Source organism: Pseudomonas sp. Marseille-Q5115, from assembly GCF_916618905.1.
Lineage (GTDB): Bacteria > Pseudomonadota > Gammaproteobacteria > Pseudomonadales > Pseudomonadaceae > Aquipseudomonas > Aquipseudomonas japonica_A.
In genome coordinates, this window is record NZ_CAKAKI010000001.1 from 684,719 (window position 1) to 1,595,270 (window position 910,552).

Genomic DNA, 910,552 nt, shown 5'->3' on the forward strand with positions numbered 1-910,552 from the left:
GTTCCAGGACCCGGCCCCCAGCTGCGAGTCCCGCGTGGCGGAGCTGGTGCGGCAATACCCGATCAAGAGCGAAGTGGTGATCGGCCATGTGCGCCAGGCCAATGTAGGCAAGGTGTGCTTGTCCAACACCCACCCCTTTGTGCGTGAACTGTGGGGGCGCAACTGGTGCTTTGCCCATAACGGCCAGCTGGCGAACTTTGCGCCAGCGCCTGGCTTTTACCGCCCGATCGGCGATACCGACAGCGAAGCCGCGTTCTGCGACCTGCTCAACCGCATCCGTACCGCGTTCCCCGACCCCGTGCGCGAAGAGTTGCTGGTGCCGATCCTGGTCGAAGCCTGCGCGGGTTATCGCCGGCTGGGCGTGTTCAATGGCCTGCTGAGCGATGGCGACTGGTTGTTTACCTTTTGTTCCACCAAGCTGGTGCACATCACCCGGCGGGCACCTTTCGGCCCGGCCCGGCTCAAAGACGTGGACGTGATCGTAGACTTCAAGGCAGAAACCACGCCAGACGATGTGGTCACGGTGATTGCCACCGAACCGCTCACGGAAGACGAAACCTGGCATCGGCACGAACCCGGTCGCTGGTGCCTATGGCGCGGAGGCGAATGCGTCGCCGAAGGCCACATCGAATAAGGACGCTCCATGTTGCGTAGCTATCTTCGCCTGATACTGTTCGCTGTCGGCTTGCTGGTAGGGGTTCAGGTGCCGGGGGTGATCAACGATTACACCCAACGGGTGCAGGCGCATCTGCTCGAGGCGCAGAGGGCTCTGCAAGGCTTCAATGAGACCGCGCAGAAGTTCTTCAATGGCGACCTTCAGGCGCTGGTGCAGCACTACCAGAACAGCGACGACCCGGTGTTCCGCAGCGACGCCCAGAGCGTGGCGGGGCTGGTTTCGCGGGAGCAGGCGCTGGCGCGCGAATGGCAAGCCCTGCAAGGGCGCTGGTATGAACGCGCCTGGCATGTGGCTACTGCCGCTGACAAGCAGATCCGCGAAGAAACCCTCAACAGCTACGACTACCGCGTGCCATTGTCGCCGGATGCCATCGCCTGGGGCATTGCCGTAGCCCTGCTGCTGGCTGCGGCCATCGAGTGGTTGCTGATCGGAGTGGGGTATACCTTTGGCATCCGGCCAAGGAAGCCTATCCCGGAGAGTTGGCGGTAGAAAATCCGCCGGTTGGGCCAAATGTTCCCGGGCTTCGCCCAGTCCTACAGATTTGTAGGACCGGCGGGGCCGGCCATCCGGTGAAACCCGGGAATGGACTCACTACTTAGCCAGGTAACGCATCCCTTCTTCCAGCCCTGCCAGGGTGAGCGGGTACATCTTGTCGTCCACCAACTCGCGCACCAGGGTGGTGGAGGCGGTGTAGTGCCAGGTTTCCTTCGGGTACGGATTGATCCAGATCAGCTTGCGGAATTTATCCCGAAAGCGCTGCATCCACGCCGCGCCGGCCTCTTCGTTCCAATGCTCCACGCTGCCACCGGGGTGAGTGATTTCGTACGGGGCCATGGCGGCATCGCCTACGAAGATCACTTTGTAATCCGCGCCGTACTTGTGCAGCAGGTCGTGGGTGGCGGTGCGCTCGGAGGTACGGCGCAGGTTGTTCCTCCACACCGATTCGTACACGAAGTTATGGAAGTAGTAATACTCCAAGTGCTTGAACTCGGTCTGGCAGGCCGAAAACAACTCTTCGCAGGTTTTCACGTGGGCATCCATCGAGCCGCCGATGTCGAACAGCAACAGCAGCTTGATGCTATTGCGACGCTCCGGGCGTAGTTGGATGTTCAGCAGGCCCGCATCACGGGCGGTGTGGTCGATGGTGCCGTCGATGTCCAGCTCTTCCGCCGCGCCTTGCCGGGCGAACTTGCGCAACCGGCGAAGCGCCAGCTTGATGTTGCGGGTGCCCAGCTCTACCTGATCGTCCAGGTTCTTGTACTCGCGCTGGTCCCATACCTTTACGGCCTTGCCCTGGCGCTTGCCAGCATCGCCCACGCGGATGCCTTCAGGGTTGAAGCCGCCAGAACCGAACGGGCTGGTGCCGCCTGTACCAATCCACTTGTTGCCCCCGGCGTGCCGGGCCTTCTGTTCGGCGAGGCGCTCCTTGAACGCATCGATCAGCTTGTCCAGCCCGCCCAGGGTCTGGATCTGCGCGCGCTCCTCCGGGCTGAGCGAACGCTCGAATTCCTTGCGCAGCCATTCTTCGGGGATCAGCGCTTCCAGGTGCTCGCCCAGGTTGTCCAGCCCGTTGAAGTAGGCGGAAAAAGCCCGGTCGAATTTGTCGAAGTGGCGTTCGTCCTTCACCAGGATGGCGCGAGACAGGTAATAAAATTCGTCCATGTCGGCGAACACCACGTGGCGCTTCAAGGCCTCGAGCAGGTCCAGCCATTCGCGCAGAGATACCGGCACTCGCGCCGCGCGCATTTCATTGAACAGGTTAAGCAGCATGGCGTTGGCCTCCGCGGCGGTTCAGCGGTTGCCGCGACGGCTCATGAATGCCAGGCGCTCGAGCAGTTGCACGTCCTGTTCATTTTTCACCAGCGCACCGGCCAGCGGCGGAATGGCCTTGGTGGGCTCGCGCTCACGCAGCACTGCCTCGCCGATGTTGTCGGCCATCAGCAACTTGAGCCAGTCCACCAGCTCACTGGTGGAAGGCTTTTTCTTGAGGCCCGGCACTTTGCGCACGTCGAAGAACACGTCCAGCGCTTCGCTTACCAGGCTTTCCTTGATGCCGGGGAAGTGCACGTCCACGATTTTCTGCAGGGTGTCGCGGTCGGGGAAGGCGATGTAGTGGAAGAAGCAGCGGCGCAGGAAGGCGTCCGGCAGTTCCTTTTCGTTGTTGGAAGTAATGATGATGATCGGGCGGTGGCGCGCGCGGATGGTTTCGTCCGTCTCGTAAACGTAGAACTCCATCTTGTCGAGTTCTTGCAGCAGGTCGTTGGGGAATTCGATGTCTGCCTTGTCGATCTCGTCGATCAGCAGAATCACCCGCTCCTCGGCCTCGAAGGCTTCCCACAGCTTGCCTTTCTTGAGGTAGTTGCGAACGTCATGCACTTTGTCCACGCCCAACTGCGAATCGCGCAGCCGGCTTACCGCGTCGTACTCGTACAAGCCCTGATGAGCCTTGGTGGTGGACTTGATATGCCAGGTGATCAGCCGGGCGCCGAAGGCCTGGGCGAGCTGCTCGGCCAGCATGGTCTTGCCAGTGCCGGGCTCACCCTTTACCAGTAGCGGGCGCTCCAGAGTGATGGCCGCGTTGACCGCCAGCTTGAGGTCGGATGTGGCGACGTAGGCCTGGGTCCCTTCGAATTTCATGCGGCGATCCTCTTGTTTTGGTTGCAGGGATCATAACCCGTGCCCGGGGGGAATTCATCGCCCCCGGGGTTTAGTCCTTCGTCGGCGGCGCTTGCTCGTAACGGGCACTGAATGCCTGAACGAACCCATTGCGCAGGATTTCCCAGAAGGCCTGCAGGGGGCTGATGTCCTGGCGATGCACGTTGCCGCTCAGCTCGACACGGGTCGCGAACTGGTTTTTGCGCTGGTTTTTCAGCACAGTTTCAGTGCCGCCCACCAAAGCTTCCCATACAGAGCGGAAGAACCCTTTGTCTTTGCTCTCGACATCCTGCTGCCAATTGAACACGTCCACATCTCGCAGTAATGGCTTGATGTAGCCGCTTAGCCTGGCCTTGTCGGCTTTGGCCTCGATCACTACGTCCCCGTGGCCGGCGTTGAAGTCGAATTTGCCGTAGGCAGAGGCGAAGTCGTTGACGCGTTTGAGCTCGATATCGGTCACGCGCAGGCGGAACTCGAAGTCCTCGAAGTTGCTGAAGGGGTCGAAGGTCGCCGTGGCATCCACCGGGGCCTGGCCGAACAGCACGGCCTTGCCGTCGAAACGGGCGTCGCGCTTGCCTTGGGCGTCTTCCACGTTGGTGAGGTTGTAGAGGCTTGCGTTGATCTGGGTAGCTTCAAGCTTCACCGGGGGCTTGGAGGTGAAGTTGTTGAAGGTGACCTTGCCGTCATCCACGCGGATTTCGTTCAGGGTGATCGGCAGGAGTTTTTCCAGCTGTGCACGCCAATCGGTGCCCGCACCGGTCTGGGACGCCTGTTTGTTTTCGCCGCCATCCACGAAGTTCAAGGCAGGGCGCAGGAAGGCGATCCGGGCTACCACAGCGTGGTCATACCACAGTGAATGCCAGCTCACCGCGATGTCTGTACGCGGCAGTTCGAGCAGCGGTACCGGCACCTTGCCGTCCACCTTGGTAACTTTCAGCCCATTGACCACATAAGCGCCGCGCCACAGCGCGATGTCCACGTCGTCCACGTGGCCACTGTAGGCGCCCATGTCGCGAAGCTTGTCATTGAGGTAGTCGCGCACGATAAAGGGCAGGGCGATGTGCAGCACGATCAGCAGCACAACCAAAGTAACGATAGCCACGAGCGGCCAGCGGTAGCGACGTTTCATCGAAGCGGGCTCCTTCAAACATGGTCAGTGGACTGTTTTGTGCGCAAGACGTTCGACCCGCCGCCCACTGGACGCTGCGCACCTGCAGGCTTACCCTCTGGCGACTTCCGGCCGATTCACACAAGGACAACCCCATGAGCCGCATTTTCGCCGACAACGCCCACTCCATTGGCAATACGCCGTTGGTGCAGATCAACCGCATCGCGCCGCGGGGGGTGACGATCCTGGCGAAAATCGAGGGGCGTAACCCGGGGTATTCGGTCAAATGCCGCATTGGCGCCAACATGATCTGGGACGCCGAGGCCTCCGGCCGCCTCAAGCCCGGCATGACCATCGTGGAGCCCACCTCCGGCAACACCGGTATCGGCCTGGCGTTTGTGGCGGCGGCGCGCGGCTACAAGCTGATGCTGACCATGCCTGCGTCCATGAGCCTGGAGCGGCGCAAGGTGCTCAAGGCGCTGGGCGCCGAACTGGTGCTCACCGAGCCGGCCAAGGGTATGAAGGGCGCGATCGAGAAAGCCACGGAAATTGTAACGGCAGACCCAGCCACCTACTTCATGCCGCAGCAGTTTGAAAACCCGGCCAACCCGGCCATCCATGAGAAAACCACTGGGCCGGAAATCTGGAATGACACCGACGGGGCGGTTGACGTGCTGGTGGCGGGCGTGGGCACCGGCGGCACCATCACTGGTGTGTCCCGTTACATCAAGCAGGTGCAGGGCAAGCAGATCCTTTCCGTGGCGGTCGAGCCGATCGGTTCGCCGGTGATCACTCAGGCGCTGGCCGGGGAGGAGATCAAGCCGTCCCCGCATAAAATCCAGGGGATCGGCGCAGGCTTTGTACCGAAAAACCTCGACCTGAGCCTGGTGGACCGGGTAGAGCAGGTGAGCGATGACGAATCCAAGGCCATGGCGCTGCGGCTGATGCGTGAGGAAGGCATTCTGTGCGGTATTTCCTGCGGTGCGGCAATGGCCGCAGCGGTGCGCCTGGCCGAGAAGCCGGAAATGCAAGGCAAGACGCTGGTAGTGATCCTGCCGGATTCGGGCGAGCGCTACCTGTCGAGCATGCTGTTCAGCGACCTGTTCACCGAGCAGGAAAACCAGGCCTGAACATGACATCCGTCATACCCACCCGCCGCTGACCTGTGCGCGGCGGGGCTTCGGGTTTATCATGGCGGCCTGCCAAAACCCAGGAGCGCTGCATGACCCTCTCGTTCACCGCCAAGGCCCTTGTGCTGCTGATGTTCATCGGCAGCACGCTCTATGTGCACTTGCGCGGCAAGGCGCGGCTGCCGGTGCTGCGCCAGTTCGTCAACCACTCGGCATTGTTTGCGCCCTATAACGCGCTGATGTACCTGTTTTCCAGCGTGCCGTCCCGGCCCTATCTGGACCGTAGCCGCTTTCCGGAACTCGATGTACTGAAGGACAACTGGGGCGTGATTCGCGAGGAGGCGATGCGCCTGTTCGACGAGGGCTACATCCGTGCCGCCGAGAAGAACAACGACGCGGGCTTCGGGTCGTTCTTCAAGAAAGGCTGGAAGCGCTTCTACCTCAAGTGGTACGACAAACCGCTGCCGTCGGCGATGGCGCTGTGCCCACGCACAGTCGAGCTGGTGAGCGGGATTCCTAACGTGAAAGGCGCCATGTTTGCGTTGCTGCCTGGTGGTAGCCATCTCAACCCGCACCGCGACCCCTTCGCAGGCTCCCTGCGGTATCACCTGGGGCTGGCCACGCCCAACTCGGATGCCTGCCGCATTTACGTGGATGGCCAACCCTATGCCTGGCGCGACGGCCAGGATGTGATGTTCGATGAAACCTACGTGCACTGGGTGAAGAACGAAACCGATGAAACCCGGGTGATCCTGTTCTGTGACATCGAGCGGCCACTGTCCAACCGCCTGATGACGCGGATCAACCGCAGCGTCAGCGACTTCCTGGGCCGTGCCACCGCGCCGCAGAACCTCGACGACGAGCGTGTAGGCGGTATCAACCAGGCCTATGCCTGGAGCAAGCGCTTCAGTGACCGCACCAGCTCGGGCGTGAAGCAGTTCAAACGGCGCCATCCCAAGGCCTATCGGGTATTGCGCCCTGTGCTGGCGGTCGTGGTGCTGACCGCGCTGGGCTACTGGCTGTTCAGCTAAGCCTTTCCTTCCCATTCGCGGCGCCGATGCCGCGGATGCGGCCTGAATATGGGACACCTGTCACAAATCCATATCCTGATGGCACTTTGGTGAAACGGAGCGGCACTTTTGACGAAGCGGGCTGCCTCACATCGGGGTAAGCTTGCAGGGCTCGATGGTTGGATCCATCCTTCGCGCTTACCCTAGAGGGAGCGGTGCTTGCGATGGATTCCTCGCATTTCGGGAATTTCTTCAGGATGTCTGTTTTATGACGTTTTGCCTGGTAAGAACGGCGCGTATCAGCGACTGCGCGGCGCTGCGTGCCGTTCATGCAAACCCTGCACACGGTGTATCCGTGCCTGCCGACAACGACCCGGACCTGTGCGGGCTGTTGGCCACAACGCTTGGCCGCTACCCCTTCCTGGTAGCCGAATGCAACGATGAAATTGTCGGCTTTGCCTACGCCCGTGCTCACAAGGCGCCCTTGGCGTTGCGCTGGTCCGTGGACGTTACCGTGTACATGACGCCCCGCGGTCGGGAGCTGGGCATGCTGCGGTCGCTGTACCGCTCGCTGCTCGAACATTTGCAGGAGCAAGGTTACCTGGCGGTGTATGCCGGCGTGGCGATCACCGACACGGAAACCATCGCCCTCCACGAAGCGCTGGGCTTTGTGCACATCGGCATGGGCCAGGCGCTGGACCTGCGCGGCGACGCCGAGTATTGGTGCCTTACCTTGGGCGGTAGCGCAGGGTGCGGTGGTGCGGGGTATGGCCTTCCTCAAGCGCCGTCACGGCTGTTCGCAAGCTGATACCGCGGTACCTTGGTGGCCTTGGTCGCGCGCAAGCGCGGCCGCTACGGGCGATCGGTAGCGCCTGTGGCTACGCTTGCAGGTCCACCACCGCTTGGGCAACGTCCGCCAGCCGCTGGCCGCGTTCCATGGCTGCTTGGCGCAGGCGCGCGTAAGCGTCGCTTTCGCTCAGGCGGTACTCGTCCATCAGGCGCTTTTTCGCACGCTCGATGATCTTGCGTTCGGTGAGTGCACGGCGGGCCTGTTCAAGCTCATCGCTGGTGCTTACCAGCCGCTGGGTTTGCGCATGCAGCAGGTCCAGTACCGAGCGCCCCAGTTGCGGGCCCAGGCCATCCTGCGGCGGGGCGTCGAGCCCGCTGGCATATACGCTGAACAGTCGAGCCTGCTCGCTCTGCCCCGTGCTTTCCAGGCTGGCCAGCCGACGCAGCAGCAGGCGGTGATTGTGAAGGTCGGCGCGTGCGAGTTGGATACTCTGCCGGCAGCCGTCCTGCAGGGCACGGGTGAGGTGATTTTCCACATCCTTGAGCGCGTCGATACGCCGTGTGGCGATGTCAAACCATACCCGGGACAGGGCCGGGTCCACGCACGCGCCAGCGTGGGTACGCAGTGCCATGGCGCGCATGCGCTGTAATTGCATCAGGGTTTCGCTGCTGAGTTGAGCCTGCCAGAGCGTAAGCGCGCCCGCATCGGCGAACTCGCAAAACACCTCGAAACACCGGTCCTGGGCCTGGCCCAGATGTTCCAGCCGCTGGCGCAAAGCTTCGTCGAAATAGCCGATAGCGAAGCCATTGACGCCAATGGCCCGCTCCTGCCCGGCCAGTTCCTTGCCCTGCATGAAATTGAACAGCGCCACCAACAGCCGGGTGATGGCCGGGTCGATCGCCGTGTCCGCAGCTTCGAATACTACCGCCAGCAAGCCGCCGATCAACCGGGTAAGCGCGCTGGTGGCTTCTACCGCGGTAATTCGCCGCTCACGTACACGGCGGCGCAAACCAGGCAGCTCCTCAAAGCCGTGCAATACATAGGCGATGCGGTTGAACAGCCGCGCCCTGTCGGTTGAGGCCGCTGCGTCGAGGTCCATGCCCTCGAAACAGGCGCGCACCTGTTCTTCGATGGCCTGGGATTCTTCCGCCAGCCGTTGCAGCTCGTCGAGATGATCCTCGAGTGCGCTGCCCAGGTGGAGATTCGACCAGCCGCGCTCTCGCTGAATCGCATGCACCAGCTGGCTAAGCGCTGATACCAGATCGCACGTGAAGGCCAGGCTCTCCAGGCCTTCGAGTTCGATCCGGCGGGCCGCCAACATGAAGCGCAGGGCGGGGGGCATGTAGTGATCTGACATGAGCGTTCAGGTATCAAGGGGTCCTGTCTGATTAGAGCACGATAGGCCAGGCGTCGCCCATGTGATGGAGGCATTTGGCTACTGTTTTTTCAGGCACCGCAGTGCTGAAAAGCGCGCCCGCAGTTTTTCCAATTGCTCGGTCAATTGCTGACGCTGCCCGGCGTCGCTCAATGCGAGCACTGCCTGGGTCAGGGCCCGGGCCGCCGCCTGGCTGTTGCCGCGATCTGCCCTGTAGGCTTCACTCCACAGCGCCTCGCGCCGTTGCAACAACTGAGCGATACGCGACTCGAAACCTGGCTCCGCCCGGTGCTCGAGTGCCGTAAGCAACGCCTGCTGCCAGTGTTCGCGATTCTCCAGCGCTACCGCGTTGTGATTACCAAGCTGGGCAGACCAGCGGCTGATCGCTGCGTCCTGCTCTGCGCTGACTCGGCCGAGCCAGGGCTTGAGCCGGTCGTGCATCTTTTCGGCTCGGGTTTCTATCTGCTTCGCCAGTGGCGGGGCAACCTGTTCCCGGCGGCGCTTGGCAATGTCCTTGGCGAAGGCTTCACGCAATGCACTGACCTGTTCGTCGGTGAGGTTGCGCAGCAATGTCACGGCCGAGGGCGTGATCTGCCGGGCAATGGCGTTGGTGGCCTCTTCGGCGTCCCGGGTGAGCGCCTGCAAGGTGTCGTCGCTTACGTTTTGCGTGGTTACCAGCGATTGAAGGCGATCCAACCATGGCAGATACCCGGGAAGCTGCGTCTGGCAATGCCAGCGCAAGTGCTCTGCCAGCTGATCCTCGAACCACGCCTTCTGCTCCCGGTTCATGTCCAGGTAGTCGTCGAGGCCCCAGGGGATCAACGTATCAAGGTTGCGATATGCCAGGTCCATGCGGGTACACGCGGCGAGGGCCAAGACCGCCAGAAGACACACCGCCAACCATCCTCGATGAACCGCACAACCCCTCATCGTTCCCCCGTATCCGCTACTGCTGCCTGCGCTAACGGTAGAACGCCGGTGGGCGCGGCGCAAACCGGTGGCGCTAGAAGAACGCCCGCTGCGCCTTGAGGGTAACCATGCTGTCGCAGGCCGGGTTGTGCCCTGAGTAAGCCACGCACTCGCCGCCCCGCAGGTCGGAGCTGCTGTAGATGAGGTTGAGGTCTACGCCCATCAGCGGCCGGGATACCTGCATGGACCAGTCACTGAAGCCCTCGACCAGTTCGCCATCACCCAGCGCGTAAGGTGAGCTGAGGCTGTAGCGGCTGACCTTGACCGACACGTCGAGGTTGAACAGCGGCAACTGGCCAAAATCCGCGAACAGCGTGCCGGATCGGCTGTCCACCGCCTCGCTGAAGGCCGCGCCGAAACGGCTTTCGAACACTCGCATGCCCGCATACAACTGATGGCTGTTGCCGTCGGCCACATCGGGCCGGGTATAACTGATCATGCCCAACTCATAGCCGAAATCCGGCACCAGGCGGCGCTTGTACCCCAGGTAGCTGTCCAGCTCGAAGTTGCTGTCTGGCGTAAGCCCGACGCTGGGAGACCACTGGCCGAAATACCAGCCGCTGTCATGGGTAACGTCGATACCGCCATGGAAAGAGCCGATGGTGCCAGGCGCTACCAGGCCCTGGGCCATGCTGCGCGTTGGCGTTGTGCCCAGTTTCAGGTCGAAGTCGCCCAGTTCGCGCTGCAGGGTCTGGGCGTGAAGGTGAGGTGCGGCCAGAAGGCCCGCGGTCAGCATCAGGCTGGGTTTGAGCATGCGTCTCTCCCTGGCGCAAGGCGCGGAGGCTGCTGCGTGGTGCTTGCAACGGTATCGGGTTAAGGCAGATGCCCGGTTTAGACGGGTCAGAGGATACCTTCGATCACCATTCGAGGGGCCATCATGGAGTGCCATTCGTCGATTTGGCCGGATCCGGCGGTTTGCCCGGCCTATGGCCACAGCTGCGTCTAGCCTGTGGGGGCAGGTGGGCGCGGCCATCCGGTGAAGCAGCAGGCAAAACCCGGGAAGGGTCGCGCCGGGGTGAGTTACACTAACGGCTTGTCAACATAGGTGTCGGTCATGGCTTTGGTGGGTCGCTACAACAGCTTGCAAGTGGTCAAGCATACGGATTTCGGGCTGTACCTGGACGGCGGCGCCGATGGGGAGATTCTTCTGCCCAACCGCTACGTGCCCAAGGATATCCCGCACGAGGTCGAGGACTGGCTCAACGTGTTCGTGTACCTGGACAGCGAAGACAAGCTGCTGGCAACTACCGAGAAGCCCAAGGTGCAGGTTGGCGAGTTTGCCAGCCTCAAGGTCAAGGAAATCAATTCCATCGGGATTTTTCTGGACTGGGGCCTCCCCAAAGACCTGTTGCTGCCGTTCTCCGAAGAAAAACGCCAGGTGCGTGCCGGGGAATACTGCGTGGTTCATGTGTTCCTGGACCGCCGTACGCGCCGCATCACGGCCAGCGCCAAGGTTGACCGCTACCTCGATAAAACCCCGGCCACGTACAAGGTCGGCCAGGCCGTGCAGGTGCTGGTCGCCGCCCAGACCGACCTGGGGTTCAACGCGATCATCGAGAACGCCCACTGGGGCTTGATCCACAAGAACGAGGTGTTCAAGTTCCTGCGTAGCGGCATGCGCGAAACTGCCTACATCAAGGCGGTACGCGAGGACGGCAAGATTGCCCTGAGCTTGCAGCCCGTAGGCGAGCAGGCGGTCACAGGCCTGCAGCAGCAGATCGTGGAGGCCTTGCGCAAGGCGGGGGGCAGCTTGCCCTTGAGCGACCGCAGTGAACCCGAAGTGATCGCCCAGCAGTTCGGCGTGAGCAAGGGCAACTTCAAGAAGGCCATCGGCGCGCTGTACAAGGCCGGGAAAATTGTCATCCGCCCGGATGGCATTTCGTTAGCGCCGTGACCCTTCGTCGGCGGCCGCCAACTTGCCAAACAAATGTTGAAACTCATGAGCGGAGCGGTTTGTCCATCTTTATGCCGATTGAATTCATTTCAATCCACACCGAGGAGTAATACTCATGAGCGGTACTGGCGACAAGATCAAAGGCAAGGCTAACGAACTCGCGGGCAAAGCCCAGCAAGCGGTAGGCGATGCCACCAACAGCCCTGAAACCAAGGCCAAAGGCGCTGCACGTGAAATCAAGGGTGAAGCCCAGCAAACCAAGGGCGACATCAAGGAAACGGTGACCAAGGGCACTCGATCCTGAAGCTGAGTAAAACTTCGTAATACTACAGCGGTCATCTCAGGATGGCCGCTGTGCTATCAGGCATGGCGAAATCACAGGGGCTGGCTTAGCCAGGCCAAGGGGATAGTCAAAAGGAGCCCGCCAGATGATTTTTCCAGATATGAAGCAGTTACCGCTGACCAAGGTATTGGTCCGCACCGTTCAAGAGTTCTCCAACGACGAAATGTCCACCTACGCCTCCGCCTTGGCGTATCAGATGCTGTTCTCTTTATTCCCGTTCCTGTTGTTCCTGATCGCGATGATCGGTTTCTTACATCTTCCGGATTTCTTCTCATGGCTGCGTGAGCAGGCGACCATGGTGTTGCCCCCCCAGGCCCTGGATTCTGTGAACCCTGTGATTGACCAGCTGCAACAGTCAAAGGGCGGCCTGTTGTCGTTCGGTATCATCGCCGCGCTCTGGACGGCTTCAGCGGCGGTACGCTCACTGATGAGTGCAATGAACGCGGCCTACGATGTGGCAGAAGGCCGCCCAGCCTGGAAGCGCCTGCCGCTCTCGGTGCTGTACACCATAGGCCTGGCCGGGATGCTGCTGTGCGCGGCTGCGTTGATGGTGCTGGGGCCGCAAGTGATGAACTGGATCGCCGGGCAGATCGGCCTCGAAAGCATCACGGTGACCATCTGGACCATTGCCCGCTGGCCGGTTGTAGTGGTGTTGCTGATGTTGGCCGTGGCATTGATCTACTACCTGATGCCAGACGTGGATCAACGCTTCCGCTTCCTCACCCCTGGTGCCGTGCTGGCCGTGGTGGTGTGGATTCTTGCGTCGGTCGGGTTCGCCTATTACGTACAGAACTTCGCTGACTACAACGCCATGTATGGAAGCATTGGCGCGATCATCATCCTGCTGCTGTACTTCTACATCTCGTCGGCCGTTCTGCTGCTGGGGGCGGAAATGAACGCGGTAATCGAGCATATGTCCGCCGAGGGCAAGGACAAGGGCGAGAAAGCCCCTGGCGAGCCGTCGGAAGGGAATGAAGACGAGCGCGCGGGCCTGGGCGGCGCCAAGACCTGATGCAGGGCGGGGAGGTCCTATGATTCGCGATATCCTGAAGATGGGCGATGAACGATTGTTGCGGGTCGCACCTCCTGTTCCCGAAGCGCTGTTTGGTAGCCATGAGCTGGACGAGCTCATAGCCGACATGTTCGCGACCATGGGCGAGGCCGGCGGCGTAGGGCTGGCCGCGCCTCAAATCGGCGTGGACTTGCAGGTGGTGGTGTTCGGCTTCGAAAGCAATGCACGGTACCCCGGCGCGGCGGCCGTGGAACGGACAGTACTGATCAACCCGTTGATCACGCCGCTGAGCCCGGAGCTGGAGGAGGGTTGGGAAGGTTGCCTGTCCATCCCTGGCCTGCGCGGCATGGTTGCCCGCTACAAGCACATCCGCTACGAAGGCGTGGACCCTCGGGGCAAGGCGATGCAGCGGGTAGCCCATGATTTTCACGCCCGGGTGGTGCAGCACGAGGTTGACCACCTGATCGGCCGGCTATACCCCTCGCGCATCACCGACTTCGGCCGCTTCGGCTATACCAGCGTGCTGTTCCCCGAGCTGGAACGCTGAACCTTATAGTCACTCGTGTCAGGATGAATCCTGTGGGAGCAAGCGAAGCCGAAGGCGTAGCTCGCGAACGAGGCCTCATCGGTTCACCTTCCGAAACGTCAGGTTCAACCTCCGGCCGCCTGTAAGTGGGTGTTCGCCAGCCTTCACCGGCGCTACCCCATGGAAGCGCAGCCGATCTTCGCCGCCCCACACCACCACGTCACCATGTTGCAGGCTGTACCGTTCCACGGGGTCGCTGCGGTGGGCGCCGCCGAACAGGAACACGGCCGGCAACCCCAATGATACCGAAACGATAGGCGCGGCAAGGTCTTGCTCGTCCTTGTCCTGGTGTAGCGACAAGCGAGCCCCGGGGGCGTAGCTATTGATCAAACAGGCATCAGGATCGAACGCGGCATAGCCTGCCGCCTCGGCGGCATCATGCGCCAGCTTCACGAAGACTTCAGGCATAGGTGGCCAGGGCTGGCCGGAAAGCGGATCGAGCGGGCCATAGCGGTAGCCCTTCAGGTCGCTGTTCCAACCGAGGCGGCCACAGTTGGTCATCGCCACCGACATGGTGAAGCCACCTGGCGTTACCAGGTGGCGAGGCGGGCTTTGCGCTTCAATGGCCTGCACGGCCTCGACCAGGGCCTTGGCCCGGGCCAGGGCGAAGCCCTCCAGCAGCCACGCACCAGGCCCCAACTGCCGGCGTTCACCAATGGAGCGGGGCAGGTCGCCGAACAGGTCGAGGGTGAACATGGCTCAGTCCACGCCCACGACCCCGCCGGTCTGGTGCCGCCACAGGCGCGAATACAAGCCCTTGTGCGTCAGCAGTTCGCTGTGGCTGCCCACTTCCACAACACGGCCTTTGTCCATCACCACCAGCCGGTCCATCTGGGCGATGGTGGACAAGCGGTGAGCGATGGCGATCACGGTCTTGCCTTCCATCAAGGTTTCCAGGCTCTCCTGAATGGCTGCTTCCACTTCGGAGTCCAGCGCCGAGGTGGCTTCGTCCATGATGAGGATCGGCGCGTTTTTCAGCAGCACCCGGGCAATGGCAATGCGCTGCCGCTGGCCACCGGAGAGCTTCACGCCGCGTTCGCCCACATGGGCGTCCAGGCCGATTCGGCCCTGAGTGTCGGTGAGGTGCGCCAGGAACTCATCCGCCTTGGCCTTGCGCAGGGCCTCCCACAGCTCTTCGTCGGTGGCTTCCGGGCGCCCATACAAGAGGTTGTCGCGGATCGAACGGTGGAGCAGGGCGGTGTCCTGGGTAATCAGGCCTATCTGTTCGCGCAGGCTCTCCTGGCGTACATGGGCGATGTCCTGGCCGTCGATGAGGATGCGCCCGCTCTCGAGGTCGTAGAGCCGCAGCAGCAGGTTCACCACCGTGGATTTACCAGCTCCGGAAGGGCCGATCAGGCCGATGTTCTCGCCCGGCGCGATTTCCAGGTCCAGCCCGCTGATCACGCGGCCAACCTTGCCATAGTGGAATTCCGCGGCTTCGAAACGGATGCCGCCGCGCTCCACCTTGAGGTCCTTGGCGTCGGGCATGTCCGTCACGCTCAAAGGTTGGGCGATGGTTTGCAGGCCGTCCTGGACCATGCCGATGTTCTCGAAGATGCCGTTGACCACCCACATGATCCAGCCAGACATATTGACGATTCGAATCACCAGGCCAGTCGCCAGGGCGATAGCACCCACAGTGAGCAAGCCTTGGGTCCACAGCCACAGTGCCAGGCCGGTGGTGCCCACGATCAGCAAGCCGTTGAGCGTGGTGATCACCACGTCCATGCTGGTGATCACTCGGCTGGCCAGTTGTGTCTTCTCGGTTTGCTCGGTAATGGCCTCGCGGGCGTATTCCTGTTCGAGGTTGGTGTGGGCGAACAGCTTGAGCGTGGTGATGTTGGTGTAACCGTCCACGATCCGGCCCATCAGCTTGGAGCGGGCATCGGAGGACACCACCGAGCGCTCTTTCACCCGCGGCACGAAGTACCAGAGGGAAACCACGTAGGCGAGGATCCACAGGATCAACGGGATCATCAGGCGCCAGTCGCTTTCAGCGAACAGCACCAGCGAACTTACGGCGTAGATTGCCACGTGCCACAGGGCATCCACTGCCTGTACGGCGGAGTCACGCAGGGAGTTGCCGGTTTGCATGATCCGGGTGGCGATGCGGCCTGCGAAGTCGCTCTGGAAGAAGTTCATGCTCTGCTTGAGCACATGGCTGTGGTTTTGCCAGCGGATCATGCTGGTCATGCCCGGCGAGATGGTCTGGTGCACCAGCAGGTCGTGCAGGCACACGAACACCGGCCGGATGACCATCGCCACCACGAGCATCCACAGCAGGCTGCCCCAGTGTTCGCTGAAGAAGCGATCGGGCGCGGTGCTGTTGACCATGTCGATGATGTCGCTGAGGTAGCTGAACAACGCCACTTCGATCAGTGCGGCGATCAGGCCTACAACCAGCAGGGCCGCGAAACTGGGCCACACCTGGCGCAGGTAATACAGGTAGAACGAGGTGACCTTGCCAGGCGGTGCGTCGGTGGGTGCTTCACGAAATACATCGATCCACTTTTCGAAACGGCGGTACAGCATTGGCATCCCCTCCAGTTCAGTACACCGCCCGGGGTACGGGCGGTGGCAAGGCACGGATCAGTCGATACGCTTGGCGGTCTTGATCAGGATCGGGTTGGACGGCACGTTCTGCATGCCGCCGCGGTTGGTGGTGGGGCTGTTGACGATGTTGGTGACAACGTCCATGCCCTTGACCACCTTGCCGAACACGGCATAACCGAAGTCCCGGCCACCATGATCAAGGAAGGCGTTGTCGTTGACGTTGATGAAAAACTGGCTGGTGGCCGAGTTCACATCGGAAGTACGTGCCATGGCCAAGGTACCGGTCAGGTTTTTCAGGCCGTTGTCGGCTTCGTTCTTGATGGGCGCCTGGGTAGGCTTTTCGCTCATGTTGCGGTCGTAGCCGCCGCCCTGAACCATGAAGCCAGGGATTACCCGATGGAATTGGGTGCCGTTGTAGTGGCCGCTGTCCACGTAGCTCAAAAATTTTTGGGTGCTGATCGGCGCCTTGTCGGCATCGAGTTCTACTTCGATCGGGCCCATATCGGTATCCAGCAGCACATGGGGCTTGTTCGCGGGCGCTGCCTGAAGGGTAGCAGCGAACATCACGGAGCAGGCGCAAAGAACGAGTTGTTTGAACATGGAGGCAGGGCTTCCTTCGTGTAAGTGTTTGTAATGACTGCCGCACGCTGCGGCGCCTCAGCCGAGGCAGCTTCACAGGGTAGCGCAAAAGGCCCTCGATACCCTTAATGGATGCCCGCTGGGCGCGGACGTTCCACTGCCGTGGGCTCAGGTGGAGGGCGGTGCGGCGAAGGGGGCATCCAGGGGCGCGGTGTCGAAACTGCGTAACAGCTCCACCAGGATCTGGGTGGCGGGGCCGAGGGGCTTTTCCTTGCTGGCATACAGGTAGAACACCGGGTGGCGGCTGCCGCCCTGGTCCAACGGCAGCGGCTTGAGCAATGCCTCGCGCAACTCGCGCTCGATCATATGGCGCGGCAGCCAGGCAAAGCCCAACCCGCTGCTCACGAAGTTGGCAGCGGTAGCAAGGCTGCCGACCGTCCAGCGTTGCTCGGCCCCCAGCCAACCCACGTCGCGCGGCTGTTGCCGCCCGGAGTCGCGAATCACGACCTGCAACTGGCTTTCCAGGTCCTGGAACGTAAGTTCGCGGTTCATCCGGTGCAGGGGGTGATCCGGGTGGGCCACCGCCACAAACTCCACGGCGCTCATCTCGGTGCCCAGGTAACCGGGGATGTTGAACGAGCTGATGGCCAGGTCCGCGATGCCTTCCTGCAGCACTTCTTCCACGCCAGACAGCACTTCCTCGCGCAGCCGCACCCGGCAGCCGCGGCTTTGCGGCATGAACGCCGTCAAGGCGCGCACAAGGCGGGCATTGGGGTAGGCGGCGTCCACCACCAGGCGCACCTCGGCCTCCCAGCCTTGCTCCATATGCTGGGCAAGGTCTTCCAGCTGGCTGGCTTGCTTCACCAGTTGCCGGGAGCGGCGCAGCAGCACCGCGCCGGCATCGGTAAGTACGGCCTTGCGGCCATCGATGCGCAGCAGCGGTACGCCCAGCTGTTCCTGCATGCGCCCCACGGTGTAGCTCACCGACGACTGGGAGCGGTGGAGCGCCTGCGCCGCCTGGGCGAAACCACCGTGATCGACAACTGCCTGGAGGGTACGCCACTGATCGAGGGTTACGCGGGGTGCCTTCATTCGGGGCTACCTGAAAAGTGTGATGGCTTATTAAACAGGAAAACTGATGCTTTGTAGCGATTTTTTGCGCTTTTCAATCGATAGGACAGCCATTAACCTGCGCTCATTCCACAACATATCTTCCAATGAGGTTCGCCATGTCCCGTGTACAAGTGATCGAAAGCAGCGCTCGCCAGGAAGGTTCGGTTTCCCGGGACCTGACCCAAGCCTTTATCGCTCAATGGAAAGCCGCGCACCCGGATGACAGCATCCAGGTACGTGACCTGGCCCGCCAGCCGGTTCCTCACCTGGACGCAACCCTGCTGGGTGGCTGGATGAAGCCTGAGGCCGATCGTACGGTTGCCGAAGCCGAGGCATTGGCCCGCTCCAACGAGCTTACCGAAGAAGTGTTAACTACCGACGTGCTGGTACTGGCCGCGCCGATGTACAACTTCGCGATCCCCAGCACCCTCAAGGCCTGGTTCGACCATGTGCTGCGTGCCGGCGTAACCTTCAAGTACACCGAAACCGGCCCGCAAGGCTTGCTCACCGGCAAACGTGCGTATGTGCTTACCGCTCGCGGTGGTATCCATGCCGGCGCGGCCAGCGACCACCAGGAACCCTACCTGCGCCAGGTACTGGCGTTCATCGGTATCCATAACGTGACGTTCATTCATGCCGAAGGCCTGAACATGGGCGCCGAGTTCCTTGAAAAAGGCTTGGGCCAGGCCCGTGCGCAGCTAGCGGACATTGCCTGAGCCGGCTGCCTGAATGTGTTAAAGTCGCGCGCTTTGCCCGAAGCGCGCCATGCCCTACCTGCTGATCGTCACCCTCGTTCAAGCCTTCTCCTTCAGCCTGATCGGCGAATACCTTGCCGGTCATGTGGACAGCTACTTCGCCGTGCTCGCGCGGGTGCTGATCGCAGGCCTGGTGTTCCTCCCGCTTACTCGCTGGCGTGAAGTGCCCGCAGCGTTTGCCCGCCGGCTGCTGCTGATCGGCGCGTTACAGTTCGGGGTGACGTACGTGTGCCTGTACTTGAGCTTCCGCGTGCTCACGGTACCCGAAGTGCTGCTGTTCACCATCCTTACCCCTGTGCACGTGACCCTGCTGCAGGATGCCTTCGAGCGCCGCTTCAACGGCTGGGCATTATTGGCCGCACTGGTTGCGGTGGCGGGGGCGGCGGTCATCCGTTTCGATGGTATTTCCGGGCATTTCCTGGGCGGCTTTTTGTTGCTTCAGCTGGCCAACTTCACCTACGCGGCAGGGCAGGTGCTGTACAAGCGCCTTGTGGCCGAGCAACCGTTGCCCGGGCCGCATTTCCATCGCTTCGGCTATCTCTTCCTTGGCGCGGTGCTGGTGGCGTTGCCGGCCTACCTGGCGTTCGGCAATCTTTCCCGGCTTCCCGATGCGCCCCTGCAGTGGGGTGTGCTGCTGTTCCTTGGGCTAATAGCGACCGCATTCGGCATGTACGCCTGGAACAAAGGGGCCAGCCAGGTGCCCGCCGCCACGCTGGCGGTGATGAATAACCTGCACGTGCCGGTGGGCCTGTTGCTCAACCTGCTGATCTGGAACCACAACGAACCGCTCGGCCGCCTGGCACTGGGCGGCGCGATTATCCTCGCCTCGGTGTGGATCAGCCGTCGCCGCTTGGCGCTGGCCTGACCATGTCGGCGGGTCGCCCGGGCACCCGCTCGGGCGCTTGCGGCTCGCTTGTAGGCCGAAGCTCCGCTACCCTATGCCGTCGTTCCACGTTCTCCTTCGAGGTAGTACCCCAGTGTTTTCCCAATTCGCCCTTCATGAACGCCTGCTCAAAGCCGTGGCCGAGCTCAATTTCGTCGAGCCGACCCCTGTGCAGGTCGCGGCCATTCCGCCAGCGCTCGAAGGGCGTGACCTGCGGGTAACCGCCCAGACCGGCAGCGGCAAGACCGCCGCGTTCGTACTGCCCTTGCTCAACCGCCTCATCGGCCCGGCGCGCCCACGCGTGGATATCCGCGCGATCATCCTGCTGCCCACCCGTGAGCTGGCCCAGCAAACCCTCAAGGAGGTGGAGCGCTTCGCCCGCTACACCTTCATCAAGGCGGGGCTGATCACTGGCGGCGAGGATTTCAAGTTACAAGCGGCGATGCTGCGCAAGGTGCCGGACATCCTCATTGGCACGCCGGGCCGGCTGCTTGAGCACCTCAACGCTGGCAACCTCGACCTGGCCCAGGTGGAAGTGATCGTGCTCGATGAAGCCGACCGCATGCTGGACATGGGCTTCGCCGAAGACGTGAACCGCCTGTGCGACCTGTGCCCGCCACAGCGCCAGACGCTGCTGTTCTCCGCCACCACGGGCGGCGCGGGCCTGCGCGACATGATTGCCAAGGTGCTGAAAGATCCCGCCCACTTGATGGTCAACAACGTGAGTGACCTTAGCGAGTCGGTGAAGCAGCAGATCATCACCGCGGACCATAACGCCCACAAGGAAGCGATCGTTCAGTGGCTGCTGGCCAACGAAACCTATCGCAAGGCCATCGTGTTCACCAACACCCGCAGCATGGCCGACCGCATTTATGGCCACCTGGTAGCGAAGGACTTCAAGGTATTCGTGCTGCACGGCGAGAAGGACCAGAAGGACCGCAAGCTGGCCATCGAGCGCCTGAAGCAGGGCGCTGCGAAGATCCTCGTGGCCACGGACGTCGCTGCTCGCGGCCTGGACGTGGACGGCCTGGACCTGGTGATCAACTTCGACCTGCCCCGCAGCGGTGACGAGTACGTTCACCGCGTGGGCCGTACGGGTCGCGCTGGCAACGAAGGGCTAGCGATTTCTTTGATCTGCCACGGCGACTGGAACCTCATGTCCAGCATCGAGCGCTACCTGAAGCAGAACTTCGAGCGCCGGGTGATCAAGGAAGTGAAAGGCACCTACAGCGGGCCGAAGAAGCTCAAGGCTTCAGGCAAGGCCGTTGGGGTGAAGAAGAAAAAGACCGACAAGGACAAGAAGCCCGCCGCCAAGGCCACGCCCAAGCGCAAGCCGAACGCGCGCAAGCCTGACAGCGCGGGCCTTGCCAGCCAGGACGGCCTGGCTCCGCTGAGAAAGCGCAAGCCCGAATGACCTTTGCCCGGGGCTGACCGAACGGTCACCCCGGGCCTCGGTCACAACCAGGAATGCTGTGCCCTCCCTCATTCCTGGAGTTACCGCACCATGCCTACCTATAACTGGGACCTGATCGAACGCTTGCTGCACAAGGTGCAAAGCACTGCCGGAGAAACCTTCGACAGCGATCACTCCGCCGAAGAACTCGCGCAAACCCAGGCCGCCGAAGGCGCTACCCCTGTCGGGGTGGATGACCTCAAGGCAGATGCTTCGAGCTATGAAACGCTGTTGCGCGAACGTGGTTTCATTGAAGCGGGCGCCGGGCAGGGCTATCAACTGACCACCAACGGCGCTCGCTTGCTTGCCTTGCTGGACAGCAGCATCCCGGACAGTGAGCACCCTCGGGACGTGCTCGACGAGCAGGAAGATGCCCTCGATCCGCTGACATTCGTGGAGCTGGCCAACAAGGCGCAAGTTGCCCCCTGAACGCACGACCATCTCGCGGTGGAACCTCTGAATCCCGCGCAAGGTCATCCGTTACACAGCACGGGAGCAAGCTGCCCTTCAGCATCGCTTCCGTCTGCCGATAACGGGATTATCAGGGGTGCTGGCTGGTGACCGTCGGTCGCCACAGGTCGGCCAAAGCCCTCACTGCGATCATTCGTCGCAGCGGGGGCGATGCGCTGGCCGGCCCCCCGGGTTTATGATCTGTACAGTAACGGCACACGCAGTTGCCGTATCGGGCAAGTCCCAAGGGGGGCATGTGATGCAAGACAAACTCTTCAACTGGCTGCATGACCTGGCTGTCGCGCTTGGTTTGATACCGCCCATGCAACCGGTTCCAATCCCCACCGAAGACGAGCGCAAGCGGCGCCAACCTCGCCGCTGAGCTTCTTCGGTACTTTTCAAGCTGCGGCGGCCAGGCCTGCTGGCAGCTTGGCTGAAGCAGGGCCGTACACGTCCGGCGATTCCGGGAACAGCTTGAGCAGCGTCAGGTAGATCACTGCAGCCAGCCCCAGCGTGACCGGCAAGCTGATATCAATGCCGCCCGCTAGCTCGCCCAGCACACCTACGAATTGCCCGGGCAGGTTGACGAAGCACAGCCCTACCAGTGCGCTAGGGATCCAGGCCCCCATGCCCCGCCAGTTCCAGCCATGGTGGAACCAGTAGCGGCCGCCGCGCTGGCCGCGGGTGAACACCTGCAAGTCGTCCGGGCAGTACCAGCCGCGGCGTTTCATCAGGCCGATCAGCATGATCACCATCCAAGGCGTGGTGCAGGTGATGATCAGTACCGCGAAGGTGGACACGCTTTGCACCAGGTTCGCCGCGAAGCGCCCGATAAAGATGAACGCGATGGACATAAGGCCGATCAGCAGCGTGGCCTTCACTCGGCTCAGCACCCGTGGAAACACACTGGACATGTCCAGCCCGGTGCCATAGAGCGACGTAGTGCCGGTGGACATGCCGCCGATCACCGCCAGCAGGCACACCGGCAAGAAGTACCAGGTAGGCGCGATGGCCAACAGCCCGCCGACGTAGTTGTTACTGGCAATGTAGTCCGGCGCCTGCACCGCAACGATGGTGGCGGTGACCAGCCCGAAAAAGAACGGCAGCAGCGTCGCCAGCTGGGCCAGTACCACCGCGCCCAGAATGCGCGAGCGTGGAGCGGTGCGTGGGATGTAGCGGGACCAGTCGCCCAGGAAAGCACCAAAGGAAATCGGGTTGCTCATCGCCACCAACGCGGCGCCGATGAAGGCCGCCCAGAACCCTTCCTGGCCTTGGGCAACCTGGCCGGCATAGTGCGGATCGAACGGGCCGGCGAAGGCCACCATGCCCAGCAGGAACAAGACGCTGGCGCTCCACACGGCCACCTTGTTCACCCACAGCAGGAAGCGGAAGCCGTAGATGCACACGGTAAGCACCAGGATCGCAAACAGGCCATAGGCCAGCCCGAGGGTAAGGTCGCTTTCAGCCAGGCCTACGAGGCGATGCGCGCCACCCACCAGTGCGTCGCCGGAGCTCCACACCGAGATGGAGAAGAACGCGATTGCGGTGAGCAGTGAGAGGAACGAGCCGACGATACGGCCATGGACACCGAAGTGAGCGCCTGAGGACACGGCATTGTTGGTGCCGTTGATAGGGCCGAACAACCCCATGGGCGCCAGGATCAAGGCCCCCACCAGCACCCCGGCGATGATCGCCAGCGCCCCCGCCTGGAAGGACAGCCCGAACAACACCGGGAAGCTGCCCAGTACCGCCGTGGAAAAGGTGTTGGCGCCGCCGAAGATCATCCGGAACAGGTCCAGCGGCGTGGCCGTGCGGTCCTTGTCCGGGATCTGCTCGACCCCATAGGTTTCAATCTTGCCGATGCTCTGATTCGCGTTGTTGTTATGCATGATCTGCTCCGATCACTTTTTTTAGTGGCAAGCTTCAAGCGGCAAGCTGAAGCTTCCCGCTCATGGCTTTTTCTTTTTTCTCAGGCTCTCACTATTTGCAGCTTGCAGCTTGCAGCTTGCAGCTTGCAGCTTGCAGCTTGCAGCTTGCAGCTATGGAACATCAGCGGTGTGCCACCCCCGGCATCACGCACAGCATTTCGTACAGCAGGTTGGCGCCCAGCAACGAGGTATTACCGGTGGTGTCGTAAGGGGGCGAAACCTCCACCAAGTCGCCGCCGATCAGGTCCAGGCCCTGGCAACCGCGGATGATTTCCAGCGCCTGGATGGTGGTAAGGCCACCCACTTCCGGGGTGCCGGTGCCCGGAGCCCAAGCGGGGTCGATGCCGTCGATGTCGAAACTCAGGTACACCGGGCCGCCATCCACCTTGGCGCGCACTTCTTCCATCAGCGGAGCGAGCGAGCGGTGCCAGCATTCTTCGGCCTGCACCACACGAAAGCCCTGCCGGCGGCTCCAGTTGAAGTCATCGGCGGTATAGCCCTGGGCCCGCAAGCCGATCTGCACCACGCGGTCGCAATCGAGCAGGCCTTCTTCCACAGCGCGGCGGAACGTGGTGCCGTGGGCGATTTTCTCGCCGAACATGTGGTCGTTTACGTCGGCGTGGGCGTCCACGTGCACCAGGCCGATCTTGCCGTGCTTTTTGTGCAGGGCACGCAGGATCGGCAGCGTGATGGTGTGATCGCCGCCCAGCGTCAGGGGCTTCACGTTGTGCTCGATGATGCCGTCGTAGGCTTCTTCGATGATTCGCACCGCATCCAGCAGGTTGAAGGTGTTGATCGCCACGTCACCGATGTCGGCGACCGAGAGGGAATCGAAGGGCGCCGCACCGGTGGCCATGTTGTAGGGGCGGATCATCACCGACTCGGCGCGGATTTCCCGCGGGCCGAAACGGGTGCCCGAGCGCAGCGACGTGCCGATGTCCAGGGGTACGCCCACGAAGGCGACGTCCAGCCCGGCCGGGGAGGCCAGGTGGGGCAGGCGCATCATGGTGGCGATGCCGCCGAAGCGCGGCATTTCATTGCCGCCCAGGGGTTGGTGGAGAATCTTGTCCACGGTAAGCCTCGTTCTGCGAAAGCGGGATGGCTGGAGTCTGCGCAACCGCCCGCGCCGGAAGAATCGGGCCGAGGAAAAACTTAGTTCAGGTATTTCTGAAGTAATGGCATGCTGCGTTCCTCGCTTTTCTGCCCTTGCCTGACCCGAGTGCTGCCATGGCCAATGCCTTTCCGGACCTTAAACTGCTGCGTATCTTTACCAGCGTGGTGCATCACCAGGGCTTCGCCAACGCCCAGCAGGCGCTCAACCTGTCCACCTCTGCGATCAGCACCTACATGAGCCAGCTGGAGGCCGCGCTGGGTATCGTGCTGTGCCACCGTGGCCGTGGCGGTTTCAGCCTTACCAGCAAGGGCGAGTTGTTCCATCAGGAGGCGCTGCGCCTGCTGGCGGAAATGGAAGGCTTCGAACGCTATGCCGCCGCGCTCAAGGGCGAGCTACGCGGCACGCTGAACCTGGGCGTGATCGACTCCACCGTAGGTGATCGCCAGTTGCCGTTTGCCGAAGCCATCGGCGCCTATACCCAGGAGCACCCGGCGGTGCATATCCATCTGGCGGTACAAAGCCCTTACGAGCTGCAGCTGGGCGTGCAGGAAAACCGCCTGGACCTTGCCATAGGCGCGTTCTCCACGCGCATGAGCGGGCTGGTGTATCAACCGCTGTATCGCGAGCAGCACTGGCTCTATTGCAGTAGCCGGCATCCGTTGTATGCCGAGCGGCGCATCCCCGAGCAGGTCATTACTCAACAGCGCATGGTAGGGCGGGGCTACTGGAGCCAGGCCGAGCTGGCGCGCCATGGCTTCAAACACAGCGCCGCAACCGTGGACAGCATGGAAGCGCAGCTGATTCTGGTGTTGTCTGGCGCCTATATCGGGTACCTGCCGGAACACTACGCCCAACCGTGGGCAGATAAAGGCGACTTGCGCGTGCTGTCACCGGCGACCTTCGGCTATCAGGCGCCGTTCTCGTTGATCCTGCGCCGGGGCCGCACCCGCGAACCCCTGATCCAGACATTCCGTGATCTGCTCAAAAGCCAGCTGCTGGCGAGATAACCGCAGCCTGGGTTAAAGATCGCGCATGCAGCGCCGACACCCCCTGGAAAGGATCCCGGTTTCTCGCCATCGCGCGCCCCTCTGCTAGCCTTAAGCGCGACCGAGGGCTTTTGTCTTTCCCCTGCCAAGGAATGCTGCTCATGCGCTCCAACCTGCCTGTGACCGACCGTGAACGTACGTTCCCTGCCGAACAACGGCTGATTTCCACCACCGACCTCGACAGTCGGATTACCTACTGCAACGACGCCTTCGTTGCCCTCAGCGGCTTCACTCGCGAAGAGCTGATAGGCCAGCCGCACAACCTGGTACGCCACCCGGACATGCCGCCTTCGGTGTTTGGCCATATGTGGGAAACCCTCAAGGAGGGCAAACCGTGGATGGGCGTGGTGAAGAACCGCGCCAAGAATGGCGACTTCTATTGGGTAAGCGCCTATGTGACTCCTATCTACGAAAACGGCCGCATCGCCGGCTTCGAGTCGGTGCGCTTTCTGCCGAGCCGCGACCAGGTGCGCCGCGCCTCCACGCTTTATGCGCGAATGGCCGCTGGCAAGAGCGCAATCGCTCCTCAGGCCCGGGTTGTGCAAACGCTCAGCCGTGCCTGGCCGTTCCTTGTGGCCGGGCTGGTGGCGCTGGCAGGTTGGGCGTGGTTCAGCCCCGGTATCTCGTTGGTTGCTACGCTGCTGGCGATCGCCGTGGCCTTCGTATTGAGCGAAGCTCGGCAGCAGCAAGCCATCCGGCGCACGCTGACCGAGCACCCCAAAGCCTTCACCAGCCCTTTGGTGGCGCTGACCTACAGCGACAACAGCGGCCTGCAAGGGCAACTGGACCTGGCGATGGTGAGCGAGGAGGCACGCCTGCAAACCGCGCTCACTCGTTTGGTGGACGCCGGCCTGAGCGTAAAGGCGCGTGCGGGGCAATCCTCGGCCTTGTCCGAGGACCAGGCCGGTTCCCTTGAGCGCCAGCGCCATGAAACCGACCAGTCCGCCACTGCGGTCGCGCAAATGGCCGCGACCATTCAGGAAGTGACCCAGAACGTTCAGCTCACGGCCAGCGCCGCCGAGGACGCCAACCGCCTGGCAGGCGAGGGCGGCGAATTGGCCCGGCAAAGCTTGATGGCGATGGAAGAAATGGGCGCCGCCGTGGCGGACATCGGCCAGGCCGTGAATGCACTGGCCGAGCAAACCCAGTCCATCGGCAGCGTGGCCGATGTGATCACCGCCATTGCCGAGCAAACCAACCTGCTCGCACTCAACGCTGCCATCGAAGCCGCCCGCGCGGGTGAGCAAGGCCGGGGCTTTGCAGTGGTGGCCGATGAGGTGCGTTCGCTAGCCATGCGTACCCGTACCTCCACCGAGCAGATCCATCAGATCATCAGTTCGCTGCAGGCCGGCGCCGAACGCGCGGTGCAGACCGCGAGCCGGGGCAGCCAGATCTCCCACACCAGCATGGGCAGCGTGGAAGCCGTGAAAGGCGCGCTTAGCGGCATTTCCGAAGCCGTGGCGCGTATCACCAACATGAGCCAGCAGATGGCAACCGCTTCCGAGGAGCAAAGCCACGTGGTGGAGGACATCAACCAGCAGATCACCCGCATCGCCCAGTTGTGCGACCATAGCGCCGGCCAGGCCAGGCAGGGTGCGCAGATCAGTCATGAGCTGGAGCGTATGGCGGAGTACTTGCACGGCTTGGCGGAACGCTTCAGCCGTTAGGTTTTGAGAAATACTTATGCCTCGCTTGCATTGCCCTCGTTGTCAGCGCCCGGAAGGTCATTGCCTGTGTGCGCTGATCCCTCGGTTGCCTAGCCGCACGCGGGTGTTGATCCTTCAGCACCCCAGCGAAGCGGACCACGCGCTCAATACCGCACGTCTGGCTCACCTGGGCCTGGTGAACAGCGATCTGGTGGTTACCGAACAGGTGCCGTCGGCGTTGTGGGAAGCCCACGAGGGGCCCGCGTATGTGTTGTTCCCCGGAGAGGGCTCCACCGCTTTGGCCGGCGCGAACACAGGCCCTGTGCAATTGATCGTGCTGGACGGCACCTGGCGCAAGGCCCGCAAACTGTTGCACCTCAACCCGGCGCTGGCTGCCTTGCCACGGATATGCCTCACTGACACTGCGCCGTCCCGCTACCGCCTGCGCAAGGCGCCGGGGCCAGGTGCGCTGTCGACCATCGAAGCTATCGTTGCCGCGCTCGAAGTGCTCGAAGCACCTGCCTCGTTTCAGCCGCTACTGGCGCCGTTCGACGCGCTGATCGAAGGGCAGATCAAAGCCATGGGGCAAGAGACCTATCGGCGCAATCACCTGTAGCAGCCCGCCTTGGCGGCGACCGGGCCGGCAGGGCCGCAGGTTCGACGGTGCCCTCGGTCGCGGGCAAGCCAGCGTGCCCCGGCCCTGCTGACTACTTCCACGCCACCACCGGCCACCCGGCCTCTTCGGCACGGGCGCGCAGCACGGGGTCGGGGTTGACGGCCACCGGCCGGCTTACTTTCTCGAGCAGCGGCAGGTCGTTGCGCGAATCCGAATAGAAGGCCGCACCTTCGAGGGTTTCGCCTTCGGCCTGCAACCATTCCATTAGCCGGGTAACCTTGCCTTCCCGGTAAGTGAGGGTGCCTTGGGTATGGCCGCTGTACACGCCATGGGCGATGTCCAGCTCGATGGCCAGCACTTCGTCGATGCCGATGCGCTCGGCAATCGGCTTCACCAGGTGCACGCCCGAAGCGGAGATCACCAGCAGGCGATCGCCGGCGGCGCGGTGGTTGGCGATGCAGCGGGTGGCGTCGCTGAAAATCAGCGGTTCGATCACATCCTCCACCCACGGGCCGACCAGATGGTCGACTTCTTCTTCGGTGCGCCCGATCAACGGCTCCAGCGTGAACGCCATGTAATCTTCCATGGCCAATTCGCCTCGGCTGTAAGCGGCCATCAGTTCATGGTCGCGGCGCACGAAGCTCTCAGGGTCCACCCAGCCGAGGCGGGCCATCTGCTCGCTCCAGAGGGAGGCGCAGTCGCCGTCGATCAAGGTTTCGTCCAAGTCGAAAATGGCCAGAGGCATATCAAGCGTTCCTTGTATTTCGTCAAGCCACTTCACGCACGGCGGCGGGGGCAATGTGCAAGCGTACCCGAGTACCGTTGGGGTGCAAGTCATCGGCCGAGCGGTTCAGTACATCAACCACCACCTCCACGGCCTGGGCCCGCACGCGGTAGCGGATCACATTGCCCAACAGGCTATGGCTGAGAATCTCTGCGCTGCCATCGGGTTCCACAAACAGTTCGATCGCTTCCGGGCGGATCGCCTGAGCAGCGCCTACCGGCCGTTGAAGCAAACGGCTGGCACTCTCGGCGTCCAGCACGTTGTAGTTGCCGATAAAACCTGCGGCAAAGGCGCTCACAGGGGCGGTGTAGAGGTTCTGGGCATCGCCGCTTTGCACGATCTGGCCCTTGTTCATCAGGAAGATCCGATCCGACATCGTCAGCGCTTCTTCCTGGTCGTGGGTCACGAAAATGGTGGTTAACCCGAGCGCCTGCTGGATGGAGCGAATCTGCTCGCGAAGGTGCTTACGGATACGGGCGTCCAGCGCGGACAGAGGTTCGTCCAGCAGCAACAGGCGCGGGCGGGTGACCAGCGAACGCGCCAGGGCGACCCGTTGGCACTGGCCCCCTGAAAGCTGATGCGGGTAGCGGTCGGCGAAGGTCTCCAGTTCCACCATGGCCAAGGCTTCCCGGACCCGCTCGCGGGTGTCAGCGGCGCTTACCTTCTGCATGTTCAGGCCGAACGCCACGTTTTGCGCGGCCGTCATGTTGGGAAACAGCGCGTAGCTTTGAAACACCATGCCGATGTCGCGCTTCTGCGGGGCCAGCGGTACGAGGTTTTGCCCCTCCAGCAGGATTTGCCCGGCGTCCACGGGGGTGAGCCCGGCGATGCAGCGCAGCAGGGTGGATTTGCCGCACCCGGATGGGCCCAGCAACGTCACGAACTCGCCCTTGGAGATGGTGAAGTCGATATCGGCAAACACGGTGGTGTTGCCGAAATCCTTGCGCAGCGCGCTCACGCTCATGAAGCCCATGTCAGTGGGTGTCCTTGTTCAGCCGTGTGGCGATCCACGTCATCACCAGCACGAAAAGGAAATAGGAAATCACCAGCGCGCTGTTGAAGTGGCCGCTGCTGTTGCGCATGTTGTTGAGGTACACCTGCAGGGTTTCATACTGGGTGCCCACCAACAGGTTGGCGAACACAAACTCGCCGAACAGGAACGAGAACGACAGCAGCAGCGCTACCATCAAGCCCTTGCGCAGGTTGGGCAGCACCACCCGCCATGCCGCCTGCCAAGGGCTTGCACCTAGCAATTGGGCGGCATCCATGAGGTCGCGCAGGTTGAGTGCCTGCAGGTTGTTGGTGATCGCCCGGTACATGAACGGCAGCGCCACGGTGAAGTAGCAACCGATCAGTATCCACGGCGTGCCGGTCATTGCCAGCGGCCCCGAGCCATAGAGCTGCAGTAACCCCACCGAAGACACCACCGGCGGCACCGCGAAGGGCAGCAGGATGAGGATGTTCATCAGGGCGTCCAGCCGCGGGAAGTGGTAATGCACCACGAACAGCAGCGGCAGGATCAACACCACCGCCAGCGCCAACGCCCCCACGCACACCAGCAGGGAGTGGCCAAATGCGGTAAGAAAGCGCGCGTCTGTCCATAGCGCCAAGTACCACTTCAGCGTGAGGCCACTGGGCAGCAGCGTGGCCGACCAGCTGGTGGCCAGGGAGTAGAGGAGGGTGCCGGCCAGCGGCAACAGCAGGATCAGAAACAACAGCCACACCACCACGCGGTGATACAGCCGGGCGCAAGCGCGATCAGCGGCGGCCATGGTAGCTCCTGCGCAATATCCATTGGTGCACCACGGTGACCAGCCCCATCATCACTACCAGGATGATCGCCAGCGCGCTGGCAAGGTTCGGGTCCAGCGAAATGTCACCGGCCACCATGGCAGCGATGCGGATGGGCAGCACATTGAAGTTGCCGGTGGTGAGGGCATACACGGTGGCATACGCGCCCAATGCGTTGGCCAGCAGAATCACGAAGGTGCCCAGCAACGCGGGCATCAGCACCGGCAGCCCGATGCGTCGCCAATATTGCCAGGCGCTGGCCCCGAGCAGGGCGGCGGCATCGCGCCAGTCGTCCTTCAGGGCATCGAAGGCCGGGTACAGCAGCAATACGCCCAGCGGAATCTGAAAATACGTGTACACCACAATCAGGCCAACCTTGGAATACAGGTTGAAGTCGGCCAGCAGCCCGCTTTGCTTGAGCAACAGGGTAATGGCCCCGTTGAACCCCAGCAGAATGATGAAGGCAAACGCCAGGGGTACCCCAGCGAAGTTGCTGGTCATGTTGGCGAAGGAGGTTACGAAGTTGCGCAGCCGGGAGTCCACCTGGCGCAGGGAGTAACTCCCCAGCACGGCGATCACCAACCCGATCACGCTGGACCACAGGCTGATTTCCAGGCTGAACTGCATCGCCTGGCGATAAAAGCGTGAGCTGAAGGCCTTGGCGAAATTCGCCAGGCCCCAGCCGTCCGCGCTTTGCAGGCTGCTGATCGCCACCCACGCCAGCGGGGCAAGCTGGAACACGATGAAGAAGACGGCAAACGGCAGCAGCAACAGCGCTGCCAGCCACTTGCCCCGGGGCGCGTCGCTCATGGTTATTGCATTTCAACGATGACTTGTTCGTTCCACTGCTGCGGCAACGCCTTGGAGCTCTTTTCCCAAGCGGCTGCGTTGGTGATCGGTTTCACGCTTTTGTACTGGTCGGCGGGCAGCAGTTTGGCAGCCACTTCAGGAGGCAGCTTCACGTGATCGGCGCGGATAGGTCGCGCGTGGCCGGTGGCCAGGTTGATCTGCCCGGCATCGCTGAGGATGTATTCGCGAGCGAACTTCGCCGCGTTGGGGTGCTTGGCGTATTTGTTGATGATGGTGGTGTAGCCGGAGATCACCGAGCCGTCGGACGGGATCAACACATCAAAGCGCTTGGGGTCGATCTGGTCACGGTAGCTCAGCCCGTTGAAGTCCCATACCACGCCCACTTCGATCTCGCCCTTTTCCAGGGTTTGAATGGTGGGGTTGGCCAGGGACAGGCGGCCTTGTTGGGCGAGTTTGGTGAACAGCTCCAGGCCCGGGGCCAGGTTGGTTTCGTCGCCCTTGTAGGCGATGGCCGCTGCCAGCACGCCGTTGGCCGCCTGTGCAGCCGTACTCACGTCACCGATGGCAACCTTGTACTTGCCGCTTTCCAGGTCATGCCAGCTCTTGGGGGCGTCGCTGTCTTTCACCAGCTGCTTGTTGATGATGAAGGCGATGCTGCCGGTGTAGGCCAGCATCCAGTGGCCGTCCTTGTCCTTCGCCCAATCCGGGATCTGCGCCCAGGTGCTCGGCTTGTAGGGCTGAGTGACGCCCTGGCTGGCGGCAATCGGGCCGAAGGCCGCGCCCACATCGCCGATATCGGCGCTGGCGTTGTCCTTCTCGGCGGCGAACTTGGCGATCTCCTGCGCCGAGCTCATGTCAGTGTCCACGTGCTTGAGGCTGTACTTGCTGGCCAGGTCGTCCCAGGTGCCCTTCCAGTTGGCCCAGGCGTCTGGCATGCCCACGCTGTTCACTTCGCCTTCTTTCTTCGCGGCGGCTTCCAGGCTGGCCAGGTCATCGGCGGCCATGGCTGAGTTGCCCAGTGCCAGGGCCGAACCCAGCAGCGAGGCCATGAACAGTGTTTTTAGCGTGGGCTGCTTTTTCATCTGTAGCTCCAGAAGACAAACGTCATAGGGAGGAGGTGTCGCTTGCTGGTCTAGGTCAGCAATACGCAGGCCAATCTAGCGAGGCGGCATGACATTTTGATGTCCATGCGCCGCTATTGCCGTTTCGCTGAACAAGCGTAGACCAACCCGCCGCCCTTGGTGGGCCGCGCATGCGAAGGCCTGGTTGATGCCGCGTTGTCATCTATCGTTCATTCGGGCGACCTAGGCTGACTGCAACAGTACCTGGCCCCATAGGCCTTGGCAGTGCACTGGTCTAGACCAACAAGGAAGCCGGCATGCGAGAGAATGCACCGCGAGCAGTCACCGCCATAGGCGCGGCCTTGCAAGAGCAGATCGAGCATGGGTTATTGCAGCCTGGAGCCAAGCTGCCGGCGGAGCGAACCCTCAGCGAGCTGTTTGCCACAACGCGCATAACCTTGCGCGAGGCGTTGCTGCAGCTTGAAGCGCGTGGCCTGGTGTACCGCGAAGGCCGCCGCGGTTGGTTCGTGTCCCCGCCACGGCTGACCTACGACCTTAATGAACGTAGCCACTTCCATGCCATGGCCCAGCGTCATGGCCGTTTGCCCGCGACCGAGTTGATTACTGCCCGGGCCCAGGCCGCCCCTGCCGCGATCTGCGACTACCTGGGGCTGGCACCATTGTCCGCGGTATATCGCATCTGCCGTGCCCGGCGTATCGATGGCCGTTTGGTGCTGTATGTGGAGCATTATCTAAACCCGGCGTGCTTTCCCGGCTTGCTCGGCCATGACCTTAGCCAGCCGCTGACCGAGCTGTATGCCCGGGAATATGGCATCGAATATGGGCAGGTAGAGTTCGAGCTATTGCCTACCGCATTGCCCAGCGATGCCGCCTTGGCGTTGAAGGTATCCACGGGAAGCCCTGGGCTGCGCATTACCCGTATCAACCACGACCGCCAAGGCAGGCGAATCGACTGCGACCTCGAATACTGGCGCCATGATGCGATCCGGGTGGTGGCGACGGTGTAGTCATAGGGAGGCGGGCCAGTGTCATGCACGCGTAAACCAGCACTGGCATTCTCTGCCCAAACCCAGGCACAGGAGCGCTACGTTATGAACGAATACGAAGAAGCTTTGCTGGAGCAGGCCGCCGACGCCTACGAACCAGTAGATGCCGACGACGATGCCGAGGAGCTTTAACGCGCCGGTGGGCCGGCGTGTGTGACCTGCACGCTCAGGCGCGGGGTGGCCAGGTCTAGCCCGGCTTCGTCCAGGGTGCGCTTGAGCAACAGGTTGAAGGCCCGGGAGATTTCCCACTGCTTCAGCGGCGCGGTCTTGAAGCGCGCCCTTAGCACCGCCGAGCCAGACTCGAAGCTTTCAACCCCCTGGAATTCCAGCGGCGACCAGATTTCACGGCGCAGCAGCGGGTCGCTGTGCATCTTCTGGCCCACGTCCCGCATCAGCTTGATCGCATCGTCTATGCCTACCGTATAGGGAATGGCCACGCGGAAAATCGCGTAGCCGAACTCTCGCGAGTAGTTCTTGATGCTCTTGATCTCGCTGAACGGAATGGTGTGCACGATGCCGTCGATGTCCCGCAGGCGCACCGTACGGATCGTCAGGCCTTCTACCGTGCCCAGGTGGCCGCCCAGGTCCACGTAGTCATCGATGGCGAGGGAGTCCTCCACGATGATGAACAGCCCGGTGATCAGGTCCGCCACCAGCGACTGGGCGCCGAAACCGATCGCCAGGCCGATCACACCGGCACCGGCCAGCAGAGGCGTGACGTTCACGCCCATGTTGGCCAGGGCCACGATCCCGGCGATCACGAAAATGGCCACGAACAGCACGTTGCGAATCAACGGCATCATGGTTTGCGCGCGGGCGTTAGCCAACCCTTTGCGAGAGCGTGCCAGGCCGAGATGAATGGCCGTGTCGGCCAGAATCCACACCAGCCAGGCAAACATCAGCGTGCCAGTGAGGCCGAACAGTCGAAGGCTGAAGTCATGACCACTGCCTTCGGTAAAGCGGATAAGCGACAGCCCCCACACCCTCAGGCCCAGCTCGAGAAACACCATCCACACAAAGATGTGCACCAAGGTGTAGAAGAAGCTTTTCAGCCGCTCGGCGTACGCTTCCTGACGGCGGGGCCGGTGGCTGGGCTTTTGCGCCTGGCGGCTGACCAGCCCGTTGATCACCATGCACACCACCAGCAGCACTGTGCACAGCAACGATTGGCGCAGCGCCGTGCTGGTGTCCCCGGCGGAAATAAAGGTGCCTACCAGCGACACGCCTACCAACACCAGCGCCGGCAGGTACCAGTAAGTACCCAGCACCTCCAGGGTGTCGGTCATCGCCCGCTTGTGCAGGCGCCTGTCCAGTGGCTGATTGCAGATCAAATGCGCGATCGGCCGGCGGAAACGCAGAATGAACAACCCGCTGAACAGCGCGGCCAGCACATTGGCCAGGGCGGCTGCGGTGTGGGCCAGGTGCGGGCCTAGGCCGGCGACCAGCCGAGGATCGCTCAGCGCCTCGCCAAACGCGGCGAAGCTGCCGATCAGCCACATTGGCCGGAAGGCGCGACGCCGCAGGATGTACAGCGCGCGGTGCCGATGCGGCCCATCGAGCAGGGAGAATGCGATAACGCAGATCGCCGCGAAACAGGTACCGACCACCAGTGCGTAGGCCACCACCAGCGCCAGGTCCTTGCCCAGTGAAGACGGCACGGCATAGCCGATGCCAAGCGTGAGCCCGAGCGCCACCAGCCAGGGGCCGATCTTGCGCAGGGCGAACCGCAGCAGGTCCCAGGTGCTGGGATGCTGGGGTAACTCTTCGGTCAGGCCGAAGCGTTCGCGCATGCGTTGGCTGAGCCAGTTCAGTAGAGAAGCCAGCAGCGCCCAGGCCAGGATCGTGGCCATGAACACCAGCGCCACGGTGCCTTGATCCACAACGGTGCTCGCACGGTCCAGTAGTTCGGTGCGGGCCAGGGTGAGTTCTTCCAGCCACTGGCTCAGCGGGCTGTCTTCGCCGGCGAATTGCCGCTCAAGCGCTCGCACCGTTCCGCCCAGCAGGCCAACCACGCCTTCTTCCTGAGCGGGCTTGGCCTTGTGGCTGGCTTCACGCAGTTGTTTGAGATCGCTCAGCAGCCGGGCGCGCTGCGCGTCGTTCTCCAGGGTAGCAATAACCTGGTCCAGCGACTGGTCGAGGTTTTCGGCGGGTACCTCGCTTTTGGCCGAGCCGCCCAGCAGGCTTGGCAGCCCGCTCGCCTGTGCCGGTAGCGCAACAGCTATCACGCACCACAGCAGCCAGCCAAGGGCCCGCGCCCAGCGGCGGGAAGGCCCCTGTATCGCCGTGATCACGGCAGCGCTCGGGCAGCGTAGAAGGCGCCCAGCACCTTTACCAGGTGGGCCAGGTCATGGCTGCCGGCCAGCTCGCGGATGGAATGCATGGCGAACGTCGGCAGGCCGATGTCCACGGTGCGCACACCCAGGCGGCTGGCTGTGATTGGCCCGATGGTAGAGCCGCAGCCCATGTCGCTTCGCACCACAAAGCTCTGCACGGGCACTTCTTCGGCCATGCACAAGTGGCGGAAGAAACCGGCGGTTTCGCTGTTGGTGGCGTAGCGCTGGTTGCTGTTGACCTTGATCACCGGCCCGGCATTGAGCTTGGGGCCATGGTTGCCGTCGTGCTTGTCGGCATAGTTGGGGTGCACGCCGTGGGCGTTGTCGGCCGACACCAGCAAGGAACGCTGGATGGCTCGCACATACTCGTCGCCCTCGGGCAGCAACCGCTGCAGGGTTTGCTCCAACAGCGGGCCATCAGCGCCACAGGCGGAGCTGGAGCCCACCTCTTCGTGGTCAGTGCAGATCAGCACGCAGGTTTCATCCCCTTCGGCCCGCAGCAAGGCTTGCAGGCCGGCGAAGCAGGACAGCAGGTTGTCCAGGCGAGCGCCAGCGATGAACTCGCCGTTCAGCCCGATCACAGCGGCAGGCTGGGTGTCGTAGAAGCTCAGCTCGTAGTCGAGCACTACGTCGGCATTCACGTCGTGCTCGCGGGCCAACTGCTCGGTGAGCAGGGCGCGAAAATCGAAGCGATCACCGCCGGCTACCTGGGCCAGGATCGGCGGCAGTTCGTTCTGTGCATTGATCGCCCAGCCTTCGTTGGCGGTGCGGTTGAGGTGAATCGCCAGGCTGGGGATTACCGCGATTGGCAGGCGGAAGTCCACCAACTGGCTGGCCACGCGGCCGTCCTGGCGGAAGGTTACACGCCCGGCGAGCGAGAGGTCGCGGTCGAACCAGGGCGCCAGCAGCGCACCGCCATATACTTCCACGCCCAGCTGCAGGAAACCCTGACGTTGCAGTTCAGGCTGCGGCTTCACCCGCAGGCACGGGCTGTCGGTGTGGGCGCCTACCAGGCGAAGGCCTTCGGTCACCGGGGATTCCTTGCCCAGGCGGATGGCGATGATCGACGAGTCGTTACGGGTAAGGTAGTAGCGCCCACCCGGGGTGGTGTTCCAGCGCTCGCGTTCGTCAAGCCGTTGATAGCCGGCGGCTTCGAGGCGTTTGGCGAGGGTGGCGGTGGCATGGAAAGGGGTGGGCGAGGCCTTGAGGAATTCGATCAGGCCTTGGTTCAAAGTGTCGCGCATCAGGGTACTCCAGGCAGCAATGCCGCGAGTCTAGCGCATTCGCCTGGTGAATGGTTTCAATGCACCATGAAGCTTAAAACGGTGCCGGGCACTCGAAACGCACGCGCTCACCGGTGACCGGGTGGCTGAAGGCAAGCATGCTGGCGTGCAGGCACAGCCGAGGGGCAGCTTGCAGTGCCGCGTCGTGAGCATAGAGGCGGTCCCCCAGCAGTGGGTGGCCGATGCTCAGCATGTGCACACGCAATTGATGGGAGCGGCCAGTGACCGGCGTGAGCTCAACGCGGCAAACGTCGCCATTGCGCTCCAGCACACGCCAGAAGGTGAGCGCGTGCTTGCCCAGCTCATGATCCACCACATGCCGGGGCTTGGTGGGCGGGTCGTAGCGCAAGGGTAGGTCGATGCTGCCGCTGTCCAGCGCGGGCTGGCCCCAGCAAAGCGCGGTGTAGGCCTTTTCCGTTTCCCGGTCATGAAACTGACGGGACAGCTCGCGGTGGCTGTCCGGATTGCGCGCCAGCAGAATGATCCCTGAGGTTTCCCAATCCAGCCGGTGGACGATCAACGCCTCCGGGTAGCCGTTTTCCTGCAGGCGGGTAATCAGGCAATCCTTGTTGTCGTCCGCGCGCCCAGGCACGGAAAGCAGCAGGGTCGGCTTGTCGATCACCAGAAACGAAGGGTCCTGGTGCAGGATGCGAATGTTGGACAGAGGCATTGCGGGAGTGCTCTTGGAACGCACATGGCGGCTTGCAGGGAAGCCGCCACATGGGGAACCCGGGCCGCTTCAGCGGTCGGGCAGGGTGATGTTGAGTTCGAGGATCGAACAGCTGCCCTGGTTTTCCAGAGCCACGTGCACGTCGTCGTTGTCGATGCTGACGTACTTGCGGATTACTTCCACCAGCTCTTTCTGCAAGGCAGGCAGGTAGTCGGGGGTAGCCCGCTGGCCGCGCTCATGCGCCACGATAATCTGCAGACGCTCCTTCGCGACCGAGGCGGTGCTGCCTTTCTTGCGGTCGCGAAAGAAGTCGAAAATATTCATTCACGGCCTCCAAACAGGCGCTGTAGCCAGCCCTTTTTCTGCACGTCGAGGAAGCGATGGGCGACTTCCTTGCCCAGCAGGCGGTCTACCGCGTCGCTGTAGGCCTGGCCCGCATCGCTTTGTTCGTCGAGAATCACCGGCACGCCCTGGTTGGACGCCTTGAGTACCGCCTGGGATTCGGGAATCACGCCCAGCAGGCGAATGGCGAGGATTTCTTCCACGTCTTCGACACCGAGCATTTCGCCTTTGCTCACGCGCTCCGGGTTGTAGCGGGTGAGCAGCAGGTGTTCCTTGATCGGGTCTTCGCCGATTTCGGCGCGGCGCGACTTGCTGGCCAGCAGGCCCAGCATGCGGTCCGAGTCTCGTACCGAGGACACTTCCGGGTTGGTGACCACGATGGCTTCGTCGGCGAAGTACATGGCCAGGCTGGCGCCCTTCTCGATACCGGCCGGGGAGTCGCAGATCACGTACTCGAAGTCCTGCTTGAGTTCGTTGAGTACCTTTTCCACGCCATCCTGGGTAAGGGCATCCTTGTCGCGGGTCTGGCTGGCGGCGAGTACATACAGGTTCTCGAGCCGCTTGTCCTTGATCAGTGCCTGCTTGAGCGTTGCTTCGTTGTTTACCACGTTCACGAAGTCGTACACCACGCGACGCTCGCAGCCCATGATCAGGTCGAGGTTACGCAAGCCGACGTCGAAGTCGACGATAACGGTTTTGTGGCCGCGCAATGCCAGGCCGGTGCCGATGGCTGCGCTGGTGGTGGTCTTGCCCACACCACCCTTGCCGGAAGTAACCACGAGAATCTTGGCCAAGGTGTATCACCCCTAAAGAAAAAGGACGTTGAGTCCTCGAAAACGTGAAGATGAAGATCGAATGCTTATGAATGTGCGTAACCTGGCGAAAATGCCGCCGACCGAACACGTTACGCATAAAATGGCGGCAGTATCCGTTAAAGACGGGTGATGTTCAACACATCGGCAGTGAGGCTGATCTGTACCGCGTTGCCCCAGAGAGGGTCCCGCCTGAGGTCTTCGGCGACCTTGTACTGCCCCGCGATGGACACCAGCTCCGCGCCCAGATGCTGGCAGAAGATACGAGCTCGCGTGTCGCCCTTGATGCCTGCCAGGGCACGGCCGCGCATGGGGCCGTACACATGGATGTTGCCATCGGCCAGAAGTTCCGCACCCGAGCTTACCGAGGACACGATCACCAGGTCCCCGCCCTGGGCGTAGATCTGCTGCCCACCCCGTATGGGCGTGGTGATTACCCGCGTGGGTTGGATGACGGGTGCTGGCGGCGTTTCGATCACGGGCGCAGGCGGCTCCACAGCCACCTTGCGCTCTTCGGGCAGTTCCACCGGGCGCTCGCGGGCGTTCGACGGCGGCAATACCGGCAGGTCGATGGCGATCGCAGCGGCAATGTCTTCGATGCGCGCGGCGCGGATGGCCAGCGTGCGCAAGCCATGGTGGCGGCATACGCGCATCAGCCCGGGAAGGTCGATGGGCCCCCCATCGGCCGGCAGCTTGTCGAGCGCCAGCACCAACGGCGTATTGCTGAAGAAATTCGGCGCCTGGGCAACCTTGGCGGCCAATTGGCGGTCAAGGCCTTCGAGGTCATTGCGAGCCAGCTCCAGCACGGTGATGGCGAGCATGCTGCCCTTCAGTTGAAATACGGCTTCCTGCTGCTGAGGTTCAGTTTGGCTCATGGTCGGCAAATGTCGCCTTGTCGCGAAAAGTGCCGTGACTTATAGCGAGAACGCTTGCCAGCCGCAAGCCGCGCGCAACCCATGTAGAATGCGCGGCTTTGCCTTTGCCCGGAAATACCCATGCAACGACCGCAGTTTCGCCGCGCCTTCCTTCATCCCCGCTACTGGCCCCTGTGGCTGGGGCTCGGGCTGCTGTGGCTTACGGTGCAGCTGCCCTATCCGGCCTTGCTGCGCCTGGGGGGCGCGCTGGGCCGGTTGATGGGGTATTTCGCCACCGATCGGCGCCTGATCGCCGCGCGTAACCTGGAGTTGTGTTTCCCCGAGCTCCCCGCCAAAGAGCGTGAGCGGCTACTCAAGGAAAACTTCCGCTCAACGGGCATCGCCTTCTTCGAAATGGCGATGAGCTGGTGGTGGCCGGCACCCCGGTTGGCGCGGCTGGCACACATCGAAGGGCTGGAGCACCTGCGCGAAGCACAAGCGGCGGGGGAGGGCGCGATCCTGATGGCGGCGCACTTCACCACATTGGAAATCGGCGCGGCGCTGCTGGGCCAGCATCACACCATCGACGGCATGTACCGCGAACATGGCAATGCGCTGTTTGACTACATCCAGCGGCGTGGCCGTGAGCGGCATAACCTCGACGCTCTGGCGGTTGAGCGGGAGGATGTACGCGGCATGATGAAACTGCTGCGCAAAGGCCGCGCCATCTGGTATGCGCCCGATCAGGATTACGGCGCCAAGCAGAGCGTGTTCGTGCCGCTGTTCGGCATCCCCGCGGCCACGGTAACGGCCACCAGCACCTTCGCCAGGCTGGGCAAGGCACGGGTGATACCTTTCACTCAAATGCGGCTGGCTGATGGCAGTGGATACCGGCTGGTGGTACACCCGCCGCTGGACAACTTCCCCGCCGAGACGGTGGAAGAAGATTGCCTGCGGATCAACCAGTGGGTGGAAGAGGCGATCCGTGCCTGTCCCGAGCAATACCTGTGGGCGCACCGCCGATTCAAATCACGCCCGGAAGGCGCGCCCAGGTTGTACCCCAAGCGCAAGGGCTGATCAGGCGGTAAGGCGGTTAGCGTGAAAATCGCGAACCGCCTGCTCGATCTCTTCCCGGCTGTTCATCACGAACGGGCCGTATTGCACGATGGGCTCGTTCAGTGGCTTGCCGGCGATCAACAGCAGGCGGCAACCGTTCGCGCTGCTCAGGCGTAATTCGCCTTGCTCGCTCAACCGCGCCAGCCGCCCGGCTTCAATGGCCTGCGGCTGGCCCTCGACCTGAGCCTGGCCTTCGTATACGTACAGCAAGGCCCGATGGCCGTCGGGTACCTTGGGGCTTACCGCCGCCCCGGCCGGCAGATGAAGGTCCAGGTACAGTGGCTCGGTGTCCGGGCGCCGCACTGCCCCAGCAAGCTGCGTTTGGCCATCGTCGAACTCACCGGCGATGGCGATCACGGTCACCCCACCTGGCGTGACCAGGCGAGGGATACGCTCTGGCTGGATATCGTCATAGGCCGCATCGCCCAGCTTGCTCTTGGCTGGCAGGTTCAGCCACAGCTGAAAGCCCCGCATGGCGCCTTCTTCCTGTTCCGGCATTTCGCTATGGATCACCCCGCGGGCGGCGGTCATCCACTGCACGCCGCCACTGCCCAGCAGGCCCACATTACCCATGTGGTCTTCATGGCGCATGCGGCCTTCGAGCATGTAGGTCACGGTTTCAAAACCGCGGTGCGGGTGGGGCGGAAAGCCTGCGATGTAGTCGTTCGGGTTTACCGAGCCGAATTCGTCGAGCATCAGGAAGGGGTCGAAACGCTCGACGCCCGGGCCACCAAACACGCGGATCAGACGCACACCGGCGCCATCGGACGTAGGCTGGCCTACATGGACATCAAGTACTTGGCGAAGCAGGGACATGGCAAAGACTCCATAGCGCAATGGCGCCATGATATGCCTGCCGGGTTGCTGGATGGGTGAGTCTTTTGGCGGGGAATGATCGGGGTTTTCGATTTGTTTTCGTTTGCGGCTTCGCGGGCTACGCCCGCTCCTGCTCGAGCGTGGCGAAGCCCGCGAACACTACTTACTCGCTAACCTGCAGCTTGCGCGCTTCGGTGTACACGTAGCGGACCTTCTCGTATTCGAACGGCGAGTTCAGCTGGCCATAGCGGAAGCTGGTGGTGTAACGCCGGTCCACGCCGCGCAGCAGGAGAATTTCCGGATGGCGGCCGCTTTCCTCGGACACGTTGAGGAAGTTGATCTGCGATTCGGCGGCGAAGTCTGTGATCAGGCCTGTGGTGTCACGCAGGTTGGACGGCCCGAAGATCGGCAGCACCACGTAGGGCCCTTCCGGCACGCCATAGTGGCCCAGGGTTTGCCCGAAGTCCTCGTTCTGCCGAGGCAGGCCGAAGTGGGTGGCGGGGTCCCACAGGCCGGCCACGCCCAGCGTTGTGTTCATCAGCAGGCGGCCGCTGATGTCCAGCGAGCGCTTGCCCTTGAGCTGCAGCATGGCGTTGAGCAGGTTGCTCACATCGCCCAGGTTATTGAAGAAGTTGCTCACGCCTGTGCGCAGGAAGCTGGGCGTGATGTAGCGATAGCCGCGTACCACCGGCAAAAATACCCACTCATCGAAGCGGTAGTTGAAGTGGTACACGCGGCGGTTCCACGATTCCAGCGGGTCGTAGACATTCAACGCGCTCAGGGTTGAGCGCTCGAATTCCCGCTGGTCCAGGCCAGGGTTGAACCTGAGCTGCTTGAGCGGCTCCTTGAAACCGTCCGGGTCTGTCGGGGTGCGACCGTCATCGGCCTGGGCCGCGCCTGCGCACAACAGCGCGGCAATGAGCAGGGCATGTTTAACCACGGAAGAACTCCAGAATAGCGTCGCTGTTGACACGGTAGTTGAGGTTGCCGCAATGCCCGCCGTAGGGGTACAGGGTGAGGCGGTCGCCAAAGGTCTTGCGCAGGAAGCCGATGTCGCCGGGGCCGAGGATCACGTCGTCGGCGTTGTGCATCACGGCGATCTTGGTGCTGTTCTGGAGGTAATCCTTCAGGCCGTAAAGGCTCACCTGGTCGATCAGTTGCAGCACACTGCCGCCATCGGTGCGGGCGCGCCACATAGGGATCACCTGCTCGGTCATGTAGCAGTCGAAGTCGCACTGCATCGCCACGCGCATGAAGTCGGTAAGGCTGGTGCCCTCGCGGATCGGGTACTTGGGCGGAATGATCAGGCCGCGACGGTTGATCAGGTCCGAGGTAAAGGCGATGTCCGCCGCCGAGAAGCGGAACGACACACCGATCAACATTGCCATCTGCTCGTTCGAGAGGTGCTGGCGCGACTGCTGGAAGTCATACAGCAGGGCTTCGTTGAGGTCGATGTAACCTTTTTGCTGGAAGTAGCGGGTGAGCTTTTTCAGTACCAGCTCATAGAACGTGGTGCTGTTGTTGATGCCCTTCACTTCGGTCTGGGTGAGCTTGTCCAGGTTGTTGATCGACGTGTAGAGGTTCACCGGGGGGTTGAGCAGCAGCACCTTCTTGAAGTTGAAGCTGCGGCGGGTTTCGTCCAGCTTGCTCACGAAGGCTGCGTCCAGCCCACCCAGGCTGTAACCGGTGAGGTAGTAATCGGTCACGGGCAGCTTCGGGTGCTGGGCTCGCACGCCTTGCATCACGCGGTAAAGGTCTTCGGCGTCTTCGCTGCTGATGCCTGGCGTGGCGAAGCGCGAGGCGGCGCTCATGAAGTCATAGCTGGTGGGCGAGGACAGCTGCACCACGTGGTACCCGGCCTGATAGAACAGCTTCTTCAGGTACTCGTTGAGCGTGCTGTTATAGGCCGCGCCAGTGCCTGCGATCAGGAAGATCAGCGGCGCGGCGTGGTCTTGCTCGGCCAGCCGATAGCGCAGCTTTTTCACCGGCCAGAAGTTGTCCGGCAGGATGAACTCCCGCTCCGGGCGAATGTTCAACGTGTAGTCGGCCTGGTCGATATCGTCGTCCAGCGGCAGCTTGGGTCGCAGGTCGGGGGGCGTGGAGGCGATGGTGGCCTCGAACGGGTTGGTCAGCGGAAAACCGTAGCTGGCCGGGTCGATGTCCCTGGCCTGCGAGAACGCGCTCATGACAAGGCCGCCGAGCAAGGCAGCGAGGCGCAAAGTTCGAAGCATTTGGATGTTTCCTGACGACGAGATGCTGACTAGACAACCGCCGTAATGGCGAGTTGCCAACCCCCTGAAAATGTTTTTGTACGCCCGTACCGAGGCCGCGGGTGCAGCGAGACGATACACCGATTTTGCCTTGGGGATGTAGAGTATCCCTATGCTTTTGTGCGCTGATGCGCGCCTCGTTAGCCACGTTCACGGAACACCGGATGAAACGCATGAACCCACGGTATAGATTGTGCGGCGTGCTGCTGCTGTTGGCGGCCTGGATCGCCGCCGCTTACGGCGTGCGCTATGGGCTGATGGAGAACACTGCTTGGGTGGGGGCCTGTGCCGGGGACCCGGCGCAGATAGCCTGCCAAGCGAAGGCTGGCATGGGCTTGATGATCCACTGGAATGTGCTGCCGCTGGCCGGGCTGGTGCTGGCGCTGGGTGGATGGTTGCTGCGGGGCGCGCGTGGGCAGCTAGTGGCGCTGATGGGCCTGGTATTCGCCCTGCCGGGGTTGGTGCTGTACACCACATCATTGGCCGGAGTGGTGGTGATGCTGGCTGCGTTGCGCTGGTTGCATGAGGAGCGTGAACCTGTGGGACGAGGCAAGCCACAGGCGTAGCCCGGAACTATCTACGCTGGCCGAGGCTTGCGCATCAGCGCCCAAGCCATGATCGCGACCGTCGCAGCCCAGCACCAGGCATAGGGGTTCTGCCAACCTTCCCGCACCAACTGCACAGGAATGCTCAGTGCACACACGGCCGCGAGCAGGCGAGCGGTACGCGGCGCCAATGCTGCAGGGCGCCAAAGCAACAGGAGCGACGGCACCAGCAACCCTGCCGTGGCGAAGCTTCGATAGCGGGGGTCGAACACCATCCAGATCGCTTCCACGGCGGTTGCGAAGCCAGCTACCAAGGCCAAGTGGGCGCGCCAGCTCGTCAGCAGGCTCCCCAGCCGCGAACGCCATCCGCCTCCCGCGCCCAGATGCACTACGGCCTCGGCAAGCAGGGCCAGGCTTGTGACTCCCAGGCCAGCTGCCCAAATCCATTCGCCCAGGTAGCGCGCGCCCACGTCAGCTTGCCGCGCCCAGCACGCCAGGCTTGCACCGGCCACCGCGCCAAGCCAGGGCAGGGCCAGGGCCGCCATGCGGGCGCTTGGCCGGCCGGCCAACAAAAGGCTAAACGCCAGCACCCACACCGAGCCGCCCAGCCACAGCCGCCAATTTGGCACATCGCTTACCGGGCCGAACAGCACGCGCTTATCTTCTCGATCGGCGTCGAGCATCCCCCAGTAGCCGCCTACAGCGCCCTCGTTGTTGCGCTTCCAAGGCTGGTCAATGGCTTCGATAAGGTTGTATTGCCAGCCTAGCCGATCGGCCAGGTGCACGAAATCCCGAATGAAACGCGCCTGGCTCACCGGGCTGGGTTCGGCGGTTTCCCGTCGCCGGCCTTCACTTGGCCAGCCGGTTTCGCCGATCATCACCGGCTTGGGGGCGAAGCGCCTGGCGAAGTCGTCATGAATGGCCTGCACGTGCGCCAGTGCGGTATCCACGCCATGGGGCACATCCTCCCAATAGGGCAGCAGGTGCACGGTAATGAAATCCACCTCGGGCGCCACTTGCGGGTACAGGTTCCAGTACTCCCACACGTCGGCATAGGTCACCGGCTGTTGCACCCGCGCCTTCACCTGGCGTACCAGCTCGGCCATGCGCTCGCCGGTCGCTTCCTTGCGCAGCAGCACCTCGTTGCCCACGATCACCGCGGTTACAACGTCGGGGTATGCATTGGCCGCGTGCACCAGCGCATCCACTTCCTTCTGGGTGTCTTGCGGGTTGCTGTTTACCCAAGCGCCCAGCATCAGCTTCAGGCCGTGCTTGCGCGCCAATTCCGGCAGGCTTTCCAGCCCGGTCATGGAATAGGTACGCAGGCAGGCGAAGCGTTTGCTCAACAGCGCCAGGTCGCTTTCAAGCTGGGCCGGGCGAATCGCCAGCGGCTGGTCGAACGGCGATTGGTCCTTGCCGAAAGGCGAGTAGGAGGCGCACTGCAACCGTTGGCCAGGTGCAACTGCGTCGGCCATGGGCACGGGGCGGCCCTGGAAGTACCAGAAACCGAGCAAGGCGAAGCAGGCAAAAGCGGTGGAAAGCCACCAAAGGACCCAAAGGCGGGAGTCGGTCGAACGCATGGACAGGCCGAGCTGAAAAGGGGAGCGCTGATCTTAACGTGTTCACTCTCAAGCGGGGCGGCAAATCCAGCATGCAAGTAATGGGCGAAGGCGCGGCGGTAATTGCGCTGGTGGCTAACTGCTGTCGCGGATCGCCCGTTGCAGGTCGCACCCAGAACCGGATGCAAGCGGCCACAGGCCGATGATCAGCCTGTCGGCAGCGTGCCGGCCGCGGGTGCTTCGGCGGGGGAGCTTTTAGCGTGCAAGCGCGCACCGCCGTGAGCCACGCCTACATCTTGATGGGGAGCGAACATGAAAGCGCGAACACTATGGGGAGCGGGGGCCGCACTGGTGCTGGCAATGGGCTCGGGCCTGGCCAGCGCCAAGACCGAGCTGAGCGTAGGCTATGTGGATGGCTGGTCGGACAGCGTAGCTACCACCTTCGTGGCGGCGGAGGTGATCAAACAGAAACTGGGCTACGACGTGAAACTCATGCCCGTGGCCACCGGCATCATGTGGCAGGGCATTGCCACCGGCAAGCTGGACCTCATGCTCTCGGCCTGGCTACCGGTGACCCACGGCGAGTACTGGGAAAAGAACAAGGACAAGGTGGTCGACTACGGCCCCAACTTCAACGACGCCAAGATCGGCTTGATCGTGCCTGACTATGTTAAGGCTAAAACCCTTGCGGACCTGAAGACCGACGACAGCTTCGGCAAGAAGATCGTCGGCATCGACGCCGGCTCCGGTGTAATGCTCAAGACCGACCAGGCCATCAAGGATTACGCCCTCGACGGCTACAAGCTGCAGGCCAGTTCCGGCGCGGCCATGACCTCCGAACTGGGCCGGGCCTATGACAAGCAGCAGTCCATCGCTGTTACGGGGTGGGTACCTCACTGGATGTTCGCCAAGTGGAAGCTGCGCTTCCTCGAAGACCCGAAAGGCGTGTATGGCGCCGCCGAACACGTTGATAGCGTGGGCAGCAAGCAACTGGACGCCAAGGCACCGGAAGTGGTGGCGTTCCTGAAGAAGTTCTCCTGGAAAGACGCAAACGAAATCGGCGAAGTAATGCTGGCCATCCAGAACGGCGGCAAGCCCGAGGCAGTGGCCAAGGCATGGGTCGAAAAGAACCCGCAACGTGTGGCCGAATGGACCGCTAAGTAGTACGCGCTTGATCAGGGTGGGCCGGGCCAGCCCACCCTTACGACTAAGGTCGTCTATTGTTCTGCAGTACGGGGAATACAGTGGCTAAGGTTCCACTAAAACCGTGCTGCGGAGACAAAAACAATGAACGACAGCATTTATCTCGTAATACAGAACAACCCCCGCTTCAAGGAGCTCGTTGCAAAACGCGAGCGTTTCGCCTGGATACTTTCGGCGATCATGCTCGGCCTCTACGCCGCCTTCATTTTGCTGATTGCCTACGGGCCGCGCCTGTTGGGCACGCCGGTGAGTGAAGGATCGTCTGTTACCTGGGGTATCCCGCTGGGGGTGGGGTTGATCCTCTCGGCCTTCGTGCTCACCGCTATTTACGTGCGTCGCGCCAATGGCGAGTTCGACGACATGAACCGCGCGCTGCTCAAGGAGGTGCAGCAATGAGCCGTCGCCTGTTCGCGGTACTCGCCGGCGCGGCCCTTGCCCCGTCTGCCATGGCGGCCGATGCCATCGCCGGGGCGGTGCAAAAGCAACCCCTGAACGTTGCCGCCATCGCCATGTTCGTGCTGTTCGTGGCAGCCACCCTGTGCATCACCTACTGGGCGTCGAAGCGCAACCGCTCGGCGTCGGACTACTACGCAGCTGGTGGGCGCATCACGGGCTTCCAGAATGGGCTGGCGATTGCCGGCGACTATATGTCCGCGGCGTCCTTCCTGGGCATTTCGGCGCTGGTATTCACCTCCGGTTATGACGGGCTGATCTACTCCATCGGGTTCCTGGTGGGCTGGCCGATCATTCTGTTCCTGATCGCCGAGCGGCTGCGCAACCTGGGCAAGTACACCTTCGCCGACGTAGCGTCCTATCGGCTCAAGCAGATGGAAATCCGCACCCTGTCGGCCTGTGGCTCGCTGGTGGTGGTGGCGTTCTACCTGATCGCGCAAATGGTAGGCGCAGGCAAGCTGATCCAGCTGCTGTTCGGCCTGGATTACGCCGTTGCCGTGGTGCTGGTGGGCATTCTGATGTGCATGTACGTGCTGTTCGGCGGCATGCTGGCTACTACTTGGGTGCAGATCATCAAGGCCGTGCTGTTGCTTTCGGGTGCCAGCTTCATGGCGCTGATGGTAATGAAACACGTGAACTTCGACTTCAACACCCTGTTCTCCGAAGCGATCAAGGTTCACCCCAAAGGCGAGGCCATCATGAGCCCCGGCGGCCTGGTTAAAGACCCGATTTCGGCGTTCTCCCTCGGCCTGGCGCTGATGTTCGGTACCGCTGGCCTGCCGCACATCCTCATGCGCTTCTTCACCGTGAGCGATGCCAAAGAAGCCCGCAAGAGCGTGCTCTATGCCACAGGCTTTATCGGTTACTTCTACATCCTTACCTTCATCATCGGCTTTGGCGCCATCCTGCTGGTAAGCACCAACCCGGACTTCAAAGACGCTACCGGCGGCCTGCTGGGCGGCAACAACATGGCAGCGGTGCACTTGGCCAACGCCGTGGGCGGCAGCGTGTTCCTGGGCTTCATTTCGGCGGTGGCGTTTGCCACCATTCTGGCGGTGGTGGCCGGGCTTACCCTCGCGGGCGCCTCGGCGGTATCCCACGACCTGTACGCGTCGGTGCTGAAGAAAGGCAACGCCAACGAAAAGGATGAAATCCGCGTTTCGAAGATCACCACTATTGCCCTGGGCGTGTTGGCGATCGGCCTGGGCATCCTGTTCGAGAAGCAAAACATCGCGTTCATGGTGGGCCTGGCGTTCTCTATTGCTGCCAGTTGTAACTTCCCGGTGCTGCTGCTTTCCATGTACTGGAAAAAGCTCACCACCCGGGGCGCGATGATCGGTGGCTGGCTGGGGCTGATCACGGCCGTAGGCCTGATGATCCTGGGTCCGACCATCTGGGTGCAGATCCTCGGCCATGCCACACCCATCTACCCGTACGAATACCCGGCGCTGTTCTCCATCGCCGTAGCGTTCATCGGTATCTGGTTCTTCTCCATCACGGACAAGTCCGCGGCGGGCGAAGAAGAGCGTGCGCGGTTCTACCCGCAATTCGTTCGCTCGCAAACCGGCCTGGGCGCCAGTGGGGCGGTGTCCCACTGATCAAGCCTGAGTTGCATTGCCCTGTGTAAGCAGGGCACTGCGTGACCATGAACCCCCGCTTTCGAGTGGGGGTTCTTTTTTTACGGCCGGCCGATATCAGAGGTGATGGACGCGGTTCTCGGGAGACAAACAAAAACCCCGAGGGTGGGCTGGCCACCGCTCGGGGTTTTGTTTTTTTGTCAGGCCCGGGAAAACGCCCTCAGGCACAAGCCACTAACTGCGCAACTTGTCGACAAATCATCTCTCCGCTTTCAATCTCCGCCACGCGTAAGTCGTAGCTGGCCTGCAGGTTTACCCAGAATTCTGGCGTTGTACCCAGGCAGCGGGAAAGCCGCAGAGCTGTATCGGCTGAGATGCCCCGCCGTTCGCGAGCTATGTCATTCACAGTGGGTGCCGAGACACCGAGCGCACGAGCCAATGCCGAAGCGGAAAGCCCCATGGGCACCATGAATTCTTCTCGGAGGATTTCGCCCGGGTGAATAGGGCGCATGCCATTCTTGAACATAAAAACCTCAGTGTTAATCCACAATTTCCACGTTAGCCGGCCCATTTTCGGTCCACACAAAGCATACGCGCCATTGGTCATTGATACGTATGCTGTGCTGCCCCTCGCGGTTTCCGCGCAATGCCTCCAACCGATTGCCTGGTGGCGCCCGGAGATCAACCAGTTGTGAAGCAGCGGCTACCATTTGAAGCTTGGGCGTGGCGACGTTGGCGATTCCTGACCACTGCGAGGTACGTCCGGTGACGAACAGTATCTCGGTGTCCTTGCAGTTAAAGCTGACAATCATCGTTTTGACGCTTAACCCTTAACGTTAGGCGTTAATATACCCCGCGCGTCTGGATTTGCAAACGACAGATCAGCTAAGCACATAGGCATGCAAACAAAAACCCCGAGGGTGGGCTGGCCACCGCTCGGGGTTTTGTTTTTTCAGGCCTGGCCTGAGCGGGCTATATCTTCCCGAGCAGCACAAGGATCAGCAGGATGACCAGCACGGTACCGATGATACCGGACGGCCCGTAACCCCAGCTGCGCGAGTGCGGGAAGACAGGTAGACCACCGATCAGCAGCAGAATCAGAATGATGATGAGTATGGTGCCCATGGCGGATTTCCTTTTTTTGGACCCTGTGCGGCAGCTGCCGCGGTTGGGGCGGGGCATTTGCCTTCCGCTTGTTAGTACGATCCTGAAGCGCGCAAAAAGTTTGAAATACCGCCAAGCCGGTCCCGGCATTCAGCGCACTGATGATTCTTATCCGGTAGCAGGGGCGCGGCTAGGCTTGCTCCAATTGCAGCCAGGAGACGCAGCATGAGCAACCGCATGATGGTGACCGGCGCCGGGTCTGGGCTGGGCCGCGAAATCGCCCAGCGCTGGGCGCGAGAGGGATGGCAGCTGGCCCTGTGTGACCTGGATGAACGCCGGCTCGAAGAAACCCTGCGCCTGGTGCGAGCCGAAGGCGGTGACGGTTTCATCCGCCGCTGCGATGTGCGCGACTATAGCCAGCTAAGCGCCTTTGCCGAAGCCTGTGAGGCGCAACTGGGCGGGATCGACGTGCTGGTAAACAACGCCGGGGTCGCCTCCGGTGGATTTTTCGAGGAGTTGTCGCTGGAAGACTGGGACTGGCAGCTCTCGGTCAACCTGATGGGGGTGGTGAAGGGCTGCAAGGCGTTTCTGCCGCTGATCCTGCGCAGCCAGGGGCGGATCATCAACGTGGCGTCCATGGCCGCGCTGATGCAGGGCCCAGGGATGAGCAACTACAACGTGGCCAAGGCTGGCGTGGTGGCGCTATCCGAAAGCCTGATGGTGGAACTGCGCGGTCAGGGGGTGAAGGTCCACGTGCTGTGCCCGTCGTTCTTCCAGACCAACCTGCTCGATTCCTTCCGCGGCCCTACGCCAGAAATGAAAGCCGCTGTGGGCAAGCTGCTGGAAGGCTCGCCTATCAGCGCTGCCGACATCGCCGAATACCTCTATCAGCAGGTGGCCGAGGGCGCATTCATGATCCTGCCCCATGAAGCGGGCCGCGAAGCCTGGGCCGGTAAATGCCGGAACCCGGAGCCACTGTATGCCGAGATGGCGCACATGGCGGACCGGATGAGGGCCAAGGCCCGCGGTTGACGTATGCTGGCGGCTTCGCTCATTGACGGGGGCTGCTGTGCTCAATTACCTGTGGTTTGCCTTGGCGGCGGTGTTCGAGATCGCCGGTTGCTACGGTTTTTATCTGTGGCTGCGGCTAGGGAAAAGCCCTGCCTGGGCCATTGCCGGGCTGCTGAGCCTTACCTGCTTCGCGCTGCTGCTCACCCGTGTGGAGGCGGCCTATGCCGGCCGTGCCTACGCGGCATACGGCGGCGTGTACATCGCCACCTCGCTGGGCTGGCTGGCGTTCGTGGAGCGAAGCCGGCCGCTGCTCAGTGATTGGGTAGGGGTGGGCATCTGCCTGCTGGGCGCAAGCCTGGTGCTGTTCGGCCCCAGGTTTTCGTCCTGAAGCCCTTATTCGCGAGCTCCGCCTTCGGCTTCGCCGGCCACCCGGCGGAGCTCGCGAATGTTAGTGACAGGTACGGAACGTGCACGGATTTGCACGGAATGTTGTAGGAAAGAGTCCAATTTTCGCTCTAGAGCGCGTATTCATCCCTTCGCGCGTTGAAACGCCCGGCAATCCGAGGCAGGCTCCGGTTTCCACCCATGAAAGGACGCATACCATGCTTGTACTGACCCGAGCCGCCGGTGAGGAAATCATTATCGGCGATGACATCCGCATCAAGATCCTGTCGTCCACTGGCGGCCAAGTGAGGCTGGGTATCGCCGCGCCGCGCTCCGTGGAGGTTCATCGGGCCGAGATCTACAAGCGGTTAGTGCTCGAGCGCAACGAGCGCCTGGCCGCTGCCGGGCGATGAGGCCGGTCAATCCTCCAGCAATTCCTTGGGGATATCATGGCGCGCCAACAGCTGGCACTGCTGGCTGTCGGCATCGAACAGGATGAACGCCTGGCCTTTGGCCAAGGCCTGGCGAACCCGCAGCACGCGGGTTTGCAGAGGGGTTTCGTCGCCGTTATCGGTCCCGTCCCGGGTCACGAAGTCTTCGATCAGCCGATTCAGGGTGTCCGGAGCGAGTTGGTCGTAAGGAATCAGCACAGCATTGCACCGTTGAAAATGATGGCGCCTAGCTTACCGCAACCGTCAGGCGCCATCGCGTTGTAACGACCGCTGTCCGTTGAGCAGTCACTTGCCGATGACTTCGTCCACGGCCGGCACGCGGGTGTCATTCGCCATATGGGCCTCATGTTCGATCTGCTTGCTGAACTTGGTCAGCGAGGCATTCGCCGGGTCGGCATCACTGGCAAACACGGGCGGGCTGAGGATATAAGCGGCGAGCAGGCGGCTAAGCGCGGCCAGGCTGTCGATATGGGTACGCTCGTAGCCATGGGTGGCGTCACAGCCAAAGGCCAACAGGGCCGCGCGAACGTCATGGCCAGCGGTGACCGCCGAGTGGGCATCGCTGTAGTAGTAGCGGAAAAGGTCACGGCGTACCGGCAGCGCGTGGTCCTGCGCCAGACGCAACAGGTGGCGCGACAGGTGATAGTCATAGGGGCCGCTGGAATCCTGCATGGCCACGCTCACCGCGTGCTCGCTCGAATGCTGGCCCGGCGCGACCGGGGCAATATCAACTCCCACGAATTCGCTCACGTCCCACGGCAGTGCCCCTGCCGCGCCGGAGCCGGTTTCCTCGGTGATGGTGAATATCGGATGGCAGTCGATCTGCGGTTCTACCCCGCTGTCCACGATCGCCTTCAATGCCGCCAGCACCGCAGCCACGCCAGCCTTGTCATCCAGATGGCGCGCACTGATGTGGCCGCTATCAGTGAATTCCGGCAGCGGGTCGAACGCCACAAAGTCGCCGATGTTCACCCCCAGCGCCTCGGCATCTGCGCGGGTGGCGGAGTACGCGTCCAGGCGTAGCTCCACATGGTCCCAGGTGATCGGCATCTGGTCGATGGCGGTATTGAAAGCGTGCCCGGAAGCCATCAGTGGTAACACGCTGCCGCGCACGATGCCGTTGTCGGTGAATACGCTTACCCGGCTGCCTTCGGCGAACCGGCTGGACCAGCAGCCTACCGGCGCAAGGCCCAGGCGGCCGTTGTCCTGGATCACCCGCACAATGGCCCCGATGGTGTCCAGATGGGAGGAAATGGCCCGGTCGGGCGAGCTGTGCTTGCCCTTGAGGGTGGCGCGCAGGGTGCCGCGGCGGGTGAGTTCGTATGGAATACCCAGCCCCTCGAGGCACTCGGCAACGTAACGCACGATGGTGTCGGTGAAGCCGGTGGGGCTGGGAATGGCCAGCATCTCCAGCAGCACTTTGCGCAGATAATTCATATCCGGTTCGGGGATTTTCGACATCTGTTCTCTCCTCGGAGGATACGCAAGGGCCGCTTGCAGGCCTTGGCGGGCGCTGCAAGGGCAAGGTGGCGCCCGTAGCCACGGGCGCGCGTCGTCAGCGCGCAGGCTGTATATGTGGGAACAGCAAATCCACGAAGCGTTCCGCGGTAGGGCGGGGCTCATGGTTGGCCAGGCCAACCCGCTCATTGGCCTCGATGAACACATACTCAGGCTGATCGGCGGCCGGCACCAGCAGGTCCAGGCCCACCACAGGGATGTCCAGGGCGCGCGCCGCATTGATTGCCGCCTCGCGAAGCACGGGATGAAGGATGTCGGTCACATCCTCCAGGTGCCCGCCGGTGTGCAGGTTGGCTGTCTTGCGCACCGCCAGGGTTTCGCCCTTGGGCAGCACGCTGGTGTACTCATACCCGGCGGCCTGGACGGTGCGTTCGGTTTCCCGGTCCAGCGGAATCCGGCTTTCTCCGCCTGTGGCAGCCTGGCGGCGTCGGCTCTGCGCTTCGATCAGCTCGCGGATGTTGTGCTGACCGTCGCCGACGATCTGGGCAGGCCGCCGGATCGCGGCGGCGACCACATCAAAGCCGATCACCACAATGCGCAGGTCGGCGCCTTCATGGAAGCTCTCTAGCAGCACGTGACTGTCAAACTGGCGGGCGACCTCGATAGCGGCCTGCACGTCTTCGAGCGTACGCAGGTCCACCGCTACGCCCATGCCTTGCTCGCCATCGAGCGGCTTGACCACAATGCGGCCGTGCTCTTCGAGGAAGTCCTGGTTGTCGTCCGCGCTGCCGGCCAGTTGTTGCGCGGGCAATGACAGGCCCGCCGCGGCCAGCACCTTGTGGGTGAGGCTCTTGTCCTGGCACAGCATCACGCTGATAGAACTGGTGAGGTCGGAAAGGGACTCTCGGCAACGGATTCGCCGACCGCCATGGCTGAGGGTGAACAGCCCATGCTCGGCATCGTCCACATGCACATCGATACCGCGACGGTATGCCTCGTCGACGATGATGCGCGCATAGGGATTCAGGTCCGCAGCCGGGCCCGGGCCCAGAAACAGCTTTTGATTGATGCTGTTCTTGCACTTCACCGCGAAGGTAGGCAGCGTGCGGAAGCCCAGTTTGGCGTAGAGGTTCTTGGCCAGGCGGTTATCGTGCATTACCGACAGGTCCATGAAATTCAGGCCCCGGCCCATGAAGTGCTCTACCAGGTGGCGCACCAGCACTTCGCCCACGCCAGGGCGGGTGCAGCGGGGATCCACGGCCAGGCACCACAGGCTGCTGCCGCCTTCGGGGTCCTGAAACGCCGTGCGATGGTTCAGGCCCATTACACTGCCGATCACGCTGCCGTCGGTTTCATCTTCGGCCAGCCAGTACACCGGCCCGCCCTGGTGGCGGGGCGTGAGCAGCGATGGGTCCACCGGCAGCATGCGGCGCTTGCGGTACAACTGGTTGATCGCCTCCCAGTCTTGCTCGGTGCAGGCGCGGCGGATGCGAAACCCACGAAACACGCGCTGCGCCGGGCGGTAATCGTTGAACCACAGCCGCAGGGTGTCCGACGGGTCAAGGAACAGCTGTTGCGGGGCCTGGGCCAATACTTGCTGGGGGGCCGCCACGTACAACGCGATGTCGCGTTCACCCGGGCGCTCCTGCAGCAGTTCGGTCGCCAGCTCTTGAGGCGACGGCCAGGTGTGCCCCATCAGCAGGCGGCCCCAGCCGCAGTGCAAGGGGCGAGGGCCGTCGGCCAACGCCACGCCGTCTTCGGCACACATGGCCTGCAGGCGTTCATAGGACGGTGGCTGGCCGCGTTGTAGGCGCTGGCTGACGGAGTGTGGATGGGCTTTCATAATTTAGATTCCTTGTTCACTGAGCCACAGGTTCAGCGCCGCCAACTGCCATAACTTGGAACCGTGCAGTGGGGTCAACTGGCCGTGTGGGTCGGTCAGCAGGGCATCGATGCGGGTAGGGTTGAACAGGCCACGGTCGTGGCTGCTGTCCATCAGCAGGTCGCGCACCCAACCCAGGGTCGCGCCTTCCAGGTGCTTGAGGCCGGGCACCGGGAAATAGCCCTTCTTGCGGTCGATCACTTCGCTGGGGATCACCCGCCGGGCCGCCTCCTTGAGTACGTGTTTGCCGCCGCCTGGCAGTTTGAACTGGCCAGGGATGCGCGCGGACAGCTCCACCAGCCGGTAATCAAGGAACGGCGTGCGTGCTTCCAGGCCCCAGGCCATGGTCATGTTGTCCACCCGCTTGACCGGGTCGTCCACCAGCATCACGGTGCTGTCCAGGCGCAGCGCCTTGTCCACGGCGGCATCGGCGCCAGGCATGGCGAAGTGCTCGCGAACGAAGTCACCCGCGGCGTCGTGGTCCAGGCGCCAGCGCGGCTGCACCGTGTCGGCGTACTCGGCGTAGTCGCGGTCGAAGAAGGCCTTGCGATACGCGGCATACGGGTCGCTGGCGCCATCCACTTGCGGGTACCAGTGATAGCCGGCGAACAGCTCATCCGCACCTTGGCCGCTCTGTACCACTTTGCAGTGTTTGGCGACCTCGCGAGACAACAGGTAAAAGGCAATGCAGTCGTGGCTCACCATCGGTTCGCTCATGGCGCGGAAGGCGGCCGGCAATTGGTCGAGGATTTCCCCCTCGGCAATGCGCAGCTGGTGATGTTTGGTGCCGTAATGGCGGGCGATCAGGTCCGAATATTTGAATTCGTTGCCCCGCTCGCCGCCCGCATCGTCAAAACCGATCGAGAAAGTGGAAAGGTCTTCCACGCCCACCTCGCGCAGCAGGCCAACCAGCATGCTGGAATCCACGCCGCCAGACAGCAGCACGCCCACGTCCACGGCGGCGCGCTGGCGGATGGCCACGGCTTCGCGGGTGGCATCCAGTACCCGATCGACCCAGCCTTCAAGGTTCAGGCTGCTTTCTTCCGCCGAGGGGCCATAGGGCAGCGTCCACCACACCTTCTCCTCGGTGGTACCGTCGGCATCAATCCGCATCCAGGTGGCCGCTGGCAACTTCTGCACATTGGCGAGAATGGTGCGGGGCGCGGGCACCACGGCATGGAAGTTCAGGTAGTGGTTAAGGCCGACCGGGTCCAGCATTGGGTCGATGTCGCCGCCTTTGAGCAAGGCCGGCAGGGCGGAGGCGAAACGCAAACGGCTGCCGTTGCGGGTCAGGTACAACGGCTTCACACCCAAACGGTCGCGGGCCAGGAACAGCCTCTGGTTGTCCCGCTCCCACACGGCGAAGGCGAACATGCCGTTGAGCTTGGGCAGCATGGCCTCGCCCCAGGCGTGATAGCCCTTGAGCAGCACTTCGGTGTCACCGTCGGAGTAGAAGCTGTAGCCCAGCGCTTCCAGCTCCTTGCGCAGTTCAGGGTAATTGTAGATGGCGCCGTTGAAGGCCAGCGCCAGGCCCAGCTGGCCGTCGACCATCGGCTGTGCCGAACAGTCGGACAGATCCATGATTTTCAGGCGACGGTGGCCGAAGGCAATCGGCCCCTGGCTATGAAAACCCCACGCGTCCGGGCCACGCGGGGCGAGGTGGTGGGTGATGCGCTCAATGGCGCCGAGGTCGGCCGGCTGGCGGTCGAAACGAAACTCTCCTGCGATTCCACACATGTAGCTTGAACCTTTGCTATAGGTTTTCGCGCTACTGGGGACGTGCGGGCGATGCGCCTGGAAAACGAAAAATCAGGCACAAGCCAGATCGCGCACGGCGTATTCAGCCAGTAGCGCAGGGGCCCTGCGGCGGCATCGCGCTGGCAGGGGCTTGGCTTGTTGGAGGGCGGGAGGGGGCGGATCGTTCCGTTCGCCTTGCCCTTGTAGCAGCCGGCCTTGGCCGCGACTGGGTACGGACTTAAGAACGGCTACCGTCCGGCCCCCAGGGCTTGAAGCCCCTGCCGCCAAGCCTCCAGCGCATCGAGTTCCATTGGCCGCGCCAAATAGAAGCCTTGCACCTCATGGCACCCCGCGCGGCGCAGGATGTCCAGGGTGTCGGCGGATTCGATGCCCTCGGCCACGATGCGGTAGCCCAGGCGCAGGCCCAGGCCAATCAGCGTTTCGACCAAGCGGCGGTCTCGTTCGTCGGTGCCGATGTTGCAGATCAGCGAGCGGTCCAGCTTTACCGCTGTGGCGGGCAGCTGACGCAGGTAGGTCCAGTTGCTGTAGCCGGTGCCAAAGTCGTCGATGGCCACGTCGATACCGATCAGCCGCAGCCGCTCAAGCTGTTCGCGTACCAGTTCGGGGCTCTGGCATAGGGCACTTTCAGTGAACTCCAGCTCCAGCAATTCGGGCGGCAATCCGCTTTCGGCCAGCAGGGCGAGGAGGGCATCGGTGAACTGGCTACCATCCAGGTCTTCAGCCGATACGTTGACCGATACCTTCAGGCTTTGGCCGAGGCGGTGCCATTGGCTGGCTTGTTCCACGGCCTGGCGGACCACCCAGAGGCTGAGCGGGCGGATCATCGACGTGCGCTCGGCGAGCGGAATGAATTCGGCCGGGCTTACCGCGCCGAGGAATGGGTGTTCCCAACGCAGCAGGGCTTCCACTGAAAGCATGGCGCCGGTGTTCGCATCGAACCGTGGCTGATACGCCAGGCGCAGTTGCTCAGGGCTTTGCATGGCTTCGGCCAGCGCGCTCAGCAGCATGAACGCCCGTTGCTGAGCACGCCCCAGCCCGGGCTGATACCAGCACCAGCCCTGGCCCTTGGTGCGGGCATCGTCCGAAGCGCTGACCACCATGCGCAGCCAGTCCGGCAGGCTGGCCTGGGCGGCGGTGAGCTCGATCGCGCCGATACCGATTTGCGTCTGGATCGGAATGCCGGCGCACATCAGCGGCCGCTTGAACCGCTGTACCACCCCAGCGAACAGCGTATCGGCTTCGGTGCCGCGGTGGCTGTCCAGGAAGAAACCGAAGCGCGTCTGGCTGACCCGGTAGATGGCCGTGTGCGCGGGCAGCACTGCGGCCAGCTCATCGCGCATGGCGAGCATCAGGTCCTGGGAGAACTGATACCCCAGCGCTTTTACGATGTCGTTGAGCATCTGCGGCGACACCATGTCGATGGCCACCAGCGACTGCGCTGACTGCCCGCGACGGCTGATGATGTCTTGCTCCAGCCGGGCACGGTTGAGCATGCCGGTTTGCGGGTCGTGGAAGTTCAAGGCGCGCGATGTGGCAATTCGTTGCATCACCAACGCGGCGAAGCGGCGAAGCACGGCCTCTTCCCGCGGGGTAAGCGGGGGGCGTGGCTGGGTGTCGATCACGCAAAGGCTACCCAGGCCCAGGCCGTCCTCGGTAATCAGTGGCATCCCGGCGTAAAACCGGATACCCGGCGTTCCGAGTACCAGGGGATTTTGGCAAAAGCGTTCGTCCAGGTGTGAATCCGGTACAACGAACAACTCGTCCGAGAGGATCGCGTAGGTGCAGAAAGACACATCCCGCGGGGTCCCTTGCGCGCAAATTCCGCGGCTGGCCTTGAACCACTGTCGCTGCTCTTCGAGGATCGAGATCAGGGCGATAGGCGCGTTGAAGTAATCCTGCACCAACTCGACGATGTCTTCGAATACCGGGTCCTGCGTGCCCTCGAGCAGGCAGAGCTCCGCTACACGACGCAGGCGGGCTGCTTCGTTGATCGGCATCGGCGGTGGCTGGATCATCAGGTATTTTCCGCTGCGGACGAGGGGATCGGGTCCGTGATATCAGAGTGCCCTCTCATGCTACAGCGTATCGGCTGCGTTAGCCTATCCTGCAGGTGCCATCGGTCGGAGGCAGGGCCTGGTCAATTTTTTCCGGCGCCTTTGGATAATTTTCGGACGCTGAACCGATTCGGATGGCAGCTTTCGGCAACGTTGCCGGGTATCGGTAGGGGCTCATGCTCGAGCCAGGCAGCGATAAGTTCACCCGACAGCGGGGCGGTAATCAGCCCTCGCGAACCGTGCCCGCTGTTTACATAAAGCCCTGGCAGCCAGGGGCACGGCGCGTCACAGGCTGCACGGGCGTTGCGCTGCAGCGCCTGATAAGCCTGGTTGAAGGCAGTGGTATCGGCCACCGGGCCCACGATGGGTAGGTAGTCCGGGCTGGTGCAGCGCAACCCCACGCGGCCAACCAGTTGCTCAGGCGCAGCCGGGGCGAGGCGCCGGGCCAGGTCAGGTGAAATGCCCTCCAGCAGTGCCAGGTTCTGGGTGTGCTCGGCAATGCTGGGTTCGTTGTCCAGGCGCTGGAAGTCGAAGCTCGCGCCAAGGGTATGCTCGCCCAGCCGCGCCGGTGCTACGTAGCCTTCGGCACACACTACGGTGCTCAGTACCTTGCTTTCAGCGGTGGTCGGCAGGCGGGTGATCTGCCCCCGTATCGGCTTGAGTGGCAGGTCGGCCGTGTGTTCGAAGGCACGCACCTGCGCTGCGCACGCCAATACGGCGACAGGGGCGCTTGCGATTACTTCATTCGCGGCCATGGCCAGCCAGCGCTCGTTCTCACGTTCAAGGCGCAGCACATCCTGGTGAGGCTTTACCGTGATGCCAGGATGAGCGACCAGCGCTGCGCATAAAGCTGGCGGATGCACCCAGCCACCTTCCGGAAAGTACAGGCCACCGGCGGGCAGGGGGACGCTTGCAAGGCTGCTGGCCTCGGCGGTGTCGACCAGGCGCAGCAGTTCCGGGGCAAAGGCATCGGCCAAGGCGTTCTGGCGCGAGGCGTCGGCGGCCGTGGTTGCCAATTGCAATACGCCGCAACCTTCCCAGTCGCTTCCCTGTTGCAAGCGCTCCAGCCAGCGGCGCGTATACCCGAAACCGCTCACGATCATTTGCGACAGCGCGGTGCCATGGGCGGAGAGTTTGAGGTACAGCACGCCCTGCGGGTTGCCCGACGCTTCGTGGGCGATCTGCCCATGGCGCTCTAGCAGGGTGACCTTCCAGCCGCGCACGGCCAGGCTGTACGCAGTGGCGCAGCCGGCCAGCCCGGCACCGATCACCAACGCCTCGCGTGGGCCCGGTACCGTAGGGGGATAGGCGAACCAGGGCTTGGCGGTAGATATGGCCGCGGCATCCGGAGAACCGATGAAATCTCCCCGCATGATTTCCCATTTCTTGCCTTGGCCAGGCAGCCGTTTCATCTTGAAGCCCACTGCGATCAGCCCCCGGCGCACCGTTCCCGCGGCGCTGAAGGTGCCGAGCGTAGTGCCTTCATGCGACAGCCGCCCCACCTCGGCGAACAGTTCGGGCGTCCACATGTCCGGGTTTTTCGCGGGGGCGAAACCGTCGAGGAACCACGCATCCACCTGTGCGCTCAGCTGGCTCAACTGGGCCTGGGCGTCGCCTATCAGCAGTGTCAGGGTTACCCGGCCCTCGGCGAACCCCAGCCGCTGTGCCCCGGGGTGAATGGCCTGGTATGCCCCCAGCAGTTGGGTAGCCCAGGGGGCGAGTTCAGGCCATAGCGCCAGCGCCCGCTGAAGGTCCTCCCGGGTAAGCGGGTATTTTTCCGTGCTTACAAAATGTAGCCGCGCGCCTGGCTTTGCAGTCGCGTCGAACAGCCGCCAGGCCGCGAGGAAGTTCATGCCCGTGCCAAAGCCGGTTTCACCGATCAACAAGTGCTCCCCGTCCATCAGCGCGGCGAAGCGCGCCTCCAGGCGGTTCTGCTCGAGGAATACGTAGCGGGTTTCCTCCAGCGCCGCCTGGCTGGAAAAATACACGTCGCCAAACACGCGGGAACGCGGCTGGCCGTTTTCATCCCAGTCGAGCTGGGCAGTGGAGATAGCGCTGGGCATGGGCTTGAGGGGTCGGCTTCGAACGGGCGCAGCATTCTGCCACAAGGCGCTGTCCAGATAAGCAGCCAAGGGAGGTCACCCATGTTTGAATCCGCCGAGATCGGCCATGCCGTGGACGATGAAACCTATAAGGCCGCAGTGCCCGCGTTACGCCAGGCACTGCTGGAAGCGCAATACGAACTCAAGGAGCAGGGCCGCTTTCCGGTGATCGTGCTGATCAACGGCATCGAAGGCGCGGGCAAGGGCGAAACCGTCAAGCTGCTCAGCGAATGGATGGACCCGCGCCTTATCGAGGTGCGCACGTTCGACCAGCAGACGGATGAGGAACTGGCCCGCCCGCCGGTGTGGCGCTACTGGCGGCAGCTGCCCGCCAAGGGCCGAATGGGGGTGTTCTTCGGCAACTGGTACAGCCAGATGATCCAGGGCCGCGTGCATGGCCACTTCAAGGATGCCGTGCTGGACCAGGCGATCAACCAGGCCGAACGGCTGGAGCAGATGCTCTGCGACGAAGGCGCGCTGATCTTCAAGTTCTGGTTCCACCTGTCCAAGAAGCAAATGAAACACCGGCTCAAGTCGCTCAAGGACGATCCCCTGCACAGCTGGCGCATCAGCCCCCTGGATTGGCAGCAATCGAAAACCTACGACCGCTTCGTGCGTTACGGCGAGCGCGTGTTGCGCCGCACCAGCCGCGAATACGCGCCCTGGCACGTGATCGAGGGGCACGACAGCAATTACCGCAGCCTGGCCGTGGGCAAGATCCTGCTCGAAGGCCTGCAGGCCCGATTGAATGCCCCGCAGCAGCCGGTTCAACAGGCCGTCACGCCACTGGGCGACAGCCTGGACCAGCGCACCCTGCTCGACGCCCTGGACATGAGCCTGGCCCTGGACAAAAGCGACTATCAGCAGCAGCTGATCGAGGAACAGGCGCGGCTGGCTACGCTGTTGCGCCACAAGCACATGCGCCGACACGCGCTGGTGGCGGTATTCGAGGGCAACGACGCTGCCGGCAAGGGTGGCGCCATCCGCCGGGTAGCGGCGGCGCTGGACCCTCGCCAGTACCACATCATCCCCGTTGCGGCCCCCACCGAAGAAGAACGTGCGCAGCCCTACCTTTGGCGGTTCTGGCGGCACATCCCGGCGCGCGGGCAATTCACCATCTTCGACCGCTCCTGGTATGGCCGGGTACTGGTGGAGCGCGTGGAAGGCTTCTGCCAGCCGGCGGACTGGCTGCGTGCGTATAGCGAAATCAACGACTTCGAAGAGCAGCTCACCGACGCCGGGGTGGTAGTGGTGAAATTCTGGCTGGCGATCGACGAGCAAACCCAGCTGGAGCGCTTCAAGGAGCGCGAAGAAACGCCGTTCAAGCGCTACAAGATTACCGAGGACGACTGGCGCAACCGTAACAAATGGCCGCAATACCGCGAGGCCGTGGGCGATATGGTGGACCGCACCAGCACAGAAATCGCGCCGTGGACGCTGATCGAAGCCAATGACAAGCGCTGGGCGCGGGTGAAGGTGTTGCGCACGATCAACGATGCCCTGGAGAAGGCTTTCCGAAAGCACCGTTGACATATGCCGGGCTTTGAGCGATGGATGGGCCTCCAGCACTGTTCAAGGACACCACCATGAGCTTGTCGCCTTTCCACTTGGCTATTCCGGTTTACGACCTGCCCGCTGCCCGGCACTTCTACGGCGAAGTGTTCGGCCTGGCGGAGGGTCGCTCCAGCGATCATTGGGTCGACTTCAACTTTTACGGCCACCAGCTGGTGATCCACGAACACCCGCGCACCGCGTCCCAGGAGGCCGCCCACACCAACGCGGTGGACGGCCACGACGTGCCGGTGCCGCATTTCGGCATCGTGCTGGGCTGGGAAGAATGGGAAGCCCTGGCTGACCGCCTGCGCGCGCGGGAAACGCGCTTCGTGATCGAACCCTACGTGCGGTTCCAAGGGCAGGTGGGCGAACAGGCGACCATGTTCCTGTTCGACCCTTGCGGCAATGCCCTTGAGTTCAAGGCGTTCAAGGACATGAGCCAGTTGTTTGCCAAATGACCCTGGGGGACGAGCGTCAAGCGCTCTGCGCTTGTTCCCGATTGCGACTATGCCCAGCGGTACGCTCTATATACATCTCGCTTTCACGCAGGGCTTCTTCCCGGCTGGGGAAGGGGCCTTCGAGGGTGTTTTCCCGGGTGCTGAAAAAAAAGTTGCCGTTGATCAGGGTGAACCGATCACTGCGAAAGTGAGTGGCGGGAGCGGATTCTTCTGCGCGTTTGCCGAACATGGTGATCTCCGAACGAACTGAAAGCCGAAGGTGTGGCCTGCCCGCCAAATCGGCGGGCAGGGGAGGGGCAACGTTAGCCTTGGCTACCGGCGCCGAGCATGTTCTCGGGCCGTACCCATTGGTCGAACTGCTCATCGGTGAGGTAACCCAGATCGAGCGCGGCCTGGCGCAGGGTCAGGTTTTCACCATACGCCTTCTTGGCGATCTGCGCGGCCTTGTCGTAGCCGATATGCGGGTTGAGCGCGGTCACCAGCATCAGGCCGCGTTCCAGATGCTCGGCCATTTTGTCGGCATCGGCTTCCAGCCCGGCGATGCAGTGGGTATTGAAGTTGCGGCAGCCGTCAGCCAGCAGGCGGATGGATTGCAGCAGGTTATGGATGATCACCGGCTTGTACACATTCAGCTGCAGGTGGCCCTGGCTGGAGGCAATGCCGATGGTCACGTCGTTGCCCAGTACCTGGCAGGCCAGCATGGACAGCGCCTCGCACTGGGTAGGGTTCACCTTGCCGGGCATGATCGAGCTGCCGGGCTCGTTGGCCGGCAGGCGCACCTCGGCCAGGCCACCACGCGGCCCCGAGCCCAGCAGGCGCAGGTCGTTGGCAAGCTTCATCAGGGCCACGGCCAGGGTTTTCAGTGCGCCCGCCAGGGTGACCAGCGGCTCATGGCCGGAAAGGGCCGCGAACTTGTTCGGGGCGGTCACAAAGGGCAGGCCCGACAGCGCCGCGATTTCCGCGGCGATGGCCTCGGCAAACCCGGACGGCGCGTTCAGGCCTGTGCCCACGGCGGTACCGCCTTGCGCCAGCTCGTACACCCCCGGCAAGGCAGCGCGAATAGCCTGTTGCGCGTAGTCGAGCTGGGCGACGAACGCCGACAGCTCCTGGCCAAAGGTGATCGGTGTGGCATCCATCATGTGGGTGCGGCCGGTTTTCACCAGCTGCATGTGGCGCGCCGACAGCTCGGCCAGGCCTGCCGACAGCTCGGCTACGCCGGGCAAGAGGTCGTTCTGCACTGCCTTGGCCGCCGCGATGTGCATGGCCGTGGGGAAGCAATCATTGGAGCTTTGCGAACGGTTCACGTGGTCGTTGGGGTGCACCGGGCTCTTGCCGCCACGGCCTTGGCCGGCCAGCTCATTGGCGCGCCCGGCGATCACCTCGTTCACGTTCATGTTGCTCTGGGTGCCACTGCCGGTTTGCCACACCACCAGAGGGAACTGAGTATCGTGCTCGCCCGCCAGCACTTCATCGGCGGCTTGCTCGATCAGGTTGGCAACATCTGGCGGCAGGTCGCCGCTGCGGCTGTTGACCCGGGCCGCCGCCTTCTTGATAAGCGCCAGGGCGTGCACCACGTCCAACGGCATGCGCTGCTCGCCGATGGCGAAGTTGATCAGCGAACGCTGGGTTTGTGCGCCCCAGTAACAGTCTTCGGGGACGTCGATCTGGCCAATGCTGTCTGTTTCGATGCGGGTCATTGCGTTCTCGCTCGTGCAGGTTCGACAGCCAGTTTAGGCGCATTCCAGCGGGCGGGGTTCCCTGTTTTCGGCACTTCTGCGGGCTGGCACTCGTCAGTGAGGGTTGAGTGGCCGGTTGGGTTGGGCGCAGAATGGCCTGCTCCGGGGTTTGCCCCAATCGCCACAGTAAGGAAAACCGATGAATCGAGTTCGCGCCCTTTGCACAGCGGCCGTTCTGGCCTGCGCCGGGCCGGTGATGGCCGATACCGCCAGCCACAACGCCAGCGCGGAAGCCTTCCTGATGATGGCCCATGCGGACAAGCTCGGCACGCCGGTGTACATGCAGGTGCAACAGATGTTTGCCCAGCGTTTCGCCCAGGCCAACGCCCCCGAATCGAAAAAGGCCACCCTGGAAAGCTACCAGGCCAAGGCCAACGCCGCGCTGGACCAGGCCATTGGCTGGGACAAGGTCAAGCCGGACATGATCAAGCTGTACACCGACAACTTCAGCGAGCAGGAGCTGAAGGACCTGGTCAAGTTCTACAAGTCGCCGCTGGGGCAGAAAGTGCTGCAGACCATGCCCAAGGTCACCCAGCAGTCGGTGGAGCTGAGCCAGCAGCACCTGGAGCCTGCGGTGCCGGTGGTAAACAAGCTGCTTGCCGACATGACCGCTGAAATCACCCCGCCCAAGGCCGACGACGCGGCGAAGGGTGCCGAGCCCGCCAAGAAGAAGTAACCGCCATGACCATGCAAACCCGCATCGAGCACACACTGGGCCTGTTGCAGCCGCAGCACCTGCAAGTGCTCGATGAAAGCCACATGCACAGCCGTGGCCAGCAAACCCACTACAAGGCCGTGGTGGTGAGCGAGCGCTTCCAGGGGCTGAACAGTGTGAAGCGCCACCAGTTGGTGTACGGCACGCTGGGCGAGCTGATGGGGGAGTTCCATGCGCTGGCCTTGCACACCTACACCCCTGAGGAGTGGGCGGCACAGGGCGTGGCGCCGGCCTCGCCGGTGTGCGCGGGCGGGCATTGATCCGCGGCAACACACAGGCGCCTGTCCCTTTGCTAGAATGCGCGCCGCCCGGGCCTGCCCGGCGCGCGTATTCGTGACCTGCCTGGTCCGCCCTTTGCGAGGGCGACCACCTGGAGAAGCAAAGATGACCCACCCTATCGTCGTGGCGGCGCTGTACAAGTTCGTCACCCTCCAAGACTACGTCGAGCTGCGCGAGCCCCTGCTCAAGGTGCTGCTGGACAACGACATCAAAGGCACCCTGCTGCTGGCCAACGAAGGCATCAACGGCACGGTTTCCGGCACCCGTGGTGCGATCGACAACCTGCTGGCCTGGCTGCGCAGCGATCCTCGCCTGGTTGATGTGGACCACAAGGAATCGTACTGCGACGAGCAGCCGTTCTACCGCACCAAGGTCAAGCTCAAGAAGGAAATCGTCACCCTGGGCGTGCCGGGGGTGAACCCGAACACGCGCGTGGGCACCTACGTGGAGCCGCAGGACTGGAACGCCCTGATCAGCGACCCCGAAGTGCTGCTGATCGACACCCGCAACGACTACGAAGTGGCCATCGGCACCTTCGAGGGCGCCATTGACCCGAAGACCGAAACCTTCCGTGAGTTCCCGGAGTACATCAAGGCGCACTTCGACCCGGCCCGCCATAAAAAGGTAGCGATGTTCTGCACCGGCGGCATCCGCTGCGAAAAGGCCTCCAGTTACATGCTGGGCGAGGGGTTCGAGGAGGTGTACCACCTCAAGGGCGGCATCCTCAAATACCTCGAAGAAGTGCCTCAGGAAGAAAGCAAGTGGCAGGGCGACTGCTTCGTTTTCGATAATCGCGTAACGGTGCGTCACGACCTGACCGAAGGCGACTATGATCAGTGCCACGCCTGCCGTATGCCGATCAGCGCCGAGGACCGCCAATCCCCGCACTACGCGCCCGGTATCAGCTGTGGGCACTGCTGGGACAGCCTGAGCGAGAAAACCCGCCGCAGCGCCATCGACCGGCAGAAGCAGATCGAGCTGGCCAAGGCGCGCAACCAGCCCCACCCTATCGGCTACAACTACCGCAAAACCACCGAGGCCTGAGCCATGTCCAGCCGTCTGGTATATGTGATGGACCCGTTGTGCTCCTGGTGCTGGGGCTTTGCCCCTACAGTGCAGGCGCTCATTGACCAGGCGGCTGAGGCCGGAATCCATACCCACTTGGTGCTTGGCGGGCTGCGCACGGGCCAGACGGCGCTCGACAGCGGTACCCGTGGGCGCATTCTGGAGCATTGGCACAGTGTGGAGGCGGCCACCGGGCAACCTTTTCGCTTCGAGGGGGCAATGCCGCCGGGGTTTGTGTACGACACCGAGCCCGCCTGTCGGGCTGTGGTTGCCGTGCGGCGTATAGATGAGCAATTGGCCTGGCCCATGGCCAAGGGGATTGCCCAGGCGTTCTATCGCGATGGCCTGGACGTGACCCGTACCGCCACGCTCGTGGATGTGGCCGAAGCCGCAGGCATCTCGCGCATCCGCTTTGCCGAAACTTTCGACCTCGCCGCCACGGCTCAGGCCACTCAAGGCGACTTCAGCTGGTCACATTCGTTGGGTATCTCTGGCTTTCCCACGTTGCTTGCCGAACGCGACCGCCAGTTCGCCTTGCTCACTAATGGTTACCAGCCATTAGAGGAACTGGCGCCCTTGCTGGCACGTTGGCTAGAACGTGCCGCCGCGCTATAGTCGCCCCGGTGTCGCTTCGCCCCCGGGCGCGGCCTGGGCACGGATAAAGGTGTAGCAGGGCCGCAAGTGCTGTCAGTGCTGGCCGCGCTGCGCTGAATGTGTGCCGGGACGTGGTTCGCGTGTGTCCCGGCTCTGTGTTGTAAAGGATCACATGAAGCAGAATCGGACGCTCGAAACGCCAAGACTTATCAGCATTGCCTGGCCGTTCATCGCCGTTGTGCTGCTTCTGGCATTGCTCGGTTGCATCAGCCTCTACGCCCTGTCGGCCGTTCGCGGGTATGTCGCGGGCGAAAGCCTGTGGTCCAAGGGCCAGAAAGACGCCATTTTCTACCTGAGCCTGTACGCCGATAACCGCGACGAACGGGTATTCGACAAATACCGCGCCGCCATGGCCGTGCCGGAAGGCAGCCGCGACCTGCGCTTTGCCCTGGACCAGCCGTACCCGGATGTGGAGCAGGCTCGACGGGGCTTGCTGCAGGGCGGCACGCACCCGGATGACTTCGATGGAGTGATCTGGCTGTTCCTGAATTTCCGTCACATTTCCTACTTCTCCCGCGCCATAGAGCTCTGGACCATTGGCGACCGCTACCTTGACCAGCTCGACAGCATCGCCACGCAGATGCATGGGGCAATAGAGGCGGGTACGGCGTCCGATGCGGCCATGACGCGGTGGAAGGGCGAAATCGTGGCCCTCAACGATGCCGTTACGCCGGCAGCCAGGGCGTTCAGCGATGCGCTGGGCGAGGGTTCGCGGGTACTCCAGCGGCTGTTGATCGCCACCAACCTGATCACCGCCTTCGTGCTGATCGGCCTGGCGTTGTGGATCACCCGCAAGCTGCTCATTCAGCGCCATAACATGGCCGCCGCGCTGCAGCTTGAGAAGGAGCGGGCGCAAGTGACCCTGGCGTCTATCGGCGACGGGGTGATCGCCACCGACGTAACCGGCGCCATTGCCTACATGAACCCGGCGGCGGAGCAGCTCACCCATTGGAAAGCCGAGCAGGCAGCGGGCTTGCCCTTGGCGGCGCTGTTCAACCTGCTGGACGAAAACGCCGAGCAGGACAGCTTCACCCTGATCGAGCGAATTCTGGGTGGGCAACTCAAGGGCGGCAGCGAGCATGCCAAGTTGATCCAGCGGCTGGATGGCAGCACGGTCTCGGTAACGCTGGTGGGCGCGCCTATCCGCACCGACGGGCGGATCAGCGGGGCGGTGCTGGTGCTGCACGACATGACCCAGGAGCGGCAATACATCGCCAACCTGTCCTGGCAGGCCAGCCATGATGCCTTGACCGGCCTGGCCAACCGCCGTGAGTTCGAGCAGCGGCTGGAACAGGCCCTTGCCCGCATGGCCAGTGGCAAGGGCCGCCATTCGCTGATGTTCCTGGACCTTGATCAGTTCAAGCTGGTGAATGACACCTGCGGCCACGCAGCGGGAGATGAGCTGCTACGGCACATTTGTGCCGTGCTTGCCTCCGGCCTGCGGGAAACCGACACCCTGGCGCGCCTGGGCGGCGACGAATTCGGTGTATTGTTGGAGGACTGCCCGCCCGAGCAGGCCGAACGCATTGCCGAATACCTGCGCGAAAGCGTGCATAGCCTGCACTTCGTATGGAAAGGTCGGCCGTTCATGACCTCGGTGAGTATCGGCCTGGTGCACCTCAACCTGTTGCCGGCCACCCTCGAGCTTTCTCTGCGCGCCGCCGACATGGCCTGCTACATGGCCAAGGAAAAAGGCCGTAACCGGGTTCAGGTGTACCACGCCGACGATTCCGAGGTGTCCACCCGCTTCGGGGAAATGGCGTGGATACAGCGGTTGCGGATGGCCCTGGAAGAGGACCGGTTCACCCTCTACGCCCAGGAGATCGCCTTGTTGGGCAACGAGCGCCACGGCGGGAGCCATGCACGGCACGTGGAAATCCTGCTGCGCCTGCACGACGAGAGCGGGCGGATGATCCTGCCAGACAGCTTTATTCCCGCGGCGGAGCGCTATGGCCTGATGACGGCGCTGGACCGTTGGGTGGTGAAGAGCGTGTTCGGGATCATTCGCCAGGCCATGGATCAGGGCGGCGACGAACCGCTGGCGGTATGTGCCATTAACTTGTCCGGGATCAGTATCGGCGACGACGATTTCCTTGATTATCTGCGCGAACAATTCCGGCGGTTCGCCATTGCGCCGCATTTGATCTGCTTCGAAATCACTGAAACCAGCGCCATTTCCAACCTCGGCAGCGCCATCCGTTTCATCAATGAGCTCAAAGCCCTGGGTTGCCTGTTCTCGCTTGATGACTTCTGTGCCGGTATGTCGTCCTTCGCGTACCTCAAGCATTTGCCAGTGGATTTCCTCAAGATCGACGGCAGCTTCGTGAAAGACATGCTCGACGACCCGATCAATCGGGCAATGGTGGAAGTGATCAATCACATTGGCCATGTGATGGGCAAACGCACCATCGCCGAGTTCGTTGAAACGCCCTTGATCGAGCAAGCCTTGATGGAAATAGGGGTGGATTATGCCCAGGGTTACCTGATCGAGCGCCCTCGCTTGTTTACCTGCGAAAGCCTCAGGAGCGCGGCCAAGGCCCGTGCGACGCCGTGAATCGTTGTGGATGCATGCGGTAGTTTTTCACCAACAGAAAGGAAGTTGTCGATGAATGATGTAGCAGACTCAGGCTTCACCCGCACCGGGCCACTGATGGAGGCCAGCAGCTACCCTGCATGGGCCCAGCAATTGCTGCGCGATTGCAGCATTGCCAAACGGCGCGTGGTGCAGCATGAGCTTTACCAGCGGATGCGTGATAACAAGCTCAGCGCCGCGACCATGCGGCAGTACCTGATCGGCGGCTGGCCGGTGGTCGAGCAGTTCTCCCTGTACATGGCCCAGAACCTCACCAAAACCCGCTTCGGCCGCCACCCGGGCGAAGACATGGCCCGCCGCTGGCTGATGCGCAACATTCGCGTGGAACTCAACCATGCCGACTACTGGGTGAACTGGTGCGCTGCCCACGGCGTGACCCTGGAAGACCTGCAGGCGCAAAAAGTGCCGCCAGAGCTGCAATCCCTGAGCCACTGGTGCTGGCAAACCTGCGCCACCGACCCGCTGGCGATTGCCATGGCAGCCACCAACTACGCCATCGAAGGTGCGACCGGTGAATGGTCCGCGGTGGTGTGTTCCAGCGACGTGTACGCCAATGCGTTCCCGGAAGAAACGCGCAAGCGCGCCATGAAGTGGCTCAAGATGCACGCCCAGTACGACGATGCCCACCCATGGGAAGCGCTGGAGATCATCTGCACCCTGGCCGGCAACGACCCCTCGCAGGCCCTGCAGAACGACCTGCGCAAGGCCATCTGCAAGAGCTACGACTACATGTTCCTGTTCCTGGAACGCTGCATGGAGCTGGAGCACAAGGCCGTGCGCCGCGAGCCCGAAGCGGTGTTGTAACCGTACCGAACCCTGTGGGAGCCGGGCGCAGCTCGCGAATAAGCGCGTTACCTCGCATCCAGCGCCTGGCCATTCACGCCGGCGCTGTCTGGCCCCATCAGGTACAGGTACGCCGGCATGATCTCTTCCGGCGTGGGGTTGCGGCTCGGGTCTTCGGCGGGGTAGGCCTGGGCGCGCATGTCGGTGCGGGTGCCGCCCGGGTTCAGGCTGTTGGCGCGGATCAGCGAGCTGCCATCGGCTTCGTCCGCCAGGGTTTGCATCAGGCCTTCAGTGGCGAACTTGGATACCGCATACGCCCCCCATTGCGCACGGCCTTTACGGCCTACGCTGCTGGAGGTGAATATCACCGAAGCGTCCTTGGAGCGGTGCAGCAGCGGCAGCATGGCCCGGGTTAGCATGAAGGTCGCGTTGACGTTCACCTGCATCACCTGGATGAAGTCCGCATCGGGTATTTCGTCCAGGCTGGCCCGCGGCCCCAGGATCGACGCGTTGTGGAGCAAACCATCAAGGCGGTCGAACTGCTTTTCGATCGCCACTTCCAGCTGTTCGTAATCTGCCGTTCTCGCAGTTTCGAGGTCCAGCGTATACACCATCGGCGTGCCATGGCCGGCATGGCGAATGCGCAGCGCCACGTTTTCCAGGTGGGAGCGGGTTTTTCCCAACAGAATCACCTGCGCGCCGTGCCGGGCATACGCCTGTGCGGCCGCCGCACCGATGCCGCGGCCAGCGCCGGTGACCAGTATTACCCGGTCGGCCAGCAGGTTCGGGGGTGCCTTATAATCGAACATTGCGCGTCTCCTTGCCGCGGGCGGGGAAGGGTCAGCAGCCGCAGAGCGCACGGTCCAGCACGTCGCGCAGCTCTTGGGGGTGGCTCACGACCACATCCGCGCCCCAGTGATTGGGATTGTCATGGGGATGAATATAGCCGTAACGCACTGCCGCCGTTTTGGTCCCCGCGTCGCGCCCCGACTCGATATCACGCAAGTCATCGCCCACGAACAGCACCCGGGACGGGTCCACGCCCAGGGTTTTGCAGGCGAGTATCAACGGCTCCGGGTCTGGCTTGCTGCGGGTCACGTGGTCAGGGCAGATGAGCACACGGGACCGCTCCGCCAGGTTCAGCTGCTGCATGATCGGCTCGGCGAACCGCACCGGCTTGTTGGTGACCACGCCCCAGATCAGCCCGGCCTTTTCGATGTCCGCCAGCAACTCGGCCATGCCATCGTAAAGGCGTGTATGCACCGCGCACGCCTGTTGGTAGCGCTCGAGGAACTCCAGGCGCAGCGCTTCGAATTCCGGGGCCTCGGGCGACAGCGCGAAAGTGGCGCTGACCATGGCGCGAGCACCACCGGACACCACGTCGCGGATCAGTTGATCGTTGACCGCCGGCAGGTTGCGCTCGGCCAGCATGGCCTGGCACACGGCGATGAAATCGGGGGCGGTATCCAGCAGGGTACCGTCCATGTCGAACAGCACAGCGTCCAGGCGCATGTTCAACCCTCCCGTACGGTCTGGATCATGTAGTTCACATCCACATCCGAGGCCAGCTTGTAATGCTTGGTCAATGGATTGTAGGTCAGGCCCACCATGTCCCGCACCCGCAGGTCGGCGGCGCGGGCCCAGCTGCCCAGTTCGGAAGGGCGGATGAATTTCTTGAAATCATGGGTGCCGCGTGGCAGCAGCTTCATGATGTATTCCGCGCCCACAATCGCGAACAGGTAGGCCTTGGGGTTGCGGTTGATGGTGGAGAAAAACACCTGGCCGCCGGGCTTGACCATGCGCGCGCAGGCCTGGATCACCGAGGAGGGGTCTGGCACGTGCTCGAGCATTTCCAGGCAGGTCACCACGTCGTAGGCGCCGGGAGCTTCCTCGGCCAGGGCCTCGGCGGTGATCTGCCGGTAGTCCACTTCAACGCCGGATTCGAGCTGGTGCAGACGCGCCACGGCCAGTGGCGCTTCACCCATGTCGATACCGGTCACGGTGGCGCCACGCAAGGCCATGGCCTCGCTGAGGATGCCGCCACCGCAGCCCACGTCCAGCACCTTCTTGCCGGCCAGGTGCGCGCGTTCGTCGATCCAGTTCACCCGCAGCGGGTTGATCTCGTGCAACGGCTTGAATTCGCTTTCCCGGTCCCACCAGCGGTGGGCCAGGGCTTCGAATTTGGCGATTTCAGCGTGGTCGACGTTACTCATGGGCGGTCCTTGAATAAATATGAAAGAAGGTGGCTGGCCGGGTAGCTTCAGCGGGCATCGGCGGCGCCAATGCGCTCACCCCAGGCGCGGGCCCGCGCGATGAGCGCTGCCTCGTCGAAGCCTGTGAGCTGGCCGTTTTCCAGCAAAGGTTTGCCCGCGACCCACACGTGCTTCACGCACTCACGGCTCGCGGCATAAATAAGTTGAGACACCGGGTGATACACCGGCTGCAAGGCCAGGCCCGAGAAGTCGAACGCTACCACGTCTGCGGCCTTGCCCACTTCCAGCGAGCCGATGCAGGCGTCCAGGCCCAGGGCGCGTGCGCCGTTGAGGGTGGCCATGCGCAAGGCGCGATGGGCATCTACCGCCGTGGCCGAACCAGAAACTGCCTTGGCCAGCAGCGCCGCGGTACGGGTTTCGGACAGCAGGTCCAGGTCATTGTTGCTGGCCGCGCCATCGGTGCCCATGGCCACGTTCACGCCGGCCTGCCACAAACGCTCCACCGGGCAGAAACCGCTGGCCAGCTTGAGGTTGGACTCGGGGCAATGCACCACGCTGCAGTTGTTTTCCACCAGCAGCGCCAGGTCGCTTTCGTCGATCTGGGTCATGTGCACCGCCTGGAAGCGCGGGCCCAGCAAGCCAAGGCGCGCCAGGCGGGCGAGCGGCCGTTCACCGGTTTTTTCGACTGCCTCCTGCACCTCATGGGCGGTTTCGTGCACGTGCATATGAACGGGCGCGTCGAGCTGGTTGGCCAGCACCCGTACTTTCTCCAGGTTTTCATCACCCACGGTGTAGGGCGCGTGCGGCCCGAACGCCAGGCTGATGCGCGGGTGCTCACGCAGCTCGTCGAACAGGGCGACACCTTCGCGCAAGGCTTCGTCGCTATCCCGCGCCCCTGGGACGGGGAAATCCAGCACCGGGATGGCGATCTGCGCACGCACACCGGCTTCGTGTACCCGGTCGGCGGCCACTTTGGGGAAGAAGTACATGTCGGCAAAGCAGGTAATCCCGCCCTTTATCTGCTCGGCGATGGCCAGGTCCAGCCCGTCACGGATGAAGGCTTCGTCTACCCAGCGGCCTTCGGCCGGCCAGATATGATCCTGCAGCCAGCTCATCAGCGGAAGGTCGTCAGCCAGCCCGCGGAACAGGCTCATGGCGGCATGGCCATGGGTGTTGACCATGCCGGGGGCCAGCAGGCAATCCGGCAGTTCGCGCACTTCCAGCGCGGAGCGGGCCAGGCCGTCGGCGCGTGGGCCGATGAACTCGATCACGCCGTCGCGGATGCCCAGCGCGTAATCCTTGAACACCACACCCGCTGGCTCCACTGGCACCAGCCAGGTGGGCAGCAACAAAAGGTCGAGTGTGGGGGCTTGGGGCATGGAGGCCTTCCGATAAGAGGAATGAGTTGCCGAAGTATACCCGAGCGTGTTTCCCGGGGGAGCGGTATAATCGGCGGTTTTGAACGCTTAAGTGGGGTGGGGCATGCGCGATCGTCTTTTGGCAGCAGAGAAGGTAAAGGCGATCGACTGGCGGGATGGCGCCCTGTTTCTTCTGGACCAGCGCCTACTGCCTGCGGCCGAAACCTGGCTGCGCTACGACGATGCCGCCGGGGTGGCCGAGGCCATTCGCAGCATGGTGGTGCGAGGCGCGCCAGCGATCGGTATCGCGGCGGCCTATGGCGTGGTGCTGTCGGCGGCCCGGCGTACCGCCGCAGGTGGCGACTGGCAAGCCGCCGTGGCCGCCGACATCGCACTGCTGGCCGATTCACGGCCCACCGCAGTCAACCTCTTCTGGGCGCTGAACCGCATGCGCGAACGCATGGCGCGGCTGCGCGAAGGCGAGGCCCCGGTTGCCGCGCTGGAAGCCGAAGCCATGAACATTCACGAGAGCGACCGCGAAGCCAACCTCACCATGGCGCAATTGGGGGTGGACCTCATCCGCAAGCATCAGGGCAACGTGCAGGCCTTGCTTACCCACTGCAACACAGGTGCGCTGGCCACCGGCGGCTTCGGTACCGCGCTTGGGGTGATTCGTGCCGCCTGGCTCGAAGGGATGGTAGAGCGCGTGTATGCCGACGAAACCCGGCCCTGGCTGCAAGGTTCGCGCCTGACTGCCTGGGAGCTGGCCAATGAAGGCATCCCGGTTTCGCTGAACGCGGATTCCGCCGCCGCGCACATCATGAAAACCAAGGGCATTACCTGGGTAATCGTGGGCGCGGACCGCATCACCGCCAACGGCGACGTGGCCAACAAGATCGGCACCTACCAGCTGGCGGTCAACGCCATGCACCATGGCGTGCGCTTCATGGTGGTCGCGCCCAGCTCCACCATCGACATGTCGCTGGAAAGCGGCGACGACATACCGATCGAAGAGCGCGCCGGCAGTGAGCTGCTGGAAGTGGGCGGCACCCGTTTCGGCGCCGATGTCGAAGCCTTCAACCCCGTGTTCGACGTTACCCCCGCCGACCTTATCGACGTGATCGTGACCGAGAAAGGCATCGTCGAACGGCCCGATACCGCCAAGATGAACCAACTGATGTGCCGCAAGCGCTTGCATTAAGTTCCGGCGCGGTCGGAAGCGGGGGGCGGCCATCCGACGCAGCTCGCGAACAAGGTAAAATGCATTCGCGAGCTTCGCCCGCTTCCTACGGTGGGCTGTGAGCGGTTTTATGTGGCCTGCCTTCTCCTCCAAAGCCCACATCAGGATAGGCCTCACACGCGCTCTGTGGTAACATCCGGCGGTTCAGAGGCTGGCCTTTTCATGAAGCGCCGCCCCGGTTTTTATGAGACGCAAGTCGTCAGGTGTGTCACGGGCCGTAGCGGGGCCCGGCTGAGTTTCATTACATAAGGAATCAGGCTTCTCATGGGCGAACTGGCCAAAGAAATCCTACCGGTCAATATCGAAGACGAGCTCCGGCAGTCGTACCTCGACTACGCCATGAGCGTAATCGTGGGGCGTGCATTGCCCGACGCCCGCGATGGCTTGAAGCCAGTGCATCGGCGGGTTCTCTTTGCCATGAGCGAACTCGGCAACGACTGGAACAAGCCCTACAAGAAGTCGGCCCGTGTGGTCGGTGACGTGATCGGTAAGTACCACCCCCACGGCGACACGGCCGTGTACGACACCATCGTGCGCATGGCGCAGCCGTTCTCGCTGCGCTACCTGCTGGTAGACGGCCAGGGCAACTTCGGTTCGGTGGACGGCGACAACGCGGCGGCCATGCGTTACACCGAAGTGCGCATGACCAAGTTGGCTCACGAGCTGCTGGCCGACCTGCACAAGGAAACCGTTGACTGGGTGCCCAACTACGACGGCACCGAGCAGATCCCGGCGGTAATGCCCACGCGCATCCCCAACCTGCTGGTCAACGGCTCTAGCGGTATCGCGGTCGGCATGGCCACCAACATTCCGCCGCACAACCTGGGTGAAGTGATCGACGGCTGCCTGGCGCTGATCGACAACCCGGATGTGACCATCGACGAACTGATGCAGCACATCCCGGGCCCGGATTTCCCCACCGCCGCCATCATCAATGGCCGCCAGGGCATCATCGAGGCCTACCGCACCGGCCGTGGCCGCATCTACATGCGCGCCCGCTCCACGGTAGAAGACATCGACAAGGTCGGTGGCCGCCAGCAGATCGTGGTCACCGAGCTGCCGTACCAGTTGAACAAGGCCCGGCTGATCGAGAAAATCGCCGAGCTGGTGAAGGAAAAGAAACTCGAAGGCATCACCGAGCTGCGTGACGAGTCCGACAAGGACGGCATGCGTGTTGTGATCGAGCTGCGCCGCGGCGAAGTGCCGGAGGTGATCCTCAACAACCTCTACGCGCAAACCCAGCTGCAAGCGGTGTTCGGCATCAACATCGTGGCCCTGATCGATGGCCGCCCGCGCCTGCTGAACCTCAAGGACCTGCTCGAAGCCTTCGTGCGTCACCGCCGCGAAGTGGTTACCCGCCGCACCGTGTACGAGCTGCGCAAGGCGCGTGAGCGTGGCCACATTCTCGAAGGCCAGGCCGTTGCGCTGAGCAACATCGACCCGGTCATCGCGATGATCAAGGCGTCGCCTACCCCGTCCGAAGCCAAGGAAGCCCTGGTGTCAACCGGCTGGGAATCCTCGGCGGTGATGACCATGGTCGAGCGCGCTGGCGCCGACGCCTGCCGCCCCGAGAACCTCGATCCACAATACGGCATGCGCGACGGCAAGTATTTCCTGTCGCCTGAGCAAGCCCAGGCCATCCTCGACCTGCGCCTGCACCGCCTTACCGGCCTGGAGCACGAGAAGCTGCTGGCCGAGTACCAGGAAATCCTCAACCAGATCGGCGAGCTCATCCGCATCCTCAACAGCGCCGAGCGCCTGATGGAAGTGATCCGCGAAGAGCTCGAGCTCATCCGTTCCGAATACGGCGACGTTCGCCGCACCGAAATCCTCGATGCGCGCCTGGACCTCACCCTCGGCGACATGATCCCCGAAGAACACCGTGTGGTAACCATCTCCCACGGTGGCTACGCGAAAACCCAGCCGCTGGCCGCCTATCAGGCCCAGCGTCGCGGTGGCAAGGGCAAGTCCGCCACCGGCGTGAAGGACGAAGACTACATCTCGCACCTGCTGGTCGCGAACAGCCACACCACGCTCATGCTGTTCTCCAGCAAGGGCAAGGTGTACTGGCTCAAAACCTATGAAATCCCCGAAGCCTCCCGCGCCGCGCGCGGTCGCCCACTGGTGAACCTGCTGCCGCTGGGCGAAGGTGAATACATCACCACCATGCTGCCGGTAGAGGAATACACCGAGGGCCACTTCATCTTCATGGCCACCGCCAACGGTACCGTGAAGAAGGTGCCGCTGCCGCAGTTCAGCCGTCAGCGCAGCGTTGGCCTGATCGCGCTGGAGCTGGACGAAGGCGATGTACTGATCTCCGCGGCCATCACCGACGGCGAGCGCGAGGTGATGCTGTTCTCCGATGCCGGCAAGGTCACCCGCTTCAACGAAGGCGACGTGCGCCCCATGGGCCGTACCGCCCGCGGTGTTCGCGGCATGCGCCTGGGTGAAGGCCAGCGCCTGATCTCCATGATCATTCCGGAGGAGGGCAGCCAGATCCTCACCGCGTCCGAGCGTGGCTACGGCAAGCGCACCGCCATCGCCGAGTTCCCGCAGTACAACCGCGGTGGCCAGGGCGTTATCGCCATGGTGAGCAACGATCGCAACGGCCGCCTTGTAGGTGCGGTGCAGGTACTGGAAGGTGAGGAAATCATGCTCATCTCCGACCAGGGCACCCTGGTGCGTACCCGTGTAGGCGAAGTGTCCAGCCTGGGCCGTAACACCCAGGGCGTTACCCTCATCAAGCTGGCCACCGACGAGAAACTCGTGGGCCTGGAGCGGGTGCAGGAACCGTCCGAGGAAGAAGTCGAAATCTTCGAGAGCGAAGATGCGCTGGCCCAGAGCATGGTCGAGGAGCTGATCGAGGCGCCTGAAGACGGGGTTGAAACCCCGGCAGAGACCCTGGGCGATACCGGCGACGAGCCGCTCGACGAAGAGTGACAGGCAACAGGTACACGTAGAAGATGGGTTCGGTACAACAAGCACGCCGAGCGCCGTGCCCGGCGCTTGTTGTACCCGAACCGGCAAAGACAATCAGCCCTTTGTAGAGCGAGACTGGATGTGAGCAACCGAGCCTTTAACTTCTGCGCGGGCCCTGCCGCGCTTCCTGAAGCCGTTCTGAAGCGCGCCCAGGCGGAGATGCTCGACTGGCATGGCAAGGGCCTTTCCGTAATGGAAATGAGCCACCGCAGCGACGACTATCAAGCCGTCGCGCACAAGGCCGAGCAGGACCTGCGCGACCTGCTGTCCATCCCCTCCAACTACAAAGTGCTCTTCCTGCAAGGCGGCGCCAGCCAGCAGTTCGCGGAAATCCCGCTGAACCTGCTGCCCGAAGGCGGCGTGGCCGACTACATCAATACCGGCATCTGGTCTGGCAAGGCTGTTGACGAAGCGCGCCGCTACGGCACCATCAACGTGGCGGCCAGCGCCAAAAGCCTCGATTTCCTCGATCTGCCACCCCAGGCCGAGTGGCAGCTGAGCGACAACGCTGCCTACGTTCACTACGCCAGCAACGAAACCATCGGCGGCCTGCAATTCCAGTGGGTGCCGAAAACCGATGCGCCGCTGGTAGTGGACATGTCCTCGGACATCCTGTCGCGGCCGATCAACGTTGCCGACTACGGCATGATCTACGCCGGCGCGCAGAAGAACATCGGCCCCAGCGGGCTGGTGGTGGTGATCATTCGGGAAGACCTGCTCGGCAACGCCCGCGCCAGCTGCCCGACCATGCTCAACTACAAGGTCGCCGCGGACAACGGCTCGATGTACAACACGCCTGCCACCTATTCCTGGTACCTCTCGGGCCTGGTGTTCGAGTGGCTGAAAGAGCAGGGCGGCGTGCCGGCCATGGAACAGCGCAACCGCGCCAAGAAGGATCGCCTCTACAGCTTCATCGATAGCAGCGGCTTCTACAGCAACCCTATCGCGCTGGCGTCGCGCTCCTGGATGAACGTGCCGTTCCGCCTGGCCGACGAGCGCCTGGATGCGGCCTTCCTGGCTGGCGCCGATGCCCGTGGCTTGCTTAACCTCAAGGGCCACCGCTCGGTCGGTGGCATGCGCGCTTCCATCTACAACGCCCTGGGCCTGGACGCGGTCGACGCGCTGGTGGCCTACATGGCTGAGTTCGAGAAGGAAAATGGCTGATGTCTGATCAGGAACTGAAGGCGCTGCGCCTGCGCATCGACAGCCTTGACGAGAAGATTCTCGAACTGATCAGCGACCGCGCCCGCTGCGCCCAGGAAGTGGCCCGGGTGAAGATGGAAGCACTGGGCGAAGGCGAAGCTCCCGTATTCTATCGCCCCGAGCGTGAAGCTCAGGTGCTCAAGCGTGTGATGGACCGCAACCAGGGGCCGCTGGGTGACGAAGAGATGGCGCGGTTGTTCCGCGAAATCATGTCCACCTGCCTGGCGCTTGAGCAGCCCTTGAAAGTCGCCTACCTGGGCCCCGAAGGGACCTTCACCCAGGCTGCAGCCATGAAGCACTTCGGCCACGCGGTGATCAGCCAGCCCATGGCGGCCATCGACGAGGTGTTCCGCGAAGTGGTGGCCGGCGCCGTGAACTTCGGCGTGGTGCCCGTGGAGAACTCCACCGAGGGTGCGGTCAACCACACCCTGGACAGCTTCCTCGAGCACGACATGGTGATCTGTGGCGAAGTGGAGCTGCGCATTCACCATCATCTGCTCATCGGCAGCAACACCAAGACCGACAGCATTTCGCGCATCTACTCCCACGCCCAATCCCTGGCGCAGTGCCGCAAGTGGCTGGACGCGCACTACCCCAACGTGGAGCGCATCGCCGTCTCGAGCAACGCCGAGGCCGCCAAGCGGGTGAAGGGTGAGTGGAACTCCGCCGCCATCGCCGGCGATATGGCGGCCAGCCTGTATGGGCTGGACCGGCTGGCCGAAAAGATCGAGGACCGCCCGGACAATTCCACGCGCTTCCTGATCATCGGTAGCCAGGAAGTACCGCCCACCGGTGACGACAAAACGTCCATCATCGTGTCGATGCAGAACAAGCCCGGTGCGCTGCATGAGCTGTTGATGCCATTCCACGAGAACAACATCGACCTCACCCGGATCGAAACCCGGCCCTCACGTAGCGGCAAGTGGACGTACGTGTTCTTCATCGACTTCGTGGGCCACCACCGCGACCCGCTGATCAAGGCAGTGCTGGAGCAGATCAGCAATGAGTCCGTGGCGCTGAAAATTCTTGGCTCGTATCCCAAGGCTGTGCTCTGAACCCTCCGTGCCCGCGGCCTTGCGAAGGCCGCATTGTTTAACCCGGTACGCGGCGTTTGCCGCCGCGGCCAAGGCTTCCCGGACCTCTCCATGTTGAATGAACACTCCAACGGCGCTGCGCCGCTCATCGGTCGCCTAGTGGTGGTAGGCCTGGGCCTGATCGGCGGCTCCTTCGCCAAAGGGTTGCGTGAGAGCGGCCTGTGCGCCGAAGTGGTAGGCGTGGACCTCAATGCCACCTCGCGCGAGCGCGCCGTGGCACTGGGCGTAACCGACCGCTGCGTGGCGGCGCTGGCCGATGCCTGCACCGGCGCTGATGTGATTCAACTGGCGGTGCCGATCCTGGCCGTGGAACGTGTGCTTGGCATGCTCGCCGAGCTCGACCTGGGCAATGCGATCATCACTGACGTGGGCAGCGCCAAAGGCAGCATCGTGCAGGCGGCCCGGGCGGCAATGCCTGCCCGGCTTCACCGGCTGGTGCCTGGACACCCCATCGCGGGGTCGGAGCAGAGCGGGGTAGAGGCCTCCAACAGTGCGTTGTTCCAGCGTCACAAGGTCATTCTCACGCCCCTGGCCGAAACCGAGCCCGCCGCGCTGGCCGTGGTGGACGCATTATGGCGAGCGCTTGGGGCTGATGTGGAACACATGGCCGTGGACCGCCACGATGAAGTACTGGCCGCCACCAGCCACCTGCCGCACCTGCTGGCGTTCAACCTGGTGGATTCCCTGGCCCGTCGCGACGAAAGCCTGGAGATCTTCCGCTACGCCGCTGGCGGCTTCCGTGACTTCACCCGTATTGCGGGCAGCGATCCGGTGATGTGGCACGACATCTTCCTAGCCAACCGAGACGCCGTGTTGCGCCAGCTGGATATCTACCGGGCAGACCTGGACGCCCTGCGCGAGGCCGTGGACCAGCGCGACAGCGAAGAGCTGCTGCGCACGTTCACCCAGGCACGCGCGGCGCGTGAACACTTCGGTGAAATCCTTGCCAAACGCGCCAAGGCCAAACCCTACCAGGGTGCCGAATAACCCGCTTCCTACCGGTTTGAGGTGCCTCTGCAGAATTTCCTCGCAACACAGATCGGGTATCATGCGCCGCAGCAGCGGTAGCGGTCGGGCAGCCACCATTTCATTTGCGTATTCCTCGGGCGCCAGGCGCACGGGAATGCAGGCGTCAAAAGAGGGAACGTTGTGAATTTTCAAGCTCCGGTCATCACCATCGACGGCCCAAGCGGCTCGGGCAAAGGCACTGTTGCCAGCAAGCTGGCTGAAAAGCTCGGCTGGAAATTGCTGGATTCCGGCGCTCTCTACCGCTTGCTGGCCTTCGCCGCCGGCAATCACGGGGTGGCCCTGAGCAACGAAGCGGCCCTGGTGTTGCTGGCCAGGCACCTTGACGTGCAATTCGTCGCGGCGACGGATCATCGGCTGGACCGCATCATCCTTGAAGGGGATGATGTGTCCCAGGCCATTCGCAATGAGCAGGTGGGTGCCGGCGCTTCACAGGTTGCCGCGATTCCCGCCGTGCGCGAAGCCTTGCTCGAGCGGCAGAAGGCATTCCGCGACCAGCCAGGCCTGATCGCCGACGGGCGCGACATGGGAACCGTGGTCTTCCCTGACGCGCCGCTGAAGATCTTCCTCACCGCCAGCGCGGAAGAGCGTGCCCGACGCCGCTACTTGCAGTTGAAGGCCCGGGGCGATGATGTTAGTCTGGCGAGTCTGTTGGATGAGATACGTGTGCGCGATGAGCGCGACACCCAACGCGCGGTGGCCCCGCTCAAGCCGGCCGCCGACGCCATACAGCTCGATTCCACCGAGTTGTCCATCGAACAGGTGCTCGATCGAATCATGAGCGAGGTCGCACAACGCGATCTCGCCTGACCCGGAAGGCTCACGGGGTTCCAGCGTAAGCGGCGATGGCCGCTACCCCGGAAGGCTTTCCTTTACTTGAACGCAGCCCACGTTAACTGGATCGTGGTTGTGGGCCGGCCTCCGGCTCAATCTACAGGAATTAAAATGAGCGAAAGCTTTGCAGAACTTTTTGAAGAAAGCCTGAAAACCCTCAATCTTCAGCCTGGCGCCATCATCACCGGTACCGTTGTCGATATCGACGGCGACTGGGTGACTGTACACGCTGGCCTGAAGTCCGAGGGCGTCATCCCGCTCGAGCAGTTCTTCAACGAAGCTGGCGAGCTGACCATCAAGGTCGGTGACGAAGTTCACGTCGCGCTGGACGCGGTGGAAGATGGCTTTGGCGAAACCAAGCTGTCCCGTGAAAAAGCCAAGCGCGCCGAGTGCTGGATCGTTCTGGAAGCTGCCTTCGCTGCCGAAGAAGTGGTCAAGGGCGTCATCAACGGCAAGGTCAAGGGCGGTTTCACCGTCGACGTCAACGGCATCCGTGCGTTCCTGCCGGGTTCCCTGGTCGACGTGCGCCCAGTGCGCGACACCACTCACCTCGAAGGCAAAGAGCTCGAGTTCAAGGTCATCAAGCTGGACCAGAAGCGCAACAACGTTGTCGTTTCCCGTCGTAGCGTCCTGGAAGCCGAGAACAGCGCCGAGCGCGAAGCGCTGCTGGAATCGCTGCAGGAAGGCCAGCAGGTCAAGGGTATCGTCAAGAACCTCACCGACTACGGCGCATTCGTCGACCTGGGTGGCGTGGACGGTCTGCTGCACATCACCGACATGGCCTGGAAGCGCATCAAGCATCCTTCCGAAATCGTCAATGTTGGCGACGAGATCGACGTCAAGGTTCTGAAGTACGATCGCGAGCGTAACCGCGTATCGCTGGGCCTCAAGCAACTGGGCGAAGACCCATGGGTTGCTATCAAGGCTCGCTACCCGGAAGGCACCCGCGTGAATGCACGCGTTACCAACCTGACCGACTACGGCTGCTTCGCAGAGCTGGAAGAAGGCGTGGAAGGCCTGGTGCACGTTTCCGAAATGGACTGGACCAACAAGAACATCCACCCGTCGAAAGTCGTTCAGGTTGGCGACGAAGTGGAAGTCATGGTTCTGGACATTGACGAAGAGCGTCGTCGTATCTCCCTGGGCATCAAGCAGTGCAAGTCCAACCCATGGGAAGACTTCTCCGGCCAGTTCAACAAGGGCGATCGCATCAGCGGTACCATCAAGTCGATCACCGACTTCGGTATCTTCATCGGCCTGGACGGCGGCATCGACGGTCTGGTTCACCTGTCCGACATCTCCTGGAACGAAGCCGGTGAAGAAGCCGTTCGCCGCTTCAAGAAGGGCGACGAGCTGGAAACCGTTATCCTGTCCGTTGATCCTGAGCGCGAGCGCATCTCGCTGGGCATCAAGCAGCTGGAAGACGATCCGTTCTCCAACTTCGTTGCAGTTAACGACAAGGGCGCCATCGTCCGCGGTATCGTTAAAGAAGTTGACGCCAAGGGCGCTGTAATCACCCTGGCCGATGACATCGAAGCTACCCTGAAAGCCTCCGAAATCAGCCGTGACCGCGTTGAAGACGCGCGCAACGTTCTGAAAGAAGGCGAAGAAGTCGAAGCCAAGATCATCAGCGTCGACCGCAAATCTCGCGCTATCCAACTGTCGATCAAATCGAAAGACGTTGAAGACGAGAAAGAAGCCATCCAAAGCCTGCGCGACAAGCCAGCTTCGGAAAGCGCCGGTCCGACCACCCTGGGTGATCTGCTCCGCGCTCAAATGGAAAAGCAGAACTAAGTTCTGTCTACCATTGAAAAAAAGGGGTGACTTCGGTCACCCCTTTTTTTATTTGCCGCCAAGCGCCGGGTGGTTTTCCCTGATCGAGCGTATGGCCTCCGGCACGCTTACCCCGCCCCCGATCAGTGCCGCAAACTCCAGCAGTATCTCCGGCACCCTGTTTTCCGCCACGGCAGCCTGCATCAGCTCGGTAGCAGGCGCCAGCAAGGCCGCTTCGCAAGCAGGTACCTCCGCCTGTAAGCCTATTCGCGAAAACATCAGCAATGCGTCGGCACCGGTAGTGTTTTCGTCAATTTCGAACAACTCCCAGAACACCATGCCCAGCGTACCCGCCGGATGTTCCTCACGGCGCGCCCAGGCGCGCAGGGGCGCGGCTTCGCGGTCCACTTTCTCCATGTGGCGGCGCACCTTGCCCGGCAGCGTGGCCGCCGCCTTTTCCCGGTTGTAGTACGTGCGGTTTGCCAGGCTGGCAGCATCGCGCACTACCCGCCAGGCCACGGACCACAGCTGCGCAACGCTGTAGGTGCCCAACGCGCTGCGAAAGCTACTCTGGATATCCAGTAGCTCCTCGGCCGAGAGTTCGTGGTTGTAGGTGTGGCATTCGCTCATGAAGTAATGCATCACGTCTTGAACGGCATAGTCGAGCCACAGCTGAGCGAGGGCGTGGCCGTCGGTGAGTTCCCGGTTGGAAACTACCTCCAGTACAGAATTTGCCGATCCCAGGTTCGGGTCCGGTGCCAAGGCATAAACCGCTTGGGCTCGCCGAATCCATAAGCTGTCGTCCTTGAGGTAATAGGTGCCGGCTTCCGCCTCCAGCGGGCGTTCCATCAGCACACCCGCCTCCAGCAGGCGCTGTACGTATGGCCCGGCATCACCGGCGCACAGCGCCTCGCAATCTTTCACCGAGAACGTACCGGTTGTTAGCCGGGGGGTGATAGCGGCCTCGAGCGCCAACACCACAAGCGCGAGATCATCTCCAAGTGCACGGTAGTCACAGGTTTGGTCGTTGAGCGCTTCGGCATATTCGGCCAAACGCACGGCCAGCTCGGCTGCTGCTGCGATCTCCTGCTCTTGCCTGAGCGCTAGCGCCGCCTGCTGGCAGGCCTTGCACATGGCGAATGCCCGCACCGGCGGCTGCTTCCTGAATTCCGAACGGCTGGATATTTCGATGGGCGCCCCGCAGGTTTTGCAGGGCTGGTTTTGGTCGTACGCCGTGCACCGCTGCCGCACGAAAGCGGCAATGGCGCCACCTTGTGTAATTTCCCTGAAGGGAACGAGCTCGTTCACCTTCTCGATAAAAGCCCCGTCTTCATCCGTGGCCCAGTAACGCTGGATAAACGCGATCTCTTCCGGATCCTCGGTGTGTAGCTCTAGCCTGATCGCCATGTGCGGTAGTCACTTGTTCAAGCGGGACATATCCGTGCAAAGAGTCTGTCATCCCTGGTCGAAAGACTCGTAAAGGCGTAAATCAGGCCGAAGCGTAAAATAATCTTGAATGGTTTTTCAGCCGCTTTTTCCTTACCGCATGTTGCTAGCATTCGTATGTGGGACCGGGGGGGGCCGGCCTTCCGGCAAAGCCCGGGAATGGACTGCACCACCTTATTCAACCGGCCTTCGCACCAACCCCCTCGCCAATCGCCGCTGGCTTGGGCGCCCGCGCCAGATACAGCCCCAACACACCCCCCGCCAACAACGCCCCTGCCACCAGGAGAAGGGCATAGTCATAGCTACCGGTGCTGTCCTTGATCCAGCCCATCACCGGCGGCAGCCCAAGCCCTGCGATATTCGCGATAGAGTTGATCAGTGCAATAGAGGCCGCGGCAGCTGCACCAGACAAGTACTCGGTAGTAGTGGCCCAGAACACCGGCGTGGCCGCCCAATTCAGGCCAACCGCTGTTACCAGCAGCCCATAAGCGAGCCACGGGTGGCCCGATACCACTGCCAACGCAAGCAGCACCCCTGCAAGCATCAATGGCACGCCCAGGTGCCTGGCTCGCTCGCCCTTGCGGTCTGAATGGGTGCCGTTGAAATACATGAATACGCAAGCGAACAGGAAGGGCAGCGCTGACAGTGCGCTAACCGTAAACGAAGCCTGGCCGGAGACCGATTTGACGATCAAGGGAAGGAAGAGGGTAATCCCGATAGTCCCGAAAGCCTGCAACAGCCAGAAGAGGCTAAGCAGCCATACTTGCCGGCTTTGAAAGGCTTTGCGCCAGCCCACGTGGTGTGAAATAGGGCTGCTGGCCTGTTCCGCTGCGATGGTACGGCTTAGCCAGGTGGCCTGGGCGGGTTCCAGCCAGTGGGTGCGCTCGGGTGTGTCAGGCAAGTAGCGCAGCACAACCACGCCCAGCACCACCGCCGGCAGGCCTTCGAGAAGGAACAGCCAGCGCCAGCCGCTGACGCCGAAGTAACCGTCCAGGTGCAAAAAGGCGCCGGACAACGGCAAGCCGATCACCGAGGCCAGCGCGGCGCCGATGTAGAAGAAGGACATGGCCTTGGCCCGGTCGGTGCGCGGGTACCATTGCGACAAGTAGTAGATGATCCCGGGCGTGAAACCCGCCTCCGCCGCACCCAGCAGCAGCCGCATGCCATAGAGTTGGTTGGCGCTTTGCACCAGGCTCATGCCGGCCGCCACTATGCCCCAGGTAATCATGATGCGGGCGATCCAGCGCCGCGCCCCTACCTGCGTCAGGATCAGGCTGCTCGGCACCTCCAGTAGGATGTACGTGAGGAAGAACAAGCCCACCCCTATGCCATACATACGAGCGGTAAGGCCAAGTTCGGCGTTCATCTGCAACGCCGCCACAGAGATGTTGGACTTGTCGATGTAGGCAACCATGTACAGCAGCATCAGGAACGGGATGAGCTTCAGGTTGAGGCGTTTGATGGTGCTGGCGTGAAGGCCGGCGTCCAGGTTCGGTTGAGCCATGGGAACCTCGGGCTGTTGTTGTTATGGATGCTTAAGAGCTGAGCCCACCCTAAAGTAGTTTTAAAGTTCGCTCAATATATGATTATCAATCCCACATAGTGGGAAATTAAGGCTATCTACTTAAAGACGTTCTCTATGAAGCGAGGCGGCGGCGTCAACAAATTGATGCCTGTTTTTAAAGGCTGGTAGCGCCTCCGCTCGGATTTCCAAAAAGTCAAGATGCGGGCTGTTCAAACCCGGTTCACCGTGCTACAACCTTCTTGCGGTTTCCTAGCTTCTTGATAAAGAAGGGAAAAACATGACGAAGTCCGAACTGATCGAACGCATAGTCACGCATCAGGGCCTGTTATCGTCGAAAGACGTAGAGCTGGCGATCAAGACCATGCTCGAGCAGATGTCCCAGTCCCTGGCCACAGGAGACCGGATCGAAATCCGCGGCTTCGGCAGTTTCTCGCTGCACTACCGCTCACCGCGGGTGGGCCGAAACCCGAAGACCGGCCAGTCGGTTACCCTGGACGGCAAGTTCGTTCCGCATTTCAAGCCTGGCAAGGAGCTGCGTGACCGGGTGAATGAAGACGAAGAGCGCGACAGCGCCTGACCTCTGGAGGAAAGCCCGTGCGTAGCTTCACGCGCCTGCTGCAAGTTGTTGTTGTTCTGGTCGTGGCGGCGGTATGCCTGCTGTTCGTACTGGAAAACCCGCAAAAGGTGGCCTTGAGCTTCCTTGGGTTCACAAGCCCTGAATGGCCGCTATCGGTAGTGGTGCTGCTTGCGCTGCTGGCCGGGTTGGCCGTGGGGCCGCTGATTGGATGGTTCATCGCGATGCGGGGCCGTCGGCGGTTGCGCCGGGCAGCCATTCGGCAGAAGGTAAACAGTGTACCTGCCAGCCAGGCCTAGGCCAGTAGCGCAGCCGTAGTAGCGATGGCCGCGTAGTCCAGCGCCAGGTTGCTCAAGGACAGCGCATGTACATCCTCGGCCGGCCATAACCGCCCGCTCAGGTCCTGCTGATCGTAGGTGTAGGTCGCGTCCGCGACCACGGTTACCGCAAACCCCAGGTTGCCTGCGGTCCGTGCGGTAGCTTCGACCGAATTATTCGTTATAACCCCAACCACCACCACATCGTCAATACCGCGAACACGCAGCCAGCGCTCCAGCTGGGTGGCGGTAAAGGCGCAGGGCACGTTCTTTTCGAATACCGCTTCGCTCGCCAAAGGGGCAAGCGCGGGCTGGAATTCGCAACCCGGCTGCCCAGGGTAGAACACCGACCCGACGGCCCGGGAAATATGCCGAACGTGCACCACCGGCCAGGCCCTCTCGCGCCAATGGCCGAGCAGCGCGGCAATATTGTGTTCGGTGTCGGGGTTGTTGCGGCGGCCGAGGTGCGGCGCCTGCATGCCTTGCTGCATGTCGATGATCAGCAGTGCCGCGCTCATTGCGCATGCCGCCGCATCAGCGGCACAACACAATCATGCTGCGGCTGGTATAGCCCGCCGGGTTGATACCGAATGGGTACTCGCTGGCGTCTTCGCCGTCCTGGCCCGAGCGGGCGAGCACCTTGTAGTCACCGCCACAGGCTTTCTCCGCTCGCTTGTAGCAGCGGTTCCACGAGGAGGTAAGCCCCGAGCAACTGATGTTGAGGCCCTTTTTCCCCTGCCGGATCTGGGATTGCGAATCCGCCGCACACCCACACAACGCCAGCACTGCTATCGCCACCAGAAAACGTTTCATGCCCGCCCTTATGATCATTGCCCGGGTGCGTTGCCCATGGCTGCACGGCTTTATACGTAGTTGTCCGCCCTGTATCGGCGACTACGGCCTGATACCCCAAACCTACCTCAAACAAGGCCCGAAGCGTAGAAAACTTTACTTACGAATCAACGATTCACGAAGTATTTCGGATCAGCGCCTATAGGGTTTCCGGATGGATACACGGCTAAATCCCGCTCCCCCTCGCACAAAGGAATGGAGCCAGTGCCGTATCCAGATATTACCCACCACGGTGCCCACCAAGGCGTCACCGGGTCCTGCCATCAGGTTCAGCTAGGCAATGGCCGAAGCCTTCTCGTGGATTGCGGCCTGTTCCAAGGGCGGGAAGCCAGCGGCCGCCGCAACGCAATCGACTTCCCCGTAGAAAACGTCGCCGGGCTGGTCGTAACGCACGTACACCTGGACCACATCGGCCGTATTCCCTGGCTGCTGGCGGCCGGGTTCGATGGCCCTATCTACTGCAGCGAGCCCTCGGCAACGCTATTGCCGCTGATGCTCGAAGACGCCTTCAAACTGATGGTCTCCCGGGACCAGACGAAGGTGGAACGCTACCTCGCCCTGGTCGCCCAGCGAACAGTGGCCTTGCCCTACGGCCAGTGGAATGCCTTGCCTGACCAGCCAGGCTGTCGCTTGCGGCTGCAGCGGGCCGGCCATGTGCTGGGGTCGGCCTACGTCGAGCTCGATATACAGCAGCCGGGCGAGCCAGGGGGCACGCGAGTGGTATTCTCCGGCGACCTGGGTAGCGGCCGCTCCGCGCTGCTCAGGCCCCCTGTGCCGCCAGAGCGCGCCGATGTGCTTGTGCTGGAAAGCACCTATGGCAACCGAATGCATGGCGGGAGCGAAGATCGCGTGGCCCGGCTGGCCCGCCTGATCGAACAGGCCCTCGAAGACCAGGGCACTATCCTCATTCCGTCTTTCAGCCTGGGGCGCGCGCAGGAGCTGTTGGCCGATATCGAAACCATTATTCGCCACAGGGCGCTGAGCCATGGCAGGGGAGACACCTCAGACATCGTGGACTGGCCGCAATTGCCGGTAATCCTGGATTCCCCGCTGGCAAGCCGAATCACCCAGGCTTATCGCGACCTGCAGCCGTGGTGGAACGAAGAAGCGCAAGCACGTGCCGAAGCAGGCCAGTCGCCGTTGGCGTTCCCACAACTGATTGCCATCGACAACCACGAGCAACACCTGCGCACCGTCAACTACCTTAGCAGCACGCTGCGCCCGGCCATCGTTATTGCCGGCAATGGGATGTGCTCGGCGGGGCGGATCGTGAACTACCTCAAGGCCATGCTCAGGCACCCTCGGCACAACGTACTGTTTTCCGGGTACCAGGCCAAAGGCACCCCAGGTGCGGTGATCCAGGCGGCGGAGGGCGCGGAAGGCTTTCTTGGTATTGACCTTGATGGCGAGCGCTACGACATTCGCGCTGGTGTGGCCACGCTCGAGGGGTACTCGGCCCACGCCGACCAAGCGGGGTTGCTGGCGTTTGTGGGCGGAATAGAGGCGCCGCCGAAAGAGGTGCGGTTGGTGCATGGTGAGTTCAAGGCCAAGGCTGCATTGGCGAAGGCGCTGCGTGAAGCACAGCCTGATGCCCGTGTGATAGAGGAGCCCTGAAGTAGGTCGCGCCCGCTATCGCCGTTGTGCCCAGGTTCGTAGCAAGCATGGGCCACGGAAGCGTGCGAAGGCTGCAATGGCGCGAGCGGCAAAACCCCTCTCGCGTTAGTATCATGCAACACTTTGCAGCCTTGGGGCGCCCAGCCCTTCAGTAAGGACCGGTTTCCCCGTAATGAATGTATTCACGCGGCTGTGGCTGAATGCCAGGCTCAAGCGCGGGCTCGCCCGCAACCACTGCCGGCTCGACAGCGGCATTCGCGGCCTCAGGAACGAGGGGGAGCTCACGCTTGAACAAGGCGTGAAGCTGCACGACATAAAGATCTTCTCCCGGCAACTGCAGATAGGCGCCTACACCGACATCGTCAGTGGGAGCGAACTGCACCATGTCAGCCATATTGGCCGGTATTGCTCAGTGGCCGCCAGGGTGGTGATTGGCCAGGACAGGCGATCGCACCCGCTGGATTGGTTGTCGACCAGCCATGCGGTACTCAAGGCAAGGCTGGACCAGGCGCCAGACGCGCAAAGCGCTACAGACCCGGGGCCAGACTTCCCTACCACCATTGGTCATGACGTATGGATAGGCCGGGACGTAATCATCATGAAGGGGGTAACCATCGGCACGGGCGCGGTGGTAGGGGCGCAATCTCTGGTAAACAAAGATGTGCCCCCTTACGCCATCGTGGCTGGGTCCCCGGCGAGGGTGGTTCGGTACCGGTTCGATGAAGCCACACGCAATGCCCTTATGGCGACCTCCTGGTGGGAATACCCGCTGGAAGCCTTAGGCAGTCTCGCTATCGAGAACCCGAGCCTGTTGATAGCGCAATTAGGGAGTAATCGCCCGCTGCAACGCCTGCCAACCACCACGCTCAAGGTGAGTAACCTCCCGCTTCGTATCAAGATGGGCTAAATCAAGCGGGCAGATGCAACCTTGGGATTTCGAGCGAGATTCCAAGAGTGCAGGTGCGCTCTGTAAGGTTTGATTCAGAACCGTCCCTTTACTGTGCCCTTCATTCATACCCTTGTTTTTGGTATTGTTTCCCGGCTACGCAGCCTTGCGATAACCGGGCGCAATACGTTTCGCGCCTGCGAGGCCGCTGCCTTGTGAGGCATTTATGGAAAGCCGGCCCGGTGAGGGCAAAGGCATAGCAAAAGGAACCTGTACCATGGCGACCCCTCGCAAAGGCATCATTCTGGCCGGCGGCTCCGGCACGCGCTTGCACCCGCTAACCCTGGGTGCGTCCAAGCAGATGCTTCCGGTTTACGACAAACCGATGATCTACTACCCGTTGTCCGTGCTGATGCTGGCAGGCATGCGGGAAATTCTGATCATCTCTACCCCAGATGACCTCCCTTCTTTCCGCAAGCTATTGGGCGATGGCAGCCAGTTCGGGCTGAAGCTCGAATACGCCGCGCAGCCCAGCCCGGACGGTTTGGCTCAGGCGTTCCTTATCGGCGAAAAATTTCTCGCAGGCGCGCCCAGCTGCCTGATCCTGGGCGACAACATCTTTTACGGGCAGCATTTCTCCGACAACCTCCACGCTGCGACCCATCAGCAGCATGGCGCCACCGTGTTCGGCTATCACGTGGCCGACCCGGAGCGGTTCGGCGTGGTGGAATTCGACGCACAGGGCCGCGCCCTCAGCATTGAAGAAAAGCCCGCCCAGCCCAAGTCCAACTACGCCGTCACCGGGTTGTACTTCTACGACAGCCAAGTGGTAGAAATTGCGAAGGCCATCAAGCCCTCGGCGCGTGGCGAGCTGGAGATCACCGACCTCAACCGCGTATACCTGGAACAAGGCTCGCTGAACGTAGAACTGCTGGGCCGTGGCTTCGCCTGGCTGGACACCGGCACCCATGAATCGCTGCTTGAAGCCAGCCACTTCGTGCATACCATCGAGCACCGGCAGGGGCTAAAGGTGGCGTGCCTGGAAGAGATCGCGTTCCATGCAGGCTGGATTTCCAAGGAATCGCTGTTGGAGCAAGGGCGCCGGTTGGCCAAGACCGGGTATGGGCAGTATCTGTTGAAGATTGCCAGTGAAAGCACGCTGTAACGCCTGCGTCGGGCTTGAACGTTGAGCGGTGAGCGCGTCGCTGTCCTCATGGCCGCGTTCAATGGTAGCCAATGGATAGACGAGCAGATCGATACCATTCTGGCGCAGCGCGACGTTGCCGTTGAGCTGTTCATCAGCGTAGACCCGAGCGAGGACGACACGCTCGAGCGCTGCCACCAACGCGCCGCCGCAGATCAGCGGGTTCACGTGCTGCCGACGGGTGAGCAGTTTGGTAGTGCTGCAGCGAATTTCTTCCGCCTTCTGGCAACGGTTCCGTTCGATAGCTTCGATCTCGTTGCCTTGAGTGACCAGGACGATCATTGGCTGCCTCACAAGCTGCAACGTGCCGCGCAGCAACTCCAAGCCCAGGCCTGCGAGGCCTATTCCTCGAACGTGACCGCCTTCTGGCCCGACGGCCGCACGCAGCTGCTGCACAAAGCACAGCCGCAAGTAGCCTATGACCATTACTTCGAAGCAGCCGGGCCGGGGTGTACCTATGTCTTTACCAAAGCGCTGGCGGGCTACGTAAAGGCGAAGGTGCAGGAGCAGCGCGAAGCCTTGAGCGGCATCACGTTGCAGGACTGGTACCTGTACGCACTCGTGCGTGCCAGCGGGCGGGTGTGGTTCATCGATGCCGAGTCGGGCATGCGATATCGGCAGCATGCCAGCAACTTGGTTGGCGCCAACGTAGGTATACGACAGTCCCTCGCCAGGCTTCGGCGCATCCGTGATGGTTGGTGGTTTACCCAAATTCACCTGATTGCCCGGTTGGTAGGTTGCCCCTCGCCATTGCGCGGGCAACTGAACAATGGCCGCCGTGGCTTGCTCTGGCTCGCGACCCATGCCCGGCACTGCCGCCGCCGATCTCGTGACCGGTTCTACTTCGCTGCTCTTTGCCTGCTGCAGGCTGTGGCCGGAGGCTCGCGCCCATGAGCCGTTCCGTACTGGTTACAGGCGCCACTGGCTTTGTAGGCGCTGCGGTGATGGCCCGCCTGGCTCAGCTGCCAGATGTACACCCGATCGCCGCGGTACGTCAGCCCGAGCGCTGGGCAGGGCCGGGGAGGGCAGTGGCGTATGACCTGCTTGCGGAGGGGTTACCCGACCTTGCCGGCATAGACGCCGTAATCCACTGCGCCGCCCGCGTTCATGTGATGGCCGATACCGATAACGATCCCCTTCAGGCCTATCGTGCCGCCAACGCCGAAGCGACAGCTCGATTAGCCGCGCACGCTGTCCAGTGCGGCGTTCGACGCTTCGTGTTCATCAGCAGCATCAAGGTGAATGGCGAAACCACGTTTGGCCGCGGCCCCTTTACCCCTGACGACGTGCCCGCGCCACAGGACCCATACAGCCAATCCAAGCTCGAAGCGGAGCAAGCGCTGCTCAGCCTCGCGGGCAGGGGGGAGCTTGAGGTGGCAATCATTCGTCCGCCGTTGGTATACGGGCCAGGCGTAAAGGCTAACTTCCGGGCAATGATGAAAGCGCTCAACCGAGGCTGGCCATTGCCCTTCGGGGCGCTGCACAATCGCCGAAACATGATCGCTGTTCAAAACCTGGCGGACCTTACCGTGCACTGCACCGACGCGCCTGCGGCTACGGGGATATTCCTTGCCCGCGATGCTGAACAACCCACCACCACGCAGCTGATGGCCGCCCTGGCGGAAGCGCTCGGCCGAAAGCCAAGGCTACTACCCATCCCGGCCGCGTGGTTGCGCCTCGCCGGCACGGCCCTCGGCAAGCGTGCGGTGATCAGCCGGCTATGCGATCCACTGGAAGTAGATTTGCAACACACCACCACCCGGTTAGGTTGGGTACCGCCTCTTCCGCAAAGTGAAGGCCTGCGCCTGGCGGCAAAGGCGTACCAAAAGGAGCTGAAGTGACCGTAGTTCTCTGCCTCGCCGTATTCGTGCTGTCGATACTGCTTACCGGGGCTATACGCAACTACGCACTGCGCAAGCAGCTCATGGACGTGCCTAACGCCCGTAGCTCGCACACCGTGCCCACCCCGCGCGGCGGCGGAGTCGGGATAGTGGGCGCTTTCTTGCTGGGGCTCCCCGTTGCCGTGTACTTGGAGCTGCTGACAGTGGCTGATGCGAGCGTACTGGCTATCCCCGGCCTGGGCGTTGCCGCCATAGGGTTTGCCGACGACCATGGGCATATCGCCGCCCGTTGGCGCTTGCTCGGTCACTTTATCGCTGCAGGGCTTGGCCTTGCCTTGCTGGCCAACTGGCCGATTGTGCCGCTGTACGGGTCTGTATACCTGAGCGGCGTGTGGCTCGCGATCCCGTTGGTGGTCGGGTTGGTATGGCTGCTCAACCTCTACAATTTTATGGACGGGATCGACGGGATTGCCGGGGTGCAAGCGGTGACGGTGTGCCTAGGGTTGGCTTGGCTGAGCTACCTGTACGCCACACCCGCTGATGTGACTTTGGCACTGCTTCTGGCTGCAGCCTCGGCGGGCTTTTTGTGCTGGAACCTGCCGCCTGCGAAGATCTTTATGGGCGATGCAGGCAGTGGGTTCCTTGGGCTAGTGATTGGGCTGCTATGGCTGAAGATAGCCTCGCATGCGCCACAGGTATTCTGGGCGGGGTTGGTGCTGATGGGAGTGTTTGTGGTCGATGCCACTTGGACGCTGGTGGTGAGGTTGCGCAGGGGAGAGAAGGTGTATGAGGCCCACCGCAGCCATGCGTATCAGCATGCTGCGCAGAGGTGGGGGCATGGGAAGGTGACGGCGGCAGTGGCGGTGGTTAACTTAGGGTGGTTGTTGCCGCTAGCCGGTCTTATGGCCGCTGGTCTGCACGCAGGAATTAGTACGGTCGTGGCTTTCGTTCCACTATTCATTGTAGTTGTCCACTTTAAGCGCTACGGTAAGGAGCCAAGCGTTAGTGAGTAGGTCGTTAAGCACAACTTTTCAGGCAGATTGCCATCATTTGGGTGAAGGCTGTTTCGGACGGTTCACGAAGGTCAACCCGTATATAATAACCCCATGATATTGCCAAGTGGGTGTATGTGGCGCCCGTTAAGCCTTATCTGGTATCGTTGAAATACTAATCATGGAGCACTAAACATGGCCTTGGATTGTCAAGTGTGCCAGGAGGAATTATCGGTCGGCATACAGGAATGGCATTATCAATGCCGGGCTTGTGACTATGAAATGTCAACGCTGGAGCCTACTATCAATAATTCGAACGCTCACATGAACATCGATGAGGGTGCTAGAGAGACTGGGCTTAGAGCTGTACGAAATATAAATTTCGATATTTTGCTGACCAAAATTAAAAATATCGTCCCTCCAGGTAAAAGGGTCTTGGACGTCGGATGCGCTCATGGCTGGTTCCTAGAGCGAGCTGCGAAGGATTATGAAGTTACAGGTGTGGAACCGGATTCTGCAGTTTTCCAGAAAACCGTAAAAAAGGGCCTAGATGTCCGAAATGGTTATTTTCCAGACGCGATGGTTGATAGCGAAAAGTATGACGCGATAGTGTTCAATGACGTCATTGAGCATATCCCGGACATCAGGAAAATATTGGATGCATGTGCCGGATATCTAAACGCTGAGGGATGTCTGGTTCTTAATCTGCCCAATAGTAAAGGGGTTTTCTACACGGTATCGAAGACTCTCGCTAGGCTTGGAGTTGTTTCCTTCTTCAATCGAATGTGGCAGAAAGGGTTGCCTTCACCTCACGTACACTATTTCGATAGCAATAATCTGATAAAGCTCGTAAATGATCATGGTTTCGAAGAAGTCTACAAGGGAACGCTTCCAGCACTAACGTTTTCCGGCTTATATACTCGTATCTCATATGCTGGGAATCAAAGCTTTATAGCTAAGATGTTGATGTACGTTTTGATTGTAGCTGGACTGCCGTTCCTCAAAATAATGCCAAGCGATATCATGTACGTGATCTTCCGTAAGAAATGAGATTACTCCGCCTGCCTATCGCTGGCGGAGTTATATTACGGAATGGTGTGAGTGCTTACGGGCGAATAGGTGCTCGCTTGTACATATTCCAATCGCCCGATTCGCCCGCGGGTATGACGCTTGTATTTCGAGACAAGCCTTCTGATGCATTAATCGGTGATATAACCATCGCTGCACCGGCCTTGTGGAAATCAAAGGCTTGCCGGGATATATGGATAGCGACTACGTCCGGCCTGGGCGTGGTTAACTTGTAGGGCTGCCCATTGGCTAGCGCTGGCGCCTGATCCCCAATAAATTTTAAATGTTGGTATCTATTGTAGACATCCGAGTATTCGGAAGGGCTATCAAGCCGCTTCCATAGCGACTCTTGGGGATAGAAAAAGATACCGTTAGCGACCGACGCGCCGGCGGCAGCAAGCGCCATTGCAGGAACCTGGTCCTCTAGAACCAAAATCCTTTTATTACTCTCTGGTGATTCACTGGTCAATGCGGTTGAAATCGGTGTCGCAATTAAGACTTTGCTGGGCGCGATGCTTATCGGGTGGAACGGGAGTGTAGTGACAAGTGTAAGGGCGCCTAGTAATAGCAAATATTTATCAAATCTCCAGCTTAATAAATGATAGCTCATAAAAAATAGGTACGCGCAAAGCCCTAATAAAAGAGAAGGAGTCATTCCCACTTTGATAGACTCGTCCAGCTTCGAAATGGCATATAGCACAATCCCGCACCAGAGCAAACTAACAGTGATCCTGAATAGCTTGGATGGGATTGAATTCATGGCTTGGCCGGCGAGCCATCCTGTTAGAAGGAGTAGCGTAAAACCAAGGCTTAGGTCGGCGCGATTCGATGGAACCCTTCCCCAAAGCGTCCATTTGGCGAATGTCTCCGGGACTCCGAAGCTGACGTAGTAATATACGTATAGCGCACTGAATATAAGCGCTATAGCAACTGAGTCTATGCGTTTGCGGACTAATATCAGAGCGGCCGAAAGCGGCACTAGCATATAAAAAAATGAGGATATTTCGCTTTGATTACTAATGGTGCTATTCAACTGATTGAGCGTGATTATGTTGGTAAAGCCTTTTAAAAGCATCGATAGAGAGATGCCCCCGCCTAGTACGGTCGTTCTCTGTCCTGGATATACGGTGGCCTGCATAGCCTCGACGGCTGCTTTAGCTGATATCCACCAGTCAGCTATAAATGCCAATGTAATAACGGCCGCAAGCAATAAATAGCATAAACGGTCAAGCGTGATTTGCTTGTAGACATTGTTTCTAAGTAGGTAGGCGATAGATATCGCGATAAAAACGTAGCCTAACGATACCTGCCAAGGCGGATAAAGTAGGAAAACGAATCCAGCTGATGCCACCGCTAATCCCAAGGACGCCGTGATCTTTTTACTCCAGTGTGCTGTATGCAGTAGCCAGTGAATACATAAAAACATTACGGAAGGGAACAATGTTGTGTAGGCTGGCCAGAACGACCATCCAACCACATATGGGGCAGCGATATACGTTCCAGCAAGGGCAGCGCCGATTCTCCATTCAGTACGACAAAGTACTTGGATTACGCCCCAGAGTGCGACGAAACAGCCGAAAATAGGAAACCACCACTGCCAAGCTAAACCTCGCTTCAGATCAAAGATAAAGAAACCCCAAGTTGCTGGCTTTGCAAAAGCGGACGAGTGCGCAACGGGTATGCCTGTCATTCCGACGACTAACATATTCTGACCATCTTCGCCGTAACTATCGTTAATCACGGGGAATTTTGGCGCATGGTTGTATTGCGCTACAGACAAGGGAGTAAATACAAGCCACTCATCACTACGAATCGGCTGTTCGCGTCCAAAGAGTCTCTCCCCATCAGCAGACACAAAGGACCTTTGGTCAAGAAGCAGTCGCGTTGAGCTTCCGGTTAATCCTAGAGTCACTAGGAGACAGAAAAAAAACGCTACCGCGGCAATGAATGCTACAGGCGCAGTCACTTCGCGCTTAATAGCCCGAGACGCATAGATCGAAATTTTTTCCGCGAAGATAAAAGTTAACAAGATCATTGCAATGCCAAGAATCAATAGTGACTTAGCTATCGATCGCGGCCAATCACGTTGCTTATTCTTGGTGAGGATGATTTTGCTTTTTTCCCCGGCGCTCAATGTCAGGCTCGCGCCGGAATCGATCTTTGCGCGTATCTCGATGTTGACGGTTCCGCCTTCACCAATGTCCCCGACTGGAATCGCGACCCTCCAGCCTGACCGGAGCCAGTCTGGCCTTTTCAGCGCGTCGGCAACATCCGGTCGCTCCATCCGTTCGAACGGCCCTTCATACCTCATCGAACCGTTGGCCCAAACCTGGATCGCAGTAATAAACTGATTAGGGCCTGGCGGGCCCGCCCAACCTACAGCTATGAAACGATCGCCGTCGATCCCGATTTGATCGACATAGCCAGCTCCATGCATCTCTTTAGCGGAAGAGACTCCAGTTAAGCCGAAAAGTACATAGATAAATAAAATAAAAAAATGTTTAATGCTAGGCACTTCAAGCCCTCACCGTAATTATTATTCCTGTGATAAGGATTGCCACTCCGACGAAGTACTGGGGTGGGAACCTTTCATCAAAGAAGTAGTGGCTTGCAATGGGGACAAGCACGAAGGCGAGAGCCATCAGTGGGTATGCTTTCCCGAGCGTAAGTTTCTGAAGGATCCAGATCCAGATCAGAGTAGTTAGCCCATATACTCCCAATGCTATTATTAAGATTAGGAAGGTTTGTGGATCAAACACAGAGCCAGTTTTCTTAAGCTGCATGGCGCCGAGTTTGAATAATATCTGTCCTGCAGCTATCCCTACCACGCATGCCAGTGCGACAATATATGTAATGATCACTATGCCGCTCCGGGGCGGTTGGCTATATGGCGGTGCAGAGGCTTCTTTGGAACGGACTGAATATCATACCCAACAAATGCCAGGATTAATTGTGTTCCCATAAGAACCGGTAACGCAGAAAGCATTACTGTTCCCGCAGATGCCTGTACCCCACTTAGGGATGAACTAGCCCAGTGTGCCATGCCAAAAGCTGCACCGGAGAGAAAGAGGCACAGGCCTACAGGAAGCTCGATGGATGCTAATGACATGTCTCGCAAATAGTAGTTATAAAATACGCGTTTTGTAAAGTTTCTCAGATGTTTCACTAAAAATTCGCCTACGATACGCGAGATTCTAAGATTGCTTTCCTCGTCTTCGTATTTCGCATCCATAGGAATGTCAGTGACGACAGCTCTCAGAGTGTTAAGCCTAAAAAGCATATCGGTTTCGAAAAAGTATCGGTTGCTGATTTTCTCGAACGGAAGATGCTTGGCTACATCTCGGTGGATCGCAGTGTAGCCATTGGTTGGGTCAAATAAATCCCAATAACCCGATGACAATTTCGTCATCAAAGATAGCGCGGCGTTACCGAATAGGCGTATTGGGGGCATCCTTTGGATCTTTTCCAAGAAGAAGAAGCGATTACCTTTGGTGTAATCCGCCTTCCCCCTGGCTATAGGCGCGACGAAATCCATGATCAGGGCGGGGTCCATTTGGCCGTCGCCGTCAATTTTCACAAATATCTCCATGCCATCAGCGATTGCCGCCCTATAACCCGCCAGGACTGCGCCTCCTACCCCAAGGTTCACCGAGTTTCGTATCACCTTTACTCGAGGGTCGTTCACGGTCTGTTCAACATATGTCCCCGTATCTTCAGGACATTTGTCATCCACAACGTAAATGGAATGCACTTCTCTTCCGATACTCGAAATAACGGAGGCGATGTGTCGCTTAACCTTGAAGCATGGTATTACTACAGCTACACGAGGCGTATTTATATCAGTATTTGTCATAACATTTCTCTGAAAGGTTGCAACTCGGCAAATTCCTTGGCCTTAATGCTCAGCCGGAATCGATCAAATTTTAACCCTCGGGGGCCACGATAACCCGAAGTCTTCATGGTCAAGTGTAAGATTCGGGTTATAGCAATAGTCTTCCTGTATTTGGGGCCAGCGGCGCTTCATATAGTTAACCTCAGCTGCAAAGCGCGCCTTTTTAGCGGGGGTATCTTCCAAACCGCGTGTTGCGCTTTCATGATGGTAAAGCTCGGCATAGGGTGTCCAAACATTTACGTATCCAAGTTCTTGCAGTCGAAGGCAAAAATCTACATCATTGAATGCGATGACCAAGTTCTCCTCATCGAGACCGCCAGCCTCTTGAAAGATTGCCTTCCGGACTACAAGGCACGCTGCGGTCACAGCGGAAAACTCCTGGATGAGCTCCGAGCGACAGAAGTAGCCGTGGTCTCCTCTCGGAAGGTATTTGTGAGAGTGGCCGGCAACCCCACCTACCCCAACTACGACGCCGCCGTGCTGGAGGCGATTGTCTGGATACCACAACCTCGCACCTACGGCGCCTATGCCTGGCTGGGTCGCCAAGGCAACCATTTCATCCAACCATTCAGGGGTTATTACTTCTATATCGTTGTTGACTAAAGCGATTACATCACCCTTGGCTATATTTACCGCGTGATTGTTAAGCGCGGAATAGTTGAAGGGGCGATCATCACGGATGACACGTACGTTATCAAGAGCTTCTAGGCTTATGAAGTACTCAAGCGAGGCTGAATCATCTGATCCATTATCAATGAGAATTATCTCGTAGTGCTTGTATGAAGTTAATCTCGTAATGCTTTCAATGCACTGCCGTACAAGCTGGTGCGCATTGCGCGTGGGAATGATCACGCTCACGGATGGCGGATTCTCTGGTAGTGTGTAATGCACTCGATACATACCAGTAGGTAGCAACTCTACCTCGCCAGAGGTGGCGTTACGCTCTAGATGATCCTTGAGGGCTCGTAAGCCTGCAAGGGCGGCGTAAGGCTTTTCATTTCCCGCCAGTGCAGTGCTTCCCCGGTGTATACGCCAGTGATAAAGCACGCGGGGAATATGGACGATTTGATTTCGCTCAAGTCGGTCGATGCATCTCAATGCTAAGTCGTAATCCTGAGAGCCTTCATAACCTTCCCTGAAGCCGTTCAGCTCCTGCACCAAAGCCGTCTGATAAATTCCCAAATGACAAATCATGTTCTGGGAGCGAAATAGAAATTTGTTCCAAGAAGGTTTGAAGTAGGGGGAAGACCTACGACCCGCCTCGTCTATTTTGTCTTCATCGGAATAGAAAAGCTTGGCTGTAGGGTTGTCCTGAATAGCTTTGGCTGCCCAGTAAAGCGCATGCTCGGCTAGGAGGTCGTCATTATCCATCAGGGCTATATATTCCCCTTCAGCTAGCGACAGCGCGCTGTTGCTTGCTTGGGAAATGTGACCATTCCGTTCCCGGAAGATCACTTTGATCCGAGGGTCTTGTACCATCCACCCGCGAAGCACATCCGCTACTGCACCGTCAGTGGAAGCGTCATCGGCAATGCAGAGCTCCCACTGGGGATATAGTTGCCGGCGTACACTTTCGATCGCTTCGTTCAGAAGAGCAATCGGGGGGTTATAAACTGGCATGATAATGGATACCAACGGCTTCTTCTGCCACCGACGGACCTCCTCCTTCATACGCCACCGCTTATCGTCATCTAAGGTGTCATAATAGGAAACCCAATTTTGGTAATCATGTCTATCAGGAACCGGTCGGCTTTCATGGCCGATGAATTCTGGCGTACCCATTTGGATAACGTGGCGGAGACGGGCGATCACGCCAGAGACGCCGTGAGAACGCAGTACTGCGATTGCCTTACGGCATGTAGCCTCCCACCCACCTCCTCTCCTAGCGATAGAGGGCAACAAGCTTGCGATGCGGCGCGCTCTGCGCATGGTTATGACTCCCTTGCGCAGCGGCGCAGTCACCAGCCAACTCGTAGACCCCTCTAACCCGATGATGCGAAGGTTAAGATTATGAATATGGGTGTCCTTGGCTATTTGTTGAGCCGTGAGCGCGTCGCGCGAAACTTCAAGTTCAGCTCTTAGCCTTGCAACTTCCTCGCGCAACTCCGAAACTCCCGCTATATCTCCAAATCCTGACAACGGAGTATTAGCGGAGTCGGCACCTGCTGAGGGGGCATATTCCCCACTGACTGGAGACATGGCGCTTTCCTTTCCGGCATTAGCTTCACGACCGGGAGCCCCCTCGGCCATGGTTTCGCCACCGACCGGTTCGTCAAAACTTTCTTCGGAATGTCCGTACGTAGCGAGGAAGTCGGAATCCTGGTGGAGGGTCAGCGTCACGGAAAGCTGCAATGGTTCTCCGATCACATTCGGTGTCGGCAAAGGTATTTGCAACCTAGGGTCTGCATTAACCGCCAGCAGCGAAACCAAGCCGTCCGGGCGCAATAGAGTAAAAAGTCCCACTACTGCCGACAGGCTCTGCAGATCTCCGTCCCACTCCCAGACAACGCTCTCTCCAGCCTTCACCATTAGTTCTTCCATTGTGAACACGCCAGGTTTGTCGATCGGGTCGAACCGAAGCACGTGGCAAGCCGCACTAGCGTTGGCGGGCACCACCCAGCTCAGCGTATTGACGCCTTCTGTAAGCGCAACGGCAAGGCTTTCCCCTTCAGTAAATCCTTCAGAATCTGCAGCCCAGTAGAGTTTCGCGCTCGCGCCGGTTTGGGGATCCGCTGACGCCTGGTCGGCCAACTCCTTATCCGCACCCCAATCTAGGAACTCGGTGAAGTGGCGGCCGGTGACTATTTCCTGAAGTCGAGCTTCCTGCTCGACGAAGCTGTCTATCTGACTCCGGGAGATCGATAGGCCAACCTCGGAGAATAGGCAGGTTATGAATTCGAAGCGGGATATTTCCAAGTCGGGCCGTAGGAGTGGTGACTTGGTCGCGAGGAGTAAAAGCAGCGCTCTTACCAGCAGGTGGCCAAGCTCTATGCCGTCTGGCTTGCGCCATTCGCGGTCGATGAAAGCAGCTTTGCCCGAGGCTTCCATGATGATATTGCTTGGCACGGCGTCAATGAAAATGCCTGATAGCCTATGATGCAAATGCATTGTAATTGGTGGGTCGCCCACCTCGGCTGCGAGCTCCTGCAAGACATTAATATAGCTCCTAAGAAATTCTGCGAACCCCTCTACGCTCCAATCTGGTTCACCGCTTAGTTCAACGAAGCGACTACTTAAGAGGGTGCCTTCCTTGTAGGTTGCTACGGCGGGAAGCTCATATTTGAATTGTTCAGGGGATTCTTCTAATGGTGCGAGCGGACGATATCTAACTTCAATCTGTCCTTCGCTTTCTACGAATCTGGCCTCTTTACAATACGAAGGCTTGCGTCCCGTGCTGTAATGATAGGCGAGATCGGAGGCTGGAATGCAGTGGGATCCTGGATCTAATGTTGCACAAACAAGGAATGAGTTGGCCAATTCCAGCCCTAGGCCGTTATGCAGAACCTCTGGCCAGGTGCGATGCAGATCGAAGTGTGTGTCGTCTGGTAACTGAGGGTCTCTGCCCACGCTCTGGCCAATCAGGCTGGCGGCATCGAACCGGGAATGCGTGATTCCATGTTCGGTAATGATGGTTTGCGGAATTTTGTAGTCCGGAATAGGAGCTAAGAACTCGCTCACTGCAAAGCCAGCTTCCTTTAGGAGACTGGCCAATACTTTACGACCGAACGTTTTTGGCTGGCCTTGACCATAACGGCCTTCAATACCATACATCGGAAGGCCGAGATGGTCTTCGGGAGCGCCTGCGAAATACTTCAAGCCCAGCTGGTTTTCAATTGCTATGAATAATCGCCCACCAGGACGAAGCAGGCTACCTGCGCGCTGCAGCATGTGCAGCGCTGGATCAGGCGCCGTACTGAACATGCTTGCATACTCTAGTACGCCGATCAGCGTGACCACATCGAAGCGTTCGGTTGTTTCGAAGTCATCGAAGCGTTCCGCCAGCACTGTCACATTGGATAGGTCCCGGGTACGACTCGCCGCAGTTCGAGCGCGGCGGACGCTACCTTCCAAGCATAAGACCTGCCCGCCGCACTCCCCTAAGAAGCGGCTGATCGCCCCACAGCCAGCACCAATCTCCAGCACCTTTTTATTTAGTTGAGCCTCAAACGGACGGAGTATGTTCCCTCTAGCGGGGGATAAGTGGTAGAGGCTTGCCCAGTCACGAGCGTGCCCTGCAAGTTCTACAGAAAGCGCCGACAGGTCGTTGGCATTTCGAACGACTTCCCAGACGTATTCTTCAGCGGTGTCTCCGTCACTGTAGGGAATGCTTAAATAACCCGGGCGGGCCCATACACCGGTGGTGTCGTCGAGGATGTATTGACTAGCTTCAGACATGTTCAAGAGACGGATTCCACGTTGATAGCACCAGCGAGATCCACTAACCCAAGCATTTGGGGAGTGGGCGCCACACACAGATGTATGACGTCATAGCGACGGTCATGGGGAACGATCGAGTCGCCTACCTGCGAAGCGAGCCCGAGCGAAATGAAATAGTCACCTGAGCCAAGACAGGCATTGAATGTCAGTTTTGCCTTCGCTGTTGAGTCGGCCTCGCCCAGTTTAGCGATTGCGCCGCAGGACTGAAGCTGGCTGTTTGTCCCGTAAAGCGTTACACCTTCCTTGGTTTTTAGGGTTAAACCTAGGATCGGGTTAATGACCCTTCTGTTAAAACGAAAACGTAGCCATAGCTCAATAGTTTCGCCGCTTGTGACTTGGGCCGGAAAGTCACGACCTCCGCTGCGCAGATGATAATCCAAAAGGGTGGCTGAACCATCTCCCCACCGGTACTCATGGGGGTTATAACCAGGGCGTGTGAGGAAATGGTCTCCCTCTTCTACGTTCATCACCGGTACGCCTTCGGCTTGTTTCAGCGGCGCGGTTTTGTCCTCGGGTGGAGGAGTAGCTTGCTTTTCCCTGCCGAACAAAAGGTCTAGGTAACGGTTAATAATGGGCCGCGGCTTGCCCAGCATTTCCACTCTGCTTCTGTCCAATAGCACTGCACGGTCGCAGTGAGTTACTACCTGTTCACTCGCATGGGTAACTAGCAGAATACTGGTGCCGTTTTCCTTGAGTTGGCGTAGTCGCTCAAAGCATTTCGCCTGGAATCGCGCATCTCCTACTGACAGCGCTTCATCCACAATCAGAATGTCAGGGTCCACCTGAGCCTGCACAGCAAATGCCAGGCGCACCGCCATACCGCTGGAGTAATGTTTGACCGGCTGCTCTATAAACTCTCCGATGTCCGCGAAGGCGGCTATTGCATCGAAGCGTGCGTCTATTTCTTCACGGGTGAGGCCCAGCAGGGCGCCGTTAAGAAACACGTTTTCCCGGCCCGTGAACTCAGGGTTGAAGCCCGAGCCTAGTTCAAGTAGTGCAGCCACGCGGCCGTGGGTTTGCACAGTACCGCTCGTAGGGGTAAGGGTGCCGCAGATGATCTGCAGGAGCGTCGACTTACCCGAGCCATTACGACCTACGATCCCTACAGTTTCTCCTCGCTTCACCTCGAAGCTGATATTGCGCAGCGCCCAGAATTCCTTGCCATAAGAGGTAGGCGCGTCACCAACCCACTGCTGGAGCCGTGGAACGACCGATCTTTTCAAGCGATCGATGGGTTTGTCATAGGTGTGGAAGCACTTGGAAACGTCCTCGACGCGAATAGCATAGGTTTCAGAGGACATCGGCAAACCCCGCGCGCGTTTTCTGGAACAGCCAGAATCCAGCTAGCGCTATGACCACGCTCCCGGCCAGTGACAAGATGAAGCCATGCCATTCAGGGGAATGGCCAAAGATAAGTACGTTCCGGCTGTCTTCGATGACATAGGTCAACGGATTAAGCCGCAGCCATGGGCGATAGGCTTCAGGCAAGGCAGACACGGGATACAGCACGGGCGAAAGGAACAGCAATACCGTCGTTAACACGCTGATAATTTGCCCTACGTCTCTAATGAACACACCCAACGCGGCGAGCAGCCAGCTGAGGCCGAGTGTCCCCAGGCAGAGCGGGAGTAATATCACGGGGAAGTAAAGTGCTGTAAGGGGCGTAGTGCCGCTGAGCATCTGTTGTGCCGCCAGAAGCACGATTACGCTGATGCAGCTATGAAACAGCGCCGCACCCAGGCTTACCAGAGGGAGGATTTCAAGCGGGAAGACTACTTTCTTTACATAATTCGCATTGCTAAGGATCAACGACGGCGCCCGGTTGGCACACTCGGCAAATAGGCCGTGCACAATCATCCCCACGAAAAGGAGGATGGCAAAGTCCCCCTTGCCTTCCTGGCCAGCCCAGCGGGACTGAAAGACTTCGGAAAATACGAACGTATAGACGACAAGCAGCAGGATCGGATTGAAAAATGACCACGCCAGGCCCATCACCGAACCTCGATAGCGGCCGACCACTTCGCGCCGAGTCATTTGAATGATCAGCTCTCGATTCAGCCAGAAGCTGCGTAGGAAACCCGCGGGGCCGGAACCCATTCCTTTAGAAATATTCAATGTCACTTCCCGTGAGCTCCTCCCGTCAGGGCAGGCATGGCTGAAAGCTGCCTGCGCTGCCGACGCGGTAGGGGTTTGTTTTTAAATGCGTTTTATCAGGCTGGCAACCGCCAGGGTTAAATTTCCTAAAAATGTTTGCCGGTAGACTCCTGCACGCCTGAGCAGCAGCAGAGCGGCGAAGCCCGCTTTGGCACGTGCGGCGACGAAAAGCGCTAGAATCTGCCGGTTTTCGTACGTTATCAACTCATTAATAGGGGCAAGGATCTCAATGTTCGCGCTGTTCCACTCAGCGAAGCGCCCGGATAGCATCATGGTCAGTCGCCGGAACCGATCCTGAATAGTCGCGTTTCCTCCAATAAGGTTTCCGGCGTGCTGTCGATAGTCCAGACAGGGGCGCGGGTCATAGAGGACGGTCCCGCCTACCGCAGACACCAAGAGGTACGCCAGCCAGTCGTGAGCGACGATGTTAGAGCCTTCGCCTACCCTGCTTAGGAGGCGACGGGCCGTTTCGTTGAATACCATCGTATTCGCTCCCGCCAGGCTTTGTACGAGGGCATTGGAGAACCTGGGGGGCCTTACGAATGCTGGCGACTTACCGAGCACGTTGCCCTGTTCGTCAACGAGCCGGGTTCTACCACAGTACAGTAACGCTCCGTCCGGGCAGCCGCTCAGCGCCGCGATTGCCCGGCTCAGTTTGTCGGCATACCAGATGTCATCCTGATCGCTGAAAGCGTAGTAGTCGGCACGCACCTCCTGTCGACGAAGCAAGGAGAGGAAATTTGCGGCAAACCCCATTCCAGGGCCACTGAATAGTGTGAAGCGATCCTGCAGGCGGGAGGAGTAGCGGTGCAATATAGAGAGCGTGGCGTCGCTTGAGCCATCATCTGAAATATATAAATGCCATCTTCTATGGTTTTGACCCACGATCGTATCCAGCTGCTGCTCAAGAAAGCGTTCCCCGTTATAGGTACACATCAAGATTGCAATCCTTGGAATCTGGATATGGGTTGCAGCTTCGGTAGCCTTTCCCGCAGGTTGGGGCATGGTTTGGGCCGCGGTATCGAATTCCGCCTTTCCTTTGATTTGTATCATTGAGGCATACCCGCACCTTCCGTCTGCTGTATTTCTGGCATAGTCTGTGTTGGCCTTGGTGCTTCGTGGCAGAGGCACGATAACAGACGTGCTCTTCCCAGCCAATCGGGGGGGTAATCGCATTGCAGACAATGCCGGGTTCGGATGGTTCCAAAAATAGTTACATTAAATTTCAGGGGCGCTGGTGGACAAACTAAGAAGACTTTTGTTGGCACTACCAAGGCGGCAAAAACGCCTTATCCAGGTGGTGGTGGACATCGGGCTTGTCTGGCTGGCGTTATGGGTGGCATTTGTAGTACGTCTGGGAATCGAAGACCTGATAAATCCCGTCGGTGACTATCTTTGGCTTTTTGTCGCCGCTCCACTTGTATCGATCCCGCTTTTTATACGGCTGGGAATGTATCGCGCCGTAATGCGTTACTTTGGTAATGATGCACTTATTACAATTTTCAAGGCTGTTAGCCTGGCCGCACTTGTTTTAGCATTTGTCATATTCTGGTTCAGCAACCACAAGGCTGTTGTCCCTAGATCGATTATCTTCAATTATTGGTGGCTCAGTCTTGTCATTCTGGGCGGGCTTCGTTTGGCGATGCGGCAGTTCTTTCTGGGTGATTGGTTCGCCGGAGCCAGCCATGTACCCTTCCTGAGCAAGGATGAAAGTCACACCAAGGTCGTCATTTATGGAGCGGGCGTAGCCGGTAACCAGTTGGTGTCCGCGCTGAGAATGGGCAAGGCTATGCGGCCGGTAGCCTTCATTGATGATGATCCAGGCTTGGCCAGGCGAGTCATTGCGGGGCTACAGGTTTATAAGCCAAGGCATATGAACAGAATGATCGAGGAAACCGGGGCAACCGAAGTCCTGCTGGCATTACCATCCTTGAGCCGCGGGCGGCGTAGGGAAATCCTCGAATACCTCGAATCGTTCCCGCTTCACGTTCGTAGCGTGCCGAATCTGTCTGACCTTGCAAGCGGCAGGGTGAAGGTGGAGGACATCCAGGAGGTGGACGTTGCCGACCTGCTTGGTCGTGATCCTGTGCCCGCCGAGCCTGACCTGCTTAGGCAATGCGTGAGCGGGAGGGTCGTACTCGTGACTGGGGCGGGGGGGTCGATTGGCTCGGAGTTGTGCCGACAGATTCTTCATCTGGAGCCGTTGCAGTTACTCCTGTTTGATCACAGCGAGTTCAACCTCTATGCGATTAGTGGAGAGCTAGAGCAATTGCTGCTCAGGCATGCGCTGAATACGCGGGTTATTCCAATCCTGGGATCGGTAAAGGATTCGGTTAAGCTTCGCCAAACGTTGCAGGCGTGGCGAGTGGAGACGGTTTATCATGCAGCAGCTTATAAGCATGTTCCGATTGTCGAGCACAACATAGCGGAAGGAGTATTGAACAATGTCTTCGGAACTTTGCATCTGGCTCAAGCCGCGGTTCGAGTCGGAGTGTTGAACTTCGTATTGATATCAACGGACAAAGCAGTACGGCCAACGAATATCATGGGTAGCACCAAAAGGTTGGCCGAGCTGATTCTTCAGGGGCTTAGCCGCGAAGCGGCCCCGGTGCTCTTCGAGGATCCTTCCAATGTTGCCCAAGTCAATCGAACGCGGTTTGCGATGGTCAGGTTCGGTAACGTGCTCGGCTCGTCAGGCTCGGTTATACCGCTGTTCCATAAACAGATCTGTGCGGGCGGGCCGCTTACTGTTACGCACCCGAAGATAACGCGTTATTTTATGACTATCCCGGAAGCTGCTCAGCTGGTTATCCAGGCTGGTGCTTTAGGAGGGGGGGGCGAAGTATTTGTACTCGATATGGGCCCTCCAGTCCTGATCGCCGAACTCGCTGAGAAAATGATACGGCTAGCCGGCATGAGCGTCCGCTCGGAGCGAAACCCTCATGGAGACGTTGCTATAGAATTCACGGGTTTGCGGCCGGGCGAAAAACTATACGAAGAGCTGCTGATCGGTGAAGACGTGGTCCCGACGCGCCACCCGATGATCATGTGCGCGCACGAAGAGAGCATTGCTTGGGATGAACTCAAGCGTAAGCTGGCTGCACTGCAGGGGGCGCTCAGGAGTGAAGATTTCCAGCAGGTGCGAACGATCCTGCGGCAGACCGTGATCGGGTATGAGCCGCAGGATACTATCGTCGACTGGTTTCACTTACAGCAGCGCTCGGATGCAGAGTGACTCACTGGCTCGCGGGTAATGGTGGGAGTTCTCCCGCTAGCTCGCCGTTCGTAGGCTGATGGGCGCGATGCATCCAAAATGCATTACCGTCTTCAACCAGCTTGCACTGGTTCGCAATACAGTCGCTTTCAGTGTAGTAGTGGAAAACGAGGCTCTTCCTTGTACGGGCAGGGTCAGCTATTGGCATTCCGCCGTGTAGCAGGTAGCAGCTCCAGATAAATACATCGCCTTTCTTTGCGGCGAACGTTTCCGCTTTGAGATCCCTATCTTTGATCTGCTGCTCTATGTGCGCATGCCACGCGCTCATTTCTTGAGGCACGAAATGCAGTGAGTCATTGGAGAAGCGATAAGCAGGGATCTTGTGGCTGCCTGGATAGTAGCGGAGGGGGCCTGCGTCCATATGGCAGTCTTCCAGGGCCACCCATATCGCAACCAAGCTATGAGGGGTGCGTGGGGTCATGTACAGGGCGTCCACATGATCCGGTTGGCTGCTCCCCTGATCAAAGCTGAGGGAGTTGCACAAAACAACCTTTTCTCCAAGTAGCTGGTTCAATAGCGGAGATATTCGGTCATTGAGCGCAAGGGCGCGAATAGCGTCAATTTCGAGGTAGAGGTCATTGAGCTTGAAGCGATGCGTTTTCGCGGCGTGTGTGTCCACGTCCCGAAGCTTCAGTCTTTTTCCGGTTACTAGATCATCAACGACAATGCGAGGGTGGCGCTCACGCCAGGCGGATTCCTGGGCATCCCTGGCCTGGTCGATCTGGGTATGTGAATAGAAGCCAGGCAGCTTCAAAAACCCATCCTTGTCCCACGATGATGTATCTACGGGCGGCGGGGAGGGCCGCTTGAAGAGTCTGCTGAGGTTGATCACGTCGAAAATTCCAAGGGCTACAGAAAGGCCGGCGTCTGCCGCTGTCTTCCTCGAGTGTAGCGCACCAAGGGTGTCAGCGCGATTCCCTTGCGATCACCTCTTTTGTCAGGCGATTTTGGCTAATGGGCATATTCGTAGGTTGGCTCAGGTTTCTAAGGCTTGCTGTACTAATGTCAGCTTAACAAGTGATGCAAGCTGAATGGGCATGATTGATGAGTGAGTCGGTGCAGTTTAATATAAATCCTAATACAGTGCCCTGTAGCTCTTCGGAATTGATTTCTAATATACGCTGCATTTTTCGGAGGTCTACCTGGGAATGAAGATTCCGCATAGTTTTAATTAAGAGCTAAGTTTTAAGATCTTGTATCTTCGGTGTTTGTAGGTATCTGTTGTGTTTTTGGTCTTTGCTGGAGAGGTTTTTTCATTTCGGATGAAGTTTATTATTAAGTAGCAAGAGCTTGTTTGGATGGCGTTACAAGCGATAGCTGGGGCAAGTGCATATATCCTATAAGGCAAGATAGGTTTTGGTGGGGATAACGGATGTTGGGCCTTTTTTTATAAGTATGTCCGCCAACTATCGGTTGAGGAGTCAGTGAGGCTGCAGATATATCTCATGACTCCTCATAGGAGTAAGGCTTCTAAGCTCAATGCACCTGCGCCGGCATCTCCACCGGCGCATACGCAAACTTGCTCAACGGTTTTACCCAGTACCGTTTGTAGTCCGCCTCGCTAGGCGGCACGGGCTTTTCGTTGAACCAGCCCGAAGGGTGCCGCAGCTCGGCACGGTAGGCGTCCCATTCCATCTTCAACGCCGCTTCCCTGGCGGTGGCTTCGTTCTCGAACCAGCCCAGCACATAGGCTTCGCCGTATTCCCGGCCGTGCTCGATCAGCAAATAGATGTCGTTGTTCATGGGGAATCTCCGTCAATCAGCGGCGTTCGGTAGGCCTTGTTCTGGTTTCGGCTAGCGCTCTCCTTCACTTTAGACACCCCTTTGCAAAGTGGTGCAATGGAAACGTCACCTTCTGTTACACGCCCCGGATCAGCGGCAGAGGTTGAGTGCGCCGCCGAGTGGTCATAGGATGACTGCCTATCTGACTGCCTGCCGAGGGACCGCCATGAGCTATGCCTATATTTCCAGCCCCAACGATGGGTTGATCACCCATTACCATCTCAATGACGAAACCGGTGAGCTGAGCCTGGTTGAGCAGGTTGAAGCGGGGGAGAAGGTGAACGCGTTGTCGCTGTCCCCGGACGGTAGCACCCTCTACGGCGCGCTGCGCGGCCAGCCACCGCAGGTGGTCAGCTTCAGCGTGGACGCCGGTAGCGGCAAGCTCACACGCCGCGCCGAGGCACCACTTGGCGCGGGCCTATCGTATATGGCCACCGATCGCCAAGGTCGCTTCCTGTTTGGCGCCTCCTACGGGGAGGACGTGGTAACCCTGCAGCCCATCGACGACGAGCTACAGGTACTGGAGGCAATCCGTAAGTACCCAAGCGGCCTGCATGCGCATTCCGTGCGTACAGACCCCAGCAACCGTTTCGTATACGCCTGTGTGCTGGGTGTCGATCGCGTGCTGCAATTCACCCTGGATGCCCAGGCGGGCGAGTTGCAGCCGATTGGAGAAGGGTTTGTAACGGTCGATGAGAACACCGGCCCTCGGCACATGGCGTTCTCTGAAGATGGCCATTACATGTACGTGGTCGGTGAAATGAGCGGCACGGTGATTTCCTTTGCCATCGACGCGCAAACCGGTGCGCTCACCCAGGTCGGTGTTGAAAGCGGCATCCCTGCGTCGCTCAACCTGAGCGAAGGCCTTGTGCGGGACAACCGCAATAATAACTTGGCCGATGACCCTACACCCCGCGTGTGGTGTGCAGACATCCACTTGGTGCCGGGCGGGAAGCTGTTGTACATCACCGAGCGCACCACCAGTTCCGTGAGCGTGTTCGAAGTGGCAGACGGTGGCCAGCTGAAATACCTCGACAACCATAAGCTCGAAGAGAAGCAACCGCGCAACATTGCTGTCTCGCCGAACGGGCAGTGGCTGATTGCCTGTGGTGAGCTGAGCAAGGTGGTGGGCATTTATCGCATTCATCCAGACGGCAAGATCGCCCGCGTGAGCCAAGCCCCATCAGGGGATGGCGCGCTGTGGATCGAGGTGCTCGGCTAACACGGAAAACTTCGCTAACAGCTGTACACTGGTATTCGATTTCAGCTCCGCTAAGGTAGGTGCACGGCTCATGACGTGCCGTGCAACCTGTCAAGGAGCATTCCATGCGCAAGACTATCCTTTCTTCCATTCTCCTCGCTGCACTGGCTATCACTCCGCTCGCCGCTCAGGCCAATACCGCCAGCACCGCGCCCGGGCCTTCCGCTGCGGCCATGGCCCAGAGCCTGGTCAATCTGAACACGGCGGACGCCACTACCCTGCAGAAGGAGCTTACCGGCATTGGCGCGGCGAAAGCCCAGGCCATTGTCGCGTTCCGTGAACAGAACGGCGCCTTCACCTCGGTAGACGAGCTGCTCGAGGTGCAAGGGATCGGGAAATCCCTGCTGGACAAGAATCGCGACCGCCTCGCTGTTAAATAATCCCTCCGCAAGCCCTGCCCTCGCTGATGAAGGAGGGCAGGGCTACCGCTCTTTAAATGCTGGTTGACATCTTAAGCCTGCTCATCGCAAGCTCTTTGCATGATAACTGTCATCCAAGCGTTGTGGAGAGCCCTTCATGTCCCTGTCTGAAACCTGCAACCGTGCACTGCACCTTATCCGCTTGCACCGTGGAGGCCGCCCATGAACGCGCCCCGCATTGTGGTAACCGGCTTGGGCGCGGTGTCGCCCCTGGGTGTTGGCGTAGCGGCCAACTGGGCGCGTTTGATAGCTGGGGAGTCGGGTATCCGGGCACTTGATCCCGCCACGGTGGAAGGGCTGTCCGTGGCGGTAGCGGGGCGTATACCTTCGCGGGATGAAGACCCATCCGCTGGCTTCGATCCTGAAGCCGTGGTAAGCGGCAAGGATCAGAAGAAAATGGCGCCGTTCATTGTGTATGCCCTGGCCGCTGCCGAAGAGGCCTTGAAGCAGGCGGGGTGGGCACCGTCGGATGATGAGGCTAGGGCCCGCACCGCGACGGTGATCGGCTCAGGCATTGGCGGGTTCGGTACCATTGCCGAAGCAGTGCGCACTACGGATGAGCGCGGCCCTCGGCGCCTGTCTCCGTTTACGATTCCGTCGTTCCTGGTCAACCTGGCTGCAGGCAACGTCTCGATCCGCTATGGCTTCCGTGGGCCGTTGGGCGCCCCTGTAACGGCGTGCGCGGCGGGTGTTCAAGCCATAGGGGACGCTGCGCGGATGATTCGCGCCGGCGAAGCGGATATCGCGCTATGCGGCGGAACAGAGGCAGCCATCGACCGCGTAAGCCTTGCCGGCTTTGCTGCTGCGCGCGCGGTGTCACCTAATGCCGTGGCCGCCGAGGCCTCCCGCCCATTCGATAGAGACAGGGACGGCTTTGTGATGGGAGAGGGTGCCGGGCTGCTGGTGATCGAAACCCTCGAGCATGCCCAGGCCCGTGGCGCGGTGCCGCTGGCGGAACTGGTGGGGTACGGCACTTCGGCAGATGCCTACCATCTCACCGCCGCGCCGGACGACGGCAACGGCGCGCAGCGTGCGATGCAGGCGGCGTTGGCCCAGGCAGGCATCGAACCCCGGCAGGTTGGGCATATCAACGCGCACGCTACCTCCACGCCGGTTGGCGACCGCGCCGAGTTGCAAGCCGTGCGGGCAGTGTTCGGGGATGCGCCGGAGCTGACCATCTCGGCCACAAAATCGGCTACGGGCCATTTGCTCGGCGCTGCGGGTGGCCTGGAGGCTATCTTCACTGTGCTTGCGCTTAGAGATCAGCTTGCGCCGCCCACGCTCAATTACCGTGCGGCGGATGAGGCCGTCGGTGCGCTCACCATAGCGGGGCCGGACGAACCTACACCACTATCCACGAGCTATGCCTTGTCCAATGGGTTCGGCTTCGGTGGCGTGAACGCGAGCGTTATCTTCCGCCGCTGGGTGGATTAGCACTATCGAGCTGTTCAGTTTTTGATCAGTTGCCGCAAACCCGCGCCAGCCGTGGGTTTGCGGGGTGTTCCCCCAGCTTATGCACAGCGCCATGCAAGTTTTAAAGGGATAAGTGCTGTATTTACAATCACATAGGGAAAACGCTGTATAACCCATAAACAGCAGGTCTGGCTGATCAAAAATTGATCATGCCGCCGCAGGCCCTGCCGCCCGTGGCTTCCAGGGGGTTGTGCAACGGTTATCCACACAAGCGTCCCCGTGCTTTGTGAACAACCCGCAAGCAGTTGATCGCAAACTGCTCAATGGCTACAAAGCCATGAGCACCGCGGCCTCCAGCGCTTACCCCCCAGCTTGTCCACACGTTCACACAAGGTTTTGTTGGATAACCTACCCTTGGGTATAGCTGGCCTTGAGCGAGCGTTTGGTGTCTTCCAGTATGCGCGTGGAAAGCGCCGGGTCTTTTACGCTCCGCGCGAGCACCAGGGCACCCACTAGTGACGACCACAGCACTGTTGCACGGGCCTCGGCGTCTTCGCCTTGTAGCAGTTTGGCAATCAGGGCCAGCCGGCCCTCGATGGCCTCATCCACGATCTCGCTGGGCTCTCCGCGCTGGCCCAGCTCTGCAGCGAGCGTAGGGAAGGGGCAGCCGCGTTCCGGGTGGTCCCGGTGGCCTTCGCTCAGGTAACGGTCTATCAGGGCTTCGAGGGGGGTGGGATTGGCCGCAGCTTCGGCGACCATTGTGTCCATTTCAGCGGTGGCTTCGCGCAGCACGGTTTCTACCAATGCTTGCTTGGACGCGAAGTGTGCGTAGAAACCGCCATGGGTAAGGCCCAGCGCCTTCATGAGTGGCTGCAAGCCGGTGGCGGCAATGCCATCGCGACGGAAGCGTGCGCTGGCTTCACGCAGGATGCGCTGATAGGTTTGTGCCTTGTGGTCCTGGGAATATCGCATAAGGGCTCCAGGGTGATGAAATGTTATGCGACATTCTATCACCCTGAGCGGCTATGGCTTAGCGATCGCGCGCCTCTTTCGCGTCCATTTCCGCATTCCGCTCATGCACCCGCTTGAGCTGCGCTTCGCTCAAGGGCAACTTTTGTGCGCTTTGGCGCAATACCATCAAGCCACCGACCACAGAGCCGATAGCCACCAACAGGATCAACCACGCATACCAGGGCATAAGAGCCTCCTTTACCGCTTCGAGTAACGCCGCCTGGCGTTGGTTCCAGTATAGGCCCGGGGCACGGGTACTCCCGCCCAAATGCCCTCCCTCGGGGGAGCAAATCCGCTACAATGCGCGCCGTTTTCCAGTTTGCCGCCGAGAGCTCACATGCCAGCCTGCCAGTCGCCCGTTATTGTCGCTTTGGACTTTTCCACCCGCGAAGCCGCCTTGGCGCTTGCGGATCGCCTGGACCCTGCCCTGTGCCGGGTTAAAGTGGGCAAGGAACTGTTCACCAGCAGCGCGGCAGGTATCGTGGAAGCGCTGAACGACCGTGGCTTCGAAGTGTTCTTGGACCTGAAATTTCACGACATCCCCAACACCACGGCCATGGCGGTGAAAGCGGCTGCCGAGATGGGCGTGTGGATGGTGAACGTACACTGCTCGGGCGGCCTGCGCATGATGAGCGCCTGCCGTGAAGTGCTGGAGCAAAAAGGCGGGCACAAGCCGCTGCTGATCGGCGTGACCGTGCTTACCAGCATGGAGCGCGAAGACCTGGCCGGCATCGGCCTGGATGTAGACCCGCAAGAGCAGGTGCTGCGCTTGGCTGCCTTGGCCGAGAAAGCCGGAATGGACGGCCTGGTGTGCTCCGCCCTGGAAGCGCCGGCGCTCAAGGCCGCGCACCCAGGCTTGCAACTGGTTACCCCCGGCATCCGGCCCGCCGGCAGCGCCCAGGACGACCAGCGCCGCATCCTCACCCCACGCCAGGCGCTGGATGCCGGCTCCGATTACCTGGTAATCGGCCGCCCGATCAGCCAGGCGGCCGACCCGGCCGAGGCCTTGGCGCGGGTGGTGGCTGAGCTCAGGGGCTGATCGTTCCGGCTATTCCCGGGCTGCGCCGGATGGCCGGCCCCGCAGGTCCTACAACTGGTGCCAGCCAGAAATAGGCCCTCTAGGCTCACGCCTGCGGCGGTTGCCCATTGGATGCATGCAGCCCGCCGTCCACGGGCAGGTTCACGCCGTTCACGAACCGGGCGTCATCGCTGGCGAGGAAGGCAATCACGTCGGCAATCTCCTGAGGTTCGGCGGCGCGGCCCATGGGGATGCGTTCTTCGAACTTGGCCATCAGCGCCTCGTCGTTCTTCATCTCTGCCGTGAGGTCGCTCCAGGTGAGCGCGGGGCACACGGCGTTCACGCGTACGCCCTGGCGGCCGTATTCCAGCGCCAGCGAGCGGGTGAAGTTGCTGACCGCGCCTTTGGCCGCGTTGTAGAAACTCATACCCCAATCCCCGCCCAGGCCCGATACCGAAGACAGGTTGATGATCGAGCCCTTGCTCTCGATCAAATGAGGCATTGCCGCGCGGCAGCCATAGAACACGCCGTTCACATCGATGCTCATCACGTTGTGCCAGTCTTCCATCGGCGTTTCGGTAAGCGAGCCGGTAGGCGCAACCCCGGCATTGTTCACCAGCACGTCCAGCTTGCCGAAGCGCTCGACCGTCTGGTTGATAACGTCCTGCACGGCTTCCCAGGACGAGACGTCCGCTGGCACTACCAGGGTTTTATCTTCGGGCAATAACGCGGCAATCCGTTCGAGCTTGGACTTGTCCCGCCCAACCAGCGTTACCAACGCGCCCTCCGCGCCGAACCGCTGCGCGGTGGCCGCCCCGATGCCAGAGCCGGCGCCTGTAACGATTACAACCTTGTCGACAAACCTGAACATGCCCAGCTCCTGAAAAATGATTGGCTCATTTTCTGAGAGCGCGGGAAGAGCAGGGTTCCGCCTTTATGCTTCCCGGTTCAGGCTGCGCGCCGGTTGGCATTCAGAATCAGCAAGGTAACCACGCCGGCGACAATGCCCCAGAACGCCGAGCCGATGGAAAACAGCGTCATGCCCGAGGCGGTGACCATGAAGGTGATCAACGCGGCTTCTCGCTCGCGGGGCTCGGCCATGGCCTGGGTAAGGCCATTGACGATGGAACCGAACAGCGCCAGTGCGGCGATGGAGAGCACCAGCTCACGCGGGAAAGCTGCGAACAGTGCGGCCAGCGTGGCGCCGAACGTGCCGGCCGCGCCATAGAACACGCCACACCACACCGCTGCCGTGTAGCGCTTCGCCGGGTTCTCGTGGGCTTGTGGCCCGGTGCAGATGGCGGCGCTGATGGCCGCCAGGTTGATGCCATGGGAGCCGAAAGGCGCCAGTAGCAGCGAGGCGATGCCGGTGACTGTGATCAGAGGGGAGGCGGGCACCTGATAGCCGTCGGCCCGCAGCACGGCCATGCCTGGCATGTTCTGCGAGGTCATGCACACCACAAACAGCGGTATGGCGATGCTGATGGTGGCGCCAATGGAGAACGCCGGCGTGGTCCACACGGGCACGGCAAGCTGCAAGCTTACGCCGCTGAAGTTGAGCAGGCCCAGGCCCGCCGCAAGCGCCAGGCCCACCAGCAACGCCACTAGCACGGCGTAACGGGGCGAGGCGCGCTTGCACACCAGGTAGGCGAAGAACATACCCAGCACCAACAGCGTTTGGTGCTGAGCCGCGATAAAGATTTCGCTACCAATGCGGAACAGAATACCGGCCAGCAGCGCAGCGGCCAGCGAACCTGGTAACCGCCGCACCAGCCGTTCGAACGTGCCGGTTACGCCGCACACCGTCACCAGTGCGGCGCAGGTGAGATAGGCGCCGATCGCTTCGGGGTAGCTCACGCCGCCCAGGCTGGTGATCAGCAAGGCCGCGCCGGGCGTGGACCAGGCCACGGTGATTGGCGTGCGGTAGCGCAAAGACAACCCGATGCTGCACAGCGCCATGCCGATGGATAGCGCCCAGATCCACGACGCGATCTGCCCCGCGCTCAACCCGGCGGCTTGGCCGGCCTGGTACATAAGGATGAGCGAGCTGGTGTAGCCGGTCATCATCGCAATGAAGCCTGCCACTACGGCGGATACAGAGGTGTCGGCAAGCGGTCGGAGGCGGGGGGGGGCGGCGCTGAGCATGGGGCGGATCCTTGCGTGTGGTTCACGAAGGTTACCGCCGCCTTGCCGGATTCAAGCCGTACAGCGAGGGGAACATTGGGCGATACAGTAGCCAGTTGCCGTTCACCCTGTAGGAAGCTGGCGAAGCTAGCGAATGGGTTTAAAGGCCATATGCAGGGTTAAATCCCCTGTTCGCGAGCTGGCGCCGGACGGCCGGCCCCGCCGCTTCCTACGAGTTAGAGGGCTTTTACTTGATCAACCCGAGGAATTCCATGCGGGTGGCGGCGTTGTCGCGGAATTCGCCCAGCATCACCGAGGTGATCATGGTGGAGTTCTGCTTTTCCACGCCGCGCATCATCATGCACATGTGCTTGGCTTCAACCACCACGGCCACGCCGGCGGCGCCGGTGACTTGCAGGATCGCGTCGGCGATCTGGCGGCTGAGGTTTTCCTGGATCTGCAGGCGGCGGGCGTACATGTCCACGATGCGCGCCACCTTGGAAAGGCCCAGCACCTTGCCGTTAGGCAGGTAAGCCACGTGAGCCTTGCCGATGAAGGGCAGCATGTGGTGTTCGCACAGGGAATACAGCTCGATGTCCTTCACCAGCACCATTTCGCTGTTGTCGGAGCTGAACAAGGCGCCATTGGTGACTTCTTCGAGGGTTTGCTCGTAGCCGCGGCAGAGGTACTGCATGGCCTTGGCGGCCCGCTTGGGCGTGTCCAGCAGGCCCTCGCGCGAGATGTCCTCGCCGATCTGACCGAGAATGGCGCTGTATTGCTGTTCCAGGGACATGAATTTACCTGTAAGAAAATTTTTTGCAGGCGCGTAGGGTAAGGCCGCCAATCAGGCGCCGCAAGTCTGCCTTGGGGCGCGCGGGTGCGGTTATTCGTCCCGGCCCTCGAGCATGGTGCGCCGTAGCATCACATACACCGCGCCAGTGCCGCCGTGGCGAGGCTGGCACGAGGTGAAGCCCAGTACCTGAGGATGCTGGCGCAACCAGGTGTTCACGTGGCTCTTGATCATGGGCCGCTTGCCGTCCAGCCGCGATGCCTTGCCGTGGGTTACCCGCACACAGCGGATCTCGAGGCGGGTGGCTTCGGCAAGGAATTCCCAGAGGATCTCCCGGGCCTTTTCTACCTGCATGCCGTGCAGGTCCAGGCTGCCTTCGAAGGCAATCTGGCCAAGCTTGAGCTTGCGCATCTGGCCTTCCTGCACGCCGTCCCGCGCCCAGTCCAGCGCATCCTCGGGGCCCACGTCGATCACGAACTGATCGGACAGCCCATCCACCACCTTCACGTCCTGGCGCACGGTCGCGGCCTGGCGCAGGGTTTGCACCCGCTGGCGGTCGGCGCGTGGCTTGCCGGTGTCCGCGCGGTCGTGGCGGATGGGCTTTACCCCCCGCACTTCCGATTGGAACAGGGAAAAATCGTCGTCTTGCATGGTTGCCTCCAAACAGGAGGCCAGTCTACGCGAGTCAGTCGTGCTTTTTCATCAGGTGTGGCGCCAGGTTCAGGTCCTGTGTGCGCCGCATCCGCCGACGGCAGCGCCGCCACACGATGATCCCCAGGTAAAGGAACAGCAGGCCGAACACCACCTGGATAATGGCGCCAGTGGTGCTGGTATCGAGGCCTTCAAGGGCAGGTGGGCGGCCCAGCAGGCTGGCCGCACCGGCCATGCCCAGCAGGATGCCAAAGGTGGCCAGCAATGCCGCGAAGGTTGCACCCAACCGCATCCGCCACCGGTTTGGACCGCGAGGGCGAAGCCGGCGGGCGTCAAAACCGTCGTCGGATAGCTTCATCGGGAGTTCCTCAGGTGAATATCGGGCCTTCGACCCGCTTCGGCGGTTCGGGTTCCGACATGGCTGGCAATTGGCTTACGGTGGCCGGGTTGATCGACAGGCGGTGCGGGTTGTGAACTAGATCACATTCGCGGTCACGGTAACTGCCGCGAAATTGTCCGCCATGGTGGCCATGCCTACCTGCTTCACCTGCTCGGCACTCAGTACGCCGTCCTTGTAGGGAAGGTCACGGGTAGCGCAGGCGTCTTCAACCAGGGTGCACCGGTAACCGTAGTCCTTGGAGGCACGGACGGTAGTGCTGATGCTCGAATGGGTCATGAAACCGCACACGATCAGGTCCACATGGCCCAGGCTCTGCAGCAGGTCGTGCAGGCCGGTGTTGTTGAATGCGTTGGGCATGCGTTTCTCGATGATGTGCTCGCCTTCGAGCGGCGCGGCCTTGTCGATAAACCGCCCACGCTCGCCCTGTGGGTCGAACAGGCCACCGGGAATGCCCAGGTGTTTTACATGCACGATCGGCCGGTTGGCCTTGCGCGCGGCCTCCAGCAGCAGGGCGATGTGATCGACGGCTTCGTCAATGCCCGACAATGCCAGAGGCCCGCTGAGGTACTCCTTCTGCGCATCGATAATGATCAGCGTGGCATTGCTCAGGGTGAACGGCGGATAGCCGCGACCACTGAGTTGGAACATCGTCTTGACATCGGGCATCAGGGGCTCCTTTGGATAGGGCTTTTGCGTATTGTCCACTGCCGAAGCCGTTAAGGGAATCACTGTAATGCGAAGTCACGCTGGCTTGAGCGCAGGCTGATAGAATCCACGGCACTTTTTTCGAGGAGCCTGCCGTGATTACCACTCGCCTGCGCACCCTGCGCGACCACATCCGTTGGGCCGTCAGCCGCTTCCATGCCGAAGGGCTCTACTTCGGGCATGGTACCGACAACGCCTGGGACGAGGCGCGGCAGCTGGTTGTCGGCGCCTTGCACCTGCCATGGGATATCAGCGACGCCTACCTGGATTGCCGCCTGGAAGACGACGAGCTCAGCCACGTGCAGCACCTGCTGCGCCGGCGTATCAAGGACCGCATTCCGGCCGCCTACCTGCTGGGCGAAGCCTGGTTCTGCGGCATGCCGTTCGTGGTGGATGAGCGTGTATTGATCCCGCGTTCGCCAATTGCCGAGCTGATCGGCCAGCGCTTCGCGCCTTGGCTGGCGGCAACGCCAGCGCGCATCCTGGACCTGTGCACCGGCTCGGGCTGCATCGGGATCGCCTGCGCTCAGGCGTTCCCAGCCGCGGAAGTGGTGCTCGCCGACTTGTCGTTCGAGGCCCTTGAAGTGGCCAATCAGAATATCGAGCGGCATGAGCTGGACGCGCGCGTATTCACCGTGCAGGGCGATGGCTTCGGGGGGTTGCCAGGGCAGCGCTTCGACTTGATCGTGTCCAACCCGCCCTACGTGGACGCCGAGGATTTTGCCGACATGCCGCCCGAATATCACCACGAGCCGGCCTTGGGCCTGGCCTGCGGCGATGATGGGCTGGACCTGGTGCGGCGCATGCTGGCCGAAGCCGCCGACCACCTCACCGAGCACGGCTTGCTGGTGGTGGAAGTGGGCAACAGCCAGGTGCATGTGCAGGACCTTTACCCGGAAGTGGATTTCACCTGGTTCGAGTTCGCGCACGGCGGCCACGGCGTATTTGGCCTTACCGCCCAGCAGTGCCGTGATCATCAGGCGTTGTTTGCTGAGCGGGCGTAATTACCAGGTTGGGAGCGGGAGTGGGATTAGTGGGAGCGGCGCCCCTAGGCTACCGATGGGTCGCAATCCAGATCAGCAGCGCGGCCTGGAACACGGCAAACGCGATCAGGCAGGCAATGGTGAAACGCAGGCTGCCATCTTCACGGCGGTACTTGCTGATGCGCTCTTCTTGCTGGCGCAGCTTCACCTCCTGCTCCTGCAGGGCCTTGTCGGCCAATTGCAGCATTGTTGCGCTTTCCATCACGTTCACCCGCTGCAGCTTGTCGCCATTCCAGTCGGTGAGCAGGGCGCTCACGCGGGTGGCTTTGTAGCTGCCCTTCAGGTGCTGGGCATCGGCGTATTCCACGTCCAGGCCGTGGGTGCGCAACACGTGATCGCGGCGCAGGCGAGTACCTTCCACCAAGGCATCGCGGTTCGGCAGCTCTGCGCTGTCGATACGGTATTCAGGCCAGCGAGCCTTGGCCCACGCAGCGGCCTGCGCCAGCATGAAGCGCCCAAGCCCACGGTTGGCCGGCTCGGTGCTGAGAACGTCCGGGATACTCCACACGCGCTTTTCAAGGTGGTCCGCCCACACATCCAGGCAGTTCTGTTCCTTGCGTACGTGCTGGCCGGGCAACACGATGTTCAGGCGCAACAGGCTGCAGCGTTCGCTATGGCGCTCGGCCCAGCCGTATTGCACGAAGCGCAGGGGGCGTGGGCCCGTGGTGCGGTCGGTTGGCAAGGCGGCCAGGCGCAGCAGTTCGTGGTGCTCGGTGGCGACTTCGCCCCACGGCATTTCCACGGCGGGCGGGGCGGCATCGGCTGCGGCCGGCGCCTCGGATAAAAGGGTTTCAGACATATCGGCGATCCTCTCTCTTGGCAAGGTATCGGCCACCGATACAAATCCTGAAGCATCGCTCAGCGGTTCGCTTTGATGAACCCTGCCAGCTCCCGCGCCAGCCCGGCTGCCAGCGGCAGGTCGGGGTTGTCATACGAGGCTACCTGCTGCTTCAGGTCCATGGGCACGATGCGCAGCACATGGTTCATGCCCGGGATCAGCACCTTGCGCGCCTTCGGGTTGGCCGCGACCAAGGCGTCGGCGTCGGCCACACTCACCTGGATATCATGCTCGCCCTGCACCACCAGGGCGGGGATTTCCAGCGCGCCAAAGGCCTTGGCCGGGTTCTGGCGGAACAGCGATATCAGGTAAGGCTGAACGCTGGGCCGGAACACCACCTGCAAAGGCGGGGGCACTTGCTCATCCAGTTGGCCGGCTTTCAGTTCATCCAGTAATTGTTCGCTACGGGCATAAAGGTCCGGCGGCAGGCGTTCGCGCAGTTGCTCTCGCAGTATCAGGTCGATGGGCCGGCCGCTGCCCGCCAGAGAGATCAACCCTGTTGCTTTGGTGTTCGGGGCGGCCAGCGTGGCGATGAGCGCCCCCTCGCTGTGGCCCAGCAGGGTGAGCGGGCCAAAACGTGGGTCCGCCGAAAGTTGCCGCGCCCAGGCCACCGCATCGGCCACATACCCTTCAACGCTCAGGCTGCGTTCGTCGGGGGCGAGGGGCAGCCCGCTGGCGACGCCCCGCTTGTCGTAGCGCACGCTGGCAATCCCGGCGCGGGCCAGGGCCCATGCCAGCTTTTTGAGGCTGTCGGTGCGCCCGGCGTCGTCATTGTTGCCGTCCCGGTCGGTGGCCCCAGAGCCGGAAATCATTAGTACCACCGGTACCGGGCTGGTGGAGCGGGGCAGCAGCAGGCTGCCGTGCAAGGTGCCGCTACCGGTGTCCAGGTCGATAGGTCGTTGCAGGATGGAGCCAGACGCCGCATGGGCGAAGGAGGTGAACAGGGCAGCGAGGAGGATAAGAAAGCGCAACTTCATCAACCATATGGGCAGGAGGAAGGTTGGACCGAAGCGGCCCGGCAGGGTTCGTGAGAGGGTGAACTGCCTTGCCACCCTGCGTATACTGGCCGGCCCCATGTTTCATCCAGATTCATCTCGCGGAGCGTCTCGCATGTCTGGCAATACCTTCGGCAAGCTGTTCACCGTCACCACCGCAGGCGAAAGCCATGGCCCTGGCTTGCTTGCCATCGTCGATGGTTGCCCGCCAGGCCTGCCGCTGGACATTACCGACCTGCAGCAGGACCTGGACCGCCGCAAGCCCGGCACCAGCCGCCATACAACGCAGCGGCAGGAAGCCGATGAAGTGGAAATCCTCTCCGGCGTGTTCGAAGGGCGGACCACCGGCACGCCGATCGGCCTGTTGATTCGCAACACGGACCAGAAGAGCAAGGACTATTCGGCCATCAAGGACGTGTTCCGTCCAGCCCATGCCGACTACACCTATCACCATAAATACGGCGTACGCGACTACCGTGGGGGCGGTCGCAGCTCGGCGCGGGAAACCGCCATGCGCGTAGCCGCCGGCGCCATCGCCAAGAAATACCTGGCTACCCGGGGCATTCAGGTGCGCGGCTACATGAGCCAGCTGGGCCCCATCGAGATCCCCTTCGTGAGCTGGGATGCTGTTGAGGAGAACGCCTTCTTCTGCCCCGACCCCGCCAAGGTGCCGGAGCTGGAGGCGTACATGGACCAGCTGCGCCGTGACCAGGATTCCATCGGCGCGAAAATTACCGTAGTCGCCGACGGTGTGATGCCAGGCCTCGGCGAGCCCATCTTCGATCGCCTGGACGCCGAGCTTGCCCACGCCCTGATGAGCATCAATGCCGTTAAAGGCGTTGAAATCGGCGCCGGTTTCGCCAGCGTGGCCCAGCGCGGCAGCGAGCATCGCGACGCGCTCACCCCGGAAGGGTTCGTAGGCAACAACGCGGGTGGCATCCTGGGAGGTATCTCTTCGGGCCAGCCGATCATCGCGCACCTGGCGCTCAAGCCTACCTCCAGCATTACCACGCCGGGCCAGTCCATCGATGCCAGCGGGCAACCGGTGGACATGATTACCAAAGGCCGCCACGACCCCTGCGTGGGCATTCGTGCCACGCCTATTGCCGAAGCCATGATGGCCATTGTGCTGATGGACCACCTGTTGCGCCACCGCGGCCAGAACGCTGACGTACAGGTGAGCACGCCGGTACTGGGCCAGCACGTATGACGTCACCTCAGGCGGCCGGTCAGGCGTGACCGGCGTGGCGGTGCCGTACTGGCGGTTGTCCGGCTTCTACCTGTTCTACTTTGCGTTGCTGGGGGCCACCGCGCCTTTTCTGGCACCCTGGTTTGCCTACCTGGGGTTCGCCCCGGCGCGCATTGGCGAGCTGGTCGCCATTCCCATGGTGATGCGCTGCATCGCGCCACACCTGTGGGGTTGGTTGGGTGACCGCAGCGGCCATCGCCTGCGGATTGTACGGCTGGGCGCGGCGGCCACGCTGCTGGGGTTCAGCCTGGTGTTGGTGAGCCAAAGCTACGCCTGGCTGGCGCTGGTCATGGCCCTGCATGCATTCTTCTGGCATGCGGTATTGCCTCAGTTCGAAGTGATTACCCTGGCGCACCTGCGGCAGCAGCCTACCCGCTACGGGCAGGTGCGGTTGTGGGGCTCGGTAGGCTTTATCGCAGCGGTCATTCTGCTGGGGCGCTGGTTCGAGCTGCGCGGCATGGGCAGCTACCCGGTCACGGTGATGATCATCATGGCCGGCATTCTCCTGGCCAGCAGTTGGGTTCCGGCCCCGGCCCGTGAGGCGGATGAAACCAGTGCGCCCCCGCCGGGCGATGGCTTCCTTGCCCGGCTACGTCAACCCGGGGTGATCACTTTTTACCTGTGCGTGGGCCTGATGCAGCTCAGCCATGGGCCTTATTACACCTTCTTCAGCATTCATCTGGCCCAATTGGGGTACAGCGCCGTTGCCATCGGGCTGTGCTGGGCCTTGGGCGTGGTGGCCGAAGTGCTGATGTTCCTGGCCATGGCTCGGCTGCTGGCGCGGTGGTCGGTGAACACGGTGCTGGCTGTCAGCTTCGCGCTGGCTGCGGTTCGCTGGCTGCTGCTCGGTGCGCTGGCGGGCGAGCTGTGGGTGCTGCTGTTTGCTCAGGTGTTGCACGCCGCTACCTTCGGCAGTTTCCATGCCGCCGCCGTGCAAAAGGTACGGGTTACCTTCGGCTTGCGTTATCAAGGGCAGGGCCAGGCGTTGTATGCGGCGCTCGCTGGGGTGGGCGGCGCGTTGGGTGCGGTGTATTCGGGTTATGCCTGGCAGGCCATCGGGCCGTTTGGCACCTTTGCACTGAGCAGCATCGCCGCAGTGGCGGCAGCGGTTATGATCGTTCTATTCACGCACAAGGAGCCGGTATGATCCCGGATCGCGATACCCTGGCCCGGCAGATCATCGACGCCGGCCGTTTCCTTTATTCTCGTGGCTGGTCTCCGGCTACCAGCAGCAACTACTCGGCCCGGCTGTCGGCCAGCGAGGCGCTGCTGACCGTGTCGGGCAAGCACAAGGGCCAGTTGGGCCTGGAAGATGTACTGGCGACCGACATGCAGGGCAACAGCCTTGAACCCGGCAAGCGGCCTTCGGCGGAAACCCTGCTGCATACCCAGCTGTATAACTGCGACGCGCGCATCAATGCCGTACTGCACACCCACTCGGTGAACGCCACCGTGCTCTCGCGCATTACCCAGGGGCCACACCTGGTGTTCGAGGATTACGAGCTGCAAAAAGCCTTCAGTGGGATCTCCACCCATGAAAGCCGCGTGCTGGTGCCGGTGTTCGAAAATGACCAGGACATCGCCCGCCTGGCCTCGAAGGTGCAGCCCTGGCTGGACGCGAACCCCGATTGCGTTGGCTATCTGATCCGGGGGCACGGCCTGTATACCTGGGGGGCGAGCATGCAAGACGCCTTGCGCCAGGTGGAAGCGTTCGAGTTCCTGTTCGAATGTGAATTGAAACTGCGCGCGGTGCGCTGACACCGCCGTTGCGAGGAGCCCTGATGAGCTGCCTGACCGTTTACCACGAAAGTACCCCGGATATTCCGAACAAGGTGCTCACCCACGTCGAGGACATTGCCGCCACCCTGGCCGTACATGGCGTGCGCTTCGAGCGCTGGCAGGCCTCGGCACCGATCCAGCCCGGCGCCAGCCAGGAAGCCGTCATCGAGGCCTACCGGGAGCAGATCGACCGGCTGATGACCGAATGCGGCTATATCACGGTGGATGTGATCAGCCTCAACAGCGACCACCCCGACAAGGCCGCATTGCGCGCGAAGTTTCTCGAAGAGCACCGCCACGGCGAAGACGAGGTGCGTTTCTTCGTGGCCGGGCGCGGGCTGTTCACGCTGCATATCGACGACTATGTATACGCCGTGCTGTGCGAGAAAAACGATTTGATCTCGGTGCCTGCCGGTACCCCGCACTGGTTCGACATGGGCGAGCATCCGCACTTTGTGGCGATCCGCCTCTTCAACAATACCGAAGGCTGGGTGGCGAAATTCACCGGCGAGCCGATCGCCCAGCGTTTCCCTCGCCTGGATGACTGACAAGGACCTTTCTCACATGCCGATCAAGGCCATCCTCACTGACATCGAGGGCACCACCAGCGCGGTCAGTTTTGTGTATGACGTGCTGTTTCCCTTCGCCGCCAGCCGCTTGCCCGGCTTCCTCCGCGAGCATCAGGCTGCGCCCACGGTTGCCGCGCAGATCGAAGCCGTGCGCGCCGAGGCAGGGGAGCCTAGTGCCGACCTCGACCAGGTAATCGAGATTCTGCTCGGCTGGATGCGCGAGGACCGCAAGGTCACGCCGTTGAAGGCCTTGCAAGGGCAGATTTGGCAAAAAGGTTACGAAAGCGGGGAGCTCAAAGGGCACGTGTATCCGGATGCCGTCGCCGCGCTGAAGCAGTGGCATGCAAAGGGCTACCGTTTGTATGTCTATTCCTCAGGCTCGATCCAGGCGCAGAAGCTGATTTTCGGTTGTTCCGAAGCGGGCGACCTTACCGGATTGTTCAGCGGATACTTCGACACCACCAGCGGTGGCAAGCGGGACGGCGAGAGCTACAGGGTCATTGCCAGCGCGATCGACGTGGCGCCGCAGCAGGTTCTGTTCCTGTCAGATGTAACCGCTGAACTGGACGCAGCGCGCGAGGCTGGGATGGCCACGTGTGGGCTGGCGCGGGAAGGGGAGCTGGAAGCAGATCACCCTGTAGTGGCCAGCTTCGACCGGATCGACGTGGCGGCCTACTGACTGGCTTGCCGTACACATAAATTCGCCGTTGGCCTACCCACTAATACGTGGCTTTGGGAAGGTCAGCGGCGAAATTCGGCAACGCTAGAGCGAAATACGTGTCTCAGACCGAATGGTAGGTCGGCAGCGCGAAGCGGTTCTGGCTTTGCAGCAGGTGAATGTCTGGCAGCTGGCTGACCTCGCCGGCGAGGTCGCGGCGGATCGCGCTGATCACCCAAGACAGTTGTTCCGGGGTGTTGAGCTGGGAATAGGAGATGGAACGGCGGGTTTGCCGGCCGTCAGCACCGCGCAGCGTGAGCAGTACGGCACCGTCCGGGCGGGGTTGGGTGACAACGTCATACTCGGAAAACAGGCTGGCGAATTTTTCTTGGAGAAATTCCATCTGGCGACTCCTTGGCATATCCAATGGGCAGGCTATGCAGAGGAGGTTGCAGCGAATGTGCCAACTTTGAATTAAATCAAAAAACCTTGTTTTTCAGGCACTTGCGTCAGGAAGGATTTTTACGTTATCGTGCAAACTGCAAGGTGGGGCCTGGTGCACGATGCATTTTGCGTGATGGACATCACAGTTTGGCGGGGCGTACAACCTTTGACATCATTTTGCCCATTAATTCCGTCTTGGGCCCTTATTTACAGTGGCTGTTGACCGGGGGTTTAACGGTGAGGAACACTGAACCCACTGTTCAGCTGGAGCCTGTAATGTCCGAAACTACTCAACCGCAGGTCATGACCGATGACGAAGCCGCCGAATTTGCCGCTCAGGTATTCGATGTAGCGCGCAACGGCGATGCCGACACATTGCACAAGCTTCTTGAAAAGGGCCTGCCCGCCAACCTGCGTAATCAGAATGGCGACACCTTGCTGATGCTGGCCAGCTACCACGGCCACCTGGCCGCTGCCCGGGTGCTGCTGGAGGGTGGCGCCGATGCCAACATCCCCAACGACAAGAACCAGCTGCCACTGGCGGGTGCGGCCTTCAAGGGCAACCTCGACATGGCACAGCTGCTGGTGAGCCATGGCGCTCTGGTGAACGGCGCCGCGGCCGATGGCCGTACCGCCCTGATGATGGCCGCCATGTTCAACCGCACCGCCTTCGTGACCTATCTGCTGGAGCAAGGGGCGGACCTGCATGCCCGCGACATCGCCGGCGTTGACGCCCTCGGCGCCGCCCGTGCCATGGGCGCCCAGGAAACCATTGCCCAGCTGTCTTCGCTGATGTAGGCCGTGGGGAGCGGCGGGGGCGGCCCCCCAGGTGAGCCAAAATGCTATGCTTCGCCGCTTTGCCACCCAGTCGAACCTTCCATGCAAAGCCTTTTGACCGAACTCATCACCTGCATCAGCTCCGGCTGCATGACCGAACAGGACATCGCCCGCATCGCCTCCGAGGCGGCGCAAGCCTACGCTGACCCGGATGCGTTTTTGGCGGCGAACCCGGATATCAACTACGACGACAGCTTCCCGATCCCGCTTGGCGAATGGGTGGTAGTGGGTAGCCTCCCCGATACCGTGCTGTTCCAGGCGGACAGCTATCAGGAGCTGCTCGAAGAGATCATCGGGTCTTTCGGGCCAGACGTGCCGTTCAATATCAAGCCCAAGCAACTGGCGAAAGTCGAGCCGCTGGTTGCGCTCAACCGGATTCAGATCCAGCTCTCCAGCATGAACCGCGAGATGGGCGGCTACGTGCTGCTGAACTTCAGCCGAGTGCTGGATACCGAGCTGCAGGCGGTGCTGGTTTACAAGAACGATCTGGAGCGCGTGCTTTCCCTGTGCGAACAGGCCTGCATTCATGCGGCGCCAGCGCTGGAAGCACTCAAGGCGAGCGCTGCCACGTCGTAACGGAACCGCAGCCGCGGGAAGCGACCTAACGGCGGTACGTTTCCCGCGGAGTGGATCATGGGCGCAACCTTCAATGGCCTGTTCGGCCTAATCGTTCTGGCCCTGGATATCTGGGCGATTCTTCACGTTCTCAAAAGCGGCGAGGAGGTGGGCATCAAAGTGCTCTGGATTCTGCTCATCGCCATTGTGCCGGTGCTGGGGCTGATCATCTGGGCGATCCTCGGCCCACGGGGAAATGTTCGCTAAGATCTGCCGTTCGCCATGCCGGCGCCTACGTCGTAGAATGCGCCCCTTTCTTGCGGCGGCCACGCGCCGCTGTCGATTTGCAGGGGGCATGCATATGAACGAATACCAGGAAACCCTATACGAAGGTTACGGCCAGCGTTTTCGCATGGAGAAGCTGCTGCACGAGGTGCGCACCGAGCATCAGCACCTGGTGATCTTCCAGAACCCGGTAATGGGCCGTGTGATGGCGCTGGATGGCGTGATCCAGACCACCGAAGCCGACGAATTCATTTACCACGAAATGCTCACTCACGTGCCGATCTTCGCCCATGGCGCGGCGCGTCGGGTGTTGATCATCGGTGGTGGCGACGGCGGCATGCTTCGCGAAGTGGCCAAGCATCCCGGTGTTGAACACATCACCATGGTGGAAATCGACGGCACCGTTGTGGAGATGTGCAAGGAATTCCTGCCCAGCCACTCCAGCGGCGCGTTTGAAGACCCTCGCCTGAACCTGGTGATCGACGACGGCATGCGCTTCGTGGCCACCACCCAAGAGAAGTTCGACGTCATCATTTCGGACTCTACCGACCCCATCGGGCCGGGTGAAATTTTGTTCACCGAAAACTTTTATCAGGCATGCCATCGTTGCCTGAACGAAGGCGGGATTCTGGTCACTCAGAACGGCACCCCCTTCATGCAGCTGGATGGCGTACGCACCACCGCTGGCCGCTTGCGCGGGCTGTTCACCGACTGGCACTTCTACCATGCGGCGGTTCCCACCTATATCGGTGGGGCAATGACCTTCGCGTGGGGCGCAACCCGGCCTGAATACCGCAAGCTGCCGCTGGAAACCCTGCGCGCTCGCTTCGCCGGCAGCGGCATCGTCACCCGTTACTACAACCCGGAGATCCACGTTGGCGCGTTCGCGCTGCCGCAGTACGTGCTGCAGGCTGTGAACAAGCCGAGCAACGATTGAACGGCAAAGGTTGATCGGGTTTTGCTGACCCTGCAGGCGCGCCACGACAACGGGCGCGCGCCTGCACGGAATTTTCACCTGTTTCACCGCAAAATCCGCGCCCGTCTCGCTTCTTAATCGCCCACCTGTACGGATACCTGACGAAACATGGCCACCCTGGATGCTCAGAGCCCGGAACGCGCGAGCACGCGCTCACTGCGCCCTTCCTTGAAATCCCACCTTGCCTACACGCTGCTCAGCGGCCTCGCCATCATGGTGCTGCTCAGCGGCCTGCGCGCTGCGCTGCTGGCGTATAACCTCGAGTCCGCAGGCGACGCCTCCACGTCCGCCTTGGTCGAAGCCTTCCTCAACGGCCTGCGCTTCGACCTTCGCCTTGTGGTGTACCTGCTGGTGCCACTGCTGCTCGCCATTCTCAGCGCCAGGGCAATGGCGGCGCGGGGCGTGTTCCGGGCGTGGCTCACCATCACCTCCAGCTTGGTGCTGTTCGCCGGGTTGCTGGAAATGGACTTCTACCGCGAGTTCCACCAGCGCCTCAACGGGCTGGTGTTCCAGTACGTGAAGGAAGACCCTAAAACGGTCATGAGCATGATCTGGTACGGCTACCCGGTGGTGCGCTACCTGCTGGCCTGGGCCCTGGTCACCTGGCTGCTCAGCCTGGTGTTCAAAGGGATCGACCGTATTACATGGCCGCGTGGCGCTGTGGTAATGGCGCGGGCCAGCGCCCCTTGGTACGGCCGCATTGCAGTGTTCGTGGTCGTGCTGCTGGTAGCCGTGGTTGCCGCGCGCGGCACGCTGCGCCAGGGCCCGCCGCTGCGCTGGGGTGACGCCTACACCACGGATTCGAACTTCGCCAACCAGTTGGGCCTCAACGGTACCCTCACGTTGGCGACAGCGGCGAAGAGCCGGATGTCGGAGGACCGCGACAACATCTGGCAAGCGACGCTGCCCCAGGCCCAAGCCACGCGGACCGTGCGCGACATGCTGGTAACCGCCAACGAGCGCCTGGTAGACACCGACACCGCCGCGGTTCGCCGGGTGTTCACCCCACCTGCCGGTAATACCTTGCCGATCCGCAACGTGGTGGTGATCCTGCTGGAGAGCTTCGCCGGGCATTCGGTAGGTGCCTTGGGCAGCGATGCCAACATCACGCCTTACTTCGACAAGCTCAGCAAGGAAGGCCTGCTGTTCGACCACTTCTTCTCGAACGGCACCCATACCCACCAGGGCATGTTCGCCACCATGGGTTGCTTCCCGAACCTGCCGGGCTTTGAATACCTGATGCAAACCCCGGAGGGTAGTCACAGGCTGTCCGGCTTGCCGGCCATGCTCAGCGCCCGGGATTACAACGACGTGTACGTGTACAACGGGGACTTCGCCTGGGACAACCAGTCGGGCTTCTTCAGCAACCAAGGCATGACCACCTTCATCGGCCGCGATGATTTCGTGAATCCGGTGTTCTCGGACCCAACCTGGGGCGTGTCCGACCAGGACATGTTTGCCCGCGGCAACGAAGAGCTGGACAAGCTGACCGCCCAGGGCAAGCCGTTCTATGCCTTGTTGCAATCGCTGTCCAACCACACGCCGTACGCGTTGCCCAAGGACCTGCCGGTAGAGCCTGTAACCGGGCGCGGCAACCTGGACCAGCACCTCACCGCCATGCGCTATTCGGATTGGGCCCTGGGGCAGTTCTTCGAGAAAGCCAAGCAGTCGCCGTATTACAACCAGACGCTGTTCGTGATCGTGGGTGACCATGGCTTCGGCAACGAGCGCCAGCTGACCGAGATGGACCTGAGCCGTTTCAACGTGCCCTTGCTGTTGATCGCCCCTGGCATCCAGGACAAGTTCGGTGCGGTCAACCACACCGTTGGTACCCAGATCGACATCGTGCCCACCATCATGGGCCGCCTGGGTGGCGAGGCGCAGCACCAGTGCTGGGGCCGGGACCTGCTCAACCTCCAACAGGGTGACCAGGGCTTCGGCGTGATCAAGCCTTCGGGCAGCGAGCAGAGCGTGGCCATCGTGACCGGCGACCGCATCCTGATCGAATCCCGCGACATGGAGCCTAAGCTCTACCGCTATACCCTGGGCCACGACCCCAAGGCTGAGGTCATCCCGGAAACCGCGGACGTTCCTGCACTACGCAACAAGCTCGACGCGTTCATCCAAACGGCCACCAAGAGCCTGATGGACAACACCGCCGGCGCGGTGCAAAGCAAAACCGAGTAAAACCCGCGCTCGAGTAAAACAAACCCCTGCTGATGAGCAGGGGTTTGTGCTTTCCGGGGTTCAGCTTGCTGGTGATTCACGCTGTGGGACCCGGCGAAGCCGGGGAAGGGTCACGCCACAGCTCAGGCGCCGTGGCACTTCTTGAATTTCTTGTTGCTGCCGCAGGGGCAAGGGTCGTTGCGGCCTACATCCTTCAGGGCGTTGCGCACGGGCTCCTGCGGCTCATGGTTGCAGTGTGGGCCGTGTACATGGCCGTGGTCATGTGCGTGATGATCATGGTCGTGGTCATGGTTGCAATCCGGGCCATGCACGTGAGGTTGTTGCGACATTTCTACTACTCCGAAAGCAAGCCTGCGGGGGTGATTTCACCCGTTCGCCGCAGGGAAAGGTTGTGGCCGAATAATACCCCGGTGCGCAGTTCCCCCTCCAGCCGATACTGCAGCGGGCGGTCCGGGTGGCGCAGTAATTTCGCCAGCGGCTTGAGGTGCTCCCAAAGGTTGGTTCGCACGTCCACCACATGAATGGCGCGGCTGTGGGCGCGTACACTGAACCAGCTGTCATCCTCACCTTCAGCCAGCAGCAGCCCTTCCAGGCTCACCTTATAGCTAAGCCCCCGGATGGGAAGATCCTCATCATTGGGGTTGTCGATCACGAAATGCAGGCGAAAGCGCTGCTCCAGCAGCTTGGCCTTCACCACCTCAACCTGTTTGAGATGCACTTCGGGATCGTCATAATTGCCGGTAAGCCAGGTGGAGCAGCCTCCAAGCCCAAGCATCAGGGCCAGCAGAAACAACCGTAGCGTGTGGTGCGCGTATCGCATCTACTGCCTCCGGTGGAATGTGCACCCGCCCGAAAACCCCGGTCGCGGATGCTGGTGCGAGGCTACCCTGTCAGGAAACACCGTGCCCAATTGAAGGAGAACATAACATGGCGCTGTACGAAATTGCCTTCAGCGGCGAATGCCTGCCCGGTACCTCCGTGGAAACCGTGAAGGCTAACGTCGCGCAGTTGTTCCGTGCCGACGCCGAGCGCGTGCAGCTGTTGTTCTCGGGCCGCCGGCTGATCCTCAAAAGCCAGCTGGATGCTGCGGGTGCGGAGCGTTTCCGCCAGGCCTTGGAACGCGCCGGGGCGGTGGCCGAAGTGTGTGCGATTGAACCTGTCGAAACGGTCGACCTGGCACCGCCGCCCGCTGCGGCGCCTGCTCGTGGCCCAAGGGCCAAGGTGACGCCGCGGGATAATTACATGGCGGCCTTTGTCGACGTGGACGCTCCGGCGTACGACATCGCCGAAGCCGGCGCAAGAATGCAGCCTGAAGCCCCGCCCGCCGCAGCGCCCAGGGTAGACCTCAGCCAGATGAGCCTGGCGCCGGTGGGGGCAGACCTCGGCAGTGGGAGTAGTACCCAGCCCGCGCCGCCGCCTCCGGATACCTCGCACCTCAAGCTCGCGCCGTAGGGGGCTCAGCCCCTGAGATAACCCGCGCAGCACTTCTTGAATTTCTCCCCGCTTGCACACGGGCACGGGTCGTTCCGGCCACTGCTCAACGGCACGGTAGGGTCGATGAAATACCAACGGCCGTCGTTCTGCACGAATGCCGAACGCTCGCGGTGGCTATGCTCCCCCTCGGCGTCATACCAGCGGGCGGTGAAGGTCACGAACGCATGCTCAGGCTTGCCCCCGATCACCTCGGCGTTCTCCACCTCCAACCCCAACCAGGTGGCCTGCGCGCTCCATGCGGCCATGGCTTCGCGATTGAGCCCGGCCTGCTGGGCGGGGAGGGTAGTCGCGATCAGGTAATCGACCAGGCCTAACACGTAGGCGGTGTAGCGCGAGCGCATCAAGCGCTGGGCGTCCGGCGCCGAGAAGTCCCCATGGAAGCGCCCGCAACAGTCATCCAGAACGCTTCCGCTGCCGCATGGGCATACCGCTATCATTTTGTTTACCACCAGTATTTACCGAAGTGCTGCGGGTTGGCCCAGAAGCGAGCGTTGAGCCAATCCGGTGCCTGTTTGTATTCACGTAGATCATAGGTGAACAGCCCCAGCGTTTGCTCCCCCCGCTTGAACGTGGCGGCTTTTTGCAAGGCCAGGGCATAGAAGTCTGTTTCGCGCCAAGGGCTGGCGGCGAGGTCCGCCAGTACTGCCAGCCGGCTCGCGTTCAGGTTGCGAATACCGCCCAGCAGCTCCTGCCCGGCGCGGCGATCCAGGTGTTCCAGGCAGTCCACCACAACCGCCAGGTCGAAGCGCTCCGCAGCCAGTTCCGCCGGTAAAGCCCCCGGCAATGCGAAGCCCAGCTGCGTGTTCGGGTGGGCTTCGATAAAGGCATCCAGCGCCGGAAACCTGCTGGCGGCGACCACCAGCAGGCGCGCAGGCTGCTGCGCATCGAGCAGGGCGGCAAGCGCTTCCTGGGGGGTATGGGTCGAAACGGTCATTGCTTCAGGTCCTTTTTCTAGAAACAAAGACTAGCCTTCCGGAACCTTAACGCCTAGTGCGCAATCAATCTGCCTGTATTACGGCAGAGTGAACTGCCTTGGGCTTTAATCCATATACCGGCAGCAGCCGGAGACACAGGAGTTTCAACGATGAGAATGATCGTGCGGGCACTGTTGCCCGTTCTTCTGGTCAGCAGTGTTCTCAGCGGTTGTGCTTCGCGCAGTGATGGTACTGCGCCGCTCAACCAAGGGAACTGGCCCATTTGCAGTGCCATCGGGGGTGTAGCAGGAGCGGGGCTGGGCGCGCTGGAAAGCGGCGCGTGGGCGGCCGGCGGTGGTTTGGCCGGCGCTATTGCGGGGGGATTGATCTGTTACGCACATGACGGTGACGAAGACGGCGACGGGGTATTCGACCGCCGTGATCGTTGCCCGGGCACACCGCCACGCACGCCAGTGTCGCACAACGGTTGCCCGCTTCCGGCAGCGCCGGCGCCAGCGGCCGTGGAGCCACCTGCACCACCACCACCGCCCAAGGAAGAAGTGATTACCTTGAGCGATGCCGGTGACGTGCTGTTCGAGTTCGACAAGTCCAACCTGACGGCCGAGGCCCAGAGCCAGTTGACCGGCTTGCTGGATCGGTTGAAGGCGGCGGACATTGTAAGCGTGAAGGTAGACGGCCATACCGATAGCGTAGGTACGGATCGCTACAACCAGGGGCTGTCTGAGCGCCGCGCTGCCAGCGTGGTGACCTTCCTGACCGAGCACGGTGTATCGCAAGCCAAGCTCAGCAGCGAAGGCTTTGGCGAAAGCCGGCCGGTTGCCGATAACGGCACCTCGGAAGGCCGTGCACAGAACCGCCGTGTAGAGCTGCACCTGAACCGCTGAGGGGACGCCTCGCGGCTTTTTTAGTAGAGTGGAGTGCTCTACTGGATACGCCGCGAGGCTTTGCTCAATGACTTCACCCGCCGGGCTTGCCGTCGGCATCGCCAAAGCCCTTACACTGGTGTTCTGGTGGCTGGTGGTGCTGAACCTGTTGTCGCCTTTTCCAAAGCCTTTTTCGGCCTGGGTCAACCTTGCCGGGGCCTTCCTGCTATTGCTGCATATCGCCGAAATGTTGATCTTCAACCGGCGGCTGCAGTCCCGCTCGCACCGTTGGCTGGACCGTACGCAAATTCTGTTGCTGGGTATTTTCCATCTCCACTCTGTTCGAGAAGCGGCAGTGGTTTCCAAACCCTGAGCGGCTTGCCCGAACTGGCGCAAAAGCTGCATCGCCTCCAACATTCGCCGGGTTTCCGTCGCGGCTTTCGGAGAGAACGATGCAAAGGTTGTGTGTAGTAGTGATGCTGCTGATGTTGGGCGGGTGCATGAGCGTCAGCGACATGGGCGTGGTGGCTCGGGACCAGCTCAGCGATGCCGGTGTGCTCGACCATAGCCAGACCCGCCGTTCCACCAATTTCCGGCTGCAGCCCGACTCGTTCATCTACATCGCCCAGGGCGCGTTCGTACCGCCAGGTGGCGCCTACCCGCGGCCCAACGTCGTGGCTGAAGAGGCCTTCCGTGGCTTCGTGGAATACTTCCCCATGGTTCGCCGCGCGGAACAGCCTGAAGGGCTGGAGCAAGCCTTGAGCGAGGCACGGGGCGTGGGCGCCCACTATGTGCTGTACACCCGGTTCGCCCGTGCCGATGACCGCATCGGTAACCTGGAGGAGTGGTCTGACCAGGAGGCCGTCGATCGCCTGGGCATCGACAGCGGCGTTGTACAGGTGATGCTGATCGAAACCAGCACCCGCTACCTGATCGATACCGCGACCATTCGCAGCCGCGGTGGCTTGCTCACCCTGCACAACAACAAGCCGGAAGATTTGCTTGGCCCACCGTTCGAGGACTACGCTCAGCGCTTGTTGGGAATGAGCCAGTAAGGAGGCGCCATGAGCGGCGCGGCAACGGTCAATGATTTGTTGGGTCAAATTCCCAAGGCGAAGGGGCTGCCCCCGGTTCATTTGTGGAACCCGGCCTTTTGCGGCGACATCGACATGCGCATCGCCCGCGATGGCACCTGGTATTACCTGAGTACGCCGATCGGGCGCAAACCGATGGTTCGGCTGTTCTCGACCATTCTGCGACGGGATGAGGACAAATGGTTCCTGGTGACCCCGGTGGAGAAAGTCGGGATTACCGTGGAAGACGCGCCCTTTGTGGCGGTCATCCTTGAGGCTGAAGGGGAAGGCGAGCAGCAACGCCTGCACTTTACCGATAACGTCGAAAACCGTTTTACAGCTGGGCCCGAGCACCCATTGCGGGTGATCACCGACGGCGTTACCGGCGAACCGGCACCTTACATCATGGTGCGGGGCAACCTCGAAGCCTTGATCCACCGCAACGTGTTCTACCAGTTGGTGGACCTGGCCATTACCCGAGAGGTGAATGGCCAGCGCCTGCTGGGGGTATGGAGCGACGGCGAGTTCTATTCTCTCGGCGAAGCCCCGTAACCGTCAGGGCTTGGCCACGTGCCATACCCCGCCCTTGTTATCGCCACCGGCCTCGCCTGGCTTGGCGTCGTTCTTCCAGGTATACAGCGGCTTGTCTTTGTACGCCCATTGCTGGCGGCCATCGTCGCGCTTCACCAGCGACCAGTCGCCTTCGGCCTTGGCGCCATCCTCGGCCACGAACGCCGGCCAGTTTTCCACGCATTTGTCATTGCACATGGACATGCCGGTCATGTCCTGGTCGTAGGTGTACAGCACCTGGCCTTTACTGTCGGCCAGTACAGGGCCGCTGGCGGTGTTCGCCGTAGTGGCGGGGCCAGCGGCTTGCGCCGTGCCGGCGAGGCAGGCAAGGGCGAGCAGGGCGGAAATACCGATACGTTTCATGAAAGGCTCCTGTTGTGTGAGCGGGCAAGGCATGCGCCGCGGTTGGCGCGGCCTGGCTTATGATTCCCGCCTGAGGGGCAGTGCACAACAGAAAAACGCGGCGGTCCGTTAACGTTTTCGTTGGAAAACCGCGTTTCAGTAGTGTTTTCGCGAGGCCGGTAGCGTTTTCGATTCCTTTTACGGGGTCGCGCCGCCGCTACATCGATGACTCCGCTACTCGCAACGAAAAAACCCGCCACGAAGGGCGGGTTTTTGAGATTCAAAGGCGAGCACGGCAGCCTTTGAACTATTGTTTGGCTCCGCGACCTGGACTCGAACCAGGGACCCAATGATTAACAGTCATTTGCTCTACCGACTGAGCTATCGCGGAACAACGGTGGCTATCTTACTGATAACGTTGAGGAAGTCAACGTTGCCTGAAGCCGGGGTGTGTAGGAGTCGGAACCGGTTCGCCGGCTGCGCCGACTCCTACACGCGGAGCATTGAAGGCGTTACAACACCTTGATGATCGCCTCGGTCACGGCGCCCAGGTTGCTCTGGTTAAGCGCCGCGGCGCAGATGCGGCCGGTGTCCAGGGCATAGATGCCGAACTCGTTACGCAGGCGATGCACTTGTGCAGTGGTCAGGCCCGAGTAGGAGAACATCCCGCGCTGTTGCTTGATGAAGCTGAAGTCCTGCGCGGCGCCCGAGGCAGCCAGGCGATCCACCATGCCCACGCGCATGTCGCGGATACGGCTGCGCATTTCTGCCAGTTCCGCTTCCCACATGGCCCGCAGCTCCGGGCTGTTGAGCACGGTGGCCACGATCATCGCGCCATGGGTAGGCGGGTTGGAGTAGTTGGTGCGGATCACTCGTTTGATTTGCGATAGCACGCGGGTGCTCTCGTCTTTCGAAGCGGTGACCATCGACAGCGCGCCCACGCGCTCGCCGTACAGCGAGAAGGACTTGGAGAACGAGCTGGACACGAAGAAGGTGAGGCCTGCCTCGGCAAACAACCGTACTGCTTCAGCGTCCTCGGGGATACCGTCGCCGAAGCCCTGGTAAGCGATGTCCAGGAACGGCACATGGCCCTTGGCGCGAACCACGTCCAGCACCTGTTGCCAGTCTTCACGGGTAAGGTCTACCCCGGTCGGGTTATGGCAGCACGCATGCAGTACCACTACCGAGCCGCTTGGCAGCGCGTTCAGGTCCTCCAGCAGGCCGGAACGGTTCACCCCATGGCTGGTCGCATCATAGTAGCGATATTCGCGTACCGGGAAGCCGGCGGTTTCAAACAGGGCGCGATGGTTTTCCCAGCTTGGATCGCTGATTGCCACTACCGCCTCGGGGCGCAGGCGCTTGATGAAGTCGGCACCCAGCTTGAGCGCGCCGGTGCCACCTACGGCCTGCACGGTGACCACACGGCCTTCGGCCAGCAACGGCGACTCGGCACCGAACAGCAAGGTTTGCACGGCCTTGTCATAGGCGGCGATGCCGTCGATCGGCAGGTAACCACGGGCGGCATGTTGGGCAACCCGTGCCTGCTCCGCTTCGATGACCGCGCGAAGCAGCGGGATCTTGCCTTCTTCGTTGTAGTAAACGCCTACACCCAGGTTGACCTTTTCAGGCCGGGGGTCGGCATTGAAGGCTTCGTTGAGGCCGAGGATAGGATCGCGGGGCGCCAATTCAACAGCGGAAAACAGGCTCATTAGGGACCGTGGCTCTGTAGAGGAGAGTGAAAAAATCCGCACCAACGCGGTGCGCCAACGGTCGATGAGTATAGAGAGGGTTGCGCATGTTCGCGACAGCTAGTGTCCGATTTGTTCGTTTTTTTTTACACCCGTTAACACTGGGAGTCGTGCCTTACCCTTCAGTTGTGTGTAACGCGATTTGACGACTTGGATAGCACCCCAGTACTGTTTATGGATACAGCCCTGCGGGGCGATTGAGGTAGCCCATGTCCGAATTCCAGCTTGTGACCCAATACAAGCCCGCTGGCGACCAGCCTGAAGCCATTCGCCAATTGGTGGAAGGCATCGATGCAGGCCTCGCTCATCAGACGCTGCTGGGTGTGACCGGGTCGGGCAAAACCTTCAGCATTGCCAATGTGATCGCGCAGATAAAACGCCCTACGCTGGTACTGGCGCCCAACAAAACATTGGCGGCGCAGCTTTACGGCGAGTTCAAGGCATTCTTCCCGAACAATGCCGTGGAATACTTCGTTTCCTACTACGACTACTACCAGCCCGAGGCCTACGTGCCGTCGTCGGACACCTTCATCGAGAAGGATGCCTCGATCAACGACCACATCGAACAGATGCGGCTATCGGCAACCAAGGCGTTGCTGGAGCGCAAGGACGCGATCATTGTGACCACGGTCTCGTGCATCTACGGCCTGGGTAGCCCGGAAACCTACCTGCGCATGGTGCTGCACCTGGACCGGGGTGACCGCTTCGACCAGCGCGAGCTGCTGCGGCGGCTGGCCGAGTTGCAATACACCCGCAACGAAATGGACTTCGCCCGCGCCACCTTCCGCGTGCGCGGCGACGTGATCGACGTGTTCCCGGCCGAATCCGACCTCGAAGCCATCCGCATCGAGCTGTTCGACGACGAAATCGAAAATATCTCGTCCTTCGACCCGCTCACCGGTGAGATCATCCAGCGCCTGCCGCGCTATACCCTCTACCCGAAAACCCACTATGTAACCCCTCGGGAAACCATCGTCGGGGCCATCGAAAAGATCAAGGTGGAGCTGGAAGAGCGGCTGGAATACCTGCGCGGCGCCAACAAGCTGGTAGAAGCCCAGCGGCTGGAGCAACGCACCCGGTTCGACCTGGAGATGATGCTGGAGCTGGGCTACTGCAACGGCATCGAAAACTATTCCCGCTACCTCTCCGGTCGGCCCGCCGGCGCGGCGCCGCCCACGTTGTACGACTACCTGCCGCCTGAAGCGCTGCTGGTGATCGACGAATCCCACGTGAGCGTTCCGCAGGTCGGGGCGATGTACAAGGGTGACCGGTCACGCAAGGAGACCCTTGTGGAGTACGGCTTCCGCCTGCCTTCCGCGCTGGATAACCGCCCCATGCGGTTCGAGGAATGGGAGGCGATCATGCCGCAGACCATTTTCGTCTCCGCTACGCCCGGCCCGTATGAGCAGGAGCACGCCGGCAGGGTGGTGGAGCAGGTGGTTCGCCCCACCGGCCTGGTAGACCCGCAGATCGAAATCCGCCCGGCCTCTACTCAGGTGGACGACCTGCTTTCCGAAATCCGCAAGCGCGTGGCGCTGGATCAGCGGGTACTGGTCACCACGCTCACCAAGCGCATGTCCGAGGACCTCACGGACTACCTCGCCGACCACGACGTGCGGGTGCGCTACCTGCACTCGGACATCGACACGGTGGAGCGGGTGGAGATCATCCGCGACCTGCGCCTGGGCACCTTCGATGTGCTGGTAGGGATCAACCTGCTGCGCGAGGGCCTGGACATGCCGGAGGTGGCCCTGGTGGCCATCCTCGATGCCGACAAGGAAGGCTTCCTGCGCTCGGAGCGCTCGCTGATCCAGACCATCGGCCGCGCCGCGCGTAACCTCAACGGCCGGGCGATCCTCTATGCCGACAACATGACCGGCTCCATGGAACGGGCCATCAACGAAACCGAACGGCGACGGGAAAAACAGATCGCCTTCAACGAAGCCAACGGCATCGTGCCCAAGGGGGTTGTGCGCGACATCGCCGACATCCTCGAAGGCGCCAACATCCCCGGTGGCAAGAGCAAGAAGCGCAAAGGCATGGCCAAGGCCGCCGAGGAAAGCGCCAAGTACGAAGCCGAGCTGCGTAGCCCGAGCGAGATCAACAAACGCATCCGCCAGCTGGAAGAGAAGATGCTCCAGTTCGCCCGAGACCTGGAGTTCGAAGCTGCCGCGCAAACCCGCGATGAAATCGGCAAGCTGCGCGAGCGGTTGCTGGCGGTGTAACCTGCGGGTGCGCTGGCAGGGGTCGAAGGAGCCGATATGATCAAACTCGTAGCGATAGGGATGGTGGCGCTTGCCTGTATCCCCCCTGCCCAAGCGAGCACCCGCTGCGGCAGGGAACTGATCAATCCTGGCGCCAGGCTGGATGAAGTGCTGAGCCGCTGCGGGCCACCCGCGGCGCAGGCCAGCCAGCCCCCCGCGTTGTGCCCAAACGGGGTGCCGCGAAAAGGCGCGACCAAAACCGATGTACTGGTATACGGCCCCAACGGCGGCGCCTGGAAGTACTGGCGCTTCCAGAATGACGTGCTGATACGCGTGGATACCCGCCGGGAAGCGCCTGACGGTAACCTTCTTTAATCTGGCCTGACCTCTTCGCGAGCTGCGCCGGATGGCCGGCCCCGCCGCTTCCCACGGGATAGGCTGATCGGCCGGCGTTCGCGTTTCTGTATCCCCTTGGGGCCACCCGCCCAGCCTGCTACCATTCCCTGCTTTGTACTGTCCTGTCCGAGAGCCCTCCATGAGCACCGTTCGCACCCGAATCGCGCCTTCGCCCACTGGCGACCCCCACGTTGGCACGGCGTACATCGCCCTGTTCAACTATTGCTTCGCCAAAAAGCACGGCGGTGAATTCATCCTGCGGATCGAGGACACCGACCAGCTACGTTCTACCCGCGAATCCGAACAGCAGATCTTCGATGCCTTGCGCTGGCTCGGTATCGAATGGAGCGAGGGGCCGGACGTCGGTGGCCCGCACGGCCCGTACCGTCAAAGCGAGCGTGGCGAGATTTACAAGCACTACGCCCAGCAGCTGGTAGACGCCGGCCATGCCTTCCCGTGCTTCTGCTCAGCCGAAGAGCTGGACCAGATGCGCGCCGAGCAAATGGCCCGTGGCGAAACCCCGCGCTATGACGGCCGTGCCCTGTTGCTGTCCGCGGAAGAAGTGCAGCGCCGCCTGGCCGCAGGCGAGCCTCATGTGATCCGCATGAAGGTGCCGAGCGAAGGCGTGTGCGTAGTGCCGGACATGCTCCGTGGCGACGTGGAAATCCCGTGGGATCGCATGGACATGCAGGTGCTGATCAAGACCGACGGCCTGCCCACCTACTTCCTCGCCAACGTGGTGGACGATCACCTCATGGGCATCACCCACGTGCTGCGTGGCGAGGAGTGGCTGCCCTCCGCGCCCAAGCTGATGAAGCTGTACGAGTACTTCGGCTGGGAGCAGCCGCAGCTGTGCTACATGCCGTTGCTGCGCAACCCGGACAAGTCCAAGCTTTCCAAGCGCAAGAACCCCACCTCCGTCACTTTTTACGAGCGCATGGGCTTCATGCCTGAAGCTATGCTCAATTACCTGGGGCGCATGGGCTGGTCCATGCCGGACGAGCGTGAGAAGTTCTCCCTCGACGAAATGGTCGAGCATTTCGACCTGTCCCGCGTATCGCTAGGCGGGCCGATCTTCGATATCGAGAAACTGTCCTGGCTCAATGGCCAATGGCTGCGCGAGTTGCCGGTCGAAGAGTTCGCCGCGCGCGTGCGCAAATGGGCCTTCAATCAGGATTACCTGATGAAGATCGCACCGCTGGTACAAGGCCGGGTCGAAACCTTCAGCCAGGTCGCGCCCCTGGGTGGTTTCTTCTTCGAGGGCGGCGTGCGACCGGATCCCGCCCTGTTTGCTTCCAAGAAGCTGACTCCGGATCAGGTTCGCCAAGTGATCCAGCTCATCCTCTGGAAGCTGGAAAGCCTGCGCCAGTGGGAGAAGGACCGTATCACCGCCTGCATCCAGGCCGTAGTAGACGCGCTGCAGCTCAAGCTGCGCGATGCCATGCCGCTGATGTTCGCCAGCATCACCGGCCAAGCGAGCTCGGTGTCGGTGCTGGACGCCATGGAAATCCTCGGCCCGGACCTCACACGCTACCGCTTGCGCCAGGCGCTGGACCTGCTGGGTGGCGTATCGAAGAAAGAAAACAAGGAATGGGAAAAGCTGCTGGCTGACATTGGCTGACGGCCTGGGCTTGCGACCACGGAAGGGAAGGGCGCTGCGCTTGCGGCCCCTTTACCCCGTAAATTCGAGGCGCAGGCCCTAACCCTTTGAATGCCGGGAATAATTTTTTAAAAAATTCTGAAAATTAGTTTGACAGGGTAGGGGTGTCGTCTTAATATGCGCCCCGTCCACGACATGGTGCTGAAACAAAGCGCCGCGCTGTGGGGCTATAGCTCAGCTGGGAGAGCGCTTGCATGGCATGCAAGAGGTCGACGGTTCGATCCCGTCTAGCTCCACCAAATTCCTCGCCCCAGGTGTTGTAAACCTCGGGCAGGCCGGTTACCAGACCGGCCGGAAAGAAGGTCTGTCCCCTTCGTCTAGTGGCCTAGGACACCGCCCTTTCACGGCGGTAACAGGGGTTCGAGTCCCCTAGGGGACGCCATTTTCACCTGTATCGCTTCGGCGGTACACGCCGCCAGGCGTAAAATCGGGGCTATAGCTCAGCTGGGAGAGCGCTTGCATGGCATGCAAGAGGTCGACGGTTCGATCCCGTCTAGCTCCACCAATTTGCCAGGGCCTGCTACGGCAGGCCTGCTCGAAGGTTTGCGTCCCCTTCGTCTAGTGGCCTAGGACACCGCCCTTTCACGGCGGTAACAGGGGTTCGAGTCCCCTAGGGGACGCCACGTTTACCCCGATCTCCGGGAATCAAGGCTCATTCGATTATTGAATGGGCCTTTTGTTTTTCCGGCCCTATGGTGAGCGCAGGAGAGCATATGAACTGGGATCTGCCGTCACCCTTCACCCTCGACCTCCGTGTCAGCGCCGACGATATCGACGGGCTCGGCCACGCCAACAACGCCGTCTACGTTACCTGGCTCGAGCGCTGTGCCTGGCGGCATTCGGGCTATCTTGGCCTGGACCTTGTCGAATACCGCCGGCTGGATCGCGCCATGGCTGTATTGCGTCACGAAATCGACTACCTGGCCGCCGCTTACGAAGAAGACGAACTGGTAATGGGCACCTGGATCATCGACTGGGACCAGCGCCTGAAGATGAACCGCCGTTTCCAGCTCATTCGCCCTTCCGACGGCGCTACGCTGTTGCGTGCACAAACCACCTTCGTATGCATCGAGCTATCGACTGGTCGCCCCAAGCGCATGCCGAGCGAATTCATCGACGGCTATGGCTGTGCCATCCAGCCGGCCCCTGCCACACCTGAGAACTGAACCTATGCAACTCGCCCTGGCGCCTATGGAAGGGCTGGTCGATAACATCCTGCGCGACGTGCTCACCCGTGTGGGCGGCATCGACTGGTGCGTGACCGAGTTTATTCGCGTCTCGGACCGCGCCCTCCCGCCGTCGTCCTTCCTCAAGCTGGCGCCCGAGTTGTCCCATGGCAGCCAGACCCGCGCTGGTACGCCGTTGCACGTTCAGCTGCTGGGCTCTGATCCTGTGCTGCTAGGCGACAGCGCTGCCGTGGCCAGCGAGCTGGGCGCGCCGGTGATCGACCTGAATTTCGGTTGCCCGGCCAAAACGGTGAATCGCTCTCGCGGGGGCGCTGTGTTGCTCAACGAGCCCGAGTTGTTGCACGCGATCGTCAGCGAAGTGCGCCGCAGCACCCCCTCGCACATTCCCGTCACAGCGAAAATGCGCCTGGGTTACGCCAGCCCCTCCAGCGCCATGGACTGCGCTCGCGCGTTGGCCGATGGTGGCGCGGAGCGCATCGTGGTGCATGCCCGTACCAAGCTGGAAGGCTACAAGCCTCCGGCCCATTGGGAATGGGTGGCGCGGGTGCAGGATGTGGTAAAGGTGCCGGTGTATGCCAATGGCGAAATCTGGACCGTAGAGGATTGGCAGCGCTGCCGTGAAGTCAGCGGCGCGCAGCACTTCATGCTGGGGCGCGGGCTGGTGTCCCGGCCCGATCTGGCCTTGCAGATCGCCGCAGCGGCGCAAGGCAAGGCGGTAGTGCCCATGACGTGGGACGACCTGCTGCCCCTGCTGCAAGACTTCTGGCTGCAGGCCACCGCCAAGCTTTCGCCCCGTTATGCCCCAGGCCGGTTGAAGCAATGGGTGGCCATGCTCACCCGCAGCTATCCGGGCGCGGTAGAGCTGTTCACGGCCCTTCGGCAGGAGACCAATTGCACGCGCATCAGCGAAATGCTTGGCCTCGAGGCGCCTGTAGCTGCGTAAAAAAAGCCGACGAACGGTCTTGAAAGCGTTAAGCGAGCCCCTATCTGTTAGGTACGCGATGCCGAAGTCGGGTCGCGGAATCAACTACTCGCTGAAATCTCAGGAGATCGTCATGAGCACTGCATTTTCCTTGGCACCACTGTTCCGTCATTCCGTTGGCTTCGATCGTTTCAACGATCTGTTCGAATCGGCGTTGCGCAATGAGTCGGGTAGCACCTACCCACCCTACAACGTCGAGAAGCATGGCGATAACGAATACCGCATCGTCGTGGCCGCGGCAGGCTTCCAGGAGCAGGACCTCGACCTGCAGGTCGAGAAAGGCGTGCTGACTGTCACCGGCGGGAAGAACCGCGAGGGCGACACCAGCAGCATCACCTACCTGCACCAGGGCATCGCCCAGCGGGCCTTCAAGCTGTCCTTCCGCCTGGCGGACCATATCGAGGTCAAGGCGGCCGGCCTGCAGAATGGCTTGCTGAACATTGACCTGCTGCGTGTAGTGCCGGAAGAGGCCAAGCCAAAACGCATCCCGATCGGTGGTACGCAGCCTGTGCTGGAACATTGATCGCTCGACGCGAGAAGTGAAAAGGGGCGCCTGGTGGGGCGCCCCTTTTTTATTGGCTGGCGCATGGTGACTGTAGGACTGGTTGGAGCCGTAGGCGGAAACCGGGAACAGGTAGGCCACGATACCCAGCGGGCCCTGTTCGCAGGCTTCGCCTGCTCCTACGCGCCCACCAGTAGCTCCTTGAATTGCTCCAGCGGCACCGGGCGGCTGTACAAGTAGCCTTGGTAGTAATGGCACCCCAGCCGGTCGAGGAAATCCAGTTGCTCGCTCAGCTCCACACCTTCGGCAATCACGGTCAGCTCCAGGCTACGGGCCATGGCCACAATAGCGCGGATGATCTCGGCATCGTTGGGGTCGTGGGTGCAATCGCGTACGAAGGACTGGTCGATCTTCAACGTGTCCACCGGCAACCGCTTGAGGTAGGTGAGGGACGAGTACCCTGTGCCGAAATCATCCATCGCAAAGCTCACGCCCAGCTTTTTCAGCGCGCGCATCTTGCTGATGGTGTCCTCCAGGTTCTGGATCACGATGCCTTCGGTGATTTCCAGTTTGAGCAGGCTACACGGCAACTGGTTGTGGCTGAGGCTGCGCTCGATGCGCGCGACGAAATCGGTTTGGCGGAATTGCCGCGGGCTGATGTTCACGCACAGGCTGAATTCGCTGGCACTGATCAACCCGGCCTGCAGCAGCCTGGCGCAGGCGCCGCAGGCTTCGTCCAGTATCCAGTTGCCCACATCCAGGATCAGCCCGCTTTCTTCCAGCACCTGAATGAACTGCGCCGGCGATTGCTGCCCCAGTTGCGGGTGCATCCAGCGCAGCAGCACCTCGGCACCGATGATGTGGTTATCGCGCGCGTCCACCTGAGGCTGGAAATGCAAATGCAGTTCGCCTCGGCTGAGGGCCAGGCGCAGGTCGTTTTCCATGCGCAGCCGCTCGCTGGCGGCTTTCTGCATGGCGCTATGAAACATCTGCGCGGTGTTACGTCCCGAGTCCTTGGCCCTATAGAGGGCGATGTCCGCGCGTTTTAACAGGTCCGCCGGGCTGGTGCCGTGGTCCGGGATAAGCGCCATCCCGATGCTCGGTGTCACGCGTAGCCGATGGCCGTCGAGCGACATTGGCTCGGCCAGCAGTTCGCGCAGCGTATCGGCCAGGGCGCGTACCTCGGCGGTGACCTCGCTGCGGCTGCCTTCCAGCCCGCCCACCAGGATCACGAACTCATCCCCACCCAGCCGCGCCACCGTGTCCTCCAGCCGCACGCTGGCTTCCAGCCGGGCGGTGACAATCTTGAGCACCGTATCGCCCACGGGGTGCCCGAGCGAATCGTTGATGTGTTTGAAATGGTCGAGGTCGAGGAACAGCAGCGCGCCGCGCTGGTTGTAACGCTTGAGCAGGGTCACTTGCTGGCTGATGCGGTCCATCAGCAACGCCCGGTTGGCCAGGTTGGTGAGGGGGTCGTGGTAAGCCAGGTGCTGGATCTGCGCCTGGGCGTTCTTGAGCTGGCTTACATCGCGCGCTGTCATCAGCATGCATGGGGTGTTGTCGAGCGTGATGGGTTCCAGGGTGATTTCGAGGATCAGGGGCTCGCCCGTCTTGCGCCGTGCGATGATTTCTCGATGGCGAACGCGGGCGAAGCGCCTCAGCTCCTCCTTGAGCATCGCCTGTTGATGCTCGTCACTCCACAGCCCCAGCTCCTCGGCGGTGCGCCCGATCACTTCGCCTGTGGTCCAGCCGAAGGTTTCGCAGAACGTAGGGTTCGCTTCCACGAAGCGGCCCGTGGCCTGCTCGCTCACACACACCGGGTAAGGGCTGGCCTGGAACAGCCGCACGAATTTATCTTCGGAATGCAGCAGCCGTTGCTCTCGCTCCACCTGGTCGGTGATGTCCAGCAGCGTGCCGGCCATGCGCAGGGGCGCGTGGTCTGTATCGCGGTGCAGCCGGGCGCGGGTTTCCAGGTAGCGGATAGCCCCTTGGCCTGCGTCCACGCGGTAGGTCATTTGATACTCGCTGCCACCCCCGGCGATCAGTTGCCGATACAGGTGGCGCATGGCCCGGCGGTCTTGTGCATTGATCTGCCGGAAGAACGCGGCAAAGCTTTGATGGAAGGGCGCGGCGGGCAGCCCGTGCAGTTGGGCGGCCCGCGGCGAGCCATAGAGCATGCCGCTGGGGATGTGCCAGTCCCAAGTGCCGAGCCGGGCGGATTCCAGCGCCAGGTCCAGGCGTTCCTGGCTGTCTTTGAGCAATTCTTCGGCGCGAATGCGGTCGCTGGTGTCCACGAAGGTGCTGAGCAGGAACGCGCGGCCGTCCAGGTCGATGTTCTGGCTGCAGAGGATGCCTTGGCGCAATTGCCCGGTAGCGGCGCGCAGGCGCACTTGCGTGATGATCGGTTCGTTGCTGGCAAGCGTCGCCAGCATCAGCTCTGTGCGTTCCGGTGGGTCGGCCCAGAGCGCCAGTTCCTCAGTGGTTTTGTTGATCACCTGGTCGGCCGGCCAGCCGAGCACCTTTTCAAAGTGGTGGTTCACTTCGTAGATCAACCCGTCACTGCGGCGGGTGAGCATCACCACGTTCGGGCTGAGCTGGAACAGCGTGGCGAAGCGTTTTTCCGACGCGATCAGCGCAGCTTCACGCTCGCGCTGTTGAGTGATCTCACGTACCACACCCACCATGTGCGGGCGGCCGTCGCGGCCGCTGACCAGGCTGCCGCTGATTTCTATCCAATGCAGGCTGCCGTCCGGCCAGCGAATCCGGTGGCGCATGGCCTGGTCCAGCGGTTCGCCGCGCAGCACGGCCTCGAAGGCTTGCAGGGTGCGGGCCTGGTCTTCCTCGGGCAGCAGGTCCAGGTAGTCGATATCCTGTGCAAGCCGAACCTGGGGGTCGAAGCCGAACAGGGCCTGGGTGCTTCGGGACCAGTTGATCACCCCTTCCTCGATGTCCCAGTACCATGCGCCCAACCGGGCGCCGTTAAGCGCTGCGAGCAGTTGCGATGCACTTTCCCACAACGCTTCCGCTTCCCGAGGGTCAGCCGCCTGTATTCGCGGCAAACGGGCACGTGCTTTGAGGCTCTTGGGCATGAGGCCGGGCTTCCTTGATCGGGCAATTGCCTGTGTCTGTCAATCAGAGACAGTTTCTGCTTCCAGTAATGCCATGAACGCGCGCGCGGCGTTCGAGAGCGTTCTTTCCGTATGCACGATGTAGCCTAGCTTGCGGTTCAGCTGCACGCCCGGAAGTGACAGCCTTGTCACCTGGTCATCCAGCATGGTGCGCGGCAGCACGCTCCAGGCCAGCCCGATGGACACCATCATCTTGATCGTTTCCAGGTAGTTGGTACTCATGGCGATGTTGGGAGTAAGCCCCTGTTCCTGGAACAAATGCCGAACGATGTGGTGGGTAAAGGTGTTGCCGCCCGGGAACACCGCCGGGTGGCGGGCGATGTCTTCCAGCGATACCTGTTTTTGGCGCGCCAGCGCATGCTCGGGCGCGGCTACCAGGTCCAAGGGGTCGTCCCAGATCTGCACGGCCTTCACCAGCCCATACGGCTCGGGTGCCAGGGTGATCACCGCCAGTTCGGCTCGGCCATGGAGAATTTCCTCGTAAGCCACTTCGGAATCCAGAAACTGGATATCCAGCGCCACGTTGGGATAGCGACGAGTGAAGGCCCTTAATAAGGGCGGCAGCCGGTGCAGGCCAATGTGATGGCTGGTCGCCAGGGTCAGCCGGCCGGTGACTTCGCCGTTGAGGTTGCTCAAGGCCCGACGGGTGTCGTCCAGCACGTTGAGAATCTGGTAGGCCCGTGGCAGCAGGGCCCGCCCGGCCTCGGTCAGGCTCACCTCGCGGCCCAGCCGATCGAACAGCCGAGTATTGAGTTGGGCTTCCAGCCCGGCGATACGTTTGCTGATAGCCGGCTGGGTGAGATGAAGGCGCTCGCCTGCATTAGAGAAGCTGCCGGTTTCGGCCACACTGATAAACGCGCTGAGGTTTGCCAGATCCACGCGGTGAAATTCCTTGTTGTTATCCAGAACATAAAAATTATGAATTTGAGTTATTCAATCTAACGCCATAGCATCTCTATCACAAGCAGAGGCACCTCAATCGAGCAGCGACAAAACGCCGCCATGCCACTGCCACAAGTCATAGCCTGACGAGGAACCGATCGATGGCCGGTAGAACGCTTTACGACAAGCTTTGGGATGCTCATTTGGTCAAGCAGCGGGACGATGGCTCGGCGCTGATCTATATCGATCGCCACATCGTTCACGAAGTGACCTCACCCCAGGCTTTCGAAGGGCTAAGGCTGGCCGGCCGTACTCCGTGGCGCGTGGACAGCATTGTCGCTACCCCCGACCACAACGTACCGACCACCCCCGAGCGCAAGGGCGGCATCGAGGCCATCGCCGACCAGGTATCGCGCCTGCAGGTGCAAACCCTCGACGACAACTGCGATGAATACGGCATTACCGAATTCAAGATGAACGACGAGCGCCAAGGCATCGTTCACGTGATCGGCCCGGAGCAGGGCGCGACCTTGCCGGGCATGACCGTGGTATGCGGCGACTCCCACACTTCCACCCATGGTGCGTTCGGCGCGCTGGCCCATGGCATCGGCACCTCGGAAGTGGAGCACGTGCTCGCGACCCAGTGCCTGGTGGCCAAGAAAATGAAAAACATGCAGGTACTGGTCGAGGGCACCTTGCCGTTCGGTGTTACCGCCAAGGACATCGTGCTGGCGGTGATCGGCAAGATCGGCACCGCAGGCGGTAATGGCCATGCCATCGAATTCGCGGGCAGCGCCATCCGTGACCTGTCCGTTGAAGGCCGCATGACCATTTGTAACATGTCCATCGAGGCCGGCGCCCGTGTGGGCCTGGTGGCGTGCGACGAAAAGACCATCGCCTACGTGAAAGGTCGCCCGTTCGCCCCGAGCGGCGATAACTGGGAAAAAGCCGTTGCCCAATGGCAGGGCCTGAAGTCCGATGACGACGCCCATTTCGATACGGTGGTGCGCTTGAACGCCGCCGAGATCAAGCCGCAGGTCAGCTGGGGTACGTCTCCGGAAATGGTGCTGGCGGTGGACCAGGCCGTTCCAGACCCGGCCGCCGAGGCGGATCTGGTAAAACGCGGCTCCATCGAGCGCGCCCTCAAGTACATGGGCCTGCGTGCCAACCAGCCGATCACGGATATTCGCCTGGACCGTATTTTCATTGGTTCCTGCACCAACTCGCGGATCGAAGACCTGCGCGCCGCTGCTGAGGTTGCCAAGGGCCGCAAGGTCGCCGCCACCATCAAGCAAGCGATCGTGGTGCCCGGTTCTGGCCTGGTGAAGGCTCAGGCCGAGCGGGAAGGGCTGGACCGCATCTTCATCGAAGCGGGCTTTGAATGGCGCGAACCGGGCTGCTCCATGTGCCTGGCGATGAACCCGGACCGCCTGGAATCCGGCGAGCACTGCGCTTCCACCTCCAACCGCAACTTCGAAGGGCGCCAGGGTGCTGGTGGCCGTACCCACCTGGTAAGCCCGGCGATGGCCGCGGCCGCCGCTGTGGTCGGCCATTTCGTAGACGTCCGTGAACTGTCCCAGGAGAGCGCAGCATGAAAGCTTTCACCCAGCACACCGGCCTTGCCGCGCCCCTGGATCGCGCCAACGTCGACACCGACCAGATCATTCCCAAGCAATTCTTGAAGTCGATCAAGCGCACGGGGTTCGGCCCCAACCTGTTCGATGAATGGCGCTACCTGGATGTGGGCCAGCCCTACCAGGACAATTCCAAGCGCCCGCTCAATACCGAATTCGTGTTGAACCATCCACGCTACCAGGGCGCCAGTGTATTGCTGGCCCGGGAAAACTTCGGTTGCGGCTCCAGCCGTGAGCACGCGCCTTGGGCGCTGGACGAATACGGCTTCCGCTGCGTGGTTGCCCCCAGCTTCGCGGACATCTTCTTCAACAACAGCTTCAAGAATGGCCTGCTGCCGATCATTCTCGATGCCAGCGACGTGGATGAACTGTTCCGTCAGGTGGAGGCCGAGCCCGGTTACCAACTGGCCATCGACCTGGCCGCGCAAACCGTTACCCGTCCCGATGGCAAGGCGTACAGCTTCGAGATCGACGAATTCCGCAAGCATTGCCTGCTGCATGGCCTGGACGACATCGGCCTGACCCTGCAGGATGCCGACGCTATCCGCGCCTTCGAAACCCGGCTCAAGGCAGCGCAGCCCTGGTTGTTCCGCTGATCCCCCCAGGCGCCACACATTTACCGGCACCCCGTGGGGTGCCGTTTTGCATAAGAAGAGGAACGCATGAGCAAGCAGATCCTGATTCTCCCCGGCGACGGCATCGGTCCTGAAATCATGGCCGAGGCGGTCAAGGTGCTCAATGTTGCCAACGAGCGCTTCAACCTCGACCTGAGCCTGACCGAAGACGTGATCGGTGGCGCCGCCATCGACCGCCACGGCGTACCGCTGGCCGACGAAACCCTCGAGCGCGCCCGCGCGGCCGATGCCGTGTTGTTGGGTGCCGTGGGCGGCCCGAAGTGGGACAAGATCGAGCGGGACATTCGCCCGGAGCGTGGCCTGCTGAAAATCCGCGCCCAACTGGGCCTGTTCGCCAACCTGCGCCCGGCCATCCTCTATCCGCAACTGGCCGATGCCTCCTCGCTCAAGCCGGAAATCGTCGCCGGGCTGGATATTCTCATCGTGCGTGAGCTAACCGGTGGCATCTACTTTGGCGCCCCTCGAGGCACCCGGGAGCTGGAAAACGGCGAGCGCCAGGCCTACGACACGCTGCCCTACAGCGAGAGCGAAATCCGCCGTATCGCTCGAGTGGGCTTTGAAATGGCACAAGTGCGCGGCAAAAAGCTGTGCTCGGTCGACAAGGCCAACGTCCTTGCGTCCAGCCAGCTGTGGAGAGAGGTGGTCGAGGACCTTGCGAAGGATTATCCTGAGGTCGAGTTGAGCCACATGTATGTGGACAACGCCGCGATGCAGCTGGTACGGGCACCCAAGCAGTTCGATGTGATGGTCACCGACAACATGTTCGGCGACATCCTCTCGGACGAAGCGTCCATGCTCACCGGCTCCATCGGCATGCTGCCCTCGGCGTCCCTGGATGCCCGCAACAAGGGCATGTACGAGCCTTGCCACGGTTCCGCGCCAGACATCGCGGGCCAGGGCATCGCCAACCCGCTGGCCACCATCCTCTCGGTGTCCATGATGCTGCGTTACAGCTTCAACGAAACCGAAGCGGCCGCAGCCATCGAAGCGGCAGTCGGCAAGGTGCTCGATCAGGGCGTGCGCACCGGCGACATCTGGTCGCAAGGCTGCACGAAGGTCGGTACGCAGGAAATGGGCGACGCAGTAGTCGCGGCCCTGCGAAATCTGTAATCTCTCGGGCCCGCCGCTCCGTCTGCAAGGGGCGGCGACCCACTTTTTTCAAGGGTGTAGTTGCGATGAAACGTGTAGGTCTGATCGGTTGGCGCGGTATGGTCGGTTCCGTGCTCATGCAGCGGATGCTGGAAGAGCAGGACTTCGACCTGATCGAACCGGTATTTTTCACTACCTCCAACGTGGGCGGTGAAGGTCCTGCCGTGGGCAAGGATGTCGCGCCGCTCAAGGATGCGTACAGCATCGAGGAACTGAAAACCCTGGACGTCATCCTCACCTGCCAGGGTGGCGACTACACCAGCGAAGTGTTCCCCAAGCTGCGTGAGGCTGGCTGGCAGGGCTACTGGATCGACGCCGCGTCCACCTTGCGCATGCAGGATGACGCCGTGATCGTGCTCGACCCGGTCAACCGCAAGGTGATCGACCAGCAGCTCGATGCCGGTACCCGCAACTATGTGGGCGGCAATTGCACCGTCAGCCTGATGCTGATGGGCCTGGGCGGCTTGTTCGAAGCGGGCCTGGTGGAATGGATGAGCGCCATGACCTATCAGGCGGCGTCCGGTGCAGGCGCGCAGAACATGCGCGAGCTTATCCGCCAGATGGGCGCGACCCACGCCGCGGTCGCCGATGACCTGGCCAACCCCGCCAGCGCCATCCTCGACATCGACCGCAAGGTGGCCGAGGCCATGCGCGGCGAAGCCTTCCCTACCGAGCAGTTCGGTGTACCCCTGTCCGGCAGCCTGATCCCGTGGATCGACAAGGAACTGCCAAACGGGCAAAGCCGCGAGGAATGGAAAGGCCAGGCCGAGACCAACAAGATCCTCGGCCGCTTCAAGAACCCCGTTCCGGTCGACGGTATCTGCGTGCGCATCGGTGCCATGCGCTGCCACAGCCAGGCGCTCACCATCAAGCTGAACAAAGACGTGCCGATCGCCGACATCGAAGGCATGATCAGCCAGCACAACCCATGGGTGAAGCTGGTGCCGAACCACCGCGAAGCCAGCATGGCCGAGCTCACGCCTACTCAGGTGACCGGTACGCTGAACGTGCCGGTAGGCCGCCTGCGCAAGCTCAACATGGGTTCGCAGTTCCTCGGTGCTTTCACCGTGGGCGACCAGTTGCTCTGGGGCGCCGCCGAACCGCTGCGCCGCATGCTGCGTATCCTGCTGGAACGCTGATACGCGCAAGGCCCTTCGCGGCTGGTGTGATGTTTCCTGTTCCGGAAACACCGCGCCAGCCGCGTTTTCGTTTTCTCTGCTGAAGGAAAGGCAATGTCCGTCACTTTCGATGTCGCCGTGGTTGGCGCTACGGGTACCGTGGGTGAAACCCTGGTACAAATCCTCGAAGAGCGTGAGTTCCCGCTGGGCCAGCTGTACTTGCTGGGCAGCGAGGCATCGGTGGCCCAGTCGGTGCCGTTCCGTGGGCGCAACGTGCGGGTGAAAGCGCTGGACGGCTTCGACTTCCAGCAGGTGAAGCTGGCGTTCTTCTGCGCCGGTGAAGCGGTCAGCCAAGCCTATGTGAGCAAGGCCAAAGCCGCGGGCTGTACGGTAATCGACCTGGCGGGAGGGCAGGGCACGCCCGTGGTGGTACCAGAAGTAAACCCTGGCATCGCAGAAGACGTTGCCATGCCGGCGTTGATCGCCAGCCCGGGTAGCGTGGCGACGGGCCTTGCCCTGGCGCTGGCGCCGCTGATGCCGTTGCTCGAAATAGAGCAGGTGAACGTTACCGCGTGCCTCTCCATGTCCTCCAAAGGGCGCGATGCCATCCGCGAGCTGGCGCGCCAAACCACCGAACTGCTGAATGCCCGGCCGTTGGAGCCGCGAGTGTTTGACCGCCAGGTGGCCTTCAACCTGCTACCCCAGGTGGGCGAGCCCGATGCCGCTGGCCACCTCGCGCTGGAAAAACGTGCGCACCGTGAATTGCGCGAACTGCTCGGCCTGCCTTTACTCAAAGCATCCATCAGCTGCATCCAGGCACCGGTTTTCTTCGGTGACAGCCTTGCCGTGAGCGTACGCTCCAGCGCGCCTGTGGACCTTGAAGCCGTGTGTGCCGCGTTGGAAACGGCACCTGGCGTGGAGTGGACGGGCACCGACGATTATCCGACCACAGTAGGGGATGCCGTGGGCCAGGACGTGCTCTACGTGGGCCGCGTACGTACCGGGTTGGATGACGCCTGCGAGCTGAACCTCTGGCTGACGCTGGATAACGTGCGCAAGGGGGCCGCACTGAATGCGGTGCAATTGGCGGAATTGTTGATAAAACGCCTTTCCTAAAAGATACTTGGGAATACTTTACATAAAGTTTCTTGGTTCACGATGTGAGTCCGGCACGCACAAAAGGATCTGGCCATGGTTCAAGTTCGCAAACTGGTCTTGGCGATAGCCGCTGCCACCGCGCTGTCATCGGGTATGGCGCAAGCCCTGGAACTGGGCGAGCTCACGTTGAAATCGGCGGCCAATCAGCCGCTTGTCGCGGAAATCGAGCTGCGTGATGTCGCTCAGCTCACCGCTCCGGAAATCGTGCCGGGCCTTGCCTCCTCCGAAGAATTCGCGCGCGCCGGGCTGGACCGCCAGGCCTTCCTGAACCAGTTGAGCTTTACCCCGGTGATCAACGCGGGCGGGCGCAGCGTGATTCAGGTCACGTCCCCTTCGCCTTTGCCTGAGCCCCTGCTCAAATTCCTGGTGCAAGTGATCTACCCCAGCGGCCGCCTGATGCGCGACTACAGCGTGCTGGTCGACCCGTCCCGCTTCTCCCCCCAAGCCGCAGAGGCCGCCGCGCCGCCTGCCACGCCGGCGGTCACCGCGCCCGCTTCGGAGAACGCCCGGGAATACACCACCACCAATCGCGACACGCTGTGGGAAATTGCCGCGCGCTTCCGTGAGCAGGCCTCGGTACAGCAGACCATGCTTGCGATTCAGGCGATGAACCCGGACGCGTTCCAGGACGCCAACATCAACCGCCTGCGCGCGGGGCAGGTGCTGCGCCTGCCGGATAACAGCGACGCTACTGCCCTGCCGCAGCCAAAGGCCATCGCTGAAGTGGCCCGGCAGAACGCTGCCTGGCGCGAGGGGCGGCGGTTGGGCCCTCGTGCGCAGCAGCTCGATGCCACGCGCGGCAACGGTCGCGGCAATGCCCCGGCGCCGGCGCAGGGCGACAACCTCAAGCTGGTGTCCGGGGAAGCGGCCAACGAGCGCGCCCGTGGCCTGGCCGGTGACAACAAGGTGCTGTCAGACAAACTGGCGGTGACCCAGGAAAGCCTGGACAGCGCGCAGCGGGAAAACAGCGAGCTGCAGAGCCGCATGGCAGACCTGCAAAGCCAGTTGGAGAAGGCTCAGCGCCTGCTGCAACTCAAGAGCGATCAATTGGCGCGCCTGGAGGCTGCGGCCTCGGGCACCCCGGCTTCCAACGCCGCCGAGCCGGGCGCCGCGCAGGAAGGTACCGCCCCGGCTGATGGCCAGCCGGCTATCAATGCCCAGCTTACGCCGCCGCCCGAAAGCCAGGAGGCTCCCGCCGAAGGCTCCGCCACGCCAGCACCGGCACCAGCCGCGAACGATCCTGCGGCAGTGCCGCCTGTGGTCGCCGAGCCTGTGGCCGAGGAGGCCCCGAGCAACCCTTGGGTACTTGGTTCCGCTGCCGGGCTAGCTATCGCCGCGGTACTGCTGGCCGCCTGGCTGCTGGCGCGCCGGCGCAAGGCCCAGCAGGAATCCGAACGCCACGCGCGCATGGCGCGTGAATTGTCCGAGGCCCAGGAGTTTCGCTCCGAGGACTTCGACCTCCCGTCTACCAGCTTCGAAGGGCTAGGTACCCCCGCGCCGAGTGTCCGCCTTACGCCAGCGATGGTTGCTGCATCGGCCGCTGCCGCCCAAGCCGCAGAGGCGCCGGTGTACCAGCGGCCAAGTACCCCGCCACCGAAAAATGAACTGCCCACGGTTGCCTCGCTGGTGGTAGCGCCCGCTGCAGACGATGCGCTTACCCAGGCTGACGATCAGATCGCGCAAGGCCGCTACACCCGGGCCGGCGACATCCTGGAAGCCGCTATCGAGGCAGAGCCCGACCGCAGCGACCTGCGCCTCAAACTCATGGAAGTGTTCGCTCATCAAGGCGACCGCGACGGGTTTGTGGCCCAGGAGCGGCGCCTGATGGCTACGGGCGCCAACCACGCCCGGGTCAATGAACTCAAGGCGCGCTTCCCGGCGATGGCCGGAGTCGCCGCTGGCTTGAGCGCTGCGGCAGTGGCGGCGGAACTGGACGCCCAATACGTGAAGGACCTGCTGCAGGACGAGCCAAACGCGCCCGAGCCTATCGGCGATGTGTTCGACACGGATTTTGACCTGAGCCTGGATGGCATTGAAACGGCCCCTGAGGAACCGTCCCCGGCAGCAGAGCAAGCCCCGGTGCGCGCTGTTCCACGGGACGAACTGGATTTCGAATCGCTGCTACGTGAACGTACCGCCTTGCAGGCCTCCGAGGCACCGCCTGCCGAGCCGGACCTAGCGCCCGATGAGCCTGCGCCTTCGCCCGTGGACGAACTGCACGAGGTTGATCCGCTGGACATTGACCCCCTCCCTGACGAAGTGCCAGACGATACCGCTGTGCCGTCGGAGCATGAGCGGCTGGAGGATTTCGACCTGTCGCTGTCCGACGACGAGAAAGAAGATCAGGACCGTTTCGCTGCCGACGTGAACGATGTCAATTCCCAGCTCGACCAGCTGTCGCGCAGCCTTAGCGAGGCGTCGGCAGGCAATAGCCTGCACAGTGCCCAGGGCGCCGATGAAGGGCTGGATGAGTTTGATTTCCTGGCCGACTCGGATGAAGTGACCACCAAGCTGGACCTTGCCCGTGCCTATATCGAAATGTCGGACGCCGAAGGTGCCCGGGATATTCTCGATGAGGTGCTCAAGGAAGGTAACGTGGCGCAACAGAAGGAAGCTCGCAAGATGCTCGCCGCCTTGAGTTGAGCGCGGTAGTTTATCTCCCGACGGCAGCCGCGCAGGCTGCCGTTGTCGTTTTTCTGGATATGGGTTTCAAGCAGTGACTATTTACCAAAGCGCGGCGGACGAAGTTGCCGCCGACGGTTACACCCGCATTGCATTGGGTGTGGAATACAAAGGCTCGCGCTATAACGGCTGGCAACGCCAGGCCGACGGCGTGCGCAGCGTGCAGGAAACCCTCGAGCGGGCGCTTTCCAAGGTGGCGGCCTGCCCGGTGTCGGTCATGTGTGCCGGGCGCACGGATGCCGGGGTGCATGCCTGCGGGCAGGTCGTGCACTTCGATACGCAGGCCGTTCGACCCGAGCGCGCCTGGGTAATGGGCACTAACGCCGAATTGCCCAGCGACATCAGCGTGACCTGGGCTCGGCCGATGCCACGCGACTTTCATGCCCGCTTCAAAGCGATGTCCCGGCGTTACCGCTACGTCATCTACAACGACCTTATTCGCCCGGCGCACCTTGCCGATGAGGTGACCTGGAACCATCGTCCGCTGGACGTCGAGCGTATGGCGCAAGCGGCGCAGCCGTTGCTTGGCACCCATGACTTCAGCGCGTTCCGCGCCAGCCAGTGCCAGGCCAAGTCCCCGATCAAGCAGATGCATCACCTGCGTATCAGCCGTCACGGACAGATGATCGTCATCGATGTTCGCGCCAATGCGTTTCTCCATCACATGGTGCGAAACCTTGCCGGGGTGCTGATGGCGATCGGCTCTGGTCAGAAGCCCGTCACCTGGGCAGAAGAAGTGCTGCAGGGGCGGGAGCGCCGCCAGGGCGGCGTCACGGCGCACCCCTATGGGCTTTACCTGGTGCACGTGGAATATCCGGATAGCTATGAAATACCGTCGAGATATCTCGGGCCACATTTCCTTACAGGCTTCTGCGGCCTGGAAGGCTGACGCCCCAAGGTGCTTTTGCTAACATGCCAGGCTTTCCGCAAGCGCTGAGGTAGTAGCCCGATGGCCGCCGTTCGCAGCAAGATCTGTGGTATTACCCGCGTCGAAGACGCTCTGGTGGCGGCGCATGCCGGTGCCGACGCCATCGGCCTCGTGTTCTACCCTCGCAGCCCCCGGGCGGTTACGGTCCTCCAGGCGCGCGAAATCATCAACGCCTTGCCCCCTTTCGTGACCACGGTGGGGCTCTTCGTCAATGCCAGCGCCTGTGAAATCAACGAAACACTGGACGCCGTCGCCCTCGACCTGCTGCAGTTTCACGGGGACGAAACACCCGAGGAATGCGGTCGTTACGGGCACCCGTATATCAAGGCCCTGAGGGTTCGGCCCGAAGATGATATCGCCGAGGCGTGCAGGCGCTACAAGGGCGCCAGCGGCCTGTTGCTCGATGCCTTCGTGGAAGGCGTACCCGGCGGCACCGGCCTGGCGTTCGACTGGGGGCTGGTTCCGGCGGAGCTGGACAAACCCATCATCCTGGCCGGGGGGCTCACCCCCGAAAACGTCAGCGAGGCCATAGAGCAGGTGCGGCCGTACGGGGTGGACGTAAGCGGCGGAGTAGAGCGCAGCAAAGGGATAAAGGACGCCCGTCGCGTGGAGGCATTCGTCAAGGCTGTGCGTTCCTGGCGTTGACTTGGCCGGGCGGTATGGCAATGTGACGGCGGCGACCTTGCCGCCGTCGTACGTTTCTAGCGTGCCTTGCAGGCCCCACAAGGTGGCCCGGTACGCCTATAGCTATTTTCGAGAGGGTGAAGCGTCACGCGCTCCCCTGGTGTTGAATGACCGTGGCGGCGCTGGCCCCCAGGTCCGGCCCGCACAGGGTTTGCCCAGTTACTGGAGAAACAAGCATGAGCAACTGGTTGGTAGACAAACTGATCCCTTCGATCATGCGTTCCGAGGTGAAGAAGAGTTCGGTTCCCGAGGGCCTGTGGCACAAGTGCCCGAACTGCGAGGCGGTGCTTTACCGGCCCGAGCTCGAGAAAACCCTCGACGTTTGCCCCAAGTGCAACCATCACATGCGCATTGGCGCTCGTGCCCGCCTGGATATCTTCCTCGATGCCGAGGGCCGCGAGGAGCTGGGTGCCGAGCTCGAGCCGGTTGACCGCCTGAAGTTCAAGGACGGCAAGAAATACAAGGATCGCCTCACCGCTGCGCAAAAGCAGACCGGTGAAAAGGACGCGCTGATTTCCATGAGCGGTACCCTGATGGGCATGCCGGTCGTGGCCAGTGCCTTCGAATTCAGCTTCATGGGCGGTTCCATGGGCGCCATCGTGGGTGAGCGTTTCGTTCGCGCGGCCAATTACGCGCTGGAAAACCGCTGCCCCATGGTGTGCTTCGCGGCGTCCGGTGGTGCCCGCATGCAGGAGGCACTGATCTCCCTGATGCAGATGGCCAAAACCTCCGCTGTACTGGCGCGGCTGCGCGAAGAAGGCCTTCCGTTCATCTCGGTACTGACCGACCCGGTGTACGGCGGCGTTTCCGCCAGCCTGGCCATGCTGGGTGACGTGATCGTCGGCGAGCCGAAGGCGCTGATCGGCTTTGCTGGCCCGCGAGTGATCGAGCAAACCGTGCGCGAAAAACTCCCAGAAGGCTTCCAGCGTAGCGAATTCCTGCTGGAACACGGCGCCATTGACCTGATCGTTCACCGTCAGGAGCTACGCCCGCGCCTGGCGCGCCTGCTGGCCCAGATGATGAACGTGCCTACCCCTGGGCAGGCGGTGATCTCCGCTCAGCCCGCCGAGCCGGCTGCCGCGACCACGCCTGCAGCGGTATGAAACCTCGCACCCTGGACGCCTGGCTGGCCTACCTTGAACAGCTGCACCCCGTGGCCATCGACATGGGGCTGGAGCGGTCGCGAGAGGTATTCCAACGGTTGGGCCTCGGGCCCCTGGCGCCTCGGGTCATTACTGTCACGGGTACCAACGGCAAGGGTTCCACCTGCGCCTTCCTCGCCAGCCTGCTGGCAGGGCAGGGCCTGCGTGTGGGAGTGTACAGCTCGCCCCACTTGCTGCGGTACAACGAGCGCGTCCGCCTGAATGGTACCGAGGCCTCGGATGCGCAGCTCTGCGCTGCGTTCGAGGCCGTGGAAGCAGCACGCGGTGACGTGTCGCTGACCTATTTCGAAATGGGTACCCTGGCGGCCTTCTGGCTGTTTGCCTCCGCGGGCCTCGATGCCGTGGTACTGGAAGTGGGGCTGGGTGGCCGTCTCGATACGGTCAACCTCGTGGACGCCGACCTTGCTGTGGTCACCAGCATCGGCATCGACCACGCCGACTATCTGGGCAATACCCGGGAATCGGTAGCGTTCGAGAAGGCCGGGATCCTTCGCTCCGGTCGGCCCGCGCTATGCGGCGATCTCGATCCGCCCGCGCCTCTGCTCGAAAAGGCTCGCAGCCTGGGTTGCCATCTGCTGCTGCGCGGCCATGAGTTCGACCTGCAAATACACGCGCAAGGTTGGAACTGGCAAGGGCAGGGCGCCGAAGGTCAGGCGCTGCGCCTGGTGAACCTGCCACGGTTGGACCTGCCCATGGAAAACGCGGCGCTCGCCTTGCAGGCCTTCGCGCTCCTGGGCCTGCCCTCGGAAGCGGACAGCATTGCCGAGGCGCTGCGAACCACCCATGTCACCGGCCGCCTGGATCGGCGGGACGTTGCATGGAAAGGCAAGCGGGTGCGCCTGCTGCTGGACGTGGGGCATAACCCCCATGCTGCGCAATACCTCCGGGGTCGGCTGCCACCAATTGCCGCGCCTGCCATTCGCCGTGCGGTGTTCGGGTTGCTGGCTGACAAGGACCTTGCAGGTGTGATCGAGCCGCTGTTGGGTTGTGTGTCTGACTGGGCCGTATGCCCCTTGCCATCGCCTCGTAGCCGTTCCGTCGAGTCATTGCAGGCAGCCTTGTCGAACCTTGGGGCCGTAGCAACGTCACATGGCAGTGTCGAGGCGGCCCTTGAGCATCAATGTGATCTGGCTGGCCCAGGCGACGAGATACTCGTGTTCGGATCTTTCTTTTGTGTAGCCGATGCCCTGCCATGGATCGAGCGGCACGGCCTGGAGGTAGCCGCGGATGGCTCTGCTGGATAACGTCTTCAAGCAACGCATGGTCGGCGCGCTGGTGCTGATTGCACTGGCCGTGGTGTTTCTGCCCATGCTGTTCAGCCGCCCGGACGAGCTTCGTGAGGTGCGGGTCAATGCGCCCTCGGCGCCGGTCGCGCCCGTGGTGCCTGACGTAAGTGTGCAGCCGGCGGCAGTTCCGGACGCGCCCCCGCCTACTGTGGTCGAGGATGCCGCACCCGCGACGGCTCCGTCCCCGGCGCCCGCGCCTGCGCCAGCGATTACTGCCAAGGCACCGGCTCAAGCTCATCCGCCCAGCATGCCCATTGCCTCCGCTCCTACGGTCACCGCGCCCTCGGCAGGCACCCCTGTGGCAGGCACCCCTGTGGCAGGCACTCCTGCGGTCGCGCAGCCCAAAGTGGCGCCGCAGGCTGCCACGCCTGCGCCAACCGCGTCGGCCAACAAGCTGGACGGTAGCGGCGTACCGGTGAGCTGGTCGGTGCAATTGGCAAGCCTTTCCAGCCGCGCGGGCGCCGATACCCTGCAGAAGACCCTTCGCACTCAGGGCTACAATGCCTATGTTCGCTCGGCTGACGGCAAGAACCGCGTGTTCGTTGGGCCGCTGATCGACCGTGCGGAAGCCGAGCGCCTTCGCGATGTGATCAATCGCCAGCAAAACCTGAAGGGGTTCGTGGTGCGCTTCGAGCCTGAGCGCACCTGAATCAACTTTCTTGAAGCCTGTTCGGGCTTTGCCAGGCGGCAGGCTTCCCGGTCCGCCAGGTCTGGCCACAGCCTCTCTTTCCGGCCATAGCCCCAGCCAATAGCGGCGATCCGATAATGCCGCTTAACCGGAACCTTCCCGTCTGCTAAAATGCGCGGCCTTATCCGTATGCAGGCCGAAAAGTGGCTTTTACCTGGGTTGACTGGGCGATCATTGCGGTCGTCGCTATCTCTGCGTTGATCAGCTTGAAGCGCGGCTTCGTCAAGGAAGCCCTCTCGCTGGTAACGTGGATAGTCGCAGGCGCCGTGGCCTGGATGTTTGGCGGCGGCCTTTCCCAGTACCTTGAAGGTTATATTCAAACGCCATCAGCGCGCGTTATCGCCAGCTGCGTCATTCTGTTCGTTGCCACCCTGTTGGTGGGCGCGATGGTCAATTTCCTCATAGGCGAACTCATTCGTGTCACCGGGCTGTCTGGAACAGACCGCTTTCTGGGTATGGTGTTCGGCGCCGCCCGTGGTGGGCTGCTGATCGTGATTGCCGCCGGCCTGCTCAGCCTGGGCCCCGTTCAACAGGATCCATGGTGGCAACAGTCGCAATTGCTACCGCGTTTTCTTCTCGTTGCAGACTGGTCAAAGAACCTCATTCTTGGAATGAGCAGTCAATGGCTGGCGGCCGGGGTCACTTCCCCGGTCGAGATTCCGTTCAAGGAGCATCTCTTGCCTGCGCCCAAAGGCCATGAGCAAGGGTCCGTTCAGGTTCACTAAGTAGGGGTTGTGTCGCATGTGTGGCATCATCGGTATCGTCGGTAAGTCGAACGTCAATCAGGCACTGTATGACGCATTAACCGTCTTGCAGCATCGCGGCCAGGACGCTGCCGGTATTGTGACCAGCCACGACGGCCGGTTATTCCTTCGCAAGGACAACGGCCTGGTCCGTGATGTGTTCCAGCAGCGCCATATGCAACGGTTGGTGGGGCATATGGGCATCGGCCACGTGCGCTATCCCACCGCTGGCAGCTCCACCTCGGCAGAGGCGCAGCCGTTCTATGTCAACTCCCCTTACGGGATCACCCTGGCGCACAACGGTAACCTCACCAACGTCGAGCAGTTGGCCAAGGAAATCTACGAATCGGATCTGCGCCACGTCAACACCAGTTCGGACTCCGAGGTGCTGCTCAACGTCTTCGCCCATGAACTGGCTGTGCGCGGCAAGCTGCAGCCCACCGAGGAAGATGTCTTCGCCGCAGTGAAAGACACCCACAAGCGTTGCCGTGGCGGCTACGCCGTTGTGGCGATGATCACCGGCTACGGTATCGTCGGCTTCCGCGACCCTAACGCCATTCGTCCTATCGTGTTCGGCCAGCGTCATACCGACGAAGGCGTCGAGTACATGATCGCCTCCGAAAGCGTCGCGCTCGACGTGCTCGGCTTCACCCTGATTCGCGACCTGGCGCCGGGCGAAGCGGTATACATCACCGAAGACGGCAAGCTGCACACTCGCCAGTGCGCGCCAAACCCCCAGTACGCGCCCTGCATCTTCGAGCACGTGTACCTGGCCCGGCCGGATTCGATCATCGACGGGATCTCGGTGTACAAGGCGCGCCTGCGCATGGGCGAGAAGCTGGCCGAGAAAATCCAGCGCGAACGGCCAGACCACGACATCGATGTGGTAATCCCGATCCCGGACACCAGCCGCACTTCGGCGCTGGAGCTGGCGAATCAGTTGGGCGTGAAATTCCGCGAAGGCTTCGTGAAAAACCGCTACATCGGCCGTACCTTCATCATGCCGGGCCAGGCGGCTCGCAAGAAGTCTGTTCGGCAGAAGCTCAACGCCATCGAACTGGAATTCCGCGGCAAGAACGTGATGCTGGTGGACGACTCCATCGTGCGCGGCACCACCTGCAAGCAGATCATCCAGATGGCCCGTGAAGCCGGGGCCAGGAAGGTGTACTTCTGCTCCGCGGCGCCGGCAGTGCGCTACCCGAACGTGTACGGCATCGACATGCCCAGCGCTCATGAACTGATCGCACATAACCGCAGCACCCAGGAAGTTGCCGACCTTATCGGTGCCGACTGGCTGATCTACCAGGACCTGCCAGACCTGATCGATGCAGTGGGCGGGGGCAAGGTGAAAATCGACCAGTTCGATTGCGCGGTATTCGACGGTAACTACGTCACCGGTGACGTGGACGCGGCCTACCTCAGCAAGATCGACACGGCCCGCAACGACGTGGCCAAGGTGAAAACCCAGGCCGTGAGCGCAATCATCGACCTGTACAACAACTGAAGGAGCAGAGCATGAGCCAGGAATGGGACGCAGGGCGCCTCGACAGTGATCTGGAAGGCGTAGGTTTCGACACCCTGGCCGTGCGTGCGGGCCAGCACCGCACCCCGGAAGGGGAGCACAGCGACCCGCTGTTCTTCACGTCCAGCTACGTGTTCCGCACAGCGGCGGATGCAGCGGCACGCTTTGCCGGTGAGGTTCCGGGCAACGTCTATTCCCGCTACACCAACCCTACCGTGCGCTCCTTCGAAGAGCGCATGGCGGCATTGGAAGGTGCCGAGCAGGCGGTCGGTTTCGCGACCGGCATGGCAGCGATCACCGGCGTGGCGATGGGGTTGTGCAGCGCGGGGGACCATGTGCTGGTGTCCCAAAGCGTTTTCGGCTCCACCATCAGCCTGTTCGACAAGTACTTCAAGCGCTTCGGTATCGAGGTGAGCTACGTGCCGCTGGCCGACGTTGCCGGTTGGGAGCAGGCCATCAAGCCCAATACGCGGCTGCTGTTCGTGGAGTCACCGTCCAACCCGCTGGCTGAGCTGGTCGATATCGCCGCGCTCGCCGAAGTCGCCCATGCCCGGGGTGCGCTGCTGGTAGTGGACAACTGCTTCAGCACGCCGGCCCTGCAACAGCCTTTGAAGCTGGGCGCGGACATTGTGGTGCATTCGGCCACCAAGTTCATCGATGGCCAGGGCCGTTGCATGGGCGGTGTTGTAGCGGGGCGTGCGGAACATATGAAGGAAATGGTCGGCGTGGTGCGTACCGCTGGCGCTTCGCTCAGCCCGTTCAACGCCTGGATTTTCCTCAAGGGGCTGGAAACGCTCAGCCTCAGGATGCGCGCTCACTGTGCCAACGCCCAGGCACTGGCCGAGTGGCTGGAGCTGCAGGATGGCATCGAGAAGGTGCACTACGCCGGCCTTGAAAGTCACCCGCAGCACGCGTTGGCGAAGCGGCAGATGCGTGGGGGCTTCGGCGGCGTGGTCAGCTTCGAAGTGAAGGGCGGCAAGCAGGGGGCATGGGCGTTTATCGACGCTACCCGGCTGGTGTCCATCACTGCCAACCTGGGCGACAGCAAGACCACCATCACCCATCCGGCGACCACCTCTCACGGGCGTTTGTCCCCGCAAGAGCGCGAAGCGGCCGGGATTCGTGACAGCCTGATCCGCGTGGCGGTGGGCCTGGAAGACCTCGCAGACCTGCAGGCGGACATGGCCCGAGGCCTGGCTGCGCTGTGATTCCGATGGAAATTGCCCGTACCGGCTTTCGCGATGCTCGCGTTGCGCTGGTCACGGGCGCGGCGCGGGGCGTTGGCCTGGGCATTGCCGCCTGGCTGCTGGTAGAGGGCTGGAAGGTGGTGCTCGCCGACGTGGATGCGGCTCGGGGCGCGCAAGTGGCCGAGGTACTGGGGGAGGGTGCTGCTTTCGTTGCCATGGACGTGGCTGATGAGCGGCAGGTGATTGCCGGGGTAGCCCAGGCCCTGGCGCGCTTCGGTCGGCTTGATGCGCTTGTGTGCAACGCGGCGATCACCGATGCACACGGCGGGCCGATCGAAAGCGTGCCCCTTGCGCACTGGCAGCGGGTGATCGGCGTGAACCTCACCGGCACCATGCTCATGGCCAGGCATTGCGCGCCTTACCTGCGCGCACGCAACGGAGCGATTGTGAACATCTGCTCCACCCGCGCGCACCAGTCAGAGCCAGACACCGAAGCCTACGCGGCGAGCAAGGGCGGCGTGCTGGCACTCACCCATGCGTTGGCTATCAGCCTTGCCCCGGAAATCCGTGTCAATGCGATCAGCCCTGGCTGGGTCGATGCGCGCGATCCTTCCGAGCGCAGGGCCGAACCCTTGAGCGAGGCCGACCATTCGCAGCACCCTGTCGGGCGGGTAGGTACCGTGGAAGACATCGCCGCGGCTGCGGCGTGGCTGTTGTCGCCCAGTGCCGGGTTCGTTACCGGCCAGGAGTTCATCATCGACGGTGGCATGACCCGCAAGATGATTTACGTCTGACAACGGGCGGTAGGGCGGCGTAACGGCCAAATCTGCCTTTTTGAAAAAAACTTCAAGCAGGGTATTGACTTACATTCACCTCATCGCCAAAATGCGCACCACTTCGACGCAGTACACGGGTGATTAGCTCAGCTGGGAGAGCATCTGCCTTACAAGCAGAGGGTCGGCGGTTCGATCCCGTCATCACCCACCACTTCGAAGTGCTCTGATTCTAGAGCGGACGAAAGTCCACCGACGCGCAGCGGTAGTTCAGTCGGTTAGAATACCGGCCTGTCACGCCGGGGGTCGCGGGTTCGAGTCCCGTCCGCTGCGCCATTTTTTTCCAGGTATCGTTAACCCGGTGCCTGAGATTGAAGCAACCACCCCGCTTCGGTCAGCCAGTTTCACTTCGGGCGAAAGCCTGAGCGATACGCAGCGGTAGTTCAGTCGGTTAGAATACCGGCCTGTCACGCCGGGGGTCGCGGGTTCGAGTCCCGTCCGCTGCGCCATCTTCGATCCGAAACGTTGAACGGTTTCGGATCTAGAGAAAAACGACCTTCGGGTCGTTTTTTTTTGCCCGCTGTTTTCGAACCGGGCCTGCCTTCTTCGTGTACCTCAATGGCCGTATGCGGGCGTGTGAAATGCCCTATAACCGTGAGGGTTTTTCTGCGGCGCACTGCATTGGTTCGTCTTTCCCTCGTTTCTCTTCCGCAACGCTCCGCAAATCAATGATTTAGGTTCTGGCACAGAGGTTGCTAAATCTATAACGTCCATCGCAACGCATGGGCCGACCTTCCGGCTGATCAATGTCGATCACCCGGCCGGGCAGTGGCGAGCAACGCGGCTCTCCATACAGAACTTACTGAATACCAGGCAAAGGCGCCTGGAGCTCTCACGGGCTCCAGGCGCCTTTTTCGTTTTTGCGGGGCCAAGGCCTCGAGGCGAGGTAGCGTATGAACTCGATTCTGACTCACAAGCCGCGCGAGCAACTGATCATCGTGGGTAACGGCATGGTCGGCCACCATTTGCTGGAGCAGTTGGCCCAGCGCGGCGCCGTGGCACGTTATGACGTGCATGTGTTCGGCGAAGAGCGGCAGCGTGCCTACGACCGCGTGCATTTGTCCGAATATTTCACCGGGAAGGACGCCGAAGCCTTGGCCATGAATGGCCCGGCTTTCTATCGCGACAACAGTATGCAGGCCCACCACGATGAGGCCGTGCTGGAGATTGATCGCGTCAACCGGGCTATCGTCACGAACAAGGGCCGCTACCACTATGACCGGCTGGTGCTCGCCACCGGCTCCTATCCCTTTGTACCGCCCATTGCCGGTTGCGAAGGCGATGCGCGGCTGGTGTACCGTACTCTCGACGACCTTGATCGCATCCGCCTGGCGGCCCAGGGTGCTCGCCGAGGGGTGGTCGTGGGCGGCGGGTTATTGGGGCTTGAGGCCGCCAATGCTTTGAAGTCGCTGGGGCTCGAGGCGCATGTGGTGGAGTTCGCGCCGCGGCTGATGCCGGTTCAACTGGACAGCGAAGGCGGAGCAGCCTTGCGGGCCCGTATCGAAGCCCTGGGCGTGGGCGTTCACCTGGCGCGGGCGACCCAGAGCGTGGAAGCGGGTGACACCCACCGCTACCGCATGAATTTCGACGGTGGGGAGCATCTGGAAACCGACCTGATCGTGTTCTCGGCGGGTATTCGCCCGCAGGATGCCCTGGGCCGGGGGTGTGGCCTGGATATCGCGCCACGGGGTGGTGTGGTGATAGACAGCGAGTGCCGCAGCAGCGACCCCGCAATCTTCGCCATCGGTGAATGTGCATCCTGGAACGGCAGCGTGTTCGGCCTGGTTGCCCCGGGTTACACCATGGCGCGCAACCTGGCTGATTTGCTGACCGATGGCGATGCTGGCACCTTCACCGGCGCAGATATGTCGACCAAGCTCAAGCTGCTAGGCGTGGACGTAGGGTCCATTGGCGATGCCCATGGCACTACCCCGGGAGCGCGCAGTTACCGCTTCATCGACGAGGCAACCGCCAGTTACCGGCGGCTGGTGGTCGACGCCAGCGGCAGCAAAGTGCTGGGCGCTGTGCTGGTAGGCGATAACAGCTACTACGACACGCTGCTGCAATACGCCCAGAACGGTTTGCCACTGCCCGCAGACCCTGCGGTGCTCATCCTCCCTCAAGGCGAGGCCGCGCCTTTGCTGGGCCCGGACGCGCTGCCCGCCACAGCCACTATCTGTTCCTGTCACAACGTGAGCAAAGGGGCGATATGCGGCGCTATCGACAGCGGCTGTGGCGATCTTGCGTCGGTCAAGTGCCAGACCAAGGCAGGCACTGGCTGCGGTGGCTGTTCGGCCCTGCTCAAGCAGGTGTTCGAGCACGAGCTCAGCGCCCGCGGCGTGACCGTGGACAAGAGCCTTTGCGAGCACTTCGCTTACACCCGCCAAGAGCTCTATGCCCTGGTACGGGTGGAAGGCATTCAAACGTTCGAGGAGCTGCATGCCCGCCACGGTCGAGGCAGCCTGGGGTGCGATACCTGCAAGCCCACGGTGGGCAATATCCTGGCCTCGTGCTGGAACCAGCCCGTGATGGACCCCTCGCTGGTACCGCTGCAGGACACCAACGACACCTTCATGGCCAACATGCAGAAGAACGGCACCTACTCGGTGGTGCCGCGCATCCCGGGTGGCGAAATTACCCCGGACAAGCTCATCGCGATTGGCGCCGTGGCCAAGAAATACGACCTGTACACCAAGATCACCGGTGGCCAGCGGATCGACCTCTTCGGCGCCCAGCTGCATGAGCTTCCGGATATCTGGAGTGAGTTGATCGAGGCAGGGTTCGAAACCGGCCATGCATATGGCAAGTCGACTCGCACGGTGAAGTCCTGTGTAGGCAGCACGTGGTGCCGCTATGGCGTGCAGGACAGCGTAGCCATGGCCCTGCTGATCGAGGACCGCTACAAGGGCCTGCGCTCGCCGCACAAGCTCAAATTCGCGGTGTCGGGCTGTACCCGCGAATGCGCGGAAGCCCAGAGCAAGGACGTGGGCGTGATCGCCACGGAGAAAGGCTGGAACCTTTACCTCTGCGGCAACGGCGGCATGCGCCCGCGCCACGCAGAGCTGTTCGCGACCGACCTGGACGACGCCACGCTCATTCGCTACATCGACCGCTTCCTGATGCTGTACATCCGCACGGCGGACAAGCTCCAACGCACCTCCGTATGGCGCGAAAGCCTGGAAGGCGGGCTGGATTACCTCAAGGCTGTGGTGATCGACGACAGCCTGGGGCTGGCCGCCGAGCTGGAAGCCCAGATGCAACTGGTGGTCGATCGCTACGAATGCGAATGGGCCAACGCGCTGAAGGACCCGGAGAAACTCAAGCGTTTCCGCACCTTCGTGAACGAGAAACATGCCGACCCGGGCGTGCAATTTGTACGCGAACGCGGCCAGCGCCGGCCGGCGCGCGCTGATGAACTTCGCCTGATTCCCGTTACCGCCACTGAGGATGCATGACATGAGCGTGCCAAGCCCTGTTTACCGTACCGATTCCCCGTGGGCCACCCTGTGCGGGCTCGACGACCTGGTGCCCAATTCGGGCGTCGTGGCGTGGCACGAAGGCCAGCAGATCGCGCTGTTCTACCTCCCAGGCCAGGCCCCCGAGCTTTTCGCCCTCGACAACCGCGATCCGCGCTCCGGCGCCAACGTGATTGGCCGCGGCATCATCGGTAACCTCGGCGGCGAGCCGGTGGTGGCGGCGCCGCTGTACAAACAGCACTTCAGCCTGGTAGACGGCCACTGCCTCGAAGATGCTGCCCAGGCGTTAAAAACATGGCCCGTGAGGCTGGTGGAGGGCAGGGTGGAGATCGGGGGCTGAGTGATCCACAGCTGCAAGCCGTAAGCTGCAAGCTGCAAGAGCAAGCCCGGCTTGAAGCTTGAAGCTTGAAACTTGTAGCTTGCAGCTTGGTAAACTCCCGCCATGAACCTCGACAACCGCATCAAATTTCGCCACCTGCTGTGCTTCCTGGAAATCGCCCGCCATGGCAGTTTCGCTCGCGCGGCGGATGCCATGGCGATCAGCCAGCCGGCGATCTCCAAAACCCTGAAGGAGCTTGAAGATCTGCTCCAGGCGCGGCTGTTCGAGCGCAGCAAGGGCGGGGTGGCGCTGACCCCCGCGGGGGTGCGCTTCATGCGCTACGCGGGGCCCTGTGTGCAGGCGCTGCGCGATGGCGTGAGCACATTACGGGACAGCAGCCACGAGCCGCCTCATGTGCGCGTGGGTGCCCTATCTACGGTTGAAAGCCAGTTCATGGCTCAGGTGCTGAGCTTGTTGCATGAGCGCCACTCGGCGTTGGTGGTCAGCGTGGCCACCGGCCCGGGCGCCTACCTCTTGGGGCAGCTGCATGTGGGCGAACTCGACCTGGTGATCGGCCGTGTGGCCGACAACCCGCAAATCCAGGGCCTGACCTTCGAGCACCTGTACAGCGAAGCAATGACGCTTGTGGTTCGGCCGGGGCACCCCTTGCTCGGCGCCAGCCCCGTGGACGTGACCCGCATACCGGCGTTCCCGCTGGTACTGCCCCTGGCAGGCACCACCATTCGCAAGCACGCCGACAGCCTGTTCGTTCAGTATGGCATTCCACCGTCGGCGCAACGGCTTGAAACCCTGTCCCCGACCTTGAGCCGTCGTTACGTGCAGGGCAGCGATGCGATCTGGGTCGCTCCACGTGATGCCGTTCACCTGGATATCCATCAAGGTGAACTGTGCGAGCTGAGCCTGGGGGTGAGTGAGCCGGGCGGCTCGGTGGGCATCTGCGGGAACGCCGCCTTGCCGTTGTCGTTACCGGGCCAGTGGCTGTGTGATGTAGTGCGAGAGGTGGCCGCGAGGTACCGCGAAGGGGAAGCGCAACTGGAGGAAAACACGCTCGCTGGCCACTCGCACGGCGGTTAAACGATCTTTCACCTGCGCGATTGAAAATCCTTTGGTAGCTTGAACTTATCTGATTATTCCCCCTCCTATGGCATAGCCATTGGTCGGGCCCGCCTGCTAAGCTCGCGGCTTAACTCGACCGCCCTTCGTATGGCGCCCCTCACAAGGAAACAGCATGAAACAGCATCGGTTGGCGGCTGCGATCGCCCTGGTTGGCTTGGTTCTCGCCGGTTGCGATAAGCAGACCAGCAGCGTCGAGCTGAAAACCCCGGCTCAGAAAGCCTCCTACGGCATCGGCCTGAACATGGGCAAGAGCCTCGCCCAGGAAGGCATGGACGACCTCGATTCCAAGGCAGTAGCCCTGGGCATCGAAGACGCTGTCGGCAAAAAAGAGCAGAAGCTCAAGGATGACGAGCTGGTCGAGGCCTTTGCCGCGCTGCAGAAGCGCGCCGAAGAGCGCATGACCAAGATGAGCGAGGAATCCATGGCCGCTGGCAAGAAATTCCTTGAAGAGAACGGCAAGAAGGACGGCGTGGTCACTACCGCTTCCGGCTTGCAGTACCAAGTGGTGCAGAAGGCCGATGGCCCGCAGCCCAAGCCTACCGATGTGGTCACCGTGCACTACACCGGCAAACTGATCGACGGCAAGGTGTTCGACAGCTCTGTAGAGCGCGGCAGCCCGATCGACCTGCCTGTCAGTGGCGTGATCCCGGGTTGGGTCGAAGGCCTGCAACTGATGCACGTGGGCGAGAAGGTCAAGCTCTTCATCCCGAGCGACCTGGCCTACGGCGCGCAAAGCCCGAGCCCGACCATTCCGGCCAACTCGGTGCTGGTGTTCGATCTCGAACTGCTGGGCATCAAGGACCCGGCCAAGGCCCAGGCTGAAGGTGACGACGCCGAACAGGCAGCACCGGCGGACGAAGCCCCGGCTGAAGCGCCCGCCAAGGCGCAGTAAGGCCCCAGGCTGCTCCTCCCACAACGCCCCGCACTTGCCGGGGCGTTGTTGTTTTTGGCTGGTTGAAACCCGCGGACCAAACGAACCTGGCCAATCGAAAGCGAACCCCTGAGGGTGCTGAAAGTCAGAGATGAAGGGCTTGCGCCTGGGCGTGCGGGCTGTTATGCGGGGGTTTTTGTCAGTGGATGTGAACGAAAAAACGCCGATCTGACCTTCGCCCCGTCCCGCTGGGGCTTTCAGCCCGATCCAAGGCCACTGTTCACATGGTTATCCACAAATATTGTGGATATCCTTTTCAACGAATGCCCGGGAGGCTTCATGAAGGCACCATTCGGCTTCACCCAATTTTTGCCTCTGGCCGAGCGCCTGGTCGCGCGTGGCCGGTTGCCTGCGCTGGCTATTGCTGTTGCCCGTAAAGTGCGCGGCAAGCGCCTGGGCCAGGTAAAAGAAGACGTCGCATTGTTACAGGCGCTGTGCATGGCGTACTGGCGCGGCGAATACCGCGCGATCAGCGCAAAGGCCATCCTGTCGGTGGTGGCGGGGCTGCTGTATTTTGTCAGCCCTATCGATGCGATCCCCGACTGGCTGCTGGGGGTAGGCATGCTCGACGACATCGCCGTGCTCGGCTGGGTGATGAAAGTACTGCAGGGCGAGCTGGATGCCTTTCGTGCATGGCGTGGCCAGCAACACCCCGAAACCCTGAGTGTGGTGGAGCGTGTGCCCGAGCAGAGCGTGCCACTGGAGGGCGAGTACCTGCGCCGCCCTTGAGCCGCGCGCATTGACGTATGTCGGCGAGGCGCCCTGTCGCACTTCACGGAAAGGTCTGGGCTGTTAAGATGTTTAAAGCCGGTGAAGACCATTCAAGTGACAGGGTCATCAAGGAGGGCTCCGATGACATATGTATCTCAGCGTTTTGAAAATTGCCTCGTTGTGCCTGGCGTAGCCCCAGGCGAGGGGAGCGATCGATGAGCGTGAGGATCAGTCGGCAACATTGGGACGGCCTGCTCGGTGAACTGGATGTGGCAAGACGGCAGCGCCATTTGCTCACCTATCGCGCCTTGCTCGAGCGCCTGCAACTGCCAAGCCCTGCCATGCAAACCCTTACCGCGGCACTTGAGCACCTGGCGATGCTCGATGCACGCGCCGAGCAGCCGCTGCGCAGCTCGCTGGTGATCAGCCAAGGCGCGAGCCGCCTGCCGCGAACCGGTTTCTTCGAATGCGTGGAACGGCTTGGCCGCTTTTCCGGCCCGGTCGACGGGATAGCCGCGGCTTCGTGGCATGCTTCGGAGGTGGTACGGGTGTTCGAGTACAGTTATCCGGGTAAGTCGATGAGCTGAAGGGCGTCGTTTTCGCGAGCTCGCGCCGCCTATTGAGCAAGCGAAGCCGAAGGCGGAGCTCGCGAATAAGGGCTTAAGATAACAGCGGCATTCCGCTTCCCACAGCGTTAAAGCGCCTACAGCGGGATGGCTGCAAGCACAGGAGGCCTGACGAACACCGCCGACCCCACAATCTCCTTGGCGCTGTGTTTGGCCTCTGAAGCCTGCGCGGCCAGGTCTTCGGCATTCAGCCCCGCGCAGTCTCCTGCATTCAGGTGCACCACGCCAATGGACAGTGACAGCAGCGCGAAGGCCTGCCGTACGCCCTGGCGGTTATGCGAAACAAAGCACCCGGCCTCCAGGTGCTCGCTGCGGTAGAAGCGTCGGCACTGCTGGGTGAAATCTTCGATCAGGCGGTCCAGCCGAGGTCGCCAGTCGCCCGAGCCGATCACTAGCATGAAGTCGTCTCCGCCGATGTGGCCAAGAAAATCGCGGCTGGGGTCGACCCGTTCGCTCAGGCAGTGGGCGAGGCACAGCAGCACCTCATCGCCACGGCTGTAGCCGTAGAGGTCGTTGAAGGGCTTGAAGCTGTCGATATCGATGTAGCACACCGCAACTTCGCGGCCTTGGGCGAGCACCCGCTCCAGGCACTGGCGAATGGGCACATTGCCTGGCAGCAGGGTGAGCGGGTTGGCATAGCGCGCCTGTTCGATCTTCAATTCAGTAATCAATTTCAATACGTCGATCACCCTGCCAAGCCCTTGATAGGCGCCGCCCTCGGTGATGATGAAGTCTTCTTCGATGCGCTGGCGCGCCCTGCTGGTGAGCAGCCGGCTCACCTGTTGCAATGACTGGCCCAGCTCCACGGCAAGAAAATCCTCGCTCATCAAGCGGCTGATCGGCTTGCGTGCGAACAGGTCGGTGGCAAAGGGTTTGAGCAGTGCATCGGAAAGCGAGTGGCGGTGAACGATCCCGCATGGGCGGCGCTCCGTATCCAGCACGGCCATCGAGTTCAGGTTCGCCTGCAGGCGGAACGCCTCCAGCACGCGAGCAATCGGCGTGTCGTGGGCCACCGCTGGCTGCTCCAGCAGCAGGTTGCGCAGGTCCCGTGCTTCCTCTGCCAAGGCCGGTGCGGCCTCCACGCGCGGCAGCATGTCGGTTGCCTCCCTTGGTGGCCGTTCATGCGGCCGGGCAAGCAGATAGCCTTGCACCAGGTCCACGCCCATTTCTGTCAACACCGCCAGTTCTTCTACTTGTTCGATGCCTTCGGCGATCACCTGCGCCCGGGAGCGACGGGCGATTTGCAGGATAGAGCCCACGAACTCGCGCTTGAGCGCGTCCTGGTGAATGCCCTCGATAAAGTGCCGGTCGATCTTGACGTAATCAGGGCGCAGCTCGGACCACAGCCGCAGGCTCGAATACCCGGCGCCGAGGTCGTCCAGCGCGATGGTAAAGCCCATGCTGCGATAATGGTGCAATGCTCTAGACAACAGTTGGAAGTCGTCTGTCGGAGTCTGCTCGGTGAGTTCGATCACCACCTGGCTGGGCGACAACCCGTAGCGTTGCAAGAGCTGCAATGTGAGCCCGGACGGGTGTATGGGTTCCAGCAGGGACTCGGGCGACACGTTGAGGAACAGCTTGCCCTGCAACCGCTGTGCGCTGAAGCATTTGCAGGCGGTTTGCCGGCACAACACTTCGAGCTCGCTGAGGTGCCCGGTTTGCCGGGCCACGGCAAAGAGGTTGAGCGGGGAGTGAAGCGGGCTGTTGGACGGGCCCCGCGTGAGTGCCTCATAGCCCAGTACCCGGCGTTCGGCCAGGGAAACGATCGGCTGGAACAGGGTATGGACATTGCCCTGGGCCAGGATGGCACTCAGGGCGCCGAGCTGTTCGGTGATGGTCATGCGTGTCCCGCTGCCGAGAATGAAAAAGGCCGGGCATCGCTGCCCGGCCTCGTATTTCACGACAGTTGCGTGACAGGATGATGACTAAAACGCCATCAGCCCGCCGCGCTATCACCTTTCACATCAGTGCTTGGCCACCTGGGTATTCAGCCGCAGGTAGTCGATCAGGATGCGGCCGGTTTCACTCAGGTAGGCATCGTCCTCGGGCTTGCTGTCGTCGGGCGCGCCTGCCAGCGGGTCTTCGTCCTCTTTCTTCAGTTCCTTGAGCGGCTCCTGCCCCTTGGCCTTGCGGCGGGCATTTTCCAGCGCAAGCTGTTGGGCTTCGATGCTGGTGTGCTCGGCGCGGCGCTGGGCTTCGTTGAGGCTCACGGTTTTTTCGTCAGCGAGCTTCTGGCTGAGCGCCAGGCGGTCGCGGATATAAGCGAATTCCGCGTCACCTTCGGTCCGCTTGTCATGCAAGGTCTTGAGCTGCGCCAGGAACGGCTTGAAGGGGTCGGTTTCCGGTTTGACGGCAGGCCGGATGGTGTCCCACGGCATGGCTTCAGGCAGCGCGCTCTCGCCGATTTCCTTGGTGTCGATGATCGACGGGTAAGCGATGTCCGGCAGTACGCCCTGGTGCTGCGTGCTCTGGCCCGACACTCGATAGAACTTCGCCAGGGTAAGCTTCAGCTCGCCATGGTTGAGGGGCTGGATCGTTTGCACGGTCCCCTTGCCGAAGGTCTGGCCACCGATGATCAGCGCGCGATGGTAGTCCTGCATCGCGCCAGCGAAGATTTCAGAGGCCGAAGCGGAGAGGCGGTTGACCAGCAACGCCAGCGGCCCCTTGTAGAAGGCGCCAGGGTTTTCGTCCTCGAGCACGTCGACCTTGCCGTCGCTGTTGCGCACCAGCACCGTAGGGCCTTTCTCGATGAACAGGCTGGTGAGCTCGGTCGCTTCCTGAAGAGAACCGCCGCCGTTGTTGCGCAGGTCGATGACCACGCCGTCGACTTTTTCTTTCTGCAGCTCGCTGAGCAGCTTCTTCACGTCCCGGGTGGTGGACTTGTAGTCCGGATCCCCGGCCCGGAAGGCTTTGAAGTCCAGGTAGAACGCCGGGATTTCGATCACGCCCAGCTTGTAGTCGTGGCCGTTCTGGTTCAGGTGCAGCACGGATTTTTTCGCCGCCTGCTCTTCGAGCTTCACCGCTTCACGGGTGATGGACACAACCTTGGTGGTCTGGTCGTTTGGCGCGTTGGTGTGCGGGATCACTTCCAGGCGCACCACCGAGCCCTTGGGCCCGCGGATCAGCTTGACCACTTCATCCAGGCGCCAGCCGACCACGTCAACCATTTCCTTGTCGCCCTGGGCTACCCCGATGATCTTGTCCGAAGGCGCGACCTGCTTGGTCTTGTCCGCCGGCCCGGCCGGTACCAGCCGCACGATCTTCACCTGATCGTTGTCGCTCTGCAGCACGGCCCCGATGCCTTCCAGGGAAAGGCTCATGTTGATGTCGAAGTTTTCCGCGTTGTCAGGCGACAGGTAGTTGGTGTGCGGATCGTAGGACTGGGCGAAGGTATTGATGTATGCCTGGAAGATATCTTCGGCGCGGGTTTGATCGAGCCGTGCCAGCTGGTTCTTGTAGCGCTTGGTCAGGGTTTCCTGGATCTGCTTGGAATCCTTGCCGGCCAGCTTCATGCGCAGCACTTCGTCCATCACCCGCTTGCGCCACAGGCCATCCAGGTCGGCGGTGGTGGCCAGCCATGGGGAATCCTTGCGGTCCACCTCGAGCGTTTCGTTGGTGCTGAAGTCCATCTTGTCCACGCCATCGTCCAGCAGGTCGAGGGCGTAGTCGAGGCGGGCCTTCACGCGATCCAGATAACGCTTGTAGATGGTAAAGCCAGGATCGAGGTTTCCGTTTTTCAGGAAATCATCGAACTGGGTTTTCCACTTGTCGAACTCTGCGATATCACTGGCCAGGAAATAACTGCGGGACGGATCCAGCAGTTTGATATAGCTGTCATAGATGATGACCGAGCGCGCATCGTTCAGCGGCGGTTTGCTGTAGTGATGGCGTTTTAACAACTCGACGACGTTGAGGCTGGCGATCACCTCGTCGCGGTCGGGCTGAAGGCTGTTCCAGCTATTGGCCGCAAAGCCTGGGGCTGACAGCAGGCTGAGGCTGATGCCTAACGCCAGGGCGGTACCGGGGAATAGTTGCTTCATGCTCATTCGACGAGGGGACAGTTGATAACGCATATTAGGCCGTCTTTGAATGGACCGGTTCCAGCTCCGCTACATTAAATCCTGTTCATGCAGCGGCGCGGCACTTGAGTCACATAATGCAAAAAACCCCGCGTCATCGCGCGGGGCTCAGTTCAAGTCAACTATGGAGGCAGCGTGAAGGCATTGCAAGGCGTTGAAGGGCATGTGGAATGGGCCGAGTACCCGGCACCCCCATGCGATGTGGGGCAGGTGCGCATTCGCGTGGCGGCCGCCGGGCTCAATCGGGCCGACCTGTTGCAACGCGCGGGGCATTATCCGCCGCCGCCGGGGGCCAGTGAAATCCTCGGGCTGGAATGTGCCGGCGTGATCAGCGAAGTGGGTGCCGGGGTAGCTGCGTTCAACGTGGGCGACCGTGTGTGCACCTTGCTCGCCGGCGGTGGCATGGCCGAAGAAGTGGTAGTCGACGCCCGCCATGTGCTGCCCGTGCCAGAGGGGCTGAGCCTGATCGAGGCCGCAGGCATTCTCGAAGTGTACGGCACCGTATGGCTGAACCTATTCCAGCTGGCCCGCCTGCAGCCCGGCGAGAAGGTGCTGCTGCACGCGGGGGCCAGCGGCATAGGCTCGGCGGCGATTCAGCTGTGCAAGGCCTTCGGCAACCCTACCTGGGTGACGGTGGGCTCCGCGGAACGGCTGGAGTACTGCCAGGCGCTGGGCGCACAAGGCGGCGTGCTGCGCGGTGAGGGCCTGTCGGCACTCAAGGACCTGGGCCCGTTCGACGTGATTCTGGACCCGGTAGGGGGCAATTACGCCGAGCTCAACCTGCAAGTGGCTGCCCAGGACGGCCGGTGGGTGTTGATCGGGGTGATGGGCGGCCGTGAGGCCAAGCTGGACATGGGGCTGATGCTGGGTAAGCGCGTGCAGCTGATTGGTTCGACGCTGCGCAGCCGCGACGATACCTTCAAGGCGGAGCTGCTGAGGGAATTGGGGCAAGAGGTATTGCCGCTGTTCACTGAAAAGCGGCTCAACCCACAGATTGCACGGACCTTCCCCATCGGCGAGGCCGAGGAAGCCTTCGCCGAACTGGCCACCAACCAAATCACCGGGAAGGTGGTGCTGGTGGTCGATCCGGCGCTGGTTTAACTACCAGTTCCCGGGCTTCGCCGAATGGCTCGCCGAATGGCTCGCCGAATGGCTAGGCCCGGGAATCACGGATCAGCGCATATCCGGCAAATGCGCTTCGCTTTTCACGTCGGTCTTGGCGATGGCTTCGGCCGGCAGCACAATCTTGGACTTCGGCAGCAGCATGCCCATGTTCGCCAGTACGCGGTACATCGAGTATTCCTCGGTGTAGCGCACTTCGGTGTAACGACGGTTGGCGTTGTACAGCTCGTTCTCACTGTCCAGCAGGTCGAGCAGGGTGCGTTGGCCCAGGCCGAACTGGTTCTGGTAGGCAGCCCTTACCCGCGTGGTGGTTTCGGCGTACTCACGGGCGCTGGGTGCTTGCTGGCGCGCGTTGAGCATGGCGTTCCAGGCCAGGGACATGTTTTCGTTCAGGCTGCGCAGGGCATTGTTGCGGATGTCCATCGCCTGGTTGATGCGATGCGCGTCGCCTTGCAGCCGGGCCTTGTCACTGCCGCCACGGAACAGGTTGTAGCTGACCGCCACACCCGCACGCCAGTCGTTGGCGTGGCCTTCTTCGCCAGAGATGTTGTCGTTGGCGCCCACGGCCACTTCCGCGTCTACCCGAGGGTAGAACTGCGACTTGGCGCCTTCATATTGCTGTTCCGCCGCTTGCACATCCGCCTGGGCAGACTTCAGGTACGGGTTATTGTCGATCATTGCCTGGCGGGCGTCGGTGACCTCCGGAGGCAGCTCGCCACGAATGGTAGGCGGTGCTTCGAGTTCATCCGGCATGCGGCCCGTGGCGCTGAAGAAGTTGGCTTCGGCGTCGGCAAGGTCGACCATGGCGGTCTGGTAGTTGTTCTCGGCCAGCGCGCGGCGGGCACGGGACTGATCGCTGTCGGCGGTGCTGCCGATACCACGCTCGGTGCGCAGGCCGATCTGGTCGTTGACCCTCAGGTGAGCCTGCAGGTTGTTCTTGGCCAGGTCCACCAGCTCACGGCGCTTGAGCACCTCCAGGTACACCTCGACCGCGCGCAGGGCGAGGTCTTGTGCCACGCCTTGCACATAAAAGGCACGAGAGGTGGAAACCGCTTCGGTTCGAGATACTTCACGGGTTGCGCTCGACCCGTCGAACAGCATCTGGCGCAGACGCAGCTCGGACGTTGTATACGTCAGCAGCTCTTTATGGTGGTCACCCCGGGCCCGGGTAGTCGGCGTGTCGGATTTCTCACGACCATAGCCGCCCACGAAGTCCACGCTCGGCAGGTAGGCACCGCGGGCGACTTTTACGTCTTCGTCTGCGGCAAGCCGGCTGTTGATATTCGACTGCAGCTCCGGGTGTGTATCCACGGTGCTCTGAATAGCCTCCTGAAGCGTCATGGCATGGACCTGCATGGCCCCGATCGCCAACAGCACGGCGCTGCAGAGGGGGGTTAAGATGCGCATCGGTGTACTTCTCCCAGTCCCTGTAATAATGGCAGTCGCCAAATTATTGGCGATCATTCTTATTGATCCATGCGCGGATCGTAACATCACTGACGCTGTGAAAATTCTGTGACGCTAAGATCATTTCGTCATAAGACTTATTCCTAAAAAAACTTATGCGAGTGATGCGCTTTCGGTTCATCGTACAGTCGCCCGATTCGCTGAAAGGACCGCGTGCGGGGGCTTTCAGGCGATTTTTGAGGATTCGGTATTTAGTGTGTGAAGGGATCGGTGGGTCGTACTCCAGAAGGATTTTGGGCAGTTGTGAGGGCGACGTTTTTTTGTCGCCGTAGTCCGCGGAGCACTTTTGCTCTCATGTTCGATACGAAGCTGCTATGAGCCGCAACCCGTTGAATTAGTTCGGCTTATGCGTGAATTTCATCAGCTTCGACGCGTCAGTGGCTGTCAAGATGCCAGCCCTGTCGTGAACTCCGGGGAACATCCCCTGTCTCCTTTGCGCAACGGCCTGGTGCCGAAAGGCAATGGAGGAGTAGGCAATGGCAACCTTGATCGGTGTCGTCAGTAAAGTAGTAGGGCAGGTATTCGCAGTCGCCGGTGATGGCACTCGTCGTCTCCTCGTTGAGGGAGATCGTGTTTACGCGGGCGAACAGCTGGACACCGGTGTCGGGGGTGCCATTTCGGTTCACTTGCAGAGCGGGCAGGACCTCGCGCTCGGGCGCGGGAGCAGCCTGGCGCTCAATGAAGGGTTGCTGCACCATCAGGCACCGGACATCCAGACCACAGGTGAGCGCGTTGCCGACACCGCGCTGGACGATGTCAACGCCCTGCAGCAGGCCATCGCCGCCGGGGTGGACCCTACCCAGGTTTCCGAACCCACGGCCGCGGGCCCTACCGCGACCGGCCCTACCGGTGTGCCCGGTGGCGGCGGGGGGCATTCTTTCGTATTGCTGACTGAAGTCGGCGGTTCGGTTGCGCCCACCATCGGCTTCGATACCGCAGGTTTGCCGGCCGCGCCGGAATTCCCGGATCCCACGCTGCCGCCTTTGGTAACGCTGGCAGCCGCCACGCCGGACAACCCGGTGGTGCTCACAGGCCTGGACGTGACCGGCGGCGAAATCACCGTCAACGAAGCCAACCTGGCGAACGGTTCCAGCCCGGACGCGGGCGCGCTCACGCAGGCCGGTAGCTTTACCGTCACTGCGGCAGATGGCCTTTCCAGCCTGGTGATCGGCACCCTTGAGGTGATCCGTGCCGGGCAGGTGGTGGGAATAGGGCAGTCCTATACCACGGCCGACGGCAACCTGCTTACCGTGACCGGCTTCGATCCGGCCACCGGCGTGCTGTCCTACACCTACACCTTGACCGGTAATGCCGACCATCCCGCCGGGAATGGCGCCAATACCCTCGGTGAAAGCATCCCGGTCACCGCCGTGGACAACGACGGTTCCACCGCCAGCGGCAGCCTGGACGTGACCATTCAGGACGACGTGCCTAGCGCTGTAGCCGATACCCAGGCCGCAGGCGATGACCTGACCGTAGTGACCGGCAACGTGCTCAGCAACGATGTGCTGGGCGCCGACGGCATCGCGTCCCCGGTGACGACCCCTGGCACCTACACCGGCACCTACGGCACCCTGGTGCTCGGCGCTGACGGTTCCTACACCTACACCCTGGATACCACCAGCCAGGCCTACCGCGACCTGCTGTCCGGCAATGCCACCGTGGGCAACGGCACGGAGACCTTCAGCTACTCGATCATCGACAGCGACGGCGACACCGCCACCGCCACGCTGACCGTGAACGTCACCAACCCGGACGACCCTGTCACCTTTATCAGCCTGGGCGTGGATGGCGGCGAGCAGCGGGTATTCGAAGCCAACCTCAGCACTGGTACCGACCCTGACGCAGCGGCGCTGACCCGCGTTGGCAGCTTTACCCTGGATGCCAAAGACGGCCTGGCCACGCTGACCATCGACGGCGTGGACGTGATCGGCGGCAGCGCCACCGGCCTGCCAGTGACCATCACCGGCCAATTGGGCAATGCCCTGACCATCACCGGCTACGATGCCACCACGGGCGTGGTCACCTACAGCTACACCCTGTCCGAAGCCCAGCAGCACAACGTGGGCCAGAACGAGCTGTCGGAAGACTTCCACCTGATCGCCACCGACAGCGACGGCGACACCGGCAACGCCTGGCTGAACGTGCGCATCGAAGACGACAACCCCATTGCGGTCTCTGACACTACCGCCGTGAGCGACACCACCACGGTGGTCAGCGGCAACGTACTGGCCAACGATTCCCTGGGTGCTGACGCGATCCCGTCGCCGGTGACCAACCCCGGCACCTACGAAGGCACCTACGGCACTCTGGTGCTTGGCGCTGACGGTTCCTACACCTACAGCCTGGACACCACCAGCCAGGCCTATCGGGACCTGCTGGCCGGCAACGCCACCGTGGGCAACGGCACCGAAACCTTCAGCTACTCGATCATCGACAGCGACGGCGATGCCGCCACTGCCACGCTGACCGTGAATGTCACCAACCCGGACGACCCGGTCACCTTCATCAGCCTGGGCGTGAATGGCGGCGAGCAGCGGGTATTCGAGGCCAACCTCCCAGGCGGTACCGACCCCAACGCGGCAGAACTCACCCGTGTGGGTACCTTCACAATCGATGCGAAGGATGGCCTGGCCACCCTTACCATCGATGGCGTGGACGTGATCGGCGGCAGCGCGACTGGCCTGCCGGTGACCGTAACCGGCCAGTTGGGTAACGCGCTGACCATTACCGGGTACAACGAAACCACGGGCGTGGTGAGCTACAGCTACACCTTGTCTGAAGCCCAGCAACACAATGTGGGCCAGAGCGAGCTGTCGGAAGACTTCCGCCTGGTGGCCACCGACAGCGATGGCGACAGCAGCCTTGCCTGGCTGAACGTGCGTATCGAAGACGACGTGCCTACGGCCGCGCCCATCACCGAGAGTGTGTCCTCCACGGCGGTGAATACCAACCTGCTGATCGTGCTGGACGTTTCCAACAGCATGGGCAACGATTCCAAGGTCAATGGCCTGAGCCGGCTGGACCTCGCCAAGCAGTCCATCAACGAGCTGCTGGCTCGTTACGATGACATGGGCGATGTGCGGGTGCAGGTGGTGACCTTCAACAACCATGAAAACGTGCTGAGCAGCCAGTGGATGACCGTGGCCGAGGCGCGCGCGGCCATCAACAGCGACTCGGTGACGAATGGCGGCGGCACCAACTACGACTACGCGCTCGATGGCGCGCAGGCGGCATGGGCCACGGCTGGCAAGCTGACCGACGCGCAGAACGTGTCTTACTTCCTCTCCGACGGCAACCCTACACTGTCCGATGAACGCCCCAAGACCGGCAATGGCCAGTCTGGCAACAAGACAGACGTCGCGCTGGGCGACGGCATCGACAGCGCCGAGCAGACGGCTTGGCAGACCTTCCTCGACGCTAACAATATCCAGTCCTATGCCATCGGCATGGGGCCGAGCGCCAAGGCGGTGTACCTGGACCCGATCGCCTACAACGGCACTACCGGGACCGATACGGCCTCTGTGGTCGTGACCGACCTGTCGCAATTGCCCAGCGTACTCAACGGTACCGTGGGGAGTGGGTCGGTCAGCGGCAGCCTTACCAGCGCGGCCCAGTTCGGCGTGGATGGCGGCCACCTGCAAAGCATCAGCGTGGACGGCGTGACCTACACCTATGACGGCAAGGGCGCTGTAACCGCCGACGGCACCGCTGGTAGCTGGAGTTTCGACAGCACCAGTAACCTGCTGAGCGTGACCACCAGCCACGGCGGCATCCTGGCCATCAATGTGGGCACAGGGCAGTACGGCTACATCACCGCGGCAGGCAGCAATGCCAGCAGTCAGGAGAACATCGGCTACACCATCGTGGACAACGACGGTGATACGGCTGGCTCAACCCTGACCATCAACGTCAACCCTGCCGCCACGGCCGCCACGGCCGCCAGCAGCAATGCGATTTTGGTTAGCAGTGACTGGGCCGCCGCTGGCGCCGATTTCACCGCAACCAACCCTGTGAGCCTGGCGGTTGCGGGGCGTGCACTGGCAGTGGAACGCTCTCAGTTCTACGCCAACTCCCTGGCACTGACCGCTGCATTGCTGATCACTGGCACCCTGGCCCATGCGGGCACCGCCGATGCCAGCGACACGGTGAGTGTGCACTTGCGCCAGGGCGAGACCCTCACCGTCGATTCCGCCGCCGTCAGCAGCGGCGCGGCAACACTCAGCTACGCGCTGGATGATGGCAGCTATGCCGCTGTGGTCGGCAACAGCCTTACCGCTACCGCGGACGGGACCTACCACCTGAAAGTGACCAATGCGGAAGCCGCGGCCACTACCGAAACCTATCAATTGGCACTGACCGTGGATTACAGCCACGCGCAAACCACGCCTGTGGCCGCCACCGCCGCGGCCATCGACGATACCCATGCCGGCCACGCCAGCGCATTGGTTGCGGTGGACCAGCTGGGCGAGCACACCGTGACGGGCACCAGCGGCGACGACACCTTGACGGCCACTGATGACGGTTCCGTGCTTCAGGGCGGGGCAGGTAACGATGTGCTGGTGGCAGGGCAGGGCGCCGACGAATTGCATGGCGGCACAGGCAACGACCTGCTGCTGGCAGGCGTTCACACCGTAGTACTGGACGGCGGCGACGGGTTCGACACTGTCAGCTATGCAGCTGCAACCAGTGCCGTAACCGTAGACCTGAGAGAGGGCGGCACTACCGGCGGCTGGGCCGCGGGCGAAACCCTTACCGGGATCGAACACCTGATCGGCTCGGATTACGACGACATCTTCCATGCGGGCGACAGCGGCCTGGTGATGAACGGTGGCGCCGGCAACGACCAGCTCTATGGCGGCAGTGGCGCCGATACGCTGATCGGCGGGGCCGGGAACGACACCCTCGCCGGTGGCGCGGGCGCTGATAGCTTCGTATGGCAGGCAGGTGATACCGGGACCGATACCGTGGCCGACTTCAAACTGGGCACTGACACCCTTGACCTCGGCTCCCTGTTGGGCGACCTGGGCAAAGGCGACCTTGAAGGCCTGTTGAGCTTCAAGGTAACCGGCAGCGGGAGCAACCTGGTCAGCACCATCGACATCAGCAGCACCGCTGGTGGCGCCGCGGTGCAGAGCATCGACCTGCAACACGTGAACCTGGCCCAGGCCTACAACGTGAGCACCGATGCCAACGGGCTGGTGGTGGGGTTGCAAAACAACTCGGCCATCATCAACGGCCTGCTGGGTGACCACTCGCTGAAGGTCGATAGCACGGTGTAAGGGTCTTCGCGGCCAAGGCCAGCTGTTACGGGAAATATCACGTAGCAGCCGGCCTTGGCCGCGACCGGCCCATCAGGGCCGCTGTTCCGGACTGCTGCAGTCGCCGGCTAGGTTGGCGACGAATGCAGCGCTGAAAGCCCTGGGTCAGTGCGTACGCGGCTTGAGCAGCGCCGGCTTTTCGTCTGGCGCATGCATCATCAGGTACAGGCCGGTAAGGATTTCCGGGATCTGTACCACCATCTCATCCTGAAGCTCGGCGCTGCTGGCGATATCGGCAAATTCGGGCTGCTCGTCGAACAGGCCCGACCCCACCATGATCGGCAGCAGCAGCTCGCTGACTTCGTCTTCCGCGGTTTCGAACCAGGCTTCTTCGCGCAGGAACACCCCTTCCATGAAGCCGATGCACCAGCCGCGCAACTCGGAGTCGTCGGGCTCCTCGCCCAGGTCCAGGTCGCACGGCAGCTCGAATTCCTCATCGCTGGCGAGCTGACGAGCAATATGCGCCTTGAGCTGCACCAGCGTGCCTTCGATCATTTCGCGCTCGGCATCGTCGGCATAGTGCGGCTCTTCGGCGAAGAGCGCGTCGATCCACTCGCGCTCGGGCACTTGCTCAGTGGTAATGGACAGCGCGGTCAAGTAGCCATGCGCCGCTACGTAATCCAGCGCTTCTTCATGGAGCTCATCGGCGTCCAGGAAGACTTGCAGGCGGGTAAGTTGCTCGGCGAATGACATGAATGACTACCTTGGGGGAAAAGGACAATGCTGAATTCTAGGCCCTGAACCGGGGTAAGCGCCACCGCAAGGCAGGTAAAAGCGCTGTGGCTCGGTGGTTTGGTATACTGCTCGCCTTTTTTTCGACCCGCGGGCGGTTTTCGCGGTTTCCTGGAGTCATGCATGCTCGAACAGGCACAACGTGTCCTAAAGGACGTCTTCGGCTACGACAGCTTCCGCGGTCGCCAAGGGGCGATCATCGAGCGTGTGGCGCGAGGCGGCGATGCCCTGGTGTTGATGCCCACCGGCGGCGGCAAATCGCTGTGCTACCAGGTGCCTGCATTGCTGCGCGAGGGCCTCACCATCGTGGTGTCGCCCCTTATTGCCCTGATGGAAGATCAGGTCGCCACGCTCGATGAGCTGGGCGTACCTGCCGCAGCGCTCAATTCCACCCTCGATGCCGAACAGCAACGCGAGCTGGCGGTTCGCCTGCGTCAGGGGGAAATCAAATTGCTGTACCTGGCCCCCGAGCGGCTGGTGCAGCCGCGCATGCTCAGCTTCCTGCAGCAACTGAACGTGGCGCTGTTTGCCATCGACGAAGCGCATTGCGTCTCGCAGTGGGGCCACGACTTCCGTCCCGAATACCTGCAACTGGGCCAGTTGGCCGAGTTGTTCCCCGATGTGCCACGGATCGCGCTGACCGCGACGGCGGATAAACGCACGCGAGAGGAAATCGTCAACCGCCTGGCCCTGCACGATGCCGAGCGCTTTCTGTCGAGTTTCGACCGCCCCAACATCTTCTACCGCATCGTGCCCAAGGAGCAGCCGCGCAAGCAGTTGCTGGCATTCCTTGGCGAGCATAAAGGGGATGCCGGTATCGTGTATTGCCTGTCGCGCAAGAAGGTGGACGAGGTCGCCGCCCAACTGGTGGAGCAGGGCTTCCCGGCATTGCCCTACCACGCCGGCCTGCCCGCCGAGCTGCGCGCGTTCCACCAGAAGCGCTTCCTCAACGAGGAAGGCCTGATCATGGTGGCCACCATTGCCTTCGGCATGGGCATCGACAAGCCTAACGTGCGCTACGTAGCCCACCTGGACCTGCCCAAATCCCTCGAGGCGTATTACCAGGAAACCGGCCGCGGCGGCCGCGATGGCTTGCCGGCGGATGCGTGGATGGCGTACGGCCTGCAAGATGTGCTGATGCTCAAGCAGATGATGCAGAACTCCGAGGGCGACGAGCGCCACAAGCGGGTGGAGCAGCATAAGCTCGACGCCATGCTGGCGCTGTGCGAAGAAACCCGCTGCCGGCGTCAGGCGCTGCTGGCCTATTTCGACGAAGACCTGCCCCAGCCTTGCGGGCATTGCGACAACTGCGTGGACGGCGTGCAAACCTGGGATGCAACCGAGCCTGCGCGCCAGGCGCTGTCGGCCATCTACCGTACCGGCCAGCGCTACGGCGTGGGCCACCTGGTGGACGTTCTGCTGGGGCGTGACAACGAGAAGGTGCGTGCCTCTGGCCATGAGCGCCTCGCCGTGTTCGGGGTGGGTAAAGGCAGGGCAGAAGGTGACTGGCGGTCGCTGTATCGCCAGCTGGTCGCCCGTGGGCTCGCTGACATCGACCTCGAAGGCTACGGAGGGCTGCGCCTGACCGATGCCTGCCGGCCCCTGCTGCGCGGCGAAGTGACCCTTGAACTGCGCCGAGACCTCAAACCCCAGGTGACTGCGCGCAGCAGCGGCGGCAGCCCGGCCAGCCAATTGGTGCGCGGGGAAGAGCGCGATCAGTGGGAAGCGCTGCGGGCGCTGCGTCGCCGGCTGGCCGAAGAACATGGCGTGCCGCCGTATGTGATCTTCCCGGATTCGACCTTGCTGGAAATGTTGCGCAGCCAACCCACTACCCTGGCGGAAATGGGTCGGGTGAGCGGCGTAGGCGCACGCAAGCTGGAGCGCTATGGCGATGCTTTCCTCGAGGTGCTTGGCGGTACCCAGAGCAGCGCGGCGGCCCCTGCCCCTGTGGTGGACCTTCGCCATGAACTGGTAAGCCTGGCCCGCGCTGGCATGACCCCCACGCAGATCGCCGGGCAACTCAAGTGCTCCGAGAAAAATGTGTATACCCTGCTGGCCGAGGCCATTGGCGCCCAGCAACTGTCATTGGAGCAGGCGTTGGACCTCCCCTTCGAGCTACTCAGCGAAATCCAGGACAGCTTCCTTGATGGTGAGGGGGAGTTGCCGCCGGTAAGCGAAATCGCTCCCCTGTTCCAGGGGCGAGTGCCCGAAGGGGTGCTGTACTGCGTACGCGCTGCACTGCAGTCGGAGTTCGAACTTTAAAAGGAATGGTCTGGAAGCATTACAAGCACTTGCCAAGCACCAGCGCTCCTGCTTAGCTCCCTAATAATTGTATTCGTGACTTGAGTTGACCTATGCCCCTGACTGACCAACACCGCTTCGGTATGCAACTGGCCCAGTTGTCCCGAGGGTGGCGCGGCGAACTCGATCGCCGCCTGGCAGGCCTCGGTCTGTCCCAGGCCCGCTGGCTGGTGCTGTTGCACCTGGCGCGTTTCGAAGTTGCCCCCACACAGCGTGAACTGGCCGCCAGCGTGGGCGTTGAAGGCCCCACCCTGGCCCGGTTGCTCGACAGCCTGGAGGCTCAGGGCCTGGTGCGGCGCCACGCAGTTGTGGAAGACCGCCGTGCGAAGCAGATCAGCTTGAGCGAATCGGCCCTGCCGCTGATCAAACAGATTGAAACCATTGCCAACGAGCTGCGCCTGGAGCTGTTCAGCGGCATCAGTGAGCAGGATCTGGCCACAGCCATGGCGGTTCACGCCAAGGTACTGGCCAACCTGGAGAAGCGGGCCTGAACCGGTAAGCCGTCGCGGGGCTTTGAGTTTCCCCGGGCGCAGGCTATAAGGAAGGCTGTGGAAGTCGTTCCCAAGGGATGCTCATGCGCAAGCGTTTTACCCGTAATGTCCGGTTCGCGCCTCGATCGGCCACTCGCCTGGCGCTCTATTCGATACTGGGCGGCTGTGCCCTTGCATGGTCCGGCCTTGCCTGCGCGCTGGGGCTGGGCGACATTACTCTACATTCAGCACTGAACCAGCCGCTTAACGCCGACATCACCCTGGCTGACAGCGCCGGCCTAGACGAAAGTGATATCACCGTCAGCCTCGGTACGCCGGAGGAATTCGCCAGGGCGGGCGTGGACCGCTCGTTCTTTCTCACCGACCTGCGCTTCACGCCGGTGTTCAAAAATGGCCGCAAGGTTATCCATGTCACTTCCAGCAAGGTAGTGCTGGAGCCCTACCTGAGTTTTATCGTCCAGGTCACCCAGCCCAGCGGGCAGCTTCTGCGCACCTACACCTTGTTGCTCGACCCGCCGGGCACCGTGGCGTTGCCACCGCCACTGATCGCCACCAACGCGCGGCCAGAACCTGTGTCGTCGGTAGCGCCCATGCCTACCCAGGCCGAAGCGCCGGTGCCGCCGCCTGCTGCGCCGCGCAAACGGGGCAACGAAGGTAGCAGCACGGCCAAGGAAACCTCGGCCGGCGAACAACTGACCGCCACGGCGGCCCAGAACAAACAGCTGCAGCAGTCCGTGGACGACCTCGAGTCCCGCTTGAAGGGCCTGGAAGAGGAGCGCAGTACCAAGGATCAGCAGCTTGCCGAGCTGCAATCCCGCCTGGCCGAAGCGCAGGCGATCGCCGCGGCGCGAGCTGCTGCGCCGCCTGTCGCAGCGCCTGCCACGTCGGTGACGCCTGCTGTGAGCGGCACAAACACCCCTGCGGAGGGTGCTTCGGTTGCTCCGGCAGTGCCGGCTCCCGCGTCCGGCACACCCGCAGCCCCGCCGGCGTCAACGCCTGCAACCCCGGCCGCTCCTGTTGCGGCACCTGCGGCCGCGAATCCGCCCGCCCCTGTGGCCCCGCTGGTGGTAGCCCCGGAAACGGACGATCTCACCTGGCTGTTGCAACTGGGCGCGTTGCTGGCGCTGGTGCTGCTTGTCGCCGCCTGGCTGTTGCAGCGTCGCCGCCAGCGCACCGCTGCGCCGGATGCGCCAGTATTGCCCGCTACCGTTGCTGCCGGCCCAGGGGACGCCACTGACGCCCAGAACGCACTGGCGACCGCGGTACCGGTGGCGGCGCGGCGCGAGCAGGCGCCCGCGACCGACGCGTTGGACGCCGCCAGTATCTACATCGCCTACGGGCGCTTCAACGAAGCCCTCGGCGTGCTCCGGGAGGGGCTGCAGCGCCAGCCAGAGCGCCGTGACCTTCGCCTGCGCATTCTTGAAGTGCTGGGCTTGCAGGGGAACGCCCACGCCTATGCCGAGGAAGAGGCTGCGCTGCGCGCCAGTGGCGAGAGCGATACCACGCTGGATCAAACCCGTGCCCGCTTCCCCCGCTTGGCTTCGGCCGCCGTGGCGCTGGCAGCTGGCACCGCGGCCGCCACGCAGCTGCCGCCGGTCATTCCCGAGTCGCCGCGCCAGGTTCGCCCGGAGGATTTCGAAGCGCCGGCTACCACCGACGAGTTGCCTGCGAACGACACGCTGTCAGACCTGGACATCGACTTCGATGCGCTGGGGGACCTGAACGAACCGGACGTGGCTGCGCCAGCGGCTGTATCGGAAGCCTTGGCGGCCGATGAATTCCATCTGAACCTGGAGGACATGGCGCTCGATGCGGATTGGTCTTCCATGGACCCGTTCGATCCACCCCCTGCGCCGCTTTCTCGCCCAGCTTCGAGCGTGCTGGACACGCCAGCCGACAGCGCTCCGCTCGATGAAAGCCTGTTCTTTTCCAACCTGCGCGAATTGCCCGAGGTGCTCGAGCTGCCTGAGGACGAATTCCTCAGCGACTTCGCTGATGAGCCGCTCGCACTCGTGCCAGAAGAGGGTGGAGAGGATCTGGACGCCGCGTTTCTTGATAATTTTGCCGACGAACCGGGATTGTTGCCCGGCCTCGGGAGTGATTTGCCCGAGGAGGACGAAGCGCTCGAACTGCCCGGAGAAGGGCTTGGCGAGGACTTTGCGCTGCCAGGGAGCGAGCTCCCCGACCTGGATGAGCTGAGCATCGATTTCGATGATCTGGAAAGCCAGGCCCAGAGTGCAGACCGTCTCGATCATGCCCGCGCGCTGCTGGCTCAGGGTGAGCGGCAAGAGGCAAGCTGGCTGTTGCACGAGCTGGCCCAGGACACCGACGAAACCACCCGCGAAGCTGCGCGGCAATTGCTGGCGGGCCTGTAGGGCCCGCCTGTTCAGAAGCTCAGTTTGCCCGTGATCAGGTCGCGGAACATCGCGAAGTCGCCCATCAGGCTATAAAGCGGGTGCTTGAAGGTGGCCGGGCGGTTGTGTTCGAAAAAGAAGTGGCCGACCCAGGCGAAGCCGTAGCCCACCACAGGCACGGCGAGCAGCAGCCAGGGGTTGAGGGTCGCAAACGCGTAGGTCACGAATGCAATCACCAGGCTGGTGCCCACGAAGTGAAGGCGCCGGCTGGTGTTATTGCTGTGCTCGGCCAGGTAGTACGGATAAAACTCGGCAAAACTCGCAAAACCGTGGGTATCGCTCATAAGGCCTCCGGGCGCCGCGCCTGTTCAATGGCCAGAGCATAGCCAAAGCGCAGCCTGCGCTCAATGCCGCCAGAAGGCAGGCATACACAGCACCAGCACGGTAATGATTTCCAGCCGCCCCAGCAGCATGCCAAACGACAGCAGCCATTTGGCTGCATCCGGCAAGGGCGCGAAATTCCCGGCCGGGCCGATGGTGTCACCCAGGCCTGGGCCTACCCCGGAGACCGTACTGGCCGCGCCCGTAAGCGCGGTCATCCAATCCAGCCCAAGCAGCCCCAGTGCAAGCGCGATCAGGCCGATGGTGGCGCCGAAGAAGAACGAGAACGTGAGAATCGAACGCACAATGTCTTCATCCAGCCGGTGGCGATTGTATTTCTGGCTGATCACCGCGCGCGGGTGAATGAGCTGGTTGAGGCTAGCCTTGAGCAGGATATACGCCACCTGGAACCGGAAGATCTTGATGCCCCCGGCCGTGGAGCCCGAGCAGCCACCGATGAAGCCCAGGTAAAAGAAGAACATGAGGGCAAAGTTGCCCCACAAGCTGTAGTCCCCCAACGCGAAGCCGGTAGTGGTGATTACTGAAGTAACGTTGAAGGCCACGTGCAGCAGCGCCTGCGAGAACGGCAAGCCGGTGCCCAGCCAGTACCAGCCGCCCAGCACCACCCAGCACGTGAGCAGCAGCCCGAGAAAGCCCTGGACCTGTTGGTCCCGCAGTAACGCCTGGTAGTGGCCGCGCAACGTAGCCACGTAAAGCGTGAAGGGCAGGCTGCCGAGAATCATCAGAACGATGGCCACCCATTGCACCGCCGGTTGATGCCACTTGGCGAGGGATTGGTCCGAGGTAGAAAAACCGCCCGTAGAGATGGCCGACATGGCGTGGTTGACCGCATCGAACAGCGACATGCCTGCCAGCCACAACCCCAGGGCGCCGAGTGTGGTGATGCCCACATACACCAGCACGATGGACTTGGCGACCATGTGCGAGCGCGGCATCAGCTTTTCCGACCGGTCCGAGGACTCTGTCTGGAACAGGCGCATGCCACCGATGCGCAGCAGAGGGAGGATGGCGACGGCCATGGCGATGAAGCCGATGCCGCCCAGCCAGTGCAGCAGCGAGCGCCAGATGAGTATCCCGGGGGACATGGCGTCGAGCCCGGTGAGCACGGTGGAGCCGGTCGCCGTGATGCCCGACATGCTTTCAAAGAACGCATCGGTGTAGCTGATGTGAGCGGTGAAATAGAAGGGCAGGGCGGCGAAAACCGCTACCAGTACCCAGCTGCTCACTGTGAGCAGGTACATGTCACGAGGGCGGAGGTTGCTTTGCTCGGGGCGGCCGCGGATGACCAGTGCCAGGCCCGACAGAAAGGTGACCAGGCTTGCCCAGAGGAAACTGTGCAGGTCTTCGGTGCGGTCGAACACAACGAGGGTGAGCATGGGAATAGCCATGCCGACGGCCAGCGTGAGCAGGAAAATGCCGATGATGAAGCCGATGACACGAAGGGTCGACAGTGACATTGAACCCACGCTGGGACAAAAGGGCCGGACATTTTACCTGCGGGCCAGCCGGTGTAAACGTTAGACTAGCCCGAACGAGTTGATAAGGAGTGCCCGATGGAAGCCTTGCAAGCCCTGCTTGAACGTGTGTCCGTCAGCCGGCTGGTGGAGCCTGCGCCCAACCATGAGCAGCGAGCCTTGATGTTCGACGCCGCCATGCGCGCGCCAGACCATGGCCAGCTGAAGCCGTGGCGGTTTTTGACCGTCGAAGGCGATGCGCGCCTGGCGTTGGGTGAGCTGCTTGCCCAGGCGGCGGCGGCAAAGGGCGGAGAGGGCAATGAGGCGGCCATCGATAAAGCGCGCAAGGGCCCGCTGCGGGCTCCGTTGGTGGTGGTCGCCATCGCTGTGACCAGGCCCCACCCAAAGGTGCCGGTCTCTGAACAGGTGCTCACGGCAGGCTGCGCGGTGCATGGGTTGCTGCTGGCGGCCTACGCCCAAGGCGTCGGCGCCATGTGGCGCAGCGGTGAGCTGTCGTTCGCCCCGTCGGTGGCGGCCGGGCTGGGGCTGGCGGCCCATGAGCAGATCATCGGGCTGATTTACCTAGGCACCCCGGCTAACGAAGTCCGCCCTGCCAGCCGCACCTCGGCAGAAGGGTTCGTCAGCGCCTGGCCGGGGCGTGACTAAAACCTGCAATCTCCTGTAGGAGCTGGCGAAAGCCTGCGAATTCCCTGCTCGGCAGATCATTCCCGGCCTACGCCGCCGACGGCGGCTCCAGCGGCAGCTCAAGCCGCGCAATGAAACCGCCCTCAGGATGGTTGTCCAATACCAGCCGGCCGCCCTGTCGCTCTGCTGCACGGCGGGCGATGGCCAGGCCCAGGCCGTGGCCGGGCGCTGCCTGGCCAGGGGCGCGGTAGAAGGGCTCGCCCAATTGGGCCAGGTGCTCCGGCGGGCACCCCGGGCCGTGATCGCGAACACTGATGGTCACCCCGGCGTCCGTGGCCGCCGCGCTTACCGCGATCGGCTGCCCATTGGGATTGAAGCGCAGCGCATTGCGCAGCAGGTTGTCGGTGGCGCGCTCGATCAGGGTTGGCCAGCCGCGTAATTCCAACCCAGGGGTGGCGTTCAGTTCCACCACCTGCTCCGGCGCGCTCAGCCTGGCATCGTGCACGATGCTCTCCAGCAAAGGCTCCAACGCTACCGCTTCGGCGCTGGTCTGCTCGGCGTCTACCCGCGCAAGCACCAGGATTTCACTGATCAAGGCCTCCAAGCGGTCGCATTCCAGCGTGAGGCGCGGCCATAGCCGCTCGCGCTCCGCCGGCTCGGCCCGTTCGGCCAGTGCCAGGGCGATGCGCAGGCGGGCCAGGGGCGAGCGCAGTTCATGCGACACGTCGCGCAGCAGTTGCCGCTGGCTACCGATCAGGCTTTGCAAGCGGGCGCCCATGCGATTGAAGTCGTTGGCCAGCACGCCGAATTCGTCACGGCGACCGGCCAGCCTCGCGAGGCTGTGCTGCTGATAGGTTGCCTGGCCGAGGTCATGCACTGCTCCGCGCAAGCGCTGCAACGGCCGGGTAATGGAGAGCGTGACCAGCAGGCTAAATAACGTTAGTACTACCAACGCGATGCCCAGCGCGCCGATCGGCCAGAACAGGCTGTCGCGGTGCCAGGCATCGAGTTCAGGATGAGGAATGCGGTAGATGAACAGGTAGGTGTCACCACTGGCCGGGCTGGTGTATTCCGTGGTCAATCGGCGCCAGGGCAGCTTGCGATCATCCTGGCTCTGGCGGTCTTCGAACGCTTGCGCCCGGCGCGGGAAGGTCCCGGGAACCACGGCTTCTCCGGCCTCGTTGAGCACTTGGGTGTCTACATGGAATTGCCGTTTGTGATCCTCAAGCAGCGCCTCGGCGGCGTCCGCGCCCTGTGCTTCATAGCGTTGCACCCATTCCTGGGAAAAATGCTTGAGGGCAGGGTGCCGGCTAAGGATCCACGCGTCCTGGTTGAGCACGTGCCCCATCAGTACCGACAACCCCGCGACCAAGGTAATCGCGAGCCAGAAGCTCGCCAGGATTCGCCAGAACAATGAACGCAACGGGGCACCTCTTCACGGGATAGACAAAACCCGGCCATGGGCCGGGTTCGGTAGGTAGCGGCTTATTGAGCCTTTTTGTCTTTCTGCGCTTTCCAGGCCTGGAACTCGGCCCACTCGGCGCGGCGCTCATCGCGCTTCTTGTTCATCTCATCGAACTCTTTCTGTTGCTCTGGCTTGAGCACTGCGCGAATGTCGCTACGGGTCTTGGCTTCGCTGGCCGCCAAGGCGTCGTGCATGGCCTTTTTCTCGGCTGCGGGCAGTTTGTCCAAGTAGGTTTCGGTGATTTCGCGGCGTTGTTTCATCTGCTCGCCCATCAGCTTGCCAACCTGCTGGCGCTGTTCACGGCTCAGGTCCAGCCCTTCGAGGGGGCCCGGGCCACGGTGATGCATCATGCCAGGGCCAGCGCCTTGGCCCATGTCCGGACCGTGCACCGGGCCTTCGGGAGCCGCCATGGCCAGGGTTGGCAGGGTGGCCGCGAACAGCAGGGCAGTCAAAGTCTTGCGCATGGTGAAGCTCCTTGTCTCGTCGCCGGTCGTTTACCGGATGAGTTCAGTCTACGCAGAGCAGCGTCAAGGGCAGTCAGCACCAGGTAAAGACTTGGTAAACACAGGTAAGGGGAATGTTACAGGCCTCTTCACTCGGCGTAGAAATAACCGCGGCTGCGCAGCGCAACGATCCGCGGGCGGCCATCGGGATGGGGGCCGATTTTCTTGCGCAGGTTGCTCACGTGCATGTCCAGGCTGCGATCGTAAAGCGTGAGTTTGCGGCCCAGCGCCAGTTGCGCAAGCTCCTGCTTGTCCAGTGGCTCGCCCGGCTGCCGTAGCAGGGCTTCGAGGATGCGGCTTTCCGAAAGCGTGAGGGATATATCGTGCTGGTCGATGCTGGCTACCCCCCTCGCCGGGCTGAATGTCAGGTCCCCGACTTCGATCTGGCTGGTGCTGGCCGTTGGATGGCTGCGGCGCAACACCGCGCGTAAACGTGCTGTCAGCTCCCTCGGGTCGCAGGGCTTGGCCACGTAGTCGTCCGCGCCCAGTTCCAGGCCAAGGATGCGGTCCAGCGGCTCACCCCTCGCCGACAGCATCACCACCGGCAGTTCGGCATGCTCGGCGCGAAGCTGCTTGAGCAGCTCCAGCCCGCTGCCATCTGGCAGCATCACATCGAGCACTACCGCCGCGGGCGCCGACTCGGCGAGCGCACGGCGGGCGCTCTGGCCGTCGTGACAGGCGCGCACTTGAAAACCCTCGTGGCTCAGCCAGCTGCTAAGCAGTTCGCACAGTTCCACATCGTCGTCGATCAGCAGCAGTTCGCTCATCGTCGATCAGGCGCTTGGGAAGACTTGCTTGAACGGCTTGACCACTACGCTTTCGTACACGCCGGCAGCCTTGTAGGGATCGGCCTCGGCCCATTCACGTGCAGCGTCGAGCGAGGCAAACTCGGCCACGATCAGGCTACCCGAGAAACCGGCGCTGCCTGGGTCAATGCTGTCGATGGCAGGGTAGGGCCCGGCCAGGACCAGCCTGCCCTCCGCCTGCAAGGCATGAAGCCGTTCGAGGTGGGCAGGGCGAGCGGCAAGGCGCTGGGCCAGCGAGCCGGCGACATCGGTAGCGTTGATTGCGTAGAGCATGTCAGTCCTCGGTTTTGGAAGGTTCGTGATCGTGCAGATGACGCGACAGGTATACGCCCTGGCCCAACAGGAACAGCAAGGTCATGCCCAGGCTGCCGAACACTTTGAAGTCCACCCAGAAGCGCTCGAAGGTGAAGGCCACGAACAGGTTGGCTGCCCCGCAAATCAAGAAGAAGATGATCCAGGCCACGTTCAGGCGGTTCCACACCGCGGCGGGCAGGCTCAGGGCATGGCCCATGATGCGCTGGATAAGCACGCGGTCGCCGATAAAATGGCTACCCAGGAACGCCAGGGCGAACAGCCAGTTGACCACCGGCGCCTTCCACTTGAGGAAGGTTTCGCTGTGGAACGCCAGGGTCATGCCGCCGAACAGCAGGCAGGCCAGCAAGGTCAGCCACTGGCTTTTCTCCAGCCGCCGCTGGCGAATGAACAGCAAGCCATAGACCACCAGCGAACTGCCGATCAGGAACGCGGTCGCACTGAAAATACCACCGAAGGCAAAGCTGTGACCGGCCAGGTCCAGCGTGCGGGGCTCGGTTTTATAAACAATGAAAAACAGTAACAGCGGGATAAAGTCGATCAGTTGTTTCACGGTGGCAGCCAGGCGCGGAATGTGGCGGCATAATAGCAAACCTTCTTGAACTCGAAAGCGCCGCCATGAATGTTGACCTGCACTGCCACAGTACGGCCTCCGACGGTGCCCTGGCCCCGGCCAGCGTAGTGGCGCGCGCCCATGAGCGCGGCGTGGAGCTGCTTGCTCTTACCGACCATGACACCGTGGATGGCCTGGCCGAAGCCCGGGACACGGCGGCTACGCTAGGGATGCGATGGGTAAGCGGGGTGGAAATGTCCTGCACCTGGGGCGGCGCCACTATTCATGTGCTCGGTTACGGCTTCCCGCTGGACGCCCCGGACCTGAACGAAGCGTTGGAGGCCTTGCACACCGGGCGCTGGCAGCGTGCCGAAGAAATCGACCGCCGGCTGGCCGCCAAGGGCATGCCCGGCGCGCTGGAAGGGGCGCGAGCCATTCAGGCAGCCCTGGGTGACAGCCGCAACGCGCCGGCCAGGCCGCACTTTGCCGACTTTCTCGTGCAGCAGGGCCACGTGCCGGACCGGCAAACGGCGTTTCGCAAATGGCTGGGTGCCGGCAAGATTGGCGACGTGAAGCAGCACTGGCCCACGCTCGAGCAGACCGTAGCCACTCTGCGCCGGGCGGGCAGCTGGGTAAGCCTGGCTCATCCGATGCACTATGATTTCAACCGAAGCAAGCGTCGCCGCCTGGTGACCGACTACCAGAACGCGGGTGGTCAGGCCCTGGAAGTAGTCAATGGCCAACAGGCAGACGAGCAAACGGGTACCTTGGCCATCCTGGCCCGAGAATTCAGCTTGCTGGCCAGTGCCGGCAGCGATTTCCACGGGCCGGGCAACTGGGGCGAAATCGGCAGCTACCGCGCGCTTCCGCAAGACCTGCCGTTGCTGTGGGAGCGTTTTGGCGATGAGCGTGCATGCCTACCATCAGGGATATGAAGTGAGCCAGTTCTTTCAGATTCACCCGCAAACGCCGCAAACACGCCTCATCAAGCAGGCAGTGGACATCATTCGCGCAGGGGGCGTGGTGGTTTACCCCACCGATTCGTCCTACGCGATCGGTTGCCGGATCGGCGAAAAGTCCGCCATTGAGCGGGTGCGCCGGCTGCGTCAGTTGGACGACCGGCACAACTTCACCCTGTTGTGCTGCGACCTGTCGCAACTGGGCCTGTTCGCCAAGGTAGACACCGCCGCGTTCCGCTTGTTGAAAGCGCATACCCCGGGGCCTTATACCTTCATCCTCAGCGCCACCCGCGAAGTGCCGCGGCTGCTGCTACACCCCAAGCGCCGTACCATCGGCCTGCGCGTGCCCGAGCACCCCATCGCCCAGGCCCTGCTCGAAGCGCTCGGCGAACCACTGATGAGCGTGAGCCTCATCCTGCCCGGCGATGCCGAGCCACTGAGCGACCCCTATGAAATGCGTGAGCGGCTGGAGCATCACGTGGACCTGATCATCGACGGCGGCCCGGGAGGCGGTTCGGCCTCCACCGTGGTGGACCTTTCCGGCGACGATCCTCATGTAGTACGGGTGGGCTGTGGCGACCCGGCGCCGTTCCAGGCGGGTGCATGACCGAAATCGTTGACCCGGTGGCCGCTGACCCCGAGGCCGAAGCCGGGGGCCAGTTGCAGCTGGCGCTGGTCTATGGCGAAGCCTTCACCGAGGTGCCGCAAGACCTGTACATCCCGCCCGATGCGCTCGAAGTGTTTCTCGAAGCCTTCGAAGGCCCGCTCGACCTGCTGCTGTACCTGATCCGCAAGCAGAACATCGACGTCCTCGATATTCCCGTGGCGGAAATCACCCGCCAGTACATGACGTACGTGGAGCTGATGAAGACGATCCGGCTGGAGCTGGCCGCCGAATACCTGGTGATGGCCGCCATGCTGGCCGAAATCAAGTCCCGCATGCTGTTGCCGCGTTCCGCCGAGGTGCAGGAGGAGGAGGGCGACCCTCGCGCCGAACTGATTCGCCGCTTGCAAGAGTACGAACGCTTCAAGGCCGCAGCGGAGGGCATCGACGGCATGCCCCGTGTGGGCCGGGAAATCATCGTGCCTCAGCTGGACGCACCTCAGGCCAAGGCCCGACGCCTACTGCCGGATGTGGCGCTGGAGGAAGTTCTGCTGGCAATGGCCGAAGTGATGCGCCGCAACGACCTGTTCGAAAGCCATCAGGTGAGCCGCGAAGCGCTGTCTACCCGCGAGCGGATGAGCGAAGTGCTGGAAAAGCTCAAGGGCGGTGCTTTCGTGCCGTTCATCGACCTGTTCGCGGCCCATGAAGGCAAGTTGGGCGTGGTGGTCACCTTCATGGCTATTCTGGAACTGGTGAAGGAATCTTTGATCGAGCTGGTGCAGAATGAGCCTTTTGCCGCCATCCATGTTCGGGTGCGCGGGGAATGAACGCAGCGACCTGAGCCCCCATGAATCTGAATGAACCCCGCGAGCTGGCCTCCCTGCTCGAAGCCTTTCTGCTCGCCTCTGGCAAGCCGCAAAGCCTAGACCGCCTTTACGAACTGTTTGAAGAGGCCGAGCGCCCGGGGCCCACGGTGTTTCGCAAGGCCCTGGACCTGTTGCGAAAGTCCTGTGACAACCGCGCCTTCGAGTTGGTAGAAGTGGCCTCTGGCTACCGCCTGCAGATCCGCGAGCGTTATGCTCCCTGGGTAGGCCGATTGTGGGAAGAACGGCCGCAGCGGTATTCCCGCGCATTGCTCGAAACCTTGGCACTGATCGCCTACCGCCAGCCGATCACCCGGGGGGAGATCGAGGACGTTCGCGGCGTGGCGGTCAACAGCAACATCGTGAAAACGCTGTTGGAGCGAGAGTGGATTCGCGTGGTGGGCCATCGCGAGGTGCCTGGCCGGCCAGCGATGTTCGCCACCACCAAGGCGTTTCTCGACCACTTCAACCTCAAGAACCTGGACGAACTGCCGCCGTTGGCCGACCTTCGCGAACTGGAACCACGGCCTTTGATGGACGAGGAAGACCTGCCCGTGCCTGCGCACCTGCAGGCCATGGCCGATGCCAGTGCCGAGGCGGAAAATGCCGACGCCGCACCGCCGGCGGAAGAAACCAGCTTCCGAAGCCTGCTGCTGGAGCTGGACACCTTGGAGGCAGGCCTGAAAACCGACTTCGACGACCTGCGTGTGCCAGAGCTCGAGCTCGACCAGGAGCTGGCTCCCGAACCGTCCGACAGCAACGAGGAAGCTGAACCGCGCTGACGCGCTGGTCGAATACTTCCCCCCAACCGGGTGCGCCGCGTCGGCTTTGGGCGTATGATGCGCGCCCTTTTCGGCGAAAGCCGCCGTGTCGTCAACCCACCGGGAGGTGCCAACCATGAATGAACACGAACTCGACGAAGCCCAGGCTCCGTTGCCCCCAGCAGGTGAAAAACTCCAGAAGGTCCTTGCGCGTATCGGCGTAGGCTCGCGCCGCGACGTAGAGGCCTGGATCGGCGAAGGCCGCATCAAGGTCAACGGCAAGGTGGCCACCCTCGGCCAGCGCGTCGACCTGCACGACGCCATCAGTGTGGATGGCAAGCTGATCAAGCGCGAAGAAGCCTCCGAAACGGTCCGCCGCGTGATCATTTACAACAAGCCCGACGGCGAAATCTGCACCCGCGACGACCCCGAAGGCCGCCCGACCGTATTCGATCGCCTGCCGCGCCCGCGCGAAGGTCGCTGGATCAACATCGGTCGCCTGGACATCAACACCACCGGCCTGCTGATGTTCACCACCGACGGTGAGCTGGCCAACCGCCTGATGCACCCGTCCTACGAGATGGACCGCGAATACGCGGTGCGTGTACGCGGCGAAGTGGACGACGACATGATCGCCCGCCTCAAGGAAGGTGTGGTGCTGGAAGACGGCCCGGCGAAGTTTACCGACATTCAGCAAGCACCTGGCGGCGAAGGTTTCAACCACTGGTACCACTGCGTGGTGATGGAAGGGCGTAACCGCGAAGTTCGCCGCTTGTGGGAGTCCCAGGGGCTGGTGGTCAGCCGCCTGAAGCGCGTGCGTTTCGGCCCGGTGTTCCTCAACTCGGACCTGCCCATGGGCCGCTGGCGTGAACTGGGCCAGCACGAGGTGGACATTCTGGCTGGCGAAGTGGGCCTCCAGCCCGTTGCCATGCCGGTGCAAACCGCCAAGGCGAAGGAAAAGCTCGAGCGTATGCAGCGCAAGTCGGCTCGCCCACTGGGCCGTAACGAGCGCGTGCGGCAAGTTCGCCCCGCGCTGGAAAGCGGTGAAGAGCGCGCCCCACGCAAGGCTCGCGACGAGCAGAAGCCACGCCCTGCCGCCAACCGTGGCACCGTGGTGGCCGAGCGCCCTAGCGAAGTGCGCGGCGGCAATCGTCGCTCGCCGGACGGCAAGCCAGACGGCAAGCCAGACGGCAAGCCTTCGGGTTCCCCGAGCGGGCGCCCGGGCGGCAAGCCAAGCGGCCGCTCCACCGGCGCACCCAAAGGTTCGCCAAAGCGTTAAGCCCTTGCCGCCCGGGTAGCCCCCGGGCGGTTCGCTTTACCCCGTTTTTCGTCATTCTTCCCCGCCGATCGTTGCCAGCGGGAAAGCGCAGTGCTGAATATTCAAGGTGACCGCTTTTGACCGCTTCCCACCCCTCCGATTCAGGCGCCCTCAAGCGTGGCCTGAAGAACCGCCATATCCAACTCATTGCCCTCGGTGGCGCCATCGGCACTGGCCTGTTCCTCGGGTCCGCCGGCGTGCTGAAATCTGCCGGCCCGTCGATGATCCTTGGCTACGCCCTGTGCGGGTTTATCGCATTTCTCATCATGCGTCAGCTCGGCGAGATGATCGTGGAAGAGCCGGTAGCGGGTTCCTTCAGCCATTTCGCCCATCGCTACTGGGGCGGCTTCGCAGGTTTTCTATCCGGCTGGAACTGCTGGTTGCTGTACACCCTGGTGGGCATGTCCGAGCTCACAGCGGTGGGCAAGTACATTCAATACTGGTGGCCGGAGATCCCCACCTGGGTATCTGCGGCCGGCTTCTTCGCCCTGGTAACGCTGGTCAACCTGGCGAACGTACGGGTGTTCGGCGAGGCTGAATTCTGCTTTGCGATCATCAAGGTCGCGGCGGTGGTAGGCATGATCGGCCTGGGTAGCTGGTTGCTGGTTTCTGGCCATGGCGGGCCCCAGGCGAGCGTGGCCAACCTGTGGGAGCACGGTGGGTTCTTCCCTAACGGCATACACGGCCTGGTGATGGCGCTGGCACTGATCATGTTCTCGTTCGGTGGCCTGGAGATGCTCGGCTTCACTGCCGCGGAAGCAGACCGGCCACGGGAGGTGATCCCCAAGGCCATCAACCAGGTGATCTGGCGCATCCTGATCTTCTACGTCGGCGCTTTGGTCGTGCTGTTGTCGTTGATTCCCTGGGACAGCCTGCTCGGTACCCTGGGCAGCGCCGGCGATGCCTATAGCGCCAGCCCCTTCGTGCAAGTGTTCGCCATGTTGGGCAGTGGCACGGCCGCCCATGTGCTCAACTTCGTGGTGCTTACCGCGGCGGTGTCGGTGTATAACAGCGGCGCCTATTGCAACGGGCGCATGCTGGTAGGCATGGCGGAGCAGGGCGATGCACCCGCAGTGCTGGCCCGGATCGACCGCCGCGGCGTACCCGTGCTGGCGATCCTGGCCTCGGCGGCAGTCACTGCGGTTACCGTGCTGCTGAACTACCTCATGCCTCACGACGCCCTGGAAGTGCTGATGGCGCTGGTAGTGGCTACGCTGGTAATCAACTGGGCGATGATCAGTTGGTCCCATTTGCGCTTCCGCCAGCACCTTGATCGCCAGGGCCAGCGGCCCCTGTTCAAGGCGGTGTGGTACCCGGCTGGCAATTACCTGTGCCTGGCCTTCGTGGTGCTGATTCTCGGCGTGATGTGGGCCATGGGCATGCACGTGCCGGTGATGATGATCCCGGTGTGGGTGCTGGTGTCGCTGGGGTTGTACCGGCTCAAGTCGCGGCGCTGAATACCTTCCCCCACCCCTGTGGGGCGGGGTGGGTCAGGCGTCCGGGGACCCCGGGAACAGGTACCGCGCGTCTGCGCTAGAATCTCTATCTTCGATCACTCACACGGCGCGCACATGGCTTCTACACCGCACCCCCTGGCGGTCACGCTTCAGGTTGTTTCCATCGTACTGTTCACCTTTATCGGCTACCTGAACATCGGCATTCCGCTGGCGGTGTTGCCGGGCTTCGTCCATACCACGCTGGGGTTCGGTGCGGTACTGGCCGGCCTGGTGATCAGCGTGCAGTACCTGGCCACCTTGCTCAGCCGGCCCTATGCCAGCCGCATCATCGATAACCGTGGTAGCAAGCAGGCGGTGATCTACGGGCTGTTCGGCTGTGGGCTCAGCGGCGTGTTCATGCTGCTGGCGGCGTGGTTGCAGGCGCTGCCGGGGCTTAGCCTGGCCTGCCTGTTCGTTGGCCGTATCGTGCTGGGGTCGGCCGAAAGCCTGGTGGGGTCCGGCGCTATCGGGTGGGGCATCGGCCGGGTGGGCGCTGCCCGCACCGCCAAGGTCATCTCCTGGAACGGCATTGCCAGTTACGGTGCGCTGGCCATCGGCGCGCCGGGTGGGGTGTGGCTGGTAGGGCAGCTGGGGCTATGGAGCATGGGCGTGGCGGTGCTGCTGGTGTCCGCCCTGGGCGTGGCCCTGGCGTCGCCGAAGTTGGCCGCGCCTATCGTCAGCGGCGAGCGCTTGCCGTTCATTCATGTGCTGGGGCGGGTATTCCCGCATGGCTGCGGGCTGGCCTTGGGCGGCATCGGCTTCGGCACCATTGCCACCTTCATCACGCTGTATTACGCATCCAATCAGTGGGGCAACGCCGCGCTGTGCCTCTCGTTGTTCGGCGCCTGTTTCATCTTCGCGCGGCTGTTGTTCGGCGGCATGATCAACCGCCTGGGCGGGTTCCGCGTGGCAATCACCTGCCTGGGGGTAGAGTCGCTCGGCTTGCTGATGCTGTGGCTGGCACCCAGCATGGAATGGGCCATGGCAGGGGCGGCGCTCAGCGGCTTCGGCTTCTCGCTGGTGTTCCCGGCGCTGGGCGTGGAAGCGGTCAACCTGGTACCCGCCTCAAGCCGTGGCGCTGCGGTGGGCGCCTATTCGCTGTTCGTCGACCTGTCCCTCGGGCTTACCGGCCCGGTGGCCGGAGCGGTGGCGTCAGGCTTCGGCTTCGCCTCGATTTTCCTCGTTGCCGCCATTGCCGCCATTGCCGGCCTGCTGCTCAGCCTGCGGCTGTACAAGCAAAGCCTGAACGCGCCGCGGCATCCGGACGAGCCGTTGTAACATCCGGTTCGGCATCACAGGCGCGGCGCCCTAGGCGTCGCGTCAATCCACGCACCCGCTGCCCATCACTTCATATTCGAGCAGGTGGCGTTGGCCCTTGCTGTCCTCGTACACCATGTGCAGCGGCACTACCTTGCACACGCTGGGTATCGACTCCATGGACACTACCCGGGCGATGTCCAGGGGCATGGAATAGCTATAGTGTTCTACAGGAAGTTCATCCGCCACAGCGGGCAACGCCGCCACGATTGCCGTGGGCAGGGCGCAGGCGGAGAGTGCGAACATCAAGCGTTTCATTGCGGTTTACCTTTTTACGGTCGAACGTGCCCGCGCGACCGTTTTTCGGGGCGCGGGCTGGCGTTCAGGGAGCGTTTGGAAGCAGGCCTTCGTGGGGGCTGTTCAGTGCGTTGCCATTGCTGGCGGGGCGCATTCTAGGCGCGGCCTTGACGGCAGTAACAGGCTGGCTTTTGATAAACAGTATTATCGGAATACGTAACAATTGCGCTGCCCGAGGCAGTGCTGCACCGCGACTATTACTACCATCGTCGAATGGTTGCCTGGCCGTGGGTTCACGTACAACGCAACCATACAAGAACAATGATTGCCCCCGAGGAAAGTAAAGATGAGTGCGGCTTCCCTGTACCCCGTTCGCCCTGAAGTGAAGGAAAACACCCTCACCGACGAGGCAACCTACAAGGCCATGTACCAGCAGTCCGTGGTGAACCCCGACGGCTTCTGGCGCGAGCAAGCCCAGCGTCTGGACTGGATCAAACCCTTCGACAAGGTGAAGCAGACCTCCTTCGACGACCATCGCGTGGACATCAAATGGTTCGCCGACGGCACGCTGAACGTGGCCTACAACTGCCTTGACCGCCACCTGGAAACCCGTGGCGACCAGGCGGCGATCATCTGGGAAGGGGACGACCCGGCCGACAGCCGCACCATCACCTACCGTGAGCTGCACGAAGAGGTGTGCAAGTTCGCCAACGCCCTGCGCGGCCAGGACGTGCACCGGGGCGACGTGGTCACCCTTTACATGCCGATGATTCCCGAAGCGGTGGTAGCCATGCTGGCTTGCGCCCGTATCGGCGCGATCCATTCGGTGGTATTCGGCGGCTTTTCGCCGGAAGCCTTGGCCGGGCGCATCATCGACTGCAAGTCCAAGGTGGTGATCACGGCGGACGAAGGCGTGCGGGGCGGCAAGAAAACCTCGCTCAAGGCCAACGTGGACCGGGCGCTGACCAACCCGGAAACCAGTAGCGTGCAGAAGGTGATCGTGTGCAAGCGCACCGGTGGCGAGATCGAGTGGAACCGCCACCGCGACATCTGGTACCACGCGCTGCTGGAAGTGGCTTCGAGCACCTGTGCACCAAAGGAAATGGGCGCCGAGGAAGCGTTGTTCATCCTCTACACCTCCGGCTCCACCGGCAAGCCGAAGGGCGTGCTGCACACCAGCGCGGGTTACCTGCTGTACGCGGCGCTCACCCATGAGCGCGTGTTCGACTACAAGCCCGGCGAAATCTACTGGTGCACGGCCGACGTAGGCTGGGTGACCGGCCACAGCTACATCGTGTACGGCCCGCTGGCCAACGGCGCCACTACGCTGTTGTTCGAGGGCGTGCCCAACTACCCGGACATTACCCGCGTGTCGAAGATCATCGACAAGCACAAGGTGAACATTCTTTACACCGCACCCACGGCCATTCGCGCCATGATGGCCGAAGGCACCGCCGCCGTGGAGGGCGCGGATGGCTCCAGCCTGCGCCTGCTGGGCTCGGTGGGGGAGCCGATCAACCCCGAGGCCTGGAACTGGTACTACAAGACAGTGGGCAAGGAGCGCTGCCCGATTGTCGATACCTGGTGGCAAACCGAAACCGGTGGCGTGTTGATCAGCCCGCTGCCTGGCGCCATCGGCCTCAAGCCAGGCTCGGCGACCAAGCCGTTCTTCGGGGTGATCCCGGCCTTGGTGGACAACCTGGGCAACCTCATCGAAGGCGCGGCCGAAGGCAACCTGGTGATTCTGGATTCCTGGCCGGGGCAGGCGCGGTCGCTGTACGGCGACCACGACCGCTTTGTGGATACCTACTTCAAGACCTTCCGGGGCATGTACTTCACCGGCGACGGCGCCCGCCGCGACGAGGATGGCTACTACTGGATCACCGGCCGCGTGGACGACGTACTCAACGTGAGCGGCCACCGCATGGGCACCGCGGAAATCGAAAGCGCCATGGTTGCGCACCCCAAGGTGGCCGAGGCGGCAGTGGTGGGCGTGCCACACGACATCAAGGGGCAGGGCATCTACGTGTACGTGACCCTCAACGCCGGCGAGCAGCCCAGCGAAGCGCTGCGTCAGGAGCTGAAAAACTGGGTGCGCAAGGAAATCGGCCCTATCGCTTCACCCGATGTGATTCAGTGGGCGCCCGGGTTACCCAAAACCCGCTCCGGCAAGATCATGCGGCGTATTCTGCGCAAGATCGCGACCGCTGAATACGGGGCGTTGGGGGATATTTCCACCCTGGCCGACCCTGGCGTGGTGCAGCACCTGATCGACACCCACAGGCAAATGTCGGCGGCCTGACCCCTCAGGATTCAAGGCCGTTTATCGAGCCCCGCTTTGGCGGGGCTTTTGCTGTGTGGAAACCCAAGCGGTGTTACCGGATAATGCGCCCGCTGAAACCGTAAGAAACAGTTTACGGAGCGGTCGGCGGTCGCATGGGTCGGGGATGATGCCCCAGCCGCTCTAGCATGCGCCCCGTCTGAAAGGGCAGGAAACTTGCAGTAAGTTCTTGTTTGAACTCTCGCGATTGATCAATACCGGGCCGCCTTGTCAATAGGCTGGCTGCCGGTATTCGTTCGTTCTGTAATATGTTGTCGCATTGCAGAAATTTCCCATCCCCACACGCCGCTAGAATGCCCCCACTCGCTTCCGCTTTGGAGGCGCGATTGATCCTGGTAACACGCCTGCCCGCTGTCGTGTGTTACCCCCGATGGAGTTCACCCATGAAGAAGCTTGCACTCTTTGGTGCCCTGGCGCTGTCCGTGTTGTCCTTCGCCGCCGCAGCGGAAGACAAGCCGATGAAGATTGGTATCGAAGCCGCTTACCCGCCCTTCGCCTCCAAAGCACCCGACGGCAGCATCGTTGGCTTCGACTACGACATCGGCAATGCCCTGTGCGCCGAGATGAAGGTCAAGTGTGTATGGGTGGAGCAAGAGTTCGACGGCCTGATCCCGGCGCTCAAAGTGCGCAAGATCGACGCCATCCTGTCGTCCATGTCCATCACCGAAGACCGCAAGAAATCCGTGGATTTCACTAACCGCTACTACCTCACCCCGGCTCGCCTGGTGATGAAGGAAGGCTTTGCGCTGGACGACTCCCTGAGCGCGCTCAAAGGCAAGAACATCGGCGTGCAGCGTGGCTCGATCCATGAACGCTTCGCCCGCGAAGTGCTGGCGCCCAAGGGCGTGGAAGTGAAGCCCTACGGCTCGCAGAACGAAATCTACCTTGACCTGGCCGCTGGCCGTCTCGACGGTACCCTGGCCGACGCCACCTTGCTGCAGGACGGCTTCCTGAAGACCGATTCGGGCAAGGGCTTCGCCTTCGCCGGCCCGGCCTTCACCGACGTGAACTACTTCGGCGACGGCGTAGGCATTGCCGTGCGCAAGGGCGACAAGGCCAACCTGGACAAGCTGAACGCGGCGATCGCTGCAATTCGCGCGAATGGCGAATATAAGAAAATCCAGGATAAGTATTTCGACTTCGATATCTACGGTCAGTAACCCGCCTTGTCTCTCCGCAGGGCCGTGCGCGGCCCTGTTTCATTTCTGTGCCCTTAGCGGTCGTTTACGCCCGCGCTCATTCTGAAGGCTTGCGAGCATGTTGAAAGGCTACGGCGAGGTCATCCTCGAGGGGGTCGGCCTGACCCTGCAACTGGCGCTCTCGTCCATGGCGCTGGCCATCGTGCTGGGGCTGTTGGGCGCCGCGTTCCGCCTGTCGCCGGTGCGTGCGCTGGCCTGGCTAGGCGAACTGTATTCCACGGTGATCCGCGGCATTCCGGACCTGGTACTGATCCTGCTGATCTTCTACGGCGGCCAGGACCTGATCAATCGCCTGGGCCCCTTGGTGGGCTATGACGATTACATCGACCTCAATCCGTTGCTGACCGGGGTGTTCACCCTGGGGTTCATCTTCGGCGCGTACCTGTCGGAAACCTTCCGCGGCGCCTTCATGGGCATTCCCAAGGGCCAGGCCGAAGCCGGCATGGCCTACGGCATGAGCAGCCTGCAGATTTTCTACCGGGTGCTGGTTCCGCAAATGATCCGCCTGGCAATTCCGGGCTTCACCAACAATTGGCTGGTGTTGACCAAGGCGACCGCGCTCATTTCCGTGGTGGGCTTGCAAGACATGATGTTCAAGGCCAAGCAGGCGGCAGACGCCACCCGTGAACCCTTTACCTTCTACCTGGCCGTGGCGGCGTTGTACCTGGTGATCACCAGTGTTTCGCTGCTGCTGCTCAAATGGCTGGAGCGGCGTTACTCGGTTGGTGTAAGGACGGCAGAACTATGATCTTCGACTACACGGTGATCCAGGCCAACCTCCCGTTGTACCTGGCAGGCATGCTGGAAACCCTCAAGTTGCTGGCCATTTCGCTGCTGCTCGGGCTGCTGGCCGCGCTGCCGCTGGGGCTCATGCGGGTGTCGCGACGGCCCTGGGTGAATGCCCTCGCCTGGACGTACACCTACGTGATCCGTGGTACGCCCATGCTGGTGCAGCTGTTCCTGATCTACTACGGCCTGGCGCAGTTCGCCGCCGTGCGTGAAAGCATACTGTGGCCATGGTTATCCAATGCCACCTTCTGCGCCTGCCTGGCCTTTGCCATCAATACCAGCGCCTACACAGCCGAGATCATCGCCGGCAGCCTGCGCGCCACGCCTCATGGCGAGATCGAAGCGGCGCGGGCCATGGGCATGTCGCGGGCCTTGATGTACCGGCGCATTCTGCTGCCGTCGGCCATGCGCCGCGCGTTGCCGCAGTACAGCAACGAAGTGATCATGATGCTGCAGACCACCAGCCTGGCCTCCATCGTGACCCTGATGGACATCACCGGCGCGGCCCGCACGGTCACCGCGCAGTATTACCTGCCGTTCGAAGCGTACATTACCGCGGGCGCCATCTATCTGGCCCTTACCTTCATCCTCGTGCGGCTGTTCAAGCTGGCCGAGCGGCGCTGGCTGGGCTACCTGGCGCCACGCAAGGGCTGATCGCGTTCATGGGCGGCGCGCTGCCCACCCTTATTTCAGAGAACACAGCATGAACAAACTCGAAGTACAGGACCTGCACAAGCGCTACGGCAGCCATGAAGTGCTCAAGGGCGTGAGTCTGGCGGCCAAGGCAGGCGATGTGATCAGCATCATCGGGTCCAGTGGCTCGGGCAAAAGCACCTTCCTGCGGTGCATCAACCTGCTGGAGCAACCTTGGTCCGGGCAGATCCTGCTCAACAACGAAGCCCTCAAGCTGGTGCCCAACAAAGGCGGCGGCCTCAAGGCCGGTGACCCGAAGCAGTTGCAGCGCATGCGCGCCAGGCTGGCAATGGTGTTCCAGCACTTCAACCTGTGGTCCCACATGACCGCATTGCAGAACGTGATGGAAGCGCCGGTGCACGTGCTCGGGATGAGCAAGAAGGACGCCCAGGAAAAGGCAGAACACTACCTGGCCAAAGTAGGGGTGACCCACCGCAAGGACGCCTACCCCGGCCATATGTCCGGCGGCGAACAGCAGCGCGTGGCCATTGCCCGGGCATTGGCGATGGAGCCGGAAGTGATGCTGTTCGACGAGCCCACTTCAGCGCTGGACCCGGAGCTGGTGGGTGACGTGCTGAAGGTAATGCAATCGCTGGCGCAGGAAGGCCGCACCATGGTGGTAGTCACACACGAAATGGGCTTTGCCCGGGAAGTGTCCAACCAGGTAGTGTTCCTCCACCAAGGGTTGGTAGAAGAGCGAGGCAATCCTCGTGAAGTGTTGGCCAACCCGCAGTCGGAGCGGCTGCGCCAGTTCCTCTCGGGTAGTCTTAAATGAGCGTATTTCGCGCCGTCCGGAACTTCACTGCGTGAGTGCTCACATGATTGCCCAGCGTATCGGCTTTCTCATCTGGCCTGGCACCAAGGCACTGACCCTGGCGCTGGCCGAGGAGGCCTTGACCGTCGCCCGCAAGGTGCATCCCGAAGTGCTGTACGAGCCGTTGTTCCTCCAGGCCGAAGCACCAACGACGGGTGGCTGGCAATTGCCGGGTGAACCCTGGGCCGGGCGCCTCGAAGGCTGTCAGAAGCTATTCCTGGTGGCGGACGAACCCCCGGCCTCCATGGCGCCCGCGCTGTCCAGCGCATTGAAGCAACTGGTACGCGGCGGGTGTGTGATCGGCGGCTTGTCGGCCGGCATTTATCCTCTCGCGCAACTTGGCTTGCTGGATGGCTACCGCGCCTCGGTGCATTGGCGCTGGCAGGACGACTTCAGTGAGCGTTTCCCCAAGGTGATTGCCACCAGCCACCTGTTCGACTGTGACCGTGATCGGCTCACGGCTTGCGGTGGCCTGGCCGTACTCGACCTGATGCTGGCCGTGCTGGCGCGCGACCACGGCGCCGAACTGGCAGGCGCGGTGTCGGAAGAACTGGTGGTGGAGCGCATCCGTGAAGGCGGCGAGCGCCAGCGCATACCCCTGCAAAACCGCCTCGGTTCCAGCCACCCCAAGCTCACCCAGGCGGTGCTGCTGATGGAAGCGAACATCGAGGAGCCGCTCACCACCGACGAAATCGCCCAGCACGTGTGTGTGTCCCGGCGCCAGCTGGAGCGGATTTTCAAGCAGTACTTGAACCGGGTGCCCAGCCAGTACTACCTCGAGTTGCGCTTGAACAAGGCCCGCCAGATGCTGATGCAAACCAGCAAGTCGATTATCCAGATCGGCCTGTCGTGCGGCTTTTCCTCCGGCCCGCATTTCTCCAGTGCGTACCGCAACTTCTTCGGCGCTACCCCGCGCGAAGATCGCAACCAGCGCCGCGCCGGCAGCCCGTTCGAGCTCGCCCCCGTTCCGGCAGAGCGCGGGTAGGAAAACGTGCAGGCGCCGGCGCAGCCCGGGAATCCGGGGTCATTCGCCGGCTGCGTCGGCGCCTGCAAGTGTTTTAAACTGTCCCTATTTGTCGCATTGCTGAAAACCCCGGTATTTCGGGGGTTCTGGCTGTAACAAGTTGTCGCTTGGCGGCAAGGCCAAGGGCCAACCACTCCTTACAATCCTCCCATCGCCGGCCACTTTCAGGCCCGCGCTTCGCTTCAGGAGACGCTGATGTCCGCTGATCACGCCCAGGTGCAACGCACCGATTTCGACCAGGTAATGGTCCCCAACTATGCGCCGGCGGGTTTCATTCCCGTGCGTGGGGCAGGCTCTCGAGTCTGGGACCAGGCGGGTCGCGAGCTGATCGACTTCTCCGGCGGCATCGCGGTCAACGTGCTGGGCCATGCCCACCCTGCGTTGGTCGGCGCGCTTACCGAGCAGGCCAACAAGCTGTGGCACGTGTCCAACGTATTCACCAACGAGCCGGCCCTGCGCCTGGCCAAAAAGCTGGTGGCTGCCACCTTTGCCGAGCGCGTGTTCTTCTGCAACTCGGGCGCGGAGGCCAACGAAGCCTGCTTCAAGCTGGCACGTCGCGTGGCCCATGACACGTTCGGCCCGGAAAAATACGAGATCATCGCCGCGGTCAACAGCTTCCACGGGCGTACCCTGTTCACCGTGAGCGTGGGCGGCCAGCCCAAGTACTCCGACGGTTTCGGGCCAAAGATCGAAGGGATCACCCATATCCCCTACAACGACCTCGACGCGCTGAAAGCCGCCATCTCGGACAAGACCTGCGCCGTGGTGCTCGAGCCTATCCAGGGTGAAGGCGGCGTGTTGCCGGCAGACCGCGCTTACCTCGAAGGCGCCCGCGCCCTGTGCGACCAGCACAACGCGCTGCTGGTGTTCGACGAAGTGCAAAGCGGTATGGGGCGTAGCGGTTCGTTGTTCGCCTACATGCAGTACGGCGTGACCCCCGACATCCTCTCCAGCGCCAAGAGCTTGGGCGGTGGCTTCCCGATCGGCGCCATGCTGACCACCGAGAAATTGGCCCGCCACCTGAGCGTAGGCGTGCACGGCACCACTTACGGCGGCAACCCGCTAGCCTGCGCGGTAGCGGAAGCGGTGGTGGATGTGATCAATACCCCTGAAGTGCTGGAAGGCGTCCAGGTTCGCCATGAGCGCTTCGCCACCCGCCTGCGCGCCATCGGCGAACAGTACGGGGTGTTTACTGAAGTGCGTGGCATGGGCCTGCTGATCGGCTGTGTGCTGAGTGAACAGTGGAAGGGCAAGGCGAAGGAATTCTTCAACGCCGCCGAGCGCAACGACCTGATGATCCTGCAGGCCGGCCCGGACGTGGTCCGCTTTGCCCCTAGCCTGGTGATCGACATCGCTGACATCGACGAAGGCCTCGACCGCTTCGAGCGCGCTGTCACCCAGCTGACCCAGGCCTGACGGCTGACCGGCGGGGCCGTGCGCCCTGCCTTTATTTTCTTGATTCAAAGGAGTGGCACCATGCTCGTGATGCGCCCTGCGCAAATGGCTGACCTGGACGAGGTGCAACGGCTCGCCGCGGACAGCCCGATCGGTGTCACTTCCCTGCCCGACGACCTGGAGCGCCTGCGCGACAAGATCGTTGCGTCGCAAGCCTCCTTCGCCGCCGAAGTCAGCTTCAACGGTGAAGAGAGCTATTTCTTTGTGCTCGAAGACACCGCTCGCGGCACCTTGGTAGGTTGCTCGGCCATCGTTGCCTCGGCCGGTTACTCCGAGCCGTTCTACAGTTTCCGCAACGAAACCTTCGTTCACGCCTCTCGCGAACTGAAGATCCACAACAAGATTCACGTGTTGTCCCAATGCCATGACCTTACGGGTAACAGCCTGCTCACCAGTTTCTATGTGCTGCCGGAACTGGTGGCTACACCTTGGGCCGAGCTCAACTCGCGGGCGCGCCTGCTGTTCATGGCCAACCACCCGGAGCGTTTCGCCGATTCCGTGGTGACTGAAATCGTTGGCTACAGCGACGAACACGGCGACTCGCCGTTCTGGGACGCCATCGGCCGTAATTTCTTCGACATCAACTACGCGGCGGCGGAGCGTTTGTGTGGGTTGAAAAGCCGCACATTCCTGGCCGAGCTGATGCCTCACTACCCGATCTACGTGCCGCTGCTGCCGGACGCCGCCCAGGAAGCCATGGGCCAGGTGCATCCAAGGGCGCAGGTCACCTTCGACATCCTCATGCGCGAAGGCTTCGAAACCGAGCATTACATCGACATCTTCGACGGCGGGCCGACCCTGCACGCCCGAACCTCCAACATCCGCTCGATTGCCAGCAGCCGCGTGGTGCCTGTGAAGGTAGATGAAAACGCTGCCAAGGGCGGGCGTCCGTACCTGGTAGCGAACTGCAATTTGCAGGACTACCGCGCCGCGTTGCTGGAGCTGGACTGGGCGCCAGGCAAGCCCGTGAGCTTGCCGGCGGCCGTGGCCGAACGCCTCGGCGTGGCCGATGGCGCCAGCGTCCGCGTAGTGGCCGTGTAAAACAGCAGGGTTGGTTGCCTGGCTACGTCAGGCTGAGCATCGCGGCGCCCTTGGCGGCCGCTCGAGGAGTACACATGATTGTTCGTCCCGTACGCAGCAGCGACCTCAGCGCGCTGATCGACCTGGCTCGCGGCACCGGCCCGGGCCTGACGACCCTGCCTGCCAACGAGGAGCGCCTGGCCCACCGAGTAGGCTGGGCGGAGAAGACCTTCCGCGGCGAGGCCGAGCGGGGCGATACCGATTACCTGTTCGTGCTGGAAACCGATGACGGCACCGTGGTGGGCACTTCCGCCATTGCTGGCGCGGTAGGGCAGCGCGAACCTTGGTACAACTACCGCGTGGGCCTGACCGTCAGCGCCTCGAAAGAGCTGAACATTTACCGGGAAATTCCCACCCTGTTCCTGGCGAATGACCTTACCGGCAACTCCGAGCTGTGCTCGCTGTTCCTGCGTGACGACATGCGCAACGGCCTGAACGGCCGCCTGCTGGCCAAGGCGCGGCTGCTGTTCATGGCCGAATTTACCGGCCTGTTCGGCAACAAGGTGATCGCCGAGCTGCGAGGCATCTCCGATCAGGCAGGGCGCTCACCGTTCTGGGAAAGCCTGGGGCGGTACTTCTTCAAGATGGAATTCAGCCAGGCCGATTACCTTACCGGCGTAGGTAATCGTGCATTTATCGCCGAGTTGATGCCCAAGTTTCCGCTCTATACCTGTTTCCTTTCCGAAGCCGCCCGCGAGGTGATCGGCAAGGTGCACCCGGACACCGAGCCGGCCCTTTCCATGCTGCGCGCCGAGGGCTTCAACTACCAAGGGTACGTGGACATCTTCGACGCCGGCCCGGCCGTGGAATGCGAAGTGGCGAAAATACGTGCCGTTCAGGAGAGCAAAAGCCTGGTGCTGGCCGTCGGCACACCGGGCGATGATGCCCCTGTGTATCTGATCCATAACCGCCAGCTGGAGCACTGCCGTATCACCGCGGCGCCGGCGCGCCTGGCCGCCGGCACCCTGGTGGTCGACCCGCTTACTGCCCGCCGTTTGCGCCTGCATGCGGGCGACCAGGTACGCGCGGTCACCTTGTCACCCAACACGGCTCTGGAGGGCCAGCCATGACCACTTTGTTCATCGACGGGCAATGGCTCGCGGGCGAAGGCGAAGCCTTCCAGTCGCTCGATCCGGTCAGCCAGCGTGTGCTCTGGGAAGGGCAAGCCGCCTCGGCCGCGCAAGTGAAATCGGCCGTGGCCGCCGCGCGCCAGGCATTCGCGCAGTGGGCAACGCTGCCGCTGGAAACCCGCATCGGTTATTTGCAAGCGTTCGCCGAGCGGCTCAAAGCCTCCAGTGAACAGCTGGCCCGCTGCATCGGTGAAGAAACCGGCAAGCCGCTGTGGGAAGCCGCCACGGAAGTGACCAGCATGGTCAACAAGGTGGCGATTTCCGTTCAGGCGTACGAAGAGCGCACCGGCGAAAAACACGGCGTGCTGGGCGATGCCAAGGCCGTGCTGCGCCACAAGCCCCACGGCGTGGTGGCGGTGTTCGGCCCTTACAACTTCCCGGGCCACCTGCCTAATGGCCACATCGTGCCGGCGCTGTTGGCCGGTAATACCGTGGTGTTCAAACCCAGCGAGCTTACGCCCGCGGTGGCGGCACTCACGGTCAAGTGCTGGGAAGAGGCGGGGCTGCCTGCGGGCGTGCTCAACCTGGTGCAAGGGGCCCGCGATACCGGCGTGGCCCTGGCGGACGCGGACATCGACGGCGTGTTCTTCACCGGCTCTAGCCGTACCGGCAACCATTTGCATGCCTTGTTCGCCGGCCGCCCCGAAAAGATCCTCGCGCTGGAAATGGGCGGCAACAACCCCTTGGTGGTAGATAAGGTGGAGGACCTGGACGCAGCCGTTTACACCATCGTGCAATCGGCCTTCATTTCCGCTGGCCAGCGTTGCACCTGCGCTCGGCGCCTGCTGGTGCCAGAGGGGGAGTGGGGTGATCGCCTGCTGGCACGGTTGGTGGAAGTGGCCCGTGGCATTCGCGTGGGCGCCTTTGACGAACAGCCCGCGCCGTTCATGGGCTCGGTGGTTTCGCTCGGTGCCGCCCAAGCGCTGATGACCGCCCAGGCCGAGTTGCTCGGCAACGGCGCGCAGGCGCTGTTACCGATGACCCAGCCCAACCCCAGCGCGGCATTGCTGACGCCCGGCCTGATAGATGTTACCGCCGTGGCCGAGCGTTCGGACGAAGAATTGTTTGGCCCGCTGCTGCAGGTGGTGCGCTATCAGAACTTCGATGGCGCGATCGCCGAAGCCAACCACACGCGTTACGGCCTGGCCGCTGGCCTGCTGTCCGATTCCGCCGAGCGCTACCAGCACTTCTGGCTGCACAGCCGCGCTGGCATCGTGAACTGGAACAAGCAACTGACCGGCGCCGCCAGCAGTGCACCGTTCGGTGGGGTAGGTGCCTCGGGCAATCACCGCGCCAGCGCGTACTACGCGGCTGATTATTGCGCCTTCCCGGTGGCTTCCCTTGAGGCAGACCGGGTAAGCCTGCCGGCCACCCTTACACCGGGTGTGACGCTGTAAGCCGCGGGCTGCCTTGAGTTGCAAGCGGCAAGCGACAAGCAAAAGCAAAAGCAAAAGCAAAAGCAAAAGCAAAAGCAGTAAGCCATAAGACATTTAGCGGGAGCCGGGCCAATGAAAGCGTTTGAAGTCAACTTTGACGGGCTGGTGGGGCCTACCCACAACTATGGCGGCTTGTCTTATGGCAACGTTGCTTCGCAGAGCAACAGCCAGGCGCAGTCCAACCCCCGGGAAGCCGCGCGCCAGGGGTTGGCGAAGATGAAAGCCTTGAGCGACATGGGCTTTGTGCAGGGCGTGCTGGCGCCTCAGGAGCGCCCCGATGTGGCTGGCTTGCGCCGCCTGGGGTTCGCCGGCAGCGATGCCGAAGTGATCGCCGCCGCTGCCCGTGATGCCATGCCGATTCTCGCGGCCAGTTGCTCGGCGTCGAGCATGTGGGTGGCCAACGCTGCTACCGTGAGCCCCAGCGCGGACACTGCCGACAGCCGGGTGCACTTCACCGCAGCCAACCTCAATTGCAAATACCACCGCAGCATCGAGCACCCAACGACCAGTCGCGTGTTGGCCGCCATGTTTGCCGACCAGGCTCATTTTGCCCACCACGCCGCGCTGCCCGCAGTCGCTCAGTTCGGTGACGAAGGCGCCGCGAACCATACCCGGTTCTGCAAGGACTATGGCGCGCCGGGGGTCGAGTTCTTCGTATACGGCCGTGCGGCCTTCGATAGCCGCCGCCCCTCGCCACAACGCTACCCGGCCCGGCAAACCCTAGAAGCTTCCCAGGCCGTGGCGCGCCTGCATGGGCTGAGCGAGGCCGGGACGGTCTACGCGCAGCAGAACCCGGCAGTAATCGACCAAGGCGTGTTCCACAACGACGTGATCGCAGTGGGCAACGGCGAGGTGCTGTTCCATCACCAGGACGCCTTCCTCGAGACCGAGCAGGTGCTGGGTGAGTTGGCCGCGAAATTGAGTCAGCGGGGCGGGCATTTCCAGTCCATCAGCGTGCCCCGCGACCAGGTAAGCGTGGAAGACGCTGTACGCTCCTACCTGTTCAACAGCCAGCTGCTTACCCGCGCCGACGGCCGCATGCTGTTAATCGTGCCGGAAGAATGCCGAGCCAACCCGCGCGTGTGGGATTACCTGCAGGCGCTTACGGCTGGCAATGGCCCGATTGGCCAGGTTCAAGTGTTCGACCTCAAGCAGAGCATGCAGAACGGCGGTGGCCCGGCCTGCCTGCGCCTGCGCGTGGCCCTCAACGAACAAGAGCTGGCGGCGGTCAACCCAGGGGTTATCATGACGGCCAGCCTGTACGAGCGGCTGACCCAATGGGTGGATCGGCACTACCGCGATCGCCTGAGCGATGCGGACCTGGCTGATCCACAATTGCTGGTAGAGTGCCGTACAGCGCTGGATGAACTCACCGGGCTGCTGCAGCTCGGCTCGGTTTATCCATTCCAACTCAATTGAAGGGAACCCCAACCATGTCAGATGCCCTGCGGCTGATCCTTGAAGACGACGACGGCACTCAACTTGAAACCTCCTGCACCCGCCTGGCGGTGATGTGGCAAGGCAAGGAACTGTGGATTCAAATCGGCGGCAACGATCAGTTGTTGATCGGTGTAGATGTGGACGAGGGCGATACCGAGTACGCCAACTTGCTGATGCGCCCGATGGCCACCAACCTGGTGAGCCTGCAGCTGGAAATGGAACCTGCCGAACTGGCGGATGAAGAAGACGGCCACGTGCACGGCCCCGACTGCGGCCACCATCACTGACCCCGGCCGGGAGCCCGCCTATGCTGTCGCTTGGAAAACTGCTGGAACTCACCCTGGCCGACCGTGAGCCGGCGCAGAAGACTCAGATGACGGTAAGCGGCACCTGCCTGCGCTGGCTCGCGCCGGGCGCGTTGGAAGTGCGCCCTCACGCGGACCGCGACAATGGGCTGGACCTGCTGCTGTCGGCGGGCATCCATGGCAACGAAACCGCGCCCATCGAGCTGCTCGATTCATTGATTCACGCCATCGCGCGTAATGAGCTGCAGCCCCGGGCGCGGCTGCTTTTCCTGTTCGGTAACCCGGAAGCCATCCGGCGCGGTGAGCGCTATGTGGAGCAGGACGTGAATCGGTTGTTCAACGGCCGTCATGAACTGTCCAGCGGCTTTGAGGCCATGCGTGCCTGTGAGCTGGAGCGGCTGGCCGCCAGTTTCTTCAACCGCCCGGACCGCCAGCGGCTGCACTACGACCTGCACACTGCCATCCGCGGCTCTCGCATCGAGCAGTTTGCCTTGTATCCGTGGAAGGAAGGGCGCGAGCACTCGCGGCTGGAACTGGCGCGTTTGCGCGACGCGGGCATGGAAGCGGTGCTGCTGCAAAACCGCCCCGCCATCACCTTCAGCGCCTACACCTATGAAACCTTGGGGGCCGAGGCCTTTACCCTGGAGCTGGGCAAGGCGCGCCCGTTCGGCCAGAACGCCGAAGTAGACCTGACGCGGCTGGATGCATGCTTGCGTGGGTTGATCGAGCGCAGCGCAGGGGTGGCCGACGGTGACGATCTCACCGGGCTACAGCTGTTCAGCGTGTCCCGCGAGATCATCAAGCACAGCGATAGCTTCCTGCTTCACCTGCCCGCAGACGTGGAAAACTTCTCCGAGTTGCCCACCGGTTATCTTCTGGCCGAGGACGAAGGCACGCGGTGGGTGATCGAGGAGGAGGGCGCCCGGATCATCTTCCCCAACCCCAAGGTGCGCAATGGCCTGCGGGCCGGCATCGTGGTTGTGCCCCATCTTCCCGGCACATCAGCCCTGTAACAAGTCCATTCCCGGGTGGGACCACGGGGCGGGCCTTCCGGGCGTAGCCCGGGAATGGACTGCGAACCGTTTACCCCGCGATCATGCCTTTGAGGTCACGCACCTTGGTCAGCGTATCCACGCAGGCCCGCGCCGCTTCCAGGCCTTTCACATGGAAATGCCGGAAGAAGTAATCGTGGTGTTCCTTGCCTTCATGGAAGTGATGCGGGGTAAGCACTACCGAAAACACCGGCACTTCAGTGTCCAGCTGTACGCGCATCATCCCATCGATCACCGCCGGGGCCACGAAGTCGTGGCGGTAGATGCCGCCGTCCACCACCAGCGCGGCGCCGACGATGCCGGCGTAGCGCCCGGACCTGGCCAGCAGCTTGGCGTGCAGAGGGATTTCATAGGCGCCGGCAACTTCGAAGAAGTCCACTTGATCGGCGCTCACGCCAAGCGCGGCGAGGCCTTCGATAAAGCCGAGGCGGCTCTGGTCCACAATATCCTTGTGCCAGCTGGCCTGGATGAAGGCGATGCGCGAAGCGGATTGGTTTTGCATGGTGACTCTCCTGTTCATTGGCAATAAACAGGGCACACGAGTGAAAGGAGCGCGCAGGCACCCCGTTCTCTCTTTATCCGGACTATACCGTCGGCCCCGGGATCACACCGGGTCTGCTGACCTCGCCGAAACGAGCGCTCGCGGGCTAGGCTATGCCATTACCGCCGGTGGGGAATCGCACCCCGCCCTGAGAACGTTGCCGCGTGTGGCGGCGCGGCATTATTAACACAGCCAGGTAGGCAGGGGGAATCCTTCCCTGCGTGGCGTGTTAGATTTTTTCATTAGGGCGCTATTCTCGCGCGCCCGCTCAAGGAGAGGCCTGATGACCCCGATCGACCTGCGCAGCGATACCGTGACCCGCCCCTCTTCGGGCATGCTCCAGGCCATGGCGCGCGCCGAAACCGGTGATGACGTTTATGGGGAGGACCCCACCGTGGCCCACCTGCAAGCGCGGCTGGCCGAAGAGCTTGGCTTTGAAGCGGGCCTGTTCGTACCCAGCGGCACCATGAGCAACCTGTTGGGGCTGATGGCCCATTGTGAGCGAGGGGACGAATACATCGTGGGCCAACAAGCCCATACCTATAAATACGAAGGCGGCGGCGCGGCGGTGTTGGGGTCCATTCAGCCGCAGCCGCTGGAAAGCCAGAGCGATGGCTCGCTGGCCCTCGATCAGGTAATCGCCGCCATCAAGCCCGACGACTTCCACTTTGCCCGCACTCGGCTGCTGGCATTGGAAAACACCATGCAGGGCAAGGTGCTGCCGATGGATTACCTGGCGCGCGCCAAAGCACTGTGCACAGCGCATGGCCTGGGCTTCCATCTCGATAGCGCTCGGCTATTCAATGCTGCGGTCGCTCAAGGCGTGGCGGCAGGCGAGATCAGCAGGCATTTCGATTCGGTTTCCATCTGCCTGTCCAAGGGCCTCGGCGCTCCCGTGGGTTCGGTGTTGTGCGGCGACCGGGCACTGATTGCTCGCGCCACGCGCTGGCGCAAGGTCGTGGGCGGTGGCATGCGCCAGGCCGGCATTCTGGCCGCAGCGGGCTTGTATGCGCTGGACCATAACGTAGCGCGCCTGGCGGATGACCATGCCAACGCGCGCCGCCTCGCCGAAGGGCTTGGTGCACTCGGCTACCCTGTAGAGCCGGTGCAGACCAACATGGTGTATGTACAGGTCGGCGCGGCAGCAGGGGCGTTGCGGGACTACGCGGCAGGGCAGGGTGTACGCCTCACGGCCAGCCCACGCTTGCGCCTGGTCACTCATCTTGATGTGGATGCGCGTCAGATCGACCAGGTGATTGAAGTGTTCGCCGGCTTCGCACGCCAAACCGGATACGAATCGTCCAATTGATGGACTCAATCGTACAAACACACTGTACCCTGACCGCAGGGCCGATATAATGCGGCCCTTTGCCGTCGTTTCGACGCCAAGCCTGTGCCTCTGGCCGCTGTCTCCGTGGAAGAACCTATGAAAAGCGCAGAAATCCGTGAAGCCTTCCTCCGCTTCTTCGAAGAGCAAGGCCACACCCGTGTAGCCTCAAGCTCTCTGATCCCCGCCAACGATCCGACCCTGCTGTTCACCAACGCCGGGATGAACCAATTCAAGGACTGCTTCCTCGGCCAGGAAAAGCGCGCCTACACCCGCGCGGTGAGCAGCCAGAAGTGCGTGCGCGCTGGCGGCAAGCATAACGACCTCGAAAACGTGGGCTACACCGCGCGCCATCACACGTTCTTCGAAATGTTGGGCAACTTCAGCTTCGGTGATTACTTCAAGCGTGACGCCATCACCTTCGCCTGGACCTTCCTCACTTCGGAAAAATGGCTGAACCTGCCCAAGGAAAAGCTGTGGGTTACCGTTTACGCCAGCGATGATGAAGCCTACGACATCTGGACGAAGGAAGTGGGCGTGCCGGCCGAGCGCATGGTGCGTATTGGTGACAACAAAGGTGCCCCGTACGCTTCGGACAACTTCTGGACCATGGGCGATACCGGCCCTTGCGGCCCTTGCACCGAAATTTTCTACGATCACGGCGCGGACATCTGGGGTGGCCCGCCCGGCTCCCCGGAAGAAGACGGCGACCGTTACATCGAGATCTGGAACAACGTGTTCATGCAGTTCAACCGCACCGCCGATGGCGTGTTGCATCCTCTCCCCGCGCCGTCGGTCGACACCGGCATGGGCCTGGAGCGGATCAGCGCGGTGCTGCAGCACGTGCATTCGAACTACGAGATCGACCTGTTCCAGCACCTGCTGCACGCCTCTGCCGAGGCCATCGGCTGCGGCAACGAGGGCCAGCCGTCGCTCAAGGTAGTGGCTGACCACATTCGTTCCTGTGGCTTCCTGATCGCCGACGGCGTGTTGCCTTCCAATGAAGGCCGCGGCTACGTGCTGCGCCGGATCATTCGACGCGCCTGCCGCCACGGCAACAAGCTGGGCGCGCGCGGTGCCTTCTTCCATCGCATCGTCGCCGCCCTCGTCACCGAGATGGGCGAAGCCTTCCCCGAACTGAAAAACCAGCAGGCGCATATCGAGCGCGTGCTCAAGGGCGAGGAAGAGCAGTTCGCCAAAACCCTGGAGCAGGGCCTGAAGATCCTCGAGCAGGACCTGGCCGAGCTCAAGGGCGACGTGGTACCGGGCGATGTGATCTTCAAACTGTACGACACCTACGGTTTCCCGATGGACCTCACTGGCGACATCGCCCGTGAGCGCAACCTCACCCTGGACGAAGCCGGCTTCGAACGCGAAATGGACGCCCAGCGCGAGCGCGCCCGGTCGGCCAGTGCCTTCGGCCTGGACTACAACAGCCTGGTGAAGGTCGAGGAAGACACGCAGTTCCTGGGTTACACCACCCACGACGGCGAAGGCAAAATTGTAGCGCTGTATAAAGATGGGCAGTCGGTGCAGGAACTGGCCGAAGGCGAGGAGGGCGTGGTGATTCTCGACCGCACGCCGTTCTACGCTGAATCCGGTGGCCAGGTGGGCGACCGCGGTACGCTGCAGGGGGGCAACAGCCGCTTCCAGGTAAGCGACACCACCAAGTCTGGTGGCGCGTTCCTGCATCACGGCCTCGTTGCGCTGGGTAGCCTGAAAGTGGGCGAAACGGTGCAGGCGCAGGTTGAAGGCGACCTGCAACAGGCCACATCGCTCAACCACTCGGCTACCCACTTGCTGCATGCCGCGCTGCGCGAAATCCTTGGCGATCATGTCCAGCAGAAAGGCTCTCTGGTCGACAGCCAGCGCCTGCGCTTCGACTTCAGCCACTTCGAGCCGATCAAGCCCGAACAGATCAAGGCGCTGGAAGATATCGTCAACCGCGAAATCCGTCGCAACACGCCCGTACAGATCGAAGAGATGGACATCGAGAGCGCCAAGCAGAAAGGCGCCATGGCCCTGTTCGGTGAGAAATACGGCGACCGCGTGCGCGTACTCACCATGGGCGGCGACTTCTCGGTGGAACTGTGCGGCGGCATCCACGCCAAGCGCACCGGCGACATCGCGCTGTTCAAGATTACCAGCGAAAGCGGCGTGGCTTCGGGCGTGCGGCGTATCGAAGCGGTGACCGGCGCGACCGCGCTGGCCCTGCTCAATAGCGCTGAAGAGCAAGTGAAAGAAGCCGCGTCGCTGCTCAAGGGCAGCCGTGAGAACGTGCTCGACAAATTGCAGGCCATGCTGGAGCGCAACCGCCAGCTGGAGAAACAGCTGGAGCAACTCCAGGCCAAGGCCGCCAGCGCCGCGGGCGACGATCTGCTGGCCGGTGCCGTGGACGTGAAAGGCGTGAAGGTGCTGGCCGCGCGCCTGGATGGCGTGGATGGCAAGGGCTTGCTGGCCTTGGTAGACCAGCTCAAGAACAAACTGGGCGAAGGCGTGATCCTGCTCGGTGGCGTGCACGACGAAAAAGTAGTGTTGGTTGCCGGTGTCACCAAAGCCTTGTCGGCGCGCGTGAAAGCCGGCGACCTGATGAAGCAGACCGCGGCGGCAGTCGGTGGCAAGGGCGGAGGCCGGCCAGACATGGCTCAGGGCGGCGGCGTGGATGTCGCGGCCCTCGACCAGGCACTGGCACTGGCTGTGCCGTTCGCCGAAGGCGGGCTGTAATCCCGGCGGCATGCGCCACGGCCCGGCCGTGGCCGCAAGCGTGCGGATGTTTAATGGGTGCCCTGCGTGGGCGTGAGGCGGCGTTGAAATGGCTTTGATCGTACAGAAGTTTGGCGGCACTTCGGTGGGCTCCATCGAGCGTATCGAGCAGGTGGCCGATAAGGTCAAGAAATTCCGCGAGCAAGGCCACGACCTGGTGGTCGTGCTTTCGGCAATGAGTGGCGAAACCAACCGGTTGATCGATCTGGCCAAACAGATTACCGATCAACCCGAGCCGCGTGAGCTGGACGTAGTGGTGTCCACGGGGGAGCAAGTGACCATTGGCCTGCTGGCCATGGCCTTGATCAAGCGTGGTGTGCCGGCGGTGTCCTACACCGGTAACCAGGTGCGCATCCTCACCGATGATGCCTATAACAAGGCGCGTATTCTGCAGATCGATGATCAGCGCCTGCGCGAAGACCTCAAGGCTGGCCGCGTAGTTGTGGTAGCCGGCTTCCAGGGTGTCGACCAGAACGGCAACATCACCACGCTGGGCCGTGGTGGCTCCGATACCACCGGTGTTGCTTTGGCCGCGGCATTGAAAGCCGACGAGTGCCAGATCTACACCGACGTGGACGGCGTCTATACCACCGACCCGCGCGTGGTAGCCCAGGCCCAGCGGCTGGACAAGATCACCTTCGAAGAAATGCTCGAAATGGCCAGCCTGGGTTCGAAGGTACTGCAGATCCGTGCGGTCGAATTCGCTGGCAAGTACAACGTCCCGCTGCGCGTGTTGCACAGCTTCCAGGAGGGTCCCGGGACCCTGATCACCATTGATGAAGAGGAAACCATGGAACAGCCGATCATTTCCGGCATCGCCTTCAACCGCGACGAGGCCAAGCTGACCATCCGTGGCGTGCCCGACACCCCAGGCGTGGCGTTCAAGATCCTGGGCCCCATCAGCGGTGCCAACATCGAAGTGGATATGATCGTTCAGAATGTGTCCCACGATAACACCACAGACTTCACCTTCACCGTTCACCGCAACGATTACCAGAAGGCGCTCGGCGTGCTTCAGGCCACTGCGGCTGAAATCGGCGCCCGTGAAGTGGTGGGCGATACCAAGATTGCCAAGGTGTCGATCGTGGGCGTAGGCATGCGCTCCCACGCGGGCGTTGCCAGCCGCATGTTCGAAGCGCTGGCCAAGGAGAGCATCAATATCCAGATGATTTCCACGTCCGAGATCAAGGTGTCGGTGGTGATCGAAGAGAAGTACCTGGAGCTTGCCGTGCGCGCCCTGCACACGGCCTTCGACCTGGACGCGACCGCCCGACAGGGCGAGTAAGCCGACCAGAAGGGGCGCGGCCATGGCTGCGCCCTTTTTCTTTTACGGCACGGGAAGATTCTTCCACGGCCGTTTTGGCAAGCGGTTCGGCTTCGGCCACCGTGACGCCCTTTTTTGCAGACCATTCCCGAATAAATACCGTTAGGAGATTTTCATGCTCATTCTTACCCGCCGTTGCGCCGAAAGCCTGGTGATTGGCGATGGGGAAATCACAATCACTGTGCTTGGCGTAAAGGGCAACCAGGTGCGCCTGGGCGTAGACGCGCCCAAGGAAGTGGCTGTGCACCGCGAAGAAATCTATCAGCGAATTCGCAAGGAGAAGGGCGAAGAACCAAGCCTTTAATTTTCTTCGTTTTTTTTGTTTGCAAACGGGGAAGAACGTGGTTAATATACGCCCCGTGTTGCGGAGAGGTGGCCGAGTGGCCGAAGGCGCTCCCCTGCTAAGGGAGTACACCTCAAAAGGGTGTCGGGGGTTCGAATCCCCCCTTCTCCGCCATTATTCAAGTGGGTTTGCTGGAAGGCGAATCACCTAGGCAGTACATGCACTCATAGCTCAGCTGGATAGAGTACTCGGCTACGAACCGAGCGGTCGGAGGTTCGAATCCTCCTGAGTGCACCATATCAGAGGCCCAGAAGTTTAATCTTCCGGAGTCCTGAGTTCCAGGGGAGACTGGGTCAACAACGCCAACTTGCACTCATAGCTCAGCTGGATAGAGTACTCGGCTACGAACCGAGCGGTCGGAGGTTCGAATCCTCCTGAGTGCACCATATCAGAGGTTCTGAAGTTCATCTTCAGAGATCCTGAACCCAGGGGAGACTGGGTTAACAACGCCAACCTGCACTCATAGCTCAGCTGGATAGAGTACTCGGCTACGAACCGAGCGGTCGGAGGTTCGAATCCTCCTGAGTGCACCATCTGCAAAAGCCCACATCTCCGGATGTGGGCTTTTTTTTGCTTGCCACGTAGTAGTCCGCCTTGGCGGCGACCGGCCCGTCAGGGCGGCTGTTTCAGTGGTACCCCGTCGCAGTCAGGCCAACGTGGCCTGGCCTCGCTGCTACAGGTAGCCTCAACTGCGCGTCGGCCGCCAGGGCGTATACTTCACTTTCTTCTTTTTCGTCCCTTTCTTTTTCGTCTCAGCCTTTTCCTCCACAGGCAGCACCTGCTTCGGTGCGGCGCCGGGCTTTTTCACTGCCCTGGCATCAGGGTCAGCCGCGCGAGCGGAGCGTACCTTCGGCGCCTGGCTTGCCGTTTGCCGCACCGCAGGCGCTACGCTGCCCGGCATCGGGCTCCACACACGCTCACGCTGGCCCACGCTGTGGCCCGGGCATGAGGTGTGCGTGAAGGTCACTTGCCCGCCGCTGCCCACGCAGCGCTGTACCGTTGTGGCACCTGCTTCGTTGCTCACGGCAAGAAGCGCCATTATCCATAACCCTATGTTCAAGCCTCGCATTGCGGCCTCCCTGGCCATATTTCACTCTCCAAGCCTAGCGGCTGCACTGTGCGCGGACTGAAGGGTCTATTACCGAATGCTTCGTCACATAAACCTGCTATACCTTGGCTGCATGGGCCGGCAAGCATTTGTAAATCCACAATTTAGTAACCAAAAAGTCCATCGACCGGGTATCATTGCCGCCGTCTGCCCCGCCGGGGCTCCGGAATTCCTTCCATGGACTTACCCAGTAGAACCTTAATAACGCCTTTGGCCCCTATTGCACTGATTGATTGATCTCCTGGTGTGGTCCACTACTGGGAGTGGAGTACACCTATGACCGAAGTCGAAGTCCAAAACCTGCAAGAAAGCCTGCAGGACCGCCTTGGCCAGGTAATCGAACTGCTGCATCGGCAGCGGGTGGTCGAAGACCTGACCCATCGGCAGGAAGGGCAGCACCAGGCCTTGGTCGAAAATCTGGTGCACCGGCAGAACGTGGTCGAGCTTCAGCGTAAGCTCGATGACCTGCACTCCGCCGACATCGCCTATATCCTCGAAGCCCTTCCGCTCAATGACCGCCTTACCGTATGGCAGCTTGTAAAGGCCGAGCGTGACGGCGACATTCTGCTGGAAGTGTCCGATGCGGTTCGCGAAACCCTTATCGCGGACATGGAAGACCATGAGTTGCTGGCAGCGGCCAAGGAGATGGACGCGGACGAGCTGGCGGACCTCGCCCCGGAGCTGCCGCGCGATGTAGTGCACGAACTCATGGAAAGCCTGGACGCGCAGCAGCGGGAGCGCGTTCGATCGGCCTTGAGCTACGAAGACGACCAGGTCGGCGCCTTGATGGACTTCGAGATGGTCACCATCCGCGAAGACGTGACCCTTGAAGTGGTGTTGCGCTACCTGCGCCGGCTACGGGAGTTGCCAGGCCATACCGACAAGGTGTTCGTGATCGATCAGGACGGTGTGCTCAAGGGCGTGCTGCCGATCAAGCGGCTACTGGTCAATGACCCGGAGAAGCGCGTTTCCGACGTGATGGCCAGCGACCCGGTCACCTTCCACCCTGACGCCGACGCTTACGAGGCGGCACAGGCATTCGAGCGCTATGACCTGGTGTCCGCGCCTGTGGTGGACAAGAACCGTCGCCTTATCGGCCGCCTCACCATCGACGAAATGGTCGACCTTATTCGTGAGGAAAGCGAAAGCGAAGTGCTGAACATGGCTGGTTTGCGCGAAGAGGAGGACATCTTCGCGTCCGTGTGGCGTTCGCTGCGCAACCGCTGGTCGTGGCTGGCCATCAACCTGATCACGGCGTTCGTTGCATCGCGGGTGATTGGCCTGTTCGAGGACTCCATCGAGCGCCTGGTGGCGCTGGCGGCACTGATGCCCATTGTGGCGGGTATCGGCGGTAACTCCGGCAACCAGACCATCACCATGATCGTACGCGCCATGGCACTGGACCAGGTAAGTACAGGTAACACCCGGCGCTTGCTGAAGAAGGAGCTATCCGTTGCGGTATTGAACGGACTGATCTGGGGCGGTGTGATCGGCCTGGTGGCGTGGCTGTTGTACCACAGCTGGTCCCTTGGCCTGGTGATGACCGCCGCCATGACGCTCAACCTGCTGCTTGCCGCCTTCATGGGCGTGATCATTCCCATGAGCCTGGCGCGCGTTGGCAGAGACCCTGCCATGGGCTCTAGCGTGATGATTACCGCGGTAACCGACAGCGGTGGCTTCTTTATCTTCCTGGGCCTGGCGACACTTTTCCTGATGTGAAGGGTATTTCGCGCAAACAAAAAGGCCAGCACGAATGCTGGCCTTTTTGCTATGTGCACCTCCTGTGCACGCGCCCGTTGGTTACGCGTCGGCGTCAGCGGACATTTCTGCATCGTGCGCGATCAGCGCAATAAGCGCATTCTGCTGACGATGAGCGAGCTGGCGGAAACGCTGAAGCAGTTCGCGCTCATGAAGCGAGAGCTCCGGGCTATCGAGGCGCATGCTGAGCTCCTCGCCGAGCGCACCCTCTTGAATGAGGCTCTGCTCCAGCCGCGCGATGATTTCAGAGTTCATGCTGCGGTGGTGGGTCCGGGCGACCTCAGCGATGCGTTCGCGCATCCCATCGGGAAGGCGGACGACAAACTTGTCTGCGGTGCGGCTGGAATAGACTGCCTGTTTCATTGGGCGCATATAGTTAACCGGTTGAGTTCAGGAAAGCGGTTCCTCGGAGCGGGCCGCAGGATGTGGGTACGACAGTCATTTTTGCCAAACGTTCCATCAGAAGGACCGCTTGGCTGCACATTATGCCTGTGATATGCCATAACCTTGGCGCCAATTCTGTGACAAATTCTGAACTGTGCGAGGGCGCTTCGCCAGTACGGAAAATCTGAAATGTGCACTGGTTCGGAAAAATGGCACATCGCCAGCCTTTCATCCGGTCGCCCGGTGCCTTGCACTGCCTTCGCTACGCGCAGGCGCGTACAGGGAAACCGAGGCGCCCCTGCTTTTGCCCACCTGTAACACTCAAGGTACTCTGTCAGCATAGTGGCAATCAGGCTATTAGCGAATGCACGGTGCGCAGTACCGATCAAGAGGCAGACAAAATGCGGCGAGGGCGGCTGGTTTATCTCATAGGGGCTTCTGGCGCCGGGAAGGACAGCGTGATCGAGGCGGCGCGGGAAGGCCTGGGCGCGCGCGGTGTCGAAGTGGTGCGACGGGTCATCACCCGCTCCGCTGAAGCGAAGGGGGAGCAGGCTGTGGGAGTAACCCGCGAGGCCTTTGAACACATGCTCGGTCAGGGGGAATTCGCCTTGAGTTGGGGGGCCAATGGCTTGACGTACGGCATACCCGCCGATATTGAAAACAGCCTGGCCCAAGGGCGCTGGGTACTGGTCAACGGTTCGAGAGGATACCTACCGCACGCCCTGGGCAAATACCCGGACCTTTTGGCGGTGCTGGTGACTGTTGACACGGAAGTATTACGCCAGCGGTTGGTAAGCCGAGGGCGAGAGACGCCTGCGCAGATCGAAGGTCGGCTGTCGCGCAATGAGCGGCTGCATCATACGGCCGCTGATTGGCAGGGGGAAGCCCCATGCCTGCATACCATTGATAACTCAGGTGCCTTGGCGGACGCCGCAGCGGCGCTACTGGCGGTGATAGATCAACAACGCCTCAGCGCAATTGGGGATTGAAGCGGAATTTTTTCCCTCGTATCAGCGCCAGCACGAACAGCACGGCGCAGCCCAGGCTCAGCGTCAGCAGCAGGGTGCTCAGTGCGCTGGTGGGGTAGGGGACAGCGGCGGCTGCCAGAAAGCACAGCAAGCTGCCAGCCAGGAAAATTATTGCAGACCTGGACATCTTGAGCCCGCCTTAAAAAGTGTATCGATCCAGACGGGGCGCAGGTAGCTGCCCCTGTTCGTCCATCCTTGGGGCCGTGGTCGCCAGCACCGGCGCCTGTACGCGCTCGTGCATTCCGGCCCGCTGGGCAGCCGGCCGCTGAACCCAGTCCTGCACATTGATGTGAACCTGAGCATTCGGGGCTTCGGCAAAAAAATGAAACGAAACTACGGCAACCATTGCCAAAGCGTTGAAGAGGTAGAGGGCGGCGTTCATCCATGTCTCCAAGGTGGTGTAGCTGGCTGACCATTCATAGCTGCCGACTACAGCGGTAGCACCCCTTGTGCCAATCCGCGCGGCATTAAAAATCCCTTTTAAATCAATACCATAGCAACACTAACTCGAAACGCTTACATGCATTGTGCATTGTTTGACACTTTTGCCCGTGCAGATTGCACGAAGGCCCCCCAAAAATCCAGCAGCGGTGAGGCATTGTGCCTCCATTGCTTAGATTATTTGGTTTGCATCCCCCGGCTTTATGCGCCGCCAAAGCTCGGTTTGCATCTCCCAGGGCGGGGTGATAGATTTGCACCCGCTTTGGCCGGGCTATCCCGGTAACCTTTCGAATGCCTGCAGCCCTGTCGGCATCGCGCATCACGTCCTTGTAGTTCAACGGATAGAACGGGGCCCTCCTAAGGCTCAGATGCAGGTTCGATTCCTGCCGGGGACACCACGCCGCATCCCAATCTCGCTCGTTTCCAGCGTAGCCCCTAAACACGGGCCTTGCCTGCCTCGGACGCTTGCCTACCGTTTATAGCCTTGTTGCACCAGCAACGTCCGCGCCTGCACTGAGCGAGTGCTCTGAAGTGGACCAACAGGTCCGCGTTTTCGACCGGCCTTTGTATAAGCCCTTCATCCTTATAGGTTTTATTTCCCTGGCATACATCCTGCTCGGTTGGCCACGCTGCGGCCGCGTGCTTGGCTGCACATCGTATTGGGCAAGCTGCCGGGACAATCCTACTATCGAAGGGTGGACGTTATATGAACAACCCGTTTTCCTGGTCTGTAAAAGCTGACCTGGGCGGTATTATCGCCCCGGACGAGCGTTTGCCTTGGCCGCAGACCATTGCTCTTGGCATACAGCATGTGTTCGCGATGTTCGGCGCGACATTGCTGGCCCCGCTGCTGATGGGTTTCGATCCCAATGTCGCGATCATGATGAGCGGCATCGGTACGCTCATTTTCTTCATAGTGACGCGGGGCAAGGTACCAAGTTTCCTTGGGTCGAGTTTTGCCTTCATCGGCGCCGTGTCCGCGGCTACCGCCTATGCGGGAAGTGGCCCCAACCTGAACATCCCGCTGGCGCTTGGCGGGATCGTGCTGTGCGGGCTGGTGTATGTGGCCATCGGTATCGTGGTGCAAGCCGCCGGGGTAGCCTGGATCGAGAACATAACCCCGCCGGTAGTGACAGGCACGGTGGTAGCGGTTATCGGCCTGAACCTTGCCAGTGTGCCCATCAAGACAATGGCGTCCTCGAGCTTCGATACCTGGATGCAGCTCATTACCTTTGTGTGCGTGGCCTGCATCGCGGTGTACACAAAGGGCTTGCTGCAACGGATGCTGCTATTGGTTGGGCTGATCGCGGCAACCCTCATTTACTTCGTGCTCGCCAACCTGATGGGCCTGGGCGCTCCGATCAACCTCGACCAGATCGCAGCCGCGCCGTGGCTTGGCATGCCGGCGTTCCAGGCACCTGTGTTCACCCTGTCGGCGGCATTGCTGATCATACCGGTGGTGGTGATCCTGATTGCCGAGAACCTGGGGCATATAAAAGCCATTGCGTCGATTACCGGGCAGAACCTGGATAAATCCATTGGCCGCGCTTTCATCGGAGATGGCATTGCCACGGTGATCAGCGGGGGCGTGGGTGGGAGCGGCATGACTACTTACGCGGAAAACATCGGTGTAATGGCGGCCACCAAGGTGTATTCCACCGCGCTGTTCATCGTTGCTGGCATTGCAGCCATCCTCCTCGGGTTGTCGCCCAAGTTCGGTGCTGTAGTGCACACCATCCCCGTGCCGGTGATGGGCGGGGTGTCGATCGTCGTGTTTGGCTTGATCGCCATTGCGGGTGCGCGGATATGGGTAGAGAACCGGGTAGATTTCTCCGATAGCCGCAACCTGTTGGTCGCTGCCATCCCGCTGGTTCTGGGCACGGGTGATTTCACCCTGCACCTGGGTGGCTTCGCGCTGGGCGGGCTGGGTACCGCCACCTTCGGCGCGATACTGCTTAACCAACTGCTCAATCGCCGCAAGGTCGCAGGCGCCGAGGTGCTGGGCGCCGGCGCATCTTCGAGATAAAAGGCGGGGCCGCCGAGGTCAGGGCCTCGGCTTGAGCCCGTTGAACACCAGCGCCTTGATGCTGGCGAGGGTGTCTTCGAAGAACACCGGGTCGGACAGGCTTTTGCCCGTAACGGCATGCACCTGGGCGCCGAAGTCGGCGTAGTGCTGGGTTGTGCTCCACAGGGTGAATATCAGGTGGTAGGGGTCGACCGGCGCGAGCTTGCCGGCCTCTACCCACTGCTCGATTACTCCCACCTTGCTGGCCACCAGCTCGCGCAGCGGTTGGGTAAGCTGGGAGCGGATCAAAGGCGCCCCTTGCATGATCTCCATGCAGAACAGCTTGGATTCGGCGCAATGGTCCCTGGATAGCTCAAGCTTTACCCGAATGTATTGGCCAATGGCCTCGAGCGGATCCTGATCGGCGCTGAACCCCCGAAGCGGGGCCAGCCAGATCTCCAGCACGTGTTCCAGCACGCAGACGTACAAATCTTCCTTGCTCTTGAAGTAGTACAGCAGGTTGGTTTTCGAGACGTCCGCCGAAGAGGCCACCTGGTCCAGGCTGGTGCCGTGCAATCCATATATTGAAAACAAGCCGAGTGCGGCCTGAATGATTACGGCGCGCTTGTTTTCAACCATTTGCAAGCGCCTGTTCCGCGCCTTCTCGCTGATCTTGCGGCCCCCGGCCTCGACGGGCTGAGCTTCTTTCCTGGCTAGTGCCTTGGTAGCGGGCACCGCCTTGCGTCCAGCCCTTCCGGGTGAGGAAGCGCTGCCCTCTGACGTTTTATCGTTCACAGATCTGTCCGTGCTTCGAGTCGGTCCGGCATTGTAACAGGCTGCCTGGCCCCCTGGCGGAGGAGCATTTCCTGGTAAGCGGTGCACTGAAACGGCCCTGTGCGCCTCACCGCTGTGCAGAAAACCAATCCATTCGGTCTTTTTCGGACCATATGGTCTGAAGAAATCTTTCAGATATTCTCAACCTATTGAAAAGTAGAGACTTTTCAATCTTGGCACATACCATGCTCAGTACCTCTCAGGACGCTGCCATGCAGGCTGGCGATTCAACCGGAGGCACCTATGAAAGTTGGTATCTTTATCCCCATTGGTAACAACGGCTGGTTGATCTCGGAAAACGCTCCACAGTACAAACCGACCTTTGAGCTCAACAAGCAGATCGCCCAGCGCGCCGAAACCTATGGGCTGGATTTTCTCCTGTCCATGATCAAGCTGCGCGGCTTTGGCGGCAAAACCGAGTTCTGGGACCACAACCTCGAATCCTTCACCCTCATGGCAGGGCTGGCGGCGGTTACCAGCAAGATCAAGCTGTTTGCCACCGCGCCGTCCCTGGCGCTGCCGCCGGCGATCGTCGCGCGCATGGCCTCCACCATCGATTCCATTTCCAACGGCCGGTTCGGGGTGAACCTGGTCACCGGCTGGCAGCGGCCAGAATACTCACAGATGGGGCTATGGCCCGGGGACGAGTTCTTCAGCACCCGCTACGCGTACCTGTCCGAGTACATCCAGGTATTGCGTGACCTCTGGGAGCAGGGCCGGTCCGATTTCAAGGGTGACCACTTCACCATGGACGACTGCCACATGAGCCCCCGGCCAAGTGCTGACATGAAAGTGATCTGTGCAGGGCAAAGCGACGCGGGCATGGCCTTCTCGGCCCAATATGCCGACTACAACTTCTGCTTTGGCAAGGGCGTGAACACACCCAAGGCCTTTGCGCCGGCCGCGCAAAAACTGATCGAAGCCACCCAGCGCACAGGGCGAAACGTGAGCACCTATGTGCTGATGATGGTGATCGCCGACGAAACCGACGAGGCCGCCTGGGCCAAATGGGACCATTACAAGGCGGGCGTGGACGAAGAGGCCGTAGCCTGGCTGGGCGTTCAAGGCGGCGCGGACAAAACCTCCGGCGCGGATACCAACGTGCGGCAGATGGCCGACCCTACTTCAGCGGTAAATATCAACATGGGCACGCTGGTGGGCTCGTACGCCTCCATTGCCCGCATGCTCGATGAAGTGGCCGAAGTGGAAGGCACCGAGGGTGTGTTGTTGACCTTCGACCATTTCGTAGAGGGCGTGGAAGCCTTCGGTACCCGTATCCAGCCCCTGATGAACAGCCGGATCGCGGCGGTTTCTCCGGTGCCGTCGCAAGCCGTTGCCAGTGCCGGTGCGGTACCTAGTGAAACAACCGAAGCAGTGGAGGCTTGAGCATGGAGGTCGGTCAAAAGGTCACCCTCAGTTCCGCGACCCCAGCGGGCCTTCCCTTGGTGGACGGCCAGGCGGCCTGGGTGCTGCCGGCGCGCCCCGAGCCACTTTACGTGCACCCCTCCAATACGGCGCTGATCGTGGTGGACATGCAGAACGCCTATGCCTCGGTGGGCGGCTATGTGGATTCCGCCGGCTTCGACATTTCGGGCGCCCAGGGTGTGATTGCCCGGATCGCCACGACGATCGAAGCCGCCCGCGCCGCCGGCGTAACGGTGGTGTATCTGCAGAATGGCTGGGACAACCAGTACATAGAGGCAGGCGGGCCGGGCTCGCCGAACTGGCACAAGTCCAATGCGCTGAAAACCATGCGCAGGTTTCCCGAGCTTCAAGGGCAGTTCCTGGCCAAGGGCGGCTGGGATTATGAACTGGTAGAGGCCCTTGCTCCCCAGGATGGCGACATCGTTGTGCCGAAAACCCGCTACAGCGGTTTCTTCAACAGCACCCTGGACAGCACCTTGCGCGCCCGGGGCATCAAGAACCTGGTATTCACCGGCATCGCCACCAACGTGTGCGTGGAGTCGACCCTGCGCGATGCCTTCCACCTCGAATACTTCGGCGTGATGCTCGAGGACGCGACCCATGAGCTGGGCGGCGCTGCCATACAGGCTGGGTCCGTTTACAACATCGAGACCTTCTTCGGTTGGGTGTCCAGCGTCGAAGCCTTCGTCAACCTTGTACGCAACCAACGATAAACAGGGGAACCGCCATGCCGAAACAAGCCATTATCCCACCGGGCACCGCCACCCCGATCGGCCCCTTCGTACCGGGTACCACTGCGGACGGCATCGTGTACGTTGCTGGCACCTTGCCGTTCGACAGTAACAACAACGTCGTCCATGTAGGCGATGCCGGTGCGCAGACTCGCCACGTGCTGGAAACGATCAAAAGCGTGATCGAAGCGGCCGGCGGGACCATGGAGGATGTGACCTTCAACCATGTGTTCCTCAAGCATTGGGAAGACTATGCGGCCATCAACGCTGTGTACGCCGAGTACTTCCCGGGCGAGAAGCCGGCGCGGTATTGCGTGCAAGTGGGCTTGGTCAAGCCTGACGCCTTGGTGGAAATCGCCAGCGTGGCCCACACCGGCAAACGCCCATGACGGCCGGGCTGTATACCGAGGTGCATGGCGAGCCCGGCGCCGAAACCGTGCTGCTGTCTTCGGGCCTTGGCGGCTCCGCGGGGTACTGGGGCCCGCAGGTGCCTGCGCTGCTGGAGGCGGGCTACCGGGTGATCACCTACGATCAACGCGGCACCGGCCGTAGCCGCCAGGCGTTGCCGGCGGATTACCGCATCGAGCACATGGCTGACGATGTGATCGGCATTCTGGACAGCGAAGGGGTGTCGCGCTGCCATGTGGTCGGCCATGCGCTAGGCGGGCTGGTCGGCCTGCAATTGGCGCTGGACCAACCCGCGCGAATCTCGAGCCTGGCGCTGATCAACGCCTGGGCGGCGCCCAACCCTCATTCGGCACGATGCTTCGAGGCGCGCCTGGCGCTGCTCGACCATGTGGGCCCACGTGCTTATGTGGAAGCGCAGCCGATTTTCCTGTACCCGGCCAGCTGGGCCGCGGCGCACGCCGAGCGCGTGCAGGCGGAAGTTGACCATGCCTTTGAACACTTCCCCGGCGCCGACACCATGAAGGCACGCATTGGCGCCTTGCGCCGCTTCGAGGTGAGCCAGCGCCTGGCGGAGCTTAGCCTTCCGGTGTTCGTGTCCAGCGCACTGGACGACGTGCTGGTGCCGGCAACCTGCTCCGGTCGGCTGAGCCAAGCCATCGCCGGCAGTACCGCCCACGTGCTGCCGCACGGTGGCCATGCCCACAATATCACCGCCCCTGACGCGTTCAATGAGTCAATGCTGGCCTTCCTGCGCAATCAACGCTAGGGCTTTCAAGTCCCATTTTTCGATGGAGAGAACCTATGTACGTATCGACCGCCGAGCCTGTATTGCCCACCGTTGACAAGGCTGAGTTCCGCGATGCAATGGCTCGCCTCGGGGCTGCGGTAAACGTGATCACCACCAACGGGCCCGGCGGGCTGGCTGGCTTCACGGCCTCGGCGGTGTGTAGCGTGACCGACCAGCCGCCTACCTTGCTGGTGTGCCTGAACCGGGGCGCGTCTGTGTATGAGGCCTTTCGGGATAACGGCGTGCTGTGCGTGAACGTGCTGGGGGTAGGGCACCAGAATATTTCAAACTGCTTCGGTGGCAAGACAGCGATGGCTGAGCGGTTTGCGGCGGTGAGCTGGGTGCCGGGTACCTCGGGCTGCCCGGTGTTGGAGGGGGCGAGCGTGTCCTTCGAATGTCGGCTGCGGCAACGCACCGAAGTCGGCACCCACGACGTCATGTTCTGTGAGGTGCTGGCTATTCATACCAGCGACATCGTGGGCAGCCTTATCTACTTCAATCGGGCCTATCACGAACTGTCAGCGATGCTGTAGCGAAGCTCCCCGTTTGGTTACCTGTGCCGCTTGATATTTTTAACGGGCGGTGCCAGTTTTGGTCAGTCGCCGTTCGCGGCACTGACCATAACAAGGAATGCGCGATGTTGATCGATGGCCCGCTGGCGGGTGTGGACGAAGTCGAATGCGTGACGCCGGACCTGAACGGCGTACCTCGTGGCAAGGTGATGACGGCCGCTGGGTTTGCCGAAGGGCGCCGGCTGCAACTGGCCAGGGGGGTACTGCTGCAGTGCATCATGGGCGGCTATCCGCCAGCGAAGTTCTACGGCAGCGATGACGGCGACCTCGCCTTGGTGCCCGACCCTGCGCACCTCTACCGCCTGCCCTGGAGCGACCACCCCCGCGCGTTTGCCATCTGTGACGCCAACGAACTGGAAGGTGGCGGTTCCTCGCTGTCTACGCGTGCGCTGCTCAAGCGGGTCATCGCCAACTACGCGGCCCGAGGCCTGGCCCCTGTAGTAGCGACGGAGCTGGAGTTTTACCTGTTTGCCGCCAACGCCGATCCCTCGCAGCCGTTCCAGCCGCCGATAGGCCTGGACGGCCGGCGCGAGGACGGGCACTCGGCATTCAGCGTTTCATCCAACAACGGTTTGCGGCCGTTCTGGACCGAGGTCTACCGTTGCATGGCGGCCCTTGGCCTGCCGCGCGACACCTTCATGCACGAGATGGGCGTGAGCCAGTTCGAGATCAACCTGCTGCATGGCGATCCGCTGCTGCTTGCCGACCAGACCTTCCTGTTCAAGCACCTGCTCAAGGAAGTCGCCCTCAAGCACGGGCTGATCGCGGTGTGCATGGCCAAGCCTTTGGCGGGGGTACCGGGCAGTTCGATGCATATTCACCAGAGTGTGGTGAGTGTGGGCAGCGGGCGCAACGTGTTCAGCGCCGAGAACGGCGAACCTACGGCCACCTTCCGGCACTTCATCGGTGGCCAGCAAGCGGCGCTAGCCGAATTTACCGCATTGTTCGCGCCGAACGTGAACGCCTATCAGCGGCTGTTCCATCCCTATGCCTCGCCGAACAATGCGTGCTGGTCGGAGGACAATCGCGCCGCCGGCCTGCGCATTCCGGCCAGCGGCCCCGAGGCCCGGCGCGTGGAAAACCGCCTGCCTGGCGCGGATGCCAACCCCTACCTGGCCATCGCTGCCAGTCTGGCTGCCGGCCTGCATGGGATCGAACATGAATTGGAGCCCACGCCACCCATCCAGGGCGCGTTCGAAGTGCCAGAAAATCTTGCGCTGGCGTGTACCCTCGACAGCGCCTTGAAGCGTCTGAAAGGCAGCAGGCTGGCAGTGGAACTGTTCGGGCAAGAGTTCATCGAAGGCTACATCGCGACCAAGACCATGGAGCTCACCAGCTTCATGGATGAGATCACGCCTTGGGAGCGCCGGGTGTTGGCCACGCAAGCCTGAGTGATGAGGCCCTGGCGAGCGCCGGGGCCGCCGTTTCGCCTGCTGTTTTAGCCTCGCCTTCTCTGTTCGGGAGCTGCAAGCGTCAATGCGTCAGATCTGGAAAAACTTTCGTGGCCTTTATTTCGCCTCTCTGATGATGTTGATCGGCTCGGGCTTGCTCAGTACGTACCTCGCGCTGCGCCTCGCCGCCGATCAGGTGGATGGCCTGTGGGTGGGCGCCTTGATGGCGGCGTACTATTTCGGCCTTGTGCTCGGGGGAAAGATCGGCCACCGGCTGATTGCGCGCGTTGGCCATATACGCGCTTACACCGCGTGCGCGGGGATCGTCACCGCGGCGGTACTCGGGCATGGGCTGGTCGGCTACCTGCCCGCCTGGCTGGTGCTAAGGCTGGTCGTAGGGCTAGGCATGATGTGCCAGTACATGGTGATCGAGAGCTGGCTCAACGAGCAGGCCGAGGCCAAGCAGCGCGGAATGGTATTCAGCGGCTACATGATTGCTTCGTACCTGGGGCTGGTGCTGGGGCAGCTGATCCTCGTGTGGCACTCCGAACTGGGGCTTGAGCTGCTGATGATGGTTGCGCTGTGCTTTGCGCTCTGCCTCGTGCCCGTGGCGCTCACCCGGCGCCTCCACCCGGCCGCGCTTCACCCGGTACCCATGGACCCGCGCTTTTTCATGCAGCGCGTGCCTCAATCCCTGACTACAGTGCTGTGCGCCGGCCTGATCATCGGTTCGTTCTACGGCCTGGCGCCTTTGTACGCGGCGGGGCAGGGGCTGAGCACCGAGGCGGTGGGCCTGTTCATGGGCTGCTGCGTGTTCGCCGGGCTGGTGGTGCAATGGCCGTTGGGCTGGCTGTCGGACCGTTACGATCGAGCGCTACTGATCCGCGTGATCGCCATGGTGTTGTGCGTGCTAGCGCTGGTGATGGCAGTCGCGCCCAGGCTGCTCCATGTGCCCATGGAGGCGCTGTTCTTCGGCGGCTTCGTGGTGTCGCTGTTGCAATTCTGCCTGTATCCCCTGGCCGTGGCGTTTTCCAATGACCACGTGGAAAGCGAACGCCGGGTGTCACTGACCGCCATGCTGCTGGTGACTTATGGCGTGGGCGCCAGCATCGGCCCGCTGGCCGCGGGTGTGCTGATGAAGCTGTACGGGAGCGACATCCTGTATGCGTTCTTCTCGTTCTTTGCGTTAGTGCTGGTATGGCGCATACGGCCCAAGGCGGTCACCAACCTTCACCAGGTCGAGGATGCGCCCCTGCATCACATCGCCATGCCCGACAACATGACCAGCTCACCCCTGGTCGCCGCCCTCGACCCACGGGTGGACGAGCAGGTGGTGGACGACCAGATGAAGGATCATTGAATACATGGAGCCCAGGCGCGCCTGCGTATCCCCTGTGGGACCGGGCGTGGCCCGGGAATGTTCGCAGGCTGCGCCAGCTCCAACAGGCGTGCCTAGAAATCGTCCTTGTCGAACTGCCGCGCTTCGCGCTGCAGCTGATTGACGAAGCGCTCCACGTTGCGCTGCACCAGGCCGCTCATGTTGTGAAAGCGAACCCCGGCGAAGGTGGTGTCGAGGCGCTCTTCGAAGTGCAGGTAGCGCAATTCCACCGGTGTGGTAATGGCGCCGAAGGGCAGGGCGGCGGCAAATTTTTCGTACACCTGGCCCAACTGTAGCTGCTGGGTGATGTTGCCTTCGAAGCGCAGCTTGCAGCCGGTTGCCGACACGTCCAGCAGCTTGCCGCGTACCGCTTTCGCGACCTTGCTGCCAGCCACTTCGACATCGACCAACTGAGACAGCTTGAGCGCGGCGCGGAAAGCGTTACGCCGCTGGTGATAGATCACTTCGCTGGGCAACGCGCCGTGGTAGCTGCGGCCATTGTCGTTATCCACCACCTTGAACGGCCCGTTGCATTCCCAGGCAATGCGCACGCCGTCATGGAAGCCTTCTACCCGAAAGTGTTCGCCATTGCTCAGGAAGCGCTCGCCATCACGCGGTATCAGCTCATCGAAAGCCAGAGTACCGCTGTCACGGTCAACCTCTACCACGTAGCTCTGAAAACGTTGCTGGCGTTCGGTAAAGGTCACAATGAGCGGGTCATGCCCGTCCATCAGCGACTTCACGTTCGCGATGATTTCCAGTGGCGTGGTAAGAACCTTTGGCGGCTGCGGTGCATCGTCCGCACTCGAGGCGTTGAACACGATGATCGGGTCTCCAGGCAAAAAACGAAACGGGCGAACAGTACGGCATTGTGCCATCACTGTGCGCCCGGAGATACTAAATCCTCAGGCCTGGCTGAAGGCTCGCACTGTGGCCAAACGGGCCGTAGCGCCGCGCGCGGTGTATAGCGAAGGCGCCTCGCCGCCGCTCAGAATCCGCAACTGATTCGCAGTGGCAAATTGCTGAAGCTGAATGGCCCGGCCGTTCTGCTCATTGATGGTCTGACACTCGGCCAGAATGGCGGCCAAGTGCTCGCCGCGCTCGACCAGCACCTTGCCCAGCACCGACACCTGCGCCAGTTGCGCCAGGCCTTCGGCATCTGGCGACAGCCCCATGGAGGCAAGCAATTCGCTGCGTCGGCGGCCATGCTGGCCCAGCTGCACGATCAATGACTGCTTGTGCGCCAGGATGTTTTCCAGCAGCACCATGTCGCGGCCCCGCAGCGCCGTGTACTCCTCGCGCAGCAATGCCAGAAGCTGTTCTGCGGGCGCGATGTCGTCTTCAATCAACTGCAATAAGGTCGTGTCGTGCATGGCAGGTCCCGATGATCACTGCGCCGGGTAAAACTTGAGCCGCTTGAGCGACGGCTCAGGATTCGAAGGAAAGCATCTTGCTGGCAATACTTTTGCTGTCGACCTTGTAGGTGCCGTCAGCGATCTGCTGCTTGAGCTCGGCAACACGGCTGGCGTTGACCGGCGCATCGGTACCGAGGCTTTCGGTGACCTTTTTCATGTGCTGGGCAACATCGCTCAGTTGTACGGATTCACCGGCCTGGCTGGTTTCCTTGACGCTTTTGACGTCGTCTACTGCCCCTACTGGCTTGCTGCTGGTGGTACGAGCAGTGCCCGAGACTTGAGTGGAGCCGGTAACGCTCCGGAAATCGATGACCATGATAAGAAACCCCTTGGTATTTGGACGCTTGCCTTGTTTTCGACCATGAGCGGAGAAACTTTAGGGTATTTTTTCGAAAACACCCCAACGGCAAGGTTCATGCGCCAAGTGTAGGAAAATCGGGCCCGCGCCGCCAGAGCGGCTCGTCTTTACATGGAAACTTCCACCTGAGCCGGCCCGGTTACCCGTGCCTTCACCACCCGTTGGGAATTGAGGTTGCGCACGCGGATCTGCTCGTTCATGCCGCCATTGCTGAGCGCTTCGCCGGGCATGCGCACCGCCAGCGTACCGGCGCGCGCAGTGATGACCACCTGATCGCCCTTGCGGATCACTTCCGGTTGTTCGATCTGTACAGGTGCAATCACCTGGTCCATGACCGTCGGTCGGACCACCCGCTGGCCGATCGCCTGGTCCAGCGACGGCAGGAAGCCTTGGTTCAGTTGGCCCACATCGCGCTCCTTGAGCGCCACGTCGCCGTCGGCGATCACCGTATCGCGCTTCAAGGGCCGAGTCGCCACTACCACCTCGCGGTACAGCTTGACCGTCGCCGGCACGAAGACGGTCCACGGAGAGCCGCCTTCGCAGCGCACCCGCACGGTCACGCGCCCCAATGGAGTGGCAGGGCTTTCCAGCCGGGCAGTCAAATCCCGATCGCATTGAGGCATGCGCAAGCGGGGGTCCAGGTTCGCCACTTCGATTTCGTAGCGGCCGTCGGTCTGGCTGGTCGCTAAATAATCTTCAACGGTGAACTCAAGAAACCCCTGCGTCACACCGATAAGCTGTTCGGGCGCTGTGATGTCGTTGGCAAGCAGACGTCCTGACCCTAACAGACACATGGTGGCGAACAACCCGTAAAGGGCCGTGATCAGATGTCGTGAATATGGCGTTTTCTCGTTCATGGCTATGCTTGAGCAAGCGACGTGCCAGAAATGATGCTTGCTCGCACAGAACGAGGCTCCGCGGAGCCGACAGTACAAGGTGGAGGTTTAACATGGCTGGTGTGATGGATTCAGTAAACCAGCGCACGCAACTGGTAGGGCAGAACCGCCTTGAACTGTTGTTGTTCCGTTTGAACGGCAAGCAGTTGTACGGCATCAATGTCTTCAAGGTTCGCGAAGTGCTGCAATGTCCGAAGTTGACCGTGATGCCAAAGTCCAGCCCGGTCGTACGGGGTGTGGCCAACATTCGTGGCGCCACTATTCCGATTCTTGACCTGTCCATGGCCACGGGCTCGCGCTCGCTGGAAGTGGCGCAGGACCCCTTCGTGATTATCACGGAGTACAACACCAAGATTCAGGGTTTCCTGGTTCATTCGGTGGAACGCATCGTCAACATGAACTGGGAAGCGATTCATCCGCCACCCAAGGGCACTGGCCGCGATCACTACCTCACGGCGGTTACCCGGGTAGATAACCAGTTGGTGGAAATCATCGACGTGGAGAAGATCCTCGCCGAAGTGTCCCCGGTGTCGGAAGCGATCAGCAGCGGCGTGATCACCGCGGGCGTACAGGAAAAGGCAACCACATTGCGCGTGCTGACCGTGGATGACTCCTCGGTGGCGCGCAAGCAGGTGAGCCGCTGCCTGGAAACCGTGGGTGTTGAAGTGGTCGCGCTCAACGACGGGCGCCAGGCACTGGAGTACCTCAAGGCAATGGTGGCCGAGGGCAAGGACCCGAACGAGGAATTCCTGATGCTTATCTCCGACATCGAGATGCCGGAAATGGATGGCTACACTCTTACGGCGGAGATCCGCAGCGATCCTCGCTTGCAGAAGTTGCACATCGTGTTGCACACCTCGCTGTCGGGCGTGTTCAACCAGGCCATGGTGAAAAAGGTCGGCGCGGACGACTTCCTGGCCAAATTCCGCCCGGACGATCTCGCGTCCCGGGTGGTCGAACGTATCAATGCAAAAGGTTGACCGGGCCCCGGCGCGGCGAAGAATGAACAACTTGAGAGGCGGCAGCTTTGGCTACGGCAAATTCGGATTTTGAGCAGTTCCGGGGGTTCCTGGAAAAAGCCTGTGGCATCGTGCTGGGCGAAAACAAGCAGTACCTGGTGTCCAGCCGCCTCAACAAGCTTATGGAGCAACAAGGCATCAAAAGCCTGGGTGAACTGGTGCAGCGCATCCAGAGCCAGCCCAGGGGTGGCCTGCGCGAGCAGGTAGTGGATGCCATGACCACCAACGAAACCCTGTGGTTTCGCGACACCTACCCGTTCGAGGTGATGAAGAACAAGGTGCTGCCCGAGCTGGTGAAGGCCAGCCCCGGCCAGCGCCTGCGCATCTGGTCGGCGGCCTGTTCGTCGGGGCAGGAACCCTATTCGCTGTCCATGACAGTAGAGGAGTTCACCCAGGCCAACCCGGGTCAGCTCAAAGGCGGGGTGCAGATCACCGCTACGGACTTGTCGCCGTCGATGCTCATCAACTGCAAAAGCGGCGAATACGACAGCCTGGCCATCGGCCGCGGCTTGTCCCCGGAACGCCTGCAGCGCTACTTCGATGTAAAGCCCGGCAACCGCTGGGCCGTTAAGGCGCCGATCCGCAGCCGTATCGACTTCCGGCCGATCAACCTGCTTGAAAGCTACATGTCGCTGGGCAAGTTCGACGTGGTGTTCTGCCGCAACGTGCTGATCTACTTCTCGGCCGAGGTAAAGAAGGACATCCTCTCGCGCATCCACGGCACGCTGAAGCCAGGCGGGTACCTGTTCCTTGGCGCGTCCGAAGCCCTCAATGGCTTGCCAGAGAAGTACAAGATGGTCCAGTGCAGCCCGGGCATCATCTACCAGGCCATTTGATTGCCGCTGCGCCGCCGGAATTCCACCGGCGGCGTTTTCTTGCTGTGCAGGTGTTTTCTGCTTTTCCAATGTAGGACCAGGCGAAGCCTGGGAATTCCCAGGCTTCGCCTGGTCCTACAGCGATATACGAATAAACGTTAGACCCCCCTGTTGGCCCCTCTCTTGCAATTCCTTCCTCAACGGCAGCTTTTCTGACGCCGACCTTGCCGCTTTGCCGCTTGCCACCGGAAATAACTTGCCGCTTTTCTGGCGACAAATTTCAGCCTTGGCAGCGTAACCCTTCTAAAACAAGGGTTTAGAAAGTTGGCACAGCAGTTGCTATATCTCGATCAGCACACAAAGTTTCGTCGCAGAGGTACCAACCATGGGCATCAGTTTCGACAAGGCACTCGGCATTCATGAGCAGGCGCTGAACTTCCGCGCCCAGCGCGCCGAGGTATTGGCCAACAACCTGGCTAACGCCGATACGCCTAACTACAAGGCACGCGATCTGGACTTCTCCTCGGTTCTGGCGGCTCAGGCCGACAAGACCCAGAAAGGCAGCTTTGGCTTGGAGCGTACGAACAGCATGCACATAGATGCCGAGGGCCTGGGCAACGACGACGGTACCTTGCAGTACCGCGTACCCACCCAGCCTTCCCTGGACCAGAACACCGTGGACGCGCAGATCGAAAACGCGAACTACGCCAAGAACGCAGTGGACTTCCAGGCAAGCTTCACCTTGCTCAACAACAAATTCAAAGGCCTGGTCACGGCCATCAAAGGAGAGTAACCCATGTCTCTTTCCAGCGTATTCAACATTGCCGGCACCGGCATGAGCGCTCAGACCACTCGCCTCAACACCGTGGCCAGCAACATCGCCAACGCCGAGACCGTGTCGTCGAGCATCGACCAGACCTACCGTGCCCGCCACCCGGTGTTCGCCACCGTGATGGCCGAGCAGGCCGGCGGCACCAGCGGCAGCAGCTCGCTGTTCGAAGACCAAGGCGAAGCAGGGCAGGGCGTGCAGGTATCCGGGATCGTCGAAGACCAGAGCAACCTCGAGCCACGCTACGAACCGAACAACCCAGCGGCGAACAAGGACGGGTATGTGTACTACCCGAACGTGAACGTCGTTGAAGAAATGGCAGACATGATCTCCGCCAGCCGGTCTTTCCAGACCAACGCCGAGATCATGAACACCGCTAAGACCATGATGCAGAAAGTACTGACGCTGGGTCAGTAAGCCAAGGGATAAACCATGACTACCACCACTGACAGCACCAGCGCCTCGATCCTTTCGCAGTACGCGGTTTCGGGCACCACCGGCACGTCGTCCACTTCGTCCTCGTCGTCCAGCTCCACCACGGGCACGGCGACCATGGGCAAGGACACGTTCCTGCAACTGCTCGTGACCCAGATGAAGAACCAGAACCCGCTCGATCCTCAGGACAACTCTGAGTTCGTGGCGCAGCTGGCACAGTTCAGTAGCGTTGAGGGCATCAACAACCTCAATGATACGGTTTCCGGCCTGGCCGGCAACTACACCTCGACCCAGGCGCTGCAAGCCTCGGCCCTGGTAGGCCATTCGGTACTGGCGCAAACCGACAGCACCGTGGTGAACACGGCCAATGGCCTGAGCGGGCAGTTCGACCTGGCTTCGGCCAGTACCAACGCCACCGTCAAGGTGTACGACGCCAGCGGCAACCTGGTGAAGAACATCGACCTGGGCACGCAAGCCGCAGGCACGGTCAGCTTCGATTGGGATGGCACCAACAACGAAGGCACTGTCCTTTCGTCCGGCACCTACAAGTTCGTTGCAAGTGCCGCCGTGGATGGCAAAGAAGTTGCACAAACGACGTATCTGCCAGCAACCGTCACTAGTGTGACGGTAGGCAGTACCTCGGGTGACATGACCCTCAAATTGGCTGGCGGCTCTAGCGTAGCGCTGTCGAAAGTTAAAACCATCGGATCGTAAGCCGGCTTATCGGCACTGGAGTTAGTACTATGTCGTTCAATACCGGCCTTAGCGGTCTCAACGCAGCCAACACCGCCCTCAACGTTACCGGCAACAACATTGCCAACGTTGCTACCACCGGTTTCAAGAAGTCGCGCGCCGAATTCGGCGACGTGTATGCCAACTCCCTGTTCCTTGGCAGCTCCAAGAACGGTGTAGGTTCGGGCGTGGCCACGGCGGCGGTTTCCCAGCAGTTCACCCAGGGCACTATCAGCAGCACCGGTGCCAGCCTGGACATGGCCATCAACGGCAACGGCTTCTTCGTGGTCAGCGACAACGGCAACAAGGTGTACACCCGTGCCGGTGCCTTCGGTACCGACAAAGAGGGCAACATCGTCGATGCCAGCGGCAACAAGCTGATGGGCTACGGTACCGACTCCAACGGCAAGGTCATCGATGGCGTGCTGACCACGCTCAAGGTGGACACGTCCGCCCTGGCGCCGAAGGCGACCGATATGGTTTCGGAAACCATGAACCTGAACTCAAGCGACACCGTTCCGACCGTGACGCCGTTCGACGCTGCCGACACCGACAGCTACAACTACACCTTCAGCACGGACATCTTCGACAGTCAGGGTAACTCCCATACCATGACGCAGTATTTCGTGAAGGACGACACCAATGCCTGGAGCATGTACAGCACCGTCGATGGCGTAAACCCGGCAGACCCGACGTCTACCACGCCGTTCAAGGCTGCCCTGACGTTCAACTCCGACGGTAGCCTGAAGACCACGACCAGCAGCGACATGACCGTGGATTCCAACGGCAAGCTGACCATGACCAACTGGGTCCCGGCGGCCAAGAATGCCAGCGGCGTGATGGCGAGCAACGGCGCGGACGCAGCCACTGGCGGCGTGACCCTGGACATGGCCAAAACCTCGTCCTACAACACCACCTCGGCGGTAACGGCCAAGTCGCAGGACGGATACGCCACCGGTAGCTTGTCGTCTCTGTCCATCGACAGCGAAGGCAATATCTTCGGTTCGTACAGCAACGGCGAGTCCAAGACCATCGGCCAGGTGGCATTGGCGAACTTCAGCAACGTCCAGGGCCTGACCCCGAACGGCAGCACCGGCTGGCGCGAGTCGTCCTCTTCGGGTGTGCCGGTGGTTGGCGCGCCGAACAGCGGCACCATGGGTACCCTGACCGCAGGCTCGCTGGAAGACTCCAACGTAGACCTGACCAGCGAACTGGTGAACCTGATCAAGGCGCAGAGCAACTATCAAGCGAACGCCAAGACCATTTCCACCGAAAGCACCATCATGCAAACCATCATCCAAATGACCTGATGCACACAGGGCGGCGCAAGGAGCCGCCGCCCTGGCCCCGGAGCCGCCATGAAAAAGTACGTCCATCTCTTCATGATTTTCCTGACCATGACTGGCGGCCTCGCGGAAGGCGCTCCGGCTCCGTGGTTCAAGTATCAAAGCTTGAAAACCGGCCAGTTCGTTTGCATGCAAAGCGACCCGGGCGAGGCGTTCCAGCGCTTTGCCGGCCCGTTCCACAACGCCGGTTGCCGCCCGTAAAGCCTCTTCGCGAGCTAACTCGGCTGCTACAGGGTGAGGTACCTCGCCCCTAGCAGCTGGCCTTGGCCGCGACTGGCACCCAGCCCCGCCGCTTCGCCGTCAGCAAATACACGTCACTGCCTTGCCGATCCCGGCAAGGCAACGCCGAAATATCGGCACCTTTTCCCCGTCGGCTTTCTGTCGATCCTCTGAAATGCGCGTCCTAGAGCCTTTTTAGCCGGTTTTTCAAACTTGGCCCGCGTATTGCTATATCACTGGTACACAGTTACTCAGCGGCCAACGCCGCCAAGGAGACGACCATGGATAAAATGCTTTACGTCGCCATGACCGGTGCCAGCCAGAACGCCCTCGCGCAGAAGGCTCACGCCAACAACCTGGCCAACGTGTCCACCAATGGTTTCCAGAAGGACCTCGAGCAAGCGCGTTCCATGCCAGTGTTCGGCGATACCTTGCCGTCCCGTGCCTATGCCATGACCGAGCGCCCGGCCACCGACCTGAGCGGCGGGCCGATGATCTCCACCGGCCGTGACCTGGACGTGGCCGTTGGTGGCGAAGGCTGGATCGCGGTACAGGCCCCGGACGGTTCGGAGGCCTACACCAAGAGCGCCAGCCTGAACGTCGACGCCTTGGGCGTATTGCGCACCAGCACCGGCATGGCCGTGCTGGGCAATGGTGGCCCGATCGCCGTGCCGCCGGAAGAACAGATTGAAGTGGGGCAGGACGGCACCATCAGCATTCGCTCCCTCGGCCAGGCGCCGTCGGTGATGGCGGTAGTGGACCGGATCAAGACGGTAAACCCGAAGGCGGCCGACCTCACTAAAGGCACCGACGGCATGATCCATACCAAAAATGGCGAGCCTGCCGCAGTGGACGGCACTGTGCAGATGACCTCTGGTTTCCTGCAGGGCAGCAACGTGAATGCCGTGGATGAAATGACCCAGGTAATGGCGCTTTCCAAGCAGTTCGAGATGCACATCAAAATGATGACGACTGCCAAGGAAGACGATGAAGCTATGGCACGCGTCCTGCAAATGTAAGTGTAACCCACACTTTTATTGACACCACAGGCGACGCAAACCCGGCGCCCGAAGGAGAACACCATGCTTCCAGCACTTTATGTCAGTAAAACCGGCCTGGCTGCTCAGGACACCAACCTGACCACCATTTCGAACAACCTGGCCAACGTTTCCACTACCGGCTTCAAGAAAGACCGCGCCGAGTTCCAGGACCTGCTGTACCAGGTGAAACGCCAGCCGGGTGCTCAGTCCACCCAAGACAGCGAACTGCCGTCGGGCCTTCAGGTAGGTACCGGTGTGCGCATCGTCGGCACCCAGAAGAACTTCACCGCCGGTAGCCTGCAAACCACCGACCAGCCGCTGGACATGGCCGTGAACGGTCGTGGCTTCTTTCAGGTGATGCAGCCCGACGGCACCATTTCCTACACCCGTGACGGTACCTTCCACCTGAACTCGGATGGCCAGATCGTGACCGCCAACGGCCTGGCCGTGCAGCCGGCTATCACCGTACCGGCTGAAGCACAAACCTTCACCGTAGGCACCGACGGTACCGTTTCGATCACCACCACCGGCAGCGCCACCGCCCAGGTGATCGGCAACATCCAGACCGCCGACTTCATCAACCCGGCCGGCCTGCAGTCCATCGGCGGCAACCTGTACCTGGAAACCGCGGCCAGCGGTGCCCCGAACGTTGGTACCCCGGGCTTGAACGGCTTCGGCACCGTGCTGCAGAACACGCTGGAAAACTCCAACGTGAGCACCGTTGAGGAGCTGGTGAACATGATCACCACGCAGCGCGCTTACGAGATGAACTCCAAGGTGATCTCCACCGCGGACCAGATGCTGCAGTACGTGACCCAGAACTTGTAATTGATCGCTTGACCACTTTTACACGCTTGTTCAAACGCCTGAAGGATCAGTTACACCGTGAGGTTGGAGTCATGAATCGTCGTCTGTCTGCTGTGCTGTTGTTCACCGGAGCTGCGTTCCTCGGTGGCTGCATGTCGCCACCCCCCAAGGCGGACGACCCGTACTACGCGCCTGTGCTGCCGCGTACGCCCCTGCCGGCGGCGTCCAACAACGGCTCGATCTACCAGGCGGGCTTCGACCAGAACCTGTACACCGACCGCAAGGCGTTCCGTGTGGGTGACATCATCACCATCACCCTGGCGGAGAAAACCTCGGCGAGCAAAAGCGCCAACTCGAAGGTAACCAAGAGCAGCAGCAACAAGCTCGGCCTGACCTCGCTGTTCGGTGGCAGCGGGACCACCAACAACCCGCTCGGCGGTGGCGACCTGAGCCTGGATGCCGGCTACAGCGGCGACCGTACCACCAACGGCGACGCCAAGGCGGCCCAGGGCAACAGCCTGACCGGTTCGATCACCGTGACCGTGGCTGATGTACTGCCCAACGGGATCATTTCGGTTCGAGGCGAGAAGTGGCTGACCCTGAACACCGGGCAGGAACTGGTACGTATTGCTGGCCTGATTCGTGCAGATGACATAGCAACCGACAATACAGTGTCGTCGACCCGTGTGGCCGACGCGCGAATCACCTACTCCGGCACCGGCTCCTTCGCAGAAGCCAGCCAGCCTGGGTGGTTGGACCGGTTCTTCTCCAGCCCGTACTTCCCCTTCTGAGTGCGTATGACCATGTTGAACTTCAAGCAGTTGGTGGCGGCATCCCTGTTGTTCCTGACCGCGTTCGGCGCTCACGCCGAGCGCCTCAAGGACATCGCCAGTATTCAGGGCGTTCGTAGCAACCAACTGATCGGTTACGGCCTGGTCGTGGGCCTGAGCGGCACCGGTGACATGACCACGCAAACGCCGTTTACCATCCAGACGTTCAACAACATGCTTGCGCAGTTCGGCATCAAGGTGCCCACCGGTACCTCGTCGGCCCAGCTGAAGAACGTGGCCGCGGTGTCGATCCATGCCGACCTGCCGCCGTTCTCCAAGCCCGGCCAGACCATTGACATCACCGTGTCGTCCATTGGTAACTCCAAGAGCCTGCGCGGCGGCAGCCTGTTGATGACCCCGCTCAAGGGTATCGACGGCAACGTGTATGCGATCGCTCAGGGCAACTTGGTGGTCGGTGGTTTTGACGCGGAAGGTAAGGACGGCTCGAAAATCACCGTGAACGTACCCTCGGCTGGCCGGATTCCTGGCGGCGCAACGGTAGAGCGTTCGGTGCCGAGCGGCTTCGATCAAGGCAATTTCCTCACGCTGAACCTTAATCGGCCGGACTTCACCACCGCCAAGCACATTGTGGACAAGATCAACGAGCTTCTTGGCGCGGGAGTTGCAAGTGCAGTGGACGGGGGATCGGTTCGGGTGACCGCGCCGCTTGATCCCAACCAGCGTGTGGACTACCTGTCGATACTGGAAAACCTTGAAGTAGACCCCGGCCAGGCCATGGCGAAGGTCATCATCAACTCTCGGACCGGCACTATCGTGATCGGCCAGAACGTCAAGGTTACGCCAGCGGCAGTGACTCACGGCAGTTTGACAGTGACGATCACCGAAGACCCGATCGTCAGCCAGCCCGGACCGTTGTCCAATGGCCAGACCGCTGTAGTGCCACGCTCGAAGGTCAATGCCGAACAGGAAGCCAAGCCCATGTTCAAGTTCGGCCCCGGAACAACGCTTGATGAGATCGTGCGTGCCGTCAACCAGGTTGGCGCCGCGCCCAGTGACCTGATGGCCATTCTTGAAGCCTTGAAGCAGGCCGGTGCCTTGCAAGCCGACCTGATCGTAATCTGAGGGTGATGCAGCATGGACATGTCTTCTGGCGCCGGTGTGAATTCTTCGGGTACCGATTCGGGTGCCTACACCGACCTTAACCGCTTGAACTCGCTCAAGGTGGGCGATCGCGACAGCGAAGCCAACCTGCGCAAGGTTGCGCAAGAGTTCGAATCGGTCTTCGTCGGCCAGATGCTCAAGTCCATGCGTTCGGCCAACGATGTGCTGGCCAAGGACAACCCGATGAACACCGAGGCGGTGAAGCAGTACCAGGATATGTACGACCAGCAGCTGTCGGTCAGCCTGTCCCACACCGGCAACGGCATCGGCCTGCAGGACGTGCTCATGCGTCAATTGTCCAAGACCAAGGATGCTTCCCACACTGGCGGCAACCCGTTCGCTCGCCCGGACAGCAACCAGCATGCCCTGGGTACCGTGCGCAACGGTACTGCCGAAGCGAAGTCGGCATCGGCATCGGCACGCAACGACATGGCCATGCTCAACCAGCGCCGCCTGGCCTTGCCCAGCAAATCGGTGGATCGCCTGTTGGCCGGTATCGTGCCGGGCGAAACCCAGGCTACCCAGGCCAACACGCTGGTGCGTGGCCAGGCGCCGCACGCCAACCTGCTGCACCCGCAGGTCGCCAACCGCATCAACGTGCCGGCCACCGCGCCGAGCAGCGTTGCCGCAGCCGTGGCCAGCAATGCAGCAGCTGGTGGGCAAGCGCCTGCCCAGGACGCCACCGGCGCCTACGGCGACTGGACCAACGCCTATGCCACCGCGCCCAAGGCCAGCAGCGATGCCACCGGCACCCGCACCCTGGCACAGGTTCCATTGGCACCGGGCAAGGCGGCATTCGCCAACCACGAAGAGTTCATCGCGACCATGCTGCCCATGGCTGAAGAAGCCGCAGCGCGCATCGGCGTAGACCCCAAAGTACTGGTAGCGCAGGCCGCGCTGGAAACCGGTTGGGGTAAATCGGTGCTGCGTCAGAGCGATGGCGGCAGCAGCCATAACCTGTTCAACATCAAGGCCGGCTCCAGCTGGAAAGGCGACACCACGCGCGCCGTGACCGCTGAATACGAAGGTGGCCAGGTGGTCAAGGAAACGGCGCAGTTCCGCAGCTATGACTCCTTCGCCGACAGCTTCCACGACCTGATAAACCTGCTGCAGAACAACGATCGCTATCAAGATGTTGTGAAGTCTGCCGATAACCCGGAACAGTTTGTAAAAGAGTTGCAGAAGGCTGGTTACGCGACCGACCCGCGCTACGCGAGCAAGATCGCTTCCATTGCCAGGCAGCTCGAGAGCTACGAGAACTACGCGTCTAGCGGCTCGTCCACGACTTTATAAGGTTTGAACCATGGCGAATCTGATCAACATCGGTCTGTCGGGGCTGTCTTCCAGCCAGGCCGCGCTGACCACGACCAGTAACAACATCTCCAACGTGGCCACGGCGGGTTACTCGCGCCAGTCCACTGTGAACAGCGCGGGCGCGCTGCAAAGCATTGGCGGTGCTGGTTACGTGGGCACCGGTACAACCCTGGCCGAAGTGCGTCGGATCTACAGCTCCTACCTGCAGAACCAGGTAGCGAGCAGTACCGCCCTGGACTCGGAAGCCAAGACGCTGTCCACCAACGCGGCTACGCTCGACTCCTTGCTCTCGGACAAAAGCACCGGTATCACCTCGGTGCTGTCAGACTTCTTCACCTCGCTGCAAACCGCGGCGGCGTCCCCCAGCGACACCGCTTCGCGCCAGCTGCTGGTGACGGCTGCGTCCACGCTGAGCAACCGCTTCAATACGATTTCCACGCAGATCTCGTCGTCCAATGCCGACGTGAACAGCCAGCTCACCTCGCTCTCCGAGCAGGTCAACTCGCTGAGCAAATCCATCGCCTCGCTCAACCAGCAGATCGTCTCGATGTCGGGTACCGGCACGCCGAACAGCCTGCTCGACTCGCGCGACGAAGCCGTGCGCCAGCTCAACGAGCTTGTGGGCGTAACCGTACAGCAACGCGACGGCCAGTACGATGTGTACCTGGGGACCGGCCAGGCGCTGGTATCGGGCACCTCGTCCAATACCCTTACCGCACAGCCGGGCGCCACCGACCCGTCTTCGTACTCGCTCACCGTGAATTACGCCAGCTACAGCACTGACGTGACCTCTGTGGTCAGCGGTGGCCAGATCGGCGGCCTGCTGCGCTACCGCAGCGATGTGCTGCAGCCGGCGCAGAACGAACTTGGCCGCCTGGCCATGGTGGTCAGCGATTCGGTCAACACTCAGCTGGGCCAGGGCCTGGACGCGAACGGCGACTTCGGCAGCAGCCTGTTCAGCAGCATCAACACGGACGCCGCAGTAGGCAGCCGCAGCGTGGGTGGGTCCAAGAACAGCGCCGGCTCCGGCAACCTGGACGTGACCATCACCGACAGCAGCGCGCTCACGTCCTACAACTACGCGGTGAAGTTCTCCGACGCCAATACCTACACGGTTACGCGTTCGGACGGCACCTCCATGGGCAGCCATACCCTGGATGAAGACCCGGCGCCGAGCATCGACGGCTTTACCCTGGCGCTCAAAGGCAGTGCCCTGAGTGCAGGCGACACCTTTACGGTCACGCCTACCCGTAATGGCGCCGGCCAGATCAAGACCACCATGACCGACGTGTCGAAGCTGGCCTTTGCCGGCCCGCTCTCGGCCACCAGCAGCTCGGGCAACAGCGGTACCGGCAGCGTGACGCAGCCGACGCTTACCACCCAGCTGGACGTGTATGACTCCGCAGCGCTGGCCAAGGCGCAAAGCGGCATCGAGAACGGCTTGCCGGTCAAGTTGGTGTTCGGCTCGGCCAGCAATGGCAGCCAGGGCTACACCGTTTACAACTCAAGCGGCGCCAGCATCGGTTCCGGCACCATCGTGCCGAACCAGACCAACACGCTCAATGTGTCGGTCCCCATGCTGGACGACAGCGGCAACGCCATGGTTGATGCCGACGGCAATGCCATGACCGCCACGTTCCAGATGAACGTCAGCGGTTCGCCGGCGGCCAGCGACAGCTATACCGTGGCCTTCAACAGCAACGGCACCTCGGATAACCGCAACGCGACGTCCGTGGTCAACCTGCAGAACGCCAAGACGGTCGGTTCTGCATCAGGCGGCGGCGTGAGCATGACCGGCGCCTACGCCAAGCTGGTGGAAGACGTTGGTGCCAAGGCCGCTCAGGCCAGCAGCGATGCGACCGCCACCGCGGCCGTATTGACGTCTGCCACCACCAGCCGGGATTCCGTCGCGGGTGTGAACCTGGACGAAGAAGCGGCTGACCTGGTCAAGTTTCAGCAGTACTACACGGCGTCCTCGCAGATTATCAAAGCTGCGCAGGAAGTTTTCTCTACCCTGCTCAACGCCTTGTAAGGAGCGGACGACATGCGTATTTCTACCGGCCAGTATTTCGCCAGCAGCAGCAGTACCTACACCAAGAACTTCTCGGACACTGCCAAGACGCAGAACCAGATCAGTTCCGGCCAGCGCATCCAGACCGCCTCGGACGATCCCGTTGGCGCGTCCAAGCTGTTGCAGCTGCGCCAGCAAAGCTCGGTGCTGGACCAGTACAGCGGCAACATCACCAGCGCCACCAACGCACTTTCCTCCGAGGAAAGCGTGCTGGCCAACATCACCACGGCTTTGCAGCGTGCGCAGGAACTGGCGATCCAGGGCGGCAACGGCGTGCTGACCGACGACGACCGCAAGTCGCTGGCCAGCGAAGTGGCGCAGATCAAGGAAACCATCTACGGCCTGCTCAACACCAAGGACGCCAACGGCCAGTACATGTTCTCCGGCTCCAAGACCACGACGCAGCCGTACGCACTCAACAGCGATGGCACGTATACCTATCAGGGCGACGAAACCCAGCTGAGCCTGCAGGTGTCGGACAACCTCTCGGTTGCCACCAACGACACCGGCTTCAGCATCTTCGACCTGGCCACCAACACCAGCCGCACCCAGACCACGCAAACCGCCCCGGCGACCGCGGATGGCAAGCTGTCGGTGTCCAACGGCCAGATGACGTCGCTCAACAGCTACAACAAGGAGTTCGCGGCCGGGCAACCGTATACGCTGAGCTTTACAAGCAGCAGCCAGTACAAGGTGACCGACGCGAGCGGTAACGACGTGACCGCGCAGACCGCCAAGCTGGGCGCCTATGACTACGACAAAGAAGGTGGCGACACCATCAGCCTGTATGGCGTGACCTTCAACGTGAACACGAACGTGGCCAAGGGCGATAACGCCGACACCGTATTGGCAGGCCGGACCTTCCAGCTACAGACCACGCCGGACACCATCACCGCCAACCGACTGGCGAGCAACACCTCCACCGCCCAGATGACCGCTGGCGCCGTGACAGATTCGGCTGCCTACACAGCGGGGTTCCCCACCAATGGAGCGATTATCAAGTTTTCCAGCGGCACGGATTATCAGGTGTACGCACAGCCGCTCACTGACACCAGCAAGCCTGTGTCCAGCGGTACCTACGATGGCAGCGGCTCGCTGACCACCGCAGGTGTGACTTTCAACATAAGCGGCACCCCGGCGACAAGTGATCAGTTCAGCGTGAGCGCCAACACCCACAGCACGCAGAACGTGCTGGACACGCTGAATCAGCTGCAGGTTGCCCTTGAAACGCCTACGGTGAACGACTCCGCCGCCCAGCTTGCTTTGCGCAACTCGTTGGAATCGGCCGTGGGTAACTTGCAGTCGGCAACCAACCGGATCGACGTGACCCGGGGTTCGATCGGTGCCCGTGAGAACGCGCTGGATATCCAGAGCTCGCAGATCGAAAGCCTGCAAACCGCGAACGCCACTACGCAATCGCAGATTGGCGACACGGACCTTGCAGAAGCGACCACCCAGCTCACCTTGCAGCAAACCATGCTGCAAGCGGCGCAGTTGTCCTTCGCCAAGATCTCCCAGCTGAGCCTGTTCGACCGGTTGTAACTGCGAACCAGGCGAAGCCTGGGAATCAAAACCGGCAAACTTCAAAGCCGCCAGCATTGCCTATGCTTCACAGGGCACTGCTGGCGGCTTTTTTGTTTATGGACGGTTTCCCGGCACTGCTTTTGCAACATCTGATCACTGGCACCGTTGCCGTCATTTTTCTGGCCGCGCGCAGGCTAAAGCGGCCATAGGGCGAGTTTCTGAATGAAATCGACACCGCTTGTTACCATCGCCGTTCTGGTACAGGACACCACCCATTTCTATCGCGCCCTTCACAGTGCGCTGGGGCAAAACTACCCCAACCTGGAAGTGATCGTCAGTGACAGCTCGGAAGATCCGGAAGTCGCTCGGCTGGTGGAACAGGCTCGCAGCCAGACGACGGTGCCCCTGCGCCTGCATACGCATAACAGGCCCCTTGTCTATCCCGCCGACGTCGCTTGGGCGCTGAACCAGGCGAAAGGGCAGTACATCAAGTTCCTGCATGGGGATGACTGGATGCTGCCCACCCTGGTGTCCCGCCAGGCGCAGATTCTGGATGCCTATTCCGACGCCGGCATGTGCTCCGCCCAGCGCTGGTTTGCCGATCAGGAGGGCGTGCTGCTGCCGCCGCGGGTCGAAAACTTCTCCTTGTTCGCCGAAGATGCATTGCTCCAAGGCGGCGATGTGTTGTCGTTCTTCGAAGCCTGGCCGCTCAACTTCATCGGCAGCCTGAGCACCACGCTATTGCGGCGCGACTACCTCAAGCGTGTGGTACCTGCGTTGGCCGACCCTGGCAGCGAGCTGACGGTCAATTTCGACCTTGCGCTGTACATCAGTATCCTGCGCCATGGCCATCTGGCGGCTATTGCCCAGCCCCTGTGCGCCGAACGTCTCGAGCCCAGCCGGTATGCCGGGGTGGACAGGGAAGGGCGGCTGGATCTTGAAAAGGCCATCGTGGTTCGGCTGATCGCGCAACTGAGTGGCGAGCGTGCTCCGTGGCCAGGCTCAGTGCGGGTGCATAACCTCACCCTGCCGGCAGTGCCCGAGGCGTCTCGCGAATACACCGAACTGCCAATGACCCGGCTGTTGCATATCCAGTCGCTGACCTTGGCCGACCGGGTAGGCAGCACGGCAAAAAGCTTCTCCGAGATGTACCAGGAGTGGCTGGCGACCCGCGATTTTTCCCCGGCAGGCAAGGTCTTGCTGGAAGAGCGGGTGGCGGGCTGGCCGGTTCAGCCGCAAATCATGCCGGTGATCATTGCGCGCAACGGTGCCTCCGGCGTGCAAGCGACCCTCGACAGCCTCGCGGCACAAAGCTACGGCCCCTGTGGCTACCTGATCCTTTCCAGCGCTCATCAGGACTTGGAACAACAAGGCAGCCATCTTTACGCGCCGCTGCAGGCAGACTGGGCGGCGCAGCTCAATGACTTGCTGGTGCAAGTGGAAGGCTTTGACTGGTTCTACCTGCTCGAAGCCGGCGACACCCTCAGCCCCAACGCCCTGTTGCAGCTGGCCGAGCGCGTAGCCACGCATGACGGTGTACGGGCCATCTACAGCGACGAGGACCGTAGCGAATCGGCACCGGAACCGGTGTTCAAGCCAGCGTTCAACCTCGACCTCATGCGCGCCTACCCTTATGTGGGCCGGGCCGTGGCGTTCTCGCGGCAGGGCTTTGCCGATGCCGGCGGCCTGGATGGCGGCGCGGGCGAAGCCGCGGCGGCCGATCTGGTGGTGCGCATGGCCGAACAGTATGGGCTGGGCGCCATTCATCACATTCCGGACGTGCTGCTGCATGCCGGGCAGCCTTATGCCAGCTGGCTTGCCGAAGACAGCGTGGCCAACGGGCATAATTTCCTCCTGGCGGGCCATCTTGCCCGGCTCGGGCAGGCGTTCGAATGGCGTGCACCGCAAGTGGGTGGCTTTCTGCGGGTGGGTTACCTGCACGAGGCCAAGCCGCAGGTATCCATTCTGGTGTTGAGCCTGGATAACCCCGCTCAGTTGCAGGCCGCGCTGGAGAGCCTGCTGGAAAAAACCGCCTACAGCCAATACGAAGTATTGGTTGGCATGGACGCGGGTGAATCTACCGCTACCCGTGACTACCTGCAGGCGTTGGCCGAGCTGGGGGGCGAGCGTATCCGGGTATTCGAGCAAACCAGCGGTCAAGTAAAAGGCGAACGCTACAACGGCCTGGCAGAACAGGCGACCGGCGAATACCTGCTGCTGCTCAGTGCTGACTGCCGGATAATCGACGCAAACTGGCTCGATGAACTGCTAGCCAACGCCCAGCGGCCCGAAGTGGGCGTTACCGGCGCCAAGCTGTTGGGCGCCGATGGGCGCATCGAACACGCCGGGCTGGTCCTTGGCATGCGCGGCATCGCCGGTTCGCCGTTCCTTGGCGAAGCGCCCGCCGCCCGGGGCTACCTGCAACGGCTGGTGGTGCCGCAAAACTACAGCGCGGTGAGCCAGCATTGCATGATGATCCGCCGCAGCCTGTTCGACGAACTGGGCGGGATGAGTGACGGCCTGTTCGGCGAGCACTGCGCCGATGTGGACTTCTGCCTGCGCGTGGCCGATGCCGGCGCCTTGGTGGTGTGGACCCCCGACGCCGTGCTGGGTTACCGCTCCGCGCCGGAAAACACCCCGCAATTGCGCCCCGGCTACGACCTGGCGCTGGGGCAAGCCTACCGTCAATGGATCTCACGGCTGGTGCGCGACCCCGCTTATAACCCCAACCTCACCTTGAGTGGTTCCAGCTTCGGCCTGGACGCAGGCTTGCGCACCGCCTGGCAACCTTTCGAGCAGCGGCTTCGCCCGCACCTGCTGTGCCTGCCGATCAACCCTGGCGCGGTAGGGCACTACCGTTTGATCCAGCCGTTCCATGAAGTGGAACAGGCCGGGCTGGCCACCGGCCTGGTGTACCACGGCGTACCTTCACTGGTCGAATTGGGCCGCATCCGGCCGGACTCGGTGATCTTCCAGGGCCGCTATAGCGCTAAGGCTGCCGAGGGGATCGAATCCTGCAAGCAGTTCTCGTCGGCCTTCCGGGTATTCGAGCTGGACGACTACCTGCTGGACGTGCCCGGCGCTAACGAGCACAAACGGTTCCTGGCCAAGGACATCCAATCATCGCTGCGCCACAGCGTGGGCCTGTGCGATCGCCTGGTGGTGTCCACTCAAACCCTCGCCGAGGTAATGGGCGACATGATCGGTGACATCCGCGTGGTGCCCAACATGCTGCCCCCGGAGCGTTGGGTACACCTGCGCGGCAAGCGTCGGGGTGGCGAGAAACCTCGCGTGGGCTGGGGCGGTGGCACCAGCCACACCGGTGACCTGTTGCTGATCAAGGATGTGGTCAAGGCGCTGTCCAATGACGTGCACTGGGTGTTCTTCGGCATGTGCCCGGATGAGCTGCGCCCCTACATCCACGAGTACCACGGCACCGTCCCGCTGGAACAATACCCCGCCAAGCTCGCCAGCCTGGACCTGGACCTGGCGGTAGCTCCGCTGGAACAACACATCTTCAACGACTGCAAGAGCAACCTGCGCCTGCTGGAATACGGCGCGTGCGGCTTCCCCGTGGTGTGCACCGAAACCCGCAGCTATCGCGGCACCTTGCCGGTCACGCTGGTGAGCAGCAACACCACGGAGGAGTGGATTGCCGCCATTCGTTCACACCTGGCCGACCCGGTTGCCAGCGCGGCACAGGGCGACGCACTGCGCGAGGCCATCCATCGCGATTTCATGTTGCACGGCCCGGCGCTGAACCGCTGGCTGGAGGCATGGACGCGGGGGTGATCCGCTACGCAAACCTTCGTCAGGCCCATTTTCCCGACTGCAGGAGCACCCATGGCAACCTTGAATACGGCCCTTCCGATGGATTTCAAGCGCTGGTTGCAGGCGCGTCAGCTGGGCCATGTGCGACAAGGGCGGATCGACACTTATGTTCGGGCCCAGGGCGGCGGGCCCGCCTTGTTGCTGGTGATCAACGACCTGGGCAATGACGAACAGCGTTTGCTGCAAACGCTGCACAGTATCGACCGCCAGGCCCCGTTGCTGGCCAACGCCACGGTTGTGGTGCTGTCCAGCCGACCAAGCGTGGGCACTGGGCAGGTCGAAGAGGGCTTTTATTGGATCAGCAGCAGCCACGCCCAGCGTGCCGGGCATCTCAACCAGCTGGTTTCCGAGCTGAACTTCGAATGGTTCTTCACCCTGGACGCCGGCACGGTGATCAACGCCGATGCGCTCAGCGTGACCCTGCTTGAACTGTTGGGCAAACCGGCATGCCCGGCGATCTTCTGTGACGAAGCCTATAGCGACGGTCGCGGCGGCTTATGGCCCTTGCTAAGGGGCAATTTCAATCTCGATCAGCTCCTGAGCGTGCCCGTGGCGATGGCGGGGCACTGGTTGTTCCAGCGCGATGCACTGGTCGCCATGGACGGTTTTGACGGTGACGTGCCCGCCGCGCTGGAGCTTGACCTGATCCTGCGGCTGATCGAAGCAGGGCAGCAGGGGTTCGGCCATATCAGCGAGCCTCTGGTGATACCGCAAACGCGGCCGCTCGTGCCATGTGAGGATGAACGCCGCGCGCTACTGCAACATCTGCAGCGGCGCGGTTACGCCGATGCCCGCGTGAGCGAAAGCTCCCCGCGCCATTACCGGTTGCACTACGGTCATGCCCCCGCCCCTGTAGCGGTGCTGATACCGGTGCAAGAACCGCTGGCTACGCTCAAGCGTTGTGTCGCCGCCGTGCTGATGGTCACCGGTTATGCCAATTACCACCTGGTGCTGGTGGAAACCGACCGCACCACGCCGGCCCTGGGTGAATGGATGGACGCCATGGCCGGTGAGGGCGAGGGCCGGGTGGTAGCGATCCGCAGCGCTGCACCGCTGCCGATGAACACTGCGATGAATGGCGCGGTAGAGGCGCTGAGCGATGAGTACGTTGTGTTCCTTGACCCTGCCTGTGTAGTGGTAGAGGCGGATTGGCTTGAGCTGTTGCTGGACCAGGCCATGCGGCCCGAAGTGGGCGCCGTGGGTGGGCGGCGCGTGCAGAGGGGCGAGCGGTTGCAGGAGGTTGGCGTGCGGCTTGGGCTGGAGGGGCCGGCGCGAACCGCTTTGCTCAGCCACGAAGAAGGCCCGATGGATTATTGGCCGGTGCAGCGCAACGTGGTGGCGCTTGCTGGCGCGTGCCTGATGCTGTCTCGAACGATTTTCCGCCAGGTGGGCGGGTTCGATGAAACGCGGTTCCAGCAACACTGGGCAGATGCTGACCTGTGCCTGAAGCTGCATTGGGCAGGCTACTTGAACGTATGGGCGCCGCAGGCCTGGCTGGCACTGACCGAACCGGCGCGGAAGCCCTTGGTCGAGGCCACTGCCGACGAGTACGCCATGTATGAGCAGTGGGGTGCCTCGCTGGGGCGCGACCCTACCGCCAGCTATCTCTATACGCTGCGCGGCGACGGCTTCGAGTTCGATTCCGATCCGCAGGTCACTTGGCGGCCGTTGGCGTTCGCTGGATTGCCGGTGGTGATCGGCGGCGGCGAGCCAGGCGGTTCCGACCCTAGAATCGTGCAGCCGCTGGAAGCGTTGCGCTACGCCGGGCGCCTTGAAGGCGGCCTTGCACCCTATGCCTTGAAGGTAAGTGAATGGCTGCGGCTGGTGCCAGGTTCCGTGGTACTGCCATTTACCGCAGGCAGTGATTTGGGCCTGGACGCTGCTCGCGGTCAGATAGCCCCTTGCCGGGTCTGCGACCTGTCTGCGGCGCGTGACAACGACCTGCAACCCGAAGCGTTGCGCCTGGCCTTGGCCGGTTACGACAAAGTGGTGGTGGCAACGCTCGAACAGGCAGAGCGGGTTGCCAGTGCCCACCCTCGTATCCACGTTCTGCCAGCGTGCCTGCCGCCTACCCTATGGCGAGACCTGCCCTTGCCATCGACGAGCGCTGGCATGCCCAGGGTGGGGCTGGTATGCGCCCAGGATGAATGCCCTGACCTGGAGGTGCTTTGCGCCCTGTTCGAACGGTTTGCGGGGCGTGTGCAATGGGTGGTTGTTGGCGAAGTGCCGCATGAACTCCGCCCGTGGGTAACCGAGCATCAGCCAATCGAGGCGCCACGCTACGCCGGGCAGTTGGCTGCCCTTGGCTTGCATGTGGCGGTTGTGGCGCTGGCACCCAGCTTCGGCGCGCTGGCCGCGGCGGAACAACGGACCCTGGAACATGCCGCCTGCGGCAATGCCGTTATCGGTAGTCACGCGTCAGCCTGGCCCATTGCCAAGGTACAACACAGTGTCGAAGGCTACAGCGCGGCGCTTGAGGCCTGGGTGAGCGATCCCGCGGGGCGCGAAGCGGCTGGCCAGGCCCTGCACACGCGGGCCATGGCCGAAGGGCTGCTGGAAGGGCCGCTGGCCGAGCGCTGGTTGGCGGCCTGGGGGCCTTTGATAGCGTAGACCGGGGGGCGGCCTTCCGGCAGAGCCCGGGAATTCCTGGGCTCGGCCCCCTTCTACAGGCGCTTCAGCTCATCACGGATCAGCGTGGAGGAAATGTGCTCGGTGCGAGGCAGGTACACCACCTCGCAGGCGGGCTTGAGGAAGTCAAACTTGCCTTCCCAGTCATCGCCCATCACAAAGACGTCCACGTTGTAGCGCTGTACGTCCTCCAGTTTCTGGTCCCAATTGCCTTCGGGGAACACCATATCCACATAGCGAACGGCTTCGAGCACGATGCGGCGGTTATCGAAATCCAGCAACGAGCTTTTGTGTTTGAGCGCATTGAATGCGTCGGTGGACAGGCCGACGATCAGCCGGTCCCCCAGGGCTTTGGCACGCGCGAGCAACCGAATGTGCCCGGCATGCAGCACATCGAAGGTGCCGTAGGTAAGTACGGTTTTCATGGCTGCGCCTCGGCCAGCAAACGCTCTACCAGGCGACGAGTATTTCCGTCATCCAGGTGTTCGAAGAACATCTTTCGCTTGTGGGCGTATACCAGCGGGTGTTCCGTCTGCTCACCGCTCAGGGTGCTCTCCAACGCAGCCAGCAGGGTAGGGAAGTCTTCACAGATCGGGCCCGGGAACACGTCTTCGAGGTTGTAGAACATGCCTCGCTCCTGGCCAGCGTACTGGGCGCGATCGAACGCGAAGCAGATTTCCGGCCGGCCAGTGAGCATGAAGTCGATGAAGCAGCTGGAATAATCGGTAATCAGTACATCGGCTTCCCGGTACAGCACTTCGATCTCGGCGTATGCCTCGCGGCCCAGGCTGGTAAACGGGCCTTCCTCGGCCATGAGCGCTGCGGAGTAGCTGTGTGCTCGGTCCGCCATGTGCTCGCGAATACCCATCACTGCATTGTGGCGCTCCAGGCACGCTACAAGCTGTTCCCGCTGTTCAGGCGTGAAGCGGTAATAGGCCGCCGCCTGGCCGTTGCGGAAGGTAGGCGCGAACATTACCAGCCGGCGACCCTGCAGCTCGGCGCGGAGCCGTACCAGTTGTTCGGTGAAATCCTCGGGCAAGCGCTGCTCGTCACACACCACAACGTCATTGCGGGGCAGGCCAGTGATCCAGATCTTGTCCATGGGCAGCGGATGGAACGCTGCGGTCATCGCCAACTGGTCCATGCGCGACGAAGCGATCACGGCATGATGCCGCGCGTGCTCGCGCAGTAAATTCTCACGGTGGGGCGCGTTGTCCAGCGAAGTGATCCCGATGCGCTTGAGCGGAATCCCGTGCCACAGGTTGATGAAGCGGTGTCGATTGGCGTCCAACGGATAGGGTGCGTTCACGGCCGCAGAGTGTTTGACGAAAATGTAACCGGCGGCGATCAACGCTTCCTGCCCTTCACGGCTGGCAAGCGCAATGATGTCTACGTTTTCCCCTGGAAGGTCCACGGCCTTGCCGCGGGTGAGCACCACTTTGCGGATGTCCGCCCGGTAGCGAACCGCTTCGAATACTGCGCGATCATTGCCGGTCAGCAAATGGTCAAAGGCGCATACCGGGAATGCCCATACTTTGCCGTCCTGTGCGGTGCCACGGTCCTGGGCGATGAACTGTTCGGTGGTAAGCATGGGCCGAGGTTTATCGGCAACTGCTTCAGCGCTCTTGCGGGCGGCACGAATGATGTAATGCGTGGGTCGGGCATCGGCGATGGCCATGTCCACATTCAGCCCGGCAGCCTTCGCGATCTGCCCGATCAGTGGCAGGAAGGTATCGCTCAGCGGGTTGGCAGGGGCATGTGGATGCCCGTGGGCCAGCTGGAAACCGGTGGAATCGAGCAGCTCAAGAAGTGTTTCACGGGTGAACCAGCGAAGCCGGGAGCGATGCAGCAAACCCTCGTCCTGGTAACTGAAAGCGCCCGCCGCCAGTTTCACCTGCAAGGACCAATGCTGCGCGTTGGGCATGCACATCACTACGCTGCCGTTGTCAGGCAAATGCTCGGCGATGTTCTTGAGCAATGCCCAGGGATCCGCCACTTGACTCAACGCTTCGCCCAATATCCAGCATTGGTGAGTGTTGTGTTCGAGGAAAAACAGGCCGTTCAGGTTGGCGAGGTCCGTCAGCTCCACGCTGTCGCACACTGTTTGGGCTTCGGTATACACCGCCTGATCGGCGGTGACGCAGGTATAGCGCACCTGCGGGTTGGCTTGTTTCACTCGACGCGCCAGAGCGGCAGAGGCAGCGGCAACTTCAATAACAGAGGTCACACCGGCGGGAATCGCTTCCATGCAGTGTGCGGTAAGTTCGTCTGAAAGCGGCTGGCCGTACATTGATCTACCTTTGCAAAGACTGGGCGGGCGAAGCGAAGCATTTTTGACGCTTAAGCAGGTGATTCATGAAGCATGCCAAAAGTTCGTGCATTCACTTGAGCGGCATACGCAGGGCGGCCTATTCGCCGAGCCCGCCACTCGTCGCCCGCTTGGCCTGCATATTGCTCCAAACTCCCGTAACGAGGCTGCGGTCAAAAAACCGTCTGCCCACTACACGGCTCCGGAAAATAAGGCATCGCTATGTTCGACGGTAAATCCTTACTCATCACCGGCGGCACCGGCTCCTTTGGTCGTCACTTCATTCGCCGTTTGCTTGAGCAGTATCAGCCGCGCCGGGTGGTGGTGTTTTCCCGCGACGAACTCAAGCAATACGAAATGCAGCAAACCTTCGATGCGCCGTGCATGCGTTACTTCCTGGGGGATGTACGCGATGCCGAGCGTTTGCGCACGGCCATGCGCGGGGTGGATTACGTGATCCACGCCGCAGCGCTGAAGCAGGTGCCCGCAGCAGAATACAACCCCGGCGAATGCATTCGCACCAACGTCACCGGTGCCGAGAATGTGATTGCCGCGGCCATAGAAAACCACGTGACCAAGGTGGTGGCGCTGTCGACCGACAAGGCCGCCAGCCCTATCAACCTCTACGGCGCAACCAAGCTGCTGTCGGACAAGCTGTTCGTCGCGGCCAATAACATCGCCGGCGATCAAGCCACGCGTTTTGCCGTAGTGCGCTACGGCAACGTGGCAGGCTCGCGGGGTTCGGTAGTGCCGTTTTTCCGCAAGCTGCTGGCCGAAGGCGCGGCGGACATGCCGATCACCGACGCGCGTATGACCCGGTTCTGGATCACGTTGGATCAAGGCGTGCAGTTCGTGCTGGACAGCTTTGCGCGCATGCACGGCGGTGAGATCTTCGTGCCGAAGATCCCTTCGATTCGCATCGTGGACCTGGCCTCGGCGCTCGCACCCGGCTTGCCGCAGCGCATAGTCGGCATACGCCCTGGTGAAAAACTGCACGAATTGATGGTGCCGCAGGACGACGCCCGCATGACCCTGGAGTTCGCCGACCATTTCACCATCCAGCCCTCGGTGCGCTTCACCAGCGTGGACGTGGACCTGGCCGTGGATGGCCTGGGCGAGCGCGGCGTACCGGTGGACGAAGCCTTCGAGTACCGCTCTGATACCAACCCCAAGTTCCTCGACGTGACGCAGATTGCCGAGCTGCACGCAGGGTTGCCAGCATGATCCCCTATGGCCGGCAAAGCGTGGACGAGGCCGATATCGAGGCCGTGGTGCAGGTGCTGCGCTCGGACTGGCTCACCCAGGGCCCGGCCATCGAACGCTTCGAAGCGGCCATGGCTACCCGTTGCGCGACCGACCACGGGGTGATGGTGTGCAATGCGACTGCCGCACTGCACATCGCTTGCCTGGCGGCGGGCCTGGGGCCGGGGGACTGGCTGTGGACCAGCCCGAACACGTTTCTGGCCTCCGCCAACTGCGGCCTGTATTGCGGCGCCCGGGTGGATTTCGTCGACATCGACCCGCTCACCTGGAACCTCAGCGCCGAGGCCCTGGCGCTCAAGCTGGAAATCGCCGAGCGGGAAGGGCGCCTGCCCAAGGTGGTGGTGGCCGTGGCCTTTGCCGGGCAAAGCTGCGACATGGCGGCCATTGCCCGGCTGGCCGAGCGCTACGGCTTTACCCTGATTGAAGATGCCTCCCACGCGGTGGGTGCCCAGTATGGCGGGCAGCCGGTGGGTAGCGGCGAATTCGCGGACATGACGGTGTTCAGCTTTCATCCGGTGAAAATCATCACCACCGCCGAAGGCGGCATCGTGATGACTCGCCACACGGAGCTGGCCGAGCGCCTGCGTCGCCTGCGCAGCCACGGCATGACGCGTGACCCGGCAATGATGAGTGAGCCCAGCCACGGGCCGTGGTACTACCAACAGGTGGAGCTGGGCTTCAACTACCGTGCTACCGATATTCAGGCGGCGCTTGGGGTATCGCAACTGGCGCGGCTGGATGGTTTTCTGGCGCGCCGCCGGGCATTGGCCGACGCCTACGATCAGGCCTTGACCGGGCTGGGCCTGCAGCTTCCAGCGAGGCAGGCAAGCGCTGAATCGGCCTGGCATCTTTATGTGGTACGCATCGCCGAGCGCCGTGACGAGGTGTTCGCCGCGTTGCGGGCGGCCGGCGTAGGCGTGAACGTGCACTACATCCCGGTGCACCTGCAGCCGTTCTACCGGCAGATGGGTTTTGGCCCCGGCGATTTCCCGGAGGCCGAAGCCTATTACGCGCAGGCGTTGAGCTTGCCCTTGTACCCGGGGCTCACCGAGGCCGAACAGCATTACATCGTCAATGCGCTATCCGATGCGCTGGCATAAGGGGAGGGCTGGGTGAGCACGGTAGCGATCATTCCCGCGCGGGGCGGCAGCAAGCGGATTCCGGGCAAAAACCTGCGACCGTTCAATGGCGTGCCGATGATGGCGTGGTCCATCCGGGCCGCTCGCCAAGCTGGCTGTTTCGACCATATTGTGGTGAGCACCGATGACCCTGCCATTGCCGAACTGGCATTGGCCGAAGGCGCGGAGGTGCCGTTTATGCGGCCCGCTGAACTGGCAGATGACTACACCGGCACAGTGCCGGTGATTGCCCACGCATTAGGTGAATTGCCAGACGCCACACTGGCCTGCTGCCTGTACGCCACCGCGCCGCTGGTGCAGCCGCGTTATCTTCGGGAGGGCCTGGCGCTGCTACTGCGCAACCCTGCCAGGAGCTATGCGTTTTCCGTGTGCAGCTTTCCTTTTCCCGTGCAGCGTGCCCTGATACTCGATGACAGCGGCGCGCTGACCGCGCTGTATCCCGAATACCGGCACACACGTTCCCAGGACCTGCCCGAAGCGTATCAGGACGCCGGCCAGTTTTACTGGGGGCGCCGTGAAGCCTGGCTGCGCGGTGATACGTTGTTCTCGCCGTGCAGCCTGCCAGTGACCTTGCCCAGGTACCTGGTGCAGGACATCGACACCGAAGAGGATTGGAAGCGCGCCGAGTACCTTCATCAGGCGCTGCGGGCCGCCGGGGAAATAGACGCGTGAATATCCTCTTTCGCGCTGACGCCTCCAGCCAGATCGGCGTGGGGCACATCGCCCGCTGCCTGACCTTGGCCCAAGTGCTGCGTGAGCGTGGCGCCACCGTCAGCTTCGCCTGCCGCGCGTTGCCGGGCTTCGATCCCGCGATGGTGCGCGGGCAGGGCTTCGCGCTGATTGAGGTGCCGGAGGAAGCGGACGACCTGGCCGCGCTCGCCGGCCGCGGGTTCGACTGGGCAGTGGTAGATCATTATGGCCTTGACCGCACCTGGGAGCGCGCCGCACGTGCGGTTGCCCGGCGTATCGCGGTGATAGACGACCTGGCCAACCGGACACACCATGCCGACCTGTTGCTGGACCAGAACCTCACGGCCAGCGAAGCGGCCTACGAACCGCTGCTCAATGCCGAGTGCGAACGAATGCTGGGCCCGCGATACGCGCTGCTCCGCCCGGAATTCTCAGCGCCCACTCCGCCCAGGGCGGCGAAAGCGCGCCATGTGCTGGTGAGCTTTGGCGGCTTCGACGTGGCCGGTATGGCACTTAAAGCCCTGGAGGCGCTGGCGCCATTCCCGGAGCTGCAAGTCACGTTGCTGGCGGGCCACGGCCACCCCCAACGTGATCGGCTCCAGGCCTATGCGCTGCAACACCCTCATTGGCAGGTGCTTGATTACAGCCCGAACATGGCCGACCTGATGCGCGATTCGGATTTGTTCATCGGCGCTGGCGGCGGCACAACCTGGGAGCGCGCCGCGTTGCGCGTGCCTAGCCTGTGCGTGGCCGTGGCGGATAATCAGGTGAAAAACGCCGAAGCGCTGGCGCGAGAGGGGGGGCATGTGTACCTGGGCGAAGCGTCCAGCGTGAGCGTGAGCGCATTGAGCGCGGCCATCGCCTTGCTGATCAACAACTCGCCGCTGCGCCACAGCCTGGCCGAACGCGCGCGCCGGCTGGTGGACGGCCGCGGTGCGCAGCGGGTTGCCACAGGCTTGCTCGGCCCGCTGTTGCACTTGCGCCCTGCCACAGAGGCCGACGCTCAGCTGCTGTTCGACGGGCGCAACGCTGACGCCGTGCGGCAGGCCTCTTACGACACCCGCCCGCTGGAGTGGCCCCTGCACCTGGCCTGGCTATATGGCACCCTCGCCGACCCGGCGCGTGCGCTGTTCATCGGCGAAGCAAGCGGGCGGCCGATTGGTATGTTGCGCTACGACCGCCATCCCACCGAGCCGGGGCGGGCAGAGGTGTCCCTTTATCTCTTCGAAGCGTACCTGGGCCAAGGTTGGGGGCGCTGGCTAATACATGCCGGCGAAGCCTGGCTGCTGCGCCATTGGCCGGACGTGGTTCGTATCGACGCGGCGGTGTTACCTCATAACAGCGCATCGCTACACCTGTTTCACCTAGCCGGGTTCACCCAGCAGGTGTGTGAATTCACCCGAGCACTGGAGCATCGGCATGATCAAGATCGGCCATAGGGCCATTGGCCCCGAAAGCCCCCCGTTGGTAATTGCCGAAATGAGCGGCAACCATAATCAGTCCCTGGACCGTGCCCTGGCCATCGTCGATGCTGCCGCCGACGCCGGCGCGCACGCCCTCAAGCTCCAAACCTACACTGCCGACACCATGACCCTGGACCTAAACGAAGGCGAGTTTCACATTACCGACCCGGACAGCCTGTGGGCGGACACCTCGCTCTATGCCTTGTACCAGCAGGCCCATACGCCTTGGGAATGGCACGCGCCGATCTTCGAGCGGGCCAGGGCCAGGGGCATGCTCGCGTTTTCGTCCCCGTTCGACGAAACGGCCATCGACTTTCTCGAAACACTCGATGTGCCGGCTTACAAGATCGCTAGCTTCGAAAACACCGACCTGCCGCTGATCCGCCGTGCCGCCGCCACCGCCAAGCCCCTGATCATTTCTACCGGCATGGCCAGCCTTGCCGAGCTGGAGCTGTCGGTACGGGCTGCCCGGGAAGCGGGGTGCCGGGATCTGATCCTGCTCAAGTGCACCAGTACCTACCCTGCCACGCCGCAGAACACCCACCTGCGCACGCTGCCCCACCTGCGCGAACTGTTCGGCTGTGAAGTGGGCTTGTCTGACCACACAATGGGTGTGGGCGCAGCGGTGGCGGCGGTTGCGCTAGGAGCTACCGTGGTGGAAAAACACTTCACCCTCAGCCGCGCCGCTGGCGGTGTGGATGCCAGCTTCTCGCTGGAACCCACGGAACTTGCCAGCCTGGTGACGGAAACAGAGCGCGCCTGGCAGGCCATGGGGCAAGTGCACTACGGGCCTACCACGGCCGAACAGAAATCCCTGGTGTTCCGCCGCTCGCTTTATGTAGTGAAAGACATGGCACCCGGCGAGCCTTTCAATCGGGAGAACCTGCGTGCCATCCGCCCCGGGCTGGGCTTGGCGCCGCGGCACATCGACGGTGTGCTGGGCCGCAGCGCTCGCCACGCCATCAAGCGCGGCACGCCGCTGGCGTGGGGGTTGATAGACTGATCAGCGCCCTTGTGGGACCAGGCAGAGCCTGGGAACAAGCACAACCCGGAAGCAGTCAGCGCGCGGCTTAATCAGGAACGTTCGTGCAAATTACGTCTGCATTGCGTGACCTACCGGTCATTTTGCGCATCTCCACAATATTGTAACCTGAGGCCATGGCGCGTTCTGGCTGCCTGCAGCCCGCTGCCTTTATCGCCCTGTCAGGTTTTCGTCAGCGCTACGTCTGGGTGGCGGCGCGTTTTTCAGCGATTCTTTTTTTGGGAAGCCAGAATGATTGGCATCAAGAGCATAGCGAGTTACGTACCGGTTGCCGGCCTGGACAATTACGAGCAAGGTGCGAAATTCGGCAAGGATGAAGACTTCATTCTCGGCAAGATCGGCTCGGCCTTTTTGCCTCGCAAGGCCCCCGAGCAGGAAACGTCCGACCTGTGCGTGGAAGCGGTGAATGCGTTGTTCGCCAATAACCCGCAGCTGTCGCGCGATTCCATCGATGCGCTGATCGTGGTAACCCAGAACGGCGACGCCGAAGGCCTGCCTCACACTGCGGCTATCGTTCAGGACAAGCTGGGCCTGCCTACGGGCATTGCGGCGTTCGACATCTCGCTGGGCTGCTCGGGCTATGTCTACGGCATCTATGCGCTCAAAGGCTTCATGGAAGCCGCCGGGCTGAAGAACGGCCTGCTGGTTACCGCCGACCCGTACTCCAAGATCGTCGACCCCGAAGACCGCAACACCACTATGCTGTTCGGCGATGCCGCCACGGCTACCTGGATGGGGGAGGGCGCGGTGTGGCAGCTGGGCAAGTCCATGTTCGGCACGGACGGCTCCGGAGCGCCACATTTGAAAGTGGAAAACGGCACCTTCTTCATGAACGGCCGCCAGGTGTTCAACTTTGCTCTGCTCAAGGTGCCGCAGCACCTGCATGCGCTGCTGGAGGCTTCCGGCCTCAGCGCTGCCGACATCGACGCCTACTGCATTCACCAGGGCAGCGCGGCCATTGTGGACGCCGTGGCGCGGCGTTTCGAGGAAGACAGCCCCGAAAAATTCGTCAAGGACATGGTCGAAACAGGTAACACCGTGTCGTCCAGCGTGCCGCTGCTGCTGGAGAAGCACCTGTTCGACTCCAGCTGGAAGCGCGTGGCCATCAGCGGTTTCGGTGTCGGCCTGTCCTGGGGATCGGCTATCCTCTACCGCGAATAAGGTCGAGGTTCGCGGGCACCCCAGGCAATGAGTGAGATTCTGACGCAAAACCTCGCGGTCATCCGCGAGCGCTGGCCCGCCCTGGCAGCGCGGCTGGAGGCTGAAGTGGCCGATCACCTGGCGGTCGAAGTGGTCCAGGGGCAGGAAGAGACGCTGCGGGTCAACGACATACAGCTCACCAGCCGCCATGGGCGCTTTGCCGAGGCCAGGCTACAGGCGGCCAGCCTGCCGGGCGGTTGCTTGGCAGCGCACGTTTACGGGCCGGGCCTGGGCGACCTTCCGCGGGTATTACTGGTGGCGCCGCACCTGCGGCACCTGACCATCTACCTGCTCAACGGCCCGCTGTTCACCCTGGTGCTGCAAGTGCTCGATCACACCGACTGGCTTGCAGACCCCCGGGTAAGCCTGGCCTATGCGGGTGACGAAACGGAGATCCATCTGCCTTTTGTAGCCTTGCCGTCGGAACTGGTACTGGCTGACGACCACGCCTCGAAAATCCGTGATCGGTTGGTCAGCGAGCTGCACCTGAGCTTCAATAACCGGCTGTTCGATGCCCAGGATCCGGAGGTGGTTGCTCGGCTACGGGCGAATGAAGCCATGCTGGCCAGCGACGGCGATGCCGCCGCGCTGTTCGGCACTTCACCTGGCGCCAGCGTCTACGTGGTTGCCACGGGGCCAAGCCTGGAGCATCACTTCGACCATTTACGCGACAGCCGCGCCGCTGCCAACCGGCCTTTGCTCATTTGTGTGGACACGGCCTGGCGCCCTCTGCTGGACCACGGCATCGTTGCCGACATCGTGGTCAGCATCGACCAACGCATCAGTGAACGCCACCTGCCGCCGGAACATTCCGCCGGCACCTGCCTGGTGTACATGCCGCTACTTGCGCCCGAAGTGTTGAGCCAATGGCGTGGCCAACGGTTGGCAAGCTACTCGCCCAGCCCTGTTTACACCGCGCTGCGCCAGCGCATGCCCAAGGCCGAGCTGGCCGGCGGCGGCAGCGTGATTCATCCGGCAGTGGACCTTGCCGTCCGTATGGGCGCGGCCCAGGTGACGCTGTTCGGCGCGGATTTCGCCTTCCCCAACGACAAGACCCACGCCGGCTGGAGCGATGGCGACCTGGGCCCTCAGCTCACTCACGCCCGGCACTGGGTGCTGGACGGCCATGGCGGGCGCGTGCGTACACAGCTGAATTTCCGCAGCTACCTGACCGAGCTGGAGCGGTACATCGCCCGGCACCCAGGCGTGGCTTTCTTCAATACCAGCCGTGACGGGGCGATGATCGCCGGTACCGCTTTTGCCGAGGGCCTTGTACGTGAGTGAGGTTGCACCGCTTATAGAGGAGGCGCGCGCCTGCGCCGGGCTGTTTCGGCTGGGCCGTGATGTGGAAGCGGCGCTGCGCATGGTTGACCTGTTCGACCGCCTGGCACCGTTGTTCGAGGCCGCGCCCACCCACCAGCAACAGCAATGGGGCGCGCTGCTGATGGAAACCTTTTCCCGCCAACAGCTTCAGGATTGGCTGGCCGTGGCCGATTACCTGGAGTACGAGTTGGTTGCGCTCATGGAGCACTGCGGGCAATAACGCTTGCAGCGCCCGTGTCCTTCCTGGCAAGTATCAGCAGCTGCCACAACAAGTAGCGGCAGCAGCGGAATTGCCAAGACAGTCACAGTTTTTATCTTCAGTGCCAGCGGCCTTAACGCCGTAAACCCCTGTCAGTATTGGGAAAAATGGCAAAGTCGAAAAAAAAGCGCGAAACGCCCCTCAAGCAAGCGGCCAACACGACGATAACTAGTACGTAGGTTCTCTAGGCCACACTGGCAGAGCAGGGCCGGTAGCCAAGTACATCACCCCCCTGAGGAATTCGTCATGTCGTTGACCGTTAACACCAACATTGCTTCCCTGACCGTTCAGAACAACCTGAACAAGGCTTCGTCCGCCACCAGCACCTCGATGACTCGCTTGTCCTCGGGCCTGAAAATCAACAGCGCCAAAGACGACGCCGCCGGCCTGCAGATCGCTACCCGTCTGACCACCCAGATCAAAGGCCTGACCGTTGCGACCAAAAACGCCAACGACGCTACCTCGATCGCCCAGACCGCTGAAGGCGCACTGCAAGAAACCACCAGCATCCTGCAGCGTATGCGTGAACTGGCTGTTCAGTCGCGTAACGACTCCAACAGCACTTCGGACCGTACCGCTCTGCAATCTGAATTCAGCCAGATGAGCGACGAACTGACCCGTATCTCCACGTCGACTACCTTCGGTACCGGCATGAAGCTGCTCGACGGTTCGGCTTCGGGCCTGCAGTTCCAGGTAGGCGCCATGACCGGTGACGACCAGCACATCGACCTGGGCATCAGCCTGAACGCTTCGGCCTCCGGCCTGGGTGTTGCCAGCGTTGCAATCACCGGTGCCGACCCGAGCGCCGCGCACACCGCGATCGACTCGGCCATCAGCGCCATCGACGCCGCGTTGAACACCGTGAACACCACCCGTGCCGACCTGGGTGCCAAGCAGAACCGTCTGGAAAGCACCATCAGCAACATCAGCAACATCATCGAGAACGCTACCGCCTCTCGTTCGACCATTCAGGACGTAGACTTCGCCGCTGAAACCGCTGAGCTGACCAAGCAACAAACCCTGCAACAGGCTTCCACCGCGATCCTGTCCCAGGCCAACCAGATCCCGTCCGCTGTTCTGAAGCTGCTTCAGTAATATCGGTCGACGGTCAATGACGAGGGGGGGCGCTGAGCGCGCCCTCTTGTTGTTTTCACCCTGAGGTAACGGTTATGGACATGAGTGTCAATGCAGTAAAGGCGCTTGAAGTCAGCAAGCCCATGACCACGTCAGCTCCTGTCGATGCAGTAAAGGCCGTTGGTGCCGCCGATTCGTCGGCCAGCAACAGCGTGCCGGCTACCGGCAAGATCGAGCGTGAGCAGGTTGAAAAGGCTGTTGAAGATATTCAGGCGTTTGTGAATTCCAACCAGCGCAACCTGGACTTTTCCATCGACGACACCACTGGTGACGTGGTGGTGAAGATCGTGGCAACTCAGAGCGGAGAAGTCATTCGACAGCTTCCGTCCGAAGAAGCCTTGAAGATGGCGCAGCGCTTGAAGGATCCCCATAGCCTTCTGTTCGATGAGCAGGCGTGAGTTGGGCACGGAACTTGTAGTGTTCCGGTGAAGAAGGCAGCCCGCCGGTTTTTCGGCGGCTGACCTACAGGAGAGGATTGATGACTTCCACTACATCCACCACGTCGGTCAGCTCGAGCGGCGGGATCACGGTCAGCGGTGTCGGTTCGGGTATCGACACGTCGGCGATCGTCAGCGCGCTGGTAAAAGCGTCCACCAGCCCCAAGCAGACCCAGATTACCAAGGCCGAAACCGCGACCAACACCACGTTGTCCGGTATCGGTAGCCTGAAGAGCGCCCTGGAAGCCTTCCAGACCGCCGCCGCGGCCCTGAACAACACCAACACGTTCATGGGCCTGACGGCGGCGTCGTCGTTGGAAACGGTGGTCAAGGCCACGTCCAGCAATACCGCGTCTCCGGGCAACTATGCCTTGGACGTGACCAAGATCGCCACGGCCTCGAAAGTCGCGAGCAAGTTGTTTGCCAGCGGCCCTTCGACGGCGATCAACTCGGGCACCCTGGCCATTACCCAGGGCGGCAAGAGCTACTCGGTGAACGTGGGTTCCGGCGCCACCTTGAGCAGCGTGCGCGATTCGATCAACACGTCGCTGTCGTCCAGCGGTATCAGCGCCAACATCGTCACGGATTCCAACGGATCCCGGCTGGTATTGACGTCGACTACCACGGGCGCGGGCTCGGACATCTCCACCAGCGGTATTCCCGAGCTCACCATCGACGGCACCAGCCAGCTTGATGCGGCCGATACCACCAGTGCCGGCTTCATCACGGCCCGGCCTGTTGACGCGGCCTACACCATCGACGGCCTGGCGATGACCAGTAGCAGCAATACCATCGACTCGGCCATCAGTGGGATCAGCCTCAGCCTGACGGGCGTGGGCAAGTCCACGGTGACGGTAGCGTCCGACAGCGACACACTGAAGACCTCGGTGCAGGCGTTCGTGGATGCCTACAACACCATGATGACAGTGGTGAACAAGCAGACCAAGGTGACGTCCACGGGCGCGACCACCAGCACCAGCGATTCGGCGACCACCTCCAGTGGCCCGCTGACCGGTGATGCCATGGTGCGCAAACTGGTGGCGCAGGTTCATGGCGCGCTTACCAGCGTGAGTACCACAAGCGGTTCGTTGAGCGTGCTGTCGCAGCTGGGCGTGGGTACCAACTCCGTCACTGGCTTGTTGACGCTCGACGACAACAAGTGGAACACCGCGATGAAGACTCAGTACGGCAACGTCGCCAGCCTGTTCACGGGCAAGGACGGGCTGATTACCAAGATGGATAACATCCTTGAAGGGTATACCCAGACCGGTGGGGTGCTGGAAACTCGGCAAAAGACCCTCAACGCCAAGCTGAGTGACCTGGATAACCAACAGGATGCGCTTGACCGGCGTACCGAATCGCTCACGGCGATCCTGACGGCCAAGTACACCGCGATGGACACCCTGGTGGCGCAGTTGAACTCCACCAGCAACAGTGTGCTGAGCACGCTCGAAGCGATGAACAAATCCGACGATTGATGCAGTGATTCGTTGTTTCGGGCCCGGTAACTTCAAGCAGGTTATCGGGCCTTTTTTCATTCCACGCGCCGTTAAAGTTCAACCGCTTAGTGTCGATAAACTAAGCAAGAGGACCAACCGGTTCCGCAGACTACGCCCCAACTTCCGAGGCCAACCGCAATGCATCCGATGAAGGCGCTTCGCCAATACCAGAAAGTAAACTCCCACGCGCAAGCCTCCGAAGCCAGCCCGCACCGCCTGGTGCAGATGCTGATGGAAGGCGTGCTGGACCGCCTGGCGCAAGCCAAGGGCGCCATGGCGCGTAACCAGGTGGCTCAGAAGGGCGTGATGCTGGGCAAGGCAATCGAGATCATCGGTGGCCTGCGCGAAGGCCTGGACCCCGAGAAGACCGATGACAAAAAAGGCATCGCCAAGCTCGACCAACTGTATGCCTACATGATGAAACAGCTGATCCAGGCTAACCGCAAGAACGACCCGAACATTGTCGACGAGGTTGCTCGCCTGATGATTACCGTCAAGGCTGGTTGGGATGCGATCGGTCATGTTGCTCAGGAATAACCGTGAGGACTCTGCCATGAGTGCCCTTGAACGTATCGAATACACCCGTGCGGCGCTCAGCGAGGCCTTGGCGGTGAAGGACTGGACCGCCATCGGCAAGCTGGACCTGCAGATCCGCGCATGTCTGGACGGCCTGTTCGAAGGCACGCCGGCCGACCCGGCCGTGGTTCGGCATAACCTGGAGTCGCTGTTGCAGCTGTATCGCCAGCTGGTAGACGTGAGCCGAGGCGAACGCCAGGCGGTGGCCGACGAACTCAAGCAGGTGCGTCAGGGTCATAACGCCAGCAAGGTTTACCACCTCTTCACGTAAGCCTGTGGCCCCTGCGCTTAACGCATTGCAGGCGCGGGGTGCGCCATAAATTTGACTGTGCCGGAGTTTTTGACTTTACTAGTGCCTGATTATAGGGTTCCGGCGTCTCAAGGTTTACGAGCCATGAGGTGGCAATCGCCGTGGCGGGCATTGGGCCGTATCGGGCATTGACTAGGGAAGTTGCTATTGCATGTGGCGTGAAACGAAAATTCTGCTGATCGATGACGATAGCGTTCGCCGCCGTGACATGTCGGTGATTCTGAGCTTCCTGGGCGAGGACAACCTGCCTTGTGGCAGTGGAGACTGGCAACGCGTGGTCGAGGGCCTGGCGTCCAGCCGGGAAGTACTCTGCGTACTGGTGGGCACGCTCAATGCGCCGGCCAACCTCCCCGGGTTGTTGAAAACCGTGGCGGGTTGGGATGAGTTTCTTCCGGTGTTGCTGCTCGGTGATGGCTCCCAGGTGGAGCTTGCCGAAGACCAGCGCCGTCGCGTGCTGTCCACCCTCGAAATGCCACCCAGCTACAGCAAGCTGCTGGATTCGCTGCACCGCGCCCAGGTTTACCGCGAGATGTACGACCAGGCTCGCGAGCGTGGCCGTCAGCGTGAGCCCAACCTGTTCCGCAGCCTGGTGGGCACCAGCCGCGCCATTCAACACGTGCGGCAGATGATGCAGCAGGTGGCCGACACCGACGCCAGCGTATTGATCCTCGGCGAGTCGGGTACCGGCAAGGAAGTGGTTGCCCGTAACCTGCATTACCATTCCAAGCGGCGCGATGCGCCTTTCGTTCCAGTGAACTGTGGCGCGATCCCGGCAGAGCTGCTCGAAAGCGAACTGTTCGGCCACGAGAAGGGCGCATTCACTGGCGCGATCACCAGCCGCGCAGGCCGCTTCGAACTCGCCAACGGCGGCACACTGTTCCTCGACGAAATCGGCGACATGCCGCTGCCCATGCAGGTCAAGCTGCTGCGGGTACTGCAGGAACGGACCTTCGAGCGGGTCGGCAGCAACAAGACCCAAAGCATCGACGTGCGGATCATCGCAGCGACCCACAAAAACCTCGAAGGCATGATCGAAACGGGCAGCTTCCGTGAAGACCTGTATTACCGCCTGAACGTATTCCCCATCGAGATGGCACCGCTGCGCGAGCGGGTTGAAGACATCCCCTTGCTCATGAACGAGCTCATCTCGCGCATGGAGCACGAGAAACGCGGCTCGATCCGCTTCAACTCTGCCGCCATCATGTCCCTCTGCCGCCACGCCTGGCCTGGCAACGTCCGCGAATTGGCCAACCTGGTTGAGCGCATGGCGATCATGCATCCCTACGGCGTGATCGGCGTGTCGGAGCTGCCAAAGAAATTCCGCTACGTGGACGACGAGGACGAGCAACTGGTCGACAGCCTGCGCAGCGATCTGGAAGAGCGCGTTGCCATCAACGGCCACACGCCAGACTTCGCTTCCAGCGCCTTGCTGCCGCCGGAAGGCCTGGACCTGAAGGACTACCTGGGTGGCCTGGAGCAGGGGTTGATCCAGCAGGCGCTGGATGATGCCAATGGTATCGTGGCCCGCGCCGCCGAACGCCTGCGTATCCGCCGTACCACCCTGGTGGAGAAGATGCGCAAGTACGGCATGAGCCGCCGTGAAGGCGACGACGCCGCCGACGAGTGACGGCCGGGTTCTGTACCCCGCCTGTTACACGCCCCGGCACATCAATTGCAACTCATGGCTCATCCCAACCGTTTTCTGACGGTGAGCCATGAGAGTTCATGATGTCCCAGGCCGCTCCCCTCGCTGACGCCCGCCACTATCTTGCCGATGACCGGCCAAACCTGGACCAGGCCTTTGCGCTGTTCAACCAGGTTTCGGCTCAGCTGAACGACTCCTACAAATTGCTCGAAAACCGGGTCAGCCACCTCAAGGGTGAATTGGCGCAGGCGGGCGAGGAACGGTTGCGGCAGTTGGCTGAAAAGGAGCGGTTGGCCAACCGGCTACAGCACTTGCTGGATCTCTTGCCGGGCGGCGTGATCGTGATCGATGGGCAGGGCCGAGTGGCCGAAGCCAACCCGGCTGCGGGGGCGTTGCTTGGTGCGCCGCTGGAAGGGGCGCTGTGGCGTGACGTGATTGCTCGATCATTCGCGCCCCGTCGGGACGATGGCCATGAAGTCTCGCTCAAGGGCGGTCGCCGGCTTTCCATCGCTACGCGTTCCCTTGGCGCCGAGCCGGGGCAATTGGTACTGCTGACCGACCTGACTGAAACCCGGCGCCTGCAGGACCAGCTTGCGCGTCACGAACGGCTGTCGGCCTTGGGCCGCATGGTCGCGTCGCTGGCGCACCAGATCCGTACCCCACTGTCGGCCGCCATGTTGTACGCCAGCCATCTTCAGGAGCCGGGCCTTGCCGGTGAAACCCGTGAGCGTTTCGCCGGTCGTTTGAAAGAGCGTTTGCACGAGCTGGAGCATCAGGTTCGAGACATGCTGGTGTTCGCGCGGGGGGAGTTACCGCTTAATGACCGACTTACGCCCGGCGCACTGTTCACGGCCCTGCGCGAAGCGGCGCTCATCCGCACTGAAGGCTTGCCGCTGCGCTGGCAATGCGACCTCCACGGCGGGGAAGTGCTCTGCAACCGGGATACGCTGGTAGGCGCGCTGTTGAACCTGCTGGAAAACGCTGTACACGCCAGCGGCGATCATCCTCGGCTCAAGGTCCACCTGTACAAGCGGCCTGGCGAGCTTCGCCTATGCGTGAGCGACGCAGGCGCCGGGATCGATAGCGCCACCCTGGCCCGCTTGGGCGAACCTTTTTTCACCACAAAATCGACCGGCACCGGCCTTGGCCTGGCCGTTGTGCTTTCGGTGGTACGCGCCCATGGCGGAGAGCTCCGCTTGCGGTCCAGGCCTGGCCGCGGCACCTGCGCTCTGGTGGTGCTGCCATTGCTGGGCGAACAGGAGGCTTGATGCACACGAAAATTCTGCTGGTCGAAGACGACCGCGCATTGCGCGAAGCACTGGTGGATACCCTGTTGCTTGCCGGGCATGACTATGTGGCGGTGGGGTCCGCCGAGCAGGCACTGGAGCGGGTGGCTGCCGAGGCCTTCAGCCTGGTGATCAGCGACGTGAACATGCCAGGCATGGATGGTCATGGGCTGCTGCTGCGCCTGCGTGCCGATTGGCCTCAAGTGCCGGTGCTGCTGATGACCGCCCACGGGGGCGTTCAACAGGCGGTGGACGCCATGCGTCACGGCGCTGTGGATTATCTGGTCAAGCCGTTTGATGCCAAGGCGCTTTTACAGCGGGTTACCCAGCATGCGCTCCATCTATTGCCTTCGGCCGAAAACGATCCTGCCGTCGCTTGCGAACCGGCCAGCCAGCGGTTGCTGGCATTGGCTGCCAAAGTTGCTCGCAGCGACTCCACGGTGTTGATATCCGGCGAATCCGGCACGGGCAAGGAAGTGCTGGCCCGTTATATCCATCGGCATTCGCCTCGGGCCGAGCAACCCTTTGTGGCAATCAACTGCGCGGCCATCCCGGACAACATGCTCGAAGCCACCTTGTTCGGCCATGAGAAGGGCGCCTTCACCGGTGCGGTGGCGGCGCAGGCCGGCAAGTTCGAGCAGGCCAACGGCGGCACCCTGCTGCTGGATGAAATCTCCGAAATGCCTTTGGCGCTGCAAGCCAAGCTTCTGCGGGTACTCCAGGAGCGCGAAGTGGAGCGCGTAGGGGGACGTAAGCCGATCCCTCTGGATATCAGGATCATCGCGACCACCAACCGGCAGTTGCAGGATGACGTAGCCGTCGGCCGATTCCGGCAGGACCTGTATTACCGCCTGTCGGTGTTCCCGCTGGCCTGGCTGCCATTGCGTGAGCGCCCGGCCGATATCCTCCCGTTGGCCGAACGTCTGATGGCCAAACATGGCAGCAAGATGAGAAGCCCTGGTGCCCGGCTGTCGGACAGTGCCCGCGCCGCTCTATTGGCGCATCCCTGGCCCGGCAACGTTCGGGAGCTGGATAACGCGTTGCAGCGCGCCCTGATTCTTCAGCAAGGCGGCGTAATCGAGGCGGATGATTTTTGCCTTGTGCCCCCGGCAGGCACCAGCCATCGCCCCAACGGCGGTACTTTCCGCGAAGCGGCGGTAGAGCCGGATGTGGTCGGGCTAGGGGATGACCTGCGCCGTCGCGAATTCGAATTGATCCTTGAAACGCTCAGGGCAGAGCGCGGCCGCCGTAAAGAGTCCGCTGAGCGGTTGGGCATCAGCGCCCGAACCTTGCGGTATAAGCTCGCTCAAATGAGAGACGCCGGAATGGACGTCGAGGCGTATCTGTTTGCCAGCTGATGTATCACGGCTGTTGCCGTTGGCATCGCTCTTGCTACCTCCATGGTAACTGACGGTTCAAGCGTCAAAAATTTGCAAGCCCCGGAGAGCAGCCCCCATGACCCAAGGTGTTGAATTCAATCGCTTGATGATGGACATGCGTTCCATGCAGCTCGAAGCCATGGGCACGTCCAAAGCCAATGCTGTATCGGCCGTCAGCGAAACGGGTGGCAGCAGCTTCGCCGATTTGCTTGGCAAGGCCGTGGGCAAGGTGAGCGATACCCAACAGGCTGCCAGCCAATTGGCTAACGCATTCGAGATCGGCAAAAGTGGCGTCGATCTGACGGATGTAATGATTTCCTCGCAGAAGGCGAGCGTGTCTTTCCAGGCCTTGACCCAGGTTCGTAACAAACTGGTTCAGGCGTACCAAGACATCATGCAAATGCCGGTTTGAGGGCAGATTAGGTCATGGCTGAAGCAACAACGGACAACGTACCGGCCAAAACTGGCGCGGCGGCAGGCGGCAAGTCGATGCCGGGCATGGCCTTTCTGGAAAATATCTCGAAGATGCCGGTGCTGCGGCAGGTGGGCCTGTTGGTCGGCCTGGCCGCCAGCGTGGCGATCGGCTTCGCCGTCGTGCTGTGGTCGCAGCAACCGGACTATCGTCCGCTGCTGACCAGCCTTCAGGGTATGGATGCCAAACAGGTGACCGACACCCTGGCCGCCTCAGATATTCCCTATACCGTAGAGCCGAATTCCGGCGCCTTGCTGGTCAAATCCGAAGACATTGGCCGTGCGCGGCTCAAGCTGGCTTCGGCGGGCGTTGTGCAAGGCGACGGTAACGTTGGCTATGAGCTGCTGGACAAGGACCAGGGCTTGGGGACCAGCCAGTTCATGGAAGCCGCGCGCTATCGCCGGGGCCTTGAAGGCGAACTGGCACGTACCGTTTCCGCCCTCAATGGCGTGAAGGGCGCCCGTGTTCACTTGGCAATCCCGAAGAGCTCGGTGTTCGTGCGCGATGAGCGCAAGCCTACCGCTTCAGTGCTAGTAGAGATGTACGGCGGCCGTACCCTGGACCCGGGGCAGGTCATGGCCATCGTTAACCTGGTAGCTACCAGCGTGCCGGAAATGGACCGCTCGGGTGTAACCGTGGTTGACCAGAAAGGCACCTTGCTCTCGGACCTGGGTGAAAACTCCGAGCTGAGCATGGCCGGCAAGCAGTTCGATTACACCCGTCGCATGGAAACCATGCTGACCCAGCGCGTGCAAAGCATTCTGCAGCCGGTGATCGGTAACGATCGGTTCAAGGCTGAAGTGTCCGCGATGGTGGACTTCAGCGCGGTCGAGTCGACCTCCGAACAGTTCAATCCCGACCAACCCGCCTTGCGCAGTGAACAATCGGTGACCGAGCAGCGCTCCAGCGGCAGCAGTTCAGGCGGCGTACCCGGTGCCTTGAGCAACCAGCCGCCAAGCCCGGCTTCGGCACCACAGACCACGCGTGGCGGTGGCGGTGCGGCAGCCCCTCAGGCCATTCAGCCAGGCCAGCCGTTGCTGGACGCCAACGGCCAGCAGATCATGGACCCGGCTACCGGCCAGCCCATGCTCGCCCCGTATCCGGCAGACAAGCGCCAGCAGTCGACGCGTAACTTCGAGCTGGACCGTTCCATCAGCCACACCCGCCAGCAGCAAGGGCGCCTGACCCGTTTGTCGGTTGCAGTGGTGGTAGACGACCAGGCCAAGCTGGATGCGGCCAACGGCGAAATTACCCATACCCCCTGGAGCGCCGAAGATCTGGCGCGGTTCCAGCGGCTGGTGCAGGACGCGGTGGGCTTCGATGCCAGCCGTGGCGACAGCGTGACGGTGATCAACGCGCCGTTCAGCCCGGACCGTGGCGAAGTGTTCACAGAGCCATCCTTCTACCAGCAACCCTGGTTCTGGGACGTGGTCAAGCAGGGCCTGGGCGTAGTGTTCATTCTGTTGCTGGTGTTCGGCGTACTGCGCCCGGTGCTCAACAACATCACCGGTGGCAGCAAGTCCAAGTCGCTGGCGGTGGACGGTGAAGGCGGCCCAGGTGGCGGCATGGCCGGCGGCCCTGGTGGCTTTACTGGCATGAATGGTGAGCTGGCCGATGATCGGGTCAGCCTGGGAGGGCCTACCAGCATCATGCTGCCAAGCCCGACCGAGGGATATGACGCCCAATTGAACGCAATCAAGAGTCTTGTGGCCGAAGACCCGGGCCGTGTCGCGCAGGTCGTGAAAGAGTGGATCAACGCAGATGAGTAGTAATCAGGTTGCCGCACCCAAGCTGACCAAGGTCGACAAGGCCGCTATCCTGTTGCTGTCCCTGGGCGAGTCCGACGCTGCCCAAGTGCTGCGCCATATGGGCCCCAAGGAGGTCCAGCGGGTTGGCGTGGCCATGGCGCAAATGCGCAACGTGCACCGCGAGCAGGTTGAAGAGGTAATGACCGAGTTCGTGGCCAGCGTGGGCGACCAGACCAGCCTGGGCGTGGGCTCGGACGGTTATATCCGCAAGATGCTCACCCAGGCGCTGGGTGAGGACAAAGCCAATGGCCTGATCGACCGCATTTTGCTGGGTGGCAACACCAGCGGCCTGGACAGCCTCAAGTGGATGGAGCCTCGAGCGGTGGCGGACGTGATCCGTTACGAGCACCCGCAAATCCAGGCCATCGTGGTGGCGTACCTCGATCCCGACCAGGCTGGTGAAGTACTGGGCCACTTCGACCATAAGGCGCGGCTCGATATCGTGCTGCGGGTGTCCTCGCTAAACACCGTGCAACCTGCTGCGCTGAAAGAGCTGAACACGATCCTCGAGAAACAGTTCGCCGGTAACTCGACCACTGCCCGTACCACGTTGGGCGGTATCAAGCGTGCCGCCGACATCATGAACTTCCTCGACAGCTCGGTCGAAGGCCAGCTGATGGATTCGATCCGCGAGATCGACTCGGAACTGTCCGGCCAGATCGAAGACTTGATGTTCGTGTTCAACAACCTCAAGGACGTGGACGACCGCGGCATCCAGGCGCTGCTGCGCGAAGTGTCTTCCGAAGTGCTGGTGGTCGCGCTCAAGGGCGCGGACGACGGCATCAAGGAAAAGATCTTCAAGAACATGTCCAAGCGTGCTTCCGAGCTGCTGCGTGACGACCTTGATTCCAAAGGGCCGGTTCGTGTCAGCGACGTGGAAACCGCTCAGAAGGAAATCCTTACTATCGCTCGCCGTATGGCGGAGGCCGGCGAGATCGTGCTGGGTGGCAAGGGCGGGGAGGAGATGATCTAAGCTTTGTACGAAAACGGGCGGCACTCGCCGCTGGTTTGTACAAACCTGCGTCGCCATCGCAGTGTCATACTCTGTGCACGGCGCGCCCTGGTAACACCGGGTCGCGCCGGTCGCCTATCTGTTTTGCCAGGAATACTCAATGAGCCAGTCGAGCAAGGAACCCGTCAGCGAGCTGATTCGCGCCAAGGATTTGATAGGCGTGGATGTGTGGCGCCTGCCCAGTTTCGACCCCCAGGTGGCCGAGCCGGAACCCGAACCCGAGAGCCTCAGCGAGATCGAGGAAGTCCCGCTCGACGAAGTGCAACCGCTCACGCTTGAAGAACTCGAGGCCATTCGCCAGGAAGCCTACAACGAGGGCTTTGCCGCCGGTGAGCGCGACGGTTTCCACGCCACCCAGCTGAAGGTGCGGCAGGAGGCCGAGGTTGCCTTGCAGGCACGCCTGGCCACTCTGGAAACCCTCATGGGTAACCTGTTGGCGCCGATTGCCGAGCAGGATACCCAGATCGAGCGCTCGCTGGTGGAACTGGTAAGCCACATTGCCCGCCAGGTCATTCAGCGCGAGCTCAAGATGGAATCCTCGCAGATCGAGCGCGTGACCCAGGAAGCACTCAAGCTCTTGCCCATGGGCGCGAACAATATCCGAATCTTCGTGAACCCCCAGGACTTTGAACAGATCAAGGCCCTGCGCGAGCGTCACGAAGAGCAATGGAAAATCCTCGAAGATCCGGCGCTCATGCCTGGCGGTTGCCGGATCGAAACCGAACACAGCCGCATTGATGCCTCGGTGGAAACCCGGATAACACAAGCCTTGGCGCTATTGTTCGACCAGTTGCACGAGCAAGGCCTGCACCCGGCCGAGGCGGATCTGCACCTGGAAATGGAGACCAGCGATGCGACTTGACCGCACCAGTTTCGGCAAACGCATGAGCACCTATGCGCCGGCGGTTGACCTGCCGCGCCAGGCTGTGGTGGAAGGTCGATTACTGCGCATGGTCGGGCTTACGCTGGAAGCTGAGGGCTTGCGCGCCGCAATGGGCACCCGGTGCGTGGTGATCAATGACGACAGCTACCAGGCGTCCCAGGTGGAAGCCGAGGTCATGGGCTTTTCAGGCAGCAAGGTCTTTTTGATGCCGGTGGGCAGTGCCGCCGGCATCGCCCCCGGCGCTCGAGTGGTGCCCCTGGCCGACACGGGCCGGCTGCCGATGGGCATGAGCATGTTGGGCAGGGTGCTCGATGGCGCCGGCCGTGCCCTCGACGGCAAAGGCCGCATGCGCGCCGAAGACTGGGTGCCGCTGGACGGCCCCACGATCAACCCCCTTAATCGCGACCCCATCAGCCAGCCGCTCGACGTGGGCATTCGCTGTATCAACGGCTTGTTGACGGTCGGCCGTGGCCAGCGCCTTGGATTGTTCGCCGGTACCGGCGTGGGCAAGAGTGTGCTGTTGGGGATGATGACCCGCTTCACCGAAGCGGAAATCATCGTGGTGGGGCTGATTGGCGAACGCGGCCGCGAGGTGAAGGAGTTCATCGAGCACAGCTTGGGCGCCGAGGGCCTGAAGCGCTCCGTGGTCGTGGCCTCGCCCGCGGATGACGCGCCGCTGATGCGCCTGCGCGCAGCCATGTACTGCACCCGCATTGCCGAATACTTCCGCGACCGGGGCATGAACGTGCTGCTGCTGATGGACTCCCTCACCCGCTATGCCCAGGCCCAGCGGGAAATTGCCCTGGCGATCGGTGAGCCGCCCGCCACCAAAGGCTACCCACCGTCGGTGTTCGCCAAGCTGCCCAAGCTGGTGGAGCGGGCCGGTAACGCCGAAGCGGGCGGAGGCTCGATCACGGCGTTCTATACGGTACTGTCCGAGGGTGATGACCAGCAGGACCCTATCGCCGACTCCGCGCGCGGTGTGCTCGATGGTCACATCGTGTTGAGCCGCCGTTTGGCAGAAGAAGGTCACTACCCGGCGATCGACATCGAGGCTTCCATCAGCCGGGTCATGCCCTCGGTGGTCACACCGCAGCACTTGGCCCAGGCGCAGCAGTTCAAACAGCTGTGGTCGCGCTACCAGCAAAGCCGCGACCTCATCAGCGTAGGGGCCTACGTGGCCGGGGGCGACCGGGAGACCGATATGGCAATCAGCCTGCATCCGCAGCTGGTGCACTACCTGCGTCAGGGCCTGCATGATAACGAAAGCCTGAAAAACAGCTCGGAACGCCTGGCAACGGTGTTCCGCCCTCTGGCGCCGGGTTGATAGGCCATGGCAAATAGCCGCGCGGCGCGCCTGGCGCCGGTCGTTGAAATGGCAGAGAAGGCCGAGCGTACGGCAGCACAGCGCCTGGGCCATTTCCAGGGGCAAATGCGCCTGGCCGAAGCCAAGCTGCAGGAGCTGGAGCAGTTCCGCATGAACTACCAGCAGCAGTGGATCAACAACGGTACCCAAGGGGTTTCAGGGCAGTGGTTGATGAACTACCAGCGGTTCCTGAACCAACTGGAGACTGCGGTGGGGCAGCAGCGCAAGAGCCTGGCCTGGCACCAGAACAACCTCAACAACGCACGTGACGCTTGGCAGAAAGCTTACGCTCGGGTAGAAGGCCTGCGAAAGTTAGTGATGCGCTATATGACCGAAGCTCGCGCGCTGGAAGATAAGCGTGAACAACGCTTGCTCGATGAACTTTCTCAGCGGTTGCCGCGGTCTGATTCATACTGACGGGAAAATTCGCGGCACTCGCCAGCCTGCCAGTACCCGTTCTTAACCAGCTTTTGAAAACGCTTTGTATCCAGAGAAGGATCGATGTATGACAAACGTCACCGCAACGCCGTCGGATGATGGAAAGGAGTTAACCATCAGGATTGACGGCCGTTTCGATTTTGGCTGCCACCAGGCATTTCGTGATTCCTACGAACGGGTCAACACAAAGCCCAGCAGTTTTATCATTGATCTCAAGGACACCAATTACCTGGATAGCTCAGCCCTGGGCATGTTATTGCTGCTCCGTGATCATGGAGGCGGCGACAGCGCGAAGGTCCGATTGATCAATGCCAGTGCCGACACCCGGAAAATCCTGGCGATCTCCAACTTCGATAAACTGTTCGACATCCAGTGATGCTGCCAGACAGCCTTCCGGTCTCGGTGTTGATCGCCGACGACAACATGACGGACCGAATGCTGCTGTCCAGTATCGTTCGGCGCCAGGGGCACCATGTACTCCAGGCGGGTAACGGCGAAGAAGCGGTGAAAGTCTTCGAGCAGATGCGGCCGCAGATCGTGCTACTCGATGTGATGATGCCCATCATGGATGGCTTCGAAGCGGCCCGTCGCATCAAGGCGCTCGCAGGCGAGGCCTTGGTGCCTGTCATTTTTCTCACGTCCATGTCCGAGGACGAGGCGCTGGTGCGATGCCTCGAAGCCGGTGGTGACGACTTTCTCCCCAAGCCCTATAACCAGATCATCCTCGCGGCGAAGCTCCACGCCATGGAGCGCATGCGTCGGTTGCAGGCTACGGTGCTCAAGCAGCGTGACGAACTGGCCCGCCATCATGGGCACTTGCTGAACGAGCAACGCGTGGCCAAGGCGGTGTTTGACCAGGTAGCCCATTCCGGTTGCCTGGGCGCGGGCAATATCCGCTACCTGCAGTCTCCTTATGCACTGTTCAACGGTGATCTGCTGCTGGCGGCAGCGAGCCCGGGCGGTGATCTCTATGTACTGCTGGGTGACTTCACCGGCCATGGATTACCCGCCGCCGTGGGGGCGATGCCGCTGGCCGATGTGTTTTATGGCATGACCGCAAAAGGGTATGGCCTGGCGGAAACGCTGCGCGAAATGAACGCCAAGCTCAAGCGAATTCTGCCCCCGGACATGTTCTGCTGCGCCACGTTGATCAATGTCAGCGTCAATCGGCGGGTGCTTGAGGTATGGAACGGCGGCATGCCGGACGGTTACTTGCTCAAGCAGAACGGTGAGCGCGTGCCGGTGCCGTCTCGGGCCTTGCCCTTGGGCATCCTGTCGCCAGAGCGCTTCGAGCCCAAGACACAGGTGTACCCGATCGAGGAAGGCGACCGGATTTTCCTGCTGTCTGACGGCGTGATCGAAACCACCAACCACGAAGAAACCCTGTTCGGCGCCGAGCGACTGGAAGCGGTGCTGGACCGCAACACTGACCGCGATCGCTTGTTCGAAGACATTCGCGAGGCGTTGCAGGGGTTCCACGGTGAAACCCGCGACGACGTCAGCATGGTGCAGGTAAAGGTAGTCGACAGCGCCAGCCTGCCCCCGGCGGTACTTACGCCCGACCGTGGCCAGCCCACGCCGACAGACTGGTCCGTGTCCTTCGAGTTTCGTAGCGAAACCCTCAAGCACTACAACCCGCTGCCTTTCCTGTTGCAGCTGCTTCAGGAGGTGCAGGGCCTGCGAGGCCAGAGTGGCGCGCTGTACACGGTGCTTACCGAGCTGTATTCCAACGCACTGGAGCATGGTGTGCTGGGGCTGGATTCGTCCCTCAAGCGGAATGGGGAAGGGTTCGCCCGCTATTACCAGATGCGCGAGGAACGGCTTCGGGAACTCCAGGGTGGCTATGTGAAGTTGGGGCTGGCGGTAGAACCCCAGACCGAAGAAGGCGGGCGGCTGGTCATCACCATCGAAGACAGCGGTGCCGGCTTCGACGTGCCGGCCACGCTCAAGCGCGTAGGTGAAGGCGATGGCTATTCAGGCCGTGGCGTCAAGCTGGTCCGGGCGCTGAGCCACAGCGCTCGCTGGGCCGACGATGGGCGTAGCGCCCGCGTAGAATTCGCCTGGGAGGGTCAGGCATAATAGCCGCCGTTCAAGGAGGACAATGTGACCACAGCCCATCTGGACCCTGATGTACTTGCAACGCTAAGGGACATCATGGGAGAGGATCAATTTCCTGTGTTGGTCCACACCTATCTCACGGATTCGGAACACCGGCTGGCACAGTTGCTGGCGGCCACCGACGCCCGCGCCCTGCGCGACGCCGCGCACAGTTTCAAGGGCAGCAGCTGCAACATGGGGGCCGTGCACCTTGCGCAATTGTGTGGGGAGCTGGAACATCTGCCGGTCGAGGCGCCCACCCACGTGGTGGCCGACTTGCAAGCGAAGATCACGGTGGAATTCACTGCGATCCGAGAGGGTTTCCTCGCCATCCTCGACCGTTCACCGCTGCCTTGAAAAGTTGGCCCACCTTTTGCTTTTAGCCTGATATCCGTTTACCCACCCACTGCGCGGGGTCGCTGTCATGGCTGTCGCTTCAAACCCACTCCTGCAAATCGGCACCTCTGTCGGTAGTACCGGCAAGGTCCAGGCTAATGCTCTCAGCTCGGTGACCAAGGTCGCTGACGCCACCAAGGACGGGGCTTCCAGCTTCGCGGAGGTCTATGCCAAAGAGCATCAGGCCGTTCCGCATAAAGCGGCTGCCAATGCTAGCGCTCGCTCCAGCGAGCACTTCGCGGCAAGCGACAAAAAAGCAGCATTCACCAGCAAGGCAAAAGACGATAAACCGGCGGTTGCCGCTGACGGCAAACCGTCGCCGGCCAAGGCGGACAAGGCCGACCGCTCGAACAAGGCGGACAAATCCGCCAAGGCTGATCAAGCGAACGATACCGATGCGGTGAAAGCCGATGAGGTTTCGGACGAGGCCAAGGTAGCCGATGCGTCGGTGGACGATCAGGCAGACGAGACAACCGATGTTGTTGACGGGACTGCGCTGCCGGCCACGCCCGTGGCGGACCCGACCGCCGCTGCGCCTGCGGCTGTGCCAGCGGATCCTGCGCTGGCGCCTCAGCCGGTAGTAGACCCTGCGCAGTTGCAAGCCGCCAATCAGGCCCGGGCCCCGTCGGCCGATGACGCGTTCGACCCTGCGGCTGATCCCCTTGCGGACCTGCCGATGGTGCGAATGGCACTGGAACACACGGCCAAGGCGCAGGGTACGACCTCTGTTCATGCGCAGGCGGAGAACACCGCCGCGCAGCAAACCACTGACACGGCGAGCGGCGACACCTTCGCTCAAGGGATGGGGGCGATGCTGGAACAGCAGAAAGCCACCGATGGCCTGGGCGTTGGCAAGGAGGGTGAGGACGGCATCGGTGCGATTGGCGATATCAAGGATGGCGCCGGGGGCACAAGCGGCCGCGCCGAAGACCTCACCAGCCGTTTGAACCAGTTGAACCAGGCCGTGGGTGGCAAGGCGGCGACTACCGCCACGCCGCCGGCGCAGCCACTGAACATGCAGCAGAATGGCTGGAGCGAAGGGTTGGTGAACCGGGTGATGTACCTGTCCAGCCAGAACCTGAAGTCGGCGGATATCCAGCTGCACCCGCTGGAGCTGGGCCGCCTGGATATTCGCGTGGATGTCACCGCTGATCAGACCCAGATCACCTTCCAGAGTGCTCATGTGGGCGTTCGCGATGCGTTGGAAAGCCAGCAAGGCCGCCTGCGCGACATGCTGGCGCAACAGGGGCTGACGCAGGTTGATGTAAACGTGTCCGACCAGTCGCGGCAACAGCAACAGCAACAGCAACAGCAACAGCAACAGGCACACGCCCAGGCAGGCCAGGGCACGCGCAGCGGCTCGGGCCGTAGCGGTGGGGTAGAGGGCGATGTGGAGGTCTCCGCCGTTGCCGAATCGGCTGCCGCCCAGTCGGTGGTGGGCAGCAGCCTGGTGGATTACTACGCCTGATAAGGGTAGGGGAGGGCATTGTTTGCAGTGCCGACCCCTTGCTCCCATCCACATTGCGCGTATTGCAGAAGGTTCGCAGGCTGGCGCCTGCTCCTACCGATACTGAGGCTCCCTCACCTGGTATGCAGCCAGCTGGAGGTGGAGCCGATGTGGATACGCCAGGCCAACGGTGAATACTCGCGGGCGTGCTGGCGTATTTCCCGGTAAAGCGCCGTGAGTTCGGAGGGAGGGATCGACAACTCGGTGGCGATCCGGGTTACCGCACGAAACTGTCGAAGCTCCGGCACGTCTCGCATCAACACATCATTGAATACCCCCGGGCCCGTCACATGGCTGATGCGGCGAACGTACGCCGTCACGGTGTCCCGGCTATCGGTGTTTTCGTAGGGGCGATGGAAGTACAGGTCCCGGTTTGCCAGAAAGCGCTGGTGGCTTTCCTGAGAGATTGCCTTCAGTACGGGGGTGTCCGGCAGCGCCGCGAAATTGCTCGTGTTGAACTTGCAGTGCAGGCCTAGCCGGGACTCGTTGACCAGGCCGTTGAGCATCAGCCGCCCGGGGGCGATCGACCAGTCCAGGTCGCTAAAATGGCCGCCGCTTTCGATACTGCCGTAGAGCGTATCGTCGATGTCCATGTACAACCCGCCGTGGTAGTCCAGCAGTTGATACCGCAGCACGTCCGCCGCACTGGCGTAATTGATGCCGCTGCCCTCGGTTGCCGCCTTGTATTGCGCATAATAAGGCGTTTGCCTGAAGGCTCGGAAAAACGGCGTATCTTCCAGCAAGTGAATGTGCAGATTGGTCGGGGCGGTAGCGAGGTCAGTCAGCGTAAGGGCCTGATCCAGTGGGTCCTCGATGCTCAGATACAGGTGATAGTCGAACGGAGCGGTGCCCTCGGCGGCCAGCGCGGCATTGGCAATCACGTTGTTCACGAAGTGATCCGGTAGCCGCCGGCCAAGCCACACGCTGTGGATGTTTCGTGGCAGCGGTACCCGGCCTTGCCTGGGCACTGGCGGGATGCGCCAGGGATAGTTTGCCGGCATGCCCAGTTCCGCCGTTGCCGCTTCGATCTCCTGCGCGCTTGGCTGGATCGCGGGGTGGGCACTCGACGGCTCGAACATATCGGCCGCCGCGTTGTAGCGAAAGCCGGTGCCAGTAGTGCTACGCCAGCAGTCGTTCAGCGGGTCGAAGCGCACTACCCGCAAGGCATCCTCCACGGTGATCAGGTAGCTGGAGGCCACACCGCGCCCTAGCAGCTGGCAATGCACCCCTCGCAATACCCGTAGGGCCGGTGGGGCCCAGGGCTCCCGTGTGAAAGGCGAAAGCAGCCGCAGCCGCGCCGGCGAAAGGTCTGTCATCGCGACGTGGGCTTCATGGTCGAGCCAGGCGCCTTCGGCGAAATCGCCTAGTTCTTCAGGCGTCAACAGCCGGTCTTCCTGCCCGAGAAGCGCCAACGTGTTCACTCGGTTCAGGCGCAGGTTCAAGCGCAGCGATGCGACCCTGATTCCCTGCGCCTGGATACGGAACAGTTGAAACGGCCCATCAAAGTGCGCCTTGGCAAAGGACAACGCCCCCTCGGCGTTGCCGAACACGCGCACACAGGCGCCCTCTATCATCCGTGGCAACCGCGTAAAACGTCGGGTCGCCGCTAAAGCCGGCTCGCTGCCGGCGGCGGCACTGTGTCTCTCCACTTCCTGTACGGCAAACACCAGTTCGAAGTCGGTCTGCTCGATCATTCCCCGCGTGTTGAGCGGCCACCGCGAAACCGGCGAAGGCGGCAAGGCAGGGGGCCTGGGCACCACAAGCGGCTCATCCTCGAGCACCTCCCACGGCAAGTCGTTCACAGGGCTGGCGCTTAGCAACGGCAGGTTGAAGAGTGCTGTGACCCCTTCAGCAATGGCGGCGCCGATCGCTGCCTTGCGCTCAGCGGGTGATCGGGCTTCGATGGCCTTGTCGATGTCCAGCCCCATCGCCGTGCTGGCGCTTGCTACAGCGCTTAGTGCAATTGGCCATCCGAGAAGCGCCAGCTGGGTAGCCAGCTGCGCGAAGGTAGACAGGAACGCAACGGCGGCCTCCTTGCGCAGGCGGTGATTGCTGATAAGGGCAAGGTCGGCGTGCCGGTACATTTCAGCGGCGGCGCGCTCGGCCAGCCAGGCAAACGGATCTTTGGTTGCGGTAGTGCTTCGCCACCTAGCCACCCGGGTGCCAGGCTTCCCTTGGCGAGTTGAGCCAGCAACGCTCGTGCGCGTTCGTCGTCCGGATCGAAGTGCGATTGCAATTCCGCCAACCCTTGCGGCGTGGCGGCGTAGCGTTGCAGCCATGTCTCCAGTGCTTCTGCATCCTCGAAGCGTTGAACAACGTTCGCCCCATTGGGCATGTACAGGTATTGCGCGCCCTCGGGCTCCAGCACGCGCAAAAGGTCACGGGAATGGGTTGCCCGCAGGCTCACGCCGGTTACTTCCAAACCCGCGCCCACCGGCCGTTCCGCTGCCAGGGCAGCGGTCGAGAGGTCTTCGCTCAGGCCGTTGGCGAAGGCCTGTCGCAGGGTAATCAACTGAGCATCGCTCAGGGTGCCTTGCTGCCGCGCCTGATCCATGGCTACCAGCGTGCTGGAGCGGCTCAGGGCAATAAAGTCCGAGGTTCGTGTACGCCAGAAATCCCGCAGGCGAGCTTGATACGTGTCGGCGAAAGCGGCCTGCCAGAAATCGGCGCCAAGCTGGCTGGGCAGTAGCCGAAGCTCGTGATGTTCGTCGTAGTGCCCCGCCTCGGCGCTAACGATATAGAAGCCGCTCATCATGTCCAGTTGATCCATCCGGTCCTGGTCCGCCGACGGGAACCGTTGCAGCACCAGTTGTGGCAAGCTCAGGCTTTTCACGGGCGGCCCACTGTGAACCCAGCCACTGAAGGCCCTCGGGCTGGACTGCGCGTTGTCAAAGCGGTGCCAGTACACGTGTTGCACATCCTGATCAGCAAGCCCGTGCAGTGTCAGCAAGCGCCGGGCTTCGGCTTCTGCGGCAGCACTGAGGTCCGGGTAATCGGCCAGCCACCGATCGTTAAGCTCCAGTAGCTCGACGAGGTGGCGAGTATGGGTTACAGGTTTCATGGTCAGCCTCTGTTGGCACAAAGCGCGCGACTTTGAAGCCAGCCCTGCAGGCGCTGGTGGTGAATAACGCAATCGGGCCGAGGCGCAACATGGCATAACACTTGCTGAAGCCCACTGGATAGCTGGTGTAACCCCTTATCGCGACGGATTATTGGCATGGCTAAGAAAGACGAAGACGCAGGCGCGGCCCCCGAGAAGAAAAAGGGCAAGCTCAAGTTCATACTGATCATCGTGATAGCGCTGCTGCTTGCGATCGGAGCGTCGGTGGGTGGAACCTGGTACTTCATGCACAAGTCCCAGAACAACAAGGATGAGAAAACACCCGAGGCTACTGCCGAGGCCGTCAAACCTGTGGCGATCTACGAACCCCTCTCGCCCGCGTTCGTGGTCAACCTCAACCAGAACGGCAGACAGCGGTACCTGCAGGTGAGTATCACCCTGCTGACCCACGATCAGGCCGCGCTGGACGCGCTCAAGGTGCATTTGCCGGTCATCCGCAATAACCTGGTGATGTTGCTCTCCGGCCAGGATTTCTCCACGCTGGCAAGCCCGGTGGGGATAGAAATGCTCCGCCAGAAAGCCACTGTCAGCGTTCAGGAAGTGGCCCAGAAAGAGGTTGGCAAGCTGGTTGTGGATCAACTGTTGTTCACCAATTTCGTATTGCAATAGGAAACCCTCATGGCCATGCAGGACCTGTTGTCACAGGACGAGATCGACGCGCTGCTGCACGGCGTGGACGATGGGCTGGTGCAGACCGAAACCATGGTCGAGCCCGGTAGCGTCAAAAGCTACGACCTGACCACCCAGGACCGGATCGTGCGCGGGCGCATGCCCACCCTTGAAATGATCAACGAGCGTTTTGCCCGTTATACCCGCGTAAGCATGTTCAACCTGCTGCGCCGCTCCGCCGACGTGGCAGTAGGTGGCGTGCAGGTAATGAAATTCGGCGAGTACATTCACTCGCTCTATGTGCCGACCAGCCTGAACCTGGTGAAGGTCAAGCCGTTGCGTGGCACTGCATTGTTCATCCTGGACGCCCGCCTGGTGTTCAAGCTGGTGGATAACTTCTTCGGCGGCGATGGCCGCCATGCCAAGATCGAGGGCCGGGAGTTCACGCCTACGGAGTTGCGCGTGGTGCGCATGGTGCTGGACCAGGCCTTCGTGGACCTCAAGGAAGCCTGGCACGCGGTGATGGATGTGAACTTCGAGTTCATCCAGTCGGAAGTCAACCCTGCCATGGCCAACATCGTGGGCCCCAGCGAAGCCGTAGTGGTTTCCACGTTCCATGTGGAAATGGATGGCGGCGGCGGCGACCTGCACGTGGCCATGCCGTATTCGATGGTCGAGCCCGTGCGCGAGATGCTCGACGCTGGCTTCCAGTCCGACCTGGACGATCAGGACGAGCGCTGGATAAAAGCCTTGCGCGAAGACGTGCTCGACGTGTCGGTGCCGTTGTCGGCGACCGTCGCCCGCCGACAGCTCAAGCTGCGAGACATTCTCCATATGCAGCCCGGCGATGTGATCCCCGTGGAGTTGCCAGAGGAGCTCGTGATGCGTGCCAACGGGGTGCCTTCGTTCAAGGCCCGCCTGGGCTCGCACAAAGGCACGCTCTCGTTGCAGATCACTACACCGATCGAGCGCCGCTGATTCGCGCGCGCCGATCCTGAACAGATTGAGGACTTACAATGGCTGATGACAAAGATACTTCCGTCGATGACCAGGCGCTGGCCGATGAGTGGGCCGCGGCACTGAACGAATCGGGCGACGGCGGGCAAAGCGACATCGATGCCTTGTTGCAGGCGGATACCGCAGCGCGGCCGGCGGGCACCCGGCTGCCGATGGAAGAGTTCGGTTCTTCGCCCAAGCCTTCCGAGACGCACGGCATGGAAGGCCCTAACCTGGATGTGATCCTGGACATCCCGGTGACCATCTCCATGGAAGTGGGCAGCACTGAAATCAACATCCGCAACCTGCTGCAGCTCAACCAGGGGTCGGTGATCGAGCTGGATCGTCTTGCCGGCGAGCCGCTGGACGTACTGGTCAACGGCACCTTGATTGCCCACGGTGAAGTGGTGGTAGTGAACGAGAAGTTCGGCATCCGCCTCACCGACGTGATCAGCCCTGCCGAACGTATCAAGAAGCTTCGCTGATGAGGGCCCTGCTGGCCGGGCTGCTCAGCCTGCCGTTAGTGGCTTTTGCCGCAGAGCCTGCCGCACCGGCGGCGTCGGCATCCACCACGGCGGTGGGCGCCAGTTCCGGCATGGCTGCCCAGCTCGGGCAAACCGCCTTGGGCCTGTTGGCCGTAGTGGCGGTGATCCTGGGGCTGGCCTGGCTATTGCGCAGGCTGCAACCCATGGGCCCGCGCAATGGCCAAGTGATCGAATTGCTCGGGGCCCGCGCCCTTGGCCCGCGCGACCGGCTGGTGCTGGTGCAGGTGGGCCGGGAGCAGATCCTGCTGGGGCTTTCCCCGGGCCGCATCACGCCGCTGCACGTGCTGCAACATCCTGTTGAAACCCCACAACCCGGTGAGGCAACGACGCCTGAATTCGCCCAGCGGCTCATGGAACTGCTTGGCAAGGACCATAAGGATAGGAAGTGATGCGCACCCTGCGCTGGCTGATTCCGCTTTGCGGGGTGCTCTTCGCCCCATCGGTGCTGGCGGCGGACCCGCTGTCGTTGCCGGCAATTACCATGACGACTGGCGCCAACGGGCAGCAGGAATACTCGGTAAGCCTGCAGATCCTCGCGATCATGACGGCGCTGAGTTTCATCCCGGCGTTCGTGATGCTGATGACCAGCTTCACACGGATCATCATCGTGTTCTCGATCCTGCGTCAGGCGCTGGGGCTGCAGCAAACGCCGTCCAACCAGTTGCTGACCGGCATGGCGTTGTTCCTCACTATGTTCATCATGGCCCCGGTGTTCGATCGGGTGAACAACGACGCTTTGCAACCGTACCTGGCGGAGCAGATGAGCGCTCAGGATGCCCTGGCCAGGGCTGAAGTGCCGGTGAAGGACTTTATGCTGGCGCAAACCCGGCAGAGCGACCTGGACCTGTTCATGCGCTTGTCCCGGCGCACCGATATACCCAGCGCCGATCAGGCCCCCCTTACCATCCTGGTGCCTGCGTTCGTGTGTTCCGAACTCAAGACCGCCTTCCAGATCGGCTTCATGATTTTCATCCCGTTCCTGATCATCGACCTGGTGGTAGCCAGCGTACTGATGGCCATGGGGATGATGATGTTGTCGCCCCTGATCATCTCCCTGCCGTTCAAGATCATGCTCTTCGTGCTAGTGGATGGCTGGGCGTTGATCATCGGTACACTCGCCGGCAGCTTCGGCGGCGTTTGACTCAGAGGAGGGCGCCATGACCCCGGAAATCGCCACAGACCTGTTCCGTGAAGCCCTTTGGTTGACCACCCTCATGGTGGCGATCCTGGTATTGCCCAGCCTGTTGATAGGCTTGGTGATCGCCATGTTCCAGGCGGCCACGCAGATCAACGAACAAACCCTGAGCTTCCTGCCGCGCATGCTGATGATGCTGGTCACGCTGATCGTGCTGGGCCCGTGGATCGTGCGGGAGTTCATGGACTACATCACCACCCTCTACAGCAGCATTCCCGGGTTGATCGGCTAGCATGCTGCAGCTCACTGATACCCAGATCGGCACCTGGGTCGCCAGCTTCATCATTCCATTGTTCCGTGTGGCGGGGCTGTTGATGACCATGCCGCTGTTCGGCGGCAACATGGTGTCTACCCGGATCCGGCTGTATTTCTCGGTGGCAATCACCGTGGTGATCGTGCCCGGCCTGCCGGCCATGCCAGAAGTGCATGCACTCGACCTGAGCGGCCTGCTGCTAGTGGCCGAGCAGATCATCGTGGGGGCGCTGATGGGCCTGTCTATTCACATGCTGTTTCAGGCCTTCGTGATCGCCGGGCAAATCGTCGCTATCCAGATGGGCATGGCGTTCGCGTCCATGGTAGACCCCACCAACGGCGTGAACGTGGCCGTGGTAAGCCAGTTCTTCAACATGTTGGTGACATTGCTGTTCCTCACCATGAACGGCCACCTGGTGGTGTTCGAGGTGTTGACCGACAGCTTCACCACGTTGCCGGTAGGCAATGCATTGGTTACCGCGCAGTTCTGGGACCTGGTTACCCGCGTCGGCTGGGTGCTGGGCGCCTCGCTTCTGCTGGTGCTACCGGCCGTTACCGCCTTGCTGGTGGTGAACATCGCCCTGGGCATCATGACCCGCGCGGCGCCACAGCTGAACATCTTCTCCGTCGGCATGCCCATGACGCTGGTGCTGGGGATGGTTATTCTGTGGATCAACATGGCCGACATACTTAACCAGTACCAGCCGCTGGCGATGGAAGCCTTGCGCTGGCTGCGTGCACTGACCGAGGTGAGGTGAGCCCGTGGCAGAGAGCGAAAGCGGCGCCGACAAGACAGAAGACCCCACAGAGAAGCGAAAGAAGGACTCCAGGGAAAAGGGTGAGATTACCCGTTCCAAGGAGCTCAACACCTTTGTCGTGATGCTGGCCGGCACCGGCGCCGTGCTCGCTTTCGGCGGCGCGCTGGCCGAGGCGCTCATGGCCATCATGAAGTACAACTTTACCCTCCGCCGCGAGGTACTCACCGACACCAACCAGATGGCGCTGTTTCTGTTCAGCTCCGGCAAGATGGCGCTTCAGGGCGTGCAGCCGATCCTGATCATCCTGGTGCTGGCCGCCATCATTGGCCCTATCTGCCTGGGCGGCTGGTTGTTCGCGGCCGGCTCCATGGCGCCCAAGTTCAGCCGCATGAACCCCGCCAGCGGGCTCAAGCGCATGTTCTCCAAACATGCCTTGAGCGAGCTGCTCAAAGCGCTTGGCAAGTTCGCCATCACTATGGCGGTGGCCGTGTGGGTACTCAAGCGTGACACGCCCGAACTGCTGGCGATCGCCCATGAGCCGCTTGAACAAGCCATCGCCCACTCCATTCAAGTGGTGGGCTGGAGCGCGTTGTACATGGCCCTGGGGCTGCTGATCATTGCAGGCATCGATGTACCCCTGCAGCTGTATCAGGGCAAGGAAAAACTCAAGATGACCAAGCAGGAGGTCAAGGACGAGTACAAGGATGCCGAAGGGCGACCGGAAGTGAAAGGGCGCATACGGCAGATGCAGCGCGAGATGTCCCAACGCCGGATGATGACCAACATTCCCCAGGCCGACGTGATCATCACCAACCCCACCCACTTTGCCGTCGCGCTCAAGTACGACGCCGATAGCGGGGGCGCGCCTATGCTGCTGGCCAAGGGTGTAGACATGCTGGCGTTGAAAATCCGTGAGATTGGTGTGGCCCACGAGGTGCAGATCATGGAATCGCCAGCCCTGGCCCGGTCCATCTACTACTCGACCGAGCTGGACCAGCAAATCCCAGCCGGCCTTTATCTGGCTGTGGCCCAGGTGCTGGCGTACGTGTACCAGCTGCGCCAATACCGCCCTGGTTCCGGCCAGCGTCCCCAGCCGCCCAAGGACATGCCCATCCCCGAAGACCTGCGGCGCGACGAAAGCGGCGAGCCACCGCCAGCGCCACCCAAATCTTCCTGATTCATAAGCGAAATGTAGGAGGGGGCAGAGCTCCCGAACCGACCTGGAGTGCAGATGCTGCGGTTTCCGGGCTCCGCCTCCGGCTTCGACCCGGTCCTACCAGACCAGTCGTCGCGCAGCCATTGAACGCTCCTCGGCAGGAAGTGCCAAAACTGGAGAGCTTCTTGCACTACCCCAATTTAGAACGCATGAGCGTCAAAAGTTTGTGGGGAATCATAGATGGCGGTGGATCGGACTCAGTTACTCAGCAACGCACGAAGCTTGACCCAAGGCAACCTGGGTGTGCCGTTGCTTCTGCTTGTGATGCTGGCAATGATGATGTTGCCGGTGCCGCCGTTCCTGCTCGACGTGTTTTTTACGTTCAACATCGCGCTGTCTATCGTGGTGCTGCTGGTCAGTGTGTACGCCCTGCGGCCGCTGGACTTTGCCGTGTTCCCGACCATTCTCCTGGTTGCCACCTTGTTGCGGCTGGCATTGAACGTAGCCTCCACGCGCGTGGTAATGCTCCACGGCCACGAGGGGCACCAGGCGGCGGGTAAGGTGATCCAGGCGTTCGGTGAAGTCGTGATCGGCGGTAACTACGTGGTAGGTGGCGTGGTGTTCGCCATCTTGATGATCATCAACTTCGTGGTGGTCACCAAGGGTGCCGGGCGGATCTCCGAAGTGAGCGCCAGGTTTACCCTGGACGCGATGCCCGGCAAACAGATGGCCATCGACGCCGACCTCAACGCTGGCCTGATCGACCAGGCAGCCGCGAAGCATCGCCGCACCGAGGTTGCCCAGGAGGCTGAGTTCTACGGTTCGATGGACGGTGCCAGCAAGTTTGTGCGCGGTGATGCCATCGCCGGCCTGTTGATTCTGTTCATCAACCTTATCGGGGGCATGGCGGTTGGTATCCTGCAGCACGGGCTGACGTTCGCCGATGCAGGCACAACCTACGCCTTGCTCACGATCGGTGACGGCCTGGTAGCCCAGTTGCCCTCTTTGCTGCTGTCCACTGCCGCCGCGATCATGGTGACTCGGGCCTCAGGCTCCGAAGAGATGGGTAAGCAGATCAGCCGCCAGATGTTCGATTCGCCCAAGGCGTTGGGCGTGTCCGCAGGCTTGATGGCGGTGATGGGGCTAATCCCCGGCATGCCGCACATTGCGTTTCTGTCGCTGGCCGGCGCCGCCGGTGGCGGTGCTTACCTGCTGTGGAAGAAAAAGAACCAGGTGAAGATCGAAGCTGCCGCCGAAGTGCAGCGCCAGCAGGAGCTGCTGCCGTCGCCACAGCGGTCGCAGGAAACCAAAGAGCTAGGTTGGGATGACGTTACCCCCATCGACATGATCGGCCTGGAAGTGGGCTACCGGTTGATTCCGCTGGTGGACCGCAACCAGGGCGGCCAATTGCTGGCGCGGATCAAGGGTGTACGCAAGAAGCTGTCCCAGGATCTGGGCTTTCTGATGCCTACCGTGCACATCCGCGACAACCTTGACCTTGCGCCCAGCGCGTACCGTTTGACGCTGATGGGAGTGATCCTCGCCGAGGCAGAGATCTATCCGGACCGCGAGCTGGCCATCAACCCTGGTCAAGTATTTGGCTCGCTCAACGGGATTCAGGCGCGGGATCCGGCGTTTGGCCTCGAAGCCGTGTGGATCGAGATCAGTGCGCGCAGCCAGGCACAGTCCCTCGGCTACACCGTGGTGGACGCCAGTACGGTGGTCGCCACCCACCTTAACCAGATCCTCCAGAAGCATGCCCATGAGTTGATCGGCCATGAAGAAGTCCAGCAACTGCTGCAGGTACTGGCCAAGGGCTCGCCGAAACTGGCCGAGGAATTGGTCCCAGGCCTTATCAGCTTGTCTGCTTTACTGAAAGTGTTGCAGGCGCTGCTCGCCGAACAGGTGCCCGTGCGGGACATTCGAAGCATCGCCGAAGCCATCGCCAACAGCGGTGTGCGGAGTCAAGATACCGCCGCGCTTGTGGCCGCTGTGCGGGCCGGCCTGTCGCGTGCAATCGTGCAAAGCATTGTGGGGACTGAGTCTCAGCTGCCTGTGATCACTCTGGAACCAAAGTTGGAACAGATATTGCTCAATAGTATTCACAAGGCTGGCCAGGGTCAGGAAGAAGGCGTTTTGCTGGAACCGAGCATGGCGGAGCGGCTGCAGCGGTCCTTGATCGAAGCGGCTCAGCGTCAGGAAATGCAAGGCCAACCGGCGATCCTGCTGGTGGCCGGCCCGATACGCACGATGCTCTCGCGTTTCGGTCGCCTGGCGGTGCCGAACCTGCATGTGCTGGCGTACCAGGAAATACCGGATAACAAGCAAGTTACGATCGTTGCGACAGTAGGGCCCAACGGCTGAGGTAGCGGGATATGCAAGTGAAGCGTTTTTTCGCCGCGGATATGCGTCAAGCCATGAAACTGGTGCGTGACGAGCTGGGCGCTGACGCCGCGATCATCGGCAACCGCCGGATCGCTGGCGGCGTCGAGCTTACCGCTGCGCTGGATTACAAGCTCTCGGCCCTGGCGCCACGCGTGCCCAACATCGAGCTCGAAGACGAGCTGCGTAAGACCCAGTCGCGTATTGTTTCGGCACAGGCCGAGCTGGACACCCGCAGCAACAGCGATGGCGTGATCAACCGCCAGCTGTTCGCCGGCCTGCCCCTGACCGCGCCCGAGCCGCTGATCGAACCTACCGTCAGCGAAGCGCCGCGCCCGCCGGCGCCACCAGCCCCTGCGCCTGCGGCGGTGGACCAGCGCCTGTTCGATTCCATGCGCTCGGAGCTGTCCGGCCTGCGCGAGCTGCTTGAAGTGCAGCTGGGCTCGCTGGCCTGGACCCAATTACAAGGTACCCGCCCCGAGCAGGCTACGCTGTGGCGCAAGCTGCAACGCATCGGCCTTTCCGGCCCGCTGGCGCGCGACCTGCTTGGCCAGGTCGAAGATATCGCCGAGCCGCGTCACGCCTGGCGCATGCTGCTGGCCCACCTGGCCCGGATGATCTCCACACCCGAGGCCGAACCGCTTGAAGAGGGCGGAGTGATTGCCATGGTCGGGCCGGCCGGCATGGGGAAAACCACTACGCTGGCCAAGCTTGCCGCGCGATATGTGCTTAAATACGGCGCGCAAAATATAGCATTGGTAAGCATGGACAGTTTCCGCATTGGCGCCCAGGAGCAACTTAAAACCCTCGGCCGTATTCTCAACGTGCCGGTTACCCACGTCGATCCGGGCCAGTCCCTGGCACAGGCGCTGGAACCGCTGCTGCGCAAACGCGTGGTATTGATCGATACCGCTGGCCTGCAAGCCAGCGACCCGGCACTCAAGCTACAGCTCGAAAGCCTGGCCGGGCGGGGCATCCGCGCGCGCAACTACCTTGTGCTGGCAACCACCAGCCAGAAGCAGGTTTTGACCGCGGCCTACCATAGTTACAAGCGTTGCGGCCTCGCAGGCTGTATCCTCACCAAGCTCGACGAAACGGCGAGCCTCGGCGAGGTATTGAGCCTGGCGATCAGCCACGAGCTGCCGGTGGCCTACCTTACCGATGGCCCGCGTATTCCGGATGACCTTCATTTGCCCCGCAAGCATCAGTTGGTCAGCCGCGCGGTGAGCGTACAAATGCAGGAAGAGCCCAGCGAAGAGGCCATGGCCGATATGTTCGCTGACCTCTACCACAGCCCCAGCAAACGTGCGGGCTGAGGGGAATGAACATGAATGAATGCATGCGCAATTGGTTGCGCGACAGCGGGTCCGAAAGGCCGCTGTTTGGCTTGGAACCTACCTTCACCACACGCTGTGCCAGCTCGCCGAATGGCTTGTTCGATGGCGAAGCGGGCCGTGGTGCAGCCAGCGTCTCAGTGACAGGGTAAAGAACGAATGGGCAGCATGCATCCCGTACAGGTGATCGCGGTGACCGGCGGCAAGGGCGGCGTCGGGAAGACAAACGTGTCAGTGAACCTATCGCTGGCACTGGCCGAACTCGGCCGGCGGGTGATGCTGCTGGACGCCGACCTTGGCCTGGCCAACGTCGACGTGTTGCTGGGGCTCACGCCCAAGCGCACGCTCGCCGATGTGATCGAGGGCCGTTGCGACCTGCGCGATGTGCTCTTGCAGGGGCCGGGCGGGGTACGCATCGTACCGGCGGCCTCGGGTACCCAGAGCATGGTCCATCTGACCCCGGCGCAACACGCCGGCCTCATCCAGGCCTTCAGCGAGATCGGCGATAACCTGGACGTACTGGTGATCGACACCGCGGCCGGTATCGGCGACTCGGTAGTGAGCTTCGTGCGCGCCGCCCAGGAAGTGCTGCTGGTGGTGTGCGATGAGCCCACTTCCATCACCGATGCCTACGCCTTGATCAAACTGCTGAACCGCGACTACGGCATGAACCGCTTCCGCGTGCTGGCCAACATGGCCCAGAGCCCGCAGGAAGGGCGCAACCTGTTCGCCAAGCTCACCAAGGTAACCGATCGTTTCCTTGATGTAGCGCTCCAATACGTAGGCGCGGTGCCGTACGACGAAACCGTGCGCAAGGCCGTACAGAAACAGCGGGCCGTATATGAAGCGTTCCCGCGCTCGAAATGCGCGCTGGCCTTCAAGGCCATCGCTCAGAAAGTCGATACCTGGCCGCTGCCCGCCAACCCGCGGGGGCACCTGGAATTCTTCGTCGAACGTTTGGTACAGCAAACCAGTGCGGGGCCTGTCTCATGAGCGCCAGTGGATACCGGATGTACAACAACGCCTCTCGGCAGTCGCAGCAGCATGAGCTGATCGAGCGCTATGCGCCTCTGGTCAAGCGCATTGCCTATCACCTGCTGGCGCGATTGCCCGCGAGCGTACAGGTCGAAGACCTCATCCAGGCCGGCATGATCGGCCTGCTCGAGGTGGCCAACAAGTACGACTCCAGCAAGGGCGCGAGTTTCGAGACCTATGCCGGTATCCGCATCCGCGGCGCGATGCTCGACGAAGTGCGCAAAGGCGACTGGGCACCGCGCTCCGTCCACCGCAACAGCCGCACCGTGAGCGACGCGATTCGCAAAATTGAAGCGCGTACCGGTCGTGAGGCTAAAGATCACGAGGTTGCTGCCGAACTCAAGGTCAGCATCGAGGAATATTACTCGATGCTGAACGATACCTTGGGCAGCCGGCTGTACAGTTTCGACGACCTGTTGCAGGACGGCGAGCATGAAGGCCTGCACGAGGGCGGCGCCAGCCACAGCGGCGAACCCGCGCGCGGGCTGGAGGACGAGCGCTTCCAGGGCGCACTGGCTGACGCCATTGCCAACTTGCCCGAGCGGGAGCGCCTGGTGCTGTCGCTGTATTACGACGAGGAACTGAACCTCAAGGAAATCGGTGAAGTACTGGGGGTGAGCGAGTCTCGTGTGAGCCAGTTGCATAGCCAGTGCGCGGCGCGTTTGCGCAGCCGCCTGGGTGACTGGCGCGCCCGCTGACATCGCTGGCCCGGGGGCTGGCCCGCAAATTTTTCAGAGAGTGCTGGAACGGTGCGGCGGCAATGTGATATCACCGCCCGCCACGCCTGCTCAGGCAGTCATGCAGGTACAGGTGTAAACGGATTCGATTGACTGCGCGTCCCGGAGTGGGCGCGTTTGAGACTGCTTGGAGGTCTACTTGGACAAGAACATGAAAATCCTGATCGTTGACGATTTTTCGACGATGAGGCGGATCATTAAAAACCTGTTGCGCGACCTGGGGTTCACCAACACCTCGGAAGCGGACGACGGCAATACGGCTTTGCCCATGCTGCAAAGCGGCGCCTTCGACTTCCTGGTAACCGACTGGAACATGCCGGGCATGACCGGTATCGAGTTGCTGCGCACCGTGCGCGCAGATGAGCGTCTCAAGCACCTGCCAGTGCTGATGGTGACCGCTGAAGCCAAGCGTGAACAAATCATCGAAGCGGCCCAGGCTGGCGTCAACGGCTATGTGGTCAAGCCCTTCACCGCGCAGGTGCTGAAAGAGAAGATCGAGAAAATCTTCGAGCGCGTCAACAGCTGAGAGGCCGCACAGGGGGCGCTATGGAGTCCAGTAATCTGCCGTTGGGGGACTTCGAGTCCACCCTGAAAATCCATGCGCGTCAGTTGGTGGAGAGCCTCGAAAAGGGCCGCTTCGGCGACGCCGTGCAGTTGATTCACCAATTGAACCAAACGCGGGACCGTGGGCTGTACCAGGAAGTGGGCAAGCTTACCCGCGAATTGCACAGCGCTATCGTCAACTTCCAGATCGATCCTCGCTCGCCCAAGGCCGAGGAGGTTTCGCAGATCACCGATGCCACCGAGCGGCTGGACTACGTGGTTCGCCTGACCGAGAACGCCGCCAACCGTACCATGGACCTGGTGGAGCAAAGCACGCCGGTGGTTCATGGCCTGGCTGAAGAGGCTCGCGCTGTGCGCGCCGACTGGCAGCGGTTCATGCGCCGCGAGGTGGATGCGGGCGAGTTCCGCGAGCTGGTAAAGCGCGTGGATGGCTTTCTGCAACGCAGTGAAAGCGATGCCACGGCTATCTCGGCCCATCTCAACGACATCCTGCTTGCACAGGACTATCAGGACCTCACCGGCCAGGTGATCAAGCGCGTCACCGCGCTGGTGACTGACGTGGAGTCCAACCTGCTCAAGCTGGTGCTCATGGCCAGCCAGGTAGACCGCTTCGCGGGTATCCAGCATGACCCTGAAAGCCTGCTGGACGAAAAAATTACTGAAAAAGACCTCTCCCGGGGTGAAGGTCCGCAGATTCATGCCGATAAGCGTGAAGACGTCGTATCCGGCCAGGACGATGTGGATGATCTGCTTTCCAGCCTGGGCTTCTGAGCCTGGTCTGGAAGCGTCATCGAACCGGCGCTGAATCGCGCTATCCGGGCCGGATGCCACTTACAAAATTCCAGGGAGCACCCAAATGAGCTTCGGCGCCGATGAAGAAATCCTCCAGGACTTCCTGGTAGAGGCCGGCGAGATCCTCGAGCAGTTGTCCGAACAGTTGGTGGAGCTGGAAAGCCGCCCCGACGACGCGGATCTGCTTAATGCGATTTTTCGTGGTTTTCATACCGTTAAAGGCGGCGCCGGCTTTCTCCAGCTCAATGAGCTGGTCGAATGCTGCCATATCGCCGAGAACGTGTTCGACATTCTGCGCAAGGGCGAACGCCGCGTAGACTCCGAGCTGATGGACGTAGTGCTTGAAGCGCTCGACACCGTCAACAGCATGTTCGGGCAAGTCCGCGAACGTGCCCCCCTTACCCCGGCTACCCCGGAGCTGCTTGCTGCCCTGGCCCGCCTGGCGGAACCCGCTGGCGCCGCACCAGCAGTAGAAGCACCGGCGCCAGTGGCCGCCTCTGCGCCCAGGCATGAAAACGAGTTCGAGGCGCTCGTGCAGAGCCTGGACGATGTTTCAGTGCCTGCCAGCGGCAGTGACGACATCACCGACGCCGAATTCGAATCGCTGCTCGACCAGCTCCATGGCAAGGGCCAATTCGCGCCTGAAGCCATGCCTGCTGCGGCCGCAGCGCCGGCGCCAGCAGCGCCTGGGGGCGGGGACGAGATCACCGACGCCGAGTTCGAAGCGCTGCTTGACCAATTGCATGGCAAAGGCAGCTTCGCTGTGGACAACGTGGTAGCGCCTGCTGCGGTCGCACCGTCGGCACCGGTTCCTTCGGTAGGCGGTGGCGATCTGATCACCGACAACGAATTCGAAGCGTTGCTCGACCAGCTTCACGGCAAGGGCAAGTTCAACGCCGAAGCCGCAGCCGAGGCACCGGTAGCTTCCCCGGCAGCCAAGCCTGCCGCAGCACCGGCACCGGCACCGACACCAGCCAAGCCTGCCGCCGCGCCAGCCCGGGCAGAGCCTGCGCGTGCTGCGGCGCCTGCTGCAGCCCCGGCCGCCGCAGCCGCGCGCCCCGCCCCGGCAGGGGACAAGCCAGCGGCCAGCGAGGCCGAAACCACTGTGCGGGTCGATACCGCGCGGCTGGATGAGATCATGAACATGGTGGGCGAGCTGGTACTGGTGCGTAACCGCCTGGTACGGCTTGGCCTCAACAGCGGCGACGAAGCCATGTCCAAGGCCGTGTCCAACCTGGACGTGGTCACCGCTGACCTGCAGACCGCCGTGATGAAAACGCGGATGCAGCCGATCAAGAAAGTGTTCGGGCGCTTCCCGCGACTGGTTCGCGACCTTGCACGGCAGCTCAAGAAAGAAATCAACCTGGAGCTGGTGGGCGAAGAAACCGACCTCGACAAGAACCTCGTAGAGGCCCTTGCCGACCCGTTGGTCCACTTGGTGCGCAACGCTGTGGACCATGGCGTTGAAATGCCCGATGAGCGCGAAGAGTCCGGCAAGCCACGCTCCGGCAAGGTGGTGTTGTCCGCCGAGCAGGAGGGGGACCACATCCTGTTGTCCATCTCCGACGATGGCAAAGGCATGGACCCGGCAGTGCTGCGTGCCAAGGCCGTGGAAAAGGGCCTGATGGACAAGGACGCCGCCGATCGCTTGTCCGAAACCGACTGCTACAACCTGATCTTCGCGCCGGGCTTCTCCACCAAGACCGAGATTTCCGATGTGTCGGGCCGTGGCGTGGGCATGGACGTGGTGAAAACCAAGATCTCCCAGCTCAACGGCTCGATCAATATCTACTCGGCCAAGGGCCAGGGCTCGAAGATCGTCATCAAGGTGCCGCTCACCCTGGCAATCATGCCCACGCTGATGGTGATGCTGGAGAACCAGGCTTTCGCCTTCCCGCTGGTGAGCGTGAACGAGATCTTCCACCTGGACCTGTCACGCACCAACGTGGTCGACGGGCAGGAAGTGGTGATCGTGCGCGACAAGGCGCTGCCGCTGTTCTATCTCAAGCGCTGGCTGGTACCTGGCGCGCAGGACAACGAACAACGCGAGGGCCATGTGGTGATCCTTTCGGTAGGCACCCAGCGCATCGGTTTCGTGGTCGACCAGTTGGTGGGCCAGGAGGAAGTGGTGATCAAGCCACTGGGCAAGATGCTCCAGGGCACGCCCGGGATGTCTGGCGCGACCATTACCGGCGACGGTCGTATCGCGTTGATCCTGGATGTTCCAAGCATGCTCAAGCGTTATGCCGCACGGCGTATCTGACACCGCTGCCGCCGGCCATGAACGCCGGCGGTCTGTAATGGAGTAACTATGGCACTCACAGTCCTGGTGGTGGACGATTCCGGTTTTTTCCGCCGCCGCCTTACCGAAATCCTTTCGCAGGACAGCAACATCAAGGTAGTGGGCACGGCCAGCAATGGCCGCGAAGCCATTGACCAGGCCATTGCCCTCAAGCCTGACGTGATCACCATGGACTACGAAATGCCGATGATGGATGGCATCACGGCGGTCCGTCATATCATGCAGCGTTGCCCCACGCCGGTATTGATGTTCTCTTCGCTTACCCATGAAGGCGCCAGGGTGACCCTGGATGCGCTGGATGCTGGCGCGGTGGATTTTCTGCCGAAGAATTTCGAAGACATCTCGAAAAACCCGGACAAGGTCCGGCAGTTGCTGTTGGAGAAGGTCAATTCCATCGCCCGCAGCAATCGCCGCTTCAGTTCCGGCTCATCCGCCGCTGCGGCGCCGTCGCCTGCTCCCGTTTCCCGCGAGCCCTTCAGCAGCCGCACGCCGGCACGGCCCACGCCTGCGGCACCTGCGCCCGTTGCCCCGTCGCGGCCAGCCGCACCGGCTAACAGCGGCGCCCCTCGGCGTAAAGCGTACAAATTGCTGGCCATCGGCACCTCCACCGGTGGCCCGGTTGCTCTGCAAAAAGTCCTCACTCAGCTCCCCGCCAATTTCCCGTCGCCCATCGTGCTTATCCAGCATATGCCTGCGGCCTTCACGCGTGCCTTCGCCGAGCGGCTGGATAAACTCTGCCGCATCAGCGTCAAGGAAGCGGAAGACGGCGACCAGCTGCGCCCAGGCTTGGCACTGCTGGCGCCGGGTGGCAAACAGATGATGGTCGACGCCCGTGGCACGGTGAAAATCCTGCCCGGCGATGAGCGCCTGAATTACAAACCCTGCGTGGACATCACCTTCGGCTCGGCCGCCAAGTCCTTCGGGGACAAGGTGCTGGCCGTGGTGCTGACCGGCATGGGCGCGGATGGCCGTGAAGGCGCGCGCCTGCTCAAGCAGAGTGGCAGCCAGGTGTGGGCGCAGGATGAAGCCAGCTGCGTGATCTATGGCATGCCCATGGCGGTGGCCAAAGCCGGCCTTGCCGATGCGGTGTACAGCCTGGATGACATGGGCCGGTACCTGGCGGAGGCGTGCCAGTAATGGATGTACTGAGCCTTATCGGGATCATTCTCGCGTTCGTTGCCATTGTGGGCGGTAACTTCCTTGAGGGCGGTCATCTGCCGTCCTTGCTCAACGGCCCGGCCGGCTTGATCGTGCTCGGCGGAACCCTGGCAGCGGCCCTTCTGCAAACGCCCATCAGCGCGTTCAAGCGTGCGCTGCAAATATTGCCGTGGATTTTCTTCCCGCCGCGTATCGACCTCGCCGGCGGCGTGGATCGGGTAGTGGGCTGGAGCCTGGTCGCGCGCAAGGAAGGCCTGCTTGGGCTGGAGAGCGTGGCCGACACCGAGCCGGACAACTATGCCCGCAAAGGTCTGCAGTTGCTGGTCGATGGCGCCGAGCCCGAAGCGATCCGCAGCATCCTGGAGCTGGACTTCCTCTCCCAGGAAAACCGCGATGTGCGCGCTGCCAAGGTGTACGAATGCATGGGCGGTTATGCGCCTACCATCGGCATCATCGGCGCAGTAATGGGGCTTATCCATGTAATGGGTAACCTCGCCGACCCCTCGCAACTGGGAAGTGGCATAGCAGTTGCTTTCGTAGCCACTATCTACGGTGTGGCGTCAGCCAACCTGGTGTTGCTGCCCGTCGCCAATAAACTCAAGGCGCTTGCTCAGCGCCAGTCCCGCTACCGGGAGATGCTCCTTGAGGGGCTACTCTCGATCGCGGAAGGCGAAAACCCCCGGTCCATCGAACTGAAGCTGCATGGCTTCATGGAGTAATTGATGCGTCGTCGGCGGGTTACCGAAGAGCACGAGAATCACGAACGCTGGCTGGTGTCCTACGCGGACTTCATCACGCTGCTGTTCGCCTTCTTCGTGGTGATGTACTCGATCTCTTCGGTGAACGAGGGCAAATACAAGGTGCTCTCCGACGCCCTCGTAGGGGTATTCAACGAACAACAGCGCAGCCTCAAGCCCATCCCCATCGGGGACGAGCGCCCGCGCACCACGCAGCCCGTCACCCCGCTCAATACCGAGAGCGACGAGCCGGACGCGGCGGTGGGGGAGTCCGACGCGCTCAAGACCATTACCGATGACGTGCGCACGGCCTTTGGCGACCTGATTGCCGCCGACCAGTTGACGGTCCGCGGCAACGAGCTGTGGATCGAGATCGAACTCAAGTCCGGCCTATTGTTCGGCAGCGGCGACGCGATCCCCAGCGACCGTGCCTTTGCAATCATTGAAAAGGTCGCCGGCATCCTTCAGCCCTTCGCCAACCCGGTTCACGTCGAAGGCTTCACTGACAATCAGCCTATTCGTACCGCGCAATACCCGACCAACTGGGAGCTGTCTTCGGCCCGCGCCTCGAGCATCGTGCGCATGCTGGCCATGGACGGCATCGACCCTGGCCGCATGGCCGCCGTGGGCTATGGTGAATATCAACCGGTCGCGGGCAACGATACGGCCGACGGTCGCGCGCGCAATCGGCGGGTGGTGTTGGTGATCTCCAGAAACCTGGAGGTGCGCCGTAGCCTTACAGGCTCTGGCACCGCCAACGCCACGCCAGATGCGGCCCTGAAGCGGGCTGGCACACAAAGTGCACCGTCCGGGGCAGTGCAGCCGGTGAAGGGGCAAGCTGTCAAAAGCCCGTCGCCGACGTTGTAAACCAGTTATCGGGACCCGTACACATGAGAGTCTGGGCAATTGCCAATCAGAAAGGTGGCGTCGGCAAGACCACCACTACCGTCGCGCTCGCCGGCCTGCTGTCCGATGCCGGCAAGCGCGTGGTGGTTGTCGATCTCGACCCCCATGGGTCGCTGACCAGCTATTTCGGCAATGATCCGGACGGCCAGGAGCACAGCTGCTACGACCTGTTCCTGCACAAGGGCAACGTGCCTGAGGGCCTGCCTGGCCAGCTGCTGTTGCCTACCAGTGACGAACGTATCTCGCTGCTGCCGTCCAGTACTGCCCTGGCGACGCTGGAGCGCCAATCGCCAGGCCAGAGTGGCCTGGGCCTTGTCATCGCCAAATCCCTTGCACAGCTGTGGCAGGATTTCGACTATGCCTTGATCGACAGCCCGCCGTTGCTGGGCGTGTTGATGGTCAATGCTTTGGCGGCCAGCCAGCAGTTGGTGATTCCAGTACAAACCGAACACTTGGCAGTCAATGGCCTGGAGCGGATGGTCAGTACGCTTACCATGATCAACCGTTCGCGCAAGCAGCCGTTGCCCTACAGCATTGTCCCCACGTTATTTGACCGTCGTACCCAGGCCTCATTGGGCACCCTGCGGGTACTGCGTGACCGTTGGCAGGACAGCGTGTGGGAAGGGTACATTCCTGTGGATACCCGCTTGCGCGATGCCAGCCGCGCCGGCCAGGCCCCGTCCCGTTTCGATCCCAAAAGCCGCGGCGTGGTGGCCTATCGCGCGTTGCTCAAGCACCTGCTCGGCCAGCAGCTGCTGACCCAGGTGGCCTGACATGAGCCGCCCAATCGACATTCCACGTCGCCCGCGCCAGGCCTTGCAGTCATACCTTGACGGCCTGTTGCAGGAAGCAACGGAGGACTGGCAAGCCGAGCCTGAATCGCAGCCAACACCTGCGCCCATCGCTGTGCTGGTTCAACCCGAGCCGGCCAGTGTGGATAAACCAGCCAGCCTGGACGAATTCGAAGCGGCCGTGCTCGAAGAACAAGTGCGCGATTCGCGCCCGCGCCCGGTGTTGCCGGCTGTCGAGCCGCGCCGCGCCATCGCTCGCCCGGTGGCTGAACCCCTGGTGCGTTTCGAAGAGCCCACCTTGTGGGTAGGCCCTTCGCTCGTGCCTCAGGTATCGCCGCAGGTGCTCGACGAAGCCTTGGCGCCGCTCGTGCTGCCCGAGGTGCCGGTGACGCTGCCGGTTATCGAGCCTGTGCCGGTCGAGCCAGCGGCACCAGTCATAGCCCCGCCAACCGCTACCCCTGAGGCGAGCCTGCGCAGTGAAGGCGGCGGCCCCGGTATTCCGGTAGAGCAGGGGCTTCCGGCCTGGGCGAACGAGACATTCGAATGCCTGCTGTTCGACGTGGCCGGGCTCACGCTCGCCGTGCCGTTGGTTTGCCTGGGTTCGATTTATCCGTTGGCGGGCCAGGAACTGACTCCGCTGTTCGGCCAGCCCGAATGGTTCCTGGGGCTGTTGCCGAGCAACAACGGCAACCTCAAGGTGCTGGACACCGCACGCTGGGTCATGCCCGACCGTTACCGGGATGATTTCCAGCAGGGCCTGCAGTATGTGATTTCCGTACAGGGCTATGAATGGGGCCTGGCTGTGCATTCGGTAAGCCGTTCGATACGGCTGGACCCGGCAGAAATCAAGTGGCGTGCCCAGCGGGGGCAGCGGCCCTGGCTGGCGGGTACCGTGATCGAACACATGTGCGCGTTGCTCGATGTTGCGCAATTGGCTGAAATGATTGCCAGCGGCGCGGTCAAACGACAAGAAGCCGAAGCCAGGGTCAAGGCCGCGGCTGAGGAAAAGGCACGGGCTGCTGCCCGGGGCCGTAAACGATAACGCCCTTTGGCCTTGAGCCAAGGGCATGCATAACAGACCGCACTGCGGGAACGAGGGGTAGGGTATGAGCAAAACGTCCGGCAAGGGTTCAGAGGATCCGATCCTGCAATGGGTCACCTTCCGCCTTGATAACGAAACCTATGGCATCAACGTGATGCAGGTGCAGGAAGTGCTGCGCTACACCGAGATAGCGCCCGTGCCTGGCGCGCCGGCGTACGTGCTGGGGATCATCAACCTGCGCGGTAACGTGGTAACGGTGATCGACACCCGCCAACGCTTCGGCCTGGCCTCCAGCGACGTGACCGACAACACCCGTATCGTGATCATCGAAGCGGACAAGCAGGTGGTGGGCATCCTGGTCGACAGCGTGGCCGAAGTGGTTTACCTGCGCCAATCGGAAGTGGAAACCGCCCCTAACGTAGGTAACGAGGAATCCGCCAAGTTCATCCAGGGCGTGTGCAACAAGAACGGCGAGCTGCTCATTCTGGTCGAACTCGACAAGATGATGTCGGAAGAAGAGTGGTCGGACCTGGAGAACATCTGAGTTGATTCTCGAAGCCGCCGTCATCGTACTGGCCGTTCTCTGGGCCGGTTCGGTGGCGATGTTCCTCTCGTATTCGCGCAACCAGCAACGCATCGCGGCCGAACAAGCCGCGGGCGATGCCCTGCGGGACCAGCGTATCCGCGAACTGGCCAAGCGCCTGGACGACTACCAGAACGGCACCGTGCGCATGGGTGAAGCCATCCATGAACTACGCGCCGTGGTTGCCCCGCTTCCGGACAAACTCTTGCAGCTGGAACAACGCGACCCCGATAGCCTTTCGTTCGCACAGGCGGCGAAGCTGGTCCACATGGGGGCCAGTATCGATGAACTCACCCAGGCGTGTGGGTTGACACAGGCCGAGGCGGAGTTGATGAAGAAGTTGCATGGGTAGGGTTTGTAGTTTGTAATTTTTTAGCGCACCTATTGATCGAGTTACCATTCGAAGTGGCGGGGCAGGGCCTAGTGCCTCGCCTGTGGCCTCATGCCCGCGACTACGGCGCGAGTCCCTGCGGTCTTGTAACCCTCTGTGACTCAGATGTGCCCTCGACGCTCGGTGAGCGCAATCCCGTTAGGCCGGTCAATGCGGCGTCGCATAGTCCTACTGCCTTTCATGGAACCGGTAATCGTTCCAAAAACACTGAAGGCAATGATCCCCCCGCCAATCCCCAGCAGTACATTGGATTTTGACTCGTTGCCGGTCGCGCGCTCTATACCCCCCCATGCCATGATGATCGCGCCTAGCACGATTCCAAACATCCCGAACACCGCGCCATGCCCGCTTGGATCCCGGTTATTCATAGGCTCCGCGCCGCAATAGGCATAACTATTGATTCCTCCCTTTCCAAAGGGGCTATCGTCGTCGGAGCGCTCGAACCGCATGAGGGTAGGGGAGTAAGCCCGATAGCCATGCCCCAGAACATAACGGCCCGATGCGCGCTCTGGCCGTTCGCCATTGAACGCCAGCGCGGCGCCGCCAGGCGGAACATGGCCGAAAGGTGTATAGGCACGTTGAAGGCCGCTATTACCGAGAACGCTGCGATTACGATCGCAGGCCAAACGCGTATAGGCTGGGGTGGAACGTGATAAAAGCGTGTTCATAAGATGCTCCCTGATACCGTAGTTCCAGTAAGCACTCTTTTCCGGTAACGGATAACTGGCAGATCTGCCAGGTTGCCTTCTTGCGGTTTTGCGCTAGCCGAGGTTTCAATACGCGCCCGGCGTCACATCCCTTTCCCTCGGCCCCGGGCTTATATCCACCCCCACCGGCACTTTCCCCTGCAAGTACCAGGCAAAGGCAATGATCTCGGCAATGGTGAGGTACAGCTCCTTTGGAATGCTGTCGCCCAGTTCCAGTTGCCCGAGCATCTTCACCAGCTCGGCGTTTTCGTAGATGGGCACTTCATGTGCCTTGGCGATGGCGATGATGGCGTCGGCCAGCTCGTCGTCGCCCTTGCCGGACAGCGTAGGGGCCTGGATGCCGTCATAGCTCAGGGCGATGGCCTGGCGTTGGAAGTGGTTGCTCATGCGGTTTCATCCACCCAGCGTTGTTCGAGGCGTGTGCGGTTGCCCTGGGGTGGGCGGCCGCTGTGGCAATCCAGCTCGCCGACGGTCAGGCCGGCGCTCATCAGCCGCTCGCGGAACCAGGGCAGCTCGCGCTGTACCACGTTCACGGTAGCGGGGTTTTCGGCCCACACCTGGCTGGAAAGGTTGCTGTTGAACAGTTGCGCCTGCACATGCAGCGGGCCCAGCCGTGGCAGGTCGAAGGCAAGGTCCAGGCGCCACACTTTGCGTAGCGGTAGTGGATTGCCTTCCGCGTCGCGCTCCAGCTCGCGCTCCTTATCGTTGGGTTCATCCTGGGCTTGCACGCGCACCTGCATCGGCACGATGTCGTTGAAGGCGCGCATCGGAATTTCCAGTTGCCAGCTGTGCTGCGCCAGGCCGTGCGGCCCGGTGCTGGCTTGCTCAAGGCTGGCCAACTGGTGTGTCTGCACCCGTGACAGCGCGGCCGAGGCCAGGCGCAGCAGGGAGTGCAGGTCGTCTTCGTCCTCGCCTTTTTGCAGGGTGCGGCTGGCTAGCGGAAAACCTGGCGCCTCCTGTGAGCGTGGCCCCACCTGGCCGAGTATGCCCAGGGCATTGCGAAGGAACCCGGGCGCCGCCAAGGCCATGGTGGCCAGGGTTGCAGGGTTTGGAGGCTGATTACCGGGCAGGTTGGGCAGGATCTGCGCCACCAGCCGCAGCAGCGCGCCCTTGAGGTCTGCCTCGGGCGCTTCCAGGCTGCCGGTAAGCAAACCTGATTCAAGGAACAGCCCGCTGTTATTGAACGCTTTGGCCAGTGCATCCGGGGTTTGCAGGTCGGCCATGTCGGGCACCGCCGCCAGCAGCGCGCTGGCACTGGCGCGCACTTCAGGAGGCAGGCTGTTCTGACTCTGGCTGGCCTGGATCACCGCCAGCAGGCTTTGCAACGATGCCTGGCGGCTGCTCTGAGTACTGATTTGCTGGGCAACGGCCAGTTCATCCAGGCGCCCGCCCAGTTGCACCACGCTCAGGGCCTGGCTGCCTTGCACCTGGGCGCTTAGCAAGCTGCCGATTCGCAGCGGCTGCGGGCTTTCGATGGTGAGGGTTTGCCCGGCCAGGGCGCTGTTGAGCAAGGTGACCATCGCCCGGTACACCGGAGGGCCGTCGTTACCGGCAACCGGCAATGACGTAATCACTTTGCCCTGCAGCAGCGTGCCCACGGGCAGGCGGCTGGTGTCCAGCTGGGTAAGGCCCGTACGCGGCGCGCCGGCCAGGCTTACCGACAGTTGTTCGGACAGCATGCGAGTGACCAGCAGCGGGGTGCCGATGGCCAGCGGCTGCGCGGCGCCCACTTGCACGGTGGCCTGGCGACCGCTGTCCAGGGTGAGCTTGAGCAGCAGCTGAAAATCCCCAGGCAGTTGCTTGATTGACAGCACCTCCGCTTTCGCGGTTTGCCCGGGCTCGAGCAGGCCGTCCACCGATTGCAGCAGCTTTAGCAGCTCGCCGCTGATGGCCGCCGACCGGGAAGTGGCCGCCAGGTTGGCAGCCGCGGCAACGGCACTGATTTCGTTCGTCATGGTTTAGCGGGCCAGAAAAGTGTCACAGCCTGACAACAGGCGGCAAGCCGGAGCTGGCCACCTCTGTGTATAATCGCCCGCTGCTCAGGCAGCGACCGTACGGTCTTCGTTGCTTATCTCTATCGGCCCGGCCCGCGTGGACTTGAACCGCGACGCGCCAGGGCGCCTACAGGGTTCACTGTGACGGTTCATCTGGAAGGCATCGCGCTGGCCTGCGAACGAGACGGTCGGCAGCTCTTCGAAGGGCTGCGCTTGAGCGTGCGCAGCGGTGAAATGCTCAAGGTCAGCGGGCCAAATGGCGCAGGCAAAACCACCCTCTTGCGCGTGCTCGCCGGGCTGATGGCGCCCACCGCCGGCGAGGTGCGTTTCAATGGGCAAGGGTTGCCAGGCGCCGCTCGGCCATTGGCTGGCAGCTTGCTTTGGCTGGGCCATGCGCCCGCGCTCAAGCTGAGCCTCACACCGCAGGAAAACCTCGCCTGGTTGTGCGCGCTGGGCGTGCCGGTGCCCCTTGTCGCTATTGATGATGCCTTGGCCAGGGTAGGCCTGCGGGGCTACGAAGACCAGCCCTGCCAGCGGTTGTCCGCCGGGCAGCTGCGGCGCGTGGCGCTGGCGCGGCTTTATCTGAATCCGCCGGCCCTGTGGCTGCTTGACGAGCCGTTTACGGCGCTGGACTCGGCTTCGATCACCTCACTCGAAACGCACTTGGCCGAACACTGCGCGCGGGGTGGGCTGGTGGTGCTTACCAGCCATCATGCGTTGGGCACGCGGCCGGCAGGCTACCGGGAACTTCACCTCGGTGAAGCAGCATGAGCGGTAGCCTCACCACCTTCACCCACCTGCTGCGCCGCGAAGGCCTGCTGCTGGCGCGCCGGCCGGCCGCGTTGGCCAACCCGCTGGTATTTTTCGCCGTGGTGGCCACCTTGTTTCCGCTTGCCATTGGTGCAGACCCCGGCCTGCTACGGCAGATCGCGCCGGGGCTGGTATGGGTAGCGGCCGTGTTGGCGGTGTTGTTATCGCTGGACAGCCTGTTCCGGGAGGATTTTGAAGACGGCTCGCTGGAACAGTGGGCGCTGAGCCCGCATGGCATGCTGTTACCCGTTTTGGCAAAGGTGTTGGCCCATTGGCTGTTGTCCGGGCTGGCGCTGTGCGTGCTGGCGCCGGTGCTGGGCCTGATGCTCAGCCTGCCTGCCAGCAGCCTGCCTGTGCTGATGGTTACCTTGGCGCTGGGCACGCCCGTGCTCACGTTGCTGGGCGCGATCGGCGCGGCGCTGACCGTAGGGTTGAGGCGAGGTGGGTTATTGCTGGCTGTGCTGGTGTTGCCCCTGTATATCCCGGTGCTCATCCTCGGCAGCGGGGCCTTGCGCGCCGCCTTGCAGGGCCTTCCGGTGACGGGCTTCGTATTGTGGCTGGCCAGCCTGGCGGCGCTCACTCTGACGCTGGCCCCCTGGGCCATTGTCGCCGGCTTGCGGATCAGCCTTAATGAATGACCTCACAGGGGAAGCGAAACGCGTATGAGCTGGGCATGGTTTCATCGGCTGGCGTCGCCGCCCCGATTCTACGCGCTGGCTGGGCGCCTGGTGCCCTGGCTGGGCGCCGCCGCCGGCTTGCTGCTGGCCGTGGGCACGGTCTGGGGCCTGGTGTTCGCGCCGCCCGACTACCAGCAGGGCGATAGTGTGCGCATCCTGTATATTCACGTTCCAGCTGCCATGCTGGCGCAGAGCTGCTACGTGTTGCTTGCCGTTGCCGGCGTGATTTCTCTGGTATGGAAGATCAAGCTGGCCGACATTGCCCTGCATTGCGCCGCGCCGATTGGAGCGTCCATGACCGCGCTGGCGCTGATTACCGGCGCCATCTGGGGCAAGCCCACGTGGGGCGCCTGGTGGGTGTGGGATGCGCGCCTTACCTCCATGCTGATTCTGCTGTTCCTGTACGCCGGGGTAATCGCCCTGGGCCAGGCCATCAGCAACCGCGACAGTGCCGCCAAGGCCTGCGCGATCCTGGCGATCGTGGGGGTGGTAAACGTGCCGATCATCAAGTACTCGGTAGTGTGGTGGAGCACGCTCCATCAAGGGGCGACCTTTACCCTTACCGCCAAACCGGCCATGCCTGCCGAGATGTGGCTGCCGTTGGCGCTGACTGTGCCTGGGTTTTACCTGTTTTTTGGCTGCGTGCTGCTGATGCGCATGCGCACCGAGCTGCTGCGCCGGGAAGGCCGTAGCCAATGGGCCCAAACCGCACTGCGGATGGCCCTTGATTCGAGGAGAACACAATGAGCTTCGCCAGCTTCGGCGATTTTTTAGCGATGGGCCGGCATGGCCTGTACGTGTGGAGCGCCTATGGTTGCTGCCTCGCCGCGCTGGCCTGGAACCTGGCCGTGCCGCTGCTCACACGGCGCCGACTTCTGGCCAGTGAAGCCCGTCGCGCCCGCCGGAACAGCCAACCATGAATCCTGTTCGCAAGAAGCGCCTGGTGGTGGTCCTCGCCCTGGTGGCTGGCGTCTGCGTTGCCGCCACGCTGGCACTTAGTGCCCTGCAGCAAAACATCAACCTGTTCTATACACCCACCCAGATCGCCAGTGGCGAAGCACCGCCAGGGCAGCGCATCCGCGCCGGCGGAATGGTGGAGCGAGGATCGCTGGCGCGCAGCGCCGACAGCCTGGATGTAAGCTTCGTGGTCACGGACTTCAACCGCTCGGTGACCATTCATTACCGTGGCATCCTGCCAGACCTTTTCCGCGAAGGGCAGGGCATCGTCGCATTGGGTGTGCTGGACGCCCACGGCGTGGTGCAGGCCGATGAAGTGCTGGCCAAGCATGACGAGAAGTACATGCCGCCCGAAGTGAACAAAGCTCTGAAAGACAGTGGCCGCCTGGGAGCTACCCCATGATTCCTGAACTGGGCCAGTTGGCCCTCGCCCTGGCGCTGTGCCTGGCGTTGGCCCAGGCTGTGTTACCTCTGCTGGGCGCCTGGCGCAACGTTCCGGTGTGGATGGCGATGGCACGCCCGGCCGCCTGTGGTCAATTCGCCTTCCTGTTGTTCGCTTTCGGCTGCCTGGCCCATGCCTTCCTTCACAACGACTTCTCGGTCGCCTACGTAGCGGAAAACTCCAACACGGCGCTGCCTTGGTACTACAAGTTCAGCGCGGTATGGGGTGCCCACGAAGGCTCGCTGTTGCTGTGGGCGTTGATCCTCGGCGGCTGGACCTTCGCCGTTGCGCTGTTTTCCCGGCAGCTGCCAACGGCCATGCTCGCCCGGGTGCTCGGCATAATGGGGCTGATCAGCAGCGGCTTTCTGCTGTTTCTGGTGGCCACCTCCAACCCCTTCGCGCGCATTCTCCCGCAGGTACCACTGGAAGGCCGGGACCTGAACCCCTTGCTGCAAGACTTCGGGCTGATCATTCATCCGCCCATGCTGTACATGGGCTACGTGGGCTTCTCGGTGGCCTTCGCCTTTGCCATCGCCGCGCTGCTGGGTGGGCAGCTGGATGCCGCCTGGGCGCGCTGGTCCCGGCCCTGGACGCTGGTGGCCTGGAGCTTCCTCGGTGCCGGTATCAGCCTGGGCTCTTGGTGGGCGTATTACGAGCTGGGCTGGGGCGGCTGGTGGTTCTGGGACCCGGTCGAAAACGCCTCCTTCATGCCTTGGCTGGTGGGCACCGCGCTGATCCACTCGCTGGCCGCGACGGAACAACGCGGCGTATTCAAAAGCTGGACCGTGCTGCTGGCGATCGCTGCGTTCTCCCTCAGCCTACTGGGGACCTTCCTCGTGCGCTCCGGGGTGCTGACCTCCGTGCACGCGTTCGCTTCGGACCCTACCCGTGGCGTATTCATCCTGATGTTCCTGCTGCTGGTTACCGGTGGTTCGCTGGCACTGTTCGCCGTGCGCGCGCCAGTGGTGCGCAGCCATACTCGCTTCGCCTGGGCGTCACGGGAAACGCTGCTGCTGGCCAACAACCTGCTGTTGGTGGTGGCGGCCGCGACCATTCTGCTGGGCACGCTCTATCCCTTGCTGCTCGATGCCTTGACGGGCGCGCGGTTGTCGGTGGGGCCACCGTATTTCAATGCGCTGTTCGTGCCGATCATGGGCGTGCTGTTGGCAACGATGGGCGTTGGCGTGGCCATGCGCTGGAAAAGCACGCCCGGCGCCTGGCTGGCTCGGTTGCTCACGCCCGTACTGTTGGCGGCGGTGGCCTTGTGTGTAGGGCTGGGAATGTTCGCCGGGTTGGACCGCTGGCCTTTGCTCGCAGTGACCGGCCTGGCCGCCTGGGTGGTGCTGGCCGGTGTGCGTGACCTGGCGGACAAGCTCCGCCACCAGGGCATGGGCGGCGTGTTGAACCTGCGCCGCAGCTACTGGGGCATGCAGCTGTCACATCTTGGTTTGGCGGTGGCGGCCGTTGGCGTGGTGTTCTCCGCCCAGCTCGATGCTGCCCGCGACCTGCGCATGGCGCCCAACGACAGCGCCGAAGTAGGGGGTTACACGTTCATATTCCGAGGCACGCAGACCATGCGCGGGCCCAATTACAAAGGGGACCGGGCAATCATCGAAGTCAGCCGGGATGGGCACACCGAGAGCGTGTTGCATCCGGAAAAGCGCCTTTACACCGCGCAGGGCTCGGTAATGACCGAGGCAGGCATAGACGCCGGCCTGTTCGCCGACCTTTATGTAGCGCTCGGCGAACCTCTGCCTGACGGCGCCTGGGCGGTGCGCTTGCAGGTGAAACCCTTCGTGCGCTGGATCTGGCTGGGCGGGCTGCTGACTGCCCTGGGCGGAGCATTGGCCGCGCTGGACCCTCGATACCGGGCGCGGTTGCGCCAGCGGGCCCGCGCCAGCGCCGAACTGGAGGCCACCTCATGAAGCGCGCCTGGCTGGCGGTGCCATTGCTGCTGTTCATCGGCCTGGCCGTGGTGCTGTATCGCGGGCTGTACCTGGACCCTTCCGAGCTGCCGTCCGCGCTGATCGGCAAGCCGTTCCCCGCGTTCGATCTGCCAGCGCTGGAAGATGGCCGGCCACTGAACCGTAACGCGCTGCTGGGCCAGCCGGCGTTGGTGAATGTGTGGGGTACCTGGTGCGTGGCATGCCGTGATGAGCACCCCATCCTGGCGCGGCTGGCAGGGCAGGGCGTGATCATCCATGGCATCAACTACAAGGACGACACCACTGCCGCGAATCGTTGGCTGCGCCAACTGCACAACCCCTATCAGGTAAACGTGAGCGACCCCCAGGGTACCCTCGGCCTGGACTTGGGCGTGTACGGCGCGCCGGAAACATTCCTGATCGATGCCCAAGGCGTGATTCGTTACAAGCATGTGGGCATAGTGAGTGACGAGGTATGGCGCGACGAAATCGCGCCCCGCTATCAGGCGTTGCGCGAAGAGGGGCGGCCATGAGGGGCATGTTGCTGTTAGTGGCATTGGCCTTCGCCGGCATCGCCCACGGGGCTATCGACACCTACGGCTTCGACAACGACGCCCAGCGCGAGCGCTTCGCTGCGCTTACCCGCGAGCTGCGCTGCCCCAAATGCCAGAACCAGGACCTTGCCGATTCCAACGCACCCATCGCGGCGGACCTGCGGCGGGAAATCCACCGCTTGATGGTGGAAGGTAAGACGGACGAGCAGGTGACCGCGTACCTGGTCGATCGTTACGGCGAATTCGTGCGCTACAAGCCCGCCTTTGAGGCCCGTACCTGGCTACTGTGGCTGGGCCCCGGCCTCCTGCTACTGGCCGGGCTTGGCGTAGGTTGGGCGCTGCTGCGTCGTCGACACACTGGAGAGTTGTCCGCCACCCTGGACGAGGCCGACCAGGCGCGCCTCGCCACCTTGCTCAAGAGCACCGACGATGATTGATTTTTGGGCGGCGGCCATTGCCCTGCTGCTGATTGCCTGTGCATTGCTGGCCTGGCCCTTGTTGTCTGCCCGGGGGCACACGGCAAGGCCGAGGCGCGCCGTCAACGTGGCGGTGTACGAAGAACGCCTGGCATTGCTGGAAGAGGAATACAAGGCGGGGCGGCTGGAGACGCCGGGATGGGAAGCGGCCAAGGCCGAAGCGGGCAAGGCGCTGCTTGCGGATGTGGATGCCGAGGCGGGCAACGACACTGCGGCACCTTCGGCGGCCGTAAAAGGGCGGCGCGTCACCTTGGTGGTCATGCTGTTGGTGCCGGTCGCGGCGCTGGTGCTGTACCTGAACGTGGGCGGCCTGGACCGGCTCAGCCTTAGCCGCGAAATGGCCACGCCGGCCAGTTCACCCGCAGAGATGCTATCGCGCCTGGAGCGTACCGTCGAAGCCCAGCCCGACGCCCCCGATGCGCTGTACCTGCTAGCCCGTACCTACCTGTCGCAGAACCGCGCCGGCGAGGCGGTGCCGCTGCTCAAGCGTGCCGCGCAGTTGGCGGGAAGGCCACCGGAGTTGTTGGGCCAGTGGGCGCAAGCGATGTATTTCGCGGCGGGCCGGCAGTGGTCGGGAGAGATTCAGGCCTTGGTGGATGAGGCGCTGCGCGGCAACCCCAATGAAAGCACCAGCCTGGGCTTGCTGGGGATTGCAGCGTTCGAGGGCAGGCATTGGGCGGCGGCGGTCAGCTACTGGCAGCGCTTGCAGGCAGGCCTGGCGCCGAACGACCCCGCCAGGGCCGCGCTGCAAACCGGTATAGACCGCGCGCGCCAGGCGCTGCGAGAGGAGGGCGGTAGCGAGGTGTCCGGGCGGGCCCTGCGAGTGCAAGTGCGCCTGGCGCCCGCGCTGGCAGCACAGGTAAGCCCGGACGACGCTGTGTTTGTGTTCGCGCGCGCGGTCAGCGGGCCACCGATTCCGCTGGCGGTAAAGCGGCTGCGGGTAGCAGACCTTCCCGCGAACATCACCCTCAGCGACGCCGATGCCATGCAGCCGGCACTGAAACTCTCGGCCTTCGGCGAGGTCAACGTGATGGCACGCATCAGCCGCTCTGGCCAGCCCACTCGAGGCGAGTGGACCGGTACCGGCATAACCGCTGGCGGCGGCTCGGCCGATTATGTACTCACCATCGATAGCCCGGAACACTAGGCTTTGTATGAACTGTATTGGCACTCGGTGATGCTGTGTTGAAACCTGGCTCGGAATGCTCATTTACAACCAGTAAACTCCGCTTCCTCGCCAGTTTTCGCCTTGCCTCACCTTCGTTCCAAACCATTTCATACAGAGCCTAAGCATGCGCCACTTCATCACCGCCACTTCCCGCCTTACGCTGTTAACACTGGCGCTCGGCCTGGGGGCATGTACCGTTCAACGGCCCAGCAGCGAGCCGCAGCCGCAGCCGTTGCCGCCGATTCAGAGCGTGCCGGCCACCAAGCCTCCGGCCAGCAAGCCCACCCCGGCCACGCCGGCGGCCCGCCCGGCGCCGCGTACCTCGGCCAGCTTTGCGCCACCGCCCAGCGGCCCCAGCCATTGGGACCAAGCCCTGGGCGTGTACGTGCTGGATAACCAGCCCGGGTGTACTACCGCCAGCGCACCTATTACCGCTGGAGCAACGGCTGGGGTTGGGCCACCAACCCCGACGGCCCTTGGGAGCCTACCGACGCCACCGGCGTGCCGCCCGGGCTTGGCCGCCAGCACCCCTGATCGCAGCCTGCCACGCCCTGGGTTGCCAGCAACCGCTGCATGTCCTCAGTGAACAGCGCGATGCCATGGCCGTTAAGGTGGTCGCTGTCCTTGTAGAACGAGCCAGCGTCCCCGATCAGGCAGCGCTCGCCATCGCACAGGCGACCGTCAAGGGTGACGAGGCGTATGCGCCCCTCGGCTTGATCACGTTCAAAGCGTGAACGGGTGTAGTGCTGCAGTTGTTGATGCTCGGCCACCGAGACGGAAATGGATCGTAGCGCCTGCTGTTTCTCGTCAGGGGTGACATCCGTTTTCTGGGCAAGGCGGTAATACACGTATTTTGGGCTGGCCAACTGCTGAGGCGCCTGGGCGATCACGTCTACCTGCGCCCCTAGCGCCCGGTAAGCGTCGATGGTTTTCTCGAACGTTTCGTCAAAAACCGCGCGAGAGTTCTCCCGGGTGCGCGCTGGCCGCTCGGGCATGACCAGGAAATACCGGGTCATCCGTTGCTGGCCATAGCCACCGTCAGTGTAGAGGGTCCAGCGGGCCACCAGCACCACGCGTTTGATCCCGTGATCGCGCACATACGCCAGCTGTCGCTGGGCCAGGTCGGCACAGGCGCCTGGCCCATAGTTGCCCACCGCCACGTCCACGCCCAGCAATGGCGGGCAGCCGCCTACGCCCAGGTGAGCGATGCTGAGGCCAAGCCGCCGGCCCGCTTCATCGAATGCCGGCAACATGGCCTCGGAATGGCTGTCGCCAAACACTGCCACATCTGCCGCGCCGGCCTTGATGGGCGCGCCGAAGAAGCACACCCCGATGCCCCAGCCATCACCGCGATAGTCCCGGTCGCAGGCGGCGCGTAGGGTCGGGTCCTCGAATGCCTTGGCAAAAGCCGGGTCTTGGGCGCCAGGGCGCACGAAGCCTTGAGTCAGGTACCCACTGGCCCCCACTGCAATGAATAGCACCGAGGCCATCGCGCCATAGCTGAACACCTGGCGGCGGCTGAAGCCTTGCCGCTGGCGGAAAGGCCGCTCCACATAACGCCAGCTCAGCCAAGCGATTACCAGCGACGCCGCCGCCACCAGCAATAGTTCGGTCAGCGGCGGCGGCACCAGGCTGCGGTGGCGGGCGAACGCCAGCAAGGGTTGGTGCCAGAGGTAGGCGCTGTAGCTGATGAGCCCGATGAACACCAGCGGGCGTGTGGCCAGAAGCCGGCCTACCCAAGTGCTTGCGCCAGCGAACAGGATCAACAGCGCCGCGCCAAGGGTAGGTACGAGGGCGTGCAACCCTGGAAACGGCGTACTGCGATCGAACGTGAAAAACGTCCAGGCCAGCAGCCCAAGCCCCACCGCGGCGAAGCCTTGATGAAGCAACCCATCGCCTTCGGCATGCCGGGGGCGTGCACTGGCATAAAACGCGACGAACGAGCCGACCAGCAACTCCCAAGCGCGGGCGGGCAGCAGGAAGAACGCCCCGTTGCTGGCCTGCTGCGCGCCGTATTCAGCCCATGCCAGGCTGGCTGCCGCCATGGCCACCAGGCTAAGCACACGGAACCGCAGGCCCAGCCGCCACGTGAGCATCAGCCACAGGGGGATGAGCACGTAATACTGCTCTTCAACGCCCAAGGTCCAGGTATGGATCAATGGCTTGAGGTCGGCTTCGCCATCGAAGTAGCCGCTTTCCATCCAGAACAATACGTTGGAGGAAAACAGCGGCACGGCGACCAGGCTTTTGGCGAAGGCTTTCAGGTCCAGCGGGTCCAGCCACAGCCACGCCATGGGCAGGCACGCCAGCATCATCACCGTGAGCGCCGGAAGAATGCGCCGCGCCCGCCGCTCGTAGAAGCGCGCCAGGGAAAATTCCCCTTGTGCCAGTTCGGCAAGGATGATCGAGGTGATCAGGTAACCCGAGATCACGAAGAAGACGTCGACGCCAACGAAGCCCCCGGAGAACAACGGCACACCGGCGTGATACAGCACCACTGGGAGTACGGCGAGCGCGCGCAAGCCGTCGACCTCTGGCCGATACGGCACAGCGGGTGAATGAGCGATAGTCATGTAGGTGTCCCCCCGGATGGGGCGAAGAAGGATAGGTAAAAGGGCCAGGCAGACAGAAACGCTACCGCGGGGCCTTCCAGAGAAAGGCCCTGCGGCGGGGTATGCGTATGGGATGGGTTACAAAGTACCCGGCGCCCTGCGGAAGATCAAGCCGGGCGCGCAGGCTTTATTGCTGATAGATCTGGTCGAACACGCCGCCATCGGCGAAGTGGGTTTTCTGCACGGTGCGCCAGTCGCCAAAGGTTTTCTCGACCGACATGAAATCCACCTTCGGGAAGCGGTCGGCGTATTTGGCCAACACTGCCGGGTCCCGTGGGCGCAGGTAGTTATTGGCGGCGATGTCCTGGCCCTCGGCGGACCAGAGGTATTTCAGATAATCCTCGGCCAGGGCGCGGCTGCCTTTCTTTTCCACCACCTTGTCGACCACGGCGACCGGAGGCTCGGCCTCGGCCGAAACGCTCGGGTACACCACTTCGAACTGATCGCGGCCAAACTCACGGGCGATCATTTCGGCTTCGTTTTCGAAGGTCACCAGCACGTCGCCGATCTGGTTGGTCATGAACGTAGTGGTAGCGGCGCGGCCACCAGTGTCGAGCACGGGCGCCTGTTTGAACAGCTTGCCAACGAAGGCCTTGGCCTTGGCATCGTCGCCGCCGTTCTTGAGCACATAGGCCCAGGCGGAGAGGTAGGTGTAGCGGCCGTTGCCCGAGGTTTTCGGGTTGGGCACGATTACCTGCACGCCGTCCTTGAGCAGGTCGGGCCAGTCTTTCAATTGTTTGGGGTTGCCCTTGCGCACGATGAACACCGTGGCGGAAGTAAACGGTGCGCTGTGGTCGGGCAGCAGCGTCACCCAGTTGTCCGGCACCAGTTTGCCGTTATCGGCCAAGGCGTTGATGTCAGTGGCCATGTTCATGGTAATGACATCCGCCGGCAGGCCATCGATCACCGAACGTGCCTGCTTGCTGGAGCCACCGAAGGACATCTGCACGGTCACCGCTTCATTGTGCTCGGCTTGCCAGTGCTTCTGGAAGGCAGCGTTGTAATCCTTGTAGAAGTCGCGCATCACGTCATAGGAGACGTTGAGCAAGGTCGGCGCCGCGCTGGCGGCAGTGGTGAACAGCGCCCCGGCGCAGAGCAGCGAGGCGGCAAGCAGTTTATTCACGAAGCGGTCCCTGTGGTGTCGTTATTAGCGGTGTGGGTTGGCCTGCCGGCGACTATAGCCAACAGGCCAAACGCCCGAAAGCACCAAATGTGCTGAGCTTATGCCTACGCCGTGCCGAGCTGGTCGCCGCCAAGGCGGGCTGCTACAGCGGCGGCTTCACTACCACTCTACAACCACCTTGCCGAAATGGTCGCCGCTTTCCTGGAAGCGGAACGCTTCTGCGAGCTGTTCCAGTGGGAAGCTACGGTCGATGACCGGGCGGATGCCGGTTTGTTCGAGTGCCGTTACGTATTCCTGCTGTTGCAGCCGGCTACCCACGATCAAGCCCTGCACCCGCGCCTGCCTGGCCATCAACAGCGCCGTGGGGACGTCGCCCTGTCGGCCGGTAAGCACGCCGATCAGCGAAATGTGCCCACCCACACGCACGGCGGCGATGGACTGCGCCAGGGTGCCCGGGCCGCCGAGCTCCACTACATGGTCCACGCCGCGGCCTTCGGTGTACTCCAGCACGGCCTTGCTCCACTCCGGTTGCTGTTTGTAATTGATGCCATGATCGGCGCCCAGCGCCTTGGCTCGCTTGAGCTTGTCATCTGAAGACGAGGTGACAATCACTCGCGCACCCATGGCCTTGGCGATCTGCAACGCCGCGATCGACACGCCGCCGGTGCCCAGGGTAAGCACCGTCTCGCCCGCCTTCAGCCCGCCGTCGCCTACCAGGGCACGCCAGGCGGTGAGGCCCGCCGTGGTGATGGTCGCGGCCTCGGCGTGGCTCCAGCCGCGCGGTGCCAGGGTAAAGGCGCTGACCGGGCGTACTACATATTCGGCCGCGAAGCCGTCGGCGCCGTCGCCCGGGGTTTCGCCAAAGCTGCCCACTGCGGTGAAGGCTGGCCCTGCCGGCCATTGTGGGAAGAACGTGGACACCACCCAATCCCCGGGCTTGAATTCGGTCACGCCAGGGCCTACCGCTTCCACTACACCCGCGCCATCGGCCATGGGTATGCGGTTATCCGCGGTGGGGATGCTGCCGTTGGCGACCAACAGGTCGTGGAAATTGAGCGAGGTGGCCCGCACGGCAACCCGCACCTGCCCAGGCCCGGGTTGGCCAGGGTCGGGCAAATCCACCAGGTGCAGTTGATCCAGCCCACCGGGGGCGCGAACGGTCACGGCTTTCATCTGTATTTCCTCCTCGAATCAGTTGGCAATGGACAACCATAGCTCGTGGATGGTTTGGCGATACGGCGTGTGGATTTGCGCGGGTACCGCCTCGAGATAGTCGCGCGCATGCTGGCGAACCTCGCCGGTGAGCGAAGCAAGGTAAGCGACGGCTTCATCCACCGTGGGGACGCGGCCTTCGATGCCGTTGACCCGCGGGGGCAGGCCGGTCCAGATCACACCTTGGGCGCCGCGCTCTCGGGCCCATCGGCTGATAAGCCCTGTGGGGTTACCCCCGATCGCCAGGCTGCCGATGCCATCGTCGCGCTCCGGTGGTATGCCCTCACGCGCCTTCAACGCGCTGCAGGCAGCTTCCAGCGTGGGGGAGGCAAGCCAGGCCCAAAGTACCGGTACTGGCTCAGCGTTGGCACACAGCGCCGTGGCCAGTTCGCCTGAATCCCCTACCCGGGAGAACTCGATGGGCAACCGGGGGCCGTCGGTGAACCATTCGCTGGCGACCGGCAGGTTGCCGGGTTTCCAGATCAAAGAGCCCCATCCAAGGCACGCAATCTTCACAGTCAGGCTCCCTCTATTGGCGCTTCATACGACCGCGCCAGCGAAGCGATTGCTCCGCCCGATAGCGCGAGAGGCCTGCGTCACAGTTCATCAGGAAATCACCGCGCCGATGGAACGCCTCGGCCTGTGGTCGATCCTTTTTGAAAGCCCCTGCAAAGAAGGAAGCGCCATGGCGATTCGTCCGACCCTCGCGTCTGCCCGGTCCAGCCGTACCGATGAAAACCTCAGCCAGCCTGAGCGAGTCTTGTCTGTGGCCGGCGGCGGCGCCTTGCTGCTCAATGGCCTGCGCACCGGCGGGGTGACTGGCGCCCTGCAACTGGTGGCGGGTGGGTGGTCACTGTGGCGAGGCTACCAGGGCCGTTGTCAGCTCAAGGCGGCCTTGGCGCACACGCCATTGGAGCAGGAGTGGGAGGAGGAAACCGGCTGGGCCAGTACCAAGCTGGTAAGCCGCAGCATCACGGTGAACAAGCCCTTGGAAGAAGTGATCGCCTGGTGCCGGAACCCGGCCAATATCGGGCCGCTGATTCCTTGGGTCGATTCCATCGAGCAGATCGCGGATGACACCTACCGCTGGACCGTACACGGGCCAGGCGATCGTACCTTCAGTTGGACACTTATTCAGAGCGAGCCAGACCCAGGCCGGGCATTGCGCTGGAATACCCCGGGCGAGGGCGTATGGCAGCATGAGGCCGACGCCCGTTTCACCGAAGCACCGCAGGGGCAGGGCACGGAAATCAAGCTGGTGCTGGCTACCGAGCCACCCAAGGGGGCGCCTGGCTATGCCGTGGCGAGCTTGATCAGCCGCTTCACTCACAAGGCGCTGCTGTATTTGCTTCGCGCGCTCAAACAGCAAATGGAAACCGGCGAGATCGCGACCAGTCGTCCGCGCAACGGCGTACGCGATTTCCTGTTCATTCACCCTGATCATCGCGCCCAGGCCGACGAAGCCGTGGCGACCGAGACCCTCGAAGGAGGCATTCACTGATGCGCGCGCTAACCTGGCAAGGCCCAAACCGGTTGCAGGTGGAAACCGTCCCTGACCCGATCCTGCTTAACCCTAAGGACGCGATCATCAAAGTGACCCTGTCGTCGGTATGTGGTTCGGACCTGCACCTGCTCGGGGGGTACGTACCTACGATGCACGCCGGCGACATCCTCGGCCATGAATTCCTCGGCGAAGTCGTGGAAGTGGGCGCGCGCGTAAGCTCCGTGGCCAAAGGGGACCGGGTGATTACCGTGTCGATCATTGGCTGTGGCGAGTGCGAACATTGCCGTCGGCAGGATTTTTCCTGCTGCGACAACTCCAACCCCAACCCGTGCGTAACGGAAATGGCCTACGGGCAACCCTGCGGTGGGATCATCGGCTACAGCCACGCCTTCGGTGGTTACGCCGGTAGCCACGCGACGTACATCCGCGTGCCGTATGCCGACGTCAACCTGTTCAAGGTGCCGGACGGCGTGACCGACGAGCAGGCGGTGTTTGTGTCCGATGCCGCGCCAACCGGTTACTTCGCCGCCGACAACGCGGGTATCCAACCGGGCGACACAGTTGCGGTGTGGGGCTGTGGCGCGGTGGGGCAGATGGCGATCGCCAGCGCGTACCTGCTGGGTGCCGAACGGGTGATTGCGATCGACCGCCTGACCGATCGCCTTACCCTGGCGGAAAACAAGGTAGGTGCCATCCCGCTGGACTACGAAACCACCAATATCCACCAGGCCCTGCTTGAGCTCACCGGTGGCCGAGGTCCGGACCGTTGCATCGACTGCGTGGGCATGGAGGCGCACGGCACCGAAGTGGACTATGTGTACGACAAGACCAAGCAGTTGATGCGGCTGCATACCGAGCGCGGCTCAGTATTGCGCCAGGCCATCCGCGCCTGTCGCAAGGGCGGGACGGTGTCGGTGGTAGGGGTGTATGGCGGCCTGCTGGATAAATTTCCCATGGGCGCCGTGCTGAACAAGGCCCTCACCCTGCGCGCTGGCCAGCAACCTGGCCAACGCTACGCCAATCGGCTGTTCGAGCATATCCAGAATGGTCAGCTCGATCCGTCGTGGATGCTTACCCACCCCATGGACCTGGAAGACAGCGCCGAGGGCTACGCGCTGTTCAAGGAAAAAGGCGACGAGTGCCTGAGGGCTGTGTTCAGGCCGTAAGTGGCGGCCCCGGCGCTTCCCACGGATTATCGTGGGAGCAAGCGCAGCCGCAGGCGGAGCTGGCGAATAAGGGCTACAGCCCGCATCCCTTCAGCACCAGGGTAGTGATGGTCTGGGTAGCGGCCTCGTAGTCCTCCACGCTCAACTGCGCCTTGCCCGTCACGGTCGCGATCTGCCAGTCGAAGTCGGCGTAGGTCTGGGTGGCTGCCCAGATGCTGAACATCAGGTGATGGGGGTCCACCGGGGCCATCAGGCCGCGGTCCACCCATTGCTGGAGGCAGCCAATGTTGTGCCGCGCCTGGGCGTTGAGGGCTTCTACCAGATCCGGTGGCAAGTGCGGCGCGCCGTGCATGATTTCGCTGGCGAACACCTTTGAAGCATGGGGAAGGTCGCGGGAAATGCGCACCTTGGCACGGATGTAAGCCGTCAGTACCTCGCGCGGGTTACCCTCAGGATTGAACGGCGCCGATGCCTGCAGCAATGGCTGCACGATGCTGTGCAGCACCTCGCGGTACAAGCCTTCCTTAGACTTGAAGTAGTAGTACACATTGGGCTTGGGCACCCCGGCGCGCGCGGCAATGTCGCTGGCCTTGGCGGCGGCGAAGCCCTTGTCGGCGAATTCCTGGCTGGCGGCGCGAAGGATCAGTTCGCGGTTACGTTCGCGGATACGGGTCATGGCAGGCGCAAAAGCCGCAAGCTTCGACGCAAATGCTTCTACACGCAAGCGTCGCGCGGCTGAAACCGCGCGTGCTCATGCGCAAGGCACCTCAGGCGTCCTCGAATGGCCCCTGTGCGGCGAACGCACCACCGTGATACAGCGCGGCCGGGTCGTCCGCTGCAACCGGCGGCTGGGCGTCGACCTTGGCCTGGAAGCGCGCCGAGCTGTCCTTGGGCTCGTAGCCCAGGTGCGCCGCGAGGCGGTTGTCCCACCACACTTGCGGGTTATCCGACATGCCGAACACCACGGTATGGCCCAGGTCTGGCGCTTCCAGGCCCTTCACGATCAATTGCGTAAGGTCGTCGTAGCTCAACCAGGTGCACATCATCCGACGGTTCTGTGGCTCCGGGAACGATGAGCCGATGCGGATGCTCAAGGTTTCGATGCCGTAGCGGTCGTAATAGAACGTTGCCAGGTCCTCGCCATAGGACTTGGACAGGCCGTAATAGCCGTCCGGGCGACGCGGCGCGAGGGCGTCGATGGTTTCGGTCTGCTTGTAAAAGCCCACCACATGGTTACTGCTGGCGAAGATCACACGCTGCACGTTGTGCCGACGCGCGGCTTCATAGATGTGGTAGGTGCCAGCGATATTAGGCCCGAGGATTTCCTCGAAAGGGCGCTCCACCGACACGCCACCAAAATGCAAAATGGCGTCCACGCCTTTTACCAGTTGGTCCACAGCTGCCTTGTCAGCGAGGTCGCAAATCACCACCTCTTCATTTTCGCCGGCTTCTTGCGGGGCGACGATATCCGACAGGCGCAGCATCGAGGCATAGGGCTTGAGCGTTTGCCGCAAAACCTTGCCCAGGCCGCCCGCGGCACCGGTAAGTAGAATCCGGCGGGGTGTGAAGGTGTCAGGGGTCGATGCAGTCATGGGTGCTCCCGTTATTGTCGTTATCGGTTGTCATATAACTTGGCCCAGTATCGCCATGCCGCCTGATTTGTCAAAGGGCACACGCGTTCATGCCTTCATGGCATGACGTAGTGCCCAATGCTCGTTTGTTCCGCCGCCTGCCAGCCTTGGATACTGCACCTTTAGACAAGGAGCCAGGCATGCAAGCAGACGCCCAGGGGTACCGTTTCAACCCGGCCTTCGAGGCGCCGGGCGGGTCGGCGATCCGCGAACTGTTCAAATACCTGTCGCGGCCGGGAATGATCTCGTTCGCCGGAGGGTACCCGGCGCCTGGCCTGTTCGATGCTCAAGGCCTGGCTCAGGCCAGCGCGCAGGCGATGGCAGAGCCGGTCACCAGCTTGCAATACGGCGCCACCGAAGGCACCCCGGCGTTACGTGAGCAACTGGCCGCGTTGATGGCGCGGCGCGGCGCGGCTGTGGCGGTGGACGACCTGATCGTTACTACCGGTTCCCAGCAAGGGCTGGACCTGCTCATCCGTGTGTTGCTCAGCCCGGGTGATGCTGTGCTGGTGGAGCGGCCTACGTATCCTGCCGCGCTGCAGGCGTTCAGGCTGGCCGGGTGCGCGATCTGCAGCATTGCCGGCGATGCCGAAGGGCTGGACCCCAATGCGTTGGCACAGCAGTTGGAGGCGGCGGCCCCGGGGCATTTCCGGCTGCTTTATTGCGTACCGGATTTCGCCAACCCTACCGGTGCCTGCCTGTCCCTTGCGCGGCGGCTGCAGGTTCTGGCGCTGGCGGCGCGGCATGACCTGCTGCTGGTGGAGGATGACCCTTACGGCGCGCTGCGCTTTACCGGTGAGCCTGTGCCGTCGCTGCTCGCGCTGTCCCGGCAGGTGCCGGGCGCGGAAGGGCGGGTGGTTCACCTCTCCAGCCTGTCCAAGATCGTTGCTCCTGGCCTGCGGGTGGGCTGGATGATTGCGCCCGCGCCGGTTCGTCAGCGTTGCGTGATCGCCAAGCAGACGATAGACCTGTGCACCTCGCCGATCAGCCAGCAAATGGCTGCCTGCTACCTCGCCAGCGGCGCCCTGGAGCGTCATCTGCCCCTGTTGCGCCAGCGCTATGGCGAAAAGTGCCAGCGGATGATGGCTGGCATCGCGGCGCTGGGCGGGCGCCTTGAGGTGGCGGCACCTGCCGGCGGGATGTTTGTGTGGGGGCGCCTGGCCGATGGCAGCGATGCCCAGGGGTTGTTTGAACGCGCCATCGAGCAGAGCGTGATGTTCGTTCCGGGCAGGGCGTTCTATTCGAGCGAACCGGACCCTGCCAGCGTGCGGCTATCTTTCGCCGCACCTGGGCTTGAGGACATTGACGAAGGCTTGCATCGGCTCGCCAGGGCGTTCAACTGACGCAGCCCGATAGCGAGGGCTATGGCTTGCGGGTTACTCTTGGCGCCCGTCGTTTGATCCGTAAGTACACGCGAGCCCGCCATGAAGCTGCTGCTGGTAGAAGATGAGGCGCTGCTGCGCCATCACTTGCACACACGCCTGGGCGAATGTGGCCATATCGTGGAAGCGGTGGCCGATGCCCAGGCGGCCTTGCAACAGGCCGCGCAAACCGCGTTCGATCTGGTGATCGTCGACCTGGGGTTGCCGGGCCTGTCGGGCTTGGAGCTGATTCGCCAGTGGCGAGGCCAGGGCCTGGCGTTTCCTATCCTGATCCTTACCGCGCGGGGTAGCTGGCAAGACAAGGTCGAAGGGCTGGCGGCCGGGGCGGACGACTATATGGTCAAGCCCTTTCAGTTCGAGGAGGTAGAAGCCCGCCTTGGCGCCTTGCTGCGTCGGGTCAGCGGTTTTATCCAGCCCACGATCGTAGCCGGCCCGCTGGAACTGGACCTCAATCGCAAGCAGGCGACACTGCAGGGCGAGGCGTTGGCCCTTACCGCGTTCGAATACCGCATCCTCGAATACCTGATGCGCCATCACCAGCAGGTGGTGGCCAAGCAACGGTTGATGGAACAGCTGTATCCGGATGATGGCGAGCACGACCCCAACGTGATCGAGGTACTGGTGGGGCGCATCCGTCGCAAGCTGGAAGCCGCCGATGGTTTTCGGCCTATCGACACCGTGCGTGGCCTGGGCTATCTGTTTACCGAGCGCTGCCGTTGATCCGCTCGCTGCGGCTGCGGCTGATGCTGGCCGGGGCCTTGCTGGCGGTGCTGTTCATGCTGGGGCTGCTGCCCGCGTTGCAAGGGGCCTTCAGCCTGGCGCTGCGCGAATCCGTGGAAGAGCGCCTGGCTACTGAAGTGACCACCCTCATATCCGCCGCACGCCTGGAGCAAGGGCAGTTGCGCATGCCCGCGCCGGTGCCGGATGAGCGCTTCGAAGTCCCTACCGAACGCTCGCTGGGGTACATCTTCGACCGGCAGGGCGCGTTGTTGTGGCGAAGCCCCGGCGCGCCGTCGCCGGAGTACAGCCCCAGTTACGACGGGAAGGGCAACCGGTTTTCCCGCTTCACCAGCGCCGATGGCCAGGCGTTCTGGGTATACGACGTAGAGGTACGGTTGTTGGGAGGTGAAAACGCAGCGTTCACCTTCGTGGCCATGCAGTCTGTAGAACCTTACCAACGCACATTGAGCGCCCTGCGTGATCGGCTGTACCTGGGCTTTGGCGCAGCGCTGCTCACCCTGTTGGTGCTGTTCTGGGGTGGCATGACCTGGAGCCTGCGCTCGCTGCGGCGGTTGAGCCACGAGCTGGACGAGATCGAGAGCGGGCAGCGGCAGGGGCTGAGCGAGCGCCATCCCAGTGAATTGTTGCGCCTTACCCGCTCGCTCAACCGTTTGCTGGCCAGCGAAGGGGAACAGCGCCAGCGCTACCGCGATTCGCTCGGCGACCTGGCCCACAGCCTCAAAACCCCGTTGAGTGTGCTCCAGGGCATCGGCGAAACCCTGGCCAGTGACTATCCACACAGTGAGGAAGGCAAGCAGGCAGCGATCCTGCGCGGCCAGGTGGCACGCATGAGCCAGCAGATCGACTACCAGTTGCAACGTGCCAATGTACGCCACGGCGGCCTGGTGCGGCGGCAGGTGGCCGTGCGCCCGGTGCTCGATAGCCTGGCGGCCAGCCTGCGCAAGGTGTACCCGGACAAACCGGTGCAGCTGCATGTCGCGCTCGACCCACCGGGTGTACTGCCGATCGAGGAGGGCGCCTTGATGGAGCTGTTGGGCAACCTGCTGGAGAACGCCTGGCGTTTGTGCCTGGAGGATGTGAGCGTGAGCCTGAGCGTGATCGGCCGGCGCCTGGAGCTGCTGCTCGAGGACGACGGGCCGGGTATTCCGCTGGAGCAGCGCAGCCGTATCCTTCAGCGGGGGGAACGGCTGGACCGGCAACATCCGGGGCAGGGGATCGGGCTGGCGGTTGCCCATGACATCATTCGCAGTTACCACGGCACCCTTACCCTCGAAGACTCGCCGTTGGGCGGCGCACGCTTCAGGATCAGTTTTCCCAAGGAATGATGGCGGATATCCGCCAGCGGCGTGCTTCCCTGCATGACAGTTGGCGAGAATCCGCCAGCTTGCCGTGTGGCCGTGGCTTCCTATACTGCTTGCAGATGCCGAATCGGCTGAGATCCACGGCATTGCGCCGGGTTGGCATGAGCCTTGCGATTATGTCCTCAGGCCGCCCGCGTGGGTGCATGCGCAGGCTGCAGGCCAAGAACAAATCCCTCCAGTCAGGAGGGTTCTCGCTTCATGTGTTGGGGTGTCGGGAAGACACTTGCCGGCACGCTTGAGGAAACTGCTATGACGACCCGTCAGCCGCTCTACAAGTCCCTGTATTTCCAGGTGATCCTCGCGATCATCATCGGCGTTCTGCTTGGCCACTTCTATCCTCAGACCGGCACGATGCTCAAGCCGCTGGGTGATGGCTTTATCAAACTGATCAAGATGGTCATCGCGCCCATCATCTTCTGTACGGTGGTGAGCGGTATCGCCGGCATGCAGAACATGAAGGCCGTGGGCAAGACGGGCGGCTACGCGCTGCTGTACTTCGAGATCGTATCCACCATTTCCCTCATCATCGGCTTGATCGTGGTCAACGTGGTGCAGCCCGGCGCTGGTATGCACATCGACCCCGCTACCCTGGACGCCTCCAAGGTCGCTACTTATGTGACCCAAGGTGAAGGCCAGAGCGTTGTGGGCTTCCTGCTGAACGTGATCCCCAACACCATCGTCGGCGCGTTCGCCAACGGCGATATCCTTCAGGTGCTGATGTTCTCGGTGATCTTCGGCTTCGCCCTGCACCGCCTGGGGTCGTACGGCAAGCTGCTGGTAGACCTGATCGATCGCTTCGCCCATGTGATGTTCAACATCATCAACATGATCATGAAGCTCGCCCCGCTGGGTGCGCTGGGCGCCATGGCGTTCACCATCGGCAACTACGGCGTGGGTTCGCTGGTGCAGCTGGGCCAGCTGATGCTGTGCTTCTACATCACCTGCGTACTGTTCGTGGTGGTGGTACTGGGCGCAATCGCCCGGGCTCACGGCTTCAGCGTGTTGAAGCTGGTACGTTACATCCGTGAAGAACTGCTGATCGTACTGGGCACCTCCTCGTCGGAATCCGCCCTGCCGCGCATGCTGGTGAAAATGGAGCGCCTGGGCGCACAGAAGTCCGTCGTTGGCCTGGTAATCCCGACCGGTTACTCGTTCAACCTGGACGGTACTTCCATCTACCTCACCATGGCGGCCGTGTTCATCGCTCAGGCGACCGACACCCATATGGACATCACCCACCAGATCACCCTGCTGGCCGTATTGCTGCTGTCCTCCAAGGGCGCGGCGGGCGTAACCGGTAGCGGCTTCATCGTGCTGGCGGCCACGCTGTCCGCTGTCGGTCACCTGCCGGTGGCCGGCCTGGCGCTGATCCTGGGCATCGACCGCTTCATGTCCGAAGCCCGCGCCCTCACCAACCTGGTGGGCAACGCCGTGGCAACCGTGGTGGTTGCCAAGTGGGTTGGCGAGCTGGACGAAACCAAGCTGCAAAGCGAACTGGCCTCCGGCGGTACCCCGCTGGAGCTCACCCAGCCCACGGACGACCTGCAAGTGGCCGAAGGTACGCGCTTGTAAAGGTGGTTGCTGCAGTGAACGAAGCCCGGGCTAATAGCCCGGGCTTTTCATTGCGCTCTTATTCGGGAGCTACGCCTTCGGCTTCGCTTGCTCCCGCAGGGGTAGGGGTAGTTTGTGGAATGCCCGTCCAGGCCCCTTCACTCCACCCGCATTTCGCCACTGAACACCAGCGTTTGCCGGCAACGGCGGCACAGGTAGCGCCGCCCCTGGCGCACCAGGCCATGGCGCTGGGCGGTGAAGGGGAACACGCCGTCGGCGCAGGGGCAGCGGTAGATGTAGCGCTTCACCTGGCGGCGTTTCACTTCGTAGTTGTGGCAGCGCAGCGGCGGCAGTTCGTACACGCCGCGCATGATCAGCTGCCACTCTTGGCCATGGGGCTGGATGCGATCACCAAACATCTGGTGCGCCACCAGGTGAGCCACCTCATGGGGGACCGTCTGGCGAAGAAAATCTTCGGTATTTTTCTGGTACAGCTCGTTGTTGAACCGCAGCTTGTTTTCGTACAGGTGCGCCACGCCGGCCTTCTGGCCTCGCAGCTTGAGGCTGACCACAGGCCGCTTGAACGGGCGCTTGAAGAAGGCCTCGGCCTGTTCGTAGCAAGCTTCGACGCGGTGAAGGAGGGGGTCGGACATAGGTATTGGCTCCACGAAGCGCAATTATGCCCTGCGGCCGGTTGCGTTGCCGAGCCGCTCGTCACCGATCCTGTTCATTCACCGGGCCAGTGGCGGCCCATGGCCTACGCTCCACGGCCGTTTGCAGGTAGAATGCGCGCCTTCGTATTCCGCTGTCGGCACGTATCAGGATTTCCTCATCATGGGCACCCTCTCGGTCAACCAGAACAAACTGCAGAAACGTCTTCGCCGCCTGGCGGGGGAAGCCGTGGCTGACTTCAACATGATCGAGGACGGCGACAAGGTGATGGTCTGCCTGTCCGGGGGCAAGGACAGCTACACCATGCTGGACGTGCTGCTGCACCTGCAGAAGGTCGCGCCCATCCGCTTCGAGCTGGTGGCGGTGAACATGGACCAGAAGCAGCCCGGTTTCCCCGAGCATGTGCTGCCCGCCTACCTGAAGGAACTGGGGGTGGACTACCACATCCTCGAGAAGGACACCTACTCGGTGGTGAAGGCGCTTATCCCGGAAGGGAAGACCACCTGCTCGCTGTGTTCGCGCCTGCGCCGCGGCACGCTTTACACCTTCGCGGATGAAATCGGCGCCACCAAGATGGCGCTCGGGCACCACCGGGACGACATCGTCGAAACCTTCTTCCTGAACATGTTCTTCAACGGCACCATCAAGGCGATGCCGCCCAAGCTGCTGGCCGATGACGGCCGCAACGTGGTGATCCGCCCGCTGGCCTACTGCGCCGAGAAGGACATCCAGGCCTATTCGGACATGAAGCAGTTCCCGATCATCCCGTGCAACCTGTGTGGCTCTCAGGAAAACCTGCAGCGCCAGGTGGTCAAGGACATGCTGGTGGAGTGGGAGCGCAAGCACCCGGGGCGCACCGAGAACATTTTCCGTGGCCTGCAGAACGTAGTGCCTTCGCAGTTGGCCGACCGCGACCTGTTCAACTTCACCGACCTGCGCATCGACGAAAGTGCAACGCCCCGCTTTGTCGATGTGATGAATCTCTGAACCCTCCTTGATTAGCCGTGTGCCCCTGCATTACTGAACATTGGCACGATGAGCCAAGTGTTCAGCGGAAATTGATATAGGGTATATGCTCGCCCAGGGATCGCTCGGAAGGGTTGCGTGGCAGTCAATGCTGCCACCCACCGCGGTTTTCATATCAAAGAACATCATTATCGATCTTCGAATCCGCGTTGCCCAAACCGGTCTGGATAATGCCGATTGTCGGGCTATACCGTGTTCTAATAAGGTATTGCGGGCACGCTGCCAGCACTGTTGGAATCAAAGTCTCCAAATGGGCCTGCTTAGAGTCGAAGCGGTCTGCTGCCTTTGGCTATCCCTCATGCGTTGATCTATCCACACTATCCGCTGATAGGTGCCCCCGAACCACCGCGCGTGACCCCACATCCGAGTTCACTGCTATTGAATGTAGAACTGCTGCGGCACGCTGGAAGGAAAGTAGGCCTTATTCTGGTGCGTGCTTATGGATACAGCGCGGGAATTTCTCTTTGAATTCACTATGAATAGCATGTTGTTATTCTTGTATCGCTCATTAGGCAGCATAGTTTTTCGGTCCGTGCGAAATTCTGTATAGGTAACTGGCTTGGCGTGCGAATCAGTCTTGGAACTGGAATATCCTCTGCGGGGCTTTAACACTATCCAAGGGGGTTAGGACTGGATATTAAATTCGTGATAATGGGAGGTAATCACGAATTTTTCTATCAGACGATATTTTTCATATCGTTTGCAGTAGATATATAATCGAACGAAAGCGCTCCGTTTTTTGTCGTTTTGGACCTTCTGGCGCCCAAAACAGGGGGCAGGCCCCGCAAAACCGGGCAGATTAAAAAGATCTTCAAATCGTCACCCTGGAGCACTTTCGTGAATACACCTTCTGCCGCCCGCAGCGGCCTGCCGAAAACCCGCGACCTCGTGCGGCATTACGCCGGGCAGCTGCTCGAGGCCGGCACCGAGGTGTCGGTGACCGCCATCCGCGCGCGGATCCTTGAGGAGCACGGGGTGAGCGCCTCGCCGAACGTGGTGGGGGACGAGGTGAAGCAGTTCTGGGCGCGCACCGGGCCGCTACTGAATGCACGGCTGAAGCGGCCAGGCATCCCCGAGGCGGTGGGCCAGGCGCTGGATGCGGTGTGGGAGGTGGCCTTGAATGAGGCGACTGCGGCCTATGCGATCGAGCGCTCGCACTACCAACAGGTGGCCGAGCAGGCGCAGCGGGAGGCCGCCGAAGCGCGCATGGAAGCGGAGCAGGCCGCGGGGCGCTTTGAGGACCAGGAACGGCAGATCGCGTTGCTCACCGAACAGGTCCAGCGGCTCAATGTGCAGCTGGACCGTGGGCAGGCGGAGCACGAGGCCCTGAAGCACGAGCTGGGCGAGCTGACGGCTCAGCATCAAGCAAAGGACCAGCGCCACCGCGACGAGCTGGATCGTGTCGACGCGGCCCATCAGGCGGAGCAGGAGCGGCTGGCGGCCACCCATGGCGCCGAGCTGGCCCGACTGCAGGCGGTGCACCAGGAGGAAAACGCCGCGTTGCGCGCGGAGGTCAGCCGCCAGGCCGATATCTTCGAGAGCACCTCCAACCACCTGATGAAGGAAACCAGCCGGGTGCGCGATGCCGCCAGGCTGGAGACCGAGCGACTGACTCGCGAACTGGCCCAGAGTCGCGACATGGTCGATCGGCTACGGGTGCAGCGATCGGAGGCCAGAGAAGAGAGTGCCGGGTACCGGGCGCAAGCCGAGAGCGTGGCCGAGCAGCTGCAGAAAGTCCATGAACGACTCGAGGCTCGGTATGAGGCGCTGTTGCAAGCGAAAGCGGAAGGGCAGGGGTGAGCTGAGGATTTGGTGTGATGCTGAATACCGGTTAAATAAGGAAGCAGCTCGCTGAAGCACCGTTCAACCGAACCTGAAGCAGTCTATGATCCGCCGCTGCATGTGCGCCGGCGCTACGCCAGGTTGAAGTTTTAACCCATTGAGACAGCCATGAACGACCTCACTGAAGAAGAAATGCGCCGCGCCCTGTTTGGCGCTGCGGAGGCGCCTGCGCCCACGCATGTACACATCCCGATCCCATGAAAGCTATCCCGGACGTGGTCATCGTGCCGCCGGCGGCCGTGGCCAGGAAACGGAAGGTGGAGAAGGCCTTTACGCCCAGGCTCAAGGTCACGCTTCGAGTAGGGAATGTCTTTGAAGGCGAAACCCAGGAGCTCGTGCATGAGGCGGATACGTTAAGCACGTTGCTGGCCGAGCAGGAAGCGGTAAAGGCGGCGCGGAAGAAATTTCGATATGTCCAGGTGGTGTCGGTTGAGCCGAAGTGAGGGGGGGCCAATCGGATACTGCCTCTAACGGCACTCACTCGCGTCGAGCGCGCCACAGCTGATAAGGTGCGATTTTTTCCGTTTCTCTGCCTTCCTCTTCATGGACGAGACCCCGCTCGTCTGATTGATCAGACCTTTGGCGCCCCTCCAGCGGCCGACCAAAGGCGCGACGTCAAGAAAGCTCAACTATCCCCCGTCTTAATTTGGCTTGTCAGCTCAATAGAATCATCAGCTGACCACTGTTCAAGCCTTACCTCAGCAGTTGCTTCGTTAGCCATGGTTACAGACTGACCCGTGACAGGCTCTAGTTTCAGAAGCGTTGTCAGGTAGCCCCGGTTGTCACCATGCCGGTACGTGGGAGCGAATCTGCCGCAGACGTCGTAAATCTCCAAGGTGACGAGATTGAGGGGGCGCTCTGCAGCGGTTTTAGCCGCCACCAATTGAGACTTGATGCACAAGAAATGAGAGGCGCCGAACTCCGGGAAGCGCTCATGTAGAACCTGCTGGCACCGCTCTACGAAATCCTCTGGACAGTCCGCGTGCCTGAATAGCGGTTCAACAAGGTGTTTGAGCAGCTCTAGCATGGCAACAAATGTACAGCGTCCGGTGCTGAACACCCTGCAAATAAACTCCATGATAGTCAGGGCTGCTGGGCCGAACAGCACCCCAGGGAGCTCGAGATATTGACGCAGGCTGTTGATGCCGGCGTTTGCGAAGACCATCCCCTGATCCATCATGGCCACGAGATTCGAAGAATTGACCGAAATGAAGTGACGCCGGGCGATAATCATCCGGACGAGCGCGCGGGAATACTCAACAGAACTCAACACCCCCTGGCCAACCATGGCGTTAAGCAACATTTGAGGCGAAGCAGACGTAATGTCAAGCGCATGAGCGAGCTGGCGCAGCCTGCCATCGAGTGACAACAGCCCCGCCTGATATTCGTGGCAAAGTGTCAGGCAAGCGTGCTCTTGGGGGGCGAGCACATCTCTCAGACGTTGCAGAACGGGGGTCGGATAAACTGGGCCGTACGCAGGCGCGACGGTGCAAAAATTCGAGATGGCAACGTCAATGCCTTCTAGGAGCGCTAATTCACGGACATGGGCCTCCTCGTTTTCTTCATGAAACCCCAGCTGTCCTTCCTGCGAAAACAAGGTGCCACTTTTACGAAATACAGCCATTTCTTCGATTTTGGCACGCAACGCCTGACGGGTGTAGGTACTGACATAAACCCGAAAGAGGTGGGCTAGGACATCGAGCAGGCCATGCGTGGCCAGCTCTGTCAGCAGGGTAATGTCTACCACCCAGGTCGAACCTGCTAGCTTTCCTGGAAAGACATCATGGGCAAAGCCCGCTTCTGAAGAGGTCTGCAGCCAAGGCCCATCAGGATTCCAGCCACGCACGACATCAATCAAGTCGCGCCCTAAGCGCTTGGCCACCGCACCTAGGGTGATAGGGTGTTCTCCGTAGATTGCCAGCAGCTCGGTGACTTCTGTTCGCCGATGTTCGAGCTGGTCGATAATGGCCGAGAAATCCATGTCACCGTTCGCATCCTCCGAAAGAGTCACGGACACAAGGCTTTTGCTAGGGACGAGGGAATTCCTTACCAAGCTGTGCGAAATCTCCAGCAGCCGCTGCTGAATTGAAGAAACCTGCTTGATCTTAAAATGCTGAGCTCCCAGCAGACTGTCGACGCTAGCGGTATCGCCTGCACGCAACCCGATCAAGCACTTGGCGAGCGTAGAATCTGCTGCAACAAATTCAGGTGAGCCAGGTGGATAGTTATACCCTTCCAGATCCACGGTGACCCGTCGAGGGCTGCCTTGCTGATCAACCAACTCAACCGACATCCCTGGCGCGATGACTGTCGGTGCATGCGCGATTTCGCGCAGATCCTTTGCCAGCACTTGAGAGAGCGTGAGCATCACTTGTACATGGATGGCTGCAGCTTCAACATCACCCTGGGCGCAACGCATTGCCTGAGTGATCCGATTTAGTCCTTTTTGAATCTGGCCGTAGCGCAGCTCAATGCTTGCCAGTTGTAGCAGCGTTTTGGCGGTGCCTTCGATCAGCACGGGCAGTTCCGCTACCAGAACCTTGAAGTCCAAAACGCCTTCACAGGCGGCCACCCGGAGGAACATCAGCCGAAAACGGGCATTTCGGGGAAACTCCGAGATATTGAGCTCCATGACCTCGCGCATGCGCGCCCAGTCCCCCGCACTGTTGTAGAGGAACAGCGCCTGTTCGCGAGCGTCGGCTGAGCTGCGCCAAGTAGCAGGCATGGATTGCAGGAGATCGCGTGCCTTGGCCTGCCGCCCAGTCAAGGCATAGCATTGAAGTAGGTCAACATGTACTGGCGTGAAGGCGTCTACGGGAAGCAATTTTTCAAGCAGAACAACCGCTTCATCATAGCGCTGAGCTCGAATCATCGCCTGTGCACCGAGGGACAGCTCTTGAGGCTCCATGGAGTCAGAAGCCACTTGGGCTATACGATCCACAAACCGATTGGCCAGAGCGGCATCGCTGTCATAGGCGCGACTGGCAAAATACAGGTCAATGATGCCGCTCCCTTGGGGCGTAACACCCTTGTCCTCCAATTCGCTGCGAACCGTAGCGCAGTCGCCAGCTTGTAATGCTAGATCCCAGTACAAATGCTGCAGCATGGTGGCGATTTGGGGGGCAACGTCCGAGGCCGTCCGCCCCGCAACTTCCTCACGAGCGAGCTGTAACAGGTCTGTCCGCGACTGCGCTATGCAAGCGTGGCCAAACCGTAGCAGCGCTTCGACCGGCAACTCAGCAAGCTGAGTCTGGAAACGTGTCGTTACTTCATCCCAACGGCCCAAATCGCACAGTGCTTCGATCTCGACCCGAACCATCGCGTCCGAAACGGCTACGCCTTTATGCTGGGCCTGATGAATCAAATGCAGAGCTTCACCAGCGCGCTGGAGCAGTACCATTGCGTAGGCTAGATGAACAACTACCTCACTCACTGTTTTTGGGATTTGCGCAGCCCAAAGAGTGCTATCGCGATCATCAAACCGCGCCATGGCGTTCTGTAACACTTCTACGTGTTCAGGCAACATCGACCGGCAATTGACCCGCACGGCATCTAGGGTGGCCAGTCGAATGGCGTAGCGAAGATACGTTTCGTCGATAAAGAACGAGCTATCTGGCTTGCTCAGTGCAATACGTATGACGCGAATGGCGCCCGCATCATCCTCACGCCCGGCGTAAGAGGACGCCACCAGCTGCCACGCCGCAGCCTTATCAATAAAGGCGTTGGGCACATCGGCCTCGTTTAGCTGTTCGCCGGCGATAATACGAGCGTTGGCCATCGCAGCCCAGACGATAAACGATTCTGGGAAACGAGCGGTCAACGTTTCTCCGATCGCCACCGCCTGGGCGGCCTGATTACGGAGCATGCAGGCACGTATTGCCGCAGCGGCAATGCGATCATCAGAATCACAAAGCCTAACAGCTTCGTCAAAATCGTCCGCCGCGTCTTCGTCCTCACCCAGGTGCCACTTCGACAGGCCGCGAAGCAGATACCATCTGGCCTTCTGGTGATTGTCGAATTCGCTCAAGTCGCTTTCGAGAAGCTCCAGCTGCGTAAGGCAGTCCTGGAACCGGTGAGCCCGCTGCCATTCCGTAATTCGATCAAGCTGTCGCGAGTAAAACGATACCGAAGCCGTTTCTTGCGCTGCAGGCAGCTCATCTGCAAGCAGCACTTTCTGCGGGTCTGCTCCATCCCCAAGGAATGGTCTGAGCACCTCCAAGAGCGGCTGTAGCTTGCGATGGGTTTCAGCGGTCAAAGGAAAGGCGCCAGGCTGGTCAACGAGCGAATCGGGGCCAAGGCCGTTACGCTTCGCGGCATGAACCGCCTGATACCCCTCCCAGAGCGCTCGCGCTTGGCTGAACTCAAGTGCAAGTGGCCCCAGATGCCGCTCCGCCGATTCCAAGGTGATCTCACCCGCCGTCCCGTTCAGCTCGGCACAGGCCATCTGGAGCGCGGCCCAGACATCCTTGCTATCGCACGACGGGACGAACTTGCTGATCAGTTGCTTCTGGTTGTCGACTTCTACGGTGCGGTCAGAGTCCAAGTCATGCGGAAGAAACTTGAGGTGCAGCGCAAATGGGTAGAGCTCGACCTTGTCCACCTCGGCACCTGTCTGTAACTCCACGGCGCGCCGGATCGAGGCGTAGGCTTTGCGGTTGCTGTCATTACTGAAGCCTTCAGCATGCACCCGCGCGTACCAGTCATCAGGGGTTCCGGAGTTCACCGCAAAACGTACCACCTCCTGGGCAGCCTGCATGGCGGTGTTGCTGGAAGCGTGGTAGACGATCAGGAGGTCATCAGCGTTGCGGCGGAATCCCGGCTTGCAAAAGTCTTCCCAGGCCAGCCCCACGGACTCATTGAATATGGTGTTATCCGTCGGCTTAAGCGATCGCTTCATCTGCAAACGCTGGGTGGCTACTTGACCAGTTTCCGGATGCCAGAGATCGATCACCAGGTCATCGGTGTCGTGATCAAAAAGGCGCCCTTGGAATAGTAGTCGGGTAATCACGTAGCCGTCTCGGGCCCCCGGACACTGCGAGCCTAGGCATAAGGCGAGCAGGCGAACGGCCTGCACCCGGCGCTCGAATGAACCTCCACGATCCCCAGTGGATACGGGGCTTGCTACCTGCTTCCTGTGGCCCTTGGCTGGCTTGTCTTGAGTTTTTCCCCGCTTTTCTTGGGCTGACGCTACTCGTGGAGGCTGTTTCCTTGGAGCCTTGGCCATGCTTGCTTCGCAATGGTGATTGGACGCCGCATTTTACCCGTGTGGGTCGAGGATTCGTAGTGTGACGAGACCTAGGAATGTGACCTCTTCCCCAGCATGCATAGCAGCCGTTATTAACATAACACCCGTTCACTGCCCTAGGTGCACGGAGCAAGGAGTGTTAGATCGCAGGTGAAGGTGCTTAGGCAATGAACCTGTTGATACCCTATGTCCCTTAAGCGAATGGTTCACTGGCTGCGATAGAGGAAGCGCATCCGCACCAGGTGCGCCTCCTGTACGCCTCAAAGCACAGCAGCGGACGTCGCTTCAGTCGGTGACGAGCACGCCCTGGAGATACTGCTCGTCTGTTACGGGTTCCATCCACTCCACATTTTTGCCGTCGAGCGTTTCAGCAATCGCCATGTGTGACATGGCCGTGGTTTGCGCCGCGCCATGCCAGTGGCGTTTGCCGCAGCCGCAGGACACGATATCGCCCGCACGAATTTCCGTACGTGGCCCGCCTTCACATTGGGTCCAACCCACGCCTGTGAGGACAATCAGGGCCTGCCCCAGGGGATGGGTATGCCAGTGAGTGCGGGCACCTGGCTCGAAGGTCACAATCCCACCGCCGGCACGCGCGGGTTCTGGCAGCTGGAACAGGTTGTCGATGCGCACCGCTCCGGTGAACCAGGCGTCCGAACCTTTGATAGAGGGTTTGCTGCCGCTGCGGATAATGGTCTGGCCTGTCTGACTCATGAACGGATCCTGAGACTTCGCGCTGGCCATGAAGGCCGGGCGCATATTGAACTAACGAAATAGGCATACGTGCATGAAGAGGCGCACATCTGCCTGCAGATAACACCCGCGTGGCTACAGCCCCGTCATTTTCATCGCCGCCTCGGGCAGCCGATCACCTATCACCGGCACCTTGGCCGCTTCGACATTGATCTCGTCGAGTTCCGTAGAGCTGATGTCCAGCGTGACGCCCCCAAGGTTTTCTTCCAGGCGGTGCAGCTTGGTGGTGCCAGGGATCGGCACGATCCAGGGCCGCTGTGCCAGCAGCCAGGCCAGCGCCACCTGCGCCGGGGTGGCGCCCTTGCGCTCGGCTACCGTCTTCACGGTGTCTACCAAGGCCATGTTGGCCCTGCGCGCTTCGACGGAAAAACGCGGTACCGCGTTGCGGAAATCACCTTCCGGGAAGGTGGTGGTCTCATCAATCTTGCCAGTCAAAAAGCCCGCGCCCAACGGGCTGAACGGCACGAAACCGATGCCCAGCTCCTCGAGTACCGGCAGCAACTCGGCTTCCGGCCCACGCCAGAACAGCGAGTACTCACTCTGCACGGCGGCTAGCGGTTGCACCGCATGGGCGCGGCGGATCGTCTGCACACCTGCTTCGGAGAGCCCCCAGTGACGGACCTTACCCGCTGCGATCAGCTCCCCCACGGCACCAGCCACCTCTTCGATCGGGACGTTGGGGTCCACCCGGTGCTGGTACAGCAAATCGATGTGGCTGGTGCGTAGCCGCTTGAGCATGGCATCGACCACTGCCTTGATGTGCTCAGGGCGGCTGTTGACCCCGCCACGGCGTTCGCCGGTGGCCTGATCGATGTCAAAGCCGAACTTGGTGGCGATCACCACTTGGTCGCGGATCGGTTCGAGCGCCTCGCCCAGCAGCCGCTCGTTCTCGAGGGGCCCATACGCTTCGGCCGTGTCGAACAAGGTGATTCCGCGCTCGTAAGCCTCACGCACCAGCTTGACCATCTGGCCTCGGTCCGTTGCTTCACCATACACGCCGGTCATGCCCATGCAGCCCAGGCCCAGCGCGGAGACACTCAGGCCGGAGCGGCCGAGGGTTCGCATTTTCATCTTGGTATCCTCTTGTGAATGACGCCCCGATTCAGGGGGCGGTTTGCTTGACTGGGCGCACCAGCATTTCCTGGACGAGTACGCGGGGGTGCTGAGCGAAGGCGTAGACCAGCGCCTGCGCGATATCCTCGGGTGTAAGGGCCTCCAAGCTCTCGCGGCGTTCACGCAGCGCCTCGGGAGAGACGTTGTGACCAAACTCGGTCCAGACTGCCCCGGGCTCGATGACTGTCACGCGGATGCCATCGGCACCGACTTCCTTGCGCAGCGTCTCGTGGAAACCCACCACCGCGTATTTCGTCGCACAGTAGACCGACCACCCCTCGACCCCGTAGCGACCGCCTGTGCTGGAGACCGAGGCGATCATTGCTCCCGGCCGGCCACGCATCAGGGGAAGCGCCGCATAGGTGCAATCAAACAGGCCCAACACATTCGTTTCGACCATCGTGCGCCAGTCGCTGGGTTTGCTTTCCACGAACGGACCGAACACGCCCAGGCCCGCATTGTTGAACAAAAGGTCCAGCCCGCCGAAGCGCGCCTTCACTTCAGCGAACAAGGCTTGTACCTGTGCCGGATCGGTCACATCGCAGCCCACTGCCATTGCACCGTTCCCCAACTCAGTGGCAAGGCCTTCGATCGCTTCGCGACGACGTGCCGCCAGTACGACATGAACGCCTTCGCTGGCGAGTAGCCGGGCCGCGGCCTCGCCAATCCCGCTTGAGGCACCGGTCACGACTGCAACCTTGCCGGTCAAGTCTTGCATCTTCATATGGGTTGTCTCCAAGGGTGGATGGGTCAGGCGTCGTCCATGGTTTCAAGCCAGCCACGGACCTGGTTGAGCGTGCGCCGCTCCTGGTCGGCTTCCATCACGAAAGGCTCTTCCACCTGTGCGCCTGGTGCATGGCTTCTGAGCACCTCCATGGCGTTTCCGATGCCGTAGCCCCCATGGGTAATGAAGGGCCGGACCGTCTTGCCAGTGAGGTCGTGCATCCGCAGGAACGATCGGATCGGCGGGGGTGCGGTTTCGCCCCAGATAGGGAAACCCAGGAAGATGGTCTGCACCTGGACAATGTCCGCGAAGCGCTCGACCAGTGGCGGTTCGGTTCCAGCGTCACGCTCGCGCCGGGCTTGCTCGACCGTTGCTTCGTAATCCGCAGGATAGGCCCGCGCCGTACGGATCTGGAACAGCGCGCCACCCAGCGTCCGGTGCAGCGTGCCGGCGATAACCTGGGTGTTGCCCGAGCGGGTCATGTAGGCGACCAGGACTGTGCGCTGTTCGGGGGCCGCTTCATCTGCAGCGGCGCGCGCCAGCGTTGCGCCGAGCGGTGCGAGCAGGGCACCGGCCAGCACTGTGCGCCGGCCAATACTGTTCGACGCCATGGCCTTAGTGCTCCTTGGGAAAATCGGTGCTGGCGCTGATGGCCTCCCACGCGGCGATTTCTTCGAGCTGACGGTTCAACTCTTTTGACACGATGCTGACCGCGTCACTGCCTAGCAGCAGGCGCCGAGGCAGTTCAGGGTTGGCCAGGGTATTCACGATCAAGCGGGCGGCGCGCTCAGGGTCACCAGGTTGGGTACCATGGGTGCGGTCGTTGGCCTGGCGACGCGGGCCGACCGTCTCTGCATAATCCTCGATCTCGGTTTTGGCACCGGTCAGCGAGCGCCCGGCGAAATCGGTGCGGAAGGCGCCTGGTTCGATTACCAACACGCGGATACCGAGTGGCTCTGCTTCGAGCTTGAGGGTGAGCGTTATTCCCTCCAGGGCCATCTTAGCAGCCGAGTAATAGCCCGAACCTGGGTTCCAGAACTGGGCCCCGATCGATGAGAAGTTGACGATCGTGCCCGACCGCCGCTCGCGCATGACCGGCAGGACTGCTTTCATCAGCGCAACCGGGCCGAACACATGCGTGGCAAAAAGGTCAGCCACATCCTGCTCGTCACCTTCCTCGACAGCGGCGCGGTAGCCATAGCCCGCATTATTGACCAGCACATCGATGGGGCCGAAATGCTCCTCGGCCTTGGCGACCGCCTGGGTAATGGATGCCTGCTCCGTCAGATCGAGCGCCAAGGCGAGCGCGCGCTCGGGATAGGCCTCTTCGAACGCTTTTACCTTATCGGCGCTGCGCGCGGTGACGATGGCGTTGAAACCTGCCTTAAGCACACAGTGGGCAATGGCGTGGCCGAGGCCCGACGAACAGCCGGTGATAAACCAAGTGGTCATGGTAGGTCTCCTTCAACAGATTAAGGTGTGCAAACACCCTTGTCAGGCATCAATCAGCTGGCATCCGGTGCAGCCACCGACGCCGATGCTTGTTTTGCCAATGGACGGACGATCATCGTGAGCACCACCACCAGCGCCAATACCAACATGACTGTCCCTGCTGCGAACGCCGCATGGATGCGAGCTACCGTCAGCGCCTGGCCGGTTAACCCGGCGGTTGCCATCCCGGCAACCGCAACCAGGACGCTCAGCCCCACCGAGCTGCCCAGTTGATGGGCGACATTGACCGCGCCGGAGGCAGCACCGGCATCTTGATGTGCAACGCCGGTTACTCCTGCCGAGGTCAGCGGGCTCAGCGTTAGCCCCTGGCTGACGCCGATCAACAGCATCGGCAGGGCCACCGCTGTAACGTAAGACGAGCCCGTGCCCGCAAAGCTGAGCCACGCCATACCGACGATACCGATCATGATCCCCATGACCATCAGGCGATTGGCGCTGAAGTGTCTGACCAGGCGCGGTACCGCAACTGCGAAAGGAACATGCAGCATGGTTGCCGGGATGAAGGCCAGACCACTGATCGCAGGCCCATAGCCTTTGACGTTTTGCAGATAAAGCGTCGTGAAAAAGAAAAAGTCAACCATGGCGCCTAGATACAGAACGCGAGCCGCATAGGCGCCGGAGCGGATGCTGCTGGAAAACAGGTGAAGCGGCAGAATGGGCTGGGCAGCCTGGCGCTCAATCATCACGAACAACAAAAGGAGAATGAAACCACCCGCTAGCGCGCCGAGGGTCACTGAATTACCCCACCCACTTTGGGCCGAATGGATAAAGCCAAACACGAGGCCACCGATCCCGACCGTTGAAGTGATCGCGCCGCTAAGGTCAAACCGGCCTGAATGCTTTGCAGTCTCGGGAATGTATCGGTAGGCCGTCAGGACCAACCCAACACCTACCGGCAAGTTGACGTAGAAGCCGGCGCGCCATGAGACCCACTCTGCCAGAACGCCCCCCAGCACCAGGCCTACCGTCGCTGACGCGCCGGCGGCAGCGGCGTAATAGGAGACTGCGCGTGTCCGCTCATGCCCCTCGGCGAAGTTCATCTGCAGGAGGGCAAGGGTCGACGGCGCAAGCACGGCGGCGCCAATGCCTTGGATAGCCCGCCACGCCAGCATCCAGGTGGCTGACTGCGAAGCACCGATTGCCAGCGAGGCGAAGGTAAAGATGCCAAGGCCGATTACGAACATCCGGCGACGGCCGAAGATGTCGCCCGCGCGTGCACCCAAGAGCATAAAACCGCCAAACGTCAGCGTGTATGCGCTTTGGACCCAAGCCAAGTTGGTTTCGCTGAACCCCAGCTGCTGGTGGATCTTTGGCAGGCCGGTTAGCACGACCGAAATATCCAGCACGATCATGACGTAGCTAATTAAGATGATGGCCAACACAGCGCCTTTATTGGGCGCTTGTGCCGAGCTCGGATGCAGACTCATTTGAATTCCCAAATATCAGGCTGGCAAGTGCATCGAAGCACGCAGCACGGAAAAGCTTCAGAGCACTATAGGCCTGACGTTGGAATGCGATAAGGTGGCCTAATCGACATGCCTCTATAAGCTGGTCTAATCAATGGCGAGTGAAAACTACAACGAGTTGGCCGCTTTCGTCATGGTCGCCAGAGAGCGCAGTTTTACCCGCGCCGCCGCGCAGATGGGCATCTCCCAATCGGCGCTCAGCCAGACGATCAGAGGGCTCGAAGCCCGGCTTGGGCTAAGGTTGCTGACCCGGACAACCCGTAGCGTGGCCCCAACCGAAGCCGGGCGGCGCCTGTTCGATACGGTGGCGCCGCGCTTTGACGAAATTGCCCAGGAACTCTCCTCGCTCAGTCAACTGCGGGACAAACCGTCTGGAACCCTGCGCATCAATGCTGGCGAACATCCGGCTGTCTCGGTGCTTCAGCCAGCGCTGCGCAGCTTTCTTCCGGACAATCCTGAAGTGAATGTCGAGATCATTGTTGACTACGGGCTGACCGATATCGTCGCCGAGGGCTATGACGCCGGGGTTCGCATGGGGAATCAGGTGGCCAAGGACATGATCGCCATGCGAATCGGCCCGGACCTTCGCATGGCTGTGGTTGGCGCGCCGCATTACTTTGCACAGCGCCCGGTTCCACAGGCTCCTCAGGACCTGACCGCACACAACTGCATCGGCATCCGCTTGCCTACCTATGGCGGGGTTCCGCCCTGGGATTTGAGCAAGGACGGGCACGAGGTCAACGTGCGCGTCGAAGGGCAGCTGGTCTTCAACAACATCAGCCTGCGCCTCAATTCGGCGCTGGACGGATTGGGGCTCGCCTACCTTCCCGAAGACCAGGTAATGCCGCACATCAAGGCTGGACGATTGGTGCGAGTGTTGGACGATTGGTGTGAGCCGTTCCCCGGCTATTACCTCTATTACCCAAGCCGTCGTCACACGTCACCGGCGTTCTCACTTCTTTTGGAGACTTTGCGTTACCGGGGATGAGCACTGACTGCCTGCACGTATTGCGCTTCACTGACCGCTTCCATCCAGGTGACGGAGCTGTCGTTGAGTTTCTCGGAGAGCGCCACGTGGGTCATGGACTTGTGTGGCGCCGCGCCGTGCCAGTGTTTGACGTAAGGCGGTATCCACACAACGTCACCCGGCCCGATTGCTTGTGCAGGCTGCCCCCATGGTTGTACGAACCCCTGTCCTTGCGTCACGATTAGCGTCTGCCCCAGGGGGTGCGAATGCCAAGCCGTGTGAGCGCCTGGCTCGAACACGACCGTGGCGCCCCCTATACGCGCCGGCCCTTCGCTTTGAAAGCGACCGGTCACCTGGACAGTGCCCGTGAAGTTTTGCGCCGGCCCGCGACTTGCGGGTCCGGTGCCACTCTGGATGAGTGCGATCGATTGCAGGTTGGGCTCTGCTGCGTCTGCGACGATCGCTATTAGCACAGAAGCCAGTCCCACCATCACGACCGTCTTGTTCACTGGCCACCTCATTTGGGATGAAAGACTTCACGCGCCACACCAACGGCGCTGATTGCGTTCGGCCAACCGGCGTAAAAGGCGAGTTGCGTAATGACCTCGACCAGCTCCTGCTCTGTCACCCCGTTGCGCCTCGCCAGTTCCATGTGCGAGCGAAGCTGCTCGGGCCGATTCAGTGCGATCAGTGCCGCAACGGTAATTAGGCTGCGGTCACGCTTCGCAAGCCCTGGACGCTCCCATACATCGCCGAACAGCACGTTATCCGTGAGTTCAGCGAGTTTGGGATCAACGTCTCCCATCAACTGCTGTGCGCGGGAGGGCTCCCGATCGTCCTTACCAACTTCTGCCTGCACGTCAGCCATAACCCCACCGGCCAGCATCAGGCTTGCAGTAACAATCAGATTTCGGGAGATCAGCTTCAATGCGGCGTCCTCAATGAGTCCCGGGCGCCGGGCTTAACCCAGAGCGCCGGATGTCTTGATTCGTGTGATCAGCCAAGGGTCCGAGAGAAGAAGGGCGTCAGCTTGCCGAGCGCGATTTCGACATATTCAGGCACCCAATACGTCTCGATATGACGGGCACCATCGATCTTGAAAAACTCCTTGTCCGAAGTCCCGGTCGCCTTCGGAAAAGCATCCTCCGTCATGTACAGCGTGTCGGCTTTGCTCCCCGCCATCATCAGCAAGGGGACATTGATCAGTTCGATCTCGTCGGTTGCGTCCCAGCGCATCAGATCCATCAGGCTGCTCATGGTGTATTTGAAGGTCGAGCCGGGATGGGCATTGGTCCGCCAGTAGTAGTTATAGCCTTGGCGATACAGGTCGAACGGCAAGGCCGCAATCTGTGCGTCGGTCAGGTTGGCATCGCCGGCATAGAGGATTTCACCCCCGGTGGCCTCTTGTGCGCGAGCGGCTGAAGCCTGCTGCAGGCGTTGCTGGATCGTTGCCTTTTGCGAGTCCTGGAAGCCATTGCGACGGACGCGGCCGGAATTGAACATGCTCAATGTCGCGACCGACCTGAAGCGTTTGTCGGTCTTGGCGGCAGCCAAAGAATAACCGCCCCCGCCGCAGATACCGAACAGCCCAAGGCGCGCGGGGTCCACCCCGGGATAGCGGGAAATGAAGTCCGCGGCACCGTGGATGTCCTCGATGCGGAATGTTGGCTTGTCCACGCTACGGGGTTGACCGCCACTACCACCCTGATAGGCCGCGTCCATTGAAATCGTGATAAAGCCACGCTCGGCCAAATGCTGGGCGTAAAGGCCCGCTGTCTGCTCCTTGACCCCACCGTTAGGGTGGGCAACAACGATAGCCGGGTAGCGCTTGGTTGGGTCGTAACCTGCTGGGGTGTAAACATTGGCTACGATGTCCAGGCCATTTAGCTTGTAGCTGACCGGGTGAATATTGACCTTGCCAGGCTCGTTGCGGGTCAGCGCACCGTCATAGACGAGCGTAAAGGGGTTGTTGCGGTAATCAAGCGTGGGGGCAACAGGTTCAGAGGCTGCTTGGCTCATTGAGGGCACTCCTATCAATGCGGAGGTAAGGACAATGGCGGAGGCCCCGAGAAACTCACGCCTACTCGGATTAAAACTGGAGTCGGTCATTCTGGGCAGATCCTGGGTCAATCAAGCTTCTTTTCAGAGAGGTATTGCGAAATTTGGTCAGCAACCTGCAGGTTGTTCAAATCGGACATGATGAAATGGGTATTCCCGTGAATGCCGATGTCAGGCAGATGGACTAGGCGGGCATCTCCGCCATGCCGGTTGACGGCCGCGACCCACAATTTCGCCATGGCGAGTCGAACACGCCAGTTGTCCTTCCCGCGTTCCGGCGTCGGCTCCGTCGGGATGTTGTCCCCGTAGTAGATGACAATCGGGATGCGGGTAAGCTTGGCGAAATCGGTGTCTGAAACAGGGACGGGCTTGAGTGTTCCGGCCGCACTGGGCATTTCGGCAGGGAGGTCAGTCTGCGGGAATACAAAGCCGCTTCCAGGCTCGAAGGCGACAATGGCTTTCACATTCGGACTTTCTATCGCCGTCAGCCAGCCAGGCTCGCCCCCTTGCGAATGGGTGAACAGTATCGCGGGCCCGGTCTTCTCCAGCAGCGCCGTCATAGCGCTTGAAATCACTTTGGCGTCGTACGGGCCGGTATTAGGCGTAAACGAGCGGAAAAATTGATTCAGCGCTTCAGGGCTGTGATCGAATTGCACGCCTTCAAAAAATTGGGGCCACACGCCTAGGCGGAACTGGTCGAAAAACAGCTGATCGTTAGGTACGGGCTCGATCGTCATCGCCACGCTGCTGTTGCCCGCTCGCCCGCGCCGCGGCTGATCGACGATGTAGGTGGAGAAATGTCGACGCAGGAAAATCGTCTGGAAGCCCTCGCGGCCGTCGGGCGTTGTTTCCCAGCTCCGCCCTGAGACGAACGCGCCATGGAGCATCACTATCGGTAGGCGTCGGGGATCCGCTGGCACTTGATAGGAGGCATAGAGATGATCGCCATGAAGGCTTTGTCCCCGTGCAGTCGGTGCGTTGTTGACGAAATCACCCGGAGAGGTCGAGATACTCCCGCCGGCTGCAAAACTGCCTTGCTTGAGGACCGTGAGCGGCTCAGCCTTTGAAGGCCCCGCATAGCTGAACGAGATCGCAAGAGCGGCGAAAACCGCAAGAACCGGAACCATCCTTTGCCGCGACATGGCGTGCCCTCCTAAATAGCTTAGGCACATTAACGCCATTTCACTCTTCCGATTAGCTACCTCTGGAAGCATGAAGTTATTAGCCATACTTATCAGTGGTAACGCGTCGGCTGTTCATTACTAAGGAATATTACTGGGCAGGTAGTCGCATGCGCGTGATTAATCTTGCATCTTGCTCTTAGGCTAGGGGCCCGAAGTGGTAAGCGTCCTGAAGACAAATTAGCGGCAATCGGCGGGCTTGCGCCCCCCGCTGTTTCCGCCTCAGCCACAGATTTGAAGGCCACCTAGTTCTTGGGGCGATTAGGGAAGGCCAGCTATGAGTCCTTAGCTTCCTGTCACCAAACTCATAGAATCTGCTCACAGCTCTCAGGACTGACCAGGCTTAGATTTAACATATCACCCGATCTCACTATCCACCCCGCTTCGAACCCGCGTACTGTCTGCAGGTACCGAAGCCGCGAACGAGCCCCTCCACATATGGAGAAGATCGCTGGATCAGCATAGAACACCCTCACGACCGGCACGCTTTCCGCCTCGGCTGCGCTAACAGGCCGTGTTCTGTTGAGTGTCAGTTTTCTGCCCTCTGGCATCAGTAAGCTCAGCGCGCCGGCTGGCATGATCGGCTACATCGAATCGGTCGGCCTGCCATTCCCCACGCTGCCATTGGCGATTGCCATTTTGGTTGAAGCGGTCGGTAGCATCGCCCTGATCCTGGGATATTGCACACGTCTGGTAGCAGCCGGGCTTGCCGTCTTCAGCGTGGCCACCGCGCTCGCGTTCCACAATTAGCTGAGCGACCAGAACCAGTTCATCAACTTCTTCAAGAACCCGGCCATGGCGGGCGGGTTGCTGCAGGTCGCCGCCTTCGGCGCCGGGCGTTTCAGCCTGGATGCGCGTCGCGCCTAGTACCCTGAATTCCGTCCAATGCCTGACGCTGACTCCCTTGCTAGCGCACCAAGTCGCGGTGAAGGATGAAAGCGATTCGCGTAGCCCAGTAAGCATCGAAAGCTTTTCTGATCTGGATTAAGTTCGCCTCTAGGTTGAACGCTAAAGTCCTTGAGCCTTCACGGGTCTCCGTGGGCCATACAAGGAAAGCGATGATGCGAATTCTGATCGCCCTTGGTGGGAATGCGCTGCTTCGGCGAGGGCAGCCCATCAGCCTTCCTGCCCAACAAGCCAATGTTCAGCAGGCAATGGCGCGCATCGCTACCATCGTTGCCGACCATGAGCTCGTGATCACCTATGGTAACGGCCCGCAGATTGGACTCCTGGCGACCCAAACCGAAGGCATCGATGGCTTGGATGGTTACAGCCTTGACCTGCTCGGCGCCCTGACCGATGGCATGCTTGGCTACCTTATCGAGCAGGCGCTAGGTAATGAACTCAAGGCCACTCGGCCGTGCGCCACGTTACTCACCCGAGTGCTGGTGGAGAGTGGCGATCCGGCGTTTCAGCAGCCTGACAAGCCTATCGGCGCGGTGTACTCGCTACCTGAAGCGCAGCGCTTGGCGACAGTGAAGCACTGGGTTATCGCGCCGGATGGCAATGGCTACCGACGCGTGGTCGCCAGCCCGACACCCACCGAAATCCCTGAACTGCGCCCCATACGCTGGCTATTGAGCGAAGGCTGCATAGTGATATGCGCCGGTGGTGGGGGTATCCCGGTAATACGCGACCTCGAAGGGCGACTCAGCGGCGTGCAGGCCGTCGTGGACAAGGACCGCTGCTCCGCCTTGCTGGCTTCGCAACTGGACGCTGACCTGCTGATTTTAGCCACCGATGTGAGCAACGTTTATACCGACTGGGGTACACCCAGCGCGGTGGCCATCGGCCCTATCCACCCGCAGCGGCTGGAGCGGTTGCCGTTCGCCGCCGGATCCATGGCGCCGAAGGTTCAAGCCGCGTGCCAATTCGCCCGGTGCGGTAAAACCGCCGTTATTGGCTCGATTTCGGAAATCGAACAGCTGGTCTCGGGTTGCGCGGGTACACGTGTGAGCCTCGCTGCACAAGCGGATGCAGGCAGCCTCGATCGATAGAAACCTGCGTATGCCTACCCACAGGAGCACCCGCCATGAGTGATGTGTTGAGCTTGGACCTGTTGACCAAAATGGACGCCTATTGGCGCGCTGCAAATTATCTTTCGGTCGGGCAAATCTACCTGCAAGACAACCCTTTGTTGGATGAGCCGCTGAGCCTTGCTCACGTCAAGCCGCGCTTGCTCGGGCATTGGGGTACCACGCCGGGCTTGAATCTGCTGTATGTGCACCTCAATAGACTGATCAAGGCGCATGGCCTGAACATGATCCAGGTGGTAGGTCCCGGCCATGGCGGGCCAGGCCTGGTAGCCAATGCTTATCTGGAAGGTAGCTATAGCGAGCGCTACCCAGCCATCGAGCAGAACCGGCACGGTTTATACCGCTTGTTCAGGCAGTTCTCCTGGCCCTACGGCATTCCTAGCCATGTTGGCCCACAAACACCGGGCTCCATCCATGAGGGCGGTGAGTTGGGCTATTCCCTCGCCCACGCTTATGGCGCTGCGCTGGACAATCCGGACCTCCTTGTGACGTGTGTCATCGGTGACGGTGAGGCGGAAACTGCCGCGCTGGCAACCAGCTGGCACTCTAACAAGTTCCTGAATCCGGTGAGCGATGGCGCGGTCTTGCCTATCCTCCATCTTAATGGCTACAAAATCGCAAATCCTAGCCTACTGAGCCGTATCAGCCATGAGGAACTGGGCCATCTGATGCGTGGCTATGGTTACGAGCCGCACTTTGTCTCGGGGAGCGATCCCGCATTGGTTCATCGGCAACTGGCATCGACCCTGGACGCGATATTGTTGCGGATCAAGGATATTCAGGATCGGGCGCGGTCCTGCGCGGACAAGCAGCCTGACCGGCCCAGATGGCCGATGCTGGTACTGACCACCCCGAAGGGCTGGACAGGCCCTGCGGTGGTTGATGGACTGCAGGTGGAAGGGACTTGGCGGGCCCATCAGGTGCCCTTGTCTCGCCTTGATGAACCTGAGCACTTGGCGCAATTGGAGCGATGGTTGCTGAGCTACCGGCCCAAGGAGCTGTTTGACCACAACGGTCGGCTATGGCCGGAATTGGCGGAGCTTGCTCCAACCGGCCATCACCGTATGAGCGCAAATCCCTGTGCCAATGGCGGCACGTTGCTCAAGCCGCTGGCAATGCCAAGCCTTCATACGCATGCGCTCACTGTCAGACACCCTGGCGAAGCTCGTGATCAGGCCACCGTGAGGCTAGGCCGCTTTCTGGCTGAGGTGATGGTCCTGAACGAGGGAGATAGTAATTTCCGGTTGTTTGGCCCTGACGAAACGGCTTCCAACCGGCTCGACGCCGTGTTTGAAGTGACGGACAAACAGTGGATGGGCTCGATACAGGAGCAGGATATACATCTGTATCCAGAAGGGCGGGTGATGGAAGTGCTCAGCGAGCACTTGTGCCAAGGCTGGCTGGAGGGGTACCTGCTGACAGGGCGGCATGGCTTATTTGCCTGCTACGAGGCCTTTATTCCTATTGTCGATTCCATGGTCAACCAGCACGCCAAGTGGCTGAAGGGCTGTAATGAAGTGCCTTGGCGCGTGCCTGTGGCTTCGCTCAATTACCTGCTCACGTCTCATTTGTGGCGACAGGACCACAATGGTTTCTCCCACCAGGACCCCGGCTTTCTTGATCATGTCGCCAGCAAGAAAGCGGACGTGGCTCGGCTTTACCTGCCGCCGGATGCCAATTGCTTGTTGGCTGTCGCCTCCCATTGCCTGCGTAGCCGCAACATGATCAATGTCATAGTCGCAGGCAAGCAGCCGGAGTGGCAGTGGTTAGGCATGGATGCGGCGGTCATGCATTGCATGGCAGGGGCCAGCGTGTGGGAGTGGGCAAGCAATGGGCACCTGGAACCTGATGTGGTGATGGCGTGTGCCGGCGACGTACCCACATTGGAAACCTTGGCCGCCGTGACGCTCCTACGCCAGCAGGCGCCCGGCTTGCGGATCCGGGTCGTCAATGTAGTGGACCTGATGGTGCTTCAGGGCCGCCATGAACATCCTCACGGATTGGACGATGCCGCATTTGAGTCGCTGTTCACGCGACATCAACCCGTTATCTTTGCTTTTCACGGTTATCCCACGTTGGTGCATCGGCTGATTCACCGCAGGCCTAATGCTCAGAACTTCCATGTCCATGGCTACCAGGAGGAAGGTACCACAACGACTCCGTTCGACATGGCCGTGCTCAACGAGCTGGACCGCTTCCGGCTAGCGCTCGATGCCATCGAGCGGGTGTACGCCACCGGAGTAACTGTGGAGCAGGCTCGAGACTGGTACTGGGCTGCCCTGCAGCGTCACTCCCACTACATAGCCGAGCACGGCTGCGACATGCCCGAAATCGAAGGCTGGCGCTGGACAGCGAGGGACACTCGAGGTCAGCCATGAAGTCTAGTGAAGTACCCAACGCAGCGAGTGGCGGCGAGGAGGCGTATTGGTCTGTACCCATCGAAACTTTGTGGCGGACCTTCCAGAGTTCAGCCGATGGGCTGAGTTCTGAAGAGGCGGCTGCCCGCCAGGCAGGGTTGAGGACTGGGATATGCAGTGACTGCACAAGGCGACAAACATGCGTTTACAAGGTCAGCGTGTCCGCCTGTGGTGTTGAGCCAGCTTCACCGTTTCTATGACAGCAATCGGATACCCGGCGCAAACGGCAATCAGTAACCAATCCTGCATATTGAGCGCAACCGTGCGCAAAAACTGCTGTAGAGCAGGCACATAAACTGCGGCGATCTGCATCAGCGTGCAGCCTATGACGGCGCTCCAAAGCCACAGGTTGATGCTCGACAAACCGAAGGCAGATCGCGTGCGTGATCGAGCATTGAACGTGTGCACAATCTGCACCAGGGCTAATGTAGTGAAGGCGATGGTCATGGCGTGGGAGAGGCCCTCGGCATCGGCACCATAGAGCGCCAGCGCCGAACCAAAGGCCACCAGCGCAGCGCTTGCCAATACCACTGCCTGCCAGATGATAAGCCAGGCAAAGGCCGGGGTTACCAGAGGCTCCGCGGGGTTCCGCGGCTTGAGGCGCATGACGCCGGGTGCTGCGGGTTCAAGCGCGAGCGCAAGTGCCGGAAAGATATCCGTGAACATGTTCAGCCATAGCAGTTGCAACGCCAGCAGCGGCAACGGCCAGCCAAGGGCCAGCGTAGCGCTTACCAACAGTATTTCGGCCAGGTTGCAGGAAAACAGGTAATGAACAAAGCGGCTGATATTGGCGTAAACGATGCGGCCCTGTTCAACCGCGCCGACAATCGTTGCGAAGTTATCATCGGTAATGACCATATCCGCCGCTTCCTTGGCCAACTCACAACCTTTCTGTCCCATGGCTACGCCGATATCCGCTCGTTTCAAGGCTGGCGCGTCATTTATCCCGTCGCCCGTCACGGCCACTATGGCACCTTGGGTCTGGAGATTTTCGACGATCCGCAACTTGTGCAATGCCGACACTCGAGCAAATACCGAAGCGCGACCCAGGACGCTGCGCCATCCTTCTGGATCCAGCTCGTCCAAGTCCTTTGCATGAATGGTCCGCGCTCCAGCATCTTCGGCTGAGACCATTCCCAATTGGGTAGCAATCCGAGCGGCGGTGGGCTGCTGATCGCCAGTCATCATGAGGATGCGGATTCCTGCATCACTACACGTCTGGATCGCCGGTTTGGCCTCGTCGCGTAAAGGGTCGGTCATCCCGACCAAGCCTACGAAGATCAAGCCCTCGATAGGTCCTGGCCTTTCTTCAGTCGCCACTAGGTTCGCTGCCCGTTCGGTATAGGCCAAACCTAATACCCTAAGGCCTGTCTGTGCCAAGTGCACGTTGGTCTGCTCCCATCGCGCCCGCTCCCTATGACCCAGAAGCGCGATACCCGAAGCTGTAAATTGCCACCCGCAAAGGGCCAGTAGCGTACCGGGCGAGCCTTTGACGCAGACAAGCCGCTGGTTGCACGCGGTCTTATGGACGGTGGCCATGTACTTGTAGTCGCTGGAAAACGGTATCTCGGCCACACGGGGAAGGGTTGCTCTAGCGGCTTGGGGGCCTATCTTGCTGCGTTCTGCCCAAAGCAGCAGCGCCCCCTCGGTAGGGTCTCCCGATGCTAAAAGCTGGCCGTGGCTTTCGTAGACGGCCGCGTCATTGCACAGCAGCGCCACCTGCAGGGCCTTGTTCAACTCGGGATGGTGGGCGGCTTCAGCAAACGGCAGGCTATGTTCGCCACCGTCCAGCCGAGCCTGGTCGCCCTGCGCAGTAAATGACCATTGGCCCGCATGGGAAACGAGCGTTGTCACGGTCATTTCGTTCCGCGTCAGGGTGCCGGTTTTGTCTGTGCAAATGACCGTTGTGGCGCCTAAGGTCTCCACCGCGTCCAGGCGCTTGAGCACCGCGCCGCGCTTTGCCATGCGTTGCATGCCGATGGCCAGTGTCATGGTAGCGACAGCGGGCAGGCCTTCCGGCACTGCGGCAATAGCCAAGGCAATGGCCACTTCTAGCACATACAGGGCGTCATAGCCTCTGAGCCATCCACCCAGGGCAACAAGCGAACAGATGCCCAATACCACCAATACCAAGAGCTTGCCCAGTTGATCCAGTTGCAGTTGCAGGGGCGTAGGTCGATCCTCCGCGGACTTCATGAGCGCGCCGATACGGCCCATCTCAGTGAAGCTGGCGGTTTCGGTGATCAGCATCTGTCCGCGGCCCTGCAGCACGATGGTCCCCAGGTAGGCCATGTTGCAGCGATCACCCAGCGGGGTGTGCAGTGCCAATTGCACGGTGCTTTGCTTGGAGGAGGGGACAGATTCACCCGTCAGGGCGGCCTCCTCGATAGTCAACCGGTTGCTGGCCACGATACGTCCGTCGGCAGGAACCTTGTCCCCCTCCGTGAGGACCACAAGGTCCCCCGGGACAAGCGTCGAAGCAGGAAGGCTTTGTTCCTGTCCGTCGCGTATCACCCGCGCCACGGGCACCTGAAGATCCCGAAGGGCGTCCAAGGTGGAGCGCGCTTTCCATTGAGTGAAAAAGCCAATCAAGCCGTTGAACACCACGACTATCGCGACGGCACCGCCCTCGACGATATCTCCCATGGCCCACGAGACCGTGGCCGCCGTGATGAGCAATACGACAACCAGGCTCTTGAACTGCTGGGCGAATAACACCAGCAAAGGTGTCGTCCCCTGGCCAGGCAGCGTATTGGGGCCGTATTGTTCCAACCTTGCAACGGCGTGTGGCGTGCTCAGGCCTTCATTGAGGTCGGTTACCAGCCTGGCGCTGACCTCGCCTGGATCCTGCGCATGCCAAGGCGCAGGAAGCGGCGGCTCCTGAATGTCCCTCTTACTGGCCGACTGCTGATCTGCCTGGCTCACACGCTGAGCGTACTCTCGGGCGCTTTATACAGCACAAACTCTGCGGTACCTCCGAGCCATTTTTCCAGGCCATGGCGATGGGTCCGACCGATGACGACGATATCCATCTCCTGCTCGGTCGCGAAATGGCAGATCACACTCCCCGGGTGGCCTGTCAGGAAGTGGCAATGAACGGGCGCGATGCTGTACTGCTCGGCGATTTCATCAAACGCAGCCCGTTCCTTGGCCTGCAGTTTTTCGAACAGGTCCGTGGCATACGCGATGTCGGTCATGCCATAGCCCCACTCGCTGACTTCCGGCGAATAGAAATTATGAGCGTGCAACAGGTGAAGTTCGGCACCGCACTGCAGCGCCAGGTTCGCCGCCTCTGTGATTACCCTATGGTTGGCGGCCCGGGTTGCATCGTCTGGACGGGAAACGTCGACGGTCGCCAGGATACGCCTGGGCAATGGATGGTACGCATGGCTGACGAAGTGAACCGGACAAGGGCTTTCCCTCAACAGCTTGATGTCCCGGGTAGTGAACAGCGCACGCTTGATGGTGGACTCCACCTCCAGGTCTTTGATCAGTAACGTGGCAGGCAATTCCCGTGCGTGAACCAAGGCTTCTGTCAGAGCGTCCTGGCCCCATAACACCTCGACAGTGACCTGTATGCCACCCTGACGGAGGTCTCCGGCCTGGGTGTCCAGCCACTTGCGGTGGCGTTCTAGATACCCTTTCCGGATCTGATCCTGAGCGTCCGAGTCGATCAGGGCTGCGGTGGCAAGGTCAGGCAAGTAGTCAAAGGCAACCAAATGAAGCGAGGCACCCGTGGCGGTCGCCAGGGCCATGGCTCGATGCAAGGCCGGGGTGGCTTTCATTTGCCTCGGAGCGATGAACAAGATGCGCGGTTGGGTGGTCATGGGATCGGCTCCTTGTACAAGGCTCCGCGGTTCGAAGCCATGTGCCAAGTGTGCATACGGTAACTCCAGCACGATTGATCCAGATCAGACCCCACCCTCACAGGTGGCTTAAAACGGATCAGGCAGTTGTTACTCACCCCAGGGAGCGATGCTATGTCTACCGCCAGCCAGAATCAGGATTCGATATCAAAACTGAGCCATGCCCAGACAGGTGAGCACTGGATCGAGGCATTGGCTCACCATCGGCATGCCTTGATCCGTCCGCTCACGCCCGAGGATAGGGAACGGGAGTTTCAATTCATCCGCCACCTGTCACCGGAGTCGAAGCGGGGAAGGTTCCTTGGCACAGTGAGCGATCCAAGCCCCAGCCTGATGCAGCAAATGATGGAAGTGGATCACGCTCAGCGCGAAGCCTATGTGGCCCTGGCCTATGTTGACGGCGAATTGCGCGAGGTGGGGATCGCCCGATATGCCGGTCAATTCCCGGACCCGAGCTGTGAATGCGCAGTGACAGTGGCTGATGCCTGGCAACGGTGTGGCTTGGGGCATCAGCTGATGGTCCACCTCATGGAAGCCGCGCGGCGAAACGGTTTCACCCGCATGGTTTCCGTTGATCTGGCCAATAATGTGCCGGCTGATCGGCTGTTCAGGCGGCTGGGGTTCAGCCGAAAATTCGCTGAAGGCTCGTATCAGGAAGTCGTGCACGAGATCCAGTTGTAGGTGTCGCTGCCCCGCAGCGCACCGGGGAACCGGTCGCTGCGGTACTTTCAGCGGATCGATAGCAAGCTGGAGCCCATTCGGGTCATGACATGATCCACTGTACTGCCCAGCCAGGTATGGGACACGTCCTGGTCGGTTCGTCCCATCACAATGACGTCAGCCCCCTCCGACTCGGCGAAGCGTAGCAGGGCCTGCTTGGGGCTACCCACCAGCATATGCCTATGCTCAAGATCGACGCCGTGACGGCCGGCAAATGCCTCAAAGCTCTCTTGAAGCGCGGTGTACATTTCCTCGGCTAGGAGCGCCGCGGGCACCATCATGCCGCCCCCGTGCCCCCACTGTATGGGGTCCGCCAGAGCAAGGCCGTACGCAAAGACCACATGGACTTCGGCGTTGCACTGCATACCGAGCCGTAACCCCTCATGAACGAGACGGTCATTGAGCCCGGAGGCTTTCCCTTCCTGAGGATTGATGTCCACTGCAACCATGATTTGCCGAGGCAGGGCATTGATGACTCCTGATACCAGGTGCAGCCGCCCCGGATAGCGGTGCAGCAGGTGCAGGTCGGTGGAGGTGAACATCACGCGTGCCAACAATGGCTCTCGGTGCACGTCCTTGATCAGCCAGTCGGGTTTTGATTCAGCCACGTAATCAAGAATGGCGGAGACAGCATGCTCGGCTCTCACCACTTGCGTAGTCACCTTGAGCCCATGCTCGCGATGGCTCACCACGCATGCCTCAAGCCAGCGGCGGTGCCGCTCGATAACGTCTTCGAGTAGTGCCTGCTGTGTGTCGGTATTGCCCCATTCAACCGCCTGCAGCCCTTCGATGGAATCGAAGGCTACGATGTGCAACGCTGCGTCCAACGCTTTCGCCAAGGCTAAAGAACGAGCCAGCGCCGGGGTATGTTTCATAGCCGGCGGAGCAATAAACAATATGCGCGGTTGAATAGCCATGGCTGCGTCCTCCAAATTCCAGCGAGGCGCTGGAGGTTGAAGGCAGTTTGCCCTTGACCATGACTTTCCATTTGACCCTGGTCAAGGTGACGGCTCCTTATCCTTCATGATGGCCATTCACGCAATTATCAGATGGTCTTCAACCTTGGCGACTCCCGGTACTGCCCAAGCGGCATGCTCCGCGACTTGCCGCTCGTGCCAGGCGTGCACGTGCCCCTCCAGCCTGACTGTATCGCCGACTACCTTGATGATGATATTCCGGGCATCGATCTCTGCGTTTCGTTTCAACGCCTCTTCGATGGCGTGCCTGACATTGGTGGGCTCGGGGCGGGTCCTCAGGGTCAGGAGATTGCTTACCCCCTTGATGCCGGTCAGGTTCTTCATGGCGTTTTCCAGGCCCTGACGCTGGTATTGCCAAGCGACTTCGCCCTCAAGCGTGACATGCCCCTGATGTACTGAAATTTTGATGGTTTCGTCTGGCACTATGGCAGTCCATCTCACGACGTTCGCGGCGCGCGCCGCGATCACATCGTCCGGATTCCCCAGATGGCTGGGGTAGCGGATCTCGATCTCGTCGGCTATGGCACGTACGCCTTTCAAACCCTTCACGGCGCGCTCGACCGTTGTTTTTTCAAGAAAACTTTTTACATGCCCAGTCAATGTCACCACGCCATCTTCCACGGCGACGCCTATGTGTGAGGCTTCTATACCTGGCTGAAACTCCAGCTCTTCCATGATATCTGCCTGCAATTTGCTATCGGACATGACGCGTCTCCTCTCGTGCAATGCATAGCCGCAAGATGCAGGCTTGCTATGTCAAGGTTACTCACGCCAACGACGTTCGCTTGATTGAAATCAGCTTTCAGGGTTTGAAGGTTTTCTGACCTAGGTCAACGTAGCCCCAGGCCTCTTCGGCGCATTCTGTATTTTCTATGAACACTGGAAGCCATTCAGGCGATATGGGCAAACCTGACGGTTATCGGTGCCAGGTCAGATCAGGCAAGGGTTTTGTTTAGAAGCAGTAAGTTTACGCCCCTGAAGCTCCCTGCCTGAGGAAAGAAATAGCATGCTGTTTACTGAGGCTTACCATGAATATCCCAAAACGTTTACTTGTAGTCGCGCCGTATTACGTCGGGAACGATTCTGCATTGACGACTGCTGTATGGCTGGCAACAGCCTTTGATTCGTCTCTGCATATCATAGCGTTTGTGTATTCGGAAGCCTTGGAAGGCACTGCGAGCAGTCGTGAAGGGAAAGAACGCCAAAGGCTGTTGCTTGAAAGGCATCAACAGTCGATGCAGGAGCATACGGCATCTCTGCTCAAGTCAGGCTTGCGCGTCACATGTGAGACGCTATGGGAGCCGCCTACCTCCAAAAAGATAGTTGAATACGTCCGTCACTACAGTGCAGATATGGTTGTAAAGAGTATGCCTCGGACGACCAATGGCCCTGGCCAGAGTCCTGGGGTTCTCGATTGGGAACTCTTACGAGCATGCCCAGCGGCGGTGCTCCTTTTGAAGGGGACGCTGGGTACGCACAAACTAAGATGTCTTGCAGCCATTGAGCTTGCCATTAATGGCGACGCAGACAATGCTCAGAATAAGGAGATACTTCGAGTTGCTGAAACCATGGCCTGCGAGTGTGGCGGCAGCGCCGAGGTCATCTGTGTTTATGATCGAAGCGACAACACACCTTCTGCGGGTTCGAAAGCGCTGTTGGTTTCTGATTACGAGGAACGCAAGCAGCGGCTTCATGAGTTGGCCGAGCGCTTCGCTATCAAACCGGATCGATTGCATTATGTGGCCGGTAACCCCGCGCGGGAAATCGATAGCTTTATAGAGCGCCGCAGCTATGACCTGCTGATTGTAGGAGGTGCCAACCCGGGCTCGACAACAGATAGCATTGGCCAGACGACTCACCGTCTTCTCGAGGCTGTGCCATGCAGCGTCCTTGTCCTGAAAAAAACGCCAGCGGCTGTGGAAGTGACGGAAGCGGAAGAGGCTTGCTTCAACGATGATGACTCGGACCTCGGCGACCGCTAGCCCCAGCAGGGTATGGGCTACTTCAGAGGATGATTGGTGCGTCCGGGCTGCTATCCAAACGCAGCAGGGCGTCAATCAGGAGCAAGAGAGATGGCTGATTTCGAGCGCCTGCTATTGATTGCAACCCCTGCCATGAACCGGACACCGGCGTTCGATCGGGCGGCTTCACTTGCCAAGGTTATGGACGCGACGCTGCACATTGTGGCCTTTGACTATATTGACGGTATCGCTGAAGGAAAGCTGATCAATGAATTAGCCGTTGACCAGATACGCTTCGGATACCTTCATGCTCACCGAGACTGGCTGGAACAGCAGGTGATAGGCATGCGGCACATGGGAGTGACTGTTACGACCGAGGCACTCTGGTCTCAGGATCCGTTCGAAGACATCCCGCGGTATATAAAAAATTTTCAACCTTCATTGGTTATAAAGGATTTACGTCACGAAGCCTGGTTTACTAGCGCGTTGTTCGCCTCCCTGGACCTTCGCCTGATGCACGAGTGTCAGGCTCCGCTGCATCTGATCGCCAGAGTTCATCATGGCATTCCTCGCAAGATTTTAGCGGCGGTTGATCCTCTTTATCTGGAAGGTCAATTCGAGTACCTTAATGATCGAATTGTGGCTACTGCAAAATCCTTGGCGGAACGTTGCGGCGCCCAGTTGGATATCATGTATTGTTACGACCTGTCCCGCGTGTTTGCGATCGAGAACGCGTGGGATCAGGAGCCAATGATCGCCGATCATCTGTATACCAAGGCAAAGAAAGCTTTCCATGATTTGGCCGAGCGTTTCGGTATTGCGCCAGAGCGCCGGCATGTGGTGATAGGCACCCCAGCGAAAATGATAGAGTCCTATATGTTCAGTCAGGGCGCCGATGTGCTGGTACTGGGCACTGTTCAGAACGATCTCATGCATCGCCTGCTGGGCAGTACCACAGAACAGGTAGCCAATCATCTATACAGCAGCCTGTTGGCAATTAACCCACGGGGCGTCGAGTCCTAGTTTGAAAGGGGCCGTGCTTTGAGCCCAAGGCGCCGGCTATTTGCGAGATGCCCGATCCATCATCCGGTTCGCCCGCTCATTGGCTTCGTCCGCTGTTCTCTGCGCCTGATTTGCGGCACCAAGGGCCATGTCCGCTTTCTCGTACGCTTCGTCCGCTCTGACCCGGGCCGTGTTGGCGGCGTTCTCGGCGGCTTCCACCCGTGCCCCCATCTCTTCATGGTGTCTATGACTGCAGCCTGTTGTCATGGCGACGGTAAGGGCTGCCAGAAGGATCGTGGGCGTAATTTTCATCGTGGATGCTCCAGGTTCATAGGCTTGGATTGAACTGCGGTTATTAACTTATCGGAGGCAGCGCGGCGGCGCTTGATGGAAATCAACTATTCTTAGAGAGGTCGATGTGGTCTGGATGTCCCCGTTTGTCCCGTACCGTTTCGTGACTTCGGATTAATTGACCCAAGTCAATATTGAGCGCAGACCATGGGGCGCATGCTGCAAGTTAAATCACTGCGGGAGCGTCCCATGGCTACCATGAAAGCAGCTGTATTCGTCGAAAAAAACCGTATCGTGCTTCAGGACAAGCCCGTTCCGGAGGTAGGCCCTCTCGACGCTCTCCTACGCATTACCACTACCACGATCTGCGGCACCGACGTGCATATCCTGCGGGGCGAATACCCTGTGGCTCGAGGGCTCACTGTGGGTCATGAGCCGGTAGGCATCATAGAAAAGCTTGGTTCGCAGGTCAGAGGCTATGCTGAAGGTCAGCGCGTTATCGCCGGTGCGATTACTCCCAGCGGGCATAGCTTTGCCTGCCTATGCGGCTGCAGCTCCCAGGACGGTGCAGATACCCCTCATGGCTTTAAAGCGGCGGGGGGGTGGAAGCTTGGTAACCTGATTGACGGGTGCCAGGCTGAATACGTGCTGATCCCGGACGCCATGGCCAATCTTTGCGCAGTACCGGACGGGTTGACCGATGAACAGGTACTGATGTGTCCCGACATCATGTCCACAGGCTTTAGCGGCGCAGAGCGAGGCGAAATTCGTATTGGCGACACGGTGGCGGTCTTCGCACTAGGCCCTATCGGACTCTGCGCAGTTGCGGGAGCCCGTTTGCAAGGGGCGTCGATGATCATTGGCGTCGACGCGCTCAACAATCGCATGGCCGTGGCGCGCAATCTGGGGGCAACCCACACACTCGACTACCGTGATGGCAGCGTGGTGGAACAGATCATGAGGCTGACCGGGGGGCGGGGTGTCGACGTTGCCATCGAAGCCTTGGGTACTCAAAACACCTTCGAAGCGGCCCTGACGGTACTGCGCCCTGGCGGAACGCTTTCAAGCCTGGGGGTGTATTCCAGCGACCTGAGCATCCCCTTGGGCGCGCTTGGTGCCGGGCTCAAGGATATCCGTATCACGAGTACGTTATGCCCCGGTGGGAAGGAGCGTATGCGAAGGCTGATGAGTATCATCGAACAGGGTCGCGTGAAGCTCGATGCGCTGGTGACCCATCGGCTGAAGCTGGAAGAGATAGAAAGTGCCTACGAACTGTTCGCACACCAACGAGACAATGTGCTGAAGATCGCTATTACGCCCTGATGAGTCGTACAGCGGTAGGGTCGGTAGCCAGCCCTTTCGATTGAAATGGAGCGCCACCATGTCAAGCTTGTCAGACTACGCCGTATTGCGACGACCCGTCCAAAGTCCTCCCTGTGAACCGCTGATTGCCCGGGAATCACCCCTCCCAACTGTAGCGGGGAAGCAAAACCGAACCTCGGGATGTGCTCACTGCGGGGCGTTGCGCTTCTGCCTGCCTGAGGGTTTGGCGGTGCCCGAAGCGGAGCAATTCGACCATATGATCGGGCACCGGATAAGACTGAAGAAAGGCAGTGCCTTGTTTCATGCTGCGGACCCTTTGGTCAATCTGTATGCGGTAAGAATCGGAGCCTTCAAGACGACGCTCGTGGATGAGGGGGGACGAGGACAAATTACCGGCTTTCATATGCCAGGTGATGTGCTAGGGCTTGATGGTATCGCCGAGGATATTCAAGTCTGCACCGCAGTTGCGCTTGAAGACAGCGAGCTGTGCGTGATCCCCTACGCAAGGCTGCTGCGAAGCTGTGCCAGTTGCCTGAAGTTACAGAACAATTTCAATCGCTTGCTCAGCCAGGCACTGGTGCGCGAGCAGAACATGCTTTTGACAATGGCGGGCCTGAGGGCTGACCAGCGCTTGGCTGCCTTCTTCCTCAAGCTTTCAGAACGCTTTGCCCAATGGGGATATTCGGATTCCAGTTTCGTGTTGCGCATGAGTCGGGAAGATATTGCCTCGTACCTGGGGCTGCGTCTGGAAACCGTCTGCCGCTGTATCGCCCAGCTTCGGGCGCGCGGCATTATCGAATGCAGAGGCCGGACTGTGGAAATCCGGCATATGCAATATCTGAAGGAAGCGGCGTGTGCCTGAACTCGCTGACAGGCATCAGTGGTCCTTCCAGTAACGCTGCATCTCCAGAAACAGGAACGATGCGGTCCAGCTGATCAAAACGAGGCCCGTCAAGCCTTCAAGGCCGGTCAAAAACTTCAAGGCCCCGATGGGCTCAATGTCCCCGAAGCCGATGGTCGTAAAGGTGGTGAACGAAAAGTATGCGCAGTCGAGCAACGAGCCATCGAATGCGCCAGCAAGGCTTCCATACATTCCGGTGCGTAACAGGCCGAAGTAAGCCAGGGCGAAACACCAGATTTCCAATGCATGGGCCGCCAGTGCTCCCAGTACGCCGAAGGCAATTCTGAAGCGGTGCCATATTCCCAGGCGGGGCATCCACCCATTGAGCCGTAGAAGACACTCATAGTGAATCAGCACTGCCAGGGTAACCACCGTGGTGTTCAATACGACGATGCCGATCATAACCGGTGCCTAGAGCAACCATAAGCTGCTATGCATTCGGTAGAGGCAGTATTCGGCTGTGCCGCCCAGCCATTTGCCCAGGCCCCGCCGCTGTACCCGTGCAAGCAGAATCATGTCCATCTGGCGGTGCTGAGCAAGCGCCGTGATGACTTTGCCTGGGTAACCTGTGATCAGGTGGCGATTCGTCTCGGGAAAGCCAAAGTCGTCGGCCATCGCGGCAAACGCTTGTTCCTGCTGCAGGTGAAGTTCGCTCGCCAAGTGAGTCGTATGCCATTGACCAGGGTGGCCGAAACCTGCCTCCGCGGCATCCATGGAGCTCAGGTCATAGGTGTACAGCAGGTGGACGTCAGCATTGCACTGTTCACCCAACTTGAGCCCCTGCTTGATGAGTTCGGCGTTGACTTGCGGCCCGTGCGTTTCCTGGTCAAACAGGTCTACAGCAACGAGAAGGTTACGGGGCACGGCATTCTCGGCGCGGCTGACCAGGTGCAGAGGCACGGGACACCCCTGTAGCAGGTGAATGTCCTGGGTCGTGAAAAGCGCTCGCTTGAGCAGCCCCTCCTGCTGGACGTCTTTGATCACCACGGATGGCGTCAGGTCGTGTACCAGAGCCACGGTCTCAGCTACGGGATTTTCGCACCAGATGACTTGGGAGGACACCTTGATCCCCATCGCTTGCAATGGACGGGTCTGGTCTATCAGCCACTGATGGTGGCGATCAACATAATTTCGGCGCGCCTTTTCCATGGCGCTTGGGTCTACGAGCAGGGACGTGGCCAAACCTTCCAGATGATCCAGTGCGGCAATGTGGAGCGGGCAGTCCTTGGCTCGGGCCAGGGCGACGGCACGCTCGAACGCTGGCGTTTTATGCAGGCTGGGCGATGCGATCAACAGGATGCGTTCGGAGGTATCCATGGCGGGCTCGCAATAGTAAGGACTAGACGCATCGACAGAGTGTGCACGGTGGGGCAGTGAGCGTTATGACCAAAATCAGATTTGGGCAAATCTCTGTGCGTCAATGGCCAACCCCACTACAGGCGGATTGATGGAGATCAAGCGTCGCCCATCAAGAACGCCGAGCATTAGCCTCACGCTCGCGTGGCGTTAACTGTTGCGCGGCGCTCATCGGGAGGATGCAAACATGGCTACATCCGAGCGCTTGCTGTTGATCGCCACTCCATTAATGAACCGCACACCGGCGTTCGACAGGGCTGCCGCCTTGGCCAAGGCTAAAAATGCCAAACTGCACATCGTGGCGTTTGACTACATCGATGGCATCGCCGAAGCGGGCCTGGCTAACGATTCAGCCATAAACGAGATTCGCCTCGATTATTTGCACAGCCACCGTGACTGGCTGGAGAAGCAAGCGCTGGGCATTCGGCATATGGGCGTAACCGTAACGACCGAAGTAATGTGGGTAAAGCACCCATTCGATGAAATTCCCGCTTACATCCAGGACCTCCAGCCCTCGATGGTAATCAAGGATTTACGTCACGAATCTTGGATAAGTCGGGCGTTGTTCACCTCTCTTGATCGGTGCTTGCTGCATGCATGCCGGACGCCATTACATCTGGTGGCAAAGGTCCAGCGCGGGTTGCCACGCAGGATTGTCGCGGCCGTGGACCCTTTTCATGCCGACGATGAATTCGAACACCTGAACCAGCAGATTCTTACCACGGCCACGGCGCTGGCAGAGCAATGCGGAGCTCAACTGGAGGTGCTTTACGTGTATGACCTCTCTTATCTATTCGCCGAGGACGGTTGGGGGTATGAGCCTTCGGCGGCGGAGAAGCTGTACGCCGAAGCGAAAACGGCGTTTGCCGAGTTGGCTGACCGTGCGGGGATTGCGGTCGATAGGCGCCATATGGTGGTTGGCAGCCCTGCGCGGATGATCGAATCCTACACGTCGAGCCAGGATATGGATGTTGTAGTCCTCGGCACGGTGCACCGCGACCTGGCGCATGTGTTGTTGGGCAGTACCACTGAGCATGTGGTTAACCATTTGTATAGCAGCCTGCTGACGGTCAACCCTCGCAGCGCTGGAAGGTAGCGTTGCCACTCTTGATCCTGATCAAAGCGGTAGCGGTGAAGTGGCGCAAATTGACGGTGTGATTTGCCAGGCTTTCATTGGGATGGCCTGGCCTCTTATGGAGTGAAAATCTCATGGTCAATGTCCTGAAGACGGTTAAGCCAAAGAACGAAAAACCCGAGCGCAACGTGAGTATCAGTACGGATAGTCGGCACCCTTTCGAGCACATGCGTCGCCAGTTCGAGCAGCTGTTCCATGATTTTTCGGGAGTGCCTTCGCTTTTCCCCAAAGGGCGGCGATTTGATGATGACCCTTACTGGTTGAGTGGGGCCGTCAAGTTGCAAGCCCCTGCGGTGGATATCGCGGAAACCGAAAAATCCTATGAGATCTCGGCCGAAGTGCCAGGCGTTGATCAAAAGCAGCTTTCGGTAAAAGTCATCAACGGGATCTTGCATCTGAAGGGGGAAAAGCTCGAGGAGCATGAAGATACATCCAAGAACTATCACCTCACCGAACGACGCTACGGATCATTCGAACGGGCGTTTACGCTGCCTAAGAGCGTAGACGCCGAAGGTATCGAGGCCACATTCAAGCACGGGGTACTCAAGGTAACGCTACCCAAAAAAGCAGAGGCCATCCAGCCGGAAAAGAGCGTAACTATAGCTACGGATTGATGCGGGTGCCCCCGGTTGTGCCTGGGAGGGCGGGATGACAAGCGCAGCCGGGGCGTGTCAGAACGGTCCGGTTCCGCGGAGGTGGGGTCAAATACGATAACGCGAGCGCACCAGCGCTTCGAGGTGTCGCAAGGCCTCCCTTGGCTCCAGCAGCGGATCGACTTCGATAAGGTGTGTCTTGTTGGCCAGCACATCATCACGAATAACGTGGCGGAACCAATTGGTGAAGTCACCGGCTTCCAGGTGACGCCTGAGCGCAGCGTCGTCGAGCCTTTTGGCCAGTAAGATGAATTGGGTCAGGTTTTCCGCACGTTGCGCCAAAGCTGGAAAATAGAAGGCATGCCACGGGCCGACATTGCCAGTCACGTATTTTCCGCTATGTCGATAATGGCGTTGGGCAGGCTGCACGGGCTCCAACAGAACGACGTTGTCGCCTTCATCCAGATTCCACAAGCAGGCGTATTCGTTGCCTGGCAGTCGTTCTGGGAGCTGAGGACACGGCCGTTGCCTCTGCCTGGCAAAACGCTCGATAGCATCGCGGGCCGTGCTGCCCAGGGCAACGAGGACGTTAACGTCACTTACCAGCGTCGGACACACCTGGTCGAAATCCAGGGCGACGAGCACGGTACCCACACCACCCAGAAATTTCTCCGGCCAGCGCGCGCAATAGGGCAGCATGTAGTGCGCCTCGTCCACGATCAGCCAATAAGGTCGGCCTGATGCGCTTCTAAGCTGCTGGATGAATGGCAGTAACTCGCCAAACAGTTGCACTCGGGCAGGGTGATCGAGCGCTATGGTACTGACCACGACATTGAGCTGCGCTTGCAAAAGGTGGTGGACTGATTCCTCTGTGGTTGGAGGTACGGTGAGTCCGCCTATGGTTACCGCGTTTTTCAGCGTCAGGTAGTCTCCCTCCGGATCGATGACACAAAACTCCTGGCGGGCCTCGACCATGCGCTCGGTCAACCAGGTGACGTAACTGGATTTGCCAGACCCTGAATTCCCAAGCACAAGCATGACGCTTTCGGCTCTTAGCCAAACTGGATGGGCTTCGGTTGTTTTCCCTACGTTCAAGCCGGTCCTATCGATTGCGACGAGTTGCACGTCCTTTTCAATGAGCATTTCAACCAGCTCGCAGACGCCCGCGCCGTAGGGTTGGGTGAGTTCGACATCAGCGTCCGCCTTGATGGACGCGATTGCATTTCCAACCGCGGCGGCACATCCACAAATCGACAGAAACGAGTGGTCGTTCTCGGCATCACCGGCCCCCACGACGTTGACCTCGGAAATACCCAGGCGGTTGAGAGCCGCCCTCAGGCCAGATGCCTTGTTGACCGAGGGGGGCAGGATCATGATGGCGTCTCTGTTGAAGGTCATCTGCAATTCGAGACCGAGGTCGCCGATCGCGCTTATGACCATTTCCTCGTAAGGGCGCCATGTGCCAATGACCGACTGGCCTACCGACAGATTGGGGATCCCTTTGGCACGCAGCACGCGGACCAGTTCAACCGAAGCGGGCTCAGCAATAAGCTCCTCGGTGTCATCCCATGGGCTATACAGAAGCGCACCGTTTTCGGCAATCACCAGGTCAAAGGCATCCAGGCGCGGACACCGATGCTGTTCCGTCGTAGTCGAGAGCCAGGGCTAGAAAATGCAAGGCGCCTCCGATTCATGATTCGAACGTTGCCAGGCTTGGCAGTTGTATATTGGTCTTTTGAAGCCCGTCCTGATTTGATCCACATCAATCAGCGCATTTTTGAAAATCAAACCCGTGCGGTGGATTGTCGGGTAGGTAATGCCGGCTCTCTCCCTCTCCATTCCTTTTTATTAATCTGTGGCGCGGCAATCTTTTTCTCCAATGCCGGCCTCAGATGGGCTTGACAAGACTTGTTAGCCCCGGAGGGGATGAGCATGATTTTTTCGGAGTCGCCCTGATGAGGTCCTGTTCGGGCCTATCCTCTCGACGCTTTTTTCGCTGGGCGCGCCATAGGCGATACGAACTACACCGCTAAGGTGTTGATTTGACTATCTGACTATCGGGCTCTGGAGGCCGAGGTGAACGTATCGATCAGATATATAAGGAGCCTTACCGGGCGAAGGCGAAGCGTGAGGGCTAACCGACAGCTCGGTTACGCTTTGGCCTTTGTAGCAGGCGCGGTCAACGCTGGTGGTTACCTGGCGGTTCAGCAGTACACATCACACATGACGGGTATTCTCTCCGCCATAGCGGATAACACGGTGTTGGGGTCATTTGGACTAGCGCTCAGCGGTACCGGGGCATTGCTGTCATTTATGATAGGAGCGGGTTGCTCGGCGGTTATGATCAATTACTCACGCCGCCGGCGTATGCACAGCGAGTTTGCCTTACCTCTCCTTCTGGAAGCTACGCTGCTTATCTGCTTCGGTTTTCTAGGCACTCGGCTATCCACGGTCGGTGGTTTATTCGTGTCCGCCACCGTAATGCTGCTGTGTTTCATCATGGGGCTACAAAACGCAGTAATCACTAAAATCTCTCGAGCTGAAATTAGAACGACGCATATCACCGGCATCGTGACGGATATCGGTATAGAGTTCGGAAAGCTTGTTTATTGGAACGCTCCTACCGTACCGGCGCGTCCAAAGGTTATCGCCGATCGCGGTCGGCTCAAGATGTTAATAGTGCTGGCTCTGAGCTTTTTTGCGGGGAGCGTGATCGGTGCACTTGGGTTCAAGCAGGTCGGGTACATCGCCACGGTACCGCTAGCGATAGGCCTGGGGGCGCTAGCGGTAATGCCTGCCATTGACGACGCAAAGCGCTACGTACGCCGAGTCAAGCGAAGGTGAACGGAGACAATTGGATATGCCCTTGAGCTGTGAAGATAAGAACGAGTGATAAAACAGGTTCTCTCGATCCATCAGAGAAAGGTCTTAATCGCTATAGAAGCTGTAAAGGAATAGGTACCCTGCGGGTATGCTTGGCGAGCGCGGGCTTGCCACCCAGCCGGCGAGTTTCCATATTAACCATAACGTCCGCTCACTTAGATTAATGGATGATAGCTGTGTCTTTACGTGGCAAGCGCAAACTTCCTAATTCGCTCCACTTTTCCGTGCTGCTTCGCTCTTCGCTCATTCAACGTGATTAAAAGACGGCCCTCGATAAGGAAGGCCGCAGTCTGTCACGCTAAATGACAGACCGGGCAGATCCATGGGAGCGTCCCGACACTCAGCGTCGGGCAGTCTCTGAGCCAGCCTTGAATTTCATCTTGCCTACCCGAGCCCGAAACACCAAGCTGAGCAGGAACAACATGGTCTTGAGGTCGAGCATCTTCAGCGCCGCCCGGGCTTCCTCCGGACGCAGGCGGGCGACCATGGGCATGGCGCCGAAGATCTTGCCCTTGATCAGCAGTTCGTTGCCGCTACGTTCGATGGCATTCACCGCCATCAGCTCACTGTTGTCGCTGCCGAATATCTTCATGGTCAGTTCCTCGTCACGCGGTCGAAATCCATGCCCAGATCGTCGAACACCTTGATGGCCGTTGCGCGGCCGGCGCCGAATACGCCACCGCCGGGGTGCATAAACGGCCCTACCAAGTAGAGGTTGTCTAGCCCTGGCACGGTCAGGCGACCCAGGTCGGGCGTGGGGCGGTGGGCGAAGTTTTGATAGAAGTACGGCGCCACCCCGTGCACGTCGCCCTTGACCATGGAATTGGGCGAGCTGCGCTCCAGGTCCAGTGGCGAGCACAGGGTGCGGGCGATGATGTTGTCGGGCGTCAGGTTTTTCACGAACTTGCGGTAGGCCTGCAGGCTCAGGTCGCCGAATTCCTCCTTGTACTCGTCCCAGCGCGCAGCGCCGCCTTCGGCCAGGTTGTAGGGCGCGAAGGTCATACCATGGAACATCCCCTTGCCAGTCGGCACGCGGGTAGGGTCGTTGATGCTTTCATCTCCGCCCGCCACCAGCCGCCGCGTGGACACGCGGCCGCGCCGCAAGGCATCGAAATCATCCAGCATGTCGGTCAGGCGATCACTGCTCATCATGGTCAGCATGGTGGCGCGGCCCACGTCAGGGCCTGCGTAAAATTCAGCCTGGCGATGCAAATCGTAGTGGCTCACGAACAGGCTGAAGGGGGCGAGGGTGGCGCGTTCGGCGCGGGCGATCACACCCGGGTCCAGCCCGTCCACAAAGCGCTTGATCACATGGGGGTGAAGCGCGCCGATCACCGCATCCCTGGCAAGGATACGTTCACCGTCAGCCAGCTCTACGCCCGCCGCGCGGCCATCGGATACCACGACCTTGCGCACTTCGGCATTGCACCGGATTTCGCCGCCGTGGTGCTCAATGCAGCGGGCGAGGGCCTCGGACAGCTTGCCGCTGCCGCCCACCGGTTGCGACACGCCGTGGGTGTGCATGATCCCGACAAAGGCATACACGCCCATCCCTGTGCCCAGTTCGTCGGGCATCTGCAGGTTCTCGGCGATCACCCGCAGCAAGTGGATCTTCACCTTGTCGTGTTCGAACAGGTTATCGATGATGTCTAGCGTGCTGCGCTGCATGGCATCGAACAGCTCGCGGCCTTCCAGGCTTTGGTCGAGCATCGCCACCATGGCGCCCATAGGCAGCGGCGGCGAATAAAACCCGGACAGGAACAGCGGCAGCAGCCCACCGGCCTTCAAGGCCAGCTCGCGGTAGGTGTGGGCGTCACGTTCGGATACCGTCGCAATGGACGCGCAGGCTTTGTCCAGGTCGCGGTAAGTGATTAGCGAAGTGCCGTCCTCGAAGACCGTGGCGTGGGGGATGTCCGAATAGTTATATTTGAGCCCGAACCGGCTGAACAGGCCCAGTTCGTCCTGGGTGACCATCGGGTTGCCCTGGATCATGATGTGCACGCTCGAGTGCTCGTCGTGCCAGAAACCCGGTGTGTTGAGCTGGCGGGTAGACACGCCACCGCCTACATAATCCTTGCGCTCTAGCACCAGTACCTTTTTTCCGGCCTTGGCCAGGTAGGCCGCGGCGACCAGGCCGTTGTGGCCTCCGCCGATTGCGACCACGTCGTAATGGTTCATCTGCACCTTCCCACAGGGTTTTATTGTTATTGGCAGCCGTGCCAGTGGCTGGGCTGTGGGGCGATTCTAGGAGTAGGCTTTGCACGCCCGGAAGATCGCACTTTAATGTGGGTCGGTTACCTCAATGTGCGTGCCCCCACCAACCGCAGGAACATCAACGCGTGGAAAACCCCGACACTCAAGCCTCGCAAGCAACCCAGCAGCAGGCCCTGGAGCGCTTGCGCGCGCGGGTGCTGCACAACGGCAATGATCCACACGGCCCTATCCGGGAAACCCTCGGCCGGCTTGGCGACCGCTGGAGCCCGCTGCTACTGTTGATCCTGAAAACCGGGATGCTGCGCTTCACCGAGCTGCAACGGCAGGTGAACGCCATGGCCGATGCCGAGCTGTCCCAGCGCATCCTCACCCTCAAGTTGCGTGCCTTGGAGCGCGACGGCATGGTCTCCCGCACCGTAATCCCGACCATCCCCCCCCAAGTGGAATACCGGCTTACGCCACTGGGCATTGCGCTGGCGCAGCGGCTGGAAGGGTTATTGGAGTGGCTGGAAGGCCAGGCGCCGGAAATCCTCGCCGCTCGGGCGCTTTGGGACCAAACCCAGCCCGGGAATAGCGCGGCCGGAGGCGAACGTTAGCCCAACTCTTGTGCCGTCTCGATGATCAGGTTGCGCAACCACGCCAGCCCCGGGTCGTGCTGGCGGTATTTGTTCCATTGCAACGCAATGGTGAGTTCTGGTGCCGCCCAAGGGGCGGGCAGGATGCGTAGCGGCAGGTATTCCATCCAGCGCTCGGCGAGGCGGCGGTGCATGGTAGCGATGCGGCCGGTGCCGATCACATAGGGCGGCACGCTGTTGAAGGTGTGAGTAGTCACCTCCACCCGGCGCTCGAAGTCGAAACGCCGCAGAAACCACTCATCCACGGTGGGGGTGCGGTGTTCGTTGCCCCAGCGCACCAGCACGTGGCCAAGTTGCTTGTAGTCATCGAACGAGAGCGTTGCCGGTCCGTGCTCGCGGCACACCACGCACACGAAAATGTCGTCGAACAATGGGCTGGAGGGGTGGCCCTCCATCAGTTGCGTATCGGGCAGCAGCAAAAAATCCAGGTGCCCCCGCTCGATCTCATGAATGGCATCGTCGTTGGGCGAGAACAGCTCAAGCGAGCACTTGGGCGCCAATTCGCGCAAGCGAAGACTCACTTCGGGCATCAGCACCATGCCCACATAATCGGAGGCCATCAAAGTGAAGGTGCGGATGGCCTGTTCCGGCTGGAACTGGCTGCGGTTCTCCAGCGTGGCGCGCATCTGGATGAGCAAGTCACGCACCGGTTGTGCCAGGGTTTCACCCATCGGGGTGCGCACCATCCGGCGGCCGATCTGCACGAGTAAATCGTCTTCAAAATAGGTGCGCAGGCGGGCCAATGCCGCGCTGGTGGCCGGCTGGCTGAGAAACAGCCGCTCGCCGGCACGGGTGATGTTCTGTTCAGCGAGCAACACGTCGAGCACTACCAGCAGGTTCAGGTCCAGGCCGTGAAAGCGCATGTGGAGGTCTTCTTATGGTTATGGGCACCAGCATTTGCAGTGTTATACCCCGGCACATTGGCCGTGGCCAACCATCCATGTGATGGATGACAGCCATCCGGACAAACAATTTCCGACATACCCCACCGCTGCGTAGTGTGAGGCCCATACCTCGCCGCCAGCGCCTGGCGGGGCACAAAAATAAAACCGGAGACACGCTGGATGAGCGAGATTAGGAACGTGCTGATAGTGGGCGCGGGGATCGGCGGGCTGAGCGCCGCGATCGCCTTGCGCAGGGCTGGGGTGGCGGTGGAGATCGTGGAGATCAACCCCCAGGCCAAGGTGTACCACGTGGGCATTGTGGTGCAGGCCAACTGCATCCGGGCCATGGCGCAACTGGGCATCGCCGACGCGGCAGTGGCGGCGGGCTTTCCCTACAACGGCCTGCGCATCTGCAACCAGCAGGGTCAGGTGAAGGCCGAACTCAGCGGTGCCCGTCTGGCGGGGGACGACTACCCCGCCAACCTGGGCCTTACCCGTCCCGCCTTGCACAAGGTATTGCTCGATGCTGTGGCACAGAACGGCGCCATCCTGCGGCTGGGCGTGACCTTCAGCGACATCGAACAAAGCGAACACAAGGTGTCGGTGCGGTTCACCGACGGCAGCAGCGGCGACTACGACCTGGTGGTCGGCGCCGATGGTGTGTATTCCAAGGTGCGCGCCACGGTGTTCGGTGAGCACTACCGCCCGCGTTTCACTGGCCAGGGGGTGTGGCGCTACAACTTGCCCCGGCCCAAGGACCTGCTGTGGTCGCACATGTTCGAGGGCAAGCCTGGCGGCAAGGCCGGCTATACCCCGCTCACCGAAGACAGCCTCTACATCCTCTCGGTGTTCGAGGAACCCGGTAATCCGTTTTTCGACCCCGACACCCTGGCGGCGGAATTTCGCAAGCGGCTCGAAGGCTATGGCGGGCTGGTACCTGAGCTGAGCGCGCAGATCACCGACAACAACCAGGTGGTGTACCGTCCGCTGGAAGCGCTGCTCATGCCCGCACCCTGGTACCGCGGCCGGGTGCTGCTGATCGGCGACGCGGCACACGCCACTACCCCACACATGGGCCAGGGCGCTGCGCAAGCGGTGGAAGATGCCGTGGTGCTGGGCGAGCTCTGCGGCGCCGGGCTGGAGACGCAAGCGGTACTGGACGGCTTTATGGCCCGTCGCTACGAGCGCTGCAAGTTCATCAACGAAGGCTCGGTGCAGATCGGTGAGTGGGAGCAACGGCCCACGCCTGAAGCCGATTTCGCCGGGCTAATGGCCAAGATGATCCGCGTGGTTTCCGAACCCATCTGATGCGCTGCATAAGGACGCTCCATGAACCGCAACCCACTCAAAGGCTGGCAGGTCGATCGCGACGCCATTGGATTCATCGGCTACGAGCTGCAACGCCCCGAATGCATCATTGCCGAGCCCGACGGCAGCCTGTGGGCCGCCGATGCCCGGGGTGGGGTGATGCATATCACGGCCCACGGCGAGCAAACCCTGTTGGCCCCGGCCCAGGCGCCGAGCAGTGACGCCAGCTTCGAAGCCCGCTACGTGCAATCCCAGGGCGCCTCGCTGCCCAATGGCCTAGCTCTGACCGAAAACGGTGACTTCATCATCTGTAATTGGGGCCTGGACCGCATCGAAAAGCTAGATCGCCGGGGTAACCTGCAGGTGTTGTTCGACCAACTGGACGGCAAGCCCCTGGGCAAGACTAACTTCCCACTGCGGGATCGCCAGGGGCGGATCTGGTTCACGGTCACCACCACGATGCAGCCTTGGACCGACTCGATCAATTCCGGCGTGCTGGACGGCTACATCGGGGTAATCGATGAGCACGGCATTCGTGTGGTCGCGGAGGGCTTCGGCGGCACCAACGAAATCCGCTTCGACGACCGCCAGGAGTGGCTGTACGTGGTGGAAAGCAATGTGCGCCGGATCTCGCGCCTCCGCCTGCGTCCCGATGGCTCGCTGAGTGACCGGGAAGTGTTCGGTCCCGCTGAGCTGGAAGGCTTCCCGGACGGTTTTGCCTTCGACTGCTTCGGCAACCTTTGGGTAACCCTGGTGATGAGCGACAAGCTGATCGCCCTTACCCCGGACGGCGAGGTACTGACGCTGCTGGACGACGGCAACGCAGAGGCCACCGCCGTGCTCAACGCCCATTACCGCGCGAAAACCCTGACCCCGCAGATCATGCAGGCCACTTGCGGCACCCTTGCGCCGTGGATGGCCAGCATCACCTTCGGCGGCCCGGACCTTCAAACGGTGTACCTGGGCAGCTTGCAAGGTACCCGTATTCCGTACTTCCGCTCGCCCGTGGCGGGCCAGCCGCTGGTGCATTGGCGCTGACGCTCATTACAACAAGGAACATAGGCCATGATTCGTTATTTGAAAAGAGGCAAGCCTGCCGCGCACAAAGCCGAGCTCAGTGCCCAGGTACGTGACACCGTGGAGCAGATCATCAGTGCCGTGGAGCAGCGGGGCGAGGTGGCGGTGCGGGAGTATTCCGAGAAGTTCGATGGCTGGAACCCCACTGACCTGCGCCTAAGCCAGGCACAGATCCAGGCCTGCATCGACAGCTTGCCGGCCCAGGCCATCGAAGACATCAAATTTGCCCAGGCGCAGATTCGCCGTTTCGCCCAAGTGCAGTTGCTGTCGCTGCGCGACGTGGAGGTTGAAACCCTGCCCGGCGTGGTGCTGGGCCACAAGAACATCCCGGTCAACGCCGTGGGTTGCTACATCCCTGGTGGCAAATACCCATTGCTGGCCTCGGCGCACATGAGCGTGCTTACCGCCAAGGTGGCGGGTGTGAAGCGGGTGATCGCCTGCGCGCCGCCGTTCGACGGCAAGCCCTCGGCGGAAATCGTCGCTGCCATGGCGCTGGCCGGGGCCGATGAAATCTACGTAATGGGCGGCGTTCAAGGCGTGGCGGCCATGGCCCTGGGCACTGAGCATATCGCGCCCGTGGACATGATCGTCGGCCCGGGCAATGCCTACGTGGCCGAGGCAAAGCGCCAGCTATACGGGCGCGTGGGTATCGACCTCTTTGCGGGGCCTACCGAAACCCTGGTGATCTGCGATGACAGCGTGGACGCCGAACTGGTGGCCGTGGACCTGCTAGGCCAGGCAGAACACGGCCCTACGTCGCCGGCGGTGTGCGTGACCACCAGCAGCCGGCTGGCCGAAGAGCTGCCCGCCGCCATCGAACAGGTGCTGGCGCGGCTGGACACCGCGCCGGTGGCCAGCGTGGCGTGGCGGGACTACGGCGAAATCATCCTGTGCGACAGCGATGAAGAAATGCTCGCCGAATCCGAGCGGCTGTGTTCCGAGCATGTGCAGGTGATGACCCGGGACCCGGAGTGGTTCTTCGAACGCATGACCTGCTACGGCGGCTTGTTCCTCGGCCACCGCACCAACGTGGCCTACGGCGACAAGGTGATCGGTACCAACCACACCCTGCCCACCATGGGCGCCGGCCGCTACACCGGCGGGTTGTGGGTGGGCAAGTTTATCAAGACCCACACCTACCAGCGCGTGCTCACCGACGAAGCCAGCGTGGCCATTGGCGAGGTGTGTTCCCGGCTCTGCGCGCTGGAGCACTTCTCCGGCCACAAGGAACAAGCGGACATCCGCGTGCGGCGCTTCCAGGCGGCCCGCGGATGAGCCGGCTCGCAGGCAAGGTGGCGGTAGTCACCGGGGCCACTGGTGGCCTGGGCCAGGCCATTTGCCAGGCGTTGGCCGAGGGGGGCGCCAGCGTGGTGGTGGGTTATCACCATTCAGCGGCAGCCGCGCAAGCCTTGACCGAGAACTTGCCAAGCGTGGAAGGAGGCCATTGGGCCGCCTCGGCACCGGTCACCGACAGCAACGCGCTAAATGAACTGGCGGCATTGGTGGATGCACGCCATGGCCGCTGCGACCTCCTGGTGAACTGCGCCGGCGTCACTCGCTTCGTGCCACACGGGGACTTGCTCGGGCTGGACGATGAACTGATCGACCGCATTTTTGCCACCAATGTGCGCGGCGCCATCGCCTGTGTTCGGGCGTTCCAGCCGCTGCTGCAGGCCACGGGCAATGGGCTGGTCGTGAATATCAGCTCGATCGCTGCGCGTACGGCCATGGGCAGCAACATCGCTTATTGCGCCTCCAAGGCCGCGCTCGACAACCTGACCGCGTCTCTGGCGCGAGCCTTGGCGCCCGCCGTGCGGGTGGTGTCAGTCGCGCCGGGCCTGGCGGACACCGAGTTCGTGCAAGGGTTGGCCAGCGACTGGCGTGACGAGCAGGCGCAACGCACACCCCTTGGCCGCCTGGCCCTGCCAGAGCAAGTGGCCCAGGCCGTAGTGGCAGCGGCCACTCACCTCACCTTTACCACCGGCGCGGTCATCCCTGTGGATGGCGGCAGAGCATTGAGCTGAGGGCACCATGAGCGACGTATTCGCACTCAAACCTCACCACGGCGGCATCAGCGTGCCGGACCTGGACGAGGCTATCGACTGGTACCGCCTAATGCTCGGTTTCGAGCTGGAAAGCCGTGCCTTTATCGAGCAGATTCCGGCCGAGGTGGCGTTCATTCGCCAAGGCGACTACCGCATCGAGCTGTTCCAACTGGAAGGCGCCAAGTCTCTGCCAGCGGACCGCCGCGAGCCGCACCTGGACCTGCTCACCCATGGTCACAAGCACCTGTGCTTTGCCGTGAAGGACGCGCCAGCCGCCTTCGCCCAGCTGCGAAGCAAGGGCGTCGACATTGTGTTCGAGCACGTTATTGGCGGTACGCCCATGGGTTTTTTGCGCGACAACAGCGGCAACTTGCTGGAACTCATTCAATACCCGGCCCTGTGGGCCGAACAAGGAGCACTCCTGTGAAGTTGGCAACCTTAAAAGACGGCAGCCGTGATGGCCGCCTGGTGGTGGTATCCCGCGACCTCAGCCGTGCAGTGCTCGCCAGTGGTATCGCCGGCACCCTGCAAGCGGCCATCGAGGAGTGGGCCCGTTGCGAGCCGCTGTTGCAGCAGGTGTATGCCTCGCTCAACGCAGGCCTTGCCCCACAGGCCTTCGCCTTCGAACCGCGCGAAGCTATGGCACCGCTGCCTCGCGCGTATCAGTGGGCCGACGCCTCGGCGTTCCTTAACCACGGCAGCCTCATGGAGCGCGCATACAAACTGGACATCAAGAAAGACGCTGGCGTACCCATTATCTACCAGGGGGCGGGCGATGATTTTCTCGGCGCCTGCGACGACTACCCGGTACCCGGCGAGGACCACCAGATCGACTTCGAGGGAGAAGTGGCGGTGGTGCTTGACGACGTGCCCATGGGCATCGAGTCGCACGCCGCCGCCGGACATATCAAGTTGCTGATGCTGCTCAATGACGTGAGCCTGCGCGCGCATCTGTTCAAGGAAGTGAGCATCGGCTTCGGCCCACTGCGGGCCAAGCCCAGCACCGTCTTCGCGCCGGTGGCGGTCACGCCCGACGAGCTAGGCGACGCCTGGGCAGACGGGCGGGTGAAGCTGCCGCTGCATGTGCAATGCAATGGCGAACGCTTCGGCGAGCCCAACGGTGAAGAGATGGACTTCAGCTTCCCTGAACTGGTGATGCACCTGGCGCGCACACGCAACCTGCGCGCCGGTGCCGTACTGGGCTCGGGCACCTTCTCCAACCGTGACTACCCGCGCACAGGCTCGGCCTGCCTTGCCGAACGCCGCGCCGTGGAAGTGTTGAAGCACGGGGAGGCAAAAACGCCGTTCCTGCGTTTCGGCGACCGCTTGCGGTTCGAGATCTTCGGGCACGACGGCCAGAGCGTGTACGGCGCCATCGACCACCGCTTCGTGCCGGCGCAGGAGGCCTGACATGAACATTCTGATCACCGGGGCCAACGGCTTCGTCGGCGCGTCGCTGGTTCGCCGGCTGCTGGCCGACCCTGCCGCCTTGCCGGGCTGGGATCGCCTCACCCTGGTAGACCTGGGATTCACTACACCCACCGATGACCCGCGTGTACAGCAACTGCGTGGTAGCCTGGATGACCCGGCGCTGCTGGCCACGGCACTGGAAACGCCGGCCGATATGGTGTTTCACCTTGCCAGCGTGCCGGGCGGGCTGGCCGAGCGTGACTATACCTTGGGCCGGCAGGCCAACCTGGACGCCACCCTGGCCCTGCTTGAAGGGTTGCAGCGCCAGGCAACCCCCGCGCGCGTAGTGTTTGCCAGCACCATCGCCGTGTATGGCTCGCCATTACCCGAGGCAGTAAACGACTTCACCCCGTTGCGCCCGCACCTGAGCTACGCCACGCAGAAGCTGATTGGCGAGCTGTTGATCGACGATTTCAGCCGGCGCGGCACTATTGATGGCATCAGCCTGCGCTTGCCCGGTATCGTAGCGCGCCCGCCGCAGCCCTCTGGCTTGCTCTCGGCCTTCATGAGTGACGTCTTCTGGCAAATCAAAGCCGGCGAGCCGTTCGAATGCCCGGTGTCGGCGCAGGCCACGGCGTGGTGGATGTCTGCCGTGCGCTGCGTGGACAACCTGCTGCATGCAGCCACCTTGTCAGCCGAGGCGCTCGGGGCGCGACGGGTGTTTACCCTGCCGGTGTTACACCTGAGCATGGGCGCGTTGATCGAGGGCCTGCAGCAGCGCTTCGGGCAGTCGCCGGTCAGCTTTGTACCCAACGAGGCGCTGGAAGCGGCATTCGGTCGCTATCCGCCATTGCGCAGCGAAGCCGCCGAGCAACTGGGGCTGTGTCATGACGGCAGCCTGGCGCAGCTGATCGAGAGGACGTTGAATCCGCTGTAGAACACTCCGCGCATCTAATAACAATAACGGGAGACACCATGAACGCTCCGCTGAGCATCACCCAGTCAAAGGCCACCCTGGCCACCTACCTGTTGCTGCTAATCAACTGCTTGTCGCCCATGGCGGCGATTGTGATCGCGCCCAGCCTGCCGCAGATGCAGGCGCACTTTGTCAAGGTCCCCAACGTTGAGTTTCTGATCCCCGTGGCGCTTACCGTGCCAGGCCTGCTGGTAGCGTTGCTCAGCCCGGTTGTCGGGCTGCTCGCCGACCGCTACGGGCGCAAGGCATTGCTGGTGGGGTCCATTTTCGGCTATGGCGTGTTCGGAGTGCTGCCGATGTTCCTTGATTCGCTGTACGCGATCATTGTCAGCCGGGTGGCGCTGGGCTGTGTGGAAGCGGTGGTGGTCACCATCAGCACCATGCTGATCGGCGACTATTACAGCGGCGCGCAGCGGCAGAAATATCTGGCACTGCAAACCACCTTCGCCTCCAGCTCGGCCATTGTGTTCTTTATGGTGGGTGGCGCCCTGGGCGAGATCAGCTGGCGCATGCCTTACGTGGTATATGCGGTGCCGCTGCTACTGGCGTTGGTGAGCAAAGTGATGCTGTGGGAACCGGCCGCCGCCAGCATGGCTGCGGATGAACAGCACAACGGCAACGGCCCGCGCTTTCGGCCCTCGGTGCTGCTGGGCATTTGCGTGGTGACCTTTATCGGCGCGGTGATGTTCATGGTGCTTCAAATCCAGATGGCCTACCTGCTGGGCGACATCGGCGAGCCTTCGCCTCAGACCGCCGGCCTGGTGGCCTCGGCCTGCAGCGTGATGATCGTGCTCGGTACGCTGGCAGTGCACCCGCTGGGCCGCATGGGGCTGCGCACGTCTCACTGCCTGGCGCTGGCGTTCGGCCTGATCGCCACCAGTTTCGTAGTGATACCGGCGATGCATAGCTGGCAAGGCATCATGGCGGCGGCGCTGGTCAACGGCCTGGGCTGCGGGCTGATGTTGCCTACCTTGGCCATCTGGAACATGCGCGAGCTGCCTTGGCAGCGTCGGGGGCTTGGCACCGGCATGTGGTACGGCAGCTATTGCCTGGGCATGTTCTGCAGCCCGTTGCTGGTAGTAGCTGTTGGCAAGGCAAGCGGGCACCTGGCGACCACCGTGGGCTGGGCCGGCTGGCTGTGCATGAGCGTCGCCGTGCTGGCGCTGATGGCCAGCCTGCTCCGCCGTCAGCCTCAGGGCCTGCCGCTTACCCCATGACACACCCCTTTTAAGTGGTAACCCAACCGGCGCGACTGGCGCCGGCTGGCCTCTCTCAGCTTGAAAAAAACAACAACAGAGACCCGACATGAACGAGCGAGCGGCGGTTGGCTGTGCCTTGATGATAGCGGTGGCGTGCCCGGCATGGGCAGAGCAGCCAAAGACCGTGGCCGACACTATGGCCACTGAGTACCCGAACCAGAAAGTCGGCCCCCGGGTGCTGAACGTGGAGCCCGCAGCCCCCCCTGTCGGCGACAAGCCTTTGGCCGAGCAGGGCCGCTGGCTGAAAGCCCATGGCATCAGCCCCCACCTGTCGATGACGGAAATTTACCTGCGCAACCCCAGCGTGGGTCTGAGCACAGGTAACCACGAATCGCTGACTATTTTCGCCGTGGGCGCGGATTTTGACCTCGACCGATTGGTAGGGCTGCCCGGCGGTAACCTGCATTTCGAGCAGCTGTACGTGCCCTGGACAAGCAACCTGACCTACGGCGGCCAGGTCGGTGATGTGCTGGCAGGCAAACCCGGGCCGTACATTCCCCGGGTAAGCCATCTCACATTGTTCACCTATGAGCAAAAGCTGCTGGACGACAAGCTTGCCATCGAGCTGGGCAAAAGCAATGCTGGAAACTATTTTGCACTGCCGCTGTGCAACGTGCCGCTGGGGTGCGTGAACGCCATTCTGCAGGACACCGCTGGCATCAACCCGCCGCCCTATGCTAACTGGAGCGCCCGCGTCGGGTATGACTTCACCCCTGCGCTGCGCGCCCAGGTCGGTGCCTGGCGCAGCAACAACGCCTACCCTTTCACCAACGGGTGGGAGCGCGACGAAGGCGATAGCGGCGGCACGTTGAGCACCCTGTATCTGGCCAACCTGGCGTACCGCAGCGACTACCGCATGGAGGCGTACCCGCAAACCTGGGAGGTACTGGCCTTTCACAACAATGGCCGCCAGACCGACCCGTACTACACCGTCAACGGCACCTCCAGAGTAGCCGACGGCACTGCCGCATCAGCCACCAGCAAGGGCGTCAGCGGACTGTACCTGGGGGGCAAAAAGACAGTGTGGCGCCAGGATGGAGGCCAAGGGCAGGAACCGAACCCAACCGCCGTAGCGGCCTTTGCCAGCGTTACCCATACCTTCGACGAGGATGCCAGCAATGGCGTGGCTACCCAGGCCAACGCGGGGCTGATCCTCTCCGCGCCCTTTCGTAGCCGGCCGTTTGACAGCTATTCGTTGAATTTCAACTGGGCCCGCCTTACGTCCCGTGAACAAGCGTTTCTCGAAGAGGCGCACGCCGCAGCTGGCGGTGGCGCCTACCGGCCGGGGCGGGACGAATTCGGGGTGTCGCTGGATGCGAACTTCATCCTCACCGACAGCATCGTGGTCAGCCCCTTCGTGCTGCGCACCTGGGGCACCAGCAGCTGGCTCAACCCCTATACCGGAATCAACCCCCGCGATGGCTACGCCGCCGGCCTGTTGTTCCACGTCCAATTCGATGAACTGCTCGGCCTTAACAGCCGCCACTGAAGGAGCTATGGCATGAACCACAACGACATTCGGGTGGCCTTGATCACCGGTGCAGCAGGCGGGCTAGGGCGGGCATTTGCCCTCCGCTTGGCCGAAGAAGGACTGCGCATCGCCCTGGTGGATTGCTTTGACACCGCAGACGTCGCCAACGCGGTTCGCGAGCGGGGCGGCCAGGCCGAGAGCTTTGCCTGCGACCTGCGCCAGCCGGAACAGATCGCCTACCTGTACAGCCAGGTAATGGAGCACTTCGGTCGCTGCGACGTGTTGGTGAACAACGCGGCCTATATCCCGCTGAAAAGTCTTGAAGCCACCACCCTGCTGGACTGGAGCGATTGTCACGCGGTCACCCTTGATGCGCCGTTCCTGCTGAGCCAGGCCTTCGCGCCGGGCATGCGCGAGCGCGGCTGGGGGCGCATTGTCAACCTGGCGTCCAGCAACACCGGGCGTCCGCAAAAGGGCTTTATGGCCTACATCGCCGCGAAGATGGGAGTGATCGGGCTTACTCGCGCGCTGGCGGTGGAATTGGGCGAAGACGGCATCACCGTGAACGCACTTTCACCAGGCCTGATTCGCCACCCAGGCAGCAGCGCCGCCCTGCCTGCGGGGCTGTTCGAGCAGGTACGCACCAGCCAGATGATCAAGCGCACCGGCGAGCCCGAGGACTTGTGCGGGGTGCTGGCGTTTGTGGTGTCCGACGCCTCGGCGTACATGACCGGGCAGGTATTCAACGTGGACGGCGGCTTTCTCTTCTGAAATCGCCGCGCTTATTATTTTGAAAGGAGGTTTAAAGATGGCCATTGTCGGCATCGATACCCTGCTGTACGGCGTTGAAGATGTGGCCACCGCCACGCGCTTCTTCGATGATTTTGGCCTGGATCGGCTCAGCGCTTCGGCTGAGGAAACGGTGTACCGGCTGGATGAAGGCTCTACGGTGATCGTGCGTGAGCTGACGCACCCGTCCATTCCTGCGTCGCGCTATGAAGGCTACGGGGTGAAGGAAACCATCTGGGGCGTGGACAACGACACCAGCCTGCAACGGCTGCTAGACGACCTGCGGCGCGATCGCGAAGTGCGACTGGGCGATGATGGCGCCTGGCATTTTCTCAGCGATTGCGGCCAGGCCCTGGCATTACGAGTGTTCCAACGAAAGAAAGTTACCTATGCGCCGGACCCTGTCAATGCGGCCGGTAATGTGAACCGGTTGAACCAGCACCGCAAATGGCGCACCCGGGCGCGGCCGAAAACCATCAACCATGTGGTGTTCGCGGTGGACGATTACTGGGCCACCTTCGCGTTCTTCCGGGACCGTCTCAATTTCCGCCTTTCAGATCATCAGAAAGGCATCGGCACTTATTTGCGCGCCGATGGCGCCAACGAGCACCACAACACCTTCCTGCTCAATAATAAGGCCCCAGGGGCCGGTGGCGTGCCGCGCTTCCATCACACCTGTTTCGGCGTGGAGGACTTCGACGAGGTGATGGTCGGTTCTAACCATATGACTCGCCGGGGGTGGCAGCACGGCTTTCTCGGCACCGGGCGGCACCGGATTGCCTCGGCGATATTTTGCTACTTCAACTCACCCACCGGTGGCGAGGCCGAATACGGCGCAGACACCGATTACCTGGACGACAACTGGGTGCCACGGGAATGGGAATTCCGCTTCGGCACGGCTCAGTGGATGAGCAACCCGCCGGCCTTCATGCAAGACGACATCCCCTGGGATGTGACTTTCTACCAGGGCGATGCCCCGGCAACCCGCCGCTGAACAAGGACCGACCATGAGCATGTTCCAGTATTTCGAAACCAACTACGTGTGGAGCCTGGCGGTGGCCGCGGCTATTGAAATGGGCGGAAAGCTCGGCGAGATCGAGGCCATGTGCGCGCCGCTCAAGGCCATCGCCCAGCAAGGAGATGACGAAGGCACCCAGGCATTTCTCGCAGCGTGGGAGGCCGGTGGCGACAACCTGGTGGCGCTGGCTGAAGAGGACAAGGCCGCCGGTAATCACTTCAGCGCCGGCGACAAGCTCAACCGCGCGGCGGTGTACTTCATCACCGCCGAGCGCATGCAGGCCCACGGCTACTCGCCACGCAAGGCTCTGTATGCGAAGTTTCTAAGTACTTTCAGCGAAGGCTTGGCCCTGTCGCGTTCCAACACCCAGCGGCTTGAAATTCCTTACCAGGGCGCGCACCTGCCAGGTCTGTTCACTCCGGCAGAGGGCGTGACCGGTCCAGCCCCTTGCCTAGTGGTAATTAATGGCCTGGACAGCACTAAGGAGATGGTTTACCGCGCCGGTCTGTTTCCCGAACTGCTGGCGCGCAGGGGCATCGCCAGCCTGTTCCTAGACCAGCCCGGAACTGGCGAAGCCCTGCGTCTGCATGGTCTGACTGCCGTGGTGGATACAGAGCAATGGGCAACCCCGGTGATGGACTATCTGCAAACGCGCCCGGAGATCGACCCCGAGCGGATCGGCCTGTTGGGCGTCTCCCTGGGCGGTTATTACTGCCCACGAGCGGTGGCGTTCGAGCCGCGATTTGCTTTGGGCGTGGTCTGGGGTGCCAACCACAACTGGGGCGAGGTGCAGAAGCGCCGGCTGGCCCGCGAAGGCGAGCGGCCGGTCCCGCATTATTGGGAACATGTCCGCTGGGTATGGGGCGCCAGTGACATGAGCGAATTCATGGCCATTGCTGAGCAGGTGCACCTCGATGGCGTGATGGATAGGATCAAAGTGCCGTTCCTAGTGACCCATGGCGAAGCCGACCGGCAGATCCCGCTGAGCTACGCGTACCGTTCGTACGAGCAACTCACCGCCAGCCCCGACCGCGAGCTCAAGGTGTTCACCTCCCGTGAAGGCGGTATCCATCACAGCAGCCTAGACAATACCGCCAATGCCGGTGCCTGGATCGCGGACTGGGTAGCCCAGCGCCTAGGCGGGCGAGTAGGGTAGCCTAAAGGCTCAGGGACTTCGCCTCCAAATTCTAGTGAGGAGGAGGCGAAACTGCCATGAAGCTGTTTCCTAATTTTCCATTCATAGAGACAGCTATGTCCTGCACTGCCTGCACCTCAGTTACCAGTTTCACGAGCAGGTGAACCTAACCGTTTTAGCGGGATCCGAGCGTCGGATTCAACATAGCACCCGCTCTGCACAGCCAACCAGGAGGCTTTGGAGTTAGTAAAAGCCGATAGGCATACCCTGAGGTGAGCATTTCAATTCACCTATTTTGCAAGCTGTCAGATAAGCGCGGCGCGACGATCTACCTCAAGCCGCGCCGGTTACATGATCCGCGGCCACACCGGGATAAGCATCGTTGGTGGCCTTCATGCGGCGGTTCCAAGGAGTAGCTGGTTAGTCAAACACGGCATTTTCTATAGATTCTTAACCCATGACGATGGGACTTAAACACCTCAACGAAGGATTGCTGAGCGGCAGCTCTTTAGGCGGCACTGTTGACGAATGCCTCCAGCACATCGATATCGACCGGCTTGGTGAAATGCTGATCAAACCCGGCTTCCAGGGGCCAGTTGCCGGTCAATGGCTTGGCCATAGCCGCTCAGCAAGACAATGGTCCTGGTTTTCGAAATGTAAAACCGTTGCTAGCCGCTGACAGCTTTCGACCCAAAGCGGGCATTTGCAGAGCGCATTCCACAGTCGAAGCAATCTGTCATCTATATCCCTCGCGCATCGACCTAGGTCTTGGACAAGAAGAAGGACCCAAGCCGCAAGCTAAAGGCCGATGCGTTGGCTTTAAATTGCAGCCCGGCGAGGCCGCTCAGGAAGGCTCCGCTTGGCCCCCCCCTAGCAGATGCAGCTCGGTGCTATCAGAAGCGAAAATGAAATTGCCTGTGCTGAGGGTTTGTTGGTAATCACCCGTCAACTGCACCTGGAAGTGATGGCCTTCGCTATCGGCCTCGTTGGACGTCAGCACGGTTCGATGATTGGATGAGTTGTAACTGACCTTGAGGGTGTTGTCGTTTCCGTCTCCAAGGCCAGTGAAGCCCAAGGCGGAGACATCGATGCGGTCCACCGACACCAGCAGGTCCGTAATGATGTCCGACGCCCCCTGGTAGCTGTCGCTGACGCTGTTGTAAACGAAGATATCAGCGCCGGATCCCCCCGAGAGCGAGTCGGCGCTGCCGTTGCCAATCAGCACGTCATTTCCCGCCCCGCCCGTGATGTTGTCGAAGCCATCGTCTCCTGTCAGGCGTTGGCCCACTTGCCAGTCATAGGTGACATCGATCGGGTTGTCAGGGTCAGGCACGGAGGGCGCGAAGATAAAGGCATCGTTGGGCGAACCACCAATGGAGCCGACGAAAGGAACACCCAGGGTCGTCAGCGAGAAACGGTCGCCAGCGGCATTGGCGTCCAGTGACTCGATGGTGGTCAAGCCCGTTGCCTTGTCGTAGCTTTCCAGCAGAGTGGTGCCATGACCGTCGCCCAGCCCGGTGAAGCCCAGGGCTGACACGTCGATACGGTCACCTTCGCCCTGATAAGCGTCTAGAAGAAGATCCTGCTGTCTGATGCCTGCGGCATCGTTGACGTAGCTGTCGGCCAGGGTCTTGTAGACGAAGGTATCGGCGCCGGCACCGCCGCTTAGGCGATCCGCTCCAGCGTCCCCTTCCAGGCGATCGTCGTTGGCGCCACCCCTTAGCGTGTCATTGCCGCCTAGCCCCACAAGCAATGCTCCGCGAGGGTAGGCATCGATGATGTCCGCCTCTGCGGTGCCGACCTCGCGGCCGAAGAAGTTCGCGTCGGTCAGGCTTGTTCGGTAGTCACCATTCAGGGCCAGCTTGAAGCGATAGCCGTCGGCATCCGCATCCAGGCTCTGCAGGTAGGTGGTGTCGTTGTCGCTGTTATAGCTGAGCAGCAAGGTGCCCTGGTAACCATTTCCCAGGCCTGTGATACGCAAAGCGGCAAGGTCTAATTGGTCATGGGCGGCATCGAAGTCCAGGATGCGGTCATGGGTGTTGCCCGCATCGCTGGCGTAGCTATCCTGCCGGCGGCTGTAGACGAACACATCGCTCCCGGCACCACCGCTGAGCCGGTCCGCGGCCTGGCCCCCTTCAAGCCTGTCATCGCCCGCCGCGCCATCGAGCTGATCCCGGCCGCGTCCGCCGACCAAGGCTTCCCCGGCCCCGGTGCCAAGGACGCGGTCGGCCTTGTCGCTACCTATCAACGTATAGGCCGGGCCACCCATGGAGCCATAGATGTGCGTGTAGTCAGCACCGCTGACCACCAGGCCCAGCTGGGCATGGCTGATCTGATTGCCGTACACGTTGCGGTAATAGTCAGCGGGTTGAGCGTGGCTATCATCCAGCCCATAGGTTGCGTTGTCGCCACCGACAATGGTGTTGTCGATCAGATTGAGGCTAGGGTCGCTTCCAGTTGTGACGCCCTGGGCATTGGTGTATTCGCCGATGCGGATTTCCGCCGCCGGGCCGGCCTGGGCGTTGTCGTGCACATAGTTTTGATAAAGCCCCTGCCGGAAGGTGCCAAGTACCGCGATGCCTTCGGCGCCATTGCCATGCACATCCACATTGCTCAGGGTGCCGCCCTCCCACCCGCGAATCTCGATGCCGGCCCCGCCATTGTTGTAGTACTGGCCGCCGACGATCCCGAACTGTTGGTACATGTCAGTGTCAGCGGGACGCTCTACCCCAGTAAGTACGAAGCCGTTGCCTTTATTGTCGTGAGACTGGTTATTGAAGAAGGACCCGGAGTTCGACACACCGGAAGCGACTACCACATCGAAGCCGTCGCCACCGTTGTGGTAGGCCTGGCTATCGGTGATGGCCATCGAGTCGGCCCGAACGGCCTGGGTCTGGAATTGCGTGGTGAAGCCGTCGCCGTCATTGTCATGGGCCAGGCTATCGGTCACCTGCGCGTAGTCTGTGAGCGCCTGGGCGCGCAGGCCGTCGCCGCTGAAGTTTCGCAACTCGACGCCCGTCACGAGCAAGCCGCTGGTATGAGCGGTACCACCGGCCTCGCTACCAGTGACGATGCCATCCACCGTCCCGCTGGTATTGGCTTTGTTGCCATCGAGCGTCAGGTTGCTGATCTTGGCATCGGTGGTGTTGACCTTGGCCGACGTATGGATCAACCCATCGATGTCACCGCTTGAGCCATCCGCGAGCTTAAGGGTGGTTTCTCCCAACCGCTCCCCATTGAGGGTGACCTTGCTTTTGAGCGTGAGGCAGCCGCCGTCGCTGTTGGGGCCAGTGAGGATGTACGTCCCCTGCGGCAAGAACACCTCGCCGCCGCCGGCTTTATAAGCGGCGTCGATGGCCTTCTGGATCGCCTGGGTGTCATCGGTAACGCCGTCGCCCTTGGCGCCGAAGTCGAGCACATTGAATGATGTGGCCACGTGAACTCCTTTGGTAAATGAAGCGGGGTCCGCGCGACCACATACTGAGCGGATGATAAATGACAAGCTTTTAGGACTTAACATAGGCGCGCCAGTTCAGCACTCGCTATTACGGCGTATCCCTGCGCAACGCCGCAGGCCCGCGCTTTAGGCATGTAACATCGTTAAAGGCTTAAGCAGCCTTACAACGTTGCTTGTGACTGTCCTTCATAGAGTGCAGCGAGCAGCCAGTTTGTGCCGGCACTGACCGGCCGCTTTGGGTCGATAGGAGTCATCCAACTTGAACCTAATCATCGGTGTTCTCGGCTATGCCATAGCCGCAGCAGGTAAATAGTGGCACCTGCGATCTCATAACGAATTTCATAACTGCCTACCAACAGCCGACGCACGTCGCGGGGCTCAAACTCGTCCAGCCGTTCGCCAATCCGCGGGTTCGTGAGCAACGTGAGCGGTGCAGCCGTCAGCTGCTGCACTGTGCGTCCGGCAGCAGGGCGATTTACCAGGGCCAGAAATTCATACAGCCGAGCCAAGTCTGACACGGCCTTGCTGGTCCACTGCAGCTCCATCAGCGCGGCACCGGCAACGGCGTCTCGGTGTCCAGACTCGCAGCCCACGCTTGCACCGCCTGGTGATCAATCACCCGACCTGCATCGACGTCGAGCAGGGCCTCACGAGTGAGGCGACTGCGCTCTTCCTCCTGGTCAAGCCAGGCCGACAAAGCTTGTTTCACGATCCAATTTTTCGAACGCTCAAGACGTTCGGCGATTTCATCGACGCGCTCAGCGAGCTCGACCGGAACGTGCGCGGTGACGGAACGGGTTTTTGCAGCGGCGGCCATGACGCATTACTCCTAGGTCTTAATCGGATTAAATCATAGTGATTCATCCTGCTGAACTGAAGCGAATTTTGGTTTAGGACACAGCAGAATACAGGGCCGCGTGAAAACTAGTGATAAAATAGGTTATCAAGAGTTTCGGTCCGGTCGGCTTTCAGCCCATTTTGGAGTGGAGGGAGGGAAATGAGAGGGTTAGCGTCCACTTGAACATCCGGGCCTACTCGGACAAGAAGCAGTTCCCGATCATCCCCGTGCAACCTGTGTGGCTCCCAGGAAAACCTGCAGCGACAGGCGGTCAAGGACATGCTGGTGGAATGGGAGCGCAAGCACCCGGGGCGCACCGAGAATATTTTCCGTGGCCTGCAGAACGTAGTGGCTTCGCACTTGGCCGATCGCGGCCTGTTCAACTTCACCGACCTACGCAGGCGCAACGCGTTCCAAGCAGCATCGGACGAACGGTAATCCCGTAATAACCCCCTCTATTTCCATAGCCTCAGCGGCCTTTCTGCCCACTGTTATGACTGGTAGAGAGATCATACCATCATCCAAGTATACAAACAGTTCAGGTGATGCTAGAACTCTTCCATGCCCGTGGCGCTGTGAGCCCGGGTGAGGCGTGGATCGCTGCCTTATCGCGACCCTAATAAGAAAACACTCGTCACATCGGTGGTCGCTCTGGCGAACACCCTGTCGATGAGCCGGAGAGAAAAGACATGTCCCAGGTCTCCGCAGCCCCCCAGGTCGAGCAATCGGCTATTCGCAAGATCTCGCTTCGCCTGGTGCCCTTTGTGGCACTGATGTTCTTCATCAACTTCCTCGACCGTACGGCGATTTCCTTCGCGGGCCCTAATGGCATGACTCAGGACCTGGGGTTGACCATCGCCCAGTTCGGCATGGCCTCGGGCATCTTCTTCATTGGTTACATTCTTCTGGAAGTGCCGAGCAACCTGGCCTTGCATCGCTTCGGCGCGCGCAAGTGGCTGGCGCGGATCATGGTGTCGTGGGGCATCGTTTCGCTGCTGTTCACCTGGGTGTCCAGCGTGGAAGGGCTGTATGCCTTGCGCGTGCTGCTGGGGGTAGCCGAGGCAGGTTTCTTCCCCGGGGCCATTCTGTTCCTCAGCCTTTGGGTACCCGGACGCTATCGCAGCAAAATCCTCTCGCTGTTCTACCTTGCACAACCGCTCACGGTGGTCATCGGCGCCCCGCTGGCGGCGTGGCTGATCAGCCATGACGGCCTGTTCGGCCTGGCAGGCTGGCGCGTGATGTTCCTCGGGGTGTCGATACCCGCGATCGTGGTGGGCCTGATTGCCTGGTTCTACCTGGTAGACCGCCCGGCCAGCGCCAAGTGGCTCAACGAAGAAGAACGCACCTGGCTGGTTAGCGAGCTGGAACGCGAGCAGCAACTGGCCCAGGCCAGCACTCACCACCTCAGCGTCGGCAAGGCCATGCTCAACGGGCGGGTATGGGTGCTGTGCTTCATTTACTTCGGGTTCATCTATGGCCTGTATGCGTTGGCGTTTTTCCTGCCCACCATCATCGGCGGGTTCCAGGCGCAGTTCGGCACCACGTTTACCGTATTCCAGAAGGGGCTGATCACCGCCATCCCGTACCTGCCCGCAGCGGTAGCGCTGTACCTCTGGTCCCGTGACGCCACCAAGCGCGGCTGCCGCACCTGGCACATCGCGTTGCCGGCCGTGACTGGCGCAGTCAGCATTCCGCTGGCGCTGGCCATGGGGTCGCCGACCGCGACGGTAGCGGTGGTCACTATCACCGCGTGCTCCATCTTTGCGGCGCTGCCGAACTTCTGGACCCTGCCCACCCGCTTCCTCACCGGTGCCTCCGCGGCAGCCGCGGTGGCGCTGATCAATACCGTAGGCAACGTGGCCGGTTTTTCCGCGGGGTTCGTCACCGGCATGCTCAAGGAAACGACCGGCAGCTACGCCGTGCCGATGTTCGTGGTTGGCGGGCTGATGCTGATGTCGGCGGTGCTGATGGTGTTGCTGGGCCAACAGCGGCCTACCGCGTCGAAAGACACGCTGGCGCCCGTGCGTCACGCGCACTGAGGAGATAACAATAATGACCCGTCTGTTTAATCAGCCCTCCGATTTCGCCGGTGAACTGGTAGAAGGCTTTGTCGCGGTACACAGCGACAAGGTCCGCCGGGTGCCTGGCGGGGTGGTGCGCAATACCCGCACCCCCGACAACAGCGTTGCCGTGGTGATTGGCGGTGGCTCCGGCCACTACCCGGCGTTCGCTGGGTTGGTAGGGCAGGGGTTGGCCCATGCCGCGGTGATGGGCAACCTGTTCGCCTCGCCCTCGGCGCAGCAGATCTACAGCGTGGCCCGCCTGGCGAACAAAGGCGCGGGCGTGTTGCTCGGCTACGGCAACTACGCCGGCGACGTGCTGCATTTTGGCCTGGCCCGCGATCGGTTGCTGGCCGAAGGCATTGCCTGCGAAGTGATCGCGGTCACCGATGACATCTCCAGCGCGTCGAGCCAAGAGCTGCACAAGCGCCGGGGCATCGCCGGCGACTTGGTGGTGTTCAAGGCCGCCAGCGCCGCCGCCGAGGCGGGCTATGACTTTGCCGAGGTGGTGCGGGTGGCGCGGCATGCCAATCAGCGCACCCGGTCATTGGGCGTGGCGTTTACCGGCTGCACGCTGCCAGGCGCCGACCATCCGCTGTTCACCGTGCCGCACGGGAAGATGGCCCTGGGCATGGGCATCCATGGCGAGCCCGGTATCGACGAGGGGCCCGTGCCCAGCGCCGACGAGTTGGCTGAGCTACTGGTGGCGTCCTTGCTCAAGGACCTGCCAGAAGGGATAGGCCAGCCCGCCGGGCACCGGGTGGCGGTCATTCTCAACGGCCTGGGCAGCGTCAAGTACGAAGAACTCTTTGTGGTGTATCGGCGGGTGGCGCAACTGCTGAGCAATGTGGGGCTGACCGTGGTAGAGCCCGAAGTGGGTGAACTGGTGACCAGCTTCGACATGGCCGGCGTATCGCTGACTCTCTGCTGGCTGGACCCGGAACTGGAGCGGTTCTGGTGCGCCCCCGCCGCCACGCCGGCCTACCGCAAGGGCAACGTGGTGGTCGCCGCACGGCTGGGCACGCTGGACCTGGCCCCCTTGCAAGCCGCCGCGATCCCCCCCGCCAGTGCCAAATCCCGGCGCTCGGCCCATTGCGTGCTCCAGGCCCTGGAAATAGCTGAGCGTACCGTGCTCGAGCACGTAGAGGAGTTGGGCCGTATCGACGCGGTGGCCGGCGATGGCGACCATGGCATCGGCATGCAACGCGGCGTAATGGCCGCTGTGGCCCGGGCGCGTGAAGCGCTTGCCCAGGGCGCGGGTGCCGGTACCTTGCTGCGCTGCGCCGCCGACGCCTGGGCCGACAAGGCCGGCGGCACCTCGGGGGCCATCTGGGGCGTGGCGCTCACCGCGCTCGGGAGCAGCCTGGGCGACACGCTCGACCCCGACGCGACTCGGGTGGCCGAGGGCATTCAACACGCCAGCGACGGTATTCGCCACTTTGGCAAGGCGCAGGTGGGCGACAAGACGCTGGTGGATGTGCTGGTGCCCTTTGCCCAGGCCCTGAACGAGGCGGCGGGGCAGGGCCTTGAGCTGGCGGAGGCCTGGCGGCACGCCGCCGCGGTGGCCCGTGACGCCTGCACGGCTACTGCGCAACTACGCCCGAAAATCGGCCGCGCTCGCCCTTTGGCGGAGAAAAGCCTGGGTACCCCGGACGCCGGCGCCGTATCGCTGAGCCTGATCATCACCGCCATCGAGCCGCTGTTGGCGGCTGGAGTGAGCCCCGCACGCCGTCCAGAGGAGAGCCTTCATGAGTGACACACTGCGAATAGTCATCGGCTGCGACGACGCCGGTTTCGAATACAAGGAAGCGCTCAAACGCGACCTGCTGACCAACCCTCTGGTCAGCCATGTGGAGGATGTAGGGGTGGACAGCCAGAGCCATACCGCGTACCCCTTGGTAGCCATCGCCGCGGCAGAAAAAGTGGCTGCCGGCGACGCCGATCGTGCGCTGTTGATCTGCGGCACAGGCCTGGGGGTGGCGATCGCGGCCAATAAAGTACCCGGCATTCGTGCGGTCACGGCCCACGACAGTTTCTCGGTGGAGCGCGCCGTGCTCAGTAACAACGCCCAGGTGCTGACCTTCGGCCAACGGGTGATCGGCCTTGAGCTGGCCCGCCGCCTGTTGAAGGAGTGGCTTACCTACCGCTTCGACGAAACCTCAGCCTCTGCCCTCAAGGTCAAGACGCTGTCGGACTACGAGCAGGTCGGCACCCGATGAGCCGCCCGGTCGTTACGCTGGGGGTGAGCCTGAAGATGTACTTCGGCTACCAGCAGACGCTGGACTGGTCGCGGGCCATCGCCGCGCTGCTCCGGGAACATCCGCAGGTGCGCAGCGGCGCCATCGACGTATTCGTGATTCCCAGCTTTCCGATGCTGGCCGCTACGCTGGAGATTTTTCAGGGCCTGGCGACCGTCGGGGCGCAAAACCTTGCCTGGGAAGATCAGGGCGCCTGGACCGGTGAAGTCAGCCCCCACGTGCTAGCGGAAATGGGTTGCCAAGTGGCGGAAATCGGCCATGCCGAACGCCGCCGTTACTTCGCCGAGACCGATCGCCAGATCGCCGACAAGACCGCGGCGGCCTGGCGCAATGGGCTCACCCCCGTGCTGTGCCTGGGCGAAACCCGGGAAGGCAGCATCGCCGAGGCGGTGGCTGTGTGCAAAGGCCAGCTGGATGCAGCTCGTGCGCCTGCATTGGCGGCCGGGTTGAGCGGGGAGTTGATCCTGGCCTACGAGCCGCAATGGGCCATCGGCGCGGCGGAGCCAGCCAGCCCGGACTATATCGCCGGGGTGTGCCAGCAGCTACGGCGCGAAGGCGCGCGCGTGATCTATGGCGGCAGTGCGAAGCCCGGCTTGCTGAGCCAACTCGGCCTGCAGGTGGATGGGTTATTCCTGGGCCGCTTCGCCCACGATCCCCATGCGTTCGCCGCCATTCTGCAAGAAGCCGCACAGTGCGCCGCACATCCAAGGGAGATGCAGACATGGCAATCGGCCTGAGCACCTATTCGTTCTTCTGGCGCGCATCGGATCGGGTGCCCCAGCCGATGGACCTACCCGCCATGCTCCAACACACCGCCGACCTGGGCGCTACGGTGTTCCAGATCTGTGACTATGCTGGGCTCGAAGCCTTATCGCCGCAGCAGCTGCGCGAACTGCGGCAGCAGGCCGATGCGCTTGGGCTTACCCTCGAGCTTGGTACCCGTGGCCTGCGCACCGAGCACCTGCTCAAGTACCTGGGTTATGCGGACATCCTCGGCGCCAAGGTGCTGCGCAGCATGTTCAACGGCGCCGCGCACCGGCCCAGCCCTGACGAGGCCTTCGCACTGCTGGAAACCATTGCCCCACGGCTGGCCGAGCAGGGCGTACGGCTGGCGCTTGAAACCTATGAACAAGTGCCTTCCAGCACACTATTGGCTGTGGTCGAGCGCCTCGACAGCCCGTGGGTGGGGATTTGCCTCGACCCTGGCAACTGCGTGGCCGCGCTCGAACTACCTCAAGCCGTCATCGATCGCTGTGCAGCGCGCACCCTCAACCTGCACGTGAAGGATTTCGCTTTTTCGCGGCGGGACGGTTGGGTCGGCTTTACCTACGCAGGCTGCCCGTTGGGCGAGGGGCTGCTGGATTACGACTATTTGCGCGCGGCAGTCCAGCCCGAGGCGCGGGGCATCAACCAGATCATCGAACACTGGCTGCCGTGGCAGCTCGATGCCGCCAGCACCTGCGCGCTGGAAGACCAGTGGACCCGCCACAACCTCGATTACCTCAACGCCAAGGCTGCCACACCGCCCGGCGCCCCTCACTTCCCTCTTTGACAAGAACAATCCGAGGAACCACCCATGACCTACGAACTGAAAAAAATCGCCATCGTCGGTGCCGGCGGCAAGATGGGCATGCGCATTTCCGCCAACTTGCAGAACAGCCCGTACAGCGTCACCTATTGCGAGAATTCCCCCCGTGCCCAGGAACAGATCCTCGCGGCCGGCCGTAGCCTGTCGGAGACTGCCGAGGTGGTACCCAACGCCGATGTGGTGATCCTGGCGGTGCCGGATGTAGCGCTGGAAACCGTGTCGGCGCAAGTGGTGCCGCAACTGAAGAAGGGCGCCATCCTGCTGACCCTCGACCCCGCCGCGTCCTATGCCGGGTTGCTGGCCCATCGTGAGGGCATCCACCAGGCCGTGGCGCACCCGTGTCACCCTTCGGTGTTTCTGGAACGCACCACCAAGGAAGAACATGCCGACGCCTTCGGCGGCACCGCCGCTGTGCAAGACGTGTGTGCGGCGTTTGAATCGGGCAACGACAAACAGCGCTCGGAACTGGCCAATATCATTGCCGTAATGTATGGCCCGGTAGGGCAGGTGCATTGGGTCACAGTCAAGCAGTTGGCCTATCTGGAACCTACACTGGTCGAGACCGTGGCCTGCATGGTCGGCACCTTCATGAAGGAAGCCCTGGACGAAACCATCAACCGTATCGGCGTACCGGAGGCCGCTGCCAAGGCCATGCTCTACGGGCATATCCAGATCGCCCTGGCGGTAGCGTTCCGCAGCACCAACCCCTTCTCCGATGCCTGCATGATCGCCATCGACTACGGCCGGGAGAAAATCATCAAGCCCGACTGGAAAACCATCTTCGACGAGCAGGAGCTCGACCTGATCATTGCGCGCATGCTGAAGATCGAGGCGGTGCGGCGGGTCGACGCGGCCTGATTTCGAGGTAAATGGAGCGCCCGGGTAAAGCCCGGGCGTTTGCCGTGTGCAAAATAAAAAGGAGGCAACATGGCGCATCAGCCACCCCTTCGCGGCGCCCTGATCGGCTGCGGTTTCTTCGCCCTCAATCAGTTACGCGCCTGGCAGGACCTGCCCGGCGCCGAGATCGTCGCGTTGTGCGATACACAGCCCGAACGCCTGGACGCTTTTTCAGCTCACAGCCCAAGCGCCGCGCGTTATACCGATGCCCAGCAGATGCTCGACGCGTTGGCCCTGGACTTCGTGGACATTGCCACGCCCACCTCCGCGCACAAGCCGCTGGTGCTCATGGCGGCACGTGCCGGTGTAGCGGTGATCTGCCAGAAGCCCTTCGCCGCCAGCCTGGACGACGCTCGGCTGATGGTGAAAACCTGTGCCGAGCACGGCGTGAGCCTGACGATTCACGAAAACTTCCGCTGGCAAGCGGCGGTTCGCGCCACCATCGAACACCTGCGCGCAGGGGTGATCGGCACGCCGTTCTTTGGCCGGGTGAGTTTTCGCAGCGGCTTCGATGTATACCGGCTACAGCCCTACCTGGCTCAGACGCCACGGTTCATTATCGAAGACCTGGGTGTGCATGTGCTGGACATCGCCCGGGCCCTGTTCGGCGACGTACAACGGCTGAGCGCCCACACCCAACGGGTGAACCCTGCTATCAAGGGCGAAGACGTGGCGACCATTCTCCTGCGGCACGACACCGGCGTCAGCTGTGTTGTGGACATGAGCTATGCGACCCGGCTGGCCCGTGATTCCTTTCCTGAAAGCCTGATCGAAGTGGACGGCAGCGAGGGTTCGCTACGCTTGCTGGCCGATTACCGGCTGGAGGTTCACCGCGGCCCTGGGCAGGTTGAAACGATCGACGTTACAGGGCAGGCCCCCGGCTGGGCGGAAGCGCCGTGGGCTGCGATCCAGGGCAGCGTGCTACGCCTGCAGCAGGAATGGCTGGCCCACCAGCTGGCAGGTACGCCATGCGAAACCCATGGGGCGGACAACTACAACACCCAAGCGCTGGTGGAAGCGGCGTACCAGGCCGCCGAGCAAGGTACGGTGGTGGTGCCGGCCAGGTATTGATCATGTAGCGAAGTTGCGAGGTGCGCCCGCTATTGTAGGAGGCCGGCGCAGCTCGCGAATAAGCGCTACTACCTCATCCCAAACCCACCCTCGCGCACGTCCTTGCTGTTTTCCTTGGTCACCAATACACAGTCCACCGATTGCTTCTCGGGCTTGTCCGTTTTGCCGGTACGAAGGAACTGGTCCGCCTGTTCCATGGCCATGGCTGCCATCTGGGTCGCTTGCTGCAGGCCTGTGGCCGCGATGGGGCCGGTGGTTGCGATCTGCCGCACCACGTCGGGGTTGCCGTCGATCCCGACCACGATCACCTTGTCGTTACCGGCATTTTTAAGCGCCGCGGCGGCGCCGAGGGCCATGGTGTCGTTGCCGGCGATCACCCCGACGATGTTCGGGTTGCCCTGGATAATGGTCTGCATCACCGTGTAGCCCTGGGTCTGGTCCCAGTTGGCCGACTGCTGCGCGGCCAGTTTCAGGTCGGGGATCTGGTCCAGCACCCGATGGAAGCCGTCGGAGCGCACATGGGCGTTGATGTCCGACGTGCGGCCCTGCAGTTCCACGTACTCACCCTTGTAGCCCACCTTCTCGGCGAAGAACTCCGCCACCGAGGTGGCGCATTGCGAGTTGTTCGACACGATCTGCGCGGTGGCGATACCGTTGGCGTTCACTTCGCGGTCGATCAGGAACGCCGGGATACCGGCTTCCTGCGCCCGCTTGACCGCCGCGATCGAGGCGTCGGAGCCGGCGTTGTCGAGGATGATCGCACTGGCACGGTCGCCGATGGCCGTCTGCACCAGGCGAAGCTGCACGTCCGGGTCGTCGTTGTGAACCAGAGCGCTGGTGCGGTAACCGAGCTTTTTCGCCGCAGCCTCCGCGGTGTCCGATTCGGCCTTGTAGAACGCGTTGCTGTGGGACGGAGTGATGATCACGATCAGATGATCGGCCGGCTTGAATTCGGCAGCCTGGGCGGTGGCCGACACTACGCAGGCAAGGGACAGGGAAAGCGCAAAGACGGTTTTCATTGTTGTTGTCATCTCTTCGTGGGTGATCGGGGTCAGGCCTGCGGGCCGGGCAATGCTTCCTGCGCCTTGGCCTGGCGCTCGGCGCTGGATTTTTCAACGCGACGCTGCAACTGGTCCACGACCACGGCCAGGATGATCACCGCGCCGGTGATCACGGTCTGCCAGAAGTCGGAAATACCCACCAGTACCATGCCGTTGCTCAGCACGCCCAACACGAACGCGCCAATGAGGGTGCCGCCGATGGTACCTACGCCGCCAAACAGCGACGCACCGCCAAGCACCACCACGGCAATGGCGTTGAGTTCGTACGAGCTGGCAATGGCCGGGTTCGCCGCGCCCAACCGCGACGCGATGATCAAGCCGGCCAGGGCCGCGCAGAAGCCGGAGATAGCGTAGGTGCCGATCTTCACGCGGCCCACGCGCACACCGGACAGCTCAGCGGCGCGCTCGTTGCCGCCGATGGCGAACACCTGCCGGCCGAAGACCGTCTTGCGGCTGATGTACACCGCCACCAGCGTGAGCAGGATCATCAGCCAGATCGACACGGGCACCGACAGCACGCGCGCCGTACCCAGCCACAGAAAGCCCGTGTTGTTGAGTTCAGGGTTGCCCGCCAGGTTGCCGTAGGTGGCGCCGTTGGACACCAGCGACGCAGCGCCGCGGGCCATGTACAGCATGCCCAGGGTCATGATGAAGGGCGTGACTTTCAGCCGTGTGATGAACCAGCCATTCACCGCGCCCACCAACGTACCCAGCGCCAGGGTAGCGGCACAGATCAGCGGAATGCTGCCGAATGCCGACACCCCCAGCCAGGGCAGGCGCAGCCCTTCGGCGATCAGGCTTCCGGCAACCATGGCAACCAGCCCGGCGATGGCCCCTACCGACAGGTCGATACCCGCGGCGAGAATCACGAAGGTCATGCCGATGCCGAGGATGGCGAACACGGCCACCTGCTCAGCGACGATCACCAGGTTGCGTGCGGAAAGGAACGAAGGCGCGATCGAGGAAAACAACACCACCAATACCGCCAGCGCGAGGTATGCGCGCAGCTTGAGCAAAAGCAGCGGGAGCGAGCGCACGCCCAGGCCGGTGGGGTTGCCTGGAGCGGCAGAAAGGATATGGGCCATGTTACGCAGGCTCCTGCTGAGGGTGTTTGGGGTCGCTGTACGCGCCCACCTGGGACCAGGCCACCAGGCTGGCTTCGCACAGCTGAGCGCGAGGAAGGTTGGCGGTGATCCGGCCTTGGCACATCACCAGCACGCGGTCCGCGCCTCCCAGGATCTCGGTGAGGTCGCTGGAGGCGTACAAAATGGTCAGCCCCGCCTTGGCCAGCCCGTCGAGCACCTCGAACAGCTCTCGGCGCGCCTTGATGTCGATACCGCGAGTTGGCTCATCCAGCAGCAGAATGTGGGGTTCGGTGAGGAGGTTCTTGCCTACGACCACCTTCTGTTGATTGCCGCCCGACAACGAGGAAATGGCGATGTCAGCGTTGCTGGCCTTGATGTGCAGTTGCTCGATCATGCGGGCCACATCGGCCTGCATGGGCGCGGGTGCCAGCCCATGGCCGCGGGCATACCGCTTGAGGTTGGCCAGCAGCAGGTTGTCGCGCACCGAAGCGCCGGTCACCAACCCCAGCTTTTGCCGGTCTTCAGGCACCAGCGCGATCCCGGCCTGGATGCGCTCGGCGATAGCCTGGCGCAGTGGCAGCTCCACGCCATTGAGCGTGATGTGCCCGCCGATGGCCTTGCGCAGGCCGATCAGGGTTTCGAAGAGCTCCGTTCGCCCCGCACCCATCAACCCGTAGAAGGCCACCACTTCGCCCCGGCACACGCTGAAAGACAGCCTGTCCAATAACAGGCCACCGCGCCCATTGGCCACCGTCAAATCCCGGACTTCCAGCACGCACGGCCCCGCAGGGCTGGCGGCTCCCTCTCGCAGCTGGGTCGCCATGTTGCTGCCGATCATGCGTTCCACCAGCCACTCGATGGTGACCGAGCCTTTGACCCCCGTACCGACCAGATGCCCGTCGCGCAGCACGGTGAAGGTGTCGCCAATTTCGATCAGCTCTTCGAGCCGGTGCGAGATATAGATGATGGAAACGCCTTGAGCCTTGAGGTCGCTGATCAGTGAAAACAACACCTTCACTTCGGCTTCGCTGAGCGAAGAGGTGGGCTCGTCGAGGATCAGTACCTGCACATCGCTGACCAGCACCTTGGCGATCTCGATGATCTGCCGGGTGCCGATGCTCAAGTCCTGTACCAGGGAGTCCACGTCGATTGCCTGGCCCATGCGCGCCAGGGTCGCGCGCGCGCGACGGCGCTGCTCGGCGTGGCGCACCATCCCCCAGCCGTTACGCAGTTCCTTGCCGATGAACAGGTTCTCGGCAACGCTGAGGTTGGGGCACAGGTTAAGTTCCTGATGCACGATGCCAATGCCCAGCGCCATGGCCTGGCGCGGGTCGCTCAACTGCAGTGCCTCCTCGCCGCGAAACAGCTGGCCGCTGGTGGGTTGCTCGATGCCAGCGAGGATTTTCATCAAGGTAGATTTGCCTGCCCCGTTCTCACCGATCAATACGTTCACCTGGCCGTACATCACGTTGAAGTCCACGCCCTTGAGTGCCGTGGTGCCCTGGTACACCTTGGTGATCTGCCGCGCATGCATGGCTACGTTTGCAACGGCGCCGTCGCTGCGGCGCACGACGGTGCTCATGGCGACTCCTTGATCGTCACGCTGACGGGCACGATGCGCAGGGAGGAGGGCGACTGAAGGTTGAGCACCCCGGTGAAGTCCACGGTCTTGCCAACAAGGCTGGCGGCGGGCACCTGGCCATAGGCGTTTTCCAGCGCCACCTTGTTCAAGGCGGCCGCCACGTCGGCATATTGGGTCTGGTTGGTGAAGTTGTTCAGCGACATGTCCGGCACGATGTCACGCAGCACCGTGCTGATTACCAGCGGGCCCGTGAGCAGCTGCACCTTGGTATGGGCCAGGGCGGGCTCATCCGGGAACTCCAAAGTAAGCAGCCCCATGGGTGATTTGACGTCGGCCTGGGTTACGCGGGCCTGGCCGCTCACGGCGACGTTTTTGGCCCGGGTGTTGTGCGGCAGGCCATAGCGGTCCGCCGCGGCATTGCTGTCGTCCGCCAGCGCGCCGAGCAACGTGGCCAGTGGCACGGTGTTCTCTCTAAGGATAGGCGCGACGTCGGTTGCCCACTGTTGCCGGGCATAGGCCATGGCGTCGAAGCTGTCCACGGCGAACTTCTGGTTCTGGCCCTTGCCGTTCGCGCCTTGGGCGTCGTTGAGCACCACGCGGCCGGTGATGGGGTCCAGCGGGCGCAAGGTAACCAGGGGCCCGCCGGCCAGGTTCACGGCAACGAAGGCGGCAACAGCGAGGCCACTGACGAGCAAGGGCAGGCGGCGGGGTGGGGCGGCCTTTCGGGGATGGGCAGCGGCTGGCGCAGGCGTCATATGTGCAGAGCTCCTCGCCCATCGTGGGGCGATTTCTTGTACTTGTCAGGAGGTTCTGAAATCACTATATACCATCATCATACCAGTGGTGTTACTCTATTTTTGCTCGCCGAGCTTCGCGCATTACCCACCTATAACAACAAGGGAGTGTGGCGCCATGATGCCTGCCTGGTCGCTGGACAAGCGCCTTTATGGCACCGATCAACCTGCGCAAGCGCGCACTCACGTCACGGTAGGCCCTGTCGGGTTCTGGGCTGAAGGGCCGCAGTTGCGCCACCTCACCTTCGGGGGCATTGAAGTGCTGAGGGCGGTAGGCCTGGTGATTCGCGATGCCTGGTGGGGTAGCCATGTAGTTGAAGCCCAAGCCTGGAACGTGCAGGCCAGCGAAACACAGTGGAGAGGGGACCTCAGCGGTGCCGTGCCCGGCCCCGACGGCAGCGCGGCACTGGGTTGGCAACTGGTAGTGCAGGTAGGTCAACAGGGCCTGGTGGCCACCGCCCGGCTTATAGCCCAAGCAGATTTCACCACTTGCCGCGCCGGTTTGATGCTGCTAAATCCGCTGGCCGGTGTTGTCGGCGCCCCGGTTGCAGTCACCCATGGCAATGGAGAACTTGAGGAGGGGCGTTTTCCTGACCTCATCAGCCCGGGGCAGCCGTTCCTTGATATCCGGGAGTTACGCCACGCTCCCGCGCCGGGCCTGCGCGCCCATTGGCGCTTGAGCGGGGATACGTTCGAGATGGAAGACCAGCGCAACTGGGGCGATGCATCCTTCAAAACCTACAACCGGCCCTTGGCCTGGCCGTGCCCGTATGTGATCGAGGCCGGCAGCTGTGTGGAGCAGCAGGTGGTGCTCACCCTCAGCCGCGAGGTGGCGGCATGAACCACGCGATGATCCGCGTTACCGGGTTCGCGCCCCAGCCGCTGCCTGCGCTCGGCCATGGGCTATGGGTCGATCACTTGGACGACGGCGCGCAAGCCAGCTGGCTGGCGTCGCAGTTGGCCCCGCAGCATTTGGACCTGTTGGCAGACCTGCGCTTGCCAGGCAGCCACCAGCGCTTGCAGCAAGGCTTGGCCATCTGTGCGCTGTGCGGCGCTCAGGCCTGGCTGCTGGTGATCATCAACGACAACGAAGGCGAGGCCCAACTGCACGCCTTGGCGGCGAGCCTGTCCCATGCCGCAGTCAAACCTTCGGGCGTGCTGGTCACACCTGCCGCTTACCTGGAAAGTTATCAGCCCAGTGGGCCATGGCCCTCCGGGCTTACCCCGAATCAGGCACTGTTACTGGCACGTGCCGCATTGCCGGGTGTGCCGATCGGCGCGGGCGTACCTACCTATTTCACCGAACTCAACCGCTGCCGGCCGACCCCGGGCAGTTTCGACTACCTCACCCATGCCACATCGCCAACCGTGCACGCGGCCGATGATGTGTCGGTGATGGAGACCTTGCAGGCGCTGCCCGATATCGTTCGTTCAGCTCAAGCCCTGGCCGCAGGCCAACCCTACCGCATCACCACCAGTGCCATCGGCGCGTGGCGCAATCCGTATGGTGGCCAGCTCACGCCTAACCCTGACCGCCAGCGCCTGACCCTGAGCGAACGGGATCCCCGGCAGCATGGGCTATTGGCGGCAGCGTGGACGCTGGGGCACTACGCTGCAACGCATCGCGGTGGGGTTCAGGCCACGGCATTATGGGCGCTCAATCCGCCCTTCGCCATTGCCGACGAAGGCCGCTACTGGCCCGTGTTCCACGTACTCAGGGCATTGGCCGCAGGGCATGGCCAGCGCGCGCTGGCGCTTGACTGCTCCGGGGCCGGTGCAGCGGCAATAGGTTGGCTGCAACAGGAAAGCAACCTGGCTCGGGTATGCGTGGCGAACCTTACGGCGCTGCCGTTGACGCTGGGGTTTGCCGACCTGGTGCCGCATGCCGCCGCTGTGCTCGGGCCCCTGGCGTTTCACCTGGCGCTGGAAGAACCGGGGTTCATGGACTACCGCGAAGCCGTACCGAGGGTGCTTGAACCCTTTGCCTGCGCGGTGATCGACTGTTCGCTGGACGTCGAGCCCGCCTCGAAATGGTGCTAACTTACCGCCTTTTTGGTGAATGCCGGAGCTGTCTGCCTAATGTCCGAGATCAAGAAACGCCTGATTCAGCGCAAGAAGCTGTCCGACATTGTCTTCGAGCAGCTGATCAGCCTGATCGAAGAGGAAAACCTGCAGCCGGGCGACCAGATGCCCGCCGAGCGCGAGTTGATGGAAACCTTCGGTGTAGGCCGCCCGGTAGTGCGTGAAGCGATGCAGCGGCTGGCCGGCATGGGCATGATCACCATCCAGCACGGTGAGCGAGCGCGGGTAGGGCGGGTGGACATGCATTCGATGATCGGCCAGATCGACCTGGCTGCCCGCCATCTTCTGTCCAGCTCGGCTGAAAACGTCGACCATCTGCGGCAGGCACGGGCGCTGTTCGAAACCGGGTTGGTAAAGGTAGCCGCCGAGCGTGCTTCTGATGCCGACATCGCTGTGCTGGAGGATGTCGTCGCGCGCATGCACACCTTCCGCGACAGCGACGACTTCATTCTGATTGACATGGAGTTTCACGGAGAGCTCGCGCGCATCTCCGGTAACCCGATCTATATGGCGATTTCCCGGGCCATCCTCGAATGGATGGCCGACTACCGTCGGGAAATGCTGCGCTTCAAGGAGCGTGAGCAGACCTTGCGAGAGCACGAAGCTATCCTGGCTTGCATCAAGGCCCGCGATCCGGCGGGTGCCGAGCGGGCGATGTCGGATCACTTGGTGAAGCGGATTGAGGCGCGGTAGGCGCCATAGCAATCACTGCATGGCCCTCATTGCAGGGCCAGGCCGAGCCTAGATATGGACGACGATTTTGCCGATCTGAGCGTTGGACTCCATATACTCGTGCGCCTCGACGATCTGATCGAAGCTAAAGGTTCTGGCGATCAACGGCCGCAGCGCTCCGCTTTCCAGTCCTTTGGAGATAAAGGCCTTCGCACTGTTCAAGCGCTCGGGGTCCTGCGTGATTTCGAACAGCTGGTATCCGCGAATCGTCAAATCTTTCCCGAGTACTTCCATTACTGGAATGCTCAGGTCCGTGGTATCCAAGGCGCCGTACTGGAAGAAAATACCAAGGTAGCTGAGCGCCCGAAGCATATTGGCTACTTCGGGCCCGCCGACTGGGTCGAATGCCATCCGCGCACCTTTATTCTCGGTAATACGGTTGACCTCGGCTACCAGGTCCTCCTCCTGGGTTGCGATCACATGGGCGGCGCCTGCATCCAGCAACGCCTGCCGCTTTTCGCTGCTACGGGTCAGCGCCACGGGTAGGGCCCCTACCAGGTTCGCGATCTGGATGGCCGCGAGGCCAACGCTGCTCGACGCCGCGCGAATCAAAACCGTCTCGCCCTTCTGCAGTTTGCCGATTTCAATCAGGGCGCCATACGCAGTCACGAACTGCATCCAGGTGCCTGCCGCTTCCACCGCCGTAAGCCCCTGCGGTTGACGGACGATTGCATGTACCGGCGCCACCGCCAGCTCGCCATACAGGCCATAGTCGGCGAACGAGAACGCTGGGATCACGTTCACTTCGTCGCCAACGGCATATTCGATGACGCCCTCGCCAACGCTTTCGACAGTTCCCGCAGCTTCGTACCCCAGGGTAGCGGGCAGCTGGGGCGGGAAGGTGTATTCCCCCCGGCGATACATAGCCTCAGCGCGGTTCAGCCCCAATGCCTTCACCTTGATGCGGACCTCGCCCGCACGTGGGGCACGTACCTCTACTTCATCGATCTGGAGCACTTCGGGTCCACCGGTACGATGGAATCGGACAACCTTAGACATGTGTAATCCTCGCAAAATGGTTGTATCCCAGGTCCAGGCGCTTGACCCGGCTTGAAGGCAGCATGCTAGAGTTTTGTCCGCTGGCGTGCATACGGCATAAATCCGCATGTAGTGCCAAAAAGCGTACTACCACGGCGGAGATTCCGGTGACCAAACTTCGAAACTATGACGGTGCCCCCGGCTGCTCGGTAGAGGCGGCGCTGCATATCATGGGCGGCAAGTGGAAAGGGGTGATCCTCTATCATCTGCTGGATGGCACCCACCGCTTCAACGAGCTGCAGCGCCGTCTTACCGGGGTTCCGCCCAGGCTACTGATCAAGCAGCTTCGCGACCTTGAAGAGGACGGCCTCGTAGTACGTACCGTCTACGCCGTGGTACCCCCTAAGGTTGAATATGCACTGAGCGACGAGGGCCGAAGCCTGGAGCCGTTCCTGCTGGGGCTGTGTGCCTGGGGGGATGCTTGGCTGGCTCGGCGGGGCATGAAGACCGCCGTGCAACTGAAGCTCGATGCAGAACCGGAATCCGCCGTGCACACCGACGAAAGCGCCACCCACGCCTCGTCGATGTAATGAACCCCTGAGCCTTCTGTGATTAGCCATATGCGCCAGCATCACTGGCTGCAGTCGCAATGGGTTGAAGATTAAAACATTGGGACAACCATGAACGACCTGACCGAAGAAGAAATGCGCCGCGCCTTGTTTGGCGCCGCGCAGGCGCCTGCGCCCACGCATGTACACATCCCCGACCCCATGGAGGCTATCCCGGACGTAGTCATCGTGCCGACCGCTTCCGTGGCAAGGAAACGAAAGGTTGATAAAGCGTTTACCCCCAGACTCAGGGTTACGCTCAGGGTGGGGAATGCCTTTGAAGGCGAGACGCAGGAGCTGGTGCATGAGGCCGATACGTTGAGCACGTTGCTGGCGGAGCAGGATGCGGTGAAGGCTGCGCGGAAGAAATTTCGCTATGTGGAGGTGGTATCGGTCAAGCCGATGTAGGTCTTCATCCCGAGCGGCGAGGAAGGTCATACTGCGATTGGCCGGCAGTAGTACACATGGTTTTAGTCGCAGCGGATGGTTGCTCAAGGCCCTCCACGATCAAGGCACCAGAATGACTTTGCCCGCGCTGCCCTGATGTACTTCCGTGTAGCGCGATACACCCTCTTCGAGCGGCGACTCAAGCAGCCCTGTCGGTAGCGGTAGGGAGCCTTCGTCGAACAGTGTGCCGAACTGCTCCAGCATCCGCGCGCAGGCTTCAACGCCGTACAACAGTGAGTTGATGCCCACCACCGAACCGCCTTTGCGGTAGAGCGCCAGTGCTGGCAGCTGAACGTGGCCGTCCACGGGTGCAGCGATAATGGCGATGCGGCCAAATTGTGCCAGCGCAGGCACGGCGGCAGGGAGCCAGAAGCCGGTAGTGTCGAAAATCACGTCTGCGCCGCCGGAAAACACGGCGTTCACCTGGGCGCCGAGGTCTTCCGGCTTGCCGAGTTGGATTGCGTTGAAGCCCTGCATTTGCAGTGCTTGCAGGTGATCCGGTCGACGTACCGCGGCCAGCACCTGCGCGCCGCGCACTTTCGCCAGTGCAATGGCCGCGCTTCCCACAGCACCATTGGCACCGATCACCAGCAAACGGGTGCCGGCCTGCACCTGGCTGCGCTCAAGCGCATCCCACGCTGTGGTATAGGGCACGCCCAGGCTCGCCGCCTGAGCAAAACTCAGCGAGGACGGCTTGAGCGCCACGCCGTTGGCGGGGAGCGCAATGTAGCTCGCATGTGAGCCGTCGCGAAGAAAGCCGATCTCCTTCCCGGTACCCCAGACTGCCTGACCGATCAGCGCCTGCGGGCCTTCGACGACGACGCCTGCGAAATCGCGACCCGGCACCCGAGGCATCGTGGTGTAAGGGAAGCGGCCGAGCACGTTTTTCACGTCGCTTGGGTTAAGGCCCGCAGCTTTAATCTGCACAAGAATTTCGTCAGCCGCCGGGACGGGCCTGGAGAGTTCGACGACTTGCAGCGCAGCCAGGTCGCCGGTGCTTGAGAATTGCAAAGCTTTCATGGTGGTCATCCAGAAGTAGGGTAAAGAGCCAGCCGTTACAGGAAGTCAGGCCGACAAAGAACTGCTTGCCCACAGGCCACAGCCATTCACCCGCCTGCATGCCGAGTAACCCGACGAGTGCGACAAGGGGCGGCGCAGGAGAGCGGAAATCCAGAAGGCCATACAGCAAGCCGACGGCGATACCGATTGCGAGGGAAATGACGTAGCTCATGACAAACTCCGGGGCATGGGACGCGCGGCCCGAGTGCGGCGCGGCTGCGATAAGCAATGACCAGAGTGTAAGGAGGGGCGGCCAACGCTACCGGCCAAATGCTTCTGAATTTCGGACAGAGTCGGTGCAGGCGTCAGTTGGCGGGATTGCTGGCCGGGTATTGGGAGGGGGGTATGCCCAGCTCGCGACGGAACATGTCGCTGAAACTGCTGGGCGAATACCCCAACGACCGGGCTATGGTGTTCACCGGTACGCCCTGAATGATTTCCGCAACCGAAGTCGCCAACTGCACCTGCCGCCGCCACTCGGCGAAGCCCATGCCTAGCGCCGCCTGGAACAACCGCGACAGTGTTCGCACGCTGGCGCCAGCCTTTTCGGCGTGCTGCTCGAACGGCACGTCAATGGAGGGCTCGATCATTACCGCCTGACAGACATTCATCAGCCGGCGGTCGCTGTCATCCGGCATGGGCACCTTCAGCAGCGAGCGCCGGGCACGCATGAGTTCGAGCAGCGCCAGGTTGGCAAGCGCATCGTAGTAATTCGAGGCGTTGTCCTGCTCCGCGACCAGGCTCACGATCAGCTCGCGCAGCAGGCGCCCGACCTCCAGAACCTGAACCGTGCTGTCGAGGGTGACGGCGAGGGTGGGGCGCAGGTAGATATTGCGCATCTCCAGGTCCGATACCACGCGGATGCCATGCGGCACGCCGGGTGGCAACCACACCGCACGTTGCGGCGGGACGACCAGCGCTTCGTTTGGAGTCTCCACCCACATCACGCCCGACATCGCATACAGCACCTGGCCCCACTCATGCTTGTGGGGCTCGATGTACAACCCGCGCGGGTAAGTCCGTGACAGCGGCTGCACGGGGATGGCGGTGTTGGTAAGGTCGGGTGGGGCCGCAAGTGCCATGGTAAAACCGGTTGCCGTGAGATGTGGAGATCGTAGCGGGAGATAGCCGCGGATCGCCAGTTCAATGAGCGTTCGGGTTTGTTTTGGGATGGCAGGTCGGTGCCAGGCCCCTTCAATTGGTTGAATCAAGAAACCCTAACGCCGTGCATTTAGCCGATTAGCCCAATCCTGCTCTCGAGCATGGCCCACCAGAAAGTCCACAAAAGCTCTGGTTTTGGCCGGTAGCAGCTTCTGGCTGGAGAAATACAGAGAGATTTGCCCCACATCCGCGTACCAGCCTGGCAGAACCCTTACCAAGCTACCGTCCTGGAGAAAGGGAAGCACATCCGGAACAGCAAGCAACGCGACACCCAAGCCCAGGCGTGCACAGTGAACCAGCGCTCCCGGATCATTGACCACCATCCTGGGACGTACCTCCAAGGGATGCTGTTGCCCATCGGGCCCCCTGAGCATCCAGCTTCTTATTTTGCCGGTATGTACCGAACGCATGGACAGGTGCTCCAGCCCGTTCAGCTTCTCGATCCGCCGGATATGACCGCGTTGAGCCACATATTCCCTTGAGGCGACCAGGATCAGGTGAGCGGGCGCGAGGCTTCTGGCCACCAGCCCTGGCACCAGCTCGAAGCCACCCCCGATGGCGGCATCAAACCCCTCGGCGACAAGGTTGACTTGCCGGTTTTCCAAGCTCCATTCAGGGGTCACATTAGGAAAGCGCTGCAGGAATCCAGGCATCAGCGGCAGCAAAAAGCCCTGCCCGAAGCCGGGCGCCGCCGTAAGCCGAAGTACACCCGAGGGCTCGCCGACACCGCTCACCACGTCATCTATCGCGGCCTGGACACTCTCCAGCCCTGCCCCGAGATTACTCAGAAACCGCTCTCCAGCTTCGGTGAGGGTCAGCTTGCGAGTGCTGCGTTGAAACAGGCGAACACCAAGGTTGGCTTCAAGCTGAGCGACGTTGCGACTCACGGCCGCCGGCGTAAGGCCCAGATGCCGCGCTGCGGCGGAGAAACTGCCAGCTTCGGCGCTGCGAACAAATGAAAGCAGGTTTGCCAGGGTTTCCATCCGATACACCTTCAAGCATCCGTTGAAAGTGATTCTACTGACTTGCTACTACCTGAGGAAGAATCAAAAGCGTCTCATAGGCTCATCCACTTCACACACCGAGGCGTTAATCATGACCACTATCAACCGCCCACTCTCCGGCAAAGTCGCACTGGTGACAGGAGGCTCGCGCAGCATCGGCGCCGCCATTGCCAAGCGCCTGGCAGCAGACGGAGCCACCGTCGCCATCACCTACAACGCGTCGCCCGAGCGCGCCGACGCTGTGGTCGATCACATTCGTGCCCAAGGCGGTCAGGCCATGTCACTGGCGGCGGATGCAGGGAACCCGGAAGCGGTACGCACTGCCGTGGGGGAGGTCGCTGCGCGCTTTGGAAGGGTTGATATCCTTGTCAACAACGCGGGCATCAGCGTGCTGGGTGCGCCGGAAGAGATCGCTTTCGAAGACTTTCAACGGATTCTCGCGGTAAACGTGACAGGGGTATTTGTCGCCACTCAGGAAGCGCTACGGCACATGGGGGAGGGCGGGCGCATCATCCACATTGGCAGCTCGATGGTGCAGCACGCTGCGTTCGCCACGGCGTCAGCTTATACCCTGACAAAGGGCGCGCTCACAGGCTTCAGCCGTGGCCTTGTTCGGGACCTCGGGCCCCGCGGTATTACCGTAAACACCGTGCACCCTGGGCCCACGGATAGCGATATGAATCCTGCCGATGGCCCGGTGGCTGATTTCGTGCGCCCAAACATCGCGATGGGTCGCTACGGCGAAGGAAAAGATGTTGCCAGCGCTGTTGCCTACCTTGCCAGCCCTGAAGCCGGCTTTGTAAGCGGCGCGGAGCTTATGGTCGACGGCGGCTTTACAGCGTAAGGGGAGCAGTCATGAACATCAGCATCATTGGAGCAGGCGCAATAGGTACGGCCATCGCACGGCTACTGGTCGGTACCGGGTTACCGGTCAGCATCGCCAACAGCCGCGGTCCTGATAGCTTGGCCGCCCTCGCCCAGGAATTGGGCCCACTCTTGCAACCCGTGACGGTGCAGGAAGCTGGCACGGCAGACATCGTCTTCCTCGCGGTCAATTGGTCGAAGGTTTCAAATGCAATCCGCGATTTGGGGCGGTGGAACAGCCGCATCGTGGTTGATACCACCAATCCGATAGAAGCACCGCTGTTCAAGCCCGTCGACCTTGGCGCGGAGACATCCTCGGAGGTAGTAGCGCGGCAGGTTCCTGGAGCGCATGTGGTCAAGGCGTTCAATCATCTTCCACCACCCCTGCTCGCGAACCCGACCGCGGAGGGCGGAAAGCGTGTGCTGTTTTATTCAGGCAATCATGCGGCCAGTAAAAGGCAGGTTGCCGAATTGATCGCTCGATTGGGGTTTCATGGCATCGATCTGGGCGACCTGCAGCAGGGCCAGCTCGCCCAGTTTCCAGGTGGACCGTTGCCAAGCCTGAATCTGGTCAAGCACGGCTGACTTCTGCGAAGCCCTGTGCGGCCATGGAGTAATCATCATGCGCGGTTCAGGGACCGGCATGGCTGCCCTTATTCGGGCTTGCTGAAAAAGGACGCCTATCAACGCGAGCAGGTCATGGTAGGCACGCAGGCCGCAGCGGCGGCCTTGTCGACCGGCTATGGCTCTGAATTCTTACAAACACAGGCCGTTGATCCGCCTTAGAGCGCACGTTCAGGTGAGCGCCAGCAAAGGCTTGCATCAGCAACCCCTAACAATCGTTAGGTAGGTGTTGACTTCAGGGGAAAGGAGGAATAGATTCAGTTTCACCTAACGACTGTTAGGTAGATTTCTTCCTTCCTTCTGGAGCTGACCATGACCGCCAAACTGCACCTCTTCACCTCTCCATCGGCTTTCCCCAACCCTCAACGCCTGCGTCTGTTCATGCACGAAAAGGGGATAGCTGACCTGTTCGAAGAAACGATTTATGACATGGCGCCCGGAGGGCAACAGCGCGGGTGGCGTCATCTCAATATGAATCCATGGGGTGAAACGCCCACGCTGGAACTCGCAGACGGAAGTTTCATTTCCGAAACGGCAGCTATCGTTCGCTATCTCGATCAGTCCTATCCGGGCCGCAAGATCATGGGCGAGACCGCCTTGGAGCAAGGGCTCGATAACATGTGGGATAACCGGGTCTGGGTGCATATTCTTTATCGAATAGTGACGGCGTTTCATGTGTTGCACAGCGGGTTGGGCTTCAAGCTGGAACTGACGAAGAATGAGGCCTGGGGCGAGCACTGCCGCAAGGAAGCGTTAGCCCATGCGGCGCTGGTCAATCGTCATTTGTCCGATGGCCGTGAATGGTTGCTGGGCGGCGATGCTCCAACCTTCTCGGACATCACCCTGGCAACCGCGATTGCATTCTCCAAGTTCCCGGTCAACGCCACCCCTCTGGATGAGCGTTTCGAGTTCATCGACGCCTATTGGAAGCGCTGGCAGAAACGCCCAAGCTTCCAGGCTGCCTATGCTGATCGGAGCAGCGGCATTCCGGAACTGGATTCGCCGGCTGAGTGATCCCGTGCTGGGAGGGTAGAGTCGTCGGGGCCGCAATGCATGGCGTTCCCGGCGGAGCTATTTTGAGGTCGGTAACAGATGCCCAGGACCGCTACCTAACAAAAGGTAGGCTTTTGATTTAGCATGGCGATCTTCCGATCACTAGACCAAAGAACAAAGGCAAAGCAATGACGATCAACGCCCGGGAAGCCATTCTGCTGGCGGCGAGAAATATCGCCCAGTCCCAAGGCTACAACGGCTTGAACTTCCGCGATCTGGCCACTGCGGTTGGAATCAAGCCTGCGAGTATTTATTACCACTTCCCTAGCAAGGCTGATCTTGGCGTTGCTGTCGCCAGGCGGTATTGGGAAGACGGCGCTGCGGCACTCGAAGTGATCTCGCAGGAAACGCCAGACGCTCTTGATGCACTGCGTCGTTTCCCCGAGATTTTCCGCCGCTCGCTGGAGGCTGATAACCGCCTCTGCCTGGGCAGCTTTGTGGGCGCTGAAACCGACAATTTGCCTGCAGAGATGACTCAGGAAATTCAGGCGTTTGCGGAGGTAAATGTGGCTTGGCTGAGCAAGCTACTGGTAGCCGCGAACGTATGCGAGCCAGAAGACAGTGAGAAGCGGGCCCGTGCGATTTTTTCGGCCGTGGCGGGTGCTCAGCTTATTGCCAGAAGCCGATCGGACATTTCGCTATTTGACACACTGATAGACACCTATCGTGCATACGGACCACTGCCAGCATAAGGGCTGCTATGGACCCGTTGCGTAGTTGCGACCTGGCGTACAATGCCCCGAATGCCTTGGTAGCACGTATCGTTTATGCCCACTGTAACCGGCAAGGAATGGTGGCCACGAATTCGGTGCCGTGCGCATCGTCCGAGGTGACGTCGAGCGCTCCGTGATGGCCCATGCAGATCTCGTTCGAGATGTAGAGGCCCAGGCCCAGCCCGTCTTCCCGATGGCCCACTTCGGGACGCTTGAACGGCTGAAACAGCGAGGGGAGTACATCGGCGGGTATCGCCGCGCCGGTATTGTGCACTGACAACACCAGGTTCTGGTCGATCGTGTTGACGCGCACCTGAATTGGGGTGCCTTTTGCCCCGTGCGTGATGGCATTCCCGACCAGGTTGGAGAGCAATTGCCCCAGTCGATTGGGATCGCAGTAGAGCCCGGTAGGAATATCCAACGTTTCCATAATCTGCGCGTGCGGGTGCACCACCCGCAGCTCCATGAGCACGGCTTCGAACTGCTCCTGCAGATCGTCCGTCAGCAGCGGTTTGACGGGGATGCCTCCGCCCAATTTGCCACGGGCAAAATCGAGCACATCCTCGATCAGGCTGCTCATGCGCAGCGCGCTTTGGCGGATGGCCCGGACCATTTTTATACTGCGGGGCTCCGCAACCCTCGTTTCCAGCAGCTCGGCACTCAGCCGTACCGCACTTAACGGGGTGCGCAGGTCATGACCCAACACGGCCACGAATTGCTCGCGTAATACCCCGGCTTCGGTCGCGTCGGCCAGTGCCTGTTCGGACGTGAGTAATCCCTTGTGCAGATCAAGGTTCATCGCGATCAGCTGTGCATAGAGCCCCATGGACTTCAGCACGGTGGCTTCGTCGAAGCTGGCGGGCAGTGGGTCGATCGCGCACAGCGTGCCGAAGAAGCCCCCGTCGGCGGTGATGATCGGAATGGAAACGTAGCTTTCCAGACCATACAGCTTAGGCGTGTGGTGATGCGAGAAGACTGGATGATCGCTCGCGTGGGTGAAGATGACTGGCCTGCGGTTCTGCCGGATCTCATGGCAGATGGTGGTTTCCAGCTCGAGTTGGCTGCCGGGTATCAAGCCGAAATCAATCGAGTCATCGACCGCACAAGTCACCCAGTGCGTCTCCGTCACTCGGGCCACGGCTGCGAACCGCATCCCGGTTACCTGCTTGACCATTTCCAGGATCAACGGTACCGAATCGATCTTCTGAACGGCGGCGATGGCCCCGGAAAAATCTGGCGTGTTTGGCTTTGCGCTAAGGGAGGAGTCAGTCACAGGGCTTTGATCGCTATCCGAAGGCGTATAAGGGAGGGGACGCCACCTTAACAGTCAGGACAGCAGGCCATAGACGCAGCGGAGCTCAGGTTAAGCTGCGCTGTATCGCACTGTCCAGTTGAGCGACTGAAAACGCCTTGCTGATAATCGTCAGATGCTGAACGCCGGGCCCTGGCGCCGCGGCGCCGTACCCGCTGGCAAACGTGATAGGAATCGATCGGTTAAGAAGTGCACTCAGGCTGAGTCAGCAGGCGCGAAGGCCTTGGCCGCAGCAACGGTGTCCAAGGACTCGCGAAGCAACTGGATCTTGCCGTCCTTCGCCACCAAGCGACCCGCATACATCTGCCGATAGATACGGCCAGTCGCAGGCACCAATGCCTCGACGCTGTATTCCGCGAACGCTTGGTCGGGGGTATCGATCAGGAACCGTACGCAACGAAATTTGAAGCCCGGCACTTTAGCCAACAGGGAACCAATGAAGGATTCGATGGCATCGTTACCTTGAGCCCGGTGGGTGATGCCCAAGGATTCAAGATAAGGAAGCTCCAACACGCCATCCTCGGCAAAGAGCGAAGCGGCAGTGCCTGGAGACTGGATGGCGTCCAGGTACATTTGAAAGAGTTCTACGGCGTTTTTCATGAGGGATTACTCCGAAGCTGATGAGGGTTGGCACGGTATCCCGTGACTGCCAACCCAAATTAAAAGAGTCGGTGAGTAATCAAAATAGCAATTATAGAAATGCATCCTTTCATTTCTGTGGCGACTTTGATGTCGTCATGGCCAGCGCCACTTGGGGTCCGATAGGTGTTTGGCGAAGAAGTCCGATAGCGCCTTGATCTTCACAGGTCTTGTGCGCGCTGACGGAGTTACGAAATACAGGCCGCCCCGCATCATGTGCCATTCAGGTAATAAAGCGACCAGCCGGCCATCCGCCAGATATTCGCTGGCAATGAACTCCGGGAGTTCGGCAATGGCCAAGCCGTCCAGCAGGGCCGGTAACAGGGCGTCAGAGTTCGTCACTCGCAGCGGGCCGTTGGGCACCACGTCTTCTTCGGTGCCGTCGTCATGGGTAAAGCGCCACACCTGGCTGCGCGACCGATACGCATAGCTGAGGCAACTGCGGGCGGCGAGCTCACGGGGATGGGTGAGCTGTCCGTGCTCCTCCAGGTACCCAGGCGAGGCAACCAGGTACTGAGTCACTGCACATAGGCGCCGAGCAACCAGGGACGAGTCAGGCAACACCGCGATCCGCAAGGCTGCGTCAAAGCCTTCGGCAATAAGGTCGACCGAGGCATCGGACAAGTGCAGGTCAATCGACAACTCGGGGTATTGGCGCATCAGTTGCGGCATCAGCGGCGCGACCCATCGCAAACCGAAGGACATCGGTACCGCCAGACGGACCTGTCCGCGGGGCTGCACCGACAACTCCTGGGCTTCACTCTCTACTTCTTCGGCCTGCCGGTAAATCTCTCCTGCCTTGGCGGCCATGCTCGCGCCAAACTCCGTCAGCGCCAGTTGCCTGGAGGTGCGGTTGAACAGCCGACCGCCCAAGCGTTCTTCCAGCCGTGCGACAGCCCGAGACACAGTAGGCACTGAGACCCCCATTACCCTTGAAGCTGCCGCGAATGATCCCTCTTCTGCCACCTTGGCGAACATCGCCAACCCTTCGAAATCTGGAAGTCTGCTCATTTCATTTCTGCAATGATGGTTTGCAGGCAATTCTATTTTGAAAAAACCGCGCGGTCGATAAGCTTCTCCCACACCGCAACTCAACCATTCGCAACACTTCATAACCTGGGAGAAACATCATGGCTAACAAACTCGACGGCAAAGTAGCACTGGTCACCGGCGGCACCACTGGAATTGGCCTGGCTACTGCCAAACGCTTCGCCGCAGAAGGCGCCCACGTGTACATCACCGGCCGCCGCCAGGCCGAACTCGACGCAGCCGTAGACGCCGTCGGTAATGCCACCGGGGTTCGGGTTGACTCGACGAAGCTTGATCAGCTGGACGCCCTGTATAGCCAGATTGGCGCTGCGCATGGCCGCATCGACGTGCTCTTCGCCAACGCCGGTGGCGGTTCAATGGTGCCGCTGGGCGAAATCAGTGAACAGCACTACGACGACACCTTCGACCGTAACGTCAAAGGCGTGCTGTTCACCGTCCAGAAAGCCCTGCCGTTGCTGGCGCAAAAGTCTTCGGTAATCCTCACCGGCTCCACCGCTGGCAGTGCCGGTACCGCGGCCTTCAGCGTGTACGCCGCTTCGAAAGCCGCCGTGCGCTCCTTCGCTCGCAACTGGATTCTAGACTTGAAGGACCGTCAGGTGCGGATCAACACCATCAGCCCCGGCGCCACTCGCACCCCCGGCCTGGTCGACCTGGCTGGCCCAGATGCCGCCCAGCAACAAGGGTTGCTGGACTACCTGGCTTCGCTCATCCCCATGGGCCGCGTCGGCGAAGCCGAAGAAATCGCCAGCGCCGCACTGTTCCTGGCCTCGGACGACGCAAGCTTCGTCAACGGCATCGAGCTGTTCGTCGACGGCGGGCAGCAGCAGGTTTGAGTACATAGGTGGGCGGCGCCCGAGCCGCCCACCTACCGCTTCAAGGGAGATAAACAAACACCATCGCCGTCCTGCGACATCCGGCGCAGCAAGCAGGCAAGCGAGCAGACAAGCAGGCAGGCATGGGGCGGGGCGGGCAATTCCTAGCGTCTAGCCGCTTCTTTCCAAGGTCGCTTGCGAAACGAGCACCGACCCTTGTAGTCAATCGCTCATACACTATCCCAGCCTTGCGCAACGTAGGGCGCCTTGTCGAGGAGAATCCGTGCCTATGCCTACCGAGGCAGAAATAGCCAAACCATCATCCATCAACGCGCCCGTGTTTTGGATATCGGCGGCGGCCCTGCTTGTGCTGGTGCTCTATGCCAGCCTGTTTCAGGAGAATGCCCAAGCGGTGTTCACTGACATCCAAGGCTGGATCATCACCAACCTGAGCTGGTTCTACATCCTGGCCGTGGCGATCATCCTGGGAACCGTCGTGTTTCTCGGCGTGAGTCGTTACGGCGATATCAAGCTGGGACCGGATCACAGCACCCCTGACTACAGCAGCACCACCTGGTTCGCCATGCTGTTTTCGGCGGGCATGGGGATAGGGCTGATGTTCTTCGGCGTGGCCGAGCCGGTGATGCACTTTCTCAACCCACCCGTGGGTGACGGCAACACCGTGCAAGCCGCGCGTGAGGCAATGAAGATTACCTTCTTTCACTGGGGGCTCCATGCCTGGGCTATCTATGCCATCGTAGCGCTGATCCTTGCGTACTTCAGCTACCGGCATGGGCTCCCGCTCACCTTGCGCTCGGCGCTGTACCCGCTCATCGGTGAGCGCATCCACGGCCCTATGGGCCACGCTGTCGATATCTTTGCGATCATCGGCACGGTGTTGGGGGTCGCCACTTCTCTAGGCTTTGGCGTTGCGCAGATCAACACAGGGCTTAACGCACTGTTCGGCGTACCGATCTCCATCCCGGTGCAGATTCTGCTCATCATCGGTACTACCGCATTGGCTACCCTGTCGGTAGTCACGGGTCTGGATAAAGGCGTGCGTCGGCTGTCGGAGCTGAACCTGAGCCTTGCCGTGTTGCTGCTGCTCATGGTGATCGTCCTGGGCCCCACGGTATTGATCCTCCAGACCTTCGTTCAGAACACTGGAGGCTACCTGACCGAGATCGTGAGCCGAACCCTCAACCTCTATGCCTATCAGCCTACCGACTGGATCGGCGGCTGGACGCTGTTTTACTGGGGTTGGTGGCTGGCCTGGTCGCCCTTTGTCGGCCTGTTCATCGCGCGCATCTCCCGTGGCCGCACCATCCGCGAATTTGTCTCGGGTGTGCTCCTGGTCCCCACTGCATTTACGCTGCTATGGATGACGGTCTTTGGCAACACCGCGATTCACATGATTCTCACCGATGGCATCACAGACCTGGCTACCGCTATCGACAAGGACACCTCGCTGGCGTTGTTTGCCTTCCTCCAGCACTTCCCTTTTGCCAGCGCGATCTCCTTGGTCGCGATCATCATGGTGGTGGTGTTCTTCGTCACGTCCGCAGACTCCGGCGCGATGGTGGTCGATATGCTCGCCTCGGGGGGGCAAGCTCATACCCCAATCAAGCAACGGGTTTTCTGGGCGGCCAGCATGGGCCTGGTGGCCATTGCATTACTGCTGGCCGGTGGTTTGAAATCCCTGCAGACCGCCACGATTGCGAGTGCGTTGCCGTTCACCATTGCCTTGTTGTTCAGCATGCGTGGCTTGCTCAAAGCCCTGAAACTCGACGCCACGAAACGCGGGCTGCGTTACCAGGCTATCTCATCCGCCGCAGTGCGCACGCCAGGTAGCTGGCAGCGCCGATTGCGTACCTTGGCCATGTTCCCGCGCCGGGCACATGTGGTTCGCTTTATCAGCGAAACGGCCAAGCCTGCCTGTCTCTCGGTCGCCGAAGAATGGCGGCGGCAAGGCTACCCCTGCGCGGTGGAGGACGGCGAGGACGGCAGTGTCAGGTTGTCCGTGGGGCCTGCCGAGAAGCCCGAGTTCATCTACAAGGTGCGCCCGCGCGCCTATGCAATGCCCAGCTTCGTGATGGAAAGCGAGGATAGCGAGGAGCGCAAGTATTTCAGGGCCGAGGTTCACCTGCGCGAAGGTGGCCAGGACCACGACATCATGGGTTGGTCCAGGGAAGACGTGATCGGCGACATCATCGATCAGTACGAGCGGCATATGCATTATCTGCACTTGGTGGGGTAAGCCCACAGGCGGGGCCGCGCCAGCTCACTGCGGCCCCTATCCCTTGGCCTTTACCTTGCTACGAAGGTTCCATAAACCATGCTCTCACTGCATGGTTTGCGGCACCGTGCCACGGGCGGCAGTTTCTTCGCTTCCCGGCCGTGTATCTACTGAGGGGGGGAGCGACGCCACGTAAACCGTCCTGGAGGGGAAGGCGAACTCCACGCCCATGTCGGCGAACGCTTCCATCATCTGCAGGTTGATGGCCTGCTGAACATCCATGTACACGTTGTAGCTGGGGTCCAGCACGATGTACACGGTTTCGAATTCCAAGGCGTTTTCGCCGAAGGCCAGGAAGTGGGAGCGGTCAAAGCGTGCCAGCTTTTGCCCGCGGATGATCCGCTCAACCTGCTGCGGTACCGCTTTGACTTGCTCTGGCGAGCAGTTGTAGGTGAGGCGAAACTTGAACACGATGCGACGCTCTTGCAACCGCTTGTAGTTCTGGATGGTGCTGCCGATCATCTCGGCGTTCGCCATCACGATCTGCTCGCCGCCCAGGCTACGGATACGGGTAGTCTTCAGCCCAACGTGTTCAACAGTACCTGCCAGTGAGCCCACCACGATGAAGTCGCCCACCTCGAACGGCTTGTCCACGGCGATTGATAGCGACGCGAAAACGTCACCGAGTATATTCTGCACCGCCAGCGCAATCGCGATACCACCAACGCCAAGGCTCGCCACGAAGGCGGTGATATTCACACCGAGATTGGACAGCATGGCCAGCACGACCACGGCCCACAGCAACACCTTGGCGCCCCATAACGACAGGGTGCCCAAGGCGCTTCCGGTGTACACCTGCGATTGGCTATGCCGTTTGAAATAACGCAACACCGCCAGCGCGATGGCGCGGTTGGCCCATAGGCCAACCTGCAGCGCCACCACAACGAACCACAGGCTGCTGACCCGGGCCGACCAGCGCTCCGGGAGGTCGAGAATGCCGATGCCTATAAGCACCGCGCCCAGCAACAACAGCGCATTACTGGTGCTGGACAGCACCTCGATGGCGATATGGCTGATGTGCGCCTCCGGACGGCTGGCCCGGACACGCAGGTTCTTGAGTACGAAGCCGATGCCGGCACGTGCAATGGTAAAACTTAGCGCGATGGCGCAAGCGGCCAGGCACCAATTGGCGAGTGTGATACCCAGGAATTCGGTTTGCGTAATACCGGTGAGAAAATCCAGATTCACTGTTTACTCCTCTGTTGAACGAAGCGCCTGCAACGCAGCGGCTCCCGCGGACACCACCTCGTGGGGGCCAAGCCCGCTACCTGTGGCTGCCGCGGGTGCTTGTCAGGGTTCGAGGCCTGTCGTAGCGGTTTGTGCAGTTTTTCCCCCTACCGCGCTGATGGCGCCCGCTTGTGCACGCTATGCGCGCAGGCGTGCCGAGCGTGCGCCGCCGAATGCCAACCTGACAGCCCCTTGCCCCAGGGCTAAGCCCGCTGGGGCGCGGCGGATTTTCTTACGAACATCGCGGCGCCCCACGCAAGGCCAAGCACGGCCGAACAGCCCGAGCCCACCAACACGGCGAGCTTGGCGATGCCCAACAGGTTGGCATCGTTGAAAGCCAGGCCGGCGATGAAGATGGACATCGTGAAGCCGATCCCGGCCAGCAGGCCGATCAGCACCACGCCGCGCCAGGTGACGCCATCCGGCAGCTCGCAAAGCTTGAGCTTGACGAGGGTCACGCAGGTGAGGATCACACCCACGGGCTTGCCGATGATCAGTGCCAGGGTCACACCTGCAGCCACTGCCCAGGCCGTGGCGCCTTCAAGCGAAGTGTCGTTGAAGGCCACGCCGGCGTTGGCCAGGGCGAACAGCGGCATGATTACGTAGGCGACCCAAGGGTGAAGCGCGGTTTGCACCCGCTGAACAGGCGGCAGGATTTCCCGGTGCGCCTTGCGGATCTGCACCAGAGGTTGCTGCACGGCGGCCGTCTCCGGCGTTTCTTTCACCTGGTGCACCAAGTCGCGGACGGCACTGACCAGGGTTTCCATGGGCCGCTCCGGCGCGGGCCGTGAATAGACCGGGGTCATCAGGCCAAGGATGACACCTGCCAACGTAGGATGAACGCCCAGCTTGGCCAGGCCCGCCCAGATGACAATCCCGGGCACGCTATACAACCAGGCGTTAGCAAAGCCCATGCGCTGCATGACCAGCACCAACGCGATGCCCAGCAAGGCGAGGGCGGCCCCTGAGGCATCAAGCGAGGTGGTATAGAACACGGCAATGATCAGCACCGCTGCAATGTCATCGATGATCGCCAGCGCCAACAGGAAAATCCTCACCCCAGGGGCGATAGACTTGCCCAGCAAGGCCAGTACCCCAACGGCGAAGGCGATGTCTGTAGCGGTGGGTACGGCCCAGCCCGATAGGGAAGGGTGGCCCAGGTTGGCCGCAGTGTAGATCAACGCAGGCACCATCACGCCGCCAAACGCAGCGGCTACCGGCAGTGTCGCCATGCGCAGGTTGGACAGCGAGCCGTCTTTCATCTCCGAGCGAATTTCCATCCCCACCACCAGGAAGAAAATCGTCATTAACCCATCGTTCACGAGGAAGTGCAGTGAGGCGCCCAGGCTGTAGTCGCCGAGCGAGAGGCTGAGGCGGGAATGCCAGAAGGATTCGTAGGTTACTCCTGCCGGGCTATTGGCCCAGACAAGCGCCGCAATGGCGGCAACCACCAGTACGATGCCACTGACGGCTTCGACATGGCTGAAGCGCTCCAGGGCAGCCAAGGCTTGATGAGTCATTTGCTGGGCACGCGGCACCAGAGTGGAGGCCGGGGAGTTTGGAGCAGGCATAGGCAATCCCTGCCAGCGGCCCGACTGGCATAAACTTTAACCTGCACCTTGCGACGGCAAAGGCACACCCTGTAACAAATCCTACTGGTTACCCGCTGGGGCTGGCAATCCTTGATAGGTGGAAGGTGTCGCACCTTGCCCGTTCATATTGCCGAGCTGGGCTGGCATGTGGAACCGCATCGACAAGTGGCGGATAGGCCCGGGTTGCTACTCGGCTTTATGTCAATCGAGGGTCTCGAGATTCATCCTGCGTCCGGATGTACGACCTGACGCTCAACCGATGGTGGCATCAACCGTGGTCCGAAAAGGGTGCCCTCAACAATTCGCGGAGTTTGGCCTCCGTTAGAGGTTCGCTGAATAGATACCCTTGCGCCAAGGGACAGCCAGCCTCGCTAAGCCATTGCGCTTGGCCTTGGCTTTCAACCCCTTCAGCGACTGCGGGTAACGCCAAACCTTCGCTCAGGTGAATAATGGCTCTGACGATACGGCCATTTTTATCATTTTCCAATACGGTATTTATGAATGATCGATCAATTTTAAGCTTGTCAAAATTGAGGTTACCAAGCTGCGCCAGGCTTGAATATCCCGTTCCAAAATCATCCATTGCAATACGGATTCCCATGCCCCGTAGCGCTTCAAAGTGCTTTCGAGCCAACGCAATGTTATCCACAACCGCTGTTTCCGTGACCTCCAACTCCAGCCTGTCAGGGGCAAGGCCGCTTCGCTGGAGTGCAGTTTGCACTCGTTGTAATAACCATTCATCCCGCAGGTCCAGTGCACTTAAATTGAATGCCAACGATAGGTGTGCAGGCCACCCGTGAGCCTCCCTGCAAGCGCGCTCCAGCAAAAGGTTTGTTACATCCCGCATCAAGCCTGAGCGCTCGGCGGCGGGAATAAATATGGAGGGCGGAATGTCCCCATGTAAGGGATGAGTTAGCCTGGCTAAGGCTTCAAAGCCAACAACGCGCTCCCCCTTTACCGTGACGATCGGCTGATAAGCCAAGCTCAGATACCCATTGTCAAGGGCCTCACGTAATAACTGCGTAGCTTGTGATTGCTCCTCCAGGCGGCAATCACGACGCGCGTCAAAGAAACAAATGGTGCCCTTACCATCGTGCTTGCCTTGGTAAAGGGCCAGGTCCGCGCGGCGAAGGAGGCTGCTCAAGCTTTCACCGTCCTTGGGATATTCAGCAACGCCATACGTGCTCGCCGCTACAAGACGTACAGAATCAAACGTCACCGGGCTGGAGAGGAGGGGTGTGAGCTGGGCCAGAAGGCAGCTAGCAGATTCCGGGGTCTTTGCTGACCGGATAATCAAGGCAAATTCATCACCACCCAAGCGGCAGGCGAAGTCGCCTTCCGGTAACACCGTGCGTATGCGACAAGCGAGTTCTTGTAAAAGCCGGTCACCAGCGCTGTGCCCGTAGACGTCGTTGACGGATTTAAAACCGTCAAGATCGAACACTACCAGGAAGAAGGGCTCGTTCGGATTCAGTCTTCGAGAATGAAAATTCAGATCCAGCCCCCTGCGGTTGGGCAGCCGCGTCAATGGATCATGAGTAGCCATTTCCAGCGCAGCTTGTTCCGCCAGGCGCCTACTGCGGATTTCTCGCCGCAGCTCGGCTATGCGGCGGATACCAAAGATCAATCCACACCAGCCGACCACAACAAAAGCGAGGAACACTTCATCAGCCTGCCACCGCTCATGTCGGGCGTTGAACTGTGTTAGTACTTCATAAAAATCAAGCTCGATGCAGAGCGTCAGCACTCCAGCGCCGAAGAGGGCAATGAAGAGCGAATCGAGCCATGCTTGGTGAAGACCGAGGAAGCGACGCAGGACGAAGGAAGCCATGAGTGGGCATCGTAGTGGCATTTTGGTAATCACTTATCGGCGATCCGGCCATTTTCTTGAAGCCGTTTGTCAGTTCGTCAAGACTTGATGCTTGATCTTATTACCCTCTTTGTCTTTCGACTTGTCCCGACGAAATCACAATAAAGCGTTTAAGGATCGAGAGCGTTTATACTTCGGAGATGTTTGCCTCAACGATGAGCTGATTGTTCTCGGGAGATTGGGATAGGGGTATGTTGGCCTGGCGGTTATTTGGAAAAGTTTCATGACAGTCAATGCTGCCGCCCAGTGTGGTTCCTCTATTAAATAATATCATTCCTTTACTGAGCTTTAATGGCTGTGCCTGAGGGTTGGGGATGGAGATTAACTTCGTGATATTCGGAGGTAATCATGAGTTTTTTTCTCGGAACGATATTATTCATATCTGTTGCAGTGAATATATAGTCGGTCGAAAGAATCCCGTTTCTTGCCGTTTTCGACCGTCTGGCGCCCAATGGTTGACCGGCTACGCGTGCAGCGCTTGGAGGCAAAGGAGGAAAGCGCGGGGTTCCGCTCGCAGGCCGGCAGCGCTGCGGCGCAGCTGCAGCAGTTGCAGAAGGCCCACGAGCGGCTGGAGGCGCGGTATGAGGCGCTGTCGCAGGCGAAAGCGGAAGGGCAGGGGTGAGAGGGTGGATTGGGCATGGAGCTGGATACCGAAGAAATAGGTAAGCAGGCCGCTGAAGCACCGTTCAACCGATCCTGAAGCAGGTGGTCTATGATCTGCCGCTGCAGGTACGCCGGCGCTACGCCCCGCTGAAGATTCAACACATTGAGACAGCCATGACCGACCTGACTGAAGCAGAAATGCGCCGCGCCTTGTTTGGCGCCACGGAGGCGCCTGCGCCCACCCATGTACACATTCCCGATCCCATGGACGCTATCCCGGACGTAGTGATCGTGCCGCCGGCGGCCGCGGCGAAAAAACGAAAGGTGGAGAAGGCGTTTACGCCCAGGCTCAGGGTCACCCTGCGGGTCGGGAATGTCTTTGAAGGCCAAAGGCAGGAGCTGATGCATGAAGCGGATACGTTAAGCACGTTGCTGGCCGAACAGGAAGCGGTGAAGGCGGCGCGGAAGAAATTTCGGTATGTGGAGGTGGTTTCAGTTAAGCCTATGTAAGCCTCATCTTCACCGGCGGGAAAAGGTTTCAATACTGGAGTTCAGCGCCGTTCTGCCCAAAAATCAAGCAACAGCTTCACTAATGCTTCTGGTTGCTCCTCCGGTATCCAATGCTTCAAATGCTCACACGGCTCAATGAGATCCCGGGCCAGGATCTTCTTGTGGAACGTGCCTCGCAGGTTCGTGGATGCGCCCAGCCCCGGCAGGTCAGGGGCTCCGTCAGCATACCGCCTTCCTCAAACGTCAAGCCGGGCGATAATCCATCCTCAAGCATGGGAGGCGAGCCTGGAAATCGCTTCCTTGCTTCCCGCTCGCTCACGCAATACGAACTTTTGTATCTTGCCAGTGGCGGTCTTGGGCAACTCCATGAAAATCACTTCGCGCGGGCACTTGAAGCGCGCCAGCCGGGTTTGGCAGAAGGCGATGACCTCGGCCGCACTGGGTGCGGGCACACCGGCTTTGAGCTCGATGAACGCACAAGGCACCTCGCCCCATTTATTGTCCGGCTGCGCGACAACCGCCGCATGCAACACTGCGGGGTGCCCGTGTATGACTTCCTCTACCTCAATCGAAGAAATGTTTTCGCCGCCAGAGATGATCACGTCCTTGGAGCGATCAGTGATCTGCACGTAACCGCCTTCATGAACAACCGCGATGTCACCGGTACGAAACCAGCCGCCGGCAAACGCCTTCGCGGTGGCCTCAGTATTTTTGAGGTAGCCCATCATCACCGTGTTGCCGCGCAGCAGCAGTTCACCGGTAGTCGTGCCATCGTGGGGGACCGGCTCTAGACTGTCAGGATCGGCGACCATCAGCCCTTCGAATGCTGCGGCTCGCGCGCCCTGGCGGACCCTACGGGAACGCTGATCGCTCTCGGGCAATTGGTCCCAACCATCCTGCCAGACGCAGCTCACTGGCGTACCGGAAACCTCGGTGATGCCGTACACGTGATCTACATCGAACCCCTGTGCTACCACGGCGCTGAGCACCGAAGCAGGCGGCGGCGACCCGGCGGTCAGGACGCGCACCGGGCGCTGTAGCGGCGGGCGGTTGGCCGCATCGGCGATCATCGCCATGACAATCGGCGCGGCGCAAAAGTGGTCGACGCCATGTCGCTCGATCGCGTCGAAGACGGCCTCAGCCGAGACTTTGCGCAGGCACACATGGGTCCCGGCGGCTGCGGTGATTGCCCAGGTAAAGCACCAACCATTGGCATGGAACATAGGCAGCGTCCACAGATAGCGAGGCGCGCGGGCCAGGGGCCAGTTGGTCATTTGCAGCAGGCTCATCAGGTAGGTACCGCGGTGGCTGGCTACTACCCCTTTGGGATCGCCGGTAGTGCCGGAGGTGTAGTTAAGTGCGATGGGTTGCCACTCATCCTTGGGCCATACCCCCTCGAATTCAGGATCAGCACTGGCGAGCAACGTCTCGTAACTGAGGACGCCAATAGTCGGCCCCAACGGCGCGTAGGGATCCTCAATGTCGATAATCACTGGGCGCCGTTCGAGTAGCGCCACTGCCGCGGCAGCGACCGTTGCCATCTCGCGATCGACCAACAGCACGCGGGTTTCGGCGTGGCCGAGAATGAAAGCCACTCCCTGTGCATCCAGACGGCAGTTGATGGTGTTGAGCACTGCGCCGGACAATGGCACACCGAAATGTGCCTCCAGCATGGGGGGCGTATTCGGACAGAGGATAGATACGGTCTCCCCAGGCGCTACCCCCAGACGAACCAATGCAGAGGCGAGGCGCAAACAGCGTTCGCGCGTTTGCTGCCAAGTATGGACCAGCTCACCGTATACAATGGCCGGACGCTGTGGATGGACCAACGCCGCCCGATCAAGAAAGCCCAAGGGCGTCAAAGGCAAGTGATTAGCCGTGCATTGCGCTAATCCGTCGTACAGGGCGCTCGGTATCATGGCTGCGTTTCCTTGTTATTGTGATGAAAAGTGGCAAAGCGGCTGACCGGTTCACGCTCGGTCACCAAGCTGTTCTCGATACTGTCCATGTCCGCATAGCCCAAGCTCATTCCGCACACCAGCATCTGCGATGAAGGAATTCCCAACACTTCGCTTATCACGTGGTGATACTTCAGGAATGCCGCTTGCGGGCAGGTGTGCAGGCCTCGACCCCTGGCTGCGATCATCACGCTTTGCAGGAACATCCCGTAGTCCAGCAGGCTACCTTCACCCAGCACCCGGTCGATCGTGAACAGCAGCCCCACGGGCGCATCGAAGAACCGATAGTTGCGCGCGTGCTGCTCATGCATCCGCTGCTTGTCACCCTTGGTGATGCCCAACAGCCCATACAGCTGCCAGCCGACCTGTCTTCTGCGGTCGATATAGGGCGAAGTCCATTCCCTTGGGTAGTACTCGTATGGGTCCGGCAGCGCCAAATCATGGTTGGGATCGTTATCAATGTCGGCAATAGCTGCCGACAAACGCTCTTTTATTTCGCCAGTGACCACATGCACACGCCAAGGCTGCATATTCACGCCTGTCGCGCTAAAGCGTGCCACCTCCAGAATGGCTTCGATATCTGCCTTGTTCACCGGTGTAGGCTCAAAGGCCCGGATACTTCTCCGCGAGGCAATCGCCCAGTCGACCGCTTCGTTCAGGAGCCTAGGGTCAAGGGGGGGGCTTGAGGTTCGGTTCATGAAGGTCCTGTCAGATCAGTTCAGTGGAGTCGCGCTTGAGTGGCGCTGTAGCGCAAGCAGCCGACCCGGCCTGAGGATGTCGCACCGCTGATGAGTCGGCCAGCGACTGTCTGATCAGCGATACTGCGGCTGCGCCGATGAGCCCGGCCAAGGCGATGGCCAGGAAGTTATGCTCCAAGGGCAGTTGCATCGAGATCAGCCAGCCAATAAGCACCGGCGCCACAATGGCCCCTGTCCTTCCGATGCCCGAGGCGAAACCGACCCCGGTGGCACGAACGGTGGAGGGATAGAAATCGCCTGCATAAGCGTAGGCCAACAGCTGCGCGCCCAGAGTGGAGGCGCCAACGATGAACACCATGGGGTACAGCAGCGTGGTGGAACGGGTGTAGCCCAACAGGGCGAGGGATACTGTCCCGACCAGGTAGAAACTGAACAGCACGCGCTTGATATTAAGCCGGTCACCCAGCCAGCCGCCGCCCAGTGCGCCTGCGATGGCGCCGAGATTGAACACGATGACGAAATTGAGCGCAGAGCCGAGACTGAAGCCTGCCATCGCCATCAGCTTGGTCAGCCATGAGTTCAACGCATAGACCATGAACAAGCCGGTGATGAATGCGGCCCAGATCATCAGGGTGCTGAAGGCGCGGCCGTCGCTGAAGAGGTTGCGTACAGGCTGGTCCTGCTTGTTGACGATAGCCGGATTGCCCACCATGAGGTCGTCATCACGGATGACCATCTGAGGTGCCAGTTGCCTGGCCACTTGGCGAAGCTCAGCCTGGCGACCGTGCTTAAGCATGTAGCCGATGGCGTCTGGCATGGTCATGAGGATAAAAGGCACCAGCAGCACCGGCAGTCCGGCAACATAGAACACCCACTGCCAGCCGTGGCTCTCGATCAACTGCTTGGCCGTCAGGGCCACGAGGATGCCGCCCACCGAATAGCCCGCGAAAACCAGCGTCACAAGGCGCGTGCGTAGCTTGATCGGTGAGAACTCCCCCATCTGCGCGGTGCAGATCGGCAGTACACCGCCAATGCCAAGGCCGGCCACGAAGCGCATGAAACTGAAGCTGGCAGGATCCTTCGTCAGCCCGGCGCCGGCGGTAAACAGGCTGAAGAGCACCACGCAGATGGCCGTCATACGTGGACGGCCGATGCGATCGGCCAAGGTGCCCAAAAAGATCGCACCCAGCATGGTCCCAAACAGCGCCGAACCGGCCATCATGCCGGCGCTGGTGGCATCAATGTTCATGTCCTTCATGATCGCCGGCAGCGCCGCGCCCACCACGGCGAGGTCATAGCCATCGATGATGAGGATCAGCATGCACCAGAACAGGATGAGGCCGTGCAAGCGGTTGAATCTGGACTGGCCGGTTAGCGCATAGACGTTGACTGGCGGCATGGCGGGTCTTCTTATTGTTGTTTTAAGGAACTGCACGTGCCCGCTTGCGAGCAAGCCCTGCTGCAAGAGGGACGGGAGAAATCCTAAGCGCGGTCGCCCTTGCAGCAAATGCCCGGAAACATCGTTTTGCGTGACCTGTGCGGTCACTGTCGGCGCTGATGGTTAGTTTTCGTCGGCGCTGGAGCGCCGATAAGCGCCGGGGCTGACGCCGGTCCACTTCTTGAACGCACGGTGAAAGGCGCTGGCTTCCTGAAAGCCGGTTTGCTCGGCCACTTGGATAACCGTCAGGTCGTCACGGGAAAGCAGGTTGATCGCCATGTCGCGACGCAGGAAATCCTTGACGCGCTGGTAGTTCAGGCCCTCCTGCGCGAGCCTGCGTTGCAGTGAGGAATTGGACATGCCAAGCGTCCTGGCGATGCCGCCCAGCTCTGGCCAGCGCTCGGGGCTCTGGTCGCGCAGCAATTGCCGATGCGCGCACTCATGCTCTCGCTGTTGCGGTACTTGACCAACAACGATCCAGGCGATTCACGCATGAACGCGTTCAGCGTGGCAGGCGTCTGCAATACTTCCCCCTCAAGCAGGCTGCGCTCCAGACGCACCACGGTCTGAGGCGCGCCAAACGCTATGCGCTCACAAAAGCGCATGCGGTAGTCACTGTCGTCCACCGGCCTGGCCGGGCGAAATTGCAGGCTGTGGATAGGCAGGCGCCGGTTGCCGAGCCAGCACAGCAGACCATGGACCAGGATAAGCCAGGTGCCGTAGCTGAACAGCCGACGCTCTATGCCGTGATCATGAATGATCAGCAGCGCGAACTCGCCTTCGTAGCGCAACTCGCCGTAGATGTCGTCGAGTACCAATCGGAGAAACGACAATGCACGGCGCAGGGCCTGATCGAGTGAGTCGCTGCCAAGGGCAGCGTGGCACATCATACGGAAGCTGCCGCGGCGCATCGGGTGGCTATCGCTGCCAAAAAACTCGTCATCCAGTAGATCGGACAACACCACCCATAGCCGCGAAAACACCTTGGCCGAGATGCGCGCATTGGGTGCTTGCAGCAAAGCGGGGTCAATGTTCGCTTGGGTCAGCAGGCCATTGATGTCATAGCCACGCTCACGGGCGCCCGCAAGGGCCTCATGCACCAAGGCGATGGATGTGGTTCCTTTGTCAGCACTCTGCTGCATCACCGCTTCGTCCTGATACGAGGTGTTGACATGATATTCCAGTGCTACACGTTTGCTATGCGCAGCGACTGGCAATGTCCTAGCTACGGTTGCGTGAAGTCAAACAAACATTGAGTCCCTTACGCGACAGCTATGGCTGGATTGCGGCCACCTTCCATTGTTGTTTGGCCCTGATATGTCGGGATTCAACATAACGCCCGCTCCCTAAGGCCTGAACAGGACGGGCCAGTACGCGCCGCCGAGCGCAGGAAAGGGCGACTATCCACTGTGATAGCTGCTGCGATGGCCAATTGCAGCCAAAGCTGTCCGGCTGATAGGGTCGGAAGCTATTTTTTAGCCAAGGCCAGCTTCCGCCCCAACGCAGCTCTGAACGCTTTAGTACTGTTTGGAAGCGTCCACACCTTCGCTCGACATCTACACCCCCAACAATGTCAGCTCAGGATTTGCCTCGGCGAAGACGAACTGGCCCGCGCCCAGGTCGTGGCTGTGGTCTCCGCTCAAGGCGATCTCGAAGTGCTGGCCTTGAGTAGAGGTGAAGTTCTGAACATAGGTGCGGTCAAGCTCCGCGTTATAGCTGACCTTGAGCGTGCCGTCGTTACCGTTGCCCAGTCCCGTGTAACCCAGGGCAGACACATCGATCAAATCTCGGCTGGCGGAAAAGTCGGTGATCAGGTCGCTGGCGCCGCTCAGGCTGTCGGCGCTGCTGATAAAGCCGAAGGTATCGGCGCCCGAACCCCCGGTGAGCTGGTCCGCCCCAGTGCCTCCCGTCAGGCTATCGTCACCGGCGCCGCCGCTGAGCAGGTCGTTGCCGCTACCACCCGCCAACGTATCGTTGCCGCTCCCGCCGTCCAGCGTATCGGTACCCGCATTGCCGTTCAGGGTATCGTTACCCGCCTCGCCACGTAGGTTGTCATTGCCTGCCAAGCCGCTGATGCGATCATCGCTGAAGTACCCGACGATAGTGTCGTTCCTGGTAGTCGGCGAATCGATGACCCAATTGTCGTAGCTGGCAGGTTGCTCATTGAAGTGGGTGGCTACCGGATCGCCGAAGCGGATCGCCGCATCATTGATGTCATTGGCGTGTTCCAGCACCAGTTTGAAGTAATTGCCGTTAGCGTCCGGGTCCAGCGATTGCAGCACCATGGCGCCTGTGTCGCCCAACTGCGTGGCCTGAAGGGTGCCATCGTGGCCATTCCCCAGCTTGCTGAAGCCCAGTGCGGACAGGTCCAGGACGTCCTGGCGGTAGTCGAAATCCGTAATCGTGTCGCTGAAATCCACGCCGCGCGTGTCGTTGGCGTAGCTGTCGCGCAGGGCAGTGAACACGAAGGTATCCGCGCCGGTGCCACCGGTGAGATCATCAGCGCCGGCGCCCCCGATCAGGTAGTCGCTGCCGCCGCCGGCGTTCAGGGTGTCGCGCCCATTCAGGCCTGCAAGCGTTTCGCTGGCATCGGTGCCGCTTAGGGTGTCTTTGCCGCTGGTGCCCTGGAGCAGCGTTTCGAAATCAGTAGCGCTCAACTGGCCGACGTAGTTGCCGGCCAGCGTCAGCTGGAAATAGTGGCCATTGACGTCGGCGTCCAGGCTTTGCAGGTAGGTGCGGTCCAGGCTGGCGTTGTAGGTCATGCGCAGCGTACCGTCGTGGCCATCGCCCAGACCGGAATAGCCAAGCCTGGCCACATCGAGCTTGTCCTCGCCGGGCTTGAAGTCGGTGATCAGGTCGCTGGCGCCGCGCACGCTGTCACTGGCCTGGGTGTAGCGGAAGGTGTCCGCACCCGCGCCGCCGGTAAGCCGGTCACTGCCCGCGCCGCCGTACAGCAGGTCATCATAGGCGCCGCCGATCAGGCGATCATTGCCGCCGCCGCCGTAGAGCAGGGTATCGGCTGGATCAATCGCGGTCAGGGTGTTGCTGCTGGCCGTGCCGGTGATCACCAACCCGGCGTGGTTGCCTGAGGCGCCGCTGCCTTCGCCGTAGAGCACCGTGGCAGGCTCGTCCAGTCGGCTGAGGTAGTTATCGAACACGGTATTGTGGTCAACCAGGCTTTCGTTGGACTCGGTCACGGCGTAGCTGGCGTTGCCACCCGTGATGATGTTGTTGTACACCTCATTGCCGTATGTCCAATCCGTCGCGGTAACATCCTTGTCGTCCGAGCCCTGTATCGTAATTTCCGCGTTGCCATGGCTCACGGCGTTGTTGTAGAGGGTATTGCCAGCGATGGTGAGCCCTTTGCTACCGATCAGGCCTATGCCTGCTTCGCCATTATCGTGCACGGTGACGCCGCTCACGCGACTGAACTCAGTCAGTTTGAGCGCCAGGCCTTCCTCCCCATTGCCATACAGCTCGCCATCGGTAACCTGCACCTCGTCGTCTGTCTCAGCGCCTTCTGCGCCCTGAACGAGAATACCGTGCCCTCCGTTATTGATGGCGTCGTTGTCGGCGAGGCTGGTCTGGTAGTTGTCGAGCAGCACAGTGAAGCCGTTGCGGCCGTTGTTCTCGCTGAGGTTGTCCTGGAAGCCGCCAGCGTCGAAGTACGGGTTGCCCACGCTGGCCAGGTTGGCATAGAAGCCATCGAGGCCGTTGCCCCTGGCCACGCTGTCGGTCACGCTGAGGCCATAGGTGTTTTCCTGGGCATTGAGCCCGTTGCCGCTGCAATTGACCAGCGCCACGCCACTGACGGTGACCAGCGTGTCAGGGTTGTCCCGGTAGTTTTCACCGCCGGTGGTAAAGCCATCCACGCGGCCGCTGGTGTTAGCACTGTTGCCGTCGATGGTGAGGTCCTTCAGGCCAGATTCCTGTGTTTCGCCAGCGGTTCGCACCATACTCACGGCCTGGTCCGAGCCATCAGCCAGCTTGATGCTGGTCGCGTCGGCCCCATCGCCGCCAAGGGTGATCCGGCTACCAATCCGCAGGCAGGTGTCGTCGGCCCACTTGGGGTTACTGCTGACGATGTAGGTACCCTCAGGCAGGTAAACCTGGGCATCGATGATCTCGTCAGCAGAGCCAATGGCAGCACTGGCCGCATCGATGGCTTTCTGAATCGCCAGGGTATCGTCGGTGACGCCATCGCCGACGGCGCCATAGTCTTGTACGTTGTAATAGATAGTGGTCATTGGTTCTCCTAGAGGCAACAGGCAGCTCCTTGGGTACCTATCCACCGCCGGCGTGACCCGGCTTGTGTATAGGAGGCGATACAAAGGTAGCTCACGTTGGCCACTGGAGTGTCGATTGACGGAACCAGACGATGCGCATTGCCGTTCGATTTTGTCGAACCTAACCTTCGATATCAGGCATCTATTTAGATAAGAAAACTCAGTGCAGACTCCTCCTCAATGCGGCCCACCAGGGTGGTGAGCTCCTCAGGAGAAACAGTCATGACTCAAGCAATCGCAAACGCCAACCGCACTTCTCACAGCCAGACCCTTACCACCGGCACCCTCTACGCCTCGGCTGCGCTAACAGGCCGTGTTCTGTTGAGTACCATTTTCCTGCTCTCTGGCATCAGTAAGCTCAGCGCGCCGGCTGGCATGATCGGGTACATCGAATCGGTCGGCCTGCCATTCCCCACGGTGGCATTGGCAATTGCCATTTTGGTTGAACTGGTCGGTAGCATCGCGCTGATCCTGGGATACCGCACACGTCTGGTAGCCGCCGGGCTTGCCGTCTTCAGCGTGGCCACCGCGCTTGCGTTCCACAATCAGCTGAGCGACCAGAACCAGTTCATCCATTTCTTCAAGAACCTTGCCATGGCGGGTGGGTTGCTGCAGGTCGCCGCCTTCGGCGCCGGGCGGTTCAGCCTGGATGCACGTCGCGGCTAGTACCTTCAATCCGTCCAATGCCCGGCGCAGGCTCCCTGCTAGCGCACTAAAATCGAGGTGAAACATGAAAGCGATTCGCGTAGCCCAGTACGGGCAGTTCAAAGGTTTTGTGTTCGAGGACTTGCCATCACCTGTGCCCGGCAAGGGTGAGGTTTTAATCAAGGTGGCCGGCAGTGGAGTGAACCCGGTCGACTGGAAGGTATTGTCCGGCGCCATGAAAGCCTTTATCCCGCTTGAGCTGCCGTTTACTCCGGGGGTCGAAGTGGCCGGCCGAGTTATGGCACTAGGGGAGGGCGTGAGCACTCTTTCAGTTGGAGACGAGGTTTTCGGCTTCATCAATATCGTCGGAGGATATGCTACCGAGGTAGTCGCCAGTGCCGATCGTCTTGCACACAGGCCAAATCAGCTAACGGCGCTGCAGGCCAGCGGTGTACCGGCGGTTTCGCTGACGGCCTGGCAGGCCTTGCACGAACATTCGCAGATCAAAGCCGGCCAACGGGTATTGATTCATGGCGCTGCGGGAGGCGTTGGAAGCATCGCTGTTCAACTGGCGCGCATCGCCGGCGCGACTGTCATTGCCACTGCATCAGCAGCAAATCACGACTATCTCCAGAAACTGGGTGCCTCGCAGTTGATCGATTACACCCAGACGCGATTCGAAACCGTTGTGGAACCGGTCGATGTGGTTCTCGATCTGGTGGGCGGGGACACTCAAACCCGCTCCTGGGCTGTGCTCAAGCCTGGCGGTGTGCTGGTATCTCCAGTGAGTCCCCCTGACGCCAACCAGGCAATGGCTGCCAACGCAACAGGCAAGCATTTCGCTACGCGCTCTGACGCAGCCCAACTCAATAACATCGCTGGGCTGTTTGAAAGCGGTGAACTCACAATCGAAGTGCACGTACTGCCCTTGTCCGAGGCCGAGGAAGCATTGCGCAAGAGTATGGGGCGACACCTGCAGGGTAAGCTGGTCCTGGACGCTAGCCTTTGATAGCACCGCAAACCGAGCAGGCCGGGCTGATGCCCGGCTTTTTTCTGCGCAAATATCCAACATTGCCCGCAATGCCTCAACAGACCTCTGGTTGCATGTGCGACATGCTGAGCTCACCTTTCTCCCCTGAGGACACTGCCATGCGCCGTTACGAAAAATGCGACTTCCCCTTGGCTGAGACCCGCCGTCACTTGGAGACTGGCCCTATCGTGCTGGTCAGCTCATGCTGGCTTGTTCATCTGGGAGGTGGTGAAAGGCCATGTCGCCCCTGCCGTTCGCGAGCCGGCGACGTTGCATTATGCCGGGCAAGGGCGCTTCCGCGTGGCCGGCCGGGTGCTTGATATGTCCCCATGCTTCAAGCCCGAGAACCTTTGAAATGTGCCCTCACGCCTGGCGATAAGCGCTAGGCGTGACGCCTACCTCCCGGCGAAATACTTGCGAGAAATGGCTGGGGCTCGAATAGCCGACTTCCAACCCGACATCGATGATGCTGCGGTCCGTCTCCAGCAAAAGATGCCGGGCGCGGTTCATCCGCAGACGAATGAAGTATTGGGAAGGCGACAGCCCGGTAGCGCGCTTGAACATCCGGCTGAAGTGGTACTCGCTCAGCTCCCCCACTCGTGCAAGATGGGCAAGAGAAAAATCTTGGGCCAAACCCTCGGTCATCGCCGCAATCACGCGGCGCAGTTTATACGCCTGCAATGCGTTGGTGCGCTGGCCGCGGCTCTCTGGATCGAGGTAGCGGCGAACCAGGTGCACAGCTAACGCCTGGGCAAGGCTACGGGTGTAAAGGGCGCTGGGCTTGCGCTCGTCGATGAGCTCTAGGCGTAGTTGCTCCAGGATGAGACTCACCCGCTCATCCTTGGCTCCGGAGACATCCAGGAATGTAACCGGGCTGGCATGCTCCCCCAGTACGTCACGCGCGGCATGGTCGATCAACGGAAGGCTCAGGTACAGGTGCATGACCTCGAAGGTGTCGCAACCTTGGGTCTGCCAGCGCATCTCGTAGGGCTCGCTGGTATTGGTCAGAAAGAAGTCGCCCGTCTTGACGTCGGAAACCTCCCATTCCCCGCCCAGTACGCGCTCTTCAACCCGCGCCGCGCCACTTAATACCCATACCAGGAGAGGCTCAACCACGGCGGGTACCAAAATGGGGGCGATAACACTCTGATGGCTAAACCGTAGGACCACTAAATCCTGGGTTTGCGCGCCGGGCTGCGATGCCCGCCCCGTACCGGGCAGGTAACGCAGCATCGATTCACCTGTAATGCGCAAGGCGTTGCATTCAGCGAGGTTTGCGGGATCAACTGGGCGCACAGGGGGCACCATCAACAGCACCTTCTGATAAGGGTTTGGGTCGATAGAGTAACGCAGCGGTCGTGTCGAGCAAGGTCAGGTCAGGTTACATCGACTGTTATGTTCGAATTTTTAGACTATCCCGTCTCGCTTGCTTGCGATTTGAAGCGCTCAATCAGCCAGGATGCTGCAGGTCCCGGCGGGGTATCGGCGCGGTAGATAATATCGAAGGTATAATCTCCGCCCGGGCAATCGGGCAGATCAAGATGGACGAGGCGCCCGCTGGCCAAGTCGTCGCGGACCATGTCGATCGGCATGTTGCCCCAACCGATTCCTTCGCAAAGCAGCATATGCTTGGCGCCGAGATCTGCCAGTTGCCAGGTGCGTGTACCGACCACGGCAAACTGTTGATCCCCGGTGAGTTGTGAGCGGTCAGTAAGGACCAGCTGTATATGCCCCCGGCCTGCACCTGGCGGGTGGGGACCTGGTCGCGCCAGTGGATGCTCGGGGGCGGCGACTGGCACAAGAACCACACTGCCTAACCCGATGCGTTCGATACCGCTGATGCTATTGGTCAGTGGGCCGCTTACACCTAAGGTTGCACTTCGGTCGAGTACCCTTTGTGTAACTGCACCCAGAGCTTCGATATGCAGGTGCAGTGAAACGGTAGGGAATTCCTCACGAAAGGCCCTGAGTGCATCCACTATCCTGCCCCGGGGCAACATCACGTCAAGCACCAGATGCACCTCAGCTTCCAAGCCTTGCAGCAATCCGCGGACTTTAGCTCGCAACCCGTCGATGCCGTTATAGATAGTACGAGCTTCCGCCAGCACAGTGCGGCCAGCGTCTGTCAGTTGCGGTTTGCGCGTCTTCTTGCGATCAAACAGGCTGACCCCTAACTGCATTTCCAGGTTGGCGATGGAGTAGCTGACCACTGATGTAGCGCGGTGCAGCTTACGTGCCGCGCCGGCGAAACTGCCAACGTCTACCACCGTAAGAAATACTCGAAGCTGATCGAGCGTAGGGGTACCTGGACCTGAGGTCATTTCTTATTTCTCGAATGTTTCGATGCATATTATCCGGGCGTTTCTAATAAAACACTCGGCTCAGAGTGACCCACATTGGCTGATTCATCGAACTCAGCATTCTTGCTTGATAGCTTCGGACCAGCAGCCCTCGCTCCTGACTACCCGGCTAACGCATGTAGCGCCTACAGCGCAAAACCGCGACAGCCTGCGCAATGTCCCCAAAGCACCTCCGCCTGCGATGCGCGACAGTGAAGCCGTCGATAACAACAGCGCCTCACGGCGCCGGGCCTGTGGATTTCCCGCCGGCCCGCTACGCAGGAGAGGATCATGACCGATATCAACCACACCATCCCTAACGAAGTCGAAGGCAAGGTCGCGCTGGTCACCGGGGCCGCGAGCGGCATCGGCAAGGCTATCGCCCTGATGCTTCATGCCCGCGGTGCCAAGGTCGTCGCCGAAGACCTGAACCCGGCCGTCGAATCACTGGCCCGCCCTGGTCTGGTGCCTCTGGTGGCCGACATCTCCGAGGACGGCGCCGCCGAGCGGGCAGTGGGCCTGGCCGTGCAGGAATTCGGTCGGCTGGACATCCTGGTCAACAATGCCGGGATCATCATCAACAAGCTGGTCATCGACATGACCCGCGAGGACTGGGAGCGCATCCAGGCGGTCAACGCTACTGCAGCGTTCCTCCATTGCCGTGAAGCGGTCAAGGCGATGATGCCCAACAAGTCCGGTGCCATCGTCAACATCGCTTCCTACGCGTCCTACTTCGCGTTCCCGACCATCGCCGCCTATACCGCCTCCAAGGGCGCGCTGGCGCAACTGACCCGTACCCTCGCACTCGAGGCGATTGAGCATGGCATTCGCGTCAACGCCATTGGCGTCGGTGATGTGGTCACCAACATCCTCAACGACGTGGTGGAGGATGGCCCTGGCTTCCTGGCGCAGCACGGCGAAGCCGCGCCGATCGGCCGCGCCGCCCAGCCTGAGGAGATCGCCGAGGTGGTGGCCTTCCTGGCTTCCGACCGCGCCAGCTTCATGGTGGGCGCCGTGGTGATGGCCGATGGCGGCATGACAGTGACTGCTGGCTGAACCTGACCGAGCACAGGAGGACTACCCATGAATACTCAGAAAACCTGGCTGGTTACCGGCTGCTCCACCGGTTTGGGTCGCTACATCGCATCCCATCTGCTTGAGCAGGGCGAGCGCGTGGTTGTCACCGCGCGCAAGACCGAGCAGGTGCAGGACCTGGCTCAGCTCGGCCATGCCCTGGTGCTGCCCCTGAACGTTATCGATGCCGAGCAGGTTAAAGCCGTGGTGGCTGAGGCCGAAAGCACCTTCGGCTCGGTGGATGTTCTGGTCAACAACGCGGGGATAGGTTACTTCGCCGCGGTCGAAGAGACTGATCCACAGGCAGCGCGCCGCCTGTTCGACGTCAACTTCTTCGGCACCGCCAATATGATCCAGGCTGTACTGCCTCGTATGCGCCAGCGGCGCCGGGGCATGGTGGTGAACCTGACGTCCATCGGCGGTCTCGTCGGTTTCCCTGCAGTGGGCTACTACTGCGCAAGCAAATTCGCTGTGGAAGGGCTCTCGGATAGCTTGCGCGCCGAACTCGAGCCTTTAGGTATCCGCGTTATGACGGTGGAGCCGAGCGCGTTTCGCACCGAATGGGCGGGGTCGGCGACAGAGGTGCGAGAACCGATCGACGACTACGACGGTACCGCTGGCAATGCACGCAGAGCCTACCACGCCTCGGTGGGCAAGCAGGAAGGCGACCCGGCCCGTGCCGCCGCAGCGATCCATATGGCGGTCAACGCCGCCCAGCCACCGCAGCGCCTGCTGCTGGGCAATAGGGCATTTGAGGCCGCAATGGGCAAGCTCTCAGCCATGCAAGCCGAGTTCCGCGCCTGGGAAGCGGCTGCTCGTGACGCTGATTACCCTAAATCGAACGTGTGATAAACGCGCTTCGCGGCTCGCCGCGCAGCGGCGGCCAATAGAAATACCTGGAGGATCGCATCATCGCTGGTTTTTAGATGAAAGCTGCATTCGATGGCGGCGGCAACGACATACAGGATCAGGCAAATCCGCGACACGTTCGGCATAACGGCAAAACGGCCGCTGACCCTAATCTGAACTCACGAAACGGATGTCACGAAACGGCCTGGACTGGCCATCCGAACCCGTTACCAAACTTGTGAGGACGCATCATGAAAAAGATTAGCCCACTGTTGATCGGCACCGCCGCAATCGCTTTTATCGCCTCCACCGCTAGCGTTTCCACCATGGGCGTAGCCTTTGCTGAAGAGAACGCCCTGCGAGCCTCGAACGTCTATGTCGCACAGGACGGTGCTGATCGCACCTCGGGGGTTCGCGTTGCCCAGGACGGTGCCGACCGCGCCTCGGGCGTTCGTGTCGCCCAGGATGGTGCCGACCGCAATGCCGTCGGCCGCCTCGGCTAATCCGCTTTTTGATGAGGGACGCTCTATGCAAATCGCAAAGCTTGCCGCAAAAAAACACTCCTATGTCGGCATGTGGATGACCGCTGATGGATACATTCGGCATGAGCTACTGCCCAACGAGCGCTACGACGAGGCACGTGGCACCCGCAACAGCGCTTACCAAGGGCGCTACGAAGTGGAAGGCGATTACATCCGTTACTGGGACGACACCGGCTTCACCGCCGATGGGGAGTTTCGGGATGGCGTTCTTTACCACGCTGGCATGGTGCTCTATCGGCGGCGATAACCAGAAGCCCGACCCCTTGGTCGGGCCTTTCTGCTGGTGTGCAGGGCACCTGGCAAGTGCTATTGGCCCTGCTAGTCTTTGACCGACTTTCAAGGCTTCACATGGACATGAACGACGCTTCCGACCTTCAAAATCCCGCACCCTACCGCGCCGAACTGATCCGGATACTCACACGGCGGTTCTCGAATCCCGGCATTTACGAAACGGCCATTGCGCCATTGCATGTCATTCGTTTGGACGCACCGTCCGAACTTATCTACACCGTGCACCGGCCAGCGCTCTGCCTGATCGTCCAAGGGCGTAAAGAGCTCGGGTTGGGTGATGAACAGTATCACTATGATCCGCTCAACTACCTGGTTGTTTCAGTCACCTTGCCTGTAGCCGGGCGAGTGATCGAGGCCAGCCCTGAGGCCCCTTATATTTGTATCCGGCTGGATTTCGATCCGGCTGAAATTGCTCAGTTGATCGCCGAAGCACCACCTGTAGGCGTTCCCAGCGAGCCGGGGCGCGCGGTGTTTCTCGATCCTATCGATATCCCTCTGTTAGACACCATGCTGCGACTGGTGCGCCTGCTCGACACACCTCGGGATATCGGCATGCTGGCGCCCATGGCCTTGCGCGAGCTGTATTACCGGCTGCTGCGCGGCAACAATGGGCGCCGACTTTACGAAATAGCGCTTAGCGATTCGCAGACGCATCGGGTAACCCGGGCGATTGACTGGCTGAACAAGAATTACGCTAAACCTCTACGGATCGAGGAACTCGCTCGCGTGGCAAATCTAGGCAGCTCGACACTGCATCACCGCTTCAAGGACGTGACCGCGATGAGTCCGCTGCAATATCAAAAGCAGCTACGTCTGCAGGAGGAACGTCGGCTGATGATCAGTGAGGGGCTGGACGTATCGAGTGCTTGCTACCGGGTCGGTTATGAAAGCCCTTCGCAGTTCAGCCGCGAGTACAGCCGCCAGTTTGGCTCATCGCCGTCAAAGGATGTGAGTCGGTTACGACACAGCGCCTGAAGCTATCTGCATCCCGAATGTGAGCGCTAGCCTCAAGTTCTATTTGGCACCTTGAGGCTACTGATAACCCTCCGAGCCTTCAGTGATTAGCCGTATGCGCCAGCATCACTGATAGCTGACACAACGGCCGCCCGCTCTGTTCGCGCCAGGTATTGAACGCTTCTTGAACCGCTGCCAGGTCCCGCTGGCTGGTAGGCACTTTGTCCACGATGCCTTGGGCGTTGAGCGCGGCTACCACGTCCTGGGTGGGGATGAACGTATCCTTGCCGGCCATGCGCAGGAACCGCGGGGCGGATAACCCGCCCAGCTGATTGCCGTGCCGGGTGAGGTAGCGCCACAGGCCGGTGATGTTTTCCACAGGCCACTCGCTGATAAAGGCACCGAAGCTGACGTGTTCGTGGGCCACATCCAGGATCATCTGCGCGTTGATCGGCACGCTGCGCAGTTTGCCCAGGTGCCGGATGATCCGGGCGTCCTGCATCAGCCGCTCCAGATGCTCGCCGCCCATCAACACGACTTTCTCCGGCACGAACCCGAAGAATACCGCCTCGAACGCCGGCCATTTGGCATCCACCAGGCTGTGTTTCAAGCCGGCGCGGAAGATTCGCAGGGCCAGTAACGAGAGGTAACGGTCGTCGCCCAGGCTACGCAGGTGTTCGTCGGAACGCGGCTGGGGTAGCCGCGCTTCCAGTGCCGCGGCCGAGCCGAAGCGGTTCAGGCAATGCTCATGCAACCATTGGTAGTCCCGCATTCAGGCCTTGCCCTCCAGGGGCAGCGCCAGCCGCCGGGCCGCTTCGCCCAGGCGGAGGCCAAGGGCTCGGCACAGGGCAGTTTCGTGCTCGTCCAGCGGGCGCTTGCCGTCGGCACCGGCATGGTGGCTGGCGCCATAAGGCGTGCCGCCGCCACGGGTTTCCAGCAGGGCGGATTCGCTGTAGGGCAGGCCGGCGATGAACATGCCGTGGTGCAGCAGCGGAAGCATCATCGACAGCAGGGTAGTTTCCTGGCCGCCGTGGAGGCTGGCGGTGGAGGTGAACACCGCCGCAGGCTTGCCGGCCAGTGCGCCGCTGAGCCACAGGCTGCTGGTGCCATCCAGGAAGTACTTCAAGGGGGCCGCCATGTTGCCGAAGCGGGTAGGGCTACCCAAGGCCAACGCAGCGCAATGGGTAAGGTCGTCGAGGGTGGCGTATACCGCGCCTTCGGCAGGCACGCTGGGGGCTGTGGCCTCACACTCGGTGGACACGGCCGGCACTGTGCGGATGCGCGCTTCGAGCCCGGCGCGTTCAACGCCGCGGGCGATTTGCATCGCCATTTCGCGGGTGGCGCCATGGCGGCTGTAATACAGCACCAGCACGTAAGGGGTGGTCATGGCAGCAACTCCAGCAGGTTGTCCACTGGCCGGCCGATCACTGCCTTGTCGCAGCGTACCAGGATGGGCCGTTCAATAAGCTTCGGGTGGCTGGCCATGGCCTCGATCAACGCATCTTCCGAGAGGGTAGGGTCGGCCAGGTTCAACGCCTTGTAGTCATCCTCTCCGGTGCGCAGCAGCGCCCGTGCGCCAAGGCCAAGGCGGCTCAGCAGGTCACGCAGCGTGGCGGCGCTGGGCGGGGTGTCCAGGTAACGAACCACTTCAGGCTCCAGTCCGCGGGCCTGTAACAGCTCGAGCGCGGCGCGTGACTTGGAGCAGCGCGGGTTGTGATAGAGGGTGAGGTCGCTCATGGAAAGGTCGCCTGTGCTATCGAGTGGCGGCTATTCTACCTGCCTGATCCGTGATGACGAGGATGACGATGATCCGAAACCGTTTGGCCTGCCTGTTGGCCGTGTTCGCCACGCTATGCTTGGTGGCGTGTGATCGTGGCCTGGGCAACGACCAGCATGGGCAACCCGTGACCGCCAGCAGCCTGAAAGGCCAGTGGCTGGTGATCAACTACTGGGCCGAATGGTGCGGGCCGTGCCGCCGCGAGATCCCGGAGCTCAACCAGTTCGCCAGCCGTACGGCGAACGAAGATGTGCAGGTGTTGGGGGTGAACTTCGATCAGGTGCAGGGCCAGGCGCTGGTCCAGGCTGCCGACGGCATGGGCATCCACTATCGCGTGCTGGCCGAGGACCCGGCCGACACCCTGGATTTGCCTAAGGCCGAGGGGCTGCCGGTTACCTTTGTGCTGGACCCGCAACGCAAGGTGCGCGCCACTCTGTTGGGCGAGCAGACCGCTGCAGGTTTGGCCCAGCGGCTGGCTGCCCTCAAGGCTGGAGGCTAGGGCTCAGCAGTTGGGGCAGAAGTGCTTGCCGCCTTCGCTGCGCCAGCCCAGCTCGGCCACCCGCGCCGCCGCGGCTACTGGCAAGGCCGCTTCGCCGAGGCTCGCGTCTACGGCGAACTCCATGCTCATGGTTTTGCCGCAGCCATCGCAGTTCACGTCCCAGGTGTGAATCGCCAGCTCCTTGAACACCGGGCCACGCGCCACGGCCGTCCACTGGCCCACCGGGTTGATCAGGTGCCGCACCTTTTCGACGGTCAAACGCATGCTCAGGGTTTGGCTGCCTTTGAGGGTGACCAGCAGCACGTCGTCGGCGCGGATGGCGCCGCCGTTGCCGGTGACCTGATAACGCCCCGGCGACAGCGCGCGGCATTCGATCAGGGTGTGCTGAGGGGTGAGCAGGCTGTAGCGGAAATCGTGTTCGACCATAGGGCCTCCGAAGAAGGGCGCGCATGGTAGCACAGCCGGCGTAGGTGTCTGGGCGGCCGGCCATCTGGAGATGGCCGGGAACCGGTTGCCGATGCTATTCGCAGGCTTCGCCTACTCCCACAAAGTGAGTCGACCAGACCCTCTGGTCGCTGTTTATGCACTGATCCGCGCATGCTCGGCCAGCCGCACGATGGCTTGGTCGAGGTCATCGAGAGCGACGCTGGCGCTAGGGTCTTCCTGTTTCAACAACGTTTCGCTCCGCTGGCATGCCGCGCGCAGCTGGGGCACGCCGCAGTAGCGGGTGGCGCCGTGCAGGCGGTGGATGCGTTCGAGCAGTGCGTGCTGATCATGGGCGTCTCGAGCGGCCTGGATCGCCCGGCGGTCTTCATCCAGCCCGGCCAGCAGCATGGCAAGCATATCCACGGCCAGGTCTTCCTTGCCGGCGGCCAGGCGCAGGCCTTCTTCGTGGTCGAGTATCTGCTGCTCGCCCTCGGCGCTGGCCCATTCGCTCAGCCGTTCGGCCGGCTGGCCGCGAAGGGCCAGGCCGGTCCACTTGAGCACCACCTGTGCCAGCTGGCGCTCACTGATGGGCTTGGTGAGGTAATCGTCCATGCCGCTATGCAGCAGCGCGCGCTTTTCGTTGGCCATGGCGTGGGCGGTCAGTGCCACGATGGGCAATGGCGAGCCTGGGCGGCCGGTTTCCCACAGGCGGATGCGTTCGGTGGTTTCGCGGCCGTCCATGCCGGGCATTTGCACGTCCATCAGCACCAGGTCCAGGGACCGCTGTTGTACGGCTTCCAACGCTGCCTGGCCGCTGTCCACGGCCTGCACCAACGCGCCCATGTCCTCGAGCAGGGTTTGCACCAGCAGCAGGTTGGCTGGGTTGTCGTCAACGCAAAGGATGCGCGGCGGGCGGTCCGCCGGCGCGTCGTCGAGCACGGGCGCTGGCCGGTGCGGGCTCACCAGTTCGCTCAATACCCGGCGCAGGGTGCGGTTGCACGCTGGCTTGGCCTGCAGCTGGCTATGCGGGTTGGGCACAACGGGGTGGTACATCGCCTGTTCGGTGGTGGGGCACAGCACCAGGGCGTGGCAGCCTTGCTGTTGCAGCTCGCGCAGGCGTGGGCGCAGACGCTCTGGCGGCTGTTGCTGGCTGGTGACACCCAGCACGGCCAGCTCGATGGGCTGCCCGGCAAGGCGCGCGGCGCTCACCGCTTCGGCAAGGCGCTCCAGCGCACTGAACGCCACCACGGTCAGGCCCAAGTCCTGCAGCTGGTGTTCCAAGGCCTGGCGCGCCAGGTCGTGATGTTCCAGCACGGCCACCCGGCGGCCCGTCAGGGGCGGGGCGGGCAGGTCTTCGGCATCTTCACGGGCGCGGGGCAGGGTGAGGCTGATCCAGAAAGTGCTGCCTTCGCCCGGCGTGCTGTCCACGCCGATCTCGCCGCCCATCTGTTCTACCAGCCGCTTGGAAATCACCAGCCCCAGGCCAGTGCCGCCTGGCTGGCGGGACAAGGAGTTATCCGCCTGGCTGAATGCCTGGAACAGGGCCCGCACGTCATCGTTCGACAGGCCGATACCGGTGTCCTGCACGCTGATACGCAGCTGCGCGGTGCTTTCATCTTCGCCGTCCTCTTCCAGCATCGCCCGGGCGACGATCGTCCCTTCCCGGGTGAACTTGATGGCATTGCTCACCAAGTTGGTGAGGATCTGCTTGAGCCGCAAAGGGTCACCCACCAGCGACACCGGTGTATCGCGGTACACCAGGCTGATCAGTTCCAGCTGCTTGGCATGAGCCGCCGGGGCGAGGATGGTGAGCGTGTCCTGCAGCAGATCCCGCAGGTTGAAGGGGATGCTGTCGAGCACTAGCTTGCCGGCTTCGATCTTCGAGAAATCGAGGATCTCGTTGATGATCGCCAGTAGGTTATCGGCGGATTTTTCGATGGTGTTGAGGTAATCCAGTTGGCGGGGCGTGAGCTCGCTCTTCTGTAACAGGTGGGTAAACCCGAGGATGCCATTGAGCGGCGTGCGGATCTCATGGCTCATGTTGGCCAGGAACTCGGACTTGATCCGGCTGGCCTCCAGCGCCTCCTTGCGCGCCAGGTCCAGTTCGATGTTCTGGATCTCGATGGTTTCCAGGTTCTGGCGCACGTCCTCGGTGGCCTGGTCGATGCTGTGCTGAAGCTCGTCATGGGCTTCTTCGAGCGACTGCGCCATGCGGTTGATGCCCGCGGCCAGCTCGTCCAGCTCATGGTTGCCCAGGGTGGGCAGGCGGTAGTCCAGGCGGCCTTCCTTTATTCGCGCCACGGCCAGTTTGATATGCCCCAGCGGCGCGCTGATACCCCGGCCCAAGTGCAGCGCCAGCAGCAGGATGACCACCAGCCCGGCGGCAATCAGCACCAGGCTGGCGAACATCATGCGATAGCCACGCAGCAGCGTGTTGGTGTGGGACAGTTCTATCTCCACCCAGCCCAGCAGGCGGTCCGCCTCGCCGGGCACCTGCGCGCCGGCGAGGTCACGGTCGCGGCCGAACACCGGTTGCAGGTAGCGGGTGGCATCGCTGCCGCTGCGTTGGGCAAGTTTCGTTCCGGTTCCGCCAGGGATAGGGTTGAGCATGCTGGGACCGGCATGGGCCAGCAGGCCGCGCTCGGCGTCGAGGAAGGTCACGCTGCGCACGTCGGCCTGCTCAAGGGCCTGCGCCGCCACCCGCTCGAGCTGCTCGGTATCGCGCGCGGCCAGGGCAGGGGCTACCAGTGGCGCGAGCTGCCCGGCCAACAGCTCGCCGCGGCCCAGCAGTTGCGCTTGTAATTCGGTCTGTTGCACCCAGGTGAAATACCCACCCAGCAGCAACGCCAACAAGCTTCCTGGCAGCATCGTGAGCAGGATCACCCGCCCTTTTATTCCCAGTTTTCTTAACACACCCGCACCTCGGTTGCCGGGGGCCACCCCTCATGTCTGGCGAACCATACCTTTACCGCGGCCGCCATGCACCTTTGCATCACGTACCGCTGGGGGATTGGAAGTTGCCGCCGCTGCGTTATTGCAGAATAATCGCCACTGAGAATATTTCGCAGGCGTTAATGGATCTTATGAGTGCGGAAGCAACCCGGTTATTGGCTGTCGAGGACGACCCCACGCTCGGCGCGTTCGTGCGGGATCGGTTAGGGGCGGCAGGGCTTAGCGTCACCTGGTGCCAGGATGGCAGAGAAGGTCTTGCGCTGGCCCTGCGTGAACCCTTCGACCTGGTGCTGCTCGATGTGCTGTTGCCGGGCATGAACGGGCTGGAGGTACTGGCTCGTTTGCGCCAGCGTTCTCGCACCCCGGTGTTGCTGATGTCGGCGCTGGGCGAGGAACAGGACCGCATCGATGGTTTTCGCGGGGGCGCCGACGATTACCTGCCCAAGCCATTCAGCCTGGATGAACTACAGGTGCGGGTGGAGGCTATCCTGCGCCGCGTTGAACTGGAGCGCGGGGTGCCTGCGCCCACCGCCGTGCCCGTGGAGCTGCGCTTCGACGATGTCGCCCAGGACGTACGCTACCTGGACCGCCCCGCCGGGCTTACGCCGTGCGAATACCGCTTGCTTGGCACCTTGCATCGGCACGTTGACGATGTGCTGAGCAAGGCGTTCCTCTATCAGCATGTATTGCAGCGCGGCTACTCGCGCCACGACCGCAGCCTGGACATGCACGTGAGCCAGATCCGCCGCAAGCTCAAGGGCTTGAGTTACCTGGGCCACGAACTGCGTACGGTCTGGGGCAAGGGCTATATGTTCGCCACGGCGGTCACCGCTTGATGCCAGGTCGCCACTCGCTGTTCTGGAAGCTTGCCGCGCTGTTGATCGGCTTCTGCCTGTTGATGATCTGGCTGAGCTGGTCGTGGGGGCGCTACATGGAAGCGCGCACGGCGTTTCTATCGCCCCAAGCCCGCGCCAGCTTGAGCGACTACGCCCGCGCAGCGGAACGGGCGCTCGACGCTCAAGGCCCGGCGGGCCTGGATAACGTGCTGCGCAGCATTGCGGCGCAGGAAGGCGTATTCGTCACCGCCATCGGCCCGGATTTCGCCCCGCTGGGTCAGAGCGCGCTGAGCGTTGCTCAGCGGCAGCGGCTTACCTCACTGCGCGGCATCGACTGGCCCGTGAGCCGCCGCAGCACTACTGCGCCCTGGCTGCGGGTACCGTTCCCCCAGCATGCGGAGGGTGGGATGCTGGTCATCGAGCTGCCCCAGCGGTTCATGCCGGGCCGCTATGGGTTGTTTTGGCACCTGCTTACGAACGGGGTTGTGCCCGCGCTGTTCACCCTCCTGCTGTGTGTCGGCTTGTACCGCATGCTGGTGGCGCCGCTTGAACAGCTTCGGCGCCAGGCCCAGCAGTGGCGGGCGGACCGCCTCGATACTCGCCTGGATCCCGGCGCCCTGAGCCGCAAGGACGAACTGGGTGAACTGGCCAGGGCCTTCGATGACATGGGCGAGCGGCTGCACAGAACCGTGACCATGCAGCAGCGGCTGCTGCACGACCTGTCCCATGAACTGCGCACGCCGCTCAGCCGCTTGCGCGTTGCCTGCGAGGCGGAGCCCGACAACGACCGCCTGCGCGAGCGGCTGGCCCGCGAAGTGGACAACATGCAGCGGCTGGTGGAGGACGCCTTGCAGCTGGCGTGGCTGGATGCCGAGCGCAGCCAGCCGAAGGTACAGCCCATCCAGATAACCGCGCTGTGGGATGTGCTGGCCGAAGATGCCGCCTTCGAAACCGGTTGGCTTCCGCAGCGCCTGCATTGCGCCATCCCCGAGACCTGTTGGGTGCGTGGCCATTTGAATAGCCTGGCGCAGGCGGTGGAGAACGTCTTGCGCAATGCCATCCGCCATTCGCCCCCTGGGGCGCGGGTGAGCTTCAGCGCCGAGCGCGAGGGTGATCATTGGCGCTTGAGCCTGCAGGACCACGGTGGCGGGGTGCCCGAGGCAGACCTCTCGCGCATGTTCGACCCCTTCACGCGGCTTGACGGTGCCCGCCCGGGCGACGGTGGCTTTGGCCTCGGCTTGAGCATTGCCCGGCATGCCATCGAACGGCAGGGCGGCACCCTGGTGGCCCGTAACGCCCAGGGTGGCCTACGGGTGGAGTTGCGCCTGCCGGCGAGTGAGCCGGCGGCTACATCAGCGCATACAGCAGCAACGTATTGACCACCAGCATCGCCAGCGCCGTAGGCACCTGGGCCTTGATCACGGCGTAGCGATCAGGGAGTTCAAGCAGGGCAGCGGGCACCAGGTTGTAATTGGCCGCCATGGGCGTCATCAGCGTGCCGCAGTAACCGGAGAACATGCCTATCGCGGCGATTACCGCCGGGTTGCCGTGGTACACACCCATCAGGATCGGCACGCCTACACCGCCGGTCATCACCGGAAACGCCGCGAAGCCATTGCCCATCACCATGGTGAACACGGCCATCCCCAGCACATACACCATCACCGCCACCAGCCGATAATCCATGTCGATGTACGTGCTGGCCAAGTACGCCACCGCCTTGCCGACGCCGGCGTCAGTGAACATCAAACCCAGCATGGCGAGCATTTGCGGGAGCACCAGCGCCCAGCCCAGGGCCTCGGTCAAGCGGCGGGATTCGCGCATCGCTTGCACGGGCGTGTCACGGGTGAGCCAACAAGCCAGCGCCAGGGCGATCAGGCTGGCAACGCCCAGCGCCACAAAGGTGGAGTTGGACGGGTCCAGCACAAAGCTGTCGCCGATTTTCACACCCTTCAAGCCCAGCGCCACGGCTACGGTGAGCAGCGGAATGGCCAGCGCTGGAATAAACAACCGGTTGCCCAGGCGCGTCGCCACGGCCTGCTGGGCTTTCTCGGCGAGAGGGCGATAGCTGCCCACTGCCACGCCGCCGCAGCCTGCAAGGACGGCCATGGCCAGCACCCCGATGCCTACCCACACCGGCGGCAGGCGCTCGCCCACCAGGAACGCGACGGCGAACAACCCCCAGAACAGCCCGCTGCGCCAGCGCCGGGGGTGCTCACGGTCGGTCAGGGTCATCGCGCAGGTGATCGCCAATACGATCCCGGCCAGCCAGTACAGGTATTGAATGGACAGGATCATGCTGGTGCTCCCTCTGTTTGCGGAGTTTCAGCGTGCCGCGCCAGGTAGTGGTCCAGGCGATACAGTCGTAGACCGTGGATCAGGAATACGCTGATAGCCGTGGGAATGCCCCACACCGCGATGTGCAACGGGTCTACATCGATACCGGCGCCCAGCAGGAAGGTGTGCATCAGCGCAATGGCGCCGAAGGCGACGAAGATGTCTTCGCCAAAGAACAGCCCGATGTTGTCCGTGGCCGCGCAGAAGGCCAGCAGGCGTTGCCGTACCTGCGCGGGTAGCGGCCCGTGGCGGCTTACGGCCGCACCCTCGGCCATGGGCGCAAGTAGCGGCCTTACCATCTGCGGATGCCCGCCCAGGCTGGTAAGCCCCAGCGCGGCGGTGGTTTCCCGAATGAACAGGTAACCGATCAGCAGTCGCCCGGCGGTAGCGCGCCCGAAGCGGCCGATCCAATGCTGAGCATGGCGGCGAAGCCCGTGGCGCTCCAGCAGGCCGATCACCGCCAGCGGCAATAGAATGATCAGGGGCAGGGTACGGGTTTTGATGAACCCGGTGCCGATGCTCGCAAGGATCGTTTCCACGGGAAAGTGCGCAGCCAGCCCGGTGACCACGGCGGCGATCGCCACCACCAGCATCGGGTTGAAACGCAGGATGAAGCCGAGGACGATGACCGCGACGCCCGCGAGCGGCCAGAGGTTAAGCGATTCGTTCATGGTAGGTGCCCTGTGTGACGCGTAGGTCGCTATCGGCAGAAGCAAAGGTTTTTATTGTTGCAAGGGCGGGGAGCCCCCTGTTGTTATGTCGGAATTGTTGGGAGGCAAGCGCGCTGGCGTCCAGCGAGAAAATCCCGTGCCCCCTGATAGCTTTTTCTTGATCGCCCATCCCGGGGCCTTGCGGGAATACTGGCCGACAGAGGGAGGGCGGCGCTCACATGAACATTCGATTTCTGGAAACCTTTGTCTGGGTGGCCCGCCTGAAAAGCTTCCGGCTGACCGCCGAGAAGCTGTGCACCACCCAGGCGTCCATTTCCAGCCGCATCGCTGCGCTGGAAGACGAGCTCGACAGCCGCCTGTTCGTGAGGGACCCCCGCGGCGTCACGCTCACGCCGGAAGGCCAGCGCGTACTCGACTATGCCGAGCGCATGGTGGACACCCTGCACGCGCTCAAGGCCGCGTTGAAGGACCCCGGCCTGGCCAGGGGGCATTTGCGCATCGGCGCGATGGACACAGTGATCCATACCTGGCTCAGCCCCTTGGTGAGCCGTATCAGTGCAGCCTGGCCGGGCGTGGAAGTGGAAATCACTGCCGACACTGCCCGCAACCTGTGCGACCAACTTGAAAAAGGCTACCAGGACATCATTCTGCAAACCGACATGGTGCGCCTGGACACCGTACGCAACGCTTTGCTCGACCGCTATCCCATGCATTGGGTAGTCGCGCAAGGCGCGCCGCAAGATCGACCTTACGATGACCTTCGCGCCCTGGCCAGCGAGCGCATCGTAACGTTTTCGCGCAATTCGCGCCCGCATCAAGACCTCCTCAACTTGCTGCATGGCGCCGACCTGATCAACGCGCGGGTGAACTGCGTAAACTCGGCATCGGCCATCATTCGGTTGATCCGCGACGGCTTCGGCATTGGCCTGATGCCCTTGCCGTTGGTAGAAGCAGAATTGCGCGCCGGCAGCCTCAAACTTATCGAAGGTATCGAGCCGCCCCCGCCCATGGATATCGTGGCCTCCTGGCGGACCGGGCCCGGCATGGCGCTGTCCGAAAGCGTTGTAGCCATGGCCCAGGCGCTGATTGCCGAAACCAGCGAACCTGCCGCTTAAGGTTTTCTTATCGCCCCCCGGTGTTTTTTCTGAGTTGACCCAGGCAAACGCAGGCTTCTACCGTGGGGCGGTATCCCTTCGGCCGGAGCGCCTCTGATGATTGTCCTCAACTGCGATATCGGTGAAAGCTACGGCGCCTGGAGCATGGGCCTCGACGCCGAGGTAATGCCCCTGATCGACTGCGCCAACATTGCCTGCGGTTACCACGCCGGCGACCCGCTGACCATGCGCCGTACTGTGGCCCTGGCAGCGCGCCACGGCGTGCGCATCGGCGCGCACCCGGCCTACCCGGACCTGGTCGGTTTCGGTCGGCGTTCCCTGGCGTGCTCCGGCGAAGAGATCGAAAGCCTGCTGCATTACCAGATCGGCGCGCTGCAGGCGTTCTGCGCGGTTGAGGGTACCCGCGTCGAATATGTGAAGCCCCATGGCGCGCTCTACAACGACATGATGGCCAACCCCTCGATACTGGCTTCGGTGCTCACCGCCGTGGCGGCCTACAAGGTGCCCTTGGTGCTGTTGGCCACGCGGGACAACAGCGCCGAACAAGCTTTGGCCGATGAACACGGCGTGCCGCTGTGGTTCGAGAGCTTCGCCGACCGCGCCTATGAAGGGAATGGCCAGCTGGTGTCACGACGGCTGCCAGGCGCGGTGCATGAAAGCGCCGACGCAGTGGTTGCCCAGGCCCTTGCCCTGGCACGTGGTGATGCCTTGACCGCCCGGGACGGCAGCGCCCTGCGGCTGCGCAGCGACACCTTGTGTGTGCACGGCGACAACCCGGCGTCCGTGGCGGCAGTGCGGCGCATTCGCGAGGCGCTGCAGGCCGCGCAGGCATGAGCGGCGCACGCTTCGTGTTCGGCGAAGGCCAGGCCGGAACCATTGAAACGGTTGCGCTGGATGCCCTGATGGTGCGGCTGTTCGACCACATCGACGAATCAAATGTGGGTTGGTTGCTGGCGCTGGGCGAGCGCCTTCGGGCCAGCTTCGGGTCGGCGCTGATCGACCTCGTGCCGTCCTACACCACCGTGATGGTGCATTACGATATCGCCGCACTCGCCCCCGAAGAAGCGCGGCGCCGGATAGCCAATGCCTGCGACGGTCTCAAGCCGGCTTCGGCGGGCAACGGCCAGGAGCATAGGGTACCCGTGTGGTACGACCTCTCGGTGGGGCCGGACCTTAGTCGCCTCGCCAGCATCAGTGGCCTGGCGGTGGAGGAGGTTATCCAGCGGCATTGCGCCAAGGCGTACCGGGTATTTGCGCTGGGCTTCACCCCAGGGTTTGCGTTTATGGGGCTGGTGGAGCCGGCCCTCGCGGCGCCACGGTTGACCACGCCTCGCCAACGCATCGCGACCGGCAGTGTGGGGATTGGCGAGCGGCAAACGGCGATCTACCCCAGTGCGTCGCCCGGCGGCTGGAATATTCTGGGGCGCACGCCCGTGGTGCTGTTTGACGCCGGCGAAAGCCTGTTCAAGCCAGGCGACAGCGTTCGTTTCGAAGCCATCAGCCGCGAGCGCTTCGTGGCACTGGGCGGCGATACCACGCCGTTGGGGGAATGACCGTGAGCCAACTGCGTATCGAAAAAAGCCACCCGTTGTGCCAGTTGCAAGACGCCGGGCGGTTCGGCGTGCGCCATTTGGGCATTACTCAGGGCGGTGCCGCAGACTGGGTGTCCATGGGCTGGGCCAACTCGCTGTTGGGCAACGTGCCAGGTGCGGCAGTGATCGAAATCACCCTGGGTGGCTTCGAGCTCTATGCGCAAGGCGATTGCCACCTGGCCCTGGCCGGTGCAGACCTTCAAGCCACGGTCGACGGCGCGGCCCTGCTACCGTGGCGCAGTTTTAACCTGCGCCGCGGGCAACGGCTGGTGTTCAATGCCCCGGCCGAAGGCGTGCGTGCCTACCTGGCGGCGCCGGGTGGGTTCGTTGGGGCGCAGGCGTCCGGTAGCGTTGCGACGGTCGCCCGGGACGGCCTGGGTGGCCTGCACGGTAATGGCGCTGCCTTGGCCACGGGTGACGTACTGAGTTGCGCCGCGCCGGCGGGGCCGGGCCGGGAAATCGCCGTGGCGCGCATTCCCGACCTGAGCCTGCGGCAACCGCTGGACCTCGTGTTGGGCGCCCAGGTTGCGGATTTTTCCGGGCAAAGCCTGTTCGATGCCTTCAATGCCGAATGGACTGTGGATAGCCGCGCCGACCGCATGGGCGTGCGTTTGCTGGGGCCGGCGCTAATGTACAAAGGCGCCGGGCTGGTGTCCGAGGGCATCCCCTTGGGAGGGGTTCAGGTGCCGCCGGACGGGCAACCCATCGTGCTGGGCAATGACCGCCAGACGATCGGCGGCTATCCACGCCTGGGTGCGCTCACCCCGCTGGCCTGTGCTCGTCTGGCGCAAGCCTCGCCCGGGCAACGGTTGCGCCTGCGGGCGGTGCTGGCCGAAACCGCCCGGGCAGGGCATCTGGAGGTAATGCGAAGTTTGGGGAACGCTGGGTAGGAGCAGGGCCAGCCAGCGAATGAGCACAACTGGCGCCTTATAACCGCTGGGTATATGGAGCTGCCTTTGCGTGATATGGCCTGGCGGCGAATGCGCGTATCATAGCGCCCCCCGCCGTTCGGATTGCGAAAAAGCCCATGACCGTGCATTACCCCACTATCGCCGATTGCGTCGGCAATACCCCGCTGGTTCGCCTGCAGCGCCTGGGCGGGGCTACCACCAATACCTTGTTGCTCAAACTCGAGGGCAATAACCCGGCCGGCTCGGTAAAAGACCGCCCGGCACTGTCAATGATCACCCGGGCTGAGCTGCGCGGGCAGATCACGCCCGGCGACACGTTGATCGAGGCCACCTCGGGCAATACCGGTATTGCCTTGGCGATGGCAGCGGCAATCAAAGGCTATCGCATGATCCTGATCATGCCCGACAACTCCACCGCCGAACGCAAGGCTGCGATGACCGCTTATGGTGCCGAGCTGATCCTCGTCACGCGGGAAGAAGGCATGGAAGGCGCCCGCGACCTTGCCGAACGCATGCAGGCCGAAGGCCGCGGCAAGGTGCTGGACCAGTTCGCCAACGGCGACAACCCGGAGGCGCATTATCAGAGCACCGGCCCGGAGCTGTGGCAGCAGACCGGCGGCGGTATTACCCATTTTGTTAGCTCCATGGGTACCACCGGTACCATCATGGGCACTTCGCGTTACCTGAAGGAACAGAACCCCGCCGTTCAGATCATCGGCCTTCAGCCTATGGAAGGCTCGGCGATCCCCGGGATTCGCCGCTGGCCGGAAGAGTACCTGCCGAAAATCTACCAGGCCGACCGGGTAGACCGGATCATCGATATGGCCCAGGCCGAGGCCGAGAACATCACCCGCCGCCTGGCGCGTGAAGAGGGCATCTTCTGCGGCGTTTCTTCAGGTGGCGCGGTGGCGGGCATGTTGCGCCTGAGCCAGGAAGTGGAGCATGCCGTCATCGTCGCTATCGTATGCGACCGCGGCGACCGCTACCTGTCCAGCGGCCTGTTCGACGCGCCGAACTGATGGCACGCAAGCAAGGCGGGCTGCGCTTTCAGCCCAGCGGTGGCCAGCGCGCGCCGGGCGTTCCAGCAGGCAAGAAGCAGCGGCTGAGCATCGAACGGCTGGCAGCCGATGGTCGTGGTATTGCGTTCAACGAAGGGCGGACCTGGTTCGTGGCCGGGGCACTGGCCGGCGAAGACGTGGATGCTCGGGTGCTGTCCGCCCACGGCAAGGTGGTAGAGGCACGCACCGAGCGAGTACACCAGCCTTCGGCCATGCGTCGCGCTGCGCCGTGCCCTTATGTGGACCGTTGCGGCGGCTGCACGGTGCAGCACATCAGCCACACCGACCAACTGGCCTTGAAACAACGGCAGCTGGCCGAGCAACTGCTCAAGGTGGCCAGCGTGGAACCACAGGCCTGGGCGCCGCCTTTGGTAAGCCCGGAGTTCGGTTATCGCCGTCGTGCGCGGGTTGCGGTTCGCTGGGACCCGAAGCGCCAGGTACTCGATGTAGGGTTTCGTGCCGCCGCGAGCCAGCAGATCGTTTCAATCGACCACTGCATGGTGTTGGTACAACCCTTGCAGCGTATTTTCAATGAGTTACCGGGGATACTCCGCTCACTGAAAGCCCCGCAAGCCATTGGCCACGTTGAATTGTTCCACGGTACTGCCCCCGCTGTGCTCGTTCGCCACACCGCTGCGCTTAGCGACGCGGATCAAGCGGCGCTGCGCGCCTTTTGCGCTACTCAGGGCGCTCAGCTGTGGTGGCAAGGTGCCGAGGCGCCTGCGCCTGACCAGCCGGGCGCCGTGCTGGGCTATACCCTGGCGCCGTGGCAGCTGGAACTGGCCTATCGGCCAGGGGACTTTGTGCAGGTTAACGAGGCGGTGAACCAGGCCATGATCGAGCAAGCGCTGGCCTGGCTTGCGCCCCGACCTGGAGAGCGGATACTCGACCTGTTCTGTGGCTTGGGTAATTTCGCCTTGCCCATTGCGCGTATGGGCGCGCAAGTGGTCGGCGTAGAGGGCGTTGCCGGGATGGTCGAGCGCGCTTCGGTCAACGCCGAGCGAAACGGCCTGGATACCGCGACCTTTTACCAGGCCGACTTGTCCCAGCCTTTAGAGGCGGCCGGTTGGGCAGACCAGGGGTTCTCTGGGGTATTATTGGATCCGCCACGCGACGGGGCGTTTGAAACAGTTCGCCACATATCGTCGCTGGGTCCGGATCGCATCGTCTATGTATCGTGCAATCCCGCCACCCTGGCGCGCGACACCGTAGAGTTGCGCAGGCAAGGGTATGCTTTAAAACGTGCTGGCGTTCTCGACATGTTCCCGCAAACGTCCCATGTCGAGGCGATGGCGTTATTTGAAAAAGGCCAGGACGGCCTGGCTATGTGACTGGTGACCTTCGCAGGCCGCGGAGGTCGAAGCCAGCGTACATTGGCGTGCAACCCTGCGCGCCATAGGGAAGGTAAGCAAGATGGTACAGGTGAGAGCGCAACAGCCGGTCAACAACGACGGCAGCATCAACCTTGATGCGTGGCTCGATCATATCGTCAGCGTCGACCTGGCGCTTGACCGGGAGGCGCTCAAGAAGGCCTGCCAGTTCGCCCGCGATCTGGACGTACCCGAAAATACCGCCAAGGATTCCTGGGCCGATGGTACGTCCAGTTTCCAGGCGGGGCTGGAAATCGCCGAAATTCTCGCCGATCTCAAGCTCGATCAGGATTCGCTCGTTGCCGCGGTCATCTATCGCGCGGTGCGTGAGGGCAAGGTCGCACTGTCGGACGTGGCCCAGCGTTTCGGCCCGGTGGTGGCCAAGCTCATAGACGGCGTGCTGCGCATGGCGGCGATCAGCGCCAGCCTCAGCCCGCGGCAGTCCCTGGTGCTCGGTACGCAAGTGCAGGTCGATAACCTGCGCAAGATGCTGGTGGCCATGGTCGACGACGTGCGCGTGGCGCTGATCAAGCTGGCCGAACGTACCTGCGCCATCCGGGCGGTCAAGAACGCGGCCGAGGAAAAGCGCCAGCGGGTTGCCCGTGAAGTGTTCGACATCTATGCACCGCTGGCGCATCGCCTGGGCATCGGCCATATCAAATGGGAGCTGGAAGACATTTCCTTCCGGTACCTGGAGCCAGACCAGTACAAGCAGATCGCCAAACTGTTACATGAGCGCCGGCTCGACCGGGAACGCTTCATTTCCGATGTGATGAGCCAGCTCCATCATGAGCTCACGGACACCGGCATCAAGGCCGATATCAGTGGCCGGGCCAAGCATATCTACTCCATCTGGCGGAAGATGCAGCGCAAGGGCCTGCAGTTCAGCCAGATCTACGACGTGCGCGCCGTGCGGGTATTGGTGCCTGAAGTACGCGACTGCTACACCGCCCTGGGTATCGTGCACACACTGTGGCGCCACATTCCCAAGGAGTTCGACGACTACATCGCCAACCCCAAGGAAAACGGCTATCGCTCACTGCACACGGCGGTGATCGGGCCGGAAGGCAAGGTGCTGGAAGTACAGATCCGCACCCACGCCATGCACGAGGAAGCGGAACTGGGGGTATGCGCCCACTGGCGCTACAAGGGCACGGACGTCAAGCCCAGCTCCAACCACTACGAAGAAAAGATTTCCTGGCTGCGTCAGGTGCTGGAGTGGCACGAGGAGCTCGGCGATATCGGCGGCCTGGCCGAGCAGCTGCGCGTGGACATCGAACCGGACCGGGTGTATGTCTTCACACCGGACGGCCATGCGATCGACTTGCCCAAAGGCGCCACGCCGCTGGACTTCGCTTATCGCGTGCATACCGAGATCGGCCATAACTGCCGCGGCGCCAAGATCAACGGCCGTATCGTGCCGCTGAACTACAGCCTGCAAACCGGCGAGCAGGTCGAGATCATCACCAGCAAACAGGGCAATCCCAGCCGGGACTGGCTCAACTCCAACCTGGGCTATGTCACCACCTCCCGGGCGCGCGCCAAGATCGTTCACTGGTTCAAGTTGCAGGCACGGGATCAGAACGTTGCCGCGGGCCGTACCCTGCTCGAGCGCGAGCTGAGCCGCCTCGGCCTGCCCCAGGTAGACTTCGAGCGGCTGGCTGAAAAAGCCAACGTGAAAACCGCCGAGGACATGTTCGCCTCGCTGGGCGCGGGCGACCTGCGCCTGGCCCCGCTGGTCAATGCTGCCCAGCAACTGGCCGAGCCGGACCGCAGCCACGCTGAAGCCTTCGATTTCATTACCCGCAAGCCCACGGGCACCAAACCAGGCAAACGCGGGGATATCCAGATCCAGGGCGTGGGCAACCTGCTCACCCAGATGGCCGGCTGCTGCCAGCCGCTGCCGGGCGATGCCATCGTGGGCTACATCACCCAGGGCCGCGGCGTGAGCATTCACCGTCAGGACTGCGCTTCGGTGTTGCAGCTCGGCGCCAAAGAGCCCGAGCGGATCATTCAAGTCAGCTGGGGGCCGGTGCCGGTGCTCACCTATCCGGTGGATATCGTGATTCGTGCCTACGACCGCTCTGGCTTGCTGCGTGATGTCTCGCAGGTATTGCTCAACGAGCGCATCAACGTGCTGGCGGTCAATACCCGTTCCAACAAGGAGGACAACACCGCACTGATGTCCCTGACCATCGAAATCCCCGGCCTGGATGCGCTCGGGCGGTTGCTGGGCCGTATCTCCCAGCTGCCCAACATTATCGAAGCACGGCGTAACCGTACCCCATGAATCAGCCCGCCAAGCCTTACAGCCTCGACGACCTCCTCTATTTGATGGCACGCCTGCGCGATCCTCACGCCGGCTGCCCGTGGGACCTCAAGCAGAACTACGCGAGCATCGTGCCGTATACGCTGGAGGAGGCCTACGAGGTGGCCGATGCCATCGAGCGGGAGGATTACGAGCACCTGCCGGGTGAACTGGGCGACCTGCTGTTCCAGGTGGTGTATTACGCCCAGCTCGCCCAGGAGGAGGGGCGGTTCGTATTCGCCGACGTGGTCGACGGCATCACCCGCAAGCTGGTCCGCCGTCACCCGCACGTGTTTCCCACCGGGGACCTGTACGGCCCCGCGGATGCCCCCCGCCTCAGTGAAGCGCAGATCAAGCAACGCTGGGAAGCCATCAAGGCCGAAGAGCGCGCCGAAAAATCATCCGCGCCCGAGCAATTGTCCCTGCTCGATGACGTGCCGGCGGGCTTGCCTGCCCTCGCGCGGGCTGTGAAGTTGCAGAAACGCGCGGGCTCGGTGGGCTTCGACTGGCCCGCGGCCTTGCCGGTGCTGGACAAGGTGCGCGAGGAGCTGGACGAACTGCTCGAAGCGATGGCCGGCGAAGACGAGGCGGCGTTGGCCGAGGAGCTGGGCGATGTGCTGTTCAGCGTGGCGAACCTGGCACGCAAGCTCAAGCTTGACCCCGACCAAGCCTTGCGCGCCGCCAATGCCAAATTCGAGCGCCGTTTTCGTTTTATCGAAGGAGAGTTGCGCGCCCGGGGCCAACTCATCGAAGATTGCGACCTGGAGGCGTTGGACGCACTCTGGGGCGAAGCTAAACGTCAGGAAAAGAAACCGCTTGGCTGTGGCTGAGTAAGAGTGAGTGAAACCATGAGCCTTTCCCTTCGTGACCAGCTGCTCAAAGCAGGCCTGGTCAACCAGAAACAAGTGAAGCAGGTCAACAAGGACCAGCAAAAGCAGCAGCGGCTGGTGAAAAAAGGCCAGGCCGAGGCGGACGACACGCAGAAGCGCATCGCTTTGAAAGCCGCTGCGGAGAAGCAGCGCAAGGACCAGGAACTGAACCGCCAGCAGCAGCAGAAGGCTGAGGCCAAGGCGCGGTCCGCTCAGGTGAAGCAGCTGATCGAAGCCACCCGCTTGCCCAAGCTGACCACCGAGGATTACTACAACTTCGTGGACGACAAGAAGGTCAAGCGCCTGTCGGTGAATAGCCTGATGCGCAGCAAGCTGTCCAACGGCAGCCTGGCGATCGTCCATCATGGTGGCGGCTACGAAGTGATCCCGCGCGAAGCGGCGCTCAAGGTCCAGGAACGCGAACCTCGCCGTATCGTGCTACTCAATACGCCAACCGAAGAAGTGGAAGGCGACGATCCGTACGCGGCGTACAAGATTCCTGATGATCTGATGTGGTGAGAAGAATCCCGTGCCTGGCACGGGATTTTTGTTTCTGCAAAAGGCTGGCCCGTTCGTCGACACAAAGTAGCCGACCGGCTACAATCATTGACGATGACCTACACGATCGACACTACGCGCGAATTCGATGGCTGGCTTGGTTCTATTAGAAATCACCAAGGTAAATCCTCGATCCTGTCTCGATTGGACAAAGCTGAACGGGGAAATTTCGGAGACTGCGAACCCGTTGGAGACGGGGTTTCGGAAATGCGGGTTTTCCTCGGACCCGGCTACCGAATGTATTTCGTTCGCACGGGGCCTACCGCTTTTTGATGCTGTATGGAAGCGATAAAAGCGACCAAAGACGGAGTATCAAACAAGCCAAGGCTATTCTGGATGCGTTGAGAGGAAGTGATATGAGCAGAGTGAGCAGCTTTCGCCCCGAGGACATGCCGGTCCTGAAGTTGGACACCAGCCGGACAACACGCTATGAAGCTTCGCGCTACCTGGATAGTACCGAGACAATAAGTGCCTATCTCGCGTCCAGCCTCGAATCAGACGATCCACAGGACTTTCTCAGAGCGCTGGCGGAAGTCGCAAAGGTGCGGGGTATCAATAACCTTGCACGAGAAGCGGGATTGAATCGTGAAAGCCTCTATAAGGCACTAAGGCCCGATGCGAAGCCACGGTATGAAACCATATGGAAATTGATCAATGCCTTGGGTGTGGGCCTTACTATAAAGCCCACTGGCCCAAAATTTGAAGACACTGCTACGCCGGCTTAAGCATATCCTCATCCTTGCCGCACACCTTCAGCGGCACGGAGCTATTCAGGTTATGCGTAGACCGGCCTCAGTAGTGCGTTTTCTCGAAAAGGAATGTGGTCAGGACGCCTGCAGAGAAGGCGCACCCAGCAGCTCCGCCCGCTTCGCTTCGTTGGCTTCGAGTTCCTGCTGGTAAGCCACAGCCTCATGCTCGTTGTGGAACATGCCCACCAGCAGGCCCTGCTGGTAAACGTCCCAGATGCGAACCCCGGCCGCCAGGCCTTCATGGGACATGTGGGCATCGTCACGTTCGGTTACTTTCACGGTCATGCTGACACTCCTCTGGGTTGCCGTAACAAGTACGTGCTTCCGTTATAGGATTGATAGCCAGCTAATGGAACCGGGGGCGAGCGCAACGGTGTGTTGCATGAATCGGCAGGAATCGCTCAAACCCACGGGCGGCGCGGGCTGCGGCGGATTGTCGCACTTTGTGAAGGCGCGTGAAGAATAGTTTAAGAAGGCCTGAGGCGGGGGCGGAAGTGGCCGAACAGGGCTCGGCCACCATGAAGCGGGGAGGTCAGTTGCCTTTTACCGGTTTGCCGCCAACAGTGCCGTCCTGAAGCATGATGGTGTATTCCTTGCCATCGGTTTCGGTCTGTTGCAGCTGCACCAGCAAGTAATCCCACGCCTTGGCGAACCACAGCACAGTCACGCGCTTGCTTTGTGTGGGGTCGCGCACGCGTTCCACCTTGATGGCATCGATGCTCCCGGCCTTGGTTGCGACTTTCTCTTCGCCCAATACGCGGAAGTCGTAGGTGTCGATTTCGTCGCCATCCACTACTTGGTAGCTCATGCTCTTCTTGCCAGCGGCCACGTCGTGTTGCAACGCTAGCTGGTAGCTGGATTTGTCCAGCACGCCACGGTTCAGCGGCAAGGTGATCGGGTCGCCGCGATCGGTGCCGGTGACTTTCTTGGCGGACCAGTCGAAGTCCAGGTCGACCCGCTTGGCCTTGCCCAGGCCGCCGCGCTCGAAGTTGTACGCTTGCGGCATGAGGGTGTCTTTGTCCATGCGCAACACGCTGGTTTCAGTCAGGCTGGCGATCATCATCGACGCCTTGAACTCGAGGGTCCAGGTACCGTCCGGGTTGGCCGTGAGGCTGCGCTCGGCGGTGCCGCTCATGGGCAGTTGTTTCCAGTCTGCGGTATAGCTGGCGGAAAAGGGCTTGAGGTCCGCGGCCTGTACGCCAGGCAGCGTGAACAGGGCAAGGGCGAACAGCAGGGCACGACGCATACGGTCTCCTATGGGCGGATCAAATGGCCGCTGGCAGCCAGGGGCTGGCCGTCGAACGACACGCCGTGGCTGCCAAGGCACAGCCGGCCTTCGGCGAACCAGCGTACCGCCAGCGGGTATATCTGGTGTTCTTGAGCATGCACTCGCCCGGCAAGTGTTTCGGGCGTGTCGTCGGCCTGTACCGCAACGGCAGCCTGTACGACCAGAGGCCCTCCATCGAGTTCCTCGGTAACGAAGTGTACGCTGCAGCCGTGTTCGGTGTCGCCGGCTTCCAGGGCGCGCTTGTGGGTATGCAAGCCCTTGTGGCGTGGCAGCAGCGAAGGGTGGATGTTGAGCAACCGGCCGTGGTAGTGGCGAACGAAGCCGGGGGTGAGGATACGCATGAAGCCGGCCAGCGCTACCAGCGTGGGCTCGAAGCCGTCGATAAGCGCCATGAGCGCCTGGTCGAACGCTTCGCGCCCGTCATAGCCTGCGTGGTCCAGAACCCGCGTTTCGATGCCCGCAGCCCGCGCGCGCTCCAGCCCGAAGGCGTCGGCGCGGTTGGAAATCACCGCGCGAATGCATACAGGGCTGTCGCGGTGCGAGAAGGCGTCGATCATCGCCTGGAGGTTGCTGCCGGAACCCGACAGCAAGACCACCAGGTTGCAAGGCAGGGGCATCAGTGGGCCTTGAGGTTTTTCAGCTCGACCTGCGCTGCGCCTTCGGCGGCGGCAGTGATTTCACCGATCACCCAAGGCTGCTCACCTTCAGCCTTGAGCACGTCCAGGGCCCGGCCTACATCTTCCTGAGCCACGCAGATCACCATGCCCACGCCGCAGTTCAGTACGCGGTGCATCTCGGTTTCGTCCACGTTGCCCTGCTGCTGCAGCCAGTCGAACACCGCCGGGCGCTGCCAGCTGGCAACATCGATCACGGCCTGGGCGCCGGCCGGCAATACGCGCGGGATGTTGTCCAGCAGGCCGCCACCGGTGATGTGGGCCATGGCCTTCACTGCGCCGGTGTCGGCGATCAGCTTGAGCAGCGGCTTGACGTAGATGCGGGTAGGGGCCATGAGCAGGTCGGATAGCGGTTTGCCGCCCAGCTGTTCGGTGGCGATGTCGGCACCCGACACTTCCACGATCTTGCGGATCAGCGAGTAGCCATTGGAGTGCGGGCCCGAGGAGGGCAGGGCGATCAGTGCGTCGCCAGCTGCCACACGAGAACCGTCAATGATCTCGGCTTTCTCTACCACGCCTACGCAGAAGCCGGCGAGGTCGTAGTCTTCGCCTTCGTACATGCCTGGCATTTCAGCGGTTTCGCCGCCGACCAACGAGCAGCCGGCCTGTTCGCAGCCTTCGCCGATACCGGTAACCACCGTGGCAGCCACATCGACGTTGAGCTTGCCGGTAGCGTAGTAATCAAGGAAGAACAGCGGCTCGGCGCCGCACACCACCAGGTCGTTCACGCACATGGCCACCAGGTCGATGCCGATGCTGTCGTGCTTGTTCAGGTTCAAGGCCAGGCGCAGCTTGGTGCCCACGCCGTCGGTACCTGACACCAGCACAGGCTGCTTGTAGCCGGCCGGGATCTCGCACAGCGCGCCGAAGCCCCCCAGGCCGCCCATCACTTCCGGCCGCGCGGTGCGTTTGGCCACGCCCTTGATGCGTTCGACCAGCGCTTCACCGGCGTCGATGTCTACACCGGCGTCCTTGTAGCTCAGGGAGGGTTGCTTGCTCATGATCCAGGCCTTTGAAGAGGGGCGATACAGGAAACGACCACAAGGGTCTGCGAAGGCGCGCGATTTTATCAGGGTTGGTCACTTCAGGCCAGAACGGGGGCTGGCAGACATGGGTACACGGGTTGGGTGGCCATGCCTGGCGGATTTGACGGCGCCGGCAGTTGGCAGGGCGAATGTTTTACGGGAAAGTGTGTCCCATTCACTTCAGTACCCCTGCCTTTTGGAAACCTGCACATGCGCCTGCGCCCCCTTTTGCTCGCTTCACTGCTCAGCCTCGCCCAGCCGGCGGCCTGGGGCGAAACCGTGACCAACCTTTATCAGGTGAGCGAGCCGGTCAGCAGCCAGGCGCCTGAAGAGCGCGACCAGGCGACCCAGCGCGCGCTGGAAACCCTGGTGCTGCGGCTTACGGGGGATCCCAAGGCGTTCGCGGGAGCAGGCCTGGCGTCAGTTCGCAAAGACCCGCAACAAATCATCAGCCAGTTCGGCTACCAGGCCGGCCCGCCCCAGGCCTTGCAAGTGGACTTCGACCCGGTGAGCACCGACAAGGCGCTGCGCCAGGCAGGGTTGGCCACCTGGGGCGCGAACCGGCCATCCATTCTGGCCTGGTGGCTGAACGAAACCGCGGCCGGTGCGACGCTGGCCGGCGACGCCCAGCCCAGCGCAGCGCCGTTGCGCCAGGCCGCGAAACACCGCGGGCTGCCGATCAAGCTGCCGCTGGCAGACCTGGAAAAACAGCTGGCCGCCACGGCGAAAAACCTCGAAGGCACCGATCCGGCCCCGTTGCAGGGTGTATCCCAACGCTACGGCGCCGATGCCCTGCTCGCGGTTCACGCCAGCGCCGACGGTGATAAATGGCAAGCCAAATGGCGCTTGTGGCTTGGCAGCCAGAAGGAGCAAGGCACCGTGCAGGCCAATGACCAGGCCAGCCTGGCCGATGCGGTGATGCTGGCGGTCGCCCAGAAGTTGGCGCCGCGCTACATCGTGAAGCCCGGTGCCAGTGGTGAACTGGCAGTAGAAATCGAAGGCATGACCCTGGAGCACTATGCCGAACTCGGCCGCGTGCTGGATGCGCTGGGTGGCCGCTTGCAGTCGGTCAGCGGCAACAAGGCGTTGTACCGGGTTACCGCCAGCGCCGAGCAGCTGCGTGCCCAGTTGGCGCTGGCGCATTTGCAGGAGGTTGATCCCGCCTCGGTGCCTGCGCCGGTTGCCGCGCCCGCGCCCGTTTCGGCAAGTGGAGCTGTAACGCCGCCTGCCGCGGCGCCTGCGGCTGAGCCTGCCCCGTTGAGGTTCCATTGGTGAGCCAGGGTATGACCGATAAAAAGCACTGGTTCTGGTTGGGGGCAGCCCTGGTCCTGTGTGCGCTCATCTTTGAACTGCACCCCATCTTGTCGCCATTTCTGGTCGGCATGCTCATCGCCTACCTGGGCGATCCGCTGGTGGATCGGCTGGAAAGGCTGAAGCTGTCGCGCACCTTGTCGGTCGTGGTGGTGTTCGTGCTCTTCACGCTTATCGTGATGATCGCCCTGGTGGTGGTCATCCCGATGCTGGCCAGGCAACTGGTACGGTTGTATGAGCTTACGCCGCAATTCCTCGACTGGTTGCAGCAATCCGCCTTGCCCTGGATACAGGCACGATTGGGGCTGGCTGAAGGCTTCTGGAAGTTCGACAAGATCAAGGAAGCGATTTCAGCCCACATGGGCCAGACCACAGACATCGTTGGGCTGATACTGGCGCGCGCCACGGCGTCGGGCCTGGCACTGATCGGCTGGCTGGCCAATCTGGTGCTGATCCCGGTGGTCGGGTTCTACCTGCTGCGCGACTGGGACCTGATGATGGCCAAAATCCGCGGCTTGCTGCCGCGTCAGCGCGAAGAGCAGATCGTGACCCTGGCCCGAGAGTGCCACGAAGTGCTGGGTGCCTTCGTGCGGGGCCAACTGATGGTAATGCTCGCGCTTGGGGCCATTTATTCGGTGGGGCTGATGCTCACCGGCCTGGAACTGGGCCTGTTGGTCGGCGTGCTGGCGGGCCTGGCTTCCATCGTGCCTTATATGGGGTTCATCACCGGTATCACAGCTGCCCTGGCGGCCGGCCTGTTCCAGTTCGGGCTCGATCCCTGGCACCTGGCGGCCATCGGTGCTGTGTTCGCTATCGGCCAGGCGTTGGAAGGTACGGTGCTCACGCCATTGTTGGTGGGCGACCGTATCGGGTTACACCCGGTGGCGGTGATTTTCGCGATTCTGGCCGGGGGCGAGTTGTTCGGCTTCACCGGTGTATTGCTGGCCCTGCCGGTAGCGGCGGTGATCATGGTCCTCATCCGCCACATGCACACGTTGTACAAACAATCGGACCTTTACGGCGGCGGTGAAGACCCGGAGCTTTGAACATGCTCAGAGTGCTTGCCTGGCGGCCCTTTACGCGTCAGGCTTGCAGCTTCCAGCCAAGCCGCTAGAATTTGCCCCCTTTGAGCTGAGGCCGTATCCCCGGGACGCATGAAAGAGCCGATCCAACTCCCGCTGGGTGTGCGCCTGCGCGATGACGCCACCTTCGTCAACTACTATCCCGGAGCCAACGCTGCGGCGCTCGGCTACGTCGAGCGGTTGTGCGATGCGGATGCCGGGTGGACCGAAAGCCTCATTTACCTTTGGGGCAAGCAGGGCGTGGGGCGCACGCACCTGATGCAGGCGGCGTGCCTTCGCATGGAGCAGCAGGGGCAGCCTGCGGTGTACCTGCCGCTGGCGCAGCTGCTCGATCGCGGGGTCGGTATCCTGGACTACCTGGCGCAGTACGAGCTGGTTTGCCTGGATGACCTTCAGGTAATCGCCGGCAAGGCGGAATGGGAAGAGGCGCTGTTTCACCTGTTCAACCGCCTGCGCGACAGCGGCCGCCGTTTGTTGATCGCCGCTTCGCATTCTCCGCGTGAGTTGCCGGTCAAGCTGGCCGACCTCAAGTCCCGGCTCACCTTGGCGCTGGTATTCCAGATGCGCCCGCTTTCGGATGAAGACAAGCTTCGTGCGCTGCAATTGAGGGCATCGCGCCGTGGCCTGCACCTTACTGATGAGGTAGGGCACTTCATTCTTACCCGTGGTAGCCGCAGCATGAGCGCGCTGTTCGAATTGCTCGAGCGCCTGGATCAGGCCTCGTTGCAGGCGCAGCGCAAGCTCACCATCCCTTTCCTCAAGGAAACGCTCGGCTGGTAGCCGCCTGTCCCACTTCTACCAAATAACCCTCGGCCTGGCAGGGCTTTTGCTATATTCTCCGTCATCTTTGTGCCGCCAAAGGGCTGGCGCAGGGATCGCTACGCTTGCTTGATAGTTTTAAGCTATCTCCAAGCGGGGCGGATTAGCCGAGCGGCAATCCTGGCTCGGCGCACAGTTCGCATCGATTTGCGGTCAGCTTGGAATTTATGGCTGTAGTTCAAAGAGTTACAGCCCTCCAGCGGTTCGCGCCCAGTGCTCTGGTCCGGCAATTTCGCGTTAGATGTGACCGTTGGCACCATAAGTCACAAAATGTTCTATAAAATTTGCAAATGGTGCCGATAGAAGGCATATTCGCCCCTTCATCCACTTACTGACACGGTCGTGCCCATGCTGAATCGCTTCGCACCCCTCGTGCCTCTTGCACTTGTTACCCTGCTGTTCGGCTGCGCAGCCCAGTCACCGGTTTCGCAACAGCAGGTGTCCACCCCCGTTACCGCCGAGCGCGCTCCTGTAGCGCAGCCTCATAGTCTTACCCCGGCAACAGCTTCCTTGTTCGACGAAGACGATGTCGCCGACAAGGATGACCTCGCCGCTTTCTCCCGCAACGGACCGTACCGCTTGCCCCTGCTGGCTGACAGCATTCTGGAGCGTGGCAAATCGTTGATCGGTACCCGTTATCGCTTCGGTGGTACCACTGAGAACGGCTTCGACTGCACTGGCTTCATCAATTTCCTGTTCCGCGAAGAAGCAGGCATGACCCTGCCACGCTCCAGTCGCGAAATGATCAACGTAAAAGCGCCGCTGGTAGCTCGCAACAATCTGAAGCCGGGTGATGTGCTGTTCTTCGGCACCACCGGCCGCCGCGGCCGCGTGAGCCACGCCGGCATCTACCTGGGCGACGACCAGTTCATCCATTCCAGCAGCCGCCGCAGTGGTGGAGTGCGGGTGGACAACCTGGGCGATAGTTACTGGAGCAAAACTTACATCGAGGCCAAGCGTATGCTGGCCATGGCGCCCGTTTCCGAGGTCGCCCGCAAGTAAGCCAGTCGGTCCATAAAGGGCAGCGACGAGCGGTCACGCTTTCGCTGCCCTTTTTTATGGAATACAGCGGGTTAAGCGCTATTCTTCATCGGCAGTCGAACTCGGAACCCCGCCCATGGCTTTCTCCCGTTTGCGCACTCTGGCGCTTGCGCCGCTTATCCTGCTTGCCGCCTGCGCAAGCCCTCCACCGCCCAAGCCCGCGCCGGTGGCGGTAGTGCCTCGCCCGGTTATTCTCGACCCCACCGACTATTCTTCGGTAAAGGCCGACGACGTGCTGTTCCGGGCCATTGGTTTGGTGGGCACGCCTTATCGCTGGGGTGGCAACACGCCTGATTCGGGCTTCGACTGTAGCGGCCTGATCGGCTTCGTCTACCGGGACGCTGCCAATATCGCCCTGCCGCGCTCCACCCGGGATCTGATTGCCATGCATGCGCCCAGCGTTGATCGCAACGCGCTGCGTTCAGGGGACCTGGTGTTTTTCTCTACCCAAGGCAATGGCCAGGTAAGCCATGCGGGGATCTATGTAGGGGAGGGGCGTTTCGTGCATGCGCCGCGTACCGGCGGCACGGTGCGGCTGGATTACCTCGACAAGCCCTATTGGCAGAAGGCCTACCTGGATGCCAAGCGGGTGATCCAGCCCGAGCGTTTGGCGCAAACCGCTACGCCATAACAGCCGGGGCGGCTGCTCACCGCCCCGCGAGTCCGCAATTACTGCCGCGTCACGCGCCAGATCTTGTTGCCCACATCGTCGGCCACCAGCAACCCACCCTTGTTATCGCCAATTACGCCCACCGGGCGGCCCATGGCTTCTTCCTTGTCATTCAAGAAACCGGTCAGCAGGTCCACCGGTTGGCCGGTAGGCATGCCGTTGGCGAACGGCACGAACAGTACCTTGTAGCCGCTGTGCGGCTTGCGGTTCCAGGAACCGTGCTGGCCAATGAAAGCGCCATGGTCGAAGGGCGCGGGCAGCTGGTTCGGTTGGGCAAAGGCCAGGCCCAGCGAGGCCGTATGCGGGCCCACCGCGTAATCCGGTGCGATTGCCTTTTGCACCATGGCCGCGTCGCCGGGCTCTACGCGCGCATCCACGTGTTGGCCGTAGTAACTGAACGGCCAGCCATAGAAGGCGCCGTCTTTTACTGAAGTAATGTAATCGGGCACCAGGTCGCTGCCGATCTCGTCGCGTTCGTTCACGGCGGTCCAGAGTTTACCGGTCTGGGGTTCCCAAGCCAGCCCATTCGGGTTGCGCAAACCGGTGGCGAACAGGCGCTTCTGCCCACTGGCTGCGTCTACTTCCCAGATCGCGGCGCGGCCTTGCTCCTGGTCCAGGCCGTTTTCCGCCACATTGCTGTTGGAGCCCACGGTCACATACAGCTTTTTGCCGTCCTGGCTGGCGATGATGTTCTTGGTCCAGTGATGGTTGAGCGTGCCGGCCGGAAGGTCTGTAACGGTTTCGCCGTTCCCCTCCAGGTGGGTAGCGCCGGGCTGATACTTGAAACGAAGGACTTTGTCGGTATCGGCAACGTAGAAGTCCTGCCCAACCAGGGTCATGCCGAACGGGGAATTCAGGTTCTGCAGGAACACCTCGCGTGTTTCGGCGATGCCGTCGCCGTCCTTGTCACGCAGCAAGGTAATCCGGTTCGGGCTGGGCACGCCCGCGCCGGCCCGGCCCATCACTTTATTCATCACCCAGCCGCGAATGCCTTTGCTGTCGTCGGGCTTGGGTGGCGAGTTGGTTTCAGCCACCAGTACGTCGCCGTTGGGCAGTACGTACAGCCAGCGCGGGTGGTCCAGGCCTTCGGCAAACGCGCTCACTTGCGTGCCGGGCGCTGCCTTGGGCTTCACCCCTTCCGGCCAGCCCACCGCTGGAGCAATGTTCACCGTGGGCATCAGGGTTTTGTTGGGCTCTGGCAGCTTGGGCGCCGGGCCAGTGCCATCGGACACCTGTAGCTTCGAGCTTTCGCCGCAGCCTGCAACGCTGGCGGCGATCAAGACGGTAAGGGCGAGGCGGGAGAAGGGCATGATCAGCTTCCTGGCAACCAAGGTATGTACCGTAGAGGCAGCGAGGCGGCGGAGGTTCAACATGTTTGATTGACGCTACCGGGCCAACCCCTTACCCTTCGCCGATTGTTTCAGGTGCCCGGGCGGCGTTCGCTTGCCAGGGTGAAACAGGGAAGCCGGTCAGCATCGGGCGGTTCGCCACGAGCAATGCCGGCGCTGCCCCCGCAACGGTAGATGAGTCAACGCTCGCGCATGGGCCACTGGGCAACCGGGAAGGCGCGCGAGTGGGGCAGCGCCCGCTCATGAGCCCGGAGACCGGCCTGAAACCCCTGATACGGTGCGAGCCCCGCCCGTTGATTAACAGATCGCCGCGCGGGTGAGAGCGGCACTGACGTCATGCTGCCCGCCCTTTGTGGCGTTGGCGCAGCGTTGGTGCGCACCCGCGAGCGAGCGGAGAGCAGCAATGAACGAATCCCCCGAGCGCGACGAGCGCCACCAGGCCCGCATGGCGCGGAAAAAAGCCGTAGTCGATGCCCGCATCGCCGCGTCCGCGGACGAGCGTGGTGTGCTGCTGGTATTGACCGGTAATGGCAAAGGCAAAAGCAGCTCGGGCTTCGGCATGCTGGCGCGTGCCTTGGGCCATGGTATGCGCTGTGGCGTGGTGCAGTTCATCAAGGGCCGCCAGACCACCGGCGAAGAGGCGTTCTTCCGCCGCTTTCCCGATGAAGTGAGTTTCCATGTGATGGGCGAAGGCTTCACCTGGGAAACCCAGGACCGCCAGCGTGACATCGCTGCCGCCGAAGCGGCCTGGCAGGTAGCCCAAGAGCTGCTGGGCGACCCCGCCGTGGATTTCGTGCTGCTCGACGAACTGAATATCGCGCTCAAGCACGGCTACCTGGACGTCGAGAGGGTGGTAGCGGACCTGAAGGCCCGTCCGCCGCTGCAGCATGCCATTGTCACCGGGCGCGCGGCGAAACCGGAAATGCTCGAAGCCGCCGACACCGTGAGTGAACTCGGGCTGATCAAACATGCCTTCCAGGCCGGCATCCGTGCGCAAAAGGGCATCGAGTGGTGAGTACGCCGCGCCACTGCCCAGCGGTACTGATTGCCGCTCCGGCCTCGGGCCAGGGGAAGACCACCGTGACCGCCGCGCTGGCCCGCCTGCATCGCAATCGCGGGCTGCGGGTGCGCGTGTTCAAGTGTGGCCCGGATTTTCTCGACCCCATGATTCTCGAACGCGCCAGCGGTGCCCCGGTGTATCAGCTGGATCTGTGGATGGTAGGGGCCGCGCAAAGCCGCCGACTGCTTTGGGAAGCCGCCGAAACCGCCGACCTCATTCTGGTGGAAGGGGTGATGGGGCTGTTCGATGGCACCCCGTCGAGCGCAGACCTGGCCATCGAGTTGGGTGTGCCGGTGCTCGGCGTGATCGACGGCACCGCCATGGCACAAACCTTCGGCGCGTTGGCGCTGGGGCTGGCGCGGTACCGCCCGGAGCTGCCGTTCGCGGGCGTGCTTGCCAACCGGGTGGGCAGTGAGCGCCATGGCCAGCTGCTGCGCGATAGCCTCACAGAAGGCCTGCGCTGGTTTGGTGGCCTGCCACGTGAACAAGCCATCGGCTTGCCTAGCCGCCACCTCGGGTTGGTACAAGCCAGCGAGCTCGAAGACCTGGACCGTCGGCTGGATGCGGCGGCACAAGCCTTGGCGGCCACCTGCGATGACGCCTTGCCGGCACCGGTCTGCTTCTACCCGCCGGAAAATGAAGTAGTGGCGCCGCTGCTTGCAGGCGTGCGCGTGGCGGTGGCACGAGACCAGGCGTTTGCGTTCCTTTATAACGGCAACCTCGACGCCCTGCGTGCGATGGGAGCAGAACTGCGGTTTTTCTCGCCCATCAGCGATACCGCGCTGCCCCCCTGTGACAGCCTGTATTTACCTGGCGGCTACCCGGAGCTGCACCACCAGCGCCTGGCTGCCAATACCGGCATGCTGGAAAGCATTCGTGCCCATCATAAAGCGGGCAAGCCGTTGCTGGCTGAATGCGGTGGCATGCTCTACCTGCTCGAAGGCCTTACGGATGTAGATGGCGAGCGGGCGGCGCTGCTTGGCCTGATGCCAGGCGAGGCCACGCTGCAAAAGCGCCTTGCCGCGCTGGCCCTGCAGGAAGTGCAGCTGGACGAAGGGATCCTGCGTGGCCATACCTACCATCATTCATTGACTACCACGCCATGGGAAGCGATTGCCCGCGGGCGCAGCCCCAACGGCGGGCGGGGTGCCGAGGCGGTGTACCGTTGCGGCAGGCTCACGGCCTCCTACGTACATTTTTATTTCCCTTCGAACCTGGCAGCGGCCGCGGCACTGTTACAGCCCGGAGGCCCGGCCCATGACTGAGCACGCCTTCAGCGAGGCGGAGCGGGCGGCGGTGTACCGCGCCATCTCGGAACGCCGGGACATGCGCCATTTCACCGGTGGTGAAGTAGCCCCCGAGGTACTCCACCGCTTGCTTGCCGCCGCCCACCAGGCGCCGAGCGTGGGCCTGATGCAGCCGTGGCGGTTCATTCGCATTCGCCGCCCTGAATTGCGCGAAGCCATCCATCAGCTGGTAGAAACCGAGCGGCTGAACACGGCCCAGGCCTTGGGTGAGCGCTCGGACGACTTCATGAAACTCAAGGTGGAAGGCGTGCGTGATTGCGCCGAACTGCTGATAGTCGCCTTGGGCGATGGGCGCGAGCAGCATGTATTCGGCCGCCGTACCCTGCCGGAGATGGATCTGGCGTCGTTGTCATGTGCCGTGCAAAACCTGTGGCTGGCGGCCCGCGCCGAGGGCCTGGGCATGGGCTGGGTGTCGCTGTTCGATCCCGAGCGCCTCGGTGAATTGTTGAACATGCCGGCCGGCGCCCGGCCCATCGCGGTGTTGTGCCTCGGGCCGGTCGCTGATTTTTATGCAGCGCCCATGCTGGTGCTCGAAGGGTGGGCGCGCGAACGCCCATTGCATGAATTGCTGTTCGAGGATACCTGGGGGGCACAGCCGTGAGCCTGGCCCTTACGTGTGTTGCGGCAGTAGCCTTGGACGCGCTGCTGGGGGAGCCACGCCGCTGGCACCCTTTGGTGGGCTTCGGCAACCTGGCCCAGCGGCTGGAGCGGCGCTTCAATTCTGCCGGCCATGGTTGGCGCAGCCACGGCGTCACGGCCTGGCTGATGGCGGTGGTGCCGCCAGTGCTGGTACTGACGCTGCTCTCCTGGCTACCCGTGATTGGCGGCGTGGTGGAAGTGCTGGTGCTGTATTGGGCGCTGGGCTTGCGTAGCCTCGGTGAGCACCTGCAGCCCGTGGCTCGCGCATTGCGCGAAGGCGACTTGGCCAAGGCACGCGAGCGCGTAAGCCGGCTGGTCAGCCGTCACACCGACGCACTGGACGCTACCGGCGTAGCCAAGGCCGCCACCGAGTCCGCGCTGGAGAACGGCAGCGATGCGGTATTCGCCGCGTTATTCTGGTTTGTATTGGGCGGCGTGCCCGGGGTAGTGCTGTACCGCCTGGCTAATACCCTGGATGCCATGTGGGGCTACCGCAACGAGCGCTTCGAACGTTTCGGCTGGGCTGCCGCGCGCATTGACGACCTGCTGAACCTCATTCCAGCCCGGCTCGTTGCGCTCACCTATGCCGTGCTGGGCAAGACGGCGCTGGCGCTGCGTTGCTGGCGGCGCCAGGGTTCGCTCTGGGATAGCCCCAACGCCGGCCCGGTGATGGCCGCCGGTGCGGGTGCATTGGGCGTAGCGCTGGGTGGGCCCGCCATTTACCACGGTGAACTGCACGAGCGCCCACAACTGGGCGAAGGCCCGGAGCCGGATGCCGGGGCCATCGAGCGGGCCTGGGCGCTGGTGCAGCGGGGCGTATGGCTATGGCTGCTGCTCATTTGTATAGGGGGGCAATTCTATGCTTGAACACGGCGGGCGTTTGCAGGCCGCGGCGCGGGAGTTCGGCATCGAAGTCCCGGCCTGGCTGGACCTGTCCACCGGGATCGCGCCTTGGCCCTGGGCTATTCCGCCAATACCTGTCGCCGCCTGGGCTCGCCTGCCAGAAACCGACGACGGCCTTGAAGCGGCCGCCTGTGGTTACTACGGTGCCGAACAGGTGCTTGCGGTGGCAGGCTCTCAGGCCGCGATTCAGGCATTGCCGCGGCTACGTCGCAGCGGCAAGGTCGGCGTGCTGGCGCCGTGTTACGCCGAGCATGCCGAAGCCTGGCGCAAAGGCGGCCATGTGGTACGTGAAATCGGCGACGACGAGGTCGAGGGCTACCTGGACCGGCTGGATGTACTGGTGCTGGTCAACCCGAACAACCCCACCGGCCGCCTGTTCGAGCGTGAACGCCTGCTTGCCTGGCACGCTCGGCTTGCTGCCCGCGGCGGCTGGCTGGTTGTGGACGAAGCCTTCATGGATCTTACGCCGGCCTATAGCCTGGCTGCAGAGGCAAACCTGCCTGGCCTGATCGTGCTGCGCTCTTTCGGCAAGTTCTTCGGCCTGGCAGGGGTGCGCCTGGGCTTTGTGCTGGCCGAAGCCCGCTTGCTGGCCGGCTTGGCGGAACAGCTGGGCCCCTGGGCGGTGAGCGGGCCCACCCGTGTGCTGGGGCAAGCCTGCCTGCTTGATGACGCGGGCCATCGCCAGCAGGTCGACCGCTGTAATGTCGCCGCTGCCCGATTGGCGGCGATGTTGAGTGATCACGGCTGGCCGCCAGCCGGCGGCTGCGGGTTGTTCCAGTGGGTGCGCACCCACCAGGCCGAAGCCCTGTACCTTCACCTCGCCCGGCAGGGCATTCTGGTGCGGCTGTTCCGTGCTACGTCCAGCCTGCGCTTCGGCCTGCCATTCGAAGCCGCTCACTGGCAGCGGCTCGATGAAGGGCTTGCCGCGTTCAACAAGGAAACCTGATGGCTACGTTAATGGTGCAAGGCACCACGTCGGACGCAGGCAAAAGCACGCTGGTGACGGCGCTGTGCCGCTGGCTGCGCCGGCAGAACGTCACGGTGGCGCCGTTCAAGCCACAGAATATGGCCTTGAACAGCGCGGTAACCGCCGACGGCGGCGAAATCGGCCGGGCGCAAGCGGTACAAGCCCAGGCCTGCGGGCTGGCGCCGCATACCGATATGAACCCGGTGCTGCTCAAGCCCAACAGCGATACCGGCGCGCAAGTGATCATTCACGGCCAGGCCGTGGGCAATATGAACGCGCTGCGGTATCACGGCTACAAGGCAACCGCCATGCGCGCTGTGCTGGAATCCCATGCGCGCCTGAACGCAGCCTACCAAGTGGTGGTGGTAGAAGGCGCCGGCTCGCCCGCTGAAATCAACCTGCGCGCAGGGGACATTGCCAACATGGGCTTCGCCGAGGCGGTGGATTGCCCGGTGATTCTGGTGGCTGACATCAACCGGGGCGGGGTGTTCGCCCACTTGGTCGGCACCTTGGCGCTGCTCTCCGAACGCGAGCAGGCGCGGGTGAAGGGCTTTGTGATCAACCGGTTTCGTGGCGACCTGGCACTGCTCCAGCCCGGGCTGGACTGGCTGGAAGCGCATACCGGCAAACTGGTGCTGGGCGTACTGCCTTACCTGAGTGAGTTCCATCTGGAAGCCGAAGACGCCGTTGACAGTCGCCAGCCCGCCAAGGAAGGCGAGCTGCTGCGGGTGGTAGTCCCAGTGCTGCCGCGTATCAGCAACCACACGGATTTCGACCCGTTGCGCCTGCACCCGCAGGTGGCGCTGAGCTTTATCCGCCCGGGCGAGGCAGTGCCGCCTGCCGACTTGATCATACTGCCGGGCTCCAAGAGCGTGCGGGCCGACCTGACCCGGTTGCGGGATAGTGGCTGGGAAGAAGCGATCACTCGTCACCTGCGCTACGGCGGCAAGGTGTTGGGGATTTGCGGCGGCTTGCAGATGCTGGGCACGCGCATCGCCGACCCCTTGGGTATCGAAGGCCCCGCCGGGAACAGCCAGGGCCTTGGCTGGCTGGCGCTGGAAACCACCCTGGCGGCGGAAAAGCAGCTGCGCAACGTGCAGGGTCGGCTGCTGTTCGACGATGCACCGGTGCGGGGTTATGAAATTCATGCCGGCGTGAGCGAGGGCCCGGATCTTGCGCGGCCCGCCCTGTGGCTGACACCTGGGCGCGGCGACGGGGCTGTGAGTGCTGACGGGCAGGTGATGGGTACTTACGTGCATGGGCTGTTCGAGGAGCCTGAGGCCTGCGCCGCCGTGCTGCGCTGGGCGGGATTGGAGGGCGCGACGCAGCTGGACTACGACGCGCTGCGCGAGCGCGACATCGAGCGGCTGGCCGACCTCGTTGAACAGCACATGGACACTGCCCGGTTGCGTGACCTGTGCGCGGGGGAGCCCTGACATGTTGCGACTGATTCTGGGCGGCGCTCGCTCCGGCAAAAGCCGGCTGGCCGAAACCCTGGCAACCGCCAGCGGCCTGGCCGTTACCTATATCGCCACCAGCGAACCCCGGGACGCCGAGCTGGACGCGCGGGTACGCCTTCATCAAGCGCGGCGCCCCGCTCATTGGGCACTGGTCGAGGAGCCCCTCGCATTGGCAAGCGCCCTGGCCAGCCATGCCGCCCCGGGGCATTGCCTGCTGGTGGATTGCCTTACCCTGTGGCTCACCAACTTGCTGATGCTGGACAGCCCTGAACGCATGGCCGACGAGCGCGACGCCCTGTTGGCGGCGTTGGCAGAGCTGCCCGGCGAAATCATTCTTGTGAGCAACGAGACCGGCATGGGTATCGTACCGCTCGGCGAGCTCACCCGCCGATACGTGGATGAGGCCGGTTGGCTTCACCAGGCCATCGCCGAGCGCTGCGATCAGGTAGTGCTCACCGTTGCCGGCCTTCCTCTTACCCTTAAAGGACCCACTCCATGACCACTGCCTGGTGGCAGCAGCCCTGCGCCACACCGCACGCACGCTTCGCTGAAGGCGCGCTTGAGCGCCAGCGCCAACTCACCAAGCCCGCAGGCTCCCTTGGCCAGCTCGAAGCCATTGCTGTACGGCTTGCCGCGCTGCAGGGGCAGGCGCACCCGCGCGTTGCCGAGGTGCATATCGGGCTGTTCGCCGGGGATCACGGCATTGTGGCCGAGGGGGTATCGCCTTATCCGCAGGCCGTCACCGGCCAGATGCTGCGCAACTTCATCAACGGTGGCGCGGCGATCAGTGTATTGGCCCGCAGCCTGGGCGCGCACATGGCGGTAGTAGATCTTGGCACCGTCGCGCCGTTGGATCTGCCCGGCGTGCGACAGGTGCGCCTTGGCGCAGGCACTCGCAACTTCGCGCAAACCCCGGCCATGACCGAGCAACGGTGCGCTCGGGCGCTGGAAGTCGGTCGGGAGACCGCTCAGGAGGCGGCAGCCGCGGGGGCCCAGCTGTTCGTGGGTGGCGAAATGGGCATTGGCAATACCACTGCAGCCAGCGCCCTGGGCTGCGTGCTGCTGGATTGCCCGGCCACCGAACTGGTAGGCCCAGGCACCGGCCTGGATGCCAAGGGGGTTTCGCACAAGGCCGTAGTGATCGAAGCCGCCCGCCGTCTTCACCAGCAACAGGCCAGCGATCCATTGAGCACGCTCGCTTGCTTTGGCGGCTTCGAGATCGCCGCGCTGGTGGGTAGCTACATCGGTGCCGCCCAGGCGGGCGTGGCCGTGCTAGTGGACGGGTTCATCTGCTCCGTGGCCGCGCTGGTCGCCATGCGCCTGAACCCCGGCTGCGAGCCGTGGCTGTTCTTCGCGCATCAGGGGGCTGAGCCTGGCCACAAGCGTGTACTTCAGGCCTTGGGTGCCGAGCCATTGCTGGCGCTCGGCTTGCGCCTGGGTGAAGGCAGTGGCGCAGCACTGGCGGTACCGCTGATGCGCCTGGCGTGTGAGCTGCATGGCGGCATGGCCACGTTTGCCGAGGCGGCCGTGGCGGACCGCCCGGCATGAAGCTGTGGCTCGACTTGTTACGCCACGGCGAAACCGAGCGGGGCGGTGGCTTCCGGGGTAGCCTGGATGACGCACTTACCCCTGCTGGATGGGCGTCCTTGGAGGCTGCGGTGGAAGAGCAGGGCCCTTGGGATGGCATTGTCACTTCACCCTTGCAACGTTGCGCGGCCTTTGCTTGCGCCTTGGCGCAGAGGCTGGAATTGCCCTGCACCACCGTGCCCGGCCTGAGCGAGCTGCATTTCGGTGAATGGGAAGGGCGCAGCGCGGCCGACCTGATGGTGGACCAGGCCGAGGCGCTGGGGCGCTTCTGGCAGGACCCGTTCGCTTACACGCCGCCTGGCGGGGAGCCTCTCCTGGCATTCACCGCGCGGATCGAAAGCGCGCTGGCAGCATTGGTAGAAGAACACCCAGGTAAGCACTTGCTGGTTGTAAGCCATGCCGGGGTGATGCGGCTGCTGCTAGCGCGCGCCCGAGGCTTGCCCGACGGCGACCTGCTGCAGGTGGAAGTGGCTCATGGCGCCCTGCATCGGGTCGGCATCACTGATGCCGGTGCGTTGGTGGCATTGTGATGCCGTGGTGGATTGCCCTGCAATTTTTGAGCAGCCTGCCGGTGCGGCTGCGACGTATGCCCACGCCCGCGGAAACCGGCCGGTCGCTGTTGTGGTATCCGGCAGTGGGGCTGCTGTTCGCTGCGGTACTAGCGAGTGTGGATTCGTTACTGGCTGGCTCGCCGTTGCTGTTGCACGGGGCGATCCTGCTCGCTGTATGGATCTTCCTCACTGGCGGGTTGCATCTGGATGGCTTCGCTGACACGGCGGACGCCTGGGTGGGTGGCTACGGCGACCGGGAGCGCACCCTGGCCATCATGAAAGATCCGCGCAGCGGGCCGATGGCCGTCGTGGCGTTGATCGTGCTGCTTCTTTTGAAGTTCACAGCATTGGCGGCCGTGCTGCAGGCGGCGCCTGGCGATCATTGGTGGATAGTCCCGGTGCTCGGGCGGGCCACATTGCTAGGCGTGTTTCTCACCACGCCGTACGTTCGGGCAGGCGGGCTGGGCGAGGCGTTGGCCAATCACTTGCCGCGCACGGCCGGCTGGGTCGTATTGGCCGGGTGCTTGCTGGCGAGTTGGCTGAGCCTGGGCAGCGTGTTGCTGGCAGGGATCGCGGCGTTTGCCTGGCTGCGCTGGCTGCTGCTGCGCCGCCTGGGCGGCACCACCGGCGACACTGCGGGCGCGATGCTCGAGTGCCTGGAGGTGGTGCTGCTGGTGGGGTTGGCGCTGTAGCAGGGCTCCCATAGGCTGAAAAGTGCGGATGTAGGAGACGGGGGCCGGCCTTCCGGCGAAGCCGCAGGCGCAGCTCGCGAATAAGGCCTTCGCTACACCTTGGCGATCAGGTTGCCAGCGTGCAGCCCACATTCCTTCTGGGTCGCTTCTTCCCACCACCAGCGGCCTTCGCGCTCGTGCTGGTTAGGCAATACCGGGCGGGTGCAAGGTTCGCAGCCAATGCTGACGAAGCCGCGCTCATGCAGGCTGTTGTACGGCAGCTCCAGCATGCGGATGTAGGCCCATACTTCCTCGCTGGTCATCTGCGCCAGCGGGTTGAACTTGTACAGGGTGTTCTCCGGCGTGGAGAAGGCTGTGTCGATTTCCACCACCGCCACGTGGCTGCGGGTGCCGGGGCTCTGGTCGCGGCGCTGGCCGGTGGCCCAGGCGCGAACGGTGCTCAGCTTGCGGCGCAGGGGCGCGATCTTGCGGATGCCGCAACATTCGCCGTGGCCGTCGCGGTAGAAACTGAACAGGCCCTTTTCCTTCACCATGGCCTCAAGGGCTTCGCGGTCGGGGGACAGAATCTCGATAGGGATACCGTAGTGCTCACGCACCTGCTCGATGAAGCGGTAGGTTTCCGGGTGCAGTCGGCCGGTGTCGAGGGTGAATACCTTCACCTGCTTGTTCAGCTTGTAGGCCATGTCCAGTAACACCACGTCTTCGGCGCCACTGAAGGATATCCACAGGTCGTCGCCGAAGTGCTCGAACGCAAGCTTCAGTACATCCTGCGGGGATTTGCTCGCATAACCAGCCGCCGCTTCGGCGACATCAAAGAGGTGGTTCATCAGGCGGTTCCAGTGTGCTGGCGCTTGTCGCGCTCGAATGGCTGCAAGGTTATCAAATTGTGCGGGCGGTTGCTGGATCAGCCCTGCAACGCTTCGAGGGTATCGAGCAGCACCCTTACCTTGATCAGCGACTCCTGGTATTCGTCATCGGCTTGGGAGTCCATCACCACGGCGCCGCCACCCCAGCAGGCAATGCGCCCGCGTTCGATCAGCAAGGTGCGAATGGCGATGGAGCTGTCCAGGTTGCCGCGCACGTCCAGGTACAGAAACGACCCGCAGTAAATGGCTCGCCGATGGGCTTCCAGTTCATCGATGATCTGCATGGCGCGAATCTTCGGCGCGCCGGTTACCGAGCCCCCGGGGAAGCTGCCCGCCAGCAGGTCCAGGGCGTCCCGGCCGCTGGCAAGGGTGCCTTCGATACTGCTGACCAGATGGTGCACATTGGGGTAGGACTCCAGCGCGAACAGCTCCGGCACCCGCACGCTGCCGATGGCGCAATTGCGGCCCAGGTCGTTGCGCAGCAGGTCCACAATCATCAGGTTTTCTGCCCGATCCTTTTTGCTGGCCAGCAATTGCGCCGCCTGGGCTGCGTCTTCCGTTGCGTTCTGGCCGCGCGGGCGGGTGCCCTTGATCGGCCGGGTTTCTACTGCCCGGTCGTGTATGCGCACGAACCGCTCCGGGGAATGGCTGAGGATAGCGGTGTCGGCGTCCACCTGCATGAACCCGGAGAACGGCGTGGGGCATGCGCGGCGCAGGGCAAGGTACGCCGCCCAGGCGTCACCTTCGCAGGTTGCGCTGAACCTGCGGGTGAGGTTGATCTGATAGGTATCACCGGCTCGGATGTAGGCCTGTACCTGATCGAACGCGTACTGGTACGCCGACTCGCTGACCTCATGGGTGAAGGCTTTGGTGAGGCGGAACGGCCCTGGCGGGTTATCGATCGAGGCCTCGAACAGCCCGATCAAGCGTTCCCGCTCGTGGGTTGCCAGCGACGGATGAAACACCAGCCAGCTTTGCTTTCTGAGGTGATCGCTGGTCAATGCCCAGTTATAAACCCCCAGCTGGGCGTCTGGCAGGTTGAATTCGGCCTCGGGGCCCTCGGCCAGGGCTTCCAGGCGCCGGCCAAAGTCGTACGCCAGGTAGCCGATCAGCCCACCGGCAAAAGGCAGCTCACACGCTGCCGGGAGCTCGGCGGGCCCCAGGCTGGCCAGCGCCAATCGCAGCCGCTGAAAGTACGCCGCGCCGGTTTCGTCCAGGGTCGGCTGCAGGGTTGCTACGGGCCAGGCGCTGAGCAGGTCGAAGCGGCCGCGCTCGGCAACTGGCCTGGCGCTGTCGAGCAGGATGGCACCGGGTGCATGGCGGATAGCGGCAAAGTACCTGGCGGGGCTTGCCAGGTACGGCAGGGAGTGCAGGCTACAGCTGGGCATGAGGGCATCGGCGGGTTACGCAGGGGCGCCGATTGTAGTGCCAAGGCCGATGCGCCTCCAGCCATTCAGGGGCGCACGTGACCAAATGCCGCTTGTGCGAAGCGGGCGCGCTCTTCGGGCGTTTCGCTGCGCCCGTCGGCCTTCAGTGCGTTCACATGGGCTTCGACGGCTTCGGTGCGATGGGCCAGGCCGCAGTCGTTGGCAATCTGGATGTTCAGCCCCGGGCGGGCATTGAGCTCGAGAATCAGCGGGCCCTGGTTCTGGTCCAGCACCATGTCCACGCCGATGTAGCCCAGGCCGCACAGCTCGTAGCAGCCGGCCGCCAAGGCCATGAAGCCGTCCCAATAGGGCAGCTGTACGCCCTGAACGTCATTGGTGGTGTCCGGGTGCTTATGGATGATGCTGTTGAGCCAGGTGCCACGCAAGGTAACCCCAGTGGCGAGGTCTACCCCAACGCCGATCGCCCCCTGATGGAGGTTGGCCTTGCCGTTGGACTGCCGAGTGGGCAGGCGAACCATCGCCATTACCGGGTAACCCATCAGCACGATGATGCGGATGTCCGGCACGCCTTCATAGCTGATGCTTTTGAAGATCGGATCGGGGACCACCCGGTATTCGATCAGCGCCCGGTCCCGGTGCCCGCCGAGGGAATACAGGCCGGTGAGGATGCTTGAAATCTGATATTCGATCTCCGAGCGGCTGACGATCTTGCCCGACACCGTGCGATAGCGATCCTCGAAGCGATCTCCGATCACCAGGATTCCGTCACCGCCAGCCCCCTGGGCAGGCTTGATCACAAAATCCGGGCGATCGCCCACGATCTGGTCCAGCCGCTCGATTTCCTTCTCCGTGGAAATGATGCCGTACAGCTCCGGCACTTGAATGCCGGCGGCGATCGCCCGCTCCTTGGTGATGATCTTGTCGTCCACCACGGGATAAAGGCGCCGGTCGTTGTACTTGAGCACGTAGTCGGCGTTGCGTCGGTTGATGCCCATGATGCCCCGTGCCTGCAGGGCCTTCCAGGTTCTGAACAGTCCGAACATCAGGCGCCTGCCTCGCGATCCTTGACGAACGCCTTGAAACGCAGCAGCTCGGTGAGGCGGTAGCCCCGGTAGCGCCCCATGGCGAGCATGAAGGCAACGAGGATGAACAGCACGGCGGGGAAGGTGAACACGAAGTACACCAGCTCAGGCACGGTCATCAGCAGGTGGGCCAGCGACGCGGCCAGCAGGGTGCCCGCCGCCACCTTCATCGCATGGGCACCGCCGCGCTCTTCCCAGCTGATGGACAGCCGCTCGATGGTCATGGTGAGGATCACCATCGGGAACAGCGCCACCGACAGCCCGCGTTCAAGCCCCAGCTTGTGGCTGAGCAGGCTGATGGCGGCAATCAGCACCACCACGAACGTGAGCACGACCGACAACCGCGGCAGCATTTGCAGCTTCAGGTGTTCCAGGTACGAACGCAGCGACAGGCCCAGCGCGGTGATCAGGGTAAACAGCACGATACCGTAGCCCAGCTGGGTTTCCCGGAACGCCAGGGCGATCAGCACCGGCGTGAAGGTGCCGAGCGTTTGCAGGCCGATGAGGTTGCGCAGCACCAGAATCACCAGCACCCCGATGGGGATCATCACCATCACCATGAAGGTTTGCTGGGTTTGCAGTGGCAGGCTGTACAGCGAGTAGGCGAGGAAGTCGGCGTCGGTGCTTTCGTCCGTGAGCTTGGCCAGGCGGATGGCGTTCATTTCGCTATTGTTGAGGCTGAACGTGACGGTGACCTTCTTGCCACCTTCGAGGGTGACCAGCGGATCGTCCCCGGTCCACCACAACAGGCGATCGGCGGGCAGGCCCTGCTCGCCGGTATCGGGGTTGAAGTACAACCACGTGTTGCCATTGAAGCTGCGCAACCACAGCTCGGGCGACTGCGGTTGATCGGCTACCAGGCGCAGCGTGTGGGCGCGCTCCATCGGCACATGGGCAATGGAGAGCAGGAGGTCGACCACGCTGGCCTTGTGCTGGGGAGAAGGGTCGCCCGCAAGCAGCAGCTTCACGTTGTCGTCGTTGAGGTTGTTCACCCGCCGGATGGTTTCGCTGATGAAGGTTTCCACGTCCGCCGAGTGCTGGCGGATCGGCGCAAGCAAAGCTTCGGCGGCGATCTTTTCCGGGCCCTCCAGCACCAGGCTGTCGCGGAACATCGCGCCTTTGTACTTGGGCTTCTCGTTGCTGTAGCGCTTGGTCAGTACCAGCCGGTAGTAAAGGGTCTGGTTGCCCGACGCCCGCCGCGAGGACCAGGTGACCTTGCGGTTGCTGTCGATGCGATTGACGCTCACGCCATAGTTGTTGGAAATGAAGCTTTCGTTAAGGCTCACGTAGTCGCTGGTGAGCGGCGGTACGTACATCTGCACCTTCACCGGGGTTTTCGGCGTGGGCACGAATTCCACCTTGGCGTCGATGTTCCACAGGTCGTCGGTTTCGTCCTCCGAAACCGGGATGCCGAGCGCGAAAATCTGGTAACCCGTGATGCCGGCGCCCAGCAGTAGCAGGATCAGGATCAGCAGCTTGAGGTGAAGGGTGAGCGAACGCATTCAGGCTACTCGGCGATGGAAACGTCAGGGCCGCAGGCGGGCTTGCCGGCGGTGTATTTCGAGGCAGGGTCGACCAGGGCGTCGAACCGCTTGAGCGCTTCGGAGCCCACCAGAAGCGGATATTGGAATGCGCTGCGATCGGTCAAGTTCACCTCTATGCGCCGCATGGCCTTGCCCATGCACACGTTGAGCGCGATCACCGGCCGCGCCGTGTAGTGCTTGCCTGCGTCCGGATCATAGTCGCCGGCGCGCCGCTTGATCCGGCTGATCCGGGCCAGCGGGCGCTCGATGGGATGCTGATGGGCTTCGTCGATGGCCAGATAAAACCGTACCCAGGACTCGCCGTTGCGCTTGAACCGTTTGATGTCCCGTGCGCTGAGCGAAGCGGTGATGGCGCCTGTATCGAGCTTGGCCGCAACCTCGAGGTCTATCTCGTCCAGGCGTGCATACTCGTTCAGGCCGTAGGTAGTTTTCTCTGAGGCCAGGCCCAGGCCGGGTACCAGCAGCAGGCCGAGCAGGGAAGGGAGTCTGGGTGATCTCATGTGACCTGGGCAGTGGCTTGTCAGGGCGGAAGGAACAGCCAACGGCCGGCCTTTCGGGGCGGCGCATTCTAGCACGGTGGTTTTATGGCGCCAGTTGAAGCACGGTGCCATCATGCCATGGATGCGACGCCTGCAGCGTGTCGGCACATCCGGTGACAACTTATCTACGGTCGCATGTGCCATTGCCAGAGACGAGCCTGTTATTTGAAGCGCCTTTCCACGCCCATTTCCACGAGAATCTTTGCGGATATTTCTTCTACCGAAAAATGCGTGGAGTTGATATTTGGAATATTCTCCCGGCGGAACAGGCTCTCTACTTCGCGCACTTCGAATTCGCACTGGGCAAAACTTGAGTAACGGCTGTTGGCCTTGCGTTCATGGCGGATCGCGGTAAGCCGATCAGCGTCAATGGTGAGCCCGAACAGCTTATGCCGATGAGCACGTAATACGGTGGGCAACTGCAGGCGCTCCATGTCTTCTTCGGTGAGCGGATAGTTGGCCGCGCGGATCCCGAATTGCATTGCCATGTACAGGCACGTCGGGGTCTTGCCTGATCGCGACACGCCCACCAATATCAAATCGGCTTTGTCGTAATAATGGGTACGGGCGCCGTCGTCGTTGTCCAGCGCGAAGTTCACCGCCTCGATGCGATCCATGTAGTTGGAGTTGCGCGCAATGGAATGGGACTTGCCCACGGAGTAGGAGGAATGGGACCCCAGCTCCAGTTCCAGCGGCGCCAGGAAGGTGGAAAAGATGTCGATCATGAAGCCATTGGAGGTGGCGAGAATCTCGCGAATGTCCTGATTCACAATGGTATCGAATATGATCGGTCGTACCCCGTCGCGGTCCGCCGCGGCGTTGATTTGTTGCACCATTGCCCGCGCTTTTTCCACGCTGTCGATATAGGGGCGGGTGAACTTGTTGAAGGTTATGGTTTCGAATTGCGCGAGCAAACTCTGGCCAAGCGTTTCAGCAGTGATGCCGGTGCCGTCAGAGATAAAGAAAGCTGATCGTTTCATTTGCGCCCCGGGGCTTAGGCTGCGGAAGAATCCTGAGATATCATCGGCCCGTTTCGTTGGGCTCGAGTCTCGCATTCTCACGCATTTCGAAGACTCGGGCCACTGTGCCCCGTAGGGCGCCATGAAGGCGCCTGGTCCAAATCCTTTTGCGGAGACATCACCTTGGTAGATTACGTAGTTTCCCTCGATAAGCTCGGCGTCCATGATGTGGAGCACGTGGGGGGCAAAAACGCATCCCTGGGCGAGATGATCAGTAACCTCGCGGGCGCCGGTGTATCGGTACCGGGTGGCTTCGCCACCACTGCCCAGGCCTACAGGGACTTCCTTGAGCAGAGCGGGCTGAACGACCAGATCCACGCCGCCCTCGACGCCCTGGACGTGGATGACGTCAACGCCCTTGCGCGTACCGGTGCCCAGATCCGCCAATGGGTCATGGAAGCCGAGTTCCCCGAGCAGCTCAACAACGAAATCCGCGAGCACTTCGCCCTGCTGTCTCAAGGCAATCCGGACATCGCCGTGGCCGTGCGCTCCTCGGCCACCGCCGAAGACCTTCCTGATGCGTCCTTCGCCGGCCAGCAGGAAACCTTCCTGAACATCCGTGGCGTTGAAAACGTGATCCGCGCCGCCAAGGAAGTGTTCGCCTCGCTGTTCAATGACCGCGCCATCGCCTACCGGGTTCACCAGGGTTTTGACCACAAGCTGGTAGCCCTGTCGGCAGGCGTGCAGCGCATGGTCCGCTCCGAAACCGGTACCGCAGGCGTGATGTTCACGCTCGACACCGAGTCGGGCTTCCGTGACGTGGTGTTCATCACCGGCGCCTATGGCCTGGGTGAAACCGTGGTGCAGGGCGCGGTGAACCCTGATGAATTCTATGTCCATAAGGGCACGCTCGAAGCGGGCCGCCCGGCCATCCTGCGCCGCAACCTGGGCAGCAAGGCCATCAAGATGGTCTACGGCGATGAGGCCAAGGCTGGCCGCTCGGTGAAAACCGTGGATGTGGACAAGGCCGAGCGCGCGCGTTTCTGCCTCTCCGACGCCGAAGTGAGCGAGTTGGCCAAGCAGGCCATGATCATCGAGAAGCACTATGGCCGCCCGATGGACATCGAATGGGCCAAGGACGGGGATGACGGCAAGCTGTACATCGTGCAGGCCCGCCCCGAAACCGTGAAAAGCCGCTCCAGTGCCAACGTGATGGAGCGCTACCTGCTCAAGGAAAAGGGCACGGTGCTGGTGGAAGGTCGCGCCATTGGCCAGCGCATCGGCGCCGGCAAGGTGCGGGTGATCCGTGATGTGTCCGAAATGGACAAGGTGCAGCCCGGTGACGTACTGGTGTCGGACATGACCGACCCGGATTGGGAACCTGTAATGAAGCGCGCCAGCGCCATCGTCACCAACCGCGGCGGGCGTACCTGCCACGCCGCGATCATCGCGCGTGAGCTGGGCATTCCTGCCGTGGTGGGCTGCGGCAATGCCACCCAGTTGCTCAAGGACGGGCAGGGCGTGACGGTGTCTTGCGCCGAAGGCGACACTGGCTACATCTTCGAAGGCGAGCTGGGCTTCGACATCAAGAAGAACTCCGTCGATGCCATGCCGGAGCTGCCGTTCAAGATCATGATGAACGTGGGCAACCCCGACCGCGCATTCGACTTCGCCCAGCTGCCGAACGCCGGCGTAGGCCTGGCGCGGCTGGAGTTCATCATCAACCGCATGATCGGCGTGCACCCCAAGGCACTGCTGAACTACGCCGACCTGCCGGTGGAAATCAAGGACAGCGTAGACAAGCGCATCGCCGGCTACGACGACCCGGTCGGCTTCTACGTCGAGAAGCTGGTAGAAGGCATCAGCACCCTGGCTGCCGCGTTCTATCCGAAAAAGGTGATCGTGCGCCTGTCGGACTTCAAGTCCAACGAGTACGCCAACCTCATCGGCGGCAAGCTGTATGAGCCGGAAGAAGAAAACCCGATGCTGGGCTTCCGCGGTGCCTCCCGCTACATCAGCGAGTCCTTCCGCGACTGCTTCGAGCTGGAATGCCGCGCCCTCAAGCGTGTGCGTGAAACCATGGGCCTGGACAACGTGGAAATCATGGTGCCGTTCGTGCGCACCCTGGGCGAAGCCAGCCAGGTGGTGGACCTGCTCGCCAGCAATGGCCTGAAGCGGGGCGACAACGGCCTGCGCGTCATCATGATGTGCGAGCTGCCCTCCAACGCGCTGCTGGCCGATGAGTTCCTGGAGTTCTTCGATGGCTTCTCCATCGGCTCCAACGACCTCACCCAGCTCACCCTGGGGCTGGATCGGGACTCGGGCATCATTGCCCACCTGTTCGACGAGCGAAACCCGGCGGTGAAGAAGCTGTTGGCCAACGCCATCCAGGCGTGCAACAAGGCTGGCAAGTACATCGGCATCTGCGGCCAGGGCCCTTCGGATCACCCCGACCTTGCCCGCTGGCTGATGGAGCAGGGCATCGAAAGCGTGTCGCTGAACCCCGATTCTGTCCTGGAAACCTGGTTCTTCCTGGCAGAAGGGCAGGCTTAAGCAGATAATCACGCCCCCGCCTGGCCTTAGCGCCAGCCGGGGGTGTGATTTTTCTCCTTCGAAAGCCTCTGAACCATGCAAAGCAGCAGCCGTTTATTTCCAGTCGCCTTGCTCCGTGCGGAGCGATGCGGCGACCTCAGTGAAGACGTCTACCGGATCAAGGCCGCCAACAGCCCTGACCCTTCCGTGGAGCTGGCCGTTACGCGGCTGGGCCTGGCCGATGCTGCCGCAGAGCGCGGTGCGCCGGTGATACTGCTTCATGGCAGTTTTTCCAATCGCCGCTTCTGGTATTCCCCCAAAGGCATCGGGCTGGGCGCGACCTTGGCGCGGGCGGGCTACGACGTATGGATTCCCGAAATGCGCGGGCACGGCCTGTCGCCGCGCAACCAGGCCTATCGGCACAACGGTGTGGCCGATTACGCCCGCTACGACCTGCCCGTGATCAACGCCTTTGTGACCGAATTGAGCGGGCAGCGGCCATATTGGCTCGGCCACTCCCTTGGGGGGATCACCCTGGCAAGGGCGCTGGGTGAGCAAACCCTTGCCGCCGATGAACTCGCTGGCGTGGCGCTGTTCGGCAGCCAGGTGAGCCGTGCGCCATGGCCGCTGCGGGTGGCACCTTTCAACTGGCTCGGGCGGTTGATCATGCGCGGTGTGGACCATGTGTCCGGCCCTCGCTTCAAACGGGGCCCGGAAGACGAACCGGCCGGTGTGGCGCTGGAGCTATTGCGTTGGCACGGGCTACGGCAACGGATGGGGCGCAAGGCCGCGGATTGGCGTGACGGATTGGCGGATGTGCACCTGCCGGTGCTGGCGGTGGCGGGGGCCGGAGATCGGCAAGACCCACCCTGGGCATGCGAGCAGCTGTTCGAGCGTTTCGGCGCGCAGGGCCAGTTCCTGCTGTTGGGCCGCGATCAGGGCTTCAGCCAGGATTTCGGCCATGTGGACATGTTGGTAAGCAAGGCCGCCCAGGCCGAGGTATGGCCATTGGTTCAGCGCTGGTTGGCCGCGCCCGCGCGCAGGCTGCCTCAGGCTAGCGTTGGAACAGAGGCAGAGGCTAAGCTCTGAACCACTTCCCGATAAGGTGAACCTTGTGTTTGTAGCCTTGGAGCGTCTGGTCAATCTCGATGACGGTTACAAGCGGGCATTCGCCGTAGCGGGTCGCCAGTTGTTGCTCATCGTGGACCAGGGGCAGCACTTGCTGTTCGAAAACCGCTGCCCTCATCAGGGCGCGCCCTTGCATGACGGTACCCTGGCCAACGGGGTGCTGCGCTGCCGGCGCCACGGGATCGAGTTTGATGTGCACAGCGGCCGGCCGCGGCAAGGCCACTGTGGCTCGCTTATCCGCTGGCCGGTGGCCTATGATGGCGATCGTCTCGGCCTGGACATCTAGCAGGCCTGCTCACTCGCGAAAAAGGAGTTCACCATGCACTACCTGACGCCCGATCTGTGTGACGCCTACCCCGAACACGTGCAAGTGCTTGAACCGATGTTCAGCAATTTTGGTGGCCGCGACTCCTTTGGCGGAGAGATCGTGACCATCAAGTGCCACGAAGACAACTCGCTGGTGAAAGCGCAGGTGGAAACCGACGGCAAGGGCAAGGTGCTGGTCGTCGATGGCGGCGGTTCGCTGCGCCGTGCCTTGCTGGGGGACCTGCTGGCAGAGAAGGCCGCACACAATGGCTGGGAGGGTGTGCTGATCTACGGTTGCATCCGAGACGTGGACATGATCGCGCAGACCGACCTTGGCGTGCAGGCGCTGGCTACCCATCCCATGAAGACCGACAAGCGCGGGATCGGCGACCTCAATGTGCCGGTGACCTTCGCGGGGGTCACACTCAAGCCCGGCGATTACCTGTACGCCGACAACAACGGTGTGATCGTTTCGCCGGTTCCCCTGAGCATGCCTGAATAAAAAGCAGAGGATTTGCAGTCACTGATGGTTGAACTCGACAATTCGGGTGGGTTGGTGCACGCCCTGGTGCTGAACGGGCAGGGCGGTGCACGTACGATCACCCGCGATGAACTCTCAGGCCTGAGCCTGGGCGAGCACGAAAGCCTGTGGCTGCACTGGGATCGTGGCCATCCCCAGACCCATGCCTGGTTGCGCGAGCGTAGCGGGCTGAACGACTTCAGCTGTGACCTCCTGCTGGAGGAGAACACTCGGCCGCGGCTGGTGCCGCTGCCCAACTCGCAATTTTTGCTGTTCCTCAGAGGCATCAACCTCAACCCGGGCGCCCAGCCTGAAGACATGGTGTCGGTGCGGATCTTCGCCGAGGAACGCCGGGTGATTTCCCTGCGGCTGCGTTCGTTGCGCGCCACCGAAGACCTGGTTGCCCGGCTTGCGGCCGGTGACGGGCCGCGCAATGCCGCGGATCTGGTGCTTTATCTTGCCGAGCGACTCACTGAGCGCATCCAGGCGGTAGTCGACCAACTTACCGAAACCTTGGATGCCGAAGAAGAGCGCGTGGACGCCGAAGACGGCTACGCCCCTGAGCATTCCAGCCTTTTGCACCTGCGCCGCAGGGCGGCCGGTTTGCGGCGCTTCCTGGCGCCTCAGCGCGACCTGTTCGCACTGCTGGCCCGCAACTGCCCTGGGTGGTTCGCGGGCCAGGACAGTGACTACTGGAACGAGCTGAACAACAGCTTGATCCGCTACCTCGAAGAGCTGGAGTTGAACCGCGAACGGGTGGCCCTGCTGCTCGAGGCCGAGCAGCGGCAGCTCAGCGAGCGGATGAACCGGACCATGTACCGTTTTGGCGTAGTGACCGGGATCTTTCTGCCAATCACATTCATTACCGGATTGCTGGGCATGAACGTGGGTGGTTTGCCGGGCGCGGACAACCCTGAAGGTTTCTTCATTACCTGTGGCGTCACCCTCGCGGTGGCGGTGGGGCAGTGGTTGCTCTATCGGCGGCTTCGCTGGGTGTGAAGGTTTTGCCGTGGAATGTGACCCGGCTGCAAGGGCCTGCGTCTTTGAGTCAAATTCGTGAGGTGATCATGCACGACCCGTTCGAACAGTCCTTGCGCGACATGCTCAACGCCAGCCCCCAGGGGCGCGATGATGACGCCTGCCTGGACCGCGTGTTGAAAACCGCGAACCGCCAGGTAGGCGCGCAGGACCTGTTTGGCCTCATCGGCCGTTGCTTCCAGGCCGGCATGATCGCTGTAAGCAAAGGGGCGCCGCATGTGGCGCCGGTGAACCGTCGTACCCGTACCGCGCAGCGCGCGGATAAGGCTGATTGAACATGGAACTCGACCTCTGGACCCAAAGCCTGGTCACTGCGATGACCGCCCTGTGGACCAAAGTCGCCAGCTTCATTCCCAACCTGTTCGGCGCCCTTGTGGTGGTGCTGCTCGGGTTCGTGGTCGCCAAGCTGCTGGACGCCCTGTTATCGCGAGTGCTCGCCAAGGTAGGGCTCGACCGCCTGATGGCCGGTACCGGCCTTACCAAGCTGATGGGGCGTGCCGGCATCAGGGTGCCGATCTCCACGTTGGTAGGTAAAATCGTTTACTGGTTCGTGCTGCTTATCTTCTTCGTTTCCGCGGCCGAGTCTCTTGGCCTGCAGCGCGTTTCGGCCACCCTGGATGTGCTGGCGCTCTATCTGCCCAAGGTATTTGGGGCGGTGCTGGTGCTGCTTGTGGGTGTGTTGCTGGCGCAACTGGTCAATGGCATCGTGCGCGGCGCAGCCGAAGGCGTGGGTATCGAGTACGCCGGTGGCCTGGGTCGCGTGGCGCAGTGGCTGGTGATCGTGATCAGTATCTCCGTGGCCATCAGCCAGCTGGAGATCAAGACCGACCTGCTCAACCATGTGATCGTGATCGCACTCATTACCGTTGGTCTGGCGGTTGCGCTGGCGATGGGCCTGGGCAGTCGCGATATCGCCAGCCAGATCCTCGCGGGGATTTACGTGCGCGAGCTTTATCAGGTTGGCCAGCAGGTGCGTATTGGAGAGCTCGAAGGCCATATCGAGGAAATCGGCACCGTGAAAACCACGGTGGTGACCGAGGAAGGTGAATGGGTGTCGGTGTCGAACCGGATCCTGCTTGCGGAGAAGGTCAGTAGCCGCTGAGCGTGCATATTCTGCTAGTATGCCCGCCGCGAAAAATCACCGGCCCCCACGGGGTGGCGGGTGGACCTGACCTGACCTGCGGCCCGAACCGTTTTGACTAAAGTGCCAACGCCTTCCTTGCGATACGACCCACGCGCGCTGTCCGATGAGGAACTGGTGGCACGTTCGCATGAAGAGCTTTTTCATGTGACTCGCGCTTACGAAGAGCTGATGCGCCGCTATCAGCGCACCCTCTTCAATGTATGCGCGCGTTACCTGGGGAACGATCGGGACGCTGATGATGTCTGTCAGGAAGTGATGTTGAAGGTGCTGTACGGCTTGAAGAACTTCGAGGGTAAATCGAAGTTCAAGACATGGCTATACAGCATCACTTACAACGAATGCATCACGCAGTATCGGAAAGAAAGACGCAAGCGTCGCCTGATGGACGCCTTGAGTCTTGATCCGGTCGAGGAGGCTTCGGAGGAAAAGGCGCCGAAGCCCGAGGAGCGCGGCGGTCTTGACCGCTGGCTTGTGTATGTGAACCCGATAGACCGGGAAATCCTTGTGCTGCGGTTTGTCGCGGAACTTGAATTTCAGGAGATCGCGGACATCATGCACATGGGTCTGAGCGCGACCAAAATGCGCTACAAACGCGCGCTCGACAAGCTGCGCGAGAAATTCGCCAACGTTATGGAAACTTAACGGAACGCGATTCTCTCTAACTGGCGTGCAAGTTCTGCTAGACTTGCCGCCGAGTTGTCCCACGCAGTCCTGGTGGGATCGCTTAACAATCACCAGATGGGGATTTAACGGATGAAACTGAAAAACACCTTGGGCCTGGCCATTGGCTCTCTTGTTGCCGCAACCTCTTTCGGCGTATTGGCACAAGGCCAAGGCGCAGTCGAGGGTGAGCTGTTCACCAAGAAGTACTACACCGACAGTTCGCGTGATCTGGACGATGCCAACCTCTACGGTGGCTCGATCGGTTACTTCCTGACCGACGACGTTGAGCTGCGTCTGGGCTACGACGGCATCCACAACATTCGCTCGAACAACGGCACCGGCAACCAGAAAATCCACGGCGGCAACGCTGCTCTGGACGCCGTATACCACTTCGGTACCCCAGGTGTTGGCCTGCGTCCGTACGTCTCCGCTGGCTTCTCGCAGCAGAGCATCAGCAACGTCGAAGCTCATGGCCACAGCGGCCGTGACCACTCCACCTTCTTCAACGCTGGTGGCGGCGCCAAGTACTACTTCACCGAAAACGTGTACGCACGTGCTGGCGTTGAAGCCATGTACAACATCGACCGTGGCGAGACCGAGTGGGCTCCGAGCGTTGGTGTTGGCGTGAACTTCGGTGGCGGCGCCAAGCAGCAGGAAGAAGTGGCCGCGGCCCCTGCTCCAGTTGCTGAAGTGTGCTCCGACTCGGACAACGACGGCGTGTGCGACAACGTCGACAAGTGCCCGAACACCCCTGCAAACACCACCGTTGACGCTGATGGCTGCCCAGCCGTTGCCGAAACCGTACGTGTTGAGCTGGACGTGAAGTTCGACTTCAACAAGTCGGTCGTCAAGCCTAACAGCTATGCCGACATCAAGAACCTGGCCGACTTCATGAAGCAATACCCGGCTACCACCACCACCGTTGAAGGTCACACCGACTCCGTTGGTACCGACGCTTACAACCAGAAGCTGTCCGAGAAGCGCGCTGCCGCTGTTCGTAACGTTCTGGTCAACCAGTACGGTGTTGAAGGCGCTCGCGTGAACTCTGTTGGCTACGGCGAAACCCGCCCGGTTGCCGACAACGCCACCGACGCTGGCCGCGCGATCAACCGTCGCGTAGAAGCCGAAGTAGAAGCTCAAGCCAAGTAATTTTCGCTGAGCATCAGAAAAGCCCGGGCTATTGCCCGGGCTTTTTTATTGCCTGAAAACCCGCCAAGCCCGTAGGAACGGGAGGGCGGCCATCCGGCGAAGCCTGCAAACCGATGTCTCTTTACCCGTGCAGCCACACCAGCGCCACGATCAGGTTCGCCGCCAGCGATAGCAGCGCTACCGTGCGCCAGACCTTCAGCGGCTCACGCTCCAGCAACGGCCGGCGCACCGGCGCAAAGCCTTTCGATTCTCCTCGCTGCAGCTCCAGCAACCATTGCTCTGCGGTTTCGAAGCGTTGGGCGGGGTTGGCCTGTACGCTTTTTATGACCAGCGCATCCAGCCATTCGGGGATTTCTGGCCTGTAGCGGCTGGGCGGCGTCGGCTGGCCAAAGCGCGGGCGTTGGAAGGCCTCGACTTCGCCATAGGGATAATGCCCGGTAAGTGCCTGGTAAAGCACCACACCGGCGGCGAACAGGTCTTGCGAAGTAGCAGGGGCTTCGCCCTGGAACGCTTCCGGAGCGATATAGCTGGGCGTCCCCGCCACCTGTTCCGTATTCACCGCCGATAGGCCGGGGCAATAGGCCAACCCGAAATCAAGCACCTTTAGCTCGCCTTCCGCGCTGAACAAAAGATTTTCAGGCTTGAGGTCGCGATGGATCATGTTGCGCCGATGCAGCAGCCCCAGCGCTTTGAGCAGCTTGTCCGCCAGATGATGCCAGGCATCAAGTGCCAGCGGGCCTTGACTCAAACGCTCGGCCAAGGTGGTACCGGGGTATTGGCGCATGGCGTAATACAGGTGCTGGCGCCCGGTGCCGCTGTGTACTTCAGGGAAGGCGCGGGCTGCCACACGGCGCAAGAACCACTCCTCAAGTAACAAGCGCTGTTGCTCCTGATCATCATGGGCACACTGCGTAGGCAAGGTTTTCAACAGCCAGGGCTCGCCCTCGGCATTCAGCACGCGGTAAACCAGCGACTGCCGGCTGTGCGCTTGAATCCCCTGCACCCGCCACCCCTCGAACAGCTGCCCGGCCTTGAGCATGGCCGGAAGCGGCCACTGGCGCAGCCGGGCCAGATTGTCCGCCAGGTTCACGCTGCCCGGCGACAGCACGCGTACCAGCAGTGCACTGGCGTTGTCCTGGCTGCCGGCGGCGTGCGCCATGCTCACGAGAGTGTCCGCCGCCGCCTGCACGGTTTGCGTCTCACGCAGCACGGTACTGATTTCCCGCTCCTGCAGGGCGCCCCATACGCCGTCGCTGAGCAGCAGAAACGCCTCACCGGCGTGCACATCATCTTCGAGGTAATCCACCAACAGGTGTTGGTCCAGGCCCAGCGCGCGCTTGAGCACATGCTGCATGCCCGGCTGGTCCCAAACGTGGTCCTGGCTTAACCGGCGCAACCCGTTCGGCCCCCAGCGGTAGGCGCGGCAATCGCCTACATGGGCGAGGGTGAAGCGGTTGCCGCGCACCACCAGTGCCGTAAGCGTGGTGAGCAGCGGCTGGCCCCCGCCATTAGCCTGCAGCCAGCGATTTTGTGCGCCTAGCAACGCGTCCAGCGCGCGGCTCACTGGCCAGGTTTCCGGTGTGGCGTAGTAGTCGAGCGCCAGCGCCTGCAGGGTCGCCCGCGCGGCCAGGCCGCCGTCCACGCACTGGCTTACGCCGTCGGCCAGGCCGAACAGGTAACCCTTGCTCGCCGCCAAAGCGGGGGAGGGGGTTACCATGCGCAGCGCGTCCTGGTTCTCGGAGCGTGGGCCGGTGGCCGTGGCCTGGGCGCATTCCAGGCGCAGCGTGGTGGTCAAACGCGGGCCGCCGTCACAGCCGCCGCGCCCCAGGTGGTGCGCCAGCGACGCTTCACACTATGCAGCCCGAACCAGGCCACCACAGCCAGCACCGCGAAGGTCCACAGGGCCAGCTGATAGCTGCCGGTGTGTTGCTTGATCGCACCCAGGCCTGCGGCGAGCAGGAAGCCACCCACCCCGCCCGCCATGCCGATCAGGCCGGTCATTACACCGATTTCCTGCCGGAAACGCTGCGGCACCAGTTGGAACACGGCACCGTTGCCAGCACCCAGGCCCAGCATGGTGACAACGAACAGGGCCAGCGCCGCCACGGAGCTGGGCAGGTTGAAGCCCACCGCGGCCATGCACAGCGCGGCCACGGTATACATCGCCAAGAGGGTGCGAATGCCCCCGAAGCGATCCGCCAGCGCGCCGCCCAAGGGGCGCAGCAGGCTACCGCCGAACACGCAGGCCGCTGTGTAGTAACCCGCTGTGACAGGGTTCAGCCCGTACTGGTCGTTGAAATAACCGGGCAGGGCGCTCGCCAGGCCGATGAAGCCGCCGAAGGTGATGGCGTAGAAGAACATGAACCACCAGCTGTCCTTGTCGCCCAGGGCCTTGCTGTAATCGGCTAGCGCCTTGGGTTTGGGACGGTTTGGCGCATTGCGCGCCACCGTGGCGAACACCACCAAGGTAAGTATCAGCGGAATCAATGCAAAGCCGAATACGTTGGTCCAGCCGAACGCCGCGGCCAGCGCAGGTGCAAACAGTGCGGCAAACACGGTGCCCGAGTTGCCCGCGCCGGCGATGCCCATGGCCTTGCCCTGATGTTCAGCCGGGTACCACTGGGATGCCAGAGGCAGCGACACGGCAAAGGATGCCCCTGCCACGCCCAGCCCGATGCCCAGCAGCAGCGCTTGGGTAAAGCTATGGATACCCAGCTGCCAGGCCAGCGCCAGGGAGGCGATAACAATGCACTGGCCAATGATGCCAGCGGTTTTGGGGGACAAGCGATCCGCGGCCCAGCCCATGATCACGCGCAGGATGGCGCCGGCGAGGATAGGCGTGGCCACCAGCAGGCCGCGCTGCTGAGTGGTCAGCTGAAGGTCCGTGGCGATCTGCACCGCCAGTGGGCCGAGGAGGTACCAGACCATGAAGCTCAGGTCGAAATACAGGAACGCTGCAAACAGGGTAGGCGCATGGCCGGCTTTCCAGAAACTCGTATTCATTGAATACCTCAACGGGCAAGGGGGCTCGATCGATGCCCCGGCTTCGGGGGTCTGAAACGCAAAAGACGCCGCTGCCCGACCTGCGATAACAGGGAGGGAGCGACGTCTTTGTCGTTCGCCCGGCAACCGCCATTGGCTGCCCGAGCTGAATGTGGTGATACGCTTACGGCTCGAGCAATTACCGGGCCAGCTTTCAGCCGAGCATTTCGTTCATGGCGATGATCTGCTCGGCGACCTGAATCAGCTTCTGTTGGCGGCTCATGGCCTGGCGACGCATCAACGTATACGCTGCCGCCTCGTCACAGGCCTTGAGCTTCATCAACAGGCCCTTGGCCAACTCGATTCGCTTACGTTCGGCCAGCTGTTGATCCCGGGCGCTGAGCTGCGCGCGAAGCGCCTGGTCGGTTTCGAACCGGGCTATCGCCACATCCAGGATCGGCTGCAAGCGTTCGGCATGGATGCCTTCAACGATATAGGCGCTCACGCCCGCGCGAATGGCCTGGCGCATCACGTGGGGGTCGTGTTCATCGGTGAACAACACAATGGGGCTTGGGCGGTCACGGTTTACCAGGATCACCTGCTCCATCACATCGCGGCCCGGAGAGTCGGTGTCGATCAGGATCACGTCGGGGTGCAGGCGTTCCACTTCCCCGGGCAGGTCGATAGTCAGGCCGCTGGCTTCCATTACCTCGAAACCCGCGCCGCTGAGGGCGTTGCGCAGCCGCCCCAGCTTCTTCTCGGTGTCGTCGATCAAGAGGATTCGAAGCATGGATCACTCCTGAGCCACATGGCTGATGATGAATGCCTTGGCATACCCCTCGGGGTCGCTGCCGTCCCATCGGCTACCGTCGGTGAACAGGCTGCTGCGGCAATCGGCGGGATCCGCCGCGATACCTGCTGCAAGCGCCGCTTGGCGATATATGGCCAGTTGCTGAACGCCTTCGGCCACGGCGTGATAGTCCGGCGCTTCACGCAGCAGCCCCCAGCGACGGAACTGCGTCATGAACCACATCCCGTCGGACAGATAAGGCAGGTTGACCTGCCCTTTGTCGAAAAAGCGCACCGGATGCGCATCGAGCCACGCATGGCCAAGGCCATCTTCGTAGCGCCCTTCCAGGCGGGGCAAAATGCGCCCGGGCGGGGCATCCAGGTACTCCCGAGCACTGAGCAGGTGCGCCGTGGCCTCCAGGTTCTGCTCGACGAACCGGCTGGCTTCGAGCACCGCCATGATCAGCATGCGTGCGGTATTGGGGTAGGTGGCTACAAAATCGCGGGTGCAGGCCAGTACTTTTTCCGGATGGTCCGGCCAGATCGCCTGGCTGGTACTCAGGGTCGCCGCCAGGTGCTGGTCCACCGCTTCAGCAGCCCAAGGCTCGCCCACGCAGAAGCCGTCGATCCGCCCGGCTCGCAGGTGGTCAAGCATCAGCGGTGGCGGTACCACCACGCTGTCCACTTGGCTCAGAGGGTCGATGCCTTGGCTGGCCAGCCAGTAATTGAGCCACATGGCATGGGTGCCGGTAGGGAAAGTCTGGGCAAAGGTGAGCCGGCGCCCTCCATGCTGAATGTGCTCGGCAACGCGCCGTGCGCTGTTCACCCCCTCGCCAGCCAGCGAGGCGGAAAGGCTGAGGCTCTGCCCGTTGCGGTTCAGGCCCATCAATACCGCCATGTCCCGCTGGGCGCCACCGCTGATGCCCAGTTGCACGGCATACACCAGCCCATAAAGAGCGTGCGCGACGTCCAGCTCGCCGCTGGCCAGCTTGTCTTGCAGGCCAGCCCAGGAATGCTGGCGCCGCAGGTTGATGCTCAGCCCATAGGGTTGGGCGAAGCCCTGGGTCGCCGCCACCACCACCGAAGCGCAATCGGTGAGGGCCATGTAGCCCAGCTCGATACTGGACTTTTCCGGGCCGTCGCTGCCAGCCACCCAGGCCGTACGTGGGTCTATCGTGTTCGCGGTCATGAATCAGCCTTCTGCAAGCACAACGGCGCCGGGCCGCCTTCCAGGATGAAAGCCAGCCGCGACGCCGTTGTCGTTGATACCGTGTGGGGAGCCTCCATGGCTCCATGCGCAGGGAGCGCAGCAATCGCTATGCCAGTGCCGACAAAACCGGCCAAGGCCTATATACTGCCGGCTGTTTTTCGACCCATGCCGAGCAAGCCGACCATGTACGACCTGGCCCGCCAGATCCTGTTCAAACTGTCCGCGGAAACCTCCCACGACCTTTCCCTGGACCTTATCGGCGCCGGCGGGCGGCTGGGGCTCAACCGGTTGCTGGCCAAGCCGCCCGCGCGCTTGCCCACCACGGTAATGGGGTTGCATTTCCCCAACCCGGTCGGCCTCGCGGCGGGCCTGGACAAGAACGGCGCGGCCATCGACGGCTTCGCGCAACTGGGCTTCGGTTTCGTTGAAATCGGCACGGTCACCCCGCGCCCACAGCCAGGCAACCCGAAACCCCGGTTGTTCCGCCTGCCTGAGGCCACCGCCATCATCAACCGCATGGGGTTCAACAACCTTGGTGTGGATAACCTGATCGCGCGGGTGAAAGCCGCCCGTTACGAAGGCGTGCTGGGGATCAACATCGGGAAGAATTTCGACACGCCCGTGGAGCGCGCCCAGGACGACTACCTTTTGTGCCTGGACAAGGTACACGAGCACGCCAGCTACGTGACGGTGAACGTCAGCTCGCCGAACACCCCGGGGCTGCGCAGCCTGCAATTCGGCGATTCGCTCAAGGCACTGCTCGAAGCACTGGCCACACGCCGTGAAGCCCTTGCCCTGGCCAGCGGCCGCCGGGTTCCGCTGGCCATCAAGATTGCCCCGGACATGACCGACGAAGAAACCGCCCAGGTGGCCGCCGCACTACTCGCGACCGGCATGGATGCGGTGATCGCGACCAATACCACGCTGTCGCGTGAAGGGGTGCAAGGCCTGCCCCATGGCGACGAAGCGGGAGGGCTTTCGGGCGCTCCGGTGCGGGAAAAGAGTACTCACACGGTTCGAGTGCTGGCGGGGGAGCTCAAGGGGGCTATCCCGATCATCGCCGCGGGGGGCATTACCGAAGGGGCGCATGCTGCAGAGAAGATCGAAGCCGGCGCGAGCCTGGTGCAGGTGTACTCAGGCTTCATTTATCGTGGCCCGGCATTGATTCGCGAGTCTGTGGATGCCATTGCCGCATTGCCCGGCATGATGCGCCCGGCGGTCTGAAGCGGGGGGCCGCTACGGCGCCCCCGTTGAATGGCCGGGCTACCTGAGTAGCCCGTGCCGCCGCCCGATCAGGCGGCATGAAGGAGAAAGCCTGTCGGGTGTCAGCCGACCGCGTGAAGTTCGTTGAGCCTATGGAGGCCGGCCGTACCGGTCATGCCATCCCAGTTGTCGCCGCGCCCTTCTCGCCAGCCGTTGATCCATGACTGGCGAACCGATGGTAGGGTGAAGGGACACAATTCCCGGGATTTGCCACTGATGCCGTGCTGATAGCCGCGAAGAAATGCTCGTTCCAACGGATCACGCTTGAGTCTTCTCATAGGGTGTAGCCCTCGTTTGTTGACTTATGTCCCGTCGGCCACTGCTGGGCCGGGCAGTAATCGACTGCCGGTGATAAGGGCCTGCTGCCGGCGTGGCAGGCCATGAAAGGCCACACCGTTGCAGCGTGGCCTGGGGTCAGTTCTAAACAACCTTGGCGGCCGAGGGAATGAACGATTTGTAATAAGACGTTCATGTTTAGCGCATCCAGCCATAAGCACAGGCTGGGTGACAATCATGATTAGAGAGGTAAGGCCCTGATTTAAACCGATTCAGCCTGTGTGTTGTTATCGGTCAGCGCTTCGAAATAAATGTTTCATCTAGTGCAATGCGGGCGACGAGAGGTCGCCTGACAGTGTGCCTGAAGGAGTTTTCGAACTGCCTGAACGTCTAATCCTTTTTTACGCAAGGGGCGTTCGAGGCGGGAGGCACGGGGTGTGCCAAAGCGGCGCTGGCTGAAACAGCGCTCGATCAACCAGCCGAGGGATGCGTTCCCCGGCTAATACACAGGCGTTATCGAATGTCCGATGTTTTTGAGCTGTACCTTACCTGCCCCAAAGGCCTGGAAGGCTTGCTTGCCACTGAAGCCGCCGACCTGGGGCTGGCCGAAGTGCGCGAACACACGGCGGCCGTACGCGGCCAGGCCACGATGGAAACCGCCTACCGGCTGTGCCTCTGGTCCCGCCTGGCGAACCGGGTGCTGCTGGTGCTCAAGCGGTTTTCCATGAGCAATGCCGACGATCTGTACTACGGCGTGCGTGAGGTAGAGTGGGCCGAGCACCTGGATCCGGCGGGCACGCTCGCCGTTGAATTCAGCGGGCATGGCTCGGGAATCGACAACACCCATTTCGGTGCGCTCAAGGTCAAGGATGCAATCGTTGACAGCCTGCGCGGGCCGGACGGCCAGCGGCCGGGTATCGACAAACTCAACCCGGACCTGCGTATTCACCTGCGCCTCGACCGTGGCGAAGCCATTCTATCCCTGGACCTGTCCGGGCATAGCCTGCACCAGCGGGGCTATCGCCTGCAGCAGGGCGCGGCGCCACTCAAGGAAAACCTCGCCGCCGCCATTCTGGTACGTGCGGGCTGGCCGCGCATCGCCGCTGAAGGCGGGGCATTGGCCGACCCGATGTGCGGTGTGGGCACTTTCCTGGTGGAAGCCGCGATGATGGCCGCTGACCTTGCACCCAACCTGCGCCGTGAGCGCTGGGGCTTCAGCGGTTGGCTGGGCCATGTGCCTGCGGTATGGCGCAAGGTGCATGACGAAGCGAGCGAGCGCGCCCGTGAAGGCTTGGCACGCAAGCCGGCGTGGATACGGGGCTACGAAGCCGACCCGCGGCTGATTCAGCCGGCCCGAAACAACATCGAGCGCGCCGGGCTGAGCGAGTGGGTGAAGATCTACCAGGGTGAACTGGCGACTTTCGAACCCCGGCCAGATCAGAATCAGAAAGGCCTGGTGGTCTGCAACCCTCCCTATGGCGAGCGCCTGGGCGACGAGGCCAGCCTGGTGTACCTGTATCAGCATCTGGGTGAACGCTTGCGGCAAGCGTGCCTCAACTGGCAGGCAGCAATCTTTACCGCCGCGCCGGACCTGGGCAAGCGCATGGGGATTCGCAGCCACAAGCAATATGCCTTCTGGAACGGCGCGCTGCCGTGCAAGCTGTTGTTGCTCGACGTGCTCCCCCAGCAATTCGTGACCGGTGAACGTCGCGCGGCCACGGGCCCGGCCAGCGAAGCCGAAACGGCGCCAGTGCCTGCTGCCTCGCCAGTGGCCGCCCCGGCCCGCCTCAGCGAAGGCGCGCAGATGTTTGCCAATCGCCTGCAGAAAAACCTCAAGCAGCTGGGCAAGTGGGCGCGTCGCGAGCAGGTGGAATGCTACCGGGTGTATGACGCGGACATGCCGGAGTACGCCTTCGCCATCGACCTCTACCAGGGCTGGGTGCATGTGCAGGAATATGCCGCGCCCAAGTCCATCGACCCTCAAAAGGCGCAGACCCGCCTGTTCGATGCCTTGGCGGCGATTCCTGTCGCGCTGGATGTCGACCCGCAGAAAGTCGTGCTCAAACGCCGTGAACGTCAGAGCGGTACCCGCCAATATGAACGGCAGGCCACGCAAGGCACGTTCATGGAAGTCACCGAGGCCGGTGCCCGGCTGCTGGTGAACCTCACGGACTACCTTGATACGGGGCTGTTTCTCGACCATCGGCCGATGCGCTTGCGCATTCAACGGGAAGTCAGCGGCAAGCGGTTCCTGAATCTGTTCTGCTACACCGGCGCGGCGACCGTACATGCGGCCAAGGGTGGCGCACGGGCTACCACCAGTGTGGACCTGTCCCGTACCTACCTGGACTGGGCACGCCGGAACCTGGCGCTGAACGGGTTTTCCGAGCGGCATCAGCTGGTGCAAAGCGATGTGATGGCCTGGCTGGAGGAAAGCCGCGAGGAGTACGAGCTGATCTTCATCGACCCGCCGACGTTCTCCAATTCCAAACGAATGGAAGGGGTGTTCGACGTGCAGCGTGATCATGTGCGGCTGCTGGACCTTGCGATGGCGCGGCTGGCCAAGGGGGGCGTGCTGTACTTCTCCAACAACTTCCGCCGCTTTGCGTTGGATGAAAGCGTGGCAGCGCGTTACAACGTGGAGGAAATCAGCCGTGACACCATCGATCCCGACTTCGCTCGCAATGAGCGTATCCACCGGGCGTGGCGCATCCAGGCCCGGTAACCGCCCACCTTCTATCTGATAGCGACAGCGGCTTGCACTGGCTACTAGGCAAACTAGTGGCCAGTGGCTATAAGTCTCTCGGGCCTTTCGATCGGGCCCACCGGCTTTCAGAGTAAATGGTTATGTTCCCCCGCACCCACCGGCCCAAGATCCTCGGCTTCATCGACGAAAGTGCGTCTGCCTGGCGCGTGACGCTCCTCGGGCTCGCGTTCGGCCTTGGAATGACAGCAGCGCTGGCGATTACTGCAGATCTGTTCGCGCGCCAGCAGGTGCGCCAACGCTTCGAACTGCTGGCCAGCGAACGTACCGCGCGCATCGAGGAGCGCCTGCTGGACCAGGCGCAGCGCCTGGACAGCCTGCGCCGGTTCATTACGTGGTCGGATCAGCCCACGGAAGCGGCTTTTGAAGGGTTCTCCACACCGCTACTGGCGCGTACCCGGGCTTTCTCCTGGATGCCTCGGGTGAGCGACGTACAGCGCAGCGAGTTCGAAGCCCGGGCGGGCTTCCCTATCCGCGCCGTGAGCGGGAATGCGGAGCTGGTGATATCGCCGCCGGCAACGGTCTACTTTCCCATCGCCTACAGCGCCTTCGTCGGCGCCGGGGCGACACCTTACGGGCTAGACCTGGCTTCCGACGCTGTGCGCCGGACCACGCTCGAAAAAGCCTCGGCCGCCCGCGGCCTTGCGGTGTCCCCGCCACTGGACCTGATTGCCATCGACCCGCCCTATAACCGGGGCGTGCTCATTGTCGCGCCGGTGTACCAGCTGCCGCTGCCCTCCATGGCGGAAGGGGACAGCCGCTTGCGGGGGTATGTGAGCGCCATCATCAGCCTGCATGAGCTGTTGGGTGATGGGGTGCCGGCGCCCGGGGAAGACAACCTGTTCGTGCGCATCCTTGACCTTTCCAGCCCTGACCAGCATGAGGTGCTGTACACCTCGCAGGGCGTGGCCGGAGACGAATCCGTAGCCATCAGCCGGCTGCTGCACCTGGCGGACCGCAGCTACCGGATTGAGCTCAAGCCCAGCCGGCTATTTGTAGCTGGAAATGGTTCGCTGGTTGGTGTAGTGATTGCGGTCCTGGGCACACTGCTCACATTGTTGTTTTGCGGGTTGCTCTACAGCCTGGTGACCCAGCGCCAGCGCGCCCTTCAGTTGGTACGGCAGCGCACCGCCGAGCTGAGCCTGAGTGAGCAGCGTTTGCGCCACACCCATGGCCAGCTGCGCAATGTGCTGGATGCTGCGACCGAAGTGGCGATCATCGCCACCGACCTCGTGGGCATGATCACCACTTTCAACGCCGGTGCCGAGCGCATGCTGGGCTACAGCCAGGCGCAGGTGATCGGTCGGCTGCGGCTGGGCGACCTGCATGTGCATGCCGAACTGAAAGCGCGGGCAGCCCAGCTTCAAGAACGCCTGGGCCGACCGGTATCCACTGTGCAGACCATGCTCGGAGACGGCGAAGCGCAGCATGCGCCTGAGGCGCACCACTGGACCCTCGTGCGCCGGGACGGTTCGCGGCTCACTGTGAACATGCTGGTCACCGCAGTGCGCGATGAAGCTGCCGAGCCTATCGGCTACCTTGCGGTGTGCATCGATATCACCGAAAGCCTGCGCACCCTGGATGCGTTGGCGGCGCGAGATCGCCAACTGGAGCGGCTGAGCGCGGAAGTGCCGGGTGGTATCTACCAGTTCCGCCTGCGGCCCGATGGCTCGTCTTCGTTCGATTACGCCAGCCGTGGATTGTGGGAGATCTACGAGATCGACCTGCAGACCCTGGCTCGAGACGGTTCTTACGTATTCGAGCGGATTCACCCCGACGACCTGGCGGGCGTTCGGGCTTCGATCGAGGCCTCCGCGCAACAGCTGACTCGCTGGCAGGCCGAATACCGCGTATGCCTGCCGGAGCGGGGAGAGCGTTGGGTGCGGGGCGAGGCCACCCCCGAGCCATTACCTGACGGCAGTATCCTGTGGCACGGCTACCTGTCGGACATCAGCGACCTCAAGCGCGTAGAGCACGAACTGCGTACGCTGTCGGTAACCGACTCGTTGACCGGGATCTACAACCGGCGCTACTTCCAGCAGCGGCTGGGGGCCGAGCTGGAGCGGGCCCGCCGCGCCCATTCGAGCCTTGCGGTAGTGATGTTCGACATCGACCATTTCAAGCGGATCAATGACCGATACGGCCACCTTGCCGGAGACCGGGTGCTACAGGCTCTCTGCAAGGCGTTCAGCCAACGGCTGCGGCGGCATGATGTGTTCTGCCGCTTGGGCGGCGAAGAATTTGTAGTGCTCTGCCCTGGCAGTGATGCTACCCAGGCCCGGCAGCTAGCTACCGAGCTATGGCAGGCCTTGCGTACCAGCGCCTTGGAAGACGTGGGCCATGTGACCGCCAGCTTCGGGGTCGCAGGCTGGCAGCAAAATGAAACTGGCGAGGCCCTGATGGCCCGCGCCGATGCCGCGGTGTACCTGGCCAAGCAACGTGGGCGAGACCAGGTAGTGGAAGGCTGAGGCTGCTGCAGCGGAGCGGTCAGGGGAGGGCAGCGGTGCTCGCGGTGCGCGGCTGGTTGTAAAGGTCCAGCAGTACCTGGTCGAGTACCGATCGCGCGCCCCATGGTTTGGGATCGTTGAGGATGGCCACCACCGCCCAGGTGTTGCCGTTCACGTCACGGCTGAAGCCGGCGATGGCCCGCACGGTATTAAGGGTGCCGGTCTTGATGTGGCCTTCCCCCGCCATCGAGGTGCGCTTGAGGCGCTTGCGCATGGTGCCGTCCATGCCCACCAGCGGCATCGAGCTCATGAACTCAGCCGAATAGGGGCTGCGCCAGGCCGCTTGCAGCAAGGTAGCCATCTCCCGGGCGCTCACACGCTCGTCACGGGACAAGCCGCTGCCGTTTTCCATTACCAGATGCGGCGCGGTGATGCCCTTCTTGGCCAGCCATTGGCGAATCATGCGCTGCGCGGCCTTGGCATCATCGAGGTCCGCATCGGTACGGAATTGCGCGCCGATGGTCAGGAACAGCTGCTGGGCCATGGTGTTGTTGCTGTACTTGTTGATGTCGCGGATGACCTCGGCCAGGTCGGGCGAGAACGCCCGGGCCAGCAACCGCGCGTTGTTCGGTACCACGCCGTCACGATCGGCACCGCTGATGCTGCCGCCCAGCTCGGACCAGATCGCACGGATTGCCCCGGCGGAATAAGCGAAGTGATCCAGCAGCGAGAGGTAGGTCTGGGAGCTGCAGCCCTGTGCAAGCTGGCCGCTGACCACCACGCTGATGCCGTCAGGCTGCGGCACCGGGTTGTAGCGGACTTCGCCCGTACACTTGCTGCCCGCAATCGGCTTCACCTGGTTATCCAGACGAATCGTGCCGATAGGCGGCTCCACCGCCACGCTGACCTTTCCCGAATCGTTGCGGGCCACGAATCGCAAGGCCTTCAGGTTGATCATGAGCGCGTCCGGGCGCACCAGGAAAGGTGCGTTTTCGTCGTTGCCGTCATCGTTGAACACAGGCAGCTGCGGTTGTTTGAAGAAGCTGCGGTCCAGCACCAGATCACCAGTGACCTGCTGCACACCATTGGCCCGCAGGTCACGCATCAGCAGCCATAGCTTTTCCATGTTCAGCTTCGGATCGCCGCCGCCTTTCACATAGAGGTTGCCGTGGAGCACGCCGTTGCTGAGCGTACCGTCGGTATAGAACTCGGTTTTCCACTGGAACGTAGGGCCCAGCAGCTCCAGCGCGGCGAAGGTGGTGACCAGCTTCATGGTGGACGCGGGATTGACCGAAACGTCGGCATTGAACAGCGTGGTTGAGCCCGGGCCACTGAGCGGCACCAGTGCAAGGGAAAGAGCGTTATCGTTCAGTTTGCTTGCTTTGAGCGCTTGTTCCACTTTGGGCGTAAGGCTGGCCGGGGCGGCCTGGAGCGGGGGGGCAATTGAGAGTAGCAAGCCGGCGACGAAGAACGGGCGCAAGGTTTTGATCATGAAGATAGAGCTCTGCAAGGCGGCGAAAAGTAAGGAGCATGAAAAGGTGAAGGCTCCCGCCAACGATGCGCATTATGCCTGAAGCGCCAGCCAGCTGAGTGCCGCCCGGAACCGCCTGTGGGAAAAATCTACCGATGGGGTGACGGTGAACAGTAATTGTCACGCTGAAATGGTAAAGTGCCGCGCTTGAAACTCATGAGGATTTACCCGATGGCTACAAACCGCTCCCGCCGCCTGCGCAAAAAACTGTGCGTGGACGAATTCCAGGAACTGGGCTTCGAACTGAACCTGGAGTTCAAGGAAAGCCTGAGCGAAGCCGAGATCGACGCCTTCCTCGAAGCGTTCCTGAAGGACGCGATGAAGGCCAACGGCGTCGACTATGTTGGCGGCGATGATTTCGGGCTGGTATGCCTGGCCAAGCGCGGTTCGGTCAGCGAAGAACAGCGCGCCGCCGTGGAAGCCTGGCTCAAGGGCCGCAGCGAACTGACCAACGTTGAAGTCAGCCCGCTGCTGGACGTGTGGTACCCGGAAAAGCCGGTCAACCCCGCAGCCTGATAGTGCCTGCTCCCGAGCCGCAATGGCTCGGGACATGCAGGCCGGTGTGAACAGTGCTTACACCACTGCATTACGCTTGGCGATGTCCAGCAACTCCACCAGCGATCCCGCCTTCAGCTTGTTCATCAAGCGTTTCTTGTACGTACTTACTGTTTTGTTACTGAGGAACATGCCATCGGCAATTTCCCGGTTGGTCCGTCCCTGTGCGAACAATTGCAGCACCATCAATTCTCGATCGTTCACGTGCTGGAGCATCTTTAGTTCCGCGTTGCGTTGAGGGTCGTCAATGCAGTCCAGTGCCTGGCTGGGGAAATAGTTATAGCCTGCGAACACCGCTCGCACGGCGCTGAGCAATTCAGTGAGCTCTTCCACTTTGCAGACGTAACCCGCGGCGCCCAGTTGCATGCAGCGTATGGCGAACAGTTGCGCCGATTGCGCGGTGAGCACCAATACTCGGGAGGGCATGCCCATGGCTTGAAAACGGCCAAGCACCTCCAACCCGTCGAGCTTGGGCAGGCTGATGTCCAGGATGGTGAGGTCCGGTTGGTATTCGCGGACCATGCGCATGCCATCCACGCCGTTATCCGCCTCGCCTACAACCGTATAGCCTTCATTTTCCAGCACCATCCGCACCGCCAGGCGAATGACCGGGTGATCTTCAATGATAAGTACCGAGCCCATTACCGCATCCTTGTTGCAATCAGGTGCGCGACCTTAGCTCAGTTGGGGTGCAGCCAGTGGACCCGCCCGGCTTTATCGGAGTTTTCCCCGAGCTGGGCGCGCAGGTCAGACGGGTATTGCTCGCCCGGTCATTTCGCTGGCCATTTCACTTGCATAGCTGTCCGTCATGCCCGCAATGAAGTCAATCATGCGCAGGAACGCAGCATGCAGCGGCCAGGAGGGTTCAGGCGCGTTACTGCCCATCAGGTCCAGAATCCTCCGGTTCTTGAATGACAGCCGGCGGCCCCCGTGCTGCTCGAGGGCCGCTCCGCAGAAGGCGTTCAACAGCACCTCCAGCGTGGTATAGGCGCCGATTTCATGCAGCGTCTTGCGCTTGTCCTGGAAGATCTTTTCCCGAGCCATGTCCTTGGCGCCTAGCACACAGCCCTTGGCAGGACCGTCCATGTGTTCCACCAGGTCCCCGCTCAAGGTGCCAGCGAGCAATGCAGGCTGCTGTTCCACGAATGCCCGGGCAGCGGCGTTTGTGAGGTGCTCGATAGCCTTGCCGCGAAGTATCGCGAGCTTGCGCCGCTGCGAGTCACGGGGGCCAAGCTGGCGGTAGGTTTCCGGCAGGTCGTCACCCACCAGGCCCAGTAATAACGCTTCCACTTCGGCATAGGTGAGCAGGCCCATCTCCAGCCCGTCTTCGAGGTCGATCAAGGCATAACAGATGTCGTCCGCGGCTTCCATCAGGTACACCAGCGGATGCCGTGCCCAGCGCTGGGGTTCAAGCAGCGGCAACCCCAGGCGCCCGGCAATCTGCTCCAGGATTGGCAATTCGCTCTGGTAGCAGCCGAACTTGTGCTTCTTGTACCCCAGCGAGTCGGCATGTCGCGCGGCCCACGGGTATTTGAGATAGGTGCCCAGCGTGGCGTAGGTCAGGCGCATACCACCTTCGAACTGGTGGTACTCCAGCTGGGTGAGCACGCGCAGGCCTTGGGCGTTGCCTTCGAAATTGAGAAAGTCCAGCCGTTCGCCGTCGCTCATGCTGTCGAGCCAGCCGCGCCCGGCCGCCTGCTGGAACCAGTAGCGAATGGCGTCTTCGCCAGAGTGGCCAAACGGCGGGTTGCCGATGTCATGGGCCAGGCACGCCGACTGCACAACCATGCCCAGATCCGCAGCGTCGCACCAGTCCGGTAACTCGTCACGCAGGGTTTCACCCACCCGCATGCCGAGGGAGCGGCCTACGCAACTCACTTCCAGGGAATGAGTGAGCCGGGTGTGAATATGGTCATTGCTGGAGACAGGGTGCACCTGGGTCTTGCGACCCAGGCGGCGAAAGGCACCGGAAAAGATGATCCGGTCATGGTCCTTGTGAAACGGGCTGCGGCCCAGCTCTTCCACGCTATGCACGGGTTTACCGAGCCGCTCGCGGGTAAGCAGTGTTTGCCAATCCAAGGCGCTTCTCCGTCGTTGGTCAGCCTGTAGCTTCCCGCCATTGCGCTGTGGTGGCAACCACCGATGCCGCGCTCAACGTTTGCTGGCCCCTTGCAACAGCTTGATCAACGGCACCAGGCTGACTGCAAGCTTGGCCAGCCGGGCGGCCGCGCCGATGCCACCCTTGCGCGCGCCCTTGCCGGACAGAAAGCCCAGCAGGCTCACCAGGCCTACGCCCCATAGGGGCGCGTGGCGGATGCCCAGGTTTTTGTTCAGCCCCTGGCCCATGTTGCGGAACCGCGACAGTGGATTGACCAACTGGCGTGATTCCTGACGGATCTCCTGGCGGTGCATTTCCATGCGCAGGCGAATCAGCGCCTTGCGCATTTCCCGGCGAGTGGCGCCGTTCGGAACACTGTGTCGGTTCATGGCAACAGGCGCTCCCGATCATTGGCCAGCTCTTCGAGCGTGGCATGGAAGGGTGACGACTCGTCAAAGATTGCGGCCTTGAGGCGCAGCGCGCAGAACAGCCCGGCGAGCAGGTAGAACACGCACAAGCCGATCATCCCGGGGATGCGATAGTTATCCCACAACAGGATAAGGATCAGCCCGGAGAGCGCGACCAGGGCAAGCAATGCAAACACCAGTGCCAGCCCGGCGAACAGCAGGAGGCTCAAGGTGCGTGCCTTCTGTTCCTGCAGTTCGATACCCAGTAGTTCAACGTGGGCGTGCAGCCAGCCCAGCAACGCGCCACCGAGCCGGCGGCCGTGGGAACCGGACGTTTCGCCCACCGGTGGCGGCAAGGAGGTGGATTCGCTGTCCCGGTTCATATCAGCGCCTTGTAGCCAGCAGGCCTACCAGAAAACCAACCCCTGCGGCGATGCCAATGGCGGGCAGTGGATTGGCCTGGACATAGTCCTCCGCGGCCACCAGCGCCGCTGCCCCTTGCTCGCGAAGCTGCGCTTCGGTCTGTTTGAGCGAAACCCGGGCCTTGGCGAGGCTTTCCTTGATCTGCTCGCGCAGCTCCTCGGCTTGTTCGCCAGCCAGGCTGGCCGTGTGCTCCAGCAGCTTTTCGGTATCGCGGATCAGGGTCTGGAAATCAGTACTCAGCACGTCTTGTGCGGTGTTCAAGGTATCGCGAGTCATGGCGTCCTCCTTACGTGGGCTTTGAAGTTCGAGTCCCGTTTCGTCATCAAGGTTCAGCGGGTCGATGGTACATTTTTTGCTGCCCGGCGGTGCGCGGAAGTAACTTCTGCGTCATACGTGTGCAACATCCGCCTGGCGCAAGCGCGGCGGCAAGCGTTGCAAGCGAATGAATTACAGACAGGTCCGGTAATTGGCCTGCACATGCCAGGTTAGCGTGCACAGTGTTGGTGCAAACGTAACGCTAGAGAACCGGAGCAGTGCATGGCGTGAAGGAACCTGTCGAGCAACCGCCCTTTTTTCGAGCCTGCCGTACCTATGGAAAATCTGCAAAGCGCCGTGGACACGCTCGTACACGGTTCAAACACCCTGTTCCTGTTATGTGGGGCCGTGATGGTCCTGGCCATGCATGCAGGCTTCGCCTTTCTGGAGGTGGGCACGGTTCGCCAGAAAAACCAGGTGAACGCTCTGTCGAAAATCCTCAGCGATTTCGCCATCTCGGCCCTCGCGTATTTCTTCATCGGTTACTGGGTGGCGTATGGAGTGAATTTCTTTGCCCCGGCGGCAGTGCTGGCAGCCGACCATGGCTATGCGCTGGTGAAATTTTTCTTTCTGCTGACCTTCGCCGCCGCTATTCCTGCGATCATTTCCGGCGGCATCGCCGAGCGCGCCCGTTTCGTGCCGCAATTGTGCGCCACGCTATTGATCGTAGCGTTCCTTTATCCGTTCTTCGAAGGGCTGGTATGGAATGGCAACCTGGGCTTGCAGGCCTGGCTGCAGGCGCGCTACGGCGCCCCGTTCCACGATTTCGCAGGCTCGGTGGTGGTCCATGCCATGGGTGGCTGGATCGCACTGGCAGCCGTCATTCTGCTCGGCGCGCGGCGCGGCCGCTATCGTGATGGGCGCCTGGTGGCCATGGCCCCGTCCAATATTCCGTTCCTGGCGCTGGGGTCGTGGATTCTCATCGTAGGCTGGTTCGGTTTCAACGTAATGAGCGCACAAACGGTGCAGGGGGCCAGCGGGCTGGTAGCGGTCAACTCGCTGATGGCCATGGTAGGCGGCACGATCGCCGCCTTGCTGGTCGGCCGCAACGACCCCGGTTTCCTCCACAACGGCCCACTCGCCGGGCTGGTGGCGGTGTGTGCCGGCTCCGACCTGATGCACCCCATTGGCGCGCTGGTCACGGGTGCAGTGGCGGGGGCGCTGTTTGTCAGCTGTTTCATCGCCGCGCAAGGCAAGTGGAAAATCGACGACGTGCTTGGCGTGTGGCCGCTGCACGGCGTTTGCGGCGTATGGGGCGGCTTGGCCTGTGGCCTGTTCGCTCAACCTTGGCTGGGCGGGCTCGGCGGCGTATCCATGGCCAGCCAACTGATCGGCAGCGCGCTGGGGGTGAGCCTGGCGCTGGCGGGTGGGGCTGCGGTGTATGGCCTTTTGAAATTTACCGTGGGAATCCGCCTCACCCATGAGCAGGAGTTCGAAGGGGCGGACCTTTCCCTGCATCGCATTGGCGCGGTAAATCTGGACTGAGCTGCCGTGGCTGGGTTGGCGGGGCGGGGCTAGACTTCAAGCTCCGCGCCCAAGGGTCCGCCTCGCCATGTGCCCAGAATGCCAACTGTTCGTTATCCGCAATTGCCCGCGCTGCGCGCTTGCCGAGGCGGCATTGTTGCCCCTGGTGGAGCACGGCCTGTGGGTGGAACTGATCGACCTTGAAGAGGCCGGCGGCGTACCGTCCAGCTATGAAGCGCGCGCACCGCTGCTGAGGCGGGTAGATACCGGCGCGGTGCTGGATTGGCCCTTTAGCCCGGATCAGGTTGTTCACTTCCTGAAATAACACCGCTTGTGCCAATTCGTTCGAAGCCGTTGCACAATGCAGCTCCGAAAGGATTCGCGCCACCGGCGGACGAGCGTTCGTTGCCTTTAGGCTTGCGTGCCAATATGCTGTATAAAAATACAGTGGCACGGCCTGGCGCCGCACACTAAGGAAAGGGACGTGATCAACATTCAACAACTCAAGAGCAGCGTGAATCACATGTCACCGGAAACGGTGTTCGAAGCGGTGCTCGATCTACGCCTCGATGGCCTGGTCATGGAGAGCAAAACGCCCTTTGGCAAGCTGCACTTCAACACCTGTTTTGCCGAAATCGAAGCGCTGTTTCAGCGCGCCGGCTACCACCAGCGGCTAGATGTGATGGGGTTTCAAGGCCAAGCCTATGCGCTGTTCGACCCTGCCCGCTGGGAAGCGGTAGACGTGCTGCGCTGGCTGGAGCGCCATGCCCGGGCATTGGCCGCGGGCCAGAAGCAGAGCGTAGTGCTTTGAAGCCGCGGCCGGGCAGAGGATAATCCCGCCCCCGCCAACCAGGAAACCACCATGCCCGCGCCATCCTTCGTTCCGTCTGCGTCTCAGGCCAGCACCGTAGTGCTGCCGCCGGGGGCCTGGATGACCGTGCTGGACTGCCTTGTCGACCGCTTCCCGGCTATCAGCCGCGCTCAGTGGGAAAATCGATTCGCTCGCGCTCGGGTGCTGGACGAACGCGGGGTGCCACTTACGCCGGAACACCCCTATCGCCGGGGGTTGCGGGTGCATTATTACCGTGAGGTACCCCTGGAGCGCCCCATCCCGGTAAAGGAGCGGATCCTTCACCTGGACGACCACCTGCTGGTCGCGGACAAACCCCACTTCCTGCCAGTAACGCCCGCCGGGGAGTTTGTGGAAGAAACCCTCCTGCGTCGGCTTATCCGCGAAACAGGCAACCCTTATCTGGTGCCGCTGCACCGCATTGACCGGCACACCGCCGGCCTGGTGATGTTTTCCACCAACCCGGACAGTCGAGGGCCTTATCAGCAGCTGTTTCCCACACGCCGCATAGATAAAGCATACGAAGCCATTGCCCCGGCATTGCCCGATATCGCCTTCCCTCACACACGTCATAGCCGGATCGTGCGTGGCGAACCTTTTTTCCGGATGCGTGAAGCCGACGGAGAGCCCAACAGCGAAACACGCCTGGAAGTCATCGACGCAGGCCGTGAGCTGTGGCATTACCGGCTACTTCCAATCACCGGGCGTACCCATCAGTTGCGGGTGCACATGGCCGGGTTGGGGGCCCCTATCTGCAACGACCCCTTCTATCCTGCGGTGGCCCCGGCGGGCGAGCCCGACGATTACAACCGCCCACTGCAGTTGCTGGCACGGTCGCTTGCTTTCGACGATCCCGTCACCGGGGCGCGCCGGGCATTCGAGAGCGCGCTGAGCCTGAGCACGGTATTACCTTCGGGCGCGCTGGCTTAATAATTACTTACAGCTTTTACACACTTCTTTGTCTTAAAACGCCCGCTTGGCTTTAGCATGGCGCCACCTGTTCCGGAGTGCCGTGATGCCGTTGCCTACCCGTTGCGCCCTGTCCTGCTTGTTGATGACCGTATGCATGGCAATGCTCGCCGGTTGCGAGAAGCCAGCAGCATCAGCCGAGCAGGCGCCGCCTCCGCAAATCGCGGTCGAAACCGTGAGGCCGCAACTGCTCACGCTCACCACTGAACTCAATGGCCGGCTGGTATCGCCGCGCACGGCCGAGGTTCGGGCGCGTGTCGCTGGCATTGTGCTCAAGCGGGTGTATCGCGAAGGTAGCGACGTGAAGCAGGGCGACGTGCTGTTCCTGATCGATCCCGCCCCTTTCAAAGCAGATGTGGACAGCGCTGCGGCCGGCTTGAAAAAAGCCGAGGCCAACCGGTACCAGGCCCGCTTGCAGGCGCAACGCTACCGGGAACTGGCGACCTACGATGCCGTGAGCCGGCAGGAAGCTGAAAACGCCCGGGCGAACTACCTCCAGGCGGAGGCCGACGTCGATGCCAACCGCGCTGCCCTCGAGCGTGCGCGCCTGAACCTTGGCTACGCCACCGTAACGGCGCCTATTTCGGGGCGTACCAGCAAGGCACTGGTAACCGAGGGCGCGCTGGTGGGGCAGGGCGATACCACTGCGTTGGCGACCATCCAGCAACTGGAGCCGATCTATGCGGACGTGAACCAGACAACTCGGCAGATCGCCGAGCTGCGGCGTTCTCTACACAACGGCCAGGTGCAAGCACTGGGGCAGGAGCAAATCAGCGCAACGCTGCTTCAGGAAGACGGCTCTGAGTATCCGCTCAAGGGCAAATTGCTGTTTTCCGACCTCACGGTGGACCAGAGCACAGGGCAGATAACCCTTCGCAGCCAGTTCCCTAATCCGCAGAAGGAATTGCTCCCCGGTAGCTTCATCCGTGTGCGGCTGGACCAGGCGCGAAGCGCCCAAGGTATTACCGTTGCACAGCGGGCCGTGCAGCGCGATGCGGCCGGCAAGGCGTTCGTGCTGATCGTCGACACTGAGGACAAGGTGCGGGAGCGGCCGGTCGAGTTGGGTGCCGTGCAGCGAAACCGTTGGGTTGTACAGGCGGGGCTGAGCGCGGGCGACCGGGTAGTCGTCGAAGGGCTGCAGCATGCCCAGGCGGGGATGGTGGTTCAGGCACAGGAGGCCACCTTGGCAACCGGGCCCGGGGAGCAACGCTGATGGCACAGTTTTTTATCGGGCGGCCTGTGTTCGCCTGGGTAATTGCGCTGTTCATTGCACTTGTGGGGTTGCTCGCGCTTCCCAATCTGCCGGTGGCCCAGTACCCCAGCGTGGCACCGCCGCAGATCGAACTCACGGCAACCTACCCAGGGGCTTCTGCCCAAACCATCGACGAAAGTGTGGTGAGCCTGATCGAGCAGGAGCTGAACGGGGTCGACCACCTCTTGTATTTCAGTTCCAGCAGCAGCCAGAACACCGCGACCATTACTGTGACGTTCAAGCCCGGCACCGACCCGGAGCTGGCCAAGGTGGATGTGCAAAACCGGCTCAAGGTGGTAGAGCCCCGGTTGCCTCGGGCAGTCACCCAACAAGGGTTGCAGATCGAGGAAACCTCGGCCGGGTTTCTGCTGTTCGCCACCCTGACGTCCACGGACGGGCGGCTGGACGAGATCGCGCTCAGTGACTACCTGGCCCGTAACGTGGTGAACGAACTTCGGCGTCTGGACGGGGTGGGCAAGGTGCAGTTGTTCGGCTCGGAGCGCGCCATGCGGATCTGGGTGGACCCTCAAAAGCTCATCGCTTACAACCTCACCCCCGGCGACGTCAGCCAGGCCATCGCCGCCCAGAACATCCAGGTGTCCGCTGGCGCTGTGGGTGATCTACCCGCTCCGGCGGGGCAGGAAGTCACTGCCACGGTGAGGGTGACGGGGCAGTTGAGTACACCTGAGGACTTCTCGGCTATCGTGCTCAAGGCCAACCGCAACGGTTCGAATGTGACCCTCGGTGACGTGGCCAGGGTAGAGGTGGGTGCGCAAAACTATAACTTTGCCACCCGCTTGAACGGCAATGCCTCGGTAGCGTTGGGCGTACAGCTGGCCCCTGCGGGGAACGCCATGAGCACCGCGACGCTTGTGCGGGACAGGCTCGAGGAGTTGTCCCGGTATTTCCCGGCGGGCGTGAAATACGACATCCCCTACGACACAGCGCCCTTCGTGAAGATTTCCATCACCAAGGTGATCCATACCCTGCTCGAAGCGATGGTGCTGGTATTCGTGGTGATGTTCCTTTTTCTCCAGAACATCCGCTACACGCTGATCCCGGCACTGGTGGTGCCCGTGGCCTTGCTGGGCACCTGTGCAACCATGCTGTTGCTCGGGTTCTCCATCAATGTGCTCACCCTGTTCGGCATGGTGCTGGCCATCGGTATCCTGGTGGACGATGCGATCGTGGTGGTGGAAAACGTAGAGCGGCTGATGGCGCAGGAAGGGTTATCCCCACGAGACGCCACCCGCAAGGCGATGACGGAAATCAGCGGCGCGATCATCGGTATTACCCTGGTGCTGACGGCCGTGTTTGTCCCCATGGCCTTCATGCCCGGCTCGGTGGGGGTGATCTACCAACAGTTTTCGCTCTCGATGGCGGTGGCCATCCTGTTTTCAGCATTCCTGGCGCTCAGCCTTACGCCAGCGCTCTGCGCCACGGTCATCAAACCGTTGCCGGCGGGGGGGCACCTGGAAAAGCGAGGGTTCTTTGGCGGCTTCAATCGCCGCTTCGATCGCATCAACCAGCGGTATGAGGGTTGGGTACGCAGCGCGGTGAACCGCGCAGGGCGGTACATGGTGGTGTTCGCCTTGCTCTGCGCGCTGATGGCCGTGCTCTTCGCGCGCTTGCCATCTTCCTTCCTGCCCACCGAGGACCAAGGCTATACCATCACCGACATCCAGCTGCCGCCCGGCGCCAGTCAGGCCCGGACCATCGAGGTGGCGCGCGGGATAGAAGCGCACAACGCGCAGGAACCGGGCGTGGACAACACGGTGATGATCCTCGGCTTCAGCTTCTCCGGGAGCGGGCAAAACGCTGCGCTGGCGTTTACCACGCTCAAGGACTGGGCCGAACGCGGGGCCGAGGATACAGCCCAGGCCATCGCGGATCGGGCCAGCGCCGCCTTTTCGGGCTTGAAGGATGCAATGGCCTTCAGCCTGCTGCCGCCGCCGATAGACGGGCTGGGCACGTCGGGCGGTTTCGAAGTAAGGCTTCAGGATCGCTCGGGGCAGGGGTACGACGCGCTGCGCCAGGCGCGCAATGAACTACTCGGCAAGGCCTTGCAAAGCAGCTTGCTACAGAACGTGCGGGAAGCCTCGCTCGCGGAAACGCCACAGGTCAACATCGAGGTGGACCGCCAGCAAGCCAATGCCATGGGTGTTTCCTTCGCTGATATCGCCAGCGTGCTGTCCATTGCCGTGGGCTCCGCCTATGTGAACGACTTCCCCAATGCGGGGCGGATGCAACAGGTGATCGTGCAGAGTGAAGGCGAGCATCGCCAACAGGTCGACGATCTGCTTCGGCTGGAGGTAAGGAACAGCGAGGGGCGAATGGTGCCTGTATCCGCCTTCGCCAAGGCGGTATGGGAGCGCGGGCCAGCCCAGCTCAATCGCTACAACGGCTACCCAGCGGTCAGCCTGTCCGGCGAGCCGTCTGCAGGCTACAGCACTGGCCAGGCCATGGAGGAAATGGAACGTCTTGCGGCTGGCCTGCCTCAGGGCTTCACGCTCGAGTGGACGGGGCTGTCGCTGCAGGAGCGCCTTTCCTCGGGCCAGGCGCCACTGCTGCTGGGGCTGTCCATGCTGGTGGTGTTCCTGTGCCTGGCCGCCCTCTACGAGAGCTGGGCAATCCCCGTCGCCGTGTTGCTGGTGGTGCCAGTGGGTGTGCTGGGGGCAGTGCTTGCCGTCACCCTGCGGGGCATGCCCAATGACGTGTTCTTCAAGGTGGGCCTGATTACCCTTATCGGGCTGTCTGCCAAGAACGCCATTCTTATCATCGAGTTTGCCAAAAGCCTGCATGAACAGGGCATGGACCGCATGGAGGCCGCTGTCCGGGCGGCGCGGCTACGCTTGCGGCCGATTGTGATGACCTCGCTGGCATTCATCCTGGGGGTAGTGCCGCTGGTATTCGCCACCGGGGCCAGCTCGGCCAGCCAGCAGGCCATTGGTACAGGGGTAATCGGGGGCATGCTCACCGCTACGTTTGCGGTCGTGTTCGTGCCCGTGTTCTTCGTGCTGGTGATGAGCGTAGTGGAGCGGCGGCGACGCAGGACCGCGCCGGTAGCCGCCCTGGATTGACACCCGGAGCCAGCCGCTACACTTCCAGCTTCGATCTCACCGAGAGTACAGGCAATGGCAGTGTTTCAGGCTAGCGATTACGGCGCGCTCGGCAACGGGCGCAGCGATGACACCCAGGCCCTGCAAGCGGCTATTGATGCAGCGGGCGCGGCGGGCGGCGGAACAGTACAGCTTACGCCCGGCACCTACCTCATCAGTGGCGACAACGGCGGCCCTGCCTTGACGCTGCCCGCCAACGTCATCATCGAAGGCCCGGCCGGCTATGGCACCGAGGTGGTGCTCAAGCTGGCGGGCGGGGCGCAGGATACCAGCGCCCTCCTGAGCAGTGCGGGTGACAACACAGGCGCACGCTTTCTGACCCTCGACGGCAACCGCAGCAACACCAGTGGCGAGGTGAGCGGTTGGGTAAACGGAGACAGCAGCGGCGTGGTGCTGGACCGGGTTGTGGCACAGGAATTATCCGGCTATGGCCTTGATCTGCGCGCAGAGGGTAGCCAGGTCACGGTTACCCGAGCCTATGTGCAGAATAACGGCGCCGACGGCATCGTCGCGTCAGGGCTGGTGGATAGCCAACTGAGCGATACCATTGTGCGCGACAACGATGGCAATGGCTTGAACCTGACCGGCCCACTGGCGGTGGCGGGCCTTGTCAGCACGCAGAACACGGGCAACGGCGTGCTACTGCAGGGCGCTGGCGCCAGCCTGGTAGGAGGCAGCGTCAGCAGTAACGGGCTGGACGGCGTGCACTTGAACGGTACCGAGAATGCCAGCCTGCAATACGTGACCCTCACGGGCCGCCAGGGCACCTTGATTCAGGCAGACGGCGCTGAGGGTACGGTGCTGGCCCACAACCAGTTTCTGCTCAGCGGCACCGCCACTGCCGTGGCGCTGGAGAGCAGCACGTCCACCCAGGTGAGCGAAAACGCCTTCCTGAACTGGCTGGCGAGCGACGGTAACGCAGCCCCTGTCAGCGTGGTAGAAACCGGGCAAAGCAATGCCACGCAGGTGGCGGGCAACTACGTAGCCCAAGGCATTGGCGCGCCGGTGATCGAAGGGGCGAACAGCGTGCTGCTCACCAATACCTCTACCCTGTTCAGCCACGGTACCGCGCAAGCGGACACCATCGATTACTACAGCACTACGGTACCGGTGGATCGCGTAGTGGACGGCGGCGCGGGAGATGACCGGATCAACGCAGGCGTGGGCGACATCACGCTCATCGGCGGCGAGGGCAGAGATGTGTTGTGGGGTACGGGCACCCACGAGGGCAGCGTGACCTTCCGTTACCAGAGCCTTGCAGACAGCTACCGCAGCGCAACCGCTACTTACGCCGACCAACTACGTGGTTTCAATGTAACCACTGACAAGATCGACGTGACCGGCCTGGGGTTCACCGGCCTCGGGGACGGGCACGAGGGCACCCTGGCCCTGGTGTACAACGCGGACAAGGACGTGACCTACCTCAAAAGCTACGACACCGATAGCGAGGGGCGCCGTTTTGAAATTGGCCTAGTGGGCGATTACCGCGGGCTGCTCACCGATGACAATTTCCAGGCCAGCATTACGGGCACTGATAGCAGCGACACCTTGTACGGCACTACCCAAGGCGAGGAAACCCTGCTGGGCGGGGCCGGCCGCGATAACCTCTACGGGCGCGGCAGCGCTGACCGCCTCGACGGTGGCGCCGGCGGTGACCGGCTGAGCGGTGGGGCGGGGGCAGATACCTTTGTGTTCTCCAACCTGTCCGACAGCCAGATCACTGCACAAGGTGGCACTGCTGGGCGGGACCAGATCATCGACTTCGACAGCAATAGCGGCGACCGCCTCGATGTTTCCGCCTTGGGCTTCACTGCGCTGGGTGACGGCACCGGCACCACCCTGGCGTTGGCCTACGACAGCGCGAATGACCTCACCCGGCTGTATTCGGCCCAGGCGGGCGGAGATGGCGCACATTTCGAAGCCGTGTTTAGCGGCGATCAGGTGGCCGCGCTGGAGCGCGGCGGGATCGACTTCGCCTGGGTCGATCAGGGGCGCGTCGTTGTCAGTTCGCCTATGGAGAGCCTGTATCAGAGCGGTACCGCGGGGCCCGATACGCTGACAGGCGGTAACGCTTCGGACGTACTGAATGGCGGCGCTGGAAATGATCGGCTGACAGGCGGTGCCAACCGCGACAGCCTCACCGGCGGGGAAGGGAGCGATCGCCTGATCGGTGGCAGCGGCGACGACTTGTTCTACGTATCTTCGGTCTCGGAAAGTTATCGCACGGGCACCAGCAGCCACAGTGACCTCATCACGGATTTCGCCCAGGGCAATGACCGGCTGGTGCTCAGCGGCCTGGGCTATACCGACCTGGGTGATGGTACCCACGGCACGTTGAACGTGAGCTACAACGCCACGCTGGACCGTACCTACCTGCGGGACTTAACGGTCGACGATCAGGGGCGCTCATTTCAGCTCACGTTCGTGGGGGACCAGACCGCGACGCTGACGTACAACCATATCGAGTGGGGGCCTGCCACCGTAACTGCAGACCTGACCCTGCTAGGGCAGGCGGCCAGCGACCTGGCTTGATCCTGCAGGTTAACCACCGGAGCCCCTGTGCGCCCTGACGTCGGGGCTTCGGTGCATTGATCGCATGTGTGCATCAATTTATGAGAAATGAACGCTTATCCATCCTGCTAATGTGGCAGAGAATCCTTGCAACAAGCGCTTACAAACATTCCAAAAGTCGCTGGAGAATAATATGCAAGGGTCTACTACCTCGGCGCCCGCCGTTAAATCCAAAGCGGGAGCGGTGTTCCGGGTTACCTCCGGAAACTTCCTCGAGCAGTTCGATTTTTTCCTCTTCGGCTTTTATGCCACGCAAATCGCCGCTGCTTTTTTCCCCGCGTCCAACGAGTTCGCTTCATTGATGATGACCTTCGCCGTCTTCGGCGCCGGCTTCCTCATGCGACCACTCGGCGCGGTGATCCTGGGTGCCTACATCGACGACGTGGGCCGCCGGAAGGGGCTGATCGTTACCTTGTCGATCATGGCCAGTGGCACCTTGCTGATCGTGCTGGTGCCCGGGTACGCGAGCATCGGCTTATGGGCGCCGGCGCTGGTGCTGCTGGGTCGGCTGCTTCAAGGCTTTTCGGCAGGCGCCGAACTTGGCGGTGTGTCGGTTTACCTGGCTGAAATGGCCACACCGGGCCGCAAGGGCTTTTATGCGAGCTGGCAGTCGGCCAGCCAGCAGGTGGCGATCGTGGTGGCCGCAGCCCTTGGCTATGCGCTCAATCAGTGGATGGCACCGGTGGACATCGCCGCATGGGGCTGGCGCATTCCGTTCGCGGTCGGCTGCGTGATCATCCCGTTCATTTTCCTGCTGCGCCGCAGCCTGGCCGAGACCGAAGCCTTCCAGGCCCGTACCCACCGGCCTACCATGAAAGCCGTGTTCCGGACGTTGCTGGACGACGCCAGTATCGTGATCCTTGGCATGCTGATGGTGGCCATGACCACTACGGCGTTTTACCTCATTACGGTGTACGCCCCCACGTTCGGCAAATCCGTCCTGCAGTTGAGCACCGCCGATGCCTTGATGGTGACGCTGCTGGTTGGCGTGTCGAACTTCTTCTGGTTGCCTATCGGCGGCATGCTCAGCGACCGCTTCGGCCGCAAGACACTATTGGCGGCCATGTCGTTGCTCGCTGCCATCACCGCCTACCCGGCGCTGTCGTACCTGGCTCAGCAGCCAAGCTTTGCGCATATGCTCAAAGTATTGCTGTGGCTGTCCTTCCTGTACGGCATCTACAACGGCGCGATGATTCCGGCGCTGACCGAGATCATGCCGGTGGAGGTGCGGGTTGCCGGCTTCTCGCTGGCCTACAGTTTGGCGACCGCCGTGTTCGGCGGGTTCACGCCGGCGATCTCCACTTGGCTCATTCACATCACGGGGGACAAGGCCGCGCCGGCCTACTGGATGATCTTCGCGGCGATCTGCGCGTTCTGCGCCACCCTGGTGCTGTACCGCCGCCTGCGCCTTGGCGCGCCCGTTCCGGCTTGAGCCCAACGTTCATCACACAACAAGGAAGCGCTGCAGATGCATTCTCTGTCCAAATCACTTTCGTTTCTTGCCCTGGCCTGCGCGGTTGTGTCGCCTCTGGCACACGCCGAGGAGCTGACGGTCATGACCTCGGGCGGTTTCACCGCGGCTTATCAACGCCTTGGCCCGCAGTACAGCGAGCAAAGCGGCGACACCTTGAAAACCGTGCTGGGCCCATCCATGGGCAAGGCCCCGGAAGCCATCCCTAACCGGCTGGCTCGCGGCGAGCATGCCGATGCGGTAATCATGGTGGGCTATGCGCTGGATGAATTGATCAAGCAAGGCAAGGTCGATCCGGCCTCCCGCGTTGAGCTGGCTGATTCGCGTATCGGCATGGTGGTGAGGGCGGGTGCTGAAAAGCCCGCTATCGGCACCAATGCCGAGCTGAAAGAAACGCTGCTCAAGGCCCAGTCCGTGGCGTATTCGGACAGTGCCAGCGGCGTGTATATCGAAAAGGAGCTGTACAAGAAGCTGGGTATCCAGGACCAACTGGTGCCCAAAAGCAAGATGATCGAGCGCATTCCCGTGGCGTCGGTCGTTGCCACCGGCGACTACCAGTTGGGGTTCCAGCAAGTGGCTGAGCTGTTGCCGGTACCTGGCGTTACCTTTGTGGGCAAGATCCCGGAGGATGTGCAGTCGGTTACCCGTTTCGCCGGTGGGGTGCCCGTGAATGCCGAACACCCGGCTCAGGCCCGCAAGTTGCTGCAATACCTTGCCTCGCCGCAAGTGCAGGCAACGGTGCAGAAAACAGGGCTGGATTCAGTCTCCCACTGAACCTTGAGGCAGTAGCCGAACCAGCCGTTCGAGTTCGAGTGCCGCGGGGGTAAGGGTACGCCCGCGACGCTTGAGCAGGCCCATCTGGCGTACCACTTCAGGCTCCACCAGCGCCACGCTGGCCAATATAGGGTGGGCAGAAACGGGCATCGCGATGGAGGGCACCGCGGCAATGCCCAGGCCTGCCTCTACCAGGCCCAGCACCGTTGTGACATGCCGGGCCTCGCAGATGCTTTCCCTGGCTGGCGCAAGGTGGCGCAGTGCGCGGTCCAGCACCAGGCGGTTGCCCGAGCTCTTCGATAGCGCAATGTATTCATGCTCGTAGGCCTGCGCCCAGGTCACCTCTTCCAGCGCGGCCAGCGGGTGGTCCCGACGACAGGCGATCACGTAGCGCTCTTCGAGCAATGGGCTGAAGTCCACTTCCGGCGCCAGATTACCGCTGAAACTCACCCCGAAATCAGCTTCTCCCGACACGACCGCCGCACTCACTTCATTGGCCGAGGCGTCCACCAGGCGCACCTTGATCCTGGGGTATTGCGAGTGAAAACGCCGGATGGCATGGGGCATGAAGTAATACGCCGCCGACGGCACGCAGGCGATCACGAGCGTACCGGTGCGCATGGCGCTGCCGTCGCCGATGCTCAGCAGAGCGAGGTCCAGATCATCGAGCAAGCGTTCCACCTGAGGCAGGAACGCCCGGCCCATGTTGGTAAGCGACACCTTGCGAGTGGTGCGCTCGAACAACTTTACACCCAGCGCGGATTCCAGCTTTTCGATCCGCCGGCTCAAGGCCGACTGGGTAATGCGAACGGCTTCAGCGGCGCGCCGGAAATTGCCGGTCTCCACCACCGCGCGGAAAGCCTGAAGGTCGTTCAGATCGAAGTTGATGCTCACAGACGGTATTCACTGATCGGCGAAAGGGGAGGGCAGCATTGTACCGTTTCCCGGGTAAGCCCTTGGACGTCGAGCTTGGAGCACATTGCGATATTTCCTTGTTGCGGTAGACAGCGGCGGGATAGGCGCCAGGCGTCATGATTGCCGTAGGCTTCATGCCTGGGTTGGGCTCAGCGCCTGAGGCGTGGCCTGAACTTTTTCAGGGGTTGCACACTCAGTTTCTGGATCCCGGCCCTGTTCCGTTCAGCCCGTAGTCGAGCGGTCGCCCTTCCTACCCCGAGTATTCAAGGAACCCCGCTACCATGGCGACGACGTTTAACGTGTTGGACTACGGTGCCAAGGGCGACGGTGTGAGCGACGATACTGCAGCCATCCAGGCGGCTATCAATGCCGCAGCGAAAGCGGGGGGCGGCGAAGTGTATCTCCCCGGGGGCACTTACATCCTCAGTGGCCCAAACAGCGATGGCGGCTGCCTGACCCTCAAAAGCAACGTTGTGCTCAACGGTGAACGCCTAGGCCTCACCACGCTCAAGCTGGCTGACGATTCCAGCGCCGATGTGGCGGGGCTGATCCATACCGTAGCCAACGCCAACACTTCGAACGCGACCATCAGCAACCTCACCCTGGACGGCAACAAGGCCAACACCAGCGGGACAGTTGACGGCATCGTCACCGGTAGCGCGACCGGTGACACAGCGCATACCACCGGGCTCACCATTGCTGGTGTGGAAATGCAGAACTTCAGTGGCGACGGGCTACGCGCCCAGGCGCTCACCACCTATTCACAGGTGTTTGATAGCGTTGCCCATGACAACGACGGCGATGGCTTTGCCACCGAGTTCAAGGTCGAGCCGGTGCGCCCGGATGACATCACGTTCACCGACAACAAGGCCTACGGTAATGGTGGTGACGGGTTCGATGTGGTCGCAGGCTCAGGAAACTTCAGCCCCTTTACGTTCTCGAGCAACGACGCTTACGACAACGCTGGCAACGGTATCTTGCTGACTGGTGTGGCGTCGCAGCATCTGTATGTCCCAGGCGGCATCGTTGGAGGCACGGTGTATGGCAACGGTGGTGCTGGCATTCAGCTTCAGGGGTTCCAGGGCATCGGTGTGAGCCATACCGAGGTGTATGACAATGGCAAGGAAGGCATTGCCTTGCTCGGTACCGACTATGCGGCGGTTTACCAGAACTACATCCATGACAACGCGCAGGCTGGCGCTGCGGCCGAGATCCTCGTGGATACCTTTACCAGCGCTGAAGGGCAAACCTACGCGGCCGACAAACACTACGACCTAGTAGATAACGTTATTGTCGGCAGCGACCAATCGACCTATGGCCTGGAGGATCGCTATGCCGCCGAGGGCTCCTATTACCGCGCGCTCTACGGCAACGTCATCAGTAATACGCAACAAGGGCAGGTGATCAGTGACCTTGATCATGTGACCACGTATTCGCAAAAAACCACGTTTACCTTCGTGGGCAGCGATGGCGCCGACCACCTTGTGGGTACGCCGAGCGCGGAAGTGATGCACGCTGGGCGCGGCCGCGACGTGTTGATGGGCGGTGCTGGCGACGATGTACTGGACGGTGGCCAGGGCGCCGATCGCCTCACCGGCGGCGCCGGTGACGATGTGTTTGTGTATGCCCGCCGGCAGGACAGCTACGCCAGTGCCGCCGGCACTACCCATGACCGCATCCTGGATTTCGATTCGGCTCACGATCAACTGGACCTCACGGCACTTCGCCTGAAAGGGCTGGGGGATGGCCACAACGGCACCTTGCTGCTCAGCTATGACAGCAGCAACAACACCACCTACCTGCAAAGCCTGGACGCCGACGCCGATGGCTACCGTTTCAAACTGGCGCTCAGCGGCGACTACCGGGACAGCCTCACCGACGCCAACTTCTACGGCCGTTGGGACGGCAGCAGCCATGCCGACACCTTCACTACCACACGTGAGGGCGGCGCATTGCTGGTAGGGCGAGCGGGGGACGATACCCTTGGCGGTGGCTCGGGCGACGACCGCTTGGAAGGTGATGCCGGCGCCGACCGGCTGACAGGTGGAGACGGGCACGACACCTTCGTTTACAAGGCACTGGCCGACAGCTATGTGAACGACACGGATGGCACTCGACACGTCGACCTGTTGACGGACTTCAGCCAAGGGCAAGGCGACCTGATCGACGTTTCGGCGTTAGGCTTCACGGGTATTGGCAACGGCCACAATGGCACCTTGACCTGGTCTTATGACAATGACACCGGGTTGACCACAATCGAGTCCCTTGACGCCGATGCTGCGGGAAATCGCTTCGCCCTCACGCTGCTCACAGGCTTTCTGAACGATGGCCGGGGAACCACCGCTGACGCTTTCACCTTTGCACCCTCCACGCCCGATCCAAACGTCGAGCACGAGTGGGCAGCCGTCTCGGGCTCCTCTGGCAGCCCTCTGAATGAACGTCTGTTGGGCAGTGATAACTTCGATGCCCTGTGGGGCGGCGCCGGCGACGATGTGCTGATTGGCGGTGGCGGCTCTGATCAGTTGCACGGCGAAAGCGGTGCCGACACCTTCGTGTACCAGAACGTCAGCGACAGCTACCATGGCGCCGCTGATCTGATCGGTGACTCTCTGTTCAGCGACTTTCTGGTATCGGCGGACCGTATCGACGTATCCGCACTGGGCTTCACCGGGCTCGGCGACGGCAATAACGGAACCTTGAAGCTGTCCTATAGCGCTACCACAGACCGTACCTACGTCCAGTCCAACGAGGCCGACAGCGACGGCCTTAAATTCGAAGTGGCACTGGCGGGCGATTTCCGGGAAACACTCACGGCCGGGAACTTCGTGTTTGCCCCAACGGCGGCTGCGGCTGCGGAGGTTCAGGGCGCTGACGTCGCTATTCTGGGCGTGGCACATACTGATCAGGCGCACATTGCCTGACCTGTGTGTGCAAGCGTGTAGCCTCTGGCACCTCATGATAATTGGGGTGCCTTGGGCGGTGGTATCCATGCTGCCCATAACAGAGCGCGCGAGGAAGATGATCACCACCACATTAGCCATTACCCGGCTTGGCCTCACCGCCTGAGGCCTGTGCATGTTCGAAATCACCAGCTACTTCGGCCTGTTCCTGGCAGCATTCGGCGCCGCCACGCTGCTGCCTATGCAATCGGAGGCCGTGCTTGCGGGCATGTTGCTCTCGGGCGCCTATGCGCCACAGTTATTACTGGGCGTGGCCACGGTGGGGAATGTGATGGGTTCGGTGGCGAATTGGCTGCTTGGCCGAGGTGTCGAGCGCTTCCGGCACAAGCGATGGTTTCCGGTCAGCGAGGGCAAACTTGCAAAAGCGCAGCGGGCCTACCAGCGCTATGGGTACTGGTCCTTGCTCCTTAGCTGGGTGCCGGTGATAGGTGACCCGCTCACGGTGGTGGCGGGGACGATGCGCGAGCCGCTGTGGCGGTTTGTGCTCATCGTCACGCTGGCCAAGGGTGGCCGCTACCTGTTGCTTGCTGCAATGATCTTGAATAGCCGTTGAGCCGCCGTGGCCGCTACGCCTCAAGGCTAGCGATATACACGATCAGGCCCAGCACGCCGCAGGCCACAAGCACCTGGATCACGCTGCGTTTGTAGCGGAAGAGGGCGAGCGCGGCGCCGGCACCAATAACCAGTGCCGGCCAATCCAGCTCGCCTTCCAGGCCTTTGGGCCACAGTACGTGGTAGGCAAAGAAAATCGCTAGATTGAGAATCACGCCCACCACGGCGGCGGTGATGCCAGTAAGCGGTGCCGTGAATTTAAGTTCGTTATGCGTGGCCTCGACCAGCGGGCCGCCTGCCAGAATGAACAGGAACGAGGGCAGGAAGGTAAACCAGGTGACCAGGCTGGCAGCCAGCGCGCCCGCGAGAAACGCATGATGTTCACCGAACATGGGCTGCAGATAAGCGCCGACGAAGCCTACGAACGCTACCACCATGATCAGCGGCCCAGGGGTGGTTTCGCCCAGCGCCAGGCCGTCGATCATTTGCGTAGGTGATAGCCAGCCGTAGTGCCCCACCGCGCCCTGGTACACGTAGGGCAGCACCGCGTAGGCGCCGCCGAAGGTCAACAGCGCCGCCTTGGTAAAGAACCAGCCCATCTGCGTTAGCGTACCGCCCCAGCCGAACACCGCCGTCAGCACGCCCATGGGTAAAGCCCACAACACCCCACCGATGACGGCCAGCCCAAGCAGGCGCCGCCATTGGAACACGGCATGTGCGGGGGTAGGGGTGTGGTCGTCGATCAGCGCCGGGCCATACGTGTTCTTCCCACCGCCGTGGCCCCCGATGGTGAAGTGCGCGGGCGCCAGCCGCCCTCCGGCATAGCCCAGCACCGCGGCCGCGAGCACGATGAGCGGGAATGGCACGTTGAAGGCAAAGGTCGCCACGAGCGACGCCGCTGCCATCGCCCACAGCCAGCCGTTTCTTAGTGCCCGTGAGCCGATCCGGTAGGCCGAATGCACCACGATCGCCGTGACGGCGGGTTTGAGCCCGTAGAACACCCCGGCCACCAGCGGCGCATTCCCAAAGGCGATATACACCCAGGACAGCGCGATCAGGATGAACAGCGACGGCAGCACGAACAGCCCGCCGGCGATCGCACCGCCCCAGCTACGGTGCATCAGCCAGCCGATGTAGGTCGCCAGTTGCTGCGCTTCCGGGCCTGGCAGCAACATGCAGTAGCTCAAGGCATGGAGAAACCGCTTCTCCGAGATCCAGCGCCGGCGTTCCACCAGCTCCTGGTGCATGATCGAAATCTGCCCCGCCGGCCCGCCGAAGCTGATAAACCCCAGCTTGAGCCAGAACCACAGGGCCTGGGTGATCGTTATGGGGGCTGGCGGGGCAAGGCTTTCCGACGTGTCGCCCGAACGCTGGTTATCCATCCGCCTTGTCGCCTCCCTGGAGCTTAGCCAGAACGCTATGGAACACAGTGCTTCCGCGCTCGGCAGGTTATCATCCCTGGGAATGTTTTCCCGCCGCCCATCATAGGCGCTGGCTTGGAGGAGGGTGACAAGTGGCTGATCAGCACGGCGGTGTTCCGCAAACGGCAGACACGGTGGTTGCCTTCTGGAAGCAGGCCGGGCCCAGGAAGTGGTTCAAGAAGAACGCGGCCTTCGATACTACCTTTCGCCACACCTTTTACGACCTGCATTTCATGGCCGCGCGGCGTGAGCTGGACCCATGGATGCGCACTGCCGATGGTGCCCTGGCATTGCTCATTCTGCTGGACCAATACCCCCGCAATGCCTTTCGTGGAACGGCACATATGTTCGCCACCGATTCCCTTGCGCGTTTCTATGCCGATCAGATGATAGCGGCGGGGATGGACCAGGAAGTGGAGCGCGGGTTGCGAATGTTTTGCTATCTACCGTTTGAACACTCCGAAAACCCGGTGGATCAGCAAAGGTCTGTGCAGCTCAACCGTGAACTCGAACCGAACGACTTCAAGTGGGCACAGGAACATGCTCGGATCATTGACCGGTTCGGGAGGTTTGCGCATCGAAATACACTGCTGGGTAGGGTAACCACCTCGGAGGAAGAGGCGTTTTTGAGAGAGGGGGGCTTTGCGGGGTAAGGCTGATGCTGGCCATGCTTACCGCTCTTCACTTGAATCGGCGCGCTGCGATGAGAGGCAACTGCCCGGTAATCCCAGGTGTTGCCCACTCACCGCATGGGTGAGCGTTAACCGGGCAGCTTTACTTGCTTTCCTTGGCGATGGTTCCCAGGCTTGCGTCTTTCACCAGGTAACGGCCCTCGACATCGCTTAGTTGCTTGAGGCTGTTGCGCGCCATGACAACGCCAATTTCCACCTCCTGCTTGAGGTAAACCACTTCACCTGCCTTGACCGCGACGGGCATTTCCGCCCAGTTTTCAGCTTTGGAGCTGATCACGTGCTGCCCGGGAGTGACATAAAAATAGATGTACTGATTGCCCCGGTTGTAGCCCATCTCGGACTCGGCTTCCTTGTCGTCAAGAAACACATTGAAGCGCACCATCATTCCGGCGTTGCTTGGGCGTACAACATATACGAGGCCTTTGTCGCTGATGGCCGGTTTGGGCAGGGTGTATTGGGCCACCTCGGCTTGCATCCGTTCCGGCGAGGGAGACGAAGCGCAGCCGTAAAGGAGTGCTATGGAAACAACAGCGGCGGTTTTGCAGAAGGTCTTGAACATGCGTGGGGCTTCCATGCTTAGTGAATGATGTCGGCAGGGTCGAGGCGGCGGTCGCCTGCTGAGCGCGGCGCACCGGCGCGCCGGCACAAGGCGTAACGTAGCGGGGCGCAATACTAATTTGCCATCATTCTGGCGTCAAACATCATGATGACCATCCGTTGAGACGGCTGGGCATCCGGAGGTCCCAGTGGAGAGCAGGCGGCAGCTATGTGGACAGACTCATTCCTACAATGAGCGGCTCACCATGCCTACTGAAGGCGTAGCGTCCAGGTATTCACGTCCGGCGACCCGGTTCTTTCAGACATCGTGTCGGAATAGGCTAGAAGCCCACCGAACTGTGGGGACAGCATGAACCCAAGGCTCGCTCCCAATAGGGTGTTCGCCTGCTCGTTGTCCTGCCAGATACCGTCAATTTTGGTTTCGCCCCCTCGGTTGTAGGTGGCATCCAGCGACGCCCAGAGCGCGCGATTTATGGTGTAGCTGAAATGGCCCTCAACGCCATACAGCGGCTTCTGTTCCAGAGTGCTATCGCCTTGGTAATCGTCGTTGTCCCCGTACAGCGAGACGTAGGTATTCAATTCGACCCACGTGGGGCCTAACGGCGTGCCGAACGCTATTTCGGGTTTGAGTGCCCATCGGTTCGATCCGATGTTAATAACGCGATCCTTGTCGTAGTCGCCGGTAGGGGCGGTTATCCATACCGCTCCAGTCACGAAGGTCTCCGGCGTCCAGCTAGCGAACTCCTCCTTGGTCAACGCCGGCCCGCCGAACAGATTGTGAACCAGTACGACTTGGGTGTCGGCCATGCCACCATTGTGTTTGGTGCCGTTGAAGAATCGCGCGTTGTCGAACGATGCCGAGATATCCGCATAGGGCTGCAGAATCTGGATGGCGCTGTTGCGCCCGTCAACCGCGAAGGAACGGGCATAACGCGCAATGTAGAGATTGGCATTGAGCGACAAGCCATTGATAGGCGGCGAGGTGTCGATGGGAGTGTTGGTGTCGATACGGTTGTAGTAGCCGAAAACCATATTCAGATCGGTAGGCAGATTCTGCCAATCCCGTGCATTGTCCGCGTGGGCAAGCATTGGCGCCATTGCCAGCACAAAGGCACCGATTATAGTAAGTCGAGGTATTCCAAGCATTGTGTCGCTCCTTGTCACCGATACCTTGGTCGAACCCGTTCCCGATCACAGATCCACTGGCGTCAGGAGGGGGAGCTTCCACTGACCATTGCCGACCTCGGGCTTGGGCAGGTAAATCCGCAGCACACCATAGAATGGCCCCTTCGGAGCGGGTAGCCAGTTGCTTTCCTTGTCTTTGCCTGGGGATGCATTCTGGACGTACAGCGTCAGGCCACCGTCTACGTCGGGCTTGAGCTGCGGCAGCATTCGTGAATTGATCAAGTAGCGGTCAAGCGGGTTATCGACGAGCAGCTTGGTCGCACCGTCGTACATGGTGAGTGACCAGAACGCATTGGCTGGCGGCAGTGCGCCCTTGTTGAAGTGCAAGGTGTAGTTGTGCTTCGACGCATCCACGGGTGTGCCCTGATTGTCGACGAAGTAGCCGAGATAGGCAGCTTCGTCGGCGGAGTTCCCGAAGATCCCCATGTTTGCCCCGGCGTACCGGTACAGATAGTTGTTTTTCAGATGCTGACGATCACCAAACAAATCACCACTGCTGACTTTATGGGTATCTACCTGGGTTTTCTTGAAGTCGGCGAATTCCGCTTTGCCATCGGCAATGCCCGCCTCCAGCGCTTGCCGCTGCTCAGCTTTGAGGGCATCGGGATCGAAATCGCGACCGGGCTCTATGCCGATGGTGGAAAACCGCTTGAGCAGGTCTCTCTCCGAAGCCTCCGGCGGGGCGAACGCCAGCATGAAGTTCAGGTAGCGAAACAGGTCCGACGTCTCGCTCATCTGTGGCTCGGGCCTGGGCCATTGAATGGGCGGCGCAGCCTTGGCTGAACTACCTTCCTCGAACTGACTCAGCGGAGTGACCAAATAGCCTTGCTGGATTTTCTTGACTGCCGCCAGATCCTCGGTGCTGAACAATTGGGTGCGATAAAGCGCGTAGGCGATATCGCTTTCGCTGTGTACCACGCGATCAATCTTTGCCGGTGGCTGCCCCTTCCAATTTGGCCCTGCGATAAGGAAGTTGCCCCCTTTGTTGCCCGTGGTGCGCGTACCCAGGTAATCGAAGTTCTGGGTGTACAGGTCAATCAGCTGTACCGAGTAATAGCGATTGCTTTCCACCGGCGGTAGCGTCAGAACGACAGGCTCGGCGCGCAGATCCAACCAGGCAAACGAATAGGGCGTATCGGAGTTGGGTGTAACGAATGCCGTATCCTTGGGGGTGAAAACCATGGCCGTGTTGCCGATCTGGTTGAAAGGGGCCTTGAAGTTCGGCCCGCTTCCGTCCACCGCCTGCGTGTACATCGTTTTGTACATTTCGACGATGGGGAAACCGTAGAGGTAGGCTTCCTTGGCAATGGCTCTGGCTTCGGTTGGCGTGGCGGTAAAGTCCGCCAGCGCCGAGGTGCACACAAGCGCTGTAACACCAATTACCGCGTAACGCATGGGTCGTTGAAGCTTCATGTCGCTTCCTTCTGGCAGCCGTCGCAATTTGAGGTTCAGTTCGCCGGGGTGATGTCATCAAGCTTCCAGCTCTTGTCGAAGTACGCTTGTGTCGGGGCATACAGTCGGAAGTAGCTGAACCAGTGCTTGCCCGGCACCGTTTGCACCCAGTTGTTCTCAAAGCCCTCTGGCACCTTGGGTCCAAAATAGAGATCAACGGAGCCGTCAGCATTTTTCTTCAGATTCTGGCGTGACGAGAGATCGGCCTTTCGCTGTGGGTTGTCAATCAGGCACCGGGTGTCGATGTCATAAACGGTCATCGACCAGAACTGCTTGGCCGGCGGGTTGGGCCCGACATGCAGGCGGTAGTTCTGGCTACCATCAAGCCATTTACCCTTGCTGTCCGTGTAGGCGCCAAGGTAGGTCTGGCCTAGCCCGGGTGTCTTTGAAACCATCCCCTTGGTGTTGGTGACGGCCTCATAGAACCAGGCGCTGCGCTCCCATAGCTGATCGTAGAAGGCTACGCGCTGGGATGGCTCGGCGATGTTGAGTACCGTATCCCATTGGCGGTCGGGCCAGAATTGCGCACCGGGGAAGCGCTTGGCGAACGTGTTGGCCTTGGCTATCAGTTCGCCCATTTGCGCGCCTTCTTCCAGGGCCTTGCGCTGCTCGGCGGAAGGTTTGAACGCCTTGTTCTTTTCGATACCCAGGCTTGCCAGCATGGCCATGTAGAAGCGGTCACGCTCGTTCACCGGCTCCTTCTGGATGATCTGGTGCAGGCGTTCCCAATAGGCCATGCCCCGGGGCTGAGTTCCTGACCACTGCTTGCCACCGGGGCTTAGCAGTTTCGTTTTGCCTGGGTTGGCGCGCTCGGCGTAGGAATACATATTGAATCGCTCGACCAATGCCTTGCCCTTGGCAGGATCGGGATCGAGCACGCGGAAGCCCACTAGGATGTTCATGGTTTCCGAATGTGCGACATAGTATTTATCGGCGTCTCCGGGAGGCTGAGCCCCCGGGGGCAGCACCAGGTACTTGCCGCCTTTACCTTTGTCTGGGCCTGTCTCACCCATGTCGATGATCGCGCGTTGCCAGAAATCACCGACGCCTCCAGCCGTCGGGCCTGGCGGTAACTCGATCACCAGCGGACCCGTCTCGTTCAGATCAACAAAGCCTAGAATGTAGGGGGTGGTTGCGTTGGCGGTAATCACCCCCAGCTTGTCTTCATAGCTGGTGAGCACCATCAAATCGCCGCTCCTGGCGCCCAGTTTGTTCTGGAACTCTTCCTGCCACTGGGCGTATGACACCAAAGGTAGTGCCCACAAATAGCTCTGGGTTGCTTGCTGGTAATCGAGCTCGGCGTAAAGCTTGGCAATCGACTCATGGGCAGGAAGCTCTCCCTCCATGGTCACCGGCCCGATGTGTGTGTCGACGGGCTGCGCATGAACAGCCACCGAGTAGCCGACGGCGAGGGTGAGGGTGAGGGTGAGGAAGGTGCGGCCGGTGAAGCGAATGAAAGTTTCCATTTGAATCGCTATTTCCCAAAAGTGACGTTGATACCGGCGAACACTGTGACTTGGGGCATGCCGTCTCCCTTGCGCACCACCGTCCACTGCGGCTCGACAAAGGCATTGAGAATGTTGCTTCCGGCTTTCCAGGCTTTGCCGATGCCCAGGCCGATAGGGATGTAGTGGGTATCGTTCTTGAGATCGAACGTCCACGTGGCCGTGGAGCGCAGGTACCAGCCCTTGGGCAAGTTATGGAAGGCTGTAACGTAGCTGTGTCGACGTGTTGGCGGCCACTGCCATATGGGCCGGGGCGTTTGCTGATAGGCAACGTGGCCCTCAGGATCTGCGGTACGCCAAAATCGCCTGGCGCGATTGGCAGCGTTCCGCGCAACGGCGTGTCATTGGTATGCGCGTTCGAGTCGTAGAGCTTGGGTGAGTAGTAGCCCTGAAGGTTTGCCCCCCGGGCCAGGTTCAGCGGGTTGTTACTCTTGTTGGCCGTGTCTGCGTTGTCAGCGTTTACGTGTATGGCTATCGAGCACATGCCGGTCAGGAGGACCGCGTGTGAAAGACGTTGCCTGTTCATGAGGGCCACATGTGATCGCCGATCCACCGCTCTTGTCCTGTCAGAGGTTATGTCCCTCATGAACCGTAGCAGAGCCTATGGATAGTGCCTCAAGCCGTAACGTTTACTTCGTATAGATCGGCGGTGTGCCAGATGGAGATATAGCCAGAAACAACAAAGCCCGCACGAGGCGGGCTTTGCAGGTAGTTTCGAAGGCTTGGGAAAAGCCTCGAAACAGCAATTTGGTCGGAGAGACAGGATTCGAACCTGCGGCCTTCTCGTCCCGAACGAGACGCGCTACCTGGCTGCGCTACACTCCGATGAGGGGAAGCATATCGCCGCTCGGCGACGTCTGCAACCCCTTGATACACTGCAACTTATACCGCCAGATCAAGCCGCTGAGCGGCCCGGGTTACAGCTCCTTGACGGTGCGAACCTGATCCTTGTTTACGCGAGTCTGCTTGCCGTCGAGTTGCTCGATTTCATAGAAACCGGTGTCGTCGTCGTACTTGGGCGTATCAACCGCCTGGATTTCGCGGCCGTCGTTCAAGGTGATGACGGTAGGGGTGGAGCATCCCGCCAGCGCGGCCAGGCCTGCAGCGAGCAAAACAGCGGGAAGGATCCTGTTGGACATTTCGTGTCTCCGGAAGAGGTTTCTTGTTGACCCTCCTAAGACGCAACGCTATCGCGCAAGTTCCTCAACCTTCCCTGCCGCTGTATTCAAGCGTGGCCGGGGTATTGAAATTACGCAGCCGCGGATCATTTTCCAGGCAATCCAAAGGGGTTGGATGCAGCGCCAGCATTACCCGCCGGGGGCTGCGTTCGCCGCTGGCCCATGCTGTATCGAAAGCATTCAGGGCGGTGCGCGGCAGAACGCAGATGAGCGGCTCCCAGGCACCGCCCTGACGCACGATCAGGGGCGCTTCAGGGGCTTGAGCCTGCGCAGCCAGCATGGCCAGAAGCAGCGCGGTATCAATGCCGGGCACGTCACAGGGCAGTACCAGCACCCGCTTGTGCCTGGCCATTGCAAGCCCGGCGCGCAGCCCAGCCATGGGCCCGGGGAATCCCGCCTCACTGTCGGCCGCCAGCCGGTCGGCGTACAGGGCATAGCGCTCGGCGTTGCGGTTGCAGGAAATGATCAGGTCGTCGGTGAGGCTTCTTGCCTGGCGCTGCACGTGGGCAATCATGGGCAAGCCTCGCCATTCCACCAGGCCTTTGTCCTGTCCACCCATCCGCGCACCCTGACCACCGGCCAGCAACAAGACCGAAGTGGGTGGTTGAGGCATCGGGTTTGTCGGCATGGCGGGTCTGCGGGAGGAAGGAAGGGCGTTGTGATATAACACCCAGCGTTTTCTTCAACAACTGGAACGTGCCAATGAACGCCAAGGCCGACGCCCTTTTCGTCCCGCTCAATATCGCGGTACTTACTGTCAGTGATACCCGCACCCGGGAAACAGACACCTCCGGCCAGCTCTTCGTGGACCGGCTCAAGGATGCAGGCCACCGCTTGGCGGCGCGGGTATTGCTCAAGGACGACCTTTACAAGATCCGCGCCCAGGTCGCCACGTGGATTGCCGATGATGAAGTGCAAGTGGTACTGATCACCGGCGGCACGGGCTTTACCGGGCGCGACAGCACCCCCGAGGCCGTGGGTTGCCTGCTGGATAAACATATCGATGGCTTCGGCGAGTTGTTCCGGCAGATATCCGTGGCCGATATCGGCACGTCCACCGTGCAGTCCCGTGCGCTGGCCGGCTTGGCCAATGGCACCCTGGTGTGCTGTCTGCCGGGCTCGACCAACGCCTGCCGCACCGGCTGGGACGGTATCCTGGCTGAACAGCTGGATAACCGGCACCGGCCGTGCAATTTCGTGCCACACCTGAAGCAGGCAGAGCCCTGTGAAAGCCGTGGTTGAGCGTTCAAATGGCGGCCTGATGCCCCTGGCCGAGGCCACCCACCGTCTGTTGGCAATGGCCGATGCCGCCCCCTTGCTGGAAACGGAAGTAGTGCCGTTGGCCAAGGCCGATGGCCGAATGCTGGCCGAGCCCTTATCCGCCCTGAGCGACCTGCCGCCCTGGCCGAACAGCGCCATGGACGGGTATGCCCTGGCCTGCGCCGACTGGGCTGGCGAACCACTGGAAATCAGCCAGCGTATCTTCGCCGGCCATGCGCCCGGGCCGCTGCAGCCCGGCACCTGCGCCCGTATCTTCACCGGAGCGCCGCTGCCCGAGGGCGCAGACTGCGTACAGATGCAGGAAAATGCCGAAGTGGACGCCAACGGGCGCGTCCGCTTTACCGCGCCGCTGCGCCCGGGCCAGAACGTGCGGCCCAGGGGCCAGGAGTGCAGCGCGGGTGAGCAAGTATTGAGCGCCGGCACCCGGCTGGGGCCTATCGAGCTGGGCCTGGCGGCAACGCTGGGCATTGCCGAGCTCACGGTGCGCCGTAAACCTAGGGTAGCGGTGCTGTCGACGGGGGATGAACTGGTACCGCCTGGCCAGCCTCTGCGGCCGGGGCAGATCTACAACAGCAATCGCCAATTGCTGTGCAGCTGGCTGGAGCGCAGCGGGTGTGAAGTGATCGACGCGGGCATCGTCAGCGACGACCTTGCCTTGACCCGCCAGGTGCTGGGCAGCCTGAAGCAGGCCGACCTGATCCTCACCACCGGCGGTGTGTCGGTGGGTGAAGCGGATTTCCTCGGCCAGGCCTTGCGCGAAGCCGGAGAGCTGGCCATGTGGAAGCTCGCCATCAAACCGGGCAAGCCGCTGACTGTCGGCCAGTACCAGGGCACGGTGGTGATCGGGTTGCCGGGCAACCCCGCGTCTACCTTGGTGACCTTCGCATTGCTGGCAAGGCCTTACCTGCTGCGGCGAATGGGCGGTGAGCGGGTGCTGCCACGGCGCTATGACGCCGTTGCCGGTTTTAGCTGGCCTGCCGGTAGCCGCCGGGAATTCCTGCGAGCCAGGCTCGAAGGCGGGCGGGCGCAGCTCTATCCCAACCAGAGCTCAGGCGTGTTGCGCAGCGCCGCCTGGGCCGATGGGCTGGTAGAAGTACCCGAGGGGAGCGCCATCGCGGAGGGGGACCCTGTTGCATTTATCCCCATGAGCGACCTGTTGGCCTGAAAATCAGCCGCCCGACTGCGCTTTTTCTGCCTTGCCGTGGTCACATGCCCAGTGGCCGATCCGGCAAGGGGGAGAACGAATGCAAACGCGCAAGGCTTGGCTGATCCTGCATGGCAAACAAGCGTTGAACGAGGATGTTCGCGCCGCGGTAATCGCTCGTCGCGAGCAGGGTTGGGACATCGCTGTGCGCCTCACGTGGGAAGGTGGCGATGCTGCCCGACTGGTGCAGGAGGGGCTGGCTGCGGGGTATACCACTCTGATCGCAGGCGGTGGCGACGGCACCTTGCGCGACGTGGCCGAGGCGATTGGGCGTGCCCAGACTGACGCAAGCCTTGCGCTGCTGCCACTGGGCACGGCCAACGACTTCGCCCGTGCCGCCGGTGTACCGCTGGAGCCACAGGGTGCGTTGGCGTTGCTCGACCAGCCCGCCCGCCCGGTGGACCTGGGCGAAGTAGGCGGCCAACTGTTCCTGAACATGGCCACGGGCGGCTTCGGCAGCCAGGTCACGGCCAATACCTCCGAGGACCTCAAGAAGGTGCTCGGGGGCGCGGCCTATCTGTTTACGGGCCTCACTCGCTTCAGCGAACTACGCGCGGCCACTGGCGTGCTTCACGGCCCGGACTTTCACTGGGAAGGGGAGCTGTTGGCATTGGGCATCGGCAACGGTCGCCAGGCAGGCGGCGGGCATGTGCTGTGCCCCCAGGCGGTCGCGGATGACGGCCTGTTGGACGTGAGTATCCTCCCGGCGCCGACCGAAGTGGTGTCTACCTTGAAGGAGCTGCTGGCGGGTGGCTTGGGCCTGGATAGCCTGTTTGTGCGGGCACGCTTACCTTGGGTAGAAATACAGAGTGCCCAAGGCCTGGACATCAACCTCGATGGCGAACCGCTGCAGGGCACCGACCTGCGCTTCGCGGCGCGCCCGGGTGCGGTAAACCTGCATTTACCCGCCGACTGCCCGTTGCTCAGTCATCCGGGCTGATGATCCGTTCGCGCACGGCATAAAGCACAAGGCCCGCCACGTCGAAGATCTGCAAGCGCTTCATTACCTGGGCACGGTGGGTTTCCACCGTCTTGATGCTCAGGCCAAGGCCGTTGGCGATATCTCGGGTGGACGTGCCCCTTACGATCAGGCGCAGTATTTCCATCTGCCGGGCGGTGAGGGGATGGCGCGTAGGCGGCGGGCGATCAGTACGATGGGCCACCAACGCCTGGTCGATGACGGCATGCGTTACCCCGGGGCTGAGATAGCGTGTGCCATGGCGGATAGCCTGTAACGCCTGCTCCAGTTCATTGGCGGTGGCGTCCTTGAGCAGATAGCCATCCGCGCCAGCCTGCAAGGCGTGAAGTATCAGCTCCGAATCATGGTGCATCGAGAGTACTAGCACCCGGCAAGGTACGCCGCTGCGGCGTAGTTGGCGCAGCGCATCCAGGCCACCGACACCGCGCATGGACAGGTCGAGCAATACGATGTCCGCCTGGCTGCGCCGTACCAGCTCGGTCAGCTGCCAGCCGTCACCGGCTTCGCCAACCACGCAATAGCCAGGTATGTCCGCCACCAGTGCGCGAACGCCCGCGCGAATGAGCGCATGGTCGTCTACCAACACCAGCCTGCAACTCACGCCCCGGCCCTCGCCGCGCGGCGCATGGCGCGGTCTGGCCAGGGTAATAGCGCCTCGATACGGGTTCCGCTGCCCGGTGCGCTTACCACTTTCACATGGCCGCGTAACGCCTGTGCCCGTTCGGCCATGCCCGATAACCCGCGCCCGGGCGGCACCGCCAGGGTGTCGAAACCCTCGCCGTCATCGGTGATACGTACCACCAGCCCATGCGGCGCCCGGGCGATGTCGATCCACAGGTTGCTTGCGCCCGCATGCCGCAGCAGGTTGGTGACACCTTCCTGGACAATGCGAAAGGCGGCCACGCTCATGGCTTCCGGCAGGCCGTCCAACCGTTGCCGGCATTCGAGGCTCCAGCTCAGGCCGGTACCGGCCAGCGCCTTGCACAAATGTTGCCGCAGGCTCCCTTCCAGGCCGAGCATCGCAAGCTGTTGAGGGCTGAGGAGGGCTGAGACATTGCGGACCTTGTTCAAGGATTCCGCCAGCGTTTCGCGCAACGTTGCAAGGGGTACGGCCAAGCTGGCAGGTGTTCGACGGCCGAGCCAATCCAGCTGCAAGCGGGCGGCCGTGAGCAGTTGGCCGATGTCGTCATGAAGTTCGCGCCCGAGCCGCTCCCGTTCGCCCTCCCGGGCCAGGGTGATGTGCCCGGCGAGCTCTTCCGGGCGCATCGAAATGGCGCCGTCGGCCTGAATGCCGGCCCATGCCAATGCGGACAGTAGGAGGATAAAGGCCAGGTTGGCCAGCAACAGGCCGGTGCCGAAAGGCATGGCGGTAGCCCAGGCGTAACCGTCGATGGTCATGCACGCAATGGCCCCGCTGGCCAGGACCAGGCGGCGAACGAGGGGCAGGCTCCATGGCCCGCGCGCGAGGGCGGATGTGGGCGTAGTGGCAGGCATGGTAGAAGGAGGTCACAGGCGCAAGGCCTTGAGGAGGCGCATGGTAGCACCTCCCAGGCATTGGGTCCCTGTTTTATACGCCTTCAGGCCAACGGGGCGTGCGTACGATCCGGCGGGCAGCAGCCTGCCAGCGTGGCCAGAAGTTCGCGTTGTTCGCCGCAATCCATCGCCAGGCCGTGGCGCGGGTCGTTCAGCTCCACCTGCCAGCTCAGCAGGTCCACGCATTGCTTGAGCGCCAGCAAGGCGTCGCCTCTCAGGCACAGCTCGGCGCGGTCGCGCGCGAGGAACGCCGCCAGTGCGCGGGCGAAGGCAGCAATAGGCCCCTGGGTTTCGGCGGCGCCGCTTGCCAACTGCTCCAGCGCTCGTTGCAGTGCTGTGCAGGCATCCTGATCGTTGGGAAAGGCGCGCAGATGATCGATGCAGTCGATCAGCCTGGTGGTAAGCCCTTCCGCTTCTGCGCAGAGGCTAAACATGACGGGTCGCACCCAGGGCGGGTGTAGGCAACAGGCTCGGCATGGGCGAACTCCATTCATGAACGAGAATGGCGCCACGGTAATGTCTATTGACTGTTTCGAATATCAGGTTGGCCCGGAGGGTTCCTAAGGGTTTCCCCGATGTCACCGATACCAGTAAGCAAGGAACAGTAAAGCATGATGCTAAAGTGATATCAAATACGGACGGATGGGCGCGCCAAGAACTCAAGTTCGCTTACCCAACGCCGATAGCCCACATATGCCTTTATCCAACCGCCGGGGACTTTCATGGCTGGTATTCTCGATAGCGTCGATCAGCGCACCCAACTCGTGGGTGAAAACCGCCTTGAAATTCTCATGTTTCGTTTGGCCGGCCGTCAGCTGTTCGCAATCAACGTATTCAAGGTGCAGGAAGTGCTGCAGCTGCCCAAGCTGACCCTCATGCCTCAGCGCCATCCCTTTGTGTGCGGCGTGGTCAACCTCCGTGGGCAAACCCTGCCGGTCATCGACCTGTCCCAAGCCATTGGCATGCGCCCGCTGCAGCCTGGCCCGGACAGCACCATTATCGTTACCGAGTACAACCGCTCCGTACAGGCCTTCCTGGTGGGCGGCGTTGACCGCATCATCAACATGAACTGGGAATCTATCCTTCCGCCGCCCAGCAGCGCCGGTCGCCAGCATTACCTCACCGCCATCACCCGCGTGGAGGACAAGCTGGTAGAAGTCATCGACGTGGAAAAGGTGCTTGCTGAAATCGTGCCTTACAACGCCAAGGTATCCCGCGAGAAGCTCGAAGATGCCATGCTCGCCAATGCGCGCGGCCGTGAGATTCTTCTGGTCGATGACTCGACCGTGGCCCTCTCGCAATTGCGCGATACGCTGTCGCAGCTCGGTTGCGTGCTGCACGTTGCCAGCGATGGCTTGAAGGCGCTACGCATGCTGCAGAAGTGGGCGGATGCCGGCGAAGACGTGTGCAGCAAGCTGCTGATGATCTTCACCGATGCCGAAATGCCCGAGATGGATGGCTATCGCCTTACCACCGAGATTCGGCAAGACCCTCGCCTGCGTGAGCTTTACGTTGTGTTGCACACGTCGTTGTCGGGTAGCTTCAACGAGTCCATGGTAAAGAAAGTCGGCTGCGACAACTTCCTGTCCAAGTTCCAGCCCGACCGGTTGGTGGAAGTGGTACGTCAGCGGCTGGAAATGGAACTCGGCTGAGTCGAAGCGGTGGGCGCGTTGGTTTAAGCTAGGGCACCCTGGACCTGGATGCCCTGCCATGCGCCTTACCGCTCTGTACCGATTCCCTGTCAAATCCGGCCTGGGGGAAAGCCTGCCGGCTTCTCCGGTTGGCGCACTAGGGCTGCTGGGCGATCGCCGCTGGATGCTGGTGGAGGAGGCCAGCGGCCGTTTCCTTACCCAGCGAACCTTGCCGGTGCTGGGCCACCTTTCGGCCTTGTACAACGCCGATGGCGGGCTGGAGCTTAGCGCGCCCGGCCTCCAATCCCTTTCCGTGCCCGTGCCGCCAGCAGATGCAGGCCTGCGGGGCATAGTGATCTGGAGGGATACGCTAAGGGTTCCGGACGCCGGTGACGCCGCCGCCCAGTGGGCAAGCGAGCTGATCGGCAAACCCACTCGCCTGGTGTATGTTCCCGAACATCGCGCCCGGCCATTGGGTGCAGGTGATGGGCTGCCGGAAGACCGTGTCGCCTTTGCCGACGGTTTTCCGCTGTTGCTGATCAATCAGGCCTCGGTGGACGACCTGTCCAGCCGTGTGGGCCGGCCCATGGCCATGTTGCGTTTCCGCCCCAATCTGGTCATTGACGGCGCCGAGGCCCTTGCCGAGGACGGCTGGACCCGCCTTCGCATTGGTACGGTGGACTTTCGCGTGGCCTCGCCCTGCGCCCGCTGCATTCTCACCACCATTGATCCCGCCACCCAGCAACGCGACAGCGACCGCGAGCCGCTGAATACCCTCAAGGGCTATCGCATGCGCGAAGGCGGGATCATGTTCGGGCAAAACCTGATTGCCGAGGGCGAGGGTGTGCTGGAGGTGGGGATGGAGGTGACCGCTTCCTAGTTGCCCTGAAGCAGCGGCCCTGACGGGCCGGTCACCGCCAAGGCGGGCTGCTACGCGGCGTTTTGTTCCACCTGTAGGCCCATCAGGGCATCAGATATCGTCGAAGAACCGCTCGTGCCAGTCGACGATAGGCTGTGGCGTGTTCAGCTTCGCGCCGTAGATCACCGCGTAGGACAGCACGTTCTGCACGTACTGGCGGGTTTCGTCGAACGGGATGGACTCGACCCATACATCGAAGCTCAAGTGGTTGGCCCCTCTGAGCCATTGACGCACGCGGCCGGCCCCGGCGTTGTAGGCCGCAGAAGCCAGTACGCGGTTACCGTTGAACTGGCCGTGCACCACGCTCAGGTAGGCGGCACCCAACTGGATATTCTTGTCCGGGTCGATCACCTGCTGCGGTGAAGCCAATGGAATGCTGAACTTGCGCGCCGTTTCTTTCGCCGTGGCTGGCATCAACTGCATCAGCCCCATGGCGCCAACGGAGGAACGGGCGTCGTCCATGAACGCGCTTTCCTGGCGGGTGATCGCAAATACCCAGCTGGCGTGCAGCCCTCGCAGCCGGGCCTCGCGAAGCAATGCATCACGGTGCGCCATGGGGAAGCGAATGTTCAGGTCGTCCCAGTACTGGGCGAGGCTGATGGTGCGGATGGCCGGGAAGTACCAGCCCATGTCATACGCCAGCTTTGCCTGAGCCACCATTTGATCACGGTCGAAGTGCCGCGATACGTAGTACCACTCGCGCCGGCCATCGACGATCTGACCGCGCTGATACAGCTCCAGCGCACGGCGAATACCCGGGGCATTGCGCACGCTGTTCATCTGCGCCTGGGTCAGCGGCAGGGGGCGGTTGGTCAGCTGGTACGGGACCTGCGCGCGGTCGGCTGCCAGGAAGCCGTAGAAATCCCTCTCCTTTGCCACTGCCTTGTACAGGACAGGCACCTGCGGGTCGTTTGGCCGGGCCAGTTCCAGTGCCCGGGCCTCCCAGTACTTCCAGCGGTTGGTCTGGGCGAGGCTGGCCGGCAAGCGGCGGGTAAGTTCGTAGGCCTCTTGCCAGCGGCCGAGGCGCAGCAGCAGGCGTAGCCGCCATTCGCTTACCGTGTCGTCACGCAGGTCCGGGTCGTAGCGGGTCATCAGCTCCAGCGCGCGGCTGTCATAGCTGCGGGCCAGGCCCAGGCCGATGTCCTTGGCGATGGCGACCTTTTCCTCGGCCGAGAAGTGCATGGTGGCCGCATAGGAATCCAGCAGCCCCAACGCCTTGTCGGGGTTTTGCTTGGCCAGGCGGCGCAACCCAAGGCCTACGGCATCGGCCATGGCCTCGTCGGCCGGCTGGAACAGCCCGGGCTGATCGAGCAGTTCCGGGTTGCGTGCGACATCCAGCAGGCGCCTGCCTTGTGCCTGCAGTGTCACCAGGCCATCAACCAGGCTGGTCGCCAGAGGATAATTGCGTGCTTGTGCGGCCAGACGTACCCGCTGCCAGCGTTTGTGCTCGGTAAGCTGGCCCTCGGCGGCCCAGCGGCCGAACAGCGGGTCGCAGGCGGCGGGGCGGTCCTTGCCGCTCAGCCACAGGCGTTCGGCATTGGCGTAGCCTTCGGCGCGCAGGTCTGGGCGGGTAAGCTGGTACTGGCCATAGAGGCAGTCCAGTTCGGTGAAATTGAGTTTGGTGTCGTAGTAGCGAACGAAGGTGGGCCAGTCTCCACGCTCGGCCAGCATGCGCAGCCAGCGCAGCTTGAGCCAGTTGATCTGCGGCAGATCGCCGTGAGCGGCGATGAACCCTTCTACCTCTTCGTTGCTGGCGCCAGGCAGGCGGGCGGTGAGTTCGTCGTATGCCAGGTAGGGCTCGAGTGGGTAGTCCACCAGCATGGCCTTGTACTGGAAGTAGGGCGCGCTGTTGCCCTTGGCCAGAGCCGCCTTCGCCTGATCGTAGTACTGCCGCTGGAGCGCCAGGTCGCCAGCATGGGCGGCGGGTATGAGGTACAGGGCGCCAAGCAACACGGCGGGAACGAGGCGGGACAGTCGACTGCGCATGAGACTTCCGGGAAGCGTACAGATTGGCGGCTAGCTTAGCCTGTTGGCCCTTCCCTCGGAAGCGCGCCAAGTGTTTCGCGATATGCGGCCGGCCTTTGCTGTGCCAGGGCGGTACATAAGGTAGAATACGCGCCGGCTTTTCCGGAGAATCCCATGACCCTGCTCAAACTGAGCGATGTTTCCCTCGCCTACGGCGCCATGCCGTTGCTCGACAAGGTTTCCTGGCAGATCGCCCGCGGCGAGCGGGTCTGCATCATCGGCCGCAACGGCACTGGCAAATCCAGCATGCTGCGGCTGGTACGCGGCGACCAGAAGCCCGACGACGGTGACATCTGGCGCGCGCCAGGGCTGAAAATCGGCGAGCTTCCCCAGGAACTGCCGCGTGCCGACGACCGCACCGTGTTCGACGTGGTGGCCGAGGGGCTGGCAGGGGTAGGCGAATTGCTGGCTCAGTACCACCACCTGAGCCAGAACATCGTCAGCGACGCCGACCTGGACGCGCTCATGCACGTTCAGCAAGAGCTCGAAGCCCGCGATGGCTGGCGCCTGCAGCAACTGGTGGACAGTACCTTGAGCCGCCTGCAACTGCCGGCCGACAAAACCCTCGCCGAGCTGTCCGGTGGCTGGCGCCGCCGCGTGCTGCTGGCTCAGGCGCTGGTGTCCGAGCCAGACCTGCTGTTGCTCGACGAACCCACCAACCACCTGGACATCGGCGCCATCGCCTGGCTCGAGGAAGCCCTCGCCGGCTTCGGCGGGGCCGTGCTGTTCATCACCCACGACCGTGCCTTCCTGCAAAACCTGGCCACGCGCATCCTGGAGCTGGACCGCGGCCACATGATCGACTGGAATGGCGACTACGCCAGCTTCCTGGTGCACAAGGAAGCCGAACTTGCCGCCGAGGAGACCGCCAACGCGCTATTCGACAAGCGGCTGGCGCAGGAAGAAGTATGGATTCGTCAGGGCATCAAGGCCCGGCGTACCCGCAACGAAGGTCGCGTACGCGCACTGAAGGCATTGCGTTCGGAGCGGGGCGAGCGCCGCGAGCGCCAGGGCAAGGCCAACATCCAGCTGGATGTGGCGGACAAGTCCGGCAAGCAGGTGATCGTGCTGGAGAACGTCAGCTACGCGCACCCCGGCGGGCCGTTGCTGGTCAAGGATTTCTCCATGGTGCTGCAGCGCGAGGACCGTATCGGCCTGCTGGGCGCCAACGGCACCGGGAAAACCACGCTGCTCAAGCTGATGCTGGGCGACCTTCAGCCCACCGCGGGCTCGGTAGAGCAGGGCACACGCCTGGAGGTGGCCTACTTCGACCAGCTGCGCATGCAGCTTGACCTGGAAAAAACCGTGATCGACAACCTGGCCGAAGGTCGGGATTTCATCGAGATCGACGGCCAGAGCCGCCACGTACTCAGCTACCTGGGCGACTTCCTGTTCAGCCCTCAGCGGGCGCGTACTCCGGTGAAGGCGCTGTCCGGCGGCGAACGTGCTCGCCTCCTGCTGGCCAAGCTGTTCAGCAAGCCCGCCAACCTGCTGGTGCTGGACGAACCCACCAACGACCTGGACGTGGAAACCCTCGAGCTGCTCGAGGAGGTGCTCTCGGCATTCAAGGGCACTGTACTCATGGTCAGCCACGACCGGGCATTCCTGGATAACGTGGTCACCAGCACCCTGGTGTTCGAGGGCGATGGCCAGGTGCGGGAATACGTGGGCGGCTATCAGGACTGGATTCGCCAGGGCGGCTCGGCCAAGTTGCTGGGCGTGAAGGAAGCCAAGGCGCAGAAAGCGGAGCCTGTGGCGTCAGCCAGCCCCGCGCCAGCAGCGTCGGCGCCTGCACCTGCACCTGCACCTGCCAAAAAGAAACTCAGTTACAAGGTGCAACGCGAGCTCGAAGCCTTGCCGGGGCAGATCGAAGATATCGAGTCGCAGATGGCGGCCGTGCAAGCGCAGATCGGATCGCCGGGCTTTTACCAGCGCCCGGCTGCGGAAACCACCGCCGTGCTCGCCAGCCTGGATAGCCTGCAAGCTCGCCATGATGCGCTGGTAGAGCGCTGGGCCGAACTGGACGAGTAAGGGGCTCCGCAATCAGGCGTCGGTGGGCGCCTGATGGAGGAATGTGGCCTTCAACCGGCTTTTTCGGCTTTCATTCGATCCAGTCGCACTGCCAGCACGTCACACGGCGCGCCGTGCAGAACGTCATTGGAGGTTGAGCCCAGCAGCAGGCCCAGGCCATGGCGGCCATGGCTACCCACGATAATCAGGTCGTAGCCCTTGTCCTTGGCCAGTTTGTGGATTTCCTGGCGCGGCTGGCCGTAGGTCAGGTGGCAGAATTCCTCGGAAACATCCGGATATTTGCCGCGCAGGGTGCGCATGCGCTCCTTGGCCTGATCGAATTGCTGCTGCTGAAGCTGGGAAAGGTCCATGGGCACGTCGCCGCCGAAGGCCATTGCCATGGGTTCCACGATATGAACCAGCGACAGCTTCGCGCCAGTGGCTTCTGCAAGGGCGCGGGCGCGTTTGATGACCGGGTCGCATTCCTCGGTCAGATCCACGGCTACGAGGATATGTTGATAGGACATGGCGTGGTGCTCCAGACAGAAGTATTAGCTTGATTATGGCCCTTTCATGGGGAATGCATAGGTAGTGGCGCATTCTCCAAGGGGTTGTTTGTAAATCGCGGGGAGAGTTCTATGACGGTCTGGATAGTGGTGTCAATCCTGGCGGTGATTTTAAGCCCCCTGGCCTGGCTACGCCCCTCACGCAAACAGAGCGGTCGCATGGCGTGTCGCATGAAGGCCCGCGCGCTGGGCCTGGGCATGCAGTTGGCGCCGCAGCAGTGGCCGCACTGGATGCCGGCCCACCTGCCTACACCCGCTGCACAGTATCACCGACCGCGGCCCTCGCCGGTTGGCGCGGATTGGACATGGTGGCAGCCAGAGCCCGGCCAATGGGTAAACCAGTGGCGCGAGCCGTGCACGAACGCTGCCCTGCTGGAGCAGTTGAACGGGCTGCCGGCCGACGTGTGGAAGGTTGAAGCGCAGCGACAGATGGTCAGCGCAGTGTGGGGCGAGGGTGGCGGGGAGGGCCAGGCAGAGGCTATCGACCGGGCCCTGCGAGCGCTCGCCACACGCTAGATCCGGAACTGGCGCAACGCTCCGTTCAACTGCTCGCTAAGGTTTTTCATCTCCGCGCTGGTGCGGCTCGATTGTTCCGCCGCCGCTGCAGTCCCCTGGGACAGCCCGGCAGCCTGAGCCACATTCTGGTTGATGTCTTCCACCACGTGGCTTTGTTGCAGGGTGGCACTGGCGATGGACGCGTTGAGCTGGTTCAGCGTGCGCAAGGCATGCACCACTGCCTCCAGGCTTCGGCCGGCGGCGCTGGCCTGCTCGATGGTCAGGCGCGACGCCTCGCTGCTTTCGTTGATGACCTTCACTGCGGCTTCGGAGCGGTGCCGCAGCCGCTCGGTCATGGCCTGGATCTGGGCCGTGGATTTCTGCGTGCGCTGCGCAAGCAGGCGCACTTCGTCAGCTACCACGGCAAACCCCCTGCCTTGATCGCCGGCCCGCGCGGCTTCGATGGCAGCGTTCAAGGCCAGCAGGTTGGTTTGCTCGGCGATCGAACTGATCACGTCCAGCACACCGCCTATCTCGGTGCTTTCGGCCGCCAGGGTGCGGATCACCTCCACGGCTTGGTTGATGGTGGCGGAAAGCTGGTCGATCTGCTGAACACTACCGCTGATACTGGCCTGGCCGTCGAGGGCCTGAGCTTCGGCCTTGCGCATTTCGCTGGCCGCGTGCTCGGCGGTACGGGCAACATCCTGAACGCCATGGGTGACCTCGCCGATGGCGGTGGCCACCCGGTCCATTTGTTCGCACTGGCGCGAGCTACTTGACTGGGCTTCCAGGGCATTGCCGCCCAGCGCTTGTGACGAGCGGCCAAGCTCATCGGCCGACGCCTGCAGCGATCCCACCATTGCGCGCATTTTTCGCGTGAATGCGTTGAAATGGCCGCTCAGTTGGGTAATTTCGTCATTGCCTTCAGCGTGGAGTTCACGGGTGAGGTCGCCGTCCCCGCTGGCAATGTTCGCCATTGCGCTGACCGAGGCGCGCAGCGGATGGACGATGCTGCGGGCGATGGCAACAATGGCCAGGGCCATCATCAGCGCGATGACCGCCGCCGCGATCAACACGCGGACCACTTGGGCGGTGAATTCGGCCTTCACGTCGTCCACGTACACGCCCGAGCCGATCACCCAGCCCCAGGGTTGGAACAGCTGTACGTAGGAGGTTTTGGCCACGGGCGCGCTGGCGCCTGGTTTGGGCCAGCGGTAATTCACTATTCCAGCGCCCTTGGCCTTCGCCACGGCCACCATTTCGTTGAATACCGCAAAGCCATCAGGGTCGCGAATGCCCGAAAGGTCCTGACCATCGAGCTTGGCATTGGTAGGGTGCATCACCATCACCGGGCGAAGGTCATTGATCCAGAAATAATCCGCGCCTCCATAGCGCAGGCCGCGCACCGCAGCGATGGCTTGCTGCTGGGCCGCTTCGTGGGTCAGCGCTCCGGTCTTTTCAAGGCCGTTGAAGTATTCCAGCAAGCCTGCCGCGGTTTGCACGACATGCATGGTTTTCTGGGCCTTGGCTTGATAAAGATCGTCATGAATTTGCTTGAGCATGAACAGGCCAAGCGCGGCGAGCATGCCGAGGGCCAACAGCAGGATAAGCCACAGCCGGCGGCTGATGGACAGGTTGCGCAGCACCTTCATGGGGCTTTCTCCGCATTGTTGTTGTGTGGGGGAGCGAAGCGTAAGGACGTACATGGCGGCCAGGAAGCCGGCTGTAACGGGATGTCGGCCGGCCTTGCGAAGAACTTGAGGGCAAGGCGCCGAACGGCAGGCAATAAAAAGCCCGACACGAGGGTCGGGCGAGGCCAGGCAGGCCGGTGAATGGCCGCGATCATACGCCTCTGGCACCAATGCGTGGCATGAATTCGTGCCCATTCATCGCTGCGCGGTGCTTGGGCGGCACGTTCCGTAGAGGGCACTATATGTGCCGCTGTCTACGCTCAAGCTGTTCAGGAAAAATGACCGAGCGGTCGCGACGGTGGCCTGTTTTCGGGCGATTGACATTCCAAGGGTTTTCGCTGAAGGTGTGCACACCCGAATCAAACGGGCGTATGAATCGAGCGTTTGCCATCGCTTCATCGTCCGAACGCGTGTTGGCGGGTAAGCCTCATGGCTGCTCCAATGCGTAACGTTTAGCTTCCATTCCTGGAGATCAGTTGATGATTTACGAAGGTAAAGCCATCACGGTTAAGGCTCTTGAAAGTGGCATCGTCGAACTGAATTTCGACCTCAAGGGTGAGTCCGTCAACAAGTTCAACCGCCTTACCCTCAGCGAGCTGCGCGAGGCGGTGGAAGCGCTCAAGGCCGATGCGTCGGTCAAGGGCGTGGTGGTTACCAGTGGCAAGGATGTGTTCATTGTCGGCGCTGATATCACCGAGTTCGTCGATAACTTCAAGTTGCCCGAAGCCGAGCTGACCGCCGGAAACCTCGAAGTCAACCGGATCTTCAGCGATTTCGAAGACCTGGCATGCCCTACCGTGGTCGCGATCAACGGCATCGCCTTGGGTGGTGGCCTGGAAATGGCCCTGGCAGCAGACTTCCGCGTGATGTCCACGGCGGCGAAGATCGGCTTGCCTGAAGTGAAGCTGGGCATCTACCCAGGTTTTGGCGGTACCGTTCGCCTGCCGCGCCTGATCGGCGCTGATAACGCCATCGAATGGATTGCCTCCGGCAAGGAACAGCGCCCGGACGACGCCCTGAAAGTTGGCGCCGTGGACGTGGTGGTTGCGCCTGAGCTGCTTCAGGCCGCCGCGCTGGACTTGCTCAAGCGCGCTATCTCCGGCGAAATCGACCATCTGGCTCGTCGCCAGCCCAAGCTGGAAAAGCTCAAGCTGAACGCCATCGAGCAAATGATGGCTTTCGAAACCGCCAAGGGCTTCGTTGCTGGCCAGGCCGGGCCGAACTACCCGGCACCGGTAGAGGCGATCAAATCCATCCAGAAAGCCGCGAACTTCGGTCGCGACAAGGCACTGGAAATCGAAGCCGCCGGCTTCGTGAAGATGGCCAAGACCTCTGCCGCCGAAAGCCTGATCGGGCTGTTCCTGAACGATCAGGAGCTCAAGCGCAAGGCCAAGGTGTATGACAAGCAGGCCCGTGAGGTAAATCAGGCGGCTGTATTGGGCGCTGGCATCATGGGTGGGGGCATCGCCTACCAGTCGGCGTACAAAGGCACCCCGATCCTGATGAAGGACATCAATGAGAAGGGTATCGAGCAGGGCCTCAACGAAGCCTCCAAGCTGTTGGGCAAGCAGGTCGAAAAAGGCCGCCTGACCCCTGCGAAGATGGCGGTTGCCCTCAATGCCATCCGCCCGACGCTGTCCTATGGCGATTTTGGCCACGTGGACATCGTGGTCGAGGCCGTGGTCGAGAACCCGAAGGTCAAGCAAGCCGTGTTGGCCGAAGTGGAAAACCACGTGAAGGACGACGCCATTCTGGCTTCGAACACCTCCACCATTTCCATCAGCCTGCTGGCCAAGGCCCTGAAGCGCCCCGAGAACTTCGTGGGCATGCACTTCTTCAACCCGGTGCATATGATGCCGCTGGTGGAAGTGATCCGTGGCGAGAAGTCCAGCGAGCAAGCGGTAGCCACCACCGTCGCCTATGCCAAGAAAATGGGCAAGAACCCGATCGTGGTCAACGACTGCCCGGGCTTTTTGGTCAACCGTGTGCTGTTCCCGTACTTCGGCGGTTTCGCCAAGCTGGTGAGCGCGGGCGTGGACTTCGTGCGCATCGACAAGGTCATGGAAAAATTCGGCTGGCCCATGGGCCCTGCGTACCTGATGGACGTAGTCGGCATCGACACCGGCCACCACGGTCGTGATGTGATGGCCGAAGGCTTCCCGGACCGCATGAAGGACGACCGCCGCAGCGCCATCGACGCGCTGTATGAGGCCAACCGCCTGGGTCAGAAGAACGGCAAGGGCTTCTATGCCTACGAGACCGACAAACGTGGCAAGCCGAAGAAAGTGGCCGATGCCGCAGTACTGGACGTGCTCAAGCCGGTCATTTACGAGCAGCGCGAAGTCACCGACGAAGACATCATCAACTGGATGATGATCCCGCTGTGCCTGGAGACGGTTCGCTGCCTTGAAGACGGCATCGTTGAAACCGCAGCCGAAGCGGACATGGGCCTGGTGTACGGTATCGGCTTCCCTCCCTTCCGCGGTGGCGCACTGCGTTACATCGACGCGATCGGTGTGGCCGAGTTCGTAGCCATTGCCGACCGTTACGCCGAGCTGGGCCCGCTGTACCACCCCACCGAGAAGCTGCGCGAAATGGCCCGTACCGGCCAGCGTTTCTTCGGTTGAGCCGCCCGACAACAGAGCGAGATTTTGCACTATGAGCCTGAATCCAAGAGATGTGGTGATCGTCGACTTCGGTCGTACACCCATGGGCCGCTCCAAGGGCGGCATGCATCGCAATACCCGCGCCGAGAACATGTCGGCGTTGCTGATCGACCAGCTGCTGGCGCGTAACCCGGGTGTAGACCCCAACGAAGTCGAAGACGTGATCTGGGGCTGCGTGAACCAGACCCTCGAGCAAGGCTGGAACATCGCGCGCATGGCATCGCTGATGACGCGCATTCCTCACACGTCGGCGGCGCAAACCGTGAGCCGCCTGTGCGGTTCGTCCATGAGCGCGCTGCACACCGCTGCCCAGGCCATCCAGACCGGCAACGGCGATGTGTTTGTGATCGGCGGCGTGGAGCACATGGGCCACGTGAGCATGATGCACGGCGTGGACCCGAACCCCCATATGTCGCTGCATGCGGCCAAAGCCGCCGGCATGATGGGCCTCACGGCCGAATTGCTGGGCAAGATGCACGGCATCACCCGCGAGCAGCAGGATGCCTTTGGTGTGCGTTCGCACCAATTGGCGCACAAGGCGACAGTGGAGGGCTTGTTCAAGGACGAAATCATCCCCATGGAGGGGTATGACGAGAACGGCTTCCTCAAGGTCTTCGACTACGACGAAACCATTCGCCCGGAAACCACGCTCGAAGGCCTGGCATCGCTCAAGCCGGCATTCAACCCCAAAGGCGGTACCGTGACTGCGGGCACTTCGTCGCAGATCACCGACGGTGCCTCGTGCATGATCGTGATGTCGGCCCAGCGCGCGAAAGACCTGGGCCTTCAGCCGATGGCGGTGATCCGCTCGATGGCGGTAGCCGGTGTCGACCCGTCGATCATGGGCTACGGGCCTGTGCCTGCTACGCAGAAGGCCCTCAAGCGTGCCGGCCTTACGGTGGCGGACATCGACTGCTTCGAGCTTAACGAGGCCTTCGCGGCGCAGGCATTGCCGGTGCTGAAAGACCTCAAGGTGCTCGACAAGATGGACGAAAAGGTGAACCTGCACGGCGGCGCGATTGCCTTGGGGCATCCTTTCGGTTGCTCGGGTGCCCGTATTTCCGGCACTCTGCTTAATGTAATGAAGCAAAAGGGCGCCACCCTCGGCGTTGCCACCATGTGTATCGGTCTGGGCCAGGGCATCACCACGGTGTTCGAACGCGTCTGATCCTGCGTGTGTCAAAGACCGGGGCCAGGCGCCCCGGTTTTTGTTTTTCAGCGTTTGAAGAAGTGAGGCGGCATATGCTGTTACAACCTGGCGTCTATCGCCATTACAAAGGCCCCGAGTACCGTGTATTCGGCGTGGCGCGCCATTCCGAGACCGAGCAGCAGGTGGTGTGCTACCAGGCGCTTTATGGCGAATACGGCCTGTGGGTGCGCCCGCTGGAGATGTTCCTGGAGTCCGTAGAGGTTGACGGCGAGCAGGTACCGCGCTTTGCTTTGGTGCGGGCCGAACCCAGCCTGTTCGACGCTGCCGCGAGTGATGCCATTTAGGCACTGCGCTTGACCTCACCCGGTAGCCACTATATATAGCGGGGCCTCGAAAGGCGTCACCGCCTTCAATTTCTGTTTTTAGGAATCTTCCGATCCATGGGAAAATCGCTGGTCATTGTGGAATCCCCGGCCAAGGCCAAGACGATCAACAAGTACCTGGGCAACCAGTACGTGGTGAAGTCCAGTATCGGCCATATCCGTGACCTGCCTACCAGCGGTTCGTCCACCTCCAAGGAGCCGGCCGCCCGCAAGGCCAAGGCGGCGGGCGAGGCCCCGGCATTAACACCGCGTGAGAAGGCGCGGCGTACGCTGGTAGCGCGCATGGGGGTCGATCCCGACCATGGCTGGAAGGCCAAGTACGAAATCCTTCCCGGCAAGGAGAAGGTCATCGATGAGCTGCGCAAGCTCGCCAAGGATGCCGACACCATCTATCTCGCAACCGACCTTGACCGCGAGGGGGAAGCCATCGCCTGGCACCTGCGCGAGGCAATCGGTGGTGACGATTCGCGTTACAAGCGAGTGGTGTTCAACGAAATCACCAAAAAGGCCATCCAGGAAGCGTTCTCGCAGCCAGGGGAGCTGGATATCGACCGTGTGAACGCGCAACAGGCGAGGCGTTTCCTCGATCGCGTGGTGGGTTACATGGTATCGCCCCTGCTCTGGCAGAAAATCGCCCGTGGCTTGTCCGCCGGGCGGGTGCAGTCCGTCGCCGTGAAGCTGGTGGTGGAGCGCGAGCGTGAAATCCGTGCGTTCATCCCTCAGGAGTATTGGGAGCTGCACGCCGACCTCGCCAGCAGCAAGGCCAAGGTGCGCTTCGAAGTAGCGCGCGAGAACGGCGAAGCCTTCAAGCCGCTCAACGAAACCCAAGCCATGGCGGCCGTGCAGAAGCTCAAGGCTTCCAGCTACACCGTGGCCAAGCGCGAGGACAAACCGACCAGTAGCAAGCCGTCGGCGCCGTTCATTACGTCCACACTGCAGCAGGCGGCGAGTAACCGCCTGGGCTTTGGCGTGAAAAAAACCATGATGATGGCCCAGCGCTTGTACGAAGCTGGCTACATCACTTATATGCGTACCGACTCCACCAACCTGTCGGTGGATGCGTTGGACATGGCACGTGCCTATATCGAAGGCAACTTCGGCAAGCAGTACCTGCCGGCCACGCCGAACGTTTATGGCAGCAAGGAAGGCGCTCAGGAAGCGCACGAGGCGATCCGCCCGTCCGATGTGAACCTGCACCCGTCGCAGCTCAACGGCATGGAGCGCGATGCAGAGCGGCTGTACGAGCTGATCTGGCGTCAGTTCCTGGCCTGCCAGATGCCACCGGCACAATACCTCTCCACCACGCTCACCGTGGCGGCCGGGGGCTTCGAACTGCGCGCCAAGGGCCGCATCCTGAAGTTCGACGGCTACACCAAAGTATTGCCACAGGTTAGCAAGCCGGGCGAAGACGACGTGCTGCCCGAAATGGCCCAGGGCGAGAAGCTGCAGCTGCTTGAGCTGGACCCCACCCAGCACTTCACCAAGCCACCGGCGCGGTACTCCGAAGCCAGCCTGGTCAAGGAAATGGAAAAGCGCGGTATTGGCCGGCCATCGACCTACGCTGCGATCATCTCCACCATTCAGGACCGTGGCTATGTGACGCTGCATAACCGTCGGTTCTATTCGGAAAAGATGGGCGACATCGTGACCGAGCGGTTGGGCGAAAGCTTCTCCAACCTCATGGACTACGGTTTTACCGCAGGCATGGAAGAGCACCTGGACGACGTTGCGCACGGCGAGCGTGACTGGAAGAACGTGCTGGACGAGTTCTACGAGGACTTCCGCGCAAAACTGGAAGTGGCCGAGGCCAGCGAAAACGGCATGCGCGCCAACCAGCCGACCCTCACGGACATTCCGTGCAAGGAGTGCGGCCGGCCGATGATGATCCGTACCGCATCCACGGGCGTCTTCCTGGGTTGCTCAGGCTACAGCCTGCCGCCCAAGGAACGTTGCAAGGCGACCATCAACCTGGTGCCCGGCGACGAGATCGCTGCGGACGACGAGGGCGAATCCGAATCCCGCGTACTGCTGAACAAGCACCGCTGCCCCATCTGCGCGACGGCGATGGATGCGTACCTGCTGGACGAGAAGCGCAAGCTGCACATCTGCGGTAACAATCCGGACTGCGCTGGCTACGAGATCGAGGAAGGCAGCTTCCGTATCAAGGGCTATGAAGGCCCGAGTATCCAGTGCGACAAGTGCGGCAGCGAAATGCAGCTCAAGACCGGCCGTTTCGGCAAGTTCTTCGGTTGCACCAACGCGTCCTGCAAGAACACGCGTAAGCTGCTGAAGAACGGCGAAGCGGCGCCGCCCAAGATGGACGCCGTGAAGATGCCGGAGTTGAAGTGCGAGAAGGTGGACGACACCTACGTGTTGCGTGACGGCGCCTCGGGCCTGTTCCTGGCCGCGAGCCAGTTCCCGAAAAACCGGGAAACCCGCGCGCCCCTGGTGCGCGAGCTGCTGCCTCACAAGGACGAGATCGATCCCAAGTATCATTTCCTCTTTGACGCACCCGTGAAGGACCCCGAAGGCCGCTTCTCGGTGATACGCTACAGCCGCAAGACCAAAGAGCAGTACGTGCAGACCGAAGTCGATGGCAAGCCTACCGGCTGGCGCGCCTTCTTCGATGGCACGGCCTGGAAGGTCGAAGACAAGCGTTGAATGCTCGGGGCCACAGTGCCCCGTTCATTTTTTCGGAGGTTCCCATGGCACATGAGTTGTATACCCGCACCAACCAGAAGCTCTATTTCGCAGGCTTGGCCCTTGAGGCGCTGGGGCGGGCGGAGCAGGGCGCTGCCATGAATGCAGCTGCGCTAGCTCAAGCAGAGCGTGAGGCAGTGCTGTTTCATCTTTACGGTGGGCTGCTGGGGCTATGCCATGAAATTGCAGGGTACTACCGGCTGAACGATGCCGACTCGCCAAAGGCGGAGCGGTTTCTTACGCCCGAAGCCTTGGCGGCCGCGCCTAACCCGCAGTTGGGGGAATTGGTGGAGCTTGCAGGCAACCGGGCAACCTGGCTGGCCAGGCTGCTTTACGAATACAACGCACTGTGGCAACCGCCACGAGCGCCACGCAAGGCCAAGCAGGACGTCACCCAACCGTTGATCCAGGCAGTAAGCCTTGATGAGCCCGAGGAACCGCCCGCACTGGGGCGGGACGAGCTGGAGGAGTGGCGCCAACAGTTGAAATCCCTGGCGGTCCGGTTCCGGGATGGGCTAAGTGAGTGCTGATTAGCTCACTGAATGTTACAATAACTGCCTTTCCCGGAGATCCCTCACGTCATGTCTACGTCTTTTCTTGAAATCGTCGAACTTCCGGATGGCCGGATCGAGCTGCGTCGCGCTGAAGACGAAGGTTCGCTGGTTACCTTGAACTTCTCCGACGATGCCAAGGCTTTTCTCCAGGGCCAGCACGTAGAAGTCGCCAAGGCCATGCTGAGCGTGGGCGTGCAAATGGCCGGCAAGCTGGTCGAGGGGGATTTCGAACACGACGACGGGCCGCGCGTACTTCACTGAGGCCGGCGGCCGTTGGGCTTCAGCCCAGGCGGATATTCAGGCTTTGCGCGTCGCCTTGGCGCGCGGCGGTCACAAGCTGCTGGCGCCCGTTTGTATTCAGCGGGTTGACCCAACTGACTACTGTATGGCTTCTGCCAAGGCGAAGTACTTCGCAGGCCAGCTGCAGGGGCGTTTGATTGGCCCGTGGTTGCAGCAGCAGGATGCGTTCGCGGTTGAGTCCGGCATCGCGTAGCCAGTTCTGGGTCAAACTGGCCGGCGGCGCTACCAGCGTGAGCCAGCGCATATGCTCCCCCTCGCTCAGCTCCCGTAGCATCGGTGCCAAAAGGCTAAGGCAGTTTCCCGTTGCCCCCCGAAGGCTCAGCTCGCTGAACACCTCGGGTGCCTGGCTTGGCCAGCCTTCTACAGGGGCTTTCTGAAAAGCCTGACCGGGCGGCGCGATAAAGGCTTCGAACAACGACAGCTGGGTATGCTGGGCGTTATTGGGCACTATCGTGGAAAACTGCATTGTCGCCTCCTGTTTATCGGCGTATGACGCCAACGCTAAGCCCTTCGATCACCAGATCCTGCTCGCGCAGGTCCACTTCGATAGGCGCGAATTCCGGGTTTTCAGCCAGCAGCTGAACCTTGTGGCCGACACGGTTGAACCGTTTGACGGTGACTTCCTCGCCGATGCGAGCGACGACGATCTGGCCGTTGCGCGCTTCCCGGCAGGTATGGACCGCGAGCAGGTCGCCATCGAAGATGCCCACATCCTTCATGCTCATGCCATGCACGCGGAGCAGGTAATCTGCGCGTGGATGGAAGAAGGCCGGATTGATGTCGCACGTGGTCTCGATATGCTGTTCGGCTAGAATCGGGGCGCCGGCCGCTACACGGCCAATGACCGGCAACGAGGTATCGTTGGCCGAGCGCGGTTCGGCGCCAGGAATGCGAATGCCACGGGATGCACCTGGGGTCATTTCAATGGCGCCCTTGCGGGCCAGCGCCTTGAGGTGCTCCTCGGCGGCGTTGGGGGACTTGAAGCCCAGCTCTTGAGCGATTTCGGCGCGGGTAGGGGGGAAGCCGTTGTCATCGAGGCAACGCTTGATGAAGGCAAGGATTTCGGCCTGGCGTGGCGTTAGTTTCTGCATGGCGTTGGCTCTGGCTTTTTATACAGTGCCTGGAATTATATACAGTATGCAGCGCTTGGCAATCCTTTCCGCTGGCGCTTCGCTGCTTGAAAGCGCGGCCGTATGGCTGGAAAATGCGCGGCCAGCTTGACAACGCGAGCGGGCCAAACGTATGTTTCAAACACCTGTTTGTCAGCCGGAGCACCCATGGCACAGTCGGAAACCGTCGAGCGCATTCTCGATGCCGCCGAACAACTGTTCGCGGAGAAGGGGTTCGCCGAAACGTCCCTGCGCCTCATCACTGGCAAGGCGGGGGTCAACCTGGCCGCCGTCAATTATCATTTCGGGTCTAAAAAGGCCTTGATCCAGGCCGTGTTCTCACGCTTCCTGGGGCCATTCTGCGCCAGCCTCGATCGGGAGCTGGAGCGCCGCGCCGCCCGCCCCGAGCACAAGGCCAGCCTGGAAGAACTGCTGGAAATCCTTGTGGATCAGGCGCTGTCTGTACAGCCGCGCAGCAATAATGACCTGTCCATTTTCATGCGTTTGCTCGGCCTGGCCTTCAGCGAGAGCCAGGGCCATTTGCGGCGCTACCTGGAAGACATGTACGGCAAGGTATTTCGCCGTTACATGCTGCTGGTGAATGAAGCTGCGCCGGGCATCCCGGCGCTCGAGCTGTTCTGGCGGGTGCACTTCATGCTAGGTGCTGCGGCGTTCAGCATGTCGGGTATCAAGGCGCTGAGGGCGATCGCGGAGAACGACTTCGGGGTGGACACCTCCATCGAGCAGGTCATGCGGTTGATGGTGCCGTTCCTGGCGGCCGGCATGCGTGCCGACAGCGGCGTAAGCGACCCTGCCATGTCTTCTGCGCAATTGCGCCCCCGCAGCAAAGCGCCGGCCAAGGCCTGAGCCGCGCACGACAGCCCGGCCCGGATTGGGTAAAGTAGCGGCCCCGCTGCTTTCCCAAGGATTTCCAATGAGCGCCAGCCTTCAAGGCTCTCTGATGGTCGACGTTGCCGGCACCTGGCTCACCGCCGAAGACCGCCACTTGCTACGCCAGCCCCAGGTGGGCGGGCTCATCCTTTTTGCTCGCAACATCGACCACCCACGCCAGGTGCGTGACCTGTGCGCCAGCATTCGCGCCATACGGCCGGACCTGATCATCGCCGTGGACCAGGAAGGGGGCCGCGTGCAGCGCTTGCGCCGAGGATTTGTCCGCCTGCCAGCCATGGGCCGTATAGCACAGGCCGCGAAAGGCGCTGATGCGCAAGTGCTTGCCACCCATTGCGGCTGGATAATGGCGACCGAAGTCCTCGCCGCAGGGCTGGACCTGAGCTTCGCGCCGGTGCTGGACCTGGATTACGGGCGCAGCGCTGTGATCGGGGCCCGTTCGTTCAGCGGCGACGCGCAAACGGCAACCGCTCTGGCCGGGGCGTTCATCGATGGCATGAATCAGGCGGGCATGGCCGCATGTGGCAAGCATTTCCCCGGCCACGGTTGGGCCGAGGCCGATTCCCACGTAGCCATCCCAGTAGATGAGCGCGACCTGCCAACCCTGCGTGCGGGCGACATGCAACCGTTCATTCAGCTGCGCGCCAGGCTGGCGGCGGTGATGCCGGCCCACGTGATCTATCCAGCGGTGGATGAACGCCCCGCGGGCTTTTCGCGCCGCTGGCTTCAGGAAATCCTCCGAGGCGAGCTGGGCTTCGAGGGTGTGATCTTCAGTGACGACCTGTCCATGGCGGGTGCTCACGTTGCAGGCGACGCGGCCGCTCGCATCGAAGCTGCGCTGAGCGCCGGCTGTGACATGGGCCTGGTGTGCAACGACCGCGCCGCCGCCGAGCTGGCCCTGGTTGCTGCCCAGCGCCTTGGTGTAACCCCACCCGCGCGGCTGGCAGGCATGCGCCGCCGCGCTCACCCTTCCCTTGAATATCGGCAGCAGCCTCGCTGGCTCCAAGCGCTGGGTGCGCTTCGCCGGGCGGGCCTGCTTGAGCCTGGAGCTTGATCATGACCACGTACGCAATCATTGGCGGCACCGGGCTTACCCAGCTTGATGGGCTAAAAATACACCGCTCGGTAGACATCGAAACCCCTTACGGCGCCCCGTCCGCGCCAGTGCTGGTGGGCGAATACGCAGGCCGCGAAGTGCTGTTTCTGGCTCGTCACGGTCATCCGCACCGCTTTCCTCCCCACAAAGTGAACTACCGGGCCAACCTTTGGGCGCTGAAGCAGGCCGGCGCCGAGGCGGTGCTGGCGGTGAATGCGGTAGGCGGTATTCATTCGGCGATGGGCACGGGGCATTTTTGCGTGCCGCACCAGGTGATCGACTACACCAGCGGGCGTGAGCATACCTACTTCGCCGACGACCTGGAGCAGGTCACGCACATCGACTTCAGCTACCCCTACAGCGAGCCCCTGCGCCAGCAACTGATTGCCGCGCTGGCCGCCGAGGGGCATGGCTTTAGCGACTTTGGCGTGTACGGCGCCACCCAGGGACCACGGCTGGAGACCGTCGCCGAAATTGCCCGGATGGAGCGCGACGGCTGCGACATCGTTGGCATGACCGGCATGCCGGAGGCAGCGTTGGCCCGGGAAATCGACCTGGCGTATGCCTGCCTGGCTCTGGTGGTGAACCCGGCTGCGGGCAAAAGTACCGACGTGATTACCATGGCGGAAATCGAGGAAGCCCTGCACCAGGGGATCGGCAAGGTGAGAGGCGTATTGGGCAGGGTGCTGGCAGCCTGATTAGACCCCGCCCGGAGCCGGCGCCGGTAGCCTCAGCGCTTGTCCGGCAGCGGCTCCAGCAGCGCTTCGATATCTTCCGGTTGCCATCGCCAGTCTGCTGCGTGGTGGCCGTCGAGCACGCCCGCAGCAAGGGCGGTTTTCTCTTGTTGCAGCTGGGCGATTTTCTCTTCCACCGTGCCCCGGGTGATCAGCTTGAACACGAACACAGGCTTGTCCTGCCCAATGCGGTAGGCACGGTCCGTGGCCTGCTGCTCGGCCGCGGGGTTCCACCAGGGGTCGTAATGAATAACCGTGTCGGCGGCGGTGAGGTTAAGGCCTACGCCACCCGCCTTCAGGCTGATCAGGAAGATCCGCTTGCGGCCCTGCTGGAAATCCTCCACCGGTGCGCGGCGGTCGCGGCTGGCGCCGGTTAGCAGCGCGTAGTCCATGCCGCGCTGTTGCAGTTCGGCTTCGATCAGCTCCAGCATCGAGGTGAACTGGGAGAACACCAGCACCCGCCGGTCTTCGGTCATCAGCCGCTCCAGCATTTCCATCAGGCTTTCCAGCTTGCCGGAACTGCCGCCTGGCGCGTAGGCGCGTTGCTTGTCCACCAGGCGCAGGTCACAGCACACCTGGCGAAGCTTGAGCAGGGCTTCAAGAATGATGATCTGGCTACCTGCCATGCCTTTGCGGCTGATCTCCGCACGCACCTTGCGGTCCATGGCCAGCCGTACCGTTTCGTACAGGTCACGTTGAGCGGTGTTGAGCTCCACCCACTGGATGATGTCGGTCTTGGCGGGCAGTTCGGTCGCTACCTGTTCCTTGGTGCGGCGCAGCAGGAAGGGTTTGATACGGGCGTTGAGGTGCAGCAGCCGATCCTGATCCTCATGGCGCTCGATCGGCACGCGGTAATGGGTGTTGAACGCCTTGCTGTCGCCCAGCCAGCCCGGCATCAGGAAATGGAACAGCGACCATAGCTCGCCCAGGTGGTTTTCCAGCGGCGTACCACTCAGGCACAGGCGTTGCCGGGCGTCGAAGCGGCGTGCCGCTTGCGCAGCCTTGCTGCCGGGGGTCTTGATGTACTGCGCTTCATCGAGGATGAGCACATGAAGCTTGAGCTGGCCGATACGCTCTACGTCCTTTGGCAACAGTGCATAGGTGGTCAGCAGCAGGTCATATTCATGAAGGTGCTCGAAGTGCTTGCGGCGGCCCACGCCCTGTAGGGTGAGCACGCGCAAACCAGGGGCGAAGCGGGCGGCTTCATCCTGCCAGTTCGGGATCAGGCTGGTGGGCATCACCACCATCACGGGTCGGTCCAGCCGCCCGGCGTTCTTCTCTGTCACTACGTGCGCCAGCGCCTGGAGGGTTTTGCCCAGGCCCATGTCATCTGCCAGGATGCCGCCCACCTCCAGTTCGCGCAGGTTCTGCATCCAGCTCAGGCCGTCCAGCTGATAGTCGCGCAGCGTGGCATTCAGGCCAATGGGAGGAGGTGCATTGCGGCTGTGAATGTCGCCCAGCCGGGCGGCGAGTTGGCGCAGCCGGTCACTGCCCTCCCAGCGCAGGGGCATGCCTGCCAAGGCGTTAAGCCTCGATGCATCGGGCGTGGGCAGCCGCAGCCGGGTCGCGCCGGCCTCGTGCTGGTATACGTCGCCCAGCACTGCGAGTACCGGCTTCAGCCGCCCGTAGGGCAGGGCTACTTGCAGGGCGCGCTTGCTGCCCTGCGCGGCGGGTAGCTGCAACACGAGCAGCTCTTCGTCCTTGCGACGCGCCAGGGCGGCAGGCTTGAGCACATCAGGGTGCGTGCGCACCAGGTTCAGCAGAATAGGCAACAAACTCTGGGGTTGGCCATTGACCACGATACCCACTTCCAGGTCGAACCAGTCGTGCCCCACGGCCTCATCCAGCACGGCGTACCAGTCGTCCACGGGCGTGAGCTGGAAGCTGAAATGTTCGCCGTACTCGATTTCCCAGCCTTGCTCGCGCAACGCGGGCAGGTCCTGCAGCACAAAGCGTAACCAGGCGCTGTCCGTGGGGAGCTCATACAGTTCGCCTGCGCTCTCCGGCAGCGCCTTGCTTTGCCGGGTGGCAATACGAAAACCCAGGCTTACAAGCTGGTCACGCAGGCGGCGTTCGGCCTGCACGTCCCGGCTAAGCGCCCCGGCACCTTGGCCGGCACGCATTGCGGAGGTGGCAGGGGAAACGTAAATACCCTCGTAGCCGAACGCCAGCGCCGCCCGATGCTGAACGTGGCGTTGCATGCGCCCGTTGCGGGGCTCGAATGCGCTGAACTCCACGCTCCCCAGCCACAGGCGGGGGCGCGGCGCCGGGGCGCCGGACACGTTCACGAGCACGGCGCAACTATCCTGTTATCTGGCTGGCCGCGCATCGGCTCAGGTTGCCTTCGCCAACTGCTCGAGCAGGCTTTCGATGGTATTGAAACGCTCATCCGGCCGCTCCATCGGGACCTGGAATTTAAACAGCGTAGCGCCTTCGAACTTGTAACGCTTTGGCTGGCTCTGGATCATCTTGATCAGCACCAGTGGGTCGACCGGTGTTTCGGCGGCGAACTCGATACGGCCGCCCTGAGGGCCGGCGTCGATCTTCAGAATGCCGAGTTTTTCCGCATGCAGCTTGAGTAGCGTGAGGCGGATCAGGTTCTTGGTGGGCTCGGGCAACAGGCCGAAACGGTCGATCATTTCGACCTGGAGGTCCTTGAGGCCGTCTTCGTCCATGGCCGAAGCGATGCGCTTGTACAGAATCAGGCGAGCGTGAACGTCCGGCAGGTACTCCTCGGGGATCAGCGCCGGAAGCCGCAGGTTGATCTCCGGGCCACCGCTCAATGGCTTGTCCAGGTTCGGCTGTTCGCCTTTCTGGATCGACTTCACTGCGCGCTCCAGCATCTCCATGTAGAGGGTGAAGCCCACCGCCTGGATCTGCCCGCTCTGGCCTTCGCCCAACAGCTCGCCCGCGCCGCGGATTTCCAGGTCGTTGGTGGCCAGCACGAAGCCAGCGCCCAGGTCTTGGGTGTTGGCGATCGCCTCCAGGCGTTTTTCCGCATCGGCAGTCACCTGCTGGCGCGACGGGGTAAGCAGATAGGCATAGGCCTGGTGGTGGCTACGGCCGACACGGCCACGCAACTGGTGCAGCTGCGCCAGGCCGAACTTGTCGGCGCGCTCGATGATGATGGTGTTGGCGCTAGGCACGTCGATGCCCGTTTCGATGATGGTGGAGGCCACCAGCACGTTGAACCGCTTGTGGTAGAAGTCGCTCATCACCTGTTCGAGTTCACGCTCGCGCATCTGCCCGTGACCGATGCCGATGCGCGCCTCGGGCACCAGCTCGGCCAGTTCCGCGGCACATTTCTCGATGGTCTTCACATCGTTGTGCAGGTAGTACACCTGGCCACCGCGCAGCAGTTCGCGCAGTAACGCTTCCTTCACGGTGCTCTTGTTCTGCTCCATCACGAACGTACGTACCGACAACCGCCGGGCAGGCGGCGTGGCGATGATCGACAGGTCGCGCATGCCGGCCATGGCCATGTTCAACGTGCGCGGAATAGGCGTGGCGGTGAGCGTGAGAATGTCCACTTCGCTGCGCAGGGCCTTGAGCGCTTCCTTCTGACGCACGCCAAAGCGGTGTTCCTCATCGATGATCACCAGCCCCAGGTTTTTGATCTTCACGTCATCCTGCAGCAGCTTGTGAGTGCCGATCACGATGTCGATCTTGCCTTCGGCCAGTTCGGCGACGGCTTCGGACACTTCCTTGGCAGACTTGAACCGGCTCATTACTTCAACACGCACGGGCCAGTCGGCGAAACGGTCGCGGAAGCTGTTGTAGTGCTGTTGGGCGAGGAGGGTGGTGGGTACCAGGATTGCCACCTGGCGGCCGCCATGCACCGCGATGAACGCGGCACGCATGGCCACTTCGGTTTTGCCGAAGCCCACGTCGCCACATACCAGACGGTCCATCGGCCGCGGTGCAAGCATGTCGTCGTGCACGGCCTGGATCGCCGATTGCTGATCCGGGGTTTCCTCGAACGGGAAGCCGGCGCTGAAGGTTTCGTAATCCAGGGCCGGATCGCTGAAGGCATAGCCCTTGCGCGCCGCCCGGCGGGCGTAGATGTCCAGCAACTCGGCGGCCACGTCTCGGACCTGCTCGGCGGCCTTGCGCTTGGCCTTTTGCCAGGCCTCGGAGCCCAGCCGGTGTAGCGGTGCCAGGGCGTCATCGCTGCCGGTGTAGCGGGCGATCAGGTGCAGGTTGGCCACCGGTACGTACAGCTTGGCGTTCTCGGCGTACTCAAGGGTAAGGAATTCGGCGACCTGGTTTTCGATCTCCAGCGTAGCCAGGCCCAGGTAGCGGCCCACGCCATGATCGATGTGCACCACCGGCGCGCCTTCGCGCAGCTCGGTAAGGTTCTTGATGACCGCATCGCTGCCCACGTCGCCACGCTTGTCACGGCGGCGGCGCTGCATTACGCGTTGGCCGAACAGCGGGCTCTCGGCGATCAGGGCCAGCGCAGGATCGTCCAGTTGCAAGCCATCATCCAGCGGCGCAATGGTGATCGCCAGCCGCGCCTCGCTTTCCACGAAGCCCGGCCAGCCATCCACGGTAACGGGTTTGAGCTTGAGGCGCGCGAGCATGTCCAGCAGCACTTCGCGGCGGCCCGCCGACTCGGCGGTGAACAGCACGCGGCCGGGGAACTGATCCAGGTAGCCGGCCAGCGCCGCCATCGGTTGGCTGGCCTTGGCTTCGATGGCCAGGTTGGGCAGTGGGCTGGCCGGGAAGCGTTCACGCCCGCCACCGGTACCCGGGTCTTCGCTACCAGCGACTACGCGGGGCCAGGTTTTCAGCCTGGCAAAGCAGTCTTCCACCGGCATGAACAGCTCGGCGGGCGGCAACAAGGGCCGTAGGGGATCGATGCGCCGCTCCTCGAAGCGGTTGCGTACATCGTTCCAGAATTGTTCCGCAGCCTGTTCGATCCCCGGCAGCGAGAACACCTGCGTGTCCTGTGGCAGGTAGTCGAAGAGGGTGGAGGTGTTTTCGAAGAACAATGGCAGGTAGTACTCGATGCCCGCCGGAGTGATACCGCTGTTCAGATCCTGGAAGATCGGGCTGCGACGGAAGTCCACGTCGAAGCGCTCGCGGAAGCGCGCCTTGAAGCGGGTCACGGCTTCCTTCTGCAACGGGAATTCCCGTGCCGGCAACAAACGCACCGACTCCACCTTGTCGATGGAGCGCTGGGTTTCGGGGTCGAAGGTGCGCAGCGTTTCGATTTCGTCGTCGAAGAGGTCTATCCTGTAAGGGAGCTTGCTGCCCATCGGATAGAGGTCGATCAGTGCCCCGCGCACGGTGAATTCGCCATGCTCGTACACCGTGTCCACGTAGCGATAGCCGGCCGCCTCCAGCCGCGCTCGGGTCGCCTCCACGTCCAGCGACTGGCCTACGTCCAGCACCAGGCTGCTCCCCAGCAGGAACTGCGTGGGCGCTAGCCGATGTAGGGCTGTAGTGATAGGCACTACCAAAATGCCGTGGCTCAGCTCGGGCAGCCGATACAGCGCTGCAATGCGCTGGGACACGATGTCCTGGTGCGGCGAGAACAGGTCGTATGGCAGGGTTTCCCAGTCGGGGAAATGCAACACCGGCAGGTCGGGGGCGAAGAAGCGCAGCTCCTGTTCCAGACGGTCTGCTGTCTGGCTGTCAGCCGTCAGCAGCAGGGTAAACCGCTTGGCGGTGCTGGCGGCCTCGGCTATCGCCAGGCTCAGGGCAGCGCCCGGCAGGTTGCCCCAGGTCTGTTTGACCGGCGATGCGGAACTCGCCACGGATGGTAACGGCGGAAGGCGCAGAACTGGCACGGTAGGGCAAGGCTCCAGAAACTAGGTCCGAAAGCCGGATTGTAACGGGCCAGACAGCCGCCTGTCAGTGGCGGCACGCGTAAAAGAAAGCCTGTGCAGGCAAGAACTTAAAAGTGCTGCGAAGGTCTATGCAGCCGTGCTGACGGGTGCTCATTGCTTTGGCGCAGCGGCCGAAGTCATAATGTAGCTCCTTTTTTCTACCCCTACATGTGGAAGGTTCCCGTGAATCAGAAGCCCGACCAGTGTCTTGGTGAATGGATCGATCGTGAAGCGCTCGCCGAGGCGATGATCCCGTTGATCGGTCAGCTTTACCGCAACAATAACGTGGTGACCTCGATCTATGGCCGCAGCCTGATCAACCGTTCCGTTATTGCGATCCTCAAGGCCCATCGCTTCGCCCGCCATCGCCAGGCCGACGAAAGCGAGCTGTCGGTCCACGAGACGTTCCCGCTGCTGCAGGCCATGAGCGAGCTCAAGCTCGGCGCGGCTTCGGTAGACCTGGGCAAGCTGGCGGTGAAATTCAAGGCCGAAGGCAATGGCCGCAACGCCGAAACCTTCGTGCGTGAAGAGCTGGCCGATGTAGTGGGCAAGCAAGCCACCGAAGCCGGCCACCGCAAGGGCCAGGACGTGGTGCTGTACGGCTTCGGCCGCATCGGCCGCCTGCTGGCGCGCATCATGATCGAAAAAACCGGCGGCGGCGACGGCCTGCGCCTGCGTGCGATCGTGGTTCGCAAGGGTTCTTCCGACGACCTGAACAAGCGCGCCAGCCTGCTGCGCCGCGATTCGGTTCACGGTTCGTTCGATGGCACCATCATGGTGGACACTGAGCACAACACCTTGAACGTCAATGGCAATCTGATCCAGGTGATCTACGCCAAGGCGCCCAACGAAGTGGACTACACCCAGTACGGCATCCAGAACGCTCTGCTGGTGGACAACACCGGTGTGTGGCGTGACGCCGAGGGCCTGAGCCAGCACCTGGCGTGCCCGGGTATCGACCGCGTGATCCTCACCGCGCCTGGCAAAGGCAAGCTGAAGAACATCGTTCACGGCATCAACCACGAGTTGATCACCCCTGAAGACAAGATCGTGTCGGCCGCTTCCTGCACCACCAACGCCATCGTGCCGGTGCTCAAGGCGATCAACGACAAGTTTGGCATCGCCAACGGCCACGTCGAAACCGTTCACTCGTACACCAACGACCAGAACCTGATCGACAACTTCCACAAGGGTGAACGCCGTGGCCGCAGCGCCGCGCTGAACATGGTCATCACCGAAACCGGTGCCGCCACCGCTGCCGCCAAGGCGCTGCCGGAACTGGCTGGCAAGCTCACCGGCAACGCGATCCGCGTACCTACGCCGAACGTGTCGATGGCCATCCTCAACCTGAACCTGGAGAAGTCCACCAGCCGCGAGGAAGTGAACGAGTACCTGCGCTATGTGGCGCTGCACTCGGACCTGTCCCGCCAGATCGACTTCGTGACCTCCACCGAAGTGGTCTCCACCGACTTCGTAGGCTCGCGCTACGCGGGTGTGGTCGATGCCGAAGCCACCATCTGCAACGACAACCGTGTTGTACTGTACGTCTGGTACGACAACGAATTCGGTTACAGCTGCCAGGTGATCCGCGTGATGGAAGACATGGCGGGCGTGAACCCTCCAGCGTTCCCGCACTAAGGTCTGCCTGAAACAAGAAAACCCCGGCCTGTGAAGGTCGGGGTTTTTTATTTGCGGCCCTCATTCGCGAGCCCCGCCTTCGGCTTCGCTTGCCCCCACAGAGTGGTGGCGCAGTCAATCTACCCTGTGGGAAGCGGCGGTGCCGGCCATCCAGCGCCAGCTCGTGAAAAAATGACGCAGGGCTCAAGCAAGGAGCCGGCATTGCCGGCGAACCCGGGCCTGATACGGATGATTTGGCGGTGCTTGTTCCTAGGGTTCCGCCAGTCCTTCAGGTCCGGTGCCTAGTTCGCTTTCCTACGCCGCCTCTGCCATCCGCATTTGCGCATCTTTGTTGCGGAAGAGGATCAACGTTGCAACCAGCCCCATTACCGCAGCCCCACTCAGCCATAGCCCCGGCGCGGCCTGGTTGCCCAGCGCGTGGATCAGCCAGGTGCAGGCTGCTGGGGTGAAGCCGCCGAAGGTGGCGGTGGCCAGGCTGTAGGCCAGGGAGAAGCCGGTGGTGCGGACTTCCTTGGGCATGATTTCGGTGAGCGCGACCACCATGGCGCCGTTATACGAGCCATACAGGAACGACAGCCACAAGCCCACGACCAGCAAGTGGGCGAAGCTCGGCGAGCCGACCAGCCACGAGAGCAGCGGGTAGGCCGTTATGATTGCCAGTACCGTGGTGGTCACCAACAGCGGCTTGCGCCCGATGCGATCAGATACCGCGCCCATCACGGGCAGCCAGATGAAGTTCGACAGCCCGATGCACATGGTCACCACGAGGGCGTCGAATTCGGACAGGTGTAGCTCGGCCTTGCCGAACGTGGGGGTGTACGCCGTGATCAGGTAGAACGACACGGTGGTCATTACCACCATGGCCATGCCGGCGATCACCAGGCCGAAGTTCTGGCCGATGGAAGCCAGCACCTGACGCATGGTCGGGCGATGGGTGCGCGCCTGGAACTCGGGTGTTTCCTCCAGCGAGCGGCGGATGAAGAAGATTACCGGCACGATCAGGCAGCCGATCAGGAAGGGCACACGCCAGCCCCATTGGTTCATTTCCTCAGGGGTTAGGAACTGATGCAGGATCACGCCCAGCAAGCCCGCGAACACCACCGCGACCTGTTGGCTCGCGGACTGCCAACTGACGAAGAAGCCTTTTCTGCCCGGGGTCGCGATCTCGGCGAGGTACACCGATACACCGCCCAGTTCCACGCCGGCCGAGAAGCCCTGCAACAGGCGCCCCACCAACACCAGGATCGGCGCGGCTACGCCGATGCTGGCGTAGCCGGGCACCAAGGCGATCAACAAGGTGCCCATGGCCATAAGGCCGAGGGTGACGATCAACCCCTGGCGGCGGCCATGGCGGTCGATGTAGGCGCCTAGCACGATAGCGCCGAGCGGGCGCATCAGGAAGCCGGCGCCGAAGGTTGCAAGCGACAGCATCAGTGACGCGAAGGCGCTGTCCGTAGGGAAAAAGGTGGCTGCAATGGCCGTGGCGTAGAAGCCGTAGACCATAAAGTCGAACATCTCAAGGAAGTTACCGCTGACAACACGAAAAATCGCCTTGCCCTTGCCTGTTGGAGAGGCCATGAAAGGTACCCGTTTATCGATTGGAGTGGGGGGAATCCCTGTGCTAGACGCCTGCGCAGATTCAGTCGCGCGGCTCCGCCACGGCTGGGGCGGATTTGTAACCATATGTGTTACCAATGGACCGGGGCAAATGAAACTCGTTCGATGGGGCCTGATGGGTAGCCTTGTGTAGCCATATGAAAGGGGTGAGGCCGGACATTATTGCGAAAGCGGTAACTACAATTGTGCAGAAGCCGAGATAGCCAAGGCTGCGGCTAACGGTTAATGTTCGCGCCTTGCAGCTTGGCTAGACTGCACACCGTAGGGGTGTGAGTCCGGGCATTTCGAGCCGCAGGCAGCCCAGTGGCGCCGCGGCCTGTTCTGAAGGAGTACGCATGGCTGTCTATAACTACGACGTAGTGGTGTTGGGTTCGGGCCCAGCGGGTGAAGGCGCGGCAATGAACGCCGCCAAGGCAGGCCGCAAAGTGGCGATGGTAGATAACCGTCGGCAGGTCGGCGGCAACTGCACCCACTTGGGGACTATCCCGTCCAAGGCGCTGCGCCATTCGGTCAAGCAGATCATCCAGTTCAACACCAACGAAATGTTCCGGGTCATCGGCGAGCCTCGCTGGTTCTCATTCCCAGACGTGCTCAAGAGTGCCGAGCGGGTGATCGCCAAGCAGGTGGCTTCACGCACCAGCTACTACGCCCGCAACCGTGTCGATGTGTTCTTCGGCACTGGCAGCTTCTCGGACGAGCAAACCATTCAGGTGGTATGCGCCAACGGCGCCCAGGAAAAACTCGTCGCCAAGCAAGTAATCATCGCCACCGGCTCGCGCCCTTACCGGCCCGCCGATATCGACTTCAGCCACCCGCGCATCTATGACAGCGACACCATCCTCAGCCTCACCCACACCCCGCGCAAGCTGATCATCTACGGCGCCGGCGTGATCGGGTGCGAATACGCCTCCATTTTCAGTGGCCTCGGCGTGCTGGTCGAACTGGTAGACAACCGCCAGCAGCTGCTGAGCTTCCTGGATTCGGAAATCTCCCAGGGCCTGAGCTATCACTTCAGCAACAACAACGTGATGGTGCGCCACCAGGAAGAGTACGAACGCGTAGAGGGCGTGGACAACGGCGTGGTGCTGCACCTCAAGTCCGGCAAGAAAATCAAGGCCGACGCCTTGCTGTGGTGCAACGGCCGCACCGGCAACACTGACCGCCTGGGGCTGGAAAACATCGGCATAAAGGTAAACAGCCGCGGCCAGATCGAAGTGGACGAAGGCTATCGCACCAGCGTGCCGACCATCTATGGCGCGGGCGACGTGATTGGCTGGCCGAGCCTGGCCAGTGCAGCCTACGACCAGGGCCGCTCGGCCGCCGGTACCATCGTCGATAACGGCAGCTGGCGCTTCGTGAACGACGTTCCCACTGGTATCTATACCATTCCGGAAATCAGCTCCATCGGCCGTACCGAGCAGGAGCTGACTGCAGAAAAAGTACCGTACGAAGTAGGCAAGGCATTCTTCAAGGGCATGGCGCGCGCGCAGATTTCCAACGAGCCCGTGGGCATGTTGAAAATCCTGTTCCACCGGGAAACCCTGCAGGTGCTGGGCGTGCACTGCTTCGGCGACCAGGCCTCGGAGATCGTGCACATCGGCCAGGCCATCATGAACCAGCCGGGCGAGTTGAACACCTTGAAGTACTTCGTGAACACCACGTTCAACTACCCGACCATGGCCGAAGCCTATCGGGTAGCGGCGTACGACGGCCTGAACCGGCTTTTTTGAGCGGCTCCGGCCGGTGGCCCGAGCCGGCCGGGGCGCAAGCCTTCAGCGATTCTCGAGGGTGGCAATGGCCAAACCGGGAAAGTCTGTAATCAGGCTGTCCGCGCCGAAGTCGGCGAGCCGGCGCATCAACGCTGGCTCGTTCACCGTCCATACCGATACGTGCAACCCTTGGCGCTGCGCCTTGAGCAGGCGCTCGGGGGTGCACAGCGTCCAGTTCAGCGCCAGGTATTGGCAACCATAGTTCTGGGCGACCTTCAGCGGGTCTAACCAAGCGTATTCGGCCACCAGCCCGCGGGAAATATCCGGTACCAACTCCGCTGCCGCGCGTAATACCTCCCGCGAGCTGGAGGTGATGGTGACCTTGTCCAGCAAGCCATGGCGCTGCGCCATTTCACGTATCGCCAGCACGGTGGTCACTGCGCGAGTGCGCGAGGCGCTTTTCACTTCCAGTTGCCAGTGTTCGAACGGGCATTGTTCGAACAGCGTTTCCAGCCTCGGAATGGGGCAGGGGTGCAACCAGCCGGGGCCACCCTTGCGCGCGTCGATCTCCACCAGTTCGGCGGCGGTGTAATCCACTACCCGGCCACGGCGATCGGTGGTTCGCTTCAAGGTAGGGTCATGGATAGCCATCAACTCCCCGTCGCTGGAGAGGTGCAGGTCCAGTTCGCAGCGCTTCACGCCGTGTTCCAGACAAGTTTTGAAGCTGGCGAGCGTGTTTTCCGGCGCCTCGCCTTTCGCGCCGCGGTGGCCATAAATCAGGGTCACAGCTGATTTCCTTGAGAAAAAGTGTTCAGACCGCGTCCAGTGCCTGGTCGAGGGCCTGGCGACGTTCCATCGCCTGTTTTTGCAGCACGTAGCGCGCCAGCAGCTGGCGCTGGGCATCGGTGCTGCCTTCGAATTCCACACCGATGGCGAAGCCGCCGTCGGGAAGCATATCGCAGTGCACCACCCGCGCCCGAAGCATCATGCCAAGGGCCTGCGGAGGGAACGCCATTTTTAGGTCCAGTCGGGTGCCTGGCGGGAAGCGGACAGGGTGTTGGAAATCCAGCCCTGCTTCGGAAATCACCACGTCTTGCGGCTCGCTCAAGGCGCCCATCAGCATTTGCGCCACAACCTGGCTCAACAGGTCGATCCGTTTGCTCTGTGCCTTCAGAAAGCCGCTCAGGGCGCGGTTGGTTTCGCCCAGCTGGCGTAGCAGGTGCTGGGATTCAAACTCGCTCAGGTGCAGCTCGCTGAGCAGGCTGAACAGCGGAGAGTCCTCCGGCGTGGCGTTGGCCGCCTCGCTCAGCGGGGTTATTTCAAGTGCGATGCGATCCTCGATACGGTAGTATTCGCGGCGCTCTACTTCATCTGGTGTCGGCATGGCGAACCCAAGTTGGCGGTTGTGGTCCGAGTGTACGGCCGCCGAAGCGGACCCGCCACACGGATGTTCCTTTCACTCCGAACAAGCACTTACATGTTCAGACCTCTTTTTGCCTTCATCGGCGCGCGCTACACCCGCGCCAGGCGTCGGAATCACTTCGTTTCATTCATTTCACTGACGTCCATGACCGGTCTCGCCCTCGGCGTGATCGTAATGATCGTGGTGTTGTCGGTCATGAACGGTTTCGACCGCGAAATGCGCAACCGCGTGCTGGGCATGGTGCCCCACGCAACCATCGAGGCCGGCCAGCCCATCAGCGACTGGCAGGCACTCGCGGCCAAGGCCGATGCGTTCCCCGGTGTGGCGGCGGTAGCCCCGTTCACCCAGTTGCAGGGGTTGCTCACCAACAACGGCCAGGTGCAGAAGGTATTGCTCAACGGCATTGACCCCGCACAGGAGTCGCAGGTTTCGATCATCGACGCTTTTTTGCGTGAGGGTAAACTCAGCGACCTGTCCAGTGGCGGCTTCGGCCTGATGATCGGCGACAAGGCCGCGGCCAAGCTGGGCGTAAAGGTGGGCGACAAGGTCACCTTCGTCGCACCTGAAGTCACCGTGACCCCGGCCGGCATGTTCCCGCGCATGAAGCGCTTCACCGTCACGGGCATCTTCCATGTGGGTGCCGGGGAAATCGACGGCTACCTGGGGCTGGCCAACCTGGAAGACCTTGGCCGCCTGCACCGCTGGAAGCCCGGGCAGGTGCAAGGCTTGCGGCTTAAGTTCGACGACCTGTTCCAAGCGCCACGCGGGGCCTATCAGCTGGCGCAGCAGCTGGGCGATGACTATTACACCCGGGACTGGACCCGCACCCACGGCAACCTGTACCAGGCCATCCGCATGGAAAAGAACATGATCGGCCTGTTGCTGTTGCTGATCGTGGCGGTGGCAGCGTTCAACATCATTTCCACGCTGGTGATGGTAGTGAACGACAAGCGCGGTGATATCGCCATTCTTCGTACCCTGGGCATGACCCCGCGGCAAGTGATGGGCGTGTTCATGGTGCAGGGCACCATCATCGGAGTGATCGGTACGCTGGTTGGCGGCGCCCTCGGGATCCTTGGCGCGCTTAACGTGAGCCGCGCAATCGCCGGGCTCGAAGGGTTGATCGGGCATAAATTCCTCAACCCGGACGTCTACTTCATTGATTACATTCCGTCGCAGCTGATGGCCGAGGACGTGTTCCTGGTGTGTGGCGCGGCGCTGGCCTTGAGTTTCCTTGCCACGTTGTACCCGGCCTGGCGCGCGGCGCGCACCCAGCCCGCGGAGGCACTACGTTATGAGTGAGTTGGGCATGAGCGAAAAAGCCGTACTGAGCTGCCGCAACCTGGGCAAGGCCTACGAGGAAGGCCCGGAGTCGGTGGTGGTGTTGTCGAACCTTGAGCTGGAGCTGCACGCCGGCGAGCGTGTGGCCATCGTGGGCACCTCCGGCTCCGGCAAGAGTACGCTGCTCAACCTGTTGGGCGGGTTGGACACACCCAGCGAGGGCAGTGTGTGGCTGGCCGGTGAGCAGCTATCGGCGCTGAACGAGCGCGACCGCGGCCTGCTGCGCAATCGCGCGCTGGGCTTCGTGTACCAATTCCACCATCTGCTGGCGGAATTCACCGCGCTCGAGAACGTGTGCATGCCTCTGCTGATTGGCCGCACGGCTATCCCTGAAGCCAAGCGACGGGCGACCGCCCTGCTGGAGCGGGTGGGCCTGGGCCACCGCCTGGCGCACAAGCCGGCGGAGCTGTCCGGCGGTGAACGTCAGCGTGTTGCCATTGCTCGTGCACTGGTCAATGAGCCAGGCCTGGTGATGCTCGATGAGCCCACCGGTAACCTGGACCAGCACACGGCGCAAGGTATCCAGGACCTCATGCTGGAGCTTAGCCGTTCGCTGCGCACCGCCTTCCTGGTCGTAACCCACGATCCGGTGCTGGCACGGCAGATGGATCGCGTGCTCAAGCTGGACGAAGGCCGCCTGGTGCCTCTCTGATTCCCGGAGGCGCCCGTCGCCTCCTGCCTTTTCTTTACGGTGCCGCGCATGTTCAGACCCTTGCCTCTCTTTATCGGCGCTCGCTATACCCGGGCCAAGCGCCGCAATCACTTCATTTCCTTCATTTCCATGACCTCGATGATCGGGTTGGCACTCGGCGTGCTGGCGATGATCGTGGTGCTGTCGGTGATGAACGGCTTCCAGCGGGAGATGAGCGCCCGAATTCTCGGGATGGTCCCTCATGCCGCCGTGGTAGGGGATACCCCGCTCAATGACTGGCGCCCGGTTGCTCAGGCCGCGCTGCGTAATCCAGAGGTGCTGGCCGCCGCCCCGTTTACCGAGCTGGACGGCATGCTGTCCTACAAAGGCGCCATGCAACCGATCCAGCTCAGCGGAGTAGACCCGGCCGAAGAAGCCAAGGTCTCCATCGTTGCCAGCCACATCACCCAAGGCAGCCTGCAGCAGCTGGTACCAGGCGAGTTCGGCGTAGTGATCGGTGATATCACCGCCAGGCGCTTCCGTCTGAGCGTGGGCGACAAGATCACGCTGATCGTGCCAGAGCTGAGCAACGCGCCGGGCGGGATCACTCCGCGCATGCAGCGGCTCAATGTGGTGGGTATCTTCCGCGTAGGCGCCGAAATTGACGGCTCGCTGGCGTTGATGCATATGGCCGACGCCGCCGAAGTGCAGAAGTGGCAGCCTGGGCAAGTGCAGAGCGTGCGCCTGAAGGTGCGTGACCTTTGGGCGGCGCCGCAAGTGGCCAGGAACATCGTTGCGGAGCTGGGGCAGGGCTATCACCCGGACGACTGGACCCATACCCAGGGCAGCCTGTTCAGCGCGATGAAAATGGAAAAGACCATGATCGGCCTGCTGTTGCTGATGATCGTGGCGGTGGCCGCCTTCAATATCATCGCCACGCTGGTAATGGTGGTGAACGAAAAGGGCGCTGACATCGCCATCCTGCGCACCATCGGCGCCACCCCGCGGCAGGTAATGGCCACCTTCATGGTGCAGGGCAGCATCATCGGGGTGGTCGGTACGTTGGTGGGCAGCGTGCTGGGCGTTGTGGTGGCGCTGAACGTGAGCCAGATCGTCGGCTGGCTGGAGCGTGTCACCGGCCAGCATATCTTCACGTCGGACGTGTATTTCATCAGCAACCTGCCATCGCAGCTGCAATGGCAGGATGTAATGCTGGTCAGCGGCGCCGGGCTGGTGCTCAGCTTCCTCGCTACGCTATACCCCGCCTGGCGGGCGTCGCAGATCGAGCCGGCCTACGCGCTTCGGTATGAGTGATCTGGGGGGGGGCTCGACGCGCACCCTTTGTCACTCACCTCGAATGTACTGCTCCAGCTGCTGAATCAGGTTGGCCTGCTCGGCGATGGCTTCTTTAACGAGGTCGCCAATTGAGAGCAGGCCTACCAGCTGGCCGTCTTCGACCACGGGCAGGTGGCGCAGGTGGCTGTCGGTCATGGTGTTCATGCAGGTCTCGATGTTCTCTCCCGGGCCCACGGTGATCACCGGGGCACTCATGATCGCCCGCACGGGTGTGCCCACCGAGGAGCGGCCGGCCAGGATCATCTTGCGGGCGTAGTCCCGCTCGCTCACCACCCCTACCACAGCGCCGTTTTCTACCACTGGCAGCGCACCCACGTTTTTCTCCGCCATCTGCTTCAATGCGTCCAGCACCATCTGGTCCGGGCTGATGGTGAACACCTCCTGGTGCGGCTTGAGCTTCATCAGCTGGGCTACGGTCTTCATGGCTGGCCTCGGTTGTGATTGGAAGAAGGTCGCGCATCGGCCCAGCTAGCATCGTTCACGTATCGCCATCCCACAAGCGCGTGGCCCATTGAAAATACTGATCGGTGATAACGGCGCGTCGGGTGCAGGGAACAGGGCCAACCCGGTAGAATGGCCACCTGTTTCGTTTCAAGGTTCGCCACGATGCACCCTGCTGCCGAAGATTCACCCCTGGGCAAAGCCAGCCAATATGTTTCTACCTACACGCCGGAGTTGCTGTTTCCGATCCCACGCGCGGCCAAATGGGCAGAGCTGGGCCTTACCGCCAGCACCCTGCCTTACGTGGGCGTGGATTACTGGAACTGCTACGAGCTGTCCTGGCTGTTGCCCTCGGGCAAGCCCGTGGTGGCGATCGCAGAGTTCTCCATCCCGGCGGATTCGCCCAACATCATCGAAAGCAAGTCGTTCAAGCTGTACCTGAACTCGATGAACCAGACGGTATTCGCGTCCTCGGAGACCCTGCAGGCCTGCCTGGTGAAAGACCTCTCCGCAGCGGCGGGCAAGCCGGTCGGCGTGCGTATCCAGCGCCTCGCGGACGTGGAAGGGCAGGGGATCAGCGCGCTACCGGGTGTGTGCGTGGATGACCTGGACATTTCGACCAGCGATTACAGCCACCCTCGCCCGGAGCTGCTGCGCTGCGACCCTACCCGCATCGTGGAAGAAAGCCTGCATAGCCACCTGCTTAAATCCAACTGCCCGGTTACCAGCCAGCCAGACTGGGGCAGCCTGGCGATTAGCTATGCGGGCCCGGCACTGGACCACGCAAGCTTTCTGGCCTACCTGGTGAGCTTCCGCGAGCATTCGGACTTCCATGAGCAGTGCGTGGAGCGCGTGTTCATGGACCTCCAGCGCCTGCTCAAGCCCGAGCGCCTGACAGTGTTCGCGCGTTACGTGCGCCGCGGCGGGCTGGATATCAACCCTTATCGCAGTACCCACGCGCAGCACTTCGATAACGCGCGGCTGGCCCGCCAGTAGCAGCAGAGCGTCAGATGCCGATGTTGCCCAACGTCTGCACAATGTTGCGCAAGGTGCCGGCAAGCCCCGGGTGCTTCACTTCGAAGCGCTCGGCGGCGTAATTCACATTGTCCACAAGGCTGTCGGCATGGGTTGCGTTCTCAAGCTCGACTCGAGCCTGGAGTTGCTGCATCAGTTCGGTGAGCTCTGCGCGCTCTTCCAGCGTGGCGGGTGGGTTACGTTCGATTTCGTCACGCAAGGCATCCAGTTGGGCTTGCAGTTCGCGGGCTGGCATAGGGTTCTCCTTTCAAGTCAGCACAGCATTGACCGCCCCGGGCCGCTAAAAAATCCCTAGCGGTGTCACAAGCTTAGGCCAGGCCTTGATCGAGTGCTCAAGGCAAGTGCCTGCGCAAGCGCGCGCTCAGCGCTTATACTGGGAGCGTTTTGACGCGGGCAGGCGCCAGTTGCGTTGCTCTCATTCATGAGGAATTGATTATGCGTTGCAAGGGTGTCGCCTTGTTCAGTCGTTTTGCCGGTCCCTGCCTTGTGGCGGGCCTGACCCTGTCGCCGGCCTTCAGCCAGGCCGCCGATGAAGATCCCTGGGAGGGCGTGAATCGCGCGGTGTTCCGCTTCAACGACACGCTGGATACCTACACGCTCAAGCCGATCGCCAAGGCCTACGACACGGTTACGCCGCAGTTCCTGGAAGATGGTATCCACAATATGTTCAATAATGTGGGAGACGTCACAAACCTGGTAAATAACGTGTTGCAGGCCAAGCCGGCCGCCGCTGGGAAGGACACCGCACGGTTGATCTTCAACACCACATTCGGGCTGTTGGGTTTCTTTGATGTGGGCACCCGCATGGGCCTGCAGCGCAGCGAGGAAGACTTCGGCCAAACCCTGGGCTATTGGGGGGTTTCCAGCGGGCCCTACGTGATGCTGCCGTTCTTCGGGCCAAGCACCGTGCGTGATGCTATCGGCAAATACCCGGATACCTACGCGCGGCCGTACCGCTACATTGACCATGTGCCTACCCGCAACACCATTCTGGGTGCGGACATTATCGATACCCGCGCAAGCCTGTTGTCGGCCGAGAAGCTGATCAATGGGGACAAGTACCTGTTCCTGCGCAATGCCTACCTGCAGAATCGCGAGTTCAAGGTCAAGGATGGGCAGGTCGAAGACGACTTCTGATCGTTCTACAAGCGAAGGGGCCATTGCGGCCCCTTCGTTCTTTCAGTTCCTGATCACGCTGAGGCCAAGCAGGCGTTCGCCATTCGGCAATTCCTCTACCCGAACTACCTCGGTCATGGCGTTATAGTCGGTAAGTTCCTGGGAGTGTGAAGGTAGGTGCACCTGCACCTTCTCGCCGGCCTGCCAGTCGCATTTGGCGCGAAGCTGTATGCCATTGCCTGAAAGGTCGTGACAGATGGCCTGGATTTTCTCCCCACGCGCGGTGGCGGTGACCTCTGCATCGACGGTCATGCGAATGAAATCCCGTTTTTCGCTGTACTGCTGGTCCAGCTGGCCCATGTTCTCTTCCTTTGATGGGTACTAAAAAGCTTTCACGGTTTTATAACGCTACGTCAATTACCGTGTAAAGGGGCCGTGCGACCATCGGTGCCCGCTTGAAACGCCTGGCGGATGGGAGTACCGTCTGCGCCTTACAGGGCACCTCCAATATTTGCCGTGCAGGGTTTATTGACCTACACCGTACAGGAGGGGCCAGAAAAGAAACCAGCGATGCCGTTCTGCCCCGGCCGAGCCTCCCTGATGCCAACCCATTTCTGGCGCCGTTTGCCCACATGCAAAACTCCAGTGCAACGCTGCTCATAATCGACGATGACGACGTAGTGCGGGCCAGCCTGGCTGCCTACCTCGAAGACAGTGGCTTCTACGTGCTGCAGGCAAGCAACGGGTTGCGAGGCCTTGAAGTGTTCGAGGAAGCGCGCCCGGACCTCGTGATCTGCGACTTGCGCATGCCCCAGCTCGGTGGCCTCGACATCATTCGTCAGATCAGCGAGCGTGGTGCTGGCGTACCAGTGATCGTGGTTTCTGGCGCGGGCGTGATGAGCGATGCCGTGGAAGCGCTACGCCTGGGTGCTGCAGACTACCTTATCAAGCCGTTGGAAGACCTGGCCGTCCTGGAGCATTCCGTTCACCGCGCGCTGGACCGTTCCCGTCTGATGCGCGAAAACCAGCGCTACCGCGAGAAGCTCGAAACTGCCAACCGGGAGCTCGAAGCCAGCCTCCACTTGCTTCAGGAAGATCAGAACGCCGGTCGCCAGGTGCAAATGAACATGCTGCCGGTGAACCCTTGGGTCACGGGCGCTTTTCGTTTCGAGCATCAGATCATTCCGTCGCTCTACCTGTCGGGCGACTTCGTCGATTGCTTCCGCGTGGACGATCGGCGGGTAGCGTTCTACCTGGCGGACGTATCGGGTCATGGCGCTTCGTCGGCATTTGTGACGGTGCTCTTGAAATTCATGACCACGCGCCTGATGTTTGAGTCCAGGCGCAACGGGCTGATGCCTGAATTCCGCCCCTCGGATGTGCTGTCGCATATCAACAAGGGCTTGATCAACTGCAAGCTGGGCAAACACGTGACCATGGTCGGCGGCGTCATCAACGAAGAAACCGGGCGATTGACGTACAGCATCGGAGGTCATCTGCCCTTGCCGGTATTCTTTACAGGCGATCAGGCGCATTATCTGGAAGGGCGTGGGTTGCCGGTTGGCCTGTTCGATGAAGCCAGCTACAGCAACCACGTGATTGAGCTGCCGGAGCGTTTCAGCCTGGCGCTATTCTCTGATGGCATCCTGGACCTGTTGCCGGGGGAAACGCTCAGGGATAAAGAGGCCGCCTTGCCGGAAATCGTCAAGGCTGCGGGCGGGAGCCTGGATGGCTTGCGCCAGAAGTTCGGATTGGCCACCCTTGGAGAGATGCCGGACGACATCGCCATGTTGGTGCTTAGCAGGAATTTTGAATGAGTACCGGTAGAATCCAGTTTGCCGAACAGAATGGCACCTTTGTCCTCAAGTTCGTTGGGGAAGTGCGCCTGACACTATGTTCCGCCCTGGATGCAACCATCGAGCGGATTTTTTCCGCCCTGGACTTCTCGGCGATCGTGATCGACCTGACCGAAACCCGCAGCATAGACAGCACCACGCTGGGCCTGTTGGCCAAGCTGTCTATCCTGTCGCGGCAGAAGGTGGGGCTGCTGCCCACGGTGGTCACCACGCACGAAGATATCACCCGGTTGTTGGCCTCCATGGGCTTCGATCAGGTGTTCAATATCGTGGACCGGCCTATCCCGTGCCCGGAGTGTTTGACGGACCTGCCTTCCCAGGACCAGTCCGAAGACGTCGTGCGGTCCAAGGTGCTCGAGGCCCACAAGATCCTCATGGGCCTGAACGACTCGAACCGCGAAGCGTTCCACGACCTGGTCAACGCCCTCGAGCGCAGCTAGCGCATAGCGCCGTATTCCCGCGCCCCGGATCGAAGGTAGGACGGGGCGATAGCCCGGGAATGGCAAAAACTCCATTCCGGGCTAACCCTAGCCTGAGTGCTTATCAGCCTTTGTATTCGCTGATCAATTTCTCGAGCTTTTCCTGATCCCGCGCGAACTGCCGGATGCCTTCGGCCAGTTTCTCGGTGGCCATGGCGTCCTCGTTGGACAGCCAGCGGAATTTGGCCTCATCCAGCTCAAGCTTGGCTTCGCCACCGGTACCCGGCTTGAGCTTGCGCTCCAGGCTGCCTTCGTCCTGCAGTAGCTTGTCGAGCAGATCCGGGCTGATGGTCAGGCGATCGCAGCCGGCGAGTTGTTCGATCTGGCTGGTGTTTCGGAAGCTGGCGCCCATCACTACGGTCTTGTAGTCATTGGCTTTGTAGTAGTTGTAAATGCGGGTTACCGACTGCACGCCCGGGTCTTCGGCGCCGGTGTAATCGGTGTTGTTGGCTTTCTTGTACCAGTCGTAGATACGGCCCACGAACGGGGAGATCAGGAACACACCGGCATCGGCGCAGGCCGCGGCCTGGGCGAACGAGAAGAGCAGGGTGAGGTTGCACTGGATGCCTTCCTTCTCGAGCTGCTCCGCCGCCCGGATGCCTTCCCAGGTGGAGGCCAGCTTGATCAGTACACGGTCCTTGCTCACGCCGGCCTTGTCGTACAGCTCGATCAAATGGCGAGCCTTGTTAAGCATGGCTTGGGTATCGAAGGACAGGCGTGCGTCCACCTCGGTAGAGATGCGGCCGTCGATCAATTTGAGAATCTCCCCACCCACCGCAACTGACAGCGCATCGGCCGCCACGCCCACGTCGCCGTTGGAGGCGCTGATGGTCTGTTTCAGTACTTCGGCGTAGCCAGGCAGGCTGGCGGCTTTGAGCAGAAGGGACGGGTTGGTGGTCGCATCTTGCGGTTTAAGGCGCTTGATGGCGTCCAGGTCGCCGGTATCAGCCACGATGGTGGTGAATTGTTTCAGTTGTTCCAGCTTGGAAGTCATGAGCGATCTCTGTCCTGTACGGTTTGACGACATTACTCCAGCGGCGGCGGGGCCTCAACGGCCCGGCCACCAAATGAATACGACCTTCGAGTGCGTGGGCGCCGCGGGGTTCCGGCTCAGCGACCTTCGAGCAAGGTGGCGGCTTGATCGAGGAGCGCCAGCGGGTCCTTCGCCTTGTGGATGTCCACGGACAGCAGCTGGCGGAAGCGCCTCGCACCGGGGAAGCCCTGACCAAGCCCGAGCATATGCCGGGTGACATGATGCATGGCACCGCCTGCGGCGATATGGGCTGCAATGTACGGGCGCATCCGTGCCAGCGCTTCGCTGCGGCTGATGGCGGGCGCTGTTGCACCGAACAGGCGCTGGTCCACGTCGGCCAATACGTAAGGGTTATGATACGCCTCGCGGCCCAGCATCACCCCATCGAATGTTTGCAGGTGGGTCATGCAGTCTTCAAGGGTTTTGATGCCGCCATTGAGCACGATTTCAAGGGCCGGGAAATCAGCTTTCAATCGGGCAACCACGTCATAGCGCAACGGCGGCACTTCGCGGTTTTCCTTCGGCGACAAGCCTTCGAGGATGGCAATGCGCGCATGCACGGTGAAGCTGGTGCAGCCCGTTTCCGCCACTTGCCCCACGAAATCGCACAGCTGCTCATAGCTGTCACGGCCATTGATCCCGATGCGGTGTTTTACCGTGACGGGAATGCTCACCGCATCCTGCATCGACTTGATGCACTCCGCCACCAGCGCAGGGTGGGCCATCAAGCAGGCGCCAATCATGTTGTTCTGCACCCGATCACTTGGGCAGCCCACGTTCAGGTTCACCTCGTCGTAACCCGCCGCTTCGGCCATCCGCGCACACGCGGCAAGGTCCGCCGGCACGCTGCCCCCCAGCTGCAACGCCAGTGGGTATTCCGCGGCATCATGCTGAAGGAAACGCGCCGCGTCACCGTTGAGCAAGGCGCCGGTGGTGACCATTTCCGTGTACAGCAGGGCGTGGCGGGAGAGCTGACGGAGGAAGAAGCGACAGTGGCGGTCTGTCCAATCCATCATGGGGGCAACGGAAAACCTCCTAGATACCGGATTTGCTGGGGAGGCCGTACTAAGCTGCGGATTCATCGGATTTTGCCATTCTCTCATTTGCTGCCATTCAATACCGTTTGCCCTTGTTTTCGTGGAGCCGTTGCTACAATGTAGCAAGCCCTCAACGTCATGTAGCAAAACCGATGGGCAGCATCACCGTTCGCAAGCGCAAGGACGGATCGACCGGGTATACCGCTCAGATCCGCATCATGAAAAAGGGCGTAACAGTCTATCAGGAATCCCAGACCTTCGAGCGTAAGGCCGTGGCTCAGGCCTGGCTGAAGAAGCGGGAAGCAGAACTGGCCGAGCCCGGCGCCTTGGACAAGGCCAACCGTAAGGGCGTGACCGTAAAGAGCATGATCGAGAAGTACGTGCTTGAGTACGAGAAGATCCGGCCGCTCGGGAAGACCAAACGCGCCACGCTTACGGCTATCAGCCTGTCGGCCCTTGGTTCGATCGAAGACGCCCAGCTCACCAGCCAGCATATCGTCGAGTATGCCAACGACCGCATGCAGAAGGATGGGGTGCAGGCGCAAACCGTAGGCAACGACCTGGCCCACCTGGGCGCGGTGCTTGCTGTAGCAAAACCCGCCTGGGGCTATGAGGTTGATGAAACGGCCATGGCCCATGCTCGGCGCGTTTTGAAGAAGATGGGCGCGGTCTCGCGTAGCAAGGAGCGGGAGCGCCGTCCCACCATCAAGGAGCTCGAGCGGATCCTCGGCTACTTCGCGGAAATGAGGGATCGCCGCCGACAGCAGACGGATATGGTGCGAGTGATCGGATTCGCGCTGTTCTCCACGCGCCGACAGGAAGAGATCACGCGCATACGCTGGGACGCCATGGACGAAGAGCGCCAGGCGGTCCTGATCACCGACATGAAGAACCCGGGGCAGAAGTGGGGCAACGACGTCTGGTGCCACATGCCGGATGAAGCCTGGGCGATCCTGAAGTCAATGCCACGCACCGGTGAGTTCGTGTTTCCGTATAACTCGCGGTCCATCAGCGCCGCGTTTACCCGGGCGTGCCACTTCCTCGAGATCGAGGACCTGCACTTCCATGACCTGCGCCATGACGGGGTGAGTCGTCTTTTTGAACTGGGGTGGGATATCCCGCAGGTGGCGTCTGTATCTGGCCACAGGGATTGGAACTCGATGCGTCGATACACGCACCTGAGAGGGAAGGGAGACCGCTATGCGGGGTGGGAGTGGGTGCAGAAGATAATAACGGGCCCCACGATCGGGGCCCGGTAGGGGTCAGGACACACGCTTGAGTCGGCGTCCCATCAGCTTTTCATGCTCGTCCCGAGCTTTGGCGTGCTGGGCGTCCAGGTAGATGGCGAGGTCATTGAGGTGCACGCCTCGGGCAGCCTTCTGGCTACCCTCCATGCGCACCAGCGGCAGGTCGATCTCGCCGGCCGCCACCTTCATTTTCATCTTCTCGGGCGTGAGGTGGCTGAAGTAGTCGGCGCAGACGCGCTCCAAGGGGATGATCGCTTGGCCGCTGTACTGGGCCATCAGCAGGAATGCAGTGTTCATGTGATTCTCCAGGCCGCCCGGGGCGGCGGTCATTTAATGCGTCAAATCGGACGGGGCCTGAATCTTGTCTACCTGCTGAGCAATTGCCGCGAGCATGGTCATCGTCGTCTCGCGTCCTGTTTCAGCGAACATCGCGCCACAGGCGGCGGAAATGAATCCGATATAGGTCTGCGCCTTTTGCGGATGCTGGCCAAACCCATCAAGCCTGGTCGCATCATCGAAAGTGGCGGCAAGCATCAGCCAAAGCTGCTTCCCGTATGTGGTTGCATCAGGCATAGCAATCTCCTACCCACCGTCACCGGCAGGCTCAAATAGGGAAGGGGTTTAAGCGGTCAGCGCTTTGATCAGCGCCGCGATGTGCTGCTGTTGGGACTGGAAGGTGATGCGGCTTTCGGGACTGAGCAGGGCGAGGGCGGCGGCGATGCGGGCCCTGGCCAACGCCAGTTCGGCTTCGGGATCGGCGGGCGGCTTATTCACCTTCGCGCCCCTCATATGCGGACAGGGCGGCGTCGATGCGGCTGCACAGATCCACGGTAGGATCTTTATCCGCCACCATACCTTCCCAAGTCCGATGGCCGTCAGCCGCAATAGCTAACCACGGAAGATCCTCGGAGCATTCCCGCAGCAACCCAACAAGCTCGGCGTTTTGGGTGCGCAGGCTTTCGATGTCGCGATATCTCCAGCGAAGGCTGTCTTCGGCGGATTCAGCACGCTTTTTAAGATTTGCGATGTGGGCGCCGATCATCACCCCGATGTCGTCTGGCTTGTCGGGGAATCTGGCGCGATCCTCAATCAGCCGCTCCACCTCAGCCCGCAGCCCAGCCACCAGCTGTTCTACGGCTTCGAGGGATACGAGGTGGTCGCCGCGCCTTAACGGGTTGCCATCCTCCCCATAGATAAAGTCGATAAACATTCCCTCGTCAGAATCGTCCACTACAGCTACCGGCTCAGGCAACCCTACCGCCCCCACCTTCTGCGTGGCTTCGTACATTGCTTGCCAGCAACCCTTCGCACCGTCATTGCCAACGCCTTGTCCGTACTTCTTTACCGACCAGTCGCGTGCAGCAAGCAACATGGCCTCAGTTGGTTCAAACGGCAACAGCTTCTGCTCAGTCATGGCTTATTCCCCATCGCGCTCAAACAGGCCTGGCAGGTAACGTTCTCCGGCTGGTCCGTGAACTGAGTTGACTTAACCTTACGGCCGCACTTGACGACGATCAGGCCCATGTAGCCCATTCGATGCCACATATGCACTCTGGTCATTTGGTCACCTGCTGGGCCAGCGCAGCCTTTGCCACTTCCACGCTGAAGCATTCGCCATCCGAATGACCTTCAGGGAAATACTCGACCATTCCTTCTAGCGCAGATTGCAGAACAGCAACCCGCGCCTGCAAAGCCGTTATCTGCTGATCGCGGGCGGTGATGTGGGCGGCGTATTGATCTGCCAACACAACAATCCAAGGCGCGGTAACGCTGCTTATCGCATCAACGCCAGGTCGCTTGAGGCGAGTCGCTGAGTAGTATTCAACCGGTTCCACATCCCCGCCAACAGGCGGTTGCGGGGCGGCGGCCATCATGGCTGCGTATTGCGGGCATACGCCGTTGGTCTTCAGCGCGGCCACCAGCATTTCTCTGGTCGGCTCGGCCGGCATAAGTTTCCATCCTCCGCCAGGCACCTGCTGAGCCGGGGCCAATGCCCTTTCAATCGCCCTGAGCGAGCACATCGTGAACTCAGCATCACTCGTCATGGCCTGCTGGGCATAGGTGGGGTACTTGCCATGCCGCTCGTATTCTTCGGCCAGTAGCGTCCGGGCCTTTTCGCTAATCTTCACTTTGCTCTCCTATCAGCCTGGCGCTGCTTGCTGCATTTGGTGTGGTTGCCGTGGGCGCGTGGGCGGTCGCAGATGTCGCACCGGTAGTGGAGCTCAAGCCGAAGCGGCGGCGAACTCTCCCGCCGGGTATGCGCGATGCGGTAATTGCTCATGCCGCGCGCCCCAAGGCCAGCCGGATCTCGTCGATGACGCCCTGAACGCCACGGATGAACGCAGGCGGCCGGTTCTTCGTGCCACGCTCCAGATAGTTGATGAGCCGCTGCCAGTCATCGCCCTTTCCGGCGAGGCGCTGGAGCTGTTTGATGGATTCGCAGGCCCATTCGCGGCCTTCGCGTTCGAGGACGTAGCACATAGATGCTCCAAGCGGTACCGGAAGTCCTCTTTCTGGTTAGGCGAATATGTCGAGTTGACTGGCTGCAGTGGCCTTAGCCATTTCTGCCTCTTCTATCCGGCGTTTAGCGACTGCAAAGTGATCGGGATCTTGTTCGATACCTAGGAAAAAACGCCGTCCAATCTCAGCGCAAGCGACACCTGTGGTACCGCTTCCCATCGTGTTATCCATAACGATTGCGAAGTCGTCTGTGTATGTCTCGATGAGGAAACGCATCCAGGCGACCGGCTTTTGAGTTGGGTGGAAGCTGCCGGCCTGCTTATCACTCGAGAAGAACTGCACCGAACGCGGATACCGTTCTGTCGAATCGTAGGATGTGAGGCTGAGCGCTTTTCCATAGCATTCGGAGTTGACTGTTTTCCTCTGCGCCGTCTTGCGCTGATGCCCGCGAGTCATCTGTGGGTTGTAGGCTGGCTGCTTGCGATAGAACACCTGAGCGCTTTCATGCGCACGAAGCGGCTGTTTTTTAGCATTCAGGAATCCGGTCGCGTTGCCCTTTTCCCAAATCCACTCATAGCGATAATGCGCGGGGTTGCTGGCGACAACGAGCGAGGAGAAGGGCTGGGCGGCACATAGCACAATGGCCGCCTCCGGTTTCGCGATCCTCAGGTACTGCTCCCATAGCGGCTCGAACGGAATGATCACGTCCCACGCGCATTGCGTGGTTCCGTAGGGTAGATCTGCTAACACCATGTCAACGCTGGCGTCGGGGAACTGCTTCATCACTTGAAGGCAGTCCCCTAGATGCAACTCGTGGCTCATGGATACTCCAGGCAGCCGCCCGCCTGCCGAGGCGTGGTGGCGAATTGTTTGTGTTTGGGCTATACCGATTGACCGGCATGGAGCCGGATCAGGGAGCGAATATGTCGTTGATAGTTGATAGGCCGTACCCGGTTGACTACATCCACCCGAATGGCACCGAAGCCAAGATTGATTTCATCTGGGGGCGTTCGGATGACGATGTCCCGGTCGGCGTTAAGGTTTGGGTCAAAGATGGCGCGAATGATCTGCAGCTAGTGAGGGACCACGGCACTTGGAAATCCTACGAAGAGGCTCGGCGCTACGGCATGGAACTCGCTGCCAAGTGGTGCGAAAGGCTCTGACCTATCAATCGTCGTGGGTGATGCGCAGGGCTTCGCGGTTGTAGGCAAGCTCTAGGCGCCGCGCCACGGTTGGCGATACCGTAATTTCGTGGCGCGGAACCTCAAGCAGCGGCAGGGCCTTATCCGGCCCCAGCCCATGCAGGTGATGAATCATCAACGTCATCGCCTCGCCCTGTTCCTCCAGGCCTGCCCACTGCATCAGCTCAGCGAGCGCTTGTTTCGTGCCTGGTCGAACCCGGAGGCGCAATTCTTCTTCCTGGACCGCCTTGCGCTTCGCTGCAGTCTTCGCCGACCGCTCGGCCTGTGTCATGGCCATAAACCACCTCGTTCAAGCCGCTAGGCGGCAAGTGAATCTGCGTCTGGCGCCGCCTCTGCCGCGCCCTGTTCCGAACAGCCATTCATGGCCTCCATATCTGCATCGTTCCAGCCACCCAGCCACCACGAACCCTTGATGCTCATTGGGCTGAAAGGGCACGCCAATTTGGAAGCGCCATGCCAGCGCCCGGTCCGGCCTTCGTAATACGCGTCGGGGATGTCGTAGCGCTTTTTCATGACTTGGCCAGCCCGTTGCGGTACCGCCTAGGAACCTTGGGGAAATCGATCTGGTACTCGTTCATCAACCTGTGGAATTTCTCGTACCCAAGGCCCATGTGCTTCATCACCTGGGCCCGGTTGAGGCCCAAATCACGCATAGCGCTAATGCGCTCCACCAGCTTGGCGTCTTCGGACTTGTAGGCTTCGTTGGTGGTGTAGCCGCGCTTGAACTTGAAATCGAATCGCTTGGCGATCTTGTCCAGGTCGCGTTCGGAAAGGTGGAAGCGCTCGGAGGCCTCCGCTCTGGTGAGGCCCGGGCCAGCGGCGGCGACCCGTTCCTCCAAGGACTTGTTCACCTCGGTATGCCTGCCGCCTTGGGTTCGGTTGTTGAACAGTGTGTCGATGTCGGCGCACCGGGCATTCAACGGCAACGTCTGCGGAGCGCCGTTGCGCTGCTCAAACTCTGCCATGGCCTGACTGAGCCAGGCGCGTTCGGTGTTCTTGTGCTGGATAATGCTGAGTTCCAGGCTGATCATGCGGCAATTCCCAGAACGCGATTCATGCGCTCGTCCAAGATTTCGTAGAAGGTTTTCACGCGCTCGGCGAGCTTCCGGATCATTGGCTCGTCGCGGTACGCTCGCTTGATGAACATGGGCATGCCTGGCCAGTAGCAGATGAAGTCTATCCACTCCCGCTCAGAGACCCAGAGCCCGCCCTGACACTGGGCGACGTGCTCTTTCGGTATCTCGCCAGCCAGGATGACCTCGACCTGCAGCTTCGGCAGCTTCGTCTTGATCTCGGTCAGGCCCGCGCTGCCTATCAGGGCATCTGGCGAATAGCCGATGCCGTGATTAAGGATGATGCCCACTTCATTGGGCTCGACCTCGTTCTGCTCGCAGTACAGGGCTCGGGCGACACCTTCCAATTCATGGCCTCGCTCGGTATGGCGGTTACCCTGGAATGGGTCGGCCGCTTCGCCGGTGATACGCTCACCGATCAGCGTATTCATGTAGGTGAAGGCGCCGGCACCGAAACCGGCTTCGCCCTTGCCACTCACCAGCAAGGAATCCAGCTCGGAGCAGGTGATGATTCCCAGGCGCAGGTCCAGCCAGGCCTGCGTGCCCTGCTGTACGTCACTGACTATTCGCATTGGTGGCCTCCGCATTAGCAGCAGACTTGGTGAGCTGCCCCAGGACCTTGTCGAACTCGGCCTTGCCTACGTCTGCAGTCGAGCCATAGAGCTTGGTAAATGCTTCCTTTGCCCGGTCGCTGCACTTGTCCAGCAATGCTTGGAGCTGGCGGGCTTGAATAGGGGTAACGTTGGCCACGGGAACGGCTGCATGGCCGTCGTCGTCCTCACCGCGAGTGGTGAGGTTGAGCAGGGCGCTCATGACGTAGCGCTTGCCATAGCTGGTGGAAGAGCCGACCGACTGAACGGCGTTCTTGCTACCGCTAGTGTCGAGTGGGAGCAGCATGGTGGTGCTTTCTCGGTGCCCGGCTCGGTGCATCAAGATACCTGTCACGCTCAGCCCGCTGGGTACGTTCTCGACCTTAAATGTGATCGCGAAGCCATGCTGTTGCATGATCGGCTTGATGACGTCGTTGATGTCCTCGAAGGTCGCATAGTCGCTGCGTTTCTGGCCGTTCACCACGATGGCGCCACGCTCCGCAATGCTGGGAATGTCGCTCTGCATAGCCGCCATGGCTGCATTGAATTCCGTCTCGGCATCCCGGGCCTGCATGCGCTCATGCATGGCGAGAAGGCGCTCCATCTTGTCGATGTCGCAGGTTGGATCAGCGGCGGCCCGACTGATGACCGCCATAATGCTGTTGTCGGTGGAGATCGGCGCTACTGCCTGGCGGCGCGGCTCCGGCATGATGATTTCGCCCATGAGAACCTCAGTAGGTAATGGAAACGTTAGGGATTGAGCGCTGGGCGATCAGGATGACCGCCTGCTTGGCGCACGCTTCAGGCATGCCGCCGGCGATGAAGGCTTCGAGCGCGGCGCGATTGATTGAGGCCTTGTGCGCCTTGTCAGCTTCGCGGGCCTGCTGCTGGCGGAGGATCCCGTCAGCGGCTGCCTTTGCCCGGCGCTGTTCGTCCAGGCGGGCCTCCTCGGCTGCACGCTCAGCACGCGCTGCGGCTGCCTGTCGCTCTTGCTCGGCACGCTGTTCCGCGGCGATGCGGTTGGCTTCTGCCTGTTCAGCAGCGCGTTCTGCCTGCTCGGCGCGCAGCTTCTGCTCAAGCTCCCGGCGCTCGGCAGCTTCACGCTCAGCTCGGGCGGTCTGCTCTGCCTCCAATCGCGCGCTATCCGCAGCCTCGCGGGCGATGCGCTCTTCGCGCTCTTTCTGCTCGCGAGCCTGGGCCTCGGCGCGAAGGCGGGCCAGTTCCTGCTGTTCCGCTTCAAACTGCTCCCGCTTGTCCAGGCCAGAGCGCAGGGCGGCAAGCACTGCGTCCTTCGTTCGCGCCGCCTCAGCTTCGAACTCTTCCCAGTGTTCGCCAATCTCCATAGCCTCGGCGCTCTGGATGAACCCCTTGATCTCCAGCGAGTTCATTCCATCCAGGCCGTCGGGCATTGTCCGTAGCCAGGTCAGGCGCTCGTTATGACGATCTACCCGCGCATCTTCGGCCGCCTGCCATTCATTCAACGGCCGGCGAACCTCGTCTTGCCAGGCATCCAGCGTGTCCCGCATCCGCTTACGCTCGGCGTCGATCTTCTTCGGGATCTCCTTCAGCTCGGCGACCAGCTCCTTGCCCACGTTGTCCAGCGCAGTCTTGGAGCGGGCGACCTTGTAGGCGATGGAGGCGATGGCCTCGCGGCCCTTGCGGGTCGAAACGTCCGGCACGAACGCATCGATCTCTTCGCGGATCTTCACCAGGTACGGGTCGAGCCCGTTCGCCGCCTGGAATACCTGAAGCGCGGTTTCTTTCGGCGGCACGACGGCCAGCTCAGTTTGTGCAGACATGCGGATACCTCGCGCCGTCCATAGCGGGGCGCTGCTGAAGGGTGAAAGGGGTAGGGGGGCTTACTCGGTAACCGAGCCGCCCAGGGCGCTGAGCAGTAGCCACAGCGTGCACAGTGCGATGGTGATGGCCGAACCGCGCCATGTTGCGATGCGGCGGAGGGGTTGGTGGTGGCTCATTGGCGAGCCCTCACCGTCGCGCGCTTGCCCTTGAACGTGCACTTGATCCGGCAGGGCAGGCTGCTCACCGGCAAGTTGCGCGGCATCAAGCACGGCTCATTGAACGGCGCGCCGAAGCTCAGAATGGCGAAACTGCGCTCGATCTCGGCCAACTGCTCGTCGATGTGGGTTGTGACGGCTGGAGTGCTCATTGGCCGGCCTCCTGCTTGCGGTAGCCAGCGTCGTAAAGCATTTCAGCAAGCCCGGCCTCTTCTTCGGCAAAGCGCCCCATCGTTTTCTTCCAGACGGAAAGCATTTCGGCTACTGCCCGTTCCCGCTCTTCCACCTCGATCTGCTCGGGGGTGCGGATCGGACGGAAGTCCTCGGCATGCGAATAGAAGACGAGATCCCCGCGCTTACAAACAGCTACCGGCGCCCCTTTGATAAGGGTATGGGAGAGAACCTCATCAACTGAATCCCAGCCTCCGCTGATCGCGTTCCTAACCTCGCACACCGTCCCTACAGGCGGCAGGCCTTGACCATCCCACGCTGGCCTAGCGATTAGGCGCTCCATAGTCGAAAGGTCGCTTGGATATTGCCACCCCTTTTCGACCCAGCCTGTGCAAATGCTCCACATCAAGGCAGTTGAGCCGGCCTGCCTTAGATGATTGCAGTCAACCGGGTCCCAGTGCGTTGCCCCTTCCGGCGCCTTGCTCCAATCAATCATGCCGCTCTCCTTACGTCACGCTGCGCCAAGCGGCTGAACCGCTCGCAGTAGTAATGGAATTCGTCTGCCCGGAGCAGGCCGGACATGAAGCCGTCGATGATCTTTTTCTCAACGACAGCCTCGTAAAAGGGCAGGTCGGGATTGACCTCGAGGTCATCCAGATACCGCCCGATCAGCACATGGATGCTGGTCATAGCTCGTCGTCCTCGCGGTCCTGCTCGAGCCCGGCCTCGGCGTGCTTGGTGACCATGCCCTCGGCGATCTGGTGCAGGACACCCAGCGAATGATCGGTCGGGCCCAGCAGGCGCCGCGCCATCGCCTCACGGCCATTGCCGCCCATGGCGTCGATCACCAGCTGGGCGAAGTTCAGGTCGTCGTCCTGATCCAGGCGGCTGGTCAGGTGCTCCTGAACCCGCAGCAGGAAGTCGCCGTGCGTCACGGTCGCGACGTGCCAAGTGCGCTGGCGAATCTCGATGTCCTGCCCGCAGATCAGCCGTTCGGCCGCGTCGTCGATCCAGCGCTGTATCGCTTCCTGATGTGCGCTGTCGTCCGCCGGTTCGGCGTAGTCGTAGCGCTCTTGTGCTTTTGCTAGTGCGTTCATGGGCGCCTCCGGGGCGAGTAATGAGTGATGTCAAGCCAGAGGTATTTCACGTGCTGCCCCGGGCCCTGCTTGGCATACACCCGCTCAGGATGCTTACGGCTCACATGCCGTTTCGCCTTTTCGCGCTTCGGCCAAGCGCTTCCGCAGATCGTGCAGATGTGCGCTATCAGTTCTTCTGCCATGGAGCGCCTCCGAGGACGCTGAGTTGTTTGCAAGGCCAACCGCATTGGCCGGATGCCAGACGCGCAGGGACCAAGCTGGGCGTGAATAGCCGGCCTGGCACCCGCCAATGCGGTCGTAAGTGGGGAAGGGGTGATGCAGATGGCCGGTGCTGATCTCCGGCTTTGCTGGCTTGGAAGCGGAGCCATCCAGCTGCTCTAATCACGGCATTGCTGCCCGTGGCCGCTTGTGCTCAGTAAACAGCGCATCAGCCTGCGCATTCATCTACATCGGCGGAATGATCTGGCCGGCCACATATTCCAGTTGCCTCCCTGATGGGCTTCTCGGCTGGTTTATGGAGGGCCGACCCAGATCACTCCCCGATGGGCACTCTTGCGAATGCCAGCGGGCCGTTAACCCTGGCCAGGGTCGCCCGCTGGGTGCTGCTTTCGCGTCTTTGCGACTGCCTGGCTGACCACCTTGGGCATCTTCTTTTCCCGAATTGCCTTCACCTGGCTATCGGTCAGCATGTCTGCCATGTAGAGATCGGTGATCGCATGATTAAGCCGATCAAGCCTCTCGGCATCCTTCGCATCCATTTCTGGAAACTGTTCTGCGAAAGGCCTTGCCGCCCATCCTTGCTCAAAGGTTCTGCTCATTATCGTTTCGCCTCTGGGGCAGTTGATTTCCCGTCTGGCCCTGTCGCCAAGGCCAGCCAGTGAAATCTGTTCTCTCAGGCCCGGCTCGCTCACACCGGCTCACGCTTCCCCCTCGATTGGGCATGCGTGCCACTTGGATTCCTGATCGCAGCAGAGCCCTATGGGGATGCTGGCCTGCTATGCCAGCAGGCTTGGCGGTCTGAACTGTTAAAGAGCGGTCGGTACCTAAATAGTCCCTTCGCCTCTGGTCCCTCATGAGGTACTCGGTGGCGATGGGTGAACAATACCGATGGCATTATTCGTCGTCAATACCAATGGCAATATATTTAATCGGAGGCGTAAAAAAGCCCGCTCAGCGGCGGGCTCACCTGCATGTCTGGTTTCAGTCCTGGGCGGGGAGCGTCCAGTACAAATTCACGAAGCCATCGTCGCGGTAGGCAATCGTCACATTGTCGTTTTCAGAGATCTCACCAAGGATGCGGTCCCAATCAGCCAAGTCATCGCCGGGCAGGCGCTCAAGAACGGCCGACCTGGAGAGCTGAGCCTTCGGAGCGTTGATCGCGCGCTGGAGGCGAGCTGCGAGCAGTTCATAGGACGATGGTGGGGTGCTGGGAACGGCTTTGCGAGCTTTTGCCATGGTGTACCTCCGTAATGCGACACTGGTTGCATATACAGTAGTGTAGGAAATTTCATTTAGCAAGCAAAGCAACGGGTTAGAGCCTTGGAGGACGCTGATAGCCGCCACGCGCGCACAAAAAAGCCCGCTCGGGGGCGGGCTTTAGTCGAGACGTGGCGGCAGAAGCTCTGGGTTAGCTGTTGAACAGAAGGCGCGGCTGGAAATGCGCTGCTAGCAGTCGATATGGTTCGGACATACGATCCTGGTAATGGCTTTGAGCGATGCCGGAGATCATGTCAGCGAATTGGACGCGTAGGTTCTTTGAGCTGTCGCAAGGATAGGTCTTGAGCACCGTAGCTACGTTTTTGGTGAACCAGAGCTCGGTCTGTAGGTAGTCGTGAAGGCTATTACCGCTCTTGACCTTGATGCTGCGGTCATCCGGAAAAAACATGACCTCGTCCGCTTTGGCCATCTCGTCCAGAAGCAGCATACGGATCATGTAGTTGTAGAGCTTGTTCGGGTCTCGGCGGATATGCTCTTGAACATTTTCTTTCTTGACTGTCAACGCTGCGTATTTGATGCCGCCATTTTCAGCCACCGCTGCGCGCTTAGCGATTGTGGCGAATGCAGAGCGCTCTTCTGGCAGCATGCGAGACCACTTTTTCTCTGCGTCGGTGGGCCACTTGAATTTGTTGTACAGGCGGCGCATGGCTCGAGATGGGGCGTTTGAGGAGCCCTCAGAAGCGATCACTGCGGCGATGGTGAGATACCGGCTGGACCCGCCCTCTCGGTAAGGGGCGTCGAATTTCCAGCCTAGGTCTCCGCTCTCATCCAAGTATATGAATGTTCTTGTCATGAGATACGGAGCTTAAGGAAAGGGGGTGCAAACCCTGGGACTGGCGCCCTTACAGAGCGCTTACGATACAAATCATGCTTCGCAGCTATCCAGGCTTTACATGCACCGATGCAAATCTTAAACACCGTTAACCTTCCTGTCAAACCATTGTACCTACCGACCATCGCTCTAGCCCCGCCCACGCCTACAGGCCTGTGATCTTCACGTCGATGACCCGTCCAATCACATCCCAGTCATCGTCCATTTTGATGGTTTCGAATGCAGGGTTGAGCGGTACCAGGTACTCCCGGCCTGCGTCATAGACGTACTGCTTAAACGTCGTCTCGCCGTCGCGGTGCTGAGCGATGTAGTACTTGCCGCTAACCAGGTCGAACCCTTCAGGCTGGACCAGCACGTAAGTCCCAGGCAGAAAAGAGGGAGTGGTCGTGGACGTCATAGAGCCGCCCTTTACCTCCAGCCAGTAGCCGTACTCGCCTGCGTTTTGATCGGATTCAAACGCCAGGCCAGAGCCGGGAACATAGTGCTCAGGAGACTGAGAACGGGAGCCTGCAGCGATCCAGCTGATGACGGGATACGTGGAGGCTTTCCGGGACGGGCGAAAGGCCGGCTCTACATTGGCGTCGAAGGGCTCGGGCTTAGGCTTGCTCACGCTATCCGCAATGCGAGCGATCTCCTCAGCAAGCCGCGGGCTGAATGCCGAAACCTCAGTTCCCAGAATTTTGGCAAACGATGCTGCCACCGATGCGTTGAGCGGGTTGACGCCATTTAGGTAATGGCTGACCGAGCTCTGATTCATATCTAGCGCATGAGCAAGCTTCTCCTGGGTGAGCCCGAGCTCTCTCTTTTTCGATTCGAAGATGGCCTTCAACTGAAGGCATTCCTGTTTTTTCTCAGCGGACAGTGGCTTTTTGCTCATGCGCGAAATCGTATTCCCAACGGTAATACCGTACAAATGCCGTTGGCATTTACAATATCAAATGCCATAGGTAATATCGGCCCATGGAAACCCATGGAGATGACCATGAACCGCGTTCACATCAAAGATTTCGCCGGTGAGCTGGGCCAGTCGGAGGCTGCCGTCATCCTTGGCATGACTCAGGGCGGGCTGAGCAAGGCGATCCGTGTAGGGCGGGCAATCTACGTTACTCGGCACCCTGATGGCACCTATTCAGCGGAAGAGATTCGCCCGTTCCCATCGCAGCCCCTGGCCAAGAAAACGGCCGCTTAACCCACCCACGAACGATTTAGGAAGCAGGAAACACCGATGGCCTACGACGAAAAAGCGCACCGGCACGAGCACCAGGTAAAGGTGCGGCTTGATGATGAGGACTTCGATCGGCTGCGGGCTATCTCGCACAAGCTGAAGCTTCAACACAGCGTGTTGAGCCGCGAAATCCTCAAGGCCGTCATTGAAGTGATCGAGCAGACCGGAGAGTTGCCGGACTGGCTCGAAAAAAAACGGGCCTAGCAGCCCGAGCTGAGAAAGAGGGCCGTTGATGAAAGGTTCAGAGCCGGTAGCAATTCTGGACAAAAGCAAGATGGACGTTCTTGAGCGTGTTGCTCAAAACGCCGGGACCACTGGCGAGAACCTCATCAAGGAGATTTTCAAAAAGGTCCTGGACGCATTGGAAGAGGCACACATGGCGAACGATCCAGTTCATGGGTCATTCGCCACAAATGTTTTCCCGCTAATTCCAAAGCCGAAGAAGTCGGTCCCTGATTAGGGACCAGAAGCGAAGCGGTAGAGATGTAGAGCAGAGCAGTACAGGTGGCTCGGTCCCTATTCAGGTACCAGCCAAATTGAAGGCAAAAAAAAGCCGGGGTAGTGACCCGGCTCTTCAACAACGTGATGGGCCAATTATATGCAATTACAGGCACAAGGCAATACCCAGCATCTCGCGCCACGAAATGAGATCTTTCAAAACGTGGCGCCCACAATGTCGCTCACCTTGGGTGGCATCAAGATCAGGCAGGACCTCGAAGGGCGGTATTGCCTGAACGACCTGCACAAGGCCGCAGGCAAAGAGAAGCGTCACGCCCCAGGTTATTGGCTGGCCATCCAGCAAACCGGAGAGCTGATTGCCGAACTGGAAACTACCGGAATTCCGGTAGTTACGCTCGAAGGTCGTAGCGGCGGCACCTTCGTAATGAAGGAGCTGGTTTATGCGTACGCCATGTGGGTAAGCGCAAAGTTTCACCTCCAGGTCATTCGTACATTCGATGCGGTGGTGGTCGGCCATATTCAGGTAGTTGAGGGTAAGCAGGCTCGCGAACGTGCGCGCCTGGAAGCCCCGGCACTGACAGATGCCATCAAGCATGGTCGGCTGGCTGCCGGCAAAGAGATCAAGCACTACCACTTCAGCAATGAATTCGATCTGATCAACCGTATCGCTCTGGGCATGCCGTCGAAGGCTTACCGGGCCGCCCACTGCATCAGCCCTACGGATTCCATTCGTGACCACCTCACGCCTTGTGAGATTCGCTGCATTGAGCATCTGCAGCGCGTGAATGCCTCCCTGATTGACGTTGGCATGGACTTCGATGCCCGCAAGCAGAAGCTCAGCCAGATATACATCCAGCGTCACAGCCGGGCCCTCCTTTCTGAAATCAAGCGTCTGGAGTTCTGACCATGGCTCGCGCACGCAACATCAAACCCGCGCTGTTCACCAACGAGATCTTGGGCGTTGGTCACCCCCTGTGCACTCTCCTGTTCCAGGGCCTCTGGCTGCTGGCTGACAGGGAAGGGCGCCTGGAGGATCGTCCTCTGCGCATCAAGGCCGAAATCTTCCCCTACAGAGAGGCTGATGTGGACGCCATGCTGCACTGGCTGGCGCACAAAGGTTTCATCGTTCGCTACACGGCCAGCGGCAAGGCCTTCATCGAGGTCGTGAACTTCACCAAACACCAGAATCCGCACAAGAACGAGAAGGAGTCGGAAATTCCTTCTGTATCAGAGGGTTGTATCACTTCCGATTTTCTCGGTACTCGTTCCGAATTTATCGGAAGCGCTCCGGCTGATTCCCTCTCTTCTGATTCTGATCTTCTGATTCCTGATGTTCTGATTCCGGATACACATACCTTGCCGGTCGCCGAAAATCCGGCTCCGGCGCCGTCGAACGTTCAGGTGCTTAAGCCCAAGCCCAAGCAGAAGACCGAATCCCAGATAGCCAATAGCAACACCTGGGCTGCCTATGCACACGCCTACGGCGAGCGCTACGGGGTCGAGCCTGTTCGCAATGCCAAGGTGAACGGCCAGGTCGCCCAGCTCGTACAGCGCCTGGGAGCGGACGAGGCCCCAGAGGTCGCGGCCTTCTACGTGACCATCAACGACTCGTTCTTCCTGCGCAGCTCGCATGAGTTCGGCTTGCTGGTGGCTCGCGCAGAAGGCATCCGTACGCAGTGGATCACTGGGCGCCAAGTCAACTCAATCACTGCCCAGCAGATCGAGCGCAAGCAGGCGAACCTGAGTGCCGGGCAGGAAGCAGCGCAGCGGATCATGGGTCGCGCCAAGAGGGAAGCCAATGAATTCCTCTGAGCGCATGAGTGACGAGCAGGTCGCCAAGCTGGCCCTGGCCATCGTCGCGACCGCTGAGATTCTGGGCCAGACCCTGACCGCTGACGCGGCCGAGATCATGGCTGACGACCTTTCAGAGTACGAACCGGCAGCAATCGGTTCCGCGCTCAAGGCCTGCCGCCGTGGGCTGACCGGCAAGTTCACCTTGGCCGCCATCCTCGAGCGCATCCACGCCTGTGACGGCCGCCCCGGGAAGGATGAGGCCTGGGCCATTGCGCTCGCTGCCTCAGATGAGCGCGAGACCGTGGTGATGACGGACGAGATCCGAACCGCCATGAACGCCTCGGCACCCATCCTCTCCGCTGGCGACAAGATCGGTGCCCGCATGGCTTTCATGAGCGCCTACGAGCGTCTGGTGGCCCAGGCCCGCGCAGAGGCTCAGCCGGCCAAATGGGACGTGTCGCTCGGATTCGACCCGAACAGCCGCGTGCTTGCGATCGAGAAGGCTGTCCGCATGCAGCTGATCCCGCAGGAACGGGCCGCGAAGTGCCTCGCTGACCTGAGCATCGCCCCGATCACCCAAGACGGTATGGCCATCGCTGGCCTGTTGACCGGGCAGGTGCGAGAGGTCACCCCCGAACTGCGCCAGAAGCTTGAGAGCGTCCGCGCTGTCGTGGCGGAAGGCAAGGCCAAGGCCGAGAAGGCCCGCCAGAAGAAGGCTCAAGCGGACCGCGTGAAGACCTACCTTCGCAAGCGCCAGATCCGCGCTGCGATTGCCCAATTTGAAGCTAAGCGGGGTGCTGCATGAACGAATTCATCCGCAACGCACTAGGCGGCGCAATCCTCGTGGTTTGCACGTTGATCCTGGTGGCTGCCGTGATGCTGATCTTTGGCTTGGTGATGACAAAGGTCGTTGAGGTGCTCGGCCTTGGTGAGCTCTTTCTAGAAGTTCGAGGAGTGCGGGCATGACCAACCAAACCATGCAACAAGCCGCCGCCCACCACTTCGGTATCGCCTGGGACGAGCTCAGCCAGTTTGAGCAGGCGCACTGGGAGGCGGCGTATAGGGCGGGTAGCGCGGCCCTGAGCGCCGAGAACGAGCGGCTGCGGGAAGACCGTGACAGCCAGCAGCGCGTATGCATTCGCGTGATGGAAGAGCGCGACCAGCTCAAGGCCGAAAACGAGCGCCTGCAGGCATCCATCCAAGGCTACCAAATGGGCGCCAAGGCTGAAGCCGAAGAGGCGGATCGGCTGCGTGGTGAGGTGAAGGAGCTGCGTGAGCATAAGCAGTATCTCCAGCAGCTGCGCGAGGCTGATGGGTTCGAGTCATGGTCAGCGGTGCTGGTTGAGGTTGCCAAGCTTCGGATCGAGAACGAAGCCCGGCGCCGGGATGCGGAGCGCCTCGACCGATTGGACGCGGCATGCGAGCCCTACGGGTTCGAAGAGGTCCATGAGGGTAACCGCTGGTTGCTAGACGGACCTTTTAGGACCGTGCGTGATGCCATCGATAGCCTGCCGGATGCTGAGCCAGCCATGGCCAAGGAGGCGCGCCCATGACCGACCGCGCCCGCTCCGAATTCAACACGTGGTGGGAGCGCCAGCCCTTCAAGGACCAGTTCGCAGACGTGAAGGACCAGATGGGGAATGTCTGGGTGGCGAGTAGGGAAGAGTGTGTGGTGGTGCTGCCGGAGATCAACCCGAGGGATTGGGCCTGCACTCTAGATGAGTGCCTGGCTATCCAGCAGGGTATCGACATGTCGCAGCGCAGGATTCGTGCCGCTGGCCTGCGCGTCGAGGTGAAGCCATGACCGAGTTCGCCTTACGCCATCCAGCGGACATTACCCGCCTGATCGGCTTCCTGCATAGCACCAGCCTGGAAACCCCCAAGGTCATCGTCATCAAGGACGAGAAACGCCCTGACGTCATGAACCGGAAGATGTGGGCAATGCTTCGGGACATCGCCAACCAGGTTGAGTGGTACGGCCAGAAGTTGAGCGACGAGGACTGGAAGCACGTATTCAGCGCCTCGGTCGAGAAGCAGCGCGCAGTGCCCGGCCTGGATGGCGGCTTCGTTGTGCTCGGCCAGTCCACCCGCAAGCAGTCAGCCAAGTGGTTCAGCGACCTGTTCGAGGTCATGAGCGCGTTTGGCGCCGAGCATGGTGTGCGCTGGACCCAGACGGATCGGTGGGGAGGTCGGTACTGATGCGCCAGACCAAATTGACCAAGGCCGCCCGTGGCCGCGACTGCCAGGTGCGCGTTCCGGGCATCTGCAACCACAACCCTGAAACGACCGTGCTGGCGCATTACCGCCTCGCTGGTACCTCGGGTATGGGATTCAAGCCAAACGACCTGCAGGGCGCCTGGGCGTGCTCTGCGTGCCATGACTACTGCGACTTCCGGGACCGGCGCGCCAGTGACCGGGATCAGGCGAGGCTCTACCTCGCTGAAGGTGTAATGAGAACCCAAGCCATTTTAATCAGCGAAGGAGTGGTAGCAGCATGATCGACTTGTCGTGTTTTAACCTGACTATCCCGGCGGGCGCCTCGGTCATTCCGACCAAGGTGCTCAATTCCGGCTATCAAGATCCGTTCTTCCAGCGGCAGGCCGACGGCTCGATCACGTTCATCGCCCCCTCAAATGGCGTGAACATCAAGTCCACCAAGAACAGCACTTACCCGCGCTCAGAGCTGCGCGAGACGTTGACGAATGGCGACGACAAGGAAGCGAACTGGAAGCCCGCCAGCGCAGAGCTGCACAGCCTGGAAGCCGAGATTGCGGTGCAGGAACTGCCCAAGTCGAAGAAGGCGATCATCGGGCAGATCCACGGCGAGACAGACCACCCGCCGCTGAAGATCCAGATCACCGACACCACGATCTATGCCCAGCTGCGCCGCAAGCTCGACGGTGACGAAGACAAGCCCGTATTGCTGAAGGGCTACACCCTGGGTCAGTTCTTCACCTACCGCTTCGAGATCAGCAAGGACGGCAAGGCCAAGTTCTTCATCAACGGTAAGCAGGTGGTAAACGACACCCTGCCGGCCGAGGGCTACCAGTTCGACATGGCCTCGTACGCCAAGGACACCTGGTACTTCAAGGCCGGGATCTACAGCCAGGAGAAGGTGGGCGGCACCGGTACCGGCCGGGCCACGTTCCGCGCGCTCAAGGCTTACCACGGGCCAGCACAGGTTGCGCAGCCGAGCACCCCGGCACCGGCACCGGTACCAACGCCAGCTCCCGCGCCGACGCCCGCGCCGACCACCCCGGCCACGCCCAAGCCAACCACCCCAGCCGCAGACGGTGAAGACATCAAGGACAAGCTCTCCGAAATGGAAGACGTGCTTGATGACCTGCCCGACGCCGCGGTGACGAAGCTGCGCCAGCTGATCGACGCCGTGAGGGGGATGGTTGCGTGAATGCAGTGACCTTGCCCTGGCCACCGGCCGCGTGCAGCCCGAACGCCAGAGTGCACTGGTCGAAGAAGAGCAGGGCGGCCCGGGCCTACCGCGCCGCCTGCCACCTGCTGGCCAAGCAAGCCGGCATGCAGACCCCGAAAGGGGAAGCGCTACTGATCCTCGAGTTCGTGCCGCCGGACAAGCGCCGGCGTGACGACGACAACCTGCTGGCCATGTTCAAGGCCGGGCGAGACGGCCTGGCAGATGCGCTGGGAGTCGATGACAGCATTTTTGCGACACAGATACGACTGAGCAAAGAAACCACGAAGGGCGGCGCTGTGCGCGTCCGCATCGAAGCATTAGCGGAGGTAGCATGATCAATCTGAATTCGGCACGTTTGGCCTGGCACGATGCCCTGTACACCCCGTGGGACAGCCAGGGAGCCCACATCGAGCAGATCGGCCTGCTGGGCTGCACTGTGCAGAAGACCGAGAAGTCGGTGAACAGCCGGCACGCCATGCACCAGTCCATCTCGGCGCGCATTCAGCATGCCATCGCAACGCTGCCGCCCCATTTGCAGGCGTTCGGCAACTACATGTACAGCCCCATGGCTACGGATGACGACAAGGAGTCGGCGGATGATCGGGTGCTGCACATCGCCTACGCAGCAGGGGAGAAGATGACCGCCCGCAAGTTCGAGAAGGCGCGCTATGTTGCCCAGGCAGTTCTGCACCGGTATCGCCGTATGCACCAGGGCGGACAGAGCGAAGGGGATGACCCGTTGCCAACTGTCGAGAAGATGCGGCTTTGGATATTGGCACAGTTCGGAGTGGTACTGATCGGGCCTAATTGGGAGCGGGATTGGGGGGACTTCGTAGAGCGCTGTTTCGATGCTTGTAACCAGCTAGATAAGTCCGCCTTGATGCCTGTTTCCCGAGCAATTTTCACGATGAAACAAGCTGCTTGATTTTTTGAGGGCGCTGCGGCATCATTTCGCCATTCTGATAATTTTGCCTTTGGCAAATATCCATAGAGCCCGGCCAATGCGTCGGGCTTTTTCGTTTCTGCGCCGCACACATTCAGCGCTCCATGAGGGCCTCAAAAGTCACCAGCGGGCCAGAGGCACCACAGCAGACGAGGACAGCACGTGGCCTATTACCTCGCGTTGGCCCTCGCCTGGAGCCAGTTCGGCCTGCTCGGCATGATGGGCGGCGTGGTCAGCTACTTCTACCCGCCATCCACCGAGATGCGGTTCTCCTACAAGCTCTTCATCTCCAAGCTGGTTATTTCCTTCTTCATCGGAAAGGTAGCGGGCGAATTCATAGACCCGACGAACCAGTACAAATCTGGCTACACAATGCTTCTGGGGTTCTTCGCCTACCCGGTTCTTGGAGTACTTGAAACCAAAGTTAAGGCCTGGGTGGAAAACTTCACACCACCTGGAACGCGATGATGCTACTGATCTCCTTGGGCGCCGTAGTGGCCTACCTGCTTGTGTTGATCCGCTGCGTGGTATTCGCACTTGATCCGAAGGACCGACGACAGTCCGACAACGCAGAGGTGGGGTACATACTGTGCTCCTCCCTGCTGCTCCTAATTTCCTACGCTTGCCTGTGGGTTTTCGAACCATGGAAGCTGACCAATAACAGCACATACAGCGCTATGTTCGTAGGCTTCACCATCTTCAACGCCGCGTACTTCTTCCGCCGAGTGGGCGCTCTGATCATAGGGCGCGACCGCAGGAGAGGCGTGCGCCGCGTTCGGGAGGCACACGAATGACCCATGCCAAGAGGGCAATGCGCTGGATGCTGGCGGCTCCGATCGTTTTCATTGTGGGGAATGGTCTGGGCTATATCGGGCGCACCTACGAATGCCGCACCGACCGGATACGCATCTACGTGGCCGCCCCAGGGTATGAATCCCCACGGGACGAGCTTCCCAAGAAGCTGTACGCCATGAACGTGACCCGCTGCACCCTGCCCGAGCAATGGGGCGGGGATCGCGAGCCGCTGGAGGGATACCCATGAAGCTGATCCTCAAGCGAATAGAGCGCCGGGCCAGCCCACCTCCCAGCAGGATTGAACGTAACTTACCGGACATGAAGGAGCAGGGCGGCCCGTTTGCACTGCATACCGAAGACGGCGAGGTGCTTCCCTGCCAGGTACGCACGACAATGACCAGCGCCACTGGCTGGGAGCCTGTTGAGCTGACCGTGGTGTTTCGTGTCGACGGCAAGCAGCTCACAGTCGTGGGCGACCAGAAAGCATAAGCGCGCCACAAATTCAGATACGCCAAATCGTGGCGCGCACGGAGACAACCGACTATGGCTACGCGACCTTTCACACGAGGCGAACCGGATGTGACTGATGGTGAAGCTGAGATAGTGAGGCTGTTGGCGCTGGCCTGGAACCTGTACCTCGATCTGCCTCCTGAACATCCGAGGGATCAAGGTGAGTTCTGCTCAGCAATCCACCGGTGCCAGGACATGGTCCTGTCCCGCGCGGGTCGGCGCATGCTGCTCAAGCGGGAGCGCGAACGTGGCGTGTAGCGGGTGTGCTCATCGTCGCGAACGAATGGGCAAGGCAGCACGCTTGGCTTACCGCAAGGCCAAGGGCTTGATCACGTTCGGAGTAGGGAATGGCCAAGCTGACCACATTGAAACCGCGCATTCAGGCGATGGACACCAGCAGACTGAGCGCCAAGCCAGCAGGCGAGAGCGGTAATGGCTGGGGCTCCGGCCGTGGTGGACGCCCATGGCGGCGTAAGCGCGAAGAGATCCTGCAGCGTGATCTGTACACCTGTCAGTACTGCCGTCTGGTAACCCTTGACCTTGAGGTCGACCACATCATCAACAAGGCTCAAGGCGGGACCGATGATGATTCGAACCTGCAAAGCCTTTGCATCCCGTGCCACAAGCTGAAGACGGCATCGGGGTCGCTCGCAGGCCGCAGCTGACCCGAAAAGCGACCGTTCGTCGGGTCTGCACCGTTCTGGGGCGGGGGGAGGGCAAAAGTTGGGGTTTCGACCCCCTCGGACACCGCCCGCCCCGCACGCACAGATTTTTTTCCCACCATGGATTTTCGTTAATGGCCCTGACCCCAAAAAAGCGCGCATTCGTTGCTGCGGTGAGGGAAGGTGCGTCTAACAGAAATGCAGCGATTGCCGCTGGATGTCCCGAAAAGACGGCATCTGCAGCTGGCTCTCGATTGGCGAAAGACCCTGATGTGTTACGTGAGCTGGGTAAGGTCACCGCCCAGGCCCCCGTTAATGCTTACGTTAACGAAAGTGTTAACGCAGCGCCGTCCAACGAACCAGGCCAGGTGCGCCGCTATACAGACCCGCTAGCCTTCCTCATGGATCAAATGAACGATCCGGAGCTGGAAGCCAAGGACCGCCGAGACGCCGCCAAGGCCCTCATGCCCTTCGTGCACCAGCGCAAAGGGGAGGGTGGCAAGAAGGAGCAGGCGAGGGAAAAGGCCGCCGAGGTGGCCGCTGGCAAATTCGGCACACGTAGAGGCCCGCTGCGGTCGGTGAAATGATGGAGTGGTCCACTGCGTGCCCTGACTGGGAGCGACGAATTGTCGCGCGCGAGAGCCTGATACCGTTCCCGCCGCTGTTTCCCGACCAGGCGGCCGAAGCGCTGGAAGTCTTCGGGGCGCTGCGAATGGTTGATGCCACTGGCAGCCCACTGATGTGCGAAACGGTCCGACCTTGGGTGAATGAGTTCGTCGCCGCTATCTTCGGCGCCTACGACCCCGAGAGCGGCCGACGCATGATCAGCGAGTTCATGCTGCTGATCAGCAAGAAGAACGGCAAATCGACTATCGCCGCTGGCATCATGCTGACAGCGTTGGTGCTCAACTGGCGGACCTCAGGTGAATTCATCATCCTGGCGCCGACCAAGGAAATTGCGGACAACTCCTATATCCCGATCCGCGACATGGTCCGGGCGGATGAAGAGCTGTCCGCGCTGCTTAAGGTGCAGGATCACCTGCGCACCGTCACCCATTACGAGACTGGCGCGACCCTAAAGGTGGTTGCGGCCGACAGCGAAACCGTATCGGGCAAGAAAGCCATCGGCGTGTTCATTGACGAACTCTGGGTGTTTGGTAAGCGCAACAATGCCGAGGCGATGTTGCGTGAGGCTACTGGCGGCCTGGCCTCAAGGCCCGAAGGCTTCATCATCTGGGCCACCACCCAGTCCGATGCGCCGCCAGCGGGTGTGTTCAGGCAGAAACTGCTCTACGCCCGCCAGGTACGCGACGGCACGATCGCCGACAAGTCGTTCCTGCCGGTCCTGTACGAATTCCCCAAGCACATGCTGGACGCCGGAGCGCACCGCGAGGCGCCTAACGCCTACGTCACCAACCCGAACCTAGGTGTTTCGGTAGACGAAGCGTTCATCGAGCGCGGCTATGCCCAGGCACAGATGGACGGCGAAGAGTCGTTCCGGGGATTTTTGGCCAAGCATCTGAACGTCGAGATCGGCCTGGCGCTGATGTCCGACCGCTGGGCTGGCACGGACTTCTGGGAAACCCAGGCGCTGGCACCGGGCCTGACCTTCGAACAGTTGCTCGAGCGCAGCGAGGTGGTCGACATCGGCATCGACGGCGGCGGCCTTGATGATCTCTTGGGGTTTGCCGCAGTGGGACGCGATAAGCGCACCCGCGAATGGTTGCTCTGGACGACAGCCTGGGCTCACCCGTCGGTACTTGAGCGCCGCAAGGCAGAGGCACCACGCTTTCGCGACTTTTCGAAGGACGGCCATCTGGTGCTGGTTGACCACATAGGCCAGGACTTCGAGCAGCTTGCCGACCTTGTCGCCATGGCCGAGAAACACAGCCTGCTGGACAAGGTGGGCGTGGACCCGGCCGGTGTAGGCGGCATCCTCGACGCGCTGGTTGCCGCAGGTGTTCCCGAAGACAAGGTCGTGGGCATCTCCCAAGGCTGGCGGCTTGGCGGAGCAATCAAAACGGCAGAGCGCAAGCTAGCAGAGGGCGTCCTGGTGCATGGCGGCCAGCCGATGATGGCCTGGTGCTGTGGCAATGCCCGGGTCGAACCCCGCGGTAACGCCATTCTGATTACGAAACAGGCCTCCGGCTCGGCCAAGATCGACCCCTTGATGGCCACCTTCAACGCCGTTTCGCTGATGTCGCTGAACCCGGCGGCCACGGCAAACGTGGACGACTTCCTAAATAGACCGCTGAGTATGTGATGGCCGATACCGATTACAGCATTGACCTGCGCACCCGAAGCCCGATTTGGGCGCGCCTGGCCAGCTTCTTCGTCGGCGGCCGTCTGGTCACCCCGGAGAAGGGCTCGCAACTCGGGCCGGTATCGGCCTCGGGGACTGTGGGCGACTCGCTGGTGACCGATGAGCGCGCCCTGAAGATCTCGACGGTGTTCGCCTGTGTGAGGCTCATTGCCGGGGTGTCATCCGGGCTGCCACTGGACGTTTTCGAGACCAGAGACTCTACGCGGGCCAAGGTGAGCCTGGATAACCCGCTTGCCCGGCTGCTGCAGTACAGCCCGAATCAGTTCATGACCGCCGTGGAGTTCCGCGAGGCCATGACGATGCAGCTGTGCTTCTACGGCAATGCCTATGCCCTGATCGAGCGCAATGGTGCAGGCGACGTGATCAGCCTCATCCCCTTGCTATCGCCGAACATGGACGTGCGCCTGGAGGGGCGCAAGGTGGTCTACAAGTACCGCCGCGACAGCGAATACGCAGAATTTACCCAGCGGGAAATCTTCCATCTCAAGGGATTCGGCTTTAACGGCATGGTGGGCCTGTCCCCCATAGCCTTCGCCGCGCAGTCGGCCGGTGTGGCGGTGGCGATGGAAGACCAGCAGCGCGACTTCTACGCCAACGGCGCCAAGTCGCCGCAGATCCTGATGACCGGCGACAAGGTGCTCAACAAGGATCAGCGCAACCAGCTCGAAGACAACTTCCGGGAGATCGCTGGCGGACCGGTTCGCAAGCGCCTGTGGATTCTGGAGGGGGGATTTACCACCCAGGCCATCGGCGTGAGTCCCCAGGATGCGGAGACTATTTCGGCCCGCAAATTCCAGGTCAGCGAGCTTGCAAGGTTCTTCGGCGTACCGCCCCACCTGGTGGGAGACGTGGAGAAGTCGACGAGTTGGGGCAGCGGCATCGAGCAGCAGAACCTTGGATTCCTGCAATACACGCTCTCGCCTTACCTGATCCGGTGGGAACAGGCCATCTGGCGCTGGTTGGTAAAGCCATCCGAGATTGCCCGCTACCACGCCGAGCACAACCTGGACGGCCTGCTGCGCGGCGACTCCGCCCAGCGCGCCACGTTCATGACGGCTCTGGTAAATGCCGGGCTCATGACGATCAACGAGGCGCGCCGGCTCGACAACAGGCCCGCGCTACCCGGCGGCGACGTCGCCACCCGGCAATCGCAGAACGTGCCGATCACTCAACTTGGCAACCCGACCCCGCCCACCAGCGGGGTTTGATTTTTCTGGAGGCTGCAATGCCCAGCATCTGCAAGACACTGGCCTTCGACCAGGCCGCGATCAAGTTTGCCAGCGGCGGCGCCCAAGGGGTGTTCGAGGGCTACGCCAGCGTGTTCAACGTCGTCGACGGGGATGGCGACATCATCCTCCCGGGTGCTTTCGCGAACGCGCTGAAGACCCAGAGCCGGTCCGTCGCCATGTTCTTCAACCATCGCCGCAATGAAATCCCGGTGGGCAAATGGCTTGATCTGGCCGAAGACAGCGTTGGACTGCATGTACGGGGCGAATTGACCCCAGGTAACCCGCAATCGGACGCCCTAAAAGCGGCCATGATCCACGGCACGGTAGGCGGTATGTCGGTGGGCTTCAGCGCTGCAAAAGCCGACGTGACGCCGATCGAGACGGGGTATGCCTTCAAGAATGCTGCCCAGCTCAGTGAAATCAGCATCTGCACGTTCCCGGCGAACGAGCAGGCCATCGTCTCCGCGCTCAAGAGCATGGACACAATCGAAAGTATCCGTGATGCGGAGCACTGGTTGCGAGATGCAGCCGGCCTCTCCAAGTCCGAGGCGCAGGCGTTCATCGCCCGCATCAAGTCCGCGGTTCGGAGCGATTCCGAAGGCGGCGACAAGTCTGAAATCGCCGCGCTCCTGGAGCGCTTGAAAACCTTCCCTTCGTTGGAGATCACGAAATGACCGATCTGGCACAGATCCAGAAGGCCATCGAAACCGCGCAAACCCGCATGACGGAGCTGTTCGATGCCCAAAAGAAAGAAATCGAATCCACTGGAGCTGTCAGCAAGCAGCTCCAGGGCGACCTGACCACTGTTCAGGAAGAGCTCAAGACTGCAGGCAATCGCCTGTTCGACCTTGAGCAGAAGCTGTCCGGCAACAACCCGGACAACCCCGAAGCGAAAAAATCATTCGCTGAGCGCACTGCCGAGGACCTTAAAAAGGGCTGGGACGGTCGTTCGAGCAAGATCGATGTCCAGAGCTTCAACAAGGCACTGGGCAGCGGCGCCGCCTCCGCCGGCAACCTAGTTCCCGCAGAGCGCGCCCCTGGCATCCTGATGCCTGGACTGCGCCGTCTGACCATCCGCGACTTGCTGGCCCAGGGGCGCATCAGCTCTAACTCGCTGGAATACGTTCGCGAGAACGTGTTCACCAACAGCGCCGCGCCGGTGGCTGAAGGCACGCTCAAGCCAGAGTCCAACCTGACCTTCACCAAGGAAACGGCCAGCGTCAAAACCATCGCCCACTGGATTCAGGCCTCGCGCCAGATCATGGACGATGCCCCGATGCTCGAATCCTACGTGAACAACCGTCTGATGTACGGGCTGGCCCTCGTTGAAGAAGGCCAGCTGCTGAACGGCGACGGTACCGGCGACAACCTCATCGGCCTGAACAAGGTTGCAACCGCCTACGACACGACACTGTCTGCCACCGGCGATACGCGCGCCGATCTGATCGCGCACGCGGTCTTCCAGGTCAGCGATTCGGAGTTCGAAGCGTCCGGCATCATCCTTCACCCGCGTGACTGGCATGCCATTGCGCTGCTCAAGGATGCCGACGGTCGCTACATCTTCGGCGGGCCCGCTGCCTTCGCTGCCAAAGTGATGTGGGGCCTGCCTGTGGTGGCCACCAAGGCGCAGGCCCAGGGCACCTTCACTGTGGGCGGTTTCGACCTCGCTTCGCAGGTATGGGACCGGATGGACGCAACTGTCGAAGTCAGCCGCGAAGATCGCGACAACTTCGTCAAGAACATGCTGACCATCCTCTGCGAAGAGCGTCTGGCAGTGGCTCACTACCGCCCGACCGCCATCATCAAAGGCGTGTTCGCTTAACCGAGGCCGGGGTGGGCAACCGCCCCGCGTGAACCATGAAGACGATCAAAGCGCTTCGCCAGTTTTCCCACTATCACGCCGGTAACTTCGACCAGGGCGAGACCCGCCGGGTCAGCAATGAAGCGGCCGAGGCGTTGGTGGGCATGAAGTTGGCGGAATACGTAGACGTTGCAGAAGCCGAACCAAAGGCACCGGCTAAGAGCAAGAAAGCCGAAGCCGATGCGAAGGAAAAGGTTGACGATAAATGACCATCGCCCTGGCTGAGCTGCTCTCGATGGACCTTATCCGCGCTCATCTGCGCGTAGACGGTACCGATGAAGATGACCTCATCGAGCTGTATGCAGAGTCGGCCCTGGCCTGGGCGCTGTGGTACTGCGACAACCCGAAGCTGGTCGTGGCAAGCGATTTCCCGGCCAGCTTCAAGTCCGCGCTGCTTCTGCTTATTGCTCACGCCTATGCCAACCGTGAAGCGGTGGCCGTGGGCGGTTCCGGCGTAGGGGCAGTAACGCTGCCGTTCGGTGTGGAAAATCTGCTGTGGTCCTCAAGGAATCTCAGCGGGCCACGAGACGATGTGCCGGAGGTGCCCTATGAAACGCTTGGCTGAACCAGCCGCCGGGGACCTGAATCGGCGCGTCACGCTTCGCCGTCGGGATGATCTCCCAGCTGCGGACGGCACCCTGGTATCGGAGTTCAGCGAGGAAAAACAACGCTGGGCAAGCATTGATCCGGTGGGCACTGCTATTTACAGCGGCAGCGTCCAGGTCGATGACAAGATCACCCATCGCATCATCCTCCGGTTCCTAGGAGTGGTGACGATAGATTTCGAAGTGGTGTATGCCAATGTGGTGTATCGCGTGAAGCGCGCGATAGACATGAACGGCGGCCACCGCTTTACGCTGCTGGAAGTGGAAGAGCTGGGGCAGCTGCAGCCGAACGGAGGCCTGTATGCCTAGACCAGCCGCCTACCTGCACATTGACGGTTTCGATACCTATGGCAAGCTGGACTTCGACAAGAAGGAAATTCGCAAGGCAATGCGCCGCGCGGGTACCGTGGTACGGGGAGAAGCGCGCAAGCTTGTCGGTAAAAAAGCGGGCTCCAGTGAAGGCGAGTACCCGGGCTTGCGTAAGGGTCGCCTGCGCCGGTCGATCATCTACCGGGTAAGCCGGCCAGGCTTCATGGTGAAGATCGAGCCGCAGAAAACGGCTGACATGAAGGACTTCTATCCGGCCTTCCTCTGGTACGGCGTGCGCCGCGGCGCGAAGCGGGGGAAGTCCCACAAGAAGCAGGCCGCCACGGGCGCCTGGCGCATCGCGCCGCGCGAAAACTACATGGTCGACGCGCTGAATCGCCGCGCTGACGACGTGCGCACCATCCTTCGACAGGCCTTCGCTGAAGCCCTGCGCTGACCCCGAGGCATTCCATGAAGATCACCCCTGTAGTGCTGCAACTGCGGCAGCGCTGCCCTGTGTTCGTCGGGCGGGTCGCCGGCGGCATCGACTTCGACGCAGTCAAGGCCAGCCAGCAGGTGGACCGCCCCGGCGCGTTCGTGATTGCCACGGGCGACGACGCCAGCGACAACGACCTGGAAAACGGTATCCGCCAGGCGATCACCGACGCGTTCGACGTGGTGGTGATCCTCGACACCAAGGACCAGCGCGGGCAACTGGCCGTGGATGTGCTGCATGACATCCGCGCGCAGCTGTGGCGGGCGCTGGTGGGCTGGCGGCCCGCGCCGGAGTACGACCCCATCACCTATGACGGCGGCGACCTGGTACAGATCGACCGCGCGCTGGTGATCTACCGCTATTCCTTCGTCACTGCCTTCCAGCTGGGTCGAAACGCCGGGACAGATCCCGCCGAAACCTGGCACGAACTGGAGCTGGACGGCCTGCCCATGCTGCAGGGCTTCGACATCAATGTGGACTGCATCGACCCTGCCGACCGCAACCTGAAATACCCCGGCCCGGACGGGCGCATTGAAGTTCAACTGAAAGAGGACATGCCATGAACCGCATTACCGTGGTACCGGCCAAGGGCCGCGCGGTGCCGGACCCGGAAACCGGGGAGTTGCTGCCAGCCGAAGGCCGCGACGTGCCGGACGATACCTACTGGCGCCGCCGCCTGCTTGATGGCGACGTTGTAACTCCCACCCCGACCGCGAAAGAGGCCACGACCAAATGAGCGTAGGATTCCAACAGATTCCCGCGGACATCCGCGTGCCGCTGTTCTATGCGGAAATGGACAACTCCATGGCGAACAGCGCGAGCAGCGCGCTGCGCCGGCTCATCGTCGCCCAGGTCAACGATACCGCGACCGCTGATGAAATCGGCAAGCTCACGCTCGTGTCCAGCCTGGCCCAGGCCAAGACCATCGGCGGGCAGGGCTCGATGCTGGCCGCCATGTACGACACCTGGCGCCAGAACGACCCGGTGGGCGAAATCTGGTGCCTGCCACTGAAAAACGCCACCGGCTCCGTCGCATCGGGCAAGGTGACCTTCACCGGGACGGCGACCGAGGCAGGCCTCGTCAACCTGTACGTGGGCGGCGTCCGCATCCAGGCCAGCATCGCTTCGGGCAATGCGGCTGCCGCAGCGGCCTCCGCGCTGGCCACCAAGATCAATGCCGCTGCTGACCTGCCGGTGACGGCTGCCGCCGCTGCGGGCGTGGTGACGCTCACCGCGAAGTGGGCCGGCGATTCGGGTAACGATATCGCTCTGGTAGTGAACCGCCTGGGCAAGAGCAACGGCGAAGTCACCCCGGCCGGGCTGACGGTGGCGATCTCGGCCATGAGCGGCGGCGCAGGTGTACCGGATTCGGTCGCTGCATTGGCGGCGCTGGGCGATGCCCCGTTCGAATTCATCTGCGTGCCGTGGGCGGACGCCACCACCCTCGATGCGTGGAAACTGGCGATGAATGACGTCAGCGGTCGCTGGTCGTGGGCCAAGCAGCTCTATGGCCACGTGTACGGTGCGTTGCGCGGCACGCTCGGCAGCCTTGTCGCGGCCGGGCAGGTGCGCAACGACCAGCACGGCACGATCTTCGGCTTCGAGGCTGGTGTGCCCCAGCCGTTCTGGCGAGTAGCTGCGGCCGCAACCGCTCGGCAGGCGGTGTTCATCTCGGCCGATGCCAGCCGCCCGACGCAGACCGGGGCTTTGATGGGCATCGACCCGGCACCCGAGGGCAGCCGTTTCACCCTGACCGAGTTCCAGTCGCTGCTTCAGTACGGCATTGCCACGTTGTATTTCGAAGGCGGTTACATGCGCATCCAGCGCGCGATCACGACCTACCAGAAAAATGCCTATGGGCAGGCCGACGATTCGTACCTGGACAGCGAGACCATGCACCAGAGCGCGTACATCGTGCGTCGGCTCAAGAGCATCATCACCAGCAAGTACGGCCGTCACAAGCTGGCCAATGACGGCACGCTGTTTGGCGATGGCCAGCCGATCGTCACCCCGAACGTGGTGCGCGGCGAGCTGATCAGCGAATACGGCAATCTGGAGCGCGACGGTCACGTGGAGAACTCCGCGCTGTTCGCCAAGTACCTGATCGTCGAGCGCGACAGCAAGAATCCTTCCAGGATCAACGTGCTGTACCCGCCGGATTACGTGAACGGCCTGCGGGTCTTCGCGCTGCTCAACCAGTTCCGACAACAGTACACCGCCGACGCGGCGTAACGCTGTCCCATTATCCAGGCCCGCCACGTGCGGGCTTTTTCGTTTGGAGGCCCAGCCATGGGGCAGAAAGTTGCAGGTACCTGCTACGTCAAGGTCGACGGTACGCAGTTGACCCTGAAAGGCGGCGTGGAAGCGCCGTTGATGGACAAGACCCGGGAAACCGTAGTGCCCGGTTACTTCAAGGAAGAGGACAAGGCGCCGTGGGTCAAGTTGACTGCGGTGCATACCCCAGGCTTTCCGCTGCAGGCGCTGATCGAGGGAACGAACATGACGATCACGGCCGAATTGAAGAATGGACGCGTGTACACCCTGTCCGGCGCCTATCTGGTGGACGAGCCAAGCTCGAACGGCGAGGAAGGCACTATCGAACTGCAGTTCGACGGCATTAAAGGGGTGTGGTCGTGAGTGAAATTATCAAGCTGAGCACCCCCATTCAGGCTCATGGCGAAGAAGTGACCGAGCTGACGCTGCGCCGGCCCACCTCGAAGGAGGCCCGGGCCATCAAGGCCCTGCCGTACAAGATCGACCAGGATCAAGCGGTCACCCTGGATCTGGACGTGGCGGCCAAATACATTTCGGCGTGCGCGGACATTCCCCCCTCGTCGGTCGATCAGCTGGACCTTGCAGACCTCAACACCCTCGCCTGGCAGGTAGCAGGTTTTTTCATGACGCCGGCATCGGCGATCTTGAAGGCCTGATCGCGCTGGCCTACGACCTGGCCTACTTCTGGAAGGTTGACCCCGACCAGATCATGGCCAGGCCGTTGGACGTATTACTCGAGTCGCTGGCCCACGCGCAGCGCATCAACAAGACCCTACAGGTGGACTGATGGCCGACAACTTCCAGCTAAAAGCGCTGATCACCGGCGTCGACAAGCTGTCGCCCACCCTGGCGGGCATCCGCAAGAACGTCGCGAGCTTCCGCAAGAATCTGCAAAGCACCGGCCTGGGGAGCATCGGTTTCAAGGATGTGCTGGCGGGTGGCGCGCTGGCAGCGCCTTTCATTGCCGGTGCCCATGCCGCAATCGAATTCGAGTCGGCCATGGCCGATGTGCGAAAGGTAGTCAATTTCGACAATCCTGGCCAGTTCAAGGAGATGGGTGATGACATCGCCCAGATGTCCGAGCGCTTGCCAATGGCTGCCAACGACATCGCCAAGATTGTCGCTGCAGGTGGCCAAGCCGGGATTGCCCGAGGCGAGCTCAAGCAGTTTGCCGAAGACGCAGTGAAGATGGGCATTGCCTTTGACCAAAGCGCCGAGCAAAGCGGCGACATGATGGCCAAGTGGCGGACGTCCTTCAAAATGACCCAGGCGGAGGTGGTAGGCCTGGCCGACCGCATCAACTACCTGGGCAATACCGGGCCAGCCAACACCCGGCAAATCTCCGACATTGTGACCCGCGTGGGCCCGTTGGGCGAAGTCGCAGGCGTGGCGTCTGCGCAGATCGCTGCATTGGGCGCAACCATGGCCGGCGTGGGCGTAGAGCAGGAAGTGGCGGCAACCGGCATCAAGAACTTCATGCTGTCCATGACCAAGGGCAGCGCTGCGACCAAAACACAGGCGGCAGCATTCAAGGCTCTGCGGCTTGACTCCAAGCAGGTGGCGGCCGGCATGCAGAAGGATGCCCAAGGCACGATGCTGACGGTGCTCAAGCGCATTGCTGCGGTCGATGCCGTGAAGCGGCCTGCGCTGTTGACGAATCTCTTCGGCACCGAGTCGGTTGCGGCAATTGCGCCGCTGTTGACCAACCTGGAATTGCTACAAGGCAACCTGCAGAAGACTGGTGATCAGCAACAGTACGCCGGGTCGATGGAAAAGGAGTACGCCTCCCGCGCGGCGACAACTGAAAACAACCTGACGCTGATGCGCAATGCGGTGAACAGAGTCGGCATAGCTTTGGGTAATGCGTTTCTCCCCGCGATCAACGCTGTTGTCGATGGAATCCGGCCGCTGATAAGCCATGTGGGGGATTTCATCAGGGATAACCCTGGCCTGGTACAGGGCATCTTGGCGGCTGGCGTCGCATTCGCAGCACTTCGTCTGGGGATCGTTGGAGCAACCATTGCAACGAAGCTACTAAGCGTGGCCTTGGGGATGACGCCTATCGGGATCATAGCCCTGCTGATTGCCGGTGCCGTTGGCGTCATTGTGGCGAATTGGGATCGCCTGGCGCCTTACTTCACGCAGCTTTGGGCGACCATCAAAACCACCATGCTAACCGTGTGGACCTGGATTAAGGCCGCATTTGCCTGGACGCCGCTGGGCCAGGTCATGACCAATTGGCAACCCCTGATGCAGTTTTTCGGCGCGCTGTGGGGCTTCATCAAGGCTGCCACCGCGGCGGGATGGGAGTACGTCAAAGAGCAGATTGGCTTCGATCCCGTGCAGGTGGTGTCAGCGGCTTGGGAGCCACTAGTGGCTTGGTTCAAGGGATTCTTTGATCGGGTACGCCCCTATATAGAGCCCTTGATGAACGCTGGCGAGTGGGTTGGCGGCAAAGTTTCCGGCGCTGCGAGTTGGGTGCAAAGCAAAGCCGCTGGCGCGGCTGATTTTTTTGCGGGCAACAATGGCACTGCGGTAGGTGCTGGGCTGATCAGCCAGGGTACTACCGGTCTGCAGAATGCCACCCAGGGCCTGCTTTCTGGCGGGGCCAACAGATCCCAGCTTGATGGCGCCCTGGTGGTCCGTTTCGAAAACGCACCGCCGGGACTGCGCCCACAACCGGCGCAGACCAACCAGCCCGGCCTCAAGGTCACCACCAATGTCGGTTATCGATCCCTGTCTGGAGCGCAGTAATGGCTGATACCTGGCGCGAGCAGCTGCTGCCCGCGTCCTTCCGCGGCGAGACGTTCCTTATCGAGGACACGTCCGTACCGGTCGGGCGCAAGGTCCAGCTGCATGAGTACCCCAAGCGGGACGAGGCGTACGCCGAACAGATGGGCAAGGTCGCCCGGGTGCACAAGATCAGCGCCTTCGTGATCGGACCGGATTGCTTCGAGCAGCGAGACAGGCTGCTAAAGGCCCTGGAAACCGAAGGGGAGGGCACGCTGGTGCACCCTTGGCTGGGCCAGTTGTCGGTGGTGCCGGGACAATGCGAGATGTCGCACAGCCGGCGTGAAGGCGGCATGGTCACCTTCGACCTGACCTTCTACCCCGGCAATGCACAGCTCAACCCATCCGTTCGCACGAACACGTCGCGAATGACAGCGCAGACCTCGGCGAGCTACTGGAGCAGCGCCCTGGACCGGTACAAATCGGCCATGGCCAAAGTGGATACCGCGCGGATCAACCTCGTGGGGCTGCAAAATCGACTCACGTCGGTGTTCAGCGTAGTCACCACCCAGTTCTCCCCACTGACCAGTGCCGTGGGATCGGTCACGTCCATGGCGCAGATGTTGATGAACTCGCCGGGTTCGCTGTCCAGCCTGTTCAGCGGCTACTTCAGCGATCTGGGGCTGTCCTCGTTCTCATCGAACAGTTCCGGAAAGACCACCAGCGCCAGCGCAGCGTCGTTCAACTCGTACAGCGCTGCGCTGGCCACCGTTTCCAGTCAGGCCGAGGCGGCGGCGAGCATCAACACCGTGAGCGCCGCCAGTGGTGCCGATACCACGGCGGCTGCCCAGGCGCTGTCCAATCTGGTGCAGGACGCCGTGCTAGTGCAGGCCACGGCAACCATTGCCGAAATGCCGGTTGCCGCACCACCCGCGACGGAAGAGACGACCGCCTCGCTCGAGCAGCAGGTGGTGGCACCGGTCGAGCGTGCCGAGGTACCGGTGGCGAACGATGTGATCGCCGCCCGCGATGCGCTGGACGATGCTTTCTGGCAAGCCGCCCTCAAGGCGGACGCCACCTATTACCCGGTCATCAACGCCGCACGACAGCAGGTGGTCCGCCACCTGACCGCCGTGGCGGCGTCGGGCGTGCAGCTGGTGTCAGTGACGCCGCCGGAAACGCTTCCGGCGCTGGTGCTCGCCTATCGCCGTTTCGGAGATGCGACCCGCGACGGCGAAGTCATCCAGCGCAACAACATCAAACACCCCGGTTTCGTGCCGGCGGTGCCCCTGCAACTCGCCCGGGAGTAGTGCGACATGTCCGACCCTTCGACGGCCGTGACCCTGACCGTCGATGGTCTGGATTATTCCGGCTGGACCTCGGTGGAAATCAGCGCAGGCCTGGAGCGCCAGGCACGTAGCTTCAACATCGGCATCACGTGGAAGTGGCCCGGGCAGAACGTCCTGCGCCCGGTAAAGCAGGGCGCACGCTGCGAAGTACGGATCGGCGGCGACCTGGTGGTTACCGGCTGGGTCGATGCCACCCCGATCAACTACGACCACGAAAAGGTCAACACCTCGATTACCGGCCGGTCGCTGACCGCCGACCTTGTGGACTGCGGGGCCATCAACCAGCCCGGGCAGTGGAAAAACCAGAGCGTGCAGAGGATCGTCCAGGCGCTCGCCGGTGAGTACGGCCTGACCGTCAAGAGCGAGATCGGCGCGACGGCGAGCCTTGCGGATCACACCATCGAGCCCGGGGAAACGGCGTTCGAATCCATCGATCGGCTGTTGACCCTCTACCGCGTCTTCAGCACCGACAATGCCCGGGGCGAAGTGGTGCTGGCGGAGGTCGGTAGCGCAGGCCGCGCCGCCGAACCGCTGGAGCTGGGCCGCAATGTGCTTAGTGGCGATGCACCGCTGGATTTCACCCGGGTGTTCTCCGAATACCGGGTGATCGGCCAGCGCTCGGGTACTGACGAAGAGTTCGGCAAGACCACTACCGAAGTAAGTGGCGCCGTTGCCGATCCGCGCATGACCCGCAGGCGGGTGAAGGTCATCCACGAAAGCGGCCAACTCAGCGACAGGATGGCTGCCGACCGGGCGAACTGGGAGCGCGGTACCGCCCTGGGCAAGGCGCTTGAGACAACCTACGAAATCCAATGCTGGCGTCAGGCCAACGGTGCGCTGTGGTTGCCCAATACCCTCGTGCGTGTGATTGATCCGGTGATCGGGTTCGACCGCGACATGCTGATCGCCGAGGTGACGTACCAGCTCAACGATCAGGGGTCGATCTGCCGTCTGCGCGTCGGCCCGCCCGAGGGCTATCTGCAAGAACCGGACGACCCTCACAAGAAACGCAAGGTGAAGAAGGCCGACGCTTTCGAGTACCTGCTGCCCGCCGACTGGAAAGAAAACGACAAATGAGCCGACTGATGAACATGCTGACCCGCGGGGTCGTGGCGTTGGCCAAGTCCACGGGCAAGCTGCAGACCCTGCAGATGCGGCTGACCGCCGGTGAGGTCAAGGATGCTATGGAACATCTGGAGCCCTACGGCTACACCAGCTGTCCGCATGAAGGTGCCGAAGGCCTGGCCGCATTTCTCGGTGGCGACCGGTCGCACGGTGTCGTGCTGGTGGTCGCTGACCGCCGCTATCGCATCAAGGGCCTACAGGCGGGCGAGGTCGCCATCTACACCGATGAGGGCGACAAGATCCACTTCAAGCGCGGACGGATCATCGACATCGAGACGGGCACGCTGAATATCACGGCCACGGCTGGTGTGCATTTCGATACCCCGACCATCACCCAGACGGGCGAGATCGTCAGCCAGGGCGACCAGATCGCGGGCGGCGTAAGCCAGATGACCCACCCCCATGGCGGGGTACAACGGGGCTCGGGGCAGACCGATGGACCGATTGGCGGTGGCGCATGACGATCATCACGATCGACGACCAGGAAACCAGCCTGAAGCGCGCCGTCGAGATCAGCCTGTTCACCTGGCGCCGGGCCAACTCGAGCGACCAGGTGGAAGACGACGAACGCTACGGCTGGTGGGGCGACAGCTTCCCACAAGTGGCCGACGACCGGATCGGTTCGCGGCTATGGCTGCTGCGCCGGCGCAAGCTCACCGCCGAAACCATCAGCGGCGCAGTGACCTACGCCCGGGAGGCGCTGCAATGGCTCATCGACGACCGCCATGTGGTCGACGTGCAAATTCTCACGGCACGCGCCGGCAACGACAGGCTCAACCTCGGCACGGTGCTTACCTTGCCCACCGGTGAGCGCCTGGAAATCTACCCCCACCAAGACTGGCAGGTGATCTATGCCGTTTGAAACCCCGACCCTGCCCGCACTGATCAGCCGCACCGCGGCGGACCTGGCCAGTGACGCATTGCGCAAGTCCGATGCCCAGGTGCTGGCGCGCGCGCTCAGTGGAGCGGCCTACGGGCTGTACGGCTATCTGGACTGGATTGCCCTGCAGATCCTGCCCGACACGGCGGACGAATCCACGCTCGAGCGGCAGGCGCTGCTTCGCCTGGAGACGCCGCGTATTGCAGCCCAGACCGCCAGCGGCTCGGCCAGCTTTCAGGCAGCTGCTGGCGCGGTGCTCGATGCTGATCAGGTCCTGCAATCCAGCGAAGGCCGCCAATACCGGGTCAGCGCTGCGGTCACTACCGCAGCGGGCACCAACATTGCTTCGCTGGAAGCGGTGGACGGCGGCGCCCTCAGCAACGCCGATGCCGGTCTGGTACTGACCCTGGTACAACCCGTGGTCGGGGTTGACGACACGTTTATCGTGCTGGCGCCCGGGCTTACCGGGGGCACGGACCAGGAGTCTATCGAATCACTACGGGCCCGGGTCATCCGCAGCTATCAGGTCATCCCGCATGGCGGTGACGCCGACGACTACGTGACCTGGGCCCTGGAGTGCGCTGGCGTTACCCGGGCGTGGACCGTGAAGAACTACATGGGCCCGGGCACCGTGGGCGTGTTCTTCGTTCGCGATGGCGATGCCAGCATCATTCCGGATGCCAACGAGGTCGCCACTGTCCAGGCCTATTTGGAGACTAAGGCTCCGGTTACCGCAGAGGTCTACGCGCTGGCCCCAGTGCTCAAGGCCGTCAACTACAAGATCAAGCTCACCCCCGACACGACGGCGGTCCGTGCCGCCGTCATCGCCGAGCTGACTGACCTGCATGAGCGGGAGGCCGGGCTGGGCGAGACGTTACTTATCAGTCATATCCGCGAGGCCGTGAGTAGCGCAGAAGGCGAGGCCGACAACGTCGTGGTCAGCCCCACCGCCAACGTCACTACCGGCGCGAACGAGCTGCTCACCGTGGGGACAGTCACATGGCAGTAAGGAACGCGGCGCATTACGAGGCACAGCTGCGGGCGTTGCTGCCGCAGGGGCCGGCCTGGGACCCGGAGCGCGTACCCGAACTTGCGCGCGTGCTGTCAGGCATTTCGGTCGAGCTGGCGCGAATCGACTCTCGTGTGATCGCGCTGACCGCCGAGATAGACCCCACCAGGGTGACCGAACTGGTACCGGACTGGGAGGCCGTGATGGGCCTCCCGGATGAGTGCCTGGGCAACACGCCCAGCTTCGGCGACCGTCAGCTTGCGGTGCAACAGCGCCTCACCGCAGTTGGCAGCCAGCGCGTTGGGTATTTCGTTTCCATCGCCCAAGGCCAGGGCTATCCCAACGCGACTGTTACCCAACACCGCGCGCCGCGCTTCGGCCGGGCCCGGTTCGGCAAGGCCCACTTCGGAACATGGTCCGCGCAATTCATGTGGACGCTGAACACCGGCGGCCGGCAACGGATCGGGCGGCGGTTCGGCGTGAGCTACTGGGGGGAGCGCTTCGGTGTTAACCCCGCGAACGGTCTGGAGTGCTTGATCCAGCGTTATGCCCCCGCACAGACCATCGTGCACATCAATTACAACTGAGGAAACACCGTGGATTATCCGAAAAGCGTGGCCAACGTTGGCCTGGTGAATGGCAAGTTTATCGACGAGGACACTGCCACAGGGACCGTAGGCTCGCTTATCCCTGCGGAGTGGGGCAATGGCGTGACGGATGAAATTCTTGCTGTGATCCAAGCTGGGGGGCTGACCCCGAGTGAAGAAAATAACGCCCAACTGCTGGCGGCGCTAAAGCAAATCGTAGTAGGTGGCGGAGTTACCCCGGGACGGTTGATTGGCGTCCAAGTGTTCATAACGAGCGGGGTCTATACGCCTACTTCCGGCACCAAATCCATCATCGTGGAGCTGGTTGGGGGCGGCGGTGGCTCAGGTGGTACCGCTGCTACAGGAACATCCACAATAGCTCAGTCTATCGGTGGTGGAGGCGGGGCGTACGCCAAGAGCCGCTTAACCAGCGGCTTTGCAGGACAGTCCGTTACTGTTGGCGCTCCAGGGGCTGGCGGGGCCGCGGGTAACAACAACGGAGCGGTAGGGGGCGCCTCCAGCTTCGGTTCTCTGGTTGTGGCCCCGGGCGGAAGCCTGGGCGCAGGCAGCGCGGCAATAAGTCCCGTCGCAATGGTCGCGAATGGTGGCAATAGTGCGGAGCCAACCGGTGCGAACCTTATCGGAAAGGCCGGGGAAGCCGCGACATCGGCCTTTGCATATACAACTTTGGGCAGTCTTTCTTCAAAGGGAGGCGGTAGCCCATTCGGGACCGGCGGTCACATGCCCTCTGGCTCCGGATTCAGGGCGCCGTCTGGTTATGGAGCCGGCCCATCTGGGGTTTACGCGCAAAACAGTGCAACGGCACAAGCAGGCGGAAATGGCGCGCCGGGCCTCGTCCTTATCTATGAGTACGCATGAATGAAGACATACGCTGTTATCAATCAAGAAACAGGCCTAGTGGAAAATCTCGTCGTCTGGGACGGGGAGAGCGAGTGGTCTCCGCCGGAGGGTTTCGTTGCGGTGGAAACCGAAGCCGCCAGTATTGGATGGACCTACAGCGAAGGGCAGTTCAGAGCTCCGCCGGTAGTCCCGCCCTCGGCGGAAGAAATCAAGGCCAATAATACAAGCATCAAGGACTCGCTCCTGCTTATTGCCGCGGCGGCCATCGCGCCGCTCCAGGATGCGGTTGATCTTGATGACGCCACTGACGCCGAGATGGCGCTTCTCAAAAGATGGAAGCAGTACCGAGTGGCCCTGAGTCGTCTAGACCTCACAATTGATCCAGTCGCCTGGCCGAACCAACCGGAATGACGTGAAGTCCCGACGAGGTCCCCTGGTGGATTGGCTGCCTGTATCTGGTTCGATCCAGTCAGGGTTTGAAGCCAGGATATAGCTACTTTTCACGACCCGCTCCGCGCGGGTTTTTTTGCGCCTGGAGAATCGAAGCAAGATGGAAATCCCTGTCCCAACAATCAAGCAGGGCCTCGCCCTTTTGCCTCAGAAAATGAACGGCTGCCGCGCCATGACCATGCTGATTGCTATCGGCCTGCAGGAGTCGGGCTTTCTGGCTCGCCGACAATATGGCGATGGCCCGGCCCGAGGCTTCTGGCAGTTCGAGGAAGGAGGAGGGGTGAAGGGCGTCATGACGCACCCCAACACCACATCCTATGCTGCGGCAATCTGCGCCCTGCGCGGTGTGCCGTTCGAGCGGGCCAAAGTGTGGGCCGCTTTGGAGACCGATGACATCCTTGCGGTAGTGTTCGCCCGCCTGCTGCTGTGGAGCGACCCCCTGCCCATGCCAGCGATCAGCGAGCCCGACGCGGCCTGGCGTCTTTACGCCCGCGTCTGGCGCCCGGGCAAGCCGCATCCAGAAAAGTGGGCCGAATGCCACAGCCAGGCGCTGGGGGCTTTGGCATGAACTGGGCGGACGTGGGAAGGATTATCGGTGCAGCGGCGCCTACCGTGGGCACTCTGTTGGGCGGGCCGGCGGGCGCGGCGGTTGGGGCGCTGGTATCGAGTGCGCTTAACGCTCCGAATGACCCTGAGGCGGTCAGCACAATCCTGGCGACCAACCCCGACGCAATGGTGAAGGTCCAGGAGCTGCAAACGAATGCCAAGGTCCAGCTGCAGCAGTTGGCCGTCACCGCCGAGAACAACCGCCTTCAGGCCGAGGCCGCCCAGTACGCTGCCGAGGCGGCTGACAGGGACAGCGCCCGCAAGCTGGCCGCCGCGCAGCCCCGCGACATCGTCCGGCCCGTGGTCACTGGTCTGATCTTGCTCGGCACGCTGCTGATCATCGCGGCCGTCTTCATGGGCTGGAACAAGGAGATCCTTACGGACCCTACAGCCAGCCTCACGGTGGGCACGGTGATCGGGCTGTGGTTCGGAGAGCTCAAGCAGGTGATGGGCTTCTGGTTCGGCATGACCAAGGAATCGCAGAAGCAGAACGCGGCGATCACCGAGTTCGCGGTGGCGCCGGGAACTGTTACCAGGACGGACAAATAGAGGGAGCAGATCCATGCAGACAGTAATGAAGGAAGAGTCTTATTCGCGTGCCATGCGCGTGACACTAGGGGTGCAGGCCAACGGCGGCTCCGTGGCCGTCCAGCTCAAGATGGGCACTGACACCTGGGTGACCAGCGATACCTTGTGGGCAGATGGCGCTTATCAACTGGATATTCCACCCGCCACGGTTCGGTTCGTACCGGCCGGTGGCGCTGCGTTTGAGGTGTACGCATGACCCTGCTCGCGAACTCGCGCCCGACACGCCGCCGTATCCGCCGTGGGCTTGGCCTGCTGGGCGACAGTTTCAGTGGAAACTGCCACACCATTGCGGCTACCTCGTACGGCACGGAGGCCTATGGTTACGCCGGCGCGCTGGCGGCGAAGACAGGTCTGTTCCCGGACTACCGCGACAACCAGGGTAAGGTGGGCGACCACACCGGCCAGTTCATGGCACGGCTGCCGGCGGCACTCGCCTCAACCACGGCTGACCTCTGGCTATTGCTGTCCCGCACCAATGACAGCACGACCACCGGCATGACCCTGACCGATACGAAAGCCAACGTGATGAAGATCGTGATGGCGTTCCTGGGCACCCCGGGGAAGTATCTGGTCGTCGGCACCGGCACGCCGCGCTTCGGCGACAAGGCGCTCACCGGCACCGCACTGGCTGAGGCGACCGCCTACAAGGACTGGGTGCTGAGCTACGTGAGCCAGTTCGTGCCGGTTGTGAACATCTGGGATGGATTCACCCAGGAGATGACGGTGGAAGGTCTGCACCCGAACCTGCTGGGCGCCGACTTCATCAGCAGTCGGCTGGCGCCAATCGTGAACGGGGGCTTCGAATTCTTCGGGGTGCCACTGCCGACCGACGCGGCGGACCTCTATTCGGCAATCCGCCCGTTCGGCTGCCTGAACGCTAATCCGCTGATGACGGGCACTTCGGGCACCATTGCAGCCTCGGCAAACCCCGTAGCTGGCTCGGTCTTGGCCGATGGATTCAAAGCCTCAGGCTCCGGCCTCAGTGGCATCACCACCAGGTGGTATAAGGAACAGGCTGCTTACGGCGAGGCCCAGTGCATCGAGCTTGCTGGTGCGATGACCGGCACGGGCGGGTATGTGTATCTTCAGCCGACGGCGAGCGTGGCGCCTTCCAGCCTGGCGGTGGGTGACATTATCGAGATGGTTTCCGCCCCTGAGGTGGTCGGCAGCAGTCGCGGCATCCTCGGATGGGAGGCGGAACTGATGATCACCAAACCGGTGAGCGGCACGTCCACCACCATTTATTACCGGTCCATGGACAAGTACCAGGAACCCTTCACCATGCCAGCAAACTGGAAGGGCACGCTGGAAACCCAGCGCTGCACAGTGGACCTGACCGAAACGGTGGTGACTTGCCGGATGGGCCTGTACCTGGCCACGGGCATCGCCCAGAACTCGACAGTGAAGGTCAGCCAGTTCGGTCTTCGGAAGGTCTGACCAGCTCCGCCCGCAACAACGCTGCAAGATCCCGCCATGGCATTTGCTCTGCCGGGATCGCCGCGGCACATCCCTCCCGGTGCTCGAAAGGGCGCCGCGCCTCTCGCAGATCCTGCCTGGCATCACACGCCCGGCAGCGGACCTGCTCATCGACTATTTCCCAGGCAAGCTTCCAGCGTTCCATCATTGGCTCAATTCGGTAGGGGTATTTCAGTATAAGGGTAGCCCGGCCAGGACGGCAGGGTGTCAGCAGGAGTGGTTAGAAAATGACCAGAGTCCGTCCAATCCAGACGGGACGGCTACAAATTTGCTTAAGCGGCGCCGATCCGCTTTGTAAGTGACTGAAATAGATAGACTATCTTCAGATGTAGTCCCGATCCATCATGGGGGCAACGCTGAAGCGGCGAGACAGTGAAGGCCGCATGGTTGCTGGGGTTGAGGCGGGTTTGGTGGTCATTCTGAAATGTCTGGTAAGGGCTTGTTTGTACCAATTCTCGGTGGTTTTTGAGGGCTCGCTGGTACGGTGTACCAGTCCAAACCTCTCATGTACCAGTGGCTCATGGCATCAATCGGGAAACGAAAACGTAACGACGGAACGTATGGGTATACGGCCCAAATTCGGCTTTTCCGGGGTGGTGTGCAAGTCTATCAGGAAAGCAAGACCTTCGATCGGCTGCGGGCGGCGAAGGGCTGGGGCGACAAGCTAGCTAATCAGCCGGGGCATTAGGATGATACCCTGAGCATTCCAAGGCCAAGGGATGGTAGACGCCGCAATGAGCAATCGCGGGATGTCTCTCGAACGGATAATGAAAACCTGCAACGAGCCTATTGCGGAGCAGACCCTAAATGTTAGGGAGGTGTATCAGGTGCTGAAGGATGTTGCCCTCGGTACGCGCATCATGAGGCGAGTGGGTAGCCAAGCCAAGGATGAAGACGACGCGAGTTGTCTCGAAATCGACGTAGATGACTGGAGGCTTTCGATCTACTACGACTGCGATACCTTCGACTACTGCCAGTGCTGTGTGACGCCAGAAGGGCGCCGCTGGGATTTTGATAGCAGCCAACGCTTCGGTACTGACCCCATGGAGCTACTGTCGACTTGGGAGCTCGCAACATTCGAGCGACTCTTGAAAGGGCTGTAGGACGCAGACTACCGCATCACGTGAGCATCTCGTCCTGAAATACCCTATCTAACCTTCAAGCAACAGCGTTCAGTGCGCGGTCAGCGCCGTCTTGGGCGACGGTATTGAGGCTACGGTCCGAGCCATCCTGTGCAACGGTATTGAGGCTGCGATCCGAGCCATCCTGTGCAACGGTATTGAGGCTACGATCCGAACCATCCTGCACGACGGTTTGCGGGGTGCGTTCGGCGCCGTCCCGGGCTATCAGAGTGTCGGCGTGGACAACTTGGAGGCTGCTGGAGATGCCGGCAACGAGGATGAACGCGAGGGCTGCAAATTGGCTTTTCATGGTGTGTTCTCCGTAATCTAGAAAGTGTTTTTGTCTACGGAGTCAGTGTCTCTCTGAAAGGAGGTGACGAGAACTTGATAGGAACGATGGTGGGAATCGATCAGGTTGATGACTGCTGGGCTACCAGTGCTCTGAGAGCCCTTCCCGAATGTTGAAGGCTACGAAAATGCAGGCCCTACAATGAGCTACCCTGTACGCCTGCACCCCAATCACTCGAACGTCGCCACTTCGTCCAGATGGTTCAGTAGGTCCAGCGGATCGTCATACACCCGCAACGCGCCGGCGCGCTCCAGTTCACTCACATCGTAGCCGCCGGACAATAACCCGATACCGATGGCCTTGGCGCGCCGGGCGGCCAGCATGTCCCAGATGGCGTCGCCAACCACCAGGCACTCCTCAATGGGCACGCCCATCTTGTCCGCCGCCGCTATAAACAGGCTGGGGTCAGGCTTGCCCTGTTTGACGTCGTCGCGGGTCACCAGGTTGATGCTATCGCTTTTGAGCCCAAGCGCCTTGAGATTGATTTCAGCCGTGGCCATTTCCCCACTGGTGGCGATGCACCAGGAAAGGTTTTCGTCGTTCAGCCTGTTTAACAGGTCCATGGCGCCCGGCAGAGCGATGATCTGGCCCTGCAACCGCTCGTACGCCTCAGCGTGAAGCTTGCTTAGTCGCTTGGCCTGTTGCTCGCTCAGCTCCAGTCCGGTTTCCCGGCTCAGATTCTTGAGCATCAAGCCGCCGCTCATGCCGATTTTCCGGTGGATGCGCCACATGGCCAGTGGAATGTCTTCGGCATCCAATGCCTCTTTCCAGGCAGCCACATTCTGGTAAACGCTGTCGGTCAAGGTACCGTCAAGGTCAAAGATAAACGAGGTTTTGTCGCGCATTAGGTTGCTCCAACGAAGCGGGCGTTTTCATGAGAGGGGAATCAATGCGGGATCGTTCAAGTGCCGTGGCGGGCAGGGGTGAGCATCAGGGGCTACTTCGGCCCTCGCTGAATCCCAGGCTGGTGACTCATTTACCCCCCTCAACCACCCGCCCCGTACTCCCCCTCACCACCAGCTCAGTTTCCAGGCACACCAGCCGAGCCGGCGAGCGGCCCTCGATCTGAGCGATCAACGTGTCCGCGCTGAGGTGCCCGATGGTTTCGATGGGCACGCTCACAGAAGTAAGCGGTGGGGTGGCCACGGCAGCGAAATCAATATTGTCGAAACCTGCGACAGACAGCTGATCCGGGATTGCAATGCCCGCGCGGCGGGCTTCGTCGCAGGCGCCCAGGCTGAGCAGGTCGGTGGTGCATACCAGCGCGGTAGGGCGGGGGTGCAGGGCCAGCGCCTGGCGCAAGCCGGCACGGCCGCCGTCCAGGGTAAACGGCTGTTCGATGACATGGGATTCGGGCAGGTCGAGCCCGGCGGCCTGCAGCGCGTTGCGAACCCCCTGCACACGCCAGCGCGCGCGTTCGTTATGCGCGCGCGCGCCCGTCACTACCGCCAAGTGTTGGTGGCCAAGGGTAAGCAGGTGTCGGGCAACCTGGGCGCCGCCTTGCTCGTTGCTGAACCCCACGCAGTAATGGTCTGCGGCATCATCGACCGACCACATCAGCACATAGGGCCGCTGGGCCAGGCGCAGCGCTTCAAAAACGGCGGGGTCGTGATCGGTGCCTACCAGCAGCACGCCTTCAACGCCCCGGTCGATGAAATTCCGCACGCTTACCAATTCGCGGCGCCGGTCGTACTCATGTGAAGCAATCAGCAGCTGATAATCATGGCTGTTGAGGCGCTGCTGCAGGGCCTGGATGGAATCGGCATAAATGGGGTTGTTGAGGGTGGGGAATATCGCCGCCACGCTGAAGGTGCGCCGCAGCGCCAACGCCCGCGCTGCGCCATCCCGCACATAGCCCAGGGCCTGCACTGCGGCTTCCACTTTTGCCAGCGTTGCCGGCTTGACCAAAGTCGGCGAAGAGATGGCTCGAGAAGCGCTGCCCAGCGATACGCCGGCCAATTTCGCTACATCGCGCAGCTTGGGTTTTTCGATTTTCAGCATGACATCCATCGAGCAGTGGCTTGACACGAGTGTATCACCGGCGTAGATATGAACCGGTTCAAAAAGTAGTCTTGGTCAGAATAAATCCAATAAACGACACCGGATACAGATCCCGAAGCCCTTCACGGGGCATCGAACTACCTTGGATTTGAACCGGTTCAAGTACGCTGACTGGCGTGCTGCAACCAGGAGACATCTGCGATGACAACCCTTCCCTGGGCCAAACTCGGCCTTGCTGCCCTCTGTATCAGCGCTTCTGTTTCAGCGATGGCCGACGTGCGCATCGGCGCGCTGTTCCCTTTCAGCGGTGGCCTTGCCTTACTGGGCGATGAAAGTTACAGAGGCGTAGAAATCGCCATCGCCGAGCGTAACGCCGCGGGCGGCCTCAAAGGCGAGCAGATCAACCTGGTGAAGGCCGATGCCGTAGACGCCGGCCAGGCCGTAGGCGCCGCCCGACAGCTGACGTCGGGGCAAAACGTTACCGCGGTGTTTGGCAGCTATTCGTCGGCGCTGTCGTTTGCGGCAACGCAGGTGACCGAAGTCGCCGGCGTGCCGTATTTTGAGCTGGGCGCCGTGTCGGACGACATCACTGACCGCGGCCTGCAATACGTTTTCCGCAGTAACCCCACCGCCAAAAGCTTCGCCAAAGGCACCATCACAGCAGTTACCGACCTGGTGGCGCCCAAGCTGGGTGTGGACCCTAAAACCTTGAAAATCGCCATCATCCATGAGGACGCGTTGTACGGCACCACGGTGGCCAAGTTTCAGAAGCAGTTCGCGGCCGAAAAAGGCCTGACGATTGTTGAAACCCTGCCGTATTCGGCCAAGGCGGTCGACTTGTCTTCGTTGATCCTTCGTTTGAAGGGCGCCAACGCCGACATCGTGCTGCAGACGTCCTACCAGAACGACACGGTGCTGTATTTCCGCCAGGCACGAGAAGCCGGTTATACGCCCAAGGCCGTCATCGGGGCGGGGGGCGGCTACTCCATGCAGGACACGGCCAAGGCCGTGGGGGCACAAAACATCGAAGGGGTGTTGGACGTGGACTTCCCGCAGTTCCAGACCAACGAAACCGGCGCACCCGGGATCGCAGCCTTCGCCGACGCCTATCGCAAACGCTACGGCAGCGAACCGCGGTCCGGGCATAGCCTGATCAACTACGTGGGCGCCAAGATTTTCCTCGATGCCATGGAAAGCGCGAAATCCCTCGAAGCGGACGACATCCGCGCTGCGGTCGCCAAGGTAGATATCCCCTTGGGGCAGACCGCCGCCGGGATCGGCGCCAAGTTCGGCACGAACGGCCAGAACGAGCGCGCCGAAACCACCGTGATGCAATGGCAGGGCGGCGTGCTCAAAACCGTGTACCCGCAGTCGGCCGCCGTCTCTGAAGCGCGCCTGGCCACCCAACCCTGACTGACCTCCACCGGCCCGGAACCGCCATAGGCGTGTTCCGCGGCCCCGTTCGCTCGCAGGGAGGGACTAACCCATGGAGATTTTCTTGCAGCTGCTGCTCAACGGCGTGCTGTTAGGCGGCACGCTGGCGATCATCAGCATTGGCCTTACCTTGATCTTCGGCATCGTTCGGGTTGTGAATTTTGCCCACGGCGAGTTCCTGATGATCGGCATGTACTGTGTGTACCTGCTCAACCAGCACTTGGGGTTGCACCCGTATGTAGCTATCGTGCCCACGGTAGCGGTGTTGTTCTGCCTGGGCGCGGCGATGCAGCGCTTTGTCATCCAGCCACTGCTCAATGCCGAAGGTCACATTCAAATCTTCGCCACGGTTGGGGTGTCCATCGCCCTGATGAATGCCGCGCTGCTGGTGTTCGGCGCCGATGTGCACACTGTCAGCAACCCCAGCGGTTGGGGTACCGGTAGCGTTAGCCTGGGTGGGCTGCGGGCCAGCACTGGCCAGCTGGCAACCTTTACGGTGTCGCTGCTGCTGGTCGGGGCGCTGCATTGGTTCTTGCACAACACCTTCCTGGGTCGCGCGGTGCGCGCCACCGCCCAGCACCGCAATGCGGCGCAGCTGATGGGCGTGAATGTGAAAGGCATTTATGTGTTCGCATTTGGCTTGGGGTGCGCTTGCCTGGGCCTGGCCGCCGGCATGATCGCGCCGCAGTACCCGGTGTTTCCCACCGTGGGTACGTTCTTTGTGCTTACAGCCTTTGTGATTGTGGTGCTGGGTGGTCTGGGTAGCCTTTCCGGCGCCCTGGTGGGCTCGTTGCTCATTGGCATCGTCGACAGCCTGGCGGGCTTTTACATCGCGCCAGACCTCAAGGAGGTCGTGTACTTCCTCATCTTCCTCGGCATCCTGGTCGTGCGCCCCACCGGCCTGTTCGGTGCCGGGCGTGGGTCGGAATAAGGAGCCTCGCATGAACCTGACCCACCCCCGTGTGTACGTGAGCCTGCTGGCGTTGTCGCTGCTGCTCATCATTCCATTCGCGGTCGGCTCACCCTTTGTGTTCCACCTGTTCATCCTGGTGTGCAGCTACGCCGCTCTTGCCGGCGCCTGGAACATCGTGGGCGGCTTTGCCGGCCAGTTGTCCCTGGGCCATGCGGTGTTCTATGGGGTAGGCGCCTATGTGGCAACCCTGTTGGTGATTCATTTCCAGCTCACCCCCTGGATCGGCATGTTCGTGGGCGCGGCCTTGTCCACGGTGCTGGCTGTCGTGATCAGCTGGCCCTGCTTCCGCCTGCGCGGGCCGTTCTTTGCGCTGGCCACCATCGCCGTGCTCGAAGTGGTTCGCCTGGTGGTGATCAACCAACAGGACATCACCGGCGGCGCTACCGGGCTGGCCGTGCCCCTGAAAATGGGCGCCGAGTGGATGCTGTTCCGCCAGCGCTGGCCGTACCTCCTCATCGCCTTTGGCTTCCTCGCCGTCACCTTGGTGGTGGGCTGGAAGCTCAAGCAATCACGCCTTGGCTATTACCTGATCGCCGTGCGCGAGCGTGAAGACGCCGCTCAGGCGGTGGGGGTGAGCGCGGTGAAGGTGAAGCTGGCCGCGGTGATGATCTCCGCGTGCCTCACCAGCCTGGTGGGCAGCTTTCACGCCATGTACCTCACGTTCATCGAGCCTGGGGCGATGTTCTCGCTGGAGCTGTCGATCCAGGTCGCGATGTTCGCCCTGATTGGCGGGCTGGGCACGGTGTCGGGCCCTTTGATCGGCACGGTGCTGGTGTTGCCGCTGGCCGAGCTCGCCCGTGGCTGGCTGGGCGACATGGGCAGCGGGGTTCATGGCCTGGTGTATGGCTTGGTGCTGGTGGCGGTGGTGCTGACCATTCCCCAGGGGATCGTCGGCCGCTTTGGCGGGCGGGTGGGCGCATGGATCGACCGCCTGCCTGGCGGCCGCCATCAGCGATTGCCCGAGACGTCCGCACCGGTAGCCACAGCGGCGAGCACTACCCGGGGCGAGCCTATTCTGGTGGCTGAACACCTGCACAAGTACTTCGGCGGGCTGCATGCCACGAACGACGTATCCATCAGCCTCAACGAGGGGGAAATCGTTGGCGTGATCGGGCCCAACGGGGCGGGCAAGACCACGGTATTCAACCAGCTTTCCGGCTTTTTGCCGCCCTCCGAGGGGCAGGTGAAAGTACGCACCCGCGACGGCCGCTGGATTACCCCGAGCAGCCCGGCACAGTTCGCGCTCGCGGGGATCGGCCGCACCTTCCAGATCGTTCAACCGTTCGCCGACCTTACCGTGAGCGAGAACATCATGCTCGGCGCCTTCATGCATACCCGGGTGCCGGCCGAAGCACGCGCTATCGCCGCCCAGGTGGCGCAGCTCACCGACCTTACTGGCCTACTCGAAACCCGCGCCCGCAACCTCACGGTGGGCGGCATGAAGCGTCTGGAAATGGCCCGGGCGCTGGCTACCCGGCCCCGGGTGCTGTTGCTCGACGAAGTAATGGCCGGGCTCAACCCTACCGACGTCGCCAAGGCCATCGAGATTATCCGGCGGGTGCGCGATGCCGGCGTGAGCGTGCTGATGATCGAACACATCATGCAAGCCACCATGACCCTTTCGGACCGGATAGTGGTGATCAGTTCCGGCGCAATGCTGATGGAAGGCCTCCCCAGTGAGGTGGTCAGCAACCCGCAGGTGATCGAGGCTTATCTGGGCAAGGAGTACAGCCATGCTTAGGCTCAACAACGTGCATGCCGGCTATGACCGTACCGAAGTGTTGCGTGGCGTCTCCATAGAGGTGAACGCCGGCGAAGTGGTTACCATCGTCGGCGCCAATGGAGCGGGCAAAACCACTACCTTGCGCAGCCTCTGTGGCCTGGTAAAGCCCACACAGGGGACGATCGAATTCGAAGGGCAACGCCTGGACGGCCGCCGCCCCGATGAAGTGGTAGAGGCGGGTATTACGCTTATTCCAGAAGGGCGCCAGCTGTTCCCCTTTATCAGCGTGCGGGACAACCTGCTGATGGGCGCTTACAAACGCAGCGCCCGCATCGGCTACAAGCAGCGCCTGGAGCAGGTGCTGGAACTGTTCCCCAGGGTGCGCGAGCGCCTGGGCCAGTTGGCGGGGTCCTTATCAGGTGGCGAGCAACAAATGGTCGCTATCGCGCGTGGCCTGATGGCAGAGCCCAAGCTGCTGATGTTCGACGAGCCCTCGCTCGGCCTGTCGCCACTGCTGGTGTCTCAGGTGTTCGACATCATCGAGAAAATCCTTTCCCTGGGCACCACGGTGCTCATCGTCGAGCAGAACATCGTGCATACCCTGCGCATCGCCCACCGCGGCTATGTACTGGAAAACGGCGCCGTCACATTGACCGGCACCGGCCGCGAGCTGCTGGAAAACCCTCATATCAAGCGAGCCTACCTGGGCCTGTAAACACCATTTTGGAGGTTGCATGAGCACCCACACGATGCGTCAGATCGAACATGGCCAAGGCGGGCCGGCAAACTGCATGATCGTTGCCCAAGGCCCGGTGCCCCAGCCGGGGCCTGGGGATGTGTTGCTCAAGGTGGCGTACGCTGGGGTCAATCGGCCGGACGTACTGCAACGCTCTGGCAGCTATCCACCGCCCCCGGGGGCTTCGCCGCTGCTGGGGCTGGAAGTGTCGGGTGAAGTGGTCGCCCTCGGCGAGGGTGTGAACCAGTGGGCGCTGGGTGACAAGGTCTGCGCCCTTACGCCTGGCGGGGGTTACGCCGAGTACTGTGTGGTACCGGCCGAGCACTGCTTGCCGGTCCCCGCGGGCCTCTCTTTGCTGGAAGCCGCCGCGTTGCCGGAAAACTACTTCACGGTGTGGACCAACCTCTTCGAACGCGGCCGGCTGCAATCGGGCGAGACCCTTCTCGTGCACGGCGGCTCCAGCGGCATCGGGCTCACAGCAATCCAGCTGGCCAGCCACTTCGGGGCGCGTGTGCTGACCACGGTAGGTTCGGCCGAGAAAGCCCAGGCGTGCCTGAAAGCCGGGGCCGCCCGGGCGATCAATTACCGCGAGGAGGATTTCACTCAGGTAGTGGCCGAAGTGACCCAGGGGCGCGGTGTGGAAATGATCCTCGACATGGTCGGCGGGGACTATATCCAACGCAATCTGTCAGCTTTGGCCGTGGAGGGGCGGCTGGTACAGATAGCCTTCCTCGAAGGCAGCAAGCAGGTACTGGATGCCATGCCAATCATGCTGCGCCGTTTGACCTTCACCGGCTCCACCCTGCGCCCCCGCAGCAGGGAACAGAAAGCAGGCATTGCCGCAGCGCTGCAGCAGCAGGTATGGCCGCTGCTTGAAGCAGGGCAGTGCCGGCCAGTGATCCATGCAACCTTTCCCTTGGCCGAGGTGGCCGAAGCGCACACGGTGATGGAAAGCAGCCGGCATATCGGCAAGCTCATGCTGGAGGTGAACCCATGAGCCGGCACCAGGGGCGTACCGTGCTGGTCTCGGGGGCCGGCAGCGGTATCGGCGCGGCCATTGCCCAACGCTACTGCGAAGAAGGCGCGGTGGTGGCGATCCTCGACGCGGATGAGCAGCGCGCACGCGACCAGGCCGAGCGCCTGCAAGCGCAGGGGTACCACGTAGCCTGGCATCAAGCGGACGTTGCTGATTTCGATCAGTGCGAACAAGCATGCGCACAGCTTGAATCCATCCTGGGGCCTATCGATACCCTCATCAACAATGCCGGTGTGTCGCCCAAGCACAACGGCCAGGCCGCGCCCATCTGGCAGATGGACCCAGCAGAATGGAATCGGGTGGTCGCGATCAACCTTACGGGGGCGTTCAACCTCAGCCGGTTATTGTCGCCCGGCATGGTCGAGCGCCGGTTCGGCCGTATCGTCAGCATGTCCTCAGTGGCAGGCAGCGCGTACCTGCCACTGGTGGCGGCGCATTACAGCGCAACCAAGGCCGCGATCATCGGCTTTACCCGGCACTTGGCCGGGGAGCTCGGCCCGTATGGGATCACGGTGAATGCCCTCGCGCCTGGCCGCATTGAAACGCCGCTGCTGAAAACCGTTGCCGCCGAGGCCAACCAGGCAGTAATCGACGAAACCCCGCTGGGCCGCTTGGGCCAACCGTCGGAGGTGGCCGATGCCGCGTGTTTTTTGACCAGCCGCGACAGCAACTTTGTGACCGGGCAGGTGCTGGACGTGGCCGGCGGCTGGCTAATGCGCTGACCCAAACGTTGCGCGGCCCGGCGGCGCGTGCCTTCAGTCCAAGACGCATTCACTTTGGCGTGATCGACATGAAAAGTATCAGTGAGATCTCCGGCGCCACGCGCCTGTACGCAATCATCGCGGACCCCATCATCCAGGTGAAGACACCTCAGGTTATCAATGCCCTGTTCGAGCAGGTCGGCCATGAGGGGGTGATGGTGCCTTTCCACGTTACTGCCAGCGGATTGCCAGTGGTCATAGCAGGCCTGCGGTCGCTGGCGAACCTGGAAGGTTTTATCGTCACCGTACCCCACAAAACCGCCATGCTTTCGTTGTGCGACCAGGTTACCGCCCACGCTCAACAGGTGGGTGCGGTCAACGTCGTCCGGCGCAGCCCGGCTGGGGAGTTGATTGGCGACATCCTCGATGGCATCGGCTTTGTGGCTGGGCTACGGCAGGAGGGCTTCGAGCCTGCCGGCGCGAGCGTTTACCTGGCCGGCGCGGGCGGAGCGGCCAATGCCATTGCCTTTGCCCTGGCCGAAGCAGGGGTTGCCCGGCTGACCGTGGCCAACCGCACTGCGGCAAAGGCCGAGGCCTTGCTTGCACGCCTGCGCGCGGCTTTCCCCACGTTGCCGCTGCACTTGGGTAACGCAGACCCGAGCGGGCATACGCTGGTGGTCAATGCCACCTCACTCGGCCTGCGCGAAGGGGACCCTTTACCCTGCGATACCGGCCGCCTGAGCGCCGATCAGTGGGTGGCCGAGATCATCATGCAGCCGGCGCGTACCCCCTTGCTGCTGGCCGCCGCCGCACAAGGTTGCCGCGTTCAGGAAGGGCTGCCCATGTTGCTGTGCCAGGCGCGGTTGATGGCCCGCGCGATGGGCGCACCGGTGTCGGAGGGCGCGGCATGACGGTCTACGACTATGTGATTGTGGGCGGAGGGACCGCCGGTTGTGTGCTGGCCAATCGGCTTACCGCGAACGGCCGCTTCAAGGTGTTGATGCTGGAGGCGGGCGGCGAACCCAAAAGCCCGTGGATTCCCATTCCAGCGGGGTTCAGCAAACTGCTGGTCAATACGCGTTACAACTGGCGTTTCCAGACCGCGCCTGAACCCAACACCAAGGGCCGAGTGATTGCGGTGCCTCGGGGCAAGGGGCTCGGGGGCTCAAGCCTGATCAACGGCATGATCTACGTGCGCGGGCAGCCGGGCGACTACGATGCCTGGGAACAGGCTGGTGCCAAGGGCTGGAATTTCCAGAGCATGGCGCCTTACTTCCGCAAGCTGGAGGCCTACCAACATGGGGGCGAAGGGCGCGGGCGCGAAGGGCCGATGAATGTGCATCGGGTGAATGAAATGTACCCCATTGCCCAGGCCTTCCTTGAAGCGGCGCGGCAAGACGGCCAACCGGCCAACTCCGATTACAACGCCAGCGTGCAAGAAGGATTTGGTTACTACCAGGTGTTCCAGAAGCAGGGCCGTCGCTGGAGCGCCTACGACGCTTACCTCAAACCCATACGCCGGCGCGCGAACCTCGAAGTGGTTACGGGCGCGCAGGTGCAGCAATTGCAAATGGCCCAGGGCCGCTGCGTGGGGTTGCGTTATCGCGTGGGTGAACGTGAGGTTACTGTGCAGGCGGGGAGGGAGGTGATCCTCTGTGCCGGCACCATTCAAACGCCGCAATTGCTGGAGTTATCGGGCATTGGCCGGGAAGACGTACTGCGCCAGGCCGGCATACCTTTGCAACACCGCCTCGACGGCGTAGGCGAGAACTACATCGACCACTTCGCCACGCGCATGAACTGGCGCCTGAGAAACACGCTCACGCTCAATGAGATGGCGCGCGGTTGGCGCCTTGGCCTGGCGGTTGCCGAATACGCGCGCCGGCGCACCGGGATTCTCACTTTGGGCACGGGACTGGTGCATGGCTTCGTGCGAACGCGGAAAGAACTCGCTACCCCGGACGTGCAGTACTTTTTCGTGCACGCCAGTTATGCCAACGCCGCGGAGCGGATCCTCGACCGCCATCCCGGCATGACCCTAGGCGTAAGCCAGCTACGGCCGAAATCCGTAGGCAGCATCCACATTCAGTCAGCAGACGCCAGCCAGATGCCGGCCATCAAGCCCAACTTCCTGGATGCAGAAGAGGACCGCCAGAGCATGATCGAGGGCATGCGCATCGCCCGGCGTATCGTTGGGCAACCGGCGTTGCGGGACTACATCGAAGCGGAAACGAGCCCCGGCCAAGGTGTGACCAGCGATGAACAGTGGCTTGAATTTGCCCGTGACAACGGCCAGACGATCTACCACCCCATTGGCACCTGCCGCATGGGGGAGGGCCCGCTTGCCGTGGTGGATTCGAGCCTGCGCGTTCATGGCTTGGCGGGATTGCGTGTGGTGGACGCCTCGGTGATTCCGACCATGGTGTCCGGCAATATCCAGGGCGCGGTGATGGCAGTGGCCGAACGGGCGGCGGACCTGATCCTGCAAGAGGCTGTTTAGCCGATAATTTCCCGGGCCGGTCGCCTGTAGCAGCAAGGCTTGCCTGCGACCTTTCGCCGTTGAACCTGCGGCCCTGCCGGGCCGGTCGCTCCCAAGGCAGGCTGCTACAGGGTTCGGTCGGCCCGTGGCAAGGTCTTCGTCATGGACGACGAATGGCATAATTAGCTTGCTAAGTTTTTCCCGCCCCTGCCGATAGCAAGGCCGACGGCAGCACACCGCTGCCCCGATATCAATTCTCCTCGGAATTCAAGTATGGGCTGGTTCACCAACGCGAAACTGTCGAGCAAGCTGCTCGGCTCATTCATCATTTGTGCGTGCATTACGTTGGTGATCGGCGTGCTGGGCTGCTTGACCATGAACGAACTGTCCGATCGCCTGGATGACGTGTTCTCCAATAACCTGGCCTCGGTCACCAATGCGTACGAAGCAAAGGCCAAGAACGTGGCTCAGCACCGCGATGGCTACAAGCTCATAGCGTTGGCGCAAAACAATGCGCCTCAGCAAGAGCTTGCCGCCACCCTGGAGTCGATGAAGGCCAACCGTGCTGCGGGCGAAAAAGCCTTTGCGGCCTACCGGGCTGCGCCGATGGCCGACGACGAGCGCGGCCCCGCTGAACAGATGGCGAAAGACCTGCCGATCTATCAGGCAAGCCTTGATAAGGTAGCCGCCGCCGTCGCCGCCCGGGATTTCGACACGGCCCACAAGCTGCTGGCCACGGAAGTGATCGATGGGTACCGTCGCGTCATGGCCTCCCAAGACCTGATCATCGAATCCAACCGGCGCCAGGCTGACGAAGCAGCTCAGGCAGCCGCGCAGAGCTCGCACTCCGCGGCCATGATGCTGTACGGCGGCATGCTGGTCGCCTTCATTGCCGCTATCGCGCTTGGCTTGCTGATCACCCGCGTGATCACCCGCCCGATCGCTGTTGCCGTGGACAGTGCCCAGCGTATTGCCAAGGGCGATCTGACCACTGCCATCGTGAGCACCAGCACCGACGAAACCGGTCAGTTGCTGACGGCGCTGTCTGGCATGCAGGGCAATCTCAAATCCACCATCATGGAAATTGCCAACGCCTCGGACCAGCTGGCTTCCGCCGCTGAAGAGCTGAACGCAGTGACCGAAGAAAGCTCCAACGACCTCACTCGCCAGAACGACGAGATCCAGCAGGCGGCCACTGCCGTGACCGAGATGACTTCGGCGGTGGAAGAAGTAGCCCGCAATGCGGTGTCCACTTCCGAGGCGTCGCGCGCCACATCCGACGAAGCCCATACTGGCCGTAACCAGGTGCAGAAAGCCGTAGGCGCCATCGAAAGCATGGCGCGTGAATTGAACACCTCCTCGGAAACCGTGCAAACGCTGGCCGGGCAAGTGCGTGACATCGGCAAGGTGGTCGACGTCATCCGAGCCATCGCCGAACAGACCAACCTGCTGGCGCTGAACGCTGCCATCGAGGCCGCCCGTGCTGGCGAACAAGGCCGTGGCTTCGCCGTTGTGGCGGATGAAGTCCGTGCCCTCGCGCACCGTACTCAGGTGTCCACCGGCGAGATCGAGAGCATGATCAGCACGGTTCAGAACACCACCGACCAGGCTGTATCAGCCATGGGCAACAGCCAGAAACTGGCCGTCAACACCCAGGAACTGGCCCAGGCCGCCGACGCTGCCCTGGACCGCATCACGGTCGCGGTGGGTGGCATCAACGAACGCAACCTGGTGATCGCCAGCGCTGCGGAAGAACAGGCTCACGTCGCCCGCGAAGTGGACCGTAACCTGATCAATATTCAGGACCTGTCGACCCAGACCGCCGCTGCCGCCAACCAGACCAGCGCTTCGAGCCAGGACCTGTCCAGGCTCGCCAGCTCGTTCAATGTGATGGTGGGGCGGTTCAAGCTGTAACTCTTGCCACGCTCATTGGCCCACTCAAAAAACCCGCTCCGGCGGGTTTTTTCGTTTGAGCACACACTCCTGGCGCGGCGGGCGGGGTAGGGGTTGGCCATGTGTAGCGTGAACGAGCAACCGGGCAGGCAAAAAAAAGCCCGCCGAAGCGGGCTTCGAAGCGGGCGAAAGTCAGGGAGCAACGCGGTGCAAGGGCTTACCGGGCGGTGAGCGCCGAGTAGCTGTTCATCAGGTTGCGGTAGTTGGGGATGCGCTGGGACAGCAGGTTGCCCAGGCCTTCAATGTCGTTGCGCCAGTCGCGGTGCAGTTCGCAGGCGACCGAGAACCAGTTCACCAGTTGCGCGCCGGCGGCGCTCATGCGGTTCCACGCGGCTTGTTGCACGGTCTTGTCGAAGGTGCCCGAGGCGTCGGTCACCACGAACACGTCAAACCCCTCCGCCAGCGCCGAAAGCGTTGGGAATGCCACACAAACGTCAGTCACTACGCCAGCGATGATCAGTTGCTTGCGGCCGGTGGCCTTGATCGCCTTGACGAAGTCTTCGTTGTCCCAGGCGTTGATCTGGCCAGGGCGGGCAATGTAGGGGGCGTCGGGGAAGATTTCCTTCAGCTCTGGCACCAGCGGGCCGTTCGGGCCTTGCTCGAAGCTGGTGGTGAGAATGGTCGGCAGGCCGAAGAACTTGCCACAGTCGGCCAAGGCCAGCACGTTGTTCTTGAATTCGTTAGGGGTGAAGTCTTGCACCAGCGAGATCAGCCCGGTCTGGTGGTCGATCAGCAGCAGTACGGCGTCGTTCTTGTCCAGGCGCTTGTAAGTAGTCATGGCATCAATCCTTTTGAGTCGTGAGTAGTAGCTGAGCAGTTCCACAACCGCCGGTTTGAGTGGCTGCGGTATGGGGGCCACTTTACGGAGAGGTGGCTGGGAGGACAATTAGCCGAAAATGGACTTAACTGATTCCTTATTGGAAACAATGACTGGAGCTAATACATGACCGTTCGAATTGCCCTGATCGGCGCCGGTGTGATGGGGCGGCAGCACGCTACCTACCTTGAACGCAATCCCGATACCGAACTGGTTGCCATCAGCGACCCGTTCAACACGAGCCTTGCCGAAGAGCTTGGCGTGCCCACCTTCGCTGACCATCGAGCAATGCTTGAGCAGGTGGCGGTAGACGGCGTGATCATCGCCAACCCCAACGACCTGCATGTGAGCACCGCCCTGGACTGCCTGCGGGCGGGCCGCCCGGTGCTGCTGGAAAAACCGGTGGGCACCCATGTCGAAGAAGTGCGAGCGCTGGTGGTGGCCGAAGCCGAATCCGGCGTTCCCGTGCTGGTGGGGCATCATCGTCGGCATAACCCAATCACCGCCAAAGCCAAGGCCATCATCGATAGCGGCAGGCTCGGCCGCATTACCACCTTCACGGGGCTATGGCAGTCGCAAAAGGACGACGCCTATTTCGACGTGGCCTGGCACCGCCGCCAGGGCGCGGGGATCCTGCTGATCAACCTGGTGCACGACCTGGACCTGATGCGGTACCTGTGCGGCGAAATCTCCGCGGTGCAAGCCATCACCAGCACCGCCGCCCGTGGCCACGAAGTGGAAGATACCGCAGCCCTGTTGCTGCAATTCAGCAATGGTGCATTAGGCACGCTGACCGGCTCGGATGCCTGCGCAGCGCCCTGGAGTTGGGAGCAAAGCAGTAGCGAAAACCCCGCGTTCGCGCAGCAGCCTGAGCAACCCTGCTACCTGATCGCGGGCACCCTGGGTGCGTTGTCGATACCGCAGCTACAGGTATGGACCTACGGAGAGCAGAAGGGCTGGCATCACCCGCTTCAGCAATCCGCTGAGGCCAAGGCAGAGGGCACTGCGTTGGGCAACCAGCTGGCGCATTTCGTACAGGTGATCCGGGGTGAAGCCAGGCCGGTGATCGACGCCGCCGATGCCATGCGCACCTTGGCGCTGGTGGAGGCCGCCCGTACAGCGGCCAGCGAGGGCAGGCGGGTGAACCTTCCCTGACGAAACCCAGGCCTGATGGCAGGCCCCAACTACACTTAAGCATCCTGCGAACCGCCTTCGGTTCGACCCTGGAGCCTGCCATGCCTACCACCGAACCGTTACGCACCGGTAAAACCCTGATCGACTTTTCAGGCAATGACGATTTCAGCTACAGCGCCAGGCCCACGGTGGGAAGTGCATGGATAGTAGGCCTTACGTCCAACGGTCGCAGCGATGACTATGCCTTGGCCCTGCTGGGCGACGATGGCCAGCTGAATTACGACTACAGCGAGGATGGGGTAGGGCGTGTGCCGCAACTTGGCCGCTTCGAGGACAACGGTGGCCTGGCCGGCGGCCCTTACGGGGATATCCTGACCAGCGGAGTGAGCGAGGAGGGGGGCGCTTACACCCTCAACATCCTTTCTACCAGAAGCTGGCTCAGCGGGCCGCCGGCCGAGTGGGGCGCCGTGGTGCTGCCCATGGGCACCTCTGCGCCGTTCTACAGCAACGTGCAAACGCAAGGGAACAGCGCTGTGCTGGCCAGTGCACGTAGTGACTCCGCCCTGACCGTGGCGTACTTCGACAGCGTCGGGGCACTTTACCCGTTCTTCGGAGATTCGCCCGTTGCCACGCTGACACTGCCACAAGGCCTGGCTTTCGACGGCGCAACGCCGCTTGCGCTAGAGCCTGGTGGCCAGATCGTGGTCGCCGGTTATAGCGAAGCCGGTGCGAGCGCGGATTTTAGTGTGGTGCGGTTCAATGCCAGCGGAACCCGGGACACCAACTTTGGCGCTAACGGTACCGCTACTTACGCAATCGGGCCAGGCGATGATTTCGCCCGTGCCGTCACCGTGCAGGACGATGGCAAGATCCTTATCGTGGGCACCAGTGAAACCAGCCGCGGCGACTATGACCTGAGCGTGATCCGCCTCAATGCCGATGGCAGCCTGGACACGGGCTTCGGTAACGGCGGCAAAGTGACCGTTGATTTTGAAGGCGGGCGTGACGCCGCTCAAACAGTTGAGGTGCGGAGAAACGGCGACATTCTAGTGACCGGCAGCGCTGTAAATGCACAGGGCAATACCGACATCGCGGCCGTGCAGTTCACCGCCGATGGCTTGCTGGACACGGCATTCGGCGATCCGGCGGACGGCCTGCACCGTATCACCGGCAGTCACTCGGAGAACCTGCTGGTGGGTACCGCGAGCGCTGAGCTGCTTTCAGGCCAAGGCGGCGAGGACCTGCTTGACGGCGGGGCCGGCCGTGACCGGCTCAGAGGCGGCGAGGGCCAGGACGTGTTTCGTTTCAGCGAGCGCGGCGACAGTTACCGCACCGCCAACGAACGCTTCGGCGACGGCATTGTGGATTTCGATCCCACTCAGGACGTGATCGACCTGACGGCGTTGGGCTTTACAGGGCTAGGTGACGGCCGCGAAAACACGCTGGCCGTGAGCGTCAACGCCAGCGGTACCCGCACTTACCTTAAAAGCTTCGAGGCAGATGCCAACGGCCAGCGTTTCGAAGTGGCATTGGAGGGCGACCTCAGCGGCCAGTTGAATGAGACAAATATCGGTTTCGTGCCTGCCATTCTGGAGGGCAATGATGGCAAGCAGAGAATCGAGGCCACTCACCTTGCGTCGGAGGTGCTTGGGTATGGCGGCGACGATAAGCTGATAGGCGGTTTTGGGAACGATACGCTCGAAGGCGGCGCGGGCCGTGATGTGCTCAATGGCCGAACGGGCACGGACACGTTCCGCTACACCGAGCTTACGGACAGTTATCGCGATGCCGGCCAGACCTACAGCGACCGTATTCTCGAGTTTGAGGTGTACGTGGACCGTATCGACGTCGCCGCGCTGGGGTTCACCGGGCTGGGCGATGGTCACAACGGCACCTTGGCTATCAGCGTGGGCGAGTCAAACCTGTTCCAAAGCGTGGATACCTACCTCAAAAGCTATGACACCAATACCGCCGGCCAACGCTTTCAACTCACGCTCAACGGCGACCTCAGCCGGGTGCTGACAGAGGAGAACTTTGTGTTCGCGCCTGCGCCGGCCAATGACGTTGAATTGCTGGGCGTGGCCGAGACTGCCGCCTAAGGTGAGGTGGCAAGCCAGGCCACCTTTGGTCAGAACTCTGCCGTCACCGAAGCAAAGTACGCGCGGCCCGGTTCGTTGTAGGTCGCCGCGCCGGCATTACCAGAGTTGTCCTCGCGGAACAGGCGTTTGTCGAACAGATTGTTCACGCCTGCCGTGACGCTCCAGGTTTTGCTCAAGCGGTAGTTGGCGGTAGTGCCGAACAAGGTGTAGGCGCCGCGTTTTTCCAGTGCAGCGCCGGCCGCGTTGGCCCCGGTACCGGTCAAGCTGCGCGGCTCCTGTTCGCCGTAGTGGGTCATGTTGAGGGACAGGTCAAGGTTCTCGGTGGCCGCCCAATCCAGCATCGAGTTGATGGTGTACTCGGGGATCACCGACAGCGGCTCGTTGGTGACCTTATTGTGGTTCTCGATCATGTAGGTGACGTTGGTGGTCCAGCTCAGCACGTCGCCGGCGTTACCCAACAATGGCACGGTAAGGTTGCCCTCCCAACCGGCGACCACTGCCTTGGGCGCGTTTTCCCACTGGAACACGCGGCCGCGAATGCTGGTTTGCGCGATTTCATCCATGCCGGCGACGATCTTGTTCTTGTAGTCGTTATGAAAATACGTCAGCCCCGCCACCCAGCCGTTGTCGGCAAAGGCCACGCCTACTTCCTTGTTCACGCTGGTTTCAGCGTCGAGGTGGTCATTGCCCAACACGTAACAACCACTGCCCAGGTTAGGCGCGGTAACGGGGCAACCCGTGCCCCGGGTGTAATACAGGTAGTTGGGGTTGCTCTGGTACAGGTTGGGCGCTTTGAACGCGCGGGCGATGCCGGCTTTGAGGGTCACTGTATCGGTGAGTTTGTAGGCGCTGTTCAGGCTGGGGCTCCAGTTGCCGCCAAAGTCGCTCTGGCGGTCGAAGCGCACCCCGGGGGTGAGTGTCCAGCCTGAGCTCAGCTCGATGTTGTCTTCCATGAAAAGCGCATAGTTGTGCGCGTCGCTTTCGCCGGAACGGTTGGCCGAGATGCCCGGGATCGCGCCACCGTTCAGCGCCTGGGAGTTGGAATAGGGGTCATCGAGTTTGTCTCGGGTGGCCTCAGTGCCCAAGGTGACTACCTGGGTGAAGCCCCATTCCACGGGAATGTTCAGCTCGCCGGCGAAGCGGTAATGGTTCAGTTCGGACGTAGAGCGGCTGCTCGCATTGCCGATGCTGCCTTCCGGGCCGCCGGCGAGCCCTTCGTTGAGGCGCCTGTTGCGGGTATTTTCAAAGGATGCCACCACCTGAGAAGTGCCGAAATCCCAGTCCCCACGGTGGGTCACCGAACCGGTCTGACGGTACATCACGTTGGTTTCTGCGCCGCTGTTGGCCAGCTCCGTCAGAAGCGCACTGCCGCTGCCGTTCACTGCGCGGTCACCGGCGTAGATGTTGCCTTGGCGGCTGTAGCCGGCTTCCAGCTCAAGGGTTTGCCGTGGGTCCAGGTCCCAACGCAGCAGGCCGTCGATGTCTTTATTGCGCACGCCTTCACGCCCGGCTGGCGGCGTGGAGGTGGCGCTGGCTGCGTAGTTCTGGTTAAGGGCAAGGTCGTCGGCGTCGGTTTTGTTGAAGTTACCGTACACGCGGTAGGAAAACTGGTCCGCCAAGGGGCCTGCCGCATTGAAGCCGATGCGCTTCGTCGCGCCTTCGTCGCTGTGTTCAGGTTGGTTGAAGTAGGTGGTCACCGAACCGCTGTGTTTGGCCGTGGGCGCCTTGGTGATGATGTTGACCACACCACCCGCCGCGCCGGAACCATAGCGGGCGGCTGCCGGGCCGCGCAGCACTTCGATGCGCTCGATCGCCTCCACCGGTACCCAATTACTGTCGCCACGGGTATTGCGCTCGCCGCTGCGGCCCATGCGCACTGAGTTGCGCGAGGTAACGGGCTTGCCATCGATCAGGATCAGCGTGTTTTCCGGGCCCATGCCGCGCAGGTCGATCTGCCGGTTATTACCGTACTGGCCGCTGGCGCTGTTGCCGGTAAGGTTCACCCCGGGCATGCGTCGCACAAGGTCCGAAATGTCATTGACCGGTGGCCGCTTCTTGAGGTCTTCGCTGGTGATGATCGAAACACCGGGGGCTTGGCGCAGTTCCTGTTCGGCTGTGACCAACGTGGCTTCGAGTTCTACAGGGGCGGGGGCGCTGAGCACTGTGCCGTCACGCTTTTCAGTGTCTTCGGCGGCCTGCAGCGGGGCCGTCATGGCCAGCAGCGCGAGGGACAAGTGGCGGGGTTTGAAGGCAGGGTACATCGGCATCGCTCCATGTGATGAGGTAGAACACAGGAGCGGCCGGGGCGACAGGATTGCACACGGCCACTACCGTGGCGCGTGCAAATGTCAATTGTTCGCAAATGATAGTAAATATTATTTACAAAATATACATTTCGGTATGGTTTTGAAATAAAGCGTAATCATTCGCTCTGGAAAGATTGTCCTAGAGGGCTTGAAAGTCTTTCCTCGCTGGTGGCAGGCCCAAGCTCATTTCGGACCTACCATTGCGCAAGCCTTTTGATTATCGAAACGCTGGCACCACTTGCTCGATAAATAACGCCAGGGATTTTTTCTTCTCGGCATGGGGCAGGCTGTTGTCGCACCAGAAGCTGAATTCATCCACGCCCAGTTCCTGGTAATAGCGAATACGCTCGATCACCTCGCTTGGCGTGCCGATCATGGTGTTCTTGTGGATGTTCTCCAGCTGGAATTCCGGGCGCTCGGCGAACTTGGATTCCGGGCTGGGCTGGAGGAAGCCATTGACTGGCGCTTCCTTGTTGCCAAACCAGGCATCGAAGGTGCGATAGAAGCGCGAGATAGCCTTGGCGCCCACCTGCCAGCCTTCAGGATCGTCCTCGGCATGCACATGGGTGTGGCGCAGCACCATCAGCTGCGGCCTGGGAACGTCAGGGTTGTTGGCCAAGGCGGCCTCGAACTTGTTCTTCAGGTCTACCACTTCTTCATCGCCCTTCATCAGCGGCGTGACCATTACGTTGCAGCCGTGCTTGACCGCGAAGTTGTGGGAATCCGGATCCCGCGCTGCGATCCAGATCGGAGGGGTGTTGATCGGCTTGGGCACGCTGGTGGACACCGGGAATTTCCAGATCTCACCGTCATGGGCGTAGTCGCCTTCCCACAGCTTGCGCACCACCGGGACCATCTCACGCAGGGCATTGCCGCCACTGGATGCAGGCATGCCGCCGGCCATGCGGTCGAATTCCACCTGATAGGCGCCGCGGGCCAGGCCCACTTCCATGCGTCCGTTGCTGATCACATCGAGCAGGGCGCATTCACCGGCCACCCGCAGCGGGTGCCAGAAGGGGGCGATGATGGTGCCGGCCCCCAGACGAATGGTCGTGGTACGTGCGGCCAGGTAGGCCAGCAGCGGCATCGGGCTGGGAGAGATGGTGTATTCCATCGCATGGTGCTCCCCGATCCACACGGTGCTGAACCCTCCGGCCTCAGCCATCAGGGTGAGTTCGGTCAGGTCTTCGAACAGTTGACGATGGCTGACCTGCTCATCCCAGCGTTCCATGTGTACGAACAGCGAAAATTTCATCTCGGCCTACCTGTGCTTGTTGTGGGTGCCCGCTGTGGTGACAAGGGCGAGCACCGGATGGATTCGAACCGTCACATATTGGTATACCATAATACGCGCGGTCGCAAGGGATTTTGAGCCGACAGGTGGCGCTCCGCCAAGGGTTACGGTGCCTGCACCCTGTATTAAGGTCCGCTTCACATGCTCGGCATGCGATGGAGGTGGGGAAGAGGGTTGAGATTTATGGAATACCATAATACGGTGTGTTCCGTCGGAGGCCGCCTGCGGTTCTCCCGGTTTGGCTTCATACAACTACAACAACAGACAAACACGAGACCCCCGCATGTCTGAACAGACCCGCTCTGCCTTGATCGAAAACCACACGGTCGATCAGGTGCCGCTCAGTGCTCGCCACGGCAGCGTGCGCGACCTCTTCACCCTCTGGTTCAGCACCAATATTGCACCGCTGCCTATCGTGACCGGCGCGATGGTGGTTCAGGTATTCCACCTGAACCTGCTCTGGGGGTTGGTGGCCATCGTGCTGGGCAACGCCCTCGGCGGCGTCGTGATCGCATTGGCGTCAGCCCAGGGGCCAAGGCTGGGCATTCCCCAAATGGTGCAGAGCCGTGGCCAGTTCGGCCGCTACGGCGCGCTGTTGATCGTGTGCGTCACGGCGCTGATCTACGTGGGGTTCTTCATTTCGAATATCGTGTTGGCCGGCAAGTCCATCCATAGCCTGGCCCCAGCGGTGCCGCTCGAAGGCGGCATTCTTCTCGGGGCTTTGGCCGCGACGGTGATCGGCGTGCTCGGCTACCGCTTCATTCACGGCTTGAACCGCCTGGGCACCTGGGTGATGGGCCTGGCGCTGCTGGCCGGTTTCGCCATGGTGCTGACCCAACCGCTGCCGGCCGACTTCCTTGGCCGCGGTGCTTTCAACCTCAGCGGGTTCATTGCCACGCTGTCCCTTGGGGTGATCTGGCAGATCAGTTTCTCCCCTTACACCAGTGACTACTCGCGTTACCTGCCGCCATCGGTGGGGGTATGGAAGCCCTTTATCGCCACCTACCTCGGCGCAACCCTGGGCACGATCCTGTCATTCAGCTTCGGCGCTGTAGTGGTGCTGGCAAGCGCCCCCGGCACCGAAGCCATGCAGGCGGTGGAGCAAGCCACCGGTGCCCTTGGCCCGGTGCTGATGGTGCTGTTCCTGCTTAATATCATCAGCCACAACGCCCTCAACCTCTACGGCGCGGTACTGTCGATCATCACCTCGATCCAGACCTTCGCCGCCGGCTGGACGCCCACGGTGAACGTAAAGGTGCTGCTATCGGCTGTGGTGCTGGCGGCCTGTTGCTTCACGGCGCTAGGTGCGTCGGCGGATTTCATCAGCCGCTTCATTGGTTTGATCCTGGCACTGCTGTTGATTCTGGTGCCGTGGGCGTCCATCAACCTGATCGACTTCTACTTGATCAAGTACGGCTTGTACGACGTACCGTCACTGTTCCGCGCCGATGGCGGCCTGTATGGGCGCTTCGACGGCCACGCCATCGGTGCTTACGCCGTCGGGATCATGGCCCAGCTGCCGTTTGCCAACACGGCGCTGTTCGTGGGGCCCTATGCCAACCTGGTGCCCGGGGCGGATTTGTCCTGGGTTGTCGGGATAGCGGTGACCTGCCCGCTGTACTTCTGGCTGGCGTACGACCAGGCGGCGGTGAAGGCGCGGCGCAAGGCGATGCAAGGGCAGCGTGCCAGCGGTGCATCCGGCGCAGATAGGGTGTGGCCGCAGGGCTAGGCCGTTCAGCGGAAACAATCGCCTGGGTTAAATTAGCGAGGGGCTGCGCCGATACCAGAAAGGGAATGGACAAGGAGCCAATCCGTCCGCATTTCTTTCTATATAGGCATTTTATGAGCCGGTCCCTGACCCACCTTGAGCAGCACTACCGTAAAGCGGACACCATCATGCTGGCCGTTGTGTGGCTGATGTTCGCCGCGTCGCTGGGGCTGGGCATGGCCACCGACACCTGGGGCCAGGCCCTCGCCGTGGGCGGCTCCAGCGCCCTTGTGCTAACGGTTTTGCGCCAGCTTATGCCCGGTTCAAGGGTGTTGCGGTGCGCCATGGGCGTTGGCTTCATGGTGCTCGCGGCCTTGCATATCAACCAGAGCGAAGGGATGACCGAACTGCATTTCGGCATCTTCGTTCTGCTCGCCTTTCTGGTGTTTTACAGGGACTGGCTTCCGATCGTAGTGGCCGCGGGCACCATCGCCGCACACCACCTTCTGTTTTTCTTCCTTCAACAGCACCTCGCTGCCGTTCATGTAACGCCTCATCACCACTTGAGCATCGTGTTGCTGCATGCCGCCTACGTCGTGGTGGAGAGCAGCATTTTGGTTTACATGGCGGTACGCAGCCAGGCCGAAGCGCGTGAAGGCGATGCATTGCTGGACATCGTCAGCCATTTGGATACCAACCATGGGAAGATGGCCCTGAGTTATCGCAGCCAGACCTGCGGGCCGGTGATTTCCCGCTTTCACGCCTTCCTCGACCAGCTGGAGCGGATGGTCAGTGAGCTTATTGATGAAGCCGAAACGCTCGGCAAAATGAGCGGTAGCCTGAGCTCGGTCACAACAGTGATTCGCAGCGGGGCTGGTCGTCAGATGGAGGTTGCCGAGCGAATGAATGGCGCCATAGGTACCCTGACGGGCTCGATCTCAGAGGTGGCAAGCTGCGCCAACCAGGCGTCGGTGGTGGCGTTGGCGATCAACGATCGCTCCCGGGAAAGTACAGCGGCCGTAGAAGCCATTCGTGAGGAAGTGGACACGCTTTCTCGCAATATTGATGTGGCGGACCGCGACATGCAGGTGCTCACCGAGGCGTCGAATGAAATCGGCCAGGTGCTGGAGGTTATCCGCGGGATCGCCGAACAAACCAATCTTCTGGCACTCAATGCCGCTATCGAGGCCGCCCGAGCCGGTGATCAAGGGAGAGGGTTTGCAGTGGTCGCGGATGAGGTGCGCAACCTCGCCCAGCGCACAGCCCGCTCTACCTCGGATGTAAACGCGTTGATCGAGCGTTTGCAGCAAAGCACGGCCCAGGCCACAGCCGCCATGGGGCACAGCCGCCAAAGTGTAGGGCGCTGCGTGGCCGGGAGCCAGCAAGCGGCAGGGCTGCTTCGTCAGGTCGCTGGGGAAATCGCGCAGATCAGTGCTATGAACCTGCAGATCGCCGCCAGCACGGAGATTCAATCCTCCAACAGCAGCGACGTGAGCGAGCACCTTGAGCAGCTGCAAGAAGTTGCCAAAGGCAATGTTCAGGAGGCCGGTGTGCTGGAAGGCAGTTCAGGCTTGCTTGGCCAGGCTACTCAGCGGCTGGTAAGCCTGAGTGCGCATTTTGAAGCCAGGCCGTAGCCCACGGCGCGCCAGGTACGCCTGCACCCCCACCTGCTAGCCTTGATTCACCGCGCCGTTCCACTTGCCGTACCCACCCATTGCGAACGTTCGCGGTTGGGAGGTAGCCATGGCTACGCTATTTGATGTGAAGGACTTCGGCGCCACAGGCGACGGGGTAACGGACGACACTTTGGCGGTACAGGCGGCGATCGATGCCGCCGCTGCGGCGGGGGGCGGGCGAGTGATCCTGCCGGCGGGCACGTACCGCATCAGTCCTGGCAGCGATCACACTGGCTTGTTGCTCAAAGACAATGTGGCGCTGGATGGCGCGGGCATGGGCTTGACTGTGATCAAGCTGGACGACAGCAACGACCTGGTGACCGGGCTGCTGCGTGGTGCGGGGGACAACCTGGAAATCAACCGCCTTACCCTCGATGGGAATGGGCGAGGTGAAAGGGGCGTGTCCGATTGCTGGAGTACCAATGGCACCACCAACCTGCTGCTGGACGCCGTAGAGGCGGTGGGCGGCTCCGGTTACGGAATTGACCTGCGCAGCGCACAGGGAGAGGTGACTGTGCGCAATTGCGTGGCGCGTCAGAACGGCCTGGACGGGATTGCGGCCGACACCGCCGCGGTGGTTCTGCTCCAGGACAACGCTTCATACCTGAACCTCGGTGCGGGCTACAGCCTTGGCGGCAATGTGCGGCTGGAGGACAGCGAAGCCTCGCGCAACGGCGGTGATGGCATTCGCCTGGGCGAGCAGCCGTTGAGCGACCAGCAAGCGATCGTGGACGGCGGCATTACGCTTGCCAATGGCGGCAATGGCGTGTTGATCAATGCCGTGGATGGCTTTCAGGTCAGGGGCTCGAGGTCAACAACAACGCCGGTTATGGCATTCATAGCGCCGGCGGGCGCGAAGGGGAGATTGCCTACAACACGCTGCATGGCAACTCGCTGGCCGGCGCAACCGCGGAGATCTGGCTCGACGCCGCGCCGCAGCGCTTCGCAAGGGATGTGACGGTGCGCGGCAACCTTGTAACAGGGGAACACCCCGGTCAGCGGGGGATCGTCGAAGCGCCCAACGCCGGTGACTACAACCGCGTGATAGACAACGTGATCAGCCAGATGGTCGATAACGTGACCGTACAGGGCGCCCATAGCGTTTCCCTGGGCAACCGGGAGTACGCGTTTACCTTTGGCACGGGCGGCACCGACGCGCTCACCGGCACCCTGGCCCGGGACGTGGTGTTCGGCAATGACGGAGATGACCGGCTCAACGGTGACAATAATGACGACGTGCTGATCGGGGGCCGTGGTGGTGACCGTCTGGTAGGCGGTACCGGCAACGATGTGTTTCGGTACCTGGCCACCAGCGACAGCTACCGTAACGAGGCCGGGAGCCAGACAGACCTGATCACTGACTTCGCCTACGGGCAGGACCGCTTTGACCTCACCGCGCTAGGGTAGAAGGGCGTGGGCGACGGGCATTTCGGCACCCTGAAGGTGACCTACGATTCTGCCCGGGACGTGACGTATTTCACCAGCCTGGACCCCGACAGCCAGGGCAACCAGTTCGAGTTGGCGCTGGAAGGGGCAGCCGCAGCCTCACCGACGCGAGCTTCCAGCAGGCCATCAATGGCCGCCAGGGCTCGGACAGCCTGCACGGCACCCTCGCCGCAGAGACGCTGTACGGCAGGGGGAAAAGCGACGTGCTCTTCGGCAATGATGGCGATGACCTGTTGGTAGGGGGCGCGGACGGCGACCAATTGACGGGCGGGGAGGGCGCGGACCTCTTCGTGTATACCCAATTGAGCGACAGCCTGCGTGACGCCACCGTCAGCAATGATCCGCGGCGCGATACGCTCACTGATTTCGACGGCTCGGAGGGGGACATGATCGACGTGTCCGCGCTGGGCTTTTTCGAGCTGGGGGATGGCTTGGGCGGCACCTTGAAACTGACCGTGAACGCCGCGGGTACCCGCACCATTCTAAAGTCCTTGATCGAAGACCGTAACGGCGACCATTTCGAGCTGCAGTTGCTCGGTGATTACAGCGAAGGGCTGGCGGGTGCGAACATCATCTGGGCGCACTCGCAAGGCACCCAGGTGTATCGCACCTTGCCTACCGAGGCAGACAACTATCGTGGGCTGGCCGGTTCGGACTACCTCAAGGGGCTGTCGGGCAACGATACGTTGCGAGGCGCTGGCGGCAACGACCGGCTTGATGGCGGGACCGGCAACGACCTGCTTGTGGGCGGCATGGGCGCGGACCGGTTGACCGGCGGCTCGGGCATGGATATTTACCGCTACACCAGCGTTAGTGAAAGCGCTCGCTCCGATCAAGGTAATACGGTGGATACCCTCACCGATTTTTCGGTATACCGGGACAGGATCGACCTCAGGCTGTTGGATTTCACTGGCTTGGGCAACGGCCACGACGGCACGCTGAAGGTTAGCTACAACGAACGGCTGGACCGCACTTACCTGAGCGACCTGGACGGCGACGCTCAGGGGCAGCGGTTTCAGGTAAGGATGGTCGGGAACCTGCTGGACGCATTCGATGGGGATAACCTACTGATCACGCCACAGGCGGAGACGTTAGGGCTGTTGGGCGCAGATGCGGGGATAAGCCTGTAGGGGCCGGCGTGACGGCCAAGCCCCCGACCCGAAGCGCCCCCGCCTAAGGCACCTTAGCCGCGCTTTGGCAGCTTCCAGTTCGGCCGAATGAAGTGGCAGGTGTAGCCGTTGGGTATCCTCTCCAGGTAATCCTGATGCTCGGGCTCCGCTTCCCAGAACGGCCCCGCCGCTTCGATTTCAGTCACCACACGGCCAGGCCACAACTTGGAGGCGTCCACGTCGGCGGCGGTATCTTCAGCGATGTCGCGCTGCTCTTCGCTCAGGTAATAGATCGCCGAGCGGTAACTGGGGCCCAGGTCGTTGCCTTGGCGGTTGGGCGTGCTCGGGTCGTGAATCTGGAAGAAAAACTCGAGGATCTGCCGGTAACTGATCACCGCCGGGTCGAAGGTGATCTCGATGGCTTCGGCGTGATTACCATGATTGCGGTAGGTGGCGTTCGGAACATCGCCGCCGGTATAGCCCACCCGGGTGTGCAACACGCCGGGGTAGCGGCGCAACAGGTCCTGCATGCCCCAGAAGCAGCCGCCGGCAAGGATGGCGGTTTCGGTTTGGCTGGTCATGGTGTGTATTTCCCTGGGAGAAGATCAGTACATCCCGTTATGGGGGCGCAATGGGGGATTCCAAGTTATCCAACCGTGTGATGATCCGCTGCCACGCCTAGCAGCACGGGTTCGGCGGCATCGCCCGGTTGGGCGAACACGAACTGGTCATTGCTCAAGGTGGCGCCCAGGTCGCCGGCCAAGGTCAGCTGAAAGCGCTCGCCGTCGGCGTTGGCGTCATAGTTTTTCAGGTAGGTATCGTCGCCGTTGGCACCGACTACCACGGCCAGGGTGCCGTTGTGCCCGTCGCCGAGGCCGGTGAACCCCAAGGCCGACACGTCGATCCGATCGTCGTACACGTTAAAGTCCAGGATTCGATCGCTGAAACTCATGGTGTTGTTGCGATAGCTGTCCTCGAGGGCGGTGAAGCGAAAAGTGTCCGCCCCGGCATAACCAGACAAACGATCGCTACCGCCGCCGCCAATGAGTGTGTCATTGCCCAGGTTGCCGAAGATATTGTCGTTGCCCGCTCTTCCCAGCATCTCGGACGTAGCGGCGGTGGTGCCGAAATAGTCGGGCCCGTCGGTACCCTGGCTCACTTCAGGGCTGAACAGCACGTTGGTGTCGTTGAGCTGGCTGGCCAGGTCGCCATCGAGCACGATCTCGAACCGATGGCCCTGGGCGTCTGGCTCGAAGCTTTTGAGGTAGGTGCGGCTGGCATCGGCGTTTTCCCTGATTGCCAGGGTGTGGCCGTAGCCATCGCCCAGCCCCGTAAAGGTGAGAGCGGCCAGGTCCAGGCGATCCTCGTTGGGGTCAAAGTCAACGATGCGGTCGCTGAAGGCTTCTGTGGCGGTACGGTAGCTGTCATCGACGGCGGAAAACCGGAACACATCGATCTGGGTGCCGCCTCGCAATTGATCGCGGCCCGCGCCACCGTCAAGCAGGTCATTGCCAGTGCCGCCGGAAATGACTTCGTCGGCCGCGGTGCCTACTATCAAGTCGTCGCTCCCGCTGCCGACGAGGCGGTGCACGCCGTCGACGAAATCGCCGAAGTGGGTATCCAGGCTGCCATCTGCGTTGAGTTGCAGGGCAGCGAAGTCCGAATCCCCCTGGCTGTTCACAGCCCCGCCCGTGAGAAGGATCTTATCGTTAGCGACCACCGTTACCGTCTGCGCGCTGTCCGCCTCGCCGTTGAAATCGAAGGTGGCTTTCCCCCCATCAGCGAAGGTGCTGTCCAGGCTGCCGTCCGCGTTCAAGCGCACCACGCCAAAATCCTGGTCGCCCGCACCCGTAGCGCTTGAGCCGGTTACCAGTACCTTGCCATCCGCTTGTATCGCCATGCCGTGGGCGAAGTCATCGCCGCCGGCAACGTCCACGGTGGCGGTACCGTGATCGGCGAAACTCGTATCTACAGTGCCGTCCACGTTATAGCGGGTAATGGAAAAATCAGTGTCAGTTCCGTTCGTGTCATAGCCTGCGATCAGCAGTTTGCCATCGCTTTGCAAGGCGAGCGGCGTATGGCCGTCGTACTGCGTTCCTGGTTGTAAGGCGTAGGTGGCGATGCCATCGGCCCCAAACTGGTCGTCGACCACACCATTGCCGAACACATGCGTTACGTAGAGGGACGTGTCAGTACGGGCGCTCGCCAGGGTGGTGCCATAAAACCTCGGTATCTCCGGCGCAAGCTGGAGGCTGCTGTCGATCGGTACAGCGCCATCGGACGGAAGGGGAATGCTTGCAAGCAACGAGGGACGTTCGTTGGGGTGGCTCCCCGGGGAGTACACGTCGAGCTGATAGGCATTGTCACGATATGAAATTTGGCTGGTTTGAATGTTTGCGTAGGCGGGCATCGTGAAATCGGTGCCGTCGCCCGGGGTGTTGGTCGTCGGCAGCCGCGCGATACCGTCCTGGTTGTAGGCGAAGTCCAAGAGGCCCGATGCGCTTAGCTGTACAACGGTGTAGCCAGCGGGTTCGCCGTTCAAAGGCAGCCCCACCATTCGAATCTGCCCATTGTGCAGCACGGCCACGCTGTGGCTGGAATCATCCAGGCCAGGCACATCGATCGTGGTTTTGCCGGTTTGCGACGGAGTAGCGGCAGCAGTGGACATGGCGATTCCCTCCAGCGGTTAACGGGCGGTTTGCACCACTGCGGGCATGTTGGCTCGGGCAACCGTTCCTGAGCAGGTGGCCTGAAAGGTTAGCTCATGCTGGCGTCAGTGCAGGGCGACGGTGCGGGGTCACTCAACAGCCCATCGACACGGCTCGTGAGCGCATCGATCTGGAAGGGCTTGGTCATCAAGTGCATGCCGGGTTCGAGCATGCTTTCCCAGCTCAGCGCGTCCTGCACGTAGCCTGTGATAAACAGCACGGTAAGGCCTGGAACGAAGGCCCCTTGCCGCGTCGGCGACCTGTCGGCCGTTGAGGCCGCCCGGCAGGCCAACGTCGGTGACCAGCAAATCAATCCTGTTGCTGGATTGGAGCAGCTGCAAGCCGCTCGGCCCATTTTCGGCTTCGTGAACGTTGTAACCCTGATCCTTCAGTGCATCGCGGATCAGCATCCGAATCGTGGCGTCGTCATCGATTACAAGCACTGTTTGGTCTTTATCGCCCCTTGTCCGTGGCAAGGGTGAACGGGATATTTCGGCGGGGATGCTGGTTGTACTGGACCTGGGAAGCAAAAGAGTGATTGTGGTACCCACGCCGACAAACGACTCGATATGGACGTTGCCGCCTGTTTGGCGGACGAACCCGTGAATCATTGAAAGCCCAAGCCCGGTACCTTCGCCCATGGGCTTGGTAGTGAAGAAGGGTTCGAATGCGTGGGCAATCACATCAGCACTCATACCGCTACCGTTGTCGCTGACGCTCAAAAACAGGTATTCCCCGGCAGGCAGGTCTCGGTCGGTGGCAGCACCTGCATCCAGCACATACGCCCCAGTGCGGATGATCAGATCGCCTCCCGCGGCCATCGCATCGCGAGCGTTGATACATAAATTGAGCAGGGCATTTTCCAACTGATTGGCGTCAACCAGGCTCAACCAGTCAGTGGGCTCGCCATGAATTTCAACATGCACCGAAGGGCCGACGGTACTTCGAATGAGCTCCAGCATGCCTGTGGCCAGAAGGGTGATGTCCGTAGGGGTAGGCGCCAACGTCTGCCGACGTGAAAAGGCCAACAAGCGGTGCGTTAAAGCGGCGGCGCGGCGGGCAGCACCGTGGGCGGCGTCGAGGTAGCGCTCGGTCTCTTCCACGCGGCCCTGGCGGATCCGCAACCTCAGCATACCCAGGCTGCCGATAACACCCGTCAGCATGTTATTGAAGTCGTGGGCAAGCCCGCCGGTGAGTTGCCCCACCGCTTCCATTTTCTGGCTTTGCCTCAGCTGTTGTTCCAATAGCCGCTGGGCAGTCATCTCGATACCAACGCCCGTACGCCGGACCGGCTCGCCGGCGCTGCTGAAGTAGGTGTGGCCGCGTGAGAGTACCCAGCGTATTGCACCGCCCGGATGAACGATGCGGTACTCAAGTTCAAGGTCACCGCTGTCCACCAGCCCGCCCGCCATGGTCGTTCGCAATGCGAGAAGGTCGTCGGTGTGAACATTGGCAAGGAAGTCCTGGCGCTTGATGCCCGCTGCGGCCTGCACCGGGTCGATCCCGTACAACTCGCTGATACCCGCGTCGCAGTAGAAACAGTCGTTGGAGACTTCATACGTCCACACGCCAACGCCGCTCACCGCAGAAAGGGCCAAGCGAGCGAAATCCATAGAGTCGTGCAGCGCCGTTTCCGCCTCTGCCTCGGCCAACACGTCACGCTCCGTGGCATTGGAACCCTGCATGAGCCTCAAGGCAGCGTGCCGGGCATCAGCGAGCGTGGCGTAATGGCCGTCACGTACCTGAGCCTCGAGCAATGCGGTGAGCGCAAGATCAAGTGGCAGGTCTTGGGGGATCCGGTAGGACATGCGCGGGTCTTCAATGGGAGGGGAGGCAAGGTGCTAGTATCTCATACCCGGCTGATGGGCCCGTATCTATGTCAACTGCTGGGGTGTTGGCGGGTAGTGACCAAGAGCGGGATGTGCGGGCGGGCGAACGTCACCATTCGCCGTGACACCTCTAAATCTCTAATTTTGCGCTGTCCAGAAGATGAGGTTCGCGCCAGAGATTCTCAAAGCTATTCTCGTCGAGGACCTTGGACATGCGCATATCGGCGTTTGCCCATATTTTTCCAATCCTCAACGCCATGTTTACTACAATTGTCGCATCTGCTTCAGCGATCTGAGCGAACAATAAAACGTTAGCGATACATAAGAGCTCTGTACGAAGCTGGCCAGCAATACCTGGGAAGTCGTTGGAAGACGATAGCGGGAGGACGCGTTTGTGACCGTATTCCTTGAGTTCTTTCAAAGGATGCTCCAGCTGCCAGGTAATCATGCCCTTGGTCTGCACAGCTAAATACACTCTGAGTTGACGAACCAATCCTGCCAGATCGACAAAGTGTGCCAGCCACACCACCTGTCCATTTTGTGCGGTATCGTGCATCAAATCGAAAGTCGATTTAAGGCGCTGAAGCTCCTTTTTTAAAGTTGGATTCATGGAAAGCTCGCCGGTTTGAGTCTTGTGGGTTGAATCGAGCAGCCGCCTTAGAGTGACGGTAGGGACAGGATACTCGACGGTAAACATCTCGGCGTCTTCCACTTTTCTGAAGGGCGTTCGGAAGGGAGCGTCGCTGAATAACGAAAGCGGAACTGCAGATTGATCCTTCGCATATACAAGGAAAGTGCTCTGGACCGTCTCCCAGGCTGCGGCAGCACTCTGCAAACTCGATTCAATGAGTTGCTGCACAGCGACATGAAGAGTCATGATAGCCAGGAAGGCTGCAATGCATGCGAGTGGAAAGGTGAAAAGTTCGAGCGCATGCTTCAAGCCTTCGGCCGAAGGGTCAAACTTCAGCTCTTCATGAGAAAGAATGAGGAAAATCGAAACCAGGAATGTTGCCAGCACCAAGAACTGAAGTGCGGAGAATACTTTCAGGAAGGTGTGTGGCTTCATCTCGATTTGCTCCAGTGGGCAATTTTGACGTCTGCGCCGGTCGCCTATTACATTCAAAGAGGATTTATATGCGGCCATGACGTTCGAATAGTAGATCAGGCCCAGCGAATGCACGGGTAACCTTGGGGAGGCGGAGGGGCACTGAAGGTTGGCGCATCAGCCCGCAGGGCTCGCCCGCCGATCGCCGCACGTGCGCCATTGGGCAGATCCGCCAGCGCAGCGCGATAACCTGTGCCAACGTCAACTCACCGGCCAGGGCCGCAGCAGGCCAAGGTTCTTTCCAAATACCCGCGCTATACCTGCCGACAGGGGCCTCCCCAATGTCTGATGCCGAACGCGCCGCAACCACCGTTGACCTGACCAAACCCAGCAAGGCTTATCAACGCCTGGACGACTATTCGCACCTCTATGAGCGGGGGGTAACGGATTGGGTCAATGACATTTATCCGTCCTACACCGTGGACCAGGCGGCCGCGGAAATCACCCGATATGGCTACAGCATCGCCGATACGAACGATAACGGTACGGTGGCGCTGACGTACAGTTTCACTCGGGAACAGCCCGACAACTATGACACCAGCCTGGGGGACTTCAGCGCCTTCTCAGAGCGTCAGGAGGCGCAAGCTCGCCTCGCCATGCGTTCATGGGCAGACGTTACAAACCTGACCTTCAAGGAAGCGCCCAGCGGGGGCGAAGCCCACCTCTCGCTTGCCAACTATTCGGCCTCCAACGGTGCGACCGCCTTTGCCTATTACCCTACCGGCGATGAGCATGATGGCGAATCCTGGTATCACGTGAGCGCGAGCGACCAGGACAATGCCCAGGCCGCGCTCAACAGTTATGGGCGGCAAGTACTGGTGCACGAACTTGGCCACAACCTGGGCCTCGCCCACCCGATTGATTATGACATCGAATTTGGTTTCTCCGGTGAGTACGCCGAGGACTCCACCGGCTACACCGTGATGAGTTACTGGTCCGAGACGGGGAGCGGGCAGAACTTCAAAGGCGCCTACGCGTCGGCGCCGCTGATGGACGACATTGCCTCGGTGCAGTTGCTGTACGGCGCCAACCTGGAAACCCGCAGCGGCGGCACCGTGTATGGTTTTCATTCCAACAGCAACCGGGAAGAAATGATCGCGACCTCGGCGGCCAGCAAGGTCGTTTTCTCCGTGTGGGACGGCGGTGGCGTGGATACGCTGGATTTTTCCGGCTACCACACCAACCAACGGATCGACCTTCATCCCACCGGTTTCTCCGACGTGGGCGGGCTGATTGGTAACGTGTCCATCGCGCAGGGTGTGAACATCGAGAAAGCCTTCAGCGGCTCGGGCAACGACTACCTGATCGGCAACGGAAGCGGGGACAAGCTCTGGGGAGGCGCAGGCGCCGATACCTTTGTGTATTTCACCGAGGCGGACTCCACCCAGGCTGCGCCCGACCGGCTGATAGATTTTGTGAGCGGCCAGGACCGTATCGACCTTTCCGGGCTGCCTGTGGACGGCAGCGATACCATTCATTTTGCATCGACCCTGGACGGCACCGCCGGGGCGGCGGTACTGCGCGAAGCGGGCTATGGCAGCAGCCTTGCCATTGATTTCGATGGCGACCAGGCCGCGGACTTCTTATTGAAGATCCTGGGCGACGCACAGGTTGGTGACATGCTGGTGTAGCTTTCGGCGCGTGCGCCAAACCGTAGCACAGCCGTGCAATCCCGGCGGCGCTCGGGCCGTTAGGCTGGGGTGAAGCTTCGTGCGAATGGTCGCGCGGCTTCAAAGGGACATAACAATGAACAGGTTGTTGACCGCATTAGCCGCTGCCACGGCCGTGGTTGCTTCGCCCCTGTGCCTGGCCGCCACCCCAGCCGCCAAACCCACCATCGTGCTGGTGCATGGCGCCTTCGCCGGCTCCAGCAGCTGGAATGGTGTGATCAAGGTGCTGGAAAAAGACGGCTATACCGTCGTTGCTGCCGCCAACCCCTTGCGCAGCCTCAAAGGTGACGCCGAATCGGTCACCAACCTGCTCAAGGGCATCGACAGCCCGGTGGTGCTGGTAGGCCACTCCTACGGCGGGCCGGTTATCAGCGAAGCCGCCTATGGGCAAGCCAATGTCAAAGCGCTGGTATACGTTGCCGCCTTTGCACCGGAGGTAGGTGAAAGCGCGGTGGCGCTCAGCGGGAAATTCCCAGGCGCAACGCTTGGCCCCGCGCTGGCCAAGCCCGTTGAGCTGGCGGGCGGAGGCAAAGACCTGTACATCCAGCAAAGCAAGTTCCACAGCCAGTTCGCCGCCGATGTGCCCGAGGCAGAAGCCCGCCTGATGGCCGCCACGCAGCGGCCGGTCACCGAGGAGGCGCTCAACGAAGCCGCCACCGATCCCGCCTGGAAAACCCTCCCGTCGTGGTGGATCTACGGTGACAAAGACAAGAATATCCCGCCCCAGGCCATGCAGTTCATGGCCGAGCGGGCGCATTCCAAGCAGACGGTAGTCGTCAAAGGCGCCTCGCACGTGGTGATGGTCTCCAACCCTGACGCGGTCGCCAAGCTGATCGAAGCGGCGGCTAAGGCGAGCTGAGGCAGCCCGGCGTATCGGGCTACATGGTTGATGACTGGGATTGGCGTGCTGAAGCAGCTCTCTCCGGACTCGGTCAACGGCTATATGACGGCCAGCGGCGCGGGCGGTAAAGGCCAGAGCAGTCGTGACTTTTTGGAGAACCGTACCCAGGAGTGGGCTGAATCCTCTAACGGTTTTAAACCACCCGCTCTGGCGTTTAACTGAAAGCGAGCTAACTTCAACATCACACTACTCGCACTCTTGGGCCGTGAGCCTGTTCAAGCGCCGACCAAGGCTGCTGATCAGCGTCGCCGGGGCTGGTCATGCCGCCAGCGGCAACCCAGGAATTACAAGATCCTCGCCTATGCCTAAGGCGCGACTTCGTTGTAAGGGTCGGAATCAGGCAGGCGCCGAGCACCTGCCGGCGTCCGACCCGAACAAAACGGAGCCCGTCATGAATAAGCATCATCCTTACCATCCAATCATTTATGTGCGTGGCTTTGCCGCCACCAGCGACGAAATAGAAGAAACGGTTGCCGACCCTTATATGGGTTTCAATATCGGCTCATCTAAGTCGCGGCAGCTGTGGAACGGCAAGGTCCAGAAATTTTTTTTCGAGTCTCCCATGGTGCGCCTCAAAGACGAGATCGTATGGCTCAACCAAGGCATGCAGCAGAGCGAGCGCCGTTACGACGACATCTACGTTAACGGCCAGGACCTTACCGAACCCGACCCCAAGGATCCAACCCAGCCATTATTGCGTGGCATCGCGCTCCCTTATCAATCCATCATCATCTTCCGCTATTACGACGAGGCATCAGAGACCTTCGGTAGCGGGAATACCCCCCCGATTCAGCACTTTGCTAAAGGGCTGAGCGATCTGATTCTTCGGGTGCGCGCGTTAGTGTGCCGCCAGGGGGATGACCCTATAACGGGCAAGCCGCTGAATAATGAAGTGACCAAGGGAGACTTCCGCTGTTATCTGGTAGCCCACTCCATGGGTGGCCTGGTTGCCCGTGCCTTTTTACAAAACCCCAATTTAGGCAGCTCCGAGGCGCGCAAGGCCGTCGATAAACTGTTCACCTACGCTACGCCGCATAACGGTATCGATCTGCGGATTGTGCGCAATGTCCCTGCATGGGCCACGTTCGGAGACGCTAACAACTTCAACCGTGACCGCATGGCCGACTACTTCGCCATTCCGCCGGAGCAATTGCTACCCCCTAATGAGCCACAGGTTTCCGTGCTGACCAATTTTCCAGCCGAGCGGGTATTTAATCTAGTGGGTACCAACCCTAGCGATTACACAGTCATGAAAGGTATGAGTGCGTGGGCAGTGGGTGATCGCAGTGATGGCTTAGTCCGGATCGTCAACGCCACGACCTTTTCCCGCTGCGGAGATCAGATAGTCCATTCCCCGGCGGCCTTTGCTCATCGCAGCCATTCGGGTCACTACGGCATAGTTAACTCGGAAGAGGGATACCAGAATCTAACGCGTTTCCTGTTCGGGACCCTGCGTATCGATGGGATACTGGACATTGAAGAATTGACCCTGCCTGCTGACATACAGGCTGAAAAAAGCAAGGGCAAAGAGGTAAGGGCGTCGTATCAATTCGAAATCGTCGCCAGCGTGCGAGGCAGCCAATGGCAGATGCACCGTCGGGTTGTCAGGGAGAACTCGGCAATCCATCGAATGTACGATGAGCTGTTTTCGATGGTTAATGGTCTACCTACCCCCGACCGAAGCAATAGCCCTCATTTGTTCTCGGTGTTCCTAGACGAGACCAAAAGTGTAAATCAGGCAAAGTCTGTCGCCTTCGCGTTCGATCTGGCTGTGCTGGTGCCTGACTATACCGTCGATAATATCTTCTGGCGGGACCAGCATTATGAGGGCAGCTACATCTACAGAGAGCTGATTCTGGTGGAGGCCATCCCGAACCCCACTGAGCCCAGTGGGTACGAAATGTTCCATGGTTTCCAGAGCGAAACGCCCAACCAAGCAACGAAAAAATGCACGACCCAGGAGTTGCCAGATAAGAAAGGCGTAAGCTTTTCCATTCCCATAAAAACCCTACCTGGTATACGGCCTGGTATTTTAGCGGCGTTGCGCATAGAAATTCGGCTTTGGAATCGGGATACGGTGTAGGAGCGTATGATTGATGAGGCGCATGGCTCGAAACATAGCTGTCGTAATGTTTGGCGTATTGATGCCTGTTTTTTTGCTCGTTACCGCCTATAGCAATCTCCAGGTAGTATCGGAGAAACTCTATCCTACAGAATCTGAGCGAGCATTGCTCGAGGGATTCGCGCCGCTCAAGGAGGTTTTCACCAGTGCGAATGACTATATACTTTATTCCCTCATGTATGTAGAGCAGTCAAACCAGAAGACTATGCTAAATAAGCAAGCCATGAAGCTTACGATTATTCATATTGGCTTCGCGGTCATGTGTCTTGGTATTATGTTTGTCGTGCTCGGCATCAATGATGGGGGGGCTGAGGCGGGAGCGCCGCTGGCGGGAGGGCTAATCAATATAAAGACGGCTTCCACGGGTTTTGCGATATTCTTCAGTGGGGCAGTTATGGCTTCCGGTGGTGCATTGTTGAATAATCATTATGCGACCGCAGCTGTGCCCGGCTATATACAAGTGCTTACACAATTTTCCCCGCCATCTGGCCTCCCTGGCTCTATGCCTGGCTCCCCAGAAAACATCGCGTTAGTGAAACAGAATCAACTTGTCGAACTCTTCAATCGCTGTAAGGCACGCGAGGCCAGCAAATTTCAAAGGTGCTTGGTGAGTGTGGTCACTCAGCTCTATCGCGAGGAACTGAAATGAAGAATTTCGCGCCACTGTTTATGTTAATTATTGTATCGGCTGGAGCTCTATTTTCTGCCGCGGATACCTATGCAATCTGCATAATCTTGGATGAAGGCGAGGAATGTACCGCGACACCTGACCCTCCAGCGTCGCCGACTATACCTCCTGCCAATCCTACCCCGGCCTATGGCGTGTCATCACCTTCTAAGGGAGGGGTGAACATCCAAGTTCCTGACTTAAAAGCCGAGTCACTGTACGGAAAGCCCGGAGGATGGATCAAACAGGACGCCATTGTTATTCCTTCGTCCGAAATTATGGGTCGATAGATTGGGCACGACGTTTTTCCGGAACGGCAGATAAACCGAACACTATGGCAATGTTAGGCCGGTTTGGCGGCCTGCATACCAGCTGGCAGCCGCCCATGGTCTGATCTCTGCTGGGCGCTGCTGTTGCGATCCCAGCTGAGTGTGCTGGCCTTACGGCTTCTCCGGTAGATTGCCTCGGAACGACTCCAGATACGTACGCTAGTAGCGAAAAGCGTTGAAGGGCCACTCATTAGTCCCTATCCCCTCACCCCTTCTTCAAATCCGCAGCCGCCCATTCCGTATACACGCAGGCATCACCCGCCGCCCAGCGCACGCGAACGGCTTCGCCCGGGGTGAGCGCCATGCCGCTGGCGGACAGTGCCTTCACCGTAAGGGCGGTGCCGCCGGCGGTGACGGCCGAGCAGGTCTGGCTTTCGCCCAGGAACAACACTTCGCTTACCGTAGCGGCCACTTCATTCCAGCCTGGGGGCAGGGGTGTGGCGGCGGCTGCGGCCTGACTAAGGGCGAGGGCTTTCTCGGGGCGGACCATCAGCAACAGCGGTTGCTGGCTGCCGGTTTGGGCCTGTGGCCGAATGCTCACGGGCTGGCCTTCGAACACCGCGCCCGCGTTGCCGGTGGCCGTTGCCTGGAGGAAGTTGGAGTTGCCCAGGAACGAGGCCACGAACGCATTGGGCGGGTTCTGGTACAGCTCTACGCCGCTGCCCAGGCCCACCACTTTTCCATGGCTGAAAATCGCGATGCGCTGGGACAGCCGCATGGCTTCTTCCTGGTCGTGGGTCACGTACACGATGGTGATGCCCAGGCGCCGGTGCAAGTGGCGCAGTTCGTCTTGCAGGTCTTCACGCAGCTTTTTGTCCAGCGCGCCCAGCGGTTCGTCCATCAGCAGGATGCGTGGCTCGTACACCAACGCCCGGGCAATGGCCACGCGTTGCTGCTGCCCGCCCGACAGCTGGGCTGGGCGGCGATGGGCGAAGGCTTCGAGCTGCACCAGCTTGAGCATGGCGTTCACGCGCTTGTCGCGCTCGGCGGCGGGCAGCTTGCGGATGGCCAGAGGGAAGGCAATGTTGTCGCGCACCGACATGTGCGGGAACAGCGAATAGCGCTGGAACACCATGCCGATGTCCCGCTTGTGCGGCGGCACGTTCACCAGCGAGCGGCCGGCCACTTCGATCTCACCCGAGCTGGGCGTTTCGAAGCCCGCGAGCATGGACAACGTAGTGCTTTTGCCAGACCCGCTGGACCCCAGGAAGGTCAGGAACTCGCCGTCCTGGATCTCCAACGACAGGTTGTCCACGGCGGTAAAGTCGCCATAGTGCTTGTTCAACTGGCGCAGGCTGACCAGCGTGGTGTGCGGCGTTGGCTTGAGGATGGCGTTCATTGCAGCTCCAAAGCGCGGGCGTCGTTGCGGCGGCGCAGGCCGGTGGCGATAAGCATGACCAGTACCGACAGGGCGATCAGCAAGGTCGAGGCGACGGCGATCACCGGGGTCAGGTCCTGGCGAAGGGTGGTCCACATCTTTACAGGCAACGTTTGCAGGGTAGGGCTGGCCATCATCACGCTGAGCACTACCTCATCCCAGGACACCAGGAACGCGAACAGCCCCCCGGAGATCAACCCCGGCCGAATGCCGGGAAAGGTTACCCGCAGGATCGCCTGTATCCGCGAGGCGCCGCAGATCACCGCGGCGTCCTCGATGGAACGGTCGAACAGCTTGAGCGAGTTGATGATGGAGATGATGGTGAACGGCAGCGCCACGATCACATGGCTCACCACAAAGGAGAACAGCGTGCCGGTGAGGCCCAGCTTGAGAAACAGTGCGTACACGGCCACCGCGATGATCACCAGCGGCACGATCATCGGCAGGGTGAACAGCGCATACAGCAGCTCCCGCCCGATGAATCGGCCACGTACCAGGGCGAAGGCCGTCGGCACACCCAGCGCGACCGCGAACACGGTGGTCAGTAAGGCCACCTTGAGGCTCGACCAGGCCGCGGCCATCCACTCGGCGTTGGCGAAGAACTGTGCATACCATTTCACCGTCCAGCCCGGTGGCGGAAACACCAGCCATTGGGACGAGCCGAACGACAACAACACGATGAACACCACCGGCAACAACAGAAACAGCGCAATCACCCCGGTGGACAGATAAAGGCCCCAGCGCAGGCGCGGGCCCATGGCGTTGGCAGTGAGCAACATGTGCATTACCTCCCGTTGGCAGCGCCCACCGGAGACTCCGGCTGCAGCTTGAGATAGACGTAAAACAGCACCAGCGTGATCAGCACCAGCAAGGCCGCGGCAGCGCTGGCCAGGCCCCAGTTGAGGAAGGACTGCACCTGTTGCACGATGAACTCCGGCAGCATCATGTTCTGCGCGCCACCCAGCAGGGCAGGGGTCACGTAGTACCCCAGCGACATCACGAACACCATGAGGGCGCCCGAGAACAACCCGGGGCGGCACAATGGCAGGAACACTCGCACGAAGTTGGTCCAAGGGGTGGCGCCACAGATCGCGCCCGCCTGTATCACCATGGGGTCGATGGCCTGCATGGTGGCCTGCAGCGGCAGCACGATGAAGGGGATCATGATGTAGGTCATGCCGATCACCACGCCGGTGAGGTTGTGCACCATCTCCAGCGGCTGGTCGATGATGCCCAGGGCCATCAGCGCCTTGTTGATGACACCGGACGCCTGCAGCAGCACCAGCCAGGCATAGGTACGTGCCAGCAGGCTGGTCCACATCGACAGCAACACCACGTTCAGTAGCCAGCGGCCCCAACCGCGCGGTACCAGGGTGATTACCCAAGCGAGCGGGAACCCCAGCAGCAGGCTGAACACAGTCACCAGCCCGGCCACGGAGAAGGTATTAAGCAACACCCTCGCGTAAGCGGAGTTGGCGAATAGTTGTTCGTAATTGCCCAGCCCCGGGGTGGGCTCCAGCACCCCGCGCAACAGCAGGCCAATCAACGGCGCGAAAAAGAACAGCCCGAGGAAAACCAGCGCCGGCAGCAGGTTCCCACTGCCGCGCCAGGGCCGTTCACTCTTGCCGGCCACAGGCCGTGCAGGGGTTGCGGCACCGGGCAACGGCAACGGGGCAGCGGTGTGGAGCTTCACTTGACCAGCCATTCGTTCCACCGTGTGGCAATAGCCGGGCCGTTCTTGGCCCAGTATGCGTAGTCGAGGGTGATCTGGTCTTTGGCGTAGGCGGTGGGCAGGTTAGGCGCCAAGGCCGAATCCAGGCGAGGGATGCTGTCGTTGTTCACAGGCGCATAGGCGGTAAGGTTGGAAAAATCAGCCTGGCCTTTGGCACTGCTGGCCGCCGCGAGGAAGCGCATGGCGGCGGCCTTGTTTTTCGAGCCTTTGGGAATGACCAGGAAGTCGGCCATCACCAGGTTCTGCTTCCAGCTCACCCCTACCGGTGCGCCGTCCTGCTGGAGGGCGTAAATCCGCCCGTTCCAGAACTGGCCAAGCGTGGCTTCGCCTGACGCCAGCAGCTGCTGGGACTGGGCGCCGCCGCCCCACCACACAATGTTGGGCTTGATGGTGTCCAGCTTCTTGAAGGCGCGGTCCAGGTCCAGCGGATACAACTTGTCTGCTGCTACGCCGTCAGCCAGCAAAGCCAGTTCCAGTACGCCCGGGCTAGGCCACTTGTACAGGGCGCGCTTGCCGGGGTATTTGGCGGTGTCGAACAGCGCCGCCCAGGATTGCGGCGGCGTGCTGCCTACCTTGCCTTCGTTGTAGCCCAGTACGAAAGAAAAGTAGAACGAGCCCACGCCGTTATCGGACACAAAACGCGGGTCCAGCGTGTCACGCTTGATCACCGAGAAATCCAGCGGCTCCAGCAGCCCTTCCGCGGCGGCACGCAGGGCAAAGTCAGCTTCCACATCCACAACGTCCCATTGCACGTTGCCGCTCTCGACCATGGCCTTGAGTTTGCCGTAGTCGGTCGGCCCATCCATCACCACGTTCACACCGCTGGCCTTGCTGAACGGGGCAGCCCAGGCATCGCGCTGGGCGTCCTGGGTGGAACCGCCCCAGCTGACGAAACTCATGGTTTCGTCCGCGTTGCAGGCGCTGCCGCCAATTGTCAGCAACCCGGCAACACATGCCGCGACCGCCTGTTTTCTAAACACCATGATTACGCCCTCGCTTTCTTGTGGTTATGCGGGCTGTGTGGCACCCGCGTTTGTTCGGGAGCAGTGGTCCAGTGGACGTGAAGCGTGGCCGGATCGGGCATCAGCGTTGCTGTGAATACAGGTGCACTGATCAGTTATGGCCTTGGAATATCATATTATGGTATTCCAAAAATTGCGCAAGAGCTTCCCGTCGTTACAGGGGCTTTACGGCTGTCAGGCGGGTTCGAACGGTAGGTTTTCCACCACTTCAAGGTCATAGCCGGCCAAGCCGTTGTACTTGATCGGTGGGCCCAGGTGGCGAATCTTGCCTACGCCCAAATCCTGCAAAATCTGGGCTCCGGTGCCGGTTTCCGAATAGGTACGGGTGGCGCCCGGGGCAAAGCGCTTGGGCGCCTGGGTCAGCTGTGGTACCCGTTCGAGCAGCGCCTGGGAGGATTCGTGGTGGGCGAGGATCACCACCACGCCATGGCCCGCGTCGGCCACCTTTTGCAGCGCCGCCCAGAGGGTCCAGTTGGCCGGGCCCGTGTATTCGGCGCCCACCAGGTCGCGCAGCGGGTCAATCGCATGCACGCGCACCAGCGTGGGCTGGTTGCGCATCGGTTGGCCCATCACCATGGCCATGTGCACGCCGCCGGTAATGCGATCTTCGTAGGTGAGCAGGCGGAAGGTGCCATGCACGGTGGGCAGTTCACGTTCGCCGATACGCCTTACCGTGTGTTCGGTGCTCAGGCGGTAATGGATCAGGTCGGCGATGGTGCCGATACGAATGGCATGCCGCTGCGCAAAGGCTTCCAGGTCGGGCCGGCGGGCCATGCTGCCGTCATCGTTCATCACTTCCACAATCACCGAGGCCGGCGTGAAGCCCGCCAGGCGTGCCAGATCGCAGCCCGCTTCGGTATGGCCGGCGCGGGTAAGCACGCCCCCATCCCGCGCACGTACCGGGAAGATATGCCCCGGCTGCACGATGTCTTGCGCACGGGAATCCGGGTGTACTGCAACGGCGACCGTGCGAGCGCGGTCGGCGGCGGAAATGCCGGTGGACACACCAGTGGCCGCTTCGATGGACACGGTGAACGCGGTACTGAAACCGCTGCCGTTGGTGGGCACCATCTGTTCAAGCCCGAGGCGCTGACAGTGCTCGTCGGTCAAGGTAAGGCAAATAAGCCCCCGTGCCTCGCGGGCCATGAAGTTGATTGCCGCCGCATCGCAGCTATCTGCCGCCAGCAGCAGGTCGCCTTCGTTCTCGCGGTCTTCGTCATCAACCATCAACACCATCTTGCCTTGACGGTAGTCTTCCAGGATTGCTTCTATGCTGTCGAACGGCATGGCACTCTCGATACGCGCAATGATATAAGTTGGTATACCATATTACACATTAACCAAGATGAGGAGCACCGCATGAAAGGCTATTGGATCGCCCACGTGGACGTGACCGACCCGGAGCAATACACCCAATACACGAGCCGCGCGCCAGAGGCCTTCGCGCGTTACGGCGGCCGGTTCCTGGCCCGCGGCGGGCGCTGTGAAGCCATGGAGAACGGCCCGGCGGCGCCCCGCAACGTGGTGATCGAGTTCGATTCCTACGAACAGGCGGTGGCTTGCTACAACTCGCCGGAGTACCAGGCGGCAGCGGCGCATCGGGAAGGGGCGGGAGTAGCCAGGATCGTTATTGTGGAGGGCGTGTAAGCGGCGGGTGATGGTTGAGAGGGCGGAGCCTGGGAACACCAGGATTCACCGCACGAAATGAACCTGCCCGTCTTCGTCATTGCCCATGTACAGCCCATACACCCCGGCCGCGCGTTCGTGGATGTAACGCTCGAGGATCTGCCGGATGGCCGGGTAGTAGATGTTGTCCCAGGGAATGTCATCCGGCAGGAACAGGCGCCGGTCCAGGGACTCGCTGCCCCAGGTGTCTTCCATGCTCACCAGCGCCGCGCGGAACACGATGTACACCTCGCTGATGCGCGGCACGCTGAAGATGGAGTAGGGCGCGACGATGCGGGCCTGCACCCCGGTTTCCTCCCACACTTCCCGCAGCGCGGCCTGCTCCGTGGTTTCGCCGGCTTCCATGAAGCCTGCCGGGAGGGTCCAGGTACCAGGCCGCGGCGCGATCGCGCGCTGGCTCAGCAGGTAGCGGCCTTCGTGTTCCACGATGCACCCGGCGATGATCTTCGGGTTTACGTAGTGAACGAAGCCGCAGGTGGCACATAACAGCCGTGAGTGTGTGTCCCCGGGTGGGCAGCCGTGTTGCAGGTCGGCCCCGCCGCATTGCGAACAATAGCGGGGCGCAGGCATGTCAGCGGCCTACCGCAGGCTGAGGTACAGCCAAGGGTTCGATCATGTCAGGCAGCTTGGTGTCGCTTTCCTGCTTGCGCCGCAGGTAGTCGAGCGCAACCCGTGCAGCGGCGTGGACATGATCCACAGACGCTTCGAAGGCGGCCTTCGGGTCGCCGCTTTTGATCGCTTCAACCATTTTTTCCATTTCATGGTTACTGGCGCCGCGTCGGTTTTCCTGGGACACCGAGGTCGCGCGCAAGTAGCTGATGCGGGCCTGGAGCTGGCGCAGTTGGGTGGCTGCTACCTGGTTGCCACAGCCTTCCATGAGCACTTCATAGAAGCCTTGAACCGAGTCCAGAACCTGCGGCAGGTCACCTTCTTCCAGTGCCTGGCGGTTCACCGCGAGGGCTTTTTCCAGTGCGCGGATGTTCTTGGCCTTGGCGCGCAGGGTGAACAGCTGCACGATCAGGCCCTCGAGCGCGGCGCGCAGCTCGTAAATGTTGCAGGCGTCCTCCAGCGTGATGATCGCCACGCGAGGGCCCTTGGCGTCGGCAAACTCCACCAGGCCTTCGGATTCCAGGTGGCGCAGCGCTTCGCGTACGGACGTGCGGCTCACGCCCAGGCGGTCACACAGGTCCCGCTCCACGAGGCGGTCGCCCGGCAGAAGCTGGAAATTCATGATGGCGCTGCGAAGTTTGTCGAGCACGATCTCGCGCAGTGTCACGGGATTGCGATTGACCTTGAAGCTGTCGTCGAGTGGCGTGCGTTTCATAAGTGCTCTTGAACTCAGGTAAAGCGGAGAGTGCGTATCTTTTCATTGGCACGCCGGAACCTCAAGGCTAGGCAGGCTATTCCCCGGCTGCAAGCCCACCCATCAGGGTATAGCGCACCTCCAGGTAGTCCTCGAGGCCGTAGCGCGAGCCTTCGCGCCCCAGCCCCGACGCCTTGATCCCGCCGAAAGGCGCCACTTCCGTGGAAATCAAACCTTCATTGATGCCCACCATGCCGTATTCCAGGGCTTCGCTCATACGAAACGCACGGCCCAGGTCTCGGGTATAGCAATAGGCAGCAAGGCCCGAGTCGGTATCGTTGGCCAAGGCGATCGCTTCTTGTTCGTCAGTGAAGCGAAACACCGCGGCCAACGGGCCGAAGGTTTCTTCGCGGGCTACCCGCATGGCCGGGGTGACCTCACTGAGCAGGGTGGGTTGGAAAAAACCGTGGCCCAGCGCGTGGCGTTCCCCGCCGCACAGCAGGCGTGCCCCGTGTTCCAGCGCATCGGCGATGTGCTGCTCGGTTTTCACCACCGCCGCCTGGTTGATCAGCGGCCCCTGGGTAACCCCAGGCTGCGTACCTTCGCCTACTACCAGCTCGCCCATGCGTTCGGCCAGCCGCGCCACAAACCGATCGTGAATGCCAGCTTGCACCAGGAAGCGGTTGACGCACACGCAGGTTTGCCCGGCGTTGCGAAATTTCGCCATCAGGGCACCTTCCACAGCGGCTTCCAGATTGGCGTCGTCGAACACGATAAAGGGCGCATTGCCGCCCAGCTCCAGCGATAGTTTTTTCAACGTGGGCGCGCACTGGGCCATCAAGTGTTTGCCCACCGCCGTGGAGCCCGTGAAGGACAACTTTCGCACTACCGGGCTGGCCGTCAATTCGGCGCCAATGGCGATGGCGTCACCGGTGATCACATTAAGTACCCCGGCGGGCAGGCCGGCTTCCTCGGCCAGAGCAACAAGTGCCAGCGCGGTGAAGGGCGTGTCCGGGGCCGGCTTGAGTATGCACGTGCAACCCGCGGCCAGCGCCGGCGCTAGCTTGCGGGTCACCATGGCCGCAGGGAAATTCCACGGGGTAATGGCCGCGACCACGCCCACCGGCGCCTTGGTGACGAGAATGCGCGCGCCATCCTTGTGGCTGGGGATAATGTCGCCATACACCCGCCGCGCTTCTTCGGCGAACCACTCCACAAAGCTGGCGGCGTAGAGGATCTCACCCCGCGCCTCAGCCAACGGCTTGCCTTGCTCGGCCACAAGAATGGCCGCCAGTGCCTCGGTGTGTTCCAGCACCAGGGCGTGCCAGCGCTTGAGGAAGGCGGCGCGGTCCCCAGCCTTCAGGGCGCGCCAGGCGGGCAGGGCGCTTTCGGCGGCGCTGATCGCTTCCCGCGCCTCGGCCGCGCCGAAGTCCGGCACGTGGCCCACCAGCGCGCCGGTCGCCGGGTTATGTACCGCTTGGGTGCGCCCAGCCAGGGCGTCACGCCAACGGCCGGCAATGAATGCTTGCTCGCGAAAAAGGCTGATCATGCACAGCTACCTCAAGTGGGAGTTTCAGCAGAACACCGGCAGGGCGCCCAGCTTGCCGCGGTGGTAAATCATCGGCGTAACCGGGTCGGTGGGCAGGATCAGGTTCTGTACCTCGCCCACAATGATCGCGTGGTCCCCACCTTCGTATTCCCGCCACAGCGTGCACTCGATGATCGCCGTGGCGCCCTCGAGGATCGGGTTGCCCAGGGCGCTGAGGGTCCAAGGCAATTCGCGGGCCTTCTCCTTGCTTTTGCTGGCAAAGGCGAACGCCTGCGCCTGTTGCTCTCCGGATAGCAGGTGGATCGCGAAATGCTTGCGTTCGAGCAGCGCCGGGTAGGTGTTGGAGCTGTAGTTAGGGCAGAACAGCACCAGGGCCGGGTCCAGCGAGAGGGCACTGAAGGCGCTGGCGGTAATGCCGACCAGGTCACCTTCGGTGTCCAGGGTGGTCACCACCGTCACGCCGGACGGAAAGGAGGCCATCACCTCTTTGTATACTTGGGCTTCGATCATTGCCGCCTTACCTCTTAACGCATCACGAATGGGTCTGGCATGGGTGCCTGGGACAGGTTGATCCACACCGTTTTTTGTTCTGTGTACGCCAGCACCGAGTCGATGCCGCTTTCCCGGCCGTAGCCACTGTTCTTGAACCCGCCGATCGGCGCCATGGCCGACACCGCGCGGTAGGTGTTCACCCAGATGATCCCGGAGCGCACATCTCGGGCCAGGCGATGGGCGCGGCCCAGGTCGCGGGTCCAGATGCCGGCAGCCAGGCCGTATTCCGAATCGTTGGCTAGCTCCAGCGCCTCGGCTTCGGTGCTGAAGCGGATCACCGAGGCCACCGGGCCGAAGACCTCTTCCTGCATGATCTTCATCGAATGCCGGTCGCACTCGAACAGCGTGGGCTCGTAGTACCAGCCCTGGCTATCTACCGTGGGGCGCTTGCCGCCCATGCGCAGTACCGCGCCTTCGGCCACGGCTTCGCTCACCAGCCGTTCCACCACACCCAGCTGTTGCTCGGTGGCCATGGGCCCCATCTCCGTAGCCTCTTCGCGAGGGGCACCGATCTTGATGCGGCGGGCGCGCTCGATCAGGCGCTCCACGAACGTGTCGTAGATTTCGGCCTGCACCAGCAGGCGCGACCCGGCCACGCAGCTTTGCCCGGAGGCCGCATAAATCCCGGCGATCACGCCGTTGATGGCGCTGTCCAGGTCGGCGTCGGCGAAGATGATGTTGGGGGACTTGCCGCCCAGCTCCAGCGACAACTTGGCGAAGTTCTCGGCCGTGCCGCGCACCACGTGGCGGGCGGTGGCCGCGCCGCCAGTGAACGCCACCTTGCGCACCAGCGGGTGACGCACCAATGCCGCGCCGGTGCTGGGGCCATAACCGGTGACTACGTTGACCACCCCTGGTGGTATGCCGGCTTCCAATGCCAGCCTGGCCAGCTCGATCAGCGTTGCCGAGGCGTGTTCGGAGGGTTTGAGTACGATGGTGTTGCCCGCCGCGAGGGCTGGCGCCAGCTTGATGGCCGTGAGGTACAGCGGGCTGTTCCAGGGAATGATCCCGGCCACTACGCCCAGGGGCTCGTGCACGGTGTAGGCGAAGAGGTCGGGTTTGTCGAGGGGAAGGGTGCCGCCTTCGAGCTTGTCGGCCAGGCCCGCCGTGTAGTGGAAGAATTCCGGAAGATAGCCCACCTGGCCGCGGGTTTCGCGGATCAGCTTGCCGTTGTCGCGGCTTTCCAGCTGGGCGAGTTGCTCTTTGTTCTCGGCGATCAGGTCACCCAGGCGGCGCAACAGCTTGCCCCGCGCCGTGGCGCTAAGGCCATGCCAGGCCGGGCTGTCGAATGCCGCCTGCGCGGCCTTCACGGCCACATCCACATCGGCTTCGTCGGCGTCGGGCAGCTCGGCCCAGGCCTGCCCGGTGGAGGGGTCCAGGCTCTGAAAGGTGCGGCCTGAACGGGCATCCTGCCAGGTGCCGGCGATGCACATCTGAAAACGAACCAGGCTCATGCGACATTCCCCTCAGCCTGCACTGGCAGGCATTTGACGTTGGCCAGGAAACCAACCAGCAGCTGATTGACCAGCCGCGGCGATTCCACCGGCATCATGTGGCGTTGTTCAGCCAGGATGGCAACCTGGGCACCCGGGATGCGCTCGGCCAGCTGGCGCGCCATCTCCGGCGTGGAGCCGGCATCCAGCTCGCCGGTGGCCACCAGCACAGGCACGTTCAGCCCCGGCAGGTCGTCTGCCCGGTACATGTCCTGGGTGGCGAACAAGCTGTAAGTAGTCAGGTAGCCGTGCGGGTCGTTGCTGGCCAGGGTGCGGCGGATGTTGTCCACCTGTGCATGGCTGGCAGCGAGGTACTCGCGGCTGAACCACCGTGCCAGCGCCGCTTCGGCATTGGCGTTGGGCCCGAATTCCGCCGCCTGGCGGGTACGCTCCACCACCCCGGCGCGTTGCTCCGGTGTGCGGGCGAACACGCTGTTGAGGATCACCAGCGAGGCCAGCCGCTCGCGGTAGTGCATGGCAAACGCCCGCGCCACCAGCCCCCCCATGGAAAACCCCACCACGTGTACCCGCGCCAGGCCCAGATGTTCGACCAGCTCGAGCAGTTGCCCGGCGTACCCTTCCAGCCCTGTATCGGCATGGGGCATGGCGCTTTCGCCGTGCCCCAGCATGTCATAGGTAATCACCTGGTACTGCTCAGCCAGGCTCACCACCTGGCCACCCCACATGTCCTTGTTCAGGCCCACGCCGTGGATGAGCACCACGGGTTCGCCTTCGCCGGTCACCTGGTAAGCAGTGCCCGCCGCGGTCCATTCAGTGGCCCGGGCGTTCATCACTGCTGCGCCTTTTCCGCAGCCAGCTCTTCGAGATCCATGTAGCGGTTGCCGATGCGCGGATGCAGGCGGCCGCCGTCTGCCGCGCCCAGTACCACCACGATCTCGTCGGCGCGTGGCGCGTCCTCGATTTTCATTTCCAGGGTGATGTAGTGCGAGCGCAGGCCTTCATCGTCCTTGTGCATCATCGGGATCTGGATGGACGTGCCCGGGCCGCCACGCTTGTTGGTGAAGCTCAGGTAACTCTTGGCTTGTACCGCTTCGCGGTAATGGTTGCCGAAGCGCAAGGTGTGAATCACCGCCGAGGCATGCTCGATCTCGCCGTCGGCACCCACCACTGCCGCCTTGCCGTAGGCCTCGATGCGGCCTGCGCCGCCAATGGCGCTGGTGAGTTGCTCTACCATCAAAGCGCCCAGTTCCGAGCAGTTGGCCTTGATCAGCGGTTTTAGGTCTTCAACGAACGGGCCCACCCAGGGGTTTTTGATGACCACGGCCAGCCCCACCATGGTGACGGGCTTTTCGCTGGCCTTGCCGCCTTCGATGAAGGTTTGCTCGGTGTACGTGACGATTTTGCGGATTTCAAAGCCCACGGCGGTTCCCCTTGTTCTGGATAACGGTACGAGGTTGGTTTCTCGTATTACGGTATACCAGATACTAACCGAAACTCCGGCGTGTGCAAGGCTTTTCCCGCAAGGCCGCTAGCGGCCCCTCTTCAGGCGGGCTTTTTGAGGCCTGGGAGGTTCCATCCGTAGCGTAGCGATAGCATCCGCACCAGTGTACAGAGGGCGATGGCAAGCCAAGGGGCCAATTGCGGGCCGATCCATCCCAGCTCGCCCATTACCTGTATGGCGGCACCGAGCAGGGCGGCAAGGGCATAGATTTCTTTGGTCAATACCACCGGCACGCGGCTTAGCATCACGTCGCGAATGGCGCCGCCGCCCACGGCTGACACCACGCCCAACAGGATCGCCAGTTGGGTATCCGGGACGTAGGTATAGGCCTTGTGCGCGCCGAACGCGGCGAAGAATCCCAACCCCACCGCATCGAAAAACAGCGTGGGCTGGGTGAGTTTAAGCAGCACCTGTTGGAAGCAACCGGCGAGGGTCACTGCCAGGGCGACCGCTACGGCATATTCGATATTGACCAGGCCGGCGGGTGGCACTGCGCCGATGCACAGGTCACGCACCACGCCGCCGCCGCAAGCGGTTACGAATGCAATGACGAAGACACCGAAAAGGTCCAGCTGGCGATTGATGGCGGCCAGGGCGCCGCTGAGGGCAAAGACGAACGTGCCCATCAGGTCGATGTAGGAGAAAACGTGGAAACCCATGGGCATACCTTTGCAAACGGCTATAGGGGGCAGGGCGACTATGCCTGAGCTCGGAACGCCTTGCTCAAGGTTATGCCGGCCTTTGGGCCCCCGCCGTTTGCAAGGCCTGGTTCAAGCCCCGACGCGCGTCAGGGCCTGCTTGTACATCCGCGTGCGGCGATGGTTCGCGCCGTAGCCGTTGGCAGCTGCGACGGTACCTGCCTGGATGTGGTCCAGGTATTTGAACAGGCGCCCGGGCGGCACTTTGGCGATGCTATACCCAAGTGCTTCCATGCGATCTTGCAGGGTATAACCGGGCACGCGGTCATCCATGCAGAAGTGCAGGCCGTGCTGTTTCATCGCCTTGCTGTTCCACAGGGTACAAAAGCTCTTCAAATGCTGTTCTTTCCAGGGTTTCGGCGCACGCCCTGGCACACCCAGGCGGCCCAACAGGCGCCGGTAATAGTGCTTGCAGAACCGCGAACCGTGCCGCCATACCGTACGCGGCAATCCTCGGTTCAGTTGCTCTACACAACCCACCGCCGCCACATTGGAACGGCCCTCGCACTTGTCGAGCAGCCACTGGAATACCCGGCGGTCATGGATGAACGTGTCGGTGTGCATCAGCAGCAGATAATCGCTCTGAGTTTGCTCAAGTACCCGGTCCAGCGCCCGGCCATGGGCGATATGCCCGGGTTCGCCGGCCGGTTGGGGGCGTTCGATCAGGTTGATCCAGCTCAGGCTGCGCAGGTAGGTGGTACTGGCATCTTTCGAATCATTATCCACTACCCATACAGGAATGTTCGCGTCGCCGATCTGCTGCTTGAGCAACTCCAGGCATGCCCGAGTCATTTCGTAGGTCTTGTAGTTCACCAGCGCGATACTGAAGGTAGGTTCGCGGGCGGGCTGTCGATCTGCTGTACTCATCGGAAGGCTCAAATACAAAGGGCAAACACGGGGCGAAGCGCAGCGCGGCCTGGTCGATTGCCGGAAGACTATGAAAGGTTGGAACGCGCGTTCCGCTTATGTCCGAGTTGTTTCAATTGGCACGCGAATGTATCAATGCGCTTAAAGTTGCTCGCAGGGCGCTGTATTACTTGGGGAGGCGATAATAAAGAGGTGGTGTGAAAAATATGTCATGTGGATGTCGCGGTATTATCGACAAACACATGGCGTTACAGAATAAGAGTTTTTCTTAAATATGGTCCTGGGTTCTACATCTCTCTGGCAAGTTCTTCTAACGGATGTCCTTCTACATCGGTCGCTATCGCTTCCTTCACGATGATACTGGGCCCGCCTCTGTAGCAGCGTGGCTTGCCCGCGACGAAACCATCGCCGAAACAGCGCCCCTGTCGTGCCGGTCGCCGCCAAGGCGCGCTGCTACTGTGGCCTATCGCTCTCGGGCGTCGCCCACCTCCAACGACTGTATAAACAACGAAAACAGCTCGGGCTGCGCCGAGATGTCGAGCTTGGCGTACAGGTGTCGGCGGTGCACCTTCACGGTCTCGGGCGAAATGCCCAGCCGCTCGGCCATGGCTTTGGAGGAGTAGCCGCGCAATATCAGCCGTGCCACTTCCAGCTCCCGTTCCGATAACACCCGCGCCCCGAAGCGGTCGAGGGCGTCACCGACGAAGGTGCGGCTGTCCTCCTTCGCGGTAACCGTTGCAGCCGACCTCGGCCGGGCCTGGGCCCAGTGTTGCTTGAGCAACGCCAGCACCCAGGGGGCGCAGAAGGTAAGCATGCCCAAATACTGCGCGCCGAAGCGCTCGTGCATGCCCAGTGACAGTGAGAGGGTGCCTTCGCTTGGCAGCTGCAGCAGGTATTGCACCTCGTCCTCCAGCACATGGTCGTGGAAATAGTTGAGGTAATAATCCGTCTGGTGAAAGTGATCCGGGGCCACTTCTTCCAGGCGATAGAACCCGCTGGCGATGCCCTCACGGGAGGCCTGGTAGAACGGGTCGAGAAGGTACAGGCCGTCTAGGTATTGCAGGCTGGACGCGGGGCCAGGCGTAGGGGCAGCGTCGTATTCCTCAAGGGCGACCGGGGCGCCAGCCTCGGGGTAAAACACGCCCAGGGCATTATCGAACGGTACCCAATGCCGAAGCAGCAGTACCAGCTGGCGCCAGAATCGCGGCCCGCCGGCGTGTTCGATGGCCCGCGCCAGGGCCGTGTGCATGGAGGATTGTTCGAACAGGCTGTTCACGTGGGTACCTCGAGCGCTTGGGGTGCCCAGTACCGCCTTTACGCTTGAAGGTTGTCAATGGGGGTACCCCCATAGGGGAATTGTGTCCTCAAGTTTCACTGCCTAGAGTGCGTTGCATCTAGTGCTCCAGCCGAGAGCGCCCTCTCTTCAAGCCTTCGTTTACTGCCTCAACTTCGAACAACAACCCGAGGGTAAGGATATGACGGCTCCTGTTCCGCAAGCGTCCGCGCTCAAGCCCAGCTTGAGTGTCGCCGACGTGGTGGCGATCACGGTTTCTTCTGTAACGCCCGCCAGTTCTGTATTCGTGATCGCTCCGTTCGCCATTCAGCAAGCGGGTACCGGCGTGATCTGGGCGTTTGCGCTGGGCGGTGTATTGGCGCTGATGTTCGCGTTTTGCTATGCCGAACTGGGGCGGGCCCACAGAACCGCTGGCGGCGAGTACGTGTTCGCCAAGCGGGTATTCGGCGGCATGGCCGGGTATGCCACCTTCCTCACAGTGCTGGCGATGTTGCTGTTCATCCCACCGGTGCTGGCTACCGGCGCGGCTACCTACCTTAACGCCGCCTTGGGTACGCACTTCGACAGCCAGGCCGTGGCGCTGGTAATCGTGGTGCTCAGTTATGCGATTGGCATCCTCAACATCAAGCTTAACGCTTGGGTGACCGGGTTATGCCTGTTCCTCGAGGTGGCCGCGCTGATGGTGATCGTGGTGCTGGGGTTCGGCCATGCTCAGCAGCCGGTCAGTGCGCTACTGCATCCTCAGATGGTGAGCGCCGGGGTACTGAGTGCCGCGCCCTTTGCGTTGGTGATTGGCGCCATTGGCACCGCGCTGTTCTCCTATAACGGTTTCGGCGGCGCAGTGCTGCTGGCCGAGGACATGCACGACGGCGGCCATGGCGTGCCCCAGGCAGTGTTGTGGTCCCTGGTGCTGGTGGTAGCCATCGAGATCATCCCGCTCGTCGCGTTGCTGCTGGGCGCGCCTTCGCTGACCGAGATGCTTGCCAGCCCCGACCCCATCGGCTATTTGCTCACGGCTCATGGCAACGAGACGCTCTCACGCCTGGTGAGCGCGGGTATCTTCCTGTCGGTGTTCAACGCCATCGTGGCGATCGTGATCCAGAGCGGGAGGGTGATCTACAGCAGCGGGCGCGATGAAGTATGGATGCCCAGGCTCAACCGGGCCTTCACTCGCATTCACGCCAAGTGGCAATCGCCTTGGCTGGCCACGCTGTTCTTGGCGATACCTTCGGCGGTATTGACCTTCAGCTCCAACCTGGCCGAGCTAACGTCATTCACTGTGCTGTTGATCCTGCTGGTGTACCTCACCGTCGCCCTGAGCGCACTGTTCAGCCGGGTACTGCGGCGGGACCGGGCGCACCCTTACCGCATGCCCCTTTGGCCGGTACCCGCGTTGCTGGCAACCGTAGGCGCGGGCTACCTGCTGGTGACCTTGCTGGCGCAGGCCTCCAACCGCGACATCATGATTATCCTGGGCCTGCTGAGCGTGTCGGTGATCCTCTACGGCACCTACGGCAAGCTGAGCCCGGGCTTCCAGAAACTTTGATCGAGGGCCTGCAATGCGCGCACGTCAATTGGGTATCAGTCTGGGGTTGGGCACTCCCGGCCCGTTCAATGCCATTACCGATGTGCCTGGTGTGCGCGTAGGGCACGCCACCTTGAACGAGCAGCGGGGCGGCAAATGGGTGCGCACCGGCGTAACCGTGGTCGAGCCTCGGGAAGGCACCGCACGGGAGCAGCCCTGTTTTGCCGGCTGCCATGTGCTGAACGGCAATGGCGACGCCACGGGCCTTGAGTGGGTTCGTGAAGCCGGCCTGCTGACTACGCCGATCGCCACTACCAACACTCACAGCGTGGGCGTGGTGCGCGACGCGCTGATCGCCCATGAGCGTCGCTCTCTGGCGAGTACCGCGACCTACTGGTGTATGCCAGTGGTGATGGAAACCTACGATGGCGTGCTCAACGACATCTGGGGCCAACATGTCAGCTCACAGGAAGTGAGTGCCGCGCTCGCTGCGGCCGAAACCGGGCCGGTGCAGGAAGGCCCGGTGGGCGGCGGCACTGGCATGATCTGCCATGAATTCAAAGGCGGCATCGGTACCGCCTCTCGCGTACTGGGGGCGGAGCAGGGCGGCTGGACAGTGGGTGCGCTGGTACAGGCCAATCATGGTCAGCGCCGCGACCTGCGGGTAGATGGTTACCCGGTGGGCCGCTACCTTGCGCACGTGCCCTCGCCATTCGCCGAGCAAGGCACGCCGGGTATGGGCTCGATTGTGGTGATCCTCGCCACGAACGCACCCTTGCTGCCCCATCAATGCCATCGCCTGGCGCAGCGTGCGTCTATCGGCATCGCCCGTACCGGCGGCGGCACCGACGATTCCAGTGGCGATATCTTCCTGGCCTTTGCCACCGGCAATCGGAACCTTCCGCCCGCCGATTACGACCGCAAAGGCGGGGCGTTCAGCCTAGGCGTGAGCATGGTGAACAACGACCACATCTCGCCCTTGTTTGCCGCCGCCGCCGAAGCGGTAGAAGAGGCGATCATCAATGCCTTGCTGGCGGGTACGGCCATGGTGGCCGATGACAACCGGCGGGTCGAACCGCTGAGCGAGTCGCTCTTGACCACGGCGCTGGCCGAAACCGGCTGGCGCCCGGCCAAGGGTGGCGCATGCTGAGCTCAGCTCCCCCATGCCCTGATAGCTTCCAGCCGAGCGCTCAACGCGTCGGCGTCCTCGCTGGGCAGGTCGGCCTTTTCAATGAGCTCGATCTGGTCCAGCTTCCTCAGCCTCTTGCTTCTGTCAACGATGGTAGCCGCTTCGTCGAGCCTACCTTCGTACCTGGCTCGGTGCCCAAAATTTTCCAACAACTCGGTAACGGTGAGGCGGGTGCCTTCCTTTTCGGGATCGAGGGGCGGTGTGGCTGTTGTCGCCCTGGTATAGGCGCTGTTCGCTGGTCATCGCCGCGACGGCGCTGGCTGGGCTGCTGGCGGACGTAGCCATGGTTACGCCCCACCTGCTGGCCGAGGCATTCAATCCGGTATCGCTGAACCTGGGGGGCCTTGCACTGTGCGCGGTGGCATGGTTGGCCGAAGCGCCCGTGCCGCGGGCACATCCGGCTTGAGCCCACCCATCGCCATTGCCGATGCCTGCCATGGCAATACGCGATTTTTCAGCCGCGCGGCTGCCGCCTAGGGTGTGCTCCGCCGCACTGTCGCGGCGCCACTCAAGGCCTGCCTGTCATGACTGCCCAAGCGATTACCTTGCAAGACGAACTGCTCGCGCTGGAAAGCGAGCGCGCCCGCGCGTTGATGGAAGAAGACCACGAGAGCATCGCGCGCCTGTTTGGCGATGAACTGGTGTACGTGCACACCACCGGGCTGGTGCAGAACAAGGCCCAATACCAGGCGTACGCTCGCGAGGCCGTGCGTTACCTGGCCGTTGAACGTGGCGCCTTGCAAGTGCGCGTGCTGGCAGAGGGCGTGGCATTGATGACCGGCCCGCAAGTGAACCTGCTGCAAAAACGCAGTGGCGCAGAGCCTATCCGGGCAGAAGGTTTCGTTACCCAGGTGTGGCAGCGCAACCCTGAGGGCTGGCAGATCGTGGCCTTCCATGGCACACGCGCCAGCGCCTGAACCCGGCTACAGCAACGGCTGCGCCCGGCTCACCGGTGCCATGGGCTGGATCAGCTGGAACTGCTGGCGGTATTGATCGGTAACCTGGCTGGCCTGGCTACTGTTGCCGATCAGCCTTGGGGTGATCAGCACCAGCAACTCCGAGCGGCCGCGGCTGCGGCTGGTGTTGCCGAACAGCCAGTTCAACCCGGGGATGCGGGCCAGGTACGGCACACTGCTGTCGGTCTGGCTCTCGCTTTGTTGGATCAAGCCGCCTAGCAGCACCGTCTGCCCGCTTTGCACCGCCACCTGCGTACTCACCGCCCGGGTAGAAATCGACGGGTTGCCATTGGCGTCCGTGGTATCGCTGGCGTCGCTCACCTGTTGCTGGATGTCCATGTACACCAGCCCACCCGGGTTGATCCGCGGCACTACGTCGAGGATCACCCCCGTTTGCACGTACTCCACGCTGCTGTAGGTGGATTCGCTGGTGGTGGTCACGGAGGTTTGGGTGATGGGAATGTTGGCGCCTACCTGGATCTGCGCCTGCTGGTTGTTCAGCACCACCAACGAAGGCGCCGACAGCACACGGGTGTTGCCATTGGTCTCCAGGGCATGCAGCGCAATCTGCAAGTTGCTGCTCACAAAGGAGTAATAGAGCGCGTCGGTCGCGCCCAGCGCCGCGCCGCCCTGGCCCAGGCCACCGCCGCTCCCCGAGGTGTTTTCCACCCCGCTGGTGCTGGAATTGCCAGCCAGCTTGCCCAGATACCATTGCACCCCCAGGCTCAGGTCGCCCGTGAGGCTGACCTCCAGAATGCGGGTTTCGATCTGCACCTGCATCGGGGGGTTGTCCAGGCGCTTGATGGCGGACTGGATCTCATCCCATTGCGAAGGGCGCGCCCGGATAATCAGCTGGTTGCTGCTTTTCTGCGCGGTAATGCGCACGCCGGAATCATTGGCCGTATTCACGCCGCTGCTGGATTCGCTGCTGTCCTCTGCGGTTTTGCGGGTGGTGTCGGTGCCGGCATTGCTAAGGCCTGAAGACATGCCAGTATTGCCCAGGTTGCCCAAACCCTGACTGCTGCCGGTGAGGTTGCTGTTCCCCACCGTGCTGCTTGTGCCACTGCGGCTGCCGCTGGAAAGGGTGGTGGTGCGCAGCCCCGGCGCCACCTGGGCTTCAGCCTCTTCGGTCACCGCCTCGTTCCCGTACAGCTGGCGTAAGTAACGGGAGAGGTCGGTGGCTTTCATGTTGCGCACGTCATACACGTACATCCGCGGCTCATTGCCGCCGCCGCGGTCGATGGTTTCGATCCAGCGGCGTACTTCGTTGAGGTACTCGGGCTGGGGCGAAATCGCCACGATGGCATTGGTGCGTTCGATCGGCAGAAACCGCAGCATGCCGGCCAGGGGGGTGGCGCTCTCAGGGCCGAACAGCCGCTGCAATTCGGGCATCAGTTCGGTCACGTTCGCCCGCTGCAGGCCGAACACCGCGATGGACATACCCTTGAGCCAGTTCACGTCGAAGGTGTTGATGGTGCGTTCATAGTTGGCCAGCTCTTCAGCGGTGCCGGCCAGCGCCAGTACGTTACGGGCAGGGTCTACCAACAGGAATGCGCCATCCCGTGCAAACGGCTTGAGCAGCTTTTCCATCTCGGAAGCGGAAATGTAATCGAGCGTGAACAACCGCGCGGTGAGCCCCGCGCCCGGTGCCGGCATGCCCATGGCAGGCACCAGGCGGCCGGCAACGGCCTGGCTCGCCGGCACCACGTTATAGCGGTTGCCGTCGCGTACCAGCGCGTTGCCTGTCCACGACAGCAGGGTTTCGAGAATCGGCAGGGCTTCGCGCCGGGGCACCGGCCGGGCGGTGGAAAAGGTCACATCGCCCTTTACCCCATCGGCAATGGTGTAGTTCTGTTGCAGCAAGTCCCCAAGAATACTGTTGATCACCCCGCGAATCGGCTGCTCGTTGAAGTTGAAGGCCACGCTGGGCTCTCCCGCCGCCTGGGGGGCATTGGCTGGCGCGGGTGTTGGCGCGATGAAACGGGCGCTGCCCCGCACCATCTGGCTGTCGGTGGCTGGGCGCGGCGACGTTTCCACGGTGCCGGGCATATTGGGCGACGGCGGTGTAGGCAATGGGCGCTGGCTTCCGGTGCCTTCCAGGCCTTCGCGCATCATGCTGTTGTCCGAAGGTAGCTGGGAGGCCGGTGAAACACAGCCGGCGAGCAGCACGGCGGCAACGCAGGCAAGAGGGTAACGCGGTGTCACGATAGGGTTGCTCCTGGCAGAGGCGGCAATCGCGCCGCCTTCTAGATCGAATCCATTGGGTAGGTGCCGCACTCAAGGGCGCCCCGGTGCCGGGCGCAGGCGCAGCCGCTGCTGCTGGCCGTCGAGCACGAACAACGCTTCGGTGGGGTCGAGCCGTTCAAGCGTCCAGCCATTGGCCAGGGCCTCGCCTTGTGCCACCGATACCCCCTTGCCGCTGGCGTCGCGAAGCAGCGCGATGCGCAGGGTGTCGGTCACCAGGCTGCCGGTAAGGACCATGCCTTGCAGCGATGCCGGTGTTGTGTCGCCAATCGGCCTCACGTCCGGCTGCCGCCCGGGGCTGAACAATGGGTGCTCCCAGGTGTTGGCGAGCGCCTGTAACGGCGGTGCTGCTGGCGCCGCATCGCTGACGAGCGGCCCAGGCAGGTCATTGGCCAGGGGTGGCAGCCAAGTCACGTCCCGGCCCAGGCCGAGCACCTGCGCGACGATCGTAGCCATGAGCACGCCAATCAACGCGAGTAGCCAGGGCCTGAAGCGCAGATGATCGACGCGGGTCATAGCGCCTCCTCACGGCCAGGATTCGGGCTGGCCTGCGTGTGTGCAAAGCCACTGACCGTCAGCTGCACCTCCAGCCGCGCTCCGGGTCCGTCCGCAGCTTGCGCGGGGCGTTCGATCCGCAATTGGCTCACGAACAACGCCGGCGTGCCGGTTTCCAGGTCGTACACAATGGCCTCGATCGGTTCGATGGCGCACGTGAGATTGAAGCTGGCTTGTACCTGCGGGTAAGGCCCGGCGCCAGGCGTGTCCGTGAGCGGCGTACGGTTGAGCAACTCGCAGCCAGCGCCGTCCCCTTGATGTTGTGCTATCACCTCCGCCCCTCGTTGCAACAATGCCGCCGAGGCGCCGCTGGCATCGTCGCCAGGCAACAGGCCGTTTTCACTCACGTCCCCCGGCTGCATCGCGGCTACCTGGGCTTGCAGCGCTTCACGCTCGCCAAGCAAGGCCACATAACGGCGTTGAGCCTGGCGCACGTCGGCCATTTGCTCGCTGATGGCTCGACAGGGCGCCACCAGCCAAGGCTCTAACACGCCCCAATAGATGAGCGCCAAGGTCACGCCCAGCAGCAGCACGGCGCTGACGCGTTGTTCACGGGGTGTCAGAGGTCGGCGCATCGGGGTGCTCCTCCTTGCGCAAACGAGCGAGCAGATAGAAACGCTCCCCGCCCGTGGTTTCATCGGGCTGGATCACCCCCTGGAACTGCGCCCCGGTCACGCTGGGGCACCCTTTGAGCTGGGCGATGAGGTTGCCGGCGTGCGGGCTTTGCCCACCCAGTGTGAGCTGGCCGTCGGGTTCCAGGCTGAACTGGCTGAGCCAGGTGTCGGCGGGCAGGCAGTGGGTGAGTTCGCTCAATACCTGGCTGATGAGCGGAGTGCCCTGGCGGCGTTCGGCCAGGTAACGGGTGGCGCCCTGGCCGTTCTGCAGTTGCTGGCGCAGCTGTTGTACGGTGCTGGCTTCGTTGCGCAGGCGCGCCACTTCGTTCTGCATGGCGGTAAGCGCGGCACCGCGGTTGTACAGCCACAGCTGCAAGGCAACCACGCTCAGGCACAGTATCAGCAGGCCCAGCACAGCATTGAGCTGCCGTGTGCGGTGCTGGCCGGGGGGCCGGCGTTCGAGTGGCAACAGGTTCAGCCCCATCCCGGCGTTCCCCGAAGGCGCGGCCACATCGACGGCCTGGGGCCGCACGCCTTGCCCGGCCAATGTGTCGAGCAAGGCGTCGAGGCGCTCGCGCTGGGCCACGCCCAGTACCACGGTGGCAGGCTCCCGCGGCTTGCCCGGCAGGCGCTTGAAGCCGTAATACACCTGATCGGCACGGAAGGGTGTGTGGCGGTCCATTTCGTAGCCGATGGCGTCGGCCAGGTTTGGCGCGGCAGCGGGCGGGAAGGTGAGTGTTCTCACCAGTGCCTGACGCGGCTCGAGCAGCAATACACAGGTATTGTCAGCGGGCATTCCCGAGCCATAGGGCGCCCAGCCCGCTTCGCCGTGGCGCCACAGGCAATCCTGCCGCCAGCTCACCAGCGGTGCTTCATCCTTGCGCCCAAGCCAGCCACGCAGGCCAGGGGGCAGGCAACCTGCAAGCTGTTCGCCCCACCACGCGAAAAATCGCGGGAAGACCGACGCTTGCCACTGCTGATGCAGCGCCAGACGCGCCGGGCGCAGGGCTTTGGTCAAGTGAGTTTGAAAGGAAATCATGGCTGCCAACGCAACAGGCGATACGCGTGCGTGCCGCCGTCCAGGGTCAATAGAAAGGTAGCGCTGAGCGTGGCCCGCCCCCCGCTGCTCAGCTGGGCGTCGCTGGTCACGCTCAGCACCGGGCCAGGGTCCACCTCGTCGGCCATCGCCACCAGGCTCTGCCCCAGCGCCTGGCGCACCGGCGCCGAGGCCAGCGCGGCAACCGGTTCGTCATAGCCGCTCCACACGGTGATGTAGGGCAGCAAACGCTCGAACAGCTCGCTGTTCATGCCGGGCAGCTGCATCGCTTCCTCGAGTACCCGCAGCGGCGTGACCTCGGCATCGGCCTGGCGCGCCCGAAGGGCCGTTGCCAGTTGGCCGGCTTCGGGGCCACTGGCGCCGAGGATGCGAGCCAATCGCGCGCACAGCTCGGGCGACGAACTGTTGAGGTCCACCTTGCCCATGTCGCTGTGTACCCGAACCGTGAGCCGGCTGTCCCCCAGCAACTGGGCATAAGGCTGGCCGTCGGCATGCCAGCGCTGTTCCCGTTGCGGATCGCTCAGGTGCATCACCGCCAGGGCCAGCCCCGCCTCGGCCACCAGGTCGGCGCGGGTTTGCTGCAGCTGGTACAGGCTTTGCCGGTTTTCCAGGCGCACCGTGGTGATGATCTGCAGCATCAACAGGCTTAGCAGCGCGAGGGCCCAGAGGGTAAGCAGCAAGGCGACGCCACGCTGGCGAAGGTCACGTCCCGGCGCGGTCATGGGGTGGCCACCAGCGGGGTTTGCTGCTGCAGGCGCAGCGCGACCTGCAGCGGTGGCCAGGCGATCGGCTCCGGGCTTTTGAGGGTTATGCTGATCGCCAGGGGCAGGCGCTCCGGCCAAGGCCAGCGAGGCAACCAATCGGTGAGCCGGCCGTGGGCATCAAGCCCGCGGTAGCTGAAACGCAGCCCTTGCACCTGGCTCAGCAACCGCTGTGGCTCGCCCCAGGGCCGACGGCTCGCGGGCCCGGTGAGCTGAGTAAGCTGCACTTCAAGCCACGGCTCCGCCTCCCGGTTGCCCAAGCCCAGCGTTTGCAGGTAAAGCCCACCGCCCAGATGCGCCGGCAGGCTCGACACGTAGCGCATCTCGCTGGCTTCACCGTGGAACACCGCAGCGGCGCCCGAGGCCTGCATGTCGATCGGCAAAGCCACGATTTGCTGGAGTTCGCGCCGCAGGAATTGCTGGGCGGCACGCACTTCATCCAGCCTTTGGGTAAAGCGTTCGGTGCCAGCAACGGTCTTGCGTGTAGCGGTGAGTGCCGTACCGATTAATATCAACAGGATCGCCATCAGGCTGATCGCCAGCAGCACCTCGATCAAGGTAAACCCCCGGGCCAGGCGGCTCATGCGCCGCGTCCCGCCATGCCCTGCACCCGCAGGGTGCTGAAGCGCTCCACATGCCCCCCCAGTTCCAGCGTGAGGTTGAGCCGGAACAGCCGCACCCTCGCATGGCCACCCACTGGTGCAATGTTCAGCTGCCAGGCCACTCCGTCCTCAAGCCGACCCTGCTGCTGGCCCGGTTGCAACGGGCGGTCCAGGGACGCATCCAGCACCGTGTGAGCAGCCAGTGCCAGGCGGGTGGCGCGCTGGTCCTTGAACAAGGCGTGGGTGGCCTGGCCGATGCCGCCCATCACCACAAAAAAGGTCACCGCGAGCAGGGCCAGTGCCGCCAGCACTTCCAGCAGGGTGAAGCCCCGTTGGCGCACGCCGTTCATGGCTGAACCTCCTGCCAGCGCACATCGCCGGTAAGCCAGGCCACGTCCACTCGCCATGCCCGGCCGTCCCGCTCGAGCCGTACGTTGCCGCCGGTGCTGCTGCCGTCGGGGTAGAACTGGATCGAACCCTGCTGGCCCAGGCGCAGCGCAGCGGCGGTGGTCAGGCGCAGGGCCATGCGCGGGGGCAGGGCGTGCACCGGTTGGCCGGGTGCCTGATACCGCCGCCCCGGCACGTCGAATGCCACCCGGGTGGGTTGGCCATCGGTAATCGCCTGGGCCCTCGCCGCGCGCAGGGCCAGGCTGAGGTCGCGGCCCGCTTCCCGGGCGCGCAGGCTGTCCAGCCCCTTGCTCAGGGAAAACGACACCACGCTCAAGGCCACCGCTACCAGCACGATCACCACGATCATTTCCAGTAGCGTGAAGCCCCCCTGGCGGCCCATACACCGTTACTCCCAGTTGCCCAGGTCGGCGTTATAGCCATCGCCGCCGGGTTGGCCGTCCTGGCCGTAGAAAATCAGGTCAAAGGGCCCATGCTGCCCCGGCGCGCGGTAGCCAAAGGCATGGCCGAAGGGGTCTTGCAGGTCTGAAGGCTTGGCATAGGGGCCGTTCCAGTTGCGGGCATCGGCGGGCCGCGTGGTCAGCTGTTGCAAGGCTTTGGGCGGCGCTCCGGCGTCCAGTGCGTAGGTTTCGATCTTCATGCCCAGGCTGGCGAGCTGCGCCTTGCCAGCACCGTATTTGCCTTTGTCCACGTTGCCGCCCACCTGGCGCACCACGATCGTGGCCACGATGCCGAGCAGCACGATCACCGCGAGCATTTCCAGCAGGGTGAAGCCGCGCTGGTGGCGGGAGATGGGGTTAGGGGGCAGTGTTCTCATACCGGTAGCAGCCTTTTAGATATTACTGGTGAGGCTCATCAGCGGAAGCATGATGGCCAGCATGATGAAGGCGACCAGCACGGCCATGACGATGGTCAGGCTGGGCACCAGGGCAGCGAGCAGGCGGTCGATGCTGCGTTTGGCTTCGCGGTCGAAGACATCGGCGACCTTGAGCAGGAGGGTGTCCAGTTGCCCGGATTCCTCCCCCACCTGCACCATTTGCAGGGCGAGGGGCGGTAACAGCCGGCTGTGTTCAAGCGAGGCGGCCAGCGGCGCGCCATCCTTCACCCGGTCGGCCGCTGCGGCTACGGCCCCGCGCAAGGCCTGGTTGGTGCACACGTCGCGGCCAATGGCCAAGGCAGCCAGCAACGGCACGCCGTTGTGCAGCAACGTCCCCAGGGTGCGCGCCAGCCGCGCGGTCTCCAGCCGCTGCAGCAGCGGGCCGGCCAACTTCAGCCGCAACAGGTTCCTGTCCCAGCGCAGCCGCCGCGCCGGCTCGACCAGGCGCGCGCGCAGCCACCACAGCGCGGCCACACCGGTTACCAGCGCCGCCAGGCCGTAATCGGAAAACCCTTGGCCCAGCCATAGCACGCTCTGGGTAAGCATTGGCACCGGAACGCCTAGGTCCGCGAAAATGGGTACGAATTGCGGCACTACGTATGCCATCAACAAGGCCAGCGACCCCAGTACGCCCACCACGAGGAACGCCGGGTAGATCAACGCATTGATCACCTCGCCCCGCAGCGCCTGCGCACGCTCCAGGTACGCCGCCAGCTGGGCGAGCGTGGCCGCCAGCGAACCGCCCGCTTCGCCCGCGCGGACCATGCTCACGTACAGCACCGAAAACTGCTCGGGATGTTCCGCCAGTGCGGACGACAACGGTTTGCCGGCCTTCACGTGTTCGCGCACCCGCTCCAGCAGCGTCCCCACCCGAGCGTCCGCTGGGTTGCTGAGGAGGATGTTGAGTGCACGGTCCAGGGGCTGGCCGGCGTCCAGCAAGGTGGCCAGTTGCTGGGTGAACTGCGCCAGCGCGGCCGCGGAAAGCGGCGGGCGGGTGAACCAGGCGCGCCAGCCTTGGCCGGCCAGTGATCCCTCGGCAGTAGGCACCAGTTGCAGCACCAGCAGGTTGCGGCCATGCAGCTGGCTCGCCGCTGCGTGCTCGTCGGTGGCTTCGAGCAGGCCTTGAGAGGCAATGCCATCGACGTCCAGCGCCTTGTAGCGGTAGCGGGTCATGTCAGTCTCCCCGCGTCACACGTAATACTTCTTCGAGGGTGGTCACTCCGGCCAGCGCCTGGCGCAGCCCGTCCTCGTAAAGCGTGACCATCCCTCGTTCGCGGGCGGCCTGCTCCAGCGTGGCGGCATCGGCGCGGCGCATCAACAGGCTGCGCAGGGTGTCGTCGAGCACCAGCAGCTCGCTGATCGCACTGCGCCCTCGGTAGCCATCGGTTCCATTGAGCCCGGCCCGTGGGCGATACAGGCGTATGGGCCGCGCGTCGGTGTAGCGCTCCAACTGGTAGTCGGCGATCACCTCCGGCAGAGGCTCATAGGCTTCGCGCAGGTCGGGGTCCAGCCGGCGTACCAGCCGTTGCGCCAGGATGCCGTTGAGGGTGGAGGCGAGCAGGTAATCCTCCACGCCCATGTCCAGCAGCCGGGTGATGCTGCCCGCCGCGCTGTTGGTGTGCAGTGTGGACAGCACGAGGTGCCCGGTAAGGGCAGACTGGATGGCGATGGCACAGGTTTCCAGGTCGCGCATTTCACCGATCATGATCACGTCCGGGTCCTGCCGCACGATCGCCCGAAGCGCACCGGCGAAGCCCAGGCCAATGCTGGGCTTGACCTGAATCTGGTTGATGCCCTCGAGCTGGTACTCCACCGGGTCTTCCACGGTGATGATCTTGCGCTCGGCGGTGTTCAGCCTGGCCAGGGCGGTGTACAACGTGGTGGTTTTGCCCGAGCCGGTGGGCCCGGTCACCAGCACGATGCCGTGGGGCCGTTCGAGTACCGGCAGGAAATTCTCAAGTGCCTGGCCGGCGAACCCCAGGCTCGCGAAGTCGAAGCGCACCGAGGCGCGATCCAGCAGGCGCATCACTACCGACTCGCCGAAGCTGGTGGGCACCGTCGACACTCGCAGGTCCAGTTCCTTGCCCTGTATGCGCAGCATGATCCGCCCGTCCTGGGGCAGCCGGCGCTCGGCAATGTCCAACCGCGCCATGATCTTCACCCGCGAAATCACCGCGGCGGTGGAGCGGGGCGGCGGTGCTTCGGATTCCTGCAGCAGGCCGTCAACGCGGTAACGCACCTTGAGGTGGTTTTCGAAGGGTTCGATGTGGATGTCCGACGCGCGCAGCTCTACCGCGCGTTCGATGATCAGGTTCACCAAGCGGATGACCGGCGCTTCAGAGGCGAGGTCCTTCAAGTGTTCGATATCGTCCAGCGACTGGGTGTCGTTGCCCATGTCCTGGGCAATGGCGCCCATGGCCGAGCGGCCCTGGCCGTAATAGCGTTCGATCATGGCCTGGATGTCGCCGCGCAAGCCGATGGACACCCGTACCGGGCAGTCACAGGCGTAGGCGACGGCGTCGAGCGGGTACGGGTCCGCCGGGTTGGCCAGCACGACGTGCAAGGTGCCGTCCGGGTCTTTGCTTACCGGCACCAGCTGGAACTGTTCGAGGAACCGCAACGGCAGAGATGGCAGTGCTTCTGGCGGCGCCGGCGATTGCTCGGCATCAACCAGGGGCACATTGAGGAGGGTGGCCCAGGCGTGTGCCAGGTCTCGTTCGGCTACCAGCCCCAGGCGCAGCAGAAATGCCGTAAAGGCTTCGGTGGGTGGCGAAGCGGTGTCGGTGCCAATGTACAAGCGGCGCGCGCGCTCATGGTCCACGGCCTTGAGTTGGCCCGCTGCCACCAGATAGTCGCACAGCGCCCGCTCAGCGGCCTCTGCGTGTAACTCTGGCATCGGCTCACACACCGGCGCCATTTGCCCACCGCCTGCCTTCTTGGCTTCGGTTGCCTGCATCATGCGTCCCCTCGTAGCGCAAGGCGCGCAGGGAAGCGGCAAGCGCCCCCCTGTCGCTACGTCCTGTTCAGGCTCGTGGTCTCAGTCGTGCCGTGAATCGCCACGCGAATCGTTTTTCGCAACCTTGAGCATCCATGCGATCAGCTCGCTGTTGTCGTAGTTACCGGCGTGAGGCTGGTTCCAGGCGATCTGGTAATTCACGCCGGCACCCCGGTTCTGCAACACGGTGGCAAGGTTGAGGCTCACGAACGGTGAGGAATCACGGTCATAGGAGCCCACACGGATCCGCCAGTGCCGCGCCACTTCGCTGGAGCCATAGGCCTGGGCAGCGTAGGGGTTGACGTCAAGGCCGGTATTACGAGGGCTTTTCACAATGTAGTACATGGGGTTCATCATCGCCGCCCACTTGGCCACTGCGTCTTTCACCACAAAGCCTTTCAGGCTGGTGTAACCGGTCGCGCCCTTGAGCCCGGCCTTGGCGATGGCGTCGCCCAGGTTCTCGTCAAAGTGGTTCCAGCCCTTGGCCACCGTGACATCGTTGCTGAGCACCGTGGGGTCGGTATTGAAGGCATCCATCTCGCCGGTAACGCTGGCGAAGCCGTTGTCGAAGGCGCCCACCGGCTTCATCCGGTTCATGAACAGCATGAGGTTCTTCCAGCTGGTGAGCGTTGCGCTCCGGCTAGAGGCGTTCCAGCTGATGAAATCTTTCGGCGCAAGGCCCGACGCCAGGCCGTTCATGGTGGCCGCGGTGCTCATGTAGGCTTGCCCGGCGCTGTTGAGGCTGCCGTCGCCGTTCACATAACCGTTCTGCAGAATGAACCGCGTGGCCGAGTCGCCCAGCACGCTGTACACGTAGTTGCGATAGCTGCCGCCGCGTACCGCATCCGGGCTGTAGCTGTTGAGTTTGAGCGGCGCGCCAGTGCGCGGGTGCTTGAGGTCCAGGCCGTTGAGGTAAGGCACGTACTGATTGGCCATCATCGTGGACAGCGCTTGATCATTAGCGCTGAGAGTGATGGCGCCGGTGCGCCCGTGGGCGACCGTGATGCCGGTGCCGTTGAAGTAGTACTCATAGGCGGCGTTGGCGTTGTCCAGATCGGTGATGGGGCAGTAGGGAGCCACGGCAAACACCGCATCGCTTTCCTGGGCGGCGCCGATTTCGTTCAGGTAACTCTTGTACAACGGGCTGTCGCCCGTGGTGCCCACCAGGGAGCTGTACGCGCCGCCGCCGCTGGTGCCGCTGATGATGATCTTCTCGGCGTTGCCCAGCATCGCCTTGTCGTTGTGCCTGAGGTAGCGCACTGCGGCCTTGAGGTCCACGATCGCCGACGGCCCATCGCCTACTTCGGTGGTCACGCCGTCGATCACCAGGGTGGAGTCGCGCCCCCGGCCGGCCGCAGAGGCTACAACCATGCCCTTGGCGAGCGCCATGGCCGCCGCGCGGTTGGCGCCGGTTTCATCGGCGGTAGTCACATCAGCGGGGGTGAGCAGGTCCAGCTGCATATAGCCGCCGGTATTGAGCGGCATGAAGATGGGCGATGCCTGGGTCGCGTTGGACGGAATGTAGATCGTCATTACTTGCTGGGCGGGGTCGTTGGGCTTGGCGACGTAAGTCACGGTGTAGGCGGTGTACGTCACCGTTTGCCCGACTATCGTTACCGATCCTGCCGTGCCGCCCGTGCTGGAATCGAACTTCAAGGTATCGTCACTGTTTTTGCCGCTGGCGTGGGCGGCGGTGCCCAAGGCGGCCGTCAATGCAAGGCACAAGGCGGCGCGAGCGAAAGGCTTGGCTGCGGTGTTCATTCGCATGGTCATATCCTTTGAAGAGTTAGTTGTTTTTATCGTCCAACGGAAGTTCAGGCGAAGCGGTGAGGCGTGAGGGCAAAGCCCCGCCGTTCAACGTGCGTAGCCCAGGGTTACCTTGGTATTGCTGTTGTGAGGTAAGCCCGTGGTGGCCCAGGGTGGGCCGATTGGCAAACGATGCCGGAGTGCGGCCGGCGCGCTTGAATATAGGTGGGAGGGTTTGGGCGGGGTAATGCCTTTGAAGTGCAAAAGGTATGCGTTTTGTTTATTTGAATGTATCGGCGGGGAAATAAAAAAACCGGCATAAGTGCCGGCTTTTTGATATCAGGCTATAGGGAAGTTGATATCAGGGCTGCACGCCCTCTGCCAATCCCTTCAAGTAATCGCTGAACCCGCCCTGCGCTCGGCAATCGAAGCGGGCACTGGTGATCACTCGGTTCAGATGTGTCCACACGATGCGGGCACCGCTGCGCTCGAGGTCTTCGATCAGGTGCACGTCTTCGTGGGCGCTGAGCGGGCGGAAGCCGCCCACGCGACGGTAGGCGTTGGCGCATACGCCCAGGTTGGCGCCGTGAATGTGCCGATGGCCGTCGCGGTCCTGGTAATTGGCCATGTACCGGGCTTGTACGCTGGCGGAGTGGCCGCTCCAGTCTTCAACATGCACCGTTCCGCAGACGGCCTCCGCGCCGAATTTCAGTTGGTTGCAAAGCCAGTCTTCGCCAACCAGGCTGTCGGCGTCGGTGCAGGCCAGCCAGCGCGCGCCGCGGCCAAGCAGATAACTGGCCCCTACGCTGCGGGCGTGGCCCACATTGCGGCTGTTCACGCTCAGGGTCTGCACACCCAGTGCTGTGGCGATGGCATGCGAACCGTCGGTGCAAGCATCCAGCACAGCAAGTATTTCCACCTCTTCCCCGGCAAGCTCGGGATGCCTGGCTGCCTTGAGTACGGAGCTCAGGCAGGCCCCCAACAGCTGCTCTTCGTTATGAACCGGGACCAGAACGCCGATCATTCGACCACCTCGCTTAAATCGAAGCCAACCGGCTGGTGGCCCCAGAGTTCCAGAATGAAGTCTTTCTCAAGATGGTGAATCAGGGGCTCAAGTTCCAGCTTCCGCGCCAGTATTTGATGTACACCATGACCGTCCATCCGGCAGCCCTCGATCGGGTGCAGCCAATGACACGCCAATACGCAACCGCCAGCCGCCAGGTTCTTGCCAGCCCGGATGGCCACCTGCTCCCAGGCTTCGGGGTCCAGGTAGTAGCCCACTTCGCTCAGCACGATGAGGTCGAACTCGCCCGGCGGCCAGTCATCGGGCAGCGAACACTGGCGTACGTCCACCCCCTCGATGCCTGCCAGCCGTTCTTGCGCCAGGGCCACGGCCTGGGCGTTGAGGTCGGTGCACAGCAGTTGGTCGCAGCGCTGGGCCAGCTCCGCGCTCAGCTCTCCGTTCGAACAGCCCGGCTCGAAGCCACGGCGGTAACGCTGGCGGGGGAGGCAGGCGAGGGTGAGGTCGCGCTTGCGTTTCTCGTACCAACGGCGGCGGTAGGCCCAGGGGTCGGGGTCGCCGTCGTACAGGTTATTGAAGTAGCCTTCCGGGTCTGTCATAGGAACACCACCTCGTAGGGTTGCAGCCATCGCCGAAGGGCTTCTTCGCTTAGTACGGGGTCGGCGCCGGTGGTGGGATCGCGGTGGAGCTGGCTCTGATGCGCATGAAGCGCCGCCTGTTTGCGTGCCAGCCATTGCGGCGTGAGTGTCAGGCGGCGAGCCCGCTCCCAGGGAAGGCGGTCATCCTCGGGGGTAGCCCAATGCCAGGCCCATACAGGGATTTCGCGCAATCGGGCCCCCGCGTCGGCAGTGGCGGCCAGGCAGGCGCGCGCAACGGCTTCGTGGTCGCAATGGCCATCCAGCCGCCAAGTGGTAAATACGACGTCGGTGGGTCGCAGCAGCGCTCTCAGGGTGGCGGCAAGGCCGGCCTCGTCGTTGCCCACCTGGCTGTCAGGTGCATGCAGGCGCTGCCAGGGCAACCGCTCCGGCGCCAGGCCGAGGGCGCGCAAGGCCGCCTCGCTTTCAGCGTAACGGGCCTGACGCAAACGCTCGGGCGGCCAGTCAAGGGAGCCAGGGTGGCTACCTTCGCCATCGGTCACGGACACCAGCAGCAATTCCTGCTCGCGCTCTGTCAGCGCCGCCAGCAAGCCACCACAGGCAATCACTTCGTCGTCCGGGTGAGGCGCCACCACCACCACCCGCTGGCCCCGTGGGGCCAGTTCATCGAGGCTGATGGCCGGCACCGCAGCCAGGCGGTGGGAGTTCTGCCATGCCTCCAGCGGCGTGCCTTTGGTTTGTATAAGATTTTCGGCGTCGCTCATAGGCGCCAGTCTCCAGCCTGGGATGGGTGGCGGCTCAAGGCCCCAAGGGCGGCAAGGTCGCGCTCGGCATGGCTTTGGCGTACGAATACAGGAAGGTCGGCGGCGAGCCGGGCAAAGTGGCGGTCGCGGCAGAACGGAGTAGCGCCCAAAGCGCGGCCCACGTGGTGCAGCACCTGCTCTACGGTGCGTTCGACCTGGGCGCGCCCCCGCCGCACCGAGAGCTCAGCGTTACGGGTGGGATGGGTGTCTATCCACTGCGCGCACTCGCGCAGGCTGGCGGCGGCCATGGACAAGCTGGCATCCACGGCGCCCAGATGGGCCAGCGCATGGGGGTCGGTTTTGCTGCCATCGCGCAGGTATTCGCTCAGGCGGGCGGCGGCGCCATACCAGCAGGCGGCAATGCCGGCGCCGCCTTGCCAGAAGCCCGGCCGCTGGAGGTAACCGTCACCGGCGCAAATCACCTGCGCCACCGCGTCATCGAAGCGCACGTCCAGGCTGGCCGTGGCCGCCATGCCTACTGCCTGCCACGCGCCGTCAACGATCTGGATTCCGGGTTGGCGCAAATTGACCGCGGCCAGCCAGGGCTCGTCGTTGGCGCCCCACACAGTGACCAGCGCATGATCGACCTGCGCCGCCCCTGAGCACCAGGCTTTGGTGCCATGCAAGCGCAACTGGCCATCGCTCGAACGCTCTGCGCGCACCCGTGCATTGAGCGGATCGGAGGCCCAGACAGCCCACAAGCCTTCACCTGAGGGGTGATTGGGCGCCAACTCGGCGAGGATCGCCAGCGCGTCGGTATGCCCCTCGTAAAACTTCACAAGGGAAAGGTCGACGGCCGCGACCTGTGCCAAGGCGCGCCAGCGCTGCAGGGTATGGCCGGCACCGGGCAATGGAAGATGGCCCTTCCCTGCGGCGATCAGGTCCCGCAGGTACTGCTCGATATCCAGGTCGGCGCTGGCAACCGGTTCGCCCGTAAGGCGAGCAGTACCTTGGCCCAGGTAAACCGCTGCTGTGCTCATCAAAATTGTCCCGTCGCTGCGTTTTGTATAGGAGTTGCACAAGCGCAACGGGTTCAGCACATTTCATCGGCCCGCGAGTTTTCTCTCAGGAGGGTCAGCGGCCCTGGCCAGCCGTCGGGGCGGTATCGCTTTCATCCAACTTACGGCCCGTTGCCGGGTCGATGTGGAAACAGCCATCAGCGAACGAGGACTACGGCCATGAGCGTGGACGAAAGCAGGATCCGAGACCGTGCGTACGAACTCTGGGAGCGCGAAGGCCGCCCGGAAGGCGCGGCGCATTCGCATTGGAAGCAGGCCAGCGACGAGCTGGAATCGGAAGCGAGCGATACCAGCAACGCCGATACCCTGGACGATGCGTCCGGTGGGGTGGAAAGCGGCGTGGCGCAGCCGATGCCCAAGCCTGAAGCCTGATTGCCGGAGGGTAGGCAGGCCGAGCCGGTTCAGCGCAGTCGGCGTCAAGGGTCGGTAGGTAGGGGCGCCGCAGCTTGTGCCGGGGCATCGCTTTCCAAGGGGCGCGTCGGCACGGCAAGGCGGTGCTCCAGCCAGGCCACGGCGCGCACTACCAGGAAATTCAGCACCAGATAAATAGCCGCGGCGCAGGCGAACACCTCAAGGGTGCGGTAGCTGCGCTGGATGATCTGCTGGGCAACGCCCGTGACGTCCCACACGGTCACCAGGCTGGCCAGCGCCGTGGATTTGACCAGCAGAATGGCCTCTGTGGAGTATGCCGGCAGCGCCTGGCGCAAGGTGATGGGAGCAATGATCCGGCGCAGCAGCTGCCAACGAGAGAGCCCGATGGCCAGGCCTGCTTCGATCTGCCCTTGAGGCACGCTCAACAGGCCACCGCGGATGATCTCGGCGGTGTAGCCTGCGGTACACAATGCCAGCGAGAGCACGGCGCAGGCATAGGGCGAACGCAGTACCACCCAGGCGAAGCTCTGGCGCACCTCGGGGAACTGCCCCAGGCCGTAGTAAATCAGAAACATCTGCACCAGCAATGGGGTACCGCGGAACAGCGCGATATAACCACGCGCGGGGTAACTCAACCAAGGACGCCGGTTCACCCGCAAGGCCACTACCCCAAGCGAAAGGCACAAACCTAGCGCGAGCGACGCGAAGAACAACCCGAGCGTGGTGGGCAGCGCCCCCATCAGCTTGAACAGGGTGCTACCCAGAAATTCGAAGTCGATCACCACAGGCCCTCAGGAGTGCATCGCGTTGGTACGGCGGGTGCGGCGCACGCGGGCTTCGGCGGCGGCGAACACACGGCCCGACAGCCACGTGAGCGCCAGATACCCCAGGCCGCCCACGATGTAAAAGGTGAAGTACTGGCGTGTCGAGCCCGCCGCCACCTGGCTGGCGCGCATCAGCTCCACCAGCCCGATCACCGATATCAGTGCCGAATCCTTCAGGCTCATCTGCCACACGTTGCCCAACCCAGGCAGGGCAAAGCGCAACACCTGCGGGATCAGTACCCGGCGCAGGCGCAGGGCAGGGGACATGCCAATCGCGCTGGCCGCTTCCAATTCGCCCTTGGGTACCGCCAGGTACGCGCCGCGGTACACCTCGGCCTGGTACGACCCGGAAATCAGCCCCACCGCCAGCGCGCCCACCGCAAAGGGCGGCACGTCGATGTAGCCACCGCCGCCGAACCAGTGGGCAACTGCCGATACCATGGTGGCGCCGCCGAAGTAGAACAGGTAGATCACCAACAATTCCGGAATGCCGCGAAACAGCACGGAATACAGCTCCCCCAGCCAGCGCAATGCGCGCCGCGATGACAACTTGGCCATGGCCACCAGGGCGCCGGCCACTGCGCCGATCAACAGCGCTACAGCGGTGAGCACCAGGGTCATTCCCGCCGCTTGAAGCAGCGTCGGGCCCCAGCCGTGTTCACTGAAGCCCAGCAACTCCACAAGCGCCATGTGGGTGTCTCCTTCGTGGTCGGGCAAGGGCCATTACGGGGTGAGGTCCACCTTGAACCACTTCTCGCTCAGGCGCTTGACCGTGCCATCGGCGATGGCGTCCTTTAGGGCGGCGTCGAAGCGGGCCTTGAGGTCGGTGTCCGCCTTGCGAAAGCCCAACGCCTCGCCTTCGCCCCAGATGGGCCCGGCGATCTCCGGCCCGGTATACGCCAGGCCTTTGTTATCGGGCTTATCCAGGGTGGCGTTGAGGAAGGTCACGTCGTCGAACACCGCGTCGATGCGGCCGGCGTTCAGGTCCAGGATCGCGTCCGCCGAGGTGCTGTACTCGCGCACCGTGGCCACGTCCTTGAAGTACTCGTCGATAAACGGCGTGTACACCGTGCCGGAGGCAATGCCGATGGTTTTACCGTCCAATGCCTTGCGCAGGGCCTCGACGGCCGGCTTGATCTGAGCAGGGTCATTGGCCAGGGTGATGGCGCCTTCCTTGCCAGGCGTGCCGGGCAGCAACTTGGCGTCCATGGCCGCGAAGCTCGCTGGCGTGCGGGCATAAGGGGTGGAGAAGGCCATCACCTGCTTGCGCTCTTCGGTGATCACGATCGCATCCATCAACACGTCGAACTTGCCGGCGTTGAGGCTGGCGATCATCCCGTCCCAGTTCTGCACCTTCAGCACGCATTCCAGCTTCATGCGCTGGCACAGCACCTCCATCAGTTCAGGCTCGAAGCCGCTCACCTTTCCGCCCGGCAGGGTGAGGTTCCACGGCTCGTAGCTGCCTTCGGTGGCGATGTTCACGCGGCTCCAGTCCTTGGCGTTGGCCGTACCGGTTGCCAGCAGGCAGGCCGCAAGCAGCCCCATGGCCCAGCGTTTATCGCTCTCTCGCATCGTTGCGTTCCTGTGTGGGTGATGAGTAACCGCGCCCCGTTTCGACACATTCACAGGTTAGCTGTTACCGCAACGGCACAACAAAATCGCAAAAGGCTCAAGCGTTGCCGAGCATCCGGGCAACGTTCGCTGCCAGGCTGGCCATGGAGAAGGGTTTGCTCAATACCGCCATGCCGTCTTCGAGGTCCCCCGCAGCCAATACCGAATGCTCGGCGAAACCGGTTACGAACAGCACTTGAAGGGTGGGGCGTGCCACGCGCGCCGCGTCAGCCACCTGGCGGCCATTCATGCCGCCGGGCAAGCCCACGTCAGTCACCAGCAGGTCGATGCGGGGCTCGCTCGCCAGCAGTTTGAGGCCGGCTGGCCCATCATTGGCCTGCAAGGTGCGGTAACCGGCGTGCTGCAGCGCCTCCACCATCAGCATGCGCACGGTGGCCTCGTCATCAATCACCAGCACGGTTTCGCCCATGCCGGTTTCCGCCGCGGCCATGGGTACGGGCCTACCCTCCGGCGCCGCCTCACCCAGGTGGCGTGGCAGGTAAAGATTGACCGTAGTGCCCAGGTTTACCTCGGAATGGACCCGCACCTGCCCGCCCGACTGGCGCACGAAGCCGTGCACCATGGACAGGCCCAGGCCGGTGCCCTGGCCGATGGGCTTGGTGGTGAAGAAGGGGTCGAAAATCCGCTCGATGATGTTCCCGGGAATGCCCGTGCCGGTATCCGTCACGCCAATGCGCAGGTACTCGCCCGGTGGCAGGTCATAGGTTACGGCGGCTTTGCTATCGAGGTGCAGATTGCTGGTTTCCAGTGTGATGCTGCCACCTGCAGGCATGGCGTCGCGCGCATTGATTGCCAGGTTCAGCAGTGCGCTTTCCAATTGAGGGGCGTCAACGCAGGCTGGCCACAGGCCCGCTGTGACGCTCACTCGCACTTCGATCGCCGGGCCCACCGTGCGCCCGATCAACTCCTGCATGCCCATCACCAGCTGGTTCACGTCGAGGGGGCGGGGGGCCAGGGTTTGCCGGCGGGAAAACGCCAACAGTCGCTGGGTGAGTGCGGCCGCCCGCTGGGCGGAGTTCTGCGCGCCCTTGAGGAAGCGGTCGAGGTTATCCGAACGGCCGGCCTTGAGCCGCTGTTCGACGATCTCCAGCCCGCCGATGATGCCCGCCAGCAAGTTGTTGAAGTCGTGGGCAATGCCGCCCGTGAGCTGCCCCACCGCTTCCATTTTTTGCGCCTGGCGCAGGGCTTCGTGTGCCTGGGTGAGTTCTTCAGTACGCTCGACCACCCGCTGCTCGAGGGTTTCATTGGCAGTTTGTACCTGCTGGAACAGCCGTGCGTTGTCGATGGCGATAGCCGCCTGAGCAGCCAAGGCGACCATCACTCGCTCGTGTCGCTCGCCGAAGCGGCCGGGTTCGGGGTGCCCGAAAAACAGCCCGCCCAGCACTTCGCCCGCCCGGGATACCACTGACACCGCCAGGTAACTGCGCACCGGCAGATGGCCCTCGGGCATACCGTTGTGGGGGCCCCGCTGCCCGTAGCGGGGGTCGGCCAGGATATCGTCGGAACGCACCACGCCTTTGTTACGGAAGGTCGGGGCGAACACCGGCGTGGCGCGCAACCCGCCGAGCGAGGAAAACTGTTCCCGCTCGGCGCCAGACAGCGTGAACAAGGTGAGGTGCTCGCCACTGTCATCCAGCACGTTATGGAAGAACGCGCCGAACCGGGCGCCTGTGAGCGCTACCCCGGCATCGGTCAAGGTTTGCACCACCCGTTCCAGGTCCAGGTCGCCGGCCAACAGTTTGTTGATCTGGTCGAGGGTTTCCAGGGTACGGGTTTGTTCGCGCAGGGCTTCCTCGGCGCGCACCCGGTCGGTGATGTCCACCACCAGTTCGAAACAGCTGCCATCCGGCAGGCGTTTGGCCGCGACCAGGGACCACCACCGGCTGCCGTCCTTGCGCAGATGCTCGCGCTCGAAGGGTGTGGCGACGCCGCAGGCCTTCAGCTCCGCCATTGCCCTGAGCCAGGGCCGCCGCCACTCGGCCGGCGTGAGCATTTTCCAGTTCAACCGGCCGGCCTTCACGTCCTCGGCGCTGTACCCGCTCATGCGCAGGAAGGCTTCGTTGGCGTCCAGCAATACGCCGTCGTCGGTGAAAAACACCGCGCCGACAGTGTCGATGGCCAGCGCCGCGCGAAACCGCTCCTCGCTGGCAGCGAGCGCGGCCTGGGCCAGGTGCGCTTCGGTCACGTCAAAGCCTTCGCAGAAGATGCCGATCACCCGGTTGGCTTCGTCCGTGAGCGGTTCGTAGATAAAATCCAGGTAGCGCTGCTCGCTGGGCGCCCCTTCGTAGGCCAGCATGATCGGGGTGCGCTTGGCCACGAAACGTTCACCGGTGGTGTACACGCGGTCCAGCCACTCGTAGAAGCCCTGGCCTTCAAGCTCGGGGAACACCTCGCGAATGGGCTTGCCGATAAAGCCCCTGTGCCCGAACAGCCGCAGGTAGGCGCTGTTCACGAACTCGAACACATGTTCGGGCCCGCGCAATATGGTCATGAACCCAGGGGCCTGCTCGAACATCCGCTTTTGGCGCGCCAGGTCGGCTTCACGCTGGCGCTCATGCAGCACGCGCTGGGTAGTGTCGTGGCCCTGGTTGAAAATGCCTGAGATGTCACCCGTTTCGCCGCGGATAGGCGTGAGGCTGTAGTTCCAGTAGCTTTCGGTCACCTCACCGTTTCGCATCAACGGCAGCAACTGGTCGAACACGGTGAAGCCCTCACCGCTATCACTTACCTGGGTCAACTGCGGCCCAACGATGTGCCAGATGTCGCGCCACACCTCGGCAGCGGGTTGCCCCAGGCACCCTGGATGGCGTTCACCAGGTATGAACGCCCAGGCGTCGTTATAGAGCAGGCGCAGCTCTGGCCCCCAGTAGATTGCCGTTGGAAGGCTGGAATTGAGGCAGATGCTCAAGGCCGACCGCAGCGATTGGGGCCAGCCCTGCGGGTTACCCAGCGGCGTGCTGGCCCAATCGAAGGCGCGGATGCGCGCGCCCATTTCGCCGCCGCCGGACAGAAAGCCCAGCGCGAAAGTGATGTCGGTTTGTGTCATTGGTACTGCTGCCCTGGCCACGCCTTGAATCCGCCGAGAGTGTGCGGCGCGCAAGTGTAGGGGATAACCTGCCAAAGCGGCAGGATTACAGATTATCGGCGCGCGCAGACCTTATGGCCGCGCCCGAGCGGCTCTACTACGCCGGTCGGACGGCCATGCAATGTGATCGATTGGGCATTGTTCCGCCTATATCAAAGTGACATTATCCCGCCCGCGAGCCTCTTGGCTCACTTGCCATCTGTGCGAGCACGAACGCCGGCGTTGGCTATCCGTTAGTAAGCCATCAGGAATGAGGAAGCCATGCCGAGCAGCCGCCGCGAACTGGGCCGTGATTTTGCCCGCCGAATCTATGGCCCGCGGTCCATGGGCTGCGCGCTCAGTGCAGTATTCATCGTTGCGGTAGCGCTGAGCAATGGCGTTACCAGCGGTTGGGTGTGGGCACTGATAGGGCTGAACGCGTTTGTGTGGCCCACCTTGGCCTACCGGGTAAACCGGGCTGCGCTGGACCCCTACACGGCGGAGCGCCGCAGCCTGCTGCTGGACGGGGCATTTGCAGGCCTGTGGGCGGGCCAGATGGCGCTCAACCTGTTGCCCTCGGTGTTGCTGCTGGCAATGGTTTTGATGAATGCGGTGGCCGCTGGCGGTTGGGCGTTGTTGCGCTGGACAGTGTTACTGCAAGGGGCTGGCGTGATTGCCGCGTTGTTGCTCACCGGTTTCAAGCTGGCACCCCACACCACCGAACTGCAGATGCTCGCTTGCTTGCCGATGCTGGTGATCTACCCGCTGGCGGTGGGCAGCGCAAGCTACCGGCTGGCCGTGCAGCTGGCGGTGCACAAAAAAGCCTTCAAGCTGATCAGTACGCTGGACGGCATGACCAACCTGCTGCACCAGGCCGCATGGCTGGAGCGCCTGCGCGCCACCTGGCGGGAATGCCGTGGCGGGCAGAAGGTCGCCATCCTCGCCCTGCTGGACATCGACGACTTCAAAACCATCAACGACAGCCATGGCCACCTGGTCGGTGATGCGATCATCGCCCGCTTGGCCAACCTCCTGCGCGCCGGGCTTGGGCCCCAAGCGGTACCTGGGCGCTACGGCGGCGACGAGTTCTGCGTGATCCTCTACGACATAACCGTGAGCCAGGCCTTCGACCAGCTCAACGACATTCGCAAGCGCTTCAGCAACTGGACCGACGGCGCCTCGCCTGTGGCCCAGGCCAGCCTGAGCATTGGCCTGGTGCCCTATTCACGCAAGTACGGCTCCGAGCGGGACTGGCTGCAAGCGGCCGATGAAGCGCTGTACCGAGCCAAGCACAGTGGCAAGAACCGCTTGTGGTTGCAGGAACTGCCGGTGTGATCAGGGCGTGGCGCAGCGAGTGACTGGCGCGGCGGCGGTTTGCTCGCGTTGGGCCTGCGGCCTTGCCGTCGCCGGGCAGGCGCGCGGCAGTACCTTGAACAGCCGCCGCGGATCATCCCCCAGGTTGGCCGGGCGATAGTGCCCCTCGGGCTCGCGTTCGCAGTGCCGCACCCCCTCGGCCAAGGTGATCTGCATACGGCAAAGCACGCTGCCGTCCACGGTGTCCCCCACCACGGGGTGTCGGCGGTTAAGGCCAGCCAGCCGGAATACCCGCTGTCTCAGGCCCACGCTGTCGAGGAACTCGTCGTGTAGGCGGCCATCCAGGCATTCCTGCGGCCAGGGAGCGTCGGCGAAAATGCGATCGGCAGTGAAGTTGCCCAGCATCCAGCGCAGCGGCGTTGCTTCCAACCCGATGGGTTGCTGCGCCTTGGGAAGGTTTGGGTCGAGAGGGCAGCCACTGAGCGCCGGCGCGCCATAGCCGCCCCCCACATCCGCGTGCACGCCGGCGAACCACACCTCTTGTAAACGTTGCCCGTCACGCAAGGGGGCGAAAAAGCGCTGCAAGCGAAAGTCGTCACGCTGCTCGTCCAGGGACATCGCATGGTACCCCCGGCGGGCGTACAGGCCGATGCGATGGTCGTCGGGCTCCTCGTCGCGCAGCAGCCCGGCGGCCGGCACGGTGTCGAACACGCCGATGGCTTCGACCGTCACCGGGCGCACCGGCAGGCCGTGTTGCTTCTCATAATCCTGCAGATGCTTGCGCAGGGTGGGCTCGAAGCGGGCACTGCCGGTATCGCGGCTGAAGTAGATTTCGTACAGGTGATTGGCATCCCGGTGCAGCCGGGTAAGCCCCATAAAGGCCGGCATGCGATCTCCCCAGTCGACCCCGAGCGCCTCAGCATTTAGCAGCCCGGCGAACTCGATAAAGCCGTTGAGCGAGCGTGCCGTGAAGGCCCCACGGCTGAAACCGAACAGGTAGATCTGGTCTCCCGGCCGGTAGGCCTGGGCGAGGAAGCGGTAGGCCTGGCGTACGTTCAGGCTCACACCGGAGCCGAACAGGTTGCCGGTCACCTGCGAGCGCTTGTCATTGCCCACGCCCCGGTCGTAATAGGGGATCACCGGCTGGCCGTGGTCCGCCGCCTTCAGCGCCAGATCGTACAATCGCCAAATGTTCGTGCTGCTCTGTTTGTTGTTTGCCGTGCCATCCAGGAACACCAGCAGCTTGCGCCCCTGGGTCGCTTTATAGCGGCAGGCCAGTTGTTTCCAGCGGGCGGTGACCTGCTCATAGCTGTCGTCGGGGTCAGTGTTTCGCAGGTCCACCTGGCCGTCGGGGATACAGCTGGGCCCGCCCTGGTCAGGTTCCTTGGCTAACTGCAGGGTTTGACCCCGGGAGGTATCGGCATTCGGGGTAGGCTCCGGCCCGCGGGGGGCCGCGGCGCAACCGGCAAGCAGGCTCGACATGAGCAGCCAGATGGCCCCGGCAGGGGCGTGCGAGACACGAAGCGCATCCATGGTGACCTCGGCGGGTATCCGCGGGACCACACGGCGATAGCGGACGACCTGCCGGGGTAGTTAATGCAGCGTAGCAGCGTGTGCGTTGCCAGGGCGAACCAGGCAGAGGCTTTGTTCGCTGGCTGCCGCGAGCGCCTACCTGGCGTCGAACAGTTCGGCGATCACCTGTTCCCCCAGTGCCAACCCCACGCTCATCCCCAGCCCCGTATGCATCAATACCGCCGTTACCCCGTCGCCTGCGCGAGTGACACTGAACGGTCCGGGGCCCCGGCAGCCGTATACGCCCTGCCAGCGTTCGATCACGTCCACTTTACAGCCGAGCGTGTGCTCGGCCAGTTCGAGCAGCAGGCTGTCCACCGCTTCGGCATTGAAAGGTGAGGCGTCGCTGCCATAGGCGTGGGAGTCGCCGATGATCAAATCCCCGTAGGGGGTCGGGCTGATCAGCAGGTGAATGCCATGGGTTTCCAGCTCCGGCTGATCGCGGCGGATCTGCTCGCGGATGGCTTGGGCTTCGGGCAAGTCGGCATAGGCGCCGTAATGCACGCAGCTCAGGCCGGTGAGCAGGGCGTGGTGCAGGTCCAGCGGCTGGCGGGGGCGCGCGCGGAGCATTTGCAGCGCACACACCTGTGGGCTCAGCCTGGCCAGAGGTTCGGCCAGCAAGGTCTGGTAATCATGGCCCGAACACACCACCACCTGGCTAGCGGTGAAACGGCCCCGGGTGGTTAGCACCTCGCCGGGGGACACGTCCCGCACCAAGGTTGAGAAATGGAACGTCACACCCAGTTGTGTGGCCAGATATTCCACGATCTGAGGCAGCGCCTGGCGCGAGTACACCTGTTGATCGTCCAGCCCATGCAGAGCGGCCCGATGATGTGCGAAGCGGCCTTGATAGAGCGCGGCCAATGCGGGCCCGCGCAGCAGTTCGGTGCGGTAGCCGAGGGCTTCTCCTCGGCCGGCTCGGAAGGCCTCCAGCAATGCCTCTTCGGCTTCGGTGCGCGCAAACAGTAGCGAGCCCTGCTGGCGAAGGTGCAGCCCTGCTTCCGCCGCCAGCACGGCCCATAGGGTACGCGCCTCGCGCGCCAGCTCCAGCATCGGCCCCGGCGCCTGGCCGAAGTTGCGCACCGACGCGCCCAGGGGCGTGTGGCTGCGCTCGAACACGGTCACCCGCAAGCCGCGGCGCGCGCCGGCCCAGGCATGTGCCAGGCCGAGGATGCCGGCGCCGACGATGATCAGGTCGCTGTGCGATTCGTTCATACAAAGCTCCAGCAGACTTATCGGGGGAGGGGTTCGGATTTACCGTCATAGCGCTTGCGCCATTCGGCCAGGATTCGATCGCGGTTCTCCGACGCCCAGGTGAAGTCGTTCTTGATCAATCGCTGTTCGTAGTCGGCGGGCAGCTCGGCAAAGGGGGCCGCCTGGCCCGGTTGCGCCAGTACGGCGAAGTTTTCCCGGTACAAGGCCATGGCCGCAGGGCTGGCGGAGAAATCGGCAAGCTTGCGGGCAGCGTCCAGTTTCGGAGTGCCCTTGATGATGCCCGTGGCTTCGATTTCCCAGCCCAGCCCAGCCCCTCGCTTGGCAGGATCACATCCAGGGGGGCGCCTTTGCGCTTGAGTTGCACGGCGGGGTACTCGAACGAGATACCGATGGGGAACTCACCCGCGGCGGCCTGCTTGCAGGGCTTGGAGCCGGAATGGGTGTACTGGCCGATGTTCTGGTGCAGCTGGTCCATGTAGGCCCAGCCCTGCGCCTCGCCGAAGCGCTGCAGCCAGGCGCTGACATCCAGGTAACCGGTACCGGAGGACGCCGGGTTGGGCATCACGATCTTGCCCTTGTACACCGGCTTGGTGAGATCGGCCCAGCTGGTGGGGCGGGGCAGCCCTTGTTTTTCAGCCTCCACGGTATTGAAGCAGACCGTGGCCGCCCACACGTCCATGCCCACCCAGGCGGGAGGGTTGGCGGCGTCGCGGTAGTTGGGCCCGATCTGCGCCAGGTTCGCCGGTGCGTAAGGCTGCAGCAGCCCTTGCTGTTCAAGTATCGCCAGGCTGGAACCCGCCAGGCCCCATACTACGTCCGCCTGGGGGCGGTCTTTCTCGGCCAGCAGCTTGGCCGTGACAATACCGGTGGAATCGCGCACCCACTTGATGCGGATATCCGGGTTCTGTTTTTCAAACGCGGCCTGGTAGGGCTTCAATTGCTCTACCTCCAGCGCGGTATACACCGTCAACTCGGTGTCGGCATGGGCGTGGGCAGCGACGATGAGGCATAGCGAAACGGCCAATGCGGCGGGTTTGGTCATGGAGCGCTCCGTTTTAATGTAAGGGCGGGTCAATGGGCGTTCGGCAGTTCACCGCGGGCGAGGCGGGCATTGATGGCGTCGACGATGGCCGGCAGTTCGGCAATGGTGTCGATCAGGTAATGAGGTCGGCATGGGCCAAGCTCGGCGTCGATGCGCTGGCGCGCGGCAGCACGTTGTTCATGGCTAAGCGCTTGATAGTCTTCCCAGCTCAAGCCCAGGCAGTTACCCGAAAAGCGCAACGCTACCGTCCACATGCCGGCACGGCGGCCTTCGAGCATTCCGGGGGCGGTGTCGTCCACCTTTACGCACGCGGCCACGTCCTCGATTTCCAGAGCAATCACATTGGCCAGCGCCTGCGCGGGGGAGGGTCGCCCGCGCGGCACTTCATCACTGGCCACCACATGGTCCGGGCGGTAACCCGCCTCGCTGGCCAGGGCCTCTACCTTGGTCATCACCGCGCGCGGGTAGCCCGAGCAACTGCCGATCTTCAGGCCGCGCTCCTGAAGGCTCGCGATAGCCTCCAGAGCGCCGGGAATCATCGCTGAATGCTCGCCCACTTTTTCGATCTGCAGGGGCATGAACCGCTTGTACAAGGCCGTGACGTCGGCATCCGTGGGCAGCCGACCGAAGCGCCGTTGGAAGCGCTCCGCCACCGCAGGCTGGTCGCATAGCGCGCGGATGTGTGCCCATTTGCCCAGCCCCATGGGCCCCCGGGCTTCCTCCAGGCTGAGGGGCAGGTCGAAGCTGGCAAAGGCCTCGACAAAAATGCGAGTTGGCGCGAACGAGCCGAAATCCACCACGGTGCCGGCCCAGTCGAGAATGGCGGCGTGCAAACGAGTCGGGGGTTGATAGGTCATTGGAAAGGTTCCGTTTGAAGGTTAGTGGGTGGCTGCGCGCCAGGCTTGGCTGCGGCGTACGGCGCGGCGGGAGAGGGCCGCCAGCACCAGGGAGGCGAGGGCGCTGGTCAGCAGAATCAACGAGCCCATCGCGGCGGCGCCGCCAGTGTTCCCGGCATCATCGAGGTTGAGCACCGCAATGGCCGCCAGCATGCTGTCCGGGCTGTAGAGGAAGATCACCGCCGACACCGTGGTCATCGCCGACACGAACAGGTAGCGAAACACGTCCAGCAGCGCAGGCAGGCACAGGGGCAGGGTTACCCTCAGGAAGTGGCGCAGCAGAGGGACTTTCAACGAAAGCGCGGCAGCCTCGAACTCGGTGTCCAGCTGCCGCACCGCCGCGCTGGCGGTAAAATGCGCGGTGGTCAGGAAATGCGCGATGGTGCACATCGCCATCAACGGCAGGCTGCCATACAGCAGGTTCAGTGGGTTGTCGGGCAGGTTGAAGAAAAAGACATAACCCAGCCCCAGCACCAACCCGGGGACTGCCATGGGAATGAACAACAGCAGGCGCAGCGTGCGGGTGAGCGCCGTGGCGCGGGTTTTTTCCAGCAGGCAGGCGGCAAGGAACACCAGCGCCACCCCGCCGGTGGCGGTCCCCAGGCCCAAAACAAGGCTGTTGCGATACGCTTGCCATCCGCCGGGAAGATCCGAAAAAGCGTAGTGCTGTAGCGAAAGCGACAGGTCATACGGCCAGAACCGCGCCAGCGAGGCGTACATCGCCATGCCGAACACGCCGATCAGGGCTGCGCATACCAGCAATATCAGCAGCAGATACGCCCGATCGCGACCTGGCGAAGGCTGCGGGTGCCAGGCTTGAGCGCGGCCGCTCATGGCGTCGCGCTGGCGTCGGCGCAACCACAGGTCAACCCCGAAGCTCAGCAGGGCGGGCACCAGCAGCATCAAGCCTACCAGCGCGCCGCGGCCAAATTGCTGCTGGCCGACCACGGCCTTGTAGGCTTCCAGCGCCAGCGTCTGGTAATCCCCGCCCACCACTACCGGCACGCCGAAATCCGTCACGCACAAGGTAAACACCAGGCATCCCGAGGCGAATACACCCTGCCGGGAAGACGGCCAGGTGATGGTGCGAAACGCCCGCCAAGGCGAGGCCCCCATGCTGGCCGCGGCATCGAATAGCCGCCGATCCGCGAGCGCAAGGGTGGACATCAACACCATCAGGGCATGGGGGAAACAATAAATCGCCTGGCCCAGCACAATGCCCCAGAACCCGTAGAGGTTCCCCTGTAGCCATTCACGCAGCACCCCCTGGTTGCCGAACAGGTAGATCAACGCAATGCCGGGTAGCATCGAGGGCGCCAGCAGCGGCAGCAGCGCCACGCCGCGCCATAGTGGCCGGGCGGGAACACAGGCGCGCTGCAGGCCGTAAGCGAAGCCATAGGCCAGCGGCAGTACCAGGCAGGTAACGGCCAAGGCACTTGATAGGCTATTGGTTAGCAACCAATGGAAGTGCTCGCTGGTGAGCATTGCCGTTGCGGCGTTCAGGCCACCGCCTTGCCCAGGGGTATCGCTCAGGGCTCGCCAGAGCATGGCCAGCAAGGGGCACACCAAGGCCAGGGTCAACCAACCGAGTAGCGTAGCGAGGCCCGCGCCGATCAGCAGGCGATCGCCAAGGTCGGCGGGCAAACGGCGGGCTGGGGCGGGCTCCTGCAGCACAATAGCGCGGTCCATCAGGCAAATACCTGCAAATGGCGCGAGGGCAAGGCCACCCATAACGGCCCTGGGTGCAGCGGGGGCGCCATTGCGGGGAGCTCCGCCTGCAAGGTATGGCCGGGCATTGCATCCAGTTCGAACGCCAGGCGGCGGTGGTTCCCCAAAAACGTCTCGCCCCGCAGTTGCGCGCTGAACCGGTTTTCTTCGCCCGGCTGCGGGTTGACCAGCACGGCTTCAGGGCGACAGAACAATCGGCCCTGCGTATGCAAGGGGCCCGCCGGCAGATGCACGCTCAGGGTACCGACGCGTGCCTGCTGGCCCTCGAGATGGAAGGGCAGCCAATTGCCTTGGCCGAAGAAACGCGCCACGAACGGTGTGCGGGGGTGTTGATACAGCTCCCGGGCAGTGCCGTATTGCTCCACGCGGCCTTCGTTCATGACCGCGATGCGGTCAGCCATCAGCATGGCTTCGTCCTGGTTGTGGGTGACCATCAAGGTGGTGATGCCCAGGCGCTGCTGTAGTTGCCGAAGCTCTGCACACAGGTGGTCACGCACTTGCGCATCCAGCGCCGACAGCGGTTCGTCCAGCAGCAGTAGAGAAGGGTTAGGCGCCAATGCCCGCGCAAGCGCTACCCGTTGCTGTTGGCCACCGGACAGTTGGCCGGGAAACTTGCGGTCGCTGCCCTGAAGCCCGACCAGCTCTAGCATTTCCTGCACTCGGGCGCGGCATGCCTGGCGAGGCAATGCCGCGAGGCCGTAAGCAACGTTCTGCGCCACGCTGAGGTTAGGAAATAGCGCGTAGCTCTGGAACACGATCCCATAGTCGCGGGCAGCGGGCGGCAAAGTGGACACGTCGCGCTCGCCGACGATGATCCGCCCGCGATCCTGCCGCTCGAGCCCGGCCAGGCAACGCAGCAGTGTGGTTTTGCCACAGCCGGAAGGGCCCAGTAGGCAAACCAGCTCGCCGGCGCGCACGTCCAGCGATACGCCGCCCAGCGCCTTGAAAGCGCCAAAAGCTTTATGCACGCCACCGATGTGCAGACTTACCGTACCCATGGACCGAACCTCGCTGAAGTTAACGAGGCCCATGGTGGGCGCGGCCTGCTAAGCCTTGATGGCAGTTAACCCAAAAGCGGCGATAGGCGTATCAGTGGTTTTGCGAAGCGGGTAGTGCGGTTTCGCGAGCGAGCGCCAGCAAAGCGGCGGGCAGGCGGGCATGGCGCCGGTCCTTGAGGCAGTACAGGTATTCGGCGATCAATGGCGCGCCCTCCAGGGCGATCACGCGCAAGTCGGGGTTTTCCGGCACCTCGTGGCGGGCAATCACGCTCACCCCCAGGTTACGCAACACCGCCTCGCGGATGGATTCGCGGCTGCCGATCTCCACCGTGGCGTTCACCTTTACGCCTGCGCTTTCCAGCATGTGCTCGGTGAGCAGGCGCGTGGTGGACCCAGCCTCGCGCATCAGCAGGCAGTGCCCTGCGAGCGCGGCGGGCGGCAGCACGGCGCACGCGGCCAGGGGATGGCTGCGATGAGCAGCCACCACCAGAGGGTCATGGCCCAGTACCAGCCGGGTAAAGCGGCTGTCTTCTTCCAGTTGCGAGGATGCGGCAAGGTCCACGCGGTGCTCTTCCAGCGCTTCGATGACCTGCTGGGAGTTACCGATCTCCAGGCTTACCTGAATCTGCGGATGACGCTCGCGCAGGCGCTTTACCAGGTCCAGCACGTAGTAGGGCGCGGTGGCCCCCAGGCGCAGCCGACCTTGCAGCTGGCTAGCGTTACGCAGGTGGAATTCAATGTCCGCTTCCTGCTGCAACAGCTGTTTGACCATGGGCAACAAACGCGCGCCCTCGTCGCTCAGCACCAAACGCCGTCCGCCTCGATAAAACAGCTCGATGCCGTACTGGGCCTCCAGGTTGCGGATCTGGGTAGTGACCGTAGGCTGGCTGAGGCCAAGCTTCTTCGCTGCCTGAGTGATGCTGCCCAGGCGGGCAACCATGTAAAAGGCCTTGAGCTCTGAAGCAAGCATGGGGTGGGGCTCGGGTGAAGGGTGCACGCAGGGTAACAGAGCCGTGCCTGCGAAATCATTCAGGTGGCGAACCCCCTTCCACGCCCGGCAATGTAAACAGGAACAAATGCTCACCCTCGCGCCCCGTGTGGGTGTGCAACACGCCGCCGTGTGCGCTGATGATCGAGGAGCAGATCGCCAGGCCCATGCCCATGCCGCTCGCCTTGGTGCTGTAGAACGCCTGGAAGACCTTGCCGGCCTGGTCAGGCGCTATGCCGGGGCCGGTGTCTTCAACCATCACCAGCACGCCGCCAGGCACCGGTTCGGTACTTACCGTGAGGCGCCGTTGGGTCGCAGGCAGGGTTTGCATGGCGTCCATCGCGTTGTTCACCAGGTTCAGCACCACTTGCTGAACCTGTACCGCATCGGCTTCGACCAGGGCGGGCGACTGCAGGTTGAGGATAAGTGCTACCTGGCGGTCGTCGATGTCTGCCTGGGTGACCGCCAGTACCTGGCGGATAAGCGCATCCAGGGCTACAGGCTGGCGTTCCGGCGCGGCTTGGCGGGCCAGGGAGCGGATTGCGGTAACGATGTCGGCGGCGCGTTGGGCCTCGCTCTTGATGTCGCGCAGGCCTTCGCTGGCTTCGCCGATTTCTGGCTGTGGCCGCTGCAGCCAGCGCAGGCTGGCGCCGGCATTGGTAAGGATCGACAGCAACGGCTGGTTGATTTCATGGGCAATGGAGGCGGCCAGTTCGCCGAGTATGGTGGCCTGGGCGGTGCGGTTCAGCTCGCCGCGTGCAGCGCGCAGGGCTGTTTCGGTCTGCTGCCGGCGTTGGTTTTCCTCCACCAGGCTGCTGTACAGGCGGGCGTGGCTCAGGGAGATCGCTGCCTGGGCCGCCAGCCATTCCAGCACTTCCACTCGCGAGGGCTCGAACACCTCGGGGGCCAGGCCGTTTTCCAGGTACAGCAGGCCAATCACAGTGTTTTGCTTGAGCAGTGGCACGCACAGCGCCGAGCCGTTTTCCAGCCGCCGCAGGTAGCTGTCATCGGCGTAGCCGCGCAGTTGCTCGGGCCGGTTCACCACCAGTGAGCTGCGCCCACGCAGGCTGGCATGGATCAGGCTCAGGGGCAGGGCCGTGGGTGACGGCTGCGCCTCGCACAACTGCACCTCCACGCCGCCGACATTGGCGTGGGCGGTTGCGCGTAGCGTGAGCTCGTCGCCATCGGCCAGCAGCAGCGCGGCATCGGTGGCGCCTGCATACATCACCGTGGTGGACAGCAGGTTCTTCACCAAGGCATCGAGTTCTATCTCCCGGGAAAGCGCCTGGCAGGCGCGGGTGATCGACATCACATCCAGCGGCTGCGCGGTGGCCTGAGCGGGATGGCTGAACGCGAAGCGATCGGGCTCCAGCAGGAACGGATGCTCGGCCTCCAGTTGCCGGGCCAGCACGCCTGCGCCCCAGCGCACCCAGGCATCGCGCGCCAGCCGCCAGTGATGACGCGCCGACACCTCCAGCCCCACGCTGTGGTGACAGCGGGCAGCCAGTTCATGGCCCAGCCCTTGAATATGAATGGCGCCGCATTGAGTCGCATGGGCAATCGCGGTTTCATAGCCTTGCAGCGCGCCCAGGTTGTCACCGTTAACCCGGCATATTTCGGCTTCGGCCAGCGCCAGGCGGTCGGCAAAATACCGAGGGTTGAGGCTTGCCCACAGGCGCAGGGAGCTCAGCGGGCAGTCGAAATTCTGTGGGCTGCCCGTGGCGGTCTGCAGCGCGGCGCGATTCAACACGGTGAACAGTGCCAGGTCGATCAGGTGGATGTGCGCCGGTACCGCCCAGGCCAGCGCCCAGGCGGCATCCATGCGGCAGGCGGCCGCGGCGAAGTTGCCTTCGAGGAATTCGAACAGCCCGTCGAACAGCTCCCACCAGAAATGCAATGGCCCCATGGTGCTGGCTTCCACCCGCCGGGCCAGCTCCGCACGCTCGGGGATGGGCACCGACCCGCCCACATCCCCGGCCAGGCGCCGAATGTACCGGGCCTGGATATACAGAATGCTTTGCGCGTCGGCGTACTCAAGGTTGGTCGCCAGGTTCAAGCCGGCATCGATTTGCCGGAGCATGCGCTCAATGGGCGCGCCCAGCACCAACAGGTCCGACACGATATGCGTGTTGGAGAAGCACGCCAGGCTCGGGCTGCCTTGCGCCAGGCTCGACCTGTACGCCTGTTCGGCGCATTCGAGTGCGAAGGGCAGGGGCTGGGTCCATACACTCACCTGGTCCAGCGCCACCAGGGCTGCCACCCGCCCGCTGGCGTAGCGAGGCTGCTCGGCCAGCGTAACGGCGCAGTGGCTGAAGCCGAACCCCAGTGCGTGAGCGTCAAAGCGGTGGGCACAGGTCACACCCAACCAGGCAAGGCCGGGAATGCTGGCGGCGGTAAGGCCGTGGGCGAGGGTAAGGCGGGCGATCTGGCAGGCCGTGACCAGCATCAGCGTAGGGCTGATGAAGGAACCGGGAATCAACACGCTGGCCAACAGTTCGATCAGGGCTTCCACGGGCGGATCAGCCGCAGGGCGCAGGCTGAGAAATACACTCGGCGATCGACCGGCGAGATCGTGAAGCAGCCCTTCCCAGGCCTGTTTGGCCTGCTCGCAGGACGGATCAGGGGCCATGCTCACGCCCAGGCTGGCCAGCCCTTTGATGATCGTTTGCACGGCCCCGCTGTAGTCACCTTGCAATGCGCGTATCTCGCTGGCGAGCCGGTAAAGGCTGGCCCCTTCCAGGGCGTCCAATGGGTGCTGCAGCAGCGTTGCGATATGGCGCTCGGCTGCCAGATGGTCGGCATCGAGAATAAGGCACTGCACCTGAAGAAGGTCCACCTCTCGGGTCAATGCCCGCAAGCCGGGGGAGGCGGCGGCGAGCATGCGCTGCGCCTGCGCCAGATAGCGCAAGGCAATTTTTGGCGCCGCAGCCGCGCGGGCAGTATCTGCGGCGCGGACCAGCACCGCCACGAATGCCTGCCGCTGGCTATTGCCGAGCAACGCGTGGTGGACGCGCAGTACCTGGCCGGCAACGCGGAACAACGCCTGCGCGTCTGCCTGGGCCGATAAGCGCCCCAGCAGAATGGTCGCAAATTGCAGGTGCATGGCATGCTGAATGTCATCGCGCAAGCGTGCGCGAACCGCTTCAAGCATCGAGTCATGCACGAACGCCAGCCCGCCACGGCTCTCTGCCACAAGCCCGGCAATGATCGCGGGGCGCAGCATGGCGGTGAGCGGTACAGGGTCGGTTGCGGTAACAGCGGCCAGGTCATCCAGCGGCGTATGGTTGCCAAGCATGGCCAACATGCTGAGCAATTCCCGAGTGCGCTCGGGTAGGTCATCCAGGCGGGTGGTGAACAGTGCTTCCACGTCGGCGAACACAGGAAGGTTGATCGCCGCCTCCGGCCGCTCGAGATCACCCAGCACGGCGATAACCTGATCGATATACAGCGGGTTGCCAGCGCCGCGCTGATGCAGCCGGTGCGCCAGCGCGTCGCGTTCGGTACTGTGCAGGCTCAGCCGAGCGTCGAGCACGGTGGCGATGTCATCGACACCAAGCGGGAGGAGGGTGATCTCCCGACAGCGCTCTCCCAGCGCCCGGAAATGCCCCAGCAAACGGACCAGAGCAGGGTCGGTGGCCAAGGCATCGCTGCGACAGGCGAGGATCAGAAGAACGTGGTGCAAGTCCCGACCGCTGAGTTCAGCAAGGAACGACAGGGTTTCGTGATCCACCCACTGCACGTCATCAAGGAACACCACCACAGGGCACTGAGGCGTGGCCAACGCTGCCAGAAGCCGCTGGAACAGCCCCAGAAGGTTGCGCCGCGCTTCGCTCACCGAAGGTTCGCTGGCGGCAGGCAGCACTCCGGTGAGCCATTGCAGCTCCGGTACCAGGCGGCTCAGGGTATCGCCCTGATCGCCCAAGGCCTGGCGCACGCGCTCGGCTACGGGTTGCGCCTGCTCCGGCGAGGCGCCTGCCAGCCGGGTGAACAACGCACCCAGGGCCGCGCAAAGGGCACCATAGGGCAAAGGGTGGCGTGCCAGCTCGCATTTCGCGTTGGCAAACAGCAGCGCTTGTGCACCCAGGCGTTGGCGCATGCCACGTACCAGGCTGGTCTTGCCGATGCCCGGTTCGCCACTGATGAACACCGCGCCGCCGTGTCCGTCGTAGAGGGCTTGCACCGCCTCGTTCAATACCGCCATCGGTGCTTCGCGGCCCACCAGCGTCACCGCCAATGGAAGGCGGGGCGGTGCTTCGGTGTTGGCTTGAAGGGTGCCGTATTCACGCCATTCGTTATGAAAGCGCCATAGTTGAGCTTCGAGCAGGCGCGCCGACGCAGGCCGGTGTTCGGGCTGCTTGCTGAGTAAACGGGCGATCAGCTGCTCCAGGGGTTCGGGGGCTCCCTGGCAAAACCGGGACAGCCGGGGCGGGGTGACCGCCAGGTGCTGCTGACGCCATTCCAGTGGATCGTTCGCTTCGAAAGGCAAGCGCCCGGTGAGCAGCTCGAAGAAGGTAACGCCAAGGGCGTACAGGTCTGTCTCGGGGCGCACCGACGCAGCGCCAACGGTGTGCGCTTCCGGCGCGAGGTAGGCGTAGCGGCTCGGCCGTGCACCGGCCGGGGCCCTGGCATGGTTGTCTATTGCTGTTGCCGCGCCGAAGCCGGTCAGCCTCACCAGGCCCTCGCTGCTCACCATCAAATGGCGCGAGCACAGGTGGTTATGGATGATGCCGCGTTCATGGACGACGGCAAGGGCAGCGCTGGCGTTGATCGCAAAGGTAAGGAAGCCTTCCAGCGGCAATGCACCCGCCACGGTGGAGGCCGGCTGGCCACCGTCCTGCAGCACCAGGGCCGGCCCTTCGCGGGTGGTCAGGCGGCCGAGGGGGCGCAATGCCCCAGCGGCGCCCAAGCTCGGTGCCAGGGCGTATTCACGATCAAGCCAGGCGTGAGCTTCAGCAGTGGCAGGGTGGTCTGCCCGTACCAGCAGCCAGCGGCGCAGGCCATCGGCGCTGGTTACTCGCCAGCGGCTTATGCCATCCTCGACATCCAGGAGGGACCAATGCAGGCCGGCAAGCCAATGTTCATCGAACGATTCGAAGCCAGGCACAGGGCCGTCTTCGCTTACATACACAGCGTCCATGGCTGCCCTTGGCCAGGGAGCAGGCCCCACTGGCCCGCTGGATAGTGGCCATCTTACCTGCATCGCCACCACGCGCAATCAACGGCCCGGCCGCTGACCTGTAGGAGGGGGGCGGCCTTCCGGCAGAGCCCCCGAACCGGCACCGGCCTTCACACAAAAGACCCTCAGAACGGCACGCTGACCCGCATCATCCCGGTTTGCTCGGTGTACCCGGCGCGAGTTTGCATGTCCATGGAGAACGACACGCTGGTGCCACCACGGCTCACCGAGGCAAATTCCAGCCCGCCACGCAGCACCCACGGGCCCAGATCACTGCCTGGCGTGCGGAATGTCTGCCTGGGCGCGCCGGCGAACGCCGCAGTGACGACGTTGCCTTCGTCCAACACGTCATAAGCGACGCCTAGCTTGCCCTTGAGCTGAATGCCAGGCGCCAGGTCGTGGCTTACGCGGGTATCAAAGCCCAGCAGTAACTGGTCTGTGGTGCGAGCTTTTACGTCCAACAGCAAAGGCGCAATGCTGGAGGCTCCGCTCTCTCGGTAAGCGTCGTCCTGTACCCGGGTGTAGTCGGCGCTCAGGGCCGGCGTAACGGTTGTTGCCTCGGTCAGCGGCAAGCGCCGCGACAGCGCCACGCCGCTGGTGAGGATCTGGCTGTCCACGCTGGCGCTGGCCTGGGTGTTGTTGCCGCCGAAGTTCAAGGTACGGCGGCCGTCGCTCTTGTTATGGCCCATGCCCATGTGCACGCTCAGCTCGGTTACATCGTCGAGCAGGTGGCTGCCGTAGGCGGTGAACTGATACAGCTCCAGCTGGTTGTTGCGCCCACTGCTGGCGCCTGCATCAGTAGCCTCGCTGTTGCCGTACGCAAAGGCCACGCCGAACCGCGTGGCCGGCGACAGCACAGCCTCGGCGCCGAACAGCGTGCCGCCTACATTCGCCGCAAAACCATCGCCGGCGGTGCGTTGGTTGTCGGCCATACGTGCGCCAAAGGGTTTGATCCATACCCCGCCCCGCGGCTGCGCGAAGCGGGTGCCGAGCATGGGCGATTCGGCCAGGCGCTCGCGCAGGGTGTCGGTGATCTGCTCAAGCATGAACTGGCTGGCGGGCAGGGCATTGGTGAGTGGCAGGCTTTGGCTCAAAGCCCGTGCCACCTCGGCGCTGGAAGTGGCGCTCACGAAGTAGCTCGACAGTTCACTGCCGGTACCTTTGGCCAATTGGCTGTCCAGCACCCGAGCGGCGGCTTGGGCGGCAGCATTGCCTTGCAAGGCATCGCTTACACCCGTAGGGCTTTTGGCGGCCAGGTTCAGGTCCAGGGTGTTGGCGTCTTTCACGCCGGTGAAGTTGAACAGTTGAGAATTGCTGGTCACGTTATAGGTGCCATCGGAGGCAAAGGTGCCTGCGGAGATCACATTGCTCAGGCTGCTGACCGTGAACGGTTGCGAGGGGGCGGCCACGTTCACATACACGTTGGCCAGGTGGGGCAGGGTGGCCGTGCCGCTCACCACCAGGTGGCCGTAGTTCGTGCCGTCGAGCACTCGGGTGCTGAAGGTGGCGCCGCTGGCTTGCAGGTAGTTGCCCTGGATCGTAGCCACCGCGCTGTGGCCCGGTGCGCTGGGGTCATCCGGGTCCGGCCCTTGAGCCGCTATGGCCAGGGTGCCGCGGTTTTCGAAGGTAGGTACCTCGAAGCGGTTGCCATCCTGCAGGGTGAAGGTGCTACCCGAGGTCACCAGCACCGGCGTGGCCAATGCTCTAACCGCGCCGCTGAACCTGGCGGTGTCTTTCCCGTTGATGCGCAGCTGCGGCACGCTGGAGTCGCTGTCGATGTTCACCGCGTATTCGCTGATCGGGTCGGCGAGCACCGGGCCGCTGATATCGATGCCACCGGTGATGTCGCTGTTGCGCAGATAGATGCCCGCCTGCCCGGCGATCGTGCCGCTGTTGATCAGGCGCCCACCCACCTGGGTATCCACCAGCAGCACGGTGAACGGCGAGGTGGGATCAGAGCGGATTTGCCCGCTATTGCTTAGGTCGCCGCTGATTTGGGTGCTGGCTATGGTGAGCACGCCGTCGTCGCCGCCCTGGATCATCCCGCGGTTGTCGAAACTGCCGATACGGCTGTTGCCTACCACCACGCCCGCCGGGCCTTCAATGTGCCCGGAATTGACGATGCCGCCTTTTATGAATGAGCCTCGCACACTCAGCGCGTAGGTATGCGCCTGCAGCGTGCCGCTGTTGCGTAGCACTCCGTAAACAGTGCTTTCGCTGAGCCGCAAGCCGTTGTCCCAGCCGAACGATACGCCACTGTTGTCGATGTCGCCTTCCACGGTGCTGCCCAGGAGGGCGATGCCGGTGCCGTCAGCCTGGACGTTGCCGCTGTTGAGCAGGCTCCCGCCCACGTTGGTGTCTTCCATGCGCAAGCCGTTGACCCCGCGCAGGTCCCCGCTGTTACTGAGGTTGCCGCCGATGCCGCTGTTGTCCAGGCTCAATGCCGTTTCCACGGCGGTAATGGTGCCGGCATTGCTTAAGCTGCCTTCGATCTGGCTTGCGCGAACCCTCACCCCGGCGGCATTTTCCATACCCGCCAGGCTTGCGATGGTACCGGTGTTGATGACGCTGCCTGCCACCCGGCTGTTGTCCAGGAACAACCCGGTGCGCCCGCTCCAGGTGCCGCCCACGTTCCTGATGCCACGGCTGCCCACGGTGGCTGTGTCGACCTGTACCGCAATACGGTCGGTGCTGGTGATGCTCCCGGTGCTGTACAGGCCACCGATCGTTGAACCGCCATGAACCCCCAGCACCGCCTGTGGGATATCCGGAGCCTGAACCGTACCCCCTTCCAGCGACAGGCTGCCAGTGTTCTGCACTGTGCCCCTCACCATGGCGTTGTACAGGGCCAGCGCGCTGCTGGAAGCCACGATGGTGCCCCTATTGACGATGTTGCCGCGCACGTTGCTGCTCACCAATATGCCTGCGACAGCGGTGATGTCGGCTTCGTTTACCAGGTTGCCGGCCAATCGCCCGCCGGACAGCTGCACCCCGGTGCCCTCGGAGGTGATGGTTCCCTGGGTGAGGATGTTGCCGCTGACATTAGTGTTCACCAACCGCAGGGCATCGGAGCTACCCCGCAGCGTGCCGGTGCTGCGCACGTCGCCGCTCACCCGGGTGCCTGTCAGCGCCAGGCCATATTGCCCCCCGCTCACCATGCCGGTGTTCAACACGCTGCCATGCACGATGGTGTTGTTCAGTGCCACACCCACCACGTCGCCCTTTATGCTGCCGCTGTTGTTTACGTCCCCGTTGACGGTGGTTTCCAAGGCAAGCAGCCCATACACGGCTGCGTCGATCTGGCCGCGATTGCGTATACCGCCAACGATGCTGGCTTCGATGTCGATACCATTGCCGGACGCCGACCCGGACTGGACCTTGCCGTTGTTTGTGATGCCTGCGCTGAGGCGCGTGCTGTCGATCAGCACCGCCGTGCCGTTGGTGGCCGCGCCTGCCAGGGTGCCGCTGGTGTAGTTGGTGATGCCGCCGTTGATGGAGCTGTTGGTAAGTGAGATCGCAGGCTTGCCCCGCACCGTGCCGGCGTTGAGGATCTGCAGGCTGCCATTGACCTTGTTGCCGCTGGCCCCGGCGGCAGTGCCGCTGCCAAGGGTGCCGGTGCTGGTGACCTTAAGGATGCTCCCGGCCACCACCACACAAGGGCCGCTGGCCGCGCCGCCGATCACGGTAGTGCCGGCGCTGCCGCATGCCGCAAGCGCCGGCTGTGCCGCAAGGCCGCCGATTGCCAGGGTGATTGCCCAGGCCAGGGTTCGAGGAGAGTGGTGTGTGTGAAGGTCGCCCAGGCCCCTACTGCACTGCCCGTTCCGGTTATTCCGTACCATGGCCCACCCCCGGCTCGTCGCCGATGTTGTAGAGAGGACTTGGGTATAGTCAGCAGCGGAAGGTGTGTCAAAGCTGAAACATTCAGCTGATCTCAGGCACGGACAAGCGGCGCTTTCCTGCGGTGGGAAGCGCGTTTGACGCCAGCGGTATGCCGCTATGAATCGAGGAGATTACCGCGGTATCAACTCAACCTTGCCAACCGGGCACAGATGCCCACGGCATCTCATCGGCAAACAACTCGCCATCACAGCCGCGACGATGCTGGAACGGTTGCCGGCTCTGCCAGCGGCCCTGGCTGGAACCGCAATGGCGGCACGTCAGGCGATCGTCGCGCAGCGACCAATGCGTTTCCCAGGCAGTTATCGCGTCCAGTGCGAAGTTCAAGCCTGCGATGTTCGATTGAAGTGCGGCCATGCGCCACCTCCGTGTGAGTGTGTAAGGATAGAACGGTGGAAAACCAAAAGGTTCGAGCCGGTGGTCGGGATATTTCGATCAAGAACCGCATGGCCTGTCCCTCGATAGCCTCGGCCCCATGGCTTTGCAGGGGATTTGTTCCCACGGTATCGTTCGCGCTTCATTGCCCAACCGAGGCCTTCATGTCCGACTTCCTTATCCAGCCTTTGCTTGAAGCCGACCTGCCCGAGGCACGGGAAGTGGTGCGCGAGGCGTTTGCCACCTTCATGGGGGTAGCGGCGCCCGGGGAGTTCTGGAACGACCGGGACTATGTTGAAGGCCGTTGGCGCGCGCCGCATACGGCCTGGTTCAAGATCCGGCTGGGCGGCACCCTCGCCGGCGTGGCAGGCGTTGCCCGATGGGGCAGCCATGCCGTGGTGGGGCCCGTTGCGGTGCGGCCGGCGTTCTGGGAGCGCAAGGTGGCCAAGGCGTTGATGGCCGCGGTAAGCGGGCAACTGGACGCCTGGGGCGTGAGCCATGCCGGGTTGTTCACCTTCCCGGACAGCCCGCGCCATCTGGGGTTGTATCAGGGCTTCGGCTTCTGGCCCCAGGCGCTGACTGCCGTGATGGAACGGGCAGTAACCCCCGTGCAGCCCGGCAATACAATTCCGGCGGTTGAATTGACCGAATCAGTGCTTCAGGCCTGCGCGGGCCTTACTGAAAGTATCGCCGAAGGCCTGGATGTGCGCGGTGAACTGCTGGCGGTGGAACAACTCAAGCTGGGCGCCAACCTGCTGCTGCAGTCACCCGAAGGCGAGCTCGAAGCCTTTGCGGCCTGCCACTTTGGCCCCCACAGCGAGGCCGGCGACGGGGTGTGCTATGTGAAATTCGCTGCGGTGCGCGGGGGCGATCAGGCACCGGCTCGAATGAACCGCTTGCTGGCCGCCTGTGACGCACTCGCCGTCGCCAACGGCCAGCGCAGCGTGATGCTTGGCGTGAACACTGGCCGCCGGGACGCCTATCAGCACCTGCTGGCCGCCGGTTTCGCCATGCGCATTCTGGGTGTGACCATGCACCGTGGCAGCGGCGGCTACGACCAGCCCGACCGCTGGGTGTTCGACGACTGGCGCTGAGCCGGCTGGGGTGGGTGTTCAGCGGCAGTCGCCCAAGGCCTCCAGCAATGGCCCAAGGTAGGCCTCGTAATTGCGCCAGCGCTCCACCGATGAGCTGTACAGCGGTTGGCGCACCTGGGTCACGCTGGCGGTGCGAATGTTGCGCTCGTTGCGGTGGAACGCCAGGCACGCGTCATCCCAAGGCAAGCCGCAGAACTCCAGCAGGCGTGCCGTTTGCCCAGGCAGGTCGGCCACCAGGTCTTCGTAGCGCACCTCCAGCAGGCTGCCGGCCGGCATTACGGCTCGCCAGTGGTCCATCAGCCGGGCGTAGTGGCGGTAATGCCGCCCCAGTTCAGCCAGGTCATAGGTGGCTTCCTGATGTTCGCTGAACAGCCGGGTGAAGCATGACAGGCAGGTGTCCACCGGGTCGCGTCGCACGTGGATGATCCTCGCGTTCGGCAACATTGCCGGTATCAGCCCGGCACCCATGTAGTTTGCTGGCAGCTTGTCGGTGATCCGCCGTGCTTGTGGCCCGTGGCGGCGCAGCCTGGTGAGGTAGTCGCGGCCCAGCGCGGCCAGGTCACTGGCATTGGCCGGGACCAGGTTCATCGGGTAGGGAAGGGGGCGCTGTCCGGGGAGCGGCGCTTGCAGCAACTGCATGAGGTCGTGCAGCTCGCCGGCCCCTGTTACCTGTGGATGGCTGGCCAACACCTGTTCGGTAAGCGTGGTGCCAGAGCGTGGCATGCCGAGCACGAAGATCGGCAAGTCGCTCGGGTCTCCCTGGCCTTCCAGTGAGCGCAGGCGCGGCGCGTCGAAGTGCTGGATGATCGCCTCGATGCGCGCTTCATCCGCCTCGCTGCTGTAGTCGAACGTGGCCCGTTTCAGCCGAGCGCCTTGCTCGAAGTGGGCGAAGGCACGGGCGTAATCGCCCAGTTCGTCGTAGCCCTTGCCCAACCCGTAATGCAGGGCAATACGCCGGCCGGGGCTGGCTTGGGCGGCCCCGGCAAGCAGCGTTTCCATGTGTTGGAGGTTGTCGTCCCCTGGCCCGGCCTTGCGTGCCTGGGCCAAGTGATAACGAGCGCCATGGTTGTCCGGCGCCTGGCCTATCGCTTGCTCCAGCAACGTGACGGCTTCTGGTTGATGGCCGCGCTCCAGCGCCAGGCTGGCCAGCCCCACCAAGGCTTCAGGGAAACCTGGTTGCAAATCCAGCGCCCTGCGTAGCGCGTCTTCGGCACGCTGCGGTTCGCCTGCCTCGGCCGCCAGCGTGCCCAGTTGGCACCAGGCTTCGGCGCTGTCCGGCGTGCGCTCCAGCCCGGCTTGCAGCAGTTGCAAGGCTTGCTCGCGCTGGTCCAGTTCGGCCAGGCAACGGGCCAGGCCAGCGCATGCCTTGATGTGCGTAGGGCGCAATTGCAGGGCATGTTCCAGCAGGGGCCGGGCCTGTGCCGGGCGAGCCTGGCGAAGGCGTGCCAGGCCAAGGTTGCACACCGCGTCGGCGGACGTGGGCGCCAGTTCGGTGGCTTGTTCCAGTGCCTGAACCGCTTCGTCCAGGCGCTCGGCCTCCATCAGCACAGTTCCCAGGTTGGACAGCGCTTCGGGGTAGTCAGGCCGGCACAGCAGTGCCTGGCGGTAGCCATGGATAGCCGCTTCGAGCTGCCCGCGGGCGTGGGCAATACTGGCCAGGTTGTTCAGCGAAGGCACCATGGTGGGCTGCAACTGCAGCGCGGCGCGGTGACAGGCCTCGGCGCGGTCCAGTTCGTTGAGGTCGAACCAGGCCAGGCCCAGGTTGCTGTGCGCCGAGGCCAGCGCGGGCGCCAGGGCCACCGCGCGTTCGCCATGGGCAACGGCCGGGCGGGGCTGGCCCTGCTGGCGGAGCATTTCGGCCAGGTTGCTGTGCAGCAGCGGCGCGTTGGGGGCTTCTTCGATCAGCCGTGCCATGGCCTGCAAGGCCTCAGGCACCTGCCCGTTACGGTAAAGGTGCAGCGCCTGTTCGTGCCGTACATCCAGCGGCGCGCTTTGTTGACGGGCCAGCGGTAGCGCCTCGAGTACGTAGCGGTACAAACGTTCCACGCTCGCCTGGGCGTTTTCACGGTGGGTATCCAGGCGTAGCTCCGGCGATGTCGGCGCTTCGTACGGGGCGCTGATGCCCGTGAAGGCGGGCAGCTCACCCGCGCGGGCGCGACGGTAGAGGCCTTTGGTGTCTCGCTGTTCGCAGGTGGCAAGGTCGGCGGCCACGTGAATCTCATGGAAGCGGGGCGTGGCTTTGCGGGCGCGCTCGCGGTCCGCGCGGTAAGGCGAAATCAGCGACACGATGCACAACAGGCCGGCATCGGCGAACAGCGCGGCCACCTCGGCGGTGCGCCGCACGTTTTCGCTGCGGTCTTCGGGGCTGAACCCCAGGTCGGCATTCAGGCCAGTGCGCAGCCGGTCGCCATCGAGCAGGTAGCACGGGTAACCCGCAGCGCCCAGGCGCTCGGCCACGGCTTCGGCCAGGGTGGTTTTGCCTGCGCCAGACAGCCCGGTGAGCCAAAGCACGGCGCCCGCGCGTGAAGAAGAGGTTGCTGGGGTAGTGGTCACGACAGCGCTCGCTCCGGTCAGTGGTCGCAGCAGCATAGCCCACCGGCGGTGACTGCGTAGCGCGGCCGTTACGATCCCTTGCCGACCCTCGCCGGCAAGGGTTCGCAGGCTTCAGTCGGCCAGTGCCTGCTCGGCGGCGCGGGCGTGCCTGGCAGCAGCGGGCACAGGCACGGCGGGCTCAGGCTGAGGTTTTGCGTCCTTGCTGAAGGTGCCGTCGACCTCACCCTTGAAGAAGTCCTTGCCGTAGATCAACAGGCACAGCACTACGCCGATGGCGAAGGCCCAGCTGGCCCCCTTGATCGCCAGCACCGCACCGATGACGCCGGCGATTCCGAGGTCGCGCTGGCTGCGCGCTTCGAGTATGCCCAGGCGCACGCTGACGTAGCCCTGGATCAGCAAGGTCAGCGACAGCGCCACGCCCAGAATGGGTTGCACCAGGGTTACTACCGGCAATAGCAACAGGCCCGTGTTGGTGCCCCAGCGGAAAGACCCAACGCCGCCGATGATGGACTTCATCGCCTTGGGCCCGCCCTTGAAGCGCTCGATCACCACCACCAGCATGGCCGCCCATTTGGGGCCGCACATGGCCACGTCCGGGCCGAAGATGCTCATGAAGGCGTTGCGCGCGCCGAAGATCAAGTGCGCGCGGTCGGGGTTGTAGTCCACGGCCTCGTCGGTGCGCACTGTCTCGGCCTCGTCAAGCAAGGCCTTGGCGCTCAGCACGTCGCCGAACACGATGATGTACACCGCCAGCATGGTGGGCACGGCGGAAATGAACATCGACAGCGGTGGCATGCCCAGGCCGAACACCGTGTAGCCATGCCACAGGCCGGCGAAGTCGGGTTGGCTGATGCCCCACTGGATCGTCGGCCACGGCGCTTCGCCGAACAACGGCGCGATCACCACCGCCAGCAGGATGATCGGCAGGATGCCGAGCTTGGCGAAGTTCCACCAGAAACGGTTGCGCTGCTTGAGCGCATTGAAGTGCGTGGAAAAGATCAAATAGAAGGCAATGCCCACCGCGATCGAGATGGTCATGGGCAACACGTTGAACTTGCCGCCCACCTGGAACACGGCGATCACCGCGCTGAGGCCGGCGCCCACGATAATCCCTGATTTGATTGCCGGCGGCACGTATTCCACCACCTTGCGCGCCATGCCGGTGGCCCCGAGCGCAATGGAAAACACCCCCAGCATCAACTGGAAGGCAATCAAGGCGTGCACCCGTTCCGGGCCCATGGGGAACTGCGCGCAGTAGGTCATCAGCAGCGGCACCGCCGGGGTGATCCAGCCTGGCACGGTGGGGTCGCCCAGCAGGTGATGGGTCAGGTACAGCAAGCCATTAAGCATCACCACCGCCAGTGCCACCTCGAATGGCATGCCCAGCAGCTCGGTCATCAGCGGGATCGCCGCAAGGTCTACCGCACACATCAGCAGGCCCTGCAGGTAGTCGGGCATCTCGAGCTTGTAATGCAGGAACGGCAACCGGACCTTGAACGGGCCCAGCGGGATGTAAGGGCTTTCGCGGCCCGCAAGCGGTGTATCGGACATGAGGGGCACCTGATTTATTGGTTTTATAAGGGTGAAGCCCGGGCGAACCCGGGCGAGAGGCCTGCGGCGCTGCGATCAATACGCGCTGCGGTAAATCTTCTCGATATCACTGGCAGTAAGTTTGCGGTGGTTGTTGCGCATCAGCCGGTCGATCTTGCTCGCTTCCTCGGCCATGGCCGGGATCGCGTCCTCCGGCACGTTGAAGCTGCGCAGGCCGGTAGGGATGTCTACAGCTGCGCACAGGTCGCTCATGGCCTTCACGGCCAGGTCGGCGGCGTCCTGGTCACTCAGGTGGGCGACCCGCACGCCCATGGCTTCGGCGATGTCGCGGAAGCGCTCCAGGCAAGCCATTTTGTTCCAGGCCATCACGTAGGGCAGCAACAGGGCGTTGCTCACGCCGTGGGCGATGTTGAAGCGCCCGCCCAGCGGGTAGGCCAGCGCATGCACCGCGCCCACGCCGGCGTTGCCGAATGCCATGCCGGCCATCAGGCTGGCGGTGGCCATGTGCTCGCGGGCGCTGAGGTTGGAAGGGTTGGCGTAGGCCTTGGGCAATGCCCGGCTGATCAGCTTGATCGCGCCCAGGGCAATGGCGTCGGTAATGGGCGAGGCGTTGACCGATATATAGGACTCCACCGCATGCACCAGGGCATCCACGCCACTGGCGGCAGTCACGCTGCGGGGGCAGGTGAGGGTCATGACCGGGCTCACCAGGGCCACGTCCGGCAGCAGGTAATCGCTGACGATGCCTTTTTTCAGCTGGGCCTGTTTGTCCGAGAATATCGCCACGTTGGTCACTTCCGAGCCCGTGCCGGCGGTGGTGGGGATGGCGATCAAGGGCGGGCCCTTGCGTTTCACCAGGTTTACCCCGAACAGCTCGGTCAGGGGGCCGTCATGGTGAGCAAAGGCGGCAACGCCCTTGGCGATGTCGATGGCACTGCCACCGCCCACGGCGATCAGCGCGTCATGGCCGCCTTCACGGTAGGCTCGGGTGCAGTCCTCGACGATGGAGAGCTCGGGTTCGGGCTTGACCTGGTCGAACAGGCCATGATCGCGCCCACCCAGTTGCGCCTGGGCCAGGGCCACGGTGCCCGAGCTCACCAGGATGGCATCGGTGACGATCAACGGGTTGCGTACGTTCAGGCGGGTGAGTTCGGCCGGCAGCTGTTCCAGCGCAGCGGCACCGGTAATCAGAGTATTGGCGATCTTGAAGGCTGAGAGGCTCATCGGCTCGTCCTGTAGGCGTTGTTGTGGGGAGCGTGCCTGATGAACTTAGCTAAAGCTGTGCCAACCCCGCGCAGGCACCGGGCTAGAGCAGTTGAAGGATTTTGCAAAGCGGCAGAGGGGCCCGCAGCGATTGGCAATCGAATCAAAATCGGCGGCGGTGATTGAAATCCTAATCGGAGCGTTCCCAGCGCTTCATTTTCTGCACCACGGTGGCCTGGCTTACGCCGAGCGCCTTGGCGGCAAGGCGGGTGGTTTTGTGTGCCTGCAGCGCTGCGCGAATGGCCGCGCGCTCGGCGTTCTCCAGCACCTTGCGCAGCGGCAGGCGGCTGTTTTCGGCGGCTGATGGTGACAGCTGGAGGATCTCTTCGGGCAGGTCCAGGGCTTGTATGGTGCCGGTGTGGTTGGTCACCACCAGCCGTTCCACGATATTGATCAGCTCCCGGATGTTGCCTGGCCAGTCGTAGTCGCAGAGTAGATCCAGGGCCTCGAGGCTCAACTGCACCTCGCGTTCGTAGCGGCCGTTGAAGCTGGCCAAGTAGTACTCCAGCAACGGAGGGATTTCTTCCCGTCGCTCGCGCAGCGCGGGGATGCTGATGGGCACTACGTTGAGCCGGTAGAAAAGGTCTGCGCGGAACTTGCCCGCGGCCACCTGGCTTTTGAGGTCGTGATGGGTGGCGCTGATGATGCGTACGTCCACCTCCTTGAGCTCCAGCCCGCCCACCGGGATAAAGCGGTTTTCCTCGATGACCTTGAGCAACTTCACTTGCACCGCCAGCGGCAGGTCGCCGATTTCATCGAGGAACAAGGTGCCATGGTGGGCGAGTTCCAGCAGGCCTCGCTTGCCCTTGGGGCCGGCCCCAGTAAAGGCCCCGGGGGCATAGCCAAACAGCTCTGCCTCGATAAGGTTTTCTGGCAGGGCGCCGCAGTTGAGCGCCAGGAAGGGTTCTTTCGCCCGGGGGCTGGCATTGTGAATGAACTGCGCGACCAAGGTTTTACCCACCCCGGTTTCGCCTTGCAGCAGCACCTTCACTGAGCTGGCGGCCACTTGCCGAGCCAGTGCGAATACCTGTCCCGACACCTCCTGATGGGCCACCATCGACGATTGCAGCAGGTTATCCCGCTGGCCGGCATGCAGCCGGGCAGTGCTGTTGCGCAGCTGTTTGAATTGAGCGAGTTCGTCCCGCTCATGCTTCATGCGCAGCAGCTCGGTCATGTCCCGCACCGTGCTCACCACATAGCGGATGCGCCGCACGTCATCGAAGATCGGCGTAGCACTCACCAGCAGTTGCTTGCCTTGGCTGAGGCTCTGCATCACCGATACGGGCTGGCCCTCCTGCAACACCCGCAGCGAAGCGGACTGTGAAATCACCCCTTCCTTGACCAGCGCCTGCATCGGCCGGCCCAGCAGCGTTTCGCCATCCAGCCCGGTGAGGCGTTCATAGGCACGGTTCACCTTGAGCGTGATGCCTTCACCGTCAGTGATGTACACCCCGTCATGAAGGGCATTGAGGAGTTCTTCGAAACTCGAATCGCTGATGTTCACCGGGTTCTCCGCCTGGGGTGTTCAAGCGGAGTTTAAGGGATTTTGTGGGCAGGTCCCTCCCTCAGAACGGCAAGCTGAATTTCACCGAGGCGGTTTGGTCGGTGTAGTCGCTGCGGGTTTGCGCGTCGTAGTTCACCGACAGCTCCGCGCCGTTGCTGAAGGTGGTCGCCAGGCCCGCGCCGCTGCGCCACAGCCAGGGGCTGGCTTTTTCACCAGCGGTGGTGAAGGTCTGGTCCGGTGCCCCTGCGAAGGCAGCTTTTACCGCGCCGTCGTCGTTGATCAGGTCGTAGCCCACGCCCAGGTTCAGCTTCAACGCGGTGCGCGGGGTGAAGGCATGGGCGAGGGTACCGTCCAGGCCGGCGATCAACTGGTTGCTGTTGCGTTCTTCCACGTTGAGCAGCAGCGGCGCCAGGCCGCTGGACCCGTGCTCGCGGTAGGCCTCGTCGCGGATATGGTTGAAGTCCAGGCGTAGCGCGGGCAGCAGTTGGGTAGTGTCGCTCAGCTGCAAGGTGCGGCCCAGGCTGGCGCCGACGGTGGCGATCACGCTGTCGTAGTCGCCCTTGGCCGTGCCGCTTACGCCGCTGAGGGCCAGGGTCCGTTCGCCCTGCACGCTGTTGTTGCCGGCACCGGCGTACAGCATTAGCTCGGTGGTGCGATCCAGCGCGTAGCTGCGGTAGCCCAGGAACTGCCACAAATCCAGCTGACTGCTCTGGGCCGCGCCTTGCACGTTGGCGGTCTCGGCGTTGGCGTAGGCAAACGCGAAGCCGGCGCGGGAAGTGGAAGAGAGCCGGGTATCCATGCCGATCACCGAACCGCTGCTGCCTCCGGTACGGCCGCTGGCGTAGCTGAAGGGCTTGCTCCACAGGCCGGGTGCGTTGTTCAGGCCGTCCGCCGAGAGCAGGCCATTGGCGATGCCCATGCGTTCCTGCACCGCCAGGCCGATGGCCGACAGCGCCGCCTGGCTGGCACGCAAGGAGGCATTGGTTTGCGGCAAGGTTTGCGCCAGGCGGCTGGCGACCTCGGCGTTGCTGGTGGCGCTCACGAAGTAGGGGGTGAGTGCGCTGGCACTGCCCAAAGCCAGTTGCTGGTCCAGCACCCGGGCAGCGCCACCGGCACCGGTCAAACCGGCTTCAGTTGCCGCCACCCCGACACCGCTGGAGGTTTTGGCGGCCAGGGTCAGGTCCACAGTGTTGGCGTCCTTCACCGCGCCGAAGTTGAACAGCGCCGAGTTGCTGGTGACGGCAAAGGTGCCGTTGGACTTGAGCGTGCCGGCCTTGATCACGTCCTGCAAACGGCTCACGGTGAACGGCTGGTTGGCGCTAGCCACGTCCACGTCGATGCGGGCCTGGCTGGGCAGGGTGGCGGTGCCGGTGACCATCAGTTGGCCGTAATGGGTAGCATCGGTGACTTCGGTGCGCAGTACCGCGCCGTCGCGCTGAATGTAGTCGCCGGTAAAGCGGGCGGGCTTGGCTGCAGCCACAGGCGCGGTGAGCACAAGCTGACCACGGTTGGTGAAACTTTCGACGGTCCAGCGATCACCCGGCGCCAGGTTGTAGCGCGCGTTGCTGTAGAGGAAGGCCTTGGTATTGGGCGCGTAGACCGCCCCTTTGAACCGCGCCGTACCGTTGCCGCCGATGGCCAGGGTGGGCAGGGCGCTGGTGCTGTCCACGTAAAGCGCGTACTGCCCGCCGGCCAGGGTCCCGGTGTTTACCAGGCCGCCCAGGCTGCTGTTGGTTAGCGTGACCCCCGCGCCGCGCCCGTTGATCAGGCCGCTGTTGATTACGCTACCGCGCACCGTGCTGTCGGTGAGGCGCAGCGCGCTGCCGAGGTAGCCGTCGTCATAGCTGTTGTAGCGAATGGTGCCGCGGTTGATGAAGTCACCCGCCAGCTGTGAGCGGGTCAGTATGGCGCCGTCGGCACCGAGGATGAGCCCTGTGTTGATGACATCGCCGAACACGCTGGCGCCGCGGTCCAGCTCGATGCCAGTGCCGTGGTAGTCACCGTCGATGCGGCCGCTGTTGATCACGTCGCCGAGGATCGCGCCGCCGTACACGTGCAGCGTTGGTAACCCTCCATACAGCGAGCGCATGACGCCCGTGTTGATCAGGTCGCCCTTGATCAGCGTGTCGGTCACGTCGAATTCGCCGGTGCCGGCCGTAATCGTGCCTTCGTTGACCAGGCTGCCCAGCACACTGTTACTGATGCCGACGAAGCTGCCTCCGTAGAGCACGCCGCGATTGATCAAACCGCCTTCGATCGTGCTGTCCCCGATGCCCAGGGACGTGAAGCCCGAGGCGATCGAACCCTCGTTGATGAACTGGCCATACACATGGGTACTGGTAAGTGCCGTATAGGCGAGGTGGCCGGTGTTCACGAAGTTGCCGAGTAGGGTGTCATTGGCCAGGGTAAGGCCGCGGCTGAAGGCGGTGATGGCGCCGCTGTTACGGAAATCCTCGCGGATAATGCTGCGCTCGATCACCAGGCCGTCCTCGCTGCCATCGATGCGGCCACTGTTGTCAAAACGGGTGAGGCCGACGTCCGAGAGCGTCATGGCGACGTTGCCAGTGATCTGGCCTGCATTGGTGAGGGTGCCTAGGCCCACGTGGCTGATGGAAACCCCTTCGACCGCGCCCTTGATAAGGCCGGTTCTGGTGTTCGCGAAACTGTCGAGGGCAGTGTCTTGTGCGGTGATGCGCACACCGTAGTCGCCGCTGAGGGTACCGCTGTTGGCCAGGGTGTGGTTGTAGCCGGTAAGGGTTACGGCGGCGCCAGAAGGTACCTCGATGGCGCCACTGTTGGTAACCGTGAGGCTTTGCCCCTGGCTCAAGCTGCACGCCACAGTGATAGCGCTGCTCACGGTGGTGATTGCCTTGGTACAGCTGTCAGCGGCTTCGGCCAGGCCGAGTGGCCCGGCGAGGGCCAGCAACAGCGCGGCCTGCAACCGATGATAAGGGTGGCCGCCGAGGCCAGAGAGGTGAGGGTTGCGGTTGTCCATAAAGTGCACCCTATTGTTGTGAAGGGGCGGTTGCGCATGTAGGAGGGGGCAAGAGCCTCCGAACCAAGGCTACGCCCTAGAACGGCAACCTGAATTTCACCGAGGCGGTTTGGTCGGTGTAGTCGCTGCGGGTTTGCGCGTCGTAGTTCACCGACAGCTCCGCGCCATTGCTGAAGGTGGTGGCCAGGCCCGCGCCGCTGCGCCACAGCCAGGGGCTGGCTTTTTCACCAGCGGTGGTGAAGGTCTGGTCCGGTGCCCCTGCGAAGGCGGCTTTTACCGCGCCGTCGTCGTTGATCAGGTCGTAGCCCACGCCCAGGTTCAGCTTCAGGGCGGTACGCGGGGTGAAGGCGTGGGCCAGGGTGCCGTCAAGGCCGGCGATCAGCTGGTTGCTGTTGCGCTCTTCCACGTTCAGCAGCAGCGGCGCCAGGCTGCTGGACCCATGCTCGCGGTAGGCCTCGTCGCGGAGGTGGTTGAAGTCCAGGCGCAGCGCCGGCAGCAGCTGGGTAGTGTCGCTCAGCTGCAAGGTACGGCCCAAGCTGGCGCCGACGGTGGCGATCACGCTGTCGTAATCGCCCTTGGCCGTGCCACTCACGCCGCTCAAGGCGAGGGTGCGCTCGCCCTGCACGCTGTTGTTGCCGGCACCGGCGTAGAGCATCAGCTCGGTGGTGCGGTCCAGCGCGTAGCTGCGGTAGCCCAGGAACTGCCACAAATCCAGCTGGCTGCTCTGGGCCGCGCCTTGCACGTTGGCGGTCTCGGCGTTGGCGTAGGCAAACGCGAAGCCTGCGCGGGAAGTGGAAGAGAGCCGGGTGTCCATGCCGATCATCGAACCGCTGCTGCCCCCGGTGCGGCCGCTGGCGTAGCTGAAGGGCTTGCTCCACAGGCCGGGCGCGTTGTTCAGGCCGTCCGCCGAGAGCAGGCCGTTGGCGATGCCCATGCGTTCCTGCACCGCCAGGCCGATGGCCGACAGCGCCGCCTGGCTGGCACGCAAGGAGGCATTGGTTTGCGGCAAGGTTTGCGCCAGGCGGCTGGCGACCTCGGCGTTGCTGGTGGCGCTCACGAAGTAGGGGGTGAGTGCGCTGGCACTGCCCAAAGCCAGTTGCTGGTCCAGCACCCGGGCGGCGCCGCCGGCACCGGTCAAACCCGCTTCACTGGCCGCCACCCCGACACCGCTGGAGGTTTTGGCGGCTAGGGTCAGGTCCACAGTGTTGGCGTCCTTCACCGCGCCGAAGTTGAACAGCGCCGAGTTGCTGGTGACGGCAAAGGTGCCGTTGGACTTGAGCGTGCCGGCCTTGATCACGTCCTGCAAACGGCTCACGGTGAACGGCTGATTGGCGCTAGCCACGTCCACGTCGATGCGGGCCTGGCTGGGCAGGGTGGCGGTGCCGCTCACCACCAGCTGGCCGTAATGGGTGCCATCGGTGACTTCGGTGCGCAACACGCCGCCGCTGGGCTGGACGTAATCGCCGGTCACAGTGGCGACTGTGCCGCGCTTGGTGGGGGCGCCGAGCACCAAGGTGCCGCGGTTGGTCAGGCTGTCCACTGTCCAGCGGTCGCCAGGCAAAAGGGTGTAGGTGGCGCCGCTATACAGGTACGCATCGGTCTTGGGCGCATACAGTGCGCCCTGGAAGCGGGCCGTATCATTGCCGCCAACGGTCAGGGTTTTGAGGCTGCTGTTGGCGTCCACGTACAGCGAATACTTGCTGCCCGAAATCAGCCCCGTATTCACCAGGGAACCGCTCACGGTGGTATCGGTGAGCCGCAGCCCGGTACCGGTGCCGCGCACGCTTCCACGGTTTTCGATACCGCCTACCGTGCTCTTGATCAGGTTGATGCCGGTATCGCCACTCACGCTGCCACGGTTTATCACCCGGCCGCCGACGGTGGTGTCATTGAGGTAAAAGGGGTAGGCGCCACCTTTGATGGTCCCGGTATTGATCACATCTCCACCGATCTTGTCGGTGCCCAGGATCATCCCTGCCACTGTGCCGGTGATGCGGCCGCTGTTGAGCAGGTCGCCGCTGAGGGTGGACCCGGCGATCACCAACCCGCTGCTGTCGGCCGCCAGCGTGCCGCTGTTGACCAGATCGCCTCCGAGCTTGACTGCCGCCCATACCACGCCATAGGTGGCACCGCTGATGGTGCCGCTGTTGCGGAAATCGCCCTTGATGTCGGTGTTCTCCAGCCCCAACCCGCTGCCATCGTAATCGGCGCTGATGGCTCCGGTGATCGTTCCGCTGTTGATCAGGCTGCCGCCAATGTGGGTGTTCTTCAGTTCAATGCCTGTGGCGCCGGTCACTTTGCCCCTGTTGATGATGCTGCCCAGCACGGTCGCTTCCTGTTCGCCGCGTAGTGCGATTGCCGCGTCGCCGCCAGAGAGCGTGCCGTAGTTGATCAGGTTGCCACCGATGCTGCCGCCCACCAGCGACAGCCCGGCATAGCCGCTGGGCCCGGTGGTGAAGGTGCCACGGTTGATCACATCGCCTTTGATGATGGTGTCGTAAAGGGAGAAGTCGCTGCTGTGGCTTTTGATGGTGCCGGTGTTGAGCAGGCTGCCCAGGGTGCTTTCACGTATGAGCACGCCGGAGCTTGAACTGATGGTGCCGCGGTTGGTGAAGCTGCCCTTCACGGTGCTACCGAACATCACCATGCCGGTGTAGCCGCTGAACAGTCGCCCGCTGTTGGAGAAATCGCCACCAATGGTGCTGTTGTAGATCAGCGTGGTGGCGAGGAATTCGCCGCTGTTTACCAAACTGCCGCCCAAACTGCTTTCGTTCATCAGCAAGGAATGGCTGCCACTGCGCAACGTGCCTGAGTTGCGTAGCGCACCGCTCACCTGGCTGTGGTCGAGCAGCAGCCCTTGAGAGGTTGCGGTAAGCGAGCCGCTGTTCTTGATGTCTCCTTTTACCGTGCTGCTGACCACCGCCAGCCCGGCCGCTCCGGAGGGTGCACTGACGGTGCCGCTGTTGTTGAGCCCGCCGTTGAGGGCTGACTCTACGATGGCCATGCCGGCGGCGCCGGTGCCAGTCATGTGCACGGTGCCGGCATTGCTCAAGGCGCCGGTAATGGTGCCCTTGTTCATGGAAAAGGCACCCATCGCCCCTTCGAGCATGCTGCCGCTGGCGTTGACCACGCTGCCGGCGACCTTGCCGCCGTCAATCAGCATGCCGTAGCCGCCGGAGATGTTGCCATTGTTCATGAAACGCTTGGCCGTGGTGCCGCTGCCTACGCTCACCGCCGCGCCGTTCGCGACAGTGATCGCACCGCTGGCGGTCACTTCCAGACTTTGTTGATTGCCCAGTACGCAGGCACGGGTGGCCGCGGAAGAAATGACCGTGTTCGCCCGGGTGCAACTGCCGCTGCCCTCGGCTTGCTGGGCGATAAGCGTGCCCAGTGCCAGCACCACCGCCACTGCAAGGCGGTGAGGGGTATGGGAAGGATGCTGCTTGAGGCAACGGGCCGACTGCAAAGGCTGGCCAGGGTTGCGATTGTCCATGTTGCACCCCGCCTTGATTGATCTGCTTGGGTATAGGCCAGCCAAGGAGGGGATGTCAAAGCCGTGTATCGGGGCGGATACACCCCGGGGGCAGGCGTGAGGCCCTTCTCCGGCTACGCCGGGCCCCATAAGTGTAGGAGGGGGCAAGAGCCCCCGAACCAAGGCTACGCCCTAGAACGGCAACCTGAATTTCACCGAGGCGGTTTGGTCGGTGTAGTCGCTGCGGGTTTGCGCGTCGTAGTTCACTGACAGCTCGGCGCCATTGCTGAAGGTGGTGGCCAGGCCCGCTCCGCTGCGCCACAGCCAGGGGCTGGCTTTTTCACCAGCGGTGGTGAAGGTCTGGTCCGGTGCCCCTGCGAAGGCGGCTTTTACCGCGCCGTCGTCGTTGATCAGGTCGTAGCCCACGCCCAGGTTCAGCTTCAGGGCGGTACGCGGGGTGAAGGCATGGGCCAGGGTGCCGTCCAGGCCGGCGATCAACTGGTTGCTGTTGCGTTCTTCCACGTTCAGCAGCAGCGGCGCCAGGCCGCTGGACCCGTGCTCGCGGTAGGCCTCGTCGCGGATATGGTTGAAGTCCAGGCGTAGCGCGGGCAGCAGTTGGGTAGTGTCGCTCAGCTGCAAGGTGCGGCCCAGGCTGGCGCCGACGGTGGCGATCACGCTGTCGTAGTCGCCCTTGGCCGTGCCGCTTACGCCGCTGAGGGCCAGGGTCCGTTCGCCCTGCACGCTGTTGTTGCCGGCACCGGCGTACAGCATTAGCTCGGTGGTGCGATCCAGCGCGTAGCTGCGGTAGCCCAGGAACTGCCACAAATCCAGCTGACTGCTCTGGGCCGCGCCTTGCACGTTGGCGGTCTCGGCGTTGGCGTAGGCAAACGCGAAGCCGGCGCGGGAAGTGGAAGAGAGCCGGGTATCCATGCCGATCACCGAACCGCTGCTGCCTCCGGTACGGCCGCTGGCGTAGCTGAAGGGCTTGCTCCACAGGCCGGGTGCGTTGTTCAGGCCGTCCGCCGAGAGCAGGCCATTGGCGATGCCCATGCGTTCCTGCACCGCCAGGCCGATGGCCGACAGCGCCGCCTGGCTGGCGCGCAGGGAGGCGTTGGTTTGCGGCAAGGTTTGCGCCAGGCGGCTGGCGACCTCGGCGTTGCTGGTGGCGCTCACGAAGTAGGGGGTGAGTGCGCTGGCACTGCCCAAAGCCAGTTGCTGGTCCAGCACCCGGGCAGCGCCACCGGCACCGGTCAAACCGGCTTCAGTTGCCGCCACCCCGACACCGCTGGAGGTTTTGGCGGCCAGGGTCAGGTCCACAGTGTTGGCGTCCTTCACCGCGCCGAAGTTGAACAGCGCCGAGTTGCTGGTGACGGCAAAGGTGCCGTTGGACTTGAGCGTGCCGGCCTTGATCACGTCCTGCAAACGGCTCACGGTGAACGGCTGGTTGGCGCTAGCCACGTCCACGTCGATGCGGGCCTGGCTGGGCAGGGTGGCGGTGCCGCTCACCACCAGCTGGCCGTAATGGGTGCCATCGGTGACTTCGGTGCGCAACACGCCGCCGCTGGGCTGGACGTAATCGCCGGTCACAGTGGCGACTGTGCCGCGCTTGGTGGGGGCGCCGAGCACCAAGGTGCCGCGGTTGGTCAGGCTGTCCACTGTCCAGCGGTCGCCGGGTTCGAGGGTGTAGGTGGCGTTGCTGTAAACGTAGGCCGTGGTATTGGGCGCGTATACGGCACCGGCGAAGCGCGCCGTGTTTGCACCGCCGATGTACAGCACCTCCACTGTGCTGTCGTCGCTGATGTACAACGAATAGTCCGCCCCCTTGAACAAGCCGTTGTTCACCAGCCCTGCGGATAATGTGCTGTTCAAGACTTCCAGCCCGATGGCGTTGCCCCGTACCGTGCCCTTGTTGACAACTTGGCCGGTGATCGTCGAGCCGCCGATCTTTACCCCGCGGCTGGTGGCGTCGTAGTCATCCGGGTCCTTGTCGGCATTGAGGTTGGTGCTGATCGCTCCGGTGTTGATAAAGGCGCCACCCACCTTGGTGTTGATCAATTCAAACGCGCCCTGGGTGGCGTTCAGCGTGCCGCTGTTATTCAGGCTCCCCTTGAGCGTCACACCGTCGAGCAGCACCGCGCGGGTAAGCCCTTCGATGCGGCCCCTGTTGATGAAGTCGTCGTCGATGCTGCTGCGGGTCATGATCACGCCGCTGCCTCGGTGTTCGGTAGTGCGCACGTTGCCGGTGATCTTGCCGGTATTGATAAAACTGCCGCCGATCCTGGTCATGTTCAGCAGCACGGCGGTCGCCCCGGTCATCCGGCCGCTGTTGAGCACATCGCCGAAAATCAGGGCGTCGCGGTCGGTTCGCAATGCTACGCCAAGAAAGCCTCCGTCCAGGGTGCCCTCGTTGTTCACGTCCGTGCCCACCGCGCCGCCATAAATCGACAGGGCTCCGAAGCCGTCCGTACCCGAGCTGATCCGGCCGGTATTGACCACGCTGCCGGTGATCACGTTGTTTACCAGGCCCAGGTCGCCGCTGCTCACGTACAGCGTGCCGCTGTTGCTGAAACTGCCCAAGCGGCTGTTGTAGATCGACACACCCGAGCCGGAGTTGATATGGCCGGTGTTGACGATGCCACCCTGGATGGTCATCCCGGTGACGCTCAGGGCGGTGATGCCGCTGGACATCGTGCCGGAGTTGACGAAGCGCCCATTGATTTGCCCGTCTTCCAGATGAGTAGCGCCGTCGAGGGTGCCGCTGTTGATCACATCACCGGCCACCAGGCCACCCGTGATCAATAACGGGTGGCTGGTGCTGTCGATGGTGCCGCTGTTGCGGATCGAGCCATCGATGAACGAGTTCTGCACCAGCAGCGTGTCGCCGCCGCCAATGATCTCGCCGCTGTTACTGATGCTGCCGCTCACCGAGCTGTTGAGCACCGCCAGCCCGTGGTCGCCGTCGTTCACCTGAATGCGGCCGCTGTTCAGGATGTTGCCGGCCACGCCCACGTTGTCGGCGCGCATGCCCGAGCCGCCGTCGGCGACAATGGCGCCAGCATTGGTCAGGCTGCCCGCTATCTGGATATTGGTAATTACAATCCCGGAGGCCCCTTGGATCACCCCCGTGCTGGCGTTATACAGCCGCCCGCTCAGGCTGCCTCCGTCAAGGGCTATGCCGGAATCGCCCCGTAGCGTGCCAGCGTTGTCGATCTGCCGGGCAAACGCGCCCGCACCCCTGATGCTCGCGCCGATGTCAACGTCGATGCTGCCCGTTTCGGTCACCCGCACGCGGCCATTGTCGTCCAGTATGCAGGCCGTGCTGGTCGCCCCGCTGATCACGCTGCTGGTCGCTGTGCAGCTGCCACTGGCGCTGGCGTATTCACTGCCCAGGCAACCCATCGCCAAAACCACCGCTACGGCGAGGTGTTGAGGTGCGAATACGAAAGAAGGGGAGGTACGGCGTAGAACGGTCGACTGCAGAGGCTGACCAGGGCTGCGAATGTCCATGAGGCTACCCTGCCTGCGGTGGAAACGGAGCCTTGGGTATAGAACCCGGCCAGAGTGCTGTCAAAGCCGTGTATCGGGCGTGTTACGAGCGCAGCGTCCTCGCTGCGCTCAAGGTGCGGTGCTTTCGGTCAGGGAGCGGATCAGTTATCCAGTTGGCGTTCCACGTCCTGATTGCGACGCTCCAGTGTTTCCGCATCCTGTTCCTTACGCTTGATCGAGGTAGGCGTGATGGCTTCGTCGAAGTCCTGCGCGGGCGAATCAGGCTCTTCGATGTCCCGCTCTACCACGTTCACGGGTTTGCCTTCGGAATCGGTGACGGGCGCATCCGGTTGTTGGCGATCGTCCTCGGTATTCATCAAAAAAGCCTCCAGTTGATCCTGTACGTTCGGCCTCGCGACTCGCGAAGCCAGCGTGACGTTTGAGTGCGCCCGGGGCGCTTGGTTCGAACGCCCATCAAGCGGTGCCGCTCATCCGCCGCCAGGCTGTATTTCGGAACCATTGTTCCACCGCCTCGCTCAGCATTAGGGACGATCAGGAGACTTCCATAATGCGTGCACTGACCTATCACGGCGCCCATAGCGTCAAAGTCGATACCGTACCGGACCCGGTTATCCAGGAGCCTGATGACATCATTCTGCAGGTAACCGCCACCGCCATTTGCGGCTCGGACCTGCACCTGTACCGGGGCAAGATTCCACAAACCGAGCACGGCGATATCTTCGGCCATGAGTTCATGGGGATTGTGGCGGAGACCGGCTCCGGCGTGACCGCAGTGCAGAAAGGCGACCGCGTGGTGATCCCCTTCGTGATCGCTTGTGGTGGCTGTTTCTTCTGCCAGCACGACCTGTTCGCGGCCTGCGAAACCACCAACACCGGCCGCGGCGCGATCCTGAACAAGAAATCCATTCCACCGGGAGCGGCGCTGTTCGGCTTCAGCCACCTGTATGGTGGCATCCCGGGTGGGCAGGCCGAGTACGTGCGCGTACCCAAGGCCAACGTAGGCCCCTTCAAAGTGCCGGGTACCTTGGCGGACGAAAAAGTCCTGTTCCTCAGCGACATCTTGCCCACCGCCTGGCAGGCAGTGACCAACGCAGGCATCGGCCAAGGCTCTAGCGTGGCGATCTATGGCGCCGGCCCAGTAGGGCTATTGAGCGCTGCCTGTGCGCGGATGCTGGGCGCCGAGCAGATCTTCATGGTCGACCATCACGAGTATCGCCTGGCCTATGCCCAGCAGACTTACGGCGTGATCCCTATCAACTTCGACAAAGACGACGACCCCGCCGACATCATCATCAACCAGACCGCTGGCAAACGCGGGGTGGACGGCGTGATCGACGCAGTGGGTTTCGAGGCCAAGGGCAGCACCACCGAAACCATCCTGGCCAACCTCAAGCTTGAGGGCAGCAGCGGCAAGGCCCTGCGCCAGTGCATCGCGGCCGTACGTCGCGGCGGCGTGGTCAGTGTGCCAGGCGTTTACGCCGGCTTTATCCATGGCTTCCTGTTTGGCGACGCCTTCGACAAGGGCCTGACTTTCCGCATGGGGCAAACCCACGTGCAGCGCTACCTGCCGGAACTGCTCGGCTATATCGAACAGGGCAAGCTTTCACCCGAAGCGATCATCACCCATCGCATGTCTCTCGAACAGGCGGCTGAAGGCTACAAGATCTTCGACAAGAAAGAAGAGGACTGCCGCAAGATCATTCTTACCCCCGGTACGCCGGACGTTGTGATTCCAGCGCCAACCACGACTGACGGCGTGCTGGCCTGAGCCCCTGAGGCACCTATAACGAACCGTCGACTTTAGCTCGAGGACACCACCATGAACGCAATCGAACTGCTGGAACAGGACCATGAGCGCATCAAGGGCTTGCTGGAAGAACTGAGCAAGACCACCGAGCGTGGCGTGAAGAAGCGCGCCGAGCTGCTCGGCAAGCTTGAAATGGAGCTGACCCTGCACACCCATATCGAAGAAGACATCCTTTACCCGGCGTTCAAAAAGGCCGGTACCAAGGAACAAGACGTAATGTATTACGAAGCCAAGGAGGAGCACCGCGCGGTGGATTCGCTGGTGTTGCCGGACCTTAAGGCCACTGACCCGGGCACCCCTGAATTCACCGGCCGGGTGAAAGTGTGCAAGGAGATGCTCGAGCATCACATCGAGGAAGAGGAAGAGGAGATGTTCCCCAAGGCCCAGGAACTGCTGGGCGACCAGCTGGAGAGCCTTGGCCAGCAGATGGAGCAGCTGCGCCAGCAGCTCAAGAAGGACCTGACCCGCAAGGCCGCCTGATACGGCCTTGCAGGCAATCGCCGGCGCGCAGTGGGTTGCAACCCGCGCCGGCGCACGCCACCAATGGACACCCCCATGCCTTCGTTTTCCACACCTGTTGACACTGCCGCTCCCGGCCGCCCCCTGCGCATCGGGGTGATTGCCCACATCCAGTTTCCGATCCGCCAACCCTTCGCCGGCGGCCTGGAAGCGTTCACCCACGACATCGTGCTGGGCCTGCGCGCGCGGGGCCACCACGTGACGCTGTTCGCCCGCGACGCCAGCGCGGAAGTGCTGCAAGTGGACCCCATCATCGAGCATCGCTGCCAGCCCATCAGCCTCAGCGAAGGCTACATGGCCGAGCACCACGCCTATATGGGGCTGATGCAGCGGATCGACAGCCTGGGCTTCGACGTGATCTTCAACAACGCGCTGCATTACGTGCCCGCCACCATGGCTGGGCTGTTGGGCACGCCTATGCTCACGGTGCTGCACACGCCGCCGTTCTTCGAACTGATCAACGCCTACGCCAATGGACGCGCCGCCGGGCACTTCTGCACCGTGTCGGCGGCCAATGCCCGGAGCTGGCGCCACCTGATCCCCGAGTGTGCGGTCATCCCCAACGGCATCGACCTTGACGCCTGGGCGCCCGCCGCCGAGCCACCGGGGGACCATGCCCTGTGGTTCGGCCGACTGGTGCCGGAAAAAGGTGCCCATCTGGCCATCGAGGCCGCCCGGCAGGCCGGCATGGAGATTCACCTGGCTGGCAACATGGCGGATGACGATTACTTCCGCAGCCACATCGAGCCCTTGCTTGGGCCACGCGTGCATCACCTGGGCCACTTGCCGCGGGACCAACTCGCACGTGCGCTGGCCAAGGCCAAGGTAGCGCTGGTCACCCCTTGCTGGGATGAGCCCTTTGGCCTGGTGGTAGCCGAGGCCATGGCTTGTGGTACGCCCGTGGCCGGATTTGACCGTGGCGCGATCGCAGACCTTGTTACCGAGGACACCGGCGTAGTAGTGCCGGCCAACGACACTGCCGCACTGGCAGCCGCCCTGCGCGAAGCGGCAGGGAAATCCCGCGACGCCTGCCGGGCCCACGCGGAACGCAACTGGGGTTACGACCTTATGCTAGGGCGTTACGACCGCTTGCTTCGGGAGGTGGCGGCTGCGCATGCGTGACATTCATATTGGCTACTACGTGCACCACCACGGCGCGGGCCATGGCGTGCGTGCGCTGACCATCGCCGAGCAATTGGGGTATCCGGTGACCCTGATGGGCAGCCGCTTGCCCGAAGGGCCGATGGCACCTCATATCGACCGCCTGCGATTGCCGCTGGACACCGCTGAAGGTGTAGAGGAGGGCACCCTTGATGCGCTGCACTATGCGCCGTTGGGGGTCGAAGGCCTGCGGGTTCGCATGGCAACGATGGCCAACTGGTTCCGCGACCATTGGCCCTGTTTGCTGGTGGTGGATGTGTCCGTAGAGGTGGCCGTGCTGGCACGGCTGTGCTCGGTGCCCACGATTTATGTCCGCCAGCACGGCCGACGCGATGACCCCGCACATGCCTTGGCGTATCAGAGCGCTAGCGCGCTGCTGGCACCCTACCCGGAGGAGATGGAAGCACCCGACGTGCCTGGCGCGTTGCGCGGCAAAACCTACTACAGCGGTTGGCTGTCGCGGTTCGCCGAGCAGCCCGGCGCCGTGCCGGAACCCGGTCGGATACTGGTGATTTGCGGCCGGGGGGGCAGCGGGCTTACCCCGGCACTGTTGAACGCAGCCGCCACCGCTTGCCCGCAAGTGCAGCTACGGGTGGCCGGAATGGACGCAGCGTTGCTGGCGGGGGGGCCGCCTAACCTGGTCCCGCTGGGCCATCTAGCCAACCCTGTGGAGGAAATGCGCCGCGCCGGCGTGGTGATGGGCAGCGCAAGCGACAGCTTGGTGTCCGAGGCCGCCTCGCTAGGCTGCCGCTTCGTCGCGGTTGCCGAAGAACGCCCTTTCGATGAACAACTGCATCAGGCGCGCCAGCTGCAAGCGCTGGGCGTGGCCGTGGGCCTGGACCGATGGCCCGCCGCACCCGAGTGGCCCGCCGTGTTGCAAGCTGCGCTTGCGCTCGATGGCAGCCGCTGGCGCCAGTGGGCCGATATCGCCGCCAGTGCGCGAGCGGCGGCGATCATCCAGGAACAGGCCTTCGCCTTGTTCAGAAGCCCTGGCGGGCGGTATTGAAGCACGCCTCCACTTCGTCATGACGGGGCGCGCGTAGCACCTCCAGCGTGTCGCCTTCCCAGTTCACGAAACCGCGCTCGGCGAAGCTGCGCAGCCAGCCCTCCATGGGCCAAACCTTCCAGCGCTGATGAAACCGCAGGGCATTGCTGATGATGTCCTCGAAGTGGTTCAGCGGAGGGCTGTAAGTGGGGTGGTACTGGTGGAAAGCCAAGGCTTCGGCCACCCGCAAGGGCACCTTGCGATCCTGGGCGCGGAAGGCAAAGTCAGTGTCCTCGGCGCCATAGCCGGTATAGCCTTCATCGAACCCGCCAACACGTTCGAACACCTCCCGGGTACAGGCGAAATTGAGCGACCAGAACAGCGAATGCTCCAGCTCATCACCAGGCTCACCCCGGTACACGCTCAAGGGGTGGGCAACGCTCTGCGCCTGCAAGCTGGCTTCGGTCCAGCCTGGCGCATTGGCCCCCTCGGGCAGGTATCGCACGGCGCCTAGGTGCAGGTCGTGGGGGTAGGCGGTGAGGGCGGCGTGGTAATACTCGAGCATGTGCTCGGAGGGAATGCAGTCCACGTCAATGAACACCCAAGGGCCGGGCGCCGCCAGCCCCAGCACGGCATTGCGCGCCCTTGCCAGCGGCAGGCCACCGGTGCCCTCCACCACGATCTCGTGAATAGGGAAGCGATCGCTGTGCAACCCGGCCGCAGGCTCGTTCATGTGGATCACCCATACCCCTAGCGGGAGCAGGGTAGAGTGCTCCAGGCCCATCAGAAGGTTGTCCAGGTGAGCGCGGCGGCCGTGCACCAGGGTGATCACGCATACACCGGCAGGGCGTTTGGCAGCAATGGTGGCAGGCGGGTCCACCAGGGAAGGGGTAGCGGTCATTCGAAGGCTCCCGAAACATAAACCAGGCGTAGGTTGGCGGTGTGAAGGCGTTGCACGTAACATCGTGCGCTGCATGGACTTTCAGAGTCCTCCCGCTTGCCTTGGTCGACCGTCTGACAAAGGTAAAGGTTTCTTCCCGTCGACCAGTGTCGCCGTAGCGGGCCGGCAGATACGAGCGTAGCCATAGGCGAATCGATAGCTGGCCGTTGGGCCTCAGCGGCTCTACTCATCAAGTCGAAAGCGGCTTGTAATTGGCCAGGTTTGGCAACCGCAGGCGTGCATCCAGGGGTTGCCAGGAAGGGCGGGTAGCATTGGAAGTGCAGGCGATCAGGCCAGTTGGCACAGAATCAGCCTGAAGCGGTGGCTATGGGATCATTACACAGTCAAAGCTGCCCCGGGCGCTTTGGCGGAACGTGCAAAGGCCCCGACTATAAGCCCACCTCGCGGGTGTCAGGCACCGCGGTAGCCACGCGTAGCTTGCGCATCAGGTCGCGCTTCTTCGCATGGTGGCCTTGCATGCGTCTGAGCAGGTCATCCAGGGTTGCCACGGCCTTGAGGATGTACGGGCCCTTGTTGAGCATCACGCAATCCGCACGGATGCCCATGGCCGCGTCGGTGATTTCGGCTCGCGTTGGAACGCCTTTTTTGGCCAGGGTTTCCAGCACCTGCGTGGCCCAGATCACTGGCACATGTGCCGCCTCGCACAGGCAAAGCATTTCTTCCTGCAATTCGGCGGTGCGCTCGAAACCCGTCTCCACGGCCAGGTCACCGCGGGCAATCATGACGCCGAATCGAGGGTTGCGCATGCCCTCCAACAACAGTTTTGGCAAGTGGGTGAACCCCTGCCGCGTTTCGATCTTGAAGACCACCCCCAGGTCGGTGGCGTTGAGCCGCTCCAGGTGCTGGAGCAGCAATCGGGCGTCGCTGGGCTGGTTAGTGAATGAGAGTTCCACGATGTCAGCGTGTTCGCTGGCGAACTCCAGCGCTGCAATATCCTCTTCCCCCATTGCCGCCAGGTCGAGCGAAGTGCCGGGTAGATTGATGCCCTTGTCTGCCTTCAGCTTTACACCACCGGGCGCATGCTGGATGCGAACGATCAAGGCATCGGCTGTCGCAGTTTCCACAACGCCGGCAATCTTGCCGTCGTCGAAACAGATGACGGCCCCGGGGCCCGCCGCCTCGAAAACCGCAGGGGAGGTGCAGCCAATATGGGCAGGGGTGAGTATTCGGCCTGCGTCATCGGTGCTCGCGGGCTCGCCAGCCGCGAGGTTTCGGGTAAGCACTAACGTGTCGCCCTCGTGCAACGTCAGTGCCTGTTCCCGAGCCGGTACGCTGAGCAACCGCCCACCAAGCCTACGGCCACTGGCTCGCTTGACCTTCAGCTTGAGCCCGGGCGTCAGGTAGGCCGTTTTACGCAACTGCACCCAACAGCCAAGGGCATCCACGGCCAGTACGTGCAAGGCACGTTTGGCGCCCCGGGCATCCTTGAGGCGAATCACGTCCCCGACCGCGATGCGCTCCGGTAACTCAGCGCCTACACCTGGCCCCTCAGCGCCGCGGCAAAGGTACAGGTGGGCTGGCTCGCGTACAGTGCCCACGTCGTTACGCGTTGGCTTGACCTTGAGCACTGGCGTGCCCGGTGCCACGGGCCCGGTGCGCAGCTTCGGGCCGGGCAAGTCCATGGCTACCTGGCAGGGCATGCCCAGCTTGCGGCAGGCAGCGCGCAGGTGCTCGATCATTTTCAGCCATTGCTCGGGGCCGTCGTGGGCACAATTGATCCGCTGGCAATCCATCCCGCCCGCCACCAGCCGTTCCACCAGTTCGGGATCCTCTGCAGCCTCGCTGGGCATGGTGACCATGATCCGCACCGAGCGCTCACGCGAGGCGGGACCGAACAGCGCCGTGGCGTGGTCGGCCAAGGGCGATGAAGCGCCATGCAACGAAGGGAGGGCATCGGCGGCCATGGACGACGGTTTCTCGACGAGGCGTTCAAGTACAGCGATCACCTGATCTACAGCCCCCAGCGCATCACTCTCGCAGCGGCCCAGGGAAGACAGGCCGAGTTCGGCCAGCTGCGCCTGGACCAAACGGATGTCATGGCGCCGCAACGCCAGATAGCTCAGCAGGTTGGCCGCGCCCTGGTGATAAGCAGGGTCAATGCGGGAAAGATCCAGCGCGGCTGTGCTCGCGCCAAGCATTTCCTTGCGTAGGAAGCGCAGCGAGGTAAGTACGGCGCTAGCACCGCTCACGTTCCGCGGCTGAGGCCGATGTGCGGGTACGGTCATGGGAAGTCGCTCGGCTCGCCGGGAAATGAAAGTGCCCACGCTAGCTGGCAGGCATGACGCTTTGTTTACCGTCGTGAACCGGCCATCGGGCAGGGCTATAACCGAAGGCTGTCAGGCCCGCTGATAACCGCTTCGATTTTCGTGCCCGTCGCGCGCTCCTCATTGCTAAAGGCGTCGTAACTGGCCAGCTCGCCGAAGCGCAGCCCGGTCAAAGCTTCTATAGCGGCTACGCTGCGGCGATAGGTGCGCAGGGGGCCGAACACCAGGTCCAATTCGTCGAGCTCACGACGTTGGTCGATCATGTAAGCGCTGGCCGAAGGGTTACCGTCATCGCCCAGGTATGCCACCACTTTCCAGAACGCTTGAGGGATCTGCACGCCGCGGTACAGGCGGTCACTCTCAGCCAGTACCGGCCCGGAGAACACGGTGGCGCGTTCTTTCCAGCGCTGGGTGTTGTCGAGGATATAGTCCTCCAGCTCCAACCAGGTCTTTTGGTTGAAAGCGCTCATTTGTGGGGCGCAATTGGTGAAGTGGAAAGTATCGGCGTTGGCTGTGTGTGCCCTTTCCCCCCAGTTCGGGTCCTGCCGCCGCACCAGGTGGCCTCGATCAAGCCCATTGTTGGCGTACAGTTCGTCACCCACCTGTGCGGTAGCGGGGAGGCGACCATCGTACGCCCAGGTATCACCGGTGCGCGGCACCTCCACGTGCTGCTTGCCGTCAATGTTAACCCCCACGCACAGGGCGATTCGGCGGGTACTCGACATGGTCACCGAAAAATGGGTGTAGTCGAGGCGCGTGGCACCGTTTTCTAGGCGATAGGCCCTGGCTTCCAGCCCTTCAGACAAGGAGGGCCATGGCACGGCGAAATCACCCAGGAAATGCTCTGCGTAACCCTGGCGGTCATTCAGCTCGGCTGCCGATGTGACGCGCGGCACCGCCCTGCGAGCGAGCAGAGTAGTAGCGTCGGGGCCGGGCAGCAAAGGGCGTAGATCCGCGAGGCGAGGGCGATGGTTGAGGTTCACACGTGGTTCATGACTAGGCATGGATGAACTCTTGGCGGCAACGATGCCCGCAGTTCATCACACCCAGATGACAGGTTTTCGGCCGGAGAGCAGTAAAGCAGCCGACCCTCGAGGTTGAATGAATTCGCGGCCAGATCCGGGTCTTATGAAGTAAGCCAAGCGTTACAACGCAGTGGCCCCACCACCTGAACGCAAGGAGGAAAAATGCCTTCTGTAAATAAATACGTCGCCGAAATCCTTCAGCTTGAAGTCAGACTGTTGCATGCCAGAGCCCGTTTACTGGCTGGCAGTGATAGCGAAGCACTACACGATCTGCGAATTGCCACCAGGAGAATCCGCAGTTTGCTGATTCCCGTTCGCCATGTTGAAGGAATGGACGCACTCAAGGCCGCAGCGGCCGAGGTGGGGCGGCTGACTACGCCCACCCGCGATCTTGAAGTGATGGCCGAGGAGTTGGAGAAGAAGGGGTTGAGCCGAGCTGCCGCGAGCCGCCGCCTGAACTTGGTCAACCAGTACCGTGCGATCGCGGTCAGCCCTGTCCTCGATAAGCTTTTTGCGGCCTTGGATGCCTGGCCGTCTACATTCAGAAATAGCAAAGCGGGGATAGATAACAAAAAGATGCAGCGCGTCGTGTCGAAATCCTTGGACAAACAGCTTCATAAGCTTCACATGGCGCTGGATGATCAGGCACACGACCGGCATCAAGTGCGGATCCTGGTGAAACGAACCCGGTATTTAACCGAGGCCTTCAGGGAAGCTTCACCGCTTAGTGCAAAGGCGGCGAAATCTCTCAAAGCGGTTCAAGCGGCGCTGGGCTCATGGCACGACCACCATCAGTGGTGCCTGCGGATCAAGGAGGAGGCCGATCTGGCTCCGGTTGCATTGGAATGGGAGAAAGCAGCGGCGAATGAATTGCTCCAGGCGGAGGGCGAAATGAAGACGCTCAGGGAGCTGCTGCCCTGATAGGGCTTACTGGGCTTTCCATCGCAATTGTCGAGTGGGCAACTGGCGCTCGCATGCTACGGAACCAGCCGTCGCCCATTGGAGAGCAATCGCTCGCCTGTCACAGCTTGGTCATGTTTTGTATCTAGCGTTCAGGCTTTGAAGCCCTGCGCAGCTGCCGATATTCGCTGTCCGGTGGACACACGTCCGCGCTGGCCATTCCTTCCTTCGGACAGCTGCCATGGAAATCGACATCTTCAAAGAGTTACTGGTACCCGTCATCGGCGGCCTGGGCATTTTCATGCTGGGGCTCGAGTTCATGTCCGATGGAATAAACAACCTGGCAGCTAACCGAATGCGAGCCTGGCTCGCCAAGCTGGCAGGCACGCCAGCCAGAGGGTTGGCGGCGGGTACCATGATTACTGGGGTGCTGCAGTCCAGTACCGCGATGACCGTGATGGTCGTTGGCCTGGTTAACGCGGGGGTGGTGGGCCTGAGGCCCGCGATTAGCGTGATCATGGGGGCCAACATTGGTACCACACTCGGCAACGGCCTGATCGCCATGCCCCTGGGGCCGCTGGGCCTGATCTCCGCAGGCCTGTTTGCACTGGTCTATGTGTTCAGCAAGAGCGACAAGACCAAGAACGTCGCCCTCGCAATTATCGGCTTTTCACTCATTTTCTATGGGTTGAATCTGCTTACCGGCGGGCTCAAGCCACTGCGTGAACTGCCTGAAATAATGGCAGCCATCTCTAGCCTCAGGGCTGATACGTTTGGCGGCCTGGCCATGTGCATACTGACCGCGGCTGGCATCACCGCAATGATCCATTCCTCCTCGGCCACCATTGGTATTGTCATGGGGCTAGGGGCGGCGGGGATTCTGGACTGGCAGACCGCCGTGGCGTTTTCGCTCGGGGCCGACCTGGGTACTACCATCACCTCCTGGATGGCGTCGCTAAACCTTTCGAAGAATGCGAAACGGGCCGCATATGCGCACATTTCGTTCAACGTCATCGGCGTGGCCGTGATGTTTCCATTGTTCTTTCTGTCGATGGATCTACTTCAGTGGACGATGGGCGTGTTCGGAATGGACGTGGCCAAGTCCGTCACAGTTGATGGCAAGGAGAGCTTCCCGCTGGTGCCGTTGGCAGTGGGCTTGTATTCGATCGGCTTCAATGTTTTCAATACGGTATTGATGTTCCCGTTCATTGGGGTGTTCGATCGTGTGCTTTCCCGTATCGGTGCCCACCGCAACGACGTTGAGGATTACGCCACGCCACGTTACCTGGACCGGGCCGCGCTGCGGGACGTCGACCAAGGCGTGGCTGCCGTAAGCAAAGAGCTGGAGCGCTACACTCAAGGTGCCGGCCTGATATTAGCTGCGGCCCGGGGAGCGCCGAACGCACTGAAAAATGTTATCGAACATGAGCACGCCCTCGATACGCTGAATCAGGAGATCAGGGGTTATACCGCGCAGATGTTCAAGAACGATCTGAGCCTGCATCAGACCAACTTGCTCGCCAGCCTGATTGAGGAGGAAGACTTCAGCGCGAGCCTGACCCAGACGCTCTCGCAGATCACCCGCCGTATCGAGCGACAACTGTTTTGCAGCAACGCAAAGGCAATAGTCGCTGACGTATTGGACGTAGTAGAGCCCGCAGTAAAGAACGGTCCTCAAGGAACGTACCTGCCGCAGGCCCATTCCAGGCAGCTCGCTGATTTGCGAGAGCGTTGCCTGCAACCCGAGCAGAAACTCGGCTGGGACGAGCGCGGCGCCATTTTGACCTTGCTCGGCAGCGCAGAGCGCGCCCTTCACTTGGTACAGCGCATCGCTGATGAGCGCCAGACTGTTTCGCGAGAGCTCGGCAAGGGAAATATCGAACCGCCTTCCACCGCTCACGTGAGCCTCGTCATCAAACCTGCGTGAGGTTCATCGCGGCGCGTTGTCGCTCTCTGTAGCGCTCAACTGATCACGGCCATGGAGGGCCTGGGCGCCTCCCAAGCCCTCCAGCCACTTCTTACTATTCCAATAACAATCATCAGGTTGTGATGCTTCCTTTATTGACACCCATGGCCCTTATAATGAAACCCAACGTCGCCGGCCACGCTCAAGGAGGACGCATGTCACCCAAGGATCTGTTATTGGCGCTGGTGGTGATCATCGCCTGGGGCTTGAATTTTGTTGTGATCAAGGTCGGGCTCGATGGCTTGCCGCCGATGTTGCTCGGGGCGCTGCGTTTCGCCTTGGTTGCATTCCCCGCCGCACTGTTCATCAAACGGCCTAAGTTGCCGTGGCGCTGGCTGTTGGCCTATGGGGTAACCATCTCGCTGGGGCAGTTCGCGTTCCTGTTCGAGGCCATGGCCAACGGCATGCCGCCGGGGCTGGCCTCACTGGTGCTGCAGAGCCAGGCATTCTTCACACTGTTTTTTGCCGCGTTGTTCCTGCGCGAGCGCCTTCGCCCGGCCAGCGTGCTGGGGCTGCTGGTGGCCGCCGGCGGGCTGGCGCTGATCGGCTTCGAAGGCGCGCACCCCACGCCGCTGCTGGCGGTGTTGCTTACCCTCTGCGCCGCAGCTTCATGGGCTGTGGGCAACATCATCACCCGGCGGTTCGGCAACGTGAACCTGGTGGGGCTGGTGGTGTGGGGCGCGCTGATTCCGCCGCTGCCGTTCCTGGGGTTGTCGTGGTGGCTGGACGGCCAGCAGCGGATCGTCGACTCGCTTGTGCACATTCAGCTCAGCTCGATCCTCAGCCTGGCGTACTTGGCCTTCATCGCCACCATGCTTGGCTACGGCTTGTGGAGCACCTTGCTGTCGCGATATCCGGCGGGCAAGGTGGCGCCGTTTTCGTTGCTGGTGCCGGTGATCGGGCTTAGTTCCTCGGCCTGGCTTCTGGGTGAACGCCTGGGCGCCCTGCAATGGGCTGGCGGCGCGCTGGTGATGGTGGGCCTGCTGATCAACGTGTTCGGCCCGCGCCTATGGGCAGCCCGCCCGGGCGCGCAGGCAGCCACCCCGGGCCGCTGAACCGCCATGGCGGCCCTGCCGGTGATTGCCGCTTTATGGCATCATCGGCGCTTTTCCCCGTTTGCCCCTGGAGAAGCGCATGAGCCTGCCCACCGTCACCGTCGTCCCGCCTGGCACACCTTTGCAGGGGCGGGTGGCGCCACCGGGGTCCAAGTCCATCACCAACCGCGCCCTGTTGCTGGCGGCTTTGGCCAAGGGCACCAGCCGCCTGACCGGCGCGCTTAAAAGCGACGACACCCGGCACATGTCCGAGGCCCTGCGGCAAATGGGCGTAACCATCGAAGAGCCCGACGCCACTACGTTCGTGGTCACCAGCAATGGCGCATTACAGCCGCCCGCGGGCGCTTTGTTCCTGGGTAACGCGGGCACGGCGGTGCGCTTTCTCACCGCCGCGGTAGCCACCGTTCAGGGCGAGGTGGTACTGGACGGCGACGCCTACATGCAAAAGCGCCCCATCGGCCCCTTGCTCGAGGCCTTGCGCGCGGCGGGCGTTGACGCTAGCAGCCCGACCGGCTGCCCACCCGTGACCGTGCGTGGCAACGGCAAGCTGCAGGTGAGCCGGTTGGAAATCGACGGCGGGCTGTCAAGCCAGTATGTATCGGCGCTGCTGATGCTCGCCGCTTTGGGTGAAGCGCCCATTGAAGTGGCCCTGACTGGGAAGGACATCGGCGCGCGGGGTTATGTGGACCTCACCCTGGCTTGCATGCAGGCCTTCGGCGCGCAGGTGCAGACCGTGGACGACAGCACCTGGCGCGTGGCCGCCACTGGTTACCAAGCCAACGACTACCTGATCGAGCCAGACGCGTCCGCGGCCACTTACCTGTGGGCCGCCGAGGCGCTTACCGGCGGCCGTATCGACCTGGGCGTGGCCAACGAGGCTTTCACCCAGCCGGACGCTCAGGCGCAGGCCCATATCGCACGCTTTCCACATATGGACGCCGTGATCGACGGCTCGCAGATGCAGGACGCAGTGCCCACCCTCGCCGTGCTGGCCGCGTTCAACGCTACCCCGGTGCGTTTCACCCAGCTCGCCAACCTGCGGGTGAAAGAATGCGACCGGGTGCAGGCATTGTTCGATGGCCTGAACGCCATTCGGCCAGGGCTAGCCACCGTCGAGGGGGACGACCTGCTGGTGGCCGCCGACCCTGCACTAGCGGGTACCGCGACTGACGCGCTGATCGACACCCACTCCGACCACCGTATGGCCATGTGTTTCGCCCTGGCGGGGCTGAAGGTTAGCGGCATCCGCATTCAGGACCCCGCCTGCGTGGGCAAGACCTACCCCGGCTACTGGGATGCGCTGCGCGGGCTAGGCGTGGCACTGGTGTTTGCCTGAGGCCCGGGTTCGGGGGCTTTGCCCCCTCCTACAAATTGGGCAGAGGCATACCCCCGATGCCTCATGCCCTCACTTGCGGCGTACCTAGCAGGTCTTCGATCTTCACCGGCAAATCCCGCACCCTTACCCGGGTGGCGTGATACACCGCGTCGGTTATCGCGGCAGCGATGCCGGCGAGGCCGATTTCGCCGATGCCTCGCGCGCCCAGTGGGTTGAGGGCGTAGTCGGGGTAGTCGAGGAAGGTGATGTCCACCTCCGGCGCATCGGCGTGAGTGGTCACGATGTAATCGGCCAGGTTGGCATTCACCGGCGCGCCGTTGCGGTGGTCGTATTCGGTGGCCTCGAACAGCGCCATGCCCACGCCCATCATCAGCGCGCCTTCGATCTGATTGTGCCCGGTGCGGGTATTGAGGATGGTGCCAGCGTCGATCACCGTGACGATGCGGTTCACCTTGAGCCGGGCGATTTCCGGCTGCCACACCACCTCCACGAAGTGCGCCCCGTAGGAATGCAGCGACACCTTCTTGGCCGCTTCCTCGCTGCCCCTGCCTTCGCCATCGCCGCTCACGTGGTCCATGCCGGCCGCGGAAAGGATGGCCGGCAGGGGCACCGCTTCGCCTGAGCCGCCTTTAAGGCTTACGTTCATGTCCGCGAACACAAGTTCGTCCCTGGTTTTGCCGCTGAACGCCGGGTGGCTGCGCAGGGCTGCGTCCAGCGCCTCCTCGATGGCCTCGCGGGTGGCCTGCTGGATGGCCGGCACCAGCGAACCGGTGGCCATGGACCCGCCCGACATCGGCCCTGGCGGCAGGCGGGTATCCCCGATAAGCACATCGATGCGGGCCAGCTCCAGCCCGGTCAGTTCGGCGACCATTTGTGCAATCACGGTGTAGGTGCCGGTGCCGATGTCCTGGGTGCCGCAGAACACCTTGGCGCGGCCGTCGCTGCCCAGCTGCACGGTGGCTTTGGCGGTGAGGGCCTTGGCCATCCAGGAACACGCCGCCATGCCCCAGCCGATCACTTCACCGGCGCCGTTGCGCATGCTGCCCGGTCGCGGATCGCGGCTTTTCCAGCCGAAACGCTCGGCGCCCGTTTGCAGGCACTCGATAAGGTGGCGGGAGGAAAACGGCTGGTTGGTGCTTTCATCGTGGTCGGGCTGGTTCTGCAGCCGCAGTTGCAGCGGGTCCATGTTCAAGGCGATGGCCAGTTCGTTCATCGCCGACTCTACTGCGTACAAGCCCGGCACCGCGCCCGGGCCGCGCATGGACGTGGGTGGCGCTACGTCGCGCTTGGCCACCGACCAGGCGGCTTTCAGGTTGGGGGTGCTGTAGAGGAAACCCGTGGCTTCGCCGCAGTTTTCCTTGTAGCTGTCCAGCCGCGCGTTATGGAACAGGTAGTCGTGGCGCAGGCAGGTCAGCTTGCCGTCCGCTGTGGCGGCCAGGCGCAGGCGTTGCTGGGTATTGGCGCGGTGGCCTACGGTCTGGAACATCATGCGCCGGTCCACCACCAGCTTTACCGGCTTGCCCAGCTCGCGTGCGGCCGCGGCGGCCAGCAATGAATGGGTCCAGGGCCACAGCTTGCCGCCGAAGCCCGAGCCCAGGTATTCGGTGATCACCCGCACCTGCTGCGGCGCCACCCCCAGCATCTGCGCCATCACCAACTGATGGTTCATGATTGCCTGGGTGGTTTCGTACAGGGTAAAGCCCTGGCCATCCCAGATCGCGACGCTGGCGTGCAATTCGATCGGGTTGTGGGTTTGTGGCGGGGTGGTGTAGGTGTAGTCGATCTTTACCGGTGCGGCAGCAAAGGCGGCCTCCACGTCGCCGCGCTCGGTGTCCACTTTCTCCGGGGCTTCCGGGCTGAGCCGTGTGCTCACGTCCACTGGCTCGGCGGCATAGGTGGCTTTTACCGCCGCAGCGCCTGCCTTGGCCTGCTCGTAGGTGCGCGCCACTACCAGCGCCACGTATTGCCCGTAATAGGTGATCTTGTCATCGGAAAGGGGCGGGCGGGCTTCGTCGTTCTTGCCCTTGTTGGGCTGGCGGCGAAACAGCTTGCCGGCCAGGTTGCCCTGATGGAACACCGCGATCACCCCGGGCGAGGCTTCGGCCGCGCGGGTATCCAGGCCGGTGATACGGCCCTTGGCGATGCTGGCGGTGACCGGCACGGCATACACCAGGCCGGGGAAGTGGTGGTCGGAGGTGTAGCGGGCCAGGCCGCTGACCTTTTTCGGGCCATCGATGCGCGGCAGGCCCTGGCCGATGAAGCGTTCGGAAGTCTGTGCCATGGGTGTGCCCTCGCTCATGCGGTTTGCGCCGTCAGCGCCACGGTGGTCAGGCAATGCGCCACGCAGCGCTTGGCCAGTTCCACCTTGAAGCCGTTCTCGCTTTGTGGGGTGGCATTGCGTACGGCCGCTTCAGCGGCCAACTGCCAACTTGCAGCGGTCGCCGGCCGGCCGATCAACGCCTGCTCTGCCTCCGTGGCCCGCCAGGGGCGGGTGCCTACGCCGCCCAGGGTGATCCGAGCTTCGGCCACGCGGCCGTCGTCCACGCGCAACAGCACGGCGGCAGAGGCCAGGGCAAACTCGTAGGAGGCTCGGTCGCGCAGTTTGAGATACGCCGAATGCGCCCCTTTGACGGGCGGCGGCAGGGTCACTGCCGTGATCAAGTCGCCAGGCTGCAGCACGGTTTCAAGATGAGGCGTGTCGCCTGGCAGCAGGAAGAACTCACTGATCGGCACCACGCGCTCACCAGCGCTGCCCTGGATATGCACCTGGGCCTGCAAGGTGGTGAGGGCCACGTTCATGTCCGAAGGGTTGCTGGCGATGCAGTGCTCGCTGGTGCCGAATACAGCCAGGTTCCGGTTGGCGCCGTCGATGGCCGAGCAGCCGGTGCCGGGTTCACGTTTGTTGCAAGCGCTGAGGTTGTCGCGAAAGTACATGCAGCGGGTGCGCTGCAGCAGGTTGCCGCCAGTGGTGGCCATGTTGCGCAGCTGGGCGGAGGCGCCCGACAGCAACGCCTGGGACAATACTGGGTATTCGTTTTTCACTCTTGGATGCCAAGCCAGGTCGCTGTTGCGCACCAGCGCGCCGATCCGCAGGCCGCCATCGGCCGTATCGCTCACATCGGCCAAGGGCAACCGGTTGATGTCCACCACCTGCTCGGGGTGTTCAACCCCAAGCTTCATTAGGTCGGTGAGGGTGGTGCCGCCCGCGATAAAGCGCACTTGCGCGCCCTGCTGAGCGGTTTGCGTGGTGGCGGCCAGTCGCACCGCCTGCTCCGCGCTGCTGGCGCGGGTGAAGGTAAAGTTCTGCATGGTGGCGGCCTCAGGCTTTGCGGGTGTGTTCAATGGCAGCAAGGATGTGCGAGTACGCCCCACAGCGGCAGATGTTGCCGCTCATGGCTTCCTTGATTTCCGCCGCGGAGTCACCGTATGGCTCATGGGCCAGGGCCACCGCCGACATGATCTGCCCGCTGGTGCAGTAGCCGCACTGGTAGGCGTCCTGCTCTACGAACGCCACCTGCATGGGGTGAAGTTTGTCCGGCGTGCCCAGGCCTTCGATGGTGGTGATGTCATCACCGTCGTGCATCAGCGCCAGGCTCAGGCAGCTGTTCACTCGCCGGCCGTTCACATGCACGGTGCAGGCGCCGCACTGGCCATGGTCGCAGCCCTTCTTGGTGCCGGTAAGTTGCAGGCGGTCGCGCAACGCATCCAACAGGGTAGTGCGCGGGTCCACTTGCAGCGTTTGCGGTTGGCCGTTGACCTTGAGCGAGAGGGTTTGCTCGCCGGGCTCGGCTGGTACGGCGTTCTGCACGTCAGCGGCCTGCGCGGCAGCTACAAGGCCACCACCCAAGGCTGCGGCGGTCCCGCCTACGCCCATGGCCTGGAGAAGCAAGCGGCGGGAGAAGGGCAAGTGCCCGGCGTTACCCTCGGTCGAGGGCAGAGGCTTTTTCGACATGAGTGGTTCTCCATCAGGTGCGCCTCTGCGGGCGCTGACACGGCAATTTTCAGGGTAGTTCGGGTTGGGCCGCACGGTTGCGCTGCCGTTCAATCGTTTCAGCCCGCCGGTCGGCTGGCGGGGGGAACTCCAACGGCGACATCGCTTCACAATCCTAGGTGATCAAGGAGGCCGCGACATGAGTGACGCCCTGCAGGAATACAACCGCAAGCGTGATTTCGAAGCCACGCCAGAGCCTTCGGGGGGCGGCCATGGGCGCAAGGCGGCCGTGGACGATCGTGCCCTGCAGTTCTGCATCCAGAAGCACGACGCCAGCCACCTTCATTACGATTTCCGCCTGGAACTGGATGGGACGCTGAAAAGCTGGGCAGTGCCCAAGGGCCCGTCGCTGGACCCCCGCGATCGGCGCCTGGCCATTCAGGTAGAGGACCACCCCATCGACTACGCCAGCTTCGAAGGGCACATACCTGAGGGGCATTACGGAGCAGGAGACGTGATCGTTTGGGACCGCGGCGTATGGGAGCCCGAAGACGAGCCCCACAAGGCGTTCGAGAAGGGCAAGCTCAAGTTCCGCCTTCAGGGTGAAAAGCTCAGCGGCGTGTGGAACCTGGTGCGCACCCACATGAGCGGCAACAAGACCCAGTGGTTCCTGATCAAGTCCCACGACGATGCTGCGCGCGACCACGACGAGTACGACGTGTTGGAAGCCGCCCCGGACAGCGTACTGAGCGACCGTACCTTGGTGCCCAAGGTGCGTGGCAAGGCCGCCCGGTCGAGAAAGGCATCGGCTGCGCCCGTGAAGGCACCTGCCAGAACCCGTGCCACCGGCAAACATGCCGAAAAGGCTGCCACCCTGGAAGGCGCCGTGGCAGCACCCATGCCGGAAACCTTGAAGCCCGAACTGGCCACGCTGGTGGAAACCGCGCCAGCGGGTGAATGGAGCTACGAGATCAAGTTTGACGGTTACCGCATCCTGGCCCGGATCGAGAACGGCGAGGCCAGGTTGTTCACCCGCAATGGCCATGACTGGACGGCGAAGATGCCCCGGCAGGCCCGTGCCCTGGAGGCGCTTGGGCTGGATTCTGCCTGGCTGGACGGTGAAGTAGTGGTGGCCAATGAAGACGGTGTTCCGGATTTCCAGGCGCTGCAGAATGCCTTCGAGACCAGCCGGGCCGAGTCCATTGTGTTCTACCTGTTCGACCTGATGTACCTCAACGGCATGGATCTCTCGGGTGTGCCGGTAGAGCAGCGCCGCGCCGCGCTGGAAGCCGTGCTCAAGCAGCACGAAGACGAGGCGCTTCGCTTCTCGGCCAGTTTCGATGAATCGGCCACGGCGCTGCTCGACAGCGCCTGCTCGATGAAAATGGAAGGGCTGATCGGCAAGCGCCTCGGCAGCGCCTACGTCAACCGGCGCAGCAACGACTGGATCAAGCTCAAGTGCAAGCACCGGCAGGAATTCGTGATCATCGGCTACACCGAGCCCAAGGGCGCACGCAATGGCTTTGGGGCGCTACTGCTGGGGCTGCATGACGCCGACAGCGGCAAATTGCGCTACGCCGGCAAGGTAGGCACGGGCTTCAACGAGGCCACGCTCAAAAGCATCCTGGCCGAACTGCGCCCGCTTGAAGTGAAAAAGCCGGCCGTCGGCAACCCGCCCACCGGCGCCGAGGCGCGGGGGGTGCATTGGCTCGAGCCATCACTTCTCGCCGAGGTCGCATATGCCGAGATGACCCGCGAGGGTTCGGTACGCCATGCAGTGTTCCATGGCCTTCGCCAGGACAAGCCTGCCACCGAGATCACCCAGGAGACCCCCGTGGAAGCGAGCCAGCTCAAGCCAGACGACAAGGCTGCAGAAAAGCCCGCGAAGAAAGCAGCCTCCAAGCCAGCAGCACCAAAAAAGGCCAAGGCAGGAAAGAACGAAGCCACTGCCGGCGAGGTACGCATTACCCATCCAGACCGGGTGATCGACGCCACCAGCGGCACCACCAAGTTGCAGTTGGCCCAGTATTACGCCCAAGTGGCAGCGTGGATTCTCCCTCACCTCAAGCAACGGCCAGTGGCGTTGGTAAGGGCGCCAGAGGGTATTGCCGGTGAGCTGTTCTTCCAGAAGCACGCCGAGCGGCTGAAAATTCCCGGGGTAACCAGCCTGGGCTCGGAGTTTTCCGGGCAGCCGGTGATGATCGTCGACAACCCGGAGGCGTTGATCGGCGCGGTGCAGATGAGCACGGTGGAATTTCACACCTGGAATGCCACTGCCAAGGACGGGCAGCACCCGGACCGCTTCATTCTCGACCTGGACCCAGACCCGGCTTTGCCGTGGAAGGCCATGGTGGAAGCTACCCAGCTTACGCTGACCATCCTCGACGAGCTGGGCCTCAAGAGCTTTCTCAAGACCAGCGGAGGCAAGGGGATGCACATTGTGGTGCCGCTCAAGCCCAAGGATGACTGGGACAGCGTGAAGGCGTTCTCCCAGGCCGTGGTGAACCATCTGGCCAAACTGTTGCCCGATCGGTTCTCGGCGGTGTCGGGCCCCAAGAACCGCGTAGGCAAGATTTTTGTGGATTACCTGCGCAATTCTCAGGGTGCTACCACCATTTGCGCCTTCGCTGCGCGCACCCGCGAAGGGTTGCCCGTATCGGTGCCGGTGTTCCGCGAGGAAGTGGCGGAACTGAAGGGCGGCAACCAGTGGAACATCCACAACATTCACGAGCGCCTGGGGGAAATGGAAGGCAATGACCCCTGGGCTGGTTATGCCAAGGTACGGCAAACCATCACCGCCACCATGCGCAAGAAGCTGAACATGAAAACCTGAGCCGGTGGCGCCAGTGCCACCCTTGGGTTCGATACCACGGAAGCCCATGAGCAAGATCATTACAGAACTGCCCGAAACACCCAGCCAGGCCCAGGAAGCGAGCGAGAACGCCATGTTCGGCACGCCGAAGGCCCGGCTGGATTTTTACCGCAACGAGATCCAGTACGAAACCTCGCTGATGTCTAACCGCACAAACGCCTATTTGTCTGCGCAATCGTTCCTGGTGATCGCTTATGCCTCGTCGATGGCCAACCTGAACCCGGACTGGGGCAAGTTATTCACTTTGGTGGTGCCGCCGATCCTGGCGCTGCTGGGCATCGTGAGTTCGCTGCATGCCTGGCCCGGCATCCGCGCTGCCTACGACATCATTGACCACTGGCATTTCAAGCAGTACCAGCTGCTGCGCGCCGAGCCCGCCATGGGCATGGCGTACGACGACTCCCCGCTGTTCAGCAAGCACGAAGCCCAGGAGAAGGGCTACAGGCAGTCGCTGCTGTTCTCCATGCGCACCCCGTGGATTTTCACCGGCGTGTGGGCGGTGCTTGGCGTGTTTTCGGTATGGTTGCAGTATTTCGGGTAGTACAGCGCAGCCGATGCCATTCCCGGGCTCCGCCCAGTCCTACAGGGTGAGCTGAGCCCCTAAAGTTGGCCTCAGGCCAGCCGGTAAAACCGCCGGGCGTTTTCCCAGAGCACCGCGCGCGCTGCCGCTTCTCCCAACGCTTCGCCAATCAAGGTGATATCCGCTGCTTCGAACGGCCTTGGCGCGCGGGTAGAGGGCAGGTCGCTGCCGAACATCAGCGCTTCGGGGTTGGCGGCGTGAAGCTGTTGCAGCGCTGCCGCCACGGGGAAGTCGACCCGGCCGAAGCCGCAGGCTTTCACACGCGCCCCTTGTTCGACCAGCCGCAGCAAGTGTGGCAGGCCGTCGGCGCTCAAGCCCAGGTGGTCGATACTCAAGGCGGGCAGGCGCGAAAGGCGTGGCGCCAGTTCGGCCAGGTCGCGGCTATCGACGTACAGTTCCACATGCCAGCCGAAGCCCTGATGAACACGAACGGCCATGCGCTCCAGTTGCTCCAAAGGCTCGGAACCGCCACGCCGCAGGTTGAAGCGCAGGGCGCGCACGCGGTGCGCGTCAAGTTCAGCAAGGGCATCGTCGGTGATGTCCGCGGGCACCTGGGTCACCCCGACGAAGCCTTCGCCGAGGCGGCCCAGCGCATCGATCAGGTAGCTTTGATCGAAGCCCTGGAACGAGCCGGAAACCACCGCGCCGCCTGCAATGCCCAGTGCCACGGCCTGGGCCTGGTAAGCTGCCGCGTCGAAGGCTGGCGGCAGGTAGCCCTGATTGGGGACAAGGGGAAAACGGGGGTCGATGATGTGGCAATGGGCGTCGAAGATCACCGTTGGCTCACTCCTGAACAAAGGTTCCCGTACCTTCGAGGATCACGCGCAGCGCAGCCTCGGCGTCGTCCAGGTCAGCCACGGCATCTTCCAGGTCCGCAACCAGCTGCACGTTCGAGAACGGCGCCTCGGCGTCCGCAGGAAGGTCGATGATCAAGCGGCTTTCGCTGAGGGTCACCTTGAAATCCCGTACAAGGATGGACTGCTCGTCCCACACCAGCTCCACGTCGTCCTCGCCTGGCGCCCGCGACAACAACAGCATTTCGCCGTCGGTACCCTGGCAGCACAGCAGTGCCAGGTCGTCCTCTTCCTCGTCGCAAGGGTTGCCCATCAATAGGGCGGCTTTCATATGCATGGTCAGGCTTCCACGAAAAGTGCCGCCATTGTGGCACGCCGGCACGCTTTGCACAGCCCGGCACATGCTCAGGACATCATGGGCGCAGGCAAGGGCCCGGGCGCGGCTTCCAGGTCCGCCTGGCTGGCCATCACCTGAAAACGCTGGCGGTATTCCAGCGGGCTCAGCCCCAGGCGCTTGCCGAATATGCGCCGCAGGTTGTCGGCGCTGTCGATGCCGCAGCGCTCGGCCACCGCGCTTACCGGCAGGTCGGTGGTTTCGAGCAGCTCGCGGGCCGCGTCGATGCGCGCATCATTGACGAACGCCATGGGCGTGATGCCGGTCTGCTTGCTGAAAAGGCGGGTAAGGTTGCGCGGGCTCATATGCACGCGCTCAGCCAGTGAGGCGAGGGTGTGGGGGTGCTGCAACCGATCGATCACGTAGTCACGCACCGCGTGCACCTGCGCATCGCCATGCGCCTGGCGGTCGAGCAGGGGGCCGAATTGTGCCTGCCCTCCCGGCCGCTGCAAATACACCAACAGGTATTTGGCCACCTTGAGAGCAAACCGCCGGCCGAAATCTTCTTCGATCAGCAACAGGGCCAGATCCATCGAAGCGCTGGCGCCCGCGCTTGTGTACACGGGGCCGTCCTTCAGGCGCAACGGCTCGGCGTATACCCTCGCCTGGGGAAACGCCGCGCGTAACCGGGCCGCTTCGCTCCAGTGGCTGGTCACCTTGCGCTGGTCGAGCAAACCGGCACCGCCCAGCACGAACACCCCGCTGCAGGCAGCAGCCAACCGTCGGCAACGCTTGGCCTGGCGGCCCACCCAGGCGGCCACGCGGGGGTCTTCATACACGTCGTACACGCCCATGCCGCCAGGCACGAGGAGGGTATCGAAGAAGGGGCAGGGCTCGTAGATGCTACGGTCGGCGACTACTGTCAAACCGCACGCCGACCGCAGCGGCGTGCGCGTGGTACCCACTGTCACGATTTCGTATTGATGCTCGCCCAGCACGCGCACTTCGCCGAACGCGTTGCGCGGCCCTGCGATGTCCAGCAGCTGAAAACCGGGAAACACCAGAATGCCAATCAGGATCTTGCGCATGAGGAGACGTCTCGCCGGGGAAGGCCAGGGCCCAGGGCTATGGCCGGGCTTGGACGAGAACTGCGCACTGCTCGCCGTCGTTCAGGTGTCAGGGTTGTCATTGGGCTAGCAAGAATCAGGCAAAGGTGTGCGGTTGTACGGCGTTAGTGTGCGCAAGCTGGATGAAACCCCTGTTACAGGTGATCACGCTGGACCGCTTCAGCGCCTGTCGTAGCGTGGCGCAAGCTTTTCACGCGCCGCCGTGGTGCACGGTGATACGCGGTGGGGCATGTTCCCGCTTCCCGCTTCCCGCTTCCCGCTTCCCGCTTCCCGCTTCCCGCTTGCCCCTTGCCCCTTGCAGCTCAAGGCAGGGTTGCGCCAAGTGCAACCCGAGGCTGACCGAATATGTCGCCCTGTGGCAAGATGTCACAGGGGATGTGTCGCTAAGCTGAACTGTCCATGACACTGGCGCTGCACGCTGAACCATCCTCCATTGTCATGACCCAAAAGCTTCATCTCCCTTGCACGGCTTGCGGTCATCCACCGGCCCGACGAGGGATACACGCTACGCTTCCACCAAATACAAAGCCCGAGCGGAGTACCACAGATGGCGTTTTTCACCGCGGCCAGTAAAGCCGACTTCCAGCATCAACTGCAGGCGGTCCTGGCCCAGCACGTTGACGAGCAGGCCCTGCCACAAGTAGCCCTGTTCGCCGATCAGTTCTTCGGCATCATTTCCCTTGACGAGCTGACCCAGCGGCGGCTGTCCGACCTCGCCGGCTGCACCCTTTCGGCTTGGCGCCTGATGCAGCGGTTCGAGCCCGCGCAGCCTCAGGTGAGGGTGTACAACCCCGATTACGAGCGCCACGGCTGGCAATCCACCCATAGCGTGGTCGAGGTGCTGCATCAGGACCTTCCGTTCCTGGTGGACTCTGTGCGCACCGAGCTCAATCGTCGCGGTTACAGCATTCATACCCTGCAAACCGCCGTCCTGAGTGTGCGTCGTGGCCCGGGCGGCGAATTGCTGGAGGTAATGCCGAAGAACACCCAGGGCGAGGGCATAGCCCAGGAATCGCTGATGTACCTGGAGATCAACCGCTGCGCCACGGCTGCGGGGCTGGCTGGCTTGGCGGCGGCGCTGCTGGAAGTGCTGGGCGAGGTACGCGCCACGGTCGCCGACTTCGAACCCATGAAGGCTCGGGTCCACGACATGCTGGCCATGGTCGACAATAGTGCCTGGCCGGTGGATGGCGCTGAAAAAGCTGAGGTGAAGATTTTCCTCGAATGGTTGGTGGACAACAACTTCACCTTCCTGGGCTACGAAGAATTCGAAGTACGTGAAGACGCCCAGGGCGCTCATCTGGTGTACGACGAACAGTCTTTCCTGGGTTTGCCGCGCCTTCTGCGTGCTGGCCTCAGCGCCGAAGACCTGCGCATCGAGGACTTTGCCGTCAAATACCTGCGTGAACCGCTGCTGCTGTCCTTCGCCAAGGCCGCGCAGCCCAGCCGTGTGCACCGTCCGGCCTACCCCGATTACGTATCGATCCGGCAGATCGATGCCGACGGCCGGGTAATCAAGGAATGCCGCTTCATGGGCCTGTACACCTCGGCGGTATACGCCACCACGGTGCAACAGATCCCGTACGTGCGCAGCAAGGTCGCCGAGATCGAACGCCGCTCGGGCTTCGACATGCGCGCACACCTGGGCAAGGAACTGGCTCAAGTGGTCGAGGTGCTGCCTCGTGACGACCTGTTCCAGACACCCGTGGACGAGCTGTTCAACACTGTAATGTCCATTGTGCAAATCCAGGAACGGGCGAAGATTCGCGTGTTCCTGCGCAAGGACCCCTACGGCCGCTTCTACTACTGCCTGGCCTACGTGCCGCGCGACGTGTATTCGACCGAAGTGCGGCAGAAAATCCAGCAAGTGTTGATGGATCGGCTCAAGGCCAGCGACTGCGAGTTCTGGACGTTCTTCTCCGAGTCCGTGCTGGCCCGGGTACAGCTGATTCTTCGGGTAGACCCCGCCAACCGCCAGGACATCGACCCGCAGCAACTGGAGCGCGAAGTGGTGCAAGCCTGCCGCTCCTGGCAGGACGACTACCACGCCCTCACCATCGAAAACTTCGGCGAGGCCCAGGGCACCAACCTGCTGGCCGAGTTCCCGAAAGGCTTCCCGGCCGGCTATCGCGAGCGGTTTGCCGCGCATTCGGCCGTGGTCGACATGCAGCACCTGCAGGCGCTTTCGGATGCCCGGCCACTGGTGATGAGCTTCTACCAACCGTTGGCCCAGGGTGGCGAGCGCCAGTTGCATTGCAAGCTGTACCACGCCGACGTGCCGCTGGCGCTCTCGGACGTACTGCCGATCCTTGAAAACCTCGGGCTGCGCGTGCTGGGTGAATTCCCATACCGCCTGCGCAATCGCAACGGGCGCGAGTTCTGGATTCACGATTTTGCCTTCACCTATGCCGAAGGCCTGAAGCTGGACCTGCAACAGCTCAACGACACCTTGCAGGATGCGTTCGTGCACATCGTCAACGGTGAGGCAGAGAACGATGCCTTCAACCGGCTGGTGCTCACGGCCGGCCTGCCGTGGCGAGACGTGGCGCTGCTGCGTGCCTACGCCCGCTACCTGAAGCAAATCCGCCTGGGCTTCGACCTTGGGTACATCGCCGCCGCGCTGAACAACCACACGGACATCGCCCGCGAGCTTACCCGCCTGTTCAAAACCCGCTTCTACCTGGCCCGCAAGTTGGCCGGCGACGACCTGGACGACAAGCAGCAACGGCTGGAGCAGGCGATCCTCACCGCACTGGACGACGTTCAGGTGCTCGCCGAGGACCGTATCCTGCGGCGCTACCTGGACCTGATCAAGGCCACCCAGCGCACCAACTTCTATCAGCCCGACGCCAACGGCCAGCCCAAGCGCTATTTCAGCTTCAAGTTCAACCCGGCGTTGATTCCCGAGCTGCCACGGCCGGTGCCCAAGTTCGAGATCTTCGTGTACTCCCCGCGAGTGGAAGGGGTGCACCTGCGCTTCGGCAACGTGGCCCGCGGTGGCCTGCGCTGGTCGGACCGAGAAGAAGACTACCGTACCGAAGTGCTGGGCCTGGTGAAGGCGCAGCAGGTGAAAAACTCCGTGATCGTGCCGCTGGGCGCCAAGGGTGGGTTCATTCCGCGGCGCTTGCCCCAGGGCGGCAGCCGCGACGAGGTGCAGAACGAGGCGATCGCCTGCTACCGGATCTTCATTTCCGGCTTGCTGGACATCACCGATAACCTCAAGGAAGGGGAGGTTGTGCCGCCGGCCAACGTGGTGCGTCACGACAGCGACGACCCATACCTGGTGGTCGCCGCGGACAAAGGCACTGCGACCTTCTCCGACATCGCCAACGGCATTGCCTTGAGCTACGGCTTCTGGCTGGGCGACGCTTTCGCTTCCGGTGGTTCGGCCGGCTATGACCACAAAGGCATGGGCATCACCGCCCGCGGTGCCTGGGTGGGCGTGCAGCGCCACTTCCGTGAGCGTGGCATCGATGTGCAGAAAGACAACATCAGCGTGATCGGTATCGGCGACATGGCCGGCGATGTGTTCGGCAATGGCCTGCTGATGTCCGACAAGTTGCAACTGGTGGCCGCTTTCAACCACCTGCATATTTTCATCGACCCCAACCCGGATGCGGCCAGCAGCTTTGCAGAGCGCCAGCGCCTGTTCAACCTGCCACGCTCGGCCTGGAGCGACTACGACGCTTCGTTGATTTCCGCCGGTGGCGGTATCTTCCAGCGCAGCGCCAAAAGCATCGCTGTCAGCCCGGAAATGAAAGCCCGGTTCGACATCAAGGCTGACCGCCTCACCCCGACCGAGCTGTTGCACGCCTTGCTCAAGGCCCCGGTGGACCTGCTGTGGAACGGCGGTATCGGCACCTATGTGAAGTCCAGCGAGGAAAGCCACGCCGACGTGGGCGACAAGGCCAACGATGCGCTGCGCGTGAATGGCGACGAGCTTCGCTGCAAGGTGGTGGGCGAGGGCGGCAACCTGGGCATGACCCAGCTGGGCCGGGTGGAGTTCGGCCTCAACGGCGGCGCTACCAATACCGACTTCATCGACAATGCCGGCGGGGTTGACTGCTCCGACCATGAAGTGAACATCAAGATCCTGCTCAACGAGGCGGTGGCCGCAGGCGACCTTACCGAGAAGCAGCGCAACGAACTGCTGGGCAGCATGACCGACGAGGTTGCGCACCTGGTGCTCGGCAACAACTACAAGCAGACCCAGGCGCTGTCCATTGCCGCTCGCCGCGCCAACGATCGCCTGGCCGAGTACAAGCGGCTGATCGCCGACCTTGAAAGCCGGGGCAAGCTGGACCGGGCCATCGAGTTCCTGCCCAACGAAGAACAGCTGGCCGAACGCGCCGCGGCCGGCCAGGGCCTGACCCGCGCCGAGCTGTGCGTGTTGATCTCTTACAGCAAGATCGACCTCAAGGAGACCCTGCTCAACTCCCGCGTACCGGATGACGACTACCTCACCCGGGACATGGAAACCGCGTTCCCGCCAAGCCTGGTGGCCAAGTACGGCCCGGCCATGCGCCGCCATCGCCTGAAGCGCGAAATCGTGAGCACCCAGATCGCCAACGACCTGGTGAACCACATGGGCATCACCTTCGTGCAGCGGTTGAAGGAGTCCACTGGCATGAGCGCGGCAGACGTGGCCGGCGCCTATGTAGTAGTGCGTGACATCTTCCACTTGCCCCATTGGTTCCGTCAGATCGAAGCGCTGGACTACCAGGTGCCAGCCGATATCCAGCTCAGCCTCATGGAAGAGCTGATGCGCCTTGGGCGCCGGGCAACGCGCTGGTTCCTGCGCAACCGCCGCAGTGACCAGGACGCTGGCCGTGACGTGGCGCATTTCGGCCCGCACATCACCGCGTTGGGCCTCAAGCTTAACGAGTTGCTGCAGGGGCCAACTCAGCGCCAGTGGGAAACCCGCTACCAGGCGTACGTGGAGGCAGGAGTGCCCGAATTGCTGGCGCGCATGGTCGCGGGTACCACCTACCTCTACAACCTGCTGCCGATCATCGAGGCCTCGGACCTCACCGGTCAAAGTGCCGCCAGTGTGGCCAAGGCGTTCTTCGCCAGCGGCAGTGCGCTGGACCTGAACTGGTACCTGCAACAGATCAGCAGCCTGCCGGTGCAGAGCAACTGGCAAGCGCTGGCGCGGGAGGCGTTCCGCGATGACCTGGACCTGCAGCAGCGGGCAATCACCATCTCGGTACTGCAGTTGCAGGACGCGCCGGAGGACGTGGACGCCAGGGTATCCCTGTGGCTGGAACAGCACCGCGTGCATGTAGAACGCTGGCGCGCCATCCTCGATGACCTTCGCGCGGCAACCGGCAGCGATTACGCCATGTATGCCGTGGCCAACCGCGAGCTGGCCGACCTTGCGCTCAGCCCCGCGGTGTCCCACACCGTGGCCTGAGTGAACCCGGCCCTTCTCTCGGGGAGGGCATGGTTCCGGCTGTGAAGGGACCTGTGGGCCGCTTATGTTCGCCCAGCGCTTGAGAAAGCGCTGACGTCAACATAAGCGAGCCACAGGAGGCCCAAATGGCCGAAATCGCAGGAAAGTCCTTCATTGCAACACTGCTGAGCACCACCGGAGAGGGTTTTTATCCGGTCGGTTATTTGCAGGACTCATCCCTGGCTGGGGATGGATGGCTGATTCAGAGCGACCAGGAAGAAGGCACCTTGTTCCGTTTCGACTATGTCAAAACGGCGGGTAACCGCCTGTATTACAACATCAGTGCCGCACCAGGTACCCGGTATGACGGGGCAAAGGTCGGGATCAGCCGCAATGGCTATGTGGGGTTCTACAAGGTTGCCGAGGTGTCCGACCTCTGGAAAATCGAGCTCGAAGGCAATCAGGCAGACCCAGATACCTTCGAATTCGTGCTGCGCGATCACCGGGGTTATCGAGTGGGTGCCTTGAGTGAGCCACAGGGAGGTTTCTGGACGTCGTTCCATCCCGCTCAAAGCGCCCGGCGCGTGCGCTTTTTGAACGTGGAAGCCGGCGATATCGTCCATTTCCAGGGGCAGATCATTACTGAACTATGAGGTTTATCGCCGGGGCGCCTGCTTTGCGGTAGCCCCGGCGCCCCTTCACAGGTTGGTCATGCGCTGGTTCTTTTCATCGTACCGCTCACCCACGATAGCGTCGGCTGGCAAGGCTTGAGAAATGGCCTGTTGCGTGTCGCTGTCCAGCTCAATGCCGGCTGCACCGGCGTTATCCGCCAGGTGGTGAATCTTTCTTGCTCCCGGTATGGGTGCAATCCAGGGTTTTTGCGCGAGCAGCCAAGCCAGCGCGAGCTGCGCCGCAGTGCAGCCGCGTTGCTCAGCCTGCTGATTCAAGGCGTCTACCAGGCGCATGTTCTGCTTGAGGGCTTCGTCCTGGAAGCGTGGCAAGCCGCGGCGCATGTCTTTCTCGTCCAGCTCCTCGACCTTCAACTTGCCCGTAAGGAACCCTCGGCCCAACGGGCTGTATGGCACAAACCCGATGCCGAATTCGGCGCAGGTAGGCAGCACTTCCTTTTCAGCTTCGCGATACCACAGTGAATACTCCGACTGCAGCGCCGTGATCGGGTGCACGGCATGGGCGCGCCGCAGCGTGGTGGCCGAGGCCTCTGACAACCCGAGGAAGCGGACCTTGCCTGCATTGACCAGCTCGGCCATGGCGCCCACGGTATCCTCGATCGGCACGGCAGGGTCCACCCGGTGCTGGTACAGCAGGTCGATGGTTTCGATGCCCAGCCGCTTGAGTGAACCTTCCACCGCCTCGCGGATATGCTCCGGGCGGCTGTCCACGCCAGCGATGCGTTCCCGCCCCACGCCTTGATCGGAAATCCTGAAGCCAAACTTGGTGGCTACCTGGACCTGATCGCGGCGGCCCTTCAGCGCCTTGCCCAGTAGCTCCTCGTTCTCGAACGGGCCGTATACCTCAGCCGTATCCCAGAAGGTCACGCCCAACTCCAAAGCATGGTGCAGGGTTTTGATCGATTCGGCCTCCGGCGCTCCGCCATAGGCGAAGCTCATGCCCATACAGCCCAGGCCTATGGCCGATACCTCCAGGCCTTGGCCCAATGTTCGGGTTTTCATCCATGTGCTCCTTTTTCCAGATAGGCGTGTAAGCGTAGCCGTTATTTTCACTTACCCCAGGGCGCGTTCGAACCGGAACCGGGCTGCCCGTCGCTACCCCCGCTGCCTTCGGCTTGCTGAGCTACGCTCCCCTGTACCCTTTCGGGGTTGTGCCCCTCCAAGCCGCGCTGCGCGTGCATCAGTCTGTTGCAGTAACACGTCCCCGCCTCTGGAAAATTCGGCCTGACCCCTATTTCGAGACGGAGGTAGCGGTCATGGCAAGACTCTTCAACGTACGCGACTACGGCGCCAAAGGCGATGGCATCGCCGACGATACCCAGGCCATTCAGCAGGCGATCGATGCCGCCGCCAAGGCAGGCGGCGGCCAAGTGTATGTGCCGCAGGGCACCTACATGCTCAGTGGCGCGAACGACGATGGGGGCTGCCTTACCCTCAAAAGTAATGTGAACCTCAATGGCGAGCGGATGGGCCTGGCCATACTCAAGCTGGCCGATGGCTCAAGCGAAGACATCGCGGGGCTGATTCACACTGTGAGTGACGCCAATACGCTCAATGCCTCTATCCGCAACCTCACGCTCGACGGCAACAAGGCCAACACCGGCGGTACGGTCGACGGCATCGTGACCGGCAGTGCCACCGGCGATACAGCGCATACCGTTGGCCTTACCCTCGCCGGCGTTGAACTGCAGTACCTGAGCGGCGATGGCCTGCGCGCCCAGGCGCTCACGTTCGCAACGAACGTGAATGACAGCCTGGCCCATGACAACGACGGCGATGGCTTTGCCACCGAGTTCCAACCCCGGCAGGTGCGCGACGACACCATCAGCTTCCGTGACAACGAGGCGTATCGCAACGGCGGCGATGGTTTCAATGTGGTGGCGGCTGCCTACACCAGCGCAAGCCTGCCGCCTAGCAGGGAGCAAGCGTTCACGTTCGGCAGCAACGATGCGTACGACAATGCAGGCAGCGGCCTGGTGATCACCGGGGTAGATCAGCCTGACCCGGAGCGGTCCCGCTGGCAGCAGGAAGGCATTGTTGGGGGTAAGGTGCATGGCAATGGCGGTACGGGCATCAGTATCCAAGGGTTCAGGGGCGGCACCATCAGTGAGGTCGAGATTTACGACAACGGCCGCCAGGGCATCGCCTTGCTGGGCACGCACGAGCAGAAGGTGTATAGCAACTATGTGCACGGTAACGCGCAAGCCGGCCCGGCCCCGGAAATCCTGGTCGGCAGCTACACCAATAGCGAGGGGAGAGTTTATAGCGCTGATAACGTGCTGGACCTGGCCAGAAACACCATCGTTGGTGGCGAGCAGTCAACCTACGGGCTGGACGACCGCCAGGCACCTGCCAGCGAAGACCCTTACCGCGCCGGGCTGGGTAACACGCTCAGCAATTTGCATAGTGGGTATCTGGCGACTGACCAGGCCTATGTGAATCTGTTGTCCTCGCTGCCCGCTTTCACGTTAGTGGGTACGCAGGCCACCGACCATCTCAACGGGACGGCCGCAGTCGAGATGTTGAAGGCGGGCGCCGGCCGCGACACTCTCGATGGCGCTGGGAACGACGATGTGCTCCAGGGTGACAAGGGCGCGGACCGCCTCACCGGCGGCGCGGGCGACGATGTGTTCATGTATGCCCGTCGGCAGGATAGCTACGCCAGCAGCACAGGGGATGCGCATGATCGCCTCCTGGATTTCGCCCCCGGGCAAGACTACCTCGACCTCGCTGCGCTGGGCTTGCACGGGCTCGGCGATGGGCACAACGGCACTGTGCGGCTCACCTACAACACCAGCAACGAAACCACCTACCTGCAAAGCCTGGACGCCGATGCCGATGGCTATCGGTTCAAGCTGGCGCTCGCGGGCGACTACCGAGACCGCCTGGCCGACGCTGATTTCGTTGGCCGCCAAAACGGCACCGGCGGCCCTGACACGCTTATCGCCACACGCCTCAGCGGCGAGCTGCTGGTAGGGCGCGGGGGTGATGACACGCTGACCGGCGGCGCGGGTGACGATCGCTTGCAGGGGGGAAGTGGCGCAGATCGCCTGACGGGTGGCGCAGGCCAGGACACATGGGTATACACGCGTATGGCCGACTCTGGCATCAACACGGCGAGCCACACCGAACACATCGACAGGGTAGCTGACCTCAGCATGACGGAGGCTGACCTGATTGACGTCTCCGCCTTGGGCTTTACCCGTATAGGGGATGGCCATGACGGTAGCCTCAGAGTGACCTACGACGCTGCAACCGACCGTACCACGGTCGAATCCCTGGAGGCCGACGCGGCGGGAAACCGTTTCGTCATTACCCTGCTGGATGCCTATGAGGATGGGCTGCATCCAGGCTTTGTTCCGGCATTGGCCGATGCGTTTATCCTGGCCCCGTCAACGCCGCAAACAGGCGCTACCGATGCACCCAGGACTTTTAGCTATGGCACCCTGCTCGACGATGTGATGATCGGGAGCGCACAGCGGGACGACCTCCATGCAGACGCCGGTGATGATGTAATCCAAGGTGAGGGCGGTGGCGACCTGCTTACCGGCGACGCCGGGGCTGATACTTTTCTTTACCGGCAGGTGGGTGACAGCACCCACACCGGGGTGGACGTGATCCAGGATTTCCTCGTCTCCGCCGACCGAATCGACGTGTCAGCGCTGGGGTTTACCGGGCTGGGTGATGGCACAGCGGGCACGCTGAAGCTTGCCTACAGCGTAACGAGTGACCGTACCTACCTGCGCTCCACTGAGACAGACGACGAAGGCAACCGGTTCGAAGTGGCGCTGGCGGGGGATTTTCGCCAGACCCTCGCTTCACAGAACCTTGTGTTTGCGCCTGAGGCTGCGCCTGCTCCGGATCAAGGCGTCGACCTCACGCTGATAGGGGATGCTTTGGCCGCGTAGGAACGATGAAACCTCGCCCATAAAAAAACCCGCCAGTGACGGCGGGTTTTTCTTGCAACTTGAAGCTTACAGCTTGCAGCTCAAAGCCTTACGCCTGAACGACCGGGATCTTGGCTTTTTCCGCAGCATCACGGAAATCGGCGATCTGGTCGAAGCTCAGGTAGCGGTAAACGTCGGCAGCCATGCTGTCGATGTTCTGCGCGTACTGCATGTACTCCTCGACCGTAGGCAGCTTGCCCATGATCGACGCAACCGCCGCCAGTTCCGCGGAGGCCAGGTACACGTTGGCACCATCGCCCAGGCGGTTGGGGAAGTTACGGGTGGAGGTGGACACCACCGTGGAGTTGGCGGCCACGCGTGCCTGGTTACCCATGCACAGCGAGCAGCCTGGCATTTCCATGCGCGCGCCGGCCTTGCCGTAGATGCCGTAGTAGCCTTCCTCGGTGAGCTGGTGCGCGTCCATCTTGGTGGGCGGCGACAGCCACAGGCGAGTCGGGATGGCACCCTTGACCTTGTCCAGCAACTTGCCCGCGGCGCGGAAGTGGCCGATGTTGGTCATGCACGAGCCGATGAACACTTCGTCGATCTTCTCGCCAGCCACCGTGGACAGCAGGCGGGCGTCGTCCGGGTCGTTCGGTGCGCAGAGCACAGGCTCTTTCACTTCGGACAGGTCGATCTCGATCACTTCAGCGTATTCGGCATCAGCGTCGGCGGCCAGCAGTTCCGGGTTGGCGATCCAGGCTTCCATCGCCTGAGCGCGACGCTCCAGGGTACGGGCATCACCGTAGCCTTCGCTGATCATCCAGCGCAGCAGGGTGATGTTGGACTGCAGGTACTCGGCGATGGCCTTTTCCGGCAACTTGATGGTGCAACCGGCGGCAGAGCGCTCGGCCGAAGCATCGGACAGTTCGAATGCCTGCTCGACGGTCAGATCGTCCAGGCCTTCGATTTCCAGGATGCGGCCGGAGAAGGCGTTCTTCTTGCCTTTCTTCTCGACGGTGAGCAGGCCTTTCTGGATGGCGTAGTACGGAATCGCGTGAACCAGGTCGCGCAGGGTGATGCCTGGCTGCATCTTGCCCTTGAAACGAACCAGTACGGATTCCGGCATGTCCAGCGGCATCACGCCAGTGGCGGCGGCGAACGCAACCAGGCCGGAACCGGCCGGGAAGGAAATGCCGATCGGGAAGCGGGTGTGGGAGTCACCACCGGTGCCCACGGTATCCGGCAGCAGCATGCGGTTCAGCCAGCTGTGGATGATGCCGTCGCCCGGGCGCAGCGACACGCCGCCACGGGTGCGGATGAAGTCGGGCAGGGTGTGGTGGGTGGTGACGTCGATCGGCTTGGGGTAGGCCGCGGTGTGGCAGAAGGACTGCATCACCAGGTCAGCGGAGAAGCCCAGGCAAGCGAGGTCTTTGAGCTCGTCGCGGGTCATCGGGCCAGTGGTGTCCTGGGAGCCGACGGTGGTCATCTTCGGTTCGCAGTAGGTGCCAGGGCGCACGCCCTCCACGCCACAGGCCTTGCCGACCATCTTCTGAGCCAGGGTGTAACCCTTGCCAGTGTCGACCGGGGCTTCCGGCAGCTTGAACAGGTTGGCCGTTGGCAGGCCCAGCTCGGCGCGTGCCTTGTCGGTGAGGCCACGACCCACGATCAGCGGAATACGGCCGCCGGCGCGGACTTCGTCCAGCAGCACAGGGGTTTTCAGCTCGAAGGTGGCCAACACTTCATCGGTGCCGTGCTTGCACACCTTGCCAGCGTGCGGGTACACGTCGATCACGTCGCCCATGTTCAGGTTCGACACGTCGAACTCGATCGGCAGGGCGCCGGCGTCTTCCATGGTGTTGTAGAAGATCGGGGCGATCTTGGTACCGAAGCAGAAGCCACCGGCGCGCTTGTTCGGCACGTACGGGATGTCGTCGCCGAAGAACCACAGCACCGAGTTGGTGGCCGATTTACGCGAGGAGCCGGTACCGACCACGTCACCCACGTAGGCAACCGGGAAGCCCTTGGCTTTCACTTCTTCGATCTGCTTGAGCGGGCCGATGGCGCCTTGCTGCTCGGGCACGATGCCGTCGCGGGCCATTTTCAGCATGGCCAGGGCGTGCAGCGGGATATCTGGGCGCGACCAGGCGTCCGGGGCAGGGGAAAGGTCGTCGGTATTGGTTTCGCCAGGCACCTTGAACACGGTCAGGGTGTACTTGTCGGCGATCGCAGGGCGCTTGGTGAACCACTCACCGTCGGCCCAGGATTGCAGTACGGCCTTGGCGTGGGCGTTGCCGTTCTTGGCTTTCTCGGCCACGTCATGGAAGGCGTCGAACATCAGCAGGGTGTGCTTGAGTTGTTCGGCAGCCACGCTGCCCAGCTCGGCGTCGTCCAGCAGGTCGACCAGGGTATGGATGTTGTAGCCGCCCTGCATGGTGCCCAGCAGTTCGGTGGCGCGCTTCTTGTCGATCAGCGGCGAGTTGGCTTCGCCCTTGGCCAGCGCGGACAGGAAGCCGGCCTTCACGTAGGCGGCTTCGTCCACTCCCGGCGGTACGCGGTTGGTGATCAGGTCTACCAGGAAAGCTTCTTCGCCGGCGGGCGGGTTCTTCAGCAGCTCGACCAAGCCTGCGGTTTGTTCGGCGTTCAGCGGCTGGGGCACGATACCCTGGGCGGCACGCTCTTCGGAGTGTTTGCGGTAGGCTTCAAGCACAGTTATTACCCTCATCAGTGGTCCCGCGTGGGACGCTTATCCAGCGGCACCCTCGCACGCCAAGGCCATGCGGCTTTTGAAGCCGATTGACCGGAGTGTCGATGAGTGCCAGGCAGAAGCTGCTTTCAAAGTTTTACGCCGGCAGAATGCTGAGCGGATGAGGGCTGGCACGGTGAGGAGGGGAACCGTGCCACTGCATTCTGACGGATCGACTGTGCTCGTGACGCTTTGAAAACAGCTTCCAGATGGACATTGGTGCCTTCAAGCAGGCCGAACGATTCTACGGCAAAATTTCCCCGAAAGTAAGTTGCCCGTTCGCCAGCAAGAGGTGAAAGCACTACGACGAAGGGCTAAGATAGGCGGCTCGCCGCTTCGCCGATGCTCTGATTACCATGGCCAAATCAACGATCAAAACGCCTTGTGTAGGCCTTTGCTCCACTGTCTACGGGGACCTGGTGTGCCGTGGTTGCAAGCGTTTCCACCATGAAGTGATCCACTGGAACACCTACGACGACGAGCAGAAGCGCGCCGTATGGCTGCGCCTGGAGCAACTGTTGGCGCAGGTGATGGAGGGCAAGCTCGAGGTGTTCGACCCGGCGCGCCTGCGCTTGCAGCTTGAGCAACGGCAGATCCGCTTCCAGCCACAACAGTCCGAATACTGCTGGGCCTATCAGTTGATCGCCCGCGGCGCCCGGGTGATCAATCAGCTGGACGCCTACGGCATCGTACTGCTGCCCGAATTTCGCGACTGGGACCTGCCCGCCCTGCGTGACGCCATCGATCGGGAATTTTTCCTTTTGTCCGAAGCCCATTACCAGCGCTACATCGCCCCGGCGTTTTTGCTGGAAGGGTTGGAGTAGGCGCTGCGTCAATCGCTTGAACGGCGATGCCGGGCTGCGGCGCCCCGCGTATACTGCGCCGTTTTCCAGCCACACGAGACGGCGCATGCTGCCCGACATTCATGAGTTCCTTGGTTGCCGCACGCCCCAGGCCTGGGTCGATGCCGCAGTGGCAGACCAGGAAACCCTGCTCATCGATCACAAGAATTGTGAATTCAAGGCCGCGTCCACGGCGCTGAGCCTGATCGCCAAGTACAACACCCACGTCGACCTCATCCATTTCATGTCCCGCTTGGCGCGCGAGGAACTGGTGCACCACGAGCAGGTGCTGCGGTGGATGAAAAAGCGTGGCGTGCCACTGCGCCCCCTCAATGCCGGCCGCTATGCCTCGGGCCTGCGCAAGCTGGTGCGCTCCCACGAGCCGGTGAAGCTGGTGGATACCCTGGTGGTGGGCGCGTTTATCGAAGCCCGCAGCTGCGAGCGGTTCGAAGCGCTGGTGCCACACCTTGACGCGGACCTGGGCGGCTTTTATCACGGCCTGCTCAAGAGTGAAGCCCGGCATTTCCAAGGTTACCTGAAGTTGGCCTATCACTACGGCGGTGCCGCCGACATTGAAAACACCATCGCCAAGGTTCGCGAGGCGGAAGTGGCCTTGATCGAAAGCCCGGATGAGGAATTGCGCTTTCATAGCGGCGTGCCTGCCTGATTCGCTTTCCCTGTTAACCCCATTCGCGAGCTCTCCGCGAATGGAATGGTCAGGTAGTTAGCCCCCTGATAGGTGCCTTGACATTAGCTGCCTAGGCAGTAATATCTTGCAATATCTTCTGCCTGAGCAGTTATCTGCCTTTCCCGATGAGCCATTTCACGCCTGAAAACTTCCACGACAGCCAGATCGGCATGTTGCTGGGCCGTGCCAATAGCCTCAAAGACCGCATTCTGGATCAGCACCTTGAGATCTACGGTGTGACCTCGGCGCAGTTCAAGGTGCTGATCATCGTGGCCGAGTGGGGCATGAACTCGCCGGGTGACTTGTGCCGGCACTTGTCGTTGGACAGCGGCTCGATGACCCGCATGCTCGACCGCCTGGAGCAGAAGCAGCTGATCCGCCGCAGCCGCAGTGAAGCGGACCGTCGGCAGATCTGCATCGCACTCACGGAAGAAGGCCAGGCCTTGGCGGCGCGTTTGCCACAGATAGGTGCCGAGGCGATGAACCGCCTGGCCGGTGTGTTGGACGGCAGTGAACTGGCCGAACTGGAACGGTTGCTCAAAAAAATTCTGATCGATGCCGGCGACCCCGTGGCCTGCTGGCGCCTGGGTAAAAAATGAAGCCCCAACTGCTTACCTTGAAATTACTGCCCCTGGCCTTCGCGATTGCATTGGCCGGCTGTGCCAACGACCACGGCCTCAAGCCGGACGCCACGGTGGCGCAGCCCGAAAGCCTGAACGCCACCCGAAGCCTCGCCGCGGTGACCGTGAGCCCGGCTGCCTGGCCGTCGGCGACCTGGTGGTCCAGCCTGGGTGACCAGCAACTCAATGCCCTGGTTGACGAGGCACTGCGCGATAGCCCGGACCTGCAAGTGGCCGCCGCGCGTGCTCATCAGGCAACTGCTGCCGCCAATGCCGCCGATGCCGACCGTAGCGCGTACATCGGCGCCGATGCCAATGTGTCGCGGTCCCGGCTGGCCAAGGTGCAAGACCCGCTGCTCGAGGGCGATCGTTACTCCACGCTGCGCAGCGCGGAAGTGACGTTCGATTATACGTTCGACCTCTGGGGCGGCGAGCGCACGGCCTGGGAAGCTGCATTGGGCCAAGCCCGGGCGGCGGAGGTGGACCGTCAGGCCGCGCGGCTGACCCTGGCCGTGGACGTGGCACGTGCCTACAGCGACCTGGGCCATGCCTATATTGCCGCCGACCTTGCACAGGAAGACCTCTCGCGCACGCGGCGCATGCTGGAGCTGGGCCGCCAGCGGCTGGCCGCCGGCATCGACAGCCAATACCAGCTTCAGCAAACCGAAAGCCTGGAAGCCAGTGCCCAGGAGCAGGCGATCAATGCCGACAAGGAACTGCGCAGTGCCCGTATCGCCTTGGCGATCCTGCTGGGCAAGGGCCCAGACCGCGCCAGCGAAATCGCCCGGCCGCAGGTACTCAAGCCGGCAGCGGTAGCACTGCCGTCGCAATTACCAGCGGACTTGCTGGGTCGCCGCCCGGACCTGATTGCCGCGCGCTGGCGGGTGGAAGCCGCCAGCCGCAACGTGGAAGTGAGCAAGACGCGGTTCTACCCCAACGTGAACCTCACGGCCGCAGCAGGCACCCAGTCACTGTTGGGGGACGCGCTGTTCGGCAGCGCCAGCCGCTTCTTCAACATTGCTCCGGCGGTGTCGTTGCCGCTGTTCGACGGTGGCCGCCTGCGCGCCGGCCTGGACGCCAGCGATGCCGACTACGAGCTGGCGGTGGCGCAGTACAACAAGGCACTGGTAGGTGCGCTGGGAGATGTGGCCGACGCCATCAACCGCCTCGAAGCCTTGGGCCGCCAGGTGGACGCCAAGCAGCACGCCGCCGATGTGGCGCGCCAATCCTTCGATACCGCCACGCAGCGTTACGGCTCGGGCATCGGTAACTACCTGGATGTACTGACCATCGAGCAGCAACTGCTGGGCGCGCAACAGCAGCTGGCGGCGCTCAACGCTCAGCGCATCGACGTTTCGATTCAACTTATGCAGGCCCTTGGCGGCGGTTATCAGGGTGACACCCTGGCCAGCGCCCAGGCCCCACGCGATTAACCAAGGTAACTTCCCATGGCCACTGCCAACCCCCAAGCCAACGGCGAAAAGGCTGATAACGCTCAACCCCAAGGCAACCCGCGCAAGCGCAAGCTAATGCTGCTCCTGCTATTGCTGGTGGTTGTGATCGCCGGCGTTGCCGTATTCGCCTGGCACGAACTGCACGGCAGGTTCTATGAAGAAACCGACGATGCCTATGTGAACGGCAATGTGGTTGAGGTGACTCCCCTGATCGCCGGTACCGTAGTAAGCATCGGTGCCGATGACGGCGACCTGGTGCAGGAAGGCCAGACGCTCATCAGTTTCGACCCGGCGGACGCCCGCATTGCGTTGGAAAACGCCCAGGCCAACCTTGCGCGCACTGTTCGCCAGGTGCGTGGCATGTACAGCAACGTGGACAGCCAGCGCTCCCAGGCCAATGCCCGCCGTGTGGAGCTGCAAAAAGCGCAAGAGAACTTCAACCGCCGCAAGACACTCGCCGCCAGCGGGGCGATCTCGCAGGAGGAGCTGTCCCACGCCCGCGACGACCTTGCCGCCGCTCAGGCCGCGCTCGGTACCGCCCAGCAGCAATTGGCAGGCACCGTGGCGCTGGTCGACGACACCGTGATTTCCTCGCACCCCGATGTGCAAGCCGCTGCCGCGCAGTTGCGCGACGCCTATCTGGCCCGCGCGCGCACCACGCTGGTCGCTCCGGTCACCGGCTATGTAGCCAAACGTACCGTGCAGCTGGGCCAGCGCGTTCAGCCTGGCACGCCGACCATGGCGGTGATCCCACTGGACCAGGTGTGGGTCGACGCGAACTTCAAGGAAACCCAGCTGCACGATATGCGCATAGGCCAGCCGGTGACCCTGGAAACCGACCTGTATGGCGATGACGTGACTTATGGCGGCACCGTGCAAAGCATCGGTGCTGGCACCGGTAGCGCTTTCTCGCTGTTGCCCGCGCAGAACGCCACCGGTAACTGGATCAAGATCGTTCAGCGGGTGCCGGTGCGGATCAAGCTCGACCCGCAGCCCCTCAAGGACCATCCGCTGCGCATTGGCCTCTCCACGGTTGCTACGGTAGACCTCCACGACCAGACCGGCGCCGTGCTGACGCAGCAATCCACGCCGCAAGCGACCTTCTCTACCCGGGTGTATGAGCAGCAACTGGACGAGGCCGACAGCATGATCGCGCGGCTGATTCACGACAACAGCGCCCCGGGCAAGACCGCCCAGCGTTGAGCCCACTCGCGCCCCGTGAGCGGGGCGCCCTTTCTGTTTGCGGGATACAGCGATGAGCTCCAACGCATCCTTTACGCCACCCAGCCTGGTGCTCAGCACCATTGGCCTGTCGTTGGCGACGTTCATGCAGGTGCTGGACACCACCATCGCCAACGTGGCGCTGCCCACCATTTCGGGCAACCTGGGGGTGAGCGCGGAGCAGGGCACCTGGGTGATCACCTCGTTTGCCGTGAGCAATGCCGTGGCCTTGCCGCTCACCGGCTGGCTCAGCCGGCGCTTCGGGGAAGTGAAGCTGTTCATCTGGGCAACCTTGCTCTTCGTGCTGGCCTCGTTCCTCTGTGGCATTTCCACTTCGATGCCCGAGCTGGTGGGCTTTCGGGTAGTGCAGGGGATGGTTGCGGGCCCGCTGTACCCCATGACCCAAACGCTGCTGATAGCCGTGTACCCACCCGCGAAACGGGGGATGGCGCTGGCCTTGCTGGCCATGGTGACGGTGGTGGCGCCCATCGCCGGGCCGATACTCGGGGGCTGGATTACCGACAGCTACAGCTGGCCGTGGATCTTCTTCATCAACGTACCAGTGGGCCTGTTTGCCGCCGCTGTGGTGCGCCAGCAGCTGGCCAAGCGACCGGTGCAGACCAGTCGGCAACCGATGGACTATGTGGGCCTGATCACCTTGATTATCGGCGTGGGTGCCTTGCAGGTGGTGCTCGACAAGGGCAATGACCTGGACTGGTTCGAGTCGCAGTTCATCATCATCGGCACGGTGATTTCGGTCATATTCCTGGCGATCCTCGTGATCTGGGAGCTGACCGATGCGCACCCGGTGGTGAACCTGAGACTGTTTGCCTTCCGTAACTTCCGCGTGGGCACGGCGGTGCTGGTGGGTGGCTACGCGGGCTTCTTCGGGATCAACCTCATCCTGCCTCAGTGGTTGCAGACCCAGCTGGGCTATACCGCTACCTGGGCTGGCTTCGCCGTGGCGCCGCTGGGGATACTTCCGGTGTTGATGTCGCCATTCGTGGGCAAGTACGCCCACAAGTTCGACCTGCGCGTGCTGGCGGGGCTGGCCTTTACCGCCATTGGCCTGAGCTGCTTCATGCGTGCCGGCTTCAATACCGAAGTGGACTTCACCCATATCGCGCTAGTGCAACTGTTCATGGGGATAGGGGTGGCGCTGTTCTTCATGCCCACGCTCAGCATCCTGCTGTCGGACCTGCCACCCAAGCAGATCGCCGACGGCTCTGGCCTCGCTACCTTCCTGCGTACCCTGGGCGGTAGCTTCGCAGCCTCGCTCACCACCTGGATCTGGAGCCGTCGCGCCATCCAGCACCATGCCTACCTGAGCGAGAACATCAGCACGCTCGACCCTACCACTCAGCAGGCGCTGCAACAGCTGGGCGGGGCGACGGACAAGAGCTATGCCCAGCTCGAGCAGATGGTCAACGCCCAGGCCTACATGCTCTCGACCGTGGACTACTTCACCCTGCTGGGCTGGATCTTCGCAGCGTTGATCCTGCTAGTGTGCTTCGCCAAACCACCGTTCACCGCCAAGGCTGGGCCGGAGGCGAGCGGGCATTGAGGTAGCGTGAAGCGGGCGCTTACTCAAACACCTTCAGCGCAGCCTCGAGGCTTGCGCCGGACAGCTCTCCAAGATGGCTGCCCTTCAATTGCCCATCCGGCCCGTAGAACAACGTGGTCGGGTAGGCCATGGCGCCGACTGCCCGGGCCAGGTTGCCGCTGGTGTCGTAGAGCACGTCGGCAGGGTTGACACCGGTGGCGCCCAGGAAGGTCGCCGCCATCGCCGGCGTTTCGCCCTGGTTCACGTACACGAACCGCACGCCGGGCCGCGCTTTTTGCGCCGCCACCAATACGGGCATTTCCCGGCGGCAGGGCGGGCACCAGGTAGCCCACAGGTTCACCACCAGGGGTTGGCCCTGGTAGCGGCTTAGCGTAACCGGGGCATCGTCGCTATCCACAAGCGGTGGGTGCGGCAGGCTGCTGCGCGCCTGTTGCCAGCCAAGGGCCAAGCCACCGGCCAGCCACACGGCAAGGCCAGCCGCAATGCCCCAACCCAGTGCCCGCCTTCGTGCCGGCGTGCGCCAGCCGAAGCCCAACGCCACCAAGCCCGATACGGCGATGCCCGCCCAGGGCACGAAGCCTCCATCGCGCAGGTCGAGCACTTGCCAGGGCGCAAGCTGGTATTGCGCCCAATACAGGACCACGAACGCAAGCCGCGCGGTGACAACCGCCAGCGCGAACAACCAGAACAGTGTGGAATCGGAAGCCGCCCCGGCCGCGCTACGCGAGCAGCGCCGAGCGACCAGCATCGCCAGCCCCAGCGCCAGCAGCAACACCACATTGGAAATGGAAAGGGCCAGAGGCCCTAGGGAAACGCTTAACATGACGCACTCCAGCAAGGTTCAGCGCGCACCCTGAACGCGGCCGGTTAAACGGCGGTTAAACGCGGCGCCGGGCGGCTAATGCAGGCTTAATGGCCGCGAGGTAATCTGGCCGCCTGTGAAAAGGTTACCTCCATGCACGTATTGATTTGTGAAGACCACGACCTGATTGCCAGCGGCATCGTTGCCGGGCTCACCGCCCAAGGCGCGGTGGTGGATCGGGTCGCCACCGCCAGCGCTGCCGAAGCCCTGCTCAAGGCGGCGCAGTTCGATGTGATGGTGCTGGACCTCGGCCTCCCCGATGAAGACGGGCTGAAGCTGCTCAAGCGCCTGCGCCAGCAGGGCCAGGCCCTTCCGGTATTGGTGCTGACGGCCCGCGACGCGGTAACCGACCGCGTGGCCGGGCTGGAGGCAGGTGCCGATGATTACCTGGTGAAACCCTTCGACCTGCGCGAGCTGAGCGCCCGGCTGCACACGCTGCTGCGGCGCATGGCCGGCCGAACCGTCAATCGCATCGAACATGGCGCGCTGTGCCACGATCCCAGCAGTTGCCAAACCTGGCTCGATGGCCAGCCGGTCGACCTTTCCCGACGCGAGCAGGCGTTGCTTCAGGCGCTGTTGCAGCACAAGGGGAGGGTGCTCAGTGCCGAGCAACTCAAGGACAGCGTGTATGGCTTCGGCGACGAAGTGGAAAGCAACGCGCTCAATGTGCACATCCATTACCTGCGGCGAAAGCTGGGCAACGGTATCGTGGAAACCGTGCGCGGCCTTGGCTACCGGCTTGGCCCGGCCGCTACCTCCGGGCAGGTGCAACCATGAGCTTGCGCGTACGGCTCATGTTGATCCTGGGCGGCGCGTTCGTGCTGATCTGGGCCTTGGCGGCGGCCTGGATGTTCCGCGACCTGCGCGGGCAGATGATGTTTTCCCTCGACCAGCGCCTGGTGGCGTCGGCGCGAATGGTGGCCGGCCTGGTGCAGCAACTCCCGCAGCCGCTGCGGGCCCAGGACGGCGAACGCATCAGCGCGGACCAGTCCAGCATTCCCGACGGCATGGCGTGCAAGGTGAGTTCGCTGCGCGGGGAAATTCTCGCGACCAGCCATCAGGGTGTCGAGGCTGAGCTGGGGGAGGAGGGTGGTGGGTTCCATGACCAGATCATTGACGGTGAGCATTGGCGCAGCTTTACCCTCAGCCACGGTGACGTGCGCATCACCACGGCCGATCGTCAGCAGGAACGCGAGGCACTGAACCAGTCGGTGCTGCTGGCAGCCTCCGTTCCGGTATTGGTGGCATTGCTGGGCAGCCTGGGGGTGCTTTGGCTTGGCGTGGGCCAGGGCCTTGCGCCGCTCAACCGTATTCGCGATGCCCTTACCCGGCGCAGCCCTGACGCCCTGGAGCCCCTGCTGGTGCGACCATTGCCCGCCGAGTTGCGGCCCTTGGTGGAGACTCAGAACCAGCTGTTCGTACGTATTGGCCAGGCGATCGAGCGGGAGCGGCGGCTCACCGACGACGCGGCGCACGAGCTGCGCAGCCCGTTGACCGCCGTGAAAACCCATTTGCAGGTCGCCCGCATGACTGACGGCGCGGCACGGGAAGCTGCGCTGGCCAATGCAGAAGAGGGCGCTGACCGCTTGCACCGTACGCTGGATCAACTGTTGCTGCTGGCACGGGTAGAAGGGCGGCTGGCTTTTGAGGAAAACCGAGGCTGCGCCGTTGCGGACGTGGCCAGGCTGGCGATCAATGATACGACCGGCGATGCCCGGCGGATCGAAACAGACGTCGAGGACGGTGCTGCTCAAGTGCCGCTCGGTGTGCCGCTCACGCTCGCCGTGGCGGCCCTGCGCAACCTGCTCGACAACGCCTTGCGCCATGGGGGCAGCGAGCGGCCGGTGCAGTTGGACGTGTGCCGTGAAGGTGGGCATGCACTGTTCCGGGTGCGGGACCGTGGCCCCGGTATAAAGGAAAGCGAACTGGCCCACCTGACCGAACGCTTCTGGCGCTCCAGCCATAGCCAGGGATGCGGCCTGGGCCTGGCGATCGTGCAGGCTATCGTTCAGCGCTGCCAGGGCCAGCTGGATTTCCATCCGATGCCCGACGGCCTGCAGGTGGATTTGCGCTTGCCACTGGGCGCCGTTGCAGGGGGCGAGTAGCCAGCCCCTACCGCTTGCCGAGGCCGAGTTGCCGCTTGCAGGGGCAATCGTCTATTATGTTTGACATTAATCACCCCCCTTCTTCGGATGCGCCCTGTATACGGCCATCCTTGAAGCGAGATGATTGAAATGTTTTACAACTGACCAGCCTCGGCGGTGCTTCGTGAAAAGCGTAACTACAAAAAACCGGTCTAAACCGGTCGTCCTCATGACCATGGGCGTGCAAGAGCGTAAAGGTCACCTGTATCAAGTGATGACTCACAAGTACATCACTCCTCTGGTCGACATCGCCGGCTGCGTGCCGGTGCTGGTTCCGACCTGCTGCGGCATCGAAGACCTGGACCACTACCTGGACATGGCCGACGGTGTGTACCTCACCGGCGCGGGTTCCAACATCGACCCCGCACTGTATGGCCAGGAGAACCTCACCCCGGAGAAGACCCAGGACCGCGACCGTGACAATTTCGACATTCCGCTGATTCGCGCCGCGCTTGACCGCGGCCTGCCAATCTTCGCCATCTGCCGCGGCATGCAGGAAATCAACGTCGCCCTGGGCGGCGATATACACCAGAAGCTGTACACCGTGCCGGGCGTGCAAGACCACCGTGAAAACCCGGAGGATCCTGTGCCTGCCCAATACGGTGACAGCCATGGCGTAACTGTTGCTCCGGGCAGCTGGCTGGCCGAGGCGCTGGGTGCCGAGAGCATCCGTGTGAACTCCCTGCATGGCCAAGGCATCGATCGCCTCGCCGAAGGGCTGGAAGTGCTGGGCAAGGCCCCGGATGGCGTGATCGAGGCGTTCCACGCGCCGGCCATTTCACCGTTCCTGCTGGGTGTGCAGTGGCACCCGGAATGGCAAGCCACGCAAAACCCCGTGTCGGTAAAACTGTTCGAAGCCTTCGGTGAGGCGTGCCGCCGCTTCAAGGCGCAGTAAACTTCAGGCTTGAACAAAAAAACCGCTGGCAACCTGTACGTTGCCAGCGGTTTTTTTATGGATAACGCTCGAGCCCATTGCGGGCTCGAGCGTAGCGGTCAATTGCTGGTGGCGGCGTTGAAGTCCAGTTTCTCGCCACGGTTGGCCGACAGCTGCGGCATCAGCGAGCCGACGATCATGCCCAGCGCGCTGCACAGCAGGCCGGCCAGCTGAGGTGGCCAGAAGGCGTCGGGCTGCTGCGTATATTCAAGCCCGCCCCAAACAGCCACGCCGGTGAACATGGCCAGGAACGCCCCTTGGGTGGTGGCGCGTTTCCAGAACAGCCCGAAGAACAGCGGCGTTACCGCAGCCACCAGGGTCACCTTGTAGGCGTTGCCCACCATTTCATAGATGCTGGATTCTGAATGCAGCGCAAAAGTAATGGTTGCGGCAGTCATGGCCAACACGCTGCAGCGCATTGCCAGCAGCGCCTGTTTGTCACACATTTTCGGCAGCAGAGGGCGCAGGATGTTTTCGGTGAAGGTCACCGACGGGGCAAGCAGGGTGCCCGACGCGGTGGACATGATGGCTGACAGCACGGCGCCGAAGAACATGACCTGAGCGAACAGCGGGGTACGTTCAAGGATCAGCTGTGGCAGGATCAACTGCGAGTCGGTACCCAGCAGTTGTTCCACCATGACCGGGTCGATCAGCTTGGCTGAGTAGATCAGGAAGATCGGCAACATGCAGAAGCACAGATAGAAGCACGCACCGGTCATCGCAGCACGGGATGCCACCGTCTCGTTCTTCGCCGACATCACGCGGGCATATACGTCTTGCTGGGGGATAGAGCCGAACATCATGGTTACGGCCGCGCCCAGGAAGGCCACGATGTCTTTGGCTGAGGTTCCTTGCAGGAAGTGCAGCTTGCCTTCCGCCGCCGCGTGGCTGATCACCACCTGCGGGCCACCGGCCATGCCGCCGATCAGCCACACGAGGTAGAACAGGCCGGCCACGATGATGATCATCTGCAGGAAGTCGGTCATGGCCACCGACCACATACCGCCGAACAACGTATGCAACAGTACGATGAGCGTGCCCAGCAGCATGCCTTGGGTGATGGTGAGGCCGCCGTCAGACAGCACGTTGAACACCACGCCCAAGGCCGTCAGCTGTGCGGCGACCCATCCCAGGTAGGAGGCGATGATGACCAGGCTGGTGAGCAGCTCGACCTGGGGGCCGAAGCGCTTGCGGAAGAAGTCACCGATTGTCATCAGGTTCAAGCGGTATAGCGGGCGGGCAAACACGAGGCCCACCAACATGAGGCAGCCGAAGGAGCCGAAGGGGTCCTCGATGATGCCCGAGAAGCCTTCTTGCAGGAACGCGGCAGGGATGCCGAGCACGGCTTCGGAGCCGAACCAGGTGGCGAATACCATCGCGACCACCAAGGGGAACGACATGCTGCGGCCCCCGGAGGCGAAGTCCCCTGAGTTCTTGACCCGGGTGGATGCATAAAAGCCTACAGCGACGGTGATAAGCAGGTAGATCGCGACAAACCAGATCAGCATGTGTTCGTTCCGTGGGTTCGGCCAGTGTCGCGACCGGGGAGGAGGCGGCACCGCGAATGGCTGTTTATTTTTGTTGGCACGTAGCCGGGGCGCGAAAGCCTCGGTGGGCACGGAGCGGAAGTCTGCCAAGACTGTAAAATATGTCAAACGATATTGGACGTTTGAGCTTAAAAAAGTGCTCGGGTGGGGTGAAATGCGCCACCCGGTGCTGACAATAATTAACGGGCTGAAAGGATCATGCAGGTTGTGCTGGCGGTGGCATAAAGCCTCCCTTGCACATCCACGATGCGCCCTTCGGCCAACGCGGACGACCGGCCAACGTGCACCACAGTACCGATGGCACGCACCGGCCCGGTGGCAGCGGTAAGCGCCCGCACGTAGCTCACCCGCAGTTCCATGGTGGTGTAGCCCTGGCCTTGCTGCAGCCGGGTATGGATTGCACAGCCCATGCAGGAGTCCAGCAAGGTGGCGGCATAGCCTCCATGCACACTGCCCAGCGGGTTGTAATGGCGCTCCTCGGGCGTGCCCTGGAACACGAACCGCCCTTCGCCCCATTCAATGGGCACGAACCCCACCAGCTCACCGATCGGCGGGGAAGGCAATTCTCCTGCTGCGATACGCTCGAAGAAGGCTTGCGGGGACAAGGCGCTGGCCTGCGCCAGGCTGATAATGCCGGGCGCGCCTAGCCGCTCCTGCACGGCCTGGGCCTGGGCGAGCCATTGCTCCAGCGTTTCCTGGTGCGCTTGATCGGTCATGGGGCAGTTCCTTGCGATGGGGTTCGGGCTGATCATATTGCGGTCGAAATATTAAGCAAGCCGCCAATTCTCGGCCGGTTTGTTATCCTGCGCGCCTTATTGCGCATGGCGCTTCAGCGAACGCCACAGGGAAGTGGCCCCATATCGAGACCTTTATGGAAATTGCCCCTGTTGCGAATCGGCCCGCCTCCTTGTCGCGAGCGGACCACAAGACCCTTGGCCTGGCAGCGCTTGGTGGCGCGCTGGAGATCTACGATTTCATTATCTTCGTGTTCTTCGCGCTCACGTTGTCGAAGGTGTTTTTCCCGCCTGAAATGCCCGAGTGGCTGAGGCTGTTCCAAAGCTTCGGGATCTTCGCCACGGGCTACCTGGCTCGGCCCCTCGGCGGGCTGGTCATGGCGCACTACGCCGACCGGCTGGGGCGCAAGCGTGTGTTCAGCCTCAGCATCCTGATGATGGCGCTGCCGTGCCTGATCATCGGGGTGATTCCGGTGTATTCGCAGATCGGCTACTGGGCACCGCTTACGCTGCTGGCACTGCGGGTGCTTCAAGGCGCGGCGGTAGGGGGCGAAGTGCCCAGTGCCTGGGTGTTCGTGGCCGAGCATGTGCCGGCGGCTCGGCGCGGCTATGCCCTGGGGTTTCTCCAGGCGGGGCTGACCTTTGGCTACCTGCTGGGTGCGCTGGTGGCCACAGCCATGGCACGTACACTCAGCCCTGAGCAGATGCTCGACTACGGCTGGCGCTTGCCGTTTTTGCTGGGCGGGCTGTTCGGCATCATCGGGGTGTGGCTGCGCCGCCTGCTGAGCGAGACCCCTGTGTTCCTTGCCATGCGCGAGCGGCAGGCCGCCGGTACCACGTTACCGCTGGCCGAGGTATTGAAGGCGCACCGGGCAAGCTTGTTGCCAGCGGTTGTGCTGACCTGCGTACTGACCACTGCGGTGGTCATTCTTGTGGTGCTCACGCCTACGCTGATGCAACAGCGCTTTGGCTTGAGCGCTGCCGATACCTTCGGGCTAAGCGCCTTGGGCATCGTGGCGCTGAATATCGGCTGCGTATTGGCAGGGTTGCTGGTGGACCGCATCGGCGCCTGGCGAGCCTTGCTGGTGTACAGCATGCTGCTTCCCGTGGGTACGACTGTGCTCTACGGCACCTTGGTGCTGGGCCTCGGCAGCCCCGGCCTGGCCTACGCCGTCGCGGGGTTGTGCAGTGGCGTGGTGGGCGTGGTGCCGGCGGTGATGGTAGGGCTATTCCCGCCAGAGGTGCGGGTGTCCGGTATTTCCCTCACCTACAACCTGGCCTATGCGCTGTGGGCCAGCCTCACTCCCCTGGCATTGCTGGCCCTGGTGCCCTGGAGCCCATGGGTGATGGTGGGCTACAGCGTGTTGATGGGGCTGGTGGGCGTGGCCTGTTGCCTGCTGCGGCGCAGGCAGTAGGGCAGGGCGCGGCCTGGGGTAGATCAGGCGCGCAGCGCTGGCCAGCCATCGCTCACCAGAAACAGCCGCTGGGCCTCGTGGGCATATTCGCCCTGGGGCACCATGCGTACGAGCAGTTGTGCGGGGGCATCGGCAGGGAGCTCATCCAGCCAGTGCTGTAAGGTAAAGGTGTCCCACAGCTCTGCCGTAAGGCACCGCGCCGGTGCCAGCCAGCGGGCCCGGGGCAGGGGCTGCCAGTAACCGCGGGCATTGGCGGCCATCGCTGGCCATTGGCAGCGATGCAGCCAGTCCCCGCGCAGATGTTCCGGGTTGGCGCCGGCCGGAGGCTCGCCATGGGCATGCCAAGGGTAGAAGAGGTAACCGCCTAGCCACAGCCAGGGCTCCGGCGCCGATAGCCCGAGCGCCGCCAGCCGTTGGCGCGCCGCCGGCTGGTTCGAGAGCGGCAACTGATGGCTGCTCAGGTGCAGCAGCTTGCGGTCCAGGCGGTCATCCCGGCCGGGCCCCAGCCAGTCTGCGGTGTTCTCACCGCTGGTGTCATCACGGCCCAGATAGAACTTCACGGCCAGTTCAACGTGGTGCAACCCTTCATGGTCCCGCAGGATGGCGTCCATTTCCCCAAGGGTATGACCACTCTCGCGTACGGGCAGGTTGGCCGCCAGCAGTTCCACGCCCGGCGCCTCGCGCAAGGCGAACTGCCACAAACGTTCATAGTAGAGGCCCAGCCGGTGATTCGAACTCACAGCCAGCCAATCGCTCAAAGCAGTATCGTCACGGTCCAGCAGCCGTAGCCAGCGGGCCATCAGCTCCGGCGCGTCGGCCCATTCGCTGCCCTGTAACGGGTGGCGCTGGGCCCACGGCGCCTGGCTCAGCATGGCTGGTGATGTGAGTACCCAGGCAAGGTCGCGCACTGCCGGGCGATGCAGCAGGCGGGGAAGGTCGACAAGCGAGGCGAAAGGGTTCATTTGCGCAGCATAGACGCTTGAGCGGTTTTCATCCCTTGCAACTTCAGCCGTATGCTTTTTGTCTGGCCCGGCGCTTTGGCCCATAATCGCTGCTTTGCCTCACCAGACCACCGGGAGCCCCATGGAGCAGTTTCGTAATATCGGTATCATCGGCCGCCTGGGCAGCACGCAGGTGCTCGACACTATCCGCCGGCTGAAGAAGTTCCTGGTGGAACGGCACCTGCACCTGATCCTTGAAGATACCATCGCCGAAGTGCTCCCCGGCCACGGCCTGCAAACCTCTACCCGCAAGATGCTGGGTGAGGTGTGCGACCTGGTGATTGTGGTAGGTGGCGACGGCAGCCTGCTGGGCGCGGCTCGGGCATTGGCCCGCCACCATATCCCGGTGTTGGGCGTGAACCGTGGCAGCCTGGGCTTCCTTACCGACATCCGCCCCGACGAACTCGAGGTAAAGGTAGCCGAGGTGCTCGATGGCCACTACCTGGTCGAAAGCCGGTTTTTACTCGAGGCTGAAGTGCGCCGCCATGGCGAAGCCATCGGCCAGGGTGACGCTCTCAACGACGTGGTGCTTCACCCTGGCAAATCCACCCGGATGATCGAGTTCGAGATCTATATCGACGGCCAGTTCGTGTGCAGCCAGAAGGCCGACGGCCTGATCGTGGCCACCCCCACCGGCTCCACTGCCTATGCGCTGTCGGCCGGTGGCCCGATCATGCACCCCAAACTCGATGCCATCGTGATCGTGCCCATGTACCCCCATACCCTGTCGGGCCGGCCCATCGTGGTGGATGGCAACAGCGAGCTGAAGATCGTGGTAGCCAAGGACATGACCATCTACCCGCAGGTTTCCTGTGACGGGCAGAACCACTTCACCTGCGCCCCGGGCGACACGGTGACGGTGAAGAAAAAACCGCAGAAGCTTCGCCTGATCCACCCGCTGGACCACAACTACTACGAGGTATGCCGCACCAAGCTCGGCTGGGGCAGCAAGCTCGGCGGCGGAGGCGAGTGATGCTCGACCCTTCCCGAAGGTACGACCTGATCGGCGACGTGCACGGCTGCGCGCATACCCTTGAGCACCTGCTGGACACCTTGGGCTACCGTCGCCACGCCGGAGTATGGCGCCACCCGCAACGCCAGGCGGTATTCCTTGGCGACATCATCGACCGCGGCCCGCGTATCCGCGAGGCCTTGCACATCGTGCATGACATGGTAGAAGCCGGGCAGGCCTGGTGCATCATGGGCAACCACGAATTCAATGCGCTGGGCTGGGTCACCCCCGCACTGCCTGGTTCAGGCAAAGCCTACGTACGCGAGCATACCCCGCGCCACCAGCGGCTGATTCAGGCCACCCTCGACCAGTTCGAGCATCACCCAGGCGACTGGGAAGATTTTCTCGAGTGGTTCTATCAAATGCCTTTGTTCGTGGATGCGGGGCGGTTCCGCCTGGTGCATGCCTGCTGGGACAGCAACCTCATCACGCCGCTGCGCCAGGTGTTCCCCGATGGCCGGGTGGATGCGCATTTCGTGCAGGCCTCAAGCGTATCCGGCAGCTTTGCCGCGACCGTATTCGACCGCCTGCTACGTGGCACCGACATGCGCCTGCCCGATGGTATGGCCATCACCGGGGGGGACGGCCTTACCCGTGCGTTCTTCCGAACCAAGTTCTGGGAAGACGACCCGCAAACCTATGGAGATGTGGTGTTCCAGCCTGATGCGCTGCCTGACGCCGTTGCCCGCCGGCCATTAAGCCCTGGGGACAAGGGTTCTTTGCTACGCTACGGCCCGCACGAACCCTTGCTGTTCGTGGGCCACTACTGGCGCAGCGGGGCCCCGGCGCCCATCCGGCCCAACCTGGCCTGCCTGGATTACAGCGCGGTGCTTTACGGCAAGATGGTCGCGTATCGCCTGGATGACGAAACCGTGCTCGACCCCGCCAAGTTCGTGTGGGTGGATGTTACCCGGCCGGAGCCCGCCCATTGAAGCCGGTTCCCGCGCTGCGCCTGCCTGTTACCCATGATCTGGGCGGCTTCGTTCGCCTGCTGCGCCGGCTGCAAGTGCCGCATCGGGTAACCGAAGAGGGCCACGAGCAAGTGCTGTGGGTGCCCACTGAGCACATGGCCGAGCAGGTTCGCGTGCTCCACGAGCGCTACCCGGATGGCGACACTGCCCCAAGCACAGCGCCGCCCGGTTTGCCCGGGCCAGGCCGCGCGGCCGGCGCCTGGCGGCAACTGCGCGCCAGCCCTATCACCACGGGCGTACTGCTTATCTGCCTGATCGTTGCAGCCATCAGCCTGCTAGGGGAAAACCTGGAGCCGCTGCATTGGCTGACCTTCGTGGATTTCCACCAGCAAGGAGACTACGCCTGGTTCGTGCCCTGGATCGAAACCCTCGAAGCGGGGCAGTGGTGGCGGCTGGTGAGCCCGATCTTCATCCATTTCGGCATCCTCCACCTGACCATGAATGGCCTGTGGTTCTGGGAGCTCGGCCGGCGGATCGAGTGGCGGCAGGGTTCATGGGCCTTGGCTGGGCTCACACTGCTATCGGCCGGAGTATCCAACCTGGCCCAGTACCTGTGGAGCGGCCCGGCCCTGTTTGGCGGTTTGTCCGGCGTGCTATACGCGCTGCTGGGGCACCTCTGGCTATTCAACTGGCTGGCGCCGTCACCGTTGTATCGGATGCCCAAGGGCGTGCTTATCATGATGCTGGCCTGGCTGGGCCTGTGTTTGCTGGGCGCGGCCAGCGTGCTGGGCTTTGGCGATATTGCCAATGGAGCGCATTTGGGCGGGTTATTGATAGGTTGTATCACCGGCCTATTGGGTGGCGCGCTGGCACGCCGTAAAATAGTCTGACTGCGCTAGGTGATGCTGCGTTGAACATAGGCTGGATCGCCAGCCCGGTCGTAATGCTCATTTACAACTAGTAAACTGCGCGTCCTCGCCTATGTTCGCCTTGCCTGACCTTCGCTCATACTTCATGACTTTGAACAGCCTGGAACCGCGATGACCACCTTCGCCGAGATGATCGAAAACATTACCCCCGATATCTACGAGAGCCTCAAGTTGGCTGTGGAGATCGGCAAATGGCCCGATGGCCGCAAGCTTAGCCAGGAGCAGAAGGAGCTGTCGTTGCAGGCGGTGATCGCCTGGGAGCTGCAGAACCTGCCCGAAGACCAGCGCACCGGCTACATGGGGCCGCAGGAATGCAGCTCCAAATCCGCGCCCATCGGCAATATCCTGTTCAAGTCGGATGCCATCCATTGATCGGTACACCCATGACCGAGCTGGGCCGTGGCGCTGTCAGCAAAATGGCCATTCGCATCGAAAACGACCGTGCCTGTTACGACTTGCGTGTCGGCGACACCCGAGTGCCGCTCAACGCCTTGATCGGGCAACGCCTCAAGCTCGAATACCTTGGGGTTATCCATTGCACCAATTGCGGCAAGCGCACCAAAAGCAGCTATAGCCAAGGCTACTGCTACCCTTGCATGACCAAGCTGGCGGCCTGCGACCTGTGCATCATGAGCCCCGAGCGCTGCCACTACGAGCACGGCACCTGCCGTGAGCCCAGTTGGGGAGAGCAGTTCTGCATGACCGATCACATTGTGTACCTGGCCAACAGCTCCGGCATCAAGGTGGGGATTACCCGCGCCACGCAGTTGCCCACGCGCTGGTTGGACCAGGGCGCGAGCCAGGCGCTGCCGATCCTGCGTGTGGCCACGCGTCAGCAGTCCGGCCTGGTGGAAGACCTCTTCCGCTCGCAGGTACCGGACCGCACCAACTGGCGCGCCCTGCTCAAGGGCGATGCCGCCGAAGTGGACCTGATCGCAGTACGCGAGCAATTGTTCGACAGCTGCGGGGCCGGGATCACGATGTTGCAGGAGCGCTTCGGCCTGCAGGCGATCCAGCCACTGCCCGACGCCGAAGTGGTTCGTATCGGCTATCCGGTGCAGGCGTACCCCGGCAAGATCACCAGCTTCAACCTGGACAAGGACCCGGTGGTCGAAGGCACCCTGACCGGCATCAAGGGTCAATACCTGATATTCGACACCGGCGTGATCAATATTCGCAAATACACGGCCTACCAGCTCGCCGTGCACCAGTAGAAGGACGAGGCCATGCGCACAGAACAGCCGAAAACGATCTATCTCAAGGATTACAAGGCCCCCGACTACCTGATCGACGAAACCCACCTCACCTTCGAGCTGCACGAGGACCACACCCTCGTGCACGCCCAACTGGTGATGCGGCGTAACCCCGAGGCAGGCGAAGGCTTGCCGCCGCTGGTGCTCGACGGCCAGGAGCTGGAACTGCTGTCGCTCAAGCTGGACGACCGCGAGCTGAGCGCCGCCGACTATCACATCGACGACACCCACCTCACGCTGCAGCCCTCTGCGGCCAGCTTCACGGTGGACAGCAGCGTGCGCATTCACCCGGAAACCAACACCGCACTGGAAGGCTTGTACAAGTCCGGCAAGATGTTCTGCACCCAGTGCGAGGCCGAAGGCTTCCGCAAGATCACCTGGTACCTGGACCGCCCGGACGTGATGAGCCGGTTCACCACCAGCCTGAGCGCAGACAAGCAGCGGTACCCGATTCTGCTGTCCAACGGCAACCCGGTGGCCAGCGGCGAAGATGAAGACGGTCGCCACTGGGCCACTTGGGAAGATCCGTTCAAAAAGCCCGCCTACCTGTTTGCGCTGGTGGCTGGTGACCTGTGGTGCATCGAAGACACGTTCACCCGCGCCACGAAGGGGGACGTGACCCTGCGCATTTATGTCGAGCCAGAAAACATCGACAAATGCCAGCACGCCATGAACAGCCTGAAGAAGTCCATGCGCTGGGATGAAGAAGTCTACGGCCGTGAATACGACCTGGACATCTTCATGATCGTGGCCGTGAACGACTTCAACATGGGGGCCATGGAAAACAAGGGCCTGAACATCTTCAACTCCAGCTGCGTGCTGGCCAAGGCCGAAACCGCCACCGACGCCGCCCACCAGCGGGTCGAAGCGGTGGTTGCACACGAATACTTCCACAATTGGACCGGCAACCGCGTGACTTGCCGCGACTGGTTCCAGTTGTCGCTCAAGGAAGGCTTCACGGTGTACCGCGACGCAGGCTTCTCGGCCGACATGAACTCGGCCACGGTGAAGCGCATCGAGGACGTAGCCTACCTGCGTACACACCAGTTCGCCGAAGACGGCGGCCCGATGGCACACCCGGTTCGCCCGGCAAGCTTCATGGAAATCTCCAACTTCTACACCCTCACCGTGTACGAAAAGGGTGCTGAAGTAGTAGGCATGATCCGCACGCTGCTGGGGGCCGAAGGTTTCCGCAAGGGCAGCGACTTGTTCTTCGAGCGCCATGACGGCCAAGCCGTGACCTGCGACGACTTCATCAAGGCCATGGAAGACGCCAATGGCGCGGACCTCACCCAGTTCAAGCGCTGGTACAGCCAGGCGGGCACGCCGCGGCTGGCGGTGAGCGAGGCGTATGAAGAGGCTGCAGGCACCTACAGCCTGACCTTCCGCCAAAGCTGCCCGGCTACCCCGGAAAGCGCGGAAAAGCTGCCCTTCGTGATCCCGGTCGCGCTTGGCCTGCTCAATGCTCAAGGCGAAGACATTGCGCTGCAGTTGCAAGGCGAGGGCGAGCACGGCGCTACCACCCGCGTACTGGCCGTGACCGAGGCCGAGCAAACCTTCACTTTCACGGGCCTTGCGGAAAAGCCGCTGCCATCGCTGCTTCGCGGCTTCAGCGCCCCGGTCAAGCTGAGCTTCCCCTACAACCGCGACCAGTTGATGTTCCTGATGCAGCACGACAGCGACGGCTTCAATCGCTGGGATGCCGGGCAGCAGCTGTCGGTGCAAGTGCTGCAGGAGCTGGTTGGGCAACACCAGGCCGGCCAGCCGCTGGAAGTGGACCCTCGCCTGATCACCGCGTTGGGCACCCTGCTCAAAGATGACAGCCTGGACCAGGCCATGGTCGCCGAAATGCTCTCCCTGCCAGGCGAAGCCTACCTGATGGAGTTGAGCGAAGTGGCGGACGTGGACGCCATTCACGCCGCGCGGGAATTCGCTCGCAAACGCATTGCCGATGAGCTTTATGACGCGCTGTGGGCCCGCTACAGCGCCAACCGCGAGGTGTCGCGCAACACGGCCTACGAGGCGAGCGCCGAGCATTTCGCTCGCCGCAGCCTGCAGAACATCGCCCTGTCGTATTTGATGCTCAGCGGGCGCGATGAAGTGCTGAAGGCCGCGCTGGAACAGTATGACCATTGCGACAACATGACCGAACGGCTGACCGCACTGGCTGTGCTGGTGAATTCGCCATTCGAAGCCGAGCGTGCCAAGGCGCTGGAAGCCTTCGCCGAGCACTTCAAGGACAACCCGCTGGTGATGGACCAGTGGTTCAGCGTACAGGCGGCCAGCACGTTACCAGGCGGGCTGGAGCGAGTGAAGGCGTTGATGGAGCATCCGGCATTCAGCCTGCGCAACCCCAACAAGGTCCGCGCCCTGATCGGCGCGTTTGCCGGGCAAAACCACATCAACTTCCATGCGCCCGACGGCAGCGGCTACCGCTTCCTGGCAGACCTGGTGATCCAGCTCAACGCGCTTAACCCGCAGATCGCCTCGCGCCAGCTCACGCCGCTTACCCGCTGGCGCAAGTTCGGCGGTGCGCGCCAGGCCTTGATGAAAGGCGAGCTGGAGCGCATCAAGGCCAGCGGCCCGCTGTCCAGCGATGTGTTTGAGGTGGTTAGCAAAAGCCTCGCGTAACCGCCCCGGCGCGCCCTGTTTCCCTGCAGGGCGCGCCATTCGATGGGCCGCACTCGCCTTATCGCCAGCGTGAATGGCCCCCCGACAGGGCGGGTTGTGCGCTATATCTCCTCCTGGCCATTACTAACAACAAAAAGGAAGGCTCCATGGGGAAAACGCTTTTGTTTGCGCTTTCGCTGCTCGCCCCGCTGTGCTGCGCGGCGGCGGCCAACCTACCCACGCCACCCGAGGCTACCGCTGAACGGGCCCTTCATGGCTTGCTCCTGGACGTCACTAACACAGGTGAGCGGCTGGTGGCGGTCGGCGCCCGGGGGCAGATTCTTTTTTCCGATATCGCAGGCGAGCACTGGCAACTCGCCGAAGCGCCGACCCATGCCCTGCTGACGGCCGTTTATTTCGCCGATGCCCAGCATGGCTGGGCGGTGGGCCACGATGCACAGATACTCGCCACCAGCGACGGCGGCCTCCACTGGCAATTGCAGCACGAAGACCTCGCCCGCGAGGCGCCATTGCTGGACGTATGGTTTGCCGATGCTCAGCGCGGCCTGGCCGTGGGCGCCTACGGGCAGTTGTTGGCCACCTACGATGGTGGCGCTAGTTGGGAAGATGCCAGCGAGCGCGTGGACAACCCTGACCAGCTGCACCTCAATGGCATTGGCGCCAGCGGCGATGGCAGCCTGTTCATTGTTGGCGAGCAAGGCAGCCTGTTCCGCTCCCACGACAGCGGAGAACAGTGGGAACGGCTCGAATCCCCTTATGACGGCTCGCTCTTCGGTGTGCTGCCCACCCGTGAAGCTGGCACGGTGTTGATTTACGGCTTGCGCGGCAACCTGTTGCGCTCTACCGACGATGGCAACAACTGGGAAGCGGTTACCCCAGGTACAGAGCAGGCGCCGGTGAACAGCGGGCTGGCAGGCGGCGCGTTGCTGAGCAACGGTGGGTTGGTGATCGTGGGCAATGGCGGCGCGGTGCTGCGCAGCAACGATAACGGCGCGACCTTCAATGCGTTCATTCGCCCGGACCGGCAATCGCTGGCGGCGGTAGCCGAGGCGCCTGGGGGCGAGCTGTGGCTGGTGGGGCAGGGCGGCGCCCGCCGCTCAGAGGTGAACGCAACCAGGGAGGCTGTGCAATGAACCAGGCGACCGTACCCCCACCGCCCGAGTCCCAACGCGCCGGCTTGCTGGAACGGCTGATCTTCGACCATCGCCTGACAGTCATCGGCCTGTGCTTGATCACCAGCGTGGTGCTGTTCTGGCAGGCGTTGCAGATACGCCCCTCCACCAGCTTCGAGAAGATGATCCCGCTGGGCCACCCCTACATTCAGAATATGATGGCCCACCGCAATGACCTGGCGAACCTGGGCAACACTCTGCGCATTTCCGTTGAAGCGATCGAGGGCGATATCTTCCAGCCGGGCTACATGGACACCCTGCGGCAAATCAACGACGAGCTGTTTTACCTGCCCGGGGTAGACCGTGCCGGGCTCAAGTCGCTCTGGAGCCCCAGCGTGCGCTGGACCGAAGTTACCGAGGAAGGCTTTGCCGGCGGCGAAATCATCCCTCCCGGTTACGACGGCTCCGACGCGAGCCTGGGAAAACTGCGGGACAACGTGCTCAAGTCCGGACTGGTGGGGCGGATGGTCGCCAATGACTTCCGCTCCACGATCATCGAGGTGCCGCTGCTAGAGCGCTATGCCGACCCGCAGAACCCCAGCGCGGTCGTGCAGCTCGATTACCGCCAGCTTTCCCACGCCCTCGAAGACAAAGTGCGCGACAAGTACCAGGCGCAAAACCCCCAGGTACGGATTCACATCGTCGGCTTTGCCAAAAAGGTAGGCGACCTCATCGACGGGCTGTTCATGGTGGTGATGTTCTTCGCCGTGGTGCTGCTGGTCACCCTTGTACTGCTGCTGGCCTTCACGCGCTGCCTGCGCAGCACCGTCGCGGTGCTGCTGGCGACCTTGGTGGCGGTGGTGTGGCAGTTGGGCCTGATGCACGCGTTGGGCTTTGGCCTGGACCCTTACTCCATGCTGGTGCCGTTCCTGATTTTCGCCATCGGCATTTCTCACGGCGTGCAGAAAATCAACGGTATCGCCTTGCAGTCCGGCGATGCGGACAACGCATTGATCGCGGCGCGGCGCACTTTCCGCCAGCTGTTCCTTCCTGGAATGATCGCCATCCTTGCCGACGCCGTGGGTTTCATCACGTTGCTGGTGATCGACATCGGGGTGATCCGCGAACTGGCGATCGGCGCTTCGGTAGGGGTGGCGGTGATCGTGTTCACCAACCTGATCCTGTTGCCTGTAGCTATTTCCTACGCGGGCATCAGCGGCCGCGCGATAGAACGCAGCCGCCGCAATGCCCAACGCGACCATCGGTTCTGGCGGGTGCTGTCTGGCTTTGCCAGCCCACGGGTTGCCCGGGTATCGTTGGTGCTGGCACTGGTGGCCTTCGCCGCCGGGCTCTGGTACAGCCAACGGTTGCAGATCGGCGACCTGGACCAAGGCGCGCCGGAGTTGCGTGCCGATTCCCGCTACAACCGCGACAACGCGTTCATCATCCAGCATTACTCCACCAGTTCCGACGTGCTGGTGGTGATGGTCAAGACGGGCGCCGAGCAATGCTCCAGCTACCCGGTAATGGCCGCCATTGACGACCTCAGCTGGGCTTTGGAAGGCACGCCTGGCGTGCAGTCGGCGGTGTCGCTGGTGACCGTGTCCAAGCAGGTGATCAAGGGCATGAACGAGGGCAGCCTGAAATGGGAAAGCCTGTCGCGCAACCAGGACGTACTCAACAACTCCATCGCCCGCGCGGACAGCCTGTACAACGCCAACTGCTCGTTGGCGCCTGTGCTGGTGTTCCTCAATGACCACAAGGCCCAGACCCTCAAGGCGGTGACCGCCACGGTGCAGGCGTTCGCCGCCGAGCACGACCGTGAGGGCATGACCTTCCTGTTGGCGGCGGGCAATGCTGGCGTGGAAGCGGCCACCAACGAAGTGATCGCCTCGGCCGAGCTGATCATCCTCGGGCTGGTGTACCTGTGCGTTGCGGTGATGTGCTTCATCACCTTCCGCTCGCTGGCGGCAACGTTATGCATCGTGCTGCCGCTGGTGCTGACCTCGGTGCTGGGCAACGCGCTCATGGCGGCCATGGGGATTGGGGTGAAGGTCGCCACGCTGCCGGTGATCGCCCTCGGGGTGGGCATTGGCGTGGATTACGGCATTTACATCTACAGCCGCCTGGCCAGTTTCCTACGCGCCGGGTTACCCCTGCAGGAAGCCTATTACCAGACCCTGCGTTCCACTGGCAAAGCCGTGCTCTTCACCGGGCTATGCCTGGCCATTGGCGTGGCCACCTGGATGTTCTCGGCTATCAAGTTCCAGGCCGACATGGGGTTGATGCTCACCTTCATGCTGTTGTGGAACATGTTTGGCGCGCTGTGGCTGCTTCCAGCGCTCGCGCGGTTCCTGATAGTGCGGCGTAACGGGGGCAGCCTGCCAACAGCCGGCCCGCTGTTGCACTGACGGCAATGTGCTTTCAGGCCTTGCCTCGCTGAAACCTGGCGGGGCAGGCCGGGCGCCTCACGCCTGTGGCGCGCGCCAGTGTTCAGTGCACAGCGCAAGAAACCTACCTCTTTGCCAGCTTGTTGGCAGTTCTGCCTGGCCACACCCTCTCGAGCAGTCGGCCATTGAAGGCCGGCCGTCCTTTCAAGCAATGCTCGTAGAGGTAGCTATGCCACGCAAAGCAGGCTTTATCCAGACCGCTGTGCCCACCCCCCGTCACGGCCGAGTGATCACGCCCCGCTCCCGGGCGGTGATCATGCGCGAAGACCACAATGCCTTCGACGCATCGATCCCCAATTCACTGGAGGCGGGCAAATTCTTCCCCCTGACCGCCAGCGGCCTCGCCGACCCATTGGCATCCCAGGACGGAGTCAACGCCACGCCGCCCGCCGATGGCAAGATCGCCAGCGCTGGCAACCCGAATGCGAGCATTCTGGACGCGCCCGGCGCGCATTGGGCCAAGCATTCGGTCCGGCCCCTGCAGCCGCTGGAAATTTCCTGGAGCTATTCCGCGATCCATACCACCCGCCGCTGGAATTATTTCATCACAAAGCCTGGCTGGAACCCAGACGCGCCGCTGTCCCGGGCGCAATTCCATGAGGAACCCTTCCACACAGTAGAGCTTACCTGGCAACCATACTGGGAGTACGGCGCAGAGCTCACGCCTTCCGACCCCACCGTGCACAGCCTGCACTTGCCCGATTACCGGGGCTACCATGTACTGCTGGCGGTATGGGAAGTTGCCAACACGGCGATGGCCTTCTATCAGGTGATTGACCTGGACTTCGGCGAAGGCGAAGGGGAACCAGGCAACCCGCCAGAAGCGCCGACCAACCTGCATGTGATGGGCATAGAGGCTACCGCGATACAGCTTATGTGGAATGCCTCCGCCGGGGGGAACGTGGCGCACTATAAGGTGTACCGGGACGATAAGGTTGTCGCGAGCTTGTCCGGCGAAGCCAGGGAACACACGGACTTGGGACTCACGTCGAACACGACCTATATATACTATGTAAGAGCAGTCGATGCGGCCGGGCGTTTGTCACCCAAAAGCACCGAAGTGCCCGCCACCACCAAGGCAGACAGCGGAGGCACGGCGTGGGCGCTGAACACGCATTACGAAATCGGCGACGAAGTGACATGGCAGCAGCGGACCTATCGCTGCCTGGCTGAGCACATTGCCAAATCCCAGACCAACGTGCCGGACCAGTTCCCGTTCTGGGCGCCGCTGGGGTGAGCTGAAACCCTTATGTGAAAAAGGCGCCTTGAGTGGGCGCCTTTTTCCAGCCGGTTAACGGGCTACAACCCCAACTGCTTCCCCAGTACCACATTCAAGGCATTGCGCGCGTCGTCCAGTTGCACCAGCGCCGCGTGCTGTGCGCCCAAAGGATCGCGGCTTTCAATCGCGGTAAGGATTGCCTTGTGCCGCGGCATCGCCAGCTCATGCAGGTTCGGCCGCTGGTTGGAGTGGCGCAGCGCCTCGCGCAGGGCCATCGACAGCATGTTGCACAGGTGCGCCAGCAGGTCGTTATGGGTGGCGTCGGCGATGCGGCTATGGAAATCCAGGTCGGGCTGCAACAGCGCTTCCGGCGTTTGCGCCGCTTCCATGCGCTGATACGCCTCGCCGATGGAAGCCACATCTTCCGGGGTAGCGTGCTGAGCAGCCAGCGCCGCGGCCGCCGGCTCGATGATCGCGCGCACGCTGGTGAGCAGCGCGAAGAATTCATTCTGCGGCGTGGTTTGCATTACCCAGTGCAGCACATCCGGGTCCAGCAGGTGCCATTCCTTGCGGGGCTTTACTACCGTGCCCACCCGCGGCCGCGAATACACCAGCCCCTTGGCCACCAGCACCCGGGTAGCCTCGCGCAACACCGGCCGGCTGACCGCATACTCCTCACACAACAACGCCTCGGGCGGCAGCTTCTGGTCCGGCGAAAAACGGCCAGACACAATGTGCATGCCCAGCTCCTGGACGATACGGGCGTGCATGCTCTTGCGTTCGGAGGGTTTGCGGTAATCCATGGGGCGGGGTAATACCTGCGCGGGCGGAGCGGGCATGATAGCGCAAAGCAGGGTGGATGCCGAAGGGGGGCGCTGTTGGGCGCCCTCGAGCATGTGGGAGGCGGGTTGCCAGATAGCGCTTGATTACGCCCCCGTCAGGACCATCGCACCTAGAAGTATCAAGCCGCAACCGATGATTTGAATACGAGCCAACCGTTCCTTCAGTAAAACCACTGCGATGATACAGGCCACTACCCGCGCACTGCTGGAGCCCAAGCCAACTCCCAAGCCCACACCAGAACAGGCAGGCACCATGCACCCCTACGGGGGCCCGAACGGCAGCAGTGGCGTCGTCGCCTACCTCATTGAAGGCGACAGCATCACCCTGCGCTTCGTCGACCGGCTCAAATTGTATGTGTACGACGCCAGCCGACCAGGCCTTGCCGCTGTGCATGAAATGCAGCGGCTGGCCAAGCGAGGGTCGGGTTTGACCACCTACATTAACCAGCACGTTCGTAAGAACTATGCGCTGAAGATCGGTTAATGGATGAGATAGGAAGGTTTTTCGCGAGAAAACTAAAAGATGGGCGAAGCTCGCGAGGGTCTTCACGAGCTTCGCCGGATGGCCGGCCCCGCCGCTTCCTACCAGAATCTCTACAGCTACTGCACCTCAATGCGAATGCCGCGGCACTTCCGACCCCCTGCACCCAACCAGGAAGTCAAAGTCGCAGCCTTGATCCGCCTGCATCACATGCTCGATGTACAGCTGGCGATAACCGCCGGGGATGAGGTTGCTTTTCTCCGGCTGCCAGTCGGCCAAGCGGGCTTGCAGTTCTTCGTCGCTGATGTCCAGGTGCAGGCGGCCGCTAGCGCAGTCCAGTTCGATGTAGTCACCTTCTTTCACCGCGGCCAGTGGTCCGCCGGCGGCAGCTTCGGGGGCTACGTGCAACACCACGGTGCCGTAGGCGGTGCCGCTCATGCGGGCATCGGAAATGCGTACCATGTCGGTGACGCCCTGGGCGAGCAGCTTGGCGGGCAGGCCCATGTTGCCCACTTCGGCCATGCCTGGGTAACCCTTGGGACCGCAGTTCTTCATCACCAGGATGGAGGTGGCGTCCACGTCCAGTTCCGGGTCGTTGATGCGCGCCTTGTACTCTTCGAAGTTCTCGAACACCACGGCGCGGCCACGGTGTTGCATCAGCGCCGGCGTTGCCGCGGACGGCTTGAGCACGGCGCCATTGGGCGCCAGGTTGCCGCGCAGTACGCAGATGCCGCCATCGGCCACCAGCGGGTTGTCGATGGCGCGGATCACCTCGTCCTGGCCATAGATCGGCGCCGCCTTCACGTTGTCCCAGAGGGTTTTGCCGTTGACCGTCAGCGCTTCCGGGTTGGGCAGCAGGTTGTTCTCGCCCAGGCGGCGCAGCACGGCGGGCAGGCCACCGGCGTAGTAGAACTCCTCCATCAGGAAGCGACCGGAAGGTTGCAGGTCCACCAGGGTGGGGGTGCCGCGGCCCACGCGGGTCCAGTCGTCCAGTTCCAGGTCTACGCCAATGCGGCCAGCGATGGCCTTGAGGTGGATCACCGCGTTGGTAGAACCACCAATGGCCGCGTTCACGCGTATAGCGTTTTCGAACGCTTCGCGGGTGAGTACCTTGGACAGGCGCAGGTCTTCTTTCACCATCTCTACTGCGCGCATGCCGGACATATGCGCGAGCACATAGCGGCGTGAATCCACTGCAGGAATGGCAGCGTTGTGGGGCAGGGACACGCCCAGGGATTCCGCCATGCACGCCATGGTGGAGGCGGTACCCATGGTGTTGCAAGTGCCGGCGGAGCGGGACATGCCCGCTTCGGCGGAAAGGAATTCGTCCAGGCCGATCAGGCCGCCCTTATAGGCTTCGTGCATCTGCCATACGATGGTGCCGGCGCCGATGTCGCGGCCGTTGTGTTTGCCGTTGAGCATCGGCCCGCCGGTGACCACGATGGCCGGCACGTCGCAGCTGGCGGCACCCATCAGCAGGGCAGGGGTGGTTTTGTCGCAGCCGGTGAGCAACACCACGCCGTCTACCGGGTTGCCGCGAATGGCCTCTTCCACGTCCATGCTGGCGAGGTTGCGGGTAAGCATGGCAGTGGGGCGGAGGTTGGACTCGCCGTTGGAGAACACTGGGAATTCAACAGGAAAACCACCCGCTTCAAGCACGCCACGCTTCACGTGTTCAGCGATCTGGCGGAAGTGTGCGTTGCACGGCGTGAGCTCGGACCAGGTGTTGCAGATGCCGATGATGGGCTTGCCATGGAACTGGTGATCGGCGATGCCTTGGTTCTTCATCCAGCTGCGGTACATGAAGCCGTTCTTGTCGTTGGTGCCGAACCATTGGGCCGAGCGCAGGGTGGGTTTCTTCTCAGACATGTCAGGCTCTCTTATTGTAAGACTAATGGTAGCAAGTGCCTCTAAAATAGGCTGTATCGGCCCGCAATGGAAGTCCTTGTTGCTCAAATAGTAATACTATATAGTCCCTCCACACACTGAGCGCATGCGATCGGGTGACCGCCGCAATGCTGCATTCCAGACAGGTTCATAAAAACAACAGACCTGGAGACCGACCCATGAGCCAGGAACTCGGGCTTATTCGCCGCATCACCTTCAAACTGATTCCCTTCCTTGTATTGCTGTACCTGGTGGCCTATGTGGACCGCTCGGCGGTGGGCTTCGCCAAGCTGCACATGGGCGCGGACATTGGCATCGGCGACGCTGCCTATGGCATGGGCGCCGGGCTGTTCTTCATCGGTTACTTCCTGTTGGAGATCCCCAGCAACCTGATGCTGGAGCGCTTCGGCGCGCGGCGCTGGTTCGCCCGCATCATGATCACCTGGGGCGCCATCACCGTAGGCATGGCGTTCATTCAGGGGCCCTACAGTTTCTATGCAATGCGCCTGCTGCTGGGCGCTGCCGAAGCGGGCTTCTTCCCGGGCGTGCTCTACTACATCACCCAGTGGTTCCCGGTGCGCCACCGCGGCAAGATCCTCGGCCTGTTCATTCTTTCCCAACCCATCGCCATGATGATCACCGGGCCCGTTTCCGGTGGGCTGCTCGGCATGGAAGGGGTGCTGGGCCTGCACGGCTGGCAGTGGTTGTTCATCGTGATCGGCACGCCGGCCATTCTGCTCACCTGGCCAGTGCTGCGCTGGCTACCTGATGGCCCCCGCCAAGTGAACTGGCTGAGCGAGGAAGAAAAGAACTGGCTCACCGGTGAACTGGAAAAGGACCTGCGCGAGTACGGGCAAACCCGCCATGGCAACCCGCTGCACGCGCTGAAAGATTTCCGCGTGCTGCTGCTGGCGCTGTTCTACTTGCCCGTAACCCTGAGCATTTATGGCCTTGGCCTGTGGCTGCCTACGCTGATCAAACAGTTTGGCGGCAGTGACCTCACTACCGGGTTCGTGTCGGCTGTGCCTTATGTGTTCGGGATCATCGGCCTGTTGATCATCCCCCGTAGTTCGGACCGCTTCAACGACCGCTACGGCCACCTCGCGGTGCTTTATGTGCTGGGCGCCGCCGGGCTGTTCGGCGCTGCATGGTTTGCCGCGCCCATGTTGCAGCTGGCTGCATTATGCGTGGTGGCGTTCGCCTTGTTCTCCTGCACTGCTGTGTTCTGGACGCTGCCGGGGCGGTTCTTCGCTGGCGCCAGCGCTGCCGCCGGGATCGCCCTGATCAACTCGGTGGGCAACCTGGGCGGCTATCTGGGGCCGTTCGTGGTCGGCGCGCTGAAAGAGGCCACTGGCCAGCTCGCCAGCGGCTTGTATTTCCTCACCGGCGTGATGCTGTTCGGCCTGGTGCTCACCTTTATCGTTTACCGGGTGCTGGAGCGGCGCCACGCGCTGCCGGCGGAAGCCTTCGCTGCCAGTGCCCGCTCGTGACTTCGCCTGCCTCTGAATCGTAGAGAGAGACCGCTATGCGCTTAGTACAATTGCAAACCGCCGCCGGTAACCGCCACGTGGGTGTAGTAGAAGGCGACCAGGTACAGATCCTGGCGGACGTGGAGTCCACCCGTGAGCTGGCCCTGCGCGCCATCGCCGAGGGCCGCAGCCTGTCGGCCCAGGCCGAACTGTGCGGCCGGGGTGAGCGGCTGAGCTACCGGCAACTGCTGGATGAGCAACGCATCCTGTCCCCGCTGGACCATCCTGATACCGCCCATGTGTTGGTCACCGGCACCGGGCTCACCCACCTGGGCAGCGCTTCCACCCGGGACAAGATGCACCAGCAGGCCAACGATGAAGCCGCCATCACCGACAGCATGAAGGTGTTCAAGTGGGGTGTGGAAGGGGGCAAGCCGCCGACAGGGCAGGCGGGCGTGCAGCCGGAGTGGTTCTATAAGGGGGACGGCAGCATCCTGGTGCGCCCGGGCGGGTCCTTCCCGCTGCCGCCGTTCGCCGAAGACGCCGGTGAAGAGCCTGAGCTGGCCGGGTTGTACGTGATCGGCCCAGACCACCGCCCGTATCGCCTGGGCTATGCGTTGGGCAACGAGTTTTCCGACCATGTGATGGAGCGCAAGAACTACCTCTACCTGGCCCATTCCAAGCTGCGTGCCTGCGCCTTCGGGCCTGAACTGCGGGTAGGGCCGCTGCCCGAGCACCTGGCCGGCACCAGCCGCATTCGTCGCGACGGCGAGGTGCTGTGGGAGAAGGAGTTTCTCAGCGGTGCGGCCAACATGTGCCACAGTTTCGAGAACCTGGAATACCACCACTTCAAGTACGCGCAGTTCCTGCGGCCCGGGGATGTGCATGTGCACTTCTTCGGCACAGCTACGCTGTCGTTCGCCGACGGCATCAAGGCGCAGCCGGGTGACCACTTCGAGATCAGCCTGGACGCTTTCGGCGAGCCGCTGGTGAACGGTATCGCACCCGCCGAAGCGGTATTCCAGCCAGGGGGCGTGCAGGTTTTGTAAGCGCCACACGCCGCGCTCGCGCCGCAAGGGTAGAATGCGCCCTCTACCTTTGCGGAGCCCCTCATGACCCTCTCCCTCGCCGAAGCGCTCGACAGCGCCGACATGCTTATCATCGACGACCTGTACGCCTTCGAATTCGACCTGGGCGACACCGGCCTCAGCATCATCACCATGGATGGGCGAACGGAACGGCGCTGGCATTTCAGCCTCGAAGCCTTGGCCAGCGCAACCTTCGTCACAGAAAGCGACCAGTGGAAAATTATCGGATCCGATGCCGAGCATCGGCTACGCTTGCTGGAAGCCTTCTCTGCCGAAGAAGATGACGACCAAGAATAAAGCGGTAGGCAGTCTGGGGGTCAACTTTTGCGCGCGGCCACGGTCTTCCAACGAGGATTCATTCATGCTGCGAGTGCTGATGTCGCTTACTCTTGCCGGAGCCGCCACCCTTGGCTCCTCCCTTGCCAGTGCAACCACCTACGACCTTCTGGTCGGTACTTACACCCAGGCCAGCAGCCAGGGCCTTTACCGCCTGCGCTTCGACAGCCAGACCGGCCAGATCGCCAGCGAGCCGGTGCAGGTGATCAAAACAGATAACCCCTCCTGGCTGGCCTTGAACAAAGCCCAGACCCGGCTATTCGTGGCCAATGAGAACGGCCCTGGGCAGAAGGACCCGGTCGGGAAGGTGAGCAGTTACCGCATCGACCCTGCTACCCATGAGATCACCTTGGTCAACCAGGTGGAAACCAAGGGTGACGAGCCTACCCACGCGAGCTTGAGCGAAGACGAGCAATTCCTCTTCATCTCCAACTACGCGGTTCAACCCGATCCAGGCGGAAGCCTGGCGGTGTTGCCGATCAAGGAGGACGGCAGCCTGGGTGAGGTGATCCAGCAGTTCAAGAACGCCCCCAGCCGGGTGAACGCCGAGCGCCAGGCCAGCGGCCACGTGCACTCGGTGGTGGGCAACCGGGGTTACCTGTACGCCAGTGATCTGGGCGCGGACAAAGTGTTCATCTATCGCTTCCAAGGCAACGCCCAAGCGCCGCTGAACCCCGCCAGCCCGGCTTCGGTTGCCCTGCCGCCAGGCAGCGGCCCCCGGCATTTGCTGTTCGATGCCAGCGGCGAACATGCCTGGCTTACCCTGGAAATGCCGGCCCAGGTGGCCAGCTTCCAGTGGCGCGCGGGCAACCTGGTGCGCACCCAGGTGCTGGACCTGGCGCCTGGCCAACAGCCGGCCACTGGCGCAGGCGGAGGGTTGCACTTGTCGCCCGATGGCAAGTTCCTCTACGTGGCCAACCGCGGCGCGGTGAACGAGCTGGTGGTGTATGCGGTGGACCGTGAAGGCGGGCTCAAGCTCGTGCAGCGGCGCTCCATCGAAGGGGACCATCCGCGTGAGTTCACGCTGGACCCCACCGGCCGCTTTGTGTTGATCGCCAACCAGAAGAGCAACGAGATCGTGGTGATGGAGCGCGACGCGAAGACCGGCATGCTGCAGCGCACGGTTCAGCACTATCGGCAGGATTCACCGTCCGATCTGAAGTTTCTCGCTCCGCTGCATCAATAGCGGTAATACCCGATAACGGCGCAATGAATTTCTGCCGCCACGCTCCGGGGCGTAAGTTGACCTCACAGTCACTCACGTCCCGGAGGAACGCCATCATGAACTTCAATCTGTTTTCCGTTATCGCTGCATCCGCCATTTCCGCCTCGGTAGCCTTGCCTGCCGGCGCCACGGTTGCGGACGACAAGACCAGCCGTTCGAGCCAGAGCTACACCCAGCACTACCTGCAAAAAAGCGCCAGCTACTACGCGGCACTGAACCACAAGATCGCCGACGAACATTGATCTGAACCCGGAGAACGCGCCATGGCCAAGGCCATTCTGATGTGCGCCCGCCAAGGCGCCTGCTTCGCCCTGGCCAGTTACAGCGCGGTGGTGGTTGCGGCGCTGATTGCCAGCCAGTTGGTGTAATACCACACCAACTGCTGGGCCCCACAGTGTGGGAGTAGGCGAAGCCTGCGAACCGGTTCAAAGCCATTCCCGGGCCCCGCTAACGCCCCAAGCCCTTAAGGCACCACCGTCACCTCGCTCAAGCCATTGCCATGCCGCCGTACCTGGATCTGCACCGGGATGCGTTCGTGCATCTCCTGTACATGGGAGATCACCGCCACCTTGCGGCCCTGGGCCTGGAGGTTGTCCAGCGCATCCATGGCCAGTTGCAGGGATTCGGGGTCGAGGCTGCCGAAGCCTTCGTCGATGAACAGCGATTCGATCCGCAGCGTGCTGGACGCCATGGATGCCAGCCCCAGCGCCAACGCCAGGGAAACGAGGAAGGTTTCGCCGCCGCTCAATGAGTGCACCGAGCGCACCTCATCGCCCATTTCGGTGTCCACCACCAGCAAGCCCAATGCACTGCCGCCACGCTTGAGCCGGTAACGCCGCACCAGCTGCAGCAGTTGGGCATTGGCGTGGCGGATCAGCAGGTCGAGGTTGTAGGCTTGGGCGATCTTGCGCAGGCGATCGCCTTCAGCGGAGCCGATCAGCGCCGAGAGGCGGCCCCAACGGCGGTATTCGGCCTGGGCAGCCTCCAATTGTTCGGCCAGGGCTTCGCGGGCCTGGCGCCGGCGGTCGTCTTCCAGCTGGGCGGCGCGCAGCTCGGCGCAGGCCTGTTCCTGGCGCTCGCATTCGGCTGTTATCGTCGCCAACGCGACGGCCAGGGCTTGGGCATCCAACGCATTGGCGCTGGCCTGCGCTACATGCGCCTCTAATCGCTGTTCCCGCTCCTGCACCAATACCTGTGCATTCTCCACAGCGCTTTGAGCTTCACGCAGGCGAGCGCGTAATTGCTCCACTTCCTCGGGCGAAACGGCCAGCAAACGCTGCAACGCCGGGTCATCCAGGGTAGGGCAGGTGATACGCCAACCCTGCAGCGATGTTCCCAACTCCGCCAGCTCTGCCTCTACGGCGGCTTGCTGGTCAAGCAAGGCCTGTTGGCGGGCTTGCGCAGCGAGTACTTCACTGCCAGCACGTTGCAACGCCTGGGCCGCCTCGGCATGCCGGATGCGCGCGGCCTCAACCGCTTGCTCCAGCACGGTTTGCCAGGCCTGGGCACTGGCATGGGCGCCAAGGCGCTCGGCCAAGCCGACTCGCAGTTGCGCGCGCCGCGCCTGCAAGCCTTGCAAGCCGTCGCGCAGCGCTTCCAGTTGCTGGGCAAGCCCCTGCTGCTGGGCCTCGCACACTTGAATCTGCTGCTGCCGCTGGCCCTGGGCCAACGCCTGCGCGTGTTGCTGCTCCAGCAATCCGAGGCGTTCGGCGAGGCTGGCTTCCAATGCCGCAACCGCCTTCGCCGGCCCGGTACGCAGGTCCTTCAGCACGCCATCGGGCAGCAACCCCGTGAACGCCTCAAGTTCTTCATCGAAACGCGCCTGCTCCCGCGTACGCTGGTCCTGCGCGGCCTGCGCCGCGCGCTCGGCTTCCTCGGCGGCTTGCTGGGCGGCACGCAGTTCGTTCTGCTGTTGAGTGGCCTGAGCCTGGGCGGCCAGTAACGCCTTGAGCTGGTTTTCGTCCGTGCTTATCTGCTCCCGCAGCCGGGCCAGCCCATCGCTCAGCCAAGCCTGACGCCCAGCCGCCGGCACCGCCAGCAAGGCATCGTGCCGGGGCAGGGCCTTGAGTGCATCCAGCAGCGTAGTGTTGTGAGCTTCGCCGCGCTGCTGCTGTTCGTGCAGGGCTTTTTGCTGCTCCATCAGGCCGCGCACCTCGGCCCGCAACTCAGCCAGGCGATCGGCCAGGGCCTTTACCTTGTCTTGCGCCGCTTGTATGTCCGCCAGGTCCTGGGCTTCCAGCGTTTCAAGCACGCTGTCAGCACTGGCGCCGTGGCTCGGGTGCTCGGCGCTGCCACACACGGGGCAGGGCGCACCGGGGTTCAACCCCGCCTTGAGCCGCGCCAGGTGCTGGCGTTCCAGCAGTTGCACCGTCACGTCCAGCGCCTGGCTGGCGGCCTGATGCTCGGTGCTGACCGCCTTGCCTTCGGTAGTGCGCTGCTCGCGCTGCTGGGCCAGGCGATGCTGTTGCGCGGCCAGCTCGCTCAGGCGCTCTTGCACCTCGGCGCAGCGTCGCCACTGGCCTTCCAATGCGCCGAGATCCTCCAGTGCCGTCCGGTTGTCGCGGATCAGTTCGCTCAGCAGTTGTAGGCGTTCGCCAAGGTCGTCGGTGGCGCCCAGGCGGGCCTGCAGGTCATCGAGCAAGGCCTGCGCCGACGCCCGTGCCTGCCCGGCAACCCGCGCGGCTTCCTGGAAGGGTGGCAGCTGGCCGTCCAGTCGGCTGACGCGGCTGGCCAAGTCCACCAACTGTTGCAGCCGTGGCTGATACCCTTGCCAGGCATCCGCCAGCCGAGCTAGTTCGGTGCTCTGCTCCAGCCGCGCCCCGATGGCCTGCTGCACATCAGCGGCTTGCCTCTGGGCCTGGGCGAGAGTGGCTAGCGTTTGCTCGCCTTCGAGGTGCTGTCGTTCGAGCTGAGCCTGCCGCGCCTGTTGAGGGGCCAGGTCCTGTTCAAGATGATGCAGTGCGGCCTGCTGGTCGAACGCTTCGCGAAGCGCGGGTGCGGCTTCGGCGTGGCCCGCCAGGGCCGCCTGCAAGTGAATATCGGCGGCTTCAAGCTCAGCCTGCGCTTGGGTAGAAGCCTGTTGGGCGTGGGCAAGCAAACCGGCCGCTTCGGTGCAGGCGGGGCCGAGGGTGGCGAGTTGAGTTGTGAGCCGGGCCTGGCGTTCAAGCAGCGCTCGCTGTGGCGCCAGGGCATCAAGGTGGGCAAGGTCTTGGCGGTCATCGCCCAGCTGATCCCAGCGAAGTCCGGCCTGCGCGAGCGCGTCTGCCGCTGCCGCCCGCTCGGCGGTCAACCGCTCACGCGCCTGATAGTGCTCATGCTGGGCTTCGCGTTCGCGGCGCTGGCCCTGGGATTGCAACAGCCCTTGGCGGGCTTCGTCGAGGCGTGCATCGAGGGCCAGGCGCTCCTCTTCGTCCATCGCCGAGAACGCACCTTCCTGCGCCTGCAGCGCTTCAAGCTGTTGCCGCGCGGCGCGGGCCTTGTCGTACGCGCGGCGGCCAAGGCGGCTATACACTGCCGTGTCGGTGAGTTTTTCCAGCAGTTCGCTGCGCTCGTTGTCATCGGCTTTGAGGAAGGCGCTGAACTCGCTCTGGGCGAGCAACACCGCGCGGGTGAACTGCTCGAAATTCAGGCCCAGCCGTGCCTCAAGAAGAGGCCGGTATTCACCTTTCTGGGTCGCTAGCAGGCGATCGCTGTCCAGATCCAGCAGGGTCTGGCGGCTGGGTTGCAGCTTGCCGCCAGCTTTTTCCCTTGCGCGGTTGGCCTCCCAGCGCGCCCGATAGCGCACGCCGTCCACGCCGATGAAATCGACCTCCGCGAAGCCCGCGCCGGCCCCCCGGCGCAGCAGGTTACGTGGGTCGCCGGTAGCGATATCGCCGTCCACGTCCGGCACCTTGGTGTCCCGGCCAATGTCGCCCAGGCGCGGCACGCTGCCGAATAAAGCGAGGCACAGGGCGTCGAGCAGTGTGCTTTTACCGGCTCCGGTGGGGCCGGTGATGGCGAACAGTCCAGCACTGGCCAGTGGCTCGGTGGTGAAGTCCAGTTCCACCGGGCCCGCCAGGCTGGCCAGGTTCTTCAGGCGGATCGCCAGGATTTTCATGGCTGTTCCTCCAGTTCGTCTTCCTGCATCAACAGCAGAAAATCGCCAAGGGTAGCCTCGTCTACAGCGCTGCCGTACTGCTCTTCCCAAGCGCGGCTGAACACCTGCTCGGGTCTAAGCTGCTCGAGGTGCTGCAGGGCTGCGGTGTCTTCGCGGCTTCCGGTGCCCAGGTATTCGACGGCGATGCGCACCAGCCGCGTGGCCTTGCCGGCCAGGGCCGTTTCGATACGGGTGCGCAGTTCCGGCTGGGGCTCGTCGAGCTGCACCCGCACCTCCAGCCAGGGGTGCTGCACAACGCTGGCAAGCAGGTCCGGCAGGGGCAGCGCTTCCAGTTTGGCGATCACTTCGTCCAGGCGCGCCGGGCCTACGCGCAACAGGTCAACCGCACGCGGCACACGGTGGGGAAGCACCTGCGTAAGCTGCTCGCCCTCGAAATCCACTTGCAATATCTGGTGGGGATAGTCCACTTCAGAGAACGACAGCGGAATGGGCGAGCCGCTGTAGCGCAGGCGCTGTTCACCGTTCACCTGTTGCGGTTTGTGCAAGTGCCCCAGCGCCACGTAGCCCACGCTGTCGTCGAACAGGCTGGCCGGCAACGCTTCGGCGGTACCGATCACCAGGCTGCGCTCGGAATCGAGTGACACCGCGCCACCTGCCATGTGGGCATGGCTGATCGCGATCAGTGGCTGGCCAGGCTGCCGCCGCTCGTTGGCGGCAGCGATCAACCGCCGATGAACCTGGGCGATACCCCCCAGGTAATCCTCCCCCAGGTGCGGCCCGGTCACTTCGGCGGGCCGCAGGAACGGCAGCGCGAGGCACCATGCAGCAGTGGCACCGCTGGCATCGCTGAGTGGTATCAGCAGGCGTTCACAGTCCAGGTTGCCGTCGTCCAGCCACAGCACGCGGCCCAGTGCATGGGTGCGCAAGCGGCGCATCAGCGGGGCGGGCAACTCGATCCGTGAGCCTGAGTCATGGTTGCCGGCGATCATCACGATGGTGAGCGAAGGCAAGGCTTCGTGGGCGTTGACGATGAAATCGTACAGGCGCTCCTGCGCTTTGAGCGGGGGGTTGACCGTGTCGAAGATGTCCCCGGCGATCAGCAGGGCATCGGGGGCCAGCGCTACGATGCGCGCCAGCAGCCAGGTGAGGAACGCATGATGTTCATGGTCACGGTCCTGGCCGTGGAGGCTTTGGCCAAGGTGCCAGTCGGAGGTGTGCAACACGCGCATGGGGAGTCTCGGAACTATTTAGGGTAAAGCGGCGGAAGGTTTTCTTCCGCCCCGGGGACGTGGCGGCTGTTTGCCGGGATGGCGCTGACCGCCTGCCACAGGCGTGCCCCTTGCCAATAACGGCCGGCTTCGCTGTACAGCGCGCCGTTGAGGCCATCAAGGGCGTCCGACAAAGGCGGGTAGCGTTCGGCCAGCTGGGCCAGGGTTTCTGGTTGCTGGCGGGCCCAGGCATCCAGTGCCTGGCGAGACGCTTGGGGGTCGTTGTTGCCACAGGCGCGCCGAAGGTCGTCCAGCAGGCTGCGAGGGCTGGGCCCTACAGCGGCCAGCCGGGCCACTGCGGGCTGCGAGCGCGCACGCCACCATAGGCCGAAGCCCAACAGGCTGGTGCACAACAATACCCCGGTGGCTGCCTGCCAGGGCCATAGCAGGCGAGGGAGGGGAGCAGCTGCCGCGGGCTTGTCTGCCAAGGGCAGGGTGGCGCGCTCGGTCACCTGCAGGGTGCGGGCCGGCAGGCTGGTACGCTCCAGGTGGTCTTCACGCGTGTTCCACCACACCACTTCCACTGGCGGCAGCTCCGTATCGCCCGCCCGTACAGGCACCAGCGCTTCACGCTCCTGGCGGCTGCCGACCAGGCCGCGCTCGGTGCCCTGGTCGTTGAGCTGGGGTTGGTCGGGGTAGCGGCGAATACCCGGTAGCTCTGCGCTGGGCAACGGCGGTAGCTGCGCGCCTGAAAGCCCCTCGGCGCGAAGGGTGAGGGTGCGGGTGAGTGAATCGCCGACCCGGGCTTGCTCGGGCGCCGGGTTCCAGCTTTCGGTGACGGTCAGGCTGCGTGCCGGTAGCCAGGTGGCGTCCGCCGGATACACCGCAGGCTTGGCCATAACGCTCATGGTGATCTGCGCAGAGCGCACGCGAAGCTGCGCGCCCGCCCTGGGCTTGCCGGTATCGTCGGTTTCCACCGAGGTAGCGGTGAACAGCAGCGCGGGCAGGATGAGCTGGCCGCTGCGTTGGGGGTAAATCGCATAGCGTGTTTCGATCACCCCATGGCGCACGCCATTGATGACCTTCTCGTAGGTGCGTCGATTACCCAAGGGTTCGACGATCGCATCGGCCAGCTGTGGTGGGGCGAAGGTGCTGTCGTCGTAGAGGGCAACAGAGTGGTATACCCGCAGCGTAAGGATCACCTGCGCCTGCACGTACACCTGGTCCTGGTCCAGCCGCGCCTCGATGAACACCGGCTCGGCGGTGGCGGCGATCGGGGTATCGGCATCCAGCACCTGAAGCACGATCGGCTGGCTGCGCAACTCGCCCAGGCTCAAGCCAGGGAGGGTGAGGGTACCGCTTTGGCGAGCCACCAGCGTGATGATCCAGCGGGTGCTGGCGCCACGGTCATCCGCGAGGCTGGCCGGCTGGTTCACCTGGCGCACATCGCCCACGTCGAATTGCGCTTGCAGTGGCGTGGTATCCGGCCGGCCGAACAGGGTCACGTCATTGGTCTGCAGGGTGAGCTCGAAAGACTCGCCCACTGCCAGGCGGGTTCGATCGACACTGGCCACCAGCACGCTCGCCGACGCCCCAAGGGGCAGCAATGCGAGAAAGCTGCAGAATAGAAAGGCACAGAGCCGACTCATCGTTATTGTTCCTGCCGTTGTTGCTGTTCGTACCAGAATTTGCGCCGCAGCAATTCTGACGGATCGTCGGGGATCTGTCGCAGCCATTGCTCCAGGGATTCCCGCGCCTCGTCCTCGGGGTAGTCCCCAGTACTGGCCAGGCTGCTGGTGCCTTTGGGTGGGGTATCGCTTTCGCCCGTTCCGCCACTGGTTGCCATAGTCGCCTGGCCAGCCGTATCTGGCCCCGGCGGGGCGGTGGGCGGTGCCTTGGGATCGCTGGGGTTGGCCTGGCTTTGACCGGAGGTCGCCTCGCCTTGGGAAGGCGAGGCTTGGGCCGCGGAGCTTTCAGTGGGCGGGGCGGCGGCCTTGCGGGCATCCAGCAGCGCCTTCACCAAGGTTTGGTTACTGCGCGCGGCGGTCAAGGCGGGTTGGCGCTCCAGCGCCTGCTCGTAGGCTTCCACCGCGGCATCCAGTTCGCCCGCCAGGGCCAGCGCATTAGCGCGGTTGTAATGGTCGGCTGCGGTGTCGCCCTGGGCAAATTGCTTGGCCGCTTCGGCATATTGGCCGGCGCGGTACAGGGCTACACCCCGCCAGCGAAAGTCGCTGAACTGTTGGGCCGCCAGTGCAGGTTGCCCTTGGGCCAGCAGCCGTTGGCCCTGTTGATCCGGCCGCCACCACAGGTCGGCCAGGCTGAAGGCGTAGGCAGGGGTTGGCAATCCGCCCAGGCACAGCCATAGCGGCAGGCACAGCAGCCAGCCACGGCGCCCGGCCAGGGCGGCAATGGCCAGCAATGGCAGCAACAGCCAGTACCCTTGGTCCGCCCAACGGTCCAGTGGGTGCGCTGGGCCGTCATCGGCAGCCATCGGCGTATGAGGTGCGTCGAACAGGCCGAGGGCCCGCAGGTCATGATTGTCCAGGCGAGCGGTTTCATAGCGGCCGTGACCATGGCCTGCGGCCGCCGCAAGGGCTGGTATATCCAGCCGTGGCAATGCGATCCCGCCGTCATCACCCTTGAGCAGTTCACCGTTCTCCAACGCCACGGGGGCCCCTTCAGGGCTGCCGACGCCGAGCACCAGCAACGGCGGTGCGCGCCGGCCGAGCCAGTGGTCTATCCCCTGCAGTTCCTGCTCGGTGAGGCTGGAGGTAATCAACAGCAAACGGCCGGAGCCCTGACCGGCCTGTGCCAGAAGGTCCAAACCCTGACGCACGGCCAGGTCGGCGCGTTGGCCGGGCTCTGGCATCAGAGAGGGTTTGAGTGCCGCCAGCAGGTTGCTACTGGTGGCTTGGTCGTTGGACAGCGGCACCAGTGTGTGTGCGCTGCCGGCATACACCACGATCGCGGTTTGCGCATCGGCCCGGTGCTGCAGCAGGTCGAGGATCTTGCGCCGTGCCTGCCCAAGGCGGTCCGGGGACGCATCGCGGGCAAGCATGTGCGGTGTGAGCTCGAGGAGTATCACCAGCGGGTCGTCTGGCCGCTGGCTGATCTGTTGCTCGCGCTGCCAGCCCGGCCCGACCAGCGCCAGCCCCGCCAACGCCGCGGCGAGTCCCAACAATACCCGCGGCGTTCGCTCGCGGCGGCCGCTCGGGCTTCCGCGCAGCAACGTACCGTGGAAGGCGCGCGGTAACAACGCCTGCCAGCGGCCGCTGCGTCGGCGGCGCAGCCACAATGCCCAGCACAGCCAGGCCAGTATCGGCCAGGCTGCAAGCCAGCCAGGGCGTGCCCAGTGTGGCCACCATTCAATCATGGGCGCTGCCTCAAGCGGTCAACCTGGCTGCGCCAGGCGGCAGGCAGGCGCACCGATCGCATCCAGGCGTAGCGGCGCAGCAAAGGCAGCAAGCGCTGGCAGACCATCAATGCCACCAGCACCACAGCCGCCGCCAGGGGCCACTGATACAGCTCGTTGACCGGGCGCACACGGGTCGGCTGCTGATTCACCGGTTCGAGCCGGTCCAGCGCCTCGCCGATTCCTTGCAGGTCGCGGCCGTCCCGCGCCCGGAAGTATTCTCCCGCTGTCGCGCTGGCAATCGCCTGCAGCGCGGTTTCGTCCAGGTCGCTGGTGGGGTTCAGGCCCAGCGCGGCGTTCGCCGCTGCTGCCTGCGGGTCGGCACCGATGCCGATAGTGTGAATCCGCACCTGCTCGCTAGCGGCCAGGCGCGCGGCGACCAGCGGCTGGATGTGCCCACCGTTGTTGGCGCCGTCGGTCACCAGAATCAGCACCCGGCTGTCTGCCGGGCGCAGGCGCAGGCGTTTGACTGCCAGGCCGATGGCGTCGCCGATCGCGGTGGTTTGCCCGGCGATCCCCACTTGCGCGTCGTCCAGCCAGGTGCGCACGGTATGCCGGTCGAAGGTGAGTGGCGCTTGTACGTAGGCCCGGCTGCCAAACAGGATAAGACCTACCCGGTCGCCCTCGCGGGTTTCCAGGAAATCCCCCAGCAAGTGCTTCACCAGGGCTAGCCGGCTTACGTTTTCGCCCTGCCATTGCATATCCGGGTAATCCATGGAGCCCGACACGTCCACCGCCACCAGCAGGTCGCGGCCGCTGGCAGGCAGGGGCAGTGGCGGGCCCAGCCACTGCGGGCGGGCGGTCGCCAGCAGTAGCAGCCCCCACACCAGGGCGTAAGGCAGTTGCTGGCGCCAGCCAGGCAGGCCGCGGCTGGCACGGCGCCGGCTGAGGCTGGCAAGGTCATCGAGAAAGCCTACCTGCAACACCTGTTCCCCGCTGTCGGCGGGCGGCAGAGCCCGGCGCAGCAGCCAGGGCAGGGGGGCGAGCAGAAAGATCAGCGGCCAGGCGAACTCAAGCATGTTTGCGAATCCAGATTTCAACCGCCTGATACAACCCGTTGATGGCTTTGTCGTCGAGTTTGCACTCGGGCCGGTACACCCCTTCTACCAGGATCATCCAGCGCGTAAGCCCTGCGGCGGGGCACCGGTTGTCCAGGAACGCCAGCCATTTACGGCCGTTGAGGGTATGGCTGTGGGCCCCGGGGTAATGGTTGCGGCACACACGCTTGAGCAGGGCGTTGAGTTGCTGCAGCCAGGCACCGGCGGGCGCACCGTCGTAAGGGCGGGGCATGAGTGCCAGTTCGGCCAATGCCTCGAGGCGTACCGGGTCCACGGCGTGATCGGCCGCAGGCGCGGGCACCTCCATAGGGGGCTCTTCAGGCAAGGGTCGCCTGCGCCAGTACCACAGCGCGGTGATTGCCGCCGCCGCCAGCAGCGCCGCCAACACCCACCAGCCTGCAGCCAGTGGCCAGGCGCCAACGGCCGGCGGCTCGATCAAAGGCTGCAGCCGTGCCAACGGGTTCATTGTACGGGGCTCGCCACGGGCAGCATGCCGGGCCGGGGCCTGGCGCTTGTGTACTCGCGTAGCTGGTCCACGGCGTCGGCGCGGGTACTCAACGGCAGTACCAGCAACCCCAGCTTTTGCCCGAGCCGTTCCCAGCGTGCCTGGCGTGCCTCGCCCAGTGCCTGATAGTTGCGCCGCAATTGCGCGTCGCTGGTGTCGATTTCCAGATGCGCTTCACCCAGGCCGAACTGCAGCAGCCCAGCGGCTGGCAATGCGTGGTCCATGGGGTCGCTGATGGGCAGCAGCAGCAGGTCGCAATGCCGTGCCAGTAGGGTCAATTGCTGCTCGGCGGCATCGCTCAGGGCGCGTTCGTCACAGATCACGATCGCCAGGCTGCCGGGGCGCAATACTTCCCGCGCCCGGCGAAGCGCGGTGCCCAGAGGGTCCGCGGCCGGGGCGCTGTCGGTGGTCAGTGCGGCGTTTACCCGAGCCAGGCGGTCGAGCAGTTGCAGCAGGCTTTGCTTGCTGCGTCGGGGTTTGATCTCGTAGTGCTCAAGGTCACCGAATACCAACCCGCCGATGCGGTCGTTGTGTTCCAGCGTGGCCCAGCCAAACAGCGCCGCCACCCGCGCCGCGACGGTGGATTTGAATGCGCTGGCCGAACCGAAGAACAATTGCCGGCTTTGCTCCACCAGGATGAAGATCGGCCGTTCCCGCTCTTCATGGAACAGCTTGGTGTGGGGCTCCTGGGTGCGCGCCGTTACCCGCCAGTCGATGTTCCGCACGTCGTCCCCGGCCTGGTACACGCGCACCTGGTCGAAATCCACGCCGCGCCCACGCAACTTGGAATGGTGCAGGCCGATCAACGGGCTGCGCTGGCCGGGCTTGGAAAACAGCTGCACCTCGCGCACTCGATGGCGCATCTCGATCAGTTCGGCGAGGGTAACGGTGATGCCTGGGGCGGCCCGTGGGTGGCTGTTCATGGTCGCTGGCTCAGGCCACCGCGACCACGTCGAGAATTCGCTGGATAACGCGATCCTGATCCACCCCGGCGGCCTCCGCTTCGAAGGAAAGGATGATGCGATGACGCAGCACGTCGAAGATTACCGCCTGGAGGTCTTCGGGGCTGACGAAGTCACGCCCGGCCAGCCAGGCATGGGCCCGGGCGCAGCGGTCCAGGGAAATGGAGCCCCGCGGGCTGGCGCCATACGTCAGCCATTCGGCGAGCTCGGCGTCGTACTTTGCCGGGGTACGGGTAGCCATCACCAACTGCACCAGGTACTCCTCCACTGCGTCGGCCATGTACAGGCCGAGAATTTCCTTGCGCGCGGCAAAGATCGCCTGCTGGCTTACCCGGCGTTCAGGTTTGGTTTCGCCATTGAGGGCTTCGCCACGGGCCTGCTGGAGAATCCGCCGTTCCACCGATGCGTCGGGGAAGCCGATTTTCACGTGCATCAGGAACCGGTCCAGCTGCGCCTCGGGGAGGGGGTAGGTACCCTCCTGCTCAATCGGGTTCTGCGTGGCCATCACCAGAAAGAGCGGCGAAAGGTCGTAAGTGCTGCGGCCAACACTCACCTGGCGTTCAGCCATGGCTTCAAGCAGCGCCGATTGCACCTTGGCCGGTGCCCGGTTGATTTCGTCGGCCAGTACCAGGTTGTGGAAAATCGGCCCTTGCTGGAACACGAAGCTGCCGGTTTCCGGGCGGTAGATCTCGGTACCAGTGATGTCGGCAGGCAACAGGTCGGGGGTGAACTGGATGCGATGGAACTGGGCTTCCACCCCTTCGGCCAACTCCTTGATGGCTTTGGTCTTGGCCAGCCCCGGCGCGCCTTCCACCAGCATGTGGCCGTCGGCAAGCAGCACGATCAACAAGCGATCGATGAGTTTGTCCTGGCCGAGGATCTGGGTAGAAAGAAAGGTGCGCAGCGCGATCAGCGCTTCACGATGTTCCATCGGTGGGTTCCTGAATGGCCTTGAGGCCGCTGGCATGGAAAGCGGGCACCCGGCGGGGTGTCGAGGGCCATCATTTTAATGCAGCCGGGGCTTAAAGGATATTCCGTTGCGCTTGCCCGCCCCGCTGGGCTCAACCGCCGGTCATGTTCATGAAGCGCACTACCTGCACATCATCATTGAGCTTGAACTCGTGGCGCAGCGGCTTCAGCGCCATGGCGTCCACAATGGCCCGTTCCAGGCGCTCGGGCTGGCCAGGGTTGGCGCGCAGCACGGCCTTGAGGTCTACGGCGTGTTCGTTGCCCAGGCACAGCAACAGCCGCCCCTCGACGGTAAGCCGTACCCGGTTGCAGGTGGCGCAGAAGTTATGACTGTGCGGCGAGATGAAGCCTATGCGGCTGTTCGGTGCCTCGGCCACCCGCCAGTAGCGCGACGGGCCGTGGGTGGTGTCCGTGGCGGGCATGAGGGTAAAGCGTTCGCCGATACGGGCGCGCACGTCGTCGCTGGAAAAGAAGGCCTCGGCACGGCTGTGCTCGGTGATGGTGCCCAAGGGCATTTCTTCGATGAAGCTGATATCCAGGCCACGGTCGATGGCGAACTGCACGAGGTTGTTGATCTCATGATCGTTGCGGCCTTTCATTACCACGCAATTGAGCTTGGTATGGGTAAAGCCCGCTGCGTTGGCCGCATCAATGCCGTTGATCACCTGCGCCAGGTCGCCGGTGCGGGTGAGCTCGCGGAAGCGATCGGGATCGAGGCTGTCCAGGCTGATGTTCAGCCGGCTCAGGCCTGCGTCACGCAATGGCTGGGCGAGCCGGCCAAGCTGTGATCCATTGCTGGTCATGCACAGTTCCTGCAGGCCGGGGAGGGCGGCGATCTTCGCGCACAGCTCCACAATGCCCGCGCGTACCAGCGGCTCGCCACCGGTGAGGCGAATCTTGCGGGTACCCAGCGCCACGAAGGCGCGGGCCATCTCGTGGAGCTCTTCAAGGGTGAGAATGCGCTGGCGCGGCAGGAACTGCATGTCTTCGGCCATGCAGTACACGCAACGGAAGTCACAGCGATCCGTGACCGACATCCGCAGGTAGTCGACCCTTCTGGCAAAACTGTCGGTGAGGTACCGCTGCGCCATCTGCGCCTCGCTTGGAAAGTGTGCCGCCTGGCCACGGCCTCGGGAATCGGCTACGGCCTGCACCCCTACAGGGTACGCCAGGCCAACCGAAACAGCATCCCTTGCACGAACAGGTTACGACCCGGAGGGGCAAGCGTCTAATTGCTGGTTGCAATGGGCTGATAGACCGCCTTGATGGGCGGGGGTTCTGTCCGAAGCGGCGCAGGTGTGCCCGGGCTGTCAGATCCGGCCACATTCCGGCGATGGTGGTACCCGGCTATTCATGGTTAACTCGCCGCTTCCCATCCACCTCCTATAGAAGGAAACAGTCCATGGCTCAAGTGACCCTCAAGGGCAACCCGGTCCGCGTCGACGGCCAGCTTCCCCAAACCGGCAGCCAGGCGCCGGCGTTCACCCTGGTTGCCGGGGACCTCAGCGACAAATCCCTTGCCGACTTCGCTGGCAAGCGCAAGGTGTTGAACATCTTCCCAAGCGTCGACACGCCCACCTGCGCCACTTCCGTGCGCAAGTTCAACGAGCAGGCCAGCACCCTGGAAAACACCGCGGTACTGTGCATTTCCGCCGACCTGCCGTTCGCCCAGGCACGTTTCTGCGGTGCCGAAGGCCTGAGCAATGTGGTCAACCTGTCCACCCTGCGCGGCCGTGAGTTCATCGAAGCCTACGGCGTAGCCATTGCCGAAGGCCCGCTCAAGGGCCTTACCGCGCGCGCCGTGGTGGTGCTCGACGAGCAGGACAAAGTCCTGCACAGCGAACTGGTCCCGGAAATCGGCCAGGAGCCGAACTACGAGGCAGCGCTGGCTGTTCTGAAGTAAGCCCGCCGGCGGCGCGGCCTGTTCGCCGCGTCGCCACCGCCTGCCATTACCTTGTACGGTTTGGTAACGTCTTGTTGCCAATACGTAAAAGACCGGTAAATGCGCTTTGCGAAACACGCCCAAGTGCTTATCGTTCAGCGTCCTGAAGGAAAGCTGAGCCGCACCATGGTCGATCGTTCGCAGCAAACACGTTCCCCTCTGATCAAACGCGCCTTGCTGGCGCTATTGCTGCTGGCGTTGGCTGGCGCTGCCCTGTGGTACTGGAATCACCGTCAGGCCCCGGCCGGGCAGGAGCAAGCCAAGGCCCAGGGCCATGCCCGCCGGCCAGGTGGCAACCCGATGCGCCCCGGTTTTGGCGGAGATGCGGCCGGGCCAACTCCCGTTCGGGTGGGCACGGTAACCGTGGGGGAGTTCCCGGTATACCTCAAGGCGCTGGGCACGGTTACCGCACTCAATACCGTGAATGTGCGTACCCGCGTAGCCGGTGAGCTGGTCAAAGTGAATTTCCAGGAAGGGCAGGCTGTGAAAGCCGGCGACCTGTTGGCGCAGATCGACCCCCGCAGCTACCGCATCGCCCTGCAGCAGGCCGAGGGCACGCTGGGAGAGAACCAGGCCCAACTTAAAAATGCCCAGGTGGACTTCAAGCGTTATCGGGACCTGTTCGCTCAGGACAGCATCGCCCGGCAAACCCTGGACACCCAGGAAGCGCTGGTGGCGCAGTACCAGGCCACGGTAAAAACCAACACCGCAGCGGTGGAAGATGCTCGGCTGAACCTTCAATTCACCGATATCCGCGCGCCGCTGTCAGGCCGGGTAGGGCTGCGTCAGCTCGATGCCGGTAACCTGCTGGCCGCCAACGACAGCACCGCCGTGGCCGTGGTCACCCAGATGCAGCCGATCAGCATCGCTTTCACGTTGCCCGAAACCCAGATCGACCCCGTGCTTGCCCAGTACCGCAACGGGCAGAAGCTGAGCGTGGAGGCCTGGGACCGGGCCGACCGTGAGCTGGTGGCCAGTGGTGTGCTGGCCAGCCCCGACAACCAGATCGACACCTCTACCGGCACCCTGAAGTTCAAGGCCCGCTTCGACAACAAGGACGAACGGCTTTTTCCCAATCAGTTCGTGAACGTGCGGTTGCTGGTCAACACCCTGCACCAGGTAGTGCTGGCACCCAGCGCCGCAATCCAGTTCGGTACCGATGGTACCTTCGTGTACGTGCTGGAAGGGGAGAACAAGGTGCGGGTGCGCCAGCTGAAGGTGGGCGCCAGCGACGGCAATTCAACGGTGATCGAAAGCGGGCTGGCCAAGGGTGACCGCATTGTGCTGGAAGGCACCGACCGGCTGCGCGACGGCAGTGAGGTGGAAGTGGTGAACGACAACCGCGCGTTGCCGACAAGCCCCGGGGAGCACCTGCAAGGCACCACGCCGAGCGAAGCCGCTGGTCCGAGCAAGGCTGGCGCATGAACCTCTCTCGCCTGTTCATTCTCAGGCCCGTCGCTACCACCTTGAGCATGCTGGCGATCGTGCTGGCCGGGCTTATTGGCTGGCGGTTGATGCCCGTGTCCGCGTTGCCGCAGGTCGATTACCCCACCATCCGGGTGATGACCCTCTATCCCGGGGCCAGCCCTCAGGTGATGACCAGCGCGGTAACTGCTCCGCTGGAGCGCCAGTTCGGGCAAATGCCGGGGCTGGAGCAGATGGCATCCACCAGCTCGGGTGGGGCCTCGGTCATCACCTTGCGCTTCAGCCTGGCGCTGGACATGGACGTGGCCGAGCAGGAAGTGCAGGCGGCGATCAACGCGGCGAACAACCTGCTGCCCAACGACCTGCCAGCGCCACCGGTGTACAACAAGGTCAACCCTGCCGACACGCCGGTGCTTACCATTGCCATCAGCTCACGCACCCTGCCGCTGCCCAAGGTCAACGACCTAGTGGACACCCGCATGGCGCAGAAAATCGCGCAGATCGGCGGCGTGGGCATGGTGAGCATTGCCGGTGGCCAGCGCCACGCGGTGCGCATCAAGGTCAACCCGCAGGCGCTGGCCGCCGCCGGGCTCAGCCTGGCCGATGTACGCACCCTGATCGGCGCGTCCAACGTGAACCAGCCCAAGGGCAACTTCGATGGGCCCACGCGGGTGTCCATGCTGGACGCCAACGACCAGCTGCGCTCGCCCGAGGAATACGCCAGCCTCATTCTGGCTTACAAGAACGGCGCGCCCTTGCGCTTGCGCGACGTGGCCGAAATCGCCGACGGCGCGGAAAACGAGCGCCTGGCGGCCTGGGCGAACCGCAACCAGGCGGTGTTGCTGAACATCCAGCGCCAGCCCGGCGCCAACGTGATCGACGTGGTAGACCGTATAAAAGCCGTGTTGCCTACCCTGACGGCGAGCATGCCGGCCGGCCTGGACGTGACCGTGCTCAGCGACCGCACCCAGACCATTCGCGCCTCGGTGCACGATGTGCAAACCGAGCTGTTGTTCGCCGTGGCACTGGTAGTGATGGTCACCTTCCTGTTCCTGCGCCGTCTCAGCGCTACGCTCATTCCCTCGATCACCGTACCGCTGTCGCTGATCGGCACCTTTGGCGTGATGTACCTGGCAGGCTTCTCGGTCAACAACCTCACGCTTATGGCGCTTACCATCGCAACGGGGTTTGTGGTGGATGACGCCATCGTGATGCTGGAGAACATCGCCCGGCATATAGAGGAGGGGGAAACGCCCCTGCAGGCGGCCATCAAGGGCGCCCGACAAATCGGTTTTACGCTCATTTCCCTCACGTTCTCGTTGATTGCCGTATTGATTCCCCTGTTGTTCATGGGGGATGTGGTTGGCCGGCTGTTCCGCGAGTTCGCTATCACCCTGGCCGTGGCCATTCTGATTTCGCTGGTGGTGTCGCTCACCCTCACGCCGATGATGTGCGCCCGCATGCTCAAACGCGAACCGCCGGAGGGTGAGCAGTCGCGCTTCTACCGCGCCAGTGGTGCGTGGCTGGATTGGCTGGTGGCCCGCTATTCCACCGGGCTTGCCTGGGTACTTCGGCACCAGCCGATTACCCTGCTGGTCGCCGTGGCCACTTTGGCACTCACCGTGGTGCTGTACCTGATCGTGCCCAAGGGTTTCTTCCCTGTGCAAGACACGGGGTTCATCCAGGCGGTTTCCGAGGCACCCCAGGCGATATCCTTCCAGGCCATGAGCGAGCGCCAGCAGGCGCTGGCCGAGATCATCCTGCGCGACCCGGCAGTGCAGAGCCTGTCGTCCTATATCGGCGTGGACGGCGACAATGCCACGCTCAACAGTGGCCGCCTGCTGATCAACCTCAAGCCGCACGCCGAGCGTGACCTCAGCGCGGAACAGGTGATCGCCCGGCTTCAGCCGGAAGTGAACCGGCTGGTGGGGGTGCGGCTGTTCATGCAGCCGGTGCAGGACCTCACCATCGAAGACCGGGTCAGCCGCACCCAGTACCAGTTCAGCCTGGCCTCGCCGGACGCCGAACTGCTGGCCCAGTGGACCGGCACGCTGGTGGATGCCCTGCGCGAACGGCCGGAGCTCAAGGATGTGGCCAGTGACCTTCAGGACAAGGGCCTGCAGGTGTACCTGGACATCGACCGCGACGCCGCCATGCGCCTGGGCGTGAAGGTGTCGGACATCACCAATGCCCTGTACGACGCTTTCGGCCAGCGGCAGATATCCACTATCTACACTCAGGCCAACCAGTACCGGGTGGTGCTGCAGTCGGCCGATGGCGGGCGAATCGGGCCGCAAGCGCTCGAACAGCTGTATGTGAAAGCGTCCTCGAGCACCAGCGCCAGCACCAGTAGCGACACGCAGATGGCCAGCGGCACCGGCTCGTCGACAAACAGCACCACTGAAACCAGCACCGATACCAGCGGCACCCAGGTGCGGCTGTCCAGCCTGGCGCGGATCGAGCAACGGCAGGCTCAGCTGGCGATCTCTCATTTGGGCCAGTTCCCGGCGGTCACGCTGTCATTCAACCTCGGCGACGGCGTATCCCTGGGCGAGGCGGTGCAGGTAATCGAGCAGGTGCAGCGCGACATCGGCATGCCGCTGGGCGTGCAAACCCAGTTCCAGGGCGCGGCCGCGGCGTTCCAGGCTTCGCTCTCCAGCACCTTGCTGCTGGTACTGGCAGCGGTGATCACCATGTACATCGTGCTGGGCGTGCTGTACGAGAGCTACATCCACCCGATCACCATCCTGTCCACCTTGCCCTCTGCGGCGGTGGGCGCGCTGCTGGCATTGCTGTTGAGCGGCAAGGACCTGGGGATGATTGCGATCATCGGCATCATCCTGCTGATCGGCATTGTGAAAAAGAACGCCATCATGATGATCGACTTCGCCTTGGAGGCGGAGCGCGGGCGGGGCCTGGCACCGCAAGATGCGATCTTCGAGGCAGCCTTGCTGCGCTTCCGGCCCATCCTGATGACGACACTGGCCGCGTTGTTTGGCGCGGTTCCGCTGATGTTCGCGACCGGTTCCGGCGCCGAACTGCGCCAGCCGTTGGGCCTGGTCATGGTAGGCGGGCTGTTGGTGAGCCAATTGCTTACCCTGTTTACCACCCCGGTAATCTACCTGTGGTTTGACCGCACCAGTCGACGCTTCACCCGCCGCGGCAGCACCGAGGTGCGTGCGTGAACCTCTCCGGCCCGTTCATTCGTCGCCCTGTGGCGACCTTGCTGCTCAGCCTGGCGATCATTCTGTTAGGCGGGGTGAGCTTCGGTCAGCTGGCGGTAGCGCCACTGCCTCAGATGGATTTCCCGGTGATCGTGGTCAGCGCCAACCTCTCCGGTGCCAGCCCTGAGGTGATGGCGTCTTCGGTGGCCACCCCGCTGGAGCGAGCCTTCGGGGCGATCTCCGGAGTGACCAGCATGAACAGCCGCTCGAGCCAAGGGTCCACCCGGGTGATCCTGCAGTTCGAGCAAGGCCGCGACATCAACGGCGCTGCCCGGGACGTGCAGGCGGCGATCAACGCCTCGCGCAATTTGCTGCCCAGCGGCATGAAAAGCATGCCCACCTACAAAAAGATCAACCCCTCCCAGGCGCCGGTGATGGTGCTGGCGCTCACGTCCCCGGCATTGGAAAAAGGACGCCTGTACGACCTGGCATCCACCATTCTGTCGCCGACGCTCGCCCAGGTGAGCGGGGTAGGGGAGGTGCAGATCGGCGGCAGCTCGCTGCCGGCGGTGCGGATCGAACTCGAGCCGGCGCGGTTGAACCAGTACGGCATTGCCCTGGACGACGTGCGCGCGGCCATCGACAACGCCAACGTGCGCCAGCCCAAAGGCTTTGTGGAAGACGCGGACCGCGCCTGGCAGGTGCAGGCCAACGATCAGCTGGAGCAGGCCAAGGACTATCGCCCCTTGGTGATCCGCCAGCAGGATGGCGCCATCCTGCGCCTGGGTGACGTGGCCCGGGTGAGCGACAGCGTGGAAGATCGCTACAACAGCGGCTTCTACAATCGCCAGGATGCGGTGCTGCTGGTGATCAACCGCCAGGCGGGCGCGAATATCATCGAGACGGTGGAGGCGATCAAGTCGCACCTGCCGGCGTTACGCTCGCTGCTGCCCGCAAATGTGCAGCTGGACGTGGCCATGGACCGTACCACGGTGATCAAGGCTACCCTGCACGAAGCCGAGCGCACGCTGCTGATCGCGGTAGTGCTGGTAGTGCTGGTGGTGTTCCTGTTCCTGGCCAATGGCCGGGCAGCGCTTATTCCCACCCTGGCCGTGCCGGTGTCGCTGATCGGCACCTTCGCAGTGATGTACCTCTACGGCTTCTCGCTCAACAACCTGTCCCTGATGGCGCTTATCCTGGCTACAGGGTTGGTGGTGGACGATGCCATCGTGGTGTTGGAAAACATCTCCCGGCATATCGACGAAGGCGTGGCACCGCTGCGGGCGGCCTACCAGGGCGCCAAGGAAGTGGGCTTTACCCTGCTCGCGATGAACCTCTCGCTGGTAGCGGTGTTCCTGTCCATCCTGTTCATGGGCGGGATCATCGAGAACCTGTTCCGCGAATTTTCCATTACCCTCGCCGCGGCAGTGGTGGTGTCGCTGGTGGTGTCCCTCACCCTCACGCCCATGCTTTGCGCCCGCTGGCTGAAGCCGCGAGCACCAGGCCCGAAAAGCCGGCTGGAGCGCTGGAGCGAGGCTGCCAACGAGCGCTTGATGGCCGGCTATGGCCGAACGCTGGGCTGGGTATTGCGCCATCCCGTGCTCACACTGCTGTCGTTGCTGGCGACCATTGTGTTGAACGTGGCGTTGTACGTAGTGGTGCCCAAGACGTTCATGCCGCAGCAGGACACCGGCCAGCTGATGGGCTTCATCCGGGGTGACGACGGGCTGTCCTTTACGGTAATGCAACCCAAGATGCACCAGTTCCGCGACGCTATCCTGGCCGACCCTGCCGTGCTCAGTGTGGCCGCCACCCTGGGCGGCAACAACGGCACCAACAACGCCACCATCCTGGTGCGTCTCAAACCGTTGGCCGAGCGCAGGGTGTCGTCCCAGCAAGTGATCGAGCGTCTGCGGCATACGGTGCCGAAGATCCCTGGCGGGCGGTTGATGCTGTTCGCCGACCAGGACCTTCAATTCGGTGGCGCCAGGGACAACGCCAGCTCCCAATACCAATACATCATCCAGAGCGGCGACCTGGCCGTTTTGCGTGAATGGTTCCCCAAGGTGGTGACGCTGTTCCGCTCTCTGCCCGAGCTCACCGCCATCGACGCCCGGGATGGTGCCGGTACCGCGCAAGTGACGCTGGTGGTCGATCGCGACCAGGCCAAGCGCCTGGGGGTGGACATGAACACGGTGATGACCGTGCTGAACAATGCCTACAGCCAGCGGCAGATCTCCACGATTTACGACAGCCTCAACCAGTACCAGGTGGTGATGGAGATCGACCCGCGTTACGCGCAGGACCCGATCACCCTCGATCAGGTTCAGGTGATCACCAGCAGCGGCAAGCGGGTGCCGCTGGCTTCGATTGCGCGCTACGAGAACAGCCTGGCGGATGACAGCGTGAGCCACGATGGGCAGTTCGCGTCCGAGGCCATTTCGTTCGACCTTGCCGAAGGTATACCGCTGGACCGCGCCACCGCCGCCATCGAGCGCGGCCTGGCCGGGCTGGGCATCCCCGATGAGTTGATCGTGAAAGCGGGCGGCAACGCCAATGCGTTCATGGACTCTCAAAAAAGCCAGCCATGGATGATCCTTGGCGCGCTGGTAGGGGTGTATTTGATCCTGGGTATTTTGTACGAAAGCTATATCCACCCGCTGACCATTCTCTCGACGTTACCGTCCGCGGGGGTAGGCGCGCTGCTGGCGATCTACCTCACGGGTGGCGAATTCAGCCTGATCTCGTTGCTGGGCCTGTTCCTGCTCATCGGTGTGGTGAAAAAGAACGCCATCCTGATGATCGACCTGGCGTTGCAGCTGGAGCGCGAGCAGGCGCTGGCGCCGCTGGAGTCGATCCGCCAGGCCTGCCTGCTGCGGTTGCGCCCGATCCTCATGACCACACTGGCGGCAGTTCTCGGGGCCTTGCCGTTGTTGCTGGGCAGCGGGGACGGCGCCGAAATGCGCCGGCCGCTGGGCCTGGCAATCATTGGCGGGCTGCTGCTGAGCCAAGTGCTTACTCTCTACACCACTCCGGTGGTTTATCTCGCCCTCGACCGTTTGCGCCATCGGTATAACCGCTGGCGCGGCGTGACCACCGACGCTGCCCTGGAAAGACCGCTATGACCGCACTTCCCACCGTTCAACCACGAGCCTTACCTTTGCGCTTGCTGGCCATTGCCTGCTGTGCTGGCTGGTTGGCTGGCTGCGCCGTGGGCCCGGACTATCAGCGGCCCAGCCTGCAAACGCCGGCCCAATTCAAGCAGGCCGAAGGCTGGCGCCAGGCCGCGCCGGCTGACGATCAGGCACGCGGCGCATGGTGGGGTATCTATCAGGACCCGCAACTCGATGCGTTGGTGGCCACCCTCGATCGCAATAACCAGACGGTGGCCCAGTACGAGGCCCAGTATCGGCAAGCCCAGGCACTGGTGCGCAGCGCACGGGGCGCGTTCTATCCCAGCGTGGGCCTGAATGTGGGCAAAACCCGGGCGGCGCAGGGCAGTGGCAGCAGCGGTTCGAGCCTGAGCAATGCCAGCAGCGGTATCCGTGATACCTATAACGCGCAGCTAGGGGTGAGCTGGGAGGCGGACCTGTGGGGCAAACTGCGCCGTGGCCTGGAAGCCGACACCGCCAATGCCGGCGCCAGCTTTGCCGACCTTGCGGCCATGCGCCTGAGCCTGCAGTCGGAGCTGGTCCAGGACTACCTGCAGGTCCGCGTGCTGGACGAGCAGAAGCGCCTGCTGCAAGCCACCGTCGACACCTATCAGCGCTCCCTCCAGCTTACCGAGAACCAATACCGCGCCGGGGTAGCGGGCAGTGATGCCATCGCCCAGGCGCGTACCCAACTCAAGAGTACCCAGGCTGAGCTGGTAGATCTGCAATGGCAGCGCGCGCAACTGGAGAACGCCATCGCAGTGCTGATGGGGCAGCCACCCGCCGATTTCAGCCTTGGCGAAGTAGCTACGGTTCCAGCGCTGCCCGATATTCCCGTGGGCGTGCCGTCCCAGTGGCTGGAGCGGCGGCCGGACATCGCCTCCGCCGAGCGCACAGTGATCGCGGCCAATGCTCAGATCGGCGTGGCCAAGGCAGCGTATTACCCCGATTTCACCCTCAGCATGAGCGGGGGCTACAGCTCGAGTACATCTTCGAATTGGCTAAGCCTGCCTAACCGCTATTGGTCAGTGGGGCCTGAGCTGGCCCTGACGTTGTTCGATGGAGGGCAGCGCTCCGCCGAAGTGGACCGCACCCAAGCCGCCTACGACCAGACCGTAGCCCAGTACCGGCAAACGGTGCTCGATGGCATGCGTGAAGTGGAGGATTACCTGAGCCAACTGAAGGTTTACGAGAACGAAGCGGTGCTACGGGACGAGGCATTGGCCGCGGCGCGGGATTCGCTGCGGTTGACCACCAACCAGTACAAGGCCGGGCTGATCGGTTACCTGGACGTGGTCACCGTACAGGCGACGGCGCTGAGCAACGAGCGCAGCGCGCTGAACCTGCTGCAAAGCCGGCTGCTGGCCAGCGTCAACCTGGTTGTGGCTCTGGGCGGTGGCTGGGACGGCGCTGTACCACCGCCATGAATCAGGCATAAAAAACCGGCCGTTGCGCAAGGCTAACGGCCGGGCTGTCATAGCAGGTGAGGATCAGCCGCCCGAGCCACCGCCGCCCGAGCCACCACCCGAACCACCGGCGCCGCTGCCGCCGCCACTGGATCCGCCACCGTCGCCCGCGCCACCACCGTCTGCGCCGCCGCCAGTGCCGTTACTCATGCCGCCGGTGCCGGTACCAGGGGTGCCCGGGGTACTCTGGCCCATGCCGCCGGCATCGCTGCCATTGCCGCCGCCAGTGGTAGAAGGGTTGGTGGTGTTGCCGCTGCTGGGCGCCGTCGTGTTAGTGGATTCTGCCGCCAGCGCGCCCACTGAAGTGGCGCCCAGCACACCGGCCAATACCAGGCCGGTCAGTGTTCTTATGTTCATGGGTGAATCTCCGCAATTGTGGGGATTACCCTTCTTTGGGTACGGCGCTGCGCTAAGGGTGCCCGGTGTGCGACGGACGGTATCCTCAGAAAGACCTGCTTCCCTCAGGCCAGCCCCCACCCAACGCCTTGTACAACCGCACCCGGTCCAGCACGCTCTGGGTGGCGCTGGACACCTGCGCGCTTTGAGTTTCCAGCAGCGCGCGCTGCACGTTGAGCACGTTAAGGAAGTCGATTGCACCTTCCTTGTAGCGTTGGCGGGCCACATCCAGCGCGCGGTCGTTCTGCCGCACGGCTTCCAGCAGCGCGTCGTGGTGCCGGCGTTCGGCGGCGTAGTCGTTCAGCGCATCGTCCACTTCATGCCAGGCGGCGAGCACCGTGCGGCGGTAGTCGATGGCCGCAGCCTGCTGTTCGTGTTCGCGCAAGGCCAGGGTGCCGGTAAGTCGACCGCCCTGGAAGATCGGCAGGTACAGGCTGGGGCCGTACGACCAGTCGCGGGCGCCCCAGTCGTTGAGGTCGTTGCCGCTGAAGCTTTGAGTGCCAAAGCTGGCACCGAGTGTGAGCCGCGGGTAGAAATCCGCCTGGGCGGCGCCGGTGGCCGCAACCGCCCGATGCAAGGCGGCCTCGCTGCGCTGGATATCAGGCCTGTGCCGTGCCAGCTCCGAGGGCAGGCCCAAGGGGATGGCGTCTTGCGGTTGCGGCAGCGGCCGGGGCTCTATCAGTTCAGCAAACAGCGCCCGCGGCGGCTGCCCGAGCAGGGCGCTCAGTGCGTTGATCATGCGAGCGCGCTGCGCCTCGAGCACCGGCACCCGGGCTGACACCGTGGCCACCTGGGCGGCAGCGTTGGCCACGTCCAGTTGAGTGGTCACGCCGTTTTCGAAACGGGTCTGGGTAAGTTGCTGGCTTTGCCGGGCGATTTCCAGGTTCTGCCGAGTGACTGCCAACTGCGCCTGCACCCCGCGCAGTTGCAGGTAGTCGCTGGCGGTTTCCGCCGCCAGGCTCAGCAACAGGCCGTCGCGTTCGGCGCGACTGATGTCCACCTGTGCGTCGGCGGCTTCCACTGCTCGGCGCACCCGCCCCCAGAGGTCCACTTCCCAGCTGGCGTCCGCCGCCAGTGTCCACAGCTCGAATGGCGCCTGGCCGTTCTGGCCGGACGGGTCGCTCAAGCCTTCACCAGTGTTTCGCTCACGGCTGTAGCCAGCCTGGCCACTGACGGTAGGCAGGCGATCGCCAGCGCTGATACCACGCAACAGGCGGCTTTGCTCCAGGCGGTTGGCGGCGATCTGCGTGTCAAGGTTACCGTTGGCGGCACGCTCAACCAGGCTGCTTAGCTGTTCGTCGCCCAGCTGCCGCCACCACTGTGGGTTGAGGTTGCCCTGGTTTTGCGCGGCGTCCCATTGCGCCGGCAGCGCGGCCTGCGGTGGTTCGAATTGCGGCCCCACGCTGCAGCCTGCCAGCATGGCCGCGCCTGCTATCACTGCCCAGCGGTTCATTCGCCGCCCCCGCTTACGTCTACGTCCACGACTACCGACATACCCACGCGCAAATGCTGCAAGGCTTCAGGGGCGTCGTCGAAGCGAATTTTCACCGGAATGCGCTGCACCACCTTCGTGAAGTTGCCGGTGGCGTTGTCTGGCGAGATGGCCGAGAAGCTCAAGCCGGTGGCAGGAGCCAGGCTTTCCAGATGCCCATGGAAGGGCACGTTGGGGTGGCTGTCCACGCGGATGTTCACTGGCTGATTGGCGCGCATGTGCTCCAGCTGGGTTTCACGGAAGTTGGCGATCACGTACAGGTCATCCACCGGTACCACGGCCATCAGCGGCGTGCCGAGGGCAACATACGCACCCACGCGGGCCGAGCGCTGGCCGATCAGCCCATCCTGCGGCGCCACGATGCGGGTCCAGGAGAGGTTGAGGTCGGCCTGACGCAAATCCGCCTGGGCTTTTTCCAGCGTGGCCTGGGCCACTTCATGCTGGGCTTTGAGCACGTCCAGGCTGCGCGCGGACGCCACCTGAGCGGCGGCATCGCGGTCGCGGGCCGCCTGGGCACCGAGCAGTTCAGCTTCGGAACGTTGGCGCTCTTGCTGGGTGCCGGCCCCGCTGTTGGACAGGTTCAGGTAGCGCTGGGCATTGGCTTGGGCGTACTTGAGCGAGGCCTCGGTGGCGCGCAGGGTGGCGCCGGCCTGAGTGATGATCGCGGCCTGGCGCTGAATGCCAGCTTCCAGGTTCTTCAACTCCGCTTCGGCGCCCGCCACATTGGCGCGCGCTGCCGCTTGCGCCGCCAGGTATTCGCTGTCGTCCAGGCGAGCGAGCAGCTGGCCAGCCTTGACCTTCTGGTTGTCGTCAACTGCCACCTCGACGATCTGCCCGGCCAGGCGGGGCGCTACCAGCACCGAATCGGCCCGGATGTAAGCGTCATCGGTCCGTTCGAGCGAGCCCGTGGCCATCAAGCGCCAGCCACCGTAAGCCACACAGGCAACGACCGCCAACACGGTCAGGGAAAGGGAAGTTCTATGTTTCATGTGGGTACCGGAGGTTGCGGTGGATAGGCGCGCACGGGCAGCGTCACGAGGATCAGCACCAACGCCAGGGCGATCGCGATCAGCGCCAGCCAGGCGTCTGCGTAGGTAAGGGTGAAGGCCTGCTGCCGAACCCGCTCGGCGATCTGCACCGCCTGTTCGGCTGGCAGGGTGGGCAGCCGGTTGGCGACCTGGTCGAGCAAGGTATTGGAGTGCAGGTGTTCGCGATGTGTGATGAAGTTTTCCAGCACCACCCCGGACACCACCGATGCCAGCCCGCGCAGGCTGTTGACCATGGCGGAGGCGAAGGGGCCTTCCAGCGGGTGAATCACCCCGGTAGCCAGCATCAGCAGGGGCACAACCACCATGGGCTGGCCGAAGGTATGCAGCACTTGCAGGGGGTAGAAGTCGTCACGGATCCACACGCTGGTGATCTGCGAGGCGAGCAGGGTAGCGGTGCTCAGCAGCACCAGGCCTGCGGCGATTACATAGCGGGCGTCCACCCAATTACGGTTGATCACGAACGCAATGAACGGAGCCACCAGCAACTGAGGCAGCGCGATCGTCAGTGCCAGTGGCATGGTTTGCAGGGGTCGATAGCCCTGCACGTTGGCCAGGTAGGCCGAAGGAATCGCACTGCCCGCTAGCCCCAGGAACATGAACAGCATGAGCGTGGCGATGCCGAAAGCGAAATTGCGCCGCCCTAACAGTTGCAGCTTGAACAGTGGCAGCGGGTGGAACCACTCGTTGAGAGCGAACAGCGGCAGGCACACCGCGGCCCCCAGCAGCAACGCAGTAATCAGCGGCGATTCGAACCAGTCCAGCCGCTCGCCCTGGGTCAGGCCCACCACCAACAGGCTCAGCCCGCCAGCCCCCAGCAGCGCGCCCCGCCAGTCGAACTGGCGCAGGCGCTCCAGGCGCAGCGGGTCTTGGGGCAAACCGTAGGCGATCAAGGCGCTGCCCAGCAGGCACGGTGGGATGATCTGCCACATCAGCAGGCGCCAATCGGCGTTCTCGGTCCACAGGGCCGCCAGCGGCAGCGCCAGGTTGGGGCCGAACGTAGCCGTCAGCGCATAGGCGGATAACCCGTAGAGCTTGATGTGCCACGGCAGGAAGCGCAGCGCAGCGGTCATCAGCAGCGGCGGCAGCGCGCCGCCAGCCAGCCCTTGCAGCACTCGCAGCAGCAGCAGGGTAGAAAAGTCGGGCGCAAGTGGCGCCAGCACGCCAAGGAGACCAAACGCGACCGTGGCGACCACGGCAAACCGGCGCAGCGAGAAGGTAACCGCAAACCAGGGCGCCAGCAGCATGGCCGAAACCTCGGCCGCGGCATACACAGAACTGAACCAGGTACCTTCGTCATGGCCCAGGCCGTAGGCGCCGAGCAGGTCAGCCAGGGCAATGTCCGTCACCCGATCATTGATGCCGGACGTGAGCGCGGCGATCAATACGCCGACCAGGCCCAGGGCCAGGCGGCCGGTGAACGGCGCGGGCGCAGGCAGCGGCTTTGGCGCGAGCGTAGCAGCGAGTGCTGTAGCGGGGGCCGTAGCAGGAATGGGTGAACTCACGAAGGGTCCTTCAGAAAATTAAGGGCATTACATAGGAAATTTCGGTACAGTGTACCGGCCAGCAATACAAGGAGCAATGCCGTGTCACTGTCAGATGCCGAACGTGGGGGTATCCAGGTCATTTCCCGCGCCGCTGCCATTCTTCGCTGCCTCGAGGCCGAACCTCAGGGCTTGAGCCTTGGCGCCATCGCCAAACGTATCGAATTGCCACGCTCGACCGTTCAGCGGCTGGTGGATGCGCTGGCGGTGGAGCAGCTGCTCGAAACCAGCGGTGGCACGGGTGTTCGGCTGGGCCCGGCATTGATGCGCCTGGCCGCGCGCAGCCACCTGGACCTCACCGCCCGCGCCCGGCCGCACCTTGAGGCCTTGTCGCAGCGCACCGGGGAAACGGCCGTGCTGGCCCACGCCAGCGGCCTGGAGCTGATGATCCTGCACTGCGTGGTGTCTAGCCAGGAGCTGCGGGTCGCTCCGGGCGTCAACAGTTTGCTGAGTATCTATGCCACGTCATGCGGCAAGGTGATCCTGGCGCAAATGCCCGAACGGGCCGTGCGCGAGCTGCTGGAAGGCAAGATACGCCAGCTCACGCCTAACACGCTTACGCTAGATCTGCTGATCGAGGAGTTGAACGAGGTTCGGGCCACTGGCTTTTCCTGCGACTACGAGGAACACATGCCCGGCGTGGGTGCCATGGCGGTCGGGCTGGCCACGGCTCAGGGCATGTACGGCCTGAGCCTGGTGGGGCCGGCGGCGCGCATACGCGCCAACGAGGCGGCGCACAAGCAAGCCCTGCTCGAGTGTCAGGCGCTGATTACGCGGGAGGAGTGAGGCCTGTAGCAGGTAAATCCCCCCTGACCGCCGCTTCGATAATCGCGATGTCGATCTTGCCCATCCCCATCATGGCCTGGAACGCTCGCTGGGCGGCGCCGGTATCCGGATGGGTGATCGCCTCGAGCAGCACTTTCGGGGTGATCTGCCAGGACACCCCCCACTTGTCCTTGCACCAGCCGCAGGCGCTTTCCCGCCCGCCGTTGCTCACGATGGCATCCCACAGCCGGTCGGTTTCGGCCTGATCTTCGGTGGCCACCTGGAAAGAAAACGCCTCAGTGGGTTGGAACGCCGGCCCCCCGTTCAGCCCCACGCAGGGCAGGCCCAGTACCATGAATTCGACCGTAAGCACATCGCCTCGCTTACCGGCAGGGAAATCGGCAGGCGCATGGTAGACCGCGCCAACGGAGCTGTTGGGGAAGGTATCGGCATAAAAGGTCGCGGCGTCGAGGGCTGTGCCGTCGTACCACAGGCAAAGGGTGGTTTTGCTGGCCATGGTCGTGTGCTCCGCTTGGGTGGAAGCACAAGTTTAGTGGGTGGTTGGCGGTGCGGTTCCCCAAGGCCTACGCCAACCGCTCCATATAGCCGGGTAATTCCGGCTCGGGCAGTACCGACAGCACTTTAAGCCGCTGCAGGGTGCGCTCTCGCGCCCTGAGCAGGTGCTCCCGCAGATTCAGCGCGGCCGAATCCACCGTTCCGTGTAACAAGGATTCGATCACCAGGCGATGCTCGATCAGCATGGCCTCATCGATGCTGGTACCCAGGGCCTCGTGCAGCACCCGGCCGATGCTCATGGGGATCTGGCACTGGCGGATGATGCCCGCCATGCGGGCATTCGGCAGGCCAGCCAAACACGTAACGTGGAGGTCCTGCTCGATCTGCTCGATGGCCGCGCGGCTAGCCTCGGCGCCAGCCTGCTGCGCGGCGGTGATACGGTCGAGCATGGCCTGCAGCTCAGCGCGGGGAAGGGCGCTGGCGCGCTGGCGCAGCGCATCGGGCTCGAGCAGGGCGCGCAGTTCGTAGTCTTCAGTTACCGCGTGGGCGGTGAGCGGGCCGGCCAACCATTGTGCGTAGGGTTCCTTCTCCACCAGGCCCTTGTCCCGCAGGCGCATCAACGCTTCGCGCACCACGCTGCGGCTCACATTAAGGGCCTGGGCCGCAAGCTGTTCGTCGATGCGGTAATGGCCGAACACCATAAAGCGCGTAACCGTCCCTGACAGCTCGTCGTACACCCGTTCTCCCAGTGAACGGGTGTCGATCAATTCCTCGTGGTTTTCAAGGCCCAACAACTGGCGAGTGAGCGCGAGGCGAAGGGGAGGGGCATCGGTGCCCAAGGCATCGATCAGGTAGCCGCGGCCTTCGAATCTGCGGATCAGCCCTTCTTCATGCAGCAGGTTTAGCGCTTGGCGTACAGGCACTCGGCTGGTACCAAACAGCTGCGCCAGCGGCGCTTCCACCAGCACCAGCCCTGGCACTGCCTGGCCCGTAAGGATCGCGCCGCGCAGCGTGTCGCGGATCATTTCGTAGCGTGAAGCAGAGCGGTCTTCCAGAGAAGCAGCGTTGGGCATGGGCACAGGTTCCAGGTCACAGCGTGCGGGGATTGTCTCACAGCATGGCCTGACTCACAGGCCAGGGTTGCGGTAACAGCTCGCCGTGTCGGTTTGTGGTGCGGGTGTTACAGGAATGCTCACTAATGGATCAATTAGGGATATGTACATTCATGAGAATCCCGCGGTATGTCACACCCTGGCCGCTCAACTCCAGTGCATACGGGCCTTTTTGCTGAAGGAGGCACTGCCCTGGCATGAACGCTGCTATATCAAAAACGTACAAAATATAAATGTATACGTTTTTGGAGATCGCATGTTCATTGATGCGCTTGCGCTGGCTGAAGGTTTCGCCCAAGGGGCTAGTACGCCCGACCTGGCGTTTGAGGCCACCTTGGCGCGCGCCCGACAGGCTCCTGCAGCTTTTATTTCGCTCACTGAAACACGGGGACGGCGTGAAGCTGCAGCCGCGAGCGCTCGTTGGGCGGCGGGGCAACCGTTATCGCCGCTCGATGGCGTACCGATTGCCTGGAAGGACTTGTTCGACCTGGCCGGCACTGTGACCACGGCCGGGGCCGCGGCGCGAAGTGGGCTGGCACCTGCCAACCAGGACGCCACACTGGTGACCCAGCTCACCCGTGCCGGCCTGGTTAACGTGGGCAAGACCAACCTCAGCGAGCTCGCGTACTCCGGGCTGGGCCTCAATCCACACTTCGGCACGCCGGTGAACCCCCTTTACCGCGAGCCTGCCCGGATACCCGGTGGTTCGTCTTCAGGTTCGGCCATCGCGGTCGCTGCTGGCGTGGTGCCGTTGGCCATGGGCACCGACACCGCTGGCTCGATCCGCATACCCGCCGCGCTCAATGGCCTGGTGGGCTACCGCAGCAGCCGTCGACGCTATGCGGCCACTGGAGTATTTCCCCTGGCGCGGTCCCTCGATGCGCTCGGGCCGTTGGCGCGCAGTGTGCGGGACGTGATCTGTGTGGACACGCTCCTGGGCGGCGGGGTGAAGGACCAGCCACTTTCGCTCGGGGGCTTGCGACTACGGTTCGATCCGAACGTACTGGGCGACAGCCGCATTCAACCGGCGGTACGCGATAACCTGCTCGCCGCCTTGCAGCGGCTGGCGAGCGCTGGCGCGGTGATTGAGGAGCGCCCGGTCCACACCGTGCACGCCTCGTTGCATTTGATCGAAACCAGAGGCTGGTTGGGCAGCGCCGAAGCCTTTGCCTTGCATCAATCATTGCTTGACAGCCCTGCGGCTGACCAACTCGACCCGCGAGTACGCAAGCGCCTCGAAAGGGCCCGACATTTTCCGGCCAGCGAGCAGATCGGGCTGTACCAGGCCGCCCGCGACCTGCGCCAGCAAATGGCCGATGAATTGGACGGCGCGTTGCTGATCACCCCCACCGTGGGCCACGTAGCGCCGCTACTTGCGCCCCTTGAAGCCGATGAAGAACTGTTCGTGCAAACGAACCTGGCCACCCTGCGCCTGACCATGCCGGGCAGCTTGCTGGATATGCCCGGGGTTGCCTTGCCCAGCGGGGTAAACGCCGAAGGCCTGGCTACCAGCTTGTTGTTGTCCGCGCCCAGCGGGCATGACGCCGTTCTGCTGCGCGCCGCGCTGGCTATTGAGCCCCTGGTGCGCAGCGCCTGACCCCTGATCGCCTGTAGGTGCGCGGGGCCCGGCCTTCGCACCCTGACCACCGTACCGGGCACGTTGAGGACTGAACGATGGCAAAAGAAATTCTGGTGTCCATTGGTGTGGACGTGGATGCGGTTGCTGGCTGGCTGGGCTCCTACGGCGGGGAGGATTCGCCCGACGATATTTCCCGCGGGCTGTTCGCCGGGGAAGTGGGCGCGCCCAGGCTGCTCAAGCTGTTCGACAAATACCAGCTGCGCACCACCTGGTTCATCCCTGGGCACTCGGTGGAAACCTTCCCTGAGCAAATGAAGGCGGTGGCTGCGGCGGGCCACGAGATCGGCATCCATGGCTATAGCCACGAAAACCCTATCGCCATGACCCCCGAGCAGGAAGAAGTGGTGCTCGATAAAGCCATCGAGCTGATCACCGCCCTGGCCGGCAAGCGGCCGACCGGTTACGTGGCCCCTTGGTGGGAATTCAGCAACGTCACCAACGAGCTGCTGCTCAAAAAAGGCATCAAGTACGACCACAGCCTGATGCACAACGACTTCACCCCCTATTACGTACGGGTGAAGGACAGCTGGACGAAGATCGATTACAGCGCCCACCCCGACACCTGGATGAAGCCGCTGGTGCGCGGCCAGGAAACCGACCTGGTGGAAATCCCCGCCAATTGGTACCTCGACGACCTGCCGCCAATGATGTTCATCAAGAAAGCACCCAACAGCCATGGCTTCGTCAACCCGCGCGACATCGAGGTGATGTGGCGCGACCAGTTCGACTGGGTGTACCGCGAAATGGACTATGCCGTGTTCCCCATCACCATCCACCCGGATGTCTCTGGCCGGCCACAGGTGCTGCTGATGCTGGAGCGGCTGATCGAGTACATCCGCGGCCATGAAGGCGTGCGATTCGTCACCATGGACGAAATCGCCGACGACTTTGTTTCCCGCCAGCCCCGGCAACGCTGATTCCTCTTCATCGAGACCCTCACCATGACCACGCAAACCGCTACGCCGTTGCACATGCCACCGTCGGACAGTTGGGCGCCGGTTCCGCTGGCGTCCAAGGATGTCGTCTACGCCACCTGGATTGCCTTCTTTGCCTGGGTATTCGCTGTGTATGACTTCATCCTGTTCGGCACGCTGCTGCCGGTGATGGGTGGGCATTTCAGCTGGAGCCAGGCGGAGCAGGCCGAGATTGCCACCTGGGTCGCCGTCGGTGGCGCCGTGGTGGCCTTTGCTATTGGCCCGCTGGTAGACCGTATCGGCCGCCGCGGCGGCATCATGTTCACCATTGGCGGGGCGGCGTTGTGTTCCGCGCTGACCGCAGTGTGCGCCGGGATGGGCAAGGGCGCGCTGATCGGTGTGCGTTCAGTGGCCGGCCTGGGCTATGCGGAAGAGGGCGTGAACGCCACCTACCTCACTGAGATCTACGCAGCCTCCGACGACCCTCGCCTGGTCAAGCGCAAGGGCTTTGTGTATAGCCTGGTGCAAAGCGGCTGGCCGGTAGGGGCGCTGATCGCCGCGGGGCTCACGGCGCTGCTGCTGCCGCACATCGGCTGGCAAGGGTGCTTTATCTTCGCCGCCGTGCCAGCGTTTGTGATTGCCGTGCTGGCGCGCAAGTTGAAGGAGAGCCCGCAGTTCCAGGTCCATCAGCGCATCCAGACGCTGCGCAAGGCGGGGCAGGAGGCCGAAGCCAGGGCCTTGGCCCGCGAGCATGAAGTGGACTACGACGACCACGCCAAGGCCGGCGTGGCCGCGGCCTTCCGTGGCGCCGCGCTGCGCCCGACGTTGGTGCTGAGCCTGGCGATCCTTCTCAACTGGTCAGCAATCCAGGTGTTCAGTGTGCTGGGTACGTCGGTGATTGTGAGCGTGCACGGCCTGTCGTTCGAAAATTCCCTGTGGATTCTGGTGCTGTCGAACCTGGTGGGCTTCATCGGCTACCTGTTCCATGGCTGGCTGGGTGACCGTATTGGCCGGCGCAACACTGTGGCCATCGGCTGGATGTTGGGCGGCGTCAGCTTTTTCGCGATGGTGCAGGCGCCAAGCCAGCTTGGCATCGTGGTCGCCCTTTACAGCCTGGGCCTGTTTTTCCTCACCGGCCCGTACTCGGCCATGCTGTTCTTCATGGGCGAGAGCTTCCCCACCAGCATCCGCAACCGGCGGCGCCATCGTTCATGCCATGGGGCCGGTTGGGGCGATCCTGGCCGGCCTGGGCATTACCGGCGTGCTGTCCGCAGGCGGCGAGTGGCACAGCGCGGCGCTGTGGTTCGGTGCCTTGCCTTGCTTCCTGTCCGGAGTGGTGATGTGGGCGGCGCGCCACGTCGACCCCACCCACATCAAGTGATCGGAGAACCCGTATGAGCAACTCTCAACCTGTGGCGCTGATCACCGGCGCCGCCAGCGGCATTGGCCAGGCCCTTGCTGTGGCCTATGCGCGTAACTGCGTGCGTGTGGTAGGCGGCTATTTTCCGGGAGCCCCCCACAACCCCGAGCACACCCGCCAGCAGGTAACCGCCGCAGGCGGTGAATGCCTGATGTTGCCCGCGGACGTCACCGACGGCGCCTCGCTGGATGCGCTGGCAGCTGCGGGCGTTGAACGCTTTGGCCGGCTCGATTACGCCGTGGCCAACGCCGGGCTGTTACGACGCGCCCCCCTGCTGGAAATGACCGACGAGGCTTGGAACGGCATGCTCGACGTGGACCTCACTGGGGTGATGCGCACATTTCGCAGCGCCGCGCGGCACATGCAGGACGGCGGTGCGCTGGTAGCGATCTCCTCGATTGCCGGCGGCGTTTATGGCTGGCAGGACCACGCCCATTATGCCGCCGCCAAGGCCGGCGTTCCGGGGCTGTGCCGCTCGCTTGCCGTGGAGCTGGCGGGGAGGAGGATCCGCTGCAACGCGGTGATCCCCGGGCTGATCGAAACCCCGCAGTCGCTGGACGCGCAGAACTCGCTGGGCCCCGAGGGCCTGGCGAAGGCGGCGCGGGGCATTCCGCTGGGGCGCGTAGGCAAGGCCAGTGAAGTCGCCGAGCTGGTGCGGTTCCTGACAAGCGACCTGTCCAGCTACATCACTGGGCAAAGCATTATCGTCGACGGCGGGCTGACTGTCCGTTGGCCGGAATAGGAGTGAGCCATGAACTTGAATAACCGACGCGCGGTGGTCACGGGTGCCGCCAGTGGCATCGGTGCGGCCATCGCCCAGGCTTATGCAGAGGCAGGGGCGCGGCTGGTGTTGTGTGACCGCGACGGTGATCGCCTGGCGCTAGTCGCCGAGCAATGCCGTCACATGGGCGCGCAAGTGGTGGAGTGCATGGCGGACGTGGGCGTCCGCGAAGGCGCGCAGGCAGGTGTGGATACCTGTGTGACCGCCTTCGGTGGCATCGATATCCTGGTGAATAACGCCGGCATGCTCACCCAGGCGCCGTGCGTGGACCTTACCCAGCAGATGTGGGACGACATGCTTCGCGTAGACCTTACCAGCGTGTTCATCGCCAGCCAGCGCGCACTGCCGCACATGCTCGCGCAACGTTGGGGCCGCATCATCAACGTGGCCTCTCAGTTGGGCATCAAGGGCGGGGCAGAGCTGTGCCACTACGCTGCGGCCAAGGCCGGGGTGATCGGCTTTACCAAGTCCCTGGCGTTGGAAGTAAGCCAGCACAATGTACTGGTCAATGCGATCGCCCCTGGCCCGATCGACACCGCATTGGTGGAGGGCATCAGCCAGGCCTGGAAAACCGCCAAGGCGAAGGAGTTGCCGTTAGGGCGCTTCGGCCGGGCCGAAGAAGTTGCCCCGGTGGCCGTGCTGCTAGCCTCCGAGCCCGGCGGCAATCTGTTCGTGGGCCAGACCCTGGGGCCCAACTCCGGGGATGTGATGCCATGAGCCGGTAGGGCCGGGCGAAACCCGGGAACAGGCCTGCATAGGCTGGTGTTTTATAAAGGAGGACAACCATGTGTGGTTTATGTGGGTTGATCGGCGAGGACGGGCACTGGAGCGACCCCTTGGGGGGCAGCCTGCCCCGGCGGCGTGAGCGGCTGCGCCGTATCGCCGCGATCAATCGCGTGATCGCGCCTTTCCGGGTCACTGTGAGCGATGTGCAGGGCGCTTCCTATCTGCTGCAAGGGGCCACGGGGCGTCAGGCCCTTGCCACCGGGCTCGAAGACCTGTGGCAACAGGCGCAGGCATTGATCGGTAAACCGCTGGACCCGCTCGATCCACGCATTCTTGAAGCCCTGGAGGCTCGCTCATGAGCCTGCCAGTGAACGTGATCACCGGCTTCCTCGGCAGCGGCAAGACCACGCTACTCAATCGGCTACTGGCCGGCGACACCCTTGGCGACAGCGCGCTGCTGATCAATGAGTTCGGCGATGTCGGCATCGACCACCTGCTGGTGGAAGAAGTGGCGCCGGGCACGGTGCTCCTGGCCGGCGGCTGCGTGTGCTGTACCGTGAACGGGGACCTGCGTCAGGCCCTGCTCGACCTTCACGCCCGGCGCGAGCGCGGCGAAATCCCAGCGTTTCGCCGGGTGCTGCTGGAAACGACCGGTTTGGCCGACCCCGCGCCGATTGTCGCCACCTTATTGCGCGATCCTCAATTGCGTGGCCGTTATCACCTGGGCCTGCTGGTGACCGTGGTGGATGCCGAGCAGGCGCAACTGCAAGAACGCTTGCACCCCGAATGGCTCACGCAGGTCACGGCAGCCGACCGCCTGCTGCTGAGCAAGAGTGATCGGGTACAGCCGGCTACCCTGGCGAGCGTGCAGTCTCGGCTGGCCGCGCTCAACCCCTCCGCCAGCCAGGCATTGACCCAGCAGATCGTGGCGGGCGATCAGTTGTTGCTCGGCGAAGGCGTGCGAGGCAGCGACCCGGCCGCCGAAGTGCAGGGCTGGCAGCTGTTCGGCGCGGTAGACGACAGCCGCCACGGCACCGCTCAAATTTGCTGCCTCGAATTCGACCGGCCGCTGGACTGGGTGGCTTTTGGGGTGTGGCTGTCGATGCTGTTAAGATGCCATGGCGAACGTATTCTTCGGGTCAAGGGCCTGCTCGACGTGATTGATTCCCCACAACCTATCGTTATCCACGGCGTACAGCACTGCCTGCATGCCCCCGTGCACCTGCAGGCCTGGCCGGGTGGTACGCCGCGGTCACGGCTGGTGTTCATCGTGCGGGACCTGGACACCCACCAACTGCGCCGCTCCTTCCGCGCCTTTCTGGGTGAGGTTGGCCAAGCGGCATGAGCCAACCGATCACGCTGCGCGTACTAGGTACATCGGTCACGCTGCTCGAAACCATTCGTGTGCGCGCCGAGCAAGAGCTGGGCATCCGCCTGGAATATCACATCCATGAAATCCAGGCGGCCCAGCGCATTGCGGTGATGGCGCCGCACAGTTACGACCTTTATGACCAGTGGTTTCATAACGTCGATTTCGTATGGCCAGCCCGGGCCATCCAGCCTATCGATACCCGCCGCGTGGCCCTGTGGGACGAGATCAACGACCTGCCCAAGCTGGGCCGTCTGCATTCCAATGACCGCCTGGCCCGGGGCAGCCTGCCGTGCGACCGGCTGTTCGTGCAGCACGACGGTAGCCTGGGTAGCCAGCGCAGCGATTTCATCAGCATGCTGCCGCTCACCCATAACGCCGACAGCTTTGCCTACCGTCCGGAGCACCTTCCGTCTTCGCTGGCTGGCCAAACCGAAAGCTGGGCGTGGCTATTGGCCAAAGGCTGGTGTGGTCACGCTGCATTGCAAAGCGACGCCGCGATTGGCGCACTGGACGCAGCACTGGCTGTGCAGGCCAGCGGGCTGGCGCACTTCGACAACATCGGCAACCTGCGCCTGGATGAGATCGACACCCTGGCCCGGTGCTTGATCCAGCGCCAGCGCCAAGGACACTTTGCGGCGTTCTGGTCGGACGACCGCGAAGCCGGCGAGCTGATGCTTGGCCCCGATGTGCATATCCAGAGCCTGTGGTCGCCTACCTTGATGCGCCTGCACCGCGCGGGCCTGAAGTATCGCCTGGCCGTTCCCCAGGAAGGCTATCGCGCCTGGTTCGGCGGGCTCTCGTTATCGCGCTGTCTCGAAGGGCGGGTGAAAGATGCGGCCTATGCCTACCTCAACTGGTGGCTCTCCGGTTGGCCCGGCGCGATGATGGCGCGTCAGGGCTTCTACATTTCCAATCCACCGCGTGCCCGCGATCATTTATCCCCCGCCGAATGGGATTACTGGTACGACGGCAAGCCGGCGGCCGAAGCGCTGCCGGGCAGTGACGGCGAGCCGCTGATCGAGCCGGGCGAGGTTCGCGAAGGCGGCGCTTATGCACAACGCATGGGCCACATCGGGGTATGGAACGCGGTGATGGACGAGCACAACTACCTTGTGCGCAAGTGGGCGGATTTTCTTCGCGCCAGCCGGGTCAATTGATGCGCCACGGCGAGAGCGCTGGGGCTTATAAACAAAACCGCTGCCACACGAAGAAAATTACACTGTCTTGCGTCGCTCGCGAGCGTTAGCGTGCTGGCGCCGAAGCGAACCGGCCCGTGAGTCAGCCCACTACAAAGGATGTAATCACCCCATGAAACACCTCTCGCTGCTTGCCGTGTTTACCGCGGCCCTTGCTGTGGGTGCTGCCGCCCATGCCGAGCCCGCGCCGCAAACGCCGCAAGCTGACACGTTGGCCAAGGACGCCGACATGGTGGTTACCCTGCTAGGCACCGGCACCCCCACGTTGGACCCCAAGCGCTTCGGCTACTCCACCCTCGTGCAAGCCAATGGCCTGAACCTGGTGTTCGACGCCGGTCGTGGCAATGCCATTCGGCTGGCTCAGTTGGGCATCCCCCTGGGCAAGGTCAGCGCTACCTTCCTCACCCATTTCCATTCCGACCACATCAACGGCCTGCCAGACCTCTGGGCCACGGGGTTCCTGCCCAGCCCGCAAAACCGCCGTACCGCGCCCTTTGAGCTGTATGGCCCGCCCGGCCTGCAAACCCTGGTCGAAGGGATGGAAATGATGATGTCGGCCGACCTGCGCATTCGCCGTGACGACAACGAGGTGAAGCCCGAAGCCCAGCGCATCAATGCCCACACCTTCAACCGCCCCGGGGTGGTGTTCGAGCGCAAGGGGGTGAAGGTCACGGCCTTCGAGGTCAATCATGGCGATCGGATCAAGCCCAGCTACGGCTACAAGGTGCAGTACAACGGCCATACCGTGGCGCTGTCTGGGGACACCCGTTACGACGAACGGGTGATCGAAAATGCCCGGGGCGCCGATGTGCTGGTACATGAGGTAGGCGGGGTGTCCACGCACCATGTGGACGAGGACTGGGCCAAGGCCAACGTCGGCCACCACACCACTGCCGAACAGGCGGGCGAAGTATTCGCCAAGGCTGAGCCGAAGCTGGCGGTGTTCTCCCATATCTCCCGGCCTGGCCCGCAGGATGAAACCAACAGCGACGACGCCTTGGTTACCCGGGCGAAAAAGGCCTGGCCCAATGGCAAGGTCCTTCTGGGCAGCGACCTTATGCGCATTTATATAGGCAAGGACGTGAACGTGGTGGAGTGGGCAGGTAACTGACGCAAGGCGATAGGCATTCACCGCGGCCACGCCCAAGGCCTTCCTCGAAACCTGAAGCTGCTGGCGAAAACCACCGACAAGGCGCCCGCGTTCAAAAAGGCGATGTCTGCCGCCTTGCGTGGGATCGAAAGCACTGTTGAAGCCATGGGCGGCGAAAGCGGCACGCTGCGAAGCCTCGGCGGCCATCCCTTGACCCATATCCTCGCGGAAAGCTATTACACCGTGGTACCGCTGCTGTATGGCGCTTATTACGCGAAGCTTGGCGTGGCGCTGGTATCTCCATCACTCACAGCACTGACTGGCCAGGCGCTGGACCTGGACGACAAGCCCGACGGCCTGCGCGAGGCCGTGCAGGCGTTCTTCGCCGAGCAGGACGGTGTGTGGGAGGTGCGGGTGCAGCTCGCCACTGATGTGGAGCGGCGCACCGCCCACTGGGGGAATCATGCGGGTGCGCAAGCCTGCCTACGAACATTCCGCCGGGTTCCGGGCGCAGCACCGTGGCTGCCCGATCCATGAGCCACGGGCGGCCGATGTGCCTTGAGCCCGGCGCGTCAATCCGGGAGCGCCTGACCGGAGTTGCCCAGCAACGCTTCCAGCCCGGTTGCCAGTTCACCGCCCCATTGGGCGTAGTCATGGCCGCCGGCGTACTCGCCATAGTTCACGGCGTAGCCCTTGGCGACCAGCACGTCGCGCATGTGGCGGTTGCTGCCCAGGAGGTCCATGTGCCCGCCGTGGCCGCGCTCGAACAGGCCCGCGCGCATGAAGAAGCGCACCGGCTCGTGTTGAGCGTCGCGGGCGAAACGGGTGAGCCAGCCAGGTTCCTCTCCGTGCGGGCTCCACCAGTAGGAGCCCGAGAGGCTGAGCACGTTGCCAAATTGATGCGGGTAGCGCAGCGCCGCATAGGTAGACGCGATCCCGCCATAGCTGGAGCCCGCCAGTACGGTGCGGTGGCCTTCGGCTGAAATCCCTTGGCGTTTGGCCCAGGGCAACAATTCTTCCGATAGAAAGCGCGCGAACAGCGGGTTGGGCGGCAGCTCATGCCCGCGGGATTCGGCACTGGGGTTGCCCACCAGCAGCGCCGCAGTGGGCGGAATGCGTTTGGCCGCGATCAGGTTGTCCAGCAGGGCAGGGGTAGGCACCTGGCGCAGGTAAGCCTGGGCGTCGAAGAGCACCAGCAAGCCTCGCTCGGCGGAGTCGGCTTGCCAACCCGCCGGCCGGTAGAGGTAGACATCGCGGCGGTTGCCCAGCGCCTTGCTGTCCACGGCTACCCGTTCAAGCGTACCTTTCGCAGCCTGTGAATCGGCCTGCAGCCAGGGCTGTGCGGGCGCGCCCTGGAGCACCAGCAGCGACCGCTGCCGGTATTTGTCGTCGCCAGGCTCGCTGGCGAAGGTGCGTGGGTTGAGGGGGTCACGTTGCAAGGTGGCCAGCACCGCGCGACGGCGATCCGGGAAGCGTTCGTCCAGTTGCGGCACATCCGGCGCCAGTTGATAGCTCATGCGCGTGCCAGCCGGTACCACATAACTGCGGTACCACACATCGGTGCCAGGCAGCTGCGCCAAGGCATCGTGGTCGCCGGACGGCGCGCCGAACAGGGTTACGCCATGCCTGGCCCCCCTCCACAGGAACGTGACGCGCATGGCGTCACTTCCCGCCCCAACAGGTTCTACCAGTGGCGTGCCCTGGCGCTCGCGCTCCGCCCAGAAGGCCTGCGTTGTACCACCCTTGGGTATGGAATCCTTCAGCGCCTGCAGCGTCGGGCTTTCAATGGACTCGGCAGAGGGATGCTGCTCGGTCAGGGGCACTATTCGCGAGATCTGGAGTTCATAGTGCGTCGGCTGCCACGCTCCAGCCCGCTCGGGGAGCAGGGTGACCGGGCCGTCCCGGTCGGCCACGAACATGAAGTCGCGCAGCATGTCGGTGCCGTCTACCAGCAGGCGTTGCGGTTGCCCCTGCTCATCCAGCAGGCGGAGGCTGGCGTCGCCCTTCAGGTGCCCAATCACCAGGTCGCCTTTATGCAGTGCGAGCTGCCAGTGTTGGCCGGTACTGGCTTGCACGTCGCCGCTTACCGAAGTGCCAGGGGTGAGTGGCGTATTGGCCGATGCCACAGAAAGCGTGCAGGCCAGTGGCAGCGCGGCCAGGCGCGGAAGTGATCGAAGGAAGCGCATTTGCAGGAATCCATGCTTGCGGGGCACTAAGGCCGTTGAACGCCAGTGCCGCAATGGCGCGAGGGCACCGGGCACTGGCAAGACTGCGCAGGAGTAAACAGGAATCATTCCCGATGAGCAAGGGCTCGGCGGCACAGGGGCATAGGCCAGGCATCAGATCGTAGGGCGTGTGGGGCCGGCGTGAGGCATGGGCGCAGGCTTGCCCTGTGCTTGCCCGGTGGCCTGGGCGGAATGCCTCGCCCACTTGCGCAGTACACTCAACGCGGCCGTATTACGGATATACCATTGCCAGATGAAGGTCAGATCGAACAACACTATGCCCAGCCACCACAGGTACATGAACGCGGCAGCCGACAGCAGCAGAGGCCACAAGGGTGCGCCTGTGCCAGGTGCGGAAGTGCGGGTGATGACGCCCATCACCATGGCGATGCCCAGAACCGCAGCGCCCCCGCCCACCATGACTTGCCGGCCGCGCCGAGGGAGGCGATCCGCGTTCCAGGAAGCGGCCACGAGCACGGCGCCTACCATCACCAGCAACGTAGCAGCATCCGGTGCCCAGCCCCAGCTCGACGGCACCATCCGGGTGAACACCCCGGTAAGGTATTCTGCGGCTGCGGAGGGTAAAAGATACAAGCACAGGCTGGCGCCGAGGGCAAAGACGGCGGCCGCCAGCAGCATCCAGCGGGTATCGCTGCGCTTCACCAGGCGGGGAAGACGGCCGGCCACGGTTACGCTGGCTAACAGAAAGGTCAGGGCGATAACAGCGCTGGAGGTCTTGGCAAGCCCCCAGTGCGCGCCCAGGAAACCCAACACTGCCGTGCACATCAGGTAAACGGCGGCAAGGTGAAGCAGAAACGCTACGCCATAAGGCAGGGGCGTGCTCACAGGTTTGCACCACCAATGGCTCGCTGGCGCTTCGGCTGGGACAGTAGATAAGCCCGCTTTGTAAGCGAAGTGGCGGAACACGTCGCGGTCGGTCCAGTAACTAATGTGGGCCTTCCCTGGAACCAGGTAGCGGCTGAAGCCAATGTCGTGGCTTTCATCGAATGAAAACGCTTCGCAGCCGTGCGCCTTCAAGTAATCGCGGGCAGAATCCAGCTCGAAGCCGATAGGGTCGCCCACGTCGTAATAGTTCAGCCATTCGATAGGCCGCTCGATGGGTCGCCAGCGTTGGGCCGGCGCAACTGGCGGGACCCCGCCGGGGCAGGGTTGTCCGGCGCTGGGTTCCTGCTGCCGGGGCCATATCGCTGGCCACAGCAGCAAGTGCTTGTCGATAGGCGAGCCGATCGTCATGAAGCTTCGAACGTGGGTTACCCATTCATGGCGAGGGTCTGACGCGTCCTCACTGGGCTGATCCAACGCTTGCAGTAGCGCGAGGAAGCTGATCACCGAGCCCTCGCTATGGGATACCAGGTGCAGCTCCACCTCAGTGCCCGGGTATTTTGCCTGGTGCAACTTCAGTACGTCGGTCATTGCCTCGTGCAGTCGTACGAGGATGGCGTCCCGGTGTGGCTTGAAGTCCGCCACCAGTTGCACGTCCCCTACGTAGTCGGCAAGCACCTGCGCCAGGTCGAATTTGAATATGCCTAACTTTCCCAGTACCCAGGTGAGGTTTTCCATCACCCCGATACCCTCGATGGCCTCGGCGATCACCGAGCCCGCCAGGCCCGTATTACTCGTATGGGCACCTCCCGAGCCACGAACGGCCAAGCGGTTCGCGCGGGCGACAATCGTTTGTGCCCACCCTTTGCTTTCCTCAAGCGTATCGCCTTGGGTGACCACGCCCCGGGGAATGTCCGCCCAATAGATTTCGGCGAAACCTACCTTGGCCAATGGGTGGGGAGGTTCGGTTTTGTCCACGGGGATCGGTACCAACAGCTCCTCGACGTAAGCCAGGTTGCTGCTGGTGTTGAAGAAGCCGAGCGGCAGTAACGGAAGCGGCACCTCCTGCCAGCAGGCGAAGCTATGGGCAACGCGTCGTACCGTGTCGCAGCGCTGCTGCTGACCGATACCATGGATGGCGACGATGATTTTTTTTACACATGATTCAGGCATGGGGGCAAATTCCTTGAGCAGGAAGAATGCCGTTATCGCATCAGGTGAATACGCACTACGCCTGGTTGGCGCAACGGGGCCGTGGGAGAAAGGCGAGGCCAGTCCATGTGCCAGCAGGGCAGCGGGGTGGGAAAGATTGGAGCCTGAACGGGTTTTGTCGTTATCCACGGCAATCAGCGTAGGCGTAATCGGCCGCAGACAATGCCCGCTTATCGCCCGTTCCGTTGCAAGGGGTGCCGCGCCGCATCCATCCGACCAAAGGCCTGGCACGCCGCGCTTTGCGGGCCTATACCCCCAACATTGGAGCGTCATGACTCGAACAACAAAAGACATTGTCGCTCCACTGCCGTCACCGTTTCCGTGAAGCCAGCCTTTGCGTATTCCTGGCGTGGCGCGTTGCAAACAGCGCGTTGCCCGGCCGACATCCACCGAAACCCTTGCCTTGCGGCCACTATCGAGTCCTCAGCTGACCGATGCCATCGCTGCGTAGCTCATGCGCGCGCACTGTGGCTTGATGTGCTTGAAAGACAAGGAGCGCTTTGATGACTTTTCACCTGGACAGAACACTCGACGATAGCGACATCGATCACCCCGATACCCGCCATTTTCTCTCGGCGCTGCAAGCCAATATCCTCAAGGGCCATGGCCGCCACCATATCGCTTTGCTCTTTCTCGAGATCACGGAAGTGAGCCAGGCCCGCACGTTTCTTCACCACTACAACGTCACCGACTCCGCAACGCAGTTTCGGGAAACCAAGCGCTTCAAGGAAACGGGTGAGCCGGGCGGCCTGGTGCAGTTGGTATTCATCAGCCATGCCGGGTTGGTGAAGCTGGGCAAGGCCGCACCGTTCAAGGACGCCGACGACAAGCCCCTGGACGAGTTCTTCGAAGGCGGCATGGCCGCGGATACCGAAGTGCTGGACCGACAGGCCACCGATTCCTGGCAATCGGCCTTTTCCAAGCCCGTGGATGTCTTGCTGCTGCTGGCCCATGACGACGAAGACGACCTCGCTCGCGCAACCTCGCACAGCGTAGCCGCCCTCGAGAAGAAGGGCAGCGGCTTCAGCGTGCTGCTGGCCCAGGAAGGGCGGGCGTACTTTAACAAGGCCAAGGAGGGCATCGAACACTTCGGTTATGTGGACGGCCGTTCTCAACCACTCATGACCAAATGCGATCTCGCGCGCGAAAAAGGACGCAAGGAAGATTTCGTGTACGACCCTGAATCGCCGCTAGAACAATTCATGTTCGAAGACCCCCTTGCGCCTGAGGAAGGTTTGGCGAGCCTGTTTGTGTTTCGCAAGCTTGAGCAGGACGTGGCCGGATTCAAACAGGCGGAGGAATCGCTTCAGAAGCGTATCTTTCCTGTCCCGAGCAACAAGGAAATCGCCGGTGCCCGGGTTGTAGGGCGGTTCGAAAATGGCGTGCCGGTCACCATGAGCCCAGCGCCCAGAGCCGCCCCGGTCAACAACGATTTCGATTACAGCAAGGATGAGGAGGGCGAGCGCTGCCCGTTCCAGGGGCATATCCGCAAGACCAACCCTAGAGGCTCCAGCCCCGGCAAGCAGCCTTTCGACAAAAGCGTGCAAATGGCCCGGCGCGGCATTCCCTACGGGGTGCGGATGCAAGACCCGGACACCGCAGAGTTCGTGGACAAGCCCAATGACGGCGTGGGGCTGCTGTTCATGAGCTATCAAGCCTCGATCGCCAGGCAGTTTCACTTCATGCAAGTGCAGTGGGCCAACGATCGCAAGTTTCCAAAGCTCGGTGAAGCAGATGCTCCCGTTGGCATTGACCCGATCATTGGCCAGATGCAGGCGGTAAACGCCGTAGTGGCCCAAACCGACCATGTATGGCCGGGCATTCCTATCCCACCACCCTCTGATTTCAGCGGCTTCGTTCATCTCAAAGGCGGCGAGTACTTCTATACGCCTTCGCCGCAGGGGCTGAAGAACCTCTGACGCCCAGCCGCGCCCGGCTGTAAGGCCGGGCGCGGGATGTCAGTACATGAACTTCATTTCCACGCCCAGGTAGTTGCTGTCATGCCCACCGGCATCACGCAGCGCCTGGCCGGCCTCGTAATGCACGGCTTCCACCGCACCGGACAGGTGCTTGTTGAAGGCGTAATCGGTGCGCAGCTGGTTGTAGTAACCGGTCCAGCGCCCACCGTGCCCCGCGGTGTTGGCCACCGGCAGGTTGGGCTGCGTATACACCGCATCCTCGGTGGTTTGCCGCCACAGCAGCCCGACTGCCGCTTGCACGGAAAGGCCCGGCAGCGGCTTCACAGTAAGTGAAGGCTTAACGTGGTACAGGTTGCTGTAGCCGGTGTAGCCGGCCAGCGAGAAGTAGTAGCCATTGGGGAACAGTGGGTTGAAGGTGCCCAGGGCGCCATCGCCAGCGTGGCGGTCGCCGGAGGCGGCATCTATTTGCAAGCCCAGGCGGGGCGCCCAGGGCAGTGACGCCCAGGTGTAGCCCGTGCGGCTGCCCGCAGCCCAGGCGTGGATGTCCTTGGCGCCCACCGAGCCCTGTTGCAGCATCGCTTCCAGGTCCCAGTCATAGCCCGCCGCGCTGCCGCCCAGGCGCGCATCGAAGATCGAGCGGTGCTCGCTGCCCTCGGCGTCCAGGTAGCTGGCGTCGCGCTCCTCGTACAGCCCGTAATAGGCGGAGAGTTCGTTCTTGCCGCCGAGCAGGCGCTCCACCCGCAGCATGTGGAAAGCCCCGTCCGAATTGGACTTGTCGTCGAAGTGGCGTTCGTCCTGATACTGCACCGGGTGGCTGGCCAGGGCGATGAAGCGCCACAGCGGGGTTTCCCAATCGGCCCACACCGCATCGAAGGATTGCCGCACGTTCGGGCCGTCGCGGCTGGAAACGAACCGCTGCAGGTCGAAGGCAAAGTCCTGCCGCCCCGCCCGTGCCTTGAAGGTGTAGTCGCCTGAGTGGTTCACGTATTCAGCGAAGGCCAGGCGCAGGTCCAGGTGATTCTGGTCGGCGCCACCCACCACCGCCTTGTTGAACGCCCGGGCGTCTTCCAGTTGGGTAAACACGCGCCAGTGTTCGTTCAGGTGCAGGTCTGCGTGTACCTGCAAGCGTTGAATCAGCCAAGTGTCGCGTTGGGCGTTTCGGGTGCCAAAATCCTTGGCGTCGTTCATTTCGAAGCGCTCCCGCAAGGTAGCCCCCAGCGACAGGTAGCGCTGGGGGTCGTCTGCGGATAACGGGATGTACTTGAGGCTGTCCAGCGGCTCGCGGGCCACGTCGGGGTTTTGCAGAACAGACCAATCCTCCTGCCAGCGGTTGGCCTTCAAGGCGGGCCTGTCGGGCGTGGCACTGGCTTCTGCCGCATGGGCGCCAGCACAGCCCAGCGGGCACAGCAGCGCCAGTGCCCATGAACAGGTGACACGCCGCAAGGGCTGGCTCATGCGCTGTACCACGGGCTCAGGATTTCCCAGGGTTGGTGAGCTGGTGGATTTCTGCCACGTAGCCGCCGGGGAACTGCACCATGGCTCCGGTACGGTCCGCTTGCTTGGTGGCTGGCACCAGCACGGTCGCGCCGGAACCCTGTGCCTTGGCCAAGGTGGCCGAAAGGTCCGCCACTTCGTAACCCGTGGTGTCGTGACCATACGGATACGGCAGGTGGCCGTCGGTGATGAACACGGTCATCTTGCCGAAATCTGAGGCCAGGCTCACGCGGCGGAACGTTTTGCCTGGCTGGCCCACCTGTTCACCCGCGGCGCGGCGATCATCGGCCACTACCTTGCCGTGCGCGAAGCCTACGAACGACTTGATGAACGCGTCACCGCGCTCGGGCGAAACGTACACACGGTTTTCCGGGACGCTCTGGAAGGCGGCGTAATCGGGTACCTTGGTGTGCCAGTACAGCTGCATATTCACGCCGCCTGGCCATTGCACCACGGCATCGCGGCCGATGGGGTCCGGGAAGTCGTGGACGATCACGTCGGCGCCGTTGGCCTTGGCAGCGGCCAACGCGGCGTCCATGTCCTTCACCAGATAACCGTTGCGTTCCTGGCCGAAGGGGTAGGGCACCGGGGTGGTGAAGCCGAACAGCGACACCGTGCCTACCGGGGTTTGCAGAAGTTGGGAGGTGGTGCTGCTAGGTACCGGCAGCACGTTCACCACCACTTGTGGCGTGCTTTTGCCGCCGAAGGTGGCAATAAAACTTTGCACGAAACGGTCCACGTCGGCGGGCGCCACATACACATGGCTGGTGTCGTATTGCGGCGCCACGGCGACTGCAGGGGTAGGCGCCGCCTGGGCGGCCAAGGGGCCGGCGGCAGTCAGTGCCAGGGCCAGCAGCAAGGGTTTGCAACGAAATGCTTTCATGGGAACCGCCTGAACAGGATTTCGGAAAGGGGAGCGCTCTGCCCCGGGGCTTGGGCTTTGGAAGCAAGGCTAGAGCGCGGGTGAGGCCAGGGCTTGTACCTCTGTGCTTTTTTGGCTTGGCGCAACGCTGGCTTTGCCAGGCCTACACCGCCTGGAGGGAGCTGTTAGCCCGGCGGCGCGCCAGCCAACCGTCGACGCTCAGGGCGCCGCCGCCGAAGGCCGCGACCTGCAACAGGCCACCGGCAATAGAGATGTTCTTGAAGAAGTTGATGAACTGGCCCTGGTCGCCGAGCGAATTGTGGAACAGCACCGCCGTAACCACCGCGAAGGCCGCCATCAGCAAAGCCACCAGCCGGGTTTGCGCGCCGATCACCAACAGGCTGGCCAACCCCAGCTCTACCCCAATGGCGCCTGCATAGCCCAGCATCGGGAAGGGCATGCCGCTGGACTGGATGTACGCAAGCGTTGCCGCCGGTGCGCCAACCTTGGCGGCACCGCTGAGCAGGAACAGCGTGGCCAGTAGAACGCGGCCAACCGTAGCGGTGGTGTCTTTGGTGACGGTCATGTGTGTCGCTCCGTAAGTTCAAGGTTTGCCGTGTGTGCCGGCGATGTAGAGAAGCTTACGGAGCGGAAGGTATGGGGACAATCTGGCACAAATGAACTTCACTGTCTCCCAATTAGATACAGTTGATTTTACCGAATCATTCCAGCGGTGCTAACACCAGGACAGGGCGCTGCCCTGGGTCTTCCAGCAATCGCCCATGCACCCCGAACGTGTGAGCAAGGCGCTCTGGGGTAAGTACCTGCGCAGGTGCCCCGATCGCCACCAGCCGCCCGCCATCCAGTACCGCCACCCGGTCGCAGGCCAGCGCCTGGTTGAGATCGTGCAAGGCGATTACCGTAGTGACCGGCAGGCTGTGGATCAACCGCAACAGCGACAGCTGCTGGCGAATGTCCAGGTGATTGGTGGGCTCGTCCATTAGCAGTAACCGCGGCTGCTGGGCCAGCGCCCGGGCCAGATGTGCCCGCTGCCGTTCCCCGCCGGAAAGGCTGTGCCAAGGCCGCTGGGCCAGGTGCGCCAGGTTTACCGCTTCCAGCGCCTGTGCCACGGCCCGGTCGTGCTCGGCGCCCCACGGGGCCAGCGCCGACAACCATGGCGTGCGCCCCAGCGCCACCGCATCCCACACCCTGATGCGTTCGCGGGTGTCTGCGTGCTGTTGCACCAGCGCGAGCAGCCGCGCCACATCCCGGCGGTTCATGTCAGCCATTGACCGGCCCGTCAGTTGAACGTGGCCGGTGCTGGGCGTGGCGATCCCGGCCATCAGCTTGAGCAGGGTGGATTTTCCCGAGCCGTTGGGCCCCACGATGCCCAGCCGTTCGCCGCGGTAGACCTCAAGCGATACACCTGCCAGCAATGGCACGCCGTTGCGGTGGAAACTTGCGCGGTGGCAGGCGAGAAGCGGAGCGCTGTTCATCGGTGCCGCTCTCCGTACAACAGCAGCCCGGCGAAGACCGGCGCCCCGATCAGCGCGGTAATCACCCCGATCGGCAATACCTGCCCCTTGATGAGGGTGCGCGACACCACGTCCGCCGCCATCAGAAATACCGCGCCCGCCACGGCGGACAGCGGGACCACCCGGGCATGGCCCGGCCCCACCAACAGGCGCAGCGCGTGAGGAATCACCAGGCCAACGAAGCCGATGGAGCCCACCAGGGACACCATGACGGCCGTAACCAGCGCCGCACAGGTCATCAACAGCACCTGCACCCGGCCCACTGCAATGCCCAGCGAGGCGGCCGAATCTGCCCCGAAGGTGAACGCGTCCAATGCCCGGCGCTGCCACCAGCATAAGGCCAGGCCCAATACGGCGACCGGCACGACAAGGCCCACCGAGGGCCAGCGCACGCCGCTGAGGTTGCCCAGCAGCCAGAACAGGATGCCGCGGGCTTGCTCGGCATTGGCCGAGCGGGCGATCACGAACGCGGTGAGTGCGTTGAACAGCTGCGAGCTGGCAATTCCCGCCAGGATGATCAACCCCGCGCTGCCACTGAGCCGTGAGGAGCGGGCGAGTAAAACCACCAGCCCGAATGCCAACAGCGCGCCAAGGAACGACCCCACCGACAGCGAAACGATGCCGCCGCCCACGCCGACCACGGACACCATCACCGCCCCGGTGGAAGCGCCCGCGGAAATACCCAGCAGGTAGGGTTCAGCCAAGGCATTGCGCAACAATGCCTGGAGAATCACCCCGCAGATCGCCAGGCCCGCGCCGCAGGCACCGGCCACCAGGGCGCGGGGCAAGCGGTAATTCCATACGATGCCTTCGTCGATCGGGTCCACTGCCCAGGCAGCGCCCGTGAGCTTGTTGGCTAGCACCTTCAGCACCACGCCCAGGTCGAGGGAGGTTTCGCCGATGCCGGTTGCCAGCAGCAACGCGCCACACAGCAGCGGTAGGCTCCACGACAAGGGCCTGGCGAAGGCCAGCATGCCATGCCTCATCGGGCGTAACGCTCGCTGGCTTCGGCCAATTGCTCGATGCCGGTGAACAACCGCGTGCTGGCCTGCATCGCATCGGCGTCGAGTATCACGATGCGGTCATTTTTAACCGCGTCCATGTTGCGAGTAACGGGGTCGGTTTTCAGAAACGCCAGCTTCTTTTCATAGTCATCGGCGGGGAAGCGGCGGCGATCCATGCGGGCGATCACGATCAGGCTGGGGTTGGCGCGGGCGAGCGTTTCCCAGCCAACGGTGGGCCATTCTTCGTTGGACTCCACCACGTTATGAATGCCTAGCGTGTTCAGCATGAAGTCGGCCACGCCCTTCTTGCCGGCTACGAAGGGATCGCTGGCGATGTCCGCGCTTGAAAACCACACCACCGCTGAAACGTCCTTGCCCGGGTGTTGCCTGGTACGGGTAACCGCTTGGGCCAGCCGCGCCTTGTACTGCTCCACCAGTGCGTCGCCACGTGCCGTGACGTCGAAGATTTCGGCTAGCTGGCGCACACTCTTGTATACGCTTGCGATGTCGAAGGTTTCGAGGCGGGTGCCGTCGGCGCCCTTGAGGTTGTCCTTGCCTTCGCAGTCTGAAGGCAGCAGGTAGGTGGGAATATTCAGGTCGTGAAATTGCTCGCGGGTACCTACCGCACCCTGAGGGCCCACCATCCATTCGAACTGCACCGCCACCAGCTGTGGCCGCTTGGCCAGCACGGCCTCGAAGCTTGGCTCGTTGTCCGCCAGGCGTTCCACCTTCGCATTTTGCGCCGCGTACTCAGGCTGTACCTGATCGAACCACAGCGAAGTGCCCACCAACCGGTCCCCCAGCCCCAGCGCATAGAGCATTTCCGTGCCGGCCTGGCCGATGGTCACGGCGCGCTGGGGCGCTTGAGTGAACGTGAGCGCCTTGCCGCAATTTTCAACCGTGAGCGGGTAGTGCGCCGGCGCGGCGATGGCAGCCGTTGGCAACGCAAGTAACAGGGTGAGTGCAGGGCGGCAGAGCATGTTCAACGGCAGGTCTCCAGCGTTGGGCCGTCGCGGCAAGCGCTGGAAAGCACATGGCCGCAAGCCCCGCCTGGCCACGGCCCGGGGTCACGGAAATGCCCTTCCCGGTCACCCCGCCGGTCAGTGGTTGTATAGGTGGCCGGCAGGTCTCCTGACTGGCGGGTCCTGACGTGCCCACGCCTTCCCGGGTGTTCCCAGTGGCATGTGTAGAGCACGCTCGCCGCCTACAGTTGCGGGGGCAGTTCCGTTTCAGGCCGTGGCCTGGTGGATTCCCTGTTAGTTCCTCTCGGAAACCGGCGGGGCGATAGTAACCGAAACCAAAGGATTGGCAACCGCAAGGCAGTCCGCCGGTTATTGGCTGGTCTCGGTTTGCGCGGCCACGGCATGCTGCGCCAGCAGCAAGGTCGCCAGGGCGTCAGGGGGCATGGGGCGGCCGAGCAGGTAACCCTGCGCCTGGTCGCAGCCCAGGGTGGCAAGCACTTCGAGTTGCTCGGGTGTTTCCACACCCTCGGCAGTGACCACCATGCCCAGGCTTTTGCCCATGGCGACCACCGCGCTGACAATGGCCTGATTGTTGGCTTTGGGGTCGCTGAGGTTCATCACGAAGCTGCGGTCTATCTTGATGCCATCGAACGGATAGCAGCTGAGGTAGCTCAGCGATGAATAACCGGTGCCGAAGTCGTCCATGGACAGTTTCACGCCCAGCTTCTTGAGCTGGACCATCAACGCCAGGGCCCCGTCGGCATTGTCGATCATTACGCTTTCGGTGACTTCCACCTCCAGCCGGGAGGCGGGTAGCCCAGTGGCCGCCAAGGTTCGCTCGATACGAGCGACCAGGTCGCTGCGCATGAATTCGATACAGGACAGGTTCACCGATACAAACACCGGCTCCGGCCAGGTAGCCACCAGCGCGCAGGCGCGGCGCATCACAATGTCGCTGAGGGCGACAATGAGGCCGGTTTCCTCCGCCAGCGGAATGAACACCGCGGGGCTGAGCAGGCCCTTCTCCGGGTGCTGCCAGCGCACCAGTGCCTCGGCGCCGAGGATGCGCGCGCCGGTGATATCAAAGCGTGGCTGGAACACCACAGTGAATTCATCGTGTTGAATGGCGTGCTTGAGGTCCTGCTCCAGCTGCCGGCGTTCGTGGATGCGCGTTTTCATCTCGGCGTTGTACAGCTGCCAGCCGTGACGGCCACGGCCTTTGGCTTCATACAGCGCAATATCGGCCAGGCGCAGCAGCTCCTCGGCATCGGTGCTGTCCACCGGCGCCTGGGCGATGCCGATGCACAGCCCAAGGCGCAGTTCGTGTTCGGCGGTAACGATTGGCGGAGTGAAGTCACTCAGCAAACCTTCACACAGTTCACTCAAGCACTCCTGGGCAACCCTGGGCGTGATGATCAGGAACTCGTCCCCGCCCAGCCGTGCCAGCACATCATCGGTTTGCAGGGCCTCACCCAGGCGCCGCGCTACTTTTACCAACACTTGGTCGCCCGCGATATGCCCGAGGCAATCGTTGATCTGCTTGAACCCGCTGAGGTCGATGAACAATATCGCGAACGCCCTGGTACAGGTGCCATCGGCTAGCCGGGCTTGAAGCACCCGATAGGCCTGCCCGCGGTTGGGCAACCCGGTGAGCGCGTCATGGCCGGACAAGTAAGCGATGCGCGCCTGCGCCTCGGCCTCCTCGGTCACGTCGCTTACGGTGCCGCGATAGCCAACCACACAACCATTCTCACGGATGGCACGCGCGTGCAGGCTGCCCAACCGTTGGCCGCCCTGGGCATCGGTATGGGCGCAGGGCATTACCTGGCGATGGCCTTCAGGCTGCGAGGCCAAGGTGTCAAATACACCCGCGCTGAGGTTCAGACACTGGTGCAGCGGCTTGCCCAACCACTGCGAAGTGTCGAAGCCCGTGGCGGTGCGAAAGCGACTTGAAAGGTACGTCAGGCGCAGGGTGGCGTCCGTTTCCCAGATCCAGTCCGACGCGCCCTCGGCAATATCGCGAAAGCGTTCCTCGCTCAAGCGCATGGCTTCACGGCCTCGATCGATCTGCTCGGCCGCGCGAATGGAGCGGCGCAGCAGCAACCAGACGCCGCCACCGAAGATCAGCGACGTCAGCAGTACCAGTGGCAGCACCATCCTGAGAAAGGTGGCGCCTGGGGTGGCAATGTCCCAGGTGAGATACACCGGCGGATCGTCTGACAGCTGGAGGCTGACCGGTGACTGCGCGCTGCCTTGGCGCAGGTTAGGCAAGCCATAGATGCTGCCCATGCGCTGCAGCGAAACCGGGCCTAGTACGTCCACGAACACCAGGTAGGCCAGCTCGCTGGTGGGCGTAGTCAGTGTGTAGGACAGCGGCTGGATAGCGGCGGCTGCGACAACGGCGGGTCGACCGTCTACGAGAAAGTACCCTGTTACCGCAGCGCGCTGGCCAGCCTTGGCGCGGGCCTGCGCCAGCAGAGCCGACAGGTCACCCTTGATCCAGTCCGGGGCTTGTCGATCATCGAATTCGCCGGCCACGAAGGCGTAGCGGGTGACCTGCCGCGCATCCACGATAAACACCGCGTTGAGGCCATATTGCGATAGCAGAGACCGGCCCATGCCCGCCTGCTGAGTGGTCCACGCAGTGTCCACCTTGCCGTGGGTGTGTTCGTAGGCTTCGTCCCAGAACGCAAAGTCCAGCAAGGTGAAGGTGATATTGGTAAGCCAGGCCTCGCCTGCCGTCCTGGCCAGGTGCTTGTTGCGCTGTATTTCATCGTGGTTGAGCGTGGATGCCACTTGGGTGACCACGCTGCTGGCGCCCAGGAACAGGCACAACATAAGGGCTGTGACCAGCCAGGCGGAACGGCGGGCCAACCGAGCATGGCTGCCGGAACGCGGAGGTTCGAACGACTGAAGGGCGGTTGACATACGGCTCGGCTCAAAGGTGGCAAAGTGCTGTAACGGGCTATCGGCCGTATCACCGTTGCGCTACAGCGCCGATGGCTGTTGCGCGACCAACGGCGACGTCAGTCAGCCAGCATCACCCGGTTACGGCCCTGCTGTTTACCCAGGTACAAGGCTTGGTCCGCCCGGCTGAACAGATCGCGAAACGTCTCGCCCGGGCGTAGCTGCGCCACCCCGAGTGTTGCGGTCACGGTCAGTGCCTGGGCATCGGCTGCATCACTCAGGCGCGCCCGGATCCGCTCTGCTACGTTCCGCGCTTCGCCCAGCGGCGTGGCAAGCATCAACACCAGGAACTCTTCTCCGCCCCAACGCGCGGCCATGTCGGTATCCCGCACGCTGTCGCTGATCGTCAGGGCCACCCGTTGCAATACACGGTCGCCTTGGTCGTGGCCGTGGCGGTCGTTGACTTGCTTGAAATGGTCCACGTCCAGCAACACGACCGATACCGGCACGCTCTGCGGAAGCTGACGTGCCTGCTGGAGTATCCGCCGGCGCGTATACAGGTTGGTGAGGCTGTCGCGGTTGGCGCTATGAAACTGATGGAATTGCATCGTCAGCGAGTAGCGTACCGATAACACGGTGGCGTGCAGCAGCAGCGCTGTGGCGGTGAACAGGTTGATGAAGCCGAATGTTTCCATCAACAGAGGCGAGACGGCATAGGCCCCACCCAGGCGGTGACGCAGGGCGAAACCGCCAATGGCCACCAGCAGGATGGCCATGCTCAGCAGCATCCGGCGCAACGGCGCCGTTTGAAAGCTGAACGACAGAATCGGCACGATGCAGAACAGGTAGAAGTAGAAATTGCTTTCCCAGCCCAGCACCCAGGTCGCCAGCATCGCGTGCAGGATGATCTCCGAACACATCACCATGCCCGCCAGCTGAAAGCGTTTCTGGCTAATAGCGCGCAGGCAGGCCACATAGGCGGCAATGCTCGCTATGTTCCCTAGCCACAACGGGCGCAGGTCCAGCGCCAGAAACAGCACGAACAGCACCACGTGAATCTCGAAAGCGATCTTCACCACGGGCGCGATGTGCTTCCAGAACTGGGCGGTGGCATTCTCGAGCACATGCTCACGGTCACTGGCCGACAGGGTGTCCATCAAACGCTCTCGCTGAAAAGGCAGGTAGCTGCCTCACGGGTTATCGGCGCGTGGCGAGGCGGCTTTAAACCAGGGGACGCGCGGCTACGGCGGACAGGGCAGGGCTGCCTGGGCCATGCGCGCGGATGTAATCCACGAAGGCCCGCAACGGTGCGGGGAGGTGGCGGCGGCCCGGGTAATACAGAAACGGCCCGCTGAACGTCGGCCACCAGGCTTCCATCACGGGTACCAGCGCTCCACGTTCAAAGTGCGGGCGCAGCCAGTCTTCGAAGAGCATCAACAGCCCGCTGCCGGCGATCCCCATGTCCACCAGCAGCTCGGCTGCCCCGCCGATCTGGACTTCCAGCGGGCCCTCGGGCTCCACCTCCAGCTGTTGGCCATCCTGCTCGAACAGCCAGGCGGGCACGGCACCACTGGCGAAGCGGCCGCGCAGGCAGGCGTGCCCGGCGAGGTCGTCAGGGTGTTGCGGAATGCCGTGCCGTTCGAGGTATGCCGGCGCTGCCGCCAGGGCAAACCGCTGGGTACGCGGGCCGATGGGCACGGCCACCATGTCCTGCTGCAGCCCTTCCTCGTAGCGGATACCCGCATCGCAACCACTGGCCAGCACGTCCACGAAGCGATCATCGGCGATCACTTCAACCTTGATGGCGGGATAGCTGGCCAGAAAACCCGGCAACAGCCGAGGCAGGATCAGCCGCGCGGCCACCACCGGCACATTCAGTTTCAAGGTGCCGGCAGGCTGCTCGTCCGTGCCCCGCACTGCGTCCAGTGCGCGGGTAACGTCCGCTATCGCGGGCCCCAGCGCTTCGAGCAGCCTGGCGCCTGCCTCGGTCAGCACCACGCTGCGCGTGCTTCGATGCAACAGCCGCACCTGCAGCTGCGCCTCCAGCCGGCGCAAGGCATCGGAAAGTTTCGACGCGCTGGCGCCGGTGCGCCTTGCGGCGTCTCGAAAGCCCTTCGCCTGGGCAATCGCGATAAAGGCGCGTACGTCGTTGAGGTCCACCGTCATTGTTCGCCGCTCCGTACAGGGTGTGCGCACTATAGCCAATTATCGCGCAGGCACCTCCCGCCTATAGTGGCCGCTCACTTGGCTGACGGAGCGTGTTTCATGACCACTACCACTTATGTGCTGGGCGATCGGCAGGTCAACCGCCTGGGCTACGGCGCCATGCAGTTGGCCGGCCCGGGCGTGTTCGGGCCGCCCCGGGACCCGGACGCCGCCATTGCCGTGTTGCAAGAGGCAGTAACGCTGGGCGTGAATCACATCGACACCTCGGATTTTTATGGGCCGCACGTGACCAACCAGTTGATCGCCAAGGCGCTGCACCCATACCCGCAAGGGCTCACCCTAGTCACCAAGGTCAGTGCCCGGCGCGATGCGCAAGGCGGCTGGCTGCCAGCGCTTTCCCCTGCCGAGCTGACCGCGGCCGTGCATGACAACCTGCGCCACCTCGGCCTGGAACAGCTGGACGTGGTGAATTTCCGCAGCATGCATGGCCTGCACAGCCCGGCTGAAGGTTCCATCGCCGAAGCGGTCGGCACGCTGGCCGAGCTCAAGGCCCAAGGGTTGATCCAGCACATTGGGGTCAGTAACGTGACCGCCGCACAGGTAGCCGAGGCGCGAAGCATCGTACCTATCGCCTGCGTGCAGAATTTCTACAACTTGGCCAACCGAAGCGACGATCTGCTTATCGACGCGCTCGCTGCCGAAGGCATTGCGTACGTGCCGTTCTTCCCGCTAGGAGGCTTCAGCCCGTTGCAGTCCACCGAGCTGGAGGCGGTGGCCGGGGAACTGGCCGCAACACCGATGCAGGTGGCTATCGCCTGGCTGCTTCAACGTTCGCCGAATATCTTGTTGATTCCTGGCACGTCGAGTGTGGCCCACTTGCGGGAGAACATTGCCGCAGGGCAACTACAGCTGGCGCCGGAAGTGGTGACGCGGCTGGAAGCGATAGGTTGAGCACGGGCTGAATCTCGCTCAACCAACCTCGTTCCCCGGCGATACCTCGGGCATGGTTTGCGCCTGCCACAGCGCTTCGAACAATCCACCGCCACGGCGCAGGTGGTCAGGGTGGCCGTCTTCTACCACTTGCCCCGCGCGCATTACCAGCACCCGGTCGAACGCGGCGATGGTCGCCAGGCGGTGCGCCACCGCCAGTACGGTGCGCCCTTGCATGAGGTCGGTGAGCGCCGCCTGGATCACGGCTTCGGAGCGCGAATCCAGGGCGGCGGTGGCTTCGTCGAGAATAAGGATCGGCGCGTTCTTCAGAAACGCCCGGGCAATGCCCAGCCGTTGGCGCTGGCCGCCAGACAGCATCACCCCGCGCTCGCCCACCGGCGTGTCATAGCCTTGGGGCAGCTGTTCGATGAAGTCGTGACAGTAGGCGTTGCGCGCCGCGGCATACACCTCCTCGCGGCTGGCCTCGGGGCGGCCGTAGAGGATGTTTTCGAAGATGGTGCGGTTGAACAGCGCCGGCTCTTGCGGCACCACGGCGATCTGGCGGCGCAGGCTGTCCTGGCTCATCTCGCGAATGTCCCGCCCGTCGATGCGGATCGCACCTCGGCTTACATCATCCAGCCGCTGCAGCAACCCGATCAGGGTAGTTTTGCCCGCGCCGGACGGCCCGACGATACCCACACGCTGGCCTGGCTCGATGCGTATGTTCACGCTGTCCAGCACCCCATTGCCGCCCGGGTAGGCGTAGCTCACCTGGTCGATGTCGATCGCGCCCTGGCGCACCGGCCAGTCCATGTCGTGATCCGGCAGGCCGTGGGGCTGGGCGATGATGCTCAAGGTTTCGGCGATCGCGCCCAGGTGCTGGGTGGTGTCCACCAGCGCCAGGGCCAGGTCGCGGGAGCCATGAAGGATGCGGAAGGTAAGCGCGCTGACCAGCACCACGTCGCCGGCGGTGACCTGGCTGCGCGTCCACAACTGGATGGCCCAGGCCAGCATCCCACCCGCCATCAGCGCCAGGCACACGTCATGGAATACCCGGGCTTTTTCCAGGTATAGCCAGCTACGTTGCTGCGCCCGCGCCTCGGCCTGGATCTTCTCGTCCAGGCGCTTGCGCTCCCGCTCCCGGGCAGAGAACGCTTTGATCGTCCACACATTGGTGACAAGGTCTACCAGTTCGCCGCCTACGTTCGCGGCGTGCGCGGCGAAACGCTGATGCTTGCTACGCCCGCGTATGCCGAAATACGTGATGATCACCGCGACCAGTAACACGCACGCCACCAGTGCCAGGGCCATTTCAACCCTTACTGTGGCGAGCACTACCACCGCACCGATGAAATCCACGCACGGCGGGGTGATTTTCCAGATAAGTGCGCCATACACCGCGCCAGCGGCGGTGCCGGTGGCAGAGATACGGCTGCCAAGCGCGCCAGAGTAATGCTCGGCGAAGTAACGCATGGGGTGGCCGGTGAGGTGGCTGAACAGGTCTACGCGCATTTCCGCGCAGCTCCTCACCACGGTTCGACAACCCTGCCATCCACCCAGGCGCCAGAACACGTTTTCCACGGCGATCAAGGCGATGAACAGACCGAACGGCATCCACACCCGTCTACTGGCCGGGCCTGCTTCGCTCATGGTGTCTACCAGCAGTTTCATGCCGTATTGCACGGCGACCGCGCAGCTGGCACCGCCGACAATGAACACCGCGAGGCTGCCATAGGCCACCGGGTGCCGACACACGTACTGCCACAGGAACCGGCCTGCGCCGCGCGGCGGAATACCCCTGTTCATGACACCTCCGCGGTTCCTTCTTTGGGCAATGGATCGACGCTATTGGGGGCGCTGGCGGCGATACCGCAGCGTTGCGCCATACGTTTGAGCGCGGCCGCGGACGGCCCATGCACCTGTCGGTGGCCGTGGATATCGGCGAACCCCAGCAGGCCGGTATGACAATGGCGATCGTCATCCCAGCCAGGGTAATCAAGCACTGGGTACAGGCACACACCTTCCAGCGGCACGCCAGCGGCGAGGGCCTGGGCGACCTGCTGGCCGATATAGTCCAGCCACGGTTCGCGGGCGTCGCCCTCGGCACCGGTTTCGGTGATCACCAGTGGGCGGCCATACCGTACATGGGCTTCCTTGAGCATCCCTGCCAAAGGCCTGAAGTGTTCATGGCCGAAGGGGATCGCTCCGCCATTGAGGTACCACTGGTTGTGCGGGTAAAAGTTGACCCCCAGCATGTCCAAGTAGTCGGGGCGCCCGCCCAGCCCTGGCCAGGCTTTTCCACTGAGCAGGTCCCAGGCCTCGAACTGCGCTTGCCGATAATGCTCGGCCGGTTCCGCATCACCGGGCCGGCCCGGTGCGGCGCGCACGTTGATCAGTGGGTCAGCCTGCACGAAGCGCGCCCGCGGCTCGACCGCACGCACCGCCTCGATCGCCGCGATGCTGGCGCGTACCAGTTGGTGTTTGAGCTCCATGCCCCTGCCCGTGGCGCCCGGATTGAAATAGGCGACATCACCACCGGCCCACGCCCAGAAGGAGATCTCATTGATAGGGCAGTAGTAGGGCACGGCATCGCTGCGCTCCCGCACGTGCGCCGCGACCGCGCCGGCAAAGCGCGCGAAGCGTTCCACGAAGGCCGGTTGCCAGACGTCCAGGCCATCCGGAAAGCCATAATGGCAAATGTCCCAGATCACCTGCATGCCAGTCGCCTCGGCGGCGGCCAATTGATGGTCGAAACTGCTCCAGTCGTAAACGCCCGGGCGAGGCTCCAGCAGGTGCCAGCGCAGCCCGTCGCGCGCCGTGCGCATGCCGTGGGCCTGTATCGCCTGATAGTCCTGGGTGGCCCAGCGGTCGTGGCCGGTACCGGCGAGCAGGTCGAGCCGGCGCCCGTCCTTGCGCCGACAACTGGAACATTCGAAGCCGCCCATCAAAAAGCTCGCAAAGGCTTCAGGCCGATGCATAGGTCTGCGCCCCCGCGTCCGCCTCGCCGTGTTCAGCTTCCAGCCGTTGATACAGCGCCAGCGCCTGGCCGACTACCTGGTCCATGTTGTAGTACTTGTAGGTCCCCAGCCGGCCAAGGAAGGTCACGCCCGGCGTGGCATCGGCCAGCGCCTTGTACTGCTGGTAAAGCGCTGCGTTTTCCGGCGCCGGCACGGGGTAGTAAGGGTCCCCCTCGTTGCTGGGAAATTCATAGGTGAGGCTGGTATGGGTATGCTGTTGGCCGGTGAGGTGCTTGTACTCGGTGATGCGGGTATAGGGCACGTCTTCGCTGGGGTAATTGACCACCGACACCGGCTGGAACTGCTCCTGAGCCAGGGTCTTGTGCTCGAAGCGCAGGGAGCGGTACGGCAGCCGCCCCAGCTGGAAACCGAAGTACTCATCCACCGGCCCGCAGTACACCAGATGGCCGCGGTCGATCTGCTGGTTCACCTGCGCGAAGTCGGTGCTGAGCAGGATATCGATGCCGGGGTGGTCCAGCATGCGCTCGAACATCTGCGTATACCCGTGCAGCGGCATGATCTGGAAGGTGTCGGCGAAATAGCGGTCGTCGGTATTGGTGCGGGTGGGCACCCTTGCGGTTACCGAGCGGTCGAGCTCGGAAGGGTCCCGCCCCCATTGTTTGCGGGTGTAGCCGCGGAAGAACAGCTCGTACAGTTCACGCCCTACCTGGCTCACTACCACATCTTCGGAGGTGCGCAGCGGCTCTACCGGCTCGGCGCGCTCGGCCAGAAACGCCTGCGCGCCAGCCTCATCCATATCGAGGCCATACAGCGTATTGAGGGTGGTGAGGTTGATCGGGATGGGTACCAGTTGGTCGCGGACCTGAGCCAGCACCCGGTGCTCGTAGGGGCGCCATTCGGTAAAGCGCGACAGGTAATCCACGATGCGCTGGGCGTTGGTGTGGAAGATGTGCGGGCCATAGCGGTGCACCATCACACCGGCTTCATCCAAGTGGTCATAGGCATTGCCGCCTACGTGATCACGCCGGTCCACCAGCAGCACGCGCTTTCCCAGCCCTGCGGCCAGGCGCTCGGCAAGCACGCTGCCAGCAAACCCGGCGCCCACCACGAGGTAATCGTAGTAGGGGCGGCCTTCGGCGCTGCCCGTGGCCGCGTTGGCGCAGGCCTGTTCCAGGGTTATCCGAGGCATTGGATCTGCTCCATCATGGCGTTCCAAGTGTTGTCCCATGACATGCCCTCAAGGGCTTCGTCCGCCGCAGCGCGTAGTTGCTTCGGTGCCTGGCGTTGAGTGAGCGCCTGTTCCACCGCCGCGATGAAGCTCGCAGGCTCGTCGGCAATGTGCACCACTTCGCTGTTGCCATAGGTGCGCACCACATCGGTGATAGAGGTGGACACCACCGGGCAACCGCCCGCCAAGTATTCCGGGGTTTTGGTGGGGCTGATGAAACGGGTGGCCTCGTTGCGGGCGAACGGCATGGTCGCCACGTCCCACCCGCTCAGGTAGGCCGGCAGCTGGTCATAGGCCTTGCCACCCAAGTAATGAATGTTGGGCAGCTGCGGCAGGGAAGCGGGGTCGATCTTCACCACCGGCCCCAGGATCACCCACTGCCACTCCGGCCGCTGGCGCGCCACGGCCTCAACCAGCGCAATATCGAAGCGTTCGTCGATCACCCCGAAGAAGCCCAGCCGGGGGTGGGCAATCGACGCTTGGTCTTCAGGCTCGGCCAGGCCATTGCGCGCCGCGCCGAAGTGAGCGATGTCGACGCTGCTGGGCATGGCGTGGGCATTGGCGTGTTGGGTTCGCTTGGCTTCCCAGATACTCACACCGCCGGTGAACACCACATCCGCGCGGGCCAGCAGCTGTTTTTCCCGCGCGACCAGCTCCGGAGGCGCCCCATGGAACGCAGACAGCTCGTCCATGCAGTCGTAAATGGTCACCCGGGGGGCGAGGTGTTCACTGAACGTCAGGCTCATTGGCGTGAAATACCACAACAGCAGCTCAGGGTGCGGGTTGTCCCGCAAGTAACCATCGAGCAAATCCCGCAGCGAGGCATCCGTGTGCGCAGCGTCCAGCCCGGCGGGCAGGCGAGGGGTGACCACCGTCACCCCGCTGGGCTGCGGGAACACGTCCAGGTACGCCGTAGCCCCGTCCGCCGGGAGGGGCTCTTCAAAAAAAAGCACGTCGTATCGGCGTGCCATGCGGGACATCAAGTGCTGGGGACGCTGGTACACGAACCCCCAGCGAAGGTGAGAAAGGCAAACCAATAAAGGACGTGGGGCAAGGGCGGGGGCTTGCCCGCAGGCTTTCTCTTCGGCTACGGCGGCCAGTAGCTGGAGTGGCTTCACTGTCATGGGAGGGATCCTGATGATCATTACGCGTTATCGGTACGCGGCGCAGCCCTTTCCCTGCCGCCTGGCAGAACCACGAAGGTGCAGCCGCTGACACTCAAAATAGTGGAGGCTGCGCTTGGCCATCTCGTTCCGCGCGGTCGGGCCCCGGGGCGACGAACGACATCACCGCTCGCACCCCCGATGGAACTGTCCGCCTCGCTAATCCTTCCGTACTAAAGGGGGCACACACCGGAGGACCTCGCCATTACCGGTACGCCTTTCTTCCGCTACCAACGCAAAGGACGACCCATGATTCTAGTGACGGGTGGGGCAGGGTATATCGGAGCACATGCAGCGTTGGCGCTGCTTGAAGCCGGCGAGGACGTGGTCATCCTCGATAACTTATGTAACAGCAGCCGCGAAGCGATTCCGCGGATCGAGCAGCTCGGCGGGCGCCGGGTGGAATGGGTAGCTGGGGACATCCGCAATCGAGCGCTGCTGGACCAACTCTTCGTGCGCTACCCGATCGATGCGGTGATGCATTTCGCCGGCCTCAAGGCCGTAGGGGAAAGCGTTCGGCAACCGCTGCGGTATTACGACACCAATGTGGGCGGCAGCATCAACCTGTGCCAGGCAATGGCGTATGCCGGTGTGTTCACTCTGGTGTTCAGTTCCTCGGCGACGGTGTATGGGGATTGCAGCTGCATGCCGATCAATGAATCGACCCAGTGCGGGCAGCCCACCAATCCGTACGGGCAATCCAAGCTGATGACCGAGCAGATGCTCGCGAGCCTTGGCAGCGCCGACGAGCGCTGGCGCATCGGCGTGTTGCGCTATTTCAACCCTGTTGGCGCCCACCCCTCAGGGCTGCTGGGCGAATCCCCCCGGGCCGCGCCGAACAATCTGGTGCCCTACTTGCTGAAGGTCGCAAGCGGCCAATTGCCGGCGTTGCCGGTGTTCGGCGGCGATTACCCCACCCCGGACGGCACCGGCGTGCGGGATTACATCCATGTGGTCGACCTTGCCGAAGGGCACGTGAATACCCTCCAGTACCTTCGCCAACACGCCGGGCTTCGCGCGTGGAACCTGGGCACCGGGCTAGGTTACTCCGTGCTGGAACTGGTCGCTGCCTTCGAACGGGTGAGTGGGGTAAGCCTGCCCCTGGACCGACGTGAACGGCGGCCGGGCGACGTGGCCCAGTGCTGGGCAGACCCCACCCGAGCTTTCGAAGAGCTGGGATGGGTGGCCCAGCGCGACCTGGACACCATGATGCGCGACGCCTGGCGTTGGCAGCAGGCCAACCCTATGGGTTACGAGGAAACTGCCCGGCCCGTGCCCTCCACCGCGAGCCTCGCAGCTCAGGCTCAAGGCGCTGGTTGAGCACAGGCGGCGTAGCTAGGCGCCGAACCCCCCGTCGATGGTCAGGCTGGCGCCGGTGATGTAACCCGCTTCAGGGCCTGCGATGTGCGCCACCAGCGCGGCCACTTCCTCTGCGCGGCCGTAGCGGTCCAAGGCCATGAGTTTCAGCAGGCTTTGGGCGAAGTCGCCGCTGGCAGGGTTCATGTCGGTATCGATGGGCCCAGGTTGCACGTTGTTCACGGTAATACCCCGTGGGCCCAGGTCCCGCGCCATGCCCTTGACCAGGCCCACCAGCGCCGACTTGCTCATGGCATACACGCTACCGCCGGCGAACGGCACCCGGTCGGCGTTGACGCTGCCGATATTGATGATGCGCCCGCCGGCTTTCATATGGCGGGCCGCGGCCTGGCTGGCGATGAATACACTGCGCACATTGATTGCCAAGGTACGGTCGAAGTCTTCCAAGCTGATCTCTTCGACCGGGCCTAGCAGCAACACGCCCGAGTTGTTGACCAGGATATCCAGCCCGCCGAACGCTTCCACCGTGTGGTTCACGGCGGCGTGAATTTGCGCTTCAGACGCCGCGTCGGCGCGAATGGCGAGCACCTTGCCGCCGTTCTGATTGAGCGTGGCGGCCAGCGCCTGCGCTTTATCCGCTGAGTTGACATAGGTAAACGCCACGCTCGCGCCCTGTGACGCGAGGCGGCGTACGATGGCTTCTCCGATGCCGCGCGAGCCGCCTTGAACCAGCGCGACTTTTCCAGTGAATAGTTGATCGACTTGCATGATGAATCTCCGGTAGATGGGTGTGAGGCGAGTATCCACGGGTTATTTCACTCGCTGTAGCCCATAATCGGGATGTTCTGACTAAACCAAATGGATCGAGTGCATGGATCAGCTGGGCCACTTGGAAAGCTTTGTGCGTAGCGCGGAAACCGGAAGTTTCGCCGAAGCCGCGCGGCAGCTCGGCTTGACCCCCGCAGCGGTAGGCAAGAACGTTGCCCGGCTGGAACTGCGCACGGGGGTACGCCTGTTCCAGCGCAGTACGCGTCGCCTGACCCTTACCGAAGCCGGCCAGCTGTTGCTTGGGCAGGTGTCCGCGAACCTGCGCGGCATCCAGCATGCGTTGAACAACCTGGCGACCGCGGAAGGCGAGGCGTCCGGCACGTTGAAAGTGTCCATGGGGCATGCCTTCGGTCAGCTGTACGTGCTGCCGCTGCTGGGGGAGTTTCTCGGGCTGTACCCTCGTATTTCACCGGACTGGCATTTTGATAACCGGCAGGTTGACCTGATCGGGCAGGGCTTCGATGCGGCGATTGGCGGTGGTTTCGACCTTCCTCTGGGCGTGGTGGCCAGGCGGCTGGCGCCGGCGCATCGCGTGCTGGTGGCCTCACCGGTGTGGCTGGCGCAGGCGCCTGCCATCAATACGCCGGGCGACCTGGCCGAGGTGAAGGGCATTCTGATTCGCTCGCCACAGACCGGTCGGGTGCGCGCCTGGCCACTGACCCACCGCAGCGGTACGGTGAGCGCGATGCCGCTTCCAGCCAGCATGACCATGACTGACTCCGCCGCCGCTTGCCTGGCGGCCGAGCAAGGGCTTGGCGTGGCGCTGGTGAGCCTGCCGTTCGCCCTGCCTGGCCTGAGCGCGGGCCGGCTGGCCCGGGTGCTGCCCGACTGGTACGTGGAAGATGGCAACATCAGCCTTTATTATCGCGAGCACAAACTGCTACCGGCCAAAACCCGCGCCTTCACGACGTTTTTGCTCGAGCGTTTCGAGCAACCGGAGATCAACAAACGGTTCAGCGCAATTTAAAGGAGCGTGCTCTTTTACAGGGTGACGAAATGCGACCGTAGGTCTTTGCTCGCCTGCCCGTCGCTTCTACTTACGGAGCTGGTATCGGATGACTGACAGACGTCTGTTCAGTGGCGGCATGCAGGGCAAGAACCTGCGCTACCTACAAAACAAGAGCGCCACGGCCATCCCGCAATCGCGGGTTGGTTTCGTTTTGCTGGAGCATTTTTCGCTGCCTGCGTTCACCCAGGCGTTGGATACACTCATCACCGCCAACCTGTTGCAGGCCGACTTGTTCACCACCTGCACGCTCACGCTCGATGGCCAGGACGTGATCAGCGACCTGGGGCTGGTGATTCGTGCCGATGGCAGCCTGGGGGAGTGCAAGCTTGGCGACTTGAAGCTGCTGGTGGTGTGTGGCGGGTTACGTACCCCCTTGCGTGGCCAGCCTGAACTGCGCGGGGTGCTCAAGCGCGCCGCAGAAAAGGGCGTTGCACTGGCTGGCCTGTGGAACGGTGCGTGGTTCCTTGGCCAGGCCGGCCTGCTGGACGGCTACCGCTGCGCGATCCACCCGGAACACAGGCCCGCGCTGGCGGAGATTGCTCAGCACAGCGAGGTCACCAGCGAGAGCTATATGGTGGATCGCAATCGGTACACCGCCGCCAGCCCCAACGGGGCGTTCAACATGGTGCTGGAGTGGATCGGCCAGAGCCATGGCGCGGCGCTGGTAGATGGGATTGTCGATATTCTTGCCTTCGAGGCGTCGCGCTACAAACGGGTGAACCCCAAGCTGCAGCTCAAACTTACCGCGCCGCTGCGCGAAGTGGTGAAGCTGATGGAGGCCAACCTGGACGAGCCGTTGGACCTTACGCAGATTTCCGAATACGTGAAACGCTCGCGTCGGCAGATCGAACGTTTGTTCCAGCAGCAACTCAACACCACGCCGTTGCGCTATTACCTGGAACTTCGGGTTACAGAGGGCCGTCGTTTGCTTCAGCACTCCAACCTCACCGTGGTGCAAGTCGCGGTGGCGTGCGGCTTTGTATCGCCCAGCCATTTCAGCAAGTGCTACACGGCCTATTTCGGGCACCCGCCTTCCAGGGAAAAGCGGCTGGAGTAAGCGCTAGTGATCTGCACTGGAAAGCCACTTGTGCATCAACGCCTCGTACGTACCGTTCTGGCGAACCGTGTTCAGCGCCTTTCTGAAGCGCTCCACAATGGCCGGGGAGGTCCCTTTGCTGAACGCCAGGCTCAGCCCTTCAGGGCTGCTCAACTCGGGTAGCGGAAGTGAGCGCACCAATGCTTTTTCGGGGTCGTCGCCGTTCTGGCGCATCAGGTAAATGGCATTCAGTTCGTTCGAAATCCATAGGCCCACATGCTCGATCTTGAGCATGCGGTAATTGTTCTCATAGCGGCTGGTGGATTGCAGCTCGGTGCCCATCTTGAACCCACGGCTGAGCAGGAACTGCTGGCCCACGTCCATGTTCACCGTGGCGATCTTCTGCCCTCGGGCATCGTCCAGCGAATGCAGGGTGACCGGGCGTTCGGCGAGGCTGTAGATATACCAATTGGTCGGTGCGATGGGCCCGACCCATTGGAACAGTGCCTCGCGCTCGGGCGTGCGGGCGATGGAATAGATGAGCACGTTGGGCACGCTCAGCGCCCGGTCGTAGGCCCTGGCCCAAGGCATCACCTGGATCGGCGCGTCGATCCCGGCTTCTTTCATCACCGCCTGCACGATGTCGGTGCTGAAGCCGGTGACCTTGCCGTTTTCGGTCATGTTGTAGGGCGGCATTTCTTCGGTGACCACTTCGATTTCGCCCGCCGCCCGCGCCGCTGCCGGGAGGCACAGCGTTAGAACGGTGGCTAGCAGTACAGACTTCAGTGAGCTGCTCATGGCTGCGAATCGTCCGAGTTGGCTGTCAGGTAAACCGTAGGCGCGGCTCAAAGGCTTTCAGGCATCACGCCCATGAAAAAGCCGAGGGCGGGCATTTGCGCCAGCGACATTTGCGGGCCGGTCTGAACGCTGCAACCCCGTGCTTGAGCGAGGGCGAGCAACGGCGTTTGCACCGGCTTGGTGACTACATCGGCCACATGGGTATGAGACAACAGCTGCGCCAATTGATCGTCGGGGAGGGGGAGTTTGCCAGCCTCGCCCATGCCGATAGGCGAGGCGTTCACCAACAGGTCGTAGCCCGCCAGCGGGGCGACCTGCTCACGGACAGTCAACGCAGGGAAGGCGGTTCGCAGTACCCGTGCCAAGGCTTCGGCGCGGCCGGGGGTAGGGTCGGCAAGGTCGAGCGCGGCAATGCCGGCCTCGCCCAGGCTATAGGCGATTGCCGCGCCCGCACCACCCGCGCCCAACACCAGCGCGTGTTTGCCCTTGGCATCGAAACCATGGGCGGCTGCGGCCTTGATAAACCCTTCACCGTCTACGTTATCGCCTATCAGCCTGCCGTTTGTTTCGCGGCGGATCACGTTGACCGAGCCCAGCAGCCGGGCCCGTGTGCTCAGCTCATCCAGCAGCGGTACCACCGTTTGCTTGTAAGGCACGGTGATCACGCACCCGCGCAAATTGTTCCAGCCGCGCAGGCTGGCGATGAAGCCGGCCAGTGCTTCGGGTGCGAGATCCACGGGCAGCATGGCCAGATCCAGACCTTGCGCCTGGAACCATCGGTTGAAATTGGTGGGCGATTGCACTTGCGCGATAGGGGTTCCCAGGATGGCAACCAGGCCGGTGGTGGCATGGATCATGAAAGCGTCTCGGTGGGGGCGATGCGCCATGTTGCGATGATAACGGGCCCCGCTGCAACGTCTGCTTCAGCCCGGGCGCACCGCTCGCTTCACGCCCCCTCCGCGAACCCTTGCCATAGAGCGGGTGCGGTTGATCGCGTTTCTGACTATGCCGGAGGCGCTTCCTGAACAGGCCCGTTTGGGCGACTGCCGATAATCCTCAGTATCACCACTTGGGAGTTCGCGCATGGCGACGCATACCTTGGATCAGGTTCCACCGGCCACCTTACGCAAAGTGATCGCCGCGGCGGCCATCGGCAACTTCGTGGAATGGTTCGACTTCGCGGTGTATGGCTTTCTGGCGACCATCATCGCCAACCAGTTTTTCGCCAGTACCAGCCCCAGCGTGGCACTGCTCAAAACCTTTGCGGTATTTGCGGTGGCGTTCGCCCTTCGGCCGCTCGGCGGCATCGTGTTCGGCGCGCTGGGCGATCGGCTGGGGCGCAAGCGGATTCTCTCGGTCACCATCCTGATGATGGCAGGCGCCACCACGGTGATCGGCCTGCTGCCCACCTATGCGAGCATCGGTATCCTCGCGCCAATACTGCTCACCGTGGCGCGGTGCGTTCAAGGCTTTTCGGCTGGTGGCGAGTACGCAGGCGCCGTGTCCTACCTGATGGAGCACGCACCCCGTCACAAACGGGCGTGGTATGGCAGCTTCGTGCCTGTGTCTACCTTCTCGGCCTTTGCCATGGCGGCGGTGCTGGCCTATGTGCTGGATGCCAGCCTGGCACCCGAAGCCATGGCCAGTTGGGGCTGGCGGGTGCCGTTCCTGGTGGCGGCGCCGCTGGGGGTGGTGGGGCTGATCCTGCGCTGGCGCATGGAGGAAACGCCGGCGTTCCAGGCTGTGCAGGCCGAAGGCAACGCACACAGCCACTCGCCGCTCAAGGAAACGTTGCGCAACCACGCCGGCTCGATTGCCTGCCTGGGTGCGTTCATTTCGCTTACCGCGCTGTCGTTCTATATGTTCACCACCTATTTCGCCACCTATTTGCAGGTGGCGGGCCACCTGACCCGCGCCCAAGCGTTGCTGGTCACCACCGTGGCGCTGCTGTTCGCTGCGGGCGCATGCCCGGCGGCGGGGGCGTTTTCGGACAGGGTAGGGCGCCGCAAGACCATCGGCTTCACCTGCCTGTGGGTGATGGTCACGGTGTTTCCCGCCTACTGGCTGGCGGGGTCCGGCTCGGTAGGCCCGGCCATCGCCGGTGTGCTGTTGCTGGCCGTGGGCGCCTTGTTATGTGGTGTCGTGACGGCGGCGCTGCTGGCCGAAACCTTCCCCACTCGCACCCGTTACACCGCCTCGGCCATCACCTATAACGTGGCCTATACGGTGTTCGGCGGCACGGCGCCCTTGATGGCCACCTGGCTGATCGGCATTACCGGGAGCAACCTGGCGCCGGCGTTCTACCTGGTGGTGATCGCCCTGCTCGCGCTGGCGGGTGGGCTGGCACTGCCGGAGACGTACCGTATTTCGCTGCACGGCGAAGCGCCGGACGGCCCGTTCGAGCCGGCATTGGGGCGGGTGTAGACAGCACAACGCCCGCCAGGGCAAGCCATGGCGGGCGTTAGGTTCGCGCTGGGTTACCCGAGGGTGCGCTGCGGTGCCTTGTGCACCATGGTGTAGGCGTAATCCACGCCCATGCCGTAGGCGCCGCTGTGCTCGCGCACCAGGTCCATCACAGCGTTGTAGGTTTCTTTGTGTGCCCAGTCGCGCTGGTATTCGAGCAGCACTTGCTGCCAGGTGACCGGGATCGCGCCGGCCTGAATCATCCGCTGGATACTCATGTCGTGGGCTTCCTGGGTAGTGCCACCCGAAGCGTCGGTCACGATGTACACCTCAAAGCCTTCTTCCATCGCTTCGAGGGCCGGGAAGGTAAGGCAAACCTCGGTCCACAGCGCGGCGATGATCAGCTTCTTGCGCCCGGTGCTTTTCACCGCGTCCACCAGCTTTGCATCTTCCCAGCTGTTCATCGAGGTGCGCTCGATCGGCTTGGCGCCGGGATTCACCGCCAGCAGTTCGGGCCAGATGTAGCCGCTGAAGCTTTCGGTTTCCACCGAGGTGTAAATGGTTGGCACGTTGAAGATCCTCGCGGCCTTTGCCAGCCCCACCGTGTTGTTCTTCAGCGTCTGGCGGTCGATGGACTGAACACCGAAGGCCATCTGTGGCTGGTGGTCGATCAGGATCAGGGCAGAGTTGGCAGGGTTCAGGAGTTCGCGCTTCGACATGGTCATTTCCTTTTGAAAGTGGGGAGTGCGTTGAGTTGAAAAGCGTTCCGCGCTTGCCGTTGGGCGTTGGCTGCGGTGTGGTTGCCATTCTGGCGAAGCGCGGCAATGGAGACAATCCAGCATAATTGAACATAACTGGTTCCATTTAGAGGACAATCCAGCCCGCGTTTTCTGGCTGGTAAATAAGCACAAGCGGCCAATCCAGAGCACCGGCCCTGCGTAACAGTGGCAGGTCCGTCGACTAGAGATGACTCATGGCACCCCTACGCTCCGCTTATCCCCCTTCACTCGCCTACGGCTTGCTGTTCATGCGCGTGGCTGCCGCCGCGCTGCTTATGCACGTGCACGGTTTGCCCAAGTTGCTGCATTGGTCCACCGAGGTGCTGAAGATCGAAGACCCCTTTGGCCTGGGCCCTACCTTCAGCCTTGCCTTCGCGGTGTTCGCCGAGGTGTTCTGCCCGGTGCTGTTGATACTGGGCATTTACGCGCGGCTGGCCTGCCTGCCGGTGCTCGGCGTGCTGGCGGTTGCACTCGGGGTGGTACACCTGGAGTGGACAATCGAGGAGGGGCAGTTCGCCTGGCTGCTGACGATCCTGTTCGGCGGGCTGGCGCTCACGGGGCCAGGGCCGCTGGCGATCGGCGCGCTACGGCAAGGGGCTTGGCGGGCCCGCGCGGCTTAGGGCTCGGTACGGCGCGCCTTGTCCCGGTCCTTTTCGTACTGTTTGGCGTGCGGATAGGGGGGCAGCCAGGCTTCGCGTCGGATCGTCCAGCATTCGTAGGTAGGTATCAACTGGTGGGGGCTGTCCAGTGCCCCCAGGTTCACCTCGATCTCGTCGCCCCCGTCGTGGGCGAACAGCGATGACCCGCAGCGTGGGCAGAAATGTCGCCCAGCGTAGGCCTGGGTCTGTCCCTCAACCTTCACGGTGTTTTCCGGGAATATGGCAAAGGCATAAAACAGCGCACCGTGATGCTTGCGGCAATCCAGGCAATGGCACAGGCCTACCCGATAAGGGCGGCCTGAAGCCTCGAGTCGCACGTCGCCACACAGGCAGCTGCCACGAGTGGTGTCCATGGGGGCCTCCGGTTCATCGCTGAGTTCGGTAGCCCTTGAGCGTAGCAGGCACGGTGTTCAGCCGTGCTGATGGCGCCATTCCTGGGTACGCCCGCCATAGCCGTACGCCGCCGCGCGGGCGTCGATCAGGTGCACGTACGAGCACAAGGCCGGGTTGGGCCGCAGTTGGGAGAGAGCGGCATACACCTCTTGAATGAACCGCGCCTTTTCCTGCTTGGTGTTGGTTTCGTCGGTGATGCTGATATCCAGGTGGAAAGCAGTGCCGCCTGTTTGTGCCAGTGGTTGACCCGCGATAAACCAGTCATGGTCGCCGATGTATTGAACCGTGGTCGCCATCAGTTCGGGCGCTTTGCCCAGCACGTCGGCGGTAAGGCGATGAACGATGGCCACTGCTTGCTGGCCGAGTTCGGCATCGCGGGTACCGGAAAGCTTGAGATCGATATGCGGCATGGGTAACTCCAGTCGGGAGGGGTGAGGCCCATTGTGCAAAGTGTGTATCCATCGGTACAGCGGGAAGGTACGATGTCATCCATCGGAAAAACAGGTAGATGAGCAATGCGCGGCTTCGATCTGGAACAGCTCAAGACATTGGTTGCGGCCGTGGATACCGGCAGCTTTTCTGCAGCCGCGCCCTTGCGCTGCCTTTCACAATCTTCGCTAAGTGAACAACTGCGCAAGCTGGAAGACGCTGCAGGCGCGCAGTTGCTGGTGCGTGGCAAGTCTGGGGTGAAGCCAACGGCAGCAGGGGACCGGCTATTGGCCCATGCGCGTGGCATTCTGGCCCTGGCGGACACGGCGTGGCGGGACATGCATGCCGTGCCCCTGATTGGGGAAGTGCATCTGGGCATCTCGGATTACTTGCGCCCTGGCGAGGTGACGAGGCTGTTGGGGCGCCTGGCCCACCATTATCCCGGCTTGCGAATAAGAACACGGATTGGCAAAAGCGCTGAGATCAGCGCGGCCCATCGCAGTGGCGAGCTTGCTTTGGCGGTGGTGATGCAGGTGGCGTCGGCACGGCCTGCGCTGCCCGCAGGCACCCACGTGTTGCGCAGCGAACCGCTGCAATGGGTGGCGGCGCGTGGCACGGTGCTCAAGCCGGGGCGTGCAGTTGAGCTGGCGCTGCTGCCCGAAACCTGCACGCTCCACAGGGTGGCCTGTCAGGCGTTGAACGCGCACGGCATTGCTCATGAACTCGCCCATGTGGCCTCCGGTGTGGCCGGGTTGCAGGCCGCGGTTGCAGCGGGCTTGGGCATTGCGTGCCTCAATGCTTCGTCGATCATTGAGCACAGCATGATTGCCCTGCCTGAGGGCGTGTTGCCGGTGCTACCGGAGGTGGATTTCGTGCTGTTGCCGATCAGTGAGGATGAGGGCGGTCGGTTGAGCGCCATGGCTGAGGTGATTGTGCAGACGCTCGCGTAAGCGTGGCGCCATTCGCGAGCTCCGCCTGCGGCTTCGCTTGCTCCCACAATGCCCAGCCAGGATCGGTTGTGTTGGAAGCGGGCAAAGCTCGCGAATAGGGTTTTGCCATTTCGCGAAGGGTCATTCCTTGCGGCTTTGTTCCAGCGCATAGCGTCGACAGTGTTCCAGGTAGCCTTTTTCATGGCTGCCTACCAATTGCACCACACTGGACCACAGCCAGGACGGGGCATCCAGCGCCCGGGAGCGGTTGCGTTGCAAGTCGTTCACCCATTCTTGCCGGGTGGTCATGTCCATTTGCTGGGCGTGCGCCTTGCCGACTACGCGGGCGAGGTAGGTCGCCACGGTCATGGCTTCGGCCTGGGTAAGCTCGTCCAGCTCCAGCTTCATGTCCTGGGGCAGCAGTTCACGGATGAAGAAGCCCCGGCCCAGCATGCGTGTGGCGATCATGCGGTTGCCCAACGCAGGTGAGAGCTGCCGCGCGCCAGCGACCACCCGTTGCGCATTGTCCCGCGGCATTGGAGCCCGGGCCGCCCGGGGCGCCGCGGCACCGACTGCTTCCTTGATATCGATCAGGCAATAGTCCCGCTCATCTTCAGGGCCCACGCCCAGCAACACCGCATAGCGACACAAGCCCAGCGAGCTGCAGCCCTTTACCCAATAGGCCGCGTCCAGCAGCGTTACCGGGTCCTCGTGTGAGCGGCCTTTGAGTGACGTCACCAACCCATGGATATCCGGACCCTCGCACAGGGCCTTGATCGCTTTGCGTTCTTCTTTGGAGAGGGGCCAGAAATGCTTACCCAGTGGAATGGTGGGGTGCAGGTGTTCGATACGTTCCTTGGCCAGGTGCTTCCAGGTGCGCTGCACGGCGCTGCGCATGCTGCCCTTCACCTGCGGCGGGCGCTCGGGCTCCTCATCGTTGCCGGGGTCGAACGCCAGCTCGTACCCCCGCATCATTTCCTCGAGCATGCGCGCAGTGGCGACCCCGGGCAGGTCGGAACCCCGCGCGGCCGTGGCCAGCGACAGGCCCAGGCGCACCAGGTCGTGGGCCGGGTTGCCGATCACCGTCTGGTCCAGGTCGCGGATATGAATGTCGATCTTGCCCTTCAGGCTGCCGGTCGGGCCGAGGTTGCCCGCGTGGCAATCCCCGCAAATCCAAACCGATGGGCCACTGGGCAGCCGGCGCCCAGGCTGGCTGTGCAGCCATTCATAGAACTGGACGGTACTGCCACGCACATAAGCGTGGGCGGACCGGGCCATTTTCAAATTGCGAAGTTGAGTGAGGGGTTCGAGGCGTTCCGCGGGGTCTACTGCTTTCATGGGGTACGTTCTGAGGGCGATGTGCCATTGACCCGCCGCGAGCGTAGATGTTTCAGATTGTTACTTGGAGGCTAATGGCACACTGGCATCCTTTTCGACGAAGGGTGAGGCACGACGAAGATTGACGCTAGTATTTTGACATCACTTTGAGTAGGCTTGGATCCTGTATCAGGGAGGGTACACAGGCGCAGGCCAGGCCTTTCCTGGCGTTCCCGCTCGAATGGATTGTCTACCATGCGCTATCGTGCCTCCCGTCTGCTGTTCCTTGTATTGCTTGCCCTTGGCGCGCTCACCGGCTGCGCCCATAACCAGAAGCCGGTAGGGCTTGACCCGCAGTTCTGGGCGGACACAAAGCCTGTGATTGGCATTGCCATGAGCCCTGTGCCGCCGCCGCGCCTGGCGCTTACCGGCAATCAGGGGCTGATCGAATTGGGTATCAATACCGCGGTAAATAACACGCTCAGCACCGCAGTGGCAGGGTGGGGCACCGATGATTTCAAAGCCCTGCCGGAAGACCTCGCCGCACGGCTGGAGGCCAAGGGCTTCAAGGTCAAACGCATTCCCGAGCAGATTGACCTCAGCAAATACAAGCAGACCAGCTGGCGTGAAGGCTACGTTGACCGCGACCTCAGTGCGCTGAAGGCTCAATACGGCATTGACCGGCTGCTGCTGGTGTCAGTCAATTCCACGGGCGCCTTCCGCAGTTACTACAGCGTGGTGCCCACCAGCGCGCCCACCCCACAGGTGGGTGGCGTAGGGTTGCTGATGGACACCGCCGACAATCACCTCATCTGGTACAAGCCGTTCGCCGTAGTCCAGCCTGCCCAGGGCGAGTGGGATCAGCCTGGCTATGCCAACCTGTCCAATGCCTGGTATCAGGCCGTGGACGGGGGGCGCCAGCAAGTGCTGGCACCGTTCGCGCCATGACGATTCGCGCCTGCATCGCCAGCCTCGGGCTCGCCGCCACGCTCGGCGGGTGTGCTCAGGCACCCGCCGGCCCCGCGCATTTCACCGACCCCCATGCACAGGCTTACGTGACCGAGCACGGCGCTCGAGTGGACGTCAGCCTGCCCAAGGGGCCCCTGGTGAGTGCGGCACTGTTGATCGATTCGGCCGCCGCCAGTGCTGCCCAGGCGACCACGGACCAGATGGCTGCGAACATGCGCGGCAATGGTTTGATCGGCTTGGCCGTGACCTCTGCCGTCAGCGCCCAATCCGGCGCAGGGGCGTTGCAGCGCAAGGCACAGGCCGCAGCGGACCAGGATGCGAAACCCTTGGCTAGCCTGCTCAGTGGCTTGCCGATGGACACCCAGCTTGCCCGCCGCTACCAGGCTGCCGCCCTTGCCGCAGGCCTGCCTGAAGGGAAGGGTGCGGTGGTCGCGCGGTTGGCCATCGCGCCACATATCGTGCTGACCGCCGACCGTGCGCACTTTGTGCTGAGCAGCGACGTTCGCCTGGAAGACATCGCCGGCGGCGCGCTCTACAGCGCCCGAGTGGACGTTGGCAGCCCATCGCTGCGCCGCTGCGGGGCGGATTGCATCGATGACGGCCAGCTGGAACAGGCCCGGGTGGAGGCCGCCCTGGAGGCGTGTGTGAGCGAAACCTTGCGGCTGGTGGCGCAGGAAATCAGCGGCACCGCCGTCCCCGCCGGGCCGGAACGTACCTTGCGCTACGTGCTCGACGGCCAGCGGGTAGTCGAGCGCGGGCGTTTGTTGGCCGGCAGTGAAGGCTACCTCCGGTACCTGGCGCTGGACGGGGCGGTCAAGGCCATGCCGGTCGCGCTTGAGGGGCAGGTGATGGCGACCGCCACCCATGCACGGCCCTGACCGGGCCATGCCTAACGCCCGGTCGCCAGCAAGGTGCTGGACAGGCTTAGAAATATTTCAACCACGCCATATCCCGCCGCCGCTGCTTGAGGGCAGCGAACCACCGTGTGGGGTAAAAGAGCGACACGGCCAGTACCGCACTGCACAGCCAGATTGCGGACAGGTTCTCGAACCCGTAATAAGCCCCCTGATTCGTGCCCCACACACTGACCGCGACGATATACAGGGCCTTCAACACATACAAATGCAGCAGGTAGAAGAACATCGGCGCGCCGCCGTACAGGGCCAGCACCGCAGTACCGCGCCAGTGTTGAACGCGTTCGAGCGCCGCCAGCAGCACAAGGCCCAGCCCTAAGGTAGGCAGCAGGAACATCAACGAAGGCGGGTATTTCCGTGCCGTCAGAAAGCTCATGACGGTTCCAAGCGTATCCCCGGTGTGTACCCAAGGCTGGTCACCGTACACATTCGCCCAGCGAATCGCCACGAAAGCGACCAGCAGCCCCACCCCGGTGTTGAGCAAGCGCTGGCGCCGTCGCGCCGGCAAAACCCCTTGGCTGAACCACGGCCCCATGGCCCACCCCAACAGAATCACCCCGATCCACGGCAGCACGGGGTAAGTGGTGCGGGCACGCATACCCTCCGCCAGTTCGATAAACGATCGCTGGTGCAATATCGACCAGGGCACAAACAGCGGTGAGTCGCTGGTCAACACCACCGAGTCCAGCAGGTTGTGCCCGCCGATGATTGCCACGGCCAGGGCAATCACCATGGGCCGGCTGAAATGCAGTGCGCCGGCCAGTACCAGCATGCACACGCCAATGCACCAGATCACCTGCAGCCACAGGGTCTCGGGCAGCAGCGTGCCGTTCCAGGCAAGGTTCACCAGAGTGAGTTCAAGCACGATCAGAAACAGGCCCCGCTTGAGCAAAAATACCGACGTGTCCCGGGCGCTGTGCTTCTGGCTGTAGAGCCAGGCGGATAGCCCGGTAAGCAAAATGAACACCGGAGCGCAGAGGGCGCTGAGCAGCCGGGTGAGGAACAGGCCGGGGTCCACCGTCAGCGCATCAATGGGGTCGCCGACCTGTTTGTGCAGCCAGAAGGTTTCGCGGGCGTGGTCCACCAGCATGAACAGCATCACCAGCCCGCGCAGGGCGTCGATGGCACCCAGGCGGGCGGTAGCGGTAATCGAAGAAGGGGCCGAGAGGGGAACGGCCCGCACTGAAAGCAACATACGTCAACTCGAACGGTGGCGTTACAACATAACATACCATTCACGCGCGTTTCATCTCCTCGAACGCGGTAACACCGAGAATGAAGTCGGCCGCTCTTTCGCCAATCATGATGCAGGGTGCGTTGGTGTTGCCGCTGACCAGCGTGGGCATGATCGAGGCATCAGCTACCCGAAGCCCTTCCAGCCCGTGAACGCAAAGGTCCGGGCCGACCACGCTGAGCGGGTCTTGTCCCATTTTGCAGGTGCCTACGGGGTGGAACACGGTGGCGGCATTTTCCCGGATGTACGCCAGCAGTTGCTCATCGGTTTGCACCTGCTCGCCGGGGAGCATTTCGGTACCTCGGATAGGCGCGAACAGGGGGTCGGCCAGCACTTTGCGGGCAAGTTTCAGGCCCTCCACCAGCACTTTGGCGTCCTCGGGCTCGGCGAGGAAGTTGAAGTCGATGACCAGTTCGCCGTTGGCCTGCAATCGCAGCTCGCCGATGCTTTTGGGGCGTAGCACGCAGGTATGCACGGCGTAGCCGTGGCCCCACTCGAACAGCCGCCCACGGTGGCTGCGGTAACCCGGCACAAAGTGGAATTGAACATCGGGCAACGTATCGGCCAGGGGCGTACACGCAAAGCCACCAGCTTCCACATAGTTGGTGGTAAGCCAGCCCTTGCGCCCTCGTAGGTAACGCCACGGCGCGCTCAGCAGGCTGGGTAGCGCACCCAACGAAAAGCCGAGGGTGGAAGCACTTTTGGAGCGGATGGTAATCAGCCCGTCGAGGTGGTCCTGCAGGTTCTTGCCCACGCCGGGCAGGTGATGCAGCGGGCGTATCCCGGCCTGTTTCAGTTCGTCTTCCGGGCCGATACCAGACGCCAACAGCAACTGAGGGCTGCCCAGGCTGCCCGCGGCCAGGATTACTTCGCGTTGTGCAACCAACCGCTGAGCCACGCCGGCCCGAGTGATGTTCACGCCGGTGACGCGCTTGCCCTCCAGTGCGAGCGAAGTGACCGCGCAGTCTGTCATCACGGTGAGATTGGGCCGGTTGAGTACCGGCTGCACGAAGGCACGGTAGCTGGACAGCCGTTTGCCATCCTTCTGGGTCACGTTATAGAGGCCACAGCCTTCAAGTTCAGCGCCATTGAAGTCGTCATTGCGGCGCAAGCCGACCTGCTCGGCGGCCTTCACGAACAACCGGGACACCGGGTTAGGGTCGCGAGGCTGATCCACATGCAGCTCGCCATTGCTGCCGTGGTAAGCCGTGCTCTGGCCCAGCAGGTTACGCTCGGATTTCTTGAAGTAGGGCAGCACGCTCTGCCAGTCCCAGCCGGGGCAACCGGCGGCCGCCCAGCGGTCGTAATCCGACGCGTGGCCGCGGATGTAGATCATGCTGTTCATCGAGCTGGAGCCGCCGAGCATCTTGCCGCGCGGGGTGTGCAGGCGGCGGTTGTTCAAGGCTTTTTGCGGCGCTGAGAGGAAATTCCAGCTGTAGGTTTTGCTCTTGTACAGCGTGATGGTCCCGGCGGGTGTGTGGATGCGCACGTTGTTGTCGTGGCGGCCGGCCTCGATCAGGCACACGCGGTTGGCCGGGTTTGCGCTCAAGCGGTTGGCCAGTACGCAGCCTGCCGAGCCCGCGCCAACGATGATGTAATCGAAATCCCCGCTCATGGGTGCTCCTTGGAGGCTTCAGCGAAACTGGAACCAGGTGGTCTTCAACTGGGTGTATTTGTCGAACGAATGCAGTGACAGGTCGCGCCCGAAGCCTGATTGCTTGCCGCCGCCGAAGGGCACGGTCACGTCCAGCGCATCCACGGTGTTCACCGACACAGTGCCGGCGTTGAGGCGCCCGGCAACGCGGTGGGCGCGGTTGAGGTCGTCGCTCCACACCGAGGCCGCCAGGCCGTAGATGTGGTCGTTGGCCAAGGCCACGGCCTCGTCCTCGCTGTCGAAGGCAGTTGCCGCCAATACCGGGCCGAACACTTCTTCGCGCGCCAACGGCTGGTCCGCGGTTACGCCCGTAAAGATGGTGGGCTGGATGAAGTTGCTCGAGCCATTGATCGTCAGCTGCTGGCCGCCGGTGACGCAGGTCGCGGAGCTGGCCTCGGCACCGGCGATGTATTGAACGATGCGCTCGGTTTGCCGCGCATTCACGATCGCGCCCATGCGGCTGGTAGGGTTCAGGGGGTCACCCGGTTGCCACGCCTTGGCCTTTTCGGCCAGGCGCTCGACAAATTCGTCGTGAATGGCGCGTTCGACCAGCAACCGCGAATTGGCCGAGCACACTTCTCCTTGGTTGAAGAAAATCCCGAAGGCTGCTTTTTCTGCCGCCAGGTCCAGGTCCTTGCAGTCGGCGAACACCACGTTCGGGCTTTTACCGCCGCATTCCAGCCATACCTGCTTGAGGTTGGAATGTGCCGAGTACTGCATGAACAACTTGCCCACCGCGGTGGAACCGGTGAAGGCCAGGGCGTCCACATCCGGGTGCAGCCCAAGGGCGCGGCCCGCGTGCTCGCCCAGGCCGGTGACCACGTTCAACACGCCTTCCGGCAAGCCAGCCTCCATCGCCAGTTCGGCCAGGCGCAAGGCAGAGAAGGGCGATTGCTCGGCGGGCTTGAGCACAATGCTGTTACCCGCCGCCAAGGCCGGGGCCAACTTCCAGGCCGCCATGTCCAACGGGAAGTTCCACGGCACCACGGCCGCGACCACACCCAGCGGCACACGTGTAATGGTCGCCAAGGCATCGCGGCCGGTGGGCGCAACTTCGTCGTACAGCTTGTCCAGCGCTTCACCGTACCAGGCGAATACGCCCGCTGCCCCGGGCACGTCGATGGTGTAGGCATCCATCACCGGCTTGCCCATGCTCAGCGAATCGAGCAGGGCCAGTTCTTCCCGGTGAGCCAACAGCAACTCGGCCAGTCGCAGCAAAACGGCCTTGCGCTCACGCGGTGCCATTCTTGCCCAGGGGCCTTGATCGTAGGCGTGACGGGCTACCTTTACTGCGGCATCCACGTCCGCTTCGCCACAGGCGGCTACATGGGCGAGCAGATGATTGGTGGCCGGATTGATAACCGCGAAGGTTTCGCCGCTTTGAGCGGCGTGCGGCCGGCCGTTGATCAATGCGCGGTCGATGAAGGTTTGCTGTTCGGCGAGGCGTTGCCAGCTGTTGAAATCCATCCAGTAATACCCTCGACGTCAATTTGTGGGGTGCGGCAATTACCGTGATAGTGGCCCGGGGCGAAGCGGCGATAAAATATTAAATATATGTTTTAGCGTTATCCGAAACATTGCCAGCAGGCACGTTACTGGTGCGCGCTTGGGGCGAGTGCACAGTTACGGACCAATAAAGCAAAACACCCGTCGAATAAATATTATTCCGCTGCGCTTTCATCCAACAAAGTTGATAGGATTCGGGCCAACGACACCTTGGAGGTTGCAATGGCCGCTTATAACTTGCGCCAGCTTAAATACTTCATTGCCACGGTAGAGTGCGGCAGCGTCGCTGAAGCTTCGCGCAAGCTG

Annotated in this window: 840 protein-coding genes, 14 tRNA genes, 14 pseudogenes and 3 riboswitches (2 of these 871 cut by a window edge); of the genes and pseudogenes, 511 read left to right on the plus strand and 357 right to left on the minus strand. The window is 62.3% G+C overall.

From position 1 onward, the window contains the following. Nucleotides 1–634, plus strand: the 3' portion of a protein-coding gene (locus tag LG385_RS03220) for a class II glutamine amidotransferase (protein ID WP_225772361.1). It extends 143 nt beyond the left edge of the window; only the last 634 of its 777 coding nucleotides appear in the window; the start codon falls outside the window, past its left edge; the stop codon is at nt 632–634. A 9-nt stretch (nt 635–643) separates the two neighbouring features. Continuing rightward, complete coding sequence (locus LG385_RS03225; RefSeq protein WP_225772363.1) at nt 644–1,165, plus strand: DUF2937 family protein; 522 nt, start codon at nt 644–646, stop codon at nt 1,163–1,165. Nucleotides 1,166–1,267: 102 nt separating this feature from the next. Here LG385_RS03225 and LG385_RS03230 read toward each other — a convergent pair whose 3' ends face one another. The 3 genes from LG385_RS03230 to LG385_RS03240 all read right to left on the minus strand — a co-directional run bounded on the left by LG385_RS03230 (nt 1,268) and on the right by LG385_RS03240 (nt 4,460). Then, nucleotides 1,268–2,446 carry a vWA domain-containing protein gene (locus LG385_RS03230; protein ID WP_225772365.1) on the minus strand — a complete coding sequence of 393 codons (1,179 nt, stop codon included), beginning with the start codon at nt 2,444–2,446 and terminating at the stop codon, nt 1,268–1,270. 21 nt (nt 2,447–2,467) lie between these two features. Next, the gene (locus tag LG385_RS03235; RefSeq protein ID WP_225772367.1) at nt 2,468–3,313 is read right to left on the minus strand and encodes an AAA family ATPase; all 846 of its coding nucleotides are present in this window, start codon (nt 3,311–3,313) and stop codon (nt 2,468–2,470) included. Between the two features lie 70 nt (nt 3,314–3,383). Further along, nucleotides 3,384–4,460, minus strand: a complete 1,077-nt coding sequence (locus tag LG385_RS03240) for a DUF748 domain-containing protein (protein WP_225772370.1) — start codon at nt 4,458–4,460, stop codon at nt 3,384–3,386. A 134-nt stretch (nt 4,461–4,594) separates the two neighbouring features. On the opposite strand from LG385_RS03240, the gene cysK reads away from it, so the two are divergent. From cysK to LG385_RS03255, 3 genes are all read left to right on the plus strand, one after another. After that, complete coding sequence (gene cysK / locus LG385_RS03245) at nt 4,595–5,569, plus strand: cysteine synthase A (protein WP_181111512.1); 975 nt, start codon at nt 4,595–4,597, stop codon at nt 5,567–5,569. Between the two features lie 92 nt (nt 5,570–5,661). Further along, nucleotides 5,662–6,600 carry an aspartyl/asparaginyl beta-hydroxylase domain-containing protein gene (locus LG385_RS03250; RefSeq protein ID WP_225772372.1) on the plus strand — a complete coding sequence of 313 codons (939 nt, stop codon included), beginning with the start codon at nt 5,662–5,664 and terminating at the stop codon, nt 6,598–6,600. A 247-nt stretch (nt 6,601–6,847) separates the two neighbouring features. Next, the gene (locus LG385_RS03255; RefSeq protein ID WP_225772374.1) at nt 6,848–7,387 is read left to right on the plus strand and encodes a GNAT family N-acetyltransferase; all 540 of its coding nucleotides are present in this window, start codon (nt 6,848–6,850) and stop codon (nt 7,385–7,387) included. Between the two features lie 70 nt (nt 7,388–7,457). Here the strand turns inward: LG385_RS03255 and LG385_RS03260 are convergent, their stop codons facing one another. The 3 genes from LG385_RS03260 to LG385_RS03270 form a co-directional block, all read right to left on the minus strand. Next, nucleotides 7,458–8,726 carry a nitrate regulatory protein gene (locus tag LG385_RS03260; RefSeq protein WP_225772376.1) on the minus strand — a complete coding sequence of 423 codons (1,269 nt, stop codon included), beginning with the start codon at nt 8,724–8,726 and terminating at the stop codon, nt 7,458–7,460. Nucleotides 8,727–8,804: 78 nt separating this feature from the next. Beyond that, nucleotides 8,805–9,596: a DUF6279 family lipoprotein gene (locus LG385_RS03265; protein ID WP_225772378.1), complete on the minus strand. Its 792-nt coding sequence runs from the start codon at nt 9,594–9,596 to the stop codon at nt 8,805–8,807. A 151-nt stretch (nt 9,597–9,747) separates the two neighbouring features. Continuing rightward, entirely contained in the window at nt 9,748–10,467 is a 720-nt protein-coding gene (locus tag LG385_RS03270) for a TorF family putative porin (RefSeq protein ID WP_225772380.1), read from the minus strand. Nucleotides 10,468–10,767: 300 nt separating this feature from the next. Here LG385_RS03270 and LG385_RS03275 point away from each other — a divergent pair, with 300 nt between their 5' ends. The 4 genes from LG385_RS03275 to def all read left to right on the plus strand — a co-directional run bounded on the left by LG385_RS03275 (nt 10,768) and on the right by def (nt 13,509). Beyond that, nucleotides 10,768–11,607, plus strand: a complete 840-nt coding sequence (locus tag LG385_RS03275) for a S1 RNA-binding domain-containing protein (RefSeq protein ID WP_225772382.1) — start codon at nt 10,768–10,770, stop codon at nt 11,605–11,607. Nucleotides 11,608–11,722: 115 nt separating this feature from the next. Beyond that, nucleotides 11,723–11,911: a CsbD family protein gene (locus tag LG385_RS03280; RefSeq protein ID WP_181111518.1), complete on the plus strand. Its 189-nt coding sequence runs from the start codon at nt 11,723–11,725 to the stop codon at nt 11,909–11,911. A gap of 124 nt (nt 11,912–12,035) precedes the next feature. After that, nucleotides 12,036–12,962, plus strand: a complete 927-nt coding sequence (locus LG385_RS03285) for a YihY/virulence factor BrkB family protein (RefSeq protein ID WP_225772384.1) — start codon at nt 12,036–12,038, stop codon at nt 12,960–12,962. Nucleotides 12,963–12,981: 19 nt separating this feature from the next. After that, a complete protein-coding gene (gene def, locus LG385_RS03290) occupies nt 12,982–13,509 on the plus strand; it encodes a peptide deformylase (RefSeq protein WP_181120021.1) in 528 nt (175 codons plus the stop codon). A 75-nt stretch (nt 13,510–13,584) separates the two neighbouring features. Here the strand turns inward: def and alkB are convergent, their stop codons facing one another. The 4 genes from alkB to LG385_RS03310 all read right to left on the minus strand — a co-directional run bounded on the left by alkB (nt 13,585) and on the right by LG385_RS03310 (nt 17,772). Next, complete coding sequence (alkB, locus tag LG385_RS03295) at nt 13,585–14,244, minus strand: DNA oxidative demethylase AlkB (protein ID WP_225772386.1); 660 nt, start codon at nt 14,242–14,244, stop codon at nt 13,585–13,587. Nucleotides 14,245–14,247: 3 nt separating this feature from the next. Beyond that, the gene (locus tag LG385_RS03300; protein WP_225772388.1) at nt 14,248–16,080 is read right to left on the minus strand and encodes an ABC transporter ATP-binding protein; all 1,833 of its coding nucleotides are present in this window, start codon (nt 16,078–16,080) and stop codon (nt 14,248–14,250) included. 57 nt (nt 16,081–16,137) lie between these two features. Continuing rightward, nucleotides 16,138–16,701 carry a peptidylprolyl isomerase gene (locus tag LG385_RS03305; protein WP_225772391.1) on the minus strand — a complete coding sequence of 188 codons (564 nt, stop codon included), beginning with the start codon at nt 16,699–16,701 and terminating at the stop codon, nt 16,138–16,140. Between the two features lie 147 nt (nt 16,702–16,848). Continuing rightward, nucleotides 16,849–17,772, minus strand: coding sequence for a LysR family transcriptional regulator (locus tag LG385_RS03310; RefSeq protein ID WP_225772393.1), 924 nt, complete (start codon nt 17,770–17,772; stop codon nt 16,849–16,851). A 137-nt stretch (nt 17,773–17,909) separates the two neighbouring features. On the opposite strand from LG385_RS03310, the gene LG385_RS03315 reads away from it, so the two are divergent. The 5 genes from LG385_RS03315 to LG385_RS25405 all read left to right on the plus strand — a co-directional run bounded on the left by LG385_RS03315 (nt 17,910) and on the right by LG385_RS25405 (nt 21,716). Further along, on the plus strand, nt 17,910–18,509 hold the full coding sequence (locus tag LG385_RS03315; protein ID WP_225772395.1) for an FMN-dependent NADH-azoreductase: 600 nt from the start codon (nt 17,910–17,912) through the stop codon (nt 18,507–18,509). 49 nt (nt 18,510–18,558) lie between these two features. Further along, on the plus strand, nt 18,559–19,413 hold the full coding sequence (locus LG385_RS03320; protein WP_225772398.1) for a carboxylate/amino acid/amine transporter: 855 nt from the start codon (nt 18,559–18,561) through the stop codon (nt 19,411–19,413). 112 nt (nt 19,414–19,525) lie between these two features. Next, on the plus strand, nt 19,526–20,845 hold the full coding sequence (locus LG385_RS03325; RefSeq protein WP_225772400.1) for a DEAD/DEAH box helicase: 1,320 nt from the start codon (nt 19,526–19,528) through the stop codon (nt 20,843–20,845). A 90-nt stretch (nt 20,846–20,935) separates the two neighbouring features. Beyond that, entirely contained in the window at nt 20,936–21,313 is a 378-nt protein-coding gene (locus tag LG385_RS03330; protein ID WP_225772402.1) for a transcriptional regulator, read from the plus strand. Nucleotides 21,314–21,593: 280 nt separating this feature from the next. Continuing rightward, nucleotides 21,594–21,716, plus strand: coding sequence for a PA1414 family protein (locus LG385_RS25405; protein ID WP_258195055.1), 123 nt, complete (start codon nt 21,594–21,596; stop codon nt 21,714–21,716). 16 nt (nt 21,717–21,732) lie between these two features. Here LG385_RS25405 and LG385_RS03335 read toward each other — a convergent pair whose 3' ends face one another. Both LG385_RS03335 and speB read right to left on the minus strand, forming a co-directional pair. Then, the gene (locus tag LG385_RS03335; protein ID WP_225772404.1) at nt 21,733–23,223 is read right to left on the minus strand and encodes a purine-cytosine permease family protein; all 1,491 of its coding nucleotides are present in this window, start codon (nt 23,221–23,223) and stop codon (nt 21,733–21,735) included. A 160-nt stretch (nt 23,224–23,383) separates the two neighbouring features. Then, the gene (speB, locus tag LG385_RS03340) at nt 23,384–24,334 is read right to left on the minus strand and encodes an agmatinase (protein WP_181111530.1); all 951 of its coding nucleotides are present in this window, start codon (nt 24,332–24,334) and stop codon (nt 23,384–23,386) included. Between the two features lie 155 nt (nt 24,335–24,489). Between speB and LG385_RS03345 the strand changes: the two genes are divergently transcribed. The 4 genes and pseudogenes from LG385_RS03345 (at nt 24,490) to LG385_RS03355 (ending at nt 27,684) form a co-directional block, all read left to right on the plus strand. Continuing rightward, a complete protein-coding gene (locus LG385_RS03345) occupies nt 24,490–25,383 on the plus strand; it encodes a LysR family transcriptional regulator (RefSeq protein ID WP_181111531.1) in 894 nt (297 codons plus the stop codon). 140 nt (nt 25,384–25,523) lie between these two features. Then, a pseudogene (locus tag LG385_RS25630) lies at nt 25,524–25,805 on the plus strand (PAS domain-containing protein); the annotation flags it as partial. Nucleotides 25,806–25,919: 114 nt separating this feature from the next. After that, complete coding sequence (locus LG385_RS03350) at nt 25,920–27,089, plus strand: methyl-accepting chemotaxis protein (RefSeq protein ID WP_413247352.1); 1,170 nt, start codon at nt 25,920–25,922, stop codon at nt 27,087–27,089. A gap of 16 nt (nt 27,090–27,105) precedes the next feature. Further along, nucleotides 27,106–27,684 carry a tRNA-uridine aminocarboxypropyltransferase gene (locus tag LG385_RS03355; protein ID WP_225772407.1) on the plus strand — a complete coding sequence of 193 codons (579 nt, stop codon included), beginning with the start codon at nt 27,106–27,108 and terminating at the stop codon, nt 27,682–27,684. A gap of 91 nt (nt 27,685–27,775) precedes the next feature. Here the strand turns inward: LG385_RS03355 and LG385_RS03360 are convergent, their stop codons facing one another. The 5 genes from LG385_RS03360 to LG385_RS03380 are packed head-to-tail and all read right to left on the minus strand — an operon-like array spanning nt 27,776 to nt 32,151. Further along, complete coding sequence (locus LG385_RS03360; RefSeq protein WP_225772410.1) at nt 27,776–28,429, minus strand: HAD family hydrolase; 654 nt, start codon at nt 28,427–28,429, stop codon at nt 27,776–27,778. Nucleotides 28,430–28,451: 22 nt separating this feature from the next. Further along, nucleotides 28,452–29,441, minus strand: a complete 990-nt coding sequence (locus tag LG385_RS03365) for an ABC transporter ATP-binding protein (protein ID WP_225772412.1) — start codon at nt 29,439–29,441, stop codon at nt 28,452–28,454. A gap of 1 nt (nt 29,442) precedes the next feature. Beyond that, nucleotides 29,443–30,240, minus strand: coding sequence for an ABC transporter permease (locus tag LG385_RS03370; protein WP_225772414.1), 798 nt, complete (start codon nt 30,238–30,240; stop codon nt 29,443–29,445). Next, nucleotides 30,227–31,069, minus strand: coding sequence for an ABC transporter permease (locus LG385_RS03375; protein ID WP_225772416.1), 843 nt, complete (start codon nt 31,067–31,069; stop codon nt 30,227–30,229). Before LG385_RS03375 ends, LG385_RS03370 begins: the two co-directional genes overlap by 14 nt. A 2-nt stretch (nt 31,070–31,071) precedes the next feature. Continuing rightward, nucleotides 31,072–32,151, minus strand: a complete 1,080-nt coding sequence (locus LG385_RS03380; RefSeq protein WP_225772418.1) for an ABC transporter substrate-binding protein — start codon at nt 32,149–32,151, stop codon at nt 31,072–31,074. Nucleotides 32,152–32,447: 296 nt separating this feature from the next. Here LG385_RS03380 and LG385_RS03385 point away from each other — a divergent pair, with 296 nt between their 5' ends. Beyond that, a complete protein-coding gene (locus LG385_RS03385) occupies nt 32,448–33,158 on the plus strand; it encodes a UTRA domain-containing protein (RefSeq protein ID WP_225772420.1) in 711 nt (236 codons plus the stop codon). An 18-nt stretch (nt 33,159–33,176) separates the two neighbouring features. Then, the gene (locus tag LG385_RS03390) at nt 33,177–33,329 is read left to right on the plus strand and encodes a hypothetical protein (protein WP_225772422.1); all 153 of its coding nucleotides are present in this window, start codon (nt 33,177–33,179) and stop codon (nt 33,327–33,329) included. Here the strand turns inward: LG385_RS03390 and LG385_RS03395 are convergent. The 6 genes from LG385_RS03395 to minC all read right to left on the minus strand — a co-directional run bounded on the left by LG385_RS03395 (nt 33,326) and on the right by minC (nt 39,512). Then, nucleotides 33,326–35,422 carry a mechanosensitive ion channel family protein gene (locus tag LG385_RS03395; protein ID WP_413247353.1) on the minus strand — a complete coding sequence of 699 codons (2,097 nt, stop codon included), beginning with the start codon at nt 35,420–35,422 and terminating at the stop codon, nt 33,326–33,328. The genes LG385_RS03390 and LG385_RS03395 overlap by 4 nt on opposite strands. Before the next feature lie 62 nt (nt 35,423–35,484). Further along, on the minus strand, nt 35,485–36,774 hold the full coding sequence (locus tag LG385_RS03400) for a M18 family aminopeptidase (RefSeq protein WP_181111541.1): 1,290 nt from the start codon (nt 36,772–36,774) through the stop codon (nt 35,485–35,487). Between the two features lie 73 nt (nt 36,775–36,847). Further along, nucleotides 36,848–37,483, minus strand: a complete 636-nt coding sequence (locus LG385_RS03405) for an RluA family pseudouridine synthase (protein ID WP_181111542.1) — start codon at nt 37,481–37,483, stop codon at nt 36,848–36,850. Nucleotides 37,484–37,552: 69 nt separating this feature from the next. Next, a complete protein-coding gene (minE, locus tag LG385_RS03410) occupies nt 37,553–37,807 on the minus strand; it encodes a cell division topological specificity factor MinE (RefSeq protein ID WP_181111543.1) in 255 nt (84 codons plus the stop codon). Beyond that, complete coding sequence (minD, locus tag LG385_RS03415) at nt 37,804–38,619, minus strand: septum site-determining protein MinD (protein WP_181111544.1); 816 nt, start codon at nt 38,617–38,619, stop codon at nt 37,804–37,806. The genes minE and minD overlap by 4 nt, the downstream gene beginning before the upstream one ends. Nucleotides 38,620–38,756: 137 nt before the next feature. Beyond that, nucleotides 38,757–39,512 (minus strand): septum site-determining protein MinC, encoded by a 756-nt coding sequence (minC, locus tag LG385_RS03420; RefSeq protein WP_181111545.1) that lies wholly within the window; start codon nt 39,510–39,512, stop codon nt 38,757–38,759. A gap of 120 nt (nt 39,513–39,632) precedes the next feature. On the opposite strand from minC, the gene LG385_RS03425 reads away from it, so the two are divergent. Then, nucleotides 39,633–40,568, plus strand: coding sequence for a lipid A biosynthesis lauroyl acyltransferase (locus tag LG385_RS03425; protein WP_181111546.1), 936 nt, complete (start codon nt 39,633–39,635; stop codon nt 40,566–40,568). On the opposite strand, the gene LG385_RS03430 is transcribed toward LG385_RS03425, so the two are convergent. From LG385_RS03430 to LG385_RS03440, 3 genes are all read right to left on the minus strand, one after another. Further along, nucleotides 40,569–41,423 carry a pirin family protein gene (locus LG385_RS03430; RefSeq protein WP_225772424.1) on the minus strand — a complete coding sequence of 285 codons (855 nt, stop codon included), beginning with the start codon at nt 41,421–41,423 and terminating at the stop codon, nt 40,569–40,571. A gap of 163 nt (nt 41,424–41,586) precedes the next feature. Then, a complete protein-coding gene (locus LG385_RS03435; RefSeq protein ID WP_225772426.1) occupies nt 41,587–42,363 on the minus strand; it encodes a VacJ family lipoprotein in 777 nt (258 codons plus the stop codon). Beyond that, nucleotides 42,356–43,654, minus strand: a complete 1,299-nt coding sequence (locus LG385_RS03440) for a serine/threonine protein kinase (RefSeq protein ID WP_181111549.1) — start codon at nt 43,652–43,654, stop codon at nt 42,356–42,358. Before LG385_RS03440 ends, LG385_RS03435 begins: the two co-directional genes overlap by 8 nt. Nucleotides 43,655–43,857: 203 nt before the next feature. On the opposite strand from LG385_RS03440, the gene LG385_RS03445 reads away from it, so the two are divergent. After that, entirely contained in the window at nt 43,858–44,259 is a 402-nt protein-coding gene (locus LG385_RS03445) for a hypothetical protein (protein ID WP_225772429.1), read from the plus strand. A gap of 11 nt (nt 44,260–44,270) precedes the next feature. On the opposite strand, the gene LG385_RS03450 is transcribed toward LG385_RS03445, so the two are convergent. Beyond that, nucleotides 44,271–45,818 (minus strand): beta (1-6) glucans synthase, encoded by a 1,548-nt coding sequence (locus LG385_RS03450; RefSeq protein WP_225772431.1) that lies wholly within the window; start codon nt 45,816–45,818, stop codon nt 44,271–44,273. A gap of 291 nt (nt 45,819–46,109) precedes the next feature. Here LG385_RS03450 and LG385_RS03455 point away from each other — a divergent pair, with 291 nt between their 5' ends. From LG385_RS03455 to LG385_RS03465, 3 genes are all read left to right on the plus strand, one after another. Continuing rightward, complete coding sequence (locus LG385_RS03455) at nt 46,110–46,961, plus strand: glycine betaine ABC transporter substrate-binding protein (protein ID WP_225772432.1); 852 nt, start codon at nt 46,110–46,112, stop codon at nt 46,959–46,961. A 123-nt stretch (nt 46,962–47,084) separates the two neighbouring features. Further along, nucleotides 47,085–47,396: a DUF485 domain-containing protein gene (locus LG385_RS03460; RefSeq protein ID WP_181111553.1), complete on the plus strand. Its 312-nt coding sequence runs from the start codon at nt 47,085–47,087 to the stop codon at nt 47,394–47,396. Then, a complete protein-coding gene (locus LG385_RS03465) occupies nt 47,393–49,051 on the plus strand; it encodes a cation acetate symporter (protein WP_225772434.1) in 1,659 nt (552 codons plus the stop codon). The genes LG385_RS03460 and LG385_RS03465 overlap by 4 nt, the downstream gene beginning before the upstream one ends. A 199-nt stretch (nt 49,052–49,250) precedes the next feature. Here the strand turns inward: LG385_RS03465 and LG385_RS03470 are convergent, their stop codons facing one another. From LG385_RS03470 to LG385_RS03480, 3 genes are all read right to left on the minus strand, one after another. Next, entirely contained in the window at nt 49,251–49,556 is a 306-nt protein-coding gene (locus LG385_RS03470) for a HigA family addiction module antitoxin (protein ID WP_181111555.1), read from the minus strand. A 13-nt stretch (nt 49,557–49,569) separates the two neighbouring features. Next, entirely contained in the window at nt 49,570–49,842 is a 273-nt protein-coding gene (locus LG385_RS03475; protein WP_225772436.1) for a type II toxin-antitoxin system RelE/ParE family toxin, read from the minus strand. Nucleotides 49,843–50,002: 160 nt separating this feature from the next. Then, a complete protein-coding gene (locus LG385_RS03480) occupies nt 50,003–50,155 on the minus strand; it encodes a DUF3309 family protein (RefSeq protein ID WP_225772438.1) in 153 nt (50 codons plus the stop codon). Nucleotides 50,156–50,359: 204 nt separating this feature from the next. Here LG385_RS03480 and LG385_RS03485 point away from each other — a divergent pair, with 204 nt between their 5' ends. From LG385_RS03485 to csrA (LG385_RS03495), 3 genes are all read left to right on the plus strand, one after another. Continuing rightward, on the plus strand, nt 50,360–51,166 hold the full coding sequence (locus LG385_RS03485) for an SDR family oxidoreductase (protein ID WP_225772440.1): 807 nt from the start codon (nt 50,360–50,362) through the stop codon (nt 51,164–51,166). Nucleotides 51,167–51,203: 37 nt separating this feature from the next. Continuing rightward, nucleotides 51,204–51,533, plus strand: a complete 330-nt coding sequence (locus LG385_RS03490) for a YnfA family protein (RefSeq protein ID WP_225772443.1) — start codon at nt 51,204–51,206, stop codon at nt 51,531–51,533. Between the two features lie 214 nt (nt 51,534–51,747). Then, on the plus strand, nt 51,748–51,942 hold the full coding sequence (gene csrA, locus LG385_RS03495; protein WP_181111559.1) for a carbon storage regulator CsrA: 195 nt from the start codon (nt 51,748–51,750) through the stop codon (nt 51,940–51,942). 6 nt (nt 51,943–51,948) lie between these two features. On the opposite strand, the gene LG385_RS03500 is transcribed toward csrA (LG385_RS03495), so the two are convergent. From LG385_RS03500 to mnmC, 6 genes are all read right to left on the minus strand, one after another. Next, nucleotides 51,949–52,179 carry a YheU family protein gene (locus LG385_RS03500; RefSeq protein WP_181111560.1) on the minus strand — a complete coding sequence of 77 codons (231 nt, stop codon included), beginning with the start codon at nt 52,177–52,179 and terminating at the stop codon, nt 51,949–51,951. A gap of 87 nt (nt 52,180–52,266) precedes the next feature. Continuing rightward, on the minus strand, nt 52,267–53,442 hold the full coding sequence (locus LG385_RS03505) for an osmoprotectant NAGGN system M42 family peptidase (RefSeq protein ID WP_225772445.1): 1,176 nt from the start codon (nt 53,440–53,442) through the stop codon (nt 52,267–52,269). A gap of 94 nt (nt 53,443–53,536) precedes the next feature. After that, nucleotides 53,537–55,282, minus strand: coding sequence for an N-acetylglutaminylglutamine synthetase (gene ngg, locus LG385_RS03510; protein WP_225772447.1), 1,746 nt, complete (start codon nt 55,280–55,282; stop codon nt 53,537–53,539). 3 nt (nt 55,283–55,285) lie between these two features. Then, nucleotides 55,286–57,058 carry an N-acetylglutaminylglutamine amidotransferase gene (locus LG385_RS03515; RefSeq protein ID WP_225772450.1) on the minus strand — a complete coding sequence of 591 codons (1,773 nt, stop codon included), beginning with the start codon at nt 57,056–57,058 and terminating at the stop codon, nt 55,286–55,288. A 248-nt stretch (nt 57,059–57,306) separates the two neighbouring features. Then, nucleotides 57,307–59,094, minus strand: a complete 1,788-nt coding sequence (locus LG385_RS03520; protein WP_225772453.1) for a GGDEF and EAL domain-containing protein — start codon at nt 59,092–59,094, stop codon at nt 57,307–57,309. A gap of 122 nt (nt 59,095–59,216) precedes the next feature. Further along, complete coding sequence (gene mnmC / locus LG385_RS03525) at nt 59,217–61,196, minus strand: bifunctional tRNA (5-methylaminomethyl-2-thiouridine)(34)-methyltransferase MnmD/FAD-dependent 5-carboxymethylaminomethyl-2-thiouridine(34) oxidoreductase MnmC (protein WP_225776162.1); 1,980 nt, start codon at nt 61,194–61,196, stop codon at nt 59,217–59,219. 81 nt (nt 61,197–61,277) lie between these two features. Here mnmC and pap point away from each other — a divergent pair, with 81 nt between their 5' ends. Then, nucleotides 61,278–62,765 carry a polyphosphate:AMP phosphotransferase gene (gene pap, locus LG385_RS03530; RefSeq protein WP_225772455.1) on the plus strand — a complete coding sequence of 496 codons (1,488 nt, stop codon included), beginning with the start codon at nt 61,278–61,280 and terminating at the stop codon, nt 62,763–62,765. 56 nt (nt 62,766–62,821) lie between these two features. Further along, nucleotides 62,822–63,247 (plus strand): VOC family protein, encoded by a 426-nt coding sequence (locus LG385_RS03535; RefSeq protein WP_225772457.1) that lies wholly within the window; start codon nt 62,822–62,824, stop codon nt 63,245–63,247. Nucleotides 63,248–63,263: 16 nt separating this feature from the next. Here the strand turns inward: LG385_RS03535 and LG385_RS03540 are convergent, their stop codons facing one another. Both LG385_RS03540 and LG385_RS03545 read right to left on the minus strand, forming a co-directional pair. Beyond that, on the minus strand, nt 63,264–63,476 hold the full coding sequence (locus tag LG385_RS03540) for a DUF6316 family protein (protein ID WP_225772459.1): 213 nt from the start codon (nt 63,474–63,476) through the stop codon (nt 63,264–63,266). A 73-nt stretch (nt 63,477–63,549) separates the two neighbouring features. Next, complete coding sequence (locus tag LG385_RS03545) at nt 63,550–64,944, minus strand: class II fumarate hydratase (RefSeq protein ID WP_225772461.1); 1,395 nt, start codon at nt 64,942–64,944, stop codon at nt 63,550–63,552. A 178-nt stretch (nt 64,945–65,122) separates the two neighbouring features. Here LG385_RS03545 and LG385_RS03550 point away from each other — a divergent pair, with 178 nt between their 5' ends. From LG385_RS03550 to LG385_RS03575, 6 genes are all read left to right on the plus strand, one after another. Continuing rightward, a complete protein-coding gene (locus tag LG385_RS03550) occupies nt 65,123–65,659 on the plus strand; it encodes a DUF2059 domain-containing protein (RefSeq protein ID WP_181111569.1) in 537 nt (178 codons plus the stop codon). A 5-nt stretch (nt 65,660–65,664) separates the two neighbouring features. Further along, nucleotides 65,665–65,958: a BolA family protein gene (locus tag LG385_RS03555; RefSeq protein ID WP_181119981.1), complete on the plus strand. Its 294-nt coding sequence runs from the start codon at nt 65,665–65,667 to the stop codon at nt 65,956–65,958. 124 nt (nt 65,959–66,082) lie between these two features. Then, nucleotides 66,083–67,021, plus strand: coding sequence for a rhodanese-related sulfurtransferase (locus LG385_RS03560; RefSeq protein WP_225772463.1), 939 nt, complete (start codon nt 66,083–66,085; stop codon nt 67,019–67,021). Nucleotides 67,022–67,024: 3 nt separating this feature from the next. Next, the gene (locus LG385_RS03565) at nt 67,025–67,657 is read left to right on the plus strand and encodes a DsbA family protein (RefSeq protein WP_225772465.1); all 633 of its coding nucleotides are present in this window, start codon (nt 67,025–67,027) and stop codon (nt 67,655–67,657) included. Between the two features lie 151 nt (nt 67,658–67,808). Then, nucleotides 67,809–70,250 carry an EAL domain-containing protein gene (locus tag LG385_RS03570; RefSeq protein ID WP_225772467.1) on the plus strand — a complete coding sequence of 814 codons (2,442 nt, stop codon included), beginning with the start codon at nt 67,809–67,811 and terminating at the stop codon, nt 70,248–70,250. 51 nt (nt 70,251–70,301) lie between these two features. Further along, nucleotides 70,302–71,093, plus strand: a complete 792-nt coding sequence (locus tag LG385_RS03575; protein WP_225772470.1) for a TenA family transcriptional regulator — start codon at nt 70,302–70,304, stop codon at nt 71,091–71,093. 47 nt (nt 71,094–71,140) lie between these two features. On the opposite strand, the gene LG385_RS03580 is transcribed toward LG385_RS03575, so the two are convergent. From LG385_RS03580 to LG385_RS03595, 4 genes are read right to left on the minus strand one after another with little or no spacing between them, the layout of a single operon-like run. Next, on the minus strand, nt 71,141–71,881 hold the full coding sequence (locus LG385_RS03580) for a YciK family oxidoreductase (protein ID WP_225772472.1): 741 nt from the start codon (nt 71,879–71,881) through the stop codon (nt 71,141–71,143). Nucleotides 71,882–71,912: 31 nt separating this feature from the next. Next, a complete protein-coding gene (gene mupP, locus LG385_RS03585; RefSeq protein ID WP_225772474.1) occupies nt 71,913–72,584 on the minus strand; it encodes an N-acetylmuramic acid 6-phosphate phosphatase MupP in 672 nt (223 codons plus the stop codon). A gap of 2 nt (nt 72,585–72,586) precedes the next feature. Continuing rightward, complete coding sequence (gene ubiG / locus LG385_RS03590; RefSeq protein ID WP_181111577.1) at nt 72,587–73,285, minus strand: bifunctional 2-polyprenyl-6-hydroxyphenol methylase/3-demethylubiquinol 3-O-methyltransferase UbiG; 699 nt, start codon at nt 73,283–73,285, stop codon at nt 72,587–72,589. A gap of 47 nt (nt 73,286–73,332) precedes the next feature. Beyond that, nucleotides 73,333–74,664 carry a TRZ/ATZ family hydrolase gene (locus LG385_RS03595; RefSeq protein ID WP_225772476.1) on the minus strand — a complete coding sequence of 444 codons (1,332 nt, stop codon included), beginning with the start codon at nt 74,662–74,664 and terminating at the stop codon, nt 73,333–73,335. Nucleotides 74,665–74,767: 103 nt separating this feature from the next. Here LG385_RS03595 and mtnA point away from each other — a divergent pair, with 103 nt between their 5' ends. From mtnA to rpsA, 7 genes and pseudogenes are all read left to right on the plus strand, one after another. Further along, nucleotides 74,768–75,844 carry an S-methyl-5-thioribose-1-phosphate isomerase gene (gene mtnA, locus LG385_RS03600; protein WP_225772479.1) on the plus strand — a complete coding sequence of 359 codons (1,077 nt, stop codon included), beginning with the start codon at nt 74,768–74,770 and terminating at the stop codon, nt 75,842–75,844. Between the two features lie 303 nt (nt 75,845–76,147). Next, a complete protein-coding gene (gyrA, locus tag LG385_RS03605) occupies nt 76,148–78,823 on the plus strand; it encodes a DNA gyrase subunit A (protein WP_225772481.1) in 2,676 nt (891 codons plus the stop codon). 120 nt (nt 78,824–78,943) lie between these two features. Next, nucleotides 78,944–80,026: a 3-phosphoserine/phosphohydroxythreonine transaminase gene (serC, locus tag LG385_RS03610; RefSeq protein ID WP_225772482.1), complete on the plus strand. Its 1,083-nt coding sequence runs from the start codon at nt 78,944–78,946 to the stop codon at nt 80,024–80,026. After that, on the plus strand, nt 80,026–81,120 hold the full coding sequence (gene pheA / locus LG385_RS03615; protein ID WP_181111582.1) for a prephenate dehydratase: 1,095 nt from the start codon (nt 80,026–80,028) through the stop codon (nt 81,118–81,120). Before serC ends, pheA begins: the two co-directional genes overlap by 1 nt. A 90-nt stretch (nt 81,121–81,210) precedes the next feature. Next, nucleotides 81,211–82,116, plus strand: a pseudogene (locus LG385_RS03620) (prephenate dehydrogenase/arogenate dehydrogenase family protein); the annotation flags it as partial. Nucleotides 82,117–82,308: 192 nt separating this feature from the next. Continuing rightward, entirely contained in the window at nt 82,309–82,995 is a 687-nt protein-coding gene (cmk, locus tag LG385_RS03625; protein WP_181111584.1) for a (d)CMP kinase, read from the plus strand. A gap of 135 nt (nt 82,996–83,130) precedes the next feature. Further along, a complete protein-coding gene (gene rpsA / locus LG385_RS03630) occupies nt 83,131–84,813 on the plus strand; it encodes a 30S ribosomal protein S1 (protein WP_225772484.1) in 1,683 nt (560 codons plus the stop codon). Between the two features lie 48 nt (nt 84,814–84,861). Here the strand turns inward: rpsA and LG385_RS03635 are convergent, their stop codons facing one another. After that, a complete protein-coding gene (locus tag LG385_RS03635) occupies nt 84,862–86,199 on the minus strand; it encodes a hypothetical protein (RefSeq protein WP_225772486.1) in 1,338 nt (445 codons plus the stop codon). Between the two features lie 217 nt (nt 86,200–86,416). Continuing rightward, nucleotides 86,417–87,742: an MFS transporter gene (locus LG385_RS03640; protein WP_225772488.1), complete on the minus strand. Its 1,326-nt coding sequence runs from the start codon at nt 87,740–87,742 to the stop codon at nt 86,417–86,419. Between the two features lie 298 nt (nt 87,743–88,040). Here LG385_RS03640 and ihfB point away from each other — a divergent pair, with 298 nt between their 5' ends. Both ihfB and LG385_RS03650 read left to right on the plus strand, forming a co-directional pair. Continuing rightward, entirely contained in the window at nt 88,041–88,340 is a 300-nt protein-coding gene (ihfB, locus tag LG385_RS03645) for an integration host factor subunit beta (protein ID WP_181111589.1), read from the plus strand. 17 nt (nt 88,341–88,357) lie between these two features. Beyond that, a complete protein-coding gene (locus LG385_RS03650; RefSeq protein WP_181111590.1) occupies nt 88,358–88,636 on the plus strand; it encodes a lipopolysaccharide assembly protein LapA domain-containing protein in 279 nt (92 codons plus the stop codon). Here LG385_RS03650 and LG385_RS03655 read toward each other — a convergent pair. Both LG385_RS03655 and LG385_RS03660 read right to left on the minus strand, forming a co-directional pair. After that, a complete protein-coding gene (locus tag LG385_RS03655; RefSeq protein WP_225772490.1) occupies nt 88,633–89,172 on the minus strand; it encodes a cysteine hydrolase family protein in 540 nt (179 codons plus the stop codon). The genes LG385_RS03650 and LG385_RS03655 overlap by 4 nt on opposite strands. A gap of 16 nt (nt 89,173–89,188) precedes the next feature. After that, nucleotides 89,189–89,467 (minus strand): hypothetical protein, encoded by a 279-nt coding sequence (locus LG385_RS03660; RefSeq protein ID WP_225772492.1) that lies wholly within the window; start codon nt 89,465–89,467, stop codon nt 89,189–89,191. A 243-nt stretch (nt 89,468–89,710) separates the two neighbouring features. Here LG385_RS03660 and LG385_RS03665 point away from each other — a divergent pair, with 243 nt between their 5' ends. From LG385_RS03665 to LG385_RS03695, 7 genes are all read left to right on the plus strand, one after another. Further along, a complete protein-coding gene (locus LG385_RS03665; RefSeq protein ID WP_225772494.1) occupies nt 89,711–91,120 on the plus strand; it encodes an MBL fold metallo-hydrolase RNA specificity domain-containing protein in 1,410 nt (469 codons plus the stop codon). Nucleotides 91,121–91,292: 172 nt separating this feature from the next. Further along, complete coding sequence (locus LG385_RS25500) at nt 91,293–92,027, plus strand: CatB-related O-acetyltransferase (protein ID WP_318781382.1); 735 nt, start codon at nt 91,293–91,295, stop codon at nt 92,025–92,027. A gap of 256 nt (nt 92,028–92,283) precedes the next feature. Beyond that, nucleotides 92,284–93,171, plus strand: coding sequence for a glucose-1-phosphate thymidylyltransferase RfbA (gene rfbA, locus LG385_RS03675; RefSeq protein WP_225772495.1), 888 nt, complete (start codon nt 92,284–92,286; stop codon nt 93,169–93,171). Nucleotides 93,172–93,192: 21 nt separating this feature from the next. Continuing rightward, a complete protein-coding gene (locus tag LG385_RS03680; RefSeq protein WP_263974671.1) occupies nt 93,193–94,104 on the plus strand; it encodes a glycosyltransferase in 912 nt (303 codons plus the stop codon). Continuing rightward, the gene (locus LG385_RS03685; protein WP_225772500.1) at nt 94,101–95,051 is read left to right on the plus strand and encodes an NAD-dependent epimerase/dehydratase family protein; all 951 of its coding nucleotides are present in this window, start codon (nt 94,101–94,103) and stop codon (nt 95,049–95,051) included. The genes LG385_RS03680 and LG385_RS03685 overlap by 4 nt, the downstream gene beginning before the upstream one ends. Next, nucleotides 95,048–96,064 carry an MraY family glycosyltransferase gene (locus tag LG385_RS03690; RefSeq protein ID WP_225772503.1) on the plus strand — a complete coding sequence of 339 codons (1,017 nt, stop codon included), beginning with the start codon at nt 95,048–95,050 and terminating at the stop codon, nt 96,062–96,064. Before LG385_RS03685 ends, LG385_RS03690 begins: the two co-directional genes overlap by 4 nt. A 303-nt stretch (nt 96,065–96,367) precedes the next feature. After that, nucleotides 96,368–97,093, plus strand: a complete 726-nt coding sequence (locus tag LG385_RS03695) for a class I SAM-dependent methyltransferase (RefSeq protein ID WP_225772505.1) — start codon at nt 96,368–96,370, stop codon at nt 97,091–97,093. Between the two features lie 55 nt (nt 97,094–97,148). On the opposite strand, the gene LG385_RS03700 is transcribed toward LG385_RS03695, so the two are convergent. The 7 genes from LG385_RS03700 to LG385_RS03730 form a co-directional block, all read right to left on the minus strand. Further along, nucleotides 97,149–99,626 carry a hypothetical protein gene (locus LG385_RS03700; protein ID WP_225772507.1) on the minus strand — a complete coding sequence of 826 codons (2,478 nt, stop codon included), beginning with the start codon at nt 99,624–99,626 and terminating at the stop codon, nt 97,149–97,151. Nucleotide 99,627: 1 nt separating this feature from the next. Continuing rightward, nucleotides 99,628–99,972: an EamA family transporter gene (locus tag LG385_RS03705; RefSeq protein ID WP_225772509.1), complete on the minus strand. Its 345-nt coding sequence runs from the start codon at nt 99,970–99,972 to the stop codon at nt 99,628–99,630. After that, nucleotides 99,972–100,964: a glycosyltransferase family 2 protein gene (locus LG385_RS03710; protein ID WP_225772511.1), complete on the minus strand. Its 993-nt coding sequence runs from the start codon at nt 100,962–100,964 to the stop codon at nt 99,972–99,974. The genes LG385_RS03705 and LG385_RS03710 overlap by 1 nt, the downstream gene beginning before the upstream one ends. Before the next feature lie 63 nt (nt 100,965–101,027). Continuing rightward, entirely contained in the window at nt 101,028–105,398 is a 4,371-nt protein-coding gene (locus LG385_RS03715; RefSeq protein ID WP_225776163.1) for a glycosyltransferase, read from the minus strand. Nucleotides 105,399–105,400: 2 nt separating this feature from the next. Continuing rightward, nucleotides 105,401–106,741: an ABC transporter ATP-binding protein gene (locus LG385_RS03720; protein ID WP_225772513.1), complete on the minus strand. Its 1,341-nt coding sequence runs from the start codon at nt 106,739–106,741 to the stop codon at nt 105,401–105,403. Then, nucleotides 106,731–107,474 (minus strand): ABC transporter permease, encoded by a 744-nt coding sequence (locus LG385_RS03725; RefSeq protein ID WP_225776164.1) that lies wholly within the window; start codon nt 107,472–107,474, stop codon nt 106,731–106,733. Before LG385_RS03725 ends, LG385_RS03720 begins: the two co-directional genes overlap by 11 nt. Before the next feature lie 162 nt (nt 107,475–107,636). Next, nucleotides 107,637–108,647, minus strand: a complete 1,011-nt coding sequence (locus LG385_RS03730; protein ID WP_225772515.1) for a glycosyltransferase family 2 protein — start codon at nt 108,645–108,647, stop codon at nt 107,637–107,639. A 184-nt stretch (nt 108,648–108,831) separates the two neighbouring features. On the opposite strand from LG385_RS03730, the gene LG385_RS03735 reads away from it, so the two are divergent. Beyond that, nucleotides 108,832–110,829, plus strand: coding sequence for a polysaccharide biosynthesis protein (locus LG385_RS03735; protein ID WP_225772517.1), 1,998 nt, complete (start codon nt 108,832–108,834; stop codon nt 110,827–110,829). A gap of 1 nt (nt 110,830) precedes the next feature. Here LG385_RS03735 and LG385_RS03740 read toward each other — a convergent pair whose 3' ends face one another. Both LG385_RS03740 and LG385_RS03745 read right to left on the minus strand, forming a co-directional pair. Continuing rightward, complete coding sequence (locus LG385_RS03740; protein ID WP_225772519.1) at nt 110,831–111,700, minus strand: phytanoyl-CoA dioxygenase family protein; 870 nt, start codon at nt 111,698–111,700, stop codon at nt 110,831–110,833. 644 nt (nt 111,701–112,344) lie between these two features. Then, nucleotides 112,345–112,611, minus strand: a complete 267-nt coding sequence (locus LG385_RS03745; RefSeq protein WP_181111608.1) for a hypothetical protein — start codon at nt 112,609–112,611, stop codon at nt 112,345–112,347. A 169-nt stretch (nt 112,612–112,780) separates the two neighbouring features. On the opposite strand from LG385_RS03745, the gene LG385_RS03750 reads away from it, so the two are divergent. The 3 genes from LG385_RS03750 (at nt 112,781) to fabF (ending at nt 115,764) form a co-directional block, all read left to right on the plus strand. Continuing rightward, nucleotides 112,781–113,872: a lactonase family protein gene (locus LG385_RS03750; protein WP_225772522.1), complete on the plus strand. Its 1,092-nt coding sequence runs from the start codon at nt 112,781–112,783 to the stop codon at nt 113,870–113,872. A 104-nt stretch (nt 113,873–113,976) separates the two neighbouring features. Further along, nucleotides 113,977–114,291, plus strand: a complete 315-nt coding sequence (locus LG385_RS03755; RefSeq protein ID WP_225772525.1) for a ComEA family DNA-binding protein — start codon at nt 113,977–113,979, stop codon at nt 114,289–114,291. A 201-nt stretch (nt 114,292–114,492) separates the two neighbouring features. Further along, nucleotides 114,493–115,764, plus strand: a complete 1,272-nt coding sequence (fabF, locus tag LG385_RS03760) for a beta-ketoacyl-ACP synthase II (RefSeq protein ID WP_225772527.1) — start codon at nt 114,493–114,495, stop codon at nt 115,762–115,764. Between the two features lie 387 nt (nt 115,765–116,151). Here fabF and LG385_RS03765 read toward each other — a convergent pair whose 3' ends face one another. After that, nucleotides 116,152–116,715 (minus strand): TetR/AcrR family transcriptional regulator, encoded by a 564-nt coding sequence (locus tag LG385_RS03765; protein ID WP_225772529.1) that lies wholly within the window; start codon nt 116,713–116,715, stop codon nt 116,152–116,154. 58 nt (nt 116,716–116,773) lie between these two features. Beyond that, nucleotides 116,774–116,941, minus strand: a complete 168-nt coding sequence (locus LG385_RS03770) for a DUF2897 family protein (RefSeq protein WP_181111613.1) — start codon at nt 116,939–116,941, stop codon at nt 116,774–116,776. Nucleotides 116,942–117,091: 150 nt separating this feature from the next. On the opposite strand from LG385_RS03770, the gene pyrF reads away from it, so the two are divergent. Further along, nucleotides 117,092–117,793 (plus strand): orotidine-5'-phosphate decarboxylase, encoded by a 702-nt coding sequence (gene pyrF, locus LG385_RS03775; RefSeq protein ID WP_225772532.1) that lies wholly within the window; start codon nt 117,092–117,094, stop codon nt 117,791–117,793. Between the two features lie 85 nt (nt 117,794–117,878). On the opposite strand, the gene LG385_RS03780 is transcribed toward pyrF, so the two are convergent. From LG385_RS03780 to LG385_RS03805, 6 genes are all read right to left on the minus strand, one after another. Then, complete coding sequence (locus tag LG385_RS03780) at nt 117,879–118,643, minus strand: SDR family NAD(P)-dependent oxidoreductase (protein ID WP_225772534.1); 765 nt, start codon at nt 118,641–118,643, stop codon at nt 117,879–117,881. A 77-nt stretch (nt 118,644–118,720) separates the two neighbouring features. Continuing rightward, complete coding sequence (locus LG385_RS03785; protein ID WP_225772536.1) at nt 118,721–119,917, minus strand: benzoate/H(+) symporter BenE family transporter; 1,197 nt, start codon at nt 119,915–119,917, stop codon at nt 118,721–118,723. A gap of 226 nt (nt 119,918–120,143) precedes the next feature. After that, the gene (folE, locus tag LG385_RS03790; RefSeq protein WP_181111617.1) at nt 120,144–120,689 is read right to left on the minus strand and encodes a GTP cyclohydrolase I FolE; all 546 of its coding nucleotides are present in this window, start codon (nt 120,687–120,689) and stop codon (nt 120,144–120,146) included. Nucleotides 120,690–120,779: 90 nt separating this feature from the next. Beyond that, nucleotides 120,780–121,337, minus strand: coding sequence for a Smr/MutS family protein (locus tag LG385_RS03795; RefSeq protein WP_181111618.1), 558 nt, complete (start codon nt 121,335–121,337; stop codon nt 120,780–120,782). A gap of 34 nt (nt 121,338–121,371) precedes the next feature. Next, nucleotides 121,372–121,695: a hypothetical protein gene (locus LG385_RS03800; protein WP_181111619.1), complete on the minus strand. Its 324-nt coding sequence runs from the start codon at nt 121,693–121,695 to the stop codon at nt 121,372–121,374. 117 nt (nt 121,696–121,812) lie between these two features. Then, nucleotides 121,813–122,403 (minus strand): cysteine hydrolase family protein, encoded by a 591-nt coding sequence (locus LG385_RS03805; RefSeq protein ID WP_225772538.1) that lies wholly within the window; start codon nt 122,401–122,403, stop codon nt 121,813–121,815. 134 nt (nt 122,404–122,537) lie between these two features. Between LG385_RS03805 and prmB the strand changes: the two genes are divergently transcribed. Next, complete coding sequence (prmB, locus tag LG385_RS03810; protein WP_225772540.1) at nt 122,538–123,446, plus strand: 50S ribosomal protein L3 N(5)-glutamine methyltransferase; 909 nt, start codon at nt 122,538–122,540, stop codon at nt 123,444–123,446. Nucleotides 123,447–123,495: 49 nt separating this feature from the next. On the opposite strand, the gene LG385_RS03815 is transcribed toward prmB, so the two are convergent. Both LG385_RS03815 and LG385_RS03820 read right to left on the minus strand, forming a co-directional pair. Beyond that, on the minus strand, nt 123,496–124,284 hold the full coding sequence (locus LG385_RS03815) for a hypothetical protein (protein WP_225772542.1): 789 nt from the start codon (nt 124,282–124,284) through the stop codon (nt 123,496–123,498). 59 nt (nt 124,285–124,343) lie between these two features. Next, the gene (locus LG385_RS03820) at nt 124,344–125,300 is read right to left on the minus strand and encodes an alpha/beta hydrolase (RefSeq protein WP_225772544.1); all 957 of its coding nucleotides are present in this window, start codon (nt 125,298–125,300) and stop codon (nt 124,344–124,346) included. Nucleotides 125,301–125,433: 133 nt separating this feature from the next. Here LG385_RS03820 and aroC point away from each other — a divergent pair, with 133 nt between their 5' ends. The 5 genes from aroC to mtnC are packed head-to-tail and all read left to right on the plus strand — an operon-like array spanning nt 125,434 to nt 129,594. After that, entirely contained in the window at nt 125,434–126,528 is a 1,095-nt protein-coding gene (gene aroC, locus LG385_RS03825) for a chorismate synthase (protein ID WP_225772546.1), read from the plus strand. A 25-nt stretch (nt 126,529–126,553) separates the two neighbouring features. Beyond that, nucleotides 126,554–127,714: an MFS transporter gene (locus LG385_RS03830; RefSeq protein WP_225772548.1), complete on the plus strand. Its 1,161-nt coding sequence runs from the start codon at nt 126,554–126,556 to the stop codon at nt 127,712–127,714. Then, the gene (locus tag LG385_RS03835) at nt 127,711–128,325 is read left to right on the plus strand and encodes a methylthioribulose 1-phosphate dehydratase (RefSeq protein WP_225772550.1); all 615 of its coding nucleotides are present in this window, start codon (nt 127,711–127,713) and stop codon (nt 128,323–128,325) included. The genes LG385_RS03830 and LG385_RS03835 overlap by 4 nt, the downstream gene beginning before the upstream one ends. 23 nt (nt 128,326–128,348) lie before the next feature. Continuing rightward, entirely contained in the window at nt 128,349–128,894 is a 546-nt protein-coding gene (locus tag LG385_RS03840) for a 1,2-dihydroxy-3-keto-5-methylthiopentene dioxygenase (protein ID WP_225772552.1), read from the plus strand. Nucleotides 128,895–128,910: 16 nt separating this feature from the next. Beyond that, nucleotides 128,911–129,594, plus strand: a complete 684-nt coding sequence (gene mtnC, locus LG385_RS03845; RefSeq protein WP_225772554.1) for an acireductone synthase — start codon at nt 128,911–128,913, stop codon at nt 129,592–129,594. A 103-nt stretch (nt 129,595–129,697) separates the two neighbouring features. On the opposite strand, the gene LG385_RS03850 is transcribed toward mtnC, so the two are convergent. Then, nucleotides 129,698–129,976, minus strand: coding sequence for a DUF3509 domain-containing protein (locus LG385_RS03850; RefSeq protein ID WP_225772556.1), 279 nt, complete (start codon nt 129,974–129,976; stop codon nt 129,698–129,700). 317 nt (nt 129,977–130,293) lie between these two features. Here LG385_RS03850 and LG385_RS03855 point away from each other — a divergent pair, with 317 nt between their 5' ends. The 5 genes from LG385_RS03855 to LG385_RS03875 all read left to right on the plus strand — a co-directional run bounded on the left by LG385_RS03855 (nt 130,294) and on the right by LG385_RS03875 (nt 134,857). Continuing rightward, nucleotides 130,294–130,815 (plus strand): ankyrin repeat domain-containing protein, encoded by a 522-nt coding sequence (locus LG385_RS03855; RefSeq protein WP_225772558.1) that lies wholly within the window; start codon nt 130,294–130,296, stop codon nt 130,813–130,815. Nucleotides 130,816–130,896: 81 nt separating this feature from the next. Further along, the gene (locus LG385_RS03860) at nt 130,897–131,430 is read left to right on the plus strand and encodes a hypothetical protein (RefSeq protein ID WP_225772560.1); all 534 of its coding nucleotides are present in this window, start codon (nt 130,897–130,899) and stop codon (nt 131,428–131,430) included. Between the two features lie 57 nt (nt 131,431–131,487). Continuing rightward, nucleotides 131,488–131,676, plus strand: coding sequence for a PLDc N-terminal domain-containing protein (locus LG385_RS03865; RefSeq protein ID WP_225772563.1), 189 nt, complete (start codon nt 131,488–131,490; stop codon nt 131,674–131,676). A 94-nt stretch (nt 131,677–131,770) separates the two neighbouring features. Further along, nucleotides 131,771–132,631, plus strand: a complete 861-nt coding sequence (gene speE / locus LG385_RS03870) for a polyamine aminopropyltransferase (RefSeq protein ID WP_225772565.1) — start codon at nt 131,771–131,773, stop codon at nt 132,629–132,631. Nucleotides 132,632–132,778: 147 nt separating this feature from the next. Next, nucleotides 132,779–134,857: an LTA synthase family protein gene (locus LG385_RS03875; protein ID WP_225772567.1), complete on the plus strand. Its 2,079-nt coding sequence runs from the start codon at nt 132,779–132,781 to the stop codon at nt 134,855–134,857. Between the two features lie 122 nt (nt 134,858–134,979). On the opposite strand, the gene LG385_RS03880 is transcribed toward LG385_RS03875, so the two are convergent. Both LG385_RS03880 and LG385_RS03885 read right to left on the minus strand, forming a co-directional pair. Next, complete coding sequence (locus tag LG385_RS03880) at nt 134,980–135,186, minus strand: SEC-C metal-binding domain-containing protein (protein WP_181111635.1); 207 nt, start codon at nt 135,184–135,186, stop codon at nt 134,980–134,982. 5 nt (nt 135,187–135,191) lie between these two features. Next, the gene (locus LG385_RS03885) at nt 135,192–135,677 is read right to left on the minus strand and encodes an LEA type 2 family protein (protein ID WP_225772569.1); all 486 of its coding nucleotides are present in this window, start codon (nt 135,675–135,677) and stop codon (nt 135,192–135,194) included. A gap of 107 nt (nt 135,678–135,784) precedes the next feature. On the opposite strand from LG385_RS03885, the gene LG385_RS03890 reads away from it, so the two are divergent. Beyond that, complete coding sequence (locus tag LG385_RS03890; RefSeq protein ID WP_225772571.1) at nt 135,785–136,309, plus strand: hypothetical protein; 525 nt, start codon at nt 135,785–135,787, stop codon at nt 136,307–136,309. A 5-nt stretch (nt 136,310–136,314) separates the two neighbouring features. Here LG385_RS03890 and LG385_RS03895 read toward each other — a convergent pair whose 3' ends face one another. Together LG385_RS03895 and LG385_RS03900 are read right to left on the minus strand one after the other, a co-directional pair. Beyond that, a complete protein-coding gene (locus LG385_RS03895; protein WP_225772573.1) occupies nt 136,315–136,788 on the minus strand; it encodes a YchJ family protein in 474 nt (157 codons plus the stop codon). 5 nt (nt 136,789–136,793) lie between these two features. Continuing rightward, on the minus strand, nt 136,794–137,285 hold the full coding sequence (locus LG385_RS03900; RefSeq protein ID WP_225772575.1) for a DUF6231 family protein: 492 nt from the start codon (nt 137,283–137,285) through the stop codon (nt 136,794–136,796). 150 nt (nt 137,286–137,435) lie between these two features. On the opposite strand from LG385_RS03900, the gene LG385_RS03905 reads away from it, so the two are divergent. The 4 genes from LG385_RS03905 (at nt 137,436) to LG385_RS03920 (ending at nt 139,774) form a co-directional block, all read left to right on the plus strand. Then, the gene (locus LG385_RS03905; RefSeq protein ID WP_181111640.1) at nt 137,436–138,170 is read left to right on the plus strand and encodes an OmpA family protein; all 735 of its coding nucleotides are present in this window, start codon (nt 137,436–137,438) and stop codon (nt 138,168–138,170) included. A gap of 67 nt (nt 138,171–138,237) precedes the next feature. Continuing rightward, nucleotides 138,238–138,522, plus strand: coding sequence for a DUF1145 domain-containing protein (locus LG385_RS03910; RefSeq protein WP_181111641.1), 285 nt, complete (start codon nt 138,238–138,240; stop codon nt 138,520–138,522). A gap of 79 nt (nt 138,523–138,601) precedes the next feature. Next, nucleotides 138,602–139,204 carry a DUF4823 domain-containing protein gene (locus LG385_RS03915; RefSeq protein WP_181119893.1) on the plus strand — a complete coding sequence of 201 codons (603 nt, stop codon included), beginning with the start codon at nt 138,602–138,604 and terminating at the stop codon, nt 139,202–139,204. Nucleotides 139,205–139,213: 9 nt separating this feature from the next. Beyond that, nucleotides 139,214–139,774 (plus strand): DUF1285 domain-containing protein, encoded by a 561-nt coding sequence (locus LG385_RS03920; protein WP_225772577.1) that lies wholly within the window; start codon nt 139,214–139,216, stop codon nt 139,772–139,774. Nucleotides 139,775–139,777: 3 nt separating this feature from the next. Here LG385_RS03920 and LG385_RS03925 read toward each other — a convergent pair whose 3' ends face one another. The 3 genes from LG385_RS03925 to LG385_RS03935 all read right to left on the minus strand — a co-directional run bounded on the left by LG385_RS03925 (nt 139,778) and on the right by LG385_RS03935 (nt 141,843). Next, nucleotides 139,778–140,155 (minus strand): hypothetical protein, encoded by a 378-nt coding sequence (locus LG385_RS03925; RefSeq protein WP_225772579.1) that lies wholly within the window; start codon nt 140,153–140,155, stop codon nt 139,778–139,780. A 294-nt stretch (nt 140,156–140,449) separates the two neighbouring features. Continuing rightward, a tRNA-Asn gene (locus LG385_RS03930) sits at nt 140,450–140,525 on the minus strand. 121 nt (nt 140,526–140,646) lie between these two features. Next, nucleotides 140,647–141,843 (minus strand): amino acid aminotransferase, encoded by a 1,197-nt coding sequence (locus LG385_RS03935; RefSeq protein ID WP_225772581.1) that lies wholly within the window; start codon nt 141,841–141,843, stop codon nt 140,647–140,649. A gap of 248 nt (nt 141,844–142,091) precedes the next feature. Between LG385_RS03935 and uvrB the strand changes: the two genes are divergently transcribed. The 10 genes from uvrB (at nt 142,092) to LG385_RS03985 (ending at nt 148,834) form a co-directional block, all read left to right on the plus strand. Continuing rightward, nucleotides 142,092–144,107 (plus strand): excinuclease ABC subunit UvrB, encoded by a 2,016-nt coding sequence (gene uvrB / locus LG385_RS03940; RefSeq protein ID WP_225772583.1) that lies wholly within the window; start codon nt 142,092–142,094, stop codon nt 144,105–144,107. A gap of 36 nt (nt 144,108–144,143) precedes the next feature. Then, on the plus strand, nt 144,144–144,461 hold the full coding sequence (locus LG385_RS03945) for a DUF2845 domain-containing protein (RefSeq protein WP_225772586.1): 318 nt from the start codon (nt 144,144–144,146) through the stop codon (nt 144,459–144,461). A 160-nt stretch (nt 144,462–144,621) separates the two neighbouring features. Beyond that, the gene (gene gltX, locus LG385_RS03950) at nt 144,622–146,103 is read left to right on the plus strand and encodes a glutamate--tRNA ligase (RefSeq protein WP_225772588.1); all 1,482 of its coding nucleotides are present in this window, start codon (nt 144,622–144,624) and stop codon (nt 146,101–146,103) included. Nucleotides 146,104–146,305: 202 nt separating this feature from the next. Continuing rightward, nucleotides 146,306–146,381 (plus strand) — tRNA-Ala (locus tag LG385_RS03955). A 67-nt stretch (nt 146,382–146,448) separates the two neighbouring features. After that, nucleotides 146,449–146,524, plus strand: a tRNA-Glu gene (locus tag LG385_RS03960). A 47-nt stretch (nt 146,525–146,571) separates the two neighbouring features. Further along, nucleotides 146,572–146,647: transfer RNA gene (locus LG385_RS03965), tRNA-Ala, on the plus strand. A 42-nt stretch (nt 146,648–146,689) separates the two neighbouring features. Beyond that, a tRNA-Glu gene (locus LG385_RS03970) sits at nt 146,690–146,765 on the plus strand. A 90-nt stretch (nt 146,766–146,855) separates the two neighbouring features. Continuing rightward, nucleotides 146,856–147,308, plus strand: coding sequence for an acyl-CoA thioesterase (locus LG385_RS03975; protein WP_225772590.1), 453 nt, complete (start codon nt 146,856–146,858; stop codon nt 147,306–147,308). A gap of 4 nt (nt 147,309–147,312) precedes the next feature. Further along, complete coding sequence (locus tag LG385_RS03980) at nt 147,313–148,272, plus strand: tRNA dihydrouridine synthase (RefSeq protein ID WP_225772592.1); 960 nt, start codon at nt 147,313–147,315, stop codon at nt 148,270–148,272. Nucleotides 148,273–148,384: 112 nt separating this feature from the next. Continuing rightward, complete coding sequence (locus tag LG385_RS03985; RefSeq protein ID WP_181111652.1) at nt 148,385–148,834, plus strand: Hsp20 family protein; 450 nt, start codon at nt 148,385–148,387, stop codon at nt 148,832–148,834. 158 nt (nt 148,835–148,992) lie between these two features. Here LG385_RS03985 and LG385_RS03990 read toward each other — a convergent pair whose 3' ends face one another. Then, entirely contained in the window at nt 148,993–151,902 is a 2,910-nt protein-coding gene (locus tag LG385_RS03990) for an EAL domain-containing protein (protein WP_225772594.1), read from the minus strand. 39 nt (nt 151,903–151,941) lie between these two features. Next, nucleotides 151,942–152,820, minus strand: coding sequence for a LysR family transcriptional regulator (locus LG385_RS03995; RefSeq protein WP_225772596.1), 879 nt, complete (start codon nt 152,818–152,820; stop codon nt 151,942–151,944). 164 nt (nt 152,821–152,984) lie between these two features. On the opposite strand from LG385_RS03995, the gene leuC reads away from it, so the two are divergent. The 24 genes from leuC to LG385_RS04115 all read left to right on the plus strand — a co-directional run bounded on the left by leuC (nt 152,985) and on the right by LG385_RS04115 (nt 177,394). Beyond that, nucleotides 152,985–154,418: a 3-isopropylmalate dehydratase large subunit gene (leuC, locus tag LG385_RS04000; RefSeq protein ID WP_225772598.1), complete on the plus strand. Its 1,434-nt coding sequence runs from the start codon at nt 152,985–152,987 to the stop codon at nt 154,416–154,418. Then, nucleotides 154,415–155,053 carry a 3-isopropylmalate dehydratase small subunit gene (gene leuD, locus LG385_RS04005; protein ID WP_225772600.1) on the plus strand — a complete coding sequence of 213 codons (639 nt, stop codon included), beginning with the start codon at nt 154,415–154,417 and terminating at the stop codon, nt 155,051–155,053. Before leuC ends, leuD begins: the two co-directional genes overlap by 4 nt. A gap of 66 nt (nt 155,054–155,119) precedes the next feature. Further along, nucleotides 155,120–156,202, plus strand: coding sequence for a 3-isopropylmalate dehydrogenase (gene leuB, locus LG385_RS04010; protein ID WP_225772602.1), 1,083 nt, complete (start codon nt 155,120–155,122; stop codon nt 156,200–156,202). Nucleotides 156,203–156,267: 65 nt separating this feature from the next. Further along, a complete protein-coding gene (asd, locus tag LG385_RS04015) occupies nt 156,268–157,380 on the plus strand; it encodes an aspartate-semialdehyde dehydrogenase (protein ID WP_225772604.1) in 1,113 nt (370 codons plus the stop codon). Nucleotides 157,381–157,473: 93 nt separating this feature from the next. Further along, nucleotides 157,474–158,475 carry an aspartate-semialdehyde dehydrogenase gene (locus LG385_RS04020; protein WP_225772606.1) on the plus strand — a complete coding sequence of 334 codons (1,002 nt, stop codon included), beginning with the start codon at nt 157,474–157,476 and terminating at the stop codon, nt 158,473–158,475. A 75-nt stretch (nt 158,476–158,550) separates the two neighbouring features. Next, on the plus strand, nt 158,551–161,160 hold the full coding sequence (locus tag LG385_RS04025; protein WP_225772609.1) for a FimV/HubP family polar landmark protein: 2,610 nt from the start codon (nt 158,551–158,553) through the stop codon (nt 161,158–161,160). Nucleotides 161,161–161,233: 73 nt separating this feature from the next. Further along, nucleotides 161,234–162,088 carry a tRNA pseudouridine(38-40) synthase TruA gene (gene truA, locus LG385_RS04030; RefSeq protein WP_225772611.1) on the plus strand — a complete coding sequence of 285 codons (855 nt, stop codon included), beginning with the start codon at nt 161,234–161,236 and terminating at the stop codon, nt 162,086–162,088. 60 nt (nt 162,089–162,148) lie between these two features. After that, a complete protein-coding gene (locus LG385_RS04035) occupies nt 162,149–162,772 on the plus strand; it encodes a phosphoribosylanthranilate isomerase (RefSeq protein WP_181111662.1) in 624 nt (207 codons plus the stop codon). A gap of 215 nt (nt 162,773–162,987) precedes the next feature. Continuing rightward, nucleotides 162,988–163,914: an acetyl-CoA carboxylase, carboxyltransferase subunit beta gene (gene accD / locus LG385_RS04040; RefSeq protein ID WP_225772613.1), complete on the plus strand. Its 927-nt coding sequence runs from the start codon at nt 162,988–162,990 to the stop codon at nt 163,912–163,914. Continuing rightward, a complete protein-coding gene (folC, locus tag LG385_RS04045; protein ID WP_225772615.1) occupies nt 163,911–165,218 on the plus strand; it encodes a bifunctional tetrahydrofolate synthase/dihydrofolate synthase in 1,308 nt (435 codons plus the stop codon). The genes accD and folC overlap by 4 nt, the downstream gene beginning before the upstream one ends. Then, nucleotides 165,202–165,909: an SPOR domain-containing protein gene (locus LG385_RS04050; protein ID WP_225772617.1), complete on the plus strand. Its 708-nt coding sequence runs from the start codon at nt 165,202–165,204 to the stop codon at nt 165,907–165,909. Before folC ends, LG385_RS04050 begins: the two co-directional genes overlap by 17 nt. A gap of 182 nt (nt 165,910–166,091) precedes the next feature. Further along, nucleotides 166,092–166,673 carry a CvpA family protein gene (locus LG385_RS04055; protein ID WP_181111665.1) on the plus strand — a complete coding sequence of 194 codons (582 nt, stop codon included), beginning with the start codon at nt 166,092–166,094 and terminating at the stop codon, nt 166,671–166,673. Nucleotides 166,674–166,689: 16 nt separating this feature from the next. Then, nucleotides 166,690–168,195, plus strand: coding sequence for an amidophosphoribosyltransferase (gene purF, locus LG385_RS04060; RefSeq protein ID WP_181111666.1), 1,506 nt, complete (start codon nt 166,690–166,692; stop codon nt 168,193–168,195). Nucleotides 168,196–168,206: 11 nt separating this feature from the next. Continuing rightward, complete coding sequence (locus LG385_RS04065) at nt 168,207–169,421, plus strand: O-succinylhomoserine sulfhydrylase (protein ID WP_225772618.1); 1,215 nt, start codon at nt 168,207–168,209, stop codon at nt 169,419–169,421. A gap of 5 nt (nt 169,422–169,426) precedes the next feature. Continuing rightward, the gene (locus tag LG385_RS04070) at nt 169,427–170,194 is read left to right on the plus strand and encodes an SDR family oxidoreductase (RefSeq protein WP_225772620.1); all 768 of its coding nucleotides are present in this window, start codon (nt 169,427–169,429) and stop codon (nt 170,192–170,194) included. A gap of 117 nt (nt 170,195–170,311) precedes the next feature. Continuing rightward, nucleotides 170,312–170,387, plus strand: a tRNA-Val gene (locus LG385_RS04075). 45 nt (nt 170,388–170,432) lie between these two features. Then, nucleotides 170,433–170,509 (plus strand) — tRNA-Asp (locus LG385_RS04080). Between the two features lie 96 nt (nt 170,510–170,605). Next, nucleotides 170,606–170,682 (plus strand) — tRNA-Asp (locus LG385_RS04085). Nucleotides 170,683–171,126: 444 nt separating this feature from the next. Continuing rightward, nucleotides 171,127–173,688, plus strand: coding sequence for a nitrite reductase large subunit NirB (gene nirB / locus LG385_RS04090; RefSeq protein WP_225772622.1), 2,562 nt, complete (start codon nt 171,127–171,129; stop codon nt 173,686–173,688). A gap of 1 nt (nt 173,689) precedes the next feature. Next, complete coding sequence (gene nirD / locus LG385_RS04095) at nt 173,690–174,049, plus strand: nitrite reductase small subunit NirD (RefSeq protein ID WP_225772625.1); 360 nt, start codon at nt 173,690–173,692, stop codon at nt 174,047–174,049. Between the two features lie 102 nt (nt 174,050–174,151). Continuing rightward, nucleotides 174,152–175,123, plus strand: coding sequence for a pca operon transcription factor PcaQ (gene pcaQ / locus LG385_RS04100; protein WP_225772627.1), 972 nt, complete (start codon nt 174,152–174,154; stop codon nt 175,121–175,123). 154 nt (nt 175,124–175,277) lie between these two features. After that, the gene (locus tag LG385_RS04105) at nt 175,278–176,057 is read left to right on the plus strand and encodes an FKBP-type peptidyl-prolyl cis-trans isomerase (protein WP_181111673.1); all 780 of its coding nucleotides are present in this window, start codon (nt 175,278–175,280) and stop codon (nt 176,055–176,057) included. Between the two features lie 318 nt (nt 176,058–176,375). After that, nucleotides 176,376–176,825, plus strand: coding sequence for a YkvA family protein (locus LG385_RS04110; RefSeq protein ID WP_181122997.1), 450 nt, complete (start codon nt 176,376–176,378; stop codon nt 176,823–176,825). Nucleotides 176,826–177,022: 197 nt separating this feature from the next. Then, nucleotides 177,023–177,394, plus strand: coding sequence for a hypothetical protein (locus tag LG385_RS04115; protein ID WP_181111675.1), 372 nt, complete (start codon nt 177,023–177,025; stop codon nt 177,392–177,394). A gap of 116 nt (nt 177,395–177,510) precedes the next feature. Here LG385_RS04115 and LG385_RS04120 read toward each other — a convergent pair whose 3' ends face one another. Beyond that, the gene (locus tag LG385_RS04120) at nt 177,511–179,274 is read right to left on the minus strand and encodes a bifunctional diguanylate cyclase/phosphodiesterase (RefSeq protein ID WP_225772629.1); all 1,764 of its coding nucleotides are present in this window, start codon (nt 179,272–179,274) and stop codon (nt 177,511–177,513) included. Nucleotides 179,275–179,397: 123 nt separating this feature from the next. Further along, nucleotides 179,398–181,473: a carboxy terminal-processing peptidase gene (locus LG385_RS04125; protein WP_225772631.1), complete on the minus strand. Its 2,076-nt coding sequence runs from the start codon at nt 181,471–181,473 to the stop codon at nt 179,398–179,400. 174 nt (nt 181,474–181,647) lie between these two features. On the opposite strand from LG385_RS04125, the gene LG385_RS04130 reads away from it, so the two are divergent. After that, complete coding sequence (locus LG385_RS04130) at nt 181,648–182,613, plus strand: NAD(P)H-quinone oxidoreductase (protein WP_225772633.1); 966 nt, start codon at nt 181,648–181,650, stop codon at nt 182,611–182,613. A 72-nt stretch (nt 182,614–182,685) separates the two neighbouring features. On the opposite strand, the gene LG385_RS04135 is transcribed toward LG385_RS04130, so the two are convergent. Then, nucleotides 182,686–184,041 carry a TolC family outer membrane protein gene (locus LG385_RS04135; RefSeq protein ID WP_225772635.1) on the minus strand — a complete coding sequence of 452 codons (1,356 nt, stop codon included), beginning with the start codon at nt 184,039–184,041 and terminating at the stop codon, nt 182,686–182,688. Nucleotides 184,042–184,577: 536 nt separating this feature from the next. On the opposite strand from LG385_RS04135, the gene LG385_RS04140 reads away from it, so the two are divergent. Further along, nucleotides 184,578–189,383 carry a retention module-containing protein gene (locus tag LG385_RS04140; protein WP_225772638.1) on the plus strand — a complete coding sequence of 1,602 codons (4,806 nt, stop codon included), beginning with the start codon at nt 184,578–184,580 and terminating at the stop codon, nt 189,381–189,383. 144 nt (nt 189,384–189,527) lie between these two features. Here the strand turns inward: LG385_RS04140 and LG385_RS04145 are convergent, their stop codons facing one another. Further along, complete coding sequence (locus LG385_RS04145) at nt 189,528–190,115, minus strand: YecA family protein (RefSeq protein ID WP_225772640.1); 588 nt, start codon at nt 190,113–190,115, stop codon at nt 189,528–189,530. A 162-nt stretch (nt 190,116–190,277) separates the two neighbouring features. Between LG385_RS04145 and recQ the strand changes: the two genes are divergently transcribed. From recQ to LG385_RS04160, 3 genes are all read left to right on the plus strand, one after another. Then, complete coding sequence (gene recQ / locus LG385_RS04150; protein WP_225772642.1) at nt 190,278–192,416, plus strand: DNA helicase RecQ; 2,139 nt, start codon at nt 190,278–190,280, stop codon at nt 192,414–192,416. 92 nt (nt 192,417–192,508) lie between these two features. Beyond that, the gene (locus tag LG385_RS04155) at nt 192,509–192,946 is read left to right on the plus strand and encodes a MarR family transcriptional regulator (RefSeq protein ID WP_181111683.1); all 438 of its coding nucleotides are present in this window, start codon (nt 192,509–192,511) and stop codon (nt 192,944–192,946) included. Nucleotides 192,947–193,029: 83 nt separating this feature from the next. Further along, nucleotides 193,030–195,321, plus strand: coding sequence for a hypothetical protein (locus LG385_RS04160; protein ID WP_225772644.1), 2,292 nt, complete (start codon nt 193,030–193,032; stop codon nt 195,319–195,321). Between the two features lie 11 nt (nt 195,322–195,332). Here the strand turns inward: LG385_RS04160 and LG385_RS04165 are convergent, their stop codons facing one another. Together LG385_RS04165 and LG385_RS04170 are read right to left on the minus strand one after the other, a co-directional pair. Beyond that, on the minus strand, nt 195,333–195,644 hold the full coding sequence (locus LG385_RS04165) for a DUF962 domain-containing protein (RefSeq protein ID WP_225772645.1): 312 nt from the start codon (nt 195,642–195,644) through the stop codon (nt 195,333–195,335). Nucleotides 195,645–195,704: 60 nt separating this feature from the next. Further along, a complete protein-coding gene (locus tag LG385_RS04170) occupies nt 195,705–197,159 on the minus strand; it encodes a TrkH family potassium uptake protein (protein WP_225772647.1) in 1,455 nt (484 codons plus the stop codon). A gap of 96 nt (nt 197,160–197,255) precedes the next feature. On the opposite strand from LG385_RS04170, the gene LG385_RS04175 reads away from it, so the two are divergent. Then, nucleotides 197,256–197,822, plus strand: coding sequence for a nitroreductase family protein (locus LG385_RS04175; RefSeq protein ID WP_225772649.1), 567 nt, complete (start codon nt 197,256–197,258; stop codon nt 197,820–197,822). Between the two features lie 67 nt (nt 197,823–197,889). Here LG385_RS04175 and LG385_RS04180 read toward each other — a convergent pair whose 3' ends face one another. From LG385_RS04180 to LG385_RS04200, 5 genes are all read right to left on the minus strand, one after another. Next, nucleotides 197,890–199,224, minus strand: a complete 1,335-nt coding sequence (locus tag LG385_RS04180; protein WP_225772652.1) for a sensor histidine kinase — start codon at nt 199,222–199,224, stop codon at nt 197,890–197,892. Nucleotides 199,225–199,286: 62 nt separating this feature from the next. Then, entirely contained in the window at nt 199,287–199,730 is a 444-nt protein-coding gene (locus LG385_RS04185; protein ID WP_225772654.1) for a Spy/CpxP family protein refolding chaperone, read from the minus strand. A gap of 128 nt (nt 199,731–199,858) precedes the next feature. Continuing rightward, nucleotides 199,859–200,536, minus strand: a complete 678-nt coding sequence (locus LG385_RS04190; RefSeq protein ID WP_225772657.1) for a response regulator transcription factor — start codon at nt 200,534–200,536, stop codon at nt 199,859–199,861. A 6-nt stretch (nt 200,537–200,542) separates the two neighbouring features. Next, nucleotides 200,543–200,848: a YciI family protein gene (locus LG385_RS04195; RefSeq protein ID WP_225772659.1), complete on the minus strand. Its 306-nt coding sequence runs from the start codon at nt 200,846–200,848 to the stop codon at nt 200,543–200,545. 1 nt (nt 200,849) lies between these two features. After that, nucleotides 200,850–201,440: a septation protein A gene (locus tag LG385_RS04200; RefSeq protein WP_225772661.1), complete on the minus strand. Its 591-nt coding sequence runs from the start codon at nt 201,438–201,440 to the stop codon at nt 200,850–200,852. Nucleotides 201,441–201,505: 65 nt separating this feature from the next. On the opposite strand from LG385_RS04200, the gene LG385_RS04205 reads away from it, so the two are divergent. The 7 genes from LG385_RS04205 to LG385_RS04235 all read left to right on the plus strand — a co-directional run bounded on the left by LG385_RS04205 (nt 201,506) and on the right by LG385_RS04235 (nt 208,719). After that, on the plus strand, nt 201,506–202,375 hold the full coding sequence (locus tag LG385_RS04205) for a PHP domain-containing protein (protein ID WP_225772662.1): 870 nt from the start codon (nt 201,506–201,508) through the stop codon (nt 202,373–202,375). A gap of 1 nt (nt 202,376) precedes the next feature. After that, nucleotides 202,377–203,006: an L-threonylcarbamoyladenylate synthase gene (locus tag LG385_RS04210; protein ID WP_181111694.1), complete on the plus strand. Its 630-nt coding sequence runs from the start codon at nt 202,377–202,379 to the stop codon at nt 203,004–203,006. Further along, nucleotides 203,003–203,830 carry a segregation and condensation protein A gene (locus LG385_RS04215; RefSeq protein WP_225772664.1) on the plus strand — a complete coding sequence of 276 codons (828 nt, stop codon included), beginning with the start codon at nt 203,003–203,005 and terminating at the stop codon, nt 203,828–203,830. The genes LG385_RS04210 and LG385_RS04215 overlap by 4 nt, the downstream gene beginning before the upstream one ends. Nucleotides 203,831–203,850: 20 nt before the next feature. Then, on the plus strand, nt 203,851–204,648 hold the full coding sequence (scpB, locus tag LG385_RS04220; RefSeq protein ID WP_225772667.1) for an SMC-Scp complex subunit ScpB: 798 nt from the start codon (nt 203,851–203,853) through the stop codon (nt 204,646–204,648). Between the two features lie 115 nt (nt 204,649–204,763). Then, nucleotides 204,764–205,906, plus strand: a complete 1,143-nt coding sequence (gene rluB, locus LG385_RS04225; protein WP_225772669.1) for a 23S rRNA pseudouridine(2605) synthase RluB — start codon at nt 204,764–204,766, stop codon at nt 205,904–205,906. Between the two features lie 116 nt (nt 205,907–206,022). Beyond that, nucleotides 206,023–207,402: an amino acid permease gene (locus LG385_RS04230; RefSeq protein WP_225772671.1), complete on the plus strand. Its 1,380-nt coding sequence runs from the start codon at nt 206,023–206,025 to the stop codon at nt 207,400–207,402. A 114-nt stretch (nt 207,403–207,516) separates the two neighbouring features. Continuing rightward, nucleotides 207,517–208,719, plus strand: coding sequence for an MFS transporter (locus LG385_RS04235; RefSeq protein ID WP_225772673.1), 1,203 nt, complete (start codon nt 207,517–207,519; stop codon nt 208,717–208,719). Nucleotides 208,720–208,761: 42 nt separating this feature from the next. Here the strand turns inward: LG385_RS04235 and LG385_RS04240 are convergent, their stop codons facing one another. Further along, nucleotides 208,762–209,004 carry a DUF2790 domain-containing protein gene (locus LG385_RS04240; RefSeq protein ID WP_413247354.1) on the minus strand — a complete coding sequence of 81 codons (243 nt, stop codon included), beginning with the start codon at nt 209,002–209,004 and terminating at the stop codon, nt 208,762–208,764. Between the two features lie 337 nt (nt 209,005–209,341). Here LG385_RS04240 and acs point away from each other — a divergent pair, with 337 nt between their 5' ends. The 13 genes from acs to astE all read left to right on the plus strand — a co-directional run bounded on the left by acs (nt 209,342) and on the right by astE (nt 223,714). After that, entirely contained in the window at nt 209,342–211,297 is a 1,956-nt protein-coding gene (gene acs / locus LG385_RS04245; protein WP_181111700.1) for an acetate--CoA ligase, read from the plus strand. Nucleotides 211,298–211,719: 422 nt separating this feature from the next. After that, nucleotides 211,720–212,496 (plus strand): ABC transporter substrate-binding protein, encoded by a 777-nt coding sequence (locus tag LG385_RS04250; RefSeq protein ID WP_225772677.1) that lies wholly within the window; start codon nt 211,720–211,722, stop codon nt 212,494–212,496. A gap of 97 nt (nt 212,497–212,593) precedes the next feature. Next, nucleotides 212,594–213,283, plus strand: a complete 690-nt coding sequence (locus LG385_RS04255; protein WP_181111702.1) for an ABC transporter permease — start codon at nt 212,594–212,596, stop codon at nt 213,281–213,283. After that, on the plus strand, nt 213,280–213,978 hold the full coding sequence (locus tag LG385_RS04260) for an ABC transporter permease (protein WP_225772679.1): 699 nt from the start codon (nt 213,280–213,282) through the stop codon (nt 213,976–213,978). The genes LG385_RS04255 and LG385_RS04260 overlap by 4 nt, the downstream gene beginning before the upstream one ends. Before the next feature lie 49 nt (nt 213,979–214,027). Beyond that, entirely contained in the window at nt 214,028–214,792 is a 765-nt protein-coding gene (locus tag LG385_RS04265; protein ID WP_225772681.1) for an ABC transporter ATP-binding protein, read from the plus strand. Between the two features lie 43 nt (nt 214,793–214,835). Next, nucleotides 214,836–215,816: a transcriptional regulator ArgR gene (argR, locus tag LG385_RS04270; protein ID WP_225772683.1), complete on the plus strand. Its 981-nt coding sequence runs from the start codon at nt 214,836–214,838 to the stop codon at nt 215,814–215,816. Between the two features lie 234 nt (nt 215,817–216,050). Next, the gene (locus LG385_RS04275) at nt 216,051–217,271 is read left to right on the plus strand and encodes an aspartate aminotransferase family protein (RefSeq protein ID WP_225772685.1); all 1,221 of its coding nucleotides are present in this window, start codon (nt 216,051–216,053) and stop codon (nt 217,269–217,271) included. 60 nt (nt 217,272–217,331) lie between these two features. After that, on the plus strand, nt 217,332–218,351 hold the full coding sequence (aruF, locus tag LG385_RS04280; protein ID WP_181111707.1) for an arginine/ornithine succinyltransferase subunit alpha: 1,020 nt from the start codon (nt 217,332–217,334) through the stop codon (nt 218,349–218,351). A gap of 74 nt (nt 218,352–218,425) precedes the next feature. After that, nucleotides 218,426–219,460: an arginine N-succinyltransferase gene (astA, locus tag LG385_RS04285; protein WP_181111708.1), complete on the plus strand. Its 1,035-nt coding sequence runs from the start codon at nt 218,426–218,428 to the stop codon at nt 219,458–219,460. After that, the gene (astD, locus tag LG385_RS04290; RefSeq protein ID WP_225772687.1) at nt 219,457–220,917 is read left to right on the plus strand and encodes a succinylglutamate-semialdehyde dehydrogenase; all 1,461 of its coding nucleotides are present in this window, start codon (nt 219,457–219,459) and stop codon (nt 220,915–220,917) included. Before astA ends, astD begins: the two co-directional genes overlap by 4 nt. 111 nt (nt 220,918–221,028) lie before the next feature. Continuing rightward, nucleotides 221,029–222,375: an N-succinylarginine dihydrolase gene (astB, locus tag LG385_RS04295; protein ID WP_225772689.1), complete on the plus strand. Its 1,347-nt coding sequence runs from the start codon at nt 221,029–221,031 to the stop codon at nt 222,373–222,375. A 14-nt stretch (nt 222,376–222,389) separates the two neighbouring features. Then, nucleotides 222,390–222,683 (plus strand): topoisomerase II, encoded by a 294-nt coding sequence (locus LG385_RS04300; protein WP_181111711.1) that lies wholly within the window; start codon nt 222,390–222,392, stop codon nt 222,681–222,683. A 20-nt stretch (nt 222,684–222,703) separates the two neighbouring features. After that, nucleotides 222,704–223,714 (plus strand): succinylglutamate desuccinylase, encoded by a 1,011-nt coding sequence (astE, locus tag LG385_RS04305; RefSeq protein ID WP_225772691.1) that lies wholly within the window; start codon nt 222,704–222,706, stop codon nt 223,712–223,714. Nucleotides 223,715–223,784: 70 nt separating this feature from the next. Here the strand turns inward: astE and LG385_RS04310 are convergent, their stop codons facing one another. Next, a complete protein-coding gene (locus LG385_RS04310; protein WP_219854697.1) occupies nt 223,785–224,255 on the minus strand; it encodes a 6,7-dimethyl-8-ribityllumazine synthase in 471 nt (156 codons plus the stop codon). A 60-nt stretch (nt 224,256–224,315) separates the two neighbouring features. After that, a riboswitch (FMN riboswitch) is annotated at nt 224,316–224,454 on the minus strand. Between the two features lie 123 nt (nt 224,455–224,577). Here LG385_RS04310 and ltaE point away from each other — a divergent pair. The 8 genes from ltaE (at nt 224,578) to LG385_RS04350 (ending at nt 230,584) form a co-directional block, all read left to right on the plus strand. Beyond that, nucleotides 224,578–225,603 (plus strand): low-specificity L-threonine aldolase, encoded by a 1,026-nt coding sequence (gene ltaE / locus LG385_RS04315; RefSeq protein ID WP_225772693.1) that lies wholly within the window; start codon nt 224,578–224,580, stop codon nt 225,601–225,603. Nucleotides 225,604–225,720: 117 nt separating this feature from the next. After that, the gene (gene alaS / locus LG385_RS04320; protein WP_225772695.1) at nt 225,721–228,345 is read left to right on the plus strand and encodes an alanine--tRNA ligase; all 2,625 of its coding nucleotides are present in this window, start codon (nt 225,721–225,723) and stop codon (nt 228,343–228,345) included. A gap of 88 nt (nt 228,346–228,433) precedes the next feature. Continuing rightward, nucleotides 228,434–229,669 (plus strand): aspartate kinase, encoded by a 1,236-nt coding sequence (locus tag LG385_RS04325; RefSeq protein WP_181111716.1) that lies wholly within the window; start codon nt 228,434–228,436, stop codon nt 229,667–229,669. 154 nt (nt 229,670–229,823) lie between these two features. Further along, nucleotides 229,824–230,012: a carbon storage regulator CsrA gene (gene csrA / locus LG385_RS04330; protein ID WP_181111717.1), complete on the plus strand. Its 189-nt coding sequence runs from the start codon at nt 229,824–229,826 to the stop codon at nt 230,010–230,012. Nucleotides 230,013–230,074: 62 nt separating this feature from the next. Beyond that, a tRNA-Ser gene (locus LG385_RS04335) sits at nt 230,075–230,165 on the plus strand. 46 nt (nt 230,166–230,211) lie between these two features. Next, a tRNA-Arg gene (locus tag LG385_RS04340) sits at nt 230,212–230,288 on the plus strand. A 72-nt stretch (nt 230,289–230,360) separates the two neighbouring features. Then, nucleotides 230,361–230,437 (plus strand) — tRNA-Arg (locus tag LG385_RS04345). A 70-nt stretch (nt 230,438–230,507) separates the two neighbouring features. Then, a tRNA-Arg gene (locus LG385_RS04350) sits at nt 230,508–230,584 on the plus strand. 152 nt (nt 230,585–230,736) lie between these two features. On the opposite strand, the gene LG385_RS04355 is transcribed toward LG385_RS04350, so the two are convergent. Continuing rightward, nucleotides 230,737–231,120: a hypothetical protein gene (locus tag LG385_RS04355; RefSeq protein ID WP_225772697.1), complete on the minus strand. Its 384-nt coding sequence runs from the start codon at nt 231,118–231,120 to the stop codon at nt 230,737–230,739. 315 nt (nt 231,121–231,435) lie between these two features. Here LG385_RS04355 and mgtE point away from each other — a divergent pair, with 315 nt between their 5' ends. Beyond that, nucleotides 231,436–232,878: a magnesium transporter gene (gene mgtE, locus LG385_RS04360; RefSeq protein ID WP_225772699.1), complete on the plus strand. Its 1,443-nt coding sequence runs from the start codon at nt 231,436–231,438 to the stop codon at nt 232,876–232,878. Nucleotides 232,879–232,959: 81 nt separating this feature from the next. Here mgtE and LG385_RS04365 read toward each other — a convergent pair whose 3' ends face one another. Continuing rightward, complete coding sequence (locus tag LG385_RS04365) at nt 232,960–233,289, minus strand: Arc family DNA-binding protein (RefSeq protein ID WP_181111720.1); 330 nt, start codon at nt 233,287–233,289, stop codon at nt 232,960–232,962. A 413-nt stretch (nt 233,290–233,702) separates the two neighbouring features. Here LG385_RS04365 and phnN point away from each other — a divergent pair, with 413 nt between their 5' ends. Next, nucleotides 233,703–234,290, plus strand: coding sequence for a phosphonate metabolism protein/1,5-bisphosphokinase (PRPP-forming) PhnN (gene phnN / locus LG385_RS04370; RefSeq protein ID WP_225776165.1), 588 nt, complete (start codon nt 233,703–233,705; stop codon nt 234,288–234,290). Here phnN and LG385_RS04375 read toward each other — a convergent pair. Beyond that, nucleotides 234,271–234,456, minus strand: a complete 186-nt coding sequence (locus tag LG385_RS04375; protein WP_181111721.1) for a PA3371 family protein — start codon at nt 234,454–234,456, stop codon at nt 234,271–234,273. The genes phnN and LG385_RS04375 overlap by 20 nt on opposite strands. A gap of 12 nt (nt 234,457–234,468) precedes the next feature. Then, nucleotides 234,469–234,711, minus strand: a complete 243-nt coding sequence (locus LG385_RS04380; RefSeq protein WP_181111722.1) for a hypothetical protein — start codon at nt 234,709–234,711, stop codon at nt 234,469–234,471. A gap of 382 nt (nt 234,712–235,093) precedes the next feature. On the opposite strand from LG385_RS04380, the gene LG385_RS04385 reads away from it, so the two are divergent. Both LG385_RS04385 and LG385_RS04390 read left to right on the plus strand, forming a co-directional pair. After that, a tRNA-Arg gene (locus tag LG385_RS04385) sits at nt 235,094–235,168 on the plus strand. Nucleotides 235,169–235,476: 308 nt separating this feature from the next. Then, nucleotides 235,477–236,796 (plus strand): solute carrier family 23 protein, encoded by a 1,320-nt coding sequence (locus LG385_RS04390; protein WP_225772701.1) that lies wholly within the window; start codon nt 235,477–235,479, stop codon nt 236,794–236,796. 18 nt (nt 236,797–236,814) lie between these two features. Here the strand turns inward: LG385_RS04390 and rutR are convergent, their stop codons facing one another. After that, nucleotides 236,815–237,510: an HTH-type transcriptional regulator RutR gene (gene rutR / locus LG385_RS04395; RefSeq protein ID WP_413247302.1), complete on the minus strand. Its 696-nt coding sequence runs from the start codon at nt 237,508–237,510 to the stop codon at nt 236,815–236,817. Between the two features lie 342 nt (nt 237,511–237,852). On the opposite strand from rutR, the gene rutA reads away from it, so the two are divergent. From rutA to LG385_RS04430, 7 genes are all read left to right on the plus strand, one after another. Continuing rightward, a complete protein-coding gene (gene rutA, locus LG385_RS04400) occupies nt 237,853–238,995 on the plus strand; it encodes a pyrimidine utilization protein A (protein ID WP_225772705.1) in 1,143 nt (380 codons plus the stop codon). Nucleotides 238,996–238,997: 2 nt separating this feature from the next. Then, nucleotides 238,998–239,747, plus strand: a complete 750-nt coding sequence (rutB, locus tag LG385_RS04405) for a pyrimidine utilization protein B (RefSeq protein WP_225772707.1) — start codon at nt 238,998–239,000, stop codon at nt 239,745–239,747. Between the two features lie 14 nt (nt 239,748–239,761). After that, the gene (gene rutC, locus LG385_RS04410) at nt 239,762–240,154 is read left to right on the plus strand and encodes a pyrimidine utilization protein C (protein ID WP_181111727.1); all 393 of its coding nucleotides are present in this window, start codon (nt 239,762–239,764) and stop codon (nt 240,152–240,154) included. Next, nucleotides 240,151–240,939 (plus strand): pyrimidine utilization protein D, encoded by a 789-nt coding sequence (rutD, locus tag LG385_RS04415; protein WP_225772709.1) that lies wholly within the window; start codon nt 240,151–240,153, stop codon nt 240,937–240,939. Before rutC ends, rutD begins: the two co-directional genes overlap by 4 nt. 35 nt (nt 240,940–240,974) lie before the next feature. Next, nucleotides 240,975–241,493 (plus strand): flavin reductase, encoded by a 519-nt coding sequence (locus tag LG385_RS04420; protein WP_225772711.1) that lies wholly within the window; start codon nt 240,975–240,977, stop codon nt 241,491–241,493. A gap of 188 nt (nt 241,494–241,681) precedes the next feature. Beyond that, nucleotides 241,682–242,923 carry a glutamine synthetase family protein gene (locus LG385_RS04425; protein ID WP_225776166.1) on the plus strand — a complete coding sequence of 414 codons (1,242 nt, stop codon included), beginning with the start codon at nt 241,682–241,684 and terminating at the stop codon, nt 242,921–242,923. An 85-nt stretch (nt 242,924–243,008) separates the two neighbouring features. Continuing rightward, entirely contained in the window at nt 243,009–244,283 is a 1,275-nt protein-coding gene (locus LG385_RS04430) for an MFS transporter (RefSeq protein ID WP_225772713.1), read from the plus strand. 92 nt (nt 244,284–244,375) lie between these two features. Here the strand turns inward: LG385_RS04430 and LG385_RS04435 are convergent, their stop codons facing one another. The 4 genes from LG385_RS04435 to flgA form a co-directional block, all read right to left on the minus strand. Beyond that, nucleotides 244,376–245,122: a flagellar brake protein gene (locus tag LG385_RS04435; RefSeq protein ID WP_225776167.1), complete on the minus strand. Its 747-nt coding sequence runs from the start codon at nt 245,120–245,122 to the stop codon at nt 244,376–244,378. 84 nt (nt 245,123–245,206) lie between these two features. Continuing rightward, nucleotides 245,207–245,674 (minus strand): flagella synthesis protein FlgN, encoded by a 468-nt coding sequence (locus LG385_RS04440; RefSeq protein ID WP_225772715.1) that lies wholly within the window; start codon nt 245,672–245,674, stop codon nt 245,207–245,209. Between the two features lie 55 nt (nt 245,675–245,729). Next, nucleotides 245,730–246,032, minus strand: coding sequence for a flagellar biosynthesis anti-sigma factor FlgM (flgM, locus tag LG385_RS04445; protein WP_181111733.1), 303 nt, complete (start codon nt 246,030–246,032; stop codon nt 245,730–245,732). Between the two features lie 149 nt (nt 246,033–246,181). Then, on the minus strand, nt 246,182–246,931 hold the full coding sequence (flgA, locus tag LG385_RS04450; protein ID WP_225772718.1) for a flagellar basal body P-ring formation chaperone FlgA: 750 nt from the start codon (nt 246,929–246,931) through the stop codon (nt 246,182–246,184). A 92-nt stretch (nt 246,932–247,023) separates the two neighbouring features. Between flgA and LG385_RS04455 the strand changes: the two genes are divergently transcribed. From LG385_RS04455 to LG385_RS04530, 16 genes are all read left to right on the plus strand, one after another. Beyond that, a complete protein-coding gene (locus LG385_RS04455) occupies nt 247,024–247,950 on the plus strand; it encodes a chemotaxis protein CheV (protein WP_225772720.1) in 927 nt (308 codons plus the stop codon). 47 nt (nt 247,951–247,997) lie between these two features. After that, nucleotides 247,998–248,825, plus strand: coding sequence for a protein-glutamate O-methyltransferase CheR (gene cheR, locus LG385_RS04460; RefSeq protein WP_225772722.1), 828 nt, complete (start codon nt 247,998–248,000; stop codon nt 248,823–248,825). A 364-nt stretch (nt 248,826–249,189) separates the two neighbouring features. Continuing rightward, nucleotides 249,190–249,597 (plus strand): flagellar basal body rod protein FlgB, encoded by a 408-nt coding sequence (gene flgB, locus LG385_RS04465; RefSeq protein WP_181111737.1) that lies wholly within the window; start codon nt 249,190–249,192, stop codon nt 249,595–249,597. A gap of 3 nt (nt 249,598–249,600) precedes the next feature. Next, a complete protein-coding gene (gene flgC, locus LG385_RS04470) occupies nt 249,601–250,050 on the plus strand; it encodes a flagellar basal body rod protein FlgC (protein WP_181111738.1) in 450 nt (149 codons plus the stop codon). A gap of 15 nt (nt 250,051–250,065) precedes the next feature. After that, entirely contained in the window at nt 250,066–250,782 is a 717-nt protein-coding gene (gene flgD / locus LG385_RS04475) for a flagellar hook assembly protein FlgD (protein ID WP_225772724.1), read from the plus strand. 29 nt (nt 250,783–250,811) lie between these two features. Next, a complete protein-coding gene (gene flgE / locus LG385_RS04480) occupies nt 250,812–252,110 on the plus strand; it encodes a flagellar hook protein FlgE (protein WP_225772726.1) in 1,299 nt (432 codons plus the stop codon). Nucleotides 252,111–252,158: 48 nt separating this feature from the next. Beyond that, nucleotides 252,159–252,347 (plus strand): hypothetical protein, encoded by a 189-nt coding sequence (locus tag LG385_RS04485; RefSeq protein ID WP_181111783.1) that lies wholly within the window; start codon nt 252,159–252,161, stop codon nt 252,345–252,347. A 299-nt stretch (nt 252,348–252,646) separates the two neighbouring features. Next, nucleotides 252,647–253,384: a flagellar basal body rod protein FlgF gene (locus tag LG385_RS04490; RefSeq protein WP_225772728.1), complete on the plus strand. Its 738-nt coding sequence runs from the start codon at nt 252,647–252,649 to the stop codon at nt 253,382–253,384. A gap of 63 nt (nt 253,385–253,447) precedes the next feature. Then, nucleotides 253,448–254,233: a flagellar basal-body rod protein FlgG gene (gene flgG, locus LG385_RS04495; protein WP_181111742.1), complete on the plus strand. Its 786-nt coding sequence runs from the start codon at nt 253,448–253,450 to the stop codon at nt 254,231–254,233. 71 nt (nt 254,234–254,304) lie between these two features. Further along, nucleotides 254,305–255,003 (plus strand): flagellar basal body L-ring protein FlgH, encoded by a 699-nt coding sequence (gene flgH, locus LG385_RS04500; protein WP_225772730.1) that lies wholly within the window; start codon nt 254,305–254,307, stop codon nt 255,001–255,003. A 12-nt stretch (nt 255,004–255,015) separates the two neighbouring features. Beyond that, the gene (locus LG385_RS04505; protein ID WP_225776168.1) at nt 255,016–256,125 is read left to right on the plus strand and encodes a flagellar basal body P-ring protein FlgI; all 1,110 of its coding nucleotides are present in this window, start codon (nt 255,016–255,018) and stop codon (nt 256,123–256,125) included. 12 nt (nt 256,126–256,137) lie between these two features. Continuing rightward, complete coding sequence (flgJ, locus tag LG385_RS04510; protein WP_225772732.1) at nt 256,138–257,457, plus strand: flagellar assembly peptidoglycan hydrolase FlgJ; 1,320 nt, start codon at nt 256,138–256,140, stop codon at nt 257,455–257,457. 10 nt (nt 257,458–257,467) lie between these two features. Then, on the plus strand, nt 257,468–259,510 hold the full coding sequence (gene flgK, locus LG385_RS04515) for a flagellar hook-associated protein FlgK (RefSeq protein WP_225772734.1): 2,043 nt from the start codon (nt 257,468–257,470) through the stop codon (nt 259,508–259,510). A 12-nt stretch (nt 259,511–259,522) separates the two neighbouring features. Further along, on the plus strand, nt 259,523–261,091 hold the full coding sequence (locus LG385_RS04520; RefSeq protein ID WP_225772736.1) for a flagellar hook-associated protein 3: 1,569 nt from the start codon (nt 259,523–259,525) through the stop codon (nt 261,089–261,091). A 204-nt stretch (nt 261,092–261,295) separates the two neighbouring features. Then, the gene (locus LG385_RS04525; protein ID WP_225772738.1) at nt 261,296–264,865 is read left to right on the plus strand and encodes a glycosyltransferase; all 3,570 of its coding nucleotides are present in this window, start codon (nt 261,296–261,298) and stop codon (nt 264,863–264,865) included. Between the two features lie 51 nt (nt 264,866–264,916). Further along, complete coding sequence (locus tag LG385_RS04530) at nt 264,917–267,514, plus strand: glycosyltransferase (RefSeq protein ID WP_225772740.1); 2,598 nt, start codon at nt 264,917–264,919, stop codon at nt 267,512–267,514. Between the two features lie 53 nt (nt 267,515–267,567). On the opposite strand, the gene tagD is transcribed toward LG385_RS04530, so the two are convergent. Both tagD and LG385_RS04540 read right to left on the minus strand, forming a co-directional pair. Further along, a complete protein-coding gene (gene tagD / locus LG385_RS04535; RefSeq protein ID WP_181111749.1) occupies nt 267,568–267,957 on the minus strand; it encodes a glycerol-3-phosphate cytidylyltransferase in 390 nt (129 codons plus the stop codon). Continuing rightward, entirely contained in the window at nt 267,954–269,822 is a 1,869-nt protein-coding gene (locus LG385_RS04540; RefSeq protein ID WP_225772743.1) for a CDP-glycerol glycerophosphotransferase family protein, read from the minus strand. The genes tagD and LG385_RS04540 overlap by 4 nt, the downstream gene beginning before the upstream one ends. A gap of 240 nt (nt 269,823–270,062) precedes the next feature. Between LG385_RS04540 and pseB the strand changes: the two genes are divergently transcribed. The 26 genes from pseB (at nt 270,063) to LG385_RS04670 (ending at nt 296,425) form a co-directional block, all read left to right on the plus strand. Further along, nucleotides 270,063–271,064: a UDP-N-acetylglucosamine 4,6-dehydratase (inverting) gene (gene pseB, locus LG385_RS04545; protein ID WP_225772745.1), complete on the plus strand. Its 1,002-nt coding sequence runs from the start codon at nt 270,063–270,065 to the stop codon at nt 271,062–271,064. Beyond that, complete coding sequence (gene pseC / locus LG385_RS04550; RefSeq protein ID WP_225772748.1) at nt 271,061–272,203, plus strand: UDP-4-amino-4,6-dideoxy-N-acetyl-beta-L-altrosamine transaminase; 1,143 nt, start codon at nt 271,061–271,063, stop codon at nt 272,201–272,203. Before pseB ends, pseC begins: the two co-directional genes overlap by 4 nt. A gap of 12 nt (nt 272,204–272,215) precedes the next feature. Continuing rightward, nucleotides 272,216–272,914, plus strand: a complete 699-nt coding sequence (gene pseF / locus LG385_RS04555) for a pseudaminic acid cytidylyltransferase (protein WP_225772750.1) — start codon at nt 272,216–272,218, stop codon at nt 272,912–272,914. Next, nucleotides 272,911–274,371, plus strand: a complete 1,461-nt coding sequence (pseG, locus tag LG385_RS04560) for a UDP-2,4-diacetamido-2,4,6-trideoxy-beta-L-altropyranose hydrolase (RefSeq protein WP_225772752.1) — start codon at nt 272,911–272,913, stop codon at nt 274,369–274,371. The genes pseF and pseG overlap by 4 nt, the downstream gene beginning before the upstream one ends. Next, entirely contained in the window at nt 274,346–275,398 is a 1,053-nt protein-coding gene (gene pseI, locus LG385_RS04565; RefSeq protein ID WP_225776169.1) for a pseudaminic acid synthase, read from the plus strand. Before pseG ends, pseI begins: the two co-directional genes overlap by 26 nt. 270 nt (nt 275,399–275,668) lie before the next feature. After that, on the plus strand, nt 275,669–276,598 hold the full coding sequence (locus LG385_RS04570; RefSeq protein ID WP_225772754.1) for a ketoacyl-ACP synthase III: 930 nt from the start codon (nt 275,669–275,671) through the stop codon (nt 276,596–276,598). 27 nt (nt 276,599–276,625) lie between these two features. After that, on the plus strand, nt 276,626–277,921 hold the full coding sequence (locus LG385_RS04575; RefSeq protein WP_225772756.1) for a motility associated factor glycosyltransferase family protein: 1,296 nt from the start codon (nt 276,626–276,628) through the stop codon (nt 277,919–277,921). Beyond that, complete coding sequence (locus LG385_RS04580) at nt 277,914–278,180, plus strand: hypothetical protein (RefSeq protein ID WP_225772758.1); 267 nt, start codon at nt 277,914–277,916, stop codon at nt 278,178–278,180. The genes LG385_RS04575 and LG385_RS04580 overlap by 8 nt, the downstream gene beginning before the upstream one ends. Nucleotides 278,181–278,465: 285 nt before the next feature. Beyond that, complete coding sequence (locus LG385_RS04585; RefSeq protein WP_225772760.1) at nt 278,466–279,314, plus strand: flagellin domain-containing protein; 849 nt, start codon at nt 278,466–278,468, stop codon at nt 279,312–279,314. 74 nt (nt 279,315–279,388) lie between these two features. Next, nucleotides 279,389–279,751, plus strand: a complete 363-nt coding sequence (locus LG385_RS04590; protein ID WP_225772762.1) for a flagellar protein FlaG — start codon at nt 279,389–279,391, stop codon at nt 279,749–279,751. An 80-nt stretch (nt 279,752–279,831) separates the two neighbouring features. Next, entirely contained in the window at nt 279,832–281,268 is a 1,437-nt protein-coding gene (fliD, locus tag LG385_RS04595) for a flagellar filament capping protein FliD (RefSeq protein WP_225772764.1), read from the plus strand. Nucleotides 281,269–281,427: 159 nt separating this feature from the next. Continuing rightward, nucleotides 281,428–281,826: a flagellar export chaperone FliS gene (gene fliS, locus LG385_RS04600; RefSeq protein WP_181113059.1), complete on the plus strand. Its 399-nt coding sequence runs from the start codon at nt 281,428–281,430 to the stop codon at nt 281,824–281,826. A 16-nt stretch (nt 281,827–281,842) separates the two neighbouring features. Then, nucleotides 281,843–282,136 carry a flagellar protein FliT gene (locus tag LG385_RS04605; RefSeq protein WP_181113055.1) on the plus strand — a complete coding sequence of 98 codons (294 nt, stop codon included), beginning with the start codon at nt 281,843–281,845 and terminating at the stop codon, nt 282,134–282,136. Between the two features lie 190 nt (nt 282,137–282,326). Next, nucleotides 282,327–283,802: a sigma-54 dependent transcriptional regulator gene (locus tag LG385_RS04610; RefSeq protein ID WP_181113051.1), complete on the plus strand. Its 1,476-nt coding sequence runs from the start codon at nt 282,327–282,329 to the stop codon at nt 283,800–283,802. A gap of 101 nt (nt 283,803–283,903) precedes the next feature. Then, nucleotides 283,904–285,088, plus strand: coding sequence for a sensor histidine kinase (locus LG385_RS04615; protein WP_225776170.1), 1,185 nt, complete (start codon nt 283,904–283,906; stop codon nt 285,086–285,088). After that, complete coding sequence (locus LG385_RS04620; RefSeq protein WP_225772766.1) at nt 285,088–286,464, plus strand: sigma-54-dependent transcriptional regulator; 1,377 nt, start codon at nt 285,088–285,090, stop codon at nt 286,462–286,464. Before LG385_RS04615 ends, LG385_RS04620 begins: the two co-directional genes overlap by 1 nt. Nucleotides 286,465–286,561: 97 nt before the next feature. Beyond that, complete coding sequence (fliE, locus tag LG385_RS04625; RefSeq protein WP_225772768.1) at nt 286,562–286,897, plus strand: flagellar hook-basal body complex protein FliE; 336 nt, start codon at nt 286,562–286,564, stop codon at nt 286,895–286,897. Nucleotides 286,898–286,911: 14 nt separating this feature from the next. After that, entirely contained in the window at nt 286,912–288,726 is a 1,815-nt protein-coding gene (gene fliF / locus LG385_RS04630) for a flagellar basal-body MS-ring/collar protein FliF (RefSeq protein WP_225772770.1), read from the plus strand. Then, nucleotides 288,719–289,738 (plus strand): flagellar motor switch protein FliG, encoded by a 1,020-nt coding sequence (gene fliG, locus LG385_RS04635; protein WP_225772771.1) that lies wholly within the window; start codon nt 288,719–288,721, stop codon nt 289,736–289,738. The genes fliF and fliG overlap by 8 nt, the downstream gene beginning before the upstream one ends. Before the next feature lie 139 nt (nt 289,739–289,877). Continuing rightward, the gene (gene fliH, locus LG385_RS04640; RefSeq protein WP_225772773.1) at nt 289,878–290,639 is read left to right on the plus strand and encodes a flagellar assembly protein FliH; all 762 of its coding nucleotides are present in this window, start codon (nt 289,878–289,880) and stop codon (nt 290,637–290,639) included. Further along, nucleotides 290,629–291,987, plus strand: a complete 1,359-nt coding sequence (gene fliI, locus LG385_RS04645; protein WP_181113026.1) for a flagellar protein export ATPase FliI — start codon at nt 290,629–290,631, stop codon at nt 291,985–291,987. Before fliH ends, fliI begins: the two co-directional genes overlap by 11 nt. Nucleotides 291,988–291,993: 6 nt before the next feature. Continuing rightward, nucleotides 291,994–292,443, plus strand: coding sequence for a flagellar export protein FliJ (fliJ, locus tag LG385_RS04650; RefSeq protein WP_181113023.1), 450 nt, complete (start codon nt 291,994–291,996; stop codon nt 292,441–292,443). Nucleotides 292,444–292,531: 88 nt separating this feature from the next. Next, nucleotides 292,532–292,840, plus strand: coding sequence for an STAS domain-containing protein (locus LG385_RS04655; RefSeq protein ID WP_225772775.1), 309 nt, complete (start codon nt 292,532–292,534; stop codon nt 292,838–292,840). Further along, nucleotides 292,840–294,543: a fused response regulator/phosphatase gene (locus LG385_RS04660; RefSeq protein ID WP_225772777.1), complete on the plus strand. Its 1,704-nt coding sequence runs from the start codon at nt 292,840–292,842 to the stop codon at nt 294,541–294,543. Before LG385_RS04655 ends, LG385_RS04660 begins: the two co-directional genes overlap by 1 nt. A 24-nt stretch (nt 294,544–294,567) precedes the next feature. Next, nucleotides 294,568–294,918, plus strand: a complete 351-nt coding sequence (locus LG385_RS04665) for an Hpt domain-containing protein (protein WP_225772779.1) — start codon at nt 294,568–294,570, stop codon at nt 294,916–294,918. A gap of 67 nt (nt 294,919–294,985) precedes the next feature. Beyond that, nucleotides 294,986–296,425, plus strand: coding sequence for a flagellar hook-length control protein FliK (locus LG385_RS04670; RefSeq protein WP_225772781.1), 1,440 nt, complete (start codon nt 294,986–294,988; stop codon nt 296,423–296,425). Nucleotides 296,426–296,538: 113 nt separating this feature from the next. Here LG385_RS04670 and LG385_RS25505 read toward each other — a convergent pair whose 3' ends face one another. Together LG385_RS25505 and LG385_RS04680 are read right to left on the minus strand one after the other, a co-directional pair. After that, nucleotides 296,539–298,392, minus strand: a complete 1,854-nt coding sequence (locus tag LG385_RS25505; protein ID WP_318781419.1) for a glycosyltransferase — start codon at nt 298,390–298,392, stop codon at nt 296,539–296,541. A 26-nt stretch (nt 298,393–298,418) separates the two neighbouring features. Continuing rightward, nucleotides 298,419–299,525 carry a dermonecrotic toxin domain-containing protein gene (locus LG385_RS04680; protein ID WP_225772783.1) on the minus strand — a complete coding sequence of 369 codons (1,107 nt, stop codon included), beginning with the start codon at nt 299,523–299,525 and terminating at the stop codon, nt 298,419–298,421. A gap of 156 nt (nt 299,526–299,681) precedes the next feature. Here LG385_RS04680 and fliL point away from each other — a divergent pair, with 156 nt between their 5' ends. From fliL to LG385_RS04790, 22 genes are all read left to right on the plus strand, one after another. Next, on the plus strand, nt 299,682–300,194 hold the full coding sequence (gene fliL, locus LG385_RS04685; RefSeq protein WP_225772784.1) for a flagellar basal body-associated protein FliL: 513 nt from the start codon (nt 299,682–299,684) through the stop codon (nt 300,192–300,194). A 9-nt stretch (nt 300,195–300,203) separates the two neighbouring features. Then, a complete protein-coding gene (gene fliM, locus LG385_RS04690) occupies nt 300,204–301,172 on the plus strand; it encodes a flagellar motor switch protein FliM (protein WP_181113004.1) in 969 nt (322 codons plus the stop codon). Between the two features lie 38 nt (nt 301,173–301,210). After that, a complete protein-coding gene (fliN, locus tag LG385_RS04695; RefSeq protein ID WP_225772786.1) occupies nt 301,211–301,675 on the plus strand; it encodes a flagellar motor switch protein FliN in 465 nt (154 codons plus the stop codon). Beyond that, the gene (fliO, locus tag LG385_RS04700; RefSeq protein ID WP_181122814.1) at nt 301,675–302,124 is read left to right on the plus strand and encodes a flagellar biosynthetic protein FliO; all 450 of its coding nucleotides are present in this window, start codon (nt 301,675–301,677) and stop codon (nt 302,122–302,124) included. The genes fliN and fliO overlap by 1 nt, the downstream gene beginning before the upstream one ends. Further along, the gene (fliP, locus tag LG385_RS04705; RefSeq protein ID WP_225772788.1) at nt 302,124–302,876 is read left to right on the plus strand and encodes a flagellar type III secretion system pore protein FliP; all 753 of its coding nucleotides are present in this window, start codon (nt 302,124–302,126) and stop codon (nt 302,874–302,876) included. The genes fliO and fliP overlap by 1 nt, the downstream gene beginning before the upstream one ends. Before the next feature lie 16 nt (nt 302,877–302,892). Continuing rightward, entirely contained in the window at nt 302,893–303,162 is a 270-nt protein-coding gene (gene fliQ / locus LG385_RS04710; protein ID WP_181112989.1) for a flagellar biosynthesis protein FliQ, read from the plus strand. Between the two features lies 1 nt (nt 303,163). Continuing rightward, nucleotides 303,164–303,940, plus strand: coding sequence for a flagellar biosynthetic protein FliR (gene fliR, locus LG385_RS04715; protein WP_225772790.1), 777 nt, complete (start codon nt 303,164–303,166; stop codon nt 303,938–303,940). Between the two features lie 4 nt (nt 303,941–303,944). Continuing rightward, complete coding sequence (gene flhB, locus LG385_RS04720; protein WP_225772792.1) at nt 303,945–305,117, plus strand: flagellar biosynthesis protein FlhB; 1,173 nt, start codon at nt 303,945–303,947, stop codon at nt 305,115–305,117. A gap of 225 nt (nt 305,118–305,342) precedes the next feature. Further along, nucleotides 305,343–307,460 carry a flagellar biosynthesis protein FlhA gene (gene flhA, locus LG385_RS04725; RefSeq protein WP_181113103.1) on the plus strand — a complete coding sequence of 706 codons (2,118 nt, stop codon included), beginning with the start codon at nt 305,343–305,345 and terminating at the stop codon, nt 307,458–307,460. Nucleotides 307,461–307,471: 11 nt separating this feature from the next. Further along, nucleotides 307,472–308,794, plus strand: a complete 1,323-nt coding sequence (flhF, locus tag LG385_RS04730) for a flagellar biosynthesis protein FlhF (RefSeq protein WP_225772794.1) — start codon at nt 307,472–307,474, stop codon at nt 308,792–308,794. Nucleotides 308,795–308,971: 177 nt separating this feature from the next. After that, a complete protein-coding gene (gene fleN, locus LG385_RS04735) occupies nt 308,972–309,805 on the plus strand; it encodes a flagellar synthesis regulator FleN (protein WP_181112976.1) in 834 nt (277 codons plus the stop codon). Continuing rightward, nucleotides 309,802–310,545 carry an RNA polymerase sigma factor FliA gene (gene fliA, locus LG385_RS04740; RefSeq protein ID WP_181122820.1) on the plus strand — a complete coding sequence of 248 codons (744 nt, stop codon included), beginning with the start codon at nt 309,802–309,804 and terminating at the stop codon, nt 310,543–310,545. The genes fleN and fliA overlap by 4 nt, the downstream gene beginning before the upstream one ends. A gap of 190 nt (nt 310,546–310,735) precedes the next feature. Beyond that, a complete protein-coding gene (locus LG385_RS04745) occupies nt 310,736–311,110 on the plus strand; it encodes a chemotaxis response regulator CheY (protein WP_181112970.1) in 375 nt (124 codons plus the stop codon). Between the two features lie 20 nt (nt 311,111–311,130). Then, nucleotides 311,131–311,919, plus strand: a complete 789-nt coding sequence (locus tag LG385_RS04750; protein WP_225772796.1) for a protein phosphatase CheZ — start codon at nt 311,131–311,133, stop codon at nt 311,917–311,919. Nucleotides 311,920–312,004: 85 nt separating this feature from the next. Beyond that, on the plus strand, nt 312,005–314,203 hold the full coding sequence (locus tag LG385_RS04755; RefSeq protein WP_225772798.1) for a chemotaxis protein CheA: 2,199 nt from the start codon (nt 312,005–312,007) through the stop codon (nt 314,201–314,203). A 48-nt stretch (nt 314,204–314,251) separates the two neighbouring features. After that, the gene (locus LG385_RS04760) at nt 314,252–315,379 is read left to right on the plus strand and encodes a protein-glutamate methylesterase/protein-glutamine glutaminase (protein ID WP_225772800.1); all 1,128 of its coding nucleotides are present in this window, start codon (nt 314,252–314,254) and stop codon (nt 315,377–315,379) included. Then, nucleotides 315,379–316,119, plus strand: a complete 741-nt coding sequence (locus LG385_RS04765) for a flagellar motor protein (protein ID WP_181112958.1) — start codon at nt 315,379–315,381, stop codon at nt 316,117–316,119. The genes LG385_RS04760 and LG385_RS04765 overlap by 1 nt, the downstream gene beginning before the upstream one ends. 3 nt (nt 316,120–316,122) lie before the next feature. Then, on the plus strand, nt 316,123–317,004 hold the full coding sequence (gene motD / locus LG385_RS04770) for a flagellar motor protein MotD (protein WP_181122822.1): 882 nt from the start codon (nt 316,123–316,125) through the stop codon (nt 317,002–317,004). Between the two features lie 23 nt (nt 317,005–317,027). Then, nucleotides 317,028–317,816 (plus strand): ParA family protein, encoded by a 789-nt coding sequence (locus tag LG385_RS04775; protein ID WP_181112953.1) that lies wholly within the window; start codon nt 317,028–317,030, stop codon nt 317,814–317,816. Nucleotide 317,817: 1 nt separating this feature from the next. After that, entirely contained in the window at nt 317,818–318,876 is a 1,059-nt protein-coding gene (locus tag LG385_RS04780) for a CheW domain-containing protein (protein ID WP_225772802.1), read from the plus strand. Between the two features lie 64 nt (nt 318,877–318,940). Beyond that, entirely contained in the window at nt 318,941–319,420 is a 480-nt protein-coding gene (locus LG385_RS04785) for a chemotaxis protein CheW (RefSeq protein ID WP_181112947.1), read from the plus strand. Between the two features lies 1 nt (nt 319,421). Further along, entirely contained in the window at nt 319,422–319,811 is a 390-nt protein-coding gene (locus tag LG385_RS04790) for a DUF2802 domain-containing protein (protein WP_225772804.1), read from the plus strand. Nucleotides 319,812–319,951: 140 nt separating this feature from the next. Here LG385_RS04790 and LG385_RS04795 read toward each other — a convergent pair whose 3' ends face one another. The 3 genes from LG385_RS04795 to LG385_RS04805 form a co-directional block, all read right to left on the minus strand. After that, on the minus strand, nt 319,952–320,518 hold the full coding sequence (locus LG385_RS04795; RefSeq protein WP_225772806.1) for an RHS repeat-associated core domain-containing protein: 567 nt from the start codon (nt 320,516–320,518) through the stop codon (nt 319,952–319,954). A gap of 105 nt (nt 320,519–320,623) precedes the next feature. After that, nucleotides 320,624–320,944 (minus strand): EscU/YscU/HrcU family type III secretion system export apparatus switch protein, encoded by a 321-nt coding sequence (locus tag LG385_RS04800; RefSeq protein WP_225772808.1) that lies wholly within the window; start codon nt 320,942–320,944, stop codon nt 320,624–320,626. Then, nucleotides 320,941–322,512: a flagellar hook-length control protein FliK gene (locus tag LG385_RS04805; RefSeq protein WP_225772810.1), complete on the minus strand. Its 1,572-nt coding sequence runs from the start codon at nt 322,510–322,512 to the stop codon at nt 320,941–320,943. The genes LG385_RS04800 and LG385_RS04805 overlap by 4 nt, the downstream gene beginning before the upstream one ends. 180 nt (nt 322,513–322,692) lie before the next feature. Between LG385_RS04805 and ccmA the strand changes: the two genes are divergently transcribed. The 10 genes and pseudogenes from ccmA (at nt 322,693) to LG385_RS04855 (ending at nt 330,094) form a co-directional block, all read left to right on the plus strand. Then, nucleotides 322,693–323,322 carry a cytochrome c biogenesis heme-transporting ATPase CcmA gene (gene ccmA, locus LG385_RS04810; protein WP_225772812.1) on the plus strand — a complete coding sequence of 210 codons (630 nt, stop codon included), beginning with the start codon at nt 322,693–322,695 and terminating at the stop codon, nt 323,320–323,322. Beyond that, nucleotides 323,319–323,999 carry a heme exporter protein CcmB gene (gene ccmB, locus LG385_RS04815; protein WP_225772814.1) on the plus strand — a complete coding sequence of 227 codons (681 nt, stop codon included), beginning with the start codon at nt 323,319–323,321 and terminating at the stop codon, nt 323,997–323,999. Before ccmA ends, ccmB begins: the two co-directional genes overlap by 4 nt. A 24-nt stretch (nt 324,000–324,023) precedes the next feature. Beyond that, nucleotides 324,024–324,785, plus strand: a complete 762-nt coding sequence (locus LG385_RS04820; RefSeq protein WP_225772816.1) for a heme ABC transporter permease — start codon at nt 324,024–324,026, stop codon at nt 324,783–324,785. Then, nucleotides 324,782–324,958, plus strand: coding sequence for a heme exporter protein CcmD (ccmD, locus tag LG385_RS04825; RefSeq protein WP_225772818.1), 177 nt, complete (start codon nt 324,782–324,784; stop codon nt 324,956–324,958). Before LG385_RS04820 ends, ccmD begins: the two co-directional genes overlap by 4 nt. Further along, a complete protein-coding gene (gene ccmE, locus LG385_RS04830; RefSeq protein WP_225772820.1) occupies nt 324,955–325,398 on the plus strand; it encodes a cytochrome c maturation protein CcmE in 444 nt (147 codons plus the stop codon). The genes ccmD and ccmE overlap by 4 nt, the downstream gene beginning before the upstream one ends. Beyond that, a complete protein-coding gene (locus tag LG385_RS04835; protein WP_225772822.1) occupies nt 325,395–327,362 on the plus strand; it encodes a heme lyase CcmF/NrfE family subunit in 1,968 nt (655 codons plus the stop codon). The genes ccmE and LG385_RS04835 overlap by 4 nt, the downstream gene beginning before the upstream one ends. Continuing rightward, nucleotides 327,359–327,895, plus strand: a complete 537-nt coding sequence (locus LG385_RS04840) for a DsbE family thiol:disulfide interchange protein (RefSeq protein WP_225772825.1) — start codon at nt 327,359–327,361, stop codon at nt 327,893–327,895. Before LG385_RS04835 ends, LG385_RS04840 begins: the two co-directional genes overlap by 4 nt. A gap of 5 nt (nt 327,896–327,900) precedes the next feature. Continuing rightward, nucleotides 327,901–328,353 (plus strand): cytochrome c-type biogenesis protein CcmH, encoded by a 453-nt coding sequence (locus LG385_RS04845; protein ID WP_413247303.1) that lies wholly within the window; start codon nt 327,901–327,903, stop codon nt 328,351–328,353. Continuing rightward, the gene (gene ccmI / locus LG385_RS04850; protein ID WP_225772829.1) at nt 328,346–329,539 is read left to right on the plus strand and encodes a c-type cytochrome biogenesis protein CcmI; all 1,194 of its coding nucleotides are present in this window, start codon (nt 328,346–328,348) and stop codon (nt 329,537–329,539) included. The genes LG385_RS04845 and ccmI overlap by 8 nt, the downstream gene beginning before the upstream one ends. A 157-nt stretch (nt 329,540–329,696) precedes the next feature. Beyond that, nucleotides 329,697–330,094: pseudogene (locus tag LG385_RS04855) on the plus strand (hypothetical protein). On the opposite strand, the gene LG385_RS04860 reads toward LG385_RS04855, so the two are convergent. The 4 genes from LG385_RS04860 to LG385_RS04875 form a co-directional block, all read right to left on the minus strand. Continuing rightward, nucleotides 329,989–332,133, minus strand: a complete 2,145-nt coding sequence (locus LG385_RS04860; protein WP_225772831.1) for an acyltransferase family protein — start codon at nt 332,131–332,133, stop codon at nt 329,989–329,991. The pseudogene LG385_RS04855 and the gene LG385_RS04860 sit on opposite strands and share 106 nt — an antisense overlap. A gap of 166 nt (nt 332,134–332,299) precedes the next feature. Next, a complete protein-coding gene (locus tag LG385_RS04865; RefSeq protein ID WP_225772833.1) occupies nt 332,300–333,295 on the minus strand; it encodes a sulfate ABC transporter substrate-binding protein in 996 nt (331 codons plus the stop codon). A gap of 159 nt (nt 333,296–333,454) precedes the next feature. Then, entirely contained in the window at nt 333,455–334,468 is a 1,014-nt protein-coding gene (locus tag LG385_RS04870) for a zinc-dependent alcohol dehydrogenase family protein (protein ID WP_225772835.1), read from the minus strand. Between the two features lie 18 nt (nt 334,469–334,486). Continuing rightward, entirely contained in the window at nt 334,487–334,993 is a 507-nt protein-coding gene (locus LG385_RS04875; RefSeq protein ID WP_225772837.1) for a hypothetical protein, read from the minus strand. Nucleotides 334,994–335,192: 199 nt separating this feature from the next. On the opposite strand from LG385_RS04875, the gene LG385_RS04880 reads away from it, so the two are divergent. Next, entirely contained in the window at nt 335,193–336,008 is an 816-nt protein-coding gene (locus LG385_RS04880; protein ID WP_225772839.1) for an SRPBCC family protein, read from the plus strand. Continuing rightward, nucleotides 336,008–337,177, plus strand: coding sequence for a zinc-dependent alcohol dehydrogenase (locus LG385_RS04885; RefSeq protein ID WP_225772841.1), 1,170 nt, complete (start codon nt 336,008–336,010; stop codon nt 337,175–337,177). The genes LG385_RS04880 and LG385_RS04885 overlap by 1 nt, the downstream gene beginning before the upstream one ends. Nucleotides 337,178–337,250: 73 nt before the next feature. On the opposite strand, the gene LG385_RS04890 is transcribed toward LG385_RS04885, so the two are convergent. Both LG385_RS04890 and LG385_RS04895 read right to left on the minus strand, forming a co-directional pair. Then, a complete protein-coding gene (locus LG385_RS04890; RefSeq protein WP_225772843.1) occupies nt 337,251–337,853 on the minus strand; it encodes a TetR/AcrR family transcriptional regulator in 603 nt (200 codons plus the stop codon). Between the two features lie 91 nt (nt 337,854–337,944). Continuing rightward, nucleotides 337,945–338,769, minus strand: a complete 825-nt coding sequence (locus LG385_RS04895; protein WP_225772846.1) for an NAD-dependent epimerase/dehydratase family protein — start codon at nt 338,767–338,769, stop codon at nt 337,945–337,947. 179 nt (nt 338,770–338,948) lie between these two features. Here LG385_RS04895 and LG385_RS04900 point away from each other — a divergent pair, with 179 nt between their 5' ends. The 4 genes from LG385_RS04900 to LG385_RS04915 all read left to right on the plus strand — a co-directional run bounded on the left by LG385_RS04900 (nt 338,949) and on the right by LG385_RS04915 (nt 343,864). After that, the gene (locus tag LG385_RS04900) at nt 338,949–340,151 is read left to right on the plus strand and encodes a PLP-dependent aminotransferase family protein (protein WP_225772848.1); all 1,203 of its coding nucleotides are present in this window, start codon (nt 338,949–338,951) and stop codon (nt 340,149–340,151) included. Nucleotides 340,152–340,232: 81 nt separating this feature from the next. After that, nucleotides 340,233–340,910 (plus strand): response regulator, encoded by a 678-nt coding sequence (locus tag LG385_RS04905; protein WP_181112883.1) that lies wholly within the window; start codon nt 340,233–340,235, stop codon nt 340,908–340,910. Next, a complete protein-coding gene (locus LG385_RS04910; RefSeq protein ID WP_225772850.1) occupies nt 340,907–342,256 on the plus strand; it encodes an ATP-binding protein in 1,350 nt (449 codons plus the stop codon). Before LG385_RS04905 ends, LG385_RS04910 begins: the two co-directional genes overlap by 4 nt. Nucleotides 342,257–342,541: 285 nt before the next feature. Beyond that, entirely contained in the window at nt 342,542–343,864 is a 1,323-nt protein-coding gene (locus LG385_RS04915) for a dicarboxylate/amino acid:cation symporter (protein ID WP_225772852.1), read from the plus strand. Between the two features lie 137 nt (nt 343,865–344,001). Here LG385_RS04915 and LG385_RS04920 read toward each other — a convergent pair whose 3' ends face one another. Beyond that, nucleotides 344,002–344,496: a SprT family zinc-dependent metalloprotease gene (locus LG385_RS04920; RefSeq protein WP_225772854.1), complete on the minus strand. Its 495-nt coding sequence runs from the start codon at nt 344,494–344,496 to the stop codon at nt 344,002–344,004. 181 nt (nt 344,497–344,677) lie between these two features. On the opposite strand from LG385_RS04920, the gene ttcA reads away from it, so the two are divergent. From ttcA to LG385_RS04935, 3 genes and pseudogenes are all read left to right on the plus strand, one after another. Then, nucleotides 344,678–345,502 carry a tRNA 2-thiocytidine(32) synthetase TtcA gene (ttcA, locus tag LG385_RS04925; protein WP_181112874.1) on the plus strand — a complete coding sequence of 275 codons (825 nt, stop codon included), beginning with the start codon at nt 344,678–344,680 and terminating at the stop codon, nt 345,500–345,502. A gap of 876 nt (nt 345,503–346,378) precedes the next feature. Then, nucleotides 346,379–347,341 carry a DNA-binding protein gene (locus LG385_RS04930; RefSeq protein WP_225772855.1) on the plus strand — a complete coding sequence of 321 codons (963 nt, stop codon included), beginning with the start codon at nt 346,379–346,381 and terminating at the stop codon, nt 347,339–347,341. 150 nt (nt 347,342–347,491) lie between these two features. Next, nucleotides 347,492–347,826 (plus strand): annotated as a pseudogene (locus tag LG385_RS04935) (hypothetical protein). A gap of 182 nt (nt 347,827–348,008) precedes the next feature. Here LG385_RS04935 and LG385_RS04940 read toward each other — a convergent pair. The 7 genes from LG385_RS04940 to LG385_RS04970 form a co-directional block, all read right to left on the minus strand. Continuing rightward, complete coding sequence (locus LG385_RS04940; RefSeq protein ID WP_225772857.1) at nt 348,009–352,391, minus strand: GreA/GreB family elongation factor; 4,383 nt, start codon at nt 352,389–352,391, stop codon at nt 348,009–348,011. 522 nt (nt 352,392–352,913) lie between these two features. Then, nucleotides 352,914–353,342, minus strand: a complete 429-nt coding sequence (locus tag LG385_RS04945; protein ID WP_225772859.1) for a cupin domain-containing protein — start codon at nt 353,340–353,342, stop codon at nt 352,914–352,916. 114 nt (nt 353,343–353,456) lie between these two features. Next, on the minus strand, nt 353,457–354,452 hold the full coding sequence (locus LG385_RS04950) for an aldo/keto reductase (RefSeq protein WP_225772862.1): 996 nt from the start codon (nt 354,450–354,452) through the stop codon (nt 353,457–353,459). 31 nt (nt 354,453–354,483) lie between these two features. Further along, entirely contained in the window at nt 354,484–355,218 is a 735-nt protein-coding gene (locus LG385_RS04955; protein WP_225772864.1) for an SDR family oxidoreductase, read from the minus strand. A 26-nt stretch (nt 355,219–355,244) separates the two neighbouring features. After that, nucleotides 355,245–355,829 (minus strand): flavodoxin, encoded by a 585-nt coding sequence (locus LG385_RS04960; RefSeq protein WP_225772866.1) that lies wholly within the window; start codon nt 355,827–355,829, stop codon nt 355,245–355,247. A 4-nt stretch (nt 355,830–355,833) separates the two neighbouring features. After that, the gene (locus LG385_RS04965; protein WP_225772867.1) at nt 355,834–356,670 is read right to left on the minus strand and encodes an oxidoreductase; all 837 of its coding nucleotides are present in this window, start codon (nt 356,668–356,670) and stop codon (nt 355,834–355,836) included. 53 nt (nt 356,671–356,723) lie between these two features. Then, the gene (locus tag LG385_RS04970) at nt 356,724–358,157 is read right to left on the minus strand and encodes an MFS transporter (RefSeq protein ID WP_225772869.1); all 1,434 of its coding nucleotides are present in this window, start codon (nt 358,155–358,157) and stop codon (nt 356,724–356,726) included. 133 nt (nt 358,158–358,290) lie between these two features. Here LG385_RS04970 and LG385_RS04975 point away from each other — a divergent pair, with 133 nt between their 5' ends. After that, the gene (locus tag LG385_RS04975) at nt 358,291–359,184 is read left to right on the plus strand and encodes a LysR family transcriptional regulator (RefSeq protein ID WP_225772871.1); all 894 of its coding nucleotides are present in this window, start codon (nt 358,291–358,293) and stop codon (nt 359,182–359,184) included. Here the strand turns inward: LG385_RS04975 and LG385_RS04980 are convergent. The 4 genes from LG385_RS04980 to LG385_RS04995 all read right to left on the minus strand — a co-directional run bounded on the left by LG385_RS04980 (nt 359,172) and on the right by LG385_RS04995 (nt 362,363). Continuing rightward, the gene (locus LG385_RS04980) at nt 359,172–359,654 is read right to left on the minus strand and encodes a cupin domain-containing protein (protein WP_413247355.1); all 483 of its coding nucleotides are present in this window, start codon (nt 359,652–359,654) and stop codon (nt 359,172–359,174) included. The genes LG385_RS04975 and LG385_RS04980 overlap by 13 nt on opposite strands. Before the next feature lie 26 nt (nt 359,655–359,680). Next, nucleotides 359,681–360,091 carry a carboxymuconolactone decarboxylase family protein gene (locus LG385_RS04985; RefSeq protein WP_225772875.1) on the minus strand — a complete coding sequence of 137 codons (411 nt, stop codon included), beginning with the start codon at nt 360,089–360,091 and terminating at the stop codon, nt 359,681–359,683. Between the two features lie 68 nt (nt 360,092–360,159). Further along, a complete protein-coding gene (locus LG385_RS04990; protein ID WP_225772877.1) occupies nt 360,160–361,182 on the minus strand; it encodes an alpha/beta hydrolase in 1,023 nt (340 codons plus the stop codon). 107 nt (nt 361,183–361,289) lie between these two features. Then, a complete protein-coding gene (locus LG385_RS04995; protein WP_263974672.1) occupies nt 361,290–362,363 on the minus strand; it encodes an alpha/beta hydrolase in 1,074 nt (357 codons plus the stop codon). Nucleotides 362,364–362,894: 531 nt separating this feature from the next. On the opposite strand from LG385_RS04995, the pseudogene LG385_RS05000 reads away from it, so the two are divergent. The 3 genes and pseudogenes from LG385_RS05000 to LG385_RS05010 form a co-directional block, all read left to right on the plus strand. After that, nucleotides 362,895–363,269 (plus strand): annotated as a pseudogene (locus LG385_RS05000) (DoxX family protein); the annotation flags it as partial. Between the two features lie 194 nt (nt 363,270–363,463). Continuing rightward, complete coding sequence (locus LG385_RS05005; RefSeq protein WP_181112721.1) at nt 363,464–364,399, plus strand: carbamate kinase; 936 nt, start codon at nt 363,464–363,466, stop codon at nt 364,397–364,399. 35 nt (nt 364,400–364,434) lie between these two features. Beyond that, nucleotides 364,435–366,816: a phosphoketolase gene (locus LG385_RS05010; RefSeq protein WP_181112719.1), complete on the plus strand. Its 2,382-nt coding sequence runs from the start codon at nt 364,435–364,437 to the stop codon at nt 366,814–366,816. A 192-nt stretch (nt 366,817–367,008) separates the two neighbouring features. On the opposite strand, the gene LG385_RS05015 is transcribed toward LG385_RS05010, so the two are convergent. Both LG385_RS05015 and LG385_RS05020 read right to left on the minus strand, forming a co-directional pair. Then, nucleotides 367,009–369,780: a cation-translocating P-type ATPase gene (locus tag LG385_RS05015; RefSeq protein ID WP_225772879.1), complete on the minus strand. Its 2,772-nt coding sequence runs from the start codon at nt 369,778–369,780 to the stop codon at nt 367,009–367,011. Then, complete coding sequence (locus LG385_RS05020; protein ID WP_181112715.1) at nt 369,777–370,682, minus strand: universal stress protein; 906 nt, start codon at nt 370,680–370,682, stop codon at nt 369,777–369,779. Before LG385_RS05020 ends, LG385_RS05015 begins: the two co-directional genes overlap by 4 nt. A gap of 153 nt (nt 370,683–370,835) precedes the next feature. Between LG385_RS05020 and LG385_RS05025 the strand changes: the two genes are divergently transcribed. Beyond that, complete coding sequence (locus LG385_RS05025) at nt 370,836–371,402, plus strand: GNAT family N-acetyltransferase (protein ID WP_181112713.1); 567 nt, start codon at nt 370,836–370,838, stop codon at nt 371,400–371,402. 47 nt (nt 371,403–371,449) lie between these two features. Here the strand turns inward: LG385_RS05025 and LG385_RS05030 are convergent, their stop codons facing one another. Further along, nucleotides 371,450–372,358 carry a universal stress protein gene (locus LG385_RS05030; RefSeq protein ID WP_181112711.1) on the minus strand — a complete coding sequence of 303 codons (909 nt, stop codon included), beginning with the start codon at nt 372,356–372,358 and terminating at the stop codon, nt 371,450–371,452. 117 nt (nt 372,359–372,475) lie between these two features. Further along, nucleotides 372,476–373,123 carry a BON domain-containing protein gene (locus LG385_RS05035; RefSeq protein WP_181112709.1) on the minus strand — a complete coding sequence of 216 codons (648 nt, stop codon included), beginning with the start codon at nt 373,121–373,123 and terminating at the stop codon, nt 372,476–372,478. A gap of 323 nt (nt 373,124–373,446) precedes the next feature. On the opposite strand from LG385_RS05035, the gene LG385_RS05040 reads away from it, so the two are divergent. Both LG385_RS05040 and LG385_RS05045 read left to right on the plus strand, forming a co-directional pair. Then, a complete protein-coding gene (locus LG385_RS05040; protein ID WP_225772881.1) occupies nt 373,447–374,400 on the plus strand; it encodes a universal stress protein in 954 nt (317 codons plus the stop codon). A gap of 90 nt (nt 374,401–374,490) precedes the next feature. Beyond that, nucleotides 374,491–375,402, plus strand: a complete 912-nt coding sequence (locus tag LG385_RS05045; protein ID WP_225772883.1) for a universal stress protein — start codon at nt 374,491–374,493, stop codon at nt 375,400–375,402. Nucleotides 375,403–375,438: 36 nt separating this feature from the next. Here LG385_RS05045 and LG385_RS05050 read toward each other — a convergent pair whose 3' ends face one another. Further along, nucleotides 375,439–375,693 (minus strand): Lpp/OprI family alanine-zipper lipoprotein, encoded by a 255-nt coding sequence (locus LG385_RS05050; protein ID WP_225772885.1) that lies wholly within the window; start codon nt 375,691–375,693, stop codon nt 375,439–375,441. Between the two features lie 228 nt (nt 375,694–375,921). Between LG385_RS05050 and LG385_RS05055 the strand changes: the two genes are divergently transcribed. Both LG385_RS05055 and LG385_RS05060 read left to right on the plus strand, forming a co-directional pair. Then, nucleotides 375,922–376,995, plus strand: coding sequence for an NAD(P)-dependent alcohol dehydrogenase (locus LG385_RS05055; protein ID WP_225772887.1), 1,074 nt, complete (start codon nt 375,922–375,924; stop codon nt 376,993–376,995). 58 nt (nt 376,996–377,053) lie between these two features. Next, the gene (locus LG385_RS05060) at nt 377,054–377,857 is read left to right on the plus strand and encodes a helix-turn-helix domain-containing protein (protein ID WP_225772889.1); all 804 of its coding nucleotides are present in this window, start codon (nt 377,054–377,056) and stop codon (nt 377,855–377,857) included. A gap of 15 nt (nt 377,858–377,872) precedes the next feature. Here LG385_RS05060 and LG385_RS05065 read toward each other — a convergent pair whose 3' ends face one another. Then, on the minus strand, nt 377,873–378,298 hold the full coding sequence (locus LG385_RS05065; protein ID WP_181112696.1) for a potassium channel family protein: 426 nt from the start codon (nt 378,296–378,298) through the stop codon (nt 377,873–377,875). A gap of 9 nt (nt 378,299–378,307) precedes the next feature. After that, on the minus strand, nt 378,308–379,213 hold the full coding sequence (locus tag LG385_RS05070) for a universal stress protein (protein ID WP_181112694.1): 906 nt from the start codon (nt 379,211–379,213) through the stop codon (nt 378,308–378,310). Between the two features lie 226 nt (nt 379,214–379,439). On the opposite strand from LG385_RS05070, the gene LG385_RS05075 reads away from it, so the two are divergent. After that, entirely contained in the window at nt 379,440–380,348 is a 909-nt protein-coding gene (locus LG385_RS05075; RefSeq protein ID WP_181112692.1) for a universal stress protein, read from the plus strand. Nucleotides 380,349–380,461: 113 nt separating this feature from the next. After that, a complete protein-coding gene (locus LG385_RS05080; protein WP_225772891.1) occupies nt 380,462–381,001 on the plus strand; it encodes an Hsp20/alpha crystallin family protein in 540 nt (179 codons plus the stop codon). A gap of 87 nt (nt 381,002–381,088) precedes the next feature. On the opposite strand, the gene LG385_RS05085 is transcribed toward LG385_RS05080, so the two are convergent. Then, nucleotides 381,089–382,585: an HAD hydrolase family protein gene (locus LG385_RS05085; RefSeq protein ID WP_225772893.1), complete on the minus strand. Its 1,497-nt coding sequence runs from the start codon at nt 382,583–382,585 to the stop codon at nt 381,089–381,091. 87 nt (nt 382,586–382,672) lie between these two features. Between LG385_RS05085 and LG385_RS05090 the strand changes: the two genes are divergently transcribed. Both LG385_RS05090 and LG385_RS05095 read left to right on the plus strand, forming a co-directional pair. After that, nucleotides 382,673–382,882, plus strand: a complete 210-nt coding sequence (locus tag LG385_RS05090) for a hypothetical protein (protein WP_225772895.1) — start codon at nt 382,673–382,675, stop codon at nt 382,880–382,882. A 174-nt stretch (nt 382,883–383,056) separates the two neighbouring features. Beyond that, nucleotides 383,057–383,824 carry a YoaK family protein gene (locus LG385_RS05095; protein WP_225772897.1) on the plus strand — a complete coding sequence of 256 codons (768 nt, stop codon included), beginning with the start codon at nt 383,057–383,059 and terminating at the stop codon, nt 383,822–383,824. 379 nt (nt 383,825–384,203) lie between these two features. Here LG385_RS05095 and LG385_RS05100 read toward each other — a convergent pair whose 3' ends face one another. Together LG385_RS05100 and LG385_RS05105 are read right to left on the minus strand one after the other, a co-directional pair. Next, the gene (locus LG385_RS05100; RefSeq protein WP_225772899.1) at nt 384,204–384,455 is read right to left on the minus strand and encodes a hypothetical protein; all 252 of its coding nucleotides are present in this window, start codon (nt 384,453–384,455) and stop codon (nt 384,204–384,206) included. 2 nt (nt 384,456–384,457) lie between these two features. Continuing rightward, nucleotides 384,458–386,041, minus strand: coding sequence for a phytoene desaturase family protein (locus tag LG385_RS05105; RefSeq protein ID WP_225772901.1), 1,584 nt, complete (start codon nt 386,039–386,041; stop codon nt 384,458–384,460). A gap of 161 nt (nt 386,042–386,202) precedes the next feature. On the opposite strand from LG385_RS05105, the gene LG385_RS05110 reads away from it, so the two are divergent. Then, nucleotides 386,203–386,673: a winged helix-turn-helix transcriptional regulator gene (locus LG385_RS05110; protein ID WP_225772903.1), complete on the plus strand. Its 471-nt coding sequence runs from the start codon at nt 386,203–386,205 to the stop codon at nt 386,671–386,673. On the opposite strand, the gene LG385_RS05115 is transcribed toward LG385_RS05110, so the two are convergent. Beyond that, the gene (locus tag LG385_RS05115; RefSeq protein ID WP_225772905.1) at nt 386,670–387,575 is read right to left on the minus strand and encodes a LysR family transcriptional regulator; all 906 of its coding nucleotides are present in this window, start codon (nt 387,573–387,575) and stop codon (nt 386,670–386,672) included. The genes LG385_RS05110 and LG385_RS05115 overlap by 4 nt on opposite strands. Nucleotides 387,576–387,776: 201 nt before the next feature. On the opposite strand from LG385_RS05115, the gene LG385_RS05120 reads away from it, so the two are divergent. The 12 genes from LG385_RS05120 (at nt 387,777) to LG385_RS05175 (ending at nt 400,105) form a co-directional block, all read left to right on the plus strand. Beyond that, a complete protein-coding gene (locus tag LG385_RS05120) occupies nt 387,777–388,904 on the plus strand; it encodes an FAD-dependent oxidoreductase (RefSeq protein WP_225772907.1) in 1,128 nt (375 codons plus the stop codon). 21 nt (nt 388,905–388,925) lie between these two features. Next, nucleotides 388,926–389,942 carry an SMP-30/gluconolactonase/LRE family protein gene (locus LG385_RS05125; protein WP_225772909.1) on the plus strand — a complete coding sequence of 339 codons (1,017 nt, stop codon included), beginning with the start codon at nt 388,926–388,928 and terminating at the stop codon, nt 389,940–389,942. 27 nt (nt 389,943–389,969) lie between these two features. After that, nucleotides 389,970–391,256, plus strand: a complete 1,287-nt coding sequence (gene hisD, locus LG385_RS05130; RefSeq protein WP_225772912.1) for a histidinol dehydrogenase — start codon at nt 389,970–389,972, stop codon at nt 391,254–391,256. Beyond that, nucleotides 391,253–392,005 (plus strand): SDR family NAD(P)-dependent oxidoreductase, encoded by a 753-nt coding sequence (locus LG385_RS05135; RefSeq protein ID WP_225772914.1) that lies wholly within the window; start codon nt 391,253–391,255, stop codon nt 392,003–392,005. The genes hisD and LG385_RS05135 overlap by 4 nt, the downstream gene beginning before the upstream one ends. A gap of 7 nt (nt 392,006–392,012) precedes the next feature. Next, on the plus strand, nt 392,013–392,453 hold the full coding sequence (locus tag LG385_RS05140; RefSeq protein WP_225772916.1) for a VOC family protein: 441 nt from the start codon (nt 392,013–392,015) through the stop codon (nt 392,451–392,453). Beyond that, nucleotides 392,450–393,436 (plus strand): fumarylacetoacetate hydrolase family protein, encoded by a 987-nt coding sequence (locus LG385_RS05145; RefSeq protein ID WP_225772918.1) that lies wholly within the window; start codon nt 392,450–392,452, stop codon nt 393,434–393,436. Before LG385_RS05140 ends, LG385_RS05145 begins: the two co-directional genes overlap by 4 nt. A 1-nt stretch (nt 393,437) precedes the next feature. Then, nucleotides 393,438–394,373, plus strand: coding sequence for an NAD-dependent epimerase/dehydratase family protein (locus LG385_RS05150; protein ID WP_225772919.1), 936 nt, complete (start codon nt 393,438–393,440; stop codon nt 394,371–394,373). A 38-nt stretch (nt 394,374–394,411) separates the two neighbouring features. Continuing rightward, nucleotides 394,412–395,629 carry an MFS transporter gene (locus LG385_RS05155; protein WP_225772921.1) on the plus strand — a complete coding sequence of 406 codons (1,218 nt, stop codon included), beginning with the start codon at nt 394,412–394,414 and terminating at the stop codon, nt 395,627–395,629. Between the two features lie 88 nt (nt 395,630–395,717). Continuing rightward, nucleotides 395,718–397,160 (plus strand): carbohydrate porin, encoded by a 1,443-nt coding sequence (locus LG385_RS05160; RefSeq protein ID WP_225772923.1) that lies wholly within the window; start codon nt 395,718–395,720, stop codon nt 397,158–397,160. Nucleotides 397,161–397,172: 12 nt separating this feature from the next. After that, nucleotides 397,173–397,913 carry an SDR family NAD(P)-dependent oxidoreductase gene (locus LG385_RS05165; protein WP_225772925.1) on the plus strand — a complete coding sequence of 247 codons (741 nt, stop codon included), beginning with the start codon at nt 397,173–397,175 and terminating at the stop codon, nt 397,911–397,913. 37 nt (nt 397,914–397,950) lie between these two features. Beyond that, the gene (locus LG385_RS05170; RefSeq protein ID WP_225772927.1) at nt 397,951–398,925 is read left to right on the plus strand and encodes a VOC family protein; all 975 of its coding nucleotides are present in this window, start codon (nt 397,951–397,953) and stop codon (nt 398,923–398,925) included. Between the two features lie 19 nt (nt 398,926–398,944). Continuing rightward, nucleotides 398,945–400,105 carry an alpha/beta hydrolase family protein gene (locus LG385_RS05175; protein ID WP_225776173.1) on the plus strand — a complete coding sequence of 387 codons (1,161 nt, stop codon included), beginning with the start codon at nt 398,945–398,947 and terminating at the stop codon, nt 400,103–400,105. A gap of 823 nt (nt 400,106–400,928) precedes the next feature. Here LG385_RS05175 and LG385_RS25410 read toward each other — a convergent pair. The 3 genes from LG385_RS25410 to LG385_RS05200 all read right to left on the minus strand — a co-directional run bounded on the left by LG385_RS25410 (nt 400,929) and on the right by LG385_RS05200 (nt 404,358). Next, entirely contained in the window at nt 400,929–403,520 is a 2,592-nt protein-coding gene (locus LG385_RS25410) for a M10 family metallopeptidase C-terminal domain-containing protein (protein WP_263974673.1), read from the minus strand. Between the two features lie 290 nt (nt 403,521–403,810). Beyond that, the gene (locus LG385_RS05195) at nt 403,811–404,086 is read right to left on the minus strand and encodes a type II toxin-antitoxin system RelE/ParE family toxin (RefSeq protein ID WP_225772929.1); all 276 of its coding nucleotides are present in this window, start codon (nt 404,084–404,086) and stop codon (nt 403,811–403,813) included. Continuing rightward, on the minus strand, nt 404,086–404,358 hold the full coding sequence (locus LG385_RS05200; protein ID WP_225772932.1) for a CopG family ribbon-helix-helix protein: 273 nt from the start codon (nt 404,356–404,358) through the stop codon (nt 404,086–404,088). Before LG385_RS05200 ends, LG385_RS05195 begins: the two co-directional genes overlap by 1 nt. Nucleotides 404,359–404,561: 203 nt before the next feature. Here LG385_RS05200 and LG385_RS05205 point away from each other — a divergent pair. From LG385_RS05205 to LG385_RS05240, 8 genes and pseudogenes are all read left to right on the plus strand, one after another. After that, nucleotides 404,562–404,817: pseudogene (locus tag LG385_RS05205) on the plus strand (hypothetical protein); the annotation flags it as partial. Between the two features lie 251 nt (nt 404,818–405,068). After that, nucleotides 405,069–406,418, plus strand: coding sequence for an MFS transporter (locus tag LG385_RS05210; protein WP_225772934.1), 1,350 nt, complete (start codon nt 405,069–405,071; stop codon nt 406,416–406,418). A gap of 13 nt (nt 406,419–406,431) precedes the next feature. After that, a complete protein-coding gene (locus LG385_RS05215) occupies nt 406,432–408,195 on the plus strand; it encodes a dihydroxyacetone kinase family protein (protein WP_225772936.1) in 1,764 nt (587 codons plus the stop codon). Then, nucleotides 408,188–408,658, plus strand: a complete 471-nt coding sequence (locus LG385_RS05220) for a ribose-5-phosphate isomerase (RefSeq protein WP_225772938.1) — start codon at nt 408,188–408,190, stop codon at nt 408,656–408,658. Before LG385_RS05215 ends, LG385_RS05220 begins: the two co-directional genes overlap by 8 nt. Continuing rightward, a complete protein-coding gene (locus LG385_RS05225) occupies nt 408,655–409,434 on the plus strand; it encodes a triose-phosphate isomerase family protein (protein ID WP_225772940.1) in 780 nt (259 codons plus the stop codon). The genes LG385_RS05220 and LG385_RS05225 overlap by 4 nt, the downstream gene beginning before the upstream one ends. After that, a complete protein-coding gene (locus LG385_RS05230; RefSeq protein WP_225772942.1) occupies nt 409,419–410,249 on the plus strand; it encodes a sugar phosphate isomerase/epimerase family protein in 831 nt (276 codons plus the stop codon). The genes LG385_RS05225 and LG385_RS05230 overlap by 16 nt, the downstream gene beginning before the upstream one ends. A 24-nt stretch (nt 410,250–410,273) precedes the next feature. Continuing rightward, nucleotides 410,274–411,143: a phosphogluconate dehydrogenase C-terminal domain-containing protein gene (locus LG385_RS05235; protein ID WP_225772944.1), complete on the plus strand. Its 870-nt coding sequence runs from the start codon at nt 410,274–410,276 to the stop codon at nt 411,141–411,143. A gap of 69 nt (nt 411,144–411,212) precedes the next feature. Further along, entirely contained in the window at nt 411,213–412,253 is a 1,041-nt protein-coding gene (locus tag LG385_RS05240) for a Gfo/Idh/MocA family protein (RefSeq protein ID WP_225772946.1), read from the plus strand. Nucleotides 412,254–412,321: 68 nt separating this feature from the next. Here the strand turns inward: LG385_RS05240 and LG385_RS05245 are convergent, their stop codons facing one another. Genes LG385_RS05245 through LG385_RS05260 form a run of 4 tightly spaced genes read right to left on the minus strand, consistent with a single transcriptional unit; the run spans nt 412,322 to nt 416,736 of the window. Further along, entirely contained in the window at nt 412,322–413,272 is a 951-nt protein-coding gene (locus LG385_RS05245; protein WP_225772948.1) for a D-ribose ABC transporter substrate-binding protein, read from the minus strand. A gap of 32 nt (nt 413,273–413,304) precedes the next feature. Next, the gene (locus LG385_RS05250; RefSeq protein WP_225772951.1) at nt 413,305–414,399 is read right to left on the minus strand and encodes an ABC transporter permease; all 1,095 of its coding nucleotides are present in this window, start codon (nt 414,397–414,399) and stop codon (nt 413,305–413,307) included. A 1-nt stretch (nt 414,400) separates the two neighbouring features. Next, complete coding sequence (locus LG385_RS05255) at nt 414,401–415,981, minus strand: sugar ABC transporter ATP-binding protein (protein WP_225772956.1); 1,581 nt, start codon at nt 415,979–415,981, stop codon at nt 414,401–414,403. Further along, nucleotides 415,978–416,736: a DUF2291 family protein gene (locus LG385_RS05260; protein ID WP_225772958.1), complete on the minus strand. Its 759-nt coding sequence runs from the start codon at nt 416,734–416,736 to the stop codon at nt 415,978–415,980. The genes LG385_RS05255 and LG385_RS05260 overlap by 4 nt, the downstream gene beginning before the upstream one ends. Nucleotides 416,737–416,893: 157 nt before the next feature. Here LG385_RS05260 and LG385_RS05265 point away from each other — a divergent pair, with 157 nt between their 5' ends. The 3 genes from LG385_RS05265 to nanR are packed head-to-tail and all read left to right on the plus strand — an operon-like array spanning nt 416,894 to nt 419,550. Further along, the gene (locus tag LG385_RS05265; RefSeq protein WP_225772960.1) at nt 416,894–417,616 is read left to right on the plus strand and encodes a hypothetical protein; all 723 of its coding nucleotides are present in this window, start codon (nt 416,894–416,896) and stop codon (nt 417,614–417,616) included. After that, a complete protein-coding gene (locus LG385_RS05270; RefSeq protein WP_225772961.1) occupies nt 417,613–418,815 on the plus strand; it encodes a hypothetical protein in 1,203 nt (400 codons plus the stop codon). The genes LG385_RS05265 and LG385_RS05270 overlap by 4 nt, the downstream gene beginning before the upstream one ends. 39 nt (nt 418,816–418,854) lie before the next feature. Further along, entirely contained in the window at nt 418,855–419,550 is a 696-nt protein-coding gene (gene nanR / locus LG385_RS05275) for a transcriptional regulator NanR (RefSeq protein ID WP_225772964.1), read from the plus strand. Nucleotides 419,551–419,598: 48 nt separating this feature from the next. Here the strand turns inward: nanR and LG385_RS05280 are convergent, their stop codons facing one another. Continuing rightward, entirely contained in the window at nt 419,599–420,588 is a 990-nt protein-coding gene (locus tag LG385_RS05280; RefSeq protein WP_225772966.1) for a zinc-dependent alcohol dehydrogenase family protein, read from the minus strand. A gap of 146 nt (nt 420,589–420,734) precedes the next feature. On the opposite strand from LG385_RS05280, the gene LG385_RS05285 reads away from it, so the two are divergent. Both LG385_RS05285 and LG385_RS05290 read left to right on the plus strand, forming a co-directional pair. Beyond that, nucleotides 420,735–421,157: a winged helix-turn-helix transcriptional regulator gene (locus tag LG385_RS05285; RefSeq protein WP_225772968.1), complete on the plus strand. Its 423-nt coding sequence runs from the start codon at nt 420,735–420,737 to the stop codon at nt 421,155–421,157. A 90-nt stretch (nt 421,158–421,247) separates the two neighbouring features. Next, on the plus strand, nt 421,248–421,583 hold the full coding sequence (locus tag LG385_RS05290; protein WP_181112828.1) for a hypothetical protein: 336 nt from the start codon (nt 421,248–421,250) through the stop codon (nt 421,581–421,583). Nucleotides 421,584–421,682: 99 nt separating this feature from the next. On the opposite strand, the gene LG385_RS05295 is transcribed toward LG385_RS05290, so the two are convergent. The 4 genes and pseudogenes from LG385_RS05295 to LG385_RS05310 all read right to left on the minus strand — a co-directional run bounded on the left by LG385_RS05295 (nt 421,683) and on the right by LG385_RS05310 (nt 424,825). Next, complete coding sequence (locus LG385_RS05295) at nt 421,683–422,642, minus strand: quinone oxidoreductase family protein (RefSeq protein WP_225772970.1); 960 nt, start codon at nt 422,640–422,642, stop codon at nt 421,683–421,685. A gap of 40 nt (nt 422,643–422,682) precedes the next feature. After that, nucleotides 422,683–422,853, minus strand: a pseudogene (locus LG385_RS25635) (DUF1427 family protein); the annotation flags it as partial. Between the two features lie 133 nt (nt 422,854–422,986). Further along, a complete protein-coding gene (locus tag LG385_RS05305) occupies nt 422,987–423,763 on the minus strand; it encodes an AraC family transcriptional regulator (RefSeq protein ID WP_225772972.1) in 777 nt (258 codons plus the stop codon). Between the two features lie 135 nt (nt 423,764–423,898). After that, nucleotides 423,899–424,825: a LysR family transcriptional regulator gene (locus tag LG385_RS05310; protein WP_225772974.1), complete on the minus strand. Its 927-nt coding sequence runs from the start codon at nt 424,823–424,825 to the stop codon at nt 423,899–423,901. Nucleotides 424,826–424,937: 112 nt separating this feature from the next. Between LG385_RS05310 and LG385_RS05315 the strand changes: the two genes are divergently transcribed. From LG385_RS05315 to LG385_RS05330, 4 genes are all read left to right on the plus strand, one after another. Next, nucleotides 424,938–425,690 (plus strand): 3-oxoacyl-ACP reductase family protein, encoded by a 753-nt coding sequence (locus LG385_RS05315; protein ID WP_225772976.1) that lies wholly within the window; start codon nt 424,938–424,940, stop codon nt 425,688–425,690. Between the two features lie 11 nt (nt 425,691–425,701). After that, nucleotides 425,702–426,295 (plus strand): NADPH-dependent F420 reductase, encoded by a 594-nt coding sequence (locus LG385_RS05320; RefSeq protein ID WP_225772978.1) that lies wholly within the window; start codon nt 425,702–425,704, stop codon nt 426,293–426,295. Nucleotides 426,296–426,646: 351 nt separating this feature from the next. Next, nucleotides 426,647–427,348, plus strand: a complete 702-nt coding sequence (locus LG385_RS05325) for a glutathione S-transferase family protein (protein WP_225772980.1) — start codon at nt 426,647–426,649, stop codon at nt 427,346–427,348. Between the two features lie 167 nt (nt 427,349–427,515). Beyond that, nucleotides 427,516–428,079, plus strand: a complete 564-nt coding sequence (locus LG385_RS05330; protein ID WP_225772982.1) for a TetR/AcrR family transcriptional regulator — start codon at nt 427,516–427,518, stop codon at nt 428,077–428,079. 73 nt (nt 428,080–428,152) lie between these two features. Here the strand turns inward: LG385_RS05330 and LG385_RS05335 are convergent, their stop codons facing one another. The 3 genes from LG385_RS05335 to LG385_RS05345 form a co-directional block, all read right to left on the minus strand. After that, nucleotides 428,153–429,373 (minus strand): GAF domain-containing sensor histidine kinase, encoded by a 1,221-nt coding sequence (locus LG385_RS05335; RefSeq protein ID WP_225772984.1) that lies wholly within the window; start codon nt 429,371–429,373, stop codon nt 428,153–428,155. Nucleotides 429,374–429,607: 234 nt separating this feature from the next. Continuing rightward, nucleotides 429,608–430,012, minus strand: coding sequence for a nuclear transport factor 2 family protein (locus LG385_RS05340; protein WP_225772985.1), 405 nt, complete (start codon nt 430,010–430,012; stop codon nt 429,608–429,610). 135 nt (nt 430,013–430,147) lie between these two features. Next, the gene (locus LG385_RS05345) at nt 430,148–431,062 is read right to left on the minus strand and encodes a LysR family transcriptional regulator (RefSeq protein ID WP_225772988.1); all 915 of its coding nucleotides are present in this window, start codon (nt 431,060–431,062) and stop codon (nt 430,148–430,150) included. Between the two features lie 119 nt (nt 431,063–431,181). Between LG385_RS05345 and LG385_RS05350 the strand changes: the two genes are divergently transcribed. Both LG385_RS05350 and LG385_RS05355 read left to right on the plus strand, forming a co-directional pair. Beyond that, entirely contained in the window at nt 431,182–431,934 is a 753-nt protein-coding gene (locus tag LG385_RS05350) for an SDR family NAD(P)-dependent oxidoreductase (protein ID WP_225772990.1), read from the plus strand. A gap of 268 nt (nt 431,935–432,202) precedes the next feature. Beyond that, a complete protein-coding gene (locus LG385_RS05355) occupies nt 432,203–434,170 on the plus strand; it encodes a BCCT family transporter (protein WP_225776175.1) in 1,968 nt (655 codons plus the stop codon). 84 nt (nt 434,171–434,254) lie between these two features. Here LG385_RS05355 and LG385_RS05360 read toward each other — a convergent pair whose 3' ends face one another. From LG385_RS05360 to LG385_RS05375, 3 genes are all read right to left on the minus strand, one after another. After that, nucleotides 434,255–435,397: a mechanosensitive ion channel family protein gene (locus LG385_RS05360; RefSeq protein WP_225772992.1), complete on the minus strand. Its 1,143-nt coding sequence runs from the start codon at nt 435,395–435,397 to the stop codon at nt 434,255–434,257. A 242-nt stretch (nt 435,398–435,639) separates the two neighbouring features. After that, nucleotides 435,640–437,007, minus strand: a complete 1,368-nt coding sequence (gene nhaA / locus LG385_RS05370; protein ID WP_225772995.1) for a Na+/H+ antiporter NhaA — start codon at nt 437,005–437,007, stop codon at nt 435,640–435,642. A 289-nt stretch (nt 437,008–437,296) separates the two neighbouring features. Beyond that, nucleotides 437,297–438,859: a putative bifunctional diguanylate cyclase/phosphodiesterase gene (locus LG385_RS05375; RefSeq protein WP_225772997.1), complete on the minus strand. Its 1,563-nt coding sequence runs from the start codon at nt 438,857–438,859 to the stop codon at nt 437,297–437,299. 463 nt (nt 438,860–439,322) lie between these two features. Between LG385_RS05375 and LG385_RS05380 the strand changes: the two genes are divergently transcribed. Together LG385_RS05380 and LG385_RS05385 are read left to right on the plus strand one after the other, a co-directional pair. After that, on the plus strand, nt 439,323–439,520 hold the full coding sequence (locus LG385_RS05380; RefSeq protein ID WP_225772999.1) for a hypothetical protein: 198 nt from the start codon (nt 439,323–439,325) through the stop codon (nt 439,518–439,520). 155 nt (nt 439,521–439,675) lie between these two features. After that, the gene (locus tag LG385_RS05385; RefSeq protein WP_225773001.1) at nt 439,676–440,011 is read left to right on the plus strand and encodes a hypothetical protein; all 336 of its coding nucleotides are present in this window, start codon (nt 439,676–439,678) and stop codon (nt 440,009–440,011) included. Nucleotides 440,012–440,277: 266 nt separating this feature from the next. On the opposite strand, the gene LG385_RS05390 is transcribed toward LG385_RS05385, so the two are convergent. The 6 genes from LG385_RS05390 to LG385_RS25420 all read right to left on the minus strand — a co-directional run bounded on the left by LG385_RS05390 (nt 440,278) and on the right by LG385_RS25420 (nt 448,352). After that, entirely contained in the window at nt 440,278–441,930 is a 1,653-nt protein-coding gene (locus LG385_RS05390) for an AMP-binding protein (RefSeq protein WP_225773003.1), read from the minus strand. Continuing rightward, a complete protein-coding gene (locus LG385_RS05395; protein WP_225773005.1) occupies nt 441,927–442,667 on the minus strand; it encodes a nitroreductase in 741 nt (246 codons plus the stop codon). Before LG385_RS05395 ends, LG385_RS05390 begins: the two co-directional genes overlap by 4 nt. 10 nt (nt 442,668–442,677) lie before the next feature. After that, complete coding sequence (locus tag LG385_RS05400; protein WP_225773007.1) at nt 442,678–444,066, minus strand: MFS transporter; 1,389 nt, start codon at nt 444,064–444,066, stop codon at nt 442,678–442,680. 162 nt (nt 444,067–444,228) lie between these two features. Beyond that, on the minus strand, nt 444,229–444,465 hold the full coding sequence (locus LG385_RS05405) for a helix-turn-helix domain-containing protein (protein ID WP_263974676.1): 237 nt from the start codon (nt 444,463–444,465) through the stop codon (nt 444,229–444,231). Continuing rightward, on the minus strand, nt 444,420–445,247 hold the full coding sequence (locus LG385_RS05410; RefSeq protein ID WP_225773012.1) for an AraC family transcriptional regulator: 828 nt from the start codon (nt 445,245–445,247) through the stop codon (nt 444,420–444,422). Before LG385_RS05410 ends, LG385_RS05405 begins: the two co-directional genes overlap by 46 nt. A 414-nt stretch (nt 445,248–445,661) precedes the next feature. Then, the gene (locus LG385_RS25420) at nt 445,662–448,352 is read right to left on the minus strand and encodes a M10 family metallopeptidase C-terminal domain-containing protein (RefSeq protein WP_263974677.1); all 2,691 of its coding nucleotides are present in this window, start codon (nt 448,350–448,352) and stop codon (nt 445,662–445,664) included. A 261-nt stretch (nt 448,353–448,613) separates the two neighbouring features. Between LG385_RS25420 and LG385_RS05430 the strand changes: the two genes are divergently transcribed. Together LG385_RS05430 and LG385_RS05435 are read left to right on the plus strand one after the other, a co-directional pair. Next, entirely contained in the window at nt 448,614–449,057 is a 444-nt protein-coding gene (locus LG385_RS05430; protein WP_225773013.1) for a DoxX family protein, read from the plus strand. Nucleotides 449,058–449,121: 64 nt separating this feature from the next. Then, a complete protein-coding gene (locus LG385_RS05435; RefSeq protein ID WP_225773016.1) occupies nt 449,122–450,045 on the plus strand; it encodes an NADP-dependent oxidoreductase in 924 nt (307 codons plus the stop codon). A 384-nt stretch (nt 450,046–450,429) separates the two neighbouring features. Here LG385_RS05435 and LG385_RS05440 read toward each other — a convergent pair whose 3' ends face one another. Both LG385_RS05440 and LG385_RS05445 read right to left on the minus strand, forming a co-directional pair. Next, nucleotides 450,430–451,299: a helix-turn-helix domain-containing protein gene (locus LG385_RS05440; RefSeq protein ID WP_225773018.1), complete on the minus strand. Its 870-nt coding sequence runs from the start codon at nt 451,297–451,299 to the stop codon at nt 450,430–450,432. Nucleotides 451,300–451,478: 179 nt separating this feature from the next. Further along, nucleotides 451,479–452,387, minus strand: coding sequence for a LysR family transcriptional regulator (locus LG385_RS05445; RefSeq protein WP_225773021.1), 909 nt, complete (start codon nt 452,385–452,387; stop codon nt 451,479–451,481). A gap of 309 nt (nt 452,388–452,696) precedes the next feature. Between LG385_RS05445 and LG385_RS05450 the strand changes: the two genes are divergently transcribed. The 5 genes from LG385_RS05450 (at nt 452,697) to LG385_RS05470 (ending at nt 456,136) form a co-directional block, all read left to right on the plus strand. Beyond that, the gene (locus LG385_RS05450; RefSeq protein WP_225773023.1) at nt 452,697–453,461 is read left to right on the plus strand and encodes an SDR family NAD(P)-dependent oxidoreductase; all 765 of its coding nucleotides are present in this window, start codon (nt 452,697–452,699) and stop codon (nt 453,459–453,461) included. Nucleotides 453,462–453,488: 27 nt separating this feature from the next. Beyond that, on the plus strand, nt 453,489–454,328 hold the full coding sequence (locus LG385_RS05455) for an oxidoreductase (RefSeq protein WP_225773025.1): 840 nt from the start codon (nt 453,489–453,491) through the stop codon (nt 454,326–454,328). A gap of 251 nt (nt 454,329–454,579) precedes the next feature. Continuing rightward, the gene (locus tag LG385_RS05460; RefSeq protein ID WP_225773027.1) at nt 454,580–454,831 is read left to right on the plus strand and encodes a hypothetical protein; all 252 of its coding nucleotides are present in this window, start codon (nt 454,580–454,582) and stop codon (nt 454,829–454,831) included. A gap of 25 nt (nt 454,832–454,856) precedes the next feature. Next, the gene (locus LG385_RS05465) at nt 454,857–455,117 is read left to right on the plus strand and encodes an Atu4866 domain-containing protein (protein WP_225773030.1); all 261 of its coding nucleotides are present in this window, start codon (nt 454,857–454,859) and stop codon (nt 455,115–455,117) included. Nucleotides 455,118–455,218: 101 nt separating this feature from the next. Further along, a complete protein-coding gene (locus LG385_RS05470; RefSeq protein WP_225773032.1) occupies nt 455,219–456,136 on the plus strand; it encodes an AraC family transcriptional regulator in 918 nt (305 codons plus the stop codon). A gap of 79 nt (nt 456,137–456,215) precedes the next feature. Here the strand turns inward: LG385_RS05470 and LG385_RS05475 are convergent, their stop codons facing one another. From LG385_RS05475 to arsC, 3 genes are read right to left on the minus strand one after another with little or no spacing between them, the layout of a single operon-like run. Further along, complete coding sequence (locus LG385_RS05475; RefSeq protein ID WP_225773034.1) at nt 456,216–456,887, minus strand: DNA-3-methyladenine glycosylase I; 672 nt, start codon at nt 456,885–456,887, stop codon at nt 456,216–456,218. Continuing rightward, nucleotides 456,888–457,502 (minus strand): NAD(P)H:quinone oxidoreductase, encoded by a 615-nt coding sequence (wrbA, locus tag LG385_RS05480; RefSeq protein ID WP_225773036.1) that lies wholly within the window; start codon nt 457,500–457,502, stop codon nt 456,888–456,890. Then, on the minus strand, nt 457,499–457,852 hold the full coding sequence (arsC, locus tag LG385_RS05485) for an arsenate reductase (glutaredoxin) (RefSeq protein ID WP_225773039.1): 354 nt from the start codon (nt 457,850–457,852) through the stop codon (nt 457,499–457,501). Before arsC ends, wrbA begins: the two co-directional genes overlap by 4 nt. 71 nt (nt 457,853–457,923) lie before the next feature. On the opposite strand from arsC, the gene LG385_RS05490 reads away from it, so the two are divergent. Continuing rightward, on the plus strand, nt 457,924–458,391 hold the full coding sequence (locus LG385_RS05490; protein WP_225776177.1) for a TlpA family protein disulfide reductase: 468 nt from the start codon (nt 457,924–457,926) through the stop codon (nt 458,389–458,391). A gap of 3 nt (nt 458,392–458,394) precedes the next feature. On the opposite strand, the gene LG385_RS05495 is transcribed toward LG385_RS05490, so the two are convergent. Then, nucleotides 458,395–458,817: a hypothetical protein gene (locus tag LG385_RS05495; RefSeq protein WP_181112676.1), complete on the minus strand. Its 423-nt coding sequence runs from the start codon at nt 458,815–458,817 to the stop codon at nt 458,395–458,397. A 153-nt stretch (nt 458,818–458,970) separates the two neighbouring features. Beyond that, nucleotides 458,971–461,730 (minus strand): response regulator, encoded by a 2,760-nt coding sequence (locus tag LG385_RS05500; protein ID WP_225773040.1) that lies wholly within the window; start codon nt 461,728–461,730, stop codon nt 458,971–458,973. Between the two features lie 161 nt (nt 461,731–461,891). Here LG385_RS05500 and LG385_RS05505 point away from each other — a divergent pair, with 161 nt between their 5' ends. Further along, entirely contained in the window at nt 461,892–462,605 is a 714-nt protein-coding gene (locus tag LG385_RS05505) for a response regulator transcription factor (RefSeq protein WP_225773042.1), read from the plus strand. After that, the gene (locus LG385_RS05510; RefSeq protein WP_225773045.1) at nt 462,605–463,984 is read left to right on the plus strand and encodes a sensor histidine kinase; all 1,380 of its coding nucleotides are present in this window, start codon (nt 462,605–462,607) and stop codon (nt 463,982–463,984) included. The genes LG385_RS05505 and LG385_RS05510 overlap by 1 nt, the downstream gene beginning before the upstream one ends. Here LG385_RS05510 and LG385_RS05515 read toward each other — a convergent pair. Together LG385_RS05515 and LG385_RS05520 are read right to left on the minus strand one after the other, a co-directional pair. Then, nucleotides 463,953–464,903 (minus strand): DUF979 domain-containing protein, encoded by a 951-nt coding sequence (locus LG385_RS05515; protein WP_225773048.1) that lies wholly within the window; start codon nt 464,901–464,903, stop codon nt 463,953–463,955. The genes LG385_RS05510 and LG385_RS05515 overlap by 32 nt on opposite strands. Then, entirely contained in the window at nt 464,900–465,613 is a 714-nt protein-coding gene (locus tag LG385_RS05520) for a DUF969 domain-containing protein (protein ID WP_225773050.1), read from the minus strand. Before LG385_RS05520 ends, LG385_RS05515 begins: the two co-directional genes overlap by 4 nt. A 218-nt stretch (nt 465,614–465,831) precedes the next feature. On the opposite strand from LG385_RS05520, the gene LG385_RS05525 reads away from it, so the two are divergent. The 11 genes and pseudogenes from LG385_RS05525 (at nt 465,832) to LG385_RS05575 (ending at nt 476,119) form a co-directional block, all read left to right on the plus strand. Further along, nucleotides 465,832–466,728, plus strand: a complete 897-nt coding sequence (locus LG385_RS05525) for a LysR family transcriptional regulator (protein WP_181120224.1) — start codon at nt 465,832–465,834, stop codon at nt 466,726–466,728. Between the two features lie 96 nt (nt 466,729–466,824). After that, on the plus strand, nt 466,825–467,562 hold the full coding sequence (locus LG385_RS05530; RefSeq protein ID WP_225773052.1) for a 5-oxoprolinase subunit PxpA: 738 nt from the start codon (nt 466,825–466,827) through the stop codon (nt 467,560–467,562). Then, a complete protein-coding gene (locus tag LG385_RS05535) occupies nt 467,559–468,281 on the plus strand; it encodes a 5-oxoprolinase subunit B family protein (RefSeq protein ID WP_225773054.1) in 723 nt (240 codons plus the stop codon). The genes LG385_RS05530 and LG385_RS05535 overlap by 4 nt, the downstream gene beginning before the upstream one ends. Nucleotides 468,282–468,283: 2 nt before the next feature. Then, nucleotides 468,284–469,210, plus strand: a complete 927-nt coding sequence (locus LG385_RS05540) for a biotin-dependent carboxyltransferase family protein (RefSeq protein WP_225773056.1) — start codon at nt 468,284–468,286, stop codon at nt 469,208–469,210. A gap of 137 nt (nt 469,211–469,347) precedes the next feature. Further along, nucleotides 469,348–470,250 carry a cysteine synthase CysM gene (gene cysM, locus LG385_RS05545; RefSeq protein ID WP_225773059.1) on the plus strand — a complete coding sequence of 301 codons (903 nt, stop codon included), beginning with the start codon at nt 469,348–469,350 and terminating at the stop codon, nt 470,248–470,250. Beyond that, the gene (gene rlmD, locus LG385_RS05550; protein WP_225773060.1) at nt 470,250–471,620 is read left to right on the plus strand and encodes a 23S rRNA (uracil(1939)-C(5))-methyltransferase RlmD; all 1,371 of its coding nucleotides are present in this window, start codon (nt 470,250–470,252) and stop codon (nt 471,618–471,620) included. The genes cysM and rlmD overlap by 1 nt, the downstream gene beginning before the upstream one ends. 82 nt (nt 471,621–471,702) lie before the next feature. Beyond that, a complete protein-coding gene (relA, locus tag LG385_RS05555; RefSeq protein ID WP_181112652.1) occupies nt 471,703–473,949 on the plus strand; it encodes a GTP diphosphokinase in 2,247 nt (748 codons plus the stop codon). Continuing rightward, entirely contained in the window at nt 473,946–474,797 is an 852-nt protein-coding gene (mazG, locus tag LG385_RS05560) for a nucleoside triphosphate pyrophosphohydrolase (protein WP_225773062.1), read from the plus strand. The genes relA and mazG overlap by 4 nt, the downstream gene beginning before the upstream one ends. Before the next feature lie 18 nt (nt 474,798–474,815). Beyond that, nucleotides 474,816–475,355, plus strand: coding sequence for a DUF2058 domain-containing protein (locus LG385_RS05565; RefSeq protein WP_225773064.1), 540 nt, complete (start codon nt 474,816–474,818; stop codon nt 475,353–475,355). A gap of 93 nt (nt 475,356–475,448) precedes the next feature. Beyond that, nucleotides 475,449–475,744: pseudogene (locus LG385_RS05570) on the plus strand (type II toxin-antitoxin system RelE/ParE family toxin); the annotation flags it as partial. Between the two features lie 39 nt (nt 475,745–475,783). Then, the gene (locus tag LG385_RS05575) at nt 475,784–476,119 is read left to right on the plus strand and encodes an addiction module antidote protein (RefSeq protein WP_225776178.1); all 336 of its coding nucleotides are present in this window, start codon (nt 475,784–475,786) and stop codon (nt 476,117–476,119) included. A gap of 99 nt (nt 476,120–476,218) precedes the next feature. On the opposite strand, the gene LG385_RS05580 is transcribed toward LG385_RS05575, so the two are convergent. The 4 genes from LG385_RS05580 to purM form a co-directional block, all read right to left on the minus strand. After that, entirely contained in the window at nt 476,219–476,428 is a 210-nt protein-coding gene (locus tag LG385_RS05580) for a hypothetical protein (RefSeq protein ID WP_225773066.1), read from the minus strand. A gap of 247 nt (nt 476,429–476,675) precedes the next feature. Continuing rightward, the gene (locus LG385_RS05585) at nt 476,676–477,389 is read right to left on the minus strand and encodes a DUF3108 domain-containing protein (protein ID WP_225773068.1); all 714 of its coding nucleotides are present in this window, start codon (nt 477,387–477,389) and stop codon (nt 476,676–476,678) included. An 8-nt stretch (nt 477,390–477,397) separates the two neighbouring features. Continuing rightward, complete coding sequence (gene purN, locus LG385_RS05590) at nt 477,398–478,048, minus strand: phosphoribosylglycinamide formyltransferase (RefSeq protein ID WP_225773070.1); 651 nt, start codon at nt 478,046–478,048, stop codon at nt 477,398–477,400. Continuing rightward, nucleotides 478,048–479,106, minus strand: a complete 1,059-nt coding sequence (gene purM, locus LG385_RS05595; RefSeq protein ID WP_225773072.1) for a phosphoribosylformylglycinamidine cyclo-ligase — start codon at nt 479,104–479,106, stop codon at nt 478,048–478,050. Before purM ends, purN begins: the two co-directional genes overlap by 1 nt. Nucleotides 479,107–479,340: 234 nt before the next feature. Here purM and LG385_RS05600 point away from each other — a divergent pair, with 234 nt between their 5' ends. The 5 genes from LG385_RS05600 (at nt 479,341) to LG385_RS05620 (ending at nt 484,014) form a co-directional block, all read left to right on the plus strand. Further along, complete coding sequence (locus tag LG385_RS05600; RefSeq protein WP_225773075.1) at nt 479,341–480,405, plus strand: DUF2066 domain-containing protein; 1,065 nt, start codon at nt 479,341–479,343, stop codon at nt 480,403–480,405. A gap of 8 nt (nt 480,406–480,413) precedes the next feature. Next, complete coding sequence (locus LG385_RS05605; RefSeq protein ID WP_225773077.1) at nt 480,414–481,487, plus strand: AI-2E family transporter; 1,074 nt, start codon at nt 480,414–480,416, stop codon at nt 481,485–481,487. A 108-nt stretch (nt 481,488–481,595) separates the two neighbouring features. Further along, nucleotides 481,596–482,303 (plus strand): DnaA regulatory inactivator Hda, encoded by a 708-nt coding sequence (hda, locus tag LG385_RS05610; RefSeq protein WP_225773079.1) that lies wholly within the window; start codon nt 481,596–481,598, stop codon nt 482,301–482,303. Between the two features lie 387 nt (nt 482,304–482,690). Next, the gene (locus LG385_RS05615) at nt 482,691–483,344 is read left to right on the plus strand and encodes a C40 family peptidase (protein WP_225773081.1); all 654 of its coding nucleotides are present in this window, start codon (nt 482,691–482,693) and stop codon (nt 483,342–483,344) included. A gap of 115 nt (nt 483,345–483,459) precedes the next feature. After that, a complete protein-coding gene (locus LG385_RS05620; RefSeq protein ID WP_181112630.1) occupies nt 483,460–484,014 on the plus strand; it encodes a C40 family peptidase in 555 nt (184 codons plus the stop codon). A 38-nt stretch (nt 484,015–484,052) separates the two neighbouring features. Here LG385_RS05620 and LG385_RS05625 read toward each other — a convergent pair whose 3' ends face one another. Then, nucleotides 484,053–485,363, minus strand: a complete 1,311-nt coding sequence (locus LG385_RS05625; RefSeq protein WP_225773083.1) for a PQQ-dependent sugar dehydrogenase — start codon at nt 485,361–485,363, stop codon at nt 484,053–484,055. Nucleotides 485,364–485,458: 95 nt separating this feature from the next. Continuing rightward, a riboswitch (cobalamin riboswitch) is annotated at nt 485,459–485,681 on the plus strand. Between the two features lie 124 nt (nt 485,682–485,805). Between LG385_RS05625 and cobO the strand changes: the two genes are divergently transcribed. Genes cobO through LG385_RS05675 form a run of 10 tightly spaced genes read left to right on the plus strand, consistent with a single transcriptional unit; the run spans nt 485,806 to nt 494,568 of the window. Then, nucleotides 485,806–486,417 carry a cob(I)yrinic acid a,c-diamide adenosyltransferase gene (gene cobO / locus LG385_RS05630; protein WP_225773085.1) on the plus strand — a complete coding sequence of 204 codons (612 nt, stop codon included), beginning with the start codon at nt 485,806–485,808 and terminating at the stop codon, nt 486,415–486,417. Beyond that, the gene (locus LG385_RS05635) at nt 486,414–487,727 is read left to right on the plus strand and encodes a cobyrinate a,c-diamide synthase (protein ID WP_225773087.1); all 1,314 of its coding nucleotides are present in this window, start codon (nt 486,414–486,416) and stop codon (nt 487,725–487,727) included. The genes cobO and LG385_RS05635 overlap by 4 nt, the downstream gene beginning before the upstream one ends. Beyond that, nucleotides 487,720–488,370, plus strand: a complete 651-nt coding sequence (gene bluB / locus LG385_RS05640; RefSeq protein ID WP_225773089.1) for a 5,6-dimethylbenzimidazole synthase — start codon at nt 487,720–487,722, stop codon at nt 488,368–488,370. The genes LG385_RS05635 and bluB overlap by 8 nt, the downstream gene beginning before the upstream one ends. Continuing rightward, nucleotides 488,367–489,275 carry an adenosylcobinamide-phosphate synthase CbiB gene (cbiB, locus tag LG385_RS05645; protein WP_225773091.1) on the plus strand — a complete coding sequence of 303 codons (909 nt, stop codon included), beginning with the start codon at nt 488,367–488,369 and terminating at the stop codon, nt 489,273–489,275. Before bluB ends, cbiB begins: the two co-directional genes overlap by 4 nt. Beyond that, nucleotides 489,268–490,257, plus strand: coding sequence for a threonine-phosphate decarboxylase CobD (gene cobD, locus LG385_RS05650; RefSeq protein ID WP_225773093.1), 990 nt, complete (start codon nt 489,268–489,270; stop codon nt 490,255–490,257). The genes cbiB and cobD overlap by 8 nt, the downstream gene beginning before the upstream one ends. Then, nucleotides 490,257–491,714 carry a cobyric acid synthase gene (locus LG385_RS05655; RefSeq protein ID WP_225773095.1) on the plus strand — a complete coding sequence of 486 codons (1,458 nt, stop codon included), beginning with the start codon at nt 490,257–490,259 and terminating at the stop codon, nt 491,712–491,714. The genes cobD and LG385_RS05655 overlap by 1 nt, the downstream gene beginning before the upstream one ends. A 1-nt stretch (nt 491,715) precedes the next feature. Next, nucleotides 491,716–492,237 (plus strand): bifunctional adenosylcobinamide kinase/adenosylcobinamide-phosphate guanylyltransferase, encoded by a 522-nt coding sequence (cobU, locus tag LG385_RS05660; protein ID WP_225773097.1) that lies wholly within the window; start codon nt 491,716–491,718, stop codon nt 492,235–492,237. Beyond that, nucleotides 492,234–493,286 carry a nicotinate-nucleotide--dimethylbenzimidazole phosphoribosyltransferase gene (cobT, locus tag LG385_RS05665; RefSeq protein WP_225773099.1) on the plus strand — a complete coding sequence of 351 codons (1,053 nt, stop codon included), beginning with the start codon at nt 492,234–492,236 and terminating at the stop codon, nt 493,284–493,286. Before cobU ends, cobT begins: the two co-directional genes overlap by 4 nt. Further along, nucleotides 493,283–493,855: a histidine phosphatase family protein gene (locus LG385_RS05670; RefSeq protein WP_225773101.1), complete on the plus strand. Its 573-nt coding sequence runs from the start codon at nt 493,283–493,285 to the stop codon at nt 493,853–493,855. The genes cobT and LG385_RS05670 overlap by 4 nt, the downstream gene beginning before the upstream one ends. Then, nucleotides 493,852–494,568: an adenosylcobinamide-GDP ribazoletransferase gene (locus tag LG385_RS05675; RefSeq protein ID WP_225773103.1), complete on the plus strand. Its 717-nt coding sequence runs from the start codon at nt 493,852–493,854 to the stop codon at nt 494,566–494,568. Before LG385_RS05670 ends, LG385_RS05675 begins: the two co-directional genes overlap by 4 nt. A gap of 92 nt (nt 494,569–494,660) precedes the next feature. Here the strand turns inward: LG385_RS05675 and LG385_RS05680 are convergent, their stop codons facing one another. The 6 genes from LG385_RS05680 to LG385_RS05705 form a co-directional block, all read right to left on the minus strand. Further along, the gene (locus LG385_RS05680; RefSeq protein ID WP_181112606.1) at nt 494,661–495,395 is read right to left on the minus strand and encodes a phosphoadenylyl-sulfate reductase; all 735 of its coding nucleotides are present in this window, start codon (nt 495,393–495,395) and stop codon (nt 494,661–494,663) included. Between the two features lie 77 nt (nt 495,396–495,472). Beyond that, entirely contained in the window at nt 495,473–496,822 is a 1,350-nt protein-coding gene (gene pabB, locus LG385_RS05685) for an aminodeoxychorismate synthase component I (RefSeq protein ID WP_225773105.1), read from the minus strand. A gap of 65 nt (nt 496,823–496,887) precedes the next feature. Beyond that, on the minus strand, nt 496,888–497,865 hold the full coding sequence (locus tag LG385_RS05690) for an alpha-L-glutamate ligase-like protein (RefSeq protein ID WP_225773107.1): 978 nt from the start codon (nt 497,863–497,865) through the stop codon (nt 496,888–496,890). Next, the gene (locus LG385_RS05695) at nt 497,865–499,406 is read right to left on the minus strand and encodes an inactive transglutaminase family protein (protein WP_225773109.1); all 1,542 of its coding nucleotides are present in this window, start codon (nt 499,404–499,406) and stop codon (nt 497,865–497,867) included. Before LG385_RS05695 ends, LG385_RS05690 begins: the two co-directional genes overlap by 1 nt. 5 nt (nt 499,407–499,411) lie before the next feature. Beyond that, nucleotides 499,412–499,948: an ATP-dependent zinc protease gene (locus LG385_RS05700; RefSeq protein WP_225773111.1), complete on the minus strand. Its 537-nt coding sequence runs from the start codon at nt 499,946–499,948 to the stop codon at nt 499,412–499,414. A gap of 200 nt (nt 499,949–500,148) precedes the next feature. After that, the gene (locus tag LG385_RS05705; protein WP_181112596.1) at nt 500,149–500,967 is read right to left on the minus strand and encodes a pyruvate, water dikinase regulatory protein; all 819 of its coding nucleotides are present in this window, start codon (nt 500,965–500,967) and stop codon (nt 500,149–500,151) included. Nucleotides 500,968–501,129: 162 nt separating this feature from the next. Between LG385_RS05705 and ppsA the strand changes: the two genes are divergently transcribed. From ppsA to LG385_RS05750, 9 genes are all read left to right on the plus strand, one after another. Then, nucleotides 501,130–503,499: a phosphoenolpyruvate synthase gene (gene ppsA, locus LG385_RS05710; protein WP_225773113.1), complete on the plus strand. Its 2,370-nt coding sequence runs from the start codon at nt 501,130–501,132 to the stop codon at nt 503,497–503,499. 75 nt (nt 503,500–503,574) lie between these two features. Beyond that, on the plus strand, nt 503,575–504,567 hold the full coding sequence (locus tag LG385_RS05715; RefSeq protein WP_225773115.1) for an alpha/beta fold hydrolase: 993 nt from the start codon (nt 503,575–503,577) through the stop codon (nt 504,565–504,567). Between the two features lie 25 nt (nt 504,568–504,592). Continuing rightward, nucleotides 504,593–504,892, plus strand: a complete 300-nt coding sequence (locus LG385_RS05720; protein WP_181112590.1) for a Rieske (2Fe-2S) protein — start codon at nt 504,593–504,595, stop codon at nt 504,890–504,892. 33 nt (nt 504,893–504,925) lie between these two features. Further along, the gene (gene rraA, locus LG385_RS05725; RefSeq protein WP_181112588.1) at nt 504,926–505,414 is read left to right on the plus strand and encodes a ribonuclease E activity regulator RraA; all 489 of its coding nucleotides are present in this window, start codon (nt 504,926–504,928) and stop codon (nt 505,412–505,414) included. Nucleotides 505,415–505,438: 24 nt separating this feature from the next. Then, on the plus strand, nt 505,439–506,431 hold the full coding sequence (locus LG385_RS05730; RefSeq protein WP_225773117.1) for a zinc transporter ZntB: 993 nt from the start codon (nt 505,439–505,441) through the stop codon (nt 506,429–506,431). A 68-nt stretch (nt 506,432–506,499) separates the two neighbouring features. Continuing rightward, nucleotides 506,500–506,745, plus strand: a complete 246-nt coding sequence (locus LG385_RS05735) for a CrfX protein (RefSeq protein WP_181112584.1) — start codon at nt 506,500–506,502, stop codon at nt 506,743–506,745. 2 nt (nt 506,746–506,747) lie between these two features. Next, nucleotides 506,748–507,572, plus strand: coding sequence for a mechanosensitive ion channel family protein (locus LG385_RS05740; RefSeq protein WP_181112582.1), 825 nt, complete (start codon nt 506,748–506,750; stop codon nt 507,570–507,572). Between the two features lie 117 nt (nt 507,573–507,689). Next, nucleotides 507,690–508,256 (plus strand): RNA polymerase sigma factor SigX, encoded by a 567-nt coding sequence (gene sigX, locus LG385_RS05745; RefSeq protein ID WP_181113089.1) that lies wholly within the window; start codon nt 507,690–507,692, stop codon nt 508,254–508,256. 111 nt (nt 508,257–508,367) lie between these two features. Continuing rightward, the gene (locus tag LG385_RS05750; RefSeq protein ID WP_181112580.1) at nt 508,368–509,426 is read left to right on the plus strand and encodes an OmpA family protein; all 1,059 of its coding nucleotides are present in this window, start codon (nt 508,368–508,370) and stop codon (nt 509,424–509,426) included. 121 nt (nt 509,427–509,547) lie between these two features. On the opposite strand, the gene LG385_RS05755 is transcribed toward LG385_RS05750, so the two are convergent. From LG385_RS05755 to LG385_RS05770, 4 genes are all read right to left on the minus strand, one after another. After that, nucleotides 509,548–511,221: a bifunctional protein-serine/threonine kinase/phosphatase gene (locus tag LG385_RS05755; RefSeq protein ID WP_225773119.1), complete on the minus strand. Its 1,674-nt coding sequence runs from the start codon at nt 511,219–511,221 to the stop codon at nt 509,548–509,550. Beyond that, complete coding sequence (locus LG385_RS05760; RefSeq protein ID WP_225773121.1) at nt 511,218–512,429, minus strand: nitrate/nitrite transporter; 1,212 nt, start codon at nt 512,427–512,429, stop codon at nt 511,218–511,220. The genes LG385_RS05755 and LG385_RS05760 overlap by 4 nt, the downstream gene beginning before the upstream one ends. Before the next feature lie 193 nt (nt 512,430–512,622). Further along, nucleotides 512,623–513,198, minus strand: coding sequence for an ANTAR domain-containing response regulator (locus LG385_RS05765; RefSeq protein ID WP_225773123.1), 576 nt, complete (start codon nt 513,196–513,198; stop codon nt 512,623–512,625). Nucleotides 513,199–513,201: 3 nt separating this feature from the next. Next, nucleotides 513,202–514,386: a CmpA/NrtA family ABC transporter substrate-binding protein gene (locus LG385_RS05770; RefSeq protein ID WP_225773125.1), complete on the minus strand. Its 1,185-nt coding sequence runs from the start codon at nt 514,384–514,386 to the stop codon at nt 513,202–513,204. A gap of 204 nt (nt 514,387–514,590) precedes the next feature. Here LG385_RS05770 and LG385_RS05775 point away from each other — a divergent pair, with 204 nt between their 5' ends. Continuing rightward, nucleotides 514,591–515,631 carry a quinone-dependent dihydroorotate dehydrogenase gene (locus tag LG385_RS05775; RefSeq protein WP_181112572.1) on the plus strand — a complete coding sequence of 347 codons (1,041 nt, stop codon included), beginning with the start codon at nt 514,591–514,593 and terminating at the stop codon, nt 515,629–515,631. Nucleotides 515,632–515,732: 101 nt separating this feature from the next. Here LG385_RS05775 and rmf read toward each other — a convergent pair whose 3' ends face one another. Next, nucleotides 515,733–515,948, minus strand: coding sequence for a ribosome modulation factor (rmf, locus tag LG385_RS05780; protein WP_181112570.1), 216 nt, complete (start codon nt 515,946–515,948; stop codon nt 515,733–515,735). A 518-nt stretch (nt 515,949–516,466) separates the two neighbouring features. Here rmf and rlmKL point away from each other — a divergent pair. Together rlmKL and LG385_RS05790 are read left to right on the plus strand one after the other, a co-directional pair. Beyond that, complete coding sequence (rlmKL, locus tag LG385_RS05785; RefSeq protein ID WP_225773127.1) at nt 516,467–518,671, plus strand: bifunctional 23S rRNA (guanine(2069)-N(7))-methyltransferase RlmK/23S rRNA (guanine(2445)-N(2))-methyltransferase RlmL; 2,205 nt, start codon at nt 516,467–516,469, stop codon at nt 518,669–518,671. A gap of 122 nt (nt 518,672–518,793) precedes the next feature. Continuing rightward, a complete protein-coding gene (locus LG385_RS05790; protein ID WP_225773129.1) occupies nt 518,794–521,178 on the plus strand; it encodes a diguanylate cyclase in 2,385 nt (794 codons plus the stop codon). A gap of 19 nt (nt 521,179–521,197) precedes the next feature. Here LG385_RS05790 and dacB read toward each other — a convergent pair whose 3' ends face one another. After that, on the minus strand, nt 521,198–522,649 hold the full coding sequence (gene dacB / locus LG385_RS05795; protein WP_225773132.1) for a D-alanyl-D-alanine carboxypeptidase/D-alanyl-D-alanine-endopeptidase: 1,452 nt from the start codon (nt 522,647–522,649) through the stop codon (nt 521,198–521,200). A gap of 210 nt (nt 522,650–522,859) precedes the next feature. Between dacB and LG385_RS05800 the strand changes: the two genes are divergently transcribed. Beyond that, nucleotides 522,860–523,204, plus strand: coding sequence for a YggL family protein (locus LG385_RS05800; RefSeq protein WP_181112562.1), 345 nt, complete (start codon nt 522,860–522,862; stop codon nt 523,202–523,204). 57 nt (nt 523,205–523,261) lie between these two features. Here the strand turns inward: LG385_RS05800 and LG385_RS05805 are convergent, their stop codons facing one another. From LG385_RS05805 to LG385_RS05825, 5 genes are all read right to left on the minus strand, one after another. Beyond that, on the minus strand, nt 523,262–523,885 hold the full coding sequence (locus LG385_RS05805; protein WP_225773134.1) for a response regulator transcription factor: 624 nt from the start codon (nt 523,883–523,885) through the stop codon (nt 523,262–523,264). A gap of 105 nt (nt 523,886–523,990) precedes the next feature. Beyond that, entirely contained in the window at nt 523,991–525,322 is a 1,332-nt protein-coding gene (locus LG385_RS05810) for a deoxyguanosinetriphosphate triphosphohydrolase (RefSeq protein WP_225773136.1), read from the minus strand. A 72-nt stretch (nt 525,323–525,394) separates the two neighbouring features. Continuing rightward, nucleotides 525,395–525,730 (minus strand): hypothetical protein, encoded by a 336-nt coding sequence (locus LG385_RS05815; protein ID WP_181112556.1) that lies wholly within the window; start codon nt 525,728–525,730, stop codon nt 525,395–525,397. Beyond that, nucleotides 525,727–526,131 (minus strand): phage holin family protein, encoded by a 405-nt coding sequence (locus LG385_RS05820; protein ID WP_225773138.1) that lies wholly within the window; start codon nt 526,129–526,131, stop codon nt 525,727–525,729. Before LG385_RS05820 ends, LG385_RS05815 begins: the two co-directional genes overlap by 4 nt. 1 nt (nt 526,132) lies before the next feature. After that, nucleotides 526,133–526,447: a DUF883 family protein gene (locus tag LG385_RS05825; protein WP_181112552.1), complete on the minus strand. Its 315-nt coding sequence runs from the start codon at nt 526,445–526,447 to the stop codon at nt 526,133–526,135. 315 nt (nt 526,448–526,762) lie between these two features. Here LG385_RS05825 and LG385_RS05830 point away from each other — a divergent pair, with 315 nt between their 5' ends. From LG385_RS05830 to LG385_RS05870, 9 genes are all read left to right on the plus strand, one after another. After that, nucleotides 526,763–527,971 carry an ammonium transporter gene (locus LG385_RS05830; RefSeq protein ID WP_225773140.1) on the plus strand — a complete coding sequence of 403 codons (1,209 nt, stop codon included), beginning with the start codon at nt 526,763–526,765 and terminating at the stop codon, nt 527,969–527,971. Nucleotides 527,972–528,038: 67 nt separating this feature from the next. After that, nucleotides 528,039–528,275, plus strand: a complete 237-nt coding sequence (locus LG385_RS05835) for a glutaredoxin family protein (RefSeq protein ID WP_225773142.1) — start codon at nt 528,039–528,041, stop codon at nt 528,273–528,275. A 159-nt stretch (nt 528,276–528,434) separates the two neighbouring features. Then, nucleotides 528,435–528,761: a transcriptional regulator gene (locus tag LG385_RS05840; protein WP_225773144.1), complete on the plus strand. Its 327-nt coding sequence runs from the start codon at nt 528,435–528,437 to the stop codon at nt 528,759–528,761. A gap of 51 nt (nt 528,762–528,812) precedes the next feature. Continuing rightward, the gene (locus LG385_RS05845; RefSeq protein WP_225773146.1) at nt 528,813–529,730 is read left to right on the plus strand and encodes a pseudouridine synthase; all 918 of its coding nucleotides are present in this window, start codon (nt 528,813–528,815) and stop codon (nt 529,728–529,730) included. 85 nt (nt 529,731–529,815) lie between these two features. Next, a complete protein-coding gene (locus tag LG385_RS05850) occupies nt 529,816–530,982 on the plus strand; it encodes an efflux RND transporter periplasmic adaptor subunit (RefSeq protein WP_225773148.1) in 1,167 nt (388 codons plus the stop codon). Further along, nucleotides 530,982–534,101, plus strand: a complete 3,120-nt coding sequence (locus tag LG385_RS05855) for an efflux RND transporter permease subunit (protein ID WP_225773151.1) — start codon at nt 530,982–530,984, stop codon at nt 534,099–534,101. The genes LG385_RS05850 and LG385_RS05855 overlap by 1 nt, the downstream gene beginning before the upstream one ends. A gap of 54 nt (nt 534,102–534,155) precedes the next feature. After that, on the plus strand, nt 534,156–536,672 hold the full coding sequence (locus tag LG385_RS05860; protein ID WP_225773153.1) for a M10 family metallopeptidase C-terminal domain-containing protein: 2,517 nt from the start codon (nt 534,156–534,158) through the stop codon (nt 536,670–536,672). 172 nt (nt 536,673–536,844) lie between these two features. After that, nucleotides 536,845–538,143, plus strand: a complete 1,299-nt coding sequence (locus LG385_RS05865; RefSeq protein WP_225773155.1) for an MFS transporter — start codon at nt 536,845–536,847, stop codon at nt 538,141–538,143. A gap of 36 nt (nt 538,144–538,179) precedes the next feature. Further along, nucleotides 538,180–538,956 carry a substrate-binding domain-containing protein gene (locus tag LG385_RS05870; RefSeq protein WP_225773158.1) on the plus strand — a complete coding sequence of 259 codons (777 nt, stop codon included), beginning with the start codon at nt 538,180–538,182 and terminating at the stop codon, nt 538,954–538,956. Here LG385_RS05870 and LG385_RS05875 read toward each other — a convergent pair. Then, nucleotides 538,942–539,850 (minus strand): LysR family transcriptional regulator, encoded by a 909-nt coding sequence (locus LG385_RS05875; protein ID WP_225773160.1) that lies wholly within the window; start codon nt 539,848–539,850, stop codon nt 538,942–538,944. The two genes, LG385_RS05870 and LG385_RS05875, sit on opposite strands and share 15 nt — an antisense overlap. A 302-nt stretch (nt 539,851–540,152) precedes the next feature. Here LG385_RS05875 and LG385_RS05880 point away from each other — a divergent pair, with 302 nt between their 5' ends. Together LG385_RS05880 and LG385_RS05890 are read left to right on the plus strand one after the other, a co-directional pair. Then, a complete protein-coding gene (locus LG385_RS05880; RefSeq protein WP_263974678.1) occupies nt 540,153–542,792 on the plus strand; it encodes a M10 family metallopeptidase C-terminal domain-containing protein in 2,640 nt (879 codons plus the stop codon). A 154-nt stretch (nt 542,793–542,946) separates the two neighbouring features. Then, entirely contained in the window at nt 542,947–543,384 is a 438-nt protein-coding gene (locus tag LG385_RS05890; protein ID WP_225773162.1) for a YqaA family protein, read from the plus strand. 13 nt (nt 543,385–543,397) lie between these two features. Here the strand turns inward: LG385_RS05890 and chrA are convergent, their stop codons facing one another. Beyond that, nucleotides 543,398–544,765, minus strand: coding sequence for a chromate efflux transporter (gene chrA, locus LG385_RS05895; RefSeq protein ID WP_225773164.1), 1,368 nt, complete (start codon nt 544,763–544,765; stop codon nt 543,398–543,400). A gap of 131 nt (nt 544,766–544,896) precedes the next feature. Between chrA and LG385_RS05900 the strand changes: the two genes are divergently transcribed. After that, complete coding sequence (locus tag LG385_RS05900) at nt 544,897–545,457, plus strand: DUF924 family protein (protein WP_225773166.1); 561 nt, start codon at nt 544,897–544,899, stop codon at nt 545,455–545,457. Between the two features lie 121 nt (nt 545,458–545,578). Here LG385_RS05900 and LG385_RS05905 read toward each other — a convergent pair whose 3' ends face one another. The 8 genes and pseudogenes from LG385_RS05905 to mobA form a co-directional block, all read right to left on the minus strand. Then, nucleotides 545,579–545,971 (minus strand): DUF2846 domain-containing protein, encoded by a 393-nt coding sequence (locus LG385_RS05905; protein ID WP_225776179.1) that lies wholly within the window; start codon nt 545,969–545,971, stop codon nt 545,579–545,581. A gap of 332 nt (nt 545,972–546,303) precedes the next feature. Continuing rightward, nucleotides 546,304–547,152: a transporter gene (locus tag LG385_RS05910; RefSeq protein WP_413247356.1), complete on the minus strand. Its 849-nt coding sequence runs from the start codon at nt 547,150–547,152 to the stop codon at nt 546,304–546,306. Between the two features lie 93 nt (nt 547,153–547,245). Next, the gene (locus LG385_RS05915) at nt 547,246–548,634 is read right to left on the minus strand and encodes a DUF1254 domain-containing protein (protein ID WP_225776180.1); all 1,389 of its coding nucleotides are present in this window, start codon (nt 548,632–548,634) and stop codon (nt 547,246–547,248) included. Nucleotides 548,635–548,687: 53 nt separating this feature from the next. Then, on the minus strand, nt 548,688–550,157 hold the full coding sequence (locus LG385_RS05920; RefSeq protein WP_413247357.1) for a DUF1254 domain-containing protein: 1,470 nt from the start codon (nt 550,155–550,157) through the stop codon (nt 548,688–548,690). A gap of 8 nt (nt 550,158–550,165) precedes the next feature. After that, nucleotides 550,166–550,680, minus strand: a pseudogene (locus tag LG385_RS05925) (hypothetical protein). 264 nt (nt 550,681–550,944) lie between these two features. After that, nucleotides 550,945–551,021: transfer RNA gene (locus LG385_RS05930), tRNA-Pro, on the minus strand. 92 nt (nt 551,022–551,113) lie between these two features. Further along, complete coding sequence (locus LG385_RS05935) at nt 551,114–551,335, minus strand: YgdI/YgdR family lipoprotein (protein ID WP_181112521.1); 222 nt, start codon at nt 551,333–551,335, stop codon at nt 551,114–551,116. 64 nt (nt 551,336–551,399) lie between these two features. After that, nucleotides 551,400–551,987: a molybdenum cofactor guanylyltransferase MobA gene (mobA, locus tag LG385_RS05940; protein ID WP_413247304.1), complete on the minus strand. Its 588-nt coding sequence runs from the start codon at nt 551,985–551,987 to the stop codon at nt 551,400–551,402. Between the two features lie 89 nt (nt 551,988–552,076). On the opposite strand from mobA, the gene moaB reads away from it, so the two are divergent. From moaB to yegS, 3 genes are all read left to right on the plus strand, one after another. Then, nucleotides 552,077–552,616, plus strand: a complete 540-nt coding sequence (gene moaB / locus LG385_RS05945) for a molybdenum cofactor biosynthesis protein B (RefSeq protein WP_181112517.1) — start codon at nt 552,077–552,079, stop codon at nt 552,614–552,616. Nucleotides 552,617–552,635: 19 nt separating this feature from the next. Beyond that, nucleotides 552,636–553,820: a gephyrin-like molybdotransferase Glp gene (gene glp / locus LG385_RS05950; RefSeq protein WP_225776181.1), complete on the plus strand. Its 1,185-nt coding sequence runs from the start codon at nt 552,636–552,638 to the stop codon at nt 553,818–553,820. Nucleotides 553,821–553,899: 79 nt separating this feature from the next. Continuing rightward, on the plus strand, nt 553,900–554,799 hold the full coding sequence (gene yegS, locus LG385_RS05955) for a lipid kinase YegS (RefSeq protein WP_225773174.1): 900 nt from the start codon (nt 553,900–553,902) through the stop codon (nt 554,797–554,799). On the opposite strand, the gene LG385_RS05960 is transcribed toward yegS, so the two are convergent. The 3 genes from LG385_RS05960 to LG385_RS05970 form a co-directional block, all read right to left on the minus strand. Then, nucleotides 554,783–555,439, minus strand: coding sequence for a response regulator (locus LG385_RS05960; RefSeq protein ID WP_225773176.1), 657 nt, complete (start codon nt 555,437–555,439; stop codon nt 554,783–554,785). The genes yegS and LG385_RS05960 overlap by 17 nt on opposite strands. Next, the gene (locus LG385_RS05965; RefSeq protein ID WP_225773179.1) at nt 555,436–556,332 is read right to left on the minus strand and encodes a sensor histidine kinase; all 897 of its coding nucleotides are present in this window, start codon (nt 556,330–556,332) and stop codon (nt 555,436–555,438) included. Before LG385_RS05965 ends, LG385_RS05960 begins: the two co-directional genes overlap by 4 nt. Nucleotides 556,333–556,415: 83 nt before the next feature. Next, nucleotides 556,416–556,805, minus strand: coding sequence for a hypothetical protein (locus LG385_RS05970; RefSeq protein WP_225773181.1), 390 nt, complete (start codon nt 556,803–556,805; stop codon nt 556,416–556,418). 288 nt (nt 556,806–557,093) lie between these two features. Here LG385_RS05970 and LG385_RS05975 point away from each other — a divergent pair, with 288 nt between their 5' ends. Both LG385_RS05975 and LG385_RS05980 read left to right on the plus strand, forming a co-directional pair. After that, nucleotides 557,094–558,023 (plus strand): chemotaxis protein CheV, encoded by a 930-nt coding sequence (locus LG385_RS05975; protein ID WP_181112507.1) that lies wholly within the window; start codon nt 557,094–557,096, stop codon nt 558,021–558,023. A 58-nt stretch (nt 558,024–558,081) separates the two neighbouring features. Further along, complete coding sequence (locus tag LG385_RS05980) at nt 558,082–558,882, plus strand: MOSC domain-containing protein (RefSeq protein WP_225773183.1); 801 nt, start codon at nt 558,082–558,084, stop codon at nt 558,880–558,882. A 90-nt stretch (nt 558,883–558,972) separates the two neighbouring features. Here LG385_RS05980 and LG385_RS05985 read toward each other — a convergent pair whose 3' ends face one another. Then, nucleotides 558,973–560,907, minus strand: a complete 1,935-nt coding sequence (locus LG385_RS05985) for a transglycosylase SLT domain-containing protein (RefSeq protein WP_225773185.1) — start codon at nt 560,905–560,907, stop codon at nt 558,973–558,975. Nucleotides 560,908–561,060: 153 nt separating this feature from the next. Between LG385_RS05985 and LG385_RS05990 the strand changes: the two genes are divergently transcribed. Beyond that, nucleotides 561,061–562,977 carry an ATP-binding cassette domain-containing protein gene (locus LG385_RS05990; protein WP_225773187.1) on the plus strand — a complete coding sequence of 639 codons (1,917 nt, stop codon included), beginning with the start codon at nt 561,061–561,063 and terminating at the stop codon, nt 562,975–562,977. A 50-nt stretch (nt 562,978–563,027) separates the two neighbouring features. Here LG385_RS05990 and LG385_RS05995 read toward each other — a convergent pair whose 3' ends face one another. Then, nucleotides 563,028–563,483 carry a universal stress protein gene (locus LG385_RS05995; protein ID WP_225773189.1) on the minus strand — a complete coding sequence of 152 codons (456 nt, stop codon included), beginning with the start codon at nt 563,481–563,483 and terminating at the stop codon, nt 563,028–563,030. Between the two features lie 111 nt (nt 563,484–563,594). Between LG385_RS05995 and LG385_RS06000 the strand changes: the two genes are divergently transcribed. Beyond that, a complete protein-coding gene (locus tag LG385_RS06000) occupies nt 563,595–564,038 on the plus strand; it encodes a hypothetical protein (protein WP_225773191.1) in 444 nt (147 codons plus the stop codon). On the opposite strand, the gene LG385_RS06005 is transcribed toward LG385_RS06000, so the two are convergent. Beyond that, nucleotides 564,035–565,669 (minus strand): methyl-accepting chemotaxis protein, encoded by a 1,635-nt coding sequence (locus LG385_RS06005; RefSeq protein ID WP_225773193.1) that lies wholly within the window; start codon nt 565,667–565,669, stop codon nt 564,035–564,037. The genes LG385_RS06000 and LG385_RS06005 overlap by 4 nt on opposite strands. Nucleotides 565,670–566,187: 518 nt before the next feature. On the opposite strand from LG385_RS06005, the gene fadB reads away from it, so the two are divergent. The 6 genes from fadB (at nt 566,188) to LG385_RS06035 (ending at nt 573,422) form a co-directional block, all read left to right on the plus strand. Continuing rightward, a complete protein-coding gene (gene fadB, locus LG385_RS06010) occupies nt 566,188–568,335 on the plus strand; it encodes a fatty acid oxidation complex subunit alpha FadB (protein WP_225773195.1) in 2,148 nt (715 codons plus the stop codon). Between the two features lie 31 nt (nt 568,336–568,366). Next, nucleotides 568,367–569,542, plus strand: a complete 1,176-nt coding sequence (gene fadA, locus LG385_RS06015) for an acetyl-CoA C-acyltransferase FadA (protein WP_181112491.1) — start codon at nt 568,367–568,369, stop codon at nt 569,540–569,542. Between the two features lie 74 nt (nt 569,543–569,616). After that, complete coding sequence (locus LG385_RS06020; protein ID WP_181112489.1) at nt 569,617–569,868, plus strand: DUF1653 domain-containing protein; 252 nt, start codon at nt 569,617–569,619, stop codon at nt 569,866–569,868. Nucleotides 569,869–569,964: 96 nt separating this feature from the next. After that, nucleotides 569,965–572,568: a type I DNA topoisomerase gene (gene topA / locus LG385_RS06025; protein WP_225773197.1), complete on the plus strand. Its 2,604-nt coding sequence runs from the start codon at nt 569,965–569,967 to the stop codon at nt 572,566–572,568. Between the two features lie 44 nt (nt 572,569–572,612). Next, nucleotides 572,613–573,137 carry a DUF6586 family protein gene (locus LG385_RS06030; protein ID WP_225773198.1) on the plus strand — a complete coding sequence of 175 codons (525 nt, stop codon included), beginning with the start codon at nt 572,613–572,615 and terminating at the stop codon, nt 573,135–573,137. A 51-nt stretch (nt 573,138–573,188) separates the two neighbouring features. Continuing rightward, nucleotides 573,189–573,422 carry a hypothetical protein gene (locus LG385_RS06035; protein WP_181112483.1) on the plus strand — a complete coding sequence of 78 codons (234 nt, stop codon included), beginning with the start codon at nt 573,189–573,191 and terminating at the stop codon, nt 573,420–573,422. 19 nt (nt 573,423–573,441) lie between these two features. Here the strand turns inward: LG385_RS06035 and sulA are convergent, their stop codons facing one another. Together sulA and lexA are read right to left on the minus strand one after the other, a co-directional pair. Beyond that, on the minus strand, nt 573,442–573,927 hold the full coding sequence (gene sulA, locus LG385_RS06040; RefSeq protein ID WP_225773200.1) for an SOS-induced cell division inhibitor SulA: 486 nt from the start codon (nt 573,925–573,927) through the stop codon (nt 573,442–573,444). 13 nt (nt 573,928–573,940) lie between these two features. Continuing rightward, nucleotides 573,941–574,552: a transcriptional repressor LexA gene (gene lexA, locus LG385_RS06045; RefSeq protein WP_181112479.1), complete on the minus strand. Its 612-nt coding sequence runs from the start codon at nt 574,550–574,552 to the stop codon at nt 573,941–573,943. A 186-nt stretch (nt 574,553–574,738) separates the two neighbouring features. Between lexA and LG385_RS06050 the strand changes: the two genes are divergently transcribed. The 3 genes from LG385_RS06050 (at nt 574,739) to LG385_RS06060 (ending at nt 577,273) form a co-directional block, all read left to right on the plus strand. Beyond that, nucleotides 574,739–575,437 (plus strand): TetR/AcrR family transcriptional regulator, encoded by a 699-nt coding sequence (locus LG385_RS06050; protein WP_181120366.1) that lies wholly within the window; start codon nt 574,739–574,741, stop codon nt 575,435–575,437. Between the two features lie 67 nt (nt 575,438–575,504). After that, a complete protein-coding gene (gene nagZ, locus LG385_RS06055) occupies nt 575,505–576,533 on the plus strand; it encodes a beta-N-acetylhexosaminidase (protein WP_225773201.1) in 1,029 nt (342 codons plus the stop codon). A 2-nt stretch (nt 576,534–576,535) separates the two neighbouring features. Beyond that, a complete protein-coding gene (locus LG385_RS06060; RefSeq protein ID WP_225773203.1) occupies nt 576,536–577,273 on the plus strand; it encodes an S-methyl-5'-thioinosine phosphorylase in 738 nt (245 codons plus the stop codon). A 32-nt stretch (nt 577,274–577,305) separates the two neighbouring features. On the opposite strand, the gene LG385_RS06065 is transcribed toward LG385_RS06060, so the two are convergent. Next, nucleotides 577,306–579,603 carry a DEAD/DEAH box helicase gene (locus tag LG385_RS06065; RefSeq protein ID WP_225773205.1) on the minus strand — a complete coding sequence of 766 codons (2,298 nt, stop codon included), beginning with the start codon at nt 579,601–579,603 and terminating at the stop codon, nt 577,306–577,308. 39 nt (nt 579,604–579,642) lie between these two features. Further along, nucleotides 579,643–583,104, minus strand: a complete 3,462-nt coding sequence (mfd, locus tag LG385_RS06070; RefSeq protein WP_225773208.1) for a transcription-repair coupling factor — start codon at nt 583,102–583,104, stop codon at nt 579,643–579,645. A gap of 207 nt (nt 583,105–583,311) precedes the next feature. Between mfd and LG385_RS06075 the strand changes: the two genes are divergently transcribed. Next, nucleotides 583,312–584,781: a glyceraldehyde-3-phosphate dehydrogenase gene (locus LG385_RS06075; RefSeq protein WP_181112469.1), complete on the plus strand. Its 1,470-nt coding sequence runs from the start codon at nt 583,312–583,314 to the stop codon at nt 584,779–584,781. A 294-nt stretch (nt 584,782–585,075) separates the two neighbouring features. On the opposite strand, the gene LG385_RS06080 is transcribed toward LG385_RS06075, so the two are convergent. Then, nucleotides 585,076–586,359: an MFS transporter gene (locus LG385_RS06080; RefSeq protein ID WP_225773210.1), complete on the minus strand. Its 1,284-nt coding sequence runs from the start codon at nt 586,357–586,359 to the stop codon at nt 585,076–585,078. A gap of 374 nt (nt 586,360–586,733) precedes the next feature. Here LG385_RS06080 and sthA point away from each other — a divergent pair, with 374 nt between their 5' ends. After that, nucleotides 586,734–588,128 carry a Si-specific NAD(P)(+) transhydrogenase gene (gene sthA / locus LG385_RS06085; protein WP_181120375.1) on the plus strand — a complete coding sequence of 465 codons (1,395 nt, stop codon included), beginning with the start codon at nt 586,734–586,736 and terminating at the stop codon, nt 588,126–588,128. Between the two features lie 42 nt (nt 588,129–588,170). Here the strand turns inward: sthA and LG385_RS06090 are convergent, their stop codons facing one another. Then, nucleotides 588,171–588,893: a glycerophosphodiester phosphodiesterase gene (locus LG385_RS06090; RefSeq protein WP_181120378.1), complete on the minus strand. Its 723-nt coding sequence runs from the start codon at nt 588,891–588,893 to the stop codon at nt 588,171–588,173. Nucleotides 588,894–588,918: 25 nt separating this feature from the next. Continuing rightward, nucleotides 588,919–589,491, minus strand: a complete 573-nt coding sequence (locus LG385_RS06095; RefSeq protein ID WP_181112459.1) for a PilZ domain-containing protein — start codon at nt 589,489–589,491, stop codon at nt 588,919–588,921. Between the two features lie 93 nt (nt 589,492–589,584). On the opposite strand from LG385_RS06095, the gene LG385_RS06100 reads away from it, so the two are divergent. Genes LG385_RS06100 through LG385_RS06110 form a run of 3 tightly spaced genes read left to right on the plus strand, consistent with a single transcriptional unit; the run spans nt 589,585 to nt 592,816 of the window. After that, complete coding sequence (locus LG385_RS06100; RefSeq protein WP_181120385.1) at nt 589,585–590,832, plus strand: lipoprotein-releasing ABC transporter permease subunit; 1,248 nt, start codon at nt 589,585–589,587, stop codon at nt 590,830–590,832. Between the two features lie 7 nt (nt 590,833–590,839). Further along, nucleotides 590,840–591,523 (plus strand): lipoprotein-releasing ABC transporter ATP-binding protein LolD, encoded by a 684-nt coding sequence (lolD, locus tag LG385_RS06105; RefSeq protein WP_225773212.1) that lies wholly within the window; start codon nt 590,840–590,842, stop codon nt 591,521–591,523. A 48-nt stretch (nt 591,524–591,571) separates the two neighbouring features. Continuing rightward, on the plus strand, nt 591,572–592,816 hold the full coding sequence (locus LG385_RS06110) for a lipoprotein-releasing ABC transporter permease subunit (protein ID WP_225773214.1): 1,245 nt from the start codon (nt 591,572–591,574) through the stop codon (nt 592,814–592,816). 30 nt (nt 592,817–592,846) lie between these two features. On the opposite strand, the gene LG385_RS06115 is transcribed toward LG385_RS06110, so the two are convergent. After that, on the minus strand, nt 592,847–593,281 hold the full coding sequence (locus tag LG385_RS06115) for a CBS domain-containing protein (RefSeq protein ID WP_225773216.1): 435 nt from the start codon (nt 593,279–593,281) through the stop codon (nt 592,847–592,849). A 183-nt stretch (nt 593,282–593,464) separates the two neighbouring features. On the opposite strand from LG385_RS06115, the gene queF reads away from it, so the two are divergent. Continuing rightward, nucleotides 593,465–594,295 carry an NADPH-dependent 7-cyano-7-deazaguanine reductase QueF gene (queF, locus tag LG385_RS06120; protein ID WP_225773217.1) on the plus strand — a complete coding sequence of 277 codons (831 nt, stop codon included), beginning with the start codon at nt 593,465–593,467 and terminating at the stop codon, nt 594,293–594,295. Nucleotides 594,296–594,305: 10 nt separating this feature from the next. Here the strand turns inward: queF and LG385_RS06125 are convergent, their stop codons facing one another. Continuing rightward, nucleotides 594,306–594,569, minus strand: coding sequence for a DUF4404 family protein (locus tag LG385_RS06125; RefSeq protein WP_181112447.1), 264 nt, complete (start codon nt 594,567–594,569; stop codon nt 594,306–594,308). 200 nt (nt 594,570–594,769) lie between these two features. On the opposite strand from LG385_RS06125, the gene LG385_RS06130 reads away from it, so the two are divergent. Further along, nucleotides 594,770–595,471 carry a VacJ family lipoprotein gene (locus LG385_RS06130; protein ID WP_225773219.1) on the plus strand — a complete coding sequence of 234 codons (702 nt, stop codon included), beginning with the start codon at nt 594,770–594,772 and terminating at the stop codon, nt 595,469–595,471. Nucleotides 595,472–595,513: 42 nt separating this feature from the next. Here LG385_RS06130 and LG385_RS06135 read toward each other — a convergent pair whose 3' ends face one another. After that, on the minus strand, nt 595,514–595,810 hold the full coding sequence (locus LG385_RS06135; RefSeq protein ID WP_181112443.1) for a PilZ domain-containing protein: 297 nt from the start codon (nt 595,808–595,810) through the stop codon (nt 595,514–595,516). Nucleotides 595,811–596,082: 272 nt separating this feature from the next. Here LG385_RS06135 and rssB point away from each other — a divergent pair, with 272 nt between their 5' ends. Both rssB and rssC read left to right on the plus strand, forming a co-directional pair. Further along, nucleotides 596,083–597,267 (plus strand): two-component system response regulator RssB, encoded by a 1,185-nt coding sequence (gene rssB, locus LG385_RS06140; RefSeq protein ID WP_181112441.1) that lies wholly within the window; start codon nt 596,083–596,085, stop codon nt 597,265–597,267. After that, nucleotides 597,264–597,746: an anti-sigma factor antagonist RssC gene (gene rssC / locus LG385_RS06145; RefSeq protein ID WP_181112439.1), complete on the plus strand. Its 483-nt coding sequence runs from the start codon at nt 597,264–597,266 to the stop codon at nt 597,744–597,746. Before rssB ends, rssC begins: the two co-directional genes overlap by 4 nt. A 103-nt stretch (nt 597,747–597,849) precedes the next feature. Here the strand turns inward: rssC and tal are convergent, their stop codons facing one another. Together tal and dusA are read right to left on the minus strand one after the other, a co-directional pair. Continuing rightward, complete coding sequence (tal, locus tag LG385_RS06150) at nt 597,850–598,779, minus strand: transaldolase (protein WP_225773221.1); 930 nt, start codon at nt 598,777–598,779, stop codon at nt 597,850–597,852. Between the two features lie 116 nt (nt 598,780–598,895). Continuing rightward, a complete protein-coding gene (gene dusA / locus LG385_RS06155) occupies nt 598,896–599,900 on the minus strand; it encodes a tRNA dihydrouridine(20/20a) synthase DusA (protein ID WP_225773223.1) in 1,005 nt (334 codons plus the stop codon). Nucleotides 599,901–600,007: 107 nt separating this feature from the next. On the opposite strand from dusA, the gene LG385_RS06160 reads away from it, so the two are divergent. Then, nucleotides 600,008–601,114: a site-specific integrase gene (locus LG385_RS06160; protein ID WP_225773225.1), complete on the plus strand. Its 1,107-nt coding sequence runs from the start codon at nt 600,008–600,010 to the stop codon at nt 601,112–601,114. Between the two features lie 3 nt (nt 601,115–601,117). Here LG385_RS06160 and LG385_RS06165 read toward each other — a convergent pair whose 3' ends face one another. The 7 genes from LG385_RS06165 to LG385_RS06195 form a co-directional block, all read right to left on the minus strand. Then, a complete protein-coding gene (locus LG385_RS06165) occupies nt 601,118–601,399 on the minus strand; it encodes a pyocin activator PrtN family protein (protein ID WP_225773226.1) in 282 nt (93 codons plus the stop codon). 33 nt (nt 601,400–601,432) lie between these two features. After that, complete coding sequence (locus LG385_RS06170) at nt 601,433–601,675, minus strand: hypothetical protein (protein ID WP_225773228.1); 243 nt, start codon at nt 601,673–601,675, stop codon at nt 601,433–601,435. Between the two features lie 48 nt (nt 601,676–601,723). Further along, the gene (locus LG385_RS06175) at nt 601,724–601,876 is read right to left on the minus strand and encodes a hypothetical protein (RefSeq protein WP_225773230.1); all 153 of its coding nucleotides are present in this window, start codon (nt 601,874–601,876) and stop codon (nt 601,724–601,726) included. Further along, the gene (locus tag LG385_RS06180) at nt 601,869–602,516 is read right to left on the minus strand and encodes a hypothetical protein (protein WP_225773232.1); all 648 of its coding nucleotides are present in this window, start codon (nt 602,514–602,516) and stop codon (nt 601,869–601,871) included. The genes LG385_RS06175 and LG385_RS06180 overlap by 8 nt, the downstream gene beginning before the upstream one ends. Nucleotides 602,517–602,658: 142 nt before the next feature. Next, the gene (locus LG385_RS06185) at nt 602,659–603,231 is read right to left on the minus strand and encodes a hypothetical protein (RefSeq protein WP_225773234.1); all 573 of its coding nucleotides are present in this window, start codon (nt 603,229–603,231) and stop codon (nt 602,659–602,661) included. 148 nt (nt 603,232–603,379) lie between these two features. Beyond that, complete coding sequence (locus LG385_RS06190) at nt 603,380–603,583, minus strand: hypothetical protein (protein ID WP_225773236.1); 204 nt, start codon at nt 603,581–603,583, stop codon at nt 603,380–603,382. A 36-nt stretch (nt 603,584–603,619) separates the two neighbouring features. Beyond that, nucleotides 603,620–604,384, minus strand: coding sequence for a DNA-methyltransferase (locus LG385_RS06195; protein WP_225773238.1), 765 nt, complete (start codon nt 604,382–604,384; stop codon nt 603,620–603,622). Nucleotides 604,385–604,485: 101 nt separating this feature from the next. Here LG385_RS06195 and LG385_RS06200 point away from each other — a divergent pair, with 101 nt between their 5' ends. Beyond that, the gene (locus LG385_RS06200; RefSeq protein WP_225773240.1) at nt 604,486–604,725 is read left to right on the plus strand and encodes a hypothetical protein; all 240 of its coding nucleotides are present in this window, start codon (nt 604,486–604,488) and stop codon (nt 604,723–604,725) included. 4 nt (nt 604,726–604,729) lie between these two features. Here LG385_RS06200 and LG385_RS06205 read toward each other — a convergent pair whose 3' ends face one another. The 14 genes from LG385_RS06205 to LG385_RS06270 form a co-directional block, all read right to left on the minus strand. Beyond that, nucleotides 604,730–605,041: a hypothetical protein gene (locus LG385_RS06205; RefSeq protein ID WP_225773242.1), complete on the minus strand. Its 312-nt coding sequence runs from the start codon at nt 605,039–605,041 to the stop codon at nt 604,730–604,732. 20 nt (nt 605,042–605,061) lie between these two features. After that, nucleotides 605,062–605,277: a hypothetical protein gene (locus LG385_RS06210; RefSeq protein WP_225773244.1), complete on the minus strand. Its 216-nt coding sequence runs from the start codon at nt 605,275–605,277 to the stop codon at nt 605,062–605,064. Further along, nucleotides 605,274–605,795, minus strand: coding sequence for a hypothetical protein (locus LG385_RS06215; protein WP_225773247.1), 522 nt, complete (start codon nt 605,793–605,795; stop codon nt 605,274–605,276). The genes LG385_RS06210 and LG385_RS06215 overlap by 4 nt, the downstream gene beginning before the upstream one ends. Continuing rightward, complete coding sequence (locus LG385_RS06220) at nt 605,792–606,409, minus strand: lambda exonuclease family protein (RefSeq protein WP_225773249.1); 618 nt, start codon at nt 606,407–606,409, stop codon at nt 605,792–605,794. Before LG385_RS06220 ends, LG385_RS06215 begins: the two co-directional genes overlap by 4 nt. Then, nucleotides 606,393–607,151: an ERF family protein gene (locus LG385_RS06225; RefSeq protein WP_225773251.1), complete on the minus strand. Its 759-nt coding sequence runs from the start codon at nt 607,149–607,151 to the stop codon at nt 606,393–606,395. The genes LG385_RS06220 and LG385_RS06225 overlap by 17 nt, the downstream gene beginning before the upstream one ends. 7 nt (nt 607,152–607,158) lie before the next feature. Then, complete coding sequence (locus LG385_RS06230) at nt 607,159–608,226, minus strand: hypothetical protein (protein ID WP_225773253.1); 1,068 nt, start codon at nt 608,224–608,226, stop codon at nt 607,159–607,161. A gap of 173 nt (nt 608,227–608,399) precedes the next feature. Continuing rightward, nucleotides 608,400–608,594, minus strand: a complete 195-nt coding sequence (locus tag LG385_RS06235) for a hypothetical protein (protein WP_225773255.1) — start codon at nt 608,592–608,594, stop codon at nt 608,400–608,402. Further along, nucleotides 608,591–609,109 (minus strand): hypothetical protein, encoded by a 519-nt coding sequence (locus LG385_RS06240; protein ID WP_225773257.1) that lies wholly within the window; start codon nt 609,107–609,109, stop codon nt 608,591–608,593. The genes LG385_RS06235 and LG385_RS06240 overlap by 4 nt, the downstream gene beginning before the upstream one ends. Next, nucleotides 609,106–609,303, minus strand: coding sequence for a hypothetical protein (locus LG385_RS06245; RefSeq protein WP_225773259.1), 198 nt, complete (start codon nt 609,301–609,303; stop codon nt 609,106–609,108). The genes LG385_RS06240 and LG385_RS06245 overlap by 4 nt, the downstream gene beginning before the upstream one ends. After that, nucleotides 609,300–609,710, minus strand: a complete 411-nt coding sequence (locus LG385_RS06250) for a hypothetical protein (protein ID WP_225773262.1) — start codon at nt 609,708–609,710, stop codon at nt 609,300–609,302. The genes LG385_RS06245 and LG385_RS06250 overlap by 4 nt, the downstream gene beginning before the upstream one ends. A 572-nt stretch (nt 609,711–610,282) precedes the next feature. Further along, on the minus strand, nt 610,283–610,528 hold the full coding sequence (locus tag LG385_RS06255) for a hypothetical protein (RefSeq protein ID WP_225773264.1): 246 nt from the start codon (nt 610,526–610,528) through the stop codon (nt 610,283–610,285). Nucleotides 610,529–610,910: 382 nt separating this feature from the next. After that, on the minus strand, nt 610,911–611,165 hold the full coding sequence (locus tag LG385_RS06260; protein WP_225773266.1) for a DUF1654 domain-containing protein: 255 nt from the start codon (nt 611,163–611,165) through the stop codon (nt 610,911–610,913). A gap of 172 nt (nt 611,166–611,337) precedes the next feature. After that, entirely contained in the window at nt 611,338–612,000 is a 663-nt protein-coding gene (locus LG385_RS06265; protein ID WP_225773268.1) for a DUF3800 domain-containing protein, read from the minus strand. 184 nt (nt 612,001–612,184) lie between these two features. Next, a complete protein-coding gene (locus LG385_RS06270) occupies nt 612,185–612,916 on the minus strand; it encodes a LexA family protein (protein ID WP_225773270.1) in 732 nt (243 codons plus the stop codon). Between the two features lie 105 nt (nt 612,917–613,021). On the opposite strand from LG385_RS06270, the gene LG385_RS06275 reads away from it, so the two are divergent. The 46 genes from LG385_RS06275 (at nt 613,022) to LG385_RS06500 (ending at nt 643,715) form a co-directional block, all read left to right on the plus strand. Beyond that, complete coding sequence (locus LG385_RS06275) at nt 613,022–613,228, plus strand: Cro/CI family transcriptional regulator (RefSeq protein WP_225773272.1); 207 nt, start codon at nt 613,022–613,024, stop codon at nt 613,226–613,228. Nucleotides 613,229–613,264: 36 nt separating this feature from the next. Continuing rightward, nucleotides 613,265–613,468, plus strand: coding sequence for a hypothetical protein (locus LG385_RS06280; protein WP_225773274.1), 204 nt, complete (start codon nt 613,265–613,267; stop codon nt 613,466–613,468). 28 nt (nt 613,469–613,496) lie between these two features. Then, nucleotides 613,497–613,724 (plus strand): hypothetical protein, encoded by a 228-nt coding sequence (locus LG385_RS06285; RefSeq protein ID WP_225773276.1) that lies wholly within the window; start codon nt 613,497–613,499, stop codon nt 613,722–613,724. A gap of 213 nt (nt 613,725–613,937) precedes the next feature. Next, nucleotides 613,938–614,627 carry a KilA-N domain-containing protein gene (locus LG385_RS06290; RefSeq protein ID WP_225773278.1) on the plus strand — a complete coding sequence of 230 codons (690 nt, stop codon included), beginning with the start codon at nt 613,938–613,940 and terminating at the stop codon, nt 614,625–614,627. 2 nt (nt 614,628–614,629) lie between these two features. Then, a complete protein-coding gene (locus LG385_RS06295) occupies nt 614,630–615,535 on the plus strand; it encodes a hypothetical protein (RefSeq protein WP_225773280.1) in 906 nt (301 codons plus the stop codon). Beyond that, on the plus strand, nt 615,522–616,322 hold the full coding sequence (locus tag LG385_RS06300) for a hypothetical protein (RefSeq protein ID WP_225773282.1): 801 nt from the start codon (nt 615,522–615,524) through the stop codon (nt 616,320–616,322). The genes LG385_RS06295 and LG385_RS06300 overlap by 14 nt, the downstream gene beginning before the upstream one ends. Next, a complete protein-coding gene (locus LG385_RS06305) occupies nt 616,319–616,483 on the plus strand; it encodes a hypothetical protein (protein ID WP_225773284.1) in 165 nt (54 codons plus the stop codon). Before LG385_RS06300 ends, LG385_RS06305 begins: the two co-directional genes overlap by 4 nt. Continuing rightward, on the plus strand, nt 616,480–617,070 hold the full coding sequence (locus LG385_RS06310) for a hypothetical protein (protein ID WP_225773286.1): 591 nt from the start codon (nt 616,480–616,482) through the stop codon (nt 617,068–617,070). The genes LG385_RS06305 and LG385_RS06310 overlap by 4 nt, the downstream gene beginning before the upstream one ends. Beyond that, nucleotides 617,067–617,321, plus strand: a complete 255-nt coding sequence (locus tag LG385_RS06315) for a hypothetical protein (protein WP_225773288.1) — start codon at nt 617,067–617,069, stop codon at nt 617,319–617,321. Before LG385_RS06310 ends, LG385_RS06315 begins: the two co-directional genes overlap by 4 nt. Continuing rightward, a complete protein-coding gene (locus LG385_RS06320) occupies nt 617,318–617,716 on the plus strand; it encodes a recombination protein NinB (protein WP_225773290.1) in 399 nt (132 codons plus the stop codon). Before LG385_RS06315 ends, LG385_RS06320 begins: the two co-directional genes overlap by 4 nt. Then, nucleotides 617,716–618,015 (plus strand): DUF1364 domain-containing protein, encoded by a 300-nt coding sequence (locus tag LG385_RS06325; protein ID WP_225773292.1) that lies wholly within the window; start codon nt 617,716–617,718, stop codon nt 618,013–618,015. The genes LG385_RS06320 and LG385_RS06325 overlap by 1 nt, the downstream gene beginning before the upstream one ends. After that, complete coding sequence (locus tag LG385_RS06330; protein WP_225773294.1) at nt 618,012–618,926, plus strand: polysaccharide lyase family 7 protein; 915 nt, start codon at nt 618,012–618,014, stop codon at nt 618,924–618,926. The genes LG385_RS06325 and LG385_RS06330 overlap by 4 nt, the downstream gene beginning before the upstream one ends. After that, on the plus strand, nt 618,923–619,282 hold the full coding sequence (locus LG385_RS06335) for an endodeoxyribonuclease RusA (RefSeq protein WP_225773296.1): 360 nt from the start codon (nt 618,923–618,925) through the stop codon (nt 619,280–619,282). Before LG385_RS06330 ends, LG385_RS06335 begins: the two co-directional genes overlap by 4 nt. Next, nucleotides 619,279–619,872, plus strand: a complete 594-nt coding sequence (locus tag LG385_RS06340; RefSeq protein ID WP_225773298.1) for a hypothetical protein — start codon at nt 619,279–619,281, stop codon at nt 619,870–619,872. The genes LG385_RS06335 and LG385_RS06340 overlap by 4 nt, the downstream gene beginning before the upstream one ends. A gap of 180 nt (nt 619,873–620,052) precedes the next feature. Then, nucleotides 620,053–620,358 carry a hypothetical protein gene (locus LG385_RS06345; RefSeq protein ID WP_225773300.1) on the plus strand — a complete coding sequence of 102 codons (306 nt, stop codon included), beginning with the start codon at nt 620,053–620,055 and terminating at the stop codon, nt 620,356–620,358. Continuing rightward, nucleotides 620,355–620,684, plus strand: coding sequence for a hypothetical protein (locus LG385_RS06350; RefSeq protein ID WP_225773302.1), 330 nt, complete (start codon nt 620,355–620,357; stop codon nt 620,682–620,684). Before LG385_RS06345 ends, LG385_RS06350 begins: the two co-directional genes overlap by 4 nt. Continuing rightward, nucleotides 620,681–620,932 (plus strand): hypothetical protein, encoded by a 252-nt coding sequence (locus LG385_RS06355; protein ID WP_225773304.1) that lies wholly within the window; start codon nt 620,681–620,683, stop codon nt 620,930–620,932. Before LG385_RS06350 ends, LG385_RS06355 begins: the two co-directional genes overlap by 4 nt. After that, nucleotides 620,929–621,174: a hypothetical protein gene (locus tag LG385_RS06360; RefSeq protein WP_225773306.1), complete on the plus strand. Its 246-nt coding sequence runs from the start codon at nt 620,929–620,931 to the stop codon at nt 621,172–621,174. The genes LG385_RS06355 and LG385_RS06360 overlap by 4 nt, the downstream gene beginning before the upstream one ends. A gap of 368 nt (nt 621,175–621,542) precedes the next feature. Further along, a complete protein-coding gene (locus LG385_RS06365) occupies nt 621,543–621,860 on the plus strand; it encodes an HNH endonuclease (protein WP_413247305.1) in 318 nt (105 codons plus the stop codon). A gap of 131 nt (nt 621,861–621,991) precedes the next feature. Then, on the plus strand, nt 621,992–622,444 hold the full coding sequence (locus LG385_RS06370; RefSeq protein ID WP_225773308.1) for a terminase small subunit: 453 nt from the start codon (nt 621,992–621,994) through the stop codon (nt 622,442–622,444). Beyond that, a complete protein-coding gene (locus LG385_RS06375) occupies nt 622,444–624,120 on the plus strand; it encodes a terminase large subunit (protein WP_225776183.1) in 1,677 nt (558 codons plus the stop codon). The genes LG385_RS06370 and LG385_RS06375 overlap by 1 nt, the downstream gene beginning before the upstream one ends. Continuing rightward, complete coding sequence (locus LG385_RS06380) at nt 624,120–625,388, plus strand: phage portal protein (RefSeq protein WP_225773310.1); 1,269 nt, start codon at nt 624,120–624,122, stop codon at nt 625,386–625,388. The genes LG385_RS06375 and LG385_RS06380 overlap by 1 nt, the downstream gene beginning before the upstream one ends. A gap of 17 nt (nt 625,389–625,405) precedes the next feature. After that, nucleotides 625,406–626,083 (plus strand): HK97 family phage prohead protease, encoded by a 678-nt coding sequence (locus LG385_RS06385; protein ID WP_225773312.1) that lies wholly within the window; start codon nt 625,406–625,408, stop codon nt 626,081–626,083. Next, the gene (locus tag LG385_RS06390; protein WP_225773314.1) at nt 626,080–627,231 is read left to right on the plus strand and encodes a phage major capsid protein; all 1,152 of its coding nucleotides are present in this window, start codon (nt 626,080–626,082) and stop codon (nt 627,229–627,231) included. The genes LG385_RS06385 and LG385_RS06390 overlap by 4 nt, the downstream gene beginning before the upstream one ends. A 35-nt stretch (nt 627,232–627,266) precedes the next feature. Next, a complete protein-coding gene (locus LG385_RS06395) occupies nt 627,267–627,479 on the plus strand; it encodes a hypothetical protein (RefSeq protein ID WP_225773316.1) in 213 nt (70 codons plus the stop codon). Continuing rightward, nucleotides 627,476–627,835, plus strand: a complete 360-nt coding sequence (locus tag LG385_RS06400; RefSeq protein ID WP_225773318.1) for a head-tail connector protein — start codon at nt 627,476–627,478, stop codon at nt 627,833–627,835. The genes LG385_RS06395 and LG385_RS06400 overlap by 4 nt, the downstream gene beginning before the upstream one ends. Next, a complete protein-coding gene (locus tag LG385_RS06405) occupies nt 627,819–628,184 on the plus strand; it encodes a phage head closure protein (protein ID WP_225773320.1) in 366 nt (121 codons plus the stop codon). The genes LG385_RS06400 and LG385_RS06405 overlap by 17 nt, the downstream gene beginning before the upstream one ends. Beyond that, nucleotides 628,177–628,638, plus strand: coding sequence for a hypothetical protein (locus LG385_RS06410; RefSeq protein ID WP_225773322.1), 462 nt, complete (start codon nt 628,177–628,179; stop codon nt 628,636–628,638). Before LG385_RS06405 ends, LG385_RS06410 begins: the two co-directional genes overlap by 8 nt. Before the next feature lie 14 nt (nt 628,639–628,652). Further along, nucleotides 628,653–629,240, plus strand: coding sequence for a hypothetical protein (locus tag LG385_RS06415; protein ID WP_225773324.1), 588 nt, complete (start codon nt 628,653–628,655; stop codon nt 629,238–629,240). Continuing rightward, nucleotides 629,237–629,413 (plus strand): DUF2635 domain-containing protein, encoded by a 177-nt coding sequence (locus LG385_RS06420; protein WP_225773325.1) that lies wholly within the window; start codon nt 629,237–629,239, stop codon nt 629,411–629,413. Before LG385_RS06415 ends, LG385_RS06420 begins: the two co-directional genes overlap by 4 nt. After that, entirely contained in the window at nt 629,410–630,909 is a 1,500-nt protein-coding gene (locus tag LG385_RS06425) for a phage tail sheath subtilisin-like domain-containing protein (protein WP_225773328.1), read from the plus strand. Before LG385_RS06420 ends, LG385_RS06425 begins: the two co-directional genes overlap by 4 nt. 57 nt (nt 630,910–630,966) lie before the next feature. Further along, on the plus strand, nt 630,967–631,314 hold the full coding sequence (locus tag LG385_RS06430; protein ID WP_225773330.1) for a phage tail tube protein: 348 nt from the start codon (nt 630,967–630,969) through the stop codon (nt 631,312–631,314). Further along, the gene (locus tag LG385_RS06435) at nt 631,311–631,607 is read left to right on the plus strand and encodes a phage tail assembly protein (RefSeq protein ID WP_225773332.1); all 297 of its coding nucleotides are present in this window, start codon (nt 631,311–631,313) and stop codon (nt 631,605–631,607) included. The genes LG385_RS06430 and LG385_RS06435 overlap by 4 nt, the downstream gene beginning before the upstream one ends. A 130-nt stretch (nt 631,608–631,737) precedes the next feature. Beyond that, nucleotides 631,738–633,705 (plus strand): phage tail tape measure protein, encoded by a 1,968-nt coding sequence (locus LG385_RS06440; protein WP_225773335.1) that lies wholly within the window; start codon nt 631,738–631,740, stop codon nt 633,703–633,705. After that, a complete protein-coding gene (locus LG385_RS06445; RefSeq protein WP_225773337.1) occupies nt 633,705–634,991 on the plus strand; it encodes a DNA circularization protein in 1,287 nt (428 codons plus the stop codon). The genes LG385_RS06440 and LG385_RS06445 overlap by 1 nt, the downstream gene beginning before the upstream one ends. A gap of 6 nt (nt 634,992–634,997) precedes the next feature. After that, a complete protein-coding gene (locus LG385_RS06450; RefSeq protein ID WP_225773339.1) occupies nt 634,998–636,107 on the plus strand; it encodes a phage baseplate assembly protein in 1,110 nt (369 codons plus the stop codon). After that, a complete protein-coding gene (locus LG385_RS06455) occupies nt 636,104–636,616 on the plus strand; it encodes a phage baseplate assembly protein V (RefSeq protein WP_225773341.1) in 513 nt (170 codons plus the stop codon). The genes LG385_RS06450 and LG385_RS06455 overlap by 4 nt, the downstream gene beginning before the upstream one ends. A 2-nt stretch (nt 636,617–636,618) precedes the next feature. Then, complete coding sequence (locus tag LG385_RS06460; protein ID WP_413247358.1) at nt 636,619–637,017, plus strand: phage GP46 family protein; 399 nt, start codon at nt 636,619–636,621, stop codon at nt 637,015–637,017. After that, entirely contained in the window at nt 637,007–638,044 is a 1,038-nt protein-coding gene (locus tag LG385_RS06465) for a baseplate J/gp47 family protein (RefSeq protein ID WP_225773345.1), read from the plus strand. Before LG385_RS06460 ends, LG385_RS06465 begins: the two co-directional genes overlap by 11 nt. Then, nucleotides 638,035–638,631, plus strand: a complete 597-nt coding sequence (locus tag LG385_RS06470) for a YmfQ family protein (RefSeq protein WP_225773347.1) — start codon at nt 638,035–638,037, stop codon at nt 638,629–638,631. The genes LG385_RS06465 and LG385_RS06470 overlap by 10 nt, the downstream gene beginning before the upstream one ends. An 879-nt stretch (nt 638,632–639,510) precedes the next feature. Then, on the plus strand, nt 639,511–639,903 hold the full coding sequence (locus LG385_RS06475; protein WP_225773349.1) for a tail fiber assembly protein: 393 nt from the start codon (nt 639,511–639,513) through the stop codon (nt 639,901–639,903). Between the two features lie 211 nt (nt 639,904–640,114). Continuing rightward, the gene (locus LG385_RS06480) at nt 640,115–640,510 is read left to right on the plus strand and encodes a hypothetical protein (protein ID WP_225773352.1); all 396 of its coding nucleotides are present in this window, start codon (nt 640,115–640,117) and stop codon (nt 640,508–640,510) included. Beyond that, a complete protein-coding gene (locus tag LG385_RS06485) occupies nt 640,477–641,097 on the plus strand; it encodes a hypothetical protein (protein ID WP_225773354.1) in 621 nt (206 codons plus the stop codon). Before LG385_RS06480 ends, LG385_RS06485 begins: the two co-directional genes overlap by 34 nt. A 13-nt stretch (nt 641,098–641,110) precedes the next feature. Beyond that, a complete protein-coding gene (locus LG385_RS06490; RefSeq protein WP_225773357.1) occupies nt 641,111–641,332 on the plus strand; it encodes a hypothetical protein in 222 nt (73 codons plus the stop codon). Beyond that, entirely contained in the window at nt 641,329–642,573 is a 1,245-nt protein-coding gene (locus tag LG385_RS06495) for an SGNH/GDSL hydrolase family protein (protein ID WP_225773359.1), read from the plus strand. The genes LG385_RS06490 and LG385_RS06495 overlap by 4 nt, the downstream gene beginning before the upstream one ends. A gap of 806 nt (nt 642,574–643,379) precedes the next feature. Continuing rightward, the gene (locus LG385_RS06500; RefSeq protein WP_225773362.1) at nt 643,380–643,715 is read left to right on the plus strand and encodes a hypothetical protein; all 336 of its coding nucleotides are present in this window, start codon (nt 643,380–643,382) and stop codon (nt 643,713–643,715) included. Nucleotides 643,716–643,770: 55 nt separating this feature from the next. Here the strand turns inward: LG385_RS06500 and LG385_RS06505 are convergent, their stop codons facing one another. From LG385_RS06505 to LG385_RS06515, 3 genes are all read right to left on the minus strand, one after another. Next, on the minus strand, nt 643,771–644,043 hold the full coding sequence (locus LG385_RS06505) for a hypothetical protein (protein WP_225773365.1): 273 nt from the start codon (nt 644,041–644,043) through the stop codon (nt 643,771–643,773). Between the two features lie 209 nt (nt 644,044–644,252). Further along, the gene (locus LG385_RS06510) at nt 644,253–644,927 is read right to left on the minus strand and encodes an HAD family hydrolase (protein WP_225773367.1); all 675 of its coding nucleotides are present in this window, start codon (nt 644,925–644,927) and stop codon (nt 644,253–644,255) included. A 127-nt stretch (nt 644,928–645,054) separates the two neighbouring features. Then, entirely contained in the window at nt 645,055–646,083 is a 1,029-nt protein-coding gene (locus tag LG385_RS06515) for a substrate-binding domain-containing protein (protein WP_225773369.1), read from the minus strand. Nucleotides 646,084–646,284: 201 nt separating this feature from the next. Between LG385_RS06515 and LG385_RS06520 the strand changes: the two genes are divergently transcribed. The 10 genes and pseudogenes from LG385_RS06520 to LG385_RS25645 all read left to right on the plus strand — a co-directional run bounded on the left by LG385_RS06520 (nt 646,285) and on the right by LG385_RS25645 (nt 657,079). Beyond that, nucleotides 646,285–647,496: an ABC transporter substrate-binding protein gene (locus tag LG385_RS06520; protein WP_225773371.1), complete on the plus strand. Its 1,212-nt coding sequence runs from the start codon at nt 646,285–646,287 to the stop codon at nt 647,494–647,496. A gap of 73 nt (nt 647,497–647,569) precedes the next feature. Further along, a complete protein-coding gene (locus LG385_RS06525; RefSeq protein ID WP_181112419.1) occupies nt 647,570–648,448 on the plus strand; it encodes a branched-chain amino acid ABC transporter permease in 879 nt (292 codons plus the stop codon). Between the two features lie 10 nt (nt 648,449–648,458). Continuing rightward, a complete protein-coding gene (locus LG385_RS06530) occupies nt 648,459–650,231 on the plus strand; it encodes an ABC transporter permease subunit (RefSeq protein WP_225773373.1) in 1,773 nt (590 codons plus the stop codon). Continuing rightward, a complete protein-coding gene (locus tag LG385_RS06535) occupies nt 650,224–650,928 on the plus strand; it encodes an ABC transporter ATP-binding protein (RefSeq protein ID WP_225773375.1) in 705 nt (234 codons plus the stop codon). The genes LG385_RS06530 and LG385_RS06535 overlap by 8 nt, the downstream gene beginning before the upstream one ends. Nucleotides 650,929–650,947: 19 nt before the next feature. After that, nucleotides 650,948–651,946 carry an NAD(P)H-quinone oxidoreductase gene (locus tag LG385_RS06540; RefSeq protein ID WP_225773377.1) on the plus strand — a complete coding sequence of 333 codons (999 nt, stop codon included), beginning with the start codon at nt 650,948–650,950 and terminating at the stop codon, nt 651,944–651,946. Beyond that, complete coding sequence (locus LG385_RS06545) at nt 651,943–652,707, plus strand: SDR family oxidoreductase (RefSeq protein ID WP_225773379.1); 765 nt, start codon at nt 651,943–651,945, stop codon at nt 652,705–652,707. Before LG385_RS06540 ends, LG385_RS06545 begins: the two co-directional genes overlap by 4 nt. Before the next feature lie 68 nt (nt 652,708–652,775). Then, the gene (locus LG385_RS06550; protein WP_225773381.1) at nt 652,776–653,597 is read left to right on the plus strand and encodes a shikimate dehydrogenase family protein; all 822 of its coding nucleotides are present in this window, start codon (nt 652,776–652,778) and stop codon (nt 653,595–653,597) included. Beyond that, the gene (locus tag LG385_RS06555; protein ID WP_225773382.1) at nt 653,594–655,186 is read left to right on the plus strand and encodes a GMC family oxidoreductase; all 1,593 of its coding nucleotides are present in this window, start codon (nt 653,594–653,596) and stop codon (nt 655,184–655,186) included. Before LG385_RS06550 ends, LG385_RS06555 begins: the two co-directional genes overlap by 4 nt. A 252-nt stretch (nt 655,187–655,438) precedes the next feature. Then, nucleotides 655,439–656,221, plus strand: a pseudogene (locus tag LG385_RS25640) (MCP four helix bundle domain-containing protein); the annotation flags it as partial. Nucleotides 656,222–656,242: 21 nt separating this feature from the next. Then, nucleotides 656,243–657,079, plus strand: a complete 837-nt coding sequence (locus LG385_RS25645) for a methyl-accepting chemotaxis protein (RefSeq protein WP_413247359.1) — start codon at nt 656,243–656,245, stop codon at nt 657,077–657,079. A gap of 196 nt (nt 657,080–657,275) precedes the next feature. Here the strand turns inward: LG385_RS25645 and ycaC are convergent, their stop codons facing one another. Then, the gene (gene ycaC, locus LG385_RS06565) at nt 657,276–657,896 is read right to left on the minus strand and encodes an isochorismate family cysteine hydrolase YcaC (RefSeq protein ID WP_181112372.1); all 621 of its coding nucleotides are present in this window, start codon (nt 657,894–657,896) and stop codon (nt 657,276–657,278) included. Nucleotides 657,897–658,061: 165 nt separating this feature from the next. Here ycaC and LG385_RS06570 point away from each other — a divergent pair, with 165 nt between their 5' ends. Both LG385_RS06570 and LG385_RS06575 read left to right on the plus strand, forming a co-directional pair. Beyond that, nucleotides 658,062–659,090, plus strand: a complete 1,029-nt coding sequence (locus tag LG385_RS06570; RefSeq protein ID WP_225773387.1) for a Gfo/Idh/MocA family protein — start codon at nt 658,062–658,064, stop codon at nt 659,088–659,090. 80 nt (nt 659,091–659,170) lie between these two features. Then, a complete protein-coding gene (locus LG385_RS06575; RefSeq protein ID WP_225773389.1) occupies nt 659,171–661,168 on the plus strand; it encodes a M10 family metallopeptidase C-terminal domain-containing protein in 1,998 nt (665 codons plus the stop codon). 29 nt (nt 661,169–661,197) lie between these two features. Here the strand turns inward: LG385_RS06575 and LG385_RS06580 are convergent, their stop codons facing one another. Then, entirely contained in the window at nt 661,198–663,429 is a 2,232-nt protein-coding gene (locus LG385_RS06580) for a TonB-dependent siderophore receptor (protein ID WP_225773391.1), read from the minus strand. Nucleotides 663,430–663,691: 262 nt separating this feature from the next. Then, a complete protein-coding gene (locus tag LG385_RS06585; protein ID WP_225773393.1) occupies nt 663,692–664,729 on the minus strand; it encodes an LLM class flavin-dependent oxidoreductase in 1,038 nt (345 codons plus the stop codon). 322 nt (nt 664,730–665,051) lie between these two features. On the opposite strand from LG385_RS06585, the gene LG385_RS06590 reads away from it, so the two are divergent. The 5 genes from LG385_RS06590 to LG385_RS06610 all read left to right on the plus strand — a co-directional run bounded on the left by LG385_RS06590 (nt 665,052) and on the right by LG385_RS06610 (nt 670,728). After that, on the plus strand, nt 665,052–666,497 hold the full coding sequence (locus LG385_RS06590) for a purine-cytosine permease family protein (RefSeq protein WP_225773395.1): 1,446 nt from the start codon (nt 665,052–665,054) through the stop codon (nt 666,495–666,497). 881 nt (nt 666,498–667,378) lie between these two features. Next, nucleotides 667,379–668,110, plus strand: coding sequence for a methyl-accepting chemotaxis protein (locus tag LG385_RS25650; protein ID WP_225776184.1), 732 nt, complete (start codon nt 667,379–667,381; stop codon nt 668,108–668,110). Nucleotides 668,111–668,219: 109 nt separating this feature from the next. Further along, nucleotides 668,220–669,110, plus strand: coding sequence for a glycosyl hydrolase family 28-related protein (locus tag LG385_RS06600; protein ID WP_225773397.1), 891 nt, complete (start codon nt 668,220–668,222; stop codon nt 669,108–669,110). A 2-nt stretch (nt 669,111–669,112) separates the two neighbouring features. Further along, nucleotides 669,113–669,559: a calcium-binding protein gene (locus LG385_RS06605; RefSeq protein WP_225773399.1), complete on the plus strand. Its 447-nt coding sequence runs from the start codon at nt 669,113–669,115 to the stop codon at nt 669,557–669,559. 218 nt (nt 669,560–669,777) lie between these two features. Beyond that, a complete protein-coding gene (locus tag LG385_RS06610) occupies nt 669,778–670,728 on the plus strand; it encodes a M10 family metallopeptidase C-terminal domain-containing protein (protein WP_225776185.1) in 951 nt (316 codons plus the stop codon). Between the two features lie 53 nt (nt 670,729–670,781). Here the strand turns inward: LG385_RS06610 and msrA are convergent, their stop codons facing one another. The 4 genes from msrA to LG385_RS06630 all read right to left on the minus strand — a co-directional run bounded on the left by msrA (nt 670,782) and on the right by LG385_RS06630 (nt 676,310). Next, entirely contained in the window at nt 670,782–671,288 is a 507-nt protein-coding gene (gene msrA / locus LG385_RS06615) for a peptide-methionine (S)-S-oxide reductase MsrA (protein ID WP_225773401.1), read from the minus strand. Nucleotides 671,289–671,353: 65 nt separating this feature from the next. Continuing rightward, nucleotides 671,354–673,375 carry a type I secretion target gene (locus LG385_RS06620; RefSeq protein WP_225773403.1) on the minus strand — a complete coding sequence of 674 codons (2,022 nt, stop codon included), beginning with the start codon at nt 673,373–673,375 and terminating at the stop codon, nt 671,354–671,356. Nucleotides 673,376–673,504: 129 nt separating this feature from the next. Continuing rightward, nucleotides 673,505–675,223: a PAS domain-containing hybrid sensor histidine kinase/response regulator gene (locus LG385_RS06625; protein WP_225773405.1), complete on the minus strand. Its 1,719-nt coding sequence runs from the start codon at nt 675,221–675,223 to the stop codon at nt 673,505–673,507. 151 nt (nt 675,224–675,374) lie between these two features. Further along, a complete protein-coding gene (locus LG385_RS06630; RefSeq protein WP_225773407.1) occupies nt 675,375–676,310 on the minus strand; it encodes a hypothetical protein in 936 nt (311 codons plus the stop codon). Nucleotides 676,311–676,630: 320 nt separating this feature from the next. Here LG385_RS06630 and LG385_RS06635 point away from each other — a divergent pair, with 320 nt between their 5' ends. The 5 genes and pseudogenes from LG385_RS06635 to LG385_RS06655 all read left to right on the plus strand — a co-directional run bounded on the left by LG385_RS06635 (nt 676,631) and on the right by LG385_RS06655 (nt 681,691). Further along, nucleotides 676,631–677,980: a M10 family metallopeptidase C-terminal domain-containing protein gene (locus tag LG385_RS06635; RefSeq protein WP_225773409.1), complete on the plus strand. Its 1,350-nt coding sequence runs from the start codon at nt 676,631–676,633 to the stop codon at nt 677,978–677,980. A 115-nt stretch (nt 677,981–678,095) separates the two neighbouring features. Next, nucleotides 678,096–678,878: an alpha/beta fold hydrolase gene (locus tag LG385_RS06640; protein ID WP_225773411.1), complete on the plus strand. Its 783-nt coding sequence runs from the start codon at nt 678,096–678,098 to the stop codon at nt 678,876–678,878. A 30-nt stretch (nt 678,879–678,908) separates the two neighbouring features. Further along, nucleotides 678,909–679,031 (plus strand): annotated as a pseudogene (locus tag LG385_RS06645) (carboxymuconolactone decarboxylase family protein); the annotation flags it as partial. Between the two features lie 280 nt (nt 679,032–679,311). Next, a complete protein-coding gene (locus LG385_RS06650) occupies nt 679,312–681,003 on the plus strand; it encodes a GPI inositol-deacylase (protein ID WP_225773413.1) in 1,692 nt (563 codons plus the stop codon). Nucleotides 681,004–681,025: 22 nt separating this feature from the next. Continuing rightward, the gene (locus LG385_RS06655) at nt 681,026–681,691 is read left to right on the plus strand and encodes a hypothetical protein (protein ID WP_225773415.1); all 666 of its coding nucleotides are present in this window, start codon (nt 681,026–681,028) and stop codon (nt 681,689–681,691) included. Between the two features lie 552 nt (nt 681,692–682,243). On the opposite strand, the gene LG385_RS06660 is transcribed toward LG385_RS06655, so the two are convergent. The 5 genes from LG385_RS06660 to ribBA form a co-directional block, all read right to left on the minus strand. After that, on the minus strand, nt 682,244–683,377 hold the full coding sequence (locus LG385_RS06660) for an ABC transporter ATP-binding protein (RefSeq protein WP_225773418.1): 1,134 nt from the start codon (nt 683,375–683,377) through the stop codon (nt 682,244–682,246). Beyond that, on the minus strand, nt 683,374–684,195 hold the full coding sequence (locus LG385_RS06665; protein WP_225773420.1) for an ABC transporter permease: 822 nt from the start codon (nt 684,193–684,195) through the stop codon (nt 683,374–683,376). Before LG385_RS06665 ends, LG385_RS06660 begins: the two co-directional genes overlap by 4 nt. A gap of 5 nt (nt 684,196–684,200) precedes the next feature. Further along, entirely contained in the window at nt 684,201–685,121 is a 921-nt protein-coding gene (locus tag LG385_RS06670) for an ABC transporter permease (protein WP_225773422.1), read from the minus strand. After that, nucleotides 685,106–686,131 (minus strand): ABC transporter substrate-binding protein, encoded by a 1,026-nt coding sequence (locus tag LG385_RS06675; protein ID WP_225773424.1) that lies wholly within the window; start codon nt 686,129–686,131, stop codon nt 685,106–685,108. Before LG385_RS06675 ends, LG385_RS06670 begins: the two co-directional genes overlap by 16 nt. Before the next feature lie 213 nt (nt 686,132–686,344). After that, complete coding sequence (gene ribBA, locus LG385_RS06680; RefSeq protein WP_225773426.1) at nt 686,345–687,457, minus strand: bifunctional 3,4-dihydroxy-2-butanone-4-phosphate synthase/GTP cyclohydrolase II; 1,113 nt, start codon at nt 687,455–687,457, stop codon at nt 686,345–686,347. Between the two features lie 72 nt (nt 687,458–687,529). Here ribBA and LG385_RS06685 point away from each other — a divergent pair, with 72 nt between their 5' ends. Then, nucleotides 687,530–687,817: a DUF1330 domain-containing protein gene (locus LG385_RS06685; protein ID WP_181112328.1), complete on the plus strand. Its 288-nt coding sequence runs from the start codon at nt 687,530–687,532 to the stop codon at nt 687,815–687,817. 45 nt (nt 687,818–687,862) lie between these two features. Here LG385_RS06685 and LG385_RS06690 read toward each other — a convergent pair whose 3' ends face one another. The 10 genes from LG385_RS06690 to LG385_RS06735 all read right to left on the minus strand — a co-directional run bounded on the left by LG385_RS06690 (nt 687,863) and on the right by LG385_RS06735 (nt 697,056). After that, nucleotides 687,863–688,426 carry an NUDIX hydrolase gene (locus LG385_RS06690; protein WP_181112326.1) on the minus strand — a complete coding sequence of 188 codons (564 nt, stop codon included), beginning with the start codon at nt 688,424–688,426 and terminating at the stop codon, nt 687,863–687,865. Between the two features lies 1 nt (nt 688,427). Further along, a complete protein-coding gene (locus LG385_RS06695; RefSeq protein ID WP_181112324.1) occupies nt 688,428–689,180 on the minus strand; it encodes a GntR family transcriptional regulator in 753 nt (250 codons plus the stop codon). 76 nt (nt 689,181–689,256) lie between these two features. After that, nucleotides 689,257–690,708: an NAD-dependent succinate-semialdehyde dehydrogenase gene (locus tag LG385_RS06700; RefSeq protein ID WP_225773428.1), complete on the minus strand. Its 1,452-nt coding sequence runs from the start codon at nt 690,706–690,708 to the stop codon at nt 689,257–689,259. A gap of 24 nt (nt 690,709–690,732) precedes the next feature. Further along, nucleotides 690,733–691,218 (minus strand): flavin reductase family protein, encoded by a 486-nt coding sequence (locus LG385_RS06705; protein WP_181112320.1) that lies wholly within the window; start codon nt 691,216–691,218, stop codon nt 690,733–690,735. Nucleotides 691,219–691,232: 14 nt separating this feature from the next. After that, complete coding sequence (locus LG385_RS06710; RefSeq protein WP_225773430.1) at nt 691,233–692,714, minus strand: aldehyde dehydrogenase; 1,482 nt, start codon at nt 692,712–692,714, stop codon at nt 691,233–691,235. Next, a complete protein-coding gene (locus LG385_RS06715) occupies nt 692,711–693,544 on the minus strand; it encodes an alpha/beta fold hydrolase (RefSeq protein ID WP_225773432.1) in 834 nt (277 codons plus the stop codon). The genes LG385_RS06710 and LG385_RS06715 overlap by 4 nt, the downstream gene beginning before the upstream one ends. Next, nucleotides 693,544–694,134 carry an amino acid synthesis family protein gene (locus tag LG385_RS06720; protein ID WP_181112314.1) on the minus strand — a complete coding sequence of 197 codons (591 nt, stop codon included), beginning with the start codon at nt 694,132–694,134 and terminating at the stop codon, nt 693,544–693,546. Before LG385_RS06720 ends, LG385_RS06715 begins: the two co-directional genes overlap by 1 nt. 122 nt (nt 694,135–694,256) lie before the next feature. Beyond that, nucleotides 694,257–694,874: a trimeric intracellular cation channel family protein gene (locus LG385_RS06725; RefSeq protein WP_181120632.1), complete on the minus strand. Its 618-nt coding sequence runs from the start codon at nt 694,872–694,874 to the stop codon at nt 694,257–694,259. Between the two features lie 111 nt (nt 694,875–694,985). After that, on the minus strand, nt 694,986–695,780 hold the full coding sequence (locus tag LG385_RS06730; RefSeq protein WP_225773434.1) for a glycosyltransferase: 795 nt from the start codon (nt 695,778–695,780) through the stop codon (nt 694,986–694,988). Between the two features lie 463 nt (nt 695,781–696,243). Then, nucleotides 696,244–697,056: a helix-turn-helix transcriptional regulator gene (locus tag LG385_RS06735; protein ID WP_225773436.1), complete on the minus strand. Its 813-nt coding sequence runs from the start codon at nt 697,054–697,056 to the stop codon at nt 696,244–696,246. A 199-nt stretch (nt 697,057–697,255) separates the two neighbouring features. Between LG385_RS06735 and LG385_RS06740 the strand changes: the two genes are divergently transcribed. The 4 genes from LG385_RS06740 to LG385_RS06755 all read left to right on the plus strand — a co-directional run bounded on the left by LG385_RS06740 (nt 697,256) and on the right by LG385_RS06755 (nt 700,705). Next, nucleotides 697,256–698,620, plus strand: a complete 1,365-nt coding sequence (locus tag LG385_RS06740) for an APC family permease (RefSeq protein ID WP_225773438.1) — start codon at nt 697,256–697,258, stop codon at nt 698,618–698,620. 13 nt (nt 698,621–698,633) lie between these two features. Then, on the plus strand, nt 698,634–699,749 hold the full coding sequence (locus tag LG385_RS06745) for a P1 family peptidase (protein ID WP_225773440.1): 1,116 nt from the start codon (nt 698,634–698,636) through the stop codon (nt 699,747–699,749). Nucleotides 699,750–699,996: 247 nt separating this feature from the next. After that, complete coding sequence (locus LG385_RS06750) at nt 699,997–700,194, plus strand: DoxX-like family protein (protein ID WP_318781384.1); 198 nt, start codon at nt 699,997–699,999, stop codon at nt 700,192–700,194. Nucleotides 700,195–700,312: 118 nt separating this feature from the next. Then, a complete protein-coding gene (locus LG385_RS06755) occupies nt 700,313–700,705 on the plus strand; it encodes a nuclear transport factor 2 family protein (RefSeq protein ID WP_225773442.1) in 393 nt (130 codons plus the stop codon). A gap of 6 nt (nt 700,706–700,711) precedes the next feature. Here the strand turns inward: LG385_RS06755 and gspD are convergent, their stop codons facing one another. From gspD to LG385_RS06835, 16 genes are all read right to left on the minus strand, one after another. Beyond that, complete coding sequence (gene gspD, locus LG385_RS06760) at nt 700,712–702,952, minus strand: type II secretion system secretin GspD (protein WP_225776186.1); 2,241 nt, start codon at nt 702,950–702,952, stop codon at nt 700,712–700,714. A gap of 69 nt (nt 702,953–703,021) precedes the next feature. Beyond that, the gene (locus LG385_RS06765; RefSeq protein ID WP_225773444.1) at nt 703,022–703,504 is read right to left on the minus strand and encodes a general secretion pathway protein GspN; all 483 of its coding nucleotides are present in this window, start codon (nt 703,502–703,504) and stop codon (nt 703,022–703,024) included. Then, on the minus strand, nt 703,501–704,118 hold the full coding sequence (gene gspM / locus LG385_RS06770; RefSeq protein ID WP_225773446.1) for a type II secretion system protein GspM: 618 nt from the start codon (nt 704,116–704,118) through the stop codon (nt 703,501–703,503). Before gspM ends, LG385_RS06765 begins: the two co-directional genes overlap by 4 nt. Further along, nucleotides 704,093–705,196, minus strand: coding sequence for a PilN domain-containing protein (locus LG385_RS06775; RefSeq protein WP_225773447.1), 1,104 nt, complete (start codon nt 705,194–705,196; stop codon nt 704,093–704,095). The genes gspM and LG385_RS06775 overlap by 26 nt, the downstream gene beginning before the upstream one ends. After that, complete coding sequence (locus LG385_RS06780) at nt 705,193–705,936, minus strand: general secretion pathway protein GspK (RefSeq protein WP_225773449.1); 744 nt, start codon at nt 705,934–705,936, stop codon at nt 705,193–705,195. Before LG385_RS06780 ends, LG385_RS06775 begins: the two co-directional genes overlap by 4 nt. Beyond that, nucleotides 705,933–706,559 carry a prepilin-type N-terminal cleavage/methylation domain-containing protein gene (locus LG385_RS06785; RefSeq protein WP_225773451.1) on the minus strand — a complete coding sequence of 209 codons (627 nt, stop codon included), beginning with the start codon at nt 706,557–706,559 and terminating at the stop codon, nt 705,933–705,935. Before LG385_RS06785 ends, LG385_RS06780 begins: the two co-directional genes overlap by 4 nt. Beyond that, nucleotides 706,556–706,927, minus strand: coding sequence for a prepilin-type N-terminal cleavage/methylation domain-containing protein (locus LG385_RS06790; protein ID WP_225773453.1), 372 nt, complete (start codon nt 706,925–706,927; stop codon nt 706,556–706,558). Before LG385_RS06790 ends, LG385_RS06785 begins: the two co-directional genes overlap by 4 nt. After that, entirely contained in the window at nt 706,924–707,367 is a 444-nt protein-coding gene (locus LG385_RS06795) for a GspH/FimT family pseudopilin (RefSeq protein ID WP_225773454.1), read from the minus strand. The genes LG385_RS06790 and LG385_RS06795 overlap by 4 nt, the downstream gene beginning before the upstream one ends. A 6-nt stretch (nt 707,368–707,373) precedes the next feature. Next, nucleotides 707,374–707,802, minus strand: a complete 429-nt coding sequence (gene gspG / locus LG385_RS06800) for a type II secretion system major pseudopilin GspG (protein WP_225773456.1) — start codon at nt 707,800–707,802, stop codon at nt 707,374–707,376. Between the two features lie 15 nt (nt 707,803–707,817). Further along, nucleotides 707,818–709,035 (minus strand): type II secretion system inner membrane protein GspF, encoded by a 1,218-nt coding sequence (gspF, locus tag LG385_RS06805; RefSeq protein WP_225773458.1) that lies wholly within the window; start codon nt 709,033–709,035, stop codon nt 707,818–707,820. A gap of 1 nt (nt 709,036) precedes the next feature. Continuing rightward, nucleotides 709,037–710,779, minus strand: coding sequence for a type II secretion system ATPase GspE (gene gspE, locus LG385_RS06810; RefSeq protein ID WP_413247360.1), 1,743 nt, complete (start codon nt 710,777–710,779; stop codon nt 709,037–709,039). 120 nt (nt 710,780–710,899) lie between these two features. Beyond that, on the minus strand, nt 710,900–712,624 hold the full coding sequence (locus LG385_RS06815) for a subtype B tannase (protein ID WP_225773460.1): 1,725 nt from the start codon (nt 712,622–712,624) through the stop codon (nt 710,900–710,902). A gap of 340 nt (nt 712,625–712,964) precedes the next feature. Beyond that, nucleotides 712,965–713,627: a glycosyltransferase gene (locus tag LG385_RS06820; protein ID WP_225773462.1), complete on the minus strand. Its 663-nt coding sequence runs from the start codon at nt 713,625–713,627 to the stop codon at nt 712,965–712,967. Then, nucleotides 713,624–714,223: a class I SAM-dependent methyltransferase gene (locus LG385_RS06825; RefSeq protein WP_225773464.1), complete on the minus strand. Its 600-nt coding sequence runs from the start codon at nt 714,221–714,223 to the stop codon at nt 713,624–713,626. Before LG385_RS06825 ends, LG385_RS06820 begins: the two co-directional genes overlap by 4 nt. Beyond that, nucleotides 714,220–714,984: a PIG-L deacetylase family protein gene (locus LG385_RS06830; RefSeq protein ID WP_225773467.1), complete on the minus strand. Its 765-nt coding sequence runs from the start codon at nt 714,982–714,984 to the stop codon at nt 714,220–714,222. Before LG385_RS06830 ends, LG385_RS06825 begins: the two co-directional genes overlap by 4 nt. Continuing rightward, a complete protein-coding gene (locus tag LG385_RS06835; RefSeq protein WP_225773469.1) occupies nt 714,981–716,003 on the minus strand; it encodes an acyl-CoA dehydrogenase family protein in 1,023 nt (340 codons plus the stop codon). The genes LG385_RS06830 and LG385_RS06835 overlap by 4 nt, the downstream gene beginning before the upstream one ends. A 198-nt stretch (nt 716,004–716,201) precedes the next feature. Between LG385_RS06835 and LG385_RS06840 the strand changes: the two genes are divergently transcribed. After that, entirely contained in the window at nt 716,202–716,414 is a 213-nt protein-coding gene (locus LG385_RS06840; protein ID WP_225773471.1) for a DUF2934 domain-containing protein, read from the plus strand. Between the two features lie 44 nt (nt 716,415–716,458). Here the strand turns inward: LG385_RS06840 and LG385_RS06845 are convergent, their stop codons facing one another. The 4 genes from LG385_RS06845 to LG385_RS06860 form a co-directional block, all read right to left on the minus strand. Continuing rightward, on the minus strand, nt 716,459–717,196 hold the full coding sequence (locus LG385_RS06845; protein WP_318781385.1) for an ABC transporter permease subunit: 738 nt from the start codon (nt 717,194–717,196) through the stop codon (nt 716,459–716,461). Nucleotides 717,197–717,205: 9 nt separating this feature from the next. After that, complete coding sequence (locus tag LG385_RS06850) at nt 717,206–717,928, minus strand: ABC transporter permease (RefSeq protein ID WP_225773473.1); 723 nt, start codon at nt 717,926–717,928, stop codon at nt 717,206–717,208. A gap of 33 nt (nt 717,929–717,961) precedes the next feature. Then, nucleotides 717,962–718,810, minus strand: coding sequence for a transporter substrate-binding domain-containing protein (locus LG385_RS06855; protein ID WP_225773488.1), 849 nt, complete (start codon nt 718,808–718,810; stop codon nt 717,962–717,964). Nucleotides 718,811–718,907: 97 nt separating this feature from the next. Beyond that, complete coding sequence (locus LG385_RS06860; protein ID WP_225773491.1) at nt 718,908–721,916, minus strand: PAS domain-containing protein; 3,009 nt, start codon at nt 721,914–721,916, stop codon at nt 718,908–718,910. Between the two features lie 300 nt (nt 721,917–722,216). Here LG385_RS06860 and LG385_RS06865 point away from each other — a divergent pair, with 300 nt between their 5' ends. Continuing rightward, nucleotides 722,217–723,269 (plus strand): diguanylate cyclase, encoded by a 1,053-nt coding sequence (locus LG385_RS06865; RefSeq protein WP_225773493.1) that lies wholly within the window; start codon nt 722,217–722,219, stop codon nt 723,267–723,269. On the opposite strand, the gene LG385_RS06870 is transcribed toward LG385_RS06865, so the two are convergent. The 10 genes and pseudogenes from LG385_RS06870 to LG385_RS06915 form a co-directional block, all read right to left on the minus strand. Then, complete coding sequence (locus LG385_RS06870) at nt 723,270–724,781, minus strand: T6SS phospholipase effector Tle1-like catalytic domain-containing protein (RefSeq protein ID WP_225773495.1); 1,512 nt, start codon at nt 724,779–724,781, stop codon at nt 723,270–723,272. It lies immediately after the preceding gene. Between the two features lie 135 nt (nt 724,782–724,916). Beyond that, nucleotides 724,917–726,035, minus strand: a complete 1,119-nt coding sequence (locus LG385_RS06875) for a TIGR03364 family FAD-dependent oxidoreductase (RefSeq protein ID WP_225773497.1) — start codon at nt 726,033–726,035, stop codon at nt 724,917–724,919. A 17-nt stretch (nt 726,036–726,052) separates the two neighbouring features. Continuing rightward, nucleotides 726,053–727,077: pseudogene (locus tag LG385_RS06880) on the minus strand (putative 2-aminoethylphosphonate ABC transporter substrate-binding protein). Nucleotides 727,078–727,106: 29 nt separating this feature from the next. Continuing rightward, the gene (gene phnX, locus LG385_RS06885) at nt 727,107–727,934 is read right to left on the minus strand and encodes a phosphonoacetaldehyde hydrolase (protein ID WP_225773499.1); all 828 of its coding nucleotides are present in this window, start codon (nt 727,932–727,934) and stop codon (nt 727,107–727,109) included. A gap of 21 nt (nt 727,935–727,955) precedes the next feature. Then, on the minus strand, nt 727,956–729,662 hold the full coding sequence (locus LG385_RS06890; RefSeq protein WP_225773500.1) for a putative 2-aminoethylphosphonate ABC transporter permease subunit: 1,707 nt from the start codon (nt 729,660–729,662) through the stop codon (nt 727,956–727,958). Then, nucleotides 729,662–730,699: a putative 2-aminoethylphosphonate ABC transporter ATP-binding protein gene (locus LG385_RS06895; RefSeq protein ID WP_225773502.1), complete on the minus strand. Its 1,038-nt coding sequence runs from the start codon at nt 730,697–730,699 to the stop codon at nt 729,662–729,664. Before LG385_RS06895 ends, LG385_RS06890 begins: the two co-directional genes overlap by 1 nt. A 91-nt stretch (nt 730,700–730,790) precedes the next feature. After that, complete coding sequence (locus LG385_RS06900; protein ID WP_225773504.1) at nt 730,791–731,669, minus strand: LysR substrate-binding domain-containing protein; 879 nt, start codon at nt 731,667–731,669, stop codon at nt 730,791–730,793. Nucleotides 731,670–731,724: 55 nt separating this feature from the next. Next, the gene (locus LG385_RS06905) at nt 731,725–736,824 is read right to left on the minus strand and encodes an ATP-binding sensor histidine kinase (protein WP_225773507.1); all 5,100 of its coding nucleotides are present in this window, start codon (nt 736,822–736,824) and stop codon (nt 731,725–731,727) included. Nucleotides 736,825–736,988: 164 nt separating this feature from the next. After that, nucleotides 736,989–740,702, minus strand: coding sequence for an autotransporter outer membrane beta-barrel domain-containing protein (locus LG385_RS06910; RefSeq protein WP_225773508.1), 3,714 nt, complete (start codon nt 740,700–740,702; stop codon nt 736,989–736,991). A gap of 187 nt (nt 740,703–740,889) precedes the next feature. After that, nucleotides 740,890–741,117: a hypothetical protein gene (locus LG385_RS06915; protein WP_225773510.1), complete on the minus strand. Its 228-nt coding sequence runs from the start codon at nt 741,115–741,117 to the stop codon at nt 740,890–740,892. Nucleotides 741,118–741,299: 182 nt separating this feature from the next. Between LG385_RS06915 and LG385_RS06920 the strand changes: the two genes are divergently transcribed. Continuing rightward, nucleotides 741,300–742,229 carry a GNAT family N-acetyltransferase gene (locus tag LG385_RS06920; protein ID WP_225773512.1) on the plus strand — a complete coding sequence of 310 codons (930 nt, stop codon included), beginning with the start codon at nt 741,300–741,302 and terminating at the stop codon, nt 742,227–742,229. 18 nt (nt 742,230–742,247) lie between these two features. On the opposite strand, the gene cysC is transcribed toward LG385_RS06920, so the two are convergent. The 8 genes from cysC to LG385_RS06960 form a co-directional block, all read right to left on the minus strand. Then, complete coding sequence (cysC, locus tag LG385_RS06925) at nt 742,248–744,782, minus strand: adenylyl-sulfate kinase (RefSeq protein WP_225773514.1); 2,535 nt, start codon at nt 744,780–744,782, stop codon at nt 742,248–742,250. A 111-nt stretch (nt 744,783–744,893) separates the two neighbouring features. Further along, the gene (locus LG385_RS06930) at nt 744,894–746,333 is read right to left on the minus strand and encodes a hypothetical protein (RefSeq protein WP_225773517.1); all 1,440 of its coding nucleotides are present in this window, start codon (nt 746,331–746,333) and stop codon (nt 744,894–744,896) included. Between the two features lie 75 nt (nt 746,334–746,408). Next, complete coding sequence (locus LG385_RS06935) at nt 746,409–747,557, minus strand: iron-containing alcohol dehydrogenase (protein ID WP_225773519.1); 1,149 nt, start codon at nt 747,555–747,557, stop codon at nt 746,409–746,411. 169 nt (nt 747,558–747,726) lie between these two features. Further along, a complete protein-coding gene (locus tag LG385_RS06940; protein ID WP_225773523.1) occupies nt 747,727–749,100 on the minus strand; it encodes a sigma-54 interaction domain-containing protein in 1,374 nt (457 codons plus the stop codon). 61 nt (nt 749,101–749,161) lie between these two features. Continuing rightward, the gene (locus LG385_RS06945; protein WP_225773525.1) at nt 749,162–752,095 is read right to left on the minus strand and encodes an autotransporter domain-containing protein; all 2,934 of its coding nucleotides are present in this window, start codon (nt 752,093–752,095) and stop codon (nt 749,162–749,164) included. A 76-nt stretch (nt 752,096–752,171) separates the two neighbouring features. Continuing rightward, a complete protein-coding gene (locus tag LG385_RS06950; protein ID WP_225773528.1) occupies nt 752,172–755,588 on the minus strand; it encodes an autotransporter domain-containing protein in 3,417 nt (1,138 codons plus the stop codon). A 171-nt stretch (nt 755,589–755,759) separates the two neighbouring features. Continuing rightward, nucleotides 755,760–759,074, minus strand: coding sequence for an autotransporter domain-containing protein (locus LG385_RS06955; RefSeq protein WP_225773530.1), 3,315 nt, complete (start codon nt 759,072–759,074; stop codon nt 755,760–755,762). 140 nt (nt 759,075–759,214) lie between these two features. Continuing rightward, nucleotides 759,215–759,430, minus strand: coding sequence for a hypothetical protein (locus LG385_RS06960; RefSeq protein ID WP_181118381.1), 216 nt, complete (start codon nt 759,428–759,430; stop codon nt 759,215–759,217). A gap of 191 nt (nt 759,431–759,621) precedes the next feature. Here LG385_RS06960 and LG385_RS06965 point away from each other — a divergent pair, with 191 nt between their 5' ends. The 4 genes from LG385_RS06965 to LG385_RS06980 all read left to right on the plus strand — a co-directional run bounded on the left by LG385_RS06965 (nt 759,622) and on the right by LG385_RS06980 (nt 763,567). Then, complete coding sequence (locus LG385_RS06965; RefSeq protein ID WP_181118380.1) at nt 759,622–760,842, plus strand: zinc-dependent alcohol dehydrogenase; 1,221 nt, start codon at nt 759,622–759,624, stop codon at nt 760,840–760,842. A gap of 51 nt (nt 760,843–760,893) precedes the next feature. Further along, nucleotides 760,894–761,361 (plus strand): hemerythrin domain-containing protein, encoded by a 468-nt coding sequence (locus LG385_RS06970; RefSeq protein ID WP_181118379.1) that lies wholly within the window; start codon nt 760,894–760,896, stop codon nt 761,359–761,361. Nucleotides 761,362–761,436: 75 nt separating this feature from the next. Continuing rightward, nucleotides 761,437–762,522: a glycosyltransferase gene (locus tag LG385_RS06975; RefSeq protein ID WP_225773532.1), complete on the plus strand. Its 1,086-nt coding sequence runs from the start codon at nt 761,437–761,439 to the stop codon at nt 762,520–762,522. Next, nucleotides 762,515–763,567, plus strand: a complete 1,053-nt coding sequence (locus LG385_RS06980; RefSeq protein ID WP_225773534.1) for a hypothetical protein — start codon at nt 762,515–762,517, stop codon at nt 763,565–763,567. The genes LG385_RS06975 and LG385_RS06980 overlap by 8 nt, the downstream gene beginning before the upstream one ends. Here LG385_RS06980 and LG385_RS06985 read toward each other — a convergent pair. The 3 genes from LG385_RS06985 to LG385_RS06995 all read right to left on the minus strand — a co-directional run bounded on the left by LG385_RS06985 (nt 763,542) and on the right by LG385_RS06995 (nt 767,775). After that, on the minus strand, nt 763,542–764,447 hold the full coding sequence (locus tag LG385_RS06985; RefSeq protein ID WP_225773536.1) for a glycosyltransferase family 2 protein: 906 nt from the start codon (nt 764,445–764,447) through the stop codon (nt 763,542–763,544). The two genes, LG385_RS06980 and LG385_RS06985, sit on opposite strands and share 26 nt — an antisense overlap. A 428-nt stretch (nt 764,448–764,875) precedes the next feature. Further along, nucleotides 764,876–766,732 carry a pyruvate kinase gene (locus LG385_RS06990; protein WP_225773539.1) on the minus strand — a complete coding sequence of 619 codons (1,857 nt, stop codon included), beginning with the start codon at nt 766,730–766,732 and terminating at the stop codon, nt 764,876–764,878. Between the two features lie 95 nt (nt 766,733–766,827). Further along, complete coding sequence (locus LG385_RS06995; protein ID WP_225773541.1) at nt 766,828–767,775, minus strand: DNA/RNA non-specific endonuclease; 948 nt, start codon at nt 767,773–767,775, stop codon at nt 766,828–766,830. Between the two features lie 183 nt (nt 767,776–767,958). On the opposite strand from LG385_RS06995, the gene LG385_RS07000 reads away from it, so the two are divergent. From LG385_RS07000 to aroA, 4 genes are all read left to right on the plus strand, one after another. After that, nucleotides 767,959–768,717: a CHAD domain-containing protein gene (locus tag LG385_RS07000; RefSeq protein WP_225773543.1), complete on the plus strand. Its 759-nt coding sequence runs from the start codon at nt 767,959–767,961 to the stop codon at nt 768,715–768,717. 220 nt (nt 768,718–768,937) lie between these two features. After that, entirely contained in the window at nt 768,938–770,623 is a 1,686-nt protein-coding gene (locus LG385_RS07005) for a Na/Pi cotransporter family protein (protein ID WP_225773545.1), read from the plus strand. Nucleotides 770,624–770,817: 194 nt separating this feature from the next. After that, complete coding sequence (locus LG385_RS07010) at nt 770,818–771,717, plus strand: EamA family transporter (protein WP_225773546.1); 900 nt, start codon at nt 770,818–770,820, stop codon at nt 771,715–771,717. A 79-nt stretch (nt 771,718–771,796) separates the two neighbouring features. Beyond that, nucleotides 771,797–773,053 (plus strand): 3-phosphoshikimate 1-carboxyvinyltransferase, encoded by a 1,257-nt coding sequence (gene aroA / locus LG385_RS07015; protein WP_225773549.1) that lies wholly within the window; start codon nt 771,797–771,799, stop codon nt 773,051–773,053. Nucleotides 773,054–773,114: 61 nt separating this feature from the next. Here aroA and LG385_RS07020 read toward each other — a convergent pair whose 3' ends face one another. The 3 genes from LG385_RS07020 to LG385_RS07030 are packed head-to-tail and all read right to left on the minus strand — an operon-like array spanning nt 773,115 to nt 777,005. Continuing rightward, a complete protein-coding gene (locus LG385_RS07020; protein ID WP_225773551.1) occupies nt 773,115–775,334 on the minus strand; it encodes a xanthine dehydrogenase family protein molybdopterin-binding subunit in 2,220 nt (739 codons plus the stop codon). 14 nt (nt 775,335–775,348) lie between these two features. Continuing rightward, entirely contained in the window at nt 775,349–776,362 is a 1,014-nt protein-coding gene (locus tag LG385_RS07025; protein WP_225773553.1) for an FAD binding domain-containing protein, read from the minus strand. A gap of 10 nt (nt 776,363–776,372) precedes the next feature. Further along, nucleotides 776,373–777,005, minus strand: coding sequence for a (2Fe-2S)-binding protein (locus tag LG385_RS07030; RefSeq protein ID WP_225773554.1), 633 nt, complete (start codon nt 777,003–777,005; stop codon nt 776,373–776,375). 178 nt (nt 777,006–777,183) lie between these two features. On the opposite strand from LG385_RS07030, the gene ligD reads away from it, so the two are divergent. Next, nucleotides 777,184–779,817: a DNA ligase D gene (gene ligD / locus LG385_RS07035; RefSeq protein WP_225773556.1), complete on the plus strand. Its 2,634-nt coding sequence runs from the start codon at nt 777,184–777,186 to the stop codon at nt 779,815–779,817. A 46-nt stretch (nt 779,818–779,863) separates the two neighbouring features. Continuing rightward, nucleotides 779,864–780,397, plus strand: a complete 534-nt coding sequence (locus LG385_RS07040) for a hypothetical protein (RefSeq protein ID WP_225773558.1) — start codon at nt 779,864–779,866, stop codon at nt 780,395–780,397. 71 nt (nt 780,398–780,468) lie between these two features. On the opposite strand, the gene LG385_RS07045 is transcribed toward LG385_RS07040, so the two are convergent. From LG385_RS07045 to LG385_RS07055, 3 genes are all read right to left on the minus strand, one after another. Beyond that, nucleotides 780,469–781,212 carry an amidohydrolase family protein gene (locus LG385_RS07045; RefSeq protein WP_225773560.1) on the minus strand — a complete coding sequence of 248 codons (744 nt, stop codon included), beginning with the start codon at nt 781,210–781,212 and terminating at the stop codon, nt 780,469–780,471. Between the two features lie 7 nt (nt 781,213–781,219). Next, nucleotides 781,220–781,567, minus strand: a complete 348-nt coding sequence (locus LG385_RS07050) for a hypothetical protein (protein ID WP_181116917.1) — start codon at nt 781,565–781,567, stop codon at nt 781,220–781,222. 68 nt (nt 781,568–781,635) lie between these two features. After that, nucleotides 781,636–782,652, minus strand: coding sequence for a GlxA family transcriptional regulator (locus tag LG385_RS07055; protein ID WP_225773561.1), 1,017 nt, complete (start codon nt 782,650–782,652; stop codon nt 781,636–781,638). Between the two features lie 586 nt (nt 782,653–783,238). On the opposite strand from LG385_RS07055, the gene LG385_RS07060 reads away from it, so the two are divergent. Next, nucleotides 783,239–788,104 carry an NAD-glutamate dehydrogenase gene (locus LG385_RS07060; protein ID WP_225773563.1) on the plus strand — a complete coding sequence of 1,622 codons (4,866 nt, stop codon included), beginning with the start codon at nt 783,239–783,241 and terminating at the stop codon, nt 788,102–788,104. 125 nt (nt 788,105–788,229) lie between these two features. Further along, on the plus strand, nt 788,230–788,736 hold the full coding sequence (locus LG385_RS07065; protein ID WP_225773565.1) for a hypothetical protein: 507 nt from the start codon (nt 788,230–788,232) through the stop codon (nt 788,734–788,736). A gap of 45 nt (nt 788,737–788,781) precedes the next feature. Here LG385_RS07065 and LG385_RS07070 read toward each other — a convergent pair whose 3' ends face one another. After that, nucleotides 788,782–789,774, minus strand: a complete 993-nt coding sequence (locus tag LG385_RS07070; RefSeq protein WP_225773568.1) for an aldo/keto reductase — start codon at nt 789,772–789,774, stop codon at nt 788,782–788,784. Between the two features lie 254 nt (nt 789,775–790,028). Here LG385_RS07070 and LG385_RS25515 point away from each other — a divergent pair, with 254 nt between their 5' ends. Beyond that, on the plus strand, nt 790,029–792,680 hold the full coding sequence (locus tag LG385_RS25515) for a glycosyl hydrolase family 28-related protein (RefSeq protein ID WP_318781386.1): 2,652 nt from the start codon (nt 790,029–790,031) through the stop codon (nt 792,678–792,680). A gap of 88 nt (nt 792,681–792,768) precedes the next feature. Here LG385_RS25515 and acnB read toward each other — a convergent pair whose 3' ends face one another. Then, the gene (acnB, locus tag LG385_RS07095; protein WP_181116961.1) at nt 792,769–795,369 is read right to left on the minus strand and encodes a bifunctional aconitate hydratase 2/2-methylisocitrate dehydratase; all 2,601 of its coding nucleotides are present in this window, start codon (nt 795,367–795,369) and stop codon (nt 792,769–792,771) included. A gap of 392 nt (nt 795,370–795,761) precedes the next feature. On the opposite strand from acnB, the gene LG385_RS07100 reads away from it, so the two are divergent. From LG385_RS07100 to LG385_RS07125, 6 genes are all read left to right on the plus strand, one after another. Next, nucleotides 795,762–796,229 (plus strand): DUF1289 domain-containing protein, encoded by a 468-nt coding sequence (locus tag LG385_RS07100; protein WP_181116905.1) that lies wholly within the window; start codon nt 795,762–795,764, stop codon nt 796,227–796,229. An 85-nt stretch (nt 796,230–796,314) separates the two neighbouring features. Next, nucleotides 796,315–796,914 (plus strand): tRNA-(ms[2]io[6]A)-hydroxylase, encoded by a 600-nt coding sequence (locus LG385_RS07105; RefSeq protein WP_225773570.1) that lies wholly within the window; start codon nt 796,315–796,317, stop codon nt 796,912–796,914. 146 nt (nt 796,915–797,060) lie between these two features. Next, nucleotides 797,061–797,534 (plus strand): MarR family winged helix-turn-helix transcriptional regulator, encoded by a 474-nt coding sequence (locus LG385_RS07110; protein ID WP_225773572.1) that lies wholly within the window; start codon nt 797,061–797,063, stop codon nt 797,532–797,534. Next, the gene (locus tag LG385_RS07115; protein ID WP_225773576.1) at nt 797,531–798,988 is read left to right on the plus strand and encodes an efflux transporter outer membrane subunit; all 1,458 of its coding nucleotides are present in this window, start codon (nt 797,531–797,533) and stop codon (nt 798,986–798,988) included. Before LG385_RS07110 ends, LG385_RS07115 begins: the two co-directional genes overlap by 4 nt. Nucleotides 798,989–799,003: 15 nt before the next feature. Then, on the plus strand, nt 799,004–800,212 hold the full coding sequence (locus LG385_RS07120; RefSeq protein ID WP_225773578.1) for an HlyD family efflux transporter periplasmic adaptor subunit: 1,209 nt from the start codon (nt 799,004–799,006) through the stop codon (nt 800,210–800,212). Between the two features lie 52 nt (nt 800,213–800,264). Further along, nucleotides 800,265–801,794: a DHA2 family efflux MFS transporter permease subunit gene (locus tag LG385_RS07125; protein ID WP_225773580.1), complete on the plus strand. Its 1,530-nt coding sequence runs from the start codon at nt 800,265–800,267 to the stop codon at nt 801,792–801,794. A gap of 19 nt (nt 801,795–801,813) precedes the next feature. Here the strand turns inward: LG385_RS07125 and LG385_RS07130 are convergent, their stop codons facing one another. Then, nucleotides 801,814–802,617 (minus strand): TlpA disulfide reductase family protein, encoded by an 804-nt coding sequence (locus LG385_RS07130; protein ID WP_225773582.1) that lies wholly within the window; start codon nt 802,615–802,617, stop codon nt 801,814–801,816. Nucleotides 802,618–802,749: 132 nt separating this feature from the next. Here LG385_RS07130 and LG385_RS07135 point away from each other — a divergent pair, with 132 nt between their 5' ends. The 3 genes from LG385_RS07135 (at nt 802,750) to LG385_RS07145 (ending at nt 805,695) form a co-directional block, all read left to right on the plus strand. Then, nucleotides 802,750–803,433, plus strand: a complete 684-nt coding sequence (locus tag LG385_RS07135) for a response regulator (RefSeq protein ID WP_225773583.1) — start codon at nt 802,750–802,752, stop codon at nt 803,431–803,433. Next, nucleotides 803,430–804,761 (plus strand): ATP-binding protein, encoded by a 1,332-nt coding sequence (locus LG385_RS07140; protein ID WP_225773585.1) that lies wholly within the window; start codon nt 803,430–803,432, stop codon nt 804,759–804,761. Before LG385_RS07135 ends, LG385_RS07140 begins: the two co-directional genes overlap by 4 nt. A gap of 208 nt (nt 804,762–804,969) precedes the next feature. Next, the gene (locus LG385_RS07145; RefSeq protein WP_225773587.1) at nt 804,970–805,695 is read left to right on the plus strand and encodes a gamma-glutamyl-gamma-aminobutyrate hydrolase family protein; all 726 of its coding nucleotides are present in this window, start codon (nt 804,970–804,972) and stop codon (nt 805,693–805,695) included. Nucleotides 805,696–805,793: 98 nt separating this feature from the next. Here the strand turns inward: LG385_RS07145 and LG385_RS07150 are convergent, their stop codons facing one another. Next, nucleotides 805,794–807,242, minus strand: coding sequence for a sodium:solute symporter family protein (locus tag LG385_RS07150; protein WP_225773589.1), 1,449 nt, complete (start codon nt 807,240–807,242; stop codon nt 805,794–805,796). A gap of 218 nt (nt 807,243–807,460) precedes the next feature. Beyond that, nucleotides 807,461–807,997 carry a PaaI family thioesterase gene (locus LG385_RS07155; protein WP_181116875.1) on the minus strand — a complete coding sequence of 179 codons (537 nt, stop codon included), beginning with the start codon at nt 807,995–807,997 and terminating at the stop codon, nt 807,461–807,463. 155 nt (nt 807,998–808,152) lie between these two features. On the opposite strand from LG385_RS07155, the gene LG385_RS07160 reads away from it, so the two are divergent. Further along, entirely contained in the window at nt 808,153–809,430 is a 1,278-nt protein-coding gene (locus tag LG385_RS07160; protein ID WP_225773591.1) for an MFS transporter, read from the plus strand. A 23-nt stretch (nt 809,431–809,453) separates the two neighbouring features. Here the strand turns inward: LG385_RS07160 and LG385_RS07165 are convergent, their stop codons facing one another. Further along, nucleotides 809,454–810,392, minus strand: coding sequence for a DUF1853 family protein (locus LG385_RS07165; RefSeq protein ID WP_225773593.1), 939 nt, complete (start codon nt 810,390–810,392; stop codon nt 809,454–809,456). Between the two features lie 121 nt (nt 810,393–810,513). Between LG385_RS07165 and LG385_RS07170 the strand changes: the two genes are divergently transcribed. From LG385_RS07170 to LG385_RS07210, 9 genes are all read left to right on the plus strand, one after another. Then, nucleotides 810,514–811,404, plus strand: coding sequence for an NAD(+) kinase (locus LG385_RS07170; protein WP_225773595.1), 891 nt, complete (start codon nt 810,514–810,516; stop codon nt 811,402–811,404). Then, entirely contained in the window at nt 811,404–812,375 is a 972-nt protein-coding gene (locus tag LG385_RS07175; protein WP_225773597.1) for a metallophosphoesterase, read from the plus strand. Before LG385_RS07170 ends, LG385_RS07175 begins: the two co-directional genes overlap by 1 nt. Beyond that, nucleotides 812,372–813,244, plus strand: a complete 873-nt coding sequence (locus LG385_RS07180) for a rhomboid family intramembrane serine protease (protein ID WP_225773598.1) — start codon at nt 812,372–812,374, stop codon at nt 813,242–813,244. Before LG385_RS07175 ends, LG385_RS07180 begins: the two co-directional genes overlap by 4 nt. A 150-nt stretch (nt 813,245–813,394) precedes the next feature. Further along, nucleotides 813,395–813,655, plus strand: a complete 261-nt coding sequence (locus tag LG385_RS07185; protein ID WP_181116860.1) for a YeaC family protein — start codon at nt 813,395–813,397, stop codon at nt 813,653–813,655. Nucleotides 813,656–813,666: 11 nt separating this feature from the next. Beyond that, a complete protein-coding gene (locus LG385_RS07190) occupies nt 813,667–814,497 on the plus strand; it encodes a DUF2797 domain-containing protein (RefSeq protein ID WP_225776189.1) in 831 nt (276 codons plus the stop codon). A 12-nt stretch (nt 814,498–814,509) separates the two neighbouring features. After that, nucleotides 814,510–817,167, plus strand: a complete 2,658-nt coding sequence (pepN, locus tag LG385_RS07195; protein ID WP_225773600.1) for an aminopeptidase N — start codon at nt 814,510–814,512, stop codon at nt 817,165–817,167. A 146-nt stretch (nt 817,168–817,313) separates the two neighbouring features. Beyond that, nucleotides 817,314–818,300, plus strand: coding sequence for a WD40/YVTN/BNR-like repeat-containing protein (locus LG385_RS07200; protein WP_225773602.1), 987 nt, complete (start codon nt 817,314–817,316; stop codon nt 818,298–818,300). Further along, complete coding sequence (locus LG385_RS07205) at nt 818,297–820,690, plus strand: efflux RND transporter permease subunit (RefSeq protein ID WP_225773604.1); 2,394 nt, start codon at nt 818,297–818,299, stop codon at nt 820,688–820,690. Before LG385_RS07200 ends, LG385_RS07205 begins: the two co-directional genes overlap by 4 nt. Before the next feature lie 208 nt (nt 820,691–820,898). Further along, on the plus strand, nt 820,899–821,966 hold the full coding sequence (locus LG385_RS07210) for a lytic polysaccharide monooxygenase (RefSeq protein WP_225773607.1): 1,068 nt from the start codon (nt 820,899–820,901) through the stop codon (nt 821,964–821,966). Between the two features lie 62 nt (nt 821,967–822,028). Here LG385_RS07210 and LG385_RS07215 read toward each other — a convergent pair whose 3' ends face one another. Beyond that, entirely contained in the window at nt 822,029–822,751 is a 723-nt protein-coding gene (locus tag LG385_RS07215) for a FadR/GntR family transcriptional regulator (RefSeq protein ID WP_181116959.1), read from the minus strand. Between the two features lie 292 nt (nt 822,752–823,043). Here LG385_RS07215 and LG385_RS07220 point away from each other — a divergent pair, with 292 nt between their 5' ends. Further along, the gene (locus LG385_RS07220; protein ID WP_225773609.1) at nt 823,044–823,274 is read left to right on the plus strand and encodes a hypothetical protein; all 231 of its coding nucleotides are present in this window, start codon (nt 823,044–823,046) and stop codon (nt 823,272–823,274) included. A 126-nt stretch (nt 823,275–823,400) separates the two neighbouring features. Here LG385_RS07220 and LG385_RS07225 read toward each other — a convergent pair whose 3' ends face one another. After that, a complete protein-coding gene (locus LG385_RS07225; RefSeq protein WP_181116837.1) occupies nt 823,401–825,140 on the minus strand; it encodes an IlvD/Edd family dehydratase in 1,740 nt (579 codons plus the stop codon). Nucleotides 825,141–825,337: 197 nt separating this feature from the next. Here LG385_RS07225 and LG385_RS07230 point away from each other — a divergent pair, with 197 nt between their 5' ends. The 5 genes from LG385_RS07230 (at nt 825,338) to LG385_RS07250 (ending at nt 829,518) form a co-directional block, all read left to right on the plus strand. After that, nucleotides 825,338–826,648, plus strand: a complete 1,311-nt coding sequence (locus LG385_RS07230) for an MFS transporter (RefSeq protein ID WP_225773611.1) — start codon at nt 825,338–825,340, stop codon at nt 826,646–826,648. A gap of 35 nt (nt 826,649–826,683) precedes the next feature. Continuing rightward, entirely contained in the window at nt 826,684–827,676 is a 993-nt protein-coding gene (gene araD1 / locus LG385_RS07235; RefSeq protein WP_225773612.1) for an AraD1 family protein, read from the plus strand. A gap of 63 nt (nt 827,677–827,739) precedes the next feature. Next, nucleotides 827,740–828,012 carry a DUF5629 family protein gene (locus LG385_RS07240; protein WP_225773613.1) on the plus strand — a complete coding sequence of 91 codons (273 nt, stop codon included), beginning with the start codon at nt 827,740–827,742 and terminating at the stop codon, nt 828,010–828,012. Between the two features lie 64 nt (nt 828,013–828,076). Next, nucleotides 828,077–829,237, plus strand: coding sequence for a lactonase family protein (locus LG385_RS07245; RefSeq protein WP_413247306.1), 1,161 nt, complete (start codon nt 828,077–828,079; stop codon nt 829,235–829,237). A gap of 95 nt (nt 829,238–829,332) precedes the next feature. Further along, the gene (locus LG385_RS07250) at nt 829,333–829,518 is read left to right on the plus strand and encodes a hypothetical protein (RefSeq protein WP_225773615.1); all 186 of its coding nucleotides are present in this window, start codon (nt 829,333–829,335) and stop codon (nt 829,516–829,518) included. A gap of 221 nt (nt 829,519–829,739) precedes the next feature. On the opposite strand, the gene LG385_RS07255 is transcribed toward LG385_RS07250, so the two are convergent. The 9 genes from LG385_RS07255 to moaA form a co-directional block, all read right to left on the minus strand. Further along, entirely contained in the window at nt 829,740–833,372 is a 3,633-nt protein-coding gene (locus LG385_RS07255; RefSeq protein WP_225773618.1) for an AAA family ATPase, read from the minus strand. After that, nucleotides 833,369–834,601 (minus strand): exonuclease SbcCD subunit D C-terminal domain-containing protein, encoded by a 1,233-nt coding sequence (locus tag LG385_RS07260; protein ID WP_225773620.1) that lies wholly within the window; start codon nt 834,599–834,601, stop codon nt 833,369–833,371. The genes LG385_RS07255 and LG385_RS07260 overlap by 4 nt, the downstream gene beginning before the upstream one ends. A gap of 14 nt (nt 834,602–834,615) precedes the next feature. Then, a complete protein-coding gene (locus tag LG385_RS07265) occupies nt 834,616–836,229 on the minus strand; it encodes a BatD family protein (protein ID WP_225773622.1) in 1,614 nt (537 codons plus the stop codon). A 2-nt stretch (nt 836,230–836,231) separates the two neighbouring features. Beyond that, a complete protein-coding gene (locus LG385_RS07270; RefSeq protein WP_225773624.1) occupies nt 836,232–837,953 on the minus strand; it encodes a VWA domain-containing protein in 1,722 nt (573 codons plus the stop codon). After that, on the minus strand, nt 837,950–839,011 hold the full coding sequence (locus LG385_RS07275) for a vWA domain-containing protein (RefSeq protein WP_225773626.1): 1,062 nt from the start codon (nt 839,009–839,011) through the stop codon (nt 837,950–837,952). Before LG385_RS07275 ends, LG385_RS07270 begins: the two co-directional genes overlap by 4 nt. Next, on the minus strand, nt 839,004–839,516 hold the full coding sequence (locus LG385_RS07280) for a DUF4381 domain-containing protein (RefSeq protein ID WP_225773628.1): 513 nt from the start codon (nt 839,514–839,516) through the stop codon (nt 839,004–839,006). Before LG385_RS07280 ends, LG385_RS07275 begins: the two co-directional genes overlap by 8 nt. Next, a complete protein-coding gene (locus LG385_RS07285) occupies nt 839,513–840,478 on the minus strand; it encodes a DUF58 domain-containing protein (protein ID WP_225773630.1) in 966 nt (321 codons plus the stop codon). Before LG385_RS07285 ends, LG385_RS07280 begins: the two co-directional genes overlap by 4 nt. 10 nt (nt 840,479–840,488) lie before the next feature. After that, the gene (locus LG385_RS07290) at nt 840,489–841,448 is read right to left on the minus strand and encodes an AAA family ATPase (protein WP_225773632.1); all 960 of its coding nucleotides are present in this window, start codon (nt 841,446–841,448) and stop codon (nt 840,489–840,491) included. A 130-nt stretch (nt 841,449–841,578) separates the two neighbouring features. Beyond that, the gene (gene moaA / locus LG385_RS07295) at nt 841,579–842,577 is read right to left on the minus strand and encodes a GTP 3',8-cyclase MoaA (RefSeq protein WP_225773633.1); all 999 of its coding nucleotides are present in this window, start codon (nt 842,575–842,577) and stop codon (nt 841,579–841,581) included. Nucleotides 842,578–842,888: 311 nt separating this feature from the next. On the opposite strand from moaA, the gene tpx reads away from it, so the two are divergent. From tpx to LG385_RS07320, 5 genes are all read left to right on the plus strand, one after another. Next, nucleotides 842,889–843,389 carry a thiol peroxidase gene (tpx, locus tag LG385_RS07300; RefSeq protein WP_225773635.1) on the plus strand — a complete coding sequence of 167 codons (501 nt, stop codon included), beginning with the start codon at nt 842,889–842,891 and terminating at the stop codon, nt 843,387–843,389. Between the two features lie 165 nt (nt 843,390–843,554). Beyond that, a complete protein-coding gene (locus LG385_RS07305) occupies nt 843,555–844,853 on the plus strand; it encodes an MdtA/MuxA family multidrug efflux RND transporter periplasmic adaptor subunit (protein WP_225776191.1) in 1,299 nt (432 codons plus the stop codon). Further along, nucleotides 844,850–848,038 (plus strand): efflux RND transporter permease subunit, encoded by a 3,189-nt coding sequence (locus tag LG385_RS07310; RefSeq protein WP_225773637.1) that lies wholly within the window; start codon nt 844,850–844,852, stop codon nt 848,036–848,038. The genes LG385_RS07305 and LG385_RS07310 overlap by 4 nt, the downstream gene beginning before the upstream one ends. Further along, nucleotides 848,035–851,142, plus strand: a complete 3,108-nt coding sequence (locus tag LG385_RS07315) for an efflux RND transporter permease subunit (RefSeq protein WP_225773639.1) — start codon at nt 848,035–848,037, stop codon at nt 851,140–851,142. Before LG385_RS07310 ends, LG385_RS07315 begins: the two co-directional genes overlap by 4 nt. Beyond that, nucleotides 851,139–852,596: an efflux transporter outer membrane subunit gene (locus LG385_RS07320; protein ID WP_225773641.1), complete on the plus strand. Its 1,458-nt coding sequence runs from the start codon at nt 851,139–851,141 to the stop codon at nt 852,594–852,596. Before LG385_RS07315 ends, LG385_RS07320 begins: the two co-directional genes overlap by 4 nt. A 63-nt stretch (nt 852,597–852,659) precedes the next feature. Here the strand turns inward: LG385_RS07320 and LG385_RS07325 are convergent, their stop codons facing one another. From LG385_RS07325 to LG385_RS07340, 4 genes are all read right to left on the minus strand, one after another. Further along, complete coding sequence (locus tag LG385_RS07325) at nt 852,660–852,992, minus strand: hypothetical protein (protein WP_225773644.1); 333 nt, start codon at nt 852,990–852,992, stop codon at nt 852,660–852,662. Between the two features lie 85 nt (nt 852,993–853,077). After that, complete coding sequence (locus LG385_RS07330) at nt 853,078–854,484, minus strand: efflux transporter outer membrane subunit (RefSeq protein WP_225773646.1); 1,407 nt, start codon at nt 854,482–854,484, stop codon at nt 853,078–853,080. After that, on the minus strand, nt 854,481–855,512 hold the full coding sequence (locus tag LG385_RS07335) for an HlyD family secretion protein (RefSeq protein WP_225773648.1): 1,032 nt from the start codon (nt 855,510–855,512) through the stop codon (nt 854,481–854,483). Before LG385_RS07335 ends, LG385_RS07330 begins: the two co-directional genes overlap by 4 nt. Continuing rightward, nucleotides 855,509–857,062: an MFS transporter gene (locus LG385_RS07340; RefSeq protein WP_413247361.1), complete on the minus strand. Its 1,554-nt coding sequence runs from the start codon at nt 857,060–857,062 to the stop codon at nt 855,509–855,511. Before LG385_RS07340 ends, LG385_RS07335 begins: the two co-directional genes overlap by 4 nt. A gap of 93 nt (nt 857,063–857,155) precedes the next feature. Here LG385_RS07340 and LG385_RS07345 point away from each other — a divergent pair, with 93 nt between their 5' ends. Beyond that, on the plus strand, nt 857,156–857,899 hold the full coding sequence (locus LG385_RS07345; protein ID WP_225773653.1) for an IclR family transcriptional regulator: 744 nt from the start codon (nt 857,156–857,158) through the stop codon (nt 857,897–857,899). Here the strand turns inward: LG385_RS07345 and LG385_RS07350 are convergent. Both LG385_RS07350 and LG385_RS07355 read right to left on the minus strand, forming a co-directional pair. Beyond that, nucleotides 857,883–858,395, minus strand: a complete 513-nt coding sequence (locus tag LG385_RS07350) for a VOC family protein (RefSeq protein WP_225773655.1) — start codon at nt 858,393–858,395, stop codon at nt 857,883–857,885. The two genes, LG385_RS07345 and LG385_RS07350, sit on opposite strands and share 17 nt — an antisense overlap. A gap of 67 nt (nt 858,396–858,462) precedes the next feature. After that, nucleotides 858,463–859,467 (minus strand): GntR family transcriptional regulator, encoded by a 1,005-nt coding sequence (locus LG385_RS07355; RefSeq protein WP_225773657.1) that lies wholly within the window; start codon nt 859,465–859,467, stop codon nt 858,463–858,465. Between the two features lie 295 nt (nt 859,468–859,762). Between LG385_RS07355 and LG385_RS07360 the strand changes: the two genes are divergently transcribed. From LG385_RS07360 to LG385_RS07405, 10 genes and pseudogenes are all read left to right on the plus strand, one after another. Beyond that, complete coding sequence (locus tag LG385_RS07360) at nt 859,763–861,103, plus strand: amidase (RefSeq protein ID WP_225773659.1); 1,341 nt, start codon at nt 859,763–859,765, stop codon at nt 861,101–861,103. Between the two features lie 77 nt (nt 861,104–861,180). After that, a complete protein-coding gene (locus LG385_RS07365) occupies nt 861,181–862,062 on the plus strand; it encodes a polysaccharide deacetylase family protein (protein ID WP_181116771.1) in 882 nt (293 codons plus the stop codon). 54 nt (nt 862,063–862,116) lie between these two features. Then, a pseudogene (locus LG385_RS07370) lies at nt 862,117–863,440 on the plus strand (MFS transporter). Between the two features lie 13 nt (nt 863,441–863,453). After that, nucleotides 863,454–864,221 carry an SDR family NAD(P)-dependent oxidoreductase gene (locus LG385_RS07375; RefSeq protein ID WP_225773661.1) on the plus strand — a complete coding sequence of 256 codons (768 nt, stop codon included), beginning with the start codon at nt 863,454–863,456 and terminating at the stop codon, nt 864,219–864,221. A gap of 9 nt (nt 864,222–864,230) precedes the next feature. Next, nucleotides 864,231–864,977: an SDR family NAD(P)-dependent oxidoreductase gene (locus LG385_RS07380; protein WP_225773663.1), complete on the plus strand. Its 747-nt coding sequence runs from the start codon at nt 864,231–864,233 to the stop codon at nt 864,975–864,977. Nucleotides 864,978–865,045: 68 nt separating this feature from the next. Then, nucleotides 865,046–865,345 (plus strand): hypothetical protein, encoded by a 300-nt coding sequence (locus LG385_RS07385; RefSeq protein WP_225773665.1) that lies wholly within the window; start codon nt 865,046–865,048, stop codon nt 865,343–865,345. Further along, entirely contained in the window at nt 865,342–866,331 is a 990-nt protein-coding gene (locus LG385_RS07390) for a CobW family GTP-binding protein (protein ID WP_225773667.1), read from the plus strand. Before LG385_RS07385 ends, LG385_RS07390 begins: the two co-directional genes overlap by 4 nt. Continuing rightward, nucleotides 866,328–867,515, plus strand: a complete 1,188-nt coding sequence (locus tag LG385_RS07395) for an ABC transporter substrate-binding protein (protein ID WP_225773671.1) — start codon at nt 866,328–866,330, stop codon at nt 867,513–867,515. The genes LG385_RS07390 and LG385_RS07395 overlap by 4 nt, the downstream gene beginning before the upstream one ends. Nucleotides 867,516–867,666: 151 nt before the next feature. Beyond that, nucleotides 867,667–868,665, plus strand: coding sequence for an MBL fold metallo-hydrolase (locus LG385_RS07400; protein ID WP_413247307.1), 999 nt, complete (start codon nt 867,667–867,669; stop codon nt 868,663–868,665). A gap of 13 nt (nt 868,666–868,678) precedes the next feature. Beyond that, nucleotides 868,679–869,206: pseudogene (locus LG385_RS07405) on the plus strand (catalase); the annotation flags it as partial. Nucleotides 869,207–869,216: 10 nt separating this feature from the next. Here LG385_RS07405 and fes read toward each other — a convergent pair. Together fes and LG385_RS07415 are read right to left on the minus strand one after the other, a co-directional pair. Then, nucleotides 869,217–870,830: an enterochelin esterase gene (fes, locus tag LG385_RS07410; RefSeq protein WP_225773673.1), complete on the minus strand. Its 1,614-nt coding sequence runs from the start codon at nt 870,828–870,830 to the stop codon at nt 869,217–869,219. 153 nt (nt 870,831–870,983) lie between these two features. Continuing rightward, nucleotides 870,984–872,885 carry a DUF3488 domain-containing protein gene (locus LG385_RS07415; protein WP_225773676.1) on the minus strand — a complete coding sequence of 634 codons (1,902 nt, stop codon included), beginning with the start codon at nt 872,883–872,885 and terminating at the stop codon, nt 870,984–870,986. Between the two features lie 542 nt (nt 872,886–873,427). Between LG385_RS07415 and LG385_RS07420 the strand changes: the two genes are divergently transcribed. Continuing rightward, nucleotides 873,428–874,843 carry a Dyp-type peroxidase gene (locus LG385_RS07420; RefSeq protein WP_225773678.1) on the plus strand — a complete coding sequence of 472 codons (1,416 nt, stop codon included), beginning with the start codon at nt 873,428–873,430 and terminating at the stop codon, nt 874,841–874,843. 39 nt (nt 874,844–874,882) lie between these two features. Here LG385_RS07420 and LG385_RS07425 read toward each other — a convergent pair whose 3' ends face one another. From LG385_RS07425 to LG385_RS07465, 9 genes are all read right to left on the minus strand, one after another. Continuing rightward, entirely contained in the window at nt 874,883–876,298 is a 1,416-nt protein-coding gene (locus LG385_RS07425; RefSeq protein ID WP_225773680.1) for an alginate export family protein, read from the minus strand. A gap of 16 nt (nt 876,299–876,314) precedes the next feature. Beyond that, a complete protein-coding gene (locus LG385_RS07430; RefSeq protein WP_225773682.1) occupies nt 876,315–877,220 on the minus strand; it encodes a glyoxalase in 906 nt (301 codons plus the stop codon). A gap of 142 nt (nt 877,221–877,362) precedes the next feature. Continuing rightward, complete coding sequence (locus LG385_RS07435; protein WP_225773684.1) at nt 877,363–877,785, minus strand: DoxX family protein; 423 nt, start codon at nt 877,783–877,785, stop codon at nt 877,363–877,365. 136 nt (nt 877,786–877,921) lie between these two features. Next, entirely contained in the window at nt 877,922–878,695 is a 774-nt protein-coding gene (locus tag LG385_RS07440) for an ABC transporter ATP-binding protein (RefSeq protein ID WP_225773686.1), read from the minus strand. Continuing rightward, nucleotides 878,692–879,708: a FecCD family ABC transporter permease gene (locus LG385_RS07445; RefSeq protein ID WP_225773688.1), complete on the minus strand. Its 1,017-nt coding sequence runs from the start codon at nt 879,706–879,708 to the stop codon at nt 878,692–878,694. Before LG385_RS07445 ends, LG385_RS07440 begins: the two co-directional genes overlap by 4 nt. A gap of 8 nt (nt 879,709–879,716) precedes the next feature. Then, complete coding sequence (locus LG385_RS07450; protein ID WP_225776193.1) at nt 879,717–880,718, minus strand: ABC transporter substrate-binding protein; 1,002 nt, start codon at nt 880,716–880,718, stop codon at nt 879,717–879,719. Nucleotides 880,719–880,841: 123 nt separating this feature from the next. Then, nucleotides 880,842–881,031, minus strand: a riboswitch (cobalamin riboswitch). 38 nt (nt 881,032–881,069) lie between these two features. Further along, nucleotides 881,070–883,628, minus strand: coding sequence for an EAL domain-containing protein (locus LG385_RS07455; RefSeq protein ID WP_225773690.1), 2,559 nt, complete (start codon nt 883,626–883,628; stop codon nt 881,070–881,072). 98 nt (nt 883,629–883,726) lie between these two features. Then, nucleotides 883,727–884,764, minus strand: a complete 1,038-nt coding sequence (locus LG385_RS07460; RefSeq protein WP_225773692.1) for a sensor domain-containing diguanylate cyclase — start codon at nt 884,762–884,764, stop codon at nt 883,727–883,729. Nucleotides 884,765–884,828: 64 nt separating this feature from the next. Beyond that, a complete protein-coding gene (locus LG385_RS07465; protein WP_225773694.1) occupies nt 884,829–885,773 on the minus strand; it encodes a LysR family transcriptional regulator in 945 nt (314 codons plus the stop codon). Nucleotides 885,774–885,872: 99 nt separating this feature from the next. Here LG385_RS07465 and LG385_RS07470 point away from each other — a divergent pair, with 99 nt between their 5' ends. Continuing rightward, on the plus strand, nt 885,873–886,724 hold the full coding sequence (locus LG385_RS07470; protein ID WP_225773696.1) for an aldo/keto reductase family oxidoreductase: 852 nt from the start codon (nt 885,873–885,875) through the stop codon (nt 886,722–886,724). Nucleotides 886,725–886,742: 18 nt separating this feature from the next. Here LG385_RS07470 and LG385_RS07475 read toward each other — a convergent pair whose 3' ends face one another. The 4 genes from LG385_RS07475 to LG385_RS07490 are packed head-to-tail and all read right to left on the minus strand — an operon-like array spanning nt 886,743 to nt 892,033. Beyond that, nucleotides 886,743–888,509, minus strand: coding sequence for an ABC transporter ATP-binding protein (locus LG385_RS07475; protein ID WP_225773698.1), 1,767 nt, complete (start codon nt 888,507–888,509; stop codon nt 886,743–886,745). Next, nucleotides 888,506–889,681, minus strand: coding sequence for a beta-galactosidase (locus LG385_RS07480; protein WP_225773700.1), 1,176 nt, complete (start codon nt 889,679–889,681; stop codon nt 888,506–888,508). The genes LG385_RS07475 and LG385_RS07480 overlap by 4 nt, the downstream gene beginning before the upstream one ends. Further along, on the minus strand, nt 889,668–890,870 hold the full coding sequence (glf, locus tag LG385_RS07485; protein ID WP_225773702.1) for a UDP-galactopyranose mutase: 1,203 nt from the start codon (nt 890,868–890,870) through the stop codon (nt 889,668–889,670). Before glf ends, LG385_RS07480 begins: the two co-directional genes overlap by 14 nt. Further along, nucleotides 890,858–892,033 carry a glycosyltransferase family 1 protein gene (locus LG385_RS07490; RefSeq protein ID WP_225773704.1) on the minus strand — a complete coding sequence of 392 codons (1,176 nt, stop codon included), beginning with the start codon at nt 892,031–892,033 and terminating at the stop codon, nt 890,858–890,860. Before LG385_RS07490 ends, glf begins: the two co-directional genes overlap by 13 nt. Nucleotides 892,034–892,321: 288 nt before the next feature. Here LG385_RS07490 and galE point away from each other — a divergent pair, with 288 nt between their 5' ends. After that, the gene (gene galE / locus LG385_RS07495) at nt 892,322–893,392 is read left to right on the plus strand and encodes a UDP-glucose 4-epimerase GalE (protein ID WP_225773706.1); all 1,071 of its coding nucleotides are present in this window, start codon (nt 892,322–892,324) and stop codon (nt 893,390–893,392) included. 15 nt (nt 893,393–893,407) lie between these two features. Here galE and LG385_RS07500 read toward each other — a convergent pair whose 3' ends face one another. Continuing rightward, nucleotides 893,408–894,157: a 3-oxoacyl-ACP reductase family protein gene (locus tag LG385_RS07500; protein WP_225773708.1), complete on the minus strand. Its 750-nt coding sequence runs from the start codon at nt 894,155–894,157 to the stop codon at nt 893,408–893,410. A 103-nt stretch (nt 894,158–894,260) separates the two neighbouring features. Between LG385_RS07500 and LG385_RS07505 the strand changes: the two genes are divergently transcribed. Together LG385_RS07505 and LG385_RS07510 are read left to right on the plus strand one after the other, a co-directional pair. Next, nucleotides 894,261–895,184 carry a LysR family transcriptional regulator gene (locus LG385_RS07505; protein WP_225773710.1) on the plus strand — a complete coding sequence of 308 codons (924 nt, stop codon included), beginning with the start codon at nt 894,261–894,263 and terminating at the stop codon, nt 895,182–895,184. Between the two features lie 88 nt (nt 895,185–895,272). Then, the gene (locus LG385_RS07510) at nt 895,273–896,283 is read left to right on the plus strand and encodes a GlxA family transcriptional regulator (RefSeq protein ID WP_225773712.1); all 1,011 of its coding nucleotides are present in this window, start codon (nt 895,273–895,275) and stop codon (nt 896,281–896,283) included. 3 nt (nt 896,284–896,286) lie between these two features. On the opposite strand, the gene LG385_RS07515 is transcribed toward LG385_RS07510, so the two are convergent. Both LG385_RS07515 and LG385_RS07520 read right to left on the minus strand, forming a co-directional pair. Beyond that, nucleotides 896,287–897,060: a substrate-binding periplasmic protein gene (locus LG385_RS07515; RefSeq protein ID WP_225773715.1), complete on the minus strand. Its 774-nt coding sequence runs from the start codon at nt 897,058–897,060 to the stop codon at nt 896,287–896,289. Nucleotides 897,061–897,107: 47 nt separating this feature from the next. After that, nucleotides 897,108–897,917: a shikimate dehydrogenase family protein gene (locus LG385_RS07520; protein ID WP_225773718.1), complete on the minus strand. Its 810-nt coding sequence runs from the start codon at nt 897,915–897,917 to the stop codon at nt 897,108–897,110. A 226-nt stretch (nt 897,918–898,143) separates the two neighbouring features. On the opposite strand from LG385_RS07520, the gene LG385_RS07525 reads away from it, so the two are divergent. Then, a complete protein-coding gene (locus LG385_RS07525; RefSeq protein WP_225773720.1) occupies nt 898,144–899,484 on the plus strand; it encodes an MFS transporter in 1,341 nt (446 codons plus the stop codon). 53 nt (nt 899,485–899,537) lie between these two features. Here LG385_RS07525 and LG385_RS07530 read toward each other — a convergent pair whose 3' ends face one another. Next, nucleotides 899,538–900,182, minus strand: a complete 645-nt coding sequence (locus tag LG385_RS07530; RefSeq protein WP_225773722.1) for a hydrolase — start codon at nt 900,180–900,182, stop codon at nt 899,538–899,540. Between the two features lie 254 nt (nt 900,183–900,436). On the opposite strand from LG385_RS07530, the gene LG385_RS07535 reads away from it, so the two are divergent. After that, on the plus strand, nt 900,437–900,862 hold the full coding sequence (locus LG385_RS07535) for a DoxX family protein (protein WP_225773724.1): 426 nt from the start codon (nt 900,437–900,439) through the stop codon (nt 900,860–900,862). Here LG385_RS07535 and LG385_RS07540 read toward each other — a convergent pair. Further along, complete coding sequence (locus LG385_RS07540; RefSeq protein ID WP_225773727.1) at nt 900,859–901,254, minus strand: GFA family protein; 396 nt, start codon at nt 901,252–901,254, stop codon at nt 900,859–900,861. The genes LG385_RS07535 and LG385_RS07540 overlap by 4 nt on opposite strands. Nucleotides 901,255–901,311: 57 nt before the next feature. Then, nucleotides 901,312–901,704, minus strand: a complete 393-nt coding sequence (locus LG385_RS07545) for a tautomerase family protein (protein WP_225773729.1) — start codon at nt 901,702–901,704, stop codon at nt 901,312–901,314. A 105-nt stretch (nt 901,705–901,809) separates the two neighbouring features. Between LG385_RS07545 and LG385_RS07555 the strand changes: the two genes are divergently transcribed. After that, nucleotides 901,810–902,673 carry a LysR family transcriptional regulator gene (locus LG385_RS07555; protein ID WP_263974679.1) on the plus strand — a complete coding sequence of 288 codons (864 nt, stop codon included), beginning with the start codon at nt 901,810–901,812 and terminating at the stop codon, nt 902,671–902,673. 120 nt (nt 902,674–902,793) lie between these two features. On the opposite strand, the gene LG385_RS07560 is transcribed toward LG385_RS07555, so the two are convergent. After that, entirely contained in the window at nt 902,794–903,990 is a 1,197-nt protein-coding gene (locus tag LG385_RS07560) for a DUF2252 domain-containing protein (RefSeq protein ID WP_225773731.1), read from the minus strand. A 234-nt stretch (nt 903,991–904,224) separates the two neighbouring features. Between LG385_RS07560 and LG385_RS07565 the strand changes: the two genes are divergently transcribed. Further along, nucleotides 904,225–904,917 (plus strand): hypothetical protein, encoded by a 693-nt coding sequence (locus LG385_RS07565; protein ID WP_225773733.1) that lies wholly within the window; start codon nt 904,225–904,227, stop codon nt 904,915–904,917. After that, complete coding sequence (locus LG385_RS07570; RefSeq protein ID WP_225773735.1) at nt 904,914–905,816, plus strand: hypothetical protein; 903 nt, start codon at nt 904,914–904,916, stop codon at nt 905,814–905,816. The genes LG385_RS07565 and LG385_RS07570 overlap by 4 nt, the downstream gene beginning before the upstream one ends. 46 nt (nt 905,817–905,862) lie before the next feature. On the opposite strand, the gene LG385_RS07575 is transcribed toward LG385_RS07570, so the two are convergent. Genes LG385_RS07575 through LG385_RS07585 form a run of 3 tightly spaced genes read right to left on the minus strand, consistent with a single transcriptional unit; the run spans nt 905,863 to nt 910,207 of the window. Beyond that, entirely contained in the window at nt 905,863–907,047 is a 1,185-nt protein-coding gene (locus LG385_RS07575; protein WP_225773737.1) for a DUF1624 domain-containing protein, read from the minus strand. 40 nt (nt 907,048–907,087) lie between these two features. Continuing rightward, nucleotides 907,088–908,701 carry a GMC family oxidoreductase gene (locus tag LG385_RS07580; RefSeq protein WP_225773739.1) on the minus strand — a complete coding sequence of 538 codons (1,614 nt, stop codon included), beginning with the start codon at nt 908,699–908,701 and terminating at the stop codon, nt 907,088–907,090. A gap of 18 nt (nt 908,702–908,719) precedes the next feature. Continuing rightward, nucleotides 908,720–910,207 (minus strand): aldehyde dehydrogenase, encoded by a 1,488-nt coding sequence (locus LG385_RS07585; protein WP_225773741.1) that lies wholly within the window; start codon nt 910,205–910,207, stop codon nt 908,720–908,722. A 261-nt stretch (nt 910,208–910,468) separates the two neighbouring features. Here LG385_RS07585 and LG385_RS07590 point away from each other — a divergent pair, with 261 nt between their 5' ends. Beyond that, nucleotides 910,469–910,552: the 5' end (the start) of a LysR family transcriptional regulator gene (locus tag LG385_RS07590; RefSeq protein WP_225773743.1), read on the plus strand. 831 nt of this gene lie beyond the right edge of the window; the window shows 84 of its 915 coding nt (coding positions 1–84); it begins with the start codon at nt 910,469–910,471; its stop codon lies off the right edge, out of view.

What these genes read in the sequence shown, in the direction of transcription:
- LG385_RS03225 (WP_225772363.1), top strand. Translation starts at nt 644, where the DNA reads ATGTTGCGTAGCTATCTTCGCCTGATACTGTTCGCTGTCGGCTTGCTG.
- LG385_RS03230 (WP_225772365.1), bottom strand. Translation starts at nt 2,446, where the DNA reads ATGCTGCTTAACCTGTTCAATGAAATGCGCGCGGCGCGAGTGCCGGTA.
- LG385_RS03235 (WP_225772367.1), bottom strand. Translation starts at nt 3,313, where the DNA reads ATGAAATTCGAAGGGACCCAGGCCTACGTCGCCACATCCGACCTCAAG.
- LG385_RS03240 (WP_225772370.1), bottom strand. Translation starts at nt 4,460, where the DNA reads ATGAAACGTCGCTACCGCTGGCCGCTCGTGGCTATCGTTACTTTGGTT.
- cysK (WP_181111512.1), top strand. Translation starts at nt 4,595, where the DNA reads ATGAGCCGCATTTTCGCCGACAACGCCCACTCCATTGGCAATACGCCG.
- LG385_RS03250 (WP_225772372.1), top strand. Translation starts at nt 5,662, where the DNA reads ATGACCCTCTCGTTCACCGCCAAGGCCCTTGTGCTGCTGATGTTCATC.
- LG385_RS03255 (WP_225772374.1), top strand. Translation starts at nt 6,848, where the DNA reads ATGACGTTTTGCCTGGTAAGAACGGCGCGTATCAGCGACTGCGCGGCG.
- LG385_RS03260 (WP_225772376.1), bottom strand. Translation starts at nt 8,726, where the DNA reads ATGTCAGATCACTACATGCCCCCCGCCCTGCGCTTCATGTTGGCGGCC.
- LG385_RS03265 (WP_225772378.1), bottom strand. Translation starts at nt 9,596, where the DNA reads ATGGACCTGGCATATCGCAACCTTGATACGTTGATCCCCTGGGGCCTC.
- LG385_RS03270 (WP_225772380.1), bottom strand. Translation starts at nt 10,467, where the DNA reads ATGCTCAAACCCAGCCTGATGCTGACCGCGGGCCTTCTGGCCGCACCT.
- LG385_RS03275 (WP_225772382.1), top strand. Translation starts at nt 10,768, where the DNA reads ATGGCTTTGGTGGGTCGCTACAACAGCTTGCAAGTGGTCAAGCATACG.
- LG385_RS03280 (WP_181111518.1), top strand. Translation starts at nt 11,723, where the DNA reads ATGAGCGGTACTGGCGACAAGATCAAAGGCAAGGCTAACGAACTCGCG.
- LG385_RS03285 (WP_225772384.1), top strand. Translation starts at nt 12,036, where the DNA reads ATGATTTTTCCAGATATGAAGCAGTTACCGCTGACCAAGGTATTGGTC.
- def (WP_181120021.1), top strand. Translation starts at nt 12,982, where the DNA reads ATGATTCGCGATATCCTGAAGATGGGCGATGAACGATTGTTGCGGGTC.
- alkB (WP_225772386.1), bottom strand. Translation starts at nt 14,244, where the DNA reads ATGTTCACCCTCGACCTGTTCGGCGACCTGCCCCGCTCCATTGGTGAA.
- LG385_RS03300 (WP_225772388.1), bottom strand. Translation starts at nt 16,080, where the DNA reads ATGCTGTACCGCCGTTTCGAAAAGTGGATCGATGTATTTCGTGAAGCA.
- LG385_RS03305 (WP_225772391.1), bottom strand. Translation starts at nt 16,701, where the DNA reads ATGTTCAAACAACTCGTTCTTTGCGCCTGCTCCGTGATGTTCGCTGCT.
- LG385_RS03310 (WP_225772393.1), bottom strand. Translation starts at nt 17,772, where the DNA reads ATGAAGGCACCCCGCGTAACCCTCGATCAGTGGCGTACCCTCCAGGCA.
- LG385_RS03315 (WP_225772395.1), top strand. Translation starts at nt 17,910, where the DNA reads ATGTCCCGTGTACAAGTGATCGAAAGCAGCGCTCGCCAGGAAGGTTCG.
- LG385_RS03320 (WP_225772398.1), top strand. Translation starts at nt 18,559, where the DNA reads ATGCCCTACCTGCTGATCGTCACCCTCGTTCAAGCCTTCTCCTTCAGC.
- LG385_RS03330 (WP_225772402.1), top strand. Translation starts at nt 20,936, where the DNA reads ATGCCTACCTATAACTGGGACCTGATCGAACGCTTGCTGCACAAGGTG.
- LG385_RS25405 (WP_258195055.1), top strand. Translation starts at nt 21,594, where the DNA reads ATGCAAGACAAACTCTTCAACTGGCTGCATGACCTGGCTGTCGCGCTT.
- LG385_RS03335 (WP_225772404.1), bottom strand. Translation starts at nt 23,223, where the DNA reads ATGCATAACAACAACGCGAATCAGAGCATCGGCAAGATTGAAACCTAT.
- LG385_RS03345 (WP_181111531.1), top strand. Translation starts at nt 24,490, where the DNA reads ATGGCCAATGCCTTTCCGGACCTTAAACTGCTGCGTATCTTTACCAGC.
- LG385_RS03350 (WP_413247352.1), top strand. Translation starts at nt 25,920, where the DNA reads ATGGCCGCTGGCAAGAGCGCAATCGCTCCTCAGGCCCGGGTTGTGCAA.
- LG385_RS03355 (WP_225772407.1), top strand. Translation starts at nt 27,106, where the DNA reads ATGCCTCGCTTGCATTGCCCTCGTTGTCAGCGCCCGGAAGGTCATTGC.
- LG385_RS03360 (WP_225772410.1), bottom strand. Translation starts at nt 28,429, where the DNA reads ATGCCTCTGGCCATTTTCGACTTGGACGAAACCTTGATCGACGGCGAC.
- LG385_RS03365 (WP_225772412.1), bottom strand. Translation starts at nt 29,441, where the DNA reads ATGGGCTTCATGAGCGTGAGCGCGCTGCGCAAGGATTTCGGCAACACC.
- LG385_RS03370 (WP_225772414.1), bottom strand. Translation starts at nt 30,240, where the DNA reads ATGGCCGCCGCTGATCGCGCTTGCGCCCGGCTGTATCACCGCGTGGTG.
- LG385_RS03375 (WP_225772416.1), bottom strand. Translation starts at nt 31,069, where the DNA reads ATGAGCGACGCGCCCCGGGGCAAGTGGCTGGCAGCGCTGTTGCTGCTG.
- LG385_RS03380 (WP_225772418.1), bottom strand. Translation starts at nt 32,151, where the DNA reads ATGAAAAAGCAGCCCACGCTAAAAACACTGTTCATGGCCTCGCTGCTG.
- LG385_RS03385 (WP_225772420.1), top strand. Translation starts at nt 32,448, where the DNA reads ATGCGAGAGAATGCACCGCGAGCAGTCACCGCCATAGGCGCGGCCTTG.
- LG385_RS03400 (WP_181111541.1), bottom strand. Translation starts at nt 36,774, where the DNA reads ATGCGCGACACTTTGAACCAAGGCCTGATCGAATTCCTCAAGGCCTCG.
- LG385_RS03405 (WP_181111542.1), bottom strand. Translation starts at nt 37,483, where the DNA reads ATGCCTCTGTCCAACATTCGCATCCTGCACCAGGACCCTTCGTTTCTG.
- minE (WP_181111543.1), bottom strand. Translation starts at nt 37,807, where the DNA reads ATGAATATTTTCGACTTCTTTCGCGACCGCAAGAAAGGCAGCACCGCC.
- minC (WP_181111545.1), bottom strand. Translation starts at nt 39,512, where the DNA reads ATGAGCCAAACTGAACCTCAGCAGCAGGAAGCCGTATTTCAACTGAAG.
- LG385_RS03425 (WP_181111546.1), top strand. Translation starts at nt 39,633, where the DNA reads ATGCAACGACCGCAGTTTCGCCGCGCCTTCCTTCATCCCCGCTACTGG.
- LG385_RS03430 (WP_225772424.1), bottom strand. Translation starts at nt 41,423, where the DNA reads ATGTCCCTGCTTCGCCAAGTACTTGATGTCCATGTAGGCCAGCCTACG.
- LG385_RS03440 (WP_181111549.1), bottom strand. Translation starts at nt 43,654, where the DNA reads ATGCTTCGAACTTTGCGCCTCGCTGCCTTGCTCGGCGGCCTTGTCATG.
- LG385_RS03445 (WP_225772429.1), top strand. Translation starts at nt 43,858, where the DNA reads ATGAAACGCATGAACCCACGGTATAGATTGTGCGGCGTGCTGCTGCTG.
- LG385_RS03450 (WP_225772431.1), bottom strand. Translation starts at nt 45,818, where the DNA reads ATGCGTTCGACCGACTCCCGCCTTTGGGTCCTTTGGTGGCTTTCCACC.
- LG385_RS03455 (WP_225772432.1), top strand. Translation starts at nt 46,110, where the DNA reads ATGAAAGCGCGAACACTATGGGGAGCGGGGGCCGCACTGGTGCTGGCA.
- LG385_RS03460 (WP_181111553.1), top strand. Translation starts at nt 47,085, where the DNA reads ATGAACGACAGCATTTATCTCGTAATACAGAACAACCCCCGCTTCAAG.
- LG385_RS03465 (WP_225772434.1), top strand. Translation starts at nt 47,393, where the DNA reads ATGAGCCGTCGCCTGTTCGCGGTACTCGCCGGCGCGGCCCTTGCCCCG.
- LG385_RS03470 (WP_181111555.1), bottom strand. Translation starts at nt 49,556, where the DNA reads ATGTTCAAGAATGGCATGCGCCCTATTCACCCGGGCGAAATCCTCCGA.
- LG385_RS03475 (WP_225772436.1), bottom strand. Translation starts at nt 49,842, where the DNA reads ATGATTGTCAGCTTTAACTGCAAGGACACCGAGATACTGTTCGTCACC.
- LG385_RS03480 (WP_225772438.1), bottom strand. Translation starts at nt 50,155, where the DNA reads ATGGGCACCATACTCATCATCATTCTGATTCTGCTGCTGATCGGTGGT.
- LG385_RS03485 (WP_225772440.1), top strand. Translation starts at nt 50,360, where the DNA reads ATGAGCAACCGCATGATGGTGACCGGCGCCGGGTCTGGGCTGGGCCGC.
- csrA (WP_181111559.1), top strand. Translation starts at nt 51,748, where the DNA reads ATGCTTGTACTGACCCGAGCCGCCGGTGAGGAAATCATTATCGGCGAT.
- LG385_RS03505 (WP_225772445.1), bottom strand. Translation starts at nt 53,442, where the DNA reads ATGTCGAAAATCCCCGAACCGGATATGAATTATCTGCGCAAAGTGCTG.
- ngg (WP_225772447.1), bottom strand. Translation starts at nt 55,282, where the DNA reads ATGAAAGCCCATCCACACTCCGTCAGCCAGCGCCTACAACGCGGCCAG.
- LG385_RS03515 (WP_225772450.1), bottom strand. Translation starts at nt 57,058, where the DNA reads ATGTGTGGAATCGCAGGAGAGTTTCGTTTCGACCGCCAGCCGGCCGAC.
- LG385_RS03520 (WP_225772453.1), bottom strand. Translation starts at nt 59,094, where the DNA reads ATGATCCAGCCACCGCCGATGCCGATCAACGAAGCAGCCCGCCTGCGT.
- mnmC (WP_225776162.1), bottom strand. Translation starts at nt 61,196, where the DNA reads ATGCCCAGCGCTATCTCCACTGCCCAGCTCGACTGGGATGAAAACGGC.
- pap (WP_225772455.1), top strand. Translation starts at nt 61,278, where the DNA reads ATGTTTGAATCCGCCGAGATCGGCCATGCCGTGGACGATGAAACCTAT.
- LG385_RS03535 (WP_225772457.1), top strand. Translation starts at nt 62,822, where the DNA reads ATGAGCTTGTCGCCTTTCCACTTGGCTATTCCGGTTTACGACCTGCCC.
- LG385_RS03540 (WP_225772459.1), bottom strand. Translation starts at nt 63,476, where the DNA reads ATGTTCGGCAAACGCGCAGAAGAATCCGCTCCCGCCACTCACTTTCGC.
- LG385_RS03545 (WP_225772461.1), bottom strand. Translation starts at nt 64,944, where the DNA reads ATGACCCGCATCGAAACAGACAGCATTGGCCAGATCGACGTCCCCGAA.
- LG385_RS03550 (WP_181111569.1), top strand. Translation starts at nt 65,123, where the DNA reads ATGAATCGAGTTCGCGCCCTTTGCACAGCGGCCGTTCTGGCCTGCGCC.
- LG385_RS03555 (WP_181119981.1), top strand. Translation starts at nt 65,665, where the DNA reads ATGACCATGCAAACCCGCATCGAGCACACACTGGGCCTGTTGCAGCCG.
- LG385_RS03560 (WP_225772463.1), top strand. Translation starts at nt 66,083, where the DNA reads ATGACCCACCCTATCGTCGTGGCGGCGCTGTACAAGTTCGTCACCCTC.
- LG385_RS03565 (WP_225772465.1), top strand. Translation starts at nt 67,025, where the DNA reads ATGTCCAGCCGTCTGGTATATGTGATGGACCCGTTGTGCTCCTGGTGC.
- LG385_RS03570 (WP_225772467.1), top strand. Translation starts at nt 67,809, where the DNA reads ATGAAGCAGAATCGGACGCTCGAAACGCCAAGACTTATCAGCATTGCC.
- LG385_RS03575 (WP_225772470.1), top strand. Translation starts at nt 70,302, where the DNA reads ATGAATGATGTAGCAGACTCAGGCTTCACCCGCACCGGGCCACTGATG.
- LG385_RS03580 (WP_225772472.1), bottom strand. Translation starts at nt 71,881, where the DNA reads ATGTTCGATTATAAGGCACCCCCGAACCTGCTGGCCGACCGGGTAATA.
- mupP (WP_225772474.1), bottom strand. Translation starts at nt 72,584, where the DNA reads ATGCGCCTGGACGCTGTGCTGTTCGACATGGACGGTACCCTGCTGGAT.
- ubiG (WP_181111577.1), bottom strand. Translation starts at nt 73,285, where the DNA reads ATGAGTAACGTCGACCACGCTGAAATCGCCAAATTCGAAGCCCTGGCC.
- LG385_RS03595 (WP_225772476.1), bottom strand. Translation starts at nt 74,664, where the DNA reads ATGCCCCAAGCCCCCACACTCGACCTTTTGTTGCTGCCCACCTGGCTG.
- mtnA (WP_225772479.1), top strand. Translation starts at nt 74,768, where the DNA reads ATGCGCGATCGTCTTTTGGCAGCAGAGAAGGTAAAGGCGATCGACTGG.
- gyrA (WP_225772481.1), top strand. Translation starts at nt 76,148, where the DNA reads ATGGGCGAACTGGCCAAAGAAATCCTACCGGTCAATATCGAAGACGAG.
- pheA (WP_181111582.1), top strand. Translation starts at nt 80,026, where the DNA reads ATGTCTGATCAGGAACTGAAGGCGCTGCGCCTGCGCATCGACAGCCTT.
- rpsA (WP_225772484.1), top strand. Translation starts at nt 83,131, where the DNA reads ATGAGCGAAAGCTTTGCAGAACTTTTTGAAGAAAGCCTGAAAACCCTC.
- LG385_RS03635 (WP_225772486.1), bottom strand. Translation starts at nt 86,199, where the DNA reads ATGGCGATCAGGCTAGAGCTACACACCGAGGATCCGGAAGAGATCGCG.
- LG385_RS03640 (WP_225772488.1), bottom strand. Translation starts at nt 87,742, where the DNA reads ATGGCTCAACCGAACCTGGACGCCGGCCTTCACGCCAGCACCATCAAA.
- ihfB (WP_181111589.1), top strand. Translation starts at nt 88,041, where the DNA reads ATGACGAAGTCCGAACTGATCGAACGCATAGTCACGCATCAGGGCCTG.
- LG385_RS03655 (WP_225772490.1), bottom strand. Translation starts at nt 89,172, where the DNA reads ATGAGCGCGGCACTGCTGATCATCGACATGCAGCAAGGCATGCAGGCG.
- LG385_RS03660 (WP_225772492.1), bottom strand. Translation starts at nt 89,467, where the DNA reads ATGAAACGTTTTCTGGTGGCGATAGCAGTGCTGGCGTTGTGTGGGTGT.
- LG385_RS25500 (WP_318781382.1), top strand. Translation starts at nt 91,293, where the DNA reads ATGAATGTATTCACGCGGCTGTGGCTGAATGCCAGGCTCAAGCGCGGG.
- rfbA (WP_225772495.1), top strand. Translation starts at nt 92,284, where the DNA reads ATGGCGACCCCTCGCAAAGGCATCATTCTGGCCGGCGGCTCCGGCACG.
- LG385_RS03685 (WP_225772500.1), top strand. Translation starts at nt 94,101, where the DNA reads ATGAGCCGTTCCGTACTGGTTACAGGCGCCACTGGCTTTGTAGGCGCT.
- LG385_RS03695 (WP_225772505.1), top strand. Translation starts at nt 96,368, where the DNA reads ATGAACATCGATGAGGGTGCTAGAGAGACTGGGCTTAGAGCTGTACGA.
- LG385_RS03710 (WP_225772511.1), bottom strand. Translation starts at nt 100,964, where the DNA reads ATGACAAATACTGATATAAATACGCCTCGTGTAGCTGTAGTAATACCA.
- LG385_RS03715 (WP_225776163.1), bottom strand. Translation starts at nt 105,398, where the DNA reads ATGTCTGAAGCTAGTCAATACATCCTCGACGACACCACCGGTGTATGG.
- LG385_RS03720 (WP_225772513.1), bottom strand. Translation starts at nt 106,741, where the DNA reads ATGTCCTCTGAAACCTATGCTATTCGCGTCGAGGACGTTTCCAAGTGC.
- LG385_RS03725 (WP_225776164.1), bottom strand. Translation starts at nt 107,474, where the DNA reads ATGACTCGGCGCGAAGTGGTCGGCCGCTATCGAGGTTCGGTGATGGGC.
- LG385_RS03730 (WP_225772515.1), bottom strand. Translation starts at nt 108,647, where the DNA reads ATGATACAAATCAAAGGAAAGGCGGAATTCGATACCGCGGCCCAAACC.
- LG385_RS03745 (WP_181111608.1), bottom strand. Translation starts at nt 112,611, where the DNA reads ATGAACAACGACATCTATTTGCTGATCGAGCACGGCCGGGAATACGGC.
- LG385_RS03750 (WP_225772522.1), top strand. Translation starts at nt 112,781, where the DNA reads ATGACTGCCTATCTGACTGCCTGCCGAGGGACCGCCATGAGCTATGCC.
- LG385_RS03755 (WP_225772525.1), top strand. Translation starts at nt 113,977, where the DNA reads ATGCGCAAGACTATCCTTTCTTCCATTCTCCTCGCTGCACTGGCTATC.
- fabF (WP_225772527.1), top strand. Translation starts at nt 114,493, where the DNA reads ATGAACGCGCCCCGCATTGTGGTAACCGGCTTGGGCGCGGTGTCGCCC.
- LG385_RS03765 (WP_225772529.1), bottom strand. Translation starts at nt 116,715, where the DNA reads ATGCGATATTCCCAGGACCACAAGGCACAAACCTATCAGCGCATCCTG.
- LG385_RS03770 (WP_181111613.1), bottom strand. Translation starts at nt 116,941, where the DNA reads ATGCCCTGGTATGCGTGGTTGATCCTGTTGGTGGCTATCGGCTCTGTG.
- pyrF (WP_225772532.1), top strand. Translation starts at nt 117,092, where the DNA reads ATGCCAGCCTGCCAGTCGCCCGTTATTGTCGCTTTGGACTTTTCCACC.
- LG385_RS03780 (WP_225772534.1), bottom strand. Translation starts at nt 118,643, where the DNA reads ATGTTCAGGTTTGTCGACAAGGTTGTAATCGTTACAGGCGCCGGCTCT.
- LG385_RS03785 (WP_225772536.1), bottom strand. Translation starts at nt 119,917, where the DNA reads ATGCTCAGCGCCGCCCCCCCCCGCCTCCGACCGCTTGCCGACACCTCT.
- folE (WP_181111617.1), bottom strand. Translation starts at nt 120,689, where the DNA reads ATGTCCCTGGAACAGCAATACAGCGCCATTCTCGGTCAGATCGGCGAG.
- LG385_RS03795 (WP_181111618.1), bottom strand. Translation starts at nt 121,337, where the DNA reads ATGCAAGACGACGATTTTTCCCTGTTCCAATCGGAAGTGCGGGGGGTA.
- LG385_RS03800 (WP_181111619.1), bottom strand. Translation starts at nt 121,695, where the DNA reads ATGAAGCTATCCGACGACGGTTTTGACGCCCGCCGGCTTCGCCCTCGC.
- LG385_RS03805 (WP_225772538.1), bottom strand. Translation starts at nt 122,403, where the DNA reads ATGCCCGATGTCAAGACGATGTTCCAACTCAGTGGTCGCGGCTATCCG.
- LG385_RS03815 (WP_225772542.1), bottom strand. Translation starts at nt 124,284, where the DNA reads ATGTCTGAAACCCTTTTATCCGAGGCGCCGGCCGCAGCCGATGCCGCC.
- LG385_RS03820 (WP_225772544.1), bottom strand. Translation starts at nt 125,300, where the DNA reads ATGAAGTTGCGCTTTCTTATCCTCCTCGCTGCCCTGTTCACCTCCTTC.
- aroC (WP_225772546.1), top strand. Translation starts at nt 125,434, where the DNA reads ATGTCTGGCAATACCTTCGGCAAGCTGTTCACCGTCACCACCGCAGGC.
- LG385_RS03835 (WP_225772550.1), top strand. Translation starts at nt 127,711, where the DNA reads ATGATCCCGGATCGCGATACCCTGGCCCGGCAGATCATCGACGCCGGC.
- LG385_RS03840 (WP_225772552.1), top strand. Translation starts at nt 128,349, where the DNA reads ATGAGCTGCCTGACCGTTTACCACGAAAGTACCCCGGATATTCCGAAC.
- mtnC (WP_225772554.1), top strand. Translation starts at nt 128,911, where the DNA reads ATGCCGATCAAGGCCATCCTCACTGACATCGAGGGCACCACCAGCGCG.
- LG385_RS03850 (WP_225772556.1), bottom strand. Translation starts at nt 129,976, where the DNA reads ATGGAATTTCTCCAAGAAAAATTCGCCAGCCTGTTTTCCGAGTATGAC.
- LG385_RS03855 (WP_225772558.1), top strand. Translation starts at nt 130,294, where the DNA reads ATGTCCGAAACTACTCAACCGCAGGTCATGACCGATGACGAAGCCGCC.
- LG385_RS03860 (WP_225772560.1), top strand. Translation starts at nt 130,897, where the DNA reads ATGCAAAGCCTTTTGACCGAACTCATCACCTGCATCAGCTCCGGCTGC.
- LG385_RS03865 (WP_225772563.1), top strand. Translation starts at nt 131,488, where the DNA reads ATGGGCGCAACCTTCAATGGCCTGTTCGGCCTAATCGTTCTGGCCCTG.
- speE (WP_225772565.1), top strand. Translation starts at nt 131,771, where the DNA reads ATGAACGAATACCAGGAAACCCTATACGAAGGTTACGGCCAGCGTTTT.
- LG385_RS03875 (WP_225772567.1), top strand. Translation starts at nt 132,779, where the DNA reads ATGGCCACCCTGGATGCTCAGAGCCCGGAACGCGCGAGCACGCGCTCA.
- LG385_RS03880 (WP_181111635.1), bottom strand. Translation starts at nt 135,186, where the DNA reads ATGTCGCAACAACCTCACGTGCATGGCCCGGATTGCAACCATGACCAC.
- LG385_RS03885 (WP_225772569.1), bottom strand. Translation starts at nt 135,677, where the DNA reads ATGCGATACGCGCACCACACGCTACGGTTGTTTCTGCTGGCCCTGATG.
- LG385_RS03890 (WP_225772571.1), top strand. Translation starts at nt 135,785, where the DNA reads ATGGCGCTGTACGAAATTGCCTTCAGCGGCGAATGCCTGCCCGGTACC.
- LG385_RS03895 (WP_225772573.1), bottom strand. Translation starts at nt 136,788, where the DNA reads ATGATAGCGGTATGCCCATGCGGCAGCGGAAGCGTTCTGGATGACTGT.
- LG385_RS03900 (WP_225772575.1), bottom strand. Translation starts at nt 137,285, where the DNA reads ATGACCGTTTCGACCCATACCCCCCAGGAAGCGCTTGCCGCCCTGCTC.
- LG385_RS03905 (WP_181111640.1), top strand. Translation starts at nt 137,436, where the DNA reads ATGAGAATGATCGTGCGGGCACTGTTGCCCGTTCTTCTGGTCAGCAGT.
- LG385_RS03910 (WP_181111641.1), top strand. Translation starts at nt 138,238, where the DNA reads ATGACTTCACCCGCCGGGCTTGCCGTCGGCATCGCCAAAGCCCTTACA.
- LG385_RS03915 (WP_181119893.1), top strand. Translation starts at nt 138,602, where the DNA reads ATGCAAAGGTTGTGTGTAGTAGTGATGCTGCTGATGTTGGGCGGGTGC.
- LG385_RS03920 (WP_225772577.1), top strand. Translation starts at nt 139,214, where the DNA reads ATGAGCGGCGCGGCAACGGTCAATGATTTGTTGGGTCAAATTCCCAAG.
- LG385_RS03925 (WP_225772579.1), bottom strand. Translation starts at nt 140,155, where the DNA reads ATGAAACGTATCGGTATTTCCGCCCTGCTCGCCCTTGCCTGCCTCGCC.
- LG385_RS03935 (WP_225772581.1), bottom strand. Translation starts at nt 141,843, where the DNA reads ATGAGCCTGTTTTCCGCTGTTGAATTGGCGCCCCGCGATCCTATCCTC.
- uvrB (WP_225772583.1), top strand. Translation starts at nt 142,092, where the DNA reads ATGTCCGAATTCCAGCTTGTGACCCAATACAAGCCCGCTGGCGACCAG.
- LG385_RS03945 (WP_225772586.1), top strand. Translation starts at nt 144,144, where the DNA reads ATGATCAAACTCGTAGCGATAGGGATGGTGGCGCTTGCCTGTATCCCC.
- gltX (WP_225772588.1), top strand. Translation starts at nt 144,622, where the DNA reads ATGAGCACCGTTCGCACCCGAATCGCGCCTTCGCCCACTGGCGACCCC.
- LG385_RS03975 (WP_225772590.1), top strand. Translation starts at nt 146,856, where the DNA reads ATGAACTGGGATCTGCCGTCACCCTTCACCCTCGACCTCCGTGTCAGC.
- LG385_RS03980 (WP_225772592.1), top strand. Translation starts at nt 147,313, where the DNA reads ATGCAACTCGCCCTGGCGCCTATGGAAGGGCTGGTCGATAACATCCTG.
- LG385_RS03985 (WP_181111652.1), top strand. Translation starts at nt 148,385, where the DNA reads ATGAGCACTGCATTTTCCTTGGCACCACTGTTCCGTCATTCCGTTGGC.
- LG385_RS03990 (WP_225772594.1), bottom strand. Translation starts at nt 151,902, where the DNA reads ATGCCCAAGAGCCTCAAAGCACGTGCCCGTTTGCCGCGAATACAGGCG.
- leuC (WP_225772598.1), top strand. Translation starts at nt 152,985, where the DNA reads ATGGCCGGTAGAACGCTTTACGACAAGCTTTGGGATGCTCATTTGGTC.
- leuD (WP_225772600.1), top strand. Translation starts at nt 154,415, where the DNA reads ATGAAAGCTTTCACCCAGCACACCGGCCTTGCCGCGCCCCTGGATCGC.
- leuB (WP_225772602.1), top strand. Translation starts at nt 155,120, where the DNA reads ATGAGCAAGCAGATCCTGATTCTCCCCGGCGACGGCATCGGTCCTGAA.
- asd (WP_225772604.1), top strand. Translation starts at nt 156,268, where the DNA reads ATGAAACGTGTAGGTCTGATCGGTTGGCGCGGTATGGTCGGTTCCGTG.
- LG385_RS04020 (WP_225772606.1), top strand. Translation starts at nt 157,474, where the DNA reads ATGTCCGTCACTTTCGATGTCGCCGTGGTTGGCGCTACGGGTACCGTG.
- LG385_RS04025 (WP_225772609.1), top strand. Translation starts at nt 158,551, where the DNA reads ATGGTTCAAGTTCGCAAACTGGTCTTGGCGATAGCCGCTGCCACCGCG.
- LG385_RS04035 (WP_181111662.1), top strand. Translation starts at nt 162,149, where the DNA reads ATGGCCGCCGTTCGCAGCAAGATCTGTGGTATTACCCGCGTCGAAGAC.
- accD (WP_225772613.1), top strand. Translation starts at nt 162,988, where the DNA reads ATGAGCAACTGGTTGGTAGACAAACTGATCCCTTCGATCATGCGTTCC.
- folC (WP_225772615.1), top strand. Translation starts at nt 163,911, where the DNA reads ATGAAACCTCGCACCCTGGACGCCTGGCTGGCCTACCTTGAACAGCTG.
- LG385_RS04050 (WP_225772617.1), top strand. Translation starts at nt 165,202, where the DNA reads ATGGCTCTGCTGGATAACGTCTTCAAGCAACGCATGGTCGGCGCGCTG.
- purF (WP_181111666.1), top strand. Translation starts at nt 166,690, where the DNA reads ATGTGTGGCATCATCGGTATCGTCGGTAAGTCGAACGTCAATCAGGCA.
- LG385_RS04065 (WP_225772618.1), top strand. Translation starts at nt 168,207, where the DNA reads ATGAGCCAGGAATGGGACGCAGGGCGCCTCGACAGTGATCTGGAAGGC.
- LG385_RS04070 (WP_225772620.1), top strand. Translation starts at nt 169,427, where the DNA reads ATGGAAATTGCCCGTACCGGCTTTCGCGATGCTCGCGTTGCGCTGGTC.
- nirB (WP_225772622.1), top strand. Translation starts at nt 171,127, where the DNA reads ATGAACTCGATTCTGACTCACAAGCCGCGCGAGCAACTGATCATCGTG.
- nirD (WP_225772625.1), top strand. Translation starts at nt 173,690, where the DNA reads ATGAGCGTGCCAAGCCCTGTTTACCGTACCGATTCCCCGTGGGCCACC.
- pcaQ (WP_225772627.1), top strand. Translation starts at nt 174,152, where the DNA reads ATGAACCTCGACAACCGCATCAAATTTCGCCACCTGCTGTGCTTCCTG.
- LG385_RS04105 (WP_181111673.1), top strand. Translation starts at nt 175,278, where the DNA reads ATGAAACAGCATCGGTTGGCGGCTGCGATCGCCCTGGTTGGCTTGGTT.
- LG385_RS04110 (WP_181122997.1), top strand. Translation starts at nt 176,376, where the DNA reads ATGAAGGCACCATTCGGCTTCACCCAATTTTTGCCTCTGGCCGAGCGC.
- LG385_RS04115 (WP_181111675.1), top strand. Translation starts at nt 177,023, where the DNA reads ATGAGCGTGAGGATCAGTCGGCAACATTGGGACGGCCTGCTCGGTGAA.
- LG385_RS04120 (WP_225772629.1), bottom strand. Translation starts at nt 179,274, where the DNA reads ATGACCATCACCGAACAGCTCGGCGCCCTGAGTGCCATCCTGGCCCAG.
- LG385_RS04125 (WP_225772631.1), bottom strand. Translation starts at nt 181,473, where the DNA reads ATGAAGCAACTATTCCCCGGTACCGCCCTGGCGTTAGGCATCAGCCTC.
- LG385_RS04135 (WP_225772635.1), bottom strand. Translation starts at nt 184,041, where the DNA reads ATGCGCATCTTAACCCCCCTCTGCAGCGCCGTGCTGTTGGCGATCGGG.
- LG385_RS04140 (WP_225772638.1), top strand. Translation starts at nt 184,578, where the DNA reads ATGGCAACCTTGATCGGTGTCGTCAGTAAAGTAGTAGGGCAGGTATTC.
- LG385_RS04145 (WP_225772640.1), bottom strand. Translation starts at nt 190,115, where the DNA reads ATGTCATTCGCCGAGCAACTTACCCGCCTGCAAGTCTTCCTGGACGCC.
- recQ (WP_225772642.1), top strand. Translation starts at nt 190,278, where the DNA reads ATGCTCGAACAGGCACAACGTGTCCTAAAGGACGTCTTCGGCTACGAC.
- LG385_RS04155 (WP_181111683.1), top strand. Translation starts at nt 192,509, where the DNA reads ATGCCCCTGACTGACCAACACCGCTTCGGTATGCAACTGGCCCAGTTG.
- LG385_RS04160 (WP_225772644.1), top strand. Translation starts at nt 193,030, where the DNA reads ATGCGCAAGCGTTTTACCCGTAATGTCCGGTTCGCGCCTCGATCGGCC.
- LG385_RS04165 (WP_225772645.1), bottom strand. Translation starts at nt 195,644, where the DNA reads ATGAGCGATACCCACGGTTTTGCGAGTTTTGCCGAGTTTTATCCGTAC.
- LG385_RS04170 (WP_225772647.1), bottom strand. Translation starts at nt 197,159, where the DNA reads ATGTCACTGTCGACCCTTCGTGTCATCGGCTTCATCATCGGCATTTTC.
- LG385_RS04175 (WP_225772649.1), top strand. Translation starts at nt 197,256, where the DNA reads ATGGAAGCCTTGCAAGCCCTGCTTGAACGTGTGTCCGTCAGCCGGCTG.
- LG385_RS04185 (WP_225772654.1), bottom strand. Translation starts at nt 199,730, where the DNA reads ATGCGCAAGACTTTGACTGCCCTGCTGTTCGCGGCCACCCTGCCAACC.
- LG385_RS04190 (WP_225772657.1), bottom strand. Translation starts at nt 200,536, where the DNA reads ATGAGCGAACTGCTGCTGATCGACGACGATGTGGAACTGTGCGAACTG.
- LG385_RS04195 (WP_225772659.1), bottom strand. Translation starts at nt 200,848, where the DNA reads ATGCTCTACGCAATCAACGCTACCGATGTCGCCGGCTCGCTGGCCCAG.
- LG385_RS04205 (WP_225772662.1), top strand. Translation starts at nt 201,506, where the DNA reads ATGAATGTTGACCTGCACTGCCACAGTACGGCCTCCGACGGTGCCCTG.
- LG385_RS04215 (WP_225772664.1), top strand. Translation starts at nt 203,003, where the DNA reads ATGACCGAAATCGTTGACCCGGTGGCCGCTGACCCCGAGGCCGAAGCC.
- scpB (WP_225772667.1), top strand. Translation starts at nt 203,851, where the DNA reads ATGAATCTGAATGAACCCCGCGAGCTGGCCTCCCTGCTCGAAGCCTTT.
- rluB (WP_225772669.1), top strand. Translation starts at nt 204,764, where the DNA reads ATGAATGAACACGAACTCGACGAAGCCCAGGCTCCGTTGCCCCCAGCA.
- LG385_RS04235 (WP_225772673.1), top strand. Translation starts at nt 207,517, where the DNA reads ATGGCTTCTACACCGCACCCCCTGGCGGTCACGCTTCAGGTTGTTTCC.
- LG385_RS04240 (WP_413247354.1), bottom strand. Translation starts at nt 209,004, where the DNA reads ATGTTCGCACTCTCCGCCTGCGCCCTGCCCACGGCAATCGTGGCGGCG.
- acs (WP_181111700.1), top strand. Translation starts at nt 209,342, where the DNA reads ATGAGTGCGGCTTCCCTGTACCCCGTTCGCCCTGAAGTGAAGGAAAAC.
- LG385_RS04250 (WP_225772677.1), top strand. Translation starts at nt 211,720, where the DNA reads ATGAAGAAGCTTGCACTCTTTGGTGCCCTGGCGCTGTCCGTGTTGTCC.
- LG385_RS04255 (WP_181111702.1), top strand. Translation starts at nt 212,594, where the DNA reads ATGTTGAAAGGCTACGGCGAGGTCATCCTCGAGGGGGTCGGCCTGACC.
- LG385_RS04260 (WP_225772679.1), top strand. Translation starts at nt 213,280, where the DNA reads ATGATCTTCGACTACACGGTGATCCAGGCCAACCTCCCGTTGTACCTG.
- LG385_RS04265 (WP_225772681.1), top strand. Translation starts at nt 214,028, where the DNA reads ATGAACAAACTCGAAGTACAGGACCTGCACAAGCGCTACGGCAGCCAT.
- argR (WP_225772683.1), top strand. Translation starts at nt 214,836, where the DNA reads ATGATTGCCCAGCGTATCGGCTTTCTCATCTGGCCTGGCACCAAGGCA.
- LG385_RS04275 (WP_225772685.1), top strand. Translation starts at nt 216,051, where the DNA reads ATGTCCGCTGATCACGCCCAGGTGCAACGCACCGATTTCGACCAGGTA.
- aruF (WP_181111707.1), top strand. Translation starts at nt 217,332, where the DNA reads ATGCTCGTGATGCGCCCTGCGCAAATGGCTGACCTGGACGAGGTGCAA.
- astA (WP_181111708.1), top strand. Translation starts at nt 218,426, where the DNA reads ATGATTGTTCGTCCCGTACGCAGCAGCGACCTCAGCGCGCTGATCGAC.
- astD (WP_225772687.1), top strand. Translation starts at nt 219,457, where the DNA reads ATGACCACTTTGTTCATCGACGGGCAATGGCTCGCGGGCGAAGGCGAA.
- astB (WP_225772689.1), top strand. Translation starts at nt 221,029, where the DNA reads ATGAAAGCGTTTGAAGTCAACTTTGACGGGCTGGTGGGGCCTACCCAC.
- LG385_RS04300 (WP_181111711.1), top strand. Translation starts at nt 222,390, where the DNA reads ATGTCAGATGCCCTGCGGCTGATCCTTGAAGACGACGACGGCACTCAA.
- astE (WP_225772691.1), top strand. Translation starts at nt 222,704, where the DNA reads ATGCTGTCGCTTGGAAAACTGCTGGAACTCACCCTGGCCGACCGTGAG.
- LG385_RS04310 (WP_219854697.1), bottom strand. Translation starts at nt 224,255, where the DNA reads ATGCAAAACCAATCCGCTTCGCGCATCGCCTTCATCCAGGCCAGCTGG.
- ltaE (WP_225772693.1), top strand. Translation starts at nt 224,578, where the DNA reads ATGACCCCGATCGACCTGCGCAGCGATACCGTGACCCGCCCCTCTTCG.
- alaS (WP_225772695.1), top strand. Translation starts at nt 225,721, where the DNA reads ATGAAAAGCGCAGAAATCCGTGAAGCCTTCCTCCGCTTCTTCGAAGAG.
- LG385_RS04325 (WP_181111716.1), top strand. Translation starts at nt 228,434, where the DNA reads ATGGCTTTGATCGTACAGAAGTTTGGCGGCACTTCGGTGGGCTCCATC.
- csrA (WP_181111717.1), top strand. Translation starts at nt 229,824, where the DNA reads ATGCTCATTCTTACCCGCCGTTGCGCCGAAAGCCTGGTGATTGGCGAT.
- LG385_RS04355 (WP_225772697.1), bottom strand. Translation starts at nt 231,120, where the DNA reads ATGCGAGGCTTGAACATAGGGTTATGGATAATGGCGCTTCTTGCCGTG.
- mgtE (WP_225772699.1), top strand. Translation starts at nt 231,436, where the DNA reads ATGACCGAAGTCGAAGTCCAAAACCTGCAAGAAAGCCTGCAGGACCGC.
- LG385_RS04365 (WP_181111720.1), bottom strand. Translation starts at nt 233,289, where the DNA reads ATGCGCCCAATGAAACAGGCAGTCTATTCCAGCCGCACCGCAGACAAG.
- phnN (WP_225776165.1), top strand. Translation starts at nt 233,703, where the DNA reads ATGCGGCGAGGGCGGCTGGTTTATCTCATAGGGGCTTCTGGCGCCGGG.
- LG385_RS04375 (WP_181111721.1), bottom strand. Translation starts at nt 234,456, where the DNA reads ATGTCCAGGTCTGCAATAATTTTCCTGGCTGGCAGCTTGCTGTGCTTT.
- LG385_RS04380 (WP_181111722.1), bottom strand. Translation starts at nt 234,711, where the DNA reads ATGAACGCCGCCCTCTACCTCTTCAACGCTTTGGCAATGGTTGCCGTA.
- LG385_RS04390 (WP_225772701.1), top strand. Translation starts at nt 235,477, where the DNA reads ATGAACAACCCGTTTTCCTGGTCTGTAAAAGCTGACCTGGGCGGTATT.
- rutA (WP_225772705.1), top strand. Translation starts at nt 237,853, where the DNA reads ATGAAAGTTGGTATCTTTATCCCCATTGGTAACAACGGCTGGTTGATC.
- rutB (WP_225772707.1), top strand. Translation starts at nt 238,998, where the DNA reads ATGGAGGTCGGTCAAAAGGTCACCCTCAGTTCCGCGACCCCAGCGGGC.
- rutC (WP_181111727.1), top strand. Translation starts at nt 239,762, where the DNA reads ATGCCGAAACAAGCCATTATCCCACCGGGCACCGCCACCCCGATCGGC.
- rutD (WP_225772709.1), top strand. Translation starts at nt 240,151, where the DNA reads ATGACGGCCGGGCTGTATACCGAGGTGCATGGCGAGCCCGGCGCCGAA.
- LG385_RS04420 (WP_225772711.1), top strand. Translation starts at nt 240,975, where the DNA reads ATGTACGTATCGACCGCCGAGCCTGTATTGCCCACCGTTGACAAGGCT.
- LG385_RS04425 (WP_225776166.1), top strand. Translation starts at nt 241,682, where the DNA reads ATGACGGCCGCTGGGTTTGCCGAAGGGCGCCGGCTGCAACTGGCCAGG.
- LG385_RS04430 (WP_225772713.1), top strand. Translation starts at nt 243,009, where the DNA reads ATGCGTCAGATCTGGAAAAACTTTCGTGGCCTTTATTTCGCCTCTCTG.
- LG385_RS04440 (WP_225772715.1), bottom strand. Translation starts at nt 245,674, where the DNA reads ATGCACGACACGACCTTATTGCAGTTGATTGAAGACGACATCGCGCCC.
- flgM (WP_181111733.1), bottom strand. Translation starts at nt 246,032, where the DNA reads ATGGTCATCGATTTCCGGAGCGTTACCGGCTCCACTCAAGTCTCGGGC.
- flgA (WP_225772718.1), bottom strand. Translation starts at nt 246,931, where the DNA reads ATGAACGAGAAAACGCCATATTCACGACATCTGATCACGGCCCTTTAC.
- LG385_RS04455 (WP_225772720.1), top strand. Translation starts at nt 247,024, where the DNA reads ATGGCTGGTGTGATGGATTCAGTAAACCAGCGCACGCAACTGGTAGGG.
- flgB (WP_181111737.1), top strand. Translation starts at nt 249,190, where the DNA reads ATGGGCATCAGTTTCGACAAGGCACTCGGCATTCATGAGCAGGCGCTG.
- flgC (WP_181111738.1), top strand. Translation starts at nt 249,601, where the DNA reads ATGTCTCTTTCCAGCGTATTCAACATTGCCGGCACCGGCATGAGCGCT.
- flgD (WP_225772724.1), top strand. Translation starts at nt 250,066, where the DNA reads ATGACTACCACCACTGACAGCACCAGCGCCTCGATCCTTTCGCAGTAC.
- flgE (WP_225772726.1), top strand. Translation starts at nt 250,812, where the DNA reads ATGTCGTTCAATACCGGCCTTAGCGGTCTCAACGCAGCCAACACCGCC.
- LG385_RS04485 (WP_181111783.1), top strand. Translation starts at nt 252,159, where the DNA reads ATGAAAAAGTACGTCCATCTCTTCATGATTTTCCTGACCATGACTGGC.
- LG385_RS04490 (WP_225772728.1), top strand. Translation starts at nt 252,647, where the DNA reads ATGGATAAAATGCTTTACGTCGCCATGACCGGTGCCAGCCAGAACGCC.
- flgG (WP_181111742.1), top strand. Translation starts at nt 253,448, where the DNA reads ATGCTTCCAGCACTTTATGTCAGTAAAACCGGCCTGGCTGCTCAGGAC.
- flgH (WP_225772730.1), top strand. Translation starts at nt 254,305, where the DNA reads ATGAATCGTCGTCTGTCTGCTGTGCTGTTGTTCACCGGAGCTGCGTTC.
- LG385_RS04505 (WP_225776168.1), top strand. Translation starts at nt 255,016, where the DNA reads ATGTTGAACTTCAAGCAGTTGGTGGCGGCATCCCTGTTGTTCCTGACC.
- flgJ (WP_225772732.1), top strand. Translation starts at nt 256,138, where the DNA reads ATGGACATGTCTTCTGGCGCCGGTGTGAATTCTTCGGGTACCGATTCG.
- flgK (WP_225772734.1), top strand. Translation starts at nt 257,468, where the DNA reads ATGGCGAATCTGATCAACATCGGTCTGTCGGGGCTGTCTTCCAGCCAG.
- LG385_RS04520 (WP_225772736.1), top strand. Translation starts at nt 259,523, where the DNA reads ATGCGTATTTCTACCGGCCAGTATTTCGCCAGCAGCAGCAGTACCTAC.
- LG385_RS04525 (WP_225772738.1), top strand. Translation starts at nt 261,296, where the DNA reads ATGAAATCGACACCGCTTGTTACCATCGCCGTTCTGGTACAGGACACC.
- LG385_RS04530 (WP_225772740.1), top strand. Translation starts at nt 264,917, where the DNA reads ATGGCAACCTTGAATACGGCCCTTCCGATGGATTTCAAGCGCTGGTTG.
- tagD (WP_181111749.1), bottom strand. Translation starts at nt 267,957, where the DNA reads ATGAAAACCGTACTTACCTACGGCACCTTCGATGTGCTGCATGCCGGG.
- LG385_RS04540 (WP_225772743.1), bottom strand. Translation starts at nt 269,822, where the DNA reads ATGTACGGCCAGCCGCTTTCAGACGAACTTACCGCACACTGCATGGAA.
- pseB (WP_225772745.1), top strand. Translation starts at nt 270,063, where the DNA reads ATGTTCGACGGTAAATCCTTACTCATCACCGGCGGCACCGGCTCCTTT.
- pseC (WP_225772748.1), top strand. Translation starts at nt 271,061, where the DNA reads ATGATCCCCTATGGCCGGCAAAGCGTGGACGAGGCCGATATCGAGGCC.
- LG385_RS04570 (WP_225772754.1), top strand. Translation starts at nt 275,669, where the DNA reads ATGATTGGCATCAAGAGCATAGCGAGTTACGTACCGGTTGCCGGCCTG.
- LG385_RS04575 (WP_225772756.1), top strand. Translation starts at nt 276,626, where the DNA reads ATGAGTGAGATTCTGACGCAAAACCTCGCGGTCATCCGCGAGCGCTGG.
- LG385_RS04585 (WP_225772760.1), top strand. Translation starts at nt 278,466, where the DNA reads ATGTCGTTGACCGTTAACACCAACATTGCTTCCCTGACCGTTCAGAAC.
- LG385_RS04590 (WP_225772762.1), top strand. Translation starts at nt 279,389, where the DNA reads ATGGACATGAGTGTCAATGCAGTAAAGGCGCTTGAAGTCAGCAAGCCC.
- fliD (WP_225772764.1), top strand. Translation starts at nt 279,832, where the DNA reads ATGACTTCCACTACATCCACCACGTCGGTCAGCTCGAGCGGCGGGATC.
- fliS (WP_181113059.1), top strand. Translation starts at nt 281,428, where the DNA reads ATGCATCCGATGAAGGCGCTTCGCCAATACCAGAAAGTAAACTCCCAC.
- LG385_RS04605 (WP_181113055.1), top strand. Translation starts at nt 281,843, where the DNA reads ATGAGTGCCCTTGAACGTATCGAATACACCCGTGCGGCGCTCAGCGAG.
- LG385_RS04610 (WP_181113051.1), top strand. Translation starts at nt 282,327, where the DNA reads ATGTGGCGTGAAACGAAAATTCTGCTGATCGATGACGATAGCGTTCGC.
- LG385_RS04615 (WP_225776170.1), top strand. Translation starts at nt 283,904, where the DNA reads ATGTCCCAGGCCGCTCCCCTCGCTGACGCCCGCCACTATCTTGCCGAT.
- LG385_RS04620 (WP_225772766.1), top strand. Translation starts at nt 285,088, where the DNA reads ATGCACACGAAAATTCTGCTGGTCGAAGACGACCGCGCATTGCGCGAA.
- fliE (WP_225772768.1), top strand. Translation starts at nt 286,562, where the DNA reads ATGACCCAAGGTGTTGAATTCAATCGCTTGATGATGGACATGCGTTCC.
- fliF (WP_225772770.1), top strand. Translation starts at nt 286,912, where the DNA reads ATGGCTGAAGCAACAACGGACAACGTACCGGCCAAAACTGGCGCGGCG.
- fliG (WP_225772771.1), top strand. Translation starts at nt 288,719, where the DNA reads ATGAGTAGTAATCAGGTTGCCGCACCCAAGCTGACCAAGGTCGACAAG.
- fliH (WP_225772773.1), top strand. Translation starts at nt 289,878, where the DNA reads ATGAGCCAGTCGAGCAAGGAACCCGTCAGCGAGCTGATTCGCGCCAAG.
- fliI (WP_181113026.1), top strand. Translation starts at nt 290,629, where the DNA reads ATGCGACTTGACCGCACCAGTTTCGGCAAACGCATGAGCACCTATGCG.
- fliJ (WP_181113023.1), top strand. Translation starts at nt 291,994, where the DNA reads ATGGCAAATAGCCGCGCGGCGCGCCTGGCGCCGGTCGTTGAAATGGCA.
- LG385_RS04655 (WP_225772775.1), top strand. Translation starts at nt 292,532, where the DNA reads ATGACAAACGTCACCGCAACGCCGTCGGATGATGGAAAGGAGTTAACC.
- LG385_RS04660 (WP_225772777.1), top strand. Translation starts at nt 292,840, where the DNA reads ATGCTGCCAGACAGCCTTCCGGTCTCGGTGTTGATCGCCGACGACAAC.
- LG385_RS04670 (WP_225772781.1), top strand. Translation starts at nt 294,986, where the DNA reads ATGGCTGTCGCTTCAAACCCACTCCTGCAAATCGGCACCTCTGTCGGT.
- LG385_RS25505 (WP_318781419.1), bottom strand. Translation starts at nt 298,392, where the DNA reads ATGGGGCTGGACATCGACAAGGCCATCGAAGCCCGATCACCCGCTGAG.
- LG385_RS04680 (WP_225772783.1), bottom strand. Translation starts at nt 299,525, where the DNA reads ATGAAACCTGTAACCCATACTCGCCACCTCGTCGAGCTACTGGAGCTT.
- fliL (WP_225772784.1), top strand. Translation starts at nt 299,682, where the DNA reads ATGGCTAAGAAAGACGAAGACGCAGGCGCGGCCCCCGAGAAGAAAAAG.
- fliM (WP_181113004.1), top strand. Translation starts at nt 300,204, where the DNA reads ATGGCCATGCAGGACCTGTTGTCACAGGACGAGATCGACGCGCTGCTG.
- fliN (WP_225772786.1), top strand. Translation starts at nt 301,211, where the DNA reads ATGGCTGATGACAAAGATACTTCCGTCGATGACCAGGCGCTGGCCGAT.
- fliO (WP_181122814.1), top strand. Translation starts at nt 301,675, where the DNA reads ATGAGGGCCCTGCTGGCCGGGCTGCTCAGCCTGCCGTTAGTGGCTTTT.
- fliP (WP_225772788.1), top strand. Translation starts at nt 302,124, where the DNA reads ATGCGCACCCTGCGCTGGCTGATTCCGCTTTGCGGGGTGCTCTTCGCC.
- fliQ (WP_181112989.1), top strand. Translation starts at nt 302,893, where the DNA reads ATGACCCCGGAAATCGCCACAGACCTGTTCCGTGAAGCCCTTTGGTTG.
- fliR (WP_225772790.1), top strand. Translation starts at nt 303,164, where the DNA reads ATGCTGCAGCTCACTGATACCCAGATCGGCACCTGGGTCGCCAGCTTC.
- flhF (WP_225772794.1), top strand. Translation starts at nt 307,472, where the DNA reads ATGCAAGTGAAGCGTTTTTTCGCCGCGGATATGCGTCAAGCCATGAAA.
- fleN (WP_181112976.1), top strand. Translation starts at nt 308,972, where the DNA reads ATGGGCAGCATGCATCCCGTACAGGTGATCGCGGTGACCGGCGGCAAG.
- fliA (WP_181122820.1), top strand. Translation starts at nt 309,802, where the DNA reads ATGAGCGCCAGTGGATACCGGATGTACAACAACGCCTCTCGGCAGTCG.
- LG385_RS04745 (WP_181112970.1), top strand. Translation starts at nt 310,736, where the DNA reads ATGAAAATCCTGATCGTTGACGATTTTTCGACGATGAGGCGGATCATT.
- LG385_RS04750 (WP_225772796.1), top strand. Translation starts at nt 311,131, where the DNA reads ATGGAGTCCAGTAATCTGCCGTTGGGGGACTTCGAGTCCACCCTGAAA.
- LG385_RS04755 (WP_225772798.1), top strand. Translation starts at nt 312,005, where the DNA reads ATGAGCTTCGGCGCCGATGAAGAAATCCTCCAGGACTTCCTGGTAGAG.
- LG385_RS04760 (WP_225772800.1), top strand. Translation starts at nt 314,252, where the DNA reads ATGGCACTCACAGTCCTGGTGGTGGACGATTCCGGTTTTTTCCGCCGC.
- LG385_RS04765 (WP_181112958.1), top strand. Translation starts at nt 315,379, where the DNA reads ATGGATGTACTGAGCCTTATCGGGATCATTCTCGCGTTCGTTGCCATT.
- motD (WP_181122822.1), top strand. Translation starts at nt 316,123, where the DNA reads ATGCGTCGTCGGCGGGTTACCGAAGAGCACGAGAATCACGAACGCTGG.
- LG385_RS04775 (WP_181112953.1), top strand. Translation starts at nt 317,028, where the DNA reads ATGAGAGTCTGGGCAATTGCCAATCAGAAAGGTGGCGTCGGCAAGACC.
- LG385_RS04780 (WP_225772802.1), top strand. Translation starts at nt 317,818, where the DNA reads ATGAGCCGCCCAATCGACATTCCACGTCGCCCGCGCCAGGCCTTGCAG.
- LG385_RS04785 (WP_181112947.1), top strand. Translation starts at nt 318,941, where the DNA reads ATGAGCAAAACGTCCGGCAAGGGTTCAGAGGATCCGATCCTGCAATGG.
- LG385_RS04795 (WP_225772806.1), bottom strand. Translation starts at nt 320,518, where the DNA reads ATGAACACGCTTTTATCACGTTCCACCCCAGCCTATACGCGTTTGGCC.
- LG385_RS04800 (WP_225772808.1), bottom strand. Translation starts at nt 320,944, where the DNA reads ATGAGCAACCACTTCCAACGCCAGGCCATCGCCCTGAGCTATGACGGC.
- LG385_RS04805 (WP_225772810.1), bottom strand. Translation starts at nt 322,512, where the DNA reads ATGACGAACGAAATCAGTGCCGTTGCCGCGGCTGCCAACCTGGCGGCC.
- ccmB (WP_225772814.1), top strand. Translation starts at nt 323,319, where the DNA reads ATGAGCGGTAGCCTCACCACCTTCACCCACCTGCTGCGCCGCGAAGGC.
- LG385_RS04820 (WP_225772816.1), top strand. Translation starts at nt 324,024, where the DNA reads ATGAGCTGGGCATGGTTTCATCGGCTGGCGTCGCCGCCCCGATTCTAC.
- ccmD (WP_225772818.1), top strand. Translation starts at nt 324,782, where the DNA reads ATGAGCTTCGCCAGCTTCGGCGATTTTTTAGCGATGGGCCGGCATGGC.
- ccmE (WP_225772820.1), top strand. Translation starts at nt 324,955, where the DNA reads ATGAATCCTGTTCGCAAGAAGCGCCTGGTGGTGGTCCTCGCCCTGGTG.
- LG385_RS04835 (WP_225772822.1), top strand. Translation starts at nt 325,395, where the DNA reads ATGATTCCTGAACTGGGCCAGTTGGCCCTCGCCCTGGCGCTGTGCCTG.
- LG385_RS04840 (WP_225772825.1), top strand. Translation starts at nt 327,359, where the DNA reads ATGAAGCGCGCCTGGCTGGCGGTGCCATTGCTGCTGTTCATCGGCCTG.
- LG385_RS04845 (WP_413247303.1), top strand. Translation starts at nt 327,901, where the DNA reads ATGTTGCTGTTAGTGGCATTGGCCTTCGCCGGCATCGCCCACGGGGCT.
- ccmI (WP_225772829.1), top strand. Translation starts at nt 328,346, where the DNA reads ATGATTGATTTTTGGGCGGCGGCCATTGCCCTGCTGCTGATTGCCTGT.
- LG385_RS04860 (WP_225772831.1), bottom strand. Translation starts at nt 332,133, where the DNA reads ATGACTATCGCTCATTCACCCGCTGTGCCGTATCGGCCAGAGGTCGAC.
- LG385_RS04870 (WP_225772835.1), bottom strand. Translation starts at nt 334,468, where the DNA reads ATGAAAGCCGTGACCGTTCGCGCCCCCGGTGGGCTGGATCAACTGCAC.
- LG385_RS04880 (WP_225772839.1), top strand. Translation starts at nt 335,193, where the DNA reads ATGGCGATTCGTCCGACCCTCGCGTCTGCCCGGTCCAGCCGTACCGAT.
- LG385_RS04885 (WP_225772841.1), top strand. Translation starts at nt 336,008, where the DNA reads ATGCGCGCGCTAACCTGGCAAGGCCCAAACCGGTTGCAGGTGGAAACC.
- LG385_RS04890 (WP_225772843.1), bottom strand. Translation starts at nt 337,853, where the DNA reads ATGACCCGTATCCGCGAACGTAACCGCGAACTGATCCTTCGCGCCGCC.
- LG385_RS04895 (WP_225772846.1), bottom strand. Translation starts at nt 338,769, where the DNA reads ATGACTGCATCGACCCCTGACACCTTCACACCCCGCCGGATTCTACTT.
- LG385_RS04900 (WP_225772848.1), top strand. Translation starts at nt 338,949, where the DNA reads ATGCAAGCAGACGCCCAGGGGTACCGTTTCAACCCGGCCTTCGAGGCG.
- LG385_RS04905 (WP_181112883.1), top strand. Translation starts at nt 340,233, where the DNA reads ATGAAGCTGCTGCTGGTAGAAGATGAGGCGCTGCTGCGCCATCACTTG.
- LG385_RS04915 (WP_225772852.1), top strand. Translation starts at nt 342,542, where the DNA reads ATGACGACCCGTCAGCCGCTCTACAAGTCCCTGTATTTCCAGGTGATC.
- LG385_RS04920 (WP_225772854.1), bottom strand. Translation starts at nt 344,496, where the DNA reads ATGTCCGACCCCCTCCTTCACCGCGTCGAAGCTTGCTACGAACAGGCC.
- ttcA (WP_181112874.1), top strand. Translation starts at nt 344,678, where the DNA reads ATGGGCACCCTCTCGGTCAACCAGAACAAACTGCAGAAACGTCTTCGC.
- LG385_RS04945 (WP_225772859.1), bottom strand. Translation starts at nt 353,342, where the DNA reads ATGAGTCAGACAGGCCAGACCATTATCCGCAGCGGCAGCAAACCCTCT.
- LG385_RS04950 (WP_225772862.1), bottom strand. Translation starts at nt 354,452, where the DNA reads ATGAAAATGCGAACCCTCGGCCGCTCCGGCCTGAGTGTCTCCGCGCTG.
- LG385_RS04955 (WP_225772864.1), bottom strand. Translation starts at nt 355,218, where the DNA reads ATGAAGATGCAAGACTTGACCGGCAAGGTTGCAGTCGTGACCGGTGCC.
- LG385_RS04960 (WP_225772866.1), bottom strand. Translation starts at nt 355,829, where the DNA reads ATGGCGTCGAACAGTATTGGCCGGCGCACAGTGCTGGCCGGTGCCCTG.
- LG385_RS04965 (WP_225772867.1), bottom strand. Translation starts at nt 356,670, where the DNA reads ATGACCACTTGGTTTATCACCGGCTGTTCGTCGGGCCTCGGCCACGCC.
- LG385_RS04970 (WP_225772869.1), bottom strand. Translation starts at nt 358,157, where the DNA reads ATGAGTCTGCATCCGAGCTCGGCACAAGCGCCCAATAAAGGCGCTGTG.
- LG385_RS04975 (WP_225772871.1), top strand. Translation starts at nt 358,291, where the DNA reads ATGGCGAGTGAAAACTACAACGAGTTGGCCGCTTTCGTCATGGTCGCC.
- LG385_RS04980 (WP_413247355.1), bottom strand. Translation starts at nt 359,654, where the DNA reads ATGGTGGGACTGGCTTCTGTGCTAATAGCGATCGTCGCAGACGCAGCA.
- LG385_RS04990 (WP_225772877.1), bottom strand. Translation starts at nt 361,182, where the DNA reads ATGAGCCAAGCAGCCTCTGAACCTGTTGCCCCCACGCTTGATTACCGC.
- LG385_RS04995 (WP_263974672.1), bottom strand. Translation starts at nt 362,363, where the DNA reads ATGTCGCGGCAAAGGATGGTTCCGGTTCTTGCGGTTTTCGCCGCTCTT.
- LG385_RS05005 (WP_181112721.1), top strand. Translation starts at nt 363,464, where the DNA reads ATGCGAATTCTGATCGCCCTTGGTGGGAATGCGCTGCTTCGGCGAGGG.
- LG385_RS05010 (WP_181112719.1), top strand. Translation starts at nt 364,435, where the DNA reads ATGAGTGATGTGTTGAGCTTGGACCTGTTGACCAAAATGGACGCCTAT.
- LG385_RS05020 (WP_181112715.1), bottom strand. Translation starts at nt 370,682, where the DNA reads ATGACCACCCAACCGCGCATCTTGTTCATCGCTCCGAGGCAAATGAAA.
- LG385_RS05025 (WP_181112713.1), top strand. Translation starts at nt 370,836, where the DNA reads ATGTCTACCGCCAGCCAGAATCAGGATTCGATATCAAAACTGAGCCAT.
- LG385_RS05030 (WP_181112711.1), bottom strand. Translation starts at nt 372,358, where the DNA reads ATGGCTATTCAACCGCGCATATTGTTTATTGCTCCGCCGGCTATGAAA.
- LG385_RS05035 (WP_181112709.1), bottom strand. Translation starts at nt 373,123, where the DNA reads ATGTCCGATAGCAAATTGCAGGCAGATATCATGGAAGAGCTGGAGTTT.
- LG385_RS05040 (WP_225772881.1), top strand. Translation starts at nt 373,447, where the DNA reads ATGAATATCCCAAAACGTTTACTTGTAGTCGCGCCGTATTACGTCGGG.
- LG385_RS05045 (WP_225772883.1), top strand. Translation starts at nt 374,491, where the DNA reads ATGGCTGATTTCGAGCGCCTGCTATTGATTGCAACCCCTGCCATGAAC.
- LG385_RS05050 (WP_225772885.1), bottom strand. Translation starts at nt 375,693, where the DNA reads ATGAAAATTACGCCCACGATCCTTCTGGCAGCCCTTACCGTCGCCATG.
- LG385_RS05055 (WP_225772887.1), top strand. Translation starts at nt 375,922, where the DNA reads ATGGCTACCATGAAAGCAGCTGTATTCGTCGAAAAAAACCGTATCGTG.
- LG385_RS05060 (WP_225772889.1), top strand. Translation starts at nt 377,054, where the DNA reads ATGTCAAGCTTGTCAGACTACGCCGTATTGCGACGACCCGTCCAAAGT.
- LG385_RS05065 (WP_181112696.1), bottom strand. Translation starts at nt 378,298, where the DNA reads ATGATCGGCATCGTCGTATTGAACACCACGGTGGTTACCCTGGCAGTG.
- LG385_RS05070 (WP_181112694.1), bottom strand. Translation starts at nt 379,213, where the DNA reads ATGGATACCTCCGAACGCATCCTGTTGATCGCATCGCCCAGCCTGCAT.
- LG385_RS05075 (WP_181112692.1), top strand. Translation starts at nt 379,440, where the DNA reads ATGGCTACATCCGAGCGCTTGCTGTTGATCGCCACTCCATTAATGAAC.
- LG385_RS05080 (WP_225772891.1), top strand. Translation starts at nt 380,462, where the DNA reads ATGGTCAATGTCCTGAAGACGGTTAAGCCAAAGAACGAAAAACCCGAG.
- LG385_RS05090 (WP_225772895.1), top strand. Translation starts at nt 382,673, where the DNA reads ATGATTCGAACGTTGCCAGGCTTGGCAGTTGTATATTGGTCTTTTGAA.
- LG385_RS05100 (WP_225772899.1), bottom strand. Translation starts at nt 384,455, where the DNA reads ATGAAGATATTCGGCAGCGACAACAGTGAGCTGATGGCGGTGAATGCC.
- LG385_RS05105 (WP_225772901.1), bottom strand. Translation starts at nt 386,041, where the DNA reads ATGAACCATTACGACGTGGTCGCAATCGGCGGAGGCCACAACGGCCTG.
- LG385_RS05115 (WP_225772905.1), bottom strand. Translation starts at nt 387,575, where the DNA reads ATGCGCTTTCACGGCCTGGACCTGAACCTGCTGGTAGTGCTCGACGTG.
- LG385_RS05120 (WP_225772907.1), top strand. Translation starts at nt 387,777, where the DNA reads ATGAGCGAGATTAGGAACGTGCTGATAGTGGGCGCGGGGATCGGCGGG.
- LG385_RS05125 (WP_225772909.1), top strand. Translation starts at nt 388,926, where the DNA reads ATGAACCGCAACCCACTCAAAGGCTGGCAGGTCGATCGCGACGCCATT.
- hisD (WP_225772912.1), top strand. Translation starts at nt 389,970, where the DNA reads ATGATTCGTTATTTGAAAAGAGGCAAGCCTGCCGCGCACAAAGCCGAG.
- LG385_RS05135 (WP_225772914.1), top strand. Translation starts at nt 391,253, where the DNA reads ATGAGCCGGCTCGCAGGCAAGGTGGCGGTAGTCACCGGGGCCACTGGT.
- LG385_RS05140 (WP_225772916.1), top strand. Translation starts at nt 392,013, where the DNA reads ATGAGCGACGTATTCGCACTCAAACCTCACCACGGCGGCATCAGCGTG.
- LG385_RS05150 (WP_225772919.1), top strand. Translation starts at nt 393,438, where the DNA reads ATGAACATTCTGATCACCGGGGCCAACGGCTTCGTCGGCGCGTCGCTG.
- LG385_RS05155 (WP_225772921.1), top strand. Translation starts at nt 394,412, where the DNA reads ATGAACGCTCCGCTGAGCATCACCCAGTCAAAGGCCACCCTGGCCACC.
- LG385_RS05160 (WP_225772923.1), top strand. Translation starts at nt 395,718, where the DNA reads ATGAACGAGCGAGCGGCGGTTGGCTGTGCCTTGATGATAGCGGTGGCG.
- LG385_RS05165 (WP_225772925.1), top strand. Translation starts at nt 397,173, where the DNA reads ATGAACCACAACGACATTCGGGTGGCCTTGATCACCGGTGCAGCAGGC.
- LG385_RS05170 (WP_225772927.1), top strand. Translation starts at nt 397,951, where the DNA reads ATGGCCATTGTCGGCATCGATACCCTGCTGTACGGCGTTGAAGATGTG.
- LG385_RS05175 (WP_225776173.1), top strand. Translation starts at nt 398,945, where the DNA reads ATGTTCCAGTATTTCGAAACCAACTACGTGTGGAGCCTGGCGGTGGCC.
- LG385_RS05195 (WP_225772929.1), bottom strand. Translation starts at nt 404,086, where the DNA reads ATGGAGCTGCAGTGGACCAGCAAGGCCGTGTCAGACTTGGCTCGGCTG.
- LG385_RS05200 (WP_225772932.1), bottom strand. Translation starts at nt 404,358, where the DNA reads ATGGCCGCCGCTGCAAAAACCCGTTCCGTCACCGCGCACGTTCCGGTC.
- LG385_RS05210 (WP_225772934.1), top strand. Translation starts at nt 405,069, where the DNA reads ATGTCCCAGGTCTCCGCAGCCCCCCAGGTCGAGCAATCGGCTATTCGC.
- LG385_RS05215 (WP_225772936.1), top strand. Translation starts at nt 406,432, where the DNA reads ATGACCCGTCTGTTTAATCAGCCCTCCGATTTCGCCGGTGAACTGGTA.
- LG385_RS05220 (WP_225772938.1), top strand. Translation starts at nt 408,188, where the DNA reads ATGAGTGACACACTGCGAATAGTCATCGGCTGCGACGACGCCGGTTTC.
- LG385_RS05225 (WP_225772940.1), top strand. Translation starts at nt 408,655, where the DNA reads ATGAGCCGCCCGGTCGTTACGCTGGGGGTGAGCCTGAAGATGTACTTC.
- LG385_RS05230 (WP_225772942.1), top strand. Translation starts at nt 409,419, where the DNA reads ATGGCAATCGGCCTGAGCACCTATTCGTTCTTCTGGCGCGCATCGGAT.
- LG385_RS05235 (WP_225772944.1), top strand. Translation starts at nt 410,274, where the DNA reads ATGACCTACGAACTGAAAAAAATCGCCATCGTCGGTGCCGGCGGCAAG.
- LG385_RS05240 (WP_225772946.1), top strand. Translation starts at nt 411,213, where the DNA reads ATGGCGCATCAGCCACCCCTTCGCGGCGCCCTGATCGGCTGCGGTTTC.
- LG385_RS05245 (WP_225772948.1), bottom strand. Translation starts at nt 413,272, where the DNA reads ATGAAAACCGTCTTTGCGCTTTCCCTGTCCCTTGCCTGCGTAGTGTCG.
- LG385_RS05250 (WP_225772951.1), bottom strand. Translation starts at nt 414,399, where the DNA reads ATGGCCCATATCCTTTCTGCCGCTCCAGGCAACCCCACCGGCCTGGGC.
- LG385_RS05255 (WP_225772956.1), bottom strand. Translation starts at nt 415,981, where the DNA reads ATGAGCACCGTCGTGCGCCGCAGCGACGGCGCCGTTGCAAACGTAGCC.
- LG385_RS05260 (WP_225772958.1), bottom strand. Translation starts at nt 416,736, where the DNA reads ATGACGCCTGCGCCAGCCGCTGCCCATCCCCGAAAGGCCGCCCCACCC.
- LG385_RS05265 (WP_225772960.1), top strand. Translation starts at nt 416,894, where the DNA reads ATGATGCCTGCCTGGTCGCTGGACAAGCGCCTTTATGGCACCGATCAA.
- LG385_RS05270 (WP_225772961.1), top strand. Translation starts at nt 417,613, where the DNA reads ATGAACCACGCGATGATCCGCGTTACCGGGTTCGCGCCCCAGCCGCTG.
- nanR (WP_225772964.1), top strand. Translation starts at nt 418,855, where the DNA reads ATGTCCGAGATCAAGAAACGCCTGATTCAGCGCAAGAAGCTGTCCGAC.
- LG385_RS05280 (WP_225772966.1), bottom strand. Translation starts at nt 420,588, where the DNA reads ATGTCTAAGGTTGTCCGATTCCATCGTACCGGTGGACCCGAAGTGCTC.
- LG385_RS05290 (WP_181112828.1), top strand. Translation starts at nt 421,248, where the DNA reads ATGAACGACCTGACCGAAGAAGAAATGCGCCGCGCCTTGTTTGGCGCC.
- LG385_RS05295 (WP_225772970.1), bottom strand. Translation starts at nt 422,642, where the DNA reads ATGAAAGCTTTGCAATTCTCAAGCACCGGCGACCTGGCTGCGCTGCAA.
- LG385_RS05305 (WP_225772972.1), bottom strand. Translation starts at nt 423,763, where the DNA reads ATGGCACTTGCGGCCCCACCCGACCTTACCAACACCGCCATCCCCGTG.
- LG385_RS05310 (WP_225772974.1), bottom strand. Translation starts at nt 424,825, where the DNA reads ATGGAAACCCTGGCAAACCTGCTTTCATTTGTTCGCAGCGCCGAAGCT.
- LG385_RS05315 (WP_225772976.1), top strand. Translation starts at nt 424,938, where the DNA reads ATGACCACTATCAACCGCCCACTCTCCGGCAAAGTCGCACTGGTGACA.
- LG385_RS05320 (WP_225772978.1), top strand. Translation starts at nt 425,702, where the DNA reads ATGAACATCAGCATCATTGGAGCAGGCGCAATAGGTACGGCCATCGCA.
- LG385_RS05325 (WP_225772980.1), top strand. Translation starts at nt 426,647, where the DNA reads ATGACCGCCAAACTGCACCTCTTCACCTCTCCATCGGCTTTCCCCAAC.
- LG385_RS05330 (WP_225772982.1), top strand. Translation starts at nt 427,516, where the DNA reads ATGACGATCAACGCCCGGGAAGCCATTCTGCTGGCGGCGAGAAATATC.
- LG385_RS05340 (WP_225772985.1), bottom strand. Translation starts at nt 430,012, where the DNA reads ATGAAAAACGCCGTAGAACTCTTTCAAATGTACCTGGACGCCATCCAG.
- LG385_RS05345 (WP_225772988.1), bottom strand. Translation starts at nt 431,062, where the DNA reads ATGAGCAGACTTCCAGATTTCGAAGGGTTGGCGATGTTCGCCAAGGTG.
- LG385_RS05350 (WP_225772990.1), top strand. Translation starts at nt 431,182, where the DNA reads ATGGCTAACAAACTCGACGGCAAAGTAGCACTGGTCACCGGCGGCACC.
- LG385_RS05355 (WP_225776175.1), top strand. Translation starts at nt 432,203, where the DNA reads ATGCCTACCGAGGCAGAAATAGCCAAACCATCATCCATCAACGCGCCC.
- nhaA (WP_225772995.1), bottom strand. Translation starts at nt 437,007, where the DNA reads ATGCCTGCTCCAAACTCCCCGGCCTCCACTCTGGTGCCGCGTGCCCAG.
- LG385_RS05375 (WP_225772997.1), bottom strand. Translation starts at nt 438,859, where the DNA reads ATGGCTTCCTTCGTCCTGCGTCGCTTCCTCGGTCTTCACCAAGCATGG.
- LG385_RS05385 (WP_225773001.1), top strand. Translation starts at nt 439,676, where the DNA reads ATGACCGACCTGACTGAAGCAGAAATGCGCCGCGCCTTGTTTGGCGCC.
- LG385_RS05390 (WP_225773003.1), bottom strand. Translation starts at nt 441,930, where the DNA reads ATGATACCGAGCGCCCTGTACGACGGATTAGCGCAATGCACGGCTAAT.
- LG385_RS05395 (WP_225773005.1), bottom strand. Translation starts at nt 442,667, where the DNA reads ATGAACCGAACCTCAAGCCCCCCCCTTGACCCTAGGCTCCTGAACGAA.
- LG385_RS05400 (WP_225773007.1), bottom strand. Translation starts at nt 444,066, where the DNA reads ATGCCGCCAGTCAACGTCTATGCGCTAACCGGCCAGTCCAGATTCAAC.
- LG385_RS05405 (WP_263974676.1), bottom strand. Translation starts at nt 444,465, where the DNA reads ATGTCCAATTCCTCACTGCAACGCAGGCTCGCGCAGGAGGGCCTGAAC.
- LG385_RS05410 (WP_225773012.1), bottom strand. Translation starts at nt 445,247, where the DNA reads ATGCAGCAGAGTGCTGACAAAGGAACCACATCCATCGCCTTGGTGCAT.
- LG385_RS25420 (WP_263974677.1), bottom strand. Translation starts at nt 448,352, where the DNA reads ATGACCACTATCTATTACAACGTACAAGACTATGGCGCCGTCGGCGAT.
- LG385_RS05430 (WP_225773013.1), top strand. Translation starts at nt 448,614, where the DNA reads ATGACTCAAGCAATCGCAAACGCCAACCGCACTTCTCACAGCCAGACC.
- LG385_RS05435 (WP_225773016.1), top strand. Translation starts at nt 449,122, where the DNA reads ATGAAAGCGATTCGCGTAGCCCAGTACGGGCAGTTCAAAGGTTTTGTG.
- LG385_RS05440 (WP_225773018.1), bottom strand. Translation starts at nt 451,299, where the DNA reads ATGCTGCGTTACCTGCCCGGTACGGGGCGGGCATCGCAGCCCGGCGCG.
- LG385_RS05445 (WP_225773021.1), bottom strand. Translation starts at nt 452,387, where the DNA reads ATGACCTCAGGTCCAGGTACCCCTACGCTCGATCAGCTTCGAGTATTT.
- LG385_RS05450 (WP_225773023.1), top strand. Translation starts at nt 452,697, where the DNA reads ATGACCGATATCAACCACACCATCCCTAACGAAGTCGAAGGCAAGGTC.
- LG385_RS05455 (WP_225773025.1), top strand. Translation starts at nt 453,489, where the DNA reads ATGAATACTCAGAAAACCTGGCTGGTTACCGGCTGCTCCACCGGTTTG.
- LG385_RS05460 (WP_225773027.1), top strand. Translation starts at nt 454,580, where the DNA reads ATGAAAAAGATTAGCCCACTGTTGATCGGCACCGCCGCAATCGCTTTT.
- LG385_RS05465 (WP_225773030.1), top strand. Translation starts at nt 454,857, where the DNA reads ATGCAAATCGCAAAGCTTGCCGCAAAAAAACACTCCTATGTCGGCATG.
- LG385_RS05470 (WP_225773032.1), top strand. Translation starts at nt 455,219, where the DNA reads ATGGACATGAACGACGCTTCCGACCTTCAAAATCCCGCACCCTACCGC.
- LG385_RS05475 (WP_225773034.1), bottom strand. Translation starts at nt 456,887, where the DNA reads ATGCGGGACTACCAATGGTTGCATGAGCATTGCCTGAACCGCTTCGGC.
- wrbA (WP_225773036.1), bottom strand. Translation starts at nt 457,502, where the DNA reads ATGACCACCCCTTACGTGCTGGTGCTGTATTACAGCCGCCATGGCGCC.
- arsC (WP_225773039.1), bottom strand. Translation starts at nt 457,852, where the DNA reads ATGAGCGACCTCACCCTCTATCACAACCCGCGCTGCTCCAAGTCACGC.
- LG385_RS05495 (WP_181112676.1), bottom strand. Translation starts at nt 458,817, where the DNA reads ATGGTCGAACACGATTTCCGCTACAGCCTGCTCACCCCTCAGCACACC.
- LG385_RS05505 (WP_225773042.1), top strand. Translation starts at nt 461,892, where the DNA reads ATGGATCTTATGAGTGCGGAAGCAACCCGGTTATTGGCTGTCGAGGAC.
- LG385_RS05510 (WP_225773045.1), top strand. Translation starts at nt 462,605, where the DNA reads ATGCCAGGTCGCCACTCGCTGTTCTGGAAGCTTGCCGCGCTGTTGATC.
- LG385_RS05515 (WP_225773048.1), bottom strand. Translation starts at nt 464,903, where the DNA reads ATGATCCTGTCCATTCAATACCTGTACTGGCTGGCCGGGATCGTATTG.
- LG385_RS05520 (WP_225773050.1), bottom strand. Translation starts at nt 465,613, where the DNA reads ATGAACGAATCGCTTAACCTCTGGCCGCTCGCGGGCGTCGCGGTCATC.
- LG385_RS05525 (WP_181120224.1), top strand. Translation starts at nt 465,832, where the DNA reads ATGAACATTCGATTTCTGGAAACCTTTGTCTGGGTGGCCCGCCTGAAA.
- LG385_RS05530 (WP_225773052.1), top strand. Translation starts at nt 466,825, where the DNA reads ATGATTGTCCTCAACTGCGATATCGGTGAAAGCTACGGCGCCTGGAGC.
- LG385_RS05535 (WP_225773054.1), top strand. Translation starts at nt 467,559, where the DNA reads ATGAGCGGCGCACGCTTCGTGTTCGGCGAAGGCCAGGCCGGAACCATT.
- cysM (WP_225773059.1), top strand. Translation starts at nt 469,348, where the DNA reads ATGACCGTGCATTACCCCACTATCGCCGATTGCGTCGGCAATACCCCG.
- rlmD (WP_225773060.1), top strand. Translation starts at nt 470,250, where the DNA reads ATGGCACGCAAGCAAGGCGGGCTGCGCTTTCAGCCCAGCGGTGGCCAG.
- relA (WP_181112652.1), top strand. Translation starts at nt 471,703, where the DNA reads ATGGTACAGGTGAGAGCGCAACAGCCGGTCAACAACGACGGCAGCATC.
- mazG (WP_225773062.1), top strand. Translation starts at nt 473,946, where the DNA reads ATGAATCAGCCCGCCAAGCCTTACAGCCTCGACGACCTCCTCTATTTG.
- LG385_RS05565 (WP_225773064.1), top strand. Translation starts at nt 474,816, where the DNA reads ATGAGCCTTTCCCTTCGTGACCAGCTGCTCAAAGCAGGCCTGGTCAAC.
- LG385_RS05575 (WP_225776178.1), top strand. Translation starts at nt 475,784, where the DNA reads ATGCCGGTCCTGAAGTTGGACACCAGCCGGACAACACGCTATGAAGCT.
- LG385_RS05580 (WP_225773066.1), bottom strand. Translation starts at nt 476,428, where the DNA reads ATGACCGTGAAAGTAACCGAACGTGACGATGCCCACATGTCCCATGAA.
- LG385_RS05585 (WP_225773068.1), bottom strand. Translation starts at nt 477,389, where the DNA reads ATGCGTCGTGCCCTGCTGTTCGCCCTTGCCCTGTTCACGCTGCCTGGC.
- purN (WP_225773070.1), bottom strand. Translation starts at nt 478,048, where the DNA reads ATGCCCCTGCCTTGCAACCTGGTGGTCTTGCTGTCGGGTTCCGGCAGC.
- purM (WP_225773072.1), bottom strand. Translation starts at nt 479,106, where the DNA reads ATGAGCAAGCAACCCTCCCTGAGCTACAAGGACGCCGGTGTAGACATC.
- LG385_RS05600 (WP_225773075.1), top strand. Translation starts at nt 479,341, where the DNA reads ATGCGCCTGCGCCCCCTTTTGCTCGCTTCACTGCTCAGCCTCGCCCAG.
- LG385_RS05605 (WP_225773077.1), top strand. Translation starts at nt 480,414, where the DNA reads ATGACCGATAAAAAGCACTGGTTCTGGTTGGGGGCAGCCCTGGTCCTG.
- hda (WP_225773079.1), top strand. Translation starts at nt 481,596, where the DNA reads ATGAAAGAGCCGATCCAACTCCCGCTGGGTGTGCGCCTGCGCGATGAC.
- LG385_RS05615 (WP_225773081.1), top strand. Translation starts at nt 482,691, where the DNA reads ATGCTGAATCGCTTCGCACCCCTCGTGCCTCTTGCACTTGTTACCCTG.
- LG385_RS05620 (WP_181112630.1), top strand. Translation starts at nt 483,460, where the DNA reads ATGGCTTTCTCCCGTTTGCGCACTCTGGCGCTTGCGCCGCTTATCCTG.
- LG385_RS05625 (WP_225773083.1), bottom strand. Translation starts at nt 485,363, where the DNA reads ATGCCCTTCTCCCGCCTCGCCCTTACCGTCTTGATCGCCGCCAGCGTT.
- cobO (WP_225773085.1), top strand. Translation starts at nt 485,806, where the DNA reads ATGAACGAATCCCCCGAGCGCGACGAGCGCCACCAGGCCCGCATGGCG.
- bluB (WP_225773089.1), top strand. Translation starts at nt 487,720, where the DNA reads ATGACTGAGCACGCCTTCAGCGAGGCGGAGCGGGCGGCGGTGTACCGC.
- cobD (WP_225773093.1), top strand. Translation starts at nt 489,268, where the DNA reads ATGCTTGAACACGGCGGGCGTTTGCAGGCCGCGGCGCGGGAGTTCGGC.
- LG385_RS05655 (WP_225773095.1), top strand. Translation starts at nt 490,257, where the DNA reads ATGGCTACGTTAATGGTGCAAGGCACCACGTCGGACGCAGGCAAAAGC.
- cobU (WP_225773097.1), top strand. Translation starts at nt 491,716, where the DNA reads ATGTTGCGACTGATTCTGGGCGGCGCTCGCTCCGGCAAAAGCCGGCTG.
- cobT (WP_225773099.1), top strand. Translation starts at nt 492,234, where the DNA reads ATGACCACTGCCTGGTGGCAGCAGCCCTGCGCCACACCGCACGCACGC.
- LG385_RS05670 (WP_225773101.1), top strand. Translation starts at nt 493,283, where the DNA reads ATGAAGCTGTGGCTCGACTTGTTACGCCACGGCGAAACCGAGCGGGGC.
- LG385_RS05680 (WP_181112606.1), bottom strand. Translation starts at nt 495,395, where the DNA reads ATGAACCACCTCTTTGATGTCGCCGAAGCGGCGGCTGGTTATGCGAGC.
- pabB (WP_225773105.1), bottom strand. Translation starts at nt 496,822, where the DNA reads ATGCCCAGCTGTAGCCTGCACTCCCTGCCGTACCTGGCAAGCCCCGCC.
- LG385_RS05690 (WP_225773107.1), bottom strand. Translation starts at nt 497,865, where the DNA reads ATGTTCGGACTGTTCAGAACCTGGAAGGCCCTGCAGGCACGGGGCATC.
- LG385_RS05695 (WP_225773109.1), bottom strand. Translation starts at nt 499,406, where the DNA reads ATGCGTTCGCTCACCCTTCACCTCAAGCTGCTGATCCTGATCCTGCTA.
- LG385_RS05700 (WP_225773111.1), bottom strand. Translation starts at nt 499,948, where the DNA reads ATGAGATCACCCAGACTCCCTTCCCTGCTCGGCCTGCTGCTGGTACCC.
- LG385_RS05705 (WP_181112596.1), bottom strand. Translation starts at nt 500,967, where the DNA reads ATGAAACGATCAGCTTTCTTTATCTCTGACGGCACCGGCATCACTGCT.
- LG385_RS05715 (WP_225773115.1), top strand. Translation starts at nt 503,575, where the DNA reads ATGCAAAGCAGCAGCCGTTTATTTCCAGTCGCCTTGCTCCGTGCGGAG.
- rraA (WP_181112588.1), top strand. Translation starts at nt 504,926, where the DNA reads ATGCACTACCTGACGCCCGATCTGTGTGACGCCTACCCCGAACACGTG.
- LG385_RS05730 (WP_225773117.1), top strand. Translation starts at nt 505,439, where the DNA reads ATGGTTGAACTCGACAATTCGGGTGGGTTGGTGCACGCCCTGGTGCTG.
- LG385_RS05735 (WP_181112584.1), top strand. Translation starts at nt 506,500, where the DNA reads ATGCACGACCCGTTCGAACAGTCCTTGCGCGACATGCTCAACGCCAGC.
- LG385_RS05740 (WP_181112582.1), top strand. Translation starts at nt 506,748, where the DNA reads ATGGAACTCGACCTCTGGACCCAAAGCCTGGTCACTGCGATGACCGCC.
- LG385_RS05750 (WP_181112580.1), top strand. Translation starts at nt 508,368, where the DNA reads ATGAAACTGAAAAACACCTTGGGCCTGGCCATTGGCTCTCTTGTTGCC.
- LG385_RS05760 (WP_225773121.1), bottom strand. Translation starts at nt 512,429, where the DNA reads ATGAATACGAGTTTCTGGAAAGCCGGCCATGCGCCTACCCTGTTTGCA.
- LG385_RS05765 (WP_225773123.1), bottom strand. Translation starts at nt 513,198, where the DNA reads ATGCTTCGAATCCTCTTGATCGACGACACCGAGAAGAAGCTGGGGCGG.
- LG385_RS05770 (WP_225773125.1), bottom strand. Translation starts at nt 514,386, where the DNA reads ATGACCGCGAACACGATAGACCCACGTACGGCCTGGGTGGCTGGCAGC.
- LG385_RS05775 (WP_181112572.1), top strand. Translation starts at nt 514,591, where the DNA reads ATGTACGACCTGGCCCGCCAGATCCTGTTCAAACTGTCCGCGGAAACC.
- rmf (WP_181112570.1), bottom strand. Translation starts at nt 515,948, where the DNA reads ATGAGAAGACTCAAGCGTGATCCGTTGGAACGAGCATTTCTTCGCGGC.
- rlmKL (WP_225773127.1), top strand. Translation starts at nt 516,467, where the DNA reads ATGTCCGATGTTTTTGAGCTGTACCTTACCTGCCCCAAAGGCCTGGAA.
- LG385_RS05790 (WP_225773129.1), top strand. Translation starts at nt 518,794, where the DNA reads ATGTTCCCCCGCACCCACCGGCCCAAGATCCTCGGCTTCATCGACGAA.
- dacB (WP_225773132.1), bottom strand. Translation starts at nt 522,649, where the DNA reads ATGATCAAAACCTTGCGCCCGTTCTTCGTCGCCGGCTTGCTACTCTCA.
- LG385_RS05800 (WP_181112562.1), top strand. Translation starts at nt 522,860, where the DNA reads ATGGCTACAAACCGCTCCCGCCGCCTGCGCAAAAAACTGTGCGTGGAC.
- LG385_RS05805 (WP_225773134.1), bottom strand. Translation starts at nt 523,885, where the DNA reads ATGGGCTCGGTACTTATCATTGAAGATCACCCGGTCATTCGCCTGGCG.
- LG385_RS05815 (WP_181112556.1), bottom strand. Translation starts at nt 525,730, where the DNA reads ATGAACCGACACAGTGTTCCGAACGGCGCCACTCGCCGGGAAATGCGC.
- LG385_RS05820 (WP_225773138.1), bottom strand. Translation starts at nt 526,131, where the DNA reads ATGAACCGGGACAGCGAATCCACCTCCTTGCCGCCACCGGTGGGCGAA.
- LG385_RS05825 (WP_181112552.1), bottom strand. Translation starts at nt 526,447, where the DNA reads ATGACTCGCGATACCTTGAACACCGCACAAGACGTGCTGAGTACTGAT.
- LG385_RS05830 (WP_225773140.1), top strand. Translation starts at nt 526,763, where the DNA reads ATGGAAAATCTGCAAAGCGCCGTGGACACGCTCGTACACGGTTCAAAC.
- LG385_RS05835 (WP_225773142.1), top strand. Translation starts at nt 528,039, where the DNA reads ATGTGCCCAGAATGCCAACTGTTCGTTATCCGCAATTGCCCGCGCTGC.
- LG385_RS05845 (WP_225773146.1), top strand. Translation starts at nt 528,813, where the DNA reads ATGCCCGCGCCATCCTTCGTTCCGTCTGCGTCTCAGGCCAGCACCGTA.
- LG385_RS05850 (WP_225773148.1), top strand. Translation starts at nt 529,816, where the DNA reads ATGCCGTTGCCTACCCGTTGCGCCCTGTCCTGCTTGTTGATGACCGTA.
- LG385_RS05855 (WP_225773151.1), top strand. Translation starts at nt 530,982, where the DNA reads ATGGCACAGTTTTTTATCGGGCGGCCTGTGTTCGCCTGGGTAATTGCG.
- LG385_RS05860 (WP_225773153.1), top strand. Translation starts at nt 534,156, where the DNA reads ATGGCAGTGTTTCAGGCTAGCGATTACGGCGCGCTCGGCAACGGGCGC.
- LG385_RS05865 (WP_225773155.1), top strand. Translation starts at nt 536,845, where the DNA reads ATGCAAGGGTCTACTACCTCGGCGCCCGCCGTTAAATCCAAAGCGGGA.
- LG385_RS05870 (WP_225773158.1), top strand. Translation starts at nt 538,180, where the DNA reads ATGCATTCTCTGTCCAAATCACTTTCGTTTCTTGCCCTGGCCTGCGCG.
- LG385_RS05880 (WP_263974678.1), top strand. Translation starts at nt 540,153, where the DNA reads ATGGCGACGACGTTTAACGTGTTGGACTACGGTGCCAAGGGCGACGGT.
- LG385_RS05890 (WP_225773162.1), top strand. Translation starts at nt 542,947, where the DNA reads ATGTTCGAAATCACCAGCTACTTCGGCCTGTTCCTGGCAGCATTCGGC.
- chrA (WP_225773164.1), bottom strand. Translation starts at nt 544,765, where the DNA reads ATGGATAACCAGCGTTCGGGCGACACGTCGGAAAGCCTTGCCCCGCCA.
- LG385_RS05905 (WP_225776179.1), bottom strand. Translation starts at nt 545,971, where the DNA reads ATGCAAGCCGAGGTGGCCCAATACACCCTGCCCAAACCGGCCATCAGC.
- LG385_RS05910 (WP_413247356.1), bottom strand. Translation starts at nt 547,152, where the DNA reads ATGGCGCCAATGCTTGCCCACGCGGACAATGCACGGGATTGGCAGAAT.
- LG385_RS05915 (WP_225776180.1), bottom strand. Translation starts at nt 548,634, where the DNA reads ATGCGTTACGCGGTAATTGGTGTTACAGCGCTTGTGTGCACCTCGGCG.
- LG385_RS05920 (WP_413247357.1), bottom strand. Translation starts at nt 550,157, where the DNA reads ATGGAAACTTTCATTCGCTTCACCGGCCGCACCTTCCTCACCCTCACC.
- LG385_RS05935 (WP_181112521.1), bottom strand. Translation starts at nt 551,335, where the DNA reads ATGTCCAACAGGATCCTTCCCGCTGTTTTGCTCGCTGCAGGCCTGGCC.
- mobA (WP_413247304.1), bottom strand. Translation starts at nt 551,987, where the DNA reads ATGCCTCAACCACCCACTTCGGTCTTGTTGCTGGCCGGTGGTCAGGGT.
- moaB (WP_181112517.1), top strand. Translation starts at nt 552,077, where the DNA reads ATGAACGCCAAGGCCGACGCCCTTTTCGTCCCGCTCAATATCGCGGTA.
- glp (WP_225776181.1), top strand. Translation starts at nt 552,636, where the DNA reads ATGCCCCTGGCCGAGGCCACCCACCGTCTGTTGGCAATGGCCGATGCC.
- yegS (WP_225773174.1), top strand. Translation starts at nt 553,900, where the DNA reads ATGCAAACGCGCAAGGCTTGGCTGATCCTGCATGGCAAACAAGCGTTG.
- LG385_RS05965 (WP_225773179.1), bottom strand. Translation starts at nt 556,332, where the DNA reads ATGCCTGCCACTACGCCCACATCCGCCCTCGCGCGCGGGCCATGGAGC.
- LG385_RS05970 (WP_225773181.1), bottom strand. Translation starts at nt 556,805, where the DNA reads ATGTTTAGCCTCTGCGCAGAAGCGGAAGGGCTTACCACCAGGCTGATC.
- LG385_RS05975 (WP_181112507.1), top strand. Translation starts at nt 557,094, where the DNA reads ATGGCTGGTATTCTCGATAGCGTCGATCAGCGCACCCAACTCGTGGGT.
- LG385_RS05980 (WP_225773183.1), top strand. Translation starts at nt 558,082, where the DNA reads ATGCGCCTTACCGCTCTGTACCGATTCCCTGTCAAATCCGGCCTGGGG.
- LG385_RS05985 (WP_225773185.1), bottom strand. Translation starts at nt 560,907, where the DNA reads ATGCGCAGTCGACTGTCCCGCCTCGTTCCCGCCGTGTTGCTTGGCGCC.
- LG385_RS05990 (WP_225773187.1), top strand. Translation starts at nt 561,061, where the DNA reads ATGACCCTGCTCAAACTGAGCGATGTTTCCCTCGCCTACGGCGCCATG.
- LG385_RS05995 (WP_225773189.1), bottom strand. Translation starts at nt 563,483, where the DNA reads ATGTCCTATCAACATATCCTCGTAGCCGTGGATCTGACCGAGGAATGC.
- LG385_RS06000 (WP_225773191.1), top strand. Translation starts at nt 563,595, where the DNA reads ATGACGGTCTGGATAGTGGTGTCAATCCTGGCGGTGATTTTAAGCCCC.
- LG385_RS06005 (WP_225773193.1), bottom strand. Translation starts at nt 565,669, where the DNA reads ATGAAGGTGCTGCGCAACCTGTCCATCAGCCGCCGGCTGTGGCTTATC.
- fadB (WP_225773195.1), top strand. Translation starts at nt 566,188, where the DNA reads ATGATTTACGAAGGTAAAGCCATCACGGTTAAGGCTCTTGAAAGTGGC.
- fadA (WP_181112491.1), top strand. Translation starts at nt 568,367, where the DNA reads ATGAGCCTGAATCCAAGAGATGTGGTGATCGTCGACTTCGGTCGTACA.
- LG385_RS06020 (WP_181112489.1), top strand. Translation starts at nt 569,617, where the DNA reads ATGCTGTTACAACCTGGCGTCTATCGCCATTACAAAGGCCCCGAGTAC.
- topA (WP_225773197.1), top strand. Translation starts at nt 569,965, where the DNA reads ATGGGAAAATCGCTGGTCATTGTGGAATCCCCGGCCAAGGCCAAGACG.
- LG385_RS06030 (WP_225773198.1), top strand. Translation starts at nt 572,613, where the DNA reads ATGGCACATGAGTTGTATACCCGCACCAACCAGAAGCTCTATTTCGCA.
- LG385_RS06035 (WP_181112483.1), top strand. Translation starts at nt 573,189, where the DNA reads ATGTCTACGTCTTTTCTTGAAATCGTCGAACTTCCGGATGGCCGGATC.
- sulA (WP_225773200.1), bottom strand. Translation starts at nt 573,927, where the DNA reads ATGCAGTTTTCCACGATAGTGCCCAATAACGCCCAGCATACCCAGCTG.
- lexA (WP_181112479.1), bottom strand. Translation starts at nt 574,552, where the DNA reads ATGCAGAAACTAACGCCACGCCAGGCCGAAATCCTTGCCTTCATCAAG.
- LG385_RS06050 (WP_181120366.1), top strand. Translation starts at nt 574,739, where the DNA reads ATGGCACAGTCGGAAACCGTCGAGCGCATTCTCGATGCCGCCGAACAA.
- nagZ (WP_225773201.1), top strand. Translation starts at nt 575,505, where the DNA reads ATGAGCGCCAGCCTTCAAGGCTCTCTGATGGTCGACGTTGCCGGCACC.
- LG385_RS06060 (WP_225773203.1), top strand. Translation starts at nt 576,536, where the DNA reads ATGACCACGTACGCAATCATTGGCGGCACCGGGCTTACCCAGCTTGAT.
- LG385_RS06075 (WP_181112469.1), top strand. Translation starts at nt 583,312, where the DNA reads ATGTGGAAGGTTCCCGTGAATCAGAAGCCCGACCAGTGTCTTGGTGAA.
- LG385_RS06080 (WP_225773210.1), bottom strand. Translation starts at nt 586,359, where the DNA reads ATGGCCTCTCCAACAGGCAAGGGCAAGGCGATTTTTCGTGTTGTCAGC.
- sthA (WP_181120375.1), top strand. Translation starts at nt 586,734, where the DNA reads ATGGCTGTCTATAACTACGACGTAGTGGTGTTGGGTTCGGGCCCAGCG.
- LG385_RS06095 (WP_181112459.1), bottom strand. Translation starts at nt 589,491, where the DNA reads ATGCCGACACCAGATGAAGTAGAGCGCCGCGAATACTACCGTATCGAG.
- LG385_RS06100 (WP_181120385.1), top strand. Translation starts at nt 589,585, where the DNA reads ATGTTCAGACCTCTTTTTGCCTTCATCGGCGCGCGCTACACCCGCGCC.
- lolD (WP_225773212.1), top strand. Translation starts at nt 590,840, where the DNA reads ATGAGCGAAAAAGCCGTACTGAGCTGCCGCAACCTGGGCAAGGCCTAC.
- LG385_RS06110 (WP_225773214.1), top strand. Translation starts at nt 591,572, where the DNA reads ATGTTCAGACCCTTGCCTCTCTTTATCGGCGCTCGCTATACCCGGGCC.
- LG385_RS06115 (WP_225773216.1), bottom strand. Translation starts at nt 593,281, where the DNA reads ATGAAGACCGTAGCCCAGCTGATGAAGCTCAAGCCGCACCAGGAGGTG.
- queF (WP_225773217.1), top strand. Translation starts at nt 593,465, where the DNA reads ATGCACCCTGCTGCCGAAGATTCACCCCTGGGCAAAGCCAGCCAATAT.
- LG385_RS06125 (WP_181112447.1), bottom strand. Translation starts at nt 594,569, where the DNA reads ATGCCAGCCCGCGAACTGCAAGCCCAACTGGATGCCTTGCGTGACGAA.
- LG385_RS06130 (WP_225773219.1), top strand. Translation starts at nt 594,770, where the DNA reads ATGCGTTGCAAGGGTGTCGCCTTGTTCAGTCGTTTTGCCGGTCCCTGC.
- LG385_RS06135 (WP_181112443.1), bottom strand. Translation starts at nt 595,810, where the DNA reads ATGGGCCAGCTGGACCAGCAGTACAGCGAAAAACGGGATTTCATTCGC.
- rssB (WP_181112441.1), top strand. Translation starts at nt 596,083, where the DNA reads ATGCAAAACTCCAGTGCAACGCTGCTCATAATCGACGATGACGACGTA.
- rssC (WP_181112439.1), top strand. Translation starts at nt 597,264, where the DNA reads ATGAGTACCGGTAGAATCCAGTTTGCCGAACAGAATGGCACCTTTGTC.
- tal (WP_225773221.1), bottom strand. Translation starts at nt 598,779, where the DNA reads ATGACTTCCAAGCTGGAACAACTGAAACAATTCACCACCATCGTGGCT.
- dusA (WP_225773223.1), bottom strand. Translation starts at nt 599,900, where the DNA reads ATGAATCCGCAGCTTAGTACGGCCTCCCCAGCAAATCCGGTATCTAGG.
- LG385_RS06160 (WP_225773225.1), top strand. Translation starts at nt 600,008, where the DNA reads ATGGGCAGCATCACCGTTCGCAAGCGCAAGGACGGATCGACCGGGTAT.
- LG385_RS06165 (WP_225773226.1), bottom strand. Translation starts at nt 601,399, where the DNA reads ATGAACACTGCATTCCTGCTGATGGCCCAGTACAGCGGCCAAGCGATC.
- LG385_RS06170 (WP_225773228.1), bottom strand. Translation starts at nt 601,675, where the DNA reads ATGCCTGATGCAACCACATACGGGAAGCAGCTTTGGCTGATGCTTGCC.
- LG385_RS06180 (WP_225773232.1), bottom strand. Translation starts at nt 602,516, where the DNA reads ATGACTGAGCAGAAGCTGTTGCCGTTTGAACCAACTGAGGCCATGTTG.
- LG385_RS06190 (WP_225773236.1), bottom strand. Translation starts at nt 603,583, where the DNA reads ATGTGCTACGTCCTCGAACGCGAAGGCCGCGAATGGGCCTGCGAATCC.
- LG385_RS06195 (WP_225773238.1), bottom strand. Translation starts at nt 604,384, where the DNA reads ATGAGCCACGAGTTGCATCTAGGGGACTGCCTTCAAGTGATGAAGCAG.
- LG385_RS06200 (WP_225773240.1), top strand. Translation starts at nt 604,486, where the DNA reads ATGTCGTTGATAGTTGATAGGCCGTACCCGGTTGACTACATCCACCCG.
- LG385_RS06205 (WP_225773242.1), bottom strand. Translation starts at nt 605,041, where the DNA reads ATGGCCATGACACAGGCCGAGCGGTCGGCGAAGACTGCAGCGAAGCGC.
- LG385_RS06210 (WP_225773244.1), bottom strand. Translation starts at nt 605,277, where the DNA reads ATGAAAAAGCGCTACGACATCCCCGACGCGTATTACGAAGGCCGGACC.
- LG385_RS06215 (WP_225773247.1), bottom strand. Translation starts at nt 605,795, where the DNA reads ATGATCAGCCTGGAACTCAGCATTATCCAGCACAAGAACACCGAACGC.
- LG385_RS06220 (WP_225773249.1), bottom strand. Translation starts at nt 606,409, where the DNA reads ATGCGAATAGTCAGTGACGTACAGCAGGGCACGCAGGCCTGGCTGGAC.
- LG385_RS06225 (WP_225773251.1), bottom strand. Translation starts at nt 607,151, where the DNA reads ATGGGCGAAATCATCATGCCGGAGCCGCGCCGCCAGGCAGTAGCGCCG.
- LG385_RS06230 (WP_225773253.1), bottom strand. Translation starts at nt 608,226, where the DNA reads ATGTCTGCACAAACTGAGCTGGCCGTCGTGCCGCCGAAAGAAACCGCG.
- LG385_RS06235 (WP_225773255.1), bottom strand. Translation starts at nt 608,594, where the DNA reads ATGAGCACTCCAGCCGTCACAACCCACATCGACGAGCAGTTGGCCGAG.
- LG385_RS06240 (WP_225773257.1), bottom strand. Translation starts at nt 609,109, where the DNA reads ATGATTGATTGGAGCAAGGCGCCGGAAGGGGCAACGCACTGGGACCCG.
- LG385_RS06245 (WP_225773259.1), bottom strand. Translation starts at nt 609,303, where the DNA reads ATGACCAGCATCCATGTGCTGATCGGGCGGTATCTGGATGACCTCGAG.
- LG385_RS06250 (WP_225773262.1), bottom strand. Translation starts at nt 609,710, where the DNA reads ATGAACGCACTAGCAAAAGCACAAGAGCGCTACGACTACGCCGAACCG.
- LG385_RS06255 (WP_225773264.1), bottom strand. Translation starts at nt 610,528, where the DNA reads ATGAGCAGAACCTTTGAGCAAGGATGGGCGGCAAGGCCTTTCGCAGAA.
- LG385_RS06260 (WP_225773266.1), bottom strand. Translation starts at nt 611,165, where the DNA reads ATGGCAAAAGCTCGCAAAGCCGTTCCCAGCACCCCACCATCGTCCTAT.
- LG385_RS06265 (WP_225773268.1), bottom strand. Translation starts at nt 612,000, where the DNA reads ATGACAAGAACATTCATATACTTGGATGAGAGCGGAGACCTAGGCTGG.
- LG385_RS06270 (WP_225773270.1), bottom strand. Translation starts at nt 612,916, where the DNA reads ATGAGCAAAAAGCCACTGTCCGCTGAGAAAAAACAGGAATGCCTTCAG.
- LG385_RS06275 (WP_225773272.1), top strand. Translation starts at nt 613,022, where the DNA reads ATGAACCGCGTTCACATCAAAGATTTCGCCGGTGAGCTGGGCCAGTCG.
- LG385_RS06280 (WP_225773274.1), top strand. Translation starts at nt 613,265, where the DNA reads ATGGCCTACGACGAAAAAGCGCACCGGCACGAGCACCAGGTAAAGGTG.
- LG385_RS06285 (WP_225773276.1), top strand. Translation starts at nt 613,497, where the DNA reads ATGAAAGGTTCAGAGCCGGTAGCAATTCTGGACAAAAGCAAGATGGAC.
- LG385_RS06290 (WP_225773278.1), top strand. Translation starts at nt 613,938, where the DNA reads ATGTCGCTCACCTTGGGTGGCATCAAGATCAGGCAGGACCTCGAAGGG.
- LG385_RS06295 (WP_225773280.1), top strand. Translation starts at nt 614,630, where the DNA reads ATGGCTCGCGCACGCAACATCAAACCCGCGCTGTTCACCAACGAGATC.
- LG385_RS06300 (WP_225773282.1), top strand. Translation starts at nt 615,522, where the DNA reads ATGAATTCCTCTGAGCGCATGAGTGACGAGCAGGTCGCCAAGCTGGCC.
- LG385_RS06305 (WP_225773284.1), top strand. Translation starts at nt 616,319, where the DNA reads ATGAACGAATTCATCCGCAACGCACTAGGCGGCGCAATCCTCGTGGTT.
- LG385_RS06310 (WP_225773286.1), top strand. Translation starts at nt 616,480, where the DNA reads ATGACCAACCAAACCATGCAACAAGCCGCCGCCCACCACTTCGGTATC.
- LG385_RS06315 (WP_225773288.1), top strand. Translation starts at nt 617,067, where the DNA reads ATGACCGACCGCGCCCGCTCCGAATTCAACACGTGGTGGGAGCGCCAG.
- LG385_RS06320 (WP_225773290.1), top strand. Translation starts at nt 617,318, where the DNA reads ATGACCGAGTTCGCCTTACGCCATCCAGCGGACATTACCCGCCTGATC.
- LG385_RS06325 (WP_225773292.1), top strand. Translation starts at nt 617,716, where the DNA reads ATGCGCCAGACCAAATTGACCAAGGCCGCCCGTGGCCGCGACTGCCAG.
- LG385_RS06330 (WP_225773294.1), top strand. Translation starts at nt 618,012, where the DNA reads ATGATCGACTTGTCGTGTTTTAACCTGACTATCCCGGCGGGCGCCTCG.
- LG385_RS06340 (WP_225773298.1), top strand. Translation starts at nt 619,279, where the DNA reads ATGATCAATCTGAATTCGGCACGTTTGGCCTGGCACGATGCCCTGTAC.
- LG385_RS06350 (WP_225773302.1), top strand. Translation starts at nt 620,355, where the DNA reads ATGATGCTACTGATCTCCTTGGGCGCCGTAGTGGCCTACCTGCTTGTG.
- LG385_RS06355 (WP_225773304.1), top strand. Translation starts at nt 620,681, where the DNA reads ATGACCCATGCCAAGAGGGCAATGCGCTGGATGCTGGCGGCTCCGATC.
- LG385_RS06360 (WP_225773306.1), top strand. Translation starts at nt 620,929, where the DNA reads ATGAAGCTGATCCTCAAGCGAATAGAGCGCCGGGCCAGCCCACCTCCC.
- LG385_RS06365 (WP_413247305.1), top strand. Translation starts at nt 621,543, where the DNA reads ATGGCCAAGCTGACCACATTGAAACCGCGCATTCAGGCGATGGACACC.
- LG385_RS06370 (WP_225773308.1), top strand. Translation starts at nt 621,992, where the DNA reads ATGGCCCTGACCCCAAAAAAGCGCGCATTCGTTGCTGCGGTGAGGGAA.
- LG385_RS06375 (WP_225776183.1), top strand. Translation starts at nt 622,444, where the DNA reads ATGGAGTGGTCCACTGCGTGCCCTGACTGGGAGCGACGAATTGTCGCG.
- LG385_RS06380 (WP_225773310.1), top strand. Translation starts at nt 624,120, where the DNA reads ATGGCCGATACCGATTACAGCATTGACCTGCGCACCCGAAGCCCGATT.
- LG385_RS06385 (WP_225773312.1), top strand. Translation starts at nt 625,406, where the DNA reads ATGCCCAGCATCTGCAAGACACTGGCCTTCGACCAGGCCGCGATCAAG.
- LG385_RS06390 (WP_225773314.1), top strand. Translation starts at nt 626,080, where the DNA reads ATGACCGATCTGGCACAGATCCAGAAGGCCATCGAAACCGCGCAAACC.
- LG385_RS06395 (WP_225773316.1), top strand. Translation starts at nt 627,267, where the DNA reads ATGAAGACGATCAAAGCGCTTCGCCAGTTTTCCCACTATCACGCCGGT.
- LG385_RS06400 (WP_225773318.1), top strand. Translation starts at nt 627,476, where the DNA reads ATGACCATCGCCCTGGCTGAGCTGCTCTCGATGGACCTTATCCGCGCT.
- LG385_RS06405 (WP_225773320.1), top strand. Translation starts at nt 627,819, where the DNA reads ATGAAACGCTTGGCTGAACCAGCCGCCGGGGACCTGAATCGGCGCGTC.
- LG385_RS06410 (WP_225773322.1), top strand. Translation starts at nt 628,177, where the DNA reads ATGCCTAGACCAGCCGCCTACCTGCACATTGACGGTTTCGATACCTAT.
- LG385_RS06415 (WP_225773324.1), top strand. Translation starts at nt 628,653, where the DNA reads ATGAAGATCACCCCTGTAGTGCTGCAACTGCGGCAGCGCTGCCCTGTG.
- LG385_RS06420 (WP_225773325.1), top strand. Translation starts at nt 629,237, where the DNA reads ATGAACCGCATTACCGTGGTACCGGCCAAGGGCCGCGCGGTGCCGGAC.
- LG385_RS06425 (WP_225773328.1), top strand. Translation starts at nt 629,410, where the DNA reads ATGAGCGTAGGATTCCAACAGATTCCCGCGGACATCCGCGTGCCGCTG.
- LG385_RS06430 (WP_225773330.1), top strand. Translation starts at nt 630,967, where the DNA reads ATGGGGCAGAAAGTTGCAGGTACCTGCTACGTCAAGGTCGACGGTACG.
- LG385_RS06440 (WP_225773335.1), top strand. Translation starts at nt 631,738, where the DNA reads ATGGCCGACAACTTCCAGCTAAAAGCGCTGATCACCGGCGTCGACAAG.
- LG385_RS06445 (WP_225773337.1), top strand. Translation starts at nt 633,705, where the DNA reads ATGGCTGATACCTGGCGCGAGCAGCTGCTGCCCGCGTCCTTCCGCGGC.
- LG385_RS06450 (WP_225773339.1), top strand. Translation starts at nt 634,998, where the DNA reads ATGTCCGACCCTTCGACGGCCGTGACCCTGACCGTCGATGGTCTGGAT.
- LG385_RS06455 (WP_225773341.1), top strand. Translation starts at nt 636,104, where the DNA reads ATGAGCCGACTGATGAACATGCTGACCCGCGGGGTCGTGGCGTTGGCC.
- LG385_RS06465 (WP_225773345.1), top strand. Translation starts at nt 637,007, where the DNA reads ATGCCGTTTGAAACCCCGACCCTGCCCGCACTGATCAGCCGCACCGCG.
- LG385_RS06470 (WP_225773347.1), top strand. Translation starts at nt 638,035, where the DNA reads ATGGCAGTAAGGAACGCGGCGCATTACGAGGCACAGCTGCGGGCGTTG.
- LG385_RS06475 (WP_225773349.1), top strand. Translation starts at nt 639,511, where the DNA reads ATGAAGACATACGCTGTTATCAATCAAGAAACAGGCCTAGTGGAAAAT.
- LG385_RS06480 (WP_225773352.1), top strand. Translation starts at nt 640,115, where the DNA reads ATGACCATGCTGATTGCTATCGGCCTGCAGGAGTCGGGCTTTCTGGCT.
- LG385_RS06485 (WP_225773354.1), top strand. Translation starts at nt 640,477, where the DNA reads ATGCCACAGCCAGGCGCTGGGGGCTTTGGCATGAACTGGGCGGACGTG.
- LG385_RS06490 (WP_225773357.1), top strand. Translation starts at nt 641,111, where the DNA reads ATGCAGACAGTAATGAAGGAAGAGTCTTATTCGCGTGCCATGCGCGTG.
- LG385_RS06495 (WP_225773359.1), top strand. Translation starts at nt 641,329, where the DNA reads ATGACCCTGCTCGCGAACTCGCGCCCGACACGCCGCCGTATCCGCCGT.
- LG385_RS06500 (WP_225773362.1), top strand. Translation starts at nt 643,380, where the DNA reads ATGAAAACCTGCAACGAGCCTATTGCGGAGCAGACCCTAAATGTTAGG.
- LG385_RS06505 (WP_225773365.1), bottom strand. Translation starts at nt 644,043, where the DNA reads ATGAAAAGCCAATTTGCAGCCCTCGCGTTCATCCTCGTTGCCGGCATC.
- LG385_RS06510 (WP_225773367.1), bottom strand. Translation starts at nt 644,927, where the DNA reads ATGCGCGACAAAACCTCGTTTATCTTTGACCTTGACGGTACCTTGACC.
- LG385_RS06515 (WP_225773369.1), bottom strand. Translation starts at nt 646,083, where the DNA reads ATGCTGAAAATCGAAAAACCCAAGCTGCGCGATGTAGCGAAATTGGCC.
- LG385_RS06520 (WP_225773371.1), top strand. Translation starts at nt 646,285, where the DNA reads ATGACAACCCTTCCCTGGGCCAAACTCGGCCTTGCTGCCCTCTGTATC.
- LG385_RS06525 (WP_181112419.1), top strand. Translation starts at nt 647,570, where the DNA reads ATGGAGATTTTCTTGCAGCTGCTGCTCAACGGCGTGCTGTTAGGCGGC.
- LG385_RS06530 (WP_225773373.1), top strand. Translation starts at nt 648,459, where the DNA reads ATGAACCTGACCCACCCCCGTGTGTACGTGAGCCTGCTGGCGTTGTCG.
- LG385_RS06535 (WP_225773375.1), top strand. Translation starts at nt 650,224, where the DNA reads ATGCTTAGGCTCAACAACGTGCATGCCGGCTATGACCGTACCGAAGTG.
- LG385_RS06540 (WP_225773377.1), top strand. Translation starts at nt 650,948, where the DNA reads ATGAGCACCCACACGATGCGTCAGATCGAACATGGCCAAGGCGGGCCG.
- LG385_RS06545 (WP_225773379.1), top strand. Translation starts at nt 651,943, where the DNA reads ATGAGCCGGCACCAGGGGCGTACCGTGCTGGTCTCGGGGGCCGGCAGC.
- LG385_RS06550 (WP_225773381.1), top strand. Translation starts at nt 652,776, where the DNA reads ATGAAAAGTATCAGTGAGATCTCCGGCGCCACGCGCCTGTACGCAATC.
- LG385_RS06555 (WP_225773382.1), top strand. Translation starts at nt 653,594, where the DNA reads ATGACGGTCTACGACTATGTGATTGTGGGCGGAGGGACCGCCGGTTGT.
- LG385_RS25645 (WP_413247359.1), top strand. Translation starts at nt 656,243, where the DNA reads ATGGAAATTGCCAACGCCTCGGACCAGCTGGCTTCCGCCGCTGAAGAG.
- ycaC (WP_181112372.1), bottom strand. Translation starts at nt 657,896, where the DNA reads ATGACTACTTACAAGCGCCTGGACAAGAACGACGCCGTACTGCTGCTG.
- LG385_RS06570 (WP_225773387.1), top strand. Translation starts at nt 658,062, where the DNA reads ATGACCGTTCGAATTGCCCTGATCGGCGCCGGTGTGATGGGGCGGCAG.
- LG385_RS06575 (WP_225773389.1), top strand. Translation starts at nt 659,171, where the DNA reads ATGCCTACCACCGAACCGTTACGCACCGGTAAAACCCTGATCGACTTT.
- LG385_RS06580 (WP_225773391.1), bottom strand. Translation starts at nt 663,429, where the DNA reads ATGTACCCTGCCTTCAAACCCCGCCACTTGTCCCTCGCGCTGCTGGCC.
- LG385_RS06585 (WP_225773393.1), bottom strand. Translation starts at nt 664,729, where the DNA reads ATGAAATTTTCGCTGTTCGTACACATGGAACGCTGGGATGAGCAGGTC.
- LG385_RS06590 (WP_225773395.1), top strand. Translation starts at nt 665,052, where the DNA reads ATGTCTGAACAGACCCGCTCTGCCTTGATCGAAAACCACACGGTCGAT.
- LG385_RS25650 (WP_225776184.1), top strand. Translation starts at nt 667,379, where the DNA reads ATGAATGGCGCCATAGGTACCCTGACGGGCTCGATCTCAGAGGTGGCA.
- LG385_RS06600 (WP_225773397.1), top strand. Translation starts at nt 668,220, where the DNA reads ATGGCTACGCTATTTGATGTGAAGGACTTCGGCGCCACAGGCGACGGG.
- msrA (WP_225773401.1), bottom strand. Translation starts at nt 671,288, where the DNA reads ATGACCAGCCAAACCGAAACCGCCATCCTTGCCGGCGGCTGCTTCTGG.
- LG385_RS06620 (WP_225773403.1), bottom strand. Translation starts at nt 673,375, where the DNA reads ATGTCCACTGCTGCCGCTACTCCGTCGCAAACCGGCAAAACCACGATC.
- LG385_RS06625 (WP_225773405.1), bottom strand. Translation starts at nt 675,223, where the DNA reads ATGTCCTACCGGATCCCCCAAGACCTGCCACTTGATCTTGCGCTCACC.
- LG385_RS06630 (WP_225773407.1), bottom strand. Translation starts at nt 676,310, where the DNA reads ATGAAGCCACACACCTTCCTGAAAGTATTCTCCGCACTTCAGTTCTTG.
- LG385_RS06635 (WP_225773409.1), top strand. Translation starts at nt 676,631, where the DNA reads ATGTCTGATGCCGAACGCGCCGCAACCACCGTTGACCTGACCAAACCC.
- LG385_RS06640 (WP_225773411.1), top strand. Translation starts at nt 678,096, where the DNA reads ATGAACAGGTTGTTGACCGCATTAGCCGCTGCCACGGCCGTGGTTGCT.
- LG385_RS06650 (WP_225773413.1), top strand. Translation starts at nt 679,312, where the DNA reads ATGAATAAGCATCATCCTTACCATCCAATCATTTATGTGCGTGGCTTT.
- LG385_RS06655 (WP_225773415.1), top strand. Translation starts at nt 681,026, where the DNA reads ATGGCTCGAAACATAGCTGTCGTAATGTTTGGCGTATTGATGCCTGTT.
- LG385_RS06660 (WP_225773418.1), bottom strand. Translation starts at nt 683,377, where the DNA reads ATGAACGCCATCCTCAAGCCAACGCCGCACACCACGCTGGTCAGCCTG.
- LG385_RS06665 (WP_225773420.1), bottom strand. Translation starts at nt 684,195, where the DNA reads ATGTTGCTCACTGCCAACGCCATGGGCCCGCGCCTGCGCTGGGGCCTT.
- LG385_RS06670 (WP_225773422.1), bottom strand. Translation starts at nt 685,121, where the DNA reads ATGGCTGGTCAAGTGAAGCTCCACACCGCTGCCCCGTTGCCGTTGCCC.
- LG385_RS06675 (WP_225773424.1), bottom strand. Translation starts at nt 686,131, where the DNA reads ATGGTGTTTAGAAAACAGGCGGTCGCGGCATGTGTTGCCGGGTTGCTG.
- ribBA (WP_225773426.1), bottom strand. Translation starts at nt 687,457, where the DNA reads ATGCCGTTCGACAGCATAGAAGCAATCCTGGAAGACTACCGTCAAGGC.
- LG385_RS06685 (WP_181112328.1), top strand. Translation starts at nt 687,530, where the DNA reads ATGAAAGGCTATTGGATCGCCCACGTGGACGTGACCGACCCGGAGCAA.
- LG385_RS06690 (WP_181112326.1), bottom strand. Translation starts at nt 688,426, where the DNA reads ATGCCTGCGCCCCGCTATTGTTCGCAATGCGGCGGGGCCGACCTGCAA.
- LG385_RS06695 (WP_181112324.1), bottom strand. Translation starts at nt 689,180, where the DNA reads ATGAAACGCACGCCACTCGACGACAGCTTCAAGGTCAATCGCAATCCC.
- LG385_RS06700 (WP_225773428.1), bottom strand. Translation starts at nt 690,708, where the DNA reads ATGATCAGCCTTTTTCGCGAGCAAGCATTCATTGCCGGCCGTTGGCGT.
- LG385_RS06705 (WP_181112320.1), bottom strand. Translation starts at nt 691,218, where the DNA reads ATGATCGAAGCCCAAGTATACAAAGAGGTGATGGCCTCCTTTCCGTCC.
- LG385_RS06710 (WP_225773430.1), bottom strand. Translation starts at nt 692,714, where the DNA reads ATGAGCCTGGTTCGTTTTCAGATGTGCATCGCCGGCACCTGGCAGGAT.
- LG385_RS06715 (WP_225773432.1), bottom strand. Translation starts at nt 693,544, where the DNA reads ATGAACGCCCGGGCCACTGAATGGACCGCGGCGGGCACTGCTTACCAG.
- LG385_RS06725 (WP_181120632.1), bottom strand. Translation starts at nt 694,874, where the DNA reads ATGGGTTTCCACGTTTTCTCCTACATCGACCTGATGGGCACGTTCGTC.
- LG385_RS06730 (WP_225773434.1), bottom strand. Translation starts at nt 695,780, where the DNA reads ATGAGTACAGCAGATCGACAGCCCGCCCGCGAACCTACCTTCAGTATC.
- LG385_RS06740 (WP_225773438.1), top strand. Translation starts at nt 697,256, where the DNA reads ATGACGGCTCCTGTTCCGCAAGCGTCCGCGCTCAAGCCCAGCTTGAGT.
- LG385_RS06745 (WP_225773440.1), top strand. Translation starts at nt 698,634, where the DNA reads ATGCGCGCACGTCAATTGGGTATCAGTCTGGGGTTGGGCACTCCCGGC.
- LG385_RS06755 (WP_225773442.1), top strand. Translation starts at nt 700,313, where the DNA reads ATGACTGCCCAAGCGATTACCTTGCAAGACGAACTGCTCGCGCTGGAA.
- LG385_RS06765 (WP_225773444.1), bottom strand. Translation starts at nt 703,504, where the DNA reads ATGACCCGCGTCGATCATCTGCGCTTCAGGCCCTGGCTACTCGCGTTG.
- gspM (WP_225773446.1), bottom strand. Translation starts at nt 704,118, where the DNA reads ATGCGCCGACCTCTGACACCCCGTGAACAACGCGTCAGCGCCGTGCTG.
- LG385_RS06775 (WP_225773447.1), bottom strand. Translation starts at nt 705,196, where the DNA reads ATGATTTCCTTTCAAACTCACTTGACCAAAGCCCTGCGCCCGGCGCGT.
- LG385_RS06780 (WP_225773449.1), bottom strand. Translation starts at nt 705,936, where the DNA reads ATGACCGCGCCGGGACGTGACCTTCGCCAGCGTGGCGTCGCCTTGCTG.
- LG385_RS06785 (WP_225773451.1), bottom strand. Translation starts at nt 706,559, where the DNA reads ATGAGCCGCCTGGCCCGGGGGTTTACCTTGATCGAGGTGCTGCTGGCG.
- LG385_RS06790 (WP_225773453.1), bottom strand. Translation starts at nt 706,927, where the DNA reads ATGAACGGCGTGCGCCAACGGGGCTTCACCCTGCTGGAAGTGCTGGCG.
- LG385_RS06795 (WP_225773454.1), bottom strand. Translation starts at nt 707,367, where the DNA reads ATGGGCCGCCAGGGGGGCTTCACGCTACTGGAAATGATCGTGGTGATC.
- gspG (WP_225773456.1), bottom strand. Translation starts at nt 707,802, where the DNA reads ATGAGAACACTGCCCCCTAACCCCATCTCCCGCCACCAGCGCGGCTTC.
- gspF (WP_225773458.1), bottom strand. Translation starts at nt 709,035, where the DNA reads ATGACCCGCTACCGCTACAAGGCGCTGGACGTCGATGGCATTGCCTCT.
- gspE (WP_413247360.1), bottom strand. Translation starts at nt 710,779, where the DNA reads ATGGCGCCGGTGTGTGAGCCGATGCCAGAGTTACACGCAGAGGCCGCT.
- LG385_RS06815 (WP_225773460.1), bottom strand. Translation starts at nt 712,624, where the DNA reads ATGCGAATGAACACCGCAGCCAAGCCTTTCGCTCGCGCCGCCTTGTGC.
- LG385_RS06820 (WP_225773462.1), bottom strand. Translation starts at nt 713,627, where the DNA reads ATGATCGGCGTTCTGGTCCCGGTTCATAACGAAGAGCAGCTGTTGGGG.
- LG385_RS06825 (WP_225773464.1), bottom strand. Translation starts at nt 714,223, where the DNA reads ATGACAGACCCGGAAGGCTACTTCAATAACCTGTACGACGGCGACCCC.
- LG385_RS06830 (WP_225773467.1), bottom strand. Translation starts at nt 714,984, where the DNA reads ATGAGCGACGCCGAAAATCTTATACAAACCAAAGGCACGCCGCTGGAG.
- LG385_RS06835 (WP_225773469.1), bottom strand. Translation starts at nt 716,003, where the DNA reads ATGAGCACAGCAGCGGTTTACCTGGGCCAAGGTACTGCTCGCCTTACG.
- LG385_RS06840 (WP_225773471.1), top strand. Translation starts at nt 716,202, where the DNA reads ATGAGCGTGGACGAAAGCAGGATCCGAGACCGTGCGTACGAACTCTGG.
- LG385_RS06850 (WP_225773473.1), bottom strand. Translation starts at nt 717,928, where the DNA reads ATGGCGCTTGTGGAGTTGCTGGGCTTCAGTGAACACGGCTGGGGCCCG.
- LG385_RS06855 (WP_225773488.1), bottom strand. Translation starts at nt 718,810, where the DNA reads ATGCGAGAGAGCGATAAACGCTGGGCCATGGGGCTGCTTGCGGCCTGC.
- LG385_RS06860 (WP_225773491.1), bottom strand. Translation starts at nt 721,916, where the DNA reads ATGACACAAACCGACATCACTTTCGCGCTGGGCTTTCTGTCCGGCGGC.
- LG385_RS06865 (WP_225773493.1), top strand. Translation starts at nt 722,217, where the DNA reads ATGCCGAGCAGCCGCCGCGAACTGGGCCGTGATTTTGCCCGCCGAATC.
- LG385_RS06870 (WP_225773495.1), bottom strand. Translation starts at nt 724,781, where the DNA reads ATGGATGCGCTTCGTGTCTCGCACGCCCCTGCCGGGGCCATCTGGCTG.
- LG385_RS06875 (WP_225773497.1), bottom strand. Translation starts at nt 726,035, where the DNA reads ATGAACGAATCGCACAGCGACCTGATCATCGTCGGCGCCGGCATCCTC.
- phnX (WP_225773499.1), bottom strand. Translation starts at nt 727,934, where the DNA reads ATGACCTATCAACCCCCGACTCGTTTGCACGCCGCCATTCTCGACTGG.
- LG385_RS06890 (WP_225773500.1), bottom strand. Translation starts at nt 729,662, where the DNA reads ATGGACCGCGCTATTGTGCTGCAGGAGCCCGCCCCAGCCCGCCGTTTG.
- LG385_RS06895 (WP_225773502.1), bottom strand. Translation starts at nt 730,699, where the DNA reads ATGGGTACGGTAAGTCTGCACATCGGTGGCGTGCATAAAGCTTTTGGC.
- LG385_RS06900 (WP_225773504.1), bottom strand. Translation starts at nt 731,669, where the DNA reads ATGCTTGCTTCAGAGCTCAAGGCCTTTTACATGGTTGCCCGCCTGGGC.
- LG385_RS06905 (WP_225773507.1), bottom strand. Translation starts at nt 736,824, where the DNA reads ATGGACGCTGTGTATGTAAGCGAAGACGGCCCTGTGCCTGGCTTCGAA.
- LG385_RS06910 (WP_225773508.1), bottom strand. Translation starts at nt 740,702, where the DNA reads ATGGTACGGAATAACCGGAACGGGCAGTGCAGTAGGGGCCTGGGCGAC.
- LG385_RS06915 (WP_225773510.1), bottom strand. Translation starts at nt 741,117, where the DNA reads ATGGCCGCACTTCAATCGAACATCGCAGGCTTGAACTTCGCACTGGAC.
- LG385_RS06920 (WP_225773512.1), top strand. Translation starts at nt 741,300, where the DNA reads ATGTCCGACTTCCTTATCCAGCCTTTGCTTGAAGCCGACCTGCCCGAG.
- LG385_RS06930 (WP_225773517.1), bottom strand. Translation starts at nt 746,333, where the DNA reads ATGTCCGATACACCGCTTGCGGGCCGCGAAAGCCCTTACATCCCGCTG.
- LG385_RS06935 (WP_225773519.1), bottom strand. Translation starts at nt 747,557, where the DNA reads ATGAGCCTCTCAGCCTTCAAGATCGCCAATACTCTGATTACCGGTGCC.
- LG385_RS06945 (WP_225773525.1), bottom strand. Translation starts at nt 752,095, where the DNA reads ATGGACAACCGCAACCCTCACCTCTCTGGCCTCGGCGGCCACCCTTAT.
- LG385_RS06950 (WP_225773528.1), bottom strand. Translation starts at nt 755,588, where the DNA reads ATGGACAATCGCAACCCTGGCCAGCCTTTGCAGTCGGCCCGTTGCCTC.
- LG385_RS06955 (WP_225773530.1), bottom strand. Translation starts at nt 759,074, where the DNA reads ATGGACATTCGCAGCCCTGGTCAGCCTCTGCAGTCGACCGTTCTACGC.
- LG385_RS06960 (WP_181118381.1), bottom strand. Translation starts at nt 759,430, where the DNA reads ATGAATACCGAGGACGATCGCCAACAACCGGATGCGCCCGTCACCGAT.
- LG385_RS06965 (WP_181118380.1), top strand. Translation starts at nt 759,622, where the DNA reads ATGCGTGCACTGACCTATCACGGCGCCCATAGCGTCAAAGTCGATACC.
- LG385_RS06970 (WP_181118379.1), top strand. Translation starts at nt 760,894, where the DNA reads ATGAACGCAATCGAACTGCTGGAACAGGACCATGAGCGCATCAAGGGC.
- LG385_RS06975 (WP_225773532.1), top strand. Translation starts at nt 761,437, where the DNA reads ATGCCTTCGTTTTCCACACCTGTTGACACTGCCGCTCCCGGCCGCCCC.
- LG385_RS06980 (WP_225773534.1), top strand. Translation starts at nt 762,515, where the DNA reads ATGCGTGACATTCATATTGGCTACTACGTGCACCACCACGGCGCGGGC.
- LG385_RS06985 (WP_225773536.1), bottom strand. Translation starts at nt 764,447, where the DNA reads ATGACCGCTACCCCTTCCCTGGTGGACCCGCCTGCCACCATTGCTGCC.
- LG385_RS06990 (WP_225773539.1), bottom strand. Translation starts at nt 766,732, where the DNA reads ATGACCGTACCCGCACATCGGCCTCAGCCGCGGAACGTGAGCGGTGCT.
- LG385_RS06995 (WP_225773541.1), bottom strand. Translation starts at nt 767,775, where the DNA reads ATGCCTAGTCATGAACCACGTGTGAACCTCAACCATCGCCCTCGCCTC.
- LG385_RS07000 (WP_225773543.1), top strand. Translation starts at nt 767,959, where the DNA reads ATGCCTTCTGTAAATAAATACGTCGCCGAAATCCTTCAGCTTGAAGTC.
- LG385_RS07005 (WP_225773545.1), top strand. Translation starts at nt 768,938, where the DNA reads ATGGAAATCGACATCTTCAAAGAGTTACTGGTACCCGTCATCGGCGGC.
- LG385_RS07010 (WP_225773546.1), top strand. Translation starts at nt 770,818, where the DNA reads ATGTCACCCAAGGATCTGTTATTGGCGCTGGTGGTGATCATCGCCTGG.
- aroA (WP_225773549.1), top strand. Translation starts at nt 771,797, where the DNA reads ATGAGCCTGCCCACCGTCACCGTCGTCCCGCCTGGCACACCTTTGCAG.
- LG385_RS07020 (WP_225773551.1), bottom strand. Translation starts at nt 775,334, where the DNA reads ATGGCACAGACTTCCGAACGCTTCATCGGCCAGGGCCTGCCGCGCATC.
- LG385_RS07025 (WP_225773553.1), bottom strand. Translation starts at nt 776,362, where the DNA reads ATGCAGAACTTTACCTTCACCCGCGCCAGCAGCGCGGAGCAGGCGGTG.
- LG385_RS07030 (WP_225773554.1), bottom strand. Translation starts at nt 777,005, where the DNA reads ATGTCGAAAAAGCCTCTGCCCTCGACCGAGGGTAACGCCGGGCACTTG.
- ligD (WP_225773556.1), top strand. Translation starts at nt 777,184, where the DNA reads ATGAGTGACGCCCTGCAGGAATACAACCGCAAGCGTGATTTCGAAGCC.
- LG385_RS07040 (WP_225773558.1), top strand. Translation starts at nt 779,864, where the DNA reads ATGAGCAAGATCATTACAGAACTGCCCGAAACACCCAGCCAGGCCCAG.
- LG385_RS07050 (WP_181116917.1), bottom strand. Translation starts at nt 781,567, where the DNA reads ATGCATATGAAAGCCGCCCTATTGATGGGCAACCCTTGCGACGAGGAA.
- LG385_RS07055 (WP_225773561.1), bottom strand. Translation starts at nt 782,652, where the DNA reads ATGCGCAAGATCCTGATTGGCATTCTGGTGTTTCCCGGTTTTCAGCTG.
- LG385_RS07060 (WP_225773563.1), top strand. Translation starts at nt 783,239, where the DNA reads ATGGCGTTTTTCACCGCGGCCAGTAAAGCCGACTTCCAGCATCAACTG.
- LG385_RS07065 (WP_225773565.1), top strand. Translation starts at nt 788,230, where the DNA reads ATGGCCGAAATCGCAGGAAAGTCCTTCATTGCAACACTGCTGAGCACC.
- LG385_RS07070 (WP_225773568.1), bottom strand. Translation starts at nt 789,774, where the DNA reads ATGAAAACCCGAACATTGGGCCAAGGCCTGGAGGTATCGGCCATAGGC.
- LG385_RS25515 (WP_318781386.1), top strand. Translation starts at nt 790,029, where the DNA reads ATGGCAAGACTCTTCAACGTACGCGACTACGGCGCCAAAGGCGATGGC.
- LG385_RS07100 (WP_181116905.1), top strand. Translation starts at nt 795,762, where the DNA reads ATGGCCAAATCAACGATCAAAACGCCTTGTGTAGGCCTTTGCTCCACT.
- LG385_RS07105 (WP_225773570.1), top strand. Translation starts at nt 796,315, where the DNA reads ATGCTGCCCGACATTCATGAGTTCCTTGGTTGCCGCACGCCCCAGGCC.
- LG385_RS07110 (WP_225773572.1), top strand. Translation starts at nt 797,061, where the DNA reads ATGAGCCATTTCACGCCTGAAAACTTCCACGACAGCCAGATCGGCATG.
- LG385_RS07115 (WP_225773576.1), top strand. Translation starts at nt 797,531, where the DNA reads ATGAAGCCCCAACTGCTTACCTTGAAATTACTGCCCCTGGCCTTCGCG.
- LG385_RS07120 (WP_225773578.1), top strand. Translation starts at nt 799,004, where the DNA reads ATGGCCACTGCCAACCCCCAAGCCAACGGCGAAAAGGCTGATAACGCT.
- LG385_RS07125 (WP_225773580.1), top strand. Translation starts at nt 800,265, where the DNA reads ATGAGCTCCAACGCATCCTTTACGCCACCCAGCCTGGTGCTCAGCACC.
- LG385_RS07130 (WP_225773582.1), bottom strand. Translation starts at nt 802,617, where the DNA reads ATGTTAAGCGTTTCCCTAGGGCCTCTGGCCCTTTCCATTTCCAATGTG.
- LG385_RS07135 (WP_225773583.1), top strand. Translation starts at nt 802,750, where the DNA reads ATGCACGTATTGATTTGTGAAGACCACGACCTGATTGCCAGCGGCATC.
- LG385_RS07140 (WP_225773585.1), top strand. Translation starts at nt 803,430, where the DNA reads ATGAGCTTGCGCGTACGGCTCATGTTGATCCTGGGCGGCGCGTTCGTG.
- LG385_RS07145 (WP_225773587.1), top strand. Translation starts at nt 804,970, where the DNA reads ATGACCATGGGCGTGCAAGAGCGTAAAGGTCACCTGTATCAAGTGATG.
- LG385_RS07150 (WP_225773589.1), bottom strand. Translation starts at nt 807,242, where the DNA reads ATGCTGATCTGGTTTGTCGCGATCTACCTGCTTATCACCGTCGCTGTA.
- LG385_RS07155 (WP_181116875.1), bottom strand. Translation starts at nt 807,997, where the DNA reads ATGACCGATCAAGCGCACCAGGAAACGCTGGAGCAATGGCTCGCCCAG.
- LG385_RS07160 (WP_225773591.1), top strand. Translation starts at nt 808,153, where the DNA reads ATGGAAATTGCCCCTGTTGCGAATCGGCCCGCCTCCTTGTCGCGAGCG.
- LG385_RS07165 (WP_225773593.1), bottom strand. Translation starts at nt 810,392, where the DNA reads ATGAACCCTTTCGCCTCGCTTGTCGACCTTCCCCGCCTGCTGCATCGC.
- LG385_RS07170 (WP_225773595.1), top strand. Translation starts at nt 810,514, where the DNA reads ATGGAGCAGTTTCGTAATATCGGTATCATCGGCCGCCTGGGCAGCACG.
- LG385_RS07175 (WP_225773597.1), top strand. Translation starts at nt 811,404, where the DNA reads ATGCTCGACCCTTCCCGAAGGTACGACCTGATCGGCGACGTGCACGGC.
- LG385_RS07185 (WP_181116860.1), top strand. Translation starts at nt 813,395, where the DNA reads ATGACCACCTTCGCCGAGATGATCGAAAACATTACCCCCGATATCTAC.
- LG385_RS07190 (WP_225776189.1), top strand. Translation starts at nt 813,667, where the DNA reads ATGACCGAGCTGGGCCGTGGCGCTGTCAGCAAAATGGCCATTCGCATC.
- pepN (WP_225773600.1), top strand. Translation starts at nt 814,510, where the DNA reads ATGCGCACAGAACAGCCGAAAACGATCTATCTCAAGGATTACAAGGCC.
- LG385_RS07200 (WP_225773602.1), top strand. Translation starts at nt 817,314, where the DNA reads ATGGGGAAAACGCTTTTGTTTGCGCTTTCGCTGCTCGCCCCGCTGTGC.
- LG385_RS07205 (WP_225773604.1), top strand. Translation starts at nt 818,297, where the DNA reads ATGAACCAGGCGACCGTACCCCCACCGCCCGAGTCCCAACGCGCCGGC.
- LG385_RS07210 (WP_225773607.1), top strand. Translation starts at nt 820,899, where the DNA reads ATGCCACGCAAAGCAGGCTTTATCCAGACCGCTGTGCCCACCCCCCGT.
- LG385_RS07215 (WP_181116959.1), bottom strand. Translation starts at nt 822,751, where the DNA reads ATGGATTACCGCAAACCCTCCGAACGCAAGAGCATGCACGCCCGTATC.
- LG385_RS07220 (WP_225773609.1), top strand. Translation starts at nt 823,044, where the DNA reads ATGCACCCCTACGGGGGCCCGAACGGCAGCAGTGGCGTCGTCGCCTAC.
- LG385_RS07225 (WP_181116837.1), bottom strand. Translation starts at nt 825,140, where the DNA reads ATGTCTGAGAAGAAACCCACCCTGCGCTCGGCCCAATGGTTCGGCACC.
- LG385_RS07230 (WP_225773611.1), top strand. Translation starts at nt 825,338, where the DNA reads ATGAGCCAGGAACTCGGGCTTATTCGCCGCATCACCTTCAAACTGATT.
- araD1 (WP_225773612.1), top strand. Translation starts at nt 826,684, where the DNA reads ATGCGCTTAGTACAATTGCAAACCGCCGCCGGTAACCGCCACGTGGGT.
- LG385_RS07240 (WP_225773613.1), top strand. Translation starts at nt 827,740, where the DNA reads ATGACCCTCTCCCTCGCCGAAGCGCTCGACAGCGCCGACATGCTTATC.
- LG385_RS07245 (WP_413247306.1), top strand. Translation starts at nt 828,077, where the DNA reads ATGCTGCGAGTGCTGATGTCGCTTACTCTTGCCGGAGCCGCCACCCTT.
- LG385_RS07250 (WP_225773615.1), top strand. Translation starts at nt 829,333, where the DNA reads ATGAACTTCAATCTGTTTTCCGTTATCGCTGCATCCGCCATTTCCGCC.
- LG385_RS07255 (WP_225773618.1), bottom strand. Translation starts at nt 833,372, where the DNA reads ATGAAAATCCTGGCGATCCGCCTGAAGAACCTGGCCAGCCTGGCGGGC.
- LG385_RS07260 (WP_225773620.1), bottom strand. Translation starts at nt 834,601, where the DNA reads ATGCGCGTGTTGCACACCTCCGACTGGCACCTTGGCCAAAGCCTCCAC.
- LG385_RS07265 (WP_225773622.1), bottom strand. Translation starts at nt 836,229, where the DNA reads ATGAGTCGGCTCTGTGCCTTTCTATTCTGCAGCTTTCTCGCATTGCTG.
- LG385_RS07270 (WP_225773624.1), bottom strand. Translation starts at nt 837,953, where the DNA reads ATGATTGAATGGTGGCCACACTGGGCACGCCCTGGCTGGCTTGCAGCC.
- LG385_RS07275 (WP_225773626.1), bottom strand. Translation starts at nt 839,011, where the DNA reads ATGCTTGAGTTCGCCTGGCCGCTGATCTTTCTGCTCGCCCCCCTGCCC.
- LG385_RS07280 (WP_225773628.1), bottom strand. Translation starts at nt 839,516, where the DNA reads ATGAACCCGTTGGCACGGCTGCAGCCTTTGATCGAGCCGCCGGCCGTT.
- LG385_RS07285 (WP_225773630.1), bottom strand. Translation starts at nt 840,478, where the DNA reads ATGAACAGCCACCCACGGGCCGCCCCAGGCATCACCGTTACCCTCGCC.
- LG385_RS07290 (WP_225773632.1), bottom strand. Translation starts at nt 841,448, where the DNA reads ATGGAACATCGTGAAGCGCTGATCGCGCTGCGCACCTTTCTTTCTACC.
- moaA (WP_225773633.1), bottom strand. Translation starts at nt 842,577, where the DNA reads ATGGCGCAGCGGTACCTCACCGACAGTTTTGCCAGAAGGGTCGACTAC.
- tpx (WP_225773635.1), top strand. Translation starts at nt 842,889, where the DNA reads ATGGCTCAAGTGACCCTCAAGGGCAACCCGGTCCGCGTCGACGGCCAG.
- LG385_RS07305 (WP_225776191.1), top strand. Translation starts at nt 843,555, where the DNA reads ATGGTCGATCGTTCGCAGCAAACACGTTCCCCTCTGATCAAACGCGCC.
- LG385_RS07310 (WP_225773637.1), top strand. Translation starts at nt 844,850, where the DNA reads ATGAACCTCTCTCGCCTGTTCATTCTCAGGCCCGTCGCTACCACCTTG.
- LG385_RS07320 (WP_225773641.1), top strand. Translation starts at nt 851,139, where the DNA reads ATGACCGCACTTCCCACCGTTCAACCACGAGCCTTACCTTTGCGCTTG.
- LG385_RS07325 (WP_225773644.1), bottom strand. Translation starts at nt 852,992, where the DNA reads ATGAACATAAGAACACTGACCGGCCTGGTATTGGCCGGTGTGCTGGGC.
- LG385_RS07330 (WP_225773646.1), bottom strand. Translation starts at nt 854,484, where the DNA reads ATGAACCGCTGGGCAGTGATAGCAGGCGCGGCCATGCTGGCAGGCTGC.
- LG385_RS07335 (WP_225773648.1), bottom strand. Translation starts at nt 855,512, where the DNA reads ATGAAACATAGAACTTCCCTTTCCCTGACCGTGTTGGCGGTCGTTGCC.
- LG385_RS07350 (WP_225773655.1), bottom strand. Translation starts at nt 858,395, where the DNA reads ATGGCCAGCAAAACCACCCTTTGCCTGTGGTACGACGGCACAGCCCTC.
- LG385_RS07355 (WP_225773657.1), bottom strand. Translation starts at nt 859,467, where the DNA reads ATGCCCAACGCTGCTTCTCTGGAAGACCGCTCTGCTTCACGCTACGAA.
- LG385_RS07360 (WP_225773659.1), top strand. Translation starts at nt 859,763, where the DNA reads ATGTTCATTGATGCGCTTGCGCTGGCTGAAGGTTTCGCCCAAGGGGCT.
- LG385_RS07365 (WP_181116771.1), top strand. Translation starts at nt 861,181, where the DNA reads ATGGCAAAAGAAATTCTGGTGTCCATTGGTGTGGACGTGGATGCGGTT.
- LG385_RS07375 (WP_225773661.1), top strand. Translation starts at nt 863,454, where the DNA reads ATGAGCAACTCTCAACCTGTGGCGCTGATCACCGGCGCCGCCAGCGGC.
- LG385_RS07380 (WP_225773663.1), top strand. Translation starts at nt 864,231, where the DNA reads ATGAACTTGAATAACCGACGCGCGGTGGTCACGGGTGCCGCCAGTGGC.
- LG385_RS07385 (WP_225773665.1), top strand. Translation starts at nt 865,046, where the DNA reads ATGTGTGGTTTATGTGGGTTGATCGGCGAGGACGGGCACTGGAGCGAC.
- LG385_RS07390 (WP_225773667.1), top strand. Translation starts at nt 865,342, where the DNA reads ATGAGCCTGCCAGTGAACGTGATCACCGGCTTCCTCGGCAGCGGCAAG.
- LG385_RS07395 (WP_225773671.1), top strand. Translation starts at nt 866,328, where the DNA reads ATGAGCCAACCGATCACGCTGCGCGTACTAGGTACATCGGTCACGCTG.
- LG385_RS07400 (WP_413247307.1), top strand. Translation starts at nt 867,667, where the DNA reads ATGAAACACCTCTCGCTGCTTGCCGTGTTTACCGCGGCCCTTGCTGTG.
- fes (WP_225773673.1), bottom strand. Translation starts at nt 870,830, where the DNA reads ATGCGCTTCCTTCGATCACTTCCGCGCCTGGCCGCGCTGCCACTGGCC.
- LG385_RS07415 (WP_225773676.1), bottom strand. Translation starts at nt 872,885, where the DNA reads ATGCCTGAATCATGTGTAAAAAAAATCATCGTCGCCATCCATGGTATC.
- LG385_RS07420 (WP_225773678.1), top strand. Translation starts at nt 873,428, where the DNA reads ATGACTTTTCACCTGGACAGAACACTCGACGATAGCGACATCGATCAC.
- LG385_RS07425 (WP_225773680.1), bottom strand. Translation starts at nt 876,298, where the DNA reads ATGAGCCAGCCCTTGCGGCGTGTCACCTGTTCATGGGCACTGGCGCTG.
- LG385_RS07430 (WP_225773682.1), bottom strand. Translation starts at nt 877,220, where the DNA reads ATGAAAGCATTTCGTTGCAAACCCTTGCTGCTGGCCCTGGCACTGACT.
- LG385_RS07435 (WP_225773684.1), bottom strand. Translation starts at nt 877,785, where the DNA reads ATGACCGTCACCAAAGACACCACCGCTACGGTTGGCCGCGTTCTACTG.
- LG385_RS07440 (WP_225773686.1), bottom strand. Translation starts at nt 878,695, where the DNA reads ATGAACAGCGCTCCGCTTCTCGCCTGCCACCGCGCAAGTTTCCACCGC.
- LG385_RS07445 (WP_225773688.1), bottom strand. Translation starts at nt 879,708, where the DNA reads ATGCTGGCCTTCGCCAGGCCCTTGTCGTGGAGCCTACCGCTGCTGTGT.
- LG385_RS07450 (WP_225776193.1), bottom strand. Translation starts at nt 880,718, where the DNA reads ATGCTCTGCCGCCCTGCACTCACCCTGTTACTTGCGTTGCCAACGGCT.
- LG385_RS07455 (WP_225773690.1), bottom strand. Translation starts at nt 883,628, where the DNA reads ATGTCAACCGCCCTTCAGTCGTTCGAACCTCCGCGTTCCGGCAGCCAT.
- LG385_RS07460 (WP_225773692.1), bottom strand. Translation starts at nt 884,764, where the DNA reads ATGGACACCCTGTCGGCCAGTGACCGTGAGCATGTGCTCGAGAATGCC.
- LG385_RS07465 (WP_225773694.1), bottom strand. Translation starts at nt 885,773, where the DNA reads ATGACGGTGGACCTCAACGACGTACGCGCCTTTATCGCGATTGCCCAG.
- LG385_RS07470 (WP_225773696.1), top strand. Translation starts at nt 885,873, where the DNA reads ATGACCACTACCACTTATGTGCTGGGCGATCGGCAGGTCAACCGCCTG.
- LG385_RS07475 (WP_225773698.1), bottom strand. Translation starts at nt 888,509, where the DNA reads ATGAACAGGGGTATTCCGCCGCGCGGCGCAGGCCGGTTCCTGTGGCAG.
- LG385_RS07480 (WP_225773700.1), bottom strand. Translation starts at nt 889,681, where the DNA reads ATGCATCGGCCTGAAGCCTTTGCGAGCTTTTTGATGGGCGGCTTCGAA.
- glf (WP_225773702.1), bottom strand. Translation starts at nt 890,870, where the DNA reads ATGCCTCGGATAACCCTGGAACAGGCCTGCGCCAACGCGGCCACGGGC.
- LG385_RS07490 (WP_225773704.1), bottom strand. Translation starts at nt 892,033, where the DNA reads ATGACAGTGAAGCCACTCCAGCTACTGGCCGCCGTAGCCGAAGAGAAA.
- galE (WP_225773706.1), top strand. Translation starts at nt 892,322, where the DNA reads ATGATTCTAGTGACGGGTGGGGCAGGGTATATCGGAGCACATGCAGCG.
- LG385_RS07500 (WP_225773708.1), bottom strand. Translation starts at nt 894,157, where the DNA reads ATGCAAGTCGATCAACTATTCACTGGAAAAGTCGCGCTGGTTCAAGGC.
- LG385_RS07505 (WP_225773710.1), top strand. Translation starts at nt 894,261, where the DNA reads ATGGATCAGCTGGGCCACTTGGAAAGCTTTGTGCGTAGCGCGGAAACC.
- LG385_RS07510 (WP_225773712.1), top strand. Translation starts at nt 895,273, where the DNA reads ATGACTGACAGACGTCTGTTCAGTGGCGGCATGCAGGGCAAGAACCTG.
- LG385_RS07515 (WP_225773715.1), bottom strand. Translation starts at nt 897,060, where the DNA reads ATGAGCAGCTCACTGAAGTCTGTACTGCTAGCCACCGTTCTAACGCTG.
- LG385_RS07520 (WP_225773718.1), bottom strand. Translation starts at nt 897,917, where the DNA reads ATGATCCATGCCACCACCGGCCTGGTTGCCATCCTGGGAACCCCTATC.
- LG385_RS07525 (WP_225773720.1), top strand. Translation starts at nt 898,144, where the DNA reads ATGGCGACGCATACCTTGGATCAGGTTCCACCGGCCACCTTACGCAAA.
- LG385_RS07530 (WP_225773722.1), bottom strand. Translation starts at nt 900,182, where the DNA reads ATGTCGAAGCGCGAACTCCTGAACCCTGCCAACTCTGCCCTGATCCTG.
- LG385_RS07535 (WP_225773724.1), top strand. Translation starts at nt 900,437, where the DNA reads ATGGCACCCCTACGCTCCGCTTATCCCCCTTCACTCGCCTACGGCTTG.
- LG385_RS07540 (WP_225773727.1), bottom strand. Translation starts at nt 901,254, where the DNA reads ATGGACACCACTCGTGGCAGCTGCCTGTGTGGCGACGTGCGACTCGAG.
- LG385_RS07545 (WP_225773729.1), bottom strand. Translation starts at nt 901,704, where the DNA reads ATGCCGCATATCGATCTCAAGCTTTCCGGTACCCGCGATGCCGAACTC.
- LG385_RS07555 (WP_263974679.1), top strand. Translation starts at nt 901,810, where the DNA reads ATGCGCGGCTTCGATCTGGAACAGCTCAAGACATTGGTTGCGGCCGTG.
- LG385_RS07560 (WP_225773731.1), bottom strand. Translation starts at nt 903,990, where the DNA reads ATGAAAGCAGTAGACCCCGCGGAACGCCTCGAACCCCTCACTCAACTT.
- LG385_RS07565 (WP_225773733.1), top strand. Translation starts at nt 904,225, where the DNA reads ATGCGCTATCGTGCCTCCCGTCTGCTGTTCCTTGTATTGCTTGCCCTT.
- LG385_RS07570 (WP_225773735.1), top strand. Translation starts at nt 904,914, where the DNA reads ATGACGATTCGCGCCTGCATCGCCAGCCTCGGGCTCGCCGCCACGCTC.
- LG385_RS07575 (WP_225773737.1), bottom strand. Translation starts at nt 907,047, where the DNA reads ATGTTGCTTTCAGTGCGGGCCGTTCCCCTCTCGGCCCCTTCTTCGATT.
- LG385_RS07580 (WP_225773739.1), bottom strand. Translation starts at nt 908,701, where the DNA reads ATGAGCGGGGATTTCGATTACATCATCGTTGGCGCGGGCTCGGCAGGC.
- LG385_RS07585 (WP_225773741.1), bottom strand. Translation starts at nt 910,207, where the DNA reads ATGGATTTCAACAGCTGGCAACGCCTCGCCGAACAGCAAACCTTCATC.